The 894282-nt window shown below is 67.0% G+C and carries 845 protein-coding genes, 6 tRNA genes, 4 pseudogenes and 2 riboswitches (2 of these 857 running past the window's edge); of the genes and pseudogenes, 395 read left to right on the forward strand and 460 right to left on the reverse strand.

The genetic code is table 11. The features are described 5' to 3' along the window. The 5 genes from DJ029_RS00530 to rplT form a co-directional block, all read left to right on the forward strand. A protein-coding gene (locus DJ029_RS00530; protein ID WP_112320379.1) for an NAD(P)H-dependent glycerol-3-phosphate dehydrogenase crosses the window boundary here: on the forward strand, positions 1-94 show its end. The gene continues 1025 nt to the left of window position 1, outside the view; 94 of the gene's 1119 nt are visible here — the last part of the coding sequence; its start codon lies off the left edge, out of view; its stop codon occupies positions 92-94. A gap of 62 nt (positions 95-156) precedes the next feature. Then, positions 157-972, forward strand: coding sequence for an LOG family protein (locus DJ029_RS00535; RefSeq protein ID WP_112320380.1), 816 nt, complete (start codon positions 157-159; stop codon positions 970-972). A gap of 64 nt (positions 973-1036) precedes the next feature. Beyond that, positions 1037-2353 (forward strand): MFS transporter, encoded by a 1317-nt coding sequence (locus DJ029_RS00540; protein WP_112320381.1) that lies wholly within the window; start codon positions 1037-1039, stop codon positions 2351-2353. A gap of 118 nt (positions 2354-2471) precedes the next feature. Then, on the forward strand, positions 2472-2672 hold the full coding sequence (gene rpmI / locus DJ029_RS00545) for a 50S ribosomal protein L35 (protein WP_112321282.1): 201 nt from the start codon (positions 2472-2474) through the stop codon (positions 2670-2672). Between the two features lie 13 nt (positions 2673-2685). After that, entirely contained in the window at positions 2686-3048 is a 363-nt protein-coding gene (gene rplT, locus DJ029_RS00550; protein ID WP_112320382.1) for a 50S ribosomal protein L20, read from the forward strand. Between the two features lie 173 nt (positions 3049-3221). On the opposite strand, the gene DJ029_RS00555 is transcribed toward rplT, so the two are convergent. Together DJ029_RS00555 and DJ029_RS00560 are read right to left on the reverse strand one after the other, a co-directional pair. Next, positions 3222-4835 (reverse strand): SulP family inorganic anion transporter, encoded by a 1614-nt coding sequence (locus tag DJ029_RS00555; RefSeq protein WP_232822973.1) that lies wholly within the window; start codon positions 4833-4835, stop codon positions 3222-3224. A gap of 283 nt (positions 4836-5118) precedes the next feature. Further along, positions 5119-5754: a calcium-binding protein gene (locus tag DJ029_RS00560; RefSeq protein ID WP_112320384.1), complete on the reverse strand. Its 636-nt coding sequence runs from the start codon at positions 5752-5754 to the stop codon at positions 5119-5121. 149 nt (positions 5755-5903) lie between these two features. Between DJ029_RS00560 and pheS the strand changes: the two genes are divergently transcribed. From pheS to DJ029_RS00580, 4 genes are all read left to right on the forward strand, one after another. Beyond that, positions 5904-6974 (forward strand): phenylalanine--tRNA ligase subunit alpha, encoded by a 1071-nt coding sequence (pheS, locus tag DJ029_RS00565; RefSeq protein WP_112320385.1) that lies wholly within the window; start codon positions 5904-5906, stop codon positions 6972-6974. A 137-nt stretch (positions 6975-7111) separates the two neighbouring features. Further along, positions 7112-7936: a 2,3,4,5-tetrahydropyridine-2,6-dicarboxylate N-succinyltransferase gene (gene dapD, locus DJ029_RS00570; RefSeq protein ID WP_112320386.1), complete on the forward strand. Its 825-nt coding sequence runs from the start codon at positions 7112-7114 to the stop codon at positions 7934-7936. A gap of 149 nt (positions 7937-8085) precedes the next feature. Then, on the forward strand, positions 8086-8340 hold the full coding sequence (locus DJ029_RS00575) for a GlsB/YeaQ/YmgE family stress response membrane protein (RefSeq protein WP_112320387.1): 255 nt from the start codon (positions 8086-8088) through the stop codon (positions 8338-8340). Between the two features lie 198 nt (positions 8341-8538). Continuing rightward, the gene (locus tag DJ029_RS00580) at positions 8539-8874 is read left to right on the forward strand and encodes a hypothetical protein (RefSeq protein WP_112320388.1); all 336 of its coding nucleotides are present in this window, start codon (positions 8539-8541) and stop codon (positions 8872-8874) included. Here DJ029_RS00580 and DJ029_RS00585 read toward each other — a convergent pair. Beyond that, a complete protein-coding gene (locus DJ029_RS00585; protein ID WP_112320389.1) occupies positions 8868-9164 on the reverse strand; it encodes a DUF1244 domain-containing protein in 297 nt (98 codons plus the stop codon). The genes DJ029_RS00580 and DJ029_RS00585 overlap by 7 nt on opposite strands. A gap of 73 nt (positions 9165-9237) precedes the next feature. Then, positions 9238-10020 carry an N-formylglutamate amidohydrolase gene (locus tag DJ029_RS00590; protein WP_112320390.1) on the reverse strand — a complete coding sequence of 261 codons (783 nt, stop codon included), beginning with the start codon at positions 10018-10020 and terminating at the stop codon, positions 9238-9240. A 142-nt stretch (positions 10021-10162) separates the two neighbouring features. On the opposite strand from DJ029_RS00590, the gene pyk reads away from it, so the two are divergent. Next, positions 10163-11611: a pyruvate kinase gene (gene pyk, locus DJ029_RS00595; protein ID WP_112320391.1), complete on the forward strand. Its 1449-nt coding sequence runs from the start codon at positions 10163-10165 to the stop codon at positions 11609-11611. A 96-nt stretch (positions 11612-11707) separates the two neighbouring features. On the opposite strand, the gene DJ029_RS00600 is transcribed toward pyk, so the two are convergent. The 5 genes from DJ029_RS00600 to DJ029_RS00620 all read right to left on the reverse strand — a co-directional run bounded on the left by DJ029_RS00600 (position 11708) and on the right by DJ029_RS00620 (position 16239). Then, entirely contained in the window at positions 11708-12625 is a 918-nt protein-coding gene (locus DJ029_RS00600; protein ID WP_157966217.1) for an esterase-like activity of phytase family protein, read from the reverse strand. Between the two features lie 23 nt (positions 12626-12648). Beyond that, on the reverse strand, positions 12649-13500 hold the full coding sequence (gene mepA / locus DJ029_RS00605; protein WP_112320393.1) for a penicillin-insensitive murein endopeptidase: 852 nt from the start codon (positions 13498-13500) through the stop codon (positions 12649-12651). Next, positions 13479-14837 carry an MFS transporter gene (locus DJ029_RS00610; RefSeq protein WP_112320394.1) on the reverse strand — a complete coding sequence of 453 codons (1359 nt, stop codon included), beginning with the start codon at positions 14835-14837 and terminating at the stop codon, positions 13479-13481. Before DJ029_RS00610 ends, mepA begins: the two co-directional genes overlap by 22 nt. A 16-nt stretch (positions 14838-14853) precedes the next feature. Next, the gene (locus DJ029_RS00615) at positions 14854-15756 is read right to left on the reverse strand and encodes a DMT family transporter (RefSeq protein WP_232822924.1); all 903 of its coding nucleotides are present in this window, start codon (positions 15754-15756) and stop codon (positions 14854-14856) included. Positions 15757-15828: 72 nt separating this feature from the next. Beyond that, positions 15829-16239 (reverse strand): excinuclease ABC subunit A, encoded by a 411-nt coding sequence (locus DJ029_RS00620; RefSeq protein ID WP_157966218.1) that lies wholly within the window; start codon positions 16237-16239, stop codon positions 15829-15831. Positions 16240-16415: 176 nt separating this feature from the next. Between DJ029_RS00620 and DJ029_RS00625 the strand changes: the two genes are divergently transcribed. Continuing rightward, the gene (locus DJ029_RS00625) at positions 16416-16706 is read left to right on the forward strand and encodes a YggT family protein (protein ID WP_112320396.1); all 291 of its coding nucleotides are present in this window, start codon (positions 16416-16418) and stop codon (positions 16704-16706) included. Positions 16707-16721: 15 nt separating this feature from the next. On the opposite strand, the gene DJ029_RS00630 is transcribed toward DJ029_RS00625, so the two are convergent. Continuing rightward, positions 16722-17357: a VOC family protein gene (locus tag DJ029_RS00630; protein ID WP_112320397.1), complete on the reverse strand. Its 636-nt coding sequence runs from the start codon at positions 17355-17357 to the stop codon at positions 16722-16724. A gap of 160 nt (positions 17358-17517) precedes the next feature. On the opposite strand from DJ029_RS00630, the gene chrA reads away from it, so the two are divergent. Continuing rightward, positions 17518-18747, forward strand: a complete 1230-nt coding sequence (gene chrA, locus DJ029_RS00635) for a chromate efflux transporter (protein WP_198671020.1) — start codon at positions 17518-17520, stop codon at positions 18745-18747. Between the two features lie 4 nt (positions 18748-18751). Here chrA and msrA read toward each other — a convergent pair whose 3' ends face one another. The 3 genes from msrA to DJ029_RS00650 form a co-directional block, all read right to left on the reverse strand. Beyond that, positions 18752-19354: a peptide-methionine (S)-S-oxide reductase MsrA gene (gene msrA, locus DJ029_RS00640; protein ID WP_112320399.1), complete on the reverse strand. Its 603-nt coding sequence runs from the start codon at positions 19352-19354 to the stop codon at positions 18752-18754. 127 nt (positions 19355-19481) lie between these two features. Then, the gene (locus tag DJ029_RS00645; protein WP_112320400.1) at positions 19482-20708 is read right to left on the reverse strand and encodes an argininosuccinate synthase; all 1227 of its coding nucleotides are present in this window, start codon (positions 20706-20708) and stop codon (positions 19482-19484) included. 78 nt (positions 20709-20786) lie between these two features. After that, positions 20787-21230 carry an Lrp/AsnC family transcriptional regulator gene (locus tag DJ029_RS00650; RefSeq protein ID WP_112321284.1) on the reverse strand — a complete coding sequence of 148 codons (444 nt, stop codon included), beginning with the start codon at positions 21228-21230 and terminating at the stop codon, positions 20787-20789. An 81-nt stretch (positions 21231-21311) separates the two neighbouring features. On the opposite strand from DJ029_RS00650, the gene DJ029_RS00655 reads away from it, so the two are divergent. Further along, entirely contained in the window at positions 21312-21905 is a 594-nt protein-coding gene (locus tag DJ029_RS00655) for a LysE family translocator (protein WP_112320401.1), read from the forward strand. Positions 21906-21912: 7 nt separating this feature from the next. On the opposite strand, the gene DJ029_RS00660 is transcribed toward DJ029_RS00655, so the two are convergent. The 3 genes from DJ029_RS00660 to DJ029_RS00670 all read right to left on the reverse strand — a co-directional run bounded on the left by DJ029_RS00660 (position 21913) and on the right by DJ029_RS00670 (position 24220). Then, positions 21913-22743, reverse strand: coding sequence for a sulfotransferase (locus DJ029_RS00660; protein WP_112320402.1), 831 nt, complete (start codon positions 22741-22743; stop codon positions 21913-21915). A 27-nt stretch (positions 22744-22770) separates the two neighbouring features. Further along, positions 22771-23598, reverse strand: a complete 828-nt coding sequence (locus DJ029_RS00665; RefSeq protein ID WP_112320403.1) for a sulfotransferase — start codon at positions 23596-23598, stop codon at positions 22771-22773. Between the two features lie 361 nt (positions 23599-23959). Next, positions 23960-24220, reverse strand: a complete 261-nt coding sequence (locus DJ029_RS00670; RefSeq protein ID WP_112320404.1) for a hypothetical protein — start codon at positions 24218-24220, stop codon at positions 23960-23962. Between the two features lie 155 nt (positions 24221-24375). On the opposite strand from DJ029_RS00670, the gene DJ029_RS00675 reads away from it, so the two are divergent. Continuing rightward, positions 24376-25533, forward strand: a complete 1158-nt coding sequence (locus DJ029_RS00675; RefSeq protein WP_112320405.1) for an iron-containing alcohol dehydrogenase — start codon at positions 24376-24378, stop codon at positions 25531-25533. Then, positions 25530-26315 carry an alpha/beta fold hydrolase gene (locus tag DJ029_RS00680; protein WP_232822925.1) on the forward strand — a complete coding sequence of 262 codons (786 nt, stop codon included), beginning with the start codon at positions 25530-25532 and terminating at the stop codon, positions 26313-26315. Before DJ029_RS00675 ends, DJ029_RS00680 begins: the two co-directional genes overlap by 4 nt. A 72-nt stretch (positions 26316-26387) precedes the next feature. Here the strand turns inward: DJ029_RS00680 and DJ029_RS00685 are convergent, their stop codons facing one another. Both DJ029_RS00685 and DJ029_RS00690 read right to left on the reverse strand, forming a co-directional pair. Beyond that, positions 26388-27569: an acetyl-CoA C-acyltransferase family protein gene (locus DJ029_RS00685; RefSeq protein ID WP_112320406.1), complete on the reverse strand. Its 1182-nt coding sequence runs from the start codon at positions 27567-27569 to the stop codon at positions 26388-26390. Positions 27570-27639: 70 nt separating this feature from the next. Continuing rightward, a complete protein-coding gene (locus tag DJ029_RS00690; RefSeq protein ID WP_112320407.1) occupies positions 27640-28653 on the reverse strand; it encodes a GGDEF domain-containing protein in 1014 nt (337 codons plus the stop codon). 171 nt (positions 28654-28824) lie between these two features. Between DJ029_RS00690 and DJ029_RS00695 the strand changes: the two genes are divergently transcribed. After that, positions 28825-29217, forward strand: coding sequence for a response regulator (locus DJ029_RS00695; RefSeq protein WP_157966219.1), 393 nt, complete (start codon positions 28825-28827; stop codon positions 29215-29217). Between the two features lie 21 nt (positions 29218-29238). Here the strand turns inward: DJ029_RS00695 and DJ029_RS00700 are convergent, their stop codons facing one another. Beyond that, positions 29239-30210: a glutathione S-transferase family protein gene (locus DJ029_RS00700; RefSeq protein WP_112320409.1), complete on the reverse strand. Its 972-nt coding sequence runs from the start codon at positions 30208-30210 to the stop codon at positions 29239-29241. Positions 30211-30363: 153 nt separating this feature from the next. Here DJ029_RS00700 and DJ029_RS00705 point away from each other — a divergent pair, with 153 nt between their 5' ends. The 4 genes from DJ029_RS00705 (at position 30364) to DJ029_RS00720 (ending at position 33638) form a co-directional block, all read left to right on the forward strand. Further along, positions 30364-30723 carry a hypothetical protein gene (locus DJ029_RS00705; protein WP_157966220.1) on the forward strand — a complete coding sequence of 120 codons (360 nt, stop codon included), beginning with the start codon at positions 30364-30366 and terminating at the stop codon, positions 30721-30723. A gap of 85 nt (positions 30724-30808) precedes the next feature. Then, a complete protein-coding gene (dgcN, locus tag DJ029_RS00710; protein ID WP_112320411.1) occupies positions 30809-31804 on the forward strand; it encodes an N-acetyltransferase DgcN in 996 nt (331 codons plus the stop codon). Next, positions 31801-32769 carry an N-acetyl-D-Glu racemase DgcA gene (dgcA, locus tag DJ029_RS00715; RefSeq protein WP_112320412.1) on the forward strand — a complete coding sequence of 323 codons (969 nt, stop codon included), beginning with the start codon at positions 31801-31803 and terminating at the stop codon, positions 32767-32769. Before dgcN ends, dgcA begins: the two co-directional genes overlap by 4 nt. 14 nt (positions 32770-32783) lie before the next feature. Then, entirely contained in the window at positions 32784-33638 is an 855-nt protein-coding gene (locus DJ029_RS00720; RefSeq protein WP_112320413.1) for a D-amino-acid transaminase, read from the forward strand. Positions 33639-33701: 63 nt separating this feature from the next. Here the strand turns inward: DJ029_RS00720 and DJ029_RS00725 are convergent, their stop codons facing one another. Further along, positions 33702-34172 (reverse strand): hypothetical protein, encoded by a 471-nt coding sequence (locus DJ029_RS00725; RefSeq protein WP_112320414.1) that lies wholly within the window; start codon positions 34170-34172, stop codon positions 33702-33704. Between the two features lie 130 nt (positions 34173-34302). Here DJ029_RS00725 and pncA point away from each other — a divergent pair, with 130 nt between their 5' ends. Both pncA and pncB read left to right on the forward strand, forming a co-directional pair. Then, positions 34303-34896: a bifunctional nicotinamidase/pyrazinamidase gene (gene pncA / locus DJ029_RS00730; RefSeq protein ID WP_112320415.1), complete on the forward strand. Its 594-nt coding sequence runs from the start codon at positions 34303-34305 to the stop codon at positions 34894-34896. Then, positions 34893-36185 (forward strand): nicotinate phosphoribosyltransferase, encoded by a 1293-nt coding sequence (gene pncB, locus DJ029_RS00735; protein WP_112320416.1) that lies wholly within the window; start codon positions 34893-34895, stop codon positions 36183-36185. Before pncA ends, pncB begins: the two co-directional genes overlap by 4 nt. A gap of 64 nt (positions 36186-36249) precedes the next feature. Here pncB and DJ029_RS00740 read toward each other — a convergent pair whose 3' ends face one another. The 4 genes from DJ029_RS00740 to DJ029_RS00755 all read right to left on the reverse strand — a co-directional run bounded on the left by DJ029_RS00740 (position 36250) and on the right by DJ029_RS00755 (position 39188). Further along, positions 36250-36489 (reverse strand): hypothetical protein, encoded by a 240-nt coding sequence (locus DJ029_RS00740; protein WP_112320417.1) that lies wholly within the window; start codon positions 36487-36489, stop codon positions 36250-36252. 161 nt (positions 36490-36650) lie between these two features. Continuing rightward, positions 36651-36938, reverse strand: coding sequence for a hypothetical protein (locus DJ029_RS00745; RefSeq protein ID WP_157966221.1), 288 nt, complete (start codon positions 36936-36938; stop codon positions 36651-36653). A gap of 254 nt (positions 36939-37192) precedes the next feature. Continuing rightward, positions 37193-37372 carry a hypothetical protein gene (locus tag DJ029_RS00750; protein WP_112320419.1) on the reverse strand — a complete coding sequence of 60 codons (180 nt, stop codon included), beginning with the start codon at positions 37370-37372 and terminating at the stop codon, positions 37193-37195. 160 nt (positions 37373-37532) lie between these two features. Continuing rightward, entirely contained in the window at positions 37533-39188 is a 1656-nt protein-coding gene (locus tag DJ029_RS00755; RefSeq protein ID WP_112320420.1) for a tetratricopeptide repeat protein, read from the reverse strand. Positions 39189-39307: 119 nt separating this feature from the next. Here DJ029_RS00755 and DJ029_RS00760 point away from each other — a divergent pair, with 119 nt between their 5' ends. The 7 genes from DJ029_RS00760 to DJ029_RS00790 all read left to right on the forward strand — a co-directional run bounded on the left by DJ029_RS00760 (position 39308) and on the right by DJ029_RS00790 (position 45337). After that, positions 39308-40009 carry an SDR family NAD(P)-dependent oxidoreductase gene (locus DJ029_RS00760; RefSeq protein WP_112320421.1) on the forward strand — a complete coding sequence of 234 codons (702 nt, stop codon included), beginning with the start codon at positions 39308-39310 and terminating at the stop codon, positions 40007-40009. Positions 40010-40164: 155 nt separating this feature from the next. Then, positions 40165-40821, forward strand: coding sequence for an HAD hydrolase-like protein (locus DJ029_RS00765; protein ID WP_112320422.1), 657 nt, complete (start codon positions 40165-40167; stop codon positions 40819-40821). 9 nt (positions 40822-40830) lie between these two features. After that, the gene (locus DJ029_RS00770) at positions 40831-41829 is read left to right on the forward strand and encodes a TIGR00341 family protein (RefSeq protein WP_112320423.1); all 999 of its coding nucleotides are present in this window, start codon (positions 40831-40833) and stop codon (positions 41827-41829) included. Positions 41830-41904: 75 nt separating this feature from the next. Further along, the gene (dapE, locus tag DJ029_RS00775) at positions 41905-43047 is read left to right on the forward strand and encodes a succinyl-diaminopimelate desuccinylase (RefSeq protein ID WP_112321286.1); all 1143 of its coding nucleotides are present in this window, start codon (positions 41905-41907) and stop codon (positions 43045-43047) included. Continuing rightward, positions 43031-43984 carry a DMT family transporter gene (locus tag DJ029_RS00780; protein WP_112320424.1) on the forward strand — a complete coding sequence of 318 codons (954 nt, stop codon included), beginning with the start codon at positions 43031-43033 and terminating at the stop codon, positions 43982-43984. Before dapE ends, DJ029_RS00780 begins: the two co-directional genes overlap by 17 nt. A 55-nt stretch (positions 43985-44039) precedes the next feature. Beyond that, complete coding sequence (locus tag DJ029_RS00785; RefSeq protein ID WP_112320425.1) at positions 44040-44768, forward strand: class II aldolase/adducin family protein; 729 nt, start codon at positions 44040-44042, stop codon at positions 44766-44768. Positions 44769-44782: 14 nt separating this feature from the next. Then, on the forward strand, positions 44783-45337 hold the full coding sequence (locus DJ029_RS00790; protein ID WP_198671044.1) for a TIGR04282 family arsenosugar biosynthesis glycosyltransferase: 555 nt from the start codon (positions 44783-44785) through the stop codon (positions 45335-45337). A gap of 165 nt (positions 45338-45502) precedes the next feature. On the opposite strand, the gene DJ029_RS00795 is transcribed toward DJ029_RS00790, so the two are convergent. The 3 genes from DJ029_RS00795 to DJ029_RS00805 all read right to left on the reverse strand — a co-directional run bounded on the left by DJ029_RS00795 (position 45503) and on the right by DJ029_RS00805 (position 49259). Further along, positions 45503-46291 carry an FAD binding domain-containing protein gene (locus DJ029_RS00795; protein ID WP_112320427.1) on the reverse strand — a complete coding sequence of 263 codons (789 nt, stop codon included), beginning with the start codon at positions 46289-46291 and terminating at the stop codon, positions 45503-45505. A 13-nt stretch (positions 46292-46304) separates the two neighbouring features. Then, positions 46305-48680 (reverse strand): xanthine dehydrogenase family protein molybdopterin-binding subunit, encoded by a 2376-nt coding sequence (locus DJ029_RS00800; protein ID WP_112320428.1) that lies wholly within the window; start codon positions 48678-48680, stop codon positions 46305-46307. A gap of 96 nt (positions 48681-48776) precedes the next feature. After that, positions 48777-49259 (reverse strand): (2Fe-2S)-binding protein, encoded by a 483-nt coding sequence (locus DJ029_RS00805; RefSeq protein ID WP_112320429.1) that lies wholly within the window; start codon positions 49257-49259, stop codon positions 48777-48779. Between the two features lie 196 nt (positions 49260-49455). Between DJ029_RS00805 and mce the strand changes: the two genes are divergently transcribed. Then, the gene (gene mce / locus DJ029_RS00810; RefSeq protein ID WP_112321287.1) at positions 49456-49860 is read left to right on the forward strand and encodes a methylmalonyl-CoA epimerase; all 405 of its coding nucleotides are present in this window, start codon (positions 49456-49458) and stop codon (positions 49858-49860) included. Further along, positions 49857-50132 (forward strand): DUF1467 family protein, encoded by a 276-nt coding sequence (locus DJ029_RS00815; RefSeq protein WP_112320430.1) that lies wholly within the window; start codon positions 49857-49859, stop codon positions 50130-50132. The genes mce and DJ029_RS00815 overlap by 4 nt, the downstream gene beginning before the upstream one ends. A 2-nt stretch (positions 50133-50134) precedes the next feature. On the opposite strand, the gene DJ029_RS00820 is transcribed toward DJ029_RS00815, so the two are convergent. Next, positions 50135-51628, reverse strand: coding sequence for a carboxypeptidase M32 (locus DJ029_RS00820; RefSeq protein WP_112320431.1), 1494 nt, complete (start codon positions 51626-51628; stop codon positions 50135-50137). A 173-nt stretch (positions 51629-51801) separates the two neighbouring features. Here DJ029_RS00820 and DJ029_RS00825 point away from each other — a divergent pair, with 173 nt between their 5' ends. The 6 genes from DJ029_RS00825 to DJ029_RS00850 all read left to right on the forward strand — a co-directional run bounded on the left by DJ029_RS00825 (position 51802) and on the right by DJ029_RS00850 (position 57202). Beyond that, entirely contained in the window at positions 51802-53178 is a 1377-nt protein-coding gene (locus DJ029_RS00825) for a DUF1800 domain-containing protein (protein WP_112320432.1), read from the forward strand. A 19-nt stretch (positions 53179-53197) separates the two neighbouring features. Beyond that, a complete protein-coding gene (locus DJ029_RS00830; protein WP_112321288.1) occupies positions 53198-54391 on the forward strand; it encodes a DUF1501 domain-containing protein in 1194 nt (397 codons plus the stop codon). A gap of 64 nt (positions 54392-54455) precedes the next feature. After that, on the forward strand, positions 54456-55154 hold the full coding sequence (locus tag DJ029_RS00835) for a GNAT family N-acetyltransferase (RefSeq protein WP_112320433.1): 699 nt from the start codon (positions 54456-54458) through the stop codon (positions 55152-55154). A gap of 106 nt (positions 55155-55260) precedes the next feature. Then, positions 55261-55833, forward strand: a complete 573-nt coding sequence (locus DJ029_RS00840; protein WP_112321289.1) for an FMN-dependent NADH-azoreductase — start codon at positions 55261-55263, stop codon at positions 55831-55833. Between the two features lie 86 nt (positions 55834-55919). Continuing rightward, complete coding sequence (locus DJ029_RS00845; protein ID WP_112320434.1) at positions 55920-56498, forward strand: nitroreductase family protein; 579 nt, start codon at positions 55920-55922, stop codon at positions 56496-56498. After that, positions 56495-57202, forward strand: a complete 708-nt coding sequence (locus tag DJ029_RS00850; RefSeq protein WP_112320435.1) for an EI24 domain-containing protein — start codon at positions 56495-56497, stop codon at positions 57200-57202. The genes DJ029_RS00845 and DJ029_RS00850 overlap by 4 nt, the downstream gene beginning before the upstream one ends. Before the next feature lie 56 nt (positions 57203-57258). Here DJ029_RS00850 and DJ029_RS00855 read toward each other — a convergent pair whose 3' ends face one another. Continuing rightward, the gene (locus DJ029_RS00855; RefSeq protein ID WP_112320436.1) at positions 57259-57459 is read right to left on the reverse strand and encodes a hypothetical protein; all 201 of its coding nucleotides are present in this window, start codon (positions 57457-57459) and stop codon (positions 57259-57261) included. 195 nt (positions 57460-57654) lie between these two features. Here DJ029_RS00855 and DJ029_RS00860 point away from each other — a divergent pair, with 195 nt between their 5' ends. Continuing rightward, positions 57655-58533, forward strand: coding sequence for an S-methyl-5'-thioadenosine phosphorylase (locus DJ029_RS00860; protein ID WP_370445209.1), 879 nt, complete (start codon positions 57655-57657; stop codon positions 58531-58533). 374 nt (positions 58534-58907) lie between these two features. After that, positions 58908-59444, forward strand: coding sequence for an adenine phosphoribosyltransferase (locus tag DJ029_RS00865; RefSeq protein ID WP_112320438.1), 537 nt, complete (start codon positions 58908-58910; stop codon positions 59442-59444). A gap of 187 nt (positions 59445-59631) precedes the next feature. Here the strand turns inward: DJ029_RS00865 and DJ029_RS00870 are convergent, their stop codons facing one another. From DJ029_RS00870 to coxB, 12 genes are all read right to left on the reverse strand, one after another. Next, a complete protein-coding gene (locus tag DJ029_RS00870; RefSeq protein ID WP_112320439.1) occupies positions 59632-61047 on the reverse strand; it encodes an FAD-binding oxidoreductase in 1416 nt (471 codons plus the stop codon). Between the two features lie 12 nt (positions 61048-61059). Continuing rightward, entirely contained in the window at positions 61060-61875 is an 816-nt protein-coding gene (locus DJ029_RS00875; protein ID WP_112320440.1) for an MBL fold metallo-hydrolase, read from the reverse strand. A 68-nt stretch (positions 61876-61943) separates the two neighbouring features. After that, positions 61944-62588 carry a GNAT family N-acetyltransferase gene (locus tag DJ029_RS00880; RefSeq protein WP_112320441.1) on the reverse strand — a complete coding sequence of 215 codons (645 nt, stop codon included), beginning with the start codon at positions 62586-62588 and terminating at the stop codon, positions 61944-61946. 20 nt (positions 62589-62608) lie between these two features. Next, entirely contained in the window at positions 62609-63871 is a 1263-nt protein-coding gene (locus DJ029_RS00885) for a M16 family metallopeptidase (RefSeq protein ID WP_112320442.1), read from the reverse strand. Further along, on the reverse strand, positions 63868-65256 hold the full coding sequence (thrC, locus tag DJ029_RS00890) for a threonine synthase (protein WP_112320443.1): 1389 nt from the start codon (positions 65254-65256) through the stop codon (positions 63868-63870). Before thrC ends, DJ029_RS00885 begins: the two co-directional genes overlap by 4 nt. A 12-nt stretch (positions 65257-65268) precedes the next feature. Continuing rightward, positions 65269-65934, reverse strand: coding sequence for an SURF1 family protein (locus tag DJ029_RS00895; protein WP_112320444.1), 666 nt, complete (start codon positions 65932-65934; stop codon positions 65269-65271). Positions 65935-65943: 9 nt separating this feature from the next. Beyond that, positions 65944-67752 (reverse strand): GSCFA domain-containing protein, encoded by a 1809-nt coding sequence (locus tag DJ029_RS00900; RefSeq protein ID WP_112320445.1) that lies wholly within the window; start codon positions 67750-67752, stop codon positions 65944-65946. Positions 67753-67804: 52 nt separating this feature from the next. Further along, positions 67805-68605, reverse strand: coding sequence for a cytochrome c oxidase subunit 3 (locus DJ029_RS00905; protein ID WP_112320446.1), 801 nt, complete (start codon positions 68603-68605; stop codon positions 67805-67807). A 27-nt stretch (positions 68606-68632) separates the two neighbouring features. Continuing rightward, the gene (locus tag DJ029_RS00910) at positions 68633-69211 is read right to left on the reverse strand and encodes a cytochrome c oxidase assembly protein (RefSeq protein ID WP_112320447.1); all 579 of its coding nucleotides are present in this window, start codon (positions 69209-69211) and stop codon (positions 68633-68635) included. Further along, positions 69208-69411: a hypothetical protein gene (locus DJ029_RS00915; protein ID WP_112320448.1), complete on the reverse strand. Its 204-nt coding sequence runs from the start codon at positions 69409-69411 to the stop codon at positions 69208-69210. Before DJ029_RS00915 ends, DJ029_RS00910 begins: the two co-directional genes overlap by 4 nt. Next, complete coding sequence (locus tag DJ029_RS00920; RefSeq protein ID WP_112320449.1) at positions 69408-70361, reverse strand: heme o synthase; 954 nt, start codon at positions 70359-70361, stop codon at positions 69408-69410. The genes DJ029_RS00915 and DJ029_RS00920 overlap by 4 nt, the downstream gene beginning before the upstream one ends. A gap of 8 nt (positions 70362-70369) precedes the next feature. Beyond that, positions 70370-71209, reverse strand: coding sequence for a cytochrome c oxidase subunit II (coxB, locus tag DJ029_RS00925; protein ID WP_308860674.1), 840 nt, complete (start codon positions 71207-71209; stop codon positions 70370-70372). Between the two features lie 331 nt (positions 71210-71540). On the opposite strand from coxB, the gene tldD reads away from it, so the two are divergent. The 6 genes from tldD (at position 71541) to DJ029_RS00955 (ending at position 82332) form a co-directional block, all read left to right on the forward strand. Beyond that, entirely contained in the window at positions 71541-72962 is a 1422-nt protein-coding gene (gene tldD, locus DJ029_RS00930; RefSeq protein WP_112320450.1) for a metalloprotease TldD, read from the forward strand. An 81-nt stretch (positions 72963-73043) separates the two neighbouring features. Then, entirely contained in the window at positions 73044-74237 is a 1194-nt protein-coding gene (dprA, locus tag DJ029_RS00935) for a DNA-processing protein DprA (RefSeq protein WP_232822926.1), read from the forward strand. Between the two features lie 126 nt (positions 74238-74363). Next, positions 74364-75764, forward strand: coding sequence for a hypothetical protein (locus DJ029_RS00940; protein ID WP_157966222.1), 1401 nt, complete (start codon positions 74364-74366; stop codon positions 75762-75764). A 94-nt stretch (positions 75765-75858) separates the two neighbouring features. Continuing rightward, positions 75859-78495 (forward strand): type I DNA topoisomerase, encoded by a 2637-nt coding sequence (gene topA / locus DJ029_RS00945; protein WP_112320452.1) that lies wholly within the window; start codon positions 75859-75861, stop codon positions 78493-78495. Between the two features lie 138 nt (positions 78496-78633). Next, positions 78634-80889: a ribonuclease R gene (gene rnr, locus DJ029_RS00950; protein ID WP_112320453.1), complete on the forward strand. Its 2256-nt coding sequence runs from the start codon at positions 78634-78636 to the stop codon at positions 80887-80889. A gap of 177 nt (positions 80890-81066) precedes the next feature. Then, positions 81067-82332, forward strand: coding sequence for a lytic murein transglycosylase (locus DJ029_RS00955; protein WP_112320454.1), 1266 nt, complete (start codon positions 81067-81069; stop codon positions 82330-82332). Between the two features lie 85 nt (positions 82333-82417). On the opposite strand, the gene DJ029_RS00960 is transcribed toward DJ029_RS00955, so the two are convergent. The 5 genes from DJ029_RS00960 to DJ029_RS00980 form a co-directional block, all read right to left on the reverse strand. Next, the gene (locus DJ029_RS00960; protein ID WP_112320455.1) at positions 82418-82867 is read right to left on the reverse strand and encodes an Hsp20 family protein; all 450 of its coding nucleotides are present in this window, start codon (positions 82865-82867) and stop codon (positions 82418-82420) included. A gap of 188 nt (positions 82868-83055) precedes the next feature. Further along, entirely contained in the window at positions 83056-83913 is an 858-nt protein-coding gene (locus DJ029_RS00965) for a trypsin-like serine peptidase (RefSeq protein ID WP_112320456.1), read from the reverse strand. A gap of 51 nt (positions 83914-83964) precedes the next feature. Further along, positions 83965-85275 (reverse strand): glycolate oxidase subunit GlcF, encoded by a 1311-nt coding sequence (gene glcF / locus DJ029_RS00970; RefSeq protein WP_112320457.1) that lies wholly within the window; start codon positions 85273-85275, stop codon positions 83965-83967. A gap of 36 nt (positions 85276-85311) precedes the next feature. Beyond that, a complete protein-coding gene (gene glcE / locus DJ029_RS00975) occupies positions 85312-86442 on the reverse strand; it encodes a glycolate oxidase subunit GlcE (protein WP_112320458.1) in 1131 nt (376 codons plus the stop codon). Between the two features lie 100 nt (positions 86443-86542). Continuing rightward, positions 86543-87994, reverse strand: coding sequence for an FAD-linked oxidase C-terminal domain-containing protein (locus tag DJ029_RS00980; protein WP_112320459.1), 1452 nt, complete (start codon positions 87992-87994; stop codon positions 86543-86545). Between the two features lie 96 nt (positions 87995-88090). Between DJ029_RS00980 and DJ029_RS00985 the strand changes: the two genes are divergently transcribed. Further along, positions 88091-88819 carry a DUF599 domain-containing protein gene (locus tag DJ029_RS00985; RefSeq protein ID WP_112320460.1) on the forward strand — a complete coding sequence of 243 codons (729 nt, stop codon included), beginning with the start codon at positions 88091-88093 and terminating at the stop codon, positions 88817-88819. A 23-nt stretch (positions 88820-88842) separates the two neighbouring features. Here DJ029_RS00985 and DJ029_RS00990 read toward each other — a convergent pair whose 3' ends face one another. Both DJ029_RS00990 and DJ029_RS00995 read right to left on the reverse strand, forming a co-directional pair. Continuing rightward, entirely contained in the window at positions 88843-89553 is a 711-nt protein-coding gene (locus tag DJ029_RS00990) for a response regulator (protein ID WP_370445210.1), read from the reverse strand. Next, positions 89550-90065 carry a MarR family winged helix-turn-helix transcriptional regulator gene (locus DJ029_RS00995; RefSeq protein WP_112320461.1) on the reverse strand — a complete coding sequence of 172 codons (516 nt, stop codon included), beginning with the start codon at positions 90063-90065 and terminating at the stop codon, positions 89550-89552. The genes DJ029_RS00990 and DJ029_RS00995 overlap by 4 nt, the downstream gene beginning before the upstream one ends. 147 nt (positions 90066-90212) lie before the next feature. On the opposite strand from DJ029_RS00995, the gene DJ029_RS01000 reads away from it, so the two are divergent. From DJ029_RS01000 to DJ029_RS01045, 10 genes are all read left to right on the forward strand, one after another. Then, positions 90213-91082, forward strand: a complete 870-nt coding sequence (locus DJ029_RS01000; RefSeq protein ID WP_112320462.1) for a branched-chain amino acid aminotransferase — start codon at positions 90213-90215, stop codon at positions 91080-91082. Then, entirely contained in the window at positions 91079-91708 is a 630-nt protein-coding gene (locus DJ029_RS01005) for a nucleoside/nucleotide kinase family protein (RefSeq protein ID WP_112320463.1), read from the forward strand. Before DJ029_RS01000 ends, DJ029_RS01005 begins: the two co-directional genes overlap by 4 nt. A gap of 69 nt (positions 91709-91777) precedes the next feature. Beyond that, positions 91778-92011: an HP1242/YdcH family protein gene (locus tag DJ029_RS01010; protein ID WP_112320464.1), complete on the forward strand. Its 234-nt coding sequence runs from the start codon at positions 91778-91780 to the stop codon at positions 92009-92011. Between the two features lie 78 nt (positions 92012-92089). Further along, positions 92090-93034 (forward strand): nucleoside hydrolase, encoded by a 945-nt coding sequence (locus DJ029_RS01015; RefSeq protein WP_112320465.1) that lies wholly within the window; start codon positions 92090-92092, stop codon positions 93032-93034. Between the two features lie 177 nt (positions 93035-93211). Continuing rightward, complete coding sequence (gene rsfS / locus DJ029_RS01020) at positions 93212-93625, forward strand: ribosome silencing factor (protein ID WP_112320466.1); 414 nt, start codon at positions 93212-93214, stop codon at positions 93623-93625. 9 nt (positions 93626-93634) lie between these two features. Continuing rightward, positions 93635-94105, forward strand: coding sequence for a 23S rRNA (pseudouridine(1915)-N(3))-methyltransferase RlmH (gene rlmH / locus DJ029_RS01025; protein WP_112321293.1), 471 nt, complete (start codon positions 93635-93637; stop codon positions 94103-94105). 109 nt (positions 94106-94214) lie between these two features. Continuing rightward, entirely contained in the window at positions 94215-95735 is a 1521-nt protein-coding gene (gpmI, locus tag DJ029_RS01030; protein WP_112320467.1) for a 2,3-bisphosphoglycerate-independent phosphoglycerate mutase, read from the forward strand. Further along, the gene (locus DJ029_RS01035; protein WP_112320468.1) at positions 95732-96805 is read left to right on the forward strand and encodes a murein hydrolase activator EnvC family protein; all 1074 of its coding nucleotides are present in this window, start codon (positions 95732-95734) and stop codon (positions 96803-96805) included. The genes gpmI and DJ029_RS01035 overlap by 4 nt, the downstream gene beginning before the upstream one ends. A 13-nt stretch (positions 96806-96818) precedes the next feature. Beyond that, positions 96819-98159 (forward strand): S41 family peptidase, encoded by a 1341-nt coding sequence (locus tag DJ029_RS01040; protein ID WP_112320469.1) that lies wholly within the window; start codon positions 96819-96821, stop codon positions 98157-98159. A gap of 42 nt (positions 98160-98201) precedes the next feature. Further along, positions 98202-98678, forward strand: coding sequence for an RNA pyrophosphohydrolase (locus DJ029_RS01045; RefSeq protein ID WP_112320470.1), 477 nt, complete (start codon positions 98202-98204; stop codon positions 98676-98678). Positions 98679-98691: 13 nt separating this feature from the next. Here DJ029_RS01045 and DJ029_RS01050 read toward each other — a convergent pair whose 3' ends face one another. Further along, positions 98692-99318, reverse strand: coding sequence for a sulfotransferase family 2 domain-containing protein (locus DJ029_RS01050; RefSeq protein WP_112320471.1), 627 nt, complete (start codon positions 99316-99318; stop codon positions 98692-98694). Then, entirely contained in the window at positions 99315-99908 is a 594-nt protein-coding gene (locus tag DJ029_RS01055; protein WP_112320472.1) for a DUF1285 domain-containing protein, read from the reverse strand. The genes DJ029_RS01050 and DJ029_RS01055 overlap by 4 nt, the downstream gene beginning before the upstream one ends. Positions 99909-100028: 120 nt before the next feature. Between DJ029_RS01055 and DJ029_RS01060 the strand changes: the two genes are divergently transcribed. From DJ029_RS01060 to DJ029_RS01075, 4 genes are read left to right on the forward strand one after another with little or no spacing between them, the layout of a single operon-like run. Further along, a complete protein-coding gene (locus tag DJ029_RS01060) occupies positions 100029-101051 on the forward strand; it encodes an AAA family ATPase (RefSeq protein WP_112320473.1) in 1023 nt (340 codons plus the stop codon). Continuing rightward, a complete protein-coding gene (locus DJ029_RS01065) occupies positions 101048-101953 on the forward strand; it encodes a DUF58 domain-containing protein (RefSeq protein ID WP_232822927.1) in 906 nt (301 codons plus the stop codon). The genes DJ029_RS01060 and DJ029_RS01065 overlap by 4 nt, the downstream gene beginning before the upstream one ends. After that, positions 101953-104757 carry a DUF4159 domain-containing protein gene (locus DJ029_RS01070; protein WP_112320474.1) on the forward strand — a complete coding sequence of 935 codons (2805 nt, stop codon included), beginning with the start codon at positions 101953-101955 and terminating at the stop codon, positions 104755-104757. Before DJ029_RS01065 ends, DJ029_RS01070 begins: the two co-directional genes overlap by 1 nt. Beyond that, positions 104757-106868, forward strand: coding sequence for a hypothetical protein (locus tag DJ029_RS01075; protein ID WP_112320475.1), 2112 nt, complete (start codon positions 104757-104759; stop codon positions 106866-106868). The genes DJ029_RS01070 and DJ029_RS01075 overlap by 1 nt, the downstream gene beginning before the upstream one ends. 118 nt (positions 106869-106986) lie before the next feature. Here DJ029_RS01075 and DJ029_RS01080 read toward each other — a convergent pair whose 3' ends face one another. Then, positions 106987-107490 carry an SH3 domain-containing protein gene (locus tag DJ029_RS01080; protein ID WP_112320476.1) on the reverse strand — a complete coding sequence of 168 codons (504 nt, stop codon included), beginning with the start codon at positions 107488-107490 and terminating at the stop codon, positions 106987-106989. Positions 107491-107591: 101 nt separating this feature from the next. Here DJ029_RS01080 and DJ029_RS01085 point away from each other — a divergent pair, with 101 nt between their 5' ends. Together DJ029_RS01085 and DJ029_RS01090 are read left to right on the forward strand one after the other, a co-directional pair. Next, positions 107592-108578, forward strand: coding sequence for a 2-hydroxyacid dehydrogenase (locus DJ029_RS01085; protein ID WP_112320477.1), 987 nt, complete (start codon positions 107592-107594; stop codon positions 108576-108578). A 135-nt stretch (positions 108579-108713) separates the two neighbouring features. After that, positions 108714-109040, forward strand: coding sequence for a hypothetical protein (locus tag DJ029_RS01090; protein ID WP_157966223.1), 327 nt, complete (start codon positions 108714-108716; stop codon positions 109038-109040). Positions 109041-109046: 6 nt separating this feature from the next. On the opposite strand, the pseudogene DJ029_RS01095 reads toward DJ029_RS01090, so the two are convergent. From DJ029_RS01095 to DJ029_RS01115, 5 genes and pseudogenes are all read right to left on the reverse strand, one after another. Beyond that, a pseudogene (locus DJ029_RS01095) lies at positions 109047-109859 on the reverse strand (HesA/MoeB/ThiF family protein); the annotation flags it as partial. Further along, complete coding sequence (locus DJ029_RS01100; RefSeq protein ID WP_112320480.1) at positions 109805-110515, reverse strand: hypothetical protein; 711 nt, start codon at positions 110513-110515, stop codon at positions 109805-109807. The pseudogene DJ029_RS01095 and the gene DJ029_RS01100, both read right to left, overlap by 55 nt. Before the next feature lie 6 nt (positions 110516-110521). After that, entirely contained in the window at positions 110522-110989 is a 468-nt protein-coding gene (gene dut / locus DJ029_RS01105) for a dUTP diphosphatase (RefSeq protein WP_112320481.1), read from the reverse strand. After that, entirely contained in the window at positions 110986-112179 is a 1194-nt protein-coding gene (gene coaBC / locus DJ029_RS01110; RefSeq protein ID WP_112320482.1) for a bifunctional phosphopantothenoylcysteine decarboxylase/phosphopantothenate--cysteine ligase CoaBC, read from the reverse strand. Before coaBC ends, dut begins: the two co-directional genes overlap by 4 nt. 181 nt (positions 112180-112360) lie before the next feature. Beyond that, entirely contained in the window at positions 112361-113242 is an 882-nt protein-coding gene (locus DJ029_RS01115; RefSeq protein ID WP_112320483.1) for an RNA polymerase factor sigma-32, read from the reverse strand. A gap of 222 nt (positions 113243-113464) precedes the next feature. Between DJ029_RS01115 and DJ029_RS22030 the strand changes: the two genes are divergently transcribed. Further along, positions 113465-113599: a thioredoxin domain-containing protein gene (locus tag DJ029_RS22030; protein WP_308860675.1), complete on the forward strand. Its 135-nt coding sequence runs from the start codon at positions 113465-113467 to the stop codon at positions 113597-113599. A 25-nt stretch (positions 113600-113624) separates the two neighbouring features. Then, positions 113625-115196 carry a YifB family Mg chelatase-like AAA ATPase gene (locus DJ029_RS01120; RefSeq protein ID WP_112320484.1) on the forward strand — a complete coding sequence of 524 codons (1572 nt, stop codon included), beginning with the start codon at positions 113625-113627 and terminating at the stop codon, positions 115194-115196. A 17-nt stretch (positions 115197-115213) separates the two neighbouring features. Here DJ029_RS01120 and DJ029_RS01125 read toward each other — a convergent pair whose 3' ends face one another. From DJ029_RS01125 to rsmI, 4 genes are all read right to left on the reverse strand, one after another. Further along, entirely contained in the window at positions 115214-116125 is a 912-nt protein-coding gene (locus DJ029_RS01125) for an alpha/beta hydrolase fold domain-containing protein (protein WP_112320485.1), read from the reverse strand. Beyond that, entirely contained in the window at positions 116122-117063 is a 942-nt protein-coding gene (gene gshB, locus DJ029_RS01130; protein ID WP_198671021.1) for a glutathione synthase, read from the reverse strand. The genes DJ029_RS01125 and gshB overlap by 4 nt, the downstream gene beginning before the upstream one ends. Before the next feature lie 72 nt (positions 117064-117135). Further along, positions 117136-117486, reverse strand: coding sequence for a YraN family protein (locus tag DJ029_RS01135; RefSeq protein ID WP_112320487.1), 351 nt, complete (start codon positions 117484-117486; stop codon positions 117136-117138). Then, positions 117483-118325: a 16S rRNA (cytidine(1402)-2'-O)-methyltransferase gene (gene rsmI, locus DJ029_RS01140; RefSeq protein ID WP_198671022.1), complete on the reverse strand. Its 843-nt coding sequence runs from the start codon at positions 118323-118325 to the stop codon at positions 117483-117485. The genes DJ029_RS01135 and rsmI overlap by 4 nt, the downstream gene beginning before the upstream one ends. Positions 118326-118421: 96 nt before the next feature. Between rsmI and DJ029_RS01145 the strand changes: the two genes are divergently transcribed. From DJ029_RS01145 to DJ029_RS01160, 4 genes are all read left to right on the forward strand, one after another. Beyond that, a complete protein-coding gene (locus DJ029_RS01145; RefSeq protein ID WP_112320489.1) occupies positions 118422-119591 on the forward strand; it encodes a penicillin-binding protein activator in 1170 nt (389 codons plus the stop codon). Next, the gene (locus DJ029_RS01150) at positions 119575-122358 is read left to right on the forward strand and encodes a [protein-PII] uridylyltransferase (protein ID WP_112320490.1); all 2784 of its coding nucleotides are present in this window, start codon (positions 119575-119577) and stop codon (positions 122356-122358) included. Before DJ029_RS01145 ends, DJ029_RS01150 begins: the two co-directional genes overlap by 17 nt. Continuing rightward, positions 122355-123920 carry a murein biosynthesis integral membrane protein MurJ gene (gene murJ, locus DJ029_RS01155; protein ID WP_112320491.1) on the forward strand — a complete coding sequence of 522 codons (1566 nt, stop codon included), beginning with the start codon at positions 122355-122357 and terminating at the stop codon, positions 123918-123920. The genes DJ029_RS01150 and murJ overlap by 4 nt, the downstream gene beginning before the upstream one ends. Positions 123921-124067: 147 nt before the next feature. Continuing rightward, the gene (locus DJ029_RS01160) at positions 124068-125030 is read left to right on the forward strand and encodes an acetyl-CoA carboxylase carboxyltransferase subunit alpha (RefSeq protein ID WP_112320492.1); all 963 of its coding nucleotides are present in this window, start codon (positions 124068-124070) and stop codon (positions 125028-125030) included. Positions 125031-125033: 3 nt separating this feature from the next. On the opposite strand, the gene DJ029_RS01165 is transcribed toward DJ029_RS01160, so the two are convergent. The 3 genes from DJ029_RS01165 to DJ029_RS01175 are packed head-to-tail and all read right to left on the reverse strand — an operon-like array spanning position 125034 to position 127366. Further along, a complete protein-coding gene (locus DJ029_RS01165) occupies positions 125034-125786 on the reverse strand; it encodes a lysophospholipid acyltransferase family protein (protein WP_112320493.1) in 753 nt (250 codons plus the stop codon). A 15-nt stretch (positions 125787-125801) separates the two neighbouring features. After that, entirely contained in the window at positions 125802-126692 is an 891-nt protein-coding gene (locus DJ029_RS01170) for a cell division protein FtsX (protein WP_112320494.1), read from the reverse strand. Then, a complete protein-coding gene (locus DJ029_RS01175; RefSeq protein ID WP_112320495.1) occupies positions 126689-127366 on the reverse strand; it encodes a cell division ATP-binding protein FtsE in 678 nt (225 codons plus the stop codon). The genes DJ029_RS01170 and DJ029_RS01175 overlap by 4 nt, the downstream gene beginning before the upstream one ends. 131 nt (positions 127367-127497) lie before the next feature. Here DJ029_RS01175 and DJ029_RS01180 point away from each other — a divergent pair, with 131 nt between their 5' ends. Beyond that, the gene (locus tag DJ029_RS01180; protein ID WP_157966224.1) at positions 127498-128322 is read left to right on the forward strand and encodes a zinc-ribbon domain-containing protein; all 825 of its coding nucleotides are present in this window, start codon (positions 127498-127500) and stop codon (positions 128320-128322) included. 93 nt (positions 128323-128415) lie between these two features. Here the strand turns inward: DJ029_RS01180 and DJ029_RS01185 are convergent, their stop codons facing one another. The 3 genes from DJ029_RS01185 to DJ029_RS01195 form a co-directional block, all read right to left on the reverse strand. Further along, entirely contained in the window at positions 128416-130971 is a 2556-nt protein-coding gene (locus DJ029_RS01185; protein WP_112320497.1) for a TIGR02302 family protein, read from the reverse strand. 63 nt (positions 130972-131034) lie between these two features. Next, positions 131035-132303, reverse strand: a complete 1269-nt coding sequence (gene lysA, locus DJ029_RS01190) for a diaminopimelate decarboxylase (RefSeq protein ID WP_112320498.1) — start codon at positions 132301-132303, stop codon at positions 131035-131037. After that, the gene (locus DJ029_RS01195; protein ID WP_112321295.1) at positions 132303-132611 is read right to left on the reverse strand and encodes a DUF2834 domain-containing protein; all 309 of its coding nucleotides are present in this window, start codon (positions 132609-132611) and stop codon (positions 132303-132305) included. Before DJ029_RS01195 ends, lysA begins: the two co-directional genes overlap by 1 nt. Before the next feature lie 160 nt (positions 132612-132771). On the opposite strand from DJ029_RS01195, the gene DJ029_RS01200 reads away from it, so the two are divergent. Further along, positions 132772-134697, forward strand: a complete 1926-nt coding sequence (locus tag DJ029_RS01200; protein WP_112320499.1) for a BTAD domain-containing putative transcriptional regulator — start codon at positions 132772-132774, stop codon at positions 134695-134697. Between the two features lie 21 nt (positions 134698-134718). Here DJ029_RS01200 and DJ029_RS01205 read toward each other — a convergent pair whose 3' ends face one another. Together DJ029_RS01205 and argH are read right to left on the reverse strand one after the other, a co-directional pair. Continuing rightward, positions 134719-134871, reverse strand: a complete 153-nt coding sequence (locus DJ029_RS01205) for an argininosuccinate lyase (protein ID WP_112320500.1) — start codon at positions 134869-134871, stop codon at positions 134719-134721. A gap of 81 nt (positions 134872-134952) precedes the next feature. Continuing rightward, a complete protein-coding gene (gene argH, locus DJ029_RS01210; protein WP_112320501.1) occupies positions 134953-136350 on the reverse strand; it encodes an argininosuccinate lyase in 1398 nt (465 codons plus the stop codon). A gap of 30 nt (positions 136351-136380) precedes the next feature. On the opposite strand from argH, the gene DJ029_RS01215 reads away from it, so the two are divergent. Next, positions 136381-136953 (forward strand): TlpA family protein disulfide reductase, encoded by a 573-nt coding sequence (locus tag DJ029_RS01215; protein ID WP_112320502.1) that lies wholly within the window; start codon positions 136381-136383, stop codon positions 136951-136953. A gap of 57 nt (positions 136954-137010) precedes the next feature. Here the strand turns inward: DJ029_RS01215 and DJ029_RS01220 are convergent, their stop codons facing one another. The 3 genes from DJ029_RS01220 to DJ029_RS01230 form a co-directional block, all read right to left on the reverse strand. Then, positions 137011-137970 (reverse strand): L-malyl-CoA/beta-methylmalyl-CoA lyase, encoded by a 960-nt coding sequence (locus DJ029_RS01220; RefSeq protein WP_112320503.1) that lies wholly within the window; start codon positions 137968-137970, stop codon positions 137011-137013. Positions 137971-138135: 165 nt separating this feature from the next. After that, complete coding sequence (locus DJ029_RS01225) at positions 138136-139380, reverse strand: multidrug effflux MFS transporter (protein WP_112320504.1); 1245 nt, start codon at positions 139378-139380, stop codon at positions 138136-138138. A 135-nt stretch (positions 139381-139515) separates the two neighbouring features. Then, a complete protein-coding gene (locus DJ029_RS01230) occupies positions 139516-140691 on the reverse strand; it encodes a MalY/PatB family protein (RefSeq protein WP_112320505.1) in 1176 nt (391 codons plus the stop codon). Positions 140692-140791: 100 nt separating this feature from the next. On the opposite strand from DJ029_RS01230, the gene def (DJ029_RS01235) reads away from it, so the two are divergent. The 4 genes from def (DJ029_RS01235) to DJ029_RS01250 all read left to right on the forward strand — a co-directional run bounded on the left by def (DJ029_RS01235) (position 140792) and on the right by DJ029_RS01250 (position 143114). Further along, positions 140792-141319 (forward strand): peptide deformylase, encoded by a 528-nt coding sequence (def, locus tag DJ029_RS01235; protein ID WP_308860676.1) that lies wholly within the window; start codon positions 140792-140794, stop codon positions 141317-141319. Then, positions 141319-141825: a peptide deformylase gene (def, locus tag DJ029_RS01240; protein WP_112320507.1), complete on the forward strand. Its 507-nt coding sequence runs from the start codon at positions 141319-141321 to the stop codon at positions 141823-141825. The genes def (DJ029_RS01235) and def (DJ029_RS01240) overlap by 1 nt, the downstream gene beginning before the upstream one ends. Beyond that, positions 141822-142742 carry a methionyl-tRNA formyltransferase gene (gene fmt / locus DJ029_RS01245; protein ID WP_112320508.1) on the forward strand — a complete coding sequence of 307 codons (921 nt, stop codon included), beginning with the start codon at positions 141822-141824 and terminating at the stop codon, positions 142740-142742. Before def (DJ029_RS01240) ends, fmt begins: the two co-directional genes overlap by 4 nt. A 132-nt stretch (positions 142743-142874) precedes the next feature. Continuing rightward, entirely contained in the window at positions 142875-143114 is a 240-nt protein-coding gene (locus DJ029_RS01250; RefSeq protein ID WP_112320509.1) for a GlsB/YeaQ/YmgE family stress response membrane protein, read from the forward strand. Between the two features lie 165 nt (positions 143115-143279). On the opposite strand, the gene DJ029_RS22445 is transcribed toward DJ029_RS01250, so the two are convergent. From DJ029_RS22445 to DJ029_RS01265, 3 genes are read right to left on the reverse strand one after another with little or no spacing between them, the layout of a single operon-like run. Next, positions 143280-143555: a YdcH family protein gene (locus DJ029_RS22445; RefSeq protein ID WP_308860755.1), complete on the reverse strand. Its 276-nt coding sequence runs from the start codon at positions 143553-143555 to the stop codon at positions 143280-143282. Then, positions 143539-144324, reverse strand: a complete 786-nt coding sequence (locus DJ029_RS01260) for a tRNA1(Val) (adenine(37)-N6)-methyltransferase (protein ID WP_112320511.1) — start codon at positions 144322-144324, stop codon at positions 143539-143541. Before DJ029_RS01260 ends, DJ029_RS22445 begins: the two co-directional genes overlap by 17 nt. After that, positions 144302-144517: a putative signal transducing protein gene (locus DJ029_RS01265; protein ID WP_112320512.1), complete on the reverse strand. Its 216-nt coding sequence runs from the start codon at positions 144515-144517 to the stop codon at positions 144302-144304. The genes DJ029_RS01260 and DJ029_RS01265 overlap by 23 nt, the downstream gene beginning before the upstream one ends. 51 nt (positions 144518-144568) lie before the next feature. On the opposite strand from DJ029_RS01265, the gene DJ029_RS01270 reads away from it, so the two are divergent. Then, a complete protein-coding gene (locus tag DJ029_RS01270) occupies positions 144569-145558 on the forward strand; it encodes a polyprenyl synthetase family protein (protein ID WP_112320513.1) in 990 nt (329 codons plus the stop codon). Positions 145559-145591: 33 nt separating this feature from the next. Here the strand turns inward: DJ029_RS01270 and DJ029_RS01275 are convergent, their stop codons facing one another. The 3 genes from DJ029_RS01275 to DJ029_RS01285 all read right to left on the reverse strand — a co-directional run bounded on the left by DJ029_RS01275 (position 145592) and on the right by DJ029_RS01285 (position 149959). After that, positions 145592-146434, reverse strand: a complete 843-nt coding sequence (locus tag DJ029_RS01275; protein ID WP_232822929.1) for a 4-(cytidine 5'-diphospho)-2-C-methyl-D-erythritol kinase — start codon at positions 146432-146434, stop codon at positions 145592-145594. Then, positions 146427-148154, reverse strand: a complete 1728-nt coding sequence (locus DJ029_RS01280) for a tetratricopeptide repeat protein (protein WP_112320514.1) — start codon at positions 148152-148154, stop codon at positions 146427-146429. Before DJ029_RS01280 ends, DJ029_RS01275 begins: the two co-directional genes overlap by 8 nt. Positions 148155-148306: 152 nt before the next feature. Next, a complete protein-coding gene (locus DJ029_RS01285) occupies positions 148307-149959 on the reverse strand; it encodes an electron transfer flavoprotein-ubiquinone oxidoreductase (protein ID WP_112320515.1) in 1653 nt (550 codons plus the stop codon). A 231-nt stretch (positions 149960-150190) separates the two neighbouring features. Between DJ029_RS01285 and greA the strand changes: the two genes are divergently transcribed. After that, on the forward strand, positions 150191-150661 hold the full coding sequence (greA, locus tag DJ029_RS01290) for a transcription elongation factor GreA (RefSeq protein ID WP_112320516.1): 471 nt from the start codon (positions 150191-150193) through the stop codon (positions 150659-150661). A gap of 37 nt (positions 150662-150698) precedes the next feature. Then, positions 150699-151625, forward strand: a complete 927-nt coding sequence (locus DJ029_RS01295; protein WP_112320517.1) for a tropomyosin — start codon at positions 150699-150701, stop codon at positions 151623-151625. Here DJ029_RS01295 and DJ029_RS01300 read toward each other — a convergent pair. The 5 genes from DJ029_RS01300 to DJ029_RS01320 are packed head-to-tail and all read right to left on the reverse strand — an operon-like array spanning position 151622 to position 156042. Continuing rightward, positions 151622-152794, reverse strand: a complete 1173-nt coding sequence (locus DJ029_RS01300; protein ID WP_112320518.1) for an MFS transporter — start codon at positions 152792-152794, stop codon at positions 151622-151624. The two genes, DJ029_RS01295 and DJ029_RS01300, sit on opposite strands and share 4 nt — an antisense overlap. Next, positions 152791-154056 (reverse strand): molybdopterin-binding protein, encoded by a 1266-nt coding sequence (locus tag DJ029_RS01305; RefSeq protein WP_112320519.1) that lies wholly within the window; start codon positions 154054-154056, stop codon positions 152791-152793. Before DJ029_RS01305 ends, DJ029_RS01300 begins: the two co-directional genes overlap by 4 nt. After that, positions 154053-154550: a molybdopterin-guanine dinucleotide biosynthesis protein B gene (gene mobB / locus DJ029_RS01310; RefSeq protein WP_112320520.1), complete on the reverse strand. Its 498-nt coding sequence runs from the start codon at positions 154548-154550 to the stop codon at positions 154053-154055. The genes DJ029_RS01305 and mobB overlap by 4 nt, the downstream gene beginning before the upstream one ends. After that, positions 154547-155161 carry a molybdenum cofactor guanylyltransferase MobA gene (gene mobA / locus DJ029_RS01315; protein ID WP_112320521.1) on the reverse strand — a complete coding sequence of 205 codons (615 nt, stop codon included), beginning with the start codon at positions 155159-155161 and terminating at the stop codon, positions 154547-154549. Before mobA ends, mobB begins: the two co-directional genes overlap by 4 nt. Continuing rightward, entirely contained in the window at positions 155158-156042 is an 885-nt protein-coding gene (locus DJ029_RS01320) for a formate dehydrogenase accessory sulfurtransferase FdhD (RefSeq protein WP_112320522.1), read from the reverse strand. Before DJ029_RS01320 ends, mobA begins: the two co-directional genes overlap by 4 nt. A 106-nt stretch (positions 156043-156148) precedes the next feature. Between DJ029_RS01320 and DJ029_RS01325 the strand changes: the two genes are divergently transcribed. After that, entirely contained in the window at positions 156149-156853 is a 705-nt protein-coding gene (locus DJ029_RS01325) for an AzlC family ABC transporter permease (protein WP_112320523.1), read from the forward strand. Further along, positions 156850-157182, forward strand: a complete 333-nt coding sequence (locus DJ029_RS01330) for an AzlD domain-containing protein (protein WP_112320524.1) — start codon at positions 156850-156852, stop codon at positions 157180-157182. The genes DJ029_RS01325 and DJ029_RS01330 overlap by 4 nt, the downstream gene beginning before the upstream one ends. A 7-nt stretch (positions 157183-157189) precedes the next feature. Here the strand turns inward: DJ029_RS01330 and DJ029_RS01335 are convergent, their stop codons facing one another. Next, positions 157190-157651, reverse strand: a complete 462-nt coding sequence (locus tag DJ029_RS01335) for an Lrp/AsnC family transcriptional regulator (protein ID WP_112320525.1) — start codon at positions 157649-157651, stop codon at positions 157190-157192. Between the two features lie 147 nt (positions 157652-157798). Here DJ029_RS01335 and ald point away from each other — a divergent pair, with 147 nt between their 5' ends. Beyond that, entirely contained in the window at positions 157799-158914 is a 1116-nt protein-coding gene (gene ald, locus DJ029_RS01340) for an alanine dehydrogenase (RefSeq protein ID WP_112321297.1), read from the forward strand. Positions 158915-158969: 55 nt separating this feature from the next. Then, positions 158970-159407 carry a GNAT family N-acetyltransferase gene (locus DJ029_RS01345; protein WP_112320526.1) on the forward strand — a complete coding sequence of 146 codons (438 nt, stop codon included), beginning with the start codon at positions 158970-158972 and terminating at the stop codon, positions 159405-159407. Positions 159408-159443: 36 nt separating this feature from the next. Here the strand turns inward: DJ029_RS01345 and mscL are convergent, their stop codons facing one another. Continuing rightward, entirely contained in the window at positions 159444-159878 is a 435-nt protein-coding gene (gene mscL, locus DJ029_RS01350; RefSeq protein ID WP_112320527.1) for a large conductance mechanosensitive channel protein MscL, read from the reverse strand. 181 nt (positions 159879-160059) lie between these two features. Between mscL and DJ029_RS01355 the strand changes: the two genes are divergently transcribed. Beyond that, positions 160060-160782 carry a glutathione S-transferase N-terminal domain-containing protein gene (locus DJ029_RS01355; RefSeq protein ID WP_112320528.1) on the forward strand — a complete coding sequence of 241 codons (723 nt, stop codon included), beginning with the start codon at positions 160060-160062 and terminating at the stop codon, positions 160780-160782. A 43-nt stretch (positions 160783-160825) separates the two neighbouring features. On the opposite strand, the gene DJ029_RS01360 is transcribed toward DJ029_RS01355, so the two are convergent. The 3 genes from DJ029_RS01360 to pheT all read right to left on the reverse strand — a co-directional run bounded on the left by DJ029_RS01360 (position 160826) and on the right by pheT (position 164312). Beyond that, a complete protein-coding gene (locus DJ029_RS01360; RefSeq protein ID WP_112320529.1) occupies positions 160826-161098 on the reverse strand; it encodes an usg protein in 273 nt (90 codons plus the stop codon). A 131-nt stretch (positions 161099-161229) separates the two neighbouring features. After that, positions 161230-161685, reverse strand: a complete 456-nt coding sequence (locus tag DJ029_RS01365) for a YtoQ family protein (RefSeq protein WP_112320530.1) — start codon at positions 161683-161685, stop codon at positions 161230-161232. Positions 161686-161903: 218 nt separating this feature from the next. Continuing rightward, positions 161904-164312, reverse strand: a complete 2409-nt coding sequence (gene pheT / locus DJ029_RS01370) for a phenylalanine--tRNA ligase subunit beta (RefSeq protein WP_112320531.1) — start codon at positions 164310-164312, stop codon at positions 161904-161906. Between the two features lie 196 nt (positions 164313-164508). On the opposite strand from pheT, the gene DJ029_RS01375 reads away from it, so the two are divergent. Both DJ029_RS01375 and DJ029_RS01380 read left to right on the forward strand, forming a co-directional pair. Further along, on the forward strand, positions 164509-165288 hold the full coding sequence (locus DJ029_RS01375; protein ID WP_112320532.1) for a hypothetical protein: 780 nt from the start codon (positions 164509-164511) through the stop codon (positions 165286-165288). Positions 165289-165369: 81 nt separating this feature from the next. Further along, positions 165370-165804 carry an NUDIX domain-containing protein gene (locus DJ029_RS01380; RefSeq protein ID WP_112320533.1) on the forward strand — a complete coding sequence of 145 codons (435 nt, stop codon included), beginning with the start codon at positions 165370-165372 and terminating at the stop codon, positions 165802-165804. Positions 165805-165825: 21 nt separating this feature from the next. Here the strand turns inward: DJ029_RS01380 and DJ029_RS01385 are convergent, their stop codons facing one another. The 6 genes from DJ029_RS01385 to DJ029_RS01410 all read right to left on the reverse strand — a co-directional run bounded on the left by DJ029_RS01385 (position 165826) and on the right by DJ029_RS01410 (position 169752). After that, positions 165826-166089 (reverse strand): DUF7218 family protein, encoded by a 264-nt coding sequence (locus DJ029_RS01385; protein ID WP_112320534.1) that lies wholly within the window; start codon positions 166087-166089, stop codon positions 165826-165828. A 63-nt stretch (positions 166090-166152) separates the two neighbouring features. Beyond that, positions 166153-166593 (reverse strand): YaiI/YqxD family protein, encoded by a 441-nt coding sequence (locus DJ029_RS01390; RefSeq protein WP_112320535.1) that lies wholly within the window; start codon positions 166591-166593, stop codon positions 166153-166155. Between the two features lie 10 nt (positions 166594-166603). Beyond that, positions 166604-167527, reverse strand: coding sequence for an AEC family transporter (locus DJ029_RS01395; protein ID WP_112320536.1), 924 nt, complete (start codon positions 167525-167527; stop codon positions 166604-166606). Next, complete coding sequence (locus DJ029_RS01400) at positions 167528-168247, reverse strand: NYN domain-containing protein (protein ID WP_112320537.1); 720 nt, start codon at positions 168245-168247, stop codon at positions 167528-167530. A 6-nt stretch (positions 168248-168253) separates the two neighbouring features. Beyond that, positions 168254-168643 carry a SecDF P1 head subdomain-containing protein gene (locus DJ029_RS01405; protein WP_112320538.1) on the reverse strand — a complete coding sequence of 130 codons (390 nt, stop codon included), beginning with the start codon at positions 168641-168643 and terminating at the stop codon, positions 168254-168256. Then, positions 168640-169752 (reverse strand): S-(hydroxymethyl)glutathione dehydrogenase/class III alcohol dehydrogenase, encoded by a 1113-nt coding sequence (locus tag DJ029_RS01410; RefSeq protein WP_112320539.1) that lies wholly within the window; start codon positions 169750-169752, stop codon positions 168640-168642. Before DJ029_RS01410 ends, DJ029_RS01405 begins: the two co-directional genes overlap by 4 nt. 187 nt (positions 169753-169939) lie before the next feature. Between DJ029_RS01410 and DJ029_RS01415 the strand changes: the two genes are divergently transcribed. Continuing rightward, positions 169940-170470 carry an EF-hand domain-containing protein gene (locus tag DJ029_RS01415; protein ID WP_112320540.1) on the forward strand — a complete coding sequence of 177 codons (531 nt, stop codon included), beginning with the start codon at positions 169940-169942 and terminating at the stop codon, positions 170468-170470. Positions 170471-170479: 9 nt separating this feature from the next. Here the strand turns inward: DJ029_RS01415 and DJ029_RS01420 are convergent, their stop codons facing one another. The 10 genes from DJ029_RS01420 to DJ029_RS01465 all read right to left on the reverse strand — a co-directional run bounded on the left by DJ029_RS01420 (position 170480) and on the right by DJ029_RS01465 (position 180801). Then, the gene (locus tag DJ029_RS01420; RefSeq protein ID WP_112320541.1) at positions 170480-170950 is read right to left on the reverse strand and encodes a 6,7-dimethyl-8-ribityllumazine synthase; all 471 of its coding nucleotides are present in this window, start codon (positions 170948-170950) and stop codon (positions 170480-170482) included. Between the two features lie 89 nt (positions 170951-171039). Then, positions 171040-171182: riboswitch (FMN riboswitch) on the reverse strand. A 50-nt stretch (positions 171183-171232) separates the two neighbouring features. Beyond that, positions 171233-171649 carry an alternative ribosome rescue aminoacyl-tRNA hydrolase ArfB gene (gene arfB, locus DJ029_RS01425; RefSeq protein ID WP_112320542.1) on the reverse strand — a complete coding sequence of 139 codons (417 nt, stop codon included), beginning with the start codon at positions 171647-171649 and terminating at the stop codon, positions 171233-171235. A 291-nt stretch (positions 171650-171940) separates the two neighbouring features. After that, on the reverse strand, positions 171941-172567 hold the full coding sequence (locus DJ029_RS01430; RefSeq protein ID WP_112320543.1) for a queuosine precursor transporter: 627 nt from the start codon (positions 172565-172567) through the stop codon (positions 171941-171943). An 89-nt stretch (positions 172568-172656) separates the two neighbouring features. Continuing rightward, positions 172657-173265 carry an HAD family hydrolase gene (locus DJ029_RS01435; protein ID WP_112320544.1) on the reverse strand — a complete coding sequence of 203 codons (609 nt, stop codon included), beginning with the start codon at positions 173263-173265 and terminating at the stop codon, positions 172657-172659. After that, on the reverse strand, positions 173252-174406 hold the full coding sequence (locus DJ029_RS01440) for an MFS transporter (RefSeq protein ID WP_157966225.1): 1155 nt from the start codon (positions 174404-174406) through the stop codon (positions 173252-173254). Before DJ029_RS01440 ends, DJ029_RS01435 begins: the two co-directional genes overlap by 14 nt. A gap of 507 nt (positions 174407-174913) precedes the next feature. Beyond that, positions 174914-176029, reverse strand: coding sequence for a flagellar basal body P-ring protein FlgI (locus DJ029_RS01445; RefSeq protein ID WP_112320546.1), 1116 nt, complete (start codon positions 176027-176029; stop codon positions 174914-174916). 1 nt (position 176030) lies between these two features. Next, positions 176031-177038 (reverse strand): flagellin, encoded by a 1008-nt coding sequence (locus DJ029_RS01450; protein WP_112320547.1) that lies wholly within the window; start codon positions 177036-177038, stop codon positions 176031-176033. 1 nt (position 177039) lies between these two features. After that, positions 177040-178506, reverse strand: coding sequence for a flagellar hook-associated protein FlgK (gene flgK, locus DJ029_RS01455; RefSeq protein WP_112320548.1), 1467 nt, complete (start codon positions 178504-178506; stop codon positions 177040-177042). Between the two features lie 48 nt (positions 178507-178554). After that, positions 178555-179853, reverse strand: coding sequence for a flagellar hook protein FlgE (locus DJ029_RS01460; RefSeq protein WP_112320549.1), 1299 nt, complete (start codon positions 179851-179853; stop codon positions 178555-178557). 99 nt (positions 179854-179952) lie between these two features. Next, complete coding sequence (locus DJ029_RS01465) at positions 179953-180801, reverse strand: flagellar motor protein MotB (RefSeq protein ID WP_112320550.1); 849 nt, start codon at positions 180799-180801, stop codon at positions 179953-179955. 222 nt (positions 180802-181023) lie between these two features. Between DJ029_RS01465 and DJ029_RS01470 the strand changes: the two genes are divergently transcribed. Then, on the forward strand, positions 181024-181989 hold the full coding sequence (locus DJ029_RS01470; protein ID WP_112320551.1) for a FliM/FliN family flagellar motor switch protein: 966 nt from the start codon (positions 181024-181026) through the stop codon (positions 181987-181989). A 151-nt stretch (positions 181990-182140) separates the two neighbouring features. Here DJ029_RS01470 and DJ029_RS01475 read toward each other — a convergent pair whose 3' ends face one another. Genes DJ029_RS01475 through DJ029_RS01500 form a run of 6 tightly spaced genes read right to left on the reverse strand, consistent with a single transcriptional unit; the run spans position 182141 to position 188772 of the window. Beyond that, positions 182141-183148, reverse strand: coding sequence for a P1 family peptidase (locus DJ029_RS01475; protein ID WP_370445226.1), 1008 nt, complete (start codon positions 183146-183148; stop codon positions 182141-182143). Between the two features lie 22 nt (positions 183149-183170). Then, a complete protein-coding gene (locus tag DJ029_RS01480; protein ID WP_112320552.1) occupies positions 183171-183911 on the reverse strand; it encodes an SDR family oxidoreductase in 741 nt (246 codons plus the stop codon). Between the two features lie 19 nt (positions 183912-183930). Continuing rightward, positions 183931-185373 (reverse strand): aldehyde dehydrogenase family protein, encoded by a 1443-nt coding sequence (locus DJ029_RS01485; protein ID WP_112320553.1) that lies wholly within the window; start codon positions 185371-185373, stop codon positions 183931-183933. A 20-nt stretch (positions 185374-185393) separates the two neighbouring features. Beyond that, positions 185394-187016 carry an ABC transporter ATP-binding protein gene (locus DJ029_RS01490; protein ID WP_112320554.1) on the reverse strand — a complete coding sequence of 541 codons (1623 nt, stop codon included), beginning with the start codon at positions 187014-187016 and terminating at the stop codon, positions 185394-185396. Next, positions 187013-187828, reverse strand: a complete 816-nt coding sequence (locus DJ029_RS01495) for an ABC transporter permease (protein WP_112320555.1) — start codon at positions 187826-187828, stop codon at positions 187013-187015. Before DJ029_RS01495 ends, DJ029_RS01490 begins: the two co-directional genes overlap by 4 nt. Beyond that, positions 187825-188772, reverse strand: coding sequence for an ABC transporter permease (locus DJ029_RS01500; RefSeq protein ID WP_112320556.1), 948 nt, complete (start codon positions 188770-188772; stop codon positions 187825-187827). Before DJ029_RS01500 ends, DJ029_RS01495 begins: the two co-directional genes overlap by 4 nt. Positions 188773-188912: 140 nt before the next feature. Here DJ029_RS01500 and DJ029_RS01505 point away from each other — a divergent pair, with 140 nt between their 5' ends. Continuing rightward, entirely contained in the window at positions 188913-191159 is a 2247-nt protein-coding gene (locus DJ029_RS01505) for a methyl-accepting chemotaxis protein (protein ID WP_112320557.1), read from the forward strand. A 135-nt stretch (positions 191160-191294) separates the two neighbouring features. Here the strand turns inward: DJ029_RS01505 and DJ029_RS01510 are convergent, their stop codons facing one another. Both DJ029_RS01510 and DJ029_RS01515 read right to left on the reverse strand, forming a co-directional pair. Next, the gene (locus tag DJ029_RS01510; protein ID WP_198671023.1) at positions 191295-192764 is read right to left on the reverse strand and encodes an ABC transporter substrate-binding protein; all 1470 of its coding nucleotides are present in this window, start codon (positions 192762-192764) and stop codon (positions 191295-191297) included. Further along, entirely contained in the window at positions 192761-194074 is a 1314-nt protein-coding gene (locus tag DJ029_RS01515) for an acetylornithine deacetylase/succinyl-diaminopimelate desuccinylase family protein (RefSeq protein WP_112321300.1), read from the reverse strand. The genes DJ029_RS01510 and DJ029_RS01515 overlap by 4 nt, the downstream gene beginning before the upstream one ends. Positions 194075-194177: 103 nt before the next feature. Here DJ029_RS01515 and DJ029_RS01520 point away from each other — a divergent pair, with 103 nt between their 5' ends. Further along, positions 194178-194831, forward strand: a complete 654-nt coding sequence (locus DJ029_RS01520; RefSeq protein WP_112320558.1) for a YggS family pyridoxal phosphate-dependent enzyme — start codon at positions 194178-194180, stop codon at positions 194829-194831. Positions 194832-194925: 94 nt separating this feature from the next. On the opposite strand, the gene DJ029_RS01525 is transcribed toward DJ029_RS01520, so the two are convergent. Next, positions 194926-195444: a L,D-transpeptidase family protein gene (locus DJ029_RS01525; protein ID WP_112320559.1), complete on the reverse strand. Its 519-nt coding sequence runs from the start codon at positions 195442-195444 to the stop codon at positions 194926-194928. Beyond that, on the reverse strand, positions 195441-196520 hold the full coding sequence (ribA, locus tag DJ029_RS01530; RefSeq protein WP_232822930.1) for a GTP cyclohydrolase II: 1080 nt from the start codon (positions 196518-196520) through the stop codon (positions 195441-195443). The genes DJ029_RS01525 and ribA overlap by 4 nt, the downstream gene beginning before the upstream one ends. A 209-nt stretch (positions 196521-196729) precedes the next feature. Here ribA and DJ029_RS01535 point away from each other — a divergent pair, with 209 nt between their 5' ends. Beyond that, the gene (locus tag DJ029_RS01535) at positions 196730-197416 is read left to right on the forward strand and encodes a response regulator transcription factor (protein ID WP_112320561.1); all 687 of its coding nucleotides are present in this window, start codon (positions 196730-196732) and stop codon (positions 197414-197416) included. Positions 197417-197508: 92 nt separating this feature from the next. Here the strand turns inward: DJ029_RS01535 and DJ029_RS01540 are convergent, their stop codons facing one another. Further along, positions 197509-197997 carry a hypothetical protein gene (locus DJ029_RS01540; protein WP_112320562.1) on the reverse strand — a complete coding sequence of 163 codons (489 nt, stop codon included), beginning with the start codon at positions 197995-197997 and terminating at the stop codon, positions 197509-197511. Between the two features lie 172 nt (positions 197998-198169). Between DJ029_RS01540 and DJ029_RS01545 the strand changes: the two genes are divergently transcribed. Further along, entirely contained in the window at positions 198170-198958 is a 789-nt protein-coding gene (locus DJ029_RS01545) for an exodeoxyribonuclease III (protein WP_112320563.1), read from the forward strand. Positions 198959-198971: 13 nt separating this feature from the next. On the opposite strand, the gene DJ029_RS01550 is transcribed toward DJ029_RS01545, so the two are convergent. Next, complete coding sequence (locus DJ029_RS01550) at positions 198972-199583, reverse strand: LolA family protein (protein ID WP_157966226.1); 612 nt, start codon at positions 199581-199583, stop codon at positions 198972-198974. A 212-nt stretch (positions 199584-199795) separates the two neighbouring features. On the opposite strand from DJ029_RS01550, the gene DJ029_RS01555 reads away from it, so the two are divergent. From DJ029_RS01555 to DJ029_RS21655, 4 genes are all read left to right on the forward strand, one after another. Then, the gene (locus DJ029_RS01555) at positions 199796-200332 is read left to right on the forward strand and encodes a sigma-70 family RNA polymerase sigma factor (RefSeq protein WP_112320565.1); all 537 of its coding nucleotides are present in this window, start codon (positions 199796-199798) and stop codon (positions 200330-200332) included. After that, on the forward strand, positions 200329-201030 hold the full coding sequence (locus tag DJ029_RS01560) for an anti-sigma factor (protein ID WP_112320566.1): 702 nt from the start codon (positions 200329-200331) through the stop codon (positions 201028-201030). Before DJ029_RS01555 ends, DJ029_RS01560 begins: the two co-directional genes overlap by 4 nt. A gap of 117 nt (positions 201031-201147) precedes the next feature. Beyond that, positions 201148-201561: a DUF7282 domain-containing protein gene (locus DJ029_RS01565; RefSeq protein ID WP_112321301.1), complete on the forward strand. Its 414-nt coding sequence runs from the start codon at positions 201148-201150 to the stop codon at positions 201559-201561. Positions 201562-201566: 5 nt separating this feature from the next. After that, positions 201567-201725, forward strand: coding sequence for a hypothetical protein (locus DJ029_RS21655; RefSeq protein ID WP_157966227.1), 159 nt, complete (start codon positions 201567-201569; stop codon positions 201723-201725). 142 nt (positions 201726-201867) lie between these two features. Here DJ029_RS21655 and DJ029_RS01570 read toward each other — a convergent pair whose 3' ends face one another. The 3 genes from DJ029_RS01570 to DJ029_RS01580 all read right to left on the reverse strand — a co-directional run bounded on the left by DJ029_RS01570 (position 201868) and on the right by DJ029_RS01580 (position 207212). Further along, positions 201868-204591 (reverse strand): DNA translocase FtsK, encoded by a 2724-nt coding sequence (locus tag DJ029_RS01570; RefSeq protein WP_112320567.1) that lies wholly within the window; start codon positions 204589-204591, stop codon positions 201868-201870. Next, a complete protein-coding gene (locus DJ029_RS01575; RefSeq protein ID WP_112321302.1) occupies positions 204591-205778 on the reverse strand; it encodes an aminotransferase class I/II-fold pyridoxal phosphate-dependent enzyme in 1188 nt (395 codons plus the stop codon). Before DJ029_RS01575 ends, DJ029_RS01570 begins: the two co-directional genes overlap by 1 nt. A 105-nt stretch (positions 205779-205883) precedes the next feature. Continuing rightward, the gene (locus DJ029_RS01580; RefSeq protein WP_112320568.1) at positions 205884-207212 is read right to left on the reverse strand and encodes an amidase; all 1329 of its coding nucleotides are present in this window, start codon (positions 207210-207212) and stop codon (positions 205884-205886) included. 99 nt (positions 207213-207311) lie between these two features. On the opposite strand from DJ029_RS01580, the gene DJ029_RS01585 reads away from it, so the two are divergent. Beyond that, a complete protein-coding gene (locus tag DJ029_RS01585) occupies positions 207312-208538 on the forward strand; it encodes an FAD-dependent monooxygenase (protein ID WP_112320569.1) in 1227 nt (408 codons plus the stop codon). Positions 208539-208554: 16 nt separating this feature from the next. On the opposite strand, the gene DJ029_RS01590 is transcribed toward DJ029_RS01585, so the two are convergent. The 4 genes from DJ029_RS01590 to DJ029_RS01605 form a co-directional block, all read right to left on the reverse strand. Beyond that, the gene (locus DJ029_RS01590) at positions 208555-208746 is read right to left on the reverse strand and encodes a Trm112 family protein (protein WP_112320570.1); all 192 of its coding nucleotides are present in this window, start codon (positions 208744-208746) and stop codon (positions 208555-208557) included. Then, a complete protein-coding gene (locus DJ029_RS01595; RefSeq protein ID WP_112320571.1) occupies positions 208743-209402 on the reverse strand; it encodes an LON peptidase substrate-binding domain-containing protein in 660 nt (219 codons plus the stop codon). Before DJ029_RS01595 ends, DJ029_RS01590 begins: the two co-directional genes overlap by 4 nt. Positions 209403-209455: 53 nt before the next feature. Further along, positions 209456-210370 (reverse strand): tetratricopeptide repeat protein, encoded by a 915-nt coding sequence (locus DJ029_RS01600; RefSeq protein WP_112320572.1) that lies wholly within the window; start codon positions 210368-210370, stop codon positions 209456-209458. A 69-nt stretch (positions 210371-210439) separates the two neighbouring features. Continuing rightward, complete coding sequence (locus DJ029_RS01605) at positions 210440-211033, reverse strand: HD domain-containing protein (protein WP_112320573.1); 594 nt, start codon at positions 211031-211033, stop codon at positions 210440-210442. Between the two features lie 162 nt (positions 211034-211195). Between DJ029_RS01605 and ahcY the strand changes: the two genes are divergently transcribed. Next, positions 211196-212590, forward strand: coding sequence for an adenosylhomocysteinase (ahcY, locus tag DJ029_RS01610; protein ID WP_112320574.1), 1395 nt, complete (start codon positions 211196-211198; stop codon positions 212588-212590). Positions 212591-212785: 195 nt separating this feature from the next. Beyond that, entirely contained in the window at positions 212786-213172 is a 387-nt protein-coding gene (locus tag DJ029_RS01615; protein ID WP_112320575.1) for a hypothetical protein, read from the forward strand. A 114-nt stretch (positions 213173-213286) separates the two neighbouring features. On the opposite strand, the gene DJ029_RS01620 is transcribed toward DJ029_RS01615, so the two are convergent. Then, positions 213287-214171: a class I SAM-dependent methyltransferase gene (locus DJ029_RS01620; protein WP_112320576.1), complete on the reverse strand. Its 885-nt coding sequence runs from the start codon at positions 214169-214171 to the stop codon at positions 213287-213289. Positions 214172-214367: 196 nt separating this feature from the next. Here DJ029_RS01620 and DJ029_RS01625 point away from each other — a divergent pair, with 196 nt between their 5' ends. Continuing rightward, positions 214368-215804, forward strand: coding sequence for an FAD-binding oxidoreductase (locus DJ029_RS01625; protein WP_112320577.1), 1437 nt, complete (start codon positions 214368-214370; stop codon positions 215802-215804). A gap of 121 nt (positions 215805-215925) precedes the next feature. Continuing rightward, positions 215926-216711: an extensin-like domain-containing protein gene (locus DJ029_RS01630; RefSeq protein WP_112320578.1), complete on the forward strand. Its 786-nt coding sequence runs from the start codon at positions 215926-215928 to the stop codon at positions 216709-216711. A 13-nt stretch (positions 216712-216724) separates the two neighbouring features. Here the strand turns inward: DJ029_RS01630 and DJ029_RS01635 are convergent, their stop codons facing one another. The 4 genes from DJ029_RS01635 to tsaD all read right to left on the reverse strand — a co-directional run bounded on the left by DJ029_RS01635 (position 216725) and on the right by tsaD (position 219031). Next, positions 216725-217108, reverse strand: a complete 384-nt coding sequence (locus DJ029_RS01635) for a DUF1761 domain-containing protein (RefSeq protein ID WP_112320579.1) — start codon at positions 217106-217108, stop codon at positions 216725-216727. A 59-nt stretch (positions 217109-217167) separates the two neighbouring features. Continuing rightward, positions 217168-217590 carry an EVE domain-containing protein gene (locus DJ029_RS01640; protein ID WP_112320580.1) on the reverse strand — a complete coding sequence of 141 codons (423 nt, stop codon included), beginning with the start codon at positions 217588-217590 and terminating at the stop codon, positions 217168-217170. A 10-nt stretch (positions 217591-217600) separates the two neighbouring features. Then, positions 217601-217870 (reverse strand): YciI family protein, encoded by a 270-nt coding sequence (locus DJ029_RS01645; RefSeq protein ID WP_112320581.1) that lies wholly within the window; start codon positions 217868-217870, stop codon positions 217601-217603. 72 nt (positions 217871-217942) lie between these two features. Beyond that, positions 217943-219031: a tRNA (adenosine(37)-N6)-threonylcarbamoyltransferase complex transferase subunit TsaD gene (gene tsaD / locus DJ029_RS01650; RefSeq protein WP_112320582.1), complete on the reverse strand. Its 1089-nt coding sequence runs from the start codon at positions 219029-219031 to the stop codon at positions 217943-217945. Positions 219032-219050: 19 nt separating this feature from the next. On the opposite strand from tsaD, the gene DJ029_RS01655 reads away from it, so the two are divergent. The 4 genes from DJ029_RS01655 to DJ029_RS01670 all read left to right on the forward strand — a co-directional run bounded on the left by DJ029_RS01655 (position 219051) and on the right by DJ029_RS01670 (position 223978). Then, positions 219051-219800 carry a uroporphyrinogen-III synthase gene (locus DJ029_RS01655; RefSeq protein ID WP_198671024.1) on the forward strand — a complete coding sequence of 250 codons (750 nt, stop codon included), beginning with the start codon at positions 219051-219053 and terminating at the stop codon, positions 219798-219800. A 130-nt stretch (positions 219801-219930) separates the two neighbouring features. Then, on the forward strand, positions 219931-221526 hold the full coding sequence (locus DJ029_RS01660) for a COG4223 family protein (protein WP_112320584.1): 1596 nt from the start codon (positions 219931-219933) through the stop codon (positions 221524-221526). A gap of 18 nt (positions 221527-221544) precedes the next feature. After that, positions 221545-223149 carry a heme biosynthesis protein HemY gene (locus DJ029_RS01665; RefSeq protein WP_112320585.1) on the forward strand — a complete coding sequence of 535 codons (1605 nt, stop codon included), beginning with the start codon at positions 221545-221547 and terminating at the stop codon, positions 223147-223149. A 22-nt stretch (positions 223150-223171) separates the two neighbouring features. Beyond that, the gene (locus DJ029_RS01670) at positions 223172-223978 is read left to right on the forward strand and encodes an IclR family transcriptional regulator (protein WP_112320586.1); all 807 of its coding nucleotides are present in this window, start codon (positions 223172-223174) and stop codon (positions 223976-223978) included. A 208-nt stretch (positions 223979-224186) separates the two neighbouring features. Here DJ029_RS01670 and DJ029_RS01675 read toward each other — a convergent pair. Both DJ029_RS01675 and DJ029_RS01680 read right to left on the reverse strand, forming a co-directional pair. Further along, positions 224187-224262: transfer RNA gene (locus DJ029_RS01675), tRNA-Thr, on the reverse strand. 298 nt (positions 224263-224560) lie between these two features. Beyond that, positions 224561-226129 carry a FadD3 family acyl-CoA ligase gene (locus tag DJ029_RS01680; RefSeq protein ID WP_112320587.1) on the reverse strand — a complete coding sequence of 523 codons (1569 nt, stop codon included), beginning with the start codon at positions 226127-226129 and terminating at the stop codon, positions 224561-224563. 140 nt (positions 226130-226269) lie between these two features. Here DJ029_RS01680 and DJ029_RS01685 point away from each other — a divergent pair, with 140 nt between their 5' ends. Beyond that, positions 226270-227064, forward strand: coding sequence for an SDR family oxidoreductase (locus DJ029_RS01685; protein WP_112320588.1), 795 nt, complete (start codon positions 226270-226272; stop codon positions 227062-227064). 19 nt (positions 227065-227083) lie between these two features. Here the strand turns inward: DJ029_RS01685 and DJ029_RS01690 are convergent, their stop codons facing one another. The 13 genes and pseudogenes from DJ029_RS01690 to DJ029_RS01750 form a co-directional block, all read right to left on the reverse strand. Next, positions 227084-227986, reverse strand: a complete 903-nt coding sequence (locus tag DJ029_RS01690) for an SDR family oxidoreductase (RefSeq protein WP_112320589.1) — start codon at positions 227984-227986, stop codon at positions 227084-227086. A gap of 1 nt (position 227987) precedes the next feature. Continuing rightward, positions 227988-228605, reverse strand: a complete 618-nt coding sequence (locus tag DJ029_RS01695) for a gamma carbonic anhydrase family protein (RefSeq protein ID WP_112320590.1) — start codon at positions 228603-228605, stop codon at positions 227988-227990. 5 nt (positions 228606-228610) lie between these two features. Continuing rightward, positions 228611-229762, reverse strand: coding sequence for an acetyl-CoA C-acetyltransferase (locus DJ029_RS01700; protein ID WP_112320591.1), 1152 nt, complete (start codon positions 229760-229762; stop codon positions 228611-228613). Then, complete coding sequence (locus tag DJ029_RS01705) at positions 229755-230810, reverse strand: acyl-CoA dehydrogenase family protein (protein ID WP_112320592.1); 1056 nt, start codon at positions 230808-230810, stop codon at positions 229755-229757. Before DJ029_RS01705 ends, DJ029_RS01700 begins: the two co-directional genes overlap by 8 nt. A gap of 12 nt (positions 230811-230822) precedes the next feature. After that, positions 230823-231986 carry an acyl-CoA dehydrogenase gene (locus DJ029_RS01710; RefSeq protein ID WP_112320593.1) on the reverse strand — a complete coding sequence of 388 codons (1164 nt, stop codon included), beginning with the start codon at positions 231984-231986 and terminating at the stop codon, positions 230823-230825. 6 nt (positions 231987-231992) lie between these two features. Then, complete coding sequence (locus DJ029_RS01715) at positions 231993-232856, reverse strand: enoyl-CoA hydratase (protein ID WP_112320594.1); 864 nt, start codon at positions 232854-232856, stop codon at positions 231993-231995. A 78-nt stretch (positions 232857-232934) separates the two neighbouring features. Next, positions 232935-233447 carry a thioesterase family protein gene (locus tag DJ029_RS01720; protein WP_112320595.1) on the reverse strand — a complete coding sequence of 171 codons (513 nt, stop codon included), beginning with the start codon at positions 233445-233447 and terminating at the stop codon, positions 232935-232937. Then, positions 233440-234102, reverse strand: a pseudogene (locus tag DJ029_RS01725) (ABC transporter ATP-binding protein); the annotation flags it as partial. The gene DJ029_RS01720 and the pseudogene DJ029_RS01725, both read right to left, overlap by 8 nt. Positions 234103-234154: 52 nt before the next feature. After that, the gene (locus DJ029_RS01730) at positions 234155-235951 is read right to left on the reverse strand and encodes a branched-chain amino acid ABC transporter ATP-binding protein/permease (protein ID WP_112320597.1); all 1797 of its coding nucleotides are present in this window, start codon (positions 235949-235951) and stop codon (positions 234155-234157) included. A 3-nt stretch (positions 235952-235954) separates the two neighbouring features. After that, entirely contained in the window at positions 235955-236833 is an 879-nt protein-coding gene (locus DJ029_RS01735) for a branched-chain amino acid ABC transporter permease (protein WP_112320598.1), read from the reverse strand. A gap of 118 nt (positions 236834-236951) precedes the next feature. Then, positions 236952-237701 (reverse strand): TetR/AcrR family transcriptional regulator, encoded by a 750-nt coding sequence (locus DJ029_RS01740; RefSeq protein ID WP_112320599.1) that lies wholly within the window; start codon positions 237699-237701, stop codon positions 236952-236954. Continuing rightward, the gene (locus DJ029_RS01745) at positions 237667-238524 is read right to left on the reverse strand and encodes a sugar phosphate isomerase/epimerase family protein (protein WP_112320600.1); all 858 of its coding nucleotides are present in this window, start codon (positions 238522-238524) and stop codon (positions 237667-237669) included. The genes DJ029_RS01740 and DJ029_RS01745 overlap by 35 nt, the downstream gene beginning before the upstream one ends. Before the next feature lie 11 nt (positions 238525-238535). Then, complete coding sequence (locus tag DJ029_RS01750; RefSeq protein ID WP_112320601.1) at positions 238536-239741, reverse strand: acetyl-CoA C-acyltransferase; 1206 nt, start codon at positions 239739-239741, stop codon at positions 238536-238538. A gap of 228 nt (positions 239742-239969) precedes the next feature. On the opposite strand from DJ029_RS01750, the gene DJ029_RS01755 reads away from it, so the two are divergent. Further along, positions 239970-240974: a helix-turn-helix transcriptional regulator gene (locus DJ029_RS01755; protein ID WP_232822977.1), complete on the forward strand. Its 1005-nt coding sequence runs from the start codon at positions 239970-239972 to the stop codon at positions 240972-240974. Positions 240975-241170: 196 nt separating this feature from the next. Then, entirely contained in the window at positions 241171-242808 is a 1638-nt protein-coding gene (locus tag DJ029_RS01760; RefSeq protein ID WP_112320603.1) for an ABC-F family ATP-binding cassette domain-containing protein, read from the forward strand. On the opposite strand, the gene DJ029_RS01765 is transcribed toward DJ029_RS01760, so the two are convergent. The 10 genes from DJ029_RS01765 to DJ029_RS01810 all read right to left on the reverse strand — a co-directional run bounded on the left by DJ029_RS01765 (position 242796) and on the right by DJ029_RS01810 (position 252154). Beyond that, positions 242796-243548, reverse strand: a complete 753-nt coding sequence (locus DJ029_RS01765) for an SDR family NAD(P)-dependent oxidoreductase (protein WP_112320604.1) — start codon at positions 243546-243548, stop codon at positions 242796-242798. The genes DJ029_RS01760 and DJ029_RS01765 overlap by 13 nt on opposite strands. After that, on the reverse strand, positions 243545-244345 hold the full coding sequence (locus tag DJ029_RS01770) for a CoA-transferase subunit beta (protein WP_112320605.1): 801 nt from the start codon (positions 244343-244345) through the stop codon (positions 243545-243547). Before DJ029_RS01770 ends, DJ029_RS01765 begins: the two co-directional genes overlap by 4 nt. A gap of 9 nt (positions 244346-244354) precedes the next feature. Beyond that, positions 244355-245233, reverse strand: coding sequence for a CoA transferase subunit A (locus tag DJ029_RS01775; protein WP_112320606.1), 879 nt, complete (start codon positions 245231-245233; stop codon positions 244355-244357). Between the two features lie 110 nt (positions 245234-245343). After that, positions 245344-245808, reverse strand: a complete 465-nt coding sequence (locus tag DJ029_RS01780; protein ID WP_112320607.1) for a MaoC family dehydratase — start codon at positions 245806-245808, stop codon at positions 245344-245346. An 11-nt stretch (positions 245809-245819) separates the two neighbouring features. After that, complete coding sequence (locus DJ029_RS01785; RefSeq protein WP_112320608.1) at positions 245820-246611, reverse strand: SDR family oxidoreductase; 792 nt, start codon at positions 246609-246611, stop codon at positions 245820-245822. Further along, positions 246608-247384 carry an enoyl-CoA hydratase family protein gene (locus tag DJ029_RS01790; RefSeq protein ID WP_112320609.1) on the reverse strand — a complete coding sequence of 259 codons (777 nt, stop codon included), beginning with the start codon at positions 247382-247384 and terminating at the stop codon, positions 246608-246610. The genes DJ029_RS01785 and DJ029_RS01790 overlap by 4 nt, the downstream gene beginning before the upstream one ends. Further along, positions 247381-248469: an NAD(P)H-dependent flavin oxidoreductase gene (locus DJ029_RS01795; RefSeq protein WP_112320610.1), complete on the reverse strand. Its 1089-nt coding sequence runs from the start codon at positions 248467-248469 to the stop codon at positions 247381-247383. The genes DJ029_RS01790 and DJ029_RS01795 overlap by 4 nt, the downstream gene beginning before the upstream one ends. An 83-nt stretch (positions 248470-248552) precedes the next feature. Next, a complete protein-coding gene (locus tag DJ029_RS01800) occupies positions 248553-249311 on the reverse strand; it encodes an SDR family NAD(P)-dependent oxidoreductase (protein ID WP_112320611.1) in 759 nt (252 codons plus the stop codon). 21 nt (positions 249312-249332) lie between these two features. Further along, positions 249333-249860 (reverse strand): nuclear transport factor 2 family protein, encoded by a 528-nt coding sequence (locus tag DJ029_RS01805; RefSeq protein ID WP_112320612.1) that lies wholly within the window; start codon positions 249858-249860, stop codon positions 249333-249335. Further along, positions 249860-252154: an acyl-CoA dehydrogenase family protein gene (locus DJ029_RS01810; protein ID WP_198671025.1), complete on the reverse strand. Its 2295-nt coding sequence runs from the start codon at positions 252152-252154 to the stop codon at positions 249860-249862. The genes DJ029_RS01805 and DJ029_RS01810 overlap by 1 nt, the downstream gene beginning before the upstream one ends. A 124-nt stretch (positions 252155-252278) precedes the next feature. Between DJ029_RS01810 and DJ029_RS01815 the strand changes: the two genes are divergently transcribed. Continuing rightward, positions 252279-252734 (forward strand): nuclear transport factor 2 family protein, encoded by a 456-nt coding sequence (locus DJ029_RS01815; protein ID WP_157966228.1) that lies wholly within the window; start codon positions 252279-252281, stop codon positions 252732-252734. A 7-nt stretch (positions 252735-252741) separates the two neighbouring features. On the opposite strand, the gene DJ029_RS01820 is transcribed toward DJ029_RS01815, so the two are convergent. Then, positions 252742-253494: an SDR family NAD(P)-dependent oxidoreductase gene (locus DJ029_RS01820; protein WP_112320614.1), complete on the reverse strand. Its 753-nt coding sequence runs from the start codon at positions 253492-253494 to the stop codon at positions 252742-252744. Between the two features lie 171 nt (positions 253495-253665). On the opposite strand from DJ029_RS01820, the gene DJ029_RS01825 reads away from it, so the two are divergent. Then, positions 253666-254292: a nuclear transport factor 2 family protein gene (locus DJ029_RS01825; RefSeq protein WP_112320615.1), complete on the forward strand. Its 627-nt coding sequence runs from the start codon at positions 253666-253668 to the stop codon at positions 254290-254292. After that, on the forward strand, positions 254267-255391 hold the full coding sequence (locus DJ029_RS01830; RefSeq protein WP_112320616.1) for an NADH:flavin oxidoreductase: 1125 nt from the start codon (positions 254267-254269) through the stop codon (positions 255389-255391). Before DJ029_RS01825 ends, DJ029_RS01830 begins: the two co-directional genes overlap by 26 nt. 417 nt (positions 255392-255808) lie before the next feature. Here the strand turns inward: DJ029_RS01830 and DJ029_RS01835 are convergent, their stop codons facing one another. The 3 genes from DJ029_RS01835 to DJ029_RS01845 all read right to left on the reverse strand — a co-directional run bounded on the left by DJ029_RS01835 (position 255809) and on the right by DJ029_RS01845 (position 258864). After that, positions 255809-256150, reverse strand: a complete 342-nt coding sequence (locus tag DJ029_RS01835) for a hypothetical protein (RefSeq protein WP_112320617.1) — start codon at positions 256148-256150, stop codon at positions 255809-255811. Positions 256151-256807: 657 nt separating this feature from the next. Next, a complete protein-coding gene (locus DJ029_RS01840) occupies positions 256808-258001 on the reverse strand; it encodes an ABC transporter substrate-binding protein (protein ID WP_112320618.1) in 1194 nt (397 codons plus the stop codon). A 104-nt stretch (positions 258002-258105) separates the two neighbouring features. Then, complete coding sequence (locus tag DJ029_RS01845) at positions 258106-258864, reverse strand: SDR family NAD(P)-dependent oxidoreductase (protein WP_112320619.1); 759 nt, start codon at positions 258862-258864, stop codon at positions 258106-258108. Positions 258865-259056: 192 nt separating this feature from the next. Between DJ029_RS01845 and DJ029_RS01850 the strand changes: the two genes are divergently transcribed. Continuing rightward, positions 259057-260592, forward strand: coding sequence for a class I adenylate-forming enzyme family protein (locus DJ029_RS01850; protein ID WP_112320620.1), 1536 nt, complete (start codon positions 259057-259059; stop codon positions 260590-260592). Between the two features lie 48 nt (positions 260593-260640). On the opposite strand, the gene DJ029_RS01855 is transcribed toward DJ029_RS01850, so the two are convergent. From DJ029_RS01855 to DJ029_RS01885, 7 genes are all read right to left on the reverse strand, one after another. After that, a complete protein-coding gene (locus tag DJ029_RS01855; protein WP_112320621.1) occupies positions 260641-261432 on the reverse strand; it encodes an SDR family NAD(P)-dependent oxidoreductase in 792 nt (263 codons plus the stop codon). Next, on the reverse strand, positions 261429-262178 hold the full coding sequence (locus DJ029_RS01860; protein ID WP_112320622.1) for an SDR family NAD(P)-dependent oxidoreductase: 750 nt from the start codon (positions 262176-262178) through the stop codon (positions 261429-261431). Before DJ029_RS01860 ends, DJ029_RS01855 begins: the two co-directional genes overlap by 4 nt. Beyond that, a complete protein-coding gene (locus DJ029_RS22450; protein WP_112320623.1) occupies positions 262175-264118 on the reverse strand; it encodes an ABC transporter permease in 1944 nt (647 codons plus the stop codon). The genes DJ029_RS01860 and DJ029_RS22450 overlap by 4 nt, the downstream gene beginning before the upstream one ends. 1 nt (position 264119) lies before the next feature. Continuing rightward, the gene (locus DJ029_RS01870) at positions 264120-264755 is read right to left on the reverse strand and encodes an ABC transporter ATP-binding protein (RefSeq protein ID WP_112321304.1); all 636 of its coding nucleotides are present in this window, start codon (positions 264753-264755) and stop codon (positions 264120-264122) included. Positions 264756-264819: 64 nt separating this feature from the next. Beyond that, entirely contained in the window at positions 264820-265575 is a 756-nt protein-coding gene (locus DJ029_RS01875; protein ID WP_112320624.1) for an ABC transporter ATP-binding protein, read from the reverse strand. Further along, complete coding sequence (locus DJ029_RS01880; RefSeq protein ID WP_112320625.1) at positions 265575-265862, reverse strand: DUF1330 domain-containing protein; 288 nt, start codon at positions 265860-265862, stop codon at positions 265575-265577. Before DJ029_RS01880 ends, DJ029_RS01875 begins: the two co-directional genes overlap by 1 nt. Before the next feature lie 123 nt (positions 265863-265985). Next, positions 265986-267188, reverse strand: coding sequence for an ABC transporter substrate-binding protein (locus tag DJ029_RS01885; protein ID WP_112320626.1), 1203 nt, complete (start codon positions 267186-267188; stop codon positions 265986-265988). A 246-nt stretch (positions 267189-267434) separates the two neighbouring features. On the opposite strand from DJ029_RS01885, the gene DJ029_RS01890 reads away from it, so the two are divergent. After that, the gene (locus DJ029_RS01890; RefSeq protein ID WP_112321305.1) at positions 267435-268361 is read left to right on the forward strand and encodes an NAD-dependent epimerase/dehydratase family protein; all 927 of its coding nucleotides are present in this window, start codon (positions 267435-267437) and stop codon (positions 268359-268361) included. Next, a complete protein-coding gene (locus DJ029_RS01895; RefSeq protein ID WP_198671026.1) occupies positions 268358-269248 on the forward strand; it encodes an SDR family NAD(P)-dependent oxidoreductase in 891 nt (296 codons plus the stop codon). The genes DJ029_RS01890 and DJ029_RS01895 overlap by 4 nt, the downstream gene beginning before the upstream one ends. 55 nt (positions 269249-269303) lie before the next feature. Here DJ029_RS01895 and proC read toward each other — a convergent pair whose 3' ends face one another. From proC to DJ029_RS22045, 3 genes are all read right to left on the reverse strand, one after another. Then, on the reverse strand, positions 269304-270134 hold the full coding sequence (proC, locus tag DJ029_RS01900; RefSeq protein WP_112320627.1) for a pyrroline-5-carboxylate reductase: 831 nt from the start codon (positions 270132-270134) through the stop codon (positions 269304-269306). Further along, complete coding sequence (locus DJ029_RS01905) at positions 270134-271489, reverse strand: NAD(P)/FAD-dependent oxidoreductase (RefSeq protein ID WP_112320628.1); 1356 nt, start codon at positions 271487-271489, stop codon at positions 270134-270136. The genes proC and DJ029_RS01905 overlap by 1 nt, the downstream gene beginning before the upstream one ends. A 134-nt stretch (positions 271490-271623) precedes the next feature. Beyond that, the gene (locus tag DJ029_RS22045) at positions 271624-272637 is read right to left on the reverse strand and encodes a CobW family GTP-binding protein (RefSeq protein ID WP_232822932.1); all 1014 of its coding nucleotides are present in this window, start codon (positions 272635-272637) and stop codon (positions 271624-271626) included. Positions 272638-272989: 352 nt separating this feature from the next. Here DJ029_RS22045 and DJ029_RS01915 point away from each other — a divergent pair, with 352 nt between their 5' ends. Next, complete coding sequence (locus DJ029_RS01915; RefSeq protein WP_112320630.1) at positions 272990-273646, forward strand: GntR family transcriptional regulator; 657 nt, start codon at positions 272990-272992, stop codon at positions 273644-273646. A 97-nt stretch (positions 273647-273743) separates the two neighbouring features. On the opposite strand, the gene DJ029_RS01920 is transcribed toward DJ029_RS01915, so the two are convergent. The 5 genes from DJ029_RS01920 to DJ029_RS01940 form a co-directional block, all read right to left on the reverse strand. Beyond that, positions 273744-274238 (reverse strand): GAF domain-containing protein, encoded by a 495-nt coding sequence (locus tag DJ029_RS01920; RefSeq protein WP_112320631.1) that lies wholly within the window; start codon positions 274236-274238, stop codon positions 273744-273746. Positions 274239-274240: 2 nt separating this feature from the next. Beyond that, positions 274241-275554 (reverse strand): TRAP transporter large permease, encoded by a 1314-nt coding sequence (locus DJ029_RS01925; RefSeq protein WP_112320632.1) that lies wholly within the window; start codon positions 275552-275554, stop codon positions 274241-274243. Between the two features lie 13 nt (positions 275555-275567). Beyond that, positions 275568-276092 (reverse strand): TRAP transporter small permease subunit, encoded by a 525-nt coding sequence (locus tag DJ029_RS01930; protein WP_112320633.1) that lies wholly within the window; start codon positions 276090-276092, stop codon positions 275568-275570. Between the two features lie 70 nt (positions 276093-276162). After that, positions 276163-277155 (reverse strand): TRAP transporter substrate-binding protein, encoded by a 993-nt coding sequence (locus DJ029_RS01935; protein WP_157966230.1) that lies wholly within the window; start codon positions 277153-277155, stop codon positions 276163-276165. A 234-nt stretch (positions 277156-277389) separates the two neighbouring features. Continuing rightward, on the reverse strand, positions 277390-278625 hold the full coding sequence (locus DJ029_RS01940; protein ID WP_157966231.1) for a metal-dependent hydrolase family protein: 1236 nt from the start codon (positions 278623-278625) through the stop codon (positions 277390-277392). Positions 278626-278908: 283 nt separating this feature from the next. Here DJ029_RS01940 and DJ029_RS01945 point away from each other — a divergent pair, with 283 nt between their 5' ends. Both DJ029_RS01945 and DJ029_RS01950 read left to right on the forward strand, forming a co-directional pair. Then, the gene (locus tag DJ029_RS01945) at positions 278909-280195 is read left to right on the forward strand and encodes a malonyl-CoA decarboxylase (protein WP_232822933.1); all 1287 of its coding nucleotides are present in this window, start codon (positions 278909-278911) and stop codon (positions 280193-280195) included. After that, positions 280192-281703: a malonate--CoA ligase gene (locus DJ029_RS01950; RefSeq protein WP_112320637.1), complete on the forward strand. Its 1512-nt coding sequence runs from the start codon at positions 280192-280194 to the stop codon at positions 281701-281703. Before DJ029_RS01945 ends, DJ029_RS01950 begins: the two co-directional genes overlap by 4 nt. A 9-nt stretch (positions 281704-281712) precedes the next feature. On the opposite strand, the gene DJ029_RS01955 is transcribed toward DJ029_RS01950, so the two are convergent. From DJ029_RS01955 to fnrL, 13 genes are all read right to left on the reverse strand, one after another. Beyond that, complete coding sequence (locus DJ029_RS01955; protein ID WP_112320638.1) at positions 281713-282108, reverse strand: carboxymuconolactone decarboxylase family protein; 396 nt, start codon at positions 282106-282108, stop codon at positions 281713-281715. Between the two features lie 14 nt (positions 282109-282122). Beyond that, positions 282123-282887: an SDR family NAD(P)-dependent oxidoreductase gene (locus tag DJ029_RS01960; protein WP_112320639.1), complete on the reverse strand. Its 765-nt coding sequence runs from the start codon at positions 282885-282887 to the stop codon at positions 282123-282125. A gap of 12 nt (positions 282888-282899) precedes the next feature. Next, positions 282900-283598: a fumarylacetoacetate hydrolase family protein gene (locus DJ029_RS01965; protein ID WP_112320640.1), complete on the reverse strand. Its 699-nt coding sequence runs from the start codon at positions 283596-283598 to the stop codon at positions 282900-282902. 81 nt (positions 283599-283679) lie between these two features. Next, positions 283680-283844, reverse strand: a complete 165-nt coding sequence (gene ccoS, locus DJ029_RS01970; protein WP_112320641.1) for a cbb3-type cytochrome oxidase assembly protein CcoS — start codon at positions 283842-283844, stop codon at positions 283680-283682. Continuing rightward, a complete protein-coding gene (locus tag DJ029_RS01975; RefSeq protein ID WP_112320642.1) occupies positions 283841-286042 on the reverse strand; it encodes a heavy metal translocating P-type ATPase in 2202 nt (733 codons plus the stop codon). The genes ccoS and DJ029_RS01975 overlap by 4 nt, the downstream gene beginning before the upstream one ends. Beyond that, positions 286039-286524 carry a FixH family protein gene (locus DJ029_RS01980; protein WP_112320643.1) on the reverse strand — a complete coding sequence of 162 codons (486 nt, stop codon included), beginning with the start codon at positions 286522-286524 and terminating at the stop codon, positions 286039-286041. Before DJ029_RS01980 ends, DJ029_RS01975 begins: the two co-directional genes overlap by 4 nt. Further along, positions 286521-287936, reverse strand: coding sequence for a cytochrome c oxidase accessory protein CcoG (ccoG, locus tag DJ029_RS01985; protein WP_112320644.1), 1416 nt, complete (start codon positions 287934-287936; stop codon positions 286521-286523). The genes DJ029_RS01980 and ccoG overlap by 4 nt, the downstream gene beginning before the upstream one ends. Positions 287937-288149: 213 nt before the next feature. After that, on the reverse strand, positions 288150-289013 hold the full coding sequence (gene ccoP / locus DJ029_RS01990; RefSeq protein WP_112320645.1) for a cytochrome-c oxidase, cbb3-type subunit III: 864 nt from the start codon (positions 289011-289013) through the stop codon (positions 288150-288152). A 1-nt stretch (position 289014) separates the two neighbouring features. Further along, complete coding sequence (locus DJ029_RS01995; RefSeq protein ID WP_112320646.1) at positions 289015-289215, reverse strand: cbb3-type cytochrome c oxidase subunit 3; 201 nt, start codon at positions 289213-289215, stop codon at positions 289015-289017. Between the two features lie 9 nt (positions 289216-289224). Continuing rightward, positions 289225-289953, reverse strand: a complete 729-nt coding sequence (gene ccoO, locus DJ029_RS02000; RefSeq protein WP_112320647.1) for a cytochrome-c oxidase, cbb3-type subunit II — start codon at positions 289951-289953, stop codon at positions 289225-289227. A 13-nt stretch (positions 289954-289966) separates the two neighbouring features. After that, a complete protein-coding gene (gene ccoN / locus DJ029_RS02005) occupies positions 289967-291565 on the reverse strand; it encodes a cytochrome-c oxidase, cbb3-type subunit I (protein WP_112320648.1) in 1599 nt (532 codons plus the stop codon). 196 nt (positions 291566-291761) lie between these two features. Continuing rightward, a complete protein-coding gene (locus DJ029_RS02010) occupies positions 291762-292178 on the reverse strand; it encodes a hypothetical protein (RefSeq protein WP_157966232.1) in 417 nt (138 codons plus the stop codon). Positions 292179-292274: 96 nt separating this feature from the next. Beyond that, positions 292275-293039 (reverse strand): transcriptional regulator FnrL, encoded by a 765-nt coding sequence (gene fnrL, locus DJ029_RS02015; protein ID WP_112321307.1) that lies wholly within the window; start codon positions 293037-293039, stop codon positions 292275-292277. A 52-nt stretch (positions 293040-293091) separates the two neighbouring features. Here fnrL and hemN point away from each other — a divergent pair, with 52 nt between their 5' ends. The 12 genes from hemN to DJ029_RS02075 all read left to right on the forward strand — a co-directional run bounded on the left by hemN (position 293092) and on the right by DJ029_RS02075 (position 307978). Next, complete coding sequence (gene hemN, locus DJ029_RS02020; RefSeq protein ID WP_112320650.1) at positions 293092-294450, forward strand: oxygen-independent coproporphyrinogen III oxidase; 1359 nt, start codon at positions 293092-293094, stop codon at positions 294448-294450. A gap of 90 nt (positions 294451-294540) precedes the next feature. Further along, complete coding sequence (locus DJ029_RS02025) at positions 294541-295734, forward strand: glycine C-acetyltransferase (protein WP_112320651.1); 1194 nt, start codon at positions 294541-294543, stop codon at positions 295732-295734. A gap of 24 nt (positions 295735-295758) precedes the next feature. Next, positions 295759-296787, forward strand: coding sequence for an L-threonine 3-dehydrogenase (gene tdh, locus DJ029_RS02030; protein ID WP_198671053.1), 1029 nt, complete (start codon positions 295759-295761; stop codon positions 296785-296787). 99 nt (positions 296788-296886) lie between these two features. Continuing rightward, entirely contained in the window at positions 296887-298470 is a 1584-nt protein-coding gene (locus DJ029_RS02035) for an ABC transporter substrate-binding protein (RefSeq protein ID WP_112320653.1), read from the forward strand. Between the two features lie 285 nt (positions 298471-298755). After that, positions 298756-300306 carry a PAS domain-containing sensor histidine kinase gene (locus tag DJ029_RS02040; RefSeq protein ID WP_112320654.1) on the forward strand — a complete coding sequence of 517 codons (1551 nt, stop codon included), beginning with the start codon at positions 298756-298758 and terminating at the stop codon, positions 300304-300306. A 127-nt stretch (positions 300307-300433) separates the two neighbouring features. Then, positions 300434-301996, forward strand: coding sequence for an ABC transporter substrate-binding protein (locus DJ029_RS02045; RefSeq protein WP_112320655.1), 1563 nt, complete (start codon positions 300434-300436; stop codon positions 301994-301996). A gap of 181 nt (positions 301997-302177) precedes the next feature. Then, positions 302178-302867, forward strand: a complete 690-nt coding sequence (locus DJ029_RS02050; protein ID WP_157966233.1) for a hypothetical protein — start codon at positions 302178-302180, stop codon at positions 302865-302867. 39 nt (positions 302868-302906) lie between these two features. Continuing rightward, entirely contained in the window at positions 302907-303890 is a 984-nt protein-coding gene (locus DJ029_RS02055; protein ID WP_112320657.1) for an ABC transporter permease, read from the forward strand. An 11-nt stretch (positions 303891-303901) separates the two neighbouring features. Continuing rightward, a complete protein-coding gene (locus DJ029_RS02060; protein WP_232822934.1) occupies positions 303902-304837 on the forward strand; it encodes an ABC transporter permease in 936 nt (311 codons plus the stop codon). A gap of 6 nt (positions 304838-304843) precedes the next feature. Beyond that, entirely contained in the window at positions 304844-305809 is a 966-nt protein-coding gene (locus DJ029_RS02065) for an ABC transporter ATP-binding protein (RefSeq protein ID WP_112320659.1), read from the forward strand. Then, entirely contained in the window at positions 305806-306774 is a 969-nt protein-coding gene (locus DJ029_RS02070; RefSeq protein WP_112320660.1) for an ABC transporter ATP-binding protein, read from the forward strand. Before DJ029_RS02065 ends, DJ029_RS02070 begins: the two co-directional genes overlap by 4 nt. A 28-nt stretch (positions 306775-306802) precedes the next feature. Further along, entirely contained in the window at positions 306803-307978 is a 1176-nt protein-coding gene (locus tag DJ029_RS02075; RefSeq protein ID WP_112320661.1) for a phytanoyl-CoA dioxygenase family protein, read from the forward strand. Positions 307979-308085: 107 nt separating this feature from the next. On the opposite strand, the gene DJ029_RS02080 is transcribed toward DJ029_RS02075, so the two are convergent. Further along, the gene (locus DJ029_RS02080; protein WP_157966234.1) at positions 308086-309015 is read right to left on the reverse strand and encodes a ketopantoate reductase family protein; all 930 of its coding nucleotides are present in this window, start codon (positions 309013-309015) and stop codon (positions 308086-308088) included. A gap of 257 nt (positions 309016-309272) precedes the next feature. Here DJ029_RS02080 and rpsO point away from each other — a divergent pair, with 257 nt between their 5' ends. Both rpsO and pnp read left to right on the forward strand, forming a co-directional pair. Continuing rightward, complete coding sequence (rpsO, locus tag DJ029_RS02085) at positions 309273-309542, forward strand: 30S ribosomal protein S15 (protein ID WP_112320663.1); 270 nt, start codon at positions 309273-309275, stop codon at positions 309540-309542. A 196-nt stretch (positions 309543-309738) separates the two neighbouring features. Next, positions 309739-311865 carry a polyribonucleotide nucleotidyltransferase gene (gene pnp, locus DJ029_RS02090; protein ID WP_112320664.1) on the forward strand — a complete coding sequence of 709 codons (2127 nt, stop codon included), beginning with the start codon at positions 309739-309741 and terminating at the stop codon, positions 311863-311865. A gap of 63 nt (positions 311866-311928) precedes the next feature. Here the strand turns inward: pnp and DJ029_RS02095 are convergent, their stop codons facing one another. Further along, positions 311929-312936, reverse strand: coding sequence for a polysaccharide pyruvyl transferase family protein (locus tag DJ029_RS02095; protein ID WP_112320665.1), 1008 nt, complete (start codon positions 312934-312936; stop codon positions 311929-311931). Positions 312937-313088: 152 nt separating this feature from the next. Here DJ029_RS02095 and DJ029_RS02100 point away from each other — a divergent pair, with 152 nt between their 5' ends. Then, positions 313089-314003: an ROK family protein gene (locus DJ029_RS02100; protein WP_112320666.1), complete on the forward strand. Its 915-nt coding sequence runs from the start codon at positions 313089-313091 to the stop codon at positions 314001-314003. Between the two features lie 7 nt (positions 314004-314010). Here DJ029_RS02100 and DJ029_RS02105 read toward each other — a convergent pair whose 3' ends face one another. From DJ029_RS02105 to DJ029_RS02135, 7 genes are all read right to left on the reverse strand, one after another. Beyond that, positions 314011-314679, reverse strand: coding sequence for a pseudouridine synthase (locus tag DJ029_RS02105; RefSeq protein ID WP_112320667.1), 669 nt, complete (start codon positions 314677-314679; stop codon positions 314011-314013). A 45-nt stretch (positions 314680-314724) separates the two neighbouring features. Continuing rightward, positions 314725-315399: a 6-phosphogluconolactonase gene (pgl, locus tag DJ029_RS02110; RefSeq protein ID WP_112321308.1), complete on the reverse strand. Its 675-nt coding sequence runs from the start codon at positions 315397-315399 to the stop codon at positions 314725-314727. Positions 315400-315491: 92 nt separating this feature from the next. Then, entirely contained in the window at positions 315492-316583 is a 1092-nt protein-coding gene (locus tag DJ029_RS02115; RefSeq protein WP_112320668.1) for an ABC transporter ATP-binding protein, read from the reverse strand. Between the two features lie 13 nt (positions 316584-316596). After that, positions 316597-318243 carry an alpha-amylase family glycosyl hydrolase gene (locus DJ029_RS02120; protein ID WP_112320669.1) on the reverse strand — a complete coding sequence of 549 codons (1647 nt, stop codon included), beginning with the start codon at positions 318241-318243 and terminating at the stop codon, positions 316597-316599. 24 nt (positions 318244-318267) lie between these two features. Then, a complete protein-coding gene (locus DJ029_RS02125; protein WP_112320670.1) occupies positions 318268-319422 on the reverse strand; it encodes a carbohydrate ABC transporter permease in 1155 nt (384 codons plus the stop codon). Between the two features lie 12 nt (positions 319423-319434). Next, on the reverse strand, positions 319435-320415 hold the full coding sequence (locus tag DJ029_RS02130; protein WP_112320671.1) for a carbohydrate ABC transporter permease: 981 nt from the start codon (positions 320413-320415) through the stop codon (positions 319435-319437). A 72-nt stretch (positions 320416-320487) separates the two neighbouring features. Then, entirely contained in the window at positions 320488-321852 is a 1365-nt protein-coding gene (locus DJ029_RS02135) for an ABC transporter substrate-binding protein (protein ID WP_112320672.1), read from the reverse strand. A 223-nt stretch (positions 321853-322075) separates the two neighbouring features. Between DJ029_RS02135 and DJ029_RS02140 the strand changes: the two genes are divergently transcribed. Continuing rightward, positions 322076-323152, forward strand: a complete 1077-nt coding sequence (locus tag DJ029_RS02140) for a substrate-binding domain-containing protein (protein ID WP_112320673.1) — start codon at positions 322076-322078, stop codon at positions 323150-323152. Continuing rightward, positions 323115-324449 carry a GH1 family beta-glucosidase gene (locus tag DJ029_RS02145; RefSeq protein ID WP_112320674.1) on the forward strand — a complete coding sequence of 445 codons (1335 nt, stop codon included), beginning with the start codon at positions 323115-323117 and terminating at the stop codon, positions 324447-324449. The genes DJ029_RS02140 and DJ029_RS02145 overlap by 38 nt, the downstream gene beginning before the upstream one ends. Here the strand turns inward: DJ029_RS02145 and DJ029_RS02150 are convergent. The 16 genes from DJ029_RS02150 to bchF form a co-directional block, all read right to left on the reverse strand. Beyond that, the gene (locus tag DJ029_RS02150; RefSeq protein WP_232822935.1) at positions 324446-325810 is read right to left on the reverse strand and encodes an MATE family efflux transporter; all 1365 of its coding nucleotides are present in this window, start codon (positions 325808-325810) and stop codon (positions 324446-324448) included. The genes DJ029_RS02145 and DJ029_RS02150 overlap by 4 nt on opposite strands. A gap of 130 nt (positions 325811-325940) precedes the next feature. Further along, on the reverse strand, positions 325941-326375 hold the full coding sequence (locus tag DJ029_RS02155) for a c-type cytochrome (RefSeq protein WP_112320676.1): 435 nt from the start codon (positions 326373-326375) through the stop codon (positions 325941-325943). A 90-nt stretch (positions 326376-326465) separates the two neighbouring features. Further along, complete coding sequence (gene hemA / locus DJ029_RS02160) at positions 326466-327680, reverse strand: 5-aminolevulinate synthase (RefSeq protein ID WP_112320677.1); 1215 nt, start codon at positions 327678-327680, stop codon at positions 326466-326468. Position 327681: 1 nt separating this feature from the next. Beyond that, positions 327682-328500, reverse strand: coding sequence for a putative photosynthetic complex assembly protein PuhE (gene puhE / locus DJ029_RS02165; protein WP_112320678.1), 819 nt, complete (start codon positions 328498-328500; stop codon positions 327682-327684). A 97-nt stretch (positions 328501-328597) separates the two neighbouring features. Beyond that, entirely contained in the window at positions 328598-329722 is a 1125-nt protein-coding gene (acsF, locus tag DJ029_RS02170) for a magnesium-protoporphyrin IX monomethyl ester (oxidative) cyclase (RefSeq protein WP_112320679.1), read from the reverse strand. After that, complete coding sequence (locus DJ029_RS02175) at positions 329719-330015, reverse strand: hypothetical protein (protein WP_112320680.1); 297 nt, start codon at positions 330013-330015, stop codon at positions 329719-329721. The genes acsF and DJ029_RS02175 overlap by 4 nt, the downstream gene beginning before the upstream one ends. A 30-nt stretch (positions 330016-330045) precedes the next feature. After that, the gene (gene puhC, locus DJ029_RS02180; protein WP_112320681.1) at positions 330046-330534 is read right to left on the reverse strand and encodes a photosynthetic complex assembly protein PuhC; all 489 of its coding nucleotides are present in this window, start codon (positions 330532-330534) and stop codon (positions 330046-330048) included. 9 nt (positions 330535-330543) lie between these two features. Continuing rightward, entirely contained in the window at positions 330544-331176 is a 633-nt protein-coding gene (gene puhB / locus DJ029_RS02185; protein WP_112320682.1) for a photosynthetic complex putative assembly protein PuhB, read from the reverse strand. A gap of 36 nt (positions 331177-331212) precedes the next feature. Then, positions 331213-331953 (reverse strand): photosynthetic reaction center subunit H, encoded by a 741-nt coding sequence (gene puhA / locus DJ029_RS02190; RefSeq protein WP_112320683.1) that lies wholly within the window; start codon positions 331951-331953, stop codon positions 331213-331215. A gap of 21 nt (positions 331954-331974) precedes the next feature. After that, positions 331975-333411, reverse strand: coding sequence for a PucC family protein (locus DJ029_RS02195; RefSeq protein WP_112320684.1), 1437 nt, complete (start codon positions 333409-333411; stop codon positions 331975-331977). Then, complete coding sequence (bchM, locus tag DJ029_RS02200) at positions 333408-334103, reverse strand: magnesium protoporphyrin IX methyltransferase (protein ID WP_112320685.1); 696 nt, start codon at positions 334101-334103, stop codon at positions 333408-333410. The genes DJ029_RS02195 and bchM overlap by 4 nt, the downstream gene beginning before the upstream one ends. Next, complete coding sequence (gene bchL, locus DJ029_RS02205) at positions 334103-334999, reverse strand: ferredoxin:protochlorophyllide reductase (ATP-dependent) iron-sulfur ATP-binding protein (protein ID WP_112320686.1); 897 nt, start codon at positions 334997-334999, stop codon at positions 334103-334105. The genes bchM and bchL overlap by 1 nt, the downstream gene beginning before the upstream one ends. A gap of 129 nt (positions 335000-335128) precedes the next feature. Then, complete coding sequence (locus DJ029_RS02210; RefSeq protein WP_112320687.1) at positions 335129-338764, reverse strand: magnesium chelatase subunit H; 3636 nt, start codon at positions 338762-338764, stop codon at positions 335129-335131. Next, entirely contained in the window at positions 338754-340307 is a 1554-nt protein-coding gene (gene bchB, locus DJ029_RS02215; protein WP_112320688.1) for a ferredoxin:protochlorophyllide reductase (ATP-dependent) subunit B, read from the reverse strand. The genes DJ029_RS02210 and bchB overlap by 11 nt, the downstream gene beginning before the upstream one ends. Continuing rightward, positions 340304-341590: a ferredoxin:protochlorophyllide reductase (ATP-dependent) subunit N gene (locus tag DJ029_RS02220; protein WP_112320689.1), complete on the reverse strand. Its 1287-nt coding sequence runs from the start codon at positions 341588-341590 to the stop codon at positions 340304-340306. The genes bchB and DJ029_RS02220 overlap by 4 nt, the downstream gene beginning before the upstream one ends. Continuing rightward, on the reverse strand, positions 341587-342051 hold the full coding sequence (gene bchF / locus DJ029_RS02225; protein ID WP_112320690.1) for a 2-vinyl bacteriochlorophyllide hydratase: 465 nt from the start codon (positions 342049-342051) through the stop codon (positions 341587-341589). The genes DJ029_RS02220 and bchF overlap by 4 nt, the downstream gene beginning before the upstream one ends. Before the next feature lie 340 nt (positions 342052-342391). Here bchF and DJ029_RS02230 point away from each other — a divergent pair, with 340 nt between their 5' ends. The 7 genes from DJ029_RS02230 to idi all read left to right on the forward strand — a co-directional run bounded on the left by DJ029_RS02230 (position 342392) and on the right by idi (position 349008). After that, on the forward strand, positions 342392-343183 hold the full coding sequence (locus tag DJ029_RS02230) for a cobalamin B12-binding domain-containing protein (protein ID WP_112320691.1): 792 nt from the start codon (positions 342392-342394) through the stop codon (positions 343181-343183). A 59-nt stretch (positions 343184-343242) separates the two neighbouring features. After that, complete coding sequence (gene ppsR, locus DJ029_RS02235) at positions 343243-344658, forward strand: transcriptional regulator PpsR (protein ID WP_112320692.1); 1416 nt, start codon at positions 343243-343245, stop codon at positions 344656-344658. A 105-nt stretch (positions 344659-344763) separates the two neighbouring features. Beyond that, complete coding sequence (locus DJ029_RS02240) at positions 344764-344976, forward strand: hypothetical protein (protein WP_112320693.1); 213 nt, start codon at positions 344764-344766, stop codon at positions 344974-344976. 140 nt (positions 344977-345116) lie between these two features. Beyond that, positions 345117-346016, forward strand: a complete 900-nt coding sequence (gene chlG / locus DJ029_RS02245) for a chlorophyll synthase ChlG (RefSeq protein ID WP_112320694.1) — start codon at positions 345117-345119, stop codon at positions 346014-346016. Next, on the forward strand, positions 346013-347311 hold the full coding sequence (locus DJ029_RS02250) for a BCD family MFS transporter (RefSeq protein WP_112320695.1): 1299 nt from the start codon (positions 346013-346015) through the stop codon (positions 347309-347311). Before chlG ends, DJ029_RS02250 begins: the two co-directional genes overlap by 4 nt. A 3-nt stretch (positions 347312-347314) precedes the next feature. Beyond that, complete coding sequence (locus DJ029_RS02255; RefSeq protein ID WP_112320696.1) at positions 347315-348493, forward strand: geranylgeranyl diphosphate reductase; 1179 nt, start codon at positions 347315-347317, stop codon at positions 348491-348493. Then, positions 348490-349008: an isopentenyl-diphosphate Delta-isomerase gene (gene idi, locus DJ029_RS02260; RefSeq protein WP_112320697.1), complete on the forward strand. Its 519-nt coding sequence runs from the start codon at positions 348490-348492 to the stop codon at positions 349006-349008. Before DJ029_RS02255 ends, idi begins: the two co-directional genes overlap by 4 nt. A 21-nt stretch (positions 349009-349029) precedes the next feature. On the opposite strand, the gene DJ029_RS02265 is transcribed toward idi, so the two are convergent. Further along, positions 349030-349344, reverse strand: a complete 315-nt coding sequence (locus tag DJ029_RS02265; protein ID WP_112320698.1) for a 7(1) septoil knot domain-containing protein — start codon at positions 349342-349344, stop codon at positions 349030-349032. A gap of 48 nt (positions 349345-349392) precedes the next feature. Further along, positions 349393-350337 (reverse strand): hydroxymethylbilane synthase, encoded by a 945-nt coding sequence (hemC, locus tag DJ029_RS02270; RefSeq protein WP_112320699.1) that lies wholly within the window; start codon positions 350335-350337, stop codon positions 349393-349395. A 108-nt stretch (positions 350338-350445) separates the two neighbouring features. Between hemC and hemE the strand changes: the two genes are divergently transcribed. Further along, on the forward strand, positions 350446-351480 hold the full coding sequence (gene hemE / locus DJ029_RS02275) for a uroporphyrinogen decarboxylase (RefSeq protein WP_112320700.1): 1035 nt from the start codon (positions 350446-350448) through the stop codon (positions 351478-351480). Between the two features lie 264 nt (positions 351481-351744). Here the strand turns inward: hemE and pufM are convergent, their stop codons facing one another. The 11 genes from pufM to DJ029_RS02330 form a co-directional block, all read right to left on the reverse strand. Beyond that, complete coding sequence (gene pufM, locus DJ029_RS02280) at positions 351745-352707, reverse strand: photosynthetic reaction center subunit M (protein ID WP_112320701.1); 963 nt, start codon at positions 352705-352707, stop codon at positions 351745-351747. Positions 352708-352721: 14 nt separating this feature from the next. Continuing rightward, positions 352722-353549, reverse strand: coding sequence for a photosynthetic reaction center subunit L (gene pufL / locus DJ029_RS02285; protein ID WP_112320702.1), 828 nt, complete (start codon positions 353547-353549; stop codon positions 352722-352724). Between the two features lie 155 nt (positions 353550-353704). Beyond that, entirely contained in the window at positions 353705-353869 is a 165-nt protein-coding gene (gene pufA / locus DJ029_RS02290) for a light-harvesting antenna LH1, alpha subunit (RefSeq protein ID WP_112321309.1), read from the reverse strand. Between the two features lie 19 nt (positions 353870-353888). Beyond that, complete coding sequence (pufB, locus tag DJ029_RS02295; RefSeq protein ID WP_112320703.1) at positions 353889-354038, reverse strand: light-harvesting antenna LH1, beta subunit; 150 nt, start codon at positions 354036-354038, stop codon at positions 353889-353891. Between the two features lie 123 nt (positions 354039-354161). Further along, positions 354162-354377 (reverse strand): cytochrome PufQ, encoded by a 216-nt coding sequence (pufQ, locus tag DJ029_RS02300; protein ID WP_112320704.1) that lies wholly within the window; start codon positions 354375-354377, stop codon positions 354162-354164. Positions 354378-354379: 2 nt separating this feature from the next. Beyond that, entirely contained in the window at positions 354380-355858 is a 1479-nt protein-coding gene (gene bchZ, locus DJ029_RS02305; protein ID WP_112320705.1) for a chlorophyllide a reductase subunit Z, read from the reverse strand. A 37-nt stretch (positions 355859-355895) separates the two neighbouring features. Further along, positions 355896-357467, reverse strand: coding sequence for a chlorophyllide a reductase subunit Y (gene bchY, locus DJ029_RS02310; RefSeq protein WP_112320706.1), 1572 nt, complete (start codon positions 357465-357467; stop codon positions 355896-355898). Between the two features lie 150 nt (positions 357468-357617). Continuing rightward, the gene (locus DJ029_RS02315) at positions 357618-358643 is read right to left on the reverse strand and encodes a chlorophyllide a reductase iron protein subunit X (RefSeq protein WP_112320707.1); all 1026 of its coding nucleotides are present in this window, start codon (positions 358641-358643) and stop codon (positions 357618-357620) included. Next, the gene (bchC, locus tag DJ029_RS02320) at positions 358640-359581 is read right to left on the reverse strand and encodes a chlorophyll synthesis pathway protein BchC (RefSeq protein WP_112320708.1); all 942 of its coding nucleotides are present in this window, start codon (positions 359579-359581) and stop codon (positions 358640-358642) included. The genes DJ029_RS02315 and bchC overlap by 4 nt, the downstream gene beginning before the upstream one ends. Positions 359582-359719: 138 nt before the next feature. Continuing rightward, on the reverse strand, positions 359720-360874 hold the full coding sequence (locus DJ029_RS02325; RefSeq protein WP_112320709.1) for a methyltransferase: 1155 nt from the start codon (positions 360872-360874) through the stop codon (positions 359720-359722). Next, a complete protein-coding gene (locus DJ029_RS02330) occupies positions 360871-361734 on the reverse strand; it encodes a polyprenyl synthetase family protein (protein ID WP_112320710.1) in 864 nt (287 codons plus the stop codon). Before DJ029_RS02330 ends, DJ029_RS02325 begins: the two co-directional genes overlap by 4 nt. Before the next feature lie 127 nt (positions 361735-361861). Between DJ029_RS02330 and crtD the strand changes: the two genes are divergently transcribed. Continuing rightward, positions 361862-363445: a 1-hydroxycarotenoid 3,4-desaturase CrtD gene (crtD, locus tag DJ029_RS02335; protein WP_232822936.1), complete on the forward strand. Its 1584-nt coding sequence runs from the start codon at positions 361862-361864 to the stop codon at positions 363443-363445. Beyond that, positions 363430-364260, forward strand: a complete 831-nt coding sequence (gene crtC, locus DJ029_RS02340; RefSeq protein WP_112321310.1) for a carotenoid 1,2-hydratase — start codon at positions 363430-363432, stop codon at positions 364258-364260. Before crtD ends, crtC begins: the two co-directional genes overlap by 16 nt. Before the next feature lie 71 nt (positions 364261-364331). Here crtC and DJ029_RS02345 read toward each other — a convergent pair whose 3' ends face one another. Further along, positions 364332-365672 (reverse strand): XRE family transcriptional regulator, encoded by a 1341-nt coding sequence (locus DJ029_RS02345; RefSeq protein ID WP_112320712.1) that lies wholly within the window; start codon positions 365670-365672, stop codon positions 364332-364334. A gap of 214 nt (positions 365673-365886) precedes the next feature. On the opposite strand from DJ029_RS02345, the gene DJ029_RS02350 reads away from it, so the two are divergent. The 8 genes from DJ029_RS02350 (at position 365887) to DJ029_RS02385 (ending at position 374309) form a co-directional block, all read left to right on the forward strand. Next, positions 365887-367230 (forward strand): substrate-binding protein, encoded by a 1344-nt coding sequence (locus tag DJ029_RS02350; protein ID WP_112320713.1) that lies wholly within the window; start codon positions 365887-365889, stop codon positions 367228-367230. A gap of 134 nt (positions 367231-367364) precedes the next feature. Further along, a complete protein-coding gene (locus DJ029_RS02355; RefSeq protein WP_112320714.1) occupies positions 367365-368396 on the forward strand; it encodes a branched-chain amino acid ABC transporter permease in 1032 nt (343 codons plus the stop codon). Between the two features lie 3 nt (positions 368397-368399). After that, positions 368400-369611 (forward strand): branched-chain amino acid ABC transporter permease, encoded by a 1212-nt coding sequence (locus DJ029_RS02360; protein WP_112320715.1) that lies wholly within the window; start codon positions 368400-368402, stop codon positions 369609-369611. An 11-nt stretch (positions 369612-369622) separates the two neighbouring features. Continuing rightward, complete coding sequence (locus DJ029_RS02365; protein ID WP_112320716.1) at positions 369623-370381, forward strand: ABC transporter ATP-binding protein; 759 nt, start codon at positions 369623-369625, stop codon at positions 370379-370381. 41 nt (positions 370382-370422) lie between these two features. After that, positions 370423-371142, forward strand: a complete 720-nt coding sequence (locus DJ029_RS02370) for an ABC transporter ATP-binding protein (protein WP_232822979.1) — start codon at positions 370423-370425, stop codon at positions 371140-371142. Between the two features lie 54 nt (positions 371143-371196). After that, complete coding sequence (gene acs / locus DJ029_RS02375; protein WP_112321311.1) at positions 371197-373146, forward strand: acetate--CoA ligase; 1950 nt, start codon at positions 371197-371199, stop codon at positions 373144-373146. 5 nt (positions 373147-373151) lie between these two features. After that, positions 373152-373988: a DMT family transporter gene (locus tag DJ029_RS02380; RefSeq protein WP_112320718.1), complete on the forward strand. Its 837-nt coding sequence runs from the start codon at positions 373152-373154 to the stop codon at positions 373986-373988. Positions 373989-374021: 33 nt separating this feature from the next. Continuing rightward, positions 374022-374309 carry an I78 family peptidase inhibitor gene (locus DJ029_RS02385; protein WP_112320719.1) on the forward strand — a complete coding sequence of 96 codons (288 nt, stop codon included), beginning with the start codon at positions 374022-374024 and terminating at the stop codon, positions 374307-374309. A 334-nt stretch (positions 374310-374643) separates the two neighbouring features. Here DJ029_RS02385 and DJ029_RS02390 read toward each other — a convergent pair whose 3' ends face one another. The 5 genes from DJ029_RS02390 to fliF all read right to left on the reverse strand — a co-directional run bounded on the left by DJ029_RS02390 (position 374644) and on the right by fliF (position 379071). Next, a complete protein-coding gene (locus tag DJ029_RS02390) occupies positions 374644-375798 on the reverse strand; it encodes a flagellar motor switch protein FliG (RefSeq protein WP_112320720.1) in 1155 nt (384 codons plus the stop codon). Continuing rightward, positions 375795-376484: a flagellar type III secretion system pore protein FliP gene (fliP, locus tag DJ029_RS02395; RefSeq protein WP_112320721.1), complete on the reverse strand. Its 690-nt coding sequence runs from the start codon at positions 376482-376484 to the stop codon at positions 375795-375797. The genes DJ029_RS02390 and fliP overlap by 4 nt, the downstream gene beginning before the upstream one ends. A 28-nt stretch (positions 376485-376512) precedes the next feature. Continuing rightward, positions 376513-376782 carry a FliM/FliN family flagellar motor switch protein gene (locus DJ029_RS02400; RefSeq protein WP_198671054.1) on the reverse strand — a complete coding sequence of 90 codons (270 nt, stop codon included), beginning with the start codon at positions 376780-376782 and terminating at the stop codon, positions 376513-376515. A gap of 88 nt (positions 376783-376870) precedes the next feature. Beyond that, a complete protein-coding gene (locus DJ029_RS02405; RefSeq protein ID WP_112320722.1) occupies positions 376871-377512 on the reverse strand; it encodes a FliH/SctL family protein in 642 nt (213 codons plus the stop codon). Next, the gene (fliF, locus tag DJ029_RS02410; RefSeq protein WP_112320723.1) at positions 377512-379071 is read right to left on the reverse strand and encodes a flagellar basal-body MS-ring/collar protein FliF; all 1560 of its coding nucleotides are present in this window, start codon (positions 379069-379071) and stop codon (positions 377512-377514) included. Before fliF ends, DJ029_RS02405 begins: the two co-directional genes overlap by 1 nt. Positions 379072-379213: 142 nt before the next feature. Here fliF and DJ029_RS02415 point away from each other — a divergent pair, with 142 nt between their 5' ends. From DJ029_RS02415 to DJ029_RS02435, 5 genes are all read left to right on the forward strand, one after another. Then, positions 379214-379684, forward strand: coding sequence for a flagellar basal body-associated FliL family protein (locus DJ029_RS02415; RefSeq protein ID WP_112320724.1), 471 nt, complete (start codon positions 379214-379216; stop codon positions 379682-379684). Positions 379685-379695: 11 nt separating this feature from the next. Then, positions 379696-380115, forward strand: coding sequence for a hypothetical protein (locus DJ029_RS02420; protein WP_112320725.1), 420 nt, complete (start codon positions 379696-379698; stop codon positions 380113-380115). Next, positions 380112-380696: a MotE family protein gene (locus DJ029_RS02425; RefSeq protein WP_112320726.1), complete on the forward strand. Its 585-nt coding sequence runs from the start codon at positions 380112-380114 to the stop codon at positions 380694-380696. Before DJ029_RS02420 ends, DJ029_RS02425 begins: the two co-directional genes overlap by 4 nt. A gap of 67 nt (positions 380697-380763) precedes the next feature. Then, positions 380764-381636 carry a flagellar motor stator protein MotA gene (gene motA / locus DJ029_RS02430; RefSeq protein WP_112320727.1) on the forward strand — a complete coding sequence of 291 codons (873 nt, stop codon included), beginning with the start codon at positions 380764-380766 and terminating at the stop codon, positions 381634-381636. After that, entirely contained in the window at positions 381633-383942 is a 2310-nt protein-coding gene (locus DJ029_RS02435) for a tetratricopeptide repeat protein (protein WP_112320728.1), read from the forward strand. Before motA ends, DJ029_RS02435 begins: the two co-directional genes overlap by 4 nt. Before the next feature lie 261 nt (positions 383943-384203). On the opposite strand, the gene DJ029_RS02440 is transcribed toward DJ029_RS02435, so the two are convergent. Next, positions 384204-384887, reverse strand: coding sequence for a flagellar hook capping FlgD N-terminal domain-containing protein (locus DJ029_RS02440; protein WP_157966236.1), 684 nt, complete (start codon positions 384885-384887; stop codon positions 384204-384206). 16 nt (positions 384888-384903) lie between these two features. Then, positions 384904-386040 carry a flagellar hook-length control protein FliK gene (locus tag DJ029_RS02445; RefSeq protein WP_157966237.1) on the reverse strand — a complete coding sequence of 379 codons (1137 nt, stop codon included), beginning with the start codon at positions 386038-386040 and terminating at the stop codon, positions 384904-384906. Positions 386041-386360: 320 nt separating this feature from the next. Here DJ029_RS02445 and DJ029_RS02450 point away from each other — a divergent pair, with 320 nt between their 5' ends. From DJ029_RS02450 to DJ029_RS02475, 6 genes are all read left to right on the forward strand, one after another. Further along, positions 386361-386672, forward strand: coding sequence for a rod-binding protein (locus DJ029_RS02450; RefSeq protein WP_112320731.1), 312 nt, complete (start codon positions 386361-386363; stop codon positions 386670-386672). Next, positions 386669-387040, forward strand: a complete 372-nt coding sequence (locus DJ029_RS02455) for a hypothetical protein (RefSeq protein ID WP_112320732.1) — start codon at positions 386669-386671, stop codon at positions 387038-387040. The genes DJ029_RS02450 and DJ029_RS02455 overlap by 4 nt, the downstream gene beginning before the upstream one ends. A gap of 251 nt (positions 387041-387291) precedes the next feature. Continuing rightward, on the forward strand, positions 387292-388542 hold the full coding sequence (locus tag DJ029_RS02460; RefSeq protein ID WP_112320733.1) for a flagellin: 1251 nt from the start codon (positions 387292-387294) through the stop codon (positions 388540-388542). A 104-nt stretch (positions 388543-388646) separates the two neighbouring features. Next, positions 388647-389024 carry a flagellar biosynthesis regulator FlaF gene (gene flaF / locus DJ029_RS02465; protein WP_112320734.1) on the forward strand — a complete coding sequence of 126 codons (378 nt, stop codon included), beginning with the start codon at positions 388647-388649 and terminating at the stop codon, positions 389022-389024. 1 nt (position 389025) lies between these two features. After that, the gene (gene flbT, locus DJ029_RS02470; RefSeq protein ID WP_112320735.1) at positions 389026-389454 is read left to right on the forward strand and encodes a flagellar biosynthesis repressor FlbT; all 429 of its coding nucleotides are present in this window, start codon (positions 389026-389028) and stop codon (positions 389452-389454) included. Further along, positions 389454-390296, forward strand: a complete 843-nt coding sequence (locus DJ029_RS02475) for a DUF1217 domain-containing protein (RefSeq protein WP_112320736.1) — start codon at positions 389454-389456, stop codon at positions 390294-390296. The genes flbT and DJ029_RS02475 overlap by 1 nt, the downstream gene beginning before the upstream one ends. Before the next feature lie 18 nt (positions 390297-390314). Here the strand turns inward: DJ029_RS02475 and DJ029_RS02480 are convergent, their stop codons facing one another. Then, a complete protein-coding gene (locus tag DJ029_RS02480) occupies positions 390315-391634 on the reverse strand; it encodes a FliI/YscN family ATPase (protein WP_112320737.1) in 1320 nt (439 codons plus the stop codon). 90 nt (positions 391635-391724) lie between these two features. Between DJ029_RS02480 and DJ029_RS02485 the strand changes: the two genes are divergently transcribed. From DJ029_RS02485 to DJ029_RS02525, 9 genes are read left to right on the forward strand one after another with little or no spacing between them, the layout of a single operon-like run. Next, complete coding sequence (locus DJ029_RS02485) at positions 391725-392117, forward strand: FlgB family protein (protein ID WP_112320738.1); 393 nt, start codon at positions 391725-391727, stop codon at positions 392115-392117. 9 nt (positions 392118-392126) lie between these two features. Further along, entirely contained in the window at positions 392127-392513 is a 387-nt protein-coding gene (gene flgC / locus DJ029_RS02490) for a flagellar basal body rod protein FlgC (protein WP_112320739.1), read from the forward strand. Positions 392514-392531: 18 nt separating this feature from the next. Beyond that, positions 392532-392828 (forward strand): flagellar hook-basal body complex protein FliE, encoded by a 297-nt coding sequence (gene fliE, locus DJ029_RS02495; protein WP_112320740.1) that lies wholly within the window; start codon positions 392532-392534, stop codon positions 392826-392828. A gap of 3 nt (positions 392829-392831) precedes the next feature. Beyond that, positions 392832-393098 (forward strand): flagellar biosynthetic protein FliQ, encoded by a 267-nt coding sequence (locus tag DJ029_RS02500; protein ID WP_112320741.1) that lies wholly within the window; start codon positions 392832-392834, stop codon positions 393096-393098. Positions 393099-393110: 12 nt separating this feature from the next. Continuing rightward, complete coding sequence (locus DJ029_RS02505; RefSeq protein ID WP_112320742.1) at positions 393111-393833, forward strand: flagellar hook-basal body complex protein; 723 nt, start codon at positions 393111-393113, stop codon at positions 393831-393833. 21 nt (positions 393834-393854) lie between these two features. Next, positions 393855-394640 carry a flagellar basal-body rod protein FlgG gene (gene flgG / locus DJ029_RS02510; RefSeq protein WP_112320743.1) on the forward strand — a complete coding sequence of 262 codons (786 nt, stop codon included), beginning with the start codon at positions 393855-393857 and terminating at the stop codon, positions 394638-394640. Next, complete coding sequence (gene flgA, locus DJ029_RS02515; RefSeq protein ID WP_308860677.1) at positions 394637-395062, forward strand: flagellar basal body P-ring formation chaperone FlgA; 426 nt, start codon at positions 394637-394639, stop codon at positions 395060-395062. The genes flgG and flgA overlap by 4 nt, the downstream gene beginning before the upstream one ends. Beyond that, positions 395059-395805, forward strand: coding sequence for a flagellar basal body L-ring protein FlgH (gene flgH / locus DJ029_RS02520; protein WP_112320744.1), 747 nt, complete (start codon positions 395059-395061; stop codon positions 395803-395805). Before flgA ends, flgH begins: the two co-directional genes overlap by 4 nt. Positions 395806-395813: 8 nt before the next feature. After that, positions 395814-396308, forward strand: a complete 495-nt coding sequence (locus DJ029_RS02525) for a flagellar basal body-associated FliL family protein (protein WP_112320745.1) — start codon at positions 395814-395816, stop codon at positions 396306-396308. A gap of 89 nt (positions 396309-396397) precedes the next feature. On the opposite strand, the gene DJ029_RS02530 is transcribed toward DJ029_RS02525, so the two are convergent. From DJ029_RS02530 to DJ029_RS02555, 6 genes are all read right to left on the reverse strand, one after another. After that, positions 396398-396838 (reverse strand): hypothetical protein, encoded by a 441-nt coding sequence (locus tag DJ029_RS02530; RefSeq protein ID WP_112320746.1) that lies wholly within the window; start codon positions 396836-396838, stop codon positions 396398-396400. Then, positions 396835-397929, reverse strand: coding sequence for an EscU/YscU/HrcU family type III secretion system export apparatus switch protein (locus DJ029_RS02535; RefSeq protein ID WP_112320747.1), 1095 nt, complete (start codon positions 397927-397929; stop codon positions 396835-396837). Before DJ029_RS02535 ends, DJ029_RS02530 begins: the two co-directional genes overlap by 4 nt. Next, positions 397926-398708 (reverse strand): flagellar biosynthetic protein FliR, encoded by a 783-nt coding sequence (locus DJ029_RS02540; protein ID WP_112320748.1) that lies wholly within the window; start codon positions 398706-398708, stop codon positions 397926-397928. The genes DJ029_RS02535 and DJ029_RS02540 overlap by 4 nt, the downstream gene beginning before the upstream one ends. Positions 398709-398711: 3 nt before the next feature. Next, positions 398712-400787, reverse strand: coding sequence for a flagellar biosynthesis protein FlhA (flhA, locus tag DJ029_RS02545; RefSeq protein ID WP_112320749.1), 2076 nt, complete (start codon positions 400785-400787; stop codon positions 398712-398714). 10 nt (positions 400788-400797) lie between these two features. Beyond that, positions 400798-401577 (reverse strand): transglycosylase SLT domain-containing protein, encoded by a 780-nt coding sequence (locus DJ029_RS02550; RefSeq protein ID WP_112320750.1) that lies wholly within the window; start codon positions 401575-401577, stop codon positions 400798-400800. Between the two features lie 120 nt (positions 401578-401697). Beyond that, positions 401698-402063 carry a thiol-disulfide oxidoreductase DCC family protein gene (locus DJ029_RS02555; protein ID WP_112320751.1) on the reverse strand — a complete coding sequence of 122 codons (366 nt, stop codon included), beginning with the start codon at positions 402061-402063 and terminating at the stop codon, positions 401698-401700. A 78-nt stretch (positions 402064-402141) separates the two neighbouring features. Here DJ029_RS02555 and DJ029_RS02560 point away from each other — a divergent pair, with 78 nt between their 5' ends. Further along, positions 402142-403317: an FAD-binding domain-containing protein gene (locus tag DJ029_RS02560; protein WP_112320752.1), complete on the forward strand. Its 1176-nt coding sequence runs from the start codon at positions 402142-402144 to the stop codon at positions 403315-403317. A gap of 9 nt (positions 403318-403326) precedes the next feature. Here the strand turns inward: DJ029_RS02560 and bchO are convergent, their stop codons facing one another. Genes bchO through crtA form a run of 4 tightly spaced genes read right to left on the reverse strand, consistent with a single transcriptional unit; the run spans position 403327 to position 407660 of the window. Next, positions 403327-404178 (reverse strand): alpha/beta fold hydrolase BchO, encoded by an 852-nt coding sequence (gene bchO, locus DJ029_RS02565; RefSeq protein ID WP_112320753.1) that lies wholly within the window; start codon positions 404176-404178, stop codon positions 403327-403329. A 2-nt stretch (positions 404179-404180) separates the two neighbouring features. Continuing rightward, positions 404181-405929 carry a magnesium chelatase subunit D gene (locus DJ029_RS02570; protein WP_232822937.1) on the reverse strand — a complete coding sequence of 583 codons (1749 nt, stop codon included), beginning with the start codon at positions 405927-405929 and terminating at the stop codon, positions 404181-404183. Then, entirely contained in the window at positions 405926-406945 is a 1020-nt protein-coding gene (bchI, locus tag DJ029_RS02575; RefSeq protein ID WP_112320754.1) for a magnesium chelatase ATPase subunit I, read from the reverse strand. Before bchI ends, DJ029_RS02570 begins: the two co-directional genes overlap by 4 nt. Positions 406946-406955: 10 nt before the next feature. Continuing rightward, entirely contained in the window at positions 406956-407660 is a 705-nt protein-coding gene (gene crtA, locus DJ029_RS02580) for a spheroidene monooxygenase (RefSeq protein ID WP_232822938.1), read from the reverse strand. Between the two features lie 155 nt (positions 407661-407815). On the opposite strand from crtA, the gene DJ029_RS02585 reads away from it, so the two are divergent. The 7 genes from DJ029_RS02585 to DJ029_RS02615 all read left to right on the forward strand — a co-directional run bounded on the left by DJ029_RS02585 (position 407816) and on the right by DJ029_RS02615 (position 415763). Further along, complete coding sequence (locus DJ029_RS02585) at positions 407816-409396, forward strand: phytoene desaturase (protein ID WP_112320756.1); 1581 nt, start codon at positions 407816-407818, stop codon at positions 409394-409396. Next, complete coding sequence (crtB, locus tag DJ029_RS02590; RefSeq protein ID WP_112320757.1) at positions 409393-410442, forward strand: 15-cis-phytoene synthase; 1050 nt, start codon at positions 409393-409395, stop codon at positions 410440-410442. The genes DJ029_RS02585 and crtB overlap by 4 nt, the downstream gene beginning before the upstream one ends. Positions 410443-410494: 52 nt before the next feature. Then, positions 410495-410953: a tryptophan-rich sensory protein TspO gene (gene tspO / locus DJ029_RS02595; protein ID WP_112320758.1), complete on the forward strand. Its 459-nt coding sequence runs from the start codon at positions 410495-410497 to the stop codon at positions 410951-410953. 116 nt (positions 410954-411069) lie between these two features. After that, positions 411070-411435, forward strand: coding sequence for a response regulator transcription factor (locus DJ029_RS02600; RefSeq protein ID WP_112320759.1), 366 nt, complete (start codon positions 411070-411072; stop codon positions 411433-411435). Beyond that, a complete protein-coding gene (locus DJ029_RS02605) occupies positions 411432-411680 on the forward strand; it encodes a hypothetical protein (protein ID WP_198671028.1) in 249 nt (82 codons plus the stop codon). Before DJ029_RS02600 ends, DJ029_RS02605 begins: the two co-directional genes overlap by 4 nt. Positions 411681-411692: 12 nt before the next feature. Beyond that, a complete protein-coding gene (locus tag DJ029_RS02610) occupies positions 411693-414392 on the forward strand; it encodes an ATP-binding protein (RefSeq protein ID WP_112320760.1) in 2700 nt (899 codons plus the stop codon). A gap of 159 nt (positions 414393-414551) precedes the next feature. Then, on the forward strand, positions 414552-415763 hold the full coding sequence (locus DJ029_RS02615) for a SulP family inorganic anion transporter (RefSeq protein ID WP_308860678.1): 1212 nt from the start codon (positions 414552-414554) through the stop codon (positions 415761-415763). A 165-nt stretch (positions 415764-415928) separates the two neighbouring features. Here the strand turns inward: DJ029_RS02615 and DJ029_RS02620 are convergent, their stop codons facing one another. Then, entirely contained in the window at positions 415929-416771 is an 843-nt protein-coding gene (locus DJ029_RS02620; protein WP_112320762.1) for a LysR family transcriptional regulator, read from the reverse strand. Between the two features lie 94 nt (positions 416772-416865). Between DJ029_RS02620 and DJ029_RS02625 the strand changes: the two genes are divergently transcribed. Then, complete coding sequence (locus DJ029_RS02625; RefSeq protein WP_112320763.1) at positions 416866-417897, forward strand: permease; 1032 nt, start codon at positions 416866-416868, stop codon at positions 417895-417897. A gap of 156 nt (positions 417898-418053) precedes the next feature. Here DJ029_RS02625 and DJ029_RS02630 read toward each other — a convergent pair whose 3' ends face one another. From DJ029_RS02630 to DJ029_RS02655, 6 genes are all read right to left on the reverse strand, one after another. Continuing rightward, positions 418054-419238, reverse strand: a complete 1185-nt coding sequence (locus tag DJ029_RS02630) for an amino acid aminotransferase (protein WP_112320764.1) — start codon at positions 419236-419238, stop codon at positions 418054-418056. A gap of 3 nt (positions 419239-419241) precedes the next feature. After that, positions 419242-419814: a GNAT family N-acetyltransferase gene (locus DJ029_RS02635; protein ID WP_198671029.1), complete on the reverse strand. Its 573-nt coding sequence runs from the start codon at positions 419812-419814 to the stop codon at positions 419242-419244. A gap of 109 nt (positions 419815-419923) precedes the next feature. Continuing rightward, on the reverse strand, positions 419924-420787 hold the full coding sequence (gene sseA, locus DJ029_RS02640) for a 3-mercaptopyruvate sulfurtransferase (RefSeq protein ID WP_112320765.1): 864 nt from the start codon (positions 420785-420787) through the stop codon (positions 419924-419926). A gap of 121 nt (positions 420788-420908) precedes the next feature. Beyond that, positions 420909-422999 (reverse strand): DNA helicase RecQ, encoded by a 2091-nt coding sequence (gene recQ, locus DJ029_RS02645; protein WP_232822939.1) that lies wholly within the window; start codon positions 422997-422999, stop codon positions 420909-420911. Between the two features lie 129 nt (positions 423000-423128). After that, positions 423129-423686 (reverse strand): 16S rRNA (guanine(966)-N(2))-methyltransferase RsmD, encoded by a 558-nt coding sequence (gene rsmD, locus DJ029_RS02650; RefSeq protein WP_112320767.1) that lies wholly within the window; start codon positions 423684-423686, stop codon positions 423129-423131. Beyond that, the gene (locus tag DJ029_RS02655) at positions 423686-424900 is read right to left on the reverse strand and encodes an NAD(P)/FAD-dependent oxidoreductase (protein ID WP_112321317.1); all 1215 of its coding nucleotides are present in this window, start codon (positions 424898-424900) and stop codon (positions 423686-423688) included. Before DJ029_RS02655 ends, rsmD begins: the two co-directional genes overlap by 1 nt. 89 nt (positions 424901-424989) lie before the next feature. Between DJ029_RS02655 and DJ029_RS02660 the strand changes: the two genes are divergently transcribed. After that, complete coding sequence (locus DJ029_RS02660) at positions 424990-425478, forward strand: peroxiredoxin family protein (protein ID WP_112320768.1); 489 nt, start codon at positions 424990-424992, stop codon at positions 425476-425478. A 19-nt stretch (positions 425479-425497) separates the two neighbouring features. Here the strand turns inward: DJ029_RS02660 and DJ029_RS02665 are convergent, their stop codons facing one another. Genes DJ029_RS02665 through DJ029_RS02690 form a run of 6 tightly spaced genes read right to left on the reverse strand, consistent with a single transcriptional unit; the run spans position 425498 to position 431392 of the window. After that, entirely contained in the window at positions 425498-425791 is a 294-nt protein-coding gene (locus DJ029_RS02665) for a 4a-hydroxytetrahydrobiopterin dehydratase (RefSeq protein ID WP_112320769.1), read from the reverse strand. Continuing rightward, positions 425791-426966: a GNAT family N-acetyltransferase gene (locus tag DJ029_RS02670; RefSeq protein WP_112320770.1), complete on the reverse strand. Its 1176-nt coding sequence runs from the start codon at positions 426964-426966 to the stop codon at positions 425791-425793. The genes DJ029_RS02665 and DJ029_RS02670 overlap by 1 nt, the downstream gene beginning before the upstream one ends. A 57-nt stretch (positions 426967-427023) precedes the next feature. Then, the gene (locus DJ029_RS02675; protein WP_112320771.1) at positions 427024-427800 is read right to left on the reverse strand and encodes a glycerophosphodiester phosphodiesterase family protein; all 777 of its coding nucleotides are present in this window, start codon (positions 427798-427800) and stop codon (positions 427024-427026) included. After that, entirely contained in the window at positions 427793-428257 is a 465-nt protein-coding gene (locus tag DJ029_RS02680) for a RidA family protein (RefSeq protein WP_112320772.1), read from the reverse strand. Before DJ029_RS02680 ends, DJ029_RS02675 begins: the two co-directional genes overlap by 8 nt. A gap of 10 nt (positions 428258-428267) precedes the next feature. Continuing rightward, positions 428268-429647, reverse strand: a complete 1380-nt coding sequence (locus tag DJ029_RS02685; protein WP_112320773.1) for an HlyD family type I secretion periplasmic adaptor subunit — start codon at positions 429645-429647, stop codon at positions 428268-428270. Beyond that, positions 429644-431392, reverse strand: coding sequence for a type I secretion system permease/ATPase (locus DJ029_RS02690; RefSeq protein WP_112320774.1), 1749 nt, complete (start codon positions 431390-431392; stop codon positions 429644-429646). Before DJ029_RS02690 ends, DJ029_RS02685 begins: the two co-directional genes overlap by 4 nt. 162 nt (positions 431393-431554) lie before the next feature. On the opposite strand from DJ029_RS02690, the gene DJ029_RS02695 reads away from it, so the two are divergent. Together DJ029_RS02695 and DJ029_RS02700 are read left to right on the forward strand one after the other, a co-directional pair. After that, on the forward strand, positions 431555-432325 hold the full coding sequence (locus DJ029_RS02695; protein ID WP_157966238.1) for an MlaA family lipoprotein: 771 nt from the start codon (positions 431555-431557) through the stop codon (positions 432323-432325). Then, positions 432312-432929, forward strand: coding sequence for an MlaC/ttg2D family ABC transporter substrate-binding protein (locus DJ029_RS02700; RefSeq protein ID WP_157966239.1), 618 nt, complete (start codon positions 432312-432314; stop codon positions 432927-432929). The genes DJ029_RS02695 and DJ029_RS02700 overlap by 14 nt, the downstream gene beginning before the upstream one ends. A gap of 27 nt (positions 432930-432956) precedes the next feature. Here the strand turns inward: DJ029_RS02700 and DJ029_RS02705 are convergent, their stop codons facing one another. Beyond that, the gene (locus tag DJ029_RS02705) at positions 432957-435038 is read right to left on the reverse strand and encodes a transglycosylase domain-containing protein (RefSeq protein WP_112320777.1); all 2082 of its coding nucleotides are present in this window, start codon (positions 435036-435038) and stop codon (positions 432957-432959) included. A gap of 284 nt (positions 435039-435322) precedes the next feature. Here DJ029_RS02705 and DJ029_RS02710 point away from each other — a divergent pair, with 284 nt between their 5' ends. The 7 genes from DJ029_RS02710 (at position 435323) to DJ029_RS21660 (ending at position 440993) form a co-directional block, all read left to right on the forward strand. Further along, a complete protein-coding gene (locus DJ029_RS02710; protein ID WP_112320778.1) occupies positions 435323-435661 on the forward strand; it encodes a P-II family nitrogen regulator in 339 nt (112 codons plus the stop codon). A 37-nt stretch (positions 435662-435698) separates the two neighbouring features. Then, on the forward strand, positions 435699-437012 hold the full coding sequence (locus DJ029_RS02715) for an ammonium transporter (protein ID WP_112320779.1): 1314 nt from the start codon (positions 435699-435701) through the stop codon (positions 437010-437012). A gap of 171 nt (positions 437013-437183) precedes the next feature. After that, entirely contained in the window at positions 437184-437630 is a 447-nt protein-coding gene (locus tag DJ029_RS02720; RefSeq protein ID WP_112320780.1) for a GAF domain-containing protein, read from the forward strand. Between the two features lie 93 nt (positions 437631-437723). Next, complete coding sequence (locus tag DJ029_RS02725) at positions 437724-439208, forward strand: AMP nucleosidase (RefSeq protein WP_112321318.1); 1485 nt, start codon at positions 437724-437726, stop codon at positions 439206-439208. A 145-nt stretch (positions 439209-439353) separates the two neighbouring features. Continuing rightward, complete coding sequence (locus tag DJ029_RS02730; RefSeq protein ID WP_112320781.1) at positions 439354-439644, forward strand: HU family DNA-binding protein; 291 nt, start codon at positions 439354-439356, stop codon at positions 439642-439644. A gap of 78 nt (positions 439645-439722) precedes the next feature. Continuing rightward, complete coding sequence (locus DJ029_RS02735; RefSeq protein ID WP_112320782.1) at positions 439723-440583, forward strand: DMT family transporter; 861 nt, start codon at positions 439723-439725, stop codon at positions 440581-440583. 209 nt (positions 440584-440792) lie between these two features. Beyond that, positions 440793-440993 carry a hypothetical protein gene (locus DJ029_RS21660; protein WP_157966240.1) on the forward strand — a complete coding sequence of 67 codons (201 nt, stop codon included), beginning with the start codon at positions 440793-440795 and terminating at the stop codon, positions 440991-440993. An 11-nt stretch (positions 440994-441004) separates the two neighbouring features. Here the strand turns inward: DJ029_RS21660 and gyrB are convergent, their stop codons facing one another. The 12 genes from gyrB to mutM all read right to left on the reverse strand — a co-directional run bounded on the left by gyrB (position 441005) and on the right by mutM (position 455286). Next, positions 441005-443419 (reverse strand): DNA topoisomerase (ATP-hydrolyzing) subunit B, encoded by a 2415-nt coding sequence (gene gyrB / locus DJ029_RS02740; RefSeq protein WP_112320783.1) that lies wholly within the window; start codon positions 443417-443419, stop codon positions 441005-441007. Between the two features lie 125 nt (positions 443420-443544). Next, on the reverse strand, positions 443545-444165 hold the full coding sequence (locus tag DJ029_RS02745) for a LysE family translocator (protein WP_112320784.1): 621 nt from the start codon (positions 444163-444165) through the stop codon (positions 443545-443547). Then, complete coding sequence (gene recF / locus DJ029_RS02750; protein ID WP_112320785.1) at positions 444162-445289, reverse strand: DNA replication/repair protein RecF; 1128 nt, start codon at positions 445287-445289, stop codon at positions 444162-444164. The genes DJ029_RS02745 and recF overlap by 4 nt, the downstream gene beginning before the upstream one ends. 12 nt (positions 445290-445301) lie before the next feature. Continuing rightward, positions 445302-446420, reverse strand: coding sequence for a DNA polymerase III subunit beta (gene dnaN / locus DJ029_RS02755; protein ID WP_112320786.1), 1119 nt, complete (start codon positions 446418-446420; stop codon positions 445302-445304). 144 nt (positions 446421-446564) lie between these two features. Further along, positions 446565-448286 carry a TadE/TadG family type IV pilus assembly protein gene (locus DJ029_RS02760; RefSeq protein ID WP_112320787.1) on the reverse strand — a complete coding sequence of 574 codons (1722 nt, stop codon included), beginning with the start codon at positions 448284-448286 and terminating at the stop codon, positions 446565-446567. Positions 448287-448478: 192 nt separating this feature from the next. Continuing rightward, a complete protein-coding gene (locus DJ029_RS02765; protein WP_157966242.1) occupies positions 448479-450170 on the reverse strand; it encodes a pilus assembly protein TadG-related protein in 1692 nt (563 codons plus the stop codon). A 187-nt stretch (positions 450171-450357) separates the two neighbouring features. Next, a complete protein-coding gene (locus tag DJ029_RS02770) occupies positions 450358-450798 on the reverse strand; it encodes a TadE/TadG family type IV pilus assembly protein (RefSeq protein ID WP_112320789.1) in 441 nt (146 codons plus the stop codon). 155 nt (positions 450799-450953) lie between these two features. Next, entirely contained in the window at positions 450954-452315 is a 1362-nt protein-coding gene (gene dnaA, locus DJ029_RS02775) for a chromosomal replication initiator protein DnaA (protein WP_232822942.1), read from the reverse strand. A gap of 92 nt (positions 452316-452407) precedes the next feature. After that, complete coding sequence (locus tag DJ029_RS02780; protein WP_112320791.1) at positions 452408-452854, reverse strand: rhodanese-like domain-containing protein; 447 nt, start codon at positions 452852-452854, stop codon at positions 452408-452410. A gap of 371 nt (positions 452855-453225) precedes the next feature. Further along, complete coding sequence (gene rpsT / locus DJ029_RS02785) at positions 453226-453492, reverse strand: 30S ribosomal protein S20 (RefSeq protein WP_112320792.1); 267 nt, start codon at positions 453490-453492, stop codon at positions 453226-453228. An 83-nt stretch (positions 453493-453575) separates the two neighbouring features. Then, the gene (locus tag DJ029_RS02790; protein ID WP_112320793.1) at positions 453576-454352 is read right to left on the reverse strand and encodes an enoyl-CoA hydratase; all 777 of its coding nucleotides are present in this window, start codon (positions 454350-454352) and stop codon (positions 453576-453578) included. Positions 454353-454422: 70 nt separating this feature from the next. Then, a complete protein-coding gene (mutM, locus tag DJ029_RS02795) occupies positions 454423-455286 on the reverse strand; it encodes a bifunctional DNA-formamidopyrimidine glycosylase/DNA-(apurinic or apyrimidinic site) lyase (RefSeq protein ID WP_112320794.1) in 864 nt (287 codons plus the stop codon). A gap of 383 nt (positions 455287-455669) precedes the next feature. Between mutM and ubiE the strand changes: the two genes are divergently transcribed. From ubiE to DJ029_RS02820, 5 genes are all read left to right on the forward strand, one after another. Further along, entirely contained in the window at positions 455670-456422 is a 753-nt protein-coding gene (ubiE, locus tag DJ029_RS02800; protein WP_112320795.1) for a bifunctional demethylmenaquinone methyltransferase/2-methoxy-6-polyprenyl-1,4-benzoquinol methylase UbiE, read from the forward strand. A 4-nt stretch (positions 456423-456426) separates the two neighbouring features. After that, positions 456427-457959 carry a 2-polyprenylphenol 6-hydroxylase gene (ubiB, locus tag DJ029_RS02805; RefSeq protein ID WP_112320796.1) on the forward strand — a complete coding sequence of 511 codons (1533 nt, stop codon included), beginning with the start codon at positions 456427-456429 and terminating at the stop codon, positions 457957-457959. Positions 457960-458007: 48 nt separating this feature from the next. Then, positions 458008-458619 (forward strand): ribonuclease HII, encoded by a 612-nt coding sequence (locus DJ029_RS02810; RefSeq protein ID WP_112320797.1) that lies wholly within the window; start codon positions 458008-458010, stop codon positions 458617-458619. Between the two features lie 93 nt (positions 458620-458712). Further along, on the forward strand, positions 458713-459813 hold the full coding sequence (locus tag DJ029_RS02815; protein ID WP_112320798.1) for a site-specific DNA-methyltransferase: 1101 nt from the start codon (positions 458713-458715) through the stop codon (positions 459811-459813). A 146-nt stretch (positions 459814-459959) separates the two neighbouring features. After that, complete coding sequence (locus DJ029_RS02820) at positions 459960-460337, forward strand: DUF1636 family protein (protein ID WP_112320799.1); 378 nt, start codon at positions 459960-459962, stop codon at positions 460335-460337. On the opposite strand, the gene cobU is transcribed toward DJ029_RS02820, so the two are convergent. Next, positions 460334-460840, reverse strand: coding sequence for a bifunctional adenosylcobinamide kinase/adenosylcobinamide-phosphate guanylyltransferase (cobU, locus tag DJ029_RS02825; protein WP_112321319.1), 507 nt, complete (start codon positions 460838-460840; stop codon positions 460334-460336). The two genes, DJ029_RS02820 and cobU, sit on opposite strands and share 4 nt — an antisense overlap. A gap of 99 nt (positions 460841-460939) precedes the next feature. On the opposite strand from cobU, the gene cobT reads away from it, so the two are divergent. The 4 genes from cobT to cobD are packed head-to-tail and all read left to right on the forward strand — an operon-like array spanning position 460940 to position 464702. Beyond that, entirely contained in the window at positions 460940-461968 is a 1029-nt protein-coding gene (gene cobT, locus DJ029_RS02830; protein ID WP_112320800.1) for a nicotinate-nucleotide--dimethylbenzimidazole phosphoribosyltransferase, read from the forward strand. 1 nt (position 461969) lies between these two features. Beyond that, on the forward strand, positions 461970-462788 hold the full coding sequence (locus tag DJ029_RS02835) for a propanediol utilization protein (protein ID WP_112320801.1): 819 nt from the start codon (positions 461970-461972) through the stop codon (positions 462786-462788). Beyond that, positions 462785-463723 (forward strand): adenosylcobinamide-phosphate synthase CbiB, encoded by a 939-nt coding sequence (gene cbiB, locus DJ029_RS02840; RefSeq protein WP_198671030.1) that lies wholly within the window; start codon positions 462785-462787, stop codon positions 463721-463723. Before DJ029_RS02835 ends, cbiB begins: the two co-directional genes overlap by 4 nt. A gap of 13 nt (positions 463724-463736) precedes the next feature. Continuing rightward, positions 463737-464702 carry a threonine-phosphate decarboxylase CobD gene (gene cobD, locus DJ029_RS02845; RefSeq protein ID WP_112320802.1) on the forward strand — a complete coding sequence of 322 codons (966 nt, stop codon included), beginning with the start codon at positions 463737-463739 and terminating at the stop codon, positions 464700-464702. A 3-nt stretch (positions 464703-464705) separates the two neighbouring features. Here the strand turns inward: cobD and DJ029_RS02850 are convergent, their stop codons facing one another. Continuing rightward, positions 464706-466163, reverse strand: coding sequence for a cobyric acid synthase (locus DJ029_RS02850; RefSeq protein WP_112320803.1), 1458 nt, complete (start codon positions 466161-466163; stop codon positions 464706-464708). A 105-nt stretch (positions 466164-466268) separates the two neighbouring features. Here DJ029_RS02850 and DJ029_RS02855 point away from each other — a divergent pair, with 105 nt between their 5' ends. Beyond that, entirely contained in the window at positions 466269-466877 is a 609-nt protein-coding gene (locus tag DJ029_RS02855; RefSeq protein WP_157966243.1) for a type VI secretion system-associated protein TagO, read from the forward strand. 12 nt (positions 466878-466889) lie between these two features. On the opposite strand, the gene cobO is transcribed toward DJ029_RS02855, so the two are convergent. Then, positions 466890-467498 carry a cob(I)yrinic acid a,c-diamide adenosyltransferase gene (gene cobO, locus DJ029_RS02860; RefSeq protein WP_112320805.1) on the reverse strand — a complete coding sequence of 203 codons (609 nt, stop codon included), beginning with the start codon at positions 467496-467498 and terminating at the stop codon, positions 466890-466892. A 148-nt stretch (positions 467499-467646) separates the two neighbouring features. Between cobO and DJ029_RS02865 the strand changes: the two genes are divergently transcribed. Next, positions 467647-468894 carry a polysaccharide pyruvyl transferase family protein gene (locus tag DJ029_RS02865; protein WP_112320806.1) on the forward strand — a complete coding sequence of 416 codons (1248 nt, stop codon included), beginning with the start codon at positions 467647-467649 and terminating at the stop codon, positions 468892-468894. 14 nt (positions 468895-468908) lie between these two features. On the opposite strand, the gene cobN is transcribed toward DJ029_RS02865, so the two are convergent. The 6 genes from cobN to DJ029_RS02895 all read right to left on the reverse strand — a co-directional run bounded on the left by cobN (position 468909) and on the right by DJ029_RS02895 (position 476932). After that, entirely contained in the window at positions 468909-472673 is a 3765-nt protein-coding gene (gene cobN, locus DJ029_RS02870; RefSeq protein WP_112320807.1) for a cobaltochelatase subunit CobN, read from the reverse strand. A 3-nt stretch (positions 472674-472676) separates the two neighbouring features. Further along, a complete protein-coding gene (gene cobW, locus DJ029_RS02875) occupies positions 472677-473780 on the reverse strand; it encodes a cobalamin biosynthesis protein CobW (protein ID WP_112320808.1) in 1104 nt (367 codons plus the stop codon). A 126-nt stretch (positions 473781-473906) separates the two neighbouring features. Further along, positions 473907-474611 carry a CbtA family protein gene (locus DJ029_RS02880; RefSeq protein ID WP_112320809.1) on the reverse strand — a complete coding sequence of 235 codons (705 nt, stop codon included), beginning with the start codon at positions 474609-474611 and terminating at the stop codon, positions 473907-473909. Positions 474612-474626: 15 nt separating this feature from the next. After that, a complete protein-coding gene (locus tag DJ029_RS02885) occupies positions 474627-474797 on the reverse strand; it encodes a CbtB domain-containing protein (RefSeq protein ID WP_112320810.1) in 171 nt (56 codons plus the stop codon). A gap of 28 nt (positions 474798-474825) precedes the next feature. Next, a riboswitch (cobalamin riboswitch) is annotated at positions 474826-475052 on the reverse strand. A gap of 76 nt (positions 475053-475128) precedes the next feature. Continuing rightward, positions 475129-475875, reverse strand: a complete 747-nt coding sequence (locus tag DJ029_RS02890) for a cobalt-precorrin-6A reductase (protein ID WP_112320811.1) — start codon at positions 475873-475875, stop codon at positions 475129-475131. After that, positions 475865-476932, reverse strand: a complete 1068-nt coding sequence (locus DJ029_RS02895; RefSeq protein WP_112320812.1) for a cobalt-precorrin-5B (C(1))-methyltransferase — start codon at positions 476930-476932, stop codon at positions 475865-475867. Before DJ029_RS02895 ends, DJ029_RS02890 begins: the two co-directional genes overlap by 11 nt. A 98-nt stretch (positions 476933-477030) precedes the next feature. Here DJ029_RS02895 and cobA point away from each other — a divergent pair, with 98 nt between their 5' ends. Both cobA and DJ029_RS02905 read left to right on the forward strand, forming a co-directional pair. Then, positions 477031-477903, forward strand: coding sequence for a uroporphyrinogen-III C-methyltransferase (gene cobA / locus DJ029_RS02900; RefSeq protein WP_112320813.1), 873 nt, complete (start codon positions 477031-477033; stop codon positions 477901-477903). After that, positions 477903-479192 (forward strand): cobyrinic acid a,c-diamide synthase CobB, encoded by a 1290-nt coding sequence (locus tag DJ029_RS02905; RefSeq protein WP_112320814.1) that lies wholly within the window; start codon positions 477903-477905, stop codon positions 479190-479192. Before cobA ends, DJ029_RS02905 begins: the two co-directional genes overlap by 1 nt. 68 nt (positions 479193-479260) lie before the next feature. On the opposite strand, the gene cobM is transcribed toward DJ029_RS02905, so the two are convergent. The 8 genes from cobM to DJ029_RS02945 form a co-directional block, all read right to left on the reverse strand. Further along, positions 479261-480028, reverse strand: a complete 768-nt coding sequence (gene cobM / locus DJ029_RS02910; protein WP_112320815.1) for a precorrin-4 C(11)-methyltransferase — start codon at positions 480026-480028, stop codon at positions 479261-479263. A gap of 22 nt (positions 480029-480050) precedes the next feature. Further along, positions 480051-481847 (reverse strand): precorrin-3B C(17)-methyltransferase, encoded by a 1797-nt coding sequence (cobJ, locus tag DJ029_RS02915; RefSeq protein WP_112320816.1) that lies wholly within the window; start codon positions 481845-481847, stop codon positions 480051-480053. Next, the gene (gene cobI, locus DJ029_RS02920; protein ID WP_112320817.1) at positions 481834-482553 is read right to left on the reverse strand and encodes a precorrin-2 C(20)-methyltransferase; all 720 of its coding nucleotides are present in this window, start codon (positions 482551-482553) and stop codon (positions 481834-481836) included. Before cobI ends, cobJ begins: the two co-directional genes overlap by 14 nt. Further along, on the reverse strand, positions 482546-483745 hold the full coding sequence (cbiE, locus tag DJ029_RS02925) for a precorrin-6y C5,15-methyltransferase (decarboxylating) subunit CbiE (protein ID WP_112320818.1): 1200 nt from the start codon (positions 483743-483745) through the stop codon (positions 482546-482548). Before cbiE ends, cobI begins: the two co-directional genes overlap by 8 nt. Next, the gene (locus DJ029_RS22455) at positions 483742-485295 is read right to left on the reverse strand and encodes a precorrin-8X methylmutase (RefSeq protein WP_308860679.1); all 1554 of its coding nucleotides are present in this window, start codon (positions 485293-485295) and stop codon (positions 483742-483744) included. Before DJ029_RS22455 ends, cbiE begins: the two co-directional genes overlap by 4 nt. Next, on the reverse strand, positions 485292-486419 hold the full coding sequence (locus DJ029_RS02935) for a sirohydrochlorin chelatase (RefSeq protein ID WP_112320819.1): 1128 nt from the start codon (positions 486417-486419) through the stop codon (positions 485292-485294). Before DJ029_RS02935 ends, DJ029_RS22455 begins: the two co-directional genes overlap by 4 nt. Then, the gene (locus tag DJ029_RS02940; protein ID WP_112320820.1) at positions 486416-486652 is read right to left on the reverse strand and encodes a DUF6732 family protein; all 237 of its coding nucleotides are present in this window, start codon (positions 486650-486652) and stop codon (positions 486416-486418) included. The genes DJ029_RS02935 and DJ029_RS02940 overlap by 4 nt, the downstream gene beginning before the upstream one ends. A gap of 389 nt (positions 486653-487041) precedes the next feature. Then, a complete protein-coding gene (locus DJ029_RS02945; RefSeq protein WP_112320821.1) occupies positions 487042-488088 on the reverse strand; it encodes an A/G-specific adenine glycosylase in 1047 nt (348 codons plus the stop codon). A 95-nt stretch (positions 488089-488183) separates the two neighbouring features. Between DJ029_RS02945 and DJ029_RS02950 the strand changes: the two genes are divergently transcribed. Further along, positions 488184-488738 carry a DUF721 domain-containing protein gene (locus DJ029_RS02950; protein WP_232822943.1) on the forward strand — a complete coding sequence of 185 codons (555 nt, stop codon included), beginning with the start codon at positions 488184-488186 and terminating at the stop codon, positions 488736-488738. A 17-nt stretch (positions 488739-488755) separates the two neighbouring features. Continuing rightward, on the forward strand, positions 488756-489385 hold the full coding sequence (locus tag DJ029_RS02955; RefSeq protein WP_112320822.1) for a DsbA family protein: 630 nt from the start codon (positions 488756-488758) through the stop codon (positions 489383-489385). 114 nt (positions 489386-489499) lie between these two features. Here DJ029_RS02955 and lpxK read toward each other — a convergent pair whose 3' ends face one another. From lpxK to DJ029_RS02970, 3 genes are read right to left on the reverse strand one after another with little or no spacing between them, the layout of a single operon-like run. Next, positions 489500-490489 (reverse strand): tetraacyldisaccharide 4'-kinase, encoded by a 990-nt coding sequence (gene lpxK / locus DJ029_RS02960; protein WP_112320823.1) that lies wholly within the window; start codon positions 490487-490489, stop codon positions 489500-489502. Then, positions 490486-491772, reverse strand: coding sequence for a 3-deoxy-D-manno-octulosonic acid transferase (locus DJ029_RS02965; protein WP_112320824.1), 1287 nt, complete (start codon positions 491770-491772; stop codon positions 490486-490488). The genes lpxK and DJ029_RS02965 overlap by 4 nt, the downstream gene beginning before the upstream one ends. A 19-nt stretch (positions 491773-491791) precedes the next feature. Further along, on the reverse strand, positions 491792-492034 hold the full coding sequence (locus tag DJ029_RS02970) for a DUF4170 domain-containing protein (protein WP_112320825.1): 243 nt from the start codon (positions 492032-492034) through the stop codon (positions 491792-491794). Between the two features lie 124 nt (positions 492035-492158). On the opposite strand from DJ029_RS02970, the gene DJ029_RS02975 reads away from it, so the two are divergent. Next, positions 492159-493118 (forward strand): glutathione S-transferase family protein, encoded by a 960-nt coding sequence (locus DJ029_RS02975; RefSeq protein ID WP_112321323.1) that lies wholly within the window; start codon positions 492159-492161, stop codon positions 493116-493118. A 10-nt stretch (positions 493119-493128) separates the two neighbouring features. On the opposite strand, the gene DJ029_RS02980 is transcribed toward DJ029_RS02975, so the two are convergent. From DJ029_RS02980 to DJ029_RS02990, 3 genes are read right to left on the reverse strand one after another with little or no spacing between them, the layout of a single operon-like run. Further along, positions 493129-493908 carry an inositol monophosphatase family protein gene (locus tag DJ029_RS02980; protein ID WP_258165078.1) on the reverse strand — a complete coding sequence of 260 codons (780 nt, stop codon included), beginning with the start codon at positions 493906-493908 and terminating at the stop codon, positions 493129-493131. Then, positions 493892-495241 (reverse strand): TldD/PmbA family protein, encoded by a 1350-nt coding sequence (locus tag DJ029_RS02985; RefSeq protein ID WP_112320826.1) that lies wholly within the window; start codon positions 495239-495241, stop codon positions 493892-493894. The genes DJ029_RS02980 and DJ029_RS02985 overlap by 17 nt, the downstream gene beginning before the upstream one ends. An 11-nt stretch (positions 495242-495252) precedes the next feature. Then, complete coding sequence (locus DJ029_RS02990; RefSeq protein ID WP_112320827.1) at positions 495253-495651, reverse strand: MAPEG family protein; 399 nt, start codon at positions 495649-495651, stop codon at positions 495253-495255. 160 nt (positions 495652-495811) lie between these two features. Between DJ029_RS02990 and yciA the strand changes: the two genes are divergently transcribed. From yciA to DJ029_RS03005, 3 genes are all read left to right on the forward strand, one after another. Beyond that, on the forward strand, positions 495812-496207 hold the full coding sequence (gene yciA, locus DJ029_RS02995) for an acyl-CoA thioester hydrolase YciA (RefSeq protein WP_112320828.1): 396 nt from the start codon (positions 495812-495814) through the stop codon (positions 496205-496207). Next, on the forward strand, positions 496204-496818 hold the full coding sequence (locus tag DJ029_RS03000) for a hypothetical protein (RefSeq protein WP_112320829.1): 615 nt from the start codon (positions 496204-496206) through the stop codon (positions 496816-496818). The genes yciA and DJ029_RS03000 overlap by 4 nt, the downstream gene beginning before the upstream one ends. Before the next feature lie 361 nt (positions 496819-497179). Next, a complete protein-coding gene (locus DJ029_RS03005; protein WP_232822944.1) occupies positions 497180-498511 on the forward strand; it encodes an RNA-directed DNA polymerase in 1332 nt (443 codons plus the stop codon). Positions 498512-498678: 167 nt separating this feature from the next. On the opposite strand, the gene DJ029_RS03010 is transcribed toward DJ029_RS03005, so the two are convergent. Then, complete coding sequence (locus tag DJ029_RS03010; RefSeq protein WP_198671031.1) at positions 498679-499290, reverse strand: alpha-ketoglutarate-dependent dioxygenase AlkB family protein; 612 nt, start codon at positions 499288-499290, stop codon at positions 498679-498681. A gap of 307 nt (positions 499291-499597) precedes the next feature. Here DJ029_RS03010 and dnaK point away from each other — a divergent pair, with 307 nt between their 5' ends. Together dnaK and dnaJ are read left to right on the forward strand one after the other, a co-directional pair. Next, positions 499598-501520: a molecular chaperone DnaK gene (gene dnaK / locus DJ029_RS03015; RefSeq protein WP_112320832.1), complete on the forward strand. Its 1923-nt coding sequence runs from the start codon at positions 499598-499600 to the stop codon at positions 501518-501520. A gap of 70 nt (positions 501521-501590) precedes the next feature. Next, complete coding sequence (gene dnaJ, locus DJ029_RS03020; protein WP_112320833.1) at positions 501591-502733, forward strand: molecular chaperone DnaJ; 1143 nt, start codon at positions 501591-501593, stop codon at positions 502731-502733. A 315-nt stretch (positions 502734-503048) separates the two neighbouring features. Here dnaJ and DJ029_RS03025 read toward each other — a convergent pair whose 3' ends face one another. The 3 genes from DJ029_RS03025 to DJ029_RS03035 form a co-directional block, all read right to left on the reverse strand. Continuing rightward, positions 503049-503810 (reverse strand): MBL fold metallo-hydrolase, encoded by a 762-nt coding sequence (locus DJ029_RS03025; protein ID WP_112320834.1) that lies wholly within the window; start codon positions 503808-503810, stop codon positions 503049-503051. A gap of 106 nt (positions 503811-503916) precedes the next feature. Next, positions 503917-506172 carry an NADP-dependent malic enzyme gene (locus tag DJ029_RS03030; protein ID WP_112320835.1) on the reverse strand — a complete coding sequence of 752 codons (2256 nt, stop codon included), beginning with the start codon at positions 506170-506172 and terminating at the stop codon, positions 503917-503919. 230 nt (positions 506173-506402) lie between these two features. Continuing rightward, complete coding sequence (locus tag DJ029_RS03035; RefSeq protein ID WP_232822945.1) at positions 506403-507608, reverse strand: TIGR03862 family flavoprotein; 1206 nt, start codon at positions 507606-507608, stop codon at positions 506403-506405. Here DJ029_RS03035 and DJ029_RS03040 point away from each other — a divergent pair. Both DJ029_RS03040 and DJ029_RS03045 read left to right on the forward strand, forming a co-directional pair. Continuing rightward, a complete protein-coding gene (locus DJ029_RS03040; RefSeq protein WP_232822946.1) occupies positions 507607-507939 on the forward strand; it encodes an HNH endonuclease in 333 nt (110 codons plus the stop codon). The two genes, DJ029_RS03035 and DJ029_RS03040, sit on opposite strands and share 2 nt — an antisense overlap. A gap of 65 nt (positions 507940-508004) precedes the next feature. Then, positions 508005-508559: an ActR/PrrA/RegA family redox response regulator transcription factor gene (locus DJ029_RS03045; protein ID WP_112320837.1), complete on the forward strand. Its 555-nt coding sequence runs from the start codon at positions 508005-508007 to the stop codon at positions 508557-508559. 203 nt (positions 508560-508762) lie between these two features. On the opposite strand, the gene DJ029_RS03050 is transcribed toward DJ029_RS03045, so the two are convergent. Together DJ029_RS03050 and rsgA are read right to left on the reverse strand one after the other, a co-directional pair. Continuing rightward, the gene (locus DJ029_RS03050; protein ID WP_112320838.1) at positions 508763-509821 is read right to left on the reverse strand and encodes a dipeptidase; all 1059 of its coding nucleotides are present in this window, start codon (positions 509819-509821) and stop codon (positions 508763-508765) included. Positions 509822-510159: 338 nt separating this feature from the next. Next, the gene (gene rsgA, locus DJ029_RS03055; protein WP_112320839.1) at positions 510160-511203 is read right to left on the reverse strand and encodes a ribosome small subunit-dependent GTPase A; all 1044 of its coding nucleotides are present in this window, start codon (positions 511201-511203) and stop codon (positions 510160-510162) included. A gap of 350 nt (positions 511204-511553) precedes the next feature. Between rsgA and rimP the strand changes: the two genes are divergently transcribed. The 4 genes from rimP to infB are packed head-to-tail and all read left to right on the forward strand — an operon-like array spanning position 511554 to position 516927. Then, positions 511554-512114 (forward strand): ribosome maturation factor RimP, encoded by a 561-nt coding sequence (gene rimP, locus DJ029_RS03060; protein ID WP_112320840.1) that lies wholly within the window; start codon positions 511554-511556, stop codon positions 512112-512114. Beyond that, on the forward strand, positions 512111-513745 hold the full coding sequence (nusA, locus tag DJ029_RS03065; protein WP_112320841.1) for a transcription termination factor NusA: 1635 nt from the start codon (positions 512111-512113) through the stop codon (positions 513743-513745). The genes rimP and nusA overlap by 4 nt, the downstream gene beginning before the upstream one ends. Before the next feature lie 25 nt (positions 513746-513770). Next, positions 513771-514370, forward strand: a complete 600-nt coding sequence (locus DJ029_RS03070) for an RNA-binding protein (protein ID WP_198671058.1) — start codon at positions 513771-513773, stop codon at positions 514368-514370. A gap of 58 nt (positions 514371-514428) precedes the next feature. Beyond that, positions 514429-516927: a translation initiation factor IF-2 gene (gene infB, locus DJ029_RS03075; RefSeq protein WP_112320843.1), complete on the forward strand. Its 2499-nt coding sequence runs from the start codon at positions 514429-514431 to the stop codon at positions 516925-516927. Positions 516928-517175: 248 nt separating this feature from the next. Here the strand turns inward: infB and DJ029_RS03080 are convergent, their stop codons facing one another. Beyond that, a complete protein-coding gene (locus DJ029_RS03080; RefSeq protein WP_112320844.1) occupies positions 517176-517586 on the reverse strand; it encodes a GFA family protein in 411 nt (136 codons plus the stop codon). 183 nt (positions 517587-517769) lie between these two features. Here DJ029_RS03080 and DJ029_RS03085 point away from each other — a divergent pair, with 183 nt between their 5' ends. From DJ029_RS03085 to DJ029_RS03105, 5 genes are all read left to right on the forward strand, one after another. Further along, positions 517770-518513 carry an NAD(P)H-dependent oxidoreductase gene (locus DJ029_RS03085; protein WP_112320845.1) on the forward strand — a complete coding sequence of 248 codons (744 nt, stop codon included), beginning with the start codon at positions 517770-517772 and terminating at the stop codon, positions 518511-518513. Between the two features lie 111 nt (positions 518514-518624). Continuing rightward, positions 518625-519188 carry an ATP-dependent protease subunit HslV gene (gene hslV / locus DJ029_RS03090; protein WP_112320846.1) on the forward strand — a complete coding sequence of 188 codons (564 nt, stop codon included), beginning with the start codon at positions 518625-518627 and terminating at the stop codon, positions 519186-519188. Between the two features lie 46 nt (positions 519189-519234). Beyond that, entirely contained in the window at positions 519235-520542 is a 1308-nt protein-coding gene (gene hslU, locus DJ029_RS03095) for an ATP-dependent protease ATPase subunit HslU (protein ID WP_112320847.1), read from the forward strand. Positions 520543-520652: 110 nt separating this feature from the next. Next, positions 520653-522131 carry a DUF2125 domain-containing protein gene (locus DJ029_RS03100; RefSeq protein ID WP_157966244.1) on the forward strand — a complete coding sequence of 493 codons (1479 nt, stop codon included), beginning with the start codon at positions 520653-520655 and terminating at the stop codon, positions 522129-522131. Between the two features lie 43 nt (positions 522132-522174). Continuing rightward, positions 522175-523407, forward strand: a complete 1233-nt coding sequence (locus DJ029_RS03105; protein ID WP_112320849.1) for an MFS transporter — start codon at positions 522175-522177, stop codon at positions 523405-523407. Here DJ029_RS03105 and DJ029_RS03110 read toward each other — a convergent pair. Together DJ029_RS03110 and DJ029_RS03115 are read right to left on the reverse strand one after the other, a co-directional pair. Continuing rightward, positions 523404-524015, reverse strand: a complete 612-nt coding sequence (locus DJ029_RS03110; RefSeq protein WP_112320850.1) for a Smr/MutS family protein — start codon at positions 524013-524015, stop codon at positions 523404-523406. The genes DJ029_RS03105 and DJ029_RS03110 overlap by 4 nt on opposite strands. Before the next feature lie 17 nt (positions 524016-524032). After that, positions 524033-524698 (reverse strand): Tim44/TimA family putative adaptor protein, encoded by a 666-nt coding sequence (locus DJ029_RS03115; RefSeq protein ID WP_112320851.1) that lies wholly within the window; start codon positions 524696-524698, stop codon positions 524033-524035. 122 nt (positions 524699-524820) lie between these two features. Here DJ029_RS03115 and DJ029_RS03120 point away from each other — a divergent pair, with 122 nt between their 5' ends. Beyond that, positions 524821-525321 carry an FxsA family protein gene (locus DJ029_RS03120; protein ID WP_112320852.1) on the forward strand — a complete coding sequence of 167 codons (501 nt, stop codon included), beginning with the start codon at positions 524821-524823 and terminating at the stop codon, positions 525319-525321. A gap of 42 nt (positions 525322-525363) precedes the next feature. Next, the gene (secB, locus tag DJ029_RS03125; RefSeq protein ID WP_112320853.1) at positions 525364-525879 is read left to right on the forward strand and encodes a protein-export chaperone SecB; all 516 of its coding nucleotides are present in this window, start codon (positions 525364-525366) and stop codon (positions 525877-525879) included. A gap of 10 nt (positions 525880-525889) precedes the next feature. Here secB and dnaQ read toward each other — a convergent pair whose 3' ends face one another. Genes dnaQ through DJ029_RS03150 form a run of 5 tightly spaced genes read right to left on the reverse strand, consistent with a single transcriptional unit; the run spans position 525890 to position 529445 of the window. Then, positions 525890-526585 (reverse strand): DNA polymerase III subunit epsilon, encoded by a 696-nt coding sequence (dnaQ, locus tag DJ029_RS03130; RefSeq protein WP_112320854.1) that lies wholly within the window; start codon positions 526583-526585, stop codon positions 525890-525892. After that, positions 526578-527183, reverse strand: coding sequence for a dephospho-CoA kinase (gene coaE, locus DJ029_RS03135; protein WP_258165079.1), 606 nt, complete (start codon positions 527181-527183; stop codon positions 526578-526580). The genes dnaQ and coaE overlap by 8 nt, the downstream gene beginning before the upstream one ends. After that, positions 527180-528016 (reverse strand): shikimate dehydrogenase, encoded by an 837-nt coding sequence (locus DJ029_RS03140; RefSeq protein WP_112320855.1) that lies wholly within the window; start codon positions 528014-528016, stop codon positions 527180-527182. The genes coaE and DJ029_RS03140 overlap by 4 nt, the downstream gene beginning before the upstream one ends. Continuing rightward, a complete protein-coding gene (locus DJ029_RS03145; protein ID WP_112320856.1) occupies positions 528013-528615 on the reverse strand; it encodes a Maf family protein in 603 nt (200 codons plus the stop codon). The genes DJ029_RS03140 and DJ029_RS03145 overlap by 4 nt, the downstream gene beginning before the upstream one ends. Next, positions 528612-529445: a pyruvate, water dikinase regulatory protein gene (locus DJ029_RS03150; RefSeq protein ID WP_112320857.1), complete on the reverse strand. Its 834-nt coding sequence runs from the start codon at positions 529443-529445 to the stop codon at positions 528612-528614. Before DJ029_RS03150 ends, DJ029_RS03145 begins: the two co-directional genes overlap by 4 nt. Before the next feature lie 442 nt (positions 529446-529887). Here DJ029_RS03150 and hemJ point away from each other — a divergent pair, with 442 nt between their 5' ends. From hemJ to DJ029_RS03185, 7 genes are all read left to right on the forward strand, one after another. Continuing rightward, on the forward strand, positions 529888-530334 hold the full coding sequence (hemJ, locus tag DJ029_RS03155) for a protoporphyrinogen oxidase HemJ (protein ID WP_112321327.1): 447 nt from the start codon (positions 529888-529890) through the stop codon (positions 530332-530334). Between the two features lie 148 nt (positions 530335-530482). Then, positions 530483-531754, forward strand: coding sequence for a transcription termination factor Rho (gene rho / locus DJ029_RS03160; protein ID WP_112320858.1), 1272 nt, complete (start codon positions 530483-530485; stop codon positions 531752-531754). Between the two features lie 65 nt (positions 531755-531819). Further along, positions 531820-533118 carry a tRNA uridine-5-carboxymethylaminomethyl(34) synthesis GTPase MnmE gene (mnmE, locus tag DJ029_RS03165; protein WP_112320859.1) on the forward strand — a complete coding sequence of 433 codons (1299 nt, stop codon included), beginning with the start codon at positions 531820-531822 and terminating at the stop codon, positions 533116-533118. A 3-nt stretch (positions 533119-533121) separates the two neighbouring features. Then, positions 533122-535005 (forward strand): tRNA uridine-5-carboxymethylaminomethyl(34) synthesis enzyme MnmG, encoded by a 1884-nt coding sequence (gene mnmG / locus DJ029_RS03170; protein ID WP_112320860.1) that lies wholly within the window; start codon positions 533122-533124, stop codon positions 535003-535005. After that, complete coding sequence (rsmG, locus tag DJ029_RS03175; protein WP_232822947.1) at positions 535002-535628, forward strand: 16S rRNA (guanine(527)-N(7))-methyltransferase RsmG; 627 nt, start codon at positions 535002-535004, stop codon at positions 535626-535628. The genes mnmG and rsmG overlap by 4 nt, the downstream gene beginning before the upstream one ends. Continuing rightward, on the forward strand, positions 535618-536400 hold the full coding sequence (locus DJ029_RS03180; RefSeq protein WP_112320862.1) for a ParA family protein: 783 nt from the start codon (positions 535618-535620) through the stop codon (positions 536398-536400). The genes rsmG and DJ029_RS03180 overlap by 11 nt, the downstream gene beginning before the upstream one ends. Positions 536401-536414: 14 nt before the next feature. After that, positions 536415-537299 carry a ParB/RepB/Spo0J family partition protein gene (locus DJ029_RS03185; protein ID WP_112320863.1) on the forward strand — a complete coding sequence of 295 codons (885 nt, stop codon included), beginning with the start codon at positions 536415-536417 and terminating at the stop codon, positions 537297-537299. 11 nt (positions 537300-537310) lie between these two features. Here the strand turns inward: DJ029_RS03185 and hemW are convergent, their stop codons facing one another. Genes hemW through rph form a run of 3 tightly spaced genes read right to left on the reverse strand, consistent with a single transcriptional unit; the run spans position 537311 to position 539793 of the window. Next, the gene (hemW, locus tag DJ029_RS03190) at positions 537311-538474 is read right to left on the reverse strand and encodes a radical SAM family heme chaperone HemW (protein ID WP_112320864.1); all 1164 of its coding nucleotides are present in this window, start codon (positions 538472-538474) and stop codon (positions 537311-537313) included. Beyond that, on the reverse strand, positions 538464-539075 hold the full coding sequence (gene rdgB / locus DJ029_RS03195) for an RdgB/HAM1 family non-canonical purine NTP pyrophosphatase (protein WP_112320865.1): 612 nt from the start codon (positions 539073-539075) through the stop codon (positions 538464-538466). Before rdgB ends, hemW begins: the two co-directional genes overlap by 11 nt. Positions 539076-539079: 4 nt before the next feature. Next, positions 539080-539793, reverse strand: a complete 714-nt coding sequence (gene rph, locus DJ029_RS03200; RefSeq protein WP_112320866.1) for a ribonuclease PH — start codon at positions 539791-539793, stop codon at positions 539080-539082. 134 nt (positions 539794-539927) lie between these two features. On the opposite strand from rph, the gene hrcA reads away from it, so the two are divergent. Further along, positions 539928-541001, forward strand: coding sequence for a heat-inducible transcriptional repressor HrcA (gene hrcA / locus DJ029_RS03205; RefSeq protein WP_112320867.1), 1074 nt, complete (start codon positions 539928-539930; stop codon positions 540999-541001). A 24-nt stretch (positions 541002-541025) separates the two neighbouring features. Further along, positions 541026-541604, forward strand: coding sequence for a nucleotide exchange factor GrpE (grpE, locus tag DJ029_RS03210; protein WP_112320868.1), 579 nt, complete (start codon positions 541026-541028; stop codon positions 541602-541604). 69 nt (positions 541605-541673) lie between these two features. On the opposite strand, the gene mutS is transcribed toward grpE, so the two are convergent. The 6 genes from mutS to DJ029_RS03240 form a co-directional block, all read right to left on the reverse strand. Beyond that, a complete protein-coding gene (gene mutS, locus DJ029_RS03215; protein ID WP_112321328.1) occupies positions 541674-544304 on the reverse strand; it encodes a DNA mismatch repair protein MutS in 2631 nt (876 codons plus the stop codon). Between the two features lie 94 nt (positions 544305-544398). Continuing rightward, the gene (locus DJ029_RS03220) at positions 544399-545001 is read right to left on the reverse strand and encodes a glutathione S-transferase family protein (RefSeq protein ID WP_112320869.1); all 603 of its coding nucleotides are present in this window, start codon (positions 544999-545001) and stop codon (positions 544399-544401) included. A gap of 4 nt (positions 545002-545005) precedes the next feature. After that, entirely contained in the window at positions 545006-546031 is a 1026-nt protein-coding gene (holA, locus tag DJ029_RS03225; RefSeq protein ID WP_112320870.1) for a DNA polymerase III subunit delta, read from the reverse strand. Beyond that, positions 546028-546537 carry an LPS assembly lipoprotein LptE gene (lptE, locus tag DJ029_RS03230; protein ID WP_112320871.1) on the reverse strand — a complete coding sequence of 170 codons (510 nt, stop codon included), beginning with the start codon at positions 546535-546537 and terminating at the stop codon, positions 546028-546030. The genes holA and lptE overlap by 4 nt, the downstream gene beginning before the upstream one ends. Beyond that, entirely contained in the window at positions 546524-549088 is a 2565-nt protein-coding gene (leuS, locus tag DJ029_RS03235) for a leucine--tRNA ligase (RefSeq protein ID WP_112320872.1), read from the reverse strand. The genes lptE and leuS overlap by 14 nt, the downstream gene beginning before the upstream one ends. Before the next feature lie 73 nt (positions 549089-549161). Further along, entirely contained in the window at positions 549162-549653 is a 492-nt protein-coding gene (locus DJ029_RS03240) for a DUF3576 domain-containing protein (RefSeq protein WP_112320873.1), read from the reverse strand. Positions 549654-549917: 264 nt separating this feature from the next. On the opposite strand from DJ029_RS03240, the gene DJ029_RS03245 reads away from it, so the two are divergent. Continuing rightward, positions 549918-550856 carry a porin gene (locus tag DJ029_RS03245; protein WP_112320874.1) on the forward strand — a complete coding sequence of 313 codons (939 nt, stop codon included), beginning with the start codon at positions 549918-549920 and terminating at the stop codon, positions 550854-550856. Positions 550857-551062: 206 nt separating this feature from the next. Here the strand turns inward: DJ029_RS03245 and DJ029_RS03250 are convergent, their stop codons facing one another. Beyond that, on the reverse strand, positions 551063-552946 hold the full coding sequence (locus DJ029_RS03250; protein WP_112320875.1) for a polysaccharide biosynthesis protein: 1884 nt from the start codon (positions 552944-552946) through the stop codon (positions 551063-551065). Between the two features lie 282 nt (positions 552947-553228). Between DJ029_RS03250 and DJ029_RS03255 the strand changes: the two genes are divergently transcribed. From DJ029_RS03255 to DJ029_RS03285, 7 genes are all read left to right on the forward strand, one after another. After that, the gene (locus DJ029_RS03255; RefSeq protein ID WP_112320876.1) at positions 553229-554935 is read left to right on the forward strand and encodes a bifunctional sulfate adenylyltransferase/adenylylsulfate kinase; all 1707 of its coding nucleotides are present in this window, start codon (positions 553229-553231) and stop codon (positions 554933-554935) included. A gap of 124 nt (positions 554936-555059) precedes the next feature. Next, positions 555060-556961 (forward strand): autotransporter assembly complex protein TamA, encoded by a 1902-nt coding sequence (locus DJ029_RS03260; protein WP_112320877.1) that lies wholly within the window; start codon positions 555060-555062, stop codon positions 556959-556961. Beyond that, on the forward strand, positions 556961-561592 hold the full coding sequence (locus DJ029_RS03265) for a translocation/assembly module TamB domain-containing protein (protein WP_112320878.1): 4632 nt from the start codon (positions 556961-556963) through the stop codon (positions 561590-561592). Before DJ029_RS03260 ends, DJ029_RS03265 begins: the two co-directional genes overlap by 1 nt. 102 nt (positions 561593-561694) lie before the next feature. Beyond that, positions 561695-562627: a YihY/virulence factor BrkB family protein gene (locus tag DJ029_RS03270; protein WP_112320879.1), complete on the forward strand. Its 933-nt coding sequence runs from the start codon at positions 561695-561697 to the stop codon at positions 562625-562627. 152 nt (positions 562628-562779) lie between these two features. Continuing rightward, complete coding sequence (locus DJ029_RS03275; protein ID WP_112320880.1) at positions 562780-563490, forward strand: Crp/Fnr family transcriptional regulator; 711 nt, start codon at positions 562780-562782, stop codon at positions 563488-563490. 192 nt (positions 563491-563682) lie between these two features. Further along, positions 563683-563949, forward strand: a complete 267-nt coding sequence (locus DJ029_RS03280) for a spike base protein, RCAP_Rcc01079 family (protein WP_112320881.1) — start codon at positions 563683-563685, stop codon at positions 563947-563949. Then, a complete protein-coding gene (locus DJ029_RS03285) occupies positions 563946-565169 on the forward strand; it encodes a sialate O-acetylesterase (RefSeq protein ID WP_112320882.1) in 1224 nt (407 codons plus the stop codon). The genes DJ029_RS03280 and DJ029_RS03285 overlap by 4 nt, the downstream gene beginning before the upstream one ends. On the opposite strand, the gene DJ029_RS03290 is transcribed toward DJ029_RS03285, so the two are convergent. Continuing rightward, positions 565073-566026 (reverse strand): sulfotransferase, encoded by a 954-nt coding sequence (locus DJ029_RS03290; protein ID WP_157966245.1) that lies wholly within the window; start codon positions 566024-566026, stop codon positions 565073-565075. The genes DJ029_RS03285 and DJ029_RS03290 overlap by 97 nt on opposite strands. A gap of 62 nt (positions 566027-566088) precedes the next feature. On the opposite strand from DJ029_RS03290, the gene DJ029_RS03295 reads away from it, so the two are divergent. Beyond that, on the forward strand, positions 566089-567366 hold the full coding sequence (locus tag DJ029_RS03295; RefSeq protein ID WP_112320884.1) for an O-antigen ligase family protein: 1278 nt from the start codon (positions 566089-566091) through the stop codon (positions 567364-567366). Here the strand turns inward: DJ029_RS03295 and DJ029_RS03300 are convergent. Then, entirely contained in the window at positions 567309-568253 is a 945-nt protein-coding gene (locus DJ029_RS03300) for a glycosyltransferase family 2 protein (RefSeq protein ID WP_112320885.1), read from the reverse strand. The two genes, DJ029_RS03295 and DJ029_RS03300, sit on opposite strands and share 58 nt — an antisense overlap. A gap of 126 nt (positions 568254-568379) precedes the next feature. Between DJ029_RS03300 and DJ029_RS03305 the strand changes: the two genes are divergently transcribed. Beyond that, positions 568380-569489, forward strand: coding sequence for a glycosyltransferase (locus DJ029_RS03305; protein WP_157966246.1), 1110 nt, complete (start codon positions 568380-568382; stop codon positions 569487-569489). Between the two features lie 1116 nt (positions 569490-570605). On the opposite strand, the gene DJ029_RS22505 is transcribed toward DJ029_RS03305, so the two are convergent. Beyond that, positions 570606-571883, reverse strand: a complete 1278-nt coding sequence (locus DJ029_RS22505; RefSeq protein ID WP_157966247.1) for a hypothetical protein — start codon at positions 571881-571883, stop codon at positions 570606-570608. Beyond that, entirely contained in the window at positions 571876-573756 is a 1881-nt protein-coding gene (locus DJ029_RS03315; RefSeq protein ID WP_112320888.1) for an exopolysaccharide transport family protein, read from the reverse strand. Before DJ029_RS03315 ends, DJ029_RS22505 begins: the two co-directional genes overlap by 8 nt. A 203-nt stretch (positions 573757-573959) precedes the next feature. On the opposite strand from DJ029_RS03315, the gene DJ029_RS03320 reads away from it, so the two are divergent. The 8 genes from DJ029_RS03320 to DJ029_RS03355 all read left to right on the forward strand — a co-directional run bounded on the left by DJ029_RS03320 (position 573960) and on the right by DJ029_RS03355 (position 585295). Beyond that, entirely contained in the window at positions 573960-574619 is a 660-nt protein-coding gene (locus DJ029_RS03320; RefSeq protein ID WP_112320889.1) for a sugar transferase, read from the forward strand. Between the two features lie 52 nt (positions 574620-574671). Continuing rightward, positions 574672-574748 (forward strand) — tRNA-Arg (locus tag DJ029_RS03325). A gap of 37 nt (positions 574749-574785) precedes the next feature. Next, complete coding sequence (locus DJ029_RS03330; RefSeq protein ID WP_112320890.1) at positions 574786-575772, forward strand: tetratricopeptide repeat protein; 987 nt, start codon at positions 574786-574788, stop codon at positions 575770-575772. A 59-nt stretch (positions 575773-575831) separates the two neighbouring features. After that, on the forward strand, positions 575832-576437 hold the full coding sequence (locus DJ029_RS03335) for a hypothetical protein (protein ID WP_112320891.1): 606 nt from the start codon (positions 575832-575834) through the stop codon (positions 576435-576437). A 39-nt stretch (positions 576438-576476) separates the two neighbouring features. Continuing rightward, positions 576477-579701 carry a glycosyltransferase gene (locus tag DJ029_RS03340; protein WP_112320892.1) on the forward strand — a complete coding sequence of 1075 codons (3225 nt, stop codon included), beginning with the start codon at positions 576477-576479 and terminating at the stop codon, positions 579699-579701. A 2-nt stretch (positions 579702-579703) separates the two neighbouring features. Next, positions 579704-581047, forward strand: coding sequence for an 8-oxoguanine deaminase (locus DJ029_RS03345; RefSeq protein ID WP_112320893.1), 1344 nt, complete (start codon positions 579704-579706; stop codon positions 581045-581047). A 115-nt stretch (positions 581048-581162) separates the two neighbouring features. After that, positions 581163-582629: a DUF6212 domain-containing protein gene (locus tag DJ029_RS03350; protein WP_112320894.1), complete on the forward strand. Its 1467-nt coding sequence runs from the start codon at positions 581163-581165 to the stop codon at positions 582627-582629. Further along, complete coding sequence (locus DJ029_RS03355) at positions 582626-585295, forward strand: glycosyltransferase (protein WP_112320895.1); 2670 nt, start codon at positions 582626-582628, stop codon at positions 585293-585295. Before DJ029_RS03350 ends, DJ029_RS03355 begins: the two co-directional genes overlap by 4 nt. On the opposite strand, the gene DJ029_RS03360 is transcribed toward DJ029_RS03355, so the two are convergent. The 7 genes from DJ029_RS03360 to metK form a co-directional block, all read right to left on the reverse strand. Further along, positions 585279-586493 (reverse strand): pyridoxal phosphate-dependent aminotransferase, encoded by a 1215-nt coding sequence (locus tag DJ029_RS03360; RefSeq protein WP_112320896.1) that lies wholly within the window; start codon positions 586491-586493, stop codon positions 585279-585281. The genes DJ029_RS03355 and DJ029_RS03360 overlap by 17 nt on opposite strands. A 156-nt stretch (positions 586494-586649) precedes the next feature. Beyond that, positions 586650-588224, reverse strand: coding sequence for a glucose-6-phosphate isomerase (pgi, locus tag DJ029_RS03365; RefSeq protein ID WP_112320897.1), 1575 nt, complete (start codon positions 588222-588224; stop codon positions 586650-586652). Position 588225: 1 nt separating this feature from the next. Further along, positions 588226-588876, reverse strand: a complete 651-nt coding sequence (gene eda, locus DJ029_RS03370) for a bifunctional 4-hydroxy-2-oxoglutarate aldolase/2-dehydro-3-deoxy-phosphogluconate aldolase (protein WP_112320898.1) — start codon at positions 588874-588876, stop codon at positions 588226-588228. A gap of 46 nt (positions 588877-588922) precedes the next feature. Further along, the gene (locus tag DJ029_RS03375; RefSeq protein WP_112320899.1) at positions 588923-589534 is read right to left on the reverse strand and encodes a pyridoxamine 5'-phosphate oxidase family protein; all 612 of its coding nucleotides are present in this window, start codon (positions 589532-589534) and stop codon (positions 588923-588925) included. Continuing rightward, a complete protein-coding gene (edd, locus tag DJ029_RS03380; protein ID WP_112320900.1) occupies positions 589531-591336 on the reverse strand; it encodes a phosphogluconate dehydratase in 1806 nt (601 codons plus the stop codon). Before edd ends, DJ029_RS03375 begins: the two co-directional genes overlap by 4 nt. Positions 591337-591394: 58 nt before the next feature. Then, entirely contained in the window at positions 591395-592849 is a 1455-nt protein-coding gene (zwf, locus tag DJ029_RS03385; protein WP_112320901.1) for a glucose-6-phosphate dehydrogenase, read from the reverse strand. A gap of 226 nt (positions 592850-593075) precedes the next feature. Then, positions 593076-594254, reverse strand: a complete 1179-nt coding sequence (gene metK, locus DJ029_RS03390; RefSeq protein WP_112320902.1) for a methionine adenosyltransferase — start codon at positions 594252-594254, stop codon at positions 593076-593078. A 178-nt stretch (positions 594255-594432) separates the two neighbouring features. Here metK and DJ029_RS03395 point away from each other — a divergent pair, with 178 nt between their 5' ends. Further along, positions 594433-595263, forward strand: a complete 831-nt coding sequence (locus DJ029_RS03395) for a trypsin-like serine peptidase (RefSeq protein ID WP_112320903.1) — start codon at positions 594433-594435, stop codon at positions 595261-595263. 16 nt (positions 595264-595279) lie between these two features. On the opposite strand, the gene DJ029_RS03400 is transcribed toward DJ029_RS03395, so the two are convergent. The 3 genes from DJ029_RS03400 to DJ029_RS03410 form a co-directional block, all read right to left on the reverse strand. Continuing rightward, on the reverse strand, positions 595280-596293 hold the full coding sequence (locus DJ029_RS03400; protein WP_112320904.1) for a class I SAM-dependent methyltransferase: 1014 nt from the start codon (positions 596291-596293) through the stop codon (positions 595280-595282). Positions 596294-596454: 161 nt separating this feature from the next. Further along, a complete protein-coding gene (locus DJ029_RS03405; RefSeq protein ID WP_112320905.1) occupies positions 596455-597888 on the reverse strand; it encodes an NAD(P)(+) transhydrogenase (Re/Si-specific) subunit beta in 1434 nt (477 codons plus the stop codon). A 12-nt stretch (positions 597889-597900) separates the two neighbouring features. Continuing rightward, positions 597901-599469: a Re/Si-specific NAD(P)(+) transhydrogenase subunit alpha gene (locus DJ029_RS03410; RefSeq protein ID WP_112320906.1), complete on the reverse strand. Its 1569-nt coding sequence runs from the start codon at positions 599467-599469 to the stop codon at positions 597901-597903. A 148-nt stretch (positions 599470-599617) separates the two neighbouring features. Between DJ029_RS03410 and DJ029_RS21905 the strand changes: the two genes are divergently transcribed. Further along, on the forward strand, positions 599618-599773 hold the full coding sequence (locus DJ029_RS21905; protein WP_198671032.1) for a hypothetical protein: 156 nt from the start codon (positions 599618-599620) through the stop codon (positions 599771-599773). Positions 599774-599851: 78 nt separating this feature from the next. Here the strand turns inward: DJ029_RS21905 and fdhF are convergent, their stop codons facing one another. Continuing rightward, complete coding sequence (gene fdhF, locus DJ029_RS03415) at positions 599852-602629, reverse strand: formate dehydrogenase subunit alpha (protein WP_112320907.1); 2778 nt, start codon at positions 602627-602629, stop codon at positions 599852-599854. 218 nt (positions 602630-602847) lie between these two features. Here fdhF and DJ029_RS03420 point away from each other — a divergent pair, with 218 nt between their 5' ends. Next, complete coding sequence (locus DJ029_RS03420; protein WP_232822949.1) at positions 602848-604209, forward strand: mechanosensitive ion channel family protein; 1362 nt, start codon at positions 602848-602850, stop codon at positions 604207-604209. Here DJ029_RS03420 and DJ029_RS03425 read toward each other — a convergent pair. The 3 genes from DJ029_RS03425 to dapF form a co-directional block, all read right to left on the reverse strand. Beyond that, entirely contained in the window at positions 604200-604808 is a 609-nt protein-coding gene (locus DJ029_RS03425) for a glutathione S-transferase (RefSeq protein ID WP_112320908.1), read from the reverse strand. The genes DJ029_RS03420 and DJ029_RS03425 overlap by 10 nt on opposite strands. A 74-nt stretch (positions 604809-604882) precedes the next feature. After that, positions 604883-606142, reverse strand: a complete 1260-nt coding sequence (mtaB, locus tag DJ029_RS03430) for a tRNA (N(6)-L-threonylcarbamoyladenosine(37)-C(2))-methylthiotransferase MtaB (protein WP_258165080.1) — start codon at positions 606140-606142, stop codon at positions 604883-604885. Further along, positions 606139-606972, reverse strand: a complete 834-nt coding sequence (gene dapF, locus DJ029_RS03435) for a diaminopimelate epimerase (protein WP_112320910.1) — start codon at positions 606970-606972, stop codon at positions 606139-606141. Before dapF ends, mtaB begins: the two co-directional genes overlap by 4 nt. A 178-nt stretch (positions 606973-607150) precedes the next feature. Here dapF and DJ029_RS03440 point away from each other — a divergent pair, with 178 nt between their 5' ends. From DJ029_RS03440 to DJ029_RS03465, 6 genes are all read left to right on the forward strand, one after another. After that, positions 607151-607390, forward strand: a complete 240-nt coding sequence (locus DJ029_RS03440) for a hypothetical protein (RefSeq protein WP_157966248.1) — start codon at positions 607151-607153, stop codon at positions 607388-607390. 445 nt (positions 607391-607835) lie between these two features. Further along, positions 607836-608264 carry a hypothetical protein gene (locus DJ029_RS03445; protein ID WP_112320912.1) on the forward strand — a complete coding sequence of 143 codons (429 nt, stop codon included), beginning with the start codon at positions 607836-607838 and terminating at the stop codon, positions 608262-608264. 96 nt (positions 608265-608360) lie between these two features. Further along, positions 608361-609683: a porin family protein gene (locus DJ029_RS03450; protein WP_157966249.1), complete on the forward strand. Its 1323-nt coding sequence runs from the start codon at positions 608361-608363 to the stop codon at positions 609681-609683. Between the two features lie 90 nt (positions 609684-609773). Continuing rightward, positions 609774-609849, forward strand: a tRNA-Lys gene (locus DJ029_RS03455). A 226-nt stretch (positions 609850-610075) separates the two neighbouring features. Further along, entirely contained in the window at positions 610076-611623 is a 1548-nt protein-coding gene (locus DJ029_RS03460) for a M81 family metallopeptidase (protein WP_112320914.1), read from the forward strand. Beyond that, positions 611620-613077, forward strand: coding sequence for a M81 family metallopeptidase (locus DJ029_RS03465; protein WP_112320915.1), 1458 nt, complete (start codon positions 611620-611622; stop codon positions 613075-613077). The genes DJ029_RS03460 and DJ029_RS03465 overlap by 4 nt, the downstream gene beginning before the upstream one ends. A 14-nt stretch (positions 613078-613091) precedes the next feature. Here DJ029_RS03465 and argE read toward each other — a convergent pair whose 3' ends face one another. Beyond that, on the reverse strand, positions 613092-614261 hold the full coding sequence (argE, locus tag DJ029_RS03470; RefSeq protein ID WP_112320916.1) for an acetylornithine deacetylase: 1170 nt from the start codon (positions 614259-614261) through the stop codon (positions 613092-613094). 262 nt (positions 614262-614523) lie between these two features. Between argE and DJ029_RS03475 the strand changes: the two genes are divergently transcribed. From DJ029_RS03475 to DJ029_RS03495, 5 genes are all read left to right on the forward strand, one after another. After that, a complete protein-coding gene (locus DJ029_RS03475; protein ID WP_112320917.1) occupies positions 614524-616095 on the forward strand; it encodes an ABC transporter substrate-binding protein in 1572 nt (523 codons plus the stop codon). Between the two features lie 114 nt (positions 616096-616209). Then, on the forward strand, positions 616210-617187 hold the full coding sequence (locus tag DJ029_RS03480; RefSeq protein ID WP_112320918.1) for an ABC transporter permease: 978 nt from the start codon (positions 616210-616212) through the stop codon (positions 617185-617187). Beyond that, the gene (locus DJ029_RS22460) at positions 617184-618479 is read left to right on the forward strand and encodes an ABC transporter permease (protein WP_112320919.1); all 1296 of its coding nucleotides are present in this window, start codon (positions 617184-617186) and stop codon (positions 618477-618479) included. The genes DJ029_RS03480 and DJ029_RS22460 overlap by 4 nt, the downstream gene beginning before the upstream one ends. Beyond that, the gene (locus tag DJ029_RS03490; protein WP_112320920.1) at positions 618476-619462 is read left to right on the forward strand and encodes an ABC transporter ATP-binding protein; all 987 of its coding nucleotides are present in this window, start codon (positions 618476-618478) and stop codon (positions 619460-619462) included. Before DJ029_RS22460 ends, DJ029_RS03490 begins: the two co-directional genes overlap by 4 nt. After that, positions 619459-620454, forward strand: a complete 996-nt coding sequence (locus DJ029_RS03495; protein WP_112320921.1) for an ABC transporter ATP-binding protein — start codon at positions 619459-619461, stop codon at positions 620452-620454. Before DJ029_RS03490 ends, DJ029_RS03495 begins: the two co-directional genes overlap by 4 nt. Positions 620455-620481: 27 nt before the next feature. Here the strand turns inward: DJ029_RS03495 and DJ029_RS03500 are convergent, their stop codons facing one another. Together DJ029_RS03500 and DJ029_RS03505 are read right to left on the reverse strand one after the other, a co-directional pair. Further along, on the reverse strand, positions 620482-621438 hold the full coding sequence (locus DJ029_RS03500; RefSeq protein WP_112320922.1) for a M14 family metallopeptidase: 957 nt from the start codon (positions 621436-621438) through the stop codon (positions 620482-620484). Beyond that, positions 621435-622862 carry an amidohydrolase gene (locus tag DJ029_RS03505; protein ID WP_112320923.1) on the reverse strand — a complete coding sequence of 476 codons (1428 nt, stop codon included), beginning with the start codon at positions 622860-622862 and terminating at the stop codon, positions 621435-621437. Before DJ029_RS03505 ends, DJ029_RS03500 begins: the two co-directional genes overlap by 4 nt. A gap of 361 nt (positions 622863-623223) precedes the next feature. On the opposite strand from DJ029_RS03505, the gene DJ029_RS03510 reads away from it, so the two are divergent. Genes DJ029_RS03510 through DJ029_RS03520 form a run of 3 tightly spaced genes read left to right on the forward strand, consistent with a single transcriptional unit; the run spans position 623224 to position 627157 of the window. Beyond that, a complete protein-coding gene (locus DJ029_RS03510; protein ID WP_157966250.1) occupies positions 623224-624102 on the forward strand; it encodes a peptidoglycan-binding domain-containing protein in 879 nt (292 codons plus the stop codon). Next, complete coding sequence (locus DJ029_RS03515) at positions 624099-624551, forward strand: hypothetical protein (RefSeq protein ID WP_112320925.1); 453 nt, start codon at positions 624099-624101, stop codon at positions 624549-624551. Before DJ029_RS03510 ends, DJ029_RS03515 begins: the two co-directional genes overlap by 4 nt. Next, positions 624548-627157 (forward strand): hypothetical protein, encoded by a 2610-nt coding sequence (locus tag DJ029_RS03520; RefSeq protein WP_112320926.1) that lies wholly within the window; start codon positions 624548-624550, stop codon positions 627155-627157. Before DJ029_RS03515 ends, DJ029_RS03520 begins: the two co-directional genes overlap by 4 nt. Positions 627158-627199: 42 nt before the next feature. Here the strand turns inward: DJ029_RS03520 and DJ029_RS03525 are convergent, their stop codons facing one another. Continuing rightward, complete coding sequence (locus tag DJ029_RS03525) at positions 627200-628378, reverse strand: MFS transporter (RefSeq protein WP_112320927.1); 1179 nt, start codon at positions 628376-628378, stop codon at positions 627200-627202. A 203-nt stretch (positions 628379-628581) separates the two neighbouring features. On the opposite strand from DJ029_RS03525, the gene DJ029_RS03530 reads away from it, so the two are divergent. Genes DJ029_RS03530 through DJ029_RS03550 form a run of 5 tightly spaced genes read left to right on the forward strand, consistent with a single transcriptional unit; the run spans position 628582 to position 633414 of the window. Further along, the gene (locus tag DJ029_RS03530; protein WP_112320928.1) at positions 628582-629739 is read left to right on the forward strand and encodes an extracellular solute-binding protein; all 1158 of its coding nucleotides are present in this window, start codon (positions 628582-628584) and stop codon (positions 629737-629739) included. 17 nt (positions 629740-629756) lie between these two features. After that, entirely contained in the window at positions 629757-630650 is an 894-nt protein-coding gene (locus DJ029_RS03535; RefSeq protein ID WP_112320929.1) for an ABC transporter permease, read from the forward strand. Next, the gene (locus DJ029_RS03540; RefSeq protein ID WP_112320930.1) at positions 630647-631510 is read left to right on the forward strand and encodes an ABC transporter permease; all 864 of its coding nucleotides are present in this window, start codon (positions 630647-630649) and stop codon (positions 631508-631510) included. The genes DJ029_RS03535 and DJ029_RS03540 overlap by 4 nt, the downstream gene beginning before the upstream one ends. 10 nt (positions 631511-631520) lie before the next feature. Beyond that, complete coding sequence (locus DJ029_RS03545; RefSeq protein ID WP_112320931.1) at positions 631521-632585, forward strand: ABC transporter ATP-binding protein; 1065 nt, start codon at positions 631521-631523, stop codon at positions 632583-632585. Next, entirely contained in the window at positions 632578-633414 is an 837-nt protein-coding gene (locus DJ029_RS03550; RefSeq protein WP_112320932.1) for a glycerophosphodiester phosphodiesterase, read from the forward strand. Before DJ029_RS03545 ends, DJ029_RS03550 begins: the two co-directional genes overlap by 8 nt. Here the strand turns inward: DJ029_RS03550 and DJ029_RS03555 are convergent. The 16 genes from DJ029_RS03555 to DJ029_RS03630 all read right to left on the reverse strand — a co-directional run bounded on the left by DJ029_RS03555 (position 633411) and on the right by DJ029_RS03630 (position 652730). Then, on the reverse strand, positions 633411-634238 hold the full coding sequence (locus DJ029_RS03555) for an inositol monophosphatase family protein (RefSeq protein WP_112320933.1): 828 nt from the start codon (positions 634236-634238) through the stop codon (positions 633411-633413). The genes DJ029_RS03550 and DJ029_RS03555 overlap by 4 nt on opposite strands. Positions 634239-634424: 186 nt before the next feature. Further along, positions 634425-635393, reverse strand: coding sequence for an ABC transporter ATP-binding protein (locus DJ029_RS03560; protein ID WP_112320934.1), 969 nt, complete (start codon positions 635391-635393; stop codon positions 634425-634427). Further along, a complete protein-coding gene (locus tag DJ029_RS03565) occupies positions 635390-636367 on the reverse strand; it encodes an ABC transporter ATP-binding protein (protein ID WP_112320935.1) in 978 nt (325 codons plus the stop codon). The genes DJ029_RS03560 and DJ029_RS03565 overlap by 4 nt, the downstream gene beginning before the upstream one ends. A gap of 3 nt (positions 636368-636370) precedes the next feature. Next, positions 636371-637279 (reverse strand): ABC transporter permease subunit, encoded by a 909-nt coding sequence (locus tag DJ029_RS03570; RefSeq protein ID WP_112320936.1) that lies wholly within the window; start codon positions 637277-637279, stop codon positions 636371-636373. 137 nt (positions 637280-637416) lie between these two features. Beyond that, a complete protein-coding gene (locus tag DJ029_RS03575; RefSeq protein ID WP_112320937.1) occupies positions 637417-638424 on the reverse strand; it encodes an ABC transporter permease subunit in 1008 nt (335 codons plus the stop codon). Next, entirely contained in the window at positions 638418-639518 is a 1101-nt protein-coding gene (locus DJ029_RS03580) for a M24 family metallopeptidase (RefSeq protein WP_370445227.1), read from the reverse strand. Before DJ029_RS03580 ends, DJ029_RS03575 begins: the two co-directional genes overlap by 7 nt. A 69-nt stretch (positions 639519-639587) precedes the next feature. Beyond that, positions 639588-641168 (reverse strand): ABC transporter substrate-binding protein, encoded by a 1581-nt coding sequence (locus DJ029_RS03585; protein ID WP_112321331.1) that lies wholly within the window; start codon positions 641166-641168, stop codon positions 639588-639590. Between the two features lie 416 nt (positions 641169-641584). Beyond that, positions 641585-642364 (reverse strand): glucosamine-6-phosphate deaminase, encoded by a 780-nt coding sequence (gene nagB / locus DJ029_RS03590; RefSeq protein WP_112320938.1) that lies wholly within the window; start codon positions 642362-642364, stop codon positions 641585-641587. 31 nt (positions 642365-642395) lie between these two features. Further along, positions 642396-643133 carry an ATP-binding cassette domain-containing protein gene (locus DJ029_RS03595; RefSeq protein ID WP_112320939.1) on the reverse strand — a complete coding sequence of 246 codons (738 nt, stop codon included), beginning with the start codon at positions 643131-643133 and terminating at the stop codon, positions 642396-642398. Positions 643134-643137: 4 nt separating this feature from the next. Then, entirely contained in the window at positions 643138-644337 is a 1200-nt protein-coding gene (locus DJ029_RS03600) for a YhfX family PLP-dependent enzyme (protein WP_112320940.1), read from the reverse strand. 12 nt (positions 644338-644349) lie between these two features. Continuing rightward, entirely contained in the window at positions 644350-645300 is a 951-nt protein-coding gene (locus tag DJ029_RS03605) for an ABC transporter permease (RefSeq protein WP_112320941.1), read from the reverse strand. A 66-nt stretch (positions 645301-645366) separates the two neighbouring features. Further along, positions 645367-646425 carry a substrate-binding domain-containing protein gene (locus tag DJ029_RS03610; RefSeq protein ID WP_112320942.1) on the reverse strand — a complete coding sequence of 353 codons (1059 nt, stop codon included), beginning with the start codon at positions 646423-646425 and terminating at the stop codon, positions 645367-645369. A 63-nt stretch (positions 646426-646488) separates the two neighbouring features. Then, on the reverse strand, positions 646489-647541 hold the full coding sequence (locus tag DJ029_RS03615; protein ID WP_112320943.1) for a substrate-binding domain-containing protein: 1053 nt from the start codon (positions 647539-647541) through the stop codon (positions 646489-646491). 20 nt (positions 647542-647561) lie between these two features. After that, entirely contained in the window at positions 647562-648824 is a 1263-nt protein-coding gene (locus tag DJ029_RS03620) for a M20 family metallopeptidase (RefSeq protein WP_112320944.1), read from the reverse strand. After that, positions 648821-650032, reverse strand: a complete 1212-nt coding sequence (locus DJ029_RS03625; RefSeq protein WP_112320945.1) for an ROK family transcriptional regulator — start codon at positions 650030-650032, stop codon at positions 648821-648823. Before DJ029_RS03625 ends, DJ029_RS03620 begins: the two co-directional genes overlap by 4 nt. A 199-nt stretch (positions 650033-650231) precedes the next feature. After that, the gene (locus DJ029_RS03630) at positions 650232-652730 is read right to left on the reverse strand and encodes a cation:proton antiporter (protein WP_112320946.1); all 2499 of its coding nucleotides are present in this window, start codon (positions 652728-652730) and stop codon (positions 650232-650234) included. A 298-nt stretch (positions 652731-653028) separates the two neighbouring features. Here DJ029_RS03630 and DJ029_RS03635 point away from each other — a divergent pair, with 298 nt between their 5' ends. The 8 genes from DJ029_RS03635 to DJ029_RS03670 all read left to right on the forward strand — a co-directional run bounded on the left by DJ029_RS03635 (position 653029) and on the right by DJ029_RS03670 (position 660835). Beyond that, on the forward strand, positions 653029-653481 hold the full coding sequence (locus DJ029_RS03635; protein WP_112320947.1) for a GNAT family N-acetyltransferase: 453 nt from the start codon (positions 653029-653031) through the stop codon (positions 653479-653481). A 231-nt stretch (positions 653482-653712) separates the two neighbouring features. Beyond that, positions 653713-654255, forward strand: coding sequence for a cupin domain-containing protein (locus tag DJ029_RS03640; protein ID WP_112320948.1), 543 nt, complete (start codon positions 653713-653715; stop codon positions 654253-654255). Positions 654256-654261: 6 nt separating this feature from the next. Then, on the forward strand, positions 654262-655125 hold the full coding sequence (locus DJ029_RS03645; protein WP_112320949.1) for an alpha/beta fold hydrolase: 864 nt from the start codon (positions 654262-654264) through the stop codon (positions 655123-655125). Beyond that, positions 655122-656036, forward strand: coding sequence for a VOC family protein (locus tag DJ029_RS03650; RefSeq protein ID WP_112320950.1), 915 nt, complete (start codon positions 655122-655124; stop codon positions 656034-656036). Before DJ029_RS03645 ends, DJ029_RS03650 begins: the two co-directional genes overlap by 4 nt. Positions 656037-656052: 16 nt before the next feature. Continuing rightward, complete coding sequence (locus tag DJ029_RS03655; RefSeq protein WP_198671034.1) at positions 656053-656832, forward strand: SDR family oxidoreductase; 780 nt, start codon at positions 656053-656055, stop codon at positions 656830-656832. 24 nt (positions 656833-656856) lie between these two features. Then, positions 656857-658509 carry a thiamine pyrophosphate-binding protein gene (locus DJ029_RS03660; RefSeq protein WP_112320952.1) on the forward strand — a complete coding sequence of 551 codons (1653 nt, stop codon included), beginning with the start codon at positions 656857-656859 and terminating at the stop codon, positions 658507-658509. A gap of 4 nt (positions 658510-658513) precedes the next feature. Continuing rightward, positions 658514-659341 (forward strand): aspartate dehydrogenase, encoded by an 828-nt coding sequence (locus DJ029_RS03665; RefSeq protein ID WP_112320953.1) that lies wholly within the window; start codon positions 658514-658516, stop codon positions 659339-659341. Between the two features lie 9 nt (positions 659342-659350). Further along, positions 659351-660835 carry an aldehyde dehydrogenase family protein gene (locus DJ029_RS03670; RefSeq protein WP_112320954.1) on the forward strand — a complete coding sequence of 495 codons (1485 nt, stop codon included), beginning with the start codon at positions 659351-659353 and terminating at the stop codon, positions 660833-660835. Here DJ029_RS03670 and DJ029_RS03675 read toward each other — a convergent pair. Next, positions 660832-661632: an IclR family transcriptional regulator gene (locus DJ029_RS03675; RefSeq protein WP_198671035.1), complete on the reverse strand. Its 801-nt coding sequence runs from the start codon at positions 661630-661632 to the stop codon at positions 660832-660834. The two genes, DJ029_RS03670 and DJ029_RS03675, sit on opposite strands and share 4 nt — an antisense overlap. Before the next feature lie 194 nt (positions 661633-661826). Between DJ029_RS03675 and DJ029_RS03680 the strand changes: the two genes are divergently transcribed. From DJ029_RS03680 to DJ029_RS03695, 4 genes are all read left to right on the forward strand, one after another. After that, positions 661827-662957, forward strand: a complete 1131-nt coding sequence (locus tag DJ029_RS03680) for an FAD-dependent monooxygenase (protein ID WP_112320956.1) — start codon at positions 661827-661829, stop codon at positions 662955-662957. Positions 662958-662980: 23 nt separating this feature from the next. Further along, the gene (dctP, locus tag DJ029_RS03685; protein WP_112320957.1) at positions 662981-663955 is read left to right on the forward strand and encodes a TRAP transporter substrate-binding protein DctP; all 975 of its coding nucleotides are present in this window, start codon (positions 662981-662983) and stop codon (positions 663953-663955) included. Positions 663956-664031: 76 nt separating this feature from the next. Then, complete coding sequence (locus DJ029_RS03690; protein WP_112320958.1) at positions 664032-664532, forward strand: TRAP transporter small permease; 501 nt, start codon at positions 664032-664034, stop codon at positions 664530-664532. Further along, positions 664532-665851, forward strand: coding sequence for a TRAP transporter large permease (locus DJ029_RS03695; protein ID WP_112320959.1), 1320 nt, complete (start codon positions 664532-664534; stop codon positions 665849-665851). Before DJ029_RS03690 ends, DJ029_RS03695 begins: the two co-directional genes overlap by 1 nt. Positions 665852-665872: 21 nt before the next feature. Here DJ029_RS03695 and DJ029_RS03700 read toward each other — a convergent pair whose 3' ends face one another. Continuing rightward, positions 665873-666517: a glutathione S-transferase family protein gene (locus tag DJ029_RS03700; protein WP_112320960.1), complete on the reverse strand. Its 645-nt coding sequence runs from the start codon at positions 666515-666517 to the stop codon at positions 665873-665875. Positions 666518-666622: 105 nt separating this feature from the next. On the opposite strand from DJ029_RS03700, the gene DJ029_RS03705 reads away from it, so the two are divergent. The 19 genes from DJ029_RS03705 (at position 666623) to DJ029_RS03795 (ending at position 687489) form a co-directional block, all read left to right on the forward strand. After that, a complete protein-coding gene (locus DJ029_RS03705; protein WP_112320961.1) occupies positions 666623-667567 on the forward strand; it encodes a LysR substrate-binding domain-containing protein in 945 nt (314 codons plus the stop codon). Positions 667568-667810: 243 nt separating this feature from the next. Continuing rightward, positions 667811-668806, forward strand: coding sequence for an ABC transporter substrate-binding protein (locus DJ029_RS03710; protein ID WP_232822950.1), 996 nt, complete (start codon positions 667811-667813; stop codon positions 668804-668806). Positions 668807-668829: 23 nt separating this feature from the next. Next, the gene (locus DJ029_RS03715; RefSeq protein WP_112320963.1) at positions 668830-670284 is read left to right on the forward strand and encodes a sugar ABC transporter ATP-binding protein; all 1455 of its coding nucleotides are present in this window, start codon (positions 668830-668832) and stop codon (positions 670282-670284) included. Then, positions 670281-671207, forward strand: coding sequence for an ABC transporter permease (locus tag DJ029_RS03720; RefSeq protein WP_112320964.1), 927 nt, complete (start codon positions 670281-670283; stop codon positions 671205-671207). Before DJ029_RS03715 ends, DJ029_RS03720 begins: the two co-directional genes overlap by 4 nt. After that, positions 671204-672142, forward strand: coding sequence for an ABC transporter permease (locus DJ029_RS03725; RefSeq protein WP_112320965.1), 939 nt, complete (start codon positions 671204-671206; stop codon positions 672140-672142). The genes DJ029_RS03720 and DJ029_RS03725 overlap by 4 nt, the downstream gene beginning before the upstream one ends. Before the next feature lie 12 nt (positions 672143-672154). Further along, on the forward strand, positions 672155-673072 hold the full coding sequence (locus tag DJ029_RS03730; RefSeq protein ID WP_232822951.1) for an SMP-30/gluconolactonase/LRE family protein: 918 nt from the start codon (positions 672155-672157) through the stop codon (positions 673070-673072). A 67-nt stretch (positions 673073-673139) separates the two neighbouring features. Next, positions 673140-673520, forward strand: a complete 381-nt coding sequence (locus DJ029_RS03735) for a hypothetical protein (protein ID WP_157966251.1) — start codon at positions 673140-673142, stop codon at positions 673518-673520. 289 nt (positions 673521-673809) lie between these two features. After that, positions 673810-675096: an urea ABC transporter substrate-binding protein gene (gene urtA / locus DJ029_RS03740; RefSeq protein WP_112320967.1), complete on the forward strand. Its 1287-nt coding sequence runs from the start codon at positions 673810-673812 to the stop codon at positions 675094-675096. 56 nt (positions 675097-675152) lie between these two features. Further along, positions 675153-677117 (forward strand): urea ABC transporter permease subunit UrtB, encoded by a 1965-nt coding sequence (gene urtB / locus DJ029_RS03745; protein WP_112320968.1) that lies wholly within the window; start codon positions 675153-675155, stop codon positions 677115-677117. A gap of 3 nt (positions 677118-677120) precedes the next feature. Next, positions 677121-678392, forward strand: coding sequence for an urea ABC transporter permease subunit UrtC (gene urtC, locus DJ029_RS03750; protein WP_112320969.1), 1272 nt, complete (start codon positions 677121-677123; stop codon positions 678390-678392). Then, entirely contained in the window at positions 678389-679129 is a 741-nt protein-coding gene (urtD, locus tag DJ029_RS03755) for an urea ABC transporter ATP-binding protein UrtD (RefSeq protein WP_112320970.1), read from the forward strand. Before urtC ends, urtD begins: the two co-directional genes overlap by 4 nt. 1 nt (position 679130) lies before the next feature. Continuing rightward, positions 679131-679826: an urea ABC transporter ATP-binding subunit UrtE gene (gene urtE, locus DJ029_RS03760; protein ID WP_198671061.1), complete on the forward strand. Its 696-nt coding sequence runs from the start codon at positions 679131-679133 to the stop codon at positions 679824-679826. Between the two features lie 146 nt (positions 679827-679972). After that, positions 679973-681004, forward strand: a complete 1032-nt coding sequence (locus DJ029_RS03765) for a LacI family DNA-binding transcriptional regulator (protein ID WP_198671036.1) — start codon at positions 679973-679975, stop codon at positions 681002-681004. A 100-nt stretch (positions 681005-681104) separates the two neighbouring features. Then, positions 681105-682409 carry an ABC transporter substrate-binding protein gene (locus DJ029_RS03770; RefSeq protein WP_112320972.1) on the forward strand — a complete coding sequence of 435 codons (1305 nt, stop codon included), beginning with the start codon at positions 681105-681107 and terminating at the stop codon, positions 682407-682409. Between the two features lie 117 nt (positions 682410-682526). Next, on the forward strand, positions 682527-683393 hold the full coding sequence (locus DJ029_RS03775; RefSeq protein ID WP_112320973.1) for a carbohydrate ABC transporter permease: 867 nt from the start codon (positions 682527-682529) through the stop codon (positions 683391-683393). Positions 683394-683406: 13 nt separating this feature from the next. Beyond that, positions 683407-684237 carry a carbohydrate ABC transporter permease gene (locus tag DJ029_RS03780; RefSeq protein WP_112320974.1) on the forward strand — a complete coding sequence of 277 codons (831 nt, stop codon included), beginning with the start codon at positions 683407-683409 and terminating at the stop codon, positions 684235-684237. A gap of 11 nt (positions 684238-684248) precedes the next feature. Next, positions 684249-685253, forward strand: a complete 1005-nt coding sequence (locus DJ029_RS03785) for an ABC transporter ATP-binding protein (protein ID WP_112320975.1) — start codon at positions 684249-684251, stop codon at positions 685251-685253. Further along, entirely contained in the window at positions 685250-686023 is a 774-nt protein-coding gene (locus tag DJ029_RS03790) for an L-iditol 2-dehydrogenase (RefSeq protein WP_112320976.1), read from the forward strand. Before DJ029_RS03785 ends, DJ029_RS03790 begins: the two co-directional genes overlap by 4 nt. Continuing rightward, complete coding sequence (locus DJ029_RS03795) at positions 686011-687489, forward strand: mannitol dehydrogenase family protein (RefSeq protein WP_112320977.1); 1479 nt, start codon at positions 686011-686013, stop codon at positions 687487-687489. Before DJ029_RS03790 ends, DJ029_RS03795 begins: the two co-directional genes overlap by 13 nt. A gap of 251 nt (positions 687490-687740) precedes the next feature. Here DJ029_RS03795 and DJ029_RS03800 read toward each other — a convergent pair whose 3' ends face one another. After that, positions 687741-688631 carry a cation diffusion facilitator family transporter gene (locus DJ029_RS03800; protein WP_308860763.1) on the reverse strand — a complete coding sequence of 297 codons (891 nt, stop codon included), beginning with the start codon at positions 688629-688631 and terminating at the stop codon, positions 687741-687743. A gap of 192 nt (positions 688632-688823) precedes the next feature. Next, positions 688824-689309, reverse strand: coding sequence for a hypothetical protein (locus tag DJ029_RS03805; RefSeq protein ID WP_112320979.1), 486 nt, complete (start codon positions 689307-689309; stop codon positions 688824-688826). 106 nt (positions 689310-689415) lie between these two features. Between DJ029_RS03805 and DJ029_RS22395 the strand changes: the two are divergent. Next, positions 689416-689577: pseudogene (locus DJ029_RS22395) on the forward strand (TetR/AcrR family transcriptional regulator); the annotation flags it as partial. Positions 689578-689606: 29 nt separating this feature from the next. On the opposite strand, the gene DJ029_RS21910 reads toward DJ029_RS22395, so the two are convergent. The 6 genes from DJ029_RS21910 to DJ029_RS03835 all read right to left on the reverse strand — a co-directional run bounded on the left by DJ029_RS21910 (position 689607) and on the right by DJ029_RS03835 (position 695851). Continuing rightward, positions 689607-689762 carry a hypothetical protein gene (locus DJ029_RS21910; protein ID WP_198671064.1) on the reverse strand — a complete coding sequence of 52 codons (156 nt, stop codon included), beginning with the start codon at positions 689760-689762 and terminating at the stop codon, positions 689607-689609. Positions 689763-690002: 240 nt separating this feature from the next. Continuing rightward, positions 690003-691145 (reverse strand): alpha-D-ribose 1-methylphosphonate 5-triphosphate diphosphatase, encoded by a 1143-nt coding sequence (locus DJ029_RS03815; RefSeq protein WP_112320981.1) that lies wholly within the window; start codon positions 691143-691145, stop codon positions 690003-690005. 97 nt (positions 691146-691242) lie between these two features. Beyond that, the gene (locus DJ029_RS03820; RefSeq protein ID WP_112320982.1) at positions 691243-691797 is read right to left on the reverse strand and encodes a flavodoxin domain-containing protein; all 555 of its coding nucleotides are present in this window, start codon (positions 691795-691797) and stop codon (positions 691243-691245) included. Between the two features lie 24 nt (positions 691798-691821). Next, a complete protein-coding gene (locus DJ029_RS03825; RefSeq protein WP_112320983.1) occupies positions 691822-693081 on the reverse strand; it encodes a D-amino acid dehydrogenase in 1260 nt (419 codons plus the stop codon). A 373-nt stretch (positions 693082-693454) separates the two neighbouring features. Then, positions 693455-694411, reverse strand: coding sequence for a tripartite tricarboxylate transporter substrate binding protein (locus tag DJ029_RS03830; RefSeq protein WP_112320984.1), 957 nt, complete (start codon positions 694409-694411; stop codon positions 693455-693457). An 18-nt stretch (positions 694412-694429) separates the two neighbouring features. Beyond that, complete coding sequence (locus DJ029_RS03835; RefSeq protein WP_112320985.1) at positions 694430-695851, reverse strand: FAD-dependent oxidoreductase; 1422 nt, start codon at positions 695849-695851, stop codon at positions 694430-694432. Positions 695852-696192: 341 nt separating this feature from the next. On the opposite strand from DJ029_RS03835, the gene DJ029_RS03840 reads away from it, so the two are divergent. From DJ029_RS03840 to DJ029_RS03850, 3 genes are read left to right on the forward strand one after another with little or no spacing between them, the layout of a single operon-like run. Beyond that, the gene (locus DJ029_RS03840) at positions 696193-696966 is read left to right on the forward strand and encodes an SDR family NAD(P)-dependent oxidoreductase (protein WP_157966252.1); all 774 of its coding nucleotides are present in this window, start codon (positions 696193-696195) and stop codon (positions 696964-696966) included. Then, positions 696939-697379: a tripartite tricarboxylate transporter TctB family protein gene (locus DJ029_RS03845; RefSeq protein ID WP_157966253.1), complete on the forward strand. Its 441-nt coding sequence runs from the start codon at positions 696939-696941 to the stop codon at positions 697377-697379. Before DJ029_RS03840 ends, DJ029_RS03845 begins: the two co-directional genes overlap by 28 nt. A gap of 3 nt (positions 697380-697382) precedes the next feature. After that, positions 697383-698906: a tripartite tricarboxylate transporter permease gene (locus tag DJ029_RS03850; protein ID WP_112320988.1), complete on the forward strand. Its 1524-nt coding sequence runs from the start codon at positions 697383-697385 to the stop codon at positions 698904-698906. Between the two features lie 165 nt (positions 698907-699071). Here DJ029_RS03850 and DJ029_RS03855 read toward each other — a convergent pair whose 3' ends face one another. Beyond that, a complete protein-coding gene (locus DJ029_RS03855) occupies positions 699072-700004 on the reverse strand; it encodes an isocitrate lyase/PEP mutase family protein (protein ID WP_112320989.1) in 933 nt (310 codons plus the stop codon). A 4-nt stretch (positions 700005-700008) separates the two neighbouring features. Continuing rightward, complete coding sequence (locus DJ029_RS03860; protein ID WP_198671037.1) at positions 700009-700662, reverse strand: GntR family transcriptional regulator; 654 nt, start codon at positions 700660-700662, stop codon at positions 700009-700011. 147 nt (positions 700663-700809) lie between these two features. Here DJ029_RS03860 and acnA point away from each other — a divergent pair, with 147 nt between their 5' ends. Genes acnA through DJ029_RS03885 form a run of 5 tightly spaced genes read left to right on the forward strand, consistent with a single transcriptional unit; the run spans position 700810 to position 706714 of the window. After that, positions 700810-703515: an aconitate hydratase AcnA gene (acnA, locus tag DJ029_RS03865; protein ID WP_112320991.1), complete on the forward strand. Its 2706-nt coding sequence runs from the start codon at positions 700810-700812 to the stop codon at positions 703513-703515. Continuing rightward, entirely contained in the window at positions 703505-703915 is a 411-nt protein-coding gene (locus tag DJ029_RS03870; protein WP_112320992.1) for a nuclear transport factor 2-like protein, read from the forward strand. The genes acnA and DJ029_RS03870 overlap by 11 nt, the downstream gene beginning before the upstream one ends. After that, positions 703912-705288 (forward strand): dihydroorotase, encoded by a 1377-nt coding sequence (locus tag DJ029_RS03875; RefSeq protein ID WP_112320993.1) that lies wholly within the window; start codon positions 703912-703914, stop codon positions 705286-705288. The genes DJ029_RS03870 and DJ029_RS03875 overlap by 4 nt, the downstream gene beginning before the upstream one ends. Next, the gene (locus DJ029_RS03880) at positions 705285-706007 is read left to right on the forward strand and encodes an isochorismatase family protein (protein WP_198671038.1); all 723 of its coding nucleotides are present in this window, start codon (positions 705285-705287) and stop codon (positions 706005-706007) included. The genes DJ029_RS03875 and DJ029_RS03880 overlap by 4 nt, the downstream gene beginning before the upstream one ends. A 2-nt stretch (positions 706008-706009) precedes the next feature. Further along, positions 706010-706714, forward strand: coding sequence for a dienelactone hydrolase family protein (locus tag DJ029_RS03885; protein ID WP_112320995.1), 705 nt, complete (start codon positions 706010-706012; stop codon positions 706712-706714). Positions 706715-706941: 227 nt separating this feature from the next. Here the strand turns inward: DJ029_RS03885 and DJ029_RS03890 are convergent. From DJ029_RS03890 to leuC, 6 genes are all read right to left on the reverse strand, one after another. Next, positions 706942-707018 (reverse strand) — tRNA-Pro (locus DJ029_RS03890). A 153-nt stretch (positions 707019-707171) separates the two neighbouring features. Beyond that, positions 707172-708266, reverse strand: a complete 1095-nt coding sequence (gene leuB / locus DJ029_RS03895; RefSeq protein WP_112320996.1) for a 3-isopropylmalate dehydrogenase — start codon at positions 708264-708266, stop codon at positions 707172-707174. A gap of 99 nt (positions 708267-708365) precedes the next feature. Then, positions 708366-709493 (reverse strand): endonuclease/exonuclease/phosphatase family protein, encoded by a 1128-nt coding sequence (locus tag DJ029_RS03900; protein WP_112320997.1) that lies wholly within the window; start codon positions 709491-709493, stop codon positions 708366-708368. 8 nt (positions 709494-709501) lie between these two features. Beyond that, a complete protein-coding gene (locus tag DJ029_RS03905; protein ID WP_112320998.1) occupies positions 709502-710302 on the reverse strand; it encodes a hypothetical protein in 801 nt (266 codons plus the stop codon). A 24-nt stretch (positions 710303-710326) separates the two neighbouring features. Next, a complete protein-coding gene (leuD, locus tag DJ029_RS03910) occupies positions 710327-710932 on the reverse strand; it encodes a 3-isopropylmalate dehydratase small subunit (RefSeq protein WP_112320999.1) in 606 nt (201 codons plus the stop codon). A 102-nt stretch (positions 710933-711034) separates the two neighbouring features. Beyond that, positions 711035-712438, reverse strand: coding sequence for a 3-isopropylmalate dehydratase large subunit (leuC, locus tag DJ029_RS03915; RefSeq protein WP_112321000.1), 1404 nt, complete (start codon positions 712436-712438; stop codon positions 711035-711037). A gap of 315 nt (positions 712439-712753) precedes the next feature. On the opposite strand from leuC, the gene DJ029_RS03920 reads away from it, so the two are divergent. Continuing rightward, a complete protein-coding gene (locus DJ029_RS03920) occupies positions 712754-715081 on the forward strand; it encodes a mechanosensitive ion channel domain-containing protein (protein WP_157966255.1) in 2328 nt (775 codons plus the stop codon). A gap of 46 nt (positions 715082-715127) precedes the next feature. On the opposite strand, the gene DJ029_RS03925 is transcribed toward DJ029_RS03920, so the two are convergent. Further along, positions 715128-716126, reverse strand: a complete 999-nt coding sequence (locus DJ029_RS03925; protein WP_112321002.1) for an asparaginase — start codon at positions 716124-716126, stop codon at positions 715128-715130. Further along, a complete protein-coding gene (locus DJ029_RS03930) occupies positions 716119-716694 on the reverse strand; it encodes a sigma-70 family RNA polymerase sigma factor (protein WP_112321003.1) in 576 nt (191 codons plus the stop codon). Before DJ029_RS03930 ends, DJ029_RS03925 begins: the two co-directional genes overlap by 8 nt. A gap of 193 nt (positions 716695-716887) precedes the next feature. Here DJ029_RS03930 and DJ029_RS03935 point away from each other — a divergent pair, with 193 nt between their 5' ends. Both DJ029_RS03935 and rlmN read left to right on the forward strand, forming a co-directional pair. Further along, positions 716888-717427, forward strand: a complete 540-nt coding sequence (locus DJ029_RS03935; RefSeq protein WP_112321004.1) for an invasion associated locus B family protein — start codon at positions 716888-716890, stop codon at positions 717425-717427. Positions 717428-717566: 139 nt separating this feature from the next. Then, complete coding sequence (gene rlmN / locus DJ029_RS03940) at positions 717567-718739, forward strand: dual-specificity RNA methyltransferase RlmN (RefSeq protein ID WP_112321005.1); 1173 nt, start codon at positions 717567-717569, stop codon at positions 718737-718739. A 22-nt stretch (positions 718740-718761) separates the two neighbouring features. Here the strand turns inward: rlmN and DJ029_RS03945 are convergent, their stop codons facing one another. Beyond that, positions 718762-719565, reverse strand: a complete 804-nt coding sequence (locus DJ029_RS03945) for a DUF2189 domain-containing protein (RefSeq protein WP_112321006.1) — start codon at positions 719563-719565, stop codon at positions 718762-718764. 176 nt (positions 719566-719741) lie between these two features. Here DJ029_RS03945 and DJ029_RS03950 point away from each other — a divergent pair, with 176 nt between their 5' ends. Next, positions 719742-720245, forward strand: coding sequence for a L,D-transpeptidase family protein (locus tag DJ029_RS03950; RefSeq protein WP_112321007.1), 504 nt, complete (start codon positions 719742-719744; stop codon positions 720243-720245). A gap of 31 nt (positions 720246-720276) precedes the next feature. On the opposite strand, the gene dalA is transcribed toward DJ029_RS03950, so the two are convergent. Next, positions 720277-720807 (reverse strand): divisome-associated lipoprotein DalA, encoded by a 531-nt coding sequence (dalA, locus tag DJ029_RS03955; protein ID WP_112321008.1) that lies wholly within the window; start codon positions 720805-720807, stop codon positions 720277-720279. A 180-nt stretch (positions 720808-720987) separates the two neighbouring features. Between dalA and DJ029_RS03960 the strand changes: the two genes are divergently transcribed. Together DJ029_RS03960 and DJ029_RS03965 are read left to right on the forward strand one after the other, a co-directional pair. Continuing rightward, entirely contained in the window at positions 720988-721650 is a 663-nt protein-coding gene (locus DJ029_RS03960) for a L,D-transpeptidase (protein WP_112321009.1), read from the forward strand. Between the two features lie 169 nt (positions 721651-721819). Further along, positions 721820-722008 carry a hypothetical protein gene (locus tag DJ029_RS03965; protein WP_112321010.1) on the forward strand — a complete coding sequence of 63 codons (189 nt, stop codon included), beginning with the start codon at positions 721820-721822 and terminating at the stop codon, positions 722006-722008. A gap of 112 nt (positions 722009-722120) precedes the next feature. Here DJ029_RS03965 and DJ029_RS03970 read toward each other — a convergent pair whose 3' ends face one another. The 11 genes from DJ029_RS03970 to DJ029_RS04020 form a co-directional block, all read right to left on the reverse strand. Continuing rightward, the gene (locus tag DJ029_RS03970; protein ID WP_112321011.1) at positions 722121-722804 is read right to left on the reverse strand and encodes a YjbF family lipoprotein; all 684 of its coding nucleotides are present in this window, start codon (positions 722802-722804) and stop codon (positions 722121-722123) included. Positions 722805-722821: 17 nt separating this feature from the next. Continuing rightward, positions 722822-724909, reverse strand: a complete 2088-nt coding sequence (locus tag DJ029_RS03975; RefSeq protein ID WP_112321012.1) for a YjbH domain-containing protein — start codon at positions 724907-724909, stop codon at positions 722822-722824. Positions 724910-724980: 71 nt separating this feature from the next. Then, positions 724981-725832 (reverse strand): SDR family oxidoreductase, encoded by an 852-nt coding sequence (locus DJ029_RS03980; protein WP_232822952.1) that lies wholly within the window; start codon positions 725830-725832, stop codon positions 724981-724983. Positions 725833-725884: 52 nt separating this feature from the next. Further along, on the reverse strand, positions 725885-726934 hold the full coding sequence (gene queG / locus DJ029_RS03985) for a tRNA epoxyqueuosine(34) reductase QueG (RefSeq protein WP_112321013.1): 1050 nt from the start codon (positions 726932-726934) through the stop codon (positions 725885-725887). Positions 726935-726982: 48 nt separating this feature from the next. Then, on the reverse strand, positions 726983-727648 hold the full coding sequence (gene fzlA, locus DJ029_RS03990; protein ID WP_112321014.1) for an FtsZ-binding protein FzlA: 666 nt from the start codon (positions 727646-727648) through the stop codon (positions 726983-726985). A gap of 82 nt (positions 727649-727730) precedes the next feature. Next, positions 727731-728408, reverse strand: a complete 678-nt coding sequence (gene mtgA, locus DJ029_RS03995) for a monofunctional biosynthetic peptidoglycan transglycosylase (RefSeq protein WP_232822953.1) — start codon at positions 728406-728408, stop codon at positions 727731-727733. Positions 728409-728503: 95 nt separating this feature from the next. Further along, complete coding sequence (locus DJ029_RS04000; RefSeq protein ID WP_112321016.1) at positions 728504-729268, reverse strand: class I SAM-dependent methyltransferase; 765 nt, start codon at positions 729266-729268, stop codon at positions 728504-728506. Between the two features lie 306 nt (positions 729269-729574). After that, positions 729575-734104, reverse strand: a complete 4530-nt coding sequence (gltB, locus tag DJ029_RS04005) for a glutamate synthase large subunit (RefSeq protein WP_112321017.1) — start codon at positions 734102-734104, stop codon at positions 729575-729577. 66 nt (positions 734105-734170) lie between these two features. Further along, positions 734171-735070, reverse strand: a complete 900-nt coding sequence (locus tag DJ029_RS04010) for an alpha/beta hydrolase (protein ID WP_112321018.1) — start codon at positions 735068-735070, stop codon at positions 734171-734173. A 48-nt stretch (positions 735071-735118) separates the two neighbouring features. After that, positions 735119-735463: a hypothetical protein gene (locus DJ029_RS04015; protein ID WP_112321019.1), complete on the reverse strand. Its 345-nt coding sequence runs from the start codon at positions 735461-735463 to the stop codon at positions 735119-735121. Positions 735464-735621: 158 nt separating this feature from the next. Next, the gene (locus DJ029_RS04020; RefSeq protein ID WP_112321020.1) at positions 735622-737061 is read right to left on the reverse strand and encodes an NAD(P)-dependent oxidoreductase; all 1440 of its coding nucleotides are present in this window, start codon (positions 737059-737061) and stop codon (positions 735622-735624) included. Positions 737062-737293: 232 nt separating this feature from the next. Here DJ029_RS04020 and DJ029_RS04025 point away from each other — a divergent pair, with 232 nt between their 5' ends. After that, positions 737294-738097 carry an undecaprenyl-diphosphate phosphatase gene (locus DJ029_RS04025; protein WP_112321021.1) on the forward strand — a complete coding sequence of 268 codons (804 nt, stop codon included), beginning with the start codon at positions 737294-737296 and terminating at the stop codon, positions 738095-738097. Positions 738098-738100: 3 nt separating this feature from the next. Here the strand turns inward: DJ029_RS04025 and DJ029_RS04030 are convergent, their stop codons facing one another. Continuing rightward, a complete protein-coding gene (locus DJ029_RS04030) occupies positions 738101-739090 on the reverse strand; it encodes a complex I NDUFA9 subunit family protein (protein WP_112321022.1) in 990 nt (329 codons plus the stop codon). A gap of 186 nt (positions 739091-739276) precedes the next feature. Here DJ029_RS04030 and DJ029_RS04035 point away from each other — a divergent pair. From DJ029_RS04035 to ptsN, 8 genes are all read left to right on the forward strand, one after another. Then, positions 739277-739363 (forward strand) — tRNA-Leu (locus tag DJ029_RS04035). Positions 739364-739440: 77 nt separating this feature from the next. Beyond that, complete coding sequence (locus DJ029_RS04040; RefSeq protein ID WP_112321023.1) at positions 739441-740052, forward strand: ribonuclease D; 612 nt, start codon at positions 739441-739443, stop codon at positions 740050-740052. Positions 740053-740113: 61 nt separating this feature from the next. After that, on the forward strand, positions 740114-741091 hold the full coding sequence (locus DJ029_RS04045; protein WP_232822954.1) for a KpsF/GutQ family sugar-phosphate isomerase: 978 nt from the start codon (positions 740114-740116) through the stop codon (positions 741089-741091). 46 nt (positions 741092-741137) lie between these two features. After that, positions 741138-741731: a hypothetical protein gene (locus tag DJ029_RS04050; RefSeq protein WP_157966257.1), complete on the forward strand. Its 594-nt coding sequence runs from the start codon at positions 741138-741140 to the stop codon at positions 741729-741731. After that, the gene (lptA, locus tag DJ029_RS04055; protein WP_112321025.1) at positions 741731-742222 is read left to right on the forward strand and encodes a lipopolysaccharide transport periplasmic protein LptA; all 492 of its coding nucleotides are present in this window, start codon (positions 741731-741733) and stop codon (positions 742220-742222) included. Before DJ029_RS04050 ends, lptA begins: the two co-directional genes overlap by 1 nt. Before the next feature lie 8 nt (positions 742223-742230). Then, positions 742231-742986, forward strand: coding sequence for an LPS export ABC transporter ATP-binding protein (gene lptB / locus DJ029_RS04060; protein ID WP_112321026.1), 756 nt, complete (start codon positions 742231-742233; stop codon positions 742984-742986). 271 nt (positions 742987-743257) lie between these two features. Further along, positions 743258-743842, forward strand: a complete 585-nt coding sequence (gene hpf, locus DJ029_RS04065; RefSeq protein ID WP_112321027.1) for a ribosome hibernation-promoting factor, HPF/YfiA family — start codon at positions 743258-743260, stop codon at positions 743840-743842. Between the two features lie 27 nt (positions 743843-743869). Continuing rightward, positions 743870-744334 (forward strand): PTS IIA-like nitrogen regulatory protein PtsN, encoded by a 465-nt coding sequence (gene ptsN, locus DJ029_RS04070; protein WP_112321028.1) that lies wholly within the window; start codon positions 743870-743872, stop codon positions 744332-744334. Between the two features lie 7 nt (positions 744335-744341). Here the strand turns inward: ptsN and DJ029_RS04075 are convergent, their stop codons facing one another. The 8 genes from DJ029_RS04075 to cysQ all read right to left on the reverse strand — a co-directional run bounded on the left by DJ029_RS04075 (position 744342) and on the right by cysQ (position 753317). Next, positions 744342-746033: a DUF5927 domain-containing protein gene (locus DJ029_RS04075; protein ID WP_157966258.1), complete on the reverse strand. Its 1692-nt coding sequence runs from the start codon at positions 746031-746033 to the stop codon at positions 744342-744344. After that, on the reverse strand, positions 746030-747049 hold the full coding sequence (locus DJ029_RS04080; protein WP_112321030.1) for a glycosyltransferase family 2 protein: 1020 nt from the start codon (positions 747047-747049) through the stop codon (positions 746030-746032). Before DJ029_RS04080 ends, DJ029_RS04075 begins: the two co-directional genes overlap by 4 nt. Positions 747050-747089: 40 nt before the next feature. Next, positions 747090-748313, reverse strand: a complete 1224-nt coding sequence (locus DJ029_RS04085; protein WP_157966259.1) for a glycosyltransferase family 4 protein — start codon at positions 748311-748313, stop codon at positions 747090-747092. A gap of 30 nt (positions 748314-748343) precedes the next feature. Then, on the reverse strand, positions 748344-749330 hold the full coding sequence (gene galE / locus DJ029_RS04090) for a UDP-glucose 4-epimerase GalE (protein WP_112321032.1): 987 nt from the start codon (positions 749328-749330) through the stop codon (positions 748344-748346). 16 nt (positions 749331-749346) lie between these two features. Beyond that, positions 749347-750249 carry a UTP--glucose-1-phosphate uridylyltransferase GalU gene (gene galU / locus DJ029_RS04095; protein WP_112321033.1) on the reverse strand — a complete coding sequence of 301 codons (903 nt, stop codon included), beginning with the start codon at positions 750247-750249 and terminating at the stop codon, positions 749347-749349. A gap of 232 nt (positions 750250-750481) precedes the next feature. Beyond that, on the reverse strand, positions 750482-751720 hold the full coding sequence (locus tag DJ029_RS04100; protein WP_112321034.1) for a glycosyltransferase family 2 protein: 1239 nt from the start codon (positions 751718-751720) through the stop codon (positions 750482-750484). Positions 751721-751722: 2 nt separating this feature from the next. After that, entirely contained in the window at positions 751723-752520 is a 798-nt protein-coding gene (gene kdsB, locus DJ029_RS04105; RefSeq protein WP_112321035.1) for a 3-deoxy-manno-octulosonate cytidylyltransferase, read from the reverse strand. Beyond that, complete coding sequence (cysQ, locus tag DJ029_RS04110; protein ID WP_112321036.1) at positions 752517-753317, reverse strand: 3'(2'),5'-bisphosphate nucleotidase CysQ; 801 nt, start codon at positions 753315-753317, stop codon at positions 752517-752519. Before cysQ ends, kdsB begins: the two co-directional genes overlap by 4 nt. 122 nt (positions 753318-753439) lie before the next feature. Between cysQ and DJ029_RS04115 the strand changes: the two genes are divergently transcribed. Further along, positions 753440-754264 carry an ABC transporter permease gene (locus DJ029_RS04115; protein WP_112321037.1) on the forward strand — a complete coding sequence of 275 codons (825 nt, stop codon included), beginning with the start codon at positions 753440-753442 and terminating at the stop codon, positions 754262-754264. 30 nt (positions 754265-754294) lie between these two features. On the opposite strand, the gene DJ029_RS04120 is transcribed toward DJ029_RS04115, so the two are convergent. The 16 genes from DJ029_RS04120 to DJ029_RS04195 all read right to left on the reverse strand — a co-directional run bounded on the left by DJ029_RS04120 (position 754295) and on the right by DJ029_RS04195 (position 772045). Continuing rightward, positions 754295-756421: a S8/S53 family peptidase gene (locus tag DJ029_RS04120; protein ID WP_112321038.1), complete on the reverse strand. Its 2127-nt coding sequence runs from the start codon at positions 756419-756421 to the stop codon at positions 754295-754297. A 40-nt stretch (positions 756422-756461) separates the two neighbouring features. After that, positions 756462-757613: a phosphatase PAP2 family protein gene (locus DJ029_RS04125; RefSeq protein ID WP_112321039.1), complete on the reverse strand. Its 1152-nt coding sequence runs from the start codon at positions 757611-757613 to the stop codon at positions 756462-756464. 46 nt (positions 757614-757659) lie between these two features. Continuing rightward, positions 757660-759393 (reverse strand): adenylate/guanylate cyclase domain-containing protein, encoded by a 1734-nt coding sequence (locus DJ029_RS04130; protein ID WP_157966261.1) that lies wholly within the window; start codon positions 759391-759393, stop codon positions 757660-757662. Between the two features lie 212 nt (positions 759394-759605). Then, entirely contained in the window at positions 759606-760298 is a 693-nt protein-coding gene (locus DJ029_RS04135; protein WP_112321041.1) for an ABC transporter ATP-binding protein, read from the reverse strand. Continuing rightward, a complete protein-coding gene (locus tag DJ029_RS04140; RefSeq protein ID WP_112321042.1) occupies positions 760295-761044 on the reverse strand; it encodes an ABC transporter ATP-binding protein in 750 nt (249 codons plus the stop codon). The genes DJ029_RS04135 and DJ029_RS04140 overlap by 4 nt, the downstream gene beginning before the upstream one ends. Further along, complete coding sequence (locus tag DJ029_RS04145) at positions 761037-762020, reverse strand: branched-chain amino acid ABC transporter permease (RefSeq protein ID WP_112321043.1); 984 nt, start codon at positions 762018-762020, stop codon at positions 761037-761039. The genes DJ029_RS04140 and DJ029_RS04145 overlap by 8 nt, the downstream gene beginning before the upstream one ends. Beyond that, on the reverse strand, positions 762017-762931 hold the full coding sequence (locus DJ029_RS04150; protein WP_112321044.1) for a branched-chain amino acid ABC transporter permease: 915 nt from the start codon (positions 762929-762931) through the stop codon (positions 762017-762019). Before DJ029_RS04150 ends, DJ029_RS04145 begins: the two co-directional genes overlap by 4 nt. A gap of 58 nt (positions 762932-762989) precedes the next feature. After that, positions 762990-764141, reverse strand: coding sequence for an ABC transporter substrate-binding protein (locus DJ029_RS04155; protein WP_112321045.1), 1152 nt, complete (start codon positions 764139-764141; stop codon positions 762990-762992). Positions 764142-764263: 122 nt separating this feature from the next. Beyond that, positions 764264-765211, reverse strand: coding sequence for an ornithine cyclodeaminase family protein (locus tag DJ029_RS04160; protein WP_112321046.1), 948 nt, complete (start codon positions 765209-765211; stop codon positions 764264-764266). A gap of 21 nt (positions 765212-765232) precedes the next feature. Next, the gene (locus tag DJ029_RS04165; RefSeq protein WP_112321047.1) at positions 765233-766153 is read right to left on the reverse strand and encodes an aminotransferase class IV; all 921 of its coding nucleotides are present in this window, start codon (positions 766151-766153) and stop codon (positions 765233-765235) included. A 29-nt stretch (positions 766154-766182) separates the two neighbouring features. After that, a complete protein-coding gene (locus DJ029_RS04170; RefSeq protein ID WP_112321048.1) occupies positions 766183-767211 on the reverse strand; it encodes a trans-3-hydroxy-L-proline dehydratase in 1029 nt (342 codons plus the stop codon). A 1-nt stretch (position 767212) separates the two neighbouring features. Continuing rightward, the gene (locus DJ029_RS04175) at positions 767213-767953 is read right to left on the reverse strand and encodes an amino acid ABC transporter ATP-binding protein (RefSeq protein WP_157966262.1); all 741 of its coding nucleotides are present in this window, start codon (positions 767951-767953) and stop codon (positions 767213-767215) included. Continuing rightward, positions 767946-769025: an amino acid ABC transporter permease gene (locus DJ029_RS04180; protein ID WP_112321050.1), complete on the reverse strand. Its 1080-nt coding sequence runs from the start codon at positions 769023-769025 to the stop codon at positions 767946-767948. Before DJ029_RS04180 ends, DJ029_RS04175 begins: the two co-directional genes overlap by 8 nt. After that, positions 769025-770158, reverse strand: a complete 1134-nt coding sequence (locus DJ029_RS04185) for an amino acid ABC transporter permease (RefSeq protein ID WP_112321051.1) — start codon at positions 770156-770158, stop codon at positions 769025-769027. The genes DJ029_RS04180 and DJ029_RS04185 overlap by 1 nt, the downstream gene beginning before the upstream one ends. 54 nt (positions 770159-770212) lie before the next feature. Next, complete coding sequence (locus tag DJ029_RS04190; RefSeq protein WP_112321052.1) at positions 770213-771250, reverse strand: transporter substrate-binding domain-containing protein; 1038 nt, start codon at positions 771248-771250, stop codon at positions 770213-770215. A 45-nt stretch (positions 771251-771295) separates the two neighbouring features. Further along, positions 771296-772045, reverse strand: a complete 750-nt coding sequence (locus DJ029_RS04195) for a GntR family transcriptional regulator (RefSeq protein ID WP_112321053.1) — start codon at positions 772043-772045, stop codon at positions 771296-771298. A 93-nt stretch (positions 772046-772138) separates the two neighbouring features. Here DJ029_RS04195 and betC point away from each other — a divergent pair, with 93 nt between their 5' ends. Then, positions 772139-773686: a choline-sulfatase gene (gene betC, locus DJ029_RS04200; protein WP_157966263.1), complete on the forward strand. Its 1548-nt coding sequence runs from the start codon at positions 772139-772141 to the stop codon at positions 773684-773686. A 7-nt stretch (positions 773687-773693) separates the two neighbouring features. Here betC and DJ029_RS04205 read toward each other — a convergent pair whose 3' ends face one another. Both DJ029_RS04205 and DJ029_RS04210 read right to left on the reverse strand, forming a co-directional pair. Then, complete coding sequence (locus DJ029_RS04205) at positions 773694-774416, reverse strand: sulfotransferase-like domain-containing protein (protein ID WP_112321055.1); 723 nt, start codon at positions 774414-774416, stop codon at positions 773694-773696. Positions 774417-774434: 18 nt separating this feature from the next. Next, positions 774435-775535, reverse strand: coding sequence for a cis-3-hydroxy-L-proline dehydratase (locus tag DJ029_RS04210; protein ID WP_112321056.1), 1101 nt, complete (start codon positions 775533-775535; stop codon positions 774435-774437). Positions 775536-775737: 202 nt separating this feature from the next. Here DJ029_RS04210 and DJ029_RS04215 point away from each other — a divergent pair, with 202 nt between their 5' ends. After that, positions 775738-776541, forward strand: a complete 804-nt coding sequence (locus DJ029_RS04215) for a citryl-CoA lyase (RefSeq protein ID WP_112321057.1) — start codon at positions 775738-775740, stop codon at positions 776539-776541. Between the two features lie 94 nt (positions 776542-776635). Beyond that, positions 776636-777673, forward strand: a complete 1038-nt coding sequence (locus DJ029_RS04220) for an L-idonate 5-dehydrogenase (protein ID WP_112321058.1) — start codon at positions 776636-776638, stop codon at positions 777671-777673. 7 nt (positions 777674-777680) lie between these two features. On the opposite strand, the gene DJ029_RS04225 is transcribed toward DJ029_RS04220, so the two are convergent. Next, entirely contained in the window at positions 777681-778742 is a 1062-nt protein-coding gene (locus DJ029_RS04225; RefSeq protein ID WP_112321059.1) for an AbrB family transcriptional regulator, read from the reverse strand. Positions 778743-778884: 142 nt separating this feature from the next. Here DJ029_RS04225 and DJ029_RS04230 point away from each other — a divergent pair, with 142 nt between their 5' ends. Next, entirely contained in the window at positions 778885-780081 is a 1197-nt protein-coding gene (locus DJ029_RS04230) for a CaiB/BaiF CoA transferase family protein (RefSeq protein ID WP_112321060.1), read from the forward strand. A 39-nt stretch (positions 780082-780120) separates the two neighbouring features. Here DJ029_RS04230 and xylA read toward each other — a convergent pair whose 3' ends face one another. From xylA to xylF, 5 genes are all read right to left on the reverse strand, one after another. Beyond that, on the reverse strand, positions 780121-781425 hold the full coding sequence (xylA, locus tag DJ029_RS04235; RefSeq protein ID WP_112321061.1) for a xylose isomerase: 1305 nt from the start codon (positions 781423-781425) through the stop codon (positions 780121-780123). After that, the gene (gene xylB / locus DJ029_RS04240; protein ID WP_112321062.1) at positions 781422-782861 is read right to left on the reverse strand and encodes a xylulokinase; all 1440 of its coding nucleotides are present in this window, start codon (positions 782859-782861) and stop codon (positions 781422-781424) included. Before xylB ends, xylA begins: the two co-directional genes overlap by 4 nt. After that, on the reverse strand, positions 782861-783610 hold the full coding sequence (locus DJ029_RS04245; protein WP_112321063.1) for an ATP-binding cassette domain-containing protein: 750 nt from the start codon (positions 783608-783610) through the stop codon (positions 782861-782863). The genes xylB and DJ029_RS04245 overlap by 1 nt, the downstream gene beginning before the upstream one ends. A 3-nt stretch (positions 783611-783613) precedes the next feature. Next, the gene (locus DJ029_RS04250) at positions 783614-784909 is read right to left on the reverse strand and encodes a sugar ABC transporter permease (protein WP_112321064.1); all 1296 of its coding nucleotides are present in this window, start codon (positions 784907-784909) and stop codon (positions 783614-783616) included. A gap of 161 nt (positions 784910-785070) precedes the next feature. Then, positions 785071-786102, reverse strand: coding sequence for a D-xylose ABC transporter substrate-binding protein (gene xylF, locus DJ029_RS04255; protein ID WP_112321065.1), 1032 nt, complete (start codon positions 786100-786102; stop codon positions 785071-785073). A gap of 312 nt (positions 786103-786414) precedes the next feature. On the opposite strand from xylF, the gene DJ029_RS04260 reads away from it, so the two are divergent. Together DJ029_RS04260 and DJ029_RS04265 are read left to right on the forward strand one after the other, a co-directional pair. Further along, on the forward strand, positions 786415-787590 hold the full coding sequence (locus tag DJ029_RS04260) for an ROK family protein (RefSeq protein ID WP_232822955.1): 1176 nt from the start codon (positions 786415-786417) through the stop codon (positions 787588-787590). Further along, positions 787587-789083, forward strand: a complete 1497-nt coding sequence (locus DJ029_RS04265) for a CRTAC1 family protein (RefSeq protein WP_112321066.1) — start codon at positions 787587-787589, stop codon at positions 789081-789083. Before DJ029_RS04260 ends, DJ029_RS04265 begins: the two co-directional genes overlap by 4 nt. On the opposite strand, the gene DJ029_RS04270 is transcribed toward DJ029_RS04265, so the two are convergent. Then, positions 789077-790657, reverse strand: a complete 1581-nt coding sequence (locus tag DJ029_RS04270; protein ID WP_112321067.1) for a gamma-glutamyltransferase family protein — start codon at positions 790655-790657, stop codon at positions 789077-789079. The genes DJ029_RS04265 and DJ029_RS04270 overlap by 7 nt on opposite strands. A 303-nt stretch (positions 790658-790960) precedes the next feature. Between DJ029_RS04270 and DJ029_RS04275 the strand changes: the two genes are divergently transcribed. After that, positions 790961-791311 carry a DUF2794 domain-containing protein gene (locus tag DJ029_RS04275; RefSeq protein WP_112321068.1) on the forward strand — a complete coding sequence of 117 codons (351 nt, stop codon included), beginning with the start codon at positions 790961-790963 and terminating at the stop codon, positions 791309-791311. A gap of 26 nt (positions 791312-791337) precedes the next feature. Here the strand turns inward: DJ029_RS04275 and DJ029_RS04280 are convergent, their stop codons facing one another. The 4 genes from DJ029_RS04280 to DJ029_RS04295 form a co-directional block, all read right to left on the reverse strand. Further along, complete coding sequence (locus DJ029_RS04280; RefSeq protein ID WP_112321069.1) at positions 791338-792180, reverse strand: C40 family peptidase; 843 nt, start codon at positions 792178-792180, stop codon at positions 791338-791340. Then, complete coding sequence (locus DJ029_RS04285; RefSeq protein WP_112321070.1) at positions 792177-793559, reverse strand: leucyl aminopeptidase family protein; 1383 nt, start codon at positions 793557-793559, stop codon at positions 792177-792179. Before DJ029_RS04285 ends, DJ029_RS04280 begins: the two co-directional genes overlap by 4 nt. Before the next feature lie 89 nt (positions 793560-793648). Next, positions 793649-794542: a sulfotransferase domain-containing protein gene (locus DJ029_RS04290; RefSeq protein WP_112321071.1), complete on the reverse strand. Its 894-nt coding sequence runs from the start codon at positions 794540-794542 to the stop codon at positions 793649-793651. Positions 794543-794694: 152 nt separating this feature from the next. After that, the gene (locus DJ029_RS04295) at positions 794695-795078 is read right to left on the reverse strand and encodes a hypothetical protein (protein WP_157966265.1); all 384 of its coding nucleotides are present in this window, start codon (positions 795076-795078) and stop codon (positions 794695-794697) included. 124 nt (positions 795079-795202) lie between these two features. Here DJ029_RS04295 and DJ029_RS04300 point away from each other — a divergent pair, with 124 nt between their 5' ends. Continuing rightward, positions 795203-795856 (forward strand): carbonic anhydrase, encoded by a 654-nt coding sequence (locus DJ029_RS04300; RefSeq protein ID WP_112321073.1) that lies wholly within the window; start codon positions 795203-795205, stop codon positions 795854-795856. A gap of 133 nt (positions 795857-795989) precedes the next feature. Here DJ029_RS04300 and DJ029_RS04305 read toward each other — a convergent pair whose 3' ends face one another. Continuing rightward, on the reverse strand, positions 795990-797012 hold the full coding sequence (locus tag DJ029_RS04305; RefSeq protein WP_112321074.1) for an aspartate-semialdehyde dehydrogenase: 1023 nt from the start codon (positions 797010-797012) through the stop codon (positions 795990-795992). Positions 797013-797205: 193 nt separating this feature from the next. Between DJ029_RS04305 and DJ029_RS04310 the strand changes: the two genes are divergently transcribed. The 6 genes from DJ029_RS04310 (at position 797206) to DJ029_RS04335 (ending at position 802314) form a co-directional block, all read left to right on the forward strand. Further along, positions 797206-797565: a hypothetical protein gene (locus DJ029_RS04310; protein WP_112321075.1), complete on the forward strand. Its 360-nt coding sequence runs from the start codon at positions 797206-797208 to the stop codon at positions 797563-797565. 205 nt (positions 797566-797770) lie between these two features. Next, on the forward strand, positions 797771-798778 hold the full coding sequence (locus tag DJ029_RS04315; RefSeq protein WP_112321076.1) for an ABC transporter substrate-binding protein: 1008 nt from the start codon (positions 797771-797773) through the stop codon (positions 798776-798778). 47 nt (positions 798779-798825) lie between these two features. Further along, the gene (locus DJ029_RS04320) at positions 798826-799614 is read left to right on the forward strand and encodes an ABC transporter ATP-binding protein (protein WP_112321077.1); all 789 of its coding nucleotides are present in this window, start codon (positions 798826-798828) and stop codon (positions 799612-799614) included. Positions 799615-799627: 13 nt separating this feature from the next. Continuing rightward, positions 799628-800392 carry an ABC transporter permease gene (locus DJ029_RS04325; protein ID WP_112321078.1) on the forward strand — a complete coding sequence of 255 codons (765 nt, stop codon included), beginning with the start codon at positions 799628-799630 and terminating at the stop codon, positions 800390-800392. Beyond that, positions 800389-800955: a hemerythrin domain-containing protein gene (locus DJ029_RS04330; RefSeq protein ID WP_112321079.1), complete on the forward strand. Its 567-nt coding sequence runs from the start codon at positions 800389-800391 to the stop codon at positions 800953-800955. The genes DJ029_RS04325 and DJ029_RS04330 overlap by 4 nt, the downstream gene beginning before the upstream one ends. A gap of 45 nt (positions 800956-801000) precedes the next feature. Then, positions 801001-802314: a cytochrome-c peroxidase gene (locus tag DJ029_RS04335; RefSeq protein ID WP_370445228.1), complete on the forward strand. Its 1314-nt coding sequence runs from the start codon at positions 801001-801003 to the stop codon at positions 802312-802314. An 80-nt stretch (positions 802315-802394) separates the two neighbouring features. On the opposite strand, the gene DJ029_RS04340 is transcribed toward DJ029_RS04335, so the two are convergent. From DJ029_RS04340 to hspQ, 3 genes are read right to left on the reverse strand one after another with little or no spacing between them, the layout of a single operon-like run. Next, positions 802395-804140, reverse strand: a complete 1746-nt coding sequence (locus tag DJ029_RS04340) for an ABC transporter ATP-binding protein (RefSeq protein WP_232822956.1) — start codon at positions 804138-804140, stop codon at positions 802395-802397. A gap of 5 nt (positions 804141-804145) precedes the next feature. Continuing rightward, on the reverse strand, positions 804146-804847 hold the full coding sequence (locus DJ029_RS04345) for a fused DSP-PTPase phosphatase/NAD kinase-like protein (protein ID WP_112321082.1): 702 nt from the start codon (positions 804845-804847) through the stop codon (positions 804146-804148). Between the two features lie 41 nt (positions 804848-804888). Further along, positions 804889-805215, reverse strand: a complete 327-nt coding sequence (gene hspQ / locus DJ029_RS04350) for a heat shock protein HspQ (RefSeq protein WP_112321083.1) — start codon at positions 805213-805215, stop codon at positions 804889-804891. A 98-nt stretch (positions 805216-805313) separates the two neighbouring features. On the opposite strand from hspQ, the gene DJ029_RS04355 reads away from it, so the two are divergent. The 4 genes from DJ029_RS04355 (at position 805314) to DJ029_RS04370 (ending at position 808887) form a co-directional block, all read left to right on the forward strand. Beyond that, complete coding sequence (locus DJ029_RS04355) at positions 805314-806195, forward strand: AEC family transporter (RefSeq protein ID WP_112321084.1); 882 nt, start codon at positions 805314-805316, stop codon at positions 806193-806195. A gap of 95 nt (positions 806196-806290) precedes the next feature. After that, positions 806291-806863, forward strand: a complete 573-nt coding sequence (locus tag DJ029_RS04360; RefSeq protein WP_112321085.1) for a transglycosylase SLT domain-containing protein — start codon at positions 806291-806293, stop codon at positions 806861-806863. 62 nt (positions 806864-806925) lie between these two features. After that, entirely contained in the window at positions 806926-807837 is a 912-nt protein-coding gene (locus tag DJ029_RS04365; protein WP_112321086.1) for a LysR family transcriptional regulator, read from the forward strand. 147 nt (positions 807838-807984) lie between these two features. Next, complete coding sequence (locus DJ029_RS04370) at positions 807985-808887, forward strand: LysR family transcriptional regulator (RefSeq protein ID WP_112321087.1); 903 nt, start codon at positions 807985-807987, stop codon at positions 808885-808887. Positions 808888-809080: 193 nt separating this feature from the next. On the opposite strand, the gene DJ029_RS04375 is transcribed toward DJ029_RS04370, so the two are convergent. Genes DJ029_RS04375 through DJ029_RS04385 form a run of 3 tightly spaced genes read right to left on the reverse strand, consistent with a single transcriptional unit; the run spans position 809081 to position 811307 of the window. Continuing rightward, on the reverse strand, positions 809081-810007 hold the full coding sequence (locus DJ029_RS04375) for an OmpA family protein (protein WP_112321088.1): 927 nt from the start codon (positions 810005-810007) through the stop codon (positions 809081-809083). After that, positions 810007-810570, reverse strand: a complete 564-nt coding sequence (locus DJ029_RS04380) for a peroxidase-related enzyme (RefSeq protein ID WP_112321089.1) — start codon at positions 810568-810570, stop codon at positions 810007-810009. The genes DJ029_RS04375 and DJ029_RS04380 overlap by 1 nt, the downstream gene beginning before the upstream one ends. Beyond that, positions 810567-811307, reverse strand: a complete 741-nt coding sequence (locus DJ029_RS04385; RefSeq protein WP_112321090.1) for a GNAT family N-acetyltransferase — start codon at positions 811305-811307, stop codon at positions 810567-810569. The genes DJ029_RS04380 and DJ029_RS04385 overlap by 4 nt, the downstream gene beginning before the upstream one ends. Positions 811308-811703: 396 nt before the next feature. On the opposite strand from DJ029_RS04385, the gene gap reads away from it, so the two are divergent. From gap to DJ029_RS04435, 10 genes are all read left to right on the forward strand, one after another. Beyond that, a complete protein-coding gene (gene gap, locus DJ029_RS04390) occupies positions 811704-812708 on the forward strand; it encodes a type I glyceraldehyde-3-phosphate dehydrogenase (RefSeq protein WP_112321091.1) in 1005 nt (334 codons plus the stop codon). Positions 812709-812917: 209 nt separating this feature from the next. Further along, entirely contained in the window at positions 812918-813217 is a 300-nt protein-coding gene (locus DJ029_RS04395) for a hypothetical protein (RefSeq protein ID WP_157966266.1), read from the forward strand. Next, a complete protein-coding gene (locus DJ029_RS04400) occupies positions 813214-813573 on the forward strand; it encodes a response regulator (RefSeq protein ID WP_112321093.1) in 360 nt (119 codons plus the stop codon). Before DJ029_RS04395 ends, DJ029_RS04400 begins: the two co-directional genes overlap by 4 nt. 17 nt (positions 813574-813590) lie before the next feature. After that, positions 813591-815678, forward strand: coding sequence for a chemotaxis protein CheA (locus DJ029_RS04405; RefSeq protein WP_112321094.1), 2088 nt, complete (start codon positions 813591-813593; stop codon positions 815676-815678). Then, positions 815675-816178 (forward strand): chemotaxis protein CheW, encoded by a 504-nt coding sequence (locus tag DJ029_RS04410; protein WP_198671039.1) that lies wholly within the window; start codon positions 815675-815677, stop codon positions 816176-816178. The genes DJ029_RS04405 and DJ029_RS04410 overlap by 4 nt, the downstream gene beginning before the upstream one ends. 73 nt (positions 816179-816251) lie before the next feature. Next, positions 816252-817049 carry a CheR family methyltransferase gene (locus DJ029_RS04415; RefSeq protein ID WP_112321095.1) on the forward strand — a complete coding sequence of 266 codons (798 nt, stop codon included), beginning with the start codon at positions 816252-816254 and terminating at the stop codon, positions 817047-817049. Continuing rightward, positions 817046-817636 (forward strand): chemoreceptor glutamine deamidase CheD, encoded by a 591-nt coding sequence (locus DJ029_RS04420; protein ID WP_112321096.1) that lies wholly within the window; start codon positions 817046-817048, stop codon positions 817634-817636. The genes DJ029_RS04415 and DJ029_RS04420 overlap by 4 nt, the downstream gene beginning before the upstream one ends. After that, complete coding sequence (locus tag DJ029_RS04425) at positions 817633-818730, forward strand: protein-glutamate methylesterase/protein-glutamine glutaminase (RefSeq protein WP_112321097.1); 1098 nt, start codon at positions 817633-817635, stop codon at positions 818728-818730. Before DJ029_RS04420 ends, DJ029_RS04425 begins: the two co-directional genes overlap by 4 nt. Positions 818731-818752: 22 nt before the next feature. Beyond that, positions 818753-819133, forward strand: a complete 381-nt coding sequence (locus DJ029_RS04430; protein WP_157966267.1) for a response regulator — start codon at positions 818753-818755, stop codon at positions 819131-819133. A gap of 182 nt (positions 819134-819315) precedes the next feature. Then, positions 819316-820794: an NAD-dependent succinate-semialdehyde dehydrogenase gene (locus DJ029_RS04435; protein WP_112321099.1), complete on the forward strand. Its 1479-nt coding sequence runs from the start codon at positions 819316-819318 to the stop codon at positions 820792-820794. 63 nt (positions 820795-820857) lie between these two features. Here the strand turns inward: DJ029_RS04435 and mdoH are convergent, their stop codons facing one another. From mdoH to DJ029_RS04455, 4 genes are read right to left on the reverse strand one after another with little or no spacing between them, the layout of a single operon-like run. Further along, positions 820858-822663 carry a glucans biosynthesis glucosyltransferase MdoH gene (mdoH, locus tag DJ029_RS04440; RefSeq protein ID WP_112321100.1) on the reverse strand — a complete coding sequence of 602 codons (1806 nt, stop codon included), beginning with the start codon at positions 822661-822663 and terminating at the stop codon, positions 820858-820860. Then, on the reverse strand, positions 822660-824198 hold the full coding sequence (locus tag DJ029_RS04445) for an OpgD/OpgG family glucan biosynthesis protein (protein ID WP_112321101.1): 1539 nt from the start codon (positions 824196-824198) through the stop codon (positions 822660-822662). Before DJ029_RS04445 ends, mdoH begins: the two co-directional genes overlap by 4 nt. Next, positions 824195-825520, reverse strand: coding sequence for an OpgC family protein (locus tag DJ029_RS04450; protein ID WP_112321102.1), 1326 nt, complete (start codon positions 825518-825520; stop codon positions 824195-824197). The genes DJ029_RS04445 and DJ029_RS04450 overlap by 4 nt, the downstream gene beginning before the upstream one ends. A 14-nt stretch (positions 825521-825534) precedes the next feature. Beyond that, a complete protein-coding gene (locus tag DJ029_RS04455; RefSeq protein WP_112321103.1) occupies positions 825535-826917 on the reverse strand; it encodes a tetratricopeptide repeat protein in 1383 nt (460 codons plus the stop codon). A gap of 155 nt (positions 826918-827072) precedes the next feature. On the opposite strand from DJ029_RS04455, the gene DJ029_RS04460 reads away from it, so the two are divergent. Then, positions 827073-828218 carry a YeeE/YedE family protein gene (locus DJ029_RS04460; protein ID WP_112321338.1) on the forward strand — a complete coding sequence of 382 codons (1146 nt, stop codon included), beginning with the start codon at positions 827073-827075 and terminating at the stop codon, positions 828216-828218. Here DJ029_RS04460 and DJ029_RS04465 read toward each other — a convergent pair. The 6 genes and pseudogenes from DJ029_RS04465 to ectA all read right to left on the reverse strand — a co-directional run. After that, positions 828200-829804: a thiamine pyrophosphate-binding protein gene (locus DJ029_RS04465; RefSeq protein ID WP_112321104.1), complete on the reverse strand. Its 1605-nt coding sequence runs from the start codon at positions 829802-829804 to the stop codon at positions 828200-828202. The genes DJ029_RS04460 and DJ029_RS04465 overlap by 19 nt on opposite strands. Beyond that, positions 829804-831024 (reverse strand): CaiB/BaiF CoA transferase family protein, encoded by a 1221-nt coding sequence (locus tag DJ029_RS04470; RefSeq protein ID WP_232822959.1) that lies wholly within the window; start codon positions 831022-831024, stop codon positions 829804-829806. The genes DJ029_RS04465 and DJ029_RS04470 overlap by 1 nt, the downstream gene beginning before the upstream one ends. Before the next feature lie 267 nt (positions 831025-831291). Continuing rightward, the gene (locus DJ029_RS04475) at positions 831292-832716 is read right to left on the reverse strand and encodes an aspartate kinase (RefSeq protein ID WP_112321339.1); all 1425 of its coding nucleotides are present in this window, start codon (positions 832714-832716) and stop codon (positions 831292-831294) included. A gap of 5 nt (positions 832717-832721) precedes the next feature. Then, complete coding sequence (locus DJ029_RS04480; protein WP_112321106.1) at positions 832722-833123, reverse strand: ectoine synthase; 402 nt, start codon at positions 833121-833123, stop codon at positions 832722-832724. 7 nt (positions 833124-833130) lie between these two features. Beyond that, positions 833131-834423, reverse strand: coding sequence for a diaminobutyrate--2-oxoglutarate transaminase (ectB, locus tag DJ029_RS04485; RefSeq protein ID WP_112321107.1), 1293 nt, complete (start codon positions 834421-834423; stop codon positions 833131-833133). A gap of 62 nt (positions 834424-834485) precedes the next feature. Beyond that, positions 834486-835004: pseudogene (gene ectA, locus DJ029_RS04490) on the reverse strand (diaminobutyrate acetyltransferase); the annotation flags it as partial. Positions 835005-835224: 220 nt separating this feature from the next. Between ectA and DJ029_RS04495 the strand changes: the two are divergent. Next, a complete protein-coding gene (locus tag DJ029_RS04495) occupies positions 835225-835725 on the forward strand; it encodes a MarR family winged helix-turn-helix transcriptional regulator (RefSeq protein WP_112321109.1) in 501 nt (166 codons plus the stop codon). Positions 835726-835777: 52 nt separating this feature from the next. Here the strand turns inward: DJ029_RS04495 and DJ029_RS04500 are convergent, their stop codons facing one another. Continuing rightward, positions 835778-836251, reverse strand: coding sequence for an Lrp/AsnC family transcriptional regulator (locus DJ029_RS04500; RefSeq protein WP_112321110.1), 474 nt, complete (start codon positions 836249-836251; stop codon positions 835778-835780). A gap of 139 nt (positions 836252-836390) precedes the next feature. Here DJ029_RS04500 and cysG point away from each other — a divergent pair, with 139 nt between their 5' ends. The 6 genes from cysG (at position 836391) to DJ029_RS04530 (ending at position 841822) form a co-directional block, all read left to right on the forward strand. Further along, the gene (gene cysG / locus DJ029_RS04505; protein ID WP_112321111.1) at positions 836391-837803 is read left to right on the forward strand and encodes a siroheme synthase CysG; all 1413 of its coding nucleotides are present in this window, start codon (positions 836391-836393) and stop codon (positions 837801-837803) included. Between the two features lies 1 nt (position 837804). Beyond that, complete coding sequence (locus tag DJ029_RS04510; protein WP_112321112.1) at positions 837805-838107, forward strand: DUF2849 domain-containing protein; 303 nt, start codon at positions 837805-837807, stop codon at positions 838105-838107. A gap of 1 nt (position 838108) precedes the next feature. Further along, on the forward strand, positions 838109-839770 hold the full coding sequence (locus tag DJ029_RS04515) for a nitrite/sulfite reductase (RefSeq protein WP_112321113.1): 1662 nt from the start codon (positions 838109-838111) through the stop codon (positions 839768-839770). Further along, positions 839751-840491: a phosphoadenylyl-sulfate reductase gene (locus tag DJ029_RS04520; protein WP_112321114.1), complete on the forward strand. Its 741-nt coding sequence runs from the start codon at positions 839751-839753 to the stop codon at positions 840489-840491. The genes DJ029_RS04515 and DJ029_RS04520 overlap by 20 nt, the downstream gene beginning before the upstream one ends. Next, on the forward strand, positions 840488-840922 hold the full coding sequence (locus DJ029_RS04525) for a DUF934 domain-containing protein (RefSeq protein WP_157966268.1): 435 nt from the start codon (positions 840488-840490) through the stop codon (positions 840920-840922). The genes DJ029_RS04520 and DJ029_RS04525 overlap by 4 nt, the downstream gene beginning before the upstream one ends. Before the next feature lie 93 nt (positions 840923-841015). Then, positions 841016-841822, forward strand: a complete 807-nt coding sequence (locus tag DJ029_RS04530; protein WP_112321116.1) for a ferredoxin--NADP reductase — start codon at positions 841016-841018, stop codon at positions 841820-841822. A 69-nt stretch (positions 841823-841891) separates the two neighbouring features. On the opposite strand, the gene DJ029_RS04535 is transcribed toward DJ029_RS04530, so the two are convergent. Further along, complete coding sequence (locus tag DJ029_RS04535) at positions 841892-842362, reverse strand: CIA30 family protein (protein WP_112321117.1); 471 nt, start codon at positions 842360-842362, stop codon at positions 841892-841894. 206 nt (positions 842363-842568) lie between these two features. On the opposite strand from DJ029_RS04535, the gene DJ029_RS04540 reads away from it, so the two are divergent. The 6 genes from DJ029_RS04540 to DJ029_RS04565 are packed head-to-tail and all read left to right on the forward strand — an operon-like array spanning position 842569 to position 846966. Next, positions 842569-843156, forward strand: coding sequence for a hypothetical protein (locus DJ029_RS04540; RefSeq protein WP_112321118.1), 588 nt, complete (start codon positions 842569-842571; stop codon positions 843154-843156). Continuing rightward, complete coding sequence (locus tag DJ029_RS04545; protein WP_112321119.1) at positions 843153-843827, forward strand: ABC transporter ATP-binding protein; 675 nt, start codon at positions 843153-843155, stop codon at positions 843825-843827. Before DJ029_RS04540 ends, DJ029_RS04545 begins: the two co-directional genes overlap by 4 nt. Beyond that, entirely contained in the window at positions 843824-844996 is a 1173-nt protein-coding gene (locus DJ029_RS04550; RefSeq protein ID WP_112321120.1) for an ABC transporter permease, read from the forward strand. Before DJ029_RS04545 ends, DJ029_RS04550 begins: the two co-directional genes overlap by 4 nt. A 14-nt stretch (positions 844997-845010) precedes the next feature. Further along, positions 845011-845766 carry a DUF4198 domain-containing protein gene (locus DJ029_RS04555; protein WP_112321121.1) on the forward strand — a complete coding sequence of 252 codons (756 nt, stop codon included), beginning with the start codon at positions 845011-845013 and terminating at the stop codon, positions 845764-845766. Between the two features lies 1 nt (position 845767). After that, positions 845768-846106 carry a hypothetical protein gene (locus DJ029_RS04560; protein WP_112321122.1) on the forward strand — a complete coding sequence of 113 codons (339 nt, stop codon included), beginning with the start codon at positions 845768-845770 and terminating at the stop codon, positions 846104-846106. Further along, the gene (locus DJ029_RS04565) at positions 846103-846966 is read left to right on the forward strand and encodes a metal ABC transporter substrate-binding protein (RefSeq protein WP_112321123.1); all 864 of its coding nucleotides are present in this window, start codon (positions 846103-846105) and stop codon (positions 846964-846966) included. The genes DJ029_RS04560 and DJ029_RS04565 overlap by 4 nt, the downstream gene beginning before the upstream one ends. A 15-nt stretch (positions 846967-846981) precedes the next feature. Here DJ029_RS04565 and DJ029_RS04570 read toward each other — a convergent pair whose 3' ends face one another. Next, entirely contained in the window at positions 846982-847776 is a 795-nt protein-coding gene (locus tag DJ029_RS04570) for a DUF4198 domain-containing protein (protein WP_112321124.1), read from the reverse strand. A gap of 202 nt (positions 847777-847978) precedes the next feature. On the opposite strand from DJ029_RS04570, the gene DJ029_RS04575 reads away from it, so the two are divergent. Next, the gene (locus tag DJ029_RS04575; protein ID WP_112321125.1) at positions 847979-848737 is read left to right on the forward strand and encodes an SDR family oxidoreductase; all 759 of its coding nucleotides are present in this window, start codon (positions 847979-847981) and stop codon (positions 848735-848737) included. A gap of 4 nt (positions 848738-848741) precedes the next feature. On the opposite strand, the gene DJ029_RS04580 is transcribed toward DJ029_RS04575, so the two are convergent. Next, positions 848742-849359: an SCO family protein gene (locus tag DJ029_RS04580; protein ID WP_112321126.1), complete on the reverse strand. Its 618-nt coding sequence runs from the start codon at positions 849357-849359 to the stop codon at positions 848742-848744. Positions 849360-849546: 187 nt separating this feature from the next. On the opposite strand from DJ029_RS04580, the gene regB reads away from it, so the two are divergent. The 8 genes from regB (at position 849547) to trxA (ending at position 861582) form a co-directional block, all read left to right on the forward strand. Then, positions 849547-850959, forward strand: coding sequence for a sensor histidine kinase RegB (gene regB / locus DJ029_RS04585; protein ID WP_112321127.1), 1413 nt, complete (start codon positions 849547-849549; stop codon positions 850957-850959). Positions 850960-851185: 226 nt separating this feature from the next. Next, positions 851186-852568 carry a PAS-domain containing protein gene (locus DJ029_RS04590; RefSeq protein ID WP_112321128.1) on the forward strand — a complete coding sequence of 461 codons (1383 nt, stop codon included), beginning with the start codon at positions 851186-851188 and terminating at the stop codon, positions 852566-852568. Positions 852569-852683: 115 nt separating this feature from the next. Beyond that, positions 852684-853181 (forward strand): tRNA (adenosine(37)-N6)-threonylcarbamoyltransferase complex ATPase subunit type 1 TsaE, encoded by a 498-nt coding sequence (tsaE, locus tag DJ029_RS04600; protein WP_112321129.1) that lies wholly within the window; start codon positions 852684-852686, stop codon positions 853179-853181. Beyond that, on the forward strand, positions 853178-854188 hold the full coding sequence (locus tag DJ029_RS04605) for an aminoglycoside phosphotransferase family protein (protein WP_112321130.1): 1011 nt from the start codon (positions 853178-853180) through the stop codon (positions 854186-854188). Before tsaE ends, DJ029_RS04605 begins: the two co-directional genes overlap by 4 nt. A 3-nt stretch (positions 854189-854191) precedes the next feature. Then, positions 854192-854890, forward strand: coding sequence for a nucleotidyltransferase family protein (locus DJ029_RS04610; RefSeq protein ID WP_112321131.1), 699 nt, complete (start codon positions 854192-854194; stop codon positions 854888-854890). After that, on the forward strand, positions 854883-857867 hold the full coding sequence (gene addB, locus DJ029_RS04615; protein ID WP_112321132.1) for a double-strand break repair protein AddB: 2985 nt from the start codon (positions 854883-854885) through the stop codon (positions 857865-857867). Before DJ029_RS04610 ends, addB begins: the two co-directional genes overlap by 8 nt. Then, positions 857864-861193, forward strand: coding sequence for a double-strand break repair helicase AddA (gene addA / locus DJ029_RS04620; RefSeq protein WP_112321133.1), 3330 nt, complete (start codon positions 857864-857866; stop codon positions 861191-861193). The genes addB and addA overlap by 4 nt, the downstream gene beginning before the upstream one ends. A 68-nt stretch (positions 861194-861261) precedes the next feature. Next, a complete protein-coding gene (gene trxA, locus DJ029_RS04625) occupies positions 861262-861582 on the forward strand; it encodes a thioredoxin (protein WP_112321134.1) in 321 nt (106 codons plus the stop codon). Between the two features lie 89 nt (positions 861583-861671). Here trxA and DJ029_RS04630 read toward each other — a convergent pair whose 3' ends face one another. Then, complete coding sequence (locus DJ029_RS04630; protein WP_112321135.1) at positions 861672-862862, reverse strand: alpha/beta hydrolase; 1191 nt, start codon at positions 862860-862862, stop codon at positions 861672-861674. Positions 862863-863013: 151 nt separating this feature from the next. Here DJ029_RS04630 and DJ029_RS04635 point away from each other — a divergent pair, with 151 nt between their 5' ends. Beyond that, positions 863014-863202 carry a hypothetical protein gene (locus DJ029_RS04635; RefSeq protein ID WP_112321136.1) on the forward strand — a complete coding sequence of 63 codons (189 nt, stop codon included), beginning with the start codon at positions 863014-863016 and terminating at the stop codon, positions 863200-863202. A gap of 127 nt (positions 863203-863329) precedes the next feature. On the opposite strand, the gene DJ029_RS04640 is transcribed toward DJ029_RS04635, so the two are convergent. From DJ029_RS04640 to DJ029_RS04650, 3 genes are read right to left on the reverse strand one after another with little or no spacing between them, the layout of a single operon-like run. Then, a complete protein-coding gene (locus DJ029_RS04640) occupies positions 863330-864598 on the reverse strand; it encodes a bifunctional folylpolyglutamate synthase/dihydrofolate synthase (RefSeq protein WP_232822961.1) in 1269 nt (422 codons plus the stop codon). Beyond that, positions 864595-865587: an acetyl-CoA carboxylase, carboxyltransferase subunit beta gene (gene accD / locus DJ029_RS04645; protein WP_112321137.1), complete on the reverse strand. Its 993-nt coding sequence runs from the start codon at positions 865585-865587 to the stop codon at positions 864595-864597. Before accD ends, DJ029_RS04640 begins: the two co-directional genes overlap by 4 nt. 27 nt (positions 865588-865614) lie before the next feature. Continuing rightward, the gene (locus DJ029_RS04650) at positions 865615-866559 is read right to left on the reverse strand and encodes a CPBP family intramembrane glutamic endopeptidase (protein ID WP_112321138.1); all 945 of its coding nucleotides are present in this window, start codon (positions 866557-866559) and stop codon (positions 865615-865617) included. 86 nt (positions 866560-866645) lie between these two features. On the opposite strand from DJ029_RS04650, the gene DJ029_RS04655 reads away from it, so the two are divergent. The 4 genes from DJ029_RS04655 to DJ029_RS04670 all read left to right on the forward strand — a co-directional run bounded on the left by DJ029_RS04655 (position 866646) and on the right by DJ029_RS04670 (position 872516). Beyond that, complete coding sequence (locus DJ029_RS04655; protein ID WP_112321139.1) at positions 866646-867389, forward strand: LuxR family transcriptional regulator; 744 nt, start codon at positions 866646-866648, stop codon at positions 867387-867389. 492 nt (positions 867390-867881) lie between these two features. After that, positions 867882-869615, forward strand: coding sequence for a dihydroxy-acid dehydratase (ilvD, locus tag DJ029_RS04660; protein WP_112321140.1), 1734 nt, complete (start codon positions 867882-867884; stop codon positions 869613-869615). A gap of 184 nt (positions 869616-869799) precedes the next feature. Continuing rightward, complete coding sequence (locus DJ029_RS04665) at positions 869800-870450, forward strand: hypothetical protein (RefSeq protein WP_112321141.1); 651 nt, start codon at positions 869800-869802, stop codon at positions 870448-870450. Positions 870451-870491: 41 nt separating this feature from the next. Further along, complete coding sequence (locus DJ029_RS04670) at positions 870492-872516, forward strand: NADPH-dependent 2,4-dienoyl-CoA reductase (RefSeq protein WP_112321142.1); 2025 nt, start codon at positions 870492-870494, stop codon at positions 872514-872516. 326 nt (positions 872517-872842) lie between these two features. Here the strand turns inward: DJ029_RS04670 and pip are convergent, their stop codons facing one another. Continuing rightward, the gene (pip, locus tag DJ029_RS04675) at positions 872843-873856 is read right to left on the reverse strand and encodes a prolyl aminopeptidase (protein WP_112321143.1); all 1014 of its coding nucleotides are present in this window, start codon (positions 873854-873856) and stop codon (positions 872843-872845) included. Positions 873857-873915: 59 nt separating this feature from the next. Here pip and ubiG point away from each other — a divergent pair, with 59 nt between their 5' ends. Further along, positions 873916-874659, forward strand: a complete 744-nt coding sequence (gene ubiG / locus DJ029_RS04680; protein ID WP_232822963.1) for a bifunctional 2-polyprenyl-6-hydroxyphenol methylase/3-demethylubiquinol 3-O-methyltransferase UbiG — start codon at positions 873916-873918, stop codon at positions 874657-874659. On the opposite strand, the gene DJ029_RS04685 is transcribed toward ubiG, so the two are convergent. From DJ029_RS04685 to DJ029_RS04700, 4 genes are read right to left on the reverse strand one after another with little or no spacing between them, the layout of a single operon-like run. After that, positions 874651-875100, reverse strand: coding sequence for a MarR family winged helix-turn-helix transcriptional regulator (locus DJ029_RS04685; protein ID WP_112321145.1), 450 nt, complete (start codon positions 875098-875100; stop codon positions 874651-874653). The two genes, ubiG and DJ029_RS04685, sit on opposite strands and share 9 nt — an antisense overlap. Beyond that, positions 875093-875929 (reverse strand): carbon-nitrogen hydrolase family protein, encoded by an 837-nt coding sequence (locus DJ029_RS04690; RefSeq protein ID WP_112321146.1) that lies wholly within the window; start codon positions 875927-875929, stop codon positions 875093-875095. The genes DJ029_RS04685 and DJ029_RS04690 overlap by 8 nt, the downstream gene beginning before the upstream one ends. A gap of 9 nt (positions 875930-875938) precedes the next feature. Further along, positions 875939-876196 carry a glutaredoxin 3 gene (gene grxC, locus DJ029_RS04695; protein WP_112321147.1) on the reverse strand — a complete coding sequence of 86 codons (258 nt, stop codon included), beginning with the start codon at positions 876194-876196 and terminating at the stop codon, positions 875939-875941. 29 nt (positions 876197-876225) lie between these two features. Then, positions 876226-876966, reverse strand: coding sequence for a ComF family protein (locus DJ029_RS04700; RefSeq protein ID WP_232822964.1), 741 nt, complete (start codon positions 876964-876966; stop codon positions 876226-876228). Positions 876967-877012: 46 nt separating this feature from the next. On the opposite strand from DJ029_RS04700, the gene DJ029_RS04705 reads away from it, so the two are divergent. Together DJ029_RS04705 and hemH are read left to right on the forward strand one after the other, a co-directional pair. Then, the gene (locus DJ029_RS04705) at positions 877013-877873 is read left to right on the forward strand and encodes a methyltransferase domain-containing protein (protein ID WP_112321343.1); all 861 of its coding nucleotides are present in this window, start codon (positions 877013-877015) and stop codon (positions 877871-877873) included. Between the two features lie 61 nt (positions 877874-877934). After that, positions 877935-879035: a ferrochelatase gene (hemH, locus tag DJ029_RS04710; protein ID WP_370445223.1), complete on the forward strand. Its 1101-nt coding sequence runs from the start codon at positions 877935-877937 to the stop codon at positions 879033-879035. A 62-nt stretch (positions 879036-879097) separates the two neighbouring features. Here hemH and DJ029_RS04715 read toward each other — a convergent pair whose 3' ends face one another. From DJ029_RS04715 to DJ029_RS04730, 4 genes are all read right to left on the reverse strand, one after another. Further along, positions 879098-879277 carry a hypothetical protein gene (locus DJ029_RS04715; RefSeq protein WP_112321148.1) on the reverse strand — a complete coding sequence of 60 codons (180 nt, stop codon included), beginning with the start codon at positions 879275-879277 and terminating at the stop codon, positions 879098-879100. Between the two features lie 137 nt (positions 879278-879414). After that, entirely contained in the window at positions 879415-879813 is a 399-nt protein-coding gene (gene mutT / locus DJ029_RS04720; protein WP_112321149.1) for an 8-oxo-dGTP diphosphatase MutT, read from the reverse strand. Further along, positions 879810-881048, reverse strand: coding sequence for a bifunctional glutamate N-acetyltransferase/amino-acid acetyltransferase ArgJ (argJ, locus tag DJ029_RS04725; RefSeq protein WP_112321150.1), 1239 nt, complete (start codon positions 881046-881048; stop codon positions 879810-879812). The genes mutT and argJ overlap by 4 nt, the downstream gene beginning before the upstream one ends. A 6-nt stretch (positions 881049-881054) precedes the next feature. Next, positions 881055-881912, reverse strand: coding sequence for a peptidylprolyl isomerase (locus DJ029_RS04730; protein WP_112321151.1), 858 nt, complete (start codon positions 881910-881912; stop codon positions 881055-881057). A gap of 231 nt (positions 881913-882143) precedes the next feature. Here DJ029_RS04730 and secA point away from each other — a divergent pair, with 231 nt between their 5' ends. Together secA and DJ029_RS04740 are read left to right on the forward strand one after the other, a co-directional pair. Beyond that, on the forward strand, positions 882144-884855 hold the full coding sequence (gene secA / locus DJ029_RS04735) for a preprotein translocase subunit SecA (protein ID WP_112321152.1): 2712 nt from the start codon (positions 882144-882146) through the stop codon (positions 884853-884855). Positions 884856-885161: 306 nt separating this feature from the next. Further along, the gene (locus DJ029_RS04740) at positions 885162-887732 is read left to right on the forward strand and encodes a hypothetical protein (RefSeq protein WP_157966269.1); all 2571 of its coding nucleotides are present in this window, start codon (positions 885162-885164) and stop codon (positions 887730-887732) included. A 71-nt stretch (positions 887733-887803) separates the two neighbouring features. On the opposite strand, the gene radC is transcribed toward DJ029_RS04740, so the two are convergent. After that, positions 887804-888517: a RadC family protein gene (gene radC / locus DJ029_RS04745; protein ID WP_232822984.1), complete on the reverse strand. Its 714-nt coding sequence runs from the start codon at positions 888515-888517 to the stop codon at positions 887804-887806. Positions 888518-888710: 193 nt separating this feature from the next. Between radC and DJ029_RS04750 the strand changes: the two genes are divergently transcribed. Then, a complete protein-coding gene (locus tag DJ029_RS04750) occupies positions 888711-889520 on the forward strand; it encodes a hypothetical protein (protein WP_112321154.1) in 810 nt (269 codons plus the stop codon). Here the strand turns inward: DJ029_RS04750 and map are convergent. Both map and sfsA read right to left on the reverse strand, forming a co-directional pair. Next, positions 889477-890289: a type I methionyl aminopeptidase gene (gene map / locus DJ029_RS04755; protein ID WP_370445224.1), complete on the reverse strand. Its 813-nt coding sequence runs from the start codon at positions 890287-890289 to the stop codon at positions 889477-889479. The genes DJ029_RS04750 and map overlap by 44 nt on opposite strands. Positions 890290-890369: 80 nt before the next feature. Beyond that, positions 890370-891077, reverse strand: a complete 708-nt coding sequence (gene sfsA, locus DJ029_RS04760; RefSeq protein WP_112321155.1) for a DNA/RNA nuclease SfsA — start codon at positions 891075-891077, stop codon at positions 890370-890372. 50 nt (positions 891078-891127) lie between these two features. Between sfsA and DJ029_RS04765 the strand changes: the two genes are divergently transcribed. From DJ029_RS04765 to DJ029_RS04780, 4 genes are all read left to right on the forward strand, one after another. Further along, complete coding sequence (locus tag DJ029_RS04765; protein WP_112321156.1) at positions 891128-891847, forward strand: competence/damage-inducible protein A; 720 nt, start codon at positions 891128-891130, stop codon at positions 891845-891847. A gap of 43 nt (positions 891848-891890) precedes the next feature. Further along, positions 891891-891977 (forward strand) — tRNA-Leu (locus tag DJ029_RS04770). 410 nt (positions 891978-892387) lie between these two features. Then, entirely contained in the window at positions 892388-893683 is a 1296-nt protein-coding gene (locus DJ029_RS04775; protein ID WP_112321157.1) for an extracellular solute-binding protein, read from the forward strand. Positions 893684-893752: 69 nt separating this feature from the next. Continuing rightward, a protein-coding gene (locus DJ029_RS04780; protein ID WP_112321158.1) for an ABC transporter permease subunit crosses the window boundary here: on the forward strand, positions 893753-894282 show its 5' portion. It continues 349 nt past the right edge of the window; only the first 530 of its 879 coding nucleotides appear in the window; the start codon lies at positions 893753-893755; the stop codon falls past the right edge of the window.

The raw sequence follows: 894282 nt of genomic DNA on the forward strand, positions 1-894282 counted from the left end.
CCCGCTGCGGGGTGAACCCGCGCAGCTTGACCTGAGCCTTGAACACCCGCTCGATGCGGCTGCGGTCGCCGCCTTCGCGCGCAAGGTGACGTGACCCTCGCCAAGTCATTCCTCCACGGATAAGCTCGACCTCTTGCCCCCAAGAAAGGCCACAGCATGAACAAACTGGGTCAACCCCGCCGCTTCCCCAAGGCGGATGAAGACATCACCAAGTCGCGGCACGTTCCCGAGACGCCGCAGACGCAGTCCCCCACCTATCGCCTCGCCTTCGCCGACCCCGACTTCCTGTGCCGGGATGAGCTGCGCCCCGTTCGCCTGCAGCTTGAGCTGCTGAAGCCCGAAATGACCCTGACGGAAGAGGGCATCACCTCGACCATCGTGATGTTCGGCGGCGCGCGGATTCCCGCGCCGGAATCCAAGGACCAGGCCCGCACCAAGACCCTTGGCGAACTGTCCGAATACTACGCCGAGGCGCGGGAGTTCGCGCGCATCTGCACCAGCGAAAGCCTGAAGTCCGATGGGCGCGAGAATGTCATCATCACCGGCGGCGGCCCCGGCGTGATGGAGGCGGGCTGCCGTGGCGCGGTCGATGCGGGCGGACGCTCGATCAGCCTGAACATCGTGCTGCCACACGAGCAGGCCCCCAACGAATGGGCCACGCCCGAGTTGGCGTTCAACTTCCACTACTTCGCGATCCGCAAGATGCACTTCCTGATGCGCGCCAAGGCGATCACCGTCTTTCCCGGCGGCTTCGGGACCCTGGACGAGCTGTTCGAGACGCTGACCCTGGTGCAGACGGGCCGCATGAAGCCCATGCCGATCCTGCTGTTCGGCCGCAGCTTCTGGGAGCGGATCGTGAACTGGGAGGCGCTGGCGGACGCGGGCACCATCTCGGCCGAGGACCTGGACCTGCTGAACTTCGTGGACACCGCCGAGGACGCCTGGAAGATCATCAGCGAATGGGAATACTGAGCCGCCCGCCGATCAAGGTAAAAAGTCTTAGATAGCGCGGTTGCTCTAGGCTAGGCTCCGCCCCATGCTCGATCTTCTGAAGGACAGGCGCTACGCGCGCCTTTTCGCGGCACAGGTGCTGTCGCTGACCGGGGCGGGGCTGGCCACCGTGGCGCTCGGCCTGCTGGCGTTCGAACTGGCTGGCGCAGAAGCGGGCGTGGTGCTGGGCACCGCGCTGACCCTGAAGATGATCGCCTATGTCGGAATCGCCCCGCTTCTGGGCGGATTCGCGCACAAGATCGACCGACGCCGCCTGCTGGTGACGCTGGACATCATCCGCGCGGGGATCGCGCTGTGCCTGCCCTTCGTCACGCAGGTGTGGCAGATCTACGTGCTGGTCTTCGCGTTGCAGGGGGCCTCGGCCCTGTTCACGCCGACCTACCAGGCGACCCTGCCCGAGGTGTTGAAGGACGAGGCGCGCTATACCCGCGCGTTGTCGCTGTCGCGCCTCGCCTATGACCTGGAAAGCCTGGCCAGCCCGGGGCTGGCGGCGCTGCTGCTGACGGTGGTGCCCTTCACGGCGTTGTTCGGGGGCACGGCCCTTGGCTTCATCGCCTCGGCCCTGCTGATCCTGTCGCTGCGCCTGCCCGCGCCGACCAGGACGCCGCCGCGCCCCTTTATCGAGCGGGTGACGCGCGGCACGCGGATCTACCTTGCGACGCCGCGCCTGCGCGGGCTGCTGGGCGTCACCCTTGCCGCGGCGGCGGGCAGCGCCTTCGTCATCGTGAACTCGGTGGTCCAGGTGCGCAGCGTGCTGAACCTGCCCGAAGGCCGGCTGGCTGTGCTGCTGGCGGCCTATGGCGCGGGCTCCATGCTGGTGGCGCTGGCGCTGCCGAAGCTGCTGGATACGCTGCCCGAACGCCGGGTGATGATCGCCTCGGCCACCGGCCTGCTTGGCGTGATGGCCCTTGGCGCGCTGACGCTCGCCCCGCTTGGCTTTGGCGGGGCGCTGGCGCTCTGGGCGGCGATGGGGGCCACCTATGCCGGAACGCTGACCCCGGCGGGGCGGCTCTTGAACCGCTCGGCCACGGACGAGGATCGCCCCGCCGTCTTTGCCGCGCAATTCGCGTTGAGCCACCTGTGCTGGCTGGTCTGCTACCCGCTGGCGGGCTGGCTGGGCCTGGCGCTGGGGCTTCAGCCGACGCTGCTGGTGCTGGCGCTGATCGGCGGAATCGGCGTTGCGGGCGCGCTGCGCTTCTGGCCCGTGGACGATCCCACGGTGGTGCCCCATGAGCACGCCGATCTGCCCCCCGGCCACCCGCACCTGAAGCGCCACGGCGCGGGGCCCCATGCCCATGTGTTCCGGATCGACGATATGCACCCGCACTGGCCTGACCGTTAGGCGGGAATCCCCTTGCGCCGCCGACCGTCTGCGCCTATAGAGCCGCATTCAGCGGTGCACCGGGCGAAAAGGGCTGCCTTGGTGTGCCAAACGACCACACTCTTGCGAGGAGATGGAAATGCCCAAGATGAAGACCAAGTCAGGCGCGAAAAAGCGCTTCAAGATGACGGCCTCGGGCCTTGTCAAAGCCGGTCAGGCAGGCAAGCGCCACGGCATGATCAAGCGATCGAACAAGTTCATCCGCAACCAGCGCGGCACCACCACGCTGAGTGAGCAGGATGCGAAGATCGTCAAATCCTACATGCCATACGCCCGATAAGGAGGCCTGAGATATGTCACGTGTAAAAGGCGGAGCCGCCTCACATGCCCGTCACCGCAAAGTCGTAAAGGCCGCCAAAGGCTATTACGGCGCGCGTAGCCGCAACTTCCGTACGGCCACGCAGGCCGTCGACAAGGCGATGCAGTACGCCACCCGCGACCGCAAGAACAAGAAGCGCACGTTCCGCGCGCTCTGGATTCAGCGGATCAACGCCGGGGTCCGGGCTTACGACGAAAACCTGAACTACTCGCGCTTCATGGGTGGCCTGATCGCCGCCGGGATCGAGGTGGACCGCAAGGTTCTGGCCGACCTCGCCGTACATGAGCCCGATGCGTTCAACGCCATCGTGGACCAGGCGAAAGCCGCCCTCGCCTGAGGACAGCCCCACGACCGAGACTTCGAAAGCGCGTCACCCCCGGGTGGCGCGCTTTTTCTTTTGGACGTTGGGAAGTTGAGGGGGAGGAGGCCGACGGCGCACGTCGTGCAACCCCTGCCCCCGTGCCGCAAGGCGCGGGGGGCCGGCGCGTCGCACCGGCCCCCCGTGACGGCTCAGTGACCGCCGGCAAGAACCCCTGTGCGCACGGAATAATCGGCGGCAACCTGGTAGTCGGGGTCGTCGTCGCTATCGACGATCAGCTGGCCCGCCTTGGACAACAGCTGGTGGCAGTCCGGGCTCAGGTGGCGCAGCTGGATCGACTTTCCGGCGGCTTCGTACTTCGCGGCCACGGCCTCGATCGCGGTCAGGGCGGACTGGTCCACCACGCGGCTGTCGGCAAAGTCCACGATGACGAGGGACGGATCGCCCGCCGGATCGAACAGCTCCGCGAACCCGTCCGCGGAGCCGAAGAACAGCGGCCCCTGGATCTGGTAGACGCGCGCCCCTTCCGGCGTGGTGTAGGACTTCGCGTGAATCCGCTTGGCGTTGTTCCAAGCGTAGGCCAGCGCTGAGACGATCACCCCGACGACAACCGCGATGGCAAGGTCGTAGGCGACAGTCACCGCCGTCACCAGGACGATCACCAGCGCATCGGTCAGCGGCACGCGGGTCATGATCTTGAAGCTGTTCCAGGCGAAAGTGCCGATCACCACCATGAACATCACGCCCACCAGGGCGGCCAGGGGGATCTGCTCGATCAGCGGGGCGGCGATCACGATGAAGGTCAGCAGGAACAGCGCTGCCGAGATGCCCGAAATCCGGGTCCGCCCGCCAGACTTCACGTTGATCATGGACTGCCCGATCATCGCGCAGCCGCCCATGCCCCCGAAGAAGCCGGTCACCGTGTTGGCCGCGCCCTGGGCGATACATTCACGGCTGGCGCCGCCACGCTGGCCGGTGATCTCGCCCACCAGGTTCAGGGTCAGCAGGCTTTCGATCAGCCCGATGGCCGCGAGGATCAGCGCGTAGGGCAGTATGATCTCGAAGGTTTCAAAGGTCAGCGGCACCATGGGGATATGGAGGCTGGGCAGCCCGCCCTCGATCGAAGCGAGGTCGCCGACGCGCGGCACGTCGATCCCGAAGGCGATGACCGCAACCGCGACGATGCCGATCCCGGCCAGCGGGGCGGGAATGGCCGTGGTCAGCTTCGGCGTCACCCAGATGATCGCCATGGTGACCGCGACCAGCGCCAGCATCAGAACCAGCGGCCAGCCCGACAGCCATGTGCCGCCCGACATGCCATGGCCCGACGCCACGGCGCTGCCCGGCACCTGGAACTGGCTGAGCTGCGCAAGGAAGATCACGATCGCCAGCCCGTTCACGAAGCCCAGCATCACCGGATGCGGCACCAGGCGGATGAACTTGCCAAGTCGAAACACCCCGGCCAGAATTTGCAGGATACCCATGAGCACGACGGTGGCGAACAGATACTCCACCCCGTGCTGCGCCACCAGCGCCACCATGACCACCGCCAGCGCCCCCGTCGCACCGGAAATCATGCCCGGCCGCCCGCCGAATATCGCCGTGATCAGCCCCACGATAAAGGCCGCGTAGAGCCCGACGAGGGGATGCACACCGGCAACGAAGGCGAAGGCCACGGCCTCGGGGACGAGGGCGAGGGCAACGGTCAGCCCTGCGAGCACCTCGGTCCGGATCCGCCCCGGCGTCAGCGATCCGCCGGTCGGATCGACATCCGCAATAAGTGAACCTTTGGCGTTGGCGGCCATCATGAGCTTGGACAAACGGAAACCTCTGGGGGAGTTAAGGAAGGGGTGCCATGTAGCACACATGGCGGGAGTTGCACCGTATACTTTCGTATTGCGACGCTCTGCCCCACATGGCGCGGAATGTCCACCGCCCGCCCGAAGGATGCGCGAAAGCGTGGGAGACTTGCGACAGTCCAGCCGCAAGTATTCGGAGCGCGCGATGCGCGCAAGCTTTCTGGCACTGCGTGCGGCCGGGGCGCTGCCCCGGACCCCGGGATACTTGAGGACTTTGGAAAGGGGGGCGTCAGAAGATGAACATGTCCGCCGTGATATCCTCGGCCGTGAGCTGGAAGGAGTTGTCGATCAGAACGAGCTTGTCCTTGTTCTGGCTGGAGGGGACCTTGATCGCGATGCGGCCTTCCTTCTTCTCGATGATCTTGAGATCCCCGAAGCTGGTGCCGTAGGCGGCGAGGTCCACGAGGTCCTTGCCCGGCTCGAAGCGCCGGATGGTGTCCCGTTCATTGTCATCGGCTAGGACGAAGATATCCGGGTCCGAGGTGCCGTAGAGCACCTCCTTGCCACTGGTCTGCGTTTCGAAAATCACTTGCGTGGTGGCTTCCGGCAGGCCCGGGGCGAAGATGAAGTCGGTTTCGTCCAGCAGCCAGGCGGGTTGCGTGATCTCGACCTCGGCAGGGTGCTCGAAGGTCACGCGGATGCGTTCCTCGCCGTGGTAGTCGATCACGTATTCGGTGGGGCTGAGCTGGCGGATCATCAGCTGGTCCCAGGACGCCTCGATATGCGTCAGGTCGATCCGGTCCACACCATCCTGGAAGCCCAGGATGACGTCCACCGCGCCGTCGTTGCGCAGCACGAAGTGGTCGCTGCCGGCGGTGCCGGTGAGCGTGTCGCGGCGGGCGGTATCGAGAATCTGTGTGCTCATCGCTTCTGCCTCGGGATTCGGTCGAGTTTTACCTATTGCGCGTTTTGGTTAAGCAGCGGTTAATCCCGCGGGCCCCACGGACTTGCAAAGCCCGCCCTGTAGGGCTACCGCTGTCGCCCGTAGGAATTCCGCCGGAGAAGGGCTGAAACATGGATGATCTGGCCGCGCTGAAAACGAAGTACGAGGCTGAGATTGCCGCCGCCACGGATGAGGCGGCGCTTGAGGCGGTGCGTGTCGCCGCCCTCGGCAAGAAGGGCGAGGTCAGCCTGATGATGCGCGGGCTCGGCGCCATGAGCCCCGAGGAACGCCAGCTCGCTGGCCCGGCGCTGAACGCGCTGAAGGCGTCGCTGAGCGATGCGATCGCCGTGCGGCGCAGCGCGCTGGCCGACGCCGCGCTCGAGGCCCGCCTGGCGGAAGAAACCGTGGATGTCACCCTGCCCCCGCGCCCGGCGCGCACCGGCACGATCCATCCGATCACCCAGGTGACCGAAGAGGTGATCGCGATCCTGGCCGACCTCGGCTTCGGCGTGGCGGAAGGGCCGCAGGTCGAAACCGACTGGTACAACTTCGACGCGCTCAACATCCCCGCCGACCATCCCAGCCGGACCGAGATGGACACCTTCTACATGCACCGCGATCCCGCCGATCCGCGCCCCCCGCATGTGCTGCGCACCCATACCTCGCCGGTGCAGATCCGCTACATGGAAGCCCATGGCGCGCCCTGCCGCATCATCGCCCCGGGCCGCGTGTACCGCGCCGACTACGACCAGACCCACACCCCGATGTTCCACCAGGTGGAGGGGCTGGCGATCGACCGCGACATCTCCATGGCGAACCTCAAGTGGACGCTGGAGGAGTTCTGCCGCGCCTTTTTCGAGGTCGAGACCATCGAACTGCGGTTCCGCGCCTCGCATTTCCCCTTCACCGAACCCTCGGCCGAGGTGGATATCCGCTGCTCCTGGACCGATGGCCAGCTGAGGATCGGCGAGGGCGACGACTGGATGGAAATCCTCGGCTCAGGCATGGTCCACCCGAAGGTCCTGCGCGCCGCGGGCGTCGATCCCGACGAATGGCAGGGCTTCGCCTTCGGCATCGGGATCGACCGGCTCGCGATGCTGAAGTACGGCATGCCCGACCTGCGCGCCTTCTTCGATTCCGACCTGCGCTGGCTGCAACATTACGGCTTCCGCCCCGGCGACGTGCCCCGCACCTTCGCCTGACCACCACTTTACTCACAAAATACTCCGGGGGTGCGGGGGCTGGCCCCCGCTACCCGGCCAGCCAATTGCGGCCAAGACCGGTTTCAGCGTAAACACTCCCACAGCATTCAATATCAGCATCCCGTCGGAGGGCCCCTATGGATACCGCACAGCTCGAAACCGCCATCGAAGCCGCCTGGGAGTCGCGCGCCGACATCACCCCGGCCACCGGCGGCGCCACCCGTGAGGCGATCGAGGAAACGCTGAACGCATTGGACAGCGGCGCCCTCCGCGTGGCCGAGAAACGCGGCGAGGACTGGCACGTGAATCAGTGGGCCAAGAAGGCGGTCCTGCTCGGCTTCCGCCTGAAGGACATGGAGCCGCAATCCGGCGGGCCGCAGGGCGGCGGCTGGTGGGACAAGGTCGACAGCAAGTTCCTCGGCTGGGACGAAGCCGAATGGAAAGCCGGCGGCTTCCGCGCTGTCCCGAACTGCATCGTGCGCAAGTCCGCCTTTATCGCGCCCGGCGTGGTACTGATGCCGTCCTTCGTGAACCTCGGCGCCTACGTAGACGAGGGGACGATGGTGGACACCTGGGCCACCGTCGGCTCCTGCGCGCAGATCGGCAAGAACGTGCACCTGTCGGGCGGCGTCGGCATCGGCGGCGTGCTGGAGCCGATGCAGGCCGGTCCCACCATCATCGAGGACAACTGCTTCATCGGGGCGCGCTCCGAAGTGGTCGAAGGCTGCATCGTGCGCGAGGGTTCGGTCCTCGGCATGGGCGTCTACATCGGCAAGTCGACCAAGATCGTGAACCGCGAAACCGGCGAGGTCACCTTCGGTGAGGTCCCGCCCTATTCCGTCGTGGTTTCCGGGTCCATGCCCTCCAAGAACGGCGTGAACCTCTATTGCGCGGTCATCGTGAAGCAGGTGGATGAGCGCACCCGCTCGAAAACCTCGATCAACGACCTTCTGCGCGACTGACACCCGCGCGACCGATCACGACCACCGCCCCGCCCGGACAAGACAACCGGCGGGGCGGAACCTTTTCCGGGCCAATGGCGTTCCGCCTCCGAAGCGATGGGCGACAAGGAGGCCCTTGTAGAGGTGCCGAACCGCAGGGGAGAGGCAGGATGAGTGGACTGGAATGGATTGCCGCCGCGACGGTCGGCGGAATCGTCGGCTGGATCGCGGAACTGGTGTCAGAGGCCGATCACGGCCTGCTGACCAATATCGCCCTCGGCATCCTCGGCGCCATGTCGCTGACGCTCATCCTCGTCGCGATCACCGGGGCGACGCCCGGCGGATGGACCGGCCAGGTGGTCGTGGGCGGCATCGGCGCAGTCATCCTGATCAGGGGTTTTCGCGCCGCACGCACCGACGCGTGAGCGCCGAACGCAACCGACGTCTGAGATATGAGCGATAACGCTGTGCGTACCGCGCAAGCGCCCCCGCGTGAACGCGGAACTGGACGCGCCGCCGTGGATCGGTCATCACAGCCGGGCGATTCCGGGCCGGTCTGGGCCGTCATGGGCCCACCCGAGGCCCCGGTTGCCGGCAACTGGACGAAGGACAAGGGGCAAACCATGCCAAAGGGCAGACACAAGGTCTACACGCTGCTGATCGAGGTCGGCCGCACGAAGGATGACGGCCTGCCCGAGGGCAGCACCGGCGCGGCGCTGGTCTGCTATGCCAGCGGCGTGGACGAGGCGGAGGCGGTGCGCGAAACCGTCGCCGTGCTGAAGCAGGCCGACCTCGCCCCGCTGGATGTCACCGGCTACGGCACGCTCGAGGAACAGCTCGCCGACGGGGCCGAAATCGGCCCCGAAGAGCGTGAGCTGATGGATCGCGCACTGGCCGAGAACGCCGTGATCGTGGCGCAGATGACGCCCTTCAACGACGCCGGTCCGGGCGATCAGTGATCCTTGTGGCTTTCCGCGAAGGCGGCCTGCTGTTCGGGCGTCGCCTCGGTCTGGTAGCGCGCCTTCCATTCCTCGGCTGGCATGCCGTAGACGATCTCGCGGCTCTCGTCCTTTGATATCTCGGTGCCGCGCTCGGCGGCGGCTTCCTGGTACCAGCGGCTCAGGCAGTTGCGGCAGAAGCCGGACAGGTTCATCAGGTCGATGTTCTGCACATCGGTCCGCTCACGCAGGTGATCGCGCAGGCGGCGAAAGGCGGCAGCTTCGAGTTCCAGCTGGGTCTGGGCGTCCATGTGGGGTCTCCGTCGATGGTGGGTGTCTGAAGAAACGTGTCACACCAACAGGTAAGCGCCGGGGGCGCGCCTGTCACCCCCGCGCGGCCGGCATCAGCGACAGCAGGATCGGCGCCAGACGGGCCGCCCAGGCCGCCTGGTCGCGCGGCTCGGCGATCAGGTCGTTGCGGATCTCGATCAGCACATGTGGCAGACCCCGCTGGGTGCCGTGGCGGTACATGCTATCGCCCTGCAGCTGGCCGGAATAGGGCTGGTTGTCGCCGACCACCAGGTCCGGCTCGGCGCTGAGGCGTTCGATCAGCGGCAGCGCGAGGCGTCCGTCGCGGTCCCACAGGATCCCGATGTGCCAGGGCCGCAGCGCCTTGCCCCTGAGTTTCGGCGTGTAGGAATGGATCGAGACGATCTGCGGCGTGACGCCGGTGCCCAGCATCCGGTCGATCTGTTCGGTGACCGCGCGGTGGTAGGGATCGTAATAGGCCACCCGCCGGCGCGCGATTTCCGCCGCATCGGCATGGCGGTTGGCCGGTATGATCGAGCCGTCGTAGAGCTTCATCAGCAGCGTGGGATCGTCCTCCCCCCGGTTGGGGTCGATCACCAGGCGCGAGAACCGGCTCAGCACCGCGGGCGCGTTCATTTCCACCGACAGCCGCCGGGTCACCCCCGCCGCGCCGACATCAAAGGCGATATGGCGGTTCATGTCGGCCGCACTCAGCCCCAGGTCGCCGCCGTTCACATCCTTTGGAATGGCGTTCGACGCATGGTCGCACATCAACAGCGCCGGCCCGGGGGCATCGGCGGCAAGGATCTCGAAAGGCGGGGCGGACCCGGCGCTGGCCGGGGCGGGGAATGCGTCCATTTCTGACACCTATCGCACGCGCGTTGTGCGGAAAAGGTGCACTGCACCAAAAAGCAATATCATGACCCGCTTTTTACCAGACATCGCCCTGCCAAGCCGTTATACCCGGCGCTCAAGGCCCTACAGAATAGCAAGGAAGCCCATGTTACGACGCAATCGCAACGTGAAGATAGTCGCGACCCTCGGCCCTGCCTCGTCGTCCTATGAAACCATCAAGGACCTGTTCCTCGCCGGTGCGGACGTGTTCCGGCTGAACATGTCCCATGGAACGCATGAGGACATCCGCGCCCGCCACGAGATCATCCGCGATCTCGAGGTCGAGATGGAGCGCCCGATCTGCGTGCTTGCGGACCTCCAGGGACCCAAGCTGCGCTGCGGCGTCTTCGCAAACGACTCCGAAATCATCGAGGAAGGCCAGGCCTTCCGCTTCGACCTGGATGACGCGCCCGGCGACGCCAATCGCGTGCAACTGCCCCATCCGGAAATTTTCGCCGCCCTGACCGAAGGCTCCACCCTGCTCGTCAACGACGGCAAGCTGCGCCTGACGGTGACCGAGGCCTCCAAGAGCCATGCGGACTGCATCGTCGCCGTGGGCGGAGAGATCTCCAACCGCAAGGGCGTGAACGTCCCCGACGTGGTGCTGCCGCTGGCGGCCCTGTCCGACAAGGACCGCAAGGACCTGGCGTTTGTCTGCGAGCTGGGCGTGGACTGGATCGCGCTGAGCTTCGTGCAGCGCGCCGAAGACGTAGCCGAGGCCCGCGCCCTGACCAAGGGCCGCGCCGCGATCCTTTCCAAGATCGAAAAGCCCGCCGCGGTGAAGGCGTTCGAGGAAATCCTCGAGGCGTCGGACGGTATCATGGTCGCGCGCGGCGACCTTGGCGTTGAACTGCCCGTGCAGGCGCTGCCGCCGATCCAGAAGAGCCTGGTGCGCAAATGCCGCCGCGTGGGCAAGCCGGTGATCGTGGCGACCCAGATGATGGAAAGCATGATCACCAGCCCGGTGCCCACCCGCGCCGAGGTGTCGGACGTCGCGCAGGCGATCTACGAGGGGGCTGACGCGGTGATGCTGTCCGCCGAATCCGCCGCCGGGGACTACCCGGTCGAGGCCGTCACCACGATGAGCAACGTGGCGGAATCTGTGGAAAGCGATGACATCTACCGCCAGGTGATCGAAGCCTCGCGCACGCCATCGAAACAGTCGGTGGGCGAGGCGATCACCGCCGCCGCCCGCGAAGTGGCCGAGACGACTGACGTGAAGGCGATCTGCTGCTTCACCCATTCCGGCACCACCGCCAGCCTGATGAGCCGCGAAAAGCCGCGGGTGCCGATCATCGCGCTGACGCCGAAACCGGGCACCGCGCGGCGTCTGACGCTGACCTGGGGCCTGCATTGCGTCGTGACCCCCGAGGTCGAGCGCTTCAAGATGGCCGTGGTCAACGCCGCCCGCGCGGCAAAGTCCGACGGGTTCGGCACGGACGACGATTTCATCGTGGTCACCGCCGGGGTTCCGTTCAATACGCCCGGCTCCACGAACATCCTGCGCGTTGCGCCTGTGGACGTGAAGCAGATATTCGCGGGCGGGCCCGAGTAACGGCCCGGCGCGGATTCCGTGGCGGCGGCAGGAGCCTCCGGCGGGGATATTTGAAGACTTTGGAAGCGGGGCGGTCCGGGAACGGGCCGCCCCGTTTCATTGCAGCAGGGCCCTTGGGCGTACCTGGGGGCGCGGCGGGGTTGGCTCCTCGACGATGAATTCGACGAGTTCGGTCGCCTGCAGGAAGGATTCGTTGTCGTCAGAGATCAGCAGCAGCCGCGTGCGCCCCTGCGGATCGCGCCAAGTGGCGATCCCTTCAAGGTTGTCATAGAGCCCGAGGCGGCTTTCGAGCAGCGTTTCCTCGCCGCTCAGCCCGCCCGGCGTGACGTTGAAGCGGCGGATCCGGGTGGAAAAGGACAGGAAGCCGTTCCAGTGCCGCTCAACCACGTAGAGGCGGCCGTCGGGGCCGAGGTCCGCGCCGCTCATCAGGTGCGGGGGGCGGCGCGGCAGGCTGAACGCCGTGGACCATTCTGCGCCATCGTAGCGGTAGACCGGGTAGGGGCGCGCCAGTTCCCCCGAGCGTTCGGGCATGGTGTAGAGCGCCCCGTCGGGCCCGGTGAACAGCGCTTCGAGGCCAGAGTTGTTCTGCAGCGCGCGGAAGGCGGCGGGCACGGGCAGCGCCCGCGCCGGCTGGTCGAGCGCGGTATAGGCCCAGACGCGGTGGTTCGCCTCGAAGCTGACGAAGAGCTCTCCGTCGGGGCCGACGGCGAGGCCTTCGGCATCGACGTCGTAGCGTTGCACCGGCGCGCCGCGCGGATCGAGCAGGGGGCCGTAGGCGTCGGCGCGCACGGCGCTGAGGGTGCCGTCCTCCCCCCGTTCGAGGGTGGCGGTCACGTAGCTGCCCTTGTCCGAGACGGTGATGATACGCGTGCCATCCGCGCTGAGCGCCAGCCCGGAGAAGGAGCCGATCCCTCCCGGGGCGCGCCAGGCGATCCGCGCGTCCTCGACCAGGTCCGGGCCGGCCTGCGCGGGCGCGGCCAGCGCGCCCAGCGCCAGGGCGAGGGTTGCCGCCACGCGCCGGAACCGCACCCCGCCAGTTAGCGCAGGACGGCGGCGCATTGCTGGGGCAGGTCGGTGAGGGTCAGTTCGCGCTTGGGTTTGGGTTTCGGCGCGTTGGGATCGGGTTTTGCCGGTTTCAGCGCGTCGGTCACCCACCAGACCGCGTCTTCGCAGCCATCGCCTGCGGGGATCGGATCCTGCGCGCGGCAGCCGCGCGCGCCGTCGGGGCAGTTCATGCGGACATGGAAGTGGTAGTGGTGACCCCACCAGGGCCGGATCTTGCGCAGGTAGGCCCGGTCGCCGGTTTCGTCGGCGCACATGCGCAGCTTGACCGGCGCGGTGACGAAGATGCGCGCGACATCCGGGTCGCGCGCCGCCGCGCGCAGGATGCGGTGGTGCGCTTCGGTCCAGTTGCCGTTCACGTTGCGCTGGTCGGGCGTGCGCACCGAGATGGAGGAGACGTTCTCACGCTCGGTCTGCGAGAGCGACAGGTCCAGCGCCGGTTTCATCCAGATGTCGATGTCGAGCCCCATCTGGTGGCTGGCATGGCCCGTCAGCATCGGCCCGCCGCGCGGCTGGCTGATGTCGCCGATATAGAGCCCGTTCCAGCCCGCGCGCTGCGCGGCGATGGACAGGCGCTTGATGAAGCGGATCGCGTCCGGGTGACCGTAGTTCCGGTTCCGGCTGAGGCGCATGGCCTGCCAGGACGGCCCCGTCTCGGGCAGTTGCTCGGCCCCGGCGATGCAGCCCTTGTTGTAGGTACCGTGGGGTGCCGGGGCGTGGCTGGACGGCGTCGCCTTGGCGCCGAAAAGCTGTTTGGCGGGGGTCTGCGCCCCTGCCAGATGCGGGGTGAACGCCAGGCTGGCGATCAGAAGGAGGGTTCGGAGCATGCTCGGGCCTCTTGCGGGGGTTTGACCCAGTATAGCAGAACAAGCCCCAGCGCGAACAGCGCGATCACGGGGCTGACGCCCAGCGCCTGGCTGCCCGTGGCGGTGGTGGTGATCCCGATCAAGAGCGGCGCGAGGAAGGCCGTCGCCTTGCCCGACAGCGCGTAAAGCCCGAATGCCTCGGTCATGGGCAGCTTGTCCTCGGCCATGAAGATCAGCAGCGTGCGGGACGCAGCCTGCAACGAGCCCGCGCAGGCCCCGAGGATGCCGCCGCAGACGTAGTACACGAGGTCGGGCGCGGTGCTGTCCGCGTCGACCGGGATCAGCAGCACGCTCTCCCGGTTGGTCATCAGCGCGACGATGGCGACAAGGATCAGCAGCAGGATCGAAACGGCGATCACCGGTTTCGGGCCATAGGCGCTGTCCGCCCGCCCGCCGATGAAGGCGCCGACCGCCCCGGTAAAGGCCGCGACGATCCCGAAGATGCCAAGCTGCGTGATCCCCCAGCCGAGCACCCCCCCGGCATAGATCCCGCCGAAGGCGAACATGCCCGCCAGCGCGTCCCGGTACACCATGGAAGCGATGAGATAGGTGAACAGCCCCCCCGTCCCTTGCAGTTTGCGCAGGGTCTGCATCAGCGATTGCACCCCCTCGCCCACCGCCTGGCCAAGAGGGGCCTTCTTCGGCGTATCGGGGGTGAACAGGAACATCGGAAGCGCGAAGACGATGAACCAGACCGCCGCCAGCGGCCCCATCAGGCGCGCCGGCTCGCCCTGCTCCGGGTCCAGGCCGAACAGCGGCTTCATGCCGAGGATCGTCGTATCGCCGCCAGTCGGGGCGATGAAGCCCAGCACCACCAGCAGCACCACGACCCCGCCCGCGTAGCCCGTCGCCCAGCCCGAGCCGGAAATTCGGCCGATCTGTTCCCGCGTGCCGAGGTCGGGCAGCATCGCGTTGATGAAGATCAGCGAGTATTCCGACATCACGAAGGCAAGGATGAAGAACAGCATCACGGGCCAGAACGGCTGCACCTCGGGGGCGGCGGTCCACAGGCCGAAACAGCCGATCACGAAGAACAGCGAAAAGACGCCGATCCAGGGTTTGCGCCGCCCCGTCTTGTCCGCGATCGCCCCGAGGATCGGCGCAGTGATCCCGACGCACAGTGCCGCGCCGAGGTTCATGTTCGCCCAGACCGCCTGCCCCACCACGGGGTCGGGGATCACCTGGCTGACGAAATAGGGGGCGAAGATGAAGGTGATGATCAGGGTGTAGAACGGCTGGTTCGCCCAGTCGAAGAACATCCACGCCCGCGCCCCGCGGGAAAGTCTGGTCCGGCTCATCGGCCCCCCTGCGCGCTCAACGCGTCGATTGCTTCATGGCGGCGCGGCGGGACAGGGCCTGCTCGCGCCAGAAGGTGAATATGCCCGTCGCCACGATCAGCGTGGCGCCAAGGATCGTTGCCGCGTCCGGGATCTCCTTGAAGACGACGGCCCCGAGGATCAGCGCCCAGAGCAGGATCGAATACCGGAACGGGGACACGAAAGCGATGTCCCCGACCCGCATCGTGCGGACCGAGAAGACATAGGCCAGGATCAGCCAGACGGCGGCGAAGGACAGCAGCCCCAGCAGCCGCGCGTCCAGCGGCGGCCAGTCGGACCAGAGGCTGCCGATCCCACCAAGCGTGGTGATCGCCAACGCCGTCATCAGCGCCACGGCGAGCGAGGGAACCTGCCCCGACAGCCGGCTCGTCACCAGGTCGCGCAGCACGATGGCCACCACTGCCGCCAGCGGCAACAGGCTGTAGGCGTTGAACGCGTCGCCCCCCGGGCGGATGATGATGAGCACGCCGGAAAAGCCGACCAGCAGCGCCAGCCCGCGCCGCCAGCCCACCGGCTCGGCCAGGAACAGCGCCGCGCCAAGGGTGACCGCCAGCGGGGCCGATTGCAGGATCGCCGTCGCGTTGGCGATCGGCATGTTGGCAAGGGCGGTCAGGAACAGCGTGGTCGCCAAGATCTCGGCCAGGGTGCGCCAGCCGACCAGAACCCCGTCCCGCCGGGCGGGACGCCAGCGCAACGCGCCCGTGGCGACGCAGAGCGCGAACAGAAGCACGCAGGTGAGCGCACCGCGCAGGAACAGCGCGGGAAACAGGTCCACGTCCGCCAGGACGGCCTTCATCGCGACATCGTTGAGGGCGAAGCCCGCCATGGCGGTCACCATGAACGACGCGCCGCGCAGATTGTCCGCCAGGGATTTGCTCAAACGAAAACCTCCGCCACGAAAGGGCTTGTGGCGGAGGTATCAGTCCCGGAGGACCTTGGGAAGTCAGAGGATTCAGTTCAGCAGGGCTTCCCAGGCCCCAAGGGCCCGCACGATCTGGTTGGTGGCGCGCACCACCTCGACCACCTTGCCGTCGACGCGGACATAGGCGTTGTCCTCGTCCAGCAGTCGCGGCAGGCGGCGCAGGATGCGCTCGTCCTCGATGATCACGCGGCCGTCGGGCAGACGCTCACCCACGTAGTAGCGGCGGCCATCGACCCAGACGTAGACGTTCTCGGTATCCCGGTCGCGATCACTGTCGCGGGTCCATTCACCGTCGCCTTTCTTCGCCAGCCCCGGCGGCACGCAGGACGGTGACTTCTTCGCCAGCCCCGGCGGGCAGCCCTTGGGCTGGGCTAGCGACGGCGCAGCAGGGGCGAGGGCCATGAGGGTTGCGGCCAGAAGCGGTAGGACGGTGCGTTTCATTGCGATCTCCATTCGGGGGCGATTTCCATGCGGGAATACCTTTGATTAACGCCTAATCGGTCAATCTGTTCCCCACAAGGCAACGCCGCGGCGGCGGCAAGACGCCGCTGAGGGCTTGCACGGACGCAGGTGGACCGCTACCTGTCCCGAAACCGGAATTCACGAGAGGCCGCACAATGGCGACGATCATCCAAGTCCTGCTGTTCATCCTGGATATCGCGTGGTTCCTGGTGCTCGCGCAAGTGATCCTGAGCTGGCTGGTGAATTTCGAGGTGTTGAACCTGCGCCAGCCGCTCGTCTACCAGATCTGGTCCGGGCTGAACCGCATCCTTGAGCCGATCTACACGCCGATCCGCAACATCCTGCCCAACATGGGCGGGATCGACCTTTCGCCGCTTGTGGTGATCGTCGCGATCTATGCGCTGCAACGCCTGCTGATCAACAATTTCGCCGCCCTCGCCTACTGACCCGCGGCGGCGCTGTCAGTCGAAGGCGACGGCGCGCCCGTCGGCGCGCTCGATCAGCGCGCTGAGGGCCGGTGCCCCGGTAGTCCGGCCCGCGCGCAGGATATGCCCCACCCCGAGTTGGCGCAGGTTTTGGCGCATCCCCTCCGGGCCATGCGCGGTGAACGCGGCAAGGCGCAAGCCCTGGTCCGGCAGGCTTTCGGCAGGTGAGGCGACACCTTGGGGCCACTGGATCAGGCCCGGAAACACCCCGCCCCAATGCAATGCGCCGTCTTCCCTGACGGTCAGATCCCAGCACAGCCGGTCCCGCGTCAGCCGCAGGACCGGGCCGGGATCGAGCGGCGCGCGCGCGATATCCCCGTCGAGGTCATCCGAGCGGGCCACCCAGGTGACGAGTTGCGGCGCACCGCGCAGCCGCGCCTGCATCGCCGGGTCGTCCAGCGCAAACCAGCGTTTGCGCCCCGGATCGGACGCGCCGGGGTCGATCGCGATCACCTCGAGGTAAGCCCCCTCCAGCCGCCACAGCTTGTTGTGCGTGCCCATCATCGGATGCTGCCCACCGCCCACGGGCGGCTGGCCGAGCTGCTGCTCCATCCACGCCGCACCGGCGGACAGTTCGCGGCAAGCGAAAACGATATGGTCGAGGGAAAGCATCGCGCGCTCCTGCTGATGAGGGCTTCCGCTTAGCACGCCGGAAGCGGGCAAGCGATCCCCGGCGGGGAAGCGACGCAGGACTGTCACTGGTTTCGGGCGTATGCGCAGGCTATGTCCAGGACGGCCGGAGCGCTCCGGCGCGCAAGGATAGGGGTACCTGGTGGAGCAACGCGTCTCTCTCGCCACGGCAATGGCCGTCTACATCCGCATCGGGCTGCTGTCCTTCGGCGGCCCCGCCGGCCAGATCGCCCTTATGCAGGACGAGATCGTGGACCGGCGCGGCTGGGTCAGCGAGAAGGAGTTCCGCCAGGGCCTGTCCGTCGCCATGGTCCTGCCGGGCCCCGAGGCGCAACAGCTCGCCACCTGGCTCGGCTGGCGGCTGCACGGGCGGCGGGGCGGCATCCTTGCCGGGTTGGCGTTCATCGTGCCGGGCGCCGTGCTGATGCTGGCGCTGGCCTGGATCGCCGCCGCGCGGGGCGAGGTGCCGCTGGTCGCCGCCCTGTTCTACGGTATCCAGCCCGCGGTGCTGGTGATCGTGGCGCGCGCCGCCGCCAACCTTGGCCGCCGCGCGCTCGGCGGGCGGGCGGAGGCGCTGATCGCGCTGTGCGCCTTCCTTGGGATCTATGCCGCCGGGTTGCCGTTTCCGCTGATCATCGCGGGCGCAGCATTGGCCGGGGTCCTGCTGCTGCGCCCCGCCGCGCAGGAAACCCCGCGGCCCGCGCCGCCCGCGCGGGGCCACCTGCTGCGCACGATCCTGCCCTGGTCCGCGGGGATCGCCGCGCTCTGGCTGGCGGTGCGGCTCTGGTTCGGGGCGGAGCCCTTCGACGGGGTCGCTGCGCTGTTCACCTCCGCCGCCTTCGTGTCCTTCGGCGGGGCCTATGCGCTGCTGCCCTACGTCGCCGATCAGGCGGTGGAGACCTATGGCTGGCTGAGCGCCGCGCAGATGCTCAACGGCCTCGCCCTGGCCGAGGCGACGCCGGGGCCGCTGATCCTCGTCAACACCTATGCCGGGTTCTTCGCCGGGTGGAGCGGCTACGGCGGGCCCGCCGGGCTGCTGACCGGAACGCTCGCCACCGTCTATACCTTCGCGCCGAGCTTCATGCTGATCCTTGCCGCCGCGCCCTATGTCGGCCACCTCGACCGCCAGCCACGGCTGCGCCAGGCGCTGGCGGGGGTGTCGGCGGCGGTGGTGGGCGTGATCCTGAACCTCGCCCTCTACCTGGCGGAGGCGGCGCTTCTGCCGACCGGCCCCAGCGCGCCGGAATGGCCCAAGATCGCACTGCTGGCGATGTTCGGGGCCGCTGCGCTTTGGCGGCCGGTTCCGATGCACTGGCTGGTCGTCTCAGGCGCGCTGGCGGGCCTGGCCCTGCACCTCACCGGCGCGATCTGAGCGCTCAGCTGCCGCCCTTGGCGAAATACGCCTCGTCGCCCCAAAGCGCCTGAAGCCGGGCGTCCCGCCGGCACCCCTTGCGGTAGGTCAGGTAGCGCAGGGGGTTCTTGGTGTAATAGTCCTGGTGCACCCGCTCGGCGCGATAGAAGGGGGCGGCGTCGCGCACCGCGGTGGCGATATCCGTCCCCAGCGCCGCGGCCGCCTCGGCCTTTGCAGCCTCGGCGGCGGCGCGCTCTTCCTCGTTCGCGACGAAAATGGCGGTGGTGTAGCTTTCGCCGCGATCGCAGAACTGCCCGCCCGCGTCGGTCGGATCGATCGAGCGGAAGAACAGCTTCATCAACTGCGGGTAACTGATGACATCGGCGTCATAGGTGATCTTCACCACCTCGAGGTGGCCGGTCCCCTTGGACACCACCTGCGCGTAGGTCGGGTTTTCCACCGTGCCCCCGGAATAGCCCGAGACGGTTTCCGTCACGCCGTCCACCTTGTCGAAATCCGCCTCGACGCACCAGAAGCAGCCCCCGGCGACGACGGTGGATTTCAGCGTCTCCGCCTGCGCGAACGGCGCGGCGAGAAGCAGGGTAAGGGTCAGGATGATGCGGGTCATGGCGCGCTCCTACTGTTGCGCCGCCAATGTCCGCCCTTGCCGGCACCGGCGCAAGGGGCGGTGCATCACAGCTTTGTCAGCGGCAGGGGGCGCGTTTGCCCCCTGCCCGCGTATTCATGGGCGCGGATCAGCCCTTCAGGCGGCGATCCCGCGCGGCCAGCAGCTTCAGGCGCAGCGCGTTCAGCTTGATGAAGCCCGCCGCATCCGCCTGGTCGTAAGCGCCGGCGTCTTCCTCGAACGTCACATGCGCCTCGGAATAGAGCGAGGCGTCGGACCAGCGCGCGATCGTGTTGACCGAGCCCTTGTAGAGCTTCAGCTTGACGGTGCCGGTCACATGCTCCTGGCTCTTGTCGATGGCGGCTTGCAGCATTTCACGCTCGGGCGAGAACCAGAAGCCGTTGTAGATCAGCTCTGCATAGCGCGGCATCAGCTCATCCTTCAGATGGCCCGCGCCACGGTCCAGCGTAATCTGCTCGATGCCGCGATGCGCCTCAAGCAGGATGGTGCCGCCGGGGGTTTCATAGACGCCGCGCGACTTCATGCCGACGAAACGCCCTTCGACCAGGTCCAGACGGCCGATGCCGTGCTTGCCGCCCAGCTCGTTCAACCGGGTCAGGATGGTGGCGGGGCTCATCGCCTCGCCGTTGATGGACACGGCGTCGCCCTTTTCAAAGCCGACTTCGATGATCTCGGGCTGGTCAGGCGCATCCTCGGGGTTGACGGTGCGCTGGTAGACGTAGTCAGGCGCTTCGACGCCCGGATCCTCAAGCACTTTCCCTTCGGAGGAGGTGTGCAGCAGGTTCGCATCGACCGAGAACGGCGCCTCGCCCCGCTTGTCCTTGGCGATGGGGATCTGGTGCGCCTCGGCGAATTCCAGCAGCTTGGTGCGGCTGGACAGGTCCCACTCACGCCAGGGCGCGATCACCTGGATGTCCGGGTTCAGCGCATAGGCGGCCAGCTCGAAGCGCACCTGGTCGTTGCCCTTGCCGGTGGCGCCATGGGCCACGGCATCGGCACCGGTTTCGGCGGCGATTTCGACCAGGCGCTTGGAAATCAGCGGCCGCGCGATGGAGGTGCCGAGCAGGTACAGCCCTTCGTACACCGCATTGGCGCGGAACATCGGGAACACGAAATCGCGCACGAATTCCTCGCGCACGTCCTCGATGAAGATGTTCTCGGGCTTGATGCCCAGAAGTTCGGCTTTCTTGCGCGCCGGCTCCAGCTCCTCTCCTTGGCCGAGGTCGGCGGTAAAGGTCACCACCTCGCAACCGTATTCGGTTTGCAGCCACTTCAGGATGATGGAGGTATCAAGACCGCCGGAGTAGGCGAGTACGACTTTCTTGGGAGCGGACATGGGTTCCAGCCTTTGCGAATATTTCGCATCCCGCGTAAAGAATTTCGCCGCCCTTCGCAAGATACAGCCGCCAGGGCCTCAGCGCCGCTCATCCTTGGGGGAGCCCATGACGATATAGCTGGTCAGGGCGTTCACATGATCCAGCGCGCCAAGCACGTCGGTGTGAAACGCCTTGTAGGCGGCCAGGTCCGCCACCTCGATCCTGAGCAGGTATTCCCGCGTGCCGGTGATGTTGTGACACTCGCGGCATTGCGGCGCGCCAGCCATGGCTTGCTCGAAGGCCTGCTGCGCGCGCTTGGAATGGTCCGACAGGCCCACGGTGACATAGGCGACGAACCCCCGGCCCATCGCCGCAGGGTTCAGCACGGCGCGGTAGCCGGTGATCACGCCCGAGCGCTCAAGCTCCTGCACGCGGCGCAGGCAGGCCGAGGGGGACAGCCCGATGCGATCGGCCAGCTCCGTGTTGCTGATCCGCCCGTCGCGGGCAAGTTCCCGCACGATTTTGCCGTCGATCTGATCCATGGCCGCAAAAAATTGTGCAATTCGCTTGCGGGGAACGATATTTGCAAACACCTGCGCCGGCAAGAGGATCATATCTGGCGGATGACGCAAGATATCCTTATCGCCCTGATGGGCTTCGCGCTTGTCACCTCGATCACGCCGGGGCCGAACAACCTGATGCTGATGGCATCGGGCGCCAACTTCGGTTTCCGCCGCACGATCCCGCATATGCTGGGCGTCGGGATTGGCTTCGCGCTGATGGTGGCGCTGGTCGGGCTGGGGCTGGTCGGCGTGTTCGAGCGCGTCCCGCTGGCCTATGACCTGCTGAAAGCGCTGAGCGTCGCCTACCTGCTGTTCCTGGCCTGGAAGATCGCCAATGCCGCGCCGCCCGCCGAAGGCCAGGCCGAGGGGGTGCCGATCACCTTCCTTCAGGCGGCCGCGTTCCAATGGGTGAACCCCAAGGCCTGGGCCATGGCGCTGACCGCGGTGACGGTCTATGCGCCGGATCGCACCCTGATGGCGATCCTGCTGGTGGCGGCGGTGTTCGGCGCGGTCAACCTGCCCGCCGTCAGCAGCTGGACGGTGCTTGGCCAGCAGATGCGGCGCGTGCTGACGAACCCCGCGCGGCTGCGGGCCTTCAACGCGCTCATGGCCGCCCTGCTGATCGCCACGCTTTACCCTGTGCTCTGGCCCTGAAGGGGCCTCAGAACGTCAGTTCTTCGCCGAAACGCGCCCACATTTTGGCGATGATGTCCTTCTCCACCCGCGTGAAGCTGGATGTATCCAGTTCATCCCACTTCGCCTTGTGGGAAAACGCCCGCGCGGTGTGATCCGTCATGCTTTCCTTGGCCTGGTGCCCTGCCCCCTTGCGGGGCACGTAGACACGGCCCGCGGCCTCGAAACAGGCGGGATGCTCTTCCAGCCCGACATGATCCAGGAGGCGGCGGATCTCGGTGTCGGGGTCCTCCACCAAGCGCTGGTGGGACAGGGCGAAGGTGATGTCCGACTGCTCGTGGTCGATCAGGATCGCCATGTTCACAAGCTGCCGCCAGATATGCTCGACCGTGAAGCCCCAGTAGGCGATGGCCGACAGCAGCACGTCATAGGGGTGCCGCAGGATGGTCATGTTGGTGCTGTCTGGGAAACTGTAGCGCATCGCGTCCCAGTAGTTTTCCCCCGCCCGTCGCATACCGTGCGGCTTGGCCTGCTGCTGGGGGCGGATGGTCTGGGGCACGTTGATGGGCTTGTGCACCCAATGCGGCTTGTCGGGATTGTCGAAGAAGCTCAGGAACGCCGCGCGCACCGCCTTGCCCGAGCGTTCCCGGTGATCCACGTCGGGGCCAAGCTCGCGATCCGGGCGCACGACGCCTTTCAGCCGCTGCGACCCGTCCCAGACGCCATGCAGCATCTGCGCCGTCTCTCCGCAGCCGTCCACGTCGGGATGCGCGGCAAGGATGTTGAACGCCAGCGAGGTGCCCGACCGTCCGTAGGAAATGAACGTCATCGGGCGCTTGATATTGGATGCGTTGGGCATTGAGGTCCTTGTCTTCAGGTCGCCGGATCAGAATTGGAGGTGTTCGCCGAAGCGGGCCCACATGGCCGCCAGCGCGTCCCGGTCGGCGGTTGTATAGCCAGACATGTCTATCGTTGACCAGCGGTCTTGGCGGGAAAACGCCGAGGCGACACGCTCGGGCACGTCCCCTTTGGCCAGCGGGCCGGTCCCGCGGCGCGCGACATAGACCCGGTCCACCGCGGCAAGGCAGGCCGGATCGTCGCGCAGGCCAAGGTGGGTCAGAAGCCGCGCCACCTCTGGCGCGGGATCCTCGGCCAGACGCTGGTGCGACAGCGCCATGGCGACGCCGCTGTCGGGGTGATCGATCACCTTGGCCATGCGCACCAGGTTGTCCCAGGCCCCCTGGGGCGAGGCGTTCCACCATTCCATCGCCGAGGCGACGACGTCATAGGGGTGGCGCAGCACGGTGATCGTGCGGCTTTCGGGAAAGCTGGAATGGAACGCGTGCCAGTACCAGGCGGCCTTGCCCTGCATATCCCGGATGCCCGGCAGGTGGTTCGTCACCCAGGGCATGTTGATCGGCTTCTGCATCCAGTGGGCGGGCGCCGGGTCCGGGTCGGGAAACGTCGCGAGGAAAGCGGCACGGACGGCCTTGGCGCAGCGCGCGTCATGGTCTTCGCCAGCCAATTCCGGGTCCGGGCGGATGATTCCCTTCACACGCTCGACCGCGTGCCAGATGCCGAACAGCATCGGCGCGGTTTCCCCGACGGTCATCACGTCGGGATGCGCACCAAGGATGTTCATCACGAGCGATGTGCCGGACCGCCCGTGCGAGACAAGGCTGATCGGCCGGGTAATGTTGGATGGATTGGGCATGCACTCTCAGCACGATTGACGGACCTGCCGGACGTAGCCGATTTTGCCCCTTCGCGCCAGAAGGGCCGCGATCCGCACGTCGATTGCGATTCGCGGCACGCCGTCCCGGGGGAACCGACTTGCCCGAATCAAATACCGGGCCCGCCCCGGGGGGAGCGGACCCGGTCACTCTACTGGTATTGCGAGTAATATATCCCGCTTAAGAGTGTCTGAAATATACCGGCAATACGCACCGGAAAATATAACGCCCAGCGCCGCCGCTGTCGCGGCAGGGGCGATATCGGTCCGGGAGAGTGCCGAGCCCCGCAAGCGCTGGTGGCAAGAAACTAGGTATTATCGCCGATTACTACTGTGTGAATTGTCACAGGTCGTTCAGCGATGACGTTCCTGCAACAGCCATTGCAGGCATCGTCCATCCCTCGGGCAACCGGGCCGAGTCCGACGGCAGGCACACGCCGGAGGCGACCGGCCAATCCGGCGCGGACTCCAGCAGGATTTCGTCGAGGCGGCGTTCGCAGACGGCGATGTTCGCGGCGGAAAGTTCCGTCGTGCTAACAACCTCGCAGGTCACGGCATCATGGCCGCATCCGGCGATCAGAATCGTGAACAGCGTCTCGAACATCCCTTTATCCTAACTCACGGCAGCGGCCGCGGAAGTAACGTTTCACACATTGCACGCGGTTGCCCGTGGCCGGTCTGCACCCCTTCACCCTTTTCGTCGCACACAAAAACCGCAATAAAGTGGCAACGCGTGTTTCGATGAGGCAACGGCCCGCCATGACCCCCGCTTTCGCTTTCAATACAACGCCGGGACTGAGATTCGGTTCCGGCGCGGCCCCCGCCGCGGCGGAGGAGCTTGCCGCGCGGCTCGGGCCCCGCATCCTCGTGGTCACCGATGCCGGGCTGCGCGCGGCGGGTGTGCCAACCCCAACGCTGGAGGCATTGGGCCGGCTTGCCACGCTGGTGATCTTCGACGCGGTGGAGGCGGATCCGTCCCGCGACACGCTGATGGCGGCGGTCGCAGCGGGGCGCGACGGCAGCGTCACGGGGATCCTCGGCATCGGGGGCGGCTCCCCGATGGACGTGGCCAAGCTCTCGGCGCTGCTGCTCGGATCGGGCGAGGACCTGGATACCGCCTGGGGCGTTGGGCAGGCGCGGGGCCCGCGCCTTCCGCTAGCGCTGGTGCCGACCACGGCGGGCACCGGGTCCGAGGTGACGCCCGTCTCCATCATCACCCTCGGCGGAGAGGAGAAGCGCGGCGTCGTGTCGCCCGTGATCCTGCCCGATATCGCGGTGCTCGACCCCGACCTGACGCTGGGCCTGCCCCCGGCGGCGACGGCGGCGACGGGGATCGATGCGATGGTGCACGCGATCGAGGGCTATACCTCGCGCTCGCCCAACAACAACCCGATCAGCCGGATGCTGGCGGTGGAGGCGCTGAAGACCCTTGGCGCCAATATCGAACGCGCCGTGCAGGACGGAAGCGACACGGCGGCGCGCGCGGGGATGCTGCTCGGGGCGATGCTGGCGGGGCAGGCCTTCGCGAACAGCCCGGTCGCGGCGGTACATGCGCTGGCCTACCCGCTGGGCGGCACGTTCCACATCCCGCACGGGTTGTCGAACGCGCTTGTGCTGGGGCCGGTCATGCGCTTCAACGCCCCCGAGGCGGCGCGCGCCTATGCCGACCTCGCCCCCCATGTGTTTCCCGATATCGGCGGCGGCGGTTCGCAGGACAGGGCGCAGCGCTTCATCGACGCACTGGGCGACCTATCGGCCCGGCTGGGCTTGCCGCCCCGCCTGCGCGACGTGAATATCCCGAAGGAGGCCCTGCCCAAGATGGCGAAAGCCGCAATGCTTCAAACCCGATTGCTGGTCAACAACCCGCGGGAGGTCGCGCAAGCCGACGCCCTCGCCATCTACGAGGCGGCGTGGTGAGCGCGCCGGTCCCGCTGAACACCGTCGCCTACGACGGGCCGGGAGACGTGCCGCTGGTGATCGCGCACGGGCTCTTCGGCTCGGCGCGGAACTGGAACGTGATCGCCAAGCGGCTTAGCACCGACAGGCCGGTCGTCGCGGTGGACATGCGCAACCACGGCGACAGCCCCCATGACCCCGACAACAGCTACGCCGCGCTGGCCGCCGACCTCCGCGCCGTGATCGAGGGGCTTGGCGGCACCGCGGACCTGCTCGGACATTCCATGGGGGGCAAGGCGGCGATGATGGTGGGGCTCCAGGCGCCCGAGGTGCTGCGCCACCTGGTCATCGCCGATATCGCGCCGGTTGCCTACACGCACACGCAGATGCCGCTGATAAAGGCGATGCAGAAAGTGGACCTCGGCGCGGTCAGCCGCCGGTCGGACGCGGATGCCCAGCTGAAGGCGGCCGTCCCGGACGCGATGTTGCGCGCGTTCCTACTGCAAAGCCTGAGCGTCGGGCCCGATGGCGCGCGCTGGAAGCTGAACCTCGACGCGCTGGGGGCGCAGATGGGCCGGATCATCGGCTTTCCGCAGGACGCGGGGACCAGTGCGCTGCCCGCCACCTTCCTGCGCGGCGGGGCGTCGGACTATGCGACCGGCCCGCAGGAAGCCGCGATCATGGCCGCCTTTCCCGCCGCCCGGATCGAGGAGATGCCCGGCCTCGGCCACTGGCTGCACGCCGAGGATCCGCGCGGCTTCGAAACGCGCCTCCGCACCATCCTGGGCGAGGGCGAAGCCTAGTCACTGCTGGGGCCACCCTGATCGGGCGGCCCCGCGCCTGGGCGTTTCGGGCCCAGGGTTCTTTTCGCGGCGTCAGCTGATCCGCTCAAGCGCCAGAGCGATGCCCTGGCCGCCGCCGATGCACATGGTCACAAGCGCATGGGTGCCGCCGGTCCGCTCCAGCTCGGCCAGCGCTTTCAGCGTGATGATCGCCCCGGTCGCCCCGACCGGATGGCCCAGCGCGATGGCGCCGCCGTTGGGGTTCACCTTTTCGCCCGGAAGGCCCAGCGCGCCCGAGACGGCAAGCGCCTGTGCGGCGAAAGCCTCGTTCGATTCGATGACGTCGAAATCAGCGATCGACAGGCCGGTGCGCTGCATCAGCTTTTCCACCGCGGGGATCGGGCCGAGGCCCATGACCTCGGGGCGAACACCGGCGTGGGCGTAGCCGACGATCCGCGCGCGCGGGCGCAGCCCGGCGGCTGAGGCGGCTTCGCCCCGCGCCAGCACCAGCGCGGCCGCGCCGTCGTTGATCCCGCTGGCGTTGCCCGCGGTGACGGTGCCGTCCTTCTGGAAGACCGTGCGCAGACCGGCCAGCGCCTCGGCCGTGGTCGGTTTCGGGTGCTCATCCCTGGCGAAGCTGACCGTGTCGCGGCGGACCTTGATGTCGATGGGCGCGATCTGCTCATCGAAACGCCCGTCTTCCTGCGCGGCGGCGGCGCGGCGCTGGCTTTCCAGCGCGAAGGCGTCCTGCGCCTCGCGGGTGATGCCATGCTCCTTGGCGACGTTTTCCGCCGTGACGCCCATGTGCCCGGTTCCGAACGGGCAGCTCAGCGCGCCCAGCATCATGTCGAGGCTGCGCACATCGCCCATCTTCTGCCCCCAGCGGGCATCCGGCAGGATGTAGGGTGAGCGGCTCATGCTTTCCGCCCCCCCGGCGAGCGCGAAATCCGCGTCGCCGAGCGCGAGGTTCTGGAACGCCGACACGATGGCCTGCGCGCCGGAGCCGCACAGCCGGTTCACGTTCATCGCCGGGACGTGGTCCGGGATGCCCGCCTCGATCGCGGCGGCCCGCGACAGGTACATGTCCCGCGGCTCGGTGTTGATCACATGGCCGAAGACCACGTGGCCGATCTGGCCCGGCTCCACCCCCGAACGCTCCATCGCGGAACGCGCGACATGGGCGGCAAGGGTGATCGGGGGCGTCCCGGCGAGCGACCCGCCGAAAGTGCCGATCGCGGTCCGCGCGCCGTTCAGAATGACAATATCCGTTTCCATCTCGCCTGCTCCGTAGTCTGGGGATCGGCGGCGATAGTGCCGCCCCGGGCGGGGGAGTGCAAGGACCCGCTCAGGGCCCGTGGACGACTCGGTTGCACCCCTCCTTCTTGGCGCGCGTGAGGTAGCTGTCGGCGCGATCGATCAGCGTGTGCATGTCGTCCAGCCCGGTGCGCGCCGTCAGCCCGATGGACAGCGTCAGGGCGCCGATTTCCTCCTTGCGGGTTTCGGTGACCCAGTGGATGCCCGCGAACTCGGCGCGGATATCCTCGCACACCTTGGCCCCGCCCTCGATCGGGGTGTTGGGCAGGATCAGGGCGAATTCCTCGCCGCCCATGCGCGCGGCCAGGTCCATGCCCTTCAGGTTCTTGCGCAGCACCTTGCCGACGCCGCGCAGGATGTTGTCGCCCACCATGTGGCCCCAGGCTTCATTGACCGCCTTCATGTGATCGAGGTCGATCATCGCGAAGGTGAACTGCGCATTGGAATCCAGCAGATCCTGCAGGTGTTCCTCAAGGAAGCGGCGGTTCTGCAGGCCGGTCAGGTGATCCCGCGTCGCGGTTTCGCGCAGCTTCGTCAGTTCGGCGTTCATCACCTTCAGCTGGTCCTGCGCGCGTTCCAGCCGTTCGGCCACGCCCCGGGTGTCGGTCAGCTGTTCCCGCCCGCTGTACACCAGGTGCTTGCACAGGATCTGCAATTCCTCGCGCGTGATCATCCCCGCCATGTCCCTGAGCGAGCGGCGCAGCTCCCCCGCCATCTTGAGGTTGCCTTCCACCCCTGCGGTCAGCCTGTCCGAGACGTCGGCGATTTCCGTCGCCAGCCCGTCGCGAATCCGCCGCAGCCCGTCGCCGAGTGCCGCGTCCGAGACGTGTTTGGCATAGACCGCCTGCACGGCGTCCTCTCGCAAATCCGGGGGTTCGCGCAGGGCGTGTTCCACCGCCTCTCGCAGGTCCCTCGACGGGTTGGAGAGATAGCAGAAAAGCGTCTCGTACACCGCGGGGGTGGAGCTGACGCCGGCCTCCACCGCCAGGGCGAGAGCCTTTTGTCCGGTTTCCTGTGTGGCGCTGCGCCGTGCGTCGTCAAGCATGGGCCCTCCTGCGGGTAACTGGACTCAGTGCTACCTCGGCGCGGGTATTCAGGGCGTTAACGGCACCGGCGCCGAAAGCGCCGAGGGGTTAACGGGTTCTTAACGATTACGGCGCATTTTAAGCAATCTGGGGTCAATGGCGCCTCAATTCACAAAAAGAAGGAGATCGCCGTGGGGGTACTGCTTGTCCAGGACAACGCCGATCTGGCCCTGATCTGGGCGCGTTTTCTGGCCCGCCGCGGTTTCAATGTGACGACGGCCAGCACCCAGACCGAGGCGATGCGCGTCCTGGCCACCGCGCCGTTCAACACACTGATCATCGATCCCGCGCTGCAGGACGGCGGCTTGCCGGTGGCGGACTACGCGACGTTCCGCAACCCGGACATCAAGATCCTGATCGTCACACGCTCTTCCTTCTTTTCCGAAGGTATGGTGTTCGACCTCGTGCCCAACGCCCGCGGCGTCCTGCGCACGCCGGTCCGCCCCGGCGATCTAGCCGCCTACCTGGAATATTTCGGCGAACTCCGCGACGCGGCCCCCGAGCAGCACAAGACCCGCGCCTGACCCCCACCCGCCGGGGGCGAATCAGCCCCGGCCGTGGGGCGCGGACCAGTCCGCTTTGGGCAGCTGCGGGATGATGCGATACGGGTTGATCGAGTCGTGGCTGGCGAAATAGTGCGCCGGGTAGTCGTCGAAAAACACCGTGCCGGATATCCCGGGATGCTGGTACAACTCCCGCGCATAGGCCCAGAGGTTGGGCATCTCGACCAGGCGGTTGCGGCTGCACTTGAAGTGGAAGTGATAGACCAGGTCGAAGCGCGCCAGCGTCGGGAACAGCCTCCAGTCCGCCTCGGTCAGGCGATCGCCCAGCAGGTAGCGCTGGGTCGAGAGCAGTTCCTCGAGCCAGTCGAGCGTCTCGAAGACATCGGCCACCGCGGCGTCATAGGCCGACTGCGACCGGGCGAAACCGGCGCGATAGACGCCGTTGTTGAACGTACGGTAGATCCGCGCGTTGATCCTGTCGATCTGCTCGCGCAGCCCGGCGGGGCAGTAATCGTCGGTATTGCCGGTCAGCCCGTCGAAGGCGCTGTTGAACATGCGGATGATCTCGGCGCTTTCGTTCGAGACGATGGTCTGCCGCTGCTTGTCCCACAGGATCGGCACCGTGGCGCGCGTTGTGACGGCGGGATCGGCCTGCTGGTAGATTTCGCGCAGGTAGCGGCGGCCCGTCAGGCTGTCCTCGCGCCCCTCGGTGCCCGGTGCGAACTCCCACCCGGAGTCGAGCATCAGCGGAATGACGGAATCGACGCTGATCATGTCCGTCAGCCCCTTGAGGGCGCGGAAGATCAGCGTGCGATGCGCCCAGGGGCAGGCTGTCGAGACGTAAAGATGGTATCGGCCCGCCTCTGCCTTGAAACCGCCGACGCCGCTGGGACCGGGGGCGCCATCGGGGGTGATCCAGTTGCGAAACGACGATTCATTGCGCTGAAACGCGCCCGACGCGCTGATGGCCGCCCCCGAATCGCTGTGCCATTTGCCTTCTATCAACTTTCCCATGCGATCCCTCTTCTATGGTCGGTTCAAGATGTAGGTTCGATTCTGCCAGACGCCACAAGACGGACTTGTTCCAGATCGGAAACACGGGAAAGTCCTTTGCGTATACGTCGAAAGAGGCTAAACCTCAGGCAGTTAGCGGTTGGGAGAGTTGAGATGGATGTCACGATGCCCGAAGGCTTTGCAAGGCCTGTCCATCTGCATGAACGCGCCGGGTCCCGCGCCAGGAAGCCCAAGCCGATGAAGGTGCGCTGCTCGGGGGACGATATCCCGGTGGCGGAATGGTGGGGCACCGGCTTTTCGACCGACGCCGCCGCGCCGCGCCTGTCCCGCGGCAATATCGAGATCCTGGTCGGCGGCAAGATCGAGTATCGCGGCCTTGCCTACACCACGGGCGAGGAACGGGGCCGCCGCAGCTATGCCTTCAAGCACATGCAGGACGCCACGCAAGCCCAGCCGCTCGATTACCCCGAGGTGCGTCCAAAGCCCACAGGTCTGATCACGCAAAAGCCCTGAACTGGGTCTATCCCCGCAGCTAGAGTGACGCGAAGTCTGGGCACAGATCCAGAATCACTCACTTTTTCAAGCGGAGACGACTTTCATGATCAATGGCCCCTACTTGCTGTTCCTCGGCGATGCACCGGACCCTCTGGCCGCGAAAGTTGCGCAAGGCATCCGTGACTGGCGGCCCGACGCCAGCGTCGGGCAGTTGCGCCTTGCGGGCTGCAACGCGGACATGGGACTTGCGGACATGAGCGTGGCCGAGGCGGTCGACGCCGGGGCCAAGACGCTGGTGATCGGGGTGGCGAACCGGGGCGGCATGATTTCCGACACCTGGATCGAAGCGCTGATCGAGGCGCTGGAAGCCGGGCTCGACATCGCGTCGGGGCTGCACAACCTGCTGCGGGACGAGCCGCGCCTGGTGGAAGCCGCGAACCGCCTTGGCCGCCAGTTGCATGACGTGCGCATCCCGTCGGTGAAATACCCCATCGCCAACGGCAAGAAACGCACCGGCAAGCGGCTGCTGGCGATCGGCACCGATTGCTCCATCGGCAAGATGTACACCGCCATCGCGATGGAGCGCGTGATGCTTGAGCGGGGCATGAAGGCGACCTTCCGCGCCACCGGGCAGACCGGCATCCTGATCACCGGCGACGGCGTGCCGCTCGATGCGGTGGTGGCCGATTTCATGGCTGGCGCGGTGGAATACCTGACGCCGGACAACGACGCCGACCACTGGGACCTGATCGAGGGACAGGGCAGCCTGTTCCACGCCTCCTACTCGGGCGTCACCATGGCGCTGATCCACGGCGGCCAGCCCGACGCGCTGATCCTCTGCCATGAGCCGACGCGCACCCACATGCGCGGGCTGCCGGACTACGCCCTGCCCTCGCTCGAGGAATTGCGCGACATCGGCCTGACCCTGGCGCAGGTGGTGAACAAGGGCGCGCAGGTGATCGGCATCTCGGTCAACACCTCGGCCATGGAGCGTCCGGCGGCGGAAGCCTACCTGGCCGAGCTGGAGCAGCGCTTCGGCCTGCCGGCGGTGGACCCCTTCGCGCAAGGCGCGGACCGGCTGGTCGACGCGCTGCCATGACCATCACAGTACACCGCGACAGCCTTGCCCTGCGCGAGGCGTTCACCATCTCGCGCGGGTCGCGCACCGCCGCCGAGGTGCTGCGCGTGACCATCACCCGCGACGGCGTCACCGGCCAGGGCGAATGCGTGCCCTACAAGCGCTATGGCGAAAGCATGGACAGCGTCGAGCAGGCCATACGTGCCCTGCCCCAGGACATCACCCGCGAAGAATTGCAGGATGCGCTGCCCGCCGGCGCGGCGCGCAACGCGGTGGACTGCGCGCTCTGGGACCTGGAGGCGAAGGCGGCGGGCAAGCCGGTCTGGGCCCTTGCCGGTCAACCCGAACCGGGGCCGGTGCAAACGGCGTTTACCCTGTCGCTCGGCTCACCCGTCGCGATGCGCGCGCAGGCCAGCCGCCATGCCGCGCGCCCGCTGCTGAAGGTCAAGCTGGGCGCCGGGGCCGAGGATGCGGAGCGGATCCGCGCGGTACGCGCCGGCGCACCCGATGCGCGGATCATCGTCGACGCAAACGAGGGGTGGAGCCTTGAGGAATACAAGGCCCTGGCCCCTGAATTCGTCGCCCTAGGGGTGGAGCTGGTCGAACAGCCCCTGCCCGCCGGGCAGGATGAGGCCCTGCGCGGGATCGCGCGGCCCCTGCCCGTCTGCGCCGACGAAAGCTGCCATGACCGCGCCTCTTTGCCGGACCTGCGGGGGAAGTACGACATGGTCAACATCAAGCTCGACAAGACCGGCGGCCTGACCGAGGCGCTGGCCCTGCGCGATGCCGCCGTGGCGGAAGGCTATGACATCATGATCGGCTGCATGGTCGGCTCGTCCCTGGCGATGGCGCCGGCCGTGCTGCTGGCGCAGGGCGCGACGGTGACCGACCTGGACGGCCCGCTGCTGCTGGCGGAGGATCGCGATCCGCCACTGTTTTACGACGACAAGGGGGCTCACCCCGCAGATTCCCGGCTTTGGGGATAAGAAGGAGAAGGCGCATGAGCCGTACCGTTTATGTGAATGGCGACTACCTGCCCGAGGAAGAGGCGAAGATCTCGGTCTTCGACCGGGGCTTCCTGATGGCCGATGGCGTTTACGAGGTGACCTCGGTGCTGAAAGGCAAGCTGATCGACTTCCCCGGGCACATGGCGCGGCTCGACCGCTCGCTCGGGGAACTGGATCTGACGCTTCCGGTCAGCCATGACGAGCTGCTCGCCATCCACCGCAAGCTGGTGGAGGCGAACAACATCGTCGAGGGCTTGATCTACATGCAGGTCACGCGCGGCGCGGCCGACCGGGACTTTACCTTCCCCGAAGACGCGACACCCAGCCTGGTGCTGTTCACCCAGAGCAAAGCGCTGATCGAGAACCCGGCGGCGGCGCGCGGCATCAAGGTGATCGCGGTGCCCGACCAGCGCTGGGCGCGGCGCGATATCAAGACCGTGCAGCTCCTGGCGCCCTCGCTGGCCAAGATGGAGGCGAAGCGCGCGGGCAAGGACGACGCCTGGATGATCGAGGACGGTTTCGTGACCGAGGGGACCTCGAACAACGCCTATATCGTGACCCGCGACGGGCGGATCATAACCCGCGACCTGTCAAACAGGATCCTGCACGGCATCACCCGCGCCGCTGTTCTGGCCTGTGCCCGCGACGCGCAGATGCAGGTGGAGGAACGCCCCTTCACCCTGTCCGAGGCGCAGGACGCGGCGGAGGCGTTCATCACCTCCGCCTCGGGCTTCGTCATGCCGGTGGTCGAGGTGGACGGCACCACGCTGGGCGACGGCACGCCGGGGCCGGTCGCGAAACGGCTGCGCGAGATCTATATCGCCGAAAGCCTGAAACACGCGATCTGATGCGGACCAGGGTGGGTTGGGAAAACCCACCCTACCTTGGCCGCGCCCTGCGTCTGCGTCGGCTCAGGGCTTTGCGGCGGTCGGCTGCGGCTCACCCGCGCGGGCGGCAAGCGCATCACGCGCTGCATCACAGACGGCTGCGGGCGGCCGGCCCGGGCTACCCTGCTCCAACATCAGCGCGCGGGTCGTGGAATCCGCGATGCCCAGCGCATCCAGAAGCGCCGTCGCGATGGCGCGGCGCGCCTCGGGCTCGGGCAGGTTTTCCGCGTCGAGCGCCATCACATCCGACAACAACTGGCGGCGCAGTGTCAGCTCCTCGGCCACCAGCCCGTCGATGACGCTGGCGACGAGGTCCTGCTCTCCGCAGGCATTCAGCACCTCCAGCTGGGCGATCTGGCGGCGGATGCCGTCGAATTCCTCAAGGTAGCGGCTGGTGACATAGCCCATCACGCGCGCCGCGGGGTCCTGCTGCTGCGCGGGCAGGGCCGTCGCACTGGCGGCGAGGGCGGCGAGGGCAAGGATTGGCAGGCGCATGGGGCTCTCCTATCGCGGTGGCTTCCTGCTCCTACCCCGCGCAGCCCCGCGTGTCACGCCGCGCCCGGCCTTGACCTTGCCAGTCGCAGTTGGGACAACCGTGCGGAACAACAAGCGGGAGGGGACCGGAATGTCCAAGGCGCTGATCGTGATCGATGTGCAAAACGACTTCTGCCCCGGCGGCGCACTGGCCGTGAGCGACGGCGACGCGGTGGTTCCGGTCATCAACGCGATGATGGAGGATTTCGACACTGTCCTCTACACGCAGGACTGGCACCCCGAAAACCACCTGTCCTTCGCCGACAACCACCCCGGCGCCGAGCCGTTTTCCACCACCGTCCTGCCCTATGGTACCCAAGTCCTGTGGCCCGCGCATTGCGTGCAGGGAACCGACGGGGCGGCGTTCCACAAGGACTTGCGCCTGATGGGCGACCTGGTGATCCGCAAGGGCTTCCGCCCGGAAATCGACAGCTACTCCGCGTTTTTCGAGAATGACCAGACCACGCGCACCGGGCTGGCCGGGTACCTGCGCGACCGCGGCATCACCGAACTGACCTTCGCCGGGCTGGCCACGGATTTCTGCGTGGCCTGGTCCGCGCTCGACGCGGTGAAGGAAGGGTTCTCGGCAACCGTCCGGATGGACGCCTGCCGCGCGATCGACCTTGACGGCTCGCTCGACGCGGCGGTGGCCAACCTGAAATCCGCCGGGGTGACCCTGGCATGATCGACCTGGCCAAACGCGTCCACGACCACACCTGGAAGATCGACCCGGTCGTCCGCTCGCTTCTGGATACGGATTTCTACAAGCTCTTGATGGCGCAGACCGTGCAGAAGCGCCATGCCGACGTGCAGGTGACCTTCAGCCTGATCAACCGCTCCAAGGACGTGCCCCTGGCCAAGCTGATCGACGAGGGCGAGCTGCGCGAGCAGCTGGACCACGTGCGCACCCTGCGCCTCAGCCGGGGGGAGGTGACCTGGCTGCGCGGCAACACCTTCTACGGTAAGCAGCGCATGTTCACCCCCGAATTCATCGAGTGGTTCGAGGCGTTCCGCATGCCCCCCTACCACCTTGAGCGGGTCGAGGATCAGTACGAGCTGACCTTCGAAGGCCCCTGGCCCGACGTGATGCTGTGGGAAGTCCCGGCCCTCGCGATCCTGATGGAGCTGCGCTCACGCGCGGTGCTGCGCCACATGGGCAAGCTGGACCTGCAGGTGCTCTACGCCCGCGCCATGACCCGGGTGTGGGAAAAGATCCAGGCGCTGAGCGCGCTGCCGAACCTGCGGATCTCGGACTTCGGGACGCGGCGGCGGCATGGGTTCCTGTGGCAGGACTGGTGCGTGCAGGCGATGATCGAAGGGCTGGGGGACCGCTTCACCGGCACCTCCAACTGCCTGATCGCGCTGAGGCGCGAGGTGGAGGCGATCGGCACCAACGCCCATGAACTGCCCATGGTCTATGCCGCCCTGGCCGAGGATGACCGGGCGCTGGCCTCCAGCCCTTACAGGGTGCTGGAAAACTGGCAGAAGGACTATGACGGCAACCTGCTGATCATCCTGCCCGACACCTACGGGTCCGAGGTTTTCCTGCGCCGCGCGCCGGCGTGGATGTCCACCTGGACGGGGATCAGGATCGATTCCGGCGACCCGGCCACCGGGGCGGAAAACGCCATCGCCTGGTGGAAGTCGAACGGCCAGGACCCGCGGGGCAAGCTGGTGATCTTCTCCGACGGGCTGGACGTGGACAAGATCACCGAGCTTTACGCACGGTTCGACGGGCGGGTGAAACTGGGCTTCGGTTGGGGCACCCTGCTGACCAACGATTTCCGCGGCTTTGCGCCGGACGACGGGCTTAAGCCCTTCAGCCTTGTCTGCAAGGCGATCAGCGCGAATGGCAGCCCGACGGTGAAGCTGTCGGACAATGTCGCGAAGGCCATGGGCCCGGACGCGGAAATCGCCCGCTACAAGCGCGTGTTCAACATGGAAACCCAGCAGGAGGCGGAGCTGATCGTCTGATCCGCCCCACCGGCCGCCGTGTCAGGGTCCGGTCCGCCGCACCTGGCGGCGGCCGCGTAGAACGCTATCGTCCATCGTCGCAACGCCCGGCGCGGCCAGAAGCGGCGCGCGCGCGCGCGGCGGCAGCTGCGACGCAGGCTCCGCCCCGGGGGGCCGGGGCGGTGGCCATGAAATCCTCGGACAGGTTGTAGGCCTTCATGATCTGGCGATGCCGGTCGTCGATCAGGGCGATCAGGACCCGGTCGACCATGGCGCGGCGGCGGCTGCTGGCTTCTTCTTCTGTCAAATCGCCGAATTCAAACATCTTCTGGGCCCTTTGATGACTGTCCCCCATATGTGGCGCGGGGGGTCATGGCAGGCAACCGGCTAACAGCGTTAACGAATGTTAGCCTTTACAAGTCATGAACGGCGGAGGCCGGCGCAAGCGCGCCGGCCATCCCCGGGCTTTCGCGCCGCTGTCGTGCGTCAGCCGCACTCGCCCGCGGGGTCCGGCCGGCCCCGTGCCGCAAGGCGCCCGACGCTGCCGGTGCACAGGACCGCGATATTCACCGCCCCCTGGTCGTTAAGGGCGTCGCGGGTGAGTTTGCGGGACATGCTGCCGGCGGGCAGATCGACGGCGAGGATCACGGGCCCCGCGACGGCGGCCCCCCGATCGGCCTTGCGCGCCGCGCTGTCGGCATTGGCCGCGACAGAGGTGGCGAGCAGGACGCTCAGGGCAATGTTTGCGATGCGGGTTGTCAGGGCGGATGTCATGCTGTTCTCCATGTGAGAGGTTTTCCAGGGCGACGCATCTTCGCGTTCGTTGACCTGACCATAGCAAAGCCGCCTGCGCGGTAATGTTACCGGCGCAACACCGAAACAAATTCATTCCGATTTTAGTTATTTTATTTCAACGCGACTTGGGTGCCGCGACTTTTTACAAGGAAGGCTCGGGGAATACAGACCGGCGAGCGGCGACCCGCTGCATCGCCCGCGCAAGGCTGCGAAGCGGGAATGTGTCCCGGAAATCAGAGATCCTGCGCGGGGCGCGAAACCACGCCCTGCGCATTCGGCAGGGCGGCACGGGCGGCGTCGGTGGAGTCCGGTGCACCCTGGCTGGCGCGATCGGCAAGATCCGCCGCAAAGCCGAGGAAAAGAACGGCTGCGACACTGGCGATCAGCAGGCGGGGCACTCGGTTCTTGCGCATGTCGACCCTCATCAGTGCTTGCACGGGCCGCAGGGCGCGACCGATGGGGTCACCTTGGCGCAGGTCCCCTTTACAAACTGTTAGAAAAGGAACACTCCGCCCGCCTTCAATGCCGCAACACGCGGATTTGAACCGCAAATGCGCCCGCCTGTGCGTTCCGTCACGCCATGGCAGAGCGCGCGCAGAAGCAGGAAGCCTTCACCGGCACGTCCGCCCGCGCCCGCGCGATATCGAGCTGGCGGCGGATATGGGCGCGCTCGACACGCTCCCCCCGCGCCGCGAGACAGGCGTCCAGCCCCGTCAGGCTCCAGATGTTGCCCGGATGCTGGGACGAGCGCGCAAGCCTGCCGTCAAGCCCGAGGTCGGCGCGGTAGACCGCCTCCGCCTCTTCCATGCGGCCCTGTTCGCTCAGCAGTGCGCCCAGCGCGTGGCGGGCGGGCTGCATCCAGCCCCAGGGCTCGTCATAGGGCAGCGCATCGTCCAGCGCGACTGAGCGGCGCAGGTGGTCGAAGGCCACGTCGTGATTGCCGCGCCGGTACTCCAACTCTCCGCGCAGCATTTCCGAGGCGATGTCCAGGAGGTCGGGCACGATATTGTTATGCACCCGCCGCCGGTCGGTCACGCGCGTGCGGGCAGCGTCGAAGGCGCGGGCCTCCGCCTCCGCCTCGGGCACATTGCCGAGGGCGGAATGGGCGACGGAGCGGGCGTAGCGCATCAGCGCCGTGGTGCAGGTGTAAAGCGCGGCATCCTTGGGCAGGGGTTGGGCGAGGATTTCCGCCCAGCGCCCGAAGCGGATCAGGACGTGCTGCTTCATGGCGAAGTAGCCCTCGGTGAAATCCGCCATCGGCGGACTTTCCAGGCGCAGCACCTCCTCCGGCAGTTCGGCCATCAACGCCTCGGCCGCCTCAAGCGCGGGCTGGTACTGACCCAGGAACATCGCGCCGTAGATCGCGAAATGCAGGTTGTGGATGCGATAGCCGGTATAGCGGTTCAACGCCCCGGCCCAGGCCTTGTACTTCGCGTCCACGCCGTGGGCCTTCAGGTTGTAGTGCAGCGTGTCGCGATAATCCCCGCAGAGCACGTCGATATGGGTGGGCATGTGGATCAGGTGGCCCGCATCGGGCACCATGCCGCGCAGCCGGTCGCCGTGGCGCAAGGCGCGCTCGGGGAAGGGCGACATCTCCATCAGGTGAACGTAGAGGTGCAGCAGCCCGGGGTGATCCCAGGACGCCGGGACCTCGGCGAAGATCCGCTCCAACAGGGTCACCGCGTCCGCGGTCTGCGCATCCTTGGCAGCGGCGCCCGTGGACAGGTCCCACATCTGCCAGGGCGTGCGGTTCATGATCGCCTCGGCGAAGATCGCCTGGATATCCAGGTCTTCGGGGTGCTCTGAAGCAACCGCGCGCATCGCGTCGCAATAGTCGAACAGCCAGGGCAGCATGTCGTCCGCCGGATCCGCCTGCGGATAGCGCGCGGGCAGGGCCCGGATCAGAGCGGCTTCCGGCGCAGTGACGGAATCGACCAGCGACAGCGCGGTTTGCGCGGCCTCGTGCCCGATCTTCAGCGCCAGGGCCCGGCCCTTGGGGTCGAACAGGTGCCAGGGCATGTTGTAGTTCGGCCCGGCGGCATAGGCGATGCCCCAGAACGCCATGGCGCAGTGCGGGTCCGCCTCCGCCGCGCGGCGGAAGCATTCGACCGCCTCCTCGTGGTTATAGGCGTAGGTCCAGTTCAGCCCGCGGTCGAACCATGTCTGCGCCGTGGCCGAGGAGGTCGTCACGGGGCGCGCATACGTGCCAAGGTCGAAGGGATAGTCCATGGGCGTCACCTTTCGCGGTTGATGCAGAACCCTAGCCGAGGGCCCCGCGCCAGACCAGCCTTGGGCGCGATGCGCCCGGCGTGCTAGGCTGCGCGGTGGAATAACAAGGAGGAAGTCTGATGAGCGCACCTGTCGCAGTCATTGTGGGCGTCGGCCCGGGAAACGGGATGGCCTTCGCCAATCGCTTCGCGAAAGAAGGGTATCGCGTCGCCCTGCTGTCGCGGGACGCCAGCCAGATGGACGCCTACGCCAGCCAGATCGACGGCGCGCGGGGCTATCCCGGCGACGTCACCGACACCGGCCAGATTGACGCCAGTTTCGCGAAGATCCAGTCGGACCTCGGCCCGGTGGAAACCGTAGTCTACAACGCCGGCTCCGGTGCCTGGGGCAACGTGGACGAGCTGACGCCCGAGGACCTGGCCGCCAACATGGACGTCAACGCCACGGGACTGATGCGCGTGGCCAAGGCGGTCCTGCCCCAGATGCGCGGCAAGGGGCACGGCAACCTGATCGTGATCGGTGCCGGCGCAGCGCTGCGCGGGCGGCCCGGCACCATCGCATTTGCGGCCGGAAAGGCGGCGCAACGTTCGGTCGCGCAATCGCTGGCGCGCCAGCTCGGGCCCGAGCGGATCCACGTCGCCTATGTCGTCATCGACGGCGCGATCGACCTGGAACGCACCCGCGCACGGATGCCCGACGCCGGGAGCGACGACTTCCTGAAGCCCGAGGCGATCGCCGACGCGGTCTGGGGGCTGACGCGTCAGCACCCCTCTGCCTGGTCGTTCGAGATCGACCTGCGTCCGTTCAAGGAAAACTGGTGATCGGCGCGCCCCGGTGAGCGGGTCGCCCTCCCCTGTCTGCCGTGCGCGCCCGCGATGCGGCGGGCCGGGGCGCGGCAGGCCCTTCGGCGGCACTGGACAGGACCGCCTGCGCCCGCTACCGAAGCGAAACCACCGAGACATGCGGAGCAGAGGCCATGCAAGCCATCTTCCTCGACCTTGACGGAACACTGATCGATCCGAAGGTCGGGATCACCACCAGCATCCAGTACGCGTTGCGCGAAATCGGCGCCGAGGTGCCCCATGCCGACGACCTGACCTGGTGCATCGGGCCGCCGCTGTGGAACTCCTTCGCCGTGCTGCTCGGCCCCGGCGCGGACCTGGACGAGGCGGTGGGCCTCTACCGTGAGCGTTTCGCGAAGGACGGGATCTACGAGGCGGAGATCTACGACGGCGTCGGCGAGATGCTGGAAGACCTGCGCGACACGGGCGCGGCGCTCTATGTCGCGACGTCGAAACCCCATACCTATGCACAGACGATCCTCGATCATTTCGGGATCAGCGCCTGGGTGGACGGGCTGTTCGGCTCTGAACTGGACGGCACCAACGCGGAAAAGACGCAGCTTCTGGCGCATGCGCTGGCCGAAACCGGGGTGGACCCGGCGCGCGCGATCATGCTGGGCGACCGGCGCTTCGATATCGAGGGGGCGCGCAACAACGACATTCCCTCCATCGGGGCGCTTTGGGGCTATGCGGACGAGGGCGAATTGCACATGATCGAACCCGACGCGATGGCCGGCCACCCCGAGGAGGTGGCGGAACTCGCGCTCGAACTCATGGGATTGGAGCCCTGAACCCACGCCATGGAAACCCGCATCATCCAGATCATCCTGCCCCACGGGATCGCCGACAAGGCGGCCGAGGTGCTGGAGCCGCTGGACGCGGCGAACTGGTGGCGGATGCCGCTGTCCGACGATGAGGATTCGCGCGAACAGTTCTTCGTCCTGACCAAGCCCCACGAAGCGCAGGACGTGATGGACAAGCTCAGCGCCTGCCTCGAGGGTGAGGAAGGCTGGCGCCAGATCCTGCTGCCGGTGGAGGCGGTCGCCCCAGACCTGCTGAGCGAGGATGAAGAAAAGGAACTGCGCACCAAGTCGCTGACCGCCGCGCGGGAAGAAATCCTGGCGGATGTGCGCGACAACGCGGCCCTGACCCCCGATTACCTGGTGCTGACCGGGCTTTCCACGGTGGTCGCGGCGATCGGGCTGAACCACGACCAGGTCGCGGCGGTGATCGGGGCGATGGTCATCGCCCCCCTGCTCGGCCCGCTGATGGGGCTTGCGCTGGGCGTCGCGCTGGGGCTGCACCGCTTGCTGCTGTCCTCGGCCCTGTCGTTGGCGGCGGGGCTTGGCGTGTGTGTCCTGGTCAGCGCCGGCGCCGCGATGCTGATGACCCTGAACCAGGAAAGCCAGCTTCTGAACTACACCCAGCCCATAACCCTGTCGACGATGGCGCTGGCGCTTGCCTCCGGCGCGGCGGCGGGGCTGGCGACGACGGGCAGCAAGACAAGCTCGCTGGTCGGGGTGATGGTCGCCGCCGCCGTGCTGCCGCCGGTGGCCGCCGCGGGCCTTCTGCTGGCGGGCGGCGAGTACCAGGAAGCGACGCGCGCCAGCTTCATCGTGATCGTGAACGTGGTCTGCATCACGCTGGCCGCGCAGATCGTCTTCATCTCCAAGGGGGTGCGGCCGCGGCAATGGTCGGAACTGAAGGCGGCCGAAACCTCCAGCCGGATGAACCTGGTCACGCTGGGGGGCTTCGCGCTCGTCCTCGCGGCGGTGCTGCTTTTCTGGGACTACGTCTGACTCGCGCCGGGCCGGTCCCTGCCGCCTTGTCTTTGCCGCTTTAACGGTGCGCGGCGCGCTGCTATGCAATCCTCCATGACAATCGATCCCGTTGACCTGACCGCCCGCCTTGTCCGCTGCCCTTCCGTCACGCCCGAGGAAGGGGGGGCGCTCGTGATGCTGGACACGCTGCTCAGCCAGGCCGGGTTTCGGACCACCCGGGTGGACCGCGGCGGTATCGCCAACCTCTACGCCCGCTGGGGCGAGGGGAGGAACGGTCGCAGCTTTGGCTTCAACGGCCACACCGACGTGGTGCCGATCGGCAACCGCGACGACTGGTCCGTCGATCCCTTCGGGGCCGAGATCATCGACGGCTACCTCTACGGGCGCGGCGCGACGGACATGAAGTCCGGCGTCGCCGCCTTCGCCGCCGCCGCCATCGACTTCGTCAGCGAAACCCCGCCCGACGGCTCGATCATCCTTGCGATCACCGGCGACGAGGAAGGCGAGGCGACCGACGGCACCGCAGCCCTGCTCGACTGGATGGAAGAAGCGGGCGAGCGCATGGACGTCTGCCTTGTGGGGGAGCCGACCTGCCCTGCCACCATGGGCGAAATGATGAAGATCGGACGCCGCGGCTCGATGACCGCCTACCTGACGGCGACCGGCGTGCAGGGCCACGCCGCCTATCCCCACCGCGCCCGGAATCCGCTGCACGCGCTGACCCGGCTGCTGAGCGATATGATCGCCGAACCGCTGGACGACGGCACCGAGCATTTCGACCCGACCACCTTGCAGATCACCACCATCGACGCGGGCAACCCCGCCAACAACGTGATCCCAGCCACCGGGCGCGCGACGGTCAACATCCGGTTTTCCGACGCCCACAGCTCCGACACGATCGCGGCCTGGATCCGCGAGAAGGCGGCGACCGTCAGCGCGGAGTCGGGCGTGAGCATCGACGTGGCGATCAAGGTCTCGGGCGAAAGCTTCCTGACGCCGCCCGGCGACCTGTCGGAACTGGTCGCCACCGCGGTCGCGGCCGAGACGGGGATTCGCCCCGTCGCCTCCACCTCCGGGGGGACATCCGACGCGCGCTTCGTGAAATCCCATTGCCCGGTGGTCGAATTCGGCCTGGTGGGCGAGCGGATGCACGCGGTGGACGAGCGGGTGAAGATCGCCGACATCAACACGCTGAAAGCGGTCTACCGCCGAATACTGAATGACTATTTCGCCTGACGGGCCCGGGGGCGCCCCCCCTCCCGAAGGTATCCTGCCGCCGCTGACGGACCGGGTCCTGCTGGGCATCGGGCTGATGATCGCCTTCGCGCTGCTGGCGCCGGGCATCGACATCTTCGCCAAGCTCGCCACGCAGACCGCCTCCCCCGGGGAGGTGGCGCTGGCCCGTTTCGCGGTGCAGGCGGCAGCACTCTGGCCGATGATCTGGCTGATCCGGCGGCCCTGCCGGATGACCCGCCGCCAGCTGTGGCTGCACGCGCTGCGCGGCGCGCTGATGGGGGCCGCGACGCTGTGCTTCATCACCGCCGTCAGCGTCATGCCGGTCGCGGACGCCATCGCCATCTTCTTCGTCGAGCCGCTGATCCTGACCCTGCTGTCCGCCTGGCTGCTGGGCGAGGTGGTCGGCCCGCGCCGCGTGCTGGCCTGCGCGCTCGGCTTCGTCGGGGCGCTGATCGTGGTGCGGCCCTCGTTCCAGGATATCGGCTGGGTGGCGGTGCTGCCGCTGGTCACCGCGCTGGCCTTTGCCTTCTACCTGATCCTGACCCGCCAGGCCCGGGCCGAGGATCCGCTGGTCATGCAGGGGATCGCCGGGCTTTTCGGCGTCGCCTTCCTCGGGATCGGCCTGCTGACCGGCCCAACGCTCGGGCTGGCGGTTCTGACCCCCGTCGGGGCGAACGGGCTCGCGCTGGTCTACATGGCGATGGTCGGGGTGATGGCCACCATCTCGCACCTGTTCCTCGTCTACGCGTTCCGCTTCGCGCCCGCCGCGACCCTGGCGCCGCTGCAATACCTCGAGATCATCGCCGCCACGGCCTTCGGCTACTGGGTCTTCGGCGATTTCCCCGACGCCATCAAATGGGCCGGGATCGCGATCATCGTCGCCTCGGGGCTGTTCGTCTTCTGGCGCGAGCAACTGGCGGCGCAACGCGCCCGCTGAACTGGAACCCACGACGCCGCGCTGATAGCCTACCCCCAAAGACCAAGGAGCCCCCATGACAGAGTCCCAGGACCGCGCCGACCTGGCCGCCGCCTTCCATCTTGCCGTGCGCATGAACTGGCACGAAGGGGTGGCCAACCACTTCTCGCTGGCCACGAACGACGCGGGCACACGCTTCCTCATCAACCCGAACGCGGTGCATTTTTCCCATGTCACCGCGTCGAATCTGCTGGAACTGGACGCCAACGATCCCACCACGCTGGACCAGCCGAACGCCCCCGATCCCACCGCCTGGGGGCTGCATGGCGCGCTGCACCGCCACGTGCCCTGGGCGCGCTGCGCGCTGCACCTGCACCCGAAGTATTCCACCGTCCTCGCCAGCCTGGCCGACAGCAGCCTTCCCCCGATCGACCAGAACTGCGCGATGTTCTATGACCGCGTGGTGATCGACGACGGCTACACCGGCCTCGCCTTCGAGGAAGAGGGCGAGCGGATCTGCAAACAGTTCACCGATCCCCGCAAGACGGTGATGGTCATGGGCAACCATGGCGTCATGGTCGTCGGCCCGTCCGTGGCCGAGGCGTGGAACACGCTCTACTACTTCGAGCGCGCGGCCGAGACCTATATCACCGCCCTCTCCACCGGCCGGCCGCTGCGGGTGCTGAGCCACAACATCGCCCTGAAGACGGCGGAGGAGATGAACGCCCAGACCAACCTGACCGCCGCCCACCTGGCCGAGATGCGCCGCATCCTGGATGCTGAAGGGGCCGCATACCTGCAGTGAACCACCTCGTCATCATGCTGAAGGAACCCCGCCCCGGACGGGTGAAAACCCGCCTCGGTCGGGACATCGGCATGGTGCCCGCCGCCTGGTGGTTCCGCCACCAAAGCACGGCACTGATCCGCCGCCTCGCCCCGGACCGGCGTTGGCGGACATGGCTGGCCGTCAGCCCTGACGCGGAAGGGCTGCAAAGCCGCGTATGGCCCGCAGGACCGGCGCGCCTCGCGCAGGGGGGCGGCGACCTCGGCCAGCGCATGGCGCGCCAGTTCCGCGCCCTGCCGCCGGGCCCGGCGCTGATCATCGGCGCGGACATCCCCGACATAACGCCAGCCCGCATCGCCGACGCGTTCCGCGCCCTCGGCGCGGCGCAGGCGGTGATCGGCCCCGCGCCGGACGGCGGCTACTGGTGCATCGGGCTGAAACACCCGCGCGCCGCCCCCGCCACGCTGTTACGGGGCGTGCGCTGGTCCACCGCCCACGCCCGCGCGGATACCGAGGCGTCCCTCGCCGGGCTCAGGATCGCCCATACCGCGACCCTGCGGGACGTCGACACCAGCGCCGACCTCCGCTGAGCGCGGTGAGGGGCTTTGCCCCCTCCCAGCCCAACAGCACCCAAGGACAGAAAAACGCCGGACCTCGGGGCCCGGCGTGCAACGCCCGCCTTTGCGCGGCGGGCCCCGCCCCTGCGCAAGCGGGGGTGGGGGACAAGGTCTCGGGCCGTCAGGCCCTCCGCTGGATCAGCAGGCGGCCACCGCGCGCCGGGTCATGACCGAGACAAGATGCGCGCGGTACTCCGGTGTGCCGTGCAAGTCGCCGATCATCGTGCTTGCGTCCACGCTCAGCCCGTCCAGCGCCCCGGCCGAGAAGTCGGACGACAGCGCCTCTTCCGCCTCCGACCAGCGGAACACGCCATCCTCGGAGGCGCCGGTCACCGCGACCCGCACCCCGTCGGCGTATTTCGCCACGAACACGCCCACCAGCGCGAAGCGCGAGGCGGGCTGGACGAACTTCTGGTAGTTCGCCGCCTCTGGCACGGGGAACTTCACCTCGGTGATGATCTCACCCTCGTCCAGCGCGGTGGTGAACATGCCCTGGAAGTAGTCGTCCGCCGCGATCTCGCGCGCGTTGGTCACCACCGTCGCACCGGAGGCGAGCACCGCCGCCGGGTAGCAGGCCGACGGGTCGTTGTTGGCGAGGCTCCCGCCGAGGGTGCCGCGATTGCGCACCGCCGGGTCGCCGATGTGGCTGGCCATGGCCGCAAGCGCGGGGTAATGCGCCGCGCCCTCGGCGGCTACTGTCGCGTGGGTCGTCGCCCCGCCGATGCACAGCCGCCCGGCGTCATCCATGCAGATGCCCTGCATTTCCGGAATGCCCGTCAGGCTGACCAGCGTGGACGGCGCGGCGAGGCGCTGTTTCAGCGTCGGGATCAGGGTTTGCCCGCCGCCCAGCGCCTGCGCGTCCTCTTCGCTCATCGCCTTCACGGCGTCGGCGATGGTCGAGGGTTTTGCGAAGTCGAAATTATACATCTGAAGAGTCTCCTCAGCTTGCGGACTGCATCGCGGCCCAGACACGGGACGGCGACAATGGCATATCGATATCGGGGACGTCATATCCCCCATTGTTCAGGGCATCCAGAACGGCGTTGACCACCGCTGGCGGCGCGCCGATGGCCCCTGCCTCACCGCAGCCCTTCACCCCGAGGGGGTTGTGCGGCGTCGGTGTCTGGCAACTGTGATCCACCACGAAACAGGGCAGGTCGCTGGCGCGCGGCATTGCGTATTCCATGAACGACCCGCTGGTCAGCTGGCCGTTCTTGTCATAGACCGCGCTCTCCAGCAACGCCTGGCCGATCCCCTGCGCGACCCCGCCGTGCTGCTGCCCTGCCACGATCATCGGATTGATGATGGTGCCGAAATCATCGGCGGCCACGAAGTTGAGCACCTCGACGACGCCTGTCTCGGGATCGACCTCCACCTCGCAACCATAGGCACCGGCGGGATAGACGAAGTTCTCGGGATCATAGAACGCGCTTTCCTCCAGCCCCGGTTCCAGCGTGTCCGAGGGGTAGTTGTGGGGTACATAGGCCGCAAGCGCTACCTCGGCCCATGCCATCGACCTGTCCGTGCCCGCCACGGTGAACTGACCGTTCACAAGGTTCACGTCCTCCTCCGAGGCTTCAAGGATATGGGCAGCGAACTTGCGGGCCTTGGCAATCACCTTTTCCGTTGCCTTAAGGATCGCGGCGCCACCTACCGCGCCCGAGCGCGATCCGTAGGTGCCCATCCCGAAGGGGATCTTCGCAGTGTCGCCGTGGATGATCTCGATCAGCTTCTCATCGATGCCCAAATGCTCGGCCACGATCTGTGCAAAGGCGGTTTCGTGCCCCTGCCCGTGGCTGTGGGTGCCGGTGAAGACCTGGATCCCGCCCGTCGGGTTGACCCGGACCATGGCGGATTCGTAAAGCCCGGCGCGCGCGCCCAACTGCCCGATCAACTGCGATGGCGCAAGGCCGGAGCATTCGACCCATGTCGCGAAGCCATAGCCGCGCAACTTGCCGCGCGCGGCGGACTCCTGCCGGCGCGCGGCGAACCCGGCGTAGTCCGACAGGTCCAGCAGCTTGTCGAGCGTGGCATGGTAGTTGCCGCTGTCATAAACAACCGCCAGGGGCGTCTGATAGGGGAATTCCTCAGGTTTCACGAAGTTCTTGCGCCTGAGTTCCGCGGGGTCGATGCCCAGCTCCCGCGCCGCCTTGTCGACCAGGCGTTCCAACTGATAGGTGCCCTCCGGCCGCCCCGCGCCGCGGTAGGCATCCACCGGAACCGTGTTGGTGAACACCCCTTTCACGTTCACATAGGCCAGCGGCGTCCGATACGCGCCGCCTGCCGCGGGTCCGTGCAGATAGGTCGGCGTCACCGTTGCAAACAGGCGCAGATACGCCCCGAGGTTGGCGTAGGTTTCCGTGCGAAAGGCAAGGAACATCCCATCGGCGTCCAGGGCCAGCTCGATCTTTGTCTGGTGGTCACGGCCCTGCGCATCCGACACGAATGCCTCGGTCCGACTAGACGTCCACTTGACCGGACGGCCCAATATACGCGCCGCGAGGGTGACGAAAGCCTCTTCGTTGTAGTTATAGATCTTCGAGCCGAAAGCCCCCCCCACATCCGGGGCGACGACCCGCAGCTTCGTTTCGGGTATGTTCAGGACGAACGCGCCCATCATCATCCGGATGACATGCGGATTCTGACTGGTGGTCCAGAGCGTGTACTGATCGTCCCCCGCGTCATACTCGGCCACCGCGCAGCGCGGTTCCATCGGGTTGGCGACGACACGCTGGTTCACCAATTCAAGGCTTGTCACGTGATGCGCGGTTTCGAAAGCCGCGTCCACCGCCGCCTTGTTGTCCTGGATGAAGCCCCAGTCGAAGCAAAGGTTGGAGGTCAGCTCTTCATGCACCTGCGGCGCACCGGCTTCAACGGCGGCCTTGGCATCGGTCACGGCCGGCAGCTCTTCCATTTCGAGCACGATTTTCTCAGCCGCGTCCCTTGCCTGCTCGATCGTCTCGGCCACGATCCCGGCAATCGGTTCCCCGACATGCCGGACAATGCCTTCGGCGAGCACCGGGTGGCGCGGTTCCTGCTGCACGGAACCGTCGATGCTGGTCACTGTCCAGGCCGTCGGCAGGCTGCCGGTATCCTTGAAATCCTCGTCGGTGAAGATGCGCAGAACGCCGGGCATCGCCGCCGCCTCGGTCGTATCGATGCTGCGGATCCGCCCATGGGCCACATCCGAGCGCAGGAAATACGCATAGGCCTGACCGGCCCTATTGATGTCATCCGTATACCGGCCCTTGCCGGTCAGGAACCTTACGTCTTCGCGTCGTTTGCTGCTGGCGCCAATTCCACTGTCTTTCGGCATTTCAAATCTCCCTGAAAATGCGGGGCATTTCCCCCGTCGTTTTTTCGGGACCCACCCGGATGCGTCCGGGGGTGGTCGATCTTTTGCAGCGCGGGATTACTCGGCCGCGACCGGGGTCAGCTTCGCCGCCGCCGTCTGGATCGCTTTCACGATGTTGTGATAACCGGTGCAGCGGCAGATGTTCCCTTCGAGGTATTCGCGGATCTCCGCCTCGGAGGGGGTGGGATTGTCCCTCAGCAGCGCCGCCGCGCTCATCACCATGCCCGGCGTGCAGAAGCCGCACTGAAGCCCGTGCTCGTCCTGGAACGCCTGCTGCACGACGCCAAGGGTGCCGTCCGCGTTGGCCATACCCTCGATCGTGGTGACTTCGGCGCCGTCCGCCTCGGCGGCGAACATGGTGCAGGCCTTCACCGCCTCGCCGTTGACATGCACCACGCAGGCGCCGCACTGGCTGGTGTCGCACCCGATGTGCGTGCCGGTCAGGCGCAGGTCGTCACGCAGGAAGGCGGACAGCAAGGTGCGCCCCTCGACCGCGCCGCTGACCGGCTTCCCGTTCACGTTCATTGAGATCTCGACCATCGAATTCCTCCCTCTGATGGTGTGATTTGTAGCCGCCGGGACGGTTGGCCCGCTCTCAGGCTTATGCGCACAGCTTGGCGATAATTCCCTGTCATTGGAAGCCCTTTCTCCGCCGCGCGGGGAATCCGGCGGGCAGCGCAAGCGACAAAGACGCGCGGGGCTTGGCATGGCCCGCGCGGCGGCGCATATAGCTGGAATGATCGGACGTTTGAACCATGTCGCCATCGCCGTGCCGGACCTCGACGCCGCCGCCGCGCAGTATCGCGACACCCTCGGGGCCGAGGTCGGCCCGCCCCAGGACGAACCCGAGCACGGCGTCACCGTCGTGTTCATCACGCTGCCCAACACCAAGATCGAGCTGTTGCATCCCCTTGGCGAAGGCTCACCCATCGCAGGCTTTCTGGCCAAGAACCCGTCGGGCGGGATTCACCACATCTGCTACGAGGTGGAGGACATCCTGGCCGCCCGCGACACGCTGAAGGCCAGCGGCGCGCGGGTGCTGGGCGACGGGACGCCGAAGATCGGCGCCCATGGCAAGCCGGTGCTGTTCCTGCACCCCAAGGATTTCACCGGCACACTCGTGGAGCTTGAGCAGGTATGACCATCACCGGCGCCATCGTCCTGTTTGCCGTGATCTGGTTCATGGCGCTGCTGATCGCCCTGCCGCTGGGGCTGCGCACCCACGGGGATCGCGGCGTCAACAGCCAGGCGGAGCCGGCGTTTTCGCCGGTCAACGCGAACGTGCGGCGCAAGATCCTCTGGGTGACCGCGATCACCATCGTGCTGTGGATCCCGATCTGCCTGTTCATCGCCTCGGGCATCGTGAGCATCGACGACCTGGACTTCTGGGGCCGCCTCGGCCCCAAGGGCTAGGCTCAGATCCCGTAAAGCGCGCCGAATTTCGCCTGGAGGTAGCTGACCAGCGCCTCGGGGCCCGGCGCGCGGCCGATCGCCTGCGCCACGATCTGTTCGGGCGGCACCGTCGCCGCCCTGGCGTGGACCTTTTCCGTCAGCCAGTCCGTCAGCGGGCCGAAATCCCCTTCCGCGATCAGCCCGTCGATCCCCGGAATCTCGGCGCGCATCGCCGCGAACAGCTCGGCGGCATAGATGTTGCCCAAGCTGTAGGTGGGGAAATAGCCGAACAGGCCCTGGCTCCAATGGGTGTCCTGCAACACGCCCCGCGCCGCGTCGGGGACCGGCACGCCGAAGTCGCGCTGAAAGGCGTCGTTCCACGCCTCTTCCAGGTCCGAAACCTCAAGCCGGCCCTCGATCAGGTCCGCCTCCAGGCGGGTGCGCAGCAGGATGTGCAGGTTGTAATGCACCTCGTCCGCCTCGGTACGGATGCAGCCGGTTTCGACCCTGTTCAGCGCGCGATACAGCGCGTCTGCATCCGCAAGCCCGGTATCCCCGAAGGACTCGCGGAAATGCGGCGCAAGCCACTCAGAGAACGCGGCGGAGCGCCCGATCTGGTTTTCCAGCATCCGGCTCTGGCTTTCATGCACCCCCATCGAGGCATATTGCCCCGCCGGTTCCAGCAAGGTCGCCTCGGGCATGTTCTGGTTGTAGACGGCGTGCCCCACCTCGTGAATCACCGAGAAGAGGCAGCCGAGGGGGTCGTCCTCGTCCACGCGGGTGGTGATGCGCACGTCCTTGCCGCTGCCCACGCAGAAGGGGTGCACCGTCAGATCGATCCGCCCGGCGGACAGGCGGTAGCCGAAGGCGGTCGCCACGGTCTTTGACAGCGCCAGCTGCGCGGCGGCCGGGAAGTGGCCGCGCGGCGTGGGCATCTGCCGGCCGCTGGCGGCGATGGCGGCGCGCAGCTCGGACAGGGGCGCGCGCAGCCCCTCGAGCATCGGCATCAGGACCGCGCCGGTCATCCCCGGCTCGAATTCGTCGAGCAGCGCGTCGTAAAGCCCCTGCCCCGGCGCCGCCATCGCGGCGGCGTGCTCGCGCTTGAGCGCGACCATCCGCTCCAGCGTGGGGGCGAAATCGGCGAAGCGGTTCGCCGCGCGCGCCGCCACCCAGACGCCCCACCCGGTCGAGGCCGCGTGCGCCAGCGCCCCGGCCAGCGCGGCGGGGACACGGGTGGCGCGGGCATGGGCGCGCGAGATCAGCGCGACGTTGCGCGCCGCCGCCGCCGGCAGCTCGGCCCCGTCCAGCGCGGCCAGCCAGTCCGCGATGAGCGGATCGGTCTTGCGCTCATGCGCGGCGGTCTTCAGCGCCGCCGCCTGCTCGGCGCGCTGCGCGGCGCCATCGGGGGGCATCACCACCTCCTGGTCCCACATCAGAACGCCCGAGACCTGGTCCAGCGCGGTGGTCTGGCGGACATGGGCGATCAGCCGGTCATAGGCGGTCATGGCGTCGGTCATGGCGGGATGCTCCTTCGTGTTGCGCGGCAGGATAGGCTGGGGCACACTGGCTGCAAGGGAATATGACCACCGCATTTCCGCTCATTCACACAGCACACGAAATTTTTAGACGGAATGCGCCGGGCCGCCCGTAGTATCCCGTACAACTGCCCCAGACGCCCCAAGGACGCCCGATGATCGATCTTGACGAAGCCATATCCGCCATCCGCTTCGGCTATGGGCTGCACCCTGCCCAATCCGCGCCCGCCACGCCCGAAGGGCTGCTTGCGGAGCTGTCCGGCCCCGATCCCGCGCTGCCCGCGCCCGCCCCGGACCTGGACCAGCGCCTTGCCCTGCGGGTGGAGATCTACAGCCTCAGGCGGGAACGGAGGAAAGCGAAGGACGAGAAGAAGGTCGACGCGATTTCCCGGAAGCTCAAGGAACTGAACAACGATCTGGGCGATCTGACCGACGCGGATGCGAAGCGGCTGTTCTCCAACGCCGTCCACGCCCCCGCCCCCTTCCGGGAGCGGCTGGTGCATTTCTGGACCGATCACTTCACCGTCGCCGCGAACAATCGGATCATAGAAACCGGCGTGCAGGAGATGATCGATTCCCGCATCCGCCCCAATGTGAACGGCAATTTCCGCGACATGCTGATCGGGGTCACGCAGCATCCCGAGATGCTGATCTACCTCAACCAGGCCAATGCCGCCGGGCCGAACTCCCCGGCGGGCAAGAGCCGCAAGCGCGGCCTGAACGAAAACCTCGCCCGCGAGATCATGGAGCTGCACACGCTGGGTGTCGGCGGCCCCTACACCCAGGCCGATGTGCGGGAATTCGCAGAGCTGCTCACCGGGCTCGCGTCCGGGCGCGACGGCTTCACGTTCAACGCGCGCATGGCCGAACCGGGGGCCGAGCAGGTGCTCGGCAAGCGCTACGGCTCGGACAAGCCCGCGAAGCTCCGTGACGTGGAACAGGCGCTGGGCGACCTGGCCCTGCATCCGCAGACCGCGACGCACCTGGCCAGCAAGCTGCTGGTGCATTTCATCGGCGCTCCGGCGGACCCGGAACTGGTTGAGCGCATGGCGCGCGCCTACCTGGACGCGGACGGCGCGCTGGTGCCGATGTATCGCGTGATGCTGGAGGACGAGCGCAGCTGGCGCTTGCCGCTGCAAAAGGCGAAGACCCCCTTCGAGTTCATCGTGTCCGCCCTGCGCGCGATGGACGGGATCGTGCCCGATGTCGCGCAGGCCCGGGCGAAGGACGTGCGCCGCACCCTGCGCCTGCCGATGGAGCGGATGGGCCAGCCCCTGCTGCGCCCCAACGGCCCCGACGGCTGGGGCGAAGCCCCCGAGACCTGGATCACCCCGTCGGGCCTGGCCGAGCGCATCGACTGGATTTCCGAACTGACCCAGGGCTACGCGCGCGACGTCGATCCCCGCGCCTTCATCGAGCAGACGCTCGGGCCCGTCGCCTCGCCCCTGCTGGAGCGCGCCGTCGCCGGGTCGGAAACCCGGCATGAAGGCGTGGCGCTGGTCCTCGCCTCGCCCGAATTCAACCGCCGCTGAGCGCGAAAGGAAGCGAATGATGTCCGATGTTGTTCTGAATCGCCGCCGCCTGCTGACCACCTCGCTCGCGCTTGGCTGTTCCGCCGCGGCAAGCCCGCTGATGACGCCCGTCACGCTGGCCACCACGCCGGGGGACTCGCGCCTCGTGGTGATCGTCCTGCGCGGCGCGATGGACGGGCTGGACGTGGTGCAGCCGGGCGGGGACCGGCACCTGCGCGCCTATCGTGGCGACCTGTCCCTGGGCGAGGAGGGCGGCGCGCAGCCGCTGGACAATTTGTTCATGCTGCACGGCGCGCTGGGCGGCCTGATGCCCCTTTGGCAGGCCGGAGAGTTGAGCTTCGCCCACGCCGTCTCCACGCCGTATCGCGACCGGCGCAGCCATTTCGACGGGCAGGACCTGCTGGAAAGCGGCGGCAATTCGCCTGACGGCGGCATGACGCCGGGGCGCGACGGCTGGCTGAACCGTATGCTCTCGCTCATGCCGGATACCGACAGCCGCACCGCTTTCGCGGTCGGGCGTGAAAACCTGCTTCTGCTCACGGGAAAGGCACCGCATTCGAGCTGGTCGCCGGATTCGGACCTGGAACTCAGCCCGCAGGCGCAGCTGCTGCTGTCGGTGATCTATGCCGAGGATCCCCTGTTCCGCACCGCCGCTGAAACCGCGATGGACATTTCCGACGACATCGAGATGTCGAACGGGATGACCCCCCGCGCCGCCCGCCGCGCCGAGGCGCTGGCCGCTTTCGCCGCCGAGCAACTGTCGCTCGACAGCCGCGTCGCCGCCTTCTCGCTCAACGGGTGGGACACCCATGCGAACCAGTTCCGCGCCCTTCCCAACGCCCTGGAAGAGCTTGAAACCGCCATCCTGACCCTGAAAGCGGGACTTGGGCCGGTCTGGGAAAACACCACCGTGCTGTGCATGACGGAATTCGGGCGCACCGTGCGCCAGAACGGGAACAAGGGCACCGACCACGGCACCGGCGGCGCGGCGATCTTCGCCGGCGGCGCGCTGCGCGGACGGCAGGTCCTGGGCAAATGGCCGGGGCTGAGCGAGGACGCGCTCTACAAGAACCGCGACCTGATGCCCACGAGCGACGTGCGCAGCTATGCCGCCTGGGCGATGCGCGGCCTGTTCGGCCTGAAGCAGAACGACCTTGAGGGGCTGGTCTTCCCCGGCCTCGACATGGGGAACGACCCGAAGATGATCGCCTAAAGCCCCGCGCGCGCCCGTGCTTCCCGTCCTTGACGGGCATCGGGAATGGCGATCTTCTTCGCCCATGACAGACACCGCGCCGCCCCTTGCACACTGGCGACCGCCGCACCGCGCTTTCCGGCCGTTGCGGGGGCGATACGCTGAGCTGTCCTTCCTGACACCCGCCGACGCCGGGGCCCTGCACGCGGCCTTTGGCGAGGACACTGCGATCTGGGACTACATGGCCTACGGTCCCTTTGCGGACGCAGACACCTATGCAGACTGGATCGCGCGGATCGGCGCCGCCGGGGATCCGGTCTTCTACTGCATCACGGATATCGCGACCGGCCTGCCCGGCGGTGTCGCCAGCTACCTGCGGATCACCCCGCTCGCCGGCAGTATCGAGGTCGGGCACATCAATTTCGCCCCCCACCTGCAACGCACCCGCGCCGCGAGCGAGGCGATGTACCTGATGATGCGCCAGGCCTTCGACCTCGGCTACCGGCGCTATGAATGGAAGTGTGACGCCAGGAACCTCGGCTCACGCCGCGCGGCGCAGCGCTATGGCTTCAGTTTCGAAGGCGTGCATCGCCAGGCCGGGGTGGTGAAAGGGCGGAACCGCGACACGGCCTGGTTCTCGCTGCTCGACCGGGAATGGCCCGCCGTGCGCGCCGCCTTCGAAAGCTGGCTGGCCGAGGACAATTTCGAGGATGGCGTGCAACGCCGCCCGCTGTCGGCGCTGACCGCGCCCTTGCTGGCCGCCGGGGATCCTGCCCTCGGCTGAACTGTCGCCGTGCCGGATACAGTCTGTCTATCTCAATCCCATTGATGCCTTGCGGGATATCCCCCACCTGTCTGTCAGCAAATCGATGAACCTGATGGAGCCCCTCATGGCCGACAAGACCCTTCTGATCCAATCCAGCGCCCGCAAGCCGGGCTCGGTCACGCGCAAGCTGGCCAGCGACCTTGCCGCTGCCCTTGGCGCGCCCGTAACCGAGCGCGACGTCAGCGCCGGGTTGCCGCTGATCGACGAAGCCTGGATCGCCGCGCGCGATGCCGGCGCCGAGAACGGCGCGCATGACCTTTCCGACGAACTGATCGCCGAATTGCGCGACCACGACACGCTGATCATCGCCGTCCCGGTCTACAACTTCGCGATACCGGCAAGCCTGAAGGCCTGGATCGACCAGATCGCCCGCGCGGGCGAGACGTTCCGCTACACCGAGAACGGCCCCGAGGGGCTGCTCAAGGGCAAGACGGCCTACCTGGTCATCGCCTCGGGCGGCACGCCGGTGGACAGCGGCTGGGATTACGCCACGCCCTACCTGCGCCATGTCCTGGGCTTCATCGGCATCACCGACGTGCATGTCGTGGCGGCGGATTCGCTGGGCAACAACGCGGACAAGGTGCTGGACGCCGCCGAGGCAAGAATTGCACAACTGGCGCAGCCCCTGGCCGCGTGACGTTGACAAACCCCCTTCGGGTTCCTGAATAAGGCGGGCGGCCCCGGTGCGGGCCGCTCCGTTTTTTCTCTGACCCCCGAGGGACCATGCCCACCCCCAATCCCGACGCGCTGGACTTCCTGCTGACCCGCCGCTCACGCCCGGCCAAGACGCTGGTTGCCCCCGCGCCCGACCGGGCCGCGCTGGCCCCGATCCTGACCGCCGGCCTGCGCGTGCCCGACCATGGCAAGCTTGAGCCCTGGCGCCTTGTCGTGCTCGAAGGCGCGGCGCTGACCCGCCTTGCCGAGGTGGCGACACGGCGCGCCCAGAAAGTGGGGATGGACCCCGACAAGGCCGCCAAGGCGGCGCAGATGTTCAGCGGCGCGCCGCTGATCGTGGCTGTCATCTCCGCCCCCGTGGAAAGCGAGAAGGTGCCCGAGATCGAGCAGCTCTACTCCGCCGGGGCGGTCTGCCTCAGCCTGGTGAACGCCGCGCTTGCGGCCGGGTGGGGCGCGAACTGGCTGACCGGATGGACCGCCACCGACCCCGCCTTCCTGGGCGAGGCGCTGAACCTGCGCGCCCCGGCCGAGGTTGCGGGCTACATCGTCATCGGGACCGAGACCACCGCCCCCCCCGACCGCCCCCGCCCGGAGGTGGAGGCCAAGGTGACCTGGGTCGACGAATGATCCTGACCGACCTGAGCCGCGCCATCGCGCAGATCGGCGACGCCCGCTTCCTGAGCGTGCTGATCCGCGCGGTGCTCGTCACGCTCGTCCTGCTCGGCGCGCTCGTCTGGGGCCTGTACCGCACGCTGGCCTGGTGGGCGGCGGACGGGATCTCGCTGCCGCTGATCGGCACGATCGGGATGGACGGCGGCTTGGGCTGGGCAACGCTGATCGTGCTGGCGCTGGCCAGCATCCTGCTGATGCTGCCGCTCGCCCTGGTGATCGTCAGCCTGTTCCTCGACGCGGTGGTGGACGCGGTGGAAGAGCGCCACTACCCCGGTCTGCCGGGGGTGGAACCACAACCCGTGGCGGCGGCGCTCGGGGAATCGCTGCGGTTCTTCGGCGTTATGATCGCGGTGAACCTGGCCGCGCTGGTCATCTATTTCGCCTTCACCATCCTGGCGCCGTTTGTCTTCCTGGCGGTGAACGGCATCCTGATCGGGCGGGAGTATTACCACCTTGTCGCGGCCCGCAGGCTTGGCAACGCCGGGGCCCGCGCGCTGCGCCGCCGGCACAGGGGCGAGGTCTGGCTGACGGGCGTGATCCTTGCGCTGCCGATGGGCATTCCGCTGGTGAACCTGCTGGTGCCGGTCATCGGCGTCGCCGCCTACACGCACCAGGCGCATCGCCACATGGGCACGCCGAGGGTCACCGCGCGGCAATGATAAAGGGGCGGTCGCCCGCCCCTTCGCAGCCGTGAGGCCATCGCGGATCGCCGCGCTCAGCCCTCGTCCGTGGCGGTCGCCTCGGTCAGGGGCAGCAGGACGGTCGGAAGCTCGTCCGCGCTTTCGGCATCGGCCATCGGGATAGGTGTCATCGTCGATTGGGCCGTGGTGGCGTGGTCCGCGCCGAAACACCCGGCGCTGGCCGCCCCGGCAAACCCCAGCAGAACGGCGGTGGTCAGAAGTGGTATGCGAGTCATGATCGTATCTCTCCTCTTCTTCTCTGGGATAATGGTATGGCAATTCCGCGTCCTGTCCACCCATGCGAGGGCCGAGGCCCCCCCGATACGCGCAATCGTGACCCCCGCTGCCCGAAATCTGGACACTTGCGCATGGCGCGGCAGGCCCACTAGGGTCGGCGCCGGCAGATATGGGCAACATCAGGGGGCATGCGCATGGAAACGGTGATCGGCGTGATCGGGGGCAGCGGCGTTTACGAGATCGACGGCTTGGAAGACGCCGCCTGGACCGACATCACCGGCCCCTGGGGCGCGCCCTCGGACCAGGTGCTGATCGGGCGGCTGGACGGGGTCAAGATGGTGTTCTTGCCCCGCCACGGCCGGGGCCATGTGCAAAGCCCGGGCAGCATCAACTACCGGGCCAATATCGACGCGCTGAAACGCGCTGGTGTGACGGACGTGATCTCGGTTTCCGCCTGCGGGTCCTTCCGCGAGGGGATGGCCCCGGGCGATTTCGTCATGGTGGACCAGTTCATCGACCGGACCGTGGCGCGCGAATCGTCCTTCTTCGGGCCCGGCTGCGTGGCCCATGTGTCGGTCGCGCACCCGACCTGCCCGCGCCTGTCCGCCGCCTGCGCCGAGGCAGCCCGCGCTGAGGGCGTCACCGTGCACGACGGCGGCACCTACCTGGCGATGGAGGGGCCGCAATTCTCCACGCTGGCGGAATCGAAACTGTATCGCGAGGTCTGGGGCTGCGACGTGATCGGCATGACCAACATGCCCGAGGCCAAGCTCGCCCGCGAGGCGGAGCTTTGCTACGCCTCCGTCGCGATGATCACCGATTACGACAGCTGGCACCCGGATCATGGCGAAGTCGACGTGGCGCAGATCATCCGGACGCTGACGGGCAACGCCGACAACGCGCGCGGGCTGGTCCGCCGCCTGCCCGGCCTGCTGGGCAGCGAACGCCAGCCCTGCCCGTACGGCTGCGACCGGGCGCTGGAATACGCGATCCTGACCCAGCCCCCCGCGCGGGACCCGGCGATGGTGGCGAAGCTCGATGCCATCGCGGGCCGAGTGCTGGGCGCGGCGTAACCGCGACGGCCTTGTGTGCGAATACCCACAAACCGCGATCAAACCCTGTGAAACTGTTCCCTGGGTAACATGCCGCCGAAGCTGACTCCGCCATAAGGGGCATCAGTGTAGGAGGTTTCAATGTTAACACGGTGTTACAAGTTTCTCCGCTCCGTCATGGCCGGGCTGCAACAGCCCGGCCTGACCGAGACGCCCCGCAACTTCGCGGAAATGGCGACGATGCACCCGAAATCACCGCGCAGCCAACGGGTCCAGCCCGCGGCCGCGGCAAAGAGGTCCGTCTGGCGGTAGCACACCCTGCCAGCCGGCTTGCCCGAAGCATCCCCCAAAGGCTAGGCTCTCTCCCGAACCCAGCGGCAGGGGAGCTTCGGGCAATGATTTCCAGGGATGTTCAATCCTACATCCGCACGATTCCGGACTTTCCAGCGCCGGGAATCATGTTCCGCGACGTGACCACTCTGTTCCAGGACGCACGCGGCTTCCGGATTGCCATCGACCAGCTGCTGCTCCCCTACGCCGGGGTGCGCATCGACAAGGTCGCCGGGCTTGAGGCCCGTGGCTTCATCCTGGGCGGGGCGGTTGCGCACCAGCTTTCGGTGGGCTTCGTGCCAATCCGCAAAAAGGGCAAACTGCCCGCCGCCACGATCGAGCAATCCTACGCGCTGGAATACGGGCAGGCGACCATGGAAATCCACGACGACGCCTTCAGCCCCGGCGAGCGGGTGCTGCTGGTCGACGACCTGCTGGCGACGGGCGGCACCGCCGCGGCCGGTATCTCGCTAATCGAGCGGCTCGGGGCCGAGGTGATCTCTGCCGCGTTCATCATCGACCTGCCGGAACTTGGCGGGCGCCGGAAGCTGGCGGACATGGGGATTGAGGTCCACGCGCTCTGCGCCTTCGAGGGGCACTGAAAGCCGCCGCGGCAGGGTTTTCGGAAAATTTCCGTCAAATACGCGCCAAGCGTAAGGTTTTGTTAACCAAGATACCTGTATCCAGAACAGGCCCGGTCCTTCCGGGTGTTGCTTGCACTCCAGGGCCACTCGGCTCAAAACGCGTCCTTCAGCCTTACCCCCTGAAGGACGCGTTTACCGTTTCGGCTCAGGCGCGCAGCACCGCGCCGGGGTTCATGATGCCAAGCGGGTCCAGCGCGGATTTCACGGCGCGCATCGCTGCCAGCTTCGCCGGATCGCCGAAACGCTCCAGGTCGGCGACCTTCAGGCGGCCGATGCCGTGCTCGGCGCTGATGGAGCCGCCAAGCTCAGCGGCCAGGGCGTGGACCGTTCCGCTGACCTCGGCGCGCTGCGACTCGTGATCCTTGCGGCGGCCCCCCTGCGGCGGGAACACGTTGTAATGCAGGTTGCCATCGCCAAGATGCCCGAAGCAGTTGATGCGGAAACGCGGATCGATCGACCTAAGCGCAGGTCCGCCGCGCGCTATGAATTCCGGGATCGCGCTGACCGGGACTGAGATATCGTGGCTCGCGACCGAGCCGATCAGCCGGTTCGCCTCCGGGATCGTTTCGCGCACGGCCCAGAAGGCCTGCGCCTGCGCCTTGTTCTGCGCGATGACGGCGTCCGCGATCAGCCCCGCCTCGAACGCCTCCACGAGGGAGGCTTCGAGCCGCGCGGTCAGTTCGGCGCCCGCGCCCGCCCCCGCCTCGATCAGCACTGCCCATTCGGGGCGCGGGCTGAAGGGCTGGGGCGTGTCGGGCAGCACCTCGTCCAGGAAGGCGAGGCCCTGGCCGTGGATCAGCTCGAACGCGCTCAGCGCCTCACCCAGCGCGTCGCGCATGTGCGCCAGCAGGCGCAGCGCCGTGTCGGGGCTTTCGGTGACGACCATCGCGGTGCCGGTTTCGCGCGGCCGGGGGAACAGGCGCAACACGGCGGCGGTGATGATGCCGAGGCTGCCCTCAGAGCCGATCAGCAGGTTGCGCAGATCATACCCGGTGTTGTCTTTCCGAAGCCGCTTCAGCCCGTGCAGGATGCTGCCGTCGGGCAGCACCGCCTCCACCCCAAGGCACAGGTCGCGCGCGTTGCCGTAGCGCAGCACCGCCACGCCGCCCGCGTTGGTGGCCAGCAGCCCCCCGATCCGCGCCGAGCCTTGCGAGGCCAGCGACAGCGGGAAAAGCCGGTCCTGCACCTCGGTCATTGCGTGGATGTCCGACAGGATCGTGCCGGCCCCGACAGTTGCCGTGTTGTCCAGCGGGTCCACCTCTGCCGGGGCGGTCATCCGCTCGACCGAGACGAGCAGCGTCGCGGGGCCCGGGGCGATCTGCCCGCCGACCAGCCCGGTGCCGCCCGCGTAGGGCACGAGGCCGATGCGATGCTCGGCGGCGAAACGCACGATCCTGGCCACCTCATCCGTGGTGCGGGGTTTCAGCAACGCGGCGCTGGCCCCTTCCCAGCGGGCGCGGGGTTCGGTGCGGTAGCTTTCGGGCACCGGGCCGACGGTGCCGTCGGGCAGACAGGCGGCCAGCGCCGCGACATGGTCCGGCGTGGCGGAAGTCAGGGTCATCGGGTATTTCCGTTAGTCGAGCCGGTCCAGGTACCGGGGTTGCAGGATGCGGATGGTAGGACGGCGCGGCAGTTCCCGCAAGGAGACGACCATGGACGAACTGTCCATCACCTCCACCGCGAAATCCTCCGACATGCCCCCCACGAAGGCCTGCAAGGTCGAGCGCCCGAACCAGTGCATCGGCAGCACGATGGAGGAACGCAGCCGCTCGATGATGCGGGTCATCGTGGCCAGGTCGACGGTCATGCCGCCATCCACCGCCGCCATCACCACGTCCAGCCGCCCGATCGCGGCGTATTGCTGTTCCGAGGGCTCGTGGTGCAGGTGGCCGAGGTGGCCGATGCACAGGCCCGCCACCTCGAAGATGAAGATGGAGTTGCCGTCCCGCTGCTGCCCGGTGAAGGACGAGCGGATATCCGTCGTCACGTTGCGGATCAGCAGCTCTCCGTCCAGCTCCACCCGGTGATCGGCGGCCGCGGTGCCGTCGCCCCAGCCGTTCAGGATGTAGGGGATTTCCGGGTTCGGGTTGGGCGTCCAGTGGCTGGAATGGGCGTTGTTCATCGTCACCACGTCGGGCAGCACGCCGATCCCGGCGTAGCCGTTGAAATCCGTGATGATCCCCCGCCCCGAGGGCGTCTCGATCAGGAACATCGAATGGTCGATGTAGGAAATCCGCACCTCCTCGTTGCTCAGCCCGTCGCCGAAACTGGCGAATTCGATACGCTCGAACTCGTTCTCGACAAGGGCGATGCAATGGCTGGCGATGGATTGCGCCAGCGCTGGCGCAGGCAGGACAAGGGCGGCAAGGGCGAAAAGACGTGCGATCATCTGATGCTCCGGAACAGCGGCTGTTGCTTACCAGATAGCGCGATCCGCCCCGCGTCCAGTCATCGCGATCACCCGGACAGGCGCGGGAACCCCGAGGCGGGCGGCGCGCTGGGGGCGTGGGCGCCCGCGCTCGCCCCTTCGACCCGGCCGCGCCGGTCCGAACGCAGGTTGGCGTAGAGCACATGCGTCCGCCAGCGCCCGGCGATCTGAAGGTAACTTTGCGCAACGCCTTCGTACTTGAAGCCGGTGCTTTCCAGAAGCCCGCGGGAGGGGGCGTTTTCCGGCAATGTCGCCGCCTCGATCCGGCTGAGGCCGAGGTCGCTGAACGCGTAGCGCACGACCGATTGCAGCGCCTCGCGCATGTAGCCGTGGCGCGCGTGCTGCGCGCCGATCCAGTAGCCCACCGTCGCCGCCTGCGACGGGCCGCGGCGGATGTTGTCCAGCGTGATCCCGCCCAGCAGCGTGCCGGTGGCGCGCAGCGTCAGGAAAAGCGGCACGGCGCGGTCCTGCTCAAGCGAGCGTTCGGCCCAGTAGACCCGGTTGCGAAAGGACCGGCGGGAGGTCTGCTCACTGGCGCGGACCGGTTCCCAGCGTTCCAGGAACTCGGTCGAATTCTCGCGCAGCATCACCCATTCCGCGTGGTCCGCCATATCCGGCAGGCGCAGAATCAGGCGTTCGCTGAGCAATTTCAGTCTTGGCCGGCGACGGAACATTGCCACGCGCCCGCCCCCGCTCAGGCCGCCAGACGGGCGCGCAGGACATCGTGGTCCGGCGCCGCCGCCACGGGGCCATACAGCGCCTGCGCCGGGCGTGCCGTCGTGCAGAGCGTTTCCCCGAAAGCGCGGATATCCTCCAGCGTGACCGCGTCGATCCGCGCGACGGTTTCCTCCGGCGTCGGCACCCGGTCCCAGATGGCCGTGGTGCGCGCCAGCCTCTCTGCCCGGCCCGAGGGGCTTTCAAGCCCCATCAGCATACCCGCCTTCATCTGCGCGCGCGCGCGGTCAAGCTCGGCAAGGGTCACGGTTTCGGGCAGGCGGCGCAGCTCGTCCGTCACCACCTTGCTGAGCGCGGCGATACTGTCCCCCGCCGTCCCGGCATAGATCATCAACGCGCCACTGTCGGCATAGGCCGCGGTCTGCGCGAAGATCGTGTAGCACAGGCCCCGCTTTTCGCGCGCCTCCTGGAACAGGCGCGAAGACATGCCCCCGCCCAGGATCGCGGCGTGCAACTGGCTGGTGTAGATATCGTCAGCCCGGTAGCCCGGCCCTTCGAGGGACAGCGCGATATGCGCCTGCTCCAGGTCCTTGATCTCGCGCCGTTCGCCGCCGGAATAGCGCGCGCCTTCCAGCGGGCCGTCGCCGCCCCGCGTCGCGCCACCGAACGCGGCTTCGACCTGACGCACGATCGCATCGTGATCGACCTGCCCGGAGGCCGCGATGATCAGCCGTTCCGGGCCGTAATGCGCCTTGGTGAAGCGCAGGAAATCGCCCCGCGTGAAGGCCGCGACGCGTTCGGGCGGGCCAAGGATCGGGCGGCCCATGGACTGGCCGGGGAAGCTGACTTCCTGAAGCCAGTCGAAAATGATGTCATCGGGCGTGTCATGCGCCTGGCCGATTTCCTGAAGGATGACGCCGCGCTCGACCTCGATCTCATGCGGATCGAACGACGGGTCCTGCAGGATGTCGGCGATCACGTCCAGCGCCAGCGGCACGTCGGCCCCCAGGACGCGCGCGTAATAGGCCGTCATCTCGCGGCTGGTATAGGCGTTGATATAGCCGCCGACGTCCTCGATCTCCTCGGCGATCTGAAGCGCGCTGCGCCGCCCGGTCCCCTTGAAGGCCATGTGTTCCAGGAAATGCGCGATGCCGTTCTGCTCGACACTTTCGTGACGGCAGCCAGCGGTGACCCAGACACCGACGGCTGCGCTTTGCAGACCCGGCATATGCTCGGTCACGATGCGCAGGCCATTGGAAAGGCGATGAGTCTGTACGGTCATGCGCGATTTTGTGCCACGAAGGCTTGCAGCGCTGCAAGATCATTCGGCAGGCGGGTCAGCCGCTCGTCCCGTTCGAACAGGTCGGCCATGCGCGGCGGCAGGTCCGGGCGGAGACCGGTGGCCGCTTCCACGGCATCGGGGAACTTTGCGGGGTGCGCCGTGGCCAGCGTGATCATCGGCACGCGGCTTTCGGGCTGCTCATCGGCCACCTTGATGCCGACGGCGGTGTGCGGGCACACCAGCTCGGCAGAGGCGGCCAGCGTCGCCTTGATCGTGGCGCTCGTCTCCTCCTCCGACGCGCGGCCCGAGGTGAACTCGGCGCGCAGCCGGTCCACCGCGCCCTGGCTGAGGGCAAAGCCCCCCTCACCCGAAAGCGCGGTCATCAGCTGGGTGATCGCAGCACCTTCCCGGTCATAGATATCAAACAGCAGCCGCTCGAAGTTGGAGCTGACCTGGATATCCATGGAAGGTGAGATCGAGGGCGTCACCCCCTCCTTCTCATGCCGTCCGGTGACCAGCGTGCGGTGCAGGATGTCGTTCTGGTTCGTCGCGATCACCAGCCGGTCAATGGGCAGGCCCATGCGCTTGGCCACGTAGCCCGCGAAGATGTCACCGAAGTTGCCGGTCGGCACGGTGAAGCTGACCTTTCGATGCGGCGCGCCAAGGGCCACGGCGCTGGTGAAGAAGTACACCACCTGCGCCAGCACCCGCGCCCAGTTGATCGAGTTCACGCCCGCAAGCCCCACCGCGTCGCGGAAATCGTGGTCGTTGAACATGTCCTTCAGGCGGGCTTGGCAATCGTCGAAATCCCCTTCCACGGCCAACGCGTGCACATTTGGCGCTGTCGGCGTGGTCATCTGGCGGCGCTGCACCTCACTGACGCGGCCATGGGGGTACATGATGAAGACATCCACCGCGTCCAGCCCTGCAAACGCCTCGATCGCGGCAGAGCCGGTGTCGCCACTGGTCGCGCCGACGATGGTGACCCGGCGGCCAGAGCGTTTCAGCGAATGCTCGAACATCTGCCCGATCAGCTGCATCGCCACGTCCTTGAAGGCCAGCGTCGGGCCGTGGAACAGCTCCAGCAGGAAGTGCCCCGGCTCAAGCTGTTTCAGCGGGCAGCGGGCGGCATGGCCGAACCCGGCGTAGGCGCGCTGGATGATGCCACGGAACTCCTCGTCGCTGAAGGTGTCGCCGACGAAGGGGCGCATGACTGCGAAGGCGACCTCTTCGTAGGGGCGGCCCGCGAAATCGGCGATCTGCTCTGCGCTAAGCTGCGGCCAGCTTTCGGGCACGTAAAGCCCGCCGTCGCGGGCGAGGCCTGTCAGCATCGCTTCTTCGAAGCTCAGCGCGGGCGCCTGCCCGCGGGTGGAGATATAGCGCATTTCAAACGGCCTTCAGACAGAGTTGCGGCGTATCCGGTACAGCAAATAGACGCTCATCGCCAGCCAGCAGATCGCCAGAAGCGACCAGGTGATCGCATATTGCAGGTGGTTGTTCGCAATGTTCACCCCCACCGGCAGGGGGCGGGGCGACGGATCGCCCGTGGGTGCGCGCGCGACCAGCAGAACGGGCTCCGTCCCGAGCGCCTGCGCCATCGCCTCGACATCGCGGGCGAACCAGATGTTCCGCTCGAGGTTGGGCTCAGGCGTGAAGCTGTCGGTTTCCTGCGGCCAGAGCAGCGTGCCGGTCACGGTGAGCGGGCCCTTGGCGAACTCCGTCGCCTTCAGTTCCTCGGAGACGTATCCCCGGTCGACCAGCACCCGCCGCGTCCCGGTATCGAGCGCCTGGATCACGCGAAACCCCGGCCCCTCGAACTGGACCGAGGTCAGCACATGCAGCGCGGGGCCGCTGAACGCGCCGTCCGCCGTGACGCTCAGGTACCGGTCCGCTTCGGGGTCAGGCTGCTCGGGCAAGGGGACAGGCGCCGCCTCCAACCGGGCGGAGATCTGGTCCAGCACGGCGGTTTTCCATTCCAGCCGCTGCACCTGCCAAAGGGCAAGGGCGACCAGAACGGCAAACCCGCCGAAGCCGAAAATGACCGGAACGATGAACTTTTTCATCCGTGCTGCTTACTGGCCAGCCCTGGCGGTCTGCAACTCGGCGAGCGTGCTGTTGATCTGCTCAACCAGAAGCCCGCCGTATTCGGCGTTCGCATGGCTCTTGTCGTACTTGCCGTCTGCCGCCTGGCCATCGGTATGGGCGCGGGAGTAGATGTCCAACGTCCGCCCGTCCTCGTTCAAGGTCGCTTGGGGCTGACCGATATATGTCACGCCCATGGCGGCCAGCCGCCGCTCAAGCACCCGTGAGAGCGCCGCGTATTTTTCCGGCCTCAGCTTCGGCAACCGCCGCGCTGCCTGCGCCCCGGCGCGCCACATGGGCGAGGGCATGGTGATCACGGGACCGTCGGTCATGCTGCGCAAATGCTTCAGTAGCGCCATGCTGCGCCGCGTGCTCGCCGCCTCGAAGACCCAGTCGGCCAGAACGTCCACGTTTGCCCTGCCGACCAGCCGCTTGTTGCGCTTCAGCTCCTGCAGGATCAGGGGGATCGCGAAGGGCTCTCCGACCAGCAGGAAGCCCGCGCGGCCCCTCAGGTCGAACGATACGCCATCCTCGCCATTAAACCTGCGGGCCTTTTCCTCGTTCGCGTGGGTCAGATGCGTGTCTTGGATCACGACATCCTGGAACTCGCCCGGCAGCATCCAGAACGCGGTATCCATCCCGCCGACAGACGCCTCGCCCGTGGCGGCGAAATGCCGTCTGATGCTGGATACATGGCTGCCCCCGATAATCCCGATCGCTGTGTCGGAGCCCCCCTTGAGAGGCGTCGCGAAGGCCGACAGAAGCTCTTCCTCGCACACCAGATCGTCCTCACCGGCCTGCTCGGGCAGGGCTGGCCGGGGCACAGGGCGCGGCGCATCGGCGGGTTGCTCGTCACCGATGGCGGTGAAGAAGTTCCCCATGACATGGGCGACCCCGGCGGGCGTGACGCTGCGCTTGTTCTGCTCGAAATACCGGCCCTCCATCGCGGGGGACGAGATGATTTCGTAGGATGGGAAGTAGTCGACGAAATCGTGCTCGGCGCACAGGGACCCGGCCACCGCGCGCAGCACGGATTTGGAGTATGTCGTCGCCGGCAGGACATGCTGGCCCGAGGCGGTCGCCGTCAGCGGCACCGGGGACACCGTCAGAAGGATCTTCAGCTCCGGGTTCAGGCGGCGCATCGCGGCGATGGCCGCTTTCATGTCCGCCAGCACCTTCGGGAAGTCGTGGTTCTGGAACCCGTGCAGGTCCGCGTCGAAGTCACCGGCGACGGTGCCCGGGCAGATGGCATAGGTGTAGCCGCCGGTCCGATGGACCCAAGCCTCTGTCAGGCCCATGGTGAAGACGAAGACGGACGCCTCGCGGATGGACCGGCCGAAGGCGGCAATCGCCTCGGCGCGGCTTGCGCGTGCGGCGTCAAGGGTGGTGACGGCCCCCGGCTCGATCGCGGGGCGGAAGGGATCGATGAAGTGATCGTCCTTCTGCCAGTATTCCTCTGGCGGTGCGGTTGTTCCGGCGGCCCAGTTAACCCACTGGAGCAAGGCAGCGCCGGTGTAAATATTGCCGGTCCGGGCCGAGAAGACGCCGTAGTTCAGCGCCTTGGCGGTGGCCTCGTCCATGCCGTGGGGGGCGGGCTCACCATTGATCCAGGAGTAGCCGTTCTCGACCAGCTTGCCACGGAAATGCTGTGCGAAGCAGGAACCGTAGGTCGAGATCGCGGTCGTCTTGTCGATCCGGAACCTCGGGGACCAGAGATCCCCTATCCGCTCGGAAGGAACGGAGCCGACCGCAGTTTTCCAATATGCCGTCTGTGGCAGCCCGACATAAGGATTACTCAAGATCGGCTCCTGCTTCGCATGTAACCACCGTTTCGCGGTTTCCCGCGCTTGATCAGCTGCCCCAGATGTAGACAGCGAAGAACAGGAACAGCCAGACCACGTCAACGAAGTGCCAGTACCAGGCGGCCGCTTCGAAACCGATGTGCTGCTCTTGCGTGAAGTGACCTTTCAGGGCCCGCAGCAGGCAGACCGCCAGGAAGATCGTGCCGACCACCACGTGGAAGCCGTGGAAACCCGTCGCCATGAAGAAGTTCGCGCCGTAGATGTTGCCGGCGAAACCGAAGGCGGCGTGGCTGTATTCGTAGACCTGGAACACCGTGAACAGCGCGCCCAGGACGATGGCCAAGGTCAGGCCCCAGACAAGGCCCTTGCGGTCGTTGTCATGCGCCAGCGCGTGGTGCGCCCAGGTCGCCGCACAGCCCGAGCACAGCAGGATCAGCGTGTTGATCAGCGGCAGGTGCCAGGGGTCGAACGTTTCGATTCCCGGGGGCGGCCAGGTGTTGTCGACCGCGGCCATCGGGTACATGGCGTGCTTGAAGAAGCTCCAGAACCAGGCCGAGAAGAACATCACCTCGGAGATGATGAACATGATGAAGCCCATGCGCAGGCCGATGCGCACCACCGGTGTGTGATCGCCGACCTGGCTTTCGGTGACCACTTCGGACCACCAGGCGTACATCACGTACAAAACCATCGCGAGGCCGATCAGGAACAGCCAGGGGTGGTTATTGTCCACCTGCGGGGACATCCAGATCACGCCGCCAAACAGCATGATAAAAGCGCCCACCGCTCCGGCGAATGGCCAGATGCTCGGGGGAAGTATGTGATAGTCGTGGTTCTTTTCGTGCGCCATGGCGGACTTTCCCTCGGTCTTTCGCGGTCAGTTGACCTGCGTGGCTTCGGGCTGGCTGGGGGCCAACCCTGTCACTTCCTCTGCGGGAAGATCGATTTCGTAGAACGTGTAAGACAGTGTGATCGTATGTGCAAACCGTGCTTCGCGGTGCTCGCGGATTTCCGGGTCGACGTAGTAGGTCACCGGCATCTGCACCCGCTGACCGGGCTGAAGCACCTGCTCCTCGAAGCAGAAACAGTCGATCTTGGTGAAGAACGCTCCGGCGGAATAGGGCGCGACGTTGTAGCTTGCGCTGCCGGCGATGGGCCGGTCGGTCGGGTTGTACGCCTCGTAAAAGGCCAGCCCGGTTTCGCCGATCTTCAGCTCCACCTCGGTCTGGACGGGCTTGAACTCCCACGGCATCTTCCGGTCGAGCGAGGCGTCGAAGCGGATGCGGATCGTCTCGTCCAGAACCACGTCAGAGCCTGCGCCCGCGACGGCGGTTTCCCCGCCGTAGCCGGTCACCTTGCAGAACCAGTCGTAAAGCGGCACGGCGGCGAAGGACATCGCGCCCATGAACAGCACGACGCCCAGAAGCACACCGGCGGTGCGGTTTGCGCCCGTCATTGATCCGCCCCCGGTACGGTTTCAAAGGTATGGTCGAAGCCGCGCATGTCGATCCCGGCGGAAAGCTTCACGATCGTCACGGCGAAGATCATCAGCACCACCCCGCCGAGGCAGGCGAGCATCGCCAGGTTACGCCCCTTGCGGCGGGTGTAGATCTCATGGCTGTCGGCGCCCAGTCCGGGCTTGCGGGGATCGCTCATAGCAGCACCGGCCAGGATTGCAGTTGCAGACCGAAGCCGTGCAGCACCGCTTCGACCAGGAACAGGACGAAATGTAGGAACAGGTAGGCGATGGAGAAGCCGAAGAACTTCTTTTCCACGCGGAACCCGTCCGCCTCGGCTGCCGCATCGTCGCGGCGCCAGATGGCATGCGCCCCGAAAAGGAACTTCGCGTTCAGCCACAGCGCAACGCACAGGTACACCGGCCCTCCCGCCGCCGTGAAGGCCGGCAGGATCGCCGCGGGGGCGAGGATCAGCGAGTAGATCAGGATCTGGTTCCGTGTCGCCCGCGTTCCCGCGATAACGGGAAGCATCGGCACGTTGGCGTTCTGGTAATCGTCGTTGCGGAACAGCGCCAGCGCCCAGAAATGCGGCGGCGTCCACAGGAAGATCAGCGCGAACATCAGCACCGGCTCCCAGGTGATGCCACCGGTCGCCACGGCCCAGCCGATCATCGGCGGGAAGGCCCCGGCGGCCCCGCCGATCACGATGTTCTGCGGCGTCGCGCGCTTCAGCCACATGGAATAGATCACCGCGTAGAAGAAGATCGTGAACGCCAGCAGCCCTGCGGACAGTGGGTTGGCGAACAGGAACAGCAGCATGACCGACAGCACGCTCAGGACGATGCCCACGGCCAGCGCCTCGTCCCCGGTCACGCGGCCCGCAGGAATCGGGCGCTTCACGGTGCGCGACATGACCGCGTCGATATCGGCGTCCCACCACATGTTCAGCGCACCGGACGCACCCGCGCCCACCGCGATGCACAGGATCGAGGCAAGCGCGATCACCGGGTGCACCCCGACCGGCGCCGCGATCAGCCCGATGGCGGCGGTGAACACCACCAGCCGCATCACGCGGGGCTTCAGCAGCGCGACGTAATCGCCGAACTCGGCGTCGCCGCTCTGTGCCGTGGTGAGGGATGCGTCCGACATCGGCGCTCTCAGTCCGCCTGCGCCACGTCGACGGTGGCGAAGTCCTCAAGGAAACCGACCATCTGGCCGCCCTGGGATTCGATCCAGGCCGCGTACTGCTCATCCGAAACCGCCTTGACGGTGATCGGCATGTAGGCGTGGTTGATGCCGCACAGCTCGGAGCACTGACCGAAGTAGACGCCCGGCTCATCGACCTGGAACCAGGTTTCGTTCAGCCGGCCGGGAACCGCGTCGATATGCACGCCGAAGGCCGGGATCTTCCAGGAGTGGATCACGTCGGAAGCGGTGACCTGCAGGCGCACGACGCGGCCCACGGGCACGACGACGGCGGTGTCGGTGGCCAGCTTCCACTGCTCTTCGGAATAGCCGTACTCGGCCAGTTCCGCGCGCACCTCGTCGTTCATTTCCGCCGCGCCGAGGCCCAGCATGAAGCTGTCGAAGGACACGTCGTTGTCGGGATATTCATAGGACCAGGCCCACTGGAAGCCGGTGGTCTTGATCGTCACGTCCGCCTCGGGGACTTCCAGCTGCTTGAACAGGATCGGCAGCGAGAAGGAGCCGATCGCCAGCAGGATCAGGATCGGCACTACGGTCCAGGTGACCTCGATCGCGGAGTTATGGGTGAACCGCGCCGGTTCCGGGTTGGACTTGCGGTTGTACTTGAGGATCACGATCGCCAGCAGCGCGACGACGAACAGCACGATGGCAGTGATGATCACCAGCAGGAAATTGTCCAGCCAGTGAATATCACGCGCCAGCTCCGTGGCCGCCGGCTGAAAGCCGGTGGCGCCGGGAGTGGGCGTGCCGATGATCTCCAGACCCTCGAAAGAATCCTGAGCCTTCGCCATTCCTGCCGCCAACACGCCACTGACCATGGCGGATGATTTGGCGATAATCGACTGATATTTCATGCGCTTTTTTCCCGAATCTCTCTGTTGCCGCAGGGGGAAATTATGGACTCACCGCGTAAATACGCGCAGAAACCGCCCGCCTCAAGCTTCAACGGAACGTCGCATACCCGCCGCACAAGGGCAAGGCAAGCGCCCCTGTTTGGCTGCGCCATCTCGCCGCTGCCTGCTTCTGGGGGCCGCTGCCGCGAAGGGGGGTGTTCCCCGCCCGGATACGGCCCCATATAGTGGTGCAAAGCGCGTCAAACCCGCGATCTGCCACAAAGGACCCATGATGAGCGATGCATTCCGCCCCTTCGAAAGCGATCTCGACGAAGCGACCGCCCTGTCGATCCTGCGCGACGCCACCTCCGGCGCCGATGACGGTGAGTTGTTCCTGGAACGCCGCCGCTCGGAAAGCCTGGTGTTCGACGACGGCCGCCTGAAGAACGCCAGTTACGATGCCGCCGAGGGCTTCGGCCTGCGCGCCGTGCGCGGGGAAACCGCCGGCTATGGCCATTCGACCGAACTCTCCGAAAAGGCCCTGCGCCGCGCCGCCGAAACCGCGCGCCTTGCGGTGGGCGACGGCGGCGGCACGCTGGCCGACGCGCCCAAGGGCACCAACACGAAGCTGTATGAAGAGGTGGACTCAGTCACCGGCGTCAGCTTCCCGGCCAAGGTCGAAACCCTGAAGGAGATCGACGACTACGCCCGCGCGCTCGATTACCGCGTGGTGCAGGTTTCCGCCTCGCTCGCCGCCTCGGTGCAGGAGGTGGAGATCCTGCGTCCCGACGGGCAGCGCCTGGTGGATTTCCGCCCGATGGCGCGGCTGAACGTGTCGGTCACGCTGGAAAAGGACGGGCGGCGCGAAGCCGGAAACGCCGGCGGCGGCGGGCGTTTCGGCCTGGACGGGCTGATGGTCCGCGATCACTGGCAGGGGCTGGTGAAGGAAGCGTTGCGCATCGCCGACGTGAACCTGCGCGCCGAGGCGGCACCCGCGGGCGTCATGGACGTGGTGCTCGGCCCCGGCTGGCCCGGGATCCTGCTGCACGAGGCGGTGGGCCACGGGCTTGAGGGCGACTTCAACCGCAAGAAAGCCTCGGCCTTTGCGGGGCTGATGGGCCAGCGCGTCGCGGCCCCCGGCGTCACGGTGCTGGATGACGGCACCATCCCGGACCGGCGCGGCTCCATCACCTTCGATGACGAGGGCACGCCCAGCGCGAAGAACGTCCTGATCGAGGACGGCATCCTTGTCGGCTACATGCAGGACCGTCAGAACGCCCGCCTGATGGGCGTTCCCGCCACCGGGAACGGCCGGCGGCAGAGCTTCGCGCATATCCCGATGCCCCGCATGACCAACACCTACATGCTGGGCGGCGACGCGGATCCGGCGGATATCCTGGCCGACCTGAAGGATGGTGTCTACGCCGTGGGCTTCGGCGGCGGACAGGTGGACATCACCAACGGGAAGTACGTGTTCAGCTGCACCGAGGCGTACCGCGTCAAGGACGGCAAGGTCGGCGCGCCGATCAAAGGCGCGACTCTGATCGGGGATGGCGCGACCTCGCTGCAGAAAATCCAGGCGATCGGGAATGACCTCGCCCTCGATCCCGGTGTGGGGAACTGCGGCAAGAACGGCCAGTGGGTGCCTGTGGGCGTGGGCCTGCCCTCGCTCAGGATCGGCGGGCTGACGGTGGGCGGGTCCGCCGCCTGACGGTGTGACTGACGGGGCGTCTGACGGCTCCGCACCGCCGCTTCACCAAGCATTAACCATCGTCGCCGCAGGATCGCGGCGATGAACACGCTTGCCCCTGCCCTGCCGATTCCCCGGGCCGCGCTGCCCCGTTCGGATTCCGGACTGGTGGACTGGCTGCGCCTGACACGCTCCCACCGCGTGGGGCCGAGCACGTTCCTGCGCCTGATCGCGGAATATGGCAGTGCCAGCGCCGTGATCGGCGCGCTGCCCCGGATCGCGGCCGAGGCCGGGGCGCGGGACTATGCGCCCTTCACCCGCGACGCCGCCTTGCGCGAACTCGACGCGGGCCGGCGGCTGGGCGCGCGGCCGATCCCGCTGGGCGCGCCGGACTACCCCGCCCTGCTGGCCGGAATCCCGGACCCGCCGCCGCTGATCTGGGTGCGCGGCACGCTGCCTGGCCCGATGCTGACCTGCGTCGGGATGGTCGGCGCGCGCAACGCCTCCGCGCTGGGGATGCGCACGGCCGAATACCTCGCCCGGGGTTTGGGCGAGGCTGGCTTGCGCACCGTGTCCGGGCTGGCGCGCGGCATCGACGCGGCGGTGCACAAGGGCAGTGCCGGAACCGGGACGACGGCGGTCCTGGCGGGCGGCGTGGATGTGATCTACCCGGCGGAAAACGCCGCGCTGACGCAGGAAATCCTCGGCACGGGCTGCCTGATCTCAGAAGCGCCGATCGGTCTGCGCCCGGTCGCGCGGCACTTTCCGCGGCGCAACCGCATCATCTCCGGCCTTGCCCCGGGGCTGGTGGTGGTGGAGGGGGCCGCGAAGTCCGGCAGCCTGATCACCGCCCGGACCGCGGCCGACCAGGGCCGCGAGGTGATGGCTGTGCCCGGCCACCCCTTCGATGCGCGCGCCGCGGGCTGCAACATGCTGATCCGCGACGGCGCGACGCTGGTGCGCTCTGCCGAGGATATCCTTCAGGCGCTGGCCTGCCCCGCCCCCACGCGCCCGGTTCCGACCGCGCAAGGGGAATTGCCGCTGTCCGCCGCCCCGAGCCGGGCGCGCCCCGCCCCGCCCATTGATACGCGCGACAACACACCGACGCCCCGCGGGCGCGAACTGCCAGCTGCCATCTTCAACCTGCTCGGCCCAGCCCCGATCAGCGAGGACGCCCTGATCCGCCAACTGGCGCAGCCGCCCTCGGAAGTTCTGGCCGCGCTCGCCGCGCTGGACCTGGAGGGGCGGGTACTGCGGCATCCGGGGGGGCTCGTCTCCACCCCGCCGGGGGCGTGATGGCGCGCCTTGTCGCCCTGCACGGCCCGCCCGCAACGCGGCGGATGCGCCACGGTCGCCTGCGCACGGGCGGGTCCTGACCGGTGACGCTTGTCCGCTTTGCCCGCCCCATGGTAGCGCGAAGGGATGAGCGAGCGATCTGCCCCACGGCGGCCGTGGCTGCCCCTGTCCGCCGCGTTGAGCGTGGCGATCCTGGCCGTTGTCGTGGCGCTCGGCTGGGACCGCAGCTTCTGGTTCGACGAGGTCTATACCCTCGGCGCGGCGGCGGTGGGGCGCGCGCAGGACTGGGACATCATCCTGCGCGACGTGCATCCGCCCACCTTCACCATGCTGGTCCGCACCTGGGGGGAAGTCGTCGGTGGCAGCACCCCGGCGCTGCGCGCGATCAACCTGATCGGCGCGGCGGCGCTGGCGCTTGGCCTTTGGATCGCGTCGAAACAGCTGGAGCGGGGGCGGTTCTGGCTGCTGGTCTGCCTGGTGCTGGTCAACGGATACACCCTGCAACTGGGGCTGGACCTGCGATCCTACGCGCTGCTGCTGGGGCTGACATTCCTCGCCCAGGCGCTGCTGCTGGCCGAGTTTTCGGGCAAGGGCGCGCAGACCGGCTGGCTGATCCTGCTCGCGGCAATCCTGGGATCGCTGCATTTCTTCGGCACGGCGGCGGGGCTGACGATCCTCGGCGTGTCGGCCCTGGGACATCTGCGCGCCGGGCGTATCGCGCGCGCCGCCGTGCTGGGGATGGCTTGCCTGGTGATTGGCGGCGCGGTGCTCGGCTTCGCGTTCGGTATCGCCAGCGCCTCGGGCCAGCTTGGCGGCATCAACTGGATCAAGACGGGACCCGAGCCGCTGCTGGATTTTTTCGCCCAGCAGATCCTGCTGGTGCTGCTGGTCTTCGGCCTGGCTTTGTTTCGGCGCAGCCCTTCGGTGGACCCGGCGCAGAGGCGCATCGCGCTGTGGATGCTGGCGGTGCCCGGAATCGTCGCCGGGGTCACCTTGCTGATCTCGCTTCACACGCCGGTCCTGACGACCCGCAACCTGATCGTCTGCGTACCCGGCGTCAGCCTGGCCGCGGTGCTGCTCACCCCCCCGGCGCTGATGCAACGCCTGTCCGCCACACCGCTGCTGCTGATCGCCGTCGCGCTGGTCGGGATCCGCGTCGGAGACATCGCCACGCGCAACACCCAGATGATCGAATGGGCGATCACCACCGCCGCGCCCGCGGCCTGCGACGGCGCGCCGATTTATGTCATCCGACCCTCGACCGTGGACAAATTCGCGCAGGAAGTGTTCCTCGGCGGCATCAAACGCCCCCAGATCGAGTTAACCAGTTTTTCGCCCGACAACGCCCCCCTGCCGCCGGGTTGCGACATGCTGGCCGTCGGCTGGCACCAGATCGGCGAAGTGTCGGACGTCATCGCCTTTTTCGACTCGCGCGGGGTCCGGACCGAGGCGATCCTGCCCCCCGACACGCGGCTGGCGAAGCGCGCCGCGATGACGAGCGGTTTCGTGATCCGCGTCGTCCCCTGACAAATGCCCGAAAAAAGCACTGGCTTGACATGCGCCAGTGCCGACCACATGTTCCGGCACCTTGAATCACCCCCAACTGAATATCGGAGATCCCATGGCTGTCGTCGTTGTCGAAAGCCCCGCAAAGGCAAAGACGATCAACAAGTATCTCGGATCGGATTACACCGTTCTCGCGTCCTACGGCCATGTGCGGGACCTGCCGCCCAAGGACGGCTCGGTCGATACGGACCACGGTTTCGACATGAAATGGGAGGTCGATCCGAAGTCCCAGAAACACGTCCGCGCCATTGCCGAGGCGCTGAAGAACGATGACCGCCTGATCCTCGCCACCGACCCCGACCGCGAGGGTGAAGCGATTTCCTGGCACCTGCTTGAGGCACTGACGAAACGCCGCGCGGTCAAGAAGACGACTGAGGTGGATCGCGTCGTCTTCAACGCGATCACGAAGTCCGCGGTGACCGAGGCGATGCAGAACCCGCGCCAGATCGACATGGAGCTGGTGGAAGCCTACCTCGCACGCCGCGCGCTGGACTACCTGGTTGGCTTCAACCTGTCCCCGGTGCTGTGGCGCAAGCTGCCCGGCGCCAAATCCGCGGGCCGCGTGCAATCCGTCGCCCTGCGCCTGATCGTCGAGCGCGAGATGGAGATCGAGGCCTTCCGCGCCCGGGAATACTGGTCCGTTAAGGCGCTGCTGGCCACCCCGCGCGGGCAGGAGTTCGAGGCGCGGCTGACCCAGCTCGGCGGCAAGAAGCTGGACAAGTTCGACCTGGAAACCGCGGAAGCCGCCGACCTGGCCGTCAGCGCGATCAACGCCCGCGACCTGACCATCGCCAGCGTCGAGGCGAAGCCCGCCACGCGCAACCCCTCGGCGCCGTTCATGACCTCGACCCTGCAGCAGGAAGCCAGCCGCAAGTTCGGCTTCGGCGCGCGGGCCACGATGAGCACCGCGCAGCGGCTCTATGAAGCCGGGCATATCACCTACATGCGGACCGACGGCATCGACATGGCCCCCGAGGCGGTCACCGCCGCGCGCGATGCGATCAAGGATCGCTACGGCGCGAACTACCTGCCCGACAGCCCGCGCATCTACAAGAACAAGGCCAAGAACGCGCAGGAAGCGCACGAATGTATCCGGCCCACGGACATGACCGTCTCGGCCGAGGATCTGGCGCGGCTGGAGCCGGACCAGCGCAAGCTCTACGACCTGATCTGGAAGCGCACCCTGGCCAGCCAGATGGCCGCCGCGCGGATGGAACGCACCACCGTGGACATCGCCAGCGCCGACGGCCAGGTCGGCCTGCGCGCCACCGGCCAGGTGGTCATGTTCGACGGCTTCATGAAGGTCTATGAAGAAGGCCGCGACGAGGATGTCGTGGACGACGACGACAAGCGCCTGCCCCAGATCACCGAGGGCGAGGCCGCCGACAAGCGCCGCGTCTCCCCCGAGCAGCATTTCACCCAGCCCCCGCCCCGCTACACGGAAGCGACGCTAGTCAAGCGCATGGAAGAACTGGGGATCGGACGCCCGTCCACCTATGCCTCCATCGTGTCGGTGATCCAGGAACGCGACTACGTGCGCAAGGAAAAGAACCGCCTGATCCCAGAGGACAAGGGCCGCCTGGTGACGGCCTTCCTGGAAAACTACTTCCGAAAGTACGTCGGCTACAATTTCACCGCCGCGCTGGAAGAGGAACTCGACCGGATCACCAGCGGCGACGCCGACTGGAAGAAGGTGCTGGCGAACTTCTGGACGGATTTCTCGGCCCATGTGGACGAGACGAAGGAACTGCGCATCACCGAGGTGCTGGACAAGATCAACGAGGTCCTGGCCCCCCACATCTTCCCCGAGCGGGAAGACGGCGGCGACCCGCGCCAGTGCCAGACCTGCGGCACGGGCCGGCTCAGCCTGCGCACCGCGCGCTCCGGCGGGGCGTTCATCGGCTGCTCGAACTACCCCGAATGCCGCTACACCCGCCCCCTGTCGGGCGAGCTTGAGGGCGGCGACGTCGCCGGGCCGGACGGCAAGCTGCTCGGCTATGACGGCGACGACAAGATCACCCTGCGCACCGGGCGCTTCGGCCCCTATGTCCAGCGTGGCGAGGCGACCGAGGACAACCCCAAGCCCAAGCGCGCCTCCATCCCCAAGGGCGAGGACCTGTCGGCGGTGGACCTGGAGCGCGCGCTGAAACTGCTATCCCTGCCCCGCTTCATCGGCGAACACCCCGAAGGCGGCACCGTGGAAAGCAACCTCGGGCGGTTCGGCCCCTACGTGATGCACGAACTCCCCCCGGCGGAGGGCGAGAAGAAGCCGCGCCGCATCTACGCCAACATCAAGGACCCGGAAGAGGTCTATACCATCGGCATGAACCGCGCGGTCGAGCTGCTGGCCGAAAAGGCCAAGAACGGCGGGCGCGGAAGGTCGGCGGCGACGCCCCTGAAGGAGCTTGGCGACCATCCCGACGGCGGGCCCGTCAACGTGATGGAGGGGCGCTATGGCCCCTACGTCAAATGGGAAAAGGTCAACGCGACGATCCCGAAGGAAACCGAGCCCCAGGACGTCACCATGGAACTGGCGCTTGAGCTGATTGCCGCGAAAGCCCCGAAGAAGAAGGCCGCGGCCAAGAAGAAACCGGCGGCGAAGAAGACCACGGCAAAGAAGCCGGCGGCCAAGAAGGCAACCGCCAAGAAAGCCCCCCGCGAAGAAAGCGGCAGCGAAAAAGGCGGACGCTGACGAGTGATCCTGCCCCCGCGTGGCGCTGCGCACAAGCGCGCCGCCACGCGGGGACGGGCTTGGCAGGGCTGCGCAAAAGCCTGACAGGGCAGCGATGCCGCCTTCCCGCCCGCGCCGCCACATGCTAGGCCATGCTCCATGAGCACCCTCCCCACCAAAGAACAACTTCTGGCATGGATTCGCGACAACCCCGGCGAAACCTCGAAGCGTGACCTCGCGCGCGCCTTCGGGATCAAGGGCGCGGACCGGATCACCCTGAAGAAGATGCTGAAGGAACTCGCTGCCGAGGGGGAGATCATGGGCGCGCGCAAGCATATCCGCGAGCCCGGCGCCCTGCCGCCCGTCAGCGTGCTGCGCGTCAACGGGCCGGACCAGGACGGCGACCTCTGGGCCTCGCCCGCGCAATGGGAAGACGACGGGCCCGAGCCGCGCATCCTGATGCAGATGCGCCCCCATGAACCCGCCCTGGGCGAGGGGGACCGCATCCTGGCCCGCCTGACCCCGGGAACGGAACCCGGCGTCGCCTACGTGGGTCGGCTGATCCGGCGCATCGGCCACGGGCCGCGCAAGATCATCGGCCTTTACCGCGCGGGCGAGGATACGGGCCGCATCCTGTCGATCGACCGCAAGTCCGGGCACGAATGGATCGTGCCCAACGCGGAACGCCACGGCGCGGCGGATGGCGAGTTGGTGGAAGCCGAGCAATCCGGCCCGAAGGACCGCATGGGCCTGCCCCGGGCCCGCGTCACCGCGCGCCTCGGCGATCCGAGCGCGCCGAAGGCGGTCAGCCTGATCGCGATCCACGCCCATGGAATCCCCGACGAATTCCCGGCTTCGGTCCTGGACGCGGCCGAGGCGGCGAAACCCGTTACCCTGGGCAAGCGCACCGACCTGCGCCATCTGCCGCTGATAACCATCGACCCGGAGGATGCGCGCGACCACGACGACGCCGTCTGCGCCCTGCCCGACCCGAATGTCGAGGGCGGGCACATCGTCTGGGTCGCCATCGCCGATGTCGCCCATTACGTGCGCGTCGGCAGCCCGCTGGACGAGGAAGCGCGCAATCGCGGCAACTCCACCTATTTCCCGGACCGCGTCGTGCCGATGCTGCCCGAGGCGCTGTCGGCGGACCTCTGCTCGCTGGTGCCGGGGCAGGACCGGCCCTGTATCGCGCTGGAAATCCACCTCGACCCGAATGGCGTGAAGACCAGCCACCGTTTTCACCGCGCGCTGATGCGCTCGCCCGCGGCGCTGACCTATCGCGCCGTGCAGGCGGCGATCGACGGGCAGCCGGATGCGGAAACCGAGCCGCTACTGGACGATGTTCTGCGCCCGCTCTGGGCTGCCCATAAAGCCGCCGCGCGGGCGCGGGACCAGCGCGCGCCGCTGAACCTGGACCTGCCCGAGCGGCACATCGTCCTGTCCGACACGGGCGAGGTGACCAGCGTCGCCTTCCGCGAGCGGCTGGAAGCGCACCGCCTGATCGAGGATTTCATGGTGCTGGCCAATGTCTGCGCCGCCGAAACCCTTGAAAAGAAGCGCCATCCACTGATCTACCGCGTGCACGAGGAACCGGGCCCAGAGAAGTTGGACGCGCTGCGCAAGGTCGCCGAGGCCGCCGGGCTGAGCCTGGCCAAGGGCCAGGTGCTGAGCACTCGCTCGCTGAACCGCCTGCTGGACCAGGCCGCCGGGCTGGACGAGGCGGAGCTGATAAACCTGAGCGTCCTGCGCTCGATGACGCAGGCCTATTACTTCCCGCAGAACTTCGGCCATTTCGGGCTGAGCCTGCGCGCCTATGCGCATTTCACCTCGCCCATTCGGCGCTATGCCGACCTGATCGTGCACCGCGCGCTTATCAGCGCCCATGGCTGGGGCAAGGACGGGCTGACCGCCGAGGACGCCGAGCGGCTGGAAGCGACGGCGGAATGGATCAGCCAGACCGAGCGTCGTTCAATGCAGGCGGAACGCGAAACGACGGACCGCTACCTCGCCGCCTACCTGGCGGACCGGGTGGGCAATGAATTCGCGGGGCGCGTGTCGGGGATCGCGCGCTTCGGCATCTTCGTGAAGCTCGAGGAAACCGGCGCGGACGGGCTGGTGCCGATCCGCTCGCTCGGGGATGAGTTTTTCCACTACGACCGCGAGGCGCAGACCCTGATGGGCGACCGCTCGGGGCGGATCATCGCGCTCGGCCAGCGCGCGCTGGTGCGCCTGACCGAGGCCGAGGCCGTGACCGGCGGCCTGATCTTCGAGGTGCTGGAGCTTGAGGGCGAAAGCCTGCCGCGCGGCAGCGCGGAGCGGCCCGGACGGCACGTTTCGCGCCGCAAACCGGGCAAGGCGAAGGCCCGCAAAGCCAAGACGGCGCGCAAGATCAAACGCAAGAACCGGGGCTAGTCAAAGGCTTGCCCCGCCCCGCCGGACGGGCCCCAAAGGCGGGCGTTCCGGCAGGCTCGGCGGCATCCTGCCCGCGATACGGGGGTGAGGGGCCGCGTATTCCGGAACGCTTGGCCGTGTGGCCGGTTTTGATGTACCCTGCCTGCAAAGCAAGACAAGAATTGAGCAGGACAGAGCATGACCCGTGGAGTATTCGGCGCTTTATGCGCCGCCTTCCTTATAATGACACCCGCGCTGTCGGGCTGTGCGTCGGCCTCCGACGTCCGCCCCCTGGTGCGCAGCGATGCAGGCGACAGCGGCGTTGCCGTGGCGCAGGCGAGTTCCGGCTTCCAGACCTGGCGCGAAGGCTTCCGCCCCCGCGCCTATGCCGCCGGAATCAGCGCGCGCACTTTCGATGCCGCCTTTCGCGGAATCACCCCCGACCCCGACGTGATCCGCCTTGACCGCCGCCAGGCGGAATTCACCAAGGCGATCTGGGAATACCTGGACACCGCCGTCTCGGACGCGCGGGTCCAGAACGGGCGCGGCCACGCGCAGCGCCTGTCGCGAACCCTTGCGGCGATCGAAAAGACCTATGGCGTGGACGGCGAGGTGGTTCTGGCCGTCTGGGGCATGGAAACCAACTACGGCAGCTATCGCGGGTCCAACAACGTGATCCGCTCGCTGGCGACGCTGGCCTACGACGGCCGCCGCCGCCGCTTTGCCGAAGAGCAGCTGATCGCCGCCATGCAGATCCTGCAATCGGGCGACGTGGCGCCATCGGCGATGAAGGGCTCCTGGGCGGGGGCGATGGGGCACACCCAGTTCATTCCCACGTCCTACCTGGCCTATGCGCAGGACTTCAACCGCGACGGGCGGCGGGACGTGTGGTCCGACGATCCGACCGACGCGCTGGCCTCGACCGCCGCCTACCTCAAGCGCTTCGGCTGGACCCAGGGCCAGCCCTGGGGGGTGGAGGTGCGCCTGCCGCAGGGCTTCAACTACGGTAATATCGACCCGAAGATCTGGCGTCCGGTCAGCCGCTGGACCCAGCTTGGCGTGCGCGGCGTCGACGGCAAGGCCGTGCCCAACTACGGCGAGGCGTCGCTACTCGCCCCGGCCGGGGCGCGCGGGCCGGTCTTCATGGTGTTCAAGAACTTCAACGTCATCAAGCGCTACAACAACGCCACATCCTACGCGATGGGCGTGGGGCACCTCGCGCACCGCATTCGCGGCGGCGCGGACTTCCAGGCCCCCTGGCCCCGCAACGACCGCGCCCTGTCGCGCAACGAGAAGGTCGAGATCCAGAAGCGCCTCAGCGCGCGCGGCTTCAGCACCGGCGGCGCGGACGGGCTGATCGGGGCCAACACGATGGCCGCGATCCGCGACTACCAGCGCTCACAGGGGCTGGTGCCGGACGGCTATGCCTCGCTCGGGCTGCTGAAGCGGCTGCGCGGCGGGTAGGGCGGATTGCCCGCCGGTCGTTCACCGGCCAACAAAAAAGCCCGGCCAACTGGCCGGGCTTTTCGTATGCGTCAGGCGTTCGCGATCAGTTCGCGGTGGCTTCAAGCGCCTTGGCGGTGCTGATCTCGATCTTGCGCGGCTTCAGCGCCTCGGGCACCTCGCGCACGAGGTCGATGTGCAGCAGCCCGTTTTCGTTCACCGCACCGGTGGCGCGCACGTGGTCGGCCAGCTGGAACCGGCGCTCAAAAGCGCGGGTGGCGATACCGCGATGCAGGTAGTTCGGCTCGGTTTCCTGGGCAGCCTTCTTGCCGGAAACGACAAGCTGCCCTTCCTTGGCCTCGATCGAAAGTTCTGCTTCGGTGAAACCGGCCACCGCGATGGTGATGCGGTAGGCGTTCTCGCCGGTCTTCTCGATGTTGTAGGGGGGGTAGGACTGGGTGCTCACGTCGTTGGTCATGACCTGGTCCAGAACGGACGCGAGACGGTCAAACCCGACGGTGGAGCGATAAAGCGGGGAAAAATCATAGGTGCGCATGGTGCATCCTCCTTCAGAAGCGATACGATATGTGTGCGGAACCTTCCCGAGGGGACAGATCCCAAGTCATTGCCAAGCCCGACCATCGGCACCCGGCACTCTTGATATGGGATAGGGGGAAACCGGCTTCAAGACCCGCGCGGATCGGAAATACGCGCCCGATTCCAGTCAGATGAGCGCCAGCAGGCTCAGCGGCTGATCTGCGGCAGGGTGCCACCGCCCCCGCCCCGCCGCCCGAGCTGGTGCGAGAGCGAGGCCCGCCCCGCCGCATCCTCGACCGTCTGGGTGCGGAACACCGGATCGCTGCTCGCCAGCTGCTCAAGCAGCGCATCCAGCTGCCCTCCGAGCGAGGCGGCGAGCGAGACGTCCTTCTCGCGCCACTGCGCCATCGCCGACATCACGGAGGCGATCTTCGGCCCCTGCTCGGACAGCACGAACACCGGCGAGCCGGAGGCCCCGAACGTCACCTCGCAGGAATAGATCAGCACATCGCCGCGCTGGTCCAGCAGCCCGCATCCTTCCTGCAGCGAGGGCGCGTCCTCACGCCCCGCGGCGTAGGACACGACCATCACCTCGTCCCCGGTGCGCGGGCGCGCGTCCCGCTCGAAGGGGACGATGGCGCTGTCGCGGATCGGGCGCTCCAGCTCGACGATGGCCATGTCGGTGGCCACGCGGCGCAACTTGTCCTCGCCCTCGAATTCATAACCGTCGTGGATGATGTAGCGCCGCGCCTTGCGCGTGGCCGACGCCCGGCCATTTCGCCAGCCCGCCTGGAACACGATCCGCTCCGCCGCGTACTGCCGCCCGGTCCGGCGGGAAAACAGGCAATGGGCGGCGGTCAGCACGTGGCTTTCGGTGATCAGCGCACCGGTGCAGAACGCGTTTCGCCCGACGTTCAGCCGCCCCACGGCGGCCCATTCGCGGGCATCGTCCGCGGTGCTCAGCATCCGCAGGCCCGAACCCTCGGCCATGGCGGCCGCCCCGGCAAAAGAAAGACCCAGCGCGACGAGCGCCGCGCGCGTACCTGCCTCGATAAGCTTCTTCACGTCCGTTCTCCCACGTGTCGTAAGCTATCGTCGCGTGGAAATATGGCGAATCTATTCAGCAGCGATGGCAAGATTGCCTGAAAGTTGTGGCGGAATGGGCCCACCCGTCGCCCAGTCCAGCAGTTCGGCGGTGTGGACGATCGGCACATCGGTGCCGCCGCCGATCTGCATCATGCAGCCGATGTTGCCCGCCGCGATCACCTGGGGCGTCAGCGCCTCCAGCGTCCGCACCTTGCGCGCCTTCAACTGCCCCGAGATTTCGGGCTGCATCAGGTTGTAGGTCCCCGCCGAGCCGCAGCAGAGGTGCGGGTCCGCCGGTTCCATCACCGTGAAGCCCGCGTCCTTCAGCAAGGTCTTGGGGTGCGTCCTTATCTGCTGGCCGTGCTGCAAAGAGCACGCGGAATGATAGGCCACGCGCAGCGGCGGCGCCTTGTCCGCCCCCTGCAACCCCAGTTCCACCATGAATTCCGAGATGTCGCGCGCCTTTTCCGCCACCCGCGCCGCATCCTCGGCCAAGGGATCGTTCCGGAACATGTGGCCGTAGTCCTTCACCGTCGTGCCGCAGCCCGAGGTGTTGATGATGATCGCGTCCAGCCCTTCTCCGTCCATCTCTCGCGCCCAGGCACGGATATTCTTCGCCGCGCTGCCGTGGCTTTCCGCGGTCTTGCCCATGTGATGGGTCAGCGCGCCGCAACACCCCGCCCCTGCGGCGATCACCACCTCGCAGCCATGGCGGCGGAGCAGGCGGATGGTCGCGGTGTTGATGTCCGTGTTCAGCGCCTTTTGCGCACAGCCGGTCATCAGCGCGACCCGCTTGCGGCGCGGCCCCTCGGCGGGCAGCACCTGCGGATCGTCCAGCCGGGACACCGGCGGGATCGTCTTCGGCGCCATCGCCAGCATCGCCTTCAGCCGCGGATCGGGCATGAAGCGCGCGAAGGGCCGGCCGATCTTTGCCCCCAGCAGCGCCAGGCGAAACCGCGAGGGATAGGGCAGGATCCGCGCCAGCACCCAGCGCAGCGCCCGGTCCGAGAACGGGCGCTTGTAGGTCTGCTCGATATACTCCCGCGCGTGATCGACAAGGTGCATGTAGTGCACGCCGGAGGGGCAGGTCGTCATGCAGGCCAGGCAGGACAGGCAGCGGTCGATATGCTTGACGGTCTTCGCATCCGCCGGGCGGCCCGTCTCCAGCATGTCCTTGATCAGGTAGATCCGGCCCCGCGGGCTGTCCAGCTCGTCGCCCAGCACCTGGTAGGTCGGGCAGGTCGCGGTGCAGAAGCCGCAGTGCACACAGGTGCGCAGCACGTCGTTCGAGCGTTTGATCGCCGGGTCGCGCAGCTGCTCGGGGGTGAAGTTCGTTTGCATGTTCGGTCCTTCCTGTGCGGGCCTTCCTGTGCGGCCTCAGCCCATCCGTCCGGGGTTCAGAATGCCCCTGGGATCGAATTGCGCGCGCAAACCGGCGCTGATCCGCGCCAGCGGCGCCGGCTCGGGGTGAAACACGCCGAGGCGCGCCTTCGTCGCATCGCTCGCCCGGACCAGCGTGGCGTGACCGCCAACGCCCTCCAGCGCGGGGCGGGCATCGCGCCCCTCGGGCAGGCGCGCCCAGATCAGCCCGCCGCCCCAGTCCAGCAGCGCCGCCTCTGCCTGCAGGGCCGCCAGCACCTTCGGCGCATCGCTGGGGCGCACCGACAGGCGCCACAGGTCGCCCCCGCCCCCGGCCACCGCATCCGCATCGCGCACCGCGCGCCAGGCCGCTGCGTTCTCGGCCGGCTCCAGCGACACCTCCGCCGCACCGAAATCCGCCAAAAGGTCCCGCAACGTGGCCGAGCGATAACGGATCGCCCCCTCGAACCCCTCGACCCGGATCATCGTCACCGACCCGGGGCCCGGCACATGCGCCGCCCCCGACACGTCGAATGGCGAGCCGAGCGCGCGGCTCATCGCACCGACCGCCGCCTCGGGCGTCAGCCCCTTGAGCGTCACCAGCCCCGTCGTCTCGGCCATAGGAAGCACCTTGAAACTGACCTCGCTCAACACCCCAAGGGTGCCATGCGCACCAGCCATCAGCTTGACCAGGTCGTAACCGGTGACGTTCTTCATCACCCGCCCGCCGTTCTTCAGCACCACGCCGCGCCCATCCACGAACCGAACGCCGATCGCTGAATCGCGGCAGGCCCCGGCCTGGATCCGCCGCGGCCCCGAGACATTCGCCGCGACCACGCCACCGATCGTCGGCTCACCAGTCGTCCCGAAAATGCCCCGATGATCCATCGGCTCGAAAGGCAACTGCTGCCCCTCGGCCGCCAGCGCTGCCTCGATCTCGGCCATCGGCGTGCCCGCTTGGGCCACCAGCGTCAGCGCGCCCGGCTCGTAAAGGGTGATCCCGGAAAGCCCCCCGGTTTCCAGCACCTCCCCCTCCACGGCGTACCCAAGGGCGCTGCGCGTCCCCCCGCCCCGGATCCGCAGGCCCGTGCCCGCCGCCGCCGCCTCGGCGACAGCCGCCGCCAGTTCCGTTTCGTCCTGTGGTCTCACCGAATGGCCCGCCTACTTTTCTCTAAAAATACTCTCAGGGGGTGAACGGCCCCTCAGTGGCCGGAGGGGGCGCGAGCGCCCCCTTTACAAGGCCCGCCGCCTAGGCCGCGTCCGCCACGGCGGCAGAGCGGCGGCTTTCCGTGCTGCTCAAGGGAAACACCTTGGCCGGGTTCAGCAACCACTTGGGGTCGAACACATCCTTCACGCGCAACTGGCTCTCGATGTCCTCGGGCGTGTATTGCACCAGCATCAGGTCGCGCTTTTCGATCCCCACGCCATGCTCCCCGGTCAGGCAGCCGCCGACCTCGACACAGAGCTTCAGGATTTCGGCCCCGAAGGCCTCGCACAGCTCCAGGTCGCCGGGCTTGTTCGCGTCGAACAGGATCAGCGGGTGCATGTTGCCGTCCCCCGCGTGGAAGACGTTGCCGACCTGCAGGCCGTACTCCTCGCTCATTTCGGAGATACGTCGCAGCACGAAGGGCAGCTGGCTGACCGGGATGGTTCCGTCGAGGCACATGTAGTCGTTGATCTGCCCCATCGCGCCAAAGGCGGATTTACGCCCCTTCCAGATCAGCGCGCTTTCCTCGGCGCTTTTGCTTTCGCGCAGTTCCGCGGGGTTGTGGCGGCGGGCGATCTCGAGGATCTTGGCAAGCTGCTCGTCGATTTCCGCGTCCGAGCCTTCGACCTCCACGATCAGCAGCGCCTCGGTGTCGGGATAGCCGGCGTGGGCGAAATCCTCGCAGACGCGGATGCAGAGCTTGTCCATGAACTCCATCGCCACGGGCAGCACCCCGGCCTGGATGATGTCCGACACGCAGGCCCCGGCCACTTCGCTGGAATCGAAACCCATAAGCACCGGGCGCGCGCCCTCGGGCTTGCGCAGGATGCGCAGGCTCGCCTCCGTCACCACGCCAAGCTGCCCTTCCGAACCGCAGAGCAGCCCCAGCAAGTCATAGCCCGCCGCGTCCAGGTGCGCGCCGCCGATCTCCACCACCTCGCCCTGCATGGTGACCAGCGTCACGCCCAGCAGGTTGTTCGTCGTCACGCCGTATTTCAGGCAATGCGCCCCGCCGGAGTTCATGGCGATATTGCCGGCGATCGCACAGGCCAGCTGGCTGGAGGGGTCGGGCGCGTAGAAGAAGCCGTCTTCCTCGACCGCGCCGGTCACGCTCAGGTTGGTGCGCCCGGTCTGCACCCGGATCACCCGGTCCGCGTAATCCGTTTCCAGCACCCGGTTCAGCCGCGCCACGCCAAGGATGACCGAATCCGCCGTGGGCAGCGCACCCCCCGCCAGCGAGGTGCCAGAGCCGCGCGGCACGACCGGTACGCCCTGTTCGTGGCAGAACTTCAGCACCGCCGCCACTTCCTCGGTGGAGCTTGGCAGCACCGCCGCCAAGGGCGGGCAGCGATAGGCGGTCAGCGCGTCGCACTCATAAGCCCGGGTTTCCATCGGGTCGGAGATGACGGCATCCGCCGGCAGCAGCGCCTGCAGCCCGGCCACGATGGCGGCCTTTCGGGCCAGAATTCCGGCGTCCGGGGCAGGCATTTCCATATCAACTCTCCCTCGTTGGCTCAGCGCTCCAATTGGTAACTTTGTATTACCAATTTTCAGAATTGCAATGCTCTTGGTGTCGCGCGAGTGTCTGGCATGATCATAAACGACGCCAGCTCCATCGCCACGCTCTTCACCGGTATCGACCTGGCGGCGGTGGCCTTCCTGATCGGCTCCATACTTGGCGTGACCTGGCTGATCGAGCATCCGCCCCGCGCGCGCAGCTCCACCCACCGCCTGATGCGCCATTACCGCATCGAGTGGATGCTGGAGATGGCGGACCGGGACGTGCGGATCTTCGATGCGCAGGTGCTGGCCACGCTACGCCAGGGGGCCACGTTCTTCGCCTCCACCACGCTGATCGCCATCGGCGGCGGGGCCGCGATCCTCGGCCAGGCGGACCGGGTGGAAACGGTGGCGTCGGACCTCGACCCAGCGCTGTCCGCCCCCCTGATCGTGTGGGAGGTGAAGATCCTGCTGGCCATGATCCTGCTGGGCTTCGCGTTCCTGAAGTTCGTCTGGTCGATCCGCCTGTTCGGCTATTCGGCGGTGATGATGGCGGCGATGCCCAATGACGGGCATTCCGACAGGGCGCGCGCCCGGGCCCGCCGCGCGGCAGAGGTGCAGGTCCTGGCCGATCGCAGCTTCACCCGCGCGTTGCGCAACATCTATTTCGCGCTGGCCGCGCTGGCGTGGTTCCTGGGCCCCGAGGCGTTGATCGGCGCGGTTCTGCTGACACTCGGGGTCATCCTGCGCCGGGAATTCGCCTCGCGCACCCGCGCGCTGTTGCTTGAGGATCAGGCCGCGCACACCACCCGGCGCTGAGCGGCGCCCCTCGTGCCGTGGCGTCAGTCGGGCGCCAGCATGTAGCCTGCGCCGCGCACGGTTTGCAGGTAGCGCGGCGTCTTCGGGTCCGCCTCGATCTTGCGGCGCAGGCGGGTGATCTGCACGTCAACCGCGCGTTCCTGCGCCTGGCCGTCGTCCCGGCCGAGGTCCTTGACCAGTTGCGTCCGGCTGATCGCCTCGTTCGGGCTGGCCGAGAAGATGCGCATCAGCGCGCTTTCCGTCGCGGTCAGGCGGATCATGTCCTTGCCGTGCCACAGCTCGCCCCGGGTCATGTCGTAGCGGAACGCGCCCATCTGAAGGGTCTTCGGCGGCTCGTTCTGCCCGTCTGAGCGGGGCACGCGGCGCAGGATCGCGTTGATCCTGAGCAGCAGCTCGCGCGGCTCGAAAGGTTTCGGCAGGTAGTCGTCGGCCCCCGCCTCAAGGCCCCTGATCCTGTCGTCGCTGTCGCCTTTCGCGGTCAGCAGCAGGATCGGGGTGGAGATCCGGTCCGACAGGTCGCGGGTCAGCGCAAACCCGTCTTCGCCCGGCATCATCACGTCGATGACCAGCAGGTCGAACTCCAGCCCCTCCAGCAGCTTGCGCGCATGGGCCGCGTCGCGCGCGGTCGTCACCCAGTAGTCGTGCCGCGACAGGAACTTCTTCAGCAGATCGCGGATCCGCTCATCATCATCCACGACGAGGATATGGGCGTCGACCTGGGCGTCGTCCATCATTCCCTGCTCTCCAAAAGCCGGTCGATCCGGTTGCGCATATCCGGATCTATAATCTGTTCAAGCACTTCGCGGAACCCCTGAACCGCCTGCGCCCCCGCGGTGGAATAGGCGCGGCGCATCCGCGCCCGCTGCGCCTGGCTGAGCGCGGCTTCCAGGTCGCGCCCGCTTTCGGTCAGCGTCAGGTTGCGCTGCCGCCGGTCGTTGCGCCCGGTGCGGCTTTCCACCAGCCCGTCCTCGACCAGTTGGCGCAACACCCGGTTCAGGGACTGTTTCGTGACGCCGAGGATATCGAGCAGGTTGTTCACCGTCAGCCCCGGGCGGCGGTTGATGAAATGCAGCGCGCGATGGTGCGCGCGCCCGTAGCCGTGTTCGTCCAGGATCAGGTCCGGATCGGCGGTGAACCCGCGATAGGCGAAGAACATCAGCTCGATCCCCTGGCGCAATTGCTCGTCTGTCAGGAACAGAAGCTGCTCGCCTGTGCTGCCTGTGGGTTTGGGCCGAGTCTGGGTCATGACGCCTCGCGATGTTTCGCCGGATAATACGTCAGCCTTGTTGACATTCCAAGACGCAAAAGGTAGGTGAGTCCTCGGAAAATGAAACATCGTGTCGTAGCCGCGCCACACAGCGCAACAATATGATGCGAACTGGAGGATTGGCCCATGGCTGAAAGCTATGACGACCGCGACGGCGTCATCTGGATGGACGGCGTTCTGACGCCCTGGCGCGACGCGAAAGTCCATATTCTGACCCACGCAATGCACTACGCCTCCTCCGTGTTCGAGGGCGAGCGCGCGTACAACGGCAAGATCTTCAAGAGCCGTGAGCATTCCGAGCGGCTGATCTTCTCGGCCAATCAGCTGGACATTCCGATTCCCTTCACCGTGGACGAGATCGAGGCCGCCAAGCAGGAGGCGCTGGCCGCTTCCGGCCTGCAGGACGCTTACGTGCGCGCAGTCGTCTGGCGCGGCTCGGGGCCGGACATGGGTGTCAGCTCTGCCCGCAACCCGGTGCACATGGCCATCGCTGTCTGGGCCTGGGGCGCCTATTACGGCGACGCGAAGATGAAGGGCGCCAAGCTGGACATTTCCAAGTGGAAGCGGCCCAGCCCGGAAACGATCCCCGTGCACGCCAAGGCCGCCGGGCTGTACATGATCTGCACCATGTCCAAGCACGCGGCTGAAGCTAAGGGCTGCTCGGACTCCATGTTCATGGATTACCGCGGCTACGTGGCCGAGGCGACCGGCGCCAACGTCTTCTTCGTGAAGGGCGACGAGGTGCACACGCCCAAGCCCGACTGCTTCCTGAACGGCATCACCCGCCAGACCGTGATCGGCATGCTGAAAGAGCGGCAGGTCCCCGTGATCGAACGCCACATCGAACCGGGTGAGATGGAAAGCTTCGAGCAGTGCTGGCTGACCGGCACCGCGGCGGAAGTGACCCCCGTGGGCCAGATCGGCGACTACAATTTCGAGGTCGGCAAGCTGACCCGGGATATCGCCGAAGCTTACGAGACACTCGTGCGCGAATGACGTTCGACGCTCTCGTTGCTGATATCGAAACCACCGCCGCGGCCGCAGGGCCGGGGCGGTGGCTGCTTGGCATCGCAGGTGCACCCGCCTCGGGCAAGAGCACGCTGGCCGAGAACCTGGCCGAGGCGGTGCGCGGCGCGCGGATGCTGCCGATGGACGGGTTCCACCTGGACGACGCGGTGCTCAGGGCGCATGGCGACCTGCCCCGCAAGGGCGCGCCGCATACCTTCGATCCGGCGGGCTTCTGCGCCCTGCTCAAACGCGCCCGGCACGAGGAACGCGTCTACGCCCCCGCCTTCGACCGGCGGCTTGAGCTCAGCCGCGCCGCGGCGATCGAGATCACCCCCGAGGATTCGATCCTGATCGTCGAGGGCAACTACCTGCTGCACGACCGGGACGGGTGGGAAAACGTCGCACCGCTGCTCGACGCGTGCTGGTTCCTCGACGTCGAGGAAACCGCACTTGAAGCGCGCCTGACGGACCGTTGGACCGGGCTTGGCCTGCCGGACGCCGAAGTACGGCGCAAGGTCCACGAAAACGACCTGCTGAACGCGCGGATCGTGGCCGAGGGCAAGGCCCGTGCGGACCGGGTCCTGGGGCTTTCCGACCTCGGCGTGGTGGGTTGATTCAGATCAACGTTTCGGATTCTGCGCCTCGCTAGGTTCTGGGTCATCAGAACCACAGGAACACCCCAGATGTCGCACGTACCCCACGAACTTTCCGAAGACTTCCCCCAGGCCGCCGACAAGATCGCGTCCCTGAAAACGAAAGACGCGCATTTCGCCAACCTCTGCGACCGCTATCACGAGCTGAATCGCGCCATTCATCGCGCCGAGACCAACATCGAGCCGACCGATGACACCCACATGACCGAGATGCGGCGCGAGCGCATGACGCTGAAGGACACCATCGCGCGCTACCTCGCCTGAGGCGGCGCCACCTCAATCGGTCTTGCCGCCGCGCCGCGTATGGCTATGGTCTTTCCCCTGAACGCAGGGAGAAATGCCATGGCCGCGCGGCGCAAGATCATCATCGACACCGATCCCGGGCAGGATGACGCGGTTGCCATCCTGCTCGCCCTCGCCTCGCCCGAACTGGAGGTGCTGGGCATCACCGCCGTGGCCGGCAACGTGCCGCTGGCGCTGACCGAAAAGAACGCCCGCAAGATCTGCGAACTGGCCGGACGCCCGGATATCCCGGTGTACGCCGGCGCCGCACAGCCGCTGGTGCGCAAGCTGGTCACGGCCGAATACGTGCACGGCAAGACCGGGCTGGACGGGCCGGACCTGCCAGAGCCCACGATGCCCTTGCAGCCCGGACATGCGGTCGATTTCATCATCGAAACCCTCGACGCGGCGGCGGAGGACGAGATCACGCTCTGCGCGCTCGGCCCGCTGACCAACATCGCGCTCGCCCTGAACCGCGCGCCGCACCTTGCCGGGCGCATCCGCGAGATCGTCTCCATGGGCGGCGGGCTGTTCGAGGGCGGCAACACCACCCCGGCGGCGGAGTTCAATATCTACGTCGATCCCCACGCCGCGCAGGCCGTGTTCCATTGCGGGCGTCCGGTGACGCTGCACCCGCTGGACCTGACGCACCAGTGCCTGACAACGCGCGAACGGGTGGACGCATTTCGCGCCATGGGAACCCGCGTCGGCACCGCCACCGCTGAGCTGCTCGACTTCTTCGAGCGTTTCGACGAGCAGAAATACGGCACCGAGGGCGGGCCGCTGCACGATCCCAACGTCATCGCATGGCTGCTCGCCCCCGAGCTTTACAGCGGGCGCCAGATCAACGTGGAGGTCGAAACCGGCTCAGAGCTGACCATGGGCATGACCGTCGCCGACTGGTGGCGGGTCACGGACCGGCCGCGCAACGTGCATTACATGCGCTACGTGGACGAGGCGGGGTTCTACGCACTGCTGACAGAACGGCTCGCCCGGCTGGATTGACGCGGGACGCCTCGCCCCCCCTGCCAGCGGCATGATGCCGCCGTGCCACGGCCCCACACCCATTCCTTCCCTTCTAGGGTTGAGCGCGCGGCCCCCAGCCCTTACATTGGAAATATCCCGGCGCCGGGGATTTGCGGCGCATCATTAGGAGGGAAAGCCCTGAGCGACCATGCGCCTGTGGCCGAAAGCGCCGCATCATCGCGTGACCAGAAGGCCCCGGCAGCACCGGGCACGCAAAACACTGACCTTCTGACCCTGATTCTCAAATCGCTGGATGACGACAAGGCCGAGGACGTGCTGACCATCGACCTGCGCGGCAAGACCGAGATGGCCGATTTCATGGTCGTCGCGACCGGTCGTTCCACACGTCAGGTCAGCGCCATCGCCGAAAAGCTGTCCGATCGCATCAAGCAGGCGACCGGCAGATCCGCGAAGATGGAAGGCCTCGAAACCGGGGACTGGGTGCTGATCGACTGCGGCGACGCGGTGGTCCACATCTTCCGTCCCGAGGTTCGCGACTTCTACCAGCTTGAAAAGATGTGGCTTTCGCCTGAGGATCAACTCAAGCGGACCCCGCCCGCAGACGCCTGATCCGGCGTGCTGCGTGTCACTCTCGCCGCGGTCGGGCGGCTGCGGGCCGGCCCCGAGCGGGCGCTGGTCGATGACTACACGACACGTTTCGCGCGCACCGGGCGCGCCATCGGCCTCGGCCCGCTGAGCGAGCGCGAGGTGGAGGCAAAGGGAAACTCCGACCCGGCCAGCGAAGCCCCCCTGCTGCTGGGCGCCTGCCCCGAAGGCGCGGTCAGGGTGGTGCTGGACGAACGCGGCAAACTGCTGACGTCCCCGAAATTCGCGGACCGTCTGGCCGGGTGGCGCGACCAGGGGCGCGGCGACGTCTGCTTCGTGATCGGCGGCGCGGCGGGCCTGGCCCCCGAAGTGCGCGACAGCGCCGACTACGCCCTGTCCTTCGGCCAGATGGTCTGGCCGCACATGCTGGTGCGGGTCATGCTGGCGGAACAGCTTTATCGCGCCGCCTCTATCCTGTCGGGCGGCCCCTATCACAAGTCGTGAGGGCCGCGCGCCAATTGAGCGACGACACCAGAATCTGATTCAGGTCCCGCGGATTTCCCCTTAGGGTGCCGCACATCCAAGACCGCCACAAAGAAATGGGAGATCGCCCGTGCCCGGCCCTGTCGTACTCTGCATCCTCGATGGCTGGGGTCTGCGCCCCGAGACCGAAGCCAACGCCGTCGCCCTTGCCAACACCCCGGCCTTTGACCGGCTGATGGCGAACTACCCGCACGCCACGCTGACCGCCCACGGCACCGCCGTCGGCCTGCCCGAGGGGCAGATGGGCAATTCCGAGGTCGGCCACACCAACATCGGCGCCGGGCGCACCGTCTTCATGGACCTGCCAAGGATCGACCGCGCGATCGAGGATGGCAGCTTTGCCGGGAACGAGGCGCTGAACCGCTTTGCCGAGCGTCTGAAGGCCTCTGGCGGCACTGCGCATCTTGCAGGTCTGGCCAGCCCCGGCGGGGTGCATTCCCACCAGCGCCATATCGCCAAGGCGGCCGAGGTTCTTTCGGCAAAGGGCGTCCCGGTGGTCGTGCATGCCTTCCTCGATGGTCGGGACGTGGCGCCGAAATCCGCGCGCGAGCAGATCGCCGCGCTGGAAGCCGCGCTGCCGGACGGCGTGCGGATCGTCAGCGTCTCGGGCCGGTTCTTCGCGATGGACCGCGACAACCGCTGGGAACGGGTGGAACAGGCCTTCCGCGCCGTGGCACATGCCGACGCCCCGCGCGGCGACAGCCCGGACGCGGTGATCGCCAACGCTTACGCCGCGGGCGAGACCGACGAATTCGTCACCCCCCATGTCATCGGCGATTATGCCGGGATGCGGGATGGCGACGGGCTGTTGTTCCTGAATTTCCGCGCCGATCGCGCGCGGGAAATCCTCTCGGCGCTCGCCGATCCGGATTTCGACGCCTTTGACACCGGAACCCGCCCCGATTTCGCCGCCGTGCTGGGGCTGGTGGAATACTCGGACACCCATAATCGCTTCATGGAGGTGATGTTCCCCTCCATCGACATCGTGAACACCCTCGGGGCCTGGGTCGCGAAACACGGCCTGAAGCAGTTCCGCATCGCTGAGACGGAGAAGTACCCCCATGTGACCTTCTTCCTGAACGGCGGCGTCGAGGTGCCCGAAACCGGCGAAGAACGCTACATGGCCCCCAGCCCGAAGGTGAAGACCTACGACATGCAGCCCGAGATGTCGGCGGCGGAGGTGACGGAGCATCTTGTGAAGGCGGTCCGCTCGAAAGAATACGCGTTGATCGTGGTCAACTTCGCCAACCCCGACATGGTGGGCCATACCGGCGACCTTCAGGCCGCCATCACCGCCTGCGAGGCGGTGGATGCGGGCGTTGCCGCCCTTGTCGCCGCGCTGGACGAGGTGGGCGGATCGATGATCCTGACCGCCGACCACGGCAACTGCGAAACCATGGTCGACCCGGTGACCGGCGGGCCCCATACCGCGCACACGCTGAACCCCGTGCCCGTCGTGCTTTACGGCGGCCCCGAAGGCGTCCACCTGCGCGACGGCGGCACGCTTGGCGACCTGGCCCCGAGCCTGCTGGAGCTGATGGGCCTGGAGCAGCCCGAAGAGATGACCGGAAAGACCCTGTTGCAAAGATGATCCGCGCGCTGGCCCTTCTGCTGGTCATGGGGGTTGCGGCCCCCGCGGGCGCGCAGTCCATGGACGACACGCTGGCCGCGCTGGAACGCGCGGACAGCGCGCTTCAGGCTGCCACCGACAGCCGCAGCCAGCGCGGCGCGCTCGGCCAGGCGATCCGCGCCTATGAGCGGGCGATGCGCCAGCTCGGCCTAGACATCGCCGAGGTCGCCTCGGAAACCCGCAAGCGCACCCGCGCGCTGGCGCAGGACAAGGCCGAGGTGCGCGCGCTGATGGGCGGTCTGCTGCGCATGGGCCAGGTCGCCACACCGCTGGCGGTGGCAGAGGCGGACAACCCCGCCGACGCCCTGCGCGCGATGCTGCTGCTGGAACGCGCGACCGCCGCCGCGAACAGCCGCGCCCGCACCCTGGTCGAGGAACAGGCCGCGCTGGAAGAGTTGCAGGCAAGTCAGGCTGCCCTTCTGTCCGACATGCGCACCGCCCGCGCCCGCATGGCGCAGATGCGCGACACGCTGATCGCGAACGCCGAGGCCGACCGCAACCGCATCGACGGCGCCCCCGATATCGGCGAGGACGCCGCGAACCTGGCCACGCTGGCCATCGCGCTGGACAGCACCCTGCCGGGCGACACGACGAAGGCTCCGCTCGCGGCGACGCTGCTCAGCCCGGTGGAAGGCACGCTTGCGCGTGGCTTCAGCGAAACCGATCCCGCCGGGCTCAGCAGGCCCGGGGTCGCGCTTTCCGCCGCGCCGGGCGCCATCGTGACCGCGCCGGGCGAAGCCTCGGTCCGTTTCGTGGGGCAGCTGGACGGCTACGGGCGCGTCGTCATCCTTGAGCCGCAGCAGGATGTGCTGCTGGTTCTGGCCGGACTCGGCACCATCACGGCCCGCGCCGGAGAGACGGTTCCACGGGGCGGAGCGCTGGGATTCATGCCCCAATCGCCGGATCACGAAGAATTTTCGCAAGAACCGGACACCAAGGGTGGTCTTGCTTTAGTGAAAACGCTCTATATGGAACTAAGACATGACCAGCAGCCAATCGATCCGGCCCCCTGGTTCGAGGATTTGAGGTAAGGACAGAAAACCCATGAAGAAGTTCATGATTGCCGCCGTCACGGGAGCCGCCGCAGGCTTCGTACTGACCGCGCAGTTCGCCGCCCCGATTGTTGCCCAGGAAGTCGAGCGCGATCGGCTGACCTATGAACAACTCGATCTGTTCGGTGACATCTTCGAGCGGATCCGCTCCACCTATGTCGAGGACGTGGACGAGAAGGAGCTGATCGAAAGCGCCATCAACGGCATGCTCAGCTCGCTCGATCCGCATTCCTCCTACCTGGCGCCCGACGATTTCAGCGACATGCGCGAGCAGACGCGGGGCGAGTTCGGCGGCCTCGGGATCGAGGTGACCCAGGAAGACGGCTTCATCAAGGTCGTGACCCCGATCGACGACACCCCCGCCGCACGCGCCGGGGTGGAGCCGGGCGACTTCATCACCCATGTGGACGACGAGCCGATCCTCGGGCTGACGCTGTCCGAGGCGGTGGACCTGATGCGCGGGCCGGTCGGCTCCGACCTGACCATCACCATCGTCCGCGAGGGCGAGGAAGAGCCCTTCGATCTGACCATCACCCGCGACATCATCACCGTCCGCGCCGTGCGCGCCCGGACCGAGGCGAACGTCGTCGTGCTGCGCGTCAGCTCTTTTACCGAGCAGACCTATCCCAACCTCGAATCCGGCCTGGCCGAGCAGGTCGAGGAACTGGGCGGCATGGACAACGTGGACGGCTTCGTGATCGATCTGCGCAACAATCCCGGCGGCCTGCTGAACCAGGCGGTCGCGGTGTCCGACGCCTTCCTAGAAGCGGGCGAGATCGTGTCCACCCGTGGCCGCGACCCGCAGGACAGTGACCGTTATAACGCCCAGCCGGGCGACCTGGCCGAGGGCAAGCCGGTGGTCGTACTGATCAACAACGGCTCCGCCTCGGCGTCCGAAATCGTCGCGGGCGCGTTGCAGGATCACCGCCGCGCCATCGTCGTCGGCACGCGCAGCTTCGGCAAGGGCTCGGTCCAGACGATCGTGCCGCTTCAGGGCAAGGGGGCGATGCGCCTGACGACGGCGCGCTACTACACGCCCTCCGGGCGGTCGATCCAGAATCTTGGCGTCGCGCCTGACATCATCGTAGAGCAGAAGCTGGCACCGGAAGAGGCAACCGAGACCGAGGCCGAACAGGAAACCCGCCGCCGCCGCAGCGAGGCGGACCTGCGCGGTTCCCTCTCAAACGACTCGCTGAGCCCGGATGAGCTGAAAACGCTCGAGGAAGAGGTAGAAGCCGCCGAAGCCAGCGCGAAGCGCCGGGTGGACGACTACCAGCTTGCCTATGCACTTGACGTGATCAAGGGCCTGTCGGTCCTTGAGGCGAAGGACTGATCCTTTCCGCCCCGGTAAACGCCGGGGCGGTCTGCTTTCCCCATGACCATGACATCGGACTTGCCCTATCGCCCCTGCGTTGGCGTTGTGTTGATCAACACCGACGGGCTGATCTTCGCCGCTGAACGCAACGACACCCCCGGAGCATGGCAGATGCCCCAGGGCGGGATAGATGACGGTGAATCCGCCGAAGATGCCGCCCTGCGCGAGCTGGAAGAGGAAACCTCGGTTCCCGCCAACGCCGTGCAATTGGTAGCCCAGACCCCCGACTGGGTGACCTATGACCTGCCGCCAGAGCTGCTGGGCAAGGTCTGGAACGGCAGGTTTCGCGGCCAGAAACAGCACTGGTTCCTGTTCGCGCTGACCGGGGACGAGGGACTGATCGACCTCGACACCGCCCATCCCGAGTTCAACCGCTGGCAGTGGATGAGCGCCGCCGACCTGCTGGAGGCGATCGTGCCTTTCAAGCGGGACGTCTATTCGCAGGTGCTCGGCAGTTTCGCGCCGCACCTGAAATAGGCGCGCGCGGGGGCTACTTTTCGTAGCCGAAAACCTCGAAATCGCGGGCCCAGCGGGTGCGGATCAACGCGCCCGCCTCACCCTCGCACAGCGCTTCCCATGGCGGTGCGCCGCTGGCGTTGCGCTGCTCCAAGTCCGGCAGGCCCGGCGCAAGCGCCTGCACCTCGGCCCAGCACTCCGGCTCTTCGATGCGGTGGATGTGCTCGGGCAGGAACCGTCCCCGGTGGGTCATGCCGATCCATTGCGAGCGGACGTGAACGTCCTCATGCTCGCCCATCTTGATCACCTCGCGCAGGAAGGGGACGAACTCCATGCCCTTTTCAAACGCGCCCTTGCGCCACAACCCGCTGCGCCCGCGTCCGATGATCTTCTGATTCCACAGCGACACGGCCCGTGCGTAGGGGTTTCGCGCCACAGCGATGCAGCGATACCCTGAGCGCGCGGCCCTTGCGGGGCTCCAGGTTTCAGCCATGCGGTGGGGGCGCGCCACCTCGGCGTGGCCCTCGGCCTTCAGAACAGCCGTCTTCACCGAGGAGTTACCGCATTTGCCGTTCAGCATGAACACCACGCGCCCCTCGTGGTAGGGCACGTTGATCCACTGGACGAGGTAGGGCCGGCCATGGGCGAAACGGATCGTCATTCGGGCAGTTCCGCCGCCTCGATCATGGGAAAGAAGGCCCCGTTCGAGCGCACGCCGAACCACTCCACCCCGTCCACGTCGCGGTGCTCTCCGATTTCCACCAGGCGGTAGAAGCTCTTGCGGTCGATCAGCGCTTCGAGGTTACGGCGCACCAGCACGTAGGGGCGCGGCGTGCCATCGGCGGCGCGTTCCACCCGGATCGGGAACTCCGGCCCGGCGGCGACGCGGTCGTCCACATGGGTCACGAAGGTGATCACCTGCTCAGCACCTTCGCCCGTCACCTCGAAATCGACGGCGACGAAGGGCGCGTCATCCACGGTGATTCCCACCTTTTCCACCGGGGTGACGAGGAAATAGTCGTCGCCTTCTCGCTTCAGGATCGACGAAAACAGCTTGACCAGCGGTTTGCGCCCGATCGGCGTGCCAAGGTAGAACCACGTCCCGTCCGCGGCGATCCGCATGTCGAGGTCGCCACAGAACGGCGGGTTCCACAGATGCACCGGCGGCGGCCCCTTTTTACCCGCCGCGCGGGCGGATGCGGCGATCCCTTCGGCCGAGGGGATCACATTCGTCTCAGGTCGCTCCGCCATTGTTGCCCTTTCCCTGTATCACGTTACTTTCCTATGCATGGCTTCAAGTATAGGCGCCAGACCCCGAGTTGCCACGCCCCGGACGCGATGCCGGAACCAGCCGAAAGGATTGAACGCGACATGAGCGACCAGAGCCAGCCCGCAGGGCCCGACATGATTGCCGAGATGGAAAGCGTTGCCGCCACGCTCGCGCGGGCGCGTGACATGGTGGGGCGCCGGGTGATCGGGCAGGAAAAGGTCGTGGAACTGACGATCAACGCGATCCTGTGCGGCGGCCATGCGTTGCTGGTCGGCGCGCCGGGACTGGCCAAGACGCGGCTGGTCGACTCGCTGGGCACGGTGCTGGGGCTGGATGCGAACCGGGTGCAGTTCACGCCGGACCTGATGCCCTCCGACATCCTCGGGGCGGAGGTGCTGGAGACCGGCCCGGACGGGTCGCGCACGTTCAAGTTCATCGAGGGGCCGGTGTTCTGCCAGCTTCTGATGGCGGATGAGATCAACCGCGCCAGCCCCCGGACACAATCCGCGCTGTTGCAGGCGATGCAGGAAAAGAAGGTGACGATCGCGGGCCAGGAACGCCCGCTGGATCGCCCGTTCCACGTGCTCGCCACCCAAAACCCGATCGAGCAGGAAGGCACCTATCCCCTGCCCGAGGCGCAGCTGGACCGTTTCCTGTTGCAGATCGACGTGGATTACCCGGATCGCGCGGCGGAGCGTGACATCCTGCTCGCCACCACGGGGACCGAGGATTTCCAGGCCGAGGCTGTCTTCGATGCCGCCGGGCTGATCGCCGCACAGCAGTTGATCCGCCGGATGCCGGTGGGTGAAAGCGTGGTCGAGGCGATCCTGACCCTCGTGCGCTCGGCCCGGCCTGGCACCGCGGAGGCCAGCCCGCTGGTGGCCGAGGATGTCGCCTGGGGCCCCGGCCCGCGTGCCGCGCAGGCGCTGATGCTGGCGGTGCGCGCCCGCGCGCTGATGGACGGGCGGCTGGCCCCCTCACCCGATGACGTGGCCGCGCTGGCGCATCCGATCCTTGTACACCGCATGGCGCTGAGCTTCGCGGCGCGCGCCGCCGGCAAGACCCTCGACGGGCTGATCGCCGGGCTGGTGGAAAGCGTCCTGAAGACGGACATCGCCGCGTGAGCCAGTCCCCCGCCGATAAGATCAGCGCCGCGGTCGGCCTAAGGGGCGATGCGGAAAAGGTCGGCGGCTCGCTTCCGCCCCTACTGGCCGAGGCGGAGCGTCTGGCGATGACCGTCGCCTTCGGGGTGCACGGCCGCCGCCGCGCGGGGATAGGCGAAAGTTTCTGGCAATACCGCCGCGCGATGCCCGGCGACGTGATGACGGCGGTGGACTGGCGCCGCTCAGGCCGGTCGGACACGCTTTATATCCGCGAAAAGGAATGGGAGGCGGCGCAGACCGTCTCCATCTGGGCGGATGACGCGCAGTCGATGGACTACCGGGGCGAGCGCGCGCCGCGCACCAAGCGCGAACGCGCGCAGCTTCTGGCGCTGGCGCTGGCGGTGCTGCTGGTCAAGGCGGGCGAGCGGGTGTCGCTGCTCGGCACCGACGCCGCGCAACCGCGTACCGGGGAAACCCAGCTGCGCCGCATCGCCATGGCCCTGGCGGACCAGCGCGACGGCCGCCCCGACTACGGCGCGCCGCCCCGCGCGCGGTTCGCCGCCAGCGGCAAGGCGGTGTTCCTGTCGGACTTCATGGGCACGCGGGAGGACGTTTTCCCCGCCCTCGCCCATGCGGCCGAGCGCAATGTCTCAGGGTGTTACATGCAGATCGTCGACGACACGGAGGAGACGTTCCCCTTCGACGGGCGCACCATCTTCCGCTCCATCGGCGGCAGCGTGGAGTTCGAGACGGACCGCGCCCGCGCCCTGCGCGACGCCTACCAGTCCCGGCTGGCCGAGCGGCGCGCCGCCCTGCGCGCCGCGACCCGCGCGACAGGGTGGCAGTTCACCGTGCACCACACCTCGGAAAGCCCGCGCAAGGCGCTGCTGTGGCTCTACATGGCGATCGGGGGGCAGGCCTGATGCTGTCCTTCGCCGGGATCTCGTTCCTCGTGCCCTGGCTGCTGGCCGGGCTGGTGCTGCTGCCGGTCCTGTGGTGGCTGCTGCGCGCGGTGCCCCCGGCCCCGGCCCGGCGGGCCTTTCCCGGCGTGCGCCTGCTTCTTGGCCTGCAAGACCCCGAGCGGATGCCCGAGCGCACGCCCTGGTGGCTGCTGGCGCTCAGGATCGGCGCGCTGGGTGCTGCGATCGTCGCCTTCGCGGAACCCGTGCTCAACCCCGAGGCCCGCAGCGACAGCAACCGCCCGCTGCTCGTCCTGTTCGACGGCGGCTGGGCCAGCGCCCCTGACTGGGCCGCGCGCACCGCGCGGGCCGAAGTGGCGCTGGAAAGCGCCGCGCGCGACGGGCGGCCCGCGGCGGTGATGTCCCTGAGCGCGCCGCTGCCGGGTGACGCGCGGCTCGCCTTTCGCGATGCGGCCGACTGGGTGACCCGCCTGCCCGGCATCGCGCCGCAGCCCTGGGCCCCGGACCGGGACGGCTTCGCCGATTGGCTCGACGGGGCCGAGGGGGCCGACAGTTTCGACACGCTCTGGCTAAGCGACGGGCTGGCCAGTGACGCCGACGCCGCCTTCATTGAAGCGCTCGGCGCGGCGGGCGACGTGACGGTGGTCCGCGCCCCGGCGGCAGCGCTCGCCCTTGGCGCGCCACGTTTTGCCGACGGGGCGATCCGCACAGACGTTCTGCGCAGCGTGACCGGCGCCGCCCCCTCTGTCGAGGTGAACGCCATCGGCCCCGACCCGCTGGGGATCGAGCGTATCCTCGGCTCCACCCGCGATGTCTTTGACATGGAGGATGGCGCGAGCAAAGAGGTGGCGCTGGACCTGCCGGTGGAACTGCGCAACCGCGTCTCGCGCCTGGTGATCGGCGATGGCCGCTCCGCCGGGGCGGTGGCGCTGTCTGACGACGGGCTGAAGCGGCGCAAGGTCGGCCTGCTTGCGGGTGGCGACGCGGGCGAGGCGCAGCGCCTGGTCGACCCGCTGCACTACCTGCGCAGCGCGCTGGAGACGAGCGCCGACCTGATCGAGGCGCCGCTGTCCGACCTGCTGGCCACCGCGCCCGACGTTATCATCCTGGCCGATGTCGGCACCATCGCCGCCACGGAAGCCGAGGCGCTGCTCGCCTGGGTCGAAAAGGGCGGCATGCTGGTGCGCTTCGCCGGACCACGCCTCGCCGCTTCGGGCGAGGGGCAGTTGGAGGAAGACCCCCTGCTGCCGGTACGCCTGCGCGCCGGCGGGCGCACCGTGGGCGGGGCCATGTCCTGGGGCGCGCCGAAAGCCCTGCGCGAATTTGCCGACACCAGCCCCTTCTTCGGCCTGACCCCGCCCGAGGAAGTCTCGGTAACGAGCCAGGTCATGGCCCAGCCGGACCCCAGCCTGCCCGAACGCGTGATGGCCGCGCTTGAGGATGGCACCCCGCTGGTCACCGGGCGCAGCCAGGGCGACGGGCGCGTCGTTCTGTTCCACGTCACCGCCAACGCGGAATGGTCCAGCCTGCCCCTGTCCGGCCTGTTCGTGGACATGCTCGAACGCCTGGCGGTCAGCGCCCGGGTCGCCCGCCCCGCCGCAGACGAGCTTGAGGGGCAGACCTGGTCCCCCGTCGCGGTGATGGACGGTTTCGGCACCCTTGGCGATCCCGGCCTGCTGTCGGGCGTCGACGGCGCGCGCCTGATCGAGGAACGCCCCTCGGCCGAGATGCCGCCGGGCATCTACGAGGCATCGGGCCGCCGCGTTGCCGTGAACCTGTTCCGCGAGGGCGACAGCATCGCGCCACTGGCCGACCTGCCCGCCGATTTCGTGCAGGAGGGGATGACCGTCGCCCCCGAAACCCCGTTCAAGCCCTGGCTTCTGACGGCGGCGCTGCTGCTCCTGGCGATCGATATCCTCGCCACGCTGTGGCTGTCCGGGCGGCTGCGGGGGCCCCGGCTGGCCAGCTCGGGAACGGCGGCGGCGCTGATCCTTGCGGCGGGACTGAGCGCGACGATGCCCGCCCCCGCCCGCGCGCAATCCGACCAGGATGATGCGCTGGCGCTATACGCGACGACCGAAACCGTGCTCGCCTATGTGGTGACCGGGGACGCGCGGGTGGACAGCGCCTCGGAAGCCGGGCTGAGCGGCCTCAGCCGCGTGTTGAACCGGCGCACCGCCATCGAGCCGGTGGAGCCCGTGGCCGTGAACCTGGAGACCGACGAACTGGCCTTCTTCCCCTTCCTCTACTGGCCCGTCAGCGAGGTACAGCAAATCCCCTCCGAGGCGGCCTATGCAAGGCTGAACCAGTACCTGCGCTCCGGCGGGATGATCCTGTTCGACACCCGCGACGCCAACCTCGGCGGGCGGCTCGGCGCGGGCACCGCGAACGGGCGCATGTTGCAACGGCTGGCGGCGAAGCTCGATATCCCGCCCCTGGAACCAGCGCCCGAGGATCACGTGCTGACGCGCACCTTCTACCTGTTGCAGGACTTTCCGGGCCGCTTTTCCACCGGTGACATCTGGGTCGAGGCCGCGCCAGAGGTCGAAACCATCGAAGGCATGCCCTTTCGCAACCTCAACGACGGGGTGACGCCGGTGGTGATCGGCGCGAACGACTGGGCCGCGGCCTGGGCGATGGACGCGCAGGGCAACCCGATGTTTCCCGTCGGGCGCGGCTCTGCCGGGGCGCAACAACGCGAAATGGCGTTCCGCTTCGGGGTGAACCTGATCATGCACGTGATGACCGGGAACTATAAGTCCGACCAGGTGCATGTGCCCGCGCTGCTGGAAAGATTGGGGAACTGATGGAAAGCACGATCTCTTTCGCGCCCCTTGTTCCGCTGCCGGTGCTGGCGGCGCTGGCAATCTTGAGCCTTCTGCTGATCGGCTTCGCGGTGTGGCGCGGGCTAGCGGGCTGGTGGCTGCGGGGCCTTGCCGCGCTGGTGCTGCTCGGCGCGCTGGCCGACCCGTCCTGGCGCGAGGAGGATCGCGCCTACCTGCCCGACATCGCCTTTGTCGTCACCGACGCGACGGCCAGCCAGGGGATCGACATCCGCCCCGACCAGATGGCGCGCCTGCAACCGGAGCTGGACGCGGAACTCTCGGCCTTGGCGGCGGCCAGCGCCACCGGCGGGGGCCTGGAGGTGCGCCGCATCGAGGTCACCGACGCCAACACCGCCGCCGGCCAGTCCCAGCCCGGCACCCGCCTGATGAGCGCCCTTGCGGAGGCGGCGGCGGAAGTCTCCGACGACCGGATCGCCGGGGCGATCCTGCTGACCGACGGGCAGATCCACGACCCGGAGGTGCTGGACAGCTTCCCCGCCCCCGTCCACGTCATCCTGACCGGGCGCACGGACGAGTGGGACCGCCGCCTTGTCGTGGAAACCGCGCCCGCCTTCGCCATCGTGGGCGAGCCGGTGGAACTGCGCCTGAAGGTGGAAACCATCGGCACCGCCCCGGCGGACCTGCCGAGGCAGACACCGGTGCTGATCTCCGTCAACGGGGAGGATCCACAAGTCTTCGACATCGCGACCGACGAAAGCCAGCGCCTGCCGCTTATGCTGGAGCGGGGCGGGCTGAACGTGCTGCAGATCACCGTGCCGTCGCGGGACGGCGAACTGACGGAGCGCAACAATGCCGCCATCGTCACCATCAACGGCATCCGCGACCGGCTGCGCGTTCTGCTCGTCTCGGGCGAGCCCTACGCGGGCGAGCGGACATGGCGCAACTTGCTGAAATCCGACGCCGCCGTGGACCTGGTGCATTTCACCATCCTGCGCCCGCCCGAGAAGCAGGACGGGGTGCCGGTGTTCGAGTTGTCCCTGATCGCCTTCCCGACTCGTGAGCTGTTCATGGACAAGGTGGACGAGTTCGACCTGATCATCTTCGACCGCTACCGGCGGCGGGGGGTGCTGCCCTCGCTCTATATCGAGAATATCGCGCGCTACGTGCGTGAGGGGGGCGCGGTGCTCGTCGCCTCGGGGCCCGCCTTCGCCGGGGCGGAAAGCCTGTCCCGCACGCCCCTGCGCGAGGTGCTGCCCGCCACCGCCACCGCCCGCGTGATCGAGGAAGGCTACGTGCCCCGCGTGTCCGAGATCGGCACGCGCCACCCGGTCACCAACGGCTTGCAAGCCTTCGCCCCGCGCCCGGCGGCCGAGGACGGCACGCCAGGCTGGGGGCGCTGGTTCCGGCTGATCGAGATGGACCAGATCTCCGGCAACGCGGTGATGGAGGGGCCGGAGGGCCGCCCGCTGCTGGTGCTGGACCGCCCCGGCCAGGGGCGGATAGCGATGCTCGCCTCGGACCACGCCTGGCTCTGGTCACGCGGGTATGAGGGGGGCGGGCCGCAGCAGGAACTGCTGCGCCGCCTGGCGCATTGGTTGATGCAGGAACCCGAACTGGAAGAGGAAGTGCTGGTCGCCACGCCCGACGGCGCCGAGGTCACCGTCACCCGCCGCACCCTGCGCGAAAGCGTCGGGGACGTGACCATCACCAGCCCCTCGGGGACCGTGCAGGTCCTGCCGCTGACCGAAACAGGGCCGGGCCAGTTCGAAGCCCGCTTCGCCGCCGCCGAGAACGGCATCTATCGCCTGAGCGACGGCGTGGCCGAGACGGTCACCGCCGTCGGCCCCGCCGCGCCGAAGGAGTTCGAGAACCCGGTCTCGGACGCCGCACCGCTGACGCCGATCGCGGAAGCGACGGACGGCGGCATCCTGCGGGTCGCCAGCATCGGCACACCGGACCTGCGCCGGGTGCGCGAGGGGCGCACCGCCTCAGGGCGCAACTGGCTGGGGCTGGTGCAGCGCAACGCCTATGACGTGCGCGACATCCGCCTGTCCCCCTTTGCGCCGGGCTGGGTGTTCCTGCTGATCGCGGGCGGCCTGGTCTTCGCCGCCTGGCGGATCGAGGGACGCTGAGGGAGGGCTCCCGCCCCGCCGGTCCCATCGCTGGCGCGATGGACCCGGCGCGTTGGGCCGCGCCCCTTCGGGGTGGAATTCTTGCCTCCGGCGGGGATATTTGGGGACCTTGGAGCGGTCAGTCGCGGATTTCGTCGTCCCGTACGCCCCAGAGGGCGGTTTTGGGAGCCCAGCCGCCGACGCCGCCGGAGGTGATCTCGCACCAGGCGGGGGCGCAGTCGCCGAGGCGCGCGATGGCCCCCGCCTCGGCCCGTGCGACGACGCGGTCCTGGGGGTCGGGGGAATCATGCAGGGTGGTGTCGGCCGTGATCTGCACGTAGCGCGCGCCCGACAGCAGCGAGTAGTGGACCCAGCCGCCCGCCCCCTCGATATCGCGGATGCGCCGCCAGTGGCCGTATTCGGCTGTGATCTCCACCGGCAGGTTGCGGTGCTGGAACACCCAGTCGATCCGGTGCGTCAGGCCCGGGCCGCGGCGCACGTTCGCCTCGCCCGTCTTGATCGAGACATAGCGGGGCAGCGGCAGGTTCGTGACCGGCCCGCGCTGTTCCTCGGCCATGGCGCCGGGTGGCAGCGCGGCGGTGACGGCTGCCAGCATCGATATGGCAATCAGGGCCTTGCGCATTTACCTGCCTCACTGGCGACCGGGGGTTTCTCGGATCGACCCCTCGTGTCATAACGAAAGAATATTACAACTATGCGGGCACAGGAAGGAACGGCTTCAGAATGACGGCTGCAAAATTGAAAGTGATTGTGACCCGAAAGCTACCCGAACCGGTAGAGACGCGGCTGCATGAGCTGTTCGACACGGAATTGAACGAGTCGGACACCCCCTTCAGCCGCGAGGCGCTGGCCGAGGCGATGAGCCGCGCCGACGTGCTGGTGCCGACGCTGACGGATCGCATCGACGCGGGCCTGCTGAGCCAGGCGGGCGAGCGGCTGAAGCTGGTGGCCAATTACGGCGCGGGGTTCGATCATATCGACGTGTCGACCGCGCTGAGCCGGGGCATCATGGTGACCAACACCCCCGGCGTGCTGGCCGAGGATACCGCCGACATGACCATGGCGCTGATCCTAGCCGTGCCGCGCCGCCTGAAGGAGGGCGCGGAGCTGATGCAGTCGGGCGACTGGGCCGGCTGGTCGCCCACCGCGCTGATGGGGCACCGGATCGGCGGCAAGCGGCTGGGCATCCTGGGCATGGGCCGGATCGGCCAGGCGGTGGCGCGGCGGGCCAAGGCTTTCGGGATGCAGATCCATTATCACAACCGCCGCCGCCTGCGTGAGGAGACGGAGGACGCGCTGGAGGCGACCTGGTGGGAAAGCCTCGACCAGATGCTGGCCCGGGTCGATGTGCTGAGCGTGAACGCGCCGCACACGCCCTCGACCTTTCATCTGCTGAACGCGCGGCGGCTGAAGCTGATGAAGCCCACCGCCTACGTGGTCAACACGTCGCGCGGCGAGGTGATCGATGAGAACGCCCTGACCCGGCAGTTGCGCTCCGGCGACCTGGCGGGCGCGGGGCTGGACGTATTCGAGCAGGGGCACCAGGTGAACCCCCGCCTGCGCGCGCTGCCGAACGTGCTGTTGTTGCCGCACATGGGTTCCGCCACGGTGGAGGGCCGGCTGGAGATGGGCGAGAAGGTCATCATCAACATCAAGACCTTCGCCGACGGCCATCGCCCGCCCGACCAGGTCGTGCCCTCGATGCTGTAGCGCGCCGCCCCCCGGCACCCCCGTCATATTCATGCCGCGATGCGGGATTAGGGCGGGGTATCCGGGCCGATGCCCGGATGTGTAACGGTGTAATCGGGGTATGTTGCGTGCGTGGACATCGGCGAGGCGGAAGCCATGCTTGACTGGCTGTGGAACTGGCCGCCGATGGCCGTGGTCCAGGGATGGGTGGACGCCACCCGCGCCTGGGTGGACCCGATCTGGCTGATCGCGGGGCTTTTGCTGGTGGCGCTGTTCACCATCGCCCGCCTGAACCGCGCCCCGACCGAGCGGGACGTGGGCACGCAGGGCGCGCATTACCTCGGTAACATCGATCCCAAGAAGCTGCCGGGCATGTTGAACCTGCCCCGGCGCAAGCGTCTGAAATCCCGCGCGGAAATGGAAAAGGCGATCCGCAAGGGGGCCGAGAGGCGACGGCTGGCGGAGGAGCGGGAGAAGCGCTGACGCCGCTCAGCCCTGCCCTGTGCCGCACACCGCGCAATCGGGCCGCCGGGCCAGGCGGATCTTGCGCGTCTCTCCCCAGAGGGCATCGAAGATCAGCATCTCGCCCCGCAGGGTGCGGCCCGCGCCGGTGATATGCTTGATCGCCTCGCCCGCCATCATCGCGCCGATCACGCCGGGCAAAGCGCCCATGACGCCTGCCTCGGCGCAGCTCGGGGCCTGCCCGGGGGCGGGCGGGTCGGGAAAGATACAGGCGTAGCAGGGGGTGCCGCGGGCCGGATCGAACAGCGAAAGCTGCCCCTCCCACTGGCTGATCGCGCCTGAGAGCAGGGGAATCGCCAGCGCCGTCGCGGCCTCGTTCACACGCTGGCGTGTCTCGAAACTGTCGGTCCCGTCGAGGATAAGGTCACATCCGCCGAGCAGGTCGGCGGCGTTGTCGCTGGTCAGGCGAAGCGCGTGCGTCTCCACCGTCACATGGGGGTTCACCGCCGCCAGCCCCGCCGCCGCGCTGTCCACCTTCAGCTGGCCGATACGGTCCGTCGTGTGCAGCACCTGGCGTTGCAGGTTGGACAGGCTGACCTCATCGTCGTCGACCAGGCGCAAGCGCCCCACCCCCGCCGCCGCGAGGTAGAGCAGCGCCGGGCTGCCCAGCCCGCCGGCCCCGACGACGGTGACGCTGGCGGCCTTCAGCTTCTGCTGGCCGGGGCCGCCCACCTCCCGAAGGATGATGTGGCGGGCGTAGCGCTCCAGTTCCTCGGGGGTGAAACTCATGCGAGATCCTTCGTGAGGGTGATGCGCGCGGGCCCGTCGGGATAGGCGACGCGGGCGTGTTCGCGGTAGCCGGCGGCGGCGGCCAGCGCCGGGGCCTGCCAGTCATGCAGGCTCAGCACGGCGCGGCGGGCGCCCCGGCGGGTGCCCTCGGCCTCCAACTCGGCCAGCAGACCGGCGGCAAGGGCGCTGTCGGCCTGCGGCGCGACATGCAGGCCGTCGATATCCAGCAGCCCCATGTTCAGCAGGCCCCGCACGGTGCCGGTGATCTGGCCGGAGGCATCGCGATGCGCGACCGAGAAGGTTTCGGGCGCCCAGGGCACCGCGCCCTTGTGCTGCGCGGCCAGCGCGCCGGCGGTGTCGGCGGCGAGCCGCGTGTCATCCTCGATCAGCACGAAACCGACCGGGGTATCGCGCTTTACCGGCATGGCCCCGCTGCGGGCGCGTAGGCGGCGCAGAACCGTGCGATAGCCCAGTACCGGCACCGCCAGGATCGCGGCGTAGACCATGAGCCGCAGCGCGCCGCCCACGCTTTGACGGAACGGCGCGGTTTCCGGCAGCGCGACCTGGGACAGCAGCGCGACCAGGACCATCACCATCGGAATCGCCCGGATCGCCCCTTTCGGCGCATCCAGAACCCGCGCAAAGCCCCATGCGAGCGCACCCAGCGCCAACAGGCCCAGAAGGCTGAAGTTGGCAAGCACCGCCATCGCCGCTCAGCGCCCGGTGGAGCCGAAACCGCCCGTGCCACGGCGCGACGGGGGCAGGTCCGCGACCTCGTCCCAGGCGGCGCGGATCACCGGGGCGAGGACCAGCTGCGCCACCCGTTCGCCGTGACTGATGGTGAACGGGCGGGCGGAGGTGTTGAGCAGCAGGATCGCCACCTCTCCGCGGTAGTCGGCGTCGATGGTGCCAGGGCCGTTCGCGACGATCACCCCCTCCTTCAGCGCCAGCCCGGAGCGTGCGCGCACCTGCATCTCGTACCCTTCAGGCAGCGCGATGCAGAACCCCGTGGGCACCGCAAGCCGGGCACCGGGGGCCAGCAACAGGCCATCGTCGCGGTTTTCCGGGGCAAGGTTGGCGCGCACGTCCATGCCGGCGGCGCCGGTGCTCTGGTAGGCGGGCAAGGGAACCGACACATCGGCGGTGGCGGTCCGGGTCAGGGCGACGGGTACGGCGCTCATCCCAGGGCCTCGGCGATGCGCGCCGCAAGCTTCGCGGCGGCCTGTTCCTTGGACATGCGCGGCCATTCCTCCGCCCCCTCGGCGGAGATCAGGGTGATCGCGTTCTCGGAGCCGCCCATGATCCCGGTTTCGGGGCGCACGTCGTTGGCGAGGATCCAGTCACAGCCCTTGCGCGCGCGCTTTTCGGTGGCGTGGCGGATCACGTCGTCGGTTTCCGCGGCGAAGCCGACCACCAGCTTCGGGCGCGCCGCGGCGTTGGAAACGGTTTTCAGGATGTCGGGGTTCTCGGCGAAGTTCAGCGGCGGCATCTCTCCGCTGCCGTCCTTCTTCATCTTCTTGTCCGACGCGCCGACGACGTGCCAGTCCGCCACCGCCGCCGCGCAGACCGCGGCGTCTGCGGGCAAGGCCTGGTCCACCGCGTCGGCCATCTGGCGGGCGGTTTCCACCTCGACCACATGGGCGCCGGCGGGGCGCGGCGCACTCGCGGGGCCGGTCACGAAGGTGACCTCGGCCCCCAGCGACAGCAGGGCCCGCGCGATCGCGCTGCCCTGCGCCCCTGAGGAACGGTTGGCGATATAGCGTACCGGGTCGATCGGCTCATGCGTCGGCCCCGAGGTGACGAGCACGTGCCGCCCCTTCAGCGGCCCGTCGCGCAGCGCGGCTTCGACGGCGGTGACGATCTCCAGCGGTTCGGACATGCGCCCGGAGCCGAATTCGCCACAGGCCATGCCGCCCTCGTTCGGGCCGACGCTGAGGATGCCGTCGCCGTTCAGCGTGGCAAGGTTGCGCTGCGTCGCCGGATGTTCCCACATGCGCACGTTCATCGCCGGGGCGATCAGCACCCGCTTGTCGGTGGCCATCAGCAGCGTGGAGGCCAGGTCGTTCGCCAGCCCCTGCGCCATCTTGGCCATCAGGTCGGCCGTTGCCGGGGCCACCACGACCAGGTCGGCGGCGCGGCTCAGCTCGATATGGCCCATCTCCGCCTCGTCGGTCAGGTCGAACAGGTCGGTGAACACCTTCTGCCCCGCCAGCGCGGACACGCTGAGGGGGGTGACGAATTCTGCCGCCGCGCGGGTCAGGACCGGTACGACCGTAGCGCCCCGGTCCTGCAGGCGGCGGATCAGCTCAAGCGACTTGTAGGCGGCGATACCGCCCCCGATGATGAGCAACACCTTGCGACCGGTGAGCATGGGAAACCCCCGAAAAACCTCGTTCCCTCAATGCATACGCCGCCCCCCGCATCGGGGCAAGCCGGGCCGGGACCACGCACATATGGAAACGGACCGGTCCCATGCGGTCATGGGGCCGATCCGTTTCTGCCGCAAAGCACGGCGGAGGGGGCTACCCGAAGGCGCCCCCCGGTCTGTCGTATCAGGCGATCGCCAGCAATTGCGCGGCGTTGCCTGTCACGGTTTCCAGGCGCTTGCGCATCTTCTTCAGCGCCTGTGCTTCAAGCTGGCGGATCCGCTCCTTGGAGAGGCCGAGCTCTGTCCCGAGACTTTCAAGCGTGCGTGGCTCATCCTTCAGCTTGCGCTCGATGATGATCATCCGCTCGCGCTCGTTCAGCGAGGTCATGGCGTCCTTCAGCCAGTCCCGCGCCTTCGCCAGGTCGCGATCGCGTTCCACCATGTGCTCGGCCTGCGGGGCGCTGTCCTCAAGGGTTTCGACCCATTCGCGACCCTCTTCGCCCGCCTGTTGCGCGTTCAGCGAAAAGTCCGAGCCGGCCAGCCGGGCGTCCATCATCTCCACGTCGCGCAGCGGCACGCCGACTTCGATGGCGATCTTCTCGCGCAGCTCCTGCCCGTCGATCTGCTCACCCGCGGCCCCGGCCTCACGCTCGAACTTGGCGCGGACACGGCGCAGGTTGAAGAACAACGCCTTCTGGGACGAGGTGGAGCCGGTGCGCACCATCGACCAGTTGCGCATCACGTAATCCTGGATCGAAGCCTTGATCCACCAGACCGCGTAGGTCGAGAAGCGCACACCCCTGTCGGGATCAAACTTCTCGGCCGCCTTCATCAGGCCAACCCCCGCTTCCTGCACCAGGTCGGGCATCGGCGCGCCGTAGCGGCGGTATTTCGACGCCATGGAGACCGCCAAACGCATGTAGGCGTTCACGAGCCGGTGGAGTGATTTCTCGCATCCTTCGTCGCGCCAGGCGCGGGCGAGCATGAGTTCTGTTTCCGCGTCGAGCATCTCTGCCGCCATGGCCTGGCGTGTGACGCTTCTGATCCCTGCAGTGTCGGTGTTCATCCTTAACTCCGGTTTGGTCTGTCGGATGCCTGTTTTTTTGTTGTTGCAAGGTTTACGTGGCCGGGGCCGGGGCGGATCACCGTTGAGCCATATGATTCAAAGGCCCAAGCGCCGAACAGACCGTTTCCATTTCAGGAACAAATGCGACGGATCGCGGAATTGCATTGGACGACAGGCGGTTGCGGCCCATAGACCCGGCTCAATACGCAGCGGGGAAAGAAGATGTCCTACGACCTGATTATCGCGGACCGGACGTATTCAAGCTGGTCCCTGCGCGGCTGGCTGGTGTTCGACGCGTTCGCCATCCGTCATCGCGGCCGTCGAATTGGTAACCGCTTCTTAACCAAGCTCTGGTGAACTGGGCGCCGAAAACAGGGGCGCCATGACCGCAAACATCACCACAGTCGCCTTTCAGGGCATGGAAGCGCGCCGGGTCGAGGTTCAGTGCTCGATCCACCCCGGCCTGCCGGGCTTTGCCATCGTCGGCCTGCCGGACAAGTCGGTGTCCGAGGCGCGCGAAAGGGTGCGGGCCGCGCTGACCGAGATGGGGCTTGCCCTGCCCTCGCGGCGGATCACGCTGAACCTCGCGCCTGCCGACCTGCCGAAAGAGGGGTCCCATTTCGACCTGCCGATCGCGCTGGCGGTGCTGGCGGCGATGGAAGTGCTGCCGCGCGAGACGCTGGGCGAATACTGGGCCATGGGCGAGCTGTCGCTCGACGGGCGGCTGATGCCGGTGCTCGGCGCGCTGCCCACGGCGCTTGCCGCGGGGGAGGATGGCTGCGGGCTGATCTGCCCCGCCGGGAACGGCGCGGAAGCCGCCTGGGTCGACTCGGTCGAGGTGATCGCCCCCGGCTCGTTGCTGGAGCTGGTCAATCACTTCAACGGCTCCTCCGTCATCGCCCCCGCCGCCGCCGGGGAGGTGGCCGAACCGACCGACGGCCAGCGCGACCTTGTCGATGTGCGCGGGCAGGAAAAGGCCCGCCGCGCGCTGGAAATCGCGGCCGCCGGGCGGCACCACCTGCTAATGGTCGGCCCGCCGGGGTCGGGCAAGTCCATGCTCGCAGCACGGCTGCCCGGCATTCTGCCGCCGCTGGACGCGGGCGAGGCCTTGGAAACCTCGATGATCCATTCGCTGGCGGGGCTGCTGGACGCGGGCGGTATCCGACGCGACAGGCCCTATCGGAACCCGCATCACACCGCCTCGGTCGCGGCGGTGGCCGGGGGCGGGCGCGGGGCGAAGCCGGGGGAAATCAGCCTGGCGCATCACGGGGTGCTGTTCCTTGACGAACTGCCGGAATTCCCCCGCCCGGTGCTGGAAACCCTGCGCCAACCGATCGAGACGGGCGAGGTCATCATCGCGCGGGCCAACGCCCATGTGCGCTATCCCTGCCGGTTCATGCTGATCGCCGCCGCGAACCCCTGCCGCTGCGGCTACCTGGCCGACCCCGCCCGCGCCTGCGCCCGCGCGCCCGCCTGCGGCGACGATTACCTCGGCCGGATTTCAGGCCCGCTGCTGGATCGCTTCGATTTGCGGGTGGAGGTGCCCCCCGTGCGCATCGCCGAGATCGCGGACGCCCAGCCGGGCGAGGCATCGGCCAGCGTCGCCGCGCGGGTTGCCGCCGCCCGGACCCGCCAGGCCGAGCGGTATGCAGAGCTGGCCGACGTGCGCGTCAACGCGGATGCGGAAGGCGATGTGCTCGGCAAACTGTCGAATCTGTCCGCCGAGGCGGAGGGGCTGCTCAGCCGCGCGGCGGATCGCTTCGGCTTCAGCGCGCGCGGCTATCACCGCACCCTGCGCGTCGCGCGCACCATCGCCGACCTGGCAGGGGCCGACACGGTGGACGCCGCCCATGTGGCAGAAGCCATCGCGTACCGGCTAACGGCGGAGGATCGCAAGCCGCAGGCCGTCATGGACGCGCCGGGGCCGCCGCAGCAGAAACCCGTCACCGCCTGACCCCGACACGCCCGGAGTCAGGTGGCCGGGGAAGAGGGCGCAGAAAGAAGGATCTGGCGCAGGAAGTCGTCACAGGCGTCAAGGGCGCGATCCGCCTCGGGGATCCAGCCAAGAAATAGCTGGAAGGCGTGCAAGCCCTCGGGCAGCACCTGCAGGGTGACACGCCCGCCCGTCCCCTCGATCCGGCGGGCCATGGCCTGCGAGTCGCTCAGAAGGATCTCGTCTTCGCAGACCTGGATCAGCACCGGCGGGCCGTTCGCGAAATCACCGAACACTGGCGAGGCTTCGGGGTCCTCCGCAAATCCGCCCTGAAGGTACATGTCCCGCACCATGGTGACCGCGTTGGCGGGAAGGATCGGATCGCTCTTGGCATTCGCCGCGATGGAGGGGCCGGACAAAGTCAGATCCACCCAGGGTGAGAACGCGAGCACCGCCGCGGGGAGCGGCAGACCCCGATGCAGGATCCGGTGCAGCAGGGCCAGCGCCAGTCCGCCGCCCGCGCTGTCCCCGGCCAGGATCACCGGGCCGACGCTCGCTGCCGCCACGGCCTCATAGCAGGCGGTCACCTCGTCCAGTGCGCGGGGAAAGGCCGCCTCGGGCGCGCGGGCATACTCGGGCAGCACGACATCGAAGCCGAAGGGCTGCGCCAGCCGCGCCGCCAGCCCCTGGTGGCTGCGGGCGCTGAACAGGATGAACGCCCCGCCATGCACGTAGAACACCGTGCCGCCGCCGCCCTTGAGCACGCGGCAGGCCACACCCCCAATCGTTTCACTGCGATAGGCCAGCGGCTTTCGCCCGCGCAGCAGCAGCCGCGCCATGGGTTCGGTGCGCAGCCGGTGCAGCCAGGGCCGCCTGGCCCGCGCCAGAACCGGCTTTTCCAGGTGTCGCGCCAGCCACCGCAGGCGGGTGAGGGCGCGGCTGCGGCTCATGCGCGGCGGGCCTCTATCGCCTCCCAGATCTTCGCGGTGGGGTTGGTGCCGTCGAAACGCTCCAACTCCTGAAGGCCGGTGGGCGAGGTGACGTTGATTTCCGTCAGGTAGCGCCCGATGACATCGATCCCGACGAAGATCTGGCCCTTTTCGCGCAAGAGCGGGCCGATGGCGGCGCAGATTTCCAGGTCACGCTCGCTGAGCTCCACCTTCTCGGCGCGCCCACCGACATGCATGTTGGAGCGGGTTTCCCCCGCCGCCGGAACCCGGTTGATCGCGCCAACGGGCTCTCCGTCCACAAGGATCACGCGCTTGTCGCCCGCGGCCACGTCGGGCAGGAACTTCTGCGCGATCAGCGGCTCACGGTTGATGCCGGTGAACAGCTCATGCAGCGAGTTGAAGTTGCGGTCGTTCGGGTCCAGGCGGAACACCCCCGCGCCGCCGTTGCCGTAAAGCGGCTTCAGGATGATGTCGCCATGGCGCGCTTTGAAGTCCTTCAGCGTGGCCAGGTCCCGCGCGATCATGGTCGGCGGCGTCAGGTCCGGGAACTGGAGCACCAGCAGCTTTTCGGGATAGTTGCGCACCCAGAACGGGTCGTTCACCACCAGCGTCGTGTCCGAGATCATCTGCAACAGGTGCGTCGTGGTGATGTAGCTCATGTCGAACGGCGGGTCCTGGCGCAGCCAGACCACGTCATATTCACCAAGGTCCACGGTGCGCGGCTCACCCAGCGTGAAGTGATTGCCCTGTTCCCGGCGCACGGTGACATCCGCGCCGCGCGCGGTCACCCGGCCATCGTCGAAGGCGATCATGTCCGGCGTGTAGTAGAACAGCGAATGGCCGCGCGCCTGCGCCTCCTCCATGATGCGGAACGTGCTGTCGGCGTTGATGTCGATGACGGCGATGGGGTCCATCTGGATAGCGACCTTGAGCGGCATGTGCAGGATCCTTGAGCGTGTCGTTGCTTTTGTGAATTGGACCAGCGCGGGGCGCTTTGCAAGCCGCGCCGATTACTGCCCGAAGGCGTTTTCCAGCCGCTCGGCACGGCCGGTGGCATCCAAGGTGACTACATCGAAGCGGCAGGGGGTCAAGCTGGAGCGCCCGTTTTCCGCCAGCCACAGTTCTGCCGCGGCAAAGATGCGGGCCTGCTGGCGCGCGCTGAGCGACTGCGCGGCAGCGGCATGGGTGGCGCGGGCCTTCACCTCGACGAAGATCACCGTGTCGCCCAGTTCGACGATCAGGTCGATTTCCCCCGAACGAGTCCGTGCCCGGCGGGCGAGTACCTCTGCCCCTTGCGCCGTGTAGAGGCGTTCGGCCGCTTCCTCGGCGGCCAGGCCGCTCTCGTAACGCAAGCGGCTCATCGGGCCTTCAGTTCCAGCGCGCGGGCATAGACCTGCTTGCGCGGCAGGCCCGTCGCCTCGGCCACGATGCTGGCGGCGTCCTTCAGCGAATTGTCCCGCAAGGCGGCCTCCAGCGCTTTATCCAGCGTCTCGGCAGAGGCTTCCGCCCCGAAGGGCGGGCCGACGACGATCACGATCTCGCCCTTGGGCGGGGCCTCGTCCGCGTAGGCGGCGGCGAGCGTTTCCAGCGGGCCGCGGCGCACTTCCTCGAACTTCTTGGTCAGCTCACGGCAGACGGCTGCGGGGCGGTCCCCCAGGGTTTTCGCCATGTCGGCAAGGCAGGCGGCCAGGCGGCGGGGCGATTCATAGAACACCAGCGTGCCGGGGATCTGCGCGAATTCGCCCAGCTGAGCGCGACGCGCGGCGGATTTCGGCGGCAGGAACCCGGCGAAGAAGAAGCGATCCGTCGGCAGGCCCGCCACCGACAGCGCCGCCAGCAGCGCCGACGCGCCGGGCGCGGCGAACACCGGCAGATCCGCCGCGATCGCCTCGGCCGCCAGCTTGTAGCCGGGGTCCGCGATCAGCGGCGTGCCCGCGTCCGAGACATAGGCGACGGACTTGCCGTCCTGCAGCGCGCGCAGCAGCCGGGGCCGTGCCTGCGCGCCGTTGTGGTCGTGGTAGGGCACCAGCTGGCGGCCCGTCAGCGCGACGCCGTGGATCTCCATCAGGCGGCGGGCGGTGCGGGTGTCTTCGGCGGCCAGCATGTCGGCATCCGCCAGCACGCGAAGGGCGCGCAGGGTGATGTCGTCGGCGGTGCCGATGGGCGTGGCGACCAGGTAAAGGCCGGGAGCGAGGGGCATGAGCGTCTTATTGTTCCGTTTACTTGGGCCACGGGCCTCAGTAGTGTGCGCCGAGTTTGCCTGCCGCCACAAGGGCCCCCCGCCCGGAAAGGTCATATGATCCGCTATCGCCCCCTCGCCCGCGCTCTCGTGTTGCTGTCTGCCCTGGCCACCGCCGCCTGCGCCCCGATGGGGCCGGGGGGCGGCGGCGCGGTCGATCCCGACGCCCCGGTCGAGATTGCGCTCCTCGTGCCGCTCGGCTCGTCCGATCCGCAGCGCGAGGGGCTGGGCCAGGGGCTTGCCAACGCCGCGGAACTGGCGCGCCAGGACGTGCGGGACGTGGATCTGCGGATCACCGTCCATCCCACCGGCGGCACCCCCGAGCAGGCGCGTGCGGCGGCCAGCGCCGCGGTCGAGGCGGGGGCGGATGTCGTGCTCGGGCCGCTGTTCTCGGACTCCACCATCGCCGCCGCGCCCGTGGCGCAGGGGGCGGGGCTGCAAGTGCTCAGCTTCTCCAACAACCCAGACGTGGCGGGGGGCAACGTCTTCCTGCTGGGCACGTCGTTCCGCACGGCGGCAGAGCGGATCGCCGGCTACACCATCGCCCAGGGCCTGACCCAGGTCGCCATCGTCCACCCCGAGGGCGCAGAGGGTGAGCTGGCCCGCCAGGCCGTTGCGGACGCTGTCGCGCGCGCCGGGGGAACGGTCGTCGGCAGTGCCGGGTACCCGCTGTCCGTGCAGGGCATCACCGAGAACATGCCGGCCATCGCGCGGCAGGTGCGCGGCTCCGGCGCGAATGTGGTGGTTCTGACCGACGGGCCAACCGGCGGACTGGCCTTCGTGGCGGAAACCCTACGCGGGCTCGGCGTGCGCCAGCAGGCCGTGCAGTTCGCCGGGCTGCAACGTTGGGACACCAGCCCGCAGACGCTGTCGCAACCCGCGCTCGACCGCGGATGGTTCCCGGCCCCCGATCCCGCCACCGCGGGCGCCTTCGCGGGGCGCTACGAGGCGGCCTACGGCGCCGCGCCGCACCCGCTGGCGGGGCTCGGCTATGACGGTATCGCCGCCATAGCCGCCCTGGTGGCAGAGGCCCGCGCCGAAGGCAGCAGCGATCCGTTCAGCACCACGCGGCTGACCAAGCCCTCGGGCTTTGCCGGCGCGCTGGGGATCTTCCGCTTCAACGGCGACGGAACCGGGGACCGCGCGCTTGCGGTCTTTGCCGTCACCGACGACACCGCCCTGCCCATCGACCCCGCGAGGAGGAGCTTTGGTGCCGACGGGTCCTGACACCACCCTTCCCGCAGAGGTGGCAACCGACGGCGACAGCTCCCCCACGGCGCGGCTCTGCGCGCAGATCGACGCCATTGTCGCGCAAGCCCCGAAACCCGATGACGCGCGCGCCGGGGTGATCGAGGCCCTGCGCGCCTATAACGCCGCCGAGCGTGAAACCATCGCCGCCGGCCTGGCGCAGTTCCCCTATGTCGCCAAGCGCGCGACCACCGCCTACACCGAGCTGACCGATCAACTGATCCGCGCCGCCTGGCACTACGTCACCACCGCGTTGCACCCCAATCCGAACCCCACCGCAAGCGAACAGATCGCCGTGCTGGCCGTCGGCGGCTACGGCCGCGCCGAGATGGCCCCCTTCTCGGACGTGGACCTGCTGTTCCTGACCCCCTACAAGCAAACCGCTTGGGGCGAGAGCGCCATCGAAAGCATGCTCTACCTGCTGTGGGACCTGAAGCTGAAGGTCGGGCAGGCGGTGCGCACGGTGGACGAGTGCATCCGCCTCGGCCAGACGGACCTGACGATCCGCACCGCCCTGCTGGAGCATCGCCATCTGACCGGCGCGTGCGATCTGTCCGAGGAACTCTACACCCGCCTCTGGGACGAGCTGTTCCTCAAGACCGGCCCGCAATTCGTGGAAGCCAAGTTGGAGGAGCGCGAGAACCGCCACAATCGCAACGGCGGCTCGCGCTACCTGGTCGAGCCCAACGTGAAGGAAGGCAAGGGCGGGCTGCGCGACCTGCAAACCCTGTTTTGGATCGCCAAGTACCTGAACCACGCGCAGGAACCTGAAGACCTGGTGCGCCTCGGGGTCTTCACCGCGGAAGAGATGAACACCTTCCGCCACGCGGAAAACTTCCTCTGGGCTGTGCGTTGCCAGATGCACCTGGCCGCGGGCCGAGCGGCCGAGCAGCTGACCTTCGATCTGCAGGTGGACGTGGCGGATCGCCTGGGCTTCGTGGACACGGCGGGCCAGCGGGCGGTGGAACGCTTCATGCAGACCTATTTCACCTACGCCCGCCAGGTGGGCGAGCTGACCCGCATCTTCCTCGTCGCGCTTGAGGCGGAGCACGTCAAGAAGCGCCCCAGCGTGCGGAAGCGCATGTTCGCGGCGTTTTCCCGCGCCGAAAAGGACGTGCCCGAGGGCTACGTGGTCCGGAACGGGCGCATTGACGTGGTGGACCACGACGCCTTCCAAACCGACCCGCTGAACATCCTGCGCCTGTTCCGCGCAGCGCTGTCCACGGGCTTCCTGATGCACCCGGACGCCATGCGCCGGGTCACGGCGAGCCTGCACCTGATCGACGACTCCGTGCGTGAAAACCCTGAAGCGAACGCGATCTTCCTGGAGCTGCTGCTGGACCACAACGACCCGGAACGCGCCCTGCGGCGGATGAACGAAATGGGCGTCCTCGGCGCCTTCATCCCCGAATTCGGGCGTATCGTGGCGATGATGCAGTTCAACATGTACCACCACTACACGGTGGACGAACACACCATCCAGTGCATCCACACGCTGTTCTCCATCGAGAAGCGCGAGCTGGTCGAATCCCTTCCCGTCGCCTCGCGTATCCTCGAACGCGGGGTGAACCGCCGCGTCCTCTACGTGGCGCTGTTCCTGCACGACATCGGCAAGGGCCGCCCCGAGGATCACTCCGAACTCGGGGCCGAGATCGCAGAGCGCCTGTGCCCGCGCCTCGGTCTGCCCGAGGAGGAAGTGGAAACCGTCGTCTGGCTGGTGCGCCACCACCTGCTGATGTCGGATTTCGCGCAGAAGCGCGACCTGGCCGACGCCCGCACCGTACGCGACTTCGCCGCCATCGTGAAAAGCCCGACGCGGCTGAACCTGCTGACCGTCCTGACCGTCTGCGACATCCGCGGCGTCGGCCCCGGCGTGTGGAACAACTGGAAGGCGATGCTGCTGCGCGAGCTTTACGCGCTGACCCGCGACTACCTGACCGGCGACACCGCCCGCATTTCCCGCCCCGAGCGGATAGACGAGGCGAAAGCCGCCTTCGCCGCCGCCCTGCCCGACTGGTCCGAAAAGGACCTGGAGCGGGAAAAGGCCCGCCACTACGCCTCGTTCTGGCTGGGGCTCACGGTCGATACCCAGACGATCTTCGCCAAGCTGATCCGCGAGGTGACGGACGAGGCCCCCGCCATGCATTTCGACCAGGATGTGGAACGCGGCGCGACCCGCGTGTGCTTCGCCCTGGCCGATCACCCGGGCCTGTTCTCGCGCCTGGCCGGGGCGCTGGCGCTGGCAGGGGCCAACGTGGTGGACGCGCGCACCTACACCACCTCGGACGGGCTGGCGACGCCGGTGTTCTGGATCCAGGACAAGGCGGGCCAACCCTACGAGGATGCCCGCCTGACGCGGCTGAAGACCGTGATCCGCCGCACCCTCGCCGGAGAGGTGGTCGCCCGCGACGCCCTGGCCGAGCGGGACCGGATCAAGAAGCGCGAACAGGCCTTCATCGTCCCGACCGAGATCACCTTCGACAACGACGGATCCGAGATCTACACGATGATCACCGTGGACACCCGCGACCGGCCCGGCCTGCTCTATGACCTCAGCCGCACGCTGACGGCGGCGCATATGCACATTTCCTCGGCCATCATCGCGACCTACGGCGAACAGGCGGTCGATACCTTCTACGTGAAGGACTCCTTCGGGCTGAAGATCACCAGCAAGCCGAAGCAGAAGAAGATCGCGACCCTGCTGCGCGATGCCATCCGGCGCGGCGCGGAGAGGGCCGAGCCATGACCCGCCCCGTGCGGCTGCTGCCTGCCTTCCTGACGGTGGGCGTCTGGACGCTGCTCAGCCGCGTCTTCGGCTTCGCGCGCGACATCATGATCGCCGCCTTCCTCGGCGCGGGGCCGGCCGCCGAGGCGTTCCTGATCGCCTTCGCGCTTCCCAACATGTTCCGCCGCTTCTTCGCCGAGGGCGCGTTCAACATGGCCTTCATCCCGCTGTTCTCGAAAAAGGTGGAAAAGGGCGACGACGCGGAAACCTTCGCCCGCGACGCCGCCACCCTGCTCGGGCTGATCCTGGTCGCGCTTTGCGCGCTGGCGCTGGTCTTCATGCCTGCACTGGTGCTGCTCATGGCCTCGGGCTTTGCGGGGGACGAACGCTTCGCGCTGGCGGTGGACATGGGGCGGGTGGTGTTTCCCTACATCCTGTTCATCTCGCTCGCCGCGCTGCTGTCGGGGGTGCTGAACGCCATGGGCCGCTTCTGGGCGGCGGCGGCGGCGCCGGTGCTGCTGAACATCGTGCTCGTCGCCGCCATGGGTCTGACCGCCCTGCTGGGCGGTGACGTGGCGCAAGCGCTGACCTGGGGTGTTCCCGTGGCGGGCGTGGCGCAACTGGCCTTCGTCTGGCTCGCGGCGAAACGCGCGGGCGTGACGCTGCTGCCCAGCCGCCCGCGCCTGACGCCGGACCTGAAGCGGCTCGCGATCATCGCCGCGCCGGCCGCGCTGGCGGGCGGTGTCGTGCAGGTCAACCTGCTGGTGGGCCGGCAGGTCGCCTCCTACTTCGACGGGGCGGTGGCCTGGCTGAACTACGCAGACCGGCTGTACCAACTGCCGCTCGGCGTGGTCGGCATCGCCATCGGCGTCGTCCTGCTGCCGGACCTGTCGCGCCGCCTTGCCGCCGGGGACCGGGCCGGGGGCATCAGCGCCATCAACCGCGCGGCGGAATTCTCGCTGGCGCTGACGCTTCCGGCGGCGGTCGCGCTGATCGCGATCCCCCTGCCCCTCGTCGCCGTCCTGTTCGAGCGGGGCGCCTTCGGCCCCGGCGATTCCGCAGCCACGGCCCTGGCGCTGGCGATTTACGGCCTCGGGTTGCCCGCCTTCGTGCTGCAAAAGGTCGTGCAACCGGTGTTCTTCGCGCGCGAGGATACGCGCAGCCCCTTCCTCTTCGCGCTCGTCGCCATGGTGATCAACGCCGGGCTCGCCATCGGCCTGGCCCCGCTGATCGGCTACCTCGCCGCGCCGGTGGGCACCACGATTTCCGCCTGGGCGATGCTCGCCCTGCTGCTGCGCGGCGCGGCCCGCATCGACGGCGGCATCGAACCGGACCGCCGCCTGCGCCGCGCGCTGCCCCGCCTGCTGGCCGCCAGCCTGCTGATGGGCGCGCTGATCTGGGCCGCCGCCGCGGCCCTTGCGACTCCGCTCGCCACGCCGGGGCTCAGGGTCGCCGCACTCGCCGGCCTCGTCCTGCTCGGCGCGGCAACCTACGGCGCGGCGGCCTTCCTCAGCGGCGCGCTCTCCGCCGCGGACTTGCGCCGCATGCTCCGCCGGCCCCGCAAACCGGCCCCGCAGGACTAGGCCCCCGCTTCCAAAGTCCCCAAATATCCCCGCCGGAGGCTCCCACGCCGCTGCACGCGCCAGTGCAATCAAACAAGGCGAAGCAATTGCAATCCCCCCCCTCCCCGCCATATATCGGGCCTGACAATGAAAAACGGGGCGCACCACATGCACAGCTATCTCGAGTTTGAGAAGGGCCTGGCCGAAATCGAAGGCAAAGCCGCCGAGTTGCGCAACCTGGCGCGCCAGAACGAGGAAATGGACGTCGAGGCGGAGGCCAAGGGCCTCGACCTGAAGGCCGCCGCGCTGCTGAGCGAGCTCTACAAGGATCTCAGCCCCTGGCGGAAATGCCAGGTCGCCCGCCACCCGGACCGGCCCCATTGCGTGGATTACATCAACGCGCTGTTCACCGAGTACACGCCGCTGGCCGGGGACCGCAATTTCGCCGACGACCACGCCATCATGGGCGGCCTCGCCCGGTTCGAAGATGAGCCGGTGGTGGTGATCGGTCATGAAAAGGGCTCGGACACCAAGTCGCGGCTGGATCACAACTTCGGCATGGCCCGCCCGGAAGGCTATCGCAAGGCGATCCGCCTGATGGACATGGCGGACCGGTTCGGCCTGCCCGTCATCACCCTGATCGACACGCCGGGCGCCTATCCCGGCAAGGGCGCCGAGGAACGCGGCCAGGCCGAGGCGATCGCCCGCTCGACCGAGAAGTGCCTCAGCCTCGGCGTGCCGCTTCTGGCGGTGATCACCGGCGAGGGGGGCTCGGGCGGCGCCGTCGCCTTCGCCACGGGCGACCGACTCGCCATGCTGGAACATTCGATCTACTCGGTGATCAGCCCCGAGGGCTGCGCCTCGATCCTGTGGAAAGACTCAGACAAGATGCGCGAAGCGGCAGAGGCGCTGCGCCTGACCGCGCAGGACCTGAACCAGCTCGGCGTGATCGACCGCATCATCCGCGAACCGCTCGGCGGTGCGCAGCGCGGCCAGGCGGAAACCATCAGCAACGTGCGTACCGCGCTGAAGGCCATGCTCGAGGAAACCCGCGGCATCGCCCCCGACACCCTGCGCAAGGCGCGGCGTCAGAAGTACCTTGCCATGGGCTCCAAGGCGCTGGTCGCCTGAGGTTTACTCCGCTTTCGGGGCGCGCAGCGGGCGCGCTGTCGGACGCGGGTGCCCGACTTCCGCCATCAGCGCGTCCGAGGCGGTCTCCACCGCTTCTTCCATCTGCAGCATGAAGCTGGACAGCTTCACCCCCGGCGGGATCGGGTCGAGGTATTCCACGATCGCCAGCCCCGGCTTGCGCACCCAGCTGTTGCGCCCCCAGAACAGGCCCGCGTTGGTCGCGGCGGGCACACAGGTCTTGCCGAACCGCTGGTAAAGGACCCCCGCGCCCACCTTGTAGGGCGCATCCACATGGGGCGCGACCCGCGTGCCCTGGGGATAGATCACCAGCTGCCCCGGCGCGCCGTTCTCGCGGGCTTCGCGCGCCACCATCTTGTTCACCGTCTCGCCCTTGCGGCCGCGATGCACGGGGATGGAGCCGATCCGAAGCGCATATAGCCCCAGGATCGGCGCCCAGCGCAGTTCCTTCTTCATGATGAAGCGCGCGCGCGGCAGTTCGCGCATGTGGATCAGGATATCCAGGAACGACTGGTGCTTGGAGGCGACAATGACGTCGCCCTGCGGCACCGTGCCCCGCACCTCGACCTTCAGGCCGACGATCTTTTCCAGCAGCCAGATCGTGATCCGGCAATAGGTCTTCAGCGCCCAGTAGGTCCCCCCCCGCGACCAGAGCACCAGCGGCAGGCACAGGATCCCCTGCACCGCCAACAGGCCGTAGAACAAGATATCGAACACCAGGGAACGCAGGATGGTCATGGGAACAAGCTCCGATCAGGCAAGGCGGGTCAGCACGTGGAACGCGGCGCGACGCGTGGCGGCGAAGGACAGGATCGCGCTCAGCAGCGGAATGATGGCGAACAGCACCCATTCGCCGAAGCCGTGCGGAGAAAGGGCGGACAGTTCCGGCCCGTTGCTGAGCGCGGCCAGCACCGCCAGCCCCAGCGCGGTGCCGATCAGCGCGCCGGTCAGGCCCCGCAGGGTGAAGCGCCGCACGAAGGCGCGCGCCACGTAGGTATCGCGCGCCCCGATGACGCGCAGCGTCTCGATCACCCGGGCATGCATCGCCAGCGCGGCGCGCGCCGCGAGCGTCACGACCACCGCCGTCACCCCGAAGCAGATCGCAACGAAGGTGAAGGCCAGCCACTGCACCTGCCCCGCGGTTCTTGCGATCCGCCCGGACCAGGCCTCATGCCGGTGATAGATCGCCTCGGGCAGTTCGCCGCGCAGCCTTTGGGTCAGCCCCGCCGGGTCGAAATCCGGCGCTTCGCGCAGCGCGAAGATCAGCGGCAGGTCGATCGCCTCCAGCACCGAGGGGTCGCCGATCCAGGGCGACAGAAGCGCGCGCGTCTGCTCCGCGTCAAGCTGCTCTGCGCGGGTGATGCCGGGGGTCTGGGAAAGGATCCGCTCGGCCCGCGCGGCCTGCGCCTCGCGCCCCTCGGCGGTGATCGGGACTTCCAGGGTGGACTGGCCCTGCAACGCGCCGGACCAGCGCGCGGCAGCGCGGTCGGCGGCCAGGCTCGCCGCCAGGGCGAAGACGGTCAGGAACGCCAACGCCGCCGTCGCCAGCGCGGTCAGATGGCCGGTGGCGCCGCTGGGCGGCACGACGGCGTCCGCCTTCGGATCGCCGCGCAACAGGCTGAGGGCGGATGCCAGCGCCTTCACAGCTCTGCCCCCGCCAGTTCGATTCGGCGGTCGTTGATCCGCATGACCCGCGCCGAAACATCGCGCTTTGCGGTGCGGATCAGGTCGAGGTCGTGGGTCGCCACAAGGATGGTGCGCCCCAGCCGGTTCAGTTCCACCATCAGGCCGAGGACCTTCTCGCCCATCTCCCGGTCGATGTTGCCGGTGGGTTCGTCGGCCACCAGGATCTCGGGACTGAGGATCACGGCGCGGGCCAGGGCTGCGCGCTGGCGCTCTCCGCCCGACAGTTCGGGCGGGTGGGCGTCGGCGCGGTGATCCAGCGCGACCCATGCCAGCAGGTCGCTGATGTCGCCGTCATGCTCGGGGCGGCGGCGGCCGCTGACTTCGAGCGGCAGGGCGATATTCTCGCGCAGGGTCAGGTGGTCCAGGAACTGGCAGTTCTGGTGCACCATGCCCATGCGCTGGCGCAACGTCGCGATGCCGTCGCGATCCTCGCCCGCCGGGTCGATCCCGAAAAACGTCGCCCGTCCCGCCTTTGGCAGCGTTGCCAGGGTCACGAGGTTAAGGAAGGTGGTTTTTCCCGCGCCGGATGGCCCGGTCAGGAAATAGAACCCGCCCGGTTCAAGCGTCAGGCTGACGCCGGCCAGGATGGGCTGGTCTCCGTAGCCGAAATCCACGTTGTCAAAGGCGATCATGCGGCGCGCGTCTCTTTTCCGATGGGGCTCAGCGTGGTTCCCACGGGTTGCAACGGGATGCAAGGACGTTAATGATGCGCGGGGGTATCGTCGGTTGCCGCAGAAGCGGTGTAAACAAAAGGGTGAGCAGTATGCGTCTGGTCTGTCCGAGTTGCGGATCCGAGTATGAGGTCGACGGAACGCTGTTCCCCGAGGAGGGCCGCGAGGTCCAGTGCTCGAGCTGCGAGGAAGTCTGGGTCCAGTATCCCGTGAAAGCCGAAGCGCCGATGCGCCTGGACCTCGGCGCGCAAGCGCCCGCTGCCCCGTCCCAGCGCCTGCCGGAACAGGAACGCGAGGAACTGGCCCGCGCCGTGCGGGACGAATTGTCTGCCCGCGACGGGGTCGCATCGCCCGAGCCGGCGACCAGCTACACCGCCCCCGAAGAGGATGACGAGGACGACGACGAGGCGATCCTGGCAGCGCTGCGTGAGCAGATTGCCGCCGAGGGGCCGGTCCAGCAGTCCAGCGACGCGAAATCCCAGAAGCGCAACCTGCGTGTCGCCGCGGAGGCGGTCGGAATCGACGTCGACGCCGTCGAGGACGACAAGGAGCGGCGCAAGTGGAACCTCGACAAGAAGCCGTCCACGCCCGTTCCGGGCCGCCGTGACGGCCTGGCCGAGGCGCTGCAACGTTACGAGGAAGAAGTCGGCCCAAGGCGTGAGCGCAGCGGCGGCGGCCTGAAGACGGGGTTCATCGCCGCGCTGGTGCTGGTCGCCATCGGCGCCGGGGTCTTCGCCTTCCGCGCCGACATCGCCGGGGCCTATCCGCCCGCCGCCCCCTACCTGGATCAATACGCGGAGCTTGTGCAGCAAGGCCGGGTCAAGGCCGAGGCGCTTTATGCGGAATACTCCGTCGTGGTCATGGACAAGATCGCCGACCTGCAGGGCGGTGACGAGGCGGCAGCCGAAAGCCAGTAGGCCGCACAGCCCCCTTCAACGTATGACGGCGCCCCAACGAGGCGCCGTTTTCGTTTCATGACCGCGGCAGCCGGGTTGTGCGCCGGCCCCGCCTCAGAACCGGTCGAGCAAGCGGCGCAGGTAGTCCAACTCTTCCTCGGGCCGGCTCTGATCGCCGGAGCGGCGGCGGATTTCGTCGAACAACTCCCGCGCGCGGCGCATCACGTCCTCGCCCGGCAGCAGGTTCTCGTCGCTGCGCAGGTTGCCCCGCGTGCCCGAGGGGCGGCCCAGCGGATCGCGGTTGTCCCGCGCGAAGCCTTCGCCCGCCTCCTGGCCCGCGTCGCCCTGGTTCTGCTGGGCCTGCTGGCTCATTTCCTCGTTGAGGCCCCTGATCCCCTCACGCAGCGCGTCCAGCGCCTCGGCCTGGCGGTCCAGCGCCGAGTTCAGGTCGCCCTCGTCCAGGTTGTCGCGGGCGTCGCCCATCTGGCGCTCAGCCTCGTCCAGCAGGTCGCGCGCCTGGGCGCCGCCTTCCGTTCCGGGGCCGGGAAGCTGGTCCTGCAACTGGTCGAGCATCCGGCGCAGGGCTTCCTGCCGCTGGGCAAGCTCGTCGGGGTTCAGGCCCTGGCCGGGCTGGTTGCCGCCCTGCCCCTGCTGGCCGGGCTGGTTCTGGCCCGGTTGCCCTTGCTGGCCCTGCTGGCGCTGCTGGTTGAACTGGCGCTGCAACTCCTGGAAGCTGTCGTCGGCCAGGTCCTGCTGCTGGCGCAGGGTATCCTGCAACTCCTGCATGGTCTGCTGACCCTGCTGGCCCTGTTGCCCCTGCCCGCCCTGGGTGATCTGCATCTGCATGTTTTCGAGCATCTGGCGCAGCTGCTCCAGCAGGGCCTCGGCGGCTTCCTGCTGGCCGCTTTCGGCCAGTTCCTGGATCCGGTCCAGCATTTCCTGAAGCTGGTCGGGGCTCAGCATCTGGTTCGGGTCCATCGGCTGCTGTTCGGCCATCTGGTTCTGGTTGCGCAGGGCTTCCTGGGCAAGCTGCTGCATGAAGTCCTGCATCGCCTGGCGCAGCTCGTCCATCAACTCGGCGATTTCCTCGTCCGTCGCGCCGTTGCGCAGCCCGTCCGACAGGCGTTCCTGTGCGCGGCGCAGACGCTCGCGCGCGTCGCCGAGGCTGCCGTCCTCCACCGTCACCGCCGCGACCCAGAGCAGTTCGGCGATATCCTCCTGCTCGGCCAGGCTCAGCCCGTCCTCGGCAGCATAGCCGAGGCGGCGCAGGGCCATGCGGGTCATCATGTAGGCGGTGGTATTGTCGAAGATATCCTCGGGCGCGTGGGTGATCGCGCGCAGCATCTGGTCGACGAGCGGGGCATTTTCCCGCGTCCACAGCAGGTCCCGGCGCTGTTCCAGGATCGCGCGCGCCAGCGGGTCGAAAAAACGCCGCCCCGGCAGCTCGATATCACGCGCCGTGGCGTGCCCTTCCTGCGTGGCCGCATCCTCGGCGCGCAGGTCGATGACGATGGGCAGGCCCACCCAGGGGTGCTTGGCCAGGTTCTCGATCAGGACCTCGTCCACTTCCTCGGTGCCGCCGGACAGGGGCATCGGCAGGTCGAGGACCAGCGCCTCGCGCGGCTCGGGCGCGGCGCGCAGGCCGTAGCGGCGGTCCACCGCGGCCAGGTCGAGGGTGATCGTCGCATCCGCCCGCACGACGCCGTAGTCATCGCTGGCGTTGAACCCAAGCTCCATGGCGCCGTCCACGGTGCGCCCTGGGGTGCCTTTCAGCGCGATCTCGGGCGGCGCGTCGGGGATCATCGTGACCTGCCAGCCCGCCAGCCGCTGCTCCCCTTCCGAGAGGCTGAATTCCCCCGCGGCGGTCACCGTGAAACTGGCCGAGAGGATGCCCTCGGCCACTTCCGCCAGTGCGGTCTGCCCGCCGGAAACGCTCTCACGCAGGATGTGGCCGCCCTCGGTGCCATAGACGCGGACCGTCACCTCGGTGCCGGTGGGCAGGTCCAGCACCGGGGCCGAGTCGGCGTTCAGGTAGATGGTCGGGCGTCCCGTGTAGGCGGGCGGATTGGCCCAGGCCTCGTAACTCGGGCCCGCCGCGATGGGGGCCCCGCCGCCGCCCAGAGGCACGCTCAGGTCGACCGGGGCGGGTGCGCGGGCGAACAGGATCGCCGCGCCGAGCACGACGGCGCCGGACAGGCGCAGCGCCCAGGGATCGCGGCGCGCAAGCTGGGGATCGGGACGACGGGCCCGCGCGGCGGCGGCGGCGTCCGCCATCCGCTCCAGGTGCGCGGCCCAGAGCGCTTGCGCCCCGGCATCGCCCGCACCGATAGCCATCTTGTCACCCAGCGCCGAGATCGGCCGCCCCGGCAGGTCCGCGTCCAGCCGCGCGGCGGCGGCGGCACGGTCGGGCCAGCGCACGTCGCGCAGCCCCCGCCAGAGAACAAGCCCCACCAACAGCGCGAAAGCCACGATGACGACCAGCACGCCGTCTGGCGGCACCAGCGACAGCCCGCCAAAGGCCCAGAACGCCGCGCCAAGCATCAGCGCGGTCACGACCGGCCAAAGCGCGGCGGCCAGCCGCTCGGCCAGCATCGCGCGGCGGGCGCGGGCGATCTGGCGTTCCAGCCGCGCGCGCCCTTTGTTCACCCTGTCGTCATGGTTCGTGCTCAAAGTGCCGTCCGCTTCAAAATACCCCCTGAAAGGACACAAGCGTCGGCGGTTTCTGCGCCCCGATCACTCAAGCCATGAGGGTATGGTATCGCGCGAAAGCATTTCGTCAAAGGTTGGTCTTGCCCGGACCACGGCAAATTGATCGCCCTGAACCAGGACCTCGGGGATCAGGGGGCGGGAATTATACTCCGACGCCATCACCGCGCCGTAGGCCCCGGCCGAGCGGAAGGCGACCATTTCGCCCGCGCCCATCACCGGCATGACGCGGCGCTTCGCGAAGGTATCGCCGCTTTCGCAGACCGGGCCAACCACGTCATAGACATGCGGGTCCTCGCCGGGAACCGGCTCGACCACGGGGATGATGTCGTGATGCGCATCGTACATCGCGGGGCGTATCAGGTCGTTCATCGCCGCGTCCAGGATCAGGAAATCGCGGTCCTCGCCGTTCTTGACGAACAGCACCTCGCTGACCAGCAGGCCCGCGTTGCCGGCGATCAGGCGGCCCGGCTCGATCTCGATCTCGGCGCCGAGGTCGCCCACGGTCTCATGCACGATCTTGCCGTAATCGCTGGGCAGGGGCGGCGCTTCGTTGGTGCTCATGTAGGGAATGCCCAGGCCGCCGCCCAGGTCGACGCGGGCGATGTCATGCCCGTCGCTGCGCAGCTCCCGCGTCAGGTCCGCCACCTTCAGGAACGCCGAGCGATACGGGTCCAGGTCGGTCAGCTGTGAGCCGATGTGCACATCGACGCCGACCACCCGCAGCCCCGGAAGTGCCGCGGCGCGGGCATAGACCTCGCGCGCCCGGGCAATGGGAATGCCGAACTTGTTCTCGGACTTGCCGGTGGCGATCTTGGCATGGGTCTTGGCATCCACGTCCGGGTTGACGCGGATGGTGATCGGCGCCTCGATCCCGGCCTTGCTCGCCACCACGCTCAGCAACTCCAGCTCGGGCTCGCTTTCCACGTTGAACTGGCGGATGCCGCCTTCCAGCGCGAGGCGCATTTCCGCCGGGGTCTTGCCGACGCCGGAAAAGACGATCTTGTCGCCCGGCACGCCGACGGCGCGCGCGCGCTTGTATTCCCCGCCCGAAACAACGTCCATTCCCGCGCCAAGGTCCGCCAGAACCTTCAGCACGGCCAGGTTGGAATTCGCCTTCATGGCGTAGCAGATCAGGTGCGGCAGGCCGCTCAGCGCTTCCTCGAAGACACGGTAGTGGCGGGTCAGCGTGGCAGTGGAATAGACGTAGAAGGGTGTGCCGACCTCGGCCGCGATGCGGGTGACGGGCACATCCTCGGCGTGAAGGATGCCGTTGCGGTACAGGAAATGATCCATCAGCCGCGCCCCCGCGTCCGCAGGAACAGGTACAGCGGCAAGCCACAGCTGACCCCGATGAAATAGGTCGCCGGGATCGCCAGCAGCCCCGCCCAGTTACGGCGCGAGATCGACTCGACCAGGCACCAGATCGTCAGCGTGACCGCCGCGATGGTCAGGTCCCACACCAGCCCCGACGTGGCGAGGTTCGCATGCCAAGCATCGACCATCGCCATGATCGACCAGCCGTTTTCCATGAACCAGCCGATGAAATAGTACATCGGCACGATCGTCCCCGCGATTGCGAGGACCAGGTAGAGTATGCGCATCATGGCAAAGGAGCCCCTTCCGTCAGACCCGCCCGCAGGTAGCCCCTGCACCAAAGCCGGTCAAGGGCCGCCAGCAGGGCGGGTGGGGGCGCGTCGGGCAGGGGCGCGGCTGGAATTGACGCTCCACCCCTTGGGGCGGACATGTTAGACAGGGCGACGGATGCTTTTCGGAACACCGCCCATGGCCGCGCGCCTGACCCTTGATCTTTGCGGCCCGTTTCGCGCCGAAGCGGGTGGCGCCCCCCTGCACCTGCCGCTGCGCGGCGCGGCGATCCTGTGCGTGCTGGCCCGGACGCCGGGGCAGCGGATGGCGCGCGCCGACCTCGCCACGCTGATCTGGGGTGAGCGGGGAGAGGCGCAGGCCCGCGCCTCGCTGCGCCAGGAGCTGACGGCGCTGCGCCGCCTGCTGCCGGAAGCCACGCTCGCCAGCGACCGGACCCACGTCTGGCTTGAGGAGGGCGCCGTCGAGGAAGCCCCCGCCGCCGCGACCGCCGCGCCGTTCCTCGAGGGGTTCCAGCTGACGAGTCCCGGCTTCAGCGACTGGCTTGCGGAGCAGCGCCGCAACCACTCGGACAGCGCCCTGGGCGATGCCTTACGCCGCGCCGAACAGGCCCTTGAGGCAGGCGCTGGCGACAGCGCCCGCCGCGCGGCCCGCGACGCGCTGGCCATCGACCCGATCGCGGAACCCGCGATCCGCCTGTTGATGCGTGCGGAAGCCGCGCTCGGCAACCGGGCCGGCGCGCTGGCGGCCTATCGCTATTTCGCCGCGGGCCTGCACGCCGAGTTGCAGGTCGCACCGACCCCCGAAACCGCCGCGCTGGCGGACAGCCTGCGCGCCGCCGCAGCGCCCGCCGCCAGCCCGCCGCAACCGGACAAACGCCGCCCCGTGCTGGCCGTTCTGCCGTTCGAGGAACTCGGCGCGCCGTCGGGCGACATGTTCGCCGACGGCATCGTGGAAGAAATCACCAGCGCCCTGTCCCGCACCGACGCCTTCGACGTGATCGCCCGCCAGTCCGCCTATTCCCTTGGCCCGGACGAACGGGATCACCGCACCGCCGCGGCGCGGCTGGGGGCGGACTACCTGGTCGAGGGCAGCGTGCGCCGCGCGGGCGAGCGTGTGCGCATCTCCGTCCAGCTGATCGCCGGGGACAGCGGGCTGACGCACTGGTCAGAGCGCCTGGACGACACCCTGGGAGACGTGTTCGACCTGCAGGACCGGATCGCCGTGCAGGTGGCCGGGCACCTCGCCCCGCACCTGCGCCGGGCCGAGATCGACCGCGCCCACCGCCGCCCCAAGGCCGAGCGCAGCGCCTATGAACAGGTGCTCTCGGCGCTGCCGCACTTCTGGGCGCATCGAAAGGGCGAGAACCTGCTGGCCATCGCCCACCTCGAAGCCGCGCTGGACGCCCGCCCCGAGGACCCGCTCGCCCTTGGCTACCTGGCCTGGGCGCGGGCGCAGCACTGCACCTATCACTGGTCGGACGACCCGGCCCGCGACCGGGCCGAAACCCAGCGTGTGATCGAACGCGGCGGGCTGGTCGCGGGCGACCGCCCCGCCGTGCTGACCGCGCTGTCCGCCGCCCTGTCGGTGCTGAACATCGACTTCCCGCTGGCCCGATCCTATGTGGACCGCGCCCTGCAGGTCGATCCCAACAACGCCTGGGCGTGGATGCGCAGCGGCTGGCTGCATGTCTACGAGGGGCAGGCGGACGCCTCGCTCGCGGCGATGGACCGGGCCGAGGCGCTGTCGCCGCTCGATCCGTTCCGTTTCAATATCCACCTCGGACGCGCCGCCGCGCTGCGCCTGCAACGGCGCTACGAAGACGCCCTGACCGAGGTAAAGGCCGGCATCCTGCACGGGCCCGGCGTCAGCTGGGCGCGGCGGATGCTGGCGGGCACCTATGCCCTACTCGGGGATCAGCAGCAGGCGCTGGAAGAAACGCGGCGCTGGCGCGCGCAATATCCCGGTCTGACCCGGGAAATCGCCATCGCCAGCCTGCCCGAATGGCGCCATGAGCGGCACTATATCGAGGCCCTCCACCAGTTGATCGACCAGGTCTGGTCGGAAGACCCGGACCAGGACTGAAACGCCTGGCCCCGGCGCGGTTCAGTTGCGGATGGTGGTGGTGACGCCGATGCTGGCGGTGCCAGAGATCGAAAGCCCGGTCTTGACCGGCTCCGGCTCCGGCTCCTGCACGGGCAGCGGATCGCCCTTTATCCCACAGCCCGCCAGCACGGCGGCGACGATGATCCAACGCATGGTATTTCTCACCTCAGATAAGGGCCCCGGCAGATGGTGGGGGCCATTCCCCACCAGGTCAAACCGAAATGTCGACGCATGTTAGGCTTGGGTGATCGCCGCGCGCCAGCGCGCGATCTGCTCGCGCACGCGGACCGGAGCGGTCCCGCCATAGCTGACGCGGCTGGCCACGGAGTTTTCCACGCCGAGCACGCCGAACACATCCTCGGTAATCTCGCCGTGAACGCCCTGCATGTCCTCCAGCGTCAGGTCCGGCAGGTCGCAGCCGCGATCCTCGGCCATCTTGACCAGCGCGCCGGTGACGTGATGCGCCTCGCGGAAGGGCAGGCCAAGGGCGCGAACAAGCCAGTCCGCCAGGTCCGTCGCCGTGGAAAAGCCCGAGCCCGCCGCCGCCGCCAGCGAGTCGCGGTTGGCGGTCATGTCCGCGACCATGCCCGCCGTGGCGGCCAGCGCCAGCATCAGGCTGTCGGCGGCGTCGAAAACCTGTTCCTTGTCTTCCTGCATGTCCTTGGAATAAGCCAGCGGCAGCCCCTTCATCACCATGGTCAGCCCGACCTGCGCGCCCAGGATCCGGCCCACCTTGGCGCGGACCAGTTCGGCCGCATCGGGGTTCTTCTTCTGCGGCATGATCGAGGAGCCGGTGGAAAAGCGGTCCGACAGCGCCACGAAGCGGAACTGCGCCGAGGACCAGATCACCAGCTCCTCTGCCAGACGGCTCAGGTGCATCGAGCAGATGCTGGAGGCGCCAAGGAATTCCAGCGCGAAATCGCGGTCCGCCACCGTGTCCAGCGAGTTGGCGGTCGGCCGGTCGAAGCCCAACGCCGCCGCCGTCATGTCCCGATCGATCGGGAAGGAGGTGCCCGCCAGCGCCGCCGCGCCAAGGGGGCATTCGTTCATCCGCACACGCGCATCGCGGAAGCGGGACAGGTCACGGGCGAACATTTCAACGTAGGCCATCATGTGATGCCCCCAGGTGACGGGCTGGGCCACCTGAAGGTGCGTGAAGCCCGGCATCACCCAGTCGGCCCCGGCCTCGGCCTGGTCCAGAAGCGCGCGGATCACCGCCTCCAGCGCCCCGATGGCGGCGTCGCACTGGTCGCGCACCCACATGCGGAAATCCAGCGCCACCTGGTCGTTGCGGCTGCGCCCGGTGTGTAGGCGCTTGCCGGCCTCTCCGATCAGCTCGACCAGCCGGGCCTCCACGTTCATGTGGATGTCTTCCAGCGCGGTGGAGAAGTTGAAATCCCCGGCCTCGATTTCTGACAAGACCGTGAGCAGGCCTTCCCGGATCGCCTTTGCATCGCTATCGCTGATGACACCACAGGCGGCCAGCATCGCTGCGTGGGCACGGCTGCCTTCGATATCCTGGGCGGCCATGCGCTTGTCGAACCCGATGGAGGCGTTGATCGCCTCCATGATCGCATCGGGTCCCGAGGCAAAGCGTCCGCCCCACATCTTGTTGCTGGCTGTGTCTGACATGTTCGACCTATGAGAAAGGCAAGACCGGCCATGAAAACCCGCCCCGCGTTGCGAGCGCTTCTATACGCATCCCTTGCCCTATTCGCAAATGCCGCCTTCGCCGCCCCCCCGACTGAGGCGCTGGAGGCCCTGCGGGAGGGCGACATGCGCAAGCTCGCCGTGCACGCGGATGCCCGGGCGCTCGACGCCATCACGTTCACTGACAAGGCCGGGGCGGAGGTCACCCTCGCCGACAGCAACGGTAAGGTGCGGCTGGTGAACTTCTGGGCCACCTGGTGCGCCCCCTGCCGGGCGGAAAAGCCCGCGCTCGACGCGCTGAACAAGGCGCTCTCCGGGCCCGATTTCGAAGTGATCGCCATCGCCACCGGGCGCAACAGCCTCGAGGGGATCGAACGGTTCAACGCGGAAGTCGGGGTGGAAAGCCTCGACACCTACCTCGACCCGAAGTCCGAGGCGGCGCGCGGTCTCGGCGTGCTGGGCCTGCCGGTCACGCTGGTACTGGACCGCGACGGAAACGAGATCGCCCGCATGCAGGGCGGCGCGGACTGGTCGTCGGACAGCGCGCGCGCGATCATCGAGGCGCTGATCGGCTCGGGCAGCTAGGTGCCGGGACGAACGCCGTAGGGTGGGCTTTTCCAAGCCCACCTTCTGCGGCGCATGTCAGCTTGCGATCATCTCGGCCTGGGTGACGATGACCCGGGCCTGGCGGATCGAGGCCAGGTCCACCAGCCGCCCCTTGTAGACGGCCGCGCCCTGCCCGGCGGCTTCCGCCTCGGCCATGGCGGCCAGGATCTCGCGCGCCTCGGTCAATTGCGCCTCGGAGGGGGTGAAGACCTCGTTCGCCAGCGCGATCTGGCTGGGGTGGATCGCCCATTTGCCCACCATCCCCAGCGTGGCCGAGCGGCGCGCCTGCGCGCGGAATCCTTCGGTGTCGGAAAAATCGCCGAACGGCCCGTCCACCGGCAGGATACCGTGGGTGCGGCAGGCCGCGACGATGGCCGCCGTCACCCCGTGCCAGGGATCCGCGAAGTGCCGCGCGCCCTCGGGGTCCAGCATGTAGTAGCCCTCCTGCGTGCCGCCGATTCCCGTCGTCGCCATCCCCATGGAGGCGGCGAAATCCGCCGCGCCAAGGCTCATCGCCTCCAGCCGGGGCGAGGCGGCGGCGATCTCCTCCACATGGGCGAAACCGGCGGCGGTTTCGATGATGACCTCGAAGGCGATGGGCGTTTCGCGCCCCACCGCCGTCTCCGCCGCGCTGACCAGCGCATCAACGGCGTAAAGGTCGCCCGCGCAGCCCACCTTCGGGATCATGATCTGGTCCAGCCGCGCGCCGCCCTGTTCCACCAGGTCGACGACATCGCGGTACCAGTAGGGCGTGTCCAGCCCGTTGATCCGGACCGAGACGCGCTTGCGGCCCCAGTCCACCTCTTTCAGGGCGGTGATGACATTGGCGCGCGCCTCGGCCTTGTCGGCGGGGGCGACGCTGTCTTCCAGGTCCAGGTTGATCACGTCCGCGTCCGAGGCGGCCATCTTGGCAAACAGCGCCGGGCGGGAGCCGGGGCCGAACAACTGGCAGCGGTTCGGGCGGGCGGGCGGGGCGGGCTGGACCTTGAAGCTCATGGGCGTGCGTTTCCGTTGCGAAATGAAATTACGTCTGAGTAATTAATGGGATCACAATATTGCGCCTGCCTGTCAAGATGGTTTTTGCTGCACCCGCGAAATGGCGGGGGGGGGGGGGGGGGGGGGGGGGGGTAGGGGTGGTGGTGCGCCCCCGCCTTTCGTGCCTCAGCCCGCCGCCTCGGCGCTGACCTTGCGCGCGACGTGGATCACGTAGCCCGCCATGGCGATCGCCGCGATGGAGGAGGCGAGCATCATCAGCAGCAGCGGCCAGACGCCGCGTTCCGGCGTCAGCAGCATGCCGGTCAGCGCCGCCAGCCCGGCGCCGCCGCCGATCATCATCGCCCCGCCCAAGCCCGAGGCGCTGCCCGCCAGGTGCGGACGCACCGACACGATGCCCGCGTTGGCGTTGGGCAGCGTCATGCCGTTGCCGAGACCCACGAACAGGATCGAGCCGAACAGCGAAATCGGGTGGGCGAAGCCGAGCAGGAACAGCGTAATCCCGGCGATCAGCCCCAGCATCGCAACGGCCGAGCCATAGAACATCATCGCGTTCAGCCCGAACGCCTCGGAAAACCGGCCCGAGACGTAGTTGCCGATCATGTAGCCCAGCGCGATGAAGCCGAAGTACAGCCCCAGCTCCGCCGGGTTCATGCCCAGCACCACCGTCGCCACATAGGGCCCGCCCCCGAGGAACGCGAAGAACGACCCCGAGGCGAAACTCGCCACCAGCGTGTAGCCCCAGAACCGGCGGGAGCGGACAAGCTCGGGATAGGCGCGGAACTGCGCGCCGAAACTGTCCGAGCGCTGATCGTTGGATTCCCCGAGGTCGTTCCAGACCAGCCAGCCGACCGCCAGCCCGAAGGCCAGCATGAAGAAGAACGTCGCCTTCCAGCCAAGCCACTGGTCCAGCACGCCGCCGATCATCGGGCTGACCATCGGCACCAGCGACATGCCCATGGTCACGTAGCCAATCATCGACGCCGCCTTGTCCGCTGGCACCATGTCCCGCACGATCGCCCGGCTCAGCACGATGCCCGCGGCAACAACCGACTGGATCATGCGAAAGACCAGGAACATCTCGATACTGGGCGAGAAGATGCAGCCCAGCGTGGCGAATGAGAAAATCGCGACCGCGCCCAGCATGACCGGCCGCCGACCGTATCGGTCCGACAGCGGGCCGATAACCAGCTGCACCAGCGCCGTCGCGCCGAGGTAGGCCGAAACAGCCAGTTGGACCACCGCGTAATCCGCGTTGTAATAGGCGGCCATGGACGGCAGCGAGGGCAGGAAAACGTTCATGCTGAGTGCGCCCAGTCCCGCGATCAGAACGAGCGTCAGGACCTTCGGTGGGGTCGTCCGGTCAAGCCAGACGGCCCGCTGGCGGGGCGGGGGAGCGGACGAAATGGTCATGGAATCCTCAAAATGCAACGGTCGCCAAGAATAATTCGACGGCCGTGATCCCACATTGCCGCCTGATCGGCGGAAGTTCAACGCTCCGCCGCTTCACAGACTGTTTACACAGTGGGTCCGCCGCCTTCTGGCCGCCTATTGAAGGTCGGCGAAGGCGTGTTCCAACCGCTCCAGCGCATCGCCGATCAGCGCACGCCGGGTGGCGATGTTGAAGCGCAGGAAGGACTCCCCGCCGGTGCCGAAGGCGCTGCCGTGGCTGGCGGTGATCTTCGCGTCCTGCTCCACGCGGCGGGTGAACTCGGCCGGCTCCATGCCCGTGCCGGAGAAATCCACCCAGGCCAGGTAGGTCGCCTGCATCGGCATGCACTTCAGGCCGGGAATGCGGTCGATCCCGGCATCGAACATGCGGCGGTTCTCATCCAGGTAGGTGATGAGCTCGCGCAGCCAGGGCTCACCGTAGGCGTAGGCGGCCATGGTCGCCATCGCGCCAATCCGCGACACGCCGATATTGGCCGCCTGCAGCGTCTTGCGCAGTCGCGCGCGCAGGGCCTCGTCGGACACGATGATTTGCCCGGTCTCGAACCCGGCCAGGTTGAAGGTCTTGCTCGGCGCGGTCAGCATGATCAGCCGGTCCGCGATATCCGGCGCGGCATTTGCCATCACCGTGTGATGGTAGCCGGGAAAAACGAGATCGTGATGCACCTCGTCCGACACCAGCAGGATGTCGTGCTTCTTGCAGAAGGCGGCGACGGCGCGCAGTTCCGCCACGCTCCAGACGCGCCCGCCCGGGTTGTGCGGCGAGCAGAGCAACATGATCCGCTCGGACCCGTCGAGTTTCGCTTCCAGCGCGGCGAGGTCCATCTCGTAGCGCCGGTCCGAAAGGCGCAGCCGGCTTTCGACCACCCGCCGCTCGTTCGCTTCGATCAGGCGGTAAAAGGCGTGGTAGACGGGCGCGAAGACGATCACCCCGTCCCCGGGCGCGCTGAACGTCTGGATCACCATGCCCAGTGCGTTGCACAGCCCCTGCGTCGTCAGGATCCACTCGGGGCGCACGTGCCAGCTGTGCCGGCGGCGCATCCAGCCGGTGATCGCCTCGTAATAGGGGGCGGGGTTGCCGAAGTAACCGTGCGCGCCGTGGTCCGCCAGTTTCCGCAGGGTGGCGTTCACGGCTGGGGGCGACTGGAAGTCCATCTCTGCCACCCACATCGCGATGCCGGTATCGGGGGAAACGCCGGAATAGGCCTCCATTCCGTCCCATTTGGAGGAGTTGGTGTTCCGGTGGTCGATGGGCTTGTCGAAGTCAAAGGGCATGGATGGGCATTCCGTCGATAATCGGGGGCTTTAAGTAGCTAGGAAGCAGTCAGGGCAGTACAAGCCCGGTCCACTTGCGAAAGCCGGGGCGATTCAATACATGACCGCCATGACACTGCGCCCGATCCTTATCCACCCCGACCCGCGCTTGCGCAAGACCGTGCCGCGCATCGACGCCATCGATGCCGACGTGCGCAAGCTGGCCGAGGACATGCTCGAGACGATGTACGACGCGCCGGGCATCGGGCTGGCCGCGCCGCAGATCGGCGCGATGCAGCGAATCTTCGTGATGGATTGCGACCGGGATCACCCCGGCACCAAGCCCATGGTCTGCATCAACCCCGAGATTACCTGGGAAAACGACATGGTCGTCACGTCCGAGGAAGGATGCCTGTCCATCCCCGACTACTACGCCGAGGTCGACCGTTCCGAGGTTATCCGCCTGAAGTTCCTCGATATCGACGGCAAGGAGCACGAGGAAGAGCTCGACGGCCAGTGGTCGATCTGCGCCCAGCACGAGCTGGACCACCTGAACGGCAAGCTTTTCATCGACTACCTCGGCGCGGTGCGCCGCCAGATGGTCACCCGCAAGATGCAAAAGCTGAAGAAGGAGCTGGCGCGCAGCTGATGCCCCGCCCCTTCGTGATGTACCCCGACAAGCGCCTGCGCACGGTCGCCAGCCCGATCGACGCGGTGACCGACCAGACCCGCGCCCTCTGGGACGAGATGCTGGGCGCGATGTACGCCATGCCCGGCGTTGGCCTGGCCGCGAACCAGATCGGCGTGTTGCAGCGGGTCATCGTGCTGGACTGTTCTGACCACCGCGACCAGCCGCTGCGCCTTGCCAACCCCGAGATTCTGCACGCCTCGACCCAGATGCGCGAGCATGAGGAAGGCAGCCCGAACCTGCCTGGCCACTGGGCCCGGGTCAGCCGCCCCCGCGCGGTCACGGTGCGCTTCCTGAACGATCGCGGTGACGAGGAAGAGCGTGATTTCGTCGGGCTCTGGGCGACCTCCGTCCAGCACCAGGTGGATCACCTGAACGGGCGGCTGTTCATCGACCACCTGAGCCCGGTGAAGCGCCGGATGATCGTGGCCAAGCACCAGAAGGCGATGAAGCGGGGGCACGGATGAGAGTGGTTTTCATGGGCAGCCCGGCGTTCTCGGTGCCGACGCTGGACGCGCTCGTCGCCGCCGGGCACGAGGTGGCGGCGGTCTACACCCAGCCGCCCCGGCCCGCCGGTCGCGGCAAGAAGCCCCGCCCCGTCCCCGTCGCCGCCCGCGCCGAGGCGCTGGGGCTTGAGGTGCGCAGCCCCGCGCGGCTGCGCAACGACGAAGCCATCGCCGATTTCGCCGCGCTGAACGCCGATGTTGCTGTCGTGGTCGCCTACGGGCTGATCCTGCCCCAGGATATCCTGTCCGCGCCGCGCTTCGGTTGTTTGAACATCCACGCCTCGCTGTTGCCGCGCTGGCGGGGGGCGGCGCCGATCCATCGCGCGATCATGGCCGGAGACAGTGAAACCGGGGTCTGCATCATGCAGATGGACGCCGGGCTGGACACCGGCCCCGTGCTCACGCGCGCCAGCCTGCCGATCCGCCCCGAGGATACGACCGGAACGCTGCACGACAAGCTGTCCGCGCTTGGCGCCGGGCTGATCGTGGAAACCCTGAACGGCCTGCCCGCCCCGGTGACGCCACAGCCCGAGGTCGGCGTCACCTATGCCGACAAGATCCACAAGTCCGAGGCGCGGATCGACTGGACCCGCCCCGCGACCGAGGTGGACCGCCAGATTCGCGGACTGTCCCCCTTTCCGGGCGCCTGGACCGAGCTGGACGGTACACGCATCAAGCTTCTGTCCTCGCGCCTAGGCGAAGGGACCGGCGCGCCGGGTGAGGTATTGCACGGGTTCAAGGTCGCCTGCGGCACCGGCGCGGTCGAAGTCACCAGCGCGCAGCGCGCGGGCAAGGGCGCGCAGGACGCCGACAGTTTCCTGCGCGGCGCGCCGATCGCGCCCGGCACGGTGCTCGGCACCGTGCGCGACACCGCCTGATCACGGCCGCCCCGGGGGCTGGTTTTGCCCTGCGCGGCGGGTAAGGTGGGCGCAACGAACAACGCGCATGCGGCGCGCCGCGACTCTCGGCACGACTGCGGATCGCGATATCAACAGGAAAGAGTGGCGGCCATGGGCATTGTCTATCTGATCATCATCGGCGCAGCGGCGGGGTTCCTGGCGACACGGATCATGAACGTCAACATGGGCGTCGCACAGACCATCGCGCTCGGCGTGGTCGGGGCGCTTGTGGGCGGGGTGTTGCTTCGGCTGCTCATCGCCGGGCTGGGGGCCGCGGCGGGATTCGTCGGCGCCCTCGTCGGGACGCTGGCGCTGCTCTGGGCCTACAAGGTCTTCATCGAGCGCCGCTGAGCAAGCTCAGCTTCCGCGCGCCCGGATCCCGGCTTTGCCCCGGGGGCGCAACAGGTCCACCGGGGAATGCTGCTCAAAGGCCCAAGCGGCCGACATGTCCCAACTCGGGCCGGCCGCCTGGAATGGCGATTGTGTCTTCAGTTCTTTCGGTTGTCCGGTGGGGCGCTAGACCTGCTGCGCGATACGCTCGATCTCGTCCTTGAGATGAAGCTTCTGGCGTTTCAGATCGACGAGGTGAAGATCGTCGGCGCCTGGGCTGCGTTGCTCTTCCTCAATCCTGCGGGACAGGATTTCGTGCTTCTTACGGAGTTCGGTGAGGTGTGAACTCAAACTCATGTACGCATCTCCTCTGTTATCATTCGACCCGCAGAATGATTGCAGCACGATTCGATAGCCCCTGTCACGTAGGGAATTGCGTGGCATTCTATTGACGGGGATCATCGCCGAGCGGCAGCGGCGCGACGCCACGCAGGATCGCCTCTGCCTTGGCGGTGTAATCCGCCCCGTCGCTGACGTGACGCGCGCCCTCGTGCAGCGTGAACGGCGCAAGCAGGGTCAGCGGCGCGCGCGCCCCCTTGCGCGCCTGCACCAGTACCCGGCCCGCCGCGCGGCCCGACCGCGATTGAAGGGGCAGAACCCTGATATCGCCCGCCCGCCCGCTTAGCCCGGCCAGCAGGTCGGCCAGCCGCTCGGCCCGGTGAATGACGGTCAGGCTACCGCCCTGGCGCAGGCGGCGCAGGCCCTGATCTAGGAATTCCGCCAGCCGCGCGCCCGCCTCGCGCTGGGCAAGCGCCCGGCCGGGATCCGGGGCGGCGCAGGCGGCGGCCTCGATGAAATAGGGCGGGTTCATGATCACGTGATCGAAGCTCAGCGCACGCAGCGCGGGCGGCGGGGCGGCGACGTCGCCCTCGATCACCTGCAGGTTCAGCGCGTTATGGGCGGCGTTCCGCCGGGCCAGCGCGGCGTAGGGCGCCTGCAACTCAAGCCCCGTCGCGCCAAGCCCCGGCACCCGCGCCAGCAGGCACAGGGCCGCCGCCCCGACGCCACAGCCGAGGTCGAGCACTTGCTCCCCCGCCCGCGCCGGGACCGCCGCGGCCAGGAACACCGGATCGACCCCGGCGCGATACCCCTTTCGCGGCTGGAACAGCGTCAGCCGCCCGCCCAGAAAGGCATCCTGGCTGAGCGCGTCAGCCTGCAAGCTCGATGTCATTGTCACGCAGGATGGCGCGGGCGCGGAAGGCATCCCGGCGCGCGACCATCATCCGTCTGGGGAAGATCCCGATCGACCCTTCCATGATGCTCATATGGACGTCCATCACAAAGCACTCTATATCCTCGCCCCGCAGGAGTGCTGTGGCAAAGGCGATCACCGTCGGGTCCGTGGTGCTGAGGATTTCTTCCATGATCGAACCCTATCCGGGTGCGATCCGGGCGTCGAGGCGGGACAGCGGTAAATGTCGGAACAAGGTGCGTTTGAGCGGCTGCAGGCCCTTCTTCACGAGGATATGGAGGCGGTCAATCACCTGATCGCGACCCGCATGGCGTCGGAACACGCGCCCCGCATTCCCGAGGTGACGGCGCACCTGGTCAACGCCGGGGGCAAACGGCTGCGCCCGCTGCTGACCCTCGCCGCGGCGCGGCTTTGCGGCTACGACGGCCCGCATCACGTGGGGCTGGCCGCGACGGTCGAATTCATCCACACCGCGACGCTGCTGCATGACGACGTGGTGGACGACAGCGACCAGCGGCGCGGGCGGCCGACGGCCAACCTGCTGTGGGACAATCCCTCCTCCGTGCTGGTGGGGGATTACCTTTTCGCCCGCTCGTTCCAGTTGATGGTCGAAACCGGTAGCCTGCGGGTCCTTTCGATCCTGTCCAACGCCGCCGCCGTCATCGCCGAGGGCGAGGTGCTGCAACTCAGCGCGGCGCAGAACCTGGCCACCGGGCGGGATATCTACATGAAGGTGATCCGCGGCAAGACCGCCGCCCTGTTCGCCGCCGCGACCGAAGCCGGGGCAGTGATCGCCGACGCGCCCGAACCCCACGCCGAGGCGTTGCGCGACTACGGCGATGCGCTGGGGATCGCGTTCCAGATCGTGGACGACCTGCTGGATTACGGCGGCGTGACCGCCAGCCTCGGCAAGAACGTGGGCGACGATTTCCGTGAGCGCAAGATGTCCCTGCCCGTCATCCTGGCGGTGGAGCAGGCCGACGCCGAAGAGCGCGCTTTCTGGGTGCGTGTGATCGAGCGGGGCCGGCAAGAGGATGGCGACCTGGAACACGCGCAGGGCCTGATGGCAAAGCATGGCGCGCTGGAGCAGACCCGCGAAATGGCCCTGGAAGAGATCGGGAAGGCCCGCGCCGCCTTGGACGGCCTGCCCGAAAGCGAACTGCGCGCCATCCTTGGCGACCTGGCGGATTTCGTGGTGAGCCGCGTCGTCTGAGATCGGCGTCAGCCCGGCGCTAGGCGCTGTGTCCTAGCGCCCGACAGGGGCCGCCGCCACCCACCACGCGGGATGCGCCGCGCGGACCCGCGCGGCGGCGCTCAGCGCCTTGTCTTCCGCCCCAAACAGGCCAAACACCGTCGCACCTGACCCTGACATTCGCGCAAGGCGGCAACCTTCGCTCGCTTCCAGCGCGACACGGACTTGCGCGATGGCGGGCACCCGCACCTCTGCCGGGGGGGCCAGATCGTTACGGGTGGTCTCAAGGAAAGCGATCAGCGCGTCCACCTCTCCAATATCAGGCAAATCACCCACCGGCGCATTGGACTTCGAGGCCAGACCGGCAAAGACAGCCCCCGTCGGAACCCCGACACCGGGGTTCACCAGCACGCACCACAGCGGCGGCAGGGGCGGCAGCGGGGTCAACACCTCGCCCACGCCCTGCATCCGCACGGGCGTGCCGGACAGGCAGACGGGAACGTCCGCACCAAGGCGAAGAACCTGTTCGGCGGGCGGCAACGGCAGGTCGTGCAGGGCGGAGATCGCACGCAGCGCCGCCGCCGCATCGGCAGAGCCGCCGCCGATGCCGCTGGCCAGCGGCAGGTTCTTTTGCAGGTGCAGCGCCACCGGATGCGCGGGGTAAAGCGCCGCCGCCTTCAGCACCAGGTTGCCGTCATCGCCCGACAGGCCCGCAGAGAAGGGTCCCGACAAGGACAACGACCTGTGCGGCGCGGGCTCCGCGGTGACCAGGTCGCCCAGCTCGGCAAAGGCCACCAGGCTGTCGAGCAAGTGGTAGCCGTCCGGTCGCTGCCCGGTCACATGCAGGCACAGGTTGATCTTCGCACGCGCCAGGAACGGCGCGGGGGCGTCAGTCACTATGGGCGGTCTCCGCCTCGGACGGGTCGGCGGCGGCTTCCTGGTCGAGTACCGCGTCGAGCCCGATGTCCAGCTTCTGGCGAATGCGCTCGGCGTCCTCCTCCTCGGGGTCGAAGCTGAGGGCCCGGCGCCACTGGAACTCCGCCTCGAGCTTGCGCCCGACCATCCAGAGCACGTCGCCGAGGTGGTCGTTGATGATCGGATCGACGGGCTCAAGCTCTACCGCTCGTTCCATCGGCTCCACCGCCTCGTCGTAGCGCCCCAGCTTGTAGAGCACCCAGCCCAGGCTGTCGGTGATGAACCCGTCGTCCGAGCGCTGCTCCACCGCCTTGCGGATCATCTCCTCCGCCTCGGTCAGGTTCTGGCCGAGTTCGACCATCGAATACCCGAGGTAGTTCAGCACGAAGGGCTGGTCGGGGTTCAGTTCCAGCGCCTTGCGGAAGTCGGCCTCGGCCGCGGGCCAGTTGTCGGTCCGCTCGTAGGTGACGCCACGGGCATAGAACAGCCGCCAGTGGCGCTGGTCCGGTTCCTCCACCAGGTCGATGGCGCGGGTATAGGCCTGCGACGCGCCGGCGAAGGCCTCGCTCTCGCGCAGGATGTCGCCATGGGCGATCTGGATCGCGATCTGGTCCGGGTTGGTCCGGGCGAGGTTGGAAAGCACCTCGACCGCCTCATCCTCACGATCGAGGTCAGCCAGCGCCTGCGCGCGCCCCACCTCTGCGGTGGTGTACCACGGCGAGGAAGGGGCGATCCCCTCGAACGCCTCGATCGCCAGCGCGTAGCGACCCTGGAAGGCCAGGGTTTCGCCGATCAGCGTCAGAACCTCGTCGTCACGGGGGTCGATGTGCAGCGCCAGCCGGGCATAGACCAGGCCAAGGCGCTCGGCCTCCTCCTGCTGGATCAGCCCGCGTCCCATCATCGCATAGACCGCCGCCGCGCCCTCTGCCGCCGAGGTCACATGCGTGAACATCAGCTCCTCACCCGCGGTCAGCTTTTCGCGCATCACCTGCAGCTCAGGGTCCGTGTCCGCCACCTGTTCGAGAAGGGCCAGCGCCTCATCCGCACGCTCGGCCTGGGAAAGGCTGACGATATGGGTCAGCACCGCCAGGCGGTTCAGGTGCAGCGGCCCCTGCTCGTCCCCGTCCAGCAGGGTCGCGGCAGAGGCGAAATCCCCCGCGTAGGCCAGCGCGACCGCCTGGTTGAGCCGGCCGTAGAGCGTCATCGCCTCGCCGTCGTTCATCGCGCCGAAAACCTCGGCGCCGCCGGCGAAATCGCCCTTGCCGACAAGGGCCCAGCCTTCGACCAGCCCGCGGAAGATCGGGTTCCAGCCGTAGGCGTCGCTTTGCACGAATTCCAGCGCGCGGTCGTAGTCCTCGGCCTTGAGGGCCTCGGACACCAGGGTCAGGGCCATCATCTGGTTGGACGGATCGATCGGCTCCAGCATCTCGGCCAGGGCCTGTGCGCGGGGCATGCGCCCGGCGATCACGTTGACGATCGCGGCGTTGTTCAGCAGCACCATGTTGTCGGGCCGCACCATGATCGCCTGATCGTAGTAATCCGCCGCCGCCGCGTAATCGTCGCGCATCTCGGCCTGATTCGCGGCAAGGTATGCACCCGCCAGCCCGTCCCCCCCGGCCTGCGCCGACGCGGTCTGCGGCGTAAGTGCCAGTGTCGCTGCGATAACCGCCGCGCAAACGCCCGTTTTCAGGCCGTTGCTCATGTTCCTGCCTCCCCGGGGAAATCCCTCTTCAGGAAACCTAGTGCGGCGCAGGGGGGGATGCAAATTTCCGTGCCGGGGCGGGTCAGGGGCCGGTGCCGATGCGCCGCGCTGCCGGTAGGGTGGGTTTCCGCAACCCACCCCCGCGGCACGGCTCACATGTTCGGGTAGTTCGGCCCGTCCCCGCCCTGCGGCGTGGTCCAGACGATGTTCTGGGTCGGGTCCTTGATGTCGCAAGTCTTGCAGTGCACGCAGTTCTGGAAGTTGATCTGGAAGCGCGGCTCCGCCCCTTCTTCCTGCACCACCTCGTAGACCCCGGCCGGGCAGTAGCGCTGCGCCGGTTCCGCGTATTGGGGCAGGTTGACGGCGATGGGCACGCTGTCGTCCTTCAGTTTCAGGTGCGCGGGTTGGTCTTCCTCGTGGTTCGTGGCCGAAAAACTGACGTTGGTCAGCCGGTCGAAGCTGAGCACGCCATCGGGCTTGGGGTAGTCGATAGGCCTGTAATCGGCCGCCTTGCCGGTGGCGGCGGCGTCGGTCTTGCCGTGCTTTTGCGTCCCCCAGGGGTTCCACCCGGTGACCGAGCTGACCCACATGTCGATCCCGCCGTAGACCAGGCTCCGGATCAGCCCCTTGTTGGACCAGATCGGCTTCACGTTGCGCACCGGCTTCAGGTCCTTGGCGACCGGCCCGGATTTCAGCGCGGCTTCGTAGTGAACCAGCTCGTCATTGGCGCGGCCAGCCTTGATCGCGGCGTAGGCAGCCTCGGCGGCAGCCATGCCCGAATGCATCGCGTTATGGTTGCCCTTGATCCGCGGCACGTTGACCAGCCCTGCCGAGCAGCCGAGCAGCGCGCCGCCCGGGAAGGCGACCCGCGGGATCGACTGCCAGCCGCCCTCGGTGATGGCGCGCGCGCCGTAGGCGACGCGCTTGCCGCCCTTCAGGATCTTGGCGATTTCCGGGTGATGCTTGAAGCGCTGGAATTCCATGTAGGGATAGAGGTGCGGGTTCTTGTAGTTCAGGTGCACCACGAAACCGATGAACACCTGGTTGTTTTCCGCGTGGTAGAGGAACGACCCGCCGCCCGCGTTCTTGCCCAGCGGCCAGCCCATGGTGTGCACGACACGCCCTTCACGGTGCTGGTCGGCGGGGATTTCCCAGATTTCCTTCATCCCGAGCCCGTATTTCTGCGGCTCGCTTTCGGCATCCAGCTTGAACGTCTCGATCGCCTTTTTGGATAGGCTGCCGCGCACCCCTTCGGCGAGGAAGACGTATTTTCCGTTCAGCACCATGCCCGGCTCATACGCGTCGCCCTTCGTGCCGTCCTTGGAGATCCCGAACTCACCGGCGACCACGCCCTTCAGCGCGCCGTCATCGCCGTAGACCAGCTCGGAACAGGCCATGCCGGGGAAGATCTCGACACCCAGCGCCTCGGCCTGTTCGGCCATCCAGCGGCAGACGTTGCCCATGGAGACGATGTAGTTGCCGTGGTTCTTCATCAGCGGGGGCATCGGGAAGTTGGGAATGCCGATCGCCCCTTCCGGGCCGAGCATCAGGAACTTGTCCTCGGTCACCGGCACGTTCAGCGGCGCGCCCTTTTCTTTCCAGTCGGGGATCAGCGCATTCAGCCCGGAGGGGTCCAGCACCGCGCCCGACAGGATATGCGCGCCGACTTCCGACCCTTTTTCCAGCACGACAACGTCGAGATCGGGATCGAGTTGCTTCAGGCGGATCGCCGCGGACAGACCCGCCGGTCCCGCCCCAACGATTACCACATCATAATCCATCGACTCGCGCGCGATCTCGGTCATATTGTTATCCTCCGGCTTCAGACCGGGAACAGGTAGCCGTGGCAGCGCTTAGGGTCAATCCGCACTCGGACTACGCGCGTGGCCGAAAAGGGGGAACCCGCCGGCATTTCGCCGCCCCCCGTCGTGAGCCTTGAACTCCACAGCAGGGCTGCCTATCGTTTCAGGCAGAGAAAGAGCCGTCCGCTTGCCGGGCGGCTCTTTGGCAACAACCAACACCTCCAGGGACCCCCAATGGAAAAAGTTCCTCTGACCAAGCAAGGCTTCTCCAAGCTGGACGCCGAACTGAAGCACCTGAAATCCGACGCGCGCCCCAAGGTGATCCGTGCCATCGCCGAGGCGCGCGAGCATGGCGATCTGTCCGAGAACGCGGAGTACCACGCTGCGCGCGAGCAGCAGAGCCATATCGAGGGGCGGATCTCCGAGCTTGAGGGCATCCTCGGGCGCGCGGACGTGATCGACACCACCAAGATGTCCGGCTCGGTCAAGTTCGGCGCCACGGTCAAGCTGATCGACGAGGACACCGAAGAGGAAAAGTCCTACCAGATCGTGGGCGAGGCCGAGGCCGACATCGAGAACGGCAAGCTGAACATCAAGTCGCCCCTGGCCCGTGCACTGATCGGCAAGGAAGAGGGCGACAGCGTCGAAGTCCGTACCCCCGGCGGGATCAAGGACTACGAGATCCTCGAAATTCGCTTCGTCTGACGACATGGCCGGTCCGAGCTTTCCTCAGGCGGCGGGGATGCGGCGTATCGGTACGCTCGCCAGTGCGGTCTGGGCAGGTCTGGTGGTCGCCTACGGGCTTGGCTACGTCACCACCCTGAAACCCGGCGGCGTCGCGCTGGTGCTGGCGCTGCTCGGCTTCGCCGCGGCGGCTGCGGTGCCGGTGCTGCTGCTGCGCGCGATCCTGCACCTGTCCGAGGACCTGGCCGCGCGCGACGCGGGCATCGAGGCGTTGCACCGCAAGGTGAAGTCCCTGGAAACCCGGCTGGAGTCGCAGGACAAGCGTCTGCGCAAGGCCGAGGCGACGCTGCGCGACCTGCCCCGGCAGGCAGCCCCCGTCATGCACGCGCCCGCGCCCCCGCGCCCGCCCGAGGCGGAAACCACCGCCCCCCCGACGTCGGAGGAAGCCGCGCAAACGCAGCCCGACCTGCCGCTGGAGGGCGGGGCGAACGCGGACGGCGACCTGTCGCTGAACGACACGATCCGCGCGCTCAACTTCCCCCAGAACGCCGAGGACAACGCCGGTTTCGCCGTGCTGCGCCGCGCGCTGGCCAGTCATGACCTGGCCCGGCTCCTTCAGGCGTCCGAGGATTGCCTGAACCTGCTCGCCCACCAGGGCATCTACATGGATGACCTGATCCCCGCCCCCGCCACGGCCGAGGATTGGCGTCAGTTCGCCAAGGGCGGCACCGCGCGCGCCGCACTGATGCCGCTGAACGGGATCACCGACGGCGAGACGCTGGCGACCGTCCGCGCCCAGATGCGCGGCGATCCGATCTTTCGCGACACCGCGCTCTATTTCCAGCGGCGTTTCGACCAGCTGTTGCAGTCCATCGCGCCGGAGGCCAGCGACGATGCGCTGCTGTCGCTGGTGGACACCCGCTCGGGCCGGGCCTTCGTGCTGCTGGTCCAGGTCTCGGGGATGAGCGACGCGCTCAGGGGTTAGACCGCCAGCTCCTGCCCCTGCCAGCGGCGACCCAGCTGCCAGGCGAAGACCGCGCCAGAAGCGCTCATCAACACCGCGATGATATAGGTCCCGCCGCCCAGCAATGGATAGACCAGCGCCGACAGCGCCATGGCGACAGCCGTCAGAACGCCCCCCGTCAGCCCCATGAACGCCCCCTGGGCCGAGGCACCGTAGCGTTCCGGCACGGCGGCGGCGATGAAGGCGATCGCGCCGACATGGCCAAGAACGAAGGTAAGACTGTGCATCCCCTGCATCACCCAGAGCCAGCCGATGGGCGGATCGAGCATCATGACGCCCCAGCGCACCACGCCGGCCACGCCCGACAGCGCCAGCGCCCGTGTCGGCCCGATACGCCCCATCAGGCGCGGCCCGAGGGCCAGCAGCACCACGATCTCCACCGCGACGCTGAACGCCCAGAGCGCGCCGATCAGATCCCCGCTCAGGCCGAGGCTGCGCCAATGGACGGAGGCATAGGCATAGAACACCGCGTGGCTGGACAGGCACATCCCCGCCGCGAGTGAGAACAGCGCGAAGGTGCGGTCCGTCAGCAGCGCGCCGATTTCGCGATAGCTCGGCGGGCTGCCGGTCAGCCCGGTGCCGCCGCCGGGGTGTTTCCAGCCCAGCGCCGCCGTGGCGAGCAGCGCCACCACCAGCCACCACAGGATCGCCATCGCGCCGATCCGCGCCGTCAGCGCCCCGACCGCCAGCGACGCGATCAGGAACGCGACAGAGCCGACGGCCCGCGCGCTGGCATAGGGGAACCCGTAGGCGCGCGACGCGCCGGTGCCCAGCGCCTCGCCTAGCGGCAGGATTCCCGACAAAAGCGCGCCCGTCGCCACGGTGCCCGCCAGCAGGACCCCTTTCGAGCCGAAGCCGACATGCGCCGCGAAAAGCGCAGCGGCGCTGAGGCTTAGAATAAGCATCGTCAGCCGCCGTTTCCCCAGTCGATCCGCCAGCACCGGAAAGCCAAGGCCCGCCACCACGCGGGTGGCGACGCCAAGGGCGGTGAACAGGCCAACCTCTCCCGGGCTCAGGCCCCAGTCCTGAAGCCAGACGGGCCAGAACGGCAGGTGCGCACCGAGGGCGGCAAACATCGCGGCATAGAAAATCGCGGTATGGACGGCAGCGCCGCGCCGCGTCGGGCTCACAGCCCGAATCCGGCGAAGGGCAGGTAGCGCACCGGCGTGCCCGGTGCGACATCCAGCGCCGCGTCGGGCAGTTCGACCAGCCCTTCGGCCCAGCTGAGTCCCGAGATTCGCCCGGATCCTTCCGAGGCGAACACCTCGGCGCGCCCCTCCGCGTCGAGCCGGGCGCGCAGGTACTCGCGCCGCCCCGGTTTCTTGGACTTGGCGAAGGCGGCGGGCACCGTCACCGCCAGCGGGTCGATCCAGCCGCCCCCGGCCAGCACCGACAACGCGGGCCGCGCGAAGATCAGCGCGCAGACGAAGGCCGCGACCGGGTTGCCCGGCAGGCCGAAGATCGGCGTGCCGCCCCAGTTCGCCAGCGCCAGCGGACGGCCCGGTTTGACGGCGATGCGCCAGGTGTTCAGCACGCCTTCCCGCTTCAGAACGGCCGAGACGTGATCCTCGTCCCCCGCCGACGCGCCGCCGGTGGTCAGGATCGCGTCCGCCTCGGCCACCCCGCGCGAAAGGCGCTGGCGCACGTCGTGGCCCGTGTCCGCCGCGCGGCCAAGGTCGATCACCTCCGCCCCCCAGAGGGTCAGCAGGCTGTGCAGCATCGGGCGGTTGGCATCAAACATCTGGTGCGCGGCGGGGACTTGCCCGGCCTCCACCAGTTCGTCGCCGGTGGACAGGACCGCGACGCGCAGGGGGCGGAAGACCTGCACCTCGCTGATGCCGAGCGCGGCGCCAAGGGCAATATCCTGCGGGCGCAGCCGTTGGCCCGCGGACAGCGCCACGGCACCGGCGGCAACATCCTCGCCCGCCTTGCGCGTGTTCGCGCCGCGCTTCAGGCCGGGGTGAAAGACGATATGGCCATCGTCGAGAGTCACATCCTCCTGCAACAGGATGCTGTCCACCCCGTCGGGCAGCATCGCGCCGGTCAGGATGCGCAGCGCCATGCCCGGCGGCACGCTGCCCGGAAACGGGCCGCCAGCGGCCGCGCGGCCCGTCGCCAGCGGCAGGCGGCAGGGGCCGTCGCCGGTTGGCAGGCTGGCATGGGCGAAGCCATAGCCATCGACGGCGGCGTTCGCGTAAGGGGGATTGGCCCGCGCGGCCAGCGCCGGAGCGGCAAGCACCCGCCCGAGCGCGTCGCCAAGCGCGCGTTGCTCCACCCCTGCCACGGGGACCAGACCGTTGCGCAAATGGGCGAGCGCCTCGTCCACGGGGGTCCAGTGCACGCCGGGGGGCAGCGCGAAACAGTCGTTCTTCAGGGGCGGTGGCGTGCTCATTGCGTCACCTCTTCGGCGTGGTCCAGCATGAACGCGGCGATCCCGGCGATATCGTCCGCCCCGAAATGCGCCAGCCCGTCCACGGGCTGACCGGCGGTGGCGATGATGCTGTCATACGTCGTCGCGAGGGGCGGCTTCAGGCCCGGCTCAGCGGGGCGCCAGACCTCGATCTTGGGGTGCGGGCTTTTCTTGTACCCCTCGATCAGCACCAGGTCGACCGGAGACAGCCGCGCGAGCAGTTCGGGCACCTCGGGCTCGGTTCCCTCACGCTCCTGCAGGATCGCCACGCGGGCCCCGGAGGCGAGGATCACCTCGCCCGCGCCCGCCGCGCGGTGGCGGTGGGTGTCCGTGCCCGGCACCTCGAGGTCCACGGCGTGATGGGTGTGCTTGATGGTGGACACGGAAAGGCCCTGCGCGCGGAAATGTGCCACCAGGCGCTCGACCAGCGTCGTCTTGCCCATGTTCTTGTGCCCGGTGACGCCGAAGACCTTCATCGCGCCGACGCCTGTAGCCGCGCCTCTGCCTCGGCCAGGTCCTCGGGGGTGTTGATGTTGAAGAAGGGGTCGTTGCCGTCAGCCGCCGGGAACATCGCGGTGGCCGCGCCGTAGCGGTCCGTCCAGGCCACCACGCGGCGCAGCCCCTCGCCGAGGGCGTCGCGCAGCTCGTCCCTCAGGTCCACGGACCACAGGCCGAAGGTGGGGTGCCGGTTCACGCCGCGCTCAGGGTCCGGCGTGGCGGCCAGCGCGACCGGCAGGGTGCCGCGCGCCTTGCGCAGAACGGCGACCAGGTCGTGCGGAAAGAAGGGCGTGTCCGCCGCGACGGTGACGATGTCATGGGCCCCGCGCGAGGCGGCGGCGTCCATGCCCGCCAGCACCCCGGCCAGCGGCCCGGGATAATCCTCCAGACTGTCGGAGACGACGTCGTACCCGAAATCGGCGAACCGCGCCGGATCACCGTTGGCGTTGATGACGATGTCCCCGACCTGGCCGGAAAGCCGCTCAAGCACGCGGGTCAGGATCGGCTGCCCGCCGAGTTGCAGCAGGCACTTGTCCCCGCCGCCCATGCGCCGCGCCTGTCCGCCGGCCAGAACCACGCCCAGGGTCATACCTCTTCTCCTTTGGACGCCCCCGCCCCCTTCCTGCGATGCTTGGGTTTTTCATCCGGCACCGCGCCGGGATCCGCATCGCGCAGCAGCCGCCCCGCGCCCGAGAGGCACAGGAAGCGCTGCCCGCGCATCCGCCCAATCAGGGTCAGGCCGATCCTTTGCGCGATCTCCACCCCCCATGCCGTGAAGCCGGAGCGTGAGGCGAGCACCGGGATCCCCATCAGCGCCGTCTTTATCACCATCTCCGAGGTCAGCCGCCCGGTGGTGTAGAGCAACTTGTCCGCCCCGCTTTCCCCCTCAAGGCGCATCCAGCCGGCGATCTTGTCCACCGCGTTATGGCGGCCCACGTCCTCCATGTAGACGAGGGGCTGGTCGCCCTTGCACAGCACCGTACCGTGGATCGCGCCGGCGGTCAGATAGAGGCTGGGCGCGGTGTTGATCTTCTGCGCCAGCGCGTAAAGGTTCGAGGTGCGCACTTGTGTGTCAGGTAGGGTGACACCCTCCAGCCCCTCCATCATGTCGCCGAAGACGGTGCCGACAGCGCAACCCGAGGTGCGGGTCTTCTTCTTCAGCTTTTCCTCGTAATCGGTCTGCCGCTCGGTCCGCACGACGACGACCTCAAGCTCCTCGTCGTACTCGACGGCGGTGATCACGTCATCGGGCAGCAGCATGCCCTGGTTCGCCAGGTAGCCGACGGCCAGGTACTCGGGGTAATCCCCGATGGTCATCGCGGTGACGATTTCCTGCGCATTCAGGTACAGCGTGAGGGGGCGTTCCTCCACCACGCGGATTTCCAGGGCTTCGCCATGCTGGTCCACCGCGCTGACCGGGCGGGTCAGCCGGGGGTTGTCGGGGTCTGGAAGGATCGGCGGGCGGGGCATGATGCCTCCTTCATTGGGCGCTGCGACAGAAGCATTCCAACCGGGAATATGCAATATGGCGATATTCGGTTTTACACCCGATTGGAGCGCGCGTAGAGGTGTCGCCATGACAACAGATACCCGTTCCCAGATCCTTCGCGGCGCCATAGATGCCAGCCCCTTCCTGCTGATCATGGTCCCGTTTTCGATGCTGTTCGGCGTGGTCGCGACAGAGGCCGGGTTCTCCATCGCGCAGACCCTGTCGATGAGCGTCGTGGTCATCGCCGGGGCCGCGCAGTTCACCGCGATCCAGCTGATGGTGGACGACGCGCCGACCATCATCGTGCTGCTGACCGCGCTGGCAGTGAACCTGCGCATGGCGATGTATTCCGCCGCGCTTGTCCCCCACGTGGGCACCGCGCCGCGCTGGCAGCGGGCTTTCGCGGCCTATTTCCTGGTCGACCAGGTCTATGGCATGGTCGCCGCCCGATACGAGGCGCACCCCGAGCATACCATCACCCAGAAGATGGCCTACTACTTCGGCGTGGCGATCTTCATCTGCCCCTGGTGGTACCTGTTCACTTACATCGGCGCGGTGGCAGGCGGCGCGATTCCGCCCGACTACGGGCTGGATTTCGCGGTGGCGATCGCCTTCATCGCGATGATCGCGCCGCAGCTGAAAAGCCTGGCGCATGTCGCGGCCGCCTTCGTCTCGGTGGTGCTGGCGCTGGGGCTGGCGTGGGTGCCGCTGAACCTGGGCCTGATCATCGCGGCGTTCGCGGCAATGCTGACCGGGGCGCTGGTCGAAACCTGGCGGGTGGGACGGACATGATTTCCGACGTCACGATCTGGATCGTCATCATCTGCCTTGGCATCGGGACGTACCTTATCCGGTACTCCTTCCTTGGCCTGATCCGCGCCGAGCGGATGTCGCCCTTCGTGCAGCAGGTGCTGCGCTTCACGCCGGTGGCCGTTTTGCCGGGGCTGGTCGCGCCGATGGTCGCCTGGCCGCCCGCCACGGGGGGTAATCCGGACCCCGTGCGCCTGGCAGCCGCGGCGGTGGCGCTGGCAGTCGGGATCTGGACACGGTCCTTCATGTGGGCCGGCGTGTCGGGGATGGCCGTGCTGATCGCACTGCTTCAGATCGGCGCCGGTGGCTGAAGCGGGCTCACCCCACGGGCAGGGCCGTCGTCTCCACCACCGTCTTGAGGGTGAAGTTCGAGTGCATCTGCGCCACATGCGGCAGCCGAGACAGGTGGCGGCGGTGGATCTGCGCGAAATCCTCGGTGTCGCGGGCCACGATCTTCAGCAGGTAGTCTGCCCCGCCCGCTGTCAGGTGGCATTCCAGCACATCTGGGATCCGCGCCACGGCGGTTTCGAACGCATCGAGCACCTGGTCCGACTGTGACGAGAGGCGGATTTCCACGAACACCGTCGTTCCGCGGTTCATCTTGCGCGGGTCGAGCCGGGCGACGTAATCGCGGATCACGCCCTCGGCTTCGAGCCGGGCCATCCGGCGGTGGCAGGCCGAAGGGGACAGATGCACGACCTCGGCCAGGTCCGCATTCGAGATACGCCCCTGCCGCTGCAACACGCGCAGAATGGCCGCATCTGTCGCATCATAGGTCATCGGTCGAATTTTCCACGCTCTCCTTCTGAATCCGGTGAATGATCATCGCAAGAAACTGAATTCAGCAGGGATGATTTGCAAGGAAATTTCGCCGAAATCGCGCGACGACTTGGAAAACAGATTAATTCAAAAGGGGAGAACATGAATATGCTCATCGGTTGCCCGAAGGAAATCAAGAACCAGGAGTACCGCGTCGGCGTGACCCCCGGTGCGGCCCATGAGGCTGTTGCCGCGGGGCACACGGTTATCGTCGAAACCGGCGCGGGCGTCGGTTCCGGGTTTCCGGATGAGGACTACATCGCCGCCGGGGCCAGTATCGTGGCCAGCGCCGAGGAAGTCTTTGCCCGCGCCGAACTGGTGGTGAAGGTGAAGGAGCCCCAGCCCACCGAGCGCAAGCAGTTGAGCGAGGGGCAGATCCTGTTCACCTACCTTCATCTGGCCCCGGATGCCGCGCAGACGCGCGACCTGCTGGACAGTGGCGTGACCGCCGTGGCCTATGAGACCGTGACCGACCGCGCGGGCGGGCTGCCCCTGCTCGCCCCGATGTCCGAGGTCGCGGGCCGGCTGGCCCCCCAGGTCGGCGCCTGGACGCTGCAAAAGGCCAACGGCGGGCGGGGCGTGCTGCTGGGCGGCGTGCCCGGCGTGGGCCCGGCGCGGGTGGCGGTCATCGGCGGTGGCGTCGTCGGCACCCACGCCGCCCGGGTTGCCGCCGGCATGGGGGCCGAGGTGACGGTGCTGGACCGCTCTCTGACGCGGCTGCGCTACCTGGAGGATGTTTTCGGCAACACCATCCGCACCCGCTATGCCTCGGCGGCTAACACGCGCGAGCTGGTTATCGAATCCGACATGGTGATCGGCGCGGTCCTGATCCCCGGCGCCGCCGCGCCGAAGCTGGTGTCCCGCGCGGACCTTGCGCTGATGAAGCCGGGCGCGGCTTTGGTCGATGTGGCCATCGACCAGGGCGGCTGCTTTGAGACCTCGCGCCCGACGACCCATGACGACCCGATCTACGAGGTGGACGGGATCATGCATTACTGCGTGGCGAACATGCCCGGCGCGGTGGCGCGGACCTCGACCATTGCGCTTGGCAACGCGACGATGCCGTTCATGATGGCGCTGGCCGGCAAGGGGTGGAAACAGGCGCTGCGCGACGATCCGCACCTGAAGGCGGGCCTGAACACCCATGCCGGAAAGCTGACCTGCGCCCCCGTGGGCGAGGCGCTGGGGATCGACGTCACCGACCCGGACAGCTTGCTGGGATGAGCATGGCGGGGCACTCGGGCAGACCAACGCGGCGCATCCCGGGGCGGGTCATGCCATGACCGCCCCGCAAATCCGCGCCGCAAGGCCAGAGGACCTGAACGCCCTTGCAAGGGTGATCGACGCCGCCTACGCGCCCTTCACGGCCAGCCTGCCCGGCTTGCCGGACATGACCGATGGGCTGGAGGAGGATATCGCCTCACATCCGGTCTTCGTCGCTGAAACCTCTGAAGGTATCGTCGCGGGGATGATCCTGATCCCCGCGACCGATCACCTGAAGCTGGCCAATATCGCCGTTATGCCGGACGCGGCGGGCAAGGGCGTGGCCAGCGCCTTGCTGGCACGGGCAGACGCCGAGGCACGGCAACTGCGCCTGCCCGTTCTGCGGCTGGCCACCCACGTGGCGATGGAGGCCAACCAGCGCTTCTACGCCAAGCGGGGCTGGCGCGAGACCGGCCGCGATGGCCACCGGGTTTTCATGGAAAAGCCCGTTTGAGCTGACCGGCGGACAACCCGCCGCCGGACCTGGCCATCAGCCGTTCTGCTTGGCCAGCAGGTCGCGGATCTCGGCCAGCAGCTCTTCCTGGCTGGGGCCGGCGGGCGGGGGCGCGGGGGGCTCTTCCGCATCGCCGGCGGCGGCGTCTTTCACCCGGTTCACCAGCTTTACCAGCAGGAACACAACGAAGGCGATGATCAGGAAGTTGATCAGCGCGGTGATGAAATTGCCGTAGTTGAAGGTGGCCGCCCCGGCTTCCTGCGCGGCGGCAAGGGTCGCATACTCGCCCCCGTCCAGCGTGATGAAGTAGTTCGAGAAGTCGAGCCCGCCCAGGATCAGCCCGATCAGCGGCTCGATCAGGTCCTTGACCATGGAGCCCACGATCGCCGTGAAAGCCGCGCCGACAATGATCCCGACGGCCATGTCCATCACGTTGCCGCGCGCGATGAAGCTCTTGAATTCCTGTATCATCTTATCCCCTTTCCCGCGCTGCCGCCCAGAACCGGCAGCTTGGCCCAACAGTTTGTCCTGCTGTCAGAAACCCCGAAAAAAGCGCTGTGTCCAGCCCGGCAACAGTCCGTCCCGCGTCATCGGGTTGAAGCCCGTTGCGAAAAGGCACAGGTGATGGGGCTGAACTGCAAGGAGCATGACAATGGCCGATCTTTCCGGATATCCGATCACGCAGCGCTGGCCCGCGAGCAATCCCGATATCCTGCAACTCTATTCCTTCCCCACGCCCAACGGCGTGAAAGTCTCCATCATGCTGGAGGAGATCGGCCTGCCCTACGAGGCGCACCGCGTCACCCTGTCCGACGCGGACGTGAAAAGCCCCGAGTTCCTGTCGCTGAACCCGAACAACAAGATCCCCGCGATCCTCGACCCGCACGGACCGAACGGCAGCCCGGTCGCGCTGTTCGAAAGCGGCGCGATCCTGCTCTACCTGGCGGAAAAGTCGGGCAAGCTGCTGCCCCACGACCCCAACCTGCGGGCCGAGACGCTCAGCTGGCTGATGTTGCAGATGGGCGGCATCGGCCCGATGTTCGGGCAGATCGGCTATTTCCACAAATATGCCGGTAGCGCGATCGAAGACCCCCGCCCCAAGCAGCGCTACGTGGATGAGGGCAAGCGCCTGCTGAGCGTGCTCGACCAGCGGCTCGAGGGGCGTGAATGGCTGATGGGCGACACCTATACGATCGCCGATATCGCCACCTTCCCCTGGGTGCGCAACGTGGACGGCGCCTACGGCGCGCGCGACCTGCTGGAGCTTGAGCGTTTTGCGAACGTCACCCGCTGGTGGAATGCGGCGGCCGAACGCCCGGCATCGGTGCGGGGCCTGGACATCCCGTCGCGCGAGGCGCTGAAGCAGTCGGCCTGATCCCCATGGCCCGCGCCGCCTTGGCGTGGGCCGGTCGCCGCGCTCAGTTGAGCAGGTATTCCCCGTCCACCTTGCGCCACTCTCCCGGGCGGATCAGGTGCTGATGGGTGTAGCGGACCGAGTGCAGCGGGCCGTCAAGCTCGCTGCGCCAGAAGTCGATGAACGCCTTGAGCTTGGGGAATTCCGGCGCGATATCGTAGTTCTGCCAGGTGAAACTTTGCAGCAATGCCCGGGCATCGGGCATGCGGTAAAGGATTTCCGCGGTGATCAGGCCATGACCGGCGAGCATCGCCTCGGTGTCTGCATAAGCTGTCATACAGGGCTCCCTCATGGTGAAAGATACCCCGAATCGTGCCGCGCAAACAGCGGCTTGGCAAGTTAAATTCCGATTTATGCCTTAAATATCAGCATGTTGGCAGCGCCCCGGGTGGAGTGCTGCCAGATCCTTCAGCCCGGCAGCTCGCCCGTCATCACGTAGGCCAGCAGCTGCACGACCTGCGCCGGAGTCTCCGCAACCGCGCTGGAAGCGGCGTTCACTTCCTTCAGCGCATGGGCATGCTCGGGCGGGTGCAGCACGATCAGCGACTTGCCGAGCGCCGCGGCATAACCCGCGTCGAAGGCCGCGTTCCACTGCTTGTACTTGTCCCCGAAACGCACGACGACGACGTCGGCTTCCTCGATCCCCTTGCTGGTGCGGATGCTGTTCAGCAACGCGCCCTTGCGGTCGTGCCAGACCTTTTCCGGCTCCGCCCCGAGGATCGCGACACCGCAATCGTCAGAGGCCGCGTGATCCGTCACCGGAGCCGAGAACGAGATATCCAGCCCCGCTTCCGCGACACCGTCCATGATCTCCTCACGCCAGTTGGTGTGGATTTCGCCGGAAAGATAAACGTTCAGATGCATGGTGTACTTCCTCTCGGTTGGTCACGAAACGCGCAGGCCTTATAGGGCGCGGCGCCGGGTCAGGTCCAGCGCGATGGGCTGAGCCGGCAGATAGGGCGCGCGCCGCTGCACGTCGGTGCAACGTCCCGGACCCGCGGATTTATCCGCGGGCGCGGCCCAACGCGAAAGGGGTCATCGCGCCAGCGATGGCCCCGCCGCGGCGGGAGCCCTGCCCGACGTCAGCTCCGCAGCGTTCCGCCGGTGGCCTTGGCGACATTGCTCACCACCTTGCTCGACACCGCCTCGATCTGCTTGTCGGTCAGGGTGCCGGCGGTCGGCTCCAGCCGCACCGCGATGGCGATGGACTTCTTGCCCGCGCCCATCTGCGCCTCCGCCCGCTCGCCGGTGAAGACGTCAAAGACGCTGACATCGGCGATCAGCGCCTTGTCCGCGCCCAGCGCGGCACGCAGCAGCGCCTCGGAGTCCACGTCCTGGTCGACGACGAAGGCGAAGTCACGTTCGACCGCCTGGAAGTCCGAAACCTCCAGCGCGGGGCGGGTCTTCGTCGCCTTCTTCGGCATCGGGATGCTGGCGGGGAAGACGGTGAAGGCCACCGCCGGTCCCTTCACGTCCAGCGCGCTCAGCACCGCGGGGTGCAGCTCTCCGAACACCGCCAGCGGGGTCTTCGGCCCAAGGCTCAGCACGCCCGAGCGTCCGGGGTGGAACCAGTCCGGCGCGCTGCGCAACGTCATCAGCTTCGCGGGCGCGCCCAGTGCCGCCAGCAGTGCCAGCGCGTCGGCCTTCGCGTCGAAAACGTCCACCGCCCGGCGCGCGCCGAAGGGGTCGCGCGGACCCGTGTGCCCGACCCGCAGGCCGGTGGCGGCGACGCCCTGGTCCTCCGGCTCACCGCCGGACCAGACCGGGCCGACCTCGAACAGGCCCAGGTCCATGAAGCCGCGCGCCTGGTTCCGCGCCACCGCCTGCAACAGGCCCGGCAGCAGCGACGGGCGCATGTGGCTCATCTCCGACGAAATCGGGTTGCCGACGCTGACCGCGTCCGAGCCGCCGCCGAACAGCGCGGCGCTTTTCTGGTCGATGAAGGAATAGGTGACGCATTCGTTCAGCCCCAGTGCCGCGATCTGGCGCCGCGCGATGCTGTCGCGCTTTTGCGCCGGCGTCAGCAGCGGGCGGGTTACACCGGGATTGCGCGGCATCGGCCGCCCCTCCAGCCGGGTCAGCGAGGTGACGCGCGCCACTTCCTCGACCAGGTCCGCCTCGCCCTGCACATCCGGCCGCCAACTTGGCACCCAGACCTCGAAACCATTCGCTTCCTTGGCGACCCCGAAGCCGAGGCTGGTCAGGATACGCACCTGCTCCTCAGCCGTGATGTCCATGCCTACGAGGCTCGACACCCGCTTGGCATCCAAGCTGTAGCAGCGCGACGTATCGGGCACCGCACCGGCGGTGAACACCTCGGACGGGGTGCCGCCGCAAAGCTCCAGGATCAGCCGCGTCGCCATCTCGATCCCGTCGGGCGTGAAGGCCGGATCGATCCCCCGCTCGAAGCGATAGCGCGCGTCGGAGTTGACCTTCAGCGCGCGCCCGGTCTGCGCGGTCCGGTTCGGGTCGAAATAGGCCCCTTCGAGGAAGACGTTCACCGTCTCCTCCGTGCAGCCAGAGGCGATGCCGCCCATTACGCCGCCAATGGATTCCACGCCGTTGTCGTCGGCGATCACCGTCTCGCCCCCGGTGAAGGTGTAGGACTTGTCATCGAGCGCGGCGATCGTCTCACCCGGCTTCGCGGCCCGCACCACCAGGTTGCCGGCCACCTTGTCTGCGTCGAACACGTGCAGCGGGCGGTTGCGATCGAAAGTCATCAGGTTGGTGATGTCCACCAGCGCCGAGATCGGGCGCAACCCGATGGCGCGCAGCCGCTTCTGCAACCACTCGGGCGAGGGGCCGTTCTTCACGCCCCGGATCACGCGGCCCATGAACAGAGGGCAGGCTTCCTCGGCGATCCCCTCGTCGAGGATCACCTCGATCGGGCAGGGGAATTCCCCCTTCACCGGCGCGATCGGGCTGGTGACCAGCTTGCCGAGGCCCCGCGCGGCCAGGTCACGCGCGATCCCCGCCACGCCCAGCGCATCGGGGCGGTTCGGGGTGATCGCGATCTCGATCACCGGGTCGTTGGCGTTCACATGGTCGATGTAGCGCGTGCCGAGCGGCGCGTCCGCGTCAAGTTCGACAATCCCGTCATGGGCGTCCGACAACTCCATCTCACGCTCGGACAGCATCATGCCGTGGCTTTCTACGCCGCGGATCTTGCCGACCTGGATCGTGGTGTCGATGCCCGGGATGTAGGCGCCGGGATGGGCCACCACGACCTTGATGCCCGCCCGCGCGTTCGGCGCGCCGCAGACGATCTGCTTCTCGCCCTGGTCGGTCAGAACCTGGCAGACGCGCAGCCGGTCCGCATCGGGGTGCTGCTCGGCGCGCAACACCTCGCCGATGGTAAAGGCGCCCAGGCGTTCGGCGGGGTCCTCGACCCCCTCCACCTCAAGACCGAGGTCGGTCAGCGCGTCGAGGATCTGCTCCAGCGACGTGTCGGTTTCCAGGTGCTCTTTCAGCCACGACAGGGTGAATTTCATCGATCCGCCTATTCTGGGTCAGCTACGGGACGCGGGCCTTCTACCCCAGTTCGCCCGTGAAGGGGAAGGCCCGGCGCACGGGCCGGGCGCGATTGGCCCGCGCAGGGCGGCGCGCGCGCGATGACCCGCCCGCTTGCGCGCCCCCTGCGCCCGTGGCACTCAGGGACCGCAGATCCGAAGGACGTTCCGAAACCCGATGAGCGATGCACCCACGCAAGGCCGCCGTAAGGCGATTCCCGATCATCCGGCGGTGTTTCGCTTCCTGTCGGGCCACGGGCTGCCGGGCGGGCCGCCGCCCCATCCCGGCCCCGCGACGGTGTTTCTGCATATCCCCAAGACCGGCGGCACGTTCCTGACCGACCTGATCCTGCACAACCTGCAGGAACGGGACCAGCCGGACCTGTTCTACGCGCCGCACTGGATGAGCGCGGCGCGCACCGGACGGATCTTCGGACCCGACCGGCGGCTCGCGCTGATCCTGCGCGACCCCGTGGCGCGGTTCCGCTCCGCCTGGGATTCGCGCCTCGCCAGGGGACGCCCCGCCTATGACACTCCCTGGAGCGCGGCCGAGGAAAAGGTCTTCGCCCGCTACCCCACCCTCCGGCACTTCCTGCGAGAGGCAGTACACCCGAACCCGCGCACCCGGCGCCGCGCCCTGAAACTGATGAACGGCATGGCGCTGGTGCCGCGCGGCTATGCCCACGCCTTCGGCTCGGCGCGCAAGGCACAGGCGCTGCTGCCCAACATCACCGTCTGCCTGCCGCTCGAAAAACTCGCGCCCAACCTCGACCAGGTGATGCACGGCCTCGGGTTCGCGGAGTACACCCTCGCCCCCGACCTGGCGGAAAACCGCGCCAGCACCCGCGCCACCCCGCTTTCGGCACTGGACAAACGCCTGCTCGCCTGGCTCCTGCGCGAGGACATCCGCATCCACAAACTGCTGATGCGCCACGCCCGGACCCTGCACGACCTGTAACTCCAAAGTCTTCAAATATCCCCGCCGGAGGCCCCCGCCCGCCCCTTGCGCCACGCCGGCCTATCGCCCAGAACCGATCCCATGAGACGTTTTGGCCAAGCCCCCCGCCCCGGCATCCGCTATATCACCCGACCCGGTGCCTACGCGCTGATCCGACGGGGGCGGTCGCTACTTGTCACCGAGCAATCCAGTCCTTGGCCCGAAATCCAGCTTCCCGGCGGCGGTATCGACCCCGGCGAAACCCCGATCGAGGCGCTGCAACGCGAGGCGCTGGAGGAAACCGGCTGGCGGTTGCGCGTGCTGCGCAAGCTCGGCGTCTACCAGCGCTACACCTACATGCCCGACTACGGGATCGAGGCGCGCAAGATCTGCCACATCTACCTTTGCGCGCCGGGCCTGCACCTCGGCCCGCCGTCGGAACCCGGGCACCGGGCGTTCTGGATGGACGGGCTGGCGGCGGCAGAGGCGCTGGCCAGTCCCGGCGACGCCTGGTACGCGGCACGCGCCCTGCGCTGAGGCGTGACGCCCAGCGCCGGTTCACATGTTGCGAAGCGCCGCGATCAGTTCGTCCTTGGTCATGTCCGAGCGCCCCTCGATGTCCAGCTCCTGCGCGCGCTCATAAAGCGCATCGCGGGTCCATTCCTCGTAAGGGGCGGCCTGCCCCCCCTTTTTCGCGGGGGACTGGTCCTCGCTGGCCTGGGCGTTCGCGATACGCGCCGCCTTTTCCTTTGACGCGCCCTCTTCGCGCAGGGCGTCATAGGTATCGTCATCCTTGATGGTGGGGCCGTGTTTCTTGCTCATGTCGGATCCTTTCGCTCTGCTTTGAAAACCTCCAAGGTCGGCGATGGGTTCCTTTTTCGCGCCTCACAGCCGCCGCAGCGCCGCCTCCAGGCGCTCCAGGAAGCGGCTGCGGTCGCCCTTGGAAAAGGGCCGACCACCGCCCTGCAGGAACGGGTCGGCAGCGCGCAGGTCGGCCATCAGGTCGCGTGTCGCAAGGCGCTGGCCGATGTTCTTCGCGTCCAGCTCCTCGCCCGCGTGGGTCAGCACGCGGCCGCCCGCCTCGATACAGCGCGCGGCAAGGGGCAGATCGCCGGTGATGCAGATGTCGCCTTTGCCGATCCGCTCGGCGATCCACATGTCCGCCTCGTCCGGGCCGGCGGCGACGACCACCACCTCGACCAGCGGATCCGGGTTCGGGCGCAGCCCGCCGTTGCACACCATCTTGACGGGATGCTTGTGACGGCTGGCCACGCGCAGCACCTCGTCCTTCACGGGGCAGGCGTCGGCATCGACATAGATCGTCATCGCGCGCCCCTCAGGAAACCAGGCCAATCGCCAACGACAGGGTGACGATGCTGATGACCGTCGACACCAGGATCGCCGAGGAGACCCGCATCGGCGCGACACCGTAGTGCTGCGCGATGATGAAGATGTTTCCCGCGACGGGCATCGCAGCGCTCGCGATCATCACCGCGACGATGGGCCCCGGCAACTGGAACACCAGGATCGCGAAGATCGCGACGGCCAGCGGGTGCAGGATCAGCTTCGCGCTGCTCAGCCAGAGCGCGACCGAAAACCGTTCCGCCGACTTGTCCGCAAGCGACGCGCCGATGGCGAACAGCGCGCAAGGGGTGGCGGCCCCGCCCAGCAGGTCAAGGAATTCCTGCCCCGCGCCGGGGATCGGAAGGGCGAGGTAGGACCACAGCAGCCCCACCGCGATGGACATGATCATCGGGTTCTTCACCAGCCCCATGGCGACCGAGGCGAACACCGAAAGCCGAAGCCTCCCTTCGCGTGACGCGACGATTATCGCCACGATCAGCGAGCCGAAGACAATCAGGTCCACCGCCAGCATCATCATTACCGGCCCCGCGGCCATCGGGCCAAGCAGGATCACCAGCATCGGCAGGCCAAGGAAACCGACGTTCCCGATCACGCCGCACTGCGCCTCGACCGCCGCTTCGGCGAAACCGGTGCCCCGGCGCAGCGCCACGATGGTAACCAGAACGTAGACGATGCCCGTGGCGTAAAGGTAGGCCAGCGCCAGTTCCGGGTTGAAGATCTGCTCGAACGGCAGGGTAGAGGCGAAGTTGAACAGCATCGCCGACAGCGCGAAATAGAAAACGAACTTCGTCAGATGCGCGACGGCTTCGCCCCGGAACAACCCCGACCGCGCGGCCCCGTAACCGGTGCCGATCAACAGGAAGAACGGCACGATCTTGAGGAAGATTTCGATCATCTACCGGCTTCTGCCGGTTTTCGGCGCGACACGGATGTAATGCGCATTTCCTTCCGAGCGGGTTTCCAGCGACTTCATCGCCCTGATCAGGTCCAGCAGCTTTCGGTGCCCCCATGTGCGCGGATCGAAATCCGGGTAGCGTTTGGACAGCTGCATGCCCACACGGCCCAGTTCGGCCCAGCCGGCGTCATCCTCGACATCGCCGAGCGCACTACGCACAAGCTGTTCGCCAGCAGATAGCGATTCTGCCTTCGGCTTGGCCTCGGCCGCTGGGGCCGCCGCGCCGAGGTTCTCGATATAGATGAAGCGCTTGCAGGCCATGCGGAAAGCCTCGGGCGTCTTCTTCTGGCCGATGCCGTAGACGTCGTTGCCGTGCTCGCGGATGCGCTGCGCCAGCCTGGTGAAATCGCTGTCCGAGCTGACCAGCACGAAGCCGTCAAAGCGGCCCGTATGCAGCAGGTCCATCGCGTCGATCACCAGCGCGATGTCGCTGGCGTTCTTGCCCACGGTATTGGCCGGCTGATGGTGCGGCACGATCCCAAGCGCCGCCTGCGCGTTGGACCAGCCCTTCATGGTGGAGGAGGAAAAGTCGCCGTAGATCCGCCGGACCGAGGCTTCGCCGAGCGACGCGATTTCCTCAAAGATCGCGTCGGCGGCCTTGTAGGACGTGTTGTCGGCGTCGATCAGCACCGCAAGCAGAGGGGTTTCGTTGGTACTCATGGGTGGTCAGCTTCCCCGATAGTCGGCGCAGGCACGGTCCCCGTGCAGGGTTGCGGCCAGTTCGCGGGCCGCCGTGATATCTCCCATGTTGATCTGCCCGACGCCACCCTTGATCACCTCCATCACGACCGGACTCATCAGGACGTGACCGCACACGATCATGTCCAGCTTCAGGCCGATCGAGGCGGCGGTCAGCTGCTCCAGTGAATAGGAGGGGGCTTCGGCGAAGCGGAAGAAGACGACCGCGCCGGGAAAAACCTCCTCCGCCTCGACTTGCAGGATCTGGTCGGGCGAGACGTTGAAGCCCTGCCCGTCCACCGCCAATCTCAACACCGGGTCCGCGGCAGCCGGGGCCGCCGCGGACACAAGCGCCAGGATGGCGGCGGCGCGGATCAATACACCACGACCGCGCGGATGCTCTCGCCCGCGTGCATCAGGTCGAAGCCCTTGTTGATGTCCTCCAGGCCCATGGTGTGGGTGATCATCGGGTCGATCTCGATCTTGCCGTCCATGTACCAGTCCACGATCTTGGGCACGTCCGTGCGGCCCCGCGCACCGCCGAAGGCGGTGCCGCGCCAGACGCGGCCGGTGACCAACTGGAACGGGCGGGTCGAGATCTCGGCCCCGGCGGGGGCGACGCCGATGATGACGCTTTCGCCCCAGCCCTTGTGCGCGGATTCCAGCGCCGTGCGCATCACGTTGACGTTTCCGGTGGCATCAAAGGTATAGTCCGCGCCGCCCTTGGTCAGGTTCACCAGGTAGGGGACGAGGTCGCCCTCGACCTCGGTCGGGTTGACGAAATCGGTCATGCCGAAGCGCGTCGCCATTTCGACTTTGGCGGGGTTCACGTCGACGCCGACGATCTGGTCCGCACCGGCCAGCCGCAGGCCCTGGATCACGTTCAGCCCGATGCCGCCCAGTCCGAAGACGATGGCGCGCGAGCCGATTTCCACCTTGGCGGTATTGATCACCGCGCCGATGCCCGTGGTCACACCGCAGCCGATGTAGCAGATCTTGTCGAAGGGGGCGTCCTCACGCACCTTGGCAAGGGCGATTTCCGGCACGACCGTATGGTTGGCGAAGGTCGAGCAGCCCATGTAGTGGAAGATCGGGTCGCCATCCAGCGTCTTGAACCGGCTGGTCCCGTCAGGCATCAGCCCCTGCCCCTGGGTGGAGCGGATCTTCTGGCACAGGTTCGTCTTGGGGTTCAGGCAGTATTCACACTCACGGCATTCGGGCGTGTAGAGCGGGATCACGTGGTCCCCCTTCTTCAGCGTCGTCACGCCGGGGCCCACGTCCACCACCACGCCGGCACCCTCATGGCCGAGGATCGCGGGGAAGATCCCCTCGGGGTCCGCGCCGGAGCGGGTGAACTCGTCGGTGTGGCAAATGCCGGTCGCCTTCATTTCGACCAGCACTTCGCCTTCGCGGGGGCCGTCAAGCTCCACCTCGGCAATTTCAAGGGGCGCCCCGGCTCGGGTGGCAATGGCGGCTCGGGTTCTCATCGGCTTTCTCCGCTTGGAATTCTCAGGGTTACGACACTGCCGCGCATGGCGGTTTTTTGCAAGCAGACGCAAGGCGCTTCGGAAAAAGCGCCCCGCGCGCGACGGAGTTTGCGCCCCGCCCCGTATGACATTTCAAGCGCGGCCCGAACCTGCCAGCGCGACGAGGCACCAACCCAGGATGGAAACAATGAAACTTACCTCAAAACTCGCCATTGCCCTTGGCGCGACCGCGCTGACCCTTGGAACGCTGAGCTACGCCACCGCGCAGCCGGGCGACGGCCACGCCCGGATGGAACGCGGCGAACGGCACGGCGACGGGCACGGCGGCCAGTACATGCAGGCCCGCCAGCACCGGGGCGATTCCGATCGCGGCATGGGCCGGATGCGCGGCTTCCTCGAGGCGTTCGACGCGGATGGCGACGGCGGCCTGACCCAGGAAGAAATCGACACCGCCCGCGCCGAGCGGCTGGCGGAATTCGACACGGACGGCGACGGCAGCCTCAGCCTGTCCGAGTTCGAGGCCCTGTGGCTGGACGCCATGCGTGAGCGCATGGTCGATCAGTTCCAGCGCCACGACGACGACGGCGACGGTCAGGTCACCGCCGAAGAGTTCGGCGAGCGCTTCAAGGGCATCGTGGCCGCGCGCGACACCAATGGCGACGGCGTGCTGAACGCCGACGACATGCGCCGGGGGCCGCGCCGCGCGCCCGCCGAGTAACCGCCGGAATCAGGCGGCCAGGTCCGCGCGGGTGCGCTCCAGCATCCGCGCGGCATCACCCGCCTCGCGGCCCTTTTCCACGAAATGCGCGCGGAAGATGTCCCGGTGATGCGGGGTGTCGTGATAGTGGTGCGGCGTGAGCGAGACCGACAGGATCGGCACCCCCGTCTCAAGCCCCGCCTGCATCAGCCCGTTGACCACGGCCTGCGCCACGAACTCATGGCGATAGATCCCCCCGTCGACCACCAGCGCCGCCGCCGCGACGGCCGCGTACTGGCCGGAGGCGGCAAGCTTCTTGGCCAGCAACGGCATCTCGAACGCGCCGGGGACGTCGAAGACATCCACCTGCGACGCGGGGATGATCTGGGTGAAGCCGACCAGCGCCTGGTCGACGATCTCGCTGTGCCAGCGGGCCTTGATGAAGGCATATCGCTGGGCGGAGGTGCCGGGCTGACCGGCAAGCGCGTTGGGATGTGTCATAATTTATCACCTCATGCAGTCGACACGAACCCACGGGCGATCACGATCACACCGCTGCCTGGGGCGTTTCGGCCCCGCGCCAGCGCGTGATGCGTTCTCTCTCATCCGGACTGTGACCGTCGGCTCAGGAATTACACCTGATCTGCTGACCCCCGGCAAACCGGGGCGCTCGCGGGCTTGGGGCGCACCCCTTACCGCCGGTGGGGAATTTCGCCCCGCCCTGAGAACGCTAGTGTTGTGCATGATCGCCGCACATGGGGCAAGCCCTTAGGGGACCCGCGGTCAATCCGGGTCGACCGAGCTGCGCAGCGCCTTGATCTGCCCGCGCTTGGTCTTCGATTCCAGCCGGCGGCGTTTCGAGCCGAGCGTGGGGCGCGTCGGAATCCGCTTCTTCGGCCGCTCCAGCGCTTTCAGGATAAGCGCCTTCAGCCGCTCGCGCGCCTCCTCGCGGTTGCGGGCCTGGGTGCGGTGGGTGTCCACCTGCAGGATCAGCGCGCCTTCCTTGGTCCATCGCCGCCCCGCCAGGCGGCGCAGGCGGGACTTGACGGGCGGCGGCAGGTTGGGCGAGCGCTCCGCCTCGAAGCGCAATTCGACGGCGCTGGCAACCTTGTTCACGTTCTGCCCGCCGGGCCCCGAGGCCCGCACGAAGCTTTCCGTCAGCTCCCACTCGGCGATTTCGATCTGGTCGTTGATGCGCATCGCATCCCTTCCGTTTCGCAGCCCCTGCCCGGCCGCCTTTCCCGTCGTTTCGCCTCATTAACGCAGAACAGGCCGCATGTTTCCATGCGGCCTGCCCAAATTTCGTGTCGTTTTGGAGGGTGATCTGGCAGGCCGTACCTTAAGCGGTGCGCAGCCCGCTGCCGGATCTGTCCGTCAGAGCGCGTGCTCCTGCTTGAACCCGATCATCTTCTCCAAAATCACACTCGACATTGGATCACCTCCTTCCAGTTGTTGCGGTTGAGGAAGAGGGTGCCACAGTATCTGCGATTGTCAAAGGTTTTCTGCAGGGCGCAGACGAACCACCAGCGCGCGAAACGGGACCAGCGCGACCAGCGCCACGGCCAGCTTCACGCCGAAATCCGCCACCGCAAGGGACACCCAGAGCGGCGCGACGGGACCAAGACCCAGCATCGGCACGGGCTCATTCGCCCAGGCGACGGCCTCCACCGGGCCGAGGAAGGTCACGCCGGCCGAGAACGCAAGCCCGAAGAACAGCATCGTATCCAGCGCGCCCCCGATGACCGAGCTGGTCAGCGGCGCGCTCCACCAGGCGCGATTGCGCAGGGCGGTGAAAATGCCGATGTCGAGCATCTGCGCGACCAGGAACGCGGTGCCGGAGGCGACAGCGATACGCGCGGACACCAGCGCGCCGAATTCGCCCTGGATCTGGCTGCCGATCAGCGAACACAGCACGCCGACGCCGAAGCCCACCAGCACCACCTTGCGCGCGGCGGCCGTGCCGTAAAGGCGGTTCATGAGGTCCGTGACGAGGAACGCCAGCGGATAGGTGAACGCCCCCCAGGTCAGCCAGTCGCCATAGAGGAACTGGACAAGAATGTTGGAGGCCACGACGATCGCGGCCATGGCGATTACGCCGGCAAGAATACCCCTGGTCATGATGTTTTTCCGTTTTTTGGAAGGTTGCGGAGACTTCGATGGCCGGAAATATCCGATCGCCCCGCGCACCGCAAGCCTTCACAAAGCGCTCAGAACCTGAGGCCGGTGGCCTCCAACGCCTGTTCCAGCGCCGCCGGGGCGTGGAACACGTGCCCCTGCCAGCCCCGCGCCTCGGCCGCGGCGATATTGTCCGCGCGGTCATCGATGAAGAACAGTTGCGCGCCGGTCAGGCCACTGTCCTCCTCGACCATGCGGTAAATGTCCGGCCCCGGTTTCGTGACCCCCATATGCCCGGAGATGTAGGGACGATCGAACTCATGCAGGATGGGATAAACCGTCTGCGCCAGCGCGTAGGTCTGGATGCCGAAATTCGAAAGCGCGAAAACGGGCACGCCCGCCTTGCGCAACCGGCGCAGCAGGACCCAGCTGTCGTCTATCGCGGGGGAGGCCATGTCCAGCCAGTGATGATACCAGGCTTCGATCATCTCCCGGTCTTCGGGATGGTTTTCCGCGAGGGCAAAAACCGAGTCGCGAAAGTTCGCGCCGGCGTCAACACGTTCGTTCATGCCGTGCAGGTCCACCTCGGCGAACAGGCGCTTGCGCTCTGCCTCTCCGAAACGCGCGTCGTATTCCCGTTCGGGGTCCCAGGTGATCAGCACGTTTCCGATATCAAAGACGACGGCGTCAGGTCGGGGCATCCTCGGGGTGTTCCTTCATGGGGGTCAGGCTCTGGCTGAGGATCAGCAAGGGGTAAAGCGCGACCGGCGTCAACATCAGCAAGGCGGTGCCAAGTCCGAACAAATGGCCGAGAGAGCCGATCAGCGGCGGGGCGACCATGAAGGTCGTAAAGCCGACGAAGGCGACCGTGGCGATATTCTCGGCCTCGGACGGGCCGGGGACTTCCGAGGCGCGGCTCATCGACAGGGGGTAGATATTGGCGATGCCCGCCCCCAGCACAACGGCGGCGGGCAGGGCGAAGGCCACCGTCGGCGACAGGGCAAAGGCCATCGTTCCCAAGGCGGCAAGGATGCAGCTGACGCTCATGATCCGCGTCGTGCCGTGGCGGGTGATCAGACCGTCGCCAAGGAACCGGCTGACCGCCATCGTCAGCGAAAAGGCGGCATAGGTGGCCCCCGCCGCGAAGGGGCCGGTCCCCACCTCTCCGCGCAGGAAGAGGGCGGACCATTCCATCATCGCGCCCTCGAGCATCAGCGCCCCCATCGGCAGCACGCAAACCGCCAACAGCGCGCCCTTCGGCAGGGTCAGCCGCGGTGTTTCCTGGCTTCTCGTGCCCGGCTGATCGGGGGGCAGCGCGCTGGCCGCGAAATAGGCCAGCGCCGCGAAGATCGGGGCGAGCGTGAGTTGCTGCACCGCAAAGCTCAGGCCAAGCGCCGCCGCCGATCCGCCGAGGAGCGCGCCGCTCATGGACCCGAGGCTCCACGCGCCATGGCATCCCGCCATGATGCGGCGTTTGCTCATCCGCTCCAACTCGTTGGCCTTGGCGTTCATCGCCACCTCGATGGAGGCGATGCAAAGACCGGCAAGGAACAGCGCCGCCCCGAGTTCAAGGGCATTTCGCGCCAGCGCGGGCAGGATCAGAAGCGTGATGAATGCCGGGCCAACGGTGCGGCACAGGCGCCGGGCACCGTAGCGCGCCATCATTGCCGGGGCGCTGAAAAAGCCGATGCCGGTGCCCGCGGGCAGCATGAAGAAGCACAGCGACAGCGTGAACAGATCGACATCCAGCGCGGCTTTCACGTCGGGAATCCGCGGGAACCACAGCGCGATGCCGAGCGCATTCAACGCGAAAACCAGGCGGAGGGAGAATACGGAAGACATCTTTGGGGCCTTGTCCTGATCACTCGATTGGGGCGGCGTCGAGCGCGCCTGCGTCATGCTGCTCCCTAGCACTCCGGTGCAGACACAGGAAGCCGATTTCGGGCGCCGGCGGGGAAGGCTCCCGCGTGCGAGGCGGCGTTTGCTGGCGCAAACGACACCCGCACTTGGGCCCGGCCCGCGGACAAGTCCGCGGGTCCAGGTGCTGAGGGTTGATGGCCGGCTCCCCAGGCGGAAGGGATCGCGCGGGGTGGTTTCCGGGTGCGGCGATAGTCCTTTGGGGTTGGCGGGCGTTAGTTCTTGGGGTGGCGGGTGTTACGCTCCTCCCAGCGCCCAGCCGCTGATACTTCGGAAACCGCGCGTCTGGGTCCGCCAGAGTGCCTCCCTTCGGAACGCGCACCGGGTCTTCCAGACTGCGCCCCGAATCCATTTCCGGGGACCCGTCGGTTTCAGCATCACGGATTCGCCTGCGGGGAGTCCGACCCGCATCAGCGAACAACCGCTGTAACGCTACTGCACGACAAACTCTGCGTGGAGCGCCCCCGAGGTTTTTATGGCCTTCAGGATATCGATCATCTCGCGCGGGGAAACGCCCAGAGCATTGAGACCGTCGATCACCTCCGGCAGGGACACGCTGTCCTCCACCAGGGCGAGGCCGGGTGCATCGTCTTCCGCGATCTCGGCTTCGGTGCGCGGCAGGACGATCGTTTCCCCTATGCTGAAGGGATTGGGCTGAACCGCGACCGGCGTTTCCCGCACCCTCAGCGTCAGATTACCTTGCGTGACCGCGACCCGACTGATGCGCACGTCCGCGCCAAGGACAATGGTTCCCGAGCGCTGATCCACGACGACACGGGCCTTCTGGTCCGGGACAACCTCGATATTCTCGATCGCCGCGATCAGGCCCGGCAGGTCCGGGATCTTGCCCGCGTTGAGATCGAGCACGACAGTCCCGCTGTCGATCATTCTGGCGATGCGGCCCGGCATGCGCAGATTGATCGCGTCCTCGATCCGGGCGGCCGTGGTGAAATCCGGGGCGCGCAACGCAAGCCGCATTTCACGCAGATCATTGAGCGCGAAATCAATCTCCCGCTCGATCCGCGCACCTGATGGTATTTGCCCGGCGGTCGGAACCCCTTCAGTCACGGTCGCCGCCTCGCCCTGGGCAACAACGCCCCCGGCGATCACCGACCCCTGCGCCACCGCGTAAATGTTGCCATCGGCGGCGTTCAGCGGGGTCATGATCAATGTGCCCCCCAACAGGGAACTGGCGTCCCCGATCGTTGAGACATTCACGTCGATTTTCGATCCCGCTCGGCCGAATGGCGGCATCACGGCGGTCACCAGGACCGCGGCGACGTTTCGCGCGCGAAACTGTTCTCCGCTCACGTTGATTCCAAGGCGTTCCAAAAGGTTGACCATCGCCTCCTCCGTGAAGGGGGCATTCCTCAACCCATCGCCGGTGCCATTCAGCCCGACCACGAGTCCGTAACCCACAAGGTCGTTGCCGCGAACCCCGTCGAACTCGACCAGGTCCTTGATGCGTGCTTCCCCCGGAAGGACGGGGGCCGCCCAGAACAGAAGCGGCACGATCAACACGCAGAGGCGGGCGAAGGTCCTGATCATCTCAGCGCAGGAAATTGGTCAGGGAGAGGGAAGAAAGGCGGGATGTCACCGTGTAGAGCGATTGCAACTGCCCTTCCAGGTCCACGAAACGCGCAGCCGCTGTGAACTGGTCAACGCCGACAAGGTCATTCCTGCTTAGTTTCAGCGCATTCTGTTCGGAGAGGTTGCGATCCGAGGCATCGCCTATCTGTTGCTCTGCAACCCCGAGTGCCGCGCGCAGGTTCGTAATCTCATCCCGAACCGCGATCAGGTTGCCGGCGGCTTCCGAAAGATAGGCGTCCCGGGCGACCGGATCTCCGGAAAACGGGGCAGCATCCGAGGTGGCGACCAGGGTTACAGCCTTCAGCACGTCCCTCAGCGCGGCCGCATCGGCACGAGGAAGATAGGCGAGACGCGTCTCATCGCTGACCTGCGCCCCGGCTGCATCCACGTTTGAGCCACCGTAGATGTTTGTCTCAAATCCCCCGCCGGGGGCGAAATAGGCGTCCACCGCGCTCTGCGCGCTCGCCGGGTCAGGAGCCCCCGCGACAAGGGCCGCGATATCGGCTTTCAAGGTTTCCACATCCTGCAAGGACACACTGTCCTCCGCCGCCCCGGAAAACAGGGCGCGGCCAGCGAACTGGGTGTTCAACGCTCCGATGATGGTGCCCAGAACGACATCGGCCTCGGCAATGTAGGTAGAGCGGGCGATGGCATCGCCGGTATCGATCGCGCTCAGCAGGTTCAGGCCAAGGGCACCGCTTCCCTCCTCCACCAGACCGAGCGCCGTTTGGGCCGCTCCTGCGCGGGCTTGGGCCAACGAAAGATCCTTCACGTTCTGGTCGAGACGCTGCAGGGCAGCGTCGATGCCAAAAACCGGGGCAAGATTGCCCCCGGTCCGCGCGGCGATATCCGCCGACAAACCGGTCGTCGTTTCCTTCCCGGCGATATCGAGTTGCGCGCGCAGGCTGGTCGTTTGCGATTGAAGCCGGAGGCTCGCGGCGAGATCAGGATAGGGGGATGAGAACATGTCAGATCTCCAACAGGCGCTGAATCAGGTTGTCCACGGTGGACAACACGAAGGCATTGGCGGCATAGGATTTTTCGACCATCAGAAGCTTCTGCAGCTCGTTGTCGGTGTTGACGCCGGAGACCGCGATCTCCTCGCTTCGCAAGGCGGTGTTCAGGGCGGACGTATAGGCGACCCGGCCTTCGGCCTGCTGTTCACGCCCAGCCACCACGCTGGTGAGACTTGCGGCGAAGTCGGCAACGCCGCCGGATCCGGTGAAACCAAGCGACGGGTCCGGGGCCAGTCTTTGCCATGCGGCAGTGCTGAGGGTATCGAGCAGACGTCCATCCCCGCTGTCACCGGTTGTTGCAGCACCCAGGCCATCGCGCAACCGCCAGACCGCGCCGCCCTCCGCCGGATCGACCGCGGCATTGACACTCAGCCGGCCCGCGAGCCCCTCAATATCTACAGCAGAGAAAGCGCCGCCATTGTCGGTGAAAAGGCCGGGGTCGCCCACGGCGCGCGTGCCGTCGATGGCCGGATCCTGGAACCTGTTCACCAGGTCCGCGGCCAGTGCGTCCAGTTGATTGGCGAACTCGGGCATCGTGGTATCGCGCTGCACGAACAACGCCCCGAGCGAGCCTCCGTCAGCTTGCCCGCTGCCGTCGGGCGCGCCGACCGACAGGGGTTTGCCGTTCAGGGTCAGCCCGCTGAGCGCCCCGGAACCGAGCGTCATGTCCTGCGTGATGACAGGCTTGGCGGTAAAGCCCAGCGTCGCTGCGCGCCCATCGAGCAGCTGGGCGCCCCCGGCGGTATACAGTGCCACCTCGCCATTCGGGCGGGCCGAGCTACGGATCGGCAGGACAGAGGACACCTGATCGATCAGCGCCTTTCGTGCATCGATGAGCGCCGATGCGTCACCGCCGGAAATCGAAAGCATCTGGATTTCCCGGTTCAGCACGTCGATCGAGGCGAGGTTTTCGTTCACCTGCGCCACCTGCGTGGCGATTTCCGCGTCCGCATCCATGCGCACGCGCTGTGTTTCGGTGGACAGGGACGTCAGCGCATCGCCGTACCGCACGGCACTTGTCACCGCGTTGGACAGGCGCGTGGTGGAGCCCGGATCGTTCGCCGCCGCAAGTAGCGACGTTTCGAAACTTGCCGCGAGATCTGCGAGCGCGGTCCCTTCGCCGGGAACACCGAGGCTGCCGGCGATACGGCTCAGCCCGTCAAGCGCGACGTTCTGCGCCCCAAGCTCCGCGTCCGAGCGGCGGCGGTTGGCAACGGCCGCCGGATCCTGCATGAGCTGCACGCCCGAGACCGCAACACCTGCCCCGGAGCCGCCAGTGCTGAGGGCAGTCAGTTCGGCCACGCGGCGCGTGTAGCCGGGCGTCTGCGCGTTGGCGACATTGTTGGATATGAGTTCCGCCTCCAGCGAGCTGGTATTCAACCCGCTGAGGGCATTCGACAGTGCTGTAGAAAGGCTCATCTCTCATGGCTCCCATATTGACCCGTGTCCATCCCCGGGATCAGGGGGTTATCGCTTCAGATTGGTGGTTTCCTGGAGCATCTCATCGACGGTCTGGATGATCTTCGCGTTGGATGAATATGCCCGCTGGGTTTCGATCAGCTGCGTCAGTTCGGCTGCGATATCCGCGGTAGACTCTTCCCGCGCGAAGGCGATCATGCCGCCGGTCGGGCCGTCACCGGCATCCCAGAAGAACACGGACCCGCTATCGGCCGAGATCGAGAACGCCTGCGAATCCTCTGCCGCCAGCCCGTTGAGGTTCGGCACGTCGGCCACCGGCACCTGGTACAGGACCCGCGTGAACCCGCTGTCATAGGCCGCGATCACGAAGCCATCGGGGTCCACCGACACGCCCGTCAGCGACCCGACCGCCGCGCCATTTGCCGTGACACCGGCAGGCGCGAACTCAGCGGAAAGCTGGGTGAGAACGGCAGAGGAACCGAGGGCGCCGATTTCCATCTCTATCGGGCCGCTTGCGACACTGAAGGTCGCGACCCCGGTGACGCCATCGTAGGTGCCTGTCGTGGGCGTCACGCTCAGCACTTCGCCCCCGTTGCCGGCGGTATCGTCGAATTCAATCGTGTACTCGCCCACCACCGCACCGCCCTGCGCCTCGTCCGTGATTACCAGTGTCCACTGGTTGGACTGGCCCACGCCGGGAATCGTCGGGGTGAAGGTGGAGACAAGCGTCTGCGAGGCGCCAACATTGTCGAAGTATTCCGTCGAGATCTGCAGCGGCGCGCCGCTTGCCCCGGCTTGGGTAGCCGATGCGGGCAGGTTCGCGCCGAGGCGGATCTCCGTCGTGGCGGAGGCGGAGAACTGATTGCGGTTGACCTGTACCGGCTCAAGCCCCGCACCGCTGTCGCGGGGTTGCACTGGAATGTTCCCGTCGGCATCCGCGGGCCAGCCCATCAGGACCAGGCCGCTTTCCGTCACCAGGTAGCCATCCTGGTTCGGCCGGAACGACCCGGTGGAGGTCAGAAGCAAAGGATAATTGGCGTCCGGCGTGTCGAGATCCGCGATCCCGGTTACGGGCAGCATTCCGCGCCCGCCGATGGCGATATCGGTGGGATTCTGCGTGGGCACCAGCGAACCGCGCGAATCAACTTCCCGAAAGGTGTTTACCTGCACGCCACCGGCGGAATAGGTCCCTTCCCGCTGGGTAATGACGATGGAAGAGAAGTCCACATCGGCGCGCTTGTACCCGTAGGTACCTGAATTCGCGATATTATCAGAGATCGTTGCGAGCCTGGTGGCATTGGTCGACAATCCGCTGACGCCGGCATTCATAGACGAAGAAATACTCATGCAGTGTCCTTTCCGACAAGCTGGACCGCGCGTTCCCGGGCCCTTTCGAAGCCTTTCTCGCAGCCCGGCCTTAACAGGGCGCTAAAGCTAAAAATCGTTCTACTCCTGCGCCGCATCGGCCCGGTCCCGGCTGCGCAGCAGGATGATTTCCGTCCGGCGGTTGCGGATGTCACGGGGGTCGGCGTAGGCGGGGGCGCGATCCGCTTCGCCGGCGACGCGCGCGAAACGCAGCGCCGACACTTCCGATTGCGCCAGCAGGTCGCGGATCACCATGGCCCGCTCGGAACTTACCCGCCAGCCGGGGGCCCCCGGCCGCGCCAGGGAGTCCTGTTCCAGGTGCCCATCCACGGCGATGGCGTTTTCCACCATGTTGAGCACCTTGCCGATCATGCCGATCAGCGCCACGAGCCGCTCTGTCGGGGCGTTCCCCTCGGCGGTGAACAGCGGCGCGTCGGCCAGGTCCGCCACCTCGATCACCAGTCCTTCATCGGTGCGGCGCAGGCGCACGTGCTGCAACAGGCGGTCGGCGATGGCGCTTTCGCCGCGTTGCGCCAGAAGCGCTTCCGCCAACCCGTCCAGCGCCTGCTCCTCGGCGGTCGAGGGGTCGACGCCAGTCTGGCCCTTGGACTGACGCTCGATAGAGGGGCGTTCCAGAGTCGCGCCGGTGCCGGTCTGCGACATCGTCATCTCGGACGCGGCGGAGGTGCCCCCGAACGGCCCGTCGCCCCCGCCGGAGGTGCGATGCACCGGGATCGAGGGGCTGAAATAGTCCGCCAGCCCCTTGCGCTGATCCTCCGTCGTCGCATTCAGCAGCCACATCAGCAGAAAGAACGCCATCATGGCGGTCACGAAATCCGCGTAGGCGACTTTCCAGGCGCCCCCATGGTGTGGCGCCGCCTTGATGATCTTTCGCCGAATGATGATCGGACGCAGCTCTTCCTCGGCCATGAGGCCTCCTTCGTTCCCGTGCCTGCCCGGGGGCAGAGCACCACTTCACCCGCGCACAGTCCTAAGGCAGCGAGTGTTAACGAACCCTCATGGGCGGGCGGCAGGGCGGGGGAATAATGCGCAGGATTTTAGGGATATGTCGCGAATGCGGCGCCAGAGTTAACGGTTTCTCAAGCCGATGCTGACAGGAAGGGGTCGCAACGCAATCTCCGAGGGGCCGGAATGACCGAGGACACCGCTGTCCTGCCACGAAAACTGAGCAGCCGCCGCGTCGGCCGCTCTCCGCTGCCCGACCTTGAACTGATCGGGGAGAATTTCGGCCGCATCCTTGAGGATGACCTGAGGCCGATCCTGAAGACCACCATCGGCGCGCTGATCCTCGATTGCGAGATCACGAAGCTTGCCGACGTGCTGGAACGCATTCCCGTCCCCTCGATGCTGGGGGTGGTGGAAACCGACAGCACGGACAGGATGGCGCTGATCAACATCGGCTCGGAACTGGTGTATCATATCGTCGATATGCGCATGGGCGGCGATCCCACGACCGCGCCGCCGGTGACGACCCGCAGCTTCACCGCGATCGACGCGCAGCTTTGCATGGACGTGTTCGACGCGGTCCTGCGCAGTTTCGCGACGGCGGTGGTGGAAAGCCTTGGCGTGCCGCTGGAAACGTCGTTTCGCGTCGCCGGTCACAAGCAGGACATCAACACCGTCAGGATCGCGCCGAAGTCGGCGGATGTCATGCTGATCAGCGCCAGCCTGGACATCGGGGAAGCGGCGCGGTCCGGGGATTTCGACCTGATCATGCCGCTGTCGATCCTTGACGTGCTGCGCGCGGCGCTGATGCAGACCTCTGTCACGGATCATGTCGCACCGAACGACCTGTGGCTGTTGCAGATGCGCAAATGCGCCGCCGAGGCGGAAGTGCCGCTGCATGGCATCCTGCACCGCAAAAGCCTTCCGCTGGCCGAGATCGAGGCGCTGGAGGTCGGGCACGTCCTGCGCCTGCCCCGCTCGGCGTTGTCCCAGGTCAGCCTGGTACAGGCGATGGGAACGGAACACGAAGCGCCGCTCGCCACCGGCCGGCTGGGCGCATACGAGGGTGAGAAGGTTGTCAAACTGACCGACCCGCCCGCCGCCAGGATCACGGATGACCTGACGCGCCTGCTGCGCCTGCCGGACGAGTGACGCGGCGGTGGGGGTCAGCCGTACAACATATGCTGTAGGCGGTTTCGCCGTGACAGCGCGCGTTGATTGCCGGGCTGTTCCTGCGGCGGGGCGGCGGGCTGGCGGGCCGCAGGAACAGCCCTTTGCCTCGCCGCGCGACCCTACAGGCGGGTCAGTTGCCGTGAACGCTTTGCCAGGCCGGTTTAACGTCGCCGTCTTCGGGGCGTGCAAGATAGACCGCCCGCGCCACTGCACGGGCAAGCACGGTGGCCGCGGCGTGGCCGATCATCGCGATATCCTGCATGTCGCCCGGGCCCCGCGCGCCTGTCGAAACCGCGAAAACCAGGTCCCCATCCATCGGCGTGTGGGAGGGAGCGATGGCCCGCGCCAGCCCGTCCTGCGCGCTCGTCGCAAGGCGCGTCGCGCCGGCCTTGTCCAGGGCGGCGTTCGTCGCGACGATGGCGATCGTCGTGTTCGCGCGCGCATCGCCCCGCCCGTAGGACTTGAGATCCGCCGCACCCAGCGGACGCGGCCGCGCCCCGGGCATGGGCAGGCCGCCGAATTCCGCCCCCTGCTCCCAGGGCGCGGCCCAGAACGCCCCGGAGTCCGGCAGCGTCGCGCAGCCGATCGGGTTCACCACGACCAGCGCGCCGACCGTCACCCCGTTTTCCAGCACCACGGATGCGGACCCGAGCCCGCCCTTGTAGCGCGCTGTCAACGCGCCGGCCCCCCCGCCCGCGGTGCCCAGATCGAAGTCCTCGCCTGCCGCCGCCAGCGCAGCCCGCCCCAGCGCCGGATAGGGGTTGGCGTCCCAGCCCTTGTCACCGCCGTTCAGCAGGTCGAAAATGATCGCCGCCGGAACGATCGGCACCAGCGCGTCATGCACCGCGAACCCCCGGCCCGCCGCGCGCAATCCGTCCATCACCCCCGAGGCCGCGTCGAGCCCGAATGCCGAGCCCCCGGCGAGCACCAGCGCATCCACCGCGGGAACGCTCTTGTCTGGGGCCAGAAGCTCCGTCTCGCGGGTGCCGGGCGCACCGCCCCGGATATCCACGCCCGCCACGAAGGGGGCGTCGGCGGTCAGCACCGTGACACCGGACTTCAGACCCGGGTCGGAGGCGTTGCCCACCTTCAGCCCCGGCACATCGGTGATCAGGTTGCGCGGCCCCGGTCCGATCATGGTGCTCGCTCGGGGGGCGTCGTCAGATGCACCGCCCACCGTCGACCTCCATCGCGACACCGGTGATCATCGAGGCTTCGTCCGAGCACAGGAACGCCGCCGCGTGGCCCAGGTCCTCGGGGCGGGAAAACCGGCCGAGCGGGATCGTGGACAGGAACTTCGCGCGCATTTCCGGCGTATCCTCGCCCATGAAGGACTTCAGCAACGGCGTCTCGCCCGCGACCGGGTTCAGCGCGTTGACCCGGATGCCGAAGGGCGCCAGCTCCACCGCCATCGCCCGCGTCGCCGTAATCACCCAGCCCTTGGAGGCGTTGTACCAGTTCAGGTTCGGGCGCGGGCTGACCCCCGCAGTCGAGGCCATGTTCAGGAAAACCCCCTGCCCGGCCGCCTTCATCTTCGGCACGATATGGCGCGCGGACAGGTAGACCGACTTCACGTTGACGGCCATGACGCGGTCGAACTCGGCTTCCTCCACCTCCTCCATCGGTTTCGGCAGATGGGTGATCCCGGCGTTGTTCACCATGATGTCTATGCGCCCCCAGGCGTCCATCGCGGCATCGCTCAGCGCGCCCATGCTCGCACTGTCCGAAACGTCCACGGTCTGCGCCAGCGCGCCGTGGCGCTCGGCCATGTCGCGCGCCGCTTCGCCGTTGATGTCGGCGATCATGACGCGCGCGCCCTCGGCCAGGAACGTCTCCACGATGCCCGCCCCGAAGCCCGAGGCGCCCCCGGTCACGATCGCTGTCTTGTCTTTCAGGCGCATTACCGGCCCTCCCCCATTTTCAGTCGTGGCGCACGGCCACGGTTTTCAGCGTGGTGAAGCCGTAGAGCGCTTCGAACCCCTTCTCGCGGCCATGGCCGGACTTGCCGATGCCCCCGAAGGGCAGTTCAACGCCGCCCCCCGCGCCATAGTTGTTGACGAAGACCTGCCCAGCGCGCAGGTCGCGCGCCAGCCGGAACTGCCGCGCCCCGTTCGCGGTCCAGACCCCGGCGACCAGCCCGTAATCGGTGCCGTTGGCGATCTCGACCGCCTCGGCCTCCGTCTCGAAGGGCAGCAGGACCTGCACCGGGCCGAAGATCTCGTCCCGTGCGATACGGTCGCCCGGCGCCGCGCCAGCCACCAGCGCGGGGGCGACATAGTGGCCGCCGGGCGGCAGCTCGCCCAGCTCGGGCCGCGCCAGGATTTGCTCGGCGGGCAAGGCGTCGAGGAACCCCGCCACGATCGCCTTCTGACGCGCCGACACCAGCGGCCCCACGTCCAGATCCTCCACCGCCGGGCCGATACGCAGGGCGCGGTAGGCCTCGGCCATCCGCGTGGCGACCTCGTCGAAGATCTCCCGCTGGACAAGGATCCGGCTGGCGGCCGAGCAGGTCTGCCCGGCGTTCTGCACCCCCGGCCCGACAAGGAAGGGCAGCGCCGCCTCCAGGTCGCAATCGGCGAAGACAAGCTGCGGGCTCTTGCCGCCAAGCTCCAGCGTCACCGGAACGATGTTCTTGCCCGCCGCCGCCTGGATCAGCGCCCCCGTCGGCACCGAGCCCGTGAACGAGATGTGATGCACCCGCGGATGCCCCGCCAGCGCCGCGCCCGCCTCGGCTCCAAGCCCGGTCACCACGTTCAGCGCCCCGACAGGCAGCCCCGCGTCCCGCGCGATCCGCGCGAAGGCAAGGGCGGTCAGGCAGGCCTCCTCGGCCGGCTTCAGCACACAGGCGTTGCCCGCCGCCAGCGCCGCCCCGACGGAGCGGCCAAGGATCTGCATCGGGTAGTTCCAGGGGATGATGTGCCCCGTGACCCCATGCGGTTCGCGCAGGGTGTAAACGGTGTAGCCCGCCTGGAACGGGATCGTCTGCCCGGTCAGCTTGTCCGCCGCCCCGCCATAGAATTCCATGTAGCGCGCCAGCGCGAGCGCATCGGCGCGCGCCTGCTTCAGCGGCTTTCCCACGTCGCGCGCTTCGAGCAGCGCCAGCATCTCGACCTCGGCCGCCACCGCCTGGCCGATCCGCGCCAGGATCCGGCCCCGCTCCGCCGCGCTCATCCGGCCCCACTCTCCGGCCAGCGCCGCCTCGGCCGCGCTGACGGCGGCGTCGATGTCCGCCGCACCGCCGCGCGCGATGCGCGCGATCTCTTCCCCGGTTGACGGGTCCTGCACCGCCAGCGTCTCGTCCGCGGTGACCCAAGCCTCCCCGATCAGCATCTCCGCGCTGTCGAACGTCGTTATCGCGTGCATCCCCATCCCTCCAAAGTCCCTCAAATATCCCCGCCGGAGGCATCGGCGCCAGCCCCGGCCACCGTTTCCGGCAAATGCGGCGCCGCCGCCAGCAACGTGCGGGTGTAGGCGTGCTGCGGCGCACGGAACACCGCCTCGGTCTCGCCCACCTCCACGATCCGGCCCGATTGCATGACGAGCACACGGTCAGTGATCCGCCGCACCACGTGCAGATCGTGCGAGATGAACAGGTACGACAGCTTGTACGCCTTGCCGAGGTCCGCCAGCAGGTCCAGAATCCGCGCCCGAACCCGCACATCCAGTGCCGAGACCGCCTCGTCCAGCACGATCAGCGCCGGCTTGATGATCAGCGCCCGCGCGATCGCCAGCCGCTGGCGCTGCCCGCCGGAAAATTCATGCGCGTATTTCTCCGCATCCCCCGACGACAGGCCCACCGCCTCCAGCGCCTCGTCGATGGCGCGGCGGCGGTCGGCGCCCGTGGGCGGCGAGTCCAGCAGATGGAACGGCTCGCTGATCAGGCGCGAGACCTTGTGCCGCGGATTGAACGAGCCATAGGGATCCTGGAAGACAACCTGCATCCGCGCCCGCACCGCCCCCGGCACGCCCTGCGCGGCATCTATCCGGTCGCCGGCCAGGCGGATCTCTCCGCCCTGCAGGGGTTCCAGCCCCAGGATCGCGCGGGTCAGCGTGGACTTCCCGCATCCGCTTTCCCCAACCAAGCCCAGGCTTTCGCCGTCATGCAGGGTGAAGCTGACATCGTCCACCGCCACCTTGGGCGGGTGATGCCCGAACAGGCCACGGCGCGCGCCCGGATAGGTGCGCCGCGCGCCGCGCACCTCCAGCAGCGGCGCGGGGGCGACCTCGGCAACGCGGTCGGGCTGGTGCCCCGAGGCGGCGAACAGCGCGCGCGTATAGGGGTGGCTTTGCGTGGCGAAAACCTCGTCCGTCGGCCCGGCTTCGACCACGCGGCCGGTCTGCATGATCGCCACGTCATCGGCGATGTCCGAGACGACGGCCAGGTCGTGGGTGATGAACAGCGCCGCCATGCCGTCCTCGTCCACCAGCCGCCGGATCAGCTTCAGGATCTGCGCCTGCGTGGTGACGTCCAGCGCCGTCGTCGGCTCATCCGCGATCAGCAGCTTCGGCCCGCAGGCCACAGCCATCGCGATCACCACCCGTTGCCGCTGCCCGCCTGACAGTTCGTGCGGATAGCGCGTCAGCGGGAACTCGGGTTCCGGCAGGCCGACCCGGTCCAGCACGGCGCGGGCCTCGGCCTCGGCGGCGCGGCGCGACAGGGCCTTGTGCAGCACCAGCGTCTCGGCGATCTGGGCGCCGATGGTTTGAAGCGGGTTCAGCGCCGTCATCGGTTCCTGGAACACCATGCCCACCATGTCGCCGCGCAGCGCGCACATGCGCGATTCGCTGGCGGTGACCGTGTCCGTGCCCGCCAGCAGGATCTTCCCCGACAGGACCGAGCCCCGTGGCAGCAGGCGGGTGACGGAAAAGGCCGTCATCGTCTTGCCCGACCCGCTTTCCCCGATCAGCCCCAGGATGCGCCCCGGCTCCAGGCTGAGCGACACGTCCCGAAGGATCTGGATGCCATGCATCGACAGCGACAGCCTTTCGATCGACAGAAGACTCATGCGCGCCGCTTTCTCAGGCGCGGGTCAAGCACGTCGCGCAGCCCGTCGCCCATCAGGTTCAGTCCCAGCACCATGATCACGATCGACAGCCCCGGCACCAGCGCCAGGTGCGGCGCGAAACTGATCATCGTCTGGCTTTCCGCCAGCATCCGCCCCCAGCTTGGTGTCGGGGGCTGCGCGCCGAGCCCGACATAGCTGAGCGCCGCTTCCGAGATAATGCCGAAGGAAAACTGGATCGTGCCCTGCACGATCACCGTGTTGGCGATATTGGGCAGGATATGCTCGGCGCTGATCCTGAGGCGCCCCTTGCCCGCCACCTGCGCTGCCAGGATGAACTCGCGCGACCACAGGGCCAGCGCCGCGCCGCGCGTCACGCGGGCAAAGACGGGGATGTTGAAGATCCCGATCGCGATGATCGCATTCAGCGCCGACGGACCGAAGACCGCCGTGATCAGGATCGCGATCAGCAGCGCGGGAAAGGCGAAGACAAGGTCGTTGCTGCGCATGATCACCTCGTCGATCAGCCCGCCCCGCCGCGCCGCCGCCGTCAGGCCCAGCGGAATGCCCAGCACCATGCCGATGCCCACCGCCACCACCGCCACCGCGATGGAGACGCGCGCCCCGACCATGACCATCGACACCATGTCGCGCCCGAAGTGGTCGGTACCGAGCGGATACGCCCCGCCCGGCGGTTTCAGGCGGTTGGCGATATCCACCGCCGTCACGTCGCCCGGCGTCCACAGGAAGGAAATCAGCGCCGCCGCCGTGAAGATCGCGGCGATCAACCCGCCAAGGACCAGCCCGCGCATCAGCGCCCCCGCCTGAGGCGCGGATCGACCGCGGCATAAGCCAGGTCGACCAGGAACGTCACCAGAATCACCGCGAAGACCAGCAGCATGACCACGCTTTCCACCACGATCAGGTCACGTTGCGTGATCGCCTGGAAGATCAGCCGGCCAAGGCCGGGAAGGAAGAAGACATTCTCGATGATGATCGCTCCGGCCAGCAGGAAGGAAAATTGCAGCCCGATGATGGTCAGCACCGGGATCATCGCATTACGCAGGGCGTGGCGACGCAGCGCCTGGCCGCGGGTCAGCCCCTTGGCGCGGGCGGTGCGCACGAAATCCTCGTGCAGCGTGTCGATCAGGGCCGAGCGCATGACCCGCGCCAGCACCGAGGCCTGCGGCAGCGCCAGCGCGATTGCCGGCAGCGTCAGCGCCTTCAGCCCGGCGAGTAGTCCCCCCTCCCAGCCCGGGAACCCGCCGGCGGTGAACCAGCCCAGGTTGATCGCGAAGATCACCACCAGCATCATCGCGAACCAGAAGTTCGGCACCGCGATGCCAAGCTGCGTCAGCCCCATGATTCCCGTGTCCAGCACCCCGCCCCGGTTGGAGGCGGCAAGGATGCCCACCGGAAACGCCACGAACGTTGACAGCGCCAGCGCGTAAAGGGTCAGCGGAAGGGAAATCCATAACCGCTCGCCCACCATCTCGGCCACCGGGGTGCGATAGGTGTAGGAGGTGCCGAAATCCCCCGCCAGCATCCCCGTGATCCAGCCGACGTAGCGCTCCGCCATGCCCTGGTCCAGGCCAAGCTCGCTGCGCAGCGCGGCCAGCGTGTCCTCGGAGGCGTTCATCCCCAGCATGTAGGCGGCGGGATCGCCGGGAATGACCTCGATCGCGAAGAAGATCACGAGACTGGCGGCCGCCAGCGAAACGATCATGGAAAGCGCGCGCTTCAGCGCGAAGGTCAACATACGCGGGCGCTCCGATACCTGCTGCTTCGGCAACTTAGAAAACTGCGCGAAAAATGACCAGTGCCGATGGACCCGGCTAATGATTTGGAAACCCGGGCAAAATACTAGGAGGTCGGGGCAATCAACTGAAAGGGGTCCAAATGTCTGGCTGGAGCTTGAGTCGCCGTATCGGCCTGAATACAGCAATCGTCTTGGCGTTGCTGGTCTTACTTGCGGCGATCTCGCTTATTTCGAGCGCCGGGAATCAGGGGCGCTTCGCGGAATACCGCGGCCTCTCCGACGCGAATGTGGCGATGAACGGCGGGATCGAGGACTTGCTCGAAGCACGCCTCGCCGTCTTTGCCTACCGGACCGACCCGACTGAAGAGCGGGCCAGCTTCGTCATGGAAAACCTGGACGAATTGCTTGCGACGGAGGACATGATCCAAACCTTCGATTCCTCCCGCACCGTCGATACGCAGGCGCTTATCGCCGCGCTCGAGGATACGGCGCGCTACCGCGCCGGTTTCCAGCGGATCACCGAACTGGCGCCGCAGATCAGCGCCGCCACCGCGAAGGTGCAATCCGAAGGGCTGGAAGCGAAGGATATCCTGAACAGCGTCATGAGGACCGCTCACAACACCGGCAACGCGGACGGCGCGCAGTTTGCCGCGCTAGCCACACAGGAATTGTTGTCGGGCCGGCTTCTGACGGAACGCTACCTGCGCACCAACGCCCCCGAACACCTTGAGGAGGCGTCGGCCTCCCTCACGGCGGCGGCCGCGCACCTGGACGACCTCGGCGCTGCGGTTCGCACCGCGACCCAGGTCGGCCGCGTGGAAGAGGTGACCAATCTGCTGACCGCCTACCAGGCGGCGATGCAATCCGCTGCCGATCTGATCCAGGAGCGGAACGGAATCGAGGACGGGGTTCTCGACCTTGTCGGGCCACCGGTCCAGGAAACCTTTGAAACGGCGATCGACGCACTGGTCGCCCGCACCGAAACCCTCGGCGTAACCAGCGTCGCCGCCGCGCGCCAGAGCACGATGCTCACCATCGCTATCGCTGTAATCGCGGTGCTGCTCGGCGCAGGATCGGCGATCATGTTCGGGCGCTCGGCGGTGAACAGCGTGCGCGACCTGTCCGAAGCCATGGCTAAACTCGCCGACGGCACGCTCGACATCGAGATCGCGGGCACCCAGCACAAGACCGAAATGGGCCGCATGGCCCGCGCGCTGGAGGTTTTCCGCGAAAACGCGCGGCATGTGCGCGACCTGTCGGAAGAAAAGGCCGCCAGCGACGCGCGCGCCGCGGCGGAGCGCCAGGCGACCATGCAGCGCCTTCAGGACGCCTTCGGCAGCGTCGTCGACGCGGCCGTGGCCGGCGATTTCAGTCGGCGCGTCGAAACCGACATGAGCGACCCGGAACTGAACGCGCTGGCGCGATCGATCAACACCCTGATCGAAACGGTCGATCTGGGCGTCGGCGCCACCCGCGGAGCGCTGGCCAAGCTGGCCACGGGCAACCTGACCGCCCGCATGGAAGGTCAGTTCAGGGGCGCTTTCGCCGACCTGCAAAGCGGGCTGAACAACACCGCCACGAACCTGTCCGAACTGGTCGAACAGATCTCGGAGACCAGCCTCGCGGTGCAGGAAAACGCGACGGAAATCACCTCCACCGCCGCGACCCTTGCCGGACGCTCGGAAAACCAGGCCGCTTCGCTGGAAGAAACCAGCGCCACCATGGAGGAAATGTCCACGAGCACGAAGTCCAACGCCGAAACGGCGGCGGAGGCGAGCAGCTTCGCCAAGGGGGCGTCGGACATGGCCGACAAGACCTCCGGCGTCGCGACGGAGACCGTGGCCGCGATGACCGCCATCGAAACCGGCGCGGAAGAAATCGCGAGCATCGTGTCCGTCATCGACAGCATCGCGTTCCAGACCAACCTGCTGGCCCTGAATGCCGCCGTCGAGGCCGCACGCGCCGGGGAAGCCGGCAAGGGCTTCGCCGTCGTCGCTGCCGAGGTGCGCACCCTCGCCCAGCGCGCCTCCGAAAGCGCGAGGGACATTCGCGGTCTGATCGAGAACTCCTCCCAGCAGGTGCGCCATGGCGTCGGCCTCGTGCAGCAGATGGGCGGCGCGCTCGAGGAAATCGTCTCCTCCATCCGGCAGATGACGCAATCGATGGCGGCGATCACCTCCGCAAGCCAGGAACAGGCCCTCGGGCTCAGCGACATCACACAATCGATCAGCGCGCTGGACCGGATCACGCAGGAAAACGCGGCGATGGCGGATCGCAACACCTCCACCGCGCAGACGCTCACCGAACGCTCTAACACGCTGCGCCAGCTGATCGCGAACTTCGAGACCGGGGCGACTCATCAGGTTGCCGCCCCCCAGGCTGCCTAGGGAAGCCGCCGGGTGGTGCCGGGCCGCGGATCTGCCCCCGCGGCCCGGCACAGGACCCAAAGGAAAGCCCCGGTGCCTGCACACCGGGGCTTCCCATCAAGTCGGACTTAATCGGCGCGGGTCACCCCGCCCGGTTCATTCGGTCCAGCGCACGCCCGTAAGATCGGTGGCCTGCGTCGGCGAGTTTTCCCAAAGCCCCTCGATCCGGGCATCCGCCACGCCGGTCTTGGCGAGCTGGAACAGAAAGGCGTTCACGTAATGGGAGGAAATCCGCTCCTGCATGGCTTTCAGCACTTCGGCGCGATCGTCGGGATCGGTCATGGACTCGAGCCCCGCGTTCATCGCCCGCATCACCGGGTCATCGTACTGGAAGTAGTAATCGGGGCGCGCATAGATACCGATGTCCATCGGCTCGGTATGGCTGACGATGGTCAGCCCGAAGTCCTTGCCGCGGAACACCTGCTCAAGCCACTGCGCCCATTCCAGGTTGCTGATCTCGGTCTCGATCCCGACGGCGCGCAGCTGTGCGGCGATGATTTCTCCCCCGCGCCGCGCGTAGGACGGCGGCGGCAGCTTCAGCGTCGTGGTGAAGCCGTCGGCGTAACCCGCCTCGGCCAGCAGCGCCTTCGCCTTTTCCGGATCATAGGCGGAATAGCCGGTCAGATCGACATAGGCGGGGTTATGCGGCGCGAAATGGGTGCCAATCGGCGTGCCGTAGCCGAACATCGCCCCATCGATGATGGCCTGGCGGTCGATGGCATGGGCGATCGCCTCGCGCACCCGCTGGTCGGTGAAGGGCTCGACCGCGTTGTTGATCGCAAGGATCGTCTCCCCCTCGGTGGAGCCGACGATCACCTTGAAACGGGGATCCGCCTCGAACTGGGTCAGGTTCTCGGGCGCGGGGAACACGGGGAAGGCATCGATATCGCCCGCCATCATGGCGGCAAAGGCCGCCGTCGGGTCGGAGATGAACTTGAAGGTCGCCTGCTCAAGCGCCACCGGCTCACCCCAGTAGTCGTCGTTGCGCACCAGTTCTACCCGGTCGCCCTGCACCCAGTCCGAGAACTTGAACGGCCCGGTCCCGACCGGCGTCGTCTCGAGCGTTTCCACATCGCTTTCGTCCACGATGATCGCATCGCCCCAGGCCAGGTTGAACAACAGGGCGCCATTGGGCCGTTCGAGCGTGATCTCCACCGTGGTGTCGTCAATCGCCGTCACCTCGTCGATGGCGGCGAACAGCGCCTTCTGCGCGTTGGTCGATTCCGGCCCCCGCGCGCGGTTCAGGCTGAAGGCGACGTCCTCGGCGGTGAACTCCGCGCCGTCATGGAACTTCACTCCGGACCGCAGGGTAAAGGTGTAGCTCAGCCCGTCGTCCGAGATCACCCAGCTTTCGGCCAGCCCGGGGTGGATCGAGCCGTCCGCATGGAACCGCGTCAAGCCTTCGTAGACATTGGCATAGACCACCTCGTCGATCGCCGCGGCCGCGGCGGACGTCGGGTCCAGGTGCGGCGGCTCAAGCTGCATTCCCAGCGTCAGGCTGGTCTGCTGGGCCATCGCGCCGCCAGCAATCAGCGCCAGGACAGCGCTCGTCACAAGGTGTCTCATTTTGGTGATCTCCCAGTTGCTACATTCTTTTCCGTGGACAACAGGTCCAGCAGCGCCAGCGCCATGACCTGCGCGGACTGCACCATATCGTCGATCCCGACCCATTCGTCCGGCTGGTGGGCGAGATCCAGGATCCCCGGCCCGTAGGCGATACAGTTCTTCATCCGGCCGATCCGGTCGATGTGCTTCTGATCGTAGGTTCCGGGTGACACCACGTAAACCGGATCCTTGTCCAGCACCGTGCCGATGGCCCGGCTGACCGCAGTCACCACGGGCGCATCGCGGTCGGTCATCGTCGGAATCACTTCGTGCATGTCATTGATATCGTAGCTGAACCCAGGCCGGCGGGCCTTGACCCCTTCCAGCATATGTGTGAACTCCGCCTTCACCTCGGCCAGGTTCTCTTCGATCAGGAAACGCCGGTCGATGATCATGCGGCAGCTGTCCGCGACCACGGGGGCGGGAAAGCCGGTGAAATCCGCGGGCAGTTCGTCCTGCCCGCCATGGATCGAGTTGATGTTGAGCGTGGATTGCTTCGCGCCCTCGGGCACAACCGGCATGTCGGTGCGCTTTTCGGCCAGCGCGGGATAGAAACGCTCCTCCATCTCCGTCAGCACGGCGCCCATGTGGCGGATCGCGCTGTCGCCCAGGAACGGCATCGAGCCATGGCCGATCCGCCCGTGCGTCTCCACCTCTGCCCACCAGACGCCGCGATGGCCAAGGCAGATACGATCCTTGTTCAGCGGCTCGGGGATGATCACGTGCTGCACACGCTCGGGCGCGAAATACCCCTTCTCGGCCAGGAAGGCGACGCCGCCGTAGCCGCCCGTCTCCTCGTCCGCGGTGCCCGAAATCTCGATCGCGCCGGCAAATCCGGGCACGAGGTCCACGAACACCTCCGCCGCCACGACGGAGGCGGCAAGCCCGCCCTTCATGTCGCACGCACCCCGGCCATAGACCCGGCCATCACGGATCAGCCCCTCGAACGGGTCAACGGTCCAGCCCTGCCCCACCTCGACCACGTCGATATGAGAGTTGAAGTGCACGCAAGGGCCCGCCTCGTCCCCCTCCCGCCGGGCGACCAGGTTCCAGCGGGGATAGCGGTCACTGTCGCCCAGCGCCCCCTCGGCCCGCAGCAACTCGCACGCGAAACCGCGCGGCGAAAGCCGGTCGGACAGGAATTCGCAAATCTCGCGATAATAGCGGCCCGGCGGGTTCAGCGTGGGGATCCGGATAAGGTCGCGGGTCAGCGCCGCCACCTCGTCCCGGCGCGCGGCCACTTCCTCCAACAATCGCTCGGCCAGATCCATGGCGCGCATCCTTCTGCCAGCGTTTGCACTCTGTCAAACATTTCCTTTCTCACTTCATCGCGTTATCTGGTCGGACACGCAAGCAAGACGGAGCATTAGCGTCATGTCGCTCTCAGAAATCCAGTCCCGCATCGCCAAGGCCGAGGCAGCGGCCGGACGCAGCCCCGGCAGTACGCAACTCATCGCCATTTCCAAGGTGCAGCCGAACGAGCGCGTGAAAGCCGTCCTCGACCAGGGCCACCGCCTGTTCGGGGAAAACCGCGTGCAGGAAGCCGCCTCGAAATGGCCCGCATTCCGCGAAAGCTACCCCGACACGAAGGTCCACCTCGTCGGGCCGCTGCAAAGCAACAAGGTAAAACAGGCCCTCGACCTGTTCGACGCCATCCACACCCTCGACCGCAAGAAACTCGCCACCAGGATCGCGTCCGAGGTGCAAAGCCGCGGCGCCGCCCCCGAACTCTTCATTCAGGTCAACACCGGCGAGGAACCCCAGAAAGCAGGCGTCCCCCCGTCCGAGGTCGACGCCTTCGTCGCCACCTGCCGCGGCCTCGACCTGCCGATCACCGGGCTGATGTGCATCCCCCCGATCGACGAAACCCCCAGCCTTCACTTCGCGCTGCTGGCGAAATTCGCCGAACGCAACGGGCTCAAGGGCCTCTCCATGGGCATGAGCGCGGATTTCGAGGAAGCCATCGCGCTGGGCGCAACCCACGTGCGCGTCGGCTCCGCCATCTTCGGCGCACGCACCCCCGCCTGACCTTCCAAAGTCCGTAAATATCCCGGGGTTTGGGGCAGCGCCCCAATCGCCCGAAGGGCTCATGGGAATGCACGCGCAAGCGCGCTCCGCAGGATCAGCGGACCACCAGCCGGTCGCCGATCCGCAACCGGTTCACGATCCACAACAGGTCAGGCTTCGAAAACGCAACGCAGCCTTCCGTGGGCACCCGCGGCCCGCGCCAGACATGGACGAAGATCGCGGAACCGCGCCCCTTCTGCGCCACGGGCCAGTTCCAGTCCGTCAACAGGATCACGTCGTAAAGCGGGTCCGCCCTGCGCAGGGTCTCATGGCCGAAGGGATGCCCCGCAGCACCGGGCAGGTACTGGTTGTAGGCCGGGTCGCGCGGATCGTCCGACCAGCGGTCGAAGGCCCCGATCGGCAGCGCCCAGTCCGGCAGGGCCGCACGCGCCACCCGATCCGGACGGTAGAGCAGCCCAACCAACGCGTGGCTGCCGCGGGGCGTTGCGCCGTCCCCCTCGCGCTTGCGCCCGGTGATGCCGCCGCGCCCGATGGAACAGGGCAGGGTGCGGCCGCGAAACCGCGCGCCCCAGCGCGTCACGGACAGGTCGCCGCGCCGCGCGCCGCCGCTCACAGCAGGTGGCCCGACTTCGCCGCTTTCGTGGCCAGGTAGTCCGCGTTTTCCCGCGTGTGCCCCGCCTTCAGGGGCACCCGCTCCGTGACGGTGACGCCGTTGGCCTCCATCCGCTCCACCTTGGCGGGGTTGTTGGTCATCAGCCGGACCGAGGTGATCCCCATCGCCTTCAGCATTTCGGCCCCGATTCGGAAATCGCGCTCGTCGTCCTCGAACCCCAGCCGGTGGTTCGCCTCGACCGTATCGAAGCCCTGGTCCTGCAGAGCGTAGGCGCGCATCTTGTTGGCAAGGCCGATGCCGCGCCCCTCCTGGTTGAGATAGAGCAGCACGCCCGCCCCCTCGGCCCCGATCTGCTCCAATGCTGCTGCTAATTGCTGGCCGCAGTCGCATTTGAGCGAGCCGATCACATCGCCAGTGAAACAGGCCGAATGCAGACGGGCGAGCACCGGGCCGGGCCGTTTCGGCGCGCCGATTTCCACGGCGTAATGCTCTTCCCCGCCATCCTCTGGGCGGAACACGCGCACCCGGCCCGCGCTGTGCACGGCCAGGGGCACCCGCGCCGCGGCCACCTCACCCAGACCGAATTCCGCGCCGGCCAGGTCCGCGATGTCCAGCGTCGTCAGGCCGTGTTGCGCAGCCAGCGCGGCGGCGTCCGCGTGGGGCAGCACAAGCGCCGCGGGCAGCAGGTGCGCGGTCTTCACCAGCCGGATCGCGGCGCGGTGCAGGTCCGCGCCACCCCCGCGGCGGGACTGGAACGGCCCCTTCATCGGATGCGCCAGGTCGCTCGCCGGATCGGCGACCGACCGGATCCAGGCGCAATCCGCGTCCCCGGGCACCACGATCCGGGCCAGGTCGTCGTCATAGGCCTGCGCGTGCAGGGTTTCCGCCCGCCGGCGGGTGATTGCCAGTTCGGGCTGCCCAAGCGCACGCAGATCCGCCAGCCGCGCGGGGCTCGCCGCCTCTGCCGCCTGTATCAGCGCGCCGCCATCGGGGCCGCACAGCACGACCACCGCCCCGATCCGCAGATCTGCGCGGGCGCGCGCGACTCGCTCTGCCGTTGTCAGAAAAAGCGCCAAGGGCTCGCCTCTCCATGATCCGTAGATGCCCTGTGCTCGCATCCCCGTGATGCGATCCTTCAAAGCATTTCAGCCCTATACCCCCCACGGCAGCAAATTGAAACAAACCAGGGGCCGTCACACACGTGCGCGTGAACCGCGCCCCGCCTTGCTTGCCCGGACAGGCGTTTTCCCCCATCCCTGTCTTATCAGCCCAAGAGGACACCCCGATGAGCAACGTGAAACGCATACTGATGGTCGACGACGACGAGGACCTGCGCGAAGCGCTGGCCGATCAGCTTGTCCTGACCGAGGAGTTCGACGTGTTCGAGGCCGGCGACGGCGCCGGGGGCCTCGAAAAGGCGAAGGAAGGCCACTACGACCTGGTGATCCTGGACGTCGGCCTGCCGGACATGGACGGGCGAGAGCTGTGCCGACTGATGCGCAAGCAGGGCGTGAAATGCCCGATCCTGATGCTGACCGGGCACAACACCGACGCGGACACGATCCTGGGTCTGGACGCGGGCGCGAACGACTATGTCGCCAAGCCCTTCAAGTTCCCCGTGCTGCTGGCCCGTATCCGCGCCCAGCTGCGCCAGCACGAACAGTCCGAGGACGCGGTTTTCAACATCGGCCCCTATACCTTCAAGCCAGCCGTGAAGATGCTGATCGACGATGCCGACAAGAAGATCCGCCTGACGGAGAAGGAAACCAACATCCTGAAGTACCTCTACCGCGCGGAATCTGGCGTGGTGGCGCGCGATACGCTGCTGCACGAGGTCTGGGGCTACAACGCGGGCGTCACCACCCACACGCTGGAGACCCACATCTACCGCCTGCGCCAGAAGATCGAGCCGGACCCTTCGAACGCGCGGATCCTGGTCACGGAATCCGGCGGCTACCGCCTGGCGACCTGAAATCCCCTGGTGCCGGGGTCATGGCACCTCCTCCCTGTTGGACTTGGCCCGGGCATTCGCGCCCGGGCTTTTTTTTCGGACAGGCCCGCGGTTTACTCGACAGGGCCGAGGGTGACGGTAAACGTGCCGGAAACGTCCTCGGCCGCGTCCATGATAATGTCGCGCCCGTAGTTGTCGGAGGGGCCGACCTTTCCCGTGAAGCTGCCGGACAGGGACAGGAACTCCCCCTCGACGGTGAAGCTGTCCACGGTCACCTCAAGCCCGGTGTCGTCGTCCTCGCCGAACAGGTTGGTGCGGGTGTCGCCCTCAACGCGGGTCATGCGGATCTCCGGGTTGCTGCCCTTGCCGCCGGCCACTTCGCCGCCCAGCGTGAACAGCGACAGATCGGTTGCGTCCCTGTCCACCGGGCGGCTGTAGATGTTGAACGAGGCGTAGCTCTCCGAGCCGCTCCAGTCGCTCTGGGCGGCCCAAAGCGTGAATTCGACCGTCTCGCCGCCGGTTTCCAGGGTGATCGTCCCGGCTTCCTCGGCGGCAAGGGGGGTGGCCATCAGGGTCAGGGCGAGTGCGGCGTATCGGGTCATGACAATTCCTTTCCTCGTGGTCAATTTCGCGCAGCTTGCCTGTCCTGCCCCGGGTCTGGCAACCCCCCGCCCCACGCGGCAATTCCTTGAAGTTCTGCGGAATGCCGTTGTATTGCCGGGGCCTGTCGCGCAACCTGCCGCAGGATACGAATGCCTTTGGGGGATCACGGAAATGGCTGTCACCATCGCTACCTGGAACATCAACTCCGTGCGCCTGCGCGAGCCGATCGTGCTGGACCTGCTGCGCGATGAAGCGCCGGATATCCTGTGCCTTCAGGAAACCAAGTCCCCGGTGGACAAGATCCCCGTCGAAGGGTTCGCCGAAGCGGGCTACCCCTACATGGTGGCGCGCGGGCAGAAGGGCTACAACGGGGTGGCGATCCTGTCCCGCCTGCCGATCGAGGATGCTGGCCAGCGCGATTTCTGCGCCAAGGGCGACGCGCGCCACGTGGCCGCGCGGCTGGCGGACGGCACCGTGATCCACAACTTCTACGTCCCCGCCGGTGGCGACGAGCCTGACCGCGAGCGGAACGAGAAGTTCGGCCACAAGCTGGATTTCCTGACCGAGATGCGCGACTGGTTCCACGGCGGCAAGCCCGAGCGCGCGATCATGGTGGGCGACCTGAACATCGCCCCGCGTGAGGATGACGTCTGGGACCACAAGAAACTGCTGAAGGTCGTGTCCCACACCCCCATCGAGGTGGAGCAGCTGGCCCAGGTGCAGGACTCCGGCGCATGGGTGGACATCACCCGCGCCGACATCCCCGAGGGCAAGCTCTATTCCTGGTGGTCCTACCGCGCGCGGGACTGGGACGCCGCGGACAAGGGCCGGCGGCTGGATCACATCTGGGCCACGCCGGACCTGGCCAGCGGCGCGGGCGGCAGCCGCATCCTGCGCGCCTGCCGGGGCTGGGAAAAGCCCAGCGATCACGCGCCCGTGCTGGCGTCCTTCGACCTGTAGCGGGCGGGGGCCGTCAGCCGCGGCCCCACTTGCGGGCTTCGTTCTCGATGTTGAACAGCAGGCCGGACATGCCGCTGACCCGTTCGATCGACTCGAGCACGACGGTGGTTTCCTGGCCGGACTTCTCGCGCACCGTCCACTGGGTCAGCGTCGGCGGGCTGTTGCGCAGCACCAGCGTCATCGACCCGTCCGAGGGCGCCGAGGGGTCCTGCATGACAACTGACGTGAAGCCGTTCTTCGACCCGGTGCCCGTCACCAGGTTGCGTTGCGTCAGGTCCACCGTCTCGCGCAGCAGGAAGCGCAGCGGCGTCTGGCCCAGCGGATAGCGCTGCACGGCGGTGTTGGACTTCGCGTCGAAGACCGCGATGTTGACGCCATCGGCAATCACCATCGCCTGCCCGCCGTCATACTCGAAGCGCACGCGGCCGGGACGGCGCAGGTAATAGGTCCCGGCAGAGCGGCTGCCGTCGGAATTGATCTGCGTGAACCGCCCGCTGACGGAGGTGAGCTGGTTGATATACTTGCTGACCTCGACCAGCACTTGCGATTGCTGCGCAAGGGCGGGTCCGGCGAAGGGCAGCGCGGCCAGAAGCGAAAGCGCGTGGCGTCGTGTGGGAAGTGTCATCGGTCTGGGTTCCAAGGGCCTGTTTCGAGCTACCCTACTACGTAGGCGCGGGGCCGTCCGCTCACAACACATGGCAGGCCGTTTCACCCCTGTAAGATAGCCCGGCGATCCTTCACAGCTTCGCGACCTGCGCCCCGCGCGGCGCGAAAACAGCGCTTGCCTGCGCCAGTCCGCCCGTGTTTCTGTACCGCCGAGAGGGAAGGGTCCACCGGGTGAGCAACGAAATCAATCAATTGATCGCCCGTGTCGCCCTGCGTGACCGCGCCGCCTTTGCCGCGCTTTACGACGCAACGAGTGCGAAACTTTATGGCGTCTGCCTCCGTATACTCAGGGACAAGGCGGACGCGGAAGAAGCGCTTCAGGAAGTCTATGTCCGGGTGTGGATGAACGCCTCGCGCTTCGTGGCGGCGGAAACCAGCCCGCTGTCCTGGCTAGCGGCGATCGCGCGCAACCACGCCATCGACCGGATCAGGGCGCGCAAGCCCCAGTCCGTGGACATCGACGACGCTTTCGACCTGGCTGACGATGCGCCGGGCCCGGAGGAAGCGGCGATCAACGCCTCCGAGGGCGGGCGGATCGAGCGCTGTTTTGACGAACTGCCCGAGGATCGGGCGGCGGCCGTCAGGGCCGCCTACGTGGAAGGCTACAGTTACCACGAACTGGCCGAGCAGCACGCCGTGCCGGTCAACACGATGCGAACCTGGCTGCGCCGCAGCCTTTTGAAATTGAGGGCCTGTCTGGAAAGATGACCGACGCACCTGAGCATAGGGATCGCGATGACGCGCTGGCCGCCGAGTATGTGCTCGGCGTGCTGCCCCATGCCGAGCGTGTGGTCTTCGCCATGCGGCTGGAACACAGCGAGCAATTGCAGGCGCGCGTCGCCTTCTGGCAGGCCCAGCTCGCCCCGCTGACAGACGAGGTGGCGCCCGTCCAGCCCCCCGCGCGGGTGAAATCAGGGCTGGAACACCGCCTGTTCGGCGAAGCGCCCGCGAAACGCGGGTTGTGGAACGCCGTTGGCCTGTGGCGCGGGCTGGGGCTGGTCGGCGTGGCCGCCAGCGCGGCGCTGGCCGTGGCGCTGGTCCAGATGACGCGCAGCCCGCCGCCGGGCCCTGCCCCCGCCTATGTCGCCGAACTGACCGGCGAAAGCGGGCAGGTGCGCATGCTCGCCCTGTTCGAGCCGGAAACCGGCCAGTTGCGCCTGAACCGGACCTCCGGCACCGCCGAGGAGGCGCGCGTGTTCCAGCTTTGGGTGATCGCGGACGACAATCCGCCCGTCTCGCTCGGGATCCTGCCGCAGGACACCTCGGGCAGCGTCACCATCCCCGAGGACCTGGGCGCCGCGCTGGCGGGCGGCGTGCTGGCGATTTCGGACGAACCCGCGGGCGGCTCGCCCACGGGCCAGCCCACGGGCGAGGTTCTGGCCGTCGGGCAGATGGCCCCGCTTTGAGCGGATTTCCGGATTTTTTCGCGCCGCGCTGAAACTTTCCGCGCGCCGCGCCCGTGTCTTCCTTCATGCCGCACCAAAAACGGTGCTTCAGCAGAAAGGTAGATTGATATGCGTATGATGATGATCACCACCGCAGTGGCTTCGACCCTGACCTTTATCGCCGGGACCTCCCTTGCGGGCGGCCATGCTGCGCCGATGGTCATGGGCGCGGACCAGGATGTGTCCGGTGGGACCGTCGCCGCGGAAAAGATCATGGCCCCGGCCAACGGCTGGCTGGTCGTGCACCGCACCGATGCGGACATGAAGCCGGGCCCCGTTGTTGGCCACGCGCCGCTGCGCGCCGGTGAGAACACCGACGTTGCCGCGATCCTGACCGAGCCGGTCGCCTCGGGCGAAATGCTGATGCTGATGCTCCACGGGGAAGACGGCGGAATGCAGACCGGGATCTTCGAATACACCCTTGGCGCCACGGAAGACGGCCCCGTGCGCGTCGATGGCAACCTGGTGATGCAGATCGTTACGGCAGATTAATCTGTTTGAGCGAGATTCGGCCCGCGCCCCTGCCGCCACACACCGGCGTGGGCGACGAGCTGGGCTTTGATCCGGCCGGTCCCCCGGCTGGCTGGGTCAAGGTGCCGATGGCGGGGCAGGGTCCCCTGCGCGTCTGCCCGGTTCGCGTGATGACGATACGCTGAACGCGCCGCCATGTTGGCGGTGCATCCGGGCCAGCCGGTTGACGAACCGGCGCGTAACGGCATGCCCACGGGTTGAATACGGCCCGCCCCCGATGGTCCCGCGGTCCCCCAACGCGGGGCCATCTACTTTCTCGCCTCAGCCTCAGCGGACCTCGGGGACCAGCACCTCGCGTTTGCCCACGTGGTTGGAGGCGCTGACGACGCCCTCGTCCTCCATCTGCTCCACCAGGCGCGCGGCCTTGTTGTAGCCGATCCCCAGCTTGCGCTGGATGTAGGAGGTGGAGCACTTGCGGTCCCGCGCCACGATGCCGACCGCCTGGTCGTAAAGCGCATCCTCGCCCGTGGTGTTGCCGCCAAGGCCAAGCACCTGGTCGATCTCGGCCTCGGTGTCGCCTTCGGGGCCCTCCACCACGCCGGAGACATAGACAGGCTCGCCCTGCATCTTGAGGAACTTGACGATTTCCTCGACCTCCTCGTCCGACACGAAGGGCCCGTGCACGCGCGTGATCCGCCCGCCGCCGGCCATGTAGAGCATGTCGCCCATGCCCAGAAGCTGCTCGGCCCCCTGTTCGCCCAGGATCGTGCGGCTGTCGATCTTCGAGGTGACCTGGAAGCTGATCCGGGTCGGGAAGTTCGCCTTGATCGTACCGGTAATCACATCGACCGAGGGGCGCTGCGTGGCCATGATCAGGTGGATGCCGGACGCCCGCGCCATCTGTGCCAGGCGCTGGATGCAGGCCTCGATCTCTTTGCCCGCGACCATCATCAGGTCGGCCATCTCGTCGACGATGACGACGATGTATGGCATCTTCTCGGGGGCGTATTCCTCCGTCTCGAAGACGGGTTCGCCGGTCTCGTCGTCGAAGCCGGTCTGCACGGTGCGGGTAAACGCCTCGCCCCGGTCCAGCGCGTCCTGCACGCGGCTATTGTAGCCGTCGATGTTGCGCACGCCCATCTTGGACATCTTGCGATAGCGCTCTTCCATCTCGGCCACGGTCCATTTCAGCGCCACGACCGCCTTCTTGGGGTCGGTCACGACCGGGCTCAGCAGGTGGGGGATGCCGTCATAGACGCTGAGTTCCAGCATCTTCGGGTCGATCATGATCAGCCGGCACTGCTCGGGAGACAGCTGGTAGAGCAGGCTCAGGATCATCGTGTTCACGGCCACGGATTTCCCCGAGCCGGTGGTCCCGGCGATCAACAGGTGCGGCATCCGGGCCAGGTTGGCGACCACGGCTTCGCCGCCGATGTCCTTGCCCAGCGACAGCGGCAGCGCGTGGCGACCGTCGCCATAGGCCTTGGTGGACAGCAGCTCGCGCAGCAGCACCTTTTCGCGGTTTTCATTGGGCAGCTCGATCCCGATGACCGAGCGGCCCGGAATCGTGGAGACCCGCGCCGCCAGCGCACTCATCGAGCGGGCGATGTCGTCCGCCAGCCCGATAACGCGGCTGGCCTTCAGCCCCGCGGCGGGTTCAAGTTCGTACATGGTGACCACCGGGCCGGGCCGGACCGAGACGATCTCGCCCCGCACGCCGTAGTCGTCCAGCACGGTTTCCAGCATCCGCGCGTTCTGCTCCAGCGCGTCGTTGGAGAGTTGCTGGCGCACGATGGTCGAGGGGCTGGTCAGCAGCGACAGCGGCGGCGTCTGGTAGGAATCCTCGCGCGATTCGTCCAGCGCCAGGCTCGGCTGTTCCTCGCGCCGCGCCTTGGTGCTTTTGGGAACGGGCTTGCGCTCGGGCTGGCGCACGCGCGGCTCCGGTTCGGCGGGGGCGGACACGGGGGAGGTCAGCGGCGGTTCCGGGGGCAGGTCAGAGGCCCGCGCCGGCACCGCGGCGTAGCCGGGGTCGGCGTAAGGTTCGTCATCGGGATCGACGACGATATCCTGGTCCACGGTTTCGCGCAGCGCCGCATCGCGCTTGCGAACGGCGGCGGCGATCCGGGCCATGACCCGGTCGTCATCGGCGCGATGAGCACTTTCGCCCGCATTCCCGGACAGGCCGTCATCAGCCGCGCCGCCACGGTGCCGCCCGGCGGAAACCTTCGGCTCCTCCGCCGCCTTTTCACGGGCGCGGCGGGCCTTTTCCTGGGCCGCTTCCTCGGCACGGCGCTGGCGCTCACGCTCGACCTTGGCGACCGAGTTTCCGAACAGCGACAGCACCCAGACCAGCAGGCTGAAGGCCGTGACCAGCCCGCGCCAGAAGCCGCGCGCAAGGGTTCGCGTTTCCGCCCCGTCAAGGCCCAGCGCCAGCCCCGACAGGACCAGGAACACCGCGCCAAGAAGCAGCGTGGCCAACGGCAGCGCCGTGCCGATGGGCAAGGGGACCAGGCCGAGGACGGTCACGAACAGGCTGTCGCCCAGCATGCCGCCCAGCCCGAAGACATGATCCCAGGCCCCCGGCGGCACATGCGCCGAGGCGAAGATCGCGCCCGCGCCGATTGCCAGCGGGCTGAGGACGAGGCGGGTCAGGATGCGATGCTCGCCCCGGTGGGTCATCAGCCGCAGCCCCCAGACACACAGCGCCAGCGGTACGCCGTAGGCCGCCCAGCCAAGCCCGCGGTACAGGGGATCGGCCAGCGATGCCCCCACCAGGCCAAGCGCGTTGGTCGGCGGCGCGTCGGTGGCCGACAGCAGGCTCGGGTCGGCGGCGTTATAGGTCCAGAGCAGCGCGAAGACGAGGCAGGCGAGGAACACCAGCCCCAGGCCCAGAAGCTCCACGCCGCGGCGGCGCAGGGCGGTTTCGTCCTGCTTTTCCAGCAAGGGCGTGCGGGTTTTCTGCGGCTTGCGGATGCGCGCCGGTTTCGCCGCCTTGCGGGCAGGCTTGGCCTTGCGCGACGTGGCGCGACCTCTTGCTCTTGCGGTTGCCATTACCCCAGCACTCCCTTTATCGCCTGCAATCCGCGCCGAACCTCCTCGCGATCCGCCACAAGGGCAGCGCGGATATAGCCCTGCCCCGGATTCTCCGCTCCCGGACCCGCCGCACGGGACAGATACGCCCCCGGCAGGACCTTTACCCCGGCTTCCCGCCACAAGCGCAGCGCCGCCGCCTCACCGTCGCCGACCGCGAGCCACAGGAAAAACCCCGCGCGGGGCGAGGTGTATCCGGGCATGTTCCCAAGGATGTCATCGGCATCCTGAAATTTGCGTGCATAAAGCGAACGATTTTCGACCACATGCGCCTCATCCCGCCACAGCGCGGCCGCGGCGTGCTGCAACGGCAGCGGCAGGGGCGCGCCGGCGTAGTTGCGCAACTGCTTCAGCTCCACCATCGCACGCGGCCCCGCAATCGCGAAGCCCGACCGAAGGCCGGGCACGTTGGAGCGTTTGGACAGCGAGTGAAAGGCCACCACCCGCTCGGGGTCGGCACTGGCGGCGGCCACCGCCTCCAGCACGCCGGGGGGCGGGGTGTCGCGATAGATCTCGGCGTAGCATTCATCCGCGAAGACGCGGAAGTCGTACTTCTCCGCCAGCTCGAGCAGCCCGCGCCAGTAAGCCAGGTCCGCCACCGCGCCCTGGGGATTCGAGGGCGAACACATGTAGACGATGGTGGTCCGCGCCAGCAGGCCCGGGTCCACGGCGGCGAAATCGGGCAGGAACCCGGTCTCCGAGGTCGCGGGCACGTAGACCGGCTCTGCCCCCACGGCCAGCGCGGCGACGGCGTAGCACTGGTAGAAGGGGTTCGGTAGCAGCACCACCGGGCGCTGCCCGTCCTTCTGCTCGGGGCTGAGCGCGAGCGCGGCGTTGAACAGCCCCTCGCGCGTGCCGTTCAGCGGCAGGATCGTGGTTTCGGGATCCGGCCCACGCACGCCGTAGCGCCGCGCGACCCAGGCAGAGATCGCCTCGCGCAGATCCTCGGTCCCTTCATTGGGGGGATAGCGCGAAAAATCTGCGCCGTGGCGCGCGATGATTTCCGACACCATCGGGGGAACCGCGTGCTGCGGCTCGCCGATGGACATGGCGACCGGGGCGGCGCCGGGGGAATAGGGTGCCAACAGCTTCCGCAGACGCGGAAACGCGTATTCCGGCAGATCCGAGAAGCGTCTCGGCTGTTCCATGTTCATACTCGCCTCAGATGGGGGGGTCGTTCGCTGCCCCGCTCCTTTGGGTGAAAGGTATCCGCCCGTTTTTGCAGCGTCCAGCCCCGCATGGCACCCCGGGCGTCAGAGTGACTTTTCCATCGCAGCGCACAGGCGCAGGATCCGCGCCTCATGCCCGGCGGGGGCGAGGGCCATCACCCCGCAATGAGGCACCCCGCTCGGCAGGGTGAGCCCGGTCAGGTCCATCAGGTTGCCCACGCGGGTGTTGCGCAGCGTGGCGAGGTTGCGCTCCACGAACAGCGCGTCGTCGTCCAGCAGGGCCTGCACGGGGGGCGGCAAGATCGGGCAACTGGGCAGCAGCACCGCGTCATAGCCCGCGATATCGGCGAGGAAGGCTTCGCGCAGCAGGTCCAGCTTCTGCCACGCCGCGACGTATGCGGGGGCGGAGACGGATTTGCCCGCCTCGAAGCGCTCCCGGATCAGGGAGTACATCATGTCCCCCTTCTCCTCGATCAGGGTGCCCCAGGTGCCATAGGCTTCCGGCGGGAACAGGACACCGGCCATGGTCATCGCCTCTTCCAGGGGGGCGATGCTGGCGTGATCGATGAATGCCCCGGCGGCGGACAGTTTGCCGAGCGCCGCCTCGAAGGCGGTTTGCGGCGTATCCTCCATCGGTTCGACCGATGCGTTGGTCAGCACCAGCAGCCTCGCGCCCTTGAGCGTTGCGCCTGCAAGATCTGCGGGCCGGGTGTTGCCCATGACAGCGTAGAGCTGCGCGGCATCCTCGACGCTGCGGCACAGCGGGCCGGCGGTGTCGAACCGCGCGCAAAGGGGCACCACGCCCTGCATCGGCAGGCTGCCGACGCTGGTCTTGAAGCCGACCAGGTCGTTCCAGGCCGCCGGGACCCGCACCGAGCCGCCGGTGTCCGAGCCGATGCCCGCCGCCGCCATGTTCCGCCCCACCGACACCGCCGCCCCGGAGGAGGAACCGCCCGGCGCAAGCGCGCCCGAGATGCTGTTGGGCGGTGTCGCGGTCATCGGGTTCAGGCCCAGCCCGGAAAAGGCCAGCTCTGTCTGGTGCGTCTTGCCGATGCACACCAGCCCGGCGGCGCTGGCGTTCGCGACCACGGCGGCGTCACGCACCGCAACCCGCCCGTCGAGCATCCGCGTGCCGCTTTCGCCGGGCGTTCCGGCGGTGTCGAACAGGTCCTTCCAGCTGATTGGCACCCCGTCGAGCAGGCTGCGCCGGGTTCCGGCGCGGGCACGCTTTGCGGCGGCCTTCGCCTCGGCGCGGGCGCGGTCGGGGGTGGTGCGGGTGAAGATCAGCGGCGCATCGGGGCTGGCCTTGATCTCGGACAGCATCGCTTCGGTCAGGTCCACGGGGTCCAGCGTTCCCGCGGCAATGGCGCGGCCCAGGTCGGCGGCGGTGGCGCTGAGGTCGATGTCTGTCATGGTGGTCTGTCCTTCTTCCCGACGATGCGCGATATGTCGCGACGCTACCCCTACCGGGCCGAGTGGACAATTGCCCTTTCAACGTCATACTCCGCCGCGATGAGTACAGACACCGACATCCTGATCGTTGGCGGCGGCCTTGCCGGACCCGCGCTGGCCCTGGCGCTGGCCCGGAACGGGCTCAGCTGCCATGTGCTTGACGCCGCCCCCGCCGAAACGCTGGGCGACCCGGACTTCGACGGCCGCGCCTATGCGCTGGCGCTGAGCACCCGGCGTATGCTGGACCAGCTTGGCCTGTGGTCCGGCGTGGCCGACAAGGCCGAGGCGATCCGCGACATCCGCGTCAGCGACGGACAGGCCGGGCAAGGCGCCTCGCCCCTGTTCCTGCACTTCGACCATAACGAGATCACCGAAGGCCCCATGGGCCACATGCTCGAGGACCGTTTCCTGCGCCGCGCGCTGGCGACGGCGGTCGCCGATCATCCCGCGATCACGCTGAAGCACAGCGCCCGCGTCGTCGCGCAGGACAGCACCCCCGGCAATGTCAGCGTCACGCTGGAGGATGGCACGAAGCACCACGCCCGCCTGCTGATCGGGGCCGACGGGCGCGCCAGCGGCACCGCCGCGCGGGCCGGGATCAGCCGGACAGGCTGGGACTACGGGCAAACCTCGCTGGTGGGCGCTCTGACGGTGGAAAAGCCGCACAATGGCGTTGCGCAACAGATGTTCTTTCCCGAAGGACCGCTGGCGGTGCTGCCGCTGACCGGACAGCGGGTGTCCATCGTCTGGACCGAGTCGCGGGACCGCGCGCGTGACATCATGGCGATGGACGACGAAGGCTACCTCGCCGCGCTGCGCCCGCGTTTCGGCAGCTACCTCGGGAACATCGCGCTGGCGGGCAAACGCTACAGCTACCCGCTGGGGCTGAGCCTGGCGAGCGCGATCACCGCGCCCCGGCTGGCGCTGGTGGGCGATGCGGCCCATGGCATCCACCCGCTGGCCGGACAGGGCTTGAACCTGGGCCTGCGCGATGTCGCCGCCCTGGCCGAGGTGCTGGTCACCGCGCACCGCCGGGGCGAGGATATCGGCGCGGCGGACGTGCTGGAGCGTTACCGCCGCTGGCGCGGCTTCGATATCGCGATGCTGGCGACGGCGACGGACGGGATCAACCGGATCTTTTCCAACGACAACCCGCTGCTGCGGCTTGGCCGGACGCTGGGCCTTGGCGCGGTGAACGCCCTGCCCGGCGCGCGGCGACGTCTGATCCGCGAGGCGGCGGGCCTGACCGGCGACCTGCCCCGCCTGTTGCAGGGCCAGCCGATCTGAACCGCAGCGCGCTTCGTCAGTCGTCCAGCTTGCGCGCCTCGTCCACCAGCATGACGGGAATGCCGTTGCGGATCGGAAAGGCCAGCGCCGCGCCGCGGGACACCAGTTCCTGCGCCTTGGCGTCATAGATCAGCACGCCGCGCGTCACCGGACAGACCAGCGCCTCCAGCGTCTTGCGATCGATGCGCGTGGCGTGGTCTTCGCTCATTGCAGCGCCCCGTCTTCGCCGCCGCGCAGGGCGAATTCCATCAGCGTCACCAGCGTCTCGCGCCGGTTCTGCAAGGTGGGGGCTTCCAGCAAGGCCTGCTTTTCCTCGGGATCGAAGGGGCACAGCATGGAGAGCGAGTTGACCAGAAGCTCCTCCTCCGCCTCTTTCAGGCTGTCCCAGTCCGAGGCGAGCTGCGCGGTTTCAAAATAGCGCTTCAGCACGTCCAGGAAGGCGGGGCGGTCGAAGTCCGCGTCCAGCTCTCGCCGGCCAAGGTCGCGCTGGAAACTGGACCAGTCCACGTCCGCGCGCAGGTAGGGGGTGAAGCCGTCCTGCGTGCCACGGATGCGAAAGCGGCTCACCCCGGTCAGGGTGATCATGTAGCGCCCGTCCTCGGTTTCCTGGAATGCCGTCAGCCGCCCGGCGCAGCCGATGTGATGCAGCTTGGCCGCCTCGGAGCTGCGGCCCTCGGGCATCACGATGGGCTGGATCATGCCGATCAGGCGATGCTCCGTCTTCATCGTGTCGTCGAGCATCGCAAGGTAGCGCGGCTCGAAGATGTTCAGCGGCAGGCGGGCGCGCGGCAGAAGCAGGGCTCCGGGCAGCGGGAACACCGGCAGGCGTTCCGGCAGATCCGTGATGGCGAAGGATTTGGTCATCCGGTACTCAGCCCCCTTGCACCAAGGCGCTTGCAGCGCACTCAGTCTGCAACCTAGGCGAAAATCATGGATGACAAGCGCCGCCGCCCCTTTTGTGCGATCGGATCCTTGGGGCCCAGCGCCTCGAACAGCTTGAACAGCTGGTCTTTTGCCGCGCCGTCGTTCCATTCGCGGTCCTTCGCGAAAATACCCAGAAGCGTATCCACCGCCGCTTCCTGCTGGCTGGCGGAGATCTGCGCGAGGGCCAGGTCGAACTGCGCCTGAAGGTCATCCGGCGCGGCGGCGGCCTTCGCCTCGGCCTCGGCCAGCTCGCCCGCACCTTCGGCGGAAGCGGCCAGGTCAAGCTGGGCGTAGACGGCGGCGATCACCGGGTCCGCGCGCTTGTCCTCGGGCGCGCTGTCGAGCACCGCGCGGGCCTGATCCATATCGCCCAGGGCGATATGCGCGCGGGCAAGACCGGCCAGCGCGCGCGCGTTCCCGGCGTCTTCGCCGAGGATCGCGGCAAAGGTCTGCGCGGCGTCCGTCACGGCGCCTTCCTCGAGCATCTGGTCGGCCATGTCCAACGCCTCTTCCAGGCCATCGTCCGCGCCGCCGGGGCTTTGCGCGATCAGCTTGTCGATGAAGGCCTTCACCTGGCCGGCGGTCTGCGCGCCCATGAACCCGTCAACCGGGCGGCCGCCGACGAAGCCGAACACTGCCGGGATCGACTGCACCCGCATCTGGCCGGCGATCATCTGGTTTTCGTCCACGTTGACCTTGACTAGCTTCACCTTGCCCTTCGCGTCCTTCACGGCGGCTTCCAGCGTGGGCGTCAGCTGTTTGCAAGGGCCGCACCACGGTGCCCAGAAGTCCACTATGACCGGCACTTCCATGGAGGCGTCGACGACGTCGGCCATGAAGGTGGCCTCGGAACTGTCCTTGATCAGGTCATCGGCGGCGGCTGCGGTGTCTTGTCCGAATTCGAGCATCTGTCATGTCCTTCGCGCTTTGGGCGTTCTGCGACATATAGGCGGCGCAGGGCGCGAGTGCCAGAGGGGTCACATCGCCGCGCTGAGCTTGTGGAAGCGGGACAGGTAATCGGCCTTCACCTCCATCGGGGGGCGCGGGACCAGGGTAAAGCCCGACAGGTCGATCCGGCCCGGGCGGGAGAAGTGGCGGTTCGCCTCCGCCTCGGAGAAACCGGCGATCTGGCGCGCCTCCAGCCAGGCGCTGTAGCGATCCGCGCGCTTGATCTTCTGCTTGACGGAGACGGGCAGTTCCGTCGGCAGGCCAAAGCGCAGGTGCACCGCCGCCGCCAGCCGCGCGTCCATCGCCTTGTAGGCGGGACCGACGGCGGCCTTCACGGGCGAGATCATGTCCCCGATCACGTATTCCGGGGCGTCGTGCAGCAGTGCCGCCAGCCGCCAGCGCACCGGGGCCTTCGGATCAATCAGGCCGAGCAACTCCTCAACCAGCAGCGAATGCTCGGCCACGGAATAGGGGAAATCCCCCCGGGTCTGGCCGTTCCAGCGCGCGACGAAGGCAAGCCCGTGGGCGATGTCCTCGATCTCGATATCCAGCGGGGCGGGATCCAGCAGATCCAGCCGTCTGCCGGAAAGCATTCTCTGCCAGGCGCGGGGCTGCGGGGGCATGGTCGTTCCTTCTGCGTATCGGTGGCGGCGGTATGGCAGGCAGCGGGGGGCTTTCGCAAGAGGGGCTGCGCGCGCGGCAGCAAGGCGCGGCGTCGTTGGTTGTCGGTTAATCATCTCGATGGTAAGGAAGCGCAACATTTCCCAGATTGCCGAGGACGCCAGATGGCTCAGGACTACATCGTTAAGGATATCGCGCTGGCCGACTACGGCCGCAAGGAACTGGACATCGCCGAGACGGAGATGCCGGGCCTCATGGCGCTGCGCCGCGAATTCGGCGAGGCGAAGCCGCTGAAAGGCGCAAAGATCGCCGGCTCGCTGCACATGACGATCCAGACCGCCGTGCTGATCGAAACGCTGGTCGAACTCGGCGCGGATGTGCGTTGGGCCTCGTGCAATATCTTTTCCACCCAGGACCACGCCGCCGCCGCGATCGCCGCAGGCGGCACGCCGGTCTTCGCGATCAAGGGCGAAACGCTTGAGGAATACTGGGACTACGCCGACAAGATCTTCGATTTCGAGGATGGCGTGTGCAACATGATCCTGGACGACGGCGGCGACGCGACGCTCTACATCCTGCTCGGCGCGCGGGTCGAGGCGGGCGAAGAAGACCTGATCGCCGTGCCCAAGTCGGACGAGGAAGTGGCCCTGTTCGCCCAGATCCGCAAGCGCATGGCAGCGAACCCCGGCTGGTTCACCAGGCAGCGCGACGCGATCAAGGGCGTGTCCGAGGAAACGACCACAGGCGTCCACCGCCTGTACGAACTGGCCCGCGACGGCCACCTGCCCTTCCCCGCGATAAACGTGAACGACAGCGTCACCAAGTCGAAGTTCGACAACAAGTACGGCTGCAAGGAAAGCCTGGTGGACGGCATCCGCCGCGCCACGGACACGATGATGGCCGGCAAGACCGCCGTCGTGCTCGGCTATGGCGACGTCGGCAAAGGCTCTGCCGCATCCCTGCGCGGCGCGGGTGCCCGCGTCATGGTGACGGAGGTTGACCCGATCTGCGCGCTTCAGGCCGCGATGGACGGCTATGAGGTCGTGACCATGGAAGAAGTCGCGCCACGGGCCGACATCTTCATCTCAGCCACCGGCAACAAGGACGTGATCCGCCTCGAGCACATCCGCGAGATGAAGGACATGGCGATCATCGGCAACATCGGCCATTTCGACAATGAGATCCAGGTCGCCGCGCTGAAGAACCACAAGTGGACCAACATCAAGGACCAGGTGGACATGATCGAGATGCCCTCGGGCAACCGCATCATCCTGCTGTCCGAGGGGCGCTTGCTGAACCTCGGCAACGCGACCGGCCACCCGTCCTTCGTGATGTCCGCCAGCTTCACCAACCAGGTGCTGGCCCAGATCGAGCTGTGGACCAAGGGCGACCAGTACAAGAACGACGTCTACGTCCTGCCCAAGCACCTGGACGAAAAGGTCGCGCGTCTGCACCTGGACCGGATCGGCGTCAAGCTGACGAAGATGACCGACGAGCAGGCCGCCTATATCGGCGTCACGCCCGAGGGGCCGTTCAAGCCGGACCAGTACCGCTACTGAGCGCGTCTGCGAAACGGCTTGGAAATCAGCGAAAGGGCCCTGCCAGCCGGCGGGGCCCTGCCATTTTGCCGCCTGCTTTACAGTAGGCGCCAGACAACTTCCCGTCCCGGTTTCTGCTCGGGCATTCGACCTTGGGTGATTTCTGCCACTTTGCCGACTGAGATCGCGTGATACCGGGACGACGGAGGTCGCATTATGCTCAGAATCTTTACACTTGCCGTTCTGGTTTCAGGCTGCACAACCGCCACCGTGCCCGTCAGCACGTCGCCCGCGCCGCTTGACCCGGCGGCGGTGACTGTTGCCCGTTCGACCGTTAGTCAGCGCCTGCGCGACCCCATGTCAGCACAGTTCCGCAATGAGCGGGCCTATCGCACGTCAGCGGGCGACACGATCATCTGCGGGGAAGTCAACGCCCGGAACGGGTTCGGCGGTTATGTCGGTTTCCATACGTTTTTCACCCGCCAGCGTAGTGGGGTGATCGTTGCAGGGGTTCTGGACCGACAATCAGAGCTCATTCCTCGTTACGCGGAGATCGGATGCCAACGCGCTGCGTCTGGGCAGATGATGGTATCCGAGGTCTAGCGCTCGATCACCAGCGGCCCGAAAGCGCGCCTTACACTCGCAATTCATCCATCCAGAGCAAAGCCAGTGCAATCCGGCGGCCCCCTTTTTCGTCGCGGGCCCTACCCCGGCCCGTTACCCCGGATTGCGCGCCGAGATCACCCAGGACGAGGTGGGCACCCAGATGCCCTGTTCGTCCTGTTCGTGCTGCTCGAAGAAGGCGCGCATGTCCGCCTCGATCTGCGGGCGCTTGGCCTCGGCCAGCTCCTCGCCCGCCTCGCGGAAGACTTCGCCCGCCGGGCCGATGGCCAGGGCGAAGGCGACGCACTCCTCGGGGGTGCTTCCGACCATGATCTTCTCGTCGATGCGCGTGAAGGTGACATCCTCGTAGCCCGCGCTTCTCATCATGACTTCGACCATGTCCCGATCCCCCATGGAGAAGGGGCCCGGACCGCAGGTATCCGCATCCGCGCCCGGTGCCGGAAGATGCTCCAGCGCGATATCCTTCGCGGCCTGCCAGGCGGGGTTATCCTCGCGACGGCGCCAGACGATGTGGGTCATCCGCCCGCCCGGCTTCAGGGCCAGGCGCATGCGGCGCAGGGCCGGAACGGGGTTGGTGAAGAACATCGTCCCGAACCGGGCGACGACGTAGTCGAACTCGTTTTCCGGCAGGGCGATTTCCGCGTCGCCACGGCGGAACTCCACGTTGTCCAGCCCCTGCGCGGCGGCGTCCTTGCGGGCCTCCTCGAGGAAAGCGTCGACGCAATCGATGCCGACGACGCGCCCCTCGGGGCCCACCATCTCGGCCACTTGCAGGGACATGTCCCCCCAGCCGCAACCGATATCCAGCACCGACATGCCTTTCGTGATCGGCAGATCCGGGATGATGGCCGCCGAATGCCGGGACAGCCCGCCTTGCAGGATATGCCGGTACTTCGTGAATTTCGGGGCCAGAACTTCGTTCCAGAACCGCACGAACTCCGTATCCGCATCAGCCTCTTTCGTATCCACCAGTGCCATTCAAATACCCCCACAACATCCACTCTTACTACTCACAGATTAGCACCAAATGTTCGGAATTTGAATTGTTTACGAATGCTGTAGCGAGCGGTCGATCTTTAGGGTGAAAAAGTGTATCCTCCCTGCGCGGGCTGAAATGCGCCCGCACAGGGGCAACAGGCAAGAGACTCCGGTAACCAGTGGGAGGCTCTTGGACATGACGACACTTAAGGGACTGACAGGTAAAGAGAAGACCATCGCACAGGAGGCGGTGGAAGCGCTCGGCGCGTCCGTGCGCGGCGGCGTCTATCACGATGGCGATGCCGAGTACGACGATGCGCGCACGATCTGGAACGCCATGGTCGACCGCAAACCCGGCCTCGTCATACGCGCCAAAGGGGCGAACGACGTTCGCCAGGCGGTGAACTTCGCACGGGAAAACGGCCTGCTTCTGGCGGTGCGCTCAGGCGGGCACCAGATCGCCGGCCATGCCGTGGCCGAGGGCGCGCTGCTGCTGGACCTCTCGCAGATGACCTCCGTCCGCGTGGACCCGAAGACGAAGACCGCGCGGGTCGAGCCGGGCGCGAGCCTGGGCGACATCGACGCCGAGGCGCAAGCCCATGGCCTCGCCCTGCCGGTGGGCATCAACTCGACCACCGGGATCGCCGGGCTGACCCTTGGGGGCGGTTTCGGCTGGCTCTCACGGAAGCACGGGATGACGATCGACAACCTGATCTCTGCCGATATCGTCACGGCGGACGGCGCGCTGCTGCGCGCCAGCAAGGATGAGAACCCGGACCTCTTCTGGGCAATCCGCGGCGGCGGCGGCAACTTCGGCGTTGTCACCTCGTTCGAGTTCCAGCTGCACGAGATCGGCCCCGAGGTGCTTGCCGGGCTGATCGTCCACCCGATCGCCGACGCCCCGGAACTGTTGAAGCGCTATCGCGACATCGCCGATGGCGCCCCGGACGAACTGACCATCTGGGTGGTGATGCGCAAGGCGCCCCCGCTGCCGTTCCTGCCCGAGGAATGGCACGGCAAGGAGGTGCTGGTTTTCGCGGCCTGCCACTGCGGCGACCAGACCGAGGGCGAAAAGGCCATGAAGGAGCTTCGCAGCCTCGGAAGCCCCATCGCCGACGTGATCGGACCGGCGCCCTTCCAGGGCTGGCAGACCGCCTTCGACCCTTTGCTGACGCCGGGGATGCGGAACTACTGGAAGAGCCACGACTTCGACACGCTGTCGGACGATGCGATCTCGACCCTGCTGGGCGCGATCGACAGTCTGCCGGACCCGAACTGCGAGGTCTTCATCGCCCATCTCGGCGGGGAAATGGCCCGAGTTCCGGTGGACGCCACGGCCTTTCCCCAGAGAAGCGCGCATTTCACCATGAACGTGCACACGCGCTGGGAAAACGCGTCGGGGGACGAGCCCTGCATCGAATGGGCGCGCAAGCTGTTCAAGGATACCGCGAAGTACTCGACCGGCGGTGTCTACGTGAACTTCATGCCCGATGACGAGGCAAGCCGCGTGAGCGGCGCTTACGGCGACAACATGCAACGTCTGAGCGAGATCAAGGCGAAGTACGACCCCGGCAACCTGTTCCGGCTGAACCACAACATCGCGCCGACGAACGTCGCCCAAGCAGCGCAGTAAGGACCGGGGCCAGCCTGGCCCCGCCAATGCAGATGCCCCCGGCGGCACGGGTCGCCGGGGGTGGAAATCGCACCCGCCCCCGATATAGTCCGGGACCAGATCCCAGGCCGGAGCGTTCACCTTGTTTCCCAACCACCTGCGCAGACGGGCCGCGCGTGCGCCGGCCCCGAAACCCGCCCGCCAGCGTGGCGGCGGCGGCGCGTTCATGGGCCGTTTCCTGGGGCTAGTCGTGGCGCTCTTCCTGTCGCTTTTCGCGGGGTCCGTGCTGCTGCCGGGGATCCCGTCGCAATATAACATCCTGGCCGAGCTGGACCCGGAGGCGCCGCCCTCGCCCCTGACGCGGTTCAAGGTGATGCGCGCTACCGCCACGCCGGAGGGGTGCCTCGCCATGCTGGAACGTATCGACGACATCCGCTACGCGCGCCTGCTGGACCGCCAGGTCAGCGACAGCTGTCACATCACCGGCCACGTCCAGCTGCGCGGGCTGTCGGGGGCAAGCATGGCCCCCGTTTCCACCACCTGCGAGACCGCCTTGCGCCTCTACCTGTGGGAGCGGCACAGCCTGCAACCCGCCGCGCGCGACATCCTCGGGCAGGGCGCCCGGGCGCTGGAGCATCAGAGCAGCTACAACTGCCGCCGCATCCGCACCGACCGGGGCGAAGGCGCGGAGATGAGCAGCCACGCCACCGCCAGCGCGATCGACATCAAGGGCGTGATCCTGGAAAGCGGGCGGCACCTGACGGTTCAGGAGGGCTGGCGCGGCCAGGACCCGCAGCAACGCGCGTTCTGGCGGGCCCTGCGCGACGGCGCGTGCCGCTGGTTCGGCACCGTCCTCGGGCCGGACTTCAACCAGGCGCACGCGGATCACTTCCACATGGGGCAGGATCGCTACGGCGCCTGCCGCTAGCCCCCTTGCCCCCCTAGAACAGGCTGAGCACGATGCCCATGATCGTGCAGCCCACCGTGGCATAGGCGCCGTCGATCAGCGTCAGGTTCATCGGCCGCCCCGAGAAGGCGTAGTTCGTCGCAACCCAGGGCGTGACGATGAACAGCCCCAGCCCGAAACCCGTCATCGCCCCCGCGCCAAGGCCATCCGCGCCCTGTGTCGCCAGGATGTGGCGCATCATGCCCGCCACCAGGACCGCCGCGATGAAGGCGATCACGTAGGGAACGGGATTGCGCCGGTCGATGGTGTCCTCGGACAGCTCGTTGGCGGCCATCCACGGCTTTGCCATCGCGCCGTACCAGACGCCGCCCCAGATGAAACTGGCCAGTGCGGCCAGAAGAACGGCAATCACGCCCATCGCTCCCTCCTGTCGCTTTTGGCGCAGTATGAAGGCGGGGGCGAAGCGGTCAAGCGGGCTCAGTCGTCGGACCAGCCCGCCATGCGGCACACGATCTTCCATTCCTCGGGACTGACGGGCTGCACCGACAGGCGGGAGTTGTTGACCAGCACCATCTGCTCCAGCCCCGGCTCGTGCTTGCACATTTCCAGCGTCACCGGGGTCTTCACCGGCCCGAGCGCGCGGATGTCGACGCATTCCCAGCGCGGATCGTCCGTGGTGCTGTCGGGGTGCGCCTCGGCACAGACCTCGACCACGCCGACGATGCTTTTTTCCTTCATCGAGTGATAGAAGAAGCCCCGGTCGCCGATCTTCATCTGCCGCATGTTGTTGCGCGCCTGGTAGTTGCGCACGCCGTCCCATTCCTCGCCCGCGTCGCCGCGCGCGACCTGGTCGTCCCAGCTCCAGGTGTTGGGTTCGGATTTGAAAAGCCAGTACTGCATGTCGCCCCCTTCAGATGACCTTGTTCCAGGCCCGGATCGTGACCGCGTCAAACAGCCCCGCGTTGGCGTAAGGGTCCCCGGCGGCGAAGGCCTCGGCCGCGGCGCGGTCCGCCACGTCGATCACCAGAAGAGAGCCGTTCATCTGCCCCTCGTCGTCCAGGAACGGCCCGGCCTGCAACACCACGCCGGTTTCATTGAGGTAGGCCAGATGTGCGCCACGGTTCGCCTTGCGGACCTCCAACGCTCCGGGTTTGTCGATACATATCAGCGCGAATAACATGGGGGTCCTTTCCTGCTGCTCGGGGGAAGAGGTGGGACAAAGAGCGCGCGAAGTCCAGCGAAACCGCCCCTCTCAGCCCTTCGCGCCCTTCTTGCCGGAGCCGAGCAGGGGCGCTGCGTCCGCGTCCAGCGGCCAGCGCGGGCGGGCGGAAACCGCGGCGTCGGGCTCTGCCCCGTCGGCCAGCTGCTCGATCCCCGCCCAGGCGATCATCGCGGCATTGTCCGTGCACAGCGACAGCGGCGGCGCGACCAGCCGCGCGCCCGCGTCATCCGCGACGCCTTCCAGCGCCGCGCGCAGCGCCGTGTTGGCCGCCACCCCGCCCGCGACGGCCAGCGTGGCCGCCGGAACGCCGGTCCGCTCGCGAAACACAACCAGGGCGCGGCGGGTCTTTTCCGCCAACACGTCACAGGCCGCCGCCTGGAAACCGGCGCACAGGTCCGCACGATCCGCCCGCGTCAGCCCACTCTTTTCGGCGACGATTTCATCCCGCGCCCGGCGCAGGGCCGTCTTCAGCCCGGAAAAGGACATGTCGCACCCGGGCCGGTCCAGCAGCGGGCGCGGAAAGGCGAAGCGCTTCGCATCGCCCTTGGCCGCCTCCGCCTCGACCAGCGGGCCGCCGGGATAGCCCAGCGCCAGCAGCTTGGCCGTCTTGTCGAACGCCTCGCCCGGGGCGTCGTCGATCGTGCCGCCCAGCCGGGTGAAGGAGCGCGGGCCGTTGACCGCCAGGAACTGGCAGTGCCCGCCGGACACCAGCAGCATCAGGTAGGGATAGGGCACGCCGTCGCTCAGCCGTGGCGTCAGCGCGTGGCCCGCCAGGTGGTTGACCCCCAGCACCGGCAGCCCGCGCGCCACGGCGATGCCCTTGGCGCACATCACGCCCGACATCACCCCCCCGATCAGCCCCGGCCCGGCGGTCACGGCGATCAGCGCGATATCGTCCAGCGTCACGTCTGCGGCCTTCAGCGCCTCGGCCACGCACAGGTCCAGCCGCTCGGCATGGGCGCGGGCGGCGATTTCCGGCACGACACCGCCGAAACGGGCGTGCAGCACGGTCTGGTCGAAGATGATGGAGGACAGGATACGACGATCGGGCGAGACGACCGCGGCGGCCGTTTCGTCACAGCTGCTCTCGATCCCAAGGCACAGGCCGTCGGTCGTCATCGAAGGGGGTCCGTCATGATTGCGCTTTCAACAGGTGGCGGGTAACACCGCTGGCATGTCCGCGCAACACCAAGCCCCCCTGCCCCTTCTGATCCCCCGGCCCCTGCCGCAGGCCGAGGCTTTCGCAGACACGCTTTTGGCCCGGATGCCGGGGCGCTGGGCCCCGGTCATCGCGCCCCTGATGCGGATCGCCCCCCTCGGGGCGGCCATCGACGCCGTGCCGGGAACGCCGCTGCTGTTCTCCTCGCGCAACGCGGTTGCGGCGGCGACCCCGCTGCTGGACCCAAGCGCGCACCGCGCGCTCTGCGTCGGCAGTGCGACGACGGCGGCGGCCAACGACGCCGGTTTCGACGCCCGCGAAGGCGGCCCGGACGCGGCGACCCTGATTGAGAACCTGCAAAGGGACAGCCGGGACAGCGCGGCGTCCTGGCTGCACCTGCGCGGGGTTCACACCACCGGCAACCTTGCCGCCAGCCTGCGCGCCATCGGCGTCAGCGCCCGCGACGCGGTGATCTACGACCAGCGCCCCGTCCCCCTGCCCGAACCGGTGACGCAGGACCTGCGCAGCGGGCGGATCGCGGCGGTCACGCTGTTTTCGCGCCGCAGCGCGCTGCTGCTGTTGCAGGCGGTGCCGGACCTGTCTGCCGAGGTAGCGCTGATGTGCCTTTCCCCCGCCGTGGCCGAGGCGATTCCCGCCGACCGGTCGAACCCGGTCCACGTCGCCCCCTACCCGGATGCCGACGGGATGCGCACACTTCTCGGGCGTTGAATCGTCGCGTTTCTATGGCTTTGCCTTGTTCCATCACGGGTGCCGCCCTAGAATAAAGTGAGCACCGGACATACCGGCCCCTGCGAGCTGGACAGTCTGAAAACAAACATTTTTCTTAAGCGGCGGTTTCATGGCGAAGTCACGGGATAACAAAGACAAATCCACCAAGGACGAAGACGACAAAGCCGCGCAACCCTCTGTGGCAACATCGGAAAACAAGGAGGATACCGCATCCGGAGGTGTCGATGATTCTCTCTCCGATGAACTGTCAGGCGATGTTGACACCGCTGACGCGCAAGACCTGCCCGAAAAAGAGTCAGATCCGCAGGCGCCCGGGACAGATCAGACAGGGGACACCGCCGAAGCCCCCGAAGGCGAGGCCACCGACGACGCGCCATCGGCGGACGACGAAACCACGCTTCTGACCGATGAGGACGCAGATGCGGACACGGGCAGCAAGGATGACGACGCGGTCGCGCCATCGACCCTTGCCAGCGCATCGCTGCTGAGTGACGGCAGCGAGGAAACCACCCCCACACCGATTCCCGCCGCGCCCGCGCCGCAGAACAACGGCGAACACGACAACCATGATCACGACGACGAGGAAGAGCACGGACGCTCCTTCGCCGCGCGGGCCCTGACCTGGCTGGTCCTGCTGATCGCCGGTGGCGCGCTTGCGCTCTGGGGCGGGCCGAAGGTGGCGCCGAACCTGCCCTCTGGCCTCGGGCCGGTGAAGGCCTGGCTGATGCCCGGCGCGCTTGAGACGGAGACCCGCCTCACCACGCTGGAACAGGACCTGACCGCGCAGATCGAGGGCATCGCGCCCGGGATCGACGAAGCGCAACTCTCCGCCGCCATCGGCGATGCCCTGGCCGAGGCCGAGGCCCGGTTCGAGGCAGGGCTTACCGCGCTCTCGGACAAGGTCGAAGCCGCCGACAGCGCCAGCATCGAGGGCCGCCTCGCGCAGCTGGAAACCCGGCTCGAAGGGCTGGCGACCGAAATCGAAGGGCTGAGCGGGCTGGCCGCTCCCGGCACGACCGAGGGTGAGGAGCTGTCCGCCTTTGCCGCCACCGTCGAAGGGCTGCGCGCCGAGATCGCCACCCTGGCCGACAAGCAGGGCGGCCTGTCCCAGCGCATCGACGATGTGGAAGTCGCGGTCGAGCGCAAGCTGGACGAGGCCGAAGAGGAAATCGCCGCCATCACCGAGGAAGCGGAGCAGACCAAGTCCTCCGCGCTGGCGGCAGCCGCGTTGACCGCGATCGAGGCCGCCATCTCGGCGGGCGAACCGTTCGAGGCGTCGCTGGCGCAGTTCGCGCAGAACTCCGAGCAGGACGTGCCCGAGGCGCTGAGCGTGGTCGCCGCGTCCGGGGTCAGCACGCTTGGCGCGCTGCGGTCCAGCTTCGGCGACGCCGCGCACCGCGCGATCAAGGCGGACGTGCAGGAACGCGATGCCACAAGCGTCGGCTGGCGGCTGGCGGCATTCCTCGAATCCCAGGTGGCGACACGCTCGCTGACGCCGCAGGAAGGGGACAGCGCCGACGCCGTTCTAAGCCGGGCCGAGGATGCGCTGCGCCGTGACAACCTGGCCGCCGCGCTGGACGAACTGGCCGGGCTGTCCGACGCGGCCTCGGCCGCCATGGGGGGCTGGCTGAACCGGGCGCGCGCCCGCGCCGACGCGGTCTCCTCGCTGAACACGCTGCGCGGCACGCTCGCGACAGGCAACTGATCTGGAAAGGTAATCTGAATGCTTTGGTCCCTTATCAAGATCCTGTTGTTCATCGGCGTCGCCGCCGCGCTGACCTATGGCGCGGGCATGATCATGGAAACCCCCGGCGAAGTCAGCCTGGCCTTTGCCGGGCAGGAAATCACCCTGTCGCCCCTTGGCTTCCTGGTGGCGCTTCTGGTGCTTATGCTGGCGACCTGGATCGTGCTGCGACTGGTGGGCTTCATCATGGCCATCCTGCGCTTCCTCACCGGGGACCAGACCGCCATTTCCCGCTATTTCGACCGGAACCGCGAACGCCGCGGATTCGAGGCGGTGACCCAGAGCATGATCGCCCTCGCCGCGGGCGAGGGGCGCAAGGCGCAGGCCAAGGCCCAGACCGCCGAGAAGCTGCTCAACCGCCCCGAACTGACGCGCCTGTTGAACGCCCAGACCGCAGAGCTGAACGGCAACACCGACCGCGCGCTGGCCTATTACAAGGAAATGCTGACCGACGACAAAACCCGCTTCGTCGGCGTGCAGGGCCTGCTGCGCCAGAAGCTGAAGGAAGGCGATACCGTGACGGCGCTGAAACTGGCCGAGAAGGCCTTCGCCATCCAGCCCCAGCATAACCCGACGCTCGACACGCTGTTCGACCTGCAGGCGCGCAGCGCCGACTGGTCCGGCGCGCGGCGCACGCTGACCGCCAAGGTGCGCGCCTCCTCCATGCCCAAGGATGTCGGCAAGCGCCGCGAGGCGGTGCTGTCGCTGGCCGATGCGCGCGCCGCACTTGCCGATCAGAACGAGGCGAAGGCCCGCGAAGCCGCCTATGCCGCGAACCGCCTGTCACCCACCTTCGTCCCCGCCGCCGCCCTTGCCGCGCGCCTGCACGCCGAGGCAGGCGAAGCGCGCCACGCCGCGCGCATCGTCAAGAAGGCCTGGACGACGCAGCCCCACCCGGACCTTGCCGCGTCCTTCGCCGCCATCGCGCCCGACGAAACCCCGGAAGCCCGCCTGAAGCGCTTCCAGCCTCTGCTGGCGTTGCAGCCCGACAACCCGGAAACACGCATGGTCGCGACGGAACTGTCGCTGACGGCCGAGGATTTCCCCGGCGCCCGCCGCGCCCTCGGCGACTTGGCGGAAACAGCGCCGACCACACGCTCCCTTGCGCTTATGGCCGCGATCGAGCGCGGCGAAGGCGCCCCCGACAGCGTGGTGCGCGGCTGGCTCGCCAAGGCGCTGGACGCGCCGCGCGGTGAAGCCTGGGTCTGTGAGAAGTGCAACACCGCCCACGGGACCTGGACGCCGATCTGCGAGACCTGCGAATCCTTCGACACCCTGTCCTGGACCCTGCCCCCCGCGACCGAGGAAGCCGGCAGCGCCGCGGCGATGCTGCCCCTGATCGTCGGCGCCCTGCAACGCCCCGACCCCGAGCCGGAACCCGAACAGGACACCCCCGCCGCCGAGGCCGAAACACCCCGCAAACGCCACCCCCCCACGCAAAGCGTGGACGACGCCGAGGTCAGCGACGACGGGGACACCGATGACCGCGTCACGCCGCTTCACCCCGACAGCGCGGGCACGGACACGGCAGAAGATACCCGCGACGAGGAACCAAAGCCGGTCCGCACGTCCGAGGCGCTCTGAGCCGCGGCGAAACACCCCTGCGATGCAGCCACGGGGCCAAGTCGGCCATGCTGGCGCCACAGTTCATCCACCAGCAAAAGACCCCGGCGGCGCGCGGCTTCTGTCCGCGATTGCAGAAGAGATCGAGCCGATGATGCTGAAGGACCTTGCGCAGGTGGCCGGCTTCGCCCCGGCGCAGGCGCATGCCTACCTGGTCAGTTATCGCAGGATCGGCCTGATCGAGCAGGACGAGGACACCGGCCGCTACCGGCTGGGCCGCTTCGCCCTCGGCCTTGGTATCACCAGCATGCGCACGACGGACGCGATGAGCCTTGCCAACGAAGCCATCGTGGACCTGGCCGAACGAACCGCCCTGCATGTCGCCCTGGTCGTCTGGGGCTCTTTCGGGCCGACGGTGGTTTTCGTCAGGGAAAGCGGCAGCCAGTTGAACATGAACACGCGCCCCGGCACGGTCTATTCCATGACAGGCACGGCAAGCGGACGCGTCTTTTCCGCCTTCCTGCCGGAGGGCACGGTAAAGGCGGCCATCGCCCAGGAGCGCCGCGAAACCGCGGACAGCGGGCGCGTCGGCACCTATCGCTTCATGACCCGCAAGGAAATGGATCACATCCGCGAGGTTGGCTATGCCACGGTGGACGCCCCGCCGATCCCCGGGATCTCGGCCTATGCCGCGCCTGTTTTCGACCACGCCGGACAGATGGTCATGGCGATCACGATCATCGGGCAGGACGTCTACCTGGAAGAAAAGGCCGAGGAAGAGTTCATCCCCGCGCTGCTGGAAACGGCCCAGACCCTGTCGTCCGAGCTGGGCTACATGCCCACGCACTGACCCGTTGGGGCGAGGGGGCAGCCTAGAGAGTGATATCAGGGCGACGGCAAGACGAAGACGCAGGATGGCGCCCGGCATTGGCGCCATCCCCAAATCCAGGGCACAGGCGCAGCCCGGAGTCCCGAAAATCGACGGCGCAAACACAACCCGAGGGCCATGCAGAAGATATTGATGACGGTGGGAAATTCGCGCGTACGGTGAAGAAGAATGGTGCCGCTGAGAGGACTCGAACCTCCGACCCCATCATTACGAATGACGTGCTCTACCAGCTGAGCTACAGCGGCATTCTTCTTTCGTCGCGGCCTTACAATGGCCTACCAATTACTTTTCGCCGCGTGTAAGTAACTGGTTTTGAAGGCCATTCACGGGCGGGCCCGCTACCTGCGAAACAGTTACTTTACCAGCTGAAGCTACCGCGGCTCAGGCGCACGACTTAAACGCTAACAGCAAGCTGTGCAAGGCGGAATCAGCACCGGATTTCCTGTTCGCCATCATGGCTCACCTTCGCCTCGCGTGCAGCCTTTACCCATGATTGACGCTTCCACCCGGCATCGCTGGTAAAGCCGCACCCGCGCGCTCTTTTCAGCTCAGTTCGCGCTTCAGCACCTTGCCCTGGGCGCTGGTGGGCAGGCTGGTGCGGATCTCCACCTGGCGGGGGACCTTGTAGTTGGCCATGTTTTCCCGCGCCCAGGCGATGATGTCGGCCTCGCCGACGGTGCTGCCGGGGCGTAGCATGACGAAGGCCTTGCCGACTTCGCCCAGGCGCTCGTCGGGGATGCCGATCACCGCGGCCACGTCGATGGCGGGGTGGCGGCAAAGCAGGCGCTCGATCTCGGCCGGGTAGCTGTTGAAACCGCCGCAGATGAACATGTCCTTGATGCGGTCTTCGATATGCAGGTTGCCGTCCGCGTCGATGTGGCCCCAGTCGCCGGTGTGCAGCCAGCCGTCCGCGTCGATGGTGGCAGCCGTCGCCTCGGGGTCGTCGAGGTAGCCCTTCATCACTATGTGGCCGCGGATCACCACCTCGCCCGCCTCGCCCTGGGGCAGCAGCGTGCCGTCCTTCGACATGGTGCAGACCTCGACGCCGGGCATCGCCTTGCCGGCAGTGTTGGCGATCACGTCCACCGGGTCGTCGTGGCGGCACATGGTCCCGTAGCCGCCGCATTCGGTCAGACCATAGCCGTTGCAGACGCCCGCAAAGCCAAGGTCGCTGCGCATCCGCTCAACCAGGACCGAGGGGATGACCGCGCCCCCGGTGATCCCGAGGCGCAGGTTCGAGCGGTCGAACTCCGCCATGCGGGGGTGGTTCAGCATGCCCTGGAAGATGGTCGGCGGGCCGGGGATCACGCTGATGCGGTCGCGCGCGACGCGGATCAGCACCTCCTCCGGGTCATAGGTGCCCTGGGGCAGGATTGTCGCGCCCACGATCAGCGAGGCGATGGCCCCCCCGCGATAGCCGAAGGCGTGGAAGAAGGGCGGGATGACCAGCACCCGGTCGCCACGCTGCATGCCGACGCGCTGCGCCCAGTCGGTGACGACGCGCAGGAACTGCCCGTGGCAGTACAGCACCCCCTTCGAGCGCCCCGTGGTGCCCGAGGTAAACAGGATGTCCGACACCGTTTCTGGCGTGACCGCCGCGATGCGCGCGTCCAGCGTGGCATCGTCCACGGTTTCGGCGCGCGACAGCATGTCCTCCAGCGCCGTATCCGCGCCCCGCGGAGCGCCGAGCACCACGACCTCGCGCAGTGCCGCGCGCGTTTCGCCGGTCAGCATGTCGGGGTAGTAGTGGCCAAGAAAGTCACCCGCGCTCAGGATCATGCGCACGCCGCCGCGCAGGACCAGGTCCTCGATCTCGCCGCCCTTGAAGCGGGTGCTGGCGGGGATCATCACCGCCCCGGCGCTGGCGATACCCAGCGCCGCCACGATCCAGTCCGCCGAGTTCGGGGCCCAGATCAGCACCCGGTCCCCGGGTTCGACGCCACTGGCGATCAGCGCGCGGGCCATGCGGCGCACCGCCTGGTGCAGCTCGACGAAGCTCAGCGTCCGGCCGCTCTGCGTGTCCTCGATCGCGGGCGCGTCGCCATAGGCCATTGCGGCCTCGGCGCAGAGTACGGGAAGGGTGGAGCGGGTCAGGGTGTCTGGGTCGAGCATCACTATTCCGATTGCTGGGGTTGCCCGATGGTTGCCGCCAGCGCACCGGGGCTGCATCGTCCGAAAAGACGACGCCCCGCGCGGTCAGCCGCCTAAGCTGCGCGAAACCCTACCAGAGCCGAGCGAAAGGAACCCGCCCCATGCAGACGCCCCTTCCCAGCGCCGATATCCGGCTGGACGGCCGGGTGGCCATCGTGACCGGCGGCACACGCGGCATCGGCGCGGAGATCGCCCGCGCCCTGCTCGCCGCTGGCTGCGAGGTCGCGATCTGCGGGCGCAGCGCCCCGGAATCCCTGCCCCGCGCAGAAGGAAGGGAGGCGCGCTTTTACGCCTGCGACGTGCGCGACGCGGCCCAGGTCGCCGCCTTCGCCGACGCGGTGGGGGCTGATTTCGGGCGTACCGACATCCTGGTGAACAACGCCGGCGGCTCGCCCGCCGTGGACGCGGCGACCGTTTCGCCCCGCTTTCATGAAAAGATCATCGCGCTGAACCTGACCGGGCCAATCCACATGTCCCAGGCGGTGGCGGGCTGGATGCGCAAGGGCGATGCGCCGGGGGCCATCGTGAACATCGCCTCCGTCTCGGCCACGCGGCCCTCGCCGGGGACGTCCGTCTATGGCGCGGCGAAACTGGGGCTTCTAGGGCTGACGCGCAGCCTTGCCGCCGAATGGGGGCCGGAGATCCGGGTGAACGCCATCGTCGTCGGCTTGATCGAGACGGGCGGCGATCAACTGCCCTATGGCTCAATTGAAGCACGGGATGCGATTGCAGGTTCCCTGCCCGCCCGCCGCATGGGCGCGCCCGAGGATATTGCACAGGCGGTGCTGTTCCTGTCGGGGCCGATGGCGGCCTATGTCTCCGGCGCGACGCTTGAGGTGCACGGCGGCGGTGAGAAGCCCCTGTTCCTCGACCAGGTGGAGCGGCTGGGCGGCTGACGCCGCCCGGGCCCACGTTTCAGGACGTCCCGTAAACCGGCTTCGCAGCCGGGCGTTCGGCCATCAGCTCCGCCACGGCAGAACCGATCTTCTCGGCAGGCCAGCGGCCATCGTTCTGCCGCGACGGCCCGTCGTTCCAGCCCAGCGACAGCCACAGCTTGCTGCCCAGAAGCTCGAACACCTGACCCGTGACTTCCGCTTCCTGCGAGCACAGCCAGGCCAACAGCGGCGCGGTGTTTTCCGGGGCGAAGACGTCCAGTCCATCTTCCTTGCGCGACATCGCCTCTCCAAAAGCGCCCTCGGTCATGCGGGTGCGGGCCTGGGGCGCGATGGCATTCGCGGTGATCCCGTAGCGGCCCAGTTCCGCCGCCTGCACCAGCGTCAGCCCGGCAATCCCGGCCTTGGCGGCGGAATAGGCGCTTTGCCCGATGGAGCCCTGCAACCCGGCGCCAGAGGTGGTGTTGATGATCCGCGCATCGACCTGGCGCCCGGCCTTCGCCTCCGCCCGCCAGTAATCGACAGCGTGACGCGAGGTGCAGAAATGGCCGCGCAGGTGCACGCGCATCACCGCGTCCCACTCATCCACCGTGGCCGAAACGAACATCCGGTCGCGCACGATCCCGGCGTTGTTCACCACCGCGTGCAGCCCGCCGAAGGTGTCGAGCGCGGTCTGAACGATCCGCCCGCCCCCGTCCCAGTCGGCGACGTCGTCGAAATTCGCCACGGCGCGGCCGCCCATCGCCTCGATCTCGGCGACGACCTGCTCGCCGGGGCGCTCACCCGTGTCTTCGCCGTGGTTGCCGACGCCAAGGTCATTGACGACCACCGCCGCGCCCTGCCGGGCCAGTTCCAGCGCGTAGGCGCGCCCAAGGCCCCGGCCCGCGCCGGTGACGATCACAACGCGATCTTCGCAAATTCCCATGTCAGTCTTCCTTTCGATTGGTCGCGGCGCGGCGCAGGCTGACCGGCTGCGCGTCGCCATCATTGCGCCGCCGCCCCGGTTCGGGCGCGTCCAGCGGTGTGCATTCCACGAGCGACGCGCGGCAGCGTTCCGCCAGCCGCGCGTATTCGCCATCCGGCCCGTTGGCCCAGAAGATCTCGTCCTCGGAAAGCTCGCGCAAGACGCGCGCCGGGTTGCCCGCCAGCAGCCGCCGGGGCGGGATCTGCTGCCCGCCGCGCACAAGGCTCATCGCGGCGACAAGGCATTCCGCGCCGATCTCCGCCCCGTCCAGAACGACGGTGTTCATCCCGATCAGCGTGTTCGGTCCCACCCGGCAGCCATGCAGGATCGCGCCGTGGCCGATGGTGGCCCCCGCTTCCGCGATGCTGTCGTACCCGGCAGAGCCGTGCATCGTGCAATTGTCCTGCACGCTGACCCGCGCGCCCACGGTGATGCGCCCGAAATCCCCGCGCAGGCTGGCGCCGGGGCCGATCCAGGCCCCCGGCCCGACGGTGGTATCCCCGATCACCACCGCCAGCGGGTGCACGTAGGCGGTGGGATCGACGACCGGGATGCGCCCTTCGAAACTATAGCAGGGCACGGGGCTTACAGCCGCTCGATGATGGTGACGTTGGCCTGGCCACCACCTTCGCACATGGTCTGAAGGCCATAACGCCCGCCGGTCCGCTCCAGCTCGTTCAGCAGCGTCGTCATCAGCCGCGCGCCGGTCGCACCCAAGGGGTGGCCGAGCGCGATGGCCCCGCCGTTCACGTTCACACGCTCATGCGGAATGCCCAGTTCCTTCATCCACGCCATGGGGATGGAGGCGAACGCCTCGTTGCATTCGAACAGGTCGATATCCTCGATCCGCATACCGGACTTTTCCAGCGCGTAGCGGGTGGCGCGGATCGGCGCGGTCAGCATCCAGACCGGGTCATCGGCGCGCACGCTCAGGTGATGGATGCGCGCACGGGGCTTCAGCCCGTGGTCCTTCACCGCCCTTTCCGAGGCAACCAGCATCGCCGCCGCCGCATCCGCGTTCTGGCTGGAGATCCCGGCGTGGATCGTGCCCCCTTCGATCAGCGGGTTCAGGCCGGCCATACGCTCCAGCGTGGTGTCTGCGCGGGGCGGTTCGTCCACCTCGACCCCTTCGAGGGGCACGATTTCATTGGCGAAACGCCCCTCGGCGGTGGCGGTCAGCGCGCGCTGGTGGCTGGCCAGGGCGAAGGCTTCCATGTCTTCGCGGCTCAGCTCCCACTTGTCGGCGATGCGCTGCGCGGACAGGAACTGCCCCACCTCCTGGTCGCCGTAGCGCGCCTGCCATCCCGGCGAGGTGGTGAAGGGATCGGGGAAGCCGTACTGCTGCCCGACGATCATCGCGGCAGAGATCGGCACCATGTTCAGGTTCGCCACGCCGCCCGCGACCACCAGGTCCTGCGTGCCGCTCATCACGCCCTGCGCGGCGAAATGCACAGCCTGCTGGGCCGAGCCGCACTGCCGGTCGACGGTGACGCCGGGCACGTGGTCGGGCAGGCCCGCGACAAGCCAGCAGGTGCGCGCGATGTCGCCCGCCTGGCTGCCGATGGTGTCGACGCAGCCGTAGACCACGTCATCCACCGCCGCCGGGTCGATCCCGGTGCGGTCCATCAGCGCCTTGATCGGATGCGCGCCGAGGTCGGCGGAATGCACATTGGCCAGCCCGCCCTTCTTGCGCCCGACGGGGGTGCGGACGGCGTCGATGATATAAGCTTCAGCCATGGTGGTGCCTTTCCTGCGGGAAGGTCTGGTCAGGGCCGAGCGGCCCGTCGAAAACCCGTGCTGCAATGATCTTTCGGTGATGTTCCGCCGTACCCCAGAGGGAGGACAGCGCCAGCGTGCGTTTCAGGTGGAAGTGCACGTCCACTTCCCAGGAATAGCCCATCGCGCCATGCACCTGCATCGCGGTGCGCGCGGCCAGGTCCGCCGCCTCGGCAGCCGCCAGACGGGCGTGGGAAATCCGCGCGCGGCTTTGCGGCCCGGCATCGGGCTCCAGCACGGCGGCGGCGTGGACAACGGGGCGGGCGAACTCGATCTTCACCTGCGCAGTGGCGAGGTGATGCTTGATCGCCTGGTTGACGCCGATGGGGCGGCCGAACTGCTTGCGCTCCTGCGCGTAAGCCACGCCGAGGTCGACGCAGGCTTGCGCGCTGCCCAGCATCTGCGCGGCGGCGAACAGCGCCCCGCGCCCGGCGGCACGGGCCAGAAGGGCTGGCGCTGTGTCCGGCCCGGCGATGCGCTCACCCGCGCCCGGCTCGGCACTCACGCTGAACAGGTTGCGCAGCGGGTCGATCCCCGGCTCCGCCGTCAGGGTCAGGTCGGCGCGCTGGACCAGACGCAGCCCGTCGTCATCGCACAGGATCGCGGCCTTGGCCTTGTCGGCGAAGGCGACGAAGGGGGTCAGCGGGTGCGCCAGGACGATCAGCGCGCCGTCCTCAAGCACCCGCGCCAGCGCGTCCGACGCGCCGCATTCCGCCAGCAGTGGCGCGACGACACCGGCCAAGTCCACCAGCGGTTCGGGCAAACAGACCGCGCCGCAGGCTTGCGCCACCTGCACAAGGTCCGCCCCGCCAAGGCCAAGGCCGCCGGCCTCCTCGGGCACCAGGATGCCCTGAAGACCCAGCTCGCTCAGCGCCTGCCAGCGCGCGTCGTCAAAGACGGCATCCTCGGCCATCTGGCGGCGCAGGGTCGCTGTATCGCATTTCGCCGCGAGCAGTTCGCGCGCGACGTCGGCCATCATGGCCTGTTCCTCGGTAAAGGTGAAATCCATCCTTCGCCCCCGTTACTTGCGCGGCAGGCCGAGCATCCGCTCGGCGATGATGTTGCGCTGGATCTCGTTCGTGCCGGCATAGATCGGCCCGGCGAGCGAGAAGAGGTACCCGTCCAGCCAGTCGCCCACGTCCCCCGCGCCAGGCGCGGCGGGCATCAGTTCCGCCCGCGCGCCCAGGATCGAGATCGCGGCCCTGTGCAGGGCGATGTCCATTTCCGACCAGAAGATCTTGTTGACACTGGCCTCCGCCCCGATGGAGCCGCCCGCGATCAGGCGAGAGGCGGTGGCGTAGATCGACAGCGCATAGGCGTCCGCGTCCATCCACGCCTGCAACACCGCGTCGCGCGTGGCGGGGCCGCAATCGTCCGCATGGGCCTGGTACAGCTCGACCAGTTGCTTCGCGGCCACCTGGAAGCGGGCCGGGCTGCGCAGCATCAGACCACGCTCAAACCCGGCGGTGGCCATGCAGATCGCCCAGCCCTCGCCTTCCTCGCCGAGGCGGTTTTCCACCGGCACGCGAACCTCGTCCAGGAACAGCTCGGCAAAGCCGGTTTCGCCGTTGATCTGCGCGATCGGCTGGCGGGTCAGACCCGGCGTGTCCAGCGGGAACAGGATCAGCGACAGGCCCTTGTGACGCTCGCTTTCCGGGTCGGTGCGGAACAAGCCGAAGGCCCAGTCCGCATTCACTGCGCGCGAGGACCAGATCTTGTGCCCGCTCAGCACGTATTCATCCCCCTCGCGCCGGGCCTTGGCCCGCACCGCCGCAAGGTCGGAGCCCGCCTGCGGTTCCGACCAGGCCTGCGCCCAGATTTCATCGCCCCGCGCCATGGGCGGCAGGAAACGCGCTTTTTGCGCGTCACTGCCGTATTCCATCATCGTCGGGCCGAGCAGGAAGATACCGTTCTGGTTCACCCGCAAGGGCGCCCCGGCGGCGTAGTATTCCTCCTCGAAGATCAGCCAGCGGATCAGGTCCAGGTCGCGCCCGCCGTATTCCTTTGGCCAGGTGACCATGCCCCAGCCGCCTTCGTGCAGGGTCTTTTCCCATTCACGGTGCGCCTCGAACCCCTCAAGACTGCCGTCGAAGGAGGCGGGCGGTTCCGCGGGCACATGGGCGCGCATCCAGTCGCGCACCTCGGCGCGGAACGCCTGCTGTTCAGGTGTGTAGCTCAGATCCATCGCGTATCAGCCCTTGCTTTCGCTCTTGTTGGATTTCGCCATGCTGGCCGCGTCCAGACCGGCCAGCCGGTCCCCGCTGACCAGCTCGTTCTGGGCGTGGGCGAAATGATGCATGTGGTAGACGGCGTCCATGCCGGTGCGCTTGCCGCGCAGATCCTCGACATGGTTGACCGCCTGCTTCGTCAGCCAGTTCCCGAGCGAGGGGCGCTGGCCCAGCCGCGCGGCCATTTCCGCCACCGTGGGTTTCAGCGCGTCGCGCGTAACGACGCGGTTCACCATGCCGAACTGCTCGGCGCGGGCGGCGGGCATCCGATCGCCCAGCAGCAGGAATTCCTTGGCGATGCGCGGGGGCATCTCGAACGGGTGGGCGAAATACTCGACCCCCGGAATCCCCATCTTGCCCACCGGATCCTGGAAGAACGCATCGTCCGAAGCGACGATCAGATCGCACACCCAGGCCAGCATCAGCCCGCCGGCGACGCAGGCGCCCTGCACCATGGCGATGGTGGGCTTGGGGATATCGCGCCAGCGGCGGCACATCCCGAGGTAGACCTCGTGCTCGCGGGTATAGAGGAACTCCGCCCCCGGCTTGCCGACGTGGTCTTCCCACATCAGGCGGCGCTCGAAGCTGACGTCAGTGTCGCGGCCCGGGCTGCCGATGTCATGCCCGGCCGAGAAGTGCTTGCCCGCACCGCCCAGCACGATGGCCTTCACGTCGGTGTCGTCCACCGCGCGGCGGAAGGCGTCATCCAGCGCATAGGTCATCTGCGAGTTCTGCGCGTTGTTGAACTTCGGCCGGTTCATGGTGATCCAGGCCACCCCTTCCTCGACCCTGTAAAGAACCGGTTCGTCGGTTTCATATTCGGGCATGGTGCGCTCCTGTTCTGCTGTCCGGATGTTGATCCAGTGCTAGCCCGCGCGCGGCCCGGGCTTCATCGTCCAATGGGACTAACGGGCGTTGCGGACCCTGGGATCAGGGGAAATCGCGCGGCTCGCGCCGTCCACCGGGGGCAGGGTTTCCTCACGCGCGTGGTACGCGGCGAAGGCGTCGCGCAGGGGGCCTTCCGCAAGCTTCAGGCCCCGCCGGGCGGTCAGGTCCATGTGCATCCACATCAGCTCGCACGTGGCGGCGCGGCGGCCCGCTTCGGGCTGCCACAGCTCGTAGAACAGGTGGAAGCGCTTGAAGTCGGTCCAGAGCAGGCGGACCGTGACTTCAAGCAGCTGGCCCGCCAGGCATTCGGCCTGGTAGCGCAGGTGCTTTTCCAGCCGGAAGAAGCCGCGCCGGTCCTGCTCGGCGTAGCTGCGCTCCACGCCGAGGGTCTGGAAGAAGGCCTGCTCGGCCTCCTGGAACACGGCGTCGTAGGCGGTCACGTTCATGTGGCCGTTGCGATCGATCCATGCCGGGCGGACGATGCCGCTCCAGACCGGGGCGCCCGGCGGGGCCGGGCCGACCTCAGCCACTGGCCATGGCCGAGCGGCGCGCCTCGTGCATCGCCGCCAGCTCCGCGTCCAGCTGGGTCGAGGGGCAGTCGATCACCACCTCGCCGCGCTGGATGATCATGGCCCGGTCCGTGTAGGGCTGGGTCACCTTCAGGTGCTGTTCCACGATCACCACCGCCGTGCCCTGCTCCGCCCAGCGGCGCAGGAACGACAGGATCGGCGGCAGAAGTGCCTGCGCCAGGCCCATCGACGGCTCGTCGCACAAAAGCACCTTGGGCTGCGCCACGAAAGCCTGCCCGAGGGCCAGGATCTGCTGCTGCCCGCCCGACAGGTCGCGGGCGCGGGCGTTGCGCTTTTCGACCAGGATCGGGAAGACGTCGTAGATTTCCTCCAGCGTCTTTTCGAAACCGGCGCGGTCGCCCCGGCGCGCGGCGACGCCCATGCGCAGGTTGTCATAGACCGTCAGCTCGGAAAACACCCGGTGCCCGTCAAGGACCAGGCGCAGCCCCTTGCGCGCCGCCTGTTCGGGCGGCAGGCCGGTGATGTCCTCTCCGCCCAGGCGTACGGTGCCGCCGGTGGGCTTGTTGAAGCCGGAGATCGCGCGCAGAAGCGTGGATTTCCCGGCGCCGTTCTCGCCCCCGATCAGCAGGATCTCACCGGGTTCCACCTTCAGCGAGACGTTGCGCAGGACCGGGATATCGCCGTATCCGGCGGTCAGGTTGTCGACCTCAAGCATGTGCGCCCCCTACGAAAAGATGCTGCACGGCGGGATCGTCTGCCAACACCTGTGGCGTGTCCGAGGCGACGACCTTGCCGGTTTCAAGAACGGTGATGCGGTCGGCGATACCCCAGACAAGGTCGAGGTCATGCTCCACCAGGATCACGGCCATGCCCATGCGCCGGCTGAGCTGGCGCACCAGCTTGGCGAATTCCTCGCGCTCGCTGGGGGACAGGCCCGCGGCGGGTTCGTCGAACAGCACCACGCGCGGCGCGGCCAGGCTGACGCGCACCACCTCAAGCAGGCGGCGCTGGCCGTGAGACATCATGCGCGGCGAATCCTCTTCGTAAGAAGTCCGCAGCCGCTCGACCAACGCCTGTTCCTCTGCGTCCAGCGGCGCTTCGCGCGCGTCCAAGCCGATGCGGATGTTGTCCCAGACCGAGAAGTCGGGGAAGATCCGCGGCGTCTGGAACGTGCGGCCAAGGCCCATGCGCGCGATGCTGACCGGCGCGGCGCGGGTTACGTTGCGCCCGGCAAGGCTGTAGCTGCCCGCATCCGCCCGGCTGAAGCCCGAGATCACGTTCAGCAGGCTGGTCTTGCCAGAGCCGTTGGCCCCGACAAGCCCGTGTACCTCACCCGGACGCACCTGCATGTTCACGCCGTCCAGCGCCACGACGCTGCCAAAGCGCTTGGTCACGCCTTCCACGTCGATGATCGGGGCCGCGTTCGCGTCGATGGGCTGCTCGGGGCGTTTCATCAGCGTGTCGGTGAAGGGGCGCAGGCTGAAGCCTTCCTCGCCGCCGCCACGCTGGTTGCGCTTGCGCCGCCAGGCCTCGACCGTGCCGACAAGGCCGTCGGGGAACAGGATGACCACGGCCAGCGTCAGCGCGCCGTTCACCAGCAGGCGGTATTCCACCAGCTGGACCAGCAGCACGTTGGGCAGGATGTAGACCACCCAGATCCCCACGATGGGGCCCAGAAGCTGCCCGCGTCCGCCGACGACCACCGCGAAGAAGAAGATGAACGACAGCTCGATTATGAAGCCTTGCGGGCTGATGAAGCCCACGGTCGGCACGTAGAGCGCCCCGCAGACCCCGGTGCCCAGCGCCACGATGATGAAGGCGAGCGAGCGCATGAAGCCGGAGTTGATGCCCAGCGAGCGGGCGGCCTCGGCACTTTCGGCGGCGATGCGCATCCGGCGGCCCAGCCGCGCGTTGCGTATCGTGTAGTGCAACAGCAGCGCGGCGATGGGCACCAGCGTGACCAGAATGGTCAGCGGACTTAGGCTCATGGCCAACGGCTCCGTCAGCGCGGGGATGTACAGGCTGATGCCGTTGATCCCCTGCGTCAGCCCGTCGAACTGAATCAGCAACTGGGGAAAGACGATGGCCGCGCTGAGCGTCGCGAAGCCCAGGTGAAAGCCCTGCACCCGCAGCGCGGGCAGCGCGAACAGCAAGCCACCCGCGCCCGCCGCCAGCACGCCCACCAGCGCGCCGATGATCAGCGGCCAGCCGTGCACGCCGCTGGCAATCGCCAGCCCGTAGGCGCCAAGGCCCACGATCGCGCCCTGGCCGAAGCTTTTCTGGCCCGCGTCCACGAACAGGAAGTTCTGCAGCACCGCGACGGCGATGTAGATGTTGACCAGCTGGAACGTGTGCTCCCAGTAGGAGTTCCCCAGAAGGCTGGGGCCGATCCCCGTGGCGACGATCAGCGCAATGCCGAGCGTCAGCTGCATCCGGTCGGAGTTGAACTTGCCGGTCTGCTTGTGATCCGGGGCGATGTCGATGGTGTTGGCTGCCTGGCTCATGACTTACACCTTCCGCGCGGCAGCGCGCCCGAACAGGCCCTGGGGCCAGAACATCAGGATCGTGACCAGCACGATCAGCGAGGCGAGGTCCTGGTACGCGCCGCCCACCTTGTAGGCGGTCAGCATCGCCATGACGCCCACCAGCGGCCCGCCGATCAACGCGCCGGTGTTGTTGCCGATCCCGCCGACGACCGCGGCGATGAAGCCGTTCAGCACGTAGCGCAGACCCGCGTCAGGGCTGACCGAGATCACGGGCGCGACCATGAAGCCGACAGATCCTGCGATGGCGCCGGAAATGGCGAAGGCCAGGAGTTGCAGCCGCTGTACCGGCAGGCCCGCCGCGCGCGCGGCGTCCATGTCCTGGGACAGGGCACTGATGGCCAGGCCGATGAAGCTGCGGCGCAGGAACAGGCGCAGCGCGACATACCAGAAGATCGCCGCCGCGATGGCCAGCACGAACGCGCCCGGCGTCTTGATGCCCATCACGCGGAAGCTGGGGATCGGCCCCTGAACAGTGTAGGAAAACGGCCCGTACAGCAGCAGCAGCAGCGCCGAGATGATGACCGAGACGGAAACGGTGGATATCAGCCAGCTGTTCTGCTCGTTGGTGTCGGTCAGGGGCAGCAGCGTCAGCCACCCCTGCGCCGCGACCAGCACCGCAATCCCGAAAGAGGTGACGATCAGCATCGCCAGCCACATGCCGACGCCCGCCTGGTTGGCCAGGAAATAGGCCGCGAACCCGCCCAGGATAAACACGTTACCCTGCGCAAAGTTCAGGATCTTCGTGGCGTTGTGAACGATGTTGAAGCTCATCGCGATGATCGAGAAGAGCGCCCCGATGGCGACCCCCCGAATGACGATGATGACGATTTCACTGAGCATTTCACTCTCCCGATTCGCGCGTTGTTAGTCCGCCCAAACCGGGCGCGCCTGTCAGGAAAGAGTGCGGGTGTCACATCGCAGGGGCATCGTTCAATTGGACTAAGCCCGCGCGCCTTGCTCAGCCGAGCAGGGTATTCAGGGAATCGATCTCTTCGCCCAGGGTGCGCAGGCGGCCCCGCGCCTCGTTCAGCAGCCGCTCGTTCTGCCCGTCCGAGCGCAGCCCGGCCAGCGCCAGGTCGGCCAGCGTCTCGCCGATCTCGTGGGCGCTCATCCGCCCGTCGGTGCGGTACCAGCGGGATGTCCAGTTCGCCATGCCGATCACGCCGAAGGCGGCGATATGGGAATCCACCTGGCGGAATTCCCCGCTGGCCATGCCCTCGTCTATGCAGGCGACATAGTAGTTGTAGATCTGGCGGCGGGATTCATTGTAGCGCCCCATCAGGTGATCTGGGATCTGCGCTTCAAGCCGCGCCAGGCGGACGAAGCGCGCCCCGCTGGACAGCCGCCGCACCACGCCGTCGATGATGGCCGCGCGCAGCCGCTCGCTGGCGCTGCCGCTTTCCGCCTGCGCCAGCTCGTTCAGCCGCTTGGAGGGTTCCAGTGCCTCGGCGTCGATCAGCGCGGAGAGGATGTCGTCCTTGGAGCTGAAATAGTGATAGATCGCCGAGCGGCCCAGCCCGACCTCGTTGGCGATGGCGGTCATGCTGCACCGGTCGTAGCCCTGCTCGTCGAACATGCGCGCGGCGATATCCATCAGCTGCTCGCGAACGAGTTCCTTGCGCGGGTTCGTCTCGCGTTTGTCGTCGCGGGCGCCGGGCCGCGTCTCCGCGGGGCTATCGCTCTCTGCCAGGTCGTTTGTCTTTGCCATCGGCCGTTTCTCCGCCACATGCCTCAATTGTTACACGGGCCGTATCATGCGCCAGCCGCGCGGCCTCATGCAACGGCATCGCGGCGAGGTCGGGCGAGATCACCTCAACCGCGAGTGGAAATGCGTCAAAGCCCCGCACGGAGCTGAGAAACCCGGGAATATCCAGGGTTCCCTCGCCGCAGAGGCAGCGATTCATCGTGTCGTGCAGCACGTCGCCCTCGGGGCGATCCGGCGCATCGCAGATCTGAAGCGACAGGATGCGCCCGGCGTCGAAGTCTGCCGGCGTGGTTCCGGCCCGCGAAAGATGCCAGACATCCAGCACCAGGCCGGGGCCCTCGCCGGCATGATCCAGCACCTCTGCCACAAGGCCGGGATCGCGCGTCGCGCCCCAGCCCAGCGGTTCCAGCGCAAGGGTGACGCCGCGTTCGCGGGCCTGCGCGTTCAAGTTTGCGAAATCCTGCTTCAGCCGCTCGACTGGCGGGCAAGCGCCCTGCATGTCCAGCCCGACGTTCAGCGACCCAGCGCCAAGCGCCAGAGTCGCGGCGAAGGCGGCGTCCACCGCCTCCGGGTCGAACCCGCCGCCGGGCAGGTCGGGCAGGAATTCAACCGTCGGCACGGCCAGCCCAAGGCCTGAGAAGGCGGCGCGGATCTCTTCATCCGTCCGCCCTTCCCCCTGCAATTGCAGGTAGTCGCGAAAATGCAGGCTCAGCCCGTCGAACCCGGCAGCAGCCGCCGCGGCGGCCCGCTCAAGGATATGGTGGCGCGGCCAGTCCGCCGCGCCGGGGACCGATCCGGTCAGGGTATGCGCCGCGGCGATAAGCATGTCCGACCCCCTCAGGAAAAGATCTCGATCAGGCCGGCAGCTCCCATGCCGCCCCCGATGCACATGGTGACCACGCCGCGCTTCGCGCCGCGACGGCGACCCTCCATCAGGATGTGCCCGGCCATCCGCGCGCCGGTCATACCGAAGGGGTGCCCCACGGCAATCGCGCCGCCATCGACGTTCATCTTCTCGTTGTCGATGCCGAGCGCGTCGCGGCAGTAAACGGCCTGGCTGGCGAAAGCCTCGTTCAGCTCCCACAGGTCGATGTCGTCGACCTTCAGCCCGTGCGCCTCAAGCAGCTTCGGCACCGCGAGGACCGGGCCGATGCCCATTTCCTCGGGCGCGCAGCCGGCCACGGCCATGCCCCGGAACGCGCCCAGCGGCTCAAGACCAAGGCGCGCCGCCTCGGCTGCTTCCATCACGACGAGCGCGGCAGCCCCGTCCGACAGCTGCGAGGCGTTGCCCGCCGTCACGTGTTTGCCCGTCTCGACCACGGTGCCGCCCGCGTGCACCGGGGCAAGCCCGCTCAGCCGCTCGATGGTGGTGTCGCCGCGGAAGCCCTCGTCCCGGTCCAGCGTGACCTCCTGGGTCGAGATTTCGCCGGTTTCGCGGTCCTTCACCGTCTTCACGCTGGGCATCGGGGCCAGTTCCGCGTCGAAACGCCCGGCAGCGTGGGCGGCAGCGGTGCGCTGCTGGCTTTGCAGGGCGAAAACGTCCTGCGCCTCGCGGGTGACGCCATGACGCTCGGCCACGATCTCGGCGGTTTCGATCATCGGCATGTACATGTGCGGGGACTTCGCGATCACCGCCTCGGAGCGGGCACGATAGGTGTTCTTGTGCTTGTTCTGGGTCAGGCTGATCGATTCCACGCCGCCCGCGATGACGGCGGTCATGCCGTCGAACACGATCTGCCGGCTGGCGATCGCCAGCGCCATCAGCCCCGAAGAGCACATCCGATCGATGGTCATCCCCGGCACGGTGTCGGGCAGACCCGCCGCCGCGGCGGTCAGCCGGCCGATGTTGTAGCCCTGCGTGCCCTGCTGCGCGGAGCAACCCATGATCACGTCGTCGATCCGCCCCGCCTCGATCCCCGCGCGTGACAGCGCGACGGCCGCGGCGTGCCCGGAAAGCGCCGGGGCCTCGGTATCGTTGAACGCACCCCGGAACGCTTTTCCAATCGGGGTTCTCGCCACCGACACAATAACAGCCTCACGCATGGGAAACCCTCGTCCTTTTTCTTCAATTCACCCCGAAACCTGGGCGGAACGCGCGCATGGCGCATCGTCCGAGTGGACGAACCCCGCGCATGGGCGCGGAAACTGACACCGTCGTGAATTTTCGACGCCCTTACTAAAAAATTGACACACCGTCGAACTTGCGACAGTGTGTCGAATAGATGACGGAAAGTCACTTGATCACCGAGGAGGAATAGCGACGTGCTGGACATGATTTCCGCTGGCCACGAGACGGGCTCCACTGTCGATGCCATCTACGACATTCTGACCGGAGGCGGTTCGATCCAGACCTGCCTGGACGCGGTGCGCGACGCGACCGGCGCACGCTCGGTCATTTTTGAGCATCGCCCGCGCGGCGCGCGGGACCGGCGCCGCTTCGTCGCCTGCGCCATGCACGGCACGCCCTGCGACAGCGATTTGCGCATCGAAGGCGGCGTCAGTGCCGACAGCGCGGACGAGGACGGCACCTACCGCCTGCACTTGGTCGCGCCGAAAGGCGGGCTGATGCCCGGTGTCGGAGAGACGCTGCCCATGCTGCTGCGCCACCTGCGCCGGGCGCTGCGCCTGGCCGCGCGGCTGGACCGGACCGACCTGGAATGCACGGTCTACTCCTCGGCGCTGGACCGGCTGGCGATCGGCGCGATCTTCCTCGATGCGGAAGGGCGGATCGTCCATGAAACACCGCTGGCGCGGGCGCTGATCGACGCCGGTGACGGCCTGCGCCGCGTGCGCGGCGGCCTTGCGGCCTGCGGCGGCAGCGCGGACCGCAGCCTGCAAACGGCGATCCGCAGCGCGCTCGGCCTTGGCGGGCAGCCGGTCACGGAGCAGCACACGATGGTGGTGGCGCGCGCCTCTGGCTTGCGCGACCTCGGCGTGATCGTGCGCCGGACCAAGGCGGGCGGCGACAGCGCGGGGGGCGTCGGCGCGGTGGTGATGATCCGCGATGCCGATTCGGGCGGCACCCCGGACAAGGACATCCTGCGCTGCCTGTTCGACATGACCCCGGCAGAGGCGGACGTGGCGCGCAGCCTGACCGCGGGCCTGTCCCTTGACGAAACCGCCGAGGAGCTGGGCATCAGCCGCAACACCGCGCGCGCGCACCTGCGCTCGATCTTCGCGAAAAGCGGCATCCGCCGCCAGACCGAGCTGGTCCGCCTGATGCTGAGCAGTGCCGCGATGCTCAGCGCAACCCCCCGGGCGATGGACGCCGCCTGACGGCAGTATCCTCGATCCCAGCGCTGACGGGACTCACCCCCTCGCCCGGTCCGGACGAGGGGGTTTTCGTGCGCCCCCTTGCGCAGATGCAGCACCACGCCTACCCTCTGGGCACCCCGAAACGGAGATGCCTTCGCCATGGACAAGCCCCTCGCCGCCTTCACCCCACCGGTTTCGCTGCGAGAAGTCCTGTCCAATGCCTGCATTCCCGTCCATCTCCGGCCTGTCCTGGTCCACGCCTGACGGCACGCCGCTTTTCACCAACCTCGATCTTTCTTTCGGCCCTGAACGCACCGGCATCGTCGGGCGCAACGGTACCGGCAAGAGCACGCTTCTGCGCCTGATCGCAGGGCAGTTAAGCCCCGCCTCGGGGCAGGTCTGCACCAGCGGAACCGTCGCGATGTTGCGCCAGGACGCGATGGACCACCCCGATGAGACGATCGCCGATCTTTTCGGCGCGGCTCGCGCCCTCGCCCTGCTGGAGCGGGCCGAACGTGGCGTGGCGACGGCCCGGGACCTCGCCGAAGCCGACTGGACCTTGCCCGCCCGGATCGACGCCGCCCTGGCGCGGTGCGACCTGTCCGCCGATCCGCGGACCCGGCTCGCCACTTTGTCCGACGGGCGGTGCAGCCGGGCCGCCCTTGCCGCGCTGATCCTGGCAGAGCCCGACGTCCTGCTTCTGGATGAACCGACGAACAACCTGGACCGGGCGGGCCGCCGCGCGGTGATCGACCTGCTCCGCGGCTGGAGGGGCGGCGCGATCGTCGTCAGCCATGACCGCGCGCTTCTGGACGCGATGGACGCCATCGTCGAGCTGACCTCGCTGGGCGCGACCCGCTACGGCGGCAACTACACCGCCTTCCGCCAGCAGAAGGAAACCGCTTTGCAGGCGGCGGAGCGTGACCTGGCGCATGCCGAAAAGGCCCGCACAAAAGCCGCCGAGCGGGCGCGCATCGCGGCTGAGCGCAAGGCCCGCAAGGACAGCGCCGGGCGCAAGTCCCGCGCGAAGGGCGGTCAGCCGAAAGTCCTTCTGGATGCGGCCAAGGAACGGGCCGAGGCGTCGGGCGGCGCAGGTCACCGCCTGCGCGACGCGCGCCGTGACGCGGCGGAGGCCGCCCTAAGCACCGCCCGCAAGAGGGTGGAGGTGCTGGAACCGCTTCACATGGAACTCGCCCCAACCGGCCTTCCGATGGGCAAGATCGTGGTAAGCTTGGAGCATGTGACCGGCGGGCATGACCCCGAAACGCCGGTCATCCGCGACCTGTCGATGACCATCACCGGCCCGGAGCGGGTCGTCATCTCGGGCCCGAACGGCGCTGGGAAGACCACGCTTCTCAAGCTGATCACCGGTCAACTCGCCCCGCTGGACGGAACGGTAAGGGTGACCGCCCCATGGGCCTGGCTGGATCAGCACGTCGGCGTGCTGGCCCCCGAATGCACCCTGCGCGAGAACTTCCTCGCCCGGAACCCCGGCGCGAAACTGCAGACCGCCCACGCCGCCCTGGCCCGATTCGGCTTTCGCGCCGAGGACGCGCTGCGCCGGGCCGGGGATCTCAGCGGTGGGGAACGCCTGCGCGGCGGGCTGGCCTGCGTGCTCGGCGGGGCTCCACCGCCGCAGTTGCTGATCCTGGACGAGCCGACCAATCACCTGGACCTCGCGGGGATCGACGCGCTGGAGGCGGCGCTGACCTGCTATGACGGCGCACTGCTGGTGGTCAGCCATGATGAGGCGTTCCTGGACGCGCTCGGGCCGGACAGGGTCATTGAATTGAAGGGATTCGCCCCGGCCAGCGCCGAGGCAAGCCGCGGCGGCGGCAGGGGTCAGACCCCGTAGCCGCCGTCCACATTGATGACCTGCCCGGTCACGAAACCCGCCCGTTCGTCCGAGGCGAGGAACGCCACCGCTTCCGCGATGTCGCGCGCCGCACCCAGGCGGCGCAGGGGCGTGGCCTTGGCCGCCGCCTCAAGATAGGCATCGTCGATGTCGCCGTTTTCGGACAGGGCGAGCATCTGCCCGCTTTCGATCAGCCCGATGCCGACACCATTGGCGCGGATGCCGAAACGCCCCTCTTCCTTGGCGATCCCGCTCATCAGCGCGCCGACCCCGGCCTTGGGCACGACCGACAACCCGTCGGCGGGCGCGTAGCGCACCTGCGCCGCGCTTTGGCAGGCGACGACGTTGCCGCGGGTTTCCCGCAGGTCCGGCAGGCAGGCGTGCAGCAGGTTGAAGAAGCCAAAGGTATCGCTCAGCAGGTGGGATTTCATCTGCGCGGGCGTCACCTTGGACAGGTGGCGCAGCGGCACCAGCGGCCCGGCGGCGTAGACTAGACAACCGGGCGCGCCATGGGCGCTGCGCACCGCCTCGGCGGTGGCAAGGACCGCGTCCGTATCCGCCAGGTCCACCTGGTGGATCGAGGCGTCCCGCCCCAGGGCGCGAATATCCCCTGCGACAGCTTCGGCCCGGTCGGAGCGGCTGTGGTAGGTCAGCGCGATGTCCCAGCCCTCCCGGGCCAGGACGCGGGCGATCTCGGCGCCAATGCCGCCGGAACCGCCAACAACGAAAGCCGTGCTCATGCAGCTTCCTGGCGCACGCCCGGCGGGTCACCCTTGATCGCGCGGGCGCGCAGGTTGTCCGGGTCGAGCTGGCGGATGATCTGAAGCTCCTCGTCGATCGGCACGGCGGTGACGGCCATGCCCGGCGCCCTGAGCAGCTCGAACCCGGTGGCGTCGGCCACCTCTTCGAAGCTCACGCCGGGATGCAGGCTGAGGACCTGGGCGGCGTTGTCCGGCCCCTTGAAGTCCATCACGCAGAGCGGCGTCACCACCAGCGCGATATCGACCTCGGGGCGTTTCGCGCCTTCGGGCACAAGCCGGTCAGAATAGCCGGCGGAGGACACGACATCCACCTCGCCCGGCACGAAGGTGCGCCTGTCATGGGACGTCACCAGCATGGAGTTGCGGTGGCTGATCGAGTTCCCCGGAAAGCCGCGCACGCCCAGAAGCTGTACCTTCGGCGCGTTGAAATCGCCAAGGCACGAGATGTTGGACTGCGCGAAACGGTCGATCTGAACCGGGGTGACCATGGCGTGACGACGGCCGCTCCAGAGGGATTCGAAGACGCGGTGATAGGGCATCCAGCCGGACGCGCCGGGGCGATCCTCAAGCGCGACATTCAGCGGCAGCGGGGTTTCCAGCGCGTAAGCCTCGCCGTCGGACAGCATCAGCTTCTCGTTCAGGGTCAGCTTGGCCAGGCCGGCGGCGATCCGCGGCAGGGTGCCGATGCCGTTGGCCATGACTTCCCCGTCATTGGCAAAGGCGCGGGCAGCGGCCGAGATCATCAGTTCAGCCAGGGTAAACGTGTCGGTGCTCATGTCGATACCTCAGAATTGCGGGATCGGCAGGCGCGCGACGGCATCCGCACCCCCGACGTTGTCAAGATAGGCGGCCTCGCTGTCGGCCACGAAGTCCTGCATGTAACGCGCCCAGCCATCGTCCTCGCGGGCGGTGGCGCCATAGGCCTTCAGATGCGCCATGTCCCAGCCATAGGCGTCATGGGCGGTGGTCGGATGCGCGCCCAGAGGGGCGTTGACGACCGCCTGCACCATAGTCCGGTCGAACAGGCTGGATTTCACGGTGTCGGGGTGGCTGACGTCCATCCGGTCGCACAGCGACTCTGTGCTGGCGATCACCTTGTCCGCGGCGCGCGCGATCAGGTTGTCGAAATAGGGGTCCGGCCCGTCGGTCTGCACGTTGCCGAAGCGGTCAGCGCGGCTGACATGCACCAGCGAGACGTCGGTGCGGATCGCGGGCACGGCGACCAGCGCCTCGCCGTCGCCATAGGGCGAGTTCACCATTTTCAGATGCGGATTGTAGGTCAGCACATCGGTGCCGATGCCGATCCGCGTCGGCGCGAAGGGCACACGTTCGGCAGCGGCGCGCAGGCCGATCAGGAACATGCCTTCATCGTATTCGTTGATCTCGACGGCAGCCGCCTCGCGCGCCTTGCGGAAATAGGGCTCCAGCGGGATATGGTCGAGCGAGACGAAACCGTAGATCAGCTTGCGCACCTTGCCGGCGGCGCACAGCATGCCGACCTCGGGTCCACCGAAACCGACCAGGGTCAGATCCTTCAGATCGCTGCGCAGGATCTGGCGCACCAGCGCCATCGGCTTGCGCCGCGCGCCCCATCCGCCGATCCCGATCACCATGCCGTCGCGCAATTCCGCGACGGCATCGGCGAGAGAAGTTTCCTTGTTCATTCCCGTCTCCATTCTTGTCCCGGGCGGCGCACCGCCCCTTGGACCGATACTGCCGCGCGTGGCGGCGGCGTTCATCGTCCAAGGGGACTAAGCAGGAGGATCGGGACGCCTCAGGACAGGAAAGCGTAGCGCTGCAACGCGTCGGCGACGCAGCCGGGCTTCTCGGCACCCTCGATTTCCATGGTCAGGCGCAGCTTGGTCTGTACCGCGTTATCGCCAACGGGCTTGACCTCGAGGATTTCGCCGGTTGCGCGCACACGGCTGCCCACCGGCACCGGCGCGGGGAAGCGCACCCGGTCCACGCCGTAGTTCACGCCCCAGTCAAGGTTGTCGGGCATGAACAGGTCCGGCAGAACCATGTTCGTAAGCGACAGCGTCAAGAAGCCATGGGCGATGGTCTTGCCGAAGGGGCCCTTCGCGGCCCGCTCGGGGTCGACGTGCAGCCACTGGAAATCGCCTGTCGCCTTGGCGAACAGGTCGATCCGCTCCTGGTCGATGGTGATCCACTCGCTGGGGCCGAGGGATGTGCCCACGGCGTCCATCGCTTCTTGTGCGCTCGAGAATCGAAATGTCATGGCGTCCCTCCTCAGGCGCGCTGGCTGGAGACGGAAAGCACCTCTCCGACCATATAGGATGAATAGTCGCTGGCCAGGAACATGATGACGTTCGCCACTTCCCAGACCTCGGCCGCGCGCCCGAAGGCTTCCTGCCCGGCCAGCTTTTCCAGAACTTCCGCCGGAGCGGATTTCGCCAGGAATTCATGCATCGCGATGGAGGGCGCGACGGCGTTGATCCGGATGCCGTGATCCGCCGCCTCAAGCCCCGAGCAGCGGGTCAGCGCCATGACACCGGCCTTGGCGGCGGCGTAATGGGCCTGGCCCTTCTGCGCGCGCCAGCCCAGCACGGAAGCGTTGTTGACGATCGCTCCCTTGCCGCGCGGCATCATCCTGGCAAGTGCTGCACGGGTCATGCGGAAGGTGCCGTTCAGCGTCACGTCCAGCACCTTCAGCCATTCCTCGTCGCTCATCTCGACCACGGGTTTCAGCCCGCCCAGCCCCGCGTTGTTCACCAGCACGTCGATGCCGGACAGCTTTTTGTCAGCGCTTGCGACCAGCGCCTGCACCTGCTCCTCGACGGTGACGTCGCACATCTCGGCCAGCACCGGGATCTCCGGGGCGATGGCCTGCAATTCGGCCTGGGCTTCCTGAAGGCGGCGTTCGTGGATGTCGGCGATCATCAGGGCGCGGGCCCCTTCCTCAACCGCGCGGCGGGCGGTGGCGAAGCCGATACCCTTTCCGGCGGCGGCGGTGATCAGCACCGACTTGTCCTTCAGAAGCCCGTGTCCGGGCACGTATTCGGGGGCGGTCTTCTGGCTCATGCCTTGTCCTTCTTCGCATTGAAATCAGCGGTGCCGCCGGTTTTCACGAAAGCATCGCGCGCGGCTTGGCTGTCGGCCATCAGGTAGGCCTGGGCGGTGAATCCCTGCTCCCAGCGGTATTGGTCCTCAAGGTCTGCCGCCTCGACCCCGTTCAGGGATTCCTTGGCCAGCGCGATCATCACGTCGCTTTTCGCGGCGATCTTCGCGGCCATTTCCATCGCGGTGTCGCGCAGCTTTTCGCGCGGCACGACCGCCTCGATCCCGCCGTAGAGGGCGGCTTCCTCGGCGGTGATGCTGTCGCCGGTGAAATACATCATGCGCACCTTCTGCAATGGCAGCATCCGACCCAGGTGTGCCCCCGCGCCCAGCGCGCCGCGGTCCACTTCGGGGACGCCAAATATGGCGTCCTCGGACGCGATCACGATGTCGGCGGAGCCGCAGATGCCGATGCCCCCGCCCAGCACGTAGCCGTGCGGCGCGGCGATCACCGGCACACGGCCACGATGCAGCGCGCGGAAGGTGTCATAGTTGCCCTTGTTCACGTCGACGATCCGCTCGGGGTGGGCCTGCAGTTCCTTGATATCGACCCCGGCGCAAAAGCCGCGCCCTTCGGCGCGCAGCACGATGACGCGCACGTCCGGATCGGCGTTCACGCGGTCCACCTCGGCGGCCAGCGCGGCCCAGCCGGCGGAGTCCAGCGCGTTCACGGGCGGCGCGTTCAGCACGATTTCCGCGATGTGGTTTTCGATCTGCGTGGTGAATGGCCCGCTCATGCGGTGTCCTCCTTTTCAGTGCCCGGATGGCAGAGGGCGTCGAGCCGCTCCCGCGCTTCCCCGGCGATACGTTCGATCAGGGCGGAGCAGGGCTCCAGCCGGTCAATGACAGCGGCCACCTGCCCCGAGGGCAGCAGCCCGTGCCGTGTGTCGCCCGCGACCAGCCCCTTTTCGACCAGCGTCGGCAGGTTGGGGGCCATCACGGTCGCGGCGAAACCCGCGTCATCCGCATGCATCGACTTCCAGGCGGTTTTCAGCATCTGGCCATAGCCCATACCCTTGCTGCGGCCCCAGGAATGGGCGTGGCGCAGGCTGGCGATCAGCCGGGTGAGGCCGCGCATCTCGTCCAGGCGGCGCAGCTCCTCGTTCTCGATGAAGCGCTGGGGCAGCCCGTCCACCGACTTCGTGACCCGGATCACGGCCGGGTCGCCGGTTTCAAGGTAGCGCGCCAGCGTATCGCGGTGCACGGGGCTGTCCTCGGTCAAAAGGAACCGCGTGCCCATGGCGATGCCGGACGCACCCCAGGCCAGGGCTGCGGCCAGGCCGCGCCCGTCGTGGAAACCACCCGCCGCGACCACCGGCACATCGACCGCGTCCAGCACCTGCGGCAGCAGAAGCGAGGTCGGGACCGAGCCAGTATGCCCGCCGCCCTCGGCCCCCTGGATGGTGATGACGTTCGCGCCCAGCTGCACGGCCTTCACCGCGTGTTTCGCGGCCCCCACGGTGGGCATGCAGGTGATGCCCGCTTCGCGGAACCGCCCGATGGTGGCCGCATCCGGCCCACGGCCATAGCTGACGGCGGCTACGCGGTGCTTCAGGATTTCCTCGATCACCTCGTCGGCATTGGGCTGGAACATGTGGAAGTTGACGCCGAAGGGCCCGTCCGTGGCGGCTTTCACCGCCTCGATCGCGGGGCCGACTTCGCCCTCGCCCATGGTGGCAGCAGCAAGGAAGCCGAAGCCCCCCGCGTTCGTGGTGGCCGCGACCAGCCCCGGATCGGCGACCCAGCCCATCGCGGTCTGCACGATCGGATAGCGGCAGCCGAGCGTTCGTGTCAAAGCGGTTTCCAACCCAGGTACGCTCATGTTCTTCCCTTCTCTTTTGCCCCATCAACCGGAACACGCGCCGCGCCACATCGTCCGAATGGACAAAGGCGCGGCGCAAGGCGTCAATGAAAGACGCGTCCGCCGTTGACCATCAGAACCTGCCCGGTGATGAAACGCGATTTCTCGCTGGCAAGGAACAGGGCGGCGTTGGCGATATCCTCCGGCTCGCACAATTCGCCCAGCGGGATGGCGTTGCGGGCACGCTCATACGCGTCCTTGGGGATACGCTGCATGGCGCGGGTGTTCGTGGGGCCGGGGCAAATCGCGTTGACGTTGACCTTATGGGGACCCAGCTCGCGCGCCAGCGCCCGTGTGAAGCCGAGGACTCCGGATTTCGCCGCCGCGTAGTCCACGGTGCCGATATCGCCGTTGAACGCGCTGTCGGACGAGATCGATACGATCTTGCCCGCGCCCCGCTCTCGCATCCCCGGCACCACCTGGCGCGAGCAGTGGAGCGTGGCGCGCAGCGAAATGCCGATCACGAAGTCCAGCGTCTCCGCCTTGGCGAGGTAGAACTCCGAGTAGTTTTCCCGCGCGGTCTGACCAAGGTTATTGACCAGCGTGTGCACCGGGCCGAAATCCGCCGCGATCCGGGCGAAATGCGCCTCGACGGTGTCGGTGTCCAGCAGGTCGCCCTCAAGCGTCAGGACGCGGCCGCCATGAGCGCGGGCGGCCTCGGCGGTTTCGGCCAGCGCGTCGCCGTCGCGGTCCAGCATCGCCAGGTGTGCGCCCTCGGCGGCGAAGCCCAGCGCGATGGCGCGCCCGATCCCGTGCGCCGCCCCGGTCACCGCCACGATGCTGCCTTCGAATTCCCGTGTCATTCCCTGTTTCCTTTCATGGTGTCATTTCATCGCGGCCAGCAGCGGCAGCACCCCGAAGGACGGATCCCCCGGCCCCGCCTGCCCCGGCGGGCTTCCAGCGGCGAAATCGACCTCCGCGCCCGGATCCGCCTGCAAGTGCCGCGCCCAGTCGAGCACGGTGGTGCGGCGGTAGAACCGCCAGGTCCCGTCGCGCCGCAGGTAATGGTCGAGCGACCGGCTGGAGGTCAGCACGATCCGCCCGTCATGGTGGCGATGCCAGTTCAGCTTGTGCACCTCGCCCTCGGCCCGGTCGCCGTCCAGCGCGAATTGCGTCTGCACCACGTAGTGGACCGTCGCGTCATAGCGGCTTAGCGCGTCACGCACGAAGGCGACATAGGCGTCCGGGCCGCCGGTGAACATTTCGCCGTGGCATTCCTCGGCCTCGTCGTCGTAAAGGCGGCGCAGCAGCGCGAAGTCGCGCCGATCCACGGCGCGGGAATAGGCGGTGAGAAGCCGTTGCAGGCAGTCCACGTCCGCCAGGGCACAGGGGTCACGCCGCGCAAAGCCCATCAGGCAGCCCCGCGGGGTTCACGGGGCATGCCCAGCCCCCGCTCGGCGATGATGTTGAGCTGGATCTCGTTGGTGCCGCCGTAGATCGTCTCGGCCCGCACGAACAGGGCGAGGCTTTGCAGGCGGGCGATTTCCGGGTCTTCCGAACGTACCGCGCCTTCCGCGCCGAGCACCTGCATCGCCAGTTCGCCCAGGGAACGGTGCCAGTTCGACCATTCGTACTTGTAGCCCAGCGCCGCCGCGTCGTTCTGGCCGCTGGCGAGCCCTTCAAGGATGCGCATCGCGCCATGGCGCATGGCCCGCAGCCCCTGCCAGGCCCGGCCCAGCGCGGGGGCGAAGGCGTGCGGATCGGCGCTGTCGCGGGCCAGCGCCGTGATCGCCTGAAGCTCCTGCGCGAAGGCCATCTGCTGACCGAGGGTCGAGATGCCCCGCTCGAACCCCAGCAGGGCCATGGCGATCTTCCAACCCTCGCCCGGTGCGCCCAACACGTCGTCGGCACTGGCGCGGGCGCCGTCGAAGAACACCTCGTTGAATTCCGAGCCGCCGTTGATCTGGCGGATCGGGCGGATGTCGATCCCCGGCTGGTCCAGCGGCATCATCAGGAAGATCAGCCCGTCGCGGCCCGTGGAGCCTTCCTCTGCGCGGGCCAGCACGAAGATCCAGTCCGAGACATGCGCCAGCGAGGTCCATGTCTTCTGCCCGGTCACGAGCCAGTCGCCCGTCTCAGGGTCCTGCCGCGCACGGGTGCGCAGCGCCGCCAGGTCCGAGCCCGCGCCCGGTTCGGAATAGCCCTGCGCCCAGAACACCGTGCCGTCCAGGATGCCGGGCAGGTGACGGGCTTTTTGCGCATCGGTCCCGAAGGCGGCCAGCGTCGGGGCCATCAGCCCCTCGCCGATATGGCCCATGCGGCCGGGTCCGCCGGCGCGGGCGTATTCCTCGTGAAAAGCGACCTGTTCGGCGATGGTCAGGGCGCGCCCGCCCAGGTCCTTCGGCAGGTCCAGGCCGACCCAGCCCCCTTTGGCCAGTTCCGCTTCCCAGTCCTTGCGCAGATCGGTCAGCGCGTCGCCATCGCCCGCGCCGCCCCTGTGGCGCAGCTCGGCGAAGCGCCCGGTCAGCGCGTTCTGCATCCAGTTCGCCACCTCGCGCCGCAGCGGATCGCCCTCGGGCGCATCAGGCAGCACCGGCAGGTCACCCGCCAACAGGGCGCGGCCCAGCGCGGTGACCTGCGCCTCGGGCGCGCCGCAGTCGGCCCGCATCGCCAAGGCGCGCTTGTGGAACAGGTGGGGGCTGTATTCCCAGGTCATGCCCACGCCGCCATGCAGCTGGATCGACTCAGAGGCGGCACGCTCAAGCACCTCCAGCGCGGCGGCCAGCGCGGCTAGGGAGTCCGGCGCGGCCATCGCGTCGCCCTCGTCCCAGGCGGCGGCGGCGGCGTCGATCAGGGCATCCACCGCGTTCAGCGCGACGAACAGGTCCGCCACGCGGTGCTTGATCGCCTGGTAACTGTCGATCCGGCGGCCGAACTGCTTACGCTCGGCGATGTAGGCGCGGGTGATGTCGAACGCCCCGCGCGCCGCGCCGGCCATCTCGGCCGCCGCGCACAGCCGCGCCCGCGCAAGCCCCGCGGCCAGCGCGGCGCCGTCGCCCACCCGCGCCGCGCCCGCGACGCTAAGCCCGTCGAGGCTGAGCCGCCCTACCGGGCGCGTGGCATCGGCGGGACTACGATCCGTGACCGCGCCCGCCAGATCCCCGGAGGACAGCAGGAACAGCGCCACGTCATCACCAAGGCGCGCGGGCACAAGCACCAGGTCCGCCTGCGCCAGGTCGGCGACTGCGGCGACCGCCCCCGTCAGGACGAAACCGTCACCATCGGCCTGTGCCGTCACGCCCGGCACCGGGTCCGCGCCAAGGGGCGCCGCCAGCGCCATCGCCGCGCGCGCGCCTTCGCCCGCGATCCGGGCCAGCGCGGCGTCTCGCACCCCGCCTTCGGGCGCGGCGGCAAGGGTCTGGCCGACGAGGCCGACGGTCGACAGGAAGGGCACCGGGCACAGCACGCGGCCCAGTTCCCGCAGCGCGATGCTCAGCGCGCGCATGTCCGCGCCAAGGCCGCCCTGCGCCTCGGGCAGGCCGATCCCGGTGAACATCAACTCGCCCGCGAGCGCCTGCCACAGCGCCTCACCTTCGGCCTGCCCCTCGGACTGGCGCATCGCCGCCTCTACCCCGCCCAAGCGGGCCAGGAAGCGGCCAAGCTCCTCGCGGATCATGCGGTGTTCTTCGGGGCTGTCCATCGTCATTCGCGTCCCTCGTCCTGGTTTCGCGCCATGTTCACCCCCGCGCGCCGGGGCGCACATCGTCCGAATGCGGGATGGAAAGCACCGCGCGCCGCGCCAGCCTGCCCCCACCTGGAACGGAGGTATCATGACAGACACCCTTGAAACCCGCCTGCGCGCCATCGAGGACAGGCTCGCCATCGCCGATATCATCGCCGGATACGGGCCGGCGGCGGATGCGCTGGACGAGGCGAGCCTCGGCGCGGACTGGGCCGAGGACGCGACCTATACCGCGGGCGAACACCGTTTCGAGGGGCGCGCGGCAATCGCCGGGATCACCGGCTACGCCACGCATCAAGGCTACGTCGCGCAGGGCTGCGCCCATGTCCTTGGCCCCCACCGGATCGAGGTTGACGGCGACACCGCCACCGCGCGCGGCCATTCGGTGGTGTTCCTACACGACGCCCCCGGCTGGCGCGCCGAAAGGGTCAGCGCCAACCTCTGGCATTTCGCACGCACCCCTGAAGGGTGGCGCATCACCGGACGTGAAAACCGCCTGCTGAACGGGGACGCGGCGGCGCACGCCCTGCTCGCCCGCCCCTGAGCGCCGCTCAGCCCGCGAGCGAGCCGCCATCGACCACCGTCACCGTCCCGGTGACAAAACAAGCGTCATTGGAGGCAAGGTAGGCATAGGTTCCGGCCAGGTCCTTTGGCGCGGCGCCATCCTCCATGCCGCCCAGCTTGACCGGGTGGAACGACAGTTCCGGGCGCGCGCCCTCCACCGGGGCAAGGCCCGCGCCGATGCTGGTGCGCACGCGCCCTGGCGCGACCGCGTTTACCCGGATGCCCAGATGCGCCAGTTCCGCGCCAAGGCTTTGGGTCAGCGTGATGATCCCGCCCTTCGCAGCCGCATAGGCGGCGGCATAGGCGATGCCCTGCACCCCGGCGGTGGAAGCGGTGTTGACGATCACGCCCCGGCTCTCGCTCAGCGCGGGCAGCGCCGCCTGGCACGTCTCGAACACCGAGGTCAGGTTGATGCGCAGCATCCGCTCCCAGTCGCTGGCCGTCATCTGGGCGAAATGCGCCCGGTGATAGGCGCCCGCCACGTTGATCAGCCCGTCAAGCCCGCCCGCCTGCTGCACCGCCGCCTCGACCATCTCGGCAGAAGCGCCGGGCACTGCCGCGTCATAGGTGTGGCACGCCGCCCCGCCCGAGATCATCGCGGCGGTCTGCTCCATCCCATCTGCGTCACGGTCAGCCAGCAGCAGGGCCGCACCCTCATCCGCCAGGCGCAGCGCCACCGCGCGCCCGATCCCGGCAGCAGCGCCCGTAACCAGCACTGTCTTTCCCTCGAACCTTTGCATTTTCTGCCCTCTTCCTTCCTTGCAAGTCCCTCGCGGCGTAACGCGCGCCACGGCCCCCTCCGGCCCGACCCTCACACCGGGGAGGGGCGCGGAAATACCCTTTTCGGACGATGCGCCGTCCCTTTCCCGGCGCGAGGGTCGGGCGGGATTCACAACGAAAGGCGCACCAAGATGACAGAGCAGAGCGACATCCTCGCCCGGCTGGACCGCCTCGAATCGCGGGAGGAGATCCGCCAGCTTGCCTCCAAGTACGCGCTGGCGCTGGACATGCGCGACATGGATGCGATGGCCGGGCTGTTCCCCGAGGACGTGGCCGCTGGCAAGGGGCGCACCGGGCGTCAGGCCCTGCGCGACTGGCTGTCCGAGACCATGCGAAAGCAGTTCGACGGCACCTCTCACCACGTGGGCACCCAGATCATCGAGTTCATCGACGCCGACACCGCCGAAGGCATCGTCTACTCCAAGAACGAGCATGAGACGGGGGCGGAGTGGGTCATCATGCAGATGATGTACCACGACCGGTACGAGCGTATCGCAGGGCGCTGGTATTTCCGCCGCCGGGTGCCGCTCTACTGGTATGCCACCGACCTGAACAAGCCCCCCATCGGGCAGCGCAAGATGCGCTGGCCCGGGCGTGAGCCCTATTCGGGAAGCTGGCACGACCTGTTCCCCAGCTGGCGCGCCTTCTGGGACGCCCAGCCCGAGGGCTCCCCCGCGGTCCCCGAACCCGCCCCGCTGGAGGAATTCATCAAGACTATGCGAAAGGGAAACGATGTCCACTCTGTCCGCGTCCGCTGAGGCGCCCGATCTCACCCGCCTGTTCGCCCCGGCCACGGTGGCCGGGCTTTCCCTGCGTAACCGCGTCGCCATGGCCCCGATGTCGCGCTATTTCAGCCCCGGCGGCATTCCCGGCGCGGATGTGGCGGAATACTACCGCCGCCGCGCCGCCGCCGGTGTCGGCCTGATCCTGAGCGAGGGCACCTATATCCCCCACGCCTCGGCCCACAGCTATGAAAACGTGCCCGTGTTCGGGGGCGACCCCGCGCTCGCCGGCTGGAAAGCGGTGATCGAGGCGGTGCACTCCGCGGGCGGTCTGATGTTCCCCCAGCTCTGGCACACCGGCAGCTTCCGCACCTCCGGCATGGCGCCGGACCCGTCGCTGCCGGGCCTTGGCCCCTCGGCGAACACCAACGCCTTCACCGGGGCCGAGGAACCCACCCGCCCCATGACCGAGGCCGAGATCGCCGACGTGATCGCCGCCTACGCGCAGGCCGCCGGGGACGCGCAGCGCCTTGGCTTTGACGGGGTCGAGGTGCACGGCGCGCATGGCTACCTGATCGACGAGTTCCTCTGGTCCGTCACCAACCGCCGCACCGACGGTTGGAACGGCGACCGGCGCGAACGCACGCGCTTTGCGTGCGAGGTCATCCGCGCGATCCGCGACGCGGTTGGCCCGGACTTCCCGATCAGCTTCCGCTTCTCGCAGTGGAAACAGCAGGACTACAAGGCAAAGCTGGGCGACACGCCGCAGGAACTGGGCGAGGTGCTGGAACCCCTGGCCGAGGCGGGGGTGACGCTGCTGCACTGCTCCACCCGCCGGATCTGGGAACCGGCCTTCCCCGAGGAGTCGGACATGACCATGGCGGGCTGGGCCAAGAAGCTGACCGGCCTGCCGACCATCGCCGTCGGCGGCGTGGGCCTTGACCGTCCGGGCCTGAACACCGCCGGCGCGGCATCGCTGGACGTGGTCGCCAGCCCGCTCGAGCGGGGCGAGTTCGACATCCTCGCCGTCGGCCGCGCCCTGCTGGCCGACGCCCACTGGGTGGAAAAGGCCGAAGCCGGGCGGTTGGACCAGATGATCGGCTATGACAAGGCGATGCTGGACCGGCTGGACTGACGGCGCGCAAGCTTGTGACCTGAACAAATGCCTGGGGCTGGCATCGCTGCCAGCCCTTTGCCTGCCTCGGGGGGAAGGTGATATCTCCGGCGCCTGGGGCAAGTTTGCGGACCTGGAGGTCGTTCCAGGTTCTGGACGCAAATCGACGCGACCGGCTCCATGCAGACATCCGTACTTCGTGCAACGAATGGCGGCTTCGAGCCGCCATTCGCTAATCGTCAGTCTACCGCTTTGTTAAAGTCCGGCCTGCGCGTTCTGGAGATACGCCATAGAGGTTACCACGTCGACCTTTCTGCTTGTCCCTTTGGTGACACAGCCAAATCGGCTCGAAACGCCGCCTTGGGACACTGCATGGAGAGCATGGTGACGAAAGGAGTCTGCCCAGTCAGGGATATGCGGTGGTAGGAATTGCCCGTGTTATTCCATTCCTTCCACGATCGAATCTCCACACGCATCAGCCACTTCCGAGCGATACTTTTCGCTAACATTGTCGACCCAGCCAGCCTCAACCACGAAGTTGTCCCGCTGCCACCTCGATTCTTCCTTCAATAAGGCGATCTGTTCCGGCTCTTGTTCGGCCTTGACGACGCAGAGCGGTGTGAACGCCTGAACGACGGCAGCTTCCGCGCTGGCGGTCTGCATCTGGGTCGCCGCTCCGCCGGTCACCCATCCACCCCAGTAAAATCCGACAACAATCGCGACGATGGCGCCACCGACGGCACCCCAGAGTGCGGGTTTCGTAGCTTCGGGAATATTCATTTCTGATCCTCGTTCCTGTAAGATTCCGGCCGTGAAGGACCTGCCTGCAACGACGGGATTTTTTGGGGGGCAGAATGCATCCCGCCCTCTGCCGTGAGAGGTACGAAGAAAACAACTCGATCACACGACTGTTAATCGCGTTTCTGATGACCACGCGCGCGAGGCCAATCACAGTCTTTTTAGTTGCAAAGATGAAACGACAGCTCCAGCGATGCTGCGGTTTCCCGATAAGATGCCCCGGGAAACGACCCTGACTGCAATAATTTGGTTCGGTCTGCCTTGAAAGGTGACGACTTCGCGAAGTCCGGTTCATCGGCCCATGACCGCAGCAACAGAACGCCTGCCGACCCCTACGCCAGCCATCCGGCAGAAGCGAAAAGCAATCGCGCACTTGCTGCGAAAGTTCAAAATTCCGCATAGCTGACACCTGCGCGGGCCGCAGCGAAGTACCGCTCCGCGCCCAAATCGACCAATACCGCGTTCAAGCCGAAAGTTCGAATTGGCCTCGAAGCGGCCGATGGCAATATGAAAACCCTAACCCAAGGCTGCACCAACGCCCGCAAAGGGCCGGAGATCACAGCCACTGCTTCTTTGCTTTCATCCCCAAAAGCAAACGGCCGGGCAATGCCCGGCCGCCTTTGTTCCCGTTCAGGGCGTTCAGTCACATTGCAGACGCTCGGTCAGGCCGTCTTCGCGCGGGGCATAGGCCTTGTTGGTCACGACCATCGCCTCGGAAGAGGGCAGGAAGTGGGTCTGGTCGTTGGCCGCGAAGGTGCCGAGCATGTTCTCGATCTCGGCGGCGTTCGCCTCGATCCAGGCGGCGACCTTGTCACCGTCGGTCGAGCCCGAGCCCTCGATCGCGGCCTTCAGGACGAAGGGTTCCACGTAGTAGGGCGACAGGGCCGAGCTGCCGCCAAGGCGCGACAGGTCGGACACGGTTTCCTTCGCCTTGGCGTCGAACTTCGCGTAGAGCGATTCACCGACCGGATCGCCGGGGCAGTAGCTCATGCCTTCGAACTGTACGGAGTAGACGTTGTTGAACGCCTCCACGCCCAGGATCTCGGCGTTGCCCACGGCGAAGTTCGTCGTGGTCAGGCTGCCCAGCACGGGCACGTTCCAACCGATTTCATCGCGGTTCTGCAGGAACTTGCGCGCATCGTCCCCCAGCGAGTTGATGATGAGCACACCCTCGGCCCCGCTGGAGCGAAGCGAGAAGAGCTGCGGCGTCATATCCTCGGTGCGGAAGGCGAATTCCTGGATTGCCGTGGGCTCGATACCCTTCTCGGCCATGTAGTCCTCGATCTCCTGCACGGCGGCCTTGGACATGCCGCCGTTGTCCGAGATGATGGCCAGCTTCGTCAGGTTCAGCTCGTTGATCGCGTACTCGATGTTCGCGATCATCTGGTTGAGGCCCGTGGGCGAGTTGGAGAAGTGGTAGGGCGCGGCTTCCGGCGTCAGCGTCGCCGAGGCGGCGGTCGTGATCTGCGGGATGTTCGCGGCGGTGGTCACGGCCGTCACGGGAATGGTTTCCTGGCTGGTGACCGGGCCGACCATGGCGTCGATCTGCTCGTTCTCGACCAGGCGGCGCGCCTCGCTGACCGCGTGGGTCGGGTCGGTCATGGTGTCGGCCAGGACGAATTCGACCTGCTTGCCGGCGATGCCGCCCGCGGCGTTGATGTCGTCGATCGCCATCTGCCAGCCGATTTCAGCCACCCGCCCGATGGACGCGCCCGCGCCGGTGATCGAGACCATGCCGCCGATCTTGATCGTGTCGCCGTCCTGTGCCGCAGCACCCGTCGCGATCAGCGCGGTGGCCGCCACTGTTGCAAGCCATTTGGCCTTCGTTTGCATCGTATTCCTCCTCTTGCCAGTTATTTGACCCAAGCTTGGGTACATACCGCCCCCCCGACACCGTCCGATCGGACCATGCCAGCGGCGGAATCATCGATATTGGCTCACGAAATCAGGATTCCGCTGTCCACCGGCAGGATGTGCCCGGTGGTGCGGGCCGAATCCTCGGACGCCAGGAACAGGGCCGCGCGGGCCACGTCTTCCGGCGTGGCCAGGCCCAGAAGGTGGGCCTTGCGCTGGTCTTCCAGGTGGGGTTCGGTGTCGAAGAAATGCAGCACCCGCTCGGTGCCGACCGCGCCGGGGACCAGCGTGTTAACGCGAATCCGGTCCGGCGCGAATTCCACCGCCATGGACCGGCCCAGCGCGATCACCCCGCCCTTGGCGGCGGTATAGGCATCGCGGTTGACGATCCCCATCGCGCCCACGATGGACGAGGTGTTGATGATCGAGCCGCCGCCCCGCGTCTTCATGTGCGGAATCGCATAGCGGCAGGTCTGCCAGGTCCCGAACAGGTCCACGCGCATGCAGCGCCAGAACTCCGCCTCGGGCGCTTCGGTCAGGGGGCCGTCGTCCCCGCTGGAGCCGCCGGCGTTGTTGTAGAGCACGTCCAGCCCTCCGAAGCGCGCGACCACCGCGTCGATCATGGGGGAGACTTCCTCAGGGGCGTCGAAATCCAGTTTGAAGAAGGCCGCCTCGCCGCCCGCCGCCGCGATCTCGTCCACCACCGCCGCGCCACGCTCGGCGCTGCGCCCGGCGACGGCGATGCGCGCGCCTTCGGCTGCGAACAGCTTCGCCGCACAGGCCCCGATCCCCGAGGTCGCCCCGGTGATCAGCGCCACCTTGCCTTCCAGCCGTCCCGCCATGCCGCCGCTCCTTTTCCCGTTCGTGCCATTGGCGGGCATGGTATGGGGGGCAAACGGCGCGGCATCGTCCGAGCGGACGATCCCAACGTGGTGCAATGGGCATCGGCCGCGCGGTACCCTAGTCCCGCCGGACGATGCGCCCCGCGCGGCCCGAGGCCAGTGTCCGCGCAAAATTCGAGAAGGAAGACCAAGGTGGAAACGTTCAACCGCATCCTCAACCGCAATCTGGCTCTTGTCCCCGACCGGACCTTTCTGATCGCTGGTGACACGCGGCTGACCTATGCCGAGTTCGGACGCCGAACCGCGCAACTCGCGCATGTTCTGCGGGACGCCGGGGTAAAGCCGGGGGATCGTGTCGGGCTGTACCTGCCAAGCACGCCGCTGATGGCGATTGCCTTCTGGGCCTGCCAGCGCCTTGGCGCGGTGCCCGCCCCCCTCAGCGCCATGTTCCGCGCCAGTGAGCTCAGCGCGGTTCTGGGCCGCAGCCGCATTTGCGCGCTTGTCGTGGATGCCTCCAGCGCGGCGGAGTTCGCGCCGATCAAGGGCGACTTCCCCGACCTGACCCTGCTTGCCCCTGCCGGGGCGCTGGAGGGTGCGCTGGATATCGATGCCGCCATGGCGGCTGCCCCCGATACCTTCGCGGATCACGAGCAGCAGTTGCACGACCCCTCGGCGCTGTTCTTCACCTCCGGCACCACGGGTACGCCCAAGGCGATCGAGCAGACGCATTTCACCACCGTCAGCAGCCTGCGGGACATGATGGTCAGCCATGGCGCGCGCTATGGGCAGGAAACCTACCTCTGCGCGGTGCCGCTGTTCACCAACTTCGGCCTGACGGTCACGCTGAACCTGTGCCTCTACACCGGCGGCACGCTGGTCCTGCACGAACGCTGGAACACTGAGCGCGTGCTGGAGGATATCGCCCGCCACAAGGCCACCTACTTCGGCGGCACACCCACGATGTACGTCTACATGGTCGGTGTCTTCGATGCGGAAAAGCACGACCTGTCGTCCCTGCGGGTCTGCACCACGGGCGGCGCACCGGTGCCCCAGCCGATCATCCGCAAGTTCGAGGAACTGGCAGGCGCGCGTGTGAGCCAGGTCTACGGCGCGACGGAAACCTGCGGCCAGAACGTGATCGAACCGGTGCGCGGACCGCGCCGCGCCGGGGCGGCGGGCCTGCCCGTCGGCTCCTCCGTCATCACCATCGTCGGCGAGGACGGCACCCCCCTGCCCCAGGGCGAGGTGGGCGAGGTCGTCATCGGCGGGGACTGCGTGTCGCTCGGCTATGCCGACGACGCGAAGGCCACGGCGGAAAGCTTCGGCCCGCGCGGCTGGCTGTCAGGCGACCTCGGGTTCCTGGACGAGGACGGGTTCCTTTTCATCGTGGACCGCAAGAAGGACGTGATCATCACCGGCGGGCACAACATCTACCCGCTTGAAGTGGAAAGCGTGCTCTACCGCCAGGGCGGCGTGTCGATCTGCGCCGTGGTCCCCGCCCTGGACGAGGCGAAGGGCGAAATCCCGGTCGCCATCGTGGTGCCCCTCCCCGGCGTAACGCTGGACGAGGAGATGCTGCGCACCCATTGCCGCGCCCACCTGGCCGCCTACAAGGTGCCGCGCCGGTTCGAGTTCATCGACACCATGCCGGTGGAAGCCGCCAAGATCCGCAAGCGCGACCTGGTGGACGCGCTGCGCGCCGACAACCTGGACAAGTACCGCAACTGAGCGAAAAGGGCGGCGGCGCGCTCAGCGCCCGCCGTCGCCTTCACCATCCTAATCGGGGATGCGGATGACATCCCCAGCCGCGCCCATCACGGACCAGCCGCCATCCACCGGCAGCACGACGCCCGTGACGTAGGACGCCCAATCAGACAGCAGGAACGCCACGGCACGTGCCATCTCGTCCGGCAGGGCCAGGCGTTGCAGGGGGGTGTGGCGCTCGATCTCGTCGAAATCGACGGCCTTGCGGTCCATCAGGTCCTGCACCATCGGCGTGCGGGTGTAGGCAGGCGCAATGGCGTTCACGCGCACGCCGGACGGCCCCCAGTCACAGGCCAGCGCCTTGGTCAGATGGTCCACGCCCGCTTTGCTGACGCCATAGGCGGAACGCCCCGGAAACGCGCTGATCCCCACGATGGAGGAGATGTTGACCATCGCCCCCTTGCCCGCCGCCAGCATCGCCGGGGCCGCCGCGCGGCACATGTGATAGGTGCCCCGCAGGTTGACGTCGAGGATATGGCTCCACCGGTCCGGATCATATTCATGGGCGGGCTGGAAGGCATCCGCGATCCCCGCCGCGTTTACCAGCAGGCTGACGGGGCCGAGCGTTTCGGCGGTTTCGGCGACCATGGTCTCGGCCGCCTTTGCGTCGCTGACATCGCCATGCACCGCCGCTTGCGCGCCGGTGCGCTCCTTGGCGGCGGCAAGCGCCTCTTCGTTACGGTCCGCCAGCGCCACCTGCGCGCCAAGGGCGGCAAGGCGTGTGGCGATTGCCTCTCCGATCCCGCTGGCGCCGCCCGTGACAAGGGCCGTCCGTCCGTCAAATCGAAGGGGCATATCGCTCATCTGTCCGGGTCCTTTCCGTCCGCCTCATCGGCCTTGAAATGCGCATCCGGCGTCCATTCGGCAGCGGGGCGTCGGTGCAGCGCCATGTAGTAATCCGCAACCCGATCAGGGTCATAGGGCGTCCCCGCCGCCATCGTGCCGTGGATCGCCACGGTGGAGACCTGCACGCCCAGCGGGCCCAGCTCCAGCGCCAGCGAATGGCCAAGACTGCGCAGGGCAGCCTTCCCGAGGGATACCGCCCCCCATTCGATCCAGGGACCGAAGGCCAGGACGCCGCCGGTCAGCAGGATCGTACCGCGCCCGCGCTCGATCATGCCGGGCGCAACATGCCGCGCCGCGCTGAGCGCGCCTTCGACATTGGTGCGAAAACTCTCGGTCAGCGCGGCGGCGTCCATCGGCGCGCCGCGCGCCTTCCAGCCCGGCGCGCTGGAGTATTCCGCCTTCTCGATCCCGGAAGGAGTCACGAAGCGCGACGGCTCCACGATGGCGGCGTTGTAAATCAGCACCTCCGGCGCGCCGTTCGTCGCCTGAAGCCGGTCCATCGCCGCTGCAAGGCTTGCGGGGTCTGCGGCATCGCCAACCGCCCCGGTGCACGCAAGCCCCTCACCGGCCAGCGTTTCCGCGTAGCCGCTCACCGCCTCGGCGCGGCGGGCGACGAAACCCGTCGCCAGCCCGGCCCGGGCTGCGGCGCGGACAAGCGACAGGCCCAGCGTTGGGCCCGCCCCGATCACGACGGCAGCACTCACTGCGCGGCCTCTTCCTTTGGCTCGGCGGCCGGTGCGCCCAGCTCGGCCTCGCGCCGGCGTTCGGCGCGGCGGCCCAGCCAGCTTTCCGCCGTGCCGACAACGCCCTGTCGCAGGAACAGCACGCACAACACGAAGGCCGCGCCCTGCACCACGATCACCCAAGCGCCGAACTCCGCGAACTCACGCTGCAGCGTCACCACGATGGCCGCGCCCACGACCGGGCCAAGGATCGTGCCGACCCCGCCGATCAGCGTCATCAGCAGCGCATCCGCCGAGGTCATGAAGTGCACGTCCGTCAGCGAGGCGATCTGGAACACGATCGCCTTCATGCCCCCCGCGACACCCGCCAGCATGGCCGAGATCGTGAAGGCCACCAGCTTGAAGCGATCCGCCGAGTAGCCGAGCGAGACCGTCCGCTGGTTGTTGTCGCGGATCGCGCGCAGCACCTGCCCGAAGGGCGAGCGCAGCAGGCGATAGATGAACGCGAAGCACAGCAGGAACACGGTCAGCACGAAGAAGTACATCGTCATCGTGTCGTTCAGGTCGATCAGGCCGAACAGCTTGCCCCGCGGCACGGACTGGATGCCGTCCTCGCCATGGGTCCACTCGGCCTGCACCGCGTAGAAGGACACGATCTGCGCCAGCGCCAGCGTGATCATCGCGAAGTACAGCCCCTGCCGGCGGATCGCCAGCCAGCCGAACAGCGCGCCGATGGCCGTGGCCAGCGCCGTACCGCCGAGGATCGCGAGTTCAGGCGACCAGCCCCAGACGGCGGCGATATGCGCCGCGCCATAGGCGGCCGCCCCGAAGAAGGCCGCGTGCCCGAAGGCCAGCAGGCCGAGGTAGCCGAACACCAGGTTGTAGGCACAGGCGAACAGCGCGAAGCACAGGATCTTCATCGCGAAGACGGGATAGACCAGGTAGGGCAGCACGATCCCGACGATTGCCAGCACAGGGATCCACAGGCGGCCGTTTTCCAGGATGCTCTCACGCCGCGCCGTGGTGATGTCCGCCCCCGAATGGGCCGAGGTGTCCTTGCCGAACAGCCCCTGGGGCCGCAGGATCAGGACCAGCGCCATGCAGATGAAGATCACGGTCGAGGACGCCTCGGGCCAGAACACCTTGGTCAGACCCTCGATGATGCCAAGGCCGATGCCGCTGACGATGGCCCCCGCGATGGAGCCCATACCCCCGATCACAACGATCGCGAAGATGATGACGATCACCGACTGGCCCATCTGCGGGCTGACCTGGTAGATCGGCGCCGCCATGACGCCGGTCAGCCCCGCAAGGCCCACGCCGAAGGCATAGGTCAGCATCAGCATCCGCGGCACGTTGATGCCGAAGGCGCGCACCAGGTCGGGGTTTTCCGTCGCGGCGCGCAGGTAGGCGCCAAGGCGGGTGCGCTCGATCACCACCCAGGTGGCGATACAGACGACCAGCGCGGCCACGATGACCCAGACGCGATAGATCGGCAGGAACATGAAGCCCAGGTTCACGCCACCCTTCAGCGCGTCCGGCACGCCGTACTGCTGGCCCGCCGCGCCGAATTTCACGTTGAACAGCCCTTCGATCACGAAGGCCAGACCCACGGTCAGCAACAGCCCGTAGGCATGTTCGAGGTCATAGACCTTGCGGATGAACAACCGCTCGGTCAGCGCCCCGATGGCCGCCACCGCCGGCGGCACCAGGATCAGCGCCCACCAGTAGCCGAGCGAGGGCAGCCCGAGGCCCGGGAACAGTTGCGGCAGGCTGGCCAGGAACCAGGCCCCGAATGCGCCCAGCATGTACTGCGCGCCATGCACGAAGTTCCCGATGCGCAGCATCCCGAAGATGATCGCCACGCCCATGCTCATCATGGCGTAGAACAGCCCGTTGATCAGGCCGATCAGAACCTGCCCAAACAGCAGTGCGGGGGGGACTCCCAGAAGTTCGGTCATGTCAGGCCCTCAGATAGCTTTCGATGCGTTTACCGTCTTTTTCGATCCCGGCGCGGTCCATCTGGTCGATGACCTGTCCATGCTCGACGACGTAGTGACGGTCCGCCAGCCGCGCGGCGAAACGGTAGTTCTGCTCCACCAGCACCACGGTCAGGCCGCGCGCCTTCATGGCCTTCACCACCTCGGCGATCTGCTGGACGATGACCGGGGCCAGCCCCTCTGTCGGTTCGTCCAGCAGCAGGATGTCGGCGCCGGTGCGCAGGATGCGGGCGATGGCCAGCATCTGCTGCTCGCCCCCCGACAGTTTCCCGCCAGAGCTGCGCCAGCGTTCCCGCAGGTTGGGGAACAGGCTCAGCAGCTCGTCCTCGGTCATGCCGCCGGGCTTGACGACCGGGGGCAGGTGCAGGTTCTCGGCCACGGACAGGCTGGCGAAGATGCCCCGCTCTTCCGGGCACCAGGCCAGGCCGCGCCGGGCGATCTTTTCCGGGCTTTGGCCGAGGATTTCCTCGCCGTGCAGGCGCACGCTGCCGCTGGAGCGGCGCATCAGCCCGACGATGGTGCGCAGGGTGGTGGATTTGCCCGCGCCGTTGCGCCCCAGAAGCGAGACGACCTCGCCCCGGCGGACCTCGAAATTCATGCCGTGAAGGGCCTGGCTTTCGCCATACCACGCCTTCAGATCGGACACTTGCAGAACGGTTGAGTCAGTCAATGTCGTCCCCGATGTAGGCCTCGATGACCGCCGGATCGGCGGCGATGGACTTGTAGTCGCCCTCGGCCAGGATCTTGCCCCGCGCCAGAACGGTGATGCGATCCGCCAGTTCGGCGACCACGGAAAGATTGTGCTCGACCATCAGGATGGTCCGGTTCTTCGCCTGCTCTGCGATCAGCTCGCTGATCCGCACGACGTCCTGCTGGCCAAGGCCGGCCATCGGCTCGTCCAGCAGCATCAACTCGGGGTCCAGCGCCATGGTCGTAGCGAATTCCAGCGCCCGCTTGCGCCCGTAGGACAGGCCCGCGGCGGGACGGTCACGCCAGTCCAGCAGGCCGACGGAATCGAGCAGCTCGTCCACCCGGTCCGCCAGGTTGTCCAGCACGCTGTCCGCCCGCCAGAACGAAAAGGACAGACCCGTGGGACGCTGCAAGGCGATGCGCACGTTTTCGGCCACGGTCATCCGCCCGAAGATCGCCGAGATCTGGAACGAGCGCACCATCCCCTGCCGCGCAACGTCGGCGGGCTTGGTGTTGGTGATGTCCCGCCCGTTGTAGAAGATCTGCCCCTCGGACGGATCGAGGAACTTCGACACCAGGTTGAACACCGTGGTCTTGCCCGCGCCGTTGGGCCCGATCAGCGCGTGAACCGAGTTCCGCGCCACGGTCAGGTCGACCCCGTCGACAGCGGCAAAGCCGCCGAAACGGCGCACCAGGCCGCGGGTCTCTATGATCGCATCTTGTGTCATCACACTCCTTCCACCAATACGCCCCGCCCGAGCGAGGCCCGCTCGCGCATTGGCACCAGGTCCTGGTAGGCCTTCGAGTGATAGAAATCGCGCGCCGCCTCATAGCTCGGGAATTCCACCACCGACAGGCTTGCCGGGGTCCAGTCGCCTTCCAGCGGCTCGATCCGGCGGCTGGCCATCACGAACCGCCCGCCCGCCGCTTCCATCACCGGCCCCGCGACGGCCCGGTATTCGTCCCACGCCTCCGGATCGGTGATTTCTATGTCGAATACAAGATATCCGGCCATCGCCGTGCCTCTCACTCATGCATGCCCAAGGCAAAGCCCTGGCTATCGCCGGAACCGCCCCGACGTCAGAAGAAAAAAATGCCCCCCGACCGCATCACGGCCGAGGGGCGTCCTGGGGAGGAATTAGTTGCTGGCGGTGACCAGCGGGCAGGCGGAGGCGCTGAGCGGCTGGAACGCCTCATCAGCCGGAACCGTCGCCTCAAGGCGGAAGTATTCCTGCGAGTCGCCCACCTCGTCCGCGTCGCGGACTTCCAGCAGGTACATGTCATGCACCAGGCGGCCGTTGGGGCGCAGCTCACCGCTTTTCACGAACATGTCGTCCAGGTCCGCGCCCTGCATGGCCTGGAAAACCGCGTCCGGGTCATCGCTGCCGGCGGCCTGCACCGCGTTCAGGTAGGCGGTCGCGGCGGAATAGTTGCCGGCGGCCACCCAGCCCGGCGCGTTGCCGGTGATGTCCTTCATCCGCTCACCGAAAGCGCGGGACTCGTCGTCCTGCGTCCAGAACCACGGCGCGGCGAACTGGATGCCCTGCAGCGACTCGGCCCCGATGGAGCGTGCGTCGGACTGGTGCAGGAAGGTCACCGCGACCCGCTGGCCCATGTCGATCAGGCCGAATTCCTGGATCTGCTTCAGCGCGTTGATCAGCTCGGACCCGTTCAGGTTCACCTGGATCACATCCGCGCCGGAGGCCTGCGCCTGAAGGATGAAGGACGAGAAGTCGGTGGTGCCCAGCGGCGCGGCGACCTTGCCGACCACCTCGCCGCCGCCATTGGCGACAGCGGTTTCCACCCAGCTCGACATGACCTTGCCGGCCTCGTAGTCGGGGGAGAGGATGAAGAACTTCTCGAAACCCTTGTCGAGCTGCGCGTTCACCGCCGTTCCCACGGTCGAATAGGCGTCATAGGCCCAGGCCAGCACGTGGCCGTTGCAGTCCGCTTCGGTCGGGCGATCGGTCAGCGGAGAGATGAAGATCCCCATCTTCTCGCTCTCGCCGATCAGCGTGTTCAGCCCCAGCGCGATGGCGGAGTTCGGTACGTCCAGGATCAGGTCCACGCCCTGCGTGTCCAGCCACTCGCGCGCGATGGACAGCGCGACGTCCGGCTTGTTCTGGTGGTCCGCCGAAACGAACTCGATCGGCTGGCCCAGGACCTCTCCGCCGAAGTCCGCGATGGCGAGCTTGACCGCCTCGACCGCCTCGGTCCCGCCGAGCGCGGAGAACGACGTGCTCTGGTCGTTCAGAACGCCGATCTTGACGACTCCGTCGGCGGCGAAAGCGCCGCCCACGGTCAGGGCGAGCACGGCAGCACTGGCAAAAAGGTTCTTCATGGTTTCCTCCGGTCTGATGGCCAGGTTCGGGTTTTGCGGTTTTCCGGCCTTTGACTTCACCCTGTCAGCCAACCCTCGAACCGGCATCGTCCAAAGGGACTAACGCCAGCGGGGCCCCAAGCTCAAGCGCTAGTCCTAGGCCATATGGACGATGAGCCCGCCGCCCCCCGCGCTCAGGGTGGCGCTTGCCAGGCGCGCCCGGCGAAACATGCCGGCGCGCGCGTGTAAGGAATGGAGGCTTTCAGCATGAAACAACGAATACTCATCGTGGGCGGGACCGGCATGATCGGTGGCCACGCGGCGATGCAACTGGCGGCGGAAGGCCATTCGGTCACGTTGGGCGCACGCAACCCGGTCACCCCGGCGACGCCGATGGCCGGAATGCCGATCCTGTTCGGCGACTATTCCGATGGCGGTTTCGATAACGCTGACCTGGCGCAGTTCGACTCGATCGTCTTCGCGGCGGGGAACGACATTCGCCACATCCCGAAGGACGTGGACGAAGACGCCTTCTGGCAGCGCACGCAGATCGGCGGCGTGCCCGATTTCGCCGAACGCGCCAAGCGCGCCGGCGTGCGCCGTTTCGTGCAGCTCGGCAGCTATTACCACCAGTTGCGCCCGGACATCGCCGAGCATGACGCCTATGTCCGCGCACGGAAACTGGCGGACGAGGGCGCGCGTGCGCTGGCGGACGACAGCTTCAACGTCTGCACACTGAACCCACCCTCGATCGTCGGCGCACTGCCCGGCATCCCGGCCAAGCGTTACCAGATCCTGGCCGATTGGGGCCGTGGCAAGATGCCTGAGATCGGCGCATGGGCCCCTCCGGGCGGCACCAACTACATGTCCGTGAAATCGCTGGTTCAGGCGATTTCGGGCGCGCTCAGCAATGCCGAAAGCGGCAAGGCCTACCTGATCGGGGACGAGAACCTGAGCTTCCGCGATTTCTTCCAGATGGTGTTCGACGCCGTGGGCAGCGACCAGACCGTGGAAACGCGCGATGAAGAGCACCCGCTGCTGCCGGATCGCTTCATCGTGCAGGGCCGGGGCAACACCCTGTCCTACGAGCCGGACCCCGCCGAGACGGCGCTTCTGGGCTATGACCGCGGCGATATCGCCCGCGCCGTGCGTGAAGTCGTCGGCATCGCCGAGAAGGAAGGGGCAGCGGCATGAGCACCCTTGAAAACGAAACCTCGCTGCTGGGTCTTGCCGGCAAGGTCGCCCTGATCACCGGCGGCGGCGCGGGGATCGGGCGCGCCACGGCGGAACTGTTCGCCCGCGCCGGAATGCGCGTCGCCGTGGCCGAGATCGACGCCGAGCGTGTCGCTGACACGACCGCCACGCTGAAGGACCTGGGCTCGGACGCGCTGGTGATACAGGCGGACGTGCGCGACAAGGCCGACGTCGCCCGCATCATCGACACGATCCGCGAGCGTTATGGCCGCCTCGACGTGCTGATGAACAACGTGGGCGATTTCCTGCGCTACAAGTCCTACTTCGTCGATTCGACCGAGGACCAGTGGGAAGACCTGCACCAGATCAACCTGATGCACATCTTCCGCGTCACCAAGGCGGCGATCCCGCTGATGCAGGAAACCGGCGGCGGCAGCATCATCAACGTCTCCACGGTCGAGGCGTTCCGGGGCATTCCGATGACCGTGGTCTATTCCGCCTACAACGCGGCGATCACCGGCTTCACGCAAAGCCTGTCGGTGGAGCTTGGCCAGGACCGGATCCGCGTCAACGCCATCGCGCCGGAGACGACAGATTCCGCGCAGATCACCGCGAAGTCGCGGGTGCCGGCGGAAAACCGGGGCGACATGGAACGCTGGTTCCCGCTCGGGCGCTTCGGGCTCGGCTCGGATTCCGCCGGGGCGGCGCTTTTCCTCGCGTCGGATACGCTGTCGGGCTGGGTCACGGGCCAGACGATCATGGTGGACGGCGGCGTGATGACCGCCGGGGCCTGGATGCGCCTGCCCGACGGGCGCGAATGGACCCACCTGCCGATCATCGAATGCGACGGCTACACGCCGAGCAAGCTGCGCGGCGCCAAGGACTGAGCAGCACCCGGCCTGTCCCCCAAGGGGGGCGGGCCAGTTCCGCCGCCCCACCCCCTCAGGACATCGCCATCGAGCGTTTGCGCGCCGCGGCCAGCGCCTTGCCGGCCATGCGGACCAGCTGGTCGGAATCGCCCAGCGCGGCCAGCCCGGCGGCGGTGGTGCCATTGGGGCTTGTCACTGTCTCTCGCAGGACTGCCGGGTCGGGGTTTTCCTCCAGCAGCCGCCCAGCCGAGACGACAGTTCCCGCGGCCAGCGCGTTCGCCACGTCGCGCGAGAGGCCTTCGGCGACCGCGGCTTCGGCCATCGCCTCGCAGAACGCGAAGTAATAGGCGGGGCCGCTGCCCGAAAGCGCGGTGACGGCGTGCAGATCATCTTCTCGCGAGACCCAGACAAAAGTGCCGACGGCCTTGAACAGAGCCTCGGCCAGGGCCTTCTGGGAAGGGGACACCCCCTCGGCGGCGAAACCGGCGCTGGCGGAATGGCCCAGCATCGCGCCGATATTCGGCATCGCGCGCACCATGGCGCGGGTCGCGTCCGTGGCCGACAGCATCCTGTCGATGCCGATCCCCGCGGCGATGGAGATCGCCACCGTCTCGGGCTCGATGCAATGCTCCAGGCCCGCAAGGGCCTCCGCCACCTGGTGGGGCTTGGTGGCCAGCACCACTGCATCGACCCGCCTGTCGTTGGGCACCGCCTCGACAGAGCTTACCCGGTCAAGGCGGTAGTTATCGGGTATCGCCGAGGGCACAGCGCCCCGGAACTCCCGGCTGGAGCGATCGACCACGACATAGTCGTGGCCGGGACCGAGCGCGCGCAACCACCCCGTAAGTAAAGCGCCGCCCATACGCCCCGCTCCCACGAGGACAATATTGCGGCGCCTTATCATCAGAGCAGGCCTTTGCCCGCCTCGCGGATGGAGGTCATCAGCGCCTCATCCCCGTAACGCGCCAGCGAGAAGCCCTCGGCGTAGGCAGGTTTCTCGCTGCCCGCGATCCAGGCCGCGCACAGCTCGCCCGCGGCGCAGGCCGCCATGGTGCCGTACCCGGACAGGGCGCAGTTCATGTATGCCCCCTCGGGCCCCATGGGCCCGATCAGCGGCCAGTTTTCCTTCGTCATCGTGTAGTAACCGCCGTAGTGGTGCATGTTGCGGGGCAATTGCCCGATGTAGGTCTTGAGCGCGGGCGTCAGCCGTGAAGCACCGCGTAACACGATGTCGGGGAAGTTGTCATCCAGTGTGACCTGCCAATCCGCTTCAGTTGCAGATTCGTTATACGCCCAGCCCAGTTTGATCCAGCTTCCCTTGTCTCCGCCGTCTGGTCGGCAATGAATCGCCCCCGGCATTTCCCGCGCCATCCAGGCGACATCCTCGTCCTGCAAGAGCAGTTCCCGCTCCTCATCGGTCCAGTCGATGGTCTGCGGGTCGAGGTCGATGGAAAACGGCAGCGCGCGCGGAACCGCGCCTTCGCGATCCTCGAAGGCGATCTTCTGGTGCATGACGTTCTGGACCGGCAACTCGACCCCGAGCATCGCGGCGATACGGCCCGCGAAGGGGCCGGCGGCGTTGACGAGCTGGTCCGCCCGCGCGTCCAGCGGGCCGTCGGCGGTTTCGATCCGCACGCGGTAGCCGTCGCCCGCCTGGATGTCGCTGACCTCACCGGTGATGCGGGTCAGCCCGTTCTGCTTGAGGTATTCGAGCATGTACATGCCGAGCTGCTGGCCGCTGATATCGCCGCCCCGGCGCACGTGGACGATGGCGCGCACCTCCGGGTCGTAGCCCGGGAAGTGCTTCGCGATGAGCGCGCGGTCCTGCAGGATATCCACACCGTCCGGCACGCCTTCCCAGTCGGGCTTCTCGAAGCCGTGGTAGGCGGCGCTGCCGGTTCCGTCGTGGAAGCGGATCAACGCCTCGGCCTGGTCCTCGAAACCGGCGTGCAGCTGGGCGACCAGCGGGTCGATATCCTTCGCGCGGGTGGCAAGGGCGTAGCCCCGGCGGTTCATGTTGATCCGGTTGCCGGAGTCGCGGGCGATCTCTTCCATCAGGTCGATACTGCGGTTGGTGAAGGCGACCATGGCGGGATGCGACCACCAGTTGCGGTAGTTCTCGCCCGACTGGGCCGAGGTGAAGGCCATCGGCTGATCGCGGTCGACCAGGGTGATGTCGGTGTGGCCATGGGTGCGCGCCAGGTAATAGGCCGTGGCGATCCCGATGATGCCGGTTCCGATGACGATGGTTGAGGGCATGGGATGGGTGCTCCGATCGTGAGGGATGATTGCTTTGCGTCGTATCCGTATTTACATAATCGTATACGATTAGCAACTCTCGTATCCGGCATGCGCCGCGGCTTGCCGCCCGCCCGTTTCGAGCGCGGCGCCGCTCAGGCGGGCAGGCGCTCGCCCTCGGCCTCCGCCTCGGCGAACAGGGCGTGGATCTCCTCCGCCGGCACCCCGTCCGAGATGCAGACGATGCGCGTGCGCCGGTCCTCACTGGGCCAGTCGGCCAGTTCCTCGGGCGGGTGGAACAGGTGCTGGATGCCGTGGATGACGGAGGGGCGCTCGGCACCCTCGATGTTCAGCAGGCCTTTTACCCGCAACAGGTTCGGCCCATGGGCGGCAACCAGCCGGTCGATCCAGCCAGAGACGGTATCCCACGTCACCGGCGCGTCGCGCAGGATCGCGGTGGAGCCGATGTTCCCGCCCCCGCCATGCAGCGATTGCACAGATGATTTCGCGCGGCTCAGCCAGAATTCCGGGTCCAGCCGGTCCGCCGCACCGTCGGTGCGGGTTTCGAACAACTGCCGGTCTACCCGGTCAAGGCTGCGCAGCATGATCTCAGCCCCCGGGTTCAGCCGTTGCAGGTTGGCGCGCAACATCTCCAACGCGTCACCTTTGGCGATATCGGCCTTGGTGATGCAGATCCGGTCGGCCAGTGCCACCTGGCGCCCCGCCTCGGCATAGCGCTCCAGCACCGAAGCGCCGTTCACCGCGTCCACCAGCGTCACGATGCCGGTCAGCTCGAAGGCCAGCATCACCTGGAAGTCGTTCATCATCCCGTGCACCACCGGCACCGGATCGGCCAGCCCGGTGGTTTCGATCACCACGCGCGAGAACGGCTCGATCCGGCCCGCGCGCAAGTCGTCGTGCAAGCCCTTCAGCGCCTCCACCAGGTCGCCGCGGACCGAACAGCAGATGCAGCCGTTTTCCAGCAGGACGACGTTTTCGCTGGTCTGGCGCATCAGCTGGTGGTCCAGGCCGACCTCTCCGAATTCGTTGACGATGACCAGCGCGGGTTCGACCCCGGGCGTCGAGAGGTAGTCGTTCAGCAGGGTCGTCTTGCCACTTCCAAGGTGACCAGTCAGCAAGACCACCGGTATGCGCGTGGATCCGAACATCGCGTGTCCCCCATTCCTTGGTGGCCCAGTCCGGCGCATTCCGCGACATGGCGCGCAGGGCTTGTTTCGCCCGCGTTGCCGCTGGAATTATACGATGCTGAGCCTTTGTATACCTACAGCAGCCCGCGTATCATGGCGGCGGGGCACCCTCAAGAACCGTCCGCCCTCGTCCCTTCTGCGGGGACAGAGAGGATTGACCAGCCGGTTCAGGTCGCTAGGCTTCCTCAGCCTTGCCATATTCCATGCGGCACCGGGGCGAAAATACAACAACGCCTTGGCGTTTCGTATAAATATGCTACAAATAGTATACGAATTAGAAGAATGAATTTCGCGCGAAAAGCAAAGGGCCAACATGACAAAGCCGGCACATCTGACCACGACCTCCCAGCCGATCTATGACAGCCTGCGGGACGAGATCCTGTCCGGCGCCATCCGGCCGGGGGAACCGCTGCGTCAGGATGAAATCGCCAAGCGTCATGGAATCAGCAAGATCCCCGTGCGCGAAGCGCTTCTGAAGCTGGAGGCGGACGGTTTCGTGCTGTTTCGCAAGAACCGCGGCGCGATGGTGCGCGAACTGAGCGCCGCCGAGCTGCTGCACCTGATGGACATTCGCGTCGCCCTGGAATGCAAGGCGCTGGAACTGGCGATCCCGAACATGATCCAGTCCGACTTCGACGTGATGCACGCGCTGCTGAAGCAATACGCAGAGGTGGAGACCGTCGAGCATTGGAGCAGCATGAACCAGAGCTTCCACAACGCCCTGTACGAGCCCTGCGGCAACGCCCAGCTTCTGGACATGATCCGCGACATCCAGCAGCGCATGGGCCCCGCCCTGCGCCTGCTGATGACCGAGGCGAGCGGGCTTGACCGCCCCAACGAGGAACATCACGCGATCCTCTCGGCCTGCGAAAGCGGCGACGTCACGGGCGCGGTGGACCTGCTGCGCGCCCATATCGAGACGTCCAAGAAGGAAACCGCCGCCCGGCTGCGCCGCCGCGACACCGTCTAGGCGCGGCCTGTCCTCCAGATGCAGAACGCCCGCCGGAACCACCGGCGGGCGTTCTTGTTTCCGGCCCCGTGGGGCGGCCAGGGGGCTGGCGCGCGCCTCACCCCTCCATCAACAGTGCGGGCACCAGGAAGGACGCGACCAGCTTCAGAAGCTCGGCGTCCGCCGGGTCATAGCTGTCGCGCCGCGCGCTCATGTTCAGCACGCCGATGGTGCGCCCCTTGTGGCGGACCGGCGCGCAGAAGCTCGAATCCCGGCCCATGCTCAGCGACAATTCCGCGTCGGGGTAGGCCCAGCGCATGTCCGCCTCGCCGTTGCCCAGCCAGACCCGCCCCGCCTTCAGCACCACGTCTCCCCAGGGGGTGTCGCCCATGGGCTTGCGCCCACCGATGGGATACACCTCCTCGTTGGTGCTGAAGACGCGCCCGATCTCGCGGCTGTCGGGCAGATGCCGCAGGATGGTCAGCAGCATGAAGCCGAACCGCGCTTCGCAGAACGCGGCAACCGCGCCATGGATCGGACCGGGCGTCCGGGCTTCCGCGACAGCCTCTGCCAGGGGCAGAAGGGCCAGCGCGGGAAGGTCGGTGTTGCGCATGGTCACGGCCCGTAGATCAGGTTGGGGAACCAGAGCGCGATCTGCGGAAAGACCGCCAGTAGCAGCACGCCCACGACCATCAGCGCAAAGAACGGGAACGCCGCCTTCGCCACCCGGCTGATCGGATAGCCCGTCGCGCCCTGAAGCACGAACAGGTTGAAGCCGATGGGCGGGGTCACCGCCGCCATCTCGATCATGAGGACCAGGTAGACGCCGAACCAGATCGGGTCGAACCCGGCCTGCACGATCAGCGGCAGCGCGATGGGCAGGCTCATCACCACGATGGAGTTGCCGTCCAGCAGGAACCCGAGCCCGAGGTAGAACAGCGACAGGATCGCCAGCAGTCCCCAGGGCGACAGGTTCAGGCTGGCGATCCCCGCGGCCACGTCGGCCGGGATGTGCAGGAAGCCCATGGTGGTCGACAGCACCGCCGCCGCGATCAGCAGCACGCAAATCATGGTGGAGGTGCGCAGCGCCCCCATCAGCGACTCCGTGATCAGCCGGACCGAGAATTGCCCCGTCAGGATGACGATCAGCAGGCTCATGCAGACACCCACGGCAGCCGCCTCGGACGGGGTGGCGATCCCGGAATAGATCGAGCCGAGGACGATCACCATCAGCACCAAGAGCGGCAGCAGGTCGAGGAACGCCCCGAGGAAATCCCGCAAGCCGTAGCGCTGCCGCTCACCCGGCACCAGCGACGGGTTCATCAGGCTGCGCAGCACGATGTAGCCGGTGAACAGGCCGGAAATCATCAGCCCCGGCAGGACCCCGGCCGCGAACAGGCGCGCGACGGATTCCTCGGCCAGGATGCCGTAGACGATCATCACCAGCGACGGCGGGATCATCAGCCCCAGGCTGCCCGCCCCGGCGAGCGAGCCGATGGCCAGCGACTTGTCGTAGCCGCGCCCGAACAGCTCACGCGTGGTGATCTTGCCCACCGTCGCCGTCGTCGCGGTGGACGAGCCGGACACGGCGGCGAACATGGTGCAGCCCATGACGTTGGTGTGCAGCAGGCGCCCCGGGATCATGTTGACGAAGGGGGACAGGCCGCGGAACAGCCGCATGGAGATATCGGTGCGGAAGACGATCTCGCCCATCCAGATGAACATCGGGATCGCCGACAGTTCCCAGGCGGCGGCGTAGCGGTTCACGATCGCCGCCGTGATGGTGCCGATCCGCGCGAGGTTCATGTCTCCGATCAGCCACAAAGAGGTGACCGAGACGAGCGCGATGCTGGCGAACACCCAAAGCCCCGCCGACAGGAAGACGATGAGAATGCCGAATACGGTAAAGGCCGCCAGAAGTGCGTCCATGAAAGGAAACTCCTTATTGCTCTTGGTGGTCCAGGACCATGCCCGGCGCGGGTGACGGATGATCGTTGATGCGTTGCAACGCGTGCGCCACCAGTTGCAGGGCGAACAGGAGCAGGCCGACCAGGATCAGCGACTCGGGGATCCAGATCGGCACCTCGGCCGAGGTGGCCGAGACGGTGCCGCGCTCATAAGCGCGCGCGGCGCGGACCCAGAACATCCAGGCCAGCCCCAGCACCAGCACCCCGGTCGCCAGCGCGCCGATGGCGTCCAGCCAGCGTTGCTGGTTGTAGGACAGGCGCGTGCTCAGCAGGTTCACGCGGATCATGCTGCCGTTTTCCATCGTGTAGCCCAGCGACCAGACGATGCAGACCGACAGGCCGTAGCCGAGGAACTCGTCCTGCACGAATGTCGACGTGGAAAAGAAGTACCGCAGCACGATCTCGTAGGCGATGAAGGCGACCATCGCGACCAGCGCGGCGGCGGCGATAATCGCCGATCCTTGCGAGATCCGGTAAACGGCAAGGTAGAAACGGGACACGTCGAAGCCTCCTGCTGAGTGTGGGGGCGCCGGGGGGCGGCGAACGCCCCCCCCGGACAGGGTTACGCGCTTACTGGCGGTAGGCGGACAGGATCCGCTCGGCCCGCTCGCCGATCTTTTCGGCCCATTCGCTGACCACGGGGCTTGCGGCCTCGTTCAGGAAGGCGGTGAACTCGGCGGGAACGCTTTCGACGACCTCCATGTCGTTTTCACGCATCACGGCGAAGTCCTTGGCGATGCTGTCCGCGGCCAGCTGCCAGCCCAGCGCTTCGGCGGCCTCGGCGGCGGCCAGAACGTCGGCCTGCTGCGCTTCGCTCAGCCCGTCCCAGGTGTCGCGGTTCATGTGCACGGCCTGAAGCCCGGAGGAGTAGTTCACCTGCGTGAAGTGGGACTGAAGCTCCCACAGCTGCACGCCCACCCCGCCGTTGGCCGAGGTCAGAACCGCGTCGATCGCGTTGGTGGACAGCTGCGCGGGCACATCGGACCAGGCCAGCTTGATCGGGAACGCGCCAACGCCCTTCAGAAGCTCGGTCGCGGTCACGTCGAAGGTGCGGATCTTCACGCCTTCCAGGTCGGCAGCGCTTTCAAACGCCTTGTTGCCCCACAGGCCGGACGGCGGCCAGGGCGTGGCGAACAGGAACACCTGGCCGTTGTCTTCCAGAACCTTCTCGTATTCCGGCTTGGCCAGGTCATACAGACGCCGCGCGTCTGCCGTGGTGGGCGCAAGGAAGGGCAGCGCGGACAGCTGGAAGATCGGGTCGATCCCCAGCCAGGCCGAGAAGGGAGAGGTGGCAAGCTGGATCGCGCCATCGCCGACCGCGTCGAAATGATCGATGGTCTTGTAGCCCAGCGCGCCGCCGTGGTGCACGGTCACGTCGATCTCGCCTTCGCTGTTGTCGGCCAGTTCGGCGGCGAAGAAGTCGGCGACCTGCCCGTGCAGCGAGGTTCCTGGGAATTCGTTGCTCATGTCCCAGTTCTGGGCGACAGCGGGCTGGACCAGCGCCGCAAGGACCAGGGCGGCCACCGAAAGGCGCGTGGTCAGTTTGTCTGCTATGCGTGTCATTGTCTTCTCCCTCTTCTCTTCAATGACCTTCGGCTTTTGCGGCCGAAGATTGTCCCGCCCGCGCTTGAAAGCCGCTTTGGCCAGCATGGTTCGAGTCGGCCCAGTCTGAGTTTAGTATACGCTGTTGTCAATACGTATACGATTTAGGATTTCCGTGTTTCTCGAAGGATTGGGCGCGGCGGACCCCGGGCCCAAGGTGCGCGAAAGCCGGACCCGTCAGGGCCCGGCTTCCGGTCAACTCAGCGTGTTCTTGTAGAAGGTGCCGCCCTTCATGATGACGTTCAGGTTCGGCCCGCCCTCGGCAAAGACCGACAGGTCCTTGTAGGGATCGCCGTCCACCACCAGCAGATCGGCATGCGCGCCGGGGATCAGCTCGCCCAGCTTGCCTTCCTGGCGCAGGATGCGCGCGTTGGTGATCGTCGCCGCCGCGATTGCGCCCTGCGGGGACAGGACTTCGGCCTGCAACGCCAGCCCGTCGCACTGCCATTGCTGGGTGTGCATCGACAGGTCCGTGCCGTAGCCGATGGGCACACCGGCGGCCTTGCAGATCTCCAGCGATTCCAGCCCGGCGGCATGGACGATGTCGTTCTTCGCACGGCTGACCTCGGACTTGCCCGACGCCGCGCCAAGGCGCTTCGTGATCTCGTAGGTGATCAGCGTCGGCACGAGGTAGGCGTCCCGCTCGGCCATGTAGGCGGCGGTGTCGGGCTTGATGAAGTTGCCGTGCTCGATGGTGCGCAGCCCGGCGGCCAGCCCGCGGCGGATCGCGTCATCGGAATAGGCGTGGCCCGCGACGTAGACGCCCCAGCGCTGCGCCTCTTCCACGATCGCCTCGATCTCGTCCGAGCGGTACTGAAGGCTGTTCAGCGGATCGTTGGGCGAGGCGACGCCGCCGCTGAGCATGACTTTGATCTGGTCCGCGCCCTTGCGCAGCTCGTCCCGTACTGCCTTCAGCACCTCCGGCAGACCATCCGCGATGATGGAGAACAGCTCAGACGTGGAACAGCAGGCGTAATCCTCGGTCGTGACACTCGCCTCGCGGAAATCCCCGTGTCCGCCGGTCTGGGAAATCGAGCGCCCCGAAACGAACAGGCGCGGCGTGTCGATGTACCCCGCCTCAGATGCGTTGCGCATCCCGAAGTCGCCCCCCGCCATGTCCCGGACGGAGGTGAAGCCGCGCATCAGCATCCCCTTCAGCACGAACGCCGCCTTCGCCGAGGCGTAGGTGATCGGCACGGTCCGCGCGAGGCCGAGGTTCATCTCGTTCATGAACATGTGGACGTGGGTGTCGATCAGGCCGGGGCAGATTGTGCGCCCGCCCACGTCGATGCGCGCGGCGCTGTCGCTCTTGATCGGGGTGTCGGACACTTCCTTGACCAGCCCGTCCTCGATCAGCAGGTCGAGCCCTTCGACCAGTTCGGGCTGCCTCGGGTCGAGCAGCTTGCCGCCGCTGAAGATGATCGCTGTCACGATTGCGTCCTTTCCTGTCCCTTGCGATGGCGGCACGCGCCTCTGGCGCTTTGCTTGCCGTAGCGTTACTTCGGCGGCGCAGGGCGTACCCATCGCAGCACTGCCTCATTTGGTATACGTTCTGGAATTATCGTATTCATTTGTCAAGGCGGCGACAGGGATCTTTGCCCAGGCCCCAGGCGTGCTCGCAGACAGGGGCGGCGCATCGCCGGCAAGGGTTGTCCGCATGGCGCGTCGCGCTTAGCTATCGCTCATGGCACGTCAACCATCCCTTCTCGGCGATATGCTGAGCTCCCTTTTCGAGCGGCGCAGGCTGCCCGGGCGGGCGGACCCGGCCCGCACGATCGAGGACATGTGCACCGCCCTTCTGACCGAGGAGGGCGAGGTTTCGGGCATCCGGCTGGCGCAGACGATCCTCGACACCTACGAGGCGCTGGAGCGGGAGCAGAAGCGCGCCTTCTTCCACTACCTCAACGACCGTCTGGAACTGGACCCAGCCGAGGTCGCGACACTGGCCGGCGCTTACGCGAAGACCGGGACGCCAGAGGATTACCGCGCCCTGACCCGCGCCAGCGAGCCGCGCCGGCAGGAACTGCTGCGCCGCCTGAACCAGTCCTTCGGCGCGACGGCGGCACTGGTGCGGATGCGCGTGGACCTGCTGGAGTTCCTGCGCGAGGATGCGGACCTGAAGCGCACGGACTTCGATTTCGTCCACCTCCTGCGCAGCTGGTTCAACCGCGGCTTCCTGGTCTTGCGCCAGATCAGCTGGGAAACCCCCGCCAGCATCCTGGAAAAGATCGTCGCCTATGAGGCGGTGCACGCGATCAACGACTGGGACGACCTGCGCCGCCGCCTGCATCCGCCCGACCGGCGCTGTTTCGCGTACTTCCACCCCACGATGCCGGACGAGCCGCTGATCTTCGTCGAGGTGGCGCTGACACGCACGATCCCGGACTCGATCCAGGCGGTCCTGAGCGGGGATCGCCCGCCCTCGAACCCGGAAGAGACGAGCGTCGCGGTGTTCTACTCCATCTCCAACTGCCAGCGGGGCCTGAAGGGGATTTCCTTCGGCAATATGCTGATCAAGCAGGTGGTCGGCGAACTCAGCGCCGAGCTGCCGCAGCTGAAGACCTTCGTCACCCTCTCGCCCATCCCCGGCCTGAACGCCTGGCTGCGCGCGCATGACGGCGACGACACCGCCGGGGCGGTCCTGTCCGGCACCGCCCGCGCAGAGGATGTCGAGCATATGGCCGCGCGCTACCTGCTGGAGGCCCGCACCCCGAACGGCGCGCCGCTGGACCCGGTGGAACGCTTCCACCTCGGCAACGGCGCGCTGGTGCAGGATGTGCACGCCGGGGCGGACACCTCGGAAAACGGGCTGCGCCAGTCCAGCGGGGCGATGGTCAACTACCTCTATGACCTTGCGGAAATCAGCCAGAACCACGAAACCTTCGTCCGAGGGGAGGCGCTGCCCGCCTCCCGCACGATCAGACAGAAGGCGGCCCGGCAGAAGCCGGCCAGACAGAAGGCGGCGGACCAGGCCACCGCCCGCAGGAAAGACGGACCATGACGACCAACACGCTTTTCGATGCGCTGCTCGCCCCCCACCGCGCGCGCAAGACGCCGTTCCTGCACCTGAGCGAACCCGGCAGCCCGGCAGAGGTGTCCTTCGAGGACTTCCTCGCACAGGCGGCCCGGCTGGCCCATGTGCTGGTGGCCAGCGGCGTCACGCCCGGCGACCGGGTCCTGGTACAGGCGCCGAAACGCTCGGAAATGCTGGCGCTCTACGCCGCCGCGATCCAGGCGGGGGCGGTGTTCCTGCCGCTGAATACCGCCTATCGCCTTGACGAGGTCAGCTATTTCATCGCCGACGCCGCCCCTAAGCTGGTCGTCTGCACCAGCGACATGGCCGACGCCCTGCGCCCCCTGGCCGAGGCGGAGGGCGGCACCGTCCTGACGCTGAACGCGGACGGCTCCGGCACCCTGGCCGAGCGGATGCAGGGCCAGCCCGACAGTTTCGACACCGTGCCACGCGGGCCGGACGACCTGGCGGCGCTGCTTTATACCTCGGGCACGACGGGGCGCTCCAAGGGGGCGATGCTAACCCATGACAACCTGCTGTCCAACACCCGCGCGCTGGTGGACCTGTGGCGCATCACCAGCGACGACAGGCTGATCCACGCGTTGCCGATCTTTCACACCCACGGGCTGTTCGTGGCGATGAACACCTTCCTGCTGGCCGGGGGGCAGGTGCGCTTCCTGAACGGTTTCGACCTGGACGCCATCCTTGACGCGATGCCGGAGTCCACCGTGCTGATGGGCGTGCCGACCTTCTACACCCGGCTTCTGGGCGATGCGCGCCTGACGGCGGAGCGGGCGGCGAACATGCGGTTGTTCATCTCTGGCAGCGCGCCTTTGCTGGCGGAAACCCACACGGCCTTCAGCGCGCGCACCGGGCACCAGATCCTTGAGCGCTACGGCATGACGGAAACCAACATGACCACCTCCAACCCCTACGAGGGCGCGCGCAAGCCCGGCACCGTCGGCCATCCCCTGCCCGGCGTGGAAATCCGCCTGACGGACCCCGAAAGCGGCGCACCCGTGCCCCAAGGCAGCGTCGGCATGGTCGAAGTGCGCGGCCCCAACGTCTTCAAGGGCTACTGGCAGATGCCCGAGAAAACGGCCGAGGAAATGCGCGAGGACGGCTTCTTCATCACCGGGGACCTCGGCCAGCTGGATGCGGAGGGCTACCTGTCCATCGTCGGCCGCCAGAAGGACCTGATCATCACCGGCGGGCTGAACGTTTATCCCAAGGAAATCGAGGATGTGCTGAACGCCGTCCCCGGCGTGGCCGAAAGCGCCGTCTACGGCGTGCCCGACCCAGATTTCGGCGAGCGTATCATCGCCGACGTGGTGCCGCGCCCCGACGCGCAGGTGACAGAGGACGCTTTGCAAGCCGCAGCCGCCACGCTGGCCCGCTTCAAGCATCCGAAGGTCTATCGCATCGTGGAGGCGCTGCCGCGCAACACCATGGGCAAGGTGCAAAAGAACGTCCTGCGTACGAGCTATAAGGGCTGAAGGCGCGCGTCAGTCGCCCAGCAGCCCCTCCGCCTCCAGCACCTTGCGCGCCACGCGGAAACATTCCAGCGCCTGCGGCACGCCGCAATAGATGCCGATCACGTGGATGATGGCGCGCACCTCCTCAACCGTGACGCCATTGGTCAGCGCGCCCTTCAGGTGGATTTCCCACTCGGTCATCTTGCCGAGTGCTGCGATCATCGACAGGTTCATCATGCTGCGCGTCTTGGCGTCGATCACCTCGTCGCCCCAGCCGAAGCCCCAGCACCAGGCGGTCATCGCTTCCTGGAACGGGCGCGAGAAGTCATCCGCCGCCGCCAGGTTCCGCTCGACATAATCCGCGCCGACCGTGGCCTTGCGCTGCTCCAGCCCCTTCAGGAACAGGTCCTCGTCGAAAATGCTCATCTCTGCGGCTCCTTTCAGCGCGGCGGCAGGCGGGTGGCCCCGTCCAGGCGGATGGTGGTGGCGTTCAGAAAGCGGTTGCGCACGATGTGTTCCACCAGCGCCGCGTATTCCTCCGGGTCGCCCAGGCGCGCCGGGAAGGGGATGTTGGCGGTGATCGCCGCCGTCGTCTCCTCCGGCAGGCTTTCCATCATCGGGGTGTGGAACAGTCCCGGCGCAATGGCAATGACGCGGATGCCGCTTTTCGCGAATTCACGCGCCGCTGGCAGGCTCATCGCCGCGACACCCCCTTTCGAGGCGGCATAGGCCGTCTGCCCGAACTGCCCGTCCTCATACGCGATGGAGGCGGTGTTGATCACCACGCCCCGCTCGCCATCCTCCAGCGGGTCCAGCACCAGCATTTCACGCGTTGCGGCGGACATGACGTTGTAGGTGCCGATCAGGTTGACGCCGATCACCTGCCTGAACAGGTCGGTGGACAGCTTTCCCTCCCGCCCCACGACGCGGGCGGCGGGGGCGATGCCCGCGCAGTTGACCACGATCCGGGGTGCCTGCCCAGCGGCGGCGATCCCCTCGCGCAGCGCCTGTTCGACCGCGCCCGTATCGGCCACATCCGCCACGACCGCATGACCGCCGGTCGCCTCCGCCGTGGCTTTTGCGCGCGTAGCGTCGAAATCCAGCGCGATGATCGTCGCGCCACAGGCGGCCAGATGCCGCGCCGTTGCCGCGCCCAGCCCGCTGCCAGCGCCGGTGATCAGGGCCACATGTCCGTTCAACTCCATCGCTTCGCCTTTCTATTCCGCCGCCGTCAGGGTCAGCTGTACCGGGGCCAGCCCGGTGATCTCCCCCTCCAGCCGGTCGCCCGCCACCACGGGGCCGACACCCGCGGGCGTCCCCGTCATGATCAGATCACCCGGGCCGAGGTGGTAGTAATGGGACAGGTCGCTGACCAGTTCCTCCACAGACCAGACCATGTCCGATAACAGCGCGTCCTGGCGCGTTTCCTCGTTGACCGCCAGCGTGATGCGCTGCGCCCCGACAGCGCCGAACGCGGCGGCGGGCGTCAGCGGGCCCAGCACCGCGCCATTCTCCACGTCCTTACCTAGGTCCCAGGAGCGGCGTTTTTCCTTCGCCGCCGCCTGCAAATCACGCCGCGTCATGTCCAGCCCCGCGCCGTAAAAGCCGACGGCCGAGCCTGCGTCCGCCACCGGCACACGGAACGCATCGCCGGTGAGGGCGACAACGAACTCCATCTCGTGGTGATAGTCCGAGGTGCCCGGCGGATAGGGCACGCTTGCCCCGCTTTCGACAGCAGAGAATGCCGATTTCGTGAAATAGAACGGGGCCGAACGGTCCACCGTGTTGCCCATCTCCGCCGCGTGGGCGGCGTAGTTGCGCCCGACGCAGAAGATGCGGCGGATGGGATAGCGCACCCCCTGCCCGGTGATCGGCAGGCTGGGCAGCGTGGCGGGCGGGAACAGGAAGTCAGGCATCTACGCTCCGGGATGAAGGGCTGTCAGACGCAGCCTAGGGGCAATTCCGCGAAAGCTGAATCGGAAAATCCCGCGCGCCTCTCAGCCCCTTTCGGCAGGCTCGTCCGGTTCCTTGTCCTCGAGGATCCGGGCGGCGTTGCCCTCCGGGTCCTCGAACTGGCCAGAGGACAGCGCGAACCAGAAGGCCGCGAGCCCCAGCCCGCCGAGGAACAGTGAAATCGGGATGAGGATCAGCAGGACCGTCATGCCCGCACCCCTTGGCGCACGCGCAACGCGTTGAGCGAGACGCAGATGGAAGAGCCCGACATCGCCAGCGCCGCCATCAGCGGCGTCGCGTGGCCGCTCAGCGCGATCGGGATCGCCACGGCGTTGTAGGCCGCCGCAAGCGCGAAGTTCTCAAGGATGCGCGCCCGGGCCGAGCGGGCGACGCGCAGGATACGCGGCACCACGTCCAGGTCGGGGCGCAGCAGGATGATGTCCGCAGCGGTGCGCGCCGCGTCGATGCCGCTGGCCGGGGCGATGGACACATCCGCCTTCGCCAGGGCCGCGGTGTCGTTCAGCCCGTCGCCCAGCATCAGCACGCCGTTTCCGGCTGCGGACAGCGCCGCCACCTCGGCCTGTTTCTGCTGCGGGCTCATCCCGCCAGAGGCGACGCCGATGCCAAAACGCGCCGCCAGCGCCTGCGTCGGCCCGTCCGCATCGCCGGAGATCACGCGAATGTCGCGGACCTGCTTGCGCAGCCCCTCCAGCATCTGCTCCAACCCGCGGCGCGGGTGGTCGACGAAGCTGAAGCGCACCGGCTGGTGATCGCCCAACCGCAGGAAGGTGGTCGCGCCCCCCGGCGGCGCGGTGTCGCAATCCCCGCCAACCCAGTCGAGCCGCCCCAGCCGCACGCGTTGGCCTTCGAAACGCGCCTCGACGCCGCTGCCGGGCACCTCGCGCAGGTCGCTGACCTCGGCCGGGGCGATGCCACGGGTATGGGCGGCAATCGCAAGCCCCTGCGCCAGTGGGTGCATGCTGCCCGCCCCCAGCCCTGCGGCCAGCGCCAGATCCTCGGGCCGGACATCCCCGGTCAGCTCGGGCACGCCGGAGGTCAGCGTGCCGGTCTTGTCCAGCAGCACCGTGTCCACCCGCGCCAGCCGTTCGAGCGCGGCACCGTCCTTCAGCAACACGCCCTGGCGGAACAGCGCCCCGCTGGCGGCCACCATGACGGAGGGCACAGCAAGCCCCAGCGCGCAGGGGCAGGTGATGATCAGCACGGCGGTCGCGATGTTGATCGCCAGCCGCAAGTCCCCGGTGCCGATGTACCAGCCCACGGCCGCGATGGCCGCCAGCGAATGCACCAACGGCGCGTAGACCTTGGCCGCCCGGTCCGCCAGCGTGACGTAGCCGTGTTTCGCGGATTCCGCCGCGCGGACAAGCTCGGCGATGCGCGCAAGCTGCGTGTCCTCGCCGGCAGCTGTAACGCGGATGTCGATCAGCCCGGTCAGGTTGACCTCGCCCGCGCTGACCGGCTCCCCGGTCTTCAGCGGGACGGGGGCGCTTTCCCCGGTCAGGAACGCGCGATCGAGGTCGCTTTCGCCGCTGACGACCACGCCGTCGGCGGGCACGCGCATGCCCGGGGGGACCCGCAGGATATCGCCCACGGCGACCTCGGCCACGGCGACGCGCTGCGTCGTCCCGTCCGCGCCCACACGGGTGGCGCGCGGCACGTCCAGCGCCGCCAGCTCCGCCGCGGCAGAGCGCGCGGCGCGGCGGCTGCGGTGGTCCAGCACCCGGCCCAGCAGCAGGAAGAAGGTCAGCGAAAGCGCCGCGTCGAAATAGGCGTGCGCGCCCCCCGCCGCCGTTTCGTAAAGCGACATGCCCAGCGCCAACAGGATCGCCAGCGAGATCGGCGTGTCCATCACCAGCCGCCGCACCTTCAGCGCGGCCCAGGCGTTGCGGAAGAACGGCTGCGCAGCAAACAGCGCCGTGGGCAGGGCGATGGCGGCGGAAATCCAGTGCAGGAAGTCCCGCGTGACGCCCTCGGCCCCGGACCAGACCGCGACCGACAGCAGCATTACGTTCATCGCCGCGAAGCCGGAAATCCCCAGCCGCAGCAGCAGCGCGCGGCCCACCGGGTCCGCCGTGCCCTTGGCCAGCGTGTCCCCGTCCAGCGCCACGCCGGGGTGGCCGATGGCGGCAAGGCGGTCCAGCAGCCGGTCCTCGGCGGTTTCGCTATCGGCGACTTCGACGCGCACCTGCTTCTGGGTCAGGTTGACCCGCGCGGCGCGCACCTCCGCAAGATCACCCAGCCCCCGCTCCACGGTGGAGATACAGGCCGCGCAATGCACCGATGGCACGGAAAAATGTAGAACCCTGGTCCGCCCCGCGACAGGCGCGGCGGCAGTACCGTCCGGCCTTGGCGCCGGAAGGTCGACACAGGCCGGGCAGGCGACCGTCATCCCCTGGCCCCGACCGTCAGGTTCAGGCGCTGGCGAAAGGCGGTGCCGTCAGCCGCCTCGGCGTCGAGCCAGAGGGTCCAGAGCCCGGCCTCCAGCCGCGCGGGCGCGACGAGCTTGCCGTCCGGGCGCGCCACGAAGGCCAGTACCTGATCGTCTTGCACATGGGTGGCGCGCCCGACCTTCGCCGAGATCCGCGCCGGAGTCAGGAGCAGGCCGTCACGATCCGTCACGCGCAGCAGCACGCGGTCGCCCTCGACGCTGGCGGACACGTCCCAGCCAAGGGCGATCTGCGCCTTGCGATCGGTATCGAACGCCTGGCTGGCGACGTAGCTGTTCGCCGTCTCAAGCCCCGGGAACGAGCCCAGCGCGGAAAACAGCAGCGTCAGGTTCGCCGCCAGGATCACCCCGAAAGCGCCGACCGTGATGGCCAGAACCTTCCTGCCGGTCAGCGGACGGGCGGTGGTTTCGCTGTGATCTGTCATTCGCCACTCCCGTGGAAGATGGTATCGGAATAGGCCCGCGTGGTCGAGCCGGGGTCTTCCACCCAGATCCGCGCGTCGGTGCGCGCCGCCTCGGCCGCGGGGCTGCCGGGGCGCGCGTAGAGGTAGACGCGCTGGTTGTAGGTGCTGTCGGCGGGCACCTCGATGCTCAGCTCGGGCGTGCCCTCAAGCTCGATCCGCAGCACCTCGGGCGAGGTGACGGACAGGTGCAACTCGCGCGGGGCGCCGGTCTGGTTGCGCAGGCGCACCTCGTAGGTGTTGCGGATGGTGCCGTCGGACATGGTCACGAAGGTGGGGTTGCGCACCGGCGCGACGGACATGGTCAGGTCGGTGCGGATGAACAGCGCCACCAGCAGGCCGACGCCGACCAGCGTCCAGAGCGCGGTGTAGACGATGGTGCGCGGGCGCACGATGTGCTTCCAGGCCGGGCGCGGCGGCTCGCCGGCACGTTCACGCCCTTCGTCGGCCAGGGTGCAGTAGTCGATCAGCCCACGCGGCTTGCCGATCTTGGCCATGATGTCGTCACAAGCGTCGATGCACAGCGCGCAGGTGATGCATTCCAACTGCTGCCCGTCGCGAATATCGATCCCTTGCGGGCAGACGTTCACGCAGGCCATGCAGTCGATGCAGTCCCCGGTGGTGTTTTCGTGCTTCTTGCCGCGCGGCTCCCCCCGCCAGTCGCGGTAGGCGACGGTCAGCGTGTCCTCGTCCATCATCGCGGCCTGGATGCGGGGCCAGGGGCACATGTAGATGCAGACCTGCTCACGCAGGAAGCCGCCGAAGATGAAGGTCGTCGCCGTCAGCACCGCGACCGAGCCATAGGCCACGAAGGGCGCCTGCCCGGTGAAAAGCTGAACCAGCAGCGTCGGCGCATCGGCAAAGTAGAAGACCCAGGCCCCGCCGGTGGCGATGGCGATCAGCATCCAGACGGTCCACTTGGTCACACGCAGCCGGGCCTTCTTCGCGCTCCAGGGCGCGTTCCACAGGCGCAGGCGCGCGTTGCGGTCCCCCTCGATCCAGCGCTCGACCAGGATGAACAGGTCGGTCCAGACGGTCTGCGGGCAGGAATAGCCGCACCACACCCTCCCCAGGGCCGAGGTGAACAGGAACAGGCCCAGCCCGGCCATGATCAGCAGACCGGCCACGAAATAGAACTCGTGCGGCCAGATCTCGATCCAGAAGAAGAAGAAGCGCCGGTTCGCCATGTCCACCAGGACGGCTTGGTCGGGCAGGTTCGGGCCCCGGTCCCAGCGAATCCAGGGCGTCAGGTAATAGATGCCCAGCGTGATTCCCATGATCCACCACTTGAGCGTGCGGAAGTACCCGCTGACCCGGCGGGGAAAGACCGGTTCCTGGGCTTCATAGAGTTTCGGGGCGTCGCTGGGCGCACTCATGACTGTGCATTCCTTTGCAAGGGGGCCTGTTCACGGGGCCTTGTGCCGATGGCGCGCCTTGCGCACCTTGATGCAGATCAACAGGTTTCGCCCCGAAAGGCAAAGCCCTGCCGTGCGGAACACGGCAGAGCTTCGGGGCGATCGGCTCAAGATTGTGTGAACAGGCGCCGCCGCCCTTCCCCGCTGGGAGGACCGGGGGTTTCCAGGCGCCGGTTACTCCCCGCCGCCAAGCTGGTGCACATAGGCCGAGACCTGGCGGATCTGCGCCTCGGTCAGGCGATCGACCCAGGGCGGCATCATGCCGGCGCGCGAGTAGGTGATCGTTTCGATCAGCGTCTCGCGGTCGCCACCGTAAAGCCAGATCGCGTCCGCCAGGTTGGGCGCGCCCAGGTCGATGTTGCCCTCGGCGTTTTCACCGTGGCAGGCGGAACATTCGTTGACGAAGGTTTCCGCACCGGCGGCGGCCAGCGTCGCGTCGGCATCGTCGTTGGTCAGCGAATAGACGTATTCCGCAACGGCGGTGATTTCCTCGTCGCTGAGGTAGTTGTCGCCGAAGGCCGGCATCTCGGAGAAGCGGGTGTCGAAATCCGTGTCCGAGCGGATGCCGTGGCTGATCGTCTGGTGGATATTCTCGATATCCCCGCCCCAGAGCCACGCGTCATCCAGCAGGTTGGGATAGCCGACAGCCCCGGCCGCGCCCGCGCCGTGACACTGCGCGCAGTAGGTCTTGAAGATGGCCGCGCCGCCCGCCGTTGCATAGCGGTTCAGGTCCGCGTCGTCTGCGATCGCGGTCAGTTCCGTTTCGACCAGCTGTTCGTCCAGCGCCGCGTTGGCGTCGCGGAAGGCGGCGATTTCCTCGGCCACCTCGGCCCGCGTCGAATAGCCCAGGATCCCCGGCGTCGCCCCGTTCACCAGCGGAATCGCCGGGTAGAGTATGACGTAGATCACCGAGAAGATGATCGTGCCGTAGAACGTCAGGATCCACCAGCGGGGCATCGGCGTGTCGTATTCGCGGATGCCGTCCCACTCATGGCCCGTGGTGGGCATTTCTTCGGTCTTGTCCAGTTTGCGTGCCATGTCAGTGGTCCTTTGCCAGTCTGGCGCGATCTTCCCCGCTTTGCGGCAGGGTGTCGTTGCGCAGCGGGATGTTGGCGATGTCCTTGTGCAGCGCGCGGCTGCCCGGACGGAAGGCGAACAGCACCACGCCGATGAAGATCAGCGTCAGGACCAGCAGGGCCCAGCTGTCCGCGAATTCCCGCAGGAGCGTGTAGGTATCCATCGTTCCCCCTTACCGGCTTTCCACGGGCTCGAAGGTGGAGAAATCCACCAGCGTTCCCAGCATCTGCAGATAGGCGATCATCGCGTCGAGCTCGGTCAGCTCGGGATTGCCGTCGAAGTTGCGCACGTTCACCTTTTCACCGTAGCGCTCGATCAGACCGTCGTAATCGCTGTCCGGGTTGGCCTGGTTGCGGAAGTCCGCTGCGGCGTTCTCCAGCATGTCCTCAGTGTAGGGCACGCCGACGATGCTGTGCGCGGTCAGCAACTTCTCGATATGTTCGCCCTCGATCCGGGTTTCGCCCAGGTGCGCATAGGACGGCATGATGCTTTCGGGCACCAGGTCCTGCGGCCGCTGGAAGTGGTCGATGTGCCAGTCGTCCGAGTAGCGCCCGCCGACGCGGGCCAGGTCGGGCCCGGTGCGTTTGCTGCCCCACTGGAACGGATGGTCGTACATCGATTCCGCCGCCAGTGAGTAGTGGCCGTAACGCTCCACCTCGTCGCGCATGGGGCGGATCATCTGGGAATGGCAGACGTAGCAGCCCTCGCGGATGTAGATGTCGCGCCCGGTCAGTTCCAGCGGGGTGTAGGGGCGCACGCCCTCCACTTCCTCGATGGTGTTCTCAAGGTAGAACAGGGGCACGATTTCCACGATGCCGCCGATTGTGACGACGGCGAAGCTTGCGACCATCAGCAGGGTGGCGTTCTTTTCCAGAACACTGTGTTTGTCGAGGATCGACATGACGCGTCCCTCCTTATTCGGCCGGAACGGCGGCTGCGTCGGAGGCGGGCTCACCCGCCCCCCGCGCCGTCATCCAGAGGTTGTAGACCATGATCAGCGCTCCGACGAGGTACATGACCCCACCCAGACCCCGGACCACATACATCGGCAGCTTGGCGTCCACGGTGTCGGCGAAGCTGTTGACCAGGAAGCCCTGGGCGTCGACCTCGCGCCACATCAGGCCTTCCATGATGCCCGTGACCCACATCGACGCGGCGTAGAGCACGATGCCGATGGTGGCGAGCCAGAAGTGCCAGCTGACAAGACCCAGCGAGTACAGCGCCTTGCGGTTCCACAGACGCGGCACCAGGAAGTAGAGCGCGCCGAAGGTGATCATGCCGTTCCAGCCAAGGGCGCCGGAATGCACGTGGCCGATCGTCCAGTCGGTGTAGTGGCTCAGCGAGTTGACGGCCTTGATCGACATCATCGGCCCCTCGAAGGTGGCCATGCCGTAGAAGCCGACGGACACCACCATCATGCGTAGCACCGGATCGGTGCGCAGCTTGTCCCAGGCCCCCGACAGCGTCATCAGCCCGTTGATCATGCCGCCCCAGCTGGGCATCCACAGCATGATGGAGAACACCATCCCCAGCGTCTGCGCCCAGTCGGGCAGCGCGGTGTAGTGCAGGTGGTGCGGACCGGCCCAGATGTAGAGGAAGATTAGCGACCAGAAGTGGATGATCGACAGCTTGTAGGAATAGACCGGGCGCTCGGCCTGTTTGGGCACGAAGTAGTACATCATGCCCAGGAACCCTGCGGTCAGGAAGAAGCCCACCGCGTTGTGCCCGTACCACCACTGCGTCAGCGCATCCTGCACGCCGGCGAAGACCTGAACGGATTTCGACCCGAAGATGCTGACCGGCACGCTCAGGTTGTTGACGATATGCAGCATCGCCACGGTAATGATGAAGCTCAGCAGGAACCAGTTCGCCACGTAGATGTGGGGCTCTTTCCGCTTCAGGATCGTGCCGAGGAACACCGCCAGGTAAGCGACCCAGACCAGCGTCAGCCAGATGTCCACGTACCACTCAGGCTCGGCGTATTCCTTGGACTGGGTGGCGCCGAGGACGTAGCCGGTGGCGGCCAGCACGATGAACAGCTGGTAGCCCCAGAACACGAACCAGGCCAGGTTGCCGCCCCACAGCCGCGCCGCGCAGGTGCGCTGCACGATGTAGAAGGACGTACAGATCAGCGCGTTGCCCCCGAAGGCGAAGATCACCGCCGAGGTATGCAGCGGGCGCAGCCGCCCGAATGTCGTCCAGGGCAGGTCCAGGTTCAGTGCCGGAAACGCTAGCTGGAATGCGATATAGGTTCCCGCCAGGAAGCCGACGACCCCCCAGAAGGTGGTCGCGATGACCCCGGCCTTGATCACATCGTCCATGTATCCGGTGGGCGTCACCGCCACCGGCTGCGGCTCGCCCACGCCGCGCAGAATCCAGATGAACATCCCCGCACTGATCGCCATGATCAGCAGCGCGTGCACCTGGTAGGCAAAATCATGGGCGAAGTTCGCGGCTATCGCTGCAAACAGCGTTATCAAGCCGAGCGTAACCAGCTTCAGAATTGCGGTCATCGTGTTGTCCCTCATCTACCGCTTCACGCACAACGATTCCGCGCGCGAACGGAGTTTTTCCTTCAGTGTCGCTTTTGGAGGAGCAGCCTGCAACCGGCCTTGATGTGGATCAAGTCCCGACCTGCCCGGCCCCGACCGAGGCGCAGCGGTTCCGCGCGCCCCGGGCCTGCCCGGAAAAGTCGGGAAAAGCCCGGCCTCAGTAGCCCCAACTTTCCTGTATGTACATGCTGTGGGGCATCAGGAAGACATGCACCGCCAGCCAGCCCAGCGACAGCGCCTTGGCGGGCAGCACCATCCAGGCGCGCGCACTTGCCAGGGCGAATCCCAGGACGAACAGCGCCTGGTCGGCGATGATGCGGTTGCTCCAATGCTCTACCCCGTCGAACCAGCGGGTGATCGCCGGCGTTCCGATCAGCCCGAGCTCCAGGTAGATTTCAAGGAACTCCCAACCGGCCGAGAGCATCAGGCAGATGAGCAGTGGGCTTTGCCGCGCCGGGCCGGGAAAGCGCATGATCCAGCGCACCAGCAGCACGATTCCCGCCCCCGACAGGAAATGCGTGATGCTCCACAGATCGAAGATCGCGGTGGACTTGTGACCGAAAAGTTCAACCACCCCGGCCACCGGGGGCTGAATCCGCTTTACTGACACCCTTGGCGCAAGTGACTGTCTTGCACGGGGCGCGCGGCGTCCGCCAGGGCAATGCAGGTCTCAGTAGTCTGCACCGCCGTCGCTGTCGTCGCCCGCCTCATCCAGCAGGCGCGCATAGTCGGGCACGATGACGTGGCGCTTGCCCTCCAGCGAGATCACCCCGGACTTGCGCAGCGCGGTGATCTGGCGCGAGACGGTCTCGATCGTCAGGCCAAGGTAGTCCGCCATCGCTTCACGCGTGATGGGCAGGTCGAACCGCATGGAGAGGGTCTCGCCCGCCTTCGGGTTCAGGATCGTTTCCCGCCGGGCCAGGATGGCCAGAAGGCTGGCGATCTTTTCGCGCGCCGTCTTGCGCCCGAGCAGCAGCATCCAGTCGCGCGCGGCGTCCAGCTCGTCCAGTGTCATTTCCAGCAGGCGGCGGCTGACCGAGGGGCTGGACTTCAGCAGGTTCTCGAACGGGGCGCGCTCGAAACGGCACAGGGTGACCTTGCTGACCGCCGTAACGTCGTAGTTCGCGAATCCGCGCCCGGGGCGGCCCAGGAAGTCAGACGGCAGCAGCAGACCCACCATCTGGCGGCGGCCATCTTCCATCGTGCGGCTGATCGAGGCGACGCCGGTCACGACGGAGGCGACGAATTGCAGCGGATCGCCGGCCCAGATGATCGGCTCGCCCGATTCGAAAGTCTTGTACGACTTCATCTTCTCGAGCATGGCCAGCTCTTCGCGCTCGCAATGCGCGCAAACCGCTCGGTGGCGGATCGGGCAGCTTTCGCAGCTCGAATTCACATTTGAGTAGGGTCTTGTCACGGGGACAGAGGGGCGCATGCGCTTGATCCAGATCAACGAAAATAAGTCAAAATCCCCTCACCCTAACGCAATGGAACGCATGCGACAACTTGAGCGGACGGGGCTATTTGACGCCATGGTGCCGCGATACACCAGCTACCCCACCGCACCGCACTTTCGCGATGACGACGGGCTTGGCTCCCTTGGAACCTGGGCAGGCGAACTGGACGCCGACGCGGACATCTCGCTGTACCTGCACATCCCCTTCTGTGAGCGGCTGTGCTGGTTCTGCGCCTGCCGCACGCAAGGCGTCCGCTCGCCCGAGCCGGTGGCACGCTACCTCGATGTGCTGAAGCAGGAGGCGGCCAGCGTCGCCGCCGCCCTGCCGCAGGGCCCGAAGGTGCGCCGCATCCACTGGGGCGGCGGTACGCCGACTATCCTGACGCCGGAACAGATCACCGATCTTGCGGGCACCCTGCGCGACGCCTTTCCCATCGCCGACAGCTTCGAATTCTCGGTCGAGATCGACCCGACGCTGGTCAACCGCCAGAAAATCGAGGCCCTCGCCGCCGCCGGCATGCGCCGCGCGAGCATCGGCATCCAGGACTTCGACCCCGGCATCCAAAAGGCCATCGGGCGGCAGCAAAGCTATGAACAGACCCGCGAGGTGGTCGACATGCTGCGCGATGCGGGTATCACCAGCCTGAACACCGACATCGTCTACGGCCTGCCGCACCAGACACTCGAAGGAATCCGCCGCTCGACCGAACAGGTGCTGACTCTGGCCCCGGACCGGGTGGCGCTGTTCGGCTATGCGCATGTGCCCTGGATGGCCAAGCGCCAGCGGATGATCGATTCGGACGCGCTGCCCGACACCCGCGCGCGGCTGGACCTGCTGGAACAGACCGAGGCGCAGTTCGCCGACGCGGGTTTTGTCGCCCTTGGCATCGACCATTTCGCCCTTCCGGGGGATTCGCTGGCCACCGCCGCCGCCCAAGGGCGGATGCGGCGTAACTTCCAGGGCTATACCGATGACAGCTGTGCCGCGCTGATCGGGCTCGGGGCGTCGTCCATCTCGCGCTTTCCGGGGGGATACCTGCAGAACGCACCTGGCACCGCGGCCTACGCGGGGCGGATCCTGGGCGGTGGGTTCGCTACCTCGCGCGGGTATCGCTTCACGCTTGAAGATCGCGTCCGCGCCGACCTGATCGAGCGGTTCCTCTGCGACCTAAGCTTCGACTACTCCGCGCTGGAAGCAAGCTACGGCACCTTCGCCGAGATCGTGCGCCCGGACATCGACCGTGCGCTCAACCGCTTCCCCGGTTGGCTGAACTGGATCAACGGCTCGCTCTGCCTGGCCGAAGGGGGCAAACCCCTGGCCCGGCTGGTGGCGGCGGAATTCGACAGCTTCCTGAAACAGGGCGGCGCGCGCCACTCCCGCGCGATCTGAGAGGGAGGGGCCTCGCCCCTTGCGCGACAGCACGCCAGCGGTCATCGTTGGCCTGCACGCCCCGGACCTCAGCAGATCGCAGGAACCACCATGCCCGCCCATCGCCTGACCGAGGATTTGACCCAGCGCCTGTCGTCCCTGCGCGACGACGGGCTCTACAAGGAAGAGCGGGTGATGACCTCGCCCCAGGGGGGCACTGTCACGCTGGAAGGCGGCGGGCAGGTGATCAACCTCTGCGCCAACAACTACCTCGGCCTGTCCGACCACCCCGCGCTGGTCGACGCGGCGCGCGACGCGCTGACCCGCTATGGCTACGGCATGTCCTCGGTCCGGTTCATCTGCGGCACGCAGGAGGATCACCGCGCGCTGGAAACGCGCCTGTCCGGCTGGCTGGGGGTGGAGGACACGATCCTCTATGCCTCCTGCTTCGATGCGAACACGGGGCTGTTCGAGACGATCCTGGATGAAAACGACGCGATCATCTCGGACGCGCTGAACCACGCCTCGATCATCGACGGGGTGCGCCTGTGCAAGGCGCGCCGCCTGCGTTACGCCAATTCGGACATGGGTGAGCTGGAGGACCAGCTCAAGGCGTCGCAGGACTGCCGTTACAGGCTGATCGCCACCGACGGCGTGTTCTCCATGGACGGCTATATCGCGAAGCTGCCGGAAATCTGCGACCTGGCCGAGAAATACGACGCCATGGTCATGGTGGACGACAGCCACGCCGTGGGCTTCCTTGGCGACGGCGGGCGCGGCACGCCGGAGCTTTGCGGCGTGATGGACCGGGTGGACATACTGACCGGCACACTGGGCAAGGCGCTTGGCGGGGCGTCGGGGGGCTATACCGCGGGGCCGCGCGCGGTGGTGGACTGGCTGCGCCAACGCTCCCGCCCGTACCTGTTTTCCAACGCGCTGGCCCCGGTGATCGCCCAGACCACGCTGACCGCGCTGGACCTGATCGAGAACGGCAGCGACCTGCGCGCGCGCCTGATGCGCAACACCGCGCATTTCCGCACCCGGATGAGCGATCTGGGGTTCGAGATCCTGCCAGGCAACCACCCCATCGCGCCGGTCATGCTGCGCGATCCGCAGCTTGCCCAGGACATGGCCGCGCGGCTGGCGGAGAGGGGCGTCTTCGTCACCGCCTTTTCCTTCCCCGTGGTGCCGCGCGGGCAGGACCGCATCCGCACCCAGATGTCCGCCGCCCATGACACCGACACGCTGGAGCGCGCCATCGACAGCTTCGCCCAAGTCGGGCGCGACCTTGGCCTGATTTCCTGAAGGACCGACCCGATGCAGAACACGATGCGCGCGCTCGTCAAATCCCGCCCCGAGGAAGGCCTGTGGATGGAGGACGTCCCCGTCCCCGAACCCGGCCCGGACGAGGTGCTGATCAAGATCCGCAAGACTGCGATCTGCGGCACAGACGTGCACATCTGGGCCTGGGACGACTGGTCCGCCGCCACGGTCCCGCTGGGGCTGGTCGTGGGCCATGAATTCGTGGGCGAGATCGCCGACACCGGCGCCGCCGCCACGCGCTATCCCAAGGGGCTGCGCGTCTCGGGCGAGGGGCACATCGTCTGCGGCACCTGCCGTAACTGCCGCGCCGGGCGCGGGCATCTCTGCCGCAACACCAAGGGCGTGGGCGTGCACCGCGACGGCGCCTTCGCGGAATACCTGTGCCTGCCCGAGGCCAACGTCGTGCCCGTGCCCGACGACATTCCGGACGAAATCGCGGCCATCTTCGACCCGCTCGGCAACGCCGTGCATACCGCGCTCAGCTTCGACCTGGTGGGCGAGGACGTGCTGGTGACCGGCGCGGGGCCGATCGGGATCATGGGCGCGCTGGTGGCCAAACGGGCCGGGGCGCGCAAGGTCGTCATCACCGACCTGAACGACAACCGCCTCGCCATGGCGCGCTCCATGGGCATCACCGACACGCTGAACCCCGCGAAAGAGGACCTGCGCGAACTGATGCAGCGTATCGGCATGACCGAGGGCTTCGACGTCGGGCTTGAAATGTCAGGCGCGGCCCCCGCCTTCCGCTCGATGGTGGAGGTGATGAACAACGGCGGCAAGATCGCGCTGCTCGGGATCGCGCCGACGGCGTTCGAGATCGACTGGAACCAGGTCATCTTCAAGATGCTGACGATCAAGGGCATCTACGGGCGCGAGATGTTCGAGACCTGGTACAAGATGATCGGCCTCGTCCAGGCGGGGCTGGACCTGACGCCGCTGATCACCCATCGCCTGCCGGCGGCGGATTTCGCGCAGGGCTTCGCCGCGATCCGCGCGGGAGAGGCGTCCAAGGTCGTGCTGGACTGGCAGCGGTGAGCCGCCACCTTCCGTAGGGTCCACACGGTTTTGAGTTGCACCATGCGGATGGAACGCTAGGCTGCCCGGTCAGTAGAACCAACAAGGAGACCCCTGGATATGAAACATGTTTCTGTCCTGTTGGCGGCAACGTCCGCACTGGCGATGATCGGGGCCAGCGCCTCGGCCGAGACGCTGCGCTGGGCGCGGGCCGGCGATTCGCTGACGCTCGACCCGCACGCCCAGAACGAAGGGCCGACGCATGCGCTCGCCCACCAGATCATGGAACCGCTGGTGATCCGCGACATGACGGGCAAGATCGTGCCCGCGCTGGCCACCGACTGGAACCCCTCGGAAGAGGACCCGAACGTCTGGGTCTTCAACCTGCGTGAGGGCGTGACCTTCCACGACGGCGCCACCTTCGACAGCGAAGACGTGGTCTTCTCCTTCAACCGGGCGATGACGCCGGACAGCGACATGAAGGAACTGATCGCCTCGATCACCGAAGTGCGCGCGGACGGCCCCTACAAGATCGAGATCGTGACAGACGGGCCGAACCCGATCATGCCCTCGAACCTGACCAACCTGTTCATCATGGACAAGGACTGGGCCGAGGCGAACAACGCCGTGAAGGTGCAGGACTACGAAGGGGGCGAGGATACCTTCGCCGCCAAGAACGCCAACGGCACCGGCCCCTTCAAGCTGGTCAGCCGCGAGCCTGACGTGCGCACCGTGCTGGCCGCGAACGAGAACTACTGGGGCAAGGACGAATTCCCCATGGAAGTGACCGAGGTGATCTACACCCCGATCCAGAACGCCGCGACCCGCGTCGCAGCCCTTCTGTCGGGCGAGGTGGACTTCATCCAGGACGTTCCCGTGCAGGATATCGAGCGGGTGAACAGCACCGCCGGGCTGCAGGTCATCAAGGCGCCGCAGAACCGCGTCATCTTCTTCGGGCTGAACACCTCGGAAGAGGATCTCGACACCGACAACGTGGACGGCGTGAACCCCATGTCCGACGTGCGCGTGCGCCGCGCCATGAACATGGCGATCAACCGCGAAGCCATCCAGAAGGTGGTGATGCGCGACCAGTCGATTCCCGCCGGCGTCATCATGCCGCCGTTCGTGAACGGCTGGACCGAGGAACTGGACCAGGTCCCGGCAACCGACGTCGAGGCCGCGAAGGCCTTGCTCGCCGAAGCCGGCTACGGCGACGGCTTCTCGCTGACGCTGAACTGCCCGAACGATCGCTACATCAACGATGAGCCGATCTGCCAGGCCGTCGTCGGGATGCTGGGCCAGATCGGCATCCAGGTGAACCTGGAAGCCCTGCCCAAGGCGCAGCACTTCCCGCTGCTCAGCAACCTGGAGACGGACTTCTACATGCTCGGCTGGGGCGTTCCGACCTATGACTCCGAGTATATCTTCAACTTCCTGGTCCACACCCGGGGCGAGAAGTACGGCTCCTGGAACGCCACGGGGTATTCCAACCCCGAGCTTGACGAAAAGATCGTCTCGCTCGCCTCGGAAACGGACCTGGACGCGCGCAACGCGACCATCGCCGAGATCTGGGCCCAGGTCCAGGAAGACCAGATCTACCTGCCGATCCACCACCAGGTGCTGAACTGGGGCATGACCGACATGGTGGAAACCGTTGTCGATCCCGAGGATGTCCCGAAGTTCAAGTACTTCACCCTCAACTGATCGTCTGGCACACGAAGGGAAAGGCCCCGGCGCGATCCGGGGCCTTTCCTGTTTCCGACCCCGAAACACCCCGGATCGGCGGCACCAGACAGGAAAGCCCTTGGAATCCCCGGTCGGGCGGGTGAAGTACACTCACCCCGGAACCGCCGTCATACCGCAGTTGATTTTCCTTTTTTTCGACACAAAATTGAACATATTTGAACGGAATGCCCAATAATAAACGATCGCAAGTATTTCCGGTGTCGCGTTTGAGCCCCGAGGGGAAAAGCCATTACGAGTAATTTGTTGGACTACTGGAACCACGAGGGCGGGGATCCGTTCGACGTATTCTTCCTTTCTGCCCCGATCATGATGCAGTCCCTCGACGCGGACGGCACCATCGAACGTGTCTCGCGTTTCTGGGCCGATACGCTCGGGTATGACCCGTCGGAGATGGAGGGCAAGAACGTCACCAGGTTCATCAGCCGCGCCTCGCGGATACACGCGGACGACCTGAGCAACGCGCAGTATTTTCGCCGTGGCCGGCTTTATAACGCCGAATACGAGTTCCTGCGCAAGGACGGCTCCGTCCTGTCGGTACTGATGTCGGCGGTGGCGCAACACAAGCCGGACGGCAGCTTCCTGCGCTCGCTCGCGGTACTGTTCGACAATTCCGAGGCCAAGCGGGCGACGGCGCTGCTGAACCAGAAACAGCGGACCGAGGCGCTGGGCCGGCTGGTCACCGGCGTCGCGCATGATTTCAGCAACGTCCTGTCGGTGATCCAGGGCAGCCTGGAGCTGCTGGAGGAAGACCCGGACCGCGCGGATCGCGACAGCCGCATCCATGACGCCAGGATGATGGCGGAACGGGGCGCGGAGCTGACCGATCAGCTGCGCACCTTCGGACGCCAGGCGAACCTGAGCCCGCGCACCATGGACCTGAACGCGCATCTCGTCAGTTCCACCCAAATGCTGCGGCGCTTCATGCCCGAAGCGATCGAGTTCGAGGCGGTGATCAGCAGCGGCATCTGGCCGGTCAAGCTGGACATGCAACAGCTCGACATCGCCTTGCTGAACCTGGTCGGCAACGCCATCGACGCGATGCACGGGCGCGGCAAGATCACCGTGGAGACTGCCAATATCGAACTGACGCCACAGAACATAGGCTCGACCATGTTCGACATCCCGGCGGGGCGCTACGTGATGCTTGCCGTCTCGGATACCGGCGACGGCATCGCACCGGAAGACATGGAGCGGGTGTTCGATCCCTTCTTCACCACCAAGACGCCGGGTAACGGCTCCGGCATGGGGCTGTCGATGGTGCAGGGGTTCGTCAAACAGTCCCGCGGGACGGTCAACCTGTTCTCGGAACTGGGGTTCGGCACGACGATCCGCATGTATTTCCCCGCCGTCGGCGGCGTGCGCCGCGAGGATTCCTGGCATGACGACCCGGCCCTGTCCGAGCGGGCGCCAGCCGATGCCGTGGGCGAGGACATCCTCGTCGTCGAGGATGAGGAAGGCGTGCGCAAGGTGCTGGTCGCGCAACTGCGCAGCAAGGGCTACAGCGTGACCGAGGCGGCGAACGGCGATATCGCCCTGTCCCTGCTTTCTGCCGGGTATCGCCCGCGCGTGATGCTGTCGGACAAGGTGATGCCGGGCCTGTTGCAGGGCCCCGAACTGGCCGCGCGCGCGAAAGAGCTGGCCCCTGGCATCAAGGTCGTCCTGATGTCCGGCTACATCGGGGACGACGGGCCCATGATCCACCCGGCGGATGACAGCGTGGACGTGCACCTGGCCAAGCCGGTGCCGCGCTCCATCCTTCTGAACGCGATCCAGCGGCTCATGAAGCCGACCTGAGCGCGCCGCCGGGGCCCGTGCCCGGCGGCGATCAATTTTTCGGATGCGAACTGGCATTCATGGCGCTGCCGCCTATGATCGGGGTTATCCGCCGAAAAGATGCGGCCGCCCAACACGGAGAAGCCCCATGCGCCTACCCGCCATCGCTGCGACACTCGCCCTGCTCGCCACCTCCGCCCCGGCGGAAACATTCCGATGGGCCGGCACCACCGACCCGCAGACCATGGACCCGCACGCGGTGAACACCGCCGCCGTCCTCGGATTTCTCAACAACGTCTACGAGGGACTCTTGCGCCTTGACAAGGACCTGAACGCCGAAGGCGCGCTGGCCACCAGCTGGGAACCGCTCGGCACCGATGGCTGGCGCTTCCACCTGCGTGAGGGCGTGACCTTCCACGACGGCGCAGCGTTCACCGCCGAGGATGTGCTCTTCTCCTACGAGCGCGCCAGTTCGGAAACCGCCGACACCGCAAGCTGGTTCGCCCCGGTGAGCGAGGTGCGCGTGGTCGACGAATACACCATCGACTTCATGATGCGCGCCCCGAACCCGCTGTTCCCGGTATCCATCGCCAACTTCATGATCCTCGACAAGGACTGGGCCGAGCAGAACAACGCCGCCCGCCCCGCCAAGGACGCCGAGAATTTCGCAACGCTCAACGTAAACGGCACCGGCGCCTTCCGGCTGGAGGAACGCCAGCCCGGCCTGAAAACAGTTCTCGTCCCGTTCGAGGGCTGGTGGGACGAGGCGATGCACAACATCACCCGCGCCGAGTTCACGCCGATCCAGAACCCCGCCACCGCCGTGGCTGCCCTGCTGTCGGGCGAGGTGGACATGATCAACCCCGTACCGATCCAGGACGCCGCCCGCGTGAACGAGCGTGACGGCGTGCAGGTCATCGACGGCGTGGAAAGCCGGGTCATCATGCTCGGCTTCCCGCACCAGGCGGAAACGCTGAAGTACGGCGGGGACGCAGGCGAGCCGAACCCGTTCCGCGACGCGCGCGTGCGCGCCGCCGTGGCCCATGCGATCAACGTCGAGGCGATCACCACAACCCTGTTCCGTGGCGCGGCGAAGCCGGTCAGCCAGCTGGTCACCCCGGCGATGCGCGGCTATTCCGAAACCCACGCCGAGCGCCCCGCCTTCGACCCTGAGGCGGCAAAAGCCCTGCTGGCCGAGGCCGGCTACCCGAACGGCTTCTCCTTCGGGCTGAAATGCCCGAACGATCGTTACATCAACGACGCCGCCGTCTGCCAGGCAATCACGGGGATGCTGGCGCAGGTCGGCATCGACGCGCAGCTCGACGCGATGCCGGTGGCCAACTACTGGCCGGAACTGCGCGCCGACAATTTCGACATGTTCCTGCTCGGCTGGTCGCCCGGCGGCGCTTTCGACGCAGAACACCCGGTGCGCTTCCTCGCCTCCACCCCGAACGAGGAAAAGCGCCTGGGAAGCTGGAACTTCGGCGACTATTCCAACGCCCGCGTGGACGAACTGCTGCCCCTGATCCAGTCCGAGATCGACGAGGACGCCCGCCAGGCCATGCTGGACGAGGTGGCCGGCATCCTGCAGGACGAACACGCCTACGTGCCGCTCTACGTGCAGCCGCTGGTCTGGGGCGCGCGGGACAATATCGAGCTGACCCAGCGCCCCGACAACTTCTTCATCCTGCGCTGGGTCACGGTGAACTGAACGGCGCGCCGAGCGGCGAGCTGATCGCCACCGCGACGTCGCGAACCGGGCAGCGGGCCACCCGCTGCCCTTTTTCGTGCCATTGCCCGGCCGGAAGCGGCGATGCTTCGGTAAACCAAGTGACTTTACCCCCGATTGACGGCAGACTGCCCCCTCTTCGGGGACAGGCGCGGACGGCGCGATGCGAAACAAGGACACAGGTGGGGCGCGGATGACCGGAACGGGCTTGGCGCTGCGCGTCGCCCTGGTGATCGCCGTGATCCTCGGCGTGAACCTGATTTTCGGCGCGGCGCTGCGCATCCTGGAGTTGGAGCTTCACCCCGAGGACCTGGCGAAGATCCAGCGCGGGGTCTGGGTCTCGCTGCTGATCTACGCGCTGGTGCTGGCCATTCCCTTCGTGCCGGGCGTGGAGCTTGGCATCGCGATGCTGTCGATGTTCGGGGCCAGCGTCGCGCCCTATGTCTATCTTTCCACCGTCGGAGGGCTGACGCTGAGCTTCCTCGTGGGGCGGCTGATCCCCCTGCGCCTTCTGGCGCGCGGGGCGCTGGCGTTGCGCATGAAACGCGCCGCCGGCCTGCTGGCGAGGCTGGAAACGCTGGACCGGAAGGACCGGCTGGGCATGTTGCTGGAACGCGCCCCGGCGGGCTGGGCGGAATGGATGATCCGCAACCGCTACCTGGCGCTGGCGATCCTGTTCAACCTGCCGGGCACCGCGCTGATCGGCGGCGGCGGGGGAATCGCGCTGGTGGCGGGGCTGAGCCGCCTGTTCCATCCCGCCGGCTATCTGTTGGTAGTTTGCCTTTCCGTGTCCCCCGTGCCGCTTCTGGTCTATCTTTTCGGGGTGGAAAACATTCTACCTGCCGCGCCGTAAGCCCCTTGCCCTGAACCGCAAAGCCGTTAATGGTGAGACATGCTCGCCTATATCATTCAACGTGTTGTGCAGTCCGTCGTAGTCCTGCTGTTGGTTGGCCTCGTCGCGTTTTCGATGTTCCGTTTCGTGGGCGATCCGATCGACAACATGCTCGGCCAGGAACGCACCGGCGCCGACATTGAACGGCTGCGCGGGCAACTCGGCCTCGACCAGCCGTTTCCCGTTCAATACTACAAGTTCCTCGAAGGCGCCGTGCAGGGCAACTTCGGCGTCAGCTACCGCCAGGGCCGCCCGGTGTCCGAAATCATCGCCGAGCGCGCGCCCGCCACGCTGGAACTCGCCGCCGTTTCCGGCGTGCTGGCCATCGCCTTCGGCATCGCGCTTGGCGTGTTCACCGCGATCCGGCGCAACGGCATCGCGTCGCATGTGATCATGGCGACCTCGCTGATCGGGGTTTCGCTGCCGACCTTCCTGATCGGGATATTGCTCATATACCTCTTCGCGGTGGAGCTTGGCTGGCTGCCCAGTTTCGGGCGCGGAGAGGTGGTGGACCTTGGCTGGTGGACCACCGGCTTCCTAACCGCCAGCGGGCTGAAGGCACTGATCCTGCCCGCGATCACGCTGGGCTTGTACCAGATGACGCTGATCATGCGGCTCGTGCGCTCCGAAATGCTTGAGGTGCTGCGCCAGGACTACATCCGTTTCGCCCGCGCGCGGGGCCTGCGGGACCGCTCGGTCTATTTCCGCCATGCGCTGAAGAACACGATGGTGCCGGTCATCACCGTCGTGGGCCTGCAACTGGGCGCGATCATCGCCTTCGCGATCATCACGGAAACCGTGTTCCAGTGGCCCGGCGTCGGCCTGCTGTTCATCAACGCGATCCAGTTCGTGGATATCCCGGTGATGGCGGCCTACCTGATGCTGATCTCGGTCATGTTCGTCGGGATCAACCTGATCGTTGACCTGCTTTACTACTTCATCGACCCGCGCCTGCGCGTGGACAGGGGGGCAGCGGCAAAATGAGCGATTTTCCCATGGAAAAGACCCCCAACCCCCCCAGCGCCCTTGCGCGCTTTGCCGATGGCGACTTCTTTTACACCTTCAAACGCTCACCCGTGGCGGTGGTGTCCTTCGTGGTGGTGGCGCTTCTGGTGCTGGCCGCGGTTTTTGCGCCGCTGATCGCGCCCTACGATCCGTTCAACCCCGCCTCGCTGAACCTGATGAACGGCTTTTCCGAGCCAATGGTGCCCAACGCCTTCACGGGCGAGACTTTCTGGCTGGGCACGGACGACCAGGGGCGGGACGTGTTCTCGACCATCCTCTACGGTTTGCGCATCTCGCTTTTCGTGGGCTTCGCGGCGGTGATGTTCGCGCTTGTGCTCGGCGTCACGCTGGGGCTGATCGCGGGCTATATCGGGGGCTGGGTCGAAACGCTGATCATGCGCGTGGCGGATGTGCAGCTGACCTTCCCCTCGATCCTTGTGGCGATGCTGATCTTCGGCGTGGCCAAGGGCTTCACGCCCCCGGAATACCGCGACGACGTGGCGATCTGGGTGCTGATCTTCGCCATCGGCCTGTCGGACTGGGTGCAGTTCGCCCGCGTGGTACGCGGCGCGACGCTGGTGGAAAAGTCCAAGGACTACGTGCAGGCCGCGCGGCTGATCGGGCGCTCGCCCGGATCCATCATGCTGCGCCACATCCTGCCCAACGTGCTGGGCCCGGTGCTGGTGATCGCCACGATTTCGCTGGCGCTGGCCATCATCGCCGAAGCCACACTCAGCTTCCTTGGCGTCGGCGCGCCGCCCACGCAGCCCAGCCTTGGCACGCTTATCCGCATCGGGCAGGGCTTCCTGTTCTCGGGCGAGTGGTGGATCCTGTTGTTCCCGGCGGTCACGCTGCTGACGCTCGCGCTCAGCGTGAACCTGCTGGGCGACTGGCTGCGCGACGCGCTGAACCCCAAGCTGCGCTGAGGGCCGATGACCGACACACTTCTTACCGTTGACGACCTTTGCGTCGAAATCCCCACCCGCCGGGGCATCCTGAAACCCGTCGATCACGTCTCTCTGACCATAGCGCGGGGCGAAATCCTTGGCGTGGTGGGCGAATCCGGCGCGGGCAAGTCGATGACCGGCAACGCCGTGATCGGCCTGCTGGACCCGCCGGCCCATATCTCGGGCGGGCAGATCCACCTGAACGGGCGGCGGATCGACAATCTAAGCCGGGACAAGATGCGCCGCGTGCGGGGCAAGGAAATCGGCATGGTCTTCCAGGATCCGCTGACCTCGCTCAACCCGCTGCTGCCCATCGGCGACCAGCTGACCGAAACCATCACCGAGCACCTGGGCGTCACCCAGGCCGAGGCACGCAAACGCGCCATCGCCGCGCTGGAGGAGGTGGGCATCCCCGCCGCCAAAAGCCGGATCGACAGTTACCCGCACGAGTTTTCCGGCGGCATGCGCCAGCGCGTCGTCATCGCGCTCGCGCTCTGCGCGGAACCCGACCTGGTGATCGCGGACGAACCCACAACGGCGCTGGACGTCTCGGTCCAGGCGCAGATCATCAGCCTGCTGAAACGCCTCTGCCGGGAACGCGGCACCGGGGTGATGCTGGTCACCCACGACATGGGCGTGATCGCCGAAGCCTCCGACCGGGTGGCGGTGATGTACGCAGGCCGCCTGGCCGAAATCGGGCCGGTACGCCAGGTGCTGACCGAACCGCAACACCCCTATACCGCGGGGCTGATGGGCTCGACCCCCGGCGCCTCGCTCGGGCGCAAGCGGCTGAACCAGATCCCCGGCACCATGCCCGGCCTGTCCGCCGTCCCCGATGGCTGCGCCTACAACCCGCGCTGCCCGCGGGCCGAGGCGAAGTGCCGGGCCGAACCGCGCCCGCCGATGACAAACGGCGCCGCCTGCTGGTTCCCCGGGGAGGTGAAGATATGAGCGTCATCGTCAGGATCACCGGGCTGACCCGGATTTTCGACGTCTCCAAACCCTGGCTCAACCGCCTGCTGGAACGCCGCCCCAAAGCCTTCCTGAAGGCCGTCTCCGATGTCTCGCTGGAGATCGAGGAACGCTCCGTCTACGCGCTGGTGGGCGAAAGCGGCTCGGGCAAATCGACCATCGGCAACATGGTGGTCGGCCTGCTCGCCCCCTCGGAAGGATCGGTGGAGATCAACGGGGTCGACCTCTACCGCGAAAAGGACGAGGCGAAGGTCGACAAGGTCCGTTCCGACATCCAGATGATCTTCCAGTCCCCCTATGCCTCGCTGAACCCGCGCTGGAAGGTGCGCAACATCATCGCGGAACCCGTCGCCGCGCGCGGCGGGGACACGAAGGGGCTGGCGGAAAAGCTGCTGGAACAGGTGGGCCTGTCCCCGGCGGACGCGGACAAGTTCCCGCATGAATTCTCCGGCGGGCAGCGCCAGCGCATCTGCATCGCGCGCGCGCTGGCGTCGAACCCCAAGCTGATTGTCTGCGACGAGCCGACAAGCGCGCTGGACGTGTCCGTGCAGGCGCAGGTGCTGAACCTGATGAGCGACCTGCAAGAGGACCTTGGCCTCACCTATCTGTTCATCACCCACGATCTGACCGTGGTGCAGCACATGGCCGATACCGTCGGCGTGCTCTACCTTGGCCGCCTGGTAGAGGAAGCCCCCCGCGACGAGCTGTTCGAAAAGCCGCGCCACCCCTACACGCAGATGCTGTTCGAAGCCGCCCCCCGCATCGACGCCTTCGGGCGCGAGGTGGACCCCCCCAAGGGCGAGATCCCGGACCCGATCAACCCGCCCTCGGGCTGCGCCTTCCACCCCCGCTGCCCCTTCGCGATCGACCGCTGCAAGACCGAGCGCCCCGAGATGCGCAAACTTGGCAAAGCCCGCGTTGCCTGCCACGTCGCCGAGGCATAGGCTCCCCTGAACAACAGGGGGGATCGGCATGACCGAACACGACATCATCGCATCGCGCACCGCCGAGGTCTGGTATGAACAGGACGCTGGCGACCTTGCCGCCTTCAAGGCGCTGACCGCGCGCACCACCGATCCCGCCGACTGGCCCTTCGCGGAGCGGGTGGAATCAAACATCCCCGTCTATGACGGCCCCGCCGTGCACGCCGCCGCGCAGGGCACCGCGCGCAACGCGCTGATGGCCGAATGGGCGGAAGTGTTCCGCGCCGGTCCCGGCATCATCGTGATCAAGGGCGCAATCGACCCCGCCATCGTCGCCAAGGCCACGGATCTGTTCGACCAGCTGATCGCGCATGAAAAGGCGGAAAACCTGGGCGGCGGCGATCATTTCGCAAAGCCAGGCGCTAATGACCGGGTGTGGAACGCCGCGCAGAAGCACTGCCTGGCCGATCCGGCGGGCTTCGCCGCCTACTACGGCGGCCCGGTGATCGACCTGGCCGCCCGCGCGTGGCTGGGCGACGGTTACCAGGTGACGGCTCAGGTCAATCGCGTGAACCCCGGCGGCGCGGCGCAGACGGCGCACAGGGATTACCACCTCGGCTTCATGTCGCAGGAGCGCGCCACCGCCTTTCCCGCCCATGTGCACGCCCTGTCCCCCGCGCTAACGCTGCAAGGCGCGGTGGCCCATTGCGACATGCCGGTCGAGAGCGGCCCGACCATGCTGCTGCCCTGGTCCCAGCTTCAGCCGGAGGGCTACATCGCCTTCAACCGCCCGGACTTCCAGAAGGTCTTTGCCGAGCGTCACGTGCAGATGCCGCTGGAAACCGGGGACGCGCTGTTCTTCAACCCCGCCGTAATGCACGGCGCGGGCACCAACCGCACCAGCGACGTGCGGCGCATGGCGAACCTGCTCCAGATCGGCTCGGCCTTCGGGCGCTCGATCGAGGCGGTGGACCGCTCGGCCATGGTGCGCGCGCTCTACCCCGTCCTGCGCGCGGGCGGGTTCGACGCCACCACACGCGCCTGCACCATCGCCGCCGCGGCGGAAGGCTACGCCTATCCCACCAACCTGGACATCGACCCACCCGTCGGCGGCCTTGCCCCGCGCACCCAGGCGGAACTGCTTGCGGCAAGTCTGGATGCGAACGACAGTCCCGAGAGGTTCGGCGAGATTATCGACGCCTACGACTCCCGCCGCATCCCCTGAGTGCAAAGCCGCGCATCGCCGGCGCGCGCGGAGGCGAGCCTGCCGTCAGGCAAGGGCACTTTATCACCGCCACCCCGCAGAACCTGCGGCCTTGATTCCGCGCCACACTACCCCCCGCTTTTCGGCGGACCGTCTATATAGGGCGACAGGGCGGCGAAAATCGTCGTGTTGATCGGCGTCGGCACCCCCTGCTCCTTGCCCAGTTCGCTGACCCGGCCCGCGAGCCAGGGCAGCTCCAGCGGCTTGCCCGCCTCCAGGTCGATCAGCATTGACGCCTTCTGCCCATGGGGCTGGTGCGACAACATCTCGACCACCCGCTCGACATGAGCGTCATCGAAGCGCTGCCCCATCGCCCGCGCCACGGCGACGTTCTCGGCCAGGGTGTCGCGGAACAGGTCCAGCAAGGGCGGGCTGGCATAGATCACACCCACCGGCTGGCGCGCGATGCAGCACACCGCCGAAAACGCGGACAGCGCCACGAACTTTTCCCAGATGACATGCCCGATATCGTTAGTGCCGGTCACATCGGCCCCCACAAGGGTGGCGGCCGCCTCCAGGAACTCGGCCATCACCGGATCGCTTTCCATCGCGTCGATCACCGACTTGTGGATACCGCCGGGGTTCACGATGACGCCGGGCGCGCCGATATGCGCGGCAAGGTAGATGATCCCGGCGGCGATCTGCCCCTCGGGTACGAAACGCGCGATCAGCCGCTTGCTGTCGATCCCGTTCTGCAGGGTCACGACGCGGGTATCCGGCCCGATCATCGGGGCCACGTCCTTCGCGGCCTGTTCCGTGTCCTTCAGCTTGACCGCGAAGATGACGATATCCACCGGGCCGATGTCACCCGGGTTGTCGGTCGCCTGAACGTCCCGCGCATGAAAATCGCCGTGCGGGCTTTCCAGCCGCAGGCCATTGCACTGGATCGCGGCAAGATGCGCCCCGCGTGCGACGATGCGCACGTCATGCCCCGCCTGCGCCAGCCGCGCGCCGAGGTAGCCGCCGATGCCGCCCGCGCCCATGATACCGATTTTCATACTGCCCCCCTTCCCGCTGTGGCGGATGCAAGTATAACAGGGAAGTGCGCCCCGCCGCAGGGCCTCTTCGCCCCTGCCGCGCCGCCGGACCACGTCACGTTTTTTCTTTCCTTCGGCGTGGTTTTGCGCCATATACCCGCCAGCGCCCGCAAAACCAGCGGGCGCCACGCGTTTCGGGCCGACCCTGCTGGACGACATCCCGGCTGTGGCCGCCGAGGACGCGTTTTGATCCCTCCGAACCAAAGAAGGAGCATTCGATGTCGATTACGCCAGAGCTGAAAGAAAAGCTGATCAGGGAATACGCCACGAAAGACGGCGACACCGGTTCGCCGGATGTGCAGATCGCCATCCTGACCAGCCGTATCTCGACGCTGACCGAGCACTTCAAGACCCACAAGAAAGACAACCACTCGCGTCGGGGTCTGCTGATGATGGTGGCCCAGCGCCGCAAGCTGCTTGACTACGTGAAGCGCAAGGACGAGGAGCGTTACAAGATGCTCATCGGAAAACTCGGCATCCGCCGCTAAGAACACACTGGTCCGGCGCGCCCAACGGGGCGCGCCGGATCGTATCAGGGGCGGTGTGCTGCGCGCCCCAAGATCCCCGCAGCACATGTCCGAAAGGGCGCCGCGCCCCCGTCCCCGGGTCCGGCAGTCAGGATGAGATGTAACGGGGGACACATGCGGACGACTGCCAAGGGGCAGCCCCGCGAGAGGAACATACATGTTTGATATCGTGACAAAATCCATCGAATGGGGCCATGACACCCTGACGCTGGAAACGGGCAAGATGGCCCGTCAGGCCGATGGCGCCGTGGTGGCGACCTATGGCGAAACCTCGGTGCTGGCCACCGTCGTTTATGAAAAGCAGCCCAAGCCCGGGCTCGATTTCTTCCCGCTCTCGGTTCACTACCAGGAAAAGTACTACGCGGCCGGCAAGATCCCCGGCGGCTTCTTCAAGCGGGAAGCACGCCCGACCGAGAAAGAGACGCTGACCTCGCGCCTGATCGACCGTCCGATCCGCCCGCTGTTCGTCGACGGCTTCAAGCACGAGACGCAGGTCATCATCACCGTGCTGAGCCACGACCTGGAAAACGATCCCGACATCGTCGGCATGATCGCCGCTTCCGCCGCGCTGACGATTTCCGGCGCGCCCTTCCGTGGCCCGATCGCGGGTGCACGCGTCGGCTTCGTGGATGGCGACTACATCCTGAACCCCGCTGTCGATGACATGGACAAGCTGCGCGAGAACCCCGAGCAGCGCCTCGACCTGATCGTTGCCGGCACGAAAGACGCCGTGATGATGGTCGAATCGGAAGCCTACGAGCTGTCCGAAGCGGAAATGCTGGGCGCCGTGAAATTCGGCCACGACCAGATGCAGCCCGTGATCGACATGATCGTGGACCTGGCCAAGGACGCGGCGAAAGAGCCGTACGACTTCCAGGCTCCGGATTATGCCGACCTCTACACCAAGGTCTGCTCGCTGGGCGAAGATGCGATGCGCAAGGCTTTCGCCATCACCGACAAGCAGGAGCGCACCGCCGCCATCTCTACCGCGCGTGAGACGATCAAGGCCGGCCTGAGCGAGGAAGAGCTTGAGGACAAGAACCTCGGCTCTGCCATCAAGAAGCTGGAATCCTCGGTCGTGCGTGGCGACATCATCAACACCGGCAAGCGGATCGACGGTCGTGACCTGACCACCGTGCGCCCGATCGTGTCCGAAGTGGGCCTGCTGCCCCGTACGCACGGCTCCGCGCTGTTCACCCGTGGTGAGACGCAGGGCCTGGTCGTGACCACGCTCGGCACCGGCGACGATGAGCAGATCATCGACGCGCTGCACGGCGAGTCGCGCTCGAACTTCCTGCTGCACTACAACTTCCCGCCGTACTCGGTCGGTGAAGCCGGCCGCTTCATGGGCCCGGGCCGCCGCGAAATCGGCCACGGCAAGCTGGCATGGCGTGCGCTGCAGGCGGTTCTGCCCGCCGCGACCGACTTCCCCTACACGATCCGCCTGGTGTCCGAGATCACGGAATCCAACGGCTCGTCCTCCATGGCCACGGTCTGCGGTGCATCGCTGTCGATGATGGACGCCGCCGTGCCGCTGAAAGCGCCGGTTGCCGGTGTCGCCATGGGTCTGATCCTGGAAGACGACGGCAAGTTCGCCGTTCTGACCGACATCCTTGGCGACGAGGATCACCTCGGCGACATGGACTTCAAGGTGGCCGGGACGGAAGCGGGCATCACCTCGCTGCAGATGGACATCAAGGTCGCCGGCATCACGCCGCAGATCATGGAACAGGCGCTGGCACAGGCCAAGGACGGTCGCCTGCACATCCTGGGCGAGATGGCCAACGCGCTGAGCGAAGGTCGCCAGGAATTCTCGACCCACGCGCCGCGCATCGAAACGATGCAGGTTCCCACCGACAAGATCCGTGAAGTGATCGGCTCGGGCGGCAAGGTCATCCGCGAGATCGTGGAAACCTCCGGCGCGAAGGTGGACATCAACGACGACGGCACCATCAAGATCGCCTCACCCAACGGCGAAGCCATCGAGAAGGCCCGCGCGATGATCCATTCCATCGTGGCAGAGCCCGAGATCGGCCAGATCTATACCGGCAAGGTCGTCAAGATCATGGACTTCGGCGCCTTCGTGAACTTCTTCGGCAAGCGTGACGGGCTGGTCCACGTCTCCCAGATGTCGAGCGAGCGCGTCGGCCACCCGAAGGACGTTGTCCAGGAAGGCCAGGACGTGAAGGTCAAGCTCATGGGCTTTGACGACCGCGGCAAGGTGCGCCTGTCGATGAAGGTCGTGAACCAGGAAACCGGTGAGGAGATCAAGGAAGACGCGTAAGCGCCCTTCCTGATCAACAATACGGGCGCCGCGGGGAAACTCGCGGCGCTTTTCTTTTGCGGATCAGCCCTTCGCGGCTTTGGCGATGTCGTCAAACAGCGCGTCGGACCGCGCCTGCCCCTCCGAGACCGCCTTGGCGACCAGCGCCGCTTCCTGCTCGGAGAAGCGGTGGAATGCCGGGTCGCGCGCCGCCCGTGGCAGCGCATCCAGGTCCACCAGCCGGTCCGTCCCAAGGCCGGTATCCTCCAGCAGCGCTTCGATCTTCCAGGAGTTGGAGCGCACTGCAAGGAACGGCGTTCCCGTGGCGATCGACAAGCAGACACCGTGGAAACGGCCCGTGACATGCAACTCCGCACGACGCAGTTCATGGGCGTACTCGGCAACGGTCGGCACACGGCGCAGCATCGGCTGGGTGTAGAAGAACCGCCCAAGCCCGGCGTCTTCCAACATCTGCCGCGCGCCAAGGCGCAGCCGCCGCGCGGGCGGATGCTCGACCCATTTGATCGCGATCCGCCGGTCGCCCAGCGCGTTTTCCGCCAGTTGCGCCAGCCCGGAGGACACCTCGCGCAGCACGCTTTCCCCCACCAGCACCCCGGAGCGCCGCTCGTCCCCGGTCAGGTCCGAACCGCACAGGGACAGGTCGTGGCAGAAGCCGACCTCGCGCCCGGAAACGGCGCTCATCTCGGCGGCGCTGCGGCTGTCGCGGGCGGAAACCCCCGCCATCGCCCGCAGGTAGCGCCGCCAGAACGGCGGATTGTCCTGGTAGAGCGTGTTGATCAGAAAGACCGGCGTGTTGCCCCTGTCGGGATGTTCGACCACTTGCAGCATCTGCGCGCCCTTGCGCGCGCCGTGGTGCATCGTGCCTTCGCCGTTGATCACCACGACATCGGCGCGGCGCAGGGCTTCCAGGAAATTCTCGTTGTTGTCCCAAGGCTTGCCCACCGGCGCGCTGCCGATGACCGCGATGCCGCGCGCGGCCAGTTTCTCGGTGATGACATCCATCACCCGCGAGCACCCATGGTGATTGTTGGGCCGGGTGTCGTTCATCAGAACTGCCGTCAGGCCGGTCATGGGTGTAATCCTTTGGTCAGACAATACTTGGCTTTCGCAGATCGGGTACTGGCGGTCAATTCCCCCGGAACGCCCGCAACTGTTTCACGGAATACGGTTTATACCTACGTGTTTACCCGTTAAAATCTTAACCCAGCAACAGGGGTGGCGTCATGCGTATTGGGTTCGACTACGGCGGCACGAAAATTGCCGGGATCGCCCTGGACGATCAGGGGAACACGCTGGCCACGGGCCGGGTCGCGACGCCGCGTCACGATTACGACGGCGGCATACGCGCCATTGCCGGGCTGATGGACCGGCTTGAGAAGGACGCCGGTCAGCGGGCGACGAACGTCGGCATCGGCGTGCCGGGCTCGGTCGACCGGGAAACCGGGCATGTGACCATGGGCAATTCGGTCTGGCTGCACGGCAAGGACCTGCGCGGAGACCTGCGCGACGCGCTCGACCGTCCGGTCGCCATCGCCAATGACGCCAACTGCTTCGCCCTGAGCGAGGCGGTGGACGGCGCGGGCAAGGGCGCGCCGGTGGTCTTCGGCGCGATCCTCGGCACCGGGGTCGGCGGCGGGCTTGTGGTGCATGGGCAGGTGATCGAGGGGGCGAACGCCATCGGCGGCGAATGGGGGCACATCCCCCTGCCGATGCCGATGGATGACGAGCGCCCCGGGCCCGAATGTTCCTGCGGGGTGCGGGGGCACACGGAAGCCTGGCTGTCCGGACCGAGCCTTGCGGCGGACCACGCCCGGCGGATCGGCCTAGACCCGGACAATGGCCCCAAGGCCCCCGATGTGATCGCCGCGGCCGCCGGGGGCGACCCCGCGGCTGAGGAAACGCTGCGCCGGTTCGAGGATCGGCTCGGCCGCGCGCTAGCCACGCTGGTCAACGTGATCGACCCGGACGTGATCGTGCTCGGCGGCGGGCTGTCCAACGTCGCGAGGTTCTATGAGACCGTGCCGCCGCTGATCGAGGCCCATGTTTTCGGCGACAGGTTCCGCACCCGGCTTTTGCAGAACGTGCATGGCGACAGTTCCGGCGTGCGGGGCGCTGCCTGGCTGGAGCCGCGCGTCTGAGCAGGGTTCAGAACGGCGCGGGCGCTTCGTATTCGACCCAGGCGCCGCCCTCGGGGTGGCGCAGGCGCAGGCGGTGGGCGTGCAGCATCAGGCGCGGCGCGGCGGCCAGCGCGTCCTTCGGGGCATAGAAACGGTCGCCAAGGATCGGGTGGCCGATGGACAGCAGGTGCACCCGGATCTGGTGTGAGCGCCCGGTCAGCGGCGTCAGCGCCAGGCGCGCGCCATGCGGCCCCTGCCCGGCCAGTTCCCAGTCGGTGACGGAGGGCTTGCCCGTTTCCGCGCAGATCTTCTGCAAGGGTCGGCGCGGCCAGTCGCAGATCAGCGGCGCGTCGATCCGGCCCCGCTCCGCCCCCGGCGTGCCCCAGACCATGGCGAGGTAGCTCTTTTCCAGCACCCGCCCCTCGAACTGCTTGTGCAGGTGCCGCTGCGCGAGCCGAGAGCGCGCGAAGACCATCACGCCGGAGGTGTCCATGTCCAGCCGATGCAGCAGCAGCGCATCCGGGAAGGCCGCCTTCACCCGCGCTTCAAGGCAATCCTCCAAACCGTCGGCCTTGCCCGGGACGGACAGCAGGCCAGCGGGCTTGTCGACAAGCAGCAGGCTGTCATCCGCGTGCAGCACACACAGCGGATCGGTCGGCGGTAGGTAGGGCGCGCCCGAGGGAAGAAGGCCGGTCATCGTCATGTCGGGCGGTCTACCCGGCCCATGCGGCGGGGTCGAGCGTCAATCGGCGTAGTGCACGGTGATCGGCTCTGGCGCGGACAGCACCGCGCGTACCGGGGCTTCGGACGCGGGGCCTTCCTTCAGCGCGGCTTCCAGCGCGTGGCTCTTGCCCTCACCCATGATCAGCAGGTGCAGCGCGCGGGCGGCGCGCAGGACCGGGGCGCTCAACGTCATGCGCGGCTCCGGCGCGCCGGGGGCGCGCATCGGCAGCAGGACGGGGGCGTCATCGCTGAGCGCCTCGTCCAGTCGGTCCGCACCGGGAAAGATCGAGGCGGTGTGCATATCCTCGCCCATGCCCAGCACGCAGACATCCAGCGGCAGCGCGGCGGACACATCCGCGATCAGATCGTCGATCACGTCCTCGGGCGCATCGCCCTTTGCATAAAACGGCACGAACCGCGCCGCGGCGGCGCGGTTTTGCAACAGCGTGCCGCGGATCAGCCGGGTGTTCGAGCGGTCCGAGGATTCGGGCACGAACCGCTCGTCCGTCAGCATGACGGTGATCTTGTCCCAGGGAATGTCCCAGGCGCTCAGCGCTTGCAGGAAGGGGCCCGGCGTGGTGCCGCCGGGCACGGCCAGCGTTGCGCGGCCACGGGCGGCCACGCCCTCGGCAAGCTCACGCGCGACGATCTCGGCCAGGTCGGCGTTCAGCTCTTCGCGGGACTGGTAGTGCATGATGGCGGGGATCAAGGCGACGCTCCTTCAGATGAAAACCGGAGAGGCGCGACCGCACCCTCCGGTTTCAGGTGTTAGCAAACGGCAGGTCCCTAGCGGTAGAGGTAGGATTCCCCGTCCATGTCGAAAAGATGCATCTTTTCGGGCGGCGCGGTCAGTCGGATGACGTCACCGCGCTTGATTTCCCGGATGCCGGGCAGTTTGGCGATGAAATTCGGCTCACCGCTTTCCGTCTCGAAGTAGAGGTTGGTCGTCTCGCCCAGCGCCTCGATGACGCTCACGGCCCCTTCGAAAACGTAGTCCTCGCCGTCGGTTTCCACGAAATCCTCAGGGCGAACGCCCAGTTGCACAGGCTGCCCGTTGTCCGCCTCGGTCGAGGGGATCGGCGCGGTGACATGCCCGCCCTTGTCGGTGACGACGGTGGTCTCGGCCCCCGTGCCGGTCACCTTCGCCGACATGATGTTCATCGCGGGCGAGCCGATGAACTGCGCCACGAAGGTGTTGCAGGGCTTTTCATACAGCGTCAGCGGCGCACCGACCTGGCGGATACCGCCGCCTTCCAGCACCACGATGCGGGTGGCCAGGGTCATCGCTTCCACCTGGTCGTGGGTGACGTAGATCATCGTACTGTCGGGCATGGATTCCTTGAGCTGCGCGATCTCGATCCGTGTGGCGACCCGCAACGCGGCGTCCAGGTTCGACAACGGCTCATCGAACAGGAACACCTTGGGATCGCGCACGATGGAGCGCCCGATGGCGACCCGCTGGCGCTGCCCGCCCGACAGCGCCTTGGGCAGACGGTCAAGGTAGGGCTCAAGCTGAAGGATCCGCGAGGCGTTGGCGATGGCGGCGTCGATCTCCTCCTTCGGCTTCTTCGCGATCTTCAGGCCGAAGGCCATGTTTTCGCGCACGGTCATATGCGGATAAAGAGCGTAGGTCTGGAACACCATGGCGATGCCGCGCTGTGCGGGGGGCGTTTCGTTTACCCGAACGCCGTCGATCTGCAACTCGCCCGCGGTAATCGTCTCCAGCCCGGCGATCATGCGCAGAAGCGTGGATTTCCCGCACCCCGAGGGGCCGACGAAAACGATCAACTCTCCGGTGTCGATATCCAGGTTGATGTTCCGCAGAACCTCAACACTGCCGTAGGACTTGCCGACATCCGTCAGCTTGAGCGTTGCCATTCTTTCCTCCCTTTTATCCTTCGGCGATGAACGCCTGGAACGGTGGCAGAAGGACCTGCCGGCCGTCTTGTTTTATTTCGAACCCGAGGCCGCCGATCTCGGCCCAGGATCCTTCCGGCAAAGGGGCGATCTGCGCCGCGTTCGACAGGTTGAACGCGCAGTACATCGGCGCCTGGCCCGCCTGCTCGCGGGTGAAGGCGATGACCGTGTCGCTCGCCTCCACCACCTCCATCGCGCCCTTTTGCAGGACCGGGCGCATCCGGCGCAGGCCGATCAGGTTGCGATAGAAGTTGAGCATCGAGTCGCTGTCCCCCTCCTGGCTGGACACGGACTTGGGCAGATGCTCCATCGCGACCGGCAGCCAGGGCTTGGTGTCGGTGAAGCCGCCGAATGGGCCGTCGGGGGACCAGACCATGGGCGTGCGGCACCCGTCCCGGCCCTTGTACTTGGGCCAGAACTCCTTGCCGTAAGGGTCCTGCAATTCCTCGAAGGGCACGTAGGCCTCGGTCAGCCCCAGTTCCTCGCCCTGGTACAGGCAGACCGACCCGCGCAGGCACATCATCAGCGCCGCGTAGAGCCGCAGGCCCTTGTCGCCCAGGTTGAAGCGGCTGGCGTGGCGCTCCACGTCATGGTTGGACATGGCCCAGCAGGACCAGCCGTCCGGCGCCTTCTGCTCGAAGCGCTGCATCACCTGCGCGGTGCGCGTGCCGGTGATCGGGTTTGGCCCGAGGAAGTCGAACCCATAGCACATGTGCAACCGGTTATCCCCGGCGGTGTATTCACCCACGATGTCCAGCCCGATCTGCGCGTCGCCCACTTCTCCCACGCTGGTGATGTCGGGGTATTCGTCCATCAGGGCGCGCATCCGCTCAAGGAAAGCGACGTTTTCGGGCTGGTTGCGGTCATACAAGTGCTGCTGGAAGTTGTAGGGGTTCACCTCCGGCGCGATGGATGCGTTGCGCTGCGACTCCTCCAGCGGGGGGTTGTCGCGGAATTCCTTGTCGTGGATGTAGAAGTTCACCGTGTCCAGGCGGAACCCGTCCACGCCCCGGTCCAGCCAGAAGCGCACCACGTCCAGCAGCGCGTCCTGCACCTCGGGCTCGTGGAAGTTCAGGTCGGGCTGCTCCTTCAGGAAGTTGTGCAGGAAATACTGCCGCCGCGTGCCGTCCCACTGCCAGGCGGACCCGCCAAAGACGCTCAGCCAGTTGGTGGGGGGCGTGCCGTCGGGTTTCGGGTCGCGCCAGACGTACCAGTCCGCCTTGGGGTTGTCCCGGCTGGACCGGCTTTCCTGGAACCACGCGTGCTGGTTGGACGTGTGGCTCAGCACCAGGTCGATCACCAGCCTGATCCCCAGTTCATGGGCGCGCGCGATCAGCGCATCGAAGTCCCCCAGCGTGCCGAACATCGGGTCCACGTTGCGATAATCGCTGACGTCATAGCCGAAATCCAGCATCGGAGAGGTGAAGAAAGGCGACAGCCAGATCGCGTCCACCCCAAGGCTGGCCACATAAGGCAGCCGGTGGATGACGCCCGACAGATCGCCGATCCCGTCGCCGTTGCTGTCCTGGTAGGACCGGGGATAAATCTGGTAGATCACCGCGCCCCGCCACCAGTCGGGGTCGGGCTTCAGGTTGCTGATGTCCCCGGTGGGGAAAACCATATTCACGTCGTCTGTCCTTCCAAGTTACTTGACCGAGCCGGCCAGAAGGCCGCGCACCAGGTAGCGCTGCATCGTGAAGAACACGACCAGCGGCACCGCAATCGACACGAAGGCCGCCGTCGCCAGGATCCCCCAGTCCCCCCCGCGCGAGCCGAGCAGGTCATCGGCGATCTTCACCGTCATCACCTTGCTCTCGTCGGACGAGGGCAGGAACACCTTGGCCACCAGCAGGTCGTTCCAGGTCCACAGGAACTGGAAGATCGCGAAACTGGCCAGCGCCGGGAAACTCAGCGGCAGCACGATCTTGGTGAACACCTCGAAGTCGGTCGCCCCGTCCACCTTGGCGCATTCGATGATGTCGCGCGGCAGGCCGACCATGTAGTTCCTGAGCAGGTAGATCGCGAGCGGCATCCCGAAGGCGGTGTGCGCCATCCAGATGCCAAGGAAGCTCTGCCCCACGCCGATGGCGTTGTGCAGGTTCAGCATCGGCACCAGCGCCAGTTGCAGGGGCACCACCAGCAGGCCCACCACGGCGGCGATCAGCAAGCCCCGTCCCGGGAACTGCATCCACGCCAGCGCATAGGCGGCGAAGGCGGCGACAAGGATCGGGATGATCGTCGCCGGGATCGTGACCGTCAGCGTGTTGATGAAGGCGCGGTCCATGTTGTCCGCCGTCAGCACGTTGCGATAGTTGTCCAGCGTGAACTGCGGCGGCGTGTCGGCGGCGAAATAGATCCGCGGGCCCCGCCGCCCGAATTCCTCGGGCGAGGTGAAGCGATACGCACCGTCGGGCGCCACGCTCAGCGTCTGCCCGTCGTCCAGCTCCGCCACTGTGCCCGCCGGATACTCCGCCGGGGCGCGGCCCGAGTCGCCGAAGGCGGTGACGGTGCCATCGCCGGAGCTGAAGGCGGCCTGCACCTCCTCATCCTCGAAGATGTTACCCTCGATCACCCAGATACTGCCGTCCTGGGTCGCCTCCTCCACCGGGGCGCGGCCGCGGAACGTCAGTTCGACCGAGAAGGGTGCCTGCCACCAGCCGGAGGCCGAGATCTGGTCCCGGTCCCGGAAGGACGAGACGAAAAGCCCCACGGTCGGGATCAGCCAGACCAGCACCATGAAGACGACGGCGATGTTCGTGGCCCAGCTCAGCGCCGATTTCTGCCCTGCGATATTGTCCATGTCCGATCCCCCTCAGCGCATTTCTTTGCGCGCTTGCATGATGTTCCAGATCATCACCGGGGTGACGATCAACATGATCACGAAGGCGACGGCAGTGGCCCGCCCGTCGTCGCGGAACATGTAAGACATCATGTAGCTTGGCAGAATTTCCGTGCCGAAGTTGCCCCCGGTCGTCGCGTAGACGATGTCGAAGACCTTCAGCACCAGGATGGTGATCGTGGTCCAGACCACCACGATGGTGGCCATGATCTGCGGCACCTTGATCTTGAAGAAGATCTGGAACGGGTTCGCCCCGTCGATGATCGCCGCCTCGATCGTATCCTCGGGCACGCCGCGCAGGGCTGCGGACAGGATCACCATGGCAAAGCCGGTCTGGATCCAGATCAGGATCACCATCAGGAAGAAGTTGTTCCAGAACGGGATCTGCAACACGTCGACGGGGTTTTCCGCGCCCAGCATCTCTCGCACGGCGTTGATCATGCCGATATCCGCGTCATTGGCGTAGACGAACTTCCAGATCAGCGAGGCGCCCACGAAGCTGATCGCCATCGGCATGAAGATCAGCGACTTGGCGATGTTACCCCATTTCAGCCGGTCGGTCAGCTGCGCCGCCAGAAGGCCAAAGAAGGTCGCACCCGCCGGGACGAAGATCACCCAGAGGAAGTTGTTGAACAGGCTGGTGCGGAACCCGTCGTCCGCCAACAGCGCGGCGTAGTTGCCCCCACCGATGAATTCATCCCCCGCGCGGTTGAACAGCGAGCGGTAGAACGAGCCGATCACCGGGTAGACCAGGTAAAGCCCCAGCGCGAAGATCGCGGGAAACAGGAACAGCCAGGGGCGCACCTGGTTGGCGCGATTGATGTTGCGCCCCGGGTTGGGGCCCTTGGTCGGAAAGATGACCTTATCAAGGATGAGGTTGGCGAAATAGAAGTAGCCGACACATCCACCAACACCGATCACGATCGTCAGCACACCCTGAAGCAGCGGACTCATGACATCCTTCCTCCCGTTTTGTTATCAGGGCGATGCCCGCGTCGAGGCGGGCACCGCTTGGCACTGCCGCGCCTACTGGATCGAGTCCCAGCGGTCCTGGATCGTCTTCGCGACAGAGGCGGCATCCTCGCCGCCGGTATAGGCGACCATGCCCTTCCAGAAGGCGTCCGCGCCGATTTCTGCCGGCATCAGGTCCGAGGCGTCGAAGCGGAAGGTGGTCGCGCCCAGCAGCACGTCGCCCAGCGCCCGCGCGGTGTCACTGGCGTAGGCTTCTGGATTGACACCGCTGAACGGCGTCAGGAAGCCGGATTGCGCCATCCACACCTCATGCGCGATGGGCGTTTTCAGGAACTCGATGAAGGTATGGGCTACCGGGCTGTCGTTGGTGACCGCGAACAGCGTTCCCGCGCCCAGCACCGGCTTGCCCAGGTCCTTGCTCTCATAGGCGGGGAAGTAGAAGAAATCGACATCCAGCCCCACTTCCGTGCCCTCGGGGAAGAAGGTGGGAATGAAGGACGCCTGGCGGTGCATGTAGCATTCCGGCGGGAAGGTGAACAAACCGCCCGGGCTGTCGCGGAAGTCGGTGTTCGCCACCGCCGCCGAACCGCCGTTCACGTAGTCGTCGTTGCGCGCGAAATAGCCGTATTCCTCGATCGCCCCCACCACTGCGGGGTCATCGAAGGGGATCTCGTTCGCGACCCAGGCGTCATAGGTGGCCGGATCCTGGGTGCGCAGCATCATGTCCTCGACCCAGTCCGTCGCGGGCCAGCCCGTCGCGGCCCCGGACCCGAGACCGATGCACCAGGGCGTGCCGCCGTCGGCCACGATCTGGTCGGTCAGTTCCTTCAGTTCCTCCATCGTCTCGGGGATGTCGTAGCCTGCCTCCTCAAAGGCCTCGGGCACGTACCAGACCAGCGATTTCACATCGACCTTGTAAAAGAAGCCGAACAGCTGATCGTCCCCGTTCGCATCAGGATAGGTGCCTAGGTCGACCCAGGACTGACCGGCGGCGTAGTTGTCGCGCACCCAGTCGCCGGTGCCATCTGCCAGCGGCGTCAGGAACCCGCGCGAGGCGAGGTCTGCGGCCAGCCCCGGCTGCGGAAAGACGGCGATGTTCGGCGCCGAGCCCGCCTGCGCTGCGATCACGATATCCTGCTCGAAACTTTCCGAGCCGGAGTAGTTCACCGTCGCGCCTGTGGCGGCGGTGAAATAGGCGGTGACGCTTTCCACCAATTCCTTGTCCGCGCCCGTCCAGGGGCCGGTCATCGTCATGGTCTGGCCGCTCAGATCATGCGCGGCGGCGAAATCCTCGTAACTTTGCCAGTTGAAGGTCGAATCCTCGCCCGGGGCGAACAGCAAGGAAACATGGCTGTCCGCACGGGCAGCGCCAGCGGAAATGGCCAGCGCGGCGGCACAGGTTAACAACTTGTATTTCATAACAAACCTCCCAAGGTTTCACCCCGGCTATGGGGCTGGTTCTCATTCCGCGTCCTGTTGACGACGCTTTCAAACCGCTTTGATTACTTCGAAAAATGTAAGCAGTTTTTTGACCTGTCAACTGATTTCGCCCCTGTTTCCAATCCCGGACCGGGTCTGGCGGCTTGATTCACAGGCGTTTCACGCAATACATTCAAATCGGTTTGAGAAAACGGAACGCCGGATGAACCTCAAGGAACTCGCCGCCAGCCTGGGCCTGTCGCCCACCACCGTCAGCCGCGCGCTGAACGGCTACCCGGAGGTCAGCGCCGCCACCGCCGCCCGCGTCGTCGCCGCCGCGCGCGAACATGGCTACGTGCCCAACAGCGTCGCCAAGCGCCTCGCCACGGGCCGCGCCATGGCGATCGGCCACGTGGTGCCGCAAAGCGAGCATGACATGATCAACCCGATCTTCGCCGACTTCATCGCCGGTGCGGGCGAAAGCTATTCCCAGGCCGGCTACAACATGCTGATCAGCGTCGTCCCCGCCGAGGAGGAGGCCGCCAGCTATACCGCCCTGGCCACGGCACGCAGCGTCGACGGGGTGATCGTCCACGGCCCGGCGGCACAGGACCCCCGCATCGAATGGCTGGAGGATCTGGGCCTGCCCTTTATCGTGCACGGGCGCACGGCCGGACGGCAGCCCCACAGCTGGATGGACATCAACAACCGCCGCGCCTTCCACAAGGCGACGGACCTGCTGATTGACCTCGGCCATCGCCGCATAGCGCTGCTGAACGGGCTGGAGCGGATGGACTTCGCCCACCGCCGCCGCATCGGCTACGAGGACGCGCTTGGCGCGGCAGGGATCACCATCGACCCCGGCCTGATGTTCAGCGCCGACATGACCGAACCTTACGGCTTCCAGACGGCGATGCAGCTTCTGAAATCGCCCGAACCGCCCAGCGCGTTCCTCGCCTCCAGCCTGATAACGGCGCTGGGAATCAGCCGCGCGATTTCCGCCTGCGGGCTGAAACTGGGGCAGGACGTTTCGGTCGTGACCCATGACGATGCGCTGTGGTTCCTGCCCAATCAGGGCGAGGTGCCGATGTTCACCTCGACCAAATCCTCGGTCCGCGCAGCGGGCAAGCGCATCGCGCAGATGCTGATCGACCAGATCGAAGGGCGCGCAGAGCCGGGCGTTTCCGAGCTGTGGGAGGTGGAGATGATCCAAGGCCAGTCCACCGGCCCCGGCCCCTTTTCCCAGAACAAGGAGCACGGACTTGAGCAGCCTCACCTTCGCGCGCAGCGCTTTTCCTGACGGCTTCACATTCGGGGCCGCCACATCCGCCTACCAGATCGAGGGGCACGCCCATGGCGGCGCGGGGCCGACCCACTGGGACAGTTTCGCCGCCACCCCCGGCAACGTGGTTAGGGCCGAGGATGGCGCACGCGCCTGCGACCACTACCACCGCTGGGAGTCGGACCTCGACCTGATCCGCGATGCGGGCTTTGATTCCTACCGCTTCTCCACCTCCTGGGCGCGGGTCCTGCCCGAGGGGCGCGGCGCGCCCAACCCCGAGGGGCTCGACTTCTACGACCGGCTGGTGGACGGGATGCTGGAGCGGGGCATCAAGCCCTTCGCCACGCTCTATCATTGGGAACTGCCCCAGCCGCTGGCGGACCTTGGCGGCTGGCGCAACCGCGATATCGCCGACTGGTTCGCCGATTTCACCACGCTCATCATGGGCCGCATCGGGGATCGCGTCCACGCCGCCGCACCGATCAACGAGCCGTGGTGCGTTGGCTGGCTCAGCCACTTCATGGGCCTGCACGCGCCGGGCCTGCGCGACATCCGCGCCACCGCCCGCGCCATGCACCACGTGCTGCTGGCCCATGGGCGTTCGATACAGGCGATGCGCGCGCTGGGGATGGACAACCTCGGCGCGGTGATGAACTTCGAGTACCCTTTCCCCGCCGATGACAGCCCCGAAGCGGCGCAGGCCGCGCGCACCTATGACGGCTATTACAACCGCTGGTTCCTGTCCGGCGTTCTGAAGAAGGGCTACCCGGCGGACGTGCTGGCGGGACTCGGGCCGCATATGCCCACCGGCTGGCAGGACGACTTCGACACCATCGCCACGCCGGTCGACTGGCTGGGGGTCAATTACTACACCTGCAAACGCATCGCGCCCCGCCCCGACCAGCCCTGGCCTCATTTGGAGGAGGTGCCCGGCCCCCTGCCCAAGACCGCCATGGACTGGGAAATCTACCCCGACGGGCTGCACCACTTCCTGACCTGGATTCACCGCGAGTTCGACAGCGGCCTGCCGATCTACGTAACGGAAAACGGCATGGCGTCCTACGACGAGCTACAGGACGGCGCCGTGCCCGACCCCGCGCGCATCGACTACCTGAACAGTCATCTCGGCGCTGTGCAGCGCGCGATAGCCGACGGGGTGCCGGTCGCGGGCTATTTCATCTGGTCGCTGATGGACAACTACGAATGGGCGCTCGGCTATGAAAAGCGCTTCGGCCTTGTCCACGTTGATTTCGACACGCTGGAACGCACGCCGAAAGCCTCCTGGCACGCGCTGGCGAAGGCGCTGAGGGCCTAGACCAGCCCCAGCTCCGCCCGGCGCATGAAGCGCAGCGTCAGCATCACGGCGGCATAGGCCAGCCCGATCGCCATCCCCGCCCAGACGCCCGCGCCGCCCCAGCCAAGGGGGAAGCCCAGCACATAGGCCACCGGCAGGCCGATCACCCAGTAGCTGGTGATCGCGATCACCATCGGGCGGCGGGTGTCCTTGATGCCCCTCAGCAACCCGGCCGAGATAACTTGGGCGATATCCACAAGCTGGAAGATCGCCGCCACCGCCAGCAGGCTGACGCCCATGGCCAGGATCGCCTCCACCTCCGGCGCGTCGCGGTCGAGGAACAGTGACACCAGCGGCCCCGGCACCGTCAGCAGCACCAGCGCCGCGAACAGGGCGAAGGCAAGGCCCATGATCAGCACCGTCTTCGCCGCCCGGTCCAGCCCCACCGGATCGCGCCGCCCATAAGCGTTGCCGACCCGGATCGTGCCCGCGCTCATGATCCCCAGCGGCACCATGAAAAAGACCGAGGTGATCTGCAACGCGATCCCATGCGCGGCCAGCGGAACCGTGCCCAGCCAGCCCATCATGGTGGTCGAGCCCGCGAACAGCCCGAACTCAGCCAGCAGCGTCGCCGCGACAGGCAAGCCCAGCACGAACACCTCGCGCAATGCGCCCCAATCGGGGCGATAGAAGCGCACGAACAGGTTGTACTTGCGCAGATCCTGCTGCCAGAGGGCATAGACCACCAACATCCCGGTCATCACGATATTGGTGATCAGCGTCGCCGTTGCCGCGCCGCGAATCCCCATCTGGGGCGCACCGAAGTTGCCGAAGATCAGCGCCCAGTTCAGCCCGAGGTTCAGGATCGCCCCGGCGATGGCGATCCACAGCACGATGCCCGGCCGCTCCAGCGCGGACAGATGCGCGCGCAGCACCAGCACCGCGGCTGCCGGGAACAGCGCCCACATGGCGATGCCAAGGTAGTCGTCCGCAAGGGCCGCCAATTCGGGCTCCTGCCCGAAGGCCAGCAGGATCGCCTCGGTCTGCCAGTAGAGCGGCAACAGCAGCGCCATCACGATGGTGACGGCCCAAAGGCCCATGCGCGTGGCCCGGCGCACGCCGCGGATGTCGCCCTCGCCCTCGGCGCTGGCGACCATGGGCATGACCACCTGGCTGAAGCCCACCGCTATGATGAACCCCATGAACCAGAAGGTGGACCCGAGCACCCCCGCCGCCAGCGGTTCCGCCCCCAGCCAGCCCAGCATGATCGTGTCGCCAAGCTGCAAGGATTGCTGCGCCAGGAAGGCGCCGACAAGCGGCATCGCAAGCCGCATGGTCGCACGGAAGTGGCCGCTCCAGGGCAGCAGCGGCTTGGGAGTCATCGTAATTTCGGTCATTGCATCGCAACGATTACGCCGCGCGCCCGAACAAGGCAATCAAAACAACCAGGAACGAAACCCCCGCGGCGCGGCGCGCAGCGGGGGGCTTTGAAATCCGGTCTTTCGGCTGGTCTTAGTTCGTCACCTCGGGGCCCATGCTGACGATATAGGCCCAGACATCCTCGCCGCCCTTGCGCAGGCGGAAGCTCATCTTCGAGCGCGCGCCCTTGTCGTCCAGGTAGGTCTGCAGGAAACTGCGCGGATCCTCGACGTAGGCGAGGAAATCCTCTTCGTTCCACTCAAGCCCCGCCTGGCCGGCGGCCACGATGCTGTCGCCGTAGTCGAACCCTTCGACCGTACCGGCCTGCCGGCCGAACAGGCCGTACAGGTTCGGACCCGTCTTGCCGCGACCCGCCAGGACCTCGTCGCCATTGGCGATGACGTGACAGGATGCGCACTGCCGGAAGATCGACTCCCCCGCCGCCGCGTCACCCGAGGCATGGCCGTCCGCAAGAGCGGCAGTACCGGACAGCGCCAGCCCGCCGAGAATCGTCAGTGCATATTTCATTCGTAACCTCCCAGTTCCATTATTCTTTGACATAAGCCGCGCGCACACGGCGTCAAAAATTAATATTCGGTCACGATGCGCCCTGACGGATCAGGCCACCGCGCGGTTCAGCGCGCATTGCGCCCAGAGCGTGTGCAGCGCCTCGACCAGCGCGTCGATATCGGCGTCCGTATGGCCCGGTCCGGGGGTGAAGCGCAGCCGCTCGGTGCCCTTCGGGACCGTGGGGTAGTTAATCGGCTGCACGTAGATGCCGAACTGGTCCAGCAACGTGTCCGAGATCATCTTGCACTTCACCGGGTCCTTCACCATCACCGGCACGATATGGCTGGGGTTGGGCAGATGCGGGATGCCGATGGCGTCCAGCTTCGCACGCAGCTTGGTCACCTGCTGCTTCTGGCGGGCCCGCTCCATCCGCGACACCTTGAGGTGCTTGATCGAGGCAAGCGCCCCTGCCGCCACCGCCGGCGGCAATGCGGTGGTGAAGATGAACCCGGACGAGAACGAGCGGATGAAATCCACCAGGGCGGCAGAGCCGGTGATATAGCCGCCCATCACGCCGAAGGCCTTGCCCAGCGTCCCCTCGATCAGGGTGATGCGGTCCATCAGCCCCTCGCGCTCGGCCACGCCGCCACCGCGCGGGCCGTACATGCCAACGGCGTGCACTTCGTCGAGGTAAGTCATGGCGCCGAACTCGTCGGCCACGTCGCAGATTTCCTTGATCGGCGCGATGTCGCCATCCATGGAATAGACGCTCTCGAAGGCGATGATCTTGGTGGCGTCGGGATCGCAGGCCTCCAGCTGGCGGCGCAGGTCCTCGACGTCGTTGTGCTTCCAGATCTTGCGCGCGCACTTCGCGTGGCGGATGCCCTCGATCATGCTGGCGTGGTTCAGCGCATCCGACAGGATCACCGCGTTCGGCAACCGGCTGCCCAGCGTCGACAGCGACGCCCAGTTCGACACGTAGCCCGAGGTGAACAGCAGCGCGTCCTCCTTGCCATGCAGGTCGGAGAGCTCACGCTCCAGCATCACGTGGTGATGGTTGGTGCCCGAAATGTTGCGCGTGCCCCCGGCCCCGGCCCCGGATTTCTCCAGCGCGTCGTGCATCGCCTGCAGCACGGCAGGGTGCTGGCCCATGCACAGGTAGTCGTTCGAACACCAGACTGTCACGTCCCGCTCAGCCCCACCCGCGTGATTCGCCGCTTTCGGAAAAGCCCCGCGATAGCGTTCCAGGTCCGCGAACACACGGTAGTTCCCCTCAGCCCGCAATGCGTCGAGCTGTTCATTGAAAAGCGCATCGAAATCCATCTCAGGATCCTCCAGTCCGGGCCGTCTCGGCGGTCTTATTGGCATATTTATCCGTTTCAGACGAGGGCAAGAGCCAGCGCCACAAAGCCGCATCCGGCAGCGGCAATACCATAACCCAATGTTCGAACAACGCCAGAGCGGTCAGGGCGGCCAGCAGGACGAACCCGATTTCCGTCCCCGAGCCCGCCGGCATGGCGATCGCGCGCTCGATCCAGCAGGCCAGCGCCAGCGTCAGCATGGTGACCGCGACGGGGAAGAACCCGTTCATCGGCGCGCGCCGGAAATGCGTGGTCAGGTGACGCACCGGGCCGGGCAGGAACTCCGTGTTGATGTTGGGCACGCCGAAATACAGGTTCAGCTTGGCAAAGATCCGCGCGAAGAACAGCACCAGGAAGGTCCACAGCGCGATCTGGTTCGCCGCGCCCAGCGACAGCAACCCGATCAGGATCGCGCTCATCACCAGCGCCATCTCGGAATAGGCGATCGCCCCCCAGGCGCGCACGAACCGCTCCCAGGCGGAGGTGTCGGCGGGCGTCGGATGCGCATTCGGCCCGGTGATGATCCCGGCCAGGAAGGCCATCTCGAACCACCCCCAGACCAGCAGCGCCGAGGTGAACCCCATGAAGGCCCCCCGCGCCCCGGTATCGCCGAGCGAGCCGACGATCCCCGCGCAACCGAGGAACAGCACCGGGATCGCCAGCACCACGGCATTGACGTAGCCCGCGCGCCCCTCGCGCTCGGCGCGGCTGACGACGAACAGGATCGCCCCGGTGGAAAACCACCAGAAGAACACCGCGTAAAGCGCCGCCGCCCAGGTCATCGCGGGCCGCCCCCCCTTCCAAAGTCTTCAAATATCCCCGCCGGAGGCATCGACGCCCACAACAGGCGCCGCCCCCTGGAATATGAAGACAAGCGGCTCAATACGCCGGCTCCAGCCTGGTGGTCAGCGGCACGTCGTGGCGCACCGCCGGAATGCTGTAGAGGCTCAGGAACGCCGCCGCCGCCCGCGCACTCGCGCCGATCCGCGCCGCGCGGGCCCCGAGGCCGCCGCGTTTCTTCGCCGCCGCCAGATCCGCGTTCGCCTTTTGCAGCCGCTTCAGCCCCGGCATCCAGCGCGGGTGATCGATGTCCAGCGTCAGCGGGAACACCTGTTTCGAGATTTCCGAGGTCTTGCGGAACACCTCCTGCCCGTACCAGTCCGGGTCCACGCCCAGCGCCTTGTGGAACTCCGGGCGCTGGTGGTCGCGCACGTACATCGTGGAATAGACCGCTGTAAGGAAGAACTTGATCCACAGCTTGTTGCGCCCCGCCGTCAGCTTGGGGTCGGTCTTCATCAGCAGGGCGAACGCCTCGCCGTGGCTGAACTCGTCGTTGCACCATTCGCGGAACCACTTGAAGATCGGGTGAAAGCGGTGCTCGGGGTGCGCCTCCAGGTGGCGATAGATGGTGATGTAGCGCGCATAGCCGATCTTTTCCGACAGGTAGGTGGCGTAATAGATGAACTTCGGGCGGAAGTAGGTGTACTTCTTCTTCTGCGTCAGAAAGCCCAGGTTCACGGCGATCCCCGCCTCGCGCAGGGCGTCGTTGATGAACCCGGCGTGGCGCGCCTCGTCCCGCGCCATCAGCTGGAACAGCGTCGTGATATCCTCGTTGTTGCCGCGGCGCTTCATTTCCTTGTAGAGCACGCAGCCCGAAAATTCCGCCGTGCAGCTGGAAATCAGGAAGTCGATGAACTCCGCCTTCAGCTTCGGTTCCATCCCCTCCCAGTCGATGTGGTCCCAGTCCTCGTTCTTCTTGAAATGGCCCTTGTTGGGGTCCGCCTTCATCTGCGCGATCAGCTTGTCCCAGTCCTCGCGCACGGGGGTGACGTCGATGGCGTCCATCTCGTCGAAGTCGGTGGTGTAGAAACGCGGTGTCAGCAGGGTGTTCTGCATCGCCACTTCGGTCGCGCTTTCGCTGTCGATGACGCGGTTGTTATTCGGGGCGGCCAGCGCCTCTTCCACGGTGCTGGCGTCGGCGGAATGTTTTGCCTGGACGTTCATGACAGCACCTCTTCGGAGAAGGAGAATTCGCACAGCTCCATGAACTCCAGGTCGCCGGTCAGCCGGGTCCAGGCCCGTTCGACCGCGCTGGCGCGGGTGATGGTGGCGGTGCGATCCTCCGTCACCACCTCGCCATAGGGGGCCATGACCGGCGCGCCGTGGACCAGCACCTCGTCACCGGGGTGGATCACCGCGCCGTTGTTGAGGCGCAGGTGCGCGTGCAGGCTTTCGAACTTGTGCGAGACCTCGACCGTGCAGGGGGCCTCCTCCGTTTCGCGGGTGAACAATCCCATTTCTCTCTCTCCTGTTCCTGTCCCCCGCGCTCAGTCGGCCAGTATGGCCGTCCAGGCGCGGGTGTTGTCCTGACCGAATCCGTTCAGGTGGATCTTCCAGCCCGTGGCGTCATCCCTCAGGCCAATGCGGCCGTCGGCAAAGCGGATGAGCGTCACGGGGTCTTCGGAGTCGATGCCGTGCATCTTGCGTTCATAGGCCAGCGCACTGTGCACGACGGCGATGAAGCCGGCCTTGTCGCGGGCGCTGGAGCCCAGCAGCCCGCCGTTCATGTCGGTAACGAGGATGGCCCCGTCGCCGTCTTTTTGAATATTGATCTGCATGGTTTTCGCCACCGGCGCGGTGTGAACGGCCGCCTCGTGCGGGCGGTCGCTGAGCACCGCGAAGGCGACCAGCGCGGTCACCGCGATGACAAGTCCGGCCATGGCGCGCAGCAGGATCTTGGGGATCATCTGCTCGTGATCCGAAACCCGGATGCGCGGGGCGGGGCGGCTGTGGGCGGGGCGGGCGACGTTTTCCATGCCTGCCCCCTATTCCGCTGCGACTGGCGCGTAGTCCTGCGCCGCTTCATGGGTGATCTCGCCCACCCGCGCCTCGGCCGCGCGGCCAAGGATACCGGCGACGTCGCGCACGTTCGGGATGGCCCGAAGGGAGGGTTGCGGCACGCGGATGTGCCAGGGCCGCACGTGGGGCCAGAGCACCAGGTAGGAAATCCGCGTGTCCCCCTTCAGCGTCAGGTGGATCGAGCCCGAGCCGTTCTTCGCCTCCGCCATATCGGCAGAGGCGATCCACTTGTAGGGCAGGTTGAGGTTGACAGTCAGCGCCGCGCCGATCCGCATCACGACCCGCGCGCTGGTGATGGTATAGACGGTGGTGCGCGCCAGCACGCGGGCCAGCAGCAGGATCACCCCCGCCGCCGCAGCGCCCGCCAGCACGTACCACAGAACCGCGCCCAGACCGGCCATCGCACCGCCGTCCAGCCCAAGGGCCAGCCCGCGCCAGGTGGCGAGGATACCGAAATAGATCAGCACCCCGCGCAAGCCCATCGACGCGACCGCAAGGTCCAGCGTGCCGGGCCGCCCCTGCCAGAGGATCCGCTCATCCTCGGGCAGTTTCTTTTCCAGTCCGTGGATCGGCTCCACCGCGAAATCGTCATGTGCCATCGGTCTCTCTCTCTTTCCCCGAAGGCGTTCAGCCGGTCAGCCCGCGTAAAGCTGGCCCCCGGCGTAGAACGCCATGATCTTTTCTTCCTCAAGCAGGGTGATCTCGCCCGCCGACTTGGTTGTCGGCACGCGGGCGAAGAACGGCGCGGTCAGGTTGCGCACCTTCACGCCGGACTTGGTGATGCGCGACATGGTGATCGGGATCAGGCGGCTGCCGCCCCCGTCCGCCAGGTCCATCTGAAGGTAGCGCACCATCAGTTCGGGCTTGTCGATCCACATGTCCGTCACCGTGCCGACCGTGTCGCCGTTGCGATCCAGTACCGGCATGCCGCGGGGATCGCGCCCCGCCGAATGGCTGTACTCGGCCGCGCTGGCCATCGGCACGATCTTGGCGTGGCCGTGGCCGTCAAGTTCCGGCCAATCCTGGCGTTCCGCCCAGGAGGCGGGTCCTACGCCATCGGCCATCGGGTCGCCCGTCGGCTCCAGCGGATACCCTTCGGACACCATGGATTTCTCCAGCGCGATCTCGCGCTTTTCGATCCGGTCATCGGGCACCGTCACGTCGCCGCGGCCATGGGGCAGGTGAAAGGTCTTCTTCTTGTCGGGCACCGGGAACAGGCCCTGGTTCGGGGCGGGGGTGCCATCCTCGTTTTCCAGCGGGTAGCCCTCGCGCATGTTTTCCCGCTGAAGATAGACGATCAGCCCGGCGAAGAAGGCCCAGAACAGGTACAACGCCAGTTGGGCAAGGTCGAAGTTGCCGAAGAATGGTTCGCTCATGATGAGGTCCTCCTTTGCGGATCAGGACGGGAATTCCGCGAGCCCGAGCTTGGCCCCCTGCGGATTCGGTTTCGGCACGCGCCCGGTGCGGACAAGCGGCCCAATTGCGATGAGAGTTGCGAAAAGCAGGCCGATCTCGATGTGATAGACCATGGTGTATCCGATATGCGGCGCGCTCAGCCCCGGCCCCAGCGCGCCGGTGGCGGCGTAAGCGCCCACCGCGTCGCGGATCACGCCGCCCAGCGCGATGCCAACGCCCGCCGCCGTGGCCTGCGCTGCGCCCCAGGCGCCCAGCGCCAGCCCCGCACCCGCGGTGCCGAACTTGGGCATCGCCATGGCGTAGATCAGCGTCGCGACACCGAACAGCCCCGCGCCAAAGCCAATCCCCGTCGCGCCCGCGAAGTACAGCACCGGGGCCTGCATCGGGGCCGAGAAAACCACCGAGGAGAAAGCGACAATCCCCACCATCGCCCCCGTTGCCGCCAGACGTGCGGGGTCTTTCCCCGCGCTCAGCCAGCGCCCGGACATCATGAACCCCGCCAGCGCGCCCAGCGCCCAAAGCGCGGTCAGCAACGTGGTGGCGGACACGCTCAGGCCCAGGATCTCGCCGCCGTAGGGCTCCAGCAGCACGTCCTGCATGGAAAATGCGCAGGTGCCCAGGGCGACGACCAGCAACAGCCGCCCCGCCTGCCCGCCCGCCATCAGATCGCCCCAGGCGTCCCGGAAGGCGGGGCGCCCCTCGGCGCGTTCGGCCCGGCTCATCGGGGCCATCTTTTCCTGCTTCCACAGCGCCACCAGGTTCAGCACCAGCGTCACCACGGCCGAGCCCTGGATCACCTGGATCAGCCGCAACTTGGAAAAGTCCGCCAGCAGCAGCCCGAACAGGATCGCGGAAACCGCCATCCCCGCCAGGAACATCACGTACAGCAGCGCCACGACGCGCGGCCGGGTTTCGTCCGTCGCCTGGTCGCTGGCCAGCGCCAGCCCGGCGGTCTGCGTCATGTGCAGTCCAAGGCCCGTCATCAGGAAGGCAATTGCGGCGATCACCTCTCCCGCCCAGCCGGGGCCATGGGTCTGGTCCCCCGACAGCAGGATCAGCGCGAACGGCATGATCGCCAGCCCCCCGAACTGGTAGAGCGAGCCGAACCACAGGTAGGGCACCCGCTTCCACCCGATCGCCGATTTGTGCGTGTCCGAGCGGAAGCCCAGCAGCGCGCGGAACGGCGCGACAAGGACGGGAAGCGCGATCATGATCGCCACCAGCATCGCCGGAACGCTGAGTTCCACGATCATCACCCGGTTCAGCGTGCCCAGCAGCAGCACCGTCGCCATCCCCACCGAGACCTGAAACAGGCTGAGGCGCAGCAGGCGCTTCATCGGCAGCCCCTCGCTGGCGGCATCCGCGAAGGGCAGCATCTCCAGCGTGAACCTGGTCAGGGGGTGGCGTTCCTTGCTCATCTCGGCACGACCTCCATCGCTCGGCTGATGTAAAAGCCCGTGCTGACCCGCGCGCCGGGGGTCAGGGCCCAGCCCGCCAGCGCCGGCTCACGGGCCATCGCCCGGCCAAGGCCGCGCGCGCTGACTGGCTGGATCGCGGGCGAACGGTCGCTTTTCGGGAACAGCTTGCCCGCCAGGTGCATCCCCTTCAGCAGCACCGTCAGCGGCGCAACGGTGAAGACGACGCCATGGGCCGCGCGGCCCGACAGCCGCGCCAGCGCCCCGGCGATATCGGCGGCGCGGTAATGGATCAGGCTGTCCATCGCGACGACGTAGTCGAAATGCCCGAGGGCGGGGTTCAGCATGTCCCCGGCCCGGAATTCCACGCGCGGCGCCAACGCCACGGGCACGCGGGACTCCGCCAGCGCCAGCAACTTGGGCGAGATGTCGGCCCCCAGCACATCAGCCCCGCGCGCGGCCAACTCAAGGCTCAGCTGTCCCGCGCCGCAACCCGCATCCAGCACGCGCGCGCCGCTCAGGTCCTCGGGCAGGCGGGCCAGCAACTCGGCGCGCATCCGGTCCCGCCCCGCGCGCACCGTGGCGCGGATGCGGCTGACCGGCGCGTCGGACATCATCCGCGTCCACGCCTCGTTCGCGGTGCCGTCGAAATAGGCCTCCAACTTGCCGCGCGTATGATCGTAGGTCTGGGACATCAATCGAACCCCAGCAGTTCAAAGATCTCGCGATCCTCAAGCGGCGCTGGGGCGATCGGGTCGATCCCCGCGTACAGCGTCTCGGCCAGGCGCATGTATTCCTTCTGCACCATCACCGTTTCCTCGTCGTCGCCCATCTCGAACAGGGTCGACTTCTTCAGGCGGGAACGGCGGATCGCATCCAGGTCCGGCAGATGCGCCAGGCGACGGAACCCCACCGTGTTGCAATAGCGGTCCACCTCATCCGTATCCTTCGAGCGGTTGGCGACGCAGCCCGCCAACCGCACGTTGTAATTCTTCGCCTTGGCCTGCACGGCGGCGATGATCCGGTTCATCGCATAGATGCTGTCGAAGTCATTGGCCGTGACGATCAACGCCCGGTCCGCATGCTGCAAGGGCGCGGCGAAGCCGCCGCAAACCACGTCGCCCAGCACGTCGAAGATCACGACGTCGGTATCCTCCAGCATGTGATGCTGCTTCAGCAGCTTCACGGTCTGGCCCACCACGTAGCCGCCACAGCCCGTGCCCGCGGGCGGGCCGCCCGCCTCGACGCATTTGACGCCGTTGTAACCCTCGTAGACGAAGTCCTCCGGGCGCAGCTCCTCGGCGTGGAAATCCACGTCCTTCAGCACGTCGATCACCGTGGGCATCAGCTTCTTGGTCAGGGTGAAGGTGCTGTCGTGCTTGGGATCACAGCCGATCTGCAACACCCGGTGCCCCAGCTTGGAAAACGCCACCGACAGGTTCGAACTGGTGGTCGACTTGCCGATCCCGCCCTTGCCGTAGACGGCAAAGACCTTCGCCCCGTCGATCTTGATCGACATGTCCTGATGCACCTGGACGGAACCGTCGCCGTCCTCGCCCTTCAGGTTCGGAATGTCATCTCTCGGGCTCATGCGAGCCTCCCTTCCTGTATCGGGCGGAGCGTCCGCCCCGGACAGCGCGAAACCCGCCATCCTCGGTTTCCAAATATCCCCGCCGGAGGCTCCGGCGGCGGCCACACGCACCTGTCTGTCGACGGACGCTCATTCGGCGGCCATGTCCGGCAGGGGCACACCCTCCAGCCGGTCTTCCAGTTCCTCCGCACCGCGGCGCAGCGCTTCCAGCGTCGCGTCGTCGGGCGCCCAGTAGGCGCGCTCGTGCGCTTCCAGCAGACGGTTCGCCATCCGGGTGGAGGCAGCGGGGTTAAGCTCCGCCAGGCGGCGGCGCATGGCCTCGTCCAGAACGAAGGTCTCGGTGATGCGCTGGTAGACCCAGGACTCCACCTGCCCGGTGGTGGCGGACCAGCCCATGGTGTTGGTCACATGCGCCTCGATCGCGCGCACGCCCTCGTGGCCATGCTGCAGCAGCGGCTCGAAGAAGCGCGGGTTGAGCGCGCGGGTGCGGGTTTCCAGCGCGACCTGTTCGGTCAGGGTGCGAACCTTGCCGTCGCCCCGCGTCTGGTCCCCGATATAGACCGAGGGCGCTGCGCCCTTCGCGCGTTTCACCGCGCGGCCCACGCCGCCCAGCGTGTCGAAGTAGTGATCCACCGTAGTCACGCCCAGCTCGACGCTTTCCAGGTTCTGGTAGGCCAGGTCCACGTCCCCCAGCGCCGCCTTCAGCAGCGCGGCCTGCGGCGCGGGCTTGCCGCTCCGGCCATAGGCGAAGCCCTTGCGCGCCTCGTAGGCGTCGGCCAGCTCGTCCTCCTCGGTCCACGCGCCGCTGTCGATCAGCTGGTTGACGTTCGCACCATACGCCCCTTCGGCGTTGGAAAAGACGCGCAGCGCGGCGGTTTCGATATCGACGCCCATCTTCTCGGCATAGGCCAGCGCATGGGCGCGCACGAAGTTCTGGCCCAGCGGCTCCTCGGCGGTGGCGGCCAGGTAGGCGGCCTCCGCCAGCAGGCGGGTCTGCAGGGGCAGCAAATCGCGGAAGATGCCCGACAGCGTCATCACCACGTCGATGCGCGGGCGGCCCAGCACCTCCAGCGGCAGCAATTCCGCCCCGGCAAGGCGGCCGAAGCTGTCGAACCGCGGCACCGCGCCGAGCAGCGCCAGCGCCTGACCGATCGGCCCTCCGTCCGACTTGATGTTGTCCGAGCCCCAGAGGACCATCGCAACCGTGCGCGGCAGCGCGCCCGCGTCCGCTTGGTGCCGCTCCAACAGCTTCGCGGCCTGGCGCGCACCGTCCTGCACGGCAAAGGCGGTGGGCATGCGGAACGGATCGAAGGCATGCATGTTGCGCCCCGTCGGCAGGATGTCGGGGCTGCGCAGCAGGTCGCCGCCGGGCACGGGGCGGATGAAGCGCCCCGAAAGCGCGCGCAGCAGCGCGGGCGTTTCGTGATCCACCGCCAGCAGGCGCGCGGTGCGCTGCAGCGCGGCGTCGGTGATACCCTCCATCCCGGCCATGGCGCTGAGTTGCGCGGTCATCGCCTCGGGCTGCATCGGCGCGCCGACGACGTGGAAGCCGTTCGGGATCAGCGCCTCTTCGGATTCCAGGATCTTCTTCCACAGCTGGCCGATCTCCGCCTCCGGGTCGCGCCAGCCGGGGCCATTCGGGGCCAGGTCCACCGCCTGTGCCTGGGCGTGGATCAACTCGGCCAGCTCGGCCCGCTCCGCCGCGCCGGGGATGCCGGCGCGCCAGCGCTCCAGGCTCGCCTTCAGCTCGACCAGCCCCTTGTAGAGCCCGGCCTGCCCAAGGGGCGGCGTCAGGTGGCTGACCACCACCGCGCCAGAGCGGCGCTTGGCCAGTGACGCTTCCGAGGGGTTGTTCGCGGCGTAAAGATAGACGTTCGGCATGTCCCCGATCAGCCGGTCGGGCCAGCAGGCATTGCCCGCGCCGACCTGCTTGCCGGGCATGAATTCCAGCGCGCCGTGCATCCCGAAATGCAGCGCGACATCGGCGCCAAAGTCCTCTCGCAGGTAGCGATAGAAGGCGGAAAACGCGTGCGTCGGCGCGAAACCCTTCTCGAACAGCAGGCGCATCGGGTCGCCCTCGTAGCCGAAGGCGGGTTGCACGCCGACCAGCACGTTGCCGAACTGCGCGCCCAGTACGAAGATGCCCGCGCCATCGCTTTGCGCGCGGCCCGGCGCGGGGCCCCACTGTGCCTCAATCTCGGCCAGGTGCGGCTCTCGCGCGACAAGGTCGTCGGCGGGAATGCGGGTGAGCACGTTCGCTTCCTGCCCGTGGGTGGTGGCGTTGCCCTTCAGCACCGCGTCGCGCAGCGCCGCGACATTGTCGGGCGGGGTCAGGTCGTAGCCCTCGTCCGCCATGGCATGGAGCGTGTTGAACAGGCTTTCGAACACGCTGAGGTAGGCCGCCGTGCCAATCGCCCCCGCGTTCGGCGGGAAGCCGTAGAGCACCACGGCCACCTTGCGCTGCGCCACGTCGGAGCGGTGCAGGTGCACCAGCTTCGCGACCCGCGCGGCCAGCACGCCGATCCGTTCCGGGCAGGGCTGCATGGATTTGCCGCCGGGCACGCCCCGGCACTGGTGCGCGCAACCCTGGCAGCCCCCGGCCCCCATGCGCCCGCCGAAGATGGCGGGGTTGGTCGCGCCGTCGATCTCCGGCAGGGCGACAAGCATCGTCGCCTCCACCGGGCCAAGTCCGCCGTCGCTGGCCTGCCACTGGCCCAGCGTCTGGAATTCCAACGCATGGGCGGACACGTAAGGAACGTCCAGCGCGGCCAGCGCCTCCTCTGCCGCCGTGCTGTCGTTGTAGGCGGGGCCGCCGACCAGGCTGAACCCGGTGAGCGAGAGCAACGTATCTATCCGCGCCCCACGCGGGCCGGTGAAGAACGCGTCGATCGCCGGCCGCCCGTCCAGCCCGGCGGCAAAGGCGGGCAGAACCGCAAGGCCCTGCGCCTCCAGCCCCCGGATCACCGCGTCGTAATGGGCGGTATCGCCCGCCAGCACGTAAGAGCGCATCAGCAGCAGCCCAACCGTGCCCCGCGCGCCCTTGGGGCGGGGCAGATCGGCGGGATCAGTGGTGATGCGCGCCGCCAACGCGGGATGGTAGAGGCCGGTTTCGGGGTATTCCACCGGGTCCGCGACGCTCAAGCCGGTGACCGCGCGCGGGCCGGTGGCGTAGCGCGACACCAGCATCGACACCAGCGCGACGATGTTCTCGTCCGAGCCGCCCAGCCAGTATTGCATGGTCAGGAAATACCCGCGCAGGTCCTGCGCCTTGCCGGGGATGAACCGCAGGATGCGCGGCAGGCGGCGCAGCATCTTCATCTGCTTCGCACCCGACGCGCCCGAGGGTTTCTTCGAGCCGCGCAGCTTCTTCAACAGCGCCATCGCGCCGGAGGCAGGCTGACTCATGTCCAGCCCGCCCATGCGCGTCAGGCGCACGATTTCCGAACCGGCGATACAGCCGATCAGCGCGTCGCAATCCTCGCGCCGCGCTTCGAGGCTGGGCAGGATCGCGCGGATATGCTCATCGAGGAACAGCAGCGTGACAAGGATGATGTCACCGTTCGCGATCGCGTCCTTCGCCGCCTCCAGCGCATCGGGGTTCTCGCCCCATTCGGCGGCGGCATGAACGCTCAGCGACAGGCCGGGGATCTTTTGGGCCAGCGCCGCTTCGGCGCGCTCGGCGGGGCCGGCCAGATGGCTGTCCAGCGTCAGGATGACGACGTTCAGCGGGCGCACCAGCGGGGTTTTGCCGACACTATCGAGCATAATGCGCCTTCGCCTCGTACAAGGTGTCGAGGCTGATCCGGCTGAGGCCCTTGGCTTCAGCGAAGCTCTCGGTGTTGCGCCGCGCCTTGCCGCGCACGAAGAAGGGGATCTTGCGCAGTTCGCGCTCGGCCTCCTGCTCCCATGGGATATCGTCGGACGAAGGGGCCGCGTCCCCGCCGGGCATCGAGCCCGCCGCGTCCGCCGTCGGCTGCGCCTCCGCTTGCGCACCATGCCCGCCGAGGTGCGAAGGGCCGGCCGCGTCGTGGAACTCGAAATCCTCGCGGAACATGTGCAGCAGGTGTTCCTCAAGCCCCATGACCAGCGGATGCACCCAGGTGTCGAACAGCACGTTCGCGCCTTCGTGACCCATCACCGGGGAATAGCGCGCGGGGAAGTCCTGCACGTGCACGGGGGCGGAGATCACGGCGCAGGGAATGCCCAGGCGCTTGCCGATGTGCCGCTCCATCTGGGTGCCGAGGATCAGCTCGGGCTGGGCGGCGGCGATGGCGGTTTCCACCTCGAGGTAGTCATCGGTGATAAGCGGCTCCACGCCGTAGTCCTTCGCCGCCGTGCGCACGTCGCGCGCGAACTCGCGGTTGTAGCAGCCAAGGCCCACCACCTCGAACCCCATCTCGTCGCGCGCGACGCGGGCGGCGGCCACCGCGTGGGAGCCGTCGCCATAGACGAAGATGCGCTTGCCCGTCAGGTAGGTGCTGTCGACCGAGGCGGACCACCAGGGCAGCCGCAGCCCGGATTCATCCGCGCGCGTGCCTGGGTCCATGCCGGTGATCTCCGCCACCTCGGCCACGAAGTCGCGGGTCGCGCCAACGCCCATGGGCACGGTGCGGGTGTATTTCTGGCCGAATTCCCGTTCCAGCCAGCGGCAGGCGGGTTCGGCGATTTCGGGGTAGAGCATCACGTTGAAATCCGCCGCCGCCAAACGGGTCAGATCCGAAGGCGAGGCCCCCAGCGGTGCGGCCACGTTGACGCCGATACCAAGGCCCGCCAGAAGCTTCGTCACCTCCGCCACGTCGTCGCGGTGGCGGAAGCCCAGCGCCGTCGCGCCCAGGATGTTGCAGGTCAGCCCCTCGTTCGGCGTGCAGGGCTTGGCCAGGTGGCGCACAAGCTGGAACAACGTTTCGGACGCGCCCCAGTTTTCCTTCCGCTGGTAGCTGGGCAATTCCAGCGGGATCACGGGGATCGGCAGGCCCATCGTCTCGGCCAGGCCGCCGGGGTCGTCCTGGATCAACTCGGCCGTGCAGGATGCGCCGACGATCATCGCCTGCGGCTTGAAGCGGTCATAGGCGTCACGGCAGGTCTGCTGGAACAGCTCGGCGGTGTCGGACCCGAGGTCGCGCGCCTGGAAGGTGGTGTAGGTCACGGGCGGGCGATGGTTGCGCCGCTCGATCATGGTGAACAGAAGGTCGGCGTAGGTATCGCCCTGCGGCGCGTGCAGCACGTAGTGCAGCCCGGTCATGCCGGTGGCGACGCGCATCGCGCCGACGTGGGGCGGGCCTTCGTATGTCCAGACGCTCAGCTTCATGGGGCCACCGCCGAGTGCATGGCGCGGATCATCGCGCGGCGGCGCAGCGGGCGGGCGAACAGCTCGGCCAGGTCGGCGGCCTGCTCGAACCCGTGGATGGGAGAGAAGACCAGCTCGATCGCCCATTTGGTGCTGAGCCCCTCCGCCTCCAACGGATTGGCGAGGCCGAGGCCGCAGACCGTCAGGTCGGCGCGCGCCGCGCGGGCGCGGTCGAGCTGCAGGTCCACGTCCTGCCCTTCCGAGATCACCGCCCCCTCGGGGATCAGCGCCAGTTCCCCGCCGACAAGCCCCTTGTGCAGGTAGGGGGTGCCCACCTCCACCGCGGTCATGCCGCATTCGGTTACGAGGAAACGCGCCAGCGGGATTTCAAGCTGGCTGTCGGGAAAGAAGAAGATTGACTTGTCGCGCAGGGTTTCGGCGACACGGGCAACGGCGGCCTCGGCGCGGGCCTTGGGGGCGCGGATCACGTCCTCCACCAGCGCAGGATCGACGCCCATCGCGGCGGCGGCGGTGCGCAGCCAGGTCGCGGTGCCTTCCGCCCCGAAGGGAAAGGGCGCGGCGATATGTTCGGCCCCGGTGCGTTGCAGCGCCTCCAGCGTTTCGCCCAGGAAGGGCTGCGCCAGCAGCACCTTGGTGTTCGGCCCCACTTTCGGCGCAGCGGCGCGGGTGCGGGCGGGCAGCGTGGCAAGGGTCACGCCCATCTCGGCGAACAGGCGCACGAACTGGTCCTCAACCACGTCGGGCAGGCTGCCGACCATCATCAGCTGCGGCGCTTCGGTGCGCTCCAGCGTCGGGACCAGCGCGGCGAGGCAGGCGTCCTCTCCTTGGGTAAACGTCGTCTCGATGCCGGAGCCGGAGTAGTTCACCACCTGCACCTGCGGCCCGTGCTGGTCGGTCAGACGCTCGGCGGCGCGGGACAGGTCCAGCTTGATCACCTCGGACGGGCAGGACCCGACGAGGAACAGCTGCTTGATGTCCGGGCGGCGGGCCAGCAGGCGCGCGACCTCGCGGTCCAGCTCTTCGTTTGCGTCGGCCAGCCCGGCGAGGTCCACTTCCTCCATGATCGCGGTGCCGAAGCGCGGCTCGGCGAAGATCATCACCCCGGCCGCCGATTGCAGCAGGTGCGCGCAGGTGCGCGAGCCGACGACCAGGAAGAAGGCGTCCTGCATCTTGCGGTGCAGCCAGACGATGCCGGTCAGCCCGCAGAACACCTCGCGCTGGCCGCGCTGCTTGAGGACGGGCGTGTCGGCGCAGCCGCCCACGATGGGGGTCAGGTCGTTCATGCGGCCACCTCATGGGCGGCGGGCGCGGATTCCAGCCGGGCGGCGCGCAGCTTCAGAAGGAACTGCGCCGCGTTCAGCACGTAGATCCCGTAGGCCGCCAGCGCCAGGCCCATCTGCCCCCCCGCGGGCGCACCCGAGTACAGCGCGTAAAGATAGGCGGTGTGCAGCGCGATCACCCCCATGGAGACCACGTCCTCCCAGAAGAAGGCGGGGGCAAACAGGTAGCGCCCGAAGACGACCTTTTCCCAGATCGCGCCGGTCACCATGATCGTGTAAAGCAGCAGCGTCTTGAGCAGGATCGAGGCGGTAGCCGCCCCGTATCCGTCCCCGGTGGCAAGGAATCGCACCACCAGCACCAGGCTGACAAGGAAAACGACGAACTGAACCGGTGCGAGAATCCCCTGCACCATTGTCCAAATTGTCGCATCGCGCCTTGCCCGTTGAGCCGAGGTGTAAAGCATTGTTTTATCTACCTTTTACGGCTTAAATTCGCCGCTCCCTCGCCAAAATTCAGTCCCGGTTGGTACAGACAGGGTAAGCGAGGCACCCCGATTGTCAACTTAAACTTACATCTAGAAAATCTGACAGCTTTCCTGTTGATATTTATTTGATCGCCCCGATTCGCGATGCCATTTCAGCGCGATAAACCCCCGGAACCCCCGTTCTGGGTGGGGTTTCGGGGTGTCATATCAATTTGACATCGCGCCCCTATCTGTGGTCTGCTGATCCCAGTGTCAGGACGGCCCGGATTTCCCGCGCCACCTGTGGGCCGGACAAGGGCCCAAACGCGAGGAGCGGAACATGTCGTTGCTGGAGCTGATCGCCCGCCGGTCAGGCTCAGACCCTTCAGGCTTTTCTTTGCCGGATGTGCTGGCAGAGCAGGCGCTGTCGCGGCTGCAGGGGCCCGACGTTTCCACCCCTTGCCGCGAGTCCGAACAGATCAACCGCATCGCCGCCGTGCAACTGGCCAACGAATTGCTCGGCGAAACATCGCAGAACGCGGTGCGCTATGCCGGGCAACTGGTCGAACACGGAATCGGGGAACGCCGCCTTCTGGGCAGCGTCGTCGCCGGCGCCGCGGATGTGCTGGGCGTCGCCTGGGAAGAGGACCGGCTGAATTTCGCGCAGGTGACCGAGGCGATGGGCCACCTGATGGACGTGGCCCGCGTGGTGATGGGCCCGCCGCCCCGCGGCATCCTGTCCCGCCCGAACGCGTTGCGCGTGCTGCTGGTGCGCACCCCGGGCGAGGATCACGTCCTCGGCCTGCGGCTCGTCGCGCAGGAGATGCGCCGCCACGGCTGGCTGGTGCGGCTGGACCTTTCCGGCGAGCCGGCCGCGATGGCGGCGGCCTGCACGCAACAAAGGTTTGATATCATAGGCTTCACCATTGCCGGGGCGCGCAGGATTCCCGCGCTGAGCCGCTCCATCGGGGCGGCGCGCAAGATGCTTCCGGACGCCCGTGTCGTGATCGGCGGCTGGCTTGTCCAGGACGACCCGGACCTGGGCGCGCGGCTGGGCGCGGACCTGGCCCTGGAACGAAACAAACTCCCCGTGGAAACGCTGGCGCATCATTTTCAGCTTGAGGCTCAGTGACGAATGCTGAACACAGCGCATACACGAAATACTAACCTCAACAACGCTAGGCATAACGCGTGAACAAGTCAGGCTTCTTCAAACCCCACAAGGACGGCTTTGCCGCCATCGCCCCGGAGCTTATCCGTGCAATGGTGGCCAATTCCTCGGATTTCGCGGTTGTCCTTTCGCCGGATCTTCGGGTGATCGGCCTGCACCGCGGGGTGGACACGCTTGACTCCGACGACCTCGACCAGCTGGTGGGGATGCCGTTCCAGGACTCGCTGACCGTCGAAAGCCACGGCAAGTTCGCCGCCATGGTGGAGGGCGCGCGCCGGGGCGACGCGCCGCGCTGGCGCCAGCTGAACCATGAGGCGGACCGCATCGGCGACCTGCCCGTCAGCTATGCCGCGATCGCGGACGAGGAAGGCCAGATCATCCTGCTCGGCCGCGACAAGCGTGAGCTTTCGGCCCTGCAACAGCGCCTGATCCAGGCGCAGATGACGATCGAGCAGGATTACGAGCGTATCCGCCAGGCCGAAAGCCGCTACCGCGTGCTGTTCGAGACGGGGACCGACGCGCTGATGATCCTGTCCGCGGAAACCTCGAAGATCCTCGATGCGAACTCCGCCGCCACGCACCTGCTGGACCGGGAAGCGTCTGACCTGACGAACCGCAGCTTCACCGGGCTTGTGGAGCCGCGCTCTGTCGCGGGCCTGAAGGACGCGCTCGACACGATCCGCACGAAGGGCGGGGAAACCTCGGCCAGCGTGCATCTGAAACCCGACGGGCGACTCGTCTGGATCGACGTGCTGCTGTTCCGCTCCGTCTCGGACACGCTTTTGCTGTGCCGCCTGCGCTCGCAGGACAGCGGGTCCGAGGAAGGCCACCCGATCGGCGATGCGCTGATGGATCTTTACCAGCGCGCCGGGGATGCGATCGTGTTCACCGACAAGTCGGGCACGATCCTGCGCTCGAACGCGGCGTTCCAGGCGCTGACCAGCATCGCGGTCGCCGAGCAGCTGCGCGACCAGAGCCTTGCGGACTTCCTTGGCCGTCCGTCTGTAGACCTGGACGTCATGACCGCGAACGCGGAACGCACGGGCCGGCTGTCGATCTATGCCACCTCGGTGCGCAGCCAGTTCGGCCAGCAGGTGCCGGTGGAAATCTCCACCACCTACCTGCCCGACCAGCGCCCGCCGGGCTTCGGCTTCGTGATCCGCGACGTCACCCGGCTGGAAGCCTCGCGCCAGTCCGGCTCTGCCATGACGACGGAGGCGGTGGAACACGTGATCGACCTGGTCGGCTCCACCCCGCTGAAGGAACTGGTACGCTCCACCACGGACGTGGTGGAAAAGCTGTGCATCGAAACCGCGCTGCGCCTGACCAACAACAACCGCGCCGCGGCGGCGGAAATGCTGGGCCTGTCGCGCCAGTCGCTTTACGTGAAGCTGCGCCGCTTCGGCCTGATCGACAGCGACGTCGACGCGTCCTGACCCTCCGAATAGTTTGGTTTATTGACGGCAGGTGAAACTTTCTGCCGCCGGTCCCCGTGTCTTTACTCAGGGCCGCATGTCGCGGCCCCGATGAAAGGATGCAAAATGACACGCACAACACGTATCACTGCCGCAGTACTTGCCCTGACCATCGCCGCCAGCGGCGCGCTCGCCAAGGGCCACGACCAGGGTCGTTCCGAACAGCCCGGCACCGACGTTTTCCTTGAGACCGTTGCCCCGGCCAAGACGCTGGGCGCCGGGCGCGGCAATTCCGCGAACACCCCCGCGGCCGACAACCGGCAGGCTGGCGACAAGTAAGACCCCGAAGCGGTCTGGCGCTCCCCCTTCCTCCGGGATTGCCAGCACCGCGGGGAACGCCCCCACCGCCGCCCGGCGAACCGGCGCAGGGGGCGGCTTTCCCCTTCCCAAAGCCCGAAGTGTCGTGTTTAATTGACACTATGAGTGTCAGCCACGATATACGACTCAATGCCCGCCCTCACCCCAGGGTGGTGCTGGAGCTTCTGAAGCCCGTCACCTGGTTCCCGCCGATGTGGGCCTACATGTGCGGCGTCGTCTCCTCCGGCGTGCCCATAACCGACCGCTTCGGCGCGTTCGCCCTCGGCGTGGTGCTGGCCGGTCCCGTCGTCTGCGGGATGAGCCAGGCCGCCAACGACTGGTGCGACCGCCACGTCGACGCGATAAACGAGCCCGACCGCCCGATCCCCTCGGGCCGGATGCCGGGCCGCTGGGGCCTGTGGATCGCCCTTGGGATGAGCCTTTTCGCCCTGCTGATCGCGCTGCCGCTCGGCCCCTGGGGCTGGGGCGCGACGCTGGTCGCCGTGCTTTGCGCCTGGGCCTATTCGGCGGAACCCGTGCGCCTGAAGAAATCGGGCTGGTGGGGGCCGGGGCTGGTCGGCCTCTGTTACGAGGGGCTGCCCTGGTTCACTGGCGCGGCGGTGATGAGCGCAGGTGCCCCGCGCTGGGAGATCGTCGTGATCGCGTTGCTTTACGCCATAGGCGCGCATGGGATCATGACCCTGAACGACTTCAAGGCGCTGGAGGGGGACGCGCAAACCGGCGTCCGCTCGCTGCCCGTCACGCTTGGCCCGGCCCGCGCCGCACGGCTGGCCTGCGCGATCATGGCCGCACCGCAGATCATCGTGATCGCCCTGCTTGCAAGCTGGGGTGCGCCTTGGCACGCCGGGATCGTGGCGCTGCTGCTGGCCGCACAGGGGGCGGCCATGCTGCGCCTGCTGCGCGACCCGAAGGGGCTTGCGCCCTGGTACAACGCCACGGGCGTGATGCTCTACGTGCTGGGGATGCTGGCGTCCGCCTTCGCGCTCGGGGGGATGGCATGACGTATCTCAGCTGGTTCTCGATCCTGCGCCTCGGGCTGGTGCAGATGGCGCTGGGCGCGGTGCTGGTGCTGACCACCACCACGCTGAACCGCGTGATGGTGGTCGAGCTGGCCTTCCCGGCGACGCTGGCCGGGATGCTGTTCGCGATCTACTACGGCACGCAGTTCCTGCGGCCCCATTTCGGCCATGGCGCGGACCGGGGCGCGCGGCGCACACCCTGGATCATCGGCGGTGTACTGGCACTGGCCGCCGGGGGGATGGGGGCGACGTCATCGGTCGCGCTGATGGCGGAACATGGCACGCTGGGCGTGCTGGCCGCGATCCCCGCCTTCCTGCTGATCGGCCTTGGCATCGGTGCGGCGGGCACCAACCTGCTGGCGCTGCTCGCCGCGCGCGTCGCGCCCGAGCGCAAGGCCGCCGCCGGTTCCGCCGTCTGGATCATGATGATCGCGGGGCTGGCCATCACCGGCGGCAGCGTCGGGCTGACGCTGGACCCCTATTCCCCCGAGCGCCTGTTCGTCATCACCGCCATCGTCTGCGGCGCGGCGGTCTTGCTGGCGCTGCTGGGCATCCTGGGGATCGAGCGTGGGGCAGAGGCCACCAAAGCCCCCTCCTCCGCGCAGTTCCGCACCGTCCTGACCGAGGTCTGGGCCGATCCCACCGCGCGCCGCTTCACCATTTTCGTCTTTGCCGCGATGTTCGCCTACAACGCGCAGGACCTGATCCTGGAACCCTATGCCGGGCACGTCTTCGCCATGACGCCGGGGGAAAGCACCGCCCTTGGCGCGACCCTGCACCAGGGGGCGCTGCTGGGCATGATCGCGGTGCTGATCTCGGCCACGTGGCTCAGGCGCTTCGTCCATGTGCCGACGCGCGGCTGGATCGTGGGCGGCTGCCTCGTCTCCGGCGCGGCGCTGATCGCGCTCGGCCTTGGCGGGCAGATGGCCGCAAGCTGGCCGGTGAAGGCGAATGTCTTCGTTCTGGGGCTGGCGAACGGGTCGTTCGCGGTGGCGGCGGTCGGCGCGATGATGGGCCTCGCCTCCGACGGGAACGGCCCGCAGGAAGGCGTGCGCATGGGCGTCTTCGGCGCGGCCCAGGCCATCGCCTTCGGCCTCGGGGCGTTCCTTGGCACAGTGGCCGTGGACATCGCCCGCGCCGCCATGGCGTCGGACGCCGCCGCCTATGGCGCCGTCTTCATCACCGAGGGCGGGGTGTTCATCATCTCCGCCGCCCTTGCCCTTAAAATCACCATACGCCAGGCGCCCCGCGCCCCGGCGCTGATGCCGGGAGAGTGACGCATGGACTATGACGTGATCGTTGTCGGGGGCGGCCCCTCGGGCGCCACGGCGGCCGAAGACCTAGCCCGCTCGGGCCACAAGGTGGCGATGCTGGACCGCGCCGGACGGATCAAGCCCTGCGGCGGTGCGATCCCGCCGCGCCTGATCCGGGACTTCGACATTCCCGAAAGCCAGATCGTGGCGCGGATCGGCACCGCGCGGATGATCTCGCCCAGCTTGCAGAAGGTGGACATCACGATCGAGAACGGCTTCGTCGGCATGGTCGACCGTGAGCATTTCGACGAGTTCCTGCGCAGCCGCGCCAGCGACGCCGGGGCCATCCGCCTGACCGGCACCTTCGTGAAGATCACCCGCGACGGCGACCAGACCACGCTCTGGTACCGCCCCCGTGGCGAAACCGAGGCCGTGCCGCTGACCACCCGCCTCATCATCGGGGCCGACGGCGCGCGCTCGGACGTGGCCCGCGCCGAGGTGCCGGGCGGGGACACCATTCCCTACGTCATCGCCTATCACGAGATCATCGCCGCGCCCCAGGCCAAGCATGCCGAGTATGACCCCACCCGCTGCGACGTGATCTACGACGGGCGGATCTCTCCCGATTTCTACGGCTGGGTGTTCCCCCACGGGGCGCAGGCCAGCGTCGGCATGGGCTCGGGCATCAAGGGGGTGGACGTCAAGAAGGCAACCGCCGACCTGCGCATCGCCTCCGGCCTTGAGGGGTGCGAGACGATCCGCCGCGAAGGCGCGCCGATCCCGCTGAAACCGCTGGACCGCTGGGACAACGGGCGCGACGTGGTGCTGGCGGGCGATGCCGCGGGCGTCGTCGCCCCCTCCTCGGGCGAAGGGATCTACTACGCCATGGTCGGCGGACGCTTTGCCGCCATGGCCGCCTCGGCCTGCCTTGCCTCGGGCCGGGCGAAGGACTTGCAGCTTGCGCGCCGCTTCTTCATGAAAGAACACAAAATGGTCTTCCGCGTGCTGCGCATGATGCAGGACACCTGGTACAAGTCCGACGACCGGCGCGAGCGGTTCGTCACCCTCTGCCGGGACATCGACGTGCAGCGCCTGACATTCGAGGCTTACATGAACAAGAAACTGGTCCGCGCGCGCCCCATGGCCCACCTGCGCATCATGGCAAAGAACATCGGCCACCTGACCCGGCTGATCCCCGCGTCATGAGCACGCGCATCCCCGCCTGGGTCGAAGGGGAACTGACCCCTGTCGACAAGCTGGAGGTGCACAAGCGCGGCCTGCGCCACCTGGCGATTTCCGTCTTCATCATGGACGGGCAGCACACGCTGCTGCAACGCCGGGCCCTTGGTAAATACCACACGCCGGGACTCTGGGCGAACGCCTGCTGCACCCACCCCCACTGGGGCGAGGATACAGAGGCGACGGCCCTGCGACGGCTGGAGGAGGAGTTGGGCATCACCGGCATCACCGTCACCCCGCGCGACACGGTGGAATACCGCGCCGACGTGGGCGGCGGGCTGATCGAGCACGAGGTCGTCAGCCTGTTCACCGCCGAGGGCCGCCCGGCGCTGACCCCGAACCCGGACGAGGTGATGGACATGCAGTGGATCACGCTGGAAGAGCTGAACCGCCAGATCGCCGACGACCCGTCGCGCTTCACGCCGTGGCTCAGGATCTACATGGCCGAGCACGCGGAACAGATCTTCGGCGCGCCCGCCTGACCCAGGCCCGCAATCGCGGCGTCAGGTGTGGAACGCGTGCCGCCCCAGCCCCTTCAGCTTTCCCTTCAGCTTGTGCCGCCGGGTCCACCCCGCCGCCATGCGGCTGTTGACGTAGCAGATCTTCAGATGCGCCGCGCGCAAGGTCTTCGGGGCGAAATAGACGATCAGATGGGCGTTCTCGCGGGTGTTGACGAAGGTCCAGACGGTTTCGTCATGCGCCTCCGAGCGGGCATCATCGCGGCGATACACCAGAAGATCCGCCATGACCGGACTGCTGACGACATCCACCACGACATCGGCAAAATTCGGGTTGTCGGTTTCATAGACACGCGTCATGCCTTGTCCCCCGCCCGTTACGGGCAGGACAAGGCTACCACAGTCGGCTCACATCTCAAAGAAACCGGGGCCGGCGCGGCCGCGCAACTCCTCGGCGGCGGCGGCGCCCATGGCGGCCCCGTCGCTGGCGCTGCCCTCCATCGCGCAGGTCAGGCTTTCGCTACCGTCGGGGCGCACGATTTCCCCGCGCAGGTGCAACTGGCCGTCAGCCAGCACCGCCAGCCCGCCGATGGGCGTCTGGCAGGACCCGTCCAGCCCGCGCAGGAAGGCGCGCTCCGCCGCCAGGCGCAGGCCCGTTTCATGGTGATGGATCGCGGCCAGCAACTCACCCGTGTGCTCATCCGTCACGCGCCGCTCGATCCCGATCGCGCCCTGCGCGACGGCGGGCAGCATGTCCGTGGTTTCGATCGGGGCGTGGGGAACCTCGTCCAGCATGCCCAGCCGGGTCAGCCCCGCCATGGCCAGGAAAGTCGCGCCCGCCACCTCGTCCGCCAGCTTGCGCAGCCGCGTCTGAACGTTGCCGCGGAATTCCACCACGTGCAGGTCCGGGCGGCCATGCTTCAGCTGTGCGCGCCGCCGCAGGCTTGAGGTGCCCACGACCGCGCCCTCTGGCACCTCGGCCAGAGAGGCCCACTTCAGCGAAACGAAGGCATCGCGCACGTCCTCCCGCTTCAGGTAGCAGTCCAGCATCAGCCCCTCGGGCTGGTCGACGGGCATGTCCTTCATCGAGTGGACGGCGATGTCGATATCGCCCGCCAGCATCGCATCCTCGATTTCCTTGGTGAACAGGCCCTTGCCGCCGATCTCGCCCAGGGGGCGGTCCAGCACCTTGTCGCCGGTGGTCTTGATGACCACGACCTCGAACGCCGCCTCGGGCAGGCCATGGGCGGCCATCAGCCGCGCGCGGGTTTCATGCGCCTGCGCCAGCGCCAGCGGGGAACCGCGGGTGCCGATCCGCAACGGAGTATCGGGGGAAGGCAGTTGCTTGGTCATGAGCGGAACCTAACCCGCCGGATATAGGGGCGCAATCGGCATATCGGCTTTCAAATGGGCAAGGCCCTCTGTAGGGTTCGCCTGACACAAGAGAAAGGCGATCCGGCAATGCAGACCAGCGAAAAAACCCTGATGCGCGCCCTTGCGGGGGAAAGCCTCCCGGTGCCCCCGGTATGGATGATGCGCCAGGCCGGGCGCTACCTACCGGAGTATCGGGCGACACGCGCACAGGCGGGGTCGTTCCTGGAACTCTGCTACAACCCCGAGCTGGCGGCGGAAGTGACGCTGCAACCGATCCGGCGCTACGGCTTCGACGCCTCGATCCTGTTTGCCGACATCCTCCTGGTACCCCAGGCGCTGGGGGCCGACCTGTGGTTCGTCGAAGGCGAAGGGCCGCGCCTGTCCACCATCACCTCGGCCGAGGATTACGCGAAGCTCAAGCCCATTGAGGATATCCACGAGACCCTGGCCCCGGTCTATGAAACCGTGCGCATCCTGTCCCGCGCCCTGCCCCAGGAAACCACGCTGATCGGCTTTGCCGGCGCGCCCTGGACCGTGGCCACCTACATGATCGCCGGGCGCGGCACCAAGGACCAGGGGCCCGCGCGCAAGCTGATGTATGGCGATACAGGCACCTTTGATCGCCTGATGGACAAGATCTCCGACGCCACCGCCGAATACCTGATCGCCCAGATCGAAGCCGGGGCCGAGGTCGTAAAGCTGTTCGACAGCTGGGCCGGCGCCCTGCCCGGCGCGGTGTTCGACAAATATGCAGTCCAGCCCGCCCGCAAGATCATCGAGCGGATCCACGCCGTGCACCCCCATGTGCCGGTGATCGGCTTCCCGCGTCAGGCCGGGGAAAAGGTCATACCGTTTGTCGAGGCGACCGGCGTCGCCGCCTGCGGCATCGACACCAGCGTCGACCCGGCCTGGGCGGCGAAGAACCTGCAACCGCTGACCTGCGTGCAAGGCAACCTCGACCCGATGTTGCTGGTCACGGGGGGCGACGCGCTGGTGCGCAGCGTCAAGGAAACCGCCGCCGCCTTCGCCGACGGGCCCTACATCTTCAACCTCGGCCACGGGATCACGCCGGACGCGGACCCCGCGAACGTGGACGTGATGCTGAAGGCCCTGCGCTGCTGACGCGCCGCAGAACACCCCGCGCCTGCGCCCTTTCTGCCGCGGCGCTGGGATTTCTTGCCTCCGGCGGGGATACTTGGAAACCAAGGATGGAAAGCGCCTTTCTACGCGCGCCGGGAAGGCTCTGCCGGAGTCGGGCCATCCTTGGTTTTCAAATATCCCCGCCGGAGGCTCCGACATCGGCTGCGCGCACCGCCGTTTGCCAGGCAAAGAAAACCCGCGCCGAGCAGCAAGGCCCGGCGCGGGTTTATTCGTTCAGGGCTGCCCTCAGCCGTTGATGCCGGGCAATTCGATATCGTCGGAATAGACCGGCCCGTAGCCATGATCGACTGCCCAGTCGTACCAGTTGTCCACGACCGTTCCGGTCAGCAGGATCCCGATACCCCCGGTCAGCGTGCAGAGCACAGCGAACCACCAGGCCCAGCGATGGATACCCTCCATCGTGGCGTTGAAGCCCATGGTCCAGCGCCAGAACAGGCCCGCCCGCTCGGAGGCGGTGCCGCGATCCACGATCTGTTCCACCTCCCGGTCGCCGCCCAGCCGGGTCACGGCCAAGATCGTCGCCCCGTGCATCGCGAACAGCAGGGTCGAGCCGTAGAGGAACACGATCGAAAGCGCGTGGAACGGGTTGTAGAACAGGTTCCCGTAGGTCAGCGAGAAGTTGTTCGTCCAATCCAGGTGCGGGAAGATCCCGTAAGGCACCGCTTCCGCCCAGCTGCCCATCATCAGGGGCCGGATCAGCCCCAGCACCAGGAACAGCCAGATCGCCGAGGCGAAGGCCCAGCACACGTGGTACCCCATGCCCAGCGCGCGGGCGCGGGAATAGCTGCGCACCCACCAGGACAGCACCGCGACCAGCAGGAAGAAGGACGAGATGACCCACCAGCCCCCCTCCATCAGCGGGGCCATCCCAAGGCCGTATTCCTCGGTTGGCGGATCAAGGCTGAGGTAGAACAGTTCCTTCAGGAAGCGGGCGGGATTGAAGTCCACCTGGATCCAGAAGTTCAGCCCCACGATGAAGAACCACAGCGCGCCCGCCACAAGGCTGATGACACCGAAGAAGCCAAGGTGGATCGGGCCGAGCTGCGCGTTGCCGAACCAGCCCGCCAGCTTGGAGAAGCCGGGCCGTCCGACGCGGTCTGAATTCCAGCCCTTTTCGACCTCCATGCCCATTTCCGGCGGCCCGGCGACCTGCACTTGGGTGAAGATGTTCTGATACTCGATAGCCATGTCTCACATCCTCCTTACAGGTCGGCCCAGAACGGCAGGTTCAGGTACCAATCCCACCAGTACAGCCACTGGTCTTCCCAGATCGTGCCCGAGATGACGATGCAGATCGCGCTCCACAGGCCGGCGTTCAGCGCCAGCAGCAGGCCCAAGCGGTGAATCCCGAGGGGGCCGATCGAGTAGCCGATGAAATCCCGGAAATAGGTGTCCTCGTGATCGGGGGATCGGACTTCCTTTTCGCTGGGGTTCGTGGCGGACAGGATCAGGCTTCCGTGCAGGGCCAGCGCCAGGGTCGTGGTGAAGAACAGGCTCACCGCGATCATATGCGCCGGGTTGTAGTGGAAGTTGCCGTAGTTGTACCCGACGTTGGACACCCAATCGAGGTGGGTCCAGATCCCGTAGGGAAAGCCGTAACCCCAGGCCCCCAGCAACAGCGGGCGGATCACCACCAGTGTCGCGTAGGCCAGGATCGCCACGGAAAAGGCGAAGGGCACGTGATAGCCGATGCCGAGCTTGTTGCAAATCTCCACCTCGCGCAGCGCCCAGCAACTGAACGAGCCGAGCGCGCAGATCGTGATGATCTGCCACAAGCCCCCTTCGGTGAGCGGCATGAAGGCCAGCCCCGCCTCGACTTTCGGGGGATGAATGGAAATCAGCCAGGGGTTCCAGGTCGGCCCGAGGGCCGCCCCGTAGAAGATCAGGGCGACGCCCAGCAGGGTGAAGAACATTCCCACGACGCCAAAGAAGCCGACGTAGAATGGCCCGACCCAGAAGTCGAACAGGCTCCCTCCAACCAGCGTCCCCCCGCGGACGCGATATTTTCTTTCGAAGCTGAGCAACGCCATACTTCTGTCTCCGTTTGGGCGGCGGGCGAACCTGATCGGCGGCGGGCCGCATTTTCGGTTATCTGATGGCCGCGGCCAGGCCCGAGGGCCCGCCCGCGACGAAGCTTGTGCTCACTGCAACGGTTTGAAGTACGCCGGCAGAAAAGCCGTCAGGGTCAGCCCCCGGCGGCCTTTGCTGCTGCGATTTCAAACCAGTTGAAGTGGTCCGTGCTGAGCAGGACGAGGTGAATCATCACTGCCAGCAGGAACAGGAACACGCCCTGCGCCACGAAAACGCGACGCGGGTCGAATACCAGCCAAATTTTGTAAAACTTGCTCATATCCATGATGTGTTCCCCCTCAGAACCAAGGGCGCCAGATGAAAACCGCGAGGTGCGCTACAATCGCGACGACGCTGAAAAGCGTCAGCCCGCTCATGTAGACACTGTGCAGTTCCTGCGCCTGGTCATCGGTCAGGCCTGTGAAAGACAGGCCAGTATTTTCAGCCATTTACTATCCTCCGGATCGTAAGACCGATGCCGCGGAACCCTCGCGGCCAGGGTGCCCCGCCCCATGCGGGACGGAGCTATCCGGTGTGCTTTGCGGCGCACCGAATGGCGTGATCCCGCCGCCTCACAGCGACGAGAAAATCATTGGCGTCACTTCCCGGGTCCGGGCCCAGGCGTCGGTGACGAAAAACTTGCGGGGCTGGCCCGCCTTCGGGACCACCATCCGGGCCGCGGCCGGGATCAGCGAGATCGCGAAGACCAGGGTGAAATAAACCCCGTACTCCAGGCCGCTGGGCCCCCGGGATCGGGCCGCGCTGAGGTGTTGGGACCGTGCATTCATGCTCAGTTCTCCTTCCTGTCGGTGGGTTGTGTCTTGGCCGGGGCAAGGGCGGCGACGGTGTCCGCGTCGACGCGGGTGCTTCCCTTGTCCAGCGTGGCTTTCTCGGCCGCGTCGCGCAGGCTGCGCGCGGCGGAAATTCGGGTCAGGATCGGGTGCCGGGCGACGATCTCGTCCAGCAGGCGCTGTGCCTCCGCATCCCAGGGCAGATCGGCTTTCAGCGTGGTGGGCGTGGCCGCGCCCTCGTCCATCTCACTGCCCAACGGCAGGATGTGGAACAGGCTGTCGAACAGCCCGTTGCAGATTTCCTGCAACAAGTAGGTCGCCCCGCCGTAGCCCATGAAGGGCGTGCCGGTGTGCCGCCGGATCGCGGCGCCGGGGAAGGAGGCCGCGATGAACGACGGCTTCGGCCCGAAGCCCCCCGCCGTTTCGGCCATGTACATCTTCTCGTTGATCGAGCCGAGCACGACCAGCGGGCGCGTCTCTGCCAGCAGGCGGCGCACTTCGCCGTTGTCCGTCTTCTTTCCGGCAACCCGCGCCACGGCGAAGCCGCAGGGCAGGCCAAGGTCGGTTTCCAGGTACTTGCGGATGCCCCGCGCGTAGGTCTCGTTCGCGACGATGGCGAAACTCGCCGTGGCGAAGAAATCCTGCGTGACCGAGCGCCACAGGTCCCAGACCGGTTTCAGCGTGGAATGCTTTTCCGTCTGGATGAAGGGGGCCGGGTCCAAGCCCAGCACCCCGCCCAGTGTTTCCAGGAAAGCGGTGGTGCTTTCGATCCCGATGGGCGCTTGCAGGTAGGGTTTGCCCAGCACCTCGGCCAGGCCGCGCCCGAACTCGCGGTACATCACGATATTGGCGTCGGCATCCACCAGCTTCGGCATGTCGGCGATATGGCAGCCGAGTGGCATCACCATGTTCACCTCTGCCCCGATGCCTTCGACAAGGCGGCGGATCTCGGCTAGGTCCGAGGGCATGTTGAACGTGCCGTACATCGGCCCCAGGATGTTGACCCGTGGCTTCGCGCCCTCAGGCCGTTTCGGCTGGCGGGGCATCCGCCCCTTGGTCATGCCGAATTCGGTGAAGAGCCAGGTCATCGCCCGGTCGGCGCATTCCCACTGGTCCTCATCGATGGTGCGCGGCAGGAACCGCTGGATGTTGGTGCCCTGCGGCGTGACGCCGCCGCCGATCATCTCGGCGATGGAGCCGGTCACGACAACGGCAGGCAACGCCGGGTCGAGCGTGTTCCAAGCGCGCTTCATCGCGCCTTCGGTGCCCTCGCGGCCCAGTTCCTCCTCGCCCAGTCCGGTGACGACGATGGGCAGCTCATGCGGCGGCAGCCCGTCGGTATAGTGCAGGACGGAGGTGACGGGCAGGTTCTCGCACCCCACGGGGCCATCGATGACGACCTGCAATCCCTTGATCGCGGTGAAGGCGTAGACGGCCCCCCAATAGCCCCCGGCGCGGTCATGATCTTCGATCAGCATGATCCGCCCCCCGTGTCATATGCCAGTCGCGTGCCCATCAGATCATCTCCGCCGCTTTGGCGGCCCGGGCGCGGGCTTCCATCTTCTTGACGTTGCGGGCGCGGAAGTCCGGGCGCAGTTCGGGGTCGCCTTCCCAGACGCCAGCGGTATCGCCGCTGCCGACACCGTCGAAGAAATCCGCCATGCGGTTCATCCGGTCCTTGTTGCCCATCGCCGCATTGACGACCTGTGCCAGCGACCCGGCCCCGGCGGAGCCCATCAGCGGGCGGGCGGAAATCAGGTTGGTGAAGTAGAGCGCGGGGATGCGAAGCTCTTTCGCCTTCTGCACCACGGGCGTCGTCCCGATGGCGAGGTCGGGCTTCACGCCCTCCATCGCGGCGCAGTCATCCTCAAGCGAGGCGCGGAATTTCACGCTCACGCCGCGATCCCGCAGCCAGGCGGCGTCTTCCGCCGACCAGGGCGATTTCGCGCAGGCGGTGCCCACGTAGGGGACATTCGCGCCGCTTTCGATCAGCAGGCGCGCCACCAGCAGTTCCGAGCCCTCGTAGCCCGACAGGGTGATCGTGCCGTCGATCTTCGCCCCGTCCAGCGCCCCGCGGATCGCGGGCAGCAGGCCGTTCAGCGCCGCATCGACCTTGATCGAGGCAATGCCGTGCAGGTCGGCGACGGACTTGAGCCACGCCTCCGTCCCCTCGACGCCCACGGGGGCGGAGCCGAGGATCGGGCGGCCCGCCGCCTCGAACTCGCGCACGGCGGCGGTATAGAAGGGGTGGATCGCGGCGACGGCGGAACAATCGAGCGCGGCGTAAAGCTCGCGCCAGTCGCGCACCGGCACCGTCTGCCCGGCGGCAAGGCCGAGCGGTTCCAGCATCGCGCCGATGCTCATCGGATCGGCCGGGAACATCTCGCCCAGCAAGGTCACGGTGGGCCGGTCCGAGCGGGCCCGCTCGGGCGCGGGGACGGGTCCGGCCTTCACCTCTGCCCGGGCATAGGCGAGCATGGCGCCTGCCAGCACGTCCTTCGCCTCGGCATGGGTGGGAATGCCGAAGCCCGGCACATCGATGCCGACGATCCTGACGCCGTTGATGTCCTTGGGCAGCAGCCTGAGCGGCACGCCGCTGGCGGTTGGCACGCACAGGTTGGTAACGATGATCGCGTCGTAGCGATCCGGGTCGGCCATCTGGTGCACCGCCTCGCGGATATCCTCGAACAGCTTGCCCGTCACCAGGGATTCCGAGTTGAACGGCACGTAGCCGACACTGCGGCGCGCGCCGTAGAAGTGGGACACGAATGACAGGCCGAAGACGCAGCAGGCTGAACCAGAGAGAACAGTCGCCACCCGCCGCGTCCTCAGCCCTACCCGAAGGGACCCGAATGCAGGACACATGCTTTGCGGCTTGTCGTGCGGGCCAGTCGGGTAGTCCTTTGCGTATTGCTCCAGAATGTCCGACTTCCCGGCCATTTCCGCGGCATTTCGCATTTCATCCGCACCGGCATGACAGCCCATGCCGTCGCCCCCCTGCGGCGGGGTGGGCGCTGCGGAGTCGACCGACGCGCCGGTCAGCACCGGCACATCGTCGGAACGATCGTACTTGAGCTCATCGCTCATGCCGAACCCCCTGCCCGGATTCGGGCTAGGTGCGGGCAGCCCTGTGGCGCCTCAGCCTTCGGCTTTGGGGCTTGCGCGGGTGGCGTCCGGGGGACTTCCCGCTGCGTCACGGTGCGTAAGCCGCTTTCCAGCGTCTCTAGGGCGTCGAGGTCAAACATCGTCGTAAACGACCTCCAGGCTCTTGACGGGTTTGGCGTGTTTGCCGCGCATGTCGGCATCGCTTGCAGGCTCCAGCACCACGTCCGCGCCGGTATCATGGGCGGAGAACAGGCCAAGCAGTTCGTCCTGCGTCAGGGCGCTGGGATGCGTCGGCGGGGCCTCGGCCACGTTGTCGGCCAGTTCCCCGAACAGCGCGCCCCAGGGGCCCGCGTCGGTGCCCACGATCTGGTAATTCGCCGATTTCTTGCGCAGGTCGTCATCCGCCGGGATCGCGGCGAGGACGGGAATGTTGACCGCATCGGCGAAGGCCTGCGCCTCACCCGTCCCGTCGTCCTTGTTGATGACCATGCCGGCCACGCCGACATTGCCACCCATCTTGCGGAAGTATTCCACCGCCGAGCAGACGTTGTTGGCCACGTAAAGCGATTGCAGGTCGTTCGAGCCGACGACGATCACCTTCTGCGCCATGTCCCGCGCGATCGGCAGGCCGAAGCCGCCGCAGACCACGTCGCCCAGGAAGTCGAGCAGGACGTAGTCGAAATCCCAGTCGTGAAAGCCCAGCTTCTCCAGCAGTTCGAAGCCGTGGATGATGCCGCGCCCGCCGCAGCCGCGCCCCACCTCGGGGCCGCCCAGCTCCATCGCGAAGACGCCGCCGGACTTGAAGCACACGTCGCCGATCTGTACCGGCTCCCCGGCCAGGTTCTTCTTGGTCGATGTCTCGATGATCGTCGGGCAGGCCTTGCCGCCGAACAGCAGGCTGGTCGTGTCGGATTTCGGATCGCAGCCGATCAACAGCACCCGCTTGCCCCGCTCGGCCATCATGTGGCTGAGGTTGGCCAGGGTGAAGGATTTGCCGATGCCGCCCTTGCCGTAGATCGCGATGATCTGCGTCTTTTTCGTGGGCGGCGCGCTCGGCACCTCCAGCGTGGGTTCGGACGCTTCTTCGCGCAGGCGCCGGTCATTGTCGGCGATGCTGTCCTCGGTCAGGACGGGAACACGGTCGTCGAGGGCGGTCATGCTGACCCCTTCCAGTTCAAGATCATTTTCAGGCAGTCGGCGTCTTCGAACGCCGTCAGGTAGGCGCCGGGCGCATCGCCGGCGTCGCGGGTGTGCGTGACCAGCCCGTCAAGGCTGAGGTCGCCGCTTTCGACAAGCAGGCGGGTGGCCAGCATGTCCTGCGCCGTCCATTCCGCCGCGACGCGCAGGCGCGCCTCCTTCATGAAGGCGGGCGGAAAGGCAAAGCTGAGCGGTTCGGGATAGAAGCCAGCCAGGACGATCTCGCCCCCCTTTGAGAGGCGCGTGATCAGGGCGTTCAGCCCCTCGCCGTCGCCGCTGACGTCGTAGATGGCCTTGTAGTCGCGCTTTTCGTCCTGGTCGGGATGCAGGACCGGGTAGGGAAAATCCCCCGCGCGGCGGCGTGCTTCCTTTTCCCAGACGACGGGCGGGCGGCCGCCGGCGGCCAGGGTAAGGCGCGCCAGCAGGCGGCCCATCACGCCGTGGCCCACGATCAGGTCCGGCAGGGCGGTGTTCAGCCCGGCAACCGCGTGGCGCGCGGTCGCGGCCAGCGCCAGCAGCGCCCCCTCGGGGCCCAGCGTGCTGTCGATGGGCACCACGCGATCCGCCCCTGTTACCAGCGTCTGCGCCGCGCCGCCGAACAGGCCGCGCACCGGCCCAAAGCAGCTGGCGCCGGGAACGAAGACGCGGGTTCCGGGCTTCATCGCGGAAAGGGCGCCGCATTCGACGATCTCGCCCGCGGATTCATAACCGGGGACCAGCGGGTAGCCCATGCCGGGGAAATTCGGCATACGGCCGGACCAGAACAGCTTCTCGGTGCCGGTGGAAATTCCGGAGTGATCGATTCGGACAACCACGTCGTCCACGGCGGGTCCGTCCAAAGCGACCGATTCGACCGAGATTTCGCGGGGGCCACGCATCAGGACAGCGTTGGTTTGCATTGCGATCCCTCCTCCCTGGTGATCAGGCTGCGCGACATGCCGCGCGACCGGATGTCGCAGTTTTGCTTTATGTCACTTTAAGCTGACAGTTTGTAATGTCAATTCAGCATTACGCTTTATGTCGACGTCCGGCTGTGCTCAGCCGGGCCTGCGCGCCGTCAGGACGCGCGTGATAAAGCCCTGACGCGCCTTGCAAAGGCGGATATCGGCAAAGCCTGCGGCCAGCAGCAGCGCGCGATGTGTCTCCGGCGCGCGGGGTGTGCCACTGGTCATCGCGGCGGTGTAAAGCCCGAAGTACACATCCCCCGCGCGCGTCGGGGCCGCCCCGCCGGACATCGGCTCAGACAGAATCAGCCGCCCGCCGGGCGGCAGCGCGGCGAAGACCGCGGCGAGGATGGCCTCGACCACCTCCGTGTCATGGTCATAGAGCACCCGCACCAGCGAGATCGCATCGCCCCCTTGCGGTAGCGATCCGTCCAGAAAACTGCCGCCCTCAGCACTGGCCCGGCCGGACAGGCCGGCGTGTTGCAGCTTCACCGTGGCGCGTGCCGCGACCTCGGGCAGGTCGAAGACGGTGCCGGTCAGGCCCGGCGTCGCCTGCAGCGCGGCGATCAGGAAAGCGCCCTCTCCGCCGCCGACATCCACCATGTGACGCACGCCCTTCAGGGGACAGACCGCCAGCGTCTCGGCCGCGACCATGGCCTGGCTGGCCGCCATCAGGCGCGAATAGGCCGCCGCCTCGGGCGCGGCGACGCCGCCCGCGCCGGGGGCGACATAGGCCCAGAACCGCGACAGTTCGGTCGAGCCATGCTGCGCGGACAGCAGCGCCACCGGGTCCTCCAGGTCGCGGTAGAACATCGGGTGATGGCGGATCATGTCCTCCACCCCCGGCGCGCCGAGCAGCGCCGCGCCAAGGGGGCCAATTCCGTACCGCCCGCCGCGCCGGGTCAGCAGGTCCAGCGCTGCGGCGGCCTGGGCGAGCCGTGTCATCGCTACGGGCGACAGCGGCGTGCCCGCCGCCAGTTCCTCGGCACGCATCGGGCCGGGCGCGAGCTTGCGCAGCAGGTCGAGCTGCACCACCGCCAGCAGCGTTTGGGAATAGGTGAACCCGGCGACCAGGTCGTAAAGCCGTTCCGCCTGCCGGTTGGCGACGCGCCGCGTCAGCGGGTTGCGCGCGGCCCAAGCCTGGAAGGCGGGATCGGCGATCCGCCCGTCCCGCCACCGCCTCAGGCGATCCCCAAGGCGGGTGAGTATCCCGCGCCCATCCGCTGGCGGATGCAGCGACAGCGTCATGCGACCGCGCGGGCGAATTCCACCGGCGTCAGGCGCTTGGCCTGCGCCGAGACGATCTCGCACAGGCGCGCCTCGCCCGGGCAGGACGGGATCGAGGCGATGGCCCCGGAAAGGATGTCGTGCAGCTTCTGCACCGCGCCCCGAAGGCCGAGTTCGGACACCGCGTTGGGGCGGTCGTGGATCGCATCCTGGCCGACGGGCTTGCCCAGCTCCTCCTCGCTCAACAGCGCGTCGCGCAGGTCGTCGGCAACCTGGAACGCCTCGCCGATGCGCGCGCCCAGCTCGACCCAGGGGGCGGGATCGGCCCCGGCGGCCTGCGCGCCCATGGTCGTCGCGGCGACGAACAGCGCGCCGGTCTTGGCCCGATGGTACAGCGACAGATCGACCGTCGGCTCGCTTTCCCACCCCTGCCCGGCGCATATGCCATGGGGCATCCCGGTGTGCCGCGCCAGCGCCAGGATCAGCGGCGCAAGGCGTTCGGGGCTGGCCGCCCCCGCCTCCGCCAGCACCTCGAAGGCGAGCGTGATCAGCGCATCGCCCGTCAGCAGGGCGATCGGCTCAGAGAACCTGGTATGCACCGTGGGCTGCCCCCGGCGCAGGTCCGCGTCGTCGAAACAAGCCATGTCGTCATGGACGAGGGAGGCGCAGTGGATCAGCTCGATACTGATCGCGGCGGCGTCCGACAGCGCGGGGCGGTCGTCGCCGCACGCCTCGGCCACGGCAAGGCTGAGCTGCGGGCGCACCCGCGCGCCGCCGGGAAAGATCGCGTGCTGCAAGGCCGCCGCAAGCTTTGGCGGGGCGCTGGCCCCGCTGGGCCGGGCGAGCGCCTCGGCGAGCGCTTTTTCAATCCGCTGGGGCATCTCGGACCTCCCTGTCATCGGAGCTATTTATTGAAACTGTCCAAATTATATGACAGCCTTCTGTCAATTAGTGTGGACACAAACCCGCCAGCCTGTCAATCGCGGCCCGTGGGAGGAAGGCAAGCCCTTGCCGTTGAAGACCCAGCGGATCATCGTCATCGGTGCCGGTATCGGCGGGCTGACGGCTGCGCTGGAGCTGGCCCACAACGGGTTTGACGTGACCGTCGTGGAAAGCGCCGCAGCGCCGGGGGGCAAGATGCGCACCCTGCCCTCGCCCGCCGGGCCGGTGGACGCGGGGCCGACGGTTTTCACCATGCCTTGGGTGTTCGAGCAGCTTTTCGACTCGCTGGGCGAGTCGCTGGAAGAGCACCTGACCCTTCACCCGCTGGGGATCATCGCCCGCCACCACTGGCGCGGCGCACCCACGCTCGACCTTTTCGCCGACGCCGCGCACTCGCGCGAGGCGATCGGCACAGCCTTCGGCGGGCGCGCGGCGCGGCAGTTCGACCGCTTCAACGCCCGCGCCCGCCGCCTGTTCGACGCGGTGCGCGACCCGGTGATGACCGCCGCCGACCCGACACCCCTGTCCGTCACCCGCGCCACGCTGCCCCGCGCAGGCGGGCTGTTGCGCGACATGGCCCCGCACCGCAGCTTCGCGGGGATGCTGGACCACGGTTTCAGCGACCCGCGCCTGCGCCAGCTGTTCGGGCGCTACGCCACCTATGTCGGCGGCTCGCCCTACCTGAGCCCGGGCATCCTGGCGCTGATCTGGCACGCGGAGGCGTCCGGCGTGTCCTGTGTAGCGGGCGGCATGAACGCCGTCGCCCGCGCGCTGGAATCGATGGCCAAGGCACGCGGCGTGACCTTCCGCTATCGCAGCACGGCACGGCGCATCCGGCTGGCGGACGGGCGCGCCGCGCATGTGGAACTGGCCGATGGCGAGGTGCTGGACGCCGCCAGCGTGCTGTTCAACGGCGACCCCGCCGCGCTGGCCGACGGACTGCTGGGCGATGACATCCGCCCCGCAACCCCGCCGCGGCCACGGGGCAAACGCTCGCTCTCGGCCTGGGTGTGGACCTTTGCCGCGGATCCGGGCGCCGCGCCGCTGACACATCACAACGTCTGCTTCTCGGACGATCCCCGCGCGGAGTTCGACGAGCTGTTCCGCATCGGCCGCCGCCCGAAGGACCCCACGCTGTATGTCTGCGCGCAGGACCGGCTGGCGGCGGACGCGCCGGGCGGGCCGGAGCGTTTCCAGATCATCATGAACGCCCCGGCGAACGGCGACGTCATCACCCCCACAGACCAGGAGATCCGCCAATGCGAGACGATGGTTTTCAACCGCCTGGCCGAGGCGGGCCTGCACCTGAGCCCGCCCGAGGCGGAGAACGCCCTGACCACCCCCTGGGACTTCGCGACGCTGTTTCCGGGGACCGGCGGGGCGATCTACGGGACCAGCCCGCACGGGATGATGGCGACGTTCCGCCGGCCACGGGCGCGCAGCGCGCTGCCGGGCCTGTACCTGGCGGGGGGCGCGGTGCACCCGGGGCCGGGGGTGCCGATGGCAGCCCTGTCCGGGCGGCAAGCGGCCGCGGCGATCATGGCCGACCGCGCTTCGATATCCATGTCGCGGCGGACGGCTATGCCTGGTGGTACGTCGACGGACTCTCGGACGACGGCCTCCGCGGTATCTCGATCATCGGCTTCATAGGCTCGGTCTTTTCGCCCTGGTATCGCTGGGCCGGGCGCAAACGCCCGCTGGATCATTGCTGCATCAACGTCGCCACCTACGGCCCCGGCGGGCGCTGGACGATGACCGAGCGCGGCGCGGGCGCGGTGCGCCAGACGCCGGACGTGTTCCAGGTCGGCCCCAGCCAGATGGCCTGGGAGGGTGATGCGCTGGTGATCGATATCAACGAGTTCTCGGTCCCCCACGTGCAGCGCATCCGGGGCCGGGTGCGCCTGTCCCCCGAGGCCGTCACCGCGATCGAGGTGGCGCTGGACCCCGGCGGCGCGCATGTCTGGCGGCCCTTCGCACCCAACGCGCGGATCTCGGTCGATATTGCGCGGCCCGGCTGGCGCTGGGAAGGGCACGGCTATTTCGACGCCAACTTCGGCACCCGCGCGCTGGAGGCGGATTTCAGCTACTGGACCTGGGCGCGGATGCCCATGAAGGACGGCGCGGCGGCCTTTTACGACGCCACCCGGCGCGACGGCAGCACGCTGGACGTGGCGCTGAAGTTCGCGCGCGACGGCTCCGTCAGCGTGATGGACCCGCCGCCCCGCGCACGGCTGGCCCGAAGCCAGTGGCTGGTGCGGCGCGAGACCCGGGCGGACGCGGGCACGCAACCCTACCAGGTACAGGCGATGCTGGATGCGCCGTTCTACACCCGCTCGGTCGTGAAATCGCGCATCCACGGAGAGACGGTGGTCGGCGTGCATGAGGCGCTGGACCTTAGGCGGTTCGCCAGCCCGCTGCTGAAGCCGATGCTGGCGGTGAAGGTGCCGCGGCGCGCCCGTTTCTGAGGGCCGCGCGCGGGGCTGCGCCGATGCCTCCGGCGGGGATATTTGGGGACTTTGGAAGGGGGGCGCACCGCTCAGACCAGTGCCGCCTGGGTGCGGGCGGGGCAGGACGTTCGGGTACAGATCCTGCAGCTTGTGCCGACCTGGGCCACCGGGCCGGTGGCGCGGGCGGTGACCTGGCCCTCGGATGCAAACAGCATGGCGGACGCGATATCCGGGGTCTGGCCGAAGCTGGCCGGGGCGCGGGGCGCAGCGTGGGTGTAGGTGACGAAGCGGTTGCCGGCGTCATGCTCCATCGCCGACAGCAGCGGCAGGCCGGGCCGGGCGAAGCCCTGGAACACCGGCCAGAGCGGGCAGGCGTTGCCGTGTCGGGGCAGCGCGAAATCCGGCGTCGGGTAGCGCAGCAACGGATAGCCCGAGGCCGTTACGACGATCAGCCCGAAGCGCGGCGCCTCGATCCAGGGGCGGCGCAGCACGGCGAGCCGGCGGAAGACCCCGGGGATATCGACCCCGAACGCGGCGGAGAGCCGGGTCGGATCCCAGTCCGCTTCGCGCGCTGCGTCCGCGAAAACCTTGAGCGGCATTCGCCGCGCGTCGCGCGCATAGGTCGTCAGGTGCCGGTGGACCAGGTCCCGCGCCTCGCCCGAGACGGCCTGGTCCGCGCCGTCCAGCATCTCGCCCACGACGCCGAGGATCCGCCGCTCGAACAACGGGTCGGGCAAGCCGGCGGCCGCGTCCGCCTCGCGGTCGAGCGCGTCGAAGGCCTGCCCGTGGCGGCCGAGGAAGTGATCGAGCGTTTCCTCGGAGGTGGCGGCGCTCTTGTCGGGCCGGTCGTCCGCACCGAGGAAGCGGGCCAGGGTTTCCGCGGTGATCGACAGGCGCTCGCTTTCCGCGGTCAGGTTTTCCAGGAAGCGGCGGCGCTGGAGCGGGGGGATATCCTCGACCGAGTTGAGAATGCCCGCGGTGGAGCGCACGGCGGTGATGTGGCTGAGCATCGCGTGCACGTTCTCGGCCAGCAGGGGGTCGTGGGTCAGCCGATCCGACAGGGCCGCGATCACGTCCGCCTGGTCGCGGGTGCGGCGGAGCAGGTCCGCGATCAGCGCCGCCCACTCGGGGTAGCGCGCGGCGATATCCTGCGCGCTGGCCGGGTCCGCGCCGGTGTTGCGGTACTCGGCGGCGGCGGCGACGAGGTCCTGGATCACCGCGGGATCCGCGCCTTCGGCCAACTCGGAGGGGCGCGCGTCCAGCTCGGCGGCGATGGCGTTCAGGACCGCGCCGCCGATTCTGCGGCGGTTATGCTCGATCAGGTTGAGGTAGGAGGGCGAGATCCCGGCGGCCCGCGCCAGCGCCGCCTGGGTCAGCCCCGCGCGGCGGCGCGCTTCGCGGATTCGCCTGCCTGCAAGCTGGGTCGCCACTGCCCGAAGCCCCCTTTTTTAAAGGCGTTGGTGCGGCGCATTGCAAATATATTTACAACATTGCACCGCAGCATTGCAAATCATTTACAAGAAAGCCGATTGATTGCAACACTTTATTTGAGAATTGACCGACTGCCCCCATAATCGGCGACGGGGAACCATACCCACCCACCGCCAACAAAGGCGGAACACATAATTCCTAGGGAGGATTTCAATGCCAGGGTTTAAACTGGACCGTCGCGGACTGCTGAAGTCCGGTGCCGTCTTGGGCGCCGGTCTTGCCATGCCGACGATTTTCACAGGCCGTGCCAACGCGTTCACGAACGAGCCAACGGGCAGCTCGGTCACGCTGGGGTTCAACGTGCCACAATCCGGCGCCTACGCCGACGAAGGCGCCGACGAGCTGCGCGCCTATGAGCTGGCCGTCGAGCACCTCAACGGCGGGGGCGACGGCGGGATGATGAACACCTTCAGCTCCAAGGCGCTGCAGGGCAACGGCATCCTCGGCAAGAAGATCGAGTACGTCACCGGTGACACGCAGACCAAGTCGGACACCGCGCGCGCCAGTGCGAAGTCGATGATCGAGAAGGACGGCGCGGTGATGATCACCGGCGGCTCCTCCTCCGGGGTGGCGGTGGCCGTGCAGGCCCTGTGCCAGGAAGCCGGCGTCATCTTCATGGCCGGCCTGACCCATTCCAACGACACAACCGGCAAGGACAAGAAGGCGAACGGGTTCCGTCACTTCTTCAACTCCTACATGTCGGGCGCCGCCCTGGCGCCGGTGCTGGAGCGCAACTACGGTTCAGATCGCAAGGCCTATCACCTGACAGCGGATTACAACTGGGGCTACACGACGGAAGAAGCCATCCGCTCCTCGACCGAGGCGCTGGGCTGGGAGACCGTGGAAGCGGTCAAGACCCCGCTGGCCGCGACCGACTTCTCGGCCTACATCACGCCGGTGCTTCAGTCCGACGCGGACGTGCTGGTGCTGAACCACTACGGCGCGAACATGGTGAACTCGCTAACCAACGCGGTGCAGTTCGGCCTGCGCGACCGGATGGTGAACGGCAAGAACTTCGAGATCGTGGTGCCGCTGTATTCCCGCCTTATGGCGAAAGGTGCGGGCGCCAACGTGAAGGGAATCTTCGGCTCCACCAACTGGCACTGGTCGCTGACCGACGACGCTTCCAAGGCGTTCGTCCAGTCCTTCGGCACCAAGTACGGCTTCCCGCCGTCCCAGGCGGCGCACACCTGCTACGTGCAGGCGCTGCTGTACGCCGATGCGGTCGAGCGGGCCGGGTCCTTCAACCCCTGCGCGGTTGTCGAAGCGCTCGAAGGCTACGAGTTCGACGGCCTGGGCAACGGCCCGACGCTGTACCGCGCCGAGGATCACCAGTGCTTCAAGGACGTTCTGGTCGTGCGCGGGAAAGAGAACCCGACCTCCGAGTTCGACCTTCTGGAGATCGTGGAAGTCACGCCGGTGGCGCAGGTCACTTACGCCCCGGACCACCCGCAGTTCGCCGGTGGCCAGCTGGGCGCCTGCAACCCGGGCGCATAAGCCTCACAAGCTGAAAAATGGGGGGCGGCCGCATCACGCGGCCGCCGCGGGGGAGGTGAAGGCCACCCCCGCGACCCCTGCCCCGTGCCTGCTGGCTGGCGCGGGATTTCCGAAATTCCTGAAGGGTGGGACCGATGGACGCGATAATCCTCCAGATCCTCAACGGCTTGGACAAAGGCTCCGCCTATGCGCTGATCGCGCTGGGGCTGACGCTGATCTTCGGCACGCTGGGGGTCGTCAACTTCGCGCATGGCGCGTTATTCATGCTTGGCGCCTTCTGCGCCGTGACCCTGAACAAGCTGCTGACCCTGTCCTTCATTACGATCGACGAGACGCAGAAGGACTTCCTCGGCAATCCGCTGAAGGTCGAAACGCCCTACATCGAGGGCTGGTTCGGGCCCGAGGTCGCGGGCACCGTCATCGAATGGTCGGTCCCGCTGGCGATCCTTTTCGCGATCCCGATCATGATCCTCGTCGGCCTGGTGATGGAGCGCGGGCTGATCAAGTACTTCTACAAGCGCCCGCACGCGGACCAGATCCTGGTCACCTTCGGCCTGGCCATCGTGTTGCAGGAGATCATCAAGTATTTCTACGGCGCCAACCCGATCCCGACGCCCGCCCCGTCCGCCTTTTCGGGCAGCTTCGACTTCGGCGCGCTGCTGGGCTTCGATCCCGGCACGATCATCTATCCCTACTGGCGGCTGGTCTACTTCGGCTTCGCGGCCGTCGTCATCGCCGGGGTCTTCGCCTTCCTGCGCTACACCACCTTCGGGATGGTCGTGCGCGCCGGCATGGCGGACCGCGAAACCGTCGGCCTGCTGGGCATCAATATCGACAAGCGGTTCACGATCATGTTCGCGCTGGCCGCCTGCGTGGCCGGGCTTGCGGGGGTGATGTACGCGCCGATCAACTCGCCCAACTACCACATGGGGATGGACTTCCTTGTCCTCAGCTTCGTGGTGGTTGTCGTCGGCGGCATGGGCTCGCTCGGCGGGGCGGTGGCGGCGGGCTTCCTGCTCGGTGTGCTGGAAAGCTTCGCCTCTATGAGCCAGGTGCTGAACGTGCTGCCGGGGATCAACCAGATCATCATCTACCTGGTGGCCATCATCGTGCTGCTCACCCGCCCCCGTGGCCTGATGGGCCGCAAAGGCGTGATGGAGGACTGAGACATGCTGAAACTCGACAAGAAAGACATGCGGCTGTTCATCATCGTCGCGCTGATGACCATCCTTGCCCCCTTCATCCTGAACCCCTTCCCCGAAGGCTCCGGGCTGGCGCAGTTCAACGCGGGCTATCCCGACCTGATGCAGCGCTTCGTGATCTTCGGGATCTTCGCCATCGGCTTCAACATCCTGTTCGGGCTGACAGGCTACCTCAGCTTCGGGCACGCGGCCTTCCTGGGGGTCGGGTCCTACGCGGCGATCTGGATGATGAAGCTGCTGACCATGAACGTGATCCCCGCGATCATCGCCTCGGTCGCGATCGCCGGTGTGTTTGCGCTGGTCGTCGGGTTCATCAGCCTGCGGCGCTCGGGCATCTACTTCTCGATCCTGACGCTGGCCTTCGCGCAGATGTCCTTCGCCATGGCCTACTCGGTGCTGACGCCGATCACCGGCGGGGAAACCGGCCTGCAGCCCAAGGTCAACGACCCGCGCATCCTGGACGCCGCGCTGGCGCCGGGGGCGACCCCCTCCGCCGGGCTGTTCGGGCTGGAAATGCGCGACAGCTACGAGCTGGCGCTGGGCAACTGGCTGTTCACCTTCAACTTCGGCTACTACTTCGCGGCCGCGCTGATGCTGGTGGCCTTCTACACCTCGATGCGGATCTTCCGCTCGCCCTTCGGGATGATGCTGCGCGGGGTGAAATCCAACCAGCAGCGCCTGAACTACACCGGGCTGAACTCCAAACCCTACACGCTGGCGGCCTTCGTGATCTCCGGCATGTACGCTGGCCTGGCCGGTGGCCTGCTGGTCGCCATGGACACCCAGGTCGGCCCCGAGCGCATGTTCTGGACCGCCAGCGGAGAGGTGGTCCTGATGACCATCCTCGGAGGGGCCGGCACGCTGATCGGGCCGGTGCTGGGCGCGGGCTTCATCAAGTACATGGAAAACATCATCTCCAAGATCAACGAGAGCATCCTGCACCAGTGGTTCTACTGGCTGCCGGATGGGCTTGAGGACCTTGTGGTCGGCATGATCTACCCCTTCATCGGCAAGGGCTGGCACCTGACCCTGGGGATCATGTTCATGCTGGTGGTCATCTTCCTGCCCGGCGGGCTGGTCGAAGGCGGACAGCGGATCGGACGTTGGGTGCGGGGCAAGGGCCGCAAGGCCGACGCCACCGGCGACAAGAAGTCCACCGCCTCCACACCTGCGGAATAAGGAAAAGCGTCATGGGAATTCTGGAAGTACAGAACGTCAACAAGCGCTTCGGTGGACTACAGGCGCTGGACAGGGTGAACCTGAACGTGGAAGCGGGCACGGTTCACGCGATCATCGGGCCGAACGGGGCGGGCAAGTCCACCTTGCTCAACTGCTTCGTCGGGCGGCTGACGCCCGATACCGGCTCGGTCATGTTCGACGGTAAAAGCCTGCTGGGCCGCAAACCCCATGAGATCAACCAGCACGGTGTCTCACGCGTGTTCCAGACGCCCGAGATCTTCACCGATCTCACCGCGCTGGAAAACGTGATGATCCCCGCCTTCGCCAAGCGCGACGGCGCCTACAAGCTGAACCCCTTCGCCCGCGTCGCCGGTGAATCCGAAATCCGCGACAAGGCCGAAGAAGCGCTGAAGGACGTGCAACTGGCCGACAAGCGCCACCAGCACGCGGGCGAAATGTCCCGCGGGGACAAGCGGCGGCTGGAAATGGCCATGTGCCTGGTACAGGAGCCGAAGCTGCTGCTGCTGGACGAACCGACTGCGGGCATGGCGCGCGCGGACACCAACCGCACCATCGACCTGCTCAAGCATATCGGGGAAACCCGTGGCATCACCAAGGTGGTGATCGAGCATGACATGCACGTCGTCTTCAGCCTGGCCGACAAGATCAGCGTCCTGGCGCAGGGCCACGTGATCGTCGAAGACGTTCCGGAAAACATCAAGGGCCACCCGAAGGTCCGCGAAGCCTATCTTGGGGAGGCACAGGTATGACCCTGCTCGATGACGATTACACCCGCGCAAGCGCCAGCCATATGGCCCGCAAGGAACCGGCCTATTTCTCGGCCTACAACGTCGAGGCGTACTACGGCGAAAGCTACATCGTGCAAGGTGTCAGCTTCAACATCCACGAGGGCGAGATCCTGGCCCTGCTGGGGCGCAACGGGGCGGGCAAGACGTCCACCCTGCGCGCCATCGCGCGGGTCGACAGCCCGCAGTTGACCCATGGCGAGATCTGGCTGGACCACAAGCCGCTGCACAACATGAAGGCCTACCAGGCCTCTGAAGCCGGGGTCGCGCTGGTGCCGGAGGATCGGCGGATCATCCCCGGCCTGACGGTCGAGGAAAACCTGCAACTCGCCCAGATCGCCCCGCCGAAGGGCTGGTCGATCGAGCGGATCTACGAGCTGTTCCCCCGCCTTGGCGAGCGGCGCAAGCAGGAAGGCGTCACCCTGTCGGGCGGCGAGCAGCAGATGCTGGCCATCGGGCGCGCACTGGCCCGCGACGTCAAGCTGCTGCTGCTGGACGAGCCTTACGAGGGCCTCGCCCCCGTCATCGTGCAGGAGATCGAGCGCACCCTGATCGAGATCAAGAACCTCGGCATGACCACGGTTATCGTCGAGCAGAACGCCATCGCCGCCCTGAAGCTTGCCGATCGCGCCGTAATCCTTGACATGGGACAGGTGGTCTTCGATGGATCGGCTCAAGAGGTACTTGAGAACGACGAACTTCGCGAAGAATACCTCGCCATCTGAATGTCCGCCTTCCGCGGGCGAGATAGAAGAAACTGACGACCCCTGGAGGGAATGATGCTGAACAAGACATATCCGCCATCGCCAGAGATGGCGGCCCACGCTCACGCGGACGCCGCCACCTACGAAAAGATGTACGCCGAGTCCGTCTCGGACCCCAATGCCTTCTGGGGCGAGCAGGGCAAGCGGATCGACTGGATCAAGCCGTACACAAAGGTGAAGGACGTAAGCTTCGCTTACCCGGATGTGTCGATCAAATGGTATGAGGACGGCACGCTGAACGTCGCCGCGAACTGCGTCGACCGGCACTTGGAAACCCGGGGCGACCAGACCGCGATCATCTGGGAGCCGGACGATCCAAAGGCCGACTCCAAGCACATCACCTACCGCGAGCTGCACCGCGAAGTCTGCCGCTTGGCGAACGTCCTGAAGGGCATGGGCGTGGAAAAGGGCGACCGTGTCGTGCTTTACATGCCGATGATCCCGGAAGCGGCCTATGCCATGCTGGCCTGCGCGCGGATCGGCGCGATCCATTCCGTGGTCTTCGGCGGCTTTTCCGCCGACGCGCTGGCGGACCGGATCGACGGCTCGCAAGCCAAGGTCGTGATCACCGCGGACGAAGCCCCGCGCGGCGGGCGCAACACGCCGCTGATGGCCAATGCCGACAAGGCGCTGAACAAGCTGAACGGCACCTGCAAGGCGCTGGTCGTGCGCCGCACCGGCGGCGACGTTCCGATGAAAGAGGGCCGCGATTTCTGGCTGGACGAGCTTGAGGCTGACGTCTCGGACGATTGCCCCGTGGTCGAGGTGGAGGCCGAGCACCCGCTGTTCATCCTCTACACCTCCGGCTCCACGGGCAAGCCGAAGGGGGTCGTGCATACCTCGGGCGGGTACCTCGTCTATACCTCGATGACCCATGAATACGTGTTCGACTACCACGACGGGGACATCTTCTGGTGCACCGCGGACGTGGGCTGGGTCACGGGCCACAGCTACATCGTCTATGGCCCGCTGGCCAATGGCGCGACGACGCTGATGTTCGAGGGCGTGCCCACCTACCCCGACGCCAGCCGCTTCTGGCAGGTATGCGAGGAGCACAAGGTCAACCAGTTCTACACCGCGCCCACCGCGATCCGCGCGCTGATGGGCAAGGGGGACGAGTTCGTCAAGAAATGCGACCTGTCCAGCCTGCGCATCCTTGGCACCGTGGGCGAGCCGATCAACCCCGAGGCCTGGAACTGGTACAACGATGTCGTCGGCGGCGGCCGCTGCCCCATCGTGGACACCTGGTGGCAGACGGAAACCGGCGGCCACCTGCTGACCCCGCTGCCCGGCGCGACCACGACGAAGCCCGGCTCGGCGACCTTCCCCTTCTTCGGCGTGGAGCCGGTCATCCTGGAACCCACCACCGGCAAGGAAATCACCACGACCGAAGCCGAGGGCGTGCTCTGCATCAAGGACAGCTGGCCCGCGCAGATGCGCACCGTCTGGGGCGATCACGAGCGGTTCGTGCAGACCTATTTCAGCGACTACAAGGGCTACTACTTCTCGGGCGATGGGTGCCGGCGCGACGCGGACGGCTACTACTGGATCACCGGGCGGGTGGACGACGTGATCAACGTCTCCGGCCACCGCATGGGCACGGCCGAGGTCGAGTCCGCGCTGGTAGCCCACCCCAAGGTGGCCGAGGCCGCCGTCGTGGGCTACCCGCATGACATCAAGGGTCAGGGCATCTACGCCTATGTCACGCTGATGGGCGGGATCGAACCCTCGGAAGAGCTGCGCAAGGAACTGGAGGCCTGGGTCCGCTCGGAAATCGGGCCGATCGCCAAGCCGGACCTGCTGCAGTGGGCGCCGGGGCTGCCGAAAACCCGTTCGGGCAAGATCATGCGCCGCATCCTGCGCAAGATCGCCGAGGACGATTTCGGCGCGCTCGGCGACACCTCGACCCTGGCGGAGCCCGCGGTTGTCGATGACCTGATCGAAAACCGCATGAACCGACACTGACCCCCATGGCCGCCGCCGTGCTGATCATGGCGGTGGCCATGGCCTTCATCCCGCTGGGCGATACCGCGGGCAAACTGCTCATCACCGAGCATGGCTATGCGCCAGCCCAAGTGGGCTGGCTGCGCTTTTGCGTCGGCTTCGTGCTGCTCACCCCGCTGATCTGGACCCATCGCGCCGTCTGGCGGGCAGCGCTGAACTGGCGGATGATGCTGCGCGGGCTGCTGATCGCGCTGGGGGTCCTGTCGATCCTGACAGCGCTGCGGACCGAGGACATCGGCTCCGTCTTCGGGGCCTTCTTCGTCGGGCCGATCTTCAGCTACGCGCTGTCCGTCGTGCTGCTGGGTGAGCGGGTGACATGGCCGCGCACCGTGCTGCTGGTGGTCGGCTTTCTCGGCGTGCTCCTGGTGGTCAAACCGGGGTTCGGCATGACCCCCGGCCTTGCCTTCGCCGCGCTCGCCGGGATCTTCTACGGCGCCTACCTGACCGCAAGCCGCTGGGTCGCGCCGCTGGCGCCCGCGCCGATCCTGATGTGGTCGCAACTCGGGGTCAGCGCCGCCGTGCTGACCCCGCCCGCCCTGGCCGTTCCGATGCCGGAGGCCTGGCCGCTGGGCCTGCTGCTGATCAGCGCCGCCGGCTCGCTGGCGGGCAACCTGCTGCTGGTCGTCGCCTATGGGCGGCAGGGGGCGACCACCCTTGCGCCGTTCATCTATTTCCAGCTGATTTACGCCACGGTCTACGGCGTCCTGGTCTTTGAAACCCTGCCCGACCCCGTCGCGCTGGCTGGCCTTGGCCTGCTTGTGGCTTCCGGCTTCGGCTCGCTTGCACTACGACGGGCGGCGTGATTCATTACAGCGAAATCTGGCAGAGGTACGATAATGTGGCACAAGGCAATTCTTCTCGGCTCACTCGGGGCACTGATGGCATGCGGCACACCCGCGCCGATCGTGGGCACCGATGGCACCATCGACGTGGACGCCTGTGACGCCCGCAGCCAGCGCGGGCTGGTCGGACGAGAGCTGGACGACATGGCGGCCGTTTCCGCCGCCGCGCCGAAGGTGCGCTTCATCAACCCCGGCGACAGCGTGACACAGGACAACCAGCCCGACCGGCTGAACGTGGAGCTGGACGACAACCGGGTCGTCACGAGGGTGTACTGCGGCTGACACACCGGCCCCTGCCGGGCACACGGCAGGGCTCACGCCGGCCTCTGCCGGGTCCACGGCAGGGTTTTTGCACAGGGCATGCTCGCCGGGCGATACCGCCCGATCAGGATCACGGGGTGCGGCGGACCAAGCGCCATAGCGCATCCGGCTCTACGCTGCTGCGAGGGGCCGGTTCCGCCGCCTCACCGTGGCAGATCGACCTTTGCAACCTAGCGGTCCGGCGCCGTCTGCGCCGCACTGGCGGCGAAGGCCAGACACCTGATCCCGGGGCAGGCAATGCGAACCCGGCGTACTGGCAGCCCGTAGTTTTCCCGCGACAGGGTATCGCTACAGCTCAGTCCTCGGGCGCTTCCTCCTCTATCAATTGAATCTCTCCGGCCTTGGCCATGACCTGGATCTGGCGCACCACCTCCTGGTAGGCGCCATCGCCGTCGCGCTGGGACACGTCGTGCATCGCGGCGACGTCTTCCTCCAGCCGCTCGGCCAATCGCTTCGACAGGTTCGAGAGCAGGAACTCCACCGTCGCGTTGCCCTGGGCCTGGCCCCATTTGAGTGCGACCGTCAGGATCCCCTCGTCGATCTCCTTGACGATGCGCGCGACGTCCTTCGCCTCCACCCGGTAGCGAATGTCGTTGAAGGTGAACATCGTCTTGAGCACGTCGCCGTGCAGCGCCGGACGTTCTCCCTCAAGGAACGTGAGGAACTTTTCCCGGCTGTCGCTCGGCAGGTTGTTCATCAGGCCCGCGATCAGGTCCGCCGGCTTGCGGCTGCGCTTGATCCGCTGCTGGGCGGACAGGAAATCGCGCGAAATGACGGATTCGACCATCTCGGCCACGTTGGAATCGAGCGATGGCACCTGGGCCAGCCGCAGCATGGCGATTTGCGCGAATTCCCGGTCCAGCCGCTCCAGCACGGCGGCGGCCTTGTCGGCGCGCAGCTCGGACAGGATCACCGCGGCGGTCTGGGGATGCTCGGACCCGACGAAGGTAGCCAGCGCGGTGTTCGGGATGTCGTTCAGCTTCTTCCACGCCTTGCGGGCATCCCCGCCCTCGACATCGAACATGATCTTTTCGATCGTGCTGTCGTCCAGCACCTCGGCAAGCAGGCGGCGCGCGGTCTGGTTGCCGCCCGAAACCTCCTCCTCCGTCCCGATGGAGAGCAGGAACTCGGCGATGACCCCGTCGAGCATCTGCTTCGAGACGCGTTCAAGCCGGCTTATCGCGATCGCGGTGCGGGTGAGCGAGTGCTCGTTCATGGACTTGAGGAATTCGCCCGCCGCCTCCGGCCCGATGGCGGCCAGGATGATCGCCGCTTTCTGGATCGGTGGAATATCGGCGTACTCGCCCGCCGCGGACTTCCGCAGCGACTCCCAGGGGCGGGTCAGTTCCGCCGATGCCCCCGCGCCGGGGCCGGACTTAGACTCCGCCGCGGGGGGCAAGGTGGCGGGAAGGTTGGCCGCGCTTTCACTCGCCGTTTCCGCCACGCTCACGGGGCGTACCCGCGGATCATCGCGCCGGCGAGCAGCGACCAGCCATCAGCCAGAACGAAAAAGGCCAGTTTGAACGGCAACGAAACGACCACTGGCGGCACCATCATCATCCCCATCGACATCAGAATTGCAGCAATGACGAGGTCGATAACGAGGAAAGGTAAAAATACCAGAAACCCGACCTCGAAACCGCGCTGGATTTCCGACAGCAGGAAGCCCGGCACGAGCAGGGACAGCGGCGGCTCGGGGCTGGGAGCCGGTTTGCCCCCCGCCTCGGCAAGGAGCGTGATGGTTTCCGGGTCGGTGCGGGCGGTCATGAACTCGACGAAAGGGGCGATTCCCGCCCGGAACGCTTCCTCGGGCGACAGGATACCGTCGATCCCGGGCTGGATCCCGGCGCTCCACGCCGCCTGGAAGACCGGCTCCATGACGAAATAGGTCAGGAACAGGGCCAGGCTGACGATCATCATGTTCGGGGGCGCCTGCTGCACCCCGATCGCCTGGCGCAGGATCGACAGCACCGTGACCATGAAGGGGAAGCAGGTCACCATGATCGCCAGTCCCGGCGCCAGGCTGAGCACGGTGACCAGCAGGAACAACTGTACTGTCCGCAGCGAGAATGACTCCCCGCCGAGGCTGACCTGAAGTTCCTGCCCCAGCGCCGGCGCGCCAAGGAAGGCCAGCATCAGGCAGGCAAGTCCAAGACGTCGGATATCAGACTCCTTTCGACAGGTCGGCGACTTCGGTCAGCCGCACGCCCAGCTGCCCGGAACCGTCGTCCATTTCCTGCAACTCTCCGCGCGCGATGAGGCGTTCACCCACGTAAAGCTCGACCGGGTCGTCGATCCGTGTGTTGAGCGTGATGACGCTGTCCCGGCGCAGCTTGACCAGGTCGGCAACGAGGGGGCGCGCCTTTCCGACGGAGATCATCACTTCGATCGGAACGCCCATGAAGGCGGTCTCGCGCCGGCCGTCGCCGCGCATCGGCCCGTCGCTGGTGCTCATCTGGGCCGGCGGCAGGGCGCCGTCGATCGGCGTCTGCGCGCTGGATTGCGGTTCGGTGGCGGGGTCGTCATCCTGCAAGGGTCTGCTCCTTCATCGCTGGTTGGGGGGGCTGTACGTCAAGCGTTTCATCGTCCTGCGGGTTCTGCGCGAATGCCTCGAACGCCGCATCGATCCGCGCGAGGACGCCGGACAGGTCGATCGCGTCGAAACCGTCGTCCCAATGCACCTCAGCCTCCAGCGGGGTCAGGCGCGGATCCGCCACGACCTTCAGGCCCACCCAGTCGGACAGGGCGGACTGAAGGCCGGGCAGCGACTCTTCGGAACACCGCAGGATCGGTTTGGCGTCGGGGCGCGCATCCAGCGCGTGCGCGACCGCCGAGGCGACCTGGTCCGCCAGCCCGGCCTGCGTCAGGCGCGGGGACAGGTGGTCGATCAGCGCGCTGACGAAGGGCGTGATCCCGGCGAGGATCGACGCCTCCACCTCGTTCCGGCTGAGGTACTGGTCGTGCAAGCGCTCGACCAGGGCGGCGCGCAGTTGATCCTGCGCTTCTGCATGGGCCTCGGCCGCGGCTTTGGTACCGTCGGCGCTGCCCTGGGCGTATCCTTCCTTGAACGCCTCGGCGCGTACCGCCGCGATATCCGGGGTGTCGGGGGCTGGGTGCGCCCCCTCTCCGGGAAGAAATTCCTGCAGCTTCAGGGCAAGGGGCATCAGCGGCTTCCTTCTGTCTGTTCCGGCGCCTCGATCCAGCGCCTGAGGACATCCGCGGATTCCTCGCGCCGTTCCGCGATCAGTTCGCGCAGGTTGCGGATCTTGTGCCGGTCCGGGTTGTCCAGCGCGCCGCCGGTCGGCTCGGTATCGCGCGGGTCAGGCTCGACGGACAGGTCGAGACTTCCGGCCAGGATCTCCGGCTCGGGCAATGGCGGGCGCATCAGCAGCGGGCGGATCACGAACAGGCCGAGCAGCAGGACAACCACCGCCAGAACCGTCGTCTGGACAAGGCTGATCAGCGACCCGCCGGATATCGGCATCGCGCCCCCTTCGGCGGCGGTGCCGTTCATGGCGGGCTGCGGAAACTCCATCGATTGCAGCGTGACCTTGTCGCCGCGCGCCGGATCGAAACCGATTGCGGTCTCCACCAGTTCGCGAAGCGCTGTAAGCTCCTCTTCCGGGCGGGGCGCCCATTCGCGGGAGCCGTCGGGCGCCGCGGTCGTCAAGCCGTCGACCATCACGGCGACAGTGATCCGGCGAATCTGGCCGGGCTGGATCACCCGCTCACGCGTCGTTTCCGACACTTCGAAGTTCTGCCTTTCGCGCGTTTCGGAGCGATTCGCGCTGGATTGCGCCGCGCCCCCCTCCGCATCGCCGGCGGGCAGGTTGCTGGCGACGGTGACGGCGCCCGCGCCGCCGCCCTGCTCGGTTTCCGTGATTTCCTCCAAATCGCTGCTGATCGCCACCCGGCTGGCGGGATCGATGACACGTTCGGTGATCCGCTGGCTATCCATGTCCGCGTCGATATTGACCTGCACCCGCGCTTTGCCGGGCCCGACACGCGCCGCGAGAAGGCGCTCCAGGTCCGCCTTCATCTGCTCGGCCCGCGAGTCCGGCTGGGCGGTCGGGGATTCCCCCGCCTCCGGCCCGGAGAGGACGACGCCGTTCACCGAGTCGATCACAGCGACGGCGGAAATCTCCAGCCCAGGCACGGCGGAGGAGACGAGGTGGCGAATCGCCTCCGCCTTGCCCGGGCTGATCGACGCGCCGGCGGGGGTCACGGTGACAGACGCGGTGACCGGCTGGTCGCGGGCAAAGGGCTGGCGCGCGGGCGTTGCGATATGAACCCGGGCGCTGCGCACGTCGCGCCCGGCCAAAATGGTGCGGGCCAGCTCGCCTTCCTTCGCACGCCAATAGGCGGCGTCGAACATCTGGGCGGTGGTGCCAAACCCGCTCATCCCGTCGAGCAGCTCGTAGCCGATTCCACCGCTGGCAGGCAGCCCGTCGGCCGCAAGCGCAAGGCGCGTGCCGTCCCGCGCGTCGGCCGGGACGTAGATCGCCGTGCCGCGAACCTCGTAGGCGATGTTCTGTTGCTCAAGCGCCGTGATGACGTCACCCGCCGCCGCCGCATCGAGCCCCGCATACAGCAGCGCCATGTTCGGGGTGGCAGCAAGGCGCCAGATGGCACCCATGCTCAGCAGCGCAGCCGCTACCGCGACCAGGAGAATCACTTTGCGGCGGCCGTCCAGCGCGGTCCAAGTGGCGGTGATCTGGCTCACAATACAATGCCTTGCGTTTTTCACCGGACCATTCTGGCCCGATGTTCTTGACGCCCTTTTCCCTCGGTCCGCTTAAGAATTGGTTAGCTAGAACCGTCTAAATCGAACCCATCGCGATCTGCACCGGACAGGAGGTTCGACCTTGGCGGACACAACCAATGACAATGGGCACCCAGCCCGAAAGGGCAGCGGGCTCAAGGCCCTGACGGCCGCACTGCTGGGGGCGATTCTTGCCGGGGCGGCGGGATTTGGCGTCACCTATACGGGGGTGCTCGACGGAATCGGCGGCCCCGAGAAAGTGACGGTGGACCGCTCCTACAGCTTCGTGCCGCTCGATCCGCTGATGATCAGCCTCGGGCCCGACGCCAACGCAAGGACCCTGAAGTTCACCGCCCAGCTGGAGGTGGAGCCGGGGGCCGAAGCGGCGGTGACCGCCCATGTGCCGCGAATTCTGGACGTGCTCAACACCTACCTGCGGGCCGTGGACGAGGCGGAGCTGGCCGATCCCGGCGCCCTGCCCCTGCTGCGCGCGCAGATGCTGCGCCGGATACAGATCGTCGTCGGCGATGCCCCCGTGCGGGATCTGCTGATCCTTGAATTCGTCATGAACTGAGGGAGCCTTTCATGGAACTGATCGCAGATGGCCTGCTGATTGCAGCGGCTCTTACGACCGCGCTCTACTGCTTCGTCCTGTCCCGAAGGCTGGCCGCGCTGAAGGCGCTGGACAAGGGACTGGGCGGCGCGATCGCGGGCCTGTCGACGCGGGTGGACCAGACCCGGGAATCGCTGGGCGACATGCGCAAGGTGGCGCGCGAACTGACCACGCTGACATCCCAGGCCGAACTCGCCGCCGGGCGCCTTGAACTGCTGCTCGCCACGACCGAGCATGTCGCGGCGGAAGGCAGGGCCGCCCAGGCGGAAAAGCCGGAAGAGGAACCTGCGCAACCGCCGGAATCCGATCCGACCGAATCGGACGTCCCTGACATCGTTTCCGCCCTGCGCGAAATCGCCGCCTCCGGCAGGGCCAGGACGGGCCGGGTATGAGCGGCGCACCCGGTTTGCGAATCGGCGCCCTCGGCCTGCTGTCGCTCTGTTTCCTAGGCTCGGCGGCGGTCCGGCTTCTGGATGCCGGCCCCGTGATCGCACAGGAACTGGCCGAAACGCGAAACCCGGCGGGCGGGGAGGTTGGCTGCACCCCGGCGGACGATGTGCTGCTTGCGGCGGTGACCGAGCGCAGCCAACAGCTGGAGGTTCGCGAACGCGCCCTGGCCGAGCGACAGGCCCTGCTCGACGTTGCCGAGGCCGAGATCGCCGAGAAACGCGCCGCGCTGGCGCTTGCCGAAGAGCAGCTGGCCGCGACGATGGCCATCGCGGATTCCGCGGCGGAGCAGGACCTTCAGCGCCTCACCGCGATCTATGAGAACGTGAAGCCGAAACGCGCGGCCGGTATCTTCGAGTCGATGGACACCAGTTTCGCCGCCGGAATCCTCGCGCGGATGAGCCCCGCCACCGCGGGTGAGATCCTGACCCTGATCGACGCCAACCGCGCCTATGAAATCAGCGTGCTGATGGCGGCGCGGAACATGGGCGCCGGTGGCCCCCTGCCGCCGGAAAACGACGGCTGATTGAAGGTTTGTTAAGGCCCCATGGTCCATCACGGCCCCCACAACATCGAAGCGGAGTAGCACCACCATGCTGAGCGTCATCGGCATCCTGATCGTATTCGCCATGGTCTTTGGCGGCTATGCCATCGCCGGCGGCAAATTCGGCGTCATCATGGGCTCCATCGGGTACGAGATGATCATGATCGGCGGCGCCGCCACCGGCGCCTTCGTGATCGCCAACAGTGGGGCCGGCCTGAAGCAGACCCTCGGCGATATCAGCAAGGTATTCCGCGGGCCGCACTGGAAAGCGCAGGACTACCAGGACCTTCTGGTTCTGTTGTTCACCCTGATCCGGGTCAGCCGGCAGAACCCGCTGGAGCTCGAAGGCCATATCGAGGGGCCGCAGGAAAGCGCGCTGTTCCAACGCTATCCGAAGATCCTCGCCGATCACGAGGCGGTCGACCTGATCTGCGACACCATGCGGGCCGCCGCGATGAACTATGACGACCCCCACCAGGTGGAAGAGGTGCTGAACAAGCGGATCGAGGCGAACGACCATCACGCGGCGCATTCCTCCCATGCCTTGCAGAACGTCGCGGACGCGTTGCCCGCGCTCGGAATCGTTGCCGCGGTGCTCGGCGTCATCAAGACGATGAGCGCGATCGACCAGCCCCCCGAAATCCTGGGAAAGATGATCGGCGGGGCCCTGGTCGGCACCTTTCTGGGCGTGTTCCTGGCCTATGGCATCGTCGGCCCATTCGCCACGAAAGTCGGCTCAGTGGTGGAGGAAGATCAGCAATTCTACGCGCTGATCCGCGACGTGATGATCGCCAACCTGCACCGCCATCCCCCCAACATCTGCGTCGAGGTTGGCCGCCAGAACACACCGCATCACTTGCGCCCAAGCTTCAACGGGCTCGACGAAGCCCTGCGCGCAGGCAAGCAGGAGGCAGCCGCATGACCAGGATCGTACTGGCCGCCCTCGTCATTCTCGGGCTTCTTTCAGCGCGGTCCCCGGCACAGGACTCCCTGCCGATCCGCGCCGTGGAGCATCCGGAATACTCGCGGCTGGTTGTACCCGTGACAGAAGACGCGCGCTGGAAGATTACCCGCTCCAATCAGACCGCGATCATCGATATCGAAGGCGTTCCCGGGTCGCTGAAAGTGGAAGACATCTTCGATCGGATGCCCCGGACGCGCCTGCTCGGCGTCACCCACCGGGATCTTGGCCCCCGCCAGCGCCTGACACTGACACTCGGCTGCAGCTGTGATGTCACAGCCTCCAGGCTGGGTGCTTCCTACCTTGCGCTGGACATCGTGCGTTCGGCCCAGGCCTCGGTAACCGGGGGGCAATCGCGCAGGCTTCTCGCGCCGCTTCCCTCCAGTGAAGGGAGTTCCGCCGATGATCCCGTCGGGACAACCGCGCCGGATCCGGCGCTGCTGGCGCAGCAGGCTCTGGCCGCTCAGCTGACACGTGCCGCGAAAGAGGGACTTCTGACGCTCCTGCCGCAGGTGGAAAGCAATGCACCTGAGGTCACGGCGCCCACCGGTGACCCGGCGGACGTTCCCCCGCTGCCCCCGACGGAACTGGACGCCATGACCGCGATGGACCGGCAGTCGCCGGACAGACCCACGCCACAAGCCATGGCCGCCGGCATCGCCTCGCTCGCCGGGCTGGACCCGAATCTCAGGGTGCGTACCGCCTCCGAAACGGCACCGCGCGGAGATTCCATGGATCGAAGCGCGGCTCTACCCGAATGCGTGGAAGATGCCGCGCTCGATGTGCGGACCTGGGCCGTGGACGACCGGGAATTCATCACGGAACTCGGCCGCCGGCGGCAGGCCATCGTCTCCGAGGCGGGGGTTGTGAATACGGCGGGCCTGCGGGATCTCGCCCGGCTTTACATCGGCGCCGGGTTCGGTCGGGAGGCAGAGCACCTTCTGAAATCGACCCCGACGACTTTTCATGATCGCCCCATTCTGATCGACATAGCGGCCCTCGTCGAAGGTCGGGCGGCCACGCCGGAAGGCCCCATTTCCAGGGCAGAAGGCTGTATCGGGCGCACGCTCATGTGGCGTGTCGCCGGCGGCATGCTCACCCCGACGTTCGAGGGCGAGGCCGGGGCCGAGGTGCGCAACGGCCTGCTCGAGCTTCCCGACAGACTGCGGCGCCTTGTCGGCGAACAGATCGCGAGCCGCGCGCTGGACGCCAACAACCCGGAGCTGACGACCGAAATCCTGGAACTCCTGGATCGAACCCCGGGCCCCCGCGCCATCGGGGAACTGCGGCTGCGCGCGAGGCTGGCTCTGAGCACGGGTGACGCGGCCACCGCACTGGCTCTGACGACACCGATCTACTCGCGGGCGGCCAGCCCTGACCCGGAACTCGTCTTGCTTCATGCAACGGCCGCGCTGCATGCACTCGACGCAGGCGAGCGGCCCGCGCCTGAATTGATTGATACGGTCATCTACACCCTCGGGCCACTCCCCCGCCATGCTGGCATCGGCCACGCGCTGTCCCTTGTTCAAGCTGAGTTGACCGCCGCAGCCGGTGATCCGACAGAAGCGCTTGAGGGGTTGCTGACCCTTACCACGTCAAACCCCGAGGCCAAGCGCGCGGTCGCACATGCGATCCTGTCAAGAATGGATGAACCCCAGCTTGCGTCGCACACAGGGACACGCGCGATGCTGGTCGGACAAGCGTTTCTGCGACAGGACGCTGAAAGCCTTTCCCTGCGCCGGCGATTTGGAACGACCTTGCTGGACAACGGTCTGCCATCCGCCGCGATCGGAATGCTTGAACCGGTGGATGACATCGCGGATCGCCCGACGCGCATGCTCAAGGCCCGCGCTCAACTCGAACTCGGCGACATCCCTGAAGCCCTTGCAACGCTCGACGGCGTTTCTGGGCCGGAGGCCGCGCGCTTGCGCGCGGATATCCACCTGCGCGCCGGCGATCCGGCAGCCGCCTTCGCAGCGACATTGACATTGCCCCCAGAGGATTCGGTTCGCAGCCGCCTGGCCCTTTTGACCCACGAGTGGCGACAAATCCCGCTTGTGGCGGAGATCCCAGACCTCGTTCGGCTGAAGGACTATGCCTTGAACGAGCAGGATACTTTTCTTCACGCAGGAGAGATCGGAACACCGGAGAAGACGAATACCACTACGCTCGGCGTCGCCCAGGCGGCACTAGTACGGGCACAAACGCTCCGCACAGCGCTCGACGACTTGGATTCCCCAATCGAGGCAACAGCCAACCCGGGCTAGCGGTTCAGAATTGGTGGCAGGGATGCGGCTAGCAGATCAATACCGATGGTCCCGGGGGCAGGAGGTTTGCGAAAGGCAATCCGCTGACACCTTGATTTGCGTGATGACCGAAGCTTCGCTTCATCCCTGCGCCCGATAGGCAGGTATACGCAACCAAATTGAATCTATGCACCTGGTGAGTGGGATGTCGACCCGCAGGAGCCAGTCCGGCTGAGAGCGGTTTGCATGAGCCGCTCGCCTGGGCGGCTCACGGCTTCAACGCTAACCCGCATCCGGTGCCGCAAAACGCAGACCGATCGCATCGGCAGGAGCGATCTGAAAGCCATTGGCAAGGTACAGGGCAGTTTGCCCATCCTGAGTTCGCACCTCGGTCACCGGGGAATAGGTGGAACCCGGCACGATCTCGCTCGAGCCATCCGCCTTGTTCAGCAAAAGCTCCCCGGTATAGAGCCCGGGCGCTGCCTCGCCCCTATCCGAAAGCGTGCCAGCCCAGGTGGCGGAGGTTGCCGATGGCGCGATCGCTGTTTGGGATACGACCTGTCCAAAGTCATTGCGCACTAGGAAGTACGCCGCCGTTGCACCGTGGTCAGGGTCGAATGTGAAATCGATGGGCGTCGTTCCGTCAAACTCACCGGGGCCCTGCACCAGAACTTCACGCCCGAGCCACTGACCAGCTTCGCCAAGGCCCTGCGCGGGCGAAAGCAGGCCCGAGATCTCTTTCAGAATGTCATTTGTTCTCGTTTGCTGCTCGACTGCCGAGAACTGCGCGAGCTGCGCCACGAACTGGGTGGAATCGACGGGGTTCATCGGATCCTGGCTGCGCAGCTGCGTGGTGAGCAGGGTCAGGAACGTGTTGAAATCCGCCGTTATGGCCGCACCCGGTTCCGCTGCATTTCCCGAAACCTGTCCATTCGCGGACGCTCCCTGGGTCGGACTCACTTGCATTGGGTTGCTCCTATTTTCAGAGGCGAAGGTCGAGCCCGCCGGGGCCATTCAGCCTGACGTGCGTGACCTCGGCCTCGGTTTTGCCTGGTGTATGGGGCCCGAGTGTTTCCATCTGACCGGACGCGTCGGAGGCCTTTTGATCGCCCCCGTCACCGAATGAGAGGGAAACACCCGCATAGCCCGCCCCGGTGAGCGCGGCATTAAGTTGATCGGTGTGACGGCGCAAAAGCGCTTCAACGTCAGGCCGGTCCGCGCTCAGCAAAACGTTGAGCTGCCCATTCTCCCCCAGGGACAAACCGATCCGAACCATCCCGAGCTCCGGCGGATCCAGGCGGACGATCCACTCCCCCCGGCCTTGCGAGGAGATCTGACTGGTCACCTGAGCGACCAGCACATCGGGCGGCGGACTGCCGGGCGGCAATGGTGTCACGGCTTGCAGCGCCGCGGGCGTGGCCGGTACGGCCCTTGGCGCGAGCAGGTTGCCGGTTTCGAGCACGCCAGGAAGCCTGTCCTTGCCGATCTCAGGTGCGGGAACGCTGTCGAGGCGCGATGCGGGCATCGGGACATAAGGGGCGGCGGCGGCAGGTTTCGCCGCAGGAGGGGCCAGCTCAGGGGCCGCTATCCGCAATCCATCCCGAGTTGTGGCTGACCCGGGTTCAGCGTCAGGCACGGGCGCTGCAGCCGAGCTGATCTGCGAAATTGCAGCCCGCAGCATGGGCGCCGCTGTAGATATGACTGACGGCCGGGCATCCCCCGACCGTGCCGCGGCAACGGCAGTTTCGGGCGGGACCGGCAGGTCCGGCGACCGCATCACGCCCTCAGGCGCGTCAAGAAAAGGAACCCGGCCGTTCAAGGCTGCAGGTGTTTCTCCAACCGCGATTCGCGCCACCTCGGAAGAGGGCGGCGTGGGCGAATTCCCACGCTCCCCCTTCTGGGACGCGGGTTCCTGGCCGGAAGAGGCACGTTCGCCGATGGTGTCCACGATCGCGGTCAGGCCGTGCGGCAGCCTCGAATCACCCTGCCCCGAGCGGACGGGACTGCCTGACGGCTTGCCATCTTCACCTGTACTTATCGGCGCAATGTCAGCGGTAACCTCCCCGTCGCCGGTTCCGGGCAGGGCAACCACCGCCTCTTGCAACGCGGCTTCGCCCATGCCCCGACCAAGGCCGCCGCCATGTCCGGCGGGAACGGCCTTACGGGCACCAACCGGTGGCGCAGCGGCCATAACGGCCTCGAAAGGCGGCGATTCGCCCCTGCCCCCCTTGTTCGAGGCGGAGCGCGCCTGATCGGGCGTCGGCCCGTCGGGGCGGCGTGAAACCCCGTCAGCCCCCCCTGAGGGGGCGTCGGAGCGAAAGCTCGGCCTAGAGGGGCCTGAAACTGGCGGTATCTGATCCATGAACCGCACTCTTTCCGATTCCGATTACCAAATCTTTACCGCGAGCCGCCTAAATACCGCCAAGGAGGCGCGATCACATGGACTATTTCCCACTGACGACAGCCGTGGCACCGACCGGACCGTCCCCGGAAACGGGTCGCGACCCGGGCCGTCCCCAGGAACTGCGCTCGGCGGCAACCGCGCTCGAACAAAGCTTTCTGGCCGAAATGCTTCGCCACAGCGGCGTCGGCACCCCGCCAGAGGGTGTGAACGGCGGCGCGGGGGAGGATGCCTTCGCAGGCTTCCTGGCAGACGCCTATGCGGACCACCTGACGCGAGCCGGGGGACTGGGACTGGCTGAACAGATCTTCCAGTCGCTGCTGGCATCATCGACGGAAGCAGCCGCATGATCGGGCAGATCAGGCAGCGCCAGCTCGCCCGGCGGCTGCTGTCGCTTCTGGAGGAGGAACGCGCCGCGCTGGTCGCTGGAAACCTGGCCGCGCTGGGCCCGCTGGCGACCCGAATCACGGACGCGATGACGGCCCTCGGCGCGGCGTCTGCCTTCGACGACCCGGCGCCGGACCGCACTTTGCAGAAGATTCACGCGGCCGCCGCACATAATCAGACCCTGGCCGAGGCCAGCCGCCGCGGACTGACGACCGCCATGCGTCTGCGCGATGAAACCCTCGGCATGCAATCCAGGATGCAGACTTATACCGGCGGCGGTCAGACCCGCACAATCATGGCGCGCAAGTCCACCAGCGACCGGCGCGCCTGAGCGGAGGCGCGCCCGCAAGGGCCGGTCAGATTCGCTCAATTCATCTAAAACTCGCAACAGTATCTGTGCGGCACAGGGGGCGCGATTAACTCGGCGTTATGAGGTCTGGGATGAGATCCTCTTCAAGCAACCGAGGGGTTGGCGCGGGCGGTGGAAGCACCGGCCGCAGATGTCAGAAGGCGTCTGTCTGGCCACACCATGTGGCTGTCTTGCAAAGCCGGCGGAAACCGCCCAGATCGAAAGAGGACACAATGTCTAGCATTCTGACCAACAACAGCGCCATGGTCGCGCTGCAGACCCTGAACAATATCAACAAGAGCATGTCGACCACCCAGTCGGAAATCTCGACCGGGAAATCCATAGCCTCTGCCCGCGACAACTCTGCCATCTGGGCGATCTCGCAGACCATGCAGTCCGACGTGTCGGGTTTCAGCGCGATCTCCGAAGCGCTGTCGCTGGGCGGGTCGACCGTGGCCGTTGCCCGCAACGGGGCGGAGTCGATCACCAACCTTCTAACGGAGATGAAGGAAAAGATCGTCGCCTCGCAGGAAGCGAACGACGACGACCGCACCAAGATCCAGACTGATATCAGCGCGCTGCGCGATCAGATCAACGCGATCACCAATGCCGCGCAGTTCAACGGCGTGAACCTTCTCCAGGGCACCAGCAGCTACGATGTCCTGTCGTCGCTTGACCGCGATACCTCGGGTACGGTCACCGCCTCGCAGATCTCCGTCTCGCGGCAGGATCTGGGCACTGCCGCAGGCGCCTTCGGCGGAACGGCCGTGGCCTCCGCGGGCGACCTGATCACCGGTGACGCCAACGTTGGCGGGGCGATCGCAGGCAACTCCGGCGACTCCGGGGTCATCACGATCACTGATGCCGGTGTGGCCGATGGCGCCAGCTACCGGGTCACGCTGCAGGGCGCGGGCACAGCGGACATCGGCACCACGCTTGAAACCTTCGAGTACGTTGCCAACAACACCGATACCGCTGCCGATGTGGTGACGGCGCTGGAAAGCCAGATCAACACCTTCCTCACCGACAGCGGCTCGACGGAGGTTTCCGTCACCGCCGACACCAGTGCCGGGACCCTGACCATCGCCACGGCCGGCGGCGCGGGGGCTGGAGACACCGTGACCATCGGTATCGCTGAAGCGCTGGACGGCACCCAGGACGGTGGCCTGCTGGCCCTCGGCACGCTGGACGTGACCACGGATGAAGGTGCGAACCAGGCGCTTGACGACATCGAGTCCCTGATCCAGACCGCGGTTGACGCCGCCGCCGCCTTCGGCTCGGTCGAGGGACGGATCGACATCCAGTCGGACTTCATCGGCCGGCTGAGCGACAGTCTGAAATCGGGGATCGGCGCACTCGTCGACGCGAACATGGAAGAGGCGTCGGCGCGCCTGCAGGCCCTGCAGGTACAGCAGCAGCTCGGCATCCAGTCGCTGTCGATCGCGAACCAGGCACCGCAGAACATCCTGTCGCTGTTCCGCTAACGTTGAACGGGGGGGCGGCCATCGCGCCGCCCCTTTCCGCCGACCTCTCGCGCCCGGGTCCTTCGCGCCCCGGCCCTGGTTCGCCCGTCTGAGGAGACGCCCCGATGAATGCCGCCGCCCTCGCCCAGAATGCCTACGCCCGCGCCACCGCCATCGCGCCGAATCCGCGCAGCACGGAATACCGCGCCTTCGCCACCGTGACCCGCCGCCTTTCCGAACATACCGACCCTTCGCCTGAACGCTTCGCCGACCTGGCGGAAGCCTTGCACAAAAATCAGACGCTCTGGATCATCCTGGCCTCCGACGTCGCCTCTGACGCCAACGCCCTGCCCGATGCCCTGCGCGCGCAGCTTTTCTACCTGGCGGAATTCACCCGCCATCACACGGCGCAGGTGCTCAAGGGCACCGCGACACCGGCCGCGCTGGTCGAGATCAACACAGCCATCATGCGCGGCCTGCGCGCCGGGCAGGAGGAGGTGTGAGATGACCGGCCTTGTCCTGAAGCTCGGCCCGCGGGAGCGGATCATGATCAACGGCGTCGTCCTTGAAAACGGCGATCGCCGCAGCAAGCTGAACGTGATCACGCGGGATGCGAAGGTCCTGCGCCTGCGCGACGCAATCCACCCCGACGACGCGACGACACCGGTCACCCGCGTCTGCTACATCGCCCAGATGGTCCTGGCGGGGGAGGCGGACCCGCAAGAAGCAGCCCGGCAGCTCACCCGCGGGATCGAACAACTGCGCTTCGTCTTCTGCGACGCCGACAGCGGCGCAACCCTTGACAGCGCATTACAGGCAATCGCCGCACATCGTTACTACCCGGCGCTCAAGGCGCTTCGCGGCCTGCTCCCACGGGAGGAAATGCTTATGAAACGCACCCAAAAGGCCAGCTTGCCGGTAGCGGCAGAATAATGTTCCAGCCGGTTGTTCCCCTTCCCGGCGTGGCGGGCTGGCGTTTCCTGGAGGCGACAGAGGACGCGCAGCGCGCCGCCTTTGATCGCAGCCCGGTGATGGAGCGCGACCTGACCTATTTCGCCGAGAATATAGCGAAAATCGGCTCGGCGGCGGACCTCGTCGCAGACCGCACACTGCTGAAGGTCGCCCTCGGGGCCTTTGGCCTGAAGGAAGAGCTCCCCAAGCGCGCGTTCCTTGAACGTATCCTCGCGGAGGGCAGCGAAGATCCCAAGGCATTGGCGAACCGGTTCGTTGACCCACGCTATGCCGATCTTGCCCGCGCCTTCGGTTTCGGTGACCTTCTTGGGTCACGGACCGGCGATCTGGGGTTCCCGTCCCGGATATCTTCAGCCTATCGCGATCGCCAGTTCGAGGCCGCGGTCGGCAATGCCAGTACCGACATGCGCCTGGCCCTGACCTTGCGTCGCGAGATCACCGCCCTTGCGGAAAGCGGCAGTGCGGAAACCTCATCCTGGTTCCGCATCCTCGGCAGCACGCCGCTGCGCCGGGTTTTCGAGGGGGTGTACAACCTGCCGAAAGCCTTTGCGGGGATCGACCTCGACACGCAGCGCGCGACCCTTCAGGATAAGACGCAGCAACTTTTCGGCAGCCGCTCCGTCGCCGTTTTCAAGGACACGGAGGCCGTGGACCGGCTGATCAACCGGTTCCTCGTCACGCAACAGGCGGCGCAGGGCCCGAGCGCGGGAACACCCGGCTTTGCCGCTCTCAGCCTGCTCCAATCCGGCGGGATGGGATCGGCGGGCATGGCGAACCTGATCCTCTCGGCCGCGGCGCGCTGAGGCGCCGCGCGTAGGATCTCAGTTCGCGGCGGGGTCGAAACAGGCGGAGAGCGCGGCGAAAGCCGTGGCCTCGTCCGGCACCCCTGTCCGAGCAAAGAAGGCGTCCAGCCTTGGCCAGACTTCCACCGCCTGGTCGATCGCCGCATCCGTTCCGCGTGTGTAAAGCCCTGCCTGGATCATCGGCGCCGCCGACTCGTAGGTGCCTAGGACGCGCCGCGCCCTCAGGATCAGGGCATTCTCCTCTTCGCTCGCCACCCCCGGAAGCGAGCGTGAGACGGACCGCCGCACATCGATGGCGGGAAAGCGTCCCCGCTCGGCAATCTCACGATCCAGCACGACATGGCCGTCAAGCACCCCGCGCGCGATGTCAGACACCGGCTCATCCATGTCCGAGCCTGCAACCAGCACGCTGAACACCGCAGTAATATCGCCCTGCCCCTCCAACCCCGGACCTGCGCGTTCCGCCAGACCGGAAATCAGCCCGGACGTGGACGGCGGGAAGGCGCGCAGCGACGCCGCCTCACCCGCGGTCAGGGCCACCTCGCGATGGGCTTCAGCCATCCGGGTCAGGCTGTCGACGAGCAGCAGCACATGTTCGCCCTGGTCCCGGAAATATTCCGCGACCGCCATCGCCGTCCAGGCGGCGCGTCGCTTGACCAGCGCAGACTGATCCGCCGTCGCGGCCACGACGACGGAGCGCGAGAGCCCCTCATCCCCCAGAACCTCGTGGGTGAAGTGCCGCAACTCGCGCCCCCGCTCACCGATCAGCGCCAGGACCACGCGATCCGCCCTTGCGCCGCGCGCGATATCCGCAAGCAGGGTCGATTTCCCGACCCCCGAACCGGCGAAGATCCCAATCCGCTGGCCGCGCGCCAGCGGCAGCATCGTATCGAGCGCGGCCACCCCGGTATGCATGCGCCGCCCGATGCTGCGCCGATGCGCCGCCGGCGGGGCGAAGGCGCGAATCGGCATGTCCCGCTCACCCGGGGGCAGCTGGCCCCCGTCCAGCGGGGCGCCGAAAGCGTCGACAATGCGCCCCTGCCAGCCGGCGCAGGGCAGGATCGGTTGATCCGGCTCCAGCCTTGCGGGCTGCCGCGTGCCCAGTCCGGCACAATCCACGTATGTCATGATCCGCGCATGACGCGGACCAAGGGCGATGATCTCGCCGCGAATCGGCCCGCCGTCGCGGCGATCCAGTGCGACCTGATCGCCAAGCCGCACCTGGTCCCCCAGCCCGATCACATCCACGAAAACGGTTCCGACCGTTTCCACGCGCCCAAAGCGATGCGCCAAAGGTATGCGGCGCAGGGTTTGTCCGAGGTCTTCGAAAGCTGTCATCGCAATGTGTCCTGAATCCGATGTGTTCTGAACGCTTTATCAACCATCGCCTCTTAAGGAGGTCTTGAGACACGGAGGGAGAAACCCGACATGAACATGAATCTCGAAATTCTGACGCTGGCGCGCGGCCTGTCCGAACACGCCGCCGCGCGGCAGTCAGTGCTGGCCCAGAACGTCGCCAATGCGGATACCCCCGGGTATGCCGCCCGCGACCTGCGCCCGTTTTCCGAAGCCTATTTCGACACCCCGGCCCCGGAGATGCGCGCCACACGCGCGGGCCATTTCACCGGCAACACCGCGACCAGCCGGTTCGGGCTGGAGGATGTGACCACCGTCGGCGCCGATTCGCCCAACGGCAACACCGTCTCGCTTGAGGATCAGATGCTGCGCGGGGCCGAGGTGAAAGCCAGCCACGAGCTGGCCCTCGGCGTCTATTCCAAGACAATGGACATCATGCGCACCGCCCTCGGGCGTGGGCGATAGGGGGCGAAGATGAGTGATCTGATGAACACCATGTCCGCCTCGGCCAGCGGCATGAACGCCCAGGCCAGCCGCCTGCGCGTGGTGACGGAAAATATCGCCAACGCGGATACGCCGGGCTACCAGCGCAAGCTGGTCCCTTTCGAGGCCGTGATGAACGGCAGCGTCGAAGGGGTCCGCGCCGGGCGCGTCCGCCTTTCCCCGGTGGAGCTGACGCAGATCCACGACCCCGCCCACCCGCTGGCGAATGACGACGGTATGTACCAGGGCTCCAACGTGTCCCTGATGACCGAGATTGCGGACGCGCGCGAAGCGCAACGCAGCTACGAAGCCAATTTGCGCATGTTCGACCAGGCCCGGCAGATGACCGCGCGCCTGCTCGACCTGCTGCGCCGATAACGCCCGAAAGGACGCCATATGACCCCCACGAATGAAATCGTCTCGCGGCTCTATGCCGATGCGCAACCCGCCACCCGCCCGGCCCCGGACGCCGGGGAAAAGACGCAGGGCGCCGAATTCGCCAGCCTTGCCGGGGATTTCGTCGATTCCCTGCGCGCCGCCGAACAGACGGTTGAAGCCGGGCTTCTTGGCCGCGCCGACCCGCAGGCGGTGGTCCAGGCCCTGGCCGCGACCGAGATGGCGATCCAGACCGCCGTGACCGTGCGCGACCGCGTCGTCGAGGCGTACCAGGAAATCCTGAGGATGCCGGTGTGATCCATGGGTGAGGCCGAGGTCATGGACATCCTGCGCCGCGCGCTCTGGGTCAGCTTCGTGGTGTCCGCGCCCGTGCTGATCGTGGCGCTGGCCGTCGGCCTGGTGATCGGGCTGCTGCAGGCGCTGACCTCGATCCAGGAAATGACGCTCAGCTTCGTGCCGAAACTGGCCGCGATACTGCTCGCCTTCTGGGTGTCGATGGCGTTTTCCGGGCAGATGCTCGTCACCTTCTACACCGACGCGGTCCTGCCGCGTATCGCCGCAAGATGAGGAGGCGCTGAAATGGACGTTGCCGGATATGTCACCCTGTCCCGCCAGCAAGGGCTTGAGCGGGAAATGCAGGCGGTGGCGAACAACATCGCCAACCTTTCCACCGCCGGTTTCCGCCGCGAGGGGCTGATCTTCGCGGAAATGGTCTCTGCCCTGCGGGTGGAGGGCGGCTCGGCCGCGCTGACGGACACCCATGTGCGCACGACCTCTACCGCGCAGGGCGTGATGCGCGCGACAGGCGGCACCTTCGACCTGGCGATCGAGGGGGACGGCTTCTTCACCCTCGAAACGCCCGGCGGCATCCGCCTGACGCGCGCGGGCAGCTTCACGCCCAACGCGGGCGGGGAACTGGTCACGCCGCTCGGCCATCGCCTGCTGGACGGCGGCGGCGGGCCTGTTTTCGTGCCCCCCGATGCTGAGTCCATCGCGATCGCCCCGGACGGCACCATGACCGTGGACGGGCAGCCCCAGGCCCGGATCGGCCTGTTCACCGTGGACGCGCCCTGGCAGCTGACCCGCGTGGACGGCGTCAGCTTCCAGACCGACGCTCCGCTGCGCCCGGTGGAGGAGGCGCGCGTGCTCCAGGGCTTCCTCGAGGGCTCGAACGTCAACGCCGTGGCCGAGATTTCGCGCATGATCGAAGTACAGCGCGCCTATGAGGCCGGCCAGCGCCTGCTGGACCGGGAAGACGAACGCATCCGCCAGGTGCTGAGCACCGTCACCGCGCGCACCTGACCAATCAAGAGGACTTGAGACATGAGAGCACTGGACATCGCCGCAACCGGCATGGATGCGCAACAGACCAGGGTGGAGGTGATTTCCAACAACCTCGCCAACATGAGCACCACGGCCTACAACGCGCGCCGCGCGGATTTCACCGACCTGCATTACCAGCAGGTCAGCGCCGCGGGCAGCATCAACGCCGCCGACGGCACCACGCTGCCCACCGGCGTCCAGCTTGGCCTTGGCGTGCGCACCGCCGCCGTTTCGATGAACATCGAACAGGGGGCCAGCCGGCAGACCGGTGCGGAGCTGGACATCGCAATCGAAGGTGCGGGCTACCTGGAAATCACCATGCCCAACGGTCAGCCCGCCTTTACCCGCGACGGTGCGTTGAACCGCAACGGCGACGGGCTGATCGTCACCTCGGACGGTTTCGAAGTTGCCGGCGGCATCACCGTCCCGGAGGAAACCCGCCTGCTCAGCATCAACCCGGACGGCGAAATCTACGCCAGTTTCGACGACCAGGTGGAACCGCAACTGCTGGGCACGCTAACGCTGGCCACCTTCGTGAACCAGAAGGGGCTGGAGGCGCTTGGCGGCAATCTTTACCTTGAAACGCCGGCCTCTGGGCAGCCCAATCTCGGCGCGCCGGGGCAGGACGGGCGCGGCACCGTGCGGCAGGGCTACCTGGAAGCCTCCTCGGTGGATCCGGTGCGCGAGATCAGCGAGCTGATCGCGGCGCAACGGGGGTATGAGTTGAACGCCAAGGTCATCACCGCAGCCGACCAGATGCTCGGCGCAACGACGCAGATCCGATGATGCGTGCTGTCCTGCTCGCCCTCGGGCTTGGGGCCGTCGCATGGCCCGCCTTCGCCCAGTCGCTGATCGCGGCGCGTACCGTGCCGGTGCGCAGCGTGATCAGCGCCGGAGACCTGGCGCTCAGCGCGGATACGGTGCCCGGCGCGCTCAGCCGGATCGAGGACGCCGTCGGCCAAGAAGCGGCAGTCCCGCTCTATGCCGGGCGGCCGGTGCGCGCGGGTGACCTGACCCCGGCGGCGCTGGTGGATCGCAACGATATCGTCACGCTGAAGTTCACCGCCGGTGCGCTGCTGATCGAGACGGACGGCCGCGCGCTCGATCGCGCGGCTGAGGGGGAAAAGGTGCGGGTGATGAACCTTGCCTCGCGCCTGATCGTCGTCGGGCGGATCAGCGCCCCCGGCGTGGTGGAGGTGAACCGATGACACGTTACCTGATGTTGATCCTGTGCGCGATCGTCCTCGCCGGCTGCGCCCGGCTGGACCAGGTCGGCAAGGAACCGGCGTTTTCCCCGGTCGGCGGCCCGATCAACCCAGCGACCAGCGGCCTGTCCCCGGCCCGCGCGGCCTTGGCGATTCCCCCGCCCGAGCGCCACCCGCAAGAGGAAGAGCGCGCGTCGCTTTGGCGATCCGGTCCGTCGTCCCTGTTCGGGGACAGGCGCGCCTCGCGCCGGGGGGATATTCTGACCGTGATGATCGAGATCGATGACAGGGCGAGCATCCAGAACTCCAGCTCCCGCGCCCGCTCCGGCTCCGAAAGCGTCGGCGTGCCCGCGCTTGCCGGGATTCCGCAGATCGTCGACAAGATCCTGCCCAACGGCGCCTCCTCGGCGAACCTGGCGGATCTCAGCTCCTCGTCTTCGTCCTCGGGGAACGGGGCCGTCCAGCGGAACGAGGAAATCACGCTGAGGATCGCGGCAACGGTGGTCGATGTGCTGCCGAACGGGCACCTCGTCGTGCAGGGCAACCAGGAGGTGCGGGTGAACTTCGAACTGCGCGACCTGCAAGTCGCCGGGATCGTGCGCCCCGAGGATATCAGCCGTCAGAACCAGATCACCTATGACAAGATGGCCGGGGCACGCATCGCCTATGGCGGGCGGGGGCAGATCCATGACGTGCAGCAGCCGCGGCTGGGTCAGCAGGTCGCTGATATCCTGCTGCCATTCTGAGGGACGCCATGAAGAAGCTCATACCACTCATCCTGATCGTTCTGGCCGCCGCGGGCGGTGTCGGGGCCGGCATCGCGCTGCGACCGGCGGACAAGCCCGCCTGCGATCCCGCCGGCCCCGTAGAATGCCCGGAGGAGGAGGCCGCGAAAGCGGACGGCAAGAAGAAATCCGAGGCGAAGGTGAGCGAGTTCGTGACCTTCAACCGGCAGTTCGTCGTCCCCGTGATGGACGAGGATCGCGTCACGGCGCTCGTCGTCGCGACACTGGCGCTTGAAGTCGTCGCCGGAACGACCGAGGCCGCCTACGCGCAAGAACCCAAGCTGCGGGACGCGTTCCTTCAGGTGTTGTTCATCCACGCCCATTCCGGCGGGTTCGCCGGAAGCTTCACCGCCCGGCAAACCATGAAGGACCTGCGGGAACGCCTGGCGGAGGAGGCAAGACCGATCGTCGGGGAATCCCTGCGCGACGTCCTGATCACGGAAATCGTCCGCCAGGACCTGTAACGGCCCAGCGGACGGGGCCCGGCCGCAAGCAAGCCGCTTACCAAGTGAAGCGCGCGGCTGGCCGGGGGAATGCGCAGAGCACGCTTCGCTCAGCGCTGCTCCGGCGACCCGTCCCGGCGCGGCGGCGGGCTGGCGGAGGAGGATGTCGCCGCCTCCTGCTCCTGTTGCCTCATCGCGGCTTGAAGGGACGCGCGCGCCAGGCGCTCTGCCACCGCATCCACTGCATCGACGGTTCCCCGGGCCCGGGCCAGCGACTGCCGCAGGGCGGGGAGACTGGCCCGGATAGCGGCGGCTTCCGCGTCCAATTTCGTGGCAACTTCCGCCTCCCAACGGCTGAGCCGCGCGAGCATCGCGAATTCTTCGGGGGCAATATCGCCCAGGCCCGGCGCCGGATTGGCGAGGTGTGAAACCTGCGCTTTCCGGGCCGCAATATCGGCCAGCGCCGCGGTCGCCTGGCCGATCCGTCCGGCCGCAATGTCGCGCTTCATCGCCGCGATCCGGGCGAGGCGTGCGATGTCCTTCTGTTTCATGTGCCCGGTCCCCCGCGGGCGCGGCGGCGCATGTCTTCGGCGAAGCGGATACTGGCAGCGACCGCGCGGTAGTGATCGGGCCGGACTTCCTGCCCGACCTCGACCACCTCGAACAGGGCGCGGGCGGTGGGGGGATCGCGATGGATCGGCACACCGGCCGCCTCTGCCCGTTCACGGATCGTGGCGGCCAGCTCATCCTTGCCCTTGGCGACGCATTCCGGGGCCGAGCCGGGCGTGCGCGCCCAGCGCAGGGCGACGGCGATATGGGTCGGGTTCACGAGCACGACATCCGCATCGGGCACATCCGCCAGCATCCGGTTTGTGGCGATCTCATGCGCGCGGCGGCGGCGGCGGGCCTTGAGCATCGGGTCGCCCTCTGCCTCCTTGGATTCGTCCTTCAGTTCCTGGAAGCTCATCCGCAGCTTGCGCCGGTGATCGAAGCGCACCCAGGCCAGGTCCAGCGCGCTGATCGCCACCGACAGGACGGTGACCCCGATCAGCAGGTCCAGCGCCAGCGACAGCAGCAGCGCCATCACCGCGCCGGGCGCGCCCCGGACCGCGCCGATGACCACGTCCCGCTCCAGCCAGAGAATGACGAAGACGACGCCGCTGACCGCCAGCATCTTGATGAAGCGCTTGAGGAATTCCATCAGCCCCGTCGGCCCGAACTTGTTCTTGACCGAGGCGATGGGCGACAGGCGCGACAGTTTCGGCAGGATCTTGTCGCCGGAGACCACCACCGCCTGCTGCACGGCGACCGACAGCGCCGCGCCCAGGAACGGGAACAGGAAGAAGCCCGAGATCGCCCGGCCCGCATCCCCGAGCAGACCGGCAAGAACCGCCATCCCCCCGGGGCCGAGGATCACGCCGGTCAGCCCGTCGGCTCGGTCGAGGAACACCGCCATGGCCTGCGCCGCCTCGGTCAGCGCCGCCTGGCCACCGACGGAGACGCCGATCAGCAGCCCGAGGTAGGCGGCGGCCCCCGTCACCTCGTCCGAGCGGGGGACGTCGCCTTTCTTGCGCGCGTCCTCAAGCTTCTTGGGTGTCGGCTCGTGGGTCTTCTCGCCGCTGTCCTCACCGCGCCCGCTCATCGGCGCAACTCAAGCGGGGCAGCGAGCACCTCGTCGAGCCGCCCGGACCAGACGGACAGCATCAGCGGCGCGGCGTAGAAGAACAGGAACAGCGTCAGGGCGGTGATCGCCGGGGCGCCGATGAAGGCGACCATCAGCTGCGGCATCGCAAGGTTGATCGCCCCGAGCGCGAGGTTGTAGAGCAGCGCGGCGATCACGAAGGGCGCGGCCAGCGTGAAGCCAAGCCGGAACGCCGCGACCGCCTGGTTCAGCCCCCAGAACCCGACGTCCGAGCCGCTGAGCAGGACGCCGAAGCCCAGCGCCTGGTAACTCGCGATCAGGGCGATCACGACCTTGACGTGCAGACCCAGCACCATTGCCAGCGCAATGCCCGAGATCATCAGCGCGTTGCCCATCGCGGGCATGGGGTCAGGCGCGACGCCCGCGCCGGCGATCTGCGCCAGCGCCGTGGACTGCGCCGCGATGGAGCCGGCCAGTTGCAGCGCATGCACCATCAGCCGCGTGGCGAGCCCCAGCAGCAGGCCGATCCCCGCTTCCGCCAGGATCAGCCCTGCAAGGCGCAGGAAAACGGGATCTTCGGGCAGCGCGCCACGATCGACCGCGGGTACGACCAGCACCGTGACCGCCAGCGCGGCGGCAAGCTTCAGCCGCATGTTCAGCGCCGTTTCGCCAAAGCCGGGCAGCAGGGACATCATCGCGCCCACGCGCACGAAGACCAAGATCGCCGACAGAAGCAGGGGCTGCGTCGCGCCGAGGATCGCGGCGATCAGGTCGAACATCGTTCAGACCACGCCCAGCATCGCCGGTTTGCGGTCCGTCCCGATTTCATCGAAGGACAGGACCGGGTTGCGGATGCCCTTGGCGCTGAGCACGGTTTGCAGGAACCGCCGCCGCCGCTGGCTGGTGACGATCGCCGGGTAGCGCCCGGCGCGCCCGGCTTCCGCGATGCGGGTGGCGACCGCTTCGGCCAGGCGGTTGAACTCGGACGGGGGCAGCGCCACGTCCTGCGCGCCGTCGGGCCCGTCGATCTGGTGGGATTTGAACAGATCCTCCCACACCGGGGCAAGCTGGATCAGCGGCAGCGCGCCGTCCGACTCCAGCAGGCCGGAGGTGATCTGGTAGCCGAGGCGCTGGCGCACGTGTTCGCAGATCACCTCTGGCGGGGTGGGGCCGCCGTTCGCCTCCCCGATTGCTTCCAGGATCAGGGGCAGGTTGCGGACCGAGACTTGCTCGGCCAGCAGCAGGCGCAGGACGGACTGCAACTGGTCCAGCGGCACCTTGTCGGGGACGTATTCTTCCAGGATGCGGCGGTTCGCGGCGGCGCGGTCCGGGTCCGAGGGATTCTGGAACTCGTCCAGCAGCCGGCGCAGGGTGCGGCGGGTGAACAGGCGCCCGAAGCTTTGCTTCAGCACCTCCAGCAGGTGGGTCGCGATCACTTCGGTCGGGGAGACGACGGCATAGCCCGCGAGGGACGCATCCTCCTGGTCGGCGGGGGCGATCCAGCGCGCCGGCGCACCGTAGACGGGTTCCTTCACGTCGATCCCCTCGGGCGCGTTGTCCGCCCCGTCAGAGGTAAGCAGCAGCACCTTGTCCTTCTGGATGGTGCCGCGCACCGCCTCCACTCCCTGGATGCGGATGGCGTAGGTGCCATTGGGCAATGAGGGGTCGTCAGTCAGGCGGATCTCCGGCAGGACGAAGCCGAATTCCTGGGCCACGTGGTGGCGCATGTTGACGATCCGCGCGTCCAGCCCGGTGGCCTGCTCCATCACCGTCGACACCAGGTCGGCGGAGAATTCCAGGTGGATTTCGTCAAGGTCCAGCATGTCGCCGATCCGCTTGGAAGGCGCGGGCGCCTCGGCCGGGCTGGCCTTGCTGGCGGCGCGTTTCGCGGCTTCCTGTATGCGTTGCGCGGCGAAGCCTGCCCCGCCCAGGATCGCGGCGCCGGCCAGGAACGGGCCCAGCGGCAGGCCGGGGATCAGGGCGAACAGGCCCATCAGGGCGGAGACGGTGTAAAGCGCCGTCGGATAGCCGCCCAGCTGGGTCATCAGTGCCCGGTCAGCAGAACCGAGCGCGCCGCCCTTGGACAGAAGCAACGCCGTCGCGATGGAGATGATCACGGCGGGAATCTGGTTCACCAGCCCGTCGCCCACGGTCAGGATGGCATAGGTTTCAAAGGCGCGCCCCGCGTCCATACCGTGCACGAAGACGCCCATGATCAGCCCCATGATCAGGTTCAGCACGGTAATCAGCAGCCCGGCGATAGCGTCGCCCTTGACGAATTTCGACGCCCCGTCGAGCGAGCCGAAGAAGGTCGTCTCCTCCTGCTCGGTCTTGCGGCGTTCGCGCGCCTCCTTATGGGTGATCGCGCCGGAGGCGACGTCGCTGTCGATGGCCATCTGCTTGCCGGGCATCGCGTCCAGCGCGAAACGCGCGCCCACTTCCGCCATGCGGCCTGCGCCGCGGGTGATGACGATGAAGTTCACGATCAGCAGCACGCAGAACACCACCAGCCCCAGGAACAGCGAGCCGCCCATGATGAACATGGCGAAGCCTTCGATCACGCCCCCCGCCGCGGCGGTGCCCTGGTGCCCCTCGCCGATGATCAGCTTGGTCGAGGAGATGTTCAGCGACAGCCGCAGCATGAGCGAGGCGAGCAGGATCGTCGGAAAGGCAGAAAAATCCAGCGGGCGCTCGATGAAAAGCGTGATCGTGAAGATCAGGATGGCCAGCCCGAAGGACGTGGCCAGCCCCATGTCCAGCACGATGGCGGGCATCGGCAGGACCATCATGACGATCACCGCCATCAGCGCCGTCGCCAGCAGCACCGTGGGTTGCATCAGCATTTTGGCGCGTTCCATGCGCGTTCCTTCAGTAAAGCGGCCGGCCCGCGCCGGACAAAAGGGAGCGTCCGCCGGGAATCGCCTCGACCGGCATCAGGCTGCCGCGCCGCCCCCCCGACGGGGTGGAGATGGTGAGCGGCCCGGCCACCTGCACCGACGGCGGCGGAACTGCCCCGGCGGGGGCGTCGGGTTCCGGCAGAAGCGCCGTCGCCGATGTGGTGGAGGGCGCCCCGCTTGGCGGGGGCGGCAGCGGCTGGTTGGTCAGCCGGGCCAGGATCCGGTCGAACCGGGCGCGGTACTTGTCGGCATATTTCGGGGTGCGCGAATGATAGGCTGCGGCCGCCTTGGACCAGCTGCCCGTTTCGGCGTAGAGCCGGGCGAGGAACTGCGCCGCGTAAAGGGCGTTCTTGCCGGGATCGAACATCTCCTCGATGCTGGCGAAGGCGTTGCCGTGCCAACGATAGTTGATCTGGAAACAGCCGATGTCATAGCTGCGCGCGCCACGGGCATGGTGGCCCATGACCCAGGCCATCGCCTCATCCCGCGCGTCGAACCAGCGGCCCTTGCCTTCCATGTTAACGGTCCAGGGCCAGGGCCTGAGCCGCCCGCCGCGATTGCGCCCGGTTTCGGTCAGCGCGATGGCGCGCAGGACCGGCTCAGGCACCCCCGTCGCGCGGGAAGCGGCCTGACCGGCAGCATCGCAGAGGCTTGCCACCTGCTCGCCCGTATCCGCTGTCCCGACCGCACGCAGGGGCGCGGGCGGCAGGAACAGGGACAGGATCAGCAGGAACGTGGCCAGACGGCACATCACGCGGGGATTCTCCTCCGACGGTCGCAACGCTGGCAGGTTTAGGGCGAAAGCCTTACCAAACCGTGGACATATACGGAGATTTCGGCTTCAGCGGCCTCCAGACCCTGACGCCGGACCCTACCGCCAGAGCGGGCGCAGTTTCAGGAACCCGCGATAGGCAAGCTCAGCTACATCGACGAAGGGCCGCCGGTCCAGCGCGACCGCCAGCCAGCGCAGGCGCGGGACCCCGCGCCAGACGGCCAGGAAGGCGCGCGCGCCGCTGGTGATCCGCCCGTCGTGGCGGCGGATGTGAAAGCGGGCCAGCGCGGCGTCCCGGTCCAGCGCCTCGGGCAGGGTGGCGGTGGTGTCCACGTCGGTCCAGACGGTGCCCTCAAGGCCCGGAAGGCGCTGGTAGGCGGCGATTTCCCGGCGGCACAGCGGGCAACCGCCGTCGTAGAACACCTCGGCGGCGGCTTGCGGGTCGGATGGCGGCGTGTTTCCCATGGGAAGCGATCTAGGCCCATCGCCCGCCGGTTCAATTCGCGTTGGATGCGACGCGGCGCCGCCCTAGCTGTCGGTGCCATGACAAACCTTACAAGATCCGCCGCGCTTGCCCGCGCCACCGCCTTCCAGCCGCGCATGGGCCGCGCCTATGCCGGCACCCGCAATACGGACCTCGGCCCCGGCCAGCGGGACAACGTCAGCGCGCTTTCGCCCCACGTCCGCCGCCGCCTGGTCCTTGAGGAAGAGCTGGTCGCCATGGCCCTTGCCGCCCATGGCCCCGCCGCCAGCGAGAAATTCGTGCAGGAGGTGATCTGGCGAAGCTATTTCAAGGGCTGGCTGGAACACCGCCCCAGCGTCTGGGCCGCCTATCGCGCGGGGCTGGAGCAGGACCGGGCGCGCCTTGAAACCGACGACGCCCTGCGCGCCCGCCATGCGCAGGCCCTGAGCGGGCAAAGCGGCTTCGCCTGCCTTGACGCCTGGGTGGAGGAGCTGCGCGACACCGGCTATCTGCACAACCACGCGCGGATGTGGTTCGCCTCGATCTGGATCTTCTCGCTCGGGCTGCCGTGGCGGCTTGGGGCGGCGTTTTTCCTGCGCCACCTGCTCGACGGGGATCCGGCGTCCAACACGCTCGGCTGGCGGTGGGTCGCGGGGCTTCACACGCCGGGCAAGCATTACGTCGCGCGGGCCGATAACATCGCGCGCCACAGCGGCGGGCGTTTTGCCGAGACCCCCGGACTGGCCCGGAACCCCGCCCCGCTGAAAGGCGAGGCGAACCCCGAACGCACGCCGCTGCGCCAGCCGCGCGCGCCGCAGCCTGGGCGGCCGACGCTTCTGCTCATCACCGAGGAGGATTGCAGCGCCCTGCACCTGCCGAAGGACGATGTGGTGGGTATCGCCACGCTACAATTGTCCGACCTGCGCGGGCCCGACGGGGCTTCGCAGGCGGTGCGCGACGCCGACGCCAGCGCGCTTCGCGACGCGGCCGGGCGGCTTGGCGGCGCGCGCCAGATCGTGACGCCCTTCCTGCCCGTCGGCTGGGTACGCGACTGGATGGACAGCGCCACACCGGTGCTGACGCGCCACGGCTTGCCCCTGACCGAGGTGCAGCGGGACTGGGACGCCGCTTTCTGGCCACTGGCCACGGCGGGGTTCTTCAAGCTGAAAAAGGCGATCCCACGCACGCTTGAGGGGCTCGGCATCGCGCGCACACCGGGGCCGGAAGGCCTGCCCCTGTTCGCCCGGTCCGGCTGAGCGCGCGGCTCAGTCCCCCGCGCCGCCCAGCATCGTCAGGGCGATCTCGCTGAAGCGGGCCGGGTCTTCCTCATGCATCAGGTGGCCGAGGCCGGCGACGCTTTCCAGTGTTGCGGCCGGAAGGCTTTCGATCGCCCGACGTGTCGTCGCGGGGGGCACCGTCGAATCCCGCGCCCCTGTCATCATGCGGCAGGGCATGGCGATGTCCGGCAACGCCTCCAGCAGCGGGCCGAGGTTCCACGCCGACATCATCCGCAGCGTCCCCTCGATATGCGAGGCGCGGCGCATCAGCGTCAGGTAGCAGCGCATCCCCTCGGCATCTATCCGGCTGCCGGTGCTGTCGATCAGTCGCGCCACCGCCGCCGCGCTGGTGGTGCGCGCAACGAACGGGGCCGTCAGCGGGTTCAGCGCCAGCACCCGCGCGAGCGAAGGGAACAGCCAGCCCGCGATCCCCTCGAACGGGGCCAGCGCGGGGTTGAGGCCCAGCAGGCGGGACTGCAACCCCTGCGCGCGGGCCATTTCCAGCGCCAGCGCGCAACCGGCGGAATGGCCGATCACCAGCGCGGGCGTCATTCCGAGCGTGCTCAGAAGCTGCGTCACATCCTCGGCCATGGGGCGCAATCCGACGCGTCCGCGAACCCGTGTCTGCGTGAACCCGTGCCCCGGCAGGTCCATCGCGCAGACACGCGCGCGCCCGGCCAGGCGCGGCAGCATCCCGCGCCAGCTGTGCGTCGCGGCACCCGCGCCATGCAGCAGCAAGACGTCCGGGCCCTGCCCGGCCTGCTGCACGTGCCAGCGGTAGCTGCGGGTTTCCACCATGCGCGACATCTCGGCGTTTGGCCAATCCGGCGGCCAGGCCATGCTCAGGCCGCGCCTTGCGTCGGGTTGAGCGCCGCGCGCAGCGTGCTCGACAGGGCCTGCGCATCGACGCGCGGCATCGGCAGGTAGAGCGCGCCCAGCGCCGAGGCCATGTCCTTCGCGGCCTGTTGCGGGCGCGGCGCGGTGTCGATCAGCAGGGCGGCGATCCCGGCAAAGCGGATGGCGCGGGCGGTCGCCACCGCCTCCTCCTGCGCGGCGGCGCGGCCCGGGGCGCCATCGCGGCTGACATTGGCGCGCCCGTCGGTCATCACCGCCAGGTGCGGCGTCTGCCCCCGGCGGCGGACCTGGTCGGCCAGTTGCAGCGCCGCGCCCAGTCCCGCGGACAGCGGCGTGCCGCCCCCCCCCGGCAGGCCGGACAGGCGGCGCTTGGCCTGAACGAGGCTGCGGGTCGGCGGCAGAAGCAGCTCCGCCCCGGTGCCGCGAAAGGCGATCAGCGCCACCTGTTCGCGCCGCACGTAAGCCTCGGCCAGCATCAGCTCGATCGCGCCCTTGGTTTCCGCCAGCCGGGTCATCGCGGCGGAGCCGGAGGCGTCTACGACGAAGATCACCACCTTTTCCCGCTTCTGCTTGTACTGGCGCACGCGGAAATCCTCTGGCGTGACCAGAACTCGGTCCTCCACCCCCGCCATCTTGCGGCGCAGCGGTTGCCAGGGGGCGGCGGTGCGCAGGGTCGCCACAAGGTCCAGCCGCGCGCCACTGCGCGGATCGCCGCGCCGTGTGCCGGCGGGGCGGCCGCGCGCGCTGCCCTTCTGGTCCTCGCCCGCACCAGCGGCGTTGGCGCCCGAGCGCCGCGCAAGCGCGCCGCGCGCGGCGAGTTGCGCCAGCATGTCGGGCGGGATCGCGGCGCGGGCGGCGGCAAGCAACAGGTCCTCGGGGGGGGTGGTGTCCTCCCGCGTGGGGGGCTCGGCGGCATCCTCGGGCGGGGGCGTGTCGTCTGGCGGGGGCGATCGTTCAGGGTCGACCGGATCTTCCTCCTGGTCCGGCAACCGGGTGGCGCGCGGGGCGAGGACAAGGGCCGTGGCCAGCTCCGCATCCTCCTGCGCGGCACTTTCGTGGCCGCGCAGCGCCGCGACGGCCCGGGTGGCGGCCAGCGCCAGCAGCGCCGCGCGGGCGGAGCCGATGCCAAGGCGCGCCGCCGCCGCCACCAGCGCTTCGCCCAGCGCGTCGGGTACCGAGACGTCCGGCAGCCGCGCCATGGCCCCGGCGATATCCTCCGCCGTGAAGGCGGACAGCGGCGCGGCGCTGTCCCTTTGGGCGCGCGCCTCAGGGGTGACATAAAACGCCAGCCGGTCCAGCAGGGCGCGGGGGGGCGCGGGTTCATCCTCCGTCGCTTCGTTCAGCGCGATCACGGCAAAGCCCGCGCCCTTGTCCCACGCCTGCCCGAGCCGGGCCGCGATGCCGGGGGCCAGACGCTCGGCCATCGGCACGACCAGCGTGCCGGTGCCCACCTCCTCCACCAGGCCGGAGGCGATGACCGGGCGCCCGGAGGCAAGCGTCGCCGCCAAGTCGAGCCCGCCGAACAGGCGATCCTCGCCCGCGCCGACGGGCACGCGGGCGTGGCCGCGCGTGCCCAAGGCAAGGGCCGCCGCCAGCCAGTTTTCCCGGAGTGGGCCGGCGCGTGAGGTCAGGCAGATGCCCCCAAGGCCGGGATCCACCGCCAGCAGCGCCGCCGCCCAATCCTCTGCCGGAATCCGGGGCCAGTTCCTGGGCGGGATCGGGGCCGGGGCAGTCACTCGGGCAGCACCTGCTCGACGACCCGCGCAACCCGCGTGGTCGAGCCCGCCTCATCCAGCGGATCGCGGCGCAAACGGTGGCGCAGGGCCAGCGCGGCGACGGCGCGCAGATCCTCGAGCGTCACCTCCCCGTGACCGGCGAAGGCGGCGCGCGCACGGGCGGCGCGCATCAGCGTCAACTCGCCCCGCAACCCGTCCGCGCCCAGCGCGATGCACAGCTCGGCGGTCTTTTCGAGCACCGCGTCCGGCGTCTCGACCGTGTCGATCAGCGCGCGCGCGGCGATGATCTTCTTGCGGTGGCGGGTGTCGGCGGCGCGCCACTTCTTCATGAAGGCGGCCGTGTCCCGCTCATAGGCGTCGCGGCGGCGGATCACCTCGATCCGCTCCTTGATATTGTCGGGCGAGGCGACCTCCACCGACAGGCCGAAACGGTCCAGAAGTTGGGGGCGCAGCTCGCCCTCCTCGGGGTTTCCGGAGCCGACGATCACGAACTTCGCCGGGTGGCGCACAGACAGCCCCTCACGCTCGACCACGTTTTCGCCGCTGGCGGCCACGTCCAGCAGCAGGTCGACCAGGTGATCCTCCAGCAGGTTCACCTCGTCTATGTAGAGGAACCCCCGGTGCGCACGCGCCAGCAGCCCCGGCTCGAAGGCCTTTTCGCCCCGGGTCAGCGCGCGTTCAAGGTCCAGCGCGCCGACGACTCGATCCTCCGTCGCACCGAGGGGCAGGTCGATCACCGGGGTCGCGCGCGTCTCTTCCCGTTCCGGGGGGTGTTGCTGGCAATGGGGGCAGGCGGGGTTCGGCGCATCGAACCGGCAGTTGTAGGGGCAGCCCCGCACCGCCGCGATCTGGGGCAGCAGCGCGGCGAGCGAGCGGACCGCCGTGGACTTTCCGGTGCCACGGTCGCCAAAGACCAGCACGCCGCCGATCGTCGGATCGATCGCGGTCAGGGTCAGCGCCTGTTTCATCTCTTCCTGGCCCACGATGGCCGAGAAGGGAAATGCCTGTGACGTCATGGGAAGTTCCTTATTCCGCCGCGATCGCCGGACCCGACAGGTCCAGCGCGCGGCCATTCCAACAGCCTGAGGCCTCGACCAGCGCGAAGCGCGCGTAAAGTTCCTCGGCGAACCAGTCGCCATCGCGCACCGCGCGGATGGCGCGGGCGTGGGGGCCGTTGGCGCGGGCGAATTGCGCCATCGCGCCAAGGTCCGGCCAGATCGAGAAGGTCATCTGGTGCAGCCAGGGCACTTCCCCCACGCCGATCTTGAACAGAACGTTGGGATCGCTGCCAATGGCGGCCGAGATGTCGGGCACCCGCCTCCAGAATTGCGCCAGCCGCGTCGGGCGCACCGTCGCGCGGGTCAGCGCCACCACGGGGCCAGCGCACCGCTCCGGCCCGGTCGCAGGGCGGAACGGAGCCTGCCCCGACCACGCCCCCCACACGCTTTGGGTTTCAAGGTGCAGCACCATCTGCTCATCGGCGCGCGCACGATAGCGCGCCAGCACCGGCAGGCTGGCCAGCGCCCGGCGCGCGGTGGCCAGATCGTCCCAGACCAGCAGTAGCGCGACCGCCCCGGTGTCGGGCTTGGGGGTGAACCCCTCGCCCGTGCCGGCTCCCATCAGCTTGAAGAAACGCAGCTCCGGACAGGCCGCCAGGGGCCTGCGCGCCGCGCCCATCTGGGCAAACGCCCAGAGCTTGTTCGCGATCCCTGAGAATCGGAAGAACATCATTGTGACAACCTGAGTTGACAGGTTATCCGGGTCTTCCGCCCTGTTGAAAGCACGTCTCATCTGGCTCATGTCCCCAGTCTGGCACCAAAATTGCGTTCCGAAAAGGGGAAGAACAGCGGATTGTAAATTAAAATGGACACTGCTACCGTCGTAGGATGCAGACAGACGCAGCCTCCGCCACGATGTCGCCCGGCGGCCCTACGGGTCGCGCGCGGGCCGTTGTCGTCGGTGCGGGGCTGGGCGGGCTTGCGGCGGCGATGCGGCTGGGCGCGAAGGGCTACGCCGTCACCGTCGTGGACCGGCTGGACCGGCCCGGCGGGCGCGGCTCGTCGCTGACGCGCGACGGGCACCGCTTCGACCTTGGCCCGACGATCATCACCGTCCCGCAGGTGTTCGAGTCGCTCTGGGCCGCCTGCGGGCGCGACTTCCACACCGATATCGACCTGCGCGCCCTCGACCCGTTCTACGAAATCCGCTGGCCCGACGGCAGCCGCCTGCAAGCGTCGGGCGATACGCAGCGCATGGTGGAGGAGGTTCGCCGCCTCAGCCCCGGCGATGTTTCGGGCTACCTCGCGTTCCTGAAAGACAGCCACAAGCGCTATGTCGTCGGCTTCGAGGGCATGGTGAACATCCCCATGCACCGTGCGTGGGAGACGATAAAGGTGCTGCCGATGTTCGCCTGGCTGAGGGCGGACCGCTCGATCCTCGGCCTCGCCCGGCGGCGGGTGAAGGACGAGCGTTTGCGCATGGCGCTGTCGTTCCACCCGCTGTTCATTGGCGGGGACCCGATGAACGTCACCTCGATCTACGCGCTGGTCAGCTACCTGGAAAAGCGGTTCGGCGTGCATTACGCGGTGGGCGGCGTGCAGGCCATCGCCGACTCCATGGCCCGGATCGTGACCGAGCAGGGCGGCACCGTCCAGCTGGGCACGGAGGCGGACGAGATCCTGATCTCGGACGGCCGCGCCACGGGCGTGCGCCTGGCCAACGGCACGCTGCTGGAGGCCAACATCGTCGTGTCCAACGCCGATGCGGGGCACACCTATACCCGGCTGCTGCGTAACCACCCGAAGCGCCGCTGGAAGCCCGCGAAGCTCAAACGCCGGTCGTGGTCCATGGGGCTGTTCGTCTGGTACTTCGGCACCAGGGGTACGCGCGGGGACTGGGGTGACGTTGGCCATCACACGATCCTGTCGGGGCCCCGCTACGAAGGGCTGCTGAAGGACATCTTCATCAAGGGCAAGCTGGCCGATGACATGAGCCTTTATGTCCACCGCCCCTCCGTCACAGACCCCGGCGTCGCGCCGGAAGGGGACGACACCTTCTACGTGCTGTCGCCCGTGCCGCACTTGGGCCATGCCGACCCCGTTGACTGGGCCACCATGCGCGACAGCTACAAGGAAAAAGTCACCGCCGCCCTGCAAGACCTGATCCCCGGCTTTCAGGACCGGATCACGGCGGAGGAGATTCTGACCCCGGCGGACTTCGAGACGCGCTACCTCAGCCCCTTCGGTGCGGGCTTTTCCATCGAGCCGCGCATCCTGCAAAGCGCCTGGTTCCGCCCCCACAACGTGAGCGAGGAGGCGCGCGGCCTGTACCTCGCCGGGGCGGGCACGCATCCCGGCGCGGGGGTGCCCGGCGTCCTGTCCTCGGCCGAGGTGCTGGCGAAGATGATCCCCGATGCGCCCGCCGCCGCGAACGCCCCGCCCCATGACTACCTGGAGGCCGCCGAATGAGCCCGCTCGACGATCTGGACGCCTGCCGGGTGGCGATCCGGCACGGCTCGAAATCCTTTCACGCCGCCTCGCTTCTGCTGCCCGCGAAGGTGCGCGACCCCGCGCTTGCGCTCTATGCCTTCTGCCGGCTGGCCGACGACGCCGTGGACCTGGTGGACGAGAAATCCGCCGCAGTCCTGCGCCTGCGCGCGCGGCTGGACGCGGCCTATGCCGGCACCCCGGTGGATACGGCGGCGGACCGGGCCTTCGCGCGGATGGTGGCCGATCACGACATGCCCCGCGCCCTGCCCGACGCCCTGCTCGAAGGCTTCGCCTGGGACGCGATGGACCGCCGCTACGACACGATCGAGGATGTGCGCGCCTATTCCGCCCGCGTCGCCTCGGCCGTAGGGGCGATGATGACGGTGCTGATGGGCGTGCGCGACGCCAATGCACTGGCCCGCGCCTGCGACCTCGGCGTCGCGATGCAGCTGACCAACATCGCCCGAGACGTGGGCGAGGACGCGCGCGAGGGCCGCCTTTACCTGCCGATGCACTGGATGCGCGAGGCGGGGCTGGACCCGGACAGCTTCCTGGCCGATCCGCGTCCCTCGCGCCCGCTGGCGCAGGTGATCCACCGCCTTCTTGCGGAAGCCCAGCGCCTGTACTACCGGGCCGAGGCGGGCGTCGCCGCCCTGCCCCGCGGCTGCCGCCCGGCGATCTTTGCCGCGCGCCTGATCTATGCCGCGATCGGGGCCGAGGTGCGGCGCAACGAGTATGACAGCATCAATCACCGCGCCCACACCTCCACCGCGCGCAAACTGCGCCTCGTGGGGCGGGCATATGCGGCGACGGGTGTGACGCTTCTGATGCCCCGCTCGGCGGTGCTGCACGCCCCGGCCCTGCCCGAAACCGCCTTCCTCGTGAACGCCGCCCGGCGCGAGCCGGTGCGCAACCCCGCGCTGGCCGAGATGGAGCGCAAGCTGACCGGCGTCGTCGATATCTTCGCCGAGCTTGAGGCGCGCGAACGTGCGCTGCGCGGATCGGGGCGGCAAACGGCAAGTTGACTCCGCACCGCGCGGGGCCCATCTGAGCACAGGCACCAAAGGAATATGCGCAATGGACTGGATCACCCTCGCCGGCCTCAGCCTGGCCGTGATGGGCGCGGCCTCCACCGGGGCGATGTTTTCGCCCGGTGAATGGTACGAAACGCTGGAGAAACCAGCCTGGACCCCGCCGAAATGGCTGTTCCCGCTGGCGTGGACCGCGCTTTACATCGCCATGGCCTGGGCCGCCTACCGCGTCGCGCAGGCCCCGTTGGAGCTGGCGGCCCCGGCGCTGGCCTTCTGGGCGGCGCAGATCGTGCTGAACGCGGTCTGGTCGCCGGTCTTCTTCGGGCTGAGACGCCTTGGCGCGGCGCTCGTCGTGCTGTGCCTCATGTGGGTCGCAGTGGTGATGACGACCGTGCTCGCCTTCCGGGCCGACACGCTGGCGGGCCTACTGCTTGCCCCCTATGTCGTCTGGGTGAGTTACGCCGGTGCGCTCAACGCCGTGATCTGGCGTAACAATCCCGCCTGAGCCCGCCTGCGCGGGGGCGGTCAAAAGCCGTGACACCCGCCGATAAAAACCGCTATGCTGCCGCGAACAACAAGGTCCGAACGGACCGAAAAACCGTCTCCGGGGAGGGGATAACGATGCAGCAACGGGTGTTGATCGTCGAGGACGAGCCCAACATCGCCGATGCCCTGCGGTTCCTGCTGGTTCACGAGGGGTTCGATGTAACCGTCGAAACCGACGGCGGCCGCGCGATCGCCCGGATGCAGGCGGTGTCGCCCCATGTGGTGGTGCTTGACGTGATGCTGCCCAACCGCTCGGGCTTCGATATCCTGCGCGACATCCGCAGCACGGACGCCGGCCGCCTGCCGGTGCTGATGCTGACCGCCAAGGGCCAGGCGCAGGACAAGCGCACCGCCGAGGAACTGGGTGTCACCGCCTTCATGACGAAACCCTTCTCCAACGCCGAGGTCGTCGCGACCGTGCGCCGCCTTGCCGAGGCATGACGCGCGACCCCGCAGACCTTGCAGAGCGCGCGCTGCAACGCCGCAAGCACGAGGACGGCGCCATCGCGACGCCCCTTGCCGGGTGCCTGCTGCTGGCGTCGCCGCTGCTGAACATCTTTTCGGGCGATGCGACCATATTCGGCATCCCCGTGGCCTTCGTCTATGTCTTCACGGTCTGGGCGGGGCTGATTATCGTCACCCGCGCACTGGCGCGGCGCCTGAGCAGTAGGCAGACCCGGCCGTAGGAGGGGAGCGCGATGCTGGCCATCAACATTCTGCTCGTGGTCTGCGTCGCCTACACGATGATGCTGTTCGCCATCGCCTTCTTGGCGGAACGGCGCGCGGCTATGGGCGCACACGGCTGGATCCACTCGCCCATCGTCTACACGCTGTCTCTGTCGGTCTATTGCACGGGCTGGACATTCTACGGCGCCGTCGGCTCGGCGGCGCGCAACGGGCTTGAGTACGTGACGATCTACCTTGGCCCGTCGCTGGTCATGTTCGGCTGGTGGCTGCTGCTGCGCAAGATGGTGCGGATCGGGCGCACGCAGCGGATCACCTCCATCGCGGACCTGCTGTCCTCACGTTATGGCAAGAGCAACACGCTGGGCGTCGTCGTCACCCTGCTGGCGGTGATCGCGACCACCCCCTATGTCGCGCTGCAACTGCAATCGCTGAGCCTGTCGTTCCAGGCACTGACGACGGCCGACGGCGGCTCAGGCATCAGCTCGGCGCAGATCGGGCTGACCTTCGCCATCGGGCTGGCGGCCTTCGCGATCCTGTTCGGCACCCGCTCCATCGATGCGAACGAGCGGCACTTCGGCGTCGTATCGGCCATCGCGGTGGAAGCGGTGATCAAGCTGATCGCTCTGCTTGCCGTCGGCGTCTTTGTCGTCTTCGGCATGACCGGCGGCCCCGCCACCATGGCCGAGAACCTGCCAGCCGTCACCGGCAGCGGAGAGCCCATCTTCGGCCCTCGCTGGGTGACGCTGACCTTCCTGTCGGCCACGGCGCTGATCTGCCTGCCCCGCATGTTCCAGGTGCTGGTGGTGGAAAACGCGGACGAGCGCCATCTGGCTACCGCCGCCTGGGCGTTTCCGACCTACCTTCTGCTGATCTCGCTGTTCATCCTGCCCATCGCCGCCGCCGGGCGCGGGCTGCTGCCCGAGGGGTCGAACCCGGATCTTTACGTCCTGACCGTGCCGCTGTCACAGGGGCAGACGGGGCTGACGCTGCTGTCGTTCCTTGGCGGCTTTTCGGCGGCGACGTCGATGGTGATCGTGTCCACCATCGCGCTGTCCACGATGATCTCCAACCATATCGTGATGCCGATCTGGCTGGCCTCGGACCGCAGCCGGACAGAGATCAGCGGCGATGTACGCTCCGTCGTGCTGACGGCGCGGCGGGTGTCGATCCTGGGGGTGCTGGGGCTTGGCTACCTGTATTTCCTGCTGTCGGGCGGGTCGGCGGCGCTGGCCTCCATCGGGCTGATCGCCTTCGCGGGGATCGCGCAGGTGTTGCCCAGCCTGATCGGCGGCGTCTACTGGCGCGGGGCCACGCGGGCGGGGGCGCTGACCGGGGTCTGCCTTGGCTTCACGGTCTGGGCCTACACGCTGTTCCTTCCCAGCTTCGACGGGGCGGTGCTGCTGTCCGCCCAAACGATCACCAACGGCCCCTTCGGCCTGACCCTGCTGCGCCCGCAGCAACTGTTCGGCCTGGCGATAGAGGACCCGCTGGTGCATTCGATGTTCTGGAGCATGACGCTGAACGTCACCGGCTTCGTCGGCGTTTCACTCGTCACGCGCGCCAGCCCGCTGGAGCGGATCCAGGCGGCGCAGTTCGTCGATACCTTCCGCTACGCCGAGCGGGGGCCGGGCGCGCCGGTCCTGTCCCGCTCCGCTACGTCCGAGGATCTGTTCACCCTTGCGCAACGCATCCTCGGCACGGAAACCGCGCACCAGCTGTTCACGCAGGCCGCGCGGCTGCAAAGCAAACCCACCGGCCTGCCAGAGGTGGACGGCGCGCTCATCACCATGGTGGAACGGGAACTCGCCGGGTCCGTCGGCGCATCCTCGGCCCATGCGATGGTCAGCCAGATCACCGGCGGGGGGCAGATCTCGGTCGATGAGCTGATCCGCATGGCGGACGAGACGGCGCAGATCGTCGAATATTCGCAAGAGCTTGAGCGCCAGTCGAACGAACTGGCCGCCACCGCCGCCGAACTCCGCTCAGCCAACGCGCGCCTGACCGAGGTGGGCGCCCAGCGCGACGCCTTCCTCAGCCAGGTGAGCCACGAGCTGCGCACGCCCATGACCTCGATCCGGTCCTTCGCGGAAATCCTGCGCGAGAAGCCCGACCTGGCGCAGGAGGACGTCAGCCGCTTCGTCGGCATCATCCAAGAGGAAAGCCAGCGCCTGACCCGCCTGCTGGACGAGATCCTGGACCTGAGCTTCCTGGAAAGCGGACGCATCCGCCTGAACCTGTCCGAGGTGCGCCTGGCCGACGTCGTCAACGTCGCGCTGACTGCGACCGAGGGGCTGCGCACCAGCGGCAAGACCGTCATCAAGCTTGAGGAAAAGAGCCTCGACACCGTCGTCGCGGCGGACTTCGACCGGCTGGCGCAGGTGCTGATCAACCTGGTCACCAACGCGATCAAGTACGGCCCCGACACCGGCGGAGAGATCCGGATTTCCGCCCTCGCCTCCAAGCACCACGTCACGCTGGACGTGGCCGACAACGGCCCCGGGATTCCGGCGCATCAACGCAAGAACGTGTTCGAGAAGTTCACCCGCCTGGGCGAGGTCACGCTGGCCGGAAGCGCCGGGCTGGGCCTGCCCATCAGCCGGGAAATCATGCGCAACATCGGCGGCGATCTTGAGCTGGTGCCAGACGCGCCGGGGGCCACGTTCCGCCTGACCATGCTGCGCAAGCTTCCCCGGTCAGCGGCGGCGGAATAAGGGGAACCTGGATGTCGACCCAGTGGGCCTGACGGACGAAGACGGTCGTCACGAACAATTCCATTTATCCGATATGACATTCGGCTGGCGGCATTCTAACGTCCGCATATGAAGCCCAAGATTCTCACAACCTTGCCCGGATATACGCGAGCCCTGTTCATGCAGGACGCGATTGCGGGGGTGACGGTGGCCATGGTCGCCTTGCCCCTGAGCATCGCCATCGCCATCGCGTCGGGGGCCGAGCCAGCGAAGGGACTTGTGACAGCTATCGTCGCCGGTTTCCTGGTCTCACTGCTTGGCGGGAGCCGGGTCCAGATCGGGGGACCGACAGGCGCCTTCATCGTTGTGGTCTTTGGCGTTGTCACCCAGCACGGCTACGATGGGCTGGTCATTGCTACGTTCCTGGCGGGTCTGATCCTGCTCGTGGGGGGATACTTTCGCGCCGGGAATCTCATTCGCCTGATCCCCGAGCCAGTCATCAACGGGTTTACCATCGGTATTGCCGTCATCATTGCGACAAGCCAACTCGATAGTCTTCTGGGTTTGACGGTAGCAGGGGTTCCTGCCGAGTTTCTTGCCAAGCTGGACGTGCTCTGGTCAGCCCGCGCAACATTTTCCCCGGCATCCGCCTTCATTGGCCTTTTAACGATGGTTCTTATCGTTCTTTTCCGCCGCGCAGCGCCAAGATTGCCCGGGCTGATTGTCGCCGTCGCCATCACATCCGCCATCGTCGCGATCGCTGGCCTGCCGGTCGAGACGATCTGGTCACGCTTCGGCGCGCTCCCCAGCACGCTGCCATGGCCGGAATTGCCGGATGTCAGCGTCTCGCGGATCGTGGCGTTACTGCCCTCGGCCATCGTCATCGCGTTTCTGGCAGGCGTAGAATCCCTGCTGTCCGCGATGGTGGCGGACCGCATGATTTCGGGCCAGCACCGCCCGAACGCCGAACTGTTGGCGCAAGGGGCGGCGAACATCGGATCGTCGCTCTTTGGCGGCATGCCAGCGACGGGAGCTATCGCCAGAACCGCGACCAACATCCGGGCCGGAGGCAAGACGCCGGTCGCAGGCCTTGTCCATGCAATCACCGTTCTCGTCGTGATGTTGCTGGCTTCGGGATTGGTCGGTTTCATGGCCATGCCAGCGTTGGCCGGTCTCCTTATCCTGACGGCTTGGAATATGAGCGAGCCGCACAAGTGGCGCATCTACCTGGCGGAACGAAGGTCCGACGTGTTTCTTCTGCTCCTGACGATGATCCTGACGGTTCTCGCCGATCTGACAATCGCGATCGGTGTTGGCGTCGCCATCGGCCTTGCACTTCGTCTGCAACGCCGCAATGTCCCCGCCTCCGACTGGTCCGAACCTGAACGCTAGACGGTCCGAAGGGCGGGCTTGGGGCCCTGAAGCTGACCTTCTTGGACCATGCGGCATCAAGAAGAATGGGCTGATGCCAGGACACTCTCTCAATCCCCCACCGAACGACACTCGCCACCCCAAAAGCAAAGGAGGCGCGCCCGCAGGCGCACCCCCTTTGGCAGCTCACGTCGCGAATGCCTTTAGGATCGCCTCGGACATCGCATCACATATGGGGCCATTGGCTCCGCTTGCCTTTTGTAAGACCAGGTATGTCGGGTAGCGTGACTTGATGTTTGCCAAGGGGCGCAGGCCCTCCACATCCTCCGACGCGCTTAGCAGGCCAGCCGCGATCCCGGCTTGCACGGCGGCGCGAACGCCAGTTGTGCTCTCGCTCGTGAATACGACCTGATATGCGCGACCGATATCATCCAGACCGGACATGGCAAGGTCGCGCCACCAACAATCGCGATCAAAGACCGCGACAGGCAGGACCTCGGATTCGGCGACCGCGCTTTCCAGGCGGTACATCCAGACCAGATGATCTTTCTTGAGAACCATGTCGTCCTTGCCCGGCTCGGGCACTTCGTGAACCGCGAGATCGAGCCGCCCCGACTCGAGCGCCGCCGCAAATCCGGCGCCCAGGGCACAGTGAACCTCCAGTTCAACTTCGGGATGCATGGCAGCGAAGGATGATATGATGTTTGCCAGTTCGGACCGGCTGTGATCGTCGGGTATTCCGATCCTCAGTTTGCCTTTGAGGCCCCCGCCGCGAAGCTCTGAAAGTGTCGTATCGAGCGACTGGACGACATTCCTGGCCACCGGGCGCAGCTTCTCTCCCGCAAGGGTCAGCGAAATGCCCCGGCCATGACGGCGAAACAGCGGCTGTCCGACTACGTCTTCCATCTGCCTGATCTGAAGGCTCGCGGCAGATTGGGACCGACCGATACGCTCTGCCCCACCGGTTATGCTTCCGGCCTCCAGAATGGCGAGGAAGGTGCGCAGGTGATCACTGTTGAGATGCGCCATGGCATTTGATTTTCGAATGACTGAATCTCAAACTACTCGATTCTCATATGGCTGTCGAGACAGTAGCCTCTCCTCCCAAAGACAGGGGATCGCCATGTCAGTTTCAGAAATCATCCAGTACGCCCGACCGGGTGCGAAGCATGTCTATATCTTGCTGGCTGCAACAATGATCGCGCTGACCTTCTGGCGCCCCGGTTTTGCCCTGGAGACGGCGTGGTTCGTCATCCTCGGAATGATCCACGTCGCACCGCTCGTTGTTCCGGGCATCCTGCTCGCGGCCTGGATCACGGCAAGCGGCGCGAGCGACCAGGTGGCGGCGGTATTTCATGGCCGTAGGGTGCAATCCGTCATCGGAGCCACTGTCGTGGGTGCATTGCTTCCGGTCTGCGGCGTGACGGTTCTGCCGCTCATGGCAGGTCTTCTGGCCGCACGGGTTCCACTGGTCCCCGTCATGGCGTTCTGGCTCGCCTCGCCCATCACGGGACCGGCAATGCTGTCCGCGACAGTTGCGACCTTGGGATGGGAGTTCGCAATCGGCAAGGCGCTGGCAGCCATCGGGCTGGGTTTGTTTGGCGGTGCCATGACTGCACTGGTCGCAGGCTGCGATTGGGTCGCCTCTCCACTCCGCTCGAACCGGATCGTCGGATCGCTTGGGGGGCAATGCGGCGGATACGCTGAGGAAAGGGCTGGGTTTGATCCGCGCATCTGGCGCGATCCGGCCCGCCGCGCCGGGTTTGTTCGGGAAAGCTGGTCGATCACACGCCTGATCCTGCTGGTTCTCATACCCGCATTTGCGGCGGAGTACCTTTTGAACGCTTGGTTGGAGCCGAATGCCGTCGCCGCCTATATGGGCCGAAACAGTGCCTTTGCCGTTCCCCTGGCTGTTGTCATCGGCGGCCCGGCCTACATTGACGGATATGCGGCACTCCCGCTGACACGTGTTCTTCTGGAACACGGCATGTCGGCTGGCGCGGCCATGGCCTTTCTGGTTTCCGGCGGCGTTGTCAGCATCTGGGGCGCGATGGCGATCTTCCCGGTGCTGAAGCTGAAACCCTTCCTGCTTTATCTTGCATTGGCGCTCGTGGGGTCGATGGTTTCGGGATGGGTGTTCGGCGCGTTCTACTGAGCCAGGGCACGTGGGTAATCGCCGCGTCCTGACGAACTCGCAAAGGGGGCTCACACCGGACGGGCACTCTTCCAATCCCCCACAGAACCACCACCCCCAAACGCAAAGGGGGCGCGCCCACCGGCACGCCCCCTTCAGCATTTCTGATCGGGCAACTTACTCCGACGTCGAGACGATAGCCCGGGCCAGCCCCTCCAGCCCCTCATCCGGCAGGCCTGCGATGTTCACGCGGCTGTCGCCGACCATGTAGATCCCGGCCTGGTCGCGCAGGCGCAGCACCTGCTCGCCCGGCAGGCCCAGGCGGCTGAACATGCCGCGATGCTCGGCCACGAAGTCGAAGTCGTTGCCGTTGGTTTCGCGGCGCAGCGCCTCGGCCAGGCCGGTGCGCAGTTGCAGCATGCGCTGGCGCATCTCTTCCAGCTCGGCCTGCCAGTCGGCCTTCAGCTCGGGGTCGCTCAGGATGATTTCCACCACCTTCGCGCCGTGATCCGGCGGGAAGGAGAAGTTCAGCCGGTTGATCGAGGCCATCACACCCTTGGTCACATCCGCCGTTTCCGTGTCGGCGCAGATCACGAAGGCGACGCCGACGCGGTCGCGGTACAGGCCGAAGTTCTTGGAGCAGCTGGCCGCGATCAGCATCTGGGGTACGCGGCCTACCATCTTGCGCACGGCGGCGGCATCCGCCTCAAGCCCGTCGCCGAAGCCCTGGTAGGCGAAGTCGATGAAGGGCATCGCCTGCTTTTCCAGCAGCAGGTCGGTCACGCGGTCCCACTGCTCGGGCGACAGGTTCGCGCCGGTGGGGTTGTGGCAGCAGCCGTGCAGGATGACGACGTCATCCGCCGCGACCTCGGCCAGGTCCTGCATCATGCCGTCAAAATCCACGCCGCGCGTCGCGTCGTCGAAATAGCGGTAGGTGCGCGCGCCCAGGCCCATGTGCTTGACCATCGCGGGGTGGTTTGGCCAGGTCGGGTCGGAATACCAGACGGTCGCGCCCGGCTTGGCCATCTTGACCAGTTCCAGAAGCTGGTGGATCGCCCCGGTGCCGCCCGGCGTGGCCGCGCCGACGATCCGGCCCTCGGGGGCGGCGTCGCCCAGCACCAGGTCCTGCATCGCGTCCAGGTAGCCCTGATCGCCCAGAAGCGCGACGTAGGACTTGCTTTCCTGCTGCTCGACCAGGCGCGCCTCGGCCGCCTTGACGGCGCGCATCACCGGGGTCCTGCCCTCAGCATCCTTGTAGACACCGACCCCGAGATCCAGCTTCTCCGCGCGCGGGTCTGCGCGGAACATGCCGATCATCTCGATGATCTTGTCTGGCGGCTGCTGTGTCAGGTTCTGCAACATGGCTTAGGTGTCCTCTGTATGGCTTGGCATGTCCCGGTCCCGGGACAAAACACGAGAGATTTCGGCCTGCCCCACCGGGGTAAAGCCCGCTTTCTGATATAGGCCCAGCGCACGGGGATGGTCCAGCGTGCACGTCTCCAGCTTGACGGTTTTGGTGCCCGGAATGTCCCAGGCGGCGTGGATCGCCGTCTTCAGCAGCCAATCCCCAAGGCCGAGGCCGATCGCCTCGGGCACCAGCCCGAGGTAGCCGAGCTCGACCGCCCCGTTCTGCCGTGCGTCCAGCAGGAAGAAACCGGCGGGCCAGCCGGCCCGCATCAGCGTGTAAAGGGTGACTTTCGGGTCCTGTACGTAGGCGCGCAGCTCTTCGGGGTCGGTGGCAAACTTGTCCGTCCACTCCCACGGGCCGCCGACGGCGCTGTAGAGGTTGAGGAAGTACCACACCGGCGGCTTCTCGGCGGCGAGCAGGACCGTTGGCGGCCCGTTCGGCAGGCTCGGCCGGTCAAAGCCGGGGCGGCGGGTCATTTCGAGATAGGTGATCGTGACCGGCACGCGCGTGCCTGCGGGAACCATCGTCATGTCTCAGCCCATCCTGTCTTGTTGCGCCCCGGTTGCGCGCCCGCCGGACACGGGCGGCCCACTGCAAGCCCCGAGGGTCCGGGGCGGGGCGTGTTGCGGGACACGGCCGTCAGCTCCGCGCCGGGCCCGTCTCGATCTGAAGGTCGGGATACTTGCCCCACTCGCTCCAGGATCCGTCGTAGAGCGCGTGGCGGGGATGGTCGAGCCGCTCCAGCGCCAGGCTCAGGATCGCCGCCGTCACGCCCGACCCGCAGGAGGTGATGACCGGCCGCGACAGGTCCACGCCCGCCGCTTCGAAGGCGGCGCGCAGGGCATCCACGTCCTTCATGGTGCCGTTGGGCTTCAGCAGGTCCTTGTAATGGACGTTGCGCGCCCCGGGGATGTGGCCGGCGCGCAGGCCGGGGCGCGCCTCGGCCTCTTCCCCGGCGAACCGCGCGGGCGAGCGGGCGTCGACGATCTGCCACTCCTCCAGCTTGGCGGCCTGGGCCACTTGCGTGACGTCCTTGACCAGGCCCGCGTCCCGGCGCGCGGTGAAATGGCGGTCGCGCAGCACCGGCAGCTCATCCTCCACCGGGCGACCCTCGGCCCGCCACTTGGGCAGGCCGCCATCCAGCACGGCGACGTCGCGCTTGCCGAACAGGCGGAACAGCCACCACACGCGGGCGGCGGAAAACAGGCCAGCGCCGTCATAGATCACCACGCGGTGCCCGTCGCCGATGCCCATGGCGCGCATACGCGATATGAACTTCTCCACCGGCGGGGCCATGTGGGGCAGCTCGGACTTGGCGTCGCTGATGTCGTCGATGTCGAAGAACCGCGCGCCGGGGATATGCGCCTCTTCATACTCGCGGCGGGCGTCGCGGCCTTCGGAGGGCAGGTACCAGCTTGCGTCCAGGACACGCAGGTCAGGCGCGCCGAGGTGACGTTCAAGCCAATCGGTGGAAACCAGGAGCTGCGGATCGGACTGGGACATTTTGCAAGCTTTCACACAGTGGCGGCGGGTGCTTCGGGGATAGCTTTGGCAAGGCTTTATTGCAAGTTCGCAGGGGATGCCGCCGCAAGGGCGCGGGCCCCGCGGGCGCGGATGGCCTGTCTCAGGACTCCGCCTCAGCGTGCAGCACCTCGAGGAAGGCCGCGCCGAAACGCTCGGTCTTGCGCGGGCCCATGCCCTGCACCGCGTCCAGCGCCTCAAGCGTGTCGGGGCGCAGGGCCGCGATCTTGGCCAGCGTGGCGCGGGTGCACGACAGGTAGACGTCCAGCCCGGATTCGCCCCGCGCGAGGCGCACCATCTCGCCCTCCAGCGCGTCGAAAAGCCCGGCTTCCGAGCGCCCGGCGATCTTGCGCCGCGCGGGGTGGACCTCGGCCGTCGCCTCGCCGGTGATCACCTCCAGGAATTCCGCGCCGTAGCGCTCCAGCTTCTTGTCCCCGATGCCCGAGATGCCGCGCATCTGGTCCAGCGTTTCGGGCCGCCGGGCCGCCATTTCCATCAACGTGCGGTCCGGGAAGATCACGTAGGCGGGCACTTTCTGCGCCTCGGCCAATGCGCGGCGCTTGCCTTTGAGAAGGGCGAACAGGGGCGCATCCTCTTCCGGCACCAGCGATTTCGCCTGCGGTGCGCCCGCGCCCCCGGCGGCTTTCAGGCGGTCCATGCGCAGCGTGACCGAAGCTTCGCCGCGCAGCAGGGGGCGCGCCGCCTCCGTCATCACCAGCGCGCCATGGCGCGCGGCATCGGGCCGCAGCAGGTCCAGCCCCAGGAGCTGGCGGAAGATCACCTGCCACTCGGCCTTGGACCAGCGCTTGCCGACGCCGAACGTGGGCAGGCTGTCATGGCCGCGCGTCTTGACCTTGTCGCTGGCCGTGCCGCGCAGGATGTCGATCAGGTGCATCATGCCGAAGCTTTGTCCCGTGCGCAGCACCGCCGAGAACGCCATCTGCGCGGCTTCCGTCCCGTCGAAGGTCTCGGGCTTGTCGCGGCAGTTGTCGCAGTTGCCGCAGTCGCCTTCGGGCGTCTCCCCGAAATAGCCGAGCAGCGCCTTGCGCCGACACCATGGCGTTTCCGCCAGGCCCAGCAGCGTGTTGAGGCGGCCATGGTCCGCCGCCTTGCGCTCCGGCGGGGCGAGCCCCTCGTCGATCTGCGCGCGGCGCAGGCGCACGTCATCGGCCCCGAACAGGGTCAGCGTTTCCGCCGGGGCGCCGTCGCGCCCGGCGCGGCCGATTTCCTGGTAATAGGACTCGATCGACTTCGGCAGGTCGGCGTGCATCACGTAGCGGATGTCGGGCTTGTCGATCCCCATTCCGAAGGCCACCGTGGCGCAGACCACCAGCCCATCCTCACGCTGGAACCGGGTTTCCGCCCAGCGCCGGTCGTCCGCGTCCATCCCCGCGTGATAGGCCAGCGCGGCGTGCCCCGCGTCGCTCAGCGCGTTGGCCAGCGTCTCGGTCCGGGCGCGTGAGCTGCAATAGACGATCCCGGACAGGCCGCGCCGCGCGGCAACATAGTCCAGCACCTGCTCACGCGGCTTCTGCTTGGGCAGGAAGGCCAGGTTCAGGTTGGGCCGGTCGAACCCGTGCAGGAACACCGCCGGGGGTTTCGGGAACAGGCGGGCGGCGATTTCCTCGCGCGTTTCCGGGTCCGCCGTGGCGGTGAAGGCGGCCAGCTGGCAGCCCAGCCGCGCGCGCAGCTTTCCGATTTCCAGGTAATCGGGCCGGAAGTCGTGGCCCCACTGGCTGACGCAATGCGCCTCGTCCACGGCGATGAGCGTCGGCTTGATGCGCGCCAGAAGCGCTGCCGTTCCCGCGCGGGCCAGGCGCTCGGGCGCCATGTAGAGCAACTTCAGCTGGCCCGCGTCGATCCCCTCGAAGATCGCCTCGCTTTCCTCCGCATCCGTGGCCGAGGTCAGCGCCCCCGCCACGACGCCCGCCTCGCGCAGCGCGCGCACCTGGTCGCGCATCAGCGCAATCAGCGGAGAGATGACTACCGTCACCCCCTCGCGCAACAGCGCTGGCAGCTGGAAGCACAGCGACTTGCCACCGCCCGTGGGCATGATCGCCAGCACGTCCTGCCCGCTGGCCACCGCTTCCACGATCTCGGCCTGGCCGGGACGGAAGCCGGAAAAGCCGAAGACGGAGGACAGCAGCGCTTCGGGCGTCGCGACGGGTTTATCCATGGCCGGGGGCGTACTCATCTGTTGCATCCGGCCATGACGCCCGGACTGGTTTCACGAAACTCTCGGCCTTCTGGTATCAAGCCCGGCGCGGGGTGAACAGCACCTTGACCCGGAATTCCGGGTGGATGCCCCGGATGGCGGTGCGTGTCACCCGGCGGTCAGGATGTGCACCGTCGTGTCGCCATAGCGGCGGCTGTCGCGCAGCATCACGCCCTCGGGCGGGGCGATGTCGGTCCCCTCTTCCCAGACGATCAGCGCGCCGGGGGCAATCCAGCCCCCCTGAAGCGCGGCACTCAGGGCCTTTTCGCCCAGCCCCTTGCCATAGGGCGGGTCGAGGAAGACCAGCCCGTAAGGCTTGCCCTGCACCTCGCCCAGGCGGGTGGCGTCGCGGCGGAAGATCTTGACCTGCCCCGTCACGCCCAGCTTGTCAGCGTTTTCGCGGATCAGCGCGCGCGCCTTCAGCCCGGCGTCCACGAACAGCACCGGCCCCGCGCCCCGGCTGAGTGCCTCGAACCCCAGCGCGCCGGTGCCCGCGAACAGGTCCAGCACGCGCGCACCTTCCAGCGGGGGGTAGTCGCCATGGGCCAGCAGGTTGAACAGGCTTTCGCGCACGCGATCCGTCGTCGGGCGCAGGTGCGCGCCCTCGTCACCCTTGCCCACGCTGGCCAGCGCCGTGCCGCGATGCCGTCCGCCAATGATCCGCATCACTCTGCCGCCATGGTTTTCAGGTCCGCATCCGGGTCGGCGATGCGGACCGGGTCGGGGGATACCTGCGCCTCGATCCAGCGTTTGCCGAGCATATAGGCGCGCGGTTCGTTCATCGCGTCCACCGCCAGCAGCCGGTCGCCCTTGAAATACCAGACGGATTGCGCCCCCTCCCGCGTGCCGGGGCGCACAACGACGCGGTCATACCCGGCGTTCAGCCCGGCGATCTGCAATTTCACGTCGTACTGGTCCGACCAGAACCAGGGTTTCGCCGTGTAGCCCACCGCGTGACCCAGCATCGCGCCCGCCACCACCTCGGCCTGGTCGATGGCGTTGGGCACGCTTTCCAGCCGGATGCGCGTGTCGCGATAGGGAAAGGACGTACAATCCCCCGCGGCGAAGATCTTCGGGTCCGAGGTGCGGCCATGGGCGTCCACCTTTATGCCGTTCTCGATCACCAGGCCCGCCGCTTCGGCCAGCCAGGTCTCGGGCTGGATGCCAACGCCGACAATCGCGAAATCGATGTCGAGGGTGGTGCCGTCGGTCAGCTCTGCGCCGCTGACGCGCCCGTCGCCGGTCAACCGCTCCAGCCCGATTCCCTCACGGATATCGACACCATGGGCGGCGTGTAGCGCGCGGAAGTAATCCGCCGTTTGCTCTGCCGCGACACGGTTCAGGATCCGCTCGGCCATTTCGATCAGCGTGACCTTCAGCCCCTTCGCAGCCGCCACGGCCGCGGCCTCCAGCCCGATATAGCCGCCGCCGACGATCAGCACGTGCCGCCCTTCCCGGAACTCCGGCGTCATAGCGTCGACATCCGCAAGGTTGCGCACCGTGAAGACGCCCGACAGGTTCCCGCCCGCCGCATCCGGCAAATGCCGGGGCCGCGAGCCGGTGGTCAGCGCCAGCTGGTCGTAGGCCAGGTCGGTACCGTCTTCGAGGTGCACCTCCTGCTTGGCCCTGTTGATCCCGGTAACGCGCTGGCCCAGCCTCAGCGTGATGTCGTTTTCCCCGTAGAAAGACAGCGGACGCAGGTACAGCCGCTCGACCGCCATTTCGCCCAGCAGGTACTTCTTGGACAGGGGCGGGCGTTGGTAAGGGGGCTGATCCTCTGCCCCGACCAGCGTCAGCGCGCCCTCATAGCCCTGCGCGCGCAGCTTCTCGACCAGGGTTGCCCCCGCCTGCCCCGCGCCGATCACCACGATACCAGCCATGCCCGTCATTTCCCCCGTGTCCTTTTACCGACTTCCCCCTATATGGCGAACACGAGTACGGCGCGATACTGAAAACGAGGATATTGCTGATGCCCCTTTCCCCCGGAGACACCCTGCCCGATGTCAATTTCGTCACCAAGACAGGGGCCGATCCCGACGTGCTGAACAGTATCGAATTGCTCGGCAAGGGCCGCGCCGTCCTGTTCGGGATGCCCGGCGCTTTCACCAGCACCTGTTCGTCCGTGCATGTGCCCAGCATCCTGCCCGCGATGGACGCGATCCGCGCCAAGGGGGTCGATACGGTCGCCATCGTGTCCGTGAACGACCCCTTCACGATGGAGGCCTGGGGCCGCCAGAACGGCGCGCTGGACGCCGGCATCCTGTTGCTGGCCGACCCGGAGGCGAAGTTTTCCGAAGCTATGGGCACCTTCACCGTGCCCGAGCGGGGGCTGATCAACCGCTCGATCCGCTATGTCATGACGACGAAGGACGGCGAGGTCGACGCCGTGCAGATCGAGACCGGCCGCGGCACTTGCGAACTGACCGGCGGCGCGGCGGCACTGGATCTGCTGGGCTAGGCCCGGACCGCGCGGCGGCTCAGGCCGCCGCATCCATCTTTCCGGCCAGCGCGATGTCCAGCTCGGTCAGCCCGTCGGCGTCATGAGTGGTCAGGACGACCGTGACGCGGTTGTAGACGTTGGACCATTCGGGGTGGTGGTTCATCTTTTCCGCCTGGATCGCGATCCGCGTCATGAAGCCGAAGGCGGCGGGGAAGTCCTTGAACTTGAACGCCTTGGTGATCGCGTCGCGCCCCTCGGTCATCTGCCAGCCGGATTCGAGCAGGGGCTGAAGTGTGCTGTCGCGGGCGGCTCCGGTGAGTTTCTCTGCCATCAGGGTTCTCCCTCCACTTTTCTGAACGGGCCGTAGCTCGTCAGGACTTCGATTTCCTCGTCCACGGCGTCGCGCTCGGCCTCAAGGTACTGTTCCACGGCCCGTGCGAAACCTTCGTCCGCCATCCAGTGCAGCGAGTAGGTCGGTACCGGCAGGTAGCCGCGGGCCAGCTTATGGCCACCTTGGGCACCGGCTTCGACCTTGGACAACCCGTGCTCGATCGCCCAGTCGATGGCCTGATAGTAGCACGCCTCGAAATGCAGGCAGGCGATTTCCTCGCGGCAGCCCCAGTAGCGGCCATAGAGCGTCTCACGCCCGATGAAGTTGAGCGCCCCGGCCACCGGCGTGCCGCCGCGTTCGGCGAGGACCATCATCATCAGCTCGGGGAATTCGGCGTTCGCGATCTCGAAGAACTGGCGCGTCAGGTAGGGGGTGCCCCATTTGCGCGCGCCGGTGTCCTGGTAAAACTCCCAGAACGCGTCCCAATGGGCGGGCTCGAAATCCGCGCCGGTGATCCGACGGATCGTACCGCCGAAAGCCTGCGCCGTACGCCGCTCCTTGCGGATCGTCTTGCGCTTGCGCGAGTTGAGGTCGGCGAGGAAGGCGTCGAAATCCGCATAGTCGCGGTTCAGCCAGTGAAACTGCTGCCCGGTGCGTTGCAAAAGACCCATCTCTCCGCCCATCTGCCACTCCGCTTCGGTGCAGAAGGTGCAGTGGAAGGACGACAGGCGGTTTTCCGTGGTCAGTTGCAACGCGCCCTGCACCAGCGCCGCGAAGCCCTGGCTTTCCCATCCCGGACGGGTGAGGAAGCGCCGCCCCGTCGCCGGGGTGAAGGGCACGCAGGATTGCAGCTTCGGGTAATACCGCCCGCCCGCGCGTTCATAGGCGTGGGCCCAGTTGTGATCGAAGATGTACTCGCCCTGGCTGTGGCCCTTGGCGTAGAGCGGCATCACGGCCACCACCTGCCCGCCGAAACGGGCCACAAGGTGGCGGGCCTGCCAGCCGGTGCCCGGCCCGACAGAGCCGCTGTCCTCGAACGCGGCAAGGACCTTGTGCAGGGTGAACGGATCCTCGGGCCAGCCCCCGGCGGGGTTGGCGCAGGCGTCCCATTCCTCGGCCGGCACGGCCGATATCGCGGCCAGGACCGAGATTTCGAATTTGTCGCTGTCGTCCATCACGGATCCGGCTGTCATCGGGGGCATCCCCGACACATGGGTGCCGGGGCGCTCAGGTCAATGCGCCAGCTTGGCGGGATACCCTTCGAAGGTGATGTTGTCCGCGATTTTTCGGGCCGCGCTCTCCTCCTCCTCGGAGCGGATGGTCCAGGTCAGCACCGGCACGCCGCGCGCCTTCAGCGCGTGGATCGGCGCACGGTCCAGGTCCGCCTTGCCGCAGGACACGAAACACGCCCCGGCGGGGTCGTATTCCGCCAGCGCGGACAGCGCCTGACGCCGGGCGGCGGGCAGGGCATCGTAGTGCGGCTTCTCGAAATCCTCGGTCACGATGCCACAGGCCAGGTGCGGGGCAAGCTGGTGCAGCGTCGCGACACTGTGGGGATTGAAGGACATCACCGCCACCGGACCGGCATAGCGTTGCAGATCCTCGACCACCGCCGCCTCGAGCGCGCCGACGCGTTTGCCCATGGCCCCGTCCTGGTCCTTAAGCTCAAGCAGCAGCGGCACCTTGCCGCCGACCACCGACAACGCGGTGGCCAGCGTCGAGATCCGGTCGCCCGCGCCGTCGAGCAGGGGCACCCCGGCCAGCGCCGCCGCCCTGAGGTCGCGCACCTGTTCGGGGCGACCCGTCAGCCGCTTGAGGTCGTCGTCGTGGAACACCATCGCGACGCCATCGGCGCTGAGCTGCAGGTCGAGCTCGATCCCGTACCCGGCGGCGACGGCCGCCTCGATCGCAGAGAGGCTGTTTTCCACCCGCCCCGCGGCCCGGTCGTGCAGGGCACGATGGGCCAGGGGCAGGCGCAGCAGCTCTGGCGGCAGCGCGGGATCAGGCAAGACGGAAGATCCCTTCGATTTCCACCTGCACGTTGAACGGCAGCGAGCCGCTGCCGACGGCGGCGCGCGCGTGGCGGCCCTTGTCGCCGAACACTTCGACCATCAGGTCCGAACAGCCGTTCACGACCTTGGGATGCTCGGTGAAATCCGGTGCGCCGTTGACGAAGCCGGTCAGCTTGACGACGCTGGCCACCTTGTCGAGGTCGCCACCGCAGGCCGCGCGCAGCTGGGCGATCAGTGCCATGCCGCACAGGCGGGCCGCTTCCTGCGCGTCGTCGGCGCTGACCTCGGATCCGACTTTGCCGGTCAGCATCTCGCCACCGCGGATCGGCAACTGGCCCGAGATGAAGACCATGTCCCCCGACACCACGTAGGGCACGTAATTTGCCGCCGGCATCGGTGCATCGGGCAGGGTGATGCCAAGCTCTGTCAGGCGGGCGTCAATGGTTCCGGTCATGGTCTTCCTCTCAGGTTTCGCGGAAGGCGCGGTTGAAATAGTCAGCCAACGGCTTCAGCAGGTAATTCAGCGGGGTACGTTCCCCCGTTCGGATATAGGCTTCCACGGGCATGCCCGGCAACAACTGGTTCTGGCCGAGCTTGGCAGCCTCCCCCTCCAGCGGCAAGAGCTCTGCGGTGTAATAGGCCGCGCCGGTCGTTTCGTCCACGAAGGCATCGGCGGACACCTTGGTGACCACGCCCATGATTTCCGGCGTCATGCGCTGATCGAACGACGGGAAGCGCAGGCTTGCCTCCTGCCCGATGCGCACCTGGTCGATGTGGATCGTCTCGATCCGGCTGGAGATGACCAGCGGTTGTTCCTGGGGCACGACGTACATCAGCACTTGCGCGGGCTGCACCACGGCCCCGATGGTATTGACCTGCCGGGCATAGACCACGCCGTCCACCGGCGCGCGGACTTCCAGCCTGAGCAGGGTTTCCGTGGTGCTGAGGCGGCGTTCGCGCAGCTCGATCTCGCGGTAGTCGATGTCGCGCAGGGTGGTGATCGCATCTTCGCGCAGGTTGCTTTCCAGTTGCAGGATCTCGATCTCCGTCTGGGTGATCTGGGCGCGGGACTCAGCCTCGCGCGCCTGCAACTCGCCTAAAAGCCCGCCGAGGCGCGCGGATTCGCGGCGCAGCGCCAGCACGCGGCTGGCCTGGGTCAGGCCACGATCCAGCAGGCTTTGCTGATCGGCGAGTTCCTGCGCGATCAGCGCGCTTTGCTCGGACAGGGCGGCGATCTGGGCGCGCGTGCCTTGGATCTGCTGCTCGATCTGGAGGGTGCGCTCACGTAGCTGGCGGGTCTGCTTGTCCAGCGTCTCGCGCCGCGCATCGAACAGGCGGGCCTGGCCCTGCATCAGGCTGGCCACGTCCGGGCGGTTTTGGGCGACGGCGACAAGCTCGGCGTCGAAGGCGACGTCGTCCGCGCCGTCCCGCTCCGCCGTCAGGCGGGCCTTGCGGGCCAGGATCTCGAAAAGCTGGCCCTCGATGATCGCCAGTTCCGAGCGTTCGATGGTGTCATCCAGCCTGAGCAACACCTCGCCCGCCTGGACCGGGTCGCCATCCTCCACCAGGATTTCGCCAACCACCCCGCCGGAGATGTGCTGCACCGCCTGGCGATTGCCCTCCACCTCGATCATGCCGGAGGTGACGACCGCACCCGAGATCGTGACCGAGACCGACCAGAGGCCAATGCCGAGCAGCAGCACGACCAGCGCCGCGAAGCCGATGAACAGCGGGCGGCGCTGGCTCCACGCGGGGCGCGCGGCGCGGGCGGTCGGGGGCACCTCCCGGGTGGCGGGCAGTTTCGACGCGTCCCGCGCGGGGACCGGAAGGGGCTTGTCGTTCATGTCTTGCCCTCCGAGGTCAGCGCGCCCGCCACCTTTTCATAGTTCTTCAGCTGCGCCTTCAGCACCTCGTCCCGCGGGCCGAAGGCTTTGCGCATCCCCGCCTCCATCACCAGGATGGTGTCGCATTCCGCGATGCCGGCGGGACGGTGGGCCATGATGATGACCGACTTGTTTTCCTGCTTCATCGCGCGGATCGCGGCGTTCAGCGCCGCCTGCCCCTCCGCGTCCAGGTTGGCGTTCGGTTCATCCAGGATCAGGATCGCCGGGTCGCCGTACATGGCGCGGGCAAGGCCGATGCGCTGTTTCTGTCCGCCCGACAGGCGGCTGCCGCCGGGGTTGATCATCGTGTCATAGCCATCGGGCAGGCCCAGGATCATGTCATGCGCCCCGGCGCGCTTGGCGGCGGCGACAACCGCCTCCGCGTCGGGCGCAGCGGCGAGGCGGGCGATGTTCTGCGCGATGGAGGCCCCGAACAGCGCCACGTCCTGAGGAAGGTAGCCAAGGGCGCGGCCCAGCGCCTCGGACGCGTAGCGGTCCAGCGTCGCGCCGTCGAGGCGCACGCTGCCCGAAGCGGGCGGCCAGATCCCCGTCAGCACCCGCGCCAGCGTGGATTTGCCGGACCCCGACGGCCCGATGACGCCCAGCGCCTGCCCCTGTTCCAGGCGGAAACTGACCATGCGCAGCGTCGCCACCTTTTCGCCCGGCGGCACCACGGTGACATGCTGGGCGTCCAGGATCGCGCGCGGCGCGGGCAGCGCCGTCGGCTCTGGCAGGATCGGGGTTTGCGCCAGCAGCGTTTCCAGCGATCGCCAGCCCTGCCGGGCACGCTGGAACAGCGGCCAGCCGTTGATCGCCTGCTCCACCGGGGCCAGCGCGCGGCCCAGCAGGATCGAGGCGGCGATCATCGCGCCCGCGGTCAGTTCGGCCTGCAACACCAGCCAGGCGCCAAGGGCGAGCATCGCCGATTGCAGAAAGAACCGCAGGGTTTTCGACATCGTCGCGAAGGTGCCGGTGCGGTCTGAGGCGGCGATATGCTCGGCCAGCGCCTCGGACCGGGTTTCGCGCCAGCGCGCCATTACGGCGGGGCGCATGCCGAGGCCCTGGATCAGCTCCGCCTCGTCCCGCGCGCCGGTGGCGAAAGCGTCGGATCGGGCCCCGGCCACCGCCGCGTCCTGTACCGGGCGCGCCGTGGTCAGCTGGTTCAGCAGGGTGATCGTGATCAGCAGCAGCCCGCCCCCGACGGCAAGCCAGCCGAGCATCGGGTGGAAGATGAAGATCGCGAAGATGAAGATCGGCGTCCAGGGCATGTCGAAGATGGCGAACAGCACCGGCGCGCTCATGAAGCGCTGCACCGCCTCGAGGTCGCGCAGCCCGGTGGCGGGGCGGGCCCGCTCCACCGGGGAAACCGCGCGGCGCAGGGTGGCGTCGAACACCCGCTCGTCCATGTCGTCCTGGAACCGCGCGCCGATCCGCGCCGCGACCCGCCCTCGGGCGTAATCGAGGAAGCCCATGAGCAGGTAAAGCGCGGCCACCAGGCCGAAAAGCGCGACCAAGGTCGCCTCGGACCGGCTGGACAGGACCCGGTCGTAGACCTGCAACATGAACAGCGGCCCGGTCAGCATCAGCAGGTTGACGAAGACCGAGAACAGAGCGATCGACAGGAACACCCCCCTGCCCCGGCCCATCGCGGCCCGAAGCTCCCGGCGGGACCGGTCAAGAGGCGAGTTCGGTTGAGCAGCAGCCATCGTGAGAATTGCCCTTAATTCTGTCAATCGGCCCTTTGCGAACCATATATCCGACAGAAATGTATATCATGATTGGTTAACAGCGCTAAAAACACCAGCCTCCCCTTACTGCGGGTTCGGGGCAAGGGTATCAGGTGAGGAGTTTGAAGTTACGGAATGACGATGACTAGCCCCAATCTGCCGCGGATTCACGGAATAGCCTTACGCGCCACAGTCCTTGCGGGGCTGCTCGTCGTGGTCACCGGCTGTGCAGGGCCGCAGACGTCGGCCCTGGACGTCGACGATCCCTGGGAAGAGCGGAACCGCAAGGTGCACGCCTTCAACAAGGCGCTGGACCGGTCGGTCGTGAAGCCCCTGTCCGACGGCTATGTCGCCGCGGTGCCCAGCCCGGTGCGGACCGGGGTCAGCAACGGGGTGAACAATCTTGGCCAGCCGGCGGCCTTCATCAACCACCTGTTGCAGGGCGATATCGACGACGCGGGCGCGAGTTTCGCGCGTTTCGGGATGAACACGGTGTTCGGCCTTGGCGGGCTGCTGGACCCGGCGACGGACGCGGGCGTGTTCGACCGGCCCACGGATTTCGGGGAAACGCTGGCGGTCTGGGGCGTCGCCTCCGGCCCCTACGTGGAACGGCCGGTGTTGGGGCCCAGCACAGTGCGGGATTCTTTTGGCCGGATCGTGGAGTTTGTCGCAGACCCTGCGAACAACCTGGTTAGAAGTGTAGACCCGGACATCACCGGCTACGTGATCGCCGCGCGGGTCGGCAACGTGCTGCAGGTGCGCAACGACCTCGATCGGGTGATAAACGCGCTGTATTACGAGTCTGCCGACAGCTATACCGCCGCGCGCATCGCCTATCTTCAGAACCGCTCACGCGCGGTGAACGATGGCGTGGCCGATATCGACCTGGAGGACCCAAATGCCTTTGACTGAAGCAGGACCAACCCGCCGCACCTTCCTGATCGGGGCCGCCGCCCTTGGGCTCGTCGCCCTGTTGCCGGGCCGCGCGCTGGCGATTTCCACCGGAGAGGCGCAGTCGCTGGTCCAGAAGGTCACCTCTGAATCGCTGGCGATTGCGAACTCCAACGTCTCCACCGCGCAGGCGCTGGCGCGGTTCGAGCGGATGTTCGCCACCTACGCGGATGTGCCGCTAATCGCGCGCTCGGTGCTGGGCCAGCCGTGGCGGTCTGCCTCAGCCGCGCAGCAGCAGGCGTTCGTGCAGGCGTTCCAAGGCTACCTGGCGCGCAAATACGGGTCGGAGTTCCAGGAATATCGCGGCGGGACCGTGACCATCGTCAGCACCGCGGACCGGGGCGACAAAGGGATCGTCGTGTCGACCCGCGTCGATTATCCCGGCTATGCGCCCACCAGCGTGGACTGGCAGGTCGTGGACAGGGGCGGTCGGCCCAAGGTGTTCAACATGTTCATCGAGGGCGTCTCGATGTTGTCCACCGAACGCTCGGAAGTGCGCGCCCTGCTGGAGGCGAACCGCAACAGCATCGACGGGCTGATCGCCGCCCTGAACGCACGGGGGTGAATGAGCGGGGCCGTCGCGCCCCGCCCCTCAGTAACTGCTTTCAAGCCCGAACAGCGTGTCGAGCACGCGGTTCATGATCGTGTCCGCCTCCGGGTCCGCGCCGCCGGTCAGCAGCGCGCCGCCGCGATCCTCGGGGACGATCATCGGCAAGGGGGACGCGGGCTTGCCGTCATGCACCCTGACCATGGTTTCGCGCCAGATCTCGGCAGGCAGTCCGCCACCGGTGACCCCGGTCAGCGGCGTGTTGTCGTCATAGCCCATCCAGACCCCGGCCACGTAATCCCCGGTAAAACCGACGAACCACGCATCCCGCGCCGCCTGCGTCGTGCCGGTCTTGCCGGCCGCGGGGCGGTCGTCCAGCTGCGCGCGCCGCCCGGTCCCGTTGGCCACCACGTCCGCGAGCATGTAGACCATGTGCCCCGCCACCCGCTGATCCAGCACCCGGATCGCATCCTGCCGGTCCGAGCCCATGAGCAGCCCCCGCTCACCCTTCAGGCGCAGTTCCATCAGCCCGTAAGGGATCGAGCGCCGCCCGCCGTTGAGGATACCCGCATAAGCGCCGGTCAGCTCCAGCAGCGTCATCTCCGACACGCCCAGTGCCAGCGCCGGACCCTTTGCCAACTCCCGCGAGATCCCGAAATCGGCGGCGATGCTGCGCACCCGCTCACGCCCGGCCCGTTCAGAGACCTTGACGGCGATGACGTTGATGGAGTCGCGCAACCCCTCCAGCAGGGTCACGGGACCCCTGAAATCGCGCGTGTAGTTCTTCGGGCTCCACGGGCCAGAGCCGCGCACGTTCAGCGTCAGCGGCGCATCCTCCATCACGTCGAGCGGATGCAGACCTGCCTGCAACCCGGCGGCATAGACGAAGGGCTTGAAGGCCGAGCCGGGCTGGCGCAGCGCCTGCGTCGCGCGGTTGAACTGGCCATTGGCGTCCGAACCGGTCTTGCGCCCGCCGACGATCGCGCGCACCGCCCCGTCGGGCGACATCACGACGATCGCCGCCTGCGCCTTGGAACCGTCGCGCACCTTGGTGGCGAACACATCGCGCAGCGCGGATTCCGCCGCGCGTTGAAGCGTCGGATCAAATGTCGTGGCGATCACCACGTCCTCGGTGGTGGAATTGGTCAGGAAGCTCGGTCCTGCCGACATCACCCAATCCGCGAAATACCCCCCAGCCCGCGCCTCCGCCGCCGAAGAAAGCTGCGCGGGATTGGCCCGGGCGATGTCCGCCTCCACCCTCGTCAGGTGGCCCTGCTCCTCCATCAGGCCGATGATCACCTCGGCCCGGCCTTGCGCGGCGCGGATATCAGACGTGGGCGCATAGCGCGACGGCGCCTTCAGCAGCCCCGCCAGCATCGCGGCTTCCGCCGGGTTCACGTCGCGCGCGGACTTGTTGAAATAGCGCTGCGCCGCCGCCTCGAAACCCTGCGCCCCCGCGCCCAGGTAGGCCCGGTTGAGATAGATCGAAAGGATATCGTTCTTTGAATACTTGATCTCCATCGCCAACACGATGGGCACCTGCTTGATGTGCCGCTCAAGGCTGCGGGTGTTTTCAAAGAACAGAAGTTTCGCCACCTGCTGCGTGATGGTCGAGCCCCCCTGAACGACACGCCCCGCCCTGATGTTGGACACCATCGCCCGGGCGATCCCGCGGGGGTCCAGCCCGAAGTGGTCATAGAACCGCTTGTCCTCGGTCGCCAGCACGGCATTCACCAGGTGTGGCGAGGCGGTCTCGGCCCGCGTCACCACGTATTGCTGGCCCCGCCAGGCAAAGGTGCGGTTGTTGCGATCCAGCAGCGTGACAGAGCCCCGCTCGCGCCCGTCGAGCAACTGCTCCATGTCCGGCAGGGTCGCATAGGCATAGAAGGTGGTCGCGGCCAGGATCAGCCCGCCGATCACGGCCACGCGGATGCCGACCCACCAGATCAGCCGGAACACCAGTGCGAACAGAAGGAAGCGCAGCACGCGCTCGATCAGACCGGGCCGCCGGGACCGCCGCGTGGCGCGCCGCTGGCGCGCGGTCGCCTTCGGCGCGGTTTTCGCCTTGCCCCTGGTCGCGGTTTTGCGCGGCCCCGCCTTGGGACGCGTCTTGCCTGTTCTCGCCATCTGCATGGGCCTTTTGTCTACTCTGCCCTTGGGGGGCACATTACCCGCTTTGCCGCGCGATGTAGAGCGGAAACCAAACCCATCTCAAGTGTGATTAATTTTTAAGCTCTGTATCATTTTTGTGCATAAATTAGTCCCGCATTGCACAAAACTTGAATTCTCAGGCCCCGATTTTTCGCGAATTTCTGGTCAAGCCGCCCGCGCAGGCTTCTTTTCCCGCCATCGGCTGCACCGCAAGCAGCGCACCCGATCCGTCGGGTTTTCAACCGAAGCAAGGGGAAAAGATGAAACTGATCGTAGCTGTCATCAAGCCGTTCAAGCTGGAAGAAGTCCGCGAGGCGCTGACCAGCCTGGGTGTGCAGGGCTTGATGGTCTCCGAGGTCAAGGGATACGGCCGCCAGGCCGGGCATACCGAGATCTACCGGGGCGCCGAATACGTCGTCAACTTCGTGCCCAAGATCAAGCTCGAACTCGTCGTCGCGGACGAGATGGTCGACAAGGCCATCGAAACCCTCGCGACCACCGCCAAGACCGGAAAGATCGGCGACGGCAAGCTGTTCGTGCTGCCTGTCGAGCAGGCCCTGCGCGTGCGCACCGGGGAAACCGGCGACGAAGCCATTTGATCCACATCTGCCCACTATCCGAAATCGGGAGATCCGAATGAAAACTACCCTGAAAACCGTGATGCTGAGCGCAGCCCCCCTGCTCGCAGCCACGCCCGTTCTGGCGCAGGAAGCTGCCGCGCCCGACGAAACGGGCTTCATCTTCACCACGTTGCTGTTCCTGATCGGCGGGTTCCTCGTCTTCTGGATGGCGGCGGGCTTCGCGATGCTCGAAGCGGGCCTCGTGCGCTCCAAGAACGTGACCACCCAGCTAACGAAGAACATCGCCCTCTTCTCCATCGCGTCGATCATGTACTGGCTGATCGGCTTCAACCTGATGTACCCCGGTGACGGCTGGATGATCGCCGGCTGGCTCGGCGGCTTCTCCCCCACCTCGCTGGAGCCTGTCGGGCTTGAGGGCGTCGAGCCCGCGCTCGACTACGCCTCCGTCGGGTCGGACTTCTTCTTCCAGCTGATGTTCTGCGCCACCACCGCCTCCATCGTGTCCGGCACCCTGGCGGAACGCATCAAGCTTGGCCCCTTCCTCGTCTTCGTCATCATCCTGACAGGGCTGATCTACCCGATCGAGGCGTCCTGGCAGTGGGGCGGCGGCTGGCTCAGCGAAGCAGGCTTCGCCGATTTCGCCGGCTCGACCCTGGTCCACGCCGCGGGCGGCTTCGCAGCCCTGGCCGGCGCCATCGTGCTGGGTCCGCGCATCGGCAAATACGCCGCTGATGGCCGCGTGACCCCGATCCTCGGCTCGAACATGCCGCTGGCCACGCTGGGCACGTTCATCCTGTGGCTCGGCTGGTTCGGCTTCAACGGCGGCTCGCAGCTTGCCATGGGCACGGCGGCAGACGTGGCCGACATCAGCCGCATCTTCGCCAACACCAACATGGCCGCAGCCGCGGGTGCCGTGGCGGCCCTGCTGCTGACCCAGACCATTTACGGCAAGACGGACCTGACGATGGTGCTGAACGGCGCGCTGGCGGGGCTCGTCTCCATCACCGCAGAGCCGCTGGCGCCAACCCTGTTCGGGTCCCTCTGGATCGGGGCTGTCGGCGGTGCGATCGTCGTCTTCGCCGTGCCGTTCCTCGACAAGCTGAAGATCGACGACGTGGTCGGCGCGATCCCGGTCCACCTGTTCGCAGGCGTCTGGGGCACCATCGCGGTGATCTTCTACGGCGACGCGAGCCTCTTCACCCAGCTGACCGGCGTCATCGCCATCGGCGCCTTCGTCTTCGTGGCAAGTCTCGTCGTCTGGCTGATCATGAAGAACACCGTTGGCATCCGCGTGGACGAGGAAGCCGAGATCACCGGCCTCGACATGTCCGAACTCGGCATGGAAGCCTACCCCGAGTTCACGACCTGACCGCCCGCAAGGCACGGACACCGACCATCGCGGGCCCCCATGCGGGGCCCGCTTCTTTCGCCCCCCCTCCAAAGTCCCAAAATATCCCGGCGAGCACGAGGGGCTGGCCCCTCGTTCCGCCCCCTGCCCCGGGGACTTGACGTCGGACCGCGGCGCGGGTCTGATCCCCCGATGAACACCGACACCCTCTCCAACCGCATCCTCGCCCTGACCGAGGGCGAAGACGACCCGGTCGCCCTGATGGCAACCGTCGCCTGCGAGCTGTTCCATTCGGACGAGCGCTTCGACTGGGTCGGCTTCTATCGCGTCACGGACCCGCAGATGCTGAAGATCGGCCCCTACCAGGGCGGCCACGGCTGCCTGAAGATCCCCTTTTCCCGCGGCGTCTGCGGCGCCGCGGCGCGCACGGGACAGACCCAGCGCGTCGACGACGTGGAGGCATTTCCCGGCCACATCGCCTGCGCCGCCTCGACCCGCTCGGAAATCGTCGTGCCGGTCCATGACCGCGACGGCGGCCTGATCGGCGTGCTCGATATCGACAGCGACCGCCCGGCCGCCTTCACGGCGAACGACCAGACCATGCTCGAAGCGCTGATGTCCGCGGTCTTCGCCCGCTGAGCGCGCAGCCGCCCTGCCATCGCCCGGGCTTGCGCGAACCGGCGTTGCGGCGCATAGAATGACCAGCCCCCAAAGGATACCCCGCCCGTGAAACTGCCCAGATCGCAACCCGAGCTTCCCGTTCTCAGCCCCGACCCCGTCTCGCCGCAAAGCTACGATACGCCCGAAGGCGCCGTCCGCGCGCTGATCGCCCTTTACGAGGAGGCAACGGCCTTCCTGCGCGAGAATTTCACCGCCGTAATGAAGGGCGGCGCGGCGGAGGCGCGGTACCGGGCCTTCTACCCCGAGATCTCGATCACCACGACAAGTTTCGCGCGCGTGGATAGCCGCCTAAGCTTCGGCCACGTGGTCGAGCCGGGCCGCTACACCACCACGATCACCCATCCGCGCCTGCTTTCGGGTTACCTGACGCAGCAGATCGGCCTTCTGATGCAGAACCACGGCGTGCCGGTCACCATCGGTCCATCGCGCACACCGATCCCGGTGCATTTCGCCATGGCCGAGGGCACGCACCTGGAAGGCAGTATCGAGGATCACCTGCAACGCCCCTTGCGCGACCTGTTCGACGTTCCCGACCTGGAAACCACGGACGACCGGATCACCAACGGCGACGTGCTCGTGGGGCCCGACGGGGACCGCGCGCTCGCCCCGTTCACCGCGCAGCGGATCGACTACTCGCTGGCGCGCCTGGCGCATTACACCGCCACCGCCCCCGAGCATTTCCAGAACCACGTGCTGTTCACCAACTACCAGTTCTACGTGGACGAATTCATCGCCTATGCCCGCGCTCAGATTTCCGATCCTGACAGCGGCTATGAAGCGCTGGTGGAGCCCGGAAACCATGTGACCACGGCACAGGGAACCGGGGGCACCCCCGCTGCGAAGATGCCGCAGATGCCGACCTATCACCTGAAACGCGCCAACGGATCCGGGATCACGCTGGTCAACATCGGCGTCGGCCCGTCCAACGCCAAGACGATCACCGACCATATCGCGGTGCTGCGCCCGCACGTGTGGCTGATGCTCGGCCATTGCGCGGGGCTGCGGAACTCGCAAAGCCTGGGCGACTACGTGCTGGCCCACGCCTACGTGCGCGAAGACCACGTGCTGGACGACGATCTGCCCACCTGGGTGCCGATCCCCGCGCTTGCGGAAGTGCAGGTCGCTTTGGAGCGCGCCGTTGCCGAAGTGACACAGTTGGAAGGCTTCGAACTGAAGAAAGTCATGCGCACCGGCACCGTCGCCACCATCGACAACCGCAACTGGGAGTTGCGCGACCAGTCCGGCCCGGTGCAGCGGCTCAGCCAGTCCCGCGCCATCGCGCTGGACATGGAAAGCGCGACCATCGCGGCCAATGGCTTCCGCTTCAGGGTTCCGTATGGAACGCTACTTTGCGTATCCGACAAACCCTTGCACGGCGAACTTAAACTTCCCGGCATGGCGACCGCTTTTTATTCCCGCCAGGTCGCCCAGCACCTCCTGATCGGGCTGCGCGCCATGGAAAGCCTGCGCGAGATGCCACTGGAACGGCTGCACAGCCGCAAACTTCGCAGCTTTGAAGAGACCGCGTTCCTATAACCCGCCCTTCGTCAAGGCCCATAAGCCATAAAAAAAAGGGAAAACAGGCTAAAACGCCCATTGTTTTTTCATGGGGGATTGGCTTTAGTCTGCGGGCAAGTTAACGCGCGAGCGTCAAAAACAATCTCAATCGGGGAGCTATATAATGGCCCAGAAACCTATGACCAAAACCCAACTTGTTGCCGCGCTGGCGGAAAAAACCGAAAGCGACAAGGCAAGCGTGAACCGTATGCTGGACGCGCTTACCGAAGTGGTGACGAAAGAGGTTGCGGACGGTGGTGCTGTGACCCTGCCGGGCCTTGGCAAGTTTTCTTGCCGTGAGCGTCCCGCTCGTATGGTACGCAACCCCGCCACGGGTGAGCAGATGCACAAGGACGCTGACCGCGTCGCAAAAGTGACCATTGCAAAAGCACTGAAGGACGTCATCAACGCCTGAAGGCGCTGAGACTTCCAACCTTTCGGGGCCGCCATCAGGCGGCCCTGTTTCTTTCTGGCCCCGACCTGGAAACCGTTCATGGAATTGCGTATCGCCCTTGTGGGGTTGGGGTTCGTCGTGATCTGGTCCAGCGCTTTCACTGCCGCGCGGATCGCCGTGGTGGATGCACCGCCCTTCCTTTTCCTGGCCATCCGCTTCGCCGTCGCGGGGATATTGGCCGTCGGGGCCGCCTGGCTCATGGGGCAACGGCTGACGCTGGATCGGCGCGGCTGGCTGTCGGTGGCATTGTTCGGCGTTTTCCAGAACACACTCTACCTGGGGCTGATTTTCACGGCGGTTCAGCGCATTGAGGCGTCCATCGCGGTGATCATCGCGAGCTGCCTGCCGCTTGTCGTCGCCGCCGCGCGCTGGATCCTGTTCGCCGAAAGGTTGCGTCCGCTCGGCATCGCCGGGCTGGTGGCGGGGCTGGCCGGGGTGCTTGTCATCATGTCCGCCCGGATCACTGGCGGCGCGGATCCGCTCGGCATCCTGCTCTGCGTCGGCGGGCTGCTGTCCCTTGCGACGGCCACGCTTCTGATGGGCCGCGCCAGCGCGGGGGGCAACCTGCTGATGGTGGTCGGCCTGCAAATGTTCGCGGGCAGCCTTACCCTGCTGCCTCTGAGCGCGATCTTCGAGACCTGGGAGATCACGTTCACGCCCTCGCTCGGGCTGGCCTTCGTCTATATCGTGCTGTTCCCCGGCCTGCTGGCGACGCTGATCTGGTTTCACCTTGTCGAGCGGATCGGGGCCACCCGCGCGTCCAGTTTCCACTTTCTGAACCCGTTCTTCGGGGTCGCCATCGCCGCGCTCATCCTGGGCGAAGCGCTGACCCTTCGGGACCTTCTGGGCGTCGGCGTGATCATGGCGGGGATCTGGGGCGTGCAGCGCGGCAAGGCCTGAATACGTCGAAAATGTGGCAATCTGGCTAGCTCGGGCCAGCGATCGCGATCTATAGATTAATACTATATTTCAGTTAGATAGATTACCAAGCCGTAATTGCGCAGATCAATTTGCCGTTATTTAACTGTTTTTTGGTCATATTGTTGTCATATTTGATAGGATGCACGCCGTTCCGGCACTATCTGTTTCCAAAACAGTGGGGAGATAACATGGTCAGGCAGATCGCACGTTTCTACTTACTCGCCATGGCGCTGACGTTTTCCATCACGCTCTGGGTCGGCGCGACGGGCGCGCCTTACCTGCACGTCGTCTCGGTCGCGCTGTTGAGCTGGCCGCTGGCGGCGCTGATCCTGCTGGGCGAGTCCAAGGTGAACAGCCTGTGGGAAACGGCCCAGCGCAAGCGGCGCTGAGCCCTTTGCGATCAGAAGTCCAGGTTCTCGACGCTCAGCGCGTTTGCCTGGATGAACTCGCGGCGGGGCTCCACCACGTCGCCCATCAGGCGCGTGAACACCTCGTCGGCCTCGGTCATCTCGTTGATACGGACCTGCAACAAGGTGCGCGCCTCCGGGTCCAGCGTGGTTTCCCAAAGCTGGTCGGCGTTCATCTCGCCCAACCCCTTGTAGCGTTGCAAGGTCAGGCCCCGCTCGCCCTCAGCCATCACGGCGTCCAGAAGGTCCAGCGGGCCGTGGATCAGCGTCGACTTGTCCCGGCGCACCAAGGTGGCGGGCCTGGTGTACACCTCCTGGAGACCCCCGGTCAGACTGCCGAGCTTACGGGCCTCGCCCGAGCGCAGGACCTGCCCGTCGAGCACCCGGACCTCCTCCACGCCGCGCAGAACGCGGAACAGGCGCAGCCCGTGATCTTGCGTGGGACGGCCCTGCCAGCCACGCTCATACTCGACGGCGATCAGATCCAGCCGGGTGGCGACAGAGTCCGCCGCCTGCTGCAAATCCCCATCCAGCGCGCCAGGAGCCAGCACGCCGGCAATCGCGGCCTGCTCAAGGATCGGGCGCGGGTAATGCGTCGGAAAGGCGTTCAGGATCGTCCGCGTCTGGCGCGCTTCGGTCACCACGCGGGCAAGGTCCTGCCCCGAGATCTCCTCCCCGTCGCCGAGGCGCAGGAAGGTTTCGTTCAGACCCTGCTCGATCAGGTAATCCTCAAGCGAGGCCTGGTCCTTCAGGTACACCTCGGACTTGCCCCGGCTGACCTTGTAGAGCGGCGGCTGCGCGATGTAGATGTAGCCCCCCTCGATCAGCTCGGGCATCTGGCGGAAGAAGAACGTCAGAAGCAGCGTGCGGATATGCGCGCCGTCCACGTCAGCATCTGTCATGATGATTATCTTGTGATAGCGCAGCTTGTTGATGTTGAACTCGTCCCGGCCGATCCCGGCGCCGATCGCGGTGATCAGCGTGCCGATTTCCTGGCTGGACAGCATCCGGTCGAACCGCGCGCGCTCCACGTTCAGGATCTTGCCCCGCAGCGGCAGGATAGCCTGGTTCTTCCGTGACCGCCCCCCCTTGGCCGAGCCGCCGGCGCTGTCACCCTCGACCAGGAACAGTTCGGACTTGGCCGGGTCCTTTTCTTGGCAGTCCGCCAGCTTGCCCGGCAGCGAGGCGACCGTCATCGCGGATTTGCGCGTCATCTCGCGCGCCTTGCGGGCGGCTTCGCGGGCCAGCGCAGCTTCGATGATCTTGCCGACGATGGCCTTCGCCTCGCTGGGGTTTTCCTCGAACCACTCGGACAGTTTCTCGTTCATCAGCCCTTCGACCGCCGGGCGCACTTCCGAGCTAACCAGCTTGTCCTTGGTCTGAGAGCTGAACTTCGGATCCGGCACCTTGACGCTGAGCACGCAGGTCAGCCCTTCGCGGGCGTCATCGCCGGTGAAGCTGACCTTCTCACGCTTGGCCAGGCCGCTTTGCTGGGCGTAAAGGTTGATCGTGCGGGTCAGCGCGCCGCGAAAGCCCGCCAGGTGCGTGCCGCCGTCGCGCTGGGGGATGTTGTTGGTGAAGGGCAGCACCGTTTCGTGGTAGCTGTCGTTCCACCACATCGCCACCTCGACCCCGATATCGTCGCGCGTGCCTTCCACGAAGATTGGCTCGCTGATCAGCGGGTGTTTCGAACGGTCGAGGTAGCGCACGAATTCGCGCACGCCGCCTTCGTAGATCAGCTCGCTTTGCATCGGCTCGACCGGGCGTTCATCGCGCAGGGTGATGCGCACGCCGGAGTTCAGGAACGCGAGTTCCCGCAGCCGGTGCTCCAGCGTCTTGAAGATGTACTCGCGGTTCGAGAACGTTTCCGTCGAGGCGAGGAAGCGCACCTCGGTCCCCTTGCGCCCGTTCGCGTCGCCGACGACCTTCAGCGGCTCGGTCGTGAACCCGCCTTCGAAGCGGACATAGTGTTCCTTGCCGTTGCGCCAGATGCGCAGCTCCAGCCACTCGCTCAGCGCGTTGACGACGGACACGCCGACGCCGTGCAGACCGCCCGACACCTTGTAGGAGTTCTGGTCGAACTTCCCGCCCGCGTGCAGCTGGGTCATGATGACCTCGGCGGCGCTGACGCCCTCTTCCTCGTGGATGTCCACGGGGATGCCGCGCCCGTTGTCGCTGACGCTGACGCTTTCGTCGGCATGGATCGTGACGCTGACGGTATCGGCGTGACCGGCCAATGCCTCGTCAATGCCGTTGTCCACGACCTCGTACACCATGTGGTGCAGACCGGAGCCGTCGTCCGTGTCCCCGATGTACATGCCGGGGCGCTTGCGGACGGCTTCCAGACCTTTGAGGACCTTGATGGAATCGGCACCGTATTCCGGTTGCTGCTGCTCGTTATCGGCCATGTGGGGCGCTTCCCTTTAGTTTTGCCGCATTTTACGCGCAGGCCACCGGATTGTCACGCGATTGCGGCAGAATTTCGGGGTATTCTTTACATGGTTATCAATGGGTTAGCGCGCCCGAATCGGGGTCACGAAACGCCGATCACAAAGCCCACCAGGATCAGCATGATCCCAGCACTGAAGTTCATCCGCGCCCGCGCCCGGGGCGAGGTCAGAATGGCGCGAACCCTGTCCAGGAAAAGCCCAAGCGCAAGGTTCCCGCACAGCGGAACAAGCGCGGAAATCGCGCAAATCACGGCGACATCGATAGCTGTGATCTGCGCCAGGTCGAAGAAGCCCGGCAGGATGCCCATGTAGAACAGGATCGCCTTCGGGTTGCCGATGATCACCAGCAGCCCGGCGGCAAAGCCCGCCCAGGCCCCCGGCGCGGTCAGGGCCGAATTCTCGCCAATCTGGCGATGGCGGTGGCGGATCAGCGCAACGCCCATCAGCGTGAACACGACCGCGCCGGCGTAGCGCAGCACCTCCAGCATCTCGCCATAGACGGAGGCGAGCAGCGTGACGCCAAGGATCGCCAGCAGCGGCCAAAGCACATCGCCCACCACCACGCCCAGCGCCAGCGGCCAGGCGCCGTTGAACCCCGCGGCCAGCGCCCGGCCGATGATTGCCACCCAAACCGGCCCCGGGGTCAGGAACAACACCAGCAACGCACCCGCATAGAGCGCCAGATCGGTCAGTGAAAGGGTCATGCGGGTGCCGGGTCCACCGTTTCAACGGTGGACACGCCTTCGGCGCTGCCGGTGACATGCAGCCACAGGGCGCGGTCCTGCAACGGGGTGAACAAGGCCGCGTCGGTGCCCGTCATCCAGGCCTGCGCGCCGAGAGCGCAGACCTCGTCATAAAGCGCGCGGCGGCGTTCGGGGTCCAGGTGCGCGGCCACCTCGTCCAGCAGGATGATCGGCGCGGCGCCGATATCCTCAGCCAGCGCGCGGGCATTGGCGAGGATGACCGAGATTAGCAGCGCCTTCTGCTCGCCCGTCGAGCAATGGCGCGCCGGCATGTCCTTGGCCGCGTAGATCGCGGTCAGGTCGTCACGATGCGGCCCGCTCAGCGTGCGCCCGGCGGCCATGTCGCGCGGCCGCTGGCTGCCAAGTGCCGCGCGCAGGCGGTCCTCATCAGGTTCCGGCGCGCTGTCCTCTGGCCCCACCAGCGCAAGGTTGGCGCGCGGAAAGCTGGTCGCAGCCCCGGTCTGGGCCGCCATCAGCCGGTCCAGCGCCTCGGCCCGGTTGCGGGTGATCCGCGCGCCCGCCTGCGCCATCTGCGCCTCAAGCCCCGCGTACCAGGCGGGATCGCGAACCTGGTCCTTCAGCAGGCGGTTGCGCTCACGCATGGCCTTTTCATAGGCGAGGACGGTCTCGCCATGCCCAGGCTCAAGGCTGAGCGTGATGCGGTCAAGGAAGCGGCGGCGTTCGCTGGCGGTATCCAGCCACAGCCGGTCCATCGAGGGGATCAGCCAGATCACCCGCGCGATCCGGCCCAGCGCGAACTGCGGCGCGGGCTTGTCGTCGATAGTCAGGAAGCGTGGTGCGTCGGGCGCATCCGCCCCGGTCTCGATCTGGTGGGTGCGGTCCGGCGCTTCCAGCGTGGCGCGGATCTTCCAGCCGATCCGCTCAGGCGCGCGGGCCAGGTCCTCGCCCGTCGCGCGGCGCAGGCCACGGCCCGGCGACAAAAGCGACAAGGCTTCCAGGATGTTGGTCTTGCCGGCCCCGTTCGGCCCGTAGATGGCCACGGGCCGGCCGTCGCCCTCGATCAGCGCGGACTTGTGGGACCGAAGGTGACTGAGCTGTAGCCGGGTGATCGCAAGCCGGGGCACGGCGCCTCGGGCCTAGACCCGCATCGGCATGACCACGTAGACCGCCGTTTCGTCGTTGCCTTCGCGCATCAGCGTCGGATCGCCCGAGGAGTTGAACAGGAACACGGCGTTCTCACGGTCGACCTGGTCGGCGATTTCCTGGAGGTACTTTGCGTTGAAGCCGATCTCCAGCGGTTCATCGCCGTAGGCGACGGCCAGTTCCTCGTCCGCCGCGCCGCTGTCGGGCGCGTTCACGGACAGGATCAGCCGATCCTCGTCCAGGCTCAGCTTGACCGCGCGCGAGCGTTCGGAGGACACGGTCGACACCCGGTCCACAGCGCGGGAAAACTCGGCCGCGTCGACCTCAAGCCGCTTGGTGTTGTTCTGCGGAATCACCCGCGAGTAGTCCGGGAAGGACCCGTCGATCACCTTGGAGGTCAGCGTCACTTCCGGCGTCGCGAAACGCACCTTGGTCTCGGAAACAGAGACGGCGATCTGCACGTCATCGTCATCCAGCAGCTTGCGCAATTCACCTACCGTCTTGCGGGGCACGATCACGCCGGGCAGGTTGTCCGCGCCCTGCGGCAGCGGCGCGTCGATCCGCGCCAGCCGGTGCCCGTCGGTGGCGACGCAACGCAGGGTGCGCCCGTCGGGCCCGTCGGCGGCGTGCATGTAGATGCCGTTCAGGTAATAGCGGGTTTCCTCGGTCGAAATGGCAAATTTTGCCTTGTCGAACAGGCGGCGCAGCACGGCGGGTTCGGCGGCGAAATTGCAGTCGTACTCGGCACTTGCCATCACCGGGAAATCCTCCCGCGGCAAGGTGGCGAGCGAGAAGTTCGAGCGGCCCGCGCGCACGTTCATCCGCCCGGCGGTGGCGTCGTATTCCAGCTCGACCATGGCGCCATCGGGCAGCTTGCGCACGATTTCATGCAGGGTATGCGCGCCAACGGTGGCCGCGCCGGCGCTCAGCACCATCGCGGGGGCCCGGTCGACCACCTCGATGTCCAGGTCGGTGGCGCGGAACGACAAGGTGTCGCCCTCCGCCTCGAGCAGGACGTTCGAGAGGATCGGAATGGTGTTGCGCTTTTCGACCACGGATTGAGCGCGTCCCATGGCTTTCAGCAGTGCCGAGCGTTCGATGCTCACCTTCATGATCTTTCCCCTGTCGTCCCGGTCTTGGGACGCAGACGGTACTGAATTCGCGGGATTGTTCAAACGAAAAGTGCGCCTTTGCCGGGCGCAAATGGAAAGGGCCGCGATGTGCGGCCCTTTCGTCATACACTCCTGCGCGCTGGCTCAGTAAACCAGGCGGTAGTAGTTATCGACCAGGGTATTCTCGCCGTTGACGCCGCCTTCGCAGCCGACCCAGCCGCCGCCAGCCATGATGTCCACGTCCCCGTCGGCGATGATCTGCGAGCCCTGGAACGCATCGCCCTGCGCCGCCAACTGCACGTTGCTCTTGGTCACAAGCCGCGATCTGCGGATCGTTACGCCGGCCGCCATTGAAATGTTGCCGTTCGCCACGATATCCGTGCCGAAACGCCGGTCCGGGTCGTCACAGCTGCCATTGCCCAGGATCGCACCGGAATTGCCCGCAATCGCCGCACCGCCGCCGGGCAGCAGCGCCGAAGACATGATCGAAGAGCCGGACAGGTCGTTCGTGCCGTTGAAGGTGAACCCGCAAGGCGACAGAAGCACGACGTTGTTGAACGGCAGGTCGTTGGCAAAAACGATTCCCTGGTTTCCGCTCAGCGAGCACGTCCCGTTGATACCGCCGTCGATGCTGACGACTACGCGCTCGGGCAGGGGCCGGTAACCGGCGGGCAGCGACTCCGCGTTCTGCGGTGAGGACCCGCCATTGGTGGTTCCGGGGATATAGCCGTCCACTAGGTCCTGGAAGTTGTCCGCGGTCATGTTGATTTGCGTGATTCCATGCACCAACGGATCAACGGTAGGGTCAATGACAGCGGTTTGCGGGACCTGCGAGGCGTCCAGGATGGGCGCGGGCCGCAGTTCGGCGTCGACCTCGTTGTAGTTCCTAGCCAGCGAGGATTCCTGAAGGAATGCCTGCGGTATGTACCGGGATTCAGCATTTTCGTGGGACAGGTAGGCTTTCGGGTTCGTCGCCGCCGCGATGTAGTAGTCGTAGATCGCCGGGACGTCCGGCATGTAGGACTGTTCGCCGATGATGTTTTCTTCCAGAAGCTTTCCGTCACCCACCAGGGTGTCGGAAATATCGGATGTACGGCCGATCGCATCTTCGTAGGGGCTTTCGGTTTCACAACGAGACCCTTCGCCCAGGCACAGGCCATCCGCATCCTTGCCGTAGCTGATGGTGGGATAGGTGCCATCGTCCGCAGGGTAGTGGCCGGAGTTGTTCTGGAAGATCACGCGGTCTTCCCCGTGCAGGCAGATGGAGCCCTGGAAGACGTTGTTGGAACGGAAGAACAGCGTACCGCCCGCCATCACGCCCTCAAGATCGGGGCAGTTCTCCGGCTCGAACATCTGGGCGATCGCGGTTGCGCCGACGTCCCAGGCGTCCGCCGGGCCGAAGATATCGACCAGCAGCAGGTTCAGCGGGTTGCCGTTGGACGTGGTGCGCAGCGCGCGCGCCTTGGCGGCGTTCACGACCAGGCCTGTCGCACCGAAGTCGGCCTCGGCGATGAAGGCAGAGCCGTTCCAGTAGCCCATGGTGACTTCCGTCTCAGGCGTGACGGAGGTGACGTTGACCCCGGGGTCCATGTTCACGTTGGCCAGCAGGTTGCCCGCCGCCTTGCCCCGAGCGCTCGCCGTTGCGGGCGGCGTCGTCACGGTAGGGAAGGTGGACGCGAACTTGTCGGCTTCCTTGTAGGTGATGATCGCGGCGAGCGAGGACGCGTCAGCCGTCGCCTGAAGCGCGGCCTTGTGGCGGAACGCATTGGACGTGTCGATGACCAGCCCCGCGATCGTCAGAAAGATGCACAGCCAGAAAATTGACCATACGGTCGAGGCACCCGATTCATCGTTACGCATGCTCATATCTAAACCTTTCAATATCAAGGAATTACGCTCCTTGAGTCGGTTAAAGATAGCCTAACTTTCGCCCAAATTACAGATGGTCAACCCGCTGAAAGTGCAAAACCGCACCCGCCGGCAGGGTTATGCCGGTGGATGCGGTCATCTAAGGGCCTGAACTTCAAAGGCAACCGGACCCGAAGGCCCGGTTACTAATTAGTAAACGACACGGTAGAAAAGGTCCGGGAAATCGTCGGTCAGGCCGGTCAGCGGCGTACCGCAGCCTTGCCAACCGCCCTGAGACGCGAAGGAGGCGTTGCCCGCCGTCTTGATTCGAGTCCCCCGCATACCGTCGTTCTGAGCGGCGATTGACACGTCGCCTACCGCGATCAGGTTGCCGGATGCAAAGCGCGCCCCGGAGGCAAAATGCACCTTGCCCTTCGTCACCAGCGTCGTTCCGCGGGACGTGTCAGAGCAGTTGCCGTCCCCGATGACCGCCCCGGAATTGCCGCTGACCACCGGGTTGCTGCTGACCTGGTTCGAAAAGAACAGGGCCCCGGCTACGCTGTTGGTGCCGTTGAACACGAGTTCACAGCCGGTCTGGACCACCACGTTTTCCAGGACGCTGTCCCCGGTCAGGGTGACCTTGCTGGCCTGGTTCGTGCAGCCCGATCCGCCATCGATCCGGATGACGGAGCGTTCGGGGAACAGCTGCCCGTCGGCCGCAGTGTAATTCTGCATGTAGGCTTCGAAGGTGGGCGCCGTCATGGTGATTTCCAGGACGCCATCCTCGATCATCGCCGTCGGCAAGGCAGTCCCGGGCAGCGGGTTACCGTTACTCTTCGTCGGCAGCGGCGGCATGGTGAAGGACGACGGGTCGATGGGCGTCGCCAGGATCACCGCATCGGTCCGCGGGTTGCGGTCCGGGTTCTGCACCATGAAATCGGGATAGTAGCGGTTTTCCGCGGTATCCGCCGCGGTGTATCCATCGGGATCGTTGATCCACTTTTCATAGTAGGAATAGATCCCCTCCACATCCGGCATCCGGTTGATCGCCCCGGCGATCATTTCCAGGGTCAGCTGCTCGCCTTCAGTCTGGCTCTGGTAGGGAATGACGTTGTCATATGGTGCGGAGTCCTGGCAATTGCTCCAGCCCTTGCACAGCGCATTGGAGGAAGAACCCCAGCTGATGACGGGCGAACCATCGTCAACACCCGGGGTGTTGTCGATGAAGGCTGAGCCGGTGTTGAAGTCGATGCCATCGTCGCCGTGCAGGCAAAGTTCCCCCTGGAACAGGTTGCCGGACGCGAAGTTCAGCGTCCCCCCGGCCTGGATCCCCTCGGGCGGGCAGGGCTGGTAGGTAAAGGTTTCCGCAATCGCGGTGGCGCCCACGTCCCAAGTGCCCGAAGGCCCAAAGATGTCCACGAGCAGCAGGTTCAGCGGGTTACCGTTGCCCTGGGTGCGCAGCGAGCGGGCGCGGGCCGCGTTCACCAGCATTCCGCCGGTCATGCTCGCCTCGGGCGTGAAGACCTTGGTGGACGAGTTCCAATTGCCCATTTGAACCTCGGTCGTCGGGGTGACGGAGGTGATGTTGACGACCGGATCCATGTTGATGTTGGCCAGCTGGTGCGCCGCGGTCTGACCCGTCACGCTACGCGACCCGGGAAGGGTCGTCGTGTTGAAGGCGGCCTTGTACTTGTCCTCCTCCATGTAGCTGATGATCGCGCTCAGCGCTGCGGCGTCGGCCGTGGCCTGCAACGCGGCGCGATGCCGGTAGGCATTCGACGTGTCGATGATCAGCCCCGCCAGCGCCAGGAAGGCGCACAGCCAGAAGATGGACCAGGCGGTTGTCGCCCCGTCTTCGTCCCTTGCCAGCCATGCCGGCGCTTTTCTCAGGTTCGAAATCATATCTTCACCCCATGTGTAGCGCATACAGATGGACCCAGCCCCCCTGAGCCAATTCTTCCGGCACCCTCCCCGAACCCCGGGGGTTTCGATGGATGAGGGATACGGACTTAACGCACGGTTATACTGGTGAAAATACCCGTCTCAGTGTTTGGCGTTAACGCCAACCTGTCAACACCATTTGGCGTCGTCAGGATCCTTCGCGAATTTGTGTGACCGATGCGCGTATCGTATCGCCGGCCACGATTCCCAGAACGCCGGTCAGGTCGATGTCCTGCGCCTGGTGCGTGATCGTCACTTCCACGGTCCCGGATGTCGCGCCGAGATCCACGGTCACCGACGGCAGGACACCACGGAAACTGGCCTTGTCCTGCGCGAAATCGATCGCTTCCTGTTCCGTTTCAAACTGGCCGATGGCGGCAGAGCGGGCCGCATCGGAGGCCACGTCGTACATGATGGCCTGCGCGAGGAACATGAAACACACGTCGATGATGATCCCGAGTACCAGGATGAAGATCGGCAGCCAGAGCACGAACTCGATGGTAGTCGTGCCGCCGTCTTCGTCCACGTTGAAGAAGCGCCGGGCGCGCCTGCATTGCTCCGTCAGGATTCTATCAACACACAACGTCATATGTTTGCCCTCTCACGCAGCCAATCTGCGCTGTTCCGACGACCAGTCGGCCATATTTCGCAGCCGCGACACTAGGCTAAAACTCACAACCTAACCAGACTACAAGTTACTAAGGGGTTAATCGGGCAGGAATATGGCGACGCGGCCACGCCAGGTCAGGCCTCCAGCATGCGGCGCAGCAGCTCGACTTCTTCGCTGATCTGAGAATCGACAGCGCGCAGCTCTTCGATCTTCTTCACCGCATGGATGACGGTGGTGTGATCGCGGCCACCGAATCGGCGCCCGATCTCAGGCAAGGACTTGGTGGTCAGGTTCTTGGACAGGAACATGGCCACCTGGCGCGGGCGCGAAACGGCGCGGGCACGGCGGGGGCCAAGAAGCTCGGCCATGCGAACGTTGTAGTGGTCGGCCACCTTGCGGATGATCTCCTCCACGGTGACTTTCCTTTCAGAGGCTCGCAGCACATCGGCCAGGCATTCCTGCGCCATGTCCAGGTTGATCGGCCGCCCGACCAGCGACGCGAAGGCGTAAAGCCGAGTCAACGCACCCTCGAGCACGCGCACGTTCGAACTGATCCGGTGCGCCAGGAACTCAAGGACCCTGGCGTCCGCCTCGATCCCCGGGTTCAGGCGCGCCTGGTGCTCGGACTTCGCCTGAAGGATACCAAGGCGCAGTTCGTAATCAGTCGGATGCAGGTCCACGACCAGCCCCGATTGCAGGCGTGACTTGATCCTCTCCTCCAGGCCGGAGATTTCGCCCGGCGCGCAATCGGCGGAGATCACGATCTGCTTGTTCTGGTCTACCAACGCGTTGAACGTGTGGAAGAATTCCTCTTGCGTACTTTCCTTGCCGGCGATGAACTGCACGTCATCGACCATCAGCACGTCGACAGAGCGGAACAGCTCCTTGAAGCTGTGGGTGTTCTTGAAACGCAGCGCCTGCACGAAGCGGTACATGAACTGCTCCGCCGAGAGATACAGCACGCGGGGGGCCTTGTCGGCCGACTGGATCTCATGCGCGATGGCGTGCATCAGGTGCGTCTTGCCGAGCCCGACACCGCCGTAAAGGAACAGCGGGTTGAAGGTCACCGGGCCACCCTCGGCCACGCGGCGGGCGGCGGCATGGGCCAGCTCGTTGGGTTTGCCGACGACGAAACTGTCGAAGGTCAGTCGCGAGTCGAGCGGCGAACTCGGCAGGTCGGCCTGCGCGGGTTCCGGGGCATGGCGCGGCGCCGGGGCGCGCGGCGCTTCGCGGGCGGGCGCCTGCTGCTGCCGGGCGCCCGAGACGGAAAAGTCGATTCGCGACACGGCATGGTCCGGCGAACTGGCCAGGCGGCGCAGGCGTTCCCCGTAGTGCTGGCTGACCCAGTTCCCGATGAAGCTGCTCGGTGCGCTCAGGTACAGAACGCCGTTGTCACATCCGCGGTACTCCAGCGGGGCGATCCAGGTCTTGAACGCGGAATCGCCAATCGCTTCCTGCAAGCCTGATTTTACTGTGCACCAGACGTCAGTTTCCATGTTTTCCGCTTCCTCGTGAACCATATCTTCATCCCGGCCGATTTGCCGATCATCCCCCGGAATGCATGCGGGCCCGGGCCCCCGCTTTGTTTCTAGCCTTGTTGCCAGGACAGGCCGCGGGCTTTCCAGCCGTTGTTCTTTCCCCGATGCCGGTTCCCGTCGAGGTCGCCCTCGAATCCCTCGGCCACGTTCACGCAGGTGACGTCGTGGCCCCTGGCGGCGCAGCCCGCGGCCACAGCATGCGCCGCTTCCATGGAGCGCGCGCCGGAACGGCAGATAAAGAAAAGCGTGCGGGGCGGCGTGCCGCCGAGCGAATCGATCACCTCGTCGACGAAGGCGGGGTTGACCGTCATCTGGGGGAACTGACGCCACTCATGCAGGATGACCTGCCGGCCGAGCGCCGAAATGTCAGGAATACCGACAAAACCCCACTCCGGGCGGGTGCGAACGTCGATCAATTGCGCCGAACCATCCTTTTCGAGACCTTGCCAAGCTTCCTGAGGCGTACATTCGGTCACTTTCGGTTCGGTCGCGATCATCGGTCTGGGTCCCTCATTCTTGCCCGACAGTAGCCAAACAGGGCGGCGATTCTCAACATCAAGTATCGCTTGACGTCAAACTAAGTGACCGCGAATAGATTCGGGGCAGGGGATGATCTAATATTTAAATAAATACATGAAAAATACTCCAACATTTCTGCCAGAGCAAATATCTGTATTTATCTATAGATCAGTGACGCCGCAGGAATCGTCAGCGCGTTGGAACACTAGAAACGGGATCGGATTCGGGCAACTGGACCAAAACCTGAACACCCGCAAGCGTGCCAGATCGGTAACAGTATTCTGCCCCCAAAAACGAAAACACGCCCGTCATGCGGGCGTGCAGTCCTTGTCCGACAGCCTGAGCGTGTTCAGGCGCTGAGCGCTTTCACGCGGGCGGACAGGCGGGAGATTTTCCGCGAGGCCGTGTTCTTGTGAAGAATACCCTTCGTGACGGAGCGCATGATCTCCGGCTGGGCGGTCTTCAGCGCCTCACGGGCGTTGTCCGCATCACCCGAGGTGATGGCTTCTTCCACACGGCGGATGAAGGTCCGCATACGGGTGCGGCGGGATTTGTTGATCTCGGTGCGACGGACGGCCTGACGCACGCGTTTTTTTGAACCTGGCGAGTTGGCCATATCTAATCCTGTATCTCACAGAGTTTCTGTCGAAGCGCGTCAATAGACCCAGCAGGTGCGGCTGTCAACGCCCCTGCGCGCTGTTATCTGCCGCGGAACTGCGGAGAGCGTTTTTCGTTGAAGGCCGCCATCCCCTCGGACTGGTCCTCGGTGGCGAACAGCGAATGGAACAGGCGACGCTCGAACAGCACGCCTTCGCGCAGCGAGGTTTCGTAGGACCGGTTCACCGCTTCCTTGACCGCCATGGCGGCCAGGGTCGATTTCTCGGCGATCTTCTGGGCGGTCTTCACCGCTTCGCTCATCAGGTCCTTCTGGGGAATCACCCGGCTGACCAGGCCCGAACGCTCGGCTTCCTCGGCGTCCATCATGCGGCCCGTCAGGTGCATTTCCATGGACTTGGACTTGCCGACGAATCGCGTCAGGCGCTGGGTGCCGCCGATCCCGGCGACCACGCCGAGGTTGATTTCCGGCTGCCCGAACTTCGCCGTGTCCGAGCACAGGATGAAGTCGCACATCATCGCCAGCTCGCACCCGCCGCCCAGCGCGTAGCCGGACACGGCGGCGATGATCGGCTTGCGGACGCGCAGGATCGCCTCCGTCTGGGGGGTGAAGTAGTCGCTGGCGAACATGTCGACGAAGCTTTTCTCGGACATCTCGCCGATATCCGCGCCGGCGGCGAAGACCTTGTCCGACCCGGTCAGGATGATGCACCGCACCTTGTCGTTTGCATCGAGCGAGGTCAGCGCCTTGCCGAGTTCTTCCATCAGCTGGGCGTTGAGCGCGTTCATTGCCTCCGGCCGGTCCAGCCGAATCGTGCCGACGTGCTCTTCGACGTCTACGCTGATCGTTTCGTATCCCATTGCGTTTTCTCCCGGTGCGCAAGGCTCTCAGGGATATCATGCCGGGTCACGGTGGCAACCCCGGAGCGCCCTAGCGCTGACAAGTGTTACAGTAGAAGGTCGAGCGGCCCGACTGCACGATCCGCAGGATGGTCCCGCCGCAACCGTCCCGGCGGCACGGCTCTCCCTCGCGTCCGTAGGCGGCGAAACTGTGCTGGAAGTAGCCCAGTTCCCCATCCGCCTGGCGATAATCCCTAAGCGAAGATCCCCCGGCCGCGATCGCATCGCCCAGGACATCGCGGATCGCGGGGACCAGCGCGTCGATGCGGGCGCGCGACAGTTTGCCCGCCAGCCGCCGCGGGTGGATGCCGGTGCGCCAGAGCGCCTCGCAGACATAGATATTGCCGAGGCCCGCGATGATCCGCTGGTCCAGCAGCGCCGACTTGATCGGCGTGCGCCGCCCCGCGAAACGCGCCGCCAGGTGATCGGCGGTGAAACCGTTGCCCAAGGGCTCCGGTCCCAGCGACGCCAGCAGCCAGTGCTGGTCCAGCGTTTCGGTCGGGGCCAGGTCCATCGCGCCGAAGCGCCGCGCGTCGTTGAACACCACGCGCGCGCCGCTTTCGGTCGTCAGCACCACGTGGTCATGGGGGCTTTCCACGGGCCGGGGATGCGCGAAACGCCCGGGAACCTGCGGCGTGCCGCCAAGGTCGATCAGCATCCGTCCGGACATGCCGAGGTGGATGATCAGCGTCTCGGCCGATTCGAGGTCGACAAGCAGGTATTTCGAGCGCCGGCCAAGGCGCAGCACGCGCTGCCCGGTCAGCCGCTCGGCCATGCGGGGCGGAAACGGCCAGCGCAGGTCGGGGCGGCGCACCTCGGCGCGGGTGATGCGCTGGCCCGTCAGAACGGGCTCCAGCCCGCGGCGAACGGTTTCCACCTCGGGCAGTTCGGGCATGGGTCGGTCTTCCTTGGGTGCGGGCCTGTTTGCGGGCGGCCCCCGCGCGTGTCGCGGGCCGCCTGCGTTCGGGGCCTACTTCGCGCCGGGTTTCATCTGGCCTTCGAAGCGCAGCAGCGTCAATGCGCAGCCCATCGAGTATCCGCCGACGACGGCAAGGGTTGCAGCGGTAAGGGTGATGCCAAGAGCTAACATGTCCAACTTCCTGAAACACCGGCGGGGCCGGCGATGTTGCGTTTCCTGGCGACTGTCTCTCTGCAACCGACGATAGGGCCGGGCCCGGCCCCTGTCAATTTGTCCCGGAGCCTGCGGCAACTGGGGGAAATTGTAACTTCCGCCCCAGGCTCTATGATCCGGGCCAACGGGCGATCAAGGCAGGACCAATGAACTCCAACCAGACCACCACGCATTTCGGGTTCGAAACCATAGCGGAGGATGAAAAGGCCGGGCGCGTGCACGGTGTCTTTTCCTCCGTCGCATCGAAGTACGACGTGATGAACGACGCCATGAGCCTTGGCATCCACCGCGTCTGGAAGGATGCGATGATGGACTGGCTCGCCCCGCGCCCGGGCACGCACCTGCTGGACGTGGCGGGCGGCACCGGCGATATCGCCTTCCGCTACCTTGGCCGCGTCAAGGGCGACGCGCGCGCAACCGTGCTGGACCTGACCGAAGGCATGCTGACCGCCGGCCGCCAAAGGGCCGAGGCGGAAGCGATGTCCAACCAGCTGGACTGGGTGGTCGGCGACGCGATGGCCCTGCCGTTCGAGGCGAACCGCTTCGACGTCTACACCATCAGCTTCGGCATCCGGAACGTCACCCGGATCGAGGATGCGCTGAGCGAGGCGTTTCGCGTGCTGAAACCCGGTGGGCGCCTGATGGTGCTGGAATTCAGCCAGTTGCCCAATCCGGGGATGCAGTGGCTGTATGACCGCTATTCCTTCAACATCATCCCCCCCATGGGACAGGCCATCGCCGGGGATCGCGACAGCTACCAGTACCTAGTCGAGTCCATCCGCCGCTTCCCCGCGCAGGAGCCCTTCGCGGCGATGATCCGCGCGGCGGGCTTCGAGCAGGTGAAGTACCGCAACCTGTCGATGGGCATCGCCTGCCTGCACTCCGGCTGGAAGATCTGAGCGGATGCGTGGCCCTCACAACCTCTGGCGCCTGATCCGCACCGGCGCCACTTTCGAACGCACGGGCGCGATGCGCGTCGCGCTTGAAACCCTCGACGCACCCCGGCCCCTGCGCATCGCCGCGCGGGTGCTGGGCTGGCCCTTCGCCTGGCTCGGCCATTCGGGCGACCCCGAGCTGCCCCCGATCAGCCGCGCGCTGACCGCGCTTGGCCCGGCCTACATCAAGTTCGGGCAGATAATGTCCACACGGCCCGACGTGGTCGGCGCGGACCTGGCGGCCGAGTTGAAGAAATTGCAGGACGACCTGCCGCCTTTCCCCGATGACGTGGCCCGCGCCACCGTCGCGAAGGAACTGGGGCGGGACGTGGACACGGTGTTTTCCAGCTTCAGCCCGCCCATCGCCGCCGCCTCGCTGGCGCAGGTGCATCGTGCGACGGTGCGCGACACCGGCCGCGACGTGGCCGTGAAGGTGCTGCGCCCGGGGATCGAGCGCGCCTTCATGCGCGACGTGGACGCCTTCTACCTGGCCGCCACGATGATCGAGATCCTGTCGCCCAGAACCCGCCGCTTGCGCCCGCGCGAGGTGATCGAGCATTTCGAATCCGTCGTCGTCGGGGAACTGGACCTGCGCATGGAAGCCTCGGCCGCGGATGAATTCCGCGCCAACACCATGCAGGACGTGGGGTTCAGTGTACCGGAGGTGATCTGGGACCTGTCCGCGCGCCGCATCATGACGCTGGAATGGGCCGGCGGCACCAAGTTCGGCGATGTCCCCGCACTGGCCGCAGAGGGCGCGGATCTGAAGGACCTGTCGCGCCGGGTGATCCAGGTGTTCCTGTCCGTCGCGCTGCGCGACGGCTTCTTTCACGGCGACATGCACCAGGGGAACCTGAAGCTGTCGCCCACGGGCGATATCGTGGCGCTGGATTTCGGCATCATGGGCCGGATCGACGCCTATACCCGCCGGGTCTACGCGGAAATCCTGATCGGCTTTCTGAACAAGGATTACCGCCGCGTCGCCGAGGTCCACTTCGAAGCGGGCTACGTCCCCGCCGACCGCGATATCGACGCTTTCGCTCAGGCCCTGCGCTCCGTCGGGGAGCCGATCTTCGGGCAGGACGCGGGCAATATCTCCATGGCGCGTCTGCTGGCGCATCTGTTCGACGTGACCGAGCGTTTCGGCATGGAAACCCGGACCGAGCTGATCCTGCTTCAGCGCACCATGGTGGTGGTGGAGGGGGTCGCGCGCTCGCTCGATCCGCATATGAACATGTGGGAAACCGCAAAACCGGTGGTCGAGGACTACATCCGCGACAACCTGGGCCCGCGCGCGGTGGTGCGCGACCTTGCGCAAACCGTGCGCATCTTGTCGCGCTTCGGCCCGCTTCTGCCCGCCATGGCGCAGGATCAACTGATCCGCGCCAACAGCAGCCCGCCCCGCCATCGTGGGCCGGATTACACGCCGCTGTTCTGGGCAGGCCTTGGTGCGTTCGGAAGCGCGGTCGTCATCGGCATTGCCGTGGTGCTGGGCACCTAACAGCCCGCGCCATCGGCTGCCGCATCCCCTGAATAGGAGCCATCGGCCATGCAAGGCCCTAATATTTCGTATGAAACCGAATATCCCGAGCAGCCTGTCTGCGGCGTGGACGAGGTGGGCCGCGGCCCCTGGGCCGGCCCGGTTGTGGCAGCGGCCGTCATCCTGGACCCGGCGCGCATCCCCGAGGGGCTGCGCGATTCAAAGAAGCTGAGCGCAAAGCGGCGGGAGGCCCTGACCGAGCAACTGCGCGCGGTGGCCCAGGTCGGCATCGGCATCGCCGAGGTGGCCGAGATCGACAGCCTGAACATCCTCAAGGCGACGATGCTGGCCATGTGCCGCGCCATCGGCGCGCTACCGGTCGCGCCGGGCTTCGCGCTGGTGGACGGCAACCGCCTGCCGCCGGACCTGCCCTGTCCGGGACTGGCGCTGGTGAAAGGGGACGACCGCTCCGCGTCGATCGCGGCGGCGTCCATCGTCGCCAAAACAACACGTGACGCGATGATGGTTGCGCTCGCGCAACAGTTTCCAGGTTATGGCTGGGAGACCAACGCCGGATACGGCGTGAAAACCCACGCCGAGGCTTTGAAAACCCTCGGTGTGACCCCACACCATAGGCGTTCGTTCAAACCCATCCACAATATCTTGTGCCAAGAACATTAAGTAAGTCCTTGATTCAAATAATAAATTGACCATGATTCGGTTTTGACTCATCTTTGGTGCAACGTCAGGCAGGCGAAACGGACACCAAGACACATGGCAACCAAGACCAAGACCGCCCCAGCGCTTCCGCTGGACACCATCCTCGCCGGCGATTGCATCGCCGAGATGAACGCCCTTCCCGCAGAGTCGGTTGACCTGATCTTCGCGGACCCGCCCTACAACCTGCAATTGAAGGGGGATCTGCACCGTCCGGACTCCTCGCTGGTGGATGCGGTGGACGACGCCTGGGACCAGTTTTCGTCCTTCGCGGCCTATGACAAGTTCACCCGGCAATGGCTGGCCGCCGCTCGGCGGCTGCTGAAGCCGAACGGCGCGATCTGGGTAATCGGTTCATATCACAACATTTTTCGCGTCGGCAGCGCGCTTCAGGACGCCGGTTTCTGGATCCTGAACGATGTCGTCTGGCGCAAGACGAACCCGATGCCCAACTTCCGCGGCATGCGACTGACCAACGCCCATGAGACGATGATCTGGGCCGGCAAGTCCGACGCCTCGAAGTACGTTTTCAATTACGAGGCGCTGAAACAGCTCAACGATGGCGTGCAGATGCGCTCCGACTGGTTGTTGCCTATCTGCAACGGATCTGAGCGTCTGAAGGACGAAAACGGCAACAAGGCGCACCCGACCCAGAAGCCCGAGGCGCTGCTGCACCGGGTGCTGGTGGGCAGCACGAGACCCGGCGACGTGATCCTCGACCCGTTCTTCGGCAGCGGCACCACCGGCGCCGTCGCCAAGCGGTTGGGTCGCCACTACATCGGCATCGAGCGCGAGGCCGCCTATCGCAAGGCCGCCACCGCCCGGATCGAGAAGGTCCGCCGCGCCGAAAGCGAAGGCCTGCAGGTCACCGAGTCCAAGCGCGCCGCGCCGCGTGTGCCCTTCGGCCAACTCGTCGAACGCGGTCTGCTGAACCCTGGCGAAGTGCTCGTCTCGCTCAACGGGCGGCGCAGCGCGAAGGTTCGGGCCGACGGGTCGCTCATCAGCGAACAGACCCGCGGCTCGATCCACCAGGTCGCCGCGCAGCTGGAGGGGCTGCCCTCCTGCAACGGCTGGACCTACTGGTCCTTCAAGCGCGATGGCAAGAAGATCCCGATCGACGTTCTGCGCCAGCAGATCCGGTCGGAAATGCACAACTGAACAGTTTACCCGCCGGTGCCTTGCGGCATCCACCTTGCTCCGGGCCCTTGCGCCCGGAGTTTTTTGTTTTGGCGCTCGGCACCCCCGAGGCCCCGCACTGGCCTTCGCCCGCGAACCGGCCTAAACCGGCGCAAAGGGGGAGTTTCATGACCACGATCACCGTCTGCACCACCTGCCGCCAGCCCAGCCTGCGCGAGGACCGCACACTCACCCCCTGTGGCGAGGCGATGCTGACCCACGTCCAGAACGCCGCCGCCGCGCACCCCGGTGTGACGGTGCGCCCCGTGTCCTGCCTGATGGGCTGTGAGCATGGCTGCAACATCGCCATCTCGGGCCCCGGCAAGATGACTTATGTGCTGGGCAGCTTCACCCCCGTGCCCGAGGATGCCGCGGCAATCGCCGAATACGCCGCCAAACACGCGGCCAACCCGGGCGGCGTGGTGCCGTATCGCGAATGGCCGCAGGGCGTGAAAGGGCATTTCACCGCCCGCGTGCCCCCGCTGGACGAACCCCCCGCGCTTTAACCCTTCAGCGCCAGCGGCAGCCCGGCGGCCACGAATTCCACCCGGTCCGCCACCGCGGCGACCTGCTGGTTCAGCCACCCCTGCGCATCGCGAAACCGCCGCCCCAGCGGGGTTTCCGGCACCAGCCCGAGGCCAAGCTCGTTGGACACCAGCAGAACGGGGCAGGGCGCTTTGCCAAGGGCCGAGATCAGGGCCTCGGTTTCCGCCTCCACCTCCCGCTCTGCGTGCATCAGGTTGGACAGCCACAGCGTAAGGCAATCGATCAGCAGAACCTCCTCGCCCGCGCAGCCGGCGATGGCGGGCGCGATGTCCAGCGGCGCCTCCACCGTGCGCCAGCCCGTGCCACGCTCGGCCTTGTGACGCTCGATCCGCTCACGCATCTCACCATCGAACGCCTCTGCCGTGGCCAGGTACACGCGGCGGGGCGACGCGGCCTCGGCCAGCGCCAGTGCGCGCGCCGTCTTGCCCGAGCGGGCACCGCCAAGGATTAGCGAGGTTTGCATCAGCGGCTCCATTCCATAGCGGGTCCATAGCGGGTTGCGCCCCGTCCGGCCCCCCGGATAAGCAGGGACGGTCCGCGAATCAATGACAGGATCACCGCCATGCCAGACTCCACCCCCTCTGCGGCTCTGTCCCGCGCCGAGTTGCTGGCCGCTGTCCAGCACGCGATCAACACCAAGACGAAGCCGCCGGGATCGCTCGGCCGGATCGAGCTGCTGGCCGAAAAGATCGCCATGCTGCAGGGCACCGTAACGCCCCGCATGGAAACCGCCGCGCTGACCATCTTCGCCGCCGATCACGGCATCGCGGCAGAGGGCGTGTCCGCCTTCCCGCAGGAGGTGACGGTGCAGATGGTGCTGAACTTCCTTGCCGGTGGCGCGGCTGCGAACGTGTTCGCAGGCGTCACGGGCATGGCCCTGCGTGTGGTGGACGCAGGCATCGCGACGCCCATCGATCACCCGGTGCTGATCGTCGAGCGGATCGGCGCGGGCACCGCGAACTCCGCCATCTCCCCCGCGATGACCGCCGAGCAGCTGGACCAGGCCCGCGCCACCGGCGCGCGGCTGGCGCTTGAGGGTGACCTCGACGCCGTCTGTTTCGGAGAGATGGGCATCGGCAACACCTCAGCCGCGACGCTGATCGCGCACAAGCTGACCGGCGTTAGCCTGGAGGTGCTGACCGGGCGCGGCACCGGCGTGGACGACGCGGGGCTCGCGCACAAGCGCGACGTGCTGACCCGTGCGGCCGCGCGCACCGGCACGCTGGCCCCCTGGGACGCGATGGCCGAGTACGGCGGTTTCGAGATCGCCATGATGGCCGGCGCGATGGAAGCCGCGGCAAAGGCCGGTCGGCTGGTGATCGTGGACGGGTACATCGCCTCCTCCGCGGCGCTGACTGTGATCTCCGCCGCGCCGGAGCTTCAGGCGGCGATGGTCTTCGCGCACAGTTCCGCTGAAAGTGGGCACGCCGCCGTGATGGAGCACCTGGGCGAAACGCCCCTGCTGCACCTGGACCTGCGCCTTGGCGAAGGCACCGGCGCGGTGCTCGCCTGGCCGCTGATCCGCGCGGCGGTGGCGATGCTGAACGACATGGCCAGCTTTGAAAGCGCAAGCATCAGCGGCGCCCTTTAAGGTGCCCACGCGCAGCCCCGTGGTCGCCCGCGTGGCGGGGCATTTCGGGGAACTCCTTCAGGGCCTGAGCGGGGGGGAGGTCGTCCTGCTCACCCTGCCATGCCCGGCCCTTGGCGTGACAGCCGCGTGGGAGCGCGCCGCGCCGCACGCCTTCGTGCAAACGCCGGAGTTGCTGCCCGAGGGCTGGCTCGGCCCGATCTTTCGCGCTGCCACCGGCTCCGACCCGGCGGGCCGGATCACGTTGAACGCCGACCTGCGCCGGGGCGGCGGCTGCGGAGGCTCCACCGCGGCGATCGTGGCGCTGGCGCGCGTGCTCGGCCTGCAAGGGCAGGGGGCGCTGGCCGCTTTGTGCCACCGGCTTGAAGGGGCCAGCGATCCGCTGATGCTGGACGCACCGGGCCGCGTGCTCTGGGCCTCCCGCCGGGCGGAGGTGGTGGCCGAACTGCCCCCGCCACCCCCGCTGGAGGTGATCGGCGGCCACCTTGGCCCGGCGGAGCGTACCCGCCCCGATGACAGGCGTTTCGCCGATGTCGCGGACCTCGTGGCTGAGCTGGGGCAGGGGGTGGACACCCCCGAGCTGGCGCGGATCGCGAGCACCTCCGCCCTGCGCAACGCGGCCCTGCGCCGCCCCGGCTGGCTTGACCCGGTTGAACGTGTAGCGCGTGACAGCGGCGCGCTTGGCCTTGTCGCGGCGCACACAGGCTCGGCCTGCGGCCTGCTGTTCGCGCCGGGCACAGGCGATGCACCGCGCACCGCCGCCCTGCTGGCAGAGGCGGGCCTGGGCGGACCGATCCACTTCCAGACACCGGGCGCGCCATGACCGCCCTCGCGATGCTCATCGGGCTTCTGGTCGAGGCAGCCGCCGGCTGGCCCGCCGCGCTTTACGCGCGGATCGGCCATCCCGTGGGCTGGATCGGTACGCTGATCGCCACGCTGGATCAGCGCTGGAACCTTGAAACAGATGACAGCGCCACCCGCTGCCGCGCCGGGACCGCCGCCGCGCTGCTGGTGATCTCCACCTCCGCCGGGGCCGCCGCGCTTGTCACCCTCGCCCTGCCCAGCGGGTGGATCGGCGCGGTCCTGACCGGGCTGCTGGCCGCGCCCTTCTTCGCCAGCCGCAGCCTGCACGACCATGTCGCCGCCGTCGCCACGCCGCTGGCCCAAGGCGATATGGCGGGCGCACGGCGCGCGGTTTCCATGATCGTGGGCCGCGACCCTGAGGCGCTGGACGGGGCAGGGATCGCGCGCGCGGCCATCGAAAGCCTGGCGGAAAACACCTCGGACGGGATCACCGCGCCGCTGTTCTGGGGCCTGATCTTCGGCCTGCCGGGTCTGGTAGGCTACAAGGCGATCAACACGCTGGACAGCATGATCGGCTACCGCACCCCGCGCCACGCGGATTTCGGGCGTTTCGCGGCCCGGCTGGATGACGTCGCGAACTGGCTGCCCGCGCGGGGCACGGCGCTGCTCATCGCGCTGGCCACCGGACGGCCCGGCCCGATCCTTGCGCAGGTGGCGCAGGACGCGGGCAAGCACCGCTCGCCCAACGCGGGCTGGCCGGAAACCGCCGTGGCGACCGGCATCGGCGTGCGCCTGTCCGGCCCCCGCGCCTATGGCGAGAGGGTCGAGCCCTTTCCCTGGCTGAACGGCACCGCGCCGGACCCGGACTCCGCCGCGATCACCCGCGCACTTCAGCTGTTCCGCCGCACCATCGCGCTTACCGCAGCGCTGGTGGCCCTGCTGGCCGTTCTGTGAGAAAGTCCGCCCCATGCGCGATCACGGTGGAAACATAGATGCGGCCATGGCCCGTTTCGGCGGGCAGCGCGGCGATTGGCTGGACCTGTCCACAGGCATCAACCGCCGCGCCTACGCCGTCCCCGACCTGCCCCCCGAGCCCTGGCGCGCCCTGCCCACGAAGGCCGAGCAGGCCGCCCTGCTGACGGCGGCGCGCCGCGCCTACGGGATCGACGCGCCGGGTATCGCGCTGGCCGGGGCGCAAGCCGCCATCGGGCTGATCCCGCGCCTGCGCGCGGCCGGTCTGGCCCGCGTCCTGTCGCCCACCTACAACGAGCACGCCGCCGCCCTCCACGCGGCAGGCTGGACCGTGGAAACGCCAGAGGACGCAGCCGCCCTGAACGGCGCGGATATCGCCGTGGTCGTCAACCCGAACAACCCCGACGGGCGGCACTGGTCCGCCGACGCGCTGCGCGACATCGCGAACACCGTCGGCCTGTTGGTGGTGGACGAAAGCTTCGCGGACATGACCCCCGAGCACACCGTTGCGCCCGCCGACAACATCCTTGTCCTGCGCTCCTTCGGGAAGTTCTTCGGGCTGGCGGGGCTGCGGCTGGGCTTCGTCTTCGGCGCGCAAGAACTGATCGCGGCGCTGGAGGGCATGGCCGGGCCGTGGCCCGTCTCAGGCCCGGCGCTGGCCATCGGGACGGCGGCGCTGACTGATCTCGACTGGCAGGCGGCGATGCGCGACCAACTCCAAGCGGACGCGCTACGGCTCGACGCCCTCGCAGCCGCCACCGGCTGGACGGTGCTGGGCGGCACCGCGCTGTTCCGCCTGCTCGACGTAGGCGACAGCCGCGCCGCGCAGGACGCGCTGGCCAAGCACCACGTCTGGAGCCGCGTCTTCCCCTATGCCCCCACCTGGCTGCGCCTTGGCCTGCCGGGAGCGGAGGCGGAGTGGGTGCAGCTTGAAAACGCCCTACAAGGACTGCGCGCCTGACGCTCAGCCCCCGGCCCCGGCGATCTTCAGCAGACCCGGCAGGTCCACATGCGCCTCCATATGCGCGGCGAGGTCGTCCAGCGTCGCCTCCACCCCGGCATCGTAGCTCTGCCCGCTGGGCGGCAGGCCCAGCGCCTCAAGGAAGGCCGCGCGAAACGCGTCCGCGCCGAACAGACCGTGCAGGTAGGTGCCGGTCACGCGGCCATCGACGCTGATCGCCCCCTCGGGGCGGCCATCGATGGTCGCGAAGGGACGCGCGCGGTCCGGCCCGTCGCTTTGCCCGATGTGGATCTCGTAACCAGTCACCTGAAGCCCCGAGGCGGCGTGGCGCGCCGCCACCCGTGTAAGGTGCTTGTTCGGGCGCATCACTGTCTCGATCTCCAGCAACCCCAGGCCCGGCGTGTCACCCGGCGGCCCCTCGATCCCGTCCGGGTCCGAGATGCGCGTCCCAAGCATCTGGTACCCGCCGCACAGGCCCAGGATGCGCCCGCCGCGCCGGTGATGGGCCAGAAGGTCGATGTCCCAGCCCTGTGCGCGCAGCATCGCCTGGTCACCCCGCGTGGACTTGGTGCCCGGCAGGATCACCAGGTCCGCGTCACCGGGCAGGGGGGCGCCGGGGCGCACCATGGTCAGCCGCACGCCCGGCTCCTGCGCCAGCGGGTCGAGGTCGTCGAAATTCGCGATCCGGCTCAGCACCGGGCAGGCGATATGCACCGGCCCATCGCCGCGGCTGCCCGCAAGGTCCAGCGCGTCCTCCGCCGGCAAGCGGTGCGCCTCCGAAAACCACGGCACGACGCCAAGGCCGCGCCAGCCGGTGCGCTGCTGGATCAGCGCGTAGCCGTCGTCAAACAGGCTGGTGTCCCCGCGAAACTTGTTGATCAGGAACCCCCGGATCATCGCGGCATCGCCCGGCTCCAGCACTGCCTTGGTGCCGACAAGCTGCGCGATCACGCCGCCCCGGTCGATATCCCCCACCAGCACCACCGGCGTGTCAGCGGCGCGCGCGAAGCCCATGTTGGCGATATCGCCCGCGCGCAGGTTCACCTCCGCCGGGCTGCCCGCGCCTTCGACGATCACCACGTCGGCCTGCGCCTTCAGGCGGTTGAAACTGTCCAGCACCGCGCTCATCAACTGCGGCTTCAGCGTGGCGTAATCCCGCGCGCGCACCGTGGTCAGGCGCTTGCCCTGCACGATGACCTGTGCGCCCGTCTCCGTCTCCGGTTTCAGCAGGACGGGGTTCATGTCCACCAGCGGCTCCACCCCGCAGGCCAGCGCCTGTAACGCCTGCGCGCGCCCGATCTCCCCCCCGTCGGCGGTGACGGCGGCGTTGTTGCTCATGTTCTGGGGCTTGAAGGGGCGCACGGCCAACCCGCGCTGGGTCAGCGCACGGCACAGCCCGGCGACGAGCATGGACTTGCCGACGTTGGACCCGGCGCCCTGGATCATGAGGGTGGCGGTCATGGCACACTGATCCTGAGCACAAACGCTAACATTCTTTGATCATATTCAATGCCTACCATAAGGATCGCATTCAGAGACCGATACAGACCGGATGACAGAAAACAAATGATTTCAAAACAAACATTCCTGCTTGCCTCATTGCTTCTTGCACCAACCATCGCTCAGGCCGACCCCTCGGCATGCCGGACCATTGATGACGATACCATCCGGCTGCAATGCTACGATGATGCGTTTTCGATGGCGGAGGTGAGCGAGGAACCCGAAAGCGTCGGAAAGTGGAAGATGACGATAGATTCCTCCGAGCTGACAGACGACCGCAATGTGTTCTTGGTCCTCTTTAGCGAAGACCTCGTTCGTGGCCGGTTCGGGGAGTCCGGATATGCTCGCCTGTTGATCTGGTGCAGGGAAAACACGACAGCCGTGATCTTCGGTTTCAACGATCAGTTCATGGCCTCAGCGCAGGGCTACGGAACCGTCGAGTACCGCGTGGACAAGCAGCAAATGCGCACCGTCAGAATGCAGGAAAGCACCGACAACACGGTCCTCGGCCTTTGGAGCGGCGGGCAATCCATTCCTTTCATCAAGGAACTCTTGGGCCATGAAACCCTCATCGTAAGGGCGACGCCGTTCAATGAAAGCAGCGTCACCGTAAAGTTCGACATATCCGGCTTGGACAACGCCATCACGGAGCTGCGAGAGACCTGTAGCTGGTAAATCCTACCCCGCTCAGAACTCCACCCCCGCCTGCGCCTTCACGCCAGAGCGGAACGGGTGCTTCACCAGCTCCATCTCCGTCACCAGGTCCGCCGCTTCGATCAGCGGCTCCTTGGCGTTGCGCCCGGTCAGCACGACGTGGGTCATCTCCGGCTTTTCGGCCTTGAGGAAGGCGACCACCTCGTCCACGTCGATGTAGTCGTAGCGCATGGCGATGTTGATCTCGTCCAGCAGCACCATGCGGTTGGCGGGGTCGCGGATCAGTTCCTTCGCCTTGGCCCAGGCGGCCTGGGCCACTTCGATATCGCGGGACTTGTCCTGGGTTTCCCAGGTGAACCCTTCGCCCATGGTGTGGAACTGGCACTTGTCGGCGAAGGTCGTCAGGATCAGGTCCCGCTCGCCCGTGCTCATGCCGCCCTTGATGAACTGCACCACGGCGCAGGGCATGTCGTGGGCGATGCAGCGGAAGATCATCCCGAACGCGGCCGAGGACTTTCCCTTGCCCTTGCCGGTGTGCACGATGACCAGGCCCTTTTCCTCGGTCTTGGTCGACATGATCTTTTCACGCGCGGCCTTCTTCTTGGCCATCTTGGCGTTGTGACGCTCGGTATCGTCGGTCATGGTCGCTGCCTTCCTCCGGGGTGTCCAATGTGTTGCGTTTACTGCAAATCCCGACCAACCGATACCACTTTCGGGTGGATAAACAGGCCAGATCAAACTAGAACGCCGTCTGGCCCGACCCTACCGTCCCAGACCGAGGATACCTGAAATGCGCTGCCTTTTCGTCGTGAATTCGGTTGGCTTCCACGTGAACGCCGACACCAGGACCGGGCGCAACGCCCTGCCGCACCAGGCCCTTGGCACGCTCGCCGCGCTGGAGCCTACACTGCCCACGCGCAACGTCGGCAACATCATCCACCGCGAGGCAGTACCGCGCATCGTGAAGAGCGACAGGCGCGGATCCTCCGTTGGCATGATCGGCAAGCTCAACTTCCGCGAGATGGACAGTGTCGGCCCGGCGGTCGAGCATCTGAACGAAACACAGGACGCGATCTTCCTGTCCTTCGCCAACGCGCTGAAGGCGTCGGATGCGAAATACGACAACCTGTCCGAGGAGTCGCGCCGCGCCTATGACATGCGCAACGCCCAGATGGCCGAGGTCGTGCGCCGCTTTGAAGGGCGCGTCTATGCCTTCGGCCTCGGCATCCAGGACAAGCTGGCCGACGATCCGAAGGCGATCCCGGCCTCGTTCCTCGACTACATGCAGGCGATCAACGACAAGGCGTCCGTCTTCGGCGTGCGCGGGCCCTCCACGGAAAGCTGGCTGCACAGCGCCGGGATGAAGAACGCGGTGACGCTGGGCTGCCCAAGCCTGTTCGTGAACCCCTGGGCGACGCTGGCGATCGAACCCTCCCCCACGGGGAAGGAAGCGCGCCTGTCCATGGCCGGGCGGCTGACCCCGCAGGGCTTTCGCGAGAAGCGGCTGGACCCGCTGCTGCACATGGCGCGCCACTGCCCGTCGGATTACATCTTCCAGAACGACGTGTTCGCCTTCTATCGCGGGCATGACGCGAAGGACGTGCGCTACAACTACCTCTCGGGCGAGATCGACCGAGAAAAGGGTCATGCCGCCGAGGCGAAGCTGACCGGCAAGAAAGCCGTTTTCGACCGCTACTACGTATTCACGAATGCCGATGCGTGGCGGGGCTACGCCGCGAACCAGGACATCTACGTCGGGGACCGGTTTCACGGCGGCATCGCCTTCATCCAGGCGGGCCGCCCCGCCGGGTTCATCGCCAACGATGCCCGGGTGGATGAGCTGACCGGCTACCTGGGCCTGCCCGCCTTCAGCTCGAAGCATATCCTCGACAACAGCCCGAAGGATATCCTGGCCGAGGTGAACAAGGGCCTGCCCCTGCTGAAGCAGCGCTACGCCGCCGCCCTCGGCAAGTTCATCGACACCTGCGAGGCAGGGGGCCTGACCCTTAACTACAGCCGCGCCGACTTCGGGCTTTAACCCCCCACGCGCCCTCAGCGGGGCGCGCGCAGCTCCGCCAGCAAGGCCCGCGCCGAGTTCGAGCGCGGGGTCCACATCCCCCGGTCAATCGCCTCTTCCAGCCGCTCCGCGATCTCGCGCAGGGCGTCGGGGTTCACATCCGCGATGAAGTCGCGGGTCGACTCATCCTCCAGGTACGCCTCGTGCACCAGGTCGAAGTGGTGGCCGCGCACGGCGCGCGTGGTCGCGGCGAAGGCGAACAGGTAATCCACCGTCGCCGCCATCTCGAACGCGCCCTTGTAGCCATGGCGCTTGACGCCATCGATCCACTTCGGGTTCACCACGCGGGAGCGGACGACACGGCCGATCTCCTCCTCCAGCGTGCGGATTACGGGGCGTTCGGGGCGGGAATGATCGTTGTGATAGATGGTCGGCGCGCTGCCCTTGAGCGTTTCGACGGTGGCCGCCATGCCGCCCTCGAACTGGTAGTAGTCGTCGCTGTCCAGCAGGTCATGCTCGCGGTTGTCCTGGTTCTGGACCACGGCGTCGGCCTGTGACAGGCGGGTGGCGAAACTGTCCCGCGCAGCCGCGCCCTCGCTCCCCGCGCCATAGGCGTAGCCGCCCCACGTCAGGTAGCTTTCCGCCAGGTCGCCGCGCTTGTCCCACAATCGCTCGTCGATCATCGCCTGAAGGCCCGCCCCATAAGCGCCGGGCTTCGAGCCGAAGACGCGGAAGGCGGCGGCGTCCCCGCCCCCCTCGGCGCGGAAACGCGCGGCGGCGGGGTTGTCCGCCTCAGGCTCGTCAAGCTCCATCACCGCGCGAGCGGCGCTGGCGACAAGGTCCACCTGCGCCGGAAACGCGTCCCGGAAGAACCCGGAGATCCGCAGCGTCACATCCACCCGCGGGCGGCCAAGGGCGCCCATGGGAATGATCTCGAACCCCGTCACGCGGCGGCTGGCGGCGTCCCATTGCGGCTTCACGCCCATCAGCGCAAGCGCCTGCGCGATATCATCGCCCCCGGTGCGCATGTTGGACGTGCCCCAGGCGGTCAGCGCCATACTGCGCGGCCAGTCGCCATGGTCCTGCAAATGCCGCTCGATCAACAGGTTGGCGGACTTCCAGCCCAGCGTCCAGGCGGTGCGCGTCGGAACCGAGCGGCTGTCCACGCTGAAAAAGTTTCGCCCCGTGGGCAGAACATCCAATCGGCCCCGCGTGGGCGCGCCCGAAGGGCCCGGGGCGACGAAGTGCCCCGAGAGGGCGCTGAGGAGGCCCGCGCGCTCCGCCGGACCAGCCTGCGCCACCGCCGGGGTGATCCGCTCCGCGATCTCCGTCATCACCGCGGCACTCGCCGGTCCGGGCGCGGGCGCGTCGCCCTCCACCAGTCCGATCGCCCAGGCTTCAAGCCGCTCGATCGTGTCGCCATTGGTGCGCCAGGCCCCCGGTACGATCCCGGCCAGCGCTTCGGGGCGCAGCCCGTCCCAGGGTGCGCCCATGTCGCAATCCAGCGGATCGAACCCCTTGAAGCCAAAGTCCCCCGCCATCGCCCGCAACAGCGAGGCATCGCCGGCCCGCTCCACCCCGCGCTGCGCTCGGGCCAGGGCGATCACCAGGTCCCGCGCCTGCACCCCTTCCGGGCTGACCCCGAAGATATGCAGCCCGTCGCGGATCTGCGCCTCCTTCAACTCGCAAAGATAGGCGTCCAGCTTGGCCAGCCGGCTGTCCGCGTCGTCCCCCTCGCGCACGCCCGCGTCCAGGTCCAGCCCAGTGGCGCGCATCAGGTCCAGGATCTGCTCGCGCAGCAGCCCGATCCTGCGGGGGTCCACGCCCGCCGCCTCGTAATACTCGTCCACCAGCGCTTCCAGGTCGCGCAGCGGGCCATAGGTTTCCGCCCGCGTCAGCGGCGGCGTCAGGTGATCGATGATCACCGCCTGCGCGCGGCGCTTGGCCTGCGTGCCCTCGCCCGGATCGTTGACAATGAAGGGATAGACATGGGGCATCGGGCCCAGCACCGCCTCGGGCAGGCACTCCTCGCTCAGGCCCACGGCCTTGCCGGGCAGCCACTCCAGGTTGCCATGCTTGCCCATGTGCACCAGCGCCTGCGCGCCGAAATTCAGCCGCAGCCAGGCATAGAAGGCGATGTAGTTGTGCGGCGGCGGCAGGTCCGGGCTGTGATACGTTTCCTCCGGGTCGATGTTGTAGCCCCGCGCGGGCTGCACCCCGACGGCCACGTTGCCATAGGTCAGGATCGACAGGGCAAACCCGTCCGGCCCGACGAACGGGTCGTCCTTTGGCGCGCCCCAACGCTCGGTGACGGCGGTCCGCACCGCCAGCGGCATGTCGCCGAAAAACGCCTCGTACTCCGCCAACGGCAGCCGCGCGCCGCCCTGCCGCTCACGGCGGTCCGTCAGCCAGTTCGTCGGCCCGGCGCGCACCGCGTCCATCAGCGCCGCCCCGTCGCGGGGCGCGCCGTCCACGCGATACCCCGCCGCCGCCAGGGTGGAAAGCGCCTCCACCGTCGCCGCAGGCGTGTCGAGGCCGACGCCATTCGCCAGCCGCCCGTCCTTGTTCGGATAATTCGCCAGGATCAGCCCCAGCCGCACGTCCGCCGGCGCACTGCGCCCCAGCCGCGCCCAGTTCGCCGCCAGGTCCGCGACGAAAGCCACCCGGTCGCCCCGCGCGCGATAGGCGGCGATGGAACACTCCGTCGCCTCGTCGCGGTAAGCTTCGCCCTTGAAACTGATAGCCCGGCTCAGGATGCGCCCGTCCACCTCCGGCAGGGCGACGTTCATTGCGATGTCCCGCGCGGTCAACCCGCGCTCGGACTCCGCCCAGTCCGCCTCCGCACTGGCCGAAAGCACCACCTGGATCACGGGCCGCCCGGGTGCATCCAGCGGCGTCGAAACCGCCTCCGCCCCGATGTCGGGACTGCCTACGGCGAAACTCGTCGCGTTCAGCACCACATCAGGCGGCGCGTCACCGAACAACCGCTCCAGCGTCGCCGCACTCACCGGGTCCTTCAGCGAGGCGACGAAGACCGGCAAGGGATTGACCCCGCGCCGCACCAGCGCCTGCACAAGCCGGTTCACCGGATGCAACCCGGCCCCCTGCATCAGCGCGCGATAGAACACCACCGCCACCACCGGCGCGCCGGGGCACCACTCGGCGCGCAATTCGTCCAACCCGACCACGTCCCGGCCCGGCCAATAGGCCCCGGCGCGCAACAACGGCCGCGCCGCGGGCGGACGCGGCGCCTCGCCCAGCATATGCGCGCACAAGCGCAGGAAATTCGCGGAATTCTCCGGCCCGCCCTCGACACAATAGGCCAGCAACGCCTCCCAATCGGCGCGCGCCACGGTGGAATGGGCGAACAACTCCTCGTCGGGCTTGTCATCCCCCGGCAGGGCGGCGAAAGGCACCCCCGCCTCGCGCAACCGGATCGAGAATTGCTCCAGCCCGTAACTCCAGTACGCCGCCCCGCCCAGCAGCCGCGCCACGACCAACCGGGACCTGGTCGCCGTCTCGTCCAGGTAGCGGTCCACCGAAAACGGATGCTGCAACCAGCCAAGCTGGGCCAGGCGCAAACCGCGCCCCTCCCCACTTTGCTCCGAAAATACTCCGGGGGGCGCGGGGGGCTGGCCCCCCGCCTCCGGCGCCGCCGCAAGCGCGGCGCGCGCCTCTGACAAAGCCGCCAACTCGGTGTCCGCCGCCGACAGGAACACCACGTCCGCCGGCGTCTGCCCGGGATCGATCGGCTCACTCCCGTCCGAGATCGCCCCCGGTGTCGCCGCCAGCAGATGCATGGATCAGGCCGCCGGCATCAGCCGCGCGGCGTCGCGCAGGGCAGCGGCGATCGCCTCCCGGTCCAGCCCGGCAACGCCGATCACGACAAGCCGCGTTTCCTTCGCCTCGCCCGCCGCGAAGGGGCGGTCGAAGTGGCTGTCGATCCGCGGGCCGACAGCCTGCACGACCAGGCGCATCGGCTTGCCCTCGACGGCGGCGAAGCCCTTCAGGCGCAGGATTCCCTGCGCGGCGATCACATCGGTGACCTGCGACAGGAACGCCTGCGGATCGGGCAGGGCGGGCAGGGTGACGACGAAGCTTTCGAAGGCGTCGTGGCCATGCTCGTGCGCATGGTCGTGATCGTGGTCATGATCATGGTCGTCATCGTCGTGATGATGATGGTGATGATACACCTCGTGGCGCGCGGACAGGTCGTCCTCCGCCGCCATGCCAAGGCCCAGTAGCACCGCGGGGTCCACCGCGCCCATCGCCGCCGGTACCACCTGCACGCCGGGGCGCAACCGGCCGCGCTGCGCGCGGGCCAGAGCCTCGGTCCCCTCGGGGCCCAGCAGGTCGGCCTTGTTCAGGATCACCATGTCAGCACAGGCCAGCTGATCCTCGAACAACTCGGACAGCGGGGTTTCATGGTCCAGCATATCGTCGGCGGCACGCTGGCGGTCCACCGCGGCGACATCGGCGGCGAACTGCCCCGCCGCGACCGCCGGGCCGTCCAGCACGGTCACGACACCGTCCACGGTGACGCGGGTGCGGATTTCCGGCCAGTTGAACGCGCGCACCAGTGGTTGGGGCAGCGCCAGGCCGGAGGTTTCGATCACGATGTGCTCGGGCGGCTGATCCCGGTCCAGCAGCTTTTGCAGCGTGGGCACGAAATCCTCGGCCACGGTGCAGCAGATGCAGCCGTTGGACAGCTCCATCACGTCATCCTCGGAGCAATTCTCGATGCCACACCCCTTGAGGATGCCGCCATCCACGCCGAGATCGCCGAATTCGTTGATGATAAGCGCAATCCGCCGACCATCTGCGTTTTGCAACAAGTGCCGGATCAGCGTGGTCTTGCCCGCGCCCAGGAAGCCGGTCACGACGGTTGCAGGGATCTTCTGAGCCATCTTGCGCTCCTGTTGATTACCGGTGCCGCACCCGCCGACCAATATGGGCGGCGGGCATCCAGCCCGTATTTCAAAGGCGCGGCCCGGGTGATCCCCGGGCCGTGCAACTTACGTGGTGTCCGCCGATCAGCCGGCGCTTGCTTGGCGCTGCCAGACCAGCCCGGCGATCCCGCCGAGCACCGCCCAGGCAATAGCGCCAACGCCGAGCGCGCGCGCAGCGAACAGCGCGGCCATTTCGGGCGGCGCCACCCCTGTGAAGACCTCTGGATGCGGTGCGGCGATCACATGCGGAGCCACGATCAACAGCACCCCCGCCCAGCGCAGCGCGCCGGGGACCCAGGCCAGCATTGCAAGCCCGACGCCTGACAGAAACACTGTCATGATCCACCAGACCTGCCGCTCGCTCAGCGGCGCAGCGGCCGAGCCGGGCAGTTCGGGCGGCATCCCGATAGCCGGGAACAACTGCGTCGCGGCAAAACCGGCAAGGCCCCAGAGGACCCCGGTCTTCGCGGAAATCCGCGTCAGCCCGGCCCGTTCCGCCACCGCGAAACCCGCCACAAGCAGAAGCGCGAACCCCAGGTAGGCGGCCGTCGTCATGACCAGCGTACCGAGATACCGCGCCGCGCCAGCCTCGGCGGGCGCATGGGAATGCGCCGCGCCTTCGTCTGCGTGGCCATGGCCCTCAGCACCCCCGAAATGGGTCAGCGCACCGCTTTCATACAGTTCCGAGGCACCGATCACCGGCACCAGAAGCCAGAATTGCAGGAGTGCCGCGACAATACCAGTCAAGAGGCCAGCGCCGACGGCGCTGACCAGCAAGGTTCTGAACATCGACTTCTCCGAACGTCAGTGACAGGGGAACGTAATGGAGTGGCGGCTGTCGTGCGCGGCAGTATGCAGTGCCGCGGAATTGGCGAAACCCGCCGTCCACAGCAGTGCCGCGCCAAGCACGAGGGTTACCAGGATCGCCTGGACATCAGCATCCACGCGCCGTCCGGCCTTGATAAGAGTAGTCATGTTCGTCTCCTTCCGTCCCACCGACGGTGTTATCGTTGCATTCGAGGCAGGTCTCCTGGCTCGCGGGTCATCGCGGGACACCAGCCTTCCCGAACCCGATGGCCCAGTGGCATGAACGGTGCCCGCTCTCCGCCGACAGTCGCGGGGGCGGCTGCATCCCGGGGCCCCCTGGTTGGGTCGGCCCCTGCTGCATTCCCTTTTGATCCCTTACCCCGCTTAGCGCGGTATTCGGGAACCTCAAGCTTCAGTGATGGCCCCGCCGCCCGGCGGTGTCAAGCACGGGAAGCGCCGCAATGCGCCTGCGCGCAGCCACTGACACAGCGGCCAAGCGTCAAAGCTGCGCCCGCGCCCAGGCCAGCGCGGCGGCCTGCCCGTCCAGCACGGCATCTGCTGGGGTAAGGCGCGGCTGGGGGATCATCAGCACCGCGATCCCCAGCTTTGCCGCCGCTTCCAGCTTGGCGCGGCCCGCGCGGCCCCCGGCGTTCTTGCAGATCAGGTGGGTAACCCCAAGGCGGGCGAACAGCGTCTCCTCTCCCGCCCGGTCATAGGGAGGGCGCGCCAAGATCACCTGCGTTCCCTGCGGCAGCGGCGCGTCGGGCGGCTCGATCGCGCGCAGCGTCAGGCAGATGTCGGGCCGTTCCGGCAGTACCGCCGCGGCCGAGACCCCGGCGGCGAGGAACCCATGCGCCCCCGTCGGCAGCATCCCGATCGCCGCGCCGATATCCGTTGCATCGCGCCAGCGCGCCCCCGGTCCGGGCCGCCAGGGGGGCCGTGCCAGCCGCGCCAGCGGCACACCAGCGCGCGCCGCAGCCTTTACGGCGTTGGCGCTGATCTGCTCCGCAAACGGATGCGTCGCGTCGATGATCGCCCCGATCCCCTGCTCCCGAAGGTAGGCGGCCATCCCCTCGACGCCGCCAAAGCCGCCCCTGCGCAGCTCGCCGGTATAGGGCAGCGGCGCTGCGGTCACCCCGGCCAGCGAGGTCACCGTGTCCACCGCCGCGTCCGCCAGCGCCGCGCCCAGCGCCCGTGCCTCGGCGGTGCCGCCCAGCAAAAGCAGGCGGCGCGCCCTATCGGGCATGGGCCAGCACCGCGCCGTCTCTGTCGATCACCATCACGTCCACGGCCACGCCGGAGCCTTTCAGCAATTGCGCCGCCCGCGCCTGCGCCGCCTCGGCCACCGCCTGCGCAAGGCCCGGGCCCGCGATGCTCAGCGCATGGGCGGCGGTGTTCGCCGATGCGACCTCTGCCGGGTCCACGCCAAGCCCCTCGGCCAGCGCGGCCAGCTTCTCGAAATCCACCTGTGAGCGTGAGGAATGCAGATCCACCGCCCCCTGCGCCAGCTTGGTCAGCTTTCCAAAACCGCCCGCGATGGTCAGGTAGGGCACCGGGTGCCGGGCGAGGTACTTCATCAACCCACCCGCGAAATCGCCCATGTCCAGCATCGCGTGATCCGCCAGCCCCAGCACCCGCTGCGCCGTCGCCTCCGATGTCGCGCCGGTGGCCCCGGCCACGTGGGTCACGCCATTCGCGCGCGCCACGTCGATGCCGCGATGGATCGAGGCGATCCACGCCGCACAGGAAAACGGCCGCACGATCCCCGTCGTTCCAAGGATCGAGATGCCGCCCGTGATCCCCAGCCGGGGGTTCCAGGTCTTCTTCGCCAGCTCCTCCCCCCCGGGGACCGAGATTTCGACCGCGATGTCCCCCGGCACGCCAAGCTCGGCACAAACCTCCGTCACCGCGCCGGTGATCATCGTGCGCGGCACCGGGTTGATCGCCGGTTCCCCCGGCGGGATCGGCAGGCCGGGCATCGTGACGCGCCCCACGCCGGGTCCGGCGGCAAAGGTCACGCCGCTGCCGGGCGCGCCCCGCCGCACGGTGGCGATGATGATCGCACCATGGGTCACGTCCGGGTCGTCGCCCGCGTCCTTCTGCACGCTGGCGCGGGCCCAGTCGGGGCCGCTCGCCACCTCGACCAGCGGAAAATCGACGACCTGCCCGCGCGGAAGCGTGATGGTGACAGGGTTCGGAAATGCCCCGGACAGCAGGCCCTGCACCGCCGCCTTCGCGGCAGCGGTGGCGCAGGCGCCTGTGGTAAATCCCGTGCGCAGGTCTTGATCCGGTTTGCGTCCCATCGCCGGGGACTCTAGACCCGTGGAAATCGGTGCGCCAGCGGTCAAAACATGTCGCTTTCGCCTCGCCAAGGGGGCCGGGAACGGGGTAGATATGGGTCATGGACAGGATTGCAGACATCAACCCCCTGCCGCATGGCGACTGGCCCGTGTTCGACCCGGGCCTGGTCTGGCTTGTCGGCGCCGGGCCGGGCGACCCAGGCCTGATGACGCTGCACGGTCTGAACGCGCTGCGCCAGGCCGATGTGATCATCTACGACGCCCTGGTCGAGCCGAAAATCCTGGACTGGCGCCGCCCGGGCGCAACGGTGGAATACGCCGGCAAACGGGGTGGCAAACCCTCGCCCCAGCAACGCTCCATCTCGCTGCGCCTGATCGAACTGGCGCGCGAGGGCAAGCGCGTGCTGCGCCTGAAAGGGGGCGATCCCTTCGTCTTCGGCCGCGGCGGAGAGGAGGCGCAGACGCTGGTCGCCGCCGGCATCCCGATCCGCATCACGCCGGGCATCACCGCCGGGATCGGCGGGCTGGCCTATGCCGGGATTCCCGCCACCCATCGCGACGTGAACCAGGCCGTCACCTTCGTGACCGGCCACGACGCCACCGGCAACGCCCCGGCGGCGCTGGACTGGGCCGCGCTGGCCAAAAGCTCGCCCGTACTGGTGATGTACATGGCGATCAAGCACCTGCCCCAGATCACCGCCGCGCTGATCGCGGGCGGCCGTGCGCCGGACGAACCCGTCGCAATCGTGACCGATGCGACGCGCCCCGGCCAGCAGGTCCTTGAAACGACGCTGGGCAGGGCCGCGCAGGACGTGATCGAACAAAAGGTCGAACCCCCGGCGATCATCTGCGTGGGGCGCACCACGCTGCTGCGCCAGACGCTGGACTGGGCCGGGCAGCTGGCCGGGCAACCGCCCCGCGCACTGGACCCGCTGGGCACGGGACTCGGCACCGGCCTCGCCGACAGCGCCTGATGGCCCGGCGCGGGCTGGTGATTGCCGCCCCCGCCTCGGGCGCGGGCAAGACGACGGTCACCCTGGCGCTGCTGCGCGCGCTCAGAACCGCCGGTCATGACGTGGCCAGCGCCAAGAGCGGCCCGGACTACATCGACCCCGCCTTTCACGCCGCCGCCTGCGGCGCGCCGTCCCTGAACCTCGACGCCTGGGCGATGAGCGCCGACAGCTTGCGCGCCCGCGCCGCCGCCCTGCCGGGCGAGCTGCTGATCGTCGAAGGGGCGATGGGCGCGCTCGACGGCGCAGGGCAGGGCGGACGAGGCTCCGCCGCCGACCTCGCCCAGGCGCTCGGCCTGCCGCTGGTGCTGGTGCTCGACGCTGCGAAACAAGGCGCGTCGGTGACGCTCCCCGTCTCCGGGCTACGGGCCGAGCGTCCCGACCTTCCCATCGCCGGGGTGATCCTGAACCGGCTCGGCTCACCACGTCACCTCGGCATCGCAAGGGCGGCGTTGGAACGGCGCGGCGTTCCCCTCCTCGGCCACATGTTTCGCGAGGCCGCCCTCGGCCTTCCCGAACGCCACCTCGGGCTGGTGCAAGCGGGCGAACATCCCGCCCTCGACAGCTTCCTCGACACCGCCGCCGCGCGCCTCGCCGCCGCCACAGACCTAACCGCAATCGCCGCCACCGCAGGCACGCTCACCCCACCATCCGGCAGCGCAACACGCCTGCCCCCGCCGGGCCAGCACGTCGCTATCGCGCGCGATACCGCCTTCGCCTTCTGCTACCGCCACGTGCTGGACGACTGGCGCGCAGCGGGGGCCAAGCTGTCCTTCTTCTCCCCACTTCAGGATCAGGCCCCCGACCCGCAGGCAAGCGCCATCTACCTGCCGGGCGGCTACCCCGAACTCCACGCCCCGCGCCTCGCCGCCGCAGCCAACTTCCGCACAGCCCTCCACACCGCCGCCGCGAAAGGCGTGACGATCCACGGCGAATGCGGCGGCTACATGACCCTTGGAACGCATCTGACCGACGCCGAAGGCACGCCCCACGAAATGCTCGGCCTGCTGCCCGTGGCCACCAGCTTCGCAAAGCGCCGCCTGCACCTCGGCTACCGGCAGTTGACCCCGCGCGGCGGCCCCTGGTCCGGCCCGCTCGCCGCCCATGAATTCCACTACGCCACGATCACCGACCAGGCCGAAGACGCAAACCTCTTCGACGCCACCGACGCCGAGGGCACAGCCCTGCCCCCCATGGGCCACCGGCGCGGCAGCGTCACCGGCACCTTCGCGCACATCATCGGGCCCCGCTGACGGGCCCCCACTTTATCTCCGAAAATACTCCCGCCGGAGGCTCCGGCGCGTGCCAGACGCGCCGCCGCTCAGCCCTTGCGCTTTGGCCTCAGCACATGCGGAAAAGCCCCGTCATAAAGCGCACTGTCCCGGAACTCCTGGGACTCCCCCAGCCCCCGGCCGACGAAGATCAGCGCCGTGCGGGTCAGCTTCGCCGCGCGTACCTTGTCCCGGATGTCCGAAAGCGTGCCGCGCAGGATCGCCTCGTCCGGCCAGCCCACCCGATAGGCCACGACCACCGGGCAATCCGCGCCGTAATGGGGCACCAGGCGGCGCTCGATCTCAAGCAGGTTGCGCACCGACAGATGGATCGCCAGCGTCGCGCGGCTGCGCCCCAGCGTGTCCAGATCCTCGCCCTCGGGCATGGCCGAACTTTTCATCGCCGTGCGCGTCAGGATCAGGGTCTGCGTCACCTCCGGAATGGTCAGCTCCTGCCCCATGGCGGCAGCGGCGGCGGCATAGGCGGGGACGCCGGGGATGATCTGGTAATCGATGCCCAGCGCGCGCAGGCGGCGGATCTGCTCGGCGATCGCCCCGTAAAGCGAAGGGTCGCCCGAATGCACCCGCGCCACGTCCTGCCCCCGCTCATGCGCAGCCGAGATTTCGTCGATGATCTCGTCCAGCGTCATCGGCGCGGTATCGCGCACCAGCGCGCCGTCGGGCGCCCCGGCAACCACCGCCTCGGGCACCAGTGAGCCCGCGTACAAGCACACCGGGCAGGCGGCGATCAGCCGCGCCGCCTTCAGGGTCAGAAGTTCCGGGTCGCCCGGACCCGCACCGATGAAATAGACCGTCATTGCCTGGCCCTCCTGCTCTCGCTCATTCCACGTCCGCCAGTTTCTTCGCGTAGCCCCGCGGGGTGTAGATCTGCCACCCTTCCGCCGCCGCCGCGATATCGCCGGTCTGGAACGCCCGGGTTTGCGATGCGCCGATCAGCACCACGGTCAGCATGTCGACCTCGTCCACCTCCAGCGTGGCAAGGGTGCGGCGGCGCAACTGCTCCTCCGGCCGACCAAGGTTGGAGGCCAGAAGGACAGGCGTATCGGCGGGGCGCTGTTCAAGCAGGATGTCCCGCGCTTCGGCCAGCAGGGTGCGGCGGCGGCGCGACACGGGGTTGTAGAAGGCGATCACGAAATCCCCCGCCGCTGCCGCGTGCAGGCGCTGGATGATCGTCTCGCGCGGGGTCAGCAGGTCCGACAGGGAAATCGCGCAGAAGTCATGCCCCAGCAACGCCCCCGCCCGGGCCGAGGCCGCCTGAAGCGCCGAGATCCCCGGCGCATTCTGCACTGCCACCCGGCGCGCGGCGGCGCTGACACCGCCCGTGTCCTCGTCCCGGTCCAGCAGTTCGGCCACCAGCGCGCCCATCGCGAAGATCCCCGCATCGCCTGAGGAAATCAGCGCCACGCGCCGCCCCTCACCGGCGGATTCCAGCGCGTAGCGGCAGCGCAGCTCTTCCTCGCCCAGGGCGAATTCCCGGCGCGGCTTGCCCTTGGCCAGCGGCCCCAGCAGGTCCAGGTACAGGCCGTAGCCCACCAACTCGTCCGCCTCGCGGATCAGGCGGGTGGCTTCCGGCGTGCGCCACTCGGCGGCACCGGGGCCGATGCCCACCACGGCCAGATGCCCGCGCGGCATGCCCTTGCGCGGGGCGGTTCCGATCCGCGCAAGCGCGCAGGTCGCCATCGGGCTTTTGACCTTTTCCACGACCAGCGCACCATCCGGCCCGGCAGCGGCCAGCGCCGCACCTTCGGCCACGCCATGGCAGCCAACCTCGGCAAAGACGATGTCGGACGGGGCGCTCAGGCGGGGCGTCTCCGCCTCCAGCACGTCGGCGGGGAAGAAGCGCGCAGGCACGCCGTAATGCGCCGCCAGCGCGTGCACGGCGGCCTCGTCCGCCTTCACGTCGATCGAGACGACCTCGGCCAGTTCGCCCCCGGCGATACCGTTGTCCGCCAGGACTGCCCCGACGTGAGAGATCATCGCCTCAGGCGCAGTGCCCCGCGCGCAGCCCACGCCCAGCGCGAAGCGGCGCTGGCGATAGATCAGCGGCGCGGCCCCTTCGACGGACAGCACGACAGGGCCGTCACCGGCGACGCGCTCAGCGTCCAGCGGGGCCAGCCAGTCCGCCGTACCGCTAATCCGCGCCGCAGCGCCGGATAGCAGGGCGGCCATCGCGGCCTTCGCGTCCTCGGGGTTGTCCAGCGTCCAGCCTTGGGGCGGTTCATCCAGCGCCACGCCAAGGCGCAGGTCGCCTGCCGTGGTGATCGCGGCGGCGGAGTCCAAAACCTCAGCCACCTGCCGCGCCAGCGCGTTCGCGCCGCGATGCCCACCCAGCAGGGGGACCACCGCGCTGCCATCCTCGGCCACCGCCAGCACCGGCGGTTCGGCCCATTTGTCGCCCAGCACCGGGGCCAGCGTGCGAATCAGGATGCCGCTGGCGCAGATACCGATGATCGGCGTGCCCGCCTGGAACAGGCCCTGCACATGGGCGGCCACATCGCCAAAGCCGTCCGGGCCAAGGCGCGGGTGGTGCTGCGCGCCCAGCGCCTCGGCCAGCCGTTCGGCCAGCGGCATCGCGCCGGCGGTCAGGCTCAGGACAACAGGTTCAGCTGCTTGCATAGGGATCGTCCCCCGGGATCAGGATCATGGAAAAATAAGGGGCGGTGGCGGGCGCATCGGCCAGCGGCACCGCCTGTTGCTGCGGCAGGCTGGCGTGGGCGACGAACATCGCCCGCCGCTCCAGCCCCAGGTCCGCCAGCACCGCGCGCAGGCGCGGCAGGTGCCGCCCCACCTTCAGGATCGCGAAGGCCCCGCCACGCGCCAGCATGTGGCGCAGGGTGTCATCCTCCAGCGGGCCGGGCAGCACCGTCAGCGTTTCGTTGCGCGCGCACAGCGGCCGCGCCGCCGCCGCAGCACAACCGGTCAGCGAGGTGACGCCGGGCACCACCCTCACCGGCACCTGCCCGCTCAGCCGCTCGAACAGGTACATGAACGAGCCGTAGAAGAACGGGTCGCCCTCGCACAGCACCACCACGTCCTGCCCGGCGCGCGCCTGTTCGGCGATCCGCGCGGCGGCGGCGTCATAGACGGCCTGCGCGGGGAACCGCTCGGTCCGCATGGGGATGACGATGGGAATCTCTTCCGCCTCGGCCGAAATCTCCGCCGCGGCGATGGAGCGGGCGAAACTCTCGCCACTGTCCGGCGCGGGATAGGCGATGACATTGGCGGAGCGGATCAGGCGCTGTGCGCGCACGGTCATCAGGTCCGGGTCACCGGGGCCAAGGCCGACGCCATAGACGGTGCCGACGGTCGTTTGTTCAGTCATTGTGCCACACCCATTGCGTCACCGGCATTGCCGCGCGCCAGCCCCGGAACGGTCCGACGGGTTCCGCCCTTGCCACCGACAGGCGCGTCAGCGTCCCGCCGTGACGCGCATGGGCGGCGATCAGCAGCGCCTCGCTTTCCAATGTCACCGCGTTGGCCACCAACCGCCCCTGCGGGGCGAGCGCGGCGCGGCATACGTCAATCGTCTGTTCCGACAGGCCGCCACCGATGAAGATGGCGTCCGGCGTCGGCAGCCCCTCCAGCGCCTCGGGCGCGGTGCCGTCGATCAGGGTCAGGCGCGGCGCGCCCAGCTTCAGCGCGTTGCGCGCGGCCATGTCGCGCCGGTCTGCACGCGGCTCGATCCCATAGGCCGCGCCATCGCGCGCCAACCGCAGCCACTCCACCCCGACTGAGCCGCAGCCCGCGCCCACGTCCCACAGCACGCCGTGGCGGCGCGGGGCCAGTTGGGAAAGGGTCAGCGCGCGCACCTCGGACTTGGTCATCTTTCCGTCATGCTCGAACGCGTCGTCGGGCAGGCCTGGGCCCTTGGGCAACACCCGTGCTCCCGGCGCGGCGCGGCACTCGATGGCCAGCAGGTGGAACGCGGGGGACTCCGCCGCCCAGCTTTCCGCCACCCCGTCGATCCGGCTTTCGCGCGGCCCGCCCAGCGCGCCCAGAACGGTCATCGCGCTTGGCCCGTAGCCGTGCGCGGCGAGCAGCGCGGCCACTTCCCCCGGCGTGTCACCGTCGCGGGTCAGCACCAGCAGGCGGGCGTTCGGCGCAAAGAAGGGGATCGCCTGTTCCACCGGACGGCCATGCACGGTCAGCGTTTCCACGTCCGCCAGGCTCCACCCCATGCGCGCGGCCCCCCACTGGAAGGCCGAGAGCTGCGGGTGGAACGTAACCTCCGCCGCAGGGATCGCCTTCAGAATTCGCGCCCCGACGGAATACCAAAGCGGATCGCCCGTCACCAGGATCACCAGCCGCTTGCCGCGATGGCTGCGGATCACGTCGATCATCGCATCGAAGGGCGAGGGCCAGGCCAGCCGCTCCGCCTGCACCGCGTCGCTCAGGCGGTGGTGCCGGTCGCCGCCGATGATCACCTCGGCCGCTTCCACCACCGCGCGGGCAGAGGGCGACAGGCCGTCCATCCCGTCCTCGCCGATGCCGACAATGCCCAGCCATGCGCTCATGTCCCGTCCCCCCTTAGCCCCAGGCTGATCCCGTTCACCGCCGCGCTGGCCATGGCCGAACCGCCGCGCCGCCCCGGCAGCGTCAGGAACGGCACGCCGCGCGGGTTGGCGGCCAGCGCGTCCTTGGATTCCGCCGCCCCGACGAAACCCACCGGAAAGGCGAGGATCGCGGCGGGTTTCGGCGCACCGGCGTCCAGCATTTCCAGCAGGTGGAACAGCGCGGTCGGCGCGTTGCCGATGGCCACCACCGCGCCGTCCAGCCGGTCGCGCAGCAGCTCCATCGCGGCGGCGGAGCGGGTGGTGCTGAGGGTCTGCGCCAGCGCGGGCGTGTCGGCGTGGTCGATCGCGGTGATCACTTCCGTCACGTCGGGCAGGGCGCGGCGGATCACGCCGCTGGCGACCATCTGGCAGTCACACAGGACGGGCGCGCCAGCGGCCAGCGCACGCTGTGCGGCCTGCGCCACGTCCGGGGAAAAGCGCAGCGTTTCGGCGATGTCGACCATGCCGCAGGCGTGGATCACCCGCGTGGCGACGGGGCGCAGGCTTTCGGGCAACCGGTCCAGCTGCGCCTCCGCCGCGACAGTGGCGAAGCTTTGCGCATAGATCGCCTTCGGGTCTCGGATATAGGCAGGCGGCAGCGCCGCCGCCAGCGCGTCCTCATGGCCGAGGCCGAGGATCCACGCCTCCTCCGCACAGGCGATGGCGCGGTCCTCGGCGCTCAGATCGACGGGCGGCTCGAACAGCGCGCCAAGCCCGCCGGAGGCATCCAGCCGGGCGAAGGCTTCGGCATTCACGCGGGTCTGCGCGGCATCCAGGATTTCTTCGTGCTGCACCCGCGCCCGCACCGCGTCCTGCAACAGCGAGGGGTAGACCTCTGCCAGCACGATGGGCGTTTGCCGCACGCTGAAGCCCCCGTCGAGCGGCCAGACCGAGATATCGCCCGACAGGCGCGCATCCTCCCGCAGGGCCTTGATCGCGGGCAGGCCCAGCAGCACCTGGCTGCCGACGGCCCCCGCATAGGCGAGCTGCCAGACGGTTTTCGCCCCCTTGGCACGGGCATCCGCCAAGCGACGCTCGGGCGGGTGATCGCTGCCGTGGCGGTCGGACTTGCGCTCCGGCACCGTTTCATGCGGCGCGCTCGCCGGGCGGCCCCAGGCCGGGCCAAGCCCGTCGTAGGCGGCGTTGATTTCCTCGGCCACATGATAGCGGCGGTTGGCGTTGTCGGGCTGATCGTCGATCCGCGCGGCGATCCAGTCCCACAGGGCAAGGGCAGACGGCGCGCCGGTCAGGCGCGCGGCCACCCCGGCGGGATAGCCGAAGGCGAAGTCGAACCCCACCAGCACCCGGCGGCCCGCGTCGCGTTCCGCGACCAGCAGGTCGCCAAGGCGTGCCAGCGCCTCGGCCCTTGTCCGCAGGTAGACAGGCTGTTCGACCACCCCGTCCCGCGCCACCGTCCACCAGATCGCGTCGGCACTGGGCCGCCGCGGGCTGGGATTGGCACGCGCGGACCAGTCAACGACGATATGGGTGTCGAAAAGCCGGGTGCTCACCCCTCGTCCTTCAGGTGCTTGCGCACGCTTTCCGGCCCCAGCGGGTGGTCCGCATGGGGGTAGGGCGCGTGATGATGGTCATGATCGTGCCCGTGGTCATGCCCGTGATCATGACTGTGGCCATCGCCGTGATGGTGGTGGTGATGATGGTGGTGATGATGGTGATCCCGCGTCAGCCGGCAGGCCCCGGTGCAGAACGTATCGCACAGCGCGCAATCCTCCACGTTGGAGCCCGGCGCGCTGGCGCCCTGGCCTTCCACGTGATGGTGATGGCTTTCCTGCGGGCTGCCGACCTCGTCCTCGAAGCCCAGCACCTGCGCGCGGTACTTGCACATCGCGCAGTTCATGGCGTTCTGGCCCTCGACGATCTCGGTCACGCGCTCGGCGAAGGTTTGCAGCACCAGCGGGTGATCGTTCAGGTAGCCCGCCTTGACGAACTCGATCTCGGGATGCGCCTCGGCCACCATGTCGGTGAAGCCGTAGATCCGGTCGATCAGGATGCCGGTGAACAGGAAGTAGGGGAAGACGACGACGCGCTTGTAGCCCAGCTTCGCCACGTGCTCGAGGCACGGCTCCACCAGCGGGAAGGTGACGCCGGAATAGCCGACCTCGGCCCAGCCGAAGCCCATGCCTTCCCACAACATCCGCGCGATTTTCGAGACGTTGGAGTTCGCGTCCGGGTCAGACGCGCCCCGCCCGATGACGACAAGGCAGGTTTCGTGCCGCGCCACGGGGCCGCTTTCGGCGTCGGCTTTCGCCAGCGCTTCCTCCACCCGCTCGGCGGCGGCGCGGATCATCTTGGGGTCGACGCCCAGCTCGCGGCCGTACTGGACCTCAACGCCATGCTCGGCGGCGTAGGTGTTCAGCACGGTCGGAATGTCGTTCTTGGCGTGCATCGCGGCGAACAGCATGCCCGGCACGGCAAGGATACGCTCGCACCCCTGTTCGCGCAGGTTGTCGAGGCCGACGCGGATCACCGGGTTGGCGAATTCCAGGTAGCCGTAGTCCACCGCCCAGTCGTCGGGCAGGTAGGCGGGCAGCTTCTGTGCCAGAACTGCGAATTCGTCCACCGCCGCCTGGCTGCGTGAGCCGTGGCCGCAGATCATCACGCCAGTGCGGGTCATGCGTGCACCTCTTCGGTGTCGGAGTCCTGCTCGGCCTCGGCGCTGTCATCACTGGCGGCGGCCTTCGCCTTGCGGCCCTTCAGCACGGCCCACAGGCCAAGCCCCGCGGCGACGCCGATGGCGCCAAGGGCGATCCAGTGGTCATGACCGGCCACGTCCGCGACATGTCCGGGGTGCGCCAGGGCCGCGCCCGGCAGCATCAGGCCAGTGAAAATCGTCAGGTGTCTGTACATCGCATCCTCCGCAGCCAGAACGCCACAACGGCCGTGCGGAAGCGGGCCGCGAACGGACCCGGTACAACGATGATCCCCGAAGGCCCCCTGTTTGGGTCGACCACGGCAGATCTTCCGCTCAGCCAATGATGGCATCGTCGCCGATGGGGTACCAGCCCCGCCCCGATGCGGCAATGGCGAATTGGCCGGGGTGACGCCGGGAGGGTGCGGAGCCGCGCATCGCTGGCGCGCGTGATGGCGATCCTGCGTTAGGTAGGGGCGCTTTATGCCTGCTTCCCCGAGAAACATCCCCGACCCGCCCAGCCCCACCCAATCGCCAGCGCGGGGGGGGGCGCGCCGGCGATGCGCGGCGGGGCTGACGCCCCTTGATTCCGCGCGGGCGGTGCCTTCTAAAGCGCCGCCAAACCCGCGTTCAGCGCCTTGCGGAACACCGTCGGCAGGCTTTTCGGCGACAGCGCGCTGCGGGGCACCCAGTGGCATCCCTCCGGCGGCTTGCCGCTGCACCCGGTGGCGATCTGCACGTACAGGCGCAGGTGGAAATGGGTGAACGTGTGGCGCACCTCGGCAGCATCGCGCCAGTCCCCCGGCAGCGGCGGCGCGGGCACCGGCGCGCCCTCGGCCCAGGCGGGGCCGGGCAGGCCCAGCATGCCGCCCAGCAGCCCCTTGTCCGGGCGCGTTTCCAGCAACACCTCGCCTTCGGGCGAGACCGCGAGATACGCAATCCCGTAGCGCACCGGTTTCGCCACCTTCTGCGCCTTCACCGGCAGATCGGGCGCAGACCCGGCCCGGCGGCCCTTGCACCGCTCCATCAGCGGGCAGATCCCGCAGGCGGGGTTGCGCGGGGTGCAGACGGTCGCACCCAGGTCCATCACCGCCTGCGCGTAATCGCCGGGGCGCGTGGCGGGCGTCATCCCGGCGGCCCTGGCCTTCATCTCGGGCTTCACGCCCGGAAGCGGATCGCGCAGGTCATGGTATCGGGCCATCACCCGCTCGACGTTGCCGTCGACCACCACGGCACGCTGATCAAAGGCGATCGCGGCGACGGCGGCGGCGGTATAGGGGCCAATGCCGGGCAGTGCGGCCAGCCCCTCCTCGGTACCTGGGAAACGCCCGTCGTGATCGGCATCCACGACGCGGGCGCATTTCAGCAGGTTGCGCGCCCGCGCGTAATAGCCAAGGCCCGCCCAGGCGGCCATGACATCCGCGTCCCTTGCCGCCGCCAGGTCGCCCACCTTCGGCCAACTTGCGGTAAAGGCGGCGAAATACGGGCGCACGGCGGCCACCGTGGTCTGCTGAAGCATCACCTCGGACAGCCAGATGTGATAGGGATCGGGGCGCTGGCCGGCCTTCGAACGATGCGGCGGCACGCGCCAGGGCAGGTCCCGCGCGTGGTCGTCGTACCAGGACAGTAGCAATTCGCTGGGGGTCTGGGGCATCTCACACAAGTGTTATCATTAAGTGAAGGGCACCGGGGCTGGCGGGCCGGGGCCCACCGCTCTAGAGTGGCGACATCCTTCGGGAACAGTGTGGGATGATGGCCAAAAAACAAGGCGCTGACCAGTCGAAAAGCCAGATCCGCCGGGTGAATCGCTTCACCCAGGCAGGTGCGCTCGTCGGTACCCGCGTGAAGGGGGCGACGGCCAAGCGGGGTTTCGCCGAAACCCGGCTGCTGACCCACTGGTCCGAGATCTGCGGCCCCGAGCTAGCCGCCGTGGCCCGCCCGGTCAAGATGTCCTACACCCGCGCAGCGATGGGCGCGACGCTGACCATCGCCTGCGAGGGCGCCCGCGCCCCCGAGGTGCAGATGCAGGCCGAAACCATCCGCGCCCGCGTCAACGCCTGCTACGGCTACAACGCGGTGACCCGCGTGCGCCTGGCGCAGGAGGACAGCGAGGGCTTCGCCGAAGGGCAACGTATCTTCCAGGGCAAGGCGACCGCCCCCGCCGCGCCGCCACCCGATCCCGCCCTGCAACAGAAGGCCGCCGAAACGGCCGCCGTCGTGGAAAACGCCGACCTGCGCCTCGCGCTGGAGGCGCTGGGGCGGAACATACTCACCAAACGCTCCCGCCAGCGGGGCCAATCTTGATGCTTACAGGAGAGAGAATGAAACCCAACGCCCTTACCCGCCGCCAGGCGCTCGCCGCCGGTGCGACCGCCGCAGGAAGCCTGCTGCTGCCCGCGCCGCTGTTCGCCCAGGACGCCCCGCGCGCGGTGGAGACGATGATCCTCGGGGCCGAGGATGCGCCGGTCAGCGTGGTGGAATACGCCTCTCTCACCTGCCCGCATTGCGCCAACTTCCACACGAATGTCTTCGGCAAGCTGAAGGCGAACTACATCGAGACCGGCAAGATCCGCTTCGAGATGCGCGACGTCTACTTCGACCGCTACGGCCTGTGGGGCGCCATGGTCGCCCGCTGCGGCGGGCAGGAGCGGTACTTCGGCATCATCGACCGGCTCTACACCCGCCAGGCGGAATGGTCCCGCCTGTCCGAACCGACCGAGGTGATCGCCGCGCTCTTCGCCATCGGCCGCCAGGCCGGGTTGACCGACGAGCAGATGGACGCCTGCGTGCAGGACCAGGCCTTCGCCGAGGCGCTGGTCGCCGAGTTCCAGAAGAATTCCGAGGCGGACGGCGTCAACTCCACGCCCACGTTCTTCATCAATGGGCGCAAGGAATCCAACATGAGCTACGAGGATTTCGCCGCCAAGATCGACGCCGAACTCGAAAGCTGACCGGGTAAGGTGCGCAGGAAATGCGCACCCTACGCCACTACACTGGACCATCGTGGCGCGCATAGGCTTGCGCGCCACCTCAGCCGCGGATCACACGCCCCGTAGGGTGCGCATCTACTGCGCACCAACCACCCGCGCCAGGGCGGCGTCCAGCGGGGCCCAATCCTCCAGTTCCAACCGTACCGGCAGGGTCAGCACCTGCGGGCGGATGTGCGCGGGCAGGCGCACGGCGTCCTTTTCGGTGGTGACCAGCTGCGCCCCGGCGGCCTGCGCCTCGGCCAGCAGGCGGCGCAGCATCGGCTCGGGGTATTGCGCGTGATCGGAAAAGCTGCGGGTGGCCACCACGTCGGCCCCCACGGCGCGCAGGCTCTCGAAGAATTTCGCGGGCCGCCCGATCCCCGCGAAGGCGAGGCAGCGCAGGTCCTGCCACGGCATCCCGGTCTGCAAGGGTTTCAGCGCGCCCTGAAGAACGGGTCGCGCCGCGATCTGCGGGTGCTGCTCCAGGAAGCGCGCGCGCCTAGCAGGCGTGCCGAGGATCAGCACGAAATCAGCGCGCCTCAAACCTGGCTCCACCGGTTCGCGCAGGGGGCCGGCGGGGATGATCCGGCCGTTGCCGAAGCCAGCGGCGGCGTCGATCACAACGATGCTCAGGTCCTTGGCCAGCGCGGGGTTCTGGAACCCGTCGTCCATCACGATCGCCCGCGCCCCGGCCTTTGCGGCGGCGCGCGCGCCCGCCGCCCGGTCGCGCGCGACCCAGACCGGGCCGAAGCCGCTCAGCAAGATCGGCTCGTCCCCGACCTGCCCCGCGGTATGGCGCGCGGGATCCACCGCCACCGGCCCTTCCAGCGTGCCGCCATAGCCGCGCGACAGCGCCACCGCGCCGTCGATCCGCTGCAACAGGGCGCTGACCACCGGCGTCTTGCCGCTGCCCCCCGCCGTCAGGTTGCCGACGCAGATCACCGGCGGGCCGGGCCGCTCACCGGGGCCGGAGGCGATGCGCCGCGCCGTCCGCCACCGCCAGAGCGCGGAAAGCGGCGTCAGCAGCCGCGCCGCCAGCCCCGGCGCATCCGGCGGATTGGCCCAGAAGTCCGGCGCGCGCCTCATGCGGCGGGGTCGGGCAGGTGGCGACGGATCACGTCCTCCACCCGCTGCACGACATTCGCCCCCTCGGAGGAGACCGCCCAGGCCGCCGTCGCACGCGCCGCCGCGCGATCCGGGGGCAGCGTGGCGACAAGCTGCCGCCCGAGATCCTCGGCATCGTCCACGATCTGCGCCGCGTCCCCCTCGCGGAAGCGCGCGTAGGCGGTTTCGAAATTGTCCACATGAGGCCCGGTCAGGATGGCGCTGCCCAGCAGCGCCGGCTCGAACGGGTTGTGCCCGCCGATCGGCACCAGCGAGCCGCCGACGAAGCTGACGGCGGCGATGCGGTACCACAGCCCCATCTCGCCCAGGGTGTCGGCGATGTAGATATCCGTGTTGCGGTCCGGCAACTCCCCGGCGGAGCGCAGGGACACTTTCCAGCCCTCGTTGCGCAGCATCTGGGCGATCTGCGGGCCCCGTTCCGGGTGACGCGGGGCGATGATCGCCAGCAGGGCCTGGAACCGCCGCCGCGCGGTGCTGTGGGCGTGGCTGACCATCGCCTCCTCGCCCGGGTGGGTGGAGGCGGCCAGCCAGACCGTCCGCCCGCCAATCGCGCTGCGCACCTTGGCCAGGGCGGACTTGTCGTAGGGCAAGGCCTCGGCGGTGTCCTTCAGGCTGCCGGTGACTTCCAGCTTCGCGGGGTCCGCGCCCAGGCGGGACAGGCGCTGAAACACCTCCTCGTCCTGCGCCAGGATCCGCTCGAACCGCCCCAGAAGCGACGCCGCGTAGCCGCCAAGCCACCGCATCCGCCGCGCCGAGCGGGCCGACACCCGCGCGTTGACCAGCAGCATCGGGCAGCCGCGCGCGTGGGTGCGCGTGAGCATGACAGGCCAGAGCTCGCTTTCGGTCCAGACGGCGAGGTCCGGCCGCCAATGCGCCAGGAACGCCGAGACGGCAGAGGGCAGATCGACCGGGGCGAACTGGTGCATCGCCCGGTCCGGCAGGCGTTTGGCCATCAGTTCAGCCGAGGTGCGGGTGCCCGTCGTCAGCAGCACATGTACGTCGGGCATCTGCGCCAGCAGTTTGCGGATCAGCCCCAGCAGCGACACGGATTCCCCAACGGACGCGGCATGAAACCAGATCAGCCGCCCCGCGGGGCGGGGCAGGGACGCCACGCCGAAGCGTTCGCCGCGGCGGGCGGGATCCTCCTTGCCGGCGACGGCGCGCCTGGTCAGCGTCCGCCGAACGACGGGCCCCGCGAGGTGCGAGGCGGCCAGGTAGATACCAAGCGCCAGTGACCTGCCCATGGCGGCACCCCCGCGCCGCTCAGTCCAGCTCTTCCGTGGGGCTCGCGGCTGTCTCCTCGTCGCGCAGGCGGTGCAGGTGGGCGATGAAGTAGCGCATGTGCGCATTGTCCACCGTCGCCTGGGCGCGGCCCTTCCAGGCGTTGTAGGCCGAGGCGTAATCCGGGAAAATACCAACGATATCAATATCTTCGACATTCCGGAAATGGGTCGAGGTCGGATCCTTCAGCTCTCCGCCAAAGACGAGGTGCAGGCGCTGCGTCATGGAATGCTCCGGGTGGTGTTGCAGGTCGGGCAGAGAGTATGCCCGGCGTCACCGGGGTTCAAGCGCTGGTCTTTGGCCGGATCGCCGCCATATGGCGGGGCAAGGCAGTGGCAAGGGGGGCAACATGGGCTTGATGATCGACGGCGAATACCACACGAAGGATCCCGGTGCGGATACCGTCGAGGATGGCGAGTTCAAGCGCAAGCGCGCCACGATCCGCGACTGGATCGCGCACCCGGACGCCCCGATCCCCGACGGCGCGTGCCGCTACCCACCGGAGGCGGGGCGCTACCACCTTTACGCCGCGTGGAATTGCCCCTGGGCGCATCGCGCCCTTCTGACGCGGGTGTTTAAGGGGCTGGAGGAGGTGATCTCCGTCTCCTACGCGCGCCCGCGCCGCACGGACCAGGGCTGGGTCTACGACGAAGACGGACCCTACGCCGACCCCTGCCTCGGCGTCAGCGCCCTGCACCAGGTCTATGCCCGCCAGACCCCCGGCTATACCGGGCGGCTGACGGTACCGGTGCTGTGGGACACGCAGGAGGCGCGCATCGTCAGCAATGAATCCGCCGACATCATCAAGATGCTCGACGCCGCCTTCGGCACGCCGGGGCAGCTATGCCCGCCCGCCCTGCGGGACCGGATCGACGCCTGGAATGCGCGCATCTACCCGGGGCTGAACAACGGCGTCTATCGCGCCGGGTTCGCGCGCACGCAGGACGCCTATGAGAAGGGCTGCCGCGACGTATTCGACACGCTCGACGCCATCGAGACCCAGCTTGGCAAGACCCGCTACCTGACGGGCGAGCGTTTCACCGAGGCGGACCTGCGCCTGTTTCCCACGCTGGCGCGTTTCGACGTGGCCTATCACTACGCATTCAAGTGCAACATCCACAGGCTGATCGACCTGCCCAATACCTGGGCCTACGCGCGCGACATCTACCAGATGCCGGGCGTCGCCGGGACGGTGGATTTCGGGATCTACAAGACCGGCTATTTCTCTCCGTCCGAGCTGCGCAACCCGCTGGGCATCGTGCCACTGGGTCCGCACATCGACTGGTCACCGCCCCACGGGCGCGGCTGATCCTGCGGCCCTACCCGCCGCGATGGCGCATCAGCGCCGCGTGGATCTGGCGCGGCGCGGCGAAACACCCCGGATGCCGGGGCCAGCGCGCGTTGAAGCGGATCGGCGCGCCGGTGGCATCGGTGGCGATGCCACCCGCCTCGGCCGCGATCAGGCAGCCAGCGGCGATGTCCCATTCCCAGGCGTCGCGCACCGTGACCAGCGCGTCAAAGCGCCCCTGGGCCACAAGGCACAGGCGATAGGCCAGCGAGGGGCGATGCGCGCGGTTCACGTCCGGCACGCCACCCGGCCAGTGATCAGGCAGGAAGGTCGGCTTCGTCGCCAGCACATCCGCCCCCGTCAGGCTTTGCGCGCCCGAAACATGGATCGGCGCGCCGTTCAGCGTCGCGCCCGCGCCCAGCGCGGCGGCGTAAAGGCGTTCCTGCGCGGGCAGGTAGACGACCGCCGCCTCCACCACGCCGTTATGCACGACGGCCAAAGCGTGGGAAAACGCGCTGGTGCCTTGCAGGAAGGCGCGGGTGCCGTCGATGGGATCGACGATGAATACACGCTCCGCCGTCAGCCGCGCGGGGTCTTCCTCGCTCTCCTCTGACAGCCAGCCGTAATCGGGCCGCGCGCCGCGCAGGTGCGCCTCCAGCACGGCGTTCACCTCCAGGTCGGCCTCGCTGACCGGGCCCTGGTCGCCCGCCTTGTCCCAGGACCGGGGCGAGGCGCGGAAGTGGCGCATGGCGACCGGCCCGGCGGCGCGGGCCGCCTCGATCAGCAGCCCGAGGTCAGGCGCTTCCCGCAACCGTCAGCCCCTCCACCAGAAGGCTGGGGACGACCCGGCTGAGGTGTTCGCGCGCATCGTCCGCCGCGCGCAGGGTTTGCAGCATGTCGCGCAGGTTGCCCGCGATGGTGCATTCGTTCACCGGCTCGGCGATCTGCCCGTTCCTGACCCAGAAGCCCGACGCACCGCGAGAGTAATCCCCGGTGTTGGGGTTGATCGAACTGCCCATGAGCGACGTCACAAGCAGCCCCTCGCCCATGTCGCGCAGCAGTTCGTCCCGCGCCACCATCGGCGCGACAAGCCGCAGGTTCCCGGCCGAGGGCGAGGGCGGCGAGCCGACCCCGCGCGCGGCATTGCCGGTGCTTTGCAGGCCCAGCCGCCGCGCGGTGGCAAGGTCCAGGATCCAGCGCATCATCACGCCGTCGGTCACGATATCGCCGCCCAGCGCCGGCAGCCCTTCCGCATCGAAGGGGCGCGAGCCGGAAACGCGGGTGCGCTTCGGCTCCTCCACCAGCGAAAAGCCCTTGGGTAGAACCGCCTCGCCCATCGCGCCTTTCAGCCAGCTTGTCCCGCGCGCAATCGCGCTGCCGTTCACCGCCGAAACCAGGTGCCCGATCAATCCCGACGAAATCCGCTCGTCGAACAACACCGGATAAGCGCCGGTCTTGGGCTGTTTCGCACCCCGCCGCGCCAACGTGCGCTCAGCCGCCAGCGCGCCGATCTCCTCGGCGCTGTCCATGTCCTCGGCGTGGGTGCGGCTGTCAAAGGCGTAGTCGCGCTCCATCTCCAGCCCCTCGCCGGCGATGGCGACGCAGGCGGTGGAATGGTTGGTGCGCGCATAGCCGCCCGCGAAACCGTTGCTGGCCAGCAGGTAAAGCTCTGTCCGCTGATAATCCGCCCCGGCGGTGGACACCTGGCTAATACCCTTGGCGGCCAGCGCCGCGGCCTCGGCCCGGCGGGCGCGCTCGGCCAATTCGGCGGCCTCTGTCGCGGGGGCGGGGTCGTCCAGATCCAGCGCAGCGACGTCCCAGGACGTGGCAAGCTGGTCCGGGTCGGCGAGCCCGGCGGAGGGATCCTCGGGCGCTTCACGGGCCATGGCGACGGCGCGGGCGGCCATCGCCTCGATCGCCGCCTCCCGCGTGTCGGAAATCGACACGCAGGCCTGCCGCTGGCCGATCAGCACCCTGAGCCCGATGTCCGTGCCCTCGGCGCGCTCTGCCTGTTCCAGCGCGCCGTTGCGGATCTCCATCGAAATACCGTCGCCGCGCGCGCACAGCACATCGGCCGACTCCGCCCCCGCCGCTTTCGCGGCGCTGAGGGCGGTTTCGGCGAGGTGTTTCAGCGTGTCACTCATTCCCAGTCCTTTCAAAGCAGCGCGTGGGCGATCAGTCCCAGACCGGCCACCGCCTGTACCAGCAATGTAAGTAGGGTCCCCGCCGCCCTTTGCCATCCGGGGGCATCGGCGGCCAGGAAATGCATCCCGTGGATCACCCGCGCCACGCACAGCGTCAGCCCCAGCACGTGGATCGCCCAGGCCGGGGCGCCCATCAGCGCCATGCCGAGCAGCGCCAGCAGCGTCAGCGGCACGTTCTCGACGAAGTTCGCCTGCCCGCGCATCGCCCGGATCATCCGCGGCTCGCCCCCATCCCCGATGGAGATCTTCAACTGGCCGCGCAACCGGCCGATGCCCACGCTCAGCCAGGTCAGGATGCCGATGCTCAGGCCGATGTAGATCGCGGCAGCGTCAAGGGCGGGGTTGTCCATGGAAGTCCTCCGTCAGGCCATGTGGCGAAATATGTGCAAGCGGTTGGAGCATCTTTGCCAAGCGCTTGCAACCGCGCAAGGAACCGCCGCGCCAGCTTTGCCTTGACCCCGCCTTCCCCCCCGCGCCAAGCTTCGCCCGATCCAGAACGAAGGCCACCCCATGCCCCCAGCCCAACCCGACGGAGAGTTGACCCTGCAGACCATCGCCATGCCCGCGGACACCAACTCCAACGGCGACATCTTCGGCGGCTGGCTGATGGCGCAGATGGACCTCGGCTCCTCGGTGCTGGCGCGCGCCCGCGCGCAGGGCCGCGTCGCCACCGTCGCGGTCGAGGCGATGACCTTCCTCCAGCCGGTGCACGTGGGCGATACCGTGTCCATCTACGCGCGGCTGCTGAAGGCCGGGCGCACCTCGATGCAGATCGAGACGGAGGTCTGGGTCACCCGCCAGCCAAGCCGCGAGCGGCTGAAGATGACCGAAGCGCGCTTCGTCTTCGTGGCGGTGGACGAAACCGGCGCCAAGCGCGCCCTGCCAGATGAGGAGCACGACCCATGACCCTTCGTTTCCTGCTTGCCGCGGTGTTCACCTGCCTTGCCGGGGCGGCCCTGTCCCAGCAGTTGCCGCGCCTTTACGACGTGACCGGGGTGGAGGCCGGCGATACCCTCGCGCTCAGGGAAAACCCGCGGGCGACGGCGGGGAAACTGGGCGATATCCCCCATGACGCCACCGGCCTGGAGGTGATCGAGCTGAGCGACAGCGGCGACTGGGCCCGCCTCAGCCAGGGGGAGGTGTCGGGCTGGTCCGCGCTGCGCTACCTCGCCCCGCAGGCGGAGGTGACGGGCGGCTACCTTGCCCAGCCGCTGCACTGTTTCGGGACCGAGCCGTTCTGGTCGATGCAAAGCGACGGCGCGGGGGCGGTGCAATACACCCGCATGGGCGAAGCGCCGGTGGCGATGGACATGACCAACCGCGTGGGAGAGCTGCGCTTCGGCCCCGAACTCGCCGACCTGGCGGGCGAAAGCGCCACCGCCACCCTGGCCCTGACCGGCGGGTTGTGCAGCGACAGCATGTCGGACGCGCTCTACGGTTTGAACCTCGGCGTGCTGCTCCGTGGCGAGGACGGCCCGGAGGCGCTGCGGGGGTGTTGTAGTCTGGTGGTGCCGTGAGGGGGGGCGACTGACGCTAGAGGGATAAAGCCGACGATCCAGCCCCGCATAACTGGAATACGCGAGTTTAATCAATCGTCGCAAGCGTGAACTGCTGGACGTCGCGAACTGACGCACATAAAATAGGTATCAAAAGCGGCGTCTATTACGACGCGTCACAATATAGATTTTCGAAGTGGATAAATTAGCTATGCCCCGGATAATTGATCTAGATGCGGCCGATGCCCGAGCTTACTTACTACGCCCGGAATGCTACTTTCGATCTGACTTCCCCTCGTACATTAGCTTCGACAGAATTTTGAAGGATGTTGACAAAGTCTTGGGAGGCCAACCCTACACCGCATTCCAGAAGCCAAAACCAATGCGAGCGTTTGAACTGTCGGGAGTCAACTACGAAATCATTAGCACAAAAGATGGTCGTTTTGGATGGCGAAGCTTTGAGCTGATCCACCCCGCAATCTACATCTCTCTCCTCCAGACAATCTGCGATGCACCCAACTGGAAACTCCTTCAGGACCGCTTCAAAAAATTGCGATGCGACCATGTGGAATGCACCAGTCATCTGGTTGTTCCTGATAACGGGGATGGTCACGATGAAGCCCAGATACTGAACTGGTGGCTTCGATACGAACAGCGTTCGCTCGAACTATCTTTAGATTATACGCATATACTCAAAACCGACGTGACGAATTGTTATGGTTCTTTGTACACCCATAGCATCCCTTGGGCCCTGCATGGATTTGACGAAGCTAAGGCGGACCAAACTGACAAACTCTTAGGAAACAAGATTGATCGCCACATTCGAGGTGGTCGCCACGGACAAACGAACGGAATTACGCAAGGCTCTGTTCTAATGGACTTAATCGCTGAGTTGGTCTTGGCGTACGTTGATCACCGAATCTCTAAGAGATTGGAGGGAAAGAAAGATTTTCACATCCTGAGGTATCGCGACGACTACAGCGTATTTACTCTGAGTGACCGTCGCGGCGCTGAGATTGTTCGTGTAATCAGTGACTGTTTGCGAGAGGTAGGGATGCAGCTCGGTGCCGCGAAAACTTCAGAAAGCACGAACATTGTCGAGGCTACGATCAAGCCTGAAAAGTTAGCCGGTATCCAACTTGAAGACATGGATATCACACAGGCCAAGACTATCCAAAAGCAGCTTTTGCGATTGCACGCATTTGCGCGCCGCTATCCTAACTCAGGCGCACTAAACCGACTTGCGGATTCTAAATATCAAAAGCTGGTTGGAATACAGAAGCCGCCGGAGGACCTGCGAGTGCAAATTGCAATTGTTTGTGATATCGCTGTTGTCTCGCCACGCACATTTCCAGCCCTATCCGGTATTCTCGCAAAACTCATAGCCTTGGCACCAAAGGCTGAGCGGCCCAGCTTGTGGAAGCAGGTCCAGATAAAAATGCAAAGGATACCGAACAACGGGCATCAGGAAATCTGGTTGCAACGGGTTACCAGAGCCAAGGGCGTCGCCCTGAAGTTCGAAAGTTCCGAGCCGATCTGTCAAATCGTCGATGGTAAAGTCGCACAACTTTGGAACAACGACTGGATAAGCGCACCCGCTCTCGTAACCGCACTTGATGTTAATAAGATTGTCGTTGGCAGTCCTGAAGACCTTGAGGCTGTTCCGGACCCAGCTGAGCTTTCGCTTTTCCGAAAGTATGCTGAGTTCTCATAGTGTCGCTGTGTTCGGCCGCGCAAAAAAGGCGCAGAATTGGATGGCCTCCGCATTTCAGAATGCGGTCCGTCCGCACTTTGCAACTCTTCTTGCCGCTCTAGACTTTGCGAATGCCCGCTTTTGCCCTTAGCAACAAGTTCCGCCCGCACCTTAGCTATCTACCCCCCTCACCCCGCCACCCGCAGCGTCAGGTTCACCCGCCCCCCTTCCGACAGCAGCGTACTCGCCCCAAACCTTATACGGTCGATGCCGTGGTAGCGCAGGCGGGCCGGGCCGCTCATGACCAGCACGTCGCCGGACTCCAGCCAGAGGGATTGCGTCTTGCCGCCCCGCTCGGTGCCGCCGATGCGGAACAGGGCTGGGTCGCCCAGCGAGATGGACAGGACGGGCCAGGAAAGGTCGGCCTCGTCGCTGTCCTGGTGCAGGCCCATTTTCACGCCCTCTCCGTAGAAGTTCACGAGGCAGCAGTCGGGCGCGCGGCTGACGCCGCTGGCCTGTCGCCAGATCTCCTGGATCGGCTCCGGGATCGGTGGCCAGGCCATGCCTGCGGGGTGGTGCGCCTGGTAGCGATAGCCGGTCCGGTCGCTGACCCAGCCCAGCGCCCCGGCGCAGGTCATGCGCACACCCATGCGCTTGCCGCCCGGCGTCACGTGCCGGGTCAGCGGCGCCTGGCGGACGATGGTGCGCACCGTCTCGACCATCTGCGCCTGGGCATCGGGGGTGAGCCAGCCCTTCCAGAGGCGCAGGCCCTCAACCCCGGTTTGCAGTTGCGTCGCCATCGGCAAGCCTCTCACACCCCTTGCGCCATCGCAGAACATATTCAAAGGCCAATATATTATACCTCTCCGTGATTTCGAGCGCCCCCGCCCCGATTTCGAACGCCCGGGCCCAAGCCGGGCCCTGAGCGTCACGTTTCCGTGAAAAAAGTACGCAAGCGCCCTTCCGCCAGCGGTTGCAGCACCCCCCGGCCAACCCTATATAGCGCAGCGAACCCGGGCTCTGCATCGGGCTGTAAATCACTCATGGGATTGGGCCAGGGGCCGCGCCGCGGACCTGTCCCACGAAATCGCCGGAAAGAGGACTGTCATGTCGAAAGTTATCGGGATCGACCTTGGAACCACCAACTCCTGCGTTGCCATCATGGACGGCAGCCAGGCGAAGGTTATCGAAAACGCCGAGGGCGCGCGCACCACGCCCTCCATCGTCGCCTTCACGGATGACGAACGCCTTGTGGGCCAGTCGGCCAAGCGCCAGGCGGTAACCAACCCCACCAACACGCTGTTCGCCATCAAGCGCCTGATCGGCCGCCGGGTTTCCGACCCCGTTGTCGCCAAGGACAAAGACATGGTCCCCTACGAGATTGTCGAGGGCGACAACGGCGACGCCTGGGTCCGGGTGAAGGGTGAAAACTACGCGCCCTCTCAGATCTCGGCCTTCATCCTGCAGAAGATGAAGGAAACCGCCGAGTCCTATCTTGGTGAGCCCGTCACGCAGGCCGTGATCACGGTTCCCGCCTACTTCAACGACGCCCAGCGCCAGGCAACGAAAGACGCCGGCAAGATCGCGGGCCTCGAAGTGCTGCGCATCATCAACGAGCCGACGGCGGCCGCGCTGGCCTATGGCCTCGACCGCAAGGAAGCCAAGACGATCGCCGTCTATGACCTTGGTGGTGGTACTTTCGACATCACGATCCTGGAAATCGATGATGGCCTGTTCGAGGTGAAGTCCACCAACGGTGACACTTTCCTCGGCGGTGAAGACTTCGACATGCGCATCGTCGAGTACCTGGCCGAGCAGTTCAAGAAAGAGAACGGCGTCGACCTGACCAAGGACAAGATGGCGCTGCAGCGTCTGAAGGAAGCTGCCGAGAAGGCCAAGATCGAGCTGTCCTCGTCTTCCCAGACCGAGATCAACCAGCCGTTCATCTCGATGGACCCGGATACCCGTCAGCCGCTGCACCTGGTGCTGAAGCTGACCCGCGCCAAGCTGGAAAGCCTGGTGGGCGACCTGATCTCGCGTTCGCTGAAGCCCTGTAAAGAGGCGCTGAAGGATGCGGGCCTGTCCACGTCCGACATCGACGAAGTTGTCCTGGTCGGCGGCATGACCCGTATGCCCCGGGTGATCGAGGAAGTGTCCAAGTTCTTCGGCCGTGAGCCGAACAAGGGCGTGAACCCCGATGAAGTGGTCGCCATGGGCGCCGCGATCCAGGCCGGCGTGCTGCAAGGCGACGTCAAGGACGTGGTCCTGCTGGACGTGACCCCGCTTTCCCTGGGCATCGAGACGCTGGGCGGCGTGTTCACCCGCCTGATCGACCGCAACACCACCATCCCGACGAAGAAGAGCCAGATCTTCTCCACCGCCGAGGATAACCAGAACGCCGTGACCATCCGCGTGTTCCAGGGTGAGCGGGAAATGGCGGCCGACAACAAGATGCTCGGTCAGTTCAACCTGGAGGAAATCCCTCCCGCGCCGCGCGGTCTGCCCCAGATCGAGGTGACCTTCGACATCGACGCCAACGGCATCGTGTCGGTGTCCGCGAAGGACAAGGGCACCAACAAGGAGCACAAGATCACCATCCAGGCCTCTGGCGGGCTGTCGGATGACGATATCGAAGCCATGGTGCGCGAGGCCGAGGAAAACGCCGAGGCCGACAAGGAACGCCGCGAGCTGGTGGAAGCCAAGAACCAGGCCGAAAGCCTTATCCACAACACCGAGAAATCGGTCGAGGAGCATGGTGACAAGGTCGACCCCACCACGGTCGAAGCGATCGAGATGTCGCTCAAGAACCTGAAAGAGGCTCTTGAGGAAGACAACGCCGAGAAGATCAAGGCCCGCAGCCAGGACGTCATGGAAGCCTCCATGAAACTGGGTGAGGCGATCTACAAGGCGCAGGCCGCTGAAGCCGAAGCCGGTGAAGCAGCCGATGAGCCCCGTCCGGTGGACGAAGGCGGCGAAGACGTGGTCGATGCCGACTTCGAAGACCTGGACGACGATCAGAAGCGTGCCTGATCCAATCCGGAAACAACCGGCCCGCCCCTTCGGGCGGGTCGGTTTTCCTTTTGTTTAAGAAGGTTTGCGGATGGCGAAAGCAGATTACTACGATCTTCTCGGGGTCAATCGCGGTGCCAGCTCGGACGAGTTGAAGAAAGCCTATCGCAAGAAGGCGAAAGAGCTGCACCCGGACCGGAATTCCGACAACCCCAACGCAGAAGAACAGTTCAAGGCCGTGAACGAGGCCTATGACGTTCTGAAGGATGCCAACAAGAAGGCCGCCTATGACCGCTATGGTCACGCGGCTTTCGAAAACGGCAGCAACGGCCCGCGCGGTGGCGGTTTCGGCGGCGGCAACGCGGATTTCGCCTCGGCCTTCTCGGACGTGTTCGACGACCTGTTCGGCGGCTTCTCCGGGCAGCAGCGCGGCGGCGGGCAGCGCGCCCAGCGCGGCTCGGACCTGCGCTACAACCTGCGCGTTTCGCTTCAGGACGCCTATCGCGGCAAGCAGACCAAGCTGACCCTGCCCACCTCCGTCGCCTGTGACGTCTGTTCGGGCACCGGGGCGGAAGGCGGCAGCGAACCGTCCACCTGCCCAACCTGTTCGGGCATGGGCAAGGTGCGCGCGCAGCAGGGCTTCTTCACCGTGGAACGCACCTGTCCAACCTGCTCGGGCCGGGGCCAGATCATCAAGAACCCCTGCAACGCCTGTGGCGGCGCGGGCCGCGTCGAAAAGGACCGGACCCTCTCCGTCAACATCCCGCCCGGGGTGGAGACCGGCACCCGCATCCGCCTTGCCGGAGAGGGTGAGGCAGGGCTGCGCGGCGGTCCGTCCGGGGATCTGTACATCTTCATCGAGGTCGCCCCGCACGAGATCTTCGAGCGTGACGGCGCCAACCTCTACTGCCGGATTCCCGTCAGCCTGACCACCGCCGCCCTGGGCGGCGAGCTGGAGGCGCCTACCGTCGAAGGTGGCCGCACCCGCGTGAAGGTGCCCGCAGGGGTGCAGTCGGGCAAGCAACTGCGCCTGCGCGCCAAGGGCATGCCCGCGCTGCGCGGCTCAGGCTTCGGGGACCTCTACATCGAACTCGCGGTAGAAACGCCGGTCAACCTGACCGCGCGCCAGAAAGAGCTGCTGCGGGAGTTCGAGGAAGCCGGCTCAAACAACAGCCCCGACACGCAGGACTTCTTTTCCCGCGTGAAAAGCTTCTGGGACACGATGAAGGGCTAAGCGCCCGGCGGGCCCCCGCGTCGGGGCCCGCGTCATTCAGGGGCGGCAACGCCCGTCAATTCCACGAACAGCAACCCCTGAAGGGCCCGGAATCAAGCGCGAAGCGCGCCGGGCCATCGCCCGTCCGCCCCCTCGGGCGGGCGATTTGCCAGCCATGGGGCATCCCGATGGGGTTTCTCGGGGTTACGCCATAAACCGCACCGACCCGGCGCGGCATCGCCCACCCGGCGAACGGCCAATGGCCCTGTGTTGCGCCAGGGGCGGGGCGTTGCGGCAGGACGGTTGCGTGTACCCGTCCTGCCGAGCGGTCTGCCGTTACCCTTCGTACCAGCCGGGCATCAGCACTTGCGTGTCCGAAGCCGACGCGACCTCGGCCGCGAAGGCATCGATGTCGGAATCCCCGTAGTGATAGGGGTAGACATAGGTCGGGTTGAACTCCGCCACCGCGCTGGCGGCGGCATTCACGTCCATCGTGTAGGGCAGGTTCATTGGCACGAAGGCCAAGTCGATGCCGCTCAGCGCGCGCATCTCGGGGATATCCTCGGTGTCGCCCGCGATGTAGACGGTGAACCCGTCGATCGTCAGCACGTAGCCGTTGTCGCGGCCCTTGGGGTGATAGTTCAGCCGCTCCTCGGTCAGGTTGTAGGCCGGGATCGCACGGATCGGAACGCCCAGCGCCTCGCCCTCGTCGCCATTCGCCATGGCTGTGGCGCGGGCCTTCAGATCCTCGGGCAGCATGTCGTAGACGGCCGGGTTGGTGACCAGCACCGTCTCCTCGGCGATGATGCCGTTCAGCGTCTCCAGGTCGAAGTGGTCGCCATGCTCATGGGTGATTAGGATCAGGTCCGGGCTCGGCGCGCCTTCCCAGGCATCCGCGCCGTCCACCGGATCGACGTAGATCACGCCGTTTGGCGTACCCATCCAGAACGAGGCATGGTTGACCGGGTACACTTGGATATTCCCGCCGTCCGTCGCGAAGCGGTTCTCGGACACCTGGCCCGAGGCGGCGAAGGGCAGCACGGTCGTCGCGCTGATGGTCGCGGCGGTGGTGGTCATCATCTTGCGTCTGGTCAGCATGGAGGCTCCTTTCTGTTCAATTGGAAAGAGAGCTAGGGCGAAATGGCACAAAGTCACCCGGCAGGCCCGGGAAACAGTACGTTCCCGGGCCGCTGCCTGTCGTGCGTCAGCCCACCTTGCAGGCCGTCATCACCGCCATGTTCAGGATGTCGTTCACCGTCGAGGTGGTCGAGCACAGCTTCACCGGCTTGTCGATGCCTGTCAGGATCGGGCCGATCACCGTCGCGCCGCCCAGTTCCTGCAACAGCTTCACGCTGATCGAGGCGGAATGCCGCGCGGGCACCACCAGGATGTTCGCCGGACCCGACAGCTTGCAGAACGGGTAATGCGCCATCACGTCGGGGTTCAGGGCGACGTCGACAGTCATCTCTCCGTCGTGCTCGAAATCCACGTCCCGCGCGGACAGCACCTTCGTCGCGTCGGCCATCTTCACCGCCCGCTCGCTGACCGGGTAGCCGAAGGTCGAGAAGCTGGCGAAGGCCACCCGCGGCTCCAGCCCCAGGCTGCGCGCGACCGAGGCGGCGCGCTCGGCAATATCGGCCAGGTCCTCGGCGTCGGGCCATTCGTGGACCAGCGTGTCCGCGATCAGCACCACGCGCCCGCCGATCAGAACCGCGGTGATGCCCACGGCCCCGTCACCGGGTTCGGCATCAAAGACGTGGTTGATCAGGTTCAGCACATGGGCCGACTTGCGCGTCGCCCCTGTGACCATCCCGTCCACGTCGCCACGCGCCACCATCAGCGCGCCGAACACGTGCCGGTCCCGCGCCGCCAGCCGGTGGCAGTCCCGCTCATCAAAGCCCTTGCGCTGCAGGCGCGCATAGAGGGCCGAGGAATAGTCCGGCAGGGTGTCGATCGTGGCGGCGTTCACCACCTCCAGCTCGTCGATGGCCTCGGGCATGCCGGCGGCCTTCAGGAAACCGGCGACCTCCTCCGGGCGGCCGACGACGACGGGCGTGCCAAGGCCTGCACGGCGGAAGGCGACGGCAGCGCGCACCACGCGCTCATCATCACCCTCTGCGAACAGGATGCGGGCCTGCTCGCGCCGGGCGCGGGCATAAAGCGCCTGAAGGATGGAGGCGGTGGGATCCAGCCGCGCCTTCAGGTCATGCTCGTACGCCTCCATGTCGATGATCGGGCGGCGCGCGGCGCCGGTGTCCATCCCCGCCTTGGCGACAGCGGGCGGGATCACGTGGATCAGCCGCGGGTCGAAGGGCGTGGGGATGATGTAATCCGGGCCGAAGCTCAGCTTCTTGCCGTAGGCCAGCGCCACCTCGTCCGGCACGTCCTGGCGGGCCAGGTCGGCCAGGGCATTGGCGCAGGCGATCTTCATCTCGTCATTGATCGCGCGCGCATGAATATCCAGCGCGCCGCGGAACAGGTAGGGGAAGCCCAGCACGTTGTTGACCTGGTTGGGATAGTCCGAGCGCCCGGTGGCGACGATCACGTCGTCGCGGACCTCGCGCGCTTCCTCCGGGGTGATTTCCGGGTCGGGGTTCGCCATGGCGAAGATCACGGGGTTCGGCGCCATGGAGGCGACCATTTCTGCCGTCACCGCGCCCTTGGCGCTGACGCCGAGGAACACGTCCGCCCCCGCCATCGCGTCGGCCAGGTCGCGCAGGTCGGTCTTGACCGCATGGGCCGACTTCCACTGGTTCATACCCGCGGTCCGGCCCTGGTAGATGACGCCCTTGGTGTCGCAGACGATGCAGTTTTCCGGGCGCGCGCCCATGGATTTCAGCAATTCGATACAGGCGATGCCTGCCGCGCCCGCGCCGTTCAGCACGATGCGCACATCCTCGATCTTCTTGTTGGCGATCTTCAGCGCGTTGATCAGCCCCGCCGCGCAGATCACCGCCGTGCCGTGCTGGTCGTCGTGGAACACGGGGATGTCCATCTGCTCCTTCAGCGTCTGCTCGATGATGAAGCATTCCGGGGCCTTAATATCCTCAAGGTTGATGCCGCCGAAACTAGGGCCCATCAAGCGCACGGCCTGGATGATCGCCTCGGGGTCCTCGGTGTCGAGCTCGATGTCGATGGCGTCCACGTCTGCAAAGCGCTTGAACAGAGCTGCCTTGCCTTCCATCACCGGCTTGGAGGCCAGCGCGCCGAGGTTGCCCATCCCGAGGATCGCCGACCCGTTGGAGATGACGGCAACCATGTTGCCCTTGGTCGTGTAGTCATAGGCGGCGTTGGGGTTCTTGGCGATCTCCTCGACCGGGACGGCCACGCCGGGGGAATAGGCCAGGCTCAGGTCACGCTGGGTCGCCATCGCCACGCTGGCCTGGATGGACAGTTTTCCCGGCGACGGGTTCAGGTGATATTCCAGCGCCTCGTCGCGCGTGTATTTGGTCTTCGCCATGCGGTTCCCCCTTGGTTTTTGTTTTTGCGCACCTTGCACGGCCAACCGGGCCGGGACAACTGGTTTAATATTAAATTATCGGATTGTCAGCCCCCGGAATGGCATGTGCGCGGTGCACTTCATACCCGGTCAAAGGCCGGACTCCCGTAGCGCGCGCATTAACTGCGCACCATCCAATGGCAGGGCCGGGGACAACGCCACATTGCCGAAAACGCAATGCTCCAGCGGGATTACTCCCGCCCGGCAGCCCAGCCCGCGGCCTCGCGCCCGGCGTGCCAGCCCGTGGCAAGGCAGGTGGTGATCAAGTAGCCGCCCGTCGGTGCATCCCAGTCCAGCATCTCGCCCGCGCAGAACAGGCCGGGGCGCGCGCGCAGCATCAGCGTATCGTCCAGCGCGCCGGGGCCGATCCCACCGATGGTGGAGATCGCCTTGTCCATCGGCGCCAGCCCGGAGACATGCAGCGGCACATCCTTGATCCGGCCGGCGATATCCCCCGGCGCGTCAGGCAGGGGGCCCGCCTCGCGCAGCAGGGCCGCCTTGACGCCGGTGATGCCGACAGTCTTGCGAATGTGGTTCGACAGGCTCGCCTTGCCGCGCGGGCGGGAAAGCCGGCGGGTCAGCGCCTCCGGATCCAGGTCGGGCGCAAGGTCGAGGCGCAGCAGCGCATCGCCCGTCGCGACAGCGGCGCGGGCCTCAGCCGACAGCGCATAGATCGCGCTGCCCTCGACCCCGGTGGCGCTGACCACGAACTCGCCCCGCAGCCGCGTCTTGCTAAGGCGCAGGCCAACGGATTTGACCGGCGCGCCGTGGTGCGGCTGCATATGGGCGCTCCAACGGATCTGCAGGCCCATGTTCGAGGGTTGGAACGGCGTCACCGTGGTGATTTCGCCCAAACGCTCCGCCCAGGCCCCGTCCGAGCCGAGCCGCGCCCAGCTTGCCCCGCCCAGCGCCAGAACCGTGGCGCGGGCGGTGACGGTCTGCACCCCCTCGGGCGTATCGAAGCTCAGCGCGTCGCCCTGCCAGCCGGTCCAGCGCCAGCGGGCGCGCATCTCGACCCCGGCTTCGGACAGCCGCACCAGCCAGGCCCGCAACAGGGGCGAGGCCTTCATCGCCTTCGGAAACACTCGCCCGGAAGAGCCGGTGAACACTGGCTGGCCCAGGCCCTCGGCCCAGTCGCACACCGTTTCAGGGCTGACCGCGCGCAGGGCGGCGGCAACAGGGCCTGCGGCATCGACCCGGCCCCGGAACACCTCGGGCGGTTCGGCCTTGGTCAGGTTCAGCCCGGATTTGCCGGCCATCAAGAACTTGCGACCGAAGCTTGGCTTCTGCTCCGCCACCAGCACGCGCGCCCCGGCAGCAGCCGCGGCCTCGGCGGCGGCCAGGCCGGCGGGGCCGGATCCGATCACGCAGACATCTATGGGGGTGGACATGCTCATGATCCGCGCTCTTATCAGGCTCATGCAGGAAGACCAGCCCGAAGTCCCACTCTGTGGCCTGTGCGGCCGCCCGATCCCGCCCCACGCGCGGCAAAGCCGGCATCACCTGGTGCCCCGGCTGCGCGGCGGCAAGGGTGGACCGACCGTGTTGTTGCACCAGATATGCCACACGGAAATTCACGCCACCCTGACGGAGACGGAGCTGGCGCAAGACTATAGCACGCTGGCGTCGCTGCGCGCCCACCCGCGGCTGGCAAAGCTGATCCGGTGGCTGCAGGGGCGTCCACCAGACTTCCACAGCCGCTCGACCGGGGGGCGGCGCAAGCGGTAAAGGCTTTGACCACCCCCCGTGAGGGCAGTAACGTCCCTCAGGAAGATGCAGGAGCAAGACACCGAATGGCCGAGAACGAGCTGAACGACATAGGCGAGGATACATCCCTGCTGCTGGTGGATGACGACGAGCCGTTCCTGCGCCGCCTTGCGCGGGCGATGGAGAAGCGCGGCTTCACCCCCACCGCCGTCGAAACCGTGGCCGAGGGGAAATCCGTCGCCGCGACGCGCCCGCCCGCCTTCGCGGTGATCGACCTGCGGCTCGAGGACGGCAACGGCCTGGACGTGGTGGAGGTGCTGCGCGAAAGCCGCCCCGACGCGCGGATCGTGGTGCTGACCGGCTACGGCGCGATCGCCACGGCGGTGGCCGCGGTCAAGATCGGCGCGACGGACTACATGTCCAAGCCCGCCGACGCCAACGACATCACCAACGCCCTGCTCTCGCGCACCGACGACAAGCCCCCGCCGCCGGAAAACCCGATGAGCGCGGACCGCGTGCGCTGGGAACATATCCAGCGCGTGTTCGAACTGTGCGACCGCAACGTCAGCGAAACCGCGCGGCGGTTGAACATGCACCGCCGCACCCTGCAGCGCATCCTGGCGAAACGCTCCCCCCGGTAAGGTAAGGGCATCGGTGCATAACTGCTCCGACCTGACGCCCGAACGGCTCCCGCCCCCTGCTGCGCAGGCGTTGGGCCAGGCCCGCCGATCCCCGAAGCGCCCTTGGTCAACGAAGGACCCGGCGGGCCGGTCAGACGCAGCACCGCGCCCGGACCGGCCCGCGCGCCAAGCGCCAGCCAAGCGCGAAACGCCCGGCGCGGGCGTCAGCCACGCAGCGTCCGCTCCAGGCATGCCAGCCAGTTCTGCGTGCCGATCTTTTCCAGCAGCGGCGCGTCATACCCATGCCGGGCAAGCGCATCGAACAGCCCCTGTACCCCGGTCACATCGCCGATGACGTCCGGCACGATACACCCGTCGAAGTCCGAGCCGAGCGCGACGTGATCCTCGCCCAGCGTCTCGATCAAATGATCCATGTGGCGCAACAGCGGGTCCCAGCCGATACCCGACGCGCCGCGCCCCTCAGCGTCCAGGTAGAAGGTGGCGTAGTTCAGTCCCACCAGCCCGCCGCTGTCCCGGATCCGGCCAAGCTGCCGGTCGGTCAGGTTCCGGGGCGAGGCGCTCAGCGCATGGGCGTTGGAATGGGTCGCCACCAGCGGCGCGTCTGAAAGCGCGGCGACATCGTCGAAACCCGCCTCGTTCATGTGGCTCAGGTCCACCAAGATGCCCAGCTCGTTGCACAGGCGCACCAGGTCCTTGCCCTTCGCGGTCAGGCCGGGCCCGGTGTCCGGTGTGCCCGGGAAGGCCATCGGTACGCCGTGGCCGAAGATCGTCTCGCGGCTCCACACCGGCCCGAGCGAGCGCAGCCCCATCTGGTGAAACAGGTAAAGCGCGTCGAGGTCCGGGCCGATCGCCTCTGCACCTTCCATGTGCAGCACGCCCGCGATCCGGCCCCGGCCGAACGCGGCGCGGATCTCCGTGGCGGTGCGGCAGACCGCGAAATCCTCGGGCGCAGCGCGGGCCATCCAGTGGAACAGCCCCGCCATACGCAGCGCGACGGGTTGCGCCACATCGTGGGTCATCAGCGGCGGCATCGGGATGTCGTAGGGCGGGTTGGCCATCAGCTTGGCGAAATCCGGCGCAGGCCCGGAGGAGACCGGCGGTACGAAGATCGCGAACAGCCCGCCGACCATGCCGCCCCGCTTCATCCGCGCCAGGTCGAGGTGCCCTTTGCCCGTATCCCCCAGCCAGACCTCCTGCCTCGGGTCCGGCGACATCATCAGGCGCAGAAGGAAATCGTTGTGACCGTCGAAGAATGGCGTCATGGACCCTCGCTTTCGCGGCCAGCCTAGACGTAGGGGCGGGGGTCGGCAACGGGCGGAGTTCCGGGCGTCATGGCAGGGGTCATTCGTGGGATAAGGCGCCGGCGCTGGACGCACGTCCAGCAGCGACCAAAGCGCCAGCCGTCCTGCCCGGCAAGGCCCCGAAACCGTAGGGTGGGCTCCTCCGAGCCCACCTTTGCGCGACAAGGACCGGGGTTCGCGAGGGACGGGGCCGGCTCGGAGGCGCTGACGCGCCTTGTTCCGGGCCAGGCGATACGCAAAACCGTAGGGTGCGCATTTACTGCGCACCAACCGACCCCAGTTCCCCTGCGCGCGGGACGCTACTCCTCGTCCAGCCGCCGTTTCTGGCGGCCGCGCTTCTGCCCGGACTTGTAGACCTTCTGCAAGGTCCGCTCGCGCTTGCGCCGCTCGGCGGTGGTGACGGTGTTGCGCGCGTCCTCCTCGGTCAGCTTCAGCCAGCGGCGGAAGCGGCTCTCCTCGATCTCGCCCGCGTCGACGGCGGCGCGGACGGCACAGCCCGGCTCGGTCTCATGGGCGCAATCGTTGAACCGGCACTGTTCGGCCAGGTCCGAGAGGTCGGCGAAAACCTCTCCGATGCCCTCGGCCACGTCGGTCAGCTGGATTTCCCGCATCCCCGGCGTGTCCAGCAGCCAGCCGCCCGAGGGTAGCCGGTGTAGCGCGCGGGCCGTCGTCGTGTGGCGACCCTTCGCGTCCGCCTCGCGGATGGCCTGCGTCTCGACCCGCTCCTCGCCGAGAAGGCCGTTGACCAGCGTCGACTTCCCCACCCCGGAGGAGCCCATAAAGGCCACCGTCTGCCCCGGGCCGCACCAGGGGCGCAGCCGCTCCACGTCCTCCGCGTCCTTGGCGTTCAGCACCTCGACCATGATGTCGGGCATCAGGCGGTTCGCGTCGCGCAGGAAGGGCGCGGGATCGTCGGCCAGGTCCACCTTGGTCAGCACGATGACCGGGATCGCCCCCGCCTCCAGCGCCAGGGCCAGGTAGCGCTCCAGCCGCGCGACGTTGAAATCGGCGTTGCAGGAGGTGACGATGAACAGCGTATCGATGTTCGCGGCGATCAGCTGCACCCGCGCCTCGGGCCCGGCGGCGCGGCGCTTGATCGCCCCGCGCCGGTCCATCAGGCGGTTGAGGCTGCCGTCGGGGTTCAGCAGCACCCAGTCCCCGGTGGCGGGCGCGGTTTCATCCTCGCCGAAGGGTGGGATCGTCTGCTCGCCCGCGGGGGTCAGAAGCGTCACGGCGGCGCGGTGCACGGCGGTGACGCGCGCAGGCGTCAGCGCGTCGTCGTCGGGGCCGAGCTGGCGCGCGAAGTAGGAAGTCCAGCCAAGAGTGGCAAGATCGTATGTCATTGGATTACTCACGGAAAACGGGTCGGCGCGCCATGGCACGCCGCTTGGGGATCATTCGGCACGGTGGGTTGCCCTTCGGCGCACCCTGATCATCAGGACATGAAATCTCCGGTTTCCGATGGCCCGAAAGTAGAAAGCGCGCCACCGCACTGTCAAGCGCGCTCGGGCCGCGCCGCGCCAAATAACCGCTCTCGGCGGGGTGTCAGGCGATCACGGGCCTTGCGCCGGGACGCGTTTCCCCCTATATGGCAGATCAACAGCGGCGGTTGGGGTCCACACCCAGCCACCACCGATCACGCTAACGGGCCGCTGGCCCGTTTTTTTGTGCCCGAACCAACCGGAAATTCCGAATGTCCGAACTTATCGCCCGCGCCCAGATGGACCGCCGCCTTGCCGCGATCGTGGAACCCACGATCGCCGACATGGGTTACGAGCTGGTGCGCCTGCGCTTCATGGGCGGCAAGAAGCCGATCTTGCAGATCATGGCCGACACGCCCGACGGCGGGATCGAGGTGGACGATTGCGCGAAGATCAGCCGCGCGGTCAGCGCCGTTCTGGATGTCGAGGATCCGATCGAGGGTGTTTACAGCCTCGAAGTATCCTCGCCCGGCATCGACCGGCCCCTGACCCGGCTGAAGGACTTCGAGGCGTTCGAGGGCTACGACGTGAAGCTGCAGACTTCCGAGCTGATCTCGGGGCGCAAGAAGTTCAAGGGCGTCCTGCGCGGGGTTGAGGACAACGAGGTACTGATCGACATCGAAGAGGGCACCATCGGGTTGCCCTTCGACTGGCTGGTCGAGGCGAAGCTGGTTCTGACCGACGCCCTGATCGCCGAAAGCCTGAAGGCAAAGAAGGACAAGGGTTTCGACCCCGCAGCATTCGATGACATCGAAGAAGAGGACGCGACATGAGTGTGACATCCGCAAACCGTCTGGAGCTGCTCCAGATCGCCGACGCCGTGGCGCGGGAAAAGATGATCGACCCGAGCCTCGTGATCGAGGCGATGGAAGAGAGCATGGCCAAGGGCGCCAAGTCCCGCTACGGCGCGGAATACGACATCCGCGCGAAGATCGACCCCAAGACGGGCGACCTGACCCTGTGGCGTGAGCGCGTGGTCGTGGACGAGGTCGAGAACGCCTTCACCGAGCTGCTGCCCGAAGACGCCAAGGAATTCCTGGACGATCCCAAGGTCGGCGACGTCATCAAGGACGAGCTGCCGCCGCTGGAAATGGGCCGGATCGCCGCCCAGTCCGCCAAGCAGGTCATCATGCAGAAGGTGCGTGAGGCCGAGCGTGAGCGCCAGTACGAGGAATTCAAGGACCGCGTCGGTCAGATCATCAACGGCCTGGTCAAGCGCGTGGAATACGGCAACGTCATCGTGGACGTGGGCCGGGGCGAAGCCATCGTGCGCCGCGACCAGCTGATCAACCGCGAAAGCTACCGTCCGGGCGACCGGATCCGCGCCTATATCCGCGACGTGCGCCACGAAGTGCGCGGCCCGCAGATCTTCCTCAGCCGCACCGCGCCGGAATTCATGGCCGAGCTGTTCAAGATGGAAGTCCCCGAGATCTACGATGGCATCATCGAGATCAAGGCCGTGGCCCGCGACCCCGGTTCGCGCGCCAAGATCGGCGTGATTTCCTACGACAGCTCGATCGACCCGGTCGGGGCCTGCGTGGGTATGCGCGGCTCTCGCGTGCAGGCCGTCGTGAACGAGCTTCAGGGCGAAAAGATCGACATCATTCCCTGGAACGAGGATGCGCCGACCTTCCTGGTCAACGCGCTTCAACCGGCCGAGGTGTCCAAGGTCGTCTTCGACGAGGACGCCGAGCGGATCGAGGTCGTCGTGCCCGACGACCAGCTGTCCCTGGCCATCGGGCGGCGCGGCCAGAACGTGCGCCTGGCCAGCCAGCTGACCGGCTTCGACATCGACATCATGACCGACGCCGAGGAATCCGAGCGTCGCCAGAAGGAATTCGCCGAACGCTCCGCCCTGTTCATGGACACCATGAACGTGGACGAGATGGTGGCCCAGCTGCTGGTCTCCGAAGGGTTCGAGACGCTGGAAGAAGTTGCCTTCGTCGATATGGACGAACTTCTGACCATCGAGGGCTTTGACGAAAACACCGCAGAGGAACTTCAGGCCCGCGCCCGCGAAAGCCTGGAGGAAATCAACCAGCAGGCCATCGAGAACGCGAAAAAGCTCGGTGTGCAGCAGGACCTGTTTGACTATGAGGGCCTGACACCCCAGATGATTGAGGCGCTGGCGCACGACGGGATCCTGAACCTCGAGGAATTCGCCCGTTGCGCGGATTGGGAACTGGCAGGCGGTTACACCACCATCGACGGCAAGCGCGTCAAGGATGACGGACTGCTCGAAAAGTTCGACATGAGCCTTGAAGAAGCGCAAGAGCTGATCATGGGCGCCCGCCTGCAACTGGGCTGGGTATCCGAGGAAGAAGTCGCCGCGCAGAACGCCGATGAGGAAGATGGCGACGCCGCCGAAGGCGACGATACAGAGGAGACTTCGGCAGAGGCCTGAGGCCTTTGCCGAAGTTGGGCACCCAGTGACGCGCGGGGGCCGGAAATCAGAGACGGACGTACCGGAACGGCGGTGTATCGCCACCGGTGCGACCGGCCCGAAGGCGGGGCTGGTGCGTTTCGTGGTCGGACCTGACGATCACGTGGTGCCTGACCTGGCGGAAAAGCTGCCCGGGCGTGGTATATGGGTTGCGGCTGACTGCGCGGCGCTGGAAAAGGCAGTCTCGAAGGGGCTGTTCTCGCGCGGCGCGAAGCGCAAGGTGAAGGCGGACGCCGGTCTGCCGCAGATGGTATCCGACCTTCTGGCGCAGCGTGTGGTCGAATTGTTGTCCCTCGCGCGCAAGGCAGGTCAGGCGCGCGCCGGACTGGAAAAGGTAAAGGCCCTGCTGGTCGCCGAAGAAGCCGCCTGTCTGTTGCAGGCCGCCGACGGCTCGGCACGGGAGAAGACGCAATTACGGCCCCCAAAAGGCGAAAACACCTATTTTTCAGACCTCACGGCTGCGGAATTGGGTTTGGCTTTCGGACGGGATCGTGTGATACATGCCGCGCTGATTTCGGGTGGACTCGCAGACCGTGTAAGGTATGAGTCGACGCGACTGGCGGGGATTAGACGAAATCAGGACTGACAAACGGTCGGTCGGGACGGTCCGGGGATGGCCTCGGGTAGAAAGGTATTTGGAACGCATGAGCGATACGAAGGACACTCCTGAGAAAGGTAAAACCCTCGGTCTGCGCGGTGGCGGGACCGAGACGAGCCACGTGCGCCAAAGTTTCTCGCATGGCCGGACGAAGTCCGTCACGGTTGAGCGCAAGCGCAAGCGCGTCGTTGTCCCCAAGTCGGGGGCGGGCGGCGCTGGCGGCACCGGTGGTGCCGTGGGACGCAACCTGTCGGACACCGAACGTGAGCGCCGGCTGCGGGCCGTTCAGGCCGCCCGCGCCCAGGAAGCTGACCGCGCCGAACAGATGAAGGCCGAGGAAAAGGCCCGCGAGGAGGAGATGATCCGCCTTCGCGCCGAAAAGGAACAAGCCGAGCGCGAAGAGCGCGAGCGCGAGATCGCCCGCCAGCGCAAGCAGGACGAGGAGCGCGAGAAGGAAGCGGCCGCCAAAGCCGCCGCCACCGCGCCCAAGGCTAAAGCCGCCAAGGTCGAGGAAGCCGTCGATCCCGCTGCCGCACAGGCGGCCGCGTCGCGCGTGGAAGCGGGCAAGGGCCCGGCCAAGTCCACCAAGACCGACAAGCCCCAGGATGACCGCAACAAGCAGCCCAAGGGCGGTAAGGCCGGCGACGACCGCCGCCGTTCTGGCAAGCTGACCATCACCCAGGCAACGGGTGAGGGCGGACGCCAGCGTTCCATGGCCGCCATGAAGCGCCGCCAGGAGCGTGAGAAGCGCAAGATGCAGGGCTCCAACGAGCCGCGCGAGAAGATCATCCGCGAGGTCAAGATCCCCGAGGCGATCATGGTCTCCGAGCTTGCCAACCGCATGGCCGAACGCGTGGCCGCGGTGGTCAAGGCGCTGATGCAGAGCGGCATCATGGTCACGCAGAACCAGTCGATCGATGCGGATACCGCCGAACTGATCGTCGAGGAATTCGGCCACAAGTCGGTCCGCGTGTCGGATGCCGACGTGGAGCAGGCGCTTCAAACTCCCGATGACGCCCCCGAGGACCTTCAGCCCCGCGCCCCCGTGATCACCATCATGGGCCACGTGGACCACGGCAAGACCTCGCTTCTGGATGCGATCCGCAAGACCAACGTCGTCTCTGGCGAGGCGGGCGGGATCACCCAGCACATCGGCGCCTACCAGATCACCACAGACGGCGGCGCGAAGCTGACCTTCCTCGACACGCCGGGCCACGCGGCCTTCACCTCCATGCGGGCCCGTGGCGCGCAGGTGACGGACATCGTGATCCTGGTGGTTGCCGCGGATGACAGCGTCATGCCCCAGACGATCGAGGCGATCCACCACGCCAAGGCGGCCGAAGTGCCGATCATCGTGGCGATCAACAAGATCGACAAGCCGGGCGCAGACCCCAACAAGGTCCGCACCGAGCTGTTGCAGCATGAGATCGTGGTCGAGAAGATGTCGGGTGACGTGCTGGACGTGGAAGTCTCGGCGCTCTCGGGCACCGGCATCGACACGCTGCTGGAAAACATCGCGCTGCAATCCGAACTTCTGGAACTGAAAGCCAACCCCGACCGCCCCGCCGAAGGCGCGGTGATCGAGGCGCAGCTCGACGTAGGCCGCGGCCCCGTCGCGACGGTTCTGGTTCAGAACGGCACCCTGAAGCGCGGCGACATCTTCGTCGTCGGCGAACAGTGGGGCAAGGTCCGCGCGCTGATCAACGACCAGGGCGAACGCGTCGAGGAAGCCGGCCCCTCCGTTCCGGTCGAGGTTCTTGGCCTCAACGGTACGCCGGAAGCCGGTGACGTGCTGAACGTCGTCCAGGAAGAGGCGAAGGCCCGCGAAATCGCCAGCTACCGCGCCCAGGCCGCCAAGGACAAGCGCGCCGCAGCCGGTGCCGCGACCACGCTCGACCAGCTGCTGGCGCAGAAGAAGGCCAGCGAAAGCACCACCGAACTGCCGATCGTCGTCAAGGCGGACGTGCAGGGGTCGGCCGAAGCAATCGTCCAGGCGATGGAAAAGGTCGGCAACGAGGAGGTGCGCGTGCGCGTGCTCCACTCCGGCGTTGGCGCGATCACCGAAAGCGACGTGACCCTGGCCGAAGCCTCGGGCGCGCCGATCATCGGCTTCAACGTCCGGGCCAATGCGCCCGCACGCGAAAGCGCGAACCAGAAAAGCGTCGAGATCCGCTACTACTCGATCATCTACGATCTTGTGGATGACATCAGGGCCGCCGCTTCGGGCCTGCTGTCCGCAGAGATCAAGGAGACCTTCATCGGGTACGCCTCGATCAAGGAGGTCTTCAAGGTCTCCGGCGTGGGCAAGGTCGCGGGTTGCGTGGTCACCGAAGGTGTGGCCCGCCGCTCCGCCGGTGTGCGCCTGCTGCGTGACAACGTGGTGATCCACGAGGGCAAGCTGAAGACGCTGAAGCGCTTCAAGGACGAAGTCGCCCAGGTCCAGGGCGGCCAGGAATGTGGGATGGCCTTCGAGAACTACGAAGACATCCGCGAAGGCGACGTGATCGAGATCTTCGAGACCGAGGAAATCGAGCGCACGCTTTAAGGTTCAGGGGCCGGCGACACTTCGCCGGCCCTTTTCTTTTCGGCCCCTGGAAACAGACACCCAACCGGATTCAAGCCGGAGGCCCCGGGCGAGCGCCTGCCCGTCCCCACGGGCTGTCGCCGGGCGGGGCCCGGATGTCTCAGACATTTTGCCGACATAAAATGCGCAGACCGGGCGCTTGCTGCGCCATTCCACGAGCGGGAGCGCACCCGGCTTGGGTTGCGGCCCCTGTCAGCCTTTGACGGCGCTTATGCGCCCGGCAGACCGTCCAGCTTCGGGATACTGTCCAACCCCTCGTCCCAATCCGCGCGGGACGCCCAGCAGATGCGGGCCTCTGCTCGAGCCGCGACAGGCGTGTCCAGGCTGCCCGCGGGGACGACCAGCACCTTGCCGCCCATCTGGACCCCCGGCAGCGCCGCGCCGCAGGTGGCGCAGAAGCTTCGCGCGTGGGCGGTGCCGGGAAGCTGGAACGAACGCACCTCGGCCTCACCGCTTATCCAGGTGAGCTGGCCGCCGGGCGCGAACAGGTTCGCCGCATGCGCGGAGCCGGTTCCCTTGCGGCACCTGCCGCAGTGACAAAGGAAGAAGTGCTTGAAATCCCCTGTAATTTCAAAAACGATCGCGCCGCACAGGCAGGATCCCTTGCTTGGTGATGTCATCAATAATCTCCGTTTTTATGCACCGATACGTACCCCTGATCGTGGCGCCCTCGCAACCGGGTTTGCCACGCTTGCGCCGAACCATTTTCCGCTGACCACGCGCGCGAAGCCCGTGTAGCATGGCCGCACGGGAACGAGGGAGCACGACATGACGCAAACCGGTGACAGGGGGCAGCCCCGCCCATGAAGACCGCCCTCGTCCTGCGCATTCACCCTGAGCCGTCGTCGTTCACCGGGGCCTGGGCCGACGCCAGCGCCGCCGCGCTTGAGGCGGCCGGTTACGAGGTCCTGCACAGCGATCCGCATCTCGGCAGCTTCGACCCCGCGTTGCGGCGCGAGCAATACCCCGACCACCAGGGCCCGTTCGATCCGCTGAAAGTCACCGAAAGCGCCCCCATGCCCCCCGAGGTGGCGACCGAGGTGGACCAGCTTCTGGCCGCGGACCTGCTGGTCATCCATTTCCCGATGTGGTGGTTCGGCCCCCCGGCCATGCTAAAGGGCTGGCTGGACCGCGTCCTGGTCCACGGGCTTGTGCATGACGTAGACCGGCGCTTCGACACCGGCGTCTGCCGGGGCAAGAAGGTGCTGTTCTGCGTCTCCACCGGCTCTCGCGAGAGTGAAAGCGGGCCGGACGGGAAGGAGGGCAACTTCCGCCTTCTGCTCTGGCCGCTGGCCTATGCGTTCCGCTATTGCGGCTTCGACGTGCTGGAGCCGCTCAGCGTGCATGGCGTCCACGGCTATCACCGGGGCGCGCGGCTAACCGCCCTGCACGACCGCCTGCGCGACGTTCTGGCCACGCAGGCGGAGGTGATCGCCAACCTCGGCGCGCGGCCGGCCTGGGCGTTCAACGCCGACACCGATTTCGACGAAACGGGCCGCCTGAAGCCGGGCGCGCCCAGCCACTCGCCCTTCATCCGGCGTGGCTGAGGGCGCGCTGCCACGGGTGAGGGCCGGGCTTACCCATCAGCGAAATTCCGCGCTCCACTGGCGATCCGGGGGCGGAACCCATATATCGCTTGCGAACCGAAAGGAGCCGATATGAGCGACGACAGATTTCCCGGCTGGCATGGAACGACCATCGTGGCGGTGCGCAAGGGCGGCAAGGTGACCGTGGCCGGCGACGGCCAGGTCAGCCTTGGGCAGACCGTCATCAAGGGCTCGGCCCGGAAGGTGCGCCGCATCAGCCCCGGCGGGCGCGACGTGGTCTGCGGCTTCGCCGGCTCCACCGCCGACGCCTTTACCCTGCTGGAACGGCTGGAAAAGAAGCTGGAGGCGACGCCCGGCCAGTTGCAGCGCGCCGCCGTGGACCTGGCGAAGGACTGGCGGACCGACAAGTACCTGAAGAACCTGGAAGCCATGCTGATCGTGACCGACGGCGCGGACCTTTACGTCATCACCGGCGCGGGCGATGTGCTGGAGCCGGAACACGACGTGGCCGCCATCGGCTCAGGCGGGAACTTCGCGCTGGCCGCCGCGCGGGCGCTGAGCGACAGCGACCTGGACGCCGAGGCGATCGCCCGGCGCGCCCTGACCATCGCGGCGGAGATCTGCGTCTACACGAACGGCAACATGACCGTGGAAACGATCGGCGCGGCGGCCTGACGCCAGCGGCGCAAAGGCGTGACCCGGATCAAGAAAGGCTGACTACATGACTGACCTGACCCCCCGCGAGATCGTGTCCGAACTGGACCGCTTCATCATCGGCCAGAGCGACGCCAAACGCGCCGTCGCCGTGGCCCTGCGCAACCGCTGGCGCCGCCGCCAGCTGGGCGACGATCTGCGTGACGAGGTATACCCCAAGAACATCCTGATGATCGGCCCCACCGGCGTCGGCAAGACCGAGATCAGCCGCCGGCTGGCCAAGCTGGCCCGCGCGCCGTTCCTGAAGGTGGAAGCCACCAAGTTCACCGAAGTCGGCTATGTCGGGCGGGACGTGGAACAGATCGTGCGCGATCTGGTGGACACCGCCATTGTCATGGTGCGCGAACACATGCGCGAGGACGTGAAGTCCCGCGCCCATGCCGAGGCGGAAACCCGCGTGATCGAGGCGCTCGCCGGGAAGGACGCCCGCGAGCAGACGCGCGAGATGTTCCGCAAGAAGCTTCGCGACGGCCTGCTGGACGACCACGAGATCGAGGTCGAGGTGGCGGACAACTCCAACCCGATGCCGATGATGGAAATCCCCGGCCAGCCCGGCGGTGGCGCGGGGATGATGAACCTCGGCGATATCTTCGGCAAAGCGTTCGGCGCGCGCACGGTGACACGCAAGATGCGGGTCGCCGACAGTTACGAGGTGTTGATCGCCGACGAGGCCGACAAGCTGCTGGACCAGGAAATCGTCACCAAGGAAGCCCTGAAGGCGGTGGAGGAGAACGGCATCGTCTTCCTCGACGAGATCGACAAGGTCTGCGCCCGCGCCGAGACCCGCGGCGCGGATGTCAGCCGCGAAGGCGTGCAGCGCGACCTGCTGCCCCTGATCGAGGGGACGACCGTTTCCACCAAGCACGGGCCGGTGAAGACGGATCACATCCTGTTCATCGCCTCGGGTGCGTTCCACATCGCCAAGCCCTCGGACCTGCTGCCCGAGTTGCAGGGCCGCCTGCCCATCCGGGTGGAGCTGCGCGCCCTGACCGAGGACGACTTCGTGCGCATCCTGACCGAAACCGACAACGCGCTGACGAGGCAGTACACCGCCTTGATGGGAACGGAAAACGTCGATGTCAGCTTCACTGCGGACGGGATCAAGGCGCTGGCCCGGATCGCGGCCGAGGTGAACAGCTCGATCGAGAATATCGGCGCGCGGCGGCTCTACACGATACTTGAGCGGGTGTTCGAGGATCTGAGCTTCACCGCGCCGGACCGGTCGGGCGACGCGGTGGTGGTGGATGACGCCTTCGTGGAAAAACACCTTGGCGAGTTGTCCCGCTCGACGGATCTGAGCCGCTACGTGCTCTGACCCGTGGCGATTGCCACCCGCGGACCTTTTGAACTAGGGTAGGGTGCTTCTACAGTTTACAGCCGCCGGATATGCTGGCGGCCGATCTCTTCCAAACGAAAGCCGAAAAGATGAGAAATCTGCTCCTGACCAGCGCCGTGGCGCTTCTGCTCGCCCAGCCCGCGTTCGCGCAATCCAACCCGGTTCAGGCCGCCGTGGATGCCGGGATCGCCGAGTTGAACGAGGAGGGGGCGAACATCACCTTCTCCGGCAGCGAAGTTGGCGCGGGCAATGCCGTCACCTACCGTGACGTGCGCATGGCCCCTGACGACGGTGAGGTCGTGATCGCCGTTGATTTCGTGACGCTCACCCCGAACCCGGACACTCCGGGCGAGGTGACGATCACCCTGGCCGATATCGTCAACCTGAGTGTTCAGGAAGACGACGACGAACCCCCGGTCGAGATCGAGATGCTGTCCGAAGGCCTTTTCGTCACGACGAACTGGCTGCTCGGCGCCGCTGGCAAGCCGATGGTCGAAGCCGCGGCCGACAGCCTGAAATTCACCGGCGGATCGGCGGATCACCCGGTTCTGAAGGCGCTGGACGTCAACGCCCAGGGCTTCGCGTTGAGCTTCAACTTCGACGAGAATACCCGCGACGCGGCCGCGAACATGTCGATGGACAACATCGTCGCCGATTACACCATCGCCGAGCCTGGGGGCGAGGGCGAGATCCGGACATATGCCGAGGCCGCCAGCCAGACGCTGACCTTCACCGGCACCCGCCTGCCCGAGGATGGCGACGAAGACGATTTCGAAGCCTTCCTCGCCGACGGCGGCAGCTTCGAACTGCTGGTCGAAGGTGCGGGATCGACCACGCGGATGACCTCCACCAGCCCCGATCTGCCGATTTCCATGGATGGCACCAGCGAAAGCGGCCGGATGCTGATCTCCATGGCCGACGGGCGGTTCGTCTTCGACCAGAGCTTCGGCGCGCTGAATTACGAGATCACGCCGAACCCCGCCATGCTGCCGTTCCCGCCGTTCTCGGCCAAGATCAGCGGCGGGCAACTTGAATTCCGCCTTCCCGTCGCCCCCTCGGACGAGGCGTCCGACGTCAAGATGGTGATCGCGCTGCGCGACCTGAGCGTCAGTGACAGCGTCTGGTCGATGATCGACCCGCAGGCCACGATCCCGCGGGACCCGGCGACGCTGTCGATCGACATCGCCGGCAAGGTGGACCTGGACAAGACGGTCGCCGAAATGCCGATGGCCGACAACCCGATGGAAATCGGCACGGTCGAAAGCATCGACCTGAACGAGATCCTGCTATCCGGCGGTGGCGCACGGATCGAAGCCTCGGGCGCCGTTACCGTGGACAACTCCGGCTTCATGCCGATGCCGAACGGCGCTGTCGACATCTCGGTCGACGGGCTTCAGAGCCTGACGCAGAAGCTGGTGGACCTAGGCCTTGTGCAGCAGATGCAGGTTGGCATGGTGATGGGCATGGTCATGGCCTTCAGCAAGCCCGGCGACGGGCCGGACAGCTTCACCTCGAAGATCGAGTTCACGGAAACCGGTATCCTGGCGAACGGACAGCCCATCCAGTAAAGCCGCTTTCCAGGCTGCACGGTTTGTTGTCCGAGTGACGCCCATGCATGGGCTTGCCGACTTCCTGAAAAAGAACGCCCCCTGGCTTGCCGCCGGGGGGCTTTTGACTTTCGGCTCCTCTTTCGGCCAGACCTATTTCATCTCGCTCTTCGCCGGGGAAATCCGCGCCGAGTTCGGGCTGAGTCACGGCGAATGGGGCGCGCTATACGCCATGGGAACGCTGGCGTCGGCGGCCCTGATGCTGCTGGTGGGCGGCCTGGTGGATGGGTATCGCACACGCTCACTCGCGGTGCTGAACCTGTGCCTGTTCGCGGTGATGTGCCTGTGCATGGCGCTGGTGCCGAGCACGCTGATCCTGCCACTGGTCATCTTCGGGCTGCGGTTCTGCGGCCAAGGCGTGATGAGCCATCTTGCCATCGTTTCCGTCGGGCGCTGGTTCGCGGCGGCGCGGGGGCGGGCGATTTCCATCGTGTCGATGGGTTTTTCCATCGGCGAGGCGGTGATGCCCTACACCTTCGTGCTGATCATGGGCCTGATCGGCTGGCGCATGGCCTGGGGCGTGGCCGCCGTGCTGCTGCTCGCCTACATCCCGCTGATCCTGGTGCTGCTCAGGGCCGAGCGCAGCCCGCGCGGCGTGGCCGAGGCGGACAGCTCCGCCGGGATGCAGGGCCGCTACTGGACCCGGGGGCAGGCCCTGCGCCACTGGCTGTTCTGGGTCTGCGTGCCGGGCCTGCTGGCGCAGCCGATCTTCGGCACGGCGTTCTTCTTCCAACAGGTCCACCTGGTCGAGCTGAAGGGCTGGACACTGGCCGGGTTCACGCAGCTGATGCCGATCTACACCGGGACGGCGCTGGTCTCTGTCCTGGTCGGCGGGGCGCTGGTGGACCGGTTCGGAACCGGGCGGCTGATGCCCTTCTACCTGCTGCCGATGGCGGCGGGATTCTGGATCATCTCGGAAACCACGAGCCTGGCGGTGACCGGCATCGGCATCGCGCTGATTGGGGCGATGCAGGGCATGTCCGCCGCTATTCTGGGCGCTTTCTGGCCGGAATACTACGGCACCCGCTATCTTGGCGCGATCCGCAGCGTAGCGACATCGCTGATGGTCTTCGCCACGGCGCTGGGGCCGGCGGGCACCGGGTTCCTGATCGACCGGGGCGTCAGCTATGACACGCAGCTGAAGGGCATGGCGCTGATCGTTATCGCGGCGTCGGTGATCTTCCTGTTCGCCTTCGCGCGGGCCCGGCGGCTGCTGGCCGCACCAACGCCGGCCTAGCGGCGGCGGCGCAGGTAGACGTAGTAGGCCCCGCCGCCGCCGTGGCGCTGGTGCGCCGGGGTCAGTTGCAGGACCATCGTGTTCAGGGGCGGCTGCGCCAGCCAGACCGGCACCGCGTTGCGCAGCACGCCGCGCCGCGCCGGGGCGTGAGCCGGCTCCTCACCCGCGCTGCGGCCCTTGCCGGTGATTACCAGAACCAGCCGCAGGCCACGGCCGTGGGCATCCATGATGAACCCGCGCAATTCGCCATGGGCGCGCTCGGCCGTCATGCCGTGCAGGTCGATTTTCGACTCCGGCGACAGCTTGCCGCGTTTCAGCCGGCCATAGGCGCGGGCGTCCATCTGGGGGGGAAGCTGGCGCGCGGCCTCCATCGGGTCAGGGGCGAGCGTGACGCGGACCTTGGGTTCCGGCGCAACGCGGCGGCGGGGCACGGGCCGCGTAGGGACAGCGGGCAACGTGGCCGCGCCGGGCGCGTCGTCAGCCGGGGGCTCGGACGATGCGGAACGCCGCTGCGACCCAGCATCCGGGTGCAGCGGCGAAAGGCTTTCCGCGACCTTTGACCAGAGCGCCTTGTCCTCAGGGCTTAGTTTGCGGGTCCTGCGGCGCATCCCGTCCTTGCCAAGCCTCAGCCGCCGGTGGCGACCAGAAGCCAGTTCGGGCTTTCACTGCCCATGATGCGCGAGAAGGTCCAGGTGTCCTTCTGGCGCTTGATCTCGGTCGCGTCGCCCTCGACCACCTCACCATCGGGGTTGCGAACGACGGAGGTCAGCTCACCCACGAAGCGCAGGGTGATGTCGCCCTCGTTGGTATCTTCGTCGAACTCGGCGCCGACGATCTTCAGCTCACGGATACCGATGAAATTGGCGTCGACCGTCAGCCCCTGGTCAGCCCGCGCGAACACGGCGGTGGAGAACGATTCGTAGACCTCGGGCGCCAGGAACTGCTGAAGCGTGTCCAGCTCGCCGTTCTCATAGGCCATGAGGATCATCTCGTAAGCCTGGCGCGCGCCGTGGGCGAACTCGGATACGGAAAAGCCCGGCTCTGCGCGCTTCATCTTCAACAGCGCCTCGGCAGCGGGGCTGTCGGGGTCCACGTGATCCGCGATATCCCTGTCCTTGGTGCCGCCGTCGATCACCTCGAACCCGCGATCGCGGGGGCCGGGTGTGGACATCGGCTTCGGGTCCAGCGGTTTTTCGTAGCCGTCCCGTGTGCCCAGCACATCGCGCAGCCGCAGGATGAGGAACAGGGCCACACCGGCGAGAACCAGAATTTGGATCAGTTGCGAGCCCATGAGAAATCCTTCTTTTCTATGTCAGGGGCGTGGAACTCACGCCGTTGCGCTCATATGTAGGGAGGCGAAGGGGGTCTGTCCATTCCGCGACGGCCCCCATTTACCATGGGAGGGCCCCTGGGATGTGGCTTTTTGTCCCTTTTGTGCTGGTGCCGATCATCGAAATCGCCCTGTTCATCCAGGTTGGCGGGCTGATCGGCCTGTGGCCAACGCTGGCAATCGTGGTGCTGACCGCCGTTGCCGGGACCTGGCTGATGCGCACGCAAGGCATGGCCGTGCTGGCTGAACTGCAGGGGAAACTGAACCAGGGCGGCAATCCGACCGGGCCGATCGCCCATGGCGCGATGATCCTTTTCGCGGGGGCCATGCTGCTGACGCCGGGGTTCTTCACCGACACGCTGGGCTTCTTGCTGCTGCTGCCCCCGGTGCGCGCAGCCCTCATCCGCTTCGGCGCCGCGAAGCTGGCCGGAAATATTACTATCGTCGGCGGCGCGAGCAGCATGCACACCCGCCACGGGCACAGCGATGACGTGATCGAGGCGGAATACCACGCCATAGATCCCGACGATCTGCCCCCAGATGACGCCCCGCGTGGGCAGTCCGGGTGGACGAAACCGAGGTGAGCGGGTACATCCGATCCCAAGTAAAAATCGAGAGGAAGAGTAATGGCTGAACAGAACGACGGCGCCGCAGCAGCACCGCAGCCCCAGGAACGCCCCCGGATGCAGGTGGTGGCGCAGTACATTCGCGACATGTCGTTCGAGAATGTCGCCCTCATGAAAGGCAAAAAGGTCGAAGGCACGCCCGAAGTCTCGGTCCAGGTCGCGCTGGACGCCAAGAAGCGCGCGGAGGATGTGTTCGAGGTCATCGTCAAGATGAAGGTGACGTCCAAGGCGGGCGAGGACACGGTATTTATCCTGGAACTCGACTACGCCGGGCAGTTCAAGATCGCCAACGTGCCGGAAAACCAGATGCACCCCTACCTGATGATCGAGTGCCCGCGGATGATCTTCCCCTACATCCGCCGCATCATCGGCGACGTGACCCGCGATGGCGGCTTCCCGCCGCTGAACGTGGACAACATCGATTTCCTGGCGCTGTACCAGCAGGACATCATGCGCCGTCAGGCCGCCGCCAAGGCCGCCGAGGGCAGCAACGGGAACGGCGCCGCACAGGCCTGATCCCCGGTCCTCAGGACCTTTCGCGGGGCCAGATCCCGCCGCCCTCAAGCGTTGCGATGAACGCGGCGTGGGCGGCGGCTTCCGCCTGGCTCAGGCGCGACGGCAGGGGGCGCGGGCGCGCGGGCGGCACGTAGTCCTTCACCACTGCGTCCGCCCCATCGTCATTGCCGACCACGCTGAGCGCGAAGTCGGGCTGACGCCCGCCAATCAGCTCAAGATAAACTTCGGCCAGAATCTCACTATCCAGCAGCGCGCCGTGCTTTTCGCGGGACGAGTTGTCCACGCCGAAGCGGCGGCACAGCGCATCCAGCGAGTTCTGCGCACCGGGAAAGCGTTTCCGGGCGATTTCCAGCGTATCGAGCGCGACCTCGTAGGGGAGTTTCGGCTTGTCGCACCAGCCGAGTTCCGCGTTCAAGAACTTCATGTCGAAGGCAGCGTTGTGGATCACCAGTTTCGCGCCGCTCACGAAGTCCAGGAATGCCTGGGCGATGTCGGCGAATACGGGCTTGTCGCGCAGGAACTCCTCGGAGATGCCGTGGACGGCGAAGGCTTCTTCCGGCATGTCGCGCAACGGGTTGATGTACTGGTGATAGGTGCGTCCCGTGGGCATGTGGTTCAGCAGCTCCACCGCGCCGATTTCCACGATCCGGTCGCCATCCTCGGGGCTGAAGCCGGTGGTTTCGGTGTCGAGGACGATTTCACGCATCGATCTGCTTCCCAATGGTTTCCAACACAGAGTGGACCGCCGCGCGGGCGGCCTCAAGCCCCTGGCTCGTGTCGATCACGAAATCGGCACGGGCGCGTTTTTCCGCGTCGGGCATCTGGCGGTCAAGGATCTGCGCCAAGGTTTCTTCGGACATGCCGGGGCGCTCTAACGCCCGGTCCCTTTGGACTTCGGGCGGGGCCGTGACAACGACGACGGCATCGCAGAGCGCCTCGGCCCCGGTCTCATAGAGCAGGGGGATGTCCAGCAGGACAATGGGCGCGGTCTGCGCGGCGATGAAGGATTGGCGGTCCGCCTGGACCAGCGGGTGCACCGCCGCCTCGATCCGGGGCAGCAGGGCCGGGTCGGCGGCGATGGCCGTTCGCAGCCCAGGGCGGCTGACGGCGCCGTCGATCACCGCCTCGGGCACAAGATCGCCAATCGCCGGCACCGCGGCCCCGCCCTTGGCGTAAAGCTGGTGCACGGCGGCGTCCGCATCCCAGACGGGCACGCCGGCATCCGCGAAGAAGCCCGCCGTGGTGCTTTTACCCATGGCGATGGAGCCGGTCAGGCCCAGGCGGAACGGCGCGCGTGCACTCACTCGGGCAGCACGGCCTGGCGCAGGGCGGCGTCCACCTCGGGCCGGCGGCCGAACCAGCTTTCAAAGCCAGGCACGGCCTGGTGCAGAAGCATGCCAAGCCCGTCGATGCCGATCAGGCCACGGGCGCGGGCGTTCTTCAGGAACTCCGTCTCGAGCGGGTTGTAGACGACATCGACGACCAGCGCCTCCGCCGGAGCGGCGGAAAGGTCGATGTTCAGCGGGCTGCGCCCGGTCATCCCCAGCGCGGTGGTGTTGATGATTATATGCGCCCCGTCGGTGCCATCACCGGCCCGCGCCCAATCAACGAGGGTCAGGCGGCCGCCGAAATGCTCGGCCAGCATCTCGGCCTTCTGCCTTGTGCGGTTCGCGACACGCACTTCCGGCGCGCCGGAGGTGAGCAGCGCGGAAATCACCGCCCGCGCCGCGCCACCGGCACCGAGCACGAGCGCCGGGCCGGATTTGGGCGACCAGTGCGGCGCCGCCTCCCTCACGCTTTCGAGGAAGCCGATGCCGTCGGTGTTGTCCGCATAGATGCTGCCGTCTTCGCGGAATGTCAGCGTATTCGCCGCCCCGATCAGCGAGGCGCGGTCGGAAATCGAATCCGCCATGCCAAGGACCGTTTCCTTGAAGGGAATCGTCAGGTTCACGCCCCGAAACCCCAGCTTGGGCAGGGCACGAATGCCTTCCTCGAAATCCTGGGGACGGATGCCGATGGGGATGTAATAGCCCGCGATCCCGTAGCGTGCGAGCCAGTGGCCGTGCAGGGCGGGGGACCGGGAATGTGCAATAGGCCACCCCACGACACCCGCAAGTGGCGGCGCGTTTTCAGTCATGTCGCAACTACTCCACGCGTTCTAAGGAATTGCAGCACCTCAAGCAGGGGCAATCCCAGGACCGAAAAGTAGTCGCCCTGAACGCGGGAAAAAAGGGTGGGGCCGTCTTCCTCGAGCTTATAGCAACCGACTGTGGCCAGAAGGCCATTTCCGTGGCGGGCGATGTAGGCGTCGAGGAAACTGTCAGAGAAATCCCGCATGATGAGTTGCGCCCGCCCGATGTGACGCCAGACGGGGCGGGCGCCCTCGTAGATCACGGCGGCCGACAGCAGTTCATGGGCCGACCCGCGCAGGGTTTTCAGCTGCGCGCGGGCCTCGTCCAGCGTTGTCGGTTTGTCGATCAGCGTCTTGTTGTGCACGAGCACCTGGTCCGCGCCCAGAACCAGCGCTTCGGGGTGTTTCATCGCGACCCTGCGGGCCTTCATTTCGGCCAGGGCGTCGGCGATATCGCGGGGGGCAGCCTGTTCGGACAGCATCGCGTCCTTCAGCGCGGCTTCATCCACACGCGCCGGGACGACCAGCGGCGCGGCCCCGTTGGTGCGCAGCAGTTGCGCGCGCACAGCAGAACCGGAGGCGAGGATGAAGTCGGGCTTTGTCATTCGGCAGTCCTGTTGGAAAGGTAATGGCGGATCGCGGCGGCTGTCTCTTCTATCGAGCGGCGGGTGACGTCGATGACCGGAAGGTTGTGGCGGTCGAAGAACAACCGCGCGGCGACCAGCTCTTCCTCGATCTTTTCGCGGTTCGTATAGGTGTCGATGGCGGCACTTCCCAGCGTTTTCAGCCGGGTCTGCCGGATCTGCATCAGCCGCAGGGGGCTGACGGTTAGTCCAACGGTCGGCACCTTGGCCGCGATGGCCTTTTCAAGATGCACGGGCGTCGGCTGGCCGGGAATCAACGGCACGTTCGCCGCCTTGATCCCCTGGTAGCCAAGATAGATGCAGGTCGGCGTCTTGGAGGTGCGGCTGACCCCGGCGAGGATCACATCCGCCGACATCAGGTGGTCTTCCGACAGTCCATCATCGTGGGTGATCGCGAAATCGATCGCCGTGACCCGGTCGAGATAGCCGCGATTGACCCGGTATTGCTGCCCCGGCCGCGTCGAAGGCGCAGCCCCGATGACGGAGGCGATCCCCTCGATCAGCGGGTCGAGGACGGGGATCGCGGGGATGCCGCGACGCGTCGCCTCCGCCTCGATCAGGGATTTCAGGTCGGGATTGACCAGGGTGAAGGCGATCAGGTCGGCCTTGTCGAGGACGCTGGCAGGGATGGTTCCGAAATCCTCGGGCTTTCGCAGGAACGGATAGAGCCGATAGTGCACATCGCTGACCGCGAATTGCGAGACCGCCGCGCGCACGGCGGCGGACACCGTCTCTCCCGTGGAATCGGAGAGGAGGACGATGCAAAGGGCGCGCGTCTGTTCCTGGGCCACCTGTTATCCCGTGAGGTTGGGGAATTCCTGTGGAAAACTACTGTGTCTTCCACAGGGTTGCCAGCATCCCGGCGAATTCCGCTGATTTCGCGGTGGCCCCAGCCCGGTTTGTTCAGCCCGGTAAAACCGGCGGGGGTCTGGGGACAAAGTTGCCACCGGAACGGCCCGGCGGAGGGTTAGCAAAAGTTACCCACATAGTTATCCAGTGAAGGTTAATTAGTAAGTCCCTGTTAATATGAAGATTCTTGCCGTTCTAAGCGTTATGGGAGCGGTTGTCCTCAGATTATCCACACCGGAGCTGTTTTGGGGGAATCCGGTCTTTTAACCCCGGGGATAACGGGGTTTCCCGTTATCCACAGGACCCACCACCACCACTACCTTTTTCATTCTTTCTTATTATAGATAAGGAAACATTGAATCGTGGATGAAGGATTGCCTTGAAATGCTGGATGGACTCTACCTCTGGTTGAAAGCCTTTCACATCATGGCAGTCATCGCCTGGATGGCAGGCCTGTTCTATCTGCCCAGGTTGTTCGTCCATCACACCGAGCGTGCGATGGGGGACCCGGGCCAGGAACAGGTGTTCCAGATTATGGAAGCGAAGTTGCTGCGGGTGATCATGAACCCGGCGATGATCGCTGCCTGGGTGCTGGGGATCCTGTTGATCCTGTCGCTCGGGGTGGGATCCGTCTTTTCACAAGGATGGTTTCACGTGAAACTTCTGGCTCTTGTCGGCATGACGGCGTTTCACATGTGGCTTGCCGCGCGGCGCAAGGACTTCGTGGCAGGCCGGAACACCCGAAGCGGACGCACGTATCGCATCATGAATGAGGTGCCGACGGTGCTGATGATCGTGATCGTCATCATGGTGGTCGTGAAGCCATTTTGACGATCCTGATCGCGCAATGTTGACATTCCGGCTGTAATCTCCTTATGGTCCCGCAAAGGCCCACGTTCGCGGGGCTGGTTTCCCATAGATATGCCTCACCCGTGCCTTCGCCGGTCTGCTGGTATTCTTGCTGTGTTGGTGATCCCCCATGGACTACAAAGAACTGTCGCTTGCCGATCTGAAGGCCAAAAGCCCGGCTGACCTGTTGACGATGGCCGAAGAGCTTGAGATCGAGAACGCTTCCACCATGCGGAAGGGCGACATGATGTTCGCCATTCTGAAGGAGCTGGCCGAAGAAGGGGTCGAAATCTCCGGCGATGGGGTGCTCGAGGTGCTTCAGGACGGATTCGGCTTCCTGCGTTCACCCGAGGCGAACTACCTGCCGGGGCCGGACGATATCTACGTGAGCCCGAACCAGATCCGCAAATATTCGTTGCGCACGGGTGACACTGTCGAAGGCGTGATCCGCGCGCCAACCGAGAACGAGCGGTATTTCGGGCTGGTGAAGGTGACGCAGATCAACTTCGCCGACCCGGAAAGTGCCCGTCACAAGGTGCATTTCGACAACCTGACGCCGTTGTATCCGGATGAGCGTCTGCGCATGGAAATCGACGATCCGACGATCAAGGACAAATCCGCCCGGGTCATCGACCTGGTCGCGCCCATCGGCAAGGGCCAGCGTGGCCTGATCGTGGCGCCGCCGCGGACGGGTAAGACCGTGATCCTGCAGAACATCGCCGCCTCGATCGAAAAGAATCACCCCGAGTGTTTCCTGATCGTGCTGCTCGTCGATGAACGGCCCGAGGAAGTGACCGACATGCAGCGCAGTGTGAAGGGCGAGGTGGTATCCTCGACCTTCGACGAACCTGCGACGCGGCACGTGGCGGTTGCCGAAATGGTCATCGAGAAGGCCAAGCGGCTGGTCGAGCACAAGCGCGACGTCGTCATCCTACTGGATTCGATCACGCGACTCGGCCGCGCGTTCAACACGGTCGTTCCGTCCTCCGGCAAGGTGCTGACCGGGGGGGTGGATGCGAACGCGCTGCAGCGCCCGAAGCGCTTCTTCGGCGCAGCGCGGAACATTGAGGAAGGCGGCAGCCTGACGATCATCGCAACGGCACTGATCGATACCGGCAGCCGTATGGACGAGGTGATCTTCGAGGAGTTCAAGGGCACCGGTAACTCGGAAATCGTCCTGGACCGCAAGATTGCCGACAAGCGCGTGTTTCCGGCGATCGATATCCTGAAGTCCGGCACCCGGAAAGAGGATCTGCTGGTCGAGAAGTCGGATCTGACGAAGATGTTCGTGCTTCGCAGGATCCTGAACCCGATGGGAACCACTGATGCGATCGAATTCCTCCTTGGGAAGCTGAAGCAGACCAAGTCAAATGCGGAATTCTTCGATTCGATGAACAGCTGAACCAGGTAGCCATTGCTTGAGCGCCCGGGCTGGCTGGTCCGGGCGTTTTTGTTTGAGGGACTGAGATGGATACGATCTTCGCCTTGTCCACGGTCAGAGGGAAGGCCGGCGTCGCCGTGATCCGGGTGTCAGGCCCGGAGGCGGTAAGCTCTGCGATTGCGATCTCGGGGAAGCTGCCTCCTGAGCGACGCGCGGTCTTGCGTAGCTTGTCGAATCCGCAGACGGGGGAGGTCATTGATCAGGGCCTGGTCCTGTATTTTCCGGTGGGCGAAAGCTACACTGGAGAAAATACTGTTGAATATCAAATACATGGGAGCATAGCGACGCAGGATGCCCTGTTGCGGGTCCTGGCGGATCAGCCGGGATGCCGAATGGCGATGCCGGGCGAATTCACCCAACGGGCCCTGGAAGCGGACCGCCTTGATCTTTCCCAGGTCGAGGGTCTTGCGGACCTGATCGACGCGGAAACCGAGGCGCAGCGGCGTCAGGCCATGCGCGTCATGCGCGGCGATCTGGGGGAGCGTGTGGCCCGTTGGCGGGGAAGCCTTGTCCGCGCGCTCGCCCTTATCGAGGCGACGATCGATTTCGCGGACGAGGAATTGCCGCCCGCGCTGGTCGAGGAATCGGATCGGCTTATTCGAAGCGTTGCTGAGGATATTCGTGGTCAGTTGGCCGGGGCGGATGCGGCCGAGCGGATCAGGGATGGGTTCGAGGTCGCTATTGTCGGTGCGCCAAACGCTGGTAAGTCGACATTGCTCAATGCGATTGCGGGGCGCGAGGCTGCGATCACCTCCTCCATAGCGGGGACGACGCGGGATGTGCTGGAGGTTCGGTCCGATATTTCGGGTTTACCGGTGACGTTTCTTGATACCGCTGGGTTGAGGCTGGCGGAGGATGAGATTGAAGCGATCGGGATTGAGCGGGCCCGGGAAAGGGCCATCGCAGCTGACCTGAGGATTTTCCTGGTGGATCTGGACGGCGACACGCGTTTCCGGGACGATTTGGAGCGCGCCGGGGATCTGACGGTTCGTACTAAGGCTGATATCCATGGGGGCGGTGGTGATAGTATCTCTGCCAGGACCGGGCAGGGCTTGGACGTGCTGTTGAACAGAGTGCGCCAGGAGCTTGAAGTCCGGGCGCATGGGGCGACGTCTGTTATCCGGGTTCGCCAGCAAGTTGCCCTGAAAGGCGCGCTGGAATCCTTCGAGGCTGCGCTATCCTTGATTGGCGACGGGCTGACCTCTGCCGAACTTGTTGCGGATGAACTGATTCGTGGTATTCGGAGCCTGGATGCGCTAGTTGGTCGGGTTGATGTTGAGGACCTTCTGGACGAGATTTTTTCGTCTTTTTGCATTGGCAAGTAGGGAGTGTTTCACGTGAAACACAGCGAGATCGATGTACTGGTGATCGGCGGTGGTCACGCCGGATCCGAAGCTGCGCTTGCTGCGGACAGGGCGGGCGCGCGCGCAGTCCTGTTGACCCATCGCTTTGATCGAATTGGCGAAATGTCCTGCAATCCTGCCATCGGCGGCCTTGGGAAAGGGCATCTGGTCCGCGAAATCGATGCCCTGGACGGCGCGATGGGCCGGGTTGCGGACTACGCGGGTATCCAGTTCCGCTTGTTGAACCGCCGCAAAGGTCCGGCGGTGCAGGGGCCCCGAACCCAAGCTGACCGCGCGCTCTACAAGGAAGGGATGCAGGCGGTCTTTCGCCGGCAGGAAAATCTGCGCGTCATCGAAGGCGAAGCGGAAGACCTTGTCATGGAGGGAGAACGTGTTGTCGGTGTACGGCTGGCCGATGGCCAGCAGATAAACGCACGGACCATCGTTCTGACGGCTGGGACTTTCCTGCGCGGGGTGATCCACATTGGAAGCGAGCGTACATCAGGGGGACGGATTGGGGACCGCGCGGCGAACCCGTTGGGCGAGCGCTTGGAACGCATGGGCCTGCCGCTAGGGCGCTTGAAAACCGGAACGCCGCCCCGGTTGAAGGGTAGGTCTATCCATTGGGACAAGGTCGAGTGGCAAGAGGCTGACGCGGAACCGAGCCTGTTCTCCTTCCTGTCGAAGTCTGCTGTGCAACCGCAGATCAAATGTGGGATCACGTACACGAATACCCAAACACATGACATTATTAGGGAAAATATCGGAAAGTCGGCGATGTACGGCGGCCATATCGATGGAGTGGGGCCCCGATACTGCCCGTCGATAGAGGACAAGGTCACAAGGTTTGCCGACAAGGATGCGCACCAGGTCTTCCTTGAGCCTGAGGGGCTTCATGACGACACGATCTATCCCAATGGCATATCGACCTCTCTTCCGCTGGATGTGCAAGAGGCCTATGTACACTCCATCGCCGGATTGGAGGATGCGGTTATCCTGCAGCCGGGCTACGCAATCGAGTACGATTATATCGACCCGCGCGCGCTTGATAGGACACTGGCGGTGCGCGACGTGCCGGGCCTGTACCTGGCCGGTCAGATCAACGGGACGACTGGGTACGAGGAAGCTGCCGCACAGGGCCTGATTGCCGGCCTGAATGCCGCAAAGGCTGCGTTGGGGGGCGAACCCTTTGTCGTAGATCGTGCGGAAGCTTACATCGGTGTGTTGATCGACGACCTGACCATACGTGGGGTGAGCGAACCCTACCGTATGTTCACCTCCAGGGCGGAGTATCGACTTCTGCTCCGCGCTGATAACGCCGACCAGCGGTTGACGGTGATTGGTATTGCGGCAGGGGTTGTCGGGGAGGAGCGCGCAAACGCCTTCCAGGCAAAAAGTGCGGAGCTTGAACGGGTTAAGGGCATCGTTCAGTCGGTATCGCTGACCCCGAAACAGGCGCGGGATGCTGGTTTCGAGGTGAACGAAGATGGCCGCAGAAGGTCTGGGATGGACCTTTTGGCGCTGCCAAGTGCGGATTGGTCCGACCTGTCGGCTGTTGTTGAGGATCTCGGCGGCGTCAGCCCGGACATTTCCCAGCAAATCGTGACCGATGCGCGGTATGCCCCGTATATCACCCGCCAGCGCGCCGACGTGGAGCAGATGCGTAAGGGTGAACATATGGTCGTCCCTCAGGACATCGACTATACCGCGATGAAATCCCTCTCGAACGAGCTGCGGACAAAGTTGCAGGTCGTCCGTCCGGGCACGATCGCGCAGGCGAGCCGCATCGATGGAATGACTCCGGCCGCGCTCACCATGATCCTTGCCGAGTGCAAACGCTCGGCGAGGGGTGAGGCAAGTTCAGCGTGACGGGCGGTAAATCGATCTCGTCAGCACTGGATGTTTCACGTGAAACACTGGGGATGCTTGAGGAGTTCACAGACCTCGTGCGGAAGTGGACCCGGCGGATCAACCTGATCAGCGCGAAAAGCATGGATGATGCGTTTGAACGGCACACGCTCGATTCTGCCCAGATCTACCGCTTGGCCTCGAACGAAGCGACAACCTGGGCGGACTTCGGTTCCGGCGGCGGTTTCCCCGGACTGGTCATCGCGATCATGGCAAAGTCAGAGGGCAGGGACCTGCACGTGACCCTCGTCGAATCCGATCAGCGAAAATCCGTGTTTCTTGCAACGGCAGCACGCAACTTCGGGCTCAATACCGACATTCGGACAGAACGCGTCGAATCGATCCAACCGCTTGAGGTCGATGTCATTTCCGCACGGGCCCTGGCGCCGCTGGACAAGCTTCTGGACTACGCGGACAGGCACGGGCGGCAAGACACGGTATGCCTTTTCCCCAAGGGCAGGAACGCTGAGACGGAAATTCAGGACGCAAAGCGCCGATGGAACTTTTCAAACGAAGCAATACCCAGCATAACTGATCCTGAAGCCGCAATTCTGCGGATCAAAGGAGTATCCCGTGTCCGCTGACTCCCGCCCCCGTGTGCTGGCCGTCACCAATCAAAAGGGCGGTGTCGGCAAGACGACCACGACAATCAACCTTGGCGCTGCCCTTGCCGCACAAGGGCAGAAGGTTGTCTTGATCGATATCGATCCGCAAGGAAACGCATCCACCGGGCTTGGTATCGACCGAGAGGATCGCCAGCCATCCACCTACGACGTCCTTGCTGAGGGCGAGCTGGTGCAGAATGCGCTGAAGGAGACCTCTCAACCGGGGCTTACGATCGTCCCGGCGACCCAGGACTTGAGCGCAATCGACATGACCCTTGCGGCCGAGCGGGATCGTCTGACACGCTTGCGGAACAGCCTCGTAAAGGCGGAACTGGACGCGGACATCGTCCTGATCGATTGCCCGCCGTCGCTCAACATCCTAACCCTGAACGCGCTTGTGGCCGCTGACGGCGTGCTTGTTCCGCTGCAGTGCGAGTTCTTCGCGCTGGAAGGGATCAGCCAGTTGCTCAGCACGGTGTCCGATATCCGGAAATCCGTGAACACGAAGCTCATCACACAAGGGATTGTGTTGACCATGTATGATCAACGCAACAACTTGACAGGGGACGTGGAGGCAGATGTTCGCCAAACCCTGGGCGACCTCGTCTTCAAGACCGTCATCCCCCGCAACGTCAGACTGTCAGAGGCGCCGTCTTTCGGCCTGCCCGTCCAGCTCTATGACCCGCGGAGCAGCGGCAGCCTTGCCTATGCCGCCCTGTCAAAAGAGCTCACCAACCGCATCGCAACCTGAGGGAGTGTCCACCCGTGGCTAAGAAAACCGACCGCAGAGGCCTGGGCCGTGGTCTTTCCGCACTTCTCGCCGATACTGACCTTTCCGACGCGCCGTCCGGGCGTGGCGGCGTCAACGCTGGCGATACCCTGCCGATTGAGATGGTGATCCCGAACCCGAACCAGCCGCGCCGGGACTTCCTGGAACAGGATCTCGACGAGCTGGCCAAGTCGATCGAGCGCAACGGCATCATACAACCCATAGTTGTGCGCCCGGCCCCCGATATGCCGCAGACATACCAGATCGTCGCGGGGGAGCGGCGTTGGCGCGCCGCGCAGCGCGCGAAACTGCATGAAGTGCCCGTCGTCATCCGGTCCTTCAGCGACGAAGAGCTCCTTGAAGTCGCAATTATCGAGAATATTCAAAGGGTTGATCTGAACCCCGTGGAAGAGGCGATGGGCTATCGCCAGCTCATGGACGGATTCGGCCACACCCAGGACGCGCTCGCCGAAGCCCTGGGGAAAAGCCGCAGCCATATCGCGAACACCCTCAGGCTTCTGGCGCTGCCTGAACAGGTCCTCGCCCACCTCAGGGCAGGGCGGCTCAGCGCGGGCCACGCACGGGCCCTGATCACCGCGCCGGATCCTGTCGCGCTGGCGGCCCAAGTCATCGCGCAGGGGCTCTCCGTGCGTCAGACAGAGGCTCTGGTGAAGAAGGCCCCGACGCCCCCGAAACCGCGCAAGTCCGCCAAGTTGGAGAAAGACGCGGACACCCGCGCGATCGAAGGCGACCTTACCGCGCAACTCGGCATGCCGGTGTCGATAAACCACGCCCCGGGGGCGGAGGGCGGTCAAATGCAGATCAAGTACCGCTCGCTCGACGATCTCGACAAATTGCTGGAGATGCTCTCAGGCAACTGAGGCCCCGCGCATCACACCATCAGCGCCCTGAGCACCGCGTTCAGCACGGGGCGCCCCATTTCCGTCGCGATGATCCGCGACCCCCGGGTATCCAGGAAACCGCCGCTGACAAGGTCATCCAGCACGTCCTGGCCCGGCAGCACGCCGCCAAGTCCTTGATATCGCTCTAATTCAACGCCTTCTGCCAGTCGAAGAGCCATCATCAGGTATTCTTCCGCTTGCTCTTCCGGCGGAACGGTGTCCTCACCCCTCAGCCCGTCCTGACCATCGCGCACGGCTTGCAGCCAGGCTTCGGGCGCGCGGATCGCATCCGTCGCCAGGCGCTGGCCACCAAGGGTCAGGCGGCCATGGGCGCCGGGCCCGATGCCAAGGAAATCGCCGCTGCGCCAGTAAACCATGTTGTGACGGCAGACAGCGCCCTCCCGCGCGTGGTTGGAGATCTCGTAGGCGGGCATTCCCGCCGCCGCGGTCATCGCCTGCGTCAGCGCATACATGTCCGCCGCGGTATCGTCTTGGGGCAGATCGGCCAGCCTGCCACGGGCGTGCAGCGCGCCAAAGGCGGTGCCCGGCTCGATGGTCAGCTGGTAGAGCGACAGGTGGTCCACGGCCATGTCCAGCGCCATCGCCAGTTCGGCTTCCCAGGCAGCTAGGCCCTGGCCCTGCCGCGCATAGATCAGGTCGAAACTCACCCGGTCGAACGCGCTGCGGGCCAATTCGAACGCGGCGCGGGCTTCGTCGACGCTGTGCAGCCGGCCGAGGCGGCGCAGGTCGGGATCCGACAACGCCTGCACGCCAAGCGACACGCGGTTCACGCCTGCCACCCCGTAGCCGCGGAACCGCCCGGCCTCGACGCTGGTTGGGTTCGCCTCGAGCGAGATTTCAGCGTCCCCGGGCAGGTGCCACAGCGCCGCCACACGGTCGATCACCGCCGCCACCGTCGCCGGGGCCATCAGGCTGGGCGTTCCACCGCCAAAGAAGATGCTGTCCACGCGCCGTGGCCCGATGCGCGCCGCTGCGCGTGTCAGGGCGACGCACAGCGCGTCTGCCCAGGCTTCCTCGTCGATGGAGGCGCGCACATGGCTGTTGAAGTCGCAGTAGGGGCATTTGGCCGCGCAGAAGGGCCAGTGGACATAGACGCCGAAGCCCCCCGGCGTGGATGCCGGTTCAGCGCTCAAGGCAGCCCGCGACCAGTTGCGCGAACGCGGCGGCCCTGTGGCTCATCGCGTGTTTCCGGGCGGGGTCCATTTCGCCGAAGGTCTGGCTTTCGCCATCGGGCAGAAAGACGGGATCGAAGCCGAACCCGTGCGCGCCCTGCATCGGCCAGACGATGCGGCCCGAAACCTCGCCCCGGAACAGCTCGTCATGGCCATCGGGCCAGGCAAGGCACAGGGTGCAGACGAAGCGGGCGGTGCGCGGTTCGGGGGCGTCGATCGCCTCAAGCTTCGTCCACAGCTTTTCCATCGCCATGGTGAAGTCGCGCCCCTGGCCAGTTTCCGCCCAATCCGCCGTGTAGACGCCGGGCGCGCCGCCCAGGGCGTCCACCTCAAGCCCGCTGTCATCGCTCAGCGCGACGATCCCCGCGCCTTTGGCGGCGGCGTGGGCCTTGATCCGGGCGTTCCCGGCGAAGCTGTCTTCGGTTTCCTCGGGTTCCGGCAGGCCAAGATCGCCCGCGGATACCACGGAAAAGCCGTAGGGCGCGACAAGCGCCGCGATTTCCCTCAGCTTTCCCGCGTTGTGGGAGGCCAGAACCAGCTTTTCACCACTCAGCTTGCGCATCGGATCAGCTTACCGCGGCTTTCTGCGCGGCGACCAGCGCGTCGCGCCCGATCTCGGCCAGGTCCAGCAGTTTGCCAAGCTCGTCCCGGCTGAAGGTCGCGCCTTCGGCAGAGCCCTGCACCTCGACCAGCCCGCCCGCGCCGGTCATCACGAAGTTCGCGTCGGTCCCGGCTTCGCTGTCCTCGGCATAGTCGAGGTCGAGCACGGGGACACCGCCCCAGATACCGCAGCTGACCGCGCAGATGTGGTCGGTCAGCGGGTCGGTCTTCACCTCGCCAAGGCGCATCAGCTCGTTCACGGCAAGGCGCAACGCCACCCAGCCGCCGGTGATCGCGGCGCAGCGCGTGCCGCCGTCAGCCTGGATCACGTCGCAATCGACGGTGATCTGGCGCTCGCCCAGGGCGACCCGGTCCACGCCCGCGCGCAGGCTGCGCCCGATCAGGCGCTGGATTTCCTGCGTGCGGCCGGACTGCTTGCCTGCCGTCGCCTCGCGCCGGTTGCGGGTGGTGGTCGCGCCGGGCAGCATGCCGTATTCCGCGGTCACCCAGCCCAGGCCGGAGTTGCGCAGGAACGGCGGCACCCGCGCCTCGACCGAGGCGGTGCACAGCACATGCGTGTCGCCGCACCGGATCATGCAGGACCCCGCCGCATGTTTCGTCACACCGGTCTCGATGACAATGCTGCGCATGTCGTCTGCGGCTCGTCCCGTTGGGCGCATGAACTCTCTCCTCAGGTGAAAATCCCCTAGGGCCATAAAGCCTTTGAGCGGGTCCGTCCAGACGGCCCGCGATTGACCAAGGCAGGGGTGAGGCTTACATCATGTGCAGATGTTGACAACAGGTCCACACATCGATGCCAGATAAACCGAGAGAGTCCCCGCTCCCCCTCGACGCCCGTGCGCGCGAGGTGTTCCGCCGCATCGTCGAAAGCTATCTCGACAGCGGGGAACCTGTCGGCTCGCGCACCTTGTCGCGCCAGCTCGAGGAAAGCGTGTCGCCGGCGACGATCCGCAACACGATGCAGGACCTTGAGCTTCTGGGATTGCTGGACAGCCCGCATGTGTCCGCCGGGCGCGTGCCGACGCAACTGGGCCTGCGGCTGTTCCTGGACGGTTTCCTGCAAGTGGGCGAGATTTCCGCCAGCGAACGCTCGGAAATCGAGCGCTCGCTCGAAGGGAACGAACCGGATATCGGCGCGACGCTGGATCGCGCCGGCTCGCTTCTGTCGGGGCTGACCCATGGCGCCAGCCTGGTGCTTGCGCCGAAGTCCGAAGCGCCGATCAAGCACCTGGAATTCGTCTCGCTCTCGCCCGACCGGGTGCTGGCGGTGCTGGTCTTCGCCGATGGCCATGTCGAGAACCGTCTGATCACGCCACCGGCCGGGCTGACCCCCTCGGCCATGCGCGAGGCGGCGAATTTCCTCAATGCCGTGCTGGAGGGGCGCACCCTGTCGGAGCTGAAGTCCGTCGTCTCCGCCGAGATTGAGCGCCGCCGGATGGAGTTGGACACCCTCGCCGCCGCGCTGATCGAGGATGGCGCCGCCGTCTGGTCGGAAGGCGGAACCGACGACCAGGCGCGGCTGATCGTGCGCGGGCGCGCGAACCTGCTGGACGAGGCCGCCGACCAGGAAGGGATCGAGCGGATCCGCTCGCTCTTCGATGACCTCGAGCGCAAGCGTGACCTGGCGCAACTGCTGGACCTGACCGAGGCGGGCGACGGTGTGCGCGTGTTCATCGGGTCGGAAAACAAACTCTTTTCACTTTCGGGTTCATCTTTGGTGGTCTCTCCCTATATGAACGCCGAGCGCCGAATCGTTGGGGCGGTCGGGGTCATTGGCCCCACCCGCCAGAACTACGGTCGGATTGTGCCGATCGTCGATTACACGGCGCAGTTGGTTGGCCGGGTGATCGCCCGGCGCGGTGGATAAGACAACGAACGGGAATGACCCATCATGGCTAAGGACAAGGACATCGGGCGGGGCACGGACGAAGATCCGTTTCTGGACGACCCCGAGACGGTGGCGGACGAGGATTACGGCGACGACCCCTCGGGGTTGGAGATCGAGCTCGACGCGATCACCTCTGAGCGGGATGAGTTGAAGGACCGGCTTCTGCGCGCGCTGGCCGAAACGGAGAACCTACGCAAGCGCGCCGACCGCGACCGTCGTGACGCCGAGTTGTACGGCGGCGTCCGGCTGGCGCGCGACCTGCTATCGGTGCATGACAACCTGGGCCGTGCGCTGGAAGCGATCGACGACAGTCTGCGCGACCAAGCCGCCGGCCTGGTCGAGGGGATCGAGCTGACGCAGCGCGACCTGCTGGCCGCGTTCGAAAAGCACAAGATCGTCAAGGTTGAGCCGGCAGAGGGGGAGAAGTTCGACCCCAAGCTGCACCAGGCGATGTTCGAAGCCCCGGTGCCCGATCACCCCGCCGGTGCGATCATCCAGGTGATGGCGCCCGGTTTTGTGATCGGCGAGCGCCTGCTGCGGCCCGCGCAGGTCGGTGTGTCGTCGGGCAGCCCCGCCGGATAAGCCAAGGCCGGGGGCCAGCCCCCGGACCCCCGGGATATTTGAAGACTTTGGAAGGGCTGGCCGGTTTGGTCAGCCCTTTTCGCTGAGCGACTTCAGGTCGTATACGAGGGCGAGCGCCTCTTTCGGGGTCAGCTCGTCTGGCCAGACCTCTGCCAGGCGGTCCCTGAGGGGGGCCTCTGGTGTGGCGGGCGTGGACATGGGGGGCGGCGTGGTGCTGAACAGCGGCAGGTCGTCGATCAGCGCCTTGGCCTTGCCGCCCTGGCCCCGGTCGCCTTCCTCCAGCGCGGCGAGCACGTCGCGGGCGCGGGCGACCACGGCGTCCGGCAGGCCCGCGAGCTTGGCGACCTGGACCCCGTAGGAGCGATCGGCGGCGCCTTCGCGGACCTCGTGCAGGAAGATGACCTCGCCCTCCCATTCGCGCACAGCAACGGTGGCGTTCCTCAGGCCCTTCAGGGTTTCCGACAGGGCCGTCAGTTCGTGGTAATGGGTGGCGAACAGCGCGCGGCATCGGTTTGCGTCGTGCAGGTGTTCCAGGGTCGCCCAGGCGATGGAGAGCCCGTCGTAGGTGGCGGTCCCCCGGCCGATCTCGTCCAGGATGACGAGGGAGCGGGGGCCTGCCTGGTTCAGGATCGCGGCGGTTTCCACCATTTCCACCATGAAGGTGGAGCGTCCGCGCGCCAGGTCGTCCGCTGCGCCGACGCGGCTGAAAAGCTGGTCGACGATGCCGATATCCGCTGCATCCGCAGGCACGAAGCTGCCGGTTTGCGCCAGCAGCGCGATCAGCGCGTTCTGGCGCAGGAAGGTCGATTTACCGGCCATGTTCGGCCCTGTCAGCAACCAGACGGGACGCGCCTCGTCCCCGTCGGCGCTGAGCGTGCAGTCGTTGGCCACGAAACTGCCGCCGCCGCTGCGCCGCAGCGCCTGTTCCACCACCGGGTGCCGCCCGCCGGTGATCGCAAAGTCGCGGCTGTCGGTGATCCGGGGCCGGGACCAATCCTCGGCCGCTGCCAGTTCCGCCAGGGCGGCTGTATGGTCGAGCATGGCCAGCGCGCGCGCGGTTTCCGAGATCTGCGCCGCGCGGGCCAGCACGGCCTTGCAAAGCTCGGCGAAGATGGCCTGTTCCAGGTCCAGCGCGCGGCCGCCGGCGTTCAGGATGCGGGTTTCCAGCTCGGACAACTCGACGGTGGTGAAGCGTACCTGGTTGGCCGTGGTCTGGCGGTGGATGAACGTGTCCGACAGCGGTGCGGCCATCATTTTGGCCGCGTGGGAGGCCGGGGTTTCGATGAAGTAGCCGAGCACGTTGTTGTGCTTGATCTTCAGAGCGTTGATGCCGGTGGTCTTGACGTAGTCCGCCTGCATGCCCGCGATCACGCCGCGCCCCTCGTCGCGCAGGCGGCGGGTTTCGTCCAGTTCCTCGTGATAGCCGGTGGCGACCAGGCCGCCGTCCCGCGTCAGCAGGGGCGGCTCTGCCACCAGCGCCTGGCCGAGCAGGTCGATCAGCGCGTCATGGCCGGACAGGCGCGCGTGCGCCTCGGAAAGCTCACCCGGCAGCGGATCGCGCGCCAGGCGAGCGCCGAGGGTTTCGGCCTGTTCCAGGCCGTTTCGGACGGCGGCCAGGTCGCGCGGGCCGCCACGGCCAAGGCCGAGCCGGGACATCGCGCGCTCGATATCCGGGGCCTTGCGCAGGGCGGTGCGCACGTCTGCGCGCAGGGCCGAGTCCTCGACAAAGGCGGAGAGGCTGGCGAGCCGGTTGTTGATCACAGAAATATCGGTGGAGGGGCTGGTCAGCCGGGATTCCAGCAGCCGTGCGCCGGGGCCGGTGACGGTCCGGTCGATGGCGGCCAGCAGGCTGCCGTCGCGCCCGCCGGACAGGGCGCGGGTCAGTTCCAGGTTGGCCCGTGTCGCGGCGTCGATCTGCATCGTGCCGCCGGCGCGTTCCACGTGGGGCGGGCGCAGCAGGGGCATCCGTCCGCGTTGCGTCAGGTCCAGGTAGTCGAGCAGCGCCCCGATGGCGCCAAGCTGTGCACGGGTGAAGGTGCCGAAGGCGTCCGGCCCGTCGACGCCATAGGCTTCGGCGATGCGGTGCCGGGCCGATTTGCTGTCGAACGCGCCGGAGGGGCGGCGGGTCAGGGTGATCCCCATATCCTCGGCCAGGGTGTCGGGCAGGCCGGTATTCTCGCTGACCAGAAGTTCGCGCGGGGCAGTCCGGGCCAGAAGCGGGCTGAGGGACAGCGCGCTCGCTTCTGTTACGGTCAATTCGCCGGTGGAGACGTCCACCCAGGCGAAGGCGGCCTCATCCCGCACTTCGGAAAAGGCGGCGAGGAAGTTGTTCGCGCGGGCGGACAGCAGGCTGTCCTCGGTCAGGGTGCCGGGGGTGACGAGGCGCACGACGTCGCGGTTCACCACCGCCTTGTGGCCGCCACGCTTCTTCGCCTCGGCGGGGCTTTCCAGCTGCTCGCCGATGGCCACGCGGAAGCCCTTGCGGATCAGCGTCAGAAGGTAGCCTTCGGCGGCATGGTGGGGCACGCCGCACATGGCGATATCCTCACCCTGGTGCTTGCCGCGTTTCGTCAACGCGATATCGAGCGCGCCCGCCGCGGCCACCGCGTCGTCGAAGAACAGCTCGTAGAAGTCACCCATCCGGTAGAACAGAAGCGCATCGGGATAGCGCGCCTTGATCTCCAGATATTGCGCCATCATCGGTGTGGCGTCGCCCGATTTGCTCACCCGTGGTCCCCCTGCCTGTTGGCGCGGATCATAGCGGCGGCGGCGGGCAGGTAAAAGGCCCGGACGCTCAGCTTTTCTCGGTTCCGCGGGCCAGCAGGCGCTGCATCGCGGGGCGTTTTCGCAGGGACTTCAGGTAAGCGCCGAAGTCGCCGCCGGGCAGCGGGAATTTCCGGCTGAGCGCCCAGCCCGCGCAGTGGCTGAGCACGATGTCGGCGATGGTGAACTCGGCCCCGGCAATGAAGGGGGCGTCGCCTTTCATGTCCTCAAGCGTTTTCATGGCGCGGGCGAATTCGTACTGCGCCGTTTCCTCCATGCCGGACAGTCGCTTGTCCTCGGGCAGGACGAAGCTGTGCTTGCTGGCGGCCCAGAGGGGGGCGTCCACCTCGGTCAGGATGAAGTTCATCACGCTGTCCTGCCGGGCGCGGGCGAATGTGCCCGCCGGGGCGGTCAGCTTGCCATTTGCGTCGGCAAGATAGGTGATGATGGCGATGGAATCGCTGATCGGCCCCTCATCGGTGACAAGGACAGGGACCTTGCCGGTGGCGTTCAGCGCGGTCACCGTATCGCTGCGCGGCCGGGCGGGGTCATGAGTGTAGTCGAGGCCCAGTTCCTCCAACGTCCAGAGGACCCGGAGGGTGCGGGTCAGGGGGTGGCCGATGACGGTGTACATAGCGCTATCCTCGTCTGTGCTCGATGGCGATACGCATCATCAGGCGTTCCACCAGCGCCGCGGCGGGCACCGGGCGGGCCGAGCGCAGAGCCAGGTCCGTATCCATGATCTGACGCAGGACGTTTTCCAGCCGGCGGCTGCCCCAGTGCCGCGCCTGGCGCACCATCTTGTCCCGGCGCGGGCCGAAGACCGGCGGGCGCGCGCGTGTCAGTGCCTGTTCCGGGCCCTGGGGATGGGCGGCGGCGGCGTGAAGCTGGCGGAAATAGCGGTTCAGCGCGATGCAGATGCTGACCGGCGTGGTGCCTTGCGCGGCCAGTCGGGGCAGGGCAGCGCAGAGCGCCTCGGTCGCGCCATCGGCGGCGTGGTTGATCACGTCGTCAAGGTTGGCGTCGCCCAGCATAGGGGCCACGGCGGCGACGTCGTCGGAATCCACCGGCGTATCCTCGGAAAGCTTGTAGAGCGCCAGCTTTTCCATGGTCTGGCGCAGATCACCCGGGTCGAGTGTTTGCGCAAGGGCATACAGATCGGTTAGCGCTGGCTGCGAGACTTGAGTCAACCCGGCGCGTTTCAGGGCGGCCTCGATCTCCTCCCGGCCCGGGGGGTCAGTATAGATCGGGGCGGCGTAGGCGTTCTTCGCCCCCTCGAAAAGCTTGCGCAGTGGTGAGCGGGGCGTGAGCTGCCCGGCGGTAACCACGAGGAAAGCATCGCCCGGCGCCCAATCCTCCAGCGCGGCCTTGACGGCGGGGGCGGTGCCGTCGCCCGCTTCCTCCAGCAGGACGGCGCGGGGGCCGGGGAAGAAGCCGACGGCCTTTAGCGCGTCGGTAAGGGCGGCCGGATCGCCGCGCAGGTCGGAGCCGGACAGGCGGGTGAGGCGCATCTCTGCCTCGCCCTTGGGGCCGATGATGGTGGCGATAAGGTCCTGGCGCTTCAGCGCGGTGCGCATCGCGTCGGGGCCGTAGAACAGCACCCCGGCGGCGGACAGGTCCGGCGTGGCAAGGAAACGGGCCTGCTCGCGGCCGCCGAGCTTCATGGGGCGAACTCCGCCGCCGAGGCGGCAAGGCGCAGGATGATCCGGTCGGCCAGGGCCACGGCCAGGCGGCGGCGGGCGTCTTCCTCTGCCGCGCGGGTGGCGAAGGGCGAGGCGACGGCGGAATAGGCGGTGGTTTCGCGCACCGATCCGCTGGTCAGGGTCGTCCCGGTGGTCAGGCTTTCAAGCCGGTAGTCGGCGCGCGCGTTCAGGTTGAAGCGCGTGATCGAGCGGTCGCGGCGGATCGCACGCTCCACCTCTTCCACGTCGCTTTCGATGGCCAGTTCATAGGCGGGAGCCGATGCGGGGCCAAGCCGGGTCACCAGCCGTTCGCGCATGGCGAAGCCAAACAGGCCGGGCAGCACCGGCACGTCGACCTGTCCTTGCAGGGCGCGGGCCGGGGCGCTTTCGCCGTAAAGCGGTTCGAACCCGCAGGCGGACAGGAGCGGTGCCGCCACCGACAGGGCGGCGGCACGTTTCAGGAAGGTCCGGCGGTCACACGACCACATTGACGATACGCCCGGGCACGACGATCAGCTTTCGCACCGTCTGCCCGTCCAGGTACTTCTGCACCGTCGCGTCGGCCAGCGCCATTTCCTCCACCTGTTCCTTGGTGGCGTCGGCGGGGACCGAAAGCTCGGCGCGGCGTTTGCCGTTGATCTGCACCGGCATGACGATTTCACTGACCACGAGCAGGCTTTCGTCCGCGACCGGCCAAGGGGCCTGGGAAATCAGCCCCTCCTGTCCCAGGTGCTGCCAGATCTCCTCTGCCAGGTGCGGGGTGACCGGGGTCATCAGGCGCGCCATGATCAGCATCGCCTCGCGCCGCGCGGGCGAGGGTTTTGCCTTGGCGATGGCGCCGGTCAGCTCATAGAGCCGGGCGACCGCCTTGTTGAAGGCGAAATCCTCGATGTCGGACGTCATGTCCTTGATCGTGCGGTGCGTCAGGCGGCGCAGGCTGAGCGCCTCCTCACCCTCGGAGGTCGAGGGATCGTCGGCGCTCTGGCTGACTTCGTCAGCCAGGCGCCAGACCCGCTGCAGGTGCTTCCAGGCGGCGTCCGCGCCGGCGGCAGTCCATTCCACGTCCCGTTCCGGGGGACTGTCGGACATGACGAACCAGCGCGCAGTGTCCGCGCCGTATTGCGCCACGATGTCCTTGGGGTCGACGACGTTCTTCTTCGACTTGGACATCTTGATGATCGGCCCCACCTCGACAGCCGATCCGTTGGCCAGGGTCGCCCCTTCCTCGGTGCGGATGACCTGGTCGGGGCTGTGCCAGATGCGGGACCCGGACGGGCCGGGCGTGGAGTAGGTTTCGTGCGTGACCATGCCCTGGGTGAACAGCGCGTTGAACGGTTCCACCGCGTCCTTGGGCAGGTGCCCGGTCCGCTGCATGGCGCGCGCGAAGAAGCGCGAGTAGAGCAGGTGCAGGATCGCGTGCTCGACCCCGCCGATATACTGATCGACGTTCATCCAGTAGGCTACGTCGTCCGCTTCGGTCGGGGTGGTCGCACGGGGGGCGGTGAAGCGGGCGTAGTACCAGGACGAGTCCACGAAGGTGTCCATCGTGTCCGTTTCGCGCCGCGCCGCGCCGCCGCAGGACGGGCAGGTGCAGTCGCGGAACGTCGGGTGCCAGTCCAGCGGGTTGCCGGGGCGGTCAAAGGTGACGTCCTTGGGCAGTTCGATCGGCAGGTTTTCCTTGCGCTCGGGCACCACGCCGCAGGCGTCGCAGTGGATCACCGGGATCGGGCAACCCCAGTAGCGCTGGCGGGAAACGCCCCAGTCGCGCAGGCGGAACTTGGTCTGGCCGGTGCCAAGGCCCTTGGCTTCCATCCAGTCGATGGTTGCGTCGATCGCCTCCTGCCCGGTGGTGGTGGTGATGCCGGCGAAGTGGTCCACGTAGTCCACGGTTTCCGTCTTGGGCGGAACAAGCGCTTCGGTTCCGACGTCCGCTGTTTCGCCGGGCATGTGGAAGGCGTTGGCCACCGGCAGGTCGTATTTGCGCGCGAAGTCCAGGTCGCGCTGATCATGCGCCGGGCAGCCGAAGACCGCGCCCGAGCCGTAGTCCATCAGGACGAAGTTGCCGACCCAGACCGGCAGCGTCTGATCCGCGAAAACCGGGTGCTTCACGGTCAGCCCGGTGTCAAAGCCGCGCTTCTCGGCCTTTTCCAGCGCTTCTTCCGAGGTGCCGGTGCGGCGGCATTCCGTGTTGAACGCGGCGAGGTCGGCATTCTCTGCCTCAAGCGCGCGGGACAGCGGATGATCGGGTGAGATCGCTATGAAGCTGGCGCCGCGCAGCGTGTCGGGGCGCGTGGTGTAGCACAGGACGGAGTCATGCCCAGGCAGCGGCGTGCTCAGCTGGAACGGCAGTTCCAGCCCGCGGCTCTTGCCGATCCAGTTGGCCTGCATCAGGCGGACCTTCTCGGGCCAGTCCTCCAGCGTGTCGATGGCGTCGAGCAGCTCGTCCGCCATGTCCGAGATGCGGAAGAACCACTGGGTCAGTTCCTTGCGCTCGACCACCGCGCCAGAGCGCCAGCCGCGGCCGTTTTCGACCTGCTCGTTGGCGAGCACGGTCATGTCCACCGGGTCCCAGTTCACGACGGCCGTCTTACGGGCCACCAGTCCGGCGTTCATCATGTCGATGAACAGGGCCTGCTGCTGACCGTAGTACTCGGGGTCGCAGGTCGCGAACTCTCGGCTCCAGTCGATGGACAGGCCAAGCGCCTTGAACTGGCCGCGCATGGTGTCGATGTTCTGGTACGTCCAGTCGCCGGGGTGCACCTTACGCTCCATGGCGGCGTTTTCCGCCGGCAGGCCGAAGGCGTCCCATCCCATGGGGTGCAGAACCGCAAAACCCTGCGCCGCCTTGTAGCGGGCAACCACGTCCCCCATCGTGTAGTTGCGCACGTGCCCCATGTGCAGCGCGCCCGAGGGGTAGGGAAACATCTCAAGAACGTAATACTTGGGCTGGTCGGGGTTGCGGCGTGCTTCGAACACCCCGGCATCATCCCAGGCCTTCTGCCACTTGGGTTCAACGGCTTGCGCGTTGTATCGACTCATCTTTTCTTGCTTTCGCCATTCGGTTCACTGCCAGGCGCAGTGCTTCGGTGTCTGGTTTCGCCGGGGCGGGACGTCAGCGTCTGTCCGCGGCGACCGTCAGTTGCCGTGCGCGTGTCAGGATCGCATCCTCGATCTGTTCGGCCACGGCATCGGTCACGGCAAGCGCGCGTCCGCCGGACTGCCGGAACACCGCCACCCTGAGCGAGCGGGCCTCCAGCGCGGGACCGGTGACGTAGACGGTCGAGCGGTACACCCCGCTGCTGCCGTTCACCCGCCCCCAACCGGTGGAGATCACGCCCGAGAACGGGTCCACCGCTTCGAGCGGCAGGAACGACAGAACGTCGAGCGATGCGGTCCAGAGGTACTTGTTGACGTTGATTTCCCGGCTGGTGTCATTGCGACGGAACAGGTCCAGGATCGATTCCCGTTCGGCCTGTGCCGCAAGCGGGGTGTTCTGGCGCTGGCGTTCGACATTGTCGCGCCGGGCGCCCTCATCCCCCGAGCAGGCAGACAATGCCAGCACGGCGGCCATGGCGGCGAGTATCGATTTGCCCCGTTGCATCATGCGCACTCCCGAACTTGTCCCTATATATAGACGGCTCTCAGGGTGTATCGGCTGCCCCATGCCGGGACAAGGGTTTTCCCCTGTCGCATATAAAGGGGTGGTTTTTGCATATGTGACATCGTTGCATCATCTTTTGCCCATCGAAAACCCATGCAGGGGGTTTGCTTGATTCTCTGGCCCATTACGCGCAATTACATCCTCGTACTCTACCGGGTGGGCCTGGATAGCGGTGCACCTTGAAACTTAGTAACTTGAGGGAAAACGATGAAAAACGTTCTCTTCGCGACCTCGGCCCTCGTCAGCGTAGCTGGCGTAGCACTGGCAGACGGTCATGCTGGCGTGGCTCTGAGCGGCTCCGCCGAAATGGGCATCACCTATCTGGACGCCGGTGGTGTTGATAACACCGAATTCCACAACGACATCGACGTGACGTTCACGCTGTCCGGTGCGACCGAAAACGGTCTGACCTTCGGCGCGTCCATCGACCTGGACGAAGCTGACGGTGGCGCAGTCATCGAATCCGCCAACTCCGTGTTCATTTCTGGTTCCTTCGGCACCCTGTCCATGGGCGACGTTGACGGCGCCTACGACAAAGCTCACATCGAGCTGCCCGCTGGCGGTCTGAACGACGAAGCTGACCAGGCATCCGGTGGCGCTGGCCTCGACGGCACCTCCGATGGTGAGATCCTGCGTTACGACTACACCTACAGCGACTTCACCGTTTCGGCATCGCTGGAGCTGGAAGGCACGGGCGCTGGCGGCGGTACCGTTGACAACATCTACGGCGTTGGTCTGGCCTACTCGGGCGACCTCGGCGCAGCATCTGTCGGCGTTGGCCTGAGCTTCCAGTACACCGAGACCAACGACGCGGTCCTCGGCAACGGTGAGCACACTGCAATCGGCGTTTCCGCATCCGTTGGCTTCGGCGACTTCGGCGTTCAGGGTACCTTCCAGACCTTCGATCAGCCCGCTGGCACCACCGACATCTTTGGCGGCGGCGCAACCTACTCCTCCGGCGCGATCGGTGTTGGTGCAGCTTACGAGCGCACCGAGCGCCCGACGTCCGAGCAGGACCTGATCCAGGGCTACATCACCTACGACCTGACCGGCGGTGCCGAACTGGTTGGTGCAGCTTCCTACATCGACGACTCCGTGACTGGCGAAACGACTCGCGCTGGCTTCGGTCTGGGCCTGTCCTTCTAATAGGACCGACCTTGTCGCAAGACAGAGAGAGCGGGCTTCGGCCCGCTCTTTTCTTTTGGATGCACCATATTTTCCGGGTGCATCAAGGCTGAGGGCGTTGCGTACGCCCCCGTTGGTTACGGGCGCAACCTCACACAAGGCGCCACGGGGCTGAGCCAGCCCGCGCCGTGCCCACCTGCGTTTCCCTTTAGCAAATCCCTTGATGCTCAGTGCGCGCGGACCCGAAGCGGGCTGTCCTCTTCGGAGACCGCGAAGCCGTCAACGCAGTCCGCAAGCCGGGCGCGCAACGCGGCGCTGTCGCCCTGGGCGATGATCTGCGCCAGGTCTGCCAGCAGGCGATCCGTCTCCGCCTCCGAAAGCTGGGACTCGGCGGCGCGCATGATCTTGGGGTGCGGCGTGGCGATCACGTTTTCCCCGATCAGCAACTCTTCGTACAGCTTTTCACCGGGTCGCAGACCCGTGGTCACGATCTCGATCTCGCCATCGGGGTTGTCCGCATCCCGCACCGTGAGGCCCGACAGGTCGATCAGGTTCCGCGCAAGGTCCATGATCTTCACCGGCTTGCCCATGTCCAGAACGAAGACATCCCCGCCCTCGGCGAAGGACCCGGCCAGCAGAACCAGCTGTGCCGCCTCCGGAATGGTCATGAAGTAGCGCGTGACGTCGGGGTGGGTCAGGGTAATCGGGCCGCCGGCCGCGATCTGCTGGCGGAACAGCGGAATCACCGAGCCGGACGAGCCGAGCACATTGCCAAAGCGCACCATGGTGAAGATCGTCCCCGGCGCGCGCACCGCCATATCCTGCACGATCAGCTCGGCGGCGCGCTTGGTGGCCCCCATCACGTTCGTCGGGCGCACCGCCTTGTCGGTCGAAATCAGGATGAACCGCTCCACCCCCGCCGCTGCGGCCGCCTGCGCCAGGCTTGCCGTGCCGAGGATGTTGTTCTGCGCCCCCTCAAGGGGGTTCGCCTCGACCAGGGGTACATGTTTGTAGGCGGCGGCATGCAACACGATCTCCACCCGGTAGCGGCTGAGCGTTTCCTGCACCCGCCGCCGGTCGGTGACCGAGCCGAGCACTGGGATGATCTCGGGCAACTCACCGCCGAGCGTGCGCAGCTCCATGTCCATGGCGTAAAGCGCGTATTCGCCCTGTTCGTACAGGATCAGGCGCGCGGGCCTGGCGGCGATTACCTGCCGCGTAAGTTCCGACCCGATGGAGCCCCCCGCCCCCGAGATCATGACCGTCTTGCCGGTATAGGCCGCCGCCACCTCTGGCGAGGACAGGTCCACCGCTTCACGCCCCAGCAGTTCATCGGGCGAGACGGGGCGCACCTGTTCTGACAGCGCCCGCCCGTCCAGCAGCTCGGTGATGGAGGGCAGAGTCTGCACCGACAGCCCGGTTTCGGCCAGGACACGCAGTTTCTGCCGCCGGATCGCGCCCGGAATCGACGGCATCGCCAAGATCACCTCCTGCGCGCCGGTCCGCTTGGCGATCTTCTCGATGTCGGTGGGCAGGAAGACGCGCAGACCCGCCACCTCCACCCGGCGCAGGGAGGGGTTGTCGTCGAGGAACCCCACCGGAACGACCGTGGCCGAGTTGCGCAGGGCTGCCACGAGCTGTTGGCCGGCCCCGCCCGCGCCATAGATCAGCACCGCCTTGCGCGGTGCGCGGCGGCCCTGGATTCGGTCGATCAGCCCCAGCAGCGTCAACCGGCTGACGACAGCGAGGATCAGGAAGACTCCGGCCCAGATGCCGGGCGCGGACCGCGGCTGGCCATAGTCGAGGAAGCTGTTCAGCGCCGCGATGGTCAGCGCCATGATCAGCGCGAACTGCAACAGGCGCATCAGCGCGCGCTGCTCGAAACTGCGCAGCACGATGCGGGGAATCCCCATGATCCAGCTCAGCAACATCCCGATGATCGGCGTGATGACGTAAAGTCCGAACCCCGGCTCAAGGAAACGCGTCGGCCAAAGCTCCCCCACGCGCAATTGCAGCGCGATGATCAGGGCAAGCAGCATCCACAGCCCGTCGAGCGCCAGCAGAAACAGCGCTTTCTGAGTCCGGGACAGGGAATCGTGCAGATGTTCCATAGGCTCCTTGTTCGTGCTTGCGGCCCTGGCCATGTTCTACGCAGTTTCCCGAAGAAGATGGCGGATTTTTAACGGATCGCACGGAGTTTTCGCCCATACCCGCCCCATGACGCGACCCGAACACCGAAACACCGCCCCAATCCGGGCCCAGTGGCGCTGCAATCCGTGGCCAAATGGGCGCGCATTGTCGCACGATCGGCCATTTGGCGCAGTGGCTTTGACCTCGCCATGCCACGCTGCTAGACGACCGGCAACGCCCTACAGTTTCCTAGGACTCCATTCATGAAAAACAACAATACAATGCCGATCTCTGAACTGTTCGTATCTTACGACAGTGCCGAGAAACTGAAAAAGGAAGCGGGTGATCTGCTTTCCTGGGACCTGACTCCGCGCCAGATCTGTGACCTTGAACTGTTGATGAATGGCGGCTTCAACCCGCTGAAGGGATTCCTGGGCGAGGAAGACTACAACAGCGTCGTAGAAACCATGCGCCTGGCCGACGGCAGCCTCTGGCCGATGCCGATCACGCTGGACGTCAACCAGGACTTTGCCGACAAGATCGAGCCGGGTCAGGACATTGCGCTGCGCGATCAGGAAGGCGTCATTCTGGCGATCCTTTCGGTATCCGACAAGTACACCCCCAATAAATCGCGTGAGGCCGAGAAGGTCTTCGGCGCGGATGACGACGCGCATCCGGCGGTGAACTACCTGCACAACATCGCAGGCCCCGTCTACCTGGGCGGTCCGGTCACCGGCATCCAGCAGCCGATCCACTATGATTACCGTGGCCGGCGCAACACCCCGAACGAGTTGCGCGCATACTTCCGCAAGATGGGCTGGCGCCGCGTCGTAGCGTTCCAGACCCGCAACCCGCTGCACCGCGCGCACCAGGAACTGACGTTCCGCGCCGCGAAGGAAGCACAGGCCAACCTGCTGATCCACCCGGTCGTGGGCCTGACCAAGCCCGGCGATATCGACCATTTCACCCGCGTGCGCTGTTACGAGGCGGTGCTGGACAAGTACCCCAGCTCCACCACCTCGCTCAGCCTGCTGAACCTGGCGATGCGCATGGCCGGCCCGCGTGAGGCGGTGTGGCACGGCCTGATCCGCGCCAACCACGGCTGCACGCATTTCATCGTCGGCCGCGATCACGCGGGCCCGGGCAAGAACAGCGCGGGCGAGGATTTCTACGGCCCCTACGACGCGCAGGAGCTGTTCAAGGAATTCCAGGGCGAGATCGGCGTCGAAATGGTGGACTTCAAGCACATGGTCTATGTGCAGGAAAAGGCCCAGTACGAACCCGCTGACGAGGTTGAGGAAGGCATGACCGTCCTCAACATCTCCGGCACGGAACTGCGCCGCCGCCTGTCCGAGGGGCTGGAAATCCCCGAGTGGTTCAGCTTCCCCGAGGTGGTGGAAGAACTGCGCCGCACCAAGCCGCCGCGCGCGAACCAGGGCTTCACGGTGTTCTTCACCGGCTTCTCCGGCTCGGGCAAGTCGACGATCGCCAACGCGCTGATGGTCAAGCTGATGGAACTGGGCGGCCGCCCGGTGACGCTGCTCGACGGCGACGTGGTGCGCAAGAACCTTAGCTCCGAGCTGGGTTTCTCGAAAGAGCATCGCGACCTGAACATCCGCCGCATCGGTTATGTCGCCTCGGAAATCACCAAGAACGGCGGGATCGCCCTGTGCGCGCCGATCGCACCCTACATGGCGACGCGCCGCGCGGTGCGTGAGATGATCGAAAGCTACGGCACTTTCGTCGAGGTGCATGTCGCCACCTCCATCGAGGAGTGTGAAAAGCGGGACCGCAAGGGTCTTTACGCCTTGGCGCGGGCGGGCAAGATCAAGGAATTCACTGGTATTTCCGACCCCTATGAAGCCCCCACCAACGCCGAGTTGGTGATCGACACCGAGAACACCGATGTCGACAACTGCGCGCACCAGGTGTTGCTGAAACTCGAAAGCCTTGGCCTGATCGCGGGCTGATCCTCGGGATCATGCGAAGCCCGCCGCCCGAAAGGGCGGCGGGCTTCTGCGTTTTCAAGCATTGGGCAGATTGCCACTTTTCCTCACGCCGCAATGCCCTAATGTCTGGAACAGGGATCGTGGGGTGAAAATCGTGCCAGCGCGCAAAGTCTTGAATGTCGTTTTCCTCGCCGGGCTGAGCCTTGCGGCCGCCGTGGTGCCTGCTCAGGCCTTCGAGATTTTCGGCTTCAAGTTCGGCGAAGACGCCGACACCGCCCAGGTCGAGGTGATCGACCCACTGGCGTATGAGGTCACCTTCGACATTGCCAGCGATAGCAGCGCCATGCGCAGCGGGCTGCGCCAGTCCACCAGCCTGTGGACCGGCCGCGACACGCCTGCATCGGGCTCTGCTGGGCTGATCTCCTCGGCGCAGGGGGATTACCGCGCGCTTCTGGCGGCGCTTTATGCGCGCGGGCATTATTCCGGTGCGATCTCGATCCGGATCAACGGCCAGGAAGCGTCGAGCCTTCCCCTGACCCAGACCCTCAGCGTCCCTGCGCTGGTCGAGGTGCGGATCGATCCCGGCCCGCAGTTCAAATTCGGCCGGACCGACTTCATCAACCCGGCCCCGCGCCATTCCGTTCCGCTTGAGACCCCCGCCCAAGACCGTTTCGTGCTTGGCGCGCCGGCCCGGGCCGACGTGGTCGACGCTGCCGGAGAGGAGGAAGTCACCGACTTCCGCTATGCCGGCTATCCCAAGGCCCGCGTCGCCGAGCGCGAGGTGATCGCGGATCACCGCCAGAACGTGCTGGACGTGACCATCCGCATGGATCCGGGCCGCGCCGCACGTTTCGGCGCCGTGGGCGTCGGGCAGACCGGCGGGATCGACCCGGAATTCATCCGCTACATGGCCGATATCCCCGAAGGCGCGCCATTCAATCCGGCCGCCATCGAACGCGCGGTGAGCCGACTCAATCGCCTGCGCGTGTTCCGCGCGGTGCGCGTCGAGGAAGCGGAAACGATCAACCCGGACGGCACCCTGCCGCTGACCATTGAAACCGTGCCGCGCAAGGCGCGCCGCTTCGGCGTGGGCGCGACGCTTTCCTCGATCGAGGGGATCGGCGTCGAAGGCTACTGGCTGCACCGCCAGATCGGCGACCGGGCCGAACGTCTGCGCTTCTCAGGCTCCGTCGCGGGCATCGGCGCGGAATCCAACCCGGAAAATTACGACTATGCGCTAGGCGTGAGGTTCACGCGCCCCGGCACGTTCGATCCGGACAACGACCTTGTCCTGGAAGCCAATGTGAAGCAGGAGGTGTTCGAGACCTATCTCGAGCGCACCCTCGACGGCAGCGTCGGACTGACCCGGCGCTTCAATGACCGGCTCGAAGGGTCCGTCGCCTTCGCGCTGGCCTATTCCGAGATCGAGGACGATTTCGGCAAGGAACGTTTCCTGATCTCCTCGCTGCCGGTCGAGCTGACCTATGACAAGCGGGACAACGTGCTTGATCCGACGACCGGGTATTACATCAGCGGAGAGTTGCGCCCGTTCTACGAGGTGGAATTCGAAACCCTCGCCCTGCGCGCCGAGATCGAGGGTCGCACCTATTTCGAGCTGGTCGAGGATCGCACCGTCATCGCCCTGCGCGCGGCCTATGGCGGCCTGTTCGGGGAAGACCTCGGCAACGCGCCCGCCAGCCTGAAGTTCTTCACCGGGGGCGGCGGATCGGTGCGCGGCTATGCCTACCGCTCTATCGGACTGGATTTGAACGGGGACACGATCGGCGGGGAATCCAAGGTCGAAGGCAGCGTCGAGCTGCGCCAGCGGTTCGGCAACAGCTTCGGCGTCACCGTCTTCGCGGACGCGGGGCTTGTCAGCGCCTCGGCCTTTCCGGACGGGGACACGGACCTGCAGATCGGCGCCGGGGCGGGCATTCGCTATTACTCCGGCCTTGGCCCGTTACGCCTTGACCTGGCAACGCCCATCGATCCGCGCGACGGGGACCCGAACGTCGCCGTCTACATCGGCATAGGGCAGGCATTCTGATGCGGTTTCGCGCTTTCGCCATCATCGGACTCGCCGCCACGCTTTGCCTTGGCACCCCCGCGTTTTCCCAGACGGAGGAAGCCGAGGAAAGGGAAGACAACGGCTTCCTGATCGGGCTGGTGGAGGATCAGCTTTCCACCGAGTATCGCAAGATCCGCCTGTCCGGCGTGGAGGGCGTCCTGTCATCCCAGGCCACGGTCCGTCGGATCACCATTTCCGACCCCGAGGGCGTCTGGCTGCAAATCGACAACGCGGTGATCGACTGGAACCGCCGCCGCCTGGTGCTGAGCCGAGAGCTGTCGATCAACAGCATCGGCGCGGAAAAGATCACCATCAAGCGCAACGCGATCCCCGAACCCAGTCTGCCCGAACCGGTCGCCACCCCCTTCGCCATTCCCGAACTGCCGGTTTCCGTCGCCATCGAGGCGCTGCGCGTGGACAAGCTGGTCCTGGGCGAGCCGGTCATCGGCCTGGCCGCCGAGATCCGCGCCGAGGGCGGGCTGACCCTTGCGGGCGGTGCGCTGGAAACCACGCTCTCGATGGAGCGGCTGGACGGGCCGGGCGGCAATTTCGACCTGACCGCCAATATCGGTGGCGACCCGGTGAACGTGGATGTCCGTCTGATCGCCTCGGAGCCGGAAAACGGCGTGTTCGCCGAGCTTTTGGACATTCCCGGCCGCCCCCCGGTCGAGGCGCGCGTCAGCGCGAGCGGAACACTCGACGATTTGCAGGCGGACCTGGATTTCAGCGCCAACGGGCAAAGCCTGCTGGACGGGCAGATCACCGCGCAGGGGCAGGATGATGGCGGGCGGGCCTTCACCGTCGCGCTGGCCGGGCGGCTTCAGTCGCTGATCCCGGAGGAGTTTCACGCCTTCTTTTCCGAGGAAAGCCGGATCAACGCCGTGGGCCGCCAGCTGCCTGAGGGGGGCGTTTCGCTCGACCGGCTGACCGTGGAAAGCGGCGGCCTGTCGCTGGCCGGATCGCTGCGCACCGCGCCCGACGGTTTCCCGCAGGCGCTTGAGCTTGACGCGCAGATGGCCCCGGCGGACGGGACGCGGCTGATCCTGCCGGTGGGTGCTGGGGAAACCAGCGTGACTGGCGCGACGCTGCGGCTGTCCTACGGCAACGGCTCTGCCTGGAACGGGGCGCTCAGGATGGACGGGCTGGACCTGGGCGACGTCGGGATCGGCACTATCGATGTGCAGATGGACGGGCTTGCGCAGAACCTCGCGAATGCCGAGGCGCGGCGCGTGACAGCACAGATCGACGGCCTGGCCACCGGCTTCAGCGCCGAGGATCCGGCGGTGCTGGACGCGCTAGGTGAGCAGATCGCGCTTGATATAGATATCGACTGGTCCGCCGGGGAACCGATCCGGATGCCCCTTGTCCGCCTTGCGGGCAACGGGATGAACATCGGGTTCGGCGGCGCGCTCGACGGCGCGCGGCTGACCGGCAAGGCCGAGATCGCGGTGGACGACCTTGGTGTGCTCGCCGCGGTCAGCGGCCGGGACCTGGCGGGGTCCTTCCAGACCTCCGCCGAGGGGGAGGTCAACCTCCTCTCGCGGGGGTTCCGCCTGTTGCTTGACGGCAGCGCCGGGGACCTGGCCCTCGGGGTGGCGCAGCTCGACCCGCTGCTGCGCGGCGTCACCACGCTGGAGGGCCAGTTGGTGCGCGACACGCGCGGCTTCGAAGCGGATGACTTCCGCCTCGGCAACGAGCAGGTCCAGATCACCGCGGACGGTATCTATGCGCCCCAGGGGACGGACTTCGAATTCGAGGCCGCGCTGACGGATCTCGGGCTTGTCACCGACGCCGGGTCTGGCGCGCTGACGCTGACGGGAACCGCCGCCGGGGGCACCGACTCCCTGTCACTGTCCACCGCCTTGCTGATGCCCGAAGGCCGGCTTCAGGGCCGCGAGGTGCGGAACATGCACCTTGCGATCGACGCGACCGGCGCGCGGCTGGACAGGCTGAACGGGCAGATCACCGGGAACGCGGCGCTCGACGGAACCCCGGTCGAGCTTGGGGGACAGTTTTCCCTTGCCGACGGGGTGCAGCGCCTGAAGGGCTTCAGCTTCCAGCTGGGCCGGACCGAGGCGGGCATGACGCTCGCGCGCGGTGCGGACGGGCTGATCGCGGGCACCGTCTCGTTGTTTTCGCCGGATCTGTCCGAGCCTGCCGCGCTGTTCCTGACCGAGGCGTCGGGCGGGGTGGACGCGGAAATCGTCCTGTCGCGCAGCCTTGGCCAGCAACGGGCGGACGTTGACGCTTTGGCGCGTAACTTGGAAGTGGCAGGCGCGCGGCTGGGCCGGGCCGACATCGATGTGATCGTCACCGACCTGTTCGGCCTGCCGCTGGCCGACGGGACGGTCAGCGCCCGAAGGGTAGAGGCCGCCGGTCAGCGGCTGGAGCGTCTGGACGTCGCGCTCGCCCGTGCCGACCAGTCGATGGACGTTGAAATTGACGGCGCGTTGGACGGCGACACCTCGTTCGACCTTGCCGGGCGGCTGGAGAACTTGCGCCCGGGGTTGCAGCTCGACCTGTCCCGCTTGACGCTCGATACGCGGGGCGAGGACGCGGTGCTGATCCAGCCCTCGCGGGTGGTGATGCGCAATGGCGCGATCGACCTTTCACCGCTGCTGCTGTCTATCGGCGATGGCGGGCTTCAGGCCTCGGGCCGGGTGGGCGAAAGGCTTGAGCTTGATTTCCGCCTGTCGCAGTTGCCGCTGGGCATCGCGAACGCGGTGGTCGACGGGCTTGGCCTGACGGGCCAGGCAACCGGGACCGCCTCGCTGACGGGGACGCCCGGTGCGCCCAACGGGGCCTTCGACCTGGCCATCCTCGGCGTTGGTACGGACGAGACCCGCCGCCTTGGCCTGCCCCCCGTGGACCTGCGCGCAGAGGGTCAGACCGTGGGCAACGCCGTTACGGTCGAGGCGGATTTCAGCGCAGCGAACGCGCTGGCGATCAACCTTGCCGGGACCGTTCCCTTCGACCCGCAGGCGCGCACGCTGGACCTGTCCATCGTGCTGGAACAGCTCGACTTGGCGACGTTCGACCAAGCGGCGGGATCCCAGGGCCTGACCGGGCGGCTGACCGGCACAGCGGACGTAACCGGGGCGACCGGCGATCCGCGCGCCGTTTTCGCGCTGAACAGCCAGGGCCTTTCGCTGCGCGCCAACCGCGAGATCGGGATCGCCAGCGCCGACCTGGTCGTGAACGGCAGCTACGCCAGCGGCGCGCTGGTGCTGGACCAGGCGGACATACAGGGCCCCGCCGGGATGAACATGACAGCCCGTGGCCGGGTGCCCTTCGCGGGCCCGGGGCTGAACCTGTCCGCCGCCGGGCAGGTTCCGCTCGGGTTGGCGAACGTGGTGCTGGCGTCGTCCCAGTCCCAGCTGGACGGAAGCCTGTCCTTCGACGTCACCGCGCGGGGGCGGCTCAGCAATCCGCAGGTGAACGGCCAGTTGACCGTGGCGGGCGGCACTTTCGTCAATGCCCCGGCGAACCTGCGGCTGAACGGGATCGACGTTGCGGCCAGCCTGTCCGGAACACGGCTGACCATCTCGCAGGCGGGGGCGACCTCTGCGCAGGGCGGGGCGCTGAACCTGCAGGGGTTCATCGACATCAATCCTGCCCAGCGGTTTCCGGCGAACCTGCAACTCGGCTTGCGCGACCTGGTCTACACCGACGGGGATATCCTGACCGCCCAGGTCAGCGGAGACCTGGCGCTCGTCGGCCCGATCACCGGGGCCGGGTTGCTCAGCGGAGAGGTGAACCTGCGCCGCGCCGAGATCTCGATTCCCTCCAGCTTCGGCATCAACGCCGGGGTGCTGCTGGACGTGCAACACCGCGCCCCACCGCGCAACGTGCAGCTGACGCTGGACCGCGCGGGGCTGAACGAACCGTTGGAGCGTGAGCGCGCCTCGGCCCCCATGGGACTGGACATCCTGGTGCGCGCGCCGAACCGGATCTTCGTGCGCGGCCGGGGGATGGATGCGGAACTGGGCGGCGAGGTCCGTGTCCGGGGTACGCTGGCTGATGTTCAACCCGTCGGCGCGATCGAGATGATCCGCGGGCGGCTGTCGATCCTCGGGCAGCGCTTCGACTTCGACGAGGGTACGATCACGCTCGAGGGGAACCTCGTGCCGCGCCTGCGGTTCGTGGTGGAAACGGAATCCGCGGATGGCACGACTATTTTGATCACCGTTTCCGGCCCCGCGACCGATCCGCAGATCACTTTCACCTCGTCACCCGACCTGCCCCAGGACGAGGTTCTGGCGCAGTTGATCTTCAACCGCAATGTCTCGGAACTGTCGGCATTCCAGATCGCCCAGCTTGCGGGCGCGGCGGCGACCCTGGCCGGAGGCGGGGGCGGCGGCGTCGCCGGTCAGTTCCGCTCGGCCATCGGGCTCGACAACCTCGACATCACGACCGGCGAAGAAGGCGAGGTCGGCGTGCGCGCCGGGGCCTATATCAACGACAACCTCTACCTGGATGTAGAGGCGGACAGCGCCGGGGATTCCAAGGCGACCATCAACCTGGATATCACCACCGGCGTGCGCGCCCGCGCCAGCGTGGACAATCGCGGGGAAAGCACGGTTGGCATCTTCTTCGAGCGCGACTACTGATCTCCGCCGGGGTCCGCGATTTCGAGGTACGCGATATTCCCATTCGGTTTCCTGTCGTTTCGCTATAGGTCTTGGGTCGGAAACGGACAGGAATAACGAACCGTGATCAATCTGCTGAACCCCTACCTGACCGTCGGACGGATGGTTTACCGCCGCCCGCGCTACCGCCTGCACGACTGGTGGCGCGTGCTGGTGAAGGTCGGCGTCGGCATCGGAGAGAAGCGCCTGTCCCTGATGTCCGCCGGTGTCGCCTTCTTCGCGATGCTGGCGCTGTTTCCGGCCATCGGGGCGACGATCTCGCTGTTCGGGATCATCGCGAACCCGATCGCCGTGCAGCAGAACATGGAACTTCTTGAGCCGATCATCCCCGACCAGGTCTATGCGCTGATCAACCAGCAGGTCAGCTCCGTCGTCTTCGCGCCGCCGCAGGCGCTGGGCCTTGCCTCCGGCGCCAGCCTTCTGCTTGCCACGTTCAGTGCGCGGGCCGGGGTGAACGCCATGCTGCTGGGCCTGACCGCGATCACGCGCGACACCGGGCAGCGCGGCTATTTCCTGAACCTGGTCGTGGCCTACTCGCTGACGTTGCTGCTGATCATGGTCACCTTGCTCAGCGTCGGCACGGTGGTGATCCTGCCCACGGTGCTCAGCTATTTCCCGCTGGGCGGCTGGACCGAACGCCTGGTGGACGCCTTGCGCTGGGGAACGGCGCTGTTCGCGGTGGTGATCGGGATCGGGGCGCTGTACCGCTTCGGCCCCGTCCGGCCGGCGCGGCGGATGCCGATGTTCACGCTGGGCAACATGGTCGCTTCCGTCCTGTGGGTGTTGGTGTCGCTGGCGTTCTCGCTCTACCTTGGGAATTTCGCGAATTACAACCAGGTCTACGGCTCGCTCGGGGCGGTGGTGGCGCTGTTGATGTGGTTCTACCTGAGCGCCTTCGTGGTGCTGCTCGGGGCGGAGCTCAACATCGAGATGGAGGCCCGCGCAGAGGAACTGATCCGCCGCCGCAACCCGGACCTGGACCGGCTGATCGACTGAACCGGGCTGCGCGGAAAGCCATTTTGCGCCGACAATCCCCCCGCAACCCCTGTGATGCTTGACTTGCGCCGCGCCGCGAACCCGGTCATGTTGGCCGAGGGGAGAGAGCAACGCCGCGAAACAATTCGCGGCACGCCATACTGTGGGGACTTATGGCTTTAAGATATAATGCGAACCTTCAGGTCCAGTACCCGGAAGACACCCTTCTTGGGCAGGTGTCCGAGCAGACCCGCAACGCGCTGGAGTCCTGCTGGAAAGAGCGGACCTATTCCAGCGGTCAACTGATCCTCGATGCGGAAGCGCCGGCGGGGGACGTGCTGTTCCTGTTGCAGGGCGCGGCCCGGGTCGCGAACTTTTCCGCCAAGGGACGCGAGGTGTCCTTCTCCTCCATCGTGGAGGGCGACTGCTTCGGCGAGTTCGCAATGCTCGACGGTGCGCCCCGCTCGGCCAGCGTGCTGTCCATGGACAAGTCGCGCGTGGCCACGGTTCCGGACGCGCAGTTCCGTGGCCTGCTGGCGCGCCACCCTGACTTGAGCATGGCGCTGATGCGCCGCCTGGTCGAGAAGCTCCGCGATCTGACCCGCCGTGTCAGCGAGTTCACCGCGATGCGCGCGGACGACCGGATCCGCCTGGAAATCTTGCGCCTGTTCCGCGGCGCAGAGGCTGAGGACGGCACCGCCCTTCTGGAATCCCCGCCCACGCAGGCCGCGCTGGCGGCTTTCGTCTTCACCAACCGCGAAGCCGTCGCACGAGAGATCGGGCGCATGAAACGCAAGAAGCTGATCGAACGCCGGGGGCGTGCGCTTTACACCCCGAGCGTCGATATGATCGCGGAATACCAGGAAGCCGAAGCCGCGGAATAGCCCGCGCCGCGCGCTGAAAGTGCAGCGCGCTTTACCTGACCTTAACCACGGCACGGCATAACTCCTTCGCGTTGCGCTATCCCCGGGGATCGCGCCGCGCCCTTCAATTCGAGACTGGTTTCAACAGCTGGCCCGCCGCTGCGGGGCGTCGCCCCGTGCGGGGAACGGGACGGCCTATTCGACAGGATTTCCATGACAAACCCATTCAGCCGCCGTGCCTCCTCGCTTTCCGGTCCGGGCACCGACTACAACCCAGTCACCCCCGACGACGCTACCGACCTGCCCGATGTCGCCGCGTCGCTCTACGTCGAGGGGGCGGGCACCGTCGCCTTCATTAGCGTGAAGGGAGAGAGCCGCAGCGTCGCCGTACCCGATTTCGGTTGGATCATCTGTGGCGTCGCCCGCGTGCTGGCCACCGGCACCACGGCGACCGGGATCCATGCCGTGGTGGTCTCATGAGGTTTGCACCGGGACTGACGCTGACTTCCGCCCCGCGGCTGACGCCGCGCGGGCCCGGCGGGCGGGTGGTGCCGGACGGCCTGCTGACGAAACCGGCCGCGCGGCTGGACGACCTCTCGCCCTGGGTTCTCGACCCGGACTGGAGCGATGCAGGCGGCAAGGTGGTGAAGGCGCCAAGCAGCGTGAAGCGCAACGTGACCTGTGATGTCGCGATCCCGGCGGGGGATATCTGGGTGGCCTATACCCAGAAGGACGCCTCCGCAGGCTCGCTCTCGGTGCAGCTGCTCGATCCGTTCCAGGCATCGCCGTTTTCCAACGGCATCGCCGCCCAGCACGTCGCGCGGTTCACCGGAAGCGGGTTCGGCAAAGTCAGGCTGACCGCGAACAACGCATTCGACGGCGCGCTCGAAGATGTGCAGGTCGTCGACATGACGTCCCTGCTGGCGCAGCCTTCGGACATCTACATCGCCGCCGGGCAGTCGCTGATCGCGGCGGAAGCGCAATCCGGGCCCGTGGATCCCGACCTCGACTACTGGGTCAAGCGCTGCCTGTACATGCCGGGCAACACCAGCGGCACCTACGGCACGGTGGTCGGAGAGGTCGCCGCCGCGACCGGCCCCCTGCAGATGCGCCAGACCAGCCACGGCGTCAGCCCGGCGCTGAGCTTCGCGCGCGAGATCGAGAAATCCACCGCCGCCGGGCGCACCGTGCTGATCCTGGCCTGTGCTGAGGGCGGCAGCCGGATCGTGGGGAGCGATGCGGAATGGAACCCTGCGGGCACCGTCGGCGATGGCAGATCGCTTTACGCCCAGATGCTGGCCAGCGCACAGGTGGCCCTAGCCCGCACGCCGGGCAGCCAGATCAAGGGGCTGCTCTGGGGGCAGGGGGAAAGCGACCGCTCGCTGGTGATGGACACCAGCTACCCGCCGGCCTTCGCTGCCATGGTCGCGCAGCTGCGCAGCGACCTTGCGCTGCCCGCGCTGCCGGTGATCCTGCTCGGCCCGATGCCCGACGACACCGCGCCCGAACAGCCGCTTTTCCTGCAAACGCAGGCGCGGCTGGACCAGGACAGCGGGCATCCCACCGCGATTCCGGGGGTGCACTACGTCGCGCGGCCCACGGGCTACATGTCCGGCGACGGCACCCATCCCGTGCCCGAGGGTAACCGCATCGCGGGGCGGCTGGCGGCGGCGCGCTTCCTGTCGGAAGGGTATCTCTGAGCACGGGTGACAGCCTGCCAACTGGGCCAGGGCAGGCTGTCACGCCCGAGCATGGTGCAAAGCTGCTCCATGTCCGCGGCGAAGCCCCGCGCCAGATGCGCGCGCAGGGCGGCGCCGGGCGGCGGGATCACCTGGCGCAGCGGCAGCGCGTTCCAGCGCAGCAGGTGCGACAGGCCCGGTGCGTTCCGCGCGGCGTCCCGCACCCCGTCCAGGCGCAGGGCCGAAAGGGCGCGCCCGCCGGAGCGCAGCACATGCCGCAAGGTGGCGCTGCGGGCGCGGTCGCTGACGTTCCGTGCGCCCCGGCCGGCAAGGGGCAGGGGTTTGTGCGGCAGACCGGCGAAGTCCAGCAGCGCCGCCCACGCGGCAAAGGGGTCGGCGCGGATGTCCTCAGCCAGCAGGCACAGGCGGGCGCTGTCCGGAAAGGAATCGACCCATGGCCGCAGGGCGCGGGCGTAGTGGCCCTGCTCCAGGTAGCTGGGGTTCGCGTCGAGCGCCGCCTCGAAAGGGATCGGCGGGATATGGCCCCGCGCCACCTCGTGCAGGTGGTGGGAGTAGGCCCGCTCCACCGGGTCACGCAGGGTGCAGATGATCCTCGCGTCCGGCGCGAAGGCCGCCACCCGCCCCGCCGCCGCGGGATGGGCGAGGTAGGAGGGCGAGTTCTCCACCCGGCAGGGGGCGGATGCGGGCCATTGCCCCGCGTACCAGCGATAGCCGCGATCAAAGCGCGCGCTGAAGAAATCCAGCTCCTTCCGCGCCGGGGCGGCAACCCCGGGATGGCGCGAGAGCACGTCGAACACCCAGGTGGAGGCGCATTTCTGCGCCCCGATCCCGATCAGGTAGCGCGGCGGCGTGGTCATGTTGCGGACCTGCATCCATAAAGATTAACGAAAACTTTAGGGATCGGCGGCAGGACTGGGACATGCGCCAGGTATCCGCCCCCGCCACCACGACAGACGACCGCCAAAAAGGCGCGGGCTGGCCCGATGTGGTCATCGGTGTCTGCGTGATCCTGTGGATGGCGGAAGCCACGGCGCGCCTGCCGTTCCAGGGCGCTTGGGTCGCCACGATCTATGCCGTGGTGCTGTGCCGGATGCTCCTGCGCAGTTCCGCGATCCTCGGCGCGCTGCCTGCCGCCGCACCCGCGCTGCCCTTCGTGGCGCTCTGCCTCTTGTCGAGCCTCTGGTCCCCGGTGCCCGAGGTCAGCCTGATCGCCGGCGTGCAGCTTGCCTTTACCGTGCTCTGCGGCGCCTGGCTTGGCCAGACCTTCGGACTTGGCGGCCTCGCGCGGTTGCTGACGCTGGCGCTGATCCTCGGAATGATCGGCTCCGCCCTGAACCTGGCGGGGCTCAGCGCGCCGACCCATGCGCGCGAGGGGGGCTTCCTCGGCATCTACCTCAACAAGAACGCGCTGGGCCAGCGGGCCGCGCTGCTGGTCTGGACCCTGGTGTTCCTGCTGCAGACCAGCCCGCGCCCGGCGGCGCGGCTGGGCTGGGCCTGCGGGCTGGCGCTGGCAATCTGGATGCTGGTGCTGAGCGCGTCGGTCAGCAGCTGGGCCATGGCGCTGGCCGGGGGCGGCGCGCTTGTCTTGCTCGGGGTGCGCCGCCGTGGCGGCACCCAATGGCGGATCCTGGCGGTCGGGCTTGCCACCCTCGCCACGGCCGCGGCGGTGGCGCTGCTGATGTCCGGCACGGACCCCGTAGTCTGGCTGCTGGAGGCCACCGGCAAGGACGCCACGCTGACCGGGCGCACGCTGCTCTGGTCCATCGCCTGGGAAGAAGCGCGCGCCGCACCCCTTTCGGGCCTTGGCTACATGGCGTTCTGGGCCGACCCGGCCAAGGCGCAGGACGTCATGCTGATCCGCCTGATGTTCGGGCCGATGGTTTCGGCGTTCCATAACTTCCTGCTTGAAACGCTGGTCGCGCTGGGCCCTGGCGGCGTGGCGGCGATGCTGGGCTTCCTCGGCCTTTGCGCGGCGCGGCTCTGGCGGCTCGGGGCGGGGGCGGCGCGCAGCTGGGCGATGGTCAGCCTGCTGGCTTTCGTCACGCTCTCTGCCCTCGGCTCGTCCCTGTTTCGCCCGCATGAGATCACGCTGCTGCTGGTCACGGCCCTGCTCGTGGCCGCCGGGGCGCCCCGGCGCGCTCATGAGCGGCGCCGCGCATATTCACGGCTGTGGCGGCCGATGACGGCATCGCAGTAACCCGCGCCGCGCGCGACGATGCGCAGCCCATGCGCCCAGGCCGGGTGCCCCGTGGGCGCCAGCGGCAGCGCAAGCAGGCTCATCGCCCCGCCGACGCCGATCCGCAGAAGCCCGCCGAACGCGCAGCGCGCGCGCATCGGCCAGCCCCCGCCGGACACTTTCAGCCGCGCGTTCGTCTGCCCGGTCCGCCGCCAGCGCCGCCACAACCAGCGCGCGCTGGCGCGGTAGGGCGGAATCCGCTCATCCACCGCCGCGGCGGCGCTGAAGGTCAGGTGGCCGCCATGCTTCTGGTACGCCTCGAAAAAGGCGGTATCCTCGCCCCCCGTCAGATCGAACAGCGGGTCGAAGCGCAGGTTCCCCGCCCGCACCGGCGCAAGCTCGATCAGCGTGTTGGAGGTGCAGCCGAAGCGCATCGGGGCGTGGTGTGCGTGGGCCAGTTCCAGGAACCGCCCGCGGGTCAGCCAAGCCGGCGGAGGCGTGACGAAACGGGGCCGCACCGCGCCGATGCTCGCCATTGCCCCGGTTGCCCGCAGCGCGGACAGATGCGCGCACAGCCAGTCCGGGTCCGGAACCTCGTCGTCGTCGATGAAGGCGAGGTAGCGCGCGCCGGTCACCAACGCCTGCTCAAGCCCGGCGTTGCGCGCCTGGGCAAGGCCCCGGCGCGGCTCATGCAGAATGTCGAGCGGCAGGGGGTGGCGCACCTGCCAGTCCGCCAGCCGCGCAAGGGACATCCCCTCGGGCGAGTTGTCGACCACGACGATCCGCGCGGCGATTCCCGGCGGCACCTGCAGATCGCACAGCGCGTCGAGCAGCGCGTTCAGCCCCGCTGGGCGGCGGAAGGTGGCGATGGAAATGACCACTTCCTCGGGGGTCGTCTTGTTGTTCATGTCAGGCCCTTTCTGGACGGAAACGCTTTCTTAAGCCTTCCACGTCAACGTTAACGCGAGATTACCGGCGCAAAAGTCAGCCGAAGGTTGTGACGCGCGCAGCGGCTTATTTGCAGGAGCGGACATGTGGAGAGCTTGATTCTATGGGGCATCTTCGGCGGCGCGGCGGCGCTGCTGGTCTATCCCTTCGTGATCTACCCGGTGATCCTGGCGCTGCTGCCGCGCGCACCCGCGCCGCGCCCCGGCCCGCCGCCGCGCCGCTTCGCGCTGCTGTTCTCGGCCCGGAACGAGGCCGCGGACCTGCCCGAAACCCTGCAATCCCTTGCCGCGCTCAAACGCCAGTGGCCTGAATTGCAAATCCTCGCCTGGAATGACGCGAGCAGCGATGAAACCGGCAGGCTGCTCGACCGGGCCAGCGGTATCCTGACCGTGCGCCACGCCAGCCGCTCGCTGGGCAAGACCGTGGCCCTCCGCCGCCTGATCGAGGGGGTGGAGGCGGACGTTCTTCTGATGATGGACGCCAACATCCGCTTTCGCGCGGACAAGGTGCTGCACTTTCGCGATGCCTTCGCCGACGAAAGCGTCGGCGCGGTGGGTGCGCGCCTGCTGCCCGCCGCGAGCGGTGCGCGCTCGGGCGTCGGGCGGCTTTACTGGTGGCTGGAGGAGAGGATCAAGCGCCTTGAAACGGCCACCGGCTCGACCATCGGCTGCGACGGGGCGCTTTGGGGGATACGCCGGCACCTCTATCCGGCCTTTGGGGTGGAGGCGGCGGACGATTTCCGCCCCTCGATGGAGGCGCTGTTGCAGGGCTATCGCGTGATCTCGGACCCGAGGATCGTGGTGCGCGAAACCGCCGTGCCCGACGCTTTCGCCGCCCGCCGCGCCATGCGGATCGGCTGTGGCGCGTGGCACGGGCACCGGCAGGTCTGGGCGCGGGTTCGGGAGCGCGGCGGGCTGGACCTGTTCAAATACGTCTCGCACAAGCTGATGCGCTGGTTCTCGGGGGTCTGGCTGGTGCTGGCGGTCCTGTCCGGCCTGGCGTTGGCGGCACGTGCCGGGCTTCTGGCAGAGGCGGGCCTGCTTTCCGGCGTCGCCATGGCGGCCGCGCTTGTCGGGGTGCCGCCGTTCCCCGGCCTGTGGCGCATCGCCACGACGTTCCTGGCCACCACGGCGGGCGTGATGCGCGCCGCGCGGGGCAGGTCTGCCACGGTCTGGGCGCCGGTGCGGCTGCGCTGAGGATGACGCCGCCCCGGGTCCTGGTGCTGGCGTTCGACCGGCAGGAGGTGAGCCAGCGCCGCGCGATCCGCGCGATGCAGGCAACGGGGGCAGAGGTATCGAGCGCGTCCTTCCATCGGTCCAACATGACCGGGGGCGGCGGGCCGCTGTGCCCGGATATCGACCTCGGGGCGTGTCCGAACGGGCTGGGCGCGGCGAGGCTCAGCGCGCTTCTACGTGGGGCGTGGCGGCTGATACGCGCCCGTCGCCGGCTCGGCCGCCCCGAGGTGATCGTGGCGCGCAACCTCGACCTCGCGTTGCTGGGGCTGCTGGCCCGGTCGCTTTCCGGCGGTAGCGCGCGGCTGGTCTATCAATGCCTCGATATTCACGGGCTGATGACGGCCCGCACGCTCGGCGGCGCCCTGGCGCGCTGGGCGGAACGGCGGGTGCTGGCACGCGCCGATTGCCTGGTGGTGAGCGCGCCGAGGTTCCTTAGCGCCTACTTCGGGCCGATCCAGGGCTATGCGGGAAGGACGCAGGTCCTGGAGAACCGCATCGTCTGGGGCGCGTCCCCGCCGCCCCGGCCGCGATCGCCCCGGCGCGCCGCGTCCGGGCCGCTGACCCTTGGTTGGGTCGGTACCTTGCGTTGCCCCCGAACCTTCGACGTGCTCGAAGCGGCAGCGCGCCGGGCCGGGCCGGAGGTGCTGCGCATCCGGCTGCGCGGGGTCGTTCACCACCACCAGCTGCCCGATTTCCACAGCCGCATCGCGGCCTGTCCTGGGCTGATCCACGACGGCACCTATACCTACCCTTACGGGTTGCAATCCGCCTATGCCGGGTTGGACTACGTCTGGGCGCAGGATCTTTGGCAAAGCGGCGGGAACTCCGACTGGCTGTTGCCGAACCGCCTGTACGAGGCGGGGTACTTCGCCTGTCCCATGCTGGCGATAGAGGGCACCGCGACGGCGGAGCGTATCCGCTCCTGGGCCTGCGGCGTCGCCCTGCCAGCGCCGACCGCCGACGCCCTGCTGGAGGCGTTGCCGCACCTGCGCGCCGCCCGGGAGGGGTTGGCGCGCAACCTTCTCGCCCGGGCGGGGGGCGATTTCACGCAAGACCCGGCCGAGGTGGCCGCGATGCTCACGCCTTCCGCAAAGGCCGCGCGAAGCGGGGCCGTTCCAGGCTTCGCAGCACCGTCAGCGAGGTATCGATCCCGCATCCCGCGCAGCACCTGCGCCACAGGATCGCCCAGAGCACGCAGTAGCCCACCCCCGCCATGACGCTGGCGGCAAGCGCGCCGCCCATCGCGGCTGCGGCCCATATCGCGGCCAGGTTTCCCGCCAGCCCCAGCCCGAGCAGCGGGGCCAGCCCGGGGGTACGCCCGTGCAGCGTCATGACGAGCAAGGGATTGCCGAGCAGCCCCCGCGCGGCGGCGGGCAGCAGCAGCCACCAAGTGAGCGGCATAACCGGGCCGGGGTCCGGCAGCACCAAGTCAAGCCACGGCTGGCCGATCCAAAGCGCCAGGACCCCAAGCGCCAGCCCCGCCAGCCGCAGGCCAGCGCTTTCGGTCAGCCGTGCGCGCAGCGCTGCCGCATCGCCCTGCCGGATCGCGCGCGCCAGCGGTGCGGTCAGCGCCATTTCCACCGCGATCACCGGCAAAGCCGGAAGCGCGGCAAGCGACAAGGCCAGCGACAGGTGCCCCACCGCATCCGGAGCGAGCCCCGGCGCGGCGGCGATCAGCACGAGGTGCCTGTGGTACTCGAGGAACAGCAGTCCCGGCGCCAGCGCCAGCCCGGCGATCAGCCAGGCCCGGGGCTCGGCCCGGCCGCCGCTGGCGACGGTCTGCAACCGCCGCCGAAGCAGCGCCGCCTGCAAAAGACCCGCGCCGAGCATCGCGCCCAGAAGCAGCACCGGCAGCATCCAGTCCTGCCCCTGCGCCCCCGCGCCCCAAAGCACCAGCGCCCCGCCGCCAAAGGCTAGCGGGCGGGCCAGCAACCGGGGCACCGCGCCGCGCAAGGGCGCGCCAAGACTGGTGCCCGCGCGCGCCAGCACCCGGACGAGGGCGACCGCGGGGATCAGCGCCGCCAGGACCGCGCCCTGCGCCACGGACCATCCCCCAAGGACGGCCCAGCCGAACGCCAGCCCGGCCCCGAGCGTGCCGCAGATCGCGAAGACACGGGCCAGCACCCGGCGATAGGCCCGCCCCGCCGGCCCCGGCAGTACCCGCACGGCAACCGCCTCCAGGTTCAGCGTCGCGAGCAGCGACCCGGCCATCCCGAGCGAGACGAGCAGCATCCCCCGACCGAACGCCTCGGGCGTCATCAGGGTCGAGAACAGGATCAGCCCGACAGCGCTGCCGAGCGCCGCGATCCCCTGCGCCAGCGTCAGCACCGCGGCGCGCCCGAGGACCCTAGTCACCGCGCCCCCCGGCGCCGCCATAGGTCACCCGCCGCAGGTTGGCGCGGCTCAGCACCAGCCCCGTCAGGGGCAGGCCGAAGTTGCGGAACTGATCGATGCCCCGGCGCATCTGCGCCCGGGTCGTGCGGTTCCAGCGCACGGCATAGATCACCGCGTCCACCACCGGGGCGATCACCCGCGCGTCCGCCGCCGCCAGCACCGGCGGCGTGTCGATCACGATATAGTCGTAGCGCCCGCGCATCTGCTCGAGGAAGGTGGCGAAACGCCCGGTGGAAAAGATGTCCGCCCCGTTGGCGGCGGTCCGCTCGCCCGGGATCACGTCGAAGCCCGCCGTCGGGGGCTTGTGGATCACTTCGTCCACCTCGCACAGGCGGGCCAGCACCGACAGGATGCCGCGCTGCTCGCCCAGCCCCAGCCGGTCGGCGATGGTCGCGCCACGGATGTCCGCCTCGATCAGCAGGACGGACTTGTCCCAGGCCGCCAGCGACTGGGCCAGCAGGATCGCCAGCGTCGTCTTCCCCTCCTCCGGAAGGGAGGAGGTGACGGCGATCACCCGCGGCGGCTTGTCGAGGTTGCTCAGAAGCAGCGAGCTGCGCAGGTCGCGCAGGGATTCGGCCAGCGCGCCGCCGGGCCTGCGGTCGATATCTTCCAGCGGATCGCAGTGGCGGGTCGCGGGCTCGGGCACCACCGCCAGCGTGCGCATGCCGCTGGCGCGCTCCAACTCCTCGGGGGTGCGGAAGCGCAGGCGCCATTCCTCGCGGATCAGAACCCAGATCGTACCGAGCCCGCCGCCAAGGATGACCGCCAGCGCCAGGACCAGCGGCACGCGCGGGCTGTGGGGTTGGCGTGGCGCGACGGCGGGCGACAGGATCACCGCATCCGCCGTATGCGCGTCGGTCTGGATCGCGGTTTCCTTCAGCCGGGCGAGGAAATTCTCATAGAGCAGGGCGCTGGCGCGTGCCTCCCGTTCCAGCTGGGCGGTCTTCACCAGCCGGGCGCTGGCGTCGTGGATCTGGCGGGCCAGCTCGTCCGCCTCGGCCTTCAGGCGGGCCTGTTCACCGTCCGTGCGGCCCGGGTCTGCCCGGCGCTCGGACAACGCGGCGAGGCGGCGCTCCATCTCGGACAGTTGGTCGCTGGTGCGGACCCCGGTTTCGGCGCGCGCGGCGCGGGCCGCGGCTTCCGCCTGTTCCAGGGTGGCCTTCAACTGCACGACCCGTTCCGTCAGCCAGGAGGTTGCCGATTCCGTCGCCGCCAGCTTCGCGGCGCGCTGGTCCGCGACATAGGTTTCAAGCAGGTGGTTGACGATTGCCGCGCTCTGCTCGGCCGAGCGTGAGGTCAGCGATACCGCGATCACCAGGCTGTCCGGCTCGACCGCGATGTCCAGCTTGCGCAGCAGGGTGCGAATGGTCTCGTCCCGCTCGGCGGCGGGGAGCAGGGGTGCCGGCGGCGCCGCATCGTACCCCAGCCAGCCGGCGATGCGCCGTTTCAGCACGGCGGGCGACAGCGACCCCTCGGGGCGGCGCGCGGGGTTGAACTCGGCCACCTCCACAAGGCCGAGGTCGTCCACCACGCGCCCCAGCAGCAGCCGGGACTTCAGTACCTCGGTCTGGGTGTTGAGGATCTGCGCGTCCCGTCCGAGGGCGGGCAGCACCCGGCCAAGATCGATCAAGGTCTGTTCCTGCGGGTTCAGCATCAGCGTCGAAGAGGCGCGCCAGGTCGGCACCGCAAGACTGCCGAGGGATATCCCCGCCAGCCCGACCAGCAACACGATGCAAAGCAGGATTCGCGGCCAGCCTGCCAGCACGGCGGCCAGCGTCGGGGGCGGATCCGGCGTGGCCGTCTGTGGCAGATGTATCGGGGACAGACGCGTCACGCTCAGACCGAAAGGACGGCCGCGTCGGTCTGGAACGTCAATCGGTGGCGCATGGAACCCTCATAAACATCGGCGCTCAGGATTTCACCGACATCTTAAGAATCCGTTAAGTTATAAAATCATGATTAACATGTATAAATTTACGGTTTGTTTAGGGGTTCCGGAAAACTTGGCGACTGTCTTAACTCAGTCGCAGGTGTTTCATGTACTCCGATCAGTCGATTGTCCTGCCAGTGTCCTACCGGGCCGGGGCGCGGGCGTATGAGGGGTTCTTCAAGCGGTTTCTTGATATTGTCGCGGTCCTGGCCGCGGCCCCTCTTGTCGCGCCCCTGGTCGTCGTTCTTGCGCTGGTGTTGCGCGCGCAGGGGCAGGCGGCGTTCTATTCCCATGCACGGGTCGGGCGCGGTGGCGTCGTCTTCCGATGCTGGAAGCTGCAAACCATGGTTGCGGATGCCGAGCGTTCATTGGCACGCCACCTGGCGCGGAACCCGGCGGCGGCGCGGGAATGGCTGCGGCATCGCAAACTGCGCCACGATCCGCGCGTGACCCGCTTCGGGCGCTTCCTTCGCAAGACCAGCCTCGATGAGTTGCCGCAGCTCTACAACGTGCTGCGTGGCGACATGTCCCTCGTGGGGCCGCGCCCGATCACCGCGCAGGAATTGCGGGCGTATGGCAGCAACGCGCGGGCCTACCTGGCGGTGACGCCGGGGATCACCGGGCTGTGGCAGATCCGGGGGCGCAACCGGCTGGCGATGGACCAGCGGATCGCCTGTGACGTGGAATATGCGCGCGACCTCAGCCTGTGGCGGGACGGGTGGATCCTGCTGCGCACCGTCCCGGCGGTTCTTTCCGGCGGGCATTAGGGCGAAAACCAAGGGTTTTCAACCGCGCGGTGGCAAGCTATCCAAGCATAGCGGCCCCGTGGCTCAACTGGATAGAGCAGTCCCCTCCTAAGGGACAGGTTACAGGTTCGAATCCTGTCGGGGTCACCACCCGCCGGCGTTGTTCCGGCGGGAAGAGGAGGCCGGTTTGGAGCAGCTTCTGATTCCGGTGCGCCGCGGCGGCACCGTATTGATATTCGAACGCCGCCAGCCCGACTCAGGGCGGCGCGCGGAATTCCTGGCGATCGCCGAGGTCGGGGCGGATGGAGCCATCGTGCCCTGCGGGCTGCATCCCCTGGCCGAGGAACAGGTCGCGGCCGCCGCCGCCGCTGCCGCGAAGCTGCCCGCGCTCGAGCGGTATTCAGGCGCCATGGCTGTGCATGACCTCGCATCCATCCAGGGGGCGCTGGATGCGCCTCCCGAGGCGGGGATCGTCGACAATTCGGTGCTGATGACCTTGTCGCTGTACCTGGAATTCTGCCGCCAGTCCCTTGTGCAGGAAGCCGCCGTGCGCCGTTACGAGGCGCGCCCGGCCCGTGAGCGGCTGGACGTCGGGCTGAGCGCCTCGGTCTATGAGAGCCTGCAACGCACGCATGAACTCGAGCGCGCCGAGGCCCTGATCGATGCGGACCTCCAGGATCTGCCCGACGCGGTGAAGCGCCATCCCGAGGCGGGCTACCTGCTGGGTCTTGCCGCCTCCGTGAAGCAACGCCTCGGCCGGGCCGAGGGCGCGCTGGCGCTGCTGGAAGCCGTCAGCCGTATCCGCCCCGATCCCAAGCTGTTCCTGCGCATGGCGCAGCTTTACCGGGCCGAGGGCGGCATCGACAAGGCGATCGCCACGCTAAGGCGCAGCGCGAAGATGGCGCCGCTGGCCTATCCCGCGTGGCATCTGCTGGGGCATTTGCTGTCGCAGAAGGAAGCCTACGCCGAAGCCGCCGACGTCTTCCTGAAGGCAGAGGCCGAGAAACCGCTGGAGCATGGCCCGACGAGTTACCTCGCCTGGTGGCTGGTCCTGGCCGGCAAGCATGACGAGGCTGAGATCTGGGCAAAACGCGCCGAGGATCGCGGGTCCACCAGGATGGAAAGTTTCTACGTTCACCTGGCGGAAATCCGGAACGCGGAGGATTTGGGTTGAACATGTGTGGCCGCAAGGGTTTAACCCCGTGCAAGACTAACCTTTCCGGGGAGTAATCGGTGATCATCTCATTCAAGGCCGGCCTGGCCTATCTTGCCGCGCCCAAGACCGGCTCGACCGCGATCGAGGCGGAACTCCGCCCCGCGTCCCACATCATCTTCCAGGGAAACGCTCATTCCAAGCACCTGACCCTGCGCGAGTACCAGGCCCTTGTCGTGCCGCTGCTCAACCATGTCACCGCGCCTGAGATCGAAACCCTCGCCGTGATCCGCGAGCCGGTGGACTGGGTGCGCAGCTGGTATTCCTACCGCCAACGCCCGGCGGAACGGCCCGAGCATTCGACCAGAGGGCTCAGCTTCGACGAGTTCCTGGACGGATTCGAGGCAGACACCCAGGCCGAGGTGACCCAGCACATCGGTGACCAGGCCCGTTTCGTCGTGAACGAGGCAGGTGACGTCGGCGTGGATCACCTTTTCCGCTACGACGAGATGCCCGCGCTGCACAGCTTCCTCGGACGCCGCTTCAATCGGCAATTCGCCTTTCGCCCGCTGAATGTCTCGCCCCGGGTGAAGCTGGAGATCAGCCCCGCCCAGCGTGAGCGGATCGAACGGTTCTTCCCGCGGGACGTCGAAATCTACAACGCAGTACAATCACGTGCGGTATAACGGCGGCGCGCGCGGGCGCGGGCAAGAAGGTCTGATCTGATGCGTATCTGTTTCGTGGCGCTCGAAGTCCTGGGCCCGTTCAATGGCGGGGGCATCGCGACGGCGCTGGCCGGACAGGCCGAGCATCATGCCAAGCAGCATGACGTCACCATCCTTTACGTCAATCGCGGCCTGAAACCGCGCGGGGTCAAGACCTGGGAGGACTCCTTCGCCGCGCGCGGGATCAGGTTCGTCTATCCGGAGTTCGACGCCTTCTACCAGCACAACACGATCGCTAAACGCTCCTTCGCGATCAAGGAGTACCTGGAAGAGCATGGGCAGGACTACGACGTCATCTATTTCCACGACTACCTGGGCCTCGGCTACTACACGGCGCTGAGCCGGCGTCTTGGCCTAGGCTTTGCCAATACGCTGATCGGCACCGTGATCCACGGCCCGTCCGAATGGGCGCGGACGCTCAACCTGGTGACAGAGCGGGCGGCGGACATCAGCCTTTACGAGATGGAGCGCAAGCAGACGGAGCTGTCGGATTTCACCGTCGCCCCCAGCCAGCATATCATCGACTGGTGTGTCGAGCAGGGCTGGCGGATGCCCGACGACAGCCGCCCCCTGTCGAACCTGCTGCCGCATCGCGTGGACCTGCACAGCGGGCTGGTTCCCGGCCAGCGCCACGAGAATATCAGCGAGATCTGCTACTTCGGCCGGCTCGAGATCCGCAAGGGGTTCTTCACCTTCCTCGACGCGATCAAGTACCTGCACAAGAACAACCTGAAGCTGCCCCGCAAGATCACCTTCCTAGGAGGCTTCTGCACCAATGGCGACCGGAACTCCGCCAGTACGGTGCTGGAATACGCCGAGTCCTGGGATATCGAGATCCAGTTTCTCAACAACTACGACCACGAAGTCGCGATCACCTACCTGGTGGACAACAAGCCGCTGACGGTCATTCCGTCGATGGATGAAAGCTTCGGGCTGACCGCCTACGAATGCCTGAAGTTCGGCATCCCGGCGCTGATCTCGGATCGTGGCGCGCTCAGCACGCTGCCCGATCGCGCGCAGGCCGAGGAGGTTCTGTTCTCCCCCCGCGCGAACACGCTGGGCAACCGGATTCACAAGGTGCTGAACGAGGGGATCACCATCGCCGGGATCAACCCGGTGCACCTGTCCGCCACGAAGGACTGGGACGCCCTGCTCGCAGACCTGGCCGCGAAGGACCGGGTGGTGGACCCATGGGGCGCCACGGTCACCATCGACGACATGCGCGGCGACAGCCTGAACCGGCCGCCGCGCCCCCTGCGCGACGGCAAGGCGCCGCTGGTCTCGGCCATCCTCGTGCACCACAACCGTCCCGACACCTTCCGCGACGCGCTGAACAGCCTGCGCAACCAGACATACGAAAACCTGGAGATCATCGTCGTCGATGACGGCAGCACCGAGGCCAACCTCAGCAAGGTGCGCAGAATGGTGAACCACGCGGACGACCCGCGCATCAGCCTGGTGACGCAGCACAACAGGTACCTTGGCGCGGCGCGCAATTTCGGCGTGTCCTGGTCGTCGGGCGAATACCTGCTGTTCATGGACGACGACAATTTCGCCCACCCCGAAGAGGTGGAGACCTTCGTGACCGTCGCCCAGAACACCGGCGCGGACGTGCTGAACACGATTTCCCGCCTGTTCCGCACGGTCGGCCAGGACCGGGTGCCTTACGACCTGTACATTCCCGTCGGCCCGTCGCTGTCGCTGGCCCTGTTCCAGAACACCTTTGGCGACGCCAACGCGCTCGTCTCGCGGCGGATCTTCGACGAGGTGGGCGGCTTCACCGAGGAATACGGCCTCGGCTGCGAGGATTACGAGTTCTTTACCAAGGCATTCCTCGCCGGGGCCCAGATGCAACTGGTGCCCGAGCTGATCTTCGACTACCGCGCCGACGACGAAAGCATGATGAAAGAGCTGAACTCCGGCAAGTACATCATCAACCAGACCCGGGGCGTGCGGGCGTTGTTCGAAACCCACCACGCGATGGACCTTGCCCAGATGCGCGGCATCATGCGCGTCGGTTTCCACACCGCGATCGCGAACGAGTATTCCTACTGGGTCGACCAGTCGATCCGCGGCCGCCGCCACGCCGATTTCGAGGATCGTCTGTTGGAGGAGAAGAACAAGCCAAACGGGCGCGAGGCCTGCAAGGCCGTCGTGCAGCTTCTGGCCGCCAACGGGCGCATCCGCGAGGCGATCGCCTTCATGGAGCGCAACAACCTGCCGCCCGACGAGTCGGTGGTCCACCAGATGCGCTCGATGCTGGTCCGCCACGAGCGCCGCGCGCTCAACCAGGGAATGCACCAGAACGCCATCGTCAACGGCGGCTTCGACTTCTGGATTTACGGCACCCGCCATGAGGGGGTGGCCCCCTACCAGCTGGTCGCGAACGACTGGTTCATCTCATCCTCCAAGCGACGCGGCACGATGATCGTCAGCCAGCAGACCGATACCGAGCTTTACGGCCTGGGCGAGATGCCGACGGGCCGCTTCATGCGCATCGAACTCGCCCGGCCCGATCCGCAGGGCTACGCCTTCCTGTGCCAGCGGATGATGGAGTTCGGCACGCTGGTGCAGAATGAGATCGACCTCAGGTTCCTTGTCCGCGCCACGCGTCCCGGCGCCATGTCGGTGTTCCTGCGCGTGACCTACGAGCACGGCTCGGAGAATTTCGAGGATGTCTGGCCGGAAAAATCCGCCTGGCTCAGCGAAATCTGGCAGGACGTGCGGCTGCGCTTCGACCTGACCCCCTACGCAGTGGCGGGGTCGGGCAAGCTGTCCTTCGTCACGCTGTTCATCAAGCTGCCCCTAGAAGAGGCGATCACCCTCGACCTGGCCGACGTCACCGTACTGCCCCATGGCGCGGGCGCGATGCTGCAACCCTACATGCGCGAGAACGAGCGTATCCGCGCCGAGACGCGGGTCTTCACCTTCGGTAAGGGCGCGCGGGTGTTGCCGATGGGTGATGGCGTGCTGCGGATCACCCCACCGGAGGATTTCAACCGCGACCTCGGCCCCGGGATGACGTTCACCGTCGCATCTTCCGTGGTGCTGACCCTGCAGGACGGCGCGTTCCTTGAAATCAACTGCGCGCAGCCGGAATGGGTCCGCGATGCCGACGCCCCGGGGGGCGGGGGATTCATCCAGGTGAAATCCGACCGCCAGATCGGCCAGCCCGGCACCGCGATGGGCGATTTCCTGATCGTCGCCAACTACCCGGCGCCCTGAGCATGGCGCCGCGCCTGATCCGTAACGCAGATGTCGTCGTGACGATGGACGACGCCGGGACCGAGGCCGCGAACGCCGATATCCTGATCGATGACGGCGTCATCGTCGCGCTGAACCCGCCCGAGGTTCCCGGCGACGCCGAGGTGATCGACGCGACGGGCTGCGTCGTCACGCCGGGGCTGGTGAACACCCATCACCACATGTTCCAGAGCCTGACCCGCGCGGTGCCCGGCGGGCAGGATGCGCTGCTGTTCGGCTGGCTGAGGGTGCTTTACCCGATCTGGTCCCGCATGGGCCCCGATGATATCGCCGTATCGACGCGGCTCGCGCTGGGTGAACTGGCCCTGTCCGGGGCCAGCATGTCCTCGGACCATCTGTACCTGTTCCCCAACGGCGCGACGCTTGACGACAGCATCCACGCCGCGCGCGAGGTGGGGCTGCGCTTTCACGCCACGCGCGGCGCGATGAGCATCGGGGAAAGCGACGGCGGCCTGCCTCCCGACGCGCTGGTGGAGGATGAGGCCGCGATCCTGGATGACTGCATCCGCGTGGTGGACCGCTTCCATGAAACCGGCCCCGGCGCGATGGTACAGGTGGGTATCGCCCCCTGCTCGCCGTTTTCCGTCAGCCGCGAGCTGATGCGCGATGCCGCCATCCTCGCCCGGGACAAGGGCGTCAGGCTGCACACCCACCTGGCCGAGAATGACGAGGATGTCGCCTATAGCGAGGCGCAGTTCGGCTGCCGCCCCGGCACCTACGCAGAAGACCTCGGCTGGACCGGAGAGGACGTCTGGCACGCCCATTGCGTCAAGCTCGACACGGCAGAGATCGACCTGTTCGCGCAAAGCCGCACAGGCGTGGCGCATTGCCCCTGCTCGAACTGCCGCCTCGGGTCGGGCATCGCGCCGGTGGTGGCGATGCAGCGCGCCGGCGTGCCCGTGGGCCTCGGGGTGGACGGCTCCGCTTCGAACGACGGCGGCAACCTGCTGGCCGAGGCGCGCCAGGCCATGCTGTTGCAGCGCGTGACGCTGGGTGCTGACAGCTACGCCGCGCGTACAGCGCTGCGGCTGGCCACCCGCGGCGGAGCCGAGGTCCTGGGCCGTGGGGCCGAGTGTGGCCAGATCCGCCCCGGCTTCCGCGCCGACCTGGCGATCTGGGACATGCGGGGGCTTTCCTCCGCCGGGGCGTGGGACCCTGTCGCGGCCCTCGTGTTGTGCGGAATGCAACAGGTGCGCCACCTTCTGGTGGACGGGAACTGGGTCGTGCGCGACGGTGAGCTGGTCACCCTGTCGGGGCAGGGGATCGTGACTGCGGCGACGCGGGCCACCGCCCGGCTGATGGCCTGACCTTGCACCGGGACCGGCGGGTCTGGCTGTTGCATTTGGCGGGACTTTGTTAAAGGGATACATACGCGCCGCCGCATCGAATGCAGCCTGACCCACGATCTTTCCGGGAGCTTTCATGAAAGACCTCAAAACCGTCGCCCGGCCGGCCATGGTGCTGATCGTGGATGACGCGATCGCCGGCAAGCTGCGCCTCGAGGGGCTGGAGGTCCTGGGCCTCAGCGGTTTGCGCAGCCGGCTGGTTCGGCTGGAAAGCGATGCCAGCGGCCAGTCGCTGGCCTTGCCCGACCTCAGCCTGCTTGGCGCCTGCCTGTCGGACGAGGGCATGGCCGCGCTTGAGGCGGATGCCGGTTACCTGGCGCTCCTGAACGCGCAGGATCTGCCGCTGCGCGCGCTGGGCGAGGCGCCCGATCACGCCGATATCGCGGCGGCGGCCTGGGGACTCATGGTGGATCGCCTGGAAAAGACCCGTCGTGACGCCGCCATGGAACGCCGCGCGGCGGCGGAGTTGCGGCGCACCCACATGCAGGTGCAGGACGATCACGCCGAGCTTGAGACCTGGATCTGGGACCAGCTCGCGCCGAAATACTCGGTCGTGCGGCATTGGCCCGCGACGGCGGATACTGTCGCGCTGGGCGAAGCCGGCGGCGCGCTGCTCCAACCGTTACCCGCGCCCTTCCGGGGTTTCGGCGCGGTGGATGTCCAGATCGCCGAGGATGCGCCCGCCGGTACGCTGACGCTGACCCTGCTGCGCCCGGGCGGCGCCCCGTTCGAGGGGGCGACCACCAGTGCAACCGTGTGCCAGGGGGACAATGGCCCCTTTCGCCTGACCCTGCCGCGCGCCGGTTCGGGCCAGCCCGAGGACGCGGTCCTGTCCCTCACCTTCACACCCGAAGAGGCGGGCAAGACCCTGCCGTTGCAGCTTGCGCCCGTCACGCCGTTTCCCGATGTCTCGGCCGTGCAGGACGGCGTGGCGCTGGGTCGTCCGCTCGCGATCACGGTCTATCGCACGCTGCCCCGGATGCCCGCGCCGCCGTTGCATGACACGCGCCGCCCGGTGCCCGCCGACGGCACGACCTACCTGTTGCGCCCCGCCCAGCTCGAAGATCCTCAGTTGCTGCCCTATTTCCGGCGCAACATGCCGCCGCGTTTCCGCGACTACCCGGACGCGCCGAAGGTGGAACTGCGCCGGAACGAGGACAATGTCCTCGTCCAGCCCTCCATCGCGCGGCCGGTGGTGGCGATGCTGCCCGGCGTCCCGGTCGAGGGGTTGCGCCAGATCAGTGCCATCATCCAGCTTGCCCGGCATGACACGATGCCCGTCGCCTTCGCCATCGGCGCCGCGCCCGCGGGGCTCATCCGCTCTGCCCGCAAGGCGCTGGCGCGGGTCGGCGACTGGGTGCACCTGCTGCCCGGCGAATGGGGCCACGCCTGGTACGAGGCCGAGGAACCCATGGAGGGGCACGTTGACCTGTTCCTGGCCACGGCGATGCCCAACATGCCCTTCAACACCAATGCCGAGGCGCTGTTTCACGGCTTCCGCATGACGGGCCGCGCGAAACCGCAGGCGGACACGGCCGAATGACCCCCCGGATCGCCATCATGATCCCGATCTTTCGCCACTCCACGCTGGCGAATGAGGCGATCTCCTGCGCGCTGTCGCTGAGCGGCGGGCCGGAGCAGGTCGTGATCGCCGTGGATGACGGTTGCCCGAACGCCGAAACGCGCGCCGTGCTAGACGGATGGTCCCTGCTGGAGCCGGAGCGGTTTCACCGCATCCACCAGGCGAACCGGGGCCTGTCCGGTGCGCGCAATAGCGGCATCCAGCTGGCGCTTGAGCTTTACCCCGACCTGGACGCCATCTACCTGCTGGACGCGGACAACCGCCTCGACGATCACGCGCTGGCGCTGTTCGGGCAGCTTCTGCGCGATCACCCCGAGGCGGACTGGTTCTACCCCAACTTCGACATGTTCGGGCTGAACAGCGCGGCGCATAACGGCAGCGAATTCTCTCTCGCGCAGTTGGCGGAGTCCAATATCTGCGAGGCGGGCAGCCTGATCCGCCGCCGCGTGCTGGACGCCGGCATCCGCTTTGATGAAACCATGCGCTCCGGCTACGAGGATTGGGAATTCTGGCTGTCGGCGGCGAACGCGGGATTCCGCGGGATGCCGGTGCGCCAGTCCTTCTTCCGCTATCGCAAGCGCCCTGAGAGCATGCTCTCCGGCTCACACGGGAAGGATGACGCCCTGCGGGCCGAGATCCGCCGCCGCCACGGCTGGCTTTACGACGGGGACACGATCTCGCGGTTGGCGGGGCAGGATCGCCCGTGGTTCGTGATCTGCGAAACCGGCGAAGCGCCGCGCTATGCCCATGCCTACGACCCGGATGCGCCGACCCCGGTCAGCGAAGAGCAGGTCGTCACGCAGATGACCGCCGCCGCGCTGCGCCCCGCGCAGGTGCAGCGCCCGCTGGCCTATGTCTTCGTGCGCCCCGGCGTTTTGGAGCATCTTGCGCAGTGCAGGCTCAGCGCCTCGGTCTTCTGGCATCTGCACACCAACGCGCAGGACTCGGATTTCGCCTTTGCGCGCATTGTCACCGATCCCAGGGGCCAGCGCGGGATCACCGCCAGCGCCTATCCAGAGCCTCCGGCGCGCAAGAAGGGCCAGCGCAAGCCGTCCAAGCGGGAAGTCGCGCGCGCCTGGGACGTCTACGAGGATCGCATGGCCGAGCTGCGCCGCGCCGTGGAGGAGGAGGCGGACATCCTGCTGATCCGCTCCGAGGTGATGGACAAGGTGACAGAGCCCCTTCCCGACGTGAAGACCGCGCGGGGCCGCCTGGATCGCCACCTCGCCACCGGGCGTATCAACGAGATCATCGTCGCGACGGAGGGGGACGACGCGCGCAGCGGTCAGGCACCGCTGGACGCCTTGCGCGCGCTGAAGACGCGCATCCTCGACGCGCGTGAGATCCAGGTGAGCATGGACCTGTCCCCCTGGCGCGCGGCGCCGGCGGTGTCTGGCCCGGGCAATCACGAATGGATCCTGTCAAACCAGACGCTGGGCGGGCTGCCGCTGCCCATCGCGCGGCGGGACGGGGCGATGCACATCGGCTTCGTCGCGCCGATTTTCCAGTTCGGGGGCGTGGAAAAATGCGTCGTCGCGCTGGCCGCCGCGCTGAAGCGGCAGGGGGTGCATTGCCACCTGTTCGTCTACGGCGACGCGGCGATGACCGGCACCGGCTGGCTGACGGAACCCTTCGAGTCGATCCACCATATCTGCGACCCTGTCCTGCGCTCTTGGGACGGGCCGCAGTACATGGGCACCAACATGGCGTCCGAGCCGGAAGAGCAGTTCCTGAACAACATGATCGCCGCGCTGACCGGGATGGATGCCGTGATCATCACCGGCTCAGCCGCCACTTACTACGGGCTGACGGCGCTGCGGGCCAAGGGCATCCTGACGCTCAGCTGGGAGCACCTGTTCGAGACGGACGACTACGGCCGCGTCTATGGCACCCCCTACCTGGCGGTGGCTTACGAAGGGGCGCTGGACATGATCCTGACCTGCTCACGTCGGCTGGCGGACTGGCTGCATGGACAGGGCGTCCCGCGAGAGAAGCTTCTGGCTCTGCCCAATGGCACCGGCTTTCCCATGAGCAACGACGAAATCGCCGACGCACTGGCCGCGCGGCGCGGGCGCAAGCCCGGCGACCCGTTGCGCGTCGGCTTCCTCGGGCGGCTCGACGCGCAGAAGGGGGCGGACCGCTTCCTTTCCGTCGCCGCGAAGTGCCGGGAACTGCCCATCGAATTCTCGATCACCGGCAGCGCCGTGCTGGGCGCGGATGGCCTGCATGTGCCGGACTGGATCACGCGCTATCCCGCCGCCTTCGGCATCGAGGAACTGAAGGAGGCTTTCGCCCGCCTAGACGTGCTTCTGATGCCCAGCCGGGACGAGGGGCTGCCGCTGACCATCATGGAAGCGCAGCGCGTGGGCGTGATCCCCGTCGCAACCGACGTCGGCGCGGTGTCCGAGGGGATTGTCGACGGAGAGACCGGTTTCCTGCTGGAAAACACCGATGTCGAGGGGCAGATGGCCGCCCTTCTGGCGCGGCTGGCGCAAGAGCCCCGGCTGAGGGCGCGGATATCGTCCAACGCCGCCGGACCGGCCGGCAAGTGGGATCAGAACGCGGCGCTGTTGCTGCGCGCGATCACCCCGATGATCCGCCGGGAGGCCTTTAAAGCGGCAGGCTGAGGCTGGCGAGGAACGCCGCGAGCCGGTCCATCGCCTCGTCCAGTTCCGCGTCCGACGCGGCGAATGACAGGCGCATGTAGGGCGACAGCCCGAAACCCGCACCCCCGACGACGGCCAGGTCGTGACGCTCCAGCAGGGCATCGACCACGGCGGTTTCGTCTTTCAGCACGGTGCCGTCGGGCAGGCGCGCGCCGAGCAGGTCGGCAATGCCGATGAACAGGTAGAACGCCCCCTCGGGCGGGTGGACGGTCAGCGGGGCCATGTCCGCCAGCCGGGCCAGCAGCCGGTCGCGCCGCGCTGCGAAGGCGTCGCGCTGCTCGCCGACGCTTTGCAGGCCCCCCTCAAGCGCGGCCACCGCCGCCGCCTGCGAGATTGACGAGGGGTTCGTGGTTGATTGCGACTGCAACACGCGCATCGCGCGGATCAGCGGCGCGGGCCCGGCACCGTAGCCCAAGCGCCAACCGGTCATGGCATAGGACTTGGACACCCCGTTGACCGTCAGCACCTGTCCCGCCAGCTCGGGGCAGACGGCGGCAAGGGTTGCAAAGGGCCCGTCGGTGTAGCGGATATGCTCGTAGATGTCGTCGCAGATCACCAGGATATCGGGCCGCCCCTCAAGCACCGCGCCAATGGCCTTGTAGTCCTGCGCCGACAGCACCGCGCCGGTCGGGTTGCAGGGCGAATTCAGCATGATCGCGCGGGTTTGCGGGGTGATCGCGGCGGCGATGGCGGCGGGATCGGGTTTGAACCCGGTCGCCGCCTCGGTTTCGATCAGGACCGGGGTGCCGCCCGCGAGTGCGACCATATCGGGATAGCTGACCCAGGACGGGTAGGGCACGATCACCTCGTCCCCCGCGCCGATGGTGGCCAGGATCGCGTTGAAGATCACCTGTTTCGCCCCGGTTGCGGCGATGACCTGATCCGGTGTGAAGGTGAGCCCGTTTTCCCGCGCGAACTTGGTGATGATCGCCTGTTTCAGCTCAGCCGTGCCATCGATCGCGGTGTAGCGCGTCTGCCCGCCCCGGATCGCGGCGATGGCGGCGTCCTGGATGTGGACGGGCGTGTCGAAGTCCGGCTCCCCCGTGGTCAGCGAGATGACGGGCCGCCCCGCCGCCTTCGCCGCCGCGGCACGGGCCATGGCCTGCGCCGTGGGCGAGGCCTTGATGCGGGACATGCGGTCGGCAAGGGGAAGGGTCATCGGGGAGGCCTTTTCGCGCGGATCGTTGCCTCGGGATAGCTTGAAGCGCGGGGCGAGGGAAGAGGCTGTGACGGAAGGTGTTGCGCGGCCCGGAACGCGGCGCGTCAACACCTGCCGCCGCGCGGAAGGTGGGCTTGGAAAAGCCCACCCTACAGGCTAGGCGCGCAGGGCGTGCAGCGTTGCCAGCAACCCGGCGGTGGAGCCGTCCTTGGCCGAAGGATCGCCCCCCTCGACCAGCGGCAGCATTTCCTTCGCCAGTTCCTTGCCCAGTTCCACGCCCCACTGATCGAAGCTGTTGATGCCCCAGATCGCGCCCTCCACGAACACCCGGTGCTCATACAAGGCGACGATCATCCCGAAGGTCTCGGGCGTCAGCTTGCGATACATCAGCATTGTCGAGGGGCGGTTGCCCGGAAACACCCGGTGCGGCGTGTCCGCCTCGGGGCGGCCAAGCATCAGCGCCTCGGCCTGGGCGAGGCAGTTGGACACCAGCAGATCGTGCTGATGCGCCAGCTCAGGTTCATGCCCCTCGGCGGCGCAGAGGAACTCGCAGGGGATCACCGCGGTGCCCTGGTGGATCAGCTGGTAGAAGGCGTGCTGCCCGTTGGTCCCCGGCTCGCCCCAGACCACGGGGCCGGAGGCTTCAGTGAGCGCGGTCCCGTCCAGGCTGACGCGCTTGCCGTTGCTTTCCATGTCCAGCTGCTGAAGGTAGGCGGGCAGTCGCAGCAGCCGTTGGTCGTAGGGCAGCACCGCGCGGGTGGGGTAGCCGCAGATGTTGTTGTGCCAGATCCCCACCAGCCCCAGCAGCACGGGCAGGTTTTCCGCCAGTGGCGCTTCGGCGAAATGGCGGTCCATCTTGTGGCCACCGTCAAGGAAACGGCCGAAATCCTGCGGCCCAATGGCCAGCATCACGCTCAGCCCGATGGGGCCCCAGACGGAATAGCGCCCGCCGACCCAATCCTCGAACCCGAAGACCTGCGACGGATCGATTCCGAAGGCGGCGGTCTTGTCCACCGCCGAGGACAGGGCGGCGAAATGCCCGCCCGCCGTATCGGCGCCCACGGCGGCTTCCACCCAGGTGCGGGCGGTTTCGGCGTTGGTCATCGTTTCGATCGTGGTGAAGGTTTTCGAGGCGACGATCACCAGCGTCGTCGCCGGGTCCAGCCCCTTCAGCACGTCATGGATATGCGCCCCGTCCACGTTGGAGACGAAATGCGTGCGCGGCCCGTCGTGATAGGGGGCGAGCGCCAGCACAGCCATCACGGGCCCGAGGTCCGAGCCGCCGATGCCGATGTTCACCACGTCGGTGAAGCGCTTGCCCGAGGGCGCGGCGATCGATCCGTCGCGCACGGCCGTGGCGAAGGCCTCCATCCGGCTCAGCGTTTCACGGATGCCGGGCATAACGTCCTGCCCGTCGACCATCACCGGCGTGTCCGAGCGGTTGCGCAGCGCGGTGTGCAGCACGGCGCGATCCTCGGTCACGTTGATCTTTTCGCCCGACAGCATCGCATCCCGTCGTGCAGCGACGCCCCGGCTTTCCGCCAGCTCCAGCAGCATTTCCAGCGCCTGCGCGTCGATGGAGGTCTTGGAGTAGTCGAGCACCATGTCCTCGAGGCTGGCCGAGAAAGTTTGGAAGCGCGCCGGATCCGCCGCGAACAGCGCCTCGATCCGGCGGGCCTGCGTGGCGGCGCGATGCGCGCGCAGGGCGCCCATCTTTTCTGTCAGACTCATGTCACCCTCCTCGTTTCAGGCTGGCCGCGTCCCTTGCCAGCGCTTCGATCTGGTCCCACTTGCCCGCCGTCACCAGGCCCGAAGGGGCGACCCAGGACCCGCCAGCGCAGAGCACGTTGGACAGGGACAGGTAGTCGGTCGCGTTCTCGGGGCTGACACCGCCCGTGGGGCAGAAGCCGATCTGGGGCAGTGGCGCGCCGATGGCCTTGAGCGCCGGCGCCCCGCCCGAGGCTTCGGCGGGGAAGAACTTCAGGAAATCATAGCCGCGCGCCAGCATCTGCATCGCTTCCGTGGCGGTGGCCGCCCCGGCGAGCAGGGGCAGGCCCTGTTCCTCGCACGCCGCGACCAGTTCGTCCGTCACGCCCGGCGACACGCCGAAGGTGGCCCCCGCCGCAACGGCGTTTTCCACGTCGCGCGGGGTGACCAGCGTGCCTGCGCCGACGACGCCGCCGGGCACCTCGGCCATGGCGCGGATCGCGTCCAGCGCGCAGGGCGTGCGCAGCGTCACCTCCAGCGCGGGCAGGCCGCCAGCGACCAGCGCCTCGGCCAGCGGGCGGGCGTGGGCGACGTCCTTCACGACCAGAACGGGAATGATCGGGGCGAGCGCGGCGATTTCCCGGTTGCGTTTGCTGGCGTCTTTGGCGGTGATCATCGTCGTATCCTTCCTTGGCGCGCCGCTACGGGCGGGCCCGTTGGTTTTACCACAAGGTGTCTTTTGCGCGCAGGGGCCAGTTTCGGTCATAGGCCGCGCCGTCGAAACCCGCGTCGGCCAGGGCCTGAAGGATCTGGCCGGGGGTGGGCAGGGCGGCGGCGTCGGCGATCCCGCCGGACCAGAGCTTGCCGCGCATGACCGCGCGGGCGCATTGGAAATAGACCTCGTCCACGCGGGCCACGATCACGCTGCGCGGCGGTTTGCCGTGGATGGCGAAACGCTCCAGCATGTCAGGCGCGGCGCTGATCCGCGCGGTGCCGTTGATGCGGATCACCGTGGCTGAACCGGGGACCAGGAACATCAGCGAGATGCGCCCGTCCTCGACGATGTTGCGCAGGCTGTCGATGCGGTTGTTGCCGTGCCGGTCAGGGATCGCCAGGTGGTGTTCGTCCAGCACCTGCGCCACCGGCCCGTCATCGCCGCGGGGCGAGCAATCGGTGCCGTTCGGCCCCACCGTAGCCAGCGCGCAGAAGGGCGAAGCGGCGATCCATTCGGCGTATTCCGCCGTCAGGCGTGGGGCGACCTTGATCAGCGCGGCCTCACCGGGGGGGCCGTACAGCGCCTCGAGCGTGGAGATATCCTCGACCCAGCCGGTCATAGCAGCGCGCAGGCGCCCTGTTCGGCGGGGCAGACGGCATCGCGGAAGGCCTGGAACATCTCCCTCCCGCAGCCTTCGCGGTTGGCGGACAGGTCGGGCGGGGTGATCGGGCGCTCCAGCACGGTTTCATCCAGCACCGACAGGGTGCCCTTGACCGCATCGACGCGCACGACATCGCCGTCGCGCAGTTGCGCCAGGGGGCCACCGTCCAGCGCCTCGGGGCTGACATGGATGGCCGAGGGCACCTTGCCCGACGCGCCGGACATGCGCCCGTCGGTCACCAGCGCCACTTTCAGGCCCTTGTCCTGCAACACCGCGAGGATTGGCGTCAGCGAATGCAACTCGGGCATCCCGTTCGCCTTCGGGCCCTGGTAGCGCACGACGACGACCGTATCCTCGGTGATCGACCCGGCGCGGAAGGCGGCCTTGACGGCCTCCTGCCCCTCGAAAACGCGGGCGGGGGCCTCGATCACGTGGCGTTCGGGTGCGACGGCGGAGACTTTCATCACCCCGGTCCCGAGGTTGCCCGACAGCCGCTTGGTCCCGCCGGTGGCCTGGAACGGGTCGGACACCGGGCGCAGGATCTTTACGTTCAGGGATTCCTTCGCGCCGTCCACCCATTTTAGCGCGCCGTTGTCCAGCTTCGGTTCCTGCGCGTAGCGGGCCAGGCCCTGGCCGACCACGGTTTGCGTGTCGGGGTGCAGCAAGCCAGCTTCCAGCAACTCGCCGATCATGTAGCCAAGGCCACCGGCGGCGTGGAAGTGGTTCACGTCCGCCAGCCCGTTGGGATAGACGCGCGCCATCAGCGGCGTGGCGTCGGACAGGTCTGCGAAATCCTCCCAATCCAGCACGACGCCGGCGGCGCGGGCCATGGCGATCAGGTGGATCAGCAGGTTGGTGGAGCCGCCGGTGGCCATCAGCCCGACGATGCCGTTGACCCAGGCACGTTCGTCCAGGATGTCGGAAACGGGAGTGTATTCGTTCCCGAGCGCGCTGATCGCCAGCGCGCGTTTCGCTCCCTCAGCCGTCAGGGCGTCGCGCAGCGGCGTGCCGGGGTTCACGAAACTGGCGCCGGGCAGGTGCAGGCCCATGAACTCCATCAGCATCTGGTTGGTATTCGCGGTGCCATAGAAGGTGCAGGTGCCGGGGCCGTGATAGCTGTCCATCTCGGCCTTCATCAGGGCGTCGCGGCCAACTTCGCCGCTGGCGAACTGCTGGCGGACCTTGGCCTTCTGGTCGTTCGGCAGGCCCGAGGTCATCGGCCCAGCGGGCAGGAAGACGGACGGAATATGCCCGAAGGTTGCCGCGGCGATGACCAGCCCCGGCACGATCTTGTCACAGACGCCAAGGTAAACCGCCGCATCGAAGGTGTTGTGGCTGAGCGCCACCCCTGCAGCCATGGCGATCACATCGCGCGAGAACAGGCTGAGTTCCATCCCGTCCTGACCTTGCGTGACCCCATCGCACATCGCCGGAACGCCGCCCGCCACCTGCGCGGTGCCGCCGACGCTGCGCGCGGCGTCGCGGATCAGCGCGGGATACGTCTCGAACGGCTGATGGGCCGAGAGCATGTCGTTGTAAGCAGTGATGATCCCGATGTTGCCGGCACTGGTCTGGGCCAGCCGGTCCTTGTCCTCGCCCATGGCGGCATAGGCGTGGGCCTGGTTGCCGCAGGACAGATGGGCGCGGCGCGGTCCTTCGTCCCGGGCGCGCGCCATCCGGTCAAGGTAGGTACGGCGCAGATCCTTGGAGCGGGCTTCGATGCGGGAAGTCACACGGGCGACGGTATCGTTCAGCGTCATTGTGGTCCTCGTCATTCCTGTGGCGCGCGGGGGCGCGCGGGGTTGCGGGCAGAGCCGCTCAGCCGTCGACCTCGCGCCAGCGGCGGCCGTCACGATGCATGAGGGCGAGCGCGTCCTCGGGGCCGGATCCGCCGGGGTCATAGGGCTGGGGCGGCTCGTGGTCGTCTTCCCAGTCGGCGATGATCTTGTCGGTCCAGGCCCAGGCGGCCTCCACCTCGTCACCGCGCATGAACAGGGTCTGATTGCCGCGGATCACGTCCATCACCAGGCGCTCGTAGGCGTCCGCCTCCGCCTCGGGGTTGTCGCCGAGGGCGTCGGCGAAGGTCATGTCCAGCGGCGCCTCGCGCAGGCGCATGCCGCCGGGACCGGGGTCCTTGATGGTCATGCGCAGGGTGATGCCCTCATCCGGTTGCAGGCGGATGATCAGCGCGTTGCTCTTGCGGGCGGAGACTTCGGGGAAGATGGAATGCGGCACTTCCTTGAAGACCACCGCGATTTCCGACATCCTGGTGCGCAGCTTCTTGCCGGTGCGCAGGTAGAAGGGCGTGCCCGCCCACCGCCAGTTGTGTACCGCGACCTTAAGCGCGACATAGCTTTCGGTGGTGCTGTCCGGGTTGCCCACGTGGTCGAGGTAGCTGCCCTCGCCATTGGCGCGGTACTGGCCGCGCACCGTGTCCTGGGGTTTCACCGGGTCGAGCGCGCGGATCACCTTCAGCTTCTCGTCCCGCACCGCGTCGGGATCGAACTTGGCGGGCGGTTCCATCGCGGTCAGGCACAGAAGCTGCATGATGTGGTTCTGCACCATGTCGCGCATCGCGCCGGACTTGTCGTAGTATTCGCCGCGCCCTTCCACGCCGATGCTTTCGGCCACGGTGATCTGCACGTGGTCGACGTGCTGGGCGTTCCACAGCGGTTCGAACAGGGCGTTGGCGAAGCGCAGGGCCATCAGGTTCTGCACTGTTTCCTTGCCAAGGTAGTGATCGATCCGGTAAATCTGGTGTTCGTCGAAATTCGCAGTCAGCTGGCGGTTCAGCTCTTTCGCCGAGGCCAGGTCGTGGCCGAGCGGCTTTTCCACCACGATCCGGCTTTCGGGCGTGGCGAGTTCATGGTCATGCAGTTTCTGCGCGATGGTGCCGAACAGCGACGGGCCGACAGACAGGTAGAAGGCGCGCACGCGGTCCGCGCGCAGCTTCTTGCCAAGCTCGGCCCAGCCGGTTTCGCCCTTGGCGTCGAGCGTGACGAACTCCAGCGCGTCCATGAAGGCGTCGACCAACTCCGCGGGCCGATCCTCTGGCGCGGGGATAAACTCCTCCAGGGAGTCGCGGATCAGGTCCTGGAACTCCTTGCGAGACATCTTGCCCCGCGCGCAGGCGATGACGCGGGCGTCGGCGGGCATCTGTCCGGCGCGCATCCGGCGGAACAGGCTCGGCAGGATCTTGCGGCGGGCAAGATCCCCGGTGCCGCCAAAAATGACGAGGTCGAAGGACTCGACCGGAATGGTGCGGGCTACCATGGTGAAGGCCCCCTTTTGTTACATCGGTCGCGCGGTTTCCCGCGCGCAAGATGGCATCGCGAACCGGTCTGGCCGGTGCAGCAAACAGGCAGGGCCGCGCCAATTTGCTGCGACTGCGAACCTAAGCACGCGCCGCCGCATGTCAACCGGACATTTTATCCGGGCGCGGTCCTTGCCGTTGCTGCCATCCGAATGCGCCCCGGTCCCGAAGAAACGGGCCCGGGCGTCAGACGGCGGCTTTCAATGCGTCGATCAGGTCGGTCTTTTCCCAGCTGAAGCCGCCATCCGCATCCGGTTCGCGCCCGAAATGGCCATAGGCCGCCGTCCGCTGGTAAATCGGCCGGTTGAGGCCAAGATGCGTCCGAATCCCGCGCGGGGTCAACGGCATCACGTCCCGAATCGCCGACTCGATCTTGGCCGGGTCGACGGTAGCCGTGTCGTGATCGTCCACGTAGATGGATAGTGGCTCGGCCACGCCAATGGCGTAGCTAAGTTGCAGCGTGCATTTGCTGGCCAGCCCGGCGGCCACGATGTTCTTGGCCAGGTAGCGCGCGGCATAGGCAGCCGAGCGATCCACCTTCGTCGGGTCCTTGCCGGAAAACGCGCCGCCGCCGTGGGGCGCGGCGCCGCCATACGTGTCCACGATGATCTTGCGCCCGGTCAGGCCGGCGTCCCCGTCTGGGCCGCCGATTACGAAGCGGCCCGTGGGGTTCACGTGCCAGATGGTCTTCGGATCGATCCATTCCTCGGGCAGCTGGCCGCGGATGTAGGGTTCCACAACCGCGCGCACGTCGTCCGAGGTCATGTTGCCGTCCAGGTGCTGGGTCGACAGCACGATGGTGTTCACCCGTGCCGGCTTCCCTTTGCGGTATTCGATCGTCAGCTGCGACTTGGCGTCGGGGCCCAGTTCCGGCGCTTCGCCGGAGTGGCGCGCTTCGGACAGGCGCTTCAGGATCTTGTGCGCGTAAAGGATCGGCGCGGGCATCAGTTCCGGCGTTTCGTTGGTCGCGAAGCCGAACATGATACCCTGGTCGCCGGCGCCTTCGTCCTTGTTGTCCGAGGCGTCCACGCCCTGCGCGATGTCCTGGCTCTGCTCGTGCACGTAGCAGTCGATGGAGCAGGTCTTGAAGTGAAAGCCCTTCTGGCGGTACCCGATCTTGCGGATCACGTCCCGCGCAGTGGCGGAGATTTCCTCGGGCATGACCGCGTTCTCGTCCGAGATCTTGACCTCGCCCATCAGCACGACCTTGTTCGTCGTCGCGGCGGCTTCCACGGCGACACGCGCCTCCGGCTCACGCTGGAGGATCATGTCGATCACCGCGTCCGAAATCTGGTCACAGACCTTGTCGGGATGCCCTTCGGACACGGATTCCGAGGTGAAGAGGTAGTTGTCGCGCAGGGTCATGGATCACGGGCCTTCTGCAAGCATATGGTAGGGTTTCCGATACAGGTCTTCCTCCGGTGTGGCAAGCTGGGCACCCAGGCCGGCGAGGGATGGCGTATTCACAGGATACGCGCGGCAGGCTAGGCTTTGGTTAACACAAGTCCGGAATACTGGCGCAATAGCGAAAGGAAGCGGCAAGATGGGACGGGTCGGCGGAATTCTCATCGGGATGGCGCTGTATCTGACCTTGATCGCCGACGCTGCCCATGCGCAGGGGGACACGGCGCTGCGCGCGCTGACCCAGGCGGATGAGGCGCGGGTCTGGCGCGCCGTCGGGCGGCTGGATTTCCCGGATGGCACCTGCACCGGAACGCTTGTCACCCGCCGCCATGTCGTGACGGCGGCGCATTGCGTGATGGACCCGGCAACCGGGGCGCTGCGCCCGGCGGACAGCGTGGTGTTCCGCGCCGGGTTGCGCAACGGCGTCGCCTACGCCAGCCACCGCGCGCGCCGGATCATGGCGCACCCGGATTACAACCCCGCCGACAGCGACCGCCTGCGCCAGATCGGCAGCGATATCGCGTTGATCGAGCTGCACGACCCGATCCAGGACCGGACCGTGCGGCCCCTGCCGCGCCACGCCTCGGCCGCGCCGGGGCAGGAGGTGATGGTCGTCTCCTACGGGGCGGGGCGCAACGAAAGCGCCTCGCTGCAACAGATGTGCCGGCTGCTGGAACGCTATGACGCGGCGCTGATCTATGATTGCAGCGCGACCTTCGGCTCGTCCGGCTCGCCGGTGTTGGTCAGCTCGACCACCGGGCCGAGGCTGGTGTCGATCCTTGCCGCCAAGGGAACATGGGGCGAGCAGGACGTGACCGCCGCCGCGGCGCTGGGCGGCAACCTAGATTACCTGATGCAGCGGTTGGAGCAGCAGGACCCCCGCATCAAGCGGGTGGGCCCGAAGGGGCGCCCGCTTGCGGCGCAACTGGGTCGGACAGGGACCAGCGGACTGCCGCAGATCACCGACTGAGGCGCGCGCAGGGCAGTCAGCCCGGGCGGCGCGCCTCGGCGATCATGGTCATCTCGGGGATCATCGGGGCGATGCCGACATCCTGGAACCCGGCGTTCCCAAGGGCGGAGGCCAGCCCTTCGGCGTCAAGCGATGCCGCCTTGGGGGTGAAGGCCGTGTGCTGCAACTGCCAAAGCGCGGTCAGCCGCGGCCCGCTGCGGTCGCCTTCCACGATGAAATCATGGATCAGCAGCCGCCCGCCGGGTCGGAGCACGCGGAACGCCGTCGCGAACAGGTCGGCGTGTGCCTCTGCCGGGACGCCGGACAGCAGGTAGGACATCAGCACCGCGTCCTGCCCCTCCGGCCAGTCGAGGCCCGTGGCATCCGCGGCAAGGTAGTGGATACGATCCGAAAGCCCCGCCTCGGCCACCTTCTCGCGGCCACGGGCGACGACGTTCGGGAACTCGATGATCGTGCTCTGAAGGTCCGGCACCGCGTTGCAGAAGGTGATCGAGAAGGCGCCCGTCCCGCCGCCGACATCCAGCATCCGCCTTACCCCGGAAAAATCGAGCCGCCGCGCCAGGGCGGCCGCCGGGCCGAGCGAGCCGGCATGCTGGCTGTCGGAATACAGCCGCGCCTGTTCCGGGTCGGCGAACCACTCGGCATAGGATTTCGTCGCTCCCTCGGGCAGCTCATCCTTCAGGGCCGGTTCCAGCTGGCTCATCAGCGGGTACATCTGCCGCCCGACCTGCAGGCGCAGGTAGTCGCTGAAGTCGTATTTCTCGCCCTTCACCAGAAAGGCCGACACCGCTGGCGCGTTCTCGAAATGCTGGTTCGTGACCGACAGCAGCTCTAGCCCGGCCAGCGCCGTCAGCAGGGTGCGTGCCCGTTCCGGGTGCAATCCGCAGGCCTGGCCGATTTCCTCGGCGGTGCGGGGGGCGTCGGCCAGCTTGTCGAAGATGCCGAACTCCAGCGCGGCGAACAGCGCCTTGGACCCCATGAAGCCGAAGGCGATGTCCGAAATCTCATGCGCTTCGGTCGCCAGTGCCATCCTGTTCCCCCTTTCGGTCAGTCACACCCGATCGATGCACGGATCGCCCCATGCACCGCTCGGCCCGTTGCGGGCCGTCTTGCCCCGCATTCCAACGCGCGGGGCCGGGTGTGGAAACGCCCCGCTTGAATGGGGGCGTTCCTGTTGTCCGAGGGCTGTGCTCAGGTGATCTTCTGCAACAGCGTATCGAGCGAGGCTTTCGCGTCGCCATAGAACATCCGCGTGTTTTCCTTGAAGAACAGCGGATTCTCGATCCCCGAATAACCGGTGCCCTGGCCGCGCTTGGACACGAACACCTGCTTGGCCTTCCAGCATTCCAGCACCGGCATCCCGGCGATGGGAGAGTTCGGATCCTCCTGCGCGGCGGGGTTCACGATGTCGTTGGAGCCGATGACGATGGCGACGTCCGTGTTGGGGAAATCCTCGTTGATCTCGTCCATCTCCAGCACGATGTCATAGGGGACCTTCGCCTCGGCCAGCAGCACGTTCATGTGCCCCGGCAGACGGCCAGCGACGGGGTGAATGGCGAAGCGCACCTCCTTGCCTTTGGCGCGCAGGCGGCGGGTCAGTTCCGCCACGTTCTGCTGCGCCTGCGCCACGGCCATGCCGTAACCGGGGATGATGATGACGCTGTCGGCTTCTTCGAGTGCCGAGGCAACGCCGTCGGCGTCGATGGCGATCTGCTCGCCGTCGATCTCCATCGCCGGACCGGAGGAGCCGCCGAAGCCGCCCAGGATCACGCTGATGAAGGACCGGTTCATCGCCTTGCACATGATGTAGCTCAGGATCGCACCGGAGGAGCCGACCAGCGCGCCGACCACGATCAGCAGGTCATTGCCAAGGCTGAAACCGATCGCCGCCGCCGCCCAGCCAGAGTAGCTGTTCAGCATCGAGACGACGACGGGCATGTCCGCCCCGCCGATCCCCATGATCAGGTGGTAGCCGATGAACAGCGCCGCCAGCGTCATCAGGATCAACGGCAGCACGCTGCCGCTGTTGAAGTACCAGATCAGGCACAGAACCGAAATCGCGGCGGCCCCGGCGTTCAGCATATGCCCGCCCGGCAGCTTGGTCGCGGAGGAGTTCACGCGACCCGCCAGCTTGCCATAGGCGATGACCGAGCCGGTGAAGGTCACGGCCCCGACGAAGATGCCGAGGAACAGCTCCACCCGCAGGATGTTGATTTCCACCGCGTCTTTCTTGGCCAGAAGCGCGGCGAACCCTTCAAGCGCAGTGCGCCCGGTGTCGTCCATGGCGATGACGCGGCCCATCTCGATATGGGCGATGAAGCCGACAAAGACGGCGGCCAGGCCGACGAGCGAGTGCATCGCCGCGACCAGTTCCGGCATCTGCGTCATCTTCACGCGGGTGGCCAGTTGCCAGCCGATCAGGCCGCCGCCGATGATCAGGAGGATCGACAGAAGCCACAGGCCGCTACCCGGCCCGATCAGGGTCGCGCCCACCGCCAGCGCCATGCCGGCGATGCCGTACCACACGGCGCGCTTCGCGCTTTCCTGGCCCGAAAGCCCGCCCAGCGACAGGATGAAAAGGATGGCTGCGACGACGTAAGTCGCGGATGTAAAACCGAATTCCATTGTGCCTACCCCTTACGACTTCTGGAACATGGCAAGCATGCGACGCGTGACCATGAAGCCGCCGAATATGTTGATCCCTGTCATGAACACTGCCAGCGCCGCCAGCAGGATCACGAAGAACGAACCCGAGCCGATCTGCGTCAGCGCGCCCAGGATGATGATCGAGGAGATCGCGTTCGTCACCGCCATCAGCGGCGTGTGCAGGCTGTGCGCCACGCCCCAGATCACTTGAAACCCGACGAAGACGGCCAGCACGAAGACGATGAAATGCTGCATGAAGCTGGCCGGTGCGACCAGCCCGACGCCCAGCAGCAGCGCGGCGCCGACAGCCAGCAGCGTGACCTGGTTGCGGGTCTGCTGCTTGAAAGCGGCCACTTCGGTGGCGGCCTTTTCCTCGGCCGTGGGCTCTTTGGGTTTCGGCTTCGCCGCCGCGATCGCCTGTGTCTTCGGCGGCGGTGGCGGATAGGTGATTTCCCCGGCGTTCACCACGGTCGCGCCGCGGATCACGTCGTCTTCCATGTTGATGAAGGGCTTGCCGTCCTTTTCAGGGGTCAGGTCGTCCAGCATGTGCCGCAGGTTGGTGGCGTAGAGCGTCGATGACTGCGTCGCCATGCGGCTGGGCAGGTCGGTGTAGCCGATGACCTTCACGCCGTTCTCGGTCTCGATCAGCTGGTCCTTGACGGTCAGCTCGCAGTTGCCGCCACGCTCGGCCGCCAGGTCCACGATGACCGAGCCGGGCTTCATCGCCTCGACCATGTCCTTGGTCCACAGGATCGGCGCATCGCGCCCCGGGATCAGCGCCGTGGTGATGACGATGTCCATGTCCGGCGCCATCTCGCGGAATTTTTCCAGCTGCTTCTCGCGGAACTCGGGCGAGGAGGGGGCCGCATAGCCCCCGGTCGCCGCGCCGTCCTGCGCCGCTTCCTCGAAGTCGAGGTAGACGAACTCGGCACCCATGGATTCGATCTGTTCGGCCACTTCGGGGCGCACGTCGAAGGCGTATGTGATCGCCCCCATGGCGGTCGCGGTTCCGCTGGCAGCCAGGCCGGCCACACCGGCGCCGACGACCAGCACTTTCGCCGGGGGCACCTTGCCCGCCGCGGTGATCTGGCCGGTGAAGAAACGCCCGAAGTTGTTCGAGGCTTCCACCACGGCGCGGTAGCCGCCGATGTTGGCCATCGAGCTCAGCGCGTCCATCTTCTGCGCGCGGCTGATGCGCGGCACCATGTCCATGGCGATCGCGTTGACGCCCTTGTCCTTCAGGGTGTTCATCAGCGCTTCGTTCTGGGCAGGCCAGATGAAGGAAATCAGCGTCTGCCCTTCGCGGAAGTGGTCCAGCTCGGCGCCCTCGGGCGGGCGGACCTTCAGGACGATGTCGGCGGCGGCGTAGAACGCCTCGGCGCTGTCGAGCACCTCGACGCCCGCTTCGCGGTACGCATCGTCTGTAAAGCGGGATTTCGCACCTGCGCCTGCCTCGACGATGACGTCATAGCCAAGCTTTTGCAGTTGCAGTGCACTTTGCGGGCTAAGCGCAACGCGGGCTTCCCCCTCGAGAAGCTCTTTCGGAGCACCGATCTTCATGGGCCTAGTGTTCCTCCGGTCTGGATACGGTTATTGACCCCGCGATTGCAGGGCCTCGGTTTCTTGCTGACGTCTCGTAAAGCAATTTCTCGGCAAGAGCGAGTGGTCAATATGGCGCTGGCGCGAAGCGTGTGATATCGGCTGCGCCATGGATCCTGTGACTTTGATTTACTACGCCGGTGTCTGTGGCCTGCTTGGGCTTTTCGCACCGAAACTGGGCGGGGCTACGGCGCGCCTGATCATCGGGGCAATCGTCGGCATCGCCGCGGTGGCCATGCTGCCCGTGGTGCGCAGCTTCCTCTGAGCGTCGTGAACAGGCGCTGCGGCAGGTAGGGTGGGTTGTTCCCAACCCACCTTCAGCGCAACGCCCGGGCCTGTCCCCCTATTCCGCGGCGACCTTTGCCTCATCCGCCTTTTCCACCCTGACGGCCGAGTACTTGAACTCCGGGATCTTCCCGAACGGGTCAAGCTGTGGGTTGGTCAGCGTGTTCGCCGCCCCTTCGACGAACGCGAAGGGCAGGAACACCGTGTCCTCGCTGACCGCCCGGTCCGCCCGCGCCGCGACGGTGATGCTGCCACGCCGGGTGGTCAGGGTCAGCATCTCGCCCGGGGCGACGCCGAGGCGGCGCAGGGTTTTCGGGTGCACCTGCACGAAGGCCTCCGGCTCCAGCGCGTCCAGCGCGCCCGAGCGGCGGGTCATCGAGCCGGTGTGCCAGTGTTCCAGCACCCGCCCGGTGATCAGGATCATCGGGAAGCGCTCGTCGGGGCTTTCCGCGGGCGGCGTCACGCGGGCAGGGGTGAACATGGCCCGGCCCGCGCGGCGCGGGAAGCCGTCGCCGAAAACCACGGCCTGGCCGGGGTCGTCCATACTCAGGCAGGGGTAGGTGACGGCGTTTTCCCGCTCCAGCCGGTTCCAGGTGATGTGATGAAGGGAGCGCATGCTCATCTTCATCTCGTCGAAGATCGCACGCGGCCCGTCGTAGTCCCAATCGAGGCCAAGCCGACGCGCCAGCTCCGTGATGATGCGCCAATCCTCGCGCGCCTCGCCCGGGGCGGGCACGGCGGCGCGGCCCATCTGCACCTGGCGGTTGGTGTTGGTCACGGTGCCGGTCTTTTCGGGCCAGGCGGCGGCGGGCAGGATCACGTCGGCGAAGTTCGCGGTTTCCGTCAGGAAGATATCCTGCACGACCAGGTGATCGAGGTGCGACAGCGCCTTGCGGGCGTGCTCCACGTCCGGGTCGGACATGGCGGGGTTTTCGCCGAGGATATACATCCCCTTGATCTCGCCCCGGTACATCGCGTCGATGATCTCGACCACGGTCAGGCCGGGGGTCGCCTCGATCTCGGCGCCGTGCCAGATGTGGCGGAACAGCTCGCGCACCTCGCGGTCGGTGACGGGCTGGTAGTCGGGCATCACCTGCGGGATCAGCCCCGCGTCCGAGGCCCCCTGCACGTTGTTCTGCCCGCGCAACGGGTGCAGCCCGGTGCCGGGGCGGCCGACGTGGCCTGTCAGCAGCGCCAGGCTGATCAGGCAGCGCGCGTTGTCGGTGCCGTGGATATGCTGGCTGACGCCCATCCCCCAGAAGATCATGCCCGCGCGCGCCCGGGCATAGGTGCGGGCGACGGCGCGTATCGTGTCGGCGTCGATGCCACAGATGTCTGCCATCCGCTCGGGCGGGAAGGCGCGGATATGGTCGCGGAACTCGAAGAAGCCTTCGGTGAACCCCTCGATATACTGCCGGTCGTAGAGCTTTTCCTCGACGATCACGTTCATGATGGCGTTCAGCAGCGCCACGTCCGTGCCGGGGCGGAATTGCAGCATGTGGGTGGCGTGCCGCTTCAGGCCCTGGCCGCGCGGGTCCATGACGATCAGCTCTCCGCCGCGCTTGGCGAACTGTTTGAAGTAGGTCGCCGCGACGGGGTGGTTTTCCGTCGGGTTCGCGCCGATGACGATGGCGACGTCTGCGCTCTCGATTTCATTGAAGGTGGCGGTCACCGCGCCGGAGCCGACGTTCTCCATCAGCGCCGCCACCGAGGAGGCATGGCACAGCCGCGTGCAGTGATCGACGTTGTTGTGCCCGAAGCCGGTGCGGATCAGCTTCTGGAACAGGTAGGCTTCCTCGTTCGAGCATTTGGCCGAGCCGAAGCCCGCCACGGATTTGCCGCCGTAGTAGCTTTTCAGATCCTTCAGCCCGTGCGCCGCCTTTTCCAGCGCCTCGTCCCAGGTCGCTTCGCGGAAATGGGTCCAGGGGTTGGAGGGGTCGACGTTCAGCCCTTTTTCCGGCGCATCGTCGCGGCGGATCAGCGGTTTCGTCAGGCGGTGCTTGTGGTCGATGTAGTCAAAGCCGAAGCGGCCTTTCACGCAGAGCCGGTTCTCGTTCGCCGGACCCGGCGCGCCTTCCACCCAGGCGATCTTGTCGTCCTTGATCTTGTAGGTCAGCTGGCAGCCGACGCCGCAATAGGGGCAGACGGACTGCACCTCGCGATCGAACTCGGCGCGGGAGCCGTGCTGCTTCTCGTCCAGAACCGTGGCGGGCATCAGCGCGCCGGTGGGGCAGGCCTGGACGCATTCGCCGCAGGCCACGCAGGTGCTGTCGCCCATCGCATCACCCTGGTCGAAGACGATCTGCGAATCCAGCCCGCGCCCGGCCATGCCGATCACGTCGTTGACCTGCACCTCGCGGCAGGCGCGCACACACAGGTTGCAGTGGATGCAGGCGTCAAGGTTCACGCGCATCGCCACGTGGCTGGCGTCGAGCAGCGGGATCTCGGCCTCGGGGCGGGGCGGGAAGCGGCTTTCGCTGACGTCGTTCGCCGCCGCCATGGCCCAGAAGTGGGAAACCGCGTCATGGGCCTTGTCCTGCGGTGGCTGGTCGGCGGCCAGCAGTTCGACGACCATCTTCCGGGCCGAGCTCGCGCGGTGGCTGTCCGTGCTCACGACCATGCCGTCGGTCGGCGTGCGGATGCAGGAGGCGGCGAGCGTGCGCTCCCCCTCGATCTCGACCATGCAGGCGCGGCAGTTGCCGTCGGCGCGATAGCCGGGCGCGTCGCGGTGGCAGAGGTGCGGAATCGTCGTGCCATGGCGCTTGGCGATATCCCAGATCGACTCGCCGCTTTCGGCGGTGACGCGCTCTCCGTCCAGGGTGAAGTTGATGCTCATGGCCTGTACTCCGCTTGCGGGGGGATTTGCCCCGGTGTTGGGCAGAATAGACCATCGCCGCGCGGATTGCGAAAGTGGGGAAGCGACAGCAACGGGGTCTTTTGCGTCTTTCGTCCGTGCGGATCGGAAACCTGCGCCGCCGGAAGGGACGCGGGCTGCCCTGAGGACTGGACAGCACGGCCCCCGCGCATGACAATGACGGGCAAAAGGGGACAGGTTTGGAAAATCTGAGGACGACATTGCTTGAAGGTCTGAACGACCTGATGAGCTTTGGCGTCACCCTGCTGCAACCCTGGCGCTTCTACCAGGTGCTGATCGTCGTCGGCCTGTTCGTGCTGGCGCACCTGCTGTCACGGTGGCTGACCCCGCGGATCGAGGCATGGATCCGCGGCCTGGAGGGGATGCAGGCCCGCCAGCTGCGCGCGATGATCATCCTGCTGCGCCGCCTGCGCGGCACGATATTCGCGATCCTGACCTGGCTGACCTACCTCGTCATGCAATCGGTGACCTGGCCGAGCCGGTCCTACCTGGTCGGCGTCTTCGCGACCCTGGCCACGGCCTGGGTTTTTGTCGCGGTGACCACGCGGCTGATCCGCAACAGGGCCCTGCGCACGGTGGTGCGCTGGGGGGCCTGGGTGGTCGTTTCGCTCAGCATCCTCGGCGTGTCGGGCCGCGTCGTCGAGCTGCTGGACAGCGCGGCGTTCAGCTTCGGGTCCACGCGCCTGTCGCTGTGGCTGATCGTCAAGGCGGTCGTCACGCTGGCGCTTCTGTTCGCGCTGGCAAGCTGGGCCAGCGGTGCCGTGCAGCGCCGCCTGAACAAGGCCGAGGATCTGTCCCCCTCGCTCAGGGTGCTGTCGGGCAAGGTGCTGCGCATCGTCTTCTACGCCATCGCCGTGGTGATCGGCTTGCAGTCGATCGGCTTTGACCTGACCTCGCTGACGGTGCTGTCGGGGGCCATCGGCCTTGGGATCGGGTTCGGCTTGCAGAAGGTGGTCAGCAACCTGATCTCAGGGTTGATCGTGCTGATGGACAAGTCGATCAAGCCCGGCGACGTGATTTCCCTTGGCGAAACATTCGGCTGGGTCACGGATCTGAACGCGCGTTACGCCGGTGTCGTGACCCGAGACGGGCGCGAGTTCCTGATCCCGAACGAGGACCTGATCACCAACCAGGTGGTCAACTGGACCCACTCCAACAGCCTCGTGCGGCTGGATATCCATTTCGGCGTATCCTACGACAGCGACCCCCACGCCGTGCGCCGGCTGGCGCGCGCCGCCGCCGGCACCGTGGCGCGTGTGGTGGAAAGCCCCGCGCCGGTCTGCCACATCACCGGCTTCGGGGACAGTTCCATCGATTTCATCCTGCGCTTCTGGATCAAGGACCCGACCGGCGGGCTGACCAACGTGCGCGGCGACGTGTTCCTCGCGCTGTGGGACGCGCTGAAGGCCGACGGGGTGGAGATCCCCTTCCCGCGCCGCGATGTGACGCTGCTCAATCCGGCGGACAGCGGCAATGTCGGGCAGGCTGCCAGTGGGGATACCTCGGTCGGGACGCCGGCCGCCGACCCGGATCAGGCCTGAGGGGCGGTGTCCGCGAAACTGTCCCGCGCGCCGATCGCCGCGAACCAGGCCGCAAGGGCGGGGCGGGTGGCGCGCCAGTCCTGGCCCGGCTGGCGGAAATCCAGGTAGCCGAGCGCACAGGCGACGGAGATGATCCCGATGTCCAGCGGCCCCGCCAGATGCGCCATCCAGCGTTCCTCCAGCGCGTCGAGCGCGCGGGTCACCTTGGCCCACTGCCCCTCGACCCAGGCCGGGTCGTGCTTGTCCTCGGGGCGCGAGCGGGTTTCGTAGACCATCAGGATCGCCGCATCCATGATGCCGTCCCCGGTCGCCTCCAGCGTCAGGGTTTCCCACTGGCGCGGCGATGTGGGGTAAAGGTGGCCCTTGCCGATGTCGTTCAGGTAGCGGCAGATCACCCGGCTGTCATAGATCGCGGGGCCGTCGTCCCGGACCAGCGTGGGCAGCTTGCCCAGCGGGTTCTGGCTGAGCGGCATGGTGCCCGAGTCCGTCGGGTGCCCGGCGACGTTGACGATCTCCACCGCGCCGCTTTGCCCGGTCTCGGCCAGGACCACGGCGACCTTGCGCGCAAAGGGGGATGCCGGGTTGAAGTAGAGCTTCATGATATGCGCCTTTCCGGGGGTGACGTTGCCCCGGAAGGGAAGCCTGCACGGGGCATCAAGTCAAGCGGGCCCTGTCAGGCGCTCAGGCCACTCGCATCGGCCCCGGTGATGGTGGCCTGGACAATCGCGCCGCTGGTCTGCGGGGCGGCGAAGCGCACTTCGCTGAAATCGGGGGTGCGGCCCATGTGGTCGTTTTCCATCAACACGGGCAGCCTGCGGCCGACCTGCCGGGCAAGGTGATCGCGGACGCGGGTGTCGCCAAGCGCGCGTAGGGCGGCGGCGCGGGTCTTGATTTGGGGCTTGGCTACCTGCGGCATCCGCGCGGCGGGGGTGCCTTGACGCGCGGAGTAGGGGAAGACGTGCAACCAGGTCAGGCCGCAGTCCTCCACCAGTTTCAGCGAGTTTTCGAACATCGCCTCCGTCTCCGTCGGGAAACCGGCGATGATGTCCGCACCGTAGACGATGTCGGGGCGGGCGGCGCGCATGTCTTCGCAGAAGCGGATGGCGTCGTCGCGCAGGTGGCGGCGCTTCATGCGCTTGAGGATCATGTCGTCCCCGGCCTGAAGGCTCAGGTGCAGGTGCGGCATCAGGCGCGGCTCACCGGCGATGGCGTCGATCAGCGCCTCGTCCGCCTCGATCGAGTCGATGGAGCTGATGCGCAGGCGCGGCAGGTCCGGCACCAGGCGCAGGATGCGCTGCACCAGGTCGCCAAGGCGCGGCTGCGCGGGCAGGTCCGCGCCCCAGCTGGTCATGTCGACGCCGGTCAGCACCACCTCGTTATAGCCGCTGTCGACCAGCCGCTGGATCTGTTCCACCACCACACCCGCGGGGACCGAGCGTGAATTGCCGCGGCCATAGGGGATGATGCAGAAAGTGCAGCGGTGATCGCAGCCGTTCTGCACCTGCACGTAGGCGCGCGCGCGGGTGCCGAAACCGTCGATCAGGTGGCCGGCGGTTTCCGTCGCGGACATGATGTCGTTGACCTGCACCTTTTCCGTCTGGCCGATGAAATCTGGGCCCTGGGCGACCTGCTGCCAGGTGTCGCCCTGCATCTTTTCCAGGTTGCCGATCACGCGGTCGACTTCCGGCATGGCGGCGTAGGTTTCAGGCTCGGTCTGGGCGGCGCAGCCGGTGACGATGATCTGTGCGTCCGGGTGTTCCCGCCGCAGCTTGCGGATTCGCTGGCGGGACTGGCGCACCGCCTCGGCCGTCACAGCGCAGGTGTTCACCACCACGGCGTTTTCCAGCCCGGCGGCGGCGCCGAGTTCCTTCATCGCCTCGGTCTCATAGGCGTTCAGGCGGCAGCCGAAGGTCTCGAAGACGGGCGGTTTCACGGCCACATCTCCGGGCTGAGGGTTGCCTCGAACACGGTGGCGGTTGGGCCGGTCAGCCAGACGCCATCCTCGCGCCATTCGCCGTGCAGGGTGCCGCCGTCGACGATGATCTCCGCCTTGCGGCCCGACAGCCCCTTGCGGTGGCAGGCCACCAGCGCCGCGCAGGCGCAGGAGCCGGACGCCAGCGTGATCCCCACGCCGCGTTCCCAGATGCGCAGGCGCAGCCGGTCGGGGGCCAGCACCTGCACCATCTCGACATTGGTGCGTTCGGGGTAGAGCGGGTCATGCTCGAACCGCGCGCCCTGGGCGGCGATGTCGGCGGCTTCGGCATCCTCGGTGATGAAGACGCAATGCGGGTTGCCCATGCTCAGCGCACCGGGCGCGCCGGGCAGGGGCAGGTTCACCGTGTCGACGTCGCGCGCCAGCGGGATGCGCCGCCAGTCGAACACCGGGCGGCCCATGTTCACGCGGGTCAGGCGGTTGCCCGCATCCTCGGCCAGCAAGGTGTCGAAGTCGGTCCGCAGGGCCAGCCGGGTCGCGCCGCTCTGGTCCATCATCAGCCGCGCGATGCAGCGCGTGGCGTTGCCGCAAGCCCCCGAAAGGCTGCCGTCCGTGTTCCAGAAGGTCAGCCGCGCGTCCGCCTCGGCGTCGTCATGGATCACCGCGAGCTGGTCGAAGCCGACACCTATGTGCCGGTCGCCGAGCGCGCGCGCCAGCGCAGGCGTGACCGGATCGTGCGCCCCGCGGGCGTCGATGATCACGAAATCATTGCCCAGCCCGTGCATCTTCAGAAAGCGCAGGGGCGGCACGGAGGCGGCGGGTGTCGTCATGGCGCGCGATATACACCTATTCGCGGGTCCTTGACCAGCGTGTCCGCAGGGCCTGCGGGCCGCTTGAACGATCTCACGCAAGCCAGAACAAAAAGTAACGCGTTACCAAATCGTTAACATGTTCTATCTACCCTGCGCGGCTGGTCCGATCCGGGCCGCAACGCAAGAAAACTAACGTGTGAGTACGAAGAATATGAACGTATCCGGGATAATTGCAGGCGCTTGCCTGGTGTCATTGGCTGCCTGTTCAGGCGGCGATGACAAGGCCAGCCTCGCGGAAACCGCCCAGGCCAATATGGGCGGCGCCTGCGTCGGGATGGACTTGGCCGGCAAGTTCGGGCTGGTCGATGGGGCGATCAGCGAATCCGTCACCACTGTGGCCAGCTTCTCCGGCCTCTGTGGCGGCGAAGATTCGTAGAGTTTGACGTCGCCCGCCGCCAAGAGCGACGGGTGACATTTGCCCGGTCCGCCGCCAGGGTGGGCCGGGTGATCTGAAGAACCGCGAAAGACTTCCGAAGAGTTGTTTTTCGCATGCGCGCCGGTTGGACGAAGTGACGCGACAAGTTTCAATCAGGTCAAAACATCTCCATATTATTAACAAAATTCGCATTACCTTGCGTCATGGGTCCAGTCCGGGCCGTAACGCGAAGCAAGGTGTGAGGATGAAGCATTTGAAAGTGTCTAAAGTATTGGCGGGCGTGTGCCTGCCGTCATTGGCTGCTTGTTCGGGCGGCAGCGGAGGCGGCGGTGAGACCGTTCAGGTCAGCGGTATCTTTAACTAGGAACTGCCCGCGGGGGCCAATCGCTCCTCCATTCCCGGCGACCTTCCCGGCCTGGTCGACACCTTCGAAGAGCAGAACGAAATGGCGCTGGCCGATCCGATAAACAGCGGTACCGCCAGCTACTCGGGCGTTGCGGGCTTTGGTGTCGGGGAAAACGACGATACCTTCGTGCAGGCCGATATCGAGCTTACGGCGGACTTCGGCGCATCCCAGATCGACGCCGGTTTCCAGAACTGCCAGATCTTCACTGACGAAGGCACGCTGTTCCCGGATGCGCCGACCTATACGCCATTCCAGACCGGCGCCATCACGGGCAGCACCTACTCGGCCTCCACCGCGAACGAGGTGCTGATGGTGGAAGGCGAGGCCTATACGATCCAGGCGAATATCGAGGGTGCGTTTGTTGGTGCCGGGTCGTCGGGGACGATCGGCCTGGTCGACGGCTCCATCACGAACCCGGACGCGACGATCGACGAGATCAACGGCCTGTTCGTCGCCGAACAGAACTGACGCTGCGCGCCGCGATCATCCAAGAAAGACGGGTGACAATCGCCCGGTCCGCCGCCAAGGTGGGCCGGGTGTTTGAACGACTATGAGAGATTTTCAGTGAAGTGTTTTCCGTGGCCACGACTGCGCGCCGCCCTCAAGGTGGCGATTGTCGCCGCGATGCTGCCGCCCCTTTCCGCAATCGCGCAGGATGCCCCCCGGGTCCTGACACCCCAGCAGGCGGTGGACGCCGCGCTGGCCGTCGGTGACGGGGAAACCGCGCTCAGGATCACGGAACTGGCGGGCGGAACGGCGACGGACATCACCTATGTCGAGGGGCGCATCCTGCTGGCGCAGGGGAACTACCCGGCGGCGATCGCGAAGTTCAGGGAAGTGCTGCGCGCCAATCCCGAGGCCCGCGGCGCGCGCTACTACCTGGTCCTCGCCCTGGCCCAGAGCGAGCGCTACGACACGGCGCTGTTCCAGCTTGACCGGCTGGCCCCCTCGGCCCGCAATGCGGACGAGCGGGCGCGCCTGGGCACCCTGCGCCGCAGGATCCTGTCGCGTCGCCCCTACGGGCTGACTTTCGGTTTTTCGCTGCAACCGAGCACCAACATCAACCGCGCCACCCTGAACACCGAGGCGCCGCTGTTCGGCGGCCTGACAGGCACCATCGACGACACCGGCGAATCGGGCATCTCGGCCACGGTGAACGTCGAGGCCTACCGCCGCTTCGAGCTGCCGGAGGGCGACAGCCTGACCCTGTCGGGGGGTGTGGGATACTCGTATTTCGACAATACCGACTACAACTGGACGCAACTGAACGCCGCCGCCACCTTCGTCCGCCCCGTAGAGGACGGGCGCTTCTCGCTGCGGGTGGACGGCTATCGCGGGCTGTACCGGGAATCGGACCGGGACTTTTCGCTGATCGGCCTGTCGGCGGCGCGCGACGTCCTGGCGAGCAATGTCCGGTTCCGGCTGAACGGGCGGCTCTCGGTCCAATGGTATGACGACGGGGGTCGCGCGCGCTACAACGCGCTGAAGGCGCAACTGGACGGTAGCGTGCGCTACCCGCTCACCCCGCGCACCGCCCTGACCGGCGGGCTGGCGCTGACCAGGACCGAGGTGAAGGACGATCGCTTCAGCTATGTCGGCATCCGCCCCTCCATCGGGTTGGAGCATGTCTGGCAGTCGGGCTGGGCCGGCGGCCTGTCGGTGTTCGCCGAGATGCGGGACTATGACGAACTGTTCAGCCTTCTGCTGCCCGTGACCCGCGAGGACCGGGCGCTGGGCCTGGACCTGACCCTGCGCAACGAACGCCTGGTGGTCCGCGGATTCGCGCCGCAACTGCGCTGCTCGTTCTCGCGGACGAACTCGAACGTGGTGTTTTACGACAACATCGACGTGGACGCCTGCACCATGTCCCTGACGCGGCAATTCTGACAATTTGCGGTAGTTGCGACAAGTTATTGTCCGGATGGCGTTTGACCCCTTGACCTCCCGCCAAGTGCCGTCTATCCAGCCGCCCTGCGTGGGCCGTTAGCTCAGTTGGTAGAGCAACTGACTTTTAATCAGTGGGTCGCAGGTTCGAATCCTGCACGGCTCACCACTGAACATCAGTTTTCCTTGAAGGGACTTGATGTTGGATAGGACGAACCCGTCAGGGCGGTTCTCCAGGTCTTCCCCAGTCGAACGTACGATCGGTTTTCCGAAAGCTGAATCAGCCAATCCCGCGCCTTCCGCCGCGGTCCTATGACCTGAGCGATCAGATCCCTCGACCTGAGGGGGCGCTTGCGTCTAGGTTTGCTCCACGCCAACCCCGATGCCGGTGCCCAATGACCAGAATTGCCATCCTGGGCTTTCTTCTTGAGAGCAATCGCTTTGCCCCGATAACGCGGCAAGCCGATTTTGAAGCTCGATGCTGGCTCGAAGGCGCGGAAATCCTGGAGGACGCCAACAGCGATGCACCGCGGCAGGGCGCGGAGATTCCGGCCTTTTTGGACGAGATCGAACGCCACCTTCAGGTTGAGATCGTCCCCATTCTCGTCGCGGGCGCAGAGCCCGGCGGCCCTCTGGACGAGGCGGTCCTGCAACACGTCCTTGCCACGGTGCGGACGCGGCTGGCCGAGGAAGGCCCCGTAGATGCGGTCTACATTGCCAGCCACGGGGCAATGTCCGGCGTCGAAACGCGGGACCCTGACGGCGCACTGCTGACGTCCGTTCGCGAGGCTGTGGGGAGCGATGTGCCGATGGTTGCAACGCTGGACCTGCATGCGAACCTGTCGGATACGATGGTCGAAGCGGCCAGTTGCCTGATCGGCTACCGCACCAACCCGCATGTCGACCAGGCCGAGGTCGCCAGGGAGGCCGCGATCATCCTGGCCCGCATGATAAAGGGCACTGCATTCCACATGTCCTTTCTGCGCCTGCCACTCACGCCGGCCAGTGTGACCTTGCTGACGAACGGTCCGGGCGCCTACGCCGAGCGGGTTGACGAGGCGGCTCGCCTGTCGGACCCGCGCGGCGATATCGTGAATGCCAGCGTGCTTGGCGGGTTCGTCTACAGCGATACGCCTGACAACGGCCTGGCGGTCCTGGTGACGGCAACCGACCGTGCCACGGCCGAGCGTGAGTCGGCCCGGCTTGCCGGGCGGCTGTGGGCGGATCGCCATCGCTTCGTCCATGAGCTGACGTCCATCGCCGATGCCGTGCGAGCCGTCACCGCCCCGGATGGCGCGCGCTGGATTCTGGCCGACAGTGGCGACAATCCCGGCGGCGGGGGCAGGGGCACCTCCACCGGTCTTTTGCGGGCCCTGATCGACGCAGGGGCAGAGGATGCTCTCTACGGTCTGTTCATCGACGCTGACCTCGCGGCGGAGGCGACGTCCGCCGGTGTCGGGGCAAGCTTCGCGGCGCGGTTCTTGCGGAACGGTTCCGACGGCTCCGGTGATGCCTTCACCGAAGACGCCGTGGTCATCGCCCTGAGCGACGGCAAGGTTGTCGGGCGTCGCGGGCTTGTTGCGGGCAGACAGGTCGATCTGGGTCCGACGGTTGCTCTGCGGATTGGCGGCGTGACGGTTGTTGTTGCGAGCAACCGCAAGCAATGTGCGGACCCGGTGTACTTCGAGCATCTCGGCCTTGATCCGGCGGACTTCCGGACAGTGGTGGTCAAAAGCCGCGGGCACTTCCGCGCCGGTTTCGACGAGTTCTTCGGTCCGGACCAGGTGCTGGAGGTCGACACGAAAGGGCTGACCAGCCCGGTCCTTCGCAACTTCACGTTCACGGGCCTTCCGCGCCCGGTCTTCCCCTTGGACGCCGATGCCGCGTGGCGGCCCCCTGACTGGGCCGTCCCGCATCTTCAAGCCCTGGAGCTGTTGCCATGACGTACCGTATCGCCTGTGCCGGACTGCACATGGAATGCGCCACCTTCCTGCCCCATGTCACCGGGCGCGACGTGTTCGAGGCGGGCACCGTGCGTGGCGCGCAGGTGATCGCGGCGTTCGAGAATTCCAACACGGTGATGGGGGGCTTTCTGAAAACCCTCGACGCGGCGGGGGCGACTGCGGTCCCGATCCTGCACGCCGATGGCGGGGCTGCCGGGCTTGCCGATCAGGCAGCGGTTGCGGGCTATCGGCAAGAGATTGTCGAGGGTCTGACGGCGCTGGACGGTTCTGTTGACGGGCTGCTTCTTCATCTGCACGGCGCGATGGTGACTCAGGACGAACTGGATCCTGACGCGATCACGCTCGACGCGATCCGCAAGGCGGTGGGACCTGACCTGCCGATCATGGTGGCGCTGGACTATCACGCCAACCTTGACGCGGCTTCGATCGCCGGGGCGACGGCGGTGTTCGGGTATCGCTACTCTCCGCATGTCGATATGGGCGCGACGGGTGAACGCGCAGCGCAATGCCTGTTGAAGACGCTGGCCGGGGATATCCGGCCAGCGATGGCACTTGCGCGGCCGGGGCTTATCCTGCCGTCGATCTTCTCGGCGACTGACCTCGAACCCTTGGGCAGCCTGGTCGAGAAGGCCAGGCGCATGTCCGTGGAAAGCGCGACCTATGCGGATGTTTCGCTGTTCGCCGGATTTGCATATGCCGACGTTCCGAATTGCGGCGCGTCGGTCGTGGCCGTCGTCGATGGTCCGACGCGCGAAGCGCTACGACTGGCCGAGGGGATGTCGCAGGATATCGCGCGCAACCGGGACGCCTTGTCCTCCGCGGCGCCGGTCCACAGCCTGGGGGAGGGCCTCGAACGCGCGTTGCGGATCGCCCGGGACGCCGAGCGTCCCGTGGTGATCCTGGAACATGCGGACCGTGCCAACGACAGCACCCATGGGCTGGCCGCGCTCCTCGGCTTTGCGGATCGTGCGCGGATCGCCGTTCCGTTCCTCTGGGATCCGGCGGCGGCGGCGAAAGCGGTGGCGGCGGGCGAAGGCGCAGAGGTCCCGCTCATGTTGGGCGGCCACTCCGCCCCCCTCGCCGGAGACCCGGTACCAGTGACCGCGCGCGTGGAGGCGGTGCGGCGGGATTTCACCTATCGCGGGACCGGGGCGATGCGGGCGGGCAGCACGGTGCGCCTGGGCGACACGGCGCTGCTGGATGTGCGCGGGATGAAGATCAGTGTCACCAGCCTTTCCCAAAGCGCGATCGACTTCGATCCCTTCCTGGAATTCGGCCTCGATCCCGCGGATTTCGACATTGTCCTGTTGCGCTCAAAGACGCATTTCCGCGCCGCGTGGGAAGGTTTTGCCGCCGAGATCGTCATCGTCGATACGCCGGACTACGGGCCTGCGGATGTTTCGAAACTACCCTACCGGCATGCCACGCCCTAAGCCCCGTGGCAGGCTTAGCGGGACAGGTGCGCGATCAGGTCGCCGATGAACGCCTCGCAGGCGGCCAGCTCTTTCCGGGTGATATACTCGTCGGCCTTGTGCGCGCGCTCGATGTCCCCCGGGCCGCAGACCACGGTCGGGATGCCGCCTTCCTTGCTGAAGCGCCCGCCCTCCGTGCCGTAGGCCACCTTGCCATGGCCGTTCTGACGGGCGAGCTTTTTCGCCAGAACGACGATGTCTTCCCCCGGCGCGGTGTCGAGACCGGGGTAGGAAATGATGTTTTCCAGCCGGAACCTGGCGTCAGGGCTGAGCGCCTTCATGCGCGGCAGCAATTCGACTTCGACGAAGCGCTGCATATGCGCAACCATCGCGTCGACGTCGTCGTTCGGCAAGGCGCGGAACTCGAACTCGAAATGACAATGCTCGGGCACGATGTTGAGGGCCTTTCCGCCTTCGATCAGCCCGACATGGGTCGTGGTGAAGGGGACGTCGAACATCGCGTCCTCCTGGCCCGTCTGTTGGATCTCGATCCCGAGCCGCCGCAATTCGACGAGGAATTCCGCCGCGAAATCAACCGCATTCACGAAAGACGGCGCGCGCGATGAGTGCCCCGGCGTGCCGGTCACCACGCCCCTGAACGCGCGCTTGGCCTTGTGGCTGGTGACAATCTGCATGGAGGTCGGCTCGCCCACGAAACACCCGAGCGGGCGAAGATCCCAGGTGTCGAGCCGCGCGATGAGGTCGCGCACACCGAGGCAGCCGACTTCCTCGTCATAGGAAAAGGCGATGTGGAGCGGCGCTTTCAAGGGTGCGGCGGCGATCTTCGGCGCCATCGCAAGGCAGCACGCCAGGAACCCCTTCATGTCCGTCGTGCCGCGTCCGAAAAGCTTTCCGTCACGCTCGGTCAATTCGAACGGTTCCGTGCTCCAGGTCTGCCCGTCCACGGGAACCACGTCAGTATGGCCGGACAGGATGTAGCCCGCCCTGTCGGTCGGCCCGAAGCTTGCAAGCAGATTTGCCTTCTGCCCGGTGCCATCCTCGATTCGTTCGAGCCGCGCGCCCAGTGGTTCGAGCACGCGCTCCAGGTAGTCGATCAACAAGAGGTTCGAGCGATGGCTGACGGTATCGAAGCCGACCAGCGCGCGTAAATGATCCACACTCGATAGATCGAGGTTGCTGTTCATGCCCGGCCTCTCAGTGTTTCCAGGGTGCAGGAACCATGTAGTCAAGGTTGAAACCAGCCCTGCATATACTTTGACCAACCTATACCAGCATGTCCCGGATTGTGCGTCGGATTTTCCCTTTTAGCGAGGTATCAACGGCCAACGCGAGAATATGCTTCCCTGATCTTGAGAAATGCGTCTAGGCTGCAAGTCAGCTTGGAGGGTCGGGGCCACTAGAGCAACGCTCCCAGGTGCTGAAAGGCTGATAACAGGGAGAATATAAATGTTAAAATCGTTGTCTACTGCGACAATAGCGGTGACATTGGTCGTCGGCGGGACTGCGCACGCCGAGGATATTACCATCGCGGTGGCATCCGAAGTTACGGCCATGGATCCGCACTACCACAACACTGGTAACAACAACCAGATCGTTGGCCTTATCTACGACCGCATGCTGCACCAGGACAGCAACCAGCAGCTTACGCCGGGGCTCGCCGTTGAGTGGGGGCCGATCGCCGACGATGTCTGGGAGTTCAAGCTGCGCGAGGGCGTTACCTTCCACGATGGCTCTCCATTGACTGCGGAAGACATCGTCTTCAGCTACGAGCGCGTTCCGAACGTGCCCAACAGCCCGTCGTCCTTTGCGACATACACGTCCGGCATCGCCGAGATCATCGTTGTCGATGATTACACCATGCAGTTTCGCACAAACGGTCCGTACCCGCTTCTGCCGGTCGACCTTTCAACCGTCCAGATCGTCAGCTCGGAAAACCCCGACGCGACGACGGAGGACTACAATGCCGGTACAGCCAGCATCGGGACGGGCCCCTACAAGTTCGTAAGCTACACGCCCGGCGAAAGCATCGTGATGGAGGCCAACGCCGACTATTGGGGCGGCGCGCCTCAGTTCGATACGGTCACCTACCGCCCGATCAGTTCGGACGCCGCGCGCGTCGCCGCGCTGCTGGCGGGCGATGTGGACGTGATCTCGGGTGTGCCCACGTCCGATATCGCGACGTTGGAGGACAACCCGGACATCGTTCTCAGCCAAGGTGTCTCGAACCGGGTGATCTATCTGCATGTCGACAGCCGTCGGGTCTACACGCCCTTCGTGACCGACAATGAAGGCAACCAGATCTTCAACCCGTTTCAGGACGTGAATGTCCGCAAGGCCATCTCCATGGCAATCGATCGCGACGCTATCGTTGATGAGGTGATGGAAGGCATCGCGATCCCTGCCGGTCAGTTGCTGCCCGAAGGGTTTTTCGGCGTGTCGGACAACATCGAAGTGCCCGAGTACGATCCCGAAGGCGCGCGGCAGTTGCTGGCCGAGGCCGGCTATCCCGACGGGTTCCGCCTGACGATCCACGGTCCCAACGACCGTTACATCAACGATGAGCAGATCGCGCAGGCTGTCGCGCAAATGCTGACCCGCGTCGGCATCCAGACCGAGGTGGAAACCATGCCGCGCTCGGTCTATTTCGGTCGCGCGACCGGTGGTGACGACGGCTCCGAATTCTCGCTGATGCTTGTCGGCTGGGGATCGGGCACGGGCGAGGCCTCTTCGCCACTGCGGGCCCTGTTGCATACGCGCAATGACGAGATTGGTCTTGGGCGCACCAACCGCGGCCGGTACTCGAGCGCACCGTTCGACGCCACGCTGCAACTGGCGCTGAACACCGTCGACGACGATGAGCGCCAGGCGCTGCTTGCCCGGGCGACGGAAATCGCGATGCGTGAGGTGGGATTGATCCCGACCCATTTCCAGGTGAACACCTGGGGTACCCGGACCGGGCTGCGGTATATCCCGCGGACCGACGAGTACACGCGCCCGACCAACGTGGTTGTCGAGTAAGCTCACGTCAGACGGGCGGGGAACCTGAAGAGGTTCCCCGCCCGTGCTACATCAATCGACGGCCGTGTCTTCTCAACGAAATGAAGTCGCGTCGTCAGGGATAGAGCATCTGTCATGACGGTCTTTATCATCCGCCGACTGCTACAGAGCGTGATCGTTGTCGCGGTCATGACGCTGCTGGTGTTCGCCGGTGTGTACGCCATCGGCAACCCTGTCGAGATCCTGATCAGCCAGGACGCGACGGAAGTGGAACGCGCTGCCGCGATTGCCCGGCTGGGCCTGGACAAGAGCCTGCCGGAACAATACCTCGCGTTCCTCGGCAATCTTCTGAAAGGCGATCTGGGCACCAGCTTCGTGTTTGGCGAACCCGCGCTTCAGCTTGTGTTGGAGCGGTTCCCGGCGACGATGGAACTTGCCCTCAGCGCCATGCTGATCGCGGTCTTCATCGGTGTGCCGCTGGGCCTTTACGCGGGCCTGCGCCCGGACAGTATCGGCGGGCGCACGATCATGACAGGCTCAATCTTCGGGTTTTCGCTGCCGAACTTCTGGCAGGGCCTGATGCTCATCATGTTCTTCGCCGTCATCCTGCAATGGCTGCCCGCTGGGGGCCGCGGAGTACGCGGCGAGTTCCTCGGGATCGAGAGCAGCTTCTTTTCCTGGGACGGGATCAGCCACCTGATCCTGCCGGCGATCAACCTTGCCCTGTTCAAGACCAGTCTTGTCATCCGGCTGACCCGGGCCTCGGTGCGCGAAACGATCAACCTGGACTACGTCAAGTTCGCCCGCGCGAAGGGGCTCAGACCCCGCCGTGTCATCGGCCTGCATGTCCTGAAGAACATCATGATCCCGCTGGTCACGATCATCGGGCTTGAGTTCGGGTCGGTCATCGCCTTCGCCGTGGTGACGGAAACGGTGTTCGCCTGGCCCGGCATGGGGAAGCTTATCATCGACAGTATCTTCCAGCTCGATCGCCCGGTGATCGTCGCCTACCTGATCGTCATCGTGTGCCTGTTCATCACGGTCAACCTGGTCGTGGACATCCTTTACGCCATCCTGGACCCGCGCGTCCGGCTTTCGGACCAAAAGGCATGAGTGACGTCGAAACCGCCCCCGAGAGCGCAATGCTGCCCGATCAGAAGGTTGCGAAACCGGTGCCGCCGGCCGTGCGCATCGCGCGGGATTTCGTCGAAAGCCCGCTTGCGGTCGTCGGGCTCGTCGTCCTGCTCGTCATCATCCTGGTCGCGATCTTCGCCCCGCTGATCGCGCCGCAGAACCCCTATGACCTGTCCGAAATCCGGCTTGAAGACAGCCGTCAACCGCCCGGTTCGCAGCGCATGACCGCCCCGTGGGAGGCTGACCTCGTCCTCTCGGTCGACCCGAGGACGGCCGGCCGGACCGAGATCGATCTGCCGCCCGAAGCGCCCGTCGACAGCGCGGTCCTGTCCTGGAGCGCGGCAGGCGGGGCGGACGCGGTCACGATGGCCCTGATCTTCGATCCGCCGCTGGACGACTTTCCCATGGAGCCGCTGCGGCTGGACGACCTGCCCCGCGGGGCCGAACTGGACGTCGGCGAGAAGCACAGCTTCCGGTCGTTCTGGACGGTGGAGCCCGCGGATCTTGAAAGCTTCACCCTTTCGTCGAGCCGGGCCCTCGATCAGCCGTTCGACTTCGAACTGGCGATCCGGGGCACCGAGGGCGAAGTTCTGATGACCTACCTGCTGGGGACCGATGGCCAGGGGCGCGACATGCTGTCGGCGATCATGTACGGCCTGCGCACCAGCCTGGCGGTCGGTGTCGTCAGTTGCTTTTTCGCGATGATCATCGGCCTGAGCCTCGGGATGATCGCCGCCTTCTTCGGCGGTCGGCTTGAAAACCTGATCATGCGCATCGTTGACCTGCAACTCAGCTTTCCCACGATCCTCGTGGCGCTGATGCTGCTCGCGATCCTCGGGTCGGGCGTGGAAAAGGTCATGCTCGCGCTGATCATCGTGCAATGGGCCTATTTCGCGCGAACGGCCAGGTCCGTCGCCCTGGTCGAACGTGGCAAGGAATACGTGGAGGCCGCCCAGTGCCTTGCCCTGTCGAGGACGCGCGTCATCTTTCGGCATCTTCTGCCGAACTGCCTGCCGCCCATCATCGTGGTGGCGACGGTGCAGGTGGCGAACGCCATCGCGCTTGAGGCGACCTTGTCCTTCCTTGGCATCGGCCTTCCGGTGACGGAGCCCAGCCTCGGGCTTCTGATCTCCAACGGTTTCGAGTTCATGCTGTCCGGGCGCTACTGGATCAGCGTGTATCCCGGCGTTGCGCTGCTGATCACGATCATAGCCATCAACCTTGTGGGCGACCGCCTGCGCGACGCACTGAACCCGAGGTTGCTCAGATGAGCCTGCTCAGCATCGAAAACCTGAAGACGCATTTCTTCACCAAGGCGGGAGTGGTGAAGTCGGTCGATGGCGTCTCGTTCGACCTCGACCGGGGGGAAATCCTCGGCATCGTGGGGGAAAGCGGTTCAGGCAAATCCGTCACCGGCTTTTCCATCATGGGCCTGGTGGATCCGCCCGGACGCCTTGTGGAAGGCTCGATCCGGTTCGATGGGCAAGACCTGGTCGGCATGGCCGAGCCGGTGATGCGGGATCTTCGGGGGCGGCGGATCGCGATGATCTTCCAGGACCCGATGATGACCCTCAACCCGGTCCTGCGGGTCGATACCCAGATGATCGAGGCATTGCGGGCCCATGGGCGCTGGAGCGATGACGCCGCGCGCCAAAGGTGCCGGGACGTCCTGGGGCAGGTCGGCATTCCCAGCCCCGAGGAACGGCTGAAAAGCTACCCGCATCAATTCTCGGGCGGGATGCGCCAGCGCGTCGCGATCGCCATTGCCTTGCTGCACGAGCCGGACCTGATCATCGCGGACGAACCGACGACGGCGCTCGACGTCACCATACAGGCGCAGATCCTGTTCGAGATCCAGAAACTCGTCGCGGAAAACAACACGGCGATGATCTGGGTCACGCATGACCTGGCCGTGGTCGCCGGCCTCGCGGACAGGGTGGCAGTGATGTATGCAGGGCGGATCGTGGAAATGGGAACCACGGAGGAGGTGGTGAACCGCCCGTTCCACCCTTATACATCCGGTCTTATCGGCTCTGCCCCTTCGCGCAACCCGCGCGGCGCGCGGCTGACGCAGATCAGGGGAATGGCCCCCTTGCCGATGAACCTGCCGACGGGCTGTGCATTCCGACCGCGATGCGACCGCGCCACCGAGGCGTGTATCATCGAGCCAGACGCCACGACGCCCGAAAGCGAGCACCTGGTAAGATGCTATCATCCGCTTTCAGGTGCATCAGACTGGGGGACAACTGCATGACGACGCCGATCATCAAGCTGGAGTCGGTCTCCAAGCGGTTCGTCAAGAAGCTGGATATCGCCGAGAAGTTCGCCCGCCGCCTGGGCGCCAGCGTGCAGGAGCATACCGTTCACGCGGTGGACAGCGTTGACATGGAAATCATGCCCGGTGAGGTCGTCGGCCTGGTCGGGGAAAGCGGGTGTGGCAAAAGCACCCTCGGGCGCTGTGTGGCCGGGATCCATCGGCCGTCGGATGGCGTCATTCGATACCAGGGCGAGGACGTGATGAAGCTGCGGGGCAAGAAGTTGCTCGAAAGCCAGCTGAACGTTCAGATGATCTTCCAGGACCCGATGAGCAGCCTCAACCCGCGCCTGAAGGTAACCGACATCATCAGCGAGGCGCCCCTGTTCCACGGCTTGATCAAGCGTGGCGAGGTCGACGACTACGTCGCGATGACGATGCAGCGGGTGGGCCTGGACCCGTCCTACAGTCAGCGCTACCCGCACCAGTTCTCGGGCGGGCAGCGGCAGCGCATCGGCATCGCGCGGGCGCTTGCGGTTCGCCCGGATTTCATCGTCTGCGACGAGGCCGTCGCCGCCCTGGACGTTTCAATCCAGGCGCAGGTCCTGAACCTCTTCATGGATCTGCGCGAGGATCTGGGCCTGACATACCTGTTCATCAGCCACGACCTGGGGGTCGTGGAGCATCTCAGCGATCGCGTGGTGATCATGTACCTCGGCCGGGTTGTCGAAACGGCCCGGACAGAGGAACTGTTCGACTCCCCGAACCACCCCTACACGCAGGCATTGCTGGCCGAGGCACCGCGCCTGCAGACAGATCGACGGGTGTATGCCCCCATCAAGGGAGAGATCCCGTCACCGCTTCATCCGCCCAAGGGGTGCCATTTCAATCCCCGGTGCCCGCATGCGATGGACCGTTGCCGCACCGAAGCGCCGAAGCTCAAGGAAATCGCGCCGGGTCGCGCCAGCGCGTGCCATTTGAACGACGGGTGACGCCGGGACTCAGGCGTCCCCCGCCTTTCAGTCCACCCAGCGGCCAAGGCGCACTGCGGTGGCACCCGGCGTCAGCCTACGGCTGGGCATGATAAGCACGCAGTCATCATGCGGCGCCCGGATTTCGCGGGTGCCGTCCACGCCGATCAGGTCGCCTTTCGCAAGGGTTTCCAGCCCGGTGAATGGCTGCGCGAACTCGAAGCTGTCGGTTTCGACCGTGACCGGGGCAGAGACCCGCACAACGCGCTGCCTGGGCGGTAGCGGCCGCAGGTTCGGCGTGGCGAGTTTCGCGTCGATCATCTCGTGCAAGAGTAGCCAGCGATAAACGCTGTCGATCGCAACCTGCGCCGCATCCGCTTCCCAATGTTGGCCGCACTCGATGAGCAGCGCGGTCTTCTCGCTGTTCGGGTCCCCGAATCCGCCGTAGTCGCGCAGGCGTCGGCCCGCGGCGTGGCCGGTATCGGCAACGACGATATCGGGCGTGCCAAGCCCCTGGGCCATCGCGACGCTTTTTTCCAGCGGCCCCGCGATCATTACCGGCGCGGTCTTGTGCTGCATGGAATGCACATCGAACAGCAGGTCGACCGTGTCGACCAGCGGGCGGATCTGGCGGGCGCGCTGCAACTCGCGGGAGTTTCGCGCGCCCTCCAGCGTTTCGAGATCCCAGACCCGGTTCATGTCTTCGTCCAGGAACCGGCTCGCCATCGGCTCGTCGGGGTCAAAGGCCTGGTACGCCTCGACATTCGCGAAGCCGAGGGTCAGTTTCCCCCTTTTCGGCCTGACGCCGGCCCGGAACAGGTGGTCCAGCGCGATCACGCCGCAGACCTCGTTCCCATGCACAAGGGCATTGACCAGGACATGCGGCCCCGAAACGCCGCTGTCGAAGGTGGTATAGTAATCGACGCCGCTATTGCCGTTGCGATAGGCCGAGATATCCGGAAAAGGCAGCTCTATCGGGTACTTGTTCGGGTCCGTCGCGCTCACGAGTCGGCCCTCGGGACGATCGGTGGCGCTACGCCGTCCGGCAACGGGCAGACGTAGGGGGTTTTCGCCAGGTGCGCTGCGTGCACGCTTTTTGCCGCTGCGCGCAGGGACGGATCCTCGATCAACCGCTTGGCCGTCGCGGCCATCACCTTCGCGGCATAGACCATGCCCTTGTGCGCCGCTGGGACCTTGCCCTGGGCGACGGTTTGCCAGGTATGGAACGGGGTCCCGACCGCGCAGGTCGCGACACGGGCCTGTACCGTCGGCACCGCCCAGCTGACGTCACCCACGTCGGTCGAGCCTTCGCCGCCTTCGCCCTGCAGATCGAGCGGCGCCACGAAATCGCAGAGCGGCAGGTCGTCATCGGGTGGCGGCATGCCACAGCGCCGGAAGGACACCGCGATGTCATCCCTGGTCAGAGTCTTCTGGATTTCGCGGGCAAAGACACGGTCATCCTCGTCGAAGGGCACCGGGCCGAGGCGATCCAGCTCGGCTTGCATCGCCTCTTCGAGTGGGCGGTTGCCGATCAGGTTCGACACGCCGGTGAATACCCTGGTCTCGACCCGCGTCTCCGTCATCAGCGCCGCGCCTTCGGCGATCTTCTTCACCCGCTCGATAAGCGAGCGCAGTCCGGGCAGATCCCTCGCGCGCACCAGCTGGCGCACCGTGGCCTTGTGCTGAACGACGTTGGGCGCAACGCCCCCCGCGTCGAGATAGGCGTAGTGCACGCGCGCGTCATCGGGCATGTGTTCGCGCATGTAGTTGATGCCGACGTTCATCAATTCGACCGCGTCCAGTGCGCTACGCCCCAGTTCCGGCGCCCCGGCCGCATGGGCGGCCTTGCCGTGGAAGGTGAAATCGATGCGGGTGTTGGCTAGGGAATTGGCCTTGTTCACGGCCGTGAAAGTGGCCGGGTGCCAGGAAATCGCCGCGTCGACATCATCGAAAAGCCCTTCGCGCACCATGAACGCCTTGGCCGCGCCGCCTTCTTCGGCGGGACAGCCGTAGTACCGCACCCGCGCCTTTATGCCGTTTTCGTCCAGCCAGTCCTTCACCGCCGTCGCCGCAAGAAGGGCCGCCGCGCCCAGCAGGTTATGTCCGCATCCATGCCCGTTCCCGCCATCCTCAAGGGGGTGCGGCTCGGCAACGCCAGGTTGCTGGCTCAGATTGGGCAGAGCATCGAACTCCCCGAGGATCGCGATGACCGGCCCTTCATCGCCGGCCTCGCCAAGAACCGCGGTCGGGATACCTGCCGCGTTCTCGGTAATGCGGAAGTTCTTCTGCGCCAACATCGCGGTATGCTCGGCAACAGACAGGTATTCATTGTATAGCGTTTCTGGAATATCGAAGACGCGATCAGACAGCCCGATCAGGTCCGACTTGTGGTGATCTACCTTTTCCCAAATGGCGTCTGAATTCTGCATTTTCGTTCTTCCTTCAAATACATCAATACGCAAGGTTTCCACGGCTTTTGCTCGTTGGCAAGCGACCTCTGCCGTCACGCTGACAGATTCGGGCAAAGTCCCCTCTGCCGGGTGCGGGCAGGCCAATTCAAGCCGGTATCCGCGAGTACAGTCAGGCCGCGCGACATGCCGCTTTGCAGCGCGTCGCACGGGGCGGCGCATGCCTGAACCGGCCTCCACGCTTGCCGGAGCATGCACAACGGTGCAGACTGGGCGCATGTGCCGCTTGTCCCGAGCCTGTTTCCTGGCTGCCGTCCTCGTCAGCGCAGGACCCGCATACCCACAATCGCCGGAAGACCTGCTTCGCCTGTTGGTCCCGAACGTGCGTGTTTCCCCGCAGGTGCCCTCACCGCAGCAGGTCGTTCCAAGGGTCGTGCCCGACCCCGAGGTCCTGGCGATCCAGACGATGCTCAACGCGATGGGCTACGATGCCGGGCCTGCGGATGGCATAATGGGCGGCGCCACGCGAGAGGCGATCCGGGCCTATCAGCGCAGCATCGGGGCAACGCCGACCGGCAGGCTGACGCCCACGCAGTTTGCCGCCCTTGCCCGGCGCGAAGCCCCGCCAAAGGCCAAACCCGCGCCGACGCCGGGGCGGACGGTCGATATACGGGCGGTACAATCGGGTCTTGCGGCGCGCGGCTACGACGTCGGGACCGTCGACGGTATCTGGGGGCGGCGCAGCCAGGCAGCGCTCGACGCTTTTCGGCGGGAACAGAAGATCGCCCGAACCGGCGGGCCGACGCCCGATGACGCGGCGCGGCTTGCCGCCCTGCCGCAGGCCGATGTGCCCGCACCGGCGGCGACAACCGTCACCAAACCCCGGCCGCAGGACGTACCCGAACCTCAGAGCGACCTCGCCTCTACGCGCAGCCCGTCTGTTGCGCCTGCACCGGCAGCTGTGCCGGGGAACGCGTTCAGCACGCTTTCCGTGGGCGGCTACAGGCTCGCCTCGCTGCCGGTCGTGGACAAGGGCATGCGCTTCGGCGTGTCGGGGTCGGAGAGCAGGGGCGACGCGCAGGATCGTCTGGCGATCGTACCGGGCGGCAGCGCACCGCACGCCGGCACACCCTCCGTCATGATTGGCGAGAAGCGCGTGGCGACGCTGCAAGCCCCGAGTGAGCCGGGCATCTACGATATCGTGTGGATCGACCACCGCGACGGTCGCGTGCTCGTCCGAAGACCGCTGGAGGTCCGGTGACCAGCGCGGGCCTGACCCCCTTGGTCGCCGCGCTGGCGATCGGCCTTGCGGCCCCGGCGCATGCGCATCCGTGGCAGGCCGGATCGCCGCCGCTTTCCGAGGCACAGGTGGCCGAGGTGCTCACCGCCTCCAGAACGCTGGCCGAGTCGGCAGCGGCCCAAGGATGGCGCCCGGAGGGCGACGCCGCGAATCTCACCCTTGGCGAGGCGGTCATCGCCTATGCCCATGAGACGTCGCAGTTCACCCTGCTTCCAGAGATTGCGGATCGTGTGTTCCTGTCCCTCGCGGCATTGAAGCAGGGGCTGGTGAACGCCGATGGCACCTACCGCGACGATGACGATCTTCTGTTCTGGTTCGAGGTGCTGCACACCGGCGACCTGCCCGCCGTTGCCGCAAGGATCGACGCGTTCGACGCGCTTCGACCGCTGTTCTCGGTGCCTGACCCATGACCCGGCTGTTCGCCGCCCTGAGCGTGCTGCTCGCCCTGCTCGCGACCCCGTCCCTGGCGCAGTGGCGCACGACGCAGATCACGCCGGTTCCGCCAGATCAGTTCGACCTGATGTCGGACGAACAGGGCTTCGGCGAAGACATCAATTTCGTTCTCACGAGCCGTGACGACCTGATCAAGGATGCCCCGAACTACTTCGCAGAGTTGATCCCGATCGTGGAGAGCGACCTGAAAAAGCTCAAGGACGCGAATTTCAAGCATCCGATCTCTCGCCCTCTGATGGACGAGGTTTTGAACGACAACCTCTATATCCCCATCGTGTGGGTGAACAAGACGGACCCGACCGCGGCGCCGGCGGGTCAGACCTGTGAAGTGCGCAACAGCGTGATTGCGGGCCTGGTCTATCTTTCGCAGTCCGAGATCAACAACGCCTATGACTTCCCCCGGCTCGAACGGGCGTGGCAGAGCGGAGGGGCCCGTCGGCAGCAAGCGCTCGACCTGATCTCCACGCTTACGATCCATGAACTTACCCACGCGATCCAGAACACGTCCTGGACGCCAAAGTGCGAAGTCAGCGGCCTTGAGAAGTGGATCATTGAAGGCACTGCCGATGCGGTCGCCTTCTACCTGTTCACGAAGCGCCGCCCGACCGGCCTTGAAGACTACCCGACGGCGCGCAGCAAGCGCGACTGGACCATCAGCATGAACAAGGTAACGAGCAACGCCAGCATCGCCTACGCGGTCGCATCCTTCTACCGCTACCTCATGGAGGCGAGCGAAGGCGGGCACAACAACGGTGGGCTGGCCGTGGTGAAGGACATCTTCGACACGAACCGGACCACGCTCGCCGCGGACCCGGTCGGCGAACTGGACAAGATCATCACCCGTTACGCGGGGAAGGATCTGAAGGGCGGCCCCCGGACCCTTTACAACGTGCTGCCGGAATTCCTGACGGAATACGCGTCCTACGGCGGCAGCCGCTACAAGACCCACCGTCCGACACCCAGCGTCACGGCCGCGCTAGACCACAAGACATGGCTTGGTGACACGTTTCCGGATTGCGACCAGAACACCGCGACGATCGACCACTCGGCCAATGCCAGCGTCGATGTCGTGAAGATGACCGTGAACGCGCTGGCCGGCGCCTGCCTGAAGGTCGAGTGGAAGGGCGTGAAACAGCCGGTGACGCTTCAGTTCTTCGCGGACAACATCCCCAACCATCACGGCGACCTGCATATCGGCCAGGCGGTTCGCAAAGATTCCACCGGCACCGACCATTGCTGGTCTGCGATCCAGGGGTTCAACACACGGTTGGAGGATGTTTCTGTCACGAAGTGCATCCTGTCCCGCGCGACGCCGCTGGTGGGCTCGAACAAGACGCCCGACACAAAGGTTGCGATGTGGAACCTCGACATGCCGATAGAGGGCTCGGGCGAGGCCTACATGATCGTTTCAAACATCGCTGCCAAGCCCGCCACGTCCCAGGATCACACGTTCGAGATGACGGTCGGGGCCTTGAACGTCGACTACCAGCTGGCCGCCGTGACCCCCCGCGCGCCCGCGGGCACACCCCCGGTGGAACGCGGCCTGGCCAATCTGGACGCGCGTCTTCACGTCTTCAGCGGCAACGGCAATCGCGGGCTGTTCGACGGCCGGGTCATCGACGGCTCCGGCCCGGATTTCGACCTGCCCTCGGATGTGTTCGGGAACGGCGCGGACCAGGGCTTGCTGAGCTTCGTGCGTGGGTCGAACTACTGGGTTGGCGTTCTCAGCAACGAGGGCGCCGCGCAGGACCCCAACGACGCTGCCTTCATCTTCAAGGACCCGGGCGGGATGGAAACCAACTTCCAGACGCCCGGCGGGCTCGGCACCATGCCCATGATGGCCATCATGCAGGCCACGCCGGTGTCTGGCGGCACGATCGCCGATATCGGGCGTGCCCAGCAATGCGGGCGCAGTTTCAGCCCCGACATCAAGATCGAAGCGGTCACCAAGAAAGAGCTGGTCTTCATGGTCGAGGGCGACCTTTTCGACATGTCCCGCGCCATGTCGTCGGGGGCCACGTCCGGGTGCGGGGCAATCGATGCCGCCTTCGTCGAACGCGCGAAGTTCACCGTCTCGCTTCCCTACGGCCCGCTCTATGACGGCAGTTCCACGATCACGCCCCAGATGCCGCCCGGACAAGCCTCGCACGAGGCGAACTTCCCCGACGGCCCCGCCTATGGCGGCATCGCCACCGCCCGCAGCTACGCGGAAGGTGGATCCGGTCCGACTGGTCTGAGCGGCGGATCGGGTGGCGGCGGCTCCGGCGGGGGCGGTTCCGGCGGCCCCTCAGGCGGCGGATCGGGGGGTGAGAATACCACGGGCGAGATCTGCTCGTGTACCTGCCCCCGACCCGCCATCGCGCTCTCGGCGAGCTGTAGCGCCCAGTGCAAGGCAACGTGGTCCGCGTGCCCGGCCACCGATATGGCGGACCTAGAACCGCCCCGGGTTCGGTTCGATCGCCTGTTGGACGACAGCGCCCTCACGCCGGGCCAGCGAAAACTGCTCGGCGCGGATTTCGAGGCGCTGTCCCCGGCCACGCAGGACTACCTGCTGGGCCGGTAGGTGCCGGCAGGGGGCCTTCGAGAGGTGGCGTCAGACCATGGCTCAGGTCTGGGCGCTTCCCATGCGCGCAACAATCTTCGGGGCCAGGATCGCCACACCCCCGAGTAGCGGGCTGGCAAGGAGGATCGCCCAGATCGCGCTGTGTGTTTCCACGATGGACCCCATCAGTGGCGGAACCGCGAACAGCGCAAGAAGCGAGATCAGCGAATAGGACGCCATGGTTTTCGTCGCAGAGCGCGTCGGATGACGCATCGCCAGGGTCGTCGCCACGGGGGCCGCCAGGGCGACGCCGGCCCCGATCAGGCTGAACCCGGCGAACAGGAATCCAAGGCCGAACGGAAAGCGTGGTCCAAGCACCGCCAATAGGATTCCGAGCAAGGTGACAACCGCCATCCAGCGGATCAGCACCCGGACTCTCACGCGCTGGCGCAGGTCATCACCGACCATGCGCGCGGTGAACATGCCGAAGGTGAAGGCGGCATAGATCTGTGCCGCCGCGTTCGCGCCCAGGGCAAGCTCGTCGCGCAGGTAGAACATGGACCAATCATAGATCACGCCCTCGGTTATGCTGAACCCCGCGACCAGCAACAGCAGGCAAAGGACGAACGCATCCGGTTTCGCGAACCTCGGCCCGCCGTCCGGCACCGCCCCCATGGGTTCCGGATCCCCGACGCGCAGGACCAGGAACAGGACGAGAGGCAGCGTCAGAAGGCCCAGCCAGATCAACTCGACAGCGGCCGTCATGCCCATGCTGGCGGCCTGCCCCCCGAGTATGGCGCCCACGAACAGGCCCGCCGACCAGAACCCATGGCTCTTGGAGATGACGTTCTTTCCGCTGCGCTCCTCGACGCGGGCCGCGATGAGGTTCTTGGCCACCTCCATCACGGCCATCGCGAACCCGTATCCAAACAGCGGAAGCGCCAACCCCCAGAAGCCCGGCGCCAACAGGCCGGACGCGGCGACCGGAAGGCAGACCGTCGCGCCCAGAAGCATTACCCCCGCCACGGGGCGGGCCCCGAAACGATCGATCAATCGCGCGGAAAAGGGGAATCCGACAAGCGTCCCGCCGGTCTGCGCAAGAAGCGCGACACCAAGGGCCGAGGGCGGGATGCCCTGCGCTGCGCTGATCTCCGGCAGGCGGGAATACAGGGTCACATACAACACCGCATTGGCGAAAAAAATGCAGGCAGGCAGAAGGGTGAGGGGCAGGATAAGAGGCATGGAGAGGTCCGGTGATCTGAGCGGCCCGCGTGCTCAATCACCATTCGCCAGACCTGTCAAAGCAGGAATGACGATGCTGGCAACTTCATCAATCTGTCATCTAACCATCGCAAAAGATGAACAATTCTCGCCTAGCTCGCACCCTGTCCTGTTCGCCGGGTTCCTTCCGGCGGATGCTCCAAACGACCATGACAGGAATACCTATGACCGCACATCTTTCCCGCCGAGGCCTGCTCCGGGCGGCCGCTGCTTCGTCCATCACGCTGGCCATGCCGCGCATCGCGTTCGCGGCCGATGGCTTCGTCAACGTGTACACCGGCTCGGACAGCAACATCTCGGATTTCTGGACCAACGTGATCCTGCCGGGCTTTCATGAGACGCACGCCGACGCGAAAGTCCGCGTGGTTGACGCGGGCGACGGCGCGGGCCTTCGCGCCATCGCGGATCGCGCCATGGCCGCGCTGGGCACGGACAACGATCCGCAGGTCGACCTGCTCGAAGCCTTTGTCCCGGACGAGACCGAGGGCTCCATCGAAGCCGGTCTTTGGGTGAACTTCACCGAGGCGGGCCTGGCTGGCCTGGACATGGTGAACCCTGCCGCAAGGCAGACGGATTTCGATCTTCCCTATCGCGGCAGCCAGGTGCTTCTGGCCTATGACGCGACCCGCGTGTCCGCCGAAGAGGCCCCGAAAACCTGGGACGAATTGACCGCATGGATTCACGCCAATCCCGGCCAGTTCATCTATAACCGCCCGGACAAGGGCGGCTCCGGCGGCAACTTCGTGCGCCGTGCAATCCACGAGGCCAATGGCCGCGATCCGCGGAAATTCACGCTCGACAACTACTCCGAGGCCTATGCCGCCGAAACGCTTCCCGGTGCCTGGGACATCCTGAAGGGCCTTGCCCCCAGCCTGTACGAAGGCGGCGCCTACAGCTCTGGCAACACGCAATCGATCCAGCTTCTGTCACAAGGCGTCGTCACGATGACGCCGGTGTGGTCCGATCAGGTTCTTCAGGCGCTCAGCATGGGCGTTCTGCCGGAAACGACGGGCCTCGTTCAACTGCAGGACCTTGCGCTTTGCGGCGGGTTCAGCCGTATCACCGTGCCGACGAACGCCAGGAACCTGGACGTTGCGATGCAGCTTGTGACCTACGTTCTGTCCAAAGAGGTCCAGTCCAAGATCATCACCGAGCTTGGCGGCTTTCCCGGCGTGTCCTGGGACCATGTCGATCCCGCCCTTCGCGCGAAATACGCGGACGTCATCCCCGCCACCATCCCGACGTTCCCGGCGGGCGACTGGGACGCGGCGATCAACGATGGCTGGTATCGCAACGTCGCGCCCGGCATCGCGCGCAGCTGAGGCCGGAACCACGATCAATGACGCACACTTCATCCTCCGGCACGGTCCGGAAGGGTGGCACGGCGAAACGTAACGGAAGGGGGCTTACGGGCCTCCTTCTCGTTTCTGCGCCGGTCGCACTTCTGGGCTGGCTCATCATCTACCCGATCTTCAACGCCGTGGCGCGGACGCTGTTCACCGCGGGGGATGAGGGGCTTCACTTCAGCCTCGACACCTATCAGCGGTTCTTCACGGACGGCTACGCGCTCAACAACCTGTGGCTGACGCTTTGGGTCACCGCGGTCTGCGCGGCCTGCCTGATGGCGATCTGTCTGCCGCTGGCGCTGTACCTGCGTTTCGCCAAAAGCCGCGTTGCGGCGGTGGTGCAGGGGCTTGCCCTGTTTCCGATGTTCGTACCCTCGGTCATCCTGGCCTATGCGCTGATCCGCACGATCGGCCCGAACGGTGGCGTGGACCTGGTGCTGAACGCCGTGGGCCTGCCGAAGATCAATTCGCCCTATCTTACCCCATGGGGGCCGGTGATCGGGCTGGTCTGGGACAACATCCCGCTGACGACACTGATGCTGGTCGCGGGCCTTGGCGGCGTATCCGACAACGCGGTCGAGGCCGCGCGGGACGCGGGCGCACGGCGGTTTGCCCTTTTGCGCTACATCATCCTGCCGCAGATCGGCAACGCGATGCTGGTGGTGCTGTCGTTCACCGTCCTCGGCATATTCTCGGCGTTCACGCTTCCTTACGTGCTTGGCCCGGCATCCCCTGAAATGATGGGGCCCTTCATGCAGCGCACCTTCTCGCAGCTTTCGGATTCGCGCATGGCGGTCACTCAGGCCGTTATCACCTTTGCCATTTGTGCCTGTTTCGGGGCGTTCTACGTCCGCTCCATCGCCAAGAACCGGGAGGCCCGCCGATGACCACCGCAGATCTTACGCTTGCCGCGCGGCAAGAGCCGACAGTCCCCACGCGCAAGACAAAGCGCATCGATTGGCTTGGCTTGGCGATCACGCTGGCGCTTGGCATTGTCGTGGTGGTGCCGCTTGTCGTCGTCGCCATCTGGGCCTTTGCCGAAGTGTGGCGCTACCCCAGCATTTTGCCCCAGGAATTCGGGCTGCGGTTCTGGGAGGCGACGCTGTCGCGCCCGGACGTCTGGCAGGCCATGTCCCTGTCGATCCGGCTGTCCCTGACCGTCACGCTGCTGTCCGCCGTGATCTGCCTGCCGGCCGCCTATGCCTTTGCGCGGCTGGATTTTCCGGGGCGCAACCTGCTGTTCCTGTCGTTCCTCGCCTCGCACGCCTTCCCGAAATTCGGGCTGCTGGTCGCGATCGCCAGCATCTTCCTCAATCTTGGCCTTGTCTCGACATTCTGGGGCGTGGTCCTGATCCAACTCGTGGGCACGCTCATGATGATGATCTGGATTCCCGTCGCCGCTTTCCAGAACGTGGACCGCGCCATGGAAGAGGCCGCCCGTGACGCCGGCGCCGGGCCCCTGCGCGTGTTCTGGTCCGTGAGCCTGCCACAGGCCGCACCGACCATCGGCGCGGCAGTCCTTCTGAGCTTTGTCGGAACCTTCTACGAGACCGAGGGCGCCTGGCTTATCGGCGCGCCGGAAATCCGCACCATGCCGGTGCTCATGATCACCTTCATCAACAACCAGATCGTCGTGCAATACGGCGCGGTGCTGTCGGTCCTCTTGTGGGTCCCAAGCTTTTTCGCGCTTATGTTCAGCCGTCGCCTTGTCGGCTCTTCGTCCTTTGCAAAGGGCTTCGGCGTCTAAGGAAACTCCCATGGCACAACTCTCTCTCAAGAATATCGGCAAATCCTTTGACGGCACGGACGTGATCCGCGACGTCTCACTCGATGTGGCCGACGGCGAACTCGTCTGCCTTCTGGGACCGTCCGGTTCGGGGAAGTCCACCATTCTGCGCATGGTGGGCGGGTTCGAAACCCCGGATCGGGGGTCGATCCTGATCGACGGGCAGGACGTCACGCTGATCCTCCCGGAAAAGCGCCCCACCGGCATGGTGTTCCAGAGCCACGCGCTCTGGTCACACATGTCCGTCGCGGACAATGTCGCCTTCGGGCTGAAACTGCGCCGGATGCCCCGGCGCGAGATTCAGGCGAAGGTGGCGGATGCCCTCGGCCTCGTGGGGCTAAAGGACTATGGCACTCGCCGGGTCTGGCAGCTTTCCGGCGGACAGCAACAGCGCGTCGCGATCGCCCGCGCGCTGGTGCTTGAACCGAAGATCCTGCTGCTCGACGAACCGTTCGCCAGCCTTGACCAGCATCTGCGCGAACACCTGCGCGAGGAATTGCGCGATATCCAGCGGCGGCTTGGCATCACCACGCTTTTCGTCACCCACGGCCAGGACGAGGCGCTCGCCCTCGCGGATCGGATCGTCGTTCTGCAACAGGGCGACCTGGAGCAGGTCGCAAGCCCGGACAGGATGTACCGCGCCCCCGAGACGCGTTTCGTGGCCGGGTTTATCGGGTCGATGAACTTCCTTGCCTGCGACATGCGACATGGCCGCGCCGATCACCCGCTTTTCCCCGTCGAGGCCCCGGTCGCCGACGGACCGGTCGAACTGGCGATCCGCCCGGAGGCGCTGACGGTCGCCCCCGCAAGGGCTCCGCAAGCGAAAGTCCATCGCACGACCGACTATGGTTCGCATCTGCTCGTCGATATCGACCTTGCCGATGGAACGCGGGTCAAGGCCATGTGCCCACCGTCCGCACGCTTCGCAGCGGGCGACGGTGTCACCCTGACGGCCGACCGGGTCACGTTGTTCCGGGGGCAGAAGAAGCTGGCCGAGGTGAGCCCGCGCCCCGCACGGGAGCTTTCCCATGCCTGAGGCCCCGATTGCACTGGACCATGCGAAAGGTCGGACGTGGTTGAAATGGCACCGCGGGCGCAAACGGGCCGCGGACATGGAGTTCGATCCGGACCGGATCGTCGAGGGGATGCGCTGCGGCGCCTCCGTGGAAATCGACATTGTGCGACATGCGGGCGGCGGCTTCGCCGTTCTGCATGACGAGACATTGGACCGCGCCACGACAGGCACCGGACTGGTGGCGGATGCAACACATGCCTGTCTGCGCGGCCACACGCGCCGCGACAATGACGGGCGCGCGACCGACACGCGCATTGCCCTTCTGTCCGACCTGTGCGCCAGCCTGTCCGAAACCGTGATCGGCACCGGCGCGCTCTTGCAGCTGGACCTGAAGGAGACATCCGCAACGCTGACAGCGGCGGATTGCCTGGCGTTTGCCCGGGCCGTCAGGCCGGTTCAGCGCCACGTCATCCTGTCGGGCGGGGACGCAATGGCCGTCGCGCAGCTCGCGAATGCCCTGCCGGACATGCAAATCGGCCATGATCCTTGCCATTTCGGCACGATGGACAGGCTCAAAGCCTCTGGCGACGATGCGGAGTTCGTGGCGCGGGCGATGGAAGAGGCAGGGCGTGCGGGGCTGATCTATCTTGATATCGGCCTCATCCTCGATGCGCTGGGCCGCGAGTTCGACATGATCGCGGCGTTTCATGCCAGGGGCAGGCGCATCGATGCCTATACCATCAGGGCAGTCACCCCCGAGACCGTGCGCCTGTGCCAACAGCTGGTCGAACTGGGTGTGGACCAGATCACGACCGACGATCCCGAGGGTCTCTATTCGGCGCTTCGTTAGTCCCTGAAGCCATCCAGCAGCCACGGATGCAGCCCGGCGCTTCCCGCGAGGATGGCGCCGGGGGCCTTGATCTCTTCTCCGTCGAAGCCGGTCACGATGCCGCCTGCCTCACGCAGGATGAGGACTGAGGCGCCGTAGTCGTTCAGTCCCAGCATGTCTTCGAAGAAACCGTCCAGGCGCCCGGCCGCCACGTAGGCGATGGAAAGCGCGGAACTCCCGAGGCGACGCACGCCGGACGTGCTGTCCATCGCGCGGCGCAGGGCACGGTGATAGACCTCTTCCGACACGGACTGCACCTGCCCCCTGATCGGAAGCCCGGCGCCGACGACGGTGTTTTCAACGTCCGACGTGCCGCGCGCATCCAGGCGCTGCCCGTTCAGCCACGCCCCCAGCCCTTTTTCGGCGGCGAACATCTCTTCCATCATCGGGTCATAGGTGATCGCCCCGACGACTTCGCCGTCCATGAGGCGGCTGATCACGACGCCGAAATGGGGAATACCCCATGCGTAGTTCGTGGTGCCGTCGATCGGATCGATCACGAAGGTCGGACGATCCGAGTTGGCGGCGCGGTTTCCGACTTCTTCTTCGCCGTCGATGCCGCATCCGGGGAAGGCGTCCAGAAGGGCGGCCACGATGGCGGCTTCCGTCTGGACATCGCCCTCGGTCTGGTAGTCATGACGCCCCTTGAACACCATCTCGCTGGCGGTCTGTCTGCGCATCGTGCGGCGTGCGATATCGCCACCGATCAGCGCCGCCTTCGCCATCGCCCGCAGGTCATCGCTGGCGTTCTCAGGCAGGTAGGTTTCAATAGCGGGAGAGGTCATTTTCATTCTTTCCTATGGGAATTTCCAGGCGGCTTATTGAGGGCCGGGACCCATATGAACAAGTGAATGTTTGATGACATGGCGGCCGCTGGCGCGCGGCTTCCTGCCGTCCTTCGGCGTCAGGTGGAACCGGCATCGCGCAACGCGATTGCGTTTGCGCGGCGCCGTCCTCAGGTCATGCAGCCCTCAGGTGCCATCCGGCCCGATAGGGAAGTGGCAGGCCACCTGGTTTTCGTTGCCGACAAGGTCGGGCATCGTCTGGCGGCAGATGTCCTGCGCCTTCCAGCAGCGCGGCGCAAAGGGACAACCGGGCATCACGTTCAAAGGAGACGGCAGTTCACCTTCCAGCTTGATGCGCTGCGTCTTTTGCGTCGGATCGGCGTGCGGCGTCGCCGAAAGCAGCGCCTTCGTGTAGGGGTGCTGCGGCGCTGCGAAAAGCGCCTCTTTGCGGCCCTTTTCCACGGCGCGGCCCAGGTACATCACGATCACGTCGTCGGCCACGTGGCGCACCACGCTGAGGTCGTGACTGATGAACAGATACGCCAGGTTCAGACGCTCTTGCAGGTCAACGATCAGGTTCAGGATCGCGCTCTGGATCGACAGGTCCAACGCCGAGACAGGCTCGTCCAGCACAAGCACGCGGGGTTCCAGCATCAGCGCACGGGCAACGGCAATCCGCTGGCGCTGGCCGCCTGAGAACATGTGGGGATACCGGTCGAAATGCTCATTGCGCAATCCGACGAGGCTCAGCATCTCGCGCGCCTTCTGCTCACGCTCGGCGGGTGAGATCCCGGGGCTGTTGATCAGAAGGGGTTCCTGAAGGATCTTTCCAACCGTCTGACGCGGGTTGAGGGAGCCATAGGGGTCCTGGAACACGATCTGCACAGTGGTGCGCAGCTTTGCCCAATCCGCCGGCGTGATCGTCTTGCCGTCCAGCACGATGCTGCCGCTGGTCGGCTCTTCGATCATGGTGATCATGCGTGCCAGCGTGGACTTGCCGCAGCCGGACTCGCCCACTACGGCCAGCGTCTTGCCTGCCTGAAGCTCGAAGTCCAGCCCCTGCACGGCGCGCAGAACCTGCGGCTTGGTGAACAGGCTGCCGCCCACGTTGTAGTGTTGGGACAGGCCCTTGGCCGACATCACGGGTGTGGTCATGAGGCAATCCTGGTCCCGGTGTTGAGCGGATAATGGCACCGCGCTTTGCCCAATTCGGGGCCAAGCGGCACGGGCCGTTCGGTCTTGCACCGCGCATCGGCGAATTTGCACCGTGGCGAGAACAGGCACCCTTCGGGCCGGTCGAACTGGCCGGGCACGATGCCCGGGATCGTCGGCAGGTGCTTTTCGGTGGCGCGTTCGGGCAGCGCATCCAGCAGCGCGGCGGTATAGGGATGATGCGGCGTCTCGAACAACGGCACGACGGGCTGTTCCTCGACCTTCTGGCCTGAATACTGCACGCAGACCCGCTCGGCCGTTTCGGCGACCACGCCCATGTCGTGGGTGATCAGCACCAGCGCCATGCCGTTCTCGGCCCGGAGGTCGGTCAGCAGGTCCAGGATCTGCGCCTGGATCGTCACGTCCAGCGCGGTGGTCGGCTCGTCGGCGATCAGCAGCTTCGGCCTGCAGGCGATGGCCATGGCGATCATCACACGCTGGTTCATACCCCCCGACATCTGGTGCGGAAAAACCGACAGGCGCTTTTCCGGGTCGGGGATGCCCACCTGTTCGAACAATTCGATGGCCCTGCGATGCCGCGCCGCACGATCGAGGTTCATATGCGCGCGCAACGCCTCCTTGATCTGCCAGCCCACGGTGAAGCAGGGGTTGAGCGACGACATCGGCTCCTGAAAGATCATGGCCAGGTCGTTGCCGATAATCTTGCGCAGGGTTTGACGCCCGGCGTCGCGCAGGTCGATCCCGTCAAAGCGCAACTCGTCGGCGGTGACCTTGGCGGTCCAGGGCAACAGGCCCATCAGCGCCAGCATCGCCACCGATTTGCCTGAGCCGCTTTCCCCGACGATGGCGACCAGTTCGCCCCTGTCAACGTCCAGATCGACCGAGTCGACCGCCCGGAAACGGCCCGAGGCGGTGGCGAAATCGACGCTGAGGTTTCGGATGGACAGAAGACTCATCGCTCAGCTCCGCTTCAGTTTCGGATCGAGCGCGTCCCGTAGTCCGTCGCCCATCAGGTTGATCGCCAGCACCGTGACCAGGATGGCGAGGCCGGGGAAGGTGACCACCCACCAGGCCCGCAGGATGAACTCCCGCGCCTCGGCAAGCATCGTTCCCCATTCCGGGGTCGGCGGCTGCGCACCCATGCCCAGAAAGCCGAGCGCGGCGGCGTCCAGGATCGCGGTGGAGAAGGACAGCGCCGCCTGCACGATGATCGGCGCAAGGCAGTTCGGCAGCACGGTGACGAACATCAGCCGCAGGCGGCTGGCACCCACGACGCGGGCGGCGGTCACGTAGTCCTTCTTCCGCTCGGACATGACGCTGGCGCGGGTCAGGCGGACGTAGTGGGGCTGCAACACGATTCCGATGGCGATCATCGCGTTGGTCAGCGACGGGCCCAGGATTGCGACCAGCACCAGCGCCAGCAACAGCGAGGGGAAGGCCAGGATGATGTCCATGATCCGCATGATGATCATGTCCAGCCATTTCGGCGCGAAGCCCGAGATCAGGCCGACCAGGATGCCCCCGGACGCCGCGAAGGTCACCACGACGATGCCCACGAAGAAGGAGTAGCGCGCGCCTTCGATCAGCCTCGACAACATGTCCCGGCCCAGGGGATCGGTGCCCAGGGGAAACGCCCAGCTGCCGCCCTCTTGCCAGGCGGGGGGTTGCAGGATGTGCTGCCGGAACTGCTCGGTCGGATCATAGGGCGACAGGATCGGCGCAAAGGCGGCGCAGAGCGCAAACGCCACGAAGATCCAGAGCCCGAAGACCGCGCCGCGGTTTTCCCGGAAGTAGTACCAGAATTCGCGAAGGCGGCCGGAACGGGCCGGTGCGGAGCCTGTCGGGGGGGTGGCGGATGCTTCGGTCATGGTCGGCTCGCCTTGCTTTGGAATGCTGCGCGCCCGCGGACCGGAACCCCACGGGTGGCGTCGGCGCTTTTGCCAGCGTCCGCCCGGGCCGGACGCGGCCGCGCGGTCTGCTCAGTCATGCAGGACAGGATCGTCATCTAGCTTTTCCTGATCTTGGGGTTGATGACGCCGTAAAGCATGTCGACGGTCAGGTTCACGATCATCACCATGACGGCGATCAGCAGCAGGCCCCCCTGCACGACCGGGTAGTCGCGGCGGAAGATGCTGTCGACCATCCACTTGCCGATGCCTGGCCAGCTGAAGATCGTCTCGGTCAGGATCGCGCCGGCCAGCAGGGTGCCGACCGACAGGCCGATCACCGTGATCACCGGGATCAGCGCATTTCTGAGCGCGTGGATGCCGTTGATCCGCCCTGAGGACAGGCCCTTCGCGCGCGCGGTGCGAATGTAATCCTCGCCCAGAACCTCCAGCATGGCAGAGCGTGTCTGCCGCGCGATCACCGCAAGCGGGATCGTGCCCAGCACGATGGTCGGCAGGACCAGGTGGCGAACGGCTGACCCGAAAGCGCCTTTCTGCCCCGAGGTGAGGCTGTCGATCAGCATGAAACCGGTCGGGTCGGGGAAGTAGTAGATCAGGTCGATCCGCCCCGACACCGGCGTCCATTGCAGGTTGCCCGAGAAGACGATGATCAGCAGCAGCGCCCACCAGAAGATCGGCATCGAGTAGCCCACCAGCGCCGTCGACATCAGCGCGCGGTCGAAGAACTTGCCGCGATGCACCGCGGCGATCACCCCGGCAGGCAACCCAAGGGCCACGGCGAAGATCATCGCGCAGATCGACAGTTCCAGCGTCGCGGGGAACAGCGTGAAGAACTCGTCCCAGACCGGCCTTTTGGTCACGAAGGACTGGCCAAGATCCCCTTGCAGAACCCCGGTGAAGTAGTCCCAGAACTGGGCGTAGATCGGCCGGTCGAACCCGAACTGGGCCGAAAGTTCGGCATATCTCTCGTCGGTCAGCCCGCGCTCCCCCGCCATCACGATGATCGGGTCGCCGGGCAGGACCCGGATGAAGGCGAATGAGATCAGCGTGACGCCCAGGAAGGTCGGCACGAAGGTCAGCAGGCGCGAGATGATGTATTTCAGCATTTGAGCACCTGAAGGTTCGTTGGAAAGCACGTCAGGGAGACGGAGCCGGTTTCGGTGACCAGCACGTCATCTTCGATCCGTACTCCGAAATTGCCTATCTGATAAAGGCCCGGCTCGTTGGTATAGACGGTGCCCGCCTCCAGCACGGTGTGATTACCGCGCATGATGTAGGGCGCCTCGTGCACGTCGCGGCCAAGCCCGTGGCCGGTCTTGGTGCGGATGCGGTCGGCATAGGGCGACGCCTCCAGCACCCCGGTGACGGCGTCGTCGATCTCATGCGCGGTGACGCCCGCGCGGGTCACGGCGTGCCCCTTGCGGTTGGCGGCCAGCACTGTTTCGTAGACGTCCCGGCCCTCGTCGGTGACGTGGTCGAGGAAGACCGTACGGGTGATATCGGCGCAGAACCCGTGCTTGCGCGCCCCGAAGTCGATCAGCAGCGCATCGCCCGCCTTCACGGCATAGTCGGACCGCGCCTTCGCATGGGGCCGGGCCGACCCGTCGCCCGCGGCGACGATGGGAAAGAAGGCATGATCCTCGGCCCCTTCGGCGAAAAGCGCCTGGATCAGCGCCTGCTCGATCTCTTTCTCGGTCTGGCCGAGGCGTACGCCGGAAAGCGTGCGCTCCAGCGCGCGTTCCGAAATCCGGATCGCTGCCGTGATCGCGGCGATGTCGTCGTCGGTCTTGATCATGCGCAAGCCCGAGATGGCGGCCTCTCCATCGATGATCCTAAGATCGGGCTGCGCCTTCTTCAGCGCGTGATGAACGAAGACACGCATGATCTGGCCTTCCACGGCCAGCGATGACAGGCCCATATGCGCGGCCAGCGCTGCGAAGGCGGCGTCATAGCCGTCCTGGTCGCGCCAGTCGAAAACGGCGCCTTCGAACCCGACCAGGTCCCAGCTGCGCAGTTCGAGGTTGGGCACGATTGCCGCGGGCGCGCCCTTGGCCGGAATCACCAGCAGAAACGGCCGCTCGTGGCTCATGAAACTGTGAGACACGCAGCGCGTGAAATTCGGCCCCGGCACCAGCGCCACGGCATCGACCTTCAGGTTGCGGGCCACGTTGGCATAGGCCGCCAGCCGATCGGAAAGCATTTGGGTCAAACGGAAAACCTTCGTCATGGCGAACGGGGCGGCGTGTCGGCCGCCCCGTTCGGGTTTGTCTTACTTCAGGCCCACCTGGTTGAAGATGTGGCCGCCGAGCGGATGCACGACGTAGCCATCAACCTCGGGACGCATGGTCATGTAGACGACCGAATGCGCGATGGTGGCCCAAGGCGCCTGGTCCTTGAAGATGACCTGCGCCTCTTCATAGAGTGGCTGACGCTCTTCCTGCGTCGGCAGAACCTTGGCCTGCTGGATCAGGTCCTCGAACGGCTGGTGGCACCAGTTGGCGCGGTTCGAGTTCTCCAGTCCGTCGCAGCCCAGCAGCACGGCCAGGAAGTTGTCCGGGTCGCCGTTGTCCCCGGTCCAGCCCAGAAGGACCGCGCCGTCACGGTCGAGCGCGCGGCTGCGGGACAGGTATTCCCCCCACTCGTACGAGACGATTTCCACGTTCACGCCGATCTGGGCGAAGTCTTCCTGCATCAGCTCGGCCATGCGCCGGGCGTTCGGGTTGTAGGGCCGCTGGACGGGCATTGCCCAGATCTTCATGTCCAGCTCGGTGATGCCTTCTTCCGCCAGCATCGCCTTGGCCGCCTCGGGATCGTAGGGATCGTCGACGATCGCATCGTTGTAGGACCACATGGTCGGCGGGATCGGGTTCTTGGCGATCTGCCCGGAGCCCTGGAACACCACGTCGATGATGGCCTGCTTGTCGATGGCCATGTTCAGGGCCTTGCGGACCTTCGGGTTGTCGTAGGGCGCCACCAGCGTGTTGTAGGCCAGGTAGCCGACGTTCAGGCCTTCCTGCTCCATCACCACGATCTCGGGGTCGTCCTTCATCGCCTGGATGTCGGCCGGGTTCGGGTAAGCGGTGACGTGACATTCGCCTGCCTGCACCTTCTGGTAGCGCACGCTGGCGTCCGGGGTGATCGCGAAGATCAGGGATTCCACCCTTGCCGGATCGCCCCAGTAGTCGTCGTTGCGCAGATAGCGGATCACGGCGTCCTTCTGGTAGGCCTGGAAGACGAAGGGCCCGGTGCCGATCGGCGCCTGGTTCACCATTTCGGGGGTGCCGGCGTCCATCATGGCGTCGGCGTATTCCTTCGACACGATCGAGGCGAAGTCCATTGCCATGTTGGCGATGAAAGGTGCCTCGGGACGGGTCAGCGTGAACACCACGGTGTAGTCGTCGGGCGCTTCGATGCTTTCGATCAGATCGGGCATCGACATGCCGCCGTAGTATTCCCAGGTGCCGCCGGAAACCGTGTTGTAGGGGTTGTCGGGATTGCCCTGGCGATCGAAGCTGAAGATCACATCCTCAGCGTTGAGGTCCCGCGACGGCGTGAACATGTCGTTCGCGTGGAACTTGACGCCCTGGCGCAGGTTGAAGGTGACAGTCAGACCGTCTTCCGACACTTCCCAGCTTTCGGCGAGGCCCGGAATCACTTCCGTGGTGCCGACCTTGAACTCGACCAGCCGGTTGTAGATCGGGTGACTCGAGGCATCGAAGGTCGTACCGGACGTGTAAAGCGCCGGATCAAAGCCCTCGGGCGAGCCTTCCGAGCAATAAACCAGCGATTGCGCTGTTGCCGCCGAGGCGATCAGCGCGAAAGCTGTCGCAAGCAGCGTTGATTTTCTTATTTGTGACACGATTACTTTTCCTCCAATTTCGGACCTGGCAGGTCCTCATATGATAATTCAGTTAAGCAGCATTCTTTCTCTGTGACCAGCGCGACGAAGGGCACAAGATGTGTGTGCCGCAGATGACCACGAGTCACGCTTGGACGGACCCCGAAATCGGCTTGGTATAATGGGCAGATTGACTGGTGTCATTGGGGACGGCAAATGAGCCGCCCCGGTTGAGGCGGCCACTGTTAACGTCACGAAAACCGAAGGTCGGAAAAGCTGCGAGGCGGCGCAGGCCGGAAGGGATAGTTATGCAGCGGCGGCAGGGTCAGCGGTTTGCCGGGCATGACCGCGTGGCCATGCGCAGGTTAAACCGGGGTCAACGAGGCCCGGCGCACCGCCAGCCGGGGGCTGTTTGTCGGTGGCCGGGTCTAGGTCCGGTAATCCTCCCACTCGGGCTCGTTCTGGAACACGAAGTCGTAGTAATCGCGCCCCGACAGCGCGCTTGCGGCGGCCTCGTCCACCACGACCTTGCAGTTCGGGTGCATCTGGATCGCAGAGGCGCTGACCATCGATGTGACGGGGCCTTCGACCGCTTTCGCCACGATCGCGGCCTTGGCGGGCCCGGTTGCCAGCAGGACGAGTTCCTTCGCATCGAGGATCGTGCCGACGCCCATGGTCAAGGCGCGCTTCGGCACGTTTTCGGGGTTGCCGCCGAACATCTCGGCGTTCTGTGCGCGGGTCGTCGGGGTCAGGGACTTGTCCCTGGTGCGGGACATGAAGGACGACAGCGGTTCGTTGAAGCCGATGTGCCCGGCCTCTCCGATGCCGAGAAGCTGCAAGTCGATCCCCCCGGCGGCGAGAATCGCCTGCTCGTAGGTTTCGGCGGCCTTCTTCAGGTCGCTGGCGCTGCCGTCCGGGACATGGGTGTTGGCGGGATCGATGTCCACGTGATCGAAAAGATGCGTCTGCATGTAGCTGCGGTAGGAGTTCGGATCGCCCGGCTCCAGGCCGATGTATTCGTCAAGGTTGAACGTCCGGCACTGCGCAAGGGACACGCCGCTGGCGACGAGATTGGCGTAGAGCCGCTCCATCGTCCTGCCGGTGGCAAGGCCCAGGGTCGCGTCGGGCTTTTCCTTCAGCCGCGCGATGATGAGCCGCGCGACAAGGTCCACGGCCTGCTCCGTGCTCGGGCGTATAATGACTTCCATGGCGTCCCTCTGAAATTCTGTTCCCGGCGCGTCAGGTCTGAAGCCCGGTGATCATGGCGATGATCTCGTTCTTGTCGGTCTTTTCGGTTTCGCGCACGCCGATCTGCTTGCCGCGCCGCAGAACGCAGATGCGGTTGGACAGGCGAAACACCTGGTCAAGGCTGTGGCTCACGATGAGGATGGCGATGTTGCGCTCCCTCAGGGACAGGACCAGTTCCTCGACCCGGGCGGTTTCCGCGACGCCGAGCGCGGCGGTCGGTTCGTCCAGCAGGATCAGCTTGCTGGCCCAATGGGTCGCGCGGGCGATCGCGATCCCCTGGCGCTGACCGCCGGACAGATCGCGGATCGTCGCGCGGGACGAGGGGATGCGCACGTCAAGCTCATCGACCAGCGATTGCGTGTCGTCCATCATCTTACGCTTGTCCAGCAGGCCGAACGGCCCCTTCGTCAGCTCACGCCCCAGGAACATGTTCATGTAGACCGGTTGCTGATCCGCAAGGGCAAGGTCCTGGTACACGACCTCGATCCCCGCTTCGCGCGCGCCGGAGGCATCGGAGAAGCTGGTGTCCTCGCCGTCCAGCCGGATCGAGCCCGAGGTCGGCTTGTACACGCCCGAGACGATCTTGATCAGGGTGGACTTGCCCGCGCCGTTGTCTCCGACCAGGGCCACGATCTCGCCCGGATACAGGTCGAGCGAGAAGTTCTCGATCGCGACAACGCCGCCGAAGGCCTTGTGAATATCTTTGAGGGCGAGAATTGGCTGTGTCATGCGATCACCTCAGGTCGGGCCAGGCTTCGCGCTGGCCGAAAATGTTCTCGATTGTCGTGACGGTGGGGGTGCCGCTGGCGATGCCGGAAATGCCCGCGACATAGGCGCGGGTCACGAAGGCCTGACCCCGGAAGCCGAAGACGACGCTGTCGCCGGTCTGCGGGCTGGCGGCGCCGGTTGCGTCGATCATCCCGTAGTAGTCGATCGACTCGCGCTTCGGAATCTCGACCGAGCGTGTGGCCTTCTGCGCCGGATCGCTGCCGACGATGGCCTGAACGTCGTATTCCGGGAAGACCGGATCGATGTATAGCCCGCCACCAAAGCAATACGCCTTGTCGGCATGTCTGTGGGAAACCTCGGTCAGGTACAGGACGGCGGGGCGTTCGGGCAGATCCTCCACCGCGTGAAGCGGCGTGGTGCCGTGCAGGCCGTTGCCGGGCTCGCACTGGGTCGCGCCTGCCTCTGCCAGGGCGGGCAGCACGGCGGATGACGTGGTGCCGGGGGCGTTGATCTCGATCCCCGTCCGTCCCGCCCTGGCCAGCGCCTCGGCGGCCCTGTTCAGGGTCGAAAGGTTCGGCGTCGGTTTGACCTTGCGGGTTTCCTGGTCGAACAGAAGTGCGGGAAAGGTCGTGATCCCGGCGAAATGCGCGCCGTCGCGGGCGTCCATCCTGTCGGCGACATCGACGATCGTGTCCGCGTCGAACCCGCCCTCATGCCCGCGATAGAAGGTGTCCCCCGCCGTCTGGATGCGGGCCAGCAGGGCCTGGTCCCGCCCGGCGCGATGCGCCGCCTGCGCGGCTTCGTCTGCCTTGTCGTCGCTGAACACGGTCCAGTAGTCGGGCTTCAGGTACCCGGCGGCCAGGTCGGCTTCCCCCCTTGGCACCTGCACGAGATGCCCGAGGTGCCCGACGTTCAGACCGGCGCGATGGCAGGCCACGGCGCAGGCGATGTCCACGGCGACGCAGCGCTCGATCCCGCCGCGCATGACCGCCTGGCAGAAGCCTGAATGCCGCCCGACCTGCTTGGTCATGGCGAAGGTCTTCAGCCCGAGGGAACTGGCCTTCTCGGTAAATATGCGTGCGTTGTCCTCGACGGTATCAAGGTCGAGCACGTAGCAGTTCGCCGGCAGCTTTCCGTCCTGGTGCAGGGCGATGGCCGCTTCGACAAGCGCCGGATTGCGCCGGGTGAGCAGGTCTAGAAACATGAGGGTCCTCCTTCAGCGTGAGGTGTCGCGCAGCGAAGCCGCCACGGCGATCAGGATGATGAGGCCACGGACGATCATCTGGTCGGACACTTGAAGCCCCATCAGGATCAGCCCGTTGTTCAGCATGCCCATCAGAAGCGAGCCGATGAGCGCCCCGATGATCGACCCCTTGCCGCCGTTCAGGGCGGTGCCGCCGACGATGACGGCGGCGATCACGATCATCAGGTCGCTCTCACCCAGGGTATATTTCGCGGCCTGAAGACGACCGGCGTAAAGCAGCCCGGCAAGACCCGCGCAACCGCCGCAGATCGTCAGCACCAGGAAGCGGACGCGCGGCACCTTGATGCCGGACACCTGTGCTGCCCGCGCATTGTCCCCGGTGGCGAGGACATGCGCCCCGAACCGGGTGTGGCGATAGACGACATGACCGACGGCCACGCCGATGATCGTCCACCAGACGAGCGACGGAATGCCGAGCAGCTCGCCCGAGCCGAAGAACCCGGTGAAGGCGCTGTTCGTCACGGGGATCGAGCGCAGGTCGGTCATGGTCCTTGCGACACCGGCAAACAGCCCCAGCGTGGCAAGCGTGACCAGGAACGACGGCAGCCGCAGCCAGGCAACGAGGATGCCGTTGAAAGCCCCGATGGCCAGCCCGGCGCCAAGCCCGGCCAGGATGGCAAGCGGCATCGGCAGGATCTGCATCACAACCGCCGCCGACAGCGCCGAGACGGCCACGGCGGAGCCGAAGGAAAGATCGATCTCACCCGCCGACAGCGCGAATACCAGCCCGATGGCCATGATCGTGGCCGGTGCGGTTTGCAGGATGATGTTCGTCAGGTTCCGGGTCGAGGTGAACCCGGCATCATGGAGCGTAACCGCGAAAAACAGAAAGATCGCGATGAAGCCAAGATAGACGATGTAGTTTTGCAGCTCGTACTTGCGGAAAATAGCGGTTGGCGACATCGTTTTTACCCTGTTTTTGAAGTGCCGGGGCCGGTTTTTGGTCTGCCGGCCCCGGCAACGCGCGTCTTATTTCTTGGTCAGGCTTTCGGGGGCGTCCATGTTCATGGCGGCATTCCAGACCTCAGCGATATTCCCGGGGCCGACGGAAAGCGCATCGACTACCAGGAAAGGCTCCACGGACTGCCCCAGAAGGCTGGCCGCCGCGGCGCGGGCCGCCGTTACCCCGATGCCATAGGCCTCGTCTGCGATGATTGCGGCCATGTTCCCACCGTTCACGAGGTCAAGCGCCGCCGGTTCGCTCAGGTCGATGGTCACGACCTTCGTGTCGGTGTTGCCCTGCTGGCGCAGGACGGAAAGCACGCCCAAGGCCGGCTCGGCCCAGGGGGTATAGATGCCGTCGAGGTCCGGGTTCCTTGCCAGCATGGCCCTGGCGATATCTTCCGCGTTGGCGGGATCGGTCATTCCCGCTTCGGCGACGATCTCGATATCGGGGTACTCGTTCTCGATAGTCCACTTGAACGCGCCATCGCGCTGGTTGGTGACCGGGAAATCGGCGTCATGAAAGATGTAGCCGACGGTTCCGGCGCCGCCCATGGCGTCCGCCAGGGCGATGGCCGCCCGGTTCCCGATCTGGAAGAGGTCAGCGGAAACGACCGAAACGTAATCCGTGCCATGGTCGAAGCCCTGGACGGCGTTGTCGATGAAGACCAGCTTCACGCCTGCATCGCGGGCAATGCCATACACGTTCGCGGCTGTCGGCGGATCGATGGGCAGCGAGATGATGATCGAAGGATCACGCGCCATCACCGTCTCGACATCGCTCTTCTGGCGGCTGGGATCGAATGCGGCGTTTGTTTCCGCAATCACCTCGATGCCCAATCTCTCGAACTCGTCCTTAGCGCCGCGCGCAACCGCGTTCGACCAATCGTACTGTTCGTGCCAGACAAGCGCGGCCGTATAGCCGCCCGTCGCGACCTCGCTCACCTGGGCCTCGGTCAGGGTCAGGGTTGCTGCGGGGGTCGGGGTTTCGCCATTGGGGCCAACGGTTTCCGGGCGCTCCCCGGCGAATGCCGGGGTTGTGCTCAGGAAGGCAGCCGCGAGGGCCGTTGAAAAAGGAATGTTCATCCTGGATCTCCTTGAGGGGGGCGGATTGCGAACGGCAACGGGGCGCCGTTCGCAATGGCTTCGTCAGTTGCCGGTGACGCTTGCGGGCGCCGCGATGTTCAGCGACTGCATCCAGCCCTCGGCCACGTTGTCCGCCGTTACGGTGATCGCGGGGGCGACCACGAAGGGCGGCGTTTCCTCACCGGCAAGCTGGCGTGCGCCGGCGGCGGCCATGGCGCGGCCCAGTTCATAGGCTTCGTCCGCGACCATCGCGACGACATTGCCGCCGTTGACCATGTCCAGCGCGATCGGCTCGCTAAGGTCGAGGGTCACGATCTTCGTCGTGCTGTTCCCGTTCGCGCGCAGCGCGGCCAGCACGCCCTCGGCGGGGCCGGCCCATGTGACGTAAATGCCCGACAGGTCGGGATTGCGCAGCAGCATGGCGTTGGCGATCTCTTCGGCGCGCGCCGGATCGCTGATTCCTGCCTCGGCGACGATCTCGATATCCGGGTAGTCGTTCTCGATCGTGGTCTTGAAGGCGTTGTCGCGCTGGTTGGTCACGTAGTACTCGGCGTCGTGGAAGATCCAGCCGACGGTGCCTTCGTTCCCGATCGAGGCCGCAAGGGCGTCGGCGGCCTGCTTGCCCATCTCGAACAGATCGTCGGTGACGATCGCGGCATAGTCCTGCGGGTGCTGAAAGCCCGACGGCAGGTTCGACAGGAAGACGAGCGCGATCCCCTCTTCCCGTGCCTCGGCGAAGGCGGCGGCGGAGGTAACCGGATCGAGCGGCAGCGACAGGATGATGTCCGGCGAGCGGGCGAGCGCGGTTTCGATGTCGCTGCGCTGCTTGGCGGCGTCGAAGGCGGCGGAGGTGGTCGTCACCACCTCGATGCCGAGGCGCTCGAACTCGTCGGTGGCCCCGGCGGTCACGGCGTTTACGAAGTCCGACTGGTCGTGCCACAGCAGCGCCGCGGTATGGCCCTGGCCCTGAAGGCTGGCTGCCAGGTCGTCCGAAACGGTGACTTCGGAGGACGGTGTCGCGGTTTCCCCTTGCGGACCCACCGTCTGGGCCAGCGCGGCCCCCATGGAAAGGGCAAGGGCGGCGGTGCCGATGGTAAGTGTCTGGTAAAGTTTCATGGTTCTTACTCCCTGTTTGATTATGAAGTTTCTGGTGTTCCGCAGTAGGCCACGATGAACCGCGCATAGGCGCGGATCGCGGCGAGGTATTCGTCGATTGCCAGGTGTTCCTGGGACGTGTGACAGCAGGCGATATCCCCCGGCGCGCAGTAGACCGTGGGCACGCCGAGCCGGTTGATCAGGAACGAGCTTTCCGACCAGAAGGGCGCGCCCCCGGTCCGGCCCCGTTCGGGGGCGACGCTGGATACGGCGGCCTTCAGCGCGGCAACCTCGGGCAGGTCGGTCGGGATTTCCGCCGGTGTGCCGCCAAACGCGTGGTCGCGCCCGGCGGGGTAGGTGATCTCTATCCCGATCCCGTCCTCGACGGGGTTGGAGCGCACCGCCGCCTCGAACGCCGCCACCGCGTCGTCCAGGCTGTCCCCGGGCCGAAGCGAGCCGATGACCGAAAAGCGGCATTCGCCCGGTACGGCGATGTATCCGCCACCCTCCAGCCCCGTCACGAGGACCGAGGACGGGCCCGTCAGCGGGTGCGGCGTCAGCGACTGCCGCGCTTCGGCGTGGTTCCAGACAGAGGCGAGGATGGCGTGGGTGGCTTTCAGCGCATCGACGCCCAGGTCGGGCCGGCCGAAATAGGCGGAGCGGCCGGTAACCTTCACATCGGCGATAAAGAAGCCGATCTGCGCGGTATAGACGGACAGGCTGGTCGGCTCGACGTAGATGGCGAAGTCGGGCCGGGCGATCAGCTTTGATTGCACCTTGTCGGTCCAATGGGCGACGCCGGCGCTGATGCCACTACCCTCTTCGCCGCTTTCCTCGTCGCCGACGAAGGCAAAGGCCACGTCCCCCGCCAGTTCGATGCCCGCATCGTCCAGCAGGTCGAGGGCGGCAAGCGCCGCGCAGATGCCGCCCTTGAGGTCGGTCACGCCGCGCCCCCAGATCGCGCCATCCACCTCGGCGGCACCGAAGGGGTCCTCACGCTCGGTTCCCTGCCAGTGCTCGCGCCACCCGTCGACATGGACAGTGTCCGTATGGCCGATGAACTGAAGCCGCTTGCCCCGGCCATTGCCGCTGCGTGCGCGCCAGATATTCGGGCGGCCCGGCAGGAACTCCTCGGTTTCGGGGGAAAGACCGCGCTTGTGCATCTCGTCGGACAGGAAGGCGACGAAATTGGCCTCCTGCCCGGTGATGCTGTTGCGCGCGATGGCGCCCTTCAGCAGGACCAGCGCCTTCTTCCTGTCCAGCGCCGCATCGAGACGGCTTTCGAGCTGCGCGTTCATGGTCATGCCACGCCCTTCCATGCCGGTGCGAACAGTTGGGGCAACGCGATTTCCACGTTGTTCAGCCCGGCCGCGAAGATCGAGTGATGCAGGTGCGAAAGCCCCACGGCGGCCCCCCCGACAAGGGCGGCATGATCGCCGAGGGACGAGCGCCGGATATCGATGGCGTTCGGAAAGCACGCGGAGAGCGCGGCCTCCACCCGTTCGAGCAGTTCCGCCCTTTGTCCGATCGACCCACCCAGGACGACCATCGACGGATCGACGACCGCGCCGATCGTCGCGATCATCCGCGCCACCAGCCGTGCCGTTTCCTCCAGGACGGTAAGGGCATCCTCGTCACCGGAAAGGGCCAGGTCGAACAGGGTTTTCACATCGGTTTTCTTGCCGGACAGTTCCGCATAGCGGTTGACCATCCCGATGGAGCCAGCCTGACGCTCCAACGCGCCGGTCCTGAGGGAGTTGGGGTCGAACGGGTCCGCGCCGAAGGGCAGGAAGCCAAGCTCCCCCGCCGCGCCGATGGAGCCGCGAATGATCTGGCCGCCCACGATGATCCCGGCCCCGATCCCCGTGCCGAGCGAGACGAAGGCCATGTTGTCGACATCGGAAGCGCAACCGCTCCACTGCTCGCCGATGGCGGCAAGGTTCACGTCGTTTTCCACCTGGACGCCAAAGCCGAGCGCGGCCTCCACGGCCCCGGCGAAGTCCATGTCGGCGATCCCGCTGATGTTCGGCGCCATCCTGACGGAGCCGTCGTTCCGGTCCGGCACGCCGGGAACGCCAATCGTGGCGAACATGACCCTGGCCCAGTCGACGCCCGCGTCCTCGGCGGCGCGTCGGCACAGCGTGCCGATCTGCGCGACGACCTTCGCGCCGCCTTCTGCATCGGTCGGCTCGGTCAGCTCGGCCACGACGCGGCAGCTGAGGTCGATGATGGCCGCCCGCACCTTCGTACCGCCCAGGTCCACGCCACAAACGAAAGCAGCATCGGGCACCAGCTCATAGGTCGTGGCCGAGCGCCCGACGTGCCCCGCGGTCCGGCCGGTTTCCCTGATCCAGCCTTCCGCTTCCAGGTCGGAAACGATCTCGGACACCGTCTGCTTTGACAGGCCAACCTGCTTGGAAAGGCTCGCCCTGGAGACGGGTCCCTCGGACGTGATTGCCTGGATAATCGCTGAACGCGAGAATTGCCGGGAAAGATTTCGTGAACCGATCATATCGCCATCCTATTAGTTCGGTAATAGAACGAACTAATGAGATTCGTGTCAAGAGTTTCGTTGAGAGAGGCGTAAAGCCATGTTTTTAACGGGGTGAAAGCGAGGTGCGTCCGCGCGCAAGCGGCAGCGCTTGCGCTGGAAGGCGGGGGATGATCGCGCCCTACGGCGTGCGAATCCGGTCAGCTCCGGTGCTTCTGGCTCAGCCGAAGGACAGCCCGTCCGGCTCGATCCCACGTTTCTCCGCACTCGCCCGAACGGCGGCCTGAAGGACCTCGCTGCGCTCGAGGACGCGCTGGAATTGCGCGCCGTCCAGCACGAGAAGGGTTGAGGGTACGATGGCGCGGACCTCGGCGCGAACGGTGAATTTTGTCAGCAGGGCGATCTGTCCGAACATCTCGCCCCGGCCCAGGCGCCAGGTCTGGCCGGCGCTCTCCAGTTCGACAGCGCCGGTGGCGATGAAGAAGACGCTTTTCGCGGCGCTGTCCTTGCTGACGATCACCTCGCCCGCATTGACGTACCTGGTCTTGAGCGCCCGGCTCAGCCGCTTCAGCGCGCCCGGCTCGATATCCTTGAACAGGGGAAACTGCTCGATGAACGCGGTCCGCTGCAGCGCGATGTCGAGGCCCGGGCGCCGTTCCGCCGCGGCCCGGCGCGCGCCCAGGTCCTGCATCAGCGCGGTATAGACCTCGGCGCCGATCAGCCCGTCTTCGCGCATCGCAGCGTATTCCCGTTCCTCCAGCCTGAGGGCGGTGCGGCGGATGAAGCGGCGTTCCAGCCGCTCGGCATAGCCGGGATATTGCAGGCGCAGCCCGGTGAGCGCGGTTTCCACCGCCTCGATCCTGCGGGAAAGGAGTTCATGCAGCACCTCGGCCACCCGCCGCCCGTGGATCCGCCGGATGCGTCTGTCGATGAAGCTGCCCAGGTCGCGCAGGATCAGCCGTTGCGACAACAGCCGCTCGAACCGGTCCGCGGTCATCTGCGCCAGCGGCGCGGGCAGGCCGAGCCGGTTGTGCAACAGCAGCGCGGCCCGGATCGCGGGGCCATAGGCGACGCTGCGCCGCGCCGCGCGCTGGTAGCCGGTGCGCCCGCCGGTGCGCGTGCCCTCGATCAGCCGGTCGGCATCGGACAGGACCTGTTCCGCCATCCGGGCCGAGATGGTCCGCTCCCGCACCCGCGCGAGGATCGTGCCGCGTTCATGCCCCGCGAGGGCGATCAGCCCCAGCGTGATGCGGTCGCGGTCGAGGATGCCGGCGTTGTCCTCCGCGATCTTCACCGCGGTATCCAGCCGCTCTCCGAAGCGCTTCGCTTCGTCCCGCACGATGTCGTGGCCCAGCTCGTAGTTGTCGGTGGCGCGGGCCACATCCTCGCGAACGGTTTGCAGAGCCACGGCGACCACCTGCCGCGACAGGGCCTCGTCAATGGGGGAAAGCCGATCAAGGCCGAGCCAGCCGATCACAAGCCGCAGCGTCGTGCCCTGCACGATCAGTGTGAACAGCGTGAACCCGGTGGCCAGGATGCCGACTAGGCGCTGGATATCGTCGGGCACGCGGAAGCTTTCCGTCACCGCCAGCGCCAGCGCCAGAGTGACCGCGCCCCTCAGCCCGCCCCAAAGGATCGCCACCCGGTAGGGCCGATCCACGACGGGCGAGATCCTGAGCGCCGCCATCACCGGCAGCAGGGCGAACAGAATCACCGCGCGCGCGACGATGGCGGCAAGGATCACGACGCCTACGAGGATGAAATCCTCGGCGCGCACCTCTTGCAGCAGCCGGGGGATGAGCAGGGCGGCCAGGATGAAGATCAGCGCCCCCGCCCAGTGGGCCAGCACGTGCCACAACTCGCGCAGGTTGGCCCAGGCCTGCGGCTGAATGCGCCCCGGCCCGGTCAGGTTCAGCGTCAGCCCCGCCGCGACCACCGCCATCACGCCCGAGGCGCCGATGCTCTGTTCCGCGACGATATAGGCCAGGTAGGGCAGCGCCACGGATATGGAGATCTGCGCCAATTCATGACGGTTGAACATCGCCATGAGCCACACGGCGATCCGGGCCGCCAGCCAGCCCGTGAACGCGCCGCCCGCGATCAGGCGCGGAAACCGGGCGAGCGCGTCCGCAAGGCTCGGGTCTGGCACGCCGAGCATCACGAACCCCATGAACAGGCCGAACAGCGCGATCGCGGCGGCGTCGTTCAGCAGGCTTTCGCCCTCGATGATGCGGGCAAGCCTGCGCGGGGCCGAGATTGATCGGAAGATCGACACCACCGCCGAGGGGTCCGTGGTGGACACGATCGACCCGATGAGCAGGCAGGCCACCAGGGGCAGCGTGCTTGCCCAGGACAGCGCGTAGCCCACGCTCAGCGTCGCGACGACGACGGCCACGACCGCCAACACAAGGATCGGCACCCAGTCGTCCAGCATCTGGCGCAGGTTCATCCCCAGCGTGGCCTGGAACAGCAGCGTCGGCAGGAAGACGTAGAGGAAGACGTTGGATCGAATCGGAAGCCCGAGGATCGCCTCCGCCACGGGGTTCAGCGCATCGGTCAGCTCCGTGCGCAGGAAGAAGATCGCGCCAAGGGCGATCAGGACACCAAGGACGGCCAGGATCACGCTGTAAGGCAGACGCAGGCGCGCGGCGAGGGGCTCGGCGACGCCAACGATGACGAAAAGGGATGCGATGACCGCCGTAACCAGAACTATGTCCATAGGTTTGAAATAGCTGGAATTTCAGTCCGGGGAAACTGGCCTGTACGGCGTGCGTTGATAAAAAGCACTGCGGTTCGGTCAAGCTGTCGTGACTTTGCCCGGAGTCGTTCGGTCCGCCCGGGCCACGGCGTTCTCGCTGGACCCCTGAGACCGATTGTATCCGCACGGATACGGCGGTACCTTACTCCATCGGTAGAAGGAGATTCATGCGCAGAGGCTGAAATTGACCGCAACAGGCGGCGAATTGCAGTGCCCATTGGGCGCTGTCTCTGTTTGCATTCTTATCTACGGAAATATCATGAACGCCAATGACCTGACGATCCGCGCCTATGACGAGGCGGCGGACCTTGAGAGCCTATCTGCCATCTGGTTCGAGGCCTCCCTCTCGGCGCATGCCTTCATCGGCGAAAAGCGTCTGCGCGCGCAGCGTGTCCTGATCGAAACACGGTATCTGCCACAGGCGGAAACCTGGGTCGCATGCCAATCCGGTCTGCCGGTGGGGTTCATCAGTCTGCTTGACGATTTCATTGGCGGGCTGTTCGTCGCCCCTGATCGGCAAGGGCATGGCGCAGGTCGGGCATTGGTTGCCCACGCCCTGGAACGGAAGGGCAGCTTGCTGCTGGAGGTCTATACCGACAACGCCCGGGCCCTGGCGTTCTACACGGCGCTGGGCTTCCGGGAGCTTTCGCGACGAGCAACCGACAGCGAAGGCTTGCCCTTTGAGAACGCCGAAATGGTGCTGCAAGGGTAGTCCCTGGCGGGGCAGCGCATGCCGTTGCCCCGCATACCCACGCCGTTCCGTGTTCTGACCCCTCTGTGATCGCCGGTTTTCCGCGCGCCGCGCCTGCTGTCGTGCCCTGCGACTGTTCCGAGACGCGGGCGCGGGGGCATCGCGAAGCCTCGGCCCTTGACTTGGCGCTTCAAAGTTGCAATTCTTATATGAACATTACGTTCAATAATGAACAAACCTAGGAGACATGCAATGGCCGCGCCAGAAAAATTTCCGTCCATCGAGCCGAGTGACGTCCAGATTCCTGACGGAAAGTCCCTGGGCGACTGGATCGAAAGCCGCGTTGCGCGCTACGAAACGCGCACGCTGGACTGGAACGCCCTGAAGTTTCAGGCCGACTACGATCCCAAGTACCAGCGCGCCCAGATGCGCTATATCGGCACCGGCGCGACCGGCGTGAAAAGCGACGACAACGTCGTTCCCGCCGAGCATTTCACCTTCTCCACCATGGTCCTGCCCGCTGGCTGCGAAGGTCCGCTGCACATTCACCGGGACGCGGAAGAGGTGTTCTTCATCCTCAAGGGCCACAAGATCCGCCTTTTCATCGAGCACGAGGGCGAGGAAGTCGAAACCGTCCTGACCGAGCGTGACATCATCTCGGTGCCGCCGGGGGTCTACCGCGGTCTGCGGAACGAGGGCATCGAGGAAGCGCTGATGTGCGTGATGATCGGCAACCCCAAGCCCGTGACCCCGACCTACCCCGAGGATCACCCGCTGGCGAAGCTGAAGCGGTAACGTCCGATGCCGATTGCCGAGGAGAAGACATCAGGCGGGATCACCTACCTGGAGCGTCCCGGAACGGGGCCCGTCGTGGTGTTTCTCCATGGGATCGGGTCCAACGCGTCCTCGTTCCTGGCGCTGTTCCAGCATCTTCCGCCGGATGCCCGGCTGATCGCCTGGAACGCGCCGGGATACGGCGGGTCCGCGCCCCTCGCGCGGACCTGGCCCGAGGCGCAGGACTACGCTGCCGCCCTTTCGGGGCTGTTCGACAGGCTTCAGCTGTCGGATGTGACGCTGGTCGGGCATTCGCTTGGCACGTTGATCGGGGCGGCCTTCGCGGCGCGACACCCGGACCGCCTCGCGCGGCTGGTCCTGGCGTCCTGCGCGGTCGGCTACCGGGTCCCGCCCGGCGGCACGCTGCCGGGCAACGTCGGCCGCCGGATCGAGGAGTTGGAGCTTCAGGGCCCCGACGCCTTCGCCGCGGAACGTGCGCCGCGCCTCGTCTTCGAGCCGCGGCTCAATCTCGATATCGTGGCGCAAGTGGAACGCGCGATGAGCCAGGTCGAACGCGGCGGCTACGCGCAGGCGGTCCGGATGCTGGCCTCGGGTGACTTGCTCGCGCTGATGGCGCAGGTTCACCTTGAGACGACGTTCATCATCGGCATCAACGACCGGGTGACGCCGGAACAGCAGACGCTAGACGCCGCGCTGGCATGGGGCAAGGCAAACGGTAAAAGCCCTGGGATCACCAGGATCAACCAGGCGGGCCACGCGGTATACCTGCAGAAACCGCAGGACTTCGCCGCGGCCCTGGCGCTTGCGGAAAGCGCCGGGACGGCCGAGGGATCATCGGCGCGTCACGGCGCCAAAGGGGGAGAGGCATGAGCGACTCTATAAGAACAGGGTTCCTGCGCGGCATCGTGATGCGCGCGCCGGGGATGACCGACACGGCGGAATTCTACACCGAACTCTGGGGGCTGAAGGTCGCCCGGTCCGAGCCGGGGATCACCTACCTGCGCGGCACCGGGGCCGAGCCGTTCATCTATGGCCTGAAGGATGGCGACAGCTACGGCATCGAATACGTCCATTTCGGAATGGAAAACCGCGCCGACATGGATGCGCTGCATGAGCGCGTCGTCGCGAAGGGGGTGCCCGTGCTCGGCGCGCCCGCGATCTTCGACGATGCGATCGGCGGCTACGGGTTCGAGATCCTCGACCCCGACAATCGCCGCCTGCGCTTCACTACCGAGCTTGAGATGAACGAGGCCGAGGACGCCTACGCCTATCCGCGCAAGGTCTCGCACGTCGTGCTGAACACGACGGACATGGACGGGTTGGAGACGTGGTACCAGGATGTCCTCGGCTTCCGGACCAGCGATTACTCGGCGGACATGATGGTGTTCCTGCGCTGCAATCGCGACCACCATTCCATCGCGCTGGTGCGCGCGCAGTACCCCTCGATCAACCATGTGGCGTTCGAGATGCCGGACCTCGACAGCTTCATGCGCGGGATCGGGCGGATGAAGCAGAACGGCCAGGTGCCAAGCTGGGGGCCGGGCCGCCACGGGCCGGGCAACAATCCCTTCGCCTATTTCGTGTCACCGTCGGGCTACGTGATCGAGTTCACTTCGGAATTGCAGCAGATCGACGAGACGACCCATGAGGCGCAGGTCTGGTCGCGCACCGATCCGGATTCCATGGATCGCTGGATGACCGCAGGCCCCCCGACCCCGGCGCAGCGCGCGGTGATGGCGGGGCGCCCTGATCCCGGCTTCCCCGACCTTCGGAAAGACTGATCGCATGGACCTGGGGTTGAAGAACAGAACCGTCGTCGTCACCGGCGGCTCGTCGGGTATCGGCCTGGCCACCGTCCGAGCTGCATTGGACGAGGGCGCAAAGGTCGCCCTGTGCGCGCGCGGCGCGAACCGGCTGCACGATGTCGCCGGGCAACTGGCGGCGGAGTACGGCGCGGAGCGTGTCCTTGCGGAGGCATTCTCCGTCCTCGACGCCGACGCGACGACCACCTTCGCCGCGAAGGTCGCCGACACGTTCGGCGGTTGCGATGCGCTGATCACCAACGCCGGTCAGGGCCGCGTTTCGACCTTTGCCGATACCAGCGATACCGACTGGCGCGATGAGCTCGACCTGAAGTTCTTCAGCCAGATCAACCCGATCCGCGCCTTCCAGGGGCTTCTGCTTCAAAGCGGCGCGGGGTCGATCACGGCGGTGAACTCGCTGCTCGCCTACCAGCCCGAGCCGCACATGGTCTGCACTTCGGCCGCACGGGCAGGGGTGCAGAACCTGCTGAAATCGCTGGCTAGCGAACTGGCCCCCGACATCCGGGTGAACTCCATCGTGCTGGGACTGGTGGATAGCCAGCAATGGCAGCGCCGGTTCGACGCCCGTGAGGACCAGTCCCAGACCCGCGACGCGTGGTATGCGGATCTTGCCCGCCGCAAGGCCATTCCACTGGGTCGCCTTGGCCGCGCCGAGGAAGCCGCCCGCGCCCTTCTTTTCCTAGCCTCCCCTGCTGCCAGCTATGTGACCGGCGCCCAACTGGAAATCTCCGGCGGCGTATCGCGGTTCATCTGAGCGCCCAAGACAGAAAGACTGACAATGGCTGAAACCGTTGGCTACCAGATCGCAAGAAGCCTTGCGGATGCCGGCATCACGACCGTCTTCGGGGTTATCTCGATCCACAACATGCCGATCCTGGACGGGATCGCCGAACAGGGCCGCATCCGCTTCGTTCCCGCGCGCGGCGAAGCAGGGGCGATGAACATGGCCGACGCGTTCTCGCGGGTTTCGGGGCAGGTGGGCGTCGTGCTGACCTCGACCGGGACGGCGGCGGGCAATGCCGCCGGTGGCCAGGCCGAGGCGCTGACGGCGGGCAGCAGGCTGCTGCACATCACGACGCAGGTTGATCGGGAGGTCATGGACCGCGACCGCGCCGCCATCCACGATGTGCCGAAACAGCCCGAGATGCTGAAGGGCGTCTCGAAAGCCTATTTCCGCATCTGGGACGAGAAGTCGGCCATCGGCACGCTCGACGCCGCCATTCGCGCGGCCAGCACCCCGCCGACCGGGCCGGTCAGCCTGGAAATCCCCGTCGACGTGCAGCGCCTGCCGGCGGTGACCAGCTTCACGCTGGCGCCCTCCACCCCGCCGACGCCGCGGGCCGAGGATGCGCAGCTCGACGCGCTGGCCGCGCTGGTGAAGGCGGCAAAGCGCCCGATGCTCTGGCTTGGCGGCGGCGCGCGTGGCGCGGCGGAGCAGGCCAACGCCCTGGTCGAGCGCGGCTTCGGGGCCGTCACCTCGACCCAGGGGCGCGCCGTGGTGGCCGAGGACAAGCCGGGCACCCTTGGCGCGTTCAACATGACGCCCGAAGCGCGCGGGGTTTACGCCGCCTCCGACCTGATGATCGTCGTGGGCTCGCGGCTGCGGGGCAATGAGACGCTGAACAACAAGATGGCGCTGCCCCGTCCGCTGGTGCAGATCGACGTCGAGCCGACGCAATGCGGGCGCAACTATGCCGTGGACATGTTCCTGAACGGCGATGCGGCGGCAACGCTGCAAGCCCTGCTGGACCGGCTGCCCGACCAGTTGGACGTGGATCCGCAACAGCGCTTCGATATCTCCGTCGCGCGGGCGAAGTCCGAGGGCGCGCTGCGCGAACGGCTGGGGCCCTACCAGGTGGTCGCGGATCACCTGCTGTCAGTCGTGCCCGCCGGGGCGCACCCTTGGGTGCGGGACGTGACGATCTCCAACTCGACCTTCGGCAACCGTTACGTGCAGATCGCCGCACCGAACCTGGGCGTGCACGCGCTGGGCGGCGGCATCGGGCAGGGGATCGCCATGGGTTGCGGCGCGGCCGTGGCCTCGCCCGGCGCGCGCACCGTGGCGCTGCTCGGGGATGGCGGGGCGATGCTTGGCATCGCCGAGCTGATCACCGCCGTGGACGAGGGTCTGAACGTGACCTTCGTGTTGATGAACGATGCGGCCTACGGGGTGATTGAAAACATTCAAGATGCCCAATACGATGGCCGCAGGCACTACTCCGCGCTGAAAACCCCGGATTTCGCCAAGCTGTGCGAGGCGATCGACATGCCGCACATGAAGGTCAGCGACATCGACGCTTTCGTGGAAACCTTTGACGCCAGCATGGCGCTAAGCGGCCCGGCGGTGGTCGAGGTGGACATGATCGCCATCGGCCCCTTCGCCGAAGCCTTCGCCGGGCCGCCCGCCGGTGCCGCCGGAAGCAAGGTCTGAGCCGATGCAACACCTCGCCCTGATCGGTTTTGGCGCGATTGGCCAGACCCTTGTCACGACGCTTTGTGAAAGCCCGGACGCCCCGCTGCGCAAGCTGACGCTGCTTGTGCGCGAAACGGCGATGGCCGACACGCGCCAGCGCGCCGAGGGGATCTGCGCCGGGCATGGCATCGTCGTGGACGTGCACTCGGACATCGCGGCGGTGCTGGCGGCGAAACCCGACCTGGTCGTCGAATGCGCCGGGCACGGGGCGGTGGTCCAGTACGGGCCAGCGGTGCTGTCGGCGGGCATCGATCTGCTGACCGCCTCTGTCGGCGCTTTCGCCGATGCGGCGCTGCTGGATCGCCTGAAGGGCATCGCGGCGGACACGGGCGTGCAGATCCTGCTGCCCGCTGGGGCCATCGCAGGGATCGACGCCCTTGGCGCGGCCCGCCTGTCGGGGATTCACGAGGTCACCTACGTGGGGCGCAAACCGCCCGCCGCCTGGACCGGGACCGAGGCGGAGCAGCACCTCGACCTTGCCAGCCTGAGCGAAGAGGCCGTCTTCTTCGACGGCACCGCGCGCGAGGCGGCGGCCCGTTTCCCCAAGAACGCCAACGTGGCCGCGACCGTCGCGCTGGCGGGGGTCGGCATGGACGCCACGCGCGTGCGCCTGATCGCGGACCCCATCGCCTCGGGCAACACCCATGAGCTTCACGTCAGCTCCAACGCGATGGACCTGACGCTTCAGGTGACGGGGAACGCATCGCCGCTGAACCCAAAGACCTCGCTTTCCACGGCCTACAGCCTTGCGCGGGCGGTTCTGAACCGGTCCGCCGCCATCAATATCTGAGAGGGTTCCATGACTTTTCCTTTCCCCGACGGGCGGCTTTTCATTGGCGGCGAATGGGAAACCGGGCGCGGGGCCGAGATCACCTCCGTCTTCGCCGCCGAGGGCGTGGAGAACATGACCCTGGCCGGGGCATCGCGCGAGGATGTGCTCAGCGCCATCGACCGCGCCAGGACCGCGCAGGCGGACCCCGCCTGGCGGAACCTGAAACCGCATGAGCGCGCGACCTATCTCTACCGGATCGCCGAGGGGATCAGCGCCAACAGCGAGCGCCTGTCATGGCTGCAAAGCCGCGATACCAGCAAATCCCGCGCCGAGGCCCGCGCGCTGGTCGCTTCCGCCGCCGCAACGTTCCGCTACTTCGGCGCGGTGCTGGAAACCTCGGACGAGCTGCTGACCGCGCCGCGCGGGGACTACCTGACATGCTCCGTCCATGACCCGATCGGGCTGGTGGCGGCGATCACGCCGTGGAATTCGCCCATCGCGTCGGACGCGCAGAAAGCCGCCCCGGCGCTGGCCGCGGGCAACGCGGTGCTGCTGAAACCGGCAAGCTGGTCCCCGATCATCAGCCTGGAACTCGCCCGCATCGTCGAGGAGGCGGGCCTGCCCAAGGGTCTGTACTCCGTTTTGCCCGGCTCGGGGCGCGAGGTGGGCAACCTGCTGGTCGAGCATCCCGACATCGGCAAGGTGTCCTTCACCGGTGGCACCTCCACCGGGCGGCACCTGGCGCATGTGGCGGCGGAAAAGCTGATGCCGATCTCGCTGGAGCTTGGCGGCAAGTCCCCGACCATCGTCTTCGACGACTGCGACGAGGATCAGGCCATCGCCGGGATCCTTTTCGGGATCTTCTCCTCCACCGGGCAAAGCTGCATCGCGGGGTCGCGCCTGTTCGTGCAGCGCTCGATCTACGACCGTTTCGTCGCCCGGCTGGTCGAGGCGACCGAGGCGCTGAAGGTCGGGCACCCCTTCGACGCGGCGACGCAGGTGTCCTCGATGGTCCATGCCGATCACCGCGATACGGTCGAAGCCTATGTCCGCGCGGCCCGCGACGAGGGGGGAGAGATCCTGACCGGCGGGGCCCGCCCGCAAGGCGCGGGCTACGACGACGGGGCCTACTACATGCCCACGATCATTGCGGGGCTGGCGAACACCGACCGGACCTGCCGGGAGGAAATCTTCGGCCCGGTCCTGGTAGTGATGCCCTTCGACGACGAGGCCGACGTCATCGCCATGTCGAACGACAACGATTACGGGCTGGCCTGCGGTCTGTGGTCGCGCGATCACGCGAAATGCTGGCGGCTGGCGCGCGCCATCCGGGCCGGGACGGTCTGGATCAACACGTACAAGCAATTCTCGATCTCGACGCCCTTCGGTGGTGACGGCGCCAGTGGCATGGGGCGGGAAAAGGGGCGGGCCGGGTTGCGGGCCTACCAGCGGCAGAAGTCGATCTACGACGATCACTCCGGCCAGCCGCTGCCCTGGGCGCGCTGGCCCTAACCCTCGCGCGTCACGTGGCCGAGGCCGGTGGACGCCGCGTTGGCGGCCCGCCGGACCGCGCGCTTGATCGGCCCGTCCCCGGTGCTGCCCTCTGCGGTGAAGACGCTCTCGGGGCCGGAGACATTGATCGCCCCGACCGGCTTACCGCGATGGTCCAGCACCGCGACGGCGCAGGAGCCGATGCCTGCCTCGAAGTTGCCCTCGCTCCAGGCGAAGCCGGCGGCCCGGTCCTCGCGCGCCTGTGCAAGAACCGCGTCCAGAGTCAGCGGCGTCTTGTCCGTCGGTGCTTCCAGCTCGACCCCGGAAAACAGCGCGCGGATGTCGTCGTCGGACATCGCCGCTAGGATTGCGCGCCCGCTGGAGGATGCGTGCGCGGGCAGGCGCGAGCCAGCGCGCATGTTGCTGACCAGGTGCGTGTTGGGCATCTCACGGCTGAGATAGACCATGTCCCGCCCGTCGAGGATGCCAAGATGCGAGGACAGACCCGTTTCCTGCGCCAGTTCCATCAGCAGCGGCTGGCAGACTTGCACCAGGTCGCGTCCATGGACCGCCTGCGCCGCCAGCGTGATCAGCCCGACGCCAAGGCGGTAGCCCGCGCCTTCGTCGATGGCCTCGATCATCCGGTTGGCCTCAAGCGTGTGGATCAGCCGGATCAGGGTGGTCCGATTGATCCCCAGCTCTTTCGACGTGCTGCTGAGGTTTCGGCATTTGTTTCCGTCCCCGATATGTCGCAGAAGGCTCAGCGCCCGCTCGACGGGGGGTACCGAATACGACGTGGACCCGTTTTTATTGTTCACCAGCTCACCCTCTTCTGCTGGCGATCAAAATAGAACGAGTTTGGCGTATTTGAACAGGCTGTAAATGCTGATTTTTCCGGTGGGACCTCGATTAGACAGCTTTGCGGGCCTGTTTTGAACCATTTTCTTGACCGTCGCGATTTGATCGTCTACATTTGAACACAGAGTTCATATTAGAACGATTAGAGGGGCGCATGAGCAAATTGAAGATAGGCGTTTGCGGCGGCGGGATCGGTGGCTTCAGTGCCGCGATCGCACTGCGCAAGTCAGGGCATGACGTTCAGGTTTTCGAACGTGCGGCGGGCTTCAACAGGGTCGGCGCAGACATCAACCTGACGCCGAACGCGGTGTTCGCCCTCGACCAACTCGGTGTTGGCGAATACCTGCGCAAAACCGCCGCGCGCCCCACCTTCCGGATCAGCCGGGACGGGGTGACGGGCGAAGAAACCTCGCGCCTGCCCATGAGCACCGCCGCCGAGGAAAAATACGGTGCGCCGCAGCTGACCATCCACCGCGCCGACCTTCTGAAGGCGCTTCAGGCGCAGCTTCCCGAAGAGGTCGTGCATCCCGGTATGTCGGTCAGCGATGTCGCGCTGAAGGACGACGGCGCAACGATCATCTTTGAAGATGGCAACAAGCGCGACTTCGACGTGGTAATCGGCGCCGATGGCATCCATTCGGCCGTGCGCACCGCGCTTTGGGGCGCCGATAGCCCCGAGTTCACCGGGATCGTGTCCTACCGGGCCGTCTTCCCGCGGGAAAACGCCCCGGACTCCCCGGACACGGACGCCTTCACCAAGTGGTGGGGCGAGGTGCCCGAAAAGCAGATCGTGACCTTCCCGCTGACGCTGGGCCAGGAAATCTTCGTCTTTGCCACCACCCCTCAGACCGACTGGTCCGAAGAGGGGTGGACCCTGCCGGGCGACGTGAACGAGTTGCGCGCGGAATACGAGAACTTCCACCCCAATGCGCGCGCCCTTCTGGACGCCTGCGACGAGGTGACGAAATCCGCGCTCCACGTGCGCAAGCCGATGGCGCAATGGTCCCGCGGCGCGGCCACGATCCTGGGCGACGCGGCGCATCCGATGGTGCCGTTCATGGCGCAGGGCGCGTGCATGGCAATCGAGGACGCCGTCGTCCTGTCGCGGGCGCTGGACGGTGTCAGCCGCGATGGCGTCGAAGCGGCCTTGCAGCGCTATGAGGCGGCGCGCAAACCGCGCACGGCGAAGGTGCAGGAAAACTCATTGGCGAACGAATGGATGAAAAAGGGCGGCAACGCCGACTGGGTCTATGGATACGACGCCTGGTCCGTGGCGCTGACCTGAAAGAACAACCTTAGGGAGAAGATATGAAACACCTACTGAAATCCGCAACCGTCGCGGCCAGCATCGTCCTGTTCGGCGGCACCGCCGTTGCCGAGGAAATCACGATGAACGCCGTTTCCCTGGCGCCGCGGCAGGCCGACATCGCCAAAGGTTTCGCGATGTTCGTCGACGAGATCAACGCCAAGTTCGACGGCGAGTTCCAGATCAACTGGCGCGGCGGCCCCGAAGTCATGCCCCCGTTCGGCCAGGCCGAGGCGGTGCGCAACGGCGCGATGGACATGACCGTCACCAGCCCCAGCTACTACTCGGGCCTGGTCCCGACCTCGACCACGATGAACCTGTCGTTCCTGCGCTACGATGAAATCCGGCCCACCGGCTATTACGAGCGGATGACCGAACTGCACGCCGAGCAGGACCTCGTCTTCCTCGGCGAAGTGCCGGCCACGGACCTTGCGTTCCACATGTTCCTGAACAAGCCGGTCGAAACCCTGTCCGATATGGAAGGGCTGCGGATCCGCACCTTCCCGACGCTGCTGCCGATGCTCGAAGCGCTGGGCGCGGAACCGCTGGTGCTGCCGATGGGCGAGATCTACACCGCGATGGAACGCGGCGCGATCGACGGTTTCATGCGCGGCGCCGTCGGTTGGGCCGAGCAGTTCGAGGGCGTGGTCACCCATGTCGTCTATCCCGGCGTGTACCGCGCGGGCTTCCCGGTGCTGGTGAACAAGGCAGCCTGGGGCGAACTGCCCGAGGACCTGCAACAGCGCATCGTCACCTTCGTGCGGGACGACCTGTCCTCGCGCATCGACGAGATCTGGGCCGCTGACGTCGCCGCAGGCGTCGAGGAAATGGCCGCCGCGGGCTTCACCGTTGTCGAGCTGTCCGACGAAGACGCGCAGAAGTTGCGGGAAACCGCGATCGACGCCGCCTGGGCCGTGATCGCCGAGGAAGCCGGCGCAGAGGTTGCCGCCGAACTGCGGGCCATGCTTGTTCCCTGAGCACGCATCCCTTTAACGACTGCAATGGGGCCGGGTTGCGTAGCCCGGCCCCATTGACCTTGCACGGAGACCCCTGATGCCCCGGACCTATGGCCGCATCGTGACCCTGTTCAGCCGCCTGAACCTTCTGCTTGCAGTCACGGGGGCGGGCATCCTGTTCTTTGCCGCGTCGATCATCTTCCTCGAGGTGGCGTCGCGCGCGCTGTTCGGCACGTCCCGCCTGTGGGTGATCGAGGTCAGCGAGTACTCGCTGCTCTACATCACCTTCCTTGGCGCGCCCTACCTGCTTGAAAAGAACATGCACGTGACGCTGGACCTTGTGTACGACAACCTGCCGAGGGGCTGGAAAGCCCTGGCGCATCTGTTCAATTCCGCCCTCGGCTTCGCGGTCTGCGTGCTGCTGACGGTCGTCGGCCTGGACGTCGTTCTCGACCAGTACGGGACGGGCGTTCGCGCGGCCACGGTCATGGCGCCCCCGAAATACCTGGTCACCATGGCGCTGCCCGTCGGCATGTTCCTGATGGCGGTCCACTTCCTGTTCCAGATAGTCGCCGTGTTCCGGCAGGAGGCCCCGTGATGGTCGAATGGTATCACGTCATCATGATGGTGGTCGGCCCCTTGCTGCTGCTCATGATCATGGGGCTGCCGGTGGCGTTTTCCTTCCTGGCGGTGAACATCGTCGGCGCCTATATCCTGTTGGGCGGCGTTCCGGGTGTGCGGCAGGTGGTGATGAACACCGTCGATTCCGTGTCCAGCTTCACGCTGGTGCCCGTCGCGCTGTTCATGATCATGGGCGAGGGGATGTTCCAGTCCCGCATCGCCATCGACCTGATGGACACGCTGGACAAGTGGTTCGGCAAGATCCGTGGCCGGCTGGCCTTCATGGCCGTCGGCGGCGGCGTGCTCTTTTCCTCGCTTACCGGCAACTCGATGGGGGCCATCGCGCTGCTCGGCTCGTCGCTGGTGCCCGAGATGGAAAGGCGCGGCTACAAGAAGCAGATGTCGCTGGGCCCGATCCTCGGCTCGGCGGGGCTGGCGATCATGATTCCGCCCAGCTCACTTGCCGTGGTCCTTGGCGTGGTGGCCGAGCTGTCCATCGGGCGCATCCTGATCGGGATCATCGTGCCCGGCCTGCTGATGGCGGTTCTCTACACGCTCTACATCCTCGTGCGGGTTACGGTGGAGCCCGACCTCGCCCCCTCGTTCGAGGTGGAGCCGGTGCCCATGTCCGAGAAGCTGCACGCGACAGCGGTGAATATCCTGCCGCTCGGCTTCGTCGTCTTCTCGGTCGTGGGGGTCATCTTCCTCGGCCTCGCCACCCCCAGTGAGGCCGCCGCGACCGGCGCCTTCGCAACGCTGGCGCTTGCGGCGATCAAGCGCCGCCTGACGTGGAACGTCTTTTCCAGGTCCATCCTCGGCAGTGCCAATATCACGGTGATGGTGCTGCTGATCGTCTCGGGCGCGGTGACCTTCACGCAGCTTCTGGCGTTCACGGGGGCCACTTACGGCATGGTGGATGCGATCGTGTCGATGGATGTCAGCCCGGATGCCATCGTGCTGACGATGATCGGCTCGGTCATCTTCCTCGGCATGTTCATGGGGCCGCTGCCGATCATGCTGATCACGCTGCCGATCTTCATTCCCGTGATCCGCGAGTTCGGCTTCGATCCGATCTGGTTCGCCGCGATGTACCTTGTCGCGATCGAGACGGGATCGACCTCTCCGCCGCTTGGCGGGGCGCTGTTCGTTATGAAGGCGGTCGCCCCGAAGGGCACGACGATGAACGACATCTACCGCGCGGCGGTGCCGTTCATCCTGTGTGACCTGGCGGCGATCCTGATCCTGTTCTGGTTCCCCGAACTGGTCACGGTGCCGGTCGACTACATGTTCCGATAAGCCGTCGCCGGCTGCCAGCGCCTAGGCCAGCGCGCTGGCGGCCGGGATCATGTGGGTTTTCAGCGCCGCGGCGTAGGGCGCGGTATCGCGCACCCTGTCGCAGAGCTTTCGCAGCGCGGGCCGCTCGGCCAGCACGCCGTCCCGGTCCGAGATCCACTCGGCCAGCATCGCGACATAGAAGTCCAGCGCGCCCAGGCCCCGCGCCAGGAAGTGCCCGTCGCCCTCGATGCTGCGCTCCATCAGGTCGAAGAAGGTGACGTAGTCCGCGTCGCCCTGCGCCTTGACCTGCGCGATGGCGCTGTCGTCCCTCGCGAAGCGCTCGGGGTGGCCGACCCGGCCGGAGGTGATGTAGCCCGCCGTCGCCATGACGCTCAGCCAGAACAGGAACGCGGCGCGATCCGGGTCGCCGGGCTGCGGCGTCAGCCCGCTCTGGGGGTGCCGCTCGCCCAGCAGGGTGACGATGGCGGCGGTTTCGCCAAGCGCGCGCCCGCCGGGCAGGCCCAGCACCGGAATCCGGGCGGCCGGGTTGATCTTGAGGAACGCCGGCGCCTGGTGTTCGCCCGCGCCCATGTCCACGTAGCGCAGGTCGTAGTCCGCGCCGATCGACTCGAGCATTGCCTGCACCACGATGGAGCCGGCCATTTGTTCCCAGTAAAGCGTGTACATTTCGGTCCCCTTGTTTTCCTTGGTTCGAGTATTCGGGGAAACTACGCGGCGTGCACGGCCGATTATATTTGGCCCCGCTAAAGAAAAGCTTTAGCCTGCACAGTGATGAGACTGACGCATCTGAACGCCCTCAGGGCGCTGGAGGCGACGCTCCGCCTTGGCAGCTTCGCCGCCGCCGCGAAAGAGATCGGCATAACGCCCGCCGCCGTCGGGCAGCGCATCCGCACGCTCGAAGATTACCTCGGGCGGCCGTTGTTCGACCGCACGGCGCTGGGCGCGGCCCCGACGGCAGAGGCCGGGGAGGTGGTGCAGACGCTGGGCACGGGCTTCGCGGCGCTGGCGGATGCGATGCACAGCCTCAAGCCGGACGCCGCTCCCGAGCAGATCCACGTCACGATGCCCGAATCCTTCGCGGAGAACTGGTTCGCGCAGGTCCTGTCGGATTTCGTCGGAAAGCATCCGGGGGCGGAGCTGCGCGTCGATGCGTCCAACCGGGATCACGACCTTGCCCATGAAACCTTCGACTTCGCGATCCGCTACGGCAAACCGCTCGGCGCGGGTTTTGAAGAGCGGTTCCTGTTCGGCGACAGCGTGCAGCCGGTCTGCTCGCCCGGGTTCGCGGCGCGCCACGGGCTGCGCGCCGATACGGCGGGTCTGGACGGCGTGCCGCTGATTCACGTGCTCAATCGCACGGGCGATCCGGGCTGGGCCGGGTTCGGCGGCTGGGCGCGCAGCGTCGGCATCGCGCCCGGCGGGCAGGCCACCGGGGTGCGCTTTTCCAAGGCGGGGTCAGGGCTGCAGGCGGCGATCGCCGGGCAGGGGCTGGTGATGGCTGGCCTGGTGGAGGCGTTCCATGCGCTGAAAGCGGGGCAGCTCGTGATGCCCTTCGGCGCGGACCGCCGGGTCGAAACGACCTACGGCTACCGCCTGGTGCACAAGCGCGGCGCGCGGGTGTCGGACATGGGCGACGCCTTCGTCACCTGGCTGGCCGATCGCGCCGACATTCACCGCCGCGAGGTCAGCGCGCTGTTGCAGCGTTTCGCAGGCTGATCCGTCCGGCAGGTTTTCGGCGCTTTTCTCAAGAGCCCCCGCCAAACCCTCGACCCGGGTCAGTCACGGCGTAGATCGCGCCCCCGTAAATACTTGGGCCCTTCACGATCATTTCGTTGACAGAAATCAAGCCCGCCTAAAGGGTATGCCGTATTGAACACAAGAGCTGTCGAACGAACAGCCGGATTGGCTTTGACCAACTTTGGAGGGAAGACGATGAATGCACCAGGACGCGCTATTCTTTTGGCTTCGACAGTTGTCGGAGGGCTGATAGGCCAGGCCGCGCTTGCCGACACTTCGGACAAGCGCATTGCCCTGTCCAACAACTACGCCGGGAACTCCTGGCGTCAGGCAATGCTGAGAAGTTGGGAAAAGGTCACCGGGCAGGCCGTCGCGGACGGCGTTGTCGCCGCGGCCGACGCTTTCACCACCGCCGAGAACCAGGTGACGGAGCAGGCGGCCCAGATCCAGAACCTGATCCTTCAGGGCTACGACGCCATCGTCATCAACGCCGCCTCGCCCGAGGGGCTGAACGGCGCCGTGGCCGAGGCCTGCGGCGCGGGTGTCGTCGTGGTCAGCTTCGACGGGATCGTCACGGAACCCTGCGCCTGGCGCATCGCCGTGGACTTCAAGCAGATGGGCAAGGACGAGGTGCTCTACCTCGCCGATCAACTCCCCGAGGGCGGCAACCTGCTGGAGATCCGGGGTCTCGCCGGGGTCTTCGTCGATGACGAGATCAGCGCGGGCATCCACGAGGGCGTGGCCGAAACCGGCAAGTTCGAGATCGTCGGTTCCGTCCACGGCAACTGGGCGCAGGACGTGGCGCAAAAGGCCGTGGCGGGCATTCTGCCCAGCCTGCCGGATGACATCGTCGGCGTGGTCACGCAGGGCGGTGACGGCTATGGTGCGGCGCAGGCCTTCAACGCCACGAACCGCGACATGCCGATCATCGTCATGGGCAACCGCCACGATGAGCTGACCTGGTGGAAGGAACAGAAGGACGCGAACGGCTATGAGACGATGTCCGTGTCCATCGCGCCCGGCGTCTCGACGCTGGCCTTCTGGGTCGCCCAGCAGATCCTTGACGGGGCCGAGGTCCCGAAGGACCTGACCGTGCCCTTCCTGCGGATCGACCAGGACAACCTGGAGGAAAACCTTGCTAACACCGAGGCAGGCGGCGTGGCGAACGTGGAATATACGCTGGAGGATGCCCAGGCGGTGATCGCGGGCGCGAAGTAGTCCGCCGCCCCGGATTGCCCGCAATGAGCGGAACATCCCCCATTGTCGTTCTGGACGGCGTCGAAAAGAGTTTCGGCGCCGTCCGTGCCCTGACAGGCGTAACGCTGGAGCTTCGGCGCGGCGAATGCCTTGGCCTTGTCGGGCACAACGGCGCGGGGAAATCCACGCTGATGAACGTGCTGTCGGGCAACCTGTCGCCCGACGCCGGGCGGATCACCGTCGACGGCGCGGACATCACCGGGCGGCTCACGCCCCAGAACGCCGTCGCCCACGGGGTGCGCTGCGTCTACCAGGAGCTGTCGCTCTGCCCGAACCTGACCGTGGCGGAAAATGCGCGCATCTCCCACCCCTCCATCGCGGGGGTGGGCTGGCGTCGCGCGGCGCGGGAGTTGATTTCGGGCATGCTTGACCAGATCTTTCCCGGCCACGGCATTTCCACCGACCATCTTGTCGGGGACCTGTCCATCGCGCGCCGCCAGATGGTGGAAATCGCCCGCGCCTTCGCCGTGACCCGGGCCGAGGCGAAGGTGGTCATCCTTGATGAGCCGACCTCCTCGCTGGACGGGGTGGCGGCGAAGAAGCTGCTGGCCTACGTGCGCCGCTACGTCGATGCCGGGGGGACCTGCGTGCTGATCTCGCACCTGCTGGGTGAGATTTTCGACACCTCGGACCGGATCGCGGTGATGCGCGACGGCGGGGTTGTCGCCCTTGACCGGGCGAAGGCGTTCGACCGCAACTCGCTTGTCGCGGCCATGGGCAGTGTGGCGGAACGCGCGCCGGGGCAAGCGAGGGGCGGCGCGGCGATCCGCGAGACCGCCAGTATCGTTGTGCAGGCCCGGCCCCGGATCCCCGAAACCCTTTCGCTGGCCGCCCACAAGGGCGAGGTTGTCGGGCTTGCGGGCCTCAGCGGGCAGGGCCAGACCGAACTGCTGGTGCAGGTCTTCGACCACGCCGCCGGGGCGCAGGTTTCAGGCGAGGTGGCGCTGGTCGCGGGGGATCGGCAGACCGACGGGATCTTTCCCCTTTGGTCGATTGCCGAGAATATCTCCATCGGCTCGCTCAGGCGGTTCCTGAAAGGCCCCTTCCTCGACCACGTCGCCGCCCGCGCCTTTGCCGAGGAGTGGCGCAAGCGGATCGGCATCCGCACGCCCGACGTGGGCCAGCCGATCCTGTCCCTGTCCGGCGGCAACCAGCAAAAGGCGCTGTTTGCGCGCGCCCTCGGCTCCCCGGCGGAAATCATCGTGATGGACGACCCCATGCGCGGAGTCGACGTGGGCACCAAGCAAGAGGTATACGGCATGATCCGAGATGAGGCCGCCAAGGGCCGCACCTTCCTGTGGTACACCACGGAAATGGACGAGCTGACGAACTGCGACCACGTCTATGTTTTCCGCGAAGGGGGCATCGTCGCCGACCTGCCGCGCGCCGAGATGACGGAGGAACGGGTGCTGCACGCCTCGTTCCGGGCGGACGCATGAACCCCCGCCTGCTCAGGGGGCTGCTGCCGCCCCTGTCCCTGGCCGCGCTGCTGATCGCCATCTTCTGGCTACAGCCGCGCACGATGAGCTATTTCGGGCTGAACCTGCTGCTGAACCTGGCGGTGCCCATCGCGCTGGCCGCCATCGCGCAGATGTTCATCCTCTGCGTGAATGAACTGGACCTGTCCATCGGCGGCTTCGTCAGCCTTGTCGCCTGTATCACCGCCACCTGGCTGCACGACACGCCGCTGCTGGGCATCGCGGCGCTGGCGGGGCTGATCGCGGCCTATGCGGCGCTGGGCGCGCTGATCCACCTGCGCAACCTGCCCTCCATCGTGGTGACGCTGGGCATGTCCTTCGTCTGGCTGGGGCTGGCGGTGCTGGTGCTGCCCACGCCGGGGGGCAAGGCGCCGGAATACATCCGCGCGCTGATGACGCTTAAGCCGCCCTTCATCCCCTTCCCGATCATCGCGGCGGTGGTGATCGCCATCGTGGTGCATATCGTCCTGATGCGCTCGGCCTATGGCGCGGTGCTGCGCGGCGCGGGCGGCAACCCCCGTTCGCTGGAGCGTGCGGGCTGGTCGATCCTGAAGATCAAGATGACCATGTTCGCGCTTGCCGGGTTCTTCGGCGTGCTGTCGGGCATGGCGTTGGTGGGGCTGACCACCTCGGCGGATGCCAATATCGCTCTGCGCTACACGCTATTGTCCATCGCCGGGGTAATCCTTGGCGGGGGCGAGTTCGTGGGCGGGCGCGTGTCGCCCATCGGGGCGGTGATCGGCGCGGTCACGCTGGCGCTGGCAGGCTCGTTCCTGTCCTTCCTGCGCCTGAACCCGGACTGGCAGATCGGCGCACAGGGGGCGATCCTGATCATCGTGCTGGCGCTACGCGTGCTGATCAGCCGCTCGGAGGTGCGATCATGACCGCGCTGTTGCGCAAGCCATGGCTCTGGGCGTGGCTGGGTGCGCTGGCGGTCTGGCTGGCGACGGCGACCTTCACCCATGGCCGCGGCTCGGCCGAGGTGCTGTCCGCCGCGCTGACCTTCGGCGCGTTCTTCGTGATCGTGGCGCTGGGGCAGATGTTCGTCATCACCCTTGGCCCCGGCAACGTGGACCTGTCGATCCCCGCCTGCATGACGCTGGCGGGCACCGTCGCGATGAAAACGATGGACGGCGCGGCCTCGATGATCCCGCTGGGCCTTGTCCTTGCGCTGGCCATCGGGGCCGGCGTTGGCGTGATCAACTACGCGCTGATCCGCCTGTTACGCATCCCGCCGATCATCGCCACGCTGTCGTCCAGCTTCATTTTCCAGTCCGCCGCGATCTGGTGGAACCGTGGCCTGCGCGTCAAACCGCCCGAGGCGCTGGCCGATTTCACCACCGCCAAGCTGGCCGGGGTGCCGGTGATCGCGATTGCGGTCGTCCTGATGGCGGTGGCGGGGCACGTGCTGCTGACGCGCACCATCTACGGGCGCGGCGTGGTCGCCATCGGGCAGAACATGCGCGCCGCCCACCTGGCCGGTGTCCGGGTCGAGCGGATCCGCGCCGCCACCTACATCATGTGCGCCACGCTGGCGGGGCTGTGCGGCTACCTGCTCTCGGCCTTTTCCGGCGGCGCAGCGCTGAACATGGGAGAGGAATACCTGCTCAGCTCCATCGCGGTGGTGGTGATCGGGGGTACTTCCGTCGCCGGGGGATTCGCCAACGTGCCCGGCCTCTGGGGTGCGGCGCTGTTCATGTTCCTGCTGGTCACCATGCTGAACACCTTCGGCGCCGGTGCGGGGGTGCGCCTGGTGCTGACCGGGCTTATCATCATCGGCGTGATCGTCGCGGCAAGCGGCGGCAAACGCGGCACCTGAAGGGGGAAGAGCATGGCGCTGGTGGGCGACGCATACGAATACTACGACCGACGGTTTCGCGACATGACTGTCCCCATCGCCGACATAGAGGTGCTCTACGACGGTTGCCGCTGGGCCGAAGGCCCGGTCTGGTTCAACGACGGCGGCTTCCTTGTCTGGTCCGACATTCCGAACAATCGCATGCTTCGCTGGACGCCTGACCAGGGGGTGGGCCTGTTCCGGGCCGATTCAAACTTTGCCAACGGCAACACCCGTGACTTTCAGGGGCGGCTGATCACCTGCGAACACGGCACGCGGCGCGTCACCCGGACGGAACCGGACGGCACGATCACCGTGCTGGCCGACGCTTACAAGGGGCGGCGGCTGAACTCCCCCAATGACGTGGTGGTGAAGTCAGACGGCACGATCTGGTTCACCGACCCGCCCTACGGCATCCTGTCCGACTACGAGGGGTTCAAGGCCGAGCAGGAGCAGGACGGCTGCAACGTCTTCCGCCTGAACCCGGCCAGCGGGCAGCTTGACGCGGTGGTGACGGATTTCGTCAAACCCAACGGGCTGGCGTTCTCCCCCGACGAATCCCGCCTGTTCATCGCCGACAGCGGGTTCAGCCACGACCCAGACGACCCGCATCACATCCGCGTCTTTGACGTCTCGCCCGACAACACCCTGAGTGGCGGCGAGGTCTTTGTCGAGGTCGCCCCCGGCGTGCCCGACGGGTTCCGCTTCGATACGGACGGCAACCTCTGGTCCTCGTCCCAGGATGGGTTGCGGGTGTTCGATCCGGCGGGCAATCCGCTAGGCCGGATCAAGACTCCGAAGATGGTGTCCAACCTGACCTTCGGCGGGCCGCGGCGGAACCGCTTGTTCATCACGGCGACCGACAGCCTGTTGGCGGTCTTTGTGGGTGTCAGCGGGGCGCAGCGCCCCTAGGACACGGCCCGCGTCTTTTTCAGATTGTGCGCTTGATGAGCGGAACAAAGGGTGAAATGATGCTTTTGTGAGCATTGTGAAAACCGTTTCCCTCATGTGTCTTGCGGCGCTCGCCTGGGCTTACCCGGCGGCGGCGGGCGATGTGTTCCGAGGCTTCGCCTCCTGCGCGGGCCGGTATTCCGCCGAGGTGGAGCACGCATGGCTGATGCAGGACCCGGCCGCCGAGCAGCATGAAGAACGCCGCGCTGCCTTCCTGTCGATGCTTGAGGCGCTGGACCCCGTCCGCACCGGGCCGGAGGCGCTCAATCACCGCGTCGCGGCAAAGGCGGCCCATGCCGGGTTGCTGGGGCAGGCGGCCTTTGCGCCCGATCCGGTGCACCGCACCGTCGCCCGGCGGCTGGCGCAGAGTCACCAGGCGGCCTGCGCTGGGCTGCTGCTGGGCGGGTAGGGGGCGCCCGGCCCGGTATTTCCGCCCAATTTGCGGGCGTAAACGGCAAATACTGACTGCAAAATAAGCAATATAACGGAAAAGCGCATAAAATAATCACGTGTCGCCTTTCCCTGTCGCAGACGCTTGCACGAAGGTCGGGGCGCGGGTGTTCGCATCCGCTGACCGTGCGATGGCGCCGGCCCCGTGGCCGGCCGCCGCGCACCCCGCAATTGTATTGCGTAGGCGGTATTCGGGGGTGTTCGCCCCTTGGCAAAAGACCTGCGCGCTACGCCATAGAGGTACTGCAATGCCCCATAAACTGTTTCTTTCGACTGCCGCCGCCGCGCTGATCGCGGGCAGCCTGCCCGCCGCTGCACAGGACGTGGCCTGCCCGATCAAGGTCGGTGTCCTCCATTCGCTGTCGGGAACGATGGCGATTTCGGAAACCACCCTCAAAGACACGATGGAAATGCTGATCGAACAGCAGAACGAGGCCGGCGGCCTGCTCGGCTGCGATCTGGAAGCGGTGGTCGTCGACCCCGCGTCCGACTGGCCGCTGTTCGCCGAAAAAGCGCGAGAGCTGCTGACCGTGCACGACGTCGACGTGATCTTCGGCAACTGGACCAGCGTCAGCCGCAAGTCCGTGTTGCCCGTGATCGAGGAGCTGAACGGCCTGCTGTTCTATCCCGTCCAGTACGAGGGCGAGGAAAGCTCGAAGAACGTCTTCTACACGGGTGCGGCGCCCAACCAGCAGGCGATTCCCGCGACCGACTACTTTCTTGAGGAACTGGGTGTCGAGAAGTTCGCCCTGCTCGGCACGGACTACGTCTATCCGCGCACGACGAACAACATCCTTGAGGCATACCTGAAGGATAAGGGCATCCCGGAAGAGGATATCTTCGTCAACTACACCCCCTTCGGTCATTCCGACTGGTCCCGTATCGTCGCCGACGTCGTGGCGCTGGGCGCGGATGGCAAGAAGGTCGGCGTGATCTCCACCATCAACGGGGATGCGAACGTCGGTTTCTACAAGGAACTGGCCGCTGCCGGGATCTCGGCCGATGACATTCCCGTTGTCGCCTTCTCGGTGGGCGAGGAGGAGCTTTCCGGCCTCGATACCACCAACCTCGTCGGTCACCTGGCCGCTTGGAACTACTTCCAGTCCGCCGATACCGAGGCGAACGAAGCCTGGGTCGCCGCCTGGAAAGCCCGCATGGGCGAGGATCGCGTCACCAACGACCCGATGGAAGCGCATTACATCGGCTTCAACATGTGGGTGAACGCGGCCACCGAAGCGGGCACCACCGACGTGGATGCCGTGCGCACTGCGATGTACGGGCAGGAATTCCCGAACCTGACCGGCGGCACTGCCGTGATGCTGCCGAACCACCACCTCGCCAAGCCGGTCCTGATCGGAGAGATCACCGAGGATGGCCAGTTCGATATCATCAGCCAGACCGAGGAAGTCCCCGGCGATGCCTGGACCGACTTCCTGCCGGAATCCGCGGTGCTGGTGTCAGACTGGGCCGAGCTGGAGTGTGGGATGTACAACACCCAGACCAAGACCTGCGTGCAGATCAAGTCGAACTACTGACCTGACACGCCGGGGGGCGGCGCTTCGCCCCCCGATCCCCCGAAAGGCGTTTTTCCATGACCCGTATCCTGCTGACGCTTGCCTGCCTGCTCGGGCCCCTGCTGTCCGCGCCCGCCGCCGCGCAACAGGCGGATGCGCCGATCCAGGTCCTGTTGCAGGAACATGGCGAGATCATCGCCGAAAGCTCCCGCCGCAGCATCGGCCCGGCCATCGACGCGCTGGCCGACAGCGGCATGCCAGAGGCGCAGGCGGTGCTGGAACGCTGGCAGGCGAAAGAGATGTGGATCGACGCGGCAAGCGGCCTGTTCGTTTTCGCCGAGGAGGTGGACCGCGACACGCTGCGCATCTTCGATGTCGCCACCGGCGAAGATCTGGGCGAAGTGCCCGACGACACCTATGACCAGTTGAAGCCCAACAGTGGCATTCGCGGCATGATCGCTGCCGCACTCGTGCGCTTCCAGTTGATCGACCCCGACCCCACCGTGCGTGCCACCGCGCTCGACGCGATCGAGCGGGACCCCGAAGCCTCCCACCTCTCCGTGTTGCGCGCGGTGAAGGGCAGCGACGGCACGCCCGATTTCTTGACGCGGGTGGAGCGGCTTGAGCGGCTGCTAACGATCCGCTTCGCCGAAGAGGACGCCGAGCGTATCGCCGCCATTGAAAGTTTCGCGGGGGATCTTGGCGTCGATGTGCGCGCCGCGCTGAACCCGCTTGTCGCGACCCGGCTTGAGGCCGCAAAAACCATGCCCGACGGCCCCGACATCGCCGGGCGGCTCTATCCCGACCGCGAGGGGCTCAGCGCTGGGGACGCCTATGTCCTGTTGGTGGACGCCGGGCTTGCCCCGCCGCGCATCTCTGGCGAGGCGCAGCGCCAGGCGCTGGAGTCCAACATCCAGAATGGCGCCGTCGCCGGTATCGAGGTGGCCACCCTCAGCACCCAGACGGCGCGCGACCTGGCCTATCGCGCGCTGGCGGAAACCGGCGCAGTGGACCCCGTCGCGACCGAGGGTGAGGTGAACGCCGCCCTGGCCGACCACGTCTTTTTCGCGCGCTACATCGGCGCGCCGCCCGCCGTGGCGCAGGCCGCTGCGCTGGCGCTGGGCGATATCGGGAACAAGGTGGCGTTCAACCGCTCGCTCGACCTGGCGCTGGACGGGATCTCGCTCGCCTCGATCTATTTTCTCGCGGCCATCGGGCTGGCCATCACCTTCGGGGTGATGGGCGTCATCAACATGGCCCATGGCGAGTTCATCATGATGGGCGCCTATACCGGCTTCGTCGTGCAGCAGGTCGTGCCCGACTACACGCTGTCCATCATCCTGGCGATCCCGCTGGCCTTCGCGGTGACCTTCGCCGCCGGCGTGGCGATGGAGCGGCTGGTGATCCGCTGGCTCTACCACCGTCCGCTGGAAACCCTGCTGGCGACCTTCGGCGTATCCATCGCCTTGCAGCAACTGGCCAAGAACATCTTTGGCACGCAGGCCCGCCCGCTGACCGCGCCGGGGTGGCTGGACGGCTCGCTCGTGGTCAACGACATCGTCTCGATCAGCTACATCCGCATCGCGATCTTTGTCCTTGCGATCCTGTTCCTGGCGATGTTCCTGCTGGTGATGAACCGCACCCGCCTGGGGCTGGAGGTGCGCGCGGTGACGCAGAACCCGCGCATGGCGGCCTCTATGGGGATCAACCCGGACCGGATCAACATGCTGACCTTCGGCTTCGGCTCAGGGATCGCGGGGATCGCCGGGGTGGCCATCGGGCTTTATGCGAAGGTCACGTCGGAAATGGGGGCCGACTACATCGTGCAAAGCTTCATGACCGTGGTGGTCGGGGGCGTGGGCAACATCTGGGGCACGCTGCTGGGGGCCACGATGGTGGGCTTCCTGCAAAAGGGGATCGAGTGGCTGAACCCGTCCAACACCCTTGCGGCGCAGACCTACATGATCCTGTTCATCATCTTCTTCATCCAGTTCCGGCCGCGCGGGATCATCCCGCTCAAGGGCCGCGCGGCCGAGGTCTGAGCCATGGCGGAAACCACCCTCTCCACCCAGCGCGCAGGCCGCAAACCGCGCTTCCTGCTGGCGGACAACGCCTCCGTGCTGATCTTCATGGGGTTGCTGGCGCTGTTCACACTGGGCGTGACGGTCCTGTCGGAAGGGTTCGGCATCGGCGTCATCTCGACCAGTTTCGTAAAGACGCTGGGCAAGACGCTGTGCCTGTGCCTTGTCGCGCTGGCGATGGACCTGGTCTGGGGCTACTGCGGCATCCTCAGCCTTGGGCACATGGCGTTCTTCGGGCTCGGGGGTTACGCCATCGGTATGTGGCTGATGTACGCCCGGACCGAGATCATCGTGACGGAAAGCCTGGCCGCCGCCGCCCTGCCGCCCACGCCGCAGGAAATCTCGGACGGGATCGCGGCGCAGATCTTCGGCGTCGTGGGCGCGTCGGAATTCCCGCCGATCTGGGCCTTCGCCCATTCGCTGCCGCTGCAACTGGCCGCCGTGGTGCTGGTGCCGGGGCTGCTGGCGCTGGTCTTCGGCTGGCTGGCGTTTCGCAGTCGCGTCACCGGCGTCTACCTGTCGATCCTGACCCAGGCGATGACGCTGGCGCTGTCGCTCTACCTGTTCCAGAACGACAGCGGGCTCAGGGGCAACAACGGCCTGTCCGGGTTGCAGAATCTGCCGGGCCTTGGCGATGTGCCGCAATCCACCGTGTCGCTGTGGTTCTTCTGGGCCTCGGCCCTGGCGCTGGGGCTTGGCTACCTGCTGTGCGTGCGCGTGGTGTCGGGCAAGTTCGGCTCCGTCATCCGCGCGATCCGTGACGATGAAAGCCGCGCGCGCTTCCTCGGCTACCCGGTGGAGGGGTACAAGCTGTTCATCTTCACCCTGACCGCGATCCTCGCGGGCATCGCCGGGGCGCTCTATTACCCGCAGGCGGGGATCATCAACCCGGCGGAAATCGCGCCCATCGCCTCGATCTACCTGGCGGTCTGGGTCGCCATCGGCGGGCGCGGGCGGCTTTACGGCGCGGTGATCGGGGCGGCCTTCGTCTCGCTTCTGTCCACGTGGTTCACCGGGGGGCAGGCGCCCGACGTGTCGCTTGGCTTTTACACCATCCAGTGGGTGGATTGGTGGACCGTGCTGCTCGGCCTGTCCTTCGTGGCCGTCACCCTGTTCGCGCCCAAGGGCATCGGCGGGCTGTTCGACCTGATCGCGGACCGCCGCCACCAGGACCGCCACGGCGCGGACCTTGGCCCCGAGCCGGGCGCCTTGCGGGAAAAGGAATCCCAGGTATGAGCACGCTGCTCGAAGTGTCCGGCGTCTCCGTCTCGTTCGACGGGTTTCGCGCCATCAACAACCTGACGTTCCAGATCGCCGAGCGCGAGATGCGCGCCGTCATCGGCCCCAACGGCGCGGGAAAGACCACCTTCATGGATATCGTCACCGGCAAGACCCGCCCCGACGCGGGCCAGGTGCTCTGGGGGGAGAAGTCGCAATCCCTTCTGCGCATGTCCGAAAGCCGCATCGCGCAGGCCGGCATCGGGCGAAAGTTCCAGCGCCCCACGGTGTTCGAGGATCAGACCGTGGCCGAGAACCTGATGCTCGCCCTTAAAAAAAAGCGCGGCCCCCTCGCGGTGTTGCGATTCCGCGCCTCGGCCGAGGATCGTGAGCGGGTGGAGCAGCTCGCCGGGGAAATCGGCCTGAACGCCGCGCTGCACCGCAAGTCGGGCGAGTTGAGCCACGGGCAGAAGCAGTGGCTGGAAATCGGCATGCTGCTGGCGCAGGAACCCCGCCTGCTGCTGGTGGACGAACCGGCGGCGGGTATGACGGCGGCTGAGCGTGAGCATACGACCGCGCTGCTGGTTGAAGCCGCCAAAACCCGCGCCGTGGTGGTGATCGAACACGACATGGAATTCGTGCGCCGCCTCAACTGCAAGGTGACCGTGCTGCATGAAGGCTCCGTCCTGGCCGAGGGGTCGATCGACCACGTGACCTCGGACGAAAAAGTGATCGAGGTGTACCTTGGCCGATAACCTGCTCGAAATCGAAGGCCTGACGCTGCACTACGGCGGCAGCGAGATCCTGCGCGGCGTGGACCTGACCGCCGCAAAGGGCGAGGTGACCTGCGTCATGGGCACCAACGGCGTGGGCAAGACCAGCCTTCTGAAGGCGATTTCCGGGACCCATCCGCGCAGCACCGGCGACTACCGCCTCGCCGGTGAACGGATCGGGCGGCTCAGCGCCCACGCGCTGGCGCAACGGGGCGTCGCCTACGTCCCCCAGGGGCGCGAGATCTTCCCCTTCCTCACCGTCGAGGAGAACCTGGAAACCGGCTTCGCCTGCCTGCCGCGCGATCGCCGCCGCATTCCCGACGACGTGTTCGAGCTGTTCCCCATCCTGCGCGACTTCCTGAAACGCCGGGGCGGGGACCTGTCTGGGGGGCAGCAGCAGCAACTCGCTATCGCCCGCGCGCTGGTAACCGAGCCGAACCTGTTGTTGCTGGACGAGCCGACCGAAGGCATCCAGCCCAACATCATCAAGCAGATCGGGGACGTCATCCGCCTGCTGAAATCGCGCGGCGACATGGCGATCGTGCTGGTCGAGCAGTATTTCGAGTTCGCCCACGCACTGGGCGACTCCTTCCTGGTGCTGGAGCGCGGGGCGGAAAAGCTCAGCGGTCGGGCGGGGGCGCTGGACAAGGGGCGACTGATGCAGGCCGTCTCGGTCTGACCGTGCGTCGGCCATATTGACCACCCGATAAAAATTTCCATAATGTAATTTCGGAACTTTACGCGCGAAAAGAATTGCGCCGTCTGTCCCGGGGTCCGCACCGCCCCCGACAGACTTCAGAATACCGCGTCGCGCGAGGAGGGAAAATGGGCATGAACAAGATCCGGAACATGGAGCAGTTCGCTTCCGTCAGCGGTATCTCGCGCCCAACGCTGTCGAAGTACTTCAACGACCCTACCAGCGTGCGCGCCACTACCCGGGGCCGGATCGAGGAGGCGTTGGAGCGTTTCGACTACCGGCCCAACATCTTCGCCGTGAACCAGAACCGGCAACTGACCAAGAACGTCGGCATCGTCGTTCCCTACCTCGCCGACCCGTTCTTCGCCGAGATCGCCCGCAATATCGAGCGGCGCTGCCTGGCCGCCGGGTTCTGGCCGACGCTGTTTTCCAGCCACGGCGACCCGATGCTCGAACTTGAGATCCTGGACAGCCTGCGCTCACTGAAACCGGCGGGGGTGATGCTGGCGCCGCTCGGGCGGGCCTCTGACAAGGCGGGGATCGAAAAGTTCTGCAAGGATGTTCCCACGGTGCTGTTCGACAGCAATATCGAGGGGGTGGGCGATGCTTTCGTCGGGTCGGACAACCACAGTTTCGTCTCGCAAAGCGTGCAATACCTGACCCGCTCGGGCACGCCGCCCTGCTTCTTCGAGATGCGCAACCCCGCGAACCCCAACGCGAACAAGCGCCGCAAAGCCTATATCGAGGTGATGGAGCAACTGGGTTTCCCGCCGCAGATCATCCAGATCGAGGGTGAGGGCTGGGCCTTCGAGGAAATCGGCTACCAGGGCGCGAAACAGGTATTCCGGGACAAAAGCCTGCCCGGCGACACCGTGCTGTGCAGCAACGACCGGCTTGCGATCGGCTTCCTGGCCGCCGCCTACGAGCATGGCATCAAGGTGGGGCGTGGCGACGATTGCGAGCTGCGTGTCGCCTCGCACGACGATCACCCCTTCTCGCGCTATACCTGCCCGTCGCTGACCACGGTGGCCCATGACTACGAGGTGGTTTCGAGCCGCAGCGTCGAAATGCTCTTTACCCTGATGGAGGACCGGAACGCCTTCAAGTCGCGGAAGGAAAAGCTTTTTCCGGCCCGGCTTATCCTGCGCGCCTCTGCCTGACACTCCTTAAAGTTAACGCGCGTAAAAAATTAGTTGACGCGCGTTAACGTAAACGACATCCTTTCCCCCAGGTAATCCAAGAATCAAGGGAGGAATTCGGATGCACCTGAGAACCGTACTTTGTACGGCGAGCGCGCTTGCCTTCGTTGCAGCCGCCGCCAACGCCCAGACCACCATCACGATCGCCACCGTGAACAACGGTGACATGATCCGGATGCAGGGTCTGACCGACGACTTCACGTCGAAACACCCCGACATCGCGGTCGAGTGGGTGACGCTGGAAGAAAACGTTCTGCGCCAGCGTGTGACCCAGGACATCGCCACCGGCGGTGGCCAGTTCGACGTGATGACCATCGGCATGTATGAAACGCCGATCTGGGCCAAGAACGGCTGGCTGGTGCCGCTCGACGACCTCGGCGAGGATTACGACGCCGAGGACATCCTGCCCGCCATGCGCGCGGGCCTGTCCCATGACGGCACGCTCTATGCCGCGCCCTTCTACGGCGAAAGCTCCATGGTCATGTATCGCACCGACCTGATGGAAGCCGCCGGCCTTGAAATGCCCGAGGCCCCGACCTGGGAGTTCATCGGCGAAGCGGCCCGCGCCATGACCGACAAGGACAACGAGATCTACGGCATCTGCCTGCGCGGCAAGGCCGGCTGGGGCGAGAACATGGCCTTCATTACCACGGTCGCCAACTCCTTCGGCGCGCGCTGGTTCGATGAGGACTGGAAGCCGCAGCTCGACACGCCCGCGTGGAAAGAAGCGGTCACCTTCTACAACGACCTGCTCGCGGATGCCGGCCCTCCGGGCGCATCGACCAACGGCTTCAACGAGAACCTCGCGCTGTTCCAGCAGGGCAAATGCGGCATGTGGATCGATGCCACCGTGGCCGCGTCCTTCGTGACCAACCCCAACGACTCCACCGTGGCTGACAAGGTCGGCTTCGCGCTCGCGCCGGATACCGGCAAGGGCAAGCGCGCCAATTGGCTCTGGGCCTGGGCGCTGGCGGTTCCGGCCGGTTCCGACGCTACGGACGAGGCGAAAGCCTTCATCGAGTGGGCGACCTCCAAGGACTACCTGGCGCTGGTGGCGGAAAACGAAGGCTGGGCCAACGTCCCGCCGGGCAGCCGGACCTCGCTCTACGAGAACCCGGAATACCAGAAGGTGCCCTTCGCTGCCATGACGCTGCAGTCCATCAACGCGGCGGATCCGTCGAACCCGACGGTCGACCCGGTGCCCTATGTCGGCATCCAGTATGTCGCGATCCCCGAATGGGCCGGCATCGGCACCTCTGCGGGGCAGGAATTCTCTGCCATGGTTGCGGGCCAGCAGTCCGTCGACGAGGCGCTTGAGAAGGCCCAGTCCCTGGTAGCCGAGGAAATGGAAGCGGCGGGTTACTGACCGCATCCTCCCTGGCGGGGGGCGGCACCTGCGCTGCCCCCCGTACTTCGACCCTGCTGACATCCCTGTGAGGCCCGCGCGCGGGCCGCGGATCATCACACCGCGAGGAGAGATATCATGGCGACCAAGCATTCCCGTTCCGCCGCCCGCCTGATGATGGCCCCGGCCGTGATCCTGCTTCTGGGCTGGATGCTCGTCCCCCTCACCATGACGCTGTATTTCTCGTTCAAGCGCTACCTGCCGATGCGCGGCGGCGACCAGGGCTGGGTGGGGTTTGAAAACTACGTCCGCTTCGTCACCTCCACCGCCTTCTGGCCTAGCGTGCAGGCCACGCTGATTATTGTCGGTAGCGTGCTGGTGATCACCGTCGCCTTCGGCGTGCTGCTGGCGCTGCTGCTGGACCAGCCGATGTGGGGCCAGGGGATCGTGCGCATCCTGGTGATCGCGCCCTTCTTCGTCATGCCGACCGTGTCCGCGCTGGTCTGGAAGAACATGTTCATGGACCCGGTGAACGGACTTTTCGCGCATCTATGGAAATTCTTCGGGGCCGCGCCGATCGAATGGCTCAGCCAGGCGTCGCTGACCTCCATCGTCATCATCGTGTCCTGGCAATGGCTGCCGTTCGCCACGCTGATCCTGCTGACCGCGATCCAGTCGCTGGACAGCGAACAGCTGGAAGCGGCGGAAATGGACGGCGCGCCACCGCTGTCGCGCTTCGGCTTCATCATCCTGCCGCACCTGGCGCGCGCGATCACCATCGTGGTGCTGATCCAGACCATCTTCCTGCTGGCGATCTTCGCCGAGATCTTCGTCACCACGCAGGGTAGCTTCGGGACCCGCACGCTGACCTACCTGATCTACCAGCGGGTGCTGGAAAGCCAGAACGTCGGGCTCGGCTCGGCCGGTGGCATCTACGCCGTGATCCTTGCGAATATCGTTGCCATCTTCCTGATGCGCATCGTCGGCAAGAACCTGGACGCCTGAGGAGGGCTTAGACATGGCACGCGCCGTCACGCAGAAACGCAAGATGATCAACACCGCGCTGGCCTGGACCATCGGGCTGTTGATCTTCTTCCCGATCCTCTGGACCATCCTGACCAGCTTCAAGACCGAGGCGACCGCCATAGCCGATCCCCCGGTGTTCCTGTTCTTCGACTGGACGCTGGAGAATTACTCGGTGGTGCAGGAACGCTCGAACTACATGCAGTTCCTGTGGAACTCGATCATCATCGCCGGGGGCTCCACAATCCTTGGCGTGATCATCGCGGTGCCTGCCGCCTGGTCCATGGCCTTCGTGCCATCACGTCGCACAAAGGACATCCTGCTGTGGATGCTGTCCACCAAGATGCTGCCCGCGGTGGGCGTGCTCTACCCCATCTACCTGCTGTTCATCGAATTGGGGCTTTTGGACACCCGCGTCGGGCTGACCGTGGTGCTGATGCTGATCAACCTGCCGATCATCGTCTGGATGCTCTACACCTACTTCCGCGAAATCCCGGGCGAGATCCTGGAAGCCGCGCGGATGGACGGCGCCGGATTGAGGGAGGAGATCCTCTACGTCCTCACGCCCATGGCGGTGCCGGGGATCGCCTCCACCCTGCTGCTGAACTTCATCCTGGCCTGGAACGAAGCGTTCTGGACCCTGAACCTGACGGCTGCCAAGGCCGCCCCGCTGACGGCCTTCATCGCCAGCTACTCCAGCCCCGAGGGCCTGTTCTACGCCAAGCTCTCGGCCGCCTCCACCATGGCCATCGCGCCGATCCTCATCCTCGGCTGGTTCAGCCAGAAGCAACTCGTGCGCGGCCTCACCTTCGGCGCGGTCAAATAAGGAAGGATACCATGGGACAGATTACACTCGAGAAAGTGACCAAGAGCTTCGGAGAGGTCGAGGTCATTCCACCCCTGGACCTGACCATCGAGGATGGGGAGTTCACCGTCTTTGTCGGCCCCTCGGGCTGTGGCAAGTCCACGCTGCTGCGCCTGATCGCGGGGCTTGAGGACATCACCTCGGGCACCATCCGTATCGACGGGGCGGACGCCACCAACATCCCGCCCGCCAAGCGCGGGCTGGCGATGGTGTTCCAGTCCTACGCCCTTTACCCGCACATGAGCGTGCGCAAGAACATCGCTTTTCCCATGCGCATGGCCGGGATCGACAAGGCCGAGCAGGACCGCCGGATCGAGCAGGCCGCCGCGGCGCTGAACCTGACGGACTACTTGGACCGCCGCCCCGGCCAGCTTTCGGGCGGGCAGCGCCAGCGGGTCGCCATCGGGCGGGCCATCGTGCGCGAACCCTCGGCCTTCCTGTTCGACGAGCCGCTGTCGAACCTCGACGCCGCGCTGCGCGTGGGGATGCGCCTTGAAATCAGCGAGCTGCACAAGCGCCTGGCCACGACGATGATCTACGTTACCCACGACCAGGTGGAGGCGATGACCATGGCCGACAAGATCGTGGTGCTGCGCGCCGGCAATATCGAGCAGGTCGGCAGCCCCCTAGACCTTTACCACGCGCCGCAGAACATCTTCGTCGCCGGTTTCATCGGCTCGCCCAAGATGAACCTGATCGAGGGGGCCGAGGCGAAAAAGCACAACGCCCACACCATCGGCATCCGTCCCGAGCATATCGACGTGACCGAAGGCTCCGGCACCTGGACCGGCACCGTGGGCGTGGCAGAGCACCTCGGCTCGGACACGTTCTTCCACATTCACCAGACGGGCCTTGCCGAGTCCCTGACCGTGCGCGCCCCGGGCGAGGTGAACCTGCGCCACGGGGACACCATCCACCTGACCCCGCGCGAGGATCAGATCCACCGCTTCAACGCAGAGGGGCTGCGCATCCCATGACCCGGCTGAAGGACAAGACCGCCCTGATCACCGGGGCGGCGCGGGGCATCGGGCTTGCCTTTGCCCAAGCCTACGCGAAGGAAGGCGCGCGCGTCGCGCTGGGCGATATCGACATTACCCGCGCGCGGGAGTCGGCGGCGGCCATCGGCGATGCCGCGATTGCCGTGGAAATGGACGTGACGGACCAGGCCAGCATCGACTCCGCCGTGGGGGAAACGGTGGACCAGCTCGGCCATATCGACATCCTGATCAACAACGCCGCCATCTTCACCGCCGCGCCCATCGTGGAAATCGACCGCGCCGACTATGACCGTGCCTTCGCGATCAACGTCTCCGGTACGTTGTTCACCATGCAGGCGGTGGCGAAACACATGATCGCACGCGGGCAGGGCGGCAAGATCATCAACATGGCCAGCCAGGCGGGCCGCCGGGGCGAACCGCTGGTCGCCGTCTATTGCGCGACCAAGGCGGCGATCATCAGCCTGACCCAGTCCGCCGGGCTGAACCTGATCGAACACGGCATCAACGTGAACGCCATTTCCCCCGGCGTCGTGGATGGCGAGCATTGGGACGGCGTCGATGCCTTCTTCGCCAAGTACGAAAACAAGGCGCCCGGCCAGAAAAAGCGCGAGGTGGGCGAAAGCGTCCCCTTCGGCCGCATGGGCGTGGCCGAGGATCTGACCGGCATGGCCATCTTCCTTGCCACGGACGAGGCCCGCTACATCGTGGCCCAGACCTACAACGTGGATGGCGGCCAATGGATGAGCTGATCCGCCCCTCGAACGCCACGCTTGGCCAGATGCCCGAAGGGGTGCTGGTGCCGCAGTATGACCGTGCGGGCCTGACCCACGGCATCGTGCACATCGGCCTTGGCAACTTCCACCGCGCGCACCAGGCGTGGTACCTGCACCGGCTGATGCAGGCGGGTAAGGCCCAGGACTGGGGCATCGTCGGCGCGGGCGTGCGCCCCTTCGACAGCGCCATGCGCGAAAAGCTGGCCGCGCAGGACTACGTTTATACCCTGATCGAGCTGGACCCCGAGGGCACCTCGGCGGAGGTCGTCGGCTCGCTCATCGACTACGCGCCGATCGAACCGGGCAACGGCCCGCTGATCGCGCGCATGGCCGACCCGGCAACGCGGATCGTGTCCATGACCGTGACCGAGGCGGGCTATTTCCTGAACTCCGCCACCAAGCGTTTCGACCCCGAGCATCCCGACATCGTCCACGATACGGAAAATCCCGGCCAGCCCCGCACCCTGTTCGGCGCGATGGTCGAAGCCCTGCGCCTGCGGCGTGAGCGGGGCCTTACCCCCTTCACCGGTCAAAGCTGCGACAACCTCGCCGGGAACGGGCGGCTGCTGAAGGAAGTCGTGCTCAGTCTCGCCCGCCTGACGGACCCGGGCCTTGCCGACTGGATCGAGGAACACGGCAGCTTCCCCAACGCCATGGTCGACTGCATCGTCCCCGCCACCGGCCCGCGGGAAATCGCGTTGGCCCGGGACTTCGGTATCGACGACGCCGCCCCCGTCACCCACGAACGCTTCCGCCAATGGGTGCTGGAGGATGACTTCTGCGCCGGCCGCCCCCCGTGGGAGGAGGTGGGCGCCACCTTCACCAACCGGGTGCATGATTACGAGACGATGAAGCTCAGGATCCTGAACGGCGGTCACCAGATGGTCGCCGTGCCGGGCGAAATCCTCGGCATTCGCACCATCGCAGACAGCATGGCCCACCCGCTGATCCACGCCTTCTTCCGCCGCGTCGCGCTGGAGGAGGTCGCCCCCAACATCCGCCCCGTGCCGGACATGACACCGCAAGCCTACGTGGACCTGATCGACGCGCGCTTTTCCAACCAGATGGTCGTGGACACGGTGCGCCGGGTGGCGATGGACGGCTCGGCCAAGCTGGCGGGGCAGGTGTTCCTGCCGCTCAGCGATGGCCTTGCCGCCGGCACCCCGGTCGAGGGGCTGGCGCTGGCCCAGGCGCTGTGGTCGCGCATGTGCGCCGGCACCCGCGAGGACGGCAGCACCATCGAGCCGAACGACCCACGCTGGGCCGAATTGCAGGCCGCCTCACAGGCCGCGCGCGCGCGGCCCCGCGCATGGCTGGAACAGCCCCGCCTCTACGGGGAACTGGCCGACCAGCCCCGTTTCGCGGACGCGTTCGAGCGGTGGCTGCCGCTGGTCTGGGCCGAGGGCAGCGAAGCGGCGCTTGAAAGATACCTCGCCGCCTGATCCCGCCGTTGGGGTCGCAGAACTTTCATGGGGCTGTCGAACCCCTGACACGCCGCCCTGACAGGTTGGCTTGCGTGGAGGGGCGGACGGCGCACCGGTCCCGCCCCGCGTGCAACCCATCGACGCGAGGGCGCATCATGATGGAACTGGACCTGCTGGCTTTCATAAAGGAGGTGTTGTTCACCCGCCGCAGGCCCGAGCCGGTCTATTTCGACTGGATGGAGTGAGCGCGCCCCACAACGCCCCCTGAGTCAATCCAGAACGACGATTCCGTTCTGCTTCGACTTGTGCTCCGGCTCGACGTGGATCGAGATCCTTGCCCCGTCGAGCTTGTCCTTCAGGGCACGCTCGATCCGGTCGCAGATCTCATGCGCGTGGAACACGGTCGTCTCGCCCGGGACGACAAGGTGGAAATCGATGAAGATCGCGGTTCCCGCATGGCGCGTGCGCAGGTCATGCGCCTCCATCGCGCCATCTGCTTCCTGGGCGATGATGGTACGGATGGTGTTAAGCGTTCCATCCGACACCGCCTCGTCCATCAGCCCGCTGAGCGAGGCTTTGACGATCTTCCACCCCGACCAGAGGATGTTCACCGCGACAAGGGCCGCCAGCGCCGGGTCGAGGATCCACCACCCGGTCAGCACCGCGAGCACAAGGCCGACAGCCACGCCGAAGGATGTCAGCACATCGGTGAACAGGTGGTGCCCGTCGGCCACCAGCGCCGGGGATTTACGCTTGCGTCCACGGGTGATCAGGATCCAGGCCCAGAACCCGTTGATGACGGTGGCCCCGATGTTCACCAGCAACCCCTCGAACGGCGCATCAAGGGCGACGGGTTCGAGGAAGCCGCGGTAAGCCTCCAGCAGGATCAGCAGCGCGGCGACGATGATCATCACGCCCTCCAGCACGGCGCTGAAGAACTCCGCCTTGTGGTGGCCGTAGGGATGCCCGGCGTCCGCGGGTTTGGCCGCGACGTGAATGGCGATCAGCGCCGCGAACGCCGTCGCAACGTTGACCGTGCTCTCCAGCGCGTCCGACAACAGTGCGACCGAACCTGTCATCCAATAGGCGAAGGTTTTCAGGCCAAGAACCAGGAATCCCACGACGATACTGCCAATCGCGAGCTTGAATGTGGTCATGATCGCGGTCCTCTCCGGCGGTTCCCGCACCAGATAGACAAGTCGGCCGATGGGCACAAGTTGTTGAATTTGTAATTGAAAATCATACGCAATAGCAGCTTGGCGCATGGCGTCCCGTGAAAACGGTACTGTCTTCCGGACGGTCGGCCCCGCCACCGCGCGGACAGGTCCGGCCCATGGCGGCGAGGGCGGGTGTCACACGTAGCGGTCGTCCTGTCTGGCCATGTCCGCGTGTGACGTGCTTTCGAGGTATTCGCGGAATGACTTGCTGAACCCCAACCGACGCTCGCGCCACCATCGCTGGGTGCCGGGCCTGTGGAAGAACCACAGCAGGTTGTCCCTGTGCCCGTCCCAGAATTCATCGTCGATCATCCCGGACCTGTACTGGAAAAAGGCGTTCTCGTACTTTCGGAACAGGCTGATGCCGAGATAGGCGAATTGCAGGTACTCATCCTCGTCCAGCTGGTCGGGATCGGGCATGCCCTTCGCGTAAAGCTTCGATTTCTCTTTGCTTTCCCCGACGATGGCCGCCATGTCCCCAAGGGCGGCAACCGCCGCCTGGTAGGTCTGCGAGTATGTCGCGCGGGTGCTCGCCCTGACCTGGATCGCAAGGTAGACGACAGTCAGCGACACGGCGATTGTGCCGACCACGTTTGAAATGATCTGAATTTCTTCCAGCATTTCCAACCCCCTTTTCCCCGGGACGCCGCCGCGCCCCGGACGGCACCCCCAGAATGCCGGTCCGGGCGCGTTGTGTCGTTACACTCCTGAGTATACATTGGCGCGGATGGACACCGATCGGCCCAGCACGCGGGGGAAGATCCTGCGCTCCGCCCATGCCCTGATCTACCGCGAGGGGTTTTCCCGCGTCAGCATGGACGCTATCGCCGAAGGCGCGGGCGTGACCAAGCGGACCGTCTATTATCACTTCGACAGCAAGGACAGCCTGGTCGCCGCGGTGCTGGTGGATCAGCACCGCTACATGTTGCAGGAATTCCGGTCCTGGGCGGGGCCCGCGCCGGACTCCGCCGCCGTGCTGGTGGACAACCTGTTCCTGGCGCTGAAGGACTGGGCCGACGGGGCGGGCTGGATGGGCTCGGGTTTCACCCGCATCACGACGGAACTGGCGGACATGCCCGGCCATCCCGCGCGGGTGGCGGCCAGCCGGCACAAGGCCGCGGTGGAGGCGTGGCTGGCCACCCAGCTGGAGGGCGCTGGGCGCCGCCGCGCCCGAGCCGCTGGCGCGCCAGGTGATGCTTCTGATCGAGGGCAGCATGAGCCTGGCCCTCGTTCATGGCGATACGCGATACATCCAGTCCGCGGCAGGGGCCGCGCGCCGCCTTGTCGGATCGCCCGAAACCTGACCCGGGCGCGTCAGCCGATGCGCTCCCCGCCGCGCCAGACCGCGCGGATCACCGGCGTCTGCCCCGCCGTGCGCACGCGGACAAGGTCGGCCAGGCAGCTGGTTTCGATCCGGCCCCGGTCCGTCAGCCCGACGGCATCCGCCGGGGCGCGTGTCACCGCGCCGACGGCGCGCGGCAGGTCGCCCCAGATCTCCGCCAGCCGGAAGGCGGAGGCCATCAGCAAGGACGGCACATAGTCCGAGGAGACAAGGTCCAGCAGCCCTCGTTCCGCCAGGTCCGCAGCCGCGACGTTGCCCGAGTGCGAGCCGCCCCGGATCAGGTTCGGCGCGCCCATGATGATGCGGATGCCCGCGGCGCGGCAGGCCTCGGCCGCCTCGGCGGTGGTGGGAAACTCGGCCAGCGTGATGCCCATGTCCCGCGACTTGCGGACCTGCTCGGCGCTGGTGTCGTCATGGCTGGCGAGGGTCGCGCCAAGGCGCGCGGCCTCGGCGGGGATGGTCGCCTCGTGCAACTCGCGCACACGCTCCCCCAGGGATTGGCGGTGGCGGACCAGCTCGGCGAACCCCGCGTCTGAGTAGCCATGCTTTCCGGTGTAGAAGACCTTCAGCTTGGACAGGTCGCGGAACTGGCGCTGGCCGGGCGTGTGGTCCATCAGGCTGACCAGCCCGATCCGGTCGTCCGGCCCGAAGGCGGCCAGTTCCTCGACAAGCGTTTCCGAGCAGACCTCGGCGCGCAGGTGGATCAGGTGGCGCACCCGCAGGTGCCCCGCCGCCCTGAGCGACAGGATCTCGGTCGCGACTTTGCGCGCGTACATGCCGTAGCCGGTTTCGGACTCACGGAACGAGCCGACGCGCAGCGCGTCGAAGACAGTGGTGATCCCGGTCGAGGCCAACTCTCCGTCATGGGCGAGGATCGCGCCGGCATGGGGCAGCCTGACGCCGGGGCGCGGCTGCATGTGCCGCTCCAGGTTGTCGGTGTGCAGCTCCACCAGGCCGGGCATCAGCAGATCCCCGTCGCAGTCGATGGCACCGGCGGGCACGGCGTCGCCCTCGCGCAGCGCGGCGATGCGCCCGCCCGCGATATGGACCGCGCCGGTCATCACCCGGTCCTGAAGGACCAGCCGCGCATTGGCGAGGCAGAGTTCCTCGGCCATGGGTGTCTTGCTCCGCTCTGGACGGGTCGGGTCGGTCAGATGTGTGGTCATGTCAGTCCTTCAGGCCCCTGCGGCGCGCCGCCGGTCCGCCATGCGCTCAGGCCCCGGCCCCGGTCCGCGTCTGCTGCCCGGGCGCGGCGAGGAAGCCGGTAATCAACTGTTCAAGTCCGTCCCAGTCGGTGAACTCGTGCTCGGTCACCGAGGCATCGACATCGCGGTCGCGCAGCACCACGTGGCGCACCACGACGGACTTGAAATAATCGTAGTCGCGCGACTTGATCGCGCCCGCGACCAGCGCCTCGGAATCGGGGGTGAAATCGGTGCGCATCTTCATTTCAAGCAGGTAATCCTCGGCGTCCTCGTGCCCGTCGGGGAAGGCCGCGCTGAGGCTCACGGACAGCAGCAGCGTGCGCCGCGCGGCCAGTTCGTCGCGGTGGGCGCTGATCGCGCGCTCGAAGGATGGCGGGTGGCGGCGCTCATGCACCGGCGCGGCGAGGATGACGGCCTCCACCCCCTCCAGGGCCAGGGCGTCCTGCGTATCGCTGTTCACCAGGACCGGCTGCCGCCCTGCCGCGCGCACGGTGTCGGCGGCGAAGCGGGCGATCTTTTCGGTCTGCCCCTCGACGGTTGCATACAGGATCATCACGGTCATGGGTCACTCCTTCTCCGGTCGGCGTCAGCGAGCGTAGCGTTCCGCCGTCAGTCCGTCGAACGGGATTTCGGGCTCCTTCTCCATCACCACGTCTGCCACCGCGCGGGACGAGCCGCAGGCCATCGTCCAGCCCAGCGTGCCGTGCCCGGTGTTCAGGAACAGGTTGTCGTACTGCGTGCCGCCCAGTACCGGCGTGCCGTCGGGCGTCATCGGGCGCAGCCCGGTCCAGCCCTCGGCCTGGCTCAGGTCCCCGCCCTTTGGGAACAGGTCGTTGATGACGTGCTTGACGGTATCCGTCGCATGGGGGCCAAGGCGGTTGTTGTAGCCCGCGATTTCCGCGGTGCCGGCCACGCGGATCCGATCGCCGAGGCGGGTGATCGCCACCTTGTGGGTTTCGTCCATCAGCGTGGACTGCGGGGCCATCGCGTCATCCGTCACCGGAAGTGTCACCGAATAGCCCTTCACCGGGTAGATCGGCAGCTTCAGCCCGAGGGGCTTGAGAAGCTGCGGCGCATAGCTGCCCAGCGCACAGACGTACTTGTCGCCGGTGATGCGCCCGGCCAGTTCCGTGTCCACCCCCGCGATTCGCCCGTTTTCCACTGCGATCGAGCGGATCGACTGGCCGTACTGGAACTGCACCCCCAGCTCCATCGCCTTTTCGGTCAGCGCGATGGTGAACATCCGGCAATCCCCGGTGCGATCCGCCGTCAGGCGCAGGCCGCCGACGAACTTGTCGCGCACGCCCGCCAGCGCGGGTTCCACGGCGATGCAGCCGTCGCGGTCCAGCTCCTCGAAGGGGCTGTCGAACTGGGCCAGGATCTCCTGGTCCGCGCGGGAGCCCTTCAGCTGCTTTTGCGTGCGGAACAGTTGCAGCGTGCCCTGCGCGCGCCCGTCGTAGTCGATGCCGGTTTCCTCGATCAGCTCGGGCATCACGTCCCGGCTGTAGGTCGAGATCCGCACCATCCGCGACTTGTTCACCGCGTAGCTTTCCGAGTTGCAGTTGGCGACCATCCGGGCGCACCACATCCACATGGTGGGGCTCATCAGCGGCCAGATGAACAACGGCCGGCGCTTCATGAACAGCCATTTGACGGCCTTCCACGGAATGCCCGGCGCCGCCCAGGGCGAGGACATGCCGTAGGACAGCTGACCCGCGTTGGCATAGCTGGTTTCCAGCCCCGGCCCGATCTGACGGTCGATCACCACCACCTCGGCGCCCTGCTTCGCAAGATACCAGGCGGTGGTCACACCGATCACCCCGGCCCCCATAACGACAACTTTCATGGCATTTCCCTCAGCATCGATATTTTCGGCCAGCTTGGGGTCTCTGCGCGGGAATAACAACCGGGGGAATATCAAGGCCGTCGCGCAGCTTCTGGCCGCCAAGGGCGACCCGTTCAAGGTCCTGGCTTTTCTGAACGGTTTCAGTCCCGCGCCCTGGACCCCCTGTTTCGATTAGGTCTCGGTAGGGGTATCACCCGGGATAGAACTGCTCTTAACGCAGGTGCGGCCAGGTGCTGCCGTGAATGCGGGGCTTCTCAGGCCGCCTGCCCCTTGGTGGGCTTTACGCCCGGTATCGCGCCTTCCTGAGGCGCGAACGCAAACGGGCCACCCTGAGGGGTGGCCCGCTGGCTTGTCTCCCGGACAAGTGCTCGGCTTACTCCGAGAAATCGATCGTCGGCAGAAGCTCGGCGAAGAAGCTGTCCTCTGCGCGAAGGACTTCGAGGAACTCTTCGGGGCCAGCCACGTCAACTTCGACCAGGGCGTTCTTGGCGAACTCGCTGAACGTCTCGCCGGTGGCGGAGGCTTCGACGGCTGCTGCCAGCGTTGCGAGCACGTCGTCTGGGGTGCCTGCCGGCGCCCAGAGCCCGATGTTGGGCGGCAGGGCCAGGTTGATGCCCGCGTCCTTCAGCGTGGGAAGGTCGGGTGCCAGGCTCGTGCGTTCCTCGGCAAGCTGCGCCAGGGGCACAAGCTGCCCGGATTCGCCGCGGGGCAGGATCGCCGACGCGAACCCGAGGACGACATCGACATCGCCGGCTACCGTTGCGGTGATCGCAGGGGTCACGCCGCCGAAGGGAATGTGGAACAGCTCGATCCCGGCGGCCTGCGCGATGGCTTCCGCGGCGATATGCGTGGCACCGCCGGTGCCTGCGCTGCCGTAGCTGACCTTGCCGGGGTTTTCCTTGGCGTAGGCAACCATTTCCTCGATGGTGGCGAAGGGCGCGCCGTTGCGGGCGGCGATGACGTTCGGGCCAACGGCGACCCGCGCAATCGGGGTCAGGTCATCGAAGCCGTAGTTCAGTTCGCGCTGGTGCGGCGCAACGGTCTGTACCGAGCTGACGGCCATCAGGATCGTGTAGCCATCGGCATCGGCGTTCACCACTTCGGTCGCGCCGACGGTGCCGCCCGCGCCGGGGCGCGTTTCCACGACGACCGGCTGGCCGAGCGATTCGGACATGTCCTCGGCTAGCGTCCGGGCCATGGTGTCCGTCGAGCCGGGCGAATACGGCACGATGATCGTGACCGGACGCTCCGGGAAGCTCTGGGCCTGGGCCAGCGCGGCACTCAGGCTCAGCGCCGCCCCGGCCATAAGTGTGGTCAAACTGAATTTCATGACATCCTCCTCGTTGTTTCAGTTCAGTTGTGCTTGATCGAACGCGGACTGGTGGGGCTGTTCGCCGCCGGCAGTCCGCATGGTCGAAATATCCCGCGCGGCGCTGCGCCCCGCGATCAGCCCAAGGCCTAGGGCGGACAGTAGCCCATTGCCGGACATGTATCCGCGTGCCCCGTTCCGCCCGCTGATTCCCATCGCCGCGCCGCCCCCGGCATAGAGGCCGGGAATGGCGTCGCCCGCTTCGGTCAGGACGCGCGCGCCGGTATCGATGCGCAATCCGCCTTGGGTGTGAAAGATCGCCGGCGCGATTTCCGAGGCGCAGTAAGGCGCGTCAAGCGCTCCGAGGCCCCAGTCCTGCCGCCCGAACGGATCCGCGGCGGCGCCCTGCGCCGCATCCCGCGCGCTCGCAAGCGTGGCGGCAAGCCCCTCTTGCGGTGCGCCGATGGTTTGCGCCAGCGCCGCGGCATCCGCTGCCTGTCTTGCCGCACCCATCGCGCAGGCTTCGGCGAAATCGGGCTGGCCGGCGGCCACGTTGTCGCGGATCTCCGCGTCATAGATCATGTGGAACGGGCCTTCGTGGGCCATCATCAGCTCGCCAAAGCCGGAATAGCCCAGGGTTTCGTTCCCGAACCGCTGGCCTGTCGCGTCAACGATCACCGCGCCCCGCTCGATCAGGGTCCATGTCATCAGGGCGCCGGTGCGGTGGCTCAGCCCTGCGTGGGCCTGAAATGCCCCGAGGTTGCCTGTCCCCGCGCCTAGCTCCGCGCCCCAGGTCAGCGCGTCGCCAGTGCTGTACGGGCTGCCGGCATAGGCGGCTTTCGCGGCCACCGGGCAATGGGTGGCCAGAAGCTCTGGCGCCGCGGCGAAACCGTTGCAGGCCAGGATTACCGCGTCGGCCTCGATCCGGTCCTCGCCCGCGATCGCGCCGATGATCCGGCCCTGTTTGGCGATCAGCCGCGTCGCGCCCTGGCCAAGCGCCAGGGGAATGTCGCAGCGCTCGACCGCAGTCAGCAGGTCCGTGACCAGGTCGGCGCCGCGGCGGGCGGGCGGTGCGTGCAGCCGGGCCGTGCTGTGGCCGACGTGGCGATAGCCGCTGACGAATTCCAGCGCGACGCCCTGCGCGGCAAGGAAGTCGATCAGTTCTGCCGAAACGTCCGTCAGGGTGCCGACCAGCGCGTCCGCGTCGTGCGCGCCGGTGTGGTTGAAAAGATCCTTCGCGAAGGCCTGGGCGGAATCGGTGACGCCATGGCTCAGCTGCAGCGACGTGCCCGCCGCCGGGATGGAGCCGCTGGACAGCGCGGTGTTGCCCCCCGCTCGGTCCGCCTTTTCCAGGATCGCGACTTCAAGTCCGGCTTCATGGGCGGACAGGGCGGCGGTCAGGCCGCAGCCCCCGGCCCCGATGACCAGCACGTCGACTTTGATGTGATCCGTTTCCGTCATCTGTTCCCGCTTGCGGTTTCGCCAGGTGGGCCCGATTTGCCCGCCGGGCCTCGGCGGCTCTAAGTGTTGACACTATAAGCTGAGTCCTGCGTTCCAAGTCAACAGTCTTTCTGATTCTCTGTTCGTGCGGGGGGTGTTTCAGCGCATTTGCCAATGATTAAACGTTGTTTGAGGCCTTCTTTTCTCCTTTAAAGTCAGGTCCACAGGCCGGGGAGGGCTGAGAGCGCCATGTTCTGACGCCATTCAATTGCATCTGTAGTGTTGACAGTTTGCGGGCGATGCGCGAGTTAGTGTCGACAGCGCTCGACATGCGCAGCCCCCTTGTTCCCCGGGATTGGAGCATGATGAAAGCCGATCCGCACACGCCCAGCCCGCCCTGCGCCGTCGTGACAGGCGCCGCATCGGGTATCGGCCGGGAGGTTGCCGTGTCCCTGTTGCGGGACGGATGGCAGGTGATCGGCGTGGACCGCGCGGGGGCGCGGCATGATGCGGATCGCTACACACACCTGATAGCCGATCTTGGCACGGGGCAGGGGATTCGCGACGCGATTGACGGCCTGAAGGGGCGTCAGCTCAAAGCCTTCGTGCATTCCGCAGGGATCATGCGCTCGGACGACGCCCTTGCCGAGGGGATGGGCGAAGACCTCTGGGCGCTGCACGTGGTCGCTCCGCAGCGGCTTGCTGCGGCCCTTTTGCCGGATATGCCGGACACGGAGGGGCGCATCGTCCTGATTTCGAGCCGCGCCGCGCAGGGGCGGGCCGGTCGCGGACTTTATTCGGCGTCAAAAGCAGGGGGCGAGGCGCTGGTCCGCTCCCTTGCGCTTGCGGCGCTGCGGCGCGGTATTACTGTGAACGCGGTGGCGCCCGGGCCGGTCGCGACCGCGCAAAGCACCGATCCGGCGCGGCGCGACGCGCCTGTCGCCCCGACACCGCAGGGCCGGATGATCGCGCCGGGGGAAATCGCGGCAACTGTCCGGTTCCTTCTGTCCCGCGCGGCAGGGGCGATCACCGGGCAGACAATCGTACAATGCGCGGGGCTTTCACTTGTCCCGCCGGATCCGAATTTCGGTGGGGAGGACACGAGATCATGGGACGGTTTGACCGAAACGAGGTAATCGCCGCGCTGGCCTTCATGGCCTTCGGCCTGTTCTGGGTGGTCGTCGGGATGGGCTACTCCTGGGGCAGCAGCGTGCGCATCGGTGCGGCGGTGTTTCCCGTGGCGTTGGGCGTGATCATGATCGCCCTGTGCGGCGTGATCCTGGGTCAGTCCCGGCAGGCAGAGGCGCGGCGCATCGGGCTGAAGGTCAGGCCCGCGATCCTGATCCTTGGCGGCATCCTGGTCTGGGCGCTCAGCGTCGACCACATCGGCTTTCTTCCGGCGACGGCGATCCTCGTCGCGCTTTGCTCCCTCGCGGAGCGTGAGAGTACCTGGCGCTCCATCCTTGGGCTGACGGTCTTTCTTTGCGCCTTCGGCACGCTCGTCTTCATCACCGCCCTGAGAATTCCGCTTAGCGTGTTGGGAGGCTGACGCATGGATCTTCTTACCGGTCTTACGCTGGGGTTCCAGACGGCGATCACGCCAGAGGCCCTGATGTTCTGCTTCTTCGGGGTGACGGTCGGCATGTTCATCGGCGTCCTGCCGGGCATCGGCCCGCTGGCGGCGGTGGCGATGCTTCTGCCGGTCACCTATCACCTGGAACCGCTCAGCGCGCTGATAATGCTGGCGGGCATCTTCTACGGGGCGCAATACGGCGGGTCGACCGCGTCGATCCTGCTGAACCTGCCCGGCACCTCCACCACCGCTGTCACGGCGATAGACGGCTACCCGATGGCCAGGAAGGGCCGCGCGGGGGCTGCCCTGTTCATCACCACGATCGCCTCTTTCTTCGGGGGGTGTTTCGCCATCGTCCTGTTGATGAGCTTTGCGCCCGCGCTTGGCGCGATGGCGCTTCGATTCTCCTCGGCGGAATACTTTTCGATCATGATTCTGGGTCTTGTCGCCGCCGCCACCATGTCGCTCGGCAACCCGGTTAAGGGGATCGTGTCCGTCGTGGCGGGCCTGATGCTGGCCATGGTCGGCATGGACACGACCTCCGGGCAAGTGCGCTATACCTTCGGCATACTTGAGCTTCAGGACGGGCTGAACCTGGTCGCAATGGCCATGGGGCTGTTCGGCGTGGCCGAGATCCTGAAGAACGCCGGCACCCCCGAGCGGGACTCGTCCGGAGTGCAGAAAGTGCGCATGCGCGACCTGATGCCCACGCGCCAGGAACTGCGCGAATGCTGGAAGCCGTCGATCCGGGGGGCGGGCATCGGTTCTTTCATCGGGGTGCTTCCCGGTGCGGGCCCGACGCTGGCGGCGTTCCTGGCCTACGCGATGGAAAAGCGCGTCGCGCGCGATCCCAGCCGCTTCGGGAAGGGGGCCGTCGAGGGGATTTCCGCACCGGAGGCGGCCAACAACGCCTCCACCCAGGCGGCCTTCATTCCCACGCTTGCGCTGGGCATTCCAGGCGACGCGGCCATGGCCGTGCTTCTGGGTGCGATGATGATCCACGGTATCCAGCCGCGCCCGGAATTCTTTACCGAGAACGCGGACCTGTTCTGGGGCCTGGTCGTCAGCTTCTGGGTGGGCAACCTGATGCTGCTGGTGCTCAATATCCCGCTGATCAGCGTCTGGGTGCGTATCCTGACCATTCCCAAGCGAGTGCTGTTTCCCGGCGTGATCTTCTTCATCTGCGTCGGCGTCTATAGCGTGAACAACAACCCCTTCGACGTGCTGATGGTCATCGTCTTCGGGCTGGTCGGCTACGTGATGAATGCGTTCCAGTACCCGACGGCGCCGTTGCTGATGGGCTTCATCCTCGGGCCGATGATCGAACAGCACTTCCGGCGGGCGATCCTGTTCTCGCGCGGGGATTACACCACGTTCATCGATCGGCCCATAAGCGCCGTGTTCCTGGCGATCACCGCGCTGCTGCTGGTGCTGATGGCCGCGCCCGCGGTGCGCAGTTGGGCCGGAAACCGAAGCGCCAATCGCGGGGCGGGGGCGGAATAGCAAGCGCCCTTCCTGCCTGCTGCCGTCCGTCGCCCTGGCCCGTCACGCGTGCCGGGACGATGTGCTTTGAAAACCGCGTCCGGCTATTTCCTCTCATTACGACACCAAAAACCCCGCCGCCGGCATGCCGGGGCGGGGTCGCGGTATCGGCGCGTTCGCGCGGTATCAGGAGGCGATGCTGTCCAGCTTCACACTGTCAAGGTCGCCGTAGCGGGCTTCCATCTCGTCGATGGCGGGTTTGCCCATCAGGGACCAGATGTCGTCGATCCCGTAGAGCAGGTCGGGGCGGTCGGCGATCTCGCCGCTTTCCATCGACTGCTTGAGGATGCTCAGCGCGTTTTCCATCGCCATCAGCGCGGCAGAGGGCAGCATCCGCGGTAGGGTCACGCGCTTGACGCCCAGTTCTGCTAGGCGCTTCACCGAAATCAGCGGCGTCGTGGGGCGGTTGCGGATGCCAAAGCCCATGTTGACGGACACCGGGATCGGCACCTCGTCCACCAGTCGCTTGATCTGGTCTTCGCCGCCGATCGCGTCCGCAAAGATCATGTCGGCCCCTGCCGAGGCATAAAGCTTGGCGCGCCGGATCGCGCCGTCCAGCCCTTCGACCGCGATGGCGTCGGTTCGCGCCAGTACGACAAAGGCGTCGTCCTTGCGGGCGTCGCAGGCGGCTTCGATCTTGCGCGCCATCTCGCGCATGTCAATCACGTCCTTGCCGGCCATGTGGCCACACCGCTTCGGGCTGACCTGGTCCTCGATATTGACGCCGGCCAGGCCGGCTTCCTCGAACCGCTCGATCGTGTGATAGGTGGCCACGGCATTGCCATACCCAGTGTCCGCGTCCGCCATCACCGGGATCGACACGCTGCGCGCGATCATCCGGCAGGCGTCCAGGTTGTCGGTCAGGCCCATGATGCCGACGTCCGGCACGCCCAGGCGGGAATTCGACAGCCCGGCACCGGTGGTGCAGGCCGTCTTGAAGCCCATCTTTTCCACCATGCGCACGCTGTATCCATCGTAAACGCCCGGTGAGACCAGGATCCCGTCCTGGTCGAGAAGCGCGCGCATCCGGCGCGAGGGCGATGTCGGGGCATCCGTCATTGCGTCATCCTTTGCTTGAGTTATCCTGCTCGGCGATCAGCACATCCTGAAGGGACCTGGTGGCGCGCCCGATATGTGCCCGCATCAGCGACTCGGCGAGTTGCGCGTCACGCGCGCGCATCGCCCTGAGGATCTGCCAGTGCTCGGCGAAAGCGTCCCCCCGGCGACCCGGGCGATTGCCCGAGCGCGCGCGGTAGAGGCGCAGAAGGTAATAGAGTTCGTCGCAAAGCAGCCTGCGGATGCGATCATTGCCGCAGCCCTCCGCGATGCGCACATGAAGGTCGAGGTCGATCGCGCTGTCGGATGCGGCGGTGGTGTCGAAAGAGGACAGCATCTCGTCCAGTTCGTCGTCGGACATCGCCGTCGTGGCCAGTCGCACGGCCATGCCCTCGACCGCCTCGCGCAGCTGGAAGACTTCGATCACCTCCGGCAAGGAGAGAGACACGACGCGCGCTTTGAGGTATGGTTCCTTCAGAACCAGTCCGCGCCCCTGCAGCTGCTTCACCGCCTCGCGGACCGGGCCCCGGCTGACCTGGAAGCGCTCTGCCAGAGCGACTTCGTTGAGCTGGCCGCCAAGCGGGATCTCCCCGCTGAGCAAAAGGCTGAAGATCTCGCGCATGACGCGGTCGACGATGGTACGCTCCTGGCCGTCCAGCACTCCACACCTCCTGTTGACACTTATGGTTTGAAACTGCGCTTGAGGCAGATAAATACCCAGCCGGACCTCATTCATCAAGAGAATAATCCAAAAAGTGTTGACACTTTGTGGATGACTTTCTAACTCTCCGACAGCAAGGAGGGGCACATGATCGAACCTGGCGATATTCCGTTCGTTTCCGTGGAAACACCCGAAACCGGGAAATTCACGGCTATCGATCTAAACGGGCTTCTGGCTGGCCGCAGCCAGCCGCTGCCCTTCACGCTTCGGGTGATCCTGGAAAACCTGGCGCGGCAAGCGCTGGCCGGCGCGGACACGCTTAAGGTGATGGGGCAGGTTGCCAACTGGACGCCTGGCGCGCCAGAGATCGCGGTGCCGCTCGCCGTCTCGCGCCTCATGTTGCCCGACAGTTCTGGCCTGCCGGTCTTGATGGACCTGGCGGCCGCGCGTGACGTCGTGGCCGATCAGGGCGAAGACCCCTCCGTCATCGAGCCGCGCGTGCCGATCACCCTGGTGGTGGACCATTCCCTGATCGTGGACATGGCCGGGCATCCCAATGCCCGCACCCACAATATCGCCGAAGAATTCCGCCGTAATTCAGAACGTTACAGCTTTTTCAAGTGGGCCGAGCAGGCCTTTGACAAGCTGCGGGTGGTGCCGCCGGGGGCGGGGATCATCCACCAGGTCCACCTGGAGCGGCTGGCGCAGGTCGTGGAAACCGTGGCCCTGCCCGGCCATGGCGCGCTGACCGGGCCCGAGTTCGTGCTGGGGTGCGACAGCCATACCCCGATGGTCAACGGACTCGGCGTGCTGGCCTGGGGCGTCGGTGGCATCGACGGAGAGGCCGCCGCCCTCGGCCTGCCCTACGTGGCGCGCGTGCCGCGCGTCGTCGGGCTGCGCTTCAGCGGGCGGCTGGCACCGGGTGTCCTGCCGACGGACCTCGTGCTGTCGATCACCCAAACGCTGCGCAAGGCCGGTGTCGTCGGGGATTTCGTGGAAGCCTTCGGGCCAAGCCTGCCGGAACTCACCGTGCCCGACCGGGCGACCATCGCCAACATGGCGCCGGAATACGGCGCCACCGCCTGCCTGTTCCCGATCGACGCACAAACCATCGCCTACTTGCGCCAGTCCGGGCGCGACGAAGCGCAGGTCGCGTTGGTCGAGGCCTATGCCCTCGCGGTCGGCCTGTTCGCCGCGCCCGATGCGCCCGAACCCGCCTATTCCGAGGTGATTGAGGTGGACCTCTCGACCATTGTGCCAAGCGTGGCGGGCCCGAAGCGGCCGCAGGATCGCGTTCCGCTGACCGGCATCAAACCGGCCTTCCGCGCCACCCTGACCCGGCCCGTGGCCGAGGGCGGCTTCGGGCTGCCGCAGGACGCGGTGAGGAAGTCCGTTCCAGTCGACGACCTTGCCGAACCGCTGCGCCATGGCACCATCGCCATCGCGGCGATCACTTCCTGTACGAACACGTCAAACCCCACCGTGATGGTCGCCGCCGGCTTGCTGGCGCGTAACGCGGTGGCACGGGGGCTGTCAGTGCCCGAGTGGGTCAAGACCTCGCTCGCGCCCGGATCACGGCTGGTGACGGACTACCTGACCGAAGCCGGCTTGATCGCCCCGCTCGAAGCGTTGGGCTTTCATGTCGTCGGCTATGGCTGCACGACCTGTTCGGGCAAGTCCGGGCCGATCCGCCAAAGCATCGCGTCCGCGATCGAGCAGGAAGACCTGGTCGCCGCGGCGGTGCTTTCGGGGAACCGCAACTTCGAAGGGCGCATCCACAAGTCCGTCCGCGCCGCCTACCTCGCCTCGCCGCCGCTGGTGGTGGGTTTCGCGCTTGCCGGGCGGGTCGACGTGGATTTCGAAACCGATCCCCTAGGCTCGGACGCCAGCGGCGCGCCCGTCTTCCTGCGCGACATCTGGCCGGACCCGGCCGAATTGCAGCGCCTTGTCGCAGGCAGCCAGCGGCCCGAGCGTTTCCGCGAAAGCTACGCCACGCTGTTCGACGGCGGGGACATCTGGGACCGGTTGGAGGCGCCCACCGGCGCCCGGTTCGCCTGGGACCCCGATTCGACCTATATCCTGCGCCCGCCCTTCTTCGAGCTGGGGACGGAGCCGCTGCCCGACGCGATTTCCGGCCTGCGGGTGCTCGTCCATGCGGGGGACAGCCTGACCACGGACTACGTGACGCCGAGCGGTGAAATCCTGCCTGACAGCCAGCCCGGCCAGTTCCTGATCGCCCGCGGAGTCGAACCGAGCTCGTTCAACGCGGTCACCCAGCGGCGCGGCAACCATGAATTCATGGCGCGGATCACCTTCGCCAACCAGCGGATGAAGAACCGCCTCGTCCCCGAGCGTGAGGGCGGCTGGACTCGCCGCGCCCCGGACGCGGGCATCGAAACCATCTTCGACCGGGCCGAGGTCTGGAAAGGGGAAGGCGTGCCGGCAATGGTCCTGGCGGGCAAGAACTACGGCATGGGATCCAGCCGGGACTGGGCCGCCAAGGGGCCGAAGCTTTTGGGCGTGCGCGCCGTGCTGGCCGAAAGCTTCGAGCGGATCCACCGCGCGAACCTGATCGGCATGGGCATCCTGCCGCTGGTCTTTGCCGACGGGCAGAACGCCGATAGCCTGGGCCTGACCGGGTTCGAGACGTTTTCGATCACCGGCTTGCAGGACGTCCTCAACACCGGCGCGCCGGTCGCTATCCGCGCCGAGGCGCCAGGCCGGGACGCCATCGAATTCAGCGGGCGACTCGATCTCGCCAGCGGTCACGAAGCCGACGTGTTACAGAAAGGCGGCCTGTTCGCCTCGCTGCTGGACGGCGTATCATCGGGGGAGCAGAACGATGCATGGTAAACTCCAACAGGCAATCGCCACAGCCGAGGCCTACCTGGCCGCGATGGAGGCGCGCGACATGGACGCCGCCCGCAGCCACGTGCAGGACGGCCCGCTTGACCTGACCTTCCCCGGCGCGCGCCGCTTCACCGGCATCGACCAGATCGTCGCCAATTCCGGTGGGCGCTACATCCGGGTCGGCAAGACGATCCAGCGCCGCAGCGCCTGGGAAGAGGACGGGCAGGTGATGGTGCTCATCGCCGGGGAGCTCAACGGCGTCTGGCGCGACGGCGAAGCCTTCGACGGCATTCGCTTCATCGACCTATTCGCGCTGCGCGATGGCCTTATCGTGCGACAAGAGGTGTGGAACGACGCGGGCGAGTACCAGCTTGCCCGCAAGGCGGAGGAAAACCAGTCATGAGCTACGACCTGCTCCTGTCCAACGGCGAGATCGTCTTCCCCGGCCAGTGCGTCCGGCGCGGCCATGTCGGCGTCAAGGACGGCAAGATTGCCGCGATCCTCGATGTGTCCGAGCGCCCGGACGCGGGCCGCGTGATCGATTGCACCGACAAGTGGATCCTGCCGGGCGTGATCGATCCACACACCCATATCGGCTTCGGCGACAAGGAAAACGACTGGAAGACGGAAACCGCGACTGCCGCACTCGGCGGGGTCACGGGCCTGATGAGCTTCTGGCGGCACGAGGATCTCGATGCCTCCACCCAGCCTTGGATCGACGCCGGAGAGGCGACCGCCAGCACCGATTTCGGCCTGCATTTCGGGGTGACCGCGCGCCGTCACGTGGCCGAACTGGGCGCGCTGTCGGCGAAATACGGCGTGAACTCGATCAAGGTCTACCTGATGTACAAGGGCGCGACCGGCGCGGCCAAGGGCTTTACCGAGGTCGACGACGCGCTGCTCTTCTCGGCGCTTCAGGCGGGGGCGCGGCTCAATCGCGGGGTCGTCGGCGTGCATTGCGAAAACACCGAGGTGATCCCGCTGTTCCGCGAGCCGCTCAAAGCCGCCGGCCGTGACGACCTGGCCGCCTGGGACGAACAGTCGCCGGGCTTCCTTGAAACGGAAAACGTCTTCCGCGTGGCCTTCTTCGGCGAAAAGGCGGGCTGTGACGTGAACATCGTGCACATGTCCGCGGTCGAAAGCCTTGACCTCGTGCGCCGGTTGCGCCACCCGAACCGGCCGAAAATCAACGTCGAGACCTGCATCCACTACCTGTCGCTGACCCGTGAAAGCCCGATCGGGCCCATCGGCAAGGTCAATCCGCCGCTTCGCTCGGAAGCCGATGTCGAAGGGCTCTGGGATGGCGTGCGCAACGGCGATATCCAGACCATCGGCTCGGACCACGTGGGGCGCAAGGTCGCGACCAAGGGGCCTGACATCTGGTCGGCGAGCGCGGGTTTCCCCGGTCTTGCACAGGTGCTGCCGCTTCTACTTGAAGAAGGGCATTTCAAGCGCGGCATCCCGGTGGAACAGCTGATCGCGACCACCTCGTCCAACGTGGCGGAGCTTTACGCGCTGCCGGGCAAGGGGCGCATCGCGCCGGGCTTCGATGCGGATTTCGCCATCGTGGACCCGGCCGGCAGAACCGATGTGTCGGCGGACGCCTACCCGTCCTTCTCGGACTATTCGCCATACGACGGAGCGTCCTGGCGTAGCGCCGTCACCCATACGATCCTGCGCGGCCAGGTCGTCGTCGAGGACGGGGCGCTTGCACCCGTCCCCGCCGCCCCCGGCCGCTACATCCAACGCAATACCCAAGGGGAGCTTTCATCGTGACCGAGCGCATCTGGGACAAGTTTCTGACCGAAAGAGATAAAGAGGTGTACCAGCTTGCCGGCTACGGCAAGCGGGGCGGCTTCGGGACCCGGCCCGCCCTTTTCATCATCGACGTGCAATACAATTTCTGCGGCGACTCGCCGGACGAGCCGCTTCAAGAAGGGTTGCGCAAGTACCGCACCCACTGTGGCCCCGAGGGCTGGAAGGCTGTTCCCCATATCGAGCGGCTGATGCACATCGCACGGGCCAAGGATATCCCGATCTTCTACACCCAGTCCGAACGCCGCCCGGACATGGTCGACAGCGGCGTGCAGACCGGCAAGAGCCACCGCGGCCAGGAAAAAACCTCGACCGAGGGGACGCACGCCACCCAGACGGTCAGCCCCCTTGCGCCGCGTCCGCAGGACATCCTGATCGGCAAGCGCAAGCCGTCCGCCTTTTTCGGCACGCTGTTCATGAGCCACCTAAACTACCTGGACGTGGACACGCTGATCATGACGGGATGCACCTCGTCCGGCTGCCTGCGGGCGACGACGGTGGATGCCTATTCCTACAACTTCAAGACGGTGATACCCGAGGAAACCGCCTTCGACCGGTTCGAAGCCAGCCACGCAGTCAACATGTTCGACATGAACTGCAAGTACGCGGACGTGATCCCCACCGATGAGGTCGCCGCCTACCTTGAGGGGCTGCCGGACCCCGCGCCAAAGGCCGAATAGGCATGGCAGGGCTTGACCGGATCGACATCCCCGCGGCGGACGGCGCGCTGCCGGCGCTGCGCGGCCGCCCCCCGGGCGGTTCGACCGGGCGGGCCATCGTGTTGTTGCAGGAGATCTTCGGACTGAACCTGCACATCCGCGAGGTCGTGGCGCAATGGGCATTGCTGGGCTTTGACGTGATCGCGCCGGACCTGTTTTGGCGCATCGAACCGGGGTTGGAACTCGGCTATGACGGCGCCGACCTGGCTCGGGCCCGCGACGTTTATGCCAAGCTGGACTGGGCGGCGGCGGAAGACGACGTCCAGCGCACGGCCGAGTGGCTGCGCGCGGATGGCGCGCGGACGGTTGCCGTTCTGGGCTATTGCTTCGGCGGCAAGCTGGCAGTGCGCGTCGCCGCTCGGGGCATCGTGGATCGTGCCGTGGGCTACTACGGCGTCGGCATCGAAAAGCTGGGCATCGCGGGGCAGGTGACCTGCCCGACCCTGCTGCATTTCGGTGCGGAGGATCCCGGCACCCCGCCCGAGGCCATCGCCACGCTGCGCCGGCAGATGCCCGAAGGGACCACGATCCACGTCTATGAAAACGCCGGGCACGGGTTCAACAACTGGTACAAGCCCAGCCATAACGCCCCGGCGGGCCAACTGGCTTTCGCTCGCAGCGCGGCATTCCTGTCAGCGGATGACCTCACCCCCGGTACAGCCCCCTGAACGGGGGCGCCGGGGCGCTCACGTGTGGACCCTCGATCACATTCTGTTGCCACCCCGGGGCCTGATCGGTGCCTTGATTCTGCGTGAAGCGGCGCACCCGCGCAGCGAGGGCTGAGAACGTGTTTGCCCATTCGCGCCGGGTAAACCGGCCGAGGGCGCAGCGGCACCCACAGCGCATATCGTGCGCAGAAAGGGCTATTGCCCTGACGATCTATCTATTCCTGAAATGGTCGGAGTGGCGAGATTCGAACTCACGACCCCTGCCTCCCGAAGACAGTGCTCTACCAGGCTGAGCTACACTCCGACACCGCGCGCTTATAGGGCCAAGAATTGGGGCGCGCAAGGCTCCTTGAACGAAAACGCGGCGCGCTTTTGGCCACTGTGATCGCCGGGCCGCGCGGGGGATGTCCGCGCGGCCGTTGCCGGCCGGGGGGCGTGCCCCCGGCCGGGTGTCGGATCAGTCGAGCGCGGCGATGATCGCGTCGCCCATTTCCGAGGTGGAGACCGGCGCGCGGCCTTCCTCGCCGATCAGGTCGGCGGTGCGCAGACCGTCGGCCAGCACCTTTTCCACCGCGCCTTCAACGGCATCGGCGGCACCGCCCATGTCGAAGGAATAGCGCAGCGCCATGGCGAAGCTCAGGATACAGGCGATCGGGTTCGCCTTGCCCTGGCCGGCAATATCCGGGGCCGAACCATGCACCGGCTCGTACATGGCCTTGGGCCGCCCGTTGGCCATCGGCAGGCCCAGGCTGGCGGAGGGCAGCATGCCCAGAGAGCCGGTCAGCATCGCGGCCAGGTCGCTCAGCAGATCGCCGAACAGGTTGTCGGTGACGATCACGTCGAACTGCTTCGGCCAGCGGGTCAGCTGCATCGCGCCTGCGTCGGCGTACATGTGGCTCAGCTCGACATCAGGGTACTCGGTGTCGCCGATCTTCTGGACCACCTCGCGCCACAGCACGCCGGATTCCATCACGTTGGCCTTCTCCATCGAGCACAGGCGGTTCTGCCGCTTGCGCGCCAGTTCGAAGGCGGAACGCGCCACGCGCTCGATTTCGGACTCGGTGTAACGCTGGGTGTTGATGCCCACCCGCTCGTTGCCTTCCTCGAAGATGCCGCGCGGCTCACCGAAGTACACGCCGGAGGTCAGCTCACGCACGATCATGATATCGAGGCCGGAGACCACGTCACGCTTGAGCGAGCTGAAGTCCGCCAGCGCGTCGAAGCACTGCGCCGGGCGCAGGTTGGCGAACAGGTCCATTTCCTTGCGCAGGCGCAGCAGGCCACGCTCGGGCTTCAGGCTGAAGTCCAGGGTGTCGTACTGCGGCCCGCCGACAGCGCCGAGCAGCACGGCGTCAACGCCCTGGGCGCGTTCCATCGTCTCGTCGGTCAGGGGGGTGCCATGGGCGTCATAGGCCACGCCGCCGACCAGGTCCTCGGACACGTCGAACGTGGTGCCCTTGGTCGCCATCCAGTCGATGACCTTGCGGACCTCGGTCATGACTTCCGGGCCGATCCCGTCGCCGGGAAGAATGAGGAGTGAGGGATTTGCCATGCCGGTCCACCTTTGAAATGCACTGATTTTCGCATTTCCGGTAACGGCTTTGGCCGGGGTGGTCAAGGAAACCCCTGTGAATGCGGGGCGTGCGGGGGCCTAGAAGTCCAGGTCGACCCAGACCAGCCGGTGGGAAGAGGCGGCGGTGGCGGCGGATTCGCCCTCGGGCCAGTACACGCCGGAGCCGGTCACGCTGAGCCGGGCGTCGGGCAGCACGTAGTCGACCCGCATGTTGCCGGGGCCCCGCCCGGTGTCGTCCCAGTCGGCGGTATCGCGGGCCGGATCGCCCCGCTGCGTGACGTTCGCACCGCCCTGGGACAGGGCGGCGGCGCGCCCGCCCGCGCTTTCCGGGGCCGGGTCCTGCAATAACGGGTCGGCCAGCAGTGCGCGGATCGCGCCGCGCCGCCCGTCGCCATCCTCGGGGTCGGCGTTCAGATCGCCCAGGATCACGAAAGGCGCACCCCCGCGCGAGACGGTCGCCCCCGCGTCGGAGGGGAAGGACGCCCCGTTCAGGTAGTGGCTCCAGAAGGTGATCTCGTCGTGGTTGCGCCGCCCGTTGCGATCCTCCGGTCCGTCGAAGACGGGGGGCGTGGGGTGGCTGACGAACAGGCGCAGGGGCTGGCCCGCCACGTCCACCGCCAAATCCCAATGCGCCTTGTGGGACAGGCGCAACGCGGCTTGCGCCTCGGCGCTGGGATAGGGGGTGCCGTCGGCATGCCGCGGCAGGTCGGCCCAGTCCAGCGAGGACCAGCGCAGCAGGCGGAACCGGTGCGAGGCACTTGCATCGATGGGAAAGCGCGACAGCACCGCCATGCCCTCATGCCCCGGATACAGCCCGTAGGCATGGGCATCCGCCGGGCCATAGGTCTTGCCGTCGCGGTTCAGGTCAAAACCGCTGGGCTGTCCGGTATTCACTTCGTCGAGGAAGGTGTGGGGCAGGGACAGGCCGTTCGGACCAGCCGCCAGCTGGGCGGCGAACGCCTCCAACGCGAAGCCGCCAGCGTCATAGTCGAATTCGCTGAGCAGCAGGATGTCCGGGCGCACCTCCTGCAGGACCTTGATCACGGCGGCGACCTGGGGATCCTCGCCCCGCTCGATATCGCGCAGCAGGATTCCGGGCGCGGTCCGGCTGAGAGAGGCGTTGAAACTGGCGACGCGCACCGTCTCGGCCATGCCTGCGCCGCCGGACAGGACGGCGAGCGCCGCAAGAAGCAAGCTGCGCAGCATCGCTGGGCTCACAAACGGGCGGCGCGGACCAGGCGCGCGATCTTCAGGATGGCGATGCCCCGGATCGCCAGCGAGCCGGGCACGAACCCCCAGAGCGCCGTGCTCCACAGGATCAGTTCGTAATTCGGCGTGTCGGAGGGCTGCGCGATCCCGGAAAGCTGCATCGCCACGGTCGGGGACAGGTACAGGATGACCGCCCCGACGAGGATGTTGGCGACACCGTCGCGCAGCAGCCGCCGCTCCACGTCGCGGGCATAGCCGGGGGCGAAGGTGGGCAGGTTGAGCCACAGGTTGAAGTCGCGCCGCGCCACGGGCCAGCGCATCAGCCACAACAGCCCGCCGAACAGGATCATCAGCACCACCGCCAGCCAGAACGACAGCGCCGCCGATTGTTCCACCAGCGCCCGGTTGAGGGGTAGCATGTTGTCCGGCAGCGCGACGCTCAGCGCCACGACGGGGCTGAGCGGGAAGCGCGCCAGCTCGAGTGCGCGTTCGCCCCACATCAGCATGTTCAGTGAAAAGTCATCCGATCCGGAAAAGCCCCGGGCAAGGAAGGTCAGCGCCAGGATCAGCAGCGCGAAGGAAATGAAGCGCACCCGGTTGTAAGGCGGCGCGAAGCGGAAATCGATCAGTCCGGGGTGGGTCGAGGCGTACTCGAACACCGTGAACGCCGCCGCCAGTCCCGCCACGATGAGCGAGATTTCCTGGCTGGCGACGGACACGTTGGGCAGCAGCAGGGCCGGGGTGCCGATCACCAGCACAACGGCCAGCGCACGGATGAACCCCGCTGCAAGCCGTCTGACGATCATGCCCGGCCACCGCTGCGCGCGGCCTCAGCTCCAGGGCACGGCGGCTTGGTATTTGCTCTCAAACGTGCCAATGGCCGCCTCGTTCTTCAGCGTCAGGCCGATGTCGTCCAGACCGTTGAGCAGGCATTCCTTCTTGAACGGATCGACGTCGAAGCGGATCTCTCCTCCGTCGGGTCCGGTGATGGTCTGGCTTTCCAGGTCCACGGTCAGCACCGCATTGGACCCACGTTGAGCATCGTCCATCAGTTTGTCCACATCTTCCTGCGGCAGGACGATGGGCAGAATGCCGTTCTTGAAGCAGTTGTTGAAGAAGATGTCCGCGAAGGACGTGCTGATCACCACACGAATGCCGAAGTCCAGCAGCGCCCAGGGGGCATGCTCGCGGGACGAACCGCAGCCGAAGTTGTCGCCGGCGACCAGGATCTTGGCGTCGCGGTAGGCGGGCTTGTTCAGCACGAAATCGGGGATCTCGTTGCCGTCGGTGTCGTAGCGCATCTCGTCGAACAGGCTGACGCCCAGGCCGGTGCGCTTGATCGTCTTCAGGTACTGCTTGGGGATGATCATGTCCGTATCGACATTGACCAGCGGCATCGGGGCAGCGACCCCTTCGATCTTGGTGAACTTTTCCATTACTTATTTCCCTGACTTCGCGGATGCGGCGTGCGCACCCCTGTCTGATGATGAACCAGCGAGACGCCGGCGAACCCGCCCCGGAAACCCGGGGCGGTCAGCTCAAAGGTCCCGCACGTCCGTCAGACGCCCGGTGATCGCGGCAGCGGCCGCCATCGCGGGGCTCAGCAGGTGGGTGCGCCCGCCACGGCCCTGACGGCCCTCGAAGTTGCGGTTGGAGGTGGAGGCGCAGCGCTCGCCCGGGGCCAGCTGGTCGGGGTTCATGCCCAGACACATGGAACAACCAGCCATGCGCCAGTCGAAGCCCGCTTCGATCAGCTTCTGGGCGATGCCCTCTTCCTCGGCCTGTGCGCGAACCAGGCCCGAGCCCGGTACGATCATCGCGCGCAGGCCGTCCTTGACGCGCTTGCCTTCCATGATCTTGGCGACTTCGCGCAGATCCTCGATCCGGCCGTTGGTGCACGAGCCGATGAAGACAGTGTCGATTTCCACGTCCTGCAGGCGGGTGCCCGGCGTCAGGCCCATGTAGTCCAGGCTGCGGCGCGCGGCTTCCACCTTGCCGCCGGTGAAATCGTCGGGGCTGGGCACGACGCCGGTGATCGGCAGCACATCCTCGGGCGAGGTGCCCCAGGTGACGACCGGGGCGATGTCGGCCGCCTCAAGGATGATCTCCTTGTCGAAATGCGCACCTTCGTCGGTGAACAGCGTCTTCCAGTATTCCAGCGCCATTTCCCAGTTGCCGCCTTTCGGGGCGTGGGGGCGGCCGTTGACGTAGTCGAAGGTCTTCTGGTCAGGCGCGATCAGACCGGCGCGTGCGCCGCCCTCGATCGCCATGTTGCAGACGGTCATCCGCCCTTCCATGGACAGGTTGCGGATCGCCTCGCCCATGTACTCGATCACGTGGCCGTTGCCGCCCGCGGTGCCGGTGCGCCCGATGACGGACAGGGTGATGTCCTTGGCGGTCACGCCGACGGGCAGGGTGCCGCGCACCTCGACCTTCATGTTCTTGGACTTCTTCTGGATCAGCGTCTGGGTGGCCAGAACGTGCTCGACCTCAGATGTGCCGATGCCATGCGCCAGCGCGCCGAACGCGCCGTGGGTGGCGGTGTGGCTGTCGCCGCAGACGATGGTCATGCCCGGCAGGGTCCAGCCCAGTTCCGGGCCGATGATGTGCACGATGCCCTGGCGGACGTCATCCACGCCGTAATAGGTGATGCCGAAATCCTTGGCGTTCTTTTCCAGCGCATCGACCTGGATGCGGCTCATCTCGTCCTCGATGCCCTTGGCACGGTCGAGCGAGGTGGGCACGTTGTGGTCGGGCACGGCCACGGTCTTTTCCGGCGCGCGGACCTTGCGCCCGGCCATGCGCAGGCCTTCGAAAGCCTGGGGGCTGGTCACCTCGTGGACGAGGTGGCGGTCGATATAGAGCAGCGAGGTGCCGTCGTCTTCCTCGTGGACGAGGTGGGCATCCCAGATTTTGTCGTACAGGGTCTTCGGTGCGGACATCGGATCTCTCTCAATGGTCGGGTATGGGCAGGCACATGGTTGCGCGCGCGGGGTAGGGCGCGCGGCGGCGGATCAAAGTCCGCCGGTCAGCGTCAGGCACAGCCCGTGGAATCGCCAGGGCAGGCGTGAACGATCGTCCATGTCGAAAAAACGCGTCATGGGCATTCCATACTCCGCGCCGTGCGGCGGGGCAAGCGTTGCGCCGCGTGCGCCGGTGCAAGGCGGCTTGCCGGGCGCGCGCTTTTGACATCCTGCTTAAGCCTCGTTAGCGATGTTGCGGAAATTCAGGCGATGGCCAGGTGAGGGACGAACGACATGATGCGCATACTGGCACTACTCCTTCTGATGGTTGTCGGCAGCGGGGCGGTCGCCCAGACGATCCCGGGGCTCGGCGGCGGGGAAACTGCGGCCGAGGCGTCCGGGGACACCGCAAGCGATCCCGCCGCCGCCTCGACCGAGGCGCTGATCGAGCTGTTGCGCGACGACCAGGCGCGCGCCGCCCTGATCGAGCGGCTGGAGGCCAGTGCCCCCGCCGCGCAATCCGGGGGCTCCGCCACCCCGCAGGCCGATCAACCCGAAGAAGAGCCGATGACCTTCGGCCGCCAGGTCTCGCGGTTCGCCGAGAGCGTCATGGACGCCGTGAAAGACAACGCCGAGACGTTGTGGATCCAGATCAGGCGCCTGCCGAACCGGCTGAGCGATTTCCGCGCGGCGCTGGACCCGGATATCGTGCTCGGCTCGCTCAAGGCGCTCGCCTTCGTCATTTTCACGACCTACACCGCCTATTTCATCCTGCGACTGCTCAGCCATCGCGTGTCCCATCGGTTGTCGGCGGCGGCGGTGGGCCGGCGGTTCTGGCAGCGGGCGGCGCTGAGCGTGATGACATCGGTGATCGCGGCGCTGGTGGTGGTCTTTTCGGTGCTCGCATCCTCGGTCGCGGCGATCGTGTTCTTCGGGGAAACCTTCGCCCGCCTCGGGCCGATCCAGCTGGACTACCTGACCGCGTTCAACGTGGCGGGCCTGTCCACCGTGGTGATCCACGCCATCTTCGCCCCGCGTTTCGGACAGTTGCGGCTGATCCCGCTGAAGGACGAAAGCGCGAAACGCCTGTCGCGCTGGCTGACCGCCTCGGCGCAGATGCTGGCCTACGGGCAATTGCTGATCGTGCCGCTGGTCCAGCGCGAGGCGGGGTTCCTGCCCGCCTTCGCCGTGTCCTCGGCCATCGGCGGAATCGTCATGGCCTATGCCATCGTCGTCACCTGGCGGAACCGTCGCCGCGTGGCAGACTGGCTGCACGGCGACAAGGAACGCCCCGAGCACCCCGGCTTCTTCTACACGCTGGTGGACCTTTGGTACGTGCCGATGACGCTGTACCTGTTCTACGTGCTGGTGATCGTGCTGCTGCGCCCCGGCAACATCCTGCTGCCGCTTCTGCTGACCTCGGCCAAGGTGGCGGCGCTGGTGATCGGCGGGCTGTTCCTGCGCAACCAGTTGCTGCGTACCGCCCGCCGCGGCGTGACGCTGCCCCCGTCGCTGAGCACCGCCATGCCCGCGCTGGAGCGGCGGCTGAACTCCGTCCTGCCCAAGATCACGATCTTCCTGCGTCTCGTGCTTGCGATCGCGGTGGTGGGCGGCGTGCTGGTCATCCTCGGGGTGATTTCCCCGACCATCTGGATGGGCGACGGGGATCGCGAGGGGATCACCGAGGAGATGCTGTCCATCACGCTCATCGTCGCCATCTCCGCCGCCGCGTGGCTCGGCGTCGCAAGCTGGGTGGATTTCCGGCTGAACCCGATGGTGGGCAAGATGCCCACGTCGCGCGAAACCACCTTGCTGACGCTGCTGTTCAATGCGGCGACGATCGCCATCGTGGTGATCTCGACCATGCTGATCCTGTCCGAGCTGGGCATCAACATCGCGCCGCTGCTCGCCTCTGCCGGGGTGCTCGGCCTTGCCATCGGTTTCGGCGCGCAGAAGATGGTGCAGGACATCATCACCGGCGTGTTCATCCAGTTCGAGAACGCGATCAACGTGGGCGACGTGGTGTCCGTCGGCGGCGTGACCGGTACGGTGGAAAAGCTGACCGTGCGCTCCGTCAGCCTGCGCGACGTGCAGGGCGTGTTCCACATCATCCCGTTCTCGTCGGTGGACATGGTGTCGAACTACATGCGGGACTTTTCCTACCACGTGGCGGACATGGGCGTCGCCTACCGCGAGGACATGGAGGAGGCCAAGCAAGCCATGCACGACGCCTTCGACGAGCTGCGCAAGGACGCCGAGCAGGCCCCGGACATCCTGGGCGACCTGGAGTGGTTCGGCCTGAACAGCTTCGACGACAGCGCCATCACCCTGCGCGCCCGGATCAAGACGGTACCGGGCAAGCAATGGGCCATCGGGCGGGCCTATAACCTGATCCTCAAGCGCATCTTCGATGAGCGCAACATCGAGATCCCCTTCCCGCACCAGACGATCTATTTCGGCGTGGACCGGCAGGGCAAGGCCCCGCCGCTGCACCTGGTGCAGGATGCCGTGGTGACGCAGGACAGCGGGCCAGAGCCCGGCACCCGGCCCGTGACGCAGGACACGCCCCCGGCGGCGCAGGACACCCCCATGGACACGCCGGAAGGCGGTGACCAGAGGTAGACGCTCCACCGCGCAAGGCCGGCCCGCGCGCGGGCCGGCGGTAGCGTCAGCCCATCAGTTCGGGGCGTGCAATGACCCGGGCGGCGACGATCCCGCGGCGGTTCGCCTGGGGGGCATCGATCCGCTTGGCAATCGCCGGGTGGGCCGCGTCAAGCACCTGGAGGCGCACCAGCAGCGCGGCAATCGCAGCTTCCGAGGCGCGTGTCGCGCCATCCTCCACCTTCAGCGCGATGCCGAGGCCGCGCTCAGGCAGGATCGCGCCGAATACGCCTTCGGCGCCGGTCTTGATGACGGCCTTTCCCGCCGCCGCCGCGGTAATCTCCGTCGAGCATTTTCCCGCGCCGTCGATCAGTTCGGGATGCGCCGCCATCGCATCGACCAGGGCGCGCGCGGCATCGCCCCGCGCCCGGCCGAGGGCCTGGGGCGCTGCCATCCTGGCCAGCGCATGCGCGAACCCCTGAAGGGAGGTGCGGAAATTCGGGGCAGAACATCCGTCGATGCCGTACCCGGGGCAGGGTGCGCCGGTCATCTCCTCGATCGCGGCGCGCACCGCGCGCTGGACCGGGTGGTCGGTGTCGATGTACTCCGTCCCGCCGCCAAGCGCCTGGCCGAGGGTCAGGAAACCGGCGTGCTTGCCCGAACAGTTGTTTTGGATCTGGCCGGGTTTGCGCCCCTCGGCACGCAAGCGATGCCGCGCGGGCGTATCGGCGGGGGTCTGCGGCCCGCAGCGCAGGTCGTCCTCGGTCAGGCCAACGTTCGACAGCCAGGCGGCCACCCTTCGGGTATGGATGTCCCCGCCCACATGGCTGGCGCAGGCCAGGGCCAGATGCTCCGCGCCCAACCCGGTGCGCGCGGCGACGCCGCTTTCCACCAGCGGCAGGGCCTGGATCATCTTGATCGCGGAACGGGGAAAAATGACGGTGCCGGGATCGCCCCATGCCTCCACCACGGCGCCGGAAGCGTCCACGATCACGGCGTGGCCCCGGTGAATGCCTTCCAGGTAGTCGCCGCGCCAGAGTTCCGCCAGAATCGCGGCGTCAGTCATCCAGGAACGCCGTCATCATGCCGTCCCCAAGCTCGGCGCGCAGGGTCTTGAAAGCCAACCGTATCCGCGATTTCACCGTTCCCAGCGGCAGTTCGTGGTGCGCCGCGATCTCCGCATGGCTCAGGCCGTCATAGAAGGCGGCCTTAAGCACTGCGCGCTGATCCTCCGGCAGGACGCGCAGGACGTCGCGCATCTTCACCGCAAGCTGCTGCGCGTTCAGCGACTGCATCCCGCCCGGTTCAGGGTCCGGCTGGAACAGCGGGTCCATCGGGTCGGGCTGGGGGCGCGTGCGGCGCCGGATCAGGTCGATCCGCCGGTTGCGCGCAATCGCGAAGATCCAGGTGGAAACCGCCGCCTTTTCGGGGTTGAACAACTGGGCCTTGCGCCACACGGTGACCAGCACTTCCTGGGCGATCTCGTCCGCGTCATCCTCGGCGGTGCCGGCGCGCATGATGAACGCCTTGACGCGGGTCGCATAGCGCCCGAACAGTTCGGCAAAAGCGGATTTGTCCTGGCGGGCGATTGCCGCCAGAAGGTCCACATCACTCTGATTCGACAGGTCACCCATTTGCCGCCGTTTTTACACCCTCGCCGGGGTGAAACCAACGTCGCAGATGAAATTGTCTGTAATCTGCCGCCGAGCGCCGTAAATTCCGCGTTAGGGGCTGGAAAGCCCGCCCCGATCTTGCGTAGATTGCGCCCAAGGCAGGCAATCCGGTTTCCGCATGAGCAGGGAACCACCAAAAACGGAGGCGCGGCAGATGATCCGAACACTCGCAACGGCGATGGCCCTGACAATCCTGACACTCGCAACGGCAGCCCCGCTTGCGCAGGCGCAAACCAATGAATCCGTGGCCGCGTTCCGTGACTGGAGCGTGTTCAACCCCTCGGACCCGCGCGAATGCTACATCGTCTCGCCCCCGGTGAAGACCGAGGCGCGGCGCAACGGCAGCACAGTGTCCGTGCGACGCGGCGATATCCTGCTGTTCGTGACGATCCGCCCTGACGAAGGCGTGGACAAGGAAGTCAGCTTCACTGGCGGCTACCCCTTCCGAGAGGGCAGCAGCGTCGACGTCTCGATCGGGGGCACCACCTTCCAGATGGCCCCGGGCGCGGACGATGCGCGCGAATGGGCCTGGCCGCCCTCGCCCGAGCGGGATGCCGAGATGATCGCCGCCATGCGCCGCGGCGCGTCGGCCACGGTGACCGCCGTTTCATCGCGCGGGACCACAACGATCGACGAATTTTCGCTGCTCGGCTTCACCGCGGCCCTCGAAGAGGCCGAGAAGCTCTGCCGCTGATCCCGGCCGGGGCGCTGCCCCGCCGGACCCCGGACACATCGCCCGTCAGCGCCCTGCGGCGCCGGCGCGCTTTGCGTTTCCGCGCTTTCGCCCTATATGGGGCGGAATCCCTGCCCTGACACAGACCGGACCTGACCCGATGCCCGCCACCGCCCCGATCACGCAAGACCTGATGACCATCCCCCGCAAAGGGGACCCGTCGGCGCGCCCCAACCTGGTCGGCCTGACGCGCGAGCAGCTGCGCGACGCGCTGATCGGCGTCGGCACGCCGGAAAAGCAAGCGAAGATGCGCGCCGGACAGGTCTGGGCCTGGCTCTACCAGAAGGGCGTGCGGGATTTCGCCGACATGACGAACCTGGCCAAGGACTACCGCGCCCTCCTGGCCGAGCATTTCGACATCGCCCGCCCCGAGGTGGTCACGCGCCAGCTTTCCAGTGACGGAACCCGCAAGTACCTGCTGCGCATCGCCGGCGGGCACGAGGTCGAGGCCGTCTACATCCCCGAGGAGGATCGTGGCACGCTCTGCATCTCCTCTCAGGTGGGCTGCACGCTGACCTGTTCGTTCTGCCATACCGGCACGCAGAAGCTGGTGCGCAACCTGACCCCGGCAGAGATCGTCGGCCAGATCCTGGTGGCCCGCGACGATCTGGGCGAATGGGGGCACAAGGCGGACGGCAAGCGGCTGGTTTCCAACATCGTGCTGATGGGCATGGGTGAGCCGCTCTACAACTTCGACGCGGTGCGCGACGCGATGCAGATCGCCATGGACAACGAAGGCCTCAGCCTGTCGCGCCGCCGGATCACGCTGTCGACCTCCGGCGTGGTGCCCGAAATCGCCCGCGCGGGGGCGGAAATCGGCTGCATGCTGGCGATCAGCTTCCACGCCACCACGAATGATGTGCGTGACAAGCTGGTCCCGATCAACAAGAAGTGGAACATCGAGGCGCTGATCCAGGCCTGCCGCGACTACCCCCGCCTGTCCAATTCCGAGCGGATCACCTTCGAATACGTCATGCTGAAGGGCGTGAACGATACCGACGCCGACGCGCGCCGCCTGGTGCAGCTGATCGCGGGCATCCCGGCCAAGATCAACCTGATCCCCTTCAACCCCTGGCCCGGCGCGCCCTACGAACGCTCCGACTGGGACCGAATCGAAGCCTTCGCGGACATCGTGAACAAGGCCGGCTACGCCTCACCCGTGCGCACCCCGCGGGGCGAGGATATCATGGCCGCCTGCGGTCAGCTGAAATCCGCCACCGAACGGGCCCGGAAATCCCGCGCCCAGATCGCCGCGGAAACTGCCGCCGGGTAAGCGAGCCCCCTCTCCAAAGTCCTCAAATATCCCCGCCGGAGGCATCCTCCGCCGGGGCCGTTACCACGCGCCGGTACAGATGCCAGGACGCATGCCCTAGCACCGGGAAGATGACCAGCATCCCAAGGAAGAACGGCGCCATTGCCAGCGCCGAAAGCACCGCGATGATCGCGCCCCAGGTCAGCATCACGCGCGGGTTCTCCGCCACCGCCTGGAAACTGGTCACCATCGCCGTCACCACGTCGATTTCCCGCTCGACCAGCATCGGCACGGAAATCACCGTGATCGCGAACAGCAGACCTGCCAGCGCGCCACCGACGAGCGTGCCCGTGATCAGCATGGTCGCCCCCTCGGTGGTCATCAGCAGGTCGGTCGAACTCAGGATGTTGGTCAGCGGCTTCAGCCCGAAGCTCAGCGCGAAGATCAGATGCGCCATGTAGACCCAGAACAGGAACAGGAACAGCGCCACGAAGGCGAGCGAGGGGATCTGGCGGCGGCTCTCCCCCAGAATCACCGACAGCACCCGCGCTGCATCGGGCTTGCCGCCGGCTTCAAGCTGGCGGCTGACTTCGTACAGGCCGACGGCGGCGAAGGGGCCGATCAGCGGGAACCCGGCCATCAGGGGCAGCGCCCAGTAGCTGCTTCCCCAGACGGCGAGCTGAAGGTAGATTACGATCCCGATCACGGAAAAGACGGCGCCGATGGCCAGGCCGAAGACCGGGGCGGCGCGGAAGTCCCGCCATCCCGCCGCCAGCGCCGCGCGCAGATCCTGCTGTGTGATCGTTCCGATTTCCGGGGCGCGATCCGGGGCGGCAGTCTGGTTCATGAATATCCTCCCATTCAAATGACGCTAAGAATGTGGATTCTGTATCACCCGTTCCCTGATCTGAATCAAACGCCATTGGTGCCGCTTGCCCGATTTGCCGCCCCGGATGTATAGTCCCAACAACATGCCCCCGGCAGAGGGGTACGAGCAGGCAGAACATCAGAGGTAGAGTTTCGATGCGACCTTCCACGGTAACCCGACGGACGCTTTTGGCGGGGCTTTCCGCTGCCGGGCTGACCGCCTGCGCGCGCGATTATTCCCGGCTGCCCAAGGCGGACCAGGTCTATGTCCTCAAGGCGGAGCGGCGGCTCCTGCTGATTCGCGATCGTCAGCCGATCCGTGAATTTCCGATCCAGCTTGGCTTCGCGCCGCAGGGCCACAAGGTCCAGGAAGGCGACGGGCGTACGCCCGAAGGCCTGTACTGGGTCGACCGCAAGAACCCGAACAGCTCGTTCCACCTGAGCCTCGGGATCAACTACCCCAATGAAACCGACATCGCCCGCGCCGAGGCGCTGGGCGTCGATCCGGGCGGCGATATCTTCATCCACGGCGAGGCGAACAAGCCCTTCGACAAGAACGACCCCGACTGGACAGCGGGCTGCATCGCGGTGCTGAACCGCCAGGTCGAGGAAATCTACGCGCGGGTGTTGGTCGGTACGCCCGTCACCATCACCGCCTAAGGGTGTGGTGCTGTCCGGCGCGCCGCGGGGGTCAGGACCCCGGTGCGCCGGTGCCTTCCCGGACGCCGCCGGATTGGCCCAGAAGCTGCACCCACCACAGCTTTCCGTTTGATTCCTGGTGGAAAGCGAAGCCGACGGTGTCCGCCTCGGGCGCCAGCATGACACGGCGGGTGAATCGGTCATTCAGCCAGCTTTGCAGCACCTCCACCTCGTCGTCGAAGGATTCCGAGATATTTTCGCCCAGGACCCGCCCGGCGTAGCCCGCGCGCGTCGCCCGGTCTTGCGGAGAGGTCCCGTCAGAGCCGAAATGCCAGGCCCTTTCCTGCACGCTCATGTCGCGGGCATGGGTCGCCGCGGCGGCGGTAAGTTGCGCATTCAGCCGTACCGGCGGCTGCCCCTGGGTCGAGCGGAAGGCGTTGACCGCATCCACATGGGCGGTCCTGATGCCGTTCACTTCGCTGTCGCTTATGATGCGCACACCGTCCACGACCTGCGTGCCGGAAGTACAGGCCGCAGCAAACATCAGGCAAGCAGCAAGGGTAATCCGGCAAATTAGGGTCATGTAAGCACTCTCAGGGTGTTGCAGTAAACACGAAAGCTGTATCGGGATTGGCCGATCCTTTCAAACCCTGTTTGAAATAAACGGGTCGTTGGCTTATAACGACCAATGTCCCGCCGCATATCGGCGGCAGGGTACCTCCCTCGCCCGATTGTTAGGCCAGATTGTTTGGAGAGTGACCATATGACCCGTTCGACCGACAAGTTGACCCGCAGACAGGCGGCGCGTCTGATGGCAGGCGCCGGCCTTGGCATGCTTGGCGCGGGCTGCACCCGCAGCGCGTCGTCCCTGATGGACGATTACGCCACCGTCAGCCAGGCCAATACCGAGCCGGTCGCGGGTCTGGACAGTTCGCAGCTGATGGAATTGCGCCAGGCCGGGCTGGACCGGCGGGTCTCGGGCTTCATCTCGCGGCATTGGTCGGACTATTTCCCCAGCCTCAACAACGGCGCGATCCTGGTGGATACACAGGCCCGGGCGCTGCATTACTGGTCCGAGGATGGCGGGCGCTACAAGATCTATCCCACCTCGGTGCCGCTGACCCCGGAACTGACGCGGACCGGGCGCACACAGGTTGTGCAGAAACGCGTCGGACCGGACTGGCGCCCGACGCCGAACATGCTGAAACGCAACCCAGATTTGCCCACCTACGTGGGGCCGGGGCCGGAAAACCCGCTTGGTACCCACGCGCTTTACCTGAGCTGGCAATACTATCGGATCCACGGCACTAACGATACGCGCAAGATCGGGCGCAAGTCTTCAAACGGCTGCATCGGCCTATACAATGAGGACATTGCGGAATTGTTCGGCTGGGCAAGCGTTGGGACACAAGTCCTTCTCGTTTAGAAATCTTCTACTTAAAAATGCGCCATATGGCATCAAAAGCACAATGGCTCGGAACTGAACGACTTTTTTTTGCTGAACGTTGAATTGTGACCGGTTTGCAAGTAGGCGTGTGACTGCACTGCCCGCGCGCAGGGCACGCATGCGTAAACATTTGGCCAAGGAGACCAAAATGAAAAAAGCCGCTCTGGTTGCAGCAGCACTGCTGACCGCTACTCCCGCTTTCGCTGGTAACGTTGAAGTATTCGTTGCTCCCGAAGAGCCGATGGTTGAAGAGCCCATGGGTTCCAACGCTGGTTGGGTTGTTCCCCTTCTGGCCGTCGTCATCGTCGGCGCAGCGATCGCAGTCAGCCAGGACTGATATCGAAATTCCCGCACCAGCGGGGGGTTGAAAGGCAGGTGCTTTGGCGCCTGCCTTTTTCGTTTCGGGGACCCGGTATCGCGCAGGCGCGCCGGGGCAGGCGGATACCCGCTCAGTCGCTGGTGAAGGGTTCCAGCACTTCCAGGTCGATGAACCCCTGGTCCGGCCCCAGCCATTGCAGCGAGCGCCAGACGAAGCCATTTTCGGCATCCGCGAAATGCACGTTGGTGAAGCTGACGTCATCGCCGGAGCAGATTTCCTCCACCTGCTGGCCTTTGTGGATGACCTCCACGATCTCGATTTCGCGCGTCTCTCCGGGCTGGTAGCGGCACGTCACGGTGATCGCCCGCCCTCCGGGGCCGGGGCCGGGCACGCGGTAGGTGCGCCGGATCGTTGCGGGCCAGGACGCGACGGGCCGCGCCCGCACCAGCGGATCGTTCGCGCCGGGCGTCAGGGACAGCAGGTCGGTGCCGATGCCCCGGCTGCCGGTGATCAGCGAGCCGTTCAGCGTCAGCAACTGCCCGAACCGCGAGGCATAGGTGACGTAAGGCCCGTTCACCGTGACCCCGCTCAGAACCGAGCGGGAGTTTTCCTCCACCAGGCGGCCGCGGATCATGGCGGTGCCCGTCGCCTCGATCGCGGCGCGGGTGATCCCGGCGCTGCGGCGCGGCGCGTTCGCCGGGGCAGGGGCGCCGGTGGCCGTGGGGGCGTCATCCTCGCCCGTGAAGCGTTCCAGCGCGGCGTCCACGATGGGGTTGCCCCCGCTGGAGCACCCCGCCAGGGCGAGCAGGCACATGGTGACGATGGCGTGCCTTATTGCCAAAACGCGGACCACCCGTCCTCCAGCGAGCGGCGGTCAAGATCCTTGATCCGCTCGTAAAGCCGCCCCTCGATGTCCAGCCGCGCGCCGCCGTCGTTCTCGCTCGGCAGCAGGGACACGCGGGCCTCGGACTTGTTCTCGAACGGCAGGCCCCAGCGCAGGGGCATCGTGATCTCGAACCCCTTGGCGTAGCTGCCTTCGCCGAAATCGTCGAAGGATACGTCCGTCCGGGTGACATAGCCGCGCACGTTCCAGCCGTTCGCGAAGCTGCGGCCCAGCGACACCGTCGCGCCCCAGTCACCGGCCAGGTAGCGCCCGGCGTCCAGCTGCGCCTCGATCCCGTGATAGCCCGTATCCCAGTAGAGCGAGCCGTGCCCCGTCACCACCTCGTAGTCGAGCAGCGCGAAGGGCTCGTTGTAGTCGCGCTGGCGCACGTAGTTCAGCTCCGCCCCAAGGGCCAGGTCGCTGTTGACCGGGGCGAACAGCAGCTCGCCGCTGACGCCGGTGAACATCCGCTCCAGCACGCCGCCGGTCAGGCGCGCGTAGACCGCCGGCGCGGGCTTGAACACCCAGTCCGCCGTCAGCCGGTCCAGGCTCACGTCCCGCCCCGAGTAGTACAGGTCACTGTCCGAGCGCACACGCGGCAGCGGGCTGGTCGAGGTGGAGACATCCTGCTGCGCCTCGCCCACCAGGAACCGGCTGGCAGAGCCGCTGACCGACAGGCCCGGCGCGACCTGGTAGGCCGCGTTCGCCGTCAGCAGCAGGTCCGGGCGGAACCCGTCGTCCTGGTCCAGCAGGTTCAGCGGGATCGAGGGGCCGAAGGACCATGTGAACCGCTCCTCCGGTTCGCGCGTCCAGACGTTTTCGCCCGCGATTCTGCCGCGCGCGTCCAGCAGGCCCGTCGTCTGCCAGCTCTTCAGGCTGGCGTCGGGCGTATCCACCTGCGCTTCCATGTCCGAGCGCTTGATCTCCGCCGTGCGGATCGCCAGCCCGTCCTCCACCAGCGTGATGCGGAAGGTTTCCACCGAAGGCGGCAGCGCCAGCGCCAGCACGCGGGCGACCCGGCCGATGGCCTTCGCCTCGCGCTGGATGGCGGTGTTGCGCACGTAAAGCTCGGCCTCCGTGCCGGTGATCTTCGCCTGTTCGATGATGATCCCGTCCGGCGCGTAAGCCTCTCCCAAGGCCTTCACCAGCGTGTCCTGGTTCTGCGGGTTGTCCGCCCAGGCGGTGCCCATCGGCGCATTCGCCGCCCGCGCGCGCACCGGCGCGGGGCCAGCGCCCAGGTCCTGGGGGGCCAGCGGTTTCAACGGGTTGCCGGTGAAGGACAGCGACACGCCGACGGTCGAGCCGTACATGTAGGCGGCCGAAAGCTGCACGCTGTCGTTCACCGCGTAGGTCGCCCCGAAATTGAAGGGCGACGCGCGGTCGAACCCGCCCGCAACCTCGTCCTCGTAGGCGTCCGAGGAATATTCCGCCTTCAGCGTCAGCCCGTCCACCGGGGTTTCCCAGGCCACGCCGCCGAAAAACGCCGCGTCGCCCCGGAAGTACCGGTCCCCCTGCACACGCCCGCCGGGCACTGTCGGGTCGGGCCGGGTGTCGAGGCCAAAGGGATTGCCAAAGCCGCCGTCGCTGCCCAGCCGCCCAAAGCCCAGGCCCCCGCTCAGCGTGAAGCCCGCGCCCACCGTCTTGGTCGCGACCAGGTATTCCGCCCCGTAGGGCCCGTCGCCCAGCAGGTCCTGGAACCCAAGCGCCAGGCCCGGCATCCAGCCGTCTTCCTCCAGCAACTGGAATTGCAGATCGAAGCTGCGGTCCGACACGTTCGGCCCGCCGGGCACGTCGCGGATGGTGGACACCCGCAGCGTGCCGTTCACCCGCGGCAGAAGCTGAAAGTTGACCGAGGTGCGCCGCGTCTCGCCAAAGCCGGAGAACGTCGCCCCGATCTGCGCATCGTCAAAGGATTCCGCGCTCGGCAGGTCGATCAGGCCGGGCCGCCCGTACAGGTTGTAACTCTGCGCCGCCGCGCCCCCGGCCGTTGCCAGAAGCACTGCAAGGGCCGCCGTTGAAGTCGCTCGTCTGCTCACGCTCTACCGCCTCTGCCTTGGGTTGCCCTGTTTTTCCAATGTCTGAAGGCACAGGGCAACCCCTGATTGCCTCAGTTTCCGTCTGCGAGGATCGCGCGCAACCCCGTGCGATAGTCGGGATAGCGCAGGGTGACGCCCAGCTCGGTCTTGATCCGGTCGTTCCGCACCCGCTTGTTGTCGGCATAGAAACTGCGCGCCATTGGCGACAGGTCCGCCGTCTCGAAGGGGATATCGGGGGGGACTTCCGCACCCAGAAGCTCGGCGGCGAAGGCAATCACGTCCTGCGGCGGGCCGGGCATGTCATCGGCCAGGTTATAGGCCGCGCCGGGATTGGGCCGCGCGATGGAGGCTTCCAGCACCGTCGCGATATCCTCCACGTGGATGCGGCTGAACACCTGCCCGGGCTTCACGATCCGCCGCGCACTGCCATCGCGGATCTTGTCGAGCGCCGAGCGTCCGGGGCCATAGATCCCCGCCAGGCGGAAGCGGTGCAGCGCCCAGCCGTGGCGCGCGGCCAGCGCCATCCAGGCGGCGTCCTGATCCGCGCGCAGCCCGCCGCGATGGGTGGAATGAACCAGCGGCGTGTCCTCGTCCACCCAGTCGCCGCCGTGATCGCCGTAAACCCCGGTGGTGGACAGAAGGCCCACCCATTCGGCGCGCGGCAAAGGGCGGTCCAGCACGTCATGGGCCGGGTCGCCATCCCGCTTTGCCGGGACCGAGGACAGGATGTGCGTCGCTTCCTCCAACGCCTGCGCGATATCCGTGCCGGGCCACAGCAGCGGCGTGACCCCGTCCGCTTCGATCGCGGCCTGCTTGTCGGCGCTGCGCGTGGTCCCGGTCACGCGCCAGCCCTGCGCGATCAGGCGTCGCGCCAGCGTGCGGGCGGTAAAGCCATACCCAAGGCAAAACAGGTGCTTGTTCAAGAAACCCTCCTCGTGCTGCGCGTTTCGACCCGCCTACACCAAAGGGCGGCGGTCACGCAAATGCGCCCCTCAGCCGGGCCACGGCCCAGGCGGCGGCCTCGGCGACCACGGGGTCCGGGTCTTCGGTCAGCGCCTCGACACTCGGCAGCAACTCGGGGCGACCGGAATTGCCGATGGCATAGGCCACGTTGCGCACGAAGCGGTTGCGCCCGATCCGCTTGATGGGGGAGCCTGAGAAAACCGCGCGAAACCCCGCGTCGTCCAGCGCCGCCAGCGCGTCCAGCCGGGGCGCGCGCAACTCCGCGCGGGCCCAGTAGGCGGCCTCCTGCGCCTCAACAGCGAACTTGTTCCAGGGGCAGACCGCAAGGCAATCGTCGCAGCCATAGATCCGGTTGCCCAGAAGCGGGCGCAGATCCTCGTCCACCGGGCCGTCATGCTCGATCGTCAGGTAGGAAATGCAGCGCCGCGCATCCAGCTGGAACGGCGCGGGAAAGGCGTTCGTGGGGCAGATGTCCAGGCACGCGCGGCAACTGCCGCAATGGTCCGTTTCCGGCGCGTCCACCGGCAGTTCCGCGGTGGTGAAGATCGCGCCCAGGAAAACCCAGTTCCCCAGGTCGCGCCCCAGCAGGTTGGTGTGCTTGCCCTGCCAGCCCAGCCCGGCGGCGGCGGCCAGCGGCTTTTCCATCACCGGCGCGGTATCGACGAACACCTTGATCTCGCAATCCGCCGCATCGACCAGCCAGCGCCCGATGCGCTTCAGCCGCTTCTTCACCAGGTCGTGGTAATCGCGGCCGCGGGAATACACGCTGATATTACCCCGCTCGGGGTGGTCCAGCGTGGCCAGCGGGTCGCCCACCGGGGTGTAGGCTTCGGCCAGCATGATGACCGAACGCGCCTCGGGCCACAGTTCCGTCGGATCGCCCCGCCAGTTGGCGCGCCGCTCCATCCAGTCCATCTGGCCATGGCGTCCGGCGTCAAGGAAGGCCTGCAACCGCTCCGCCGCCTGCGGAATCGCATCGGGGCGGCAAATGCCGAGCTTGGTGAAGCCCGCCGCCTCTGCCTCCGCCTCCAGGCGGGCGCGCAGGTCGGCAGCGCCGCTCATTTCCAAAGTCCCTCAAATATCCCCGCCGGAGGCTCCATCGCCTGCCGCTCAGAAATCCAGGTCGGCATAATGGGACGGCGGCGTGAACCCGGGCAGCAGGTCGGCCAGCAGGCCGCGGAACGCTGGCCGGGACTTGACCTTGGCGTACCATTCCTTCAGCGCCGCGCTGCGCGACCAGTCCACGTCCCCGATATAGTCGAGGCAGGACAGCTGCGCCGCGGCCGAGAAGTCGGCGATCGACATCTGGTCCCCGGCCAGCCAGCGGCGGCCTTCCATCAGCCACCCGATGTAGTCCAGGTGGTACTTGATGTTCTTCGCGCCGTCCTTGATCTTGCTGCTTTCGGGATAGCCCGCGCGGGCCAGGCGCTTGTTCACCCGCTCATACAGCAGGTTGACGGTGACCTCGTGGTGGAACTTGTCGTCGAACCAGGCCGCCAGGCGGCGCGCCTCGGCACGTTCGGCGGGGGTGTCGGGCAGCAGTTGGGCGGTCTGGTACACCTCTTCGAGGTACTCGAAGATGGCCGAGCTTTCGGCCAGCACCAGCCCGTCGATTCGCAGCACCGGCACCTTGCCCGAGGGGTTCAGCCGCAGGAAATCCATGCGTTTTTCCCAGGGCTTCTCCTCGACCAGTTCCACCTCGATCTTCTTTTCCGCAAGAACCAGGCGGATCTTGCGGCAGAACGGGGACAGGGGCTGATGATACAAACGTCGCATGGTTCTATTAGGCCCAAGCGGGCGGCTTCTGCAACTCGGCAAATGCGCATCGGCGGAAAGCGGATCAGCTTTTTTCCCAGCTTTATCGGGCCAGGCAGGCCCCGCGCCCGTCCGCGTCCAGGGTGCGCGCGCCCGCCGCGATTTGGGCCGCGCGGCTGAGTTCGCGCGCGGCGGGGCGCACCGCCGAGCGGCCCTTGGGATCGGGCAGCACCGCCATCAGCCGCGCGGCTTGCGTGCGGCTCAGCTCCGCCGCGCCGATGCCGAAGTGATGCCGTGCCGCAGCCTCGATCCCGAAGACGCCGGTGTCGAATTCCGCGACGTTCAGGTAGACCTCCATGATCCGGTGCTTGGGCCAGATCCCCTCGATCAGCAGGGTGAAACCCGCCTCCATCCCCTTGCGCAGCCACGAGCGGGCGGGCCACAGGAACACGTTCTTCGCCGTCTGCTGGCTGATGGTGGATGCGCCCCGCCGCCCGCCCCCGGCAAGGGCGGCGCGGATCGCGTCCAGGTCGAAGCCGTGGTGAACGCAGAAATTCGCGTCCTCCGCCGCCGCCGCGCTCAGGGCGACATGGGCGGGCAGCGTGTCAAGGTCGACCCAGGCGCGCGTGATGCCGCCAAGCCGCCGCGCCTCGGATAGCTGGTAGATGTTCGCCGGCGGGTTCACGAAGCGCAGCACCAGCACCAGCAGCGCTGCCAGCAGCAAGCAGGCCAGCGCGCCAAGGCCCAGCCAGGCCAGCCCGCGCCGCAGCCAGCGGGGCATCCGAAATCGCCGCGTCTTCGCCATCGTCCGCCCGCTTGCCTTGTTTCAGTGCCCCTTTCCCTGCCATGGCCGGGGCCGTCAGGACAAGCGCCGCCTCAGTAGAGCAGGGCGCTGACCCGGCCAAGGCCGAGCCGCGACAACCCCTCGTAGGCGGCGCGCCGCCACAGAGGGTGGCGAATGCGCAAGGCGTCATGCCCGAAGAACGAGACCGGCACCCGCCCCATCCGCCGCAGCCCCGGCGCGCGGTCCATCGCCGCCGAGTACTCCGCGCAATGGCGCGCCCGGGCCACGTACAGCTTCTTCTGGCTGACCGCGAAGGGCCGCAGCGCCCCGCGAGAGCTGCGCAGGAAGTCGATCACCGCCGCCGAAACCTCGGGCCATTCGGGGTTGAAGAAGTCGTCGAAGACGATGACGCCCTCACCGCTCAGGCAGTCGTGGGCCAGGTCGGCGTCGTTCTTCACATGGGCCAGGCGGTGGCCGCCGTCGACGCTGAACAGCCGCACCGGGCCGGTGCGCGCCAGGATGTCCCCGGCGCTGAGGGTGGCACTGTCGGCCTGAAGGACCTGCTCTGGCAGCACCGGGATGCCGAGGGTCTGGCCATGGTCCAGGAAGGCGCCCATCTGGCTCTGCCCGGCGGCGTCCATGTCGAACAGGTCCATGGCGAGGGCCTTTTCCCCGTCGCGCAGCATCTGGCGGATCAGGAACCATGAGCGTCCGTAGTAGATGCCGATTTCCGCCGCGCCGCCTGCGTAGCCGCTGGCGTTCTGATGCGTCAGCACGGCGCGCAGGATCAGCGCGTCCCCGGGGTCGAGATAGCCCGGTATCCGGTGCATCTGGCTGAAAATGTAGGGGTCGCGCATGGCCGGGCTCCGAAGGGTACCGGCCGACAGAAACGCGAAAGAATCAAGAAATCGTTAACCATACGGGAAGGATACGGGCCGATCCGCCCAAGCCCGGAATCAAGCGCGCAGCGCGCCGGGCCAGCGCCAGCCCGCCCCGGGGGGCGGGCTGGCGCTTTGTCTGCCACCGCGCGGGGCGTGGATGATACAGACATGTGGCAGGCATAAAGCGCGCCGCATCGAGGGCAGTTGCGCCACCCCGCGGGCTGGCGCCGGCCCTCTCCTCGCCCGAAAGGGGGAAGGGGCAAACCCCATCCCCCGCACATCTTACTCCGCCGGGATCGCGGCCGCCTCGTCGCTGAGGGGATGCTCCAGCCGGTTGACCATCTCCTTCGGGCAGATCTGCACGAACTGGCCAAGGGCTTGGTCCCAGTTCCGCAGCAGCTCGGCCGCGCGCTGGCTGCCGGTTTCAAGCTGGTGCCGCTCGACCAGGCTGCGCAACACGGACTCCCAATGGGCGGATTGCACCGGCTGGGACAGGATCGTGTCGCGGTTCAGCTTCACCCCCACGTCGCCGTCGGGATCGTACAGGAACGCCATTCCCCCGGTCATGCCCGCGCCGAAGTTGTCGCCGATCCTCCCGAGGATCACCGCCGTGCCCCCGGTCATGTACTCGCACCCGTTCGACCCGCAGCCTTCGACTACTACGTCCGCGCCCGAGTTGCGCACGCAGAACCGCTCTCCCGCGCGGCCGTTGGCGAACAGGGTCCCGGCGGTCGCACCGTAGAGCACGGTGTTGCCGATGATCGTGTTCTCCGCCGCGTCCAGCGGGCTGCCAAGGGCCGGGCGCACCACGATCGAGCCGCCGGAGAGGCCCTTGCCAACATAATCGTTCGCGTCGCCGAAGACCTCGATCTTCAGGCCCGGCGCGGCGAAGGCGCCAAGGCTTTGCCCGGCGGAACCGTCCAGTCGGATGCGCAGGTGATCGGGCTGCAACGCGTTGCGCATCCCGAAGCGCTTGACGATATGGCTCGACACCCGCGTACCCACGGTCCGGTGCGTGTTCTGCACCGAGTAGGACAGCTGCATCTTCTCGCCGTCCTTGAAGAAGGGGTCGGCGTCGGTGACGATTTGCGCGTCCAGCGTGTCGGGCACCAACTGGCGGGGCTTGTTGCGGTCGTAGACCGCCTCCGCCTCGCTGTCGACGCTGATCAGCAGCGGATTCAGGTCCAGGTCGTCCAGGTGCTGCGAGCCGCGGCTGACCTGGGTCAGCAAGTCCGCGCGCCCGATCACCTCGTCCAGGGAGCGCGCGCCGATGCTGGCCAGCACCTCGCGCACTTCCTGCGCGTAGAAGCTGATCAGGTTGACCACCTTGTCCGCGTTGCCGGTGAACTTCGCGCGCAGATCCTCGCGCTGGGTGCAGACGCCGACGGGGCAGGTGTTGGACTGGCACTGGCGCACCATGATGCAGCCCATGGCGATCAGCGCGGCGGTGCCGATGCCGAATTCCTCGGCCCCCATCATCGCCGCGATCACGATGTCACGCCCCGTGCGCAAGCCGCCGTCGGTGCGCAGCGTCACCCGGTCGCGCAGGTTGTTCATCGCCAGCACTTGATGCGCTTCGGAGATTCCCATTTCCCACGGCAGACCGGCGTATTTGATCGATGTCTGCGGGCTGGCCCCGGTGCCGCCGTTGTGGCCCGACACGAGGATCACGTCCGCCTTCGCCTTGGCCACGCCTGCGGCGATGGTGCCCACGCCGGACTGGCTGACCAGCTTCACGCAGACCTTGGCGCGCGGGTTGATCTGCTTGAGGTCATAGATCAGCTGCGCCAGGTCTTCGATCGAGTAGATGTCGTGGTGCGGCGGCGGCGAGATCAGCGTCACGCCGGGCGTCGAGTGGCGCAGGCGGGCTATGAGTTCCGTCACCTTGATGCCGGGCAGCTGGCCGCCCTCGCCGGGCTTGGCGCCCTGGGCGATCTTGATCTCAAGCTCTTCGCACTGGTTCAGGTATTCCGCCGTCACGCCAAAGCGCCCCGAGGCGACCTGCTTGATCTTCGCGCTCGGATTGTCGCCGTTCGGTTCCGGGTGGAAGTGGGCCGGATCCTCGCCCCCTTCGCCGGAGTCGGACTTCGCGCCGATGCGGTTCATCGCCACATTCAGCGTCTTGTGCGCCTCAGGGCTGAGCGCGCCGAGGGACATGCCGGGCGTGACGAAACGCTTGCGGATCGAGGTGATGCTCTCCACCTCCTCCACCGGGATCGGGGTCAGGTCGGGCTTGAAGCCCAGCAGGTCACGCAGGTGGATCGGCGGGGCCGATTGCATCATCTGGCTGTATTGCTTGAACAGGTCATAGCTGGCCCTGTCGCAGGCGGATTGCAGCACGTGCATCGCCTGCGCGCCCCAAGCGTGCGTCTCGCCCGAGCGGCGCGCCTTGTAGAAACCGCCGATGGGCAACACGTCCGCCCCCTGGCGCCAGCCGCGCGCGTGGACCTTTTCGACCTGCTTCTTGATGCCGATCGTGCCGATCCCCGAAATCCGAGAGGTCATGCCGGGGAAATATTCCGCCACCATGGCGCGGGACAGGCCCACCGCCTCGAAGTTCATGCCGCCGCGATAGGAGCTGATGACGCTGATCCCCATCTTGGACATGATCTTCAAAAGGCCCTGGTTCACCGCCTCGCGGTAGCGGGCGACGGTGGTCTTCAGGTCCATCTCCAGCAGGCCGCGGCCGATCCGGTCGGAAAGGCTGTCCTGCGCCAGGTAGGCGTTGACCGTGGTCGCGCCGACGCCCACCAGGACCGCGAAGTAATGCGGGTCCATGCACTCGGCCGAGCGCACGTTGAGCGAGCAGAAGGTCCTGAGCCCCTTGCGCGTCAGCCAGGAATGCACGGCGCTGGTCGCAAGGATCATCGGCAGCGGCACGCGGGACTCGTCCTGCGCGATGTCGGACATGATGATGTGCTGCGCCCCGGCGCGGACGGCTTCCTCGGCCATCAGGCGGATTGTATCCAGCGCGTCCTGCAACGCGTTGCCCGCATCCGCCAGGGCATAGGTGCAGTCGATCTCGGCCACGGTGTCGCCGAAGATGCGGCGCATTTCCGCGAACTGGCCGTTGGACACGAAGGGGCTGTCCAGGGTCAGGATCTCGGTCTGGGAATTGTCTTCGTCCAGCACGTTCTTGAGGTTGCCGAACCGCGTCTTCAGGCTCATCACGCGATGCTCGCGAAGGGAGTCGATGGGCGGGTTCGTCACCTGGCTGAAGTTCTGGCGGAAGTAGTGGCTCAGCGGGCGGTACTGCTCGCTCAGCACGGCGCTGGGCGTGTCGTCGCCCATGGAGCCGATGGCTTCCTTCGCGTCCTCGGCCATGGGCGTCAGGATCGTTTCCAGGTCCTCGATGGAATAGCCCGCCGCGACCTGCCGCTTGCGCAGGTCATTGCCGGCGAACAGCGCGTCCTCGGCCACGTCGGCCAGGGTTTCCTCAAGGTTGGTGATCGAGCCGACCCACTCCCCGAAGGGCTTGGAGTTCGCCAACATGTCCTTCAGTTCGACATCATGCCAGAGCCGTCCCTCGGTCATGTCCACGGCCAGCATCTGGCCGGGGCCGAGCGCGCCCTTTTCGAGGATGTTCATCTGGTCCACCGGGACCATCCCCGCCTCGGAGCCCGCGATCACCAGCCCGTCGCCGGTCACGACATAGCGCATCGGGCGCAGGCCGTTCCGGTCCAGCCCCGCGCAGACCCAGCGCCCGTCGGTCATCGCCAGGGCGGCGGGGCCGTCCCAGGGCTCGATCACGGCGTTGGAGTAATTGTACATGTCCACCCATGCGTCGGGCATCTTGGTGGCGGTCTTGGACCACGCCTCGGGGATCAGCATGGTCTTGGCCATCGGCGCGCTGCGCCCGGCGCGGACCATCACCTCGAACACCGAATCGAGCGCGGCCGAGTCCGAGGACCCGCCGGGGATGATCGGCTTGATATCGTCCTGATGCTCGCCGAACGCGTCCGAGGCCATGCGGATTTCATGGCTCTTCATCCAGTTGGTGTTGCCCTTCAGGGTGTTGATCTCACCGTTGTGGGCCAGCATCCGGAAGGGCTGCGCCAGCCACCACTGTGGGAAGGTGTTGGTGGAATACCGCTGGTGATAGATCGCGAAGGCGCTTTCGAACCGCGCATCCTTCAGGTCCGGGTAGAATTCGGCTACCTGCTCGGCCAGCATCATCCCCTTGTAGATGATCGAGCGGCAGGACATCGACGCGATATACAGGTCCTTGACCGAAGCGGCGGCCTTCTCGATGCGGCGGCGGATGACGTAGAGTTCACGCTCGAACGTCTCCTCGTCCACGCCCTTGGAGTTGGAGATCAGGATCTGCTCGATCTCGGGGCGGGTGGCGTTCGCCTTTTCCCCGAGAACCGAGATATCGACCGGCACATGCCGCCAGCCGTAGATCGTGTAGCCCATGCGCAGGACTTCCGTTTCCACGATGGTCCGGCAGGTTTCCTGCGCGCCGAAGTTGGTGCGGGGCAGGAACACCATGCCCACGGCCAGCATCGCGTCGCTGGGCTCATGGCCGGTGCGGCGCACCTGGTCCTGGAAGAAGGACACCGGGATCTGCACGTGGATGCCCGCGCCGTCGCCGGTCTTGCCGTCCGCGTCCACCGCGCCACGGTGCCAGATCGCCTTCAGCGCGGTGATACCGGCTTCCACCACCTCGCGGCGAGGCTGCCCGTCGATGCTGACCACCAGCCCGACCCCGCAGGAGGAATGCTCGTCCTCCTCCCGGTACAGACCGGTCTCGGACATGGTCTTGCGCGCAGCTTCTTGGGCTTTCACCCAGGTCTCGTCATATTTCTGCATGGTGCTGCCTTTCGTCAAAACGCCAGGGCCCGCGTGGGGCTTGTGCGGGTTCCGGGAAGAATCGTGTCATATGCGCCCCTCCAGGTGGGGGGCGTGGGGGGTGTTGCTCAGGTCGACACCGCGCATCAGCTCGGGAAAGCGGGTGCGGTACCAGTCGTTGGGCAGGGTCAGATAGCTGTCCTGCGAATCGCGCAGATGGCCGCCGAGCTGCTCCATCAGCGCGGCGAACCCGGCCCGGTCGTCGGCCAGCGCATGGTCGAACACCGCTGAAAGCTGGTTGATCGACTTCAGCCAGATGCTGATCGGGTGGGTCTGGCTGCGAATCAGGTAGTGGTGCAGGTGATCGCCCACGGGAAAGCGCGACCAATGGACGATGTCCGCCCCCTCGCGCCCGTGCAGGACGTAATAGCTGACCTTAGGGTCTAGGTAGCCGTCGATCGCCCCGCGTGAGAATTCGGGAATTCGGTTGCGGAACTCCTTCCAGCGCGGATCGTCGGGCATGGTTTCGGGTGAGACGTCGTACTGCGGCGCGAAGGCCAGAACTGTGTCCGCGCCGATCTCCGCCGCGTAGACCAGCGCGCCGTAGCCGCCCATGCTGTCGCCCACGGCCATGACGCGGCGCGCGCCGAGCCGGTCCAGGTGCGCGCGCACGTGTTTCACCAGCGCCGCGCCGGTGGCGGGATCCTGGAACCAGCCCTGCGCCAGGTCGCGCACGAACACCGCCGGGCGCGCGCCCCGCGCCGTGGCGGTGCCCGCCATTTCGGGCTGTGCTGCCGGGAAATTGCCGTAAAGGCTTGAGAACACGACGATTGCCGAGTCCCCCGGCCCCTTCTGGGCCAGGACCTGCACGCCCTTGTCGCGGTACACGGTCTGAAGGCGCAAACGCTCCACCGTGCGGCGCAGGCTGCGCCGCCAGTTGAAGCCGCCCTTGCGGGCAGGCGTGGGGCTGGGGGCGGCGCGGCTCACCGCACGCCCCCCGGCACAGACCGTATGATCGCCCAGAGCCGCATCGCCCTACAGCCCCGCCAGCACGCCGGAGGTCCCGGACGTGGCAAGGCAGCGCACCGTTCCCGGGCGCTGGAGGATGGCGAGCGTCGTCGCCTGCGTCGTTTCCGTCACCCCGGTAAGCGAGGCGGAGGCAAGCGTCAGGATTTCCGAGGTGGTCGCGTTGTCGATCACGCAATCGGTGACCGGCTGCGCGGGCAAGCCGGGGAACCGCGATGCGATGACAGTGTTCACGACGCCCTTGGCCGCCTGCCGCGTGGCGCGGTCCTGCGTTTCGGGGGTGCAGGCGGACAGCAGAAGGGCCGCGCTGACCAGCGCCCCGGCAGATGCCGCCCTCAATCCGTTGCCTGCCATGTCCGATCCCTTTCGAGGCGGTTGCGCGGCGCATGTCGCGCGCCGGCGGTTGAACTTCATCTCTCGTTATTCGTCAGCCGCGCTGACCTTCCGCAATTTCGACGCGGCGCGCCTCTCGGCATTGCCCCCCGTTTGTCATGCCCCACCGTCGTGGCGGGTCACTCCGCGGCGACACTGGCCCCGCGCTGGGCGAGGTCGGCCATGATCGACTCGGCCGCGTCGCGCCCGTCGCGGATCGCCCAGACCACCAGCGAGGCGCCCCGCACGATGTCGCCCACCGCGTAGACGCCGGGCATCGCGGTTTCCTTGGTCCGGAAATCCGCCTTGATGGTGCCCCAGCGGGTGACCTCCAGCGCGGGTTCGTTCCACAGCGCGGGCAGGTCCTCCGGCTCGAAGCCGAGTGCCTTGATGACGAGGTCGGCTTCCTCGGTGTAGTCCGCGCCCTCGATCTCCTCGGGCATCTGGCGGCCGGTCGCGTCGGGCGCGCCAAGGCGCATCCGCGCCACGCGCACGCCGCTGACACTGTCTTCGCCGACAAAGCCCTTGGGCGCGGAAAGCCACACGAATTCAACGCCTTCCTCTTCCGCGTTTTCCACCTCGCGTTGCGAGCCGGGCATGTTCGCGCGGTCCCGTCGGTACAGGCATTTCACGCTGGTCGCGCCCTGGCGGATCGCGGTGCGCACGCAGTCCATGGCCGTATCGCCGCCGCCGATCACGACGACGCGCTTGCCCTGGGCGTTCAACTCACCGCTGTCGTACTCGGGCACGGCGTCGCCGAAGCCCTTGCGGTTGGAGGCGGTCAGGAAGTCGATCGCGCGCACGATCCCGCCAAGCCCCGCGCCGGGGCCGCCCAGGTCACGCGACTTGTAGACGCCGGTGGCGATCAGCACCGCGTCGTGCTTTTCGCGGATCTCGGAAAAGGCGATATCCTCGCCCACGTTGCAGTTCAGCTTCAGCTCGATCCCGCCGTCGGTCAGCTGCTGGTTGCGGCGCATGACCACGTCCTTCTCCAGCTTGAAGCCGGGGATGCCGTAGGTCATCAGCCCGCCTGCGCGGTCGTATCGGTCATAGACGGTGACCTGAAAGCCCTGCCGGCGCAGCATGTCCGCCGCCGCCAGCCCGCCGGGGCCGGCGCCGATGATGCCGACGCTTTCGCCACGTTCCTGCGTGGGGGCGATCGGTTTGACCCAGCCTTCCTCCCAGGCGGTGTCGGTGATGTACTTCTCCACCGCGCCAATGGTGACGGTGCCGTGGCCGGACTGTTCGATCACGCAGTTGCCCTCGCACAGGCGGTCCTGGGGGCAGATGCGGCCGCAGATTTCCGGGAAGGTGTTGGTGGCCTGGCTGATCTCATAGGCTTCCTGAAGCCGCCCCTCGGCGGTCAGGCGCAGCCAGTCGGGGATGTTGTTGTGTAGCGGGCAATGGGTCTGGCAGTAGGGCACGCCACATTGCGAGCACCGGCTGGACTGTTCCCGGGCCTTGGCGTCGGCGTACTCGCGATAGATCTCTCCGAAGTCGTCGCGCCGATCCTCCGCATCCCGCTTTTCGGGCATGGAGCGGGCGACGTCGACGAACTTGAGCATCTTCTGAGGGGCCATGGGAATCCTCCCCCTGAACGGGTTTTCTGGGTGTTGAGGGTGTCGACTTAGCGGAAAGTCGCTGCGGAATAAAGTCAGTAATGCTGACCTAAATACCATTTTTTGGGGAGTCTGGCAAGTTTCTGCAGGGCGCGGGCGTAAATTAGGTCAGCATATATGACATAATTAGCTGCGTTGCCCAACGAACACTGCCTTGATACCAGAAAAGCTGAAAAAATTCGACAGGGCCGTCATGCCATTCTCCCTTCTCGTCGTGCTGGCCCTGCTGCAGGGGCTGACCGAGTTCCTTCCCGTGTCCTCCTCTGCCCACCTGGAGTTGCTGCACAAGTACGTCGGCGAAACCAACGCCGACCTGCAACTCGACATCGCGGTGCATGTCGGCACGCTGGCGGCGGTGATGCTTTATTTCCGCCGCGACGTTGCCATGGCGCTTGCCGGACTGGGGCAGATCCTGAAAGGGCGGCTGACGACCTATGAGAGCCACCTCGCGCTCAGCCTGATCGTGGCGACGGTGCCGGTGGTGGTCGCGGGGCTGATCCTGCACCTGACCGGCCTGACCGAGGTGTTACGCTCGCTCGCGGTGATCGGCTGGGCGATGATCCTGTTCGGCATCCTGTTGTGGTGGATGGATCGCAACGCCGCGCAAGGCAAGGCGGCGCGCGAATGGACGCTGAAGGACGCCATCGTCATGGGGCTCTGGCAGGCGCTGGCGCTGATTCCCGGCACGTCACGCTCTGGCGCGGCGATCACGGGCGGGCTGGCCCAGGGGTATGAGCGCGGCGCGGCGGCGCGGCTGGCGATGCTGATGTCGATCCCGACGATCGCCGCCTCGGGGCTGCTGCTGTCGGTGGACCTGCTGCGCTCAGGCGACCTCGCGCTGGGGGTGGAGGCGGCGATGGCAGCCGCCCTCGCCTTCGTGGCGGGGTTGATGGCGCTGGCGCTGATGATGCGCCTGCTGAGAACCGTCAGCTACACGCCCTACGTCATCTATCGCGTGGCGCTGGGCCTGGTCCTGCTGGTGATCGCCTACGGCTGATCCCTAGTTGCGCAGATCCTTGGCCGAAGCGGTGATCCGCTGGTACTGGCCATAGGTGCGGAACGGCTCAAGGTAGCCGTCCAGCTCAGCCGCCATCGAGGTGGGCTCGATCCCCAGGGTTTCCAGCGTCATCGCGTCCTCGGACACGACGTTGTCCTTCTCAAGCAGAAGCACTTGGTCGTAGGTCACCGGCGCGGGCAGCAGGCCGCCCGAAATCTTTGACAGGAAGCCGAAGATCCGCCCCTGCAGCCGGGCGATGGGCATCGGAACCGCCATGATCCAGCGCTTGCGGCGGATCACGCGCAACATGCGCTCCATCAACTGGCGGAAGGTTTCGACGTCCGGCCCGCCCAGCTCGTAGATGCCGGGGGTGACGTCGCTGGTCAGCGCCTTCTCGGCGGCGGCGGCGATATCGTCCACGTAAACCGGCTGGAAGCGCGTGTCCGGCCCGATCACGGGCAGCACGGGGCTGATCCGCGCCATCGCGGCGAAGCGGTTGAAGAACTCATCCTCGGAGCCGAACACGATGGAGGGGCGCAGGATCACCGCGTCCTTCTGGTGTTGCAGCACGGCTGCCTCGCCCTCCGCCTTGCTGCGGGCATAGGCAGAGGGGCTGTCCGCATCCGCCCCGATGGCGGAGATATGGACGAACTTGCCGATCCCCGACTCGGCCGCGATCCGCGCGACCCGGCCAGCGCCTTCGGTCTGAACGGCATCGAAGCTTTGCGCGCCGCGCGGGGCCAGGATGCCGACGCAGTTCACCACCGCGTCCGCGCCCGCCATCGCCGCACGGACAGAGGCGTCGTCCCGCACGTTCGCGGGCACCGGCTCCACCTGGCCGACGACGCCATAGGTGCGCACGAACAGCGCCTCGTTCGGGCGGCGCACCGCGACCCTTACCCGCCAACCGGCGCGCGCCATGCGCAGCGCGATGTAGCGCCCCACGAAACCGGAGCCGCCAAAGATCGTCACAATCGGGCTGAGAGGGGTCATCGCTGTGCGTACCTTTTGTCTAGAACCTGCCCTTGGGTACTGCCCTTGGCCGCCCGGCTCAAGGGGGCATGAGCGCAGATCGCGGGGTGCGTCGGCGCTTCCTTGCAAATTCCGACAGGAATTCGACAAAGGGCCGTTGACACCACCCGCAGGGGGGGCTAATCCCCGGTCGGCAAGACGGCACCTGCCCAGGTGGCGGAATTGGTAGACGCGCTGGCTTCAGGTGCCAGTTTCCTAACGGAAGTGGAAGTTCGAGTCTTCTCCTGGGCACCATTACCTCCCCCGACGCATTGCCGTGTGGGCCCGCTCGGCCGGGGGCCGATGCGGCAGACGGGCAGAGGGGCGGCAACGTGGCTAATCACCTTCACAAGGGCGACCTTCCCGACGGGCTGGACCTTGGTCCCGTCGTCGCGATCGATTCCGAGACGATGGGCCTGATTCCGGCGCGCGACCGGCTGTGCGTGGTGCAGCTGTCCGCCGGTGACGGCGATGCGCACATGGTGCAGATTGCCAAGGACCAGGCCGAGGCGCCGAACCTTGCGCGGCTTCTGGCCGATCCCGACACGCTGAAACTGTTTCACTTCGGCCGCTTCGATATCGCGGTGATGAAGCACCGCTTCGGCGTGCTGACGGCGCCGGTCTATTGCACCAAGATCGCCTCCAAGCTGGTGCGCACCTATACCGACCGGCACGGGCTGAAGTACCTTTTGCAGGAACTGCTCGGGGTCGATATTTCCAAGCAGCAGCAAAGTTCTGACTGGGGGGCGGACACGCTGACCAAGGCGCAGCTGGACTACGCCGCATCGGACGTGCTGTACCTGCACCGGCTGCGGGATGAGCTGGACAAGCGGCTGGCGCGCGAAGGCCGACTCGAACTTGCCCAGGCCTGTTTCGACTTCCTGCCGCACCGCGCGGCGCTGGACCTGGCCGGCTGGCCCGAGACGGATATTTTCGCGCACTGACCCGATTTCGCGCGGCCCCGGCGGCGCACCGAAGACCCGAGCAGACGAAGGACCCGCAGATATGGCCCCAGACGACCCCACCGATCGCGCCATGATCGCGCGTGGCCAGCTTGTCTTGCGGACCGAGGCGGAGGCGATCACTGCGCTGGCCGACGGGCTTGGCCCCAGCTTCGCGGCCGCGGTGCGCACGATGCTCGGGGCCACGGGGCGGATCATCGTTTCGGGCATGGGGAAATCGGGTCATATCGCGCGCAAGATCGCCGCGACCATGGCGTCCACCGGGACGCCGGCGATGTTCGTCCACCCGGGCGAGGCGAGCCATGGCGACCTTGGCATGATAACCCGCCACGATGTAGCGTTGCTGCTGTCGAACTCGGGCGAGACCCCGGAGCTGGCGGATATCATCGCCTACACGCTGGCGCGGGGCATTCCGCTGATCGGCATCACCTCGGCGCCGAACAGCACGCTGGTGGCCAAGGCGGATCACGCCATCGTCCTGCCCCCCGCGGCCGAGGCGTGCCCCAACGGGCTTGCGCCCACCACCTCCACCACGGTGACGCTGGCGCTGGGCGATGCGCTGGCCGTTGCGATGATGGAACAGCGGGCCTTCACCCCGGAGAATTTCCGTGACTTCCACCCCGGCGGCAAGCTGGGCGCGATCCTGTCCACCGTGGGCGACCTGATGCACGGGCGCGAGGAACTGCCGCTCGTCACCCCGCAGGACCCCATGTCGCGCGCGCTGCTGGAAATCAGCTCTCGCGGGTTCGGCGTCGCCGGCGTCGTGGATGGAGAGGGGGCGCTGCTTGGTGTCATCACCGACGGTGACCTGCGGCGCAACATGGCGGACCTGATGTCGCGCACCGCCGAACAGGTGATGACGCCCTCGCCCAAGACCATCTCGCCCGACGTATTGGCGACGGAGGCCCTGGCCCGGATGAACCGCGAGAAGATCACGACGCTGTTCGTCATGCCCGCGGGCGCGGTCGCCCCGGTCGGCATCCTGCACATCCACGACTGCCTCAGGGCCGGGCTTGGCTGACGGCGGGCATCAGCACCACCGCTCCCGCCGCTCCCGGGTGGTGGGGGTGTTGAAACTTGTCTTGCCGATGACGGCGCTCATCCTGCTCGGCATGGTCGTGCTGTGGGAAAACGCCGAAGAGCCGGGGATCGGCCTGGTGTTCAGCGACGCCGATCTCGAGGACCTGAAAACCGGGATGCGCCTCACCGGGCCGCAACTGTCCGGGGCCAGCCTGAACGGGGAACTTTACGATTTCCGCGCAGAAACCGTAGTCCCGTCGGACCAGGGCTTCTCGGCTCTGGAGATCGATTCGCTCAGCGGGGAAATCCGGTTTCTTGACGCGCGTACCGTCTCTCTCCGGTCCGATTCCGCGCACTTGGACCTGGAAAAGCGGCTGATCACCCTGACCTCCGGGATCGAGATCGACACCTCCGACGGTTACCATGCCGAGGCCAGCAAGGTGGAGGTGGACACACGCGCCGCCGAACTGGTCGCCAGCGGCCCGGTGCTCGCCACGGGTCCCCTTGGCCGGATCACCGCGGACCGGCTGCTGATCAGCCCCGCCCTGGCGGACGGGGGTGGGACGGCGCGAAATGATGCCTTGATCCGATTTGAGGGGGGCGTAACACTCCGCTACACACCAGGGACGGAGAACCGATAGTGCGCCAATACCTGACCCTTGCCCTTATCCTCGCGCTGACACCGGCCCTTGCGCTGGCCCAGGCCGAGGTGCCTTTCGGCGGCCTCGCGCATGACAATTCCCAACCGGTGGAGGTATCTGCCGACCGCCTGACGCTGAACACCGCCGACGGCAGCGCCACCTTCGCGGGCAATGTCGTCGTGGGGCAGGGCGCGTTGCGCATGGCGGCGGAACAGATCAGCGTCTTTTACGGCACCGACGCCGCGACCGGCGACATCACCCGGATGGAGGCGACCGGAAACGTTACGCTGACCAACGGCGACGAGGCGGCAGAGGCGCAATCGGCAGTCTATGACGTGCGCGACGGCACCATCTCCATGACGGGCGAGGTGCTACTGACCCAGGGCGGCAACGCGCTGTCGGGGCAGAAGCTGTCGATCGACCTCAGCACCGGCACCGCGGAAATGGAAGGGCGGGTGCAGACGATCCTGCGGCCCTCCTCCTCGCCATGAGTGACGTGATGAGCGATCCGGAGCTGGAAATCCACGCCGGGCACGGCGGGCTGGAGGTGATGAACCTCGGCAAGTCCTACCGCAAGAAGCCGGTTTTGCGCGACGTGTCGCTGCATGTGCGCCGGGGCGAGGTGGTGGCGCTGCTCGGCCCCAACGGTGCGGGCAAGACGACCTGTTTTTACGCCATCGCCGGCCTTGTCACGCCTGAACAGGGCACCGTCCTGCTGGATGGCGAGGATCTGACCCTGCTGCCGATGTTCCAGCGGGCGCGCAAGGGGATCGGCTACCTGCCGCAGGAAGCCTCGATCTTTCGCGGGCTGAACGTGGAACAGAACATCCGCGCGGTGCTGGAATTGCACGAATCAACGCCCGCGCGGCGCAACCGGATGCTGGACGAGTTGCTGGCGGAATTCTCCATCACGCACCTGCGCCGCGCACCGGCCATCGCCCTGTCCGGCGGGGAGCGGCGGCGCGTGGAAATCGCCCGCTGCCTTGCCAGCCAGCCGAAATTCGTGCTTTTCGACGAGCCTTTCGCCGGGGTGGACCCCATCGCCGTGGGCGAGATTCGCGCTCTGGTTGCGCAGCTGAAGACGCGCGGCCTGGGCGTTCTGATCACCGATCACAACGTGCGCGAAACGCTGGAGATCGTGGATCGCGCCTATATCCTGCACGATGGCACCGTGATGATGAACGGCACCCCGGACGAGGTTGTCCGCGACGACAACGTCCGCCGCGTATATCTGGGCGAAGGTTTCCGTATCTGAGGCAACACATTGCGGTCACGGCGCGGGGGGTAAAATCCACCGCCCGCATCGGAACAGTTGCACGACTCGCGGTCCGGGCATAGCATCATGGCATGGTTCACGTGCGTGCCATCTTCAATTGCAATTTGACCAGTACACCCCTGGGTTGTGGCCACCATCCATGACGCAGGGCGCAGGCGCGCCGTGCCATACCCGCGACGCGCGACACCCGCGCGCCCGCGTAAGCAAAGACAGCAGCCTTGAAAAGGCGGCGCAAATATTGGGAGACGTGATGCAGATTCAGGTTCATGGGAAGCATCTGGACGTGGGGGAAGCTCTCACCACGCATGTGAACACGCGGCTTGCCGATGCCGTGGAAAAGTACGCGAATCGCCCTCTCGAAGCGGTCGTCACCTTTTCCAAGGACCGCCATGAGTTTTGTGCAGATGCCTCTGTCCACCTGTCCACGGGACTGACCGTCCAGGCCAAGGGCCGTGCCGCGGACATCTACGAGAGTTTCGAGGGCGCGGTCGAAAAGATGGAAAAGCAACTGCGCCGCTACAAACGGCGGTTGAAGGATCATCACCAAAAACGGTCCGACCCTATTGAAGCTTTTGGCGCGGCGTCATATATCCTCGACCGCGAGCCAGACAGCGGGGAGGAAGACGAGCCGGACTCGCTCCAGCCCGTTATCGTTGCTGAGATGGAGACCCGGGTGCAATTGTTGTCCGTCGGGGAAGCCGTGATGCAAATGGAACTGGCGGGCGCGCCCTTGTTGGTGTTCAGGAACACGACCCACGGTGGTGTCAACGTAGTGTACCAGCGCGAGGATGGAAATATCGGGTGGATCGATCCGCGAGCCGTGGAAGCCACCTGAGAGAAAAAATCGGAGCGGCCTGCCGTCATGAATATCACTGATATACTGCTGCCTGAAGCTGTCCATGCCCCCCTGCGGGTTCAAAGCAAGAAGCGACTGTTTCAGGAAATCGCCCAGGCGACGGCAGACCGGCTTCCGATCGAGGCTGAAACGGTCATCTCCGTTTTGATGGAGCGTGAATCCCTCGGCCCAACCGGGGTTGGCCATGGTGTGGCCATCCCCCACGGGCGGCTCGAGGGGTTGGAGCAGGTCATGGGGCTGTTCTTCAAGCTCGAAACCCCGGTGGATTTCGACAGTGTCGACCGGATGCCCGTGGACCTGGTCTTCGTGCTTCTGGCACCGAAGGCGGCGGGCGCAGAGCATCTGAAGGCGCTGGCACGCGTGTCGCGCCTGCTGCGTGACGAAGACACCCGCGCCAAGCTGCGGTCCACCAGCGATGCGCAGGCGATCTTCCACATCCTGACCGCGGACGAAGCGTCCAAGGCGGCCTGAGCGCGGCTCAGGTCTTGCGCCGCAGGACCCGCGTCATTTCCTCGTACCGTGCAACGTCGCCGATAAGCGGCTGAACCTCGTCCTCGGGGGCATCGGTGCTGGCCAGTGCCTCAAGGTATTCGGCGAAGCGCTCGGGCAGGTGCAGGCCTGAAAAATCGGCGCAGGGCTGGATCTTTTCGGGCAGCGTTTCCACGACCTGCTGAAGCGCTGCGGTGCCTTCGCTCAGCAGGGTGCGGGTTCTCACCACGTGCAGATGCGCGCCGTCCAGGGCCGCCTCGATCCGGGCGCGGGTGGCGGCTTCCTTCGCCAGCCGCGCGCTGACCGCTTGCGCCAGCGATGCGGGATCGTCCGCCCAGGTGGCGTAAAGGTCGTGAATCCAGGCATCCTGCAGCCGCAGGATATGCGCGTTGGGGTCGCGCAGAAGAAAGCCGTCGATAGGCACGTCATGGCCGAAGTCATGCAGGAAACACTGTGCGCGGCGGCGTTCCACCCAGATCAGCTTCGACAGGAAATGGACCGGCTTGTGATCCCGGATCGCGGTGCTGGCGCTGAGGTTGCCGGTGAAATTCGCGGCGTTGTCCACGAAGTCCACCCGCTCGGGGTGGAAAAGCTGGCCGTGCGCGATGGTCCGGTCGTTCTGGTTCACCCGTTTCGCGTGGTCCGGGTAGAGCACCTGCAACCCGTCGATCACCAGGTATGGGCAGGCGGTTTCGTGCTGGTGTGTCATCCGTCGGCCGGGGTGGCGGCCCTGGCTGATCAGCCCCTTGCGCCCGTTGATGTGCCGGGTCTGGGCGCGCTCGAACCGCGCCGTCAGCCGCCCGCCATCGCTTTTAGAGGGCAGAAGGTCGGTCAGCCTGGGGTTCAGGAACACCCGGTAAAGCTGGTTCGCGCCGCGCCAGATCTTGCGCGCGAAGAAGCCCTCGGCATGCAGCAGAAGATCCAGGTGGTCGTCGTAGAACACGTAGGGTTTGCCCTGCGGATCAAAGCGCACGAAGGTCAGCGGCGTGCTGGTGCTTTTCGTGGAGTGCTTGGCCGCCAGGGTCTGAAAGAACGACTCGTCCGGGATCCAGGTGCGCCGGAAGAAGGTGCAATATTCCGGCAAATTCGGGTCCGCCAGTATCGCGCGCAGCGTCTCCGCGCTCAGCGCCCACCATTGAGAGCCGATGCGCGGGTGCAGACCGGCGGGCATCTTGCGCTTGATGCCAAGGCGCCGCTGGATCGCCACCAGCGCATCGAAACTGCGCCGGAACCGCCTCCAGGGCAGCGGGTGGTACAGGGTGAAGCGTTCGATAGACAGGCCGTCGATCACCCAGGGGTCGGTTTCCACGTCCACGGATTCGATGAAATCGACGCCCTGGTGCGCGGCAAGATGCGCCTCCAGCGCGGCGATGGGCTTGATCGGCAAGCAGGAGCCGGACAGCTGCACCACGTGGCTGACGTCCGGCCAACGCTCGAACAGCAGGCGCAGCGCGCCGAGCGACGCCTCCACCAGGCTGAAGGTGCCCCAGTCGCAGCGATGGCGCGGGGCGAAGGCTAGGTTGTCGCTGCCCCCCATGGCGGAGTGCAGCTTGTCGAGTTCCTCGTCCCCGACGCGGGCGTCGATATGCACCACGACCCGGCAGCCCTGCCGCGTCAGGTGCTTGGCAAGCTGGGCCGTGCGCCACAGCTGCTCATGCGCCAGGAGGACGACGCCGATCACGCCCAGCTTCCCGTTGAAAGAAGGCCGAGGTCCTCAAGCTGGCGCCAATCCCCGTAGCGGGTGGAGCAGGGTGTCCACATGGCCAGGCCGTCGCTCATCTTCTCGTCGTACACGCGATACTCCCGCGAGGCGGCGTAGTGCTGGCCGCGCTCGATCTCTTCCTTGGCCTTGTGGCCGAAGACGTCAAGGAACTTCGCGTGCAGAAGCGCGCCGCAGGCCCGCTCGCCCCCGCGCTCGTTATAGACCTGGTTCAACCCGCGCGGCATCAGCGTATGCGTGGACGAGCGGTAGACGGTGCCGAACCGCCAACGCACCAGCGGCACCTTGTTCAGCGCCGGGCCCAGTTCCGGCTTGTCGGCGAAGAACATGCGCTGGCGCGGACCGCCCTGAATCCACAGGTCACGGTAGGTGCCGTTGCGGTCGTAGGAATAATTCGCCGCATCGAACCAGCTGAGGATCTGGAACGGGTCCTTGCCTTCCTCATACGTCGTCTCGGCGATCGGCTGGTCGGAATACATGTCCAGCAGGATCGTGCCGAAGCTTTTCACGCGAGAGCTGTCCATCCACTCGGTCAGCGCGGGCAGGGGCCGCGTATCCATGTGCGGATAAACCAGGAACTCGTCCACATCCACGACAAGGCACCAGTGCCGGCGGCCATAGCGGTTCAGCAGGCCGTTCAGCCAGTCCATCCCATATTTGGAGCGTTTGTAGCTAGCCGTGGTCGTCCAGACAGAGGTATCGGCCTGGTCGGCCAGGTATTCCCGGCTGCCGTCGTCCGAACCATTGTCGACGAAGATGAAATGATCGACGCCCATGTCGCGGTAGTATTTCAGGAAATAGGGCAGGCGGATCCGCTCGTTCCTGAGGGTGCAGAACAGGATGATGTCACGCGGGCGGATCTGCTCGGTGCGGTTGCGCACCGGGGTCAGCTCGAAAAGGCGGCGGAAGCCGCGCAGCAGGTGGCGCGTGCGTTCGATCCGCAGTTGCAAACGGTTCAGCTGCCTGACCAGTCCCATTTCGCCCCTGTGCGCAATGCTGCGAGTGTCACTCGTGTCTCTACACTGCTCTCAGTACTACATCAAAATGTGTTTCCCAATTCGGAACAGCAACTTGCGTGTTTTCCCGCCGATGTTGCCGCCCTGCGGCGTCCAGAATGGCGCGCGCCCAGCCCGGCCCGTCCAGCGGGTCGAGGTAGGTCGGCTGATCCCCGGCCAGTTCGCGGTACACGGGCAGATCGGCGCAGATCGCCGGAATCCCCAATTGTTGCGCCTCTGCAAGGGGATAGCCGAAGCCCTCGGCGAAGGAGGGGAACAGAAGCGCGCGTGCGCTGGCCAGCAAGCGGGTCATTTCCGCATCGGGGATGAAGCCGGTCTCGAACACGGTCCGCCCCATGTAGGGGGCGCGGTCCAGCACATCGACGATCTGCTCGTTTTCCCAGCCGCGCCGCCCGATGATGTAAAGATGCGGCGTGTCCGCCGCGTCCAGCGTGTCGTGGAAATGCCGCCAGATGGACAGCATCAGTAGGTGATTCTTTCGCGGCTCGATCGTGCCGAGCATGACGAAATGCGGGTGCGCGCCCGCCTCCGGCGCCGGCAGGGCGCGGTTTTCGTCCAGCGGGTCCACGCCCAGCAGCGCGGCCGCGCCCGGCACCTCCATCCCCCAGCGTTTCAGCCACGCCTCGGTGCGGTTCGCGGTGTCCTGCGAGTTGTAGATCAGCAGGTCCGCGGCGCTGGCGGCGGTGCGCAGCAGCTTCTCGAACCGGGCCGGGGCCTCGGGGCGGGAATACTCGGGGAAGTCCAGCGGGATCACGTCATGGATCATGATCGCGATCCGCGCGCAGCCCGCGTCGCGCATCCGCGCAAGGTGGGCGGCGTCCAGATGGGTGTGGCCGACGTTGATATAGCTGAAGCCCTTGCCCAGGTGCGCCCGGACCAGCGCCGCCGTTTTCGCGCGAAAGGCCCAGCCGAGCGCCAGCTTCCGCACGGCGGTTTCCGCGCGCCGCCGGGCCGGGGACTGTTTGCGCGCGAGGTGCCCCCAAAGGTCCGGCGGGCCCAGGCGGGCGGGATCCGCCGCAAGGTCCAGCAGCGCGCGCATCCCTTCACGGTCCAGCAGGGCGACGCCGCGCAGCACCTTTGCCAGGAAGAAGACGGGCCTCCCTTGGGCCATCAGCGCGCGGATATAGGCCCGCTCGACCCTGTCGACGCCGCTGTCTCCGCCCGCGCCGATGCGCGAAACGCTGCGGGTGACGTCCAGCAATAGCGGTGTGTCGTGATCACTCATAGGGCCAGTTCCCAAGCCCCGGCGCATCTGTCAAGCCGTGTAACCCGGCATCTGGTGCCATCCCCACGCGTCCGAGATCATCTGCGGCAGGGTGGAGCGGTGCGGCTGCCAGCCCAGAACCTCCGTCGCGCGGGTGGAGCCGGAGACGAGCGCTGTGCAATCCCCCGGCCGCCGCGCGCCTTCGACCACGGGAACCGGCGTTTCGGTCACCGCGCCCACGGCGTCGATCACTTCGCGCACGGAAAAGCCGGTGCCGGTGCCAAGGTTGAAAACCGCGCTTTCCCCGCCGTTCATCAGGTAGTCGAGCCCGCGAACATGCGCCTCCACCAGGTCGAGGACATGGACGTAGTCGCGGATGCAGGTCCCGTCGGGGGTGGCGTAATCGGTGCCGAAGATCGTCAGCGCGTCGCGCCGGCCCCGCACCGCGTCCAGCGCCAGCGGGATCAGGTGGGTTTCGGGGCGGTGGAATTCGCCGATCTGGCGCTCGGGGTCCGCGCCGGCGACGTTGAAATAGCGGAAAGCGACGTGGCGCATACCGCTTTGGCGGCCGTAGTCGCGCAGCATATCCTCCACCGCGCGCTTGGAGCCGCCATAGGCGTTGATCGGGTTCTGCACGCAGGTTTCGTCCAGCATCACGCCGTCCTGCTCGCCATAGGTGGCGCAGGTGGAGGAGAAGACGAAGGCCCCCACGCCCGCCGCCGTTGCCGCGTCTAGCAGCGTCATCGAGCCGCCGACGTTGTTGCGCCAGTAGAGCGCCGGATCGCGCATCGACTGGCCGACATCGGACAAGGCGGCGAAATGCATCACCGCGTCCGGGCGGTGGGTGGCGAACACCTGGTCCAGGCGCGCCCGGTCCTGCAGATCGCCCTTTTCCAGGGGGCCGAACTTGACCGCCTGCTCCCATCCCGTGACCAGGCTGTCATAGGTGACGGGCGTGTGCCCTGCTTCGGCAAGCAGTTTGCAAGCGTGGCTGCCGATATAGCCCGCCCCGCCGGTGACCAGAACCCTACGTCCCATGATTTGGTAATCCCGACTACTGAGCGGCGTGCCGCAGGGCGACGAGCTCGTTCAGATATCCTTCGAATTCGTCGCGCAGGTCCGGATGCTGTAACCCGAAGGCGACTGTCGCCTGCAGGAAACCAGCCTTCGAGCCGCAATCGTAGCGTTGCCCCGCGAAGCGGAAGCCGGTCACGTTGTCGTTCTCCGTGATTTCCTCTGCGATGGCGTCTGTCAGCTGGATTTCCCCGCCCGCACCGCGCTTGATCTTGTTGAGGTTGCGCAGCACCTGCGGCGTCAGGATGTAGCGCCCGATGACGGCAAGGTTGGACGGCGCGTCCTCCGTGGCCGGCTTTTCGACCATGCCCTTCACGTTGACCACGTTGCCGCTATCGCCGCCGTCCTTCACATCCAGGATGCCGTAAGCGCTGGTCTTGTCGGGGGAGACTTCCATCGCCGCGACCATGTTGCCCCCGCCGCTTTCCTCGTAGGCGTCGACCATCTGCTTCAGGCAGCCGACGTTGGACTGGATCACATCGTCGGGCAGCAGCACGGCGAAGGGTTCGTTGCCGATCAGCCGCCGCGCACACCAGACGGCGTGGCCCAGGCCCAGCGCTTCGTGCTGGCGGACATAGGCGATGGCGCCGCTGTCCATGTTGGTCGGCTTCAGCCGCTCCAGCAGGTCCAGCTTGTTCTTGTCGGTCAGCGCCTTCTCGATTTCCGGGGCGCGGTCGAAATAATCCTCCAGCGCGGACTTGCCGCGGCTGGTGACGAAGATGAACTCGGTGATCCCGGCTTCGCGCGCCTCGTCGATGGCGTACTGGATCAGCGGGCGATCCACGAGCGTCAGGATTTCCTTCGGGATGGACTTGGTGGCGGGCAAAAACCGGGTGCCTAACCCTGCAACGGGAAATACGGCCTTGCGGACTTTACGCGCCATGTTCGTTCTCCATAATCTTTATAATCTGTTTGCCCGAAATTCACTGGGCTCTTCACGGGTGTAGCGGTTGGCCCCGCTGACTGCAATCGCCGGGGCACTCGGGCTCACTATACCACATGGGTAAACACTTGGTTCCAAATATGGTTCCATTGACTGGCGGCTTGCGCAAGCAGGAAACCGCCGATGCCGCCCGCTCGGGCGGGACACTAGGGTTAAGGGTGGGGCGAGTGGGTCAGCCCCGGTCCAGCGGTGCGAAGGGCCCCCGCAGCGGGGCGATGCGGTCGGTTTCCGCCGCGATCCGCGCGCGCGGGGTGCCGTAGACGCGCCCCGCGTCCCGCGCCACGCGGCCAGCAAGGCCGAACCTGTGATGGAATACGCCATCGGCCCCGAAGCTCACGCGCAGCGGGCGGGGCGTCGCCTCGGGCAGGAGCAGCGTCACCTCGTCCCCCTCCAGCGCCGCCTGGCGCGCTGCGCGCAGCGCCGCGCCGGTGTGCAGCAGTCCGCCGGCGAAAAGACGCCGTCGCGCCGCGCCCCCGGGCCGGGCGGGCACAGGCGTGAAGCTGCGCTCCGCCAGCTTCGGTAGGCCGCCGGAGGCGGTGCGCGCGGCGCCATCGGTGAAGCCCTGTTCAAGCTCCTCCAACAGCCGTACCTCCGCCGCCGCCTCCAGCGCGCCGGAGCTGCGGTGCCGCGCCAGCCGCTCCGCCTGCTCGGCGCGGAAGCTGGCGCGCCGTGCTTCATGGCTGTCGGCGGGGGCGTGTTTGCCGAGGAAATGCGCCAGGCTCGCGCCGATCTCGTAAAGCGAGGTGGGGACGCGGTCCGCCGTACGCAGGGCGCTGGCGGCGAAACCGTGGTGCACCTGTGCCAGCGGAACGATGGCCGTGGACCAGCCCGCCGCCGAAAGCCGCAGGTTCACGTCGGTTTCGTCGAGGAAGAAGCGGAACGCCGTATCGAAGCCGCCGATGTCCGCCAGCGCGGCGCGCCGGAAGGCGCTGTTGGTGCCGACCGTCTTGACGAACCGGGCCGCGTCCGGGGCAAACACCTGCGGAGCATTCCCGTCCAGCGCAAGCGGGTGGTCCGCCCCGGTCCGGTCGAACCCCATCGCGCGCCACTGGAAGCTGACGCCGTTGCGCCCGCGCACGAAGCCGCCCGCCGCGCCGACGGCGGGGTCGGCGAAGGCGGGGACCAGGTGTTCCAGCCAGCTGAATTCCGGCACTGCATCATCGTCGCAGAAGGCGACCACCTCGCCCCGCGCGGCAGCGATGCCAAGGTTGCGCGCGGCGGAGATGTTGCGCTCCGTGAAGTGGATCCAGTGGATCGGCAGCGGGCTTTCGGGGCGCGCGTCGGTGGCGATGTCGCTGACGACGATCACCTCGAACGCGGGATAACGCTGGTATTCCAGGCTTTTCAGCACCACGGTCAGTTCGTCACGCCGGTCCGCGTTGACGATGACGAGCGAGACCGTGGGCTGCATGCTCACGCCTGTCCCTGCGCCTTCAGGATCGCCTCGATCCGGGGCACGTCGACGGGGTTGTTCAACTCCCAGAAGGCGCGGCCCTTTGCGCTGACCTCGACGCAGGTGACGGGGGTGCCGTGCTCCATGAAGCGCAGCTGTTCCAGCCCTTCCCAGCGTTCCAGGTGGCCTTCGTCCCAGCCCGCATAGGCGGCCAGCGCCGCGCCGCGATAGGCATAGACGCCGACGTGGTGGAAGACGGGGATCTGCTCGTCCTCGGTGAAGTCGCGGCCCGTGTAGGGGATGACCTCTTTCGAGAAGTAGAGCGCGCGCCGGGCCCGGTCAAACACCGCCGTGGTGCCGCCGACACGGCCCGCGGCGCGATCATCCTTGAAGCTGGCGAGGGAGGGCGCGTCGAGGCGCAGCACCGGCGTGGCCACCTCGGCCCCGTTCGCCATCGCGTCCACCAGCGCCTCGACGAACCAGGGCGGGGTCAGGGGCGCGTCGCCTTGCAGGTTGACGACGATCGCGTCCTCGCCAAGGCCCAGCGGGTCCAGCGCAGCGGCGCAACGCTCGGTCCCGTTGCGGCAGGTTTCCGGGGTCATCACCACCTCGGCGCCAAAGCCGGTGGCGTGCTCGGCGATGCGGCTGTCGTCGGTCGCGACGACAACGCGGTCCACACCGGACGCTTCCATCGCCGCATCCCAGCTGCGTCGGATCAGGCTGCGCGCCTGGCCCGTCGCCCCGGTCAGTTCCACCAGCGGCTTGCCGGGATAACGGGTGGAGGCGTAGCGGGCGGGAATGACGACCGTAACGCTCATGCCGGGGCCTTCAGCTCGACGCCGGGCGCGTAGGCGATGAAGAACGGGTTCGCATACTCTGCCTTGCCGTAGGTCAGCGGCGTGTGATCGTCAAAGCGCACCACCTTGCCGCCAGCCCCGGCCAGCACCGCGTGGCCCGCCGCCGTGTCCCATTCCATCGTGCGGCCAAGGCGGGGGTACAGATCCGCCTCGCCCGCCGCGACAAGGCAGAACTTCAGCGAAGACCCGGCCGAGGCGCTGTCCGCGCAGGCGTACTGGTTGATATAGGCATCCGTCGCGGCATCCCGGTGCGACTTCGAGGCGACGACGATCAGCGCCCCGTTGTCCGGCGTACTGACCGACAGCGGCGTGACTTCGCCCGGCGTGTCGAGGTCGAATGGCCCGGCCTCTTCCACCGTCTGGCCGCTGGCGTCAGTGTAGAAAAGGCGCTGCTTTGCCGGGGCATAGACGACGCCGCGCACCGGAACGCCGTCTTCGACCAGTGCGATGTTCACGGTGAAATCGCCGCGCCGCTTGATGAATTCCTTGGTGCCGTCCAACGGGTCCACGATCAGGAATCGCGCCGCTGTGAGGGAGTGACTCTGGGCCTGTTCCTCGGTCACCAGCGTGATATCGGGCCAGTTGGCGCTGAGACCGGCGGAAATCAGCGCATCGGCGGCCTCGTCCGCGGCGGTCACGGGGCTGTCGTCGGATTTCGCGCGCACGTCGAAGTCCTCGGCGTTGTAGATCTCCATGATCCTTGCGCCCGCCTCAAGCGCCAGTCGGCGCATGTCGCGGGTCAGGGCGGCCATATCCATGGGATTCATCCTTTGTCAGCGTTTCTTTGGCAGCACCTTTACCCAGAAACCTTTCAGATTTGCAGCCACAAAGCGGCTGTTGTAACGTCGCAGCATTCCAACGCATCGGAGTCTGGTGCCGCATGGCCGCCCAAAAGGAAGTTCGACAATCGATCCTGCTGGAATCCTTCGTGTTCCTGGAGCTGATCTATTTCACCACCGTGCGCGAGGTGCGCAAGGCCTCGGGCAATGCTACGCTTGGCCTGCTGATGGCCGTGGCGCGCATCATGATGATGGTGGCGATGTTCTACATCATGTTCACGGTGATCGCCTTTCGGGGGGCGTCGATCCGGGGCAACATCATCCTGTTCCTGCTCGGCGGGGTCCTGCTGTTCTTCCTGCACAACTCCGCCGTGTCGGCGGTGATCAAGGCGGGGTCCTCGGTCTCGGCGATGATGCAGCACGCGCCGATGACGCCGAGCCTGGCGATCATCGCCAGCGCGCTGTCCACGCTGTACCTGCACCTGTTCGCCATCGCGATCATCCTGACGGGCATGTGGGTCTGGAACGGGGAGTTGGTGATCCACAACCCCGCGGGGACGATCCTGCCCTTCATGCTGGCCTGGTCCAGCGGGATCGTGATCGGCCTGTTGTTCCTGCTGCTCAAGCCCTTCGCGCCATCGCTGATGAAGATCGCTTCGCTGGTCTACCAGCGCGCCAACCTGATCACGAGCGGCAAGTTCTTCGTCGCCAACATGATCCCCAACGCCATCCTGCCGTTCTTCATCTGGAACCCGCTGTTCCACACGATCGACCAGATGCGGGGGCATTTGTTCGTGAACTATTTCCCCCACAAGACGAGCATCGAGTACCCGCTGTACTTCACGCTGGTCGGCCTGCTGATCGGGATGATGGGCGAGTTTTTCCTGCGCAAGACGGTCAGCCGCTCCACCTCCATCGCGAACTAGGCCCGCGCCCGTGCAGGGCGCGGGGCCGGGTCAGCCGAAGGGCCGGTAGCGGCGCGCCGCCTGGGGCGAAAGTTGCAGGCGGCCCTCACCGCCGCGCGCCGCGCCCGGTGTCGGGGCGCGATTCGGGAATCTGGCGGGATCGTCCGCCTGGGCCATCGCGGCCACCTCTGCCCGGTCCGCTTTGCCCCCGGTGGCGAGCACCCCGGCCAGCGCGCGCGTCACCTGCGGTGCCGCGACCGAGGTCCCCCCGAGCGTGACCTTCCCGCCGCTGAGCACGGCGCTGCCGACCACGCCCCGGTGCACCTTGCTGTCGTCGGCCACCGTCACCGCGTCCGGGCCGGGCCGGTTCGCCGTGTTGGTTGGCCCGCCGGCGGTATAGGCGGGCAGCGCGCCGCTGCGATCGATGTAGCCGCCGACCACCACGGGTTCCGTTCCCGTGCCGATGACGTTCTGCAACCCGGCGCGCACCACGATGGAATGGCCGTTGTCTTCCTGCTCGGGGAAGCCCTCGGGCGTCCAGCGCTTGTAGGCGGGGTCCTCGAAGCGGGACTGGCGGGCATCGGTGTCAAAGCCGGGCAACTCGTCATCGCGCAGCACCCAGGCGTCGACGTGGCTGCCCGTGGGCAGGCCGACGTCGCGCACCTCGATTTTCCAGCGCCCGGAGGGGGCGAGGTCATGTGTGCCCCCGCTCCGCCCCGTGGCGGCGACCGTCAGGGTGAACTTCCCGCGCCTGGTGGGTGCGGGGACGTAGGTGTAGCTGATTTTCGCGATCGTCTGCGAATCGAGGACCAGCTCGAACGAGGCGTCGGCCCCCTGTTGCACCGCCGGGCTGACCGCCAGGCCTTGAGGCGCGTGCAGCACCACCTCGATCAGCTGGTCGTTCTTGGTGCAATTGGGTGTCCAGATCTCGACGAAGCTGGCGGTGTGGTCGTCGGGCTGGATGCGCCAGGTCAGGGTCTGGCTGGGATTCGGGCCCTGGAACGCCTCCCCCTGTTTCATCTTTGCGTGGCCCCGGCTTTGATGCGCGTTGCCGGCGGGCAGGACGATGGTCGTCTTGCCCTTCTGCTTGCCCTTGTTGCGCGCCTTCAGCAGCGCGTCCATCCGCTCCTCCACCGCGCTGGTCCCGTCGAGCGGGCCGCCAGTGCCCCCGAAGCTGAAGTTGATCGCCAGCGGCAACTGCCCGCAGCCGAGGTCGTCCGCGATCCTGTCGGCGCGGTCCACGATGTAGTCCAGCGCAGACAGAAGATACGGCGCCAGCGACGCGCCCGAGGTGTCCGCCGCCACGAGGTTGGGCAGTTGCACGAAGATCAGCGGGTTGTCGGTGCGATCCTCTGCGCGCGGATACCCCCCGGCCAGGCTGGCCACATGGGCGCCATGGGTCACCCGCCGCCCGAGGGCGTGGCTGCGCGGGCGGCCGAAGTCGGCCAGTCCCGCCTCGCGATAGGCGGCGAGTTCGTCCATGATCCCGGCGGTGGTGTAGCGCGCGAACAGGTCGGCGATGTCGGCGGCCTCGAACTCGCGCCCGAAGGGCACGAAGCTTGGCGGCGCGTTGCGGAACAGCCCGTCCTGCACCCAGGCATAGCGTACCCGTGGCGCGCCGTTCTGGCTGCGGAAGCAGTCGTTCAGGAACGGCAGGCCGGTGTCGATCACCGCGGTTACCACCACGCCCTCTGCCGGGGCGGTGTTGGGCAGCTGTACGGGGTCGCGCTGGGTTTCATCCCCAAGGGAATCTTCGGGCAGGATGGGCCCGTGCGCGGCAAGGAACAGGTCGTTGCGCGGATGCTCGGGGTCGCCAGAGCCGCTTTGCTGGCGCATCAACTCGAACAGCGCCTCGTCGGCCAGTACGGAATAGAGCGTATCGCCGCCGCGCGTGACCGGATCGCGGCCCCGTTCGCGCCCCGGATTTGCGCGGTAGGCCTTCGGGACCTTCACCTTCGGGCCGGGTTTGCGCGGCCCCTGTTCCTGCGCGAACGCAGCGATGCGCTGCTCGAGCGTGTCGATCTTTCCCGATTTCACCTGCACGAGTACGGGCCGCAGCGCGCCCCGTGACTCCGGTTTTCGGGCGGGATCGGCGAAAAAGCTCCAATCCGCGGCGGCATCGGCGTTGGGCGATGTTTCCACCACCTTCCACCCCTTGGTCTGCGTCGGCCTGGCCATGAACACCCCTCCTACTCCCCTTGTCAGAGACCCGGTCGGGTCAGGCCCACTCGGCGATGGCTTTTTCCCAGACGTAGTTCAGGGTCGGGGATTGCTGGTCAGCATTGATCGACTGAACCCCGAGGTCACTGGTGCCCGTGGTCGCCGTCTGCCGGTTGGTGACCAGGTCGAACATCGTTTCGGGCCGGAAATCGCCGCTGAAGGCGGGGCCGTCGAATGCCCACGCGGTGTAGCTGGCGGTCATCGGCGGCATGGAGGGTTTCGCCGAAGCGCGGGCGACGAAATACGCGCCCAGCGTCATGCCGAGGCTGGCCCCCGCCGCGCTGTCCACGGGGAAATGCACCCCGGCGACGGTGCGGTTCACGGCGATGCGCGCAGCAAGGCGGAAGAACTGCGCGCGCCAGCTGACATCGGCATAGACCGGGTTGCCAGACGCCTCCAGCACGTGGTCCAGAACCATGGCGACGATATGCGCCTCCGTCGCGTGACCAGAGGGCAGGGTGCCGTGCTGGGGCGTGGGAATGATCGCCTGCATCTGGGGCGAGAATTCCACCGGCCGCCGGCATGCCAGCGCGTTCTTGAACTGCATCTCGGTGAAATGCGCCAGGTGCAGCGCGGCCAGCACCAGCTGGTAGGTATAGGGCGTGCGCCCCGGATCGAGGAAGGCGATGGAGCCGAAGAAGGCGGTCGGCAGGTCGAGCTGGGCCTCGATCTCGATCCAGCGGTCGTTGCGCAGGTCGGCGTAGTTGTCGATGTACTCAAGCTGGTCGCGGAACTGGTCCTCGCTCGGGCGAGTCATCTTCATCAACGGGTGATAGGTTGCGGTCGGCGCCGCCGCGCCAGAGGTCTGCCCGTTGGTTTCCAGGTGCCACGCCTGCGCGGTATCGCCGTCCATCGTGAAGCCGATCCGAGACACCAGCTCATAGGTCAGCAGGCTTTCGCGCACCTGCGCGCCCCAGAGCTTGAAGTTCTGCGGATCGTCTGTGGGCAGCGGCGCCGGTACCTGCGCGGGCGGGGCATAGGCCCCAACGATGCCGTCACGGTTGGTGATCAGCGCGGGCGCGACATAGGGCGCGACGGGAAGGCCGCCGTAGGCCGAATAAGCGGAATACGCGCTGTAGGCCGAGTATGCGCTGTAGGCTGAATAAGCGGAATACGCGCTGTAGGCGGATTGGGGCTTCACTCTGGTCATCACTTGTTCCTCGGCTGTTAATCTACAATCATGACGTTTTGAAACTTCAGCTGGGCACCCCTGCCGCGCGCAGGATCTCGGCGATCTTCTTGCCCATCTTGTAATTTGCCGCCGGGTTCTGCCGCTCCCACTTGGTGACGGTCAGTTCCGGCTCCAGGGCGACCATGCTGGCGATGGTGTCCCGGGCGGCGGCCTGGTCCCCGGTTTGCCATTGCGCCACCGCCAGGGTGCGCAGGGTGGAGGTATGCGTCGCGTTCGCGCGCAGCGAGCGTTCGGCGAAGGGCAACGCCTCGGCCGGTTTGTTGGCGGCGATATAGGCGGCGGCGGTCAGGCAGTCGAAATAGTACTGCTGCGGATCGAAGGGGGACTTCGACTGCGCCGTCTCGCTGAAGCGGATCGCTTCATCGCCCTCGTCGCGGAAGGCGTGCATCGTGCCCTTCAGCAGGTTCGCTAGCGCCGAGTTCGGGTTGAAGGACAGGGCGCGGGAATACTGCGCCTCGGCGTGTTCGAAATCCTTGGACAGGTTGGTCTGCACCAGCCCGTCGATGGTCAGGGCCTGCTCGCAATCGGGGTTCAGGTCCAGCGCGCGGGCGGTGCGATCCTCGGCCAGGCGCTGTTCGCGGGTGGGATCGTCGGTCCAGCCCTGCTGCACCTTCAGCACGTGCCAGTTGCCCATCCAGGCCAGCGGCGCGGAGTGGCGGGGGTTCCGCTCGATCGTGGCTTCGAGCATGGCGCTGGCGTAGTTGAAGTCGGTCAGCGACAGGCGGTACATCGCGTTGATCGCCGCCAGCATCAGGGTGTAGCTTTCCACCGTGCGCACCGGCAGGGCGCGGGCGCGCTGCAACTCGCGGCTCAGCACGGCTTTGCCGACCTCTCCGGCGATGCGCGCGATGACGTCCTGGTCGCCCATCAGCAGGTCGGTGACATTTTCCTTGCAGCGCTCGGACCAGATCACCTGTTTCGAGCGGACCTCCGTCAGGTCGAGCGACAGGTGCAGGGTCACGCCATCCTCGACCACGGTGCCGGTCATCACGTGGCTGGCGTCCAGAAGGTCCGCGATCTCGTCCAGCGATTTGTCCGAGGCGACGAAGGGCGCGGTCGACAGGCGCGAGATGACGTTCAGGTGCGGCGACTGGCCGAAAGCGCGGATCAGCTCCTCCGCCAGGATCTGGCCGGTGGCCCCGGACTGGCACGCCGGTGCGCCCAGCGTGCGCAGCGGGATCACCGCGATCGTGGGCAGCAGGGGCTTTGCCAGCACCGGCAGGCGGATGCGCTGGCCCGTCTCGGCGACGGGCGACAGCCGATAGGCGCGCACCGGCTTCTTGACGTGCTTCAGGAAGCATTCGCTCAGGTCAACGATATCCGCATCGACGCCGTTGACGATCTGGTCGCGCACCGCCGCCGAGACGATGATCTCACCCGGATCGCCCAGCGCGCAGAGCCTTGCGGCGATGTTGACGTTGTGCCCGTAAACGTCGTGCTCATCCACCAGCAGCTCGCCAAGGTCGAGCCCCTGGCGCAGGTGCAGCTTGCGATCCTCGGGCAGGTCGGTGTTCAGGGTCTTGGCGATGGCGCGGATGCCGAAGGCGATGGGCAGCGCATCGGCGACGCTCTGCGCCTCGATCAGCAAGCCGTCGCCAAGGCTCTTGACCAGGCGCGCGCGCTTGCCCGGCAGAAGCACCTCTTCGGTATGCGCGACGATGCGGCGCCAGTGGGCGACGGCGGTGTTCTGGTCCGTCTCGATCAGGCGCACGGATTCGACGATGTCGACGATCAACACCGTTCGCGTTTCCCGCACAAACCAATCCTCAGACCGCAGCGTGTCCGGCATGAACCCCAATTTCCCCCCAAAAACCACATGTTGGGCATTTCCGGGATACCGCGTGGCAACGGGTTAACGGAAGGGAAATCTTGTCGGAACTTAGTTAATATGCACAGTCGGAGGCGTTGTTCGGCCCGCAATGCCCCCGGAACCGCCCTGAAACGCCCGTTTCAGACCCCGAGAAGCTGCGCCGCCGTCGCGCTGTCCAGCGCGTCGATCTGCCCGGTCCAGACAGAGCGGCCCCGCTCCAGCACCACGCAGCGATCCGCCACGCCGGAGAGTTCGCGCAAGGATTTGTCCACCACGAGGATGCTCATCCCCGTGTCCCGCTTCAGCCGGGCGATGGCGGACCAGATCTCGGTCCGGATGATCGGGGCGAGCCCTTCGGTCGCCTCGTCCAGGATCAGCAGGCGCGGATTGGTCATCAGCGCGCGGGCGATGGCCAGCATCTGCTGCTCCCCGCCGGAGAGGGAGGCGGCGACCTGGCCGCGCCGCTCCGCCAGGCGGGGGAACAGCGCCTCGACCGCGGCGCGGTCCCACGGGCCGGGGCGGGCGGCTGCGAGCAGGTTCTCGGACACCGTCAGCGGCGCGAAACAGCGCCGCCCCTCGGGCACCAGCCCAAGGCCGAGGCGCGCGGCCCGGTGCGCGGGCAGGACGCGCAGGTCATGCCCGTCAAAGCGGATGGTGCCGTGGGTGGCGGGCAGCAGGCGGGTCAGGCAGCGGATCGTCGTGGTCTTGCCCATGCCGTTGCGGCCCATGAGCGCCAGCACTTCGCCTTCGGCTATGCGCAGGTCCACGCCGAACAGCGTCTGGCTATGGCCATAGGCAGCCTGAAGCCCCGCGATTTCCAGCAAAGCGCTCATGCGTCGGCCCCCAGGTAGGCGCGGCGGACCTCGGGGTCCTGGCGGATCTCCTCCACGCTGCCGGTGGCGATGATGCGCCCGTAGTCCAGCACGCTGATCCGGTCCGCCAGGCGAAAGACTGCGTCCATGTCGTGTTCGACCAGTAGGATCGGCGCTTCGGCCTTCAGGGTTTCCAGCAGGGTGGTCATCTGCGCGGTGCCATCCGCGCCAAGGCCCGCCATCGGCTCGTCCAGCAGGAAGGCTTTCGGCTTCAGCGCCAGTGCCATGGCCAGTTCCAGCCGCCGGCGTTCGCCATGGGCCAGGTCGGCGGCGGGGATCGCGGCGCGCGCCTCCAGCCCGACGCGGGCGATCTGCGCCCTGGCGCTGCTCGTGGCGCTGCGGTCCTTCAGCGCGGGGCGGAACAGGCGGTAGCTGTGCCCGGCGGCCCCTTGGGCGGCCAGCACAACGTTTTGCAGCACGGTGAACTCAGGCACCACGGCCGAGATCTGGAAGCTGCGCCCCAGCCCCAGCCGTGCGCGCGCCACCGTGTCCAGCGCGGTGACGTCCCGCCCGTTGAAGCGGATCTGCCCCGCGTCCGGGGCCAGCGCGCCGGAGATCAGCGCGATCAGCGTCGATTTCCCGGCCCCGTTCGGCCCGATCAGGGCGTGAATCTCCCCCTCCCGCAGGTCGAGCGAGACGTTGTCGGAAGCGACCAGCGCGCCGAAGGCCCGCGTGATCCCCTGCACCTGGAGCACCGGTTCAGCCATGGGCCACGTCCCGCCCCGCAAGGGTGCCGATGATGCCGCCGCGCGCGAACAGCACGACGCCCAGCAGCAGCGCGCCGAGGTAGACCTGCCAGTAGTCGCTGACGCCGCCCAGAACATGCTCCAGCGTGACCAGCAGCGCGGCCCCCGCCAGCGGGCCGAACAGCCGCCCGACGCCGCCGAGGATGACGATAACCATGATCTCTCCGCTCAGTTGCCAGCTGAACATGGTGGGGCTGACGAAGCGGTTGAGGTCCGCGAACAGCGCCCCCGCCAGCCCCGTGATCATGCCGGAGATGACGAAGGCGGTCAGGCGCAGCCGGAAGGGGCGCACGCCCACCGCCTCGACCCGGGCGGGGGCCTGGCGCGCCGCGTTCAGCGCCAGCCCGAAGGCCGAGCGCCCGAGCACATGCGCCAGCGCCATGGCGGCGGCCAGCACCGTGGCCGTCAGCGCGAAGAACTGCATCGGCACCAGCGTGTTCAGCCCCGGAAAGCCGTTGCGCACGTAGATGGACAGCCCATCCTCGCCCCCGTAGGCGGGCCAGGAAATGGCGAAGTAGTACAGCATCTGCCCGAAGGCGAGGGTGATCATGATGAAATAAACGCCTGAGGTCCGCAGGCTCAGCGCCCCGATCACGAGCGCGGCCAGACCGCTGGTCACCATCGCCACCAGCCAGATCACCGGCATGGACTTGGTGCCCTCGATCAGCAGCGGCCAGTCGGCGATGGGCGTGAAGGTCTGCGCATGGCTGGCGAGGATACCCATGGCATAGCCGCCGATCCCGAAGAACGCCGCATGGCCCAGGCTGATCAGCCCCCCGTGCCCGAGCGCGATGTTCAGCCCCACCGCCGCCAGCGCCAGGATCACGGCGCGGGTGGCCAGCGTCAGCAGGAACGGCTCGCCCGCGAAATGGGCGTAGACCGGCACCGCCAGGCACAGGGCCAGGACCGCGGTGTTGATCGCGATACCCCGGCTCATGCGCGCGCCCCGTAAAGGCCCGTGGGCCGCAGGATCAGCACTACCGCCATCAGGATGTAGATCAGCATCGAGGCGAGCGCCGAGCCGATCGCCGTGGCGCTGCTCGCCTCCATCACCTGGCCGAAGGCGATGGGCAGCAGGTAGCCCCCCAGCGTGTCCGTCAGCCCCACGAGGATTGCGCCCACCAGCGCCCCTTTGACCGAGCCGATGCCCCCGATCACGATCACCACGAAGGCCAGGATCAGCACGGGTTCGCCCATGCCCACCTGCACCGACTGGATCGCGCCCACCATGGCCCCCGCCAGGCCCGCGAGCGCTGCGCCGAGCGCGAACACCAGCGTATAGAGGCGAGAGATGTCGATGCCGAGGGCCGCAATCATCTCGCGGTCCGCCTCTCCGGCTCGGATGCGGATGCCAAGGCGGGTGCGGGTGATCAGCAGGTAGAGGCCCAGCGCGACGGCAAGGCCGACGCCGATGATCGCGAGGCGATAGCGCGAATACTCGATCCCGCCGGGCAGCGACACGGGGCCTGACAGCCAGGCCGGGATGTCGAGGTACAAGGGAAACGAGCCGAAGGCCCAGCGCGTGCCCTCGGAAAAGATCAGGATCAGCGCGAAGGTGGCCAGCACCTGGTCAAGGTGGTCCCGGTCGTAAAGCCTGCGGATCACCGCCACCTCGATCAGCGCGCCCGCGGCGGCGGCGGCGGCCAGGCTGGCGGCGAGCGCCAGCAGGAAGGATCCGGTTGCCCCGGCCACGGCGGCGGCGGCGAACGCGCCGATCATGTAGAGTGAGCCGTGGGCTAGGTTGATCAGCCCCATGACGCCGAAGACCAGAGTCAGCCCGGCGGCCATCAGGAACAGCATCACGCCGAACTGAAGCCCGTTCAGCACCTGTTCGATCAGCAGAAGCATGGGGAATTCCGGTGTCGGGTGGTCTCAGGCGGCGCGGGGCCGCCTGAGACGCGCAGGCTTACATTTTGCAGTCGTCGATGAAGACGTTGCCGTGATCTTCCAGCGCCACGCCGACCAGCTTGTTGGTCAGAACGTCGCCCTCGCGCACAACCTCGCGGACGTAGATGTTCTGGATCGGGTGCTGGTTCGACGCAAAGGCGAAATCGCCGCGTACGCTGTCGAAGTCCGCCGCCATCAGCGCGGCGCGGAACGCCTCCTGATCGGAGGGGCTGGCGGTTTCAAGCGCGCTCAGCATCAGGTTCGCGGTGTCGAACCCCTGGCTGGCGTAAAGCGAGGGCAGACGCCCGTATTCCGCCTGGAAGCTTTCCACGAAGGCGGCGTTGGCGGCGTTGTCCAGGTCCTTGGACCACTGCGAGGTGTTCTTGACCCCGAGCGCGGCGTCGCCCACCGCCTGGAGGATGCCCTGGTCGAAGCTAAACGCCGGGCCGACGACGGGAATGTCCACGCCGCTGTCCGCATACTGCTTCAGGAAGCTGATCCCCATGCCGCCGGGCAGGAAGAAATAGACCGAGTCCGCGCCCGAGTTGCGGATCTGCGCGATCTCGGCGGCGTAGTCGGTCTGGCCGAGCTGGGTGAAGACCTCGCCCGCCAGGTCACCGTCGTACATGCGCTTGTAGCCGGTCAGCGCGTCCTGCCCCGCGGGGTAGTTCGGCGCCAGGATGAAGCTGTTGGCATAGCCCGCGCTTTTCGCGTAAGCGCCCGCCGCCTCGTGCAGGTTGTCGTTCTGCCAGGCGACGTTGAAGTAGAGCGGGTTGCACTGGGCGCCCGCCAGTGCCGACGGCCCCGCGTTGGGAGAGAGGTAGAATTTGCCCTGCGCCACCGCGCTGGGCACCACGGCCATGGCGAGGTTGGACCAGATGATGCCGGTCATGATGTCCACCTTTTCGGACTGGATCATCTTGTCGGCCAGTTGCACGGCAATGTCGGGTTTGCGCTGATCGTCCTCGATCACCACCTCGATGTCGTCGCGGCCCGACTGGGCGATGGCCAGCATGAAGCCGTCGCGCACGTCGATGCCAAGGCCCGCGCCGCCGCCCGAAAGCGTGGTGATCATACCGACCTTCACGCCGCCGTGGCCGTCAGCCAGCGCCGCCACGGGGGCCATCGCCGTCAGGGATACGGCCAGCGCCGCGCAAACAAGCTTGTTCATTCCATCCTCCTCGTTGGTCTTGAGCCGTCCGTTCCCACAAGGGGCGGGCCGGTGACCTTCTTACGCGGAGCTTGGGGCAGCGCAAAGGCCATTCTTTCAGGGATCAGTGCGCGCAGGCCCGCTCAGCCCCGCCCGAGAGGGGACTTCTGCCAGGCCAGTGCCGCCAGCGCCAGGTCGCCGAGGCCAAGGCCGCGGAAGACGAAGGCGGTGCGCTCGTCCGGGGCAGAGCGGCCCGTGATCGTGCCCATGACCAGCCCGGTCAGGTCTCCGTCAACGTCCTTGGGATCGGCCAGCTTGACGGGCAGGGTTTCTTCCTGCGCCAGGTCGTCGATCACCAGCCGGTCCAGCCCGGCGAAGGTGTCCTTGTGCCAGGGCGCGGCCAGGTCCACGACCGACACGAAGCACCCGGCCCCCAGCCAGGCGGCATCGAGGAACGGCCCGCTGACGCCGGTGTGGGTGACTGTGGTCACGGCAAGGTCCACGTCACTGAGCGCGTCCTTCGGGGTGTCGCACACCTCTGCCGTCAGCCCGTGGCTGTCCGCATGGACGATCAGCGCGTCGATATTGGGCCGCCCCCGCCCCGAGATCTTGATCCGTTTCAGCGGAAACATGTCCATGTAGGCATCCAGGTGGCTGCGCGCCTGCGTGCCGGTGCCCACGAAGCCGACGGACTCCGCCTGCGGGTTCGCCATGTATTTCGCCGCCAGCGCGCTGAGCGCGGCAGTGCGCACCGCCGTGACCCAGTTGCCGTCCACCGTGGCCAGTGGCAGGCCGGTGGTCCCGTCCAGCAGGGTGACCAGCCCGTTGATCTGGGGCAGGCCGATGTCGCTGTTCCTGGGGTTCAGCACCAGCGACTTGGTGGCCACCAGGGGCGGGTCGCTCATCGCCGAAAAGGTCGCCATCATGTAGCGCCCGTCGGGCGGGGTGATGACGGATTTCGGGCCGCCCCAGACCTCGTTCCTCGTGGTGCCGCGGATCAGATGCTCCAGCATCGCGATGGAGTCCTGCGCGCTGATCCCGAGCGCGTCGAGGTCGGCTTCGGCCAGGTGCGGGATATGGGTGGTGGCCATCAGGCGTCTCCTTTGCGGGGATCAGGCGGTGTCGCGGCGGATCAGGTCCTTGTAGAGCGCCTGGATCCGCTCAAGTATCGGGCCGCGCCCGCCGTTTTCGCCGATCGGCTTGCCGTCGATTTCTGCCACCGGGGTCTGCGCGCCGAAGGTGCCGGTCAGGAAGGCCTCGTCCGCGCCGTAGGCGTCCACCAGCGAGAAGTTGCGTTCAAACACCGGGATGTCGTTTTCCCGGCACAGGTTGATGACGTTCTGGCGGGTGACGCCGTTCATGCAGTAGTCCCCGGTCGAGGTCCACACCTGCCCCTTGCGCACGACGAAGAAGTTGCAGGCGTTGGTGGTGTTGACGAAGCCATGGGGGTCCAGCATCAGCGCCTCGTCCGCGCCGGCCTGTTCGGCCTGCAGGCAGCCGATGACGCAGTTCAGCTTGGAATGGCTGTTGTACTTGGCGTCCTGGCTCATCGGCAGGCCGCGCACCTGCGGCACGGTGGCCAGGCGGATGCCCTTCTTCTGCACGTTCTGGGCGGGTTTGGAGTGCTCCATGATGATCACCACCGTCGGCCCTGAGCGGGACAGCGCGGGGTGCTGGAACGGCTTGGCCTTCACGCCGCGCGTCACCATCAGGCGGCAGTGCACGTCCGTGGTCATGCCGTTGGCCTCCGCCGTCATGGTAAGCGCGTCGAGGATGCCCTGCCGGTCCATCCCGATATCGAGGCTGACGGCTTTGCAGCTGTCGAACAGCCGGTCCATGTGGGCATCGAAGAAGGCCCATTTGCCGTCGTAAAGGCGCATCCCTTCCCACATGCCGTCGCCCAGCATGAAGCCGGAGTCATAGACCGAGACCATCGCTTCGGAGCGGTGCTTCAGCGCGCCGTTCACGTAGATCTTGATATCCTGGTTGCGGATATCCTCCTCGGCATCGTGGGTGGTTTTCTTTTCGGACATCTCGCGTCTCTCCTATCGGGGCGGGGCTCTCAGGCGCCGGGCCATGTGTCGCCGACGCGATAGCCCTCGGGCCATGGGTCGGTGGGGTCAAGCATCATCTGGTGCGTGCCGGTGATCCAGGCGCGCCCGGAAACGGCGGGCAGGATCGCGGGGGTGTCGCCAAGGCTCAGCCGGTCCTTGATCTGGCCCCGGAACTCGGACCCGATGATCGAGCGGGCGACCAGCGTGTCGCCCCAGTCCATCAGCCCCTGTGCGGCCAGCAGCGCCATGCGCGCGCTGACGGCGGTGCCGGTGGGGGAGCGGTCGATCTTGCCCGGGCGGATGGCGACGGCGTGGCGGGTGGTCAGGGTGGCCCCCTCGCGGGTCAGGGCACCGGCGAAAAGGCAGAAGGAAAAGTGCCGCCAGTCGGGCAGGGTCGGGTGGGTGAAGCCGATCTGGTCGTCCGCCGCCGCGGTGATCCGTGTGCCAAGCTCCGCCAGGTGGCGCGCGTTGCTGGCCTCCAGCGTCAGCCCGGCGGTGTCGGCGTCCACGATCACGAAACTGTCGCCGCCAAAGCCGGTGTGCACCGACAGCGGGCCGACGCCCGGGACGTCCAGCGTTTGTGCGCCCGCATTGGCGAAGGAGGGCATGTTGGTCAGCGTCACCTGTTCCACCGCGCCGTTGCGGCAGGTCGCCTCCACCTCGACCAGGCCGCCGGGGGCTTCCAGCGTCAGGCGGGTGAGGGGTTCTTCCATGGGCAGGATGCCGGTTTCCAGCAGCACCGTGGCGACGCAGATGGTGTTGGAGCCGGACATCGGCGGCGTGTCGGCGGGCTCCATGATCAGGAAGCCCATCTGGGCGCGCGGATCCTTCGGGGGCACCAGCAGGTTGACGTGTTTATGCACCCCGCCCCGGGGCTCGTTCAGGACGAAGTTGCGCAAGCTCTCGTCGCGGGCGAGGAAGCTGCGCTGTTCCCAAAGGCTATCGCCCGGTGGCGGGGCGACGCCGCCGACGATGACGTCGCCGACCTCCCCGCCGGCGTGGGCGCTGACGATGTGGACGGAGCGGGTGCTGCGCATGTCAGTCCCCCAGGATCTGTTCGAGGAACCGGCGGGTTTCCGGGGCGCTGGGCGAGTCGAAGAAACGGTCCGGCGGGGCCTGTTCCACGATCCGGCCATCGGCCATGAAGACGACCCGGTCCGCCACGCTGCGCGCGAAGCCCATTTCGTGGGTGACGCAGATCATGGTCATGCCGCCCTCGGCCAGGGCGACCATGGCGTCCAGCACCTCGCCCACCATTTCGGGGTCCAGTGCGCTTGTCGGTTCGTCGAACAGCATGATGCGCGGTTCCATGCAGAGTGCGCGGGCGATGGCGACGCGCTGCTGCTGGCCGCCGGACAGCTGGTCGGGGAACTTGTCGGCCTGGTTGTCGATGCGCATCCGCTCCAACTCCCGGCGGGCGATCTGCTCGGCCTCGGCGCGGGGGGTGCCGCGCACGCGGATGCGGGGCAGGGCGCAGTTTTCCAGCACGCTGAGGTGGGGGAACAGGTTGAAGTCCTGGAACACCATGCCGACCTCGCGGCGCACCTCGCGGATGGCGTCGTCATCGTCGGTCAGCTCGGTCCCCTCGACCTTGATCGTGCCCGCGCTGTGCACCTCCAGGCGGTTGATGCAGCGGATCAGCGTGGACTTGCCGGACCCGGACGGGCCGCAGATCACCACGCGCTCGCCCTCATCCACGGACAGGGACACGTCCTTCAACGCGATGAAGGCGCCGTAGCGCTTGACCACGCCATGCAGGTAGATCGCCGGCTCAGACATGGGACAACCTTGAACGCCGTTCGAGGTAGGCGCCATAGCGCGACAGCCCGAAGACGAAGATGAAATAGACCAGCGCGACAAAGACGTAGACCTCCACGTAATAGGCGCCCCATTCCCCCCGCCCGACGGCGGCCGAGGCAGAGGCGGTGACCTCGAAAAAGCCGATGATCGTCACGATGGAGGTTTCCTTGAAGGTGATCACCACCTGGTTGATGGTCGAGGGCAGGGTGTTGCGGAACGCCTGGGGCAGGATGATGTCCAGCACCGTCGAGCGGTAGGTCATGCCAAGGGCCTGTGCGGCCTCCTCCTGGCCCTTGGGGATGGACTGGATGCCCGCGCGGATGATTTCCGCCTGGTAGGCGGCGTAGAACAGCGCGAAGCCGAAGATCACGCGCCCCAGTTTCGTGCCCTGCGCCCAGTCGGGCAGCACGAAGGGCACCACGACGGCGGCGGCGAAAAGGATCGTCAGCAGCGGCAGGGAACGCACCGTGTCGATGAAGATCGCCGCCATCCAGGAAATGATCGGCAGGTTGGAGCGCCGCGCCAGCGCCAGCACCACCGCCAGCGGCATCCCGATCACGAAGACGGAGGCGAAGATGAACACCGTCAGCGCCAGCCCGCCCCATTGTTCCGAGGTGACGACCTCCAGCCCGAAGACCCCGCCGTGCAGCAGGATCACGAAGCTGCCGAAGCCCGCCAGCCACAGGCCCAGAAGCCGCCACATGCCCCACATCGCGGGCCAGCAGGACAGGCCCATGGTGGCGATGATGATCGCGCAGCCAAGGGCCGAGCGCCAGTGCTGCTCATACGGGTAGAGGCCGAACAGGATCAGCCGCCCGCGCGCGTCGATCACGGCCCAGCAGGCCCCGGCGGCGTCCTTGCAGGCCTCGGCGTTTTCTTCGGACCAGACGGCGTCCAGCAGGGCCCAGGACAGCACGGTGGTGATCAGCCACAGCAGGGCGAGGCCCGACACCACGGTGACGATCCCGTCGAACCATGTCGAAAACAGCCGCCGGCGCAGGTAGGCGAGGCGCGAGTCGCCGGGCGGCGGGGCGAGGGTTGCATCGCTCATCAGCTGCGCCCCTTGATGGCCAGGCGGGCGTTGATCGTGTTCATGATCCCCCCGATCACGTAGTTGATCGCCAGGAAGCCGCCCATCAGCAGGAGCAGCAGCTCAATCGTCTGCCCGCTTTGATTGATCGAGGTGGAGACGACCATGAAGTAATCCGGATACCCGATGGCGACGCCCAGCGTGGTGGCCTTCATCAGCCAGATGTACTGGTTCGTCAGCGCGGGCAGCATGGCGCGGATCGCCAGCGGGATGTGGACGAAACGCATGATCTGCCAGGAGGACAGGCCAAGGGCCTTCGCGGCCTCCAACCGGCCCCGGTCCACGGACAGGAAGCCGCCGCGCACGATTTCCGCGACATAGGCGCCGCCGAACATCATGATGGCTATCAGCAGCGCGGCGAATTCCGGTTTGACCGTCAGCCCGCCGACGAAGCGCAGACCGCGCAGTTCGGGGATGCTGACAAGCGGCATGTCCGGTGCGCGCCCGGTCAGCAGCAGCACCGTGAACAGCGCCGCCAGCGCGCCAAGGCCAAGCACCCAGGTCAGCCCGCTGCGGGTGCCGCCCATCCGGCGCGCGGAAAAAAGGACGCCCAGCAGCCCCAGCGCAAGGATCGCCAGGTCCATCGCCGACAGGGCCGGGGCGGGCAGCATCAGCCCGCGGTTGGACAGGAAGCCCACGCCCGCAAGGTCGATCGCGCCGCGTGGCGGGGGCAGGTGGGTCAGGAGCGCGTACCAGAAGATGACTTGCAGGATCAGCGGCACGTTGCGGAACGTCTCGACGAAGATGGTGCCGAGGATGTTCAGCACCAGGTTCGAGGATATGCGCATCATGCCCACGACCAGCCCCGTCAGCGTTGCCGCCGCCAACCCCAGCAGGCCCACGTAGATCGTATTCAGGAAGCCCGCCAGCAGCATCCGGGAATAGGGCGAACGGTCCGACACCTCGATCAGGGAAAAGTTGATCGGCCAGCCGGTGGAGCGTTCAAGGAAGCCGAAGCCCGTCGCGATCCCCTGGGAAACAAGGTTCTCGCGCGCTGTCAGCACGAAGCTGGCGAACAGCGCCACGGTGCCCAGCAGCACAAGGCCTTGGATCAGTGTGCCCCGCAGGGTTCTGTTTCGCCAGATTTTAAGCATTGGAAAGCTCCGGAAAATGGTGGGCCCGGCTTCTGGCGCCGGGCCCGGCCGTGATCAGTCCAGAACCAACGGGTAGAGCAGGCCGCCGTTCTTCCACAGGCGGTTCGCGCCGCGCGGCAGCTTGTAGACGGAGTCATCGCCGACCGTGCGCTCATAGATCTCGCCATAATTGCCCACGGCCTTGATCATGTTGTAGGCCCAGTCGTCCGACAGGCCCAGACGCTCGCCCACGCCCGGGGACACGCCCAGCAGACGCTCGATCGAGGAAGAGGGCGGGTTGGCGCGGATTTCGTCCACGTTGTCCATGGTGATGCCGGCTTCTTCGGCCATCAGCAGGGCGGACATCATCCAGTTGATCACGTCGATGAAGCTGTCGTCGCCTTCGCGTGCGACGATGCCCTCGGGTTCCAGCGCCAGAACGGCGTCGAGGATCACGAAGTCATCGGGGTTCGGCGCGTTGAAGCGGGTGGCTGCCAGGAACGGCCCGAAGCCCGCCAGCGCGTCACAGCGCCCGGCGTAGAGGGCGGCGCGCAGCTCTTCGGGCTTTTCGAAGTTCAGTGCCTCGTAGCTGATGTCGCGCGCGCCCATGTAGTCCGCCACGATCCGCTCGATCGAGGTGCCGGCGTTGATGCAGAACACGCCGCCTTCCAGGTCCTCGGGCGTGCTGACGCCCAGGTCGGCGCGGGTCATGATGTTGGTCGGCCCGATGAAATAGGGGCGCGAGTATTGCAGGCCCAGCTCGGTGTCGCGGCTCATCGTCCAGCCGGTCACCTTGATGATCACGTCGATATCGCCCGACTGAAGCGCGGGAAAGCGCTGCGCCCAGCTGACGGGGATGATCTGCAACGCGTCCGGGCTGCCCAGGATCGCGGTGGCCAGCGCCTTGCACATTTCGATGTCGAAACCGGACCAGGCGCCGTCATCGTCGACCTCGGCAAAGCCGAGATAGCTGCCGTTGTGCCCGGTGCACAGCAGGCTGCCGCGCTCCTTGATCATGTCGATGGTCGGCCCGCCTTCGGCGGCGGTTGCCGGCGTGGAGAGGGTGAGCGCGATGGCCGCGGCCCCCAGTGCCGATAGTGTTTTGTGGATCATTTCAGTCCTCCTGTTGGGTCTTTGGTTTTTTGGTTTTTTTTGTCGTTATGGGTGACACGCCGGTGGCGGCGCATCGGGTAAGGGGAAGTCGGATGTGCCGACCTTGCCAAGGAAATCCAGCAGGCGGCGCTGGAACCCCTCGGCATGAACCTGCGCCAGGTGGTCGGCGCGGTCCGCGTCGCGCGCGGCGATGGCGGCGACCATGTGGTGATGTTCCTCGGCCAGCGGGGTGCGGTTTTCCGCCGTTTCAAGGTGGCGGAACTGCAGGTGCAGCAGCCGTCGCCCCTGGTCCAGCAGCGCGCCGTAGGTGTCCGCAAGGTAGCGGTTGCGGGCGGCCCGCGCGATTGTCATGTGGAAGGTCTTGTTCGCCTCGGACATTTCCAGGTGGTCGCGCGGGCGCACCGACTGGTCGAAGGCGTCCGCCGCCGCCTGCATCGCGGCAAGGTCCGCGTCGCTGCGCCGCTCTGCGGCCAGGCGGGTACAGACGCGCTGGGACAGCATCAGCGCCTCGATATAGCGGGGGAAGTCCGCCAGCTCGATCGGCGCGGCCACCGTGGAGCGGTTGGGCAGCATCACCACCAGCCCCTCGGCGGCAAGGCGGCTCAGCGCCTCGCGGATGGGCGAGCGGGACATGGCGAAACGCTGGGACAGCTGTGTTTCGTCCAGCGGCGCGCCGGGGGCGATGGTCAGGGCCAAGATTTCGCGGCGCAGCGTGTCATGGACCAGCCCGGCACGTGCGCCCCGGCGGGCGGTGCCGGCTTCGTCACCGGGCAGCAGGGTCGCGCCCTCAGGCATGGTGGTTCGAAAGATTTGTCGACTCCATGGGTTAACGCTAGCATCATGCCGACATGTTGTCGACAGCGACACCCAAAAGCCCGGAGACCCGGAATGCAGCAGCCCCAGACCGCCCCGCCGAACATCCTTCTGTTCATGGTCGATCAGCTGACCGCGCGGGTGCTGTCGGCCTATGGCGGGCAGGTCTGCAAGACCCCGAACATCGACCGTCTGGCGGCGCGGGGGGCAGTGTTCGAAACCGCCTACTGCCCCTATCCACTGTGCGCCCCGTCGCGTTTCGCGATGATGTCGGGGCGGCGGGCCTCCGCCATCGGGGCGTGGGACAACGGGGCGGAGTTCCCCGCCTCGGTTCCCACGTTCGCGCATTACCTGCGGGGGCTTGGCTACTACACCTGCATTTCCGGCAAGATGCATTTCGTCGGCCCCGACCAGATGCACGGATTCGAAGAACGCCTGACGACCGAAATCTACCCCAGCGACTTTTCCTGGACCCCCGCCCCGGCGGAAGTGGCGGCTCAGGATCGCTTCGGCGCGGGTGTGTCGACCGTGGAAACGGTGCTGGACGCGGGGCCGATGGCGCGCACGATGCAGATCGACTACGACGAGGACGTGGTCCACCGCGCCGAGCGCGAGATCTATGCCCGTGCGCGGGGTGAGGATCGGCGGCCCTTCCTGCTGACCGTCTCGCTCACCCAGCCCCATGATCCTTACGTCACCACGCAGGAATGGTGGGACCTGTACGAGGGGGCCGAGATCGACCCGCCCCGCGTGCCGCCGATCCCGCTGGCGGCGCGCGACCCGCATTCGGCGATGCTGCATCACCATTACGGTCAGGACCGGGTGGAGATTGACGCCGCCGCGACACTGGCCGCGCGGCGGGCGTATTACGGCATGACCGCGCATATCGATGCCCTGTTCGGTCGGCTGGTCGCGGCGCTGGATGCCTGCGGGATGGGGGAGGATACGGTTGTCGTCTTCGCCTCGGACCATGGGGACATGATGGGTGAGCGGGGGATGTGGTTCAAGAAAACGCTGTTCGACCCGGCGATCCACGTACCGCTGGTCATGGCAGGCCCCGGTATCACGCATGGCCGCGTCGATGTGCCTGTGTCCCTTCTGGACCTGTTGCCGACCTTCGTCGACCTGGCCGGCGCGCCGGAGGGGACGCTGTGCACGCCCTGCGACGGGGCCAGCCTGTTGCCCCTGCTGAACGGCGGACGGGATCACCCCCCGGTCATGGTCGAGCATCTGGACGGGGGCACCGACGCACCCCGCGTGATGCTGCGCGACGGCGCGCTGAAGCTGGTGTTGTCGGAGGCCTACCCGCCAATGCTGTTCGATCTGGGCAACGACCCGGAGGAGTTGGTGAACCTTGCCGATGATCCTGCGTGGGCGGATGACCTGGCCCGGCTGACGGCGCAGGCCTCGGCCATCTGGGACCTGCCCGGCCTGGCCGAGGAAAAGCGCCTGAACCAGACCGCGCGTACGGTGGTGAACCGGGCGCTGCAAAAGGGCAAGGTGCTGCCCTGGGACTACGTGCCCGGGCGGCTGGGGCAGGACGCCTATTACGTGCGCAGCGGCGATGTCTTCCCGGAGGTGGAGCGCCGCCGCTACCTGCCGCTGGCCGGTCGCAAGCCCTGACGCGGGCTCAGGGTTTCAGGGCGACGGCGGACAGCGCCCTGTAGCTGGGCAGGGCGGCATCGGCGACCGTTTGCAGATGCGCGGGCAACTCCGGCAGGGGGCCTTCGGCGGCGTCGAACCCGGTGGAGCGGTGGACCGCGCCGTACCAGTGTTTCGCCCAGACCCCGTCACTGTCGCGCGGCCCGGCGGGCCAGTGCAGCATCGCCGGATCGAAGGGCAGGTCGATGGCGGCGCACAGGGCGCGCAGCATCGCCTCGGGCTGTTTGCGGATGTCGGTGCTGTCGATCACCACGGGGGGCTTCCCTCGGGCTGCCGAGACCTCCTCGAAGATCTGCGCCTGTTGCCAGAAGCCCAGGTCGTCCAGCGTCGGGTTTTCGTTCTTGCGGTGGTAGCTGGCGACCACCCGCGCGGGGTGGCGGATCAGGAAGACATGGCGCACGGCGCTGAACCAGTCCCGGTCGATGCCCGGCAGCATGTGATGCGTCATGTGCTTCTGGTAGAAGTGCGCCTTGCCCCCCGGCGCGGGCCCCGCGCAGGTCCGCGCGACCACGTCGGGGTCGGATTCATGGGCGGCGATGATCTCCGCCGCCAGGGGGTGCGTGGCACCCGTGGCCTTCAGGTAGGCGGCGTAGAAGGGTTCGTCCCAGGTGGCGGTGTCGCCGCGCGCGCCAAAGGAATACATCATCGCGGTCGACAGGTTGCGTGGCCCGGACCACATGGCAATGTTCATGTTCAGGGGTCCTTGAGTTCAGATCGAAAGCACTGGCGCGCCGAGGGTATCGGCGATGGGCGTCACGCCGAGGCCCGGCATGTCCGAGGCGCTCATGCAGCCCGCCACCCGGCGTGGCGCGCCTTCCGCAATATCCACGGTGACGTAGGAATTGAAGTCCGTGGCCGAGAAGCAGAACTCCTCGGGCGTGGAGGCGGCCAGATGCGCGATGGCGGCGGTGACGATATCCCCGCCCCAGGTATCCTCGATCGTCATCGGGATGCCCGCGTCGATGCAAAGGTCGCGCATCAGCCGCGCCTTGGTCAGCCCGCCCACCTTGGAGATTTTCAGGTTGATCACGTCCATCGCCCCGTCGGCGATGGCCTGCGTCAGGCTGGCGGTATCTGTGATGACCTCGTCCAGCACGAAGGGTAGCGCGGTGCGCCCGCGCGTGACAAGGCATTCGGCATAGGTCGGGCAGGGCTGCTCGATATAGACGTCGATGTCGCTGACGGCGTTCACCACTCGGGCGGCTTCGTGCATGGTCCAGCCGGTGTTGGCGTCCGCGACAAGGATATCGCCGGGGCGCATTTCGGCGGCGCACAGGCGAATGCGTTCGATATCGCTGTCGGCGTCCGCGCCCACCTTCAGCTGGAACTTGGTGTAGCCCTCGTCCCGGTAGCCGGCGACATTGGCGGCCATGGCGGCAGGCTCGATCTGGCTGATCGCGCGGTAAAGCTGCACCTCGTCCTGCGCCCGCCCGCCCAGAAGCTGGCAGACCGGCAGCCCAGTCGCCTTGCCCAGGATGTCCCAGCAGGCCACGTCGATCGCCGCCTTGACGTAGGCATGGCCGCGCAGCACCGCGTCCATGTGCCGGTTCAGGATATCGAGGTTGCGCGGGTCCAGCCCGATGACCGAGGGGGCCAGTTCCGCCAGCCCGGCGCGCACACCCCCCGCATAGGCGGGTAGATAGGCCGAGCCGAGCGGGCAGCATTCGCCGTAGCCGGTCAGCCCGGCGTCGGTCTGAACCTCGACCACGGTGGTGTCGAACACCTCGACGTAGTTGCCGTTGGACCAGCTGTAGCGGCCCTCTTTCAGGGGCAGGTCGACCTGGTAGGCGCGGATCGCGGTGATCTTCATGGTGGAGCTCCTTCCGGGGCGCTGGCGCGGTTACGGGCCGGCGACCCTGTTCCGATCCGCCATGCTTGCCCCGGGCCCGGGTGAATTGCAATGTTCAGGCGGGTGCGCCGACCGCAATAGGCCTTGCGTGCGCCGCGGGGCTTCGCCCACACTCACGACGGGTCCGCCGCCGGGCCGCTTGCGCGAAGAAGGAGCAGAAGGGATGAGCGAGGACGCCGATGCCATCCGCCACTGGTGGCGCACCGCGATCATCGACATGGCGCCGGGGCGTATCGCCTTTCGCGGCCACCCGATAGAGGAGTTGATCGGCACCGTCGGTTTCGCCGAGATGGTCTGGCTGATGACACGGGGCGAGCTGCCGAGCCCCGCGCAGGCCGCGCTGCTAGAATGCGCGCTGGTCGCCGGGGTGGATCACGGGCCGCAGGCGCCCTCCATCGCCGCGGCGAGGATGGCGGCGACCTGCGGCGTCGGGCTGAACAACGTCATGGCGACCGGGATCAACATGCTGGGCGACGTGCACGGCGGCGCGGGCGAGCAATGCGCCGCCCTCTATTACGACATCGCGACGCGGATCGGCGACGGCGCGGCGCTTCGCCCGGCGGTGGTGGCGGGGCTGGACGCATGGCGTGCGCGCCATGGCAGGATCGTGTCCGGCTTCGGCCACCGCTTCCACAAGCCCGAGGATCCCCGCGCCCCGCGCCTGATGGCGCTGGTCCGCGCCGCGGCGGAGCAGGGCACCGTCCCCGGCCATTTCGCGGATATCGCCGAGGCCGTCCAGGCCGAGATCGGCCGTGAGCGCGCCAGCCCCATCGCGATGAACATCGACGGCGCGACGGCGGTGATCTTCTGCGAGCTGGGCTTCCCCGCCCCCCTGTCGCGCGGCCTGTTCTGCCTGTCGCGCGCGGTCGGCATCCTCGCCCACGGCTGGGAGCAGATGCAGCAGGGCGGCCGGAACAAGGGCCCGATGCCGCCCCGCTTCCTGCCCGAGTACGACTCCGACGCCTGAGGCGCAGGGCGCAGGGCCTGATAGGCAGCGCGCTATTGCGCGACTTGCAGACCTCGCACTACGGTGACGGTGTCAACATCGTCCGGGGGACCCCATGAAGTCGATCGTGATCCACGCCGCCAGGGACCTGCGGATCGAAGAGGCGGCAACCCCGGTTCCGCCTCCGGGCCCGGGCGAGGTACGGATCGCCATGGCCACCGGCGGCATCTGCGGCTCGGACCTGCATTATTACAACCACGGCGGCTTCGGCACCGTGCGCCTGAGGGAGCCGATGATCCTCGGCCACGAGGTGTCGGGCCATGTCACCGCGCTGGGCGAAGGGGTCAGCGGGCTGTCCGAGGGGCAGCTTGTCGCCATCTCGCCCTCCCGCCCCTGCGGGGATTGCCGGTTCTGCAACGAGGGCATGTTCAACCAGTGCCTGAACATGCGCTTCTACGGCTCGGCCATGCCCTTCCCGCATATCCAGGGCGCGTTCCGCCAGGTGCTGATCGCCAGCGCCAGCCAATGCGCCCCCGCCGACGGGCTGTCCCCGGGCGAGGCGGCCATGGCCGAGCCGCTGGCGGTCTGCCTGCACGCCGCGCGCCGCGCGGGCGGGATGCTGGGCAAGGCGGTGCTGGTGACGGGCTGCGGGCCGATCGGCATCCTGTCGATCCTTGCCGCGCGCCGCGCCGGGGCGGACCTGGTGGTGGCGACGGACCTGAGCGATTTCACGCTCGACATGGCCAAGCGGGTCGGCGCGGACGAGGTCATCAACACCGGCACGACCCCCGACGGGCTTGGCCGGTTCTCGGCCGACAAGGGCAGCTTCGATGTGCTGTTCGAATGTTCCGGCGCAGCCCCCGCGCTGGCCGGGGCGGTACCGGCGATGCGCCCGGGCGGAACGATCATGCAGCTTGGCCTTGGCGGGGACATGACCTTGCCGATGCAGGCGATGACGGCGAAGGAACTGGCGATCAAGGGATCGTTCCGCTTTCACGAGGAGTTCTTCACCGGTGTCAGCCTGATGCAGAAGGGCCTGATCGACGTGCGCCCGCTGATCACCCAGACCTTCGCGCTGGACGACGCGGTAGAGGCGTTTCAAACCGCCGGGGACCGCACACGCGCGGTCAAGGCGCAGATCAGCTTCGCCTGAGGGGCGGCTACATCCGGGGCCGGCTGATCCGCCCGCGCAGGGCGCGGACGACAAGCGGCGCGCAGGTGATGACCAGGATCACGCGCGTCAGGTGGTGCACGATCACGTAGCCAAGGTCCGCCCCGGTCACGATGGCTAGGATGGTCATTTCCGCCTGACCGCCCGGCGCGAAGGCGAGGAAACCGTTCAGCGGTTCGGTCAGCCCGAGGAGCACCACGATTTCGGTGAACACGGCGGCCAGCGCGGCCAGCAGCAGCACGTAGACGACGCCCGCCAGCACGTCGCGGCGCACCTCCAGCAGGGTGACGCCGACATAGCCGACGCCGATGCCCAGCCCGATCATGAACTGCGCTGTCAGGATCGCCTCGGCCGGGGGGCGGAACTGGATCACGCCCGACAGGCTCAGCACCACGGTCGCGATCATCGGCCCCAGGATCGAGGCGCCGAACAGGCCGACCCGCTCGGCCCCCTTCCAGCCGATCAGCGCGGCCAGCACCATGTAGCCGAGCTGGTCCAGCGGAAGCGAGGCCGCCGGCGCGCCGATGGGGTTGGCCAGCTCCACCCCGAAGCCCTGGATCAGAATGATGGGCGCGACGGTGACGATGATCAGCACCCGCGTCGCGTGGATCAGCGACAGCGCGCGCAGGTCCCCGCCCGCCTCGTGGCCGAAGATCACCATGTCCTGCAACCCGCCGGGCATCGCCGCGTACCAGGACGTCGCGAAATCGAAGCGGTAGACCTTGTAGAACAGCGGCACGCCCACGCAGGCGATGGCCGCGATATAGATCGGCACCAAAAGGACGGAGGCCGCCATCTGCGGCAGTTGCGACACCACCTCGGGTGTGATGGAGGACCCGACGGCCACCCCGAGGATCGTGCGCGCCGCCACCTGGACCTGGCCCAGCCCGGCCAGCGGTGCGCGCAGCAGCGCGGCCAGCAGGCAGGCCACCATCGGGCCGAACAGGAAGGGCAGCGGAATCGCCGCCGCCCAGAAGCTGACCGTGCCGATCCCGGCGATGACCAGGGTCAGAAGACGGCGTTGTCTCAGCGAAGGGGCAGGGCGCGACATGACGGGCTCAACACTTGGCGTTCCTGCCCGTCTATGCACAATGTCCTTCATTGGCAAGCTGACCGGGCCGGGGACGATTCCGCCGCGCGCCCCCGGTCGGCGTCCGCGCCCGCCCCGCAACCTGATGTCAGGAGCCTTCCCCATGCCAGATTCGATGCCCCTTGCCGGCCTGCGCGTGCTCGATTTCGGCCACACGGTCATGGGCCCGACGGCGGGGCTGGTGCTGGCCGACCTCGGGGCCGAGGTGATCCGGGTGGAGCCGGCGGGCGCGGGCGATCCGACGCGCCGCCTGAAGGGGTTCGGCACCGGGTATTTCCCGTTCTACAACCGCAACAAGCAATCCGTCGCGCTGGACCTGAAGGACCCGCGCGGCCTGGCGCTTGCGCGGCAGCTGGTGGGCACGGCCGATGTCCTGATCGAGAATTTCGGCCCCGGCACCATGGCGCGGCTCGGGCTCGATCACGAAACCCTGTCCGCCGCGCATCCGGGCCTTGTCTACCTGTCGCTGAAGGGCTTCCTTCCCGGCCCCTACGAGGACCGCGTCGCGCTGGACGAGGTGGTGCAGATGATGAGCGGGCTGGCCTACATGACCGGCCCGCCGGGCCAGCCGCTGCGCGCGGGCGCGTCGGTGATCGACGTTCTGGGCGGGGTGTTCGGCGTGATCGGCGTTCTTGCCGCCCTGCGGGAGCGGGACGCGACCGGACGCGGCCAGCTGGTGAAATCCGCGCTGTTCGAGTCGGCGATGTTCCTGATGGGCCAACATCTTGCGACGGCAGCGATCTCGGGCGCGCCGGTGCCGCCGATGCCGGCGCGCGTCTCGGCCTGGGCGATCTATGACCAGTTCGACACGAAGGACGGCGCGCGGGTGTTCCTCGGCATCACCTCGGACCGGCACTGGGCCCGGTTCTGCGAGGTTTTCGCCCGGCCCGACCTGGCCGCCGACCCGGCGCTGTCCACCAACAACGCGCGTATATCCGCCCGCCCCCGGCTGCTGCCTGAGGTGGCGGCGCTGCTGTCCGCCCTGCCGCTGGCGGAGGTCAGCGCGAAGGCCATCGCCGCGGCCCTGCCTTTCGCCCATATCGCCCGGCCCGAGGATCTGTTCGACGATCCGCACCTGTTGGCCGGGGGGCGTCTGCTGGACACCGTGCTGCCCGCCGGCCTGCATGCGCTGCTGCCCGCGCTGCCGCTGGAAATGGCCGGGCGAAAGACGGCGCTGCACACTTCGCCCCCCGCCGCGGGCGCCGACACGGCGCTGCACATGCGCGACCTCGGCTACTCTGAGCAGGACATCGCCGCGCTGGCAGAGGCGGGCGTCGTGATGCTGGCGGAACGCCCGTAGGGTGGGTTTCTCCAACCCACCCTTACTGTCGCCGGGGCGTCACACGAAGCGGGACACCCAGTTTTCCAGCCGTTCCTGGCGGCCCGACACCGGGGTGGGGTTGAGGCCCTTGGCCAGAACCTCCGCCGCGATGCCTTCCAGCGTACCGCCTGACAGCATGGCTCGGGCCGCGTCCTTGTCCCAGCCCGCGTAGCGCTGGGTGCGGGCCTGTTCCAGCCCGCCATCCTCCAGCATCGCTGCGGCGGCCTTCAGCCCGCGCGCGCAGATGTCCATCGCCCCCGCGTGGGCGGCGACCAGGTCCGCCGGGTCCAGCGACTGGCGGCGCAACTTCGCGTCGAAGTTCGTGCCGCCGGTGGTGAAACCGCCCGCCTTCAGCACCTCGTAATAGGCCAGCGCGACTTCCGGCACGTTGTTGGGGAACTGGTCCGTGTCCCAGCCCGACTGGTAGTCGTTCCGGTTCATGTCGATCGACCCGAGGATGCCGAGGGACGCCGCCAGCGCCAGTTCATGCTCGAAGGAATGCCCGGCAAGGATCGCATGGCCTTGTTCGATGTTGACCTTCACCTCGCCCTCAAGCCCGAAGTCCTTGAGGAAGCCGTAGACGGTGGCGACGTCGTAGTCGTACTGGTGCTTGGTCGGCTCCTGCGGTTTCGGCTCGATCAGAATGGTGCCGGGAAAGCCGATCTTCTTCGCGTAATCGACAACCATGCACAGGAACCGGCCCGCCTGCTCGCGCTCGCGCTTGAGATCGGTGTTGAGCAGCGTCTCGTACCCCTCGCGCCCGCCCCAGAGTACGTAGTTCTCGCCCCCCAGCCGGTGGGTGGCGTCGAGGCAGGCCTTCACCGTCGCGGCGGCGAAGGCGAAAACGTCGGGGTCGGGGTTGGTCGCGGCCCCGGCCATGTAGCGACGGTGGGAGAACAGGTTCGCCGTGCCCCACAGAAGTTTCGGGCCGCCGGCCTCCATCTTTTGCGCGAAATAGTCGGTGATTTCCTCAAGGTTGCGGGTGTTTTCGGCGAAATCCGCGCCCTCGGGGCGCACGTCGGCGTCGTGAAAGCAGAAGAAGGGGGTGCCGAGCAGGGCGAACATTTCAAAGGCGACGTCGGCCTTCAGCTTTGCCAGTTCCATCGTGTCGCCGAACCATGGGCGCTCGAAGGTCTGGCCGCCGAAGGGGTCTCCGCCGGGCCAGGCGAAGCTGTGCCAATAGGCGACGGCGAAGCGCAGGTGATCCTCCATCCGCTTGCCCATGAGGATCTCATCGGGGTCGTAGTGGCGATAGGCCAGGTCGGAGGTGCTGTCCGGCCCCTCGTATTTCAGCGGTTCGATCCCGGCGAAGAAGTCGGTCATGACAGGCCTTTCAGTGCGGTGTAGGTGGCGCGGTAGCGGGCGTGGGCCTCGGCGAAGGCGTCGCGCAGGGCGGCGTTCGGGGCGACGCGGTGGTCGATCTTGGGCGGGGTCGCCAGCGCGCCGCCATCGCCGGTGTCGGCCATCATCGCCAGCCTTGCAGCGCCGAAGGCCCCGCCGAAATCGCCCGCCACGGGGACTTCGATTTCCAGGTCCAGCGCGGTTGCGATCGCCTCAAGCCAGTAGTCCGAGCGTGAGCCGCCGCCCACCGCGATCAGGCGGCGGATCTGCGTGCCGGTGGCGCTGAGCGCGGCGTGGCAGTCGGCCAGCGCGAAGGTGACGCCCTCCAGCACCGCGCGGGTCAGCGCCTCGGCGTCGGCGGAATGGTCGAGGCCGATCATCGCGCCGCGGATCTGCGCGTCGTTGTGCGGTGTGCGCTCCCCCCCGAGGTAGGGCAGGAAGGTCGCGCGCCCCGGCGGGCGCAAATCGCCCAGCGCGCCGGTCAGGTCGGCGGCGGTGCGCCCCAGCAGTCGCGCGTACCATTCCAGCGCGTCCGTGGCGGACAGGATCACCCCCATCTGGTGCCAGGTGTCGGGCACCGCATGGCAGAAGGTATGCACCGCGCTGGCCGGGTCCGGGCGATAGGCGTCATTGGCCGCGAACAGCACACCCGACGTGCCGAGCGAGACGAAGGCGTCGCCCGCCCGCACCACGCCCACCCCTACGGCAGAGGCGGCGTTGTCCCCGCCGCCCCCGGCGACGATCACGCTCTTCGGCAGGCCGAAGCGGTCGGCCAGGCTGTCGCGCATGGTGCCCGACACCTGCGATCCCTCGATCAGGCGGGGCATGTTCGCGCGCACGAGGCCGGAGGCGGCGAGCAGCTCGTCCGACCAGTCGCGCGCGCCCACGTCCAGCCAGCCGGTCCCGGCGGCGTCGGACATTTCGGACACCGCCTCACCCGTCAGCCAGAGGCGCAGGTAATCCTTGGGCAACAGGACAAGGGCGATGCGTTCGAAGATCTCGGGCTCGTTCCGGCGCACCCATTCCACCTTGGGCGCGGTGAAGCCGGGGAAGACGATGTTGCCCGACACCTCGCGCCAGGGGGGTGTGGCGTCCATCTCGGCCGCTTCGGCGAAGCTGCGGGTGTCGTTCCACAGCATGCAGGGGCGCAGCACGTCGCCAGCCCTGTCGATCAGCGTAGTGCCGTGCATCTGGCCCGACAGGCCGATGCCGCGCACGCCCCCCAGCGGGGCCTTGGCTGCAAGCGCTTCAAGCGCGGTGCCGGTGGCGGCGATCCAGTCGGCGGGCGTCTGTTCGGACCAGCCCGCCTTGGGGCGGGACACGCTCAGGGGGGCCTGCGCCTCGGCCACCACGGCCTGGGTGTCGTCCATCAGCAGCGCCTTGACGCCCGAGGTGCCCAGATCCAGCCCGATGTACATTACGCTACCGCTTCGGGTTTCTTGCCCATAATTATCATCGACAGGATGTCGTCCTCGGTCACGTCCTCGACCCGCTCGGTGCCGATCAGCTCTCCGTTCTTCATCACGCTGACGCGGTCGCACAGATCAAGCATTTCGCGGGTGTCGTGGCTGATCAGGAAGATGCCGAGGCCCTGTTTCTTCAGCTCCTTGATCAGGTCGGCAACCATCTGCGTTTCATGCACGCCGAGCGCTGCCGTGGGTTCGTCCATGATCAGGATCCGGGCGTTGAAATAGACCGCGCGCGCGATGGCGACGGACTGGCGCTGGCCGCCGGACAGGGCCTTCACGGGGGCGTTGAACTTGGCGAAGTTGGGGTTGAGGCGCTGCATGATCTTGCGCGTCTCCGCCTCCATCTGGTCATCATCGACCATGCCGAGCGGGGTGACGATCTCCCGCCCCAGGAACAGGTTTGACGCCGCGTCGAGGTTATCCGCCAGCGCCAGCGTCTGGTAGATCGTCTCGATCGAGTAGCGGCGCGCGTCGCGAGGGCTGGCGATGTGGGCCTTTTCGCCATTGATATAGATCTCGCCGGAATCCGCCTTGTAGGCGCCGGACAGGATCTTGATCAACGTCGATTTGCCCGCGCCGTTGTGGCCCAGAAGGCCCACGACTTCGCCAGGGTTCAGCGTCAGCGAGACGTCCTTCACCGCTTGCACGCCGCCAAAGCTGATGGAGATGTTGCGAAGGTCAACAAGGGGGGGTGCCATGGCTTACTCTCCGATCCGCTTGCGATAGATGATGTCCACGAGGACGGCGAGGACGAGGACCACGCCCACCACGATGTTCTGCAGCGGTGCGTCGATGCCGATCATCGCCATGCCCGATTGCAGCGACTGCATGATCAGCGCCCCGAGGATCGCGCCGTAGATGGTGCCGATCCCCCCCGACAGCGCGGTGCCCCCGATCACTGCGGCGGCGATCACACGCAATTCGTCCAGCGTGCCGATGTCATTGGTCGAAAACCCAAGCCGCGCGGCGGCGACGGCGGCCGACAGGCCGCAGAGCGCGCCCATGATGGCGAAGACCTTCACCGTCAGAAGCCGCGTGTTGATGCCCGAGAGTTCCGCCGCGTCGGGGTTGCCCCCGGTCGCGAAGATATAGCGACCCAGCCGGGTGCGCTGCGCGACCACGGTCATCACCACCGCGACGGCGATCAGCAGCAGCACGGAATAGGGAATGCCGTAGCCGGTGGTGAAGCCCTCGGGCAGCACCTCGCCGCGGGCCTCGAAACGGCGTTCCAGCACACGCTCGGGGATCTCATAGGCGTTGAGGATGGCGACGAAGCCGACGATGGCGGCGGTCACGATGCCGCCGACCGTCAGTTCCGCCCACATCGGTTTCACCGGGAACCCGTGCTGAGACTTGCGCCGGCGTGAGGCGGCCATCAGCCCCAGCGCGGCAGCCACGGCCAGCGCGCAGGCGATCCAGGAGCCGGTGACGCCAAGGGTGCCGCCGATGCCGCCGATCTTAATGAAGGTTTCGTCCAGCGGGCCGATGGTCTGCCCGTTGGTGGTGAACCAGGCCACGTTGCGCCAGACCAGCAACCCGCCCAGCGTCACGATGAAGGCGGGGATTTCCAGGTAGCCGACCATCCAGCCGTGGAACGCGCCGATCACGATGCCGGTCGCGATTCCGGCGAGCAGGGCGATGACCCAGATCATCGGGTGCCCCAGCTCGAAGCCGAAGGTCTGGGGCAGCACCTGCGTCTGCATCACCGCCATGACGGCGGCACAGGTGGCCAGCAGTGAGCCGACGGACAGGTCGATATGCCGGGTGACGATGACAAAGACCATGCCGGTGGCCATGATCGCCACGCTGACGGTCTGGATCGTCAGGTTGAAGATGTTGCGCGGCGTCAGGAAACGCCCTTCGGTGTAGAAGTGGAACACCAGGCAGATCAGCACGAAGGCGCCGATCATGCCCAGCAGACGGGTGTCGAGCTGCAGGGCCTGGAAGAAGCTGCGCTGCTTCGCGCCTTCATTCCGGGCGGCGGTGGTGTCGGTCATGTCCGGCTCCGCTGTTCGAGATGTGACTGTCGCTTCGGCGCGGCGGGCGATCGGCCGGGGCCAGGCTGCCCCCTTCGCACGGGAAGGCTATTGCTGCGCGGCCCCCATCCGGGCGGGGGCCGCGCCCCCCTCAACCCGAAGGCCAAGGGGGATCTCGGTGTTTACTCGCAGGGGGACGGACCGCCCGAAACGCCCTGGCAGAGCTTTTCCTTGCCGATCCAGCCGGCATCCACCACCAGGTCCAGGTTGTCGCGGGTGATCGGAACCGGGGCGAGGAACATGGCCGTCAACTCGGTGCCGGCGGGGCTGGTCCAGGTCTGCGCGCCCTCGATGTCGGCCATCGCGGTGCCCGAGGCCATCGCGACCGCGATCTGGCCGGCGTTGGCGCCCAGATCGCGAGCGTCCTTCCAGACGCTGACGGTCTGCGTGCCCTTGGCGATGCGGTTCAGCGCGGCATGGTCGCCGTCCTGCCCCGAGACGGGGATTCCATCGAGGCCCTGCGCCGTCAGCGCCGCGACCACACCGCCTGCGGTCCCGTCGTTGGAGGCGACGACCGCGTCCACGCCGTTGTCCGTCGCGGTCAGGATCTGCTCCATGTTGCGCTGGGCGTTGGCGGGCAGCCAGCCATCGGTATAGGCCTCGCCCACGATCTCGATGTCACCGGCGTCGATGGCGGCTTGCAGCACCTCCTGCTGACCGCCGCGCAGGAAGTCCGCGTTCGGGTCGGTGGGCGAGCCCTTGATCATGACATAGCGGCCTGTCGGGGCCTGTTCAAAGACGGCGCGGGCCTGCATCCGGCCCACCTCGACGTTGTCAAAGGTCAGGTAGAAGGCGCGCGGATCCTCGATCAGGCGGTCATAGCCGACCACTGGAATGCCCTCGTTTGCGGCGGCATCGATGGCCGGCCCGATGGCCTGGGAATCCTGCGCCAGGATGATCAGCGCATCGACGCCCTGGGCGATCAGGCTTTCGATGTCCGATAGCTGCTTGGCCGAGGACGACTGCGCATCGGCCGAGACATAGGTGGCGCCGGCTTCCTCGAGCGCGCCGACGATGGCGGCCTCGTCCGTTTTCCAGCGCTCTTCCTGGAAGTTGGACCAGCTGACGCCGACGGTGATGTTATGGGCGTCCGCTAGCGCGGATGTGGTGAACGAAGCGGTGGCGATGGCCGCCGCTGCCAGGATCTTGTGCATTTGTTCCTCCCAAATTGAACGTCCCCTGTTGGCAGGGGTGTGCGGACATGCTTCCCGCATCACCGGAAATGTGACTCAGTTAATTTTAGCTGTCAAATTTAAATTGACGATATGACGAAGGTCATGCCCATATGGGGCGGGAGAAATCCGAAGAATTGGTGTGAAGAGGCGGTTTTTGCTGTGAACTCTGGAAAAATTAATTTGATAACTGAAGGAAATAAGCGGAAGCCAGCCGCCAAATTTGCCCTGCCCGAGCTGGAGGATACCGGCTGCGGACCGCTGATCGCCAGCACCGGGCAGGGGGCGATTCCCTTGAAACAGCAGATATTCGAGCGCATCCGCTCGCTTGGGCAGCTGTCGCGGATCGAGGTGGCCAAGGACCTTGGCGTCAGCGCGGGCTCGGTGACGACGCTGACCTCGGAACTGCTCCAGGACGGCTACCTCGAGGAAACCCGCAGTGCCCCGCGCGATGTCACGCGGGGCCGCCCGAAGGTGGCGTTGCAGGTGCGGCGCAGCGCGGGCTACGTCGCCGGGATCAAGATCAGCAACGAGGCGCATACCGCCGTCGTCGTCGATTTCGCCGGCCGCCCCGTGGGCGAGGCCCGGCTGAGCGCCGAGCAGGGCGCGGGCACGCTGGAGGGGCTGCTGGACGCCGCCCAGAAGATCTTCGCCATGGCGGTGGCGGACGCGGGGCTGGCGCGCGGGGACGTGTCTGCGGTGGGCGTCGGCCTGCCGGGGATGGTGGACCATGCCAGCGGCATCTGGTTGTGGTCCCCCCTGCTGAACGAGCGGCGCATCCCGATCCGCGACCTGCTGACCGAGCGTGTCGGCCTGCCGGTGCAGATCGACAACGACGTGAACCTGCTGACCCTGGCCGAGCTTTGGTACGGCGCTGGGCGCAGCGTGTCCGATTTCGCGGTGGTGACCATCGAGCAGGGCGTCGGCATGGGGCTGGTGCTGGGGCACAACCTGTACCGGGGCGCGCATGGCTTCGGGATGGAGCTGGGCCACGTGAAGGTGCAACTTGACGGCGCGCTGTGCCGCTGCGGGCGGCGCGGCTGCCTGGAAGCCTACATCGCCGACTACGCGCTGGTGCGCGAGGCGCATGTCGCGCTGGGGCTGGTGAACCGCCCGACAGGGGCGTCCTCCTCGGTGCTGCTGGAAAGCCTGTATGACCAGGCCAAGGCCGGGAACGAGGCGGCGCGCACCATCTTCCGCCGCGCGGCGCGGTTCCTGGCGCTGACGCTGGCCAACGTGGTCAACCTGTTCGACCCGCCGCTGATCATCCTGTCGGGCGAGCGGATGCGCTACGATTACCTTTACGAGGACGACACCCTGGAAGAGGCGAAGACGATGACGCTGGACAAGGGCCGCCCCGACACAAGGATCGAGATCCATGCCTGGGGCGACTGGGTCTGGGCCCGAGGTGCCGCGACCCTGGCGCTGAGCGCGCTGACCGATGCGCGTCTGGCTGGCGAGGCCGCGTGAAACGGCTGATCGCCCTGCTGTGCTGCCTTGCGGCACCGGCGGCGGGGCAGGTGCGTTTTGACGACGTTTCCGACCGGTTGCAACCGCGCCACGAATACAGTGGCGGCTGGGAGCATTTCGTCGGCGGCGGTGTGGCGGTGTTCGACTGCAACGCCGATGGCGCGCCCGAGATCCTGGCCGCCGGCGGCGAGGGGCCGTCGCGCCTGTTCGTCAACGACGGCACCGCGTATTTCGCGCCGGGGGCCGATCTGGCGGGCTCGGCGCGCAGTACCGGGGCCTATCCGCTGGATATCGACGGGGACGGAATCCTCGACTTGGCCCTGCTGCGCGTCGGGCCGAACCGCTTCCTGCGCGGGCTGGGCGATTGCACTTTCGAGGATGCGACGGATCGCTGGGGCCTGCCCGAAGGGGACGCGTGGTCCACTGCCTTTTCCGCGACGTGGGAGCCGGGCAACACCCGCCCCACGCTGGCGATCGGCAATTACGTCGACCGCGCCGACCCCGAGGGCCCGTTCGAGGCCTGCGACGCGAACCAGCTTCTGCGCCCGCGCCCCGGTGGCGGCTACGCGGAAACGGTGCTTGAGCCGGGCTTCTGCGCCCTGTCGATCCTGTTCCACGACTGGGCCGGGCAGGGGCGGGCGGACCTGCGCGTGTCCAACGACCGGCACTACTACGTGCGCGGCGGCTCCGAGCAGATGTGGCGCATGGACCCCCTGCGCCTGCTTGGGGATGACGATGGTTGGGAACAGATCTCCATCTGGGGGATGGGCATCGCGGCGCAGGACCTGACCGGCGACGGGCTGGCGGAGGTGGTTCTGACCTCCATGGGGGACCAGCTGATGCTGATCGCCGAGCCGGGCGGGCGCTACCGCGCCGCGCCCTACAGCACCGGCACCTATGCCCAGCGCCCCCACGTGGGGGACGATGGGCGCCCCTCGACCGGGTGGCACGCGGAATTCGGCGATGTGAACAACGACGGGCGCGCGGACCTGTTCATCGCCAAGGGGAACGTGGACCAGATGCCATCAAACGCGATGCGCGATCCCAACAACCTGTTGATCCAGCAGGCGGACGGGACGTTCCAGGAGGTCTCGGTCCCCGCCGGGGTGGCATCTGACGCGCGCAGCCGGGGCGCGGCGCTGGCGGATTTCGATGGTGACGGGCGGCTGGACCTGGTCGTGGTCAACCGCCGCGCGCCGTTGGAGCTGTACCTGAACCGCTCGGAAAGCACCGGACGCTGGGCGCGGATCGACCTTCGCGGGGCGAAGGGCAACACGCGCGGCGTCGGCGCGCTGGTGGAGGTGCGGACCGAGACGGGCCTTCAGCAGCGCGAAGTCACCGTGGGCGGCGGCCACGCGGGCGGACAGGCGCTGGCGCTGCACTTCGGCCTTGGCGACGCAACGGAAGCCGAAGCGCGGGTGCGCTGGCCCGGTGGCGGCTGGTCCGACTGGCAGCCGGTGGCCGTTGGCGGGCTGACGACCCTTGCTCAGTAACCGAGCGCGCAGCCGTCCTTTCGCGGGTCCGACGCGCCGATCAGCACGCCGCCGGCGGAATCGATGCGGATCGCCTGCGCGCCGCCGATGGGGGTTTCCGGCACCACCACCTTGTGCCCCATGTCCGCCAGCGCGGCGCGCTGGGCGTCGGTATAGCCGCGCTCGACGCTCAGCGTGTTCTCGAACGCGAAGGCGCGGGGAAACTCGATCGCGGCCTGCGGGTCCATGCCGTAGTCCAGCTGGTTGCTCGCGAAACGCACGTGGCCGCAGGACTGGTACTGCCCGCCCATCACGCCGAAGGGCATCAGCAACTCATTTCCCTGCATCAGCATCGCGGGGATGATCGTGTGCATCGGGCGCTTGCCCGGCCCTGCCTCGTTCGGGTGGTCGGGAATCAGGTTGAAGCCCCGGCCGCGGTTCTGGAACAGCACGCCCGTTTCCGGGCAGGACAGCCCGGCCCCGAAGCTGGAGAAGATCGAGTAGATCAGCGAAACGGCGGTGCGGTCCCTGTCCACCACGGTGATGTAGATCGTGTCGCGGTGCACCGCCTCGCTGACCTTCGCCACATGGCTCTGGGCGCGCTTCGGGTCGATCAGCGCGGCCAGCCGGTCGGCGGTTTCCGGGGCCAGCATGTGGTCGAGGTAGCGCGCCGAGGCCTCGGGGTCCGCGATGAAGCGGTTGCGCGCGTCATAGGCCAGTTTCGTCGCTTCTGCCTCAAGATGCAGGCGTTCGATCCCGCGCGGGTCCAGCGCGGACAGGTCGAAATGCTCCAACATCCGCGCGAGCAGGATCGCGGTGGCGCCCTGCCCGTTGGGGGGCAGTTCCACCAGGTCTGTGCCTCGGTAGCTGCCCCTGATCGGATCGACGTAATCGGGGCGGTTGTCCGCGAAATCCTGAAGGCTGTGCGCCCCGCCCGCCGCGTTCAGCGCCTTGACCATCGCTGCTGCCGCCGGGCCCTCGTAAAAGGCGCTGCGCCCCACTTGCGCGACCCGCTTCAGCAGCACGGCCTGTTTCGGGGCGCGGAATGTCTGGCCCGCGCGTGGTGCGGTGCCGCCGACCAGGTAATCATGGCGCGCCGCGCCTTGCGGGCGACCCTCGGCGATGGCCCAGTCGAAGGCCACGCGGGGGGCGACGGGCACCCCTTCCTCGGCATAATGGATCGTCGGGGCCAGCACCGCGTCGAGGCCGAGCGCGCCGTGATCGGCGTGCAGCCGGATGAAGCCATCCAGCGCGCCGGGCACGGTGACGGCATGGCCGGTGTGATCGGGGATTTCCCCATGGCCGGCGGCGCGCAGGGCATCGGCGTCCATCCCCGCAGGCGCGCGGCCCGAGCCGTTCAGCCCGATCGGCGCTTCGCCCGCCTTGCAGACAAGCGCGAAACAGTCGCCGCCGATCCCCGTCATCTGCGGCTCGGCGATACCCAGCACCAGCGCCCCGGCGATGGCCGCGTCCACCGCGTTGCCCCCGGCTTGCAGGATGTCGATGGCCACCTTCGCCCCCAGCGGATGCGAGGTGGCCGCCATGCCGTTCCCGGCGTAGACGAGCGAGCGGTTGGGCTGTTGGAAATCGCGCATGGGCCTGTCCTGTCGTGTCCTCGACAGACGACATAGCGCCAATCCGGCGCCGGAACCATGTTGAAATCGGTGGGAAGGTGTCCCTGATGCCGCCGGGTTTTGTGGGGGCTGTTACCCGGCAGCATCAGGGGGTGTTGCTCGCTAGAGCGACCAAGTGAGTCTTGCCCGTCCAGTGCGGCGAAGCGTTGCCGAAATTGTGTTGACAAAGCGGCGTGGCCTGAAAAGTGCACACGGATATTTTTTGAGGGGCTTCCGGGGCTTGTCTGCTTGCCAAACCAGCGGCAATCGGGAACAGTCGATGCCATGATGCAGAGCCCCGGCGCGACCGTCACACATCTTGCCCGTTCGCCTGAGAAGATCACCTTCCATCGCAGCGAGCTGGCGCAGATCATGCCCGTGTACGGCCGGATGGTCGCCCTTGGGGAATGGCGCGACTACGGCATGAGCTTCCTGAAGGACGTCGCCATTTTCGCGATCTTCCGCCGCGCAGCCGAGCACCCGATCTATCGCATCGAAAAGCGCCCCGCGCTGGCCAACCGGCAGGGGCAGTACGCGGTCATCGGCATGGACGGGCAGGTGCTGAAGCGCGGCTCTGACCTGCGCGTCGTGATGCGGGTGCTGGAAAAGAAGCTGATCCGCGCGGTTCAGGACTGATCCCTCCCCCGACGCCAGGGGGCCTCTCAGAGCCGGCGGATCGCCGTCACTTCGCCCCCGCCGTTCGCCCTGATCCGCGCGATGGCCCGGTCCAGCGGTTCCTCGGCCACGGCCATGTGATGCGCGTTGGCATGCAGCAGGCGATTTGGCGCGGTGACGATGCCGATATGTCCCTTCCAGCAGACGATATCGCCCGGACGGTCCGGAGTGCTGACGGCCTGCCCAATTGCTTCCTGCATGTCGGAATCGCGTGGGCAGTCCACCCCGGCGGCCCAGAGCGGCAGCTGGATCAGCGCCGAACAGTCCAGCCCCTGCGCCGAGCGCCCGCCCCAGAGGTAGGGCGCGCCAAGGAAGCGGCGCGCCTCGGCCACGAAGTCCGTCGCCGCATCAAGGGGGGCAAGCTGTCCGCCGGGCACCCAGCCGAGCGGGGTTTGCGTGAAGCTGGCCCCGCAATCCACCGCGCTTTCCCCGCCGGCAAGCCGCGCCCCGTAAGGCAGCGTCGCGCGCGGGCGGGATTTCAGTGCTGGCGCGTCGTAGATCTGGGCGGCCAGCGTCGCGACCCGGTGCGTCGCGCGGTCGGTCACCGGCCCAAGTCCGGCGGTTTCGACATAACCCACGTAGCCGTCGGTCGCGTTCTGCACCCAGGAAAGGCCGGTGGCGGCGTCGCTGTCGAACACCTCGACCCACTCGCCGAACAGCAGTTGCGTGGTCAGCCCGCCGCTGCCGTCCGGCTTGCCGAAAACGTCCAGCAGGGGCGCGTGGACCTGCATCGCCTCACCTGGCACGAAACGCTCCGCCTTGACCCGGCCTTTCAGCGATGCGGCGGCCAGGTCCGGGCGGGCCGGTGTGATGCGCGGATCGAAGCTCATCCCGGGTAGCGCTTGGCCAGCAGGTCAAAGATCGCCCGCGCGCCCTGGCTGGCGCCGCCTTTCGGGCGGCCGGGTTTCGCGGTGGGCGTCCAGCCGTAGCAATCCACGTGCAGGTAGGCCCCGGTTCCGGGCACGAAGCGGCGCAGGAACAGCGCGGCGGTGATCGCGCCCGCGAACCCGCCTTTCGGTGCGTTGTCCAGATCCGCGATGCCGGGCTCGATCATCTCCTCGTAAGCTTCGACGAAGGGCAGGCGCCACAGCGGGTCGGCCACCATCGAGGCGCTATCGGACAAGGCCGAGGCGAGCGCGTCGTCATCGGTGAAGAACGGCGGCACATCGGGGCCGAGCGCGACGCGCGCCGCGCCTGTCAGCGTCGCCATGGACACGGTCAGCACCGGCCCTTCCTCGTCCGCGAGGGCCAGCGCGTCGGCCAGCACCAGCCGCCCCTCGGCGTCGGTATTGTTGATTTCAACGGTCAGGCCGTTGCGCGCGGTCAGGATGTCGCCGGGCCGGAACGCCCCGGCGGAGACACTGTTTTCCACCGCCGGGATCAGCACGCGCAGGCGCACGAACAGCTTTGCTTCCATGATCATCTGCGCCAGGCCCAGCACCGTGGCCGCGCCGCCCATGTCCTTTTTCATCAGTCCCATGGAGGCGCCGGGCTTCAGGTTCAGCCCGCCGGTGTCAAAGCACACGCCCTTGCCGACCAGCGTCACCTTCGGGTGGCTCGGGTCGCCCCAGGTCATGTCCATCAGGCGCGGCGCGCGGTCCGAAGCGCGCCCTACCGCGTGGATCATGGGGAAGTTCTGCGCCAGAAGCTCGTCGCCGGTGATCGTGGTCAGATCGGCGTTATGGGCCTTGGCCAGCTCGGTCACGGCGGTTTCAAGGGCGTCGGGGCCCATGTCGTTCGCGGGGGTGTTGATCAGGTCCTGGGTCAGGGCGGCGGCGCGGGCCTCCGCCTCCAGCCGCTGGGCCTCGATGCCGCCCGGGGCAACCAGCATCGCGGTTTGCGGCGAGGTGTTGGCGTAGCGGCTGAAACGATAGGCGCTGAGCAGCCAGCCGAGCGCCACGGGGCGCAGCGCCTCTGCCGGGCAGTCGGCGGCCAGGCGATAGGTGCCCTCGGGCAGGGAGGCGGCGATGCCCCCGGCGGGGAACTGCTGGCGCGCCCGCATCCTGTCACTGCCCCAGCCCGCCAGGACGCGGGCCAGCGCGCCCTTGTCGTCGAACAGCAGCGCGACCTGCCCCAGCTTGCCGGTGAAGCCCTGCGCCTCGGCCTGCGCCACTTCCGCCGGGCTGAGCACCGGGTCGGGGGCGACATCGGGCGCAAGGACATGGATCGGCACGGCGCTGTCGGTCGGGCTGGCGAAGGTTGTGCTCATCTGTGGATGCTCCCTGGATGTGTCGTGGCGAACCTAAGGGGTAAACGGCGAAACCTGAATCGGATTTTCGCGCCCTGAAGCGGGGGCGCTCAGCCCGTGCCGTGTTCCAGCCAGCGCCGCGCGGCGGTGTCGGGGATCAGGGCGGCGAGGGCGGCGTCGTAGCTGGCGATTTCCGCCGCGCTCAGCTTGCCCTGCCAGTTCCTTGTGCCGCCGGACGCGAAAAAGGCGCTGTCGCTGACCCAGAAACCGGCGCCCCCCTCGGGGGCAAAGCGCGCGGCGTCGGCCCGCATCGCGTCCAGCCGGGTCGCGGCGGTGATTGCGCGGATGAGCGCTGCGTCATCGCCCACGCCGGCGATCCGGGCAAGCGTGGCCACGGCCCGTTCCGGTTCCGCCAGCATATCGGCATAATGCAGGAAGGTGATTTCGCCCGTGCCGCGCCGGGCAAGGGCCTTTAGGTAGTGCCAGGTAACGTTGGCCAGCGAGTCCTGGTCGATGTCGTCCTTCCGCATCGGGTTGGTCAGGAAATGCTCCAGCGCCTCGGGAGGGGTGGCGCGCATGACGTGGCCGTCCGTGTCGCGCCGGTTCGCGATGTGGTTGCGCAGCGAAAAGAACACGTCCAGCGGGTGGCGATAGACTACCACCGTATGCACACCCTCCCAGACCGGGAAACCGTCGGGCGGGGTGTGGGTCTTGACCACCCGCCTGCCGGGCTGCCGCCTGAGGCTTTCGGCCACCTCCGCATCGGCGCCGAGTCGGGAGTCGATCCAGGGCGACAGGACCGAGACCCGCTCGGGCAGGTCCGTGCCGCCGTGCAGAAGCATGGCAAGGATCGTCTGCGTCCAGGTGGTGCCGCATTTCGGCGGCGTGGAAACGAGGATATCGCCCTCACGCGGGGTCCAGGCCGACCAGCGGTCAGGCTGGGTCATTTCCCCGCTGTAGCGGGTCAGCGCTTCTCTCAGGCGGGTCGCGTGCATGTCGTTCATCGAGCCAGCGGTGGTTTGCGCGCCGGGGCAACCCCCCGGAAGTTGCGGGCAGCGTAGACCGGTTTCCCCTGAAAACCAAAGGCTTTCCGGCACATCCCCGCACGCCCCCCCCCCGCGCGCGGCCCAAGCGATGCCCGCCAAGGGCGCGGACCCTATTCCCCCCCGCTGAGGGTCATGCCGAGCACCGTGTCGAGAGAGACTTCCGCCATGCGCACCATCCGCTGCGCGGTGGCGTTGCGGGCGATCGCATCCCCGTCGGCCTGGCAATCGGCGGCGATCCGGGCCGCCGTGGCCAGGTCGGGCAGGCCGATCTCCTGCGCGATGGCGGCGATGGCGCGGGACAGTCTGTATGCGCCATCCCTGTCGCCGCCCTCCACGGCGATGTCGAAGCGGTTCAGCCTGTCGATGATCTCGAAACAGGCGTCGGACAGGATTTCCCGGCTGCGGTGTTGGCCAAGGGCCATTTCCAGCCTGTTCAGCGCGTCGGTGTCCACCCGCGCGCTGTCCGGTTGTGGTATCTTTCGCACCTGTGGCATCGTTCCCTCACTCTGGCCCTGCGTCACGGTGGAGCTACACCACAAGCCTGAAGAGTGCGTTAGCAGCGAATTGCAACTGTGCGCGCTGGCGGTTAGGGTTCGCGCAAACAGCAAAGTGGTGCACATGACCCTGCCAGTGAAGCCCCTGCCGAAGTACCTTGTCCAGCGCTACAAGGGCTGGAAAGCGACCGATTTCGAAGAGAACCACAGCTGGTATCACCGGCTGGCGGAAGAAGGGCAGAGGCCGCGGGTGATGGTGATTTCCTGCTGCGACAGCCGGGTGCATGTGACCAGCATCTTCGGCGCCGAGATGGGCGAGTTCTTCATCCATCGCAACATCGCCAACCTCGTCCCGCCCTACAAGCCGGACGGGGACCTGCACGGCACCTCTGCGGCGCTGGAATACGCCGTGACCTCGCTGAAGGTGTCCAACATCATCGTGCTGGGCCATTCGCACTGCGGCGGGGTCGAGGGCGGCCTGGCCATGGCAGAGGGGCGCGCGCCGGAACTGCTGGAAAACTCGAGCTTCGTGGGCAGCTGGATGCGCCTGTTGGAGCCGGGATACAAGGCGGTGGCCGATATTCCCGACCAGCAGGACCGCCAGGACGCGCTGGAAAAACAGGCGATCCTGGTGTCGCTGCGCAATCTCGTGACGTTCCCCTTCGTGACCAGCGGGCTGGAGGATACCTCGCTGGCGCTGCACGGGTTGTGGCACGATATCGGGACCGGGGCGCTGGAAGCCTACGACCCCGAGCGCGACGCCTTCAGCCGGGTCTGAGCCCGGTTTGCGCGAAAGCCGGCCCGGCCCCGTGGGGGGCAGGGCCGGGACTTGTTCCAATTTTGTCCGGAATCAACGATCGCCCGTTCAGGGTGCGTGCGCGCACGCACCCCGGTGGTGATCCTGGCGCCCGTCAGTCTTTCTTGAGCACGCGGCGGCCGAGCAGCTCGGCGATCTGCACGGCGTTCAGCGCCGCGCCCTTGCGCAGGTTGTCCGAGACGCACCACAGGTTCAGCCCGTTGTCGATCGTCGGATCCTGGCGGATGCGGCTGATGTAGGTCGCGAATTCGCCCACGCATTCGACCGGCGTGACGTAGCCGCCGTCCTCACGCTTGTCGACGACCATGATGCCCGGCGCTTCGCGCAGGATATCGCGGGCCTCTTCCTCGTCCAGGTGATCCTCGAACTCGATGTTCAGGGCTTCGCTATGGCCGACGAAGACGGGGACTCGCACGCAGGTGGCGGTGACCTTGATGGAGGAGTCGACGATCTTCTTCGTCTCGGCCACCATCTTCCATTCTTCCTTGGTCTGCCCGTCTTCCATGAAGACGTCGATATGCGGAATCACGTTGAAGGCGATCTGCTTGGTGAACTTCGCGGGGGCCTTTTCCTGACCCGGCACGTACAGGCCCTTGGTCTGGTGCCACAGCTCGTCCATGCCTTCCTTGCCCGCGCCGGAAACCGACTGGTAGGTGGACACGACGACCCGCTTGACCCGCGCGCGGTCATGCAGCGGCTTCAGCGCCACGACCATCTGCGCGGTGGAGCAGTTGGGGTTGGCGATGATGTTACGCTTGGCATAGCCTTCGATCGCGTCGGGGTTCACCTCGGGCACGATGAGCGGAACGTCCGTGTCGTAGCGGTAGAGCGACGAGTTGTCGATCACGACGCAGCCTGCCTTGGCCGCCTTGGGCGCATAGGTTTTCGTCGCGTCCGAGCCTATGGCGAACAGGGCGATGTCCCAGCCGGTGAAATCGAAGGTGTCCAGGTCCTTGGTTTTCAGTGTCTTGTCGCCAAAGCTGCATTCGCTGCCGAGCGAGCGGCGGCTTGCGAGCGCGACGATCTCGTCCACGGGGAACTGGCGCTCGGCCAGGATATTCAGCATTTCGCGGCCCACATTGCCTGTGGCGCCGACGACGGCGATACGGTAGCCCACGGAAAATCTCCTTCGATACTAACGGGCGGAACAGTCTGGTTCGACCGGGCGGGTGGTAGACGTTTCCAGCGGGAAAGGAAAGGGGGCCGCGCCAGGCCGCCCCCGGCTCATGCGGAGTTGAGGCCGCCGCGCCGCTGGTGTGATATGGGGTGAGGGTAAGTATTCCGGCGCGCGAGTAAGGGGGATCAGTTCCATGTACATTAGAGAAGTAGCCCTTGTTCTGTGCGTCTTGGCGGGCGCCGCGGCGGCGGGCAGCCCGGAGGTGACGGCGGTCAAGGCCACGCAGGATGCCGCTGGCTGGCGGTTCGACGTGACAGTGCGCCACGGCGACACGGGCTGGGATCACTATGCCGACGGCTGGTACATCCTGTCCCCCGATGGCGCTGAGCTGGGTTATCGCAAGCTGCTGCACCCGCATCAGAACGAGCAGCCCTTCACCCGCTCGCTGTCGGGCGTCGCGATCCCCGAGGGACTGGACCGGGTGCATGTCCAAGCCCACGACTCCGTGCATGGCCGGGGCGAGGTGCTGGTGGTGCCGCTGCGGGGGCGCTAGAAAAGATGGCTCGCGGGACTGCGCGCGGGGCGACGGCGGATGCCTCCGGCGGGGATATTTGAGGGACTTTGGAGCAGGGGGTGCATGATCCTTGGGCAGCGCCGCCCGGGCCGCCGGCGGAGCAGGCGAATGGCCTTGACTTGAGAGGGTGTGCAAAGCGAAGGTCCATGCCGACGTGACAAAAAAATCATCAGGGGGCTTTCAATTGCTTAGAACACTAACACTCGCCGCGACCGGGATTGCCCTGTCGTTCGGGGTTGCCGTGGCCCAGACCGCGGTGCCTTTCGCGCTGGACTGGAAATTCGAGGGGCCCTCGGCCGGGTATTTCGCTGCCGTGGACAACGGGCATTTCGCCGAAGAGGGGCTGGAGGTCGAGATCTCGGCCGGGTCAGGCTCGCTCGACGCGATTCCGAAGGTGGCCACGGGGGCGTTCCCCATGGGGTTCGCCGACATCAACAGCCTGATCAAGTTCCTTGACCAGAACCCCGGCGCGCCGGTGATCGCGGTGATGATGATCTACGACAAGCCGCCCTTCGCGGTGGTCGGCCGCGCCAGCCAGGGCGTGTTCGAGCCCAAGGACCTGGAGGGCCGCATCCTGGGTGCGCCGCCGCCCGATGGCGCCTGGGCGCAGTTCCCGGCCTTTGCCAGCGCCAACAACCTGGACGTCAGCAAGATCACGGTGGAGCCGGTGGGCTTCCCCACCCGTGAGCCGATGCTGGCAGAGGGCAAAGTGGACGCGATCACCGGCTTCTCGTTCAGCTCCTACCTGAACCTCGTGCGCCTGGGCGTGCCGGAAGAGGACATCACCACGATCCTGATGGCTGACCACGGGCTGAAGCTTTACGGCAACGCGATCATCGCCAACTCCGATTTCGCCGCCGCAAACCCCGAGGTGGTGACCGGTTTCCTGCGCGCCGTCGCCAAGGGCTGGAAGGACGTGATCGCCGATCCCGCCGCCGGGGCCGCGATGGTGGTGGACCGCAACCCCGCCGCCGACGCGGACCTGGAGCAGCGCCGCCTGGAGCTGTCGATCGAGGCCAACGTGGTCACCGACTACACCGAGGCGAACGGCATGGGCGGCATCGACATGGAGCGCTTCACCGCTTCGCTGAGCCAAATCGCGGAGAACTACGAGTTCCAGAACGAACCGGACGTGAGCCTGTACTTCACCGATGCCTATCTGCCCGACGACGGCAGCCTGATGCTGAAGTAAGGCGTCGGAAGGGGGGCGGCCCTTGGTGGCCCCCCGATGCATTTTTCATGAACGATAGTCCCCTGATCGATATTTCCGATGTGACCCACGCCTACAAGACCGAGGCGGGCCCACTGCCCGTGCTGCGCGATCTGACGATCCGCGCCGCCGAGGGCACATTCACCGCAGTCGTAGGCCCATCGGGCTGCGGCAAATCCACCCTGACCCGCCTGGTTGCGGGGCTGATGATCCCCGACGAGGGCGAGGTCCGCCTGCATGGTGAACTGGTCAAAAGCCCGCGCAAGACGGTGGGCATGGCGTTCCAGAACCCGGTGCTGCTGGAATGGCGTACCATCATGGACAACGTGCTGCTGCCGCTGGAGATCGTCGGCACCAAGCTGAACCGCGCCGAGCAGCGCGACCGGGCGATGGAGTTGCTGACGCTTGTCGGCCTTGACGGGTTCGAGGACAAGCGCCCCTCCGAGCTGTCGGGGGGGATGCGCCAGCGCGCCAGCCTGTGCCGCTCCATCGTGCACCGCCCTGAGGTGCTGATCCTGGACGAGCCCTTCGGCGCGCTGGACAACTTCACGCGCGAGGATCTGTGGCAGACCATGCATGACCTGCGGAAGGCGGAAACCTTCACCTGTGTGCTGATCACCCACGACCTGCGCGAAAGCCTGTTCCTGGGCGACCAGGTGGTGGTGCTGTCGGGCCGCCCGGCCACGGTGCAATACGTGATGGACGTGACCCTCGGCCCGGACCGGGTGCTGGACGACCTTTACACGCCGGAATCGGCGGAAAACCTGCATATCCTGCGTGACCAGATCAAGATCGCGCAAGGACGGGACGTGGCATGAGGGGGGCGCGCCGATGACTGCAATTCGCAAGGCCGGTATCCCGTTGCTGGCAATCCTGATATTCGCGCTGTTCTGGGAATGGCTGGTCTGGTTCAACGCCTGGCCGAACTACAAGATGGCGTCCCCTTCCGACCTGGGGCCAGCGTTCTGGAAGTTCCGCTGGCTGTTCCTGGAATATGGTTGGGACACGCTGTGGCGCACGGTGGTGGGCCTGCTGCTGGCCATCCTGGTGGGCATCGGCATCGGGGTCATCATGGGCTTTTCGCGCACCATGCGCGAGGCGCTGTACCCGCTGCTGGTGGGTTTCAACGCGATCCCTAAAGCCACGGTCGTGCCGGTGATCGCGCTGCTGTTCGTGGGCCAGCACGACTTCAACACCGTGCTGATGGCCTTCATGATCAGCTTCTTTCCGATCGCCGTTTCGGTGTCCATCGGGTTGAGCACGCTTGAGCCGGAGTACCGCGACATCCTGCGCGCGCTGGGTGCGAGCCGGTGGCAGATCTTCACCAAGATCGCGCTGCCCAAGACCCTGCCTGAGTTCTTCGGCGCGCTGAAAGTCTCGGTCACGCTGGCTTTCATCGGCACCAACCTGATGGAGATCGTGGAGCCCCATGGCCGGGGCCTTGGCCACCTGTTCGATAGCGGCAAGATCAGCGCGGATTATCCGCTGATGTTTGCCGTGCTCATCGCGCTGGCGGTGCTGGGGATCGCGCTCTACTACATCGTGGTGATGCTGGAGCAGACCTTCGCGGGCTGGGCGGAGCGGGCGGAAACGTGAGCAACGCCGACCTGTCGCTTGAGCAACGCAGCGGTCTGCCGAAGGAGCTTCGCTTCCTGGCGGACCGCTACCCGCGCGCGCTTTGGACGGGTCATGCCAACTTCGGCGGGCTCACCGCGTTCTGGCTGGACCGGCACGGGATGTTCCGCGAGGTCCAGCAAAGGATGGAGCAGGAGGCGGAAGCTTTCCTTGACGGCAACGTCGATCCGATGGTCTTCGGCGGGCGGCTGCAACGGCTGGCGGGCTTCTTCATCAACCAGTTGCACGGTCACCACCAGATCGAGGATGCGCATTACTTCCCGGTCCTCGCCGCGCGGGAGCCGAAGCTGGCCCGCGCGTTCGAGCTGCTGGACGCGGATCACCACGCGCTCGACGCCCATCTCAATGACCTGACGGGCCGGACCAACGCCGTGTTGCAGGCGCTGGCGGCGGGCCAGCCCGCCCCGGTCGGCGCGTTTCACGAGGTGACGCAGGATTTCGCCCGCTTCCTCGAGCGGCACCTGAGCGACGAGGAGGAGGTGGTGGTGCCGGTCATCCTCGAACACGGTGAGCCGCCCATGTGACGGGGATTGCGCGGCCTGCGCCCCTGGCTCAGACTGCGTGGAATGGTGAACCCCTTGCGCCCCCTGTTGGTCGTCTTCGCTCTGCTGGGCCAGCCTGCGCTTGGCCAGCCCGAACCCGTTGCGGATCAGATGTACCGCCCCGTCAACCGCGCCGCGGCCGAGGTGGGGCGCCTGCTGTTCTGGGATCCGGTGCTGTCGGGCAATCGCAACATCTCCTGCGGGACGTGCCATCATCCCCGTTTCGGCACCGGCGACGGGCTGTCGCTGGGCATGGGCGAGGGCGGCATCGGCCTTGGCCCGGAGCGGGTGGCGGACCCGGAGAACATGCCCGAGGAGCGCATCCCCCGCAACGCGCCCGCGCTGTTCAACCTTGGCGCGCGGGAATTCACCGTGCTGTTCCACGATGGCCGGATCGAGGTGGACCCTTCGCGCCCCGGCGGGTTCCGCACACCGCTTGAGGGGGACATGATGCAGGGGTTCGACACGCTGTTGTCCGCGCAGACCATGTTCCCCGTGCTCAGCCAGGACGAAATGGCGGGCCACTACTCGGAAAACGAGGTCAGCCGCGCCGTGCGCCAAGGCCGCCTGACGGGCAAGGGAGGGGCCTGGGACCTGATCGCCGCGCGGGTGCGCGCGATTCCGCAGTATGTCGAGATGCTGGGTGCGGCCTATCCGGACATCGCCGCGGGGCGGGAGGCGGATTTCACCGATATCTCCAACGCCATTGCCGCTTTCATGGAATTCGAGTGGCGCTCGGACAGCAGCCCGTTCGACGCTGCGCTGCGGGGCGAGACTCCGCTGAGCGGCCCGGCGGCGAATGGGCAAGCGCTGTTCTATGGGGACGCGGGCTGTGCGGATTGCCATGCCGGGCCGTTCCTGACCGATCATCGCTTTCACGCCATGGGCGCGCCGCAGATCGGCCCCGGCAAGGCGGCTCGTTTCGAGCGCCACGCAAGGGACGTCGGGCGGATGCGCGTCACCGGCCGGGACGAGGACGCCTTCGCCTTCCGCACGCCGAGCTTGCGCAACGTGGCGTTGACGGCCCCCTATGGCCACGCCGGGGCGCATCGCACATTGCCCGGGTTCCTTGCCGATCACGGCCGCGCGGATTGGGCGGCCTATGACCGCGCGCAGGCGGTGTTGCCCGGCTTGGAGGGGATGGACGACTGGCTGACCCTCGACGATCCGGCAGAGACCGAGGCGGTAAAAGCGGCGCTTGCCAACCCCGCCCCGGTTCTGTCCGATGCGGATATCGCCGCGCTGGTCGCGTTTCTCGAATCGCTGAGCGATCCGGTGGCGCGCTCTGGGCGGCTCGGCATTCCGCAGGCCGTGCCCTCGGGCCTGCCGTTGGATCGCTAGCGGCGGGCGAGGTCAGGCCTTGCGGCGCGCTGAATCAAGCGCGGGAGACGCCACATCGTGGGCCGGCGCTGGCCCTTCCTTCAGGCGGTCTTGTCGTCGCTGAACTGCAAGGCGTGCAACTGCGCGTAAAGCCCGCCGCGCGCGATCAGCTCTTCGTGGGTGCCCTCGTCCACCAACCCGCCCTGGTCCATCACGATGATCTTGTCGGCGTTGCGGATGGTGGCCAGGCGGTGCGCGATCACCAGCGTTGTGCGCCCGGTGGCGAGCCGGTCCAGCGCGGTCTGGATCACCGCTTCAGAGCGGGCATCAAGCGCGGAGGTCGGCTCATCCAGCAGCAGGACGGGCGCATCGCGCAGCATCGCACGCGCGATGGCGACGCGCTGGCGCTGGCCACCCGACAGGTTCGAGCCGCGCGGCCCGGCGGGGCTGTCCAGCCCCAGTGGCAGATCGCGGGCGAAGTCCAGGACGGTGGCGCGCTCCGCCGCTGCCTCGATCTGCTCGGGGGTGGCGTCCAGCCGGCCAAGGCGGATGTTTTGCGCGATGCTCTCGTCAAACAGCGCGGCGTCTTGGCTGACTTGCGCGAAATGGGCGCGCAGGGCGTGGAGGTCGGTTTCCCGCAGGGGCTGGCCGCCGATCAGGATCTGCCCCTCGGTCGGGTCCAGCAGGCGCGGCAACAGGTTGAAGACGGTGGTCTTGCCCGCGCCGGAGGCCCCGACGAACGCGGTCGTCTGCCCCTGCTTCGCGGTGAAGCTGAGGTTTTTCAGCACGGTCTTGTCGCCATAGGCGAAGCTGACGTTTTCGAACGTGATGTCGCCCGACGGAACGGCGGTGAACCGCGGATTCGCGGGCGGCACCACCTGCGGGCGACTGTCGAACAGCTGGTACAGCCGCTCGAGCGAGGCGAGCGCGGCCTGGATCTGCCCGGTGACGTTGGACAGGCGGCGTAGCGGGTCGAAGATCAGCGCCATGGCGGTGAAGAAGCTCATGAACTCGCCCACGGACTTTTCCCCGGCGATGATCTGCTGCCCGCCGATGGTCAGCACACCCAGGAAACCGATCGCGGCCATGATGTCGATCAGCGCGGGCAGGGCGGCCAGGCCGATCTGGCTGCTACGTTCGGCGGACAGGTAGTCGTCGACGCTGGCGGCGAAGCGGGCCTGCTCATTGGCCTCAAGCGTGTTGACCTTGATCGCGGGGATGCCGTGAAAGATCTCGTCCAGGCGGGTGGAGAGGGTGGCCGAATGTTCCCGCGCGCGCCGCGTGTTGCCGCGAATGCGGGATTGCAGCCAGACCAGCGGAAGCGCGATCAGCGGCACACCGGCAAAGACCAGCAGCGCCCAGAGCCAGTCTATCCAGACCGCCACGGACAGCAGCGCGACAAGGCTGACGGAATCCCGCCCCATCGTCATCAACGCGGCGGAAGACGACGCCTGCAACGCCTGCGCATCGCCGCGCACACGCTCGATCAGCGCGCCGGGGGCGTTCATCTGGAAAAAGCCGGTGTCCAGCGACAGAAGATGCGCCGTCAGCCGCCGCTGGATGCTGGTGGTCACCCTGAGCCCGGTCAGCACGACAAGGTAGCGCTGGGAAAACCCCGCGATGGCGCGCGCGGTGAAGACGGCGAAAATGATCCCGGAGATCAGCCAGACCGCCCCCGAGTCCCCGCCCACGAAGACGCGGTCGAACATCGGTTGCACCATGTAGCTGAGCGCGCCCAGCATCGTGCCCTCGATCGTCATCAGGAAAAGGGCGAGCAGCAGCACCGGCAGGTGCTGGCGCAACTCGTCTTGCCAGAGGCGTTTCAGAAGGGATTTGGGCGGGACCATTCGCGTCATTCCCGCGCCAGAAGGCGCGACACCAGCAGGTCGCCCAGGCGCGTCGGGGTAAAGCTGGCTGCCAGCGCGGCAGGGTCATAAACGCCGGTCAGCCAATCGCGGAAGGCGATGCCGCTGTCGGTCTGCGCCGTGGCGTAGGCGTCGATGAAATGATCCAGGATGCCCGTCTTGCCGGTGGAAAAATGCAGGAAGCGCAGGGAAAGCTGCGCGCGGGCCTGCGCCACCGGGGCGTCGTTCAGCAGCAGGTACAGGGCGGAGGCAAGCCCGGCCCGGTCCGCGCCGGATTTGCAGTGCACCAGCAGCGGGCGCTCGGCGGTGCGGAACACCTCGTCCAGGGCCAGAACCTCCGCCACCGTCGGGGGGCGGTTGGAGCGTAGCGGGCAATCGATCAGCGTCAGACCCAGCGCGTCCGCCGCACGGCGTTCCAGCGCGTAGGAACCGATCTCGTTCGCGCCGCGCAGGTTCACCACCGTGCGCAGGCCCCGCCGGGCCAGGCGGCGCAATTCGCGCGGGCCCGGCTGGCTCATCCGCCAGATACCGGGGGCGACGGTGGCGAAGTTGGGATTGATCCGGCGCAGCAAACCGTGGTCGTGCAGCATCATGTCCCAGGTCGCGCGCCAGCCGTTGCCCGGCGCGTCCAGGTCATGGCGCCAGGTGTCCCGCCAGGCGGATTTGCGCGATTTCCAGCTGTCTGCCAAGGGGCTGCCCCCCTCAGGCAAGCGGGCGTTCGCGGCGCATGTCAGTGGAGCCGACCGCCGAGGTCGTATTTGCCGTCCGACAGGTGGCCGAACATTTCCCCGACTTCAGGGTGATCCACCGGCTCGCCGGTTTCATCGCGCACCAGGTTCTGTTCCGAGACATAGGCGACGTAATACGACGTCTCGTTCTCGGCCAGCAGGTGATAGAAGGGCTGGTCCTTGGAGGGGCGGCTTTCGGCAGGGATGGAGTTGTACCATTCGTCGGTGTTGTCGAACACCGGATCAATATCGAAGATCACACCACGGAACGGGTGAATCCGATGCCGGACCACCTCTCCCAGTGTGAATTTCGCCTGTGTCTTCAGCATTACCGTGTCCATCCTTTTCTTGCCCCATATCTAGACCTTCGCCCCCGCAGAGTCCATACGGGCCCCCAGTCTCGTTACCGTCGCAGGCCCTTTGTTTCATGGAATTGATCCTTCAGGTGCTGGAGATTGTCGCCCCGGTGTTCCTGCTGGTGGGGCTGGGCTACGGCTGGGTGCGGATCGGCTGGCATTACGACGTGCAGTTCGTCACCCGGCTGGCCAGCGAACTGGCGATCCCCTGCCTGATCTTCGTCTCGCTTCTGCGCACTACGGTGGACCCGGTTGTCCTGCGGGATACCGCGGCGGCGGCGGTGCTGTCCTACGCGGTGCTGCTCGGGGTCTTCTTCGTGGTGCTGCGGGCGCGGGGCTTGCCGATGCGCGTCTTCCTGGCGCCGATGGCGTTCGGCAACACCGGCAACCTGGGCTTGCCGCTGGCGCTGTTTGCGTTCGGGGCGGCGGGGCTTGACGTGGCGGTTGTCGTCTTTGCCACGATGTCGGCGCTGTATTTCAGCATCGGCGTCTGGGTGATCTCCGGGCAGGGGCGGCCCTGGGTCGCCCTGCGCGAGCCGATGACCTGGGCGACGATCCTTGGCCTGTTGTTCCTGTGGCAGGACTGGGGGCTGCCGGGATTCGCGGTGAACTCCATCGACCTGATCGGGCAGATGGGCATTCCGCTGATGCTGATGACGCTGGGGGTGGCGATATCCCGCCTGCATCCGGGGGGCTTTCGGCGGGCCTTCGCGCTGGCGGCGCTGAAGCTGGCGGTCTGCGTCGCGGTGGGCGTCACGCTCGGGCTGGCCTTCGCCTTGCCCGCGCCTGCGTTCGGCGTGCTGGTGTTGCAGCTGTCCACCCCGGTGGCCGTCACCGGCTACATGCTGGCCGAGAAGTACCGCGCCGACCCCGAGATCGTGGCCGGGCTGGTCGTCGTATCCTCGCTGATGGCTGTGGTCGCGCTGCCCGTGCTGCTGGCGGTTCTGATCTGAGGCTTTCCAAAAAGCGGATTTTGGGGCATTCTTGGCGCTAATAAGTGCAAAAAGCACGGATCGAGCAGGTTATGTTTACAGGATCTTCGCGGACGATGTCCCGCTATGCCCTTGTTTTTCTTGTCGTTTTGACGGCGTGTTCCGGCGCTGGCCAGGGCCCGCCGCGCAACGCGGAAAACGCGTGCGCCATCAAGTCGGAACGCCCGGCCTGGTTCAAGGCCATGTACCGGACCGAGAAACGCTGGGGCGTCCCGGTGGAGGTGCAGCTGGCCACCATGTACCAGGAAAGCAGCTTCCGCCCCAAGGCGCGCACGCCGCGCAAGTATTTCCTGGGCTTCATTCCCGCCGGGCGGATCAGTTCCGCCTATGGCTACGCGCAGGCGATCGACGGGACCTGGGACTGGTATCGTCAGGATACCGGGCGGCGCAGCGCCAAGCGGCACAAGTTCCATGACGCCTCGGACTTCATGGGGTGGTACATGAATATCACCACCACGAAGCACGGTGTGCACCCCGACGACGCCTACAGCCACTACCTTGCCTACCACGAAGGGCACGGGGGCTATTCGCGCGGCACCTACCGTTCCAAGGCGTGGTTGCAGAACACCGCCGCACGGGTGCAGGCCCGCGCCGGGCGCTACCGCGAGCAGTTGCGCAGCTGTAGCTGAGCGCTTGTTTTGTTTCCGGATTGTGCTTAGATCACCTCGATGCGCGGCATTGAGGTGATTTCATGGACAGATTGAGCGAAATGGAAGCCTTTATCTCGGTTGTGGACCAGGGCGGTTTCACCGAGGCGGCGAAGAAGCTGGGCGTGTCCAAATCGGCCGTGTCCAAGCACGTCTCCGCGCTGGAGGCCCGCCTTGGCGCCCGGCTGCTGAACCGCACCACCCGCCGCGTGAACCCCACGGAAATCGGCCTGGCCTATTACGACCGCGCCACCGTCGTGCTGTCCGGCGCGGCCGAGGCGGACGAGATGGTCAACGCCATGCAGACCGCGCCGCGCGGGGCGCTGCGCATCTCGGTGCCTGTATCCTTCGGGATCAGCCAGCTTTCGGGCATCGTCGGGGCGTTCCTGGCGGAGTACCCGGATGTGTCCGTGAACATGGTGCTGGACGACCGCTTCGTTGAGCTGGTGGCCGAGGGTTTCGACGTGGCGATCCGCATCGGCAAGCTTGAGGACAGCTCGCTCAGGGCGCGCAAACTGGCGGAAACCCAGGCGCTGCTGGTGGCAAGCAAGTCCTACCTGGATGTGCACGGCACCCCGGCCTGCATCGAGGATCTGTCCGCGCACACGCTGCTGCATTACTCGCACCTGTCCACCGGCAACTTCTGGCGCCTGCGCAGCAAGACCGGAGAAGAGCGTCACGTTCGCGTCGGCGGGCGTCTGACCGCGAACAACGGCGAAAGCCTGAAGAAGGCCGCGGAAAGCGGGCTGGGGATTTCGCTGGTGCCGACCTTCATCCTTGGCAGCGCGATCGAGGACGGGCGGCTGATCAACGTACTGCCGGACCTGGCGCTGGAGAACCTCGGGATCTACGCGGTATATCCGCCGGGGCGGTTCACCCAGCCCAAGGTGCGCGCCTTCATCGATTTCCTGGCCGAGAAGCTGCGCGGTCTCGGTCCGGAGCGTTGGCCCGGCTAGGGCCACCCTATCGTCCAGGCGCGACATCCTGGCCCCTTGCAGGAATGACTTTACAGCATAGGTGCAGCGCAGCATAATTATTGCAGCGCAGCATAGCTGGACACTCCGGGCCGCCTGAAGCGCCCGCTGCTCCGAAGGGGGGCCGATATGGAATTGTCATCGCAGATGATCCTGTTCGCGCAAGTCGTCGAACAGGGCAGTTTCTCGGGGGCCGCGCGGCAGCTGAACCACTCCCCGTCGGCGGTCAGCAAGCAGATCGGCGCGCTGGAGGACAAGCTGGGCCTGCGCCTTCTGACCCGCACCCAGCACGGCATCGCCCTGACGGAGGAGGGGCGCACCTTCTACGGCCGCTGCGCCGAGGTGACGGCGACCGTGACCGAAACCCGCGAGCTGCTGGAGACGATGGTCGGCGCGCCGAGGGGCGTGTTGAAGGTGCAGGCGACGGTGGCCTTCGGCAAGGCGCAGATCATGCCGCTGCTTCCGGCCTTCCTTGCGGCCCACCCCGAGATCAGCGTCGATCTTGAGCTGACCGACAGACAGACGGACATCTTCGCGGATGAGATCGATGTCGGCATCCGCTTCACCGAACAACTTGAAAACCCAGACGTTATCGTCCGAAAGCTGGCCCCGAATCGCCGCGTACTCTGCGCCGCACCGTCCTATATCGCGCGCCATGGGGTACCCGCCTCCGCCGGGGACCTGGCGGGCCACAACTGCCTGCGCCTGTCCACGGTCGAACGCTGGAACGACTGGGTCTTCGGCGAGGGCGAGATCGCCGAGGTGAAGGGCAACTTCCAGGCCAACAGTGCCGACGCCGTCTACCACGCCGCGCTGGCCGGGATGGGAATCGCGCGGCTCTCGACCTACCTGGTGCATGACGACCTGGCGGCGGGCCGGCTGGTCAGGGTGTTGCCGGAATACACGCAGCAAGGCTCGGACATTTTCGCGATCTACCTGGAGCGGCGCAACATGGCGCCGCGCATCCGGGTTTTCCTGGATTACCTGGCCGCGCATTTCGGCAAGATCCCCCCGTGGGAGCGTGTGCTTTGATCTGGGTGCATACCCCTCATGAATTTTTTGGGGGTATGCTGCGCTGCGGCAAGGACATATAGAATGCGCATCGCTTCGGCGATATGCCCTTTTCGGGCATTTCCTCCCTAGACTTGGGGCCGCGTTTCGACGCGGCCCTTTTTTTTGCCCGGCTGTCGGATCCTGTGATTCATAGCCTGGTATCCGGGGGGCCTCAGCGCAGGATCGCCTCCACCCGGCGATTGGCGGCGCGATTCTCGTCGTTCGTGTTCGGGCGCAGCGGCACGAGGTAGCCCGCGCCCTCGGCCTCGATGCGGGCGGCGTCTATGCCGTAGCGCTCCACCAGCACCCGTCGCACCGCCTCTGCGCGGCTGCGTGACAAGGCGATGTTCGCGGTAAGGGTGCCAGCGTTGTCGGTATGCCCCACCAGCACGATGCCGGTGCCGGGATTGGCGGACAGCGCGTCGGCCAGCGGTTGCAGCGACAGCACCGCCTCCTCGTCCAGGGTTTGCGAGCCTTCGGGAAAGCGGACTTTCGGCAGAATCAGCCGGCCCGCATTGGTCAGCTGCGTCATCACGGCCCCGGGCGTATCGGCGGCGGCCGCTTCGGGCGGCGCGGGGCGTTCGGGCGGGGCGAGCGGGATGTCCCGCGCACCGCCCGGCGCCACGTCGATCGCCTGGATGAACCCGCCCCGAGCCGAGCGGCTGATCAGCAGCGACAGGTATTCCGGCGCGTTCGTCCCCCGCCGCGCGGTCAGTGCGCGAAAGTCGGTCAGGTCGAATTGCATCTGCGGCGGCGGCAGAACGGTGGTGTTGAAGCGGAAGTCGAACCCGCCGCAGCCGGCGGTTTCGCATTCGAAGATCGTCTCGTAGCCCGCTTGCGCCAGTTGCGGGCGGATCAGTTGCAAGAGCGAAAGCGTGTCCGAGGTTTCGGGCGGGGTGCGCCAGGCGCGGGTCAGAACCCGCCCCTCCAGTACCTTGGCGGGTTGGCGGTCGATGGTGTACTGCCCGGTAGGCAGGCGATACCGCCCCGGATCGTCAAGCACGCGAGCGGTTTCGACGCTGCCGACGGGCAGGTCCAGCGCCACCTCGGCCCCGGCGGGCAGGGCAAGGCAAACCAGCAGGGCGGCAAGGATGCGCATCACCGCCCCTGCGCGTGGTATTCCGGGTTGGGCTGCAACCCGCTGGCCGAGGCGACCCGGTTCGACATCGAAAAGAACCCGGCCACGTTGATCACGTCCCAGATGTCCGCGTCGCTCAGCCCGTGGGCACGCAGCGCGTCACGGTCCGCTTCGGAAATCGCGCTGCTTTCGTGGCACATCTTGCGCGCGAAATCGATCATCGCGCGTTCCCGCGGGGCCAGCGGGGCGACATGGGCGTTCATCACCAGCGCCTCGCCCAGTTCGGGCTTGCCCGACAGGCTGCGCACCGCCGCGCCATGGGCGACCTGGCAATACCAGCAGTCGTTTTCCGCCGAGACGGCGACGGCGATCATCTCCCGCTCCAGCTTGCTGAGGCCCGAGGGGCCGAGCATCAGCACGTTGTACATGGCGATGAAGGCGTTCAGCTTTTCGACGTCATGGGCATAGGCGCGCAGCACGTTCGGCACCAGGCCCAGCTTTTCGCGGCACACCTCGAAGTAGCGTAGGGTTTCTGGCGGCAGGTCGGCCATGGGCAGGTCAAGGGCGGTGGGCTGGTCGCTCATTTCCGGGGGTCCTTCCTGTCCTTGATACGGTAGTGGTAGCTGCCGACTTCGGCAAAGCCCATGTTTCCGTAAAGCGCACAGGCGCCGTCGTTCGCGCGCGTCACCGCAAGGGCGAGTGTGTCGGCCCCGACGCCCCGCGCCCAAGCGGCCGCCGTGGCCGTCGCCCGCGCGCCGAGGCCCCGGCGGCGGTGGGCAGGGTCCACCTCCAGGGCGTGCAGCATGGCGATGGGCCCGTCCGCGGCGACGAAGGCGCAGGCGGCGGGCGAGTCGCCGTCGCGGATCAGCAGGAAGGCGCGCGGGCCACGCACGCGGTCCATCACCGCCAGCCGTCCCGGCCCGATACCGCCGGTCGCCCAGATCTCCTCCATCACCGACAGGCGCGGCACGGCGGTGATGCATTGCCCCGGGGGGCTTTCCAGCACGGGGATGCGATCCGCCGGGGCGGCCAGGATCAGCGTCGGGTCCGCCACCTCGTATCCCGCAGCGTGAAGCTGGCGATCCAGCGCGTCCTCTCCCGTGCGCAGGGTGAACAGGGCGGGCTGGCCGAGTGCTTCCATCGCCGCCTCTGCATCCGGGATGCGGGCGTCCGGCTCCAGTTGCGATGCGGCAGAGACCCGCTTTCCGCCGCCCGCCCCCTGGCGTATCAGCCAGCCATTGCGCCTATCGGTCGCAGCGGCGGGCCAGGTCGCGGCCAGCGCGGCGAGGATCCGGTCTTCTGACGGGGCGGTATCGGCCATGGAGAAAGGGCTTTGCGGTTGTTCCGCGCGCAGGATGCCCGGAAATCCGCCCGGATGGAAAGCGGCGATTGCCCCGGCGGCGGGGCCCGGCGGGCAGAATCCTGGTTGACTTCGGCGTGTGTTTTGGCATGTTACCGCTAACACGCCGGGGAATGGCCTTGCCAGAATCCGGCCGAAACGGGTCGTCGGCCTTACTAGGGCCTTGGTCGATGGCCTTCCTCTGCAAGGGGTGTTTGCGTGGCTCTCCCCACACGCATCCCTTGCAGATGTCATACCCACGCCGCGTCCCGCCCTTGCAGGCCCGGGCTGAGCGTGTAGACAGTCGGGCGCGCCCTTTCGCAGGGTGCGCCCTATTTTCATGTCTCAAGCCCGGAACTTGACAGGAAGGACAGCCCAATGACGATCAAGGTAGCCATCAACGGATTTGGCAGGATCGGACGGAACGTGCTGCGCGCGCTGGTGGAAAACAACCATACCGATATCGAGGTTGTTGCGATCAACGATCTCGGCCCGGTGGAAACCAACGCCCATCTCATGCGCTATGACAGCGTCCACGGCCGCTTCCCCGGTGAAGTGAAGGTGGACGGCGACACGATCGACGTGGGCCGCGGCCCGATCCGCGTCACCGCCGAGCGTGACCCGAAGGCGCTGCCCTGGGGCGACGTCGATATCGCGCTGGAGTGCACCGGCATCTTCACCGCGCGTGACAAGGCGGCGATGCACCTGGAAAACGGCTCCAAGCGGGTGCTGGTCTCGGCCCCGGCAAGCGGCGCGGACAAGACCATCGTGTTCGGCGTGAACGACGACACGCTGACCGCGGACGACCTGGTCGTTTCCAACGCCTCCTGCACCACGAACTGCCTGACCCCGGTCGCGAAAGTTCTTCAGGACACCTTCGGGATCGCCTCGGGCTACATGACCACGATCCACAGCTACACCGGCGACCAGCCGACGCTGGATACCATGCACTCCGACCTGTACCGGGCCCGCGCGGCGGCGCTGAGCATGATCCCCACCTCCACCGGCGCGGCGAAGGCCGTGGGCCTGGTGATGCCCGAACTGGCCGGCAAGCTGGACGGCTCGGCGATCCGGGTGCCGACGCCCAACGTCTCCGTCGTCGACCTGAAGGTGATCACCGAGAAGTCCGCCAGCGTCGCTGCTGTGAACGAAGCTATGGCCGCCGAGGCCGCCGAAGGCCGCCTGAAGGGCATCCTCGGCTATGACGAGGCGCCGATGGTCAGCTCGGACTACAACCACGACCCGCGTTCCTCGATCTTCGCCGCGCCGCAGACCAAGGTGCTGGAAGGCGGTCTGCTGCGCGTGCTGAGCTGGTACGACAACGAGTGGGGCTTCTCCAACCGGATGCTCGACACCGCACGGGCGATGGCCCGCCTGATCTGACAGCGCGGCAGTTCGCAACAAATTTAGACAATCGGCCCCTTTTGGGCCGGTTGCCGTTCACCTCTCTCTAACTCTCTTCGACGCATATCGGCGCTGATGACGTGTTCAGTCGTCACGCAAAGCGCCCTCGAAGGAGACGGAGATGACCCCGACCCAGTTTGCAGATCACCAGTCCGGGCCAGCCCCCGGCCATGCCGGCGGGTGCCGAAATGGCTGAGTCGCAGGCTGAGGGGCTGACGCTCAACCTGCCAGAGGTGGCCAACCTGGAAGCGGCCTGCGCGCTGGTGTCCAGGATGGCGGAGGCGGATCACGCCGCCCCCCTGACGCTGGACGCTTCCGCGGTCGGAACGATTTCAGCCCCCTATGTCCTGAGCCTGGTCAGCGTGATCAACGCACGGGCCGAACATGCACCCAAAATCGTGGTCAGCCAGCCCACCGCGCCCTTCCTGGACGCGTTCTCGGACCTTGGGCTGTTCAGTGATCTCATGAAGATGGAGTTTGCGACATGAGCCTAGTACTTGCCGTTGACGATACGCGCGCGTTGCGTTCCATGCTGGCGGATTGCCTGAAAAAGGGCGGGCACCAGGTGGTGCTTGCCGCGGACGGGGTCGAAGCGCTGGACAAGTTGCGCCAGCACAAGCCCGACATGGTGATCACGGACCTCAACATGCCGCGGATGAACGGCCTCGACTTCATCGAAGCCGCCCGCCGGGAGCCGGAGGGCCGCGCCCTTCCTATGCTTCTGCTGACGACGGAAACCGCGCAAAGCCTGAAGGACCGCGCGCGCGCCGTGAAGGCGACCGGCTGGCTGAACAAGCCCTTCGATCCCGGCCAGATCCTGTCGCTGGTCGACCAGCTGTCATAACCGAGGGAGCACCGCATATGGATGATGATGAGGATTTCCGCTCGCTGTTCTTCTCCGAAGCGCGTGAATTGCTGGAGCAGTTGCAGGAGCATCTGAACCTGCTCGCGGAAGACGCGGGCGACGATGAAACCGTTCACGCCGCTTTCCGTGCGGTGCACTCGGTCAAGGGGGGGGCTGCGGCCTTCGGCTTCGACGTACTGATCGGCTTCGCGCATATTTTCGAAACCGTCATGGACAGGATCCGCAGCGGCACGATGCAGTTGGACGGTTCGCTGGCGCAGACGCTTCTGCGCTCCGGCGACGTGATGCAGATCCTTGTCGAGAACACCGAAAGTGGGTCCGAGGATTCCGTGCCCGGCATGGCCAGGCTTCAGGCGGAACTGGAAGCGCTCGCCGGGGTGGAACCCTCGGCGGCGGCTGAACCCGCCGCCGGTGACGATTCGCCCTCCGCGGACAGCGATCTCGACGAAGACGCGGTGCCCGAGGCGAGCGAAATCATCGTGCGGATCACCCCGGACGAAAGCTTCGCCGAAGCCGGTCACGACATGGTGCGCCTGATTCGCTCTGCCCGGGAAAAGGGCCTGTCAGAGGTGCATGTCGAGGGGCAGGTTCCCCCGGTCACCACCTTCGATCCGCGCCAGAACCCCCTGACCTGGGAACTGGTTTTCCACACCGAAGGGCCGGTTGCGGCGCTCAGGTCGTTCTTCACCATCTATGAACACGCGGCCCAGGTGGAATTCCTCGACTCTTCCGACGATTACCTGGAAGAGGACTTAGACGCCTCTGATGACAGCCAGGCGCAGGACGCACCCGCCGGTGACGCAGAGCCGGACACCGATCCGGCCCGCGGCAGCCTCGCCGCGCCCAATGCCGACGCCTCCGGCGAATCTGGCTCCGCCCAGAAACGGGGCGAGGCCGCGAAATCCCTTCGGGTGGAGATCTCGCGCATCGACCGCTTGGTGAACCTCGTCGGGGAAATGCTGATCACGCAAGCGGCGCTGGGCCAGCAGACCGCCGATATCGAGAACCGCGAAATGGCCGACGTGGCGCTTGCCGTCGATACGATGTCGCGCCAGCTGCGCGAGTTGCAGGAAAGCGTCATGGCGATCCGCGCGCAACCCGTGAAATCGGTCTTCCGCCGGATGCCCCGCGTGGTCCGCGACCTGTCCGAGAAGCTCGGCAAGGAAGCGCGGCTTGAGCTACACGGCGAGCACACGGAAGTGGACGCGACGGTGATCGAGGAACTGACCGAGCCGTTGACGCACATGATCCGGAACGCCATGGACCATGGCCTCGAATCCAACGATGAGCGCGACACGCTGGACAAGCCCCGCGTCGGGCGCATCCGCCTTGCCGCCGAACACAAGGGTGAGCGGGTGATCATCACGGTCGAGGATGACGGGCGCGGCGTAAACCGGGAACGCGTCTTCGCCAAGGCCCTCGAACGGGGCCTGGTGCAGCCCGATGACCGGCTTTCGCCGCCCGAAATCGATATGCTGATCTTCCACCCCGGCTTTTCCACCGCGCAGGAGGTGTCTTCCGTCTCAGGTCGCGGCGTCGGGATGGACGTGGTGAAGCGCAAGATCCAGTCGCTCGGCGGACGCTTCGCGATGACCTCCGAGCCGGGCAAAGGCACGAAGTTCGTCATCACGCTGCCGCTGACGCTGGCCGTGATGGACGGGATGACCGTCAGCGTGGCGGATCAGAAGTACATCCTGCCGCTGTCCACGGTGGTGGAGGCGTTGCACGTCACCCGCGACAACGGCCGCCGCCTGCCCGATGGCACCCACCTGCTGGAACGCCGGGGGGAGTATCTGAAGCTGCTTTCCCTGCGTCATGCCCTTGACCTGCCCCCGCGTGAGCAGGGCACGGAAATGGCCATCGTCGTGGACACCGAGACATCCGGCCTGATCGCGCTGACGGTGGACGAACTGATCGGCCAGCGCCAGATCGTGCTGAAGTCCCTGGAAGCGAACTTCAAGAAGATCAACGGCATATCCGGCGCGACGATCCTGGGTGACGGCCAGGTCGCACTGATCCTCGATATCCCGGCCCTGATGAACATCTCGCCGAAGACCGGCGCCCCAGCGGAGGTACTCCATTGAATATTGCAGTCGACACCATCGCCACCAGCCCCTCTTCCGACGCTGCCAAGGCTGGCGCCGTGCGCCAATACGTGACCTTCCTGGTCGATGACAGCGTCTACGGCGTGGACATCAAGCTTGTGCGTGAAATCAAGCAATGGACGGCCACGACGGTTCTGCCCAATCAGCCCGCCCATACCAAGGGTGTCCTGAACCTGCGCGGCACCATCGTGCCGGTCCATGACCTACGTGCCCGCTTCGGCGGCCCGCTGACCGAACCGACGGAAAACCATGTCGTGGTGATCGTCTGGATCGGCACCAAAACCGTGGGTATCCTCGTGGACGCGGTGTCTGACATCATCGGCGTTCCAAGCGATGAGATCCGCCCGGCGCCCTCCGCCGACGGTGAACCCGGTGGCGGAGATGCGACGATCTGGGGCCTGGTTTCCGCCCAGACCGGCATGGTCGCACTCCTGGACCTGAACACGATGTTCCCATCGGATGAGGGCGACATCGGATGAAAGCCTCACGACCATGACCGCAACTTCATTGCCTGCCCCGGCGCCCGTGTCGCCCGCAGAAGGCGTGGCGCCCATGACCGCGCGCGATTTCGAGCGTGTGGCGGCTCGGATTCACCGCATGGCGGGCATTGTCCTGGAGCCACACAAAAAGCAGATGATCTATTCGCGTCTGTCACGGCGCCTGCGCGCCCGCGGGATGACGAAGTTCCAGACCTACCTCGACCTGTTGGACGACGGGTCGGACCCCGAGGAGTTGCAGGCATTCGTCAACACTCTAACGACCAACCTGACATCCCTGTTTCGAGAGGCGCACCACTTTGGTCACCTCGAATCGCATGTGCTGGCTGAGCTGAAGGGCCGCGCGAACCCCAGGCTGCGCATCTGGTCGGCGGGCTGTTCCAGCGGTGAGGAGCCCTATTCGGTTGCGTTGAGCATCCTGGAAACCCTCGGCCAGATCCCGGGCGACGTGATGATCCTCGCCACCGACCTGGACACAAGGATTCTGGAAACCGGGCGCGCCGGGCTTTACCGCGCGGACAAGGTCGCCAATAGCCCCAAGCGCTATGCGCGGCACCTGATCACCCGGGACGCACAGACAGTCGCGATGCCGCCGGCGGCGCGAAAGGCGATCAGTTTCCGGCGATTGAACCTCCTCGAGCCTTGGCCGATGAACGGTCTGTTCAAGGTGATCTTCTGCCGGAACGTGCTGATCTACTTCGATTCCGCGACCAAGGCGTCGCTGGTCAACCGGCTGGCGGAGCGGTTGGAGCCCGGAGGCTTCCTTTACCTCGGGCATTCAGAGTCGCTGCTGGGGCAGCACCCGCTGCTCGATAGCTGCGGCGATACGATCTACCGGCGGAGGGACGCATGAGCCCGCTGATTCTCGCCGAAGATGGCAGCCATTTCGACCACCGTGTCGGCGCCCGTGTTCACCAAGTCCTGCCCGGGGATCACCTTGTCATCGCGGACCCCGATGCCGCGGTCTGCACGTTGCTCGGCTCATGCGTAGCGGCCTGTATCCGCGATACGACCACCGGTGTCGGCGGGCTGAACCATTTCCTGTTGCCGGGTTCGGATCAGAGCCAGTCGGCGCGCTACGGCGCCTTCGCGATGGAGGTTCTGATCAACGAGATCCTCGGTCAGGGCGGGCGGCGCGAACGGTTGGAGGCGAAGATCTTCGGCGCGGCGGAAAGCATCAGCGGCAGCCACAGCCGAAGCGTCGGCTCGAAGAACGCCGCTTTCGCCCGCCACTACCTGGAAACCGAGGGCATACCCGTCGTGGCCGCGGACTTGGGGGGGACCTCCGGACGACGGATCTACTACTTCCCGAGCACGGGAATGGTGCGCGTGCAGTACCTGGCCGCGCTGGAGTCGCGGGCTGCCGAAGCGCAGGAAGCCCGGTATCGTAAAACCCTGGGATCGGCACCGGTTGCAGGGGCTGTGGAGTTGTTCGGATGAATCATGGCCGCCCAAGCGGGCATACGCGCGTAATTGTTGTCGATGACAGCCGGCTCATGCGCCGCATGATCGTGGCAGGGCTCGAAACCGACCCGGATATCACCGTCGTGGCGGAGGCGGCGGATACGGTGGAGGCGCGGCGGCTTATCCGCGAACTTGATCCCGATGTCATCACGCTGGACGTCGAGATGCCGGGAATGAACGGCATCGACTTTCTGAAGAAGATCATGGAGCTGCGACCGATGCCCGTGGTGATGGTTTCCACCCTCACCGCATCCGGTACGGATGTGACGCTGTCCGCGCTGGAAATCGGGGCGGTGGAAGCCATCGCCAAACCGGCTGGGCGCGACGCCGTGGCGCGGTTTTCGCAGGCGCTTCGAGAAAAGGTGCGGCTCGCGCATGGATCGAAGGTTCATCCATCCGGCGCGGCCGCACGCAAAAGCGTCGTCCCGCGTGCGCGCCCCGCGCCGATGCAGCGCCGCCCAGGCCCGGCAAGGCGCCGGCGGGTCGATTTGATCGCCCTCGGTGCGTCTACCGGCGGGGTCAATGCGCTGACACAGGTGCTGGAGGGGCTCCCCGCGGGAACGCCGCCGATCCTGGTCACCCAGCACATGCCCGCGCTTTTCGCCGAGCGGTTTGCGTCGCGCTTGAATGCAATTCTGCCCCACGACGTGGCCATCGGCGGCGAGGAGGAGATCCTGCGGCCCGGCCAGATCAGGATCGCACCGGGTGAGAACCACCTTGCCCTCTACCGGGATGGCGCGGTGTTCAGAACGCGCCTGGATCCGTCCGGTCCGATCTCGGGGCACAAGCCGTCGGTGGATGTCCTGTTCAATTCCGTCTCGACCTCGGTCGGGGGGAATGCCCTGGGCGTGATCCTGACCGGCATGGGCCGGGACGGGGCCGCGGGGCTGCGCGCGATGCGCAAGGCCGGGGCCTATTGTATCGGGCAGAATGAGAACAGCTGCGTGGTCTACGGGATGCCGCGCGCCGCGCGGGACCTGGACGCCGTGGACGAGGAGCTTGCCCTTGGCCAGATTCCCCTGCGGATTTGTGAAATTCTTAACCCGCAGGGCGTATCCACGCTTGCATAAGTCTAATGAAGGAGTGGCCGCGATGCCGGCAGCGAAAAGCCTGAAGATCCTTGTCGTTGATGACCAGCAGAGCATGCGGGGTCTCGCCCGGCAGTGCCTGAAGAAACTGGGCGTCATGGATGTGGCGCTTGCCGCCTCCGGCGACCAGGCGCTGGAAGTGATGGGGCAGCAGAAATTCGACGCAGTGATCTCGGATCTCAACATGCCGGGGCTGAGCGGCGTCGAACTCGCGCAGAAGATCAAGGGCCACCCGGTCCTGAAAACGACACCGGTTTTCCTGGCGACCAGCGAGTCCTACCGCGAGAAGGCCGATGACGAAACGGTGGACCATTTCGTGGCGAAGCCTTTCAGCGTGGCGGACATGCGCGAAGCGATCGAAAAGCATCTCGGCGCGCTGACCTGAGCCCACTTGGAAGCGGGGAATGTCGGGGCCGGGGCAGAAGTGCTGGTCCCCAGGTCAATGGACTGCGGGCAGCCGGGGCGCGTGCCCCGGCGCCGCGCTAGCGGCTGGCTTGAACCGATGCCGCAACTGTGGTCCCTAGTCGCAAGCCCCGGGAAGGGGCACCGCGAATCGGAGGAACCCCCATGCTGGACCGGAATACCAATCTCGCCGAGATGCTGAACGACCCGTCGCTGCTGGCGACAAAGGCCCTGATCGATGGCGCCTGGGTGGATGCCGACACTGGCGAGACGTTCGATGTGACCAATCCCGCACGGGGCGACGTGATCGCGCGGGTTCCCGACATGACGCGCGCCGAAGTCGCCCGCGCGATCGACGCCGCCTATATCGCGCAAAAGGACTGGGCCGCGCGCACCGGCAAGGAGCGGGGCCAGATCCTGCGGCGCTGGCATGACCTGATGGTCGAGAACGCGGACGACCTAGCCGCGATCCTGACGGCGGAAATGGGTAAGCCGCTGGGCGAGGCGAAGGGCGAAGTGCTCTATGGCGCCAGCTTCGTGGAGTGGTTCGCCGAGGAAGCCAAGCGCATCAACGGGGAAATGATCCCCGGTCACCAGCCCGACAAGCGGCTGGTGGTGATCAAGCAGCCCGTTGGCGTCGTCGCCTCGATCACGCCGTGGAACTTTCCCAACGCCATGATCGCGCGCAAGGTCGCGCCCGCGCTGGCGGTCGGGTGCGCCTTTGTCGCCAAGCCCGCGGCGGAAACGCCGCTGTCGGCGCTGGCCATGGCGGTGCTGGCGGAACGGGCCGGGGTGCCGAAGGGGATCCTGAACATGGTGACCTCCAAACGCTCTGCGCCGGTCGGGCAGGAGTTCTGTGAGAACCCCAAGGTGCGCAAGCTGACCTTCACCGGCTCGACCGAGGTGGGGCGCGTCCTGCTGCGCCAGGGCGCCGACCAGGTGATGAAGATGTCGATGGAACTGGGCGGCAACGCGCCCTTCATCGTGTTCGACGATGCGGACCTGGACGCGGCGGTGGAAGGGGCGATGATCTCGAAATACCGCAACAACGGGCAGACCTGCGTTTGTGCGAACCGCATCTACGTTCAGGCCGGGGTGTACGATACATTTGCCGAGAAACTGGCGCAGGCGACGCGGAACATGAAGCTCGGCGACGGGTTCGCCGAAGGAGTCAGCACCGGCCCGCTGATCAACGAGGCCGCGTTGGAGAAGGTGGAGGAGCATATCTCGGACGCGGTCGCGAAGGGGGCGAAGGTGCTGACCGGGGGCGAACGCTCGGACCTTGGCGGGACTTTCTTCCAGCCCACGGTTTTGACCGGCGTCACCCGCGACATGATGGTCACCCATGACGAAACCTTCGGCCCGGTCGCGCCCCTGTTCCGGTTCGAGGATGAGGCCGATGTGATCGAGCAGGCGAACGACACGATCTTCGGCCTTGCCTCCTATTTCTATGCCAGGGACCTGAGCCGCGTGTGGCGTGTGTCCGAGGCGCTGGAATATGGCATGGTTGGGGTGAACACCGGTTTGATCTCGACCGAGGTGGCGCCCTTCGGGGGGGTCAAGCAGTCGGGTCTCGGCCGGGAGGGGTCCTCGCACGGGGTCGAGGATTACTTGGAGATGAAATACATCTGCATGTCGATCTGAGCCCGGCGTGCCGCCCGTGGCGGCTTCGATGCCTCCGGCGGGGATATTTGGGGACTTTGGAGTTCAGGGAAGGGGGCGCACCGCATCGGGTGCCGCCCCTTTTTCGTGACGGTGATCCTGCGGCGTCCAGAACAGCGCCTCTGTGGCTGGAGGGGTTGCGGAGGCGGCCCACGAGAGGAGCGGCGCGAGCGCAAGCAGGATCCCGATTGGCAGCAGCCACAGCGTGAGCGCGTCGAGCGCGAAAAGCACGCACATGGCGAGGCCGAGCCCCGTTTCCACCGCGTGGAACCGTAGCAGGGCCAGTGGGCCGTGTCGCTCTGCGCCGCCGGCCGGGGCCCAGCCGGTGTCGACGCCCGAAAGGGTGCGCAGGACGGCGATCATGTGCTGGATCATCATCATCGGCGCGAGCATGACCGACAGGACCAGTTCCGATAGGGCCGAGGCGACGAAGCGCAGCGGGCCCCCTGCGCTGCGCAGGGTCGGATCGCCCGCCCAGAAGGCGAGCGCGCCGAGCACTTTCGGGGCGATCAGCATCCCGTATATCAGGGCGACGATCAGGATGCGGGACACCATGTCCATTTCCGGCCAGGTCGGGAACAGCGGGTTGGCGTCGGAGAAGTAGCGGATCGCGCCATCGCCCGCCCCTCTGCCCGCCAGCACCCAGAGGATCATCAGGGCGAACCAGACCAGCGCGGACAGGTAGGCCATGGCGCCCTGGAACATGTGCATCCGGGACAGCGGGTGCAGGCCCCTTGTTCCCAGCAGGCGCAGGTGTTGCAGGTTGCCCTGGCACCAGCGGCGGTCGCGCAGGGCGTGGGCGAGCACGGTTTCGGGGGTGCCCTCGAAGCTGCCGGTGGCCTCGGGGGCGAAGCTGATCTGCCAGCCTGCGCGGCGCAGCAACGCGGCTTCGACGAAATCATGGCTGAGGATCACGCCGCCGAAGGGGCGGCGGCCGGGCAGGTCGGGCAGGCCGGCGGCGGCGGCGAAGGCGCGGGTGCGGATCAGCGCGTTGTGGCCCCAGTAGTTCGCCGTACTGCCCGACCACAGCCCGAGGCCGCGCGACAGCGTGGTGCCATAGACGGTGTTGGCGAAGGCCTGCGCCCGCGCGAAGATGGATCGCGCCCCGATCAGCCGGGGGATCGACTGCACGAGGCCGAGCCGGGCTGAGCCGGCCATGCGGTCCGCCATCAGGGTCACGGTGCCGGGGCTCATCACGCTGTCCGCGTCGAGCACGAGCATGGCGTCATGGGCCGCGCCCCAGCGTGTCACCCAGTCGGCCAGGTTCCCGGCCTTGAAGCGCGTGTTCTCGGGCCGGTGCCGATAGTGGATCGCCAGGTCTGGCCGCAGCGCCGCCACCCGCGCCACGGCGCGGTGTTCCGCGCGCACGGCGGATGGATCGCGGGTGTCCGACAGCACGTAAAAGGTGTAGCGGTGCCGCCCGCCTGCCAGCGCGGACAGAAGCGGCAGCGTGTTGCCGAGAACGTTGCCGATCGGCTCGCCATAGATCGGCTGGACGATGGCGATGTCGAGCGGGTCGCCCATCGGTGCGGCCGCGGTGCGGCACGGCACCAGGCCCAGCAGCGCCGTGGCCACGGAAAGCGCGATCCAGAAGGCGGCGAACATACCGCATAAAAGGATCGCCGCTTCGACCCAGATCAGCCCGTCATGCATGAACCAGTCATACATCACGAGCCCGAGCGCCAGGGTGATTGCCAGCGCCACGCCGAAGACGAAGACCCGCGCCGCCTGTACCGCAGCTGGATCGGGCGGCAGGCGTGGTGCGTCCGGCGGTCTGCGCAGGTTCTGCACCGGCATCGCCAGCGGCGCTTCGGGCGGCATCAGCCGGGGGGGCGGGAAGGGCGCGGTCATGCGGGCGGGGTCCAGCGATACAGCCAGACTTCGGAGATGGTCGCCTCCTCCATCCGCAGTTGCGCGCGAAGTTCCATCGAGCGCCCCTCTTCCGGCTCGAAACCGAAGTCGAGCCGCACGCCGCCAGTTTCGGGGTTGCGCTGCAGGATGCCCTCGCTGACCGTGCCGCGGTTGGCGGAGGTGTGGACCTGCACGCTGCTCAGATCCTCGGGCAGTTTCGGGTGCGGCGCGAAGTCGATGGCGGCGATGCGCCGCCCGGAAAAGCTGCGCCCCATGTGGGTGTTGGTCACATGGGCGCGGTCCTGCGGGATCGGCGCTTCCGCGCACCAGTGCAGGCGGTAGCTGACCTCATGCGCTTGGCCCGGCTGCAAGGGCGCGCGGGGCCGCCAGTAGGCGACGATGTTGTCGTAGATCTCTTTGTCGGTCGGGATCTCGACCAGCACGACGGCGCCTGCGCCCCAGTTCTCGCCCGGTTCGACCCACAGGCCGGGGCGTTGGTGATACCGGGCGGACAGGTCGGCAAAGTCGGAAAACGCCCGCGCTCGCTGCATCAGGCCGAAGCCCTTCGGCGCGTCATCCACGAAGTGCGAGAATTGCAGTTCCGCCGGGTTCGCCAGCGGTCGCCACAGCCGCTCACCCGCGCCGTTCCAGATCAGCAGCCCGCCGCTGTCGTGCACCGCGGGGCGGAAGTCCTCGTAGCCCGCGCGGTTCGTCTGGTCGAAGAAGAACATGGAGGTTTCCGCGGCCAGCCCGACGTTTTCCAGGGCGACGCGGGGGAACAGCGTGGCGGTCACGTCCATCGTGGTGGTCGCGCCGGGGGTAATGCGAAAGCGGTAGGCCCCGGTCAGCGATGGCCCGTCGAGCAGGGCGTGCAGGATCACGTCGCTCTGCCCCGGTGCCGGCGCCTCGATCCAGAATTCGCGGAATTCGGGGAATTCCTCGCCCTCCGGCGCGCCGGTGTTCAAGGCGATGCCGCGCGCGGACAGGCCATAGATCTGCCCCTGGCCGATGGCGCGGAAGTAGCTCGCGCCCTGGAACACCGCGTATTCCTGGAAGGTGCCGGGGGTTTCCAGCTCTCCGTGCAGGCGCAGGCCGGAATAGCCGAGCGTGGAGTCGATGGGCAGGTCGGGCAGGTTGTCGGTGGTGTCGAACACGGCCAGGTCGAACAGGACGGGGCGCATCTGCCCGCCCTCCACCGCGTGGACCCGGATCGGCGCGGGGAAGTACAGGCCGGGGGCGAAGAATTCCACCTGCACGGGCCGCCCCCTGCCGCGCCAGAGGGCGTTGCGGGTGTCGAACCAGATCTTGCGGTACTGGTCGTAGGTCAGGTTGCGCCAGGCCTCGGGGACCTGGGTTGGCGGGGTGTAGGGCTTGGCGGCCAGGGTGCGGGCGCGCTCCACCACCATGTCGGGGCGGAAGGGGCGGGGGTCGCCCAGCCGCATGCCGGGTTCATCGGCCCGCGCGCCGGGCAGGCCCGGCAGGGCGGCCATCGCGGCGCTCAGCGCCAGGGCCTGTCTGCGGGTCAGCGCGCTCATGCCGCGCGTTCCGCGCCGGACAGGGGCGCCGGGCTCTCGGCGACTTCGGGCGGCGGCTTGCGCCAGGGCTCACCCTTGAACCAGCCGACGAGGTAGGCGGTGGCGACGATCACGGCAAACCCGAACAGGTTGACCAGCAGCACGACGGCGGCGTCCTTGCCCGGCGCGTCCCGCCCGGCGGCGTGGATGTCCAGCAGGAAGCCCATGAACCGCGCCAGCACCATGGAGGTGACGAAGACCGCCAGCGACTGTTGGCCCACCTTCCGGATGACGCGGACAAGGACGCCCCAGGCGCGGCCCACGCCAAGGCGGCTGCCGCGCGGCCCCGCCGCCGCCCAGGCGAGGTAGGCGAGCGACAGGAACTGCACGTAGCGCAGGATGCCCTGGTCGGTCTTGGTGAACAGGTAGCGATGCTCCTGCCGCCACTCGATCACGGCGGCGCGCCAGCTCTCGGCCCAGGGCAGGTCCAGCGCCTCGATCGGGGCAAGGGTCCAGATCCGAACGCCGATATTGGCCAGCGGGATATTGCCCAGCACCACCACCAGCGCCAGGGCGATCAGCCAGGGTCGAACCGGGGGAGCGGGGATCCAGCCGCGCATGAAGGCGAAGCCGGTGAAGAACACCAGTTGCCAGGCGAAGGGGTTGAAGAACCACTCGCGCGTGTTGTTCGGCGGCTCGAACCAGTATTGCGCGGGCAGGTGCAGGAAGCTGAGCGCCTGCGCCAGCGGGCCGAGGCTGGCGACCCCCTCGTCATGCAGGTTCTGCACCTGCGCGAAGGCCCAGATCAGCACCATCGCCCCCAAAGCTGCCGCCGGAGAAATCCGGGAAAGCGCGATCATCAGCGGCACCATGCACAGGATCACCAGGTACATCGGCAGGATGTCGAAGTAGTTTGGAACGTAGGTCAACGTCATCAGCCCGATCAGTTGCTCGGGGACGTTGTTGATGAACGGGTAGAGGTTCAGCTGACCGACGTAGTCCCGTGTGCCCAGACCCGAGGCGTTCAGCGCTGCGACCATGGCGAAGACGGCGAAGAACATCGCGATATGCGACCAGTAGACCTGCCAGACCCGGTGCGCGATCCTGAGGGTGCCCATGGGCAGGCCGTGCCGGTCGAACACCCGCCCGAACGCAATGGCCGAGGCCATGCCCGAGCAGAACACGAAGATCTCCGTCGCGTCGGAAAAGCCGAAGCGCGCGGGGATCCACAGGGTCCAGGGATTGCCCGGCGTATGGGCCAGCAGGATGATGAACATCGCCGTCCCCCGGAAGAAATCCAGTCGGGGGTCCCTTTGGCGGACGGGGTGCACAGGCTGCGGCATTCAGGGTTTCCGGTTCAGAGTCCGGCGTGTGTGCCGGACAGCTTGGGGGGCGCGGTATCCTCGCGCGTCGCGGCGATAAATGCCATGCGGCGGGCGGAATATCCATCCTCGGCCCCGCCGCGGTTGCGGGTGCGGTCGCGCAGCAGCGCCTCGGCCGCGTCAAGGAAACCGCCGCGCAGGGCGGCCTCCACGGTCAGCCGCTCGAACACGTCGCGCTGGGCGTGGCTGCCGCCGATCAGCTGCATGTCGGCCCGCGCGGCGTTGAGGTTCAGGAAGGCTTCGGCGTAGCGCCCTTCGCCGTAGGCCTCCAGCCCGTTGGCGGCGCTCATGCCGGGGTGGTCGGTGATGCGCTGCATCTCTGTCTGGTAGCGCGCCGCGTCCTGGCTCATGCGTTGCACCATGGCCTTCGTCGCGCTCACGCGCCCGCCGCCCACCAGGGCCAGCAGGTAGTGCAGGTCCGCGAAGACGACCGAGCCGTCGCCCGAGCGCCGCTCGGCCAGGTCGGCCAGTTCCTCCCAGCGATGGCCGACGCTTATCCCCTCCACCTCCAGCCGGGACAGGAGCGAGGCGGCGTTGGAGATATCGCGGTAGTCATCGGTCTTGTCGGCGCGGATCTCGCGGTCATAGAGCGCGAAGACCTCTTCGATCTGGCCGAGGTCGAGGTGCATCAGTGCGATGTGCCACCAGACGTGATAGCGAAAGTTGTTGCAATGCTCCCACGCCCCGGTCTGCCCCGAAAGCCAGAACAGCCCGTCTTCCGCCCGCGCGGTCATGTCGTAGACATGGGCGACGGCGTGCAGGCCCCAGGCGTCATCGGGGGCGAGCAGCAGCCCCTCGCGCCCGGATCGCTCTGCGGCCTCGGTGTCGCCCGTTTCCTCCAGCGCGAAGGCGTGGCAGCCCTTCAGGTAGCCGAGCGCGGGATGGTCGCCCCAAGCCGGCATCACCAGTTCCAGCGAGGCGCGCATCGCCTGCGGCTGGCCCAGCACGAAGCGGATCGCCTGCACCATCTTCATCGCCAGCGCGTCGCGGGGGGCGCTCAGAAGCAGCTCCTCGAACCTGCTGGCCGCCTGCGATGGGAAGCCCGCAAGGTAGTCGTGCAGTGCATCGAGGTAGACCTGCTCGCGCGGCGTCGGCGGGCTTTTCGCCGCCGCGAGGGTCGCGGCATTGGCGCAGTCGCGCGCGGTTTGCGTCATCTCCGCACGGCCGAGGAGCATGCAGAACAGTCCCTTCACCGCGTGGCCCTGGGCGAAGTCCGGCGCGGCGGAAAGCGTGGCGGCCAGGTGGTCCGGCGTCGCGGCGGCATGGGCAAGAAAGCCCCGGATCGTGGCGTTCCAGGCCTCGATCGCCGTCACTGGAAGTGACGTTTCGCAACCGCTGAAGTCCGTTGTTCCAGCCATGATGTCCTCCGATCCAGCGCAACCCATCGACAAAGGTTGTGCGGGGCCACGACTACGTGCATCGGTGAAGCGCGTCCACAGGTCCATTCACATGGGCGTCAGGTCACGAATGTGTTATGCGCATCACCGCTGTCTTTTGGGGTTATGGAAACATCATGGAAAACACCGCACGCCTGCCTGTTCTGTTCGCAACCGCCGGTCTGATCTTCGTGGCTGTCATGGCCTATGTGAACCGTGGAGGGTCGCTTGCACTGGCCACCCTTGTGGGCGGTTTCGCGGGCTTTGCGCTGTATCACGCCAGTTTCGGCTTCACCGCAGGCTGGCGGCGGATCATCTCCGAGCGTCGCAGCACGGGGTTGCGCGCGCAGTTCATGCTGATCGCGCTGACGGCGCTGGTCAGCTACCCGCTGATCGCCTGGGGCGGGGCTTATGCCTGGGTGCAGCCGATCTCGGTCTCGCTTGTGGTGGGGGCGTTCCTGTTCGGCATGGGGATGCAGCTTGGCGGCGGCTGCGGGTCTGGCACGCTGTTCGTCGTGGGCGGCGGTTCGACCCGGATGGTGATCACGCTGCTGTTCTTCATCATCGGCTCGGTCATCGGGGTCGCGCATATCGGTTTCTGGTGGAACCTGCCCTCGGCCGGGCGGGTTTCGCTGCTGAACGAATTCGGGCCGGTGACGGCCTTTCTGATCCTGATCGCGATCCTCGGCGCCCTGGCCTATGGTGCGATGCAGCTCGAGAAGCGCGCCCATGGAAGCCTTGAGCCGGCGCGCAAGACCGGCTCTCTGATCCGGGGGCCGTGGTCGCCCTGGATGGGCGCGGTGGCGCTGGCGGCGGTGGGAATCCTGACGTTCCTGGTGCTGAACCGCCCCTGGGGCATCACGCAGGCCTTCGGGTTCTGGGGGGCGAAGGCGGCCTATGTCGCCGGGGTGCCCACCGACGTTTGGTTCCTTGAACCCTGGTCCGAGAAACGGCTGAACCAGTCCGTGTTCGCGGATTCCACCTCTGTCATGGATTTCGGGATCATCCTTGGCGCGATGCTGGCGGCCAGCCTTGCGGGCAAGTGGAAGCCGGTCTGGTCCCTCAGCGCGTCCGAGATCGGCACCGCCGTGGTGGGCGGTCTGTTGATGGGCTACGGCGCGCGGCTGGGCTTTGGCTGCAACATCGGCGCATATCTCGGCGGGCTGGTGTCAGGCAGCATGCACGCCTGGGTCTGGGCGGCGGCGGCCTTCGCCGGTTCCACGGTCATCGTGAAGTGGCGGATGCCGCGCGCACCCGCCACGCCTCAGAACGCGCCGTCGTAGGCGCGAGGACCGATCCGCGCCGCGATCACGGTGAAAGTGTCGCGCTGAAGCGCGGCGCGGGCCGCGTCGGCCAGCGCCGCCGCATCCTCGACCAGCACGCCGTGCCCGCCTAGCGCGGTGGCCACGGCGGGAAAGTCCGTAGCGCCGAAATCCACGCCAAGGTTGGGGCGCTGCGTGCCGCGCTGCTTCAACTCGATCAGGGCCAGGCTTTCGTCCACCAGCACCACGATGATCAGCGGCAGGCCAAGGTCGCGGATGGTGGCCAGCTCGCCGAGGCCCATTTCAAGCCCCGCGTCGCCGACGAAGGCGATCACCGGCGTGTCCGGCGCGCCCAGCTTGAAACCGGCGGCAAGCGGCACGGCGCAGGCCATGGTGCAAAGCGCGGTGGACTGGATCATCCCGCGCGGGGCGCGGCACTGCCACATCTGGGACAGAAGGATGCGATGCGCCCCGCTGTCGGCCGAGATCACGGTTGTGTCCGGCATGGCCTGCCGCAGGGTGGCGAAGACCTGCCCCGGCCCCCAGCCGCTCGGGGCGAAGGCCTGCGCCAGCGAGGCTTTCGCCGCTTCCGGCGCGCGGTCTGGCCAGCACCCTTCCGGGTCGTCCACGTCGCCGAGCGCCGAGAGCCCCTCGCGCACAGAGGCGGTCAGCATGTGGCTGACGCTGTGCATGCCGTGGGTGCGGGGCACCTCGGTCAGTTCGATCACGGTCTGGTCGGCGCGCCAGGGGTTGCGCCAACCGATGCGCATTTCGATGGGGTCGTAGCCAAGTAGCAGGATGCAGTCCGACGCCTCGATCAGGGGCTTCAGGATGTTGTCCGCCTTCGGGGAAAGCCCCGCGCCGCCGAGGGCCAGGCGCTCCCCCTCGTCGATCAGGCCCTTGGCCTTGTAGGTGGTGATCAGCGGCACCTCGTTCCGGTCGCACCAGGCGCGGATCGCCGGGCCTGCGCCCTGGTTGACCGCGTCCACCCCGGCGATGGCCAGCGGGCGGCGGGCGGCCGCCAGCGCCTTGCGCGCGGTATCCAGCCTGCGCCCGGCGGGGGCGACGCGCCCGGGCAGGTGCGGCGGGATGTCGGCGGCGTCGCTGGTGGCTTCGGCGACCGAGATCGGCACGTCCACATGCACCGGACCCGGCTGGCCCGAGGTGGCGATGGCGATCGCCTTGGCCATCACCTCGGCCACGGCGCCGTGGCTGGCGCGGAAGCTCGCCTTGGTGATCGGGCGCAGCAGTTGCTGGTGGTCGAAGACCTGGTGGGTGTAGCTCTCCGCCTCGGCCGCGTCGACGCAGCCGGTCAGGAAGATCAGCGGCACCTTGTCCTGATGGGCGTTGGCGACAACGTTGACGGCATTTGCGACGCCGGGACCGAGGGTGGCGACAAGAACACCCGGCGCGCCGGTTGCGTGCCACAGCCCTTCGGCCATGAAGCCGCCGGCGTTCTCGTGCTTGACCAGGACGAACCGCAGCCCGGCGTCGTCCAGGCCCTGCATCAGGGCCAGGACCTCGCCACCGGGGATGCCGAAGGCATGGGTTGCGCCCGCCGCGCGCAGGGCGTCGCCGATGATCCGCCCGCCGGTTCTGTCGCTCATCACGCGCCTCCTATGATGCCGTTCTCGCTCCACTGTGCCAACTGATCGTCGTCCGCCGCAAGGACATCGGAAAGAACCTCTGCCGTATGCTGCCCGACGGTGGGCGGCGCACCCTGGTATTCGATGGGGGTGCCGCTCATCCTTATCGGGTTGGCGATCAGCTCGACGCTGCCGCTGACGGGGTGGTCCATGGTGATCGTCATGCCCCGCGCCTGCGCCTGGGGCTGGGCGAACGCCTCGGCCACGGTGTTGATGGGGCCGCAGGGCACCGCCTTGTCGTCGAGCAGGGCGATCCAGTCCGCTGCCGTGCGAGTTTTGGTGATCTCTCCCAGCAGGGGGATCAGGACCTCGCGGTTATGGACCCGGTCGACGTTGCGCGCGAAACGCGGATCCTCGGCCAGTTCGGGGTGGCCGGCGGCGGCGCAGAAGCGGGCGAACTGCCCGTCGTTGCCCACCGCCAGGATGAAGGCCCGGTCCGAGGCGGGAAAGGTGCCGTAGGGCACGATCGTGGGATGTTCGTTGCCGCGCTGGGGCGGCGGCTTTTCGTCCACAAGGTAGGCCTGCCCCTGGTTGATCAGCCAGGCAAGCTGGCTGTCGAGCAGGCTGACGTCGATATACTGGCCCTTGCCGCTGGTTTGCCGGGCATGAAGGGCGGACAGGATCGCGGTATTGGCGTACATGCCGCACATCACGTCGGCGATGCCGACGCCGACCTTCATCGGATCGCGCCCCGGCTCACCCGTCAGGGACATGATGCCGCCCATGCCCTGGATCAGGAAGTCATAACCCGCGCGATGGGCCAGCGGGCCGGTCTGCCCGAAGCCGGTGATCGAGCAATAGATCAGGCACGGGTTCTGCGGCGCGAGGCTGTCGTAGTCGAGGCCGTATTTCTTCAGCCCGCCGACCTTGAAATTCTCGATCAGGATGTCGGATTTCAGGGCCAGGGCGCGGACGATGTCCTGCCCCTCGGGGGTAGCGATGTCCACGGCTACGGATTTCTTGCCCCGGTTCGCGCATAGGTAGTAGGCGCTTTCGGGGGTGTCGTTCCCGTCCGCGTCCTGAAGGAACGGCGGGCCCCAGCCGCGGGTGTCGTCGCCCTTTCCGGGGCGTTCGATCTTGATCACCTCGGCCCCGAGGTCGGAGAGAAGCTGCGTTGCCGTCGGCCCGGCGAGGATGCGTGAGAGATCGAGGACCCGCAGGCCGGTCAGTGGTGCGCTCACGTTCGTCACTCCCGCAAATGGTTCTTTTGATTTGCGATACCAGCTTCCTCGGCTTCGGGCCAGTATTGTGGGAGGTGATCCTGCGGAGGGCCTGACGGCCCGTTGCGATGCCCCCCACCCCCGCTGGCGCGCGGGTGGGGCCCCGTGGGGCGTTGCGCGGATCGGGCGGCGCTGGCGCGCGGGGCTGGGTTGCCTCCGGCGGGGATATTTGGGGACTTTGGAGAGGGGGTGCGGCATCCCGGGGTGGGCCCGGGATGCCGCGTTGGTTCAGGCGGCGTTTGTCAGGCGGGGGCGGGCGGGTTGGATGAACGCGCCATGCATTGCCTTGATCGCGCTTTTCAGCACATCGCGTTCGACGATGAACTGGACATCCACGTTGCGCGGCCCCTGGCTGGCGCCGATGGCGGAGAGCCCGGCGTCCGCAAGGGCGGTCAGCCCGCGCGAGAGCACGGCGAGGCCGCTGAGGTCGCGCCCGATGACCGAGGCCATCGACAGGGTGCGGGTGGTGATTTCCGCCGCCGGATAGGCCCGCGCGATGTCCTTCTCGACCCGGCGCATGGTTTTCAGCGAGGTGTCGAGGTAGTGGGTGATCGTGTTGGCGTTGGAGACTTTCGAAACGATCCGCACGTTGTGGCGGGCCAGCACCTCAAGGATCTTGGCGTCGTAGCCTTTGACGCCGACCATGTCCTGTTCGAAGACCTCCAACGTCACGATATCGAGGCCGGTGACGATTTCCACCGCCGGCGACTCGGCCGGCTGGTCGTCGATCAGGGTGCCCGGATCGTCCGGTTCGAAGGCATTTGTGACACGCAGCGGCACGTCGGCCTGGCGCAGTGTCTTGGCGGCCTTCGGGTGGATCGCCTCCATCCCCATGTTCGACAGCTGGTCGGCGACGTCGAAGTTGGTGCGTCCGATCTTGCAGACCTGGTCTTCGCCGACGATCTTCGGATCGCTGGAGGAGAGGTGGAATTCCTTGTGGATGATCGCCTCATGCGCGCCGGTAAGGGCGGCCAAGCGGGAGAAGGTCACCTCGGAATAGCCGCGGTCATACTCGCGCATCAGGCCTTCGGCGCATTGCGCGTACCCGGTCACGATGGGCATTTCCGCCTGCAAATCGATGCTGTCCATCGCCTTGGCGATGCGTTCGTCGAGCGTCACGTCGCCCTCGTCGCGCCAGCCGGACAGGTCGACGAATCGCGCGTTCACGCCCGCGCGCTGCAGCATCAGCGTGGTCACGAAGGCAGAGTGCGCCTCGCCCACGCCGGCGAGCAGTTCGCGGATTTGCAGCATGTGCTCGGACAGGCGGAAGTGCCCGTAGGCGCACAGGCGTTGCAGGTCGATCAGGCAGTTGCGTGCGCCATGGGCGCGTTCCGTAACGAAGGCGTCGGCCTGTTCGATATCGGCGGGGTGTTCCAGGATCTGGTGGTTCAACTCCCGCATCTCGCGCGCGACATTGTTCAGGGCGTCGTGCCAGCCCTGGTCGGAGTCGGCATTGGTGAAATGCGCATAGACACCCGGCGCGCCGGATTTCTTGTGCTCCAGCAGCAGGTTCGTGATGCCGCCAAAGGCGGACACCACGAAGACGCGGCCGTAAAGCTCGTCTGGCTTGCGGGACCCGATGAAGAGCGTATCCGCAAGCTGGTTCACGCGGGACATGGACGTGCCGCCGATCTTTTCGACTGTATGGGACATCCGGGTCATGCCTGTTGCGCAAGCTCCTCTGCGGGTGCGTAGGATCCGTCTTCACGGTGCACTTCGGTGCCGGTGACCGGGGGATTGAAGCAGCAGGCCATGTGCAGTTCTTCCTCGGCGCGCAGGATGTGCTTGTCGTGCTTGTCGAGCGCGTACATGACGCCGGGCGTGATCGCGTGCGTCTCACCCGTGGCGAGGTCCGTGATCGAGCCTTTGCCCTTCATGCAGTACACGCTTTCGAAGTGGTGCTTGTAGTGGAACGTGTGTTCCGAGTCCGCTTCCAGCACGGTGATATGGAAGGAAAAGCCCATACCGTCGTCCGCCAGGAGCATCCTGGTGGAGGTCCATCGGGCATCGGCAACATGGCGGTCGGTGCCCTTGAGCTTGTTGAAGTCACGAATAATCATCTGGTGTTCACTCCGCTGCGATCTGCACGTTTGCTGTAATTTCGGAGGTGGCCCGCATCAGGATGCCAAGGCCCTCTTCCATGATCTCGACGGGGGTCGTGAGCGGCGCGAGCACCTTCACCACCTCGTCATGGGCGCCGGAGGTTTCGATCAGCAGCCCCAGTTCGTAGGCGCGCGCGCAGATGGCGGCGGCCAGTTCGCCAGAGCCGACATCGACGCCCTGCATCAGGCCGCGGCCTTTCAGCGTGGCGCCGTCGACCAGGTCAGCCACCTTTTGCAGCGCCTCCGTCAGTGCCGCCGACTTCTCAGCAAGCTCCTTTTCGAAGGCGTCTTCGGACCAGAACTTCTCGATCGCGACGCGGGCGGTCACGAAGGCATGGGTGTTGCCCCGGAAGGTGCCGTTGTGCTCCGCCGGCTTCCAGACGTCGTGCTCTGGCTTGATCAGCAGCGCGGCGAAGGGCAGGCCGAAGCCGGACAGCGATTTCGCCTGGGTGATCATGTCCGGCTTGATGCCTGCCTGCTCGAACGAGAAATAGCGCCCCGAGCGGCCGCACCCGGCCTGGATATCGTCGATGATCAGCAGCGCGCCCAGCTTGCGGGCGAGCTTCTCGACGCCCTGCATCCATGCGTCGGAGGCCGGGTTCAGCCCGCCTTCGCCCTGGATCGGCTCGAAGATGAACGCGGCAGGCGCGTCGATGCCGGAGGAGGGGTTCGTAAGCATCTCCTCGATCACGGCGAGCGTGTCGATACCTTCGCCCAGCGCGCCCTCGAAGGGCATGTGGGTCACGTCGCCCAGCATGCCGCCGCCCGCGCCGCCGCGCTTGGAGGCGTTGCCCGTCAGCGCCAGCGCGCCCATGGTCATGCCATGGAAGCCGTTGGTGAAGGCGATCACGTTGCGCCGACCCGTCACCTTGCGGGCCAGCTTGATCGCCGCCTCGACCGCGTTGGTGCCGGTCGGGCCGGTCATCATGATCTTGTGGTCCATGCCGCGCGGGGCGAGGATCTTCTCCTCGTAGGCTTTCAGGAACGCACCCTTCGCCTCGGAATGGAAGTCCAGCCCGTGGGCAATGCCGTCGCCCGCGATATGGTCGAGCAGCGCGACCTTCATGTCCGGGTCGTTATGCCCGTAGTTCAGCGACGAACAGCCCGCCAGGAAGTCGATGTAGCGGGTGCCGTCCTTGTCGAAAACTTCCGAGCCGCGCGCTTGCGCGAACTCCGCGTTCATGGCGCGGCAGTAAGACCGCGCTTCGCTTTCTCGACGAGTGTAGATTGAAAAATTCTGTGCCATGTCGTCGGCCATTGGGGGAATCCTTTCCCTTTTTGATGGTTGGTCGGCTGGCGGGGGATGTCCGGCTGCCGGTCGATATCCGAAGTGTCCGGCAGGGTGATCGTCACCATGTGCTCGGTGTCGCAGGCACCGCCGAAATGCGTGTCTTTCTTGAAATGGGGCGCGTCCGTTAGCTCTCCGCCGATCTGGCGGGCAAAGCTTCGGAACAGCCCCCAGGACGCATCGTTGTCCGAGGTGATCGTAGTCTTGAGCGTCGTGGCATCCGCCGTCTCTTCGCGGTCCAGCAGTTCAAGCAGCATGGTCTTGCCAAGGCCAAGGCCGCGGGCCCGGGGGCTCACGGCGACCTGCCAGACGAAAAGCGCGTCCTCGCCCGGGATCATGTGGCCGGAAATCCAGCCGACGATCGCACCGTCGAGTTCGGCAGCGACACAGGTGTCGCGGAAATGATCGGCCTGAATCAGATTCGCGTACATCGAATTCTCGTCCAGGGGTTTGCATTGGCGAACCAGTTTCCAGACGCCGGCCCCGTCCTTCGCAGTGGGTTTGCGCAGGCGGACCTTAGGCGTTCGTGGGGTCTCGCAGTCTTTCGGCATTCGATCGGACCTCTTGAGTTGTTCGCGTGACTAAGTAAATTGCCAGAGCGCAAAATTCAATAGGCAACTCATAATAAAGAAAAATTCCCTTGATATGTGGAGGAGTGTGTTTATTTAGTTAGCGTTGCTAATCAAACTTGCGGGCGGTCGCGGCGGACGTTTCGCCCTTGATTGCTTAGCCGATTGAAGGATTTGGCAGCTTCGTGCAAAGGTGCAGGCCATGACGAACAAATCGCACGACCGTATCGATGAAAGCCTGATCGCCCTGCGGCGCATCCTGCGCGCGACAGAGCTTTACGCCCGTGACCTGGCGCAGGCCGCCGGGGTGACGCCGGCGCAGCTCAGGGTCATGCAGATCGTCGACGAACTGGACAGCGCCACCCCGAAGGTGCTCGCTAACCAGATGGGCGTGAGCCAGGCGACCGTGACCGTCCTGCTCGACAAGCTGGTGGCGCGCGGCATCGTCGAGCGTTCCCCTTCCGAGCGTGACCGGCGGCAGGTCAACATCGTGATGACGGACTACGGGCAGCGCGCGCTGGAGGAGGCGCCCAACGCCCTCCAGCAGCGCTACGTGCGTGCCTTCTCCGCGCTGGCGGACTGGGAGCAGGCCCAGCTTCTGTCCTCCCTCGAGCGGGTCGCGGACATGCTGGACGCGCGGGATCTCGACGCCTCGCCTGTTCTGACAGGTGGCGAACTCGGCGCCAGCAAGGAGCCGCATTGAGCGCGGCGTCCCTTCCAAAGTCTTCAAATATCCCCGCCGGAGGCACAGGCCGTCAGGCCTGTTCAACCAGTGGCAGGGCGGTCGTGCCCTTGATCTCCTCCATCGAAAGCGTGGAGGTGACGTTGAAGATCGACACCTCCTTGATCAGCGCGCGGTAGAAGTCGTCATAGGCCTTGGGTGAGGGCACGCGCACCTTCAGGATGTAGTCGATATCCCCCGCAAGGCGGTGCGCCTCCACCACCTCGGGGCGGGCCTTCAGCGCCGCCATGAAGCGATCCAGCCATTGCGCATCGTGCTCTGACGTGCGGATCAGCACGAAGAAGCAGGCATCCAGCCCAAGCGCGTCGGGGTCCAGCAGGACCACCTCTTTGCGGATCACGCCGGCATCCTTCAGCTTGCGGATTCGATTCCACACCGGCGTCTTGGAGGCCCCCAGATCGCGGGCAAGCTGGTCGAGCGAGCGTGAGGCATCCTCTTGCAGCGCGGCGAGGATTTTCCGGTCGAGGGCGTCGAGTGCGGCAGGCATTCGCGGTTTCTCCTGAGCTTGGAATATGTGTTCTCGTCTGATCGCATCAGAGCGGATAAATTCCTTATCTGCAAGGGCTGGTGGCCAAATTGAGGGAATATATCCTATATTTCGCATCAAGAACGAAAGGAATTCTTCGATGCGGCACTTTCCGATCTTCGTGAACCTGTCCGGGCGGCGCGTGGTCGTCTCCGGTGCGGGCGCTTGCGCGGTATCCAAACTCCGCCTGCTGCTGAAGACAGAGGCGCGGATCGCCGTCTTCGGGCCCGACCCCGCGCCCGAGGTGCTGAAATGGGCCGCCGACGGGCGGCTGACCCATCTGCCCCGCGCGCTGGAGCAGGGTGACGCGGTCTGCGCGGCGCTGGTCTACGGCGCGAACGAGGACGCGGCGCTGGATGCGCGCGCGGTGGAAATCGGCCGCGCCGCCGGGGCGCTGACGAACATCGTGGACAACCTCGAGGACAGCCAGTTCATCACTCCCGCCATCGTGGACCGCGACCCCGTGACCATCGCCATCGGGACCGAGGGCGCGGCCCCCGTGCTGGCCCGCCGCATCAAGGCGGACCTTGAGGAGCGGCTTCCCGCCAGCCTCGGCGTGCTGGCGCGCATCGGCCAGGCCTTCCGCCCCCGGGCCGAGGTTCTGCCGATGGGCCGCAAGCGCCGCAACTTCTGGAGCCGTTTCTACGACCAGCGTGGCCCCGAGGCGTTGAAGGATGGCGAAGACGCCGCTCGCTTGGCGTTGGAGGAGCTGCTGGCCGAGGAACTGGCCGAACGCCCCGAAGCGGGCCACGTCTGGATCGTGGGCACCGGCCCGGGCGATCCGGACCTGCTGACGCTGAAGGCGCGCAAGCTGCTGCACGGCGCGGACGTGGTGATCCACGACCGGCTGGTGCCCGCGCCGATCCTGGAGCTCGCCCGGCGCGAGGCGACGGTGATCGAGGTGGGCAAGATCCCCTACGGCCCGTCCTGGAAGCAGGAGGATATCAACGCGCTGCTGGTCGAGCATGGCCGCACCGCGCAGGTCGTGCGCCTGAAATCCGGCGATCCCGGCATCTTCGGGCGGCTGGATGAAGAAATGGACGCGCTGGACGCCGCCGGGATCGGTTTTGACGTGGTCCCCGGGATCACCTCCGCCGCTGCTGCCGCTGCCTCGATCAAGGTCAGCCTGACCAAGCGCGGGCGCAACGGCGCGTTCCGCATCCTGACCGGCCATGACGTGAACGGTTTCGCCGAAGCCGACTGGCGTGACCTGGCGAAGCCGGGATCGGTGGCCGCGATCTACATGGGCGTGCGCGCCGCTACCTTCCTGCGCGGGCGGCTGATGATCCACGGCGCGGCCGAGGATACGCCGGTAACGGCGGTCGAGAATGCCTCGCGCCCCGATCAGCGGGTGATCGCCACCCGCCTGATCGACCTGCCCGACGCGCTAGCCGCGGCAAAGCCTGCAGGCCCGGTGATGCTGTTCCTGGGCCTGACCCCGCGCGCGGCGCACATCGTTGCGCAACAACCCGAATTCCAACTGCCCGAATCCCAACTGAGTGAGGCGCTCTGACATGGCCCGCAAGTTTCTTCCCCAGGTCGCCACGGCGAATGATCTTTACGAAGGCGACGTGATCTACTTCACGCCCCAGGGCGGCTGGACCCGCGATTTGTCCGACGCCGCCGTCGCCCATGACCCCGAGGCCGCCGAAGCCCTGCTGAAGGCCGCCAGCGCGTTCCCGCTGCAGGTCGTCGGCGTCTACCTGGCCGACGTGGAGGTCGTCGATGGCCGTCCCGCCCCGGTGCACTTCCGCGAAGTGTTCCGCACCCGTGGCCCGTCCAACTATTTCCACGGCAAGCAGGCTGAGGAGGCCTGAGATGTATTCCTACTCCAACTTCGATTCCGACTTCGTCCACAGCCGCGTGAAGGAATTCCGTGGCCAGGTGGAACGCCGCCTCGACGGCTCGCTGACCGAGGATGAGTTCAAGCCCCTGCGCCTGATGAACGGGCTGTACCTGCAACTGCACGCCTACATGCTGCGCGTCGCCGTGCCGTATGGCACGCTGAACGGTCGGCAGATGCGCCAGCTGGCCCATATCGCGGACACCTGGGACAAGGGCTACGGCCATTTCACCACGCGCCAGAACATCCAGTTCAACTGGCCGAAGCTTCAGGACGTGCCCGATATCCTGGAGGCGTTGGCCGATGTCGGCATGCACGCGATCCAGACCTCCGGCAACTGCATCCGCAACGTGACCTCGGACCACTACGCCGGGGCTGCTGCGGATGAGATCGAGGACCCGCGCCCCACGGCAGAGCTGATCCGCCAGTGGTCCACCGACCACCCGGAATTCGCCTACCTGCCCCGCAAGTTCAAGGTGGCCGTCACCGGCAGCCCGAACGACCGGGCGGTGACGAAAGCCCATGACATCGGGTTGCGCATGGTGCGCAACGACGCCGGTGAGCCGGGCTACGAGGTGGTGATCGGCGGCGGGCTTGGCCGGACGCCGATGGTCGGCAAGGTGGTGAGGGATTTCCTGCCCAAGGCGGACCTGCTGGCCTACCTCGAGGCGATCCTGCAGGTCTACAACCTGTCGGGACGGCGCGACAACAAGTACAAGGCGCGGATCAAGATCCTGGTGCATGAAACCGGGCTGGAAGAGCTGCGCGCCCGGATCGAGGATACCTTCGCCCGCCAGTGCCGCCTGCTGCCCGACGTGGACCCGGCCACCCTGGCCCGGATCGAGGCCGCCTTCGCCGCGCCGGACTGGGACAGCCGCCCCGCGCCGCAAGCGCCGGTGGTGGAGGCGGGCCTGCGCTCGTTCATCGACACCAACGTGACCGCGCACAAGCGGCCCGAGTACGCGATCGTCAGCGTCTCGATCAAGCCAATCGGGGGCACTCCGGGCGATGCGACCAGCGCGCAGATGCGGACCCTCGCCGACCTGGCCGAGCGGTATTCCCACGACGAACTGCGCATCAGCCATGAGCAGAACGTGATCCTGCCCCATGTGCACCGCGCCGATCTTGCCGCCGTCTACGCCGAGTTGCGCGCGGCGGGGCTGGCGACGGCGAACATCGGGCTGGTGTCGGACATCATCGCCTGCCCCGGCATGGATTATTGCGCGCTGGCCACCGCGCGCTCGATCCCGATTGCCCAGCAGATCTCCGAGGCTTTCGCGGATCTCGACGCGCAACGCGATATCGGGCCGCTGAAGATCAAGATCTCGGGCTGCATCAACGCCTGCGGGCATCACCACGTGGGCCATATCGGTATCCTGGGCCTCGACCGGGCGGGGGTGGAAAACTACCAGATCACCCTTGGCGGCGATGGCACGGAAACCACGACCATCGGCACCCGCACCGGTCCCGGTTTCGCCTATGACGAGATCGTTCCGGCGGTGCAGCGGCTGATCGAAGCCTATCTCGACATTCGCGAAACCGCGGAGGAGACGTTCCTGCAAACCTATCGCCGTGTCGGCTTGGACCCGTTCAAGGCCGCGCTCTACGAAGCGGAGGATGCGGCCCGTGCGGCATGAACGCGCCCTTTCGCCGGACCTGTCCGTCGCGGCGCTGAACGCCCGCTACGAGGGTGCGCCGGCGGAGGATATCCTCCACGCCGGGCTGCGCTTCTGGGCGGGCGGGATCGCGGTGGTGTCCTCCTTCGGGGCGGATGCGGCGGTGCTGCTGCACATGGCGGCAGGGATCAATCCTCACGTGCCGGTGCTGTTCGTGGACACGAAGATGCTGTTCCCCCAGACGCTGGAGTACCAGGCCCGCCTGGCGGCCGATCTTGGCCTGACGGACGTGCGCCGGATCGGCGTCGCCCGGTCAGAACTCCGCCGCGCGGACCCCATGGGTGCGCTGCACCTGCGCGACGCGGATGCCTGCTGCCAGTTGCGCAAGGTGGCGCCGCTAGCGCAGGCGATGACCCTGTTCCAGGCCAGCATCACGGGGCGCAAGCGGCATCAGGCCGCCACCCGTGCCGACATGGCTGTTTTCGAGACCGACCCGGCGGGGCGCATCCGGATCAACCCGCTTGCGGGATGGTCGGCGCAGGACCTGGCCGATTATCGCGACCGGCACGACCTGCCGCCGCATCCGCTGGTGGCGGAAGGTTACCCCTCGCTCGGCTGTGTGCCGTGCACCAGCCGGGTTCAGCCCGGCGAAGACCCTCGCGCGGGCCGCTGGCGCGGCCAGTCGAAAACCGAATGTGGCATTCACTTTGGCCCGAAGGGCGCAGAAAGGATCGCACAATGACGCAGATCATCGACAGCACCGGCTTCATCGCCGAGACATGGCCCGAGGATGGCGTGACGCTGGACTTCGACAACCTCTGGACCGGGCAGGACCTGCCGATCGAGCAGCCGCTCGCGGTGCGCTTCGAAATCGGGATGGAGCCGGAAAACCTGAGCCCGTGGTTTCACAAGGTGGCGATGGTGATCCTGCCCTTCGGCACCTCGGCTGACGGGCGGGGCTTCAGCCTGGCGCGCAAGCTGCGCCAGCTCGGCTATACCGGCGTGATCCGGGCCGAGGGGCATATCCTGGTGGACCAGTTCCGCGCCGCGCTGCGCGTCGGGATCGACCAGGTCGCCATTTCCGACGAACAGGCCACCCGCAACCCCGCGCATCAGTGGCTGGCCGTCAACCACGCCCCGGGCTACCAGGCCGCGCTTTTCGCGGCGGAATAGCCCCCCTGACAAGGCCGTCTTTCCGCGCCCGCCGCCTTGGCGGGGCGCGGAAGGGCTGCGTATCCGCAACCGTTTCCTTCCGAAGGCACGCAGATGAACATTCAGACCACCGCCACCGCCGCGCAGAAGATCTCGCCCGATGCGCAGATCGTGACCGAGGTCCGCCATTGGACCGACCGGCTGTTTTCCTTCCGCCTGACGCGGCCCCAGTCCCTGCGCTTCCGCTCGGGCGAGTTCGTGATGATCGGCCTGCCGGGGGACAACGGCAAACCGCTGCTGCGCGCCTATTCCATCGCCTCGCCCAGCTGGGACGAGACGCTGGAGTTCTACTCCATCAAGGTGCCCGACGGGCCGCTGACCTCGCGCCTGCAAAAGATCGCGGTGGGCGACCAGGTGATCCTGCGCCCCAAGCCCGTGGGCACGCTGGTGGTCGATGCGCTGCTGCCCGGCAAGCGGCTCTACATGATCGCCACCGGCACGGGGATCGCGCCCTTCGCCTCGCTCCTGCGCGACCCGGAGGTGTACGAGAAGTTCGACGAGGTGGTCGTCACCCACACCTGCCGCACCGCGGATGAGCTGGCCTACGGGGCCGAGCTGATCGCCGCGCTGCCCGACGATCCCCTGATCGGAGAGTTGGTCGGGGGCAAGATCCGTTACCTGCCCACGACGACGCAGGGCGACAGCCCGCATCGGGGCCGCGTGACCGAGTGGATTTCCTCGGGCCGCCTGTTCAGCCATTTCAACCTGCCGCCGCTGGACGCGGCGCAGGATCGGGTGATGATCTGCGGCTCCATGGGCCTGAATACCGACGTGAAGGCCCTGGCGGAAGCGGCAGGCCTGGTCGAAGGGTCCAACGCGCAACCCGGAAGTTTTGTCCTGGAGAAAGCCTTCGTAGGCTGAAGCCGGCGGCGCGGCGCCGTGTATTGGCGCCGCGTCTGCCTCAGGACCTGGGCCGGCCCCTGCCGATGCTCAGCGATACAGGCGGACGGCGGCCACCGCCACGTCCGCCTGGAATTCCCGCCCGATGGCCAGCACCCCGATCCGGCGCAGCCGAGTTGGATCGAAGGCGGCGTCGGTGCGGTGCGGGACCAGGTCGGCGAAGGGAATGCGCAGGCTGGTCCAATGCCCGGGTGCGTCGAAGCTGGCGCGAAAGGAGTGCCAGGGCCGGGTCAACTGGTCCGTGCGCAGGCGCAGATCGTAAGCCTCGCCATTGCCCCTGACGTCGAGTTCCACGCCCGCGTAGGCGGATGCATCGAAAACCCCTCCATCGGGGCGCAGATCGAAACCCATCTGCACGAAGCCGCCGTTATTTTCCAGCGAGACATCGCCCCTCAGCCGCACCGCCGCGCGCCCGTCCAGTGTCTCGCGACTGATCCGCCCGGTAGACACGCCGCCCATGACGGTGTCCGCGACGTATTCCCATTCGGGGGAAAGTTCCAAGGTCCGTTCCTTTTCCGCACTACAGGTGAAGGGGCGCACATTAGCGCCTTTCCCAGCCAGCTAGTCCCGTTCCGGGGCGTGTACAGGGCAGGGGCCGCAATCAATCGCCAATCGTCCGAAGGACTTATGGGCTTGCCCGCGGCGCGGGCACCGCTAGATCACCTGAACAGCGTTGTCCCGGTCGGCGGGGCGCGATAGGCAGGCATATGACTGATCTGAACCGCTTCAATACCTGGATGGGTCGCCTGGCCATCGCTGCCTTCGCGGTGCTGGCGCTGGTGGTGATCGTCACCGTGCGCCCCTGGTCGGACAGCACCGCGGCGCTGCGCCCGGACACCGGCGAGCGTGCCGCCGCGCTGGACGAAGAAGCGATTCCAGCCGTGCTGGGCGAACTGCTGGCCCGCGTCTACGCCGCCTTCGGGGCAGAAGAAGAGGGCGCGATCTACGACGGGCTGGCCAGTGCCGTGTCCGACGCTCTGCTCAGCGATCTCTACCTGCAACGCCGCCTCGCGCAGGTGACCGCGCCTCCCGAGACCGCCGGCTCGGCCGAGATCACGGATGTCACCCTCAACGAACTGGACGTCCTGAACCGGGGCGAGGACGGCTACCGCCTTGCTGCCACCTGGACCGTCACCGGCATCCTTGGCCACGAGGATCACCGGCACGAGCGGGTGAACCGCTATTCCGCGCAGATGACCCTTGGCCCTTCGGCGGGGGAATGGCGGCTGACGGCCTTCGACCTCGACCAGGTGCAGCGCCAGGATGTGCCCTTGTTTCTGGACCCGTTCGAATGATCCGTATTGACGACCTGGACTTTTCCCACGCCGGGGGCGGTTTTCGCCTGCATGTCCCGCAATTGAACGTCGCGCAGGGCGAGAAGGTGGCCGTCGTCGGGCCTTCGGGTACGGGAAAGACCACGCTGTTGCACCTGCTTGCGGGGCTGCTGACGCCGCAATCGGGCACGGTGCAGGTGGACGGCACGCCCGTGCCGCACCTGTCGGATGCCGCGCGGCGGCGGTTCCGCATCAACCGCATCGGCTTCATCTTTCAGAACTTCGAGCTGATCGACTACCTCAGCGCGGGGGAGAACATCCTCTACCCCTACCGCGTCACGGACGCGTTGCGGCTGGATGCCTCCGTGCGCGCCCGCGCTACCGCGCTGGCCGAAGCGGTTGGCCTTGGCCACCGGCTGGGCTCCAAGCCCGCGGCGTTGAGCCAGGGTGAAAAGCAGCGTATCGCGATCTGCCGCGCGCTGGTCACGCAGCCCGCCTTGCTGCTGGCGGATGAGGCGACCGGGAACCTGGACCCGGAAAACAAGCAGATGATCCTGGACCTGCTGTTCACCCAGGCCGAGGCGGCGGGCGCGACGCTGCTGGCCGTCACCCATGACCACGCGCTGCTGCCGCGCTTCGACCGGGTGATCGACTTCAACGACTTCCGGTCCAAGGCGGGGGCAGGGGCATGAGGGGCGCGATATTCCTCGCGCTGGCCTACCTGCGCCACAACCTTGGCCGCTCGCTGGTGCTGATCCTGTCGATTGCGCTGATCCTTTTCGTGCCGCTGGCCACGCGGCAGGTCCTGTCCGTGTCCGAGGACCAGCTGACTGCGCGCGCCGCCGACACGCCCCTGATGGTCGGCGCGCGCGGCTCGGCGCTGGACCTGATGATGAACGGGCTCTACTTCAGCGCCGACCGCCCCGAGCCTGTGACCATGGCCGCGACAGAACGCATCTGGGCCAGCGACCTGGCCATCGCGATCCCGCTTTACGTGCGCTATACCGCCGGGGGCGCGCCGGTGGTGGGTACGACGCTGGACTACTTCGACTTCCGCGGGCTGAAGGTGGCAGAGGGCCGCGGCCTGGCCGTGCTGGGCGAGGCGGTGCTTGGCGCGCGTGCCGCCCGGCGGCTGGGGCTTGGACCCGGCGACCTGCTGATCAGCGACCCGGAGAACCTGTTCGACCTGGCCGGTAGCTACCCCTTGGAAATGAAGGTGACCGGCGTGCTCGCCCCGACGCAGACGGCGGATGACGACGCGGTTTTCGTGGACCTCAACACCGCCTGGGTGATCGAGGGGCTGGGCCATGGTCATGACGACGTGGTGACCAGCGGCATGGCGGTGGGCGAGGCTGAGGGCAACGTCACCGCGAATGCCGCCCTGACCCGCTACACCAGGATCACGCCGGACAATATCGACAGTTTCCACTTTCACGGCGCGCCGGAAGGCTACCCCGTCTCCTCGGTCATCGCGGTGCCCTGGGACCAGCGCGCCGCCACCATCCTGCGCGGGCGCTACCTGCACCCCGAGGACACCACGCGGATCGTGGTGCCCGAGGTGGTGGTCGAGGGGCTGTTGCAGACGATCTTCCGCATCGGGCGCATCCTGGACGCGGTTTTCGTGGTGGTCGGCGCGGCCGCCGCCGTGGCGGTGGCGCTGGCGCTCTACCTGTCGCTGAAGCTGCGCGGGGACGAGATCGCGACCGCCACGCGCATCGGCTGCCACCGCTCCGCCATCTGGCGCATGGTCGCTGCCGAAGTCGTGATCATCGCCCTGGCGGCACTGGCGCTGACCGGCGTTGCCCTGGGCCTGCTCGGGCCCTATCTGGATAGCCTGGCCATCTGGCTTATTACATCTTAAGGAGTTTTCCCCCAATGCTACGTTCCCTTTTGCTGGCCGCGGCCCTTTTCATTCCCTCGGCGGCGCTGGCGCATTTCGGCATGGTGCTGCCGCCCAAGGCCATGATCGGCAAGGAGGACGGGCGCGAGATCCCGGTCACGATCGCCTTCACCCACCCGTTCGAGGGGATCGGCCTCGCGCTGGAGCGCCCGGAAGTCTTCGTGCAGGACCCCGAGGGAACCCGCACCGACCTGAGCGGCGACCTGGCCGACGTGCCCCTGTTCGGTGAGCCCGCCTATGAGGTGAACGTGCCCCTGTCGCGCCCCGGCGTCTATGCCATCGCCATGACGCCGCCGCCCTACTGGGAACCGGCCGAGGATGTCTTCATCGTCCATTACACCAAGACCTATGTCGCCGCGTACGGGGATGACACCGGCTGGGATGCGACGCTGGACCTGCCGACGGAAATCGTGCCCGTCAGCCGCCCCTTCGGCCTGTGGGCCGGGAACGTCTTCCAGGGCCAGGTGCTGATCGACGGCGAACCCGCCCCCTTCGCCGAGGTGGAGGTCGAGCACTGGAACACCGAGGGTGTCGCCGCGCCCGATGAGCTGATGATTACCCAGACGATCAAGGCGGACGGCGCCGGGATCTTCACCTACGCGCCGCCCGCCTCCGGCTGGTGGGGCTTTGCCGCGCTCAGCGAGGCGGACTACACCCTGCCCCAGGACGGTGCCGAGAAGGCGGTGGAACTCGGCGCGGTGATCTGGGTCCATTTCGAGCCATGGAGCTGATATGAGACATGTTTTCCTGACGGCTGCGCTGTTCCTGACCGCGACCCTGCCCGCGCAGGCGCATCGGCTGGTGGTCTACGCCACCGTCGATGCCGATGCGGCGCAGATCGTCGTGGAAACGAAGTTCTCCAACGGCAACCCGGCCCAGCTTGGCGATATCCGCCTGCTGGACGCGGATGCGCAGCCCCTCGGCACCTTTCCGCTGGAACGGGGCGGCCTGACCCGGATAGACATTCCCGAAATCGGGGCTGAAGGCGGTATCACGGTGGAGGTCGAGACGGACGAGGGCCATGACGACTACTGGGTGCTGACCCCCGCCGACCTGGGTATGGAACCATGAGGCGCGCCGCCAGCCTTGCCGTCGCCCTGCTGGGCCTTTGTGCCGCGCCGCTTCTGGCCGCCGATCCGCCCCGCGTGATCGCGGTCAGCGGGCCGCTGGCCTATTTCGCCAGCGCCATCGCTGGCGACAAGGCCGAGGTGGTTTACCCCGTGCCCGAGGGGCAGGACCCGATGCTCTGGCGGCCCGCGATCGCGGAGATAGCCGAGATCCAGTCCGCCGACCTGATACTGCTGAACGGGGCGGGTTTCGCGGACTGGACGACCAAGGCCAGCCTGCCACGGGCGCGCACCGTGCTGACCAGCCGCGCGCTGGAAGGCGCGTTCATCGAGGCGGCGACAGCCGTCACCCATTCCCATGGCGGGGAGGGGGCGCATTCCCATTCCGGCGCGGTGCCCCAGACGTGGCTCGATTTCGCGCAAGCCGCCACTCAGGCAGAGGCGGTCGCCTCTGGCCTGAAACGCTCGCTTCCGGGGGGCGAAATCCAGGCCGGGCTGGTCGCGCTGAAGGCGGACCTGGATGCGCTCGATGCGCGTGCGAAGGACGTCGGGGCGGCCTTGCAGGGGCGGACGCTGATCGCCTCGGGGCCCGGACTGGCCTATTTCGCGCGTGCTTACGGCCTGGACCTGCGGGAACTGGCTTGGGTGCCGGGCGCGCCGCTGGACCCGGCCGCGCTTTCCGCTGCGATGGAGGGTACCGAAAATCCGGCGTTCATCTGGATGGCCGCGCCTGACGCTGCGGCAGAAGCGGCTGTGGGGGCCATGGCGCAGGTGCGCTTTGACACCGGCGCGGATGATCCGGCGGATTTCCTGGCGCTGATGAACGCAAACCTGGATGCACTGGCGGGGCTGGGCGGCAGCTGAGCCGCCCCCCAAGAGTCACTCGATACGATAGGTCAGCGCCGCCCAAAGGGTCTGCCAATGGGCTTTGGTAACCGATTTGATCTGCTCGCCCGGCAGGCCGATGTGCACCGCGTTCACCATGTATTCCGCCCCCGCCCGGCGCGGAACGCTGACCTGACCTTCGGCGCCCGTGGTCAGCTTCAGCTCTTCGACCGCCTCGCCCTCGCGCACGAAGACAAAGACCGGAACGTTCGCCGCCGGTTCCCCGCCGAGCAGGACAGCCACCCGGATATCCCCGCCCGAGGTATAGGGGTTGTCCAGCGCCACCAGCTCGTAAGGCATGCCCACGGGGCGATCCGCCCCGGCGCCGCTGCCCACGGCGACCAGCGCCTTCACGTAGCGGAAGTAGGATTCGCGGATATCCTCGGTCGGCAGTTTCAGCGCGGCATGTTCCTCAAGCGCCCAGTCCAGCCGCTTGCCTTTCACGAAACGCTCGAACTTGGTGTAGTTCGCATAGGTCAGGGTCGACACCGGCGACGCGTGGTAGAGGATGTGCAGCCCGTCGCCCTGCGTGGGCACGTTGAACGCGGGTTTCTGCCCCATCTCCCCCGGAACGCCGTTGGTCTGCCCGCCGCCGATCACGCCTGAGCGTTTGAACGCCCCTTCGGAATAGCCGTATTCGATCCCGGCGAATTCCTCTCCGTTGATCGTTTTCGCCTCGATCCGCGCGCCGGGGGCGACGGTGTAGTCCAGCGGCTCGATCCAGAATTCATGGGACATTGCCGGACCGGCAAGGGCAAGGCTCAGCAGGGCAGGCAGAAGGCGGCGCATGGGAACTCTCCGGGTTCGATCGTTTCCCGTTGATACTTAGGGCGAACACCGGGACCCGTCCAGCGGCGGGCGCGGGCTGCTCAAGGTCGGGCGCAGTCGCGCCTGCGGATCCTGTCATCGCGCTGTTGCAGCATCCTGCGACAAGGCACTAGGATATGGCGCTGGTGTGACGCGCTGAACGAGTGACAGACAGGGGGCCTTCATGGCGGATTTCAACGGCAAGGCGGTGATCGTCACGGGGGCGAGCCGCGGGATCGGGGCAGAGACGGCGAAAGCCTTCGCGGCTGCCGGCGCGCATGTCGTCCTGTCCGCCCGGAGCAGCGACCTGATCGAGGCGCTGGCCGACGAGATCAACGCAGCCGGCGGCACCGCCGTGGCGCAGACCGCCGACGTCGGGCGTTGGACGGATGTCGAGGCAATGATCGAGCGCTGCCGCGCCAGCTTCGGCAAGGTGGACATACTGGTGAACAACGCCGGGGTGATCGATCCGATCAGCCCGCTGGCGAAATCCGACCCCGAAGCCTGGAGCGAGGCGATCGATATCAACCTCAAGGGCGTCTACTACGGCCTGCGCGCCGTGCTGCCGCTGATGAACGCGCGCAAGAGCGGCGTGGTCGTCAACATCTCGTCCGGCGCGGCGACCAGCCCGCTGGAGGGGTGGAGCCATTATTGCGCTGGAAAGGCGGGCGCCAAGATGCTGACCGCCTGTGCCAACCGCGAGGCCGCAGCGGGCGTGCGGGTGATCGGCCTTTCTCCGGGCACGGTGGCGACGGACATGCAGGTGAAGATCCGCAAATCCGGCATCAACCCGGTCAGCAGGCTCGACCCGTCTGTCCATATCCCGGCGGACTGGCCCGCGAAGGCGATCCTGTGGCTGTGCACCGATGCCGGCAAGCCCTTCGACGGGGACGACGTGTCGCTGCGCGACCCGGACATCCGCGCCCAGGTGGGCCTTGGCTGAGGCGTTACAGAGCCTCGGCGAAACAGGCGATATCCTCGGCCATTTCCTCTGCCGGCAGGTCGCGGCGGAAGAAGCCCAGCAGCCCTTCGCCCGGCGCCATCAGGTAGCTGAGCGTGGAGTGATCGACGAGATAGTTCTCCTCGTCGTTGGCGCGCGCGCCGTAGACGCGGTAGGCGGTCTTCGCGGCCTCCACCTCGGCCTCGGACCCGGTCAGCCCAACCATGCGCGGGTGCATGTAGCTGATGAAATCTGCCATCACCTCTGGCGTGTCGCGCGCCGGGTCCACGGTGATGAAGATCGGCTTCACCTGGATGCCCCGTTCTTCGAGGATATCCACCGCCTCGGCGTTGCGCGCCACGTCGAAGGGGCAGACGTCGGGGCAATAGGTGTAGCCGAAGTACAGCAGCGACAGCTCGTCGATCACCTCGGCGTCGGTGACGCGCACGCCGTCGTGCCGGACCAGCGTGAAGGGGCCGCCGATCAGGTCGGACCCGCCGGCGACGCTGCCCCCCTCGCACTGGGCGAAGCGGCTCTCGCGGTTGGAGAGCAGGATCCAGCCCGCGCTTGCCAGCAACAGGACAAGCAGGGCGCTGAGCGCGGCGATCAGGGTGGTGCGGGTCATGTGCGTCTCTTGCAGGCAGTGGACGGGTGCGCCCTAGATAGGCGGCGGCCCGCGCCTTGGCAAATGACCAAATTGTCACCCATGCCGTCCGCCTTGCGTCATGACCCGGCCGCCCCGGCGGCGCGATATCCCCGCCCCGGCCACCAAGACGCTGGCGTTGCCACGCGCCGGGCGGTTATGAAAAGGCATGAGCCTGTTGTCCACGCTGATGACCTATACCTTGCCGCGCAGCCACACGGTGCGGTTGCGCACGCTGATCTACTTGCGCTGGCTGGCGGTGCTGGGGCAGGCGATCGCGGTTTTCGTCGCGACGCAGTATCTGGGCATCGACCTCAGGCTGGACATGATCGCGACGATCATCGGCCTGTCGGTGGCGCTGAACATCGGCCAGTCGCTGATCCTGCCCCAGAACATGCGGCTCAACCAGCGCGACGCCACGCTGACCCTGTTCTTCGACATCTGCCAGCTTGCGGCGCTGCTGTTCCTGACCGGCGGTCTGACCAACCCTTTCGCGGCGCTGATCCTTGCGCAGACGATCATCGCCGCCAGCGTTCTGACGCTGAACGCGACGGTGTTCCTGGCGGCGGTCAGCCTGTTCTTCATCGGGCTGCTGGCGCTGCTCCACCAGCCGCTGATGCTGCAAACCGGAGAGGTGCTTGACATCCCGCGCCTGCTGACCATCGGCTCCTGGGCGGCGCTGTCGATCGCGGTGGTGTTCCTTGGCGTCTATGCCCGGCTTGTCAGCATCGAGACCTCCAACATGTCCGAGGCGCTGACCGCCACGCAACTGGCGCTGGAGCGTGAGCAGAAGCTGACCGCGCTGGGCGGCGTGGTGGCGGCGACCGCGCATGAACTGGGCACGCCGCTGGCCACCATCATGATGGTCAGCGCTGAGATGGCCGACGAACTGAAGGACCGCCCCGACCTGCTGGAGGACGTGGAACTGATCCGCGCCCAGGCGCGGCGGTGCCGGGACATCCTGGCCGACATGGGCCGCACCGGGCACGACGACTTGCACCTGCGCCACGCCCCCTTCAGCGCCGTGGTGGCAGAGGCGGCGGAACCCCACAGGCACCGCGGCAAGGAGGTGATCCTGCGCATCCGCGGCGAAGTGGGAGAGACCGCCGGCGCGGACCAGCCCCAGATCCCCCGCCGCTCCGAGGTGATCCACGGCGTGCGCAACCTGGTGCAGAACGCGGTGGATTTCGCCGCGACGGCGGTGTGGATCGACCTCGATTGGACCGACGAAGTGCTGACGCTGCGCGTCGGCGACGATGGCAAGGGCTATCCCTCGGAACTGCTTGGACGGATCGGGGATCCCTTCCTGCGCGGGCGTTTCGCGCGCCCCGGCGGGGACCCTGAGCGCCCGGCCTACAAGGGGATGGGCCTAGGGCTGTTCATCGCCAAGACCCTGCTGGAGCGGACCGGCGCGCGCCTGACCTTCGCCAACGGCTCGAAGCGGGGGAAGGGGACGGTGCCGCTCAGCGAACGCCGCGCGACCGGGGCGATCGTGGAGGTCGTCTGGCGTCGGGACGAGTTCGAAACCCGGCGCGACACCGTGCGCGGGGCGCTCGGAACGAACCGCCCGCTGGAGGTCTGACGGCCAGGGCCCGTGCCAGGGGATTTCGGCCCGACGAGCCAGGCGGAAATGAGAGAAAGCGGCCTTAATCAATTGTTAAACAAGTGGGTGAATAATTGACGGGTTGTTAACCGCATGGAAGGTCGCTCCTCTGTCTGGAATTGCCGCTGTATTCCGTCGCCTTCGAGATGCCCTGCATCTCGGCGTGCCAACCGCGAGGGCTGACCCGGATGCGCGGCCCTGGTCGATGGAATTCGGCACCGGCGCGTTGCAGGCCGTACACGACCCGCCCCCCGGCGCGCCCGGCGTCGCCCCCGGCCAGACGCCCGAAACGGTGGCGGGGTTCCTCGCGCCCAGGGACAAGGCGTTCCGGGATCACCTGGCCGCGCTGGTCAGCGACGGCACGGCGTTCGTCCACCACGGGCTGGACGATGGCGCGCGCGCGTGGTGTTTCACGGGCAAGGTGCTTGGCCTGACGCCGGTGCTGCGCGTCCGGCCCGCCACCCAGGCCGAGGGGGCCTTGCTTCAACGCCTCGATGCCGCGCTACACTTGAAAACCGAAACCCGCCGCGCCGCCGCCCGCGCCGAGTCGGCGCCGCTGGCGGTGTTGGAAAGCGACGCGGCCGGGCGCGTCACATGGATGAACGCCGCCGCCCGCCGCCTGTTCGGCCCGATCGCGCTGCGCAGCGACCTGCCCGCCGCCAGCCCCTTGCCCCAGACGCACCACGCGGCGAAGGCGGATCAGACCGTCTGGCTGCGGATCAGCGACACCGACAGCCCGGCCGCGCCCTTTCGCCTGACCTATGCCGAGGTGATGGACAGCACCGTGCGCGCCGAACAGGCGCTGGAGGGGTTCATGGCGACGCTCGCCGAAACCTTCGCGCACCTGGAAAGCGCGCTGGCGGTGTTCGATCACGACCGCCAGCTCTCGCTGTTCAATCCGGCGCTGTCGGACCTGTTCGGCCTCGATGCCGCGACGCTGGCGCTGCGCCCCTCGTTCCGGGAATTCCTGGACGCGCTGCGCCGCAACCGCATGATCCCCGAGCCGCAGGACTTTCCCGCCTGGCGCGCCCGCCTGATCGAGGCGGCCACTGCGCAAAGCCCCGCCACCTTCCAGGAGGACTGGTCGCTGCCTTCGGGCCAGATCCTGCGCGTCACCGCCCGCCCGCACCCGCGCGGCGCGATCGCCTTCGTCTTCGACGACATCTCGCAGACCGTGACGCTGGAGCGGCGCTTCCGCGCCGAGCTGGAGCAAGGGCAGGCGATCCTCGACCACCTGGGCGAGGGGGTGGCCGTCTTCGACAGCTCCGGGCGGCTGGTGTTCGGCAACCCCGCGCTGGACCGGCTGCTCGAAACCCCGGGCTTCGACGGTACGTTGGCGGAACTGGTGGCGGTGGGCGCAAGCGTGTTGGGCGGGGCGGAGCAGTGGTCGGCCTTCCGCAGTTTCGCGCTGGCGGCGGACCGGGCGAAGACCTGGGACGCGGTCCTGCCAGGCGGCGACGGGCCGCCGCTGATCCTGCGCGGGACCGCCTTGCCCGACGGCTCGACCCTGCTCAGCATCCTGGTCCGGGGGGCACAGGCGCATCCCTGGGCCGAGGCAAGCCGCATGCCCGACATGCGCGTCGGATAGCGCCCCGTCCCCAGGCCGGGGGAAATCCGCCGCGCCCAGGGGGCGGGGCGCGCGCGCCCGCTTGCAACCGCCGCGCCCGACCGGCACAAAGGGACAAAATCCCGGGGGACGCGCAGTGACATCGCCGCATATTCTGACGAGCGAGCAACAGACAAAGGCCGTCGCCGCCGCCCTTGCTCCGGCGCTCGGCCCCGGCGATACGCTATTGCTGACCGGCCCGGTCGGCGCGGGCAAATCCCTGTTCGCGCGCACCGTGGTGCAGACCCGTCAGGCCGCCGCCGGGGCGGCGGTGGAGGATGTCCCCTCACCCAGTTTCACGCTTGTGCAGACCTACCAGGCAGGCGACCTGGCGATCTGGCACGCCGATCTCTACCGCCTTTCCGACCCGTCGGAGCTTGAGGAACTCGGCCTGTTCGACGCCTTCGAAGAGGCGCTGGTCCTTGTCGAATGGCCCGGCCTGCTGGGCGAGGCCGCCCCGCCGCGCCATCTTGGCGTTCATCTTGAGCCGCTGCCCGCCACGCCCGAGGCCCGCGCCCTGACCCTGACGCCCGCCGGTCCCGGCTGGGCGGCGGTGCTGCGGGCCGCGCAGTCCGCTCTGGAACCCGCACCATGAGCGCGCGCGAAGCGGAGATCGCCGCCTTCCTGTCAGTGTGCGGCTGGTCCGGCGCGTGGCGCGCGGCCCTGGCCGGGGACGCCTCGAACCGCCGGTACGAACGGCTGACCCACCCCCGGCTCGGCCGCGCGGTTCTGATGGATGCGCCGCCCGCCCGTGGCGAGGACGTGCGCCCGTTCCAGCAGGTCACCGCGCGCCTGCGCGCCATGGGCCTGAGCGCGCCGGAAATCCTTGGCGCGGACCCCGCGCTGGGCCTGCTGCTGCTGGAGGATCTTGGCGACGCGCTGTTCGCCCGCATGGTGCGGGGCGATCCGGGGGCCGAGCCCACGCTCTATGCCGCCGCCGTCGACCTGATCGTGGCCTTGCAGGACACCCCCGGCGCGGCCATCGGCCTGCCGCCCTATGACGATGCTGTCTACCGGCGCGAAGTCTCGCTGCTGCCTGAGTGGTACCTGCAAGCGGCGCCCGGCGCGGCGGACCGGGGCGACACCCTGCGCGAATTGATGCAAGAGGCGCTCGACGCGATGCAATCGCCGCCCGCGCCGGTGATGGTGATGCGCGATTACCACGCGGAAAACCTGGTCTGGCTGCCCGACCGGACCGGCCACGCGCGGATCGGCCTGCTGGACTACCAGGACGCGCTTGCGGGGCACCCGGCCTATGACCTCGTCTCGTTGCTGGAGGATGCGCGGCGCGACACGCCCGAGGCCCTGCAAGAGGCGATGGTCGAGCGTTACATCGCCGCGCGCGGGGGCGATGCGGCGGCGTTCCGCCACGCCTACGCGGTGCTGGGCGCGCAACGCAACCTGAAGATCCTGGGGATTTTCACGCGGCTCTGGCTGCGCGACGGCAAGCCGCAATACCTGGACCTTCTGCCCCGCGTCTGGGGGCATTTGCGCCGCGACCTGTCGCATCCGGCGCTGACCGGCCTGGCCGCCTGGGTCGCGCGCGAAGTGCCGCCGCCGGACCAAGCCTATCGCGCCGCCCTGCGCGCGGCGGGGTGCTGAGCGATGTGGCCGGTGATGATCTTTGCCGCCGGGCGGGGCACGCGGATGCGGCACCTGACCAGCGATCGCCCCAAGCCCATGGTGCCCGTCGCGGGCCGTCCGCTGGTGGACCACGCACTGGATTTGCTGGTGGGGGCGGGCGCGACGCATGTCGTCGTCAACGTCCACCACAAGCCCGCGCCGCTGCTGGCGCACCTGGAGGCGGAGCGCCGCCTCGACATCGCGATCTCGCACGAGCGGGGGCAGCTTTTGGACACCGGCGGCGGACTGCGCCACGCGCTCGGGCTTCTCGGGGGCTCTCCGGCGGTGACGCTGAACGCGGATGCGGTCTGGTCCGGGCCGAACCCGCTGGCGTTTCTGCGCGATGTCGGCGCACCCGCGCCAGTGGGCGCGCGGCTGCTGCTGGTCCCCTCGGCGCAGGCCGTGGGGCACCTGGGGGCGGGGGATTTCTTCCTCGGCGGCGATGGAAGGCTGACCCGGCGGGGGCAGGCGGCGCGCGCGCCCTACGTCTATACCGGGTTGCAGGTGATCGACACCGCGCTGCTGGCGGAGGTGGCCGACGACGCCTTCTCGCTGAACGTGGTGTGGGACCGGATGCTGAGCCTCGGCACGCTGGAAGGCTGCGTCTATCCCGGGCGCTGGTGCGACGTCGGCCAGCCCGAAAGCCTGCCCCTTGCCGAAGCGATGCTTGCCGATGACTGACCTGTTCCCCCCGTCCGACGGACCGCGCGTCTTCGCCCTGCCGCCGGGCGTCGATTTCGCCGCCGAGCTGGCCCGGGGCCTGGCCGATCGCGCCGCCGGGGCCACCCCCGAGGCGCTGGCGGCCACCCGCGTCTACGTCAACACGCAGCGCGCGCAGCGGCGCTTGCAGGCGGTCTATGACGCCGCCCCCGTCAGCCTGCCGCCCCGGATCGAGGTGCTGTCCGCCATCGCGCGCGACTGGCCCGGTCTTCCGACCGAAAAGCCCCCGCTCCAGCGCCGGCTGGAACTGGCCCGCGCCGTGCGCGCCCGGATCGAGGCGGACCCCGGCAGCGGCGCGCTCAGCGATGCCTATGCCCTGGCCGACACCCTGACCGAGGTGCTGGGCGAGTTGCAGATGGAAAGCGTGCCCCTGTCCGCCATCCTGGATCTGCCGGTGCCCGACAGCGCCACCCATTGGGAACGCAGCGCGCATTTCCTGCGCATCCTGCTCGACTACCTGGAGCCCGGGCCCGACGCGCCGATGGACCCCGAGGCCCGGCTGGCCGCCGCGATCGACGCGCAGATCGCCGCCTGGGCCGCCGCGCCGGTGCAGACGCCGGTGATCATCGCGGGCTCGACCGGGTCGCGCGGGGCGACGGCGCGGCTGATGCAGGCGGTCGCCGGCTTGCCGCAGGGCGCGGTCGTGCTGCCGGGGCTGGACCCTGATCTGCCGGATGACATCTGGGGCGGCCTTGCCGGGCGTGGTGGGGACGCAGGCGCGGCGGCGGGCCACGGGGTGATCGATCACCCGCAGGCGATGCTGGCGCGCTTCTGTCACCGCGTCGGCGTCGCGCCCGGCGATGTGCCGCGCTGGTCGGACGCCATCCCGCCCGCGCCGGCGCGCAACAAACTGATCTCGCTTGCCATGCGGCCCGCGCCGGTGACCGACCAGTGGCGGCGCGACGGCCCCGCGCTGGTGCCGGGCCTTGGCGAGGCGACCCGCACCCTGACCCTGCTTGAGGCGGAGGACGCGCGAGAGGAGGCAGGCGCCATCGCCTGCGCCATGCGCGCGGCGGTCGATGCGGGGCGACGCTCGGCGCTGATCACCCCGGACCGAACGCTGGCGCGGCAGGTGACCGCCGCGCTCGACCGCTGGCGGATCGAGCCGGACGACAGCGCGGGCCGCCCGCTGAGCCTGACGCCGCCGGGGGTTTTCCTGCGCCTGACCGCGCCGCTGATCGCCGGTGCGCCGGGCGCGGTTGCCCTGCTGGCGGCGCTGAAGCACCCGCTGAGCGCCAGCGGCGAGGGCGCGCGCGGCCCGCACCTCGGCGCGGTCGCCTGGATCGAGCGCAAGCTGCGCCGGCGCGGCGGCCCGGCGGTTTCGCCTGAGGTCCTGCGCACCTGGGCGGGCGAGGAGCGAACGACGCCCGAGCAGGCCGCTTGGGCGCTCTGGCTGGCCAGCGTGCTGCCCGCGCCGCTGCCCGCCGGGGACCAGCCGCTCGACTCCCTCGTCGCGCGCCACCTGGAGCTGGCCGGAAAGCTGGCCGCGGGCCCCGATCAACAGGGCTCCGGGGGCTTGTGGGAGGAACAGGCGGGCGAAAAGGCGCTGGCCCTGATGGAGGATTTCACCACCCACGCCCCGAGCGGCGGCGCGCTTGCGGCGGCGGCCTATCCCGGGTTGCTGAGCGACATCCTGCAAGGCGTCGACGTCCCCGAAAGCGCCTATCTGCCCCATCCCGGCGTCGCCATCTGGGGCCCGTTGGAGGCGCGGACCCAGACCGCGGACCTGATCATCCTCGGCGGGCTGAACGAGGGCGTGTGGCCCCGGCTGCCGCGCCCGGATCCCTGGCTCAGCCGGGACATGCGCCGCCAGGCGGGCCTGCCGCTGCCGGAACGTCAGATCGGCCTGTCCGCCCATGATTTCCAGCAGGCGGCGGCGGCGCAGGATGTGATCCTCAGCCGCGCCAAGCGCGACGGAGAGGCGCCGACCGTGCCCGCGCGCTGGCTGTTGCGGCTGACCAACCTTCTGAACGGGCTCGGGCCCGAAGGGCAGGCGGCGCTGGGCGCGATGCGCGGGCGCGGCGCGGTGCCGATCGCGCACCACCGCGCGCTCGACCCCGGCCCCGAAGCGCCGGTGCCCGCGCTGCGCCCCGCGCCCGTGCCCCCGCCCGACGCCTTCCCCGAGACGCTGCCGGTCACGCAGATCGACCGGATGATCCGCGACCCCTACGCCGTCTACGCGCGCTATATCCTTGGGCTGCGCCCCCTCGATCCGCTGACCGCCGACCCGGATGCGCGTGAGCGTGGCACGACGGCGCACAAGGTGCTCGAGGTCTTCGTCGAGCGCACCCGTGACGGCCTGCCCGACGATCCGCTGCCGCTGTTCATGGACACCGTGCGCGAGGTGTTCGCGCAAAACGTGCCCTGGCCGGCGATGCGCCAGCTCTGGACCGCGCGCATGGCCAGCCTTGCCCCCGCCTTCCTTGAGGGAGAGGCGGCGCGCCGAACGATCGCCGCCCCCGACCTGCTGGAAACGCAGGGCTCGGTTCCGGTTGACGGGTTGCCCCGCCCGATGACCCTGACGGCCATCGCGGACCGCATCGACCGGGACGCGCGCGGCGATGTCGCGATCTACGACTACAAGGGCAGCACCCCCTCCGGGCCGGAGGCGCGCGCGTTTCACACGCAGCTTCCGCTGGAGGCGTGCATGGCCCTGCGCGGCGCGTTCGACGGGGCCGACCCGGCGCAGATCCTCAGCCTGCAACTGATCGGCCTCGACAAGCCGAACGCCCCCTTCGAGCCCGAGCATGACCCCGAAACGCTGGCGCAGGTCTGGCGCGGGTTGCAGGGCTTCCTGACGCTCTACATGACGGGGGAGGCGCCGTTCTATGCCCGCTCGCGCGTGCAGAAGACGGCGGATGAGGGCGACTACGACCAGCTCGCCCGCCTGGGCGAGTGGGAGGATGGCGACCCCGCCCCGCCGGAGGAGCTGACATGAGGCAGATGGACGACGCCACCCGCGCGCAGGTCAGCGCGGCGCGGCCGGACGCCTCGACCTGGGTGTCGGCGAACGCGGGCTCGGGCAAGACGCGGGTGCTGACCGACCGGGTGGCGCGGCTGCTGCTCAGGGGCAACGATCCGCAGCGCATCCTGTGCCTGACCTACACCAAGGCCGCGGCGGGAGAGATGCAGAACCGCCTGTTTGCCCGCCTCGGCGCCTGGGCGATGCTGGAGGATGACGCCCTTCGCGCGCAGCTGGCCGAACTGGGCGAGGCGGCCCAGGCGATCACCGACGACCAGCTTGCCAAGGCGCGAACGCTGTTCGCCCGCGCGCTTGAGGTGCCCGGCGGGCTGAAGATCCAGACGATCCACTCCTTCTGCGAGGCGCTGCTGCGCCGTTTCCCGCTGGAGGCTGGCGTCTCGCCCCAGTTCGAGGTGATGGAGGATCGCCAGGCGGCCCAGCTTCGCGGCCAGCTTGCCGAGCAACTGGCGGACGACCCGGCATCGGGCTTCCCCGAGCTTGCGCCGCATATCCACGGGGCGAGCCTCGGCATCGACGACCTGCTCAGGGAAATCCTTCAGCACCGCGACCGCTACCGTGCGGACCCCGACGGCCCGGCACTGGCGCGCGCACTGGGGCTGGACGGTCCCGCGCCCGACCCGATGGCGGTTCTGACGCTGCCGCAGTTCGACGCGCTGATCGGAGCGCTCGGCATGGCCACGGGCGCGGGCGCTAAGGCGATGAAAGCGGCGCTGGTCGCCCTGCGCAGCGGCGCGCCCGGCGCGCTGGACGACGCACGGACCGTGTACCTGAAGAAGGACGGCACCCCGGTCGCCGACAGGACGCTGGCCCCGAAGGCCGCCGCCACGGCGGAACCGGACACGCTGGAGTGGAACACCCGCATCGCCCGCGCGCTGGAACAGGGCGTGGACCGCGAGCGGGCCGAGGCAGCACTCGCCGCCACGCGCCCGCTGCTGCGCTTCGGCAAGGCCTTCGTCGCCGCCTGGGACAAGGCCAAGGCGGCGCGCGGGCTGCTGGACTACGACGACCAGATCCGCCTTGCCGCCGCCCTGCTGAACGACGGAGAGGCGCGCGACTGGGTGCGCTACCGCCTCGACGGGGGGATCGATCACGTGCTGGTGGACGAGGCGCAGGACACCAGCCCCGCGCAATGGGCGGTGATCGACGCGCTGACGGCGGAATTCTTCGCCGGGCAAGGCGCGCGCGACCTGTTGCGCACCGTCTTCGTCGTCGGGGACGAAAAACAGTCGATCTATTCCTTCCAGGGCGCGGACCCGGCCGCCTTCGGCGACCAGCGCCAGGCCTATGCCGACCAGCTTGGCCAGGTGGAGGACCGGCTCGAGGCGGTGGAGCTGCTGCATTCCTTTCGCTCGGCGCGTCCGATCCTCGACCTCGTGGACGAGGTGATGGCCGAGCGGGCCGAGGCGATCGGCTCCACCGGGGCGCCGCCCGAGCACAAGGCGTTCCACGCCAACCGCCCCGGCCGGGTGGAGGTCTGGCCCTTCGTGCTGCCCGACGATAAGCCTGAACGCGGCCCCTGGTCCGACCCGGTGGACAGCCCCCTGCCAAGTGCTGCGCCGCAGAAACTGGCGCAGCTTCTGGCCGACAGGGTGGCCGGGATGCTGGCCGCCGGAACGCCGCTGCCCGGCACCGGGCGGGCGGTGCGCGCCGATGACATCCTGATCCTCGTGCGCAGCCGGGGCCGGCTGTTCCGCGCGATCCTGAAGGCGCTGAAGTCGAACGGCGTGCCGGTGGCGGGGGCGGACCGGCTCAGGATCATGCAGAACCTCGCCGTGCGCGACCTGCGCTCGCTTCTGCGGGCGGTGGCGACACCCTGGGACGACCTGTCCCTGGCCGAGGCGATGCGCTCACCCTTCCTCGGGCTGAGCGAGCAGGACCTGTTCACCCTGGCGCATCGCCGCCCCGGCACGCTGGAGGCGCGCTTTCACGCCCACGCGGCGGCGCACCCCCGCGCCTACGCGATCTATGACGACCTGCGCCGCCAGGCGGATTTCCTGCGCGCCTACGAAATGCTCGACCGGGTGCTGGTGCGACACGGCGGCTGGGCGGCCCTGCGCACCCGCATGGGCGTGGAGGCGGAGGAGGCGGTGGCGGCGCTGCTGCAACTCGCGCTCAGCTACGAGCGGGTGGAGCCGCCGACGCTGACCGGCTTCCTCGACTGGCTGGACAGCGACGACCCCGAGATCAAGCGCCAGCTTGACCCGGCGGGGGGCGAGGTGCGGGTGATGACCATCCACGGGGCCAAGGGTTTGGAAGCGCCGGTGGTGATCCTGCCGGACACCGCGCCGCAGCAGGGGCGGGACTCGGCCCGGTTGCAGCCCCTCGGCGCGGACGCCGTCGCGCTGCGGGGCGACGCCACCGCGCGCCCCGGTGCGATCCGCGCCGCCATCGACGACAAGAAGGACCGCGCAGAGCGCGAGAATTGGCGGCTGCTCTATGTCGCCATGACCCGCGCGGAGCGGTGGTTGATCGTCGCCGGCGCGGGCGAGGAAAGCGGCGCCGAAAAGGGCTGGTACGGCCCGATCCGCGAGGCGATGGCCGCGATGCCCGGCGTGGTGGACGACGACGGCACGCTCCTGCTGCAGGAAGGCTGGGAAGACCACGCGGCCCCGGCGCAGACACCGCCCGAAAGCGCCGACGCCCCGCCGCCGCCGCCGGAGTGGTTGCAGCGCAGAGCCCCGGCCCCGGCGCGCGCGCCGGATGCGATCGCGCCCTCGCGCCTGCATGGCCCGGAAAACGGGACCGAGGCGGGCACCGGCCACGCCGGGCTGGACCGGGCCGAGGCGATGGACCGCGGGACGCGCCTGCACCTGCTGATGGAGCACCTTGTCTCCGTACCCGAGGCGGAGCGTATGGCCACCGGCCTGCGCCTGCTGTCACCTGAGCCGGACCAAACGCTGGTGGCGGAGGCCTGCGCGGTTTTCGCGAACCCCGCGCTCGCCTGGATCTTCGCGCCGCACGGCCTGTCCGAAGTGCCGGTGCGCGGGCTGGTGAACGGCCTTGGCGCCGCGCCGCTGAACGGCGTGATCGACCGGCTGATCCCGGGCCCGGAGACGGTCTGGGTCATCGACTACAAGTCGGACGCGGGCCCCCCCGGCCCTGTGGACCTGATCCCGGACGCCTATGCCGCCCAGCTTGCGCTTTACGTCTCAGCGCTGGCGCAGATCTACCCCGGCCGGCAGGTGCGCGGCGCGATCCTTTGGACTCGTGACGGCGGCCACCTGACGCCGCTGTCCCACGAAGCCGTGAGCGCGGCCCTGCAAAGGCCGACCGGCCATTGACCATCCCGGGGGGGGCACTTACCTTGACGCCTCAACGCAAGACCTGCGGGCAGATGAGGAGGCCAGACATGGCAACGGTAAAAGTGACTGACAGCACGTTCGAGGCCGAAGTGGTCAACTCGGACATCCCCGTCGTGGTGGATTTCTGGGCGGAATGGTGCGGCCCCTGCAAACAGATCGGCCCCGCCCTTGAGGAACTGTCAGAGGAATACGCAGGCAAGATCAAGGTAGCCAAGGTCAACGTCGACGAGAACCCCAGCTCGCCCAGCCAGCTTGGCGTGCGCGGCATCCCCGCGCTGTTCCTGTTCAAGGACGGCCAGGTCGTGTCCAACAAGACTGGCGCCGCCCCGAAAGCAGCGCTTCAGGGCTGGATCGAAAGCGCGCTCTGAAGACCGCGCAAGCGATGGATCATGCAGACCCCCGTGCCGGACCGGCGCGGGGGTCTTTTTCTGTGCGGATGGCCGGTCGGTGCAGCAGGTCACGGGGCGGCGGCAAAATCGATGATCTGGCGTATCAGCGCATCCCACAGCGGTTCCTGCGGGGCGAGGATGTGGTTGCTGCTTTCATACTGGCGCAGCACTGCGCCGGGGATGCCCGCAGCCAGCGCCCGACCCTGGGCCAGGGGCTGAACCGCGTCGTCCGTGGCGTGCAGCACCAGTGTCGGCGCCGTGACCTTTCCAAGGATTCCCGACACGTCATGGCGATCGATCGCCTTGCGCAAGGCCACGGCCGTCTCTCCATCCGCTGAAGCGAGCTGGACGGCGACCAGGTGGGCCAGCTGCTCGGACGTGGCGCTTGGCATGTAGATTGTCGAGAACGCGTTGAGAAACGCCGAGCCCGGGCGGCCCCAGCCCTCACGGATCAGGGTGAGCTGGGTCGCCTCCAAGGCGTGCTCTTCCTCTGACAGGCGGTGATGGCGGCCCACAGCGTAGCCCCCGCAGGTGATCAGCGCGGACACCCGCTCCGGGTAGCGCGCGGCAAAGGCGATCGCCACAGGGGCCGCCTGGGACGCGGCATAGATCGGAAAGCGCTGCGCCTGGGCCGCATTGGCGACGGCGGCCAGGTCTTCGACCTGCCGGTCGAGGGACAGGTCGCTGACCCCTCGCGCGGACATGCCGGTGCCGCGCGGGTCATAGCGGATGACGGTGAACGCCGCGCCGAGGCGCTCCAGAAGCGGGCCGAAGATCGGACTGTCGAGGTCATGTTCCAGGTGGCCCAGCCAGTGCCCGCCCCGCAGCAGGAATGGACCCGTCCCATGCTGCGCAAAGGCGATATGGGTGCCGTCGGGCGAGGTGGCGATCCGCACCGTCTGTCGGGCGGCGGGGCGATCGGGCGTCCCGGCCGGGGCGGCGCTGCCCTCGGGCCGGGAAAGCGGCGGCACCAGCATCAACCCCACCTTGCGCACGGTTCGGATCACCTGCTGGCGCGCGCCGTCATCGCCCACGGCGCGGCGCGCGGCGGCGATCCGCGCGGATATGGTCGCTTCCGAGACGATCCGCCCGCCCCAGACAGTCTCGATCATCTCGTCCCGCGTCACCACGCGGCCCGGATTCTCGGCCAGCAGCAGCAACAGGCGAAACACCTGCGGCTCCACATCCTGCCGAATGCCACCGCGGGTCAGTTCATACCGCTCCGGGTCGAGGACGACGCTGCCAAATTCAAAGCTCATGCCCGAAGGATGATGCCGCCGTCAGCTTGGGCGCAAGAAAAAAGCGGTGTCTCGGGGAAATCACAAGGCGCTCTAAAGGTTGCGTTCAAGCACCGTGGCGGCGGGCGCGGCATGCTGGGGCCATCGGAACGCAGAGGGAGGAGCGACCTTCATGACCCGCGCAGAGGCATCCCGGATCAGGACCCGCGCCGACGGATCCATCGATACCGCCCATTACATCGCGCGCAGCCGCCTGTTGCGCAGCAAGGCGGCGCATGCGTCGCGCCGGTCCCTGTGGCGCTGGATTTGCGGCGCGGCCCGGCCGGCCCGGCAAAATCCGCATCCGCTGACCGAAAGCTGAGATTGAGAGGTGCGCCAGCCGCACGCGGGGCATTTGCTGCCGGTGCCGGTGAGGGCCGAACCTGGTGCGCGCCTGTCGCGCTCAGGCTCCGGCCCGGGACCGCGGCAGATGCCCCAACAAGAGGGGCTCAGCCGTTTTCGCGCAGCACGTTTCCGGCCAGGTAGAGCGAGCCGCTGATCAGGATGCGCGCCTGCGGCTCGGCGGCGGCGATCTCGGCCACCGCCTCGGCCAGGGTATCGGAGGCGGTGACCTGCTCGAAGCCCGCGTCGCGGGCCATGCGCGCGGTGTCCTCGGCGGGAAGGGTCGCCGTTTCCCCGGGGATGGAGACGGCGTGCAGGCTTTGCGCCACGCTGGCCAGCGGGCGGAAGTAGCCGGTCACGTCCTTCGTCTTCAACATGCCCGAGACCAGGTGCAACGGGCGCGCGTCCAGCCGCCCGAGCGCTTCGGCCAGGGCCTCGCCCGCGGCGGGGTTGTGGCCGCCGTCCAGCCAGAGTTCCGCGGTTCCGGCCGCCTCGACCAGCGGGCCGTGGCGCAGGCGTTGCAGGCGCGCGGGCCAGACGGCTTTCGTCACGGCGGCCTCGGGGTCGCCCTCGCCCAGCAGGCGCAGGGTGGCCAGGGCGGTGCCCGCGTTCACCACCTGGTGCGCGCCGATCAGGTTGGGGCGGGGCAGGTCCAGCAGGCCTGATTCGTCCTGGTAGGCGATACGCCCGTGTTCTTCCCAGATCTGGAAATCGCGGTTGGCCATGATCAGCGGAGCGCCCTTGCGCGCGGCGGTGGCTTCGATCACCGCCTCGGCCTCGGGGACTTGCGGGGCGATCACGGCGGGGATGCCGGGCTTGATGATGCCCGCCTTTTCGCCCGCGATCTCGGCCACGGTTTCGCCCAGGAACTGCTGGTGATCCAACGAGACGGGCGTGATCACGCAGACCTTGGGCGTCACCACGTTGGTCGCGTCCAGCCGCCCGCCAAGGCCGACTTCCAGCAGCGTGTAATCGGCGGGGGTGCGCGCGAAGGCGACGAAGGCGGCGGCGGTCGTGATCTCGAAATAGGTGATCGGGGCGCCTTCGTTGGCGGCCTCGCATTCCGCCAGGATATCGGCGAGGGCCTGTTCGCCGATGACCTCACCTGCGACGGTGATCCGTTCGTGGAACCGCGCCAGGTGGGGCGAGGTATAGGCATGCACCGTCTTGCCGGCGCCTTCCAGCCCGGCGCGGATCATCGCCTGGGTCGAGCCCTTGCCGTTGGTCCCGGCCAGCAGGATCGCGGGCGGGATCGCCTTTTCAGGGTTCCCTAGCGCGCGCAGGATCCGGTGCATCCGGGTCAGCGACAGGTCGATGACCTTTGGATGCAGGCTCATCATCCGCGACAAAAGCGTGTCGCTATGTTCCCGGGTCACGCCTTTGACGCTTTTTCGGATGCGGGTTTCGACTTGGCCTTGGTCTCCGTCGCAGGGGCTTCGGGGGCCGGGGCCTCGGGGGCGGGTGCCTGCGCCTCATCCTCGTCTTCGGGGCTGGGCAGGTCGCCGTGGGCCATGGGCGGGGCCTTCATCAGCATGTGCAGGATGGTGCCGAGTTCGGCGCGCATGTCCTTGCGCTGAACGACGCGGTCCAGCATCCCGTGGTCCAACAGGTACTCGGCGCGCTGGAATCCTTCGGGCAGGGTTTCGCGGATGGTCTGCTCGATCACGCGCGGCCCGGCGAAGCAGATCAGCGCGTTGGGCTCGGAGATATGCACATCGCCCAGCATCGCGTAGCTGGCGGTGACGCCCCCGGTGGTGGCATGGGTCAGCACCACGATGTAGGGCAGGCCCGCTTCCTTCAGCATCTGCACCGCAACGGTGGAGCGGGGCATCTGCATCAGGCTGAGGATGCCTTCCTGCATCCGCGCGCCGCCCGCGGCGGAAAACAGCACCAGCGGCGCGCCGACGGCCACCGCGCGCTCGGCGGCGGCGATGATGGCGTTGCCAACGTACATCCCCATGGAGCCGGACATGAACTTGAAGTCCTGCACCGCGACAACGCATTTCAGGCGGCCGATCTCGCCCTCGGCGACGATCATGGCGTCGGGGCCCTGGCTGTCCTTGCGGGCCTCTTTCAGGCGGTCGGTGTATTTCTTCTTGTCGCGGAAATGCAGCGGATCGGCGATAGGCTCGGGGACCGGCACATCGACATAAAGCCCGCCATCGAATATGTTCGCCAGCCGCTCACGGGGCGGGATGTACATGTGATGGTCGCAGTTGGGACAGACGTTCAGTGCATCAGCCAGTTCGCGGTGGAACAGCATCTGGCCGCACTCGTCGCACTTGGTCCACAGGTTTTCCGGCACTTCCCGGCGAGAGAAGAGCGAGTTGATCTTTGGGCGAACGTAGTTCGAAATCCAGTTCATGGGGCCCCGGCGCTTGAGTTTCCGCGCCTAGTTAATCACCCTTGGCCCGCGTTGCAATCGCCGATCCCGAAGCCGGATCACCACGTGATACCCCGCATAGGCCAGCAGGATGAACGCCAGGTTCATCACGATCATCGGGCGCACGGTTTCCACGTCCATGGGATCGAAGGGATAGGCATAGAGGCTGAGCATCCCCAGCGGACCGGGCACCGAAACGATCAGGATGCCGATGGCGTTGTTCGCAAAATGCAGCGCCGTGGCCGCCGCGATGGAGCCCCGCCGCGCCGTCAGGTGGGCCGCGATTCCGCCCAGGATCGTAGGCGCGGCAAGCACCAGCCAGGCGTTCTTGCCAAAGGCCATGGCGGTGGGCAGGTGCAGCAGGCCGAACATCGCCGTGGGCACCCCGATCCAGACCAGCGGGCTGGCGAAACGTGCGGCGAGCATGGATTGCAGGTAGCCGCGAAACACCAGTTCCTCGGCATAGACCTGGACGAAGATCGCCAGCAGCGCCGGGATCAGCCAGAGAATCCAGCGCTCTGGCGCCAAGTTGGGCAGGTAGTCCATGAATGGCAGCGTCGCGGCGAAGGCGAGCAGACCAAAGGTGAAGAAGAACAGGCTGGCGCGCCAGAAACTGCCCCAGCCGAACCGCCCAATCGGGGCGGCCACGTCGCGGATCCGGCGGGAATGCAGGAAGCGCAGCCCCAGCCAGACCGCAAGGATCCACCCCGAGAAGGTCAGCAGGATAGCCAGCACGCTGTCGCGGCTTTGCAGGGACGACACCCGCAACAGCTCCACCCGGTAGAGCGAGTCGCTGAAGCTGCTGATCGCATAGGCGAAGGCAAAGAAGACGGCACTCGTGGCGATGATCTGACCGGCAATGATCAGCGCGCCGGTAAACACCAGCTTCCAGACTTGCGCCTCTGGTTCGAGCGTGGCGACATGGTCGCGGTACTGGCGGATACGATAGGTCATCTGCAAAGATATATTTTTCTCAGAATGTTTCGAAAAAGAGTCTATTGTGTGGTGACGTAACGTCAGTTTCGGGCTCAAGGAGCAGGATGATCCGGCAAGGCGATGCCGTATACACCGAATACCTAAAGGCGTGTGCAAAAACTCGCTGGTCGGAGGAGCTTTGGGCGCTCACCGTCGCCTTCCTCGAGGGAGAGGGGTTCGCCCGCATCAGCTATCACCACATGCCCCCGCTCGGCGCGCCGGACGCGGGGCGGGTCCGGGTCGTCACCCACGGGTTTCCGCAGGAATGGGTGCAGGACTACATCCGCGAAAAGCTGTTCCGCAAAGATCCGATCCCCGCGCAGGCGGTCGCGAGCTACGCGCCGTTCCGCTGGTCGGAGGTCGAGTCCCTGCGCACGCTGACCCGCTCGGAAAGCGACTTCCTGTCGCGCATGGCGCAGGCCGGGCTTGGCGACGGGCTCGCGGTGCAGGTCTTCGGTCCGGGCGGGCGGAACGGTTATTTCGGCTTGGGGTTCGGGGCGGGCGATCCGCCCGATGTGCCGACCGACGCCCTGTTGAAGTACCAGGCCGGGCTGCAACTGGCGCATCTGCGCTACTGCCACATCCTTGCCGAAACGCTGCCCCCCGCCCCGGCCCTGTCCGAGCGGGAGCGGGAGTTGCTACAATGGGTGGCGCTCGGCAAGAGCAACAGCGTTATCGCGGACCTGATGGGGATCTCGCCCCACACGGTCGATGCCTACATGCGGCGCGTCTTCCTGAAACTGGGCACGTCCGACCGGGTGTCGGCGGCGATCCGCGGGCTCGGCTCGGCGCTGATCCGGGACTTCTGATCCGCGATGGCGGCCGCGCGATCCGTGCCACGTGAATACGGGGTATGACCTGCGTTGGTGTGCAAGGCGGCGTGACGCCGTTATACGCCGCCAGACGTTCCGGCCTGGGGTTGCTCAGGCGGTTCCATTGCCCCTTTGCAAGGTTTCGACCGGGAGAGGGCGCCGCATTCTCGCAAGACGCGTGTATGTCCTTGCACCCGGGTTCCCTGCCTGGGCGATGCGGCGTTTTCCCGCTCGGACCGCGGGGGGCCTCCGGCATCGCGCGGGTCGCAACACCGCGGAATGTCCGGTTTCCAGCGCCCTGCCGGCCAATCGTTCAGGTCAGGCAGGCAAGGCGGTGTCGGGTCCCTGATCCCCCATCGGGGACCCGACGGCTCGCCCCTCCGCGCGCGCTGCCCCGTCATCCGACCTGCTCGCAATACAGCCGCGCTTGAGTTTGGGCTGGCGCTCACTTAAGGCTGACGCAACAACCATATGAGGGAGCGCGCACCAATGGACGCCAGCCGTTTCGACAAATCCAAACTGCCAAGCCGCCATGTCACCGAAGGGCCGGAGCGAGCGCCGCACCGCTCCTACTACTACGCCATGGGTTTGAGCGAGCATGAGATCCACCAGCCCTTCGTGGGCGTGGCCACCTGCTGGAACGAAGCGGCGCCCTGCAACATTTCGCTGAACCGTCAGGCGCAGGCCGTGAAGCTGGGCGTGAAGGCCGCCAACGGCACCCCGCGTGAGTTCACCACCATCACCGTGACCGACGGTATCGCCATGGGCCATGAGGGGATGCGTTCCTCGCTCGTCAGCCGTGAAGCGATTGCCGACACCGTGGAACTGACCATGCGCGGCCACTGCTATGACGCCATCGTCGGCCTTGCGGGCTGCGACAAGTCGTTGCCGGGCATGATGATGGCCATGGTGCGCCTGAACGTGCCGTCGGTCTTCATCTATGGCGGGTCGATCCTTCCGGGCCGGCTGGACGGCAAGGACGTCACCGTGCAGGACGTGTTCGAGGCCGTTGGCCAGCATCAGGCGGGCAACATGACCACCTGCGAGCTGGAAAAGCTTGAAGCGGTTGCCTGCCCCAGCGCGGGCGCTTGTGGCGGCCAGTTCACCGCCAACACCATGGCCTGCGTGTCCGAAGCGATCGGCCTTGCGCTGCCCAACTCCTCCGGTGCGCCCGCGCCTTACGAGAGCCGCGACCAGTACTCCGAAGCGTCGGGCCAGGCCGTGATGCACCTGCTGGAAAAGAACATCCGCGCGCGCGACATCGTGACCCGAAAGAGCCTTGAGAACGCGGCCCGCGTCGTCGCCTGCACCGGCGGCTCCACCAACGCCGGCCTGCACCTGCCCGCCATCGCCCATGAGGCGGGGATCGACTTCTTCCTGGACGATGTCTGCGACATCTTCCGCGACACGCCCTACTTCGTCGACCTGAAGCCCGGCGGCGCCTATGTCGCCAAGGACCTCTACGAAGCCGGCGGTGTGCCTGTGGTGATGAAGGAACTGCGCAAGGCGGGCCTGGTCCACGAGGATTGCATGACCGCCACCGGCCGCACCATTGGCGAGGAAATCGACATGGTCGAGCGTGAGGCCGACGGCCGCGTCATCTACCCAGTCGAGACCCCGATCACCAAGACCGGCGGCGTCGTCGGGCTGAAGGGCAACCTGGCCCCCGAAGGTGCAATCGTGAAGGTCGCGGGCATCGCGCCCGAGAACCAGGTCTTCACCGGCCCCGCCCGCGTGTTCGAGAACGAGGAAGAAGCCTTCGCCGCCGTGCAGGCGCGCACCTACAAGGAAGGCGAGGTCCTGGTGATCCGCAACGAGGGCCCCTCCGGCGGGCCCGGCATGCGCGAGATGCTGGCAACCACCGCCGCCCTGTCCGGGCAGGGCATGGGCAAGAAGGTGGCGCTGATCACCGACGGGCGTTTCTCCGGCGCGACGCGCGGTTTCTGCGTGGGTCATGTTGGCCCCGAAGCGGCGCACGGTGGCCCGATCGCCCTGGTGCGCGATGGCGACATGATCACCATCGACGCGATCAAGGGTAACCTCTCTGTGGACCTGTCCGACGAGGAGCTTGAGGCCCGCAAGGCCGATTGGAAAGGCCCGCGCGACACGATCTATGCCTCCGGCGCGCTGTGGAAATACGCGCAGCTAGTGGGCAAGACCTACAAGGGCGCGGTTACGCACCCCGGCGGCGGTGCGGAACTGCACGTCTACGCCGACCTTTGATCCGTCAGCTCTGCTGACCTCAGAAACCGGTTGACCCTGATGGGTCTGCCGGTTTCTTCTGTTTTTACCCCTGACGCAGGAGCGGTCGCATGATGACCATGCCCAGCAGATACGCCCGGTGCGCCGGTGGCGCCCCGACCAATCCCTTCGAAGTCCGGTCCCTTGATACAACGAGGCTGCACCCATGACCCTGCGAACGCTGTCCGTTGTCCTTCTTTCCCTGCTCGGCGCCTGCGCGGCGGGGCTGACAGCGCGCGACAGCGCCTCGCTCCGGGTGGAGGGGCAGCGGATCACCGTCGTTGCGCCGCAGGGGCTGTGCATCGATCCCACCAGCCCGGACGTGGGCCGGGCCGGCGGCTTCGTGCTGATCGGCGACTGTGCGCTGTTCACCAACGCCCCCGAGGCGGCGGCGGAGCTGCCCGGCGTGATGACGGTCTCGATCTCCACCGGCGGTCTGCCGGGTGACATCGCCGCGCTGGAGGAGTTCTTGCGCGGCCCCGGCAAATCCGGCCTCAGCCGCGCGCGGGATGCCTCCAGCGTCAGGATCATCGCTTCCCGGCGCACGGACAACGCGCTGTTCCTGAAGCTGAGCGATCGCGCGCCCGGCCTGATCCCCGGGGCGGCGCAGGACTACTGGCGCGTCTTCTTCCCCGCCGCGGGGCGGCTGGTAACCGGGGCGCTGGTGGCCTTTTCCGACGCCGAGATCCCGGATTCCCGCGCGCTGGCCCTGCTGAGCGACCTGGAAAACCGCACAACCGCCGCCAATCCCGTGATCCGGCCCGAGGCACCGGCTGCCGCAGCGTCGGAGGTGACAGAGCCCGCCCCGGCAGGCTAACTGGCGGCGACGACCCGACCAGACCCAAGCCGGAGCCCGCCATGACCCACCCCCTGTACCCGCACTTGTTCCGCCCGCTCGACCTGAGCCACGTGGTGCTGCCGAACCGGGTGCTCATGGGCTCCATGCACACCAACCTGGAAGAGGTGGGCGACTGGAACCGCATCGCCACCTATTTCGAGGAACGCGCCCGGGGCGGGGTTGCACTGATGGTGACAGGCGGCATGGCGCCGAACCGCGAAGGCGGCGTGTTCCCCGGCGCGGCGGGGCTGTTCAACGATCAGGACATCGCGAACCACCGGCTGGTGACCGAGCGTGTGCATGACGCGGGCGGGCGGATCGCCATGCAGATCCTGCACGCCGGGCGCTATGCCTACGGCAAGGATTGCGTCGCGCCGAGCGCGGTGAAATCCCCGATCTCTCCCTTTGCGCCGACCGCTCTGGACGAGGCGGGAATCGCAAAACAGATCGCCGATTTCGCCACCGCCGCCGCCCGTGCGCGCGACGCGGGCTACGACGGGATCGAGGTGATGGGTTCGGAAGGCTACCTGATCAACCAGTTCCTCGTGACCCACGTGAACAAGCGCGAGGACGACTGGGGCGGGTCCTACGAAAACCGGATGCGCTTCGCCCTTGAGGTGGTGCGCGCCTGCCGCGCGGCGGTGGGCGAGGATTTCATCCTGATCTTCCGCCTGTCGATGATCGACCTGATCCCCAACGGCTCCACCTGGGAAGAGGTCGTGGCGCTGGCCAAGGCGGTGGAGGGCGCGGGCGCCAGCATGATCAACACCGGCATTGGTTGGCACGAGGCGCGGGTGCCCACGATCGCCACCTCGGTCCCCCGCGCGGCCTTCGCGGACGTGACCCGGCGGATGATGGCTGAGGTCTCGATCCCGCTTATCACCTCAAACCGGATCAACACGCCCGAGGTGGCCGAAGACGTGCTCGCCCGGGGTTGCGCGGACATGGTCTCCATGGCGCGGCCCTTCCTGGCGGACGCGGATTTCGTCGCCAAAGCCAAGGCCGGGCGGGCGGCGGAGATCGCCCCCTGCATCGCCTGCAACCAGGCCTGCCTTGATCACACCTTCCAGATGAAGGTCTCCACCTGCCTCGTGAACCCGCGCGCCTGCCATGAAACCGAACTGCTCTACACGCCGGCCCCGCAGGTCAGGCGCGTGGCTGTCGTCGGCGCCGGGCCGGCGGGCCTGTCGGCAGCGCTGGTGGCCGCGGAACGGGGACACGCGGTGACCCTGTTCGAGCAGGCGGAGCGGATCGGCGGCCAGCTCAATATGGCCAGGCGGATCCCCGGCAAGGAAGAGTTCCACGGCCTGGTCGCGTACTACGAGGCGGCCGTGGCGCGCGCCGGGATCGACCTGCGCCTCGGCACCCGTGCCGGCCGCGCCGCGCTTGAGACCTACGACGAGATCATCCTCGCCACAGGCGTCCTGCCGCGCGATCCCGGCATCCCCGGACAGGATGGCGCGAACGTCCTGAGCTACATCGATGTCCTGCGCGACGATGCGCCCGTCGGGCAGCGCGTCGCGATCATCGGGGCCGGCGGTATCGGGTTCGACGTTGCCGAATTCCTGGCACAGCCGCCCGGGCAAAGTGTGACCGAGGCCCCCGCCGAATGGGCCCGCGAATGGGGTGTCAGCCGGCCCTGGAAGACGCGCGGCGGTCTGGCCCGCCCCGAACCCGCCCCCGCCACGCGGCAGATCACGCTGCTGCAGCGTAAGGCCGAACGCCCGGGCAAGGGGCTCGGAAAGACCACCGGCTGGATCCACCGTGCCGCGTTGCGCGCCGCCGGGGTCAGGATGATCGGCGGTGTCACCTATGAGAAAGTCACCCCCGAAGGCCTGCGGATCAGCCACGGCCCGGCCCGGGAAGCCCCTGAAGTACTGGCTGTGGACACGATCGTCATTTGTGCTGGGCAGGAACCGAGCCGCGCCCTTCTGGGCGAACTCGACGGGCTGAACGTCCATGTCATCGGGGGTGCGGATGTCGCGGCGGAACTCGATGCGAAACGCGCGATTGCCCAGGGGGCCCGCTTGTCCGCGGCGTTATAGGTGAACCGGGCTGACGCCCGGTGCCTCCGGCGGGGATATTTGAAGACTTTGGAGCGGGGGGATGTTGCCCCCCGAAGTACCTAAATACCCGGGGGGCTTCCAAAGTCGCGGCCATCGGCATCCCTGCCTGTTCCGCACTGGTGAGCATTCCCCATCGCGGTAAACTTCTGGTAAAAGGCGCCGCATTCCAAAGTCTTCAAATATCCCCGCCGGAGGCTCCGAGGCTGCCGGCGGGTACTTCACCCGGGGGGTAAGACAGCCGGCCCCGCGCGCCGATCGCCCGAAGGACTCAGGCGTCTTGCCCGCGTTTCGCGGGCGCCGTTGGATCAGAGGGTGGCGTTGTCCTGGCGGCGGCTTTCGCGGGCGGCGTCGCGCAGGGCGTCCATGATTCCGACGAGTTCCTCGGATATGCCGGGTTCGGAGAGGGCGTGGCCCGCGTCCGGCACCATGACGAGGTCCGATCCGGGCCAGTTCTCATGGATCTTCTGGGCGGTGACGGGCGGGCAGACCATGTCGTAGCGCCCCTGCACGATATGGCCCGGGATATCGGCGATCCGATGCATGTCGCGATGGATCTGGTCCCCGGTCTCGAGGAATCCGCCGTTGATGAAATAGTGGTTCTCGAGCCGCGCGAATGCCCGGGCGTAAGCCCCCGACGGCGTGCCGCGCCCCGCCCCGCCCGCGAGCATGGCGAGTTGGCTTTCCCAGCCGGCCCAGGCGCGGGCGAAGCGGATCTGCTCGGCCTCGTCCTCGCCGAAGAGGCGTTTGTTGTAGGCCGTGATCAGGTCCCCGCGTTCCTCGGCGGGAACCATGTGGGAGAACGCCCGCCACTGGTCCGGCCAGAACGCGCCGGCGCCGCCGCCGTAGAACCAGTCCAGCTCTCCCCTGGTCATGGTGAAGATGCCGCGCAGCACCAGCGCCTCTACCCGCTCGGGGTGGGTCTGGGCGTAGATCAGCGCCAGTGTCGCCCCCCAGGAGCCGCCGAAGACGATCCAGCGCTCGATCCCGAGGCTTTCGCGGATCCGCTCGATATCGGCGACGAGATCCCAGGTGGTGTTGTTCTCGACACTCGCATGGGGCGAGGAGCGCCCGCAGCCGCGCTGGTCAAACAGCACCGCCCGATAATGCGTGGGGTCGAAGAAGCGCCGCATACCCGGCGAGCAGCCCCCGCCCGGGCCGCCGTGCAGCACCACCACGGGCTGACCGTTCTTGATGCCGCACTCCTCAAGGTATACCCGGTGGCCACCGGGCATTTCCATGACCTGGCTGCGAAACGGCTCCCGCGGGGGATAGAGCCTGCGCCGAGGTGCCGCGCTGTCAGTGGTCTGGGTTTCCGGCATGACTGAATGGACTATGTTTCGATTCACACACCAAACTACAGGTTGGTCCGATGAGTGCAATGTCACAAACCACAGTTGATGACGCCGAAGTCGCCAAGTTCCAGGCGATGGCGGCGGAATGGTGGGATCCGAACGGTAAATTCAAGCCGCTGCACATGCTGAATCCCACGCGGCTGGACTATATCATCGACCAGATCGCCACAGAGTTTGGGCGCGATCCCAAGGCCGAGGCGCCCTTCGCTGGCCTGCGGATCCTCGATATCGGCTGCGGCGGCGGATTGCTGGCGGAGCCGATGGCGCGGCTCGGCGCCGAGGTGGTCGGCGCGGACGCGGCCGAGCGCAACATTCCCGTGGCGCAGCTTCATGCCGAGCAATCCGGCCTCGACATCGATTACCGCCACACGACGGCCGAGGCGCTGGCCGCGGCGGGCGAGCAATTCGACGTGGTGCTCAACATGGAGGTGGTCGAGCATGTGGCCGATCCGCTGGCCTACCTGGCCGCCTGTCAGCAGCTTCTCAAGACCGGAGGGCTGATGGTGTGCTCCACGCTGAACCGCAATCCCAAGAGCTACCTGATGGCGATCATCGGGGCCGAGCACGTCATGCGCTGGCTGCCCAAGGGCACCCATGACTGGAAGAAGTTCATCACGCCCGACGAGTTGTTCGCGCTGATCGCGCAGGCCGGGCTGGACCCGGTGGACCGCAAGGGCTTCGTGTTTAACCCGGTGGCCTGGTCCTGGGCGATCTCGGACCGGGACCTGAGCGTGAACTACGTGACCGCCTCGATCAAACGCTCATTCTGACGAGGCCAGCTGCGCGCGCAGGCGGCGCAGGAACGGCAGCGCCGCGCGCACCTGGTCGGGGCCGAGGTCTGCGATCACCGAATCGAACACCGGCGCGACATTGTCGACGGCGGCGTCCCGCGCCCGCAGCCCCGCCGGCGAAAGCGAGACCATCTTGCGCCGCGCGTCGTCCCAGTCGGGGCGGATGTGGACATAGCCCGCGCGCTCCATCTTGCCCAGGGTGTTGGTCATCGCGGCCTTGGTCACGTGAAAGGTCCGGGCCAGTTGCGCAGGCGTGCGTTCGCCCCCGGCGAGCGCAAGGAAGTTGAGCAGCGTGAAATGGCTCAGCTCCATCCCCTTGGGCAACGCCTTGGCCAGGCGCGCCCGCATCAGTTGATCCGACGTGGCGATCTCGGAGAAGAGTCCGATCGCCAGCGGGTCGGTCTTGGAGCGGTCAGTCATTGGGCAGGCCATATTCAGGATCGTGAAAAAGACTGGGAACACGGTGCCTTGCGCGCGTCACGGCGTCGAGGTCCAGATCGACGCAGGCCCAGCCCGGCGCTTCCCCCATGTCCAGCAGGACCTTGCCCCAAGGATCCACCACCATGCTGTGGCCCCAGGTCTGGCGCGCCCGGTTTCCGGGCGCGGCGGGGTGCGTGCCGGTCTGGGCCGGGGCGATCACGAAGGCGCCGGTTTCGATGGCGCGCGCGCGCAGCAGCACGTCCCAGTGCGCGGCCCCGGTCGGGCGCGTGAAGGCCGAGGGGATCGAGATGACGTTCGCCCCCGCCTGCGCCAGCATCCGGTAGAGCTTGGGAAACCGCAGGTCGTAGCAGATCGTCATGCCAAGGGTCACATCGTCCCCGACAGGGGCCAGAACGGCCTGCGTTCCGGGGCGATAGCCGTCGGATTCGCGGTACGCCTCGTCCTGGCCGAGGTCCACGTCGAACATGTGGATCTTGTCATAGCGCGCCGCGATCGCGCCGTCCGGGGCGATCAGGAACGAGCGGTTGGCGAAGCGCCGCTCGCCGGTCTTCAGCGCCAGGCTGCCGATCAGGCACCAGGTCCCGTGCTCGGCCGCCGCGGCGCGGAGCCCGGCGAGGGTGGGATCCTCCGCCTCCTCGTGCAGCACCGCTTCCTGCCGGCCGCGCGAGAGCGAGACGCAGTTCGTCACCTCGGGCGTGGCGATCAGGGTCGCGCCGTCCGCCGCCGCAGCCGCGACCATCGGCAGGGTCCGCGCAAGGGATTCGGCGGGGTCGTCGGATGTGGTGAGTTGCAGCAGGCCGACCCGCATACCCCGCGCCTAACCCGCCAGAAGCGAGTCGAGCTTGCCCGCACGCTCCAGCGCGTTGAGATCGTCGAAACCGCCCACGTGTTTGCCGTCGATGAAGATCTGGGGCACGGTGTGGCGCCCGTTGGCGCGGCTCATCATTTCCTGCCGGCGGGCAGGCAGGGCCATCACGTTGATCTCCGAGTAGCTGGCGCCCTTGGAATTCAGCAGCCGTTTGGCAGCGGCGCAGTAGCCACATATCGGCGTGGTGTAGAGTTCGATCGATTTCATGGGGGACTCCGCGTCAGGCTTTTCCGGCGTTATATAGGGTTGAACCCCTCTTTCGCAACGCGCGCCACCACAAGGACGGCTATGTGACGCGCACCGCCTGCGCGGAGGGCCTCTGCCGCGGCGGAAAGCGTGGCGCCGGTGGTCATCACGTCGTCCAGAAGCAGCACCGATTTGCCCTGCACCCGCGCCGCGTGGCGCGGCGTCAGGCGGATCGCGTCGCGCAGGATGGCCTGGCGTTCGCCCCGTGTCCTGCCCTTGAGCGAGGCGGTAGCCCGCGCCCGTGTCAGCAGGTCGGGCAGCACGAGGCCGGCAAAGCCGAGTTCCGGGCGACGCGCCAGTTCGGCGGACTGGTTGAAGCGCCGTTTCGCCAGCCGGGTCCAATGCAAGGGAACCGGGGTGAGGATGTCCGCGTCGCCGATCAGCTCACGCCCGGCGCGGTGCAGCCATCGCGCCAGCACCGGGGTCAGGTCCTGCCGGTCGCGGTGCTTCAGGCTGAGCACGATGTCCCGCCCGCGCCCCTCGTAGAGGATGGCGGCGCGGCCCCGGTCCCAGGCGGGGGGATGGCTGGTGCAGCCCTCGCAGCGCACGGCGACGCCCGGCGCGGCGGTGGGCAGGGGCTGGCCGCAACCGTCGCACACCGGGCCGGTGATGAAGCGTGTCTGGGTCCAGCAGCTTGCACAAAGCCCATGCGCAGCCGTGGTCGGCGCGCGGCATCCGGCGCATTCGGGCGGGAACAGCAGGGTCACAAGCGCGTCGCGGCTGATCGGCATTCACTTTCCTTTTCGGCCCAGCGGGATTACATCGCGCCCCATGACACTGCCCCCGAAGCTGACAGACCGCACGGCCCTTGCCCTGCACCGCGCCCGCGCGGCGCGGGGCCCCGAGTTGTTCCTGCACCGCCTCGCGGTGGATGAGCTCTCAGAAAGGCTGAGCGAGGTTAACAGAAGCTTTACGGCACCGGCGATTGTCGGGCCCTGGGGCGCAGAGTGGCGGGACTGGCTGGTGGCCGACGGGGTGATCGCCGGGGCCGAGGTGGTGGCCGATGCCGATCCGTTGCAGCTGACACCGGGCGCGCATGACCTGGTGATCCACGCCCTGTCCCTGCATTGGGCGGACGATCCCGTGGGCCAGCTTGTGCAGATGCGCCGCGCGCTGGCGCCCGACGGGCTGGGGATCGCGGTGCTGTTCGCGGGCCGCAGCCTGCAGGAATTGCGCGCCAGCCTGGCCGAGGCGGAAACCGCGCTGCGCGGCGGCCTGTCCCCGCGCGTCGTGCCGATGGCGGACCTGCGCGACCTCGGCGGCCTGCTGCAACGGGCGGGCTTCGCGCTGCCCGTGGCGGACAGCCTGGTGCAGACACTGACCTACGCCGACCTGTTCGCGCTGGTGCGCGACCTGCGCGGTATGGGCGAGGGCAACGCGCTGGCCGCGCGCGAACGCGCCATGCCGCCGCGCGGCCTGTTTGCCGCTGCCGCCGCGCAATACGCCGCCAGCTTCCCGGCGGAAGACGGGCGCATCAAAGCCACGGCCGAGATCGTGTTCCTGACCGGCTGGGCCCCGTCCGACAGCCAGCAACAGCCCTTGCGGCCCGGCTCGGCGAAGATGCGGCTGGCGGACGCACTGGGTGCAGAGGAACGGCGCGCGGGTGATCCGGTTGCCCCGCCCCGGCGTAAACCCTAGCAGGGTGCAGGCTTTGCACGCCCCCGCGACGTAACGACTATTAGACCGTCAGGAATTCCTCATGTATGACGCGCAGATGCCTGCTGAAAAGAAATGTCCCGTCCATGCCGGTGAAGGGCGTCTGAGCCACGCGCCGTCCGATCACCCCTCCGTCGCCAGGGCGAAGGTGGGCGTGATTCTGTCCAACCTCGGCACGCCGGATGCGACCGACTACTGGTCGATGCGCCGCTACCTGAACGAGTTCCTGTCCGACCGGCGGGTGATCGATTATTCGCCCTGGCTCTGGCAGCCCCTGTTGCAGCTGATCATCCTGACCAAGCGCCCCTTTTCCAGTGGCGAGGCGTATCGCGGAATCTGGAACACCGAGGCCGACGAAAGCCCGCTGCTGACCACCACCCGCAACCAGGCCGCCAAGGTGGCCGAGGAGGTGCAGGCGCGCTACGGCGATGACGTGATCGTCGATTTCTGCATGCGCTACGGCAACCCCTCGACCAAGGACGTGATCGAGCGTCTGAAGGACCAGGGCTGTGAGCGGATCGTCTTCTTCCCCCTCTATCCGCAATATTCGGCGCCGACGACGGCGACCGCCTGCGACCAGGCGTTCCGGGTGCTGATGAAGATGAACTGGCAGCCGTCGATCCGGACGGTCTCGGCCTATTACGACCATCCGCTCTATATCGATGCACTGGCGAAGTCGGTGGAACGCGCCTACGCCGGGCTGGAGAGGAAACCGGACCTGCTGGTGACCAGTTACCACGGCGTGCCGCAGCGCTACCTGATGGAGGGCGACCCCTACCACTGCCAGTGCCAGAAGACGACGCGCCTGCTGCGCGAACGCCTGGGCTGGGGTGAGGACGACATCAAGACCACCTTCCAGTCAAAGTTCGGGCCGGAGGAATGGCTCCAGCCCTATACCGTGGAAGAAGTCGCAAGACTGGCCGAGGCGGGAAAGAAGAACATCGCCATCATGGCGCCGGCCTTCTCGTCCGATTGCGTCGAAACGCTTGAAGAGATCAACGAAGAGATCAAGGAAAGCTTCGAGGAAGCGGGCGGCGAAAGCTTCACCTATATTCCCTGCCTCAACGACGATGATGCGCATATCGCCATGATGATGGCGATCATCGAGTCCGAGCTTTCGGGCTGGGTCACGCGCAAGGGCTAAGGCGCGCGCCGCCGGTGTGCACGATGCTCCCCTGGGCCTTGCCGGGGGGGCTTTGCGGGGCTTTACGCGGGGGTCGGGGTCTTGACGATGCCCAGCTTGCGGATCGCTTCGACAGCGCGGGCGACCGGGTGGCCCACGAACTTCGCATCCCCGACGCGGACGACGATACGGCCGTCGCTCAGCCTTTTGACAAACTCGCCCTGCACAGAGATATGCGACGACGTCACTATGGTCTGTACCATTCCGGTTCTCCCGTTACCGAGACCGGATCTGCTCACGTCCGATCACATACAGTAATTATGATGTAACGAAACGTCGCGTCAAATACAATTGGGCGGGAAACACGTGACCGTGACGAAATCGGCACGGACAGAGGCGCTTACAGCCAGTCGCGCAGCACCGGAATAAGGGGCAGGTCGGCGGGCGGCATGGGATAGTCGCGCAACTTGTTCGGACGCACCCAGCGCAGGGCCTGGCCTTCCTTGCCCATGGGCGTTCCGTTCCACTTGCGGCAGGCGAAGACGGGCATCAGCAGGTGGAAGTCCGGGTAGCTGTGGGACGCGAAGCTCAGCGGCGCAAGGCAGCTTTGCCAGGTGTCGATGCCCAGCTCTTCGTGCAGCTCGCGGATCAGGGCGGCTTCGGGGGTTTCCCCCGGCTCGACCTTGCCGCCGGGGAATTCCCACAGCCCGCCCATGGACTTGCCCTCGGGGCGCTGTGCCAGAAGCACGCGACCGTCGGGATCGATCAGCGCCACCGCCGAGACGAGGACAACCTTCACGAGCGGTAGTCGGCGTTGATCGAGATGTAGCCGTGGGTCAGATCGCAGGTCCAGACGGTTGCCTGCCCGTCCCCGAGGCCGAGGTCGACCGAGATGACAAGCTCGTCCCGCTTCATGTAGGCGGCGCCGTCGGCCTCGGTATAGGTGGGGCTGACCCAGCCCCTTTCGGCCACCAGGATGTCGCCGAAGCGGATCGTGATCAGGTCCCGCTCTGCCGGTTCGCCCGCCTTGCCGATGGCCATGACGACGCGGCCCCAGTTCGGATCCTCGCCCGCGATGGCGGTCTTGATCAGCGGCGAATTCCCGATCGCCTTGCCGATCACCTTGGCCGAGGCGTCGCTGGCCGCGCCGCTCACCCGGATCTCGACGAATTTCGAGGCACCCTCGCCGTCGCGCACGATCTGTTGCGCCAGGTCCAGCAGCACGCCGTGCAGCGCTTGCTCGAACGCCTCAAGGTCCTTGCCCTCGGGGCGGGCGCTCTTCCCGGTTGCCACCAGCATCAGCGTGTCCGAGGTGGAGGTGTCGCTGTCCACGGTGATCGCGTTGAACGTCACGTGGGTCAGCCGGCGCAGCATCGCCTGCAATTCGGGCTGCGGGATCGTCGCGTCGGTGAAGACATAGGCCAGCATCGTGCCCATGTCCGGCTCGATCATGCCCGAGCCCTTGGCGAAACCGGCGATGTTCACCGTCTGCCCGCCAAGGGTCAGCGTGGCCGCTGCGCCCTTGGGGAAGGTGTCCGTCGTCATGATCGCCCGCGCGGCCAGTTCCCCGGCGGCGGAGGACAGGTTGGCGGCCAACTCCCCCAGCTTCGCAGTGATGCGCTCGGCGGGCAACGGCTCGCCGATCACCCCGGTGGAGGCGGTGTAGACATGGCTCGCCGGGATCGACAGCGCCTCTGCCACGCCGGTGGCGGTGGCTTCGGCGGCGTCAAAGCCGTTGTTGCCGGTGAAGGCGTTCGCGTTGCCCGAGTTGACGAGGATCGCGAAGCCCGCATCCGGCACCGGCGGCGTCGCCAGGCACGCCTCGCAGCGCAGCACCGGCGCGGCGCGGGTTGCCGAGCGGGTGAACACCCCGGCGACCGACGCGCCGGGGCAGATCTCGGCCAGCATCACGTCCAGCCGCCCCTGGTATCGCACCCCGGCCTCGGCGGCGGCAAAGCGGACCCCGTCGATTTCGGGGAGCGCGGGAAACCCGCCCGCCGGGGCGAGGGGGGAAACGGGAAGCTTGCCAGCCATGGTGTGTTACTCCGCCAGAAGTGCGTCGTTGCGCACTTCGCCCGGGTCGATACCTTCCGTCAAGATCTCCGGCGGGGTGGCTTCGCGCAGCTCTGCCACGCTGTCGGCGATGCGCTGGGCCTGCACGCTCTGGCGCAGGTCGTCGGCAACGGCCTCAAGCGGCGGCGGCGTGGTGTCGCGCACGTCGTTCAGGCGGATGACATGCCAGCCGAACTGGGTCTCAACCGGGGCCGAGATCGTCTCGGGCTCGAGCGAGATCACCTCCTGCTCGAATTCCGGCACCATCCGCCCGGTGGCGAACCAGCCCAGTTCCCCGCCGTTGGGGCCGGAGGGGCCGGTGGATTTTTCCTGCGCCAGCGTGGCGAAATCCGCACCGCCGTTCAGCTCCTCGACGATGGCCAGCGCCTCTTCCTCGGTTTCCACGAGGATGTGCGAGGCGTTGTATTCCTTCTGCGGAGTGAATTCGGCGAAGGCCGCGTCATAGGCGGCCTGCAACTCCTCCTGCGTCACGGCGGGGGCGAGCAACTCTTCGATCCGGGACGAGGCGATCAGCGCGCGCTGCTCATTCTCGGCGCGCAGTTCCAGCGCGCGGGGCAGGGGCCCCTCGGCGATCACGGCTTCGGCAAGCAGGTGCTGGTCGACCAGCTGATCGACGATCGCGCCGAACAGTACGTCATCGGGGATCTGGGCGACCCGCTCGGGCAGTTGGGTGCGCAGGGCCAGCACGTGGCCCATGGTGATTTCGGCATCCCCGACACGGGCGACGACGGTGTCGGCGCTCAGCTCTTCCTGGGACAGCGCGGGCAGGGGGGCAGCAAGGATCATCGTGGCGGTCAGGGCGCCGAAAATCGGTCTGAACATCATCTGTATCTCTCTTTCTTTGCGCCTGCGGCGCGGTGTATCGGGCCCCCGTGACAGGGGGCGGCGTTGACACGTCACTACACGCCGCTTACATGGGCCTCAACCCTTCCGGGGGTGCGCGTGCCCGCCTTTCCTTCCCTCAGGACCGCTTTCGACGGACGGGCACGGACGCCCGCAGCCCCCGGCGCCGCATCGGCCCGCCTTCCAGGGCCAGACAGAAAGACGGAACCGATTATGCTTGGCCTAGGATCGCTGCAAAAGAAGGTGTTCGGCACGCCCAATGACCGCAAGGTCAAATCTGTGCGCGGACTCGTGGATCGCATCAACGCGCTGGAGCCCGAATTCCAGGCGCTCAGTGATGAGCAGATCCTTGCCAAGACGGCGGAATTCAGACAGCGCCACGAAAACGGCGAAAGCCTCGAAGCGCTGCTGCCCGAAGCCTTCGCCAACGCGCGCGAAGCAGCGTTTCGCGCGCTTGGCCTGCGCCCCTACGACGTGCAGCTGATCGGTGGGATCTTCCTGCACCAGGGCAACATCTCGGAAATGAAGACGGGTGAGGGCAAGACGCTGATGGCGACCTTGCCCGTGTACCTGAACGCGCTGACCGGGCGCGGCGTGCACGTGGTTACTGTGAACGACTACCTGGCGCGGCGTGACGCGGAATGGATGAGCGCGGTCTACTCCGCGCTGGGCCTGACCACCGGCGTGGTCGTGCCGAACCAGGACAGCGACGAGAAGCGCGCCGCCTACCGGTGCGACGTGGTCTATGCCACGAACAACGAACTGGGCTTCGACTACCTGCGCGACAACATGAAGTCCGAGCTGAAGGACCTGTTCCAGCGCGGCCATTACTTCGCCATCGTGGACGAGGTGGACTCGATCCTAATCGACGAGGCGCGGACCCCGCTTATCATCTCCGGCCCGACGGAGGATCGCACCGAGCTTTACACCCGGATCAACCAGATCATCCCCGAGGTCACCGAAGAGCATTACGAGTTGGACGAAAAGACCCGGGCGACCAACCTGACGGACGCGGGCAACGAGTTCATCGAGCAGCGCCTGCAAGCCGCCGGCCTGTTGGAGCCGGACGCCTCGCTCTACGATCCCGAAAGTACGACGCTGGTGCACCATGTCACGCAGGGCCTGCGCGCGCACAAGCTGTTCACCAAGGACAAGGACTACATCGTGCGCAACGATGAGGTCATGCTGATCGACGAGTTCACCGGGCGCATGATGGAAGGCCGCCGCCTGTCGGACGGGCTGCACCAGGCGCTGGAAGCCAAGGAAGGCGTGAACATCAAGCCGGAAAACGTGACCCTGGCCAGCGTCACCTTCCAGAACTACTTCCGCCTGTATGAAAAGCTCGGCGGCATGACCGGCACCGCGCAGACGGAAGCCGAGGAATTCAAGACGATCTACAACCTCGGCGTGGTGGAGATCCCGACCAACAAGCCGATCCGCCGCGAGGATCTGGACGACCGCGTCTATCGCACCCAGCGCGAGAAATACGCCGCAGTGGTCGAGCGTGTGAAAGAGGCCCATGAAAAGGGCCAGCCGACGCTGGTGGGTACCATCTCCATCGAGAAGTCCGAGATGCTGTCCAAGATGCTGGATGCCGCCGGCGTGCCGCACAAGGTGCTGAACGCCCGCTTCCACGAGCAGGAGGCCGAGATCATCGCCAACGCCGGTGTGCCCGGCGCGGTGACCATCGCCACCAACATGGCCGGGCGCGGGACCGATATCCAGCTCGGCGGCAACATGGATCTGCAGATCCGCGCGCAGATCGAGGCCGAGGCCGAGAATGCGGACCCCGTCGCGATCCGCGAGGCCGCGGCCGCCAAGATCGCCGAAGCCAAGCAGAAGGCGCTGGACGCGGGCGGCTTGTTCGTCCTCGCCACCGAGCGTCACGAAAGCCGGCGCATCGACAACCAGCTGCGGGGCCGCTCCGGCCGCCAGGGCGATCCGGGCAAGACGCTGTTCTACGTCAGCCTGGAAGACGACCTGATGCGCATCTTCGGGTCGGAACGCCTCGATTCCATGCTCGGCAAGCTCGGCATGGAAGAGGGGGAGGCGATCATCCACCCCTGGATCAACAAGGCGCTGGAAAAGGCCCAGAAGAAGGTCGAGGCGCGCAACTTCGAGGTTCGCAAGAACCTGCTGAAGTTCGACGACGTGATGAACGACCAGCGCAAGACCATCTTCGAGCAGCGCCGCGAGATCATGGAAGACGACGACGTGTCGGATATGGTCAAGGACATGCGCGACCAGGTCATCGACGACCTGGTGCATGAGCATATCCCGCCCAAGGCCTACCCCGACCAGTGGGACGTTCAGGGCCTGTACGGCGAGGTTATGCGCCTGTTCAACCTGGACCTGCCGATCATCGCCTGGGCCGATGAGGAAGGCGTCGACGACGAAGTCTTCCGCGAACGGATCATGGCCGAGGCGGACAAGGCCATGGCCAAGAAGGTCGCCGAATACGGCCCCGAGACGATGCGCAAGGTGGAAAAGCAGGTGCTTCTCCAGACGATCGACCAGAACTGGCGCGACCATCTGCTGACGCTGGATCATCTGCGCTCGGTCGTCGGTTTCCGCGGCTATGCACAGCGCGACCCGCTGAACGAGTACAAGACCGAAGGCTTCACGCTGTTCGAAAACCTGCTGAACCGCCTGCGTATCGACGTCAGCCGCCAGCTGTCCCACCTGAAGCTGATGACCGCCGAGGAGCAGCAAGCGCTTGTCGCCCAGCTGCAGGAGCAGCAGCGAATCGCTGCCGAAGCGGCCGCCGGGTCGGTCTCCGGCGCGGGCGATCCGGCCACGGGCGCTGAGGCGCAGTCCGATGTCGCGGTGGATGAAATGCCTGCGGAATGGGCGAATACCGCCCGGAACGAGCCCTGTCCCTGCGGTTCGGGCAAGAAATTCAAGCATTGCCACGGCCAGGTCTGAGGGCCTTTCCCGCCCTTGCCTTCGCGAAAACGGCGGGCATAATTGCGTCAGGATTGGGGCGGGGGTTCTGCCCTAAGTGTCTGGATTGTGGCTTGAATTGGGGGCGCTATTCATAATTAAGCCCCAGTGTGCGGCTATATATGGGGTGTTGTGCGTTAGTATGGCCGACGTCTTGTATGATGTTGTGTAAAAACCGCACTGCATGAAGTTCTGAGCCTAAAGGCTTACGAGAAAAGCGTTTTTGGCCAACACTGGCCTTGAATTTTTGGGGTGGAGGTACGCGCTGTGAAACTTGACGATCGTTTCATGACGATTCTCACGGCGATGCTGTTGCTGCTAGGTGTGGGCGCAATCGTGACCGGCGGCGACAACTCCCTTTTCTCCGGCTCCGGGTCCTACCAGCCCAAGCCCGACCAGTTCACCCTGCGCGCGGGCCGGGTGCAGTCGCTGGACGTGCTGCTGAACGACACGAATTCCGAAAAGATCGATCCCGCCACCCTTCAGGTGACGCGCCAGCCCCAGTGTGGCACGGCAATGGCCGTGAACGGCGCTGTCCAGTATTCCGACAGCAGCAGCTGCCGCGGCGCGCTCGACCTGGCGTATTGCGTGCCCTACGACGACAACTGCGAGGTCGTTAAGATCTCGTTGAACATCCTCAACATCGATGACAACGGCAACCAGGACAGGCTTGTCACGCGTGAGCGTCCGTCGAACGACCCGAATGCGCCGGTGATCGTGGACCTTATCGTTCAGGGCCAGGCCCCGGAAGAAGCGCCGCAGATCGCCATGGCGCGCCCGATGCGCCTGAGCCTGCCCAACGCTTCGGACGTGATCACGCCCCGCGAGGCGACGGAGGACATCCGCCGCCTGAACGAGGAAAGCGCCGGTCCGGTGGTGACCGCCGCGAACCGCTCCGACAGCGCGGTGACCGTCTCCAACACATCTGCCCGGGCCGGGCGCGTCGCGATCGAGGGGGCCACGATGGCCGCGCCCGAGATTTCCGGCGAAGGATCGGGCATCGCGGTCGCCGCGGCGTCCGATGCCGCCCCAGACCGGGGCCCGCGCGGCGCCGCGCCCACGGCGCTGGCCTCTGCCAGCCCGTCGGTAACCTCGCCACAGCCGGGGTTCATCCGCCCCGAACGCCCCATGCCGACCGCGACGCCTGCAATCGCCGCAGAGACGGCGCCGATGAAGGCTCCCGCCGCCGACGAGGGGGACGCTTCCCCCGCGACGCTGGTGGCGAGCGCCCCGAATTCCCCGCAGGTCGCGCGCCCAATGGCCCTTTCCGGACAGGAGGTCGCGCTCGCCCCCGATGCGCAGACCACCGAACCGGGCTCCGCCGCCGCGCCGCGCGTGCCGACGGGCGAATCGACCCGCCCCATCGCGTCGCTGCAACTGCCCGCGGGTGAGCGTTCCGCGCCCGGTGTCGACGCCCCCGCCGGGACGGTCGAGGTGGGCGCGGTGGACGCCGCACCCGCGGATCGGATCGCGATGCCGGGCACGCCCGACGCGCCGCGCGACGAGTCCGCGCCCGACGAAACGCGCCTTGCCGCGATCACGCCCGAAGCGCCCGGCGGTCCGGTGCTGAACCCGCAATCCCCGCCGTCCCGCCCGTCCGAGGTGGAAGCGGTCGGCCGCGCGCCGGAAGCCCAGGTCGCCGAGCCGACGGTTCTGGCCGCCCCAGTACCGCGCCATGACGAGGATAGCGGCGTTCTGGCCAGCCTCGCCCGCAGCAACACCGTCCTCGGCGCGACGGTTTCCGCCGCCAAGGCGCTGTTCGGGCCGGAGAAATCCGCACCGACGGTCAGCGCCTCCATCGCGGGGAACTCCGCGCCGCGCCCGATCGGCGTCTCCGACGTGCAGCAGCTTGGCCGCGTCTCCATCGATGTGGGGACCGGGCCGGGCGATACGGGCCTTGTCGGGCCAAAAACCGTGCGCCCGCCTAGCGTCGACAAGACGCCCACGGTCGTTGCCGCGCTGGACAGGGGCGATACCGCCTTCGTGCTGAAGCCCCAGCCCGCGACGCAGCCCCCCGTGGCCGTGGAGTCCGATGCCGCCCTCGATGAGGAAATCACCCCTGCCCCCGCCGAAACCGAGCCGGAGGTGGAAATCGCAAGCCTTCCGCCCGCGATCGGCCTGGAAAACGGGGCGACCTTGGGTCTGCCCGACATCGGCGGGTCCTCCAGCGGCGCTGCGGACCTGTGCGAGGTCGATTTCTCGCTCCAGGTGCAGGTCGGGGCGGAACTGGTCGCGACGCTGTCCTCGCCCTGCCGGCCGGACACATCCTTCCTTGTGGAGCATGCGGGGCTGGCCTTCACGGCCGAAACAGATGCCGACGGCTTCGCCAATTTCGTCGTTCCCGCGATGGAGACGAACGCGGTGGTCCGTGTCGGATTTCCGGACGGGGCCGTGGCCGTCGGACGCCATGCGGTCGAGAGCCTGAACCGCATGACCCGTGTCGCGGTCGTCTGGTCCGACCCGGTGGATTTCGACCTCTACGCGCGTGAGTTCGGCGCGGCGCCCGGCTCGGATGACGAGATCTGGTCCGGCAATCCGCGCAACTACCGGCTCGCGCGGCGCAGCGGTGGCGGCTACCTGACCAACCTGGGCCCCGAAAGCGGGGAGGGTGTGCGCGCGGAGGTTTATACCATCTTCCAGTCGTTGCGCACCAAGGAGGGCGAGATCGATTTCGGCCTTTCCCTGGCCGAGGACTCCGCCGCCTGTGACCGGCCCCCGGTGATCAGGGTGGTCCGTTCCGCCGGGACCGAGCTTGACCCCGCGCTGACCCTGCAACTGGAGCGCAGCGTTTGTGCCGGGGCAGAGGTGCTGACCCGCCACGTCGGCCTTGATCCGGTGGTCACGGCATCCAGCCGCTGAGTCAGGCCGCGGTCGCGTGACGCAGGGGCCATCGACCCGCGCGCGCCCGCAGCTGAGCCGTCGCAGGGGCATCAGATCAATCCCGCCGCGCGGAAGCTGGTATCGCTGGCCTTGCCGATGATGACGTGGTCATGCAGCACGATCCCCAGCGCATCCGCCGCATCGGCGACCTTGTGCGTCATGGTGATGTCCGCCGCGCTCGGCTCCGGGTCGCCGGAGGGGTGGTTGTGCACCAGGATCAGCGCCGAGGCGCCGAGTTCCAGCGCGCGTTTGACCACCTCCCTCGGGTAGACGGGGACGTGGTCGACGGTTCCCGTGCCCTGCGCCTCGTCCGCGATCAGAACGTTGCGCCGGTCAAGGTAGAGAACGCGGAACTGCTCCGTCTCGCGGTGGGCCATGGCGGTTTTGCAATAGGTCATCAGCGCATCCCAGCCGCCCAATGCCTCCCGCTTCAGGACGCGGGCCTGGGCCAGCCGGTGGGCCGCCGCCTCGACGATCTTCAGCTCCTGGATGACGGCCGCCCCCACGCCGGGCAATTCGGCCAGCCGCGCCGGCGGGGCCGAGACGGTGTGATTGAAGTCCCCGAACCGCTTCAGCAAATCCTTGGCCAGCGGTTTGACGTCGCGCCGGGGGATCGCGCGGAACAGCACCAGTTCCAGCAGCTCGTAATCCGCCAGCGCGGTGGTCCCGGCCCGCATGAAGCGTTCGCGCAGCCGCGCGCGGTGGTCGGCGTTATGCGCCGCCGTGGCGGCGGGCGGTTCGACCACATCGGGAAGGTCCGGCATCTGCTCCAGCGGCAGAAGCGGCGCTTCGGACATCGCGCCGGCATGGGCGGCGGGATCGGGGCGGCGAAAGGGCGTGCGCTGGCTCATACCCCTCATTTGCCCGCCCCAGAGTTAATGCCGGCTTAACCGGCTGGTAATCCCCGCCGGGATACGCCAGAAACCGGGAAACGCGTCAGGGACCGGAGCCGAAGGCATGAAGTGGCAATCGCCGCGCATGGTGCGCAATCTGAGTGATCCGGTCACCGGATTCCAGGTGCTGGGCGAGCGCAGCTCTGGCACCAATTTCGTCACCCAGATGCTGCTGCGCAACCTTGAGGGCGTGGAGCGCCGCCCGATCTATGGCTGGAAGCACGGGTTCATCGACCGGCGCTACAGCCCCGATCCGGGGCTTCTGACCGTCCTCGTCTACCGGCACCCGCTGCGCTGGCTGCAAAGCCTGCACGCCCGCCCGCTGGACCTGTCGGACAGCATGCGGGGGCTGCCTTTTTCGGATTTCCTGCGGCACGAATGGCGGGGCGCCTTCAAGCGCGAGGACGGGACCGAGGAGCCGTCGACCGCCGACATGGACCCAAAGGCAAAGACCAACTTCGCCAACCCGATGCGGCTTCGCAACGCCAAGATCGCCTATTTCGAGGAAATGGCCGGGATGCCGTCGCGCATGGTCTATATCCGTTTCGAGGATATGAACCGCGCCCCCCGCGCCACGCTGGAGGCGATTGCAAAGACCTTCGACATCGCGCTGAAGCCCTACACGCCTGTGAACACCTTCAAGGGGGTGACCGAAAAGCCCTATATTCCGCGCCAGATGCCAAGGATTTCCGCCACGGACCTGGCCTTCATCCGTCAGGAACTGGACCTCGCCCAGGAAGCGCGCATCGGCTACCGGCTTGAGGATGTGCCGCGTTTCGACGGGCTCAGCCAGTGGGACAGGCGTAGCCTGCGCAGCCTGGCGCGCGCGGTCAGGCCCAGGTCGGGTGGAAGCGCCCGGCGGGGGAAAGGGTGAAGATCTCGCATCCGTCGTCGGTCACGCCGATGGAATGCTCGAACTGCGCGGAAAGCGACTTGTCCTTGGTCACCGCGGTCCAGTCGTCGGCCAGGACCTTGGTTTCGGGCCGGCCGAGGTTGATCATCGGCTCGATGGTGAAGAACATCCCGGCTTCCAGCTTCGGCCCGTCGCCCGGCCGCCCGTAGTGCAGCACGTTGGGCGCGGAATGGAACACCCGCCCCAGCCCGTGGCCGCAGAAATCCCGCACGACAGAGCAGCGATGGGATTCGGCGTAGGACTGGATCGCATGCCCGATGTCGCCGAAGGTGTTGCCGGGTTTCACCGCGGCAATGCCCCGCATCAGGGATTCATGGGTTATGTCGATCAGCCGCTCTGCCTTGCGTGACAGTTTGCCGGCCACGTACATGCGGCTCGTGTCGCCGTACCAGCCGTCCAGCACCACGGTCACGTCGATGTTCAGGATGTCGCCGTCGCGCAGCTTCTTGTCTGACGGGATGCCATGGCAGACCACGTGGTTGATCGAGATGCAGGACGCGTGCTTGTACCCCTTGTAGCCCACGGTGGCCGAGACGGCCCCTGCGTCCTTCACCATCTGGTGGATGATGCGGTCCAGCTCGGCCGTCTCGATCCCGGGGACGACGTGAACGGCCAGGTCGTCCAGTATCTGCGCCGCCAGGCGCCCGGCGGCGTGCATGCCTTCGAAATGCGACCGCTCATGGATGCGGATCCCATCGCGGTTCAGATGGCCAATGGTTATGCCTTCCAAGAGATATGCCTTTCGGATGCAGGGGTGGGCGCAATGTGGGCAAAGCGCGCTAAGAGTTCAAGTGCCGATAATACCTGAGTTTAGTCGATATGTACGGGCAGGGCGGGGCCGATCCTGACCCCCTCCCGATCGATATGGGTGGCGTGGCACAGCATCTCCACCCCGGCGCGTTTCGCGGCGCTGGCGGCGGCCGCATAAGTCGGGTCCAGGTCCGCCGCCAGCCGCAGCCGCGCGCAATCGGTCCGTTGCACGATATAGAGCATGACGGCGCGATGCCCGGCCCCCGCCATCGCCGACAGGTCGACCAGGTGTTTCGCCCCGCGCGCGGTCACGCTGTCGGGGAACTCCGCCCAGTCGCCGTCCCGGCGCAGGTGGACGTTCTTCACCTCCAGGTAGCAGTCGGGCAGGCCGGGGCCGCTGAGCAGGAAATCGACGCGGCTCTTCTCGCGGTACTTCACCTCGGGGCGGAAATCGGGATAGGCGGCCAGCTGCGGCACCTGGCGGGCGGCCAGCGCCTCGGCCACGACGCGGTTCGGGACGGCGGTGTCGATGCCCGCAAGATGCCCGCCGGGCAGCTCGATCAGCTTCCAGGAATAGTTCAGCTTGCGCTTCGGGTCGTCGTTGGGTTCCAGCCAGACGGTGGCGCCAGGTTCCGCGACGCCGATCATCGCGCCGGGGTTGGCGCAATGGGCCGTCACCTCGCGGCCGTCTTCCAGCGTGACGTCGGCGAGAAAGCGTTTATATCTGCGCAATAGGGTCGCGCGGATCAGAGGGCGGTCGAAGGTCATGCCCCTCGCTAGCGCGCGGATCGGGAACAGGCAAGAAAAGGCAGGCAGGAATGGCAAATCCAACCGCGGCGATGCTGGTGATCGGCGACGAGATCCTTTCGGGGCGTACGCGCGACGCGAACATGTACACGCTGGCCGGACGGCTCAGCGCCATGGGCGTGGACCTGCGCGAGGTGCGCGTCGTCTCGGACGACCGCGCCGCGATCGTGGTGGCGGTGAACGCGCTGCGCGCCGCCCATGACCACGTCTTCACCAGCGGCGGGATCGGGCCAACCCATGACGACATCACCGCCGACTGCATCGCCGAGGCCTTCGGCGTCCCCATCGACGTGCGCGAGGACGCCCGCCAGGCCCTGATCCAGAACTACCCCGAGGGCGAAGCCGCGCTGACGCCCGCGCGCCTGCGCATGGCCCGCATCCCCGAAGGCGCAAGCCTGATCGACAACCCGGTCAGCCGCGCGCCAGGGTTCACCATGGAAAACGTGCACGTGATGGCCGGTGTGCCCAGCGTCTTTAACGCCATGGTAGAAAGCGTGCTGCCAACGATTACCGGCGGCGCCCCCCTGATGAGCGAGAGCGTGCGCATCGATCGCGGCGAAAGCGACGTGGCCGAGGCGCTGGGCGCGATCCAGGCGCGGTTCCCGCAGGTCGCCATCGGCTCCTACCCGTTCCAGCGCGACGGACGCTACGGCACCAACATCGTACTGCGCAGCGCCGACCGCGCGGCGCTGGACGGCGCAACGAACGAGGTGCGCGAACTCACGGTCTGAGCTCTTCCCCTTGAGCTCGACAGACCCTAAGGTCGCCCCCGGCGCGGACGTGGCGAAATCGGTAGACGCAACGGACTTAAAATCCGTTTTCCGTATGGAAGTGTGGGTTCGAGTCCCACCGTCCGCACCAGAACAAGGGCAGGAATCGAGCTGCGCCATGGGCCGGTCCGACCCTACTTTGGCCCGCCGGATAAGCGCCCGCCCCGGGCCGCTGCCTTGGCCTCCGTGTGCGGGGCGGTTTTCGGGAAACGTTGTTCGACCTTGCGGCACCACGCCCGGATCGGCCGGGTCCGAAGCCGTTTCCGGGGTAGGTTTCCCGTATCGCGCTGCCAATTCTGAAGATCGGCAAGATATTGAAAAAAATGGCCTATCGCCGATTTTCCCGGCCAGATCGGGCAAAACAATTGACAGGTGGGCCGGGACGCCCAATGGTGAGGTCCGGAAAAGCGGGGAAATCGTTCGAACTGTCGCGCAACGGTTACAATCCCGCACTAAGAACCAGCACTGTCTTAACACAGGGCGAAAGCAAGGGAGCTTTTGATGAAATACGTATCACTCGTCACCGCGGGATTCATGACGGTCGCAGCACCGCTGGCCGCGCAGACGGATATCGAGTTCTGGCACGCTATGGGCGGCCGCCTGGGCGAAGTCACCGAGGAAATTGCAGCCCGGTACAACGCCAGCCAGAGCGAGTACAACCTGATCCCGACCTACAAGGGCGGCTACGAGGACACGATGACGGCGGGGATCGCCGCCTTCCGTGCGGGCCAGCAGCCGAACCTGATCCAGATCTTCGACGCGGGTGCCGCGACGATCATCAACGCGCCGGGCGCGACGATTCCGGTTGCCGACCTGATGGCCGAGCACGCCGGCGGCTTCAACAGCGAGGACTACATCGAGGGCGTGCGCTATTTCTACGCCGACAGCGATGACAAGATGATCGGCATGCCGTTCAACTCCTCCACGCCGCTGCTGTACTACAACAAGGACATCTTCGCCGAAGTCGGCGTCGACGGACCGCCCGCCACCTGGGAAGAGTTCGAGGAGATGGCCCCGAAATTCGCCGACGCCGGCTACCAGGCGCTGGCTCAAAGCCACAGCCCCTGGATCTTCGCCGAAAACTTCCACTCGCGTCACAACATCCAGATGGCCACCGCCAACAACGGCTATGACAGCACGGATGTCGAGATCCTCTACAACAACGACGCCCTGAAGATGCACTGGACGAAGGTGAAGGAGTGGCTCGACAACGGCTGGTACGGTTTCTACGGCCGGGCCTGGGGCGACAACCAGGATGCCTTCGTGCAGAAGAAGACGGCCATGTGGCTCGGCTCTTCGGGTTCGTTCGGCGGGCTTGCCGCCTCGACCGACTTCGCGTTCGGCGCCTCCTACCTGCCGTACTGGAAGTCGCTCACGGATGAGCCCTACGGCACCTTCATCGGTGGCGCGGCCCTCTTCGCGATGTCGGGCAAGGACGAAGAGGAAAACAAGGGTGTCGCTGACTTCCTGTCGTTCCTCGCCAGCCCCGAGATCCAGTACTTCTGGCACAAGGAAACCGGCTACGTTCCGATCACCAACGCCGCCTATGAATTGGCGAAGGCGGATGGCTACTACGAAACCACTCCGGATGCCGAAATCGGCATCATCCAGCTGACCCAGCCGGGCGGCGAATGGACCAAGGGCTACCGTCTTGGCTTCTACGTCCAGATCCGTGAAGTGATGTACAGCCAGGTCGACAACATCTTCTCGGGCGAGGCGACCGTGGATGAGGCGTTCGCCACCATCGAAGAGGAAGCCAACGCGCTGCTCGACCGCTTCGATGCGACGATGAACTGAACCTGAAAAGCCCGGTCAGCGGCTATCCTGCCGCTGACCGGCACCCCTTTAGTCCGGAAAGAGCGTCTAATGAAGCGCGTTCAGTTTGAACACAGCCCTATCCCATACCTGTTTATCGCGCCCCAGATCATCATCATCGTGATCTTCTTCCTTTGGCCGGCGGCGCAGGCCATCTACCAGTCGTTCCTGCTTGAGGACGCTTTCGGGCTGTCCTCGCAATTCGTCTGGTTCCGCAATTACACCGACACGATCTTCTCGGACGCCTGGTTGCAGGCTGCCGGTTTCACGCTCGTCTTCTCGGCTCTTGTGACATTCCTGTCACTGGCGCTCGCCCTGTTGCTGGCGGTAAAGGCGAACGAGGTGATCCAGGGCGCCAGCACCTACAAGACGCTTCTGATGTGGGCCTACGCCATCGCGCCGCCCGTGGCGGGGCTGATGGGCAACCTGATGTTCAACCCGCTGATCGGCGATCTTTACGCCTTCATGAACACCATCGGCTTCGACTTCGATCACAAGCTTGACTCGGTGGACGCCGGTTTCGTCGTTGTGCTTATCTCCGTCTGGAAACAGGTCAGCGTGAACTTCATCTTCTTCCTCTC

Origin of the sequence: Oceanibium sediminis, from assembly GCF_003265325.1 — a bacterium.
In the GTDB taxonomy this organism is placed as follows: Bacteria; Pseudomonadota; Alphaproteobacteria; order Rhodobacterales; family Rhodobacteraceae; genus Halovulum; species Halovulum sediminis.

Excerpts from the sequence above, each read along its gene's own strand:
- DJ029_RS00535 (WP_112320380.1), top strand. The coding sequence starts at position 157 with ATGAACAAACTGGGTCAACCCCGCCGCTTCCCCAAGGCGGATGAAGAC.
- DJ029_RS00540 (WP_112320381.1), top strand. The coding sequence starts at position 1,037 with ATGCTCGATCTTCTGAAGGACAGGCGCTACGCGCGCCTTTTCGCGGCA.
- rpmI (WP_112321282.1), top strand. The coding sequence starts at position 2,472 with ATGCCCAAGATGAAGACCAAGTCAGGCGCGAAAAAGCGCTTCAAGATG.
- rplT (WP_112320382.1), top strand. The coding sequence starts at position 2,686 with ATGTCACGTGTAAAAGGCGGAGCCGCCTCACATGCCCGTCACCGCAAA.
- DJ029_RS00555 (WP_232822973.1), bottom strand. The coding sequence starts at position 4,835 with ATGGCCGCCAACGCCAAAGGTTCACTTATTGCGGATGTCGATCCGACC.
- DJ029_RS00560 (WP_112320384.1), bottom strand. The coding sequence starts at position 5,754 with ATGAGCACACAGATTCTCGATACCGCCCGCCGCGACACGCTCACCGGC.
- pheS (WP_112320385.1), top strand. The coding sequence starts at position 5,904 with ATGGATGATCTGGCCGCGCTGAAAACGAAGTACGAGGCTGAGATTGCC.
- dapD (WP_112320386.1), top strand. The coding sequence starts at position 7,112 with ATGGATACCGCACAGCTCGAAACCGCCATCGAAGCCGCCTGGGAGTCG.
- DJ029_RS00575 (WP_112320387.1), top strand. The coding sequence starts at position 8,086 with ATGAGTGGACTGGAATGGATTGCCGCCGCGACGGTCGGCGGAATCGTC.
- DJ029_RS00580 (WP_112320388.1), top strand. The coding sequence starts at position 8,539 with ATGCCAAAGGGCAGACACAAGGTCTACACGCTGCTGATCGAGGTCGGC.
- DJ029_RS00585 (WP_112320389.1), bottom strand. The coding sequence starts at position 9,164 with ATGGACGCCCAGACCCAGCTGGAACTCGAAGCTGCCGCCTTTCGCCGC.
- DJ029_RS00590 (WP_112320390.1), bottom strand. The coding sequence starts at position 10,020 with ATGGACGCATTCCCCGCCCCGGCCAGCGCCGGGTCCGCCCCGCCTTTC.
- pyk (WP_112320391.1), top strand. The coding sequence starts at position 10,163 with ATGTTACGACGCAATCGCAACGTGAAGATAGTCGCGACCCTCGGCCCT.
- mepA (WP_112320393.1), bottom strand. The coding sequence starts at position 13,500 with ATGCTCCGAACCCTCCTTCTGATCGCCAGCCTGGCGTTCACCCCGCAT.
- DJ029_RS00610 (WP_112320394.1), bottom strand. The coding sequence starts at position 14,837 with ATGAGCCGGACCAGACTTTCCCGCGGGGCGCGGGCGTGGATGTTCTTC.
- DJ029_RS00620 (WP_157966218.1), bottom strand. The coding sequence starts at position 16,239 with ATGAAACGCACCGTCCTACCGCTTCTGGCCGCAACCCTCATGGCCCTC.
- DJ029_RS00625 (WP_112320396.1), top strand. The coding sequence starts at position 16,416 with ATGGCGACGATCATCCAAGTCCTGCTGTTCATCCTGGATATCGCGTGG.
- DJ029_RS00630 (WP_112320397.1), bottom strand. The coding sequence starts at position 17,357 with ATGCTTTCCCTCGACCATATCGTTTTCGCTTGCCGCGAACTGTCCGCC.
- msrA (WP_112320399.1), bottom strand. The coding sequence starts at position 19,354 with ATGACCCGCATCATCCTGACCCTTACCCTGCTTCTCGCCGCGCCGTTC.
- DJ029_RS00645 (WP_112320400.1), bottom strand. The coding sequence starts at position 20,708 with ATGTCCGCTCCCAAGAAAGTCGTACTCGCCTACTCCGGCGGTCTTGAT.
- DJ029_RS00650 (WP_112321284.1), bottom strand. The coding sequence starts at position 21,230 with ATGGATCAGATCGACGGCAAAATCGTGCGGGAACTTGCCCGCGACGGG.
- DJ029_RS00655 (WP_112320401.1), top strand. The coding sequence starts at position 21,312 with ATGACGCAAGATATCCTTATCGCCCTGATGGGCTTCGCGCTTGTCACC.
- DJ029_RS00660 (WP_112320402.1), bottom strand. The coding sequence starts at position 22,743 with ATGCCCAACGCATCCAATATCAAGCGCCCGATGACGTTCATTTCCTAC.
- DJ029_RS00665 (WP_112320403.1), bottom strand. The coding sequence starts at position 23,598 with ATGCCCAATCCATCCAACATTACCCGGCCGATCAGCCTTGTCTCGCAC.
- DJ029_RS00670 (WP_112320404.1), bottom strand. The coding sequence starts at position 24,220 with ATGTTCGAGACGCTGTTCACGATTCTGATCGCCGGATGCGGCCATGAT.
- DJ029_RS00675 (WP_112320405.1), top strand. The coding sequence starts at position 24,376 with ATGACCCCCGCTTTCGCTTTCAATACAACGCCGGGACTGAGATTCGGT.
- DJ029_RS00685 (WP_112320406.1), bottom strand. The coding sequence starts at position 27,569 with ATGGAAACGGATATTGTCATTCTGAACGGCGCGCGGACCGCGATCGGC.
- DJ029_RS00690 (WP_112320407.1), bottom strand. The coding sequence starts at position 28,653 with ATGCTTGACGACGCACGGCGCAGCGCCACACAGGAAACCGGACAAAAG.
- DJ029_RS00700 (WP_112320409.1), bottom strand. The coding sequence starts at position 30,210 with ATGGGAAAGTTGATAGAAGGCAAATGGCACAGCGATTCGGGGGCGGCC.
- DJ029_RS00705 (WP_157966220.1), top strand. The coding sequence starts at position 30,364 with ATGGATGTCACGATGCCCGAAGGCTTTGCAAGGCCTGTCCATCTGCAT.
- dgcN (WP_112320411.1), top strand. The coding sequence starts at position 30,809 with ATGATCAATGGCCCCTACTTGCTGTTCCTCGGCGATGCACCGGACCCT.
- dgcA (WP_112320412.1), top strand. The coding sequence starts at position 31,801 with ATGACCATCACAGTACACCGCGACAGCCTTGCCCTGCGCGAGGCGTTC.
- DJ029_RS00720 (WP_112320413.1), top strand. The coding sequence starts at position 32,784 with ATGAGCCGTACCGTTTATGTGAATGGCGACTACCTGCCCGAGGAAGAG.
- DJ029_RS00725 (WP_112320414.1), bottom strand. The coding sequence starts at position 34,172 with ATGCGCCTGCCAATCCTTGCCCTCGCCGCCCTCGCCGCCAGTGCGACG.
- pncA (WP_112320415.1), top strand. The coding sequence starts at position 34,303 with ATGTCCAAGGCGCTGATCGTGATCGATGTGCAAAACGACTTCTGCCCC.
- pncB (WP_112320416.1), top strand. The coding sequence starts at position 34,893 with ATGATCGACCTGGCCAAACGCGTCCACGACCACACCTGGAAGATCGAC.
- DJ029_RS00740 (WP_112320417.1), bottom strand. The coding sequence starts at position 36,489 with ATGTTTGAATTCGGCGATTTGACAGAAGAAGAAGCCAGCAGCCGCCGC.
- DJ029_RS00745 (WP_157966221.1), bottom strand. The coding sequence starts at position 36,938 with ATGACATCCGCCCTGACAACCCGCATCGCAAACATTGCCCTGAGCGTC.
- DJ029_RS00750 (WP_112320419.1), bottom strand. The coding sequence starts at position 37,372 with ATGCGCAAGAACCGAGTGCCCCGCCTGCTGATCGCCAGTGTCGCAGCC.
- DJ029_RS00755 (WP_112320420.1), bottom strand. The coding sequence starts at position 39,188 with ATGGACTATCCCTTCGACCTTGGCACGTATGCGCGCCCCGTGACGACC.
- DJ029_RS00760 (WP_112320421.1), top strand. The coding sequence starts at position 39,308 with ATGAGCGCACCTGTCGCAGTCATTGTGGGCGTCGGCCCGGGAAACGGG.
- DJ029_RS00765 (WP_112320422.1), top strand. The coding sequence starts at position 40,165 with ATGCAAGCCATCTTCCTCGACCTTGACGGAACACTGATCGATCCGAAG.
- DJ029_RS00770 (WP_112320423.1), top strand. The coding sequence starts at position 40,831 with ATGGAAACCCGCATCATCCAGATCATCCTGCCCCACGGGATCGCCGAC.
- dapE (WP_112321286.1), top strand. The coding sequence starts at position 41,905 with ATGACAATCGATCCCGTTGACCTGACCGCCCGCCTTGTCCGCTGCCCT.
- DJ029_RS00780 (WP_112320424.1), top strand. The coding sequence starts at position 43,031 with ATGACTATTTCGCCTGACGGGCCCGGGGGCGCCCCCCCTCCCGAAGGT.
- DJ029_RS00785 (WP_112320425.1), top strand. The coding sequence starts at position 44,040 with ATGACAGAGTCCCAGGACCGCGCCGACCTGGCCGCCGCCTTCCATCTT.
- DJ029_RS00790 (WP_198671044.1), top strand. The coding sequence starts at position 44,783 with ATGCTGAAGGAACCCCGCCCCGGACGGGTGAAAACCCGCCTCGGTCGG.
- DJ029_RS00795 (WP_112320427.1), bottom strand. The coding sequence starts at position 46,291 with ATGTATAATTTCGACTTCGCAAAACCCTCGACCATCGCCGACGCCGTG.
- DJ029_RS00800 (WP_112320428.1), bottom strand. The coding sequence starts at position 48,680 with ATGCCGAAAGACAGTGGAATTGGCGCCAGCAGCAAACGACGCGAAGAC.
- DJ029_RS00805 (WP_112320429.1), bottom strand. The coding sequence starts at position 49,259 with ATGGTCGAGATCTCAATGAACGTGAACGGGAAGCCGGTCAGCGGCGCG.
- mce (WP_112321287.1), top strand. The coding sequence starts at position 49,456 with ATGATCGGACGTTTGAACCATGTCGCCATCGCCGTGCCGGACCTCGAC.
- DJ029_RS00815 (WP_112320430.1), top strand. The coding sequence starts at position 49,857 with ATGACCATCACCGGCGCCATCGTCCTGTTTGCCGTGATCTGGTTCATG.
- DJ029_RS00820 (WP_112320431.1), bottom strand. The coding sequence starts at position 51,628 with ATGACCGACGCCATGACCGCCTATGACCGGCTGATCGCCCATGTCCGC.
- DJ029_RS00825 (WP_112320432.1), top strand. The coding sequence starts at position 51,802 with ATGATCGATCTTGACGAAGCCATATCCGCCATCCGCTTCGGCTATGGG.
- DJ029_RS00830 (WP_112321288.1), top strand. The coding sequence starts at position 53,198 with ATGTCCGATGTTGTTCTGAATCGCCGCCGCCTGCTGACCACCTCGCTC.
- DJ029_RS00835 (WP_112320433.1), top strand. The coding sequence starts at position 54,456 with ATGACAGACACCGCGCCGCCCCTTGCACACTGGCGACCGCCGCACCGC.
- DJ029_RS00840 (WP_112321289.1), top strand. The coding sequence starts at position 55,261 with ATGGCCGACAAGACCCTTCTGATCCAATCCAGCGCCCGCAAGCCGGGC.
- DJ029_RS00845 (WP_112320434.1), top strand. The coding sequence starts at position 55,920 with ATGCCCACCCCCAATCCCGACGCGCTGGACTTCCTGCTGACCCGCCGC.
- DJ029_RS00850 (WP_112320435.1), top strand. The coding sequence starts at position 56,495 with ATGATCCTGACCGACCTGAGCCGCGCCATCGCGCAGATCGGCGACGCC.
- DJ029_RS00855 (WP_112320436.1), bottom strand. The coding sequence starts at position 57,459 with ATGACTCGCATACCACTTCTGACCACCGCCGTTCTGCTGGGGTTTGCC.
- DJ029_RS00860 (WP_370445209.1), top strand. The coding sequence starts at position 57,655 with ATGGAAACGGTGATCGGCGTGATCGGGGGCAGCGGCGTTTACGAGATC.
- DJ029_RS00865 (WP_112320438.1), top strand. The coding sequence starts at position 58,908 with ATGATTTCCAGGGATGTTCAATCCTACATCCGCACGATTCCGGACTTT.
- DJ029_RS00870 (WP_112320439.1), bottom strand. The coding sequence starts at position 61,047 with ATGACCCTGACTTCCGCCACGCCGGACCATGTCGCGGCGCTGGCCGCC.
- DJ029_RS00875 (WP_112320440.1), bottom strand. The coding sequence starts at position 61,875 with ATGATCGCACGTCTTTTCGCCCTTGCCGCCCTTGTCCTGCCTGCGCCA.
- DJ029_RS00880 (WP_112320441.1), bottom strand. The coding sequence starts at position 62,588 with ATGTTCCGTCGCCGGCCAAGACTGAAATTGCTCAGCGAACGCCTGATT.
- DJ029_RS00885 (WP_112320442.1), bottom strand. The coding sequence starts at position 63,871 with ATGACCGTACAGACTCATCGCCTTTCCAATGGCCTGCGCATCGTGACC.
- thrC (WP_112320443.1), bottom strand. The coding sequence starts at position 65,256 with ATGCGCTATATCTCCACCCGCGGGCAGGCGCCCGCGCTGAGCTTCGAA.
- DJ029_RS00895 (WP_112320444.1), bottom strand. The coding sequence starts at position 65,934 with ATGAAAAAGTTCATCGTTCCGGTCATTTTCGGCTTCGGCGGGTTTGCC.
- DJ029_RS00905 (WP_112320446.1), bottom strand. The coding sequence starts at position 68,605 with ATGGCGCACGAAAAGAACCACGACTATCACATACTTCCCCCGAGCATC.
- DJ029_RS00910 (WP_112320447.1), bottom strand. The coding sequence starts at position 69,211 with ATGACGGGCGCAAACCGCACCGCCGGTGTGCTTCTGGGCGTCGTGCTG.
- DJ029_RS00915 (WP_112320448.1), bottom strand. The coding sequence starts at position 69,411 with ATGAGCGATCCCCGCAAGCCCGGACTGGGCGCCGACAGCCATGAGATC.
- DJ029_RS00920 (WP_112320449.1), bottom strand. The coding sequence starts at position 70,361 with ATGTCGGACGCATCCCTCACCACGGCACAGAGCGGCGACGCCGAGTTC.
- coxB (WP_308860674.1), bottom strand. The coding sequence starts at position 71,209 with ATGGCGAAGGCTCAGGATTCTTTCGAGGGTCTGGAGATCATCGGCACG.
- tldD (WP_112320450.1), top strand. The coding sequence starts at position 71,541 with ATGATGAGCGATGCATTCCGCCCCTTCGAAAGCGATCTCGACGAAGCG.
- dprA (WP_232822926.1), top strand. The coding sequence starts at position 73,044 with ATGAACACGCTTGCCCCTGCCCTGCCGATTCCCCGGGCCGCGCTGCCC.
- DJ029_RS00940 (WP_157966222.1), top strand. The coding sequence starts at position 74,364 with ATGAGCGAGCGATCTGCCCCACGGCGGCCGTGGCTGCCCCTGTCCGCC.
- topA (WP_112320452.1), top strand. The coding sequence starts at position 75,859 with ATGGCTGTCGTCGTTGTCGAAAGCCCCGCAAAGGCAAAGACGATCAAC.
- rnr (WP_112320453.1), top strand. The coding sequence starts at position 78,634 with ATGAGCACCCTCCCCACCAAAGAACAACTTCTGGCATGGATTCGCGAC.
- DJ029_RS00955 (WP_112320454.1), top strand. The coding sequence starts at position 81,067 with ATGACCCGTGGAGTATTCGGCGCTTTATGCGCCGCCTTCCTTATAATG.
- DJ029_RS00960 (WP_112320455.1), bottom strand. The coding sequence starts at position 82,867 with ATGCGCACCTATGATTTTTCCCCGCTTTATCGCTCCACCGTCGGGTTT.
- glcF (WP_112320457.1), bottom strand. The coding sequence starts at position 85,275 with ATGCAAACGAACTTCACCCCCGAGCAGCTGCGCGACCCGGCGATCAAA.
- DJ029_RS00980 (WP_112320459.1), bottom strand. The coding sequence starts at position 87,994 with ATGGAAATGCCTGCCCCGGACGCCGGAATTCTGGCCCGAAAGGCCGCC.
- DJ029_RS00985 (WP_112320460.1), top strand. The coding sequence starts at position 88,091 with ATGATCATAAACGACGCCAGCTCCATCGCCACGCTCTTCACCGGTATC.
- DJ029_RS00990 (WP_370445210.1), bottom strand. The coding sequence starts at position 89,553 with ATGATGGACGACGCCCAGGTCGACGCCCATATCCTCGTCGTGGATGAT.
- DJ029_RS00995 (WP_112320461.1), bottom strand. The coding sequence starts at position 90,065 with ATGACCCAGACTCGGCCCAAACCCACAGGCAGCACAGGCGAGCAGCTT.
- DJ029_RS01000 (WP_112320462.1), top strand. The coding sequence starts at position 90,213 with ATGGCTGAAAGCTATGACGACCGCGACGGCGTCATCTGGATGGACGGC.
- DJ029_RS01005 (WP_112320463.1), top strand. The coding sequence starts at position 91,079 with ATGACGTTCGACGCTCTCGTTGCTGATATCGAAACCACCGCCGCGGCC.
- DJ029_RS01010 (WP_112320464.1), top strand. The coding sequence starts at position 91,778 with ATGTCGCACGTACCCCACGAACTTTCCGAAGACTTCCCCCAGGCCGCC.
- DJ029_RS01015 (WP_112320465.1), top strand. The coding sequence starts at position 92,090 with ATGGCCGCGCGGCGCAAGATCATCATCGACACCGATCCCGGGCAGGAT.
- DJ029_RS01035 (WP_112320468.1), top strand. The coding sequence starts at position 95,732 with ATGATCCGCGCGCTGGCCCTTCTGCTGGTCATGGGGGTTGCGGCCCCC.
- DJ029_RS01040 (WP_112320469.1), top strand. The coding sequence starts at position 96,819 with ATGAAGAAGTTCATGATTGCCGCCGTCACGGGAGCCGCCGCAGGCTTC.
- DJ029_RS01045 (WP_112320470.1), top strand. The coding sequence starts at position 98,202 with ATGACCATGACATCGGACTTGCCCTATCGCCCCTGCGTTGGCGTTGTG.
- DJ029_RS01050 (WP_112320471.1), bottom strand. The coding sequence starts at position 99,318 with ATGACGATCCGTTTCGCCCATGGCCGGCCCTACCTCGTCCAGTGGATC.
- DJ029_RS01055 (WP_112320472.1), bottom strand. The coding sequence starts at position 99,908 with ATGGCGGAGCGACCTGAGACGAATGTGATCCCCTCGGCCGAAGGGATC.
- DJ029_RS01060 (WP_112320473.1), top strand. The coding sequence starts at position 100,029 with ATGAGCGACCAGAGCCAGCCCGCAGGGCCCGACATGATTGCCGAGATG.
- DJ029_RS01070 (WP_112320474.1), top strand. The coding sequence starts at position 101,953 with ATGCTGTCCTTCGCCGGGATCTCGTTCCTCGTGCCCTGGCTGCTGGCC.
- DJ029_RS01075 (WP_112320475.1), top strand. The coding sequence starts at position 104,757 with ATGGAAAGCACGATCTCTTTCGCGCCCCTTGTTCCGCTGCCGGTGCTG.
- DJ029_RS01080 (WP_112320476.1), bottom strand. The coding sequence starts at position 107,490 with ATGCGCAAGGCCCTGATTGCCATATCGATGCTGGCAGCCGTCACCGCC.
- DJ029_RS01085 (WP_112320477.1), top strand. The coding sequence starts at position 107,592 with ATGACGGCTGCAAAATTGAAAGTGATTGTGACCCGAAAGCTACCCGAA.
- DJ029_RS01090 (WP_157966223.1), top strand. The coding sequence starts at position 108,714 with ATGCTTGACTGGCTGTGGAACTGGCCGCCGATGGCCGTGGTCCAGGGA.
- DJ029_RS01100 (WP_112320480.1), bottom strand. The coding sequence starts at position 110,515 with ATGGCGGTGCTTGCCAACTTCAGCCTTCTGGGCCTGTTGGCGCTGGGT.
- dut (WP_112320481.1), bottom strand. The coding sequence starts at position 110,989 with ATGAGCGCCGTACCCGTCGCCCTGACCCGGACCGCCACCGCCGATGTG.
- coaBC (WP_112320482.1), bottom strand. The coding sequence starts at position 112,179 with ATGCTCACCGGTCGCAAGGTGTTGCTCATCATCGGGGGCGGTATCGCC.
- DJ029_RS01115 (WP_112320483.1), bottom strand. The coding sequence starts at position 113,242 with ATGAACACCGACACTGCAGGGATCAGAAGCGTCACACGCCAGGCCATG.
- DJ029_RS22030 (WP_308860675.1), top strand. The coding sequence starts at position 113,465 with ATGTCCTACGACCTGATTATCGCGGACCGGACGTATTCAAGCTGGTCC.
- DJ029_RS01120 (WP_112320484.1), top strand. The coding sequence starts at position 113,625 with ATGACCGCAAACATCACCACAGTCGCCTTTCAGGGCATGGAAGCGCGC.
- DJ029_RS01125 (WP_112320485.1), bottom strand. The coding sequence starts at position 116,125 with ATGAGCCGCAGCCGCGCCCTCACCCGCCTGCGGTGGCTGGCGCGACAC.
- gshB (WP_198671021.1), bottom strand. The coding sequence starts at position 117,063 with ATGCCGCTCAAGGTCGCTATCCAGATGGACCCCATCGCCGTCATCGAC.
- DJ029_RS01135 (WP_112320487.1), bottom strand. The coding sequence starts at position 117,486 with ATGAGCCGCTTGCGTTACGAGAGCGGCCTGGCCGCCGAGGAAGCGGCC.
- rsmI (WP_198671022.1), bottom strand. The coding sequence starts at position 118,325 with ATGCCCCTCGCTCCCGGCCTTTACCTGGTCGCCACGCCCATCGGCACC.
- DJ029_RS01145 (WP_112320489.1), top strand. The coding sequence starts at position 118,422 with ATGATCCGCTATCGCCCCCTCGCCCGCGCTCTCGTGTTGCTGTCTGCC.
- murJ (WP_112320491.1), top strand. The coding sequence starts at position 122,355 with ATGACCCGCCCCGTGCGGCTGCTGCCTGCCTTCCTGACGGTGGGCGTC.
- DJ029_RS01160 (WP_112320492.1), top strand. The coding sequence starts at position 124,068 with ATGCACAGCTATCTCGAGTTTGAGAAGGGCCTGGCCGAAATCGAAGGC.
- DJ029_RS01165 (WP_112320493.1), bottom strand. The coding sequence starts at position 125,786 with ATGACCATCCTGCGTTCCCTGGTGTTCGATATCTTGTTCTACGGCCTG.
- DJ029_RS01175 (WP_112320495.1), bottom strand. The coding sequence starts at position 127,366 with ATGATCGCCTTTGACAACGTGGATTTCGGCTACGGAGACCAGCCCATC.
- DJ029_RS01180 (WP_157966224.1), top strand. The coding sequence starts at position 127,498 with ATGCGTCTGGTCTGTCCGAGTTGCGGATCCGAGTATGAGGTCGACGGA.
- lysA (WP_112320498.1), bottom strand. The coding sequence starts at position 132,303 with ATGGATCATTTCCTGTACCGCAACGGCATCCTTCACGCCGAGGATGTG.
- DJ029_RS01195 (WP_112321295.1), bottom strand. The coding sequence starts at position 132,611 with ATGCGCATACTCTACCTGGTCCTCGCAATCGCGGGGACGATCGTGCCG.
- DJ029_RS01200 (WP_112320499.1), top strand. The coding sequence starts at position 132,772 with ATGCTTTTCGGAACACCGCCCATGGCCGCGCGCCTGACCCTTGATCTT.
- DJ029_RS01205 (WP_112320500.1), bottom strand. The coding sequence starts at position 134,871 with ATGCGTTGGATCATCGTCGCCGCCGTGCTGGCGGGCTGTGGGATAAAG.
- argH (WP_112320501.1), bottom strand. The coding sequence starts at position 136,350 with ATGTCAGACACAGCCAGCAACAAGATGTGGGGCGGACGCTTTGCCTCG.
- DJ029_RS01215 (WP_112320502.1), top strand. The coding sequence starts at position 136,381 with ATGAAAACCCGCCCCGCGTTGCGAGCGCTTCTATACGCATCCCTTGCC.
- DJ029_RS01220 (WP_112320503.1), bottom strand. The coding sequence starts at position 137,970 with ATGAGCTTCAAGGTCCAGCCCGCCCCGCCCGCCCGCCCGAACCGCTGC.
- DJ029_RS01225 (WP_112320504.1), bottom strand. The coding sequence starts at position 139,380 with ATGACCATTTCGTCCGCTCCCCCGCCCCGCCAGCGGGCCGTCTGGCTT.
- DJ029_RS01230 (WP_112320505.1), bottom strand. The coding sequence starts at position 140,691 with ATGCCCTTTGACTTCGACAAGCCCATCGACCACCGGAACACCAACTCC.
- def (WP_308860676.1), top strand. The coding sequence starts at position 140,792 with ATGACCGCCATGACACTGCGCCCGATCCTTATCCACCCCGACCCGCGC.
- def (WP_112320507.1), top strand. The coding sequence starts at position 141,319 with ATGCCCCGCCCCTTCGTGATGTACCCCGACAAGCGCCTGCGCACGGTC.
- fmt (WP_112320508.1), top strand. The coding sequence starts at position 141,822 with ATGAGAGTGGTTTTCATGGGCAGCCCGGCGTTCTCGGTGCCGACGCTG.
- DJ029_RS01250 (WP_112320509.1), top strand. The coding sequence starts at position 142,875 with ATGGGCATTGTCTATCTGATCATCATCGGCGCAGCGGCGGGGTTCCTG.
- DJ029_RS22445 (WP_308860755.1), bottom strand. The coding sequence starts at position 143,555 with ATGATCCCCGTCAATAGAATGCCACGCAATTCCCTACGTGACAGGGGC.
- DJ029_RS01260 (WP_112320511.1), bottom strand. The coding sequence starts at position 144,324 with ATGACATCGAGCTTGCAGGCTGACGCGCTCAGCCAGGATGCCTTTCTG.
- DJ029_RS01265 (WP_112320512.1), bottom strand. The coding sequence starts at position 144,517 with ATGGAAGAAATCCTCAGCACCACGGACCCGACGGTGATCGCCTTTGCC.
- DJ029_RS01270 (WP_112320513.1), top strand. The coding sequence starts at position 144,569 with ATGTCGGAACAAGGTGCGTTTGAGCGGCTGCAGGCCCTTCTTCACGAG.
- DJ029_RS01280 (WP_112320514.1), bottom strand. The coding sequence starts at position 148,154 with ATGAGCAACGGCCTGAAAACGGGCGTTTGCGCGGCGGTTATCGCAGCG.
- DJ029_RS01285 (WP_112320515.1), bottom strand. The coding sequence starts at position 149,959 with ATGACCGAGATCGCGCGCGAGTCGATGGATTATGATGTGGTAATCGTT.
- greA (WP_112320516.1), top strand. The coding sequence starts at position 150,191 with ATGGAAAAAGTTCCTCTGACCAAGCAAGGCTTCTCCAAGCTGGACGCC.
- DJ029_RS01295 (WP_112320517.1), top strand. The coding sequence starts at position 150,699 with ATGCGGCGTATCGGTACGCTCGCCAGTGCGGTCTGGGCAGGTCTGGTG.
- DJ029_RS01305 (WP_112320519.1), bottom strand. The coding sequence starts at position 154,056 with ATGAGCACGCCACCGCCCCTGAAGAACGACTGTTTCGCGCTGCCCCCC.
- mobB (WP_112320520.1), bottom strand. The coding sequence starts at position 154,550 with ATGAAGGTCTTCGGCGTCACCGGGCACAAGAACATGGGCAAGACGACG.
- mobA (WP_112320521.1), bottom strand. The coding sequence starts at position 155,161 with ATGACCCTGGGCGTGGTTCTGGCCGGCGGACAGGCGCGGCGCATGGGC.
- DJ029_RS01320 (WP_112320522.1), bottom strand. The coding sequence starts at position 156,042 with ATGCCCCGCCCGCCGATCCTTCCAGACCCCGACAACCCCCGGCTGACC.
- DJ029_RS01325 (WP_112320523.1), top strand. The coding sequence starts at position 156,149 with ATGACAACAGATACCCGTTCCCAGATCCTTCGCGGCGCCATAGATGCC.
- DJ029_RS01330 (WP_112320524.1), top strand. The coding sequence starts at position 156,850 with ATGATTTCCGACGTCACGATCTGGATCGTCATCATCTGCCTTGGCATC.
- DJ029_RS01335 (WP_112320525.1), bottom strand. The coding sequence starts at position 157,651 with ATGACCTATGATGCGACAGATGCGGCCATTCTGCGCGTGTTGCAGCGG.
- ald (WP_112321297.1), top strand. The coding sequence starts at position 157,799 with ATGCTCATCGGTTGCCCGAAGGAAATCAAGAACCAGGAGTACCGCGTC.
- DJ029_RS01345 (WP_112320526.1), top strand. The coding sequence starts at position 158,970 with ATGACCGCCCCGCAAATCCGCGCCGCAAGGCCAGAGGACCTGAACGCC.
- mscL (WP_112320527.1), bottom strand. The coding sequence starts at position 159,878 with ATGATACAGGAATTCAAGAGCTTCATCGCGCGCGGCAACGTGATGGAC.
- DJ029_RS01355 (WP_112320528.1), top strand. The coding sequence starts at position 160,060 with ATGGCCGATCTTTCCGGATATCCGATCACGCAGCGCTGGCCCGCGAGC.
- DJ029_RS01360 (WP_112320529.1), bottom strand. The coding sequence starts at position 161,098 with ATGACAGCTTATGCAGACACCGAGGCGATGCTCGCCGGTCATGGCCTG.
- DJ029_RS01365 (WP_112320530.1), bottom strand. The coding sequence starts at position 161,685 with ATGCATCTGAACGTTTATCTTTCCGGCGAAATCCACACCAACTGGCGT.
- pheT (WP_112320531.1), bottom strand. The coding sequence starts at position 164,312 with ATGAAATTCACCCTGTCGTGGCTGAAAGAGCACCTGGAAACCGACACG.
- DJ029_RS01375 (WP_112320532.1), top strand. The coding sequence starts at position 164,509 with ATGAGCGATGCACCCACGCAAGGCCGCCGTAAGGCGATTCCCGATCAT.
- DJ029_RS01380 (WP_112320533.1), top strand. The coding sequence starts at position 165,370 with ATGAGACGTTTTGGCCAAGCCCCCCGCCCCGGCATCCGCTATATCACC.
- DJ029_RS01385 (WP_112320534.1), bottom strand. The coding sequence starts at position 166,089 with ATGAGCAAGAAACACGGCCCCACCATCAAGGATGACGATACCTATGAC.
- DJ029_RS01390 (WP_112320535.1), bottom strand. The coding sequence starts at position 166,593 with ATGACGATCTATGTCGATGCCGACGCCTGCCCCGTGAAGGACGAGGTG.
- DJ029_RS01395 (WP_112320536.1), bottom strand. The coding sequence starts at position 167,527 with ATGATCGAAATCTTCCTCAAGATCGTGCCGTTCTTCCTGTTGATCGGC.
- DJ029_RS01400 (WP_112320537.1), bottom strand. The coding sequence starts at position 168,247 with ATGAGTACCAACGAAACCCCTCTGCTTGCGGTGCTGATCGACGCCGAC.
- DJ029_RS01410 (WP_112320539.1), bottom strand. The coding sequence starts at position 169,752 with ATGAGAACCCGAGCCGCCATTGCCACCCGAGCCGGGGCGCCCCTTGAA.
- DJ029_RS01415 (WP_112320540.1), top strand. The coding sequence starts at position 169,940 with ATGAAACTTACCTCAAAACTCGCCATTGCCCTTGGCGCGACCGCGCTG.
- DJ029_RS01420 (WP_112320541.1), bottom strand. The coding sequence starts at position 170,950 with ATGACACATCCCAACGCGCTTGCCGGTCAGCCCGGCACCTCCGCCCAG.
- arfB (WP_112320542.1), bottom strand. The coding sequence starts at position 171,649 with ATGCGCATCAACGACCAGATCGAAATCGCCGAGTGGGAGCTGACGGAA.
- DJ029_RS01430 (WP_112320543.1), bottom strand. The coding sequence starts at position 172,567 with ATGACCAGGGGTATTCTTGCCGGCGTAATCGCCATGGCCGCGATCGTC.
- DJ029_RS01435 (WP_112320544.1), bottom strand. The coding sequence starts at position 173,265 with ATGCCCCGACCTGACGCCGTCGTCTTTGATATCGGAAACGTGCTGATC.
- DJ029_RS01440 (WP_157966225.1), bottom strand. The coding sequence starts at position 174,406 with ATGTCTTCCGTATTCTCCCTCCGCCTGGTTTTCGCGTTGAATGCGCTC.
- DJ029_RS01445 (WP_112320546.1), bottom strand. The coding sequence starts at position 176,029 with ATGATCAGGACCTTCGCCCGCCTCTGCGTGTTGATCGTGCCGCTTCTG.
- DJ029_RS01450 (WP_112320547.1), bottom strand. The coding sequence starts at position 177,038 with ATGTTCTCATCCCCCTATCCTGATCTCGCCGCGAGCCTCCGGCTTCAA.
- flgK (WP_112320548.1), bottom strand. The coding sequence starts at position 178,506 with ATGAGCCTTTCTACAGCACTGTCGAATGCCCTCAGCGGGTTGAATACC.
- DJ029_RS01460 (WP_112320549.1), bottom strand. The coding sequence starts at position 179,853 with ATGAGTATTTCTTCGTCTATGAATGCCGGCGTCAGCGGATTGTCGACC.
- DJ029_RS01465 (WP_112320550.1), bottom strand. The coding sequence starts at position 180,801 with ATGGCCGAGGAAGAGCTGCGTCCGATCATCATTCGGCGAAAGATCATC.
- DJ029_RS01470 (WP_112320551.1), top strand. The coding sequence starts at position 181,024 with ATGACCGAGGACACCGCTGTCCTGCCACGAAAACTGAGCAGCCGCCGC.
- DJ029_RS01475 (WP_370445226.1), bottom strand. The coding sequence starts at position 183,148 with ATGATCGGACCGGGGCCGCGCAACCTGATCACCGATGTGCCGGGGCTG.
- DJ029_RS01480 (WP_112320552.1), bottom strand. The coding sequence starts at position 183,911 with ATGCGCCTGAAAGACAAGACAGCGATCGTGACCGGGGGCGCCTCGGGC.
- DJ029_RS01485 (WP_112320553.1), bottom strand. The coding sequence starts at position 185,373 with ATGCACGCGATAACGACGTTCGACAGCGCGGAGATGCTGATCGGGGAG.
- DJ029_RS01490 (WP_112320554.1), bottom strand. The coding sequence starts at position 187,016 with ATGAGTCTTCTGTCGATCGAAAGGCTGTCGCTGTCGATGCATGGCATC.
- DJ029_RS01500 (WP_112320556.1), bottom strand. The coding sequence starts at position 188,772 with ATGTTGACCTTCGCGCTGAAGCGCGCGCTTTCCATGATCGTTTCGCTG.
- DJ029_RS01505 (WP_112320557.1), top strand. The coding sequence starts at position 188,913 with ATGTCTGGCTGGAGCTTGAGTCGCCGTATCGGCCTGAATACAGCAATC.
- DJ029_RS01510 (WP_198671023.1), bottom strand. The coding sequence starts at position 192,764 with ATGAGACACCTTGTGACGAGCGCTGTCCTGGCGCTGATTGCTGGCGGC.
- DJ029_RS01515 (WP_112321300.1), bottom strand. The coding sequence starts at position 194,074 with ATGGATCTGGCCGAGCGATTGTTGGAGGAAGTGGCCGCGCGCCGGGAC.
- DJ029_RS01520 (WP_112320558.1), top strand. The coding sequence starts at position 194,178 with ATGTCGCTCTCAGAAATCCAGTCCCGCATCGCCAAGGCCGAGGCAGCG.
- DJ029_RS01535 (WP_112320561.1), top strand. The coding sequence starts at position 196,730 with ATGAGCAACGTGAAACGCATACTGATGGTCGACGACGACGAGGACCTG.
- DJ029_RS01540 (WP_112320562.1), bottom strand. The coding sequence starts at position 197,997 with ATGACCCGATACGCCGCACTCGCCCTGACCCTGATGGCCACCCCCCTT.
- DJ029_RS01545 (WP_112320563.1), top strand. The coding sequence starts at position 198,170 with ATGGCTGTCACCATCGCTACCTGGAACATCAACTCCGTGCGCCTGCGC.
- DJ029_RS01550 (WP_157966226.1), bottom strand. The coding sequence starts at position 199,583 with ATGACACTTCCCACACGACGCCACGCGCTTTCGCTTCTGGCCGCGCTG.
- DJ029_RS01560 (WP_112320566.1), top strand. The coding sequence starts at position 200,329 with ATGACCGACGCACCTGAGCATAGGGATCGCGATGACGCGCTGGCCGCC.
- DJ029_RS01565 (WP_112321301.1), top strand. The coding sequence starts at position 201,148 with ATGATGATCACCACCGCAGTGGCTTCGACCCTGACCTTTATCGCCGGG.
- DJ029_RS01570 (WP_112320567.1), bottom strand. The coding sequence starts at position 204,591 with ATGGCAACCGCAAGAGCAAGAGGTCGCGCCACGTCGCGCAAGGCCAAG.
- DJ029_RS01575 (WP_112321302.1), bottom strand. The coding sequence starts at position 205,778 with ATGGAACAGCCGAGACGCTTCTCGGATCTGCCGGAATACGCGTTTCCG.
- DJ029_RS01580 (WP_112320568.1), bottom strand. The coding sequence starts at position 207,212 with ATGACAGACATCGACCTCAGCGCCACCGCCGCCGACCTGGGCCGCGCC.
- DJ029_RS01585 (WP_112320569.1), top strand. The coding sequence starts at position 207,312 with ATGAGTACAGACACCGACATCCTGATCGTTGGCGGCGGCCTTGCCGGA.
- DJ029_RS01590 (WP_112320570.1), bottom strand. The coding sequence starts at position 208,746 with ATGAGCGAAGACCACGCCACGCGCATCGATCGCAAGACGCTGGAGGCG.
- DJ029_RS01595 (WP_112320571.1), bottom strand. The coding sequence starts at position 209,402 with ATGACCAAATCCTTCGCCATCACGGATCTGCCGGAACGCCTGCCGGTG.
- DJ029_RS01600 (WP_112320572.1), bottom strand. The coding sequence starts at position 210,370 with ATGCTCGAATTCGGACAAGACACCGCAGCCGCCGCCGATGACCTGATC.
- DJ029_RS01605 (WP_112320573.1), bottom strand. The coding sequence starts at position 211,033 with ATGCCCCCGCAGCCCCGCGCCTGGCAGAGAATGCTTTCCGGCAGACGG.
- ahcY (WP_112320574.1), top strand. The coding sequence starts at position 211,196 with ATGGCTCAGGACTACATCGTTAAGGATATCGCGCTGGCCGACTACGGC.
- DJ029_RS01615 (WP_112320575.1), top strand. The coding sequence starts at position 212,786 with ATGCTCAGAATCTTTACACTTGCCGTTCTGGTTTCAGGCTGCACAACC.
- DJ029_RS01620 (WP_112320576.1), bottom strand. The coding sequence starts at position 214,171 with ATGGCACTGGTGGATACGAAAGAGGCTGATGCGGATACGGAGTTCGTG.
- DJ029_RS01625 (WP_112320577.1), top strand. The coding sequence starts at position 214,368 with ATGACGACACTTAAGGGACTGACAGGTAAAGAGAAGACCATCGCACAG.
- DJ029_RS01635 (WP_112320579.1), bottom strand. The coding sequence starts at position 217,108 with ATGGGCGTGATTGCCGTTCTTCTGGCCGCACTGGCCAGTTTCATCTGG.
- DJ029_RS01640 (WP_112320580.1), bottom strand. The coding sequence starts at position 217,590 with ATGCAGTACTGGCTTTTCAAATCCGAACCCAACACCTGGAGCTGGGAC.
- DJ029_RS01645 (WP_112320581.1), bottom strand. The coding sequence starts at position 217,870 with ATGTTATTCGCGCTGATATGTATCGACAAACCCGGAGCGTTGGAGGTC.
- tsaD (WP_112320582.1), bottom strand. The coding sequence starts at position 219,031 with ATGACGACCGACGGCCTGTGCCTTGGGATCGAGAGCAGCTGTGACGAA.
- DJ029_RS01660 (WP_112320584.1), top strand. The coding sequence starts at position 219,931 with ATGGCGAAGTCACGGGATAACAAAGACAAATCCACCAAGGACGAAGAC.
- DJ029_RS01665 (WP_112320585.1), top strand. The coding sequence starts at position 221,545 with ATGCTTTGGTCCCTTATCAAGATCCTGTTGTTCATCGGCGTCGCCGCC.
- DJ029_RS01670 (WP_112320586.1), top strand. The coding sequence starts at position 223,172 with ATGCAGCCACGGGGCCAAGTCGGCCATGCTGGCGCCACAGTTCATCCA.
- DJ029_RS01680 (WP_112320587.1), bottom strand. The coding sequence starts at position 226,129 with ATGCTCGACCCAGACACCCTGACCCGCTCCACCCTTCCCGTACTCTGC.
- DJ029_RS01685 (WP_112320588.1), top strand. The coding sequence starts at position 226,270 with ATGCAGACGCCCCTTCCCAGCGCCGATATCCGGCTGGACGGCCGGGTG.
- DJ029_RS01690 (WP_112320589.1), bottom strand. The coding sequence starts at position 227,986 with ATGGGAATTTGCGAAGATCGCGTTGTGATCGTCACCGGCGCGGGCCGG.
- DJ029_RS01700 (WP_112320591.1), bottom strand. The coding sequence starts at position 229,762 with ATGGCTGAAGCTTATATCATCGACGCCGTCCGCACCCCCGTCGGGCGC.
- DJ029_RS01705 (WP_112320592.1), bottom strand. The coding sequence starts at position 230,810 with ATGGATTTCACCTTTACCGAGGAACAGGCCATGATGGCCGACGTCGCG.
- DJ029_RS01710 (WP_112320593.1), bottom strand. The coding sequence starts at position 231,986 with ATGGATCTGAGCTACACACCTGAACAGCAGGCGTTCCGCGCCGAGGTG.
- DJ029_RS01715 (WP_112320594.1), bottom strand. The coding sequence starts at position 232,856 with ATGCCCGAATATGAAACCGACGAACCGGTTCTTTACAGGGTCGAGGAA.
- DJ029_RS01730 (WP_112320597.1), bottom strand. The coding sequence starts at position 235,951 with ATGAGCCAGGCAGCCAACACCATCGACATCGCCCCGGATCACAAGCAG.
- DJ029_RS01735 (WP_112320598.1), bottom strand. The coding sequence starts at position 236,833 with ATGCTCAGTGAAATCGTCATCATCGTCATTCGGGGGGTCGCCATCGGG.
- DJ029_RS01740 (WP_112320599.1), bottom strand. The coding sequence starts at position 237,701 with ATGGCAAAGACAAACGACCTGGCAGAGAGCGATAGCCCCGCGGAGACG.
- DJ029_RS01745 (WP_112320600.1), bottom strand. The coding sequence starts at position 238,524 with ATGCTTATCGCCGCGGCGCATACCCTGACCGGATCGGTCCCCGGCGCG.
- DJ029_RS01750 (WP_112320601.1), bottom strand. The coding sequence starts at position 239,741 with ATGCGTGAGGCTGTTATTGTGTCGGTGGCGAGAACCCCGATTGGAAAA.
- DJ029_RS01755 (WP_232822977.1), top strand. The coding sequence starts at position 239,970 with ATGATTTCCGCTGGCCACGAGACGGGCTCCACTGTCGATGCCATCTAC.
- DJ029_RS01760 (WP_112320603.1), top strand. The coding sequence starts at position 241,171 with ATGCCTGCATTCCCGTCCATCTCCGGCCTGTCCTGGTCCACGCCTGAC.
- DJ029_RS01765 (WP_112320604.1), bottom strand. The coding sequence starts at position 243,548 with ATGAGCACGGCTTTCGTTGTTGGCGGTTCCGGCGGCATTGGCGCCGAG.
- DJ029_RS01770 (WP_112320605.1), bottom strand. The coding sequence starts at position 244,345 with ATGAGCACCGACACGTTTACCCTGGCTGAACTGATGATCTCGGCCGCT.
- DJ029_RS01775 (WP_112320606.1), bottom strand. The coding sequence starts at position 245,233 with ATGAACAAGGAAACTTCTCTCGCCGATGCCGTCGCGGAATTGCGCGAC.
- DJ029_RS01780 (WP_112320607.1), bottom strand. The coding sequence starts at position 245,808 with ATGACATTTCGATTCTCGAGCGCACAAGAAGCGATGGACGCCGTGGGC.
- DJ029_RS01785 (WP_112320608.1), bottom strand. The coding sequence starts at position 246,611 with ATGAGCCAGAAGACCGCCCCCGAATACGTGCCCGGACACGGGCTTCTG.
- DJ029_RS01790 (WP_112320609.1), bottom strand. The coding sequence starts at position 247,384 with ATGAGCGGGCCATTCACCACGCAGATCGAAAACCACATCGCGGAAATC.
- DJ029_RS01795 (WP_112320610.1), bottom strand. The coding sequence starts at position 248,469 with ATGAGCGTACCTGGGTTGGAAACCGCTTTGACACGAACGCTCGGCTGC.
- DJ029_RS01800 (WP_112320611.1), bottom strand. The coding sequence starts at position 249,311 with ATGACACGGGAATTCGAAGGCAGCATCGTGGCGGTGACCGGGGCGGCG.
- DJ029_RS01805 (WP_112320612.1), bottom strand. The coding sequence starts at position 249,860 with ATGGGCTTTGCGCGGCGTGACCCCTGTGCCCTGGCGGACGTGGACTGC.
- DJ029_RS01810 (WP_198671025.1), bottom strand. The coding sequence starts at position 252,154 with ATGACGATGGACAGCCCCGAAGAACACCGCATGATCCGCGAGGAGCTT.
- DJ029_RS01815 (WP_157966228.1), top strand. The coding sequence starts at position 252,279 with ATGACAGACACCCTTGAAACCCGCCTGCGCGCCATCGAGGACAGGCTC.
- DJ029_RS01820 (WP_112320614.1), bottom strand. The coding sequence starts at position 253,494 with ATGCAAAGGTTCGAGGGAAAGACAGTGCTGGTTACGGGCGCTGCTGCC.
- DJ029_RS01825 (WP_112320615.1), top strand. The coding sequence starts at position 253,666 with ATGACAGAGCAGAGCGACATCCTCGCCCGGCTGGACCGCCTCGAATCG.
- DJ029_RS01830 (WP_112320616.1), top strand. The coding sequence starts at position 254,267 with ATGTCCACTCTGTCCGCGTCCGCTGAGGCGCCCGATCTCACCCGCCTG.
- DJ029_RS01835 (WP_112320617.1), bottom strand. The coding sequence starts at position 256,150 with ATGAATATTCCCGAAGCTACGAAACCCGCACTCTGGGGTGCCGTCGGT.
- DJ029_RS01840 (WP_112320618.1), bottom strand. The coding sequence starts at position 258,001 with ATGCAAACGAAGGCCAAATGGCTTGCAACAGTGGCGGCCACCGCGCTG.
- DJ029_RS01845 (WP_112320619.1), bottom strand. The coding sequence starts at position 258,864 with ATGGCGGGACGGCTGGAAGGCAAGGTGGCGCTGATCACCGGGGCGACC.
- DJ029_RS01855 (WP_112320621.1), bottom strand. The coding sequence starts at position 261,432 with ATGAGCGATATGCCCCTTCGATTTGACGGACGGACGGCCCTTGTCACG.
- DJ029_RS22450 (WP_112320623.1), bottom strand. The coding sequence starts at position 264,118 with ATGACCGAACTTCTGGGAGTCCCCCCCGCACTGCTGTTTGGGCAGGTT.
- DJ029_RS01870 (WP_112321304.1), bottom strand. The coding sequence starts at position 264,755 with ATGAATTTCGAGGTCCGCCGGGGCGAGGTCGTCTCGCTTCTGGGGCGC.
- DJ029_RS01875 (WP_112320624.1), bottom strand. The coding sequence starts at position 265,575 with ATGACACAAGATGCGATCATAGAGACCCGCGGCCTGGTGCGCCGTTTC.
- DJ029_RS01880 (WP_112320625.1), bottom strand. The coding sequence starts at position 265,862 with ATGGCCGGATATCTTGTATTCGACATAGAAATCACCGATCCGGAGGCG.
- DJ029_RS01885 (WP_112320626.1), bottom strand. The coding sequence starts at position 267,188 with ATGAAGAACCTTTTTGCCAGTGCTGCCGTGCTCGCCCTGACCGTGGGC.
- DJ029_RS01890 (WP_112321305.1), top strand. The coding sequence starts at position 267,435 with ATGAAACAACGAATACTCATCGTGGGCGGGACCGGCATGATCGGTGGC.
- DJ029_RS01895 (WP_198671026.1), top strand. The coding sequence starts at position 268,358 with ATGAGCACCCTTGAAAACGAAACCTCGCTGCTGGGTCTTGCCGGCAAG.
- proC (WP_112320627.1), bottom strand. The coding sequence starts at position 270,134 with ATGATAAGGCGCCGCAATATTGTCCTCGTGGGAGCGGGGCGTATGGGC.
- DJ029_RS01905 (WP_112320628.1), bottom strand. The coding sequence starts at position 271,489 with ATGCCCTCAACCATCGTCATCGGAACCGGCATCATCGGGATCGCCACG.
- DJ029_RS22045 (WP_232822932.1), bottom strand. The coding sequence starts at position 272,637 with ATGTTCGGATCCACGCGCATACCGGTGGTCTTGCTGACTGGTCACCTT.
- DJ029_RS01915 (WP_112320630.1), top strand. The coding sequence starts at position 272,990 with ATGACAAAGCCGGCACATCTGACCACGACCTCCCAGCCGATCTATGAC.
- DJ029_RS01920 (WP_112320631.1), bottom strand. The coding sequence starts at position 274,238 with ATGCGCAACACCGACCTTCCCGCGCTGGCCCTTCTGCCCCTGGCAGAG.
- DJ029_RS01925 (WP_112320632.1), bottom strand. The coding sequence starts at position 275,554 with ATGGACGCACTTCTGGCGGCCTTTACCGTATTCGGCATTCTCATCGTC.
- DJ029_RS01935 (WP_157966230.1), bottom strand. The coding sequence starts at position 277,155 with ATGACACGCATAGCAGACAAACTGACCACGCGCCTTTCGGTGGCCGCC.
- DJ029_RS01945 (WP_232822933.1), top strand. The coding sequence starts at position 278,909 with ATGCTGAGCTCCCTTTTCGAGCGGCGCAGGCTGCCCGGGCGGGCGGAC.
- DJ029_RS01950 (WP_112320637.1), top strand. The coding sequence starts at position 280,192 with ATGACGACCAACACGCTTTTCGATGCGCTGCTCGCCCCCCACCGCGCG.
- DJ029_RS01955 (WP_112320638.1), bottom strand. The coding sequence starts at position 282,108 with ATGAGCATTTTCGACGAGGACCTGTTCCTGAAGGGGCTGGAGCAGCGC.
- DJ029_RS01960 (WP_112320639.1), bottom strand. The coding sequence starts at position 282,887 with ATGGAGTTGAACGGACATGTGGCCCTGATCACCGGCGCTGGCAGCGGG.
- DJ029_RS01965 (WP_112320640.1), bottom strand. The coding sequence starts at position 283,598 with ATGCCTGACTTCCTGTTCCCGCCCGCCACGCTGCCCAGCCTGCCGATC.
- ccoS (WP_112320641.1), bottom strand. The coding sequence starts at position 283,844 with ATGACGGTCCTGCTGATCCTCATCCCGATTTCACTGTTCCTCGGCGGG.
- DJ029_RS01975 (WP_112320642.1), bottom strand. The coding sequence starts at position 286,042 with ATGACGGTCGCCTGCCCGGCCTGTGTCGACCTTCCGGCGCCAAGGCCG.
- DJ029_RS01980 (WP_112320643.1), bottom strand. The coding sequence starts at position 286,524 with ATGACAGATCACAGCGAAACCACCGCCCGTCCGCTGACCGGCAGGAAG.
- ccoG (WP_112320644.1), bottom strand. The coding sequence starts at position 287,936 with ATGAGTGCGCCCAGCGACGCCCCGAAACTCTATGAAGCCCAGGAACCG.
- ccoP (WP_112320645.1), bottom strand. The coding sequence starts at position 289,013 with ATGGCACGCAAACTGGACAAGACCGAAGAAATGCCCACCACGGGCCAT.
- DJ029_RS01995 (WP_112320646.1), bottom strand. The coding sequence starts at position 289,215 with ATGGATACCTACACGCTCCTGCGGGAATTCGCGGACAGCTGGGCCCTG.
- ccoO (WP_112320647.1), bottom strand. The coding sequence starts at position 289,953 with ATGTCGATCCTCGACAAACACAGTGTTCTGGAAAAGAACGCCACCCTG.
- ccoN (WP_112320648.1), bottom strand. The coding sequence starts at position 291,565 with ATGACCGCAATTCTGAAGCTGGTTACGCTCGGCTTGATAACGCTGTTT.
- fnrL (WP_112321307.1), bottom strand. The coding sequence starts at position 293,039 with ATGCGCCCCTCTGTCCCCGTGACAAGACCCTACTCAAATGTGAATTCG.
- hemN (WP_112320650.1), top strand. The coding sequence starts at position 293,092 with ATGGAACGCATGCGACAACTTGAGCGGACGGGGCTATTTGACGCCATG.
- DJ029_RS02025 (WP_112320651.1), top strand. The coding sequence starts at position 294,541 with ATGCCCGCCCATCGCCTGACCGAGGATTTGACCCAGCGCCTGTCGTCC.
- tdh (WP_198671053.1), top strand. The coding sequence starts at position 295,759 with ATGCGCGCGCTCGTCAAATCCCGCCCCGAGGAAGGCCTGTGGATGGAG.
- DJ029_RS02035 (WP_112320653.1), top strand. The coding sequence starts at position 296,887 with ATGAAACATGTTTCTGTCCTGTTGGCGGCAACGTCCGCACTGGCGATG.
- DJ029_RS02045 (WP_112320655.1), top strand. The coding sequence starts at position 300,434 with ATGCGCCTACCCGCCATCGCTGCGACACTCGCCCTGCTCGCCACCTCC.
- DJ029_RS02050 (WP_157966233.1), top strand. The coding sequence starts at position 302,178 with ATGCGAAACAAGGACACAGGTGGGGCGCGGATGACCGGAACGGGCTTG.
- DJ029_RS02055 (WP_112320657.1), top strand. The coding sequence starts at position 302,907 with ATGCTCGCCTATATCATTCAACGTGTTGTGCAGTCCGTCGTAGTCCTG.
- DJ029_RS02060 (WP_232822934.1), top strand. The coding sequence starts at position 303,902 with ATGGAAAAGACCCCCAACCCCCCCAGCGCCCTTGCGCGCTTTGCCGAT.
- DJ029_RS02065 (WP_112320659.1), top strand. The coding sequence starts at position 304,844 with ATGACCGACACACTTCTTACCGTTGACGACCTTTGCGTCGAAATCCCC.
- DJ029_RS02070 (WP_112320660.1), top strand. The coding sequence starts at position 305,806 with ATGAGCGTCATCGTCAGGATCACCGGGCTGACCCGGATTTTCGACGTC.
- DJ029_RS02075 (WP_112320661.1), top strand. The coding sequence starts at position 306,803 with ATGACCGAACACGACATCATCGCATCGCGCACCGCCGAGGTCTGGTAT.
- DJ029_RS02080 (WP_157966234.1), bottom strand. The coding sequence starts at position 309,015 with ATGAAAATCGGTATCATGGGCGCGGGCGGCATCGGCGGCTACCTCGGC.
- rpsO (WP_112320663.1), top strand. The coding sequence starts at position 309,273 with ATGTCGATTACGCCAGAGCTGAAAGAAAAGCTGATCAGGGAATACGCC.
- pnp (WP_112320664.1), top strand. The coding sequence starts at position 309,739 with ATGTTTGATATCGTGACAAAATCCATCGAATGGGGCCATGACACCCTG.
- DJ029_RS02095 (WP_112320665.1), bottom strand. The coding sequence starts at position 312,936 with ATGACCGGCCTGACGGCAGTTCTGATGAACGACACCCGGCCCAACAAT.
- DJ029_RS02100 (WP_112320666.1), top strand. The coding sequence starts at position 313,089 with ATGCGTATTGGGTTCGACTACGGCGGCACGAAAATTGCCGGGATCGCC.
- DJ029_RS02105 (WP_112320667.1), bottom strand. The coding sequence starts at position 314,679 with ATGACCGGCCTTCTTCCCTCGGGCGCGCCCTACCTACCGCCGACCGAT.
- pgl (WP_112321308.1), bottom strand. The coding sequence starts at position 315,399 with ATGCACTACCAGTCCCGCGAAGAGCTGAACGCCGACCTGGCCGAGATC.
- DJ029_RS02115 (WP_112320668.1), bottom strand. The coding sequence starts at position 316,583 with ATGGCAACGCTCAAGCTGACGGATGTCGGCAAGTCCTACGGCAGTGTT.
- DJ029_RS02120 (WP_112320669.1), bottom strand. The coding sequence starts at position 318,243 with ATGGTTTTCCCCACCGGGGACATCAGCAACCTGAAGCCCGACCCCGAC.
- DJ029_RS02125 (WP_112320670.1), bottom strand. The coding sequence starts at position 319,422 with ATGGACAATATCGCAGGGCAGAAATCGGCGCTGAGCTGGGCCACGAAC.
- DJ029_RS02130 (WP_112320671.1), bottom strand. The coding sequence starts at position 320,415 with ATGAGTCCGCTGCTTCAGGGTGTGCTGACGATCGTGATCGGTGTTGGT.
- DJ029_RS02135 (WP_112320672.1), bottom strand. The coding sequence starts at position 321,852 with ATGAAATACAAGTTGTTAACCTGTGCCGCCGCGCTGGCCATTTCCGCT.
- DJ029_RS02140 (WP_112320673.1), top strand. The coding sequence starts at position 322,076 with ATGAACCTCAAGGAACTCGCCGCCAGCCTGGGCCTGTCGCCCACCACC.
- DJ029_RS02150 (WP_232822935.1), bottom strand. The coding sequence starts at position 325,810 with ATGACTCCCAAGCCGCTGCTGCCCTGGAGCGGCCACTTCCGTGCGACC.
- DJ029_RS02155 (WP_112320676.1), bottom strand. The coding sequence starts at position 326,375 with ATGAAATATGCACTGACGATTCTCGGCGGGCTGGCGCTGTCCGGTACT.
- hemA (WP_112320677.1), bottom strand. The coding sequence starts at position 327,680 with ATGGATTTCGATGCGCTTTTCAATGAACAGCTCGACGCATTGCGGGCT.
- puhE (WP_112320678.1), bottom strand. The coding sequence starts at position 328,500 with ATGACCTGGGCGGCGGCGCTTTACGCGGTGTTCTTCTGGTGGTTTTCC.
- acsF (WP_112320679.1), bottom strand. The coding sequence starts at position 329,722 with ATGAACGTCCAGGCAAAACATTCCGCCGACGCCAGCACCGTGGAAGAG.
- DJ029_RS02175 (WP_112320680.1), bottom strand. The coding sequence starts at position 330,015 with ATGGGATTGTTCACCCGCGAAACGGAGGAGGCCCCCTGCACGGTCGAG.
- puhC (WP_112320681.1), bottom strand. The coding sequence starts at position 330,534 with ATGGAAAACGTCGCCCGCCCCGCCCACAGCCGCCCCGCCCCGCGCATC.
- puhB (WP_112320682.1), bottom strand. The coding sequence starts at position 331,176 with ATGGCACATGACGATTTCGCGGTGGAGCCGATCCACGGACTGGAAAAG.
- puhA (WP_112320683.1), bottom strand. The coding sequence starts at position 331,953 with ATGAGCGAACCATTCTTCGGCAACTTCGACCTTGCCCAACTGGCGTTG.
- DJ029_RS02195 (WP_112320684.1), bottom strand. The coding sequence starts at position 333,411 with ATGAGCAAGGAACGCCACCCCCTGACCAGGTTCACGCTGGAGATGCTG.
- bchM (WP_112320685.1), bottom strand. The coding sequence starts at position 334,103 with ATGTCCCAGACCTACGATCATACGCGCGGCAAGTTGGAGGCCTATTTC.
- bchL (WP_112320686.1), bottom strand. The coding sequence starts at position 334,999 with ATGAGCCCGAGAGATGACATTCCGAACCTGAAGGGCGAGGACGGCGAC.
- DJ029_RS02210 (WP_112320687.1), bottom strand. The coding sequence starts at position 338,764 with ATGCTCGATAGTGTCGGCAAAACCCCGCTGGTGCGCCCGCTGAACGTC.
- bchB (WP_112320688.1), bottom strand. The coding sequence starts at position 340,307 with ATGAAGCTGAGCGTCTGGACATACGAAGGCCCGCCCCACGTCGGCGCG.
- DJ029_RS02220 (WP_112320689.1), bottom strand. The coding sequence starts at position 341,590 with ATGAACGACCTGACCCCCATCGTGGGCGGCTGCGCCGACACGCCCGTC.
- bchF (WP_112320690.1), bottom strand. The coding sequence starts at position 342,051 with ATGCTTTACACCTCGGCTCAACGGGCAAGGCGCGATGCGACAATTTGG.
- DJ029_RS02230 (WP_112320691.1), top strand. The coding sequence starts at position 342,392 with ATGTCGTTGCTGGAGCTGATCGCCCGCCGGTCAGGCTCAGACCCTTCA.
- DJ029_RS02240 (WP_112320693.1), top strand. The coding sequence starts at position 344,764 with ATGACACGCACAACACGTATCACTGCCGCAGTACTTGCCCTGACCATC.
- chlG (WP_112320694.1), top strand. The coding sequence starts at position 345,117 with ATGAGTGTCAGCCACGATATACGACTCAATGCCCGCCCTCACCCCAGG.
- DJ029_RS02250 (WP_112320695.1), top strand. The coding sequence starts at position 346,013 with ATGACGTATCTCAGCTGGTTCTCGATCCTGCGCCTCGGGCTGGTGCAG.
- DJ029_RS02255 (WP_112320696.1), top strand. The coding sequence starts at position 347,315 with ATGGACTATGACGTGATCGTTGTCGGGGGCGGCCCCTCGGGCGCCACG.
- idi (WP_112320697.1), top strand. The coding sequence starts at position 348,490 with ATGAGCACGCGCATCCCCGCCTGGGTCGAAGGGGAACTGACCCCTGTC.
- DJ029_RS02265 (WP_112320698.1), bottom strand. The coding sequence starts at position 349,344 with ATGACGCGTGTCTATGAAACCGACAACCCGAATTTTGCCGATGTCGTG.
- hemC (WP_112320699.1), bottom strand. The coding sequence starts at position 350,337 with ATGACCAAGCAACTGCCTTCCCCCGATACTCCGTTGCGGATCGGCACC.
- hemE (WP_112320700.1), top strand. The coding sequence starts at position 350,446 with ATGCAGACCAGCGAAAAAACCCTGATGCGCGCCCTTGCGGGGGAAAGC.
- pufM (WP_112320701.1), bottom strand. The coding sequence starts at position 352,707 with ATGGCTATCGAGTATCAGAACATCTTCACCCAAGTGCAGGTCGCCGGG.
- pufL (WP_112320702.1), bottom strand. The coding sequence starts at position 353,549 with ATGGCGTTGCTCAGCTTCGAAAGAAAATATCGCGTCCGCGGGGGGACG.
- pufA (WP_112321309.1), bottom strand. The coding sequence starts at position 353,869 with ATGAGCAAGTTTTACAAAATTTGGCTGGTATTCGACCCGCGTCGCGTT.
- pufB (WP_112320703.1), bottom strand. The coding sequence starts at position 354,038 with ATGGCTGAAAATACTGGCCTGTCTTTCACAGGCCTGACCGATGACCAG.
- pufQ (WP_112320704.1), bottom strand. The coding sequence starts at position 354,377 with ATGAATGCACGGTCCCAACACCTCAGCGCGGCCCGATCCCGGGGGCCC.
- bchZ (WP_112320705.1), bottom strand. The coding sequence starts at position 355,858 with ATGCTGATCGAAGATCATGACCGCGCCGGGGGCTATTGGGGGGCCGTC.
- bchY (WP_112320706.1), bottom strand. The coding sequence starts at position 357,467 with ATGAGCGATGAGCTCAAGTACGATCGTTCCGACGATGTGCCGGTGCTG.
- DJ029_RS02315 (WP_112320707.1), bottom strand. The coding sequence starts at position 358,643 with ATGACCGCCCTCGACGACCGTGTTCCCGTCCTGACCGAGGACAGCATC.
- bchC (WP_112320708.1), bottom strand. The coding sequence starts at position 359,581 with ATGCAAACCAACGCTGTCCTGATGCGTGGCCCCCGCGAAATCTCGGTC.
- DJ029_RS02325 (WP_112320709.1), bottom strand. The coding sequence starts at position 360,874 with ATGACGCTGTCGCTGCATCCGCCAGCGGATGGGCGCGGGATACTCACC.
- DJ029_RS02330 (WP_112320710.1), bottom strand. The coding sequence starts at position 361,734 with ATGCCCCAGCGGATTGAAAAAGCGCTCGCCGAGGCGCTCGCCCGGCCC.
- DJ029_RS02350 (WP_112320713.1), top strand. The coding sequence starts at position 365,887 with ATGCCAGGGTTTAAACTGGACCGTCGCGGACTGCTGAAGTCCGGTGCC.
- DJ029_RS02355 (WP_112320714.1), top strand. The coding sequence starts at position 367,365 with ATGGACGCGATAATCCTCCAGATCCTCAACGGCTTGGACAAAGGCTCC.
- DJ029_RS02360 (WP_112320715.1), top strand. The coding sequence starts at position 368,400 with ATGCTGAAACTCGACAAGAAAGACATGCGGCTGTTCATCATCGTCGCG.
- DJ029_RS02365 (WP_112320716.1), top strand. The coding sequence starts at position 369,623 with ATGGGAATTCTGGAAGTACAGAACGTCAACAAGCGCTTCGGTGGACTA.
- DJ029_RS02370 (WP_232822979.1), top strand. The coding sequence starts at position 370,423 with ATGGCCCGCAAGGAACCGGCCTATTTCTCGGCCTACAACGTCGAGGCG.
- acs (WP_112321311.1), top strand. The coding sequence starts at position 371,197 with ATGCTGAACAAGACATATCCGCCATCGCCAGAGATGGCGGCCCACGCT.
- DJ029_RS02380 (WP_112320718.1), top strand. The coding sequence starts at position 373,152 with ATGGCCGCCGCCGTGCTGATCATGGCGGTGGCCATGGCCTTCATCCCG.
- DJ029_RS02385 (WP_112320719.1), top strand. The coding sequence starts at position 374,022 with ATGTGGCACAAGGCAATTCTTCTCGGCTCACTCGGGGCACTGATGGCA.
- fliP (WP_112320721.1), bottom strand. The coding sequence starts at position 376,484 with ATGCTGGCCTTCCTTGGCGCGCCGGCGCTGGGGCAGGAACTTCAGGTC.
- DJ029_RS02400 (WP_198671054.1), bottom strand. The coding sequence starts at position 376,782 with ATGCGCGGCGACGGCCGGCGCGAGACCGCCTTCATGGGCGTTCCGATC.
- DJ029_RS02405 (WP_112320722.1), bottom strand. The coding sequence starts at position 377,512 with ATGCCCCTTGCCCTGAAGCTGCAGGAATTTCTTCCCGGAGAGGGGGCG.
- DJ029_RS02420 (WP_112320725.1), top strand. The coding sequence starts at position 379,696 with ATGGAACTGATCGCAGATGGCCTGCTGATTGCAGCGGCTCTTACGACC.
- DJ029_RS02425 (WP_112320726.1), top strand. The coding sequence starts at position 380,112 with ATGAGCGGCGCACCCGGTTTGCGAATCGGCGCCCTCGGCCTGCTGTCG.
- motA (WP_112320727.1), top strand. The coding sequence starts at position 380,764 with ATGCTGAGCGTCATCGGCATCCTGATCGTATTCGCCATGGTCTTTGGC.
- DJ029_RS02435 (WP_112320728.1), top strand. The coding sequence starts at position 381,633 with ATGACCAGGATCGTACTGGCCGCCCTCGTCATTCTCGGGCTTCTTTCA.
- DJ029_RS02440 (WP_157966236.1), bottom strand. The coding sequence starts at position 384,887 with ATGCAAGTGAGTCCGACCCAGGGAGCGTCCGCGAATGGACAGGTTTCG.
- DJ029_RS02445 (WP_157966237.1), bottom strand. The coding sequence starts at position 386,040 with ATGGGCGAAGCCGCGTTGCAAGAGGCGGTGGTTGCCCTGCCCGGAACC.
- DJ029_RS02450 (WP_112320731.1), top strand. The coding sequence starts at position 386,361 with ATGGACTATTTCCCACTGACGACAGCCGTGGCACCGACCGGACCGTCC.
- DJ029_RS02455 (WP_112320732.1), top strand. The coding sequence starts at position 386,669 with ATGATCGGGCAGATCAGGCAGCGCCAGCTCGCCCGGCGGCTGCTGTCG.
- DJ029_RS02460 (WP_112320733.1), top strand. The coding sequence starts at position 387,292 with ATGTCTAGCATTCTGACCAACAACAGCGCCATGGTCGCGCTGCAGACC.
- flaF (WP_112320734.1), top strand. The coding sequence starts at position 388,647 with ATGAATGCCGCCGCCCTCGCCCAGAATGCCTACGCCCGCGCCACCGCC.
- flbT (WP_112320735.1), top strand. The coding sequence starts at position 389,026 with ATGACCGGCCTTGTCCTGAAGCTCGGCCCGCGGGAGCGGATCATGATC.
- DJ029_RS02475 (WP_112320736.1), top strand. The coding sequence starts at position 389,454 with ATGTTCCAGCCGGTTGTTCCCCTTCCCGGCGTGGCGGGCTGGCGTTTC.
- DJ029_RS02480 (WP_112320737.1), bottom strand. The coding sequence starts at position 391,634 with ATGACAGCTTTCGAAGACCTCGGACAAACCCTGCGCCGCATACCTTTG.
- DJ029_RS02485 (WP_112320738.1), top strand. The coding sequence starts at position 391,725 with ATGAACATGAATCTCGAAATTCTGACGCTGGCGCGCGGCCTGTCCGAA.
- flgC (WP_112320739.1), top strand. The coding sequence starts at position 392,127 with ATGAGTGATCTGATGAACACCATGTCCGCCTCGGCCAGCGGCATGAAC.
- fliE (WP_112320740.1), top strand. The coding sequence starts at position 392,532 with ATGACCCCCACGAATGAAATCGTCTCGCGGCTCTATGCCGATGCGCAA.
- DJ029_RS02500 (WP_112320741.1), top strand. The coding sequence starts at position 392,832 with ATGGGTGAGGCCGAGGTCATGGACATCCTGCGCCGCGCGCTCTGGGTC.
- DJ029_RS02505 (WP_112320742.1), top strand. The coding sequence starts at position 393,111 with ATGGACGTTGCCGGATATGTCACCCTGTCCCGCCAGCAAGGGCTTGAG.
- flgG (WP_112320743.1), top strand. The coding sequence starts at position 393,855 with ATGAGAGCACTGGACATCGCCGCAACCGGCATGGATGCGCAACAGACC.
- flgA (WP_308860677.1), top strand. The coding sequence starts at position 394,637 with ATGATGCGTGCTGTCCTGCTCGCCCTCGGGCTTGGGGCCGTCGCATGG.
- flgH (WP_112320744.1), top strand. The coding sequence starts at position 395,059 with ATGACACGTTACCTGATGTTGATCCTGTGCGCGATCGTCCTCGCCGGC.
- DJ029_RS02525 (WP_112320745.1), top strand. The coding sequence starts at position 395,814 with ATGAAGAAGCTCATACCACTCATCCTGATCGTTCTGGCCGCCGCGGGC.
- DJ029_RS02530 (WP_112320746.1), bottom strand. The coding sequence starts at position 396,838 with ATGAAACAGAAGGACATCGCACGCCTCGCCCGGATCGCGGCGATGAAG.
- DJ029_RS02535 (WP_112320747.1), bottom strand. The coding sequence starts at position 397,929 with ATGAGCGGGCGCGGTGAGGACAGCGGCGAGAAGACCCACGAGCCGACA.
- DJ029_RS02540 (WP_112320748.1), bottom strand. The coding sequence starts at position 398,708 with ATGTTCGACCTGATCGCCGCGATCCTCGGCGCGACGCAGCCCCTGCTT.
- flhA (WP_112320749.1), bottom strand. The coding sequence starts at position 400,787 with ATGGAACGCGCCAAAATGCTGATGCAACCCACGGTGCTGCTGGCGACG.
- DJ029_RS02550 (WP_112320750.1), bottom strand. The coding sequence starts at position 401,577 with ATGTGCCGTCTGGCCACGTTCCTGCTGATCCTGTCCCTGTTCCTGCCG.
- DJ029_RS02555 (WP_112320751.1), bottom strand. The coding sequence starts at position 402,063 with ATGGGAAACACGCCGCCATCCGACCCGCAAGCCGCCGCCGAGGTGTTC.
- DJ029_RS02560 (WP_112320752.1), top strand. The coding sequence starts at position 402,142 with ATGACAAACCTTACAAGATCCGCCGCGCTTGCCCGCGCCACCGCCTTC.
- bchO (WP_112320753.1), bottom strand. The coding sequence starts at position 404,178 with ATGGCCTGGCCGCCGGATTGGCCAAACGCCGAGATGTCGCGCATGGTG.
- bchI (WP_112320754.1), bottom strand. The coding sequence starts at position 406,945 with ATGACGTCACAGGCATTTCCCTTCTCGGCCATCGTGGGCCAGGAAGAG.
- crtA (WP_232822938.1), bottom strand. The coding sequence starts at position 407,660 with ATGATGTTCTTCCGATTCTCAGGGATCGCGAACAAGCTCTGGGCGTTT.
- DJ029_RS02585 (WP_112320756.1), top strand. The coding sequence starts at position 407,816 with ATGCAGACAGACGCAGCCTCCGCCACGATGTCGCCCGGCGGCCCTACG.
- crtB (WP_112320757.1), top strand. The coding sequence starts at position 409,393 with ATGAGCCCGCTCGACGATCTGGACGCCTGCCGGGTGGCGATCCGGCAC.
- tspO (WP_112320758.1), top strand. The coding sequence starts at position 410,495 with ATGGACTGGATCACCCTCGCCGGCCTCAGCCTGGCCGTGATGGGCGCG.
- DJ029_RS02600 (WP_112320759.1), top strand. The coding sequence starts at position 411,070 with ATGCAGCAACGGGTGTTGATCGTCGAGGACGAGCCCAACATCGCCGAT.
- DJ029_RS02605 (WP_198671028.1), top strand. The coding sequence starts at position 411,432 with ATGACGCGCGACCCCGCAGACCTTGCAGAGCGCGCGCTGCAACGCCGC.
- DJ029_RS02610 (WP_112320760.1), top strand. The coding sequence starts at position 411,693 with ATGCTGGCCATCAACATTCTGCTCGTGGTCTGCGTCGCCTACACGATG.
- DJ029_RS02615 (WP_308860678.1), top strand. The coding sequence starts at position 414,552 with ATGCAGGACGCGATTGCGGGGGTGACGGTGGCCATGGTCGCCTTGCCC.
- DJ029_RS02620 (WP_112320762.1), bottom strand. The coding sequence starts at position 416,771 with ATGGCGCATCTCAACAGTGATCACCTGCGCACCTTCCTCGCCATTCTG.
- DJ029_RS02625 (WP_112320763.1), top strand. The coding sequence starts at position 416,866 with ATGTCAGTTTCAGAAATCATCCAGTACGCCCGACCGGGTGCGAAGCAT.
- DJ029_RS02630 (WP_112320764.1), bottom strand. The coding sequence starts at position 419,238 with ATGTTGCAGAACCTGACACAGCAGCCGCCAGACAAGATCATCGAGATG.
- DJ029_RS02635 (WP_198671029.1), bottom strand. The coding sequence starts at position 419,814 with ATGACGATGGTTCCCGCAGGCACGCGCGTGCCGGTCACGATCACCTAT.
- sseA (WP_112320765.1), bottom strand. The coding sequence starts at position 420,787 with ATGTCCCAGTCCGATCCGCAGCTCCTGGTTTCCACCGATTGGCTTGAA.
- recQ (WP_232822939.1), bottom strand. The coding sequence starts at position 422,999 with ATGAGTACGCCCCCGGCCATGGATAAACCCGTCGCGACGCCCGAAGCG.
- rsmD (WP_112320767.1), bottom strand. The coding sequence starts at position 423,686 with ATGCGGATCATTGGCGGACGGCATCGCGGCACGGCGCTGGCCAGCGTG.
- DJ029_RS02655 (WP_112321317.1), bottom strand. The coding sequence starts at position 424,900 with ATGGCTGGTATCGTGGTGATCGGCGCGGGGCAGGCGGGGGCAACCCTG.
- DJ029_RS02660 (WP_112320768.1), top strand. The coding sequence starts at position 424,990 with ATGCCCCTTTCCCCCGGAGACACCCTGCCCGATGTCAATTTCGTCACC.
- DJ029_RS02665 (WP_112320769.1), bottom strand. The coding sequence starts at position 425,791 with ATGGCAGAGAAACTCACCGGAGCCGCCCGCGACAGCACACTTCAGCCC.
- DJ029_RS02670 (WP_112320770.1), bottom strand. The coding sequence starts at position 426,966 with ATGGACGACAGCGACAAATTCGAAATCTCGGTCCTGGCCGCGATATCG.
- DJ029_RS02680 (WP_112320772.1), bottom strand. The coding sequence starts at position 428,257 with ATGACCGGAACCATTGACGCCCGCCTGACAGAGCTTGGCATCACCCTG.
- DJ029_RS02685 (WP_112320773.1), bottom strand. The coding sequence starts at position 429,647 with ATGAACGACAAGCCCCTTCCGGTCCCCGCGCGGGACGCGTCGAAACTG.
- DJ029_RS02690 (WP_112320774.1), bottom strand. The coding sequence starts at position 431,392 with ATGGCTGCTGCTCAACCGAACTCGCCTCTTGACCGGTCCCGCCGGGAG.
- DJ029_RS02695 (WP_157966238.1), top strand. The coding sequence starts at position 431,555 with ATGACTAGCCCCAATCTGCCGCGGATTCACGGAATAGCCTTACGCGCC.
- DJ029_RS02700 (WP_157966239.1), top strand. The coding sequence starts at position 432,312 with ATGCCTTTGACTGAAGCAGGACCAACCCGCCGCACCTTCCTGATCGGG.
- DJ029_RS02705 (WP_112320777.1), bottom strand. The coding sequence starts at position 435,038 with ATGGCGAGAACAGGCAAGACGCGTCCCAAGGCGGGGCCGCGCAAAACC.
- DJ029_RS02710 (WP_112320778.1), top strand. The coding sequence starts at position 435,323 with ATGAAACTGATCGTAGCTGTCATCAAGCCGTTCAAGCTGGAAGAAGTC.
- DJ029_RS02715 (WP_112320779.1), top strand. The coding sequence starts at position 435,699 with ATGAAAACTACCCTGAAAACCGTGATGCTGAGCGCAGCCCCCCTGCTC.
- DJ029_RS02720 (WP_112320780.1), top strand. The coding sequence starts at position 437,184 with ATGAACACCGACACCCTCTCCAACCGCATCCTCGCCCTGACCGAGGGC.
- DJ029_RS02730 (WP_112320781.1), top strand. The coding sequence starts at position 439,354 with ATGGCCCAGAAACCTATGACCAAAACCCAACTTGTTGCCGCGCTGGCG.
- DJ029_RS02735 (WP_112320782.1), top strand. The coding sequence starts at position 439,723 with ATGGAATTGCGTATCGCCCTTGTGGGGTTGGGGTTCGTCGTGATCTGG.
- DJ029_RS21660 (WP_157966240.1), top strand. The coding sequence starts at position 440,793 with ATGGTCAGGCAGATCGCACGTTTCTACTTACTCGCCATGGCGCTGACG.
- gyrB (WP_112320783.1), bottom strand. The coding sequence starts at position 443,419 with ATGGCCGATAACGAGCAGCAGCAACCGGAATACGGTGCCGATTCCATC.
- DJ029_RS02745 (WP_112320784.1), bottom strand. The coding sequence starts at position 444,165 with ATGACCCTTTCACTGACCGATCTGGCGCTCTATGCGGGTGCGTTGCTG.
- dnaN (WP_112320786.1), bottom strand. The coding sequence starts at position 446,420 with ATGAAGGTGAGCATCGAACGCTCGGCACTGCTGAAAGCCATGGGACGC.
- DJ029_RS02760 (WP_112320787.1), bottom strand. The coding sequence starts at position 448,286 with ATGAGCATGCGTAACGATGAATCGGGTGCCTCGACCGTATGGTCAATT.
- DJ029_RS02765 (WP_157966242.1), bottom strand. The coding sequence starts at position 450,170 with ATGATTTCGAACCTGAGAAAAGCGCCGGCATGGCTGGCAAGGGACGAA.
- DJ029_RS02770 (WP_112320789.1), bottom strand. The coding sequence starts at position 450,798 with ATGACGTTGTGTGTTGATAGAATCCTGACGGAGCAATGCAGGCGCGCC.
- dnaA (WP_232822942.1), bottom strand. The coding sequence starts at position 452,315 with ATGGAAACTGACGTCTGGTGCACAGTAAAATCAGGCTTGCAGGAAGCG.
- DJ029_RS02780 (WP_112320791.1), bottom strand. The coding sequence starts at position 452,854 with ATGATCGCGACCGAACCGAAAGTGACCGAATGTACGCCTCAGGAAGCT.
- rpsT (WP_112320792.1), bottom strand. The coding sequence starts at position 453,492 with ATGGCCAACTCGCCAGGTTCAAAAAAACGCGTGCGTCAGGCCGTCCGT.
- DJ029_RS02790 (WP_112320793.1), bottom strand. The coding sequence starts at position 454,352 with ATGGGATACGAAACGATCAGCGTAGACGTCGAAGAGCACGTCGGCACG.
- mutM (WP_112320794.1), bottom strand. The coding sequence starts at position 455,286 with ATGCCCGAACTGCCCGAGGTGGAAACCGTTCGCCGCGGGCTGGAGCCC.
- ubiE (WP_112320795.1), top strand. The coding sequence starts at position 455,670 with ATGAACTCCAACCAGACCACCACGCATTTCGGGTTCGAAACCATAGCG.
- ubiB (WP_112320796.1), top strand. The coding sequence starts at position 456,427 with ATGCGTGGCCCTCACAACCTCTGGCGCCTGATCCGCACCGGCGCCACT.
- DJ029_RS02810 (WP_112320797.1), top strand. The coding sequence starts at position 458,008 with ATGCAAGGCCCTAATATTTCGTATGAAACCGAATATCCCGAGCAGCCT.
- DJ029_RS02815 (WP_112320798.1), top strand. The coding sequence starts at position 458,713 with ATGGCAACCAAGACCAAGACCGCCCCAGCGCTTCCGCTGGACACCATC.
- DJ029_RS02820 (WP_112320799.1), top strand. The coding sequence starts at position 459,960 with ATGACCACGATCACCGTCTGCACCACCTGCCGCCAGCCCAGCCTGCGC.
- cobU (WP_112321319.1), bottom strand. The coding sequence starts at position 460,840 with ATGCAAACCTCGCTAATCCTTGGCGGTGCCCGCTCGGGCAAGACGGCG.
- cobT (WP_112320800.1), top strand. The coding sequence starts at position 460,940 with ATGCCAGACTCCACCCCCTCTGCGGCTCTGTCCCGCGCCGAGTTGCTG.
- cbiB (WP_198671030.1), top strand. The coding sequence starts at position 462,785 with ATGACCGCCCTCGCGATGCTCATCGGGCTTCTGGTCGAGGCAGCCGCC.
- cobD (WP_112320802.1), top strand. The coding sequence starts at position 463,737 with ATGCGCGATCACGGTGGAAACATAGATGCGGCCATGGCCCGTTTCGGC.
- DJ029_RS02850 (WP_112320803.1), bottom strand. The coding sequence starts at position 466,163 with ATGACCGCCACCCTCATGATCCAGGGCGCCGGGTCCAACGTCGGCAAG.
- DJ029_RS02855 (WP_157966243.1), top strand. The coding sequence starts at position 466,269 with ATGATTTCAAAACAAACATTCCTGCTTGCCTCATTGCTTCTTGCACCA.
- cobO (WP_112320805.1), bottom strand. The coding sequence starts at position 467,498 with ATGACCGACGATACCGAGCGTCACAACGCCAAGATGGCCAAGAAGAAG.
- DJ029_RS02865 (WP_112320806.1), top strand. The coding sequence starts at position 467,647 with ATGCGCTGCCTTTTCGTCGTGAATTCGGTTGGCTTCCACGTGAACGCC.
- cobN (WP_112320807.1), bottom strand. The coding sequence starts at position 472,673 with ATGCATCTGCTGGCGGCGACACCGGGGGCGATCTCGGACGGGAGTGAG.
- cobW (WP_112320808.1), bottom strand. The coding sequence starts at position 473,780 with ATGGCTCAGAAGATCCCTGCAACCGTCGTGACCGGCTTCCTGGGCGCG.
- DJ029_RS02880 (WP_112320809.1), bottom strand. The coding sequence starts at position 474,611 with ATGTTCAGAACCTTGCTGGTCAGCGCCGTCGGCGCTGGCCTCTTGACT.
- DJ029_RS02885 (WP_112320810.1), bottom strand. The coding sequence starts at position 474,797 with ATGACTACTCTTATCAAGGCCGGACGGCGCGTGGATGCTGATGTCCAG.
- DJ029_RS02890 (WP_112320811.1), bottom strand. The coding sequence starts at position 475,875 with ATGCCCGATAGGGCGCGCCGCCTGCTTTTGCTGGGCGGCACCGCCGAG.
- DJ029_RS02895 (WP_112320812.1), bottom strand. The coding sequence starts at position 476,932 with ATGGGACGCAAACCGGATCAAGACCTGCGCACGGGATTTACCACAGGC.
- cobA (WP_112320813.1), top strand. The coding sequence starts at position 477,031 with ATGGACAGGATTGCAGACATCAACCCCCTGCCGCATGGCGACTGGCCC.
- DJ029_RS02905 (WP_112320814.1), top strand. The coding sequence starts at position 477,903 with ATGGCCCGGCGCGGGCTGGTGATTGCCGCCCCCGCCTCGGGCGCGGGC.
- cobM (WP_112320815.1), bottom strand. The coding sequence starts at position 480,028 with ATGACGGTCTATTTCATCGGTGCGGGTCCGGGCGACCCGGAACTTCTG.
- cobJ (WP_112320816.1), bottom strand. The coding sequence starts at position 481,847 with ATGCAAGCAGCTGAACCTGTTGTCCTGAGCCTGACCGCCGGCGCGATG.
- cobI (WP_112320817.1), bottom strand. The coding sequence starts at position 482,553 with ATGACTGAACAAACGACCGTCGGCACCGTCTATGGCGTCGGCCTTGGC.
- cbiE (WP_112320818.1), bottom strand. The coding sequence starts at position 483,745 with ATGAGCGCATGGCTGGGCATTGTCGGCATCGGCGAGGACGGGATGGAC.
- DJ029_RS02935 (WP_112320819.1), bottom strand. The coding sequence starts at position 486,419 with ATGACCCGCACTGGCGTGATGATCTGCGGCCACGGCTCACGCAGCCAG.
- DJ029_RS02940 (WP_112320820.1), bottom strand. The coding sequence starts at position 486,652 with ATGTACAGACACCTGACGATTTTCACTGGCCTGATGCTGCCGGGCGCG.
- DJ029_RS02945 (WP_112320821.1), bottom strand. The coding sequence starts at position 488,088 with ATGCCCCAGACCCCCAGCGAATTGCTACTGTCCTGGTACGACGACCAC.
- DJ029_RS02950 (WP_232822943.1), top strand. The coding sequence starts at position 488,184 with ATGATGGCCAAAAAACAAGGCGCTGACCAGTCGAAAAGCCAGATCCGC.
- DJ029_RS02955 (WP_112320822.1), top strand. The coding sequence starts at position 488,756 with ATGAAACCCAACGCCCTTACCCGCCGCCAGGCGCTCGCCGCCGGTGCG.
- lpxK (WP_112320823.1), bottom strand. The coding sequence starts at position 490,489 with ATGAGGCGCGCGCCGGACTTCTGGGCCAATCCGCCGGATGCGCCGGGG.
- DJ029_RS02965 (WP_112320824.1), bottom strand. The coding sequence starts at position 491,772 with ATGGGCAGGTCACTGGCGCTTGGTATCTACCTGGCCGCCTCGCACCTC.
- DJ029_RS02970 (WP_112320825.1), bottom strand. The coding sequence starts at position 492,034 with ATGACGCAGCGCCTGCACCTCGTCTTTGGCGGAGAGCTGAAGGATCCG.
- DJ029_RS02975 (WP_112321323.1), top strand. The coding sequence starts at position 492,159 with ATGGGCTTGATGATCGACGGCGAATACCACACGAAGGATCCCGGTGCG.
- DJ029_RS02985 (WP_112320826.1), bottom strand. The coding sequence starts at position 495,241 with ATGAGTGACACGCTGAAACACCTCGCCGAAACCGCCCTCAGCGCCGCG.
- DJ029_RS02990 (WP_112320827.1), bottom strand. The coding sequence starts at position 495,651 with ATGGACAACCCCGCCCTTGACGCTGCCGCGATCTACATCGGCCTGAGC.
- yciA (WP_112320828.1), top strand. The coding sequence starts at position 495,812 with ATGCCCCCAGCCCAACCCGACGGAGAGTTGACCCTGCAGACCATCGCC.
- DJ029_RS03000 (WP_112320829.1), top strand. The coding sequence starts at position 496,204 with ATGACCCTTCGTTTCCTGCTTGCCGCGGTGTTCACCTGCCTTGCCGGG.
- DJ029_RS03005 (WP_232822944.1), top strand. The coding sequence starts at position 497,180 with ATGCGAGCGTTTGAACTGTCGGGAGTCAACTACGAAATCATTAGCACA.
- DJ029_RS03010 (WP_198671031.1), bottom strand. The coding sequence starts at position 499,290 with ATGGCGACGCAACTGCAAACCGGGGTTGAGGGCCTGCGCCTCTGGAAG.
- dnaK (WP_112320832.1), top strand. The coding sequence starts at position 499,598 with ATGTCGAAAGTTATCGGGATCGACCTTGGAACCACCAACTCCTGCGTT.
- dnaJ (WP_112320833.1), top strand. The coding sequence starts at position 501,591 with ATGGCGAAAGCAGATTACTACGATCTTCTCGGGGTCAATCGCGGTGCC.
- DJ029_RS03025 (WP_112320834.1), bottom strand. The coding sequence starts at position 503,810 with ATGCTGACCAGACGCAAGATGATGACCACCACCGCCGCGACCATCAGC.
- DJ029_RS03030 (WP_112320835.1), bottom strand. The coding sequence starts at position 506,172 with ATGGCGAAGACCAAATACACGCGCGACGAGGCGCTGGAATATCACCTG.
- DJ029_RS03040 (WP_232822946.1), top strand. The coding sequence starts at position 507,607 with ATGATCCGCGCTCTTATCAGGCTCATGCAGGAAGACCAGCCCGAAGTC.
- DJ029_RS03035 (WP_232822945.1), bottom strand. The coding sequence starts at position 507,608 with ATGAGCATGTCCACCCCCATAGATGTCTGCGTGATCGGATCCGGCCCC.
- DJ029_RS03045 (WP_112320837.1), top strand. The coding sequence starts at position 508,005 with ATGGCCGAGAACGAGCTGAACGACATAGGCGAGGATACATCCCTGCTG.
- DJ029_RS03050 (WP_112320838.1), bottom strand. The coding sequence starts at position 509,821 with ATGACGCCATTCTTCGACGGTCACAACGATTTCCTTCTGCGCCTGATG.
- rsgA (WP_112320839.1), bottom strand. The coding sequence starts at position 511,203 with ATGACATACGATCTTGCCACTCTTGGCTGGACTTCCTACTTCGCGCGC.
- rimP (WP_112320840.1), top strand. The coding sequence starts at position 511,554 with ATGTCCGAACTTATCGCCCGCGCCCAGATGGACCGCCGCCTTGCCGCG.
- nusA (WP_112320841.1), top strand. The coding sequence starts at position 512,111 with ATGAGTGTGACATCCGCAAACCGTCTGGAGCTGCTCCAGATCGCCGAC.
- infB (WP_112320843.1), top strand. The coding sequence starts at position 514,429 with ATGAGCGATACGAAGGACACTCCTGAGAAAGGTAAAACCCTCGGTCTG.
- DJ029_RS03080 (WP_112320844.1), bottom strand. The coding sequence starts at position 517,586 with ATGACATCACCAAGCAAGGGATCCTGCCTGTGCGGCGCGATCGTTTTT.
- DJ029_RS03085 (WP_112320845.1), top strand. The coding sequence starts at position 517,770 with ATGAAGACCGCCCTCGTCCTGCGCATTCACCCTGAGCCGTCGTCGTTC.
- hslV (WP_112320846.1), top strand. The coding sequence starts at position 518,625 with ATGAGCGACGACAGATTTCCCGGCTGGCATGGAACGACCATCGTGGCG.
- hslU (WP_112320847.1), top strand. The coding sequence starts at position 519,235 with ATGACTGACCTGACCCCCCGCGAGATCGTGTCCGAACTGGACCGCTTC.
- DJ029_RS03100 (WP_157966244.1), top strand. The coding sequence starts at position 520,653 with ATGAGAAATCTGCTCCTGACCAGCGCCGTGGCGCTTCTGCTCGCCCAG.
- DJ029_RS03105 (WP_112320849.1), top strand. The coding sequence starts at position 522,175 with ATGCATGGGCTTGCCGACTTCCTGAAAAAGAACGCCCCCTGGCTTGCC.
- DJ029_RS03110 (WP_112320850.1), bottom strand. The coding sequence starts at position 524,015 with ATGCGCCGCAGGACCCGCAAACTAAGCCCTGAGGACAAGGCGCTCTGG.
- DJ029_RS03115 (WP_112320851.1), bottom strand. The coding sequence starts at position 524,698 with ATGGGCTCGCAACTGATCCAAATTCTGGTTCTCGCCGGTGTGGCCCTG.
- DJ029_RS03120 (WP_112320852.1), top strand. The coding sequence starts at position 524,821 with ATGTGGCTTTTTGTCCCTTTTGTGCTGGTGCCGATCATCGAAATCGCC.
- secB (WP_112320853.1), top strand. The coding sequence starts at position 525,364 with ATGGCTGAACAGAACGACGGCGCCGCAGCAGCACCGCAGCCCCAGGAA.
- dnaQ (WP_112320854.1), bottom strand. The coding sequence starts at position 526,585 with ATGCGTGAAATCGTCCTCGACACCGAAACCACCGGCTTCAGCCCCGAG.
- DJ029_RS03140 (WP_112320855.1), bottom strand. The coding sequence starts at position 528,016 with ATGACTGAAAACGCGCCGCCACTTGCGGGTGTCGTGGGGTGGCCTATT.
- DJ029_RS03145 (WP_112320856.1), bottom strand. The coding sequence starts at position 528,615 with ATGACAAAGCCCGACTTCATCCTCGCCTCCGGTTCTGCTGTGCGCGCG.
- hemJ (WP_112321327.1), top strand. The coding sequence starts at position 529,888 with ATGCTGGATGGACTCTACCTCTGGTTGAAAGCCTTTCACATCATGGCA.
- rho (WP_112320858.1), top strand. The coding sequence starts at position 530,483 with ATGGACTACAAAGAACTGTCGCTTGCCGATCTGAAGGCCAAAAGCCCG.
- mnmE (WP_112320859.1), top strand. The coding sequence starts at position 531,820 with ATGGATACGATCTTCGCCTTGTCCACGGTCAGAGGGAAGGCCGGCGTC.
- rdgB (WP_112320865.1), bottom strand. The coding sequence starts at position 539,075 with ATGCGCAAGCTGAGTGGTGAAAAGCTGGTTCTGGCCTCCCACAACGCG.
- rph (WP_112320866.1), bottom strand. The coding sequence starts at position 539,793 with ATGCGCCCAACGGGACGAGCCGCAGACGACATGCGCAGCATTGTCATC.
- hrcA (WP_112320867.1), top strand. The coding sequence starts at position 539,928 with ATGCCAGATAAACCGAGAGAGTCCCCGCTCCCCCTCGACGCCCGTGCG.
- grpE (WP_112320868.1), top strand. The coding sequence starts at position 541,026 with ATGGCTAAGGACAAGGACATCGGGCGGGGCACGGACGAAGATCCGTTT.
- mutS (WP_112321328.1), bottom strand. The coding sequence starts at position 544,304 with ATGATGGCGCAATATCTGGAGATCAAGGCGCGCTATCCCGATGCGCTT.
- DJ029_RS03220 (WP_112320869.1), bottom strand. The coding sequence starts at position 545,001 with ATGTACACCGTCATCGGCCACCCCCTGACCCGCACCCTCCGGGTCCTC.
- holA (WP_112320870.1), bottom strand. The coding sequence starts at position 546,031 with ATGAAGCTCGGCGGCCGCGAGCAGGCCCGTTTCCTTGCCACGCCGGAC.
- lptE (WP_112320871.1), bottom strand. The coding sequence starts at position 546,537 with ATGTGGTCGTGTGACCGCCGGACCTTCCTGAAACGTGCCGCCGCCCTG.
- leuS (WP_112320872.1), bottom strand. The coding sequence starts at position 549,088 with ATGAGTCGATACAACGCGCAAGCCGTTGAACCCAAGTGGCAGAAGGCC.
- DJ029_RS03240 (WP_112320873.1), bottom strand. The coding sequence starts at position 549,653 with ATGATGCAACGGGGCAAATCGATACTCGCCGCCATGGCCGCCGTGCTG.
- DJ029_RS03245 (WP_112320874.1), top strand. The coding sequence starts at position 549,918 with ATGAAAAACGTTCTCTTCGCGACCTCGGCCCTCGTCAGCGTAGCTGGC.
- DJ029_RS03250 (WP_112320875.1), bottom strand. The coding sequence starts at position 552,946 with ATGGAACATCTGCACGATTCCCTGTCCCGGACTCAGAAAGCGCTGTTT.
- DJ029_RS03255 (WP_112320876.1), top strand. The coding sequence starts at position 553,229 with ATGAAAAACAACAATACAATGCCGATCTCTGAACTGTTCGTATCTTAC.
- DJ029_RS03265 (WP_112320878.1), top strand. The coding sequence starts at position 556,961 with ATGCGGTTTCGCGCTTTCGCCATCATCGGACTCGCCGCCACGCTTTGC.
- DJ029_RS03275 (WP_112320880.1), top strand. The coding sequence starts at position 562,780 with ATGGCTTTAAGATATAATGCGAACCTTCAGGTCCAGTACCCGGAAGAC.
- DJ029_RS03280 (WP_112320881.1), top strand. The coding sequence starts at position 563,683 with ATGACAAACCCATTCAGCCGCCGTGCCTCCTCGCTTTCCGGTCCGGGC.
- DJ029_RS03285 (WP_112320882.1), top strand. The coding sequence starts at position 563,946 with ATGAGGTTTGCACCGGGACTGACGCTGACTTCCGCCCCGCGGCTGACG.
- DJ029_RS03290 (WP_157966245.1), bottom strand. The coding sequence starts at position 566,026 with ATGACCACGCCGCCGCGCTACCTGATCGGGATCGGGGCGCAGAAATGC.
- DJ029_RS03295 (WP_112320884.1), top strand. The coding sequence starts at position 566,089 with ATGCGCCAGGTATCCGCCCCCGCCACCACGACAGACGACCGCCAAAAA.
- DJ029_RS03300 (WP_112320885.1), bottom strand. The coding sequence starts at position 568,253 with ATGAACAACAAGACGACCCCCGAGGAAGTGGTCATTTCCATCGCCACC.
- DJ029_RS03320 (WP_112320889.1), top strand. The coding sequence starts at position 573,960 with ATGTACTCCGATCAGTCGATTGTCCTGCCAGTGTCCTACCGGGCCGGG.
- DJ029_RS03340 (WP_112320892.1), top strand. The coding sequence starts at position 576,477 with ATGCGTATCTGTTTCGTGGCGCTCGAAGTCCTGGGCCCGTTCAATGGC.
- DJ029_RS03345 (WP_112320893.1), top strand. The coding sequence starts at position 579,704 with ATGGCGCCGCGCCTGATCCGTAACGCAGATGTCGTCGTGACGATGGAC.
- DJ029_RS03350 (WP_112320894.1), top strand. The coding sequence starts at position 581,163 with ATGAAAGACCTCAAAACCGTCGCCCGGCCGGCCATGGTGCTGATCGTG.
- DJ029_RS03355 (WP_112320895.1), top strand. The coding sequence starts at position 582,626 with ATGACCCCCCGGATCGCCATCATGATCCCGATCTTTCGCCACTCCACG.
- DJ029_RS03360 (WP_112320896.1), bottom strand. The coding sequence starts at position 586,493 with ATGACCCTTCCCCTTGCCGACCGCATGTCCCGCATCAAGGCCTCGCCC.
- pgi (WP_112320897.1), bottom strand. The coding sequence starts at position 588,224 with ATGAGTCTGACAGAAAAGATGGGCGCCCTGCGCGCGCATCGCGCCGCC.
- eda (WP_112320898.1), bottom strand. The coding sequence starts at position 588,876 with ATGATCACCGCCAAAGACGCCAGCAAACGCAACCGGGAAATCGCCGCG.
- DJ029_RS03375 (WP_112320899.1), bottom strand. The coding sequence starts at position 589,534 with ATGACCGGCTGGGTCGAGGATATCTCCACGCTCGAGGCGCTGTACGGC.
- edd (WP_112320900.1), bottom strand. The coding sequence starts at position 591,336 with ATGACGCTGAACGATACCGTCGCCCGTGTGACTTCCCGCATCGAAGCC.
- zwf (WP_112320901.1), bottom strand. The coding sequence starts at position 592,849 with ATGGTAGCCCGCACCATTCCGGTCGAGTCCTTCGACCTCGTCATTTTT.
- metK (WP_112320902.1), bottom strand. The coding sequence starts at position 594,254 with ATGACCCTGCGCGACAACTACCTCTTCACCTCGGAATCCGTGTCCGAA.
- DJ029_RS03395 (WP_112320903.1), top strand. The coding sequence starts at position 594,433 with ATGGGACGGGTCGGCGGAATTCTCATCGGGATGGCGCTGTATCTGACC.
- DJ029_RS03400 (WP_112320904.1), bottom strand. The coding sequence starts at position 596,293 with ATGGCACTGGCGACCGAAGCGCATGAGATTTCGGACATCGCCTTCGGC.
- DJ029_RS03405 (WP_112320905.1), bottom strand. The coding sequence starts at position 597,888 with ATGGAATTCGGTTTTACATCCGCGACTTACGTCGTCGCAGCCATCCTT.
- DJ029_RS03410 (WP_112320906.1), bottom strand. The coding sequence starts at position 599,469 with ATGAAGATCGGTGCTCCGAAAGAGCTTCTCGAGGGGGAAGCCCGCGTT.
- DJ029_RS21905 (WP_198671032.1), top strand. The coding sequence starts at position 599,618 with ATGGATCCTGTGACTTTGATTTACTACGCCGGTGTCTGTGGCCTGCTT.
- fdhF (WP_112320907.1), bottom strand. The coding sequence starts at position 602,629 with ATGAGCATCAACTTCACCCTGGACGGAGAGCGCGTCACCGCCGAAAGC.
- DJ029_RS03425 (WP_112320908.1), bottom strand. The coding sequence starts at position 604,808 with ATGAAGCTCTACTTCAACCCGGCATCCCCCTTTGCGCGCAAGGTCGCC.
- dapF (WP_112320910.1), bottom strand. The coding sequence starts at position 606,972 with ATGACGACACCCGCCGCCTCCGTGCCGCCCCTGCGCTTTCTGAAGATG.
- DJ029_RS03445 (WP_112320912.1), top strand. The coding sequence starts at position 607,836 with ATGGCGCTGGCCGATCCGATAAACAGCGGTACCGCCAGCTACTCGGGC.
- DJ029_RS03460 (WP_112320914.1), top strand. The coding sequence starts at position 610,076 with ATGACCAGAATTGCCATCCTGGGCTTTCTTCTTGAGAGCAATCGCTTT.
- DJ029_RS03465 (WP_112320915.1), top strand. The coding sequence starts at position 611,620 with ATGACGTACCGTATCGCCTGTGCCGGACTGCACATGGAATGCGCCACC.
- argE (WP_112320916.1), bottom strand. The coding sequence starts at position 614,261 with ATGAACAGCAACCTCGATCTATCGAGTGTGGATCATTTACGCGCGCTG.
- DJ029_RS03475 (WP_112320917.1), top strand. The coding sequence starts at position 614,524 with ATGTTAAAATCGTTGTCTACTGCGACAATAGCGGTGACATTGGTCGTC.
- DJ029_RS03480 (WP_112320918.1), top strand. The coding sequence starts at position 616,210 with ATGACGGTCTTTATCATCCGCCGACTGCTACAGAGCGTGATCGTTGTC.
- DJ029_RS22460 (WP_112320919.1), top strand. The coding sequence starts at position 617,184 with ATGAGTGACGTCGAAACCGCCCCCGAGAGCGCAATGCTGCCCGATCAG.
- DJ029_RS03490 (WP_112320920.1), top strand. The coding sequence starts at position 618,476 with ATGAGCCTGCTCAGCATCGAAAACCTGAAGACGCATTTCTTCACCAAG.
- DJ029_RS03495 (WP_112320921.1), top strand. The coding sequence starts at position 619,459 with ATGACGACGCCGATCATCAAGCTGGAGTCGGTCTCCAAGCGGTTCGTC.
- DJ029_RS03505 (WP_112320923.1), bottom strand. The coding sequence starts at position 622,862 with ATGCAGAATTCAGACGCCATTTGGGAAAAGGTAGATCACCACAAGTCG.
- DJ029_RS03520 (WP_112320926.1), top strand. The coding sequence starts at position 624,548 with ATGACCCGGCTGTTCGCCGCCCTGAGCGTGCTGCTCGCCCTGCTCGCG.
- DJ029_RS03525 (WP_112320927.1), bottom strand. The coding sequence starts at position 628,378 with ATGCCTCTTATCCTGCCCCTCACCCTTCTGCCTGCCTGCATTTTTTTC.
- DJ029_RS03530 (WP_112320928.1), top strand. The coding sequence starts at position 628,582 with ATGACCGCACATCTTTCCCGCCGAGGCCTGCTCCGGGCGGCCGCTGCT.
- DJ029_RS03535 (WP_112320929.1), top strand. The coding sequence starts at position 629,757 with ATGACGCACACTTCATCCTCCGGCACGGTCCGGAAGGGTGGCACGGCG.
- DJ029_RS03540 (WP_112320930.1), top strand. The coding sequence starts at position 630,647 with ATGACCACCGCAGATCTTACGCTTGCCGCGCGGCAAGAGCCGACAGTC.
- DJ029_RS03545 (WP_112320931.1), top strand. The coding sequence starts at position 631,521 with ATGGCACAACTCTCTCTCAAGAATATCGGCAAATCCTTTGACGGCACG.
- DJ029_RS03550 (WP_112320932.1), top strand. The coding sequence starts at position 632,578 with ATGCCTGAGGCCCCGATTGCACTGGACCATGCGAAAGGTCGGACGTGG.
- DJ029_RS03555 (WP_112320933.1), bottom strand. The coding sequence starts at position 634,238 with ATGACCTCTCCCGCTATTGAAACCTACCTGCCTGAGAACGCCAGCGAT.
- DJ029_RS03560 (WP_112320934.1), bottom strand. The coding sequence starts at position 635,393 with ATGACCACACCCGTGATGTCGGCCAAGGGCCTGTCCCAACACTACAAC.
- DJ029_RS03565 (WP_112320935.1), bottom strand. The coding sequence starts at position 636,367 with ATGAGTCTTCTGTCCATCCGAAACCTCAGCGTCGATTTCGCCACCGCC.
- DJ029_RS03570 (WP_112320936.1), bottom strand. The coding sequence starts at position 637,279 with ATGACCGAAGCATCCGCCACCCCCCCGACAGGCTCCGCACCGGCCCGT.
- DJ029_RS03575 (WP_112320937.1), bottom strand. The coding sequence starts at position 638,424 with ATGCTGAAATACATCATCTCGCGCCTGCTGACCTTCGTGCCGACCTTC.
- DJ029_RS03580 (WP_370445227.1), bottom strand. The coding sequence starts at position 639,518 with ATGCTTTCCGATCGGCTGGCGGCCTATGCCAACGTGGCCCGCAACCTG.
- nagB (WP_112320938.1), bottom strand. The coding sequence starts at position 642,364 with ATGGAAGTCATTATACGCCCGAGCACGGAGCAGGCCGTGGACCTTGTC.
- DJ029_RS03595 (WP_112320939.1), bottom strand. The coding sequence starts at position 643,133 with ATGACACAGCCAATTCTCGCCCTCAAAGATATTCACAAGGCCTTCGGC.
- DJ029_RS03600 (WP_112320940.1), bottom strand. The coding sequence starts at position 644,337 with ATGTTTCTAGACCTGCTCACCCGGCGCAATCCGGCGCTTGTCGAAGCG.
- DJ029_RS03605 (WP_112320941.1), bottom strand. The coding sequence starts at position 645,300 with ATGTCGCCAACCGCTATTTTCCGCAAGTACGAGCTGCAAAACTACATC.
- DJ029_RS03610 (WP_112320942.1), bottom strand. The coding sequence starts at position 646,425 with ATGAACATTCCTTTTTCAACGGCCCTCGCGGCTGCCTTCCTGAGCACA.
- DJ029_RS03615 (WP_112320943.1), bottom strand. The coding sequence starts at position 647,541 with ATGAAACTTTACCAGACACTTACCATCGGCACCGCCGCCCTTGCCCTT.
- DJ029_RS03620 (WP_112320944.1), bottom strand. The coding sequence starts at position 648,824 with ATGACCATGAACGCGCAGCTCGAAAGCCGTCTCGATGCGGCGCTGGAC.
- DJ029_RS03625 (WP_112320945.1), bottom strand. The coding sequence starts at position 650,032 with ATGATCGGTTCACGAAATCTTTCCCGGCAATTCTCGCGTTCAGCGATT.
- DJ029_RS03630 (WP_112320946.1), bottom strand. The coding sequence starts at position 652,730 with ATGGACATAGTTCTGGTTACGGCGGTCATCGCATCCCTTTTCGTCATC.
- DJ029_RS03635 (WP_112320947.1), top strand. The coding sequence starts at position 653,029 with ATGAACGCCAATGACCTGACGATCCGCGCCTATGACGAGGCGGCGGAC.
- DJ029_RS03640 (WP_112320948.1), top strand. The coding sequence starts at position 653,713 with ATGGCCGCGCCAGAAAAATTTCCGTCCATCGAGCCGAGTGACGTCCAG.
- DJ029_RS03645 (WP_112320949.1), top strand. The coding sequence starts at position 654,262 with ATGCCGATTGCCGAGGAGAAGACATCAGGCGGGATCACCTACCTGGAG.
- DJ029_RS03650 (WP_112320950.1), top strand. The coding sequence starts at position 655,122 with ATGAGCGACTCTATAAGAACAGGGTTCCTGCGCGGCATCGTGATGCGC.
- DJ029_RS03660 (WP_112320952.1), top strand. The coding sequence starts at position 656,857 with ATGGCTGAAACCGTTGGCTACCAGATCGCAAGAAGCCTTGCGGATGCC.
- DJ029_RS03665 (WP_112320953.1), top strand. The coding sequence starts at position 658,514 with ATGCAACACCTCGCCCTGATCGGTTTTGGCGCGATTGGCCAGACCCTT.
- DJ029_RS03670 (WP_112320954.1), top strand. The coding sequence starts at position 659,351 with ATGACTTTTCCTTTCCCCGACGGGCGGCTTTTCATTGGCGGCGAATGG.
- DJ029_RS03680 (WP_112320956.1), top strand. The coding sequence starts at position 661,827 with ATGAGCAAATTGAAGATAGGCGTTTGCGGCGGCGGGATCGGTGGCTTC.
- dctP (WP_112320957.1), top strand. The coding sequence starts at position 662,981 with ATGAAACACCTACTGAAATCCGCAACCGTCGCGGCCAGCATCGTCCTG.
- DJ029_RS03690 (WP_112320958.1), top strand. The coding sequence starts at position 664,032 with ATGCCCCGGACCTATGGCCGCATCGTGACCCTGTTCAGCCGCCTGAAC.
- DJ029_RS03695 (WP_112320959.1), top strand. The coding sequence starts at position 664,532 with ATGGTCGAATGGTATCACGTCATCATGATGGTGGTCGGCCCCTTGCTG.
- DJ029_RS03700 (WP_112320960.1), bottom strand. The coding sequence starts at position 666,517 with ATGTACACGCTTTACTGGGAACAAATGGCCGGCTCCATCGTGGTGCAG.
- DJ029_RS03705 (WP_112320961.1), top strand. The coding sequence starts at position 666,623 with ATGAGACTGACGCATCTGAACGCCCTCAGGGCGCTGGAGGCGACGCTC.
- DJ029_RS03715 (WP_112320963.1), top strand. The coding sequence starts at position 668,830 with ATGAGCGGAACATCCCCCATTGTCGTTCTGGACGGCGTCGAAAAGAGT.
- DJ029_RS03720 (WP_112320964.1), top strand. The coding sequence starts at position 670,281 with ATGAACCCCCGCCTGCTCAGGGGGCTGCTGCCGCCCCTGTCCCTGGCC.
- DJ029_RS03725 (WP_112320965.1), top strand. The coding sequence starts at position 671,204 with ATGACCGCGCTGTTGCGCAAGCCATGGCTCTGGGCGTGGCTGGGTGCG.
- DJ029_RS03730 (WP_232822951.1), top strand. The coding sequence starts at position 672,155 with ATGGCGCTGGTGGGCGACGCATACGAATACTACGACCGACGGTTTCGC.
- urtA (WP_112320967.1), top strand. The coding sequence starts at position 673,810 with ATGCCCCATAAACTGTTTCTTTCGACTGCCGCCGCCGCGCTGATCGCG.
- urtB (WP_112320968.1), top strand. The coding sequence starts at position 675,153 with ATGACCCGTATCCTGCTGACGCTTGCCTGCCTGCTCGGGCCCCTGCTG.
- urtC (WP_112320969.1), top strand. The coding sequence starts at position 677,121 with ATGGCGGAAACCACCCTCTCCACCCAGCGCGCAGGCCGCAAACCGCGC.
- urtD (WP_112320970.1), top strand. The coding sequence starts at position 678,389 with ATGAGCACGCTGCTCGAAGTGTCCGGCGTCTCCGTCTCGTTCGACGGG.
- DJ029_RS03765 (WP_198671036.1), top strand. The coding sequence starts at position 679,973 with ATGGGCATGAACAAGATCCGGAACATGGAGCAGTTCGCTTCCGTCAGC.
- DJ029_RS03770 (WP_112320972.1), top strand. The coding sequence starts at position 681,105 with ATGCACCTGAGAACCGTACTTTGTACGGCGAGCGCGCTTGCCTTCGTT.
- DJ029_RS03775 (WP_112320973.1), top strand. The coding sequence starts at position 682,527 with ATGGCGACCAAGCATTCCCGTTCCGCCGCCCGCCTGATGATGGCCCCG.
- DJ029_RS03780 (WP_112320974.1), top strand. The coding sequence starts at position 683,407 with ATGGCACGCGCCGTCACGCAGAAACGCAAGATGATCAACACCGCGCTG.
- DJ029_RS03785 (WP_112320975.1), top strand. The coding sequence starts at position 684,249 with ATGGGACAGATTACACTCGAGAAAGTGACCAAGAGCTTCGGAGAGGTC.
- DJ029_RS03790 (WP_112320976.1), top strand. The coding sequence starts at position 685,250 with ATGACCCGGCTGAAGGACAAGACCGCCCTGATCACCGGGGCGGCGCGG.
- DJ029_RS03795 (WP_112320977.1), top strand. The coding sequence starts at position 686,011 with ATGGATGAGCTGATCCGCCCCTCGAACGCCACGCTTGGCCAGATGCCC.
- DJ029_RS03805 (WP_112320979.1), bottom strand. The coding sequence starts at position 689,309 with ATGCTGGAAGAAATTCAGATCATTTCAAACGTGGTCGGCACAATCGCC.
- DJ029_RS21910 (WP_198671064.1), bottom strand. The coding sequence starts at position 689,762 with ATGTCCGCCAGTTCCGTCGTGATGCGGGTGAAACCCGAGCCCATCCAG.
- DJ029_RS03815 (WP_112320981.1), bottom strand. The coding sequence starts at position 691,145 with ATGGCCGAGGAACTCTGCCTCGCCAATGCGCGGCTGGTCCTTCAGGAC.
- DJ029_RS03820 (WP_112320982.1), bottom strand. The coding sequence starts at position 691,797 with ATGACCGTGATGATCCTGTATGCAACCGTCGAGGGGCAGACCGAAAAG.
- DJ029_RS03825 (WP_112320983.1), bottom strand. The coding sequence starts at position 693,081 with ATGAAAGTTGTCGTTATGGGGGCCGGGGTGATCGGTGTGACCACCGCC.
- DJ029_RS03830 (WP_112320984.1), bottom strand. The coding sequence starts at position 694,411 with ATGAAATTCAGTTTGACCACACTTATGGCCGGGGCGGCGCTGAGCCTG.
- DJ029_RS03835 (WP_112320985.1), bottom strand. The coding sequence starts at position 695,851 with ATGACGGAAACGGATCACATCAAAGTCGACGTGCTGGTCATCGGGGCC.
- DJ029_RS03840 (WP_157966252.1), top strand. The coding sequence starts at position 696,193 with ATGATGAAAGCCGATCCGCACACGCCCAGCCCGCCCTGCGCCGTCGTG.
- DJ029_RS03845 (WP_157966253.1), top strand. The coding sequence starts at position 696,939 with ATGGGACGGTTTGACCGAAACGAGGTAATCGCCGCGCTGGCCTTCATG.
- DJ029_RS03850 (WP_112320988.1), top strand. The coding sequence starts at position 697,383 with ATGGATCTTCTTACCGGTCTTACGCTGGGGTTCCAGACGGCGATCACG.
- DJ029_RS03855 (WP_112320989.1), bottom strand. The coding sequence starts at position 700,004 with ATGACGGATGCCCCGACATCGCCCTCGCGCCGGATGCGCGCGCTTCTC.
- acnA (WP_112320991.1), top strand. The coding sequence starts at position 700,810 with ATGATCGAACCTGGCGATATTCCGTTCGTTTCCGTGGAAACACCCGAA.
- DJ029_RS03870 (WP_112320992.1), top strand. The coding sequence starts at position 703,505 with ATGCATGGTAAACTCCAACAGGCAATCGCCACAGCCGAGGCCTACCTG.
- DJ029_RS03875 (WP_112320993.1), top strand. The coding sequence starts at position 703,912 with ATGAGCTACGACCTGCTCCTGTCCAACGGCGAGATCGTCTTCCCCGGC.
- DJ029_RS03885 (WP_112320995.1), top strand. The coding sequence starts at position 706,010 with ATGGCAGGGCTTGACCGGATCGACATCCCCGCGGCGGACGGCGCGCTG.
- leuB (WP_112320996.1), bottom strand. The coding sequence starts at position 708,266 with ATGGCAAATCCCTCACTCCTCATTCTTCCCGGCGACGGGATCGGCCCG.
- DJ029_RS03900 (WP_112320997.1), bottom strand. The coding sequence starts at position 709,493 with ATGCTGCGCAGCTTGCTTCTTGCGGCGCTCGCCGTCCTGTCCGGCGGC.
- DJ029_RS03905 (WP_112320998.1), bottom strand. The coding sequence starts at position 710,302 with ATGATCGTCAGACGGCTTGCAGCGGGGTTCATCCGTGCGCTGGCCGTT.
- leuD (WP_112320999.1), bottom strand. The coding sequence starts at position 710,932 with ATGGAAAAGTTCACCAAGATCGAAGGGGTCGCTGCCCCGATGCCGCTG.
- leuC (WP_112321000.1), bottom strand. The coding sequence starts at position 712,438 with ATGTCCGCACCGAAGACCCTGTACGACAAAATCTGGGATGCCCACCTC.
- DJ029_RS03920 (WP_157966255.1), top strand. The coding sequence starts at position 712,754 with ATGATGCGCATACTGGCACTACTCCTTCTGATGGTTGTCGGCAGCGGG.
- DJ029_RS03925 (WP_112321002.1), bottom strand. The coding sequence starts at position 716,126 with ATGACTGACGCCGCGATTCTGGCGGAACTCTGGCGCGGCGACTACCTG.
- DJ029_RS03930 (WP_112321003.1), bottom strand. The coding sequence starts at position 716,694 with ATGGGTGACCTGTCGAATCAGAGTGATGTGGACCTTCTGGCGGCAATC.
- DJ029_RS03935 (WP_112321004.1), top strand. The coding sequence starts at position 716,888 with ATGATCCGAACACTCGCAACGGCGATGGCCCTGACAATCCTGACACTC.
- rlmN (WP_112321005.1), top strand. The coding sequence starts at position 717,567 with ATGCCCGCCACCGCCCCGATCACGCAAGACCTGATGACCATCCCCCGC.
- DJ029_RS03945 (WP_112321006.1), bottom strand. The coding sequence starts at position 719,565 with ATGAACCAGACTGCCGCCCCGGATCGCGCCCCGGAAATCGGAACGATC.
- DJ029_RS03950 (WP_112321007.1), top strand. The coding sequence starts at position 719,742 with ATGCGACCTTCCACGGTAACCCGACGGACGCTTTTGGCGGGGCTTTCC.
- dalA (WP_112321008.1), bottom strand. The coding sequence starts at position 720,807 with ATGACCCTAATTTGCCGGATTACCCTTGCTGCTTGCCTGATGTTTGCT.
- DJ029_RS03960 (WP_112321009.1), top strand. The coding sequence starts at position 720,988 with ATGACCCGTTCGACCGACAAGTTGACCCGCAGACAGGCGGCGCGTCTG.
- DJ029_RS03965 (WP_112321010.1), top strand. The coding sequence starts at position 721,820 with ATGAAAAAAGCCGCTCTGGTTGCAGCAGCACTGCTGACCGCTACTCCC.
- DJ029_RS03970 (WP_112321011.1), bottom strand. The coding sequence starts at position 722,804 with ATGTGCCTGCTCGCCCTGGCGGGGTGCTCCAGCGGGGGCAACCCCATC.
- queG (WP_112321013.1), bottom strand. The coding sequence starts at position 726,934 with ATGAGCGGCGCTGCCGACCTGCGCGCCCGCCTGGAGGCGGAGGCAGAG.
- fzlA (WP_112321014.1), bottom strand. The coding sequence starts at position 727,648 with ATGCGACGTTTGTATCATCAGCCCCTGTCCCCGTTCTGCCGCAAGATC.
- mtgA (WP_232822953.1), bottom strand. The coding sequence starts at position 728,408 with ATGCCCCGCTGGCTGCGGCGCGGGCTGGCCTGGCTGGGCCTTGGCGCG.
- DJ029_RS04000 (WP_112321016.1), bottom strand. The coding sequence starts at position 729,268 with ATGCGCGACCCCTACATTTTCAGCCAGATGCACCGGATACCGGGCTAT.
- gltB (WP_112321017.1), bottom strand. The coding sequence starts at position 734,104 with ATGCAGAAATATGACGAGACCTGGGTGAAAGCCCAAGAAGCTGCGCGC.
- DJ029_RS04015 (WP_112321019.1), bottom strand. The coding sequence starts at position 735,463 with ATGGCAGGCAACGGATTGAGGGCGGCATCTGCCGGGGCGCTGGTCAGC.
- DJ029_RS04020 (WP_112321020.1), bottom strand. The coding sequence starts at position 737,061 with ATGGCCCCTCAGAAGATGCTCAAGTTCGTCGACGTCGCCCGCTCCATG.
- DJ029_RS04025 (WP_112321021.1), top strand. The coding sequence starts at position 737,294 with ATGCCATTCTCCCTTCTCGTCGTGCTGGCCCTGCTGCAGGGGCTGACC.
- DJ029_RS04030 (WP_112321022.1), bottom strand. The coding sequence starts at position 739,090 with ATGACCCCTCTCAGCCCGATTGTGACGATCTTTGGCGGCTCCGGTTTC.
- DJ029_RS04045 (WP_232822954.1), top strand. The coding sequence starts at position 740,114 with ATGGCCCCAGACGACCCCACCGATCGCGCCATGATCGCGCGTGGCCAG.
- lptB (WP_112321026.1), top strand. The coding sequence starts at position 742,231 with ATGAGCGATCCGGAGCTGGAAATCCACGCCGGGCACGGCGGGCTGGAG.
- hpf (WP_112321027.1), top strand. The coding sequence starts at position 743,258 with ATGCAGATTCAGGTTCATGGGAAGCATCTGGACGTGGGGGAAGCTCTC.
- ptsN (WP_112321028.1), top strand. The coding sequence starts at position 743,870 with ATGAATATCACTGATATACTGCTGCCTGAAGCTGTCCATGCCCCCCTG.
- DJ029_RS04080 (WP_112321030.1), bottom strand. The coding sequence starts at position 747,049 with ATGGGACTGGTCAGGCAGCTGAACCGTTTGCAACTGCGGATCGAACGC.
- DJ029_RS04085 (WP_157966259.1), bottom strand. The coding sequence starts at position 748,313 with ATGAGTGATCACGACACACCGCTATTGCTGGACGTCACCCGCAGCGTT.
- galE (WP_112321032.1), bottom strand. The coding sequence starts at position 749,330 with ATGGGACGTAGGGTTCTGGTCACCGGCGGGGCGGGCTATATCGGCAGC.
- galU (WP_112321033.1), bottom strand. The coding sequence starts at position 750,249 with ATGGCGCGTAAAGTCCGCAAGGCCGTATTTCCCGTTGCAGGGTTAGGC.
- DJ029_RS04100 (WP_112321034.1), bottom strand. The coding sequence starts at position 751,720 with ATGCAGCCCACGGTCTCGCTCGTCATCGTCAACGCGGACCGGCGTGAC.
- kdsB (WP_112321035.1), bottom strand. The coding sequence starts at position 752,520 with ATGAGCGTTACGGTCGTCATTCCCGCCCGCTACGCCTCCACCCGTTAT.
- cysQ (WP_112321036.1), bottom strand. The coding sequence starts at position 753,317 with ATGGATATGGCCGCCCTGACCCGCGACATGCGCCGACTGGCGCTTGAG.
- DJ029_RS04115 (WP_112321037.1), top strand. The coding sequence starts at position 753,440 with ATGGCCGCCCAAAAGGAAGTTCGACAATCGATCCTGCTGGAATCCTTC.
- DJ029_RS04120 (WP_112321038.1), bottom strand. The coding sequence starts at position 756,421 with ATGGCCAGGCCGACGCAGACCAAGGGGTGGAAGGTGGTGGAAACATCG.
- DJ029_RS04125 (WP_112321039.1), bottom strand. The coding sequence starts at position 757,613 with ATGACCAGAGTGAAGCCCCAATCCGCCTACAGCGCGTATTCCGCTTAT.
- DJ029_RS04135 (WP_112321041.1), bottom strand. The coding sequence starts at position 760,298 with ATGAGCGCTTTGCTGGAAATCGCGGGGCTTCAGGCTGCCTATGGCCAT.
- DJ029_RS04140 (WP_112321042.1), bottom strand. The coding sequence starts at position 761,044 with ATGGCTGAACCGGTGCTCCAGGTGCAGGGGATCACGCGGGCCTTCGGC.
- DJ029_RS04145 (WP_112321043.1), bottom strand. The coding sequence starts at position 762,020 with ATGAGCCGGGGTATCGCGATCAACACCGCGGTCCTGGCCCTGTGCCTG.
- DJ029_RS04150 (WP_112321044.1), bottom strand. The coding sequence starts at position 762,931 with ATGCTTCTGCTGATCGAACAGGTGCTGAACGGGCTTCAGTTCGGCGTG.
- DJ029_RS04155 (WP_112321045.1), bottom strand. The coding sequence starts at position 764,141 with ATGAACAAGCTTGTTTGCGCGGCGCTGGCCGTATCCCTGACGGCGATG.
- DJ029_RS04160 (WP_112321046.1), bottom strand. The coding sequence starts at position 765,211 with ATGGCCACCACCCATATCCCGCACCTGGCCGAAGCCGACCTCGACGCG.
- DJ029_RS04165 (WP_112321047.1), bottom strand. The coding sequence starts at position 766,153 with ATGTCCGAAAAGAAAACCACCCACGATGCCGAGGAGGATATCCGCAAC.
- DJ029_RS04170 (WP_112321048.1), bottom strand. The coding sequence starts at position 767,211 with ATGCGCAGCACCCGCTCCGTCCACATCGTCAGCGCCCACGCCGGCGGG.
- DJ029_RS04175 (WP_157966262.1), bottom strand. The coding sequence starts at position 767,953 with ATGTCTGAGCCGGCGATCTACCTGCATGGCGTGGTCAAGCGCTACGGC.
- DJ029_RS04180 (WP_112321050.1), bottom strand. The coding sequence starts at position 769,025 with ATGAGCGATGCAACCCTCGCCCCGCCGCCCGGCGACTCGCGCCTCGCC.
- DJ029_RS04185 (WP_112321051.1), bottom strand. The coding sequence starts at position 770,158 with ATGCTTAAAATCTGGCGAAACAGAACCCTGCGGGGCACACTGATCCAA.
- DJ029_RS04190 (WP_112321052.1), bottom strand. The coding sequence starts at position 771,250 with ATGATCCACAAAACACTATCGGCACTGGGGGCCGCGGCCATCGCGCTC.
- DJ029_RS04195 (WP_112321053.1), bottom strand. The coding sequence starts at position 772,045 with ATGCCTGAGGGCGCGACCCTGCTGCCCGGTGACGAAGCCGGCACCGCC.
- betC (WP_157966263.1), top strand. The coding sequence starts at position 772,139 with ATGCAGCAGCCCCAGACCGCCCCGCCGAACATCCTTCTGTTCATGGTC.
- DJ029_RS04205 (WP_112321055.1), bottom strand. The coding sequence starts at position 774,416 with ATGAACATTGCCATGTGGTCCGGGCCACGCAACCTGTCGACCGCGATG.
- DJ029_RS04210 (WP_112321056.1), bottom strand. The coding sequence starts at position 775,535 with ATGAAGATCACCGCGATCCGCGCCTACCAGGTCGACCTGCCCCTGAAA.
- DJ029_RS04215 (WP_112321057.1), top strand. The coding sequence starts at position 775,738 with ATGAGCGAGGACGCCGATGCCATCCGCCACTGGTGGCGCACCGCGATC.
- DJ029_RS04220 (WP_112321058.1), top strand. The coding sequence starts at position 776,636 with ATGAAGTCGATCGTGATCCACGCCGCCAGGGACCTGCGGATCGAAGAG.
- DJ029_RS04225 (WP_112321059.1), bottom strand. The coding sequence starts at position 778,742 with ATGTCGCGCCCTGCCCCTTCGCTGAGACAACGCCGTCTTCTGACCCTG.
- DJ029_RS04230 (WP_112321060.1), top strand. The coding sequence starts at position 778,885 with ATGCCAGATTCGATGCCCCTTGCCGGCCTGCGCGTGCTCGATTTCGGC.
- xylA (WP_112321061.1), bottom strand. The coding sequence starts at position 781,425 with ATGACCGACTTCTTCGCCGGGATCGAACCGCTGAAATACGAGGGGCCG.
- xylB (WP_112321062.1), bottom strand. The coding sequence starts at position 782,861 with ATGTACATCGGGCTGGATCTGGGCACCTCGGGCGTCAAGGCGCTGCTG.
- DJ029_RS04245 (WP_112321063.1), bottom strand. The coding sequence starts at position 783,610 with ATGGCACCCCCCCTTGTTGACCTTCGCAACATCTCCATCAGCTTTGGC.
- DJ029_RS04250 (WP_112321064.1), bottom strand. The coding sequence starts at position 784,909 with ATGACCGACACCACCGCCGCCCGGAATGAAGGCGCGAAGCAGCGCAGC.
- xylF (WP_112321065.1), bottom strand. The coding sequence starts at position 786,102 with ATGCACAAGATCCTGGCAGCGGCGGCCATCGCCACCGCTTCGTTCACC.
- DJ029_RS04270 (WP_112321067.1), bottom strand. The coding sequence starts at position 790,657 with ATGCGCGATTTCCAACAGCCCAACCGCTCGCTCGTCTACGCCGGGAAC.
- DJ029_RS04275 (WP_112321068.1), top strand. The coding sequence starts at position 790,961 with ATGATGCAGAGCCCCGGCGCGACCGTCACACATCTTGCCCGTTCGCCT.
- DJ029_RS04280 (WP_112321069.1), bottom strand. The coding sequence starts at position 792,180 with ATGAGCTTCGATCCGCGCATCACACCGGCCCGCCCGGACCTGGCCGCC.
- DJ029_RS04285 (WP_112321070.1), bottom strand. The coding sequence starts at position 793,559 with ATGAGCACAACCTTCGCCAGCCCGACCGACAGCGCCGTGCCGATCCAT.
- DJ029_RS04290 (WP_112321071.1), bottom strand. The coding sequence starts at position 794,542 with ATGAACGACATGCACGCGACCCGCCTGAGAGAAGCGCTGACCCGCTAC.
- DJ029_RS04295 (WP_157966265.1), bottom strand. The coding sequence starts at position 795,078 with ATGCCACAGGTGCGAAAGATACCACAACCGGACAGCGCGCGGGTGGAC.
- DJ029_RS04300 (WP_112321073.1), top strand. The coding sequence starts at position 795,203 with ATGACCCTGCCAGTGAAGCCCCTGCCGAAGTACCTTGTCCAGCGCTAC.
- DJ029_RS04310 (WP_112321075.1), top strand. The coding sequence starts at position 797,206 with ATGTACATTAGAGAAGTAGCCCTTGTTCTGTGCGTCTTGGCGGGCGCC.
- DJ029_RS04320 (WP_112321077.1), top strand. The coding sequence starts at position 798,826 with ATGAACGATAGTCCCCTGATCGATATTTCCGATGTGACCCACGCCTAC.
- DJ029_RS04325 (WP_112321078.1), top strand. The coding sequence starts at position 799,628 with ATGACTGCAATTCGCAAGGCCGGTATCCCGTTGCTGGCAATCCTGATA.
- DJ029_RS04340 (WP_232822956.1), bottom strand. The coding sequence starts at position 804,140 with ATGGTCCCGCCCAAATCCCTTCTGAAACGCCTCTGGCAAGACGAGTTG.
- hspQ (WP_112321083.1), bottom strand. The coding sequence starts at position 805,215 with ATGCTGAAGACACAGGCGAAATTCACACTGGGAGAGGTGGTCCGGCAT.
- DJ029_RS04355 (WP_112321084.1), top strand. The coding sequence starts at position 805,314 with ATGGAATTGATCCTTCAGGTGCTGGAGATTGTCGCCCCGGTGTTCCTG.
- DJ029_RS04360 (WP_112321085.1), top strand. The coding sequence starts at position 806,291 with ATGTCCCGCTATGCCCTTGTTTTTCTTGTCGTTTTGACGGCGTGTTCC.
- DJ029_RS04365 (WP_112321086.1), top strand. The coding sequence starts at position 806,926 with ATGGACAGATTGAGCGAAATGGAAGCCTTTATCTCGGTTGTGGACCAG.
- DJ029_RS04370 (WP_112321087.1), top strand. The coding sequence starts at position 807,985 with ATGGAATTGTCATCGCAGATGATCCTGTTCGCGCAAGTCGTCGAACAG.
- DJ029_RS04375 (WP_112321088.1), bottom strand. The coding sequence starts at position 810,007 with ATGCGCATCCTTGCCGCCCTGCTGGTTTGCCTTGCCCTGCCCGCCGGG.
- DJ029_RS04380 (WP_112321089.1), bottom strand. The coding sequence starts at position 810,570 with ATGAGCGACCAGCCCACCGCCCTTGACCTGCCCATGGCCGACCTGCCG.
- DJ029_RS04385 (WP_112321090.1), bottom strand. The coding sequence starts at position 811,307 with ATGGCCGATACCGCCCCGTCAGAAGACCGGATCCTCGCCGCGCTGGCC.
- gap (WP_112321091.1), top strand. The coding sequence starts at position 811,704 with ATGACGATCAAGGTAGCCATCAACGGATTTGGCAGGATCGGACGGAAC.
- DJ029_RS04395 (WP_157966266.1), top strand. The coding sequence starts at position 812,918 with ATGGCTGAGTCGCAGGCTGAGGGGCTGACGCTCAACCTGCCAGAGGTG.
- DJ029_RS04400 (WP_112321093.1), top strand. The coding sequence starts at position 813,214 with ATGAGCCTAGTACTTGCCGTTGACGATACGCGCGCGTTGCGTTCCATG.
- DJ029_RS04405 (WP_112321094.1), top strand. The coding sequence starts at position 813,591 with ATGGATGATGATGAGGATTTCCGCTCGCTGTTCTTCTCCGAAGCGCGT.
- DJ029_RS04415 (WP_112321095.1), top strand. The coding sequence starts at position 816,252 with ATGACCGCGCGCGATTTCGAGCGTGTGGCGGCTCGGATTCACCGCATG.
- DJ029_RS04420 (WP_112321096.1), top strand. The coding sequence starts at position 817,046 with ATGAGCCCGCTGATTCTCGCCGAAGATGGCAGCCATTTCGACCACCGT.
- DJ029_RS04425 (WP_112321097.1), top strand. The coding sequence starts at position 817,633 with ATGAATCATGGCCGCCCAAGCGGGCATACGCGCGTAATTGTTGTCGAT.
- DJ029_RS04430 (WP_157966267.1), top strand. The coding sequence starts at position 818,753 with ATGCCGGCAGCGAAAAGCCTGAAGATCCTTGTCGTTGATGACCAGCAG.
- DJ029_RS04435 (WP_112321099.1), top strand. The coding sequence starts at position 819,316 with ATGCTGGACCGGAATACCAATCTCGCCGAGATGCTGAACGACCCGTCG.
- mdoH (WP_112321100.1), bottom strand. The coding sequence starts at position 822,663 with ATGACCGCGCCCTTCCCGCCCCCCCGGCTGATGCCGCCCGAAGCGCCG.
- DJ029_RS04445 (WP_112321101.1), bottom strand. The coding sequence starts at position 824,198 with ATGAGCGCGCTGACCCGCAGACAGGCCCTGGCGCTGAGCGCCGCGATG.
- DJ029_RS04450 (WP_112321102.1), bottom strand. The coding sequence starts at position 825,520 with ATGCCGCAGCCTGTGCACCCCGTCCGCCAAAGGGACCCCCGACTGGAT.
- DJ029_RS04455 (WP_112321103.1), bottom strand. The coding sequence starts at position 826,917 with ATGGCTGGAACAACGGACTTCAGCGGTTGCGAAACGTCACTTCCAGTG.
- DJ029_RS04460 (WP_112321338.1), top strand. The coding sequence starts at position 827,073 with ATGGAAAACACCGCACGCCTGCCTGTTCTGTTCGCAACCGCCGGTCTG.
- DJ029_RS04465 (WP_112321104.1), bottom strand. The coding sequence starts at position 829,804 with ATGAGCGACAGAACCGGCGGGCGGATCATCGGCGACGCCCTGCGCGCG.
- DJ029_RS04475 (WP_112321339.1), bottom strand. The coding sequence starts at position 832,716 with ATGTCCCATACAGTCGAAAAGATCGGCGGCACGTCCATGTCCCGCGTG.
- DJ029_RS04480 (WP_112321106.1), bottom strand. The coding sequence starts at position 833,123 with ATGATTATTCGTGACTTCAACAAGCTCAAGGGCACCGACCGCCATGTT.
- ectB (WP_112321107.1), bottom strand. The coding sequence starts at position 834,423 with ATGGCCGACGACATGGCACAGAATTTTTCAATCTACACTCGTCGAGAA.
- DJ029_RS04495 (WP_112321109.1), top strand. The coding sequence starts at position 835,225 with ATGACGAACAAATCGCACGACCGTATCGATGAAAGCCTGATCGCCCTG.
- DJ029_RS04500 (WP_112321110.1), bottom strand. The coding sequence starts at position 836,251 with ATGCCTGCCGCACTCGACGCCCTCGACCGGAAAATCCTCGCCGCGCTG.
- cysG (WP_112321111.1), top strand. The coding sequence starts at position 836,391 with ATGCGGCACTTTCCGATCTTCGTGAACCTGTCCGGGCGGCGCGTGGTC.
- DJ029_RS04510 (WP_112321112.1), top strand. The coding sequence starts at position 837,805 with ATGGCCCGCAAGTTTCTTCCCCAGGTCGCCACGGCGAATGATCTTTAC.
- DJ029_RS04515 (WP_112321113.1), top strand. The coding sequence starts at position 838,109 with ATGTATTCCTACTCCAACTTCGATTCCGACTTCGTCCACAGCCGCGTG.
- DJ029_RS04520 (WP_112321114.1), top strand. The coding sequence starts at position 839,751 with ATGCGGCCCGTGCGGCATGAACGCGCCCTTTCGCCGGACCTGTCCGTC.
- DJ029_RS04525 (WP_157966268.1), top strand. The coding sequence starts at position 840,488 with ATGACGCAGATCATCGACAGCACCGGCTTCATCGCCGAGACATGGCCC.
- DJ029_RS04530 (WP_112321116.1), top strand. The coding sequence starts at position 841,016 with ATGAACATTCAGACCACCGCCACCGCCGCGCAGAAGATCTCGCCCGAT.
- DJ029_RS04540 (WP_112321118.1), top strand. The coding sequence starts at position 842,569 with ATGACTGATCTGAACCGCTTCAATACCTGGATGGGTCGCCTGGCCATC.
- DJ029_RS04545 (WP_112321119.1), top strand. The coding sequence starts at position 843,153 with ATGATCCGTATTGACGACCTGGACTTTTCCCACGCCGGGGGCGGTTTT.
- DJ029_RS04550 (WP_112321120.1), top strand. The coding sequence starts at position 843,824 with ATGAGGGGCGCGATATTCCTCGCGCTGGCCTACCTGCGCCACAACCTT.
- DJ029_RS04555 (WP_112321121.1), top strand. The coding sequence starts at position 845,011 with ATGCTACGTTCCCTTTTGCTGGCCGCGGCCCTTTTCATTCCCTCGGCG.
- DJ029_RS04560 (WP_112321122.1), top strand. The coding sequence starts at position 845,768 with ATGAGACATGTTTTCCTGACGGCTGCGCTGTTCCTGACCGCGACCCTG.
- DJ029_RS04565 (WP_112321123.1), top strand. The coding sequence starts at position 846,103 with ATGAGGCGCGCCGCCAGCCTTGCCGTCGCCCTGCTGGGCCTTTGTGCC.
- DJ029_RS04570 (WP_112321124.1), bottom strand. The coding sequence starts at position 847,776 with ATGCGCCGCCTTCTGCCTGCCCTGCTGAGCCTTGCCCTTGCCGGTCCG.
- DJ029_RS04575 (WP_112321125.1), top strand. The coding sequence starts at position 847,979 with ATGGCGGATTTCAACGGCAAGGCGGTGATCGTCACGGGGGCGAGCCGC.
- DJ029_RS04580 (WP_112321126.1), bottom strand. The coding sequence starts at position 849,359 with ATGACCCGCACCACCCTGATCGCCGCGCTCAGCGCCCTGCTTGTCCTG.
- regB (WP_112321127.1), top strand. The coding sequence starts at position 849,547 with ATGAGCCTGTTGTCCACGCTGATGACCTATACCTTGCCGCGCAGCCAC.
- DJ029_RS04590 (WP_112321128.1), top strand. The coding sequence starts at position 851,186 with ATGGAATTCGGCACCGGCGCGTTGCAGGCCGTACACGACCCGCCCCCC.
- DJ029_RS04605 (WP_112321130.1), top strand. The coding sequence starts at position 853,178 with ATGAGCGCGCGCGAAGCGGAGATCGCCGCCTTCCTGTCAGTGTGCGGC.
- DJ029_RS04610 (WP_112321131.1), top strand. The coding sequence starts at position 854,192 with ATGTGGCCGGTGATGATCTTTGCCGCCGGGCGGGGCACGCGGATGCGG.
- addB (WP_112321132.1), top strand. The coding sequence starts at position 854,883 with ATGACTGACCTGTTCCCCCCGTCCGACGGACCGCGCGTCTTCGCCCTG.
- addA (WP_112321133.1), top strand. The coding sequence starts at position 857,864 with ATGAGGCAGATGGACGACGCCACCCGCGCGCAGGTCAGCGCGGCGCGG.
- trxA (WP_112321134.1), top strand. The coding sequence starts at position 861,262 with ATGGCAACGGTAAAAGTGACTGACAGCACGTTCGAGGCCGAAGTGGTC.
- DJ029_RS04630 (WP_112321135.1), bottom strand. The coding sequence starts at position 862,862 with ATGAGCTTTGAATTTGGCAGCGTCGTCCTCGACCCGGAGCGGTATGAA.
- DJ029_RS04635 (WP_112321136.1), top strand. The coding sequence starts at position 863,014 with ATGACCCGCGCAGAGGCATCCCGGATCAGGACCCGCGCCGACGGATCC.
- accD (WP_112321137.1), bottom strand. The coding sequence starts at position 865,587 with ATGAACTGGATTTCGAACTACGTTCGCCCAAAGATCAACTCGCTCTTC.
- DJ029_RS04650 (WP_112321138.1), bottom strand. The coding sequence starts at position 866,559 with ATGACCTATCGTATCCGCCAGTACCGCGACCATGTCGCCACGCTCGAA.
- DJ029_RS04655 (WP_112321139.1), top strand. The coding sequence starts at position 866,646 with ATGATCCGGCAAGGCGATGCCGTATACACCGAATACCTAAAGGCGTGT.
- ilvD (WP_112321140.1), top strand. The coding sequence starts at position 867,882 with ATGGACGCCAGCCGTTTCGACAAATCCAAACTGCCAAGCCGCCATGTC.
- DJ029_RS04665 (WP_112321141.1), top strand. The coding sequence starts at position 869,800 with ATGACCCTGCGAACGCTGTCCGTTGTCCTTCTTTCCCTGCTCGGCGCC.
- DJ029_RS04670 (WP_112321142.1), top strand. The coding sequence starts at position 870,492 with ATGACCCACCCCCTGTACCCGCACTTGTTCCGCCCGCTCGACCTGAGC.
- pip (WP_112321143.1), bottom strand. The coding sequence starts at position 873,856 with ATGCCGGAAACCCAGACCACTGACAGCGCGGCACCTCGGCGCAGGCTC.
- ubiG (WP_232822963.1), top strand. The coding sequence starts at position 873,916 with ATGTCACAAACCACAGTTGATGACGCCGAAGTCGCCAAGTTCCAGGCG.
- DJ029_RS04685 (WP_112321145.1), bottom strand. The coding sequence starts at position 875,100 with ATGACTGACCGCTCCAAGACCGACCCGCTGGCGATCGGACTCTTCTCC.
- DJ029_RS04690 (WP_112321146.1), bottom strand. The coding sequence starts at position 875,929 with ATGCGGGTCGGCCTGCTGCAACTCACCACATCCGACGACCCCGCCGAA.
- grxC (WP_112321147.1), bottom strand. The coding sequence starts at position 876,196 with ATGAAATCGATCGAACTCTACACCACGCCGATATGTGGCTACTGCGCC.
- DJ029_RS04700 (WP_232822964.1), bottom strand. The coding sequence starts at position 876,966 with ATGCCGATCAGCCGCGACGCGCTTGTGACCCTGCTGTTCCCGCCCGAA.
- hemH (WP_370445223.1), top strand. The coding sequence starts at position 877,935 with ATGTATGACGCGCAGATGCCTGCTGAAAAGAAATGTCCCGTCCATGCC.
- DJ029_RS04715 (WP_112321148.1), bottom strand. The coding sequence starts at position 879,277 with ATGGTACAGACCATAGTGACGTCGTCGCATATCTCTGTGCAGGGCGAG.
- argJ (WP_112321150.1), bottom strand. The coding sequence starts at position 881,048 with ATGGCTGGCAAGCTTCCCGTTTCCCCCCTCGCCCCGGCGGGCGGGTTT.
- DJ029_RS04730 (WP_112321151.1), bottom strand. The coding sequence starts at position 881,912 with ATGATGTTCAGACCGATTTTCGGCGCCCTGACCGCCACGATGATCCTT.
- secA (WP_112321152.1), top strand. The coding sequence starts at position 882,144 with ATGCTTGGCCTAGGATCGCTGCAAAAGAAGGTGTTCGGCACGCCCAAT.
- DJ029_RS04740 (WP_157966269.1), top strand. The coding sequence starts at position 885,162 with ATGACGATTCTCACGGCGATGCTGTTGCTGCTAGGTGTGGGCGCAATC.
- radC (WP_232822984.1), bottom strand. The coding sequence starts at position 888,517 with ATGCCGGACCTTCCCGATGTGGTCGAACCGCCCGCCGCCACGGCGGCG.
- DJ029_RS04750 (WP_112321154.1), top strand. The coding sequence starts at position 888,711 with ATGAAGTGGCAATCGCCGCGCATGGTGCGCAATCTGAGTGATCCGGTC.
- sfsA (WP_112321155.1), bottom strand. The coding sequence starts at position 891,077 with ATGACCTTCGACCGCCCTCTGATCCGCGCGACCCTATTGCGCAGATAT.
- DJ029_RS04765 (WP_112321156.1), top strand. The coding sequence starts at position 891,128 with ATGGCAAATCCAACCGCGGCGATGCTGGTGATCGGCGACGAGATCCTT.
- DJ029_RS04775 (WP_112321157.1), top strand. The coding sequence starts at position 892,388 with ATGAAATACGTATCACTCGTCACCGCGGGATTCATGACGGTCGCAGCA.